Here is a 922746-nt window from a genome sequence, read left to right as displayed (position 1 = left end):
ATCCGGAGATCGTCGAGCAGGCGCAGGGCGGTTCTGGCGAACCAGCCCAGCTCACTGTGGTGGCGTTTGCCCTCGAGCTCGCTGATGACGACCAGCGGAAGAACCACGTGGTGCTCGGCGAAGCGGGTCACAGCCCACGGATCGGAGAGCAGAACGGAGGTGTCGAGGACGTAGGTGCGTGCGGTCACGGCTGACTCCCGGTTCTCGCGCGGCCCCGCGCGAGGTGAGTACTGTTGGCCGGCCGGATCGCCGTCCTGTTCGGTCTATCCGAACCGGACGAGGACCGGGGCCGGCCCTCTCGTGACTCCCACGTTGTCCACGAATCGAACCTCCCGGGACGAACCGCTTCCCCACGGCCCGTCGATGCTGACGCTACGCGCGACGGCGGCCCGGAGGTCAGACCTCCGGGCCGCGTGTCGGTGAACGTTGCGTTACGTGACGCCGACTCAGACCTCGCCCTTGGCGAGCTTCAGGATGCGCTGGCGCGCCGCCTCGGCCTCATCGCTGAGTTCCTGAACGCTCTCCAGCTTCAGCTCGTCGGCGAGCTTCGCGGCGATGGCCGCATCGGTCGAGACGTCCTCGAAGTCGGAGAAGTACTCGCGCTGCTCGTCGTAGTCGTCGACGTCCGAGCCGATGTGCTCGATCTCCCGCAGCGCCTTGTCCACGGCCAGGACGGTGGCCTCCTGGTCGGCGACCATGCCGGCCATCAGGAACGCCTGGAAGGTCGACGCCTGCACCGCGTCGTCGGTCTGGATCTTGTCGAGGATCTGGATCAGGACCGGGTCCTCGGCGTACTCCTTGAGCCGGCCGATGAACTGCACACACTGGTTCTCGTGCACGGCCAGCAAGGCCAGCGCGTCCATCGGCCCGACGGCGTCGGACTCCTCGGGGCTCTGCTTCCAGCCCTTGACGACGTGGATCCGGCGGCGGTTCTCCGCCTCGACCGGGTCCTGGCAGCGGGTCACCACCAAGTAGTCGCGCAGGACGATCGCGTGGCGGTTGTCCTCCGCGGTCCAGACGCCGATCAGCTGCCGCCAATCGGAGAAGGCCGGAAAGTGCAGGGCCAGGATGCGGTGCTGGGACGGGAGGTTGTCCTTGGTCAGCAGCAGAGCGAGAAGAGCGGCGTTGGCCGTCTCGTTGAGGCCGGCCTCGCTCGGATCCCAGTCCTCACCGCCGAGGAACCGGAAGTTGCGCCCCTTGCTCCAGGGCACCCACGCGTGCGGCATCCAGTCTTCGGCCGCCTCGGCGTGCTCCTCCGCGAGAGTGGAGAGCGACTTCTCGAGTGCGGTGATCAGTTCGTCTTCGTCCAAAACAGCCACGGGTGACAGCCTAGTCGATGTCAGCGCCCGCTCATCATTCCCCAGGACTCAAGTCCCTCATAGAGCGGGACGTCCAGCGCCAGCCGGGACACCCGGCCGCGCAGTGCGGCGACGTCCGCATCCTTGCCGCCGACAAGGGCGGTGGCGATCACGTCGGCCACCTCGGTGAACTGTTCGTCGCCGAATCCGCGGGTCGCCAGGGCCGGGGTGCCGATGCGCAGGCCCGAGGTGACCATCGGGGGCCGCGGATCGAACGGCACGGCGTTGCGGTTGACGGTGATGCCCACCTCGTGCAGCAGGTCCTCGGCCTGCTGACCGTCGAGCTCGGAGTCGCGCAGGTCCACCAGGACCAGGTGGACGTCGGTGCCGCCGGTGAGCACGGTGATCCCGGCGCCGGCGACGTCGTCGCGCGTCAGCCGCTCGGCCAGGATCTGCGCGCCGGCCACGGTACGGCGCTGCCGCTCGGCGAACTCTTCGCTCGCGGCGATCTTCAGTGCGGCGGCCTTGGCGGCGATGACGTGCATCAACGGACCGCCCTGCTGACCGGGGAACACCGCGGAGTTCAGCTTCTTGGCGTACTCCTGCTTAGCCAGGATCAGACCCGAGCGCGGCCCGCCGAGCGTCTTGTGCACGGTGGTCGAGACCACGTCGGCGAAGGGCACCGGATTCGGGTGCAGACCCGCGGCCACGAGCCCGGCGAAGTGAGCCATGTCGACCCACAGCTTGGCGCCCACCTCGTCGGCGATCTCCCGGAACGCCGCGAAGTCCAGCGTGCGCGGATAGGCCGACCAACCGGCGACGATCACCTTGGGCTTGGTGTCCTGCGCGATCTTGCGGACCTCGTCCATGTCGATCCGGAAGTCTTCTTTGGAGACGCCGTAGAACTGGTTGTCGTACAGCTTGCCCGAGAAATTCAGGCGCATGCCGTGTGTCAGGTGGCCGCCGTGCGCCAGGTCGAGCCCGAGCAGAGTCTCCCCCGGCTCCATCAACGCCATCAGGACGGCCGCGTTCGCCTGCGCGCCCGCATGCGGCTGCACGTTGGCGAACTCGGCGCCGAACAGTTCCTTCGCACGGTCCCGCGCGATGTCCTCGACGACGTCGACGTACTCGCAGCCGCCGTAGTAGCGCCGGCCGGGGTAGCCCTCGGCGTACTTGTTGGTCAGGACGCTGCCCTGGGCCTGGAGCACCGCGCGCGGCACGAAGTTCTCCGAGGCGATCATCTCGAGCGTGTCGCGCTGTCGCGCCAGCTCACCGTTCATCGCTGCAGCGAGGTCGGGGTCCAATTCGGCCAGAGACTGCGAAAACAGGGTCATGGCGTCATACTAGGCCGTCGCGGTCCGGGCCCGTCGCACGGCCCGCCCGCAGCCGGGCCGGGGTCAGCGGCTCGTCGAGCAGCCGCGCGAAGCGACCCAGTCGCGTCCCGGCCACCTCGTCGCCGGCGCCGTCGAGCCAGCGGTCGAGCAGTTCGTAGCCCTCGACGTAGGTGGAGATGTACGCCCGCCACAAGGGCGAGGTGAGGAAGCGCAGCATCTGACGGGCGCGTTCGGGCGGCGCGAGCAGCCATCGCTGGAGGAAGGCCGCCACGTCGTCGGGGTCGCGGTGCTCGTCGTGCAGCGCGAGCGCGGCGTCCTGCCGCACGTGGAGCAGTCCGGCCGTTCCCTCCGCCACGGCGCGGGACTTTTCGGCGTCGAACCGCAGTCCGAAGTCGGCGTAGATCTCGGCGGCCCACGACTGCCAGTCCCGCCCCGTCGCCGCCGCCAGTGCGTGGTCGGCCAGGCCCTCGGCCATCAGGCACTGCGGCGTGTTGACCAGGAAGATGGTCTGCTCGGTCTGACCGCCGCCGACCAGGAGCTGCTCCTTGCGGCAGTGCTCGGTGTGGTGACCCGGGTATGCCTCGTGAGCGACCAGCGCAGGCAGCGCGGAGAGGTACTGGGGCAGGTCGGTGTTGATCGCCACCCGGGAGCGGTAGTCACCCAGGTAGTAGTTGAAACCCGACCACGGCTTGTCGGAGACGATCTCGAACTCGATCGTCTCGGCCTCCGGCAACCCGAACCGGTCGCGGACCACTTCGCGGAGCGCTCCGCTGAACTCGTCGACCAGAGGCCGGACCAGCCGCGCCGGTATCTCCTCGGCACGACGATGCGCCGCGTACGCGTCCCGCAGCCGCTCGCCGGTCGCACCCGGAACTCCCAGCGCCGCAGCGATCTCGGCGTGCGCCTGCGCGTAGCGGTCCTCGTCGGCCTTGGCGATGTCGACGTCGAAATACGCCGCGACCTCGTCGACGAAGCCGATCGGCTCGCCCGCGAACTTGCGGGCCGAACACTCCAGCGCCCGCAGGTGCGCACCCACGAACTCGGCGCGCTCGGCCGGCAGTCCGCCCGGCAGGCGCGCTGCGAGGTCGCGCGACCGTCGCGCCAGTTCCCCCGGATCCGGGGACGGCGCGTTCTCGGCTTCGCTGCGCAGCGCCGGGTCCCCGGTGTAGGCGTCGACGAACCCGGGCTCGATCCGGTCGAAGAGCAGGCCCAGGCGCAGATACTCCTCGACCAGCCCGGCAGCGGTGTCAGAACTCACGCGGCCCACGCTACCGCCCGTCGGCCGGGCCTGTAGTGTGCCGGACATGGCGCGCCTATCCAGCGATCGCGACCCCGGTCTGTACCTCGAATTGGGCCGGCGACAGTGGCGCGAACTCCGGCAGTCGATGCCGATGGTGCTCAACGAGGACGAGCTCGAGCAGCTCGTCGGACTCGGTGAACAGATCGACCTGAACGAGGTCGCCGAGGTCTACCTGCCGCTGTCCCGACTCATCCACCTGCAGGTGGAGGCGCGCCAGCGCTTGTTCGCCGCGACGTCGACGTTCCTCGGCGAGCGGCAGCGCAACCGGCAAGTTCCCTTCGTGATCGGTATCGCCGGCAGCGTGGCTGTAGGCAAGTCGACCACCGCGCGCGTGCTGGCGAAACTGTTGTCCCGCTGGGAGACCCACCCCAAAGTCGATCTGGTCACCACCGACGGCTTCCTCTATCCGACGGCCGAACTGCAGCGCCGCGGGATCATGCACCGCAAGGGTTTCCCCGAGTCGTACGACCGCCGGGGGCTGCTCCGCTTCGTCACCGAGGTCAAGTCCGGCGCCGAATCGGTCAAGGCCCCGGTGTATTCGCACGTCTCCTACGACATCGTGCCGGGCGAGTTCCACGTCGTGAACCAGCCGGACATCCTGATCATCGAAGGCCTGAACGTCCTGCAGACCGGCCCGGCGCTGACGGTGTCGGACCTGTTCGACTTCTCGATCTACGTCGACGCGAATCTGTACGACATCGAGGAGTGGTACATCTCGCGGTTCCTGCAGATGCGGACCACGTCGTTCGCCGATCCGCAGTCGCACTTCCACTACTACTCCTCGCTCACCGACGAGCAGGCGACCATCGCCGCGCGAGACATCTGGACATCGATCAACCGCCCGAACCTGATCGAGAACATTCTGCCGACGCGGCCGCGTGCGACGCTGGTGCTACGCAAGGACCGCGACCATTCGATCAACCGGGTCCGCCTCCGCAAGCTCTGAGCGGAGCCCCTCGCCGGTCGAGCGGAGCCCCTTGCCGGTCGAGCGAAGCCCCTCGCCGGTCGAGCGAAGTCGAGACCCGAGTCAAGAACCCTTGACACGGCGGTGTCAAGGACGCTTTACTTCTGGGGTGCCCGAAACGACGTCCGAGGTCCGCGCCGCCCGCACCCGCGCGGGACTGCGGCAGGCCGACCTGGCCGCGGCCGTGGGAGTGAGTCGGCAGACGATCGTCTCGCTGGAGCGCGGCGACTACTCGCCGTCGGTCTATCTCGCCATCCGCATCGCCCGGGCACTGGACAGCACCGTCGAGGAACTGTTTCCGCTCCCAGAGGAGGACTGAGAAGATGACCGCCCGAACCCTGCCGAACCTGCTCCTCGCCGAATCCGCCGAGTCGTGGGGCGACGAGCGCGAGCGCTCGGTGATGCTCACCGGCTACGCCTACGTGTTCATCCTCACCCAGTTCCTGCTGTGGACCGTCGGAGCGATCGTCGCCTGGTTCATTCCCGGCTGGGTCACCGCCGTCTTGTTCCTCGCCTTTCTGCTGCCTTCACTGGAGTGGCAGCGCTTCAACAGTGCCCGAGACGTGGACGCCTACTCGCTGGCCTACACCGGCCGCTCCCTTTGGCGAACCTCGGTGACCGGACTCTACTTCGGCGCCTGTGCGATCTCGATGGCCGTGGCGGTCACCGCGCAGTGGGCGCCCGACGACAGCGGGTCCCTGCGCGGCGGCATCGTCGGCGGGATCATCGGCGGCGTCGGGGCCATCGTCTTCGGCTGGTGGTACGCCAAGAGGAAGGCCGCCCGGGCCGAGGCCGCGCTGCCCGACGAGGACTGACGAACGACGAGGCCGGAGCCGGTCAGCCGGCGACGATCCCGGTCACGGCGGCCCCGGTGACGGCGACCAGATCCGCCGGAGCGAGCTCGATCTCCAGCCCGCGCTTCCCGGCACTGGCCAGCACGCGGTCCCATTCCAGCGCCGAGGAGTCGACGACGGTGGGCAGCGCCGTCTTGGCGCCGACCGGCGAGACACCGCCGAGCACGTAACCGGTTGCGCGGGTGACGGCGGCGGGCTGAGCCATCACCGCCTTCGGAACGCCGAACGCCTTCGCGACGGCCTTGAGCGAAAGTTGTTGCGGCACGGGAAGTACCGCGACGCCCAGGCGACCCGCACGATCCCGCGAGCCTGCCGAGAGGTCCACCACGAGCGTTTTGAAGATCTGCGCCGGGGCGACGCCCAACCGCTCGACCATCACGGCGACCGCTTCGGCGCCGAAGTCCGAGTTCTTCCGGTCGTGCTTGTACTGGTGCACCACGTGCTCGACGCCCGCGGCTTCGAGCGCCGCGATCGCGGGAGTGGGAGCCATCGTCGTCCTGCCCTACTTGCCGTACCGGCGTCCGCGCGCGGCGAAGTCACGCAAGGCGCGCAAGAAGTCCACACGCCGGAACTCCGGCCAGTAGGCGTCGGTGAACCACATCTCCGAGTAGGCGCTCTGCCACAGCAGGAAGCCCGACAGCCGCTGCTCCCCCGACGTGCGGATCACCAGGTCCGGATCCGGCTGGCCGCTGGTGTACAGGTTCGCGTCGATCCCCGCGACGGTCACCGCGTCGATCAGTTCTTCGGCGGATGCGCCCTCGGCGAGCTTGTCGCGCAGCAGCTTCTGCACGGCGTCGACGATCTCCTGCCTGCCGCCGTAGCCGACGGCGACGTTGACGTTCATGCCGCCGCGCCCTTCGGTCCGCTCCGAGGCCAGGCGGAGCCGCCCGGCGACGCCGTCGGGGAGCACATCGAGATTGCCGACGATCCGCACCCGCCAGTCGCCAGGGGCGTCGGCGATCTCGTCGACGATATCGGGGACGATCTCCATCAGCGCGTCGAGTTCGTCGGAGGCCCGTGCCAGGTTCTCGGTCGAGAGCAGGTACACGGTGACGGTCCCGATCCCGAGCTCCGAGCACCAGCCGACCATGTCGGCGATGCGCTTGGCACCCACTCGATGACCGTGCGCGACGTCCTCGAAGCCGGCCTCCCGTGCCCAGCGCCGGTTCCCGTCGCAGATGATCGCGACGTGCCGCGGGACGCGCTCGGTGTCCATCAGCTGGATCAGCCGAGTCTCGTACACGCGGTACAGGCCACCTCGTACGCGCTCTGGGATGATTTTCACACGGCAGATATTACGCCTGCGATAAGTTACCGACGCGAAACTTACGGTACCGTAGGTTTCATGACCGACACCCTCGCGCGCGACGCCGTCGACGGCAGGCCCCGGCTGCGCGGCGTCATCCACAAGTACTCGGCGTTCATCGCCGCGGCGGTGGGGATCATCCTGATCGTCGGCACCGCCAGGCACCGCAGCGGAGTCGACGTCGCCTCGGTGTGCGTCTACGTCCTCGGCATCACCGGTCTGTTCACCACCAGCACCGTCTACCACCGCGTGAACTGGACCAACCCGCGACATCGCATCGCGATGAAACGCGCCGATCACTCGATGATCTTCGTCTTCATCGCCGCCTCCTACACACCGTTCTGCATGATGGGCCTGGACTCCCCCGAACGCTGGTGGGTGCTCGGCATCGTGTGGGTGGGCGCGATCGGCGGGGTGGCTCTGAAGCTGATCTGGCCCGGCTCGCCGCGCTGGCTCGGCGTGATCCTGTACATCGTGCTCGGCTGGGTGATCGTCTGGGTGGCGCCGGCCCTGCTGCAGAACACCGGGGTCGCGGTCTTCGTGCTGCTCGCCGCCGGCGGCGTCCTGTACAGCGTCGGCGGGGTCTTCTTCGCCCTGCGCTGGCCCGAACCGTGGCCGGCCACGTTCGGTCACCACGAGGTGTTCCACACCTGCACCGCGGTGGCCGCGCTGCTGCACTACATCGCCGTCTGGTTGGTCGTACTCGGCTGACGCTACAGTCAGCGCGTGCCTGAGACTGTGCCCGCGACCGCGCTCCCGCGGCTGCGTTCGGCGACGGTCGGGGTCACCACCGCGGGCACCGGAATCCTGGCGCACGCCCAGGGCCACGGCGCCGTTCCCGACAGCGGTGCGCTGCTGATGATCTGTCTCGCCGGGCTCGGGCTCGGCGTCGCCACCGGATCCGGAGCCGCCCGCGACCGGCGCGGCACGACGATCCCCCGCGTCGACCCCTCCTCGGCCTGGCGCCTGCTCCCGGTGCTCGCCGGCGGCCAGATCGCCGTGCACCTGCTGATGATCGCGCTGTCCGGGCATCACCACGAGTTGCTGACCGCGCCGATGGCGCTCACGCACACCCTCGGCACCCTGGCCGCGCTCGTCCTGGTGGTCGCGGCCGAGTCCCTCGTGCGCAGCGTCTCGGGTCTGGCCCTGCGCGTCGTCTCACTCCTGCTGAGCGGCCCGGTTCCCGAGCCGGCCGCTGCTCCGGCGCCGCGGACCGTCGTACGCGTGCCGGAGTCGCTGTTGCGCCTCGCGGCAGTCGGCACCCGCGGACCGCCCGCAGTCCTCGTCTGAAGCTTCTCCTCCGCACCGACCTGTGCGCGCATCTGCGCTGCCGGGCCGGGCATTCCTTCGTGACGAAAGGCGATACCGCCATGTCTGTGACCATCCCCGACCATCCCCCGACACCGGAGACACCCGCCGCCGAGCCCTCCTCCCGCCGCCCGAAAGCCCCGGGAGCAGGAGTCCGGCTTCTCCGTCGTCTGCACTTCTACGCCGGGGTGCTGGTAGCCCCGTTCCTACTCGTCGCCGCCGTGAGCGGCGCGCTCTACGCCCTCGCCCCGGCCACCGAGCAACTGATCTACCGCGCCCAGCTGCATACCGACTCGACTGGGCCGAGCCAGTCGATCGCCGCACAGATCGCCGCCGCCCGTGCCGAACAGCCGGACCTGACTGTGACCGCGGTCCGTCCGGCACCCGGCGCCGGTGACACCACCCGGGTCCTGTTCGACGATCCCTCGCTCCCGGCGTCCACCAGCCTGGCCGTGTTCGTGGACCCGGTCACGCTGCAGGTTCAGGGCTCGCTACCGAGCTACGGGAGCAGCGGCGCACTGCCGGTCCGCACCTGGCTGAGCGACCTGCACCGCAACCTGCACCTCGGTGAGCCGGGCCGGTGGTACAGCGAGCTGGCCGCCTCCTGGCTGTGGGTCATCGCGCTGGCCGGTGTGGCGCTGTGGATCGCCGAATACCGGAAGAAGCGGCGCAGCCGCGGCCAGGGAAACCTGATGACCGTCGACCGCAAGGCCACGCGGCGTGCACGCACCCTGAACTGGCACGCCGTCACCGGCATGTGGATCGTGGTCGGTCTGCTGTTCCTGTCGGCGACCGGCCTGACCTGGTCGCGCTTCGCCGGCGAGAACGTCTCCGAACTGCGTTCGGCCCTGAACTGGACGCAGCCGACCGTGGACACCGCACTGACCCCGTCGACCGGCGATGACGACGACGGCGGCACGCACGGCGGGCACGACCACGGCGGGCACGACCACGGCGGCGCGGCGCCGACCGGATCCGCCGGGATCGCGGCCGACAACCCCGGCTACGCCGACACCGCGCTCGCCCTGGCGCGCTCGGCCGGGGTCGGGCGCGCCGACGCCGTGCAGATCGCCATCCCCTCCGACACCGACACGGCCTTCACGGTGACCGAAGTCCGGGCGCCGTGGCAGTTCTCGCCGAACACCGCAGTGGTCGATCCCGCCGCCGACCGGGTGGTCGCGGTGAACTGGTTCGCCGACTGGCCGGTGGCCGCTCAGCTCGCCAGCCTGGGCATCGCGCTGCACATGGGCCTGCTGTTCGGGCTGCTCAATCAGCTCGTCCTGTTCGCGGTGGCGGTGGCCCTCATCGCCGTGATCGTCCTCGGCTACCGTATGTGGTGGCAGCGTCGACCCCGGTCATCGCATCGGCCGGGTCGGGCGCCCGCGCGGGGTGCACTTACCGACCTGCCCTGGCCGGTGATCGGGTCCGTCGCCGTGGTCGCCGTCGCCGTGGGCTGGTTCGTCCCGCTGCTGGGCTGGCCGCTGCTGGCGTTCTTGGTGATCGACGTCGCGATCGGGCTGTGGCGACGCGTCCGTGCGACCACGGACGCCGACGCCACTTAGCGGCCGGCGCGGGCGAGGGAGGCCAGCACCTGGGCGCTGGCCTCCCAGCCCATGCACTTGTCGGTCACCGACTGGCCGTAGACCAGGTTCTGCGCACCGACCGACTGCGCTCCCGGCACCAGGAAGCTCTCCAGCATCACGCCGCTGATCGCCGGCTCGGCGCCGTCCCGGCGGTCGGCGGCGATCCGCTCGGCGACCTCCAGGGCGACCAGGGCCTGACGCTCGTGGTCCTTGCCCGAGTTCGCGTGCGAGCAGTCGAGCATCACCTTGGGCGCCAATCCCTTGCCGCGCAGCCGCTCGACGGCCGCGGCGACCGAGTCGGCGTCGTAGTTCGGTCCGCCGGTACCGCCGCGCAGGATCACATGACAGTCTTCGTTGCCCGCGGTCTGGACCACCGCGCCGCGGCCGAAGTCGTCGATGCCGAAGAAGGCGTGCCGCCCCGCGGCGGCCTGAACGCCGTCGATCGCCACCTGCACGTTGCCGTCGGTGCCGTTCTTGAAGCCGATCGGCATGGACAGGCCCGACGCCAGCTGGCGGTGCACCTGAGACTCCGTCGTGCGTGCGCCGATGGCGCCCCAGGCGACGGCGTCGGCGATGTACTGCGGGCTGGTCGGTTCCAGGAACTCGCAGCCCACCGGCAGGCCGATGTCGATCACGTCGAGCAGCAGTCTACGGGCGATCCGCAACCCCTTCTCCACCTGGAACGAGTCGTCCATGTCGGGATCGTTGATCAGGCCCTTCCAGCCGACCGTGGTGCGCGGCTTCTCGAAGTACACGCGCATGACGATCTTCAGCGTGTCGGCGTACTCGGCGGCCAGCGGGGCCAGGCGGCGAGCGTAGTCGAGGGCCGCGACGGGGTCGTGCACCGAGCACGGTCCCACGACGACGATCAGGCGATCATCGCGACCGGACAGGATCGCCGCGATCTCCTCGCGGTCGCGGGCCACCGCGGCCGCCCGGCGAGCGGTCAGCGGCATCTCGCTGCGCAGCGCCTCAGGCGAAGGGATGGCGGTGAATTCGGTGACGCGAGTGTCGTTGGTGGTAGTCGGACTGACCTCGGACGCGAGTGTCATGGGAGGGCCTTTCGGGATTTCGCGGGGTTTCGGCGGACTAGGACCGGCGGCGTTCCCGAGTGACGGCGGCGCGTGGCCCCGGAAACGACGAAAGCAGCGACCAGACGGTCACTGCTTCGGCTCCGGGTACGTGCGGCGTGCGCGCTTCAGCGCTTCATCGCAGGCTCACCCGGAGCCTGGATAAAGCGCCAATACGCGCGCACGGTGGTGTTCACGCCGTCGAGCCTAGCACGAGCTCAGCAGCGCTGCCGACCGGGAGGTCGCAGGTGCGGCCCCGGCACAGGTACGCGGCGTCGGCGCCGTCGACCGGCCCGCGGCCCTCCAACAGCGGCAGGCTGTCCCGGGCGCCGGCCACCACGACGGCCCCGCCGGGGGCGCATCGTCGGACGTCGGCGGCCAGAGTGCCGTCGCTGTCGGCGGTCTCGGCGACCGCGATCTGCACCGGTCCGGCCAGGCGCGCGAGCGCGACGGCGAGCCAGTGCCCAGCCGAGCGCGGCATCTTCTCCAGGATCAGTCCGGCACGGGTCAGCGTCTGGTCGCAGAGCTCGGCGTACCGTGCGCCGTCGGGCTCCGGTGCGAGCAGCGACGCCGTCAGGAGGGCTTCGGCCATCAACGACGCTCCCGCAGGCGTGGCGCCGTCGACCGGGTCGCGGGGCCGGGTGATCAGCGATCCGGTGGTCGCGTCGTACCAGGCGCCCGGGGCGCCGGCATCGGCGAACAGCTCGACGGTCTGGTCCAGGAGGGTCAGCGCGCGGTCCCGCCACGACGTCTCGCCGGTCACCTGGTGCAGGGTGAGCAGGGCCGTGACGAAGGCTGCGTGATCGTCCAGGGCGCCCACCGGCTCGCCGACGACGCCGCCGAGTGACGCGCGCCGCAGTACCGTCCCGCTGGCCGCATCGTCGACGAGGTGCCGCTCCCAGAGCGACTCGGCAGTTTCCGCGGCGCGCTCAACCCATTCCGGATGCCCCAGTGTCGCACCGGCTTCGGCGAGCGCGGTGACGGTCAGCGCGTTCCACACCACCACGACCTTGTCGTCCCGCGCGGGCTGTGGCCGCGTGGCTCGCGCGGCGAGCAGGCGGGCGCGCACCGACTCGTAGCGGGCGGTGTCGTCGGGGTCGCGCAGCAGTTGCAGGGTGGACTGGCCGTTCTCGAACGTCCCGGCTTCGGTCACCCCGAAAAGCGGTGCGGCCCAGTCGCCGTCGTCGTCGCCGAGGACCTGCCGCAACTGTGCGGGTGTCCACACATAGGTGAGGCCCTCGACGCCGTCGGTGTCCGCATCGAGCGAGGAGGCGTACCCCTGCCCGGTCCAGAGCGCCTCGTCGAGAAAGCCGACGGTCTCCTCGACGACGCGCAGCGCAAGACCGGCCCCGCCCCTTGAGCTTGTCTGCTCGCCCCTTGAGCTTGTCTGCTCGCCCCTTGAGCTTGTCTGCTCGCCCCTTGAGCTTGTCTGCTCGCCCCTTGAGCTTGTCTGCTCGCCCCTTGAGCTTGTCGAAAGGCGCGCGAGGTGCGCGTACACCCGCAGGAGCAGCGCGTTGTCGTAGAGCATCTTCTCGAAGTGCGGCACCACCCAGTTCGCGTCGACGGCGTAGCGGGCGAAGCCACCGGCGAGCTGATCGTAGATGCCGCCGCGGGCCATCGCCGCACACGCGCGCTCGACCACCGCGCGCGCACCCGTATCCGCCGGTTGAGCCGTATCCGCCGGTTGAGCCGTATCCGCTGGTTGAGCCGTATCCGCTGGTTGAGCCCCGTCGAAACCCTCCGCGACCCGCAACAGCGCCTCCAGCATCGACGACGGCGGGAACTTGGGTGCGCCGCCGAAGCCGCCGGCGCGCGGGTCCTCGTCGTCGAGCACCGACGCGACGGCGGCGGCGACGAGGCGTCCGTCGATCGCTGGCCCGGGCGGCACCGGTCCGGCGTTGGCCCGGAGGTGCTCGGTGACGCTCCGCGACGCCGCCGTCACCTCGTCGCGCCGCCGGCTCCACGCGTCGGAGACAGCCGCGAGAACCTGGCCGAAGCCGGGCTGCCCCGACCGCGGCACCGGCGGGTAGTAGGTGCCGCAGTAGAACGGTTCGCCGGCCGGGGTGAGGAAGCAGGTCATCGGCCAGCCGCCCTGCCCGGTCATCGCGACGGTGGCGGCCATGTAGATCGCGTCGATGTCGGGGCGCTCTTCGCGGTCGACCTTGATGCAGACGAAGCCGTCGTTCATCTGCCCGGCGAGGGCGGGATCCTCGAAGGACTCGTGCGCCATCACGTGGCACCAGTGGCAGGCCGCGTAGCCGACCGACAGCAGCACGGGGACGTCGCGTTCGCGTGCCTCGGCGAAGGCCTCGTCCGACCACTCGCGCCAGTGGACGGGATTCTCCGCATGCTGGCGGAGATACGGGCTGGTGGCCGTTGCCAGTCGGTTGATCATCTTATTTCACTCCTGCCGGATGGGCGGTCACTCGGGGCGCGTCAGGACATTGAGGAAGTCATCGTTGACGAAGAGAAGCTCCCGACCGGCCTTGACGTCCGTGAGGAGCCCGGCCTGGACCAAGGCGTGCAGCCACGATGACGCAGTCTGGCGCGATACATCGCACCGCTGGGCGACGGTGTTGATGCGGCAATACGGCTGCTCGAACAGCACCGCCAGAAATTGCGCGTCGCGCCCGCCCGTCGTCGCGGCGCGCGCGCGATCCGCGATGTCCTCCTGACAGGACCGAATGGCGCTGATCTTCCGCGTCGTCGAGGTTGCGGACTCTCGGACGACGTCGAGGACGTACAGAATCCAATCGATCCAGGCGCCCTCGGCCGTCACGGCTCGCAGGAGCCGGTAGTAGTCGTTCTTACGGGCGATGATTGCACGCGAGAGATAGAGGATCGGGTCATCCAACAGGCCGGCCTCAATCAGCATCAGGATGTTGATGACACGGCCAGTTCGCCCATTGCCGTCGTGGAACGGGTGAATGGCCTCGAACTGGTAGTGGGCCAGCGCCATGCGCACGAGCGGATCAAGATCGTCGTCAGCATGGACGAAGCGTTCCCAGTCCGAGAGCTTCTCACGAATGAGGTCGACGCCCTCTGGCGGTGCGTAGACGATCCGCTGAGTAGCGGGGTTCGCGATCCTTGTTCCGGGCACCGCCCGGATGTCCGTCTCCCGACCCTGGAGCGCCGAGCAGATGCGCGCGGCCGTAACTGCCGTAAGCGGGCGACTCTTGATCGACTCAACTCCCGCAAAGAGCGCGCTGCGGTATCGCAGTGCCTCCTTGGTCGCGTGGTCTCCCCCACCGGAGTCGGCATGCCTGAAGAGTTCGTCGGCCGTCGTCACGATGTTCTCGATTTCGGAACTCGCCTGCGCTTCGAGCAGTGGAACCGCATGGATCAGGATGTTGGGGTTCGGTAGCAACCGACCGGCCTGAGCAAGGGTCGCCAGAGCAGTTCGGGCGTCGATGGCGGCCTTCAGCACCTGCTTGGGCTCCAGGTCGAGGCCTGGTGGTGGCAGCGCGGGCAGGGCGTCGAAGGGTACCTCGGGGCTCCAGACCACGTGTTAGCTCTCTCGACTCATCCTCATGACATGTTAAGAATCTTCAAAAAACCTAACACATCACCGGGACGTGTTACACGACCCGACACGTCGCGGGGCGATCGGCAGCTTCACCGGTCCGACACCGTCGACCGACAAGGCGAGCCCCGCCGCGAACGCCGACAGCTCCGCACTGAACGCCCCCGGCGCGTCTCCGCCCGTCAACAGGAGGGCGATGTTCTCACGCGCGAGCCGTGCCACACGGAGAAGCTATCAAGCTGCTTCCGGCTGGCGCACTGCCTGACCCGAGATGCCGCCGCTCACCGACCGCGGTCGTCGCTGTGGTCGGAGGGTGCGGTGCCGCCCGCCGACGCAGAGGCCTCGCCGGAACCGTGTGTGCGCCGCTCGCCGTCCGTCGACTCATCGTCGACGACGTCGGTGCCCTCGTCGAACGCCTGATCCGGTTCGGGATTGGCGGTGTCGAAGCTGTCAGGAAGCTTGCGCAACTGGCGGTTCATCGAGCGGATGAGCAGGAAGGTGGCCACCAGGAGCACGACGATCACGAGCAGCCCGACCGGCGACGCCTTGCCGAACTCAGGGCCCTTCGTCTGCTCGTCGGCGAGCACGTATACGGCCTCGCTCGCCAGGTCCAGGACGGTGTTCACGGCGCCTCGATTCCGGCGAAGAGATCGGTCTCCGGGATTGCGGTCTGCACCCGGGTCTGCGCCAGCTCGAACTCCTCGGTGGGCCACAGCCTTTGCTGCCACTCGAGCGGGACCGCGAAGAAGAAGCCGTTCGGATCGATCTGCGTGGCGTGCGCGCGCAGCGCATCGTCACGCTGAGGGAAGAACTCACCACACGTCACCTGCGTAGTGACCCGGCCCATCAGATCGCCCTGCTCGCGCTTCCACTTGGCGAGCCACTCCTTGAAGGGGCTCTCTTGCCCCGACTTCTCGAACTCCTCGGAGAACCGGTGGATCCGGTCGCGGATGAAGCCGTGCGTGTAGTACAGCTTCAGCGGGGTCCACGGCTCGCCGGCGTCGGGGAACGCCTCGGGATCGCCGGCGGCGTCGAACGCGGCGACGGACACCTCGTGGCACTTGATGTGGTCCGGATGCGGGTAGCCGCCGTTCTCGTCGTACGTGATCATCACGTGCGGCTTGAAGTCGCGGACCACCTCGACCAGCTTCTCGGTCGCCTCCTCCAGGGGCACCAGCGCGAAGCAGCCCTCGGGCAGCGGCGGCAGCGGGTCTCCTTCGGGAAGCCCGGAATCGACGTAACCCAGCCAGGTCTGTTCCACCCCGAGCGCGGCGGCCGCGGCCGCCATCTCGTCCTTGCGGATCTCGGGCAGCTTCTCCTGGACGCCCGGGCGATCCATGGCCGGATTGAGGATGTCACCGCGTTCGCCGCCGGTCAGCGTGACGACCAGGACGTCGTGTCCGGCCGCCGCGTATTTGGCCAAGGTCGCGGCCGCCTTGCTGGACTCGTCATCCGGATGTGCATGCACAGCCATGAGTCGCAGGCGCCCCGTGCTGTCGGTCACGCTTCCTCACCTTCGCTCGGTACTCCCCTACATGGTAGGTATTGACGCGTGAGCAGTTCAGACGGGGTCGCCGACCAGCCGAAACCACAGAGCGGCCCGCGGGCGACGTACCCGGTCGAGCAATCGCCGTCCAGTCGTCGCCGCTGGTTCCTGATCTGCTCGGTGGCAGTGGTGATCGCCGGTGTGGCGCTGGCGTACATCGGATTCAAGCAGTTCGGCGACCCCGAGGTCTCCGGTCAGGCCGTCGGTCACGAGGTCCTCGGTTCGGATGCGGTCGAAGTGCGCTACACGGTGAACCGGAAGAACCCGGACGCGCCGGTGGCCTGCATCGTTCGCGGCCGGGCGCTCGACGGTTCGGAAGTCGGCCGGCGCGAGGTGCTGATTCCGCCAGGCGCGGTCCAGGTGGGCGCCCAGACGACTGTTTACACCTCCCGGCCACCGGTGATCGGTGAGGTATTCGGCTGCACCACCTCGGTGCCGGCCTATCTGAAACCTGACAAGTGAGGTACCACCCGTGACCGAGGAGCCGACACACTCTGGACAGCCGGGCGCCACGCGCCCGGCGCCCAAAGCAGTTTTCGCGACCCTTTCCTCTCCCTACTACCCGGTCCTGATGGCGGTTTTCGTCGGCATCATGCTGATCAGCAACATCGCCGCCACCAAAGGCGTCGGACTGTTCGGCGGCTGGCTCGTCACCGACGGCGCCTTCTTCCTCTTCCCCCTCAGCTACGTCATCGGTGACGTAATCAGCGAGGTGTACGGCTTCCGCGCGATGCGGCGCACCATCTGGACCGGATTCGGGGTGCTGATCCTCGCATCGCTGGTGTTCACCGCGACGATCGCCCTACCCCCGCTCGACGGATACGAGAACCAGGCCGCGCTCGAAGCGGTCGTCGGAGCTGTGCCGCAACTCGTCGTCGCCAGTCTCGCCGGATACCTCGTCGGCGAGTTCAGCAACTCGTACGTGCTGGTCAAGATGAAGGAGTGGACCGGAGAGAGCCAGCTCTGGGCCCGGCTCCTCGGCTCAACGGTGGTCGGCGAGTTTTTCGACACCGTGATCTTCTGCGCCATCGCGGCCCCCGTGATCGGAGTCGAGACCTGGGGCCAGTTCGTGTCGTTCGTGGCGGCCGGCTTCCTCTGGAAGACACTGGTCGAGATCATCGTCATGCCCGCGACCTACGGCGTCATCGGCTACCTCAAGCGCGCGGAACCGTCGTACGCACAGGCGCTCGACCGCGTCTGAACGCACCCTCGTCCGACGACGCTGCCGCGTCGACGTGCAGGTCAGACGTGATGTCGTGTGCGTTGAGACACACCGACTGGTAGCCTGGGTGACGCACGGCTCCGCGAGGGGTCGTGTTGCTGCATCTAGAGACTGATCGAATGCGGCTGTAGACGAACGCGCAGTCCAATGGCGGACAGCAAAGGAGATCCACAATGACCGACACAGGTGTGACCTGGCTGACCCCCGAGTCTGCCCAGCGTCTGAAAGAGGAACTCGATGCGTTGATCGCGAATCGAGACGTCATTGCTGCGGAGATCAACGAGCGCCGCGAAGAGGGCGACCTCAAGGAGAACGGCGGCTACCACGCAGCGCGCGAAGAGCAGGGCCAGCAGGAAGCCCGCATCCGCCAGCTGCAGGATCTGCTGAACAACGCGAAGATCGGTCAGGCCCCGACCCAGTCGGGCGTCGCGCTCCCGGGCTCCATCGTCACCGTCTACTTCGACGACGACGAGTCCGACACCGAGACCTTCCTCATCGCCACCCGCGAGGAGAGCATCGCGACCGACGTCGAGGTCTACTCCCCGAGTTCACCGCTCGGCGCGGCGATCCTCGACGCCAAGGTCGGCGAAAGCCGCTCGTACCGGGTGCCCAGCGGCGCGGAGGTCACTGTGACCGTCGTGAGCGCAGAGCCCTACCAGCACTGACACCCGCCGCCGAGGGCCGGGCCGCAGTCTCACTGCAGCCCGGCCCTCGTGCATCGGGCTGCTGAGCACCGGATACCCGCGTCCCCGTCCGGACGGTCCGCCGGAATCCCTCAGCGCTTCTTGTCGGTAGTCGCCGCCTTGTTCTTCGGCGCGTCCGGACGCGGCACCAGCCGGTGAAGGGTCTCCTCCACGCGCGACATCGCGGTGTCGCTCGCCTGCTCGGCAGATCGTTTCGGCAGGCGCGGCGTGTTCACGTCGGGCAGGAGGTACGACGGCGGGACCTCGAGAGCGTGCGCCAGCCGGTACACCGTCGACAGCTGAGGGTCCGACACGAAGGGCTCTCGATTGCTGGTTCCGCGCTCGAGATTGGACACCGCGTTCCGGTGCAGCCCACTCCGATTCGCCAGTTCCTCCTGCGAATAGCCACGCTGCTGGCGCACGGTCAGAAGCCGATTGGCGAAGGAGAACGCATAGGTGTCCCACTGCAGGTAACCACCTTCGCGCGACGACACCTCTTCAATCTGCTGGATGCACACCGGATTGTCTGCCCACCGTGTTGTGCATCCGAATAGTGTTGCCGCCCAACCGAATTGACGAATCACGACAAACCCCATCCCCGGGAACCGACATCCCTCCCGTCGTGATTCGAGAGCAGTGCTCTTGCGCCGGCGTCCAGGCTTCGATATCGTCGTCGACACGTAACGAGAGCAGTGCTCACACTTAGGAGGAAAGCCATGCAGCACCTCGTCACCGGGGCCGGCCAGATCGGCACCCAGCTCGCCGCCGACCTCGTCGGCGGCGGGCACCAGGTCTCGGTCCTGCGCCGCTCGGCCGTTCCGCTGCCGGGGACCACCCTCATCCAGGGCGACGCCGGCGATAGGGGACTTCTCCGTGAAGCGATGGCGGGTGCGGAGGCCGTCTTCCACTGCACGCACACCCGCTACAGCGCGAAGGCGTGGGAGCGAGATCTGCCGCAGCGGGAGCGGGCCGTCATGGACGTCGCCGCCGAGTACGGTGTGCCGGTCGTGTTTCCCGAGTCCGTGTACGCCTTCGGCATGGGGGCTCAGCGCCTCGCGGAAGACTCGCCGCTGGATCCGGTCGCACCTCTCGGCCGGGTACGTGCGGCCCTGCTGCGGAACCGTGCGGCACACCCGGCCCAGACGCTCTCGGTGGTGGCTGCCGATCTACTCGGTCCGACAGCGGCGCCTGCCACGTCGGTGTTCCTTGCGATGGTGCTCACTCCGGTGGCCCGTGGCCGTCGAGCCTGGGTGCTGGGCGACCCGGACGCGCCCCGGTCGGCGACCTACATCCCGGATCTGACCCGCGCCATGGCGACCGCGGCCGATCGCGCCGACGAGTTCGCTCCCGACGGCGACGCCGTTCTCCTCGCCCCGTCACTGCCGCCGCTCACCCAGCGCGAGATGGCGCGCCGCGCATCCGAGGCCCTGCACGGTGCAGACGGCGTACGACCTGCGCCCGCGGTCTCACGCATACCGGCGGCCGCGTTCTCGGCGGCAGGGCTGGTCTCCCCGATGGCGCGCGAACTGCACAATCAGCAGTACCTCTGGCGCGCCCCCGCGGTGATGGGCGAGGGACGACTCGTCCGGGACTTCGACCTGCGCCCGTCGTCGTGGGACGACGTCCTCGCCGAGTGGGCCGCCGGCGTGAACGGAACCTCCGCCACCCCACTCCCCGCTCAGTGAGGGATCTTGTCGATCGTCGCCCTGGTGAACGCGATCGCCCTATCGCAGATCTCGGAGACTGGCACGCCCGTATCGAGCGTCACGACGATCGTGCTCACCGCAGCCTTTCCGGATTGGACGTATGTTTCGCAGTCTCCGCCGATGATTAGGTGGTGAACCCCGACTATCCGTCCGCCGATGTTCACATCAGGCAGCCATTCATCGACCGAAGTTGACGCCCGCTTCTTCTCATGCTCGAGGCTCGGCGAGTTCCCCACGATTTGACTTACCGTCCAGTGGTCTCCCACAGACCCAACGTACTTCCAGGAGCAACCCCTGGCGGTTTGTCCATCGGTCGCGGCCGCATCTGCTACGGAGTCAGGCACTATACCGAGGGCGAAGAGGCCACCTGGACTCAACGCTGTACAGGGTTCGTAGGTTGTGCCGTCGTTTGCACCGTTCCAACGCTGAGTTAACGTCGTGTCGAAGGGCAGCTCATGTGTCTCAGCCACTCCAGCAGCCGTGGAGTGAATCAGCGCACTTTTCGAATGGTCGCGTCCGGAACTCTCGACATGTGCACAGGAAGTCACAGCCAAGCAATATGCAGTTATTGCTACGAGTCTCACCAAGGGTGCACGGCTGCGCAGCACTTGGACCTCACTCCGGCAGGGAATCGGCGCCAGCGTACGCGGAGGCCGATGCACGGCAGCGCGACGCCAGGACTTGCGCATCCGTCATCGCGTCACGGAGTACGTCTACGCCGCCCGCGACGACGATTCGTAGCTGACCGTACATCGCCTCACCTTCGGCGCAGTCTTCGCCGAGTGTGTTTCTTGATAAGACTCGCCGAAGAGCCGGGATGAGATCTGCGAGTTCCTCCGCAGCTTCGGCGGCAATCTTGGCCCGGTCGCGCCACACTGCCTCGATCGAGACCAGTTCGCTCACGTCGTCCTCCGTCGTCGTCGATGACTCCTCCGAGGCTGCGCCGGAGGCCGCCTCCCCCCGACGACGACCCCCGGCACAGTCTTCCCCGACAGGCGCGTAGCCACCGTCCCCCGACCGCGGTAGCTGCCCGCCCTCCTCGAACTCCGAATCCGCCGTCCCCCCGACCAACGGTTTCGATCGTTCACAGATTTAGACGCACCAGGTGCCGCTTCGGTTCCATTTCTCTTCGAGATTCTTTCGCCTCGACCGGAGAACCCCGGGCGAAGCGGCATATGCCCACCCGAAACAAGGGTGCTGGGCACCCGAAACTCGATCTGGCACCTCCAGCTGAGGGTGCCAGTCAGAGCCGAGGGTGCTCGGCACCCTGATCTCGACCCGACCCGTGAAGCGCGGCCGGTTCAGCTCAGCCGAGCGCCTGCTCGACGTCCGCGATCAGATCGTCGACGTCCTCGATACCCACCGACAACCGGACGAGGTCGTCGGGCACCTCCAGCAGCGAACCGGCGGTCGAGGCGTGCGTCATCGCGCCGGGGTGCTCGATCAGCGACTCGATCCCGCCCAGCGACTCGGCCAGCGTGAAGATCTTGGTGCGCGCGCAGAAGTCCAGCGCCGCTTCACGACCGCCGGCCAGCCGCACCGAGATCATGCCGCCGTACCGGCGCATCTGCGCAGCGGCGAAGTCATGTCCCGGATGCGACTCCAGGCCCGGGTACAGCACCGACGCCACCTTCGAGCTGCCCGAGAGCACCTCCACCAGCTTCTCGGCGTTGTCGCTGTGCCGATCCATCCGTACCGCGAGCGTCTTGATCCCGCGCATCGTCAGATACGCGTCGAACGGTCCCGGCACCGCACCGGCACCGTTCTGCAGAAAGGCGACGTCGGCGTCGAACTGCTCGTCGTCGGTGACGATCGCGCCGCCCACCACGTCGGAGTGCCCGCCCAGATACTTCGTCGTCGAATGGACGACGACGTCGGCGCCGAGATCGATCGGACGCTGCAGGTACGGCGTCGCAAAAGTGTTGTCCACCACCAGCTTCGCCCCGCCCGAGTGGGCGACGTCCGCAATCGCCGCGATGTCGCCGACGTTCAGCAGCGGGTTGGTGGGCGTCTCCACCCATACCAGCTTGGTCTTGGGGGTCATCGCTGCGGCGATCGCTTCGGGGTCGACGATCGGCGCCACCGAGTACTCGATCCCCCACTGCGAGAACACCTTGTCGATCAGCCGGAACGTCCCGCCGTAGGCGTCGTTGGGGATCACGAGGTGGTCGCCGGGACGCAGCGCCGCCCGCAGGATCGCATCCGTCGCGGCCATGCCCGACGCGAAGGCGCGCCCGTACGCGCCGTTCTCGAGCGCGGCCAGGTTCTCCTCGAGCACCCGGCGCGTGGGGTTGCCGGTACGCGCGTACTCGAAGCCGTCGCGCATGCCGCCGACGCCGTCCTGCGCGAAGGTCGACGACGCATAGATCGGCACGTTCACCGCACCGGTCCGGCCGTCGGGTTCCCAGCCCGCGTGAATCGCCTTGGTCGAAAATCCTGCGGTAGTCGGCAGTCCCTGGTCGGTCACTTCTTGCTGTCCTCACGAGTCGGCAACGGATGGCTACTGGCGAACGCGAGCAGATCATGCCGAGTGATCACGCCGATCGGCTTGCCGTCCTCCACCACCATCAACGCATCCGAGGCGCTCAAAGCTTCCAGCGCTGCCGACACCGGTTCGCCGGAGCCGATCATCTGGAACGGCGGACCCATGTGCGCGGACACTGGATCCGCCAACGACGCGCGTCCCTCGAACACCGCCGACAGCAGGTCGCGCTCGTTCACCGACCCGGCCACCTCGCCGGCCATCACCGGCGGCTCGGCGCCCACGACGGGCATCTGCGAGACGCCGTACTCGCGCAAGATCTCGATCGCGTCGCGGAGCGTCTCCTGCGGATGCGTGTGCACCAGGTCCGGCAGCGCACCGGTCTTGCCGCGCAGCACCTCACCCACGGTCGACTCGGGCTTCTCGCCCTCCAGCGGCGTGCGCAGGAAGCCGTAGCTGCTCATCCACTCGTCGTTGAAGATCTTCGACAGATACCCGCGGCCGCCGTCGGGCAGCAGCACGACGACCACGGCGTCCGGCCCCTCCCGCTCCGCGACCTCCAGCGCGGCGACCACGGCCATGCCGCACGAGCCGCCGACCAGCAGGCCCTCTTCGCGTGCGAGGCGGCGGGTCATCTCGAAAGAGTCCGCGTCGGACACCGCGATGATCTCGTCGGGCACCGTCGGGTCGTAGGCGTCCGGCCAGAAGTCCTCACCGACGCCCTCCACCAAGTACGGCCGGCCTGAGCCGCCGGAGTACACCGAGCCTTCGGGATCGACGCCGACGATCTTGACGCGCCCCTCCGACACCTCCTTGAGGTAGCGGCCGGTGCCGGTGATGGTTCCGCCGGTGCCGACGCCGGCGACGAAGTGCGTCACCGTGCCGTCGGTGTCGGCCCAGATCTCCGGACCGGTGGTCTCGTAGTGGCTGCGCGGTCCGTTCGGGTTCGCGTACTGGTTCGGCTTCCACGCGCCGTCGATCTCACGGACCAGCCGGTCGGAGACGTTGTAGTAGCTGTCCGGGTGCTCCGGGGGCACTGCTGTCGGGCACACCACCACCTGAGCGCCGTACGCGCGCAACACGTTCCGCTTGTCCTCGGCCACCTTGTCCGGGCACACGAACACGCATTTGTACCCGCGCTGCTGAGCCACCAGCGCCAGACCGACGCCGGTGTTGCCCGACGTCGGCTCGACGATGGTGCCGCCGGGCTTCAGTTCACCGGACTCCTCGGCGGCGTCGATCATCCGGGTGGCGATGCGGTCCTTCGAGCTGCCGCCCGGGTTCAAATACTCGAGCTTCGCCGCGACCAGACCCGCTCCCGGCTTGGCGACCGAAGTGAGCTTGACCAGTGGTGTGTTTCCGACGAGGTCCACGACATGATTCGCGATGCGCATACCTCCTATCGTGACACTCCCGCACGACGAACTCGACTCCGGTCCGGCCGTCCCGACCGCTGGGTTACGCTGACGACATGCCAGAAGCCGTGATTGTCGCCACTGCCCGCTCCCCGATCGGCCGCGCCGGAAAGGGTTCTCTCAAGGACCTGCGCCCCGACGAACTCGCCGAACAGATGATCGCGACAGCGATCTCGAAAGTTCCCCAGCTCGCCCTGTCCGACATCGAAGACATCCACCTGGGCATCGGCCAGCCCGGCGGTGCCGGCGGATACAACATCGCCCGCGTCGTCGCCGTCGAGCTCGGCCTGGACCACGTTCCGGGCGTCACCGTGAACCGCTACTGCTCGTCGTCGCTGCAGACCACCCGCATGGCGTTGCACGCCATCCGGGCCGGTGAGGGCGACGTCTTCATCTCCGCCGGAGTCGAGAGCGTGTCCAGCTTCGGCACCGCCGGCGCCGCCGACGGACTGCCGAACTCCAAGAACCCGTTGTTCAACGAGGCCGAGGCTCGCACCGCGCTCGCGGCGCAGGGCGGCCAGGGCCCGTGGCACGATCCTCGGGAGGACAGCCTGCTTCCTGACGTGTACATCGCGATGGGCCAGACCGCCGAGAACGTCGCGAGCTACACGGGGATCTCACGCGAGGACCAGGATCGCTGGGCCGTGCTCAGCCAGAACCGGGCCGAGAAGGCGATCGCCGACGGATTCTTCGCTCGGGAGATCGATCCGATCACCCTCCCGGACGGCACCAAGGTCACCGCAGACGACGGCCCCCGAGCCGGCACCACCTACGAGAAGATCAGCCAGCTGCAGCCGGTCTTCCGACCAGACGGCACCGTGACCGCAGGCAACGCCTGCCCGCTCAACGACGGCGCCGCCGCGCTCGTCATCATGAGCGACACCAAGGCCAAGGAACTCGGCCTCACCCCGCTCGCGCGCGTCGTCGCCACCGCCGCCACCGGCCTCTCCCCCGAGATCATGGGTCTGGGCCCGATCGAGGCGGTCCGCAAGGTCCTCCGGATCGCCGGTATGACGATCGACGACCTCGACCTCTACGAGCTCAACGAGGCCTTCGCCGTGCAGGTGCTCGGCTCGGCCGCCGAGCTCGGCATGGACCACGACCGCCTGAACGTTTCCGGCGGCGCGATCGCCCTGGGCCATCCGTTCGGCATGACCGGCGCCCGCATCACCACGACGCTGATCAACAACCTCCAGACGCACGACAAGACCTTCGGTCTGGAGACCATGTGCGTCGGCGGCGGCCAGGGCATGGCGATGATCCTCGAACGCCTGAGCTGATCCCGCCCATCTGATCCCACCGAGCGCAAAAGAGTGCGGCCAAGTGGTTCCCCAGGAACCACTTGGCCGCACTCTTTGGGTTTCGACGAGCTCAACCAGCGATCTGGTCGCTCAACTGGCGAGCAAGCAGCTCGACCGGCGCGGCTAGTCGCTGTTCAGGTAGCTCAGCAGCCGCAGGATCTCGACGTACAGCCAGACCAGGGTGACGGTCAGGCCGAGGGCGACACCCCACGCGGCCTTCTCCGGAGCGCCGGCCTTGACCAGCCGGTCGGCCGAGTCGAAGTCGAGCAGGAACGAGAACGCCGCCAGCGCGATGCAGACCAGCGAGAAGATGATCGCGATCGGGCCGCCGCTGCGGATACCCATGTCCACGCCGAACAGGCCCAGGACCAGGTTGCCCAGCATGAGGACCAGGACGCCCACCAGACCGGCCATCAGCATGCGGGTGAAGCGCGGGGTCACGCGGATCGCGCCGACCTTGTAGACGATCAGCATGCCGAAGAACACGCCGAGTGTGCCCAGGACTGCCTGGCCGATCATGGTTCCGGCACTGACGCCGTCGGCGACCACGACGTTCGCGAACACGAACGAGATGGAACCGACGAAGAGACCTTCGAGCGCCGCATACGAGAGCACGATGGCCGGATTGTCCTGCTTACGCCCGAACGAGGCGATCAGCACCAGGACGAACCCGCCGAGGGCGCCGACCAGCAGCAGCGGCATGGCCAGCGACAACTGAGCGGACTCGGTCGCGCGGGTGACGATCGCCGCGTAGGTCGCGATGGCCACGGCGATCAGCACACCGAGGGTGATGCCGGTCTTCATCACAACGTCGTCGATGGTGATGGTGCGGCCCGCGGTGGTCGGGGCGTAGTTCTGCTGCTGGTACGGGTTGGCCTGCTGACCGGCCTGCATCATGCCGGTCTGGGCACCGGGGATGGCCTGACCGAAACCGGCGTAGGGGGCAGGCTGGTTGTCGCGGATCACTCCGCGCATAACCGGGTTGCTGCTCTCGCGCACTTATTGCTCCTTCAAAGGGTGGATGCGGTCGCTCACGTCTATTCAACGTACGTCGGGTCGCATTGGTTCCAACTTTACCGAGTCTTGAACAAATCCGCTGAAGGCGGCCCGCAGTACGTCCTCGGCGACGGTCAGTCCGTCGCCCCACGGCAACCCCGGCTTGGCGGTCATCAGGTCGGCGACCCCGTGCGCCACCGACCAGAGCCGCAGCACCATTCCGGTCACATCACCCGGCGGGAGCAGCCCGGCGTCCATCGCCTCGGCGACGGTCTCGGAGAAGTGCTGGATCGCCGACGCCATGAGCACCTGATCGGTCTGCGTCGGGGCCGACGTCGAGCGTGCGAACGCCTCCCGGAAGATCACCGGATTGTCGAGCGCGAACCTCACGTACGCCAGCCCCTGCGCCAGGGCACGTTCGACGACGTCGGCGGCGTCGGCCGATTCGGCCATCATCACCGCGTCGAACCGCTCGAAGAAGCGCGCGCACACAGCGTCGAGCAGTTCTTCCTTGTCCGTGAAGTGCAGGTAGATCGACGGCGGCGTGACGCCGACGCGGTCGGCGACGGCGCGCACCGACACCCCTGCGGAACCGCCGCCCGCGATCAGCAGGTCGGTGGTCGCCTCCAGAATCTCCTCGGCCAGCTGCTCCCCCGAGCCGCGGGGCGATCGCTTGCGCACCCGGCATCTCCCCATCGTTCCACTCCCCCCGTCACGTCACTCCTCGGTCAGGCCGATCCGGTCGTGCAGCCGGCGCAGCGGTCTGGGCGCCCACCAATTCCATCGGCCGGCCAGCCGCATGAACGCCGGCACCAGCACCATGCGGATCAGCGTCGCATCCATCAGTACCGCGAGCGCCAGGCCCACGCCGAACATTCGCATGAACGAGACCTGCGATGCGGCGATCCCGGCGAAGACGATCGCCATCAGCAGGGCGGCGGCCGTCACCACCCGGCCGGTGCGAGCCAGACCGACCGCGACGGCGCGGTCGTTGTCCTCGCGCGTCCGGCCCGATTTGAGCCACTCCTCCCGTATCCGGCCCAGCAGGAACACCTCGTAATCCATCGAGAGACCGAATGCGATGCAGAACATCAGCACCGGCATGGTCGCCACGAGGATGCCGGTGGCCGTCGTGCCGAATCCGCCGAAGTGCCCGTCCTGGAAGATCCACACCATCGCGCCGAACGTCGCCGACAGCGACAGCACGTTCAGAACCAGCGCCTTCAACGGGAGCACGACGCTGCCGGTGAACAGGAACAACAGGAGGTAGGTGGCCACCGCGATCACCAGCAGTACCCACGGGAGGTTCTGGTAGATGGCTGACACCACGTCGGCGTTCACCGCGGCCAGGCCGGTGAAGCTCACCGTCGCACCGTCCGGCCTGGGCACGTCGCGCAGCTCCTCGATCTGGCGCTGGCCGTCGTCCTGCATCGGCTCGACGTCGCCGGTGATGTTGATCAGCGCATGATCGCCGTCGACCAGATCCGGCTGCGCAGGCGCGACCACCACGCCGTCGCGGTAGACGCCGGCCGGACTCGACACCGCCGTCACCTTGTCGACCTTCGACAGTTCCGAGGCGTACGACGCCATCGCCTGATCGCCGACCGTTCCTTCGATCACCACGATGGTGTTCGACGACGAGCTCTCGTCGTATTGTTCGCGGATCTCTTTCTGCACCGCGTGGGCGCTCGCCGATTCGGGGAGGACGCGGTCGTCGGGGAAGCCGAACTTGATCCCGGAGAACGGCAGTCCCAGCACGATCAGCAGGGTCGTGATCGCCAGACCGGCGGGCACCGCATGGCGCAGCACCCACTGCGCGCTGCGATACCAGAATCCCTCCTCCAGCGGCTTCGGCTCGGGTTCGGGCCGGCCTCGCATCTTCCGGACGGCGCGCCGCAGGTCCAGTGCGTCGATCCGATCGCCGAGCACCATCATCAGCGCGGGCGTCACCACCACCGCGGCGATCAGTGCCACCGCCACCACACCGAGGCCGGCGTAGGCGAACGAGCGCAGAAAGTACATCGGGAAGATCGCAAGCGCAGCGAGCGACAGGCCGACCGTCACCGCGGAGAAGATCACCGTGCGCCCGGCTGTGTTCATCGTGCGCACGATCGCATCGGGCCGCGGGAGCCCCCGGCCCACCTCTTCCCGGTATCGGGTGACGATCAGCAGCGTGTAGTCGATCGCGAGGGCCAGCCCCATCGCCGTCGTCAGGTTCAGCGCGTAGATCGACACATCCACGAACTCGGCGATCACCCGCAGCAGCGCCATGGTGCCGATGATCGAGACGATGCCGACCAGCACCGGCAGCGCCGCGGCGACGACGCCGCCGAAGATCACGATGAGCAGCAGAAAGCTGATCGGGATGGCGATGGCCTCGGCGATCAGCAGGTCCTTCGACGTCTGATCGTTGACCTGCTTGTAGACCAGCGCCGGTCCGGCGACCTTGATCTCGATGCCCTGCCGGGTTCCCGTCAACTCGTCGGAGAGTTCCTGCGCATGTCGCGGCGCGTGCTCATCGCCGCCGTCGACGCCGAAGACGATCTGCGTGGAGGTCTTGTCGCGACTGAGCAGTTCCCCGGCGAGCTGCGGGGAGTTCCACACCGTCAGCACCGGCTGCTGCACGTAGTCGAGAGTGGCCAGGCGGTCGGTGATCTCCGTGCCCACCGCCTTGGCGGCCGGGTCGGTCGCCATGTCCGTTCCGGACGGACCGTCGAGCTTGATCACCACCTGCGCACCGGCCTGCCCGAACACCTCGTCGAGCACTTGGGAGGCGTGGGTCGATTCGGAGCCGGGGTCCTCGTAGCCGCCGGCGAGCATCTTCCCCGCGGCGCCGGCGCCGTAGATGCCTGCGGCGACAAGCAAGACCAGGGTCAGCGACAACACGAGTTTCGGGGCGGCGATCACTCGCCTCGTCAGACGCTCCAGCATGTGTGATCCTCGTCGTGTCGTCGTCGCTCATTGAGCTCGTCGTCGCTCATTGAGCTCGTCGAAATGGTTACCGGCGTTAAGTTAGCAGCAGTAACCTAGCTGCGGAACCCCTGAATCACGCCCGCACATGACGCATTCGCGCATGTCGCCGCCGTAACCCGTGTTCTGATGGAGCCGTGTCCAGCCTGACCCACGACGAGGGCCACGAGATCGCGCGCCCTTCCGAATCCCAGCGAGACCCGGTCTACCTGTGTGAGCGCCTCGACTCCTGGCTCAAGTCGACCGTCGGCGACGACGCCGAGGTGACCGAGGTCCAGCTGCCGTCCGCCAACGGAATGTCCAGCGAAACCCTGCTGGCGGACGCCCGGTGGGGTGGCGAAGATCACGCGCTGGTGGTGCGCGTGGCACCGCTCGACGCGAGCAATCCGATCTTCCCGTCGTACGACCTCGACTGGCAGTTCAACCTGATCAAGCATGTGGCCGAGTCCACCGATGTCCCGGTGCCGCAACTGTTCTGGTCTGAGACGAGCTCCGACGCGCTCGGGGCGCCGTTCTTCGTGATGGCGCGTGTCGACGGCCGGGTGCCGCCGGACGTGATGCCGTACACCTTCGGCTCGTGGGTCACCGAGGCGACCGCGGAGGAGCGCGACGCGATGGTCCGCAACACCGTCGGCGTGCTCGCCCGGATCCACGCGACTCCGTTGGACGGCGCACCTCTGGCACTGCCGAACGACGGCGAGACCCCGCTTCGAGCGCACCTGCGCCGCCTGCGCGAGTTCTACGACTGGGCGAGTGCGCGCCGGACCGGTTCACCGTTGATCGAGCGGGCCTTCGCACACGTCGAGGCCCGCCTCCCCGAGGAGTCCGAGCCGGTGCTGAGCTGGGGCGACGCGCGAATCGGCAACGTGATGTACGACGGCTTCGAGCCCGTCGCCGTGCTCGACTGGGAGATGGCCACGGTCGGCCCGCGGGAGCTGGACCTGGCCTGGATGGTCTTCCTCCACCGGTTCTTCCAGGACATCACCGAACTCGCCGGCCTGGGCGGACTGCCCGACTTCCTCACTCGCGAACAGGTCGCCGCGGAGTATTCGGCGGTGACCGGTTACCACCCCCGCGACCTCGACTTCTACACGCTGTACGCGGCATTGATCCACGCCGCGGTGATGTATCGCGTCCAGACGCGCGCCATCGCCTTCGGCCAGGCGGCGGAACCGGACGACCCCGACGACATGATCATGCACCGCACGACCCTCGAAGCCATGCTCGCCGGAACCTACTGGGAGAACATCCGATGACCCTCTCCCCGATGGACGATCACCCGATCCACCAGATCTCCGAGGTGATCCGCCACGTCGGCACCTCAGATCGCAACTTCTACGACCGCTACTACTTCAACTGCAATCCCCGGCTCGACGACTCGTCGAGCCCCGTCGAGACGCCGTGGTTCATCTTCGGCCTCGGCGTCTACCCGAATCTCGGTGTGGCCGACTGCTTCACCGTGGGACGGCACGGCGACGATCATCTCGTGGTGCGCGCATCTCGCGCGCTCGGCGCCGACCGCGACGACCTGACCGTCGGCCCGTTCACCGTGGAGGTTCTGGAAGGTCTTCAGCGGCTGCGCATCTCGCTGGAGCCGGGACACGGTGACGTCGCGTTCGAGCTGACCTTCGACGCCGACGCTCCCGCCGTGCTCGAACCCCGGCACTTCCAGAGGCAGATCGAGCGGGTTGTCTTCGACACCCAGCGGTTCGTGCAGACGGGCAATTGGAGCGGCTCGCTCACGGTGGGCGACAGCACCTTCGAGGTCACCCCCGAAACGTGGCGCGGCAATCGTGACCGCTCGTGGGGCATCCGCCCGGTCGGCGAAGCCGAGCCGCCCGGGCGTCGTGCCGCCGATTCCGACAACGCAAGCTTCTTCTGGATCTACTCGGTCATGCGGTTCGACGACTTCGCGGTCGTCTCGATCGTCCAGGAGAAGCGCGACGGCGAGCGCGTGATGGACGACGCTCGCCTGATCCGGGCCGACGGTTCAAGCGATCCGGAGTGGCTCGGGCGCGTCGAACACGAAGTGAGCTTTGTCCCCGGTGGTCGCGAGCCGGCCTCTGCGACATTGCGTTTCGTCAAACCGTCAGGCGCCACGACGACGGTGGAGTGCTCCCCGAAGGTCGCGAACTACATCGGGTTCGGAACCGGTTACGGGCTCGAGCAAGACTGGCGGCACGGCATGTGGCAGGGCGCGGAGAAGGTCGAGTCGCTCCGGCTGAAGGTCTCCGAGCTCGACAAGACGATGAAGCTCTTCTGTCCTGTGGACCATCTCGCGTCGTTCACCATGACCGGACCCGACGGCAGGGTGCATCGCGGTGAGGGACTCTTCGAGTTCTCCGTGATCGGCCCGCACGATCAGTACGGGTTCACCGACTACGTCGACGTCGTGCCGGAGTAGTGCTCCCAGCTCTGGTTCAGGAAGTCGAGGTAGGTCTCGGCCGGCTGGGCGCCACTGAGTACGAAGTGCCGCTCGGCGACGAAGTACGGCACCCCCTGGCACCGGAGTTCGCGGGCGAGTTCCTCGTCGTCCCGGACGGCTTGGGCGTATCGGTCCGGGTCGGCGAGGACCGCGCGCACCTGGGCCTCGTCGAACCCTTCGTAGACGGCGATCTTCACGAGGCGTTCGTGACTGCCGAACAGCTTCTCCTCCTCACCGAAGTTGGCGTGGAAGAGCGCAAGCAGCATGTCCTCGGCCCGACCCGACTCGCCGGCGAAGTGGACCAGGCGATGCATGTCGAAAGAGTCCCCGAAGTCGCGCCCGCTGGTCACGTACGGCAGCCCGAACTCCTCGGCCTTCTGCGCGATCTGCAGTTCGCCCTGCGCGGCCTGTTCTTCGGTGAAGCCGTACTTCCCCGCGAGATGCGCGACGACGTCCCCTGATGCCCCGCGCGGCTGCGTGGGGTCGAGCTCGAACGACCGGTGAATCACCGCGGTCTGAGCGGCATGATCGAAGTCGGCCAGCGCCTCGTTGAACTGGCTGACGCCGATGTAGCAGAACGGGCAGTTGATGTCCGACCAGATCTCGACCTTCATGCCTCCTATGGAACCATCTGCCACCGGCACGGGTCGAACTCCTCCACCTCGCCGATCGAGCGCCCACTCGCCGGTCGAGCGAAGTCGAGACCACCCACCGCCCCCTCGCTGGTCGAGCGGCCCCCTCGCTGGTCGAGCGAAGTCGAGACCACTCACCCCCGCTCCAGCACCTCCGAGCCCGCAGGGAGAGGAGGCCGTCGAAACGCCCCCGCGATGGAGTACCGTCCAGACTGCGCCTGGCAAGATCGACCCCGCGCCCCCGTAGCCCAATTGGCAGAGGCAGCGGACTTAAAATCCGCGCAGTGTCGGTTCGAGCCCGACCGGGGGCACCGCTTAACCGCAGGTAGCAGCCTCGACTGACCTCTTCAGTGGTCGAGATCAGATTTGTCAGAGGCTCGTCGTAGAGTGATGTCAGACACACAAGGAGAACCGGAACCAACGGTTCTACCAGCGGGAACAGCACTTCGGGGGAGGTGAACATCGTGACTGTCAACGGCATCTCGTACAACGACGACACTGCCGGTTTCGACCCCGACACGCTGATCGCCGGCCTGTCGCCCGCAGAATTGCTGGCGGTACAGACGGCCGCCGAACAGCGCTTGAGCACCGAAGCGGCCGCCTTGGTGGCCGCCGAGTCCGACGACGCCCTGCTGGGTCTGCTCGACACCCGTGAACAGACCCGACGCCGCGCCGAAGTGTTCGACGCCGCCCTCTACATCGAAATCTCGAACCGTGGCGTATACCGGCGTGCTGGGCTCATCTCGACCCACCAGCTGTATGCCCACGGTGCTCGCCTGGGTGTGGGTGAGGCCCGCCGCCGCCGGGTCACCGCCGAAGGCATCGGCGCCATGGGTGCTCTGACCGGTGAACGCCTCGAACCCCACCTCGCAGCGACCGCGGCGGCGGTCGCTGACGGAGACGCCGGCGGCGCCCACGTCGCGGCGGTCACCGAGATCATGGACAAGCTGCCGTCGGCGGTCACTCACGATCAGCGCGTCAAAGCCGAAGGCATGCTTGCTGATGCGGCGCGGCGTCTGGACCCGGCCGCGGTCACCGTGGTCGGCAACCGGATCCTGGCCTGGCTCGACCCCGACGGCACCCTGGCCGACGACCACGACCGCCAGCGCCGCCGCACCTTCAACCTGCAGCCGCAGAACCGGCAACTGATGAGCAAAGTCCGCGCCCTGCTCACCCCCGTCCTGCGCGCCAAGCTGGAGGTGGTCTTGCATCAGTGGGCCACCACCGGGATGAACAATCCCGACGACCCGGACTCCCCACGTGGGGCCGCCGACCAACCCGGCCTGGACCCCGCCGTCCTGGCCGCCGCCGCCGAACGGGACACGCGGACGCTCGGCCAACGGCAGCATGACGCTCTGGAAGCGTTGTGCGACTGGGCTGCGGCGCTGGCCGGCCAGCCGGCCCCCACGAGGATTCCGTCGCAGACCGTGGTCACGGTGACCGATGAGGATCTGGCCAGGCAGGCTGGGATCGGCTGGACCGCCACCGGCACCCGCATCCCGGTGTCTGATCTGGTGCAGTTCGCCGCCGACACCATCCCGTATCTCGCGGTGTTCTCCAAGGCCACCGGACAAATCCTGTACCTGGGGCGCGCCAGCCGGTTCGCCACCGCAGCACAACGGCTGGCGCTGTTCGCCCGCGACCGCGGTTGCACCGCCCCGGGCTGCACCGTCCCGTTCATCCGCACCCAAGCCCACCATATGCCCGACTGGACCGACGACGGGCAGACCGATATCGATCGTCTGGGTGGGGCATGCGGACGGCACAACCGCATGAACGGCACAACCCCGGGCCATTGGGAGTCGACGGTCCTCACCTTCGGTCCCGACGCCGGACACGTCGGGTGGCGGCCCGTCGGACACGGCACCCCATGGCAGAGCAACATCATGTTCCACCCCGAACGCCTCGCACCCGACCCCAGCCGCATCCCAGCAGCAGATGAACCGCCGGCCGACACCAGACCGCCCGGCAACATACGAATGCCCGACGTCAGCGCATTGCGTGAAGTGATCGCTTCACCGGACGCGACCGGGCCACCGGGCGAACACCGGACTGCCCGTCCATTCCGGATCGTGCACGGACACTGGGTCGCCTGACCCCGGACCACCCGAGGATCTCGGGCCACAAGAGCCTGACCGCACCGGCCCCGAATCCGCCGCAACATCCTTCAACGCCACGTTGTCAACGTTGTGATGACAACACATTGTTGAGAGCGTGTACTGGGTTGATGACCGAAACACACGAAGGCCCCTGGGCGGCTCTGTTCCGCATCTGCGAGCGGCACGCGGCGACCGACGAGCAGCGGAAGCGCGCCATGAATCAAGCCATGACCGAACCCTACGAAGCGATTCGGCTCGTCACCGGCCTGCTCTTCGGGTCGATCCCCTACGACCCCGACGAGCCCCCTGTCGACGACGCAGACCTACTGGCGACCCTCACACTCATCGATCTCCTCCGGGCCGACGAGGACCGCGTCGAACTGGAATTGCTGAACGCGGCACGCGAGCGGGGAATGACGTGGCAGTCGATCGCCCAGGGCGTCGGACTGAACAGTGCTCAAGCCGTCCAGCAGCGCCACAGCCGACTGTCCGCACGACAAGAGTCCGAGGACGAGAGTCCTAGGTCATCCTGATTTCCCAGGTCTCACCCGTCGACCACAGCCAGCACCACACGGTGACGACCGACGTGGTGGCGTTACCGTGGAGGCACCGATCTGAAAGGACCGCCATGAGTCTCCTCGCCGGCGCCGGTCGCGCCCTCACCGGCCTTCCGTACATCAGGATGGGATACGCCAGCGCCAGCGCACCGGGCCCGCGCGTCGAGATGGCCGCGCCCTTGCTGGACAAGGTCCGCGCGGTGGTGCCCCTCCCCGTCGACGACGCCGTCCTCGTGCGGGCCAGCGGCGGAGCGATGGTGGTCGGCGGAACGATGGTCGCGTCGAGCCTGGCAACCCGCTCCGGAGCGGCGCTCGTGGCCGCGACGCTGGTCCCCACCACGCTGGCCGGGCACGCCTTCTGGAAGGAGACCGACCCGGCGGCCCGTACTCAGATGCGGACGCAGTTCCTGAAGAACACCGCCATGCTCGGCGGCCTCCTCGTCATCGCCGGAAGCACGTAAACAGCCTCACCCCTTGAGGCGCCACTTGACCGACACGTTCACCCGAATCGTCTGTTCTCCCGGCTCGATGACGGCCGGCGCGGCGCCGAGCTGCTCCCTGCTGAACGGCGTCTGCTGCCCGGTCACGTTCTCTTCGATGCTGACGACGCCGCCGAGCTGGTCCCCCGCCAGTGCCGCGTACTGCTCGGCCTTGCCCTTGGCATCGGCGAACGCCCGCTCCCGTGCATCCGAGACCAGCTTCGAATCGTCCTCGATCGCGAACGAGACCCCGTTCAGCCGAGTCTGATCGCCACCGGCCTTGATCGCCGCGTCGAGCACTGCCGACGCCTTCGGCAAATCGCGCACGATCACCCGCACGGTGTTCCGCGCCTGGTATCCGCCGATCGTGCTCGTCTGCCCCGGCTCCGGGCTGGTGCGACGCGCCGAGATCGACATCTCCTGCGTCTGGATGTCTTTCTCCTCGACGCCCTCCTCCTTCAACGCCTCGCTGACCCGTGCGGCCGCAGTGTTGACCGCACTGATCGCCGACGACACATCCGGGCCCTCGGCCTCCACGCCGATGTTCGCTCGCAGTGTGTCCGGTGCTCCCCGCACGTCCCCGGTCCCGGCGACCGTCACCACCCGTGTATCCGGGTCGCCCGAACCGCCGTCGTCTCCACACGCCGCGACGAGCAGGGCGACCGCCGCGAGCACGGCGATGAGCGGCCACCGCACGACTCCGGTCTTGACTTGAACAGCGCGCATCGGTTCCTCACTCGGGTTCGGGTACTGGTTCCACTCCCCGATTGTGCCGATTCTCGCCGCTCTACAAGCGCATAAGCCGGTTGCGGATCGGGAAGTGCCCCTCGATCGTGATCCACTCCGGTTCCCCGGCAAAGGGTTCGGCCGAGTCGGTCGACGGCCTCTGCGCGTGGAGGTGCAGGTGAGGCTCTGACGAGTTTCCGGTGTTGCCGACCCGGCCGAGCAGTGTCCCAAGCTCCACTCGGTCGCCTTGCTTCACGACGACGCTGCGCTGCCGCAGGTGCGCCAGCAGCACCTGCGACGCCCCGCATTGGAGAAGGACGTAGTTGCCCGCCGGATTCTCGCGATCCACCTGCGGTACCCGCTGATCCACCAGGTCGTCGCGCGTGGCGACCACACTCCCGACGCACGGGGCGATCACCGGCTCGCCGAAGATGAAGTAGTCCTCCGGATTCTCCGGTGCGATGCCGTGGGCCCGCCTCCCCAGCGAGTCGACCTTCACCAGGTCGACGCCCCGGCTCTGCCCGCGCCAGGTGTCCGAGTCGCGGGTGGCCAGGTGCCGGTTGAGCGCGATCGTCGAGCCGCCGCTCGCCACATAATAGGTGCCCGGGTCCAGCGGCTCGGCGAGATCGACCACCGGCCCCCGAGGCAGGGTCCGGCCGGCGGCGGCGGGCACCACCAGCACCACCAGCACTGCCACCGCCGTCACCGCGACGATCGCCGTCTCGCTCCACCGCCGCCACGGTCTCCGCGACGCCCCGCCCCGGGACAGCCGCAGGATCGGCGGGATCAGGCTGAGCAGCGCGAAGACGACCATCACGAACGGCGTCCACCACGGCGGATACAGCCAGAGCCCACCCAGCACCAGCCACGCGAGTCCCAGTCCGAGCAGCAGCGCCCGCATCCCCAGCGCCCACCAGGAGGCCGCCGGCACGATTGCGTTCAGCACGATCAGCACCAGTGGCACACCGATCTGCACGATCGCCAGCTGTGCGATCGGATTCATCCAGGGGCCCTTTCGTCGACCATCGCCAGAAAGTGTGCGCCGCGGCAGCGCGAGTCACCGGCCGAGTCGCCGATTCGTTATCCAAATCCCCGGTACAACCAGCCCGGCGACGTCGCGTCGCCGATGGGCTAGCGTCGGCGTGGTGAGCCATCGCCAGCCCGAACCGCCCGCGCCGCACGGGCATTCCCACGCCCACGCGTCCGGCCCGGTGGAGAACCTGGCACGCCACTCCCGATCGATTGTCGTCGCCGTGCTCGCGGTCGCGGCCGTCGCGGTGGCGATCGGTGCCGCGCTGCTGTGGCCGAGCCACGCCGACGACCGGCCGCTGCCGACCCGCTTCCAGTCCGCCGACGGCGGACCCCTCACTCTGGTCGACGCCACCGTGGTCGCGCAGTCGCGCGCCGCCTGCTCGGCGGTCGGCGACGGCACGTCGAGCAGCGAGTTCCCGCAGATCCCGTCCACCGGCGGCGACTGCATCGCCTCGGTGGTCCGGATCCAGTCCGGCGACGACGCCGGACGCTACGCCGTCCTCGCGGTGCCGACCAATGCGAGCCTGCACGACGACGACCGTCCCGGCGGCACCGAATCGACCGCGGGCCTCGATCCGGACGCGCCCATCGCCGGCCAGCCCGACCTGAAGATGGACGACGAGGTCCGGCTCGCCGAGATCACCGCGCCCGACGGCGAGCAACGCTACTCGTTCCACGACTACCGGCGCGGCGGCGAGCTGATCCTGTGGGCGCTCGCCTTCGTCATCGCGGTGATCGCCGTGGCCACCTGGCGCGGGCTGCGCGCGGTGATCGGCCTCGCGTTCGCGTTCGCGGTGCTCGGCTACTTCACGCTGCCGTCGATCCTCGACGGGAACAACGTGGTGGCCGTCGCCGTCGTCTCCTCGGCGGCGATCCTGTACCCGGTGATCTTCCTGGCGCACGGGGCCAACATGCGCGCCGCGTCCGCACTGCTCGGCACGCTGATGTCCCTCGGTCTGGCGGCGGCGCTGAGCTACGCGGCGGTGGCTTCGCTGACTCTGACTGGACTGTCCAGCGAGTCGACCCGGAGCCTGCAGGTGTACCAGGGTTCCATCTCGTTGTCCGGGCTGCTGCTCGCCGGCTTCGTGATCGGGACGCTCGGCGTGCTCAACGACGTCACGATCACCCAGGCGTCGACCACGTTCGAGCTCGCCGCCCTGCCCGGGCAGTCGCGCCTGTCTGCCTTCCGCGGCGCCATGCGAGTCGGCCGCGATCACATCGCGAGCACCGTGTACACCCTGGTGTTCGCGTACGCGGGCAGCGCCCTCCCCCTCCTACTGCTGTTCTCCGTCGCCGGTCAGCCGATCTCGGGTCTGCTCACCGGCGAGGAAGTCTCGATCGAGCTCGCCCGAACCTTCGTCGGCGGCATCGCCCTGGCGATGTCGGTCCCGATCACCACCGCGATCGCCGCGGCACTGGTGTCTCCGCCCGGTTCACGGCCCCTCCGCAATTCACCTTCCTTTTAGAGCGGAAACCGCAACAAACGGAAGGCAATTCTCGGCGCCTACCATGGGGGCATGTATGCCAAGGTGTGCGGCCTGACCGCGGTCGACGACGTCGCGGTGGCCGTGAGCGCCGGCGCCGACGCGATCGGCATAGTGATGAACGACACGAGTCCGCGCGCGATCGACGCCGCGCTCGCCCGGCGCATCGTCTCGGCCGCCGACGACGAGGTCGACACGGTGCTCGTCGTGAACGACAAGCCCGCCGACGTCGCCGCCCGCCTGGCACGCGACCTCGGCGTCTCCGTGCTCCAGTTGCACGGCCGCCGCTACACCACCGACGACTTCGCCGCGGCTCTCGCTATCGTCCCCCGCGTCTGGCGCGCCACGTCCCTCGCCCACGCCCCCGACCTGCACGTCGGCGCCTTCGGCGAGGAACTGCTGCTCCTCGACGCGCCCTCGCCCGGCTCGGGCGAGCAGTGGGATCTGGCGGCGCTGAACGACGCGGGACCCGACGGCAGATGGCTGCTCGCCGGCGGACTGCGACCGGACAACGTGGCTGCCGCGATCGCGCTGGCGCAGCCGTGGGGAGTCGACGTGTCGAGCGGGGTCGAGTCGGCGCCCGGCTTCAAGGACCACGGACTGATTCGGGAGTTCCTCGCCGAGGTGTGCGCGGCATCACGCTGAATCCGCGTTGCCGACAAAAGTGTTAGTCAGTAACACTTGACGGCATGTCCTCCGTTCTCTTCCGGCTCGGCCGGTTCTCGTTCCTCCACAAGTGGTGGGTGCTCGGCACCTGGGTCGTGATCGCCGCGATCGTCGGCGGCCTCGTCTACGCCCTGTCGCCACAGTTCGACAAGAGCTTCGACCTGCCGGGCACCGACGCGGGCATCGCGATGGAGCAGATGCAGGAGAAGTTCCCGCACCTCGCAGAACAGCAGACCAAGGCGCGCACCGTCGTCGTCGTCGCCGCCGACGACGGTCTGGCGGCCCATTCCGGGCAGATCGACAAGCTCGCCGCCGGCCTGCGGAACCTGGACGAGGTGTCCGAGGCGGACGCCATCGTCAACCCCGTCACCCTGGCGGCCGCCGATCCCTCCGCCGGGGCCCAGGTGCTGTCCCGGGACGGCACGATCGGCCTGATCACGGTCAGTCAGGACATCGACATGATGGAGGTGGAAGGCGAGCACAAGCAGGCGCTGCTGAAGGTGCTGGAGCAGAACCGGACCGGCGGTCTGGACGTGGAGGCCACCGGCACCCTGATGCAGGCCCAGGAGGAGAGCGCGGCCGAGGCCATCGGCTTCGGCGTCGCGTTCCTGGTCATGATCGTCGCCTTCGGCGCCCTGATCGCCGCGTTCATTCCGCTGATCAGCGGCATCGTCGCCGTCGGTCTCACGATGGGGCTGCTGACGCTCAGCGCCGAGTTCATGTCCGTCAACCAGGCCGCGACCGGCATCGTCATGATGCTCGGCATCGCCGTCTCGATCGACTACGCGCTGTTCATCGTGTCCCGCTACCGGACCGAACGGAACCGCGGCGGCGATCCCGCAGACGCGGCCGGCCGCGCCGTGGGAACGGCGGGCACCGCCGTGGTGTTCGCCGGCCTCATGGTGGTCGTCGCCGTCGCGGCCCTGATGGTCATCGGCATCCCGATCATCACCCAGATGGGTCTGGGTGCCGCCGTCGCCATCGTGGCCGCGGTCCTGTCCTCGCTCACCCTGATCCCGGCGATCCTCGGCGCCTTCGGACGCTTCGCCTTCACCCCGCGGATTCCCTGGATCAAACATGCGGAGGCCGACGAGAGCTACGAGTCGCTCGGAGTCAAGTTCGGCAAGGCCGTGGTGGCCCGGCCGCTGCCGTTCATCGCCGTGGGTCTGGCGATCCTGGTCGCCGCCGCGATCCCCGCCAAGGGCATGCAGCTCGGCATGGACATGACCTCCGACGAGGAGGTCGCCGCCCAGGAGATCATCGCGAAGGGATTCGGCGAGGGCGTCAACGGCCAGTTGCTCGTGGTCCTCACCGCCGACCAAGAATCGGAGGTGGGGCCGGCCGCCACCGCTGCGGTCGACAAGATCAAGACCCTTCCCGGCGTCGCCGTTCCCGAGGCCCTCGGGTGGATGGGCAACGGCACCGGTGAACCGCTGATGCAGACCGGCGCCGACGCCGCCCTGATCATGGTGACCCCGCTGAGCTCGCCGGCGTCACCCGAAACACACGACCTCGTCGAGGCCATCCGCGCGCTGAGCCCCGGGATCACCGAGTCGGGCGGCATCACCATGAACGTCGGCGGTGAGACGGCCACGCTCTCGGATCTGTCCGCGAAGCTCGACGACGCACTCATCGGCTACATCGCCGTGGTGGTCGGCCTGGCCTTCCTGATCATGATCGTGGTGTTCCGCTCCATCTGGGTGCCGCTGATCGGGACGCTCGGCTTCGTGTTCTCACTGATGGCGGCGTTCGGCGTCACCACCGCGGTCTTCACCGACGGCTGGCTCGGCCTGATCGAGAACCCCAAGCCGATGATCTCGATTCTGCCGATCTTCCTGGTGGGCGTGGTGTTCGGCCTCGCGATGGACTACCAGGTGTTCCTGGTCACTCGCATGCGCGAGGAGTTCATGCACGGCATGTCGCCCAAGGACGCCATTGTGGCCGGATACCGGCACGGCGCGCGTGTGGTCACCTCGGCAGCTGTCATCATGATCAGTGTGTTCGTCGCCTTCATGCTCTCCCCCGAGACCATGGTCGTGATGATGGGCTTCGCGCTGGCCGTGGCCGTGTTCTTCGACGCCTTCATCATCCGCATGATCGTGGTGCCCGCCGTCATCTCGCTGCTCGGCGCCAGGGCCTGGCGACTGCCGTCGTGGCTGAACAAGGTGATCCCGAACGTCGACGTCGAAGGCAGCGCCGTCCGCAACCGGGGTATCAGCGCCTCGGCCGAGGAGCCGGTGGACCTGCCGGAACCGGCAGCGCGCACGTGACGACCGGATCACAGCCGCCCGGGTTGCGCGAGCAGAACAAGGCGCGCACCCGGGCTGCCATCCGTTCGGCCGCACTGGAATTGATCGCCGAGCAGGGCTACCAGGAGACCACCGTCGCCCAGATCGCCAAGCAGGCGGGGGTCTCGCACACCACACTGTTCCGGTACTTCGACACCAAGGAGCAGGTGATCCTGCACGACGACCTCGACGAGGCACGACGACGCCTGCTCGCCGAGATGCCGCCGGGGCTGGGCCATTTCGATCTGCTCCGCCGCGTCGTCGTCGGCCTGTTCGCGCTCGCCGCGGACGATCCGTGGGCGTCGAATCCGGAACGGATCCGGCTGATCCTCACCGAGCCGACTCTCCGGATGGCCCACCAGCTCGATGCGGACCACGTGATGCAGGAGATGACCGACTTCTTCGCCGAGTACACCGGGACGCCCGCCGATTCCCTCCGGCTGCGCGTCTTCATCGCGGCCGCGTCCGGTGTGATGATGCACATCGCCGAACGCTCCAGCACGCCCGACGAGGCCGCCCTCGCCGAGTTCCAGGAAGCCCTCACCCTGCTGGAACAGGGTCTCCCGCTCGGTGAGGCGCCCCGGTAACGTCGTCGGCTATGACGACACCAGGGGATCGCAGCGGCAGCACTCTCGGACCGTATCGGCTGGTCCGGAGGATCGGGCGCGGCGGCATGGGCGAGGTCTACGAGGCCGTCGACACCGTCAAGGACCGCACCGTCGCCCTCAAACTCCTCCCGCCGCATCTCGCCGACGACGACGAGTTCCGCACCCGGTTCCTGCGCGAATCGCAGACCGCGGCCCGTCTCAACGACCCGCACGTGATCCCGATCCACGACTACGGCGAGATCGACGGCCAGCTGTACCTCGACATGCGCATCGTCGACGGCGAGGATCTGCGCGCGCTCATCGGCCGCGGGCCGCTGCCCGCCGAGCGGGCCGTCGACATCGTGGCGCAGATCGCCGGCGCCCTCGACTCGGCTCACCAGGCCGGTCTCACCCACCGCGACGTCAAACCCGAGAACATCCTGCTCGACGCGCGGGGCTTCGCCTATCTCGTCGATTTCGGCCTGGTGTTGTCGGCCGGTCAGACCGCGCTGACCTCCACCGGCTCGGCGATCGGCTCGTTCAACTACATGGCTCCCGAACGGTTCGGCACCGGAGCACCGGTCGGACCGGCCAGTGACACCTATTCCCTGGCCTGCGTCCTCTTCGAATGCCTCACCGGCGCAAAGCCGTTCGGCACCGACAGCATGGAACAGATCATCGCCGGCCACCTGCACCGGCCGCTCCCCACCACCGGAACCGCGTTCGACGCGGCCATCGCGCGCGGCACCGCGAAGAACCCCGCCGACCGCTACCCCACCACCGGTGAGTTCGCGGCGGCGGCGCGCGCGACCCTGGCCGGGTCCGCGCCGCCGATGCCGCAGACGCCCGGACCTCTGCTCGGCGCCACCCAGGTCGCACCGGCCGGGACGTATCCGCCGCCGCAGCCCCCGGCCCCGGCCCCTTCCTCACCGCAGCGCTCCGCCACCACGCCGCTGCTGGCCGGTGTCGCGGTGATCGCCGTCCTCGCGCTGGCCGGGGTCCTGGTCTGGATGTTTCTGTCCGGCAACGACCCCGACTCCGCTGCGCAGCCGACCGATGCAGCGGCCGCCGAGCCGACGGACACCACTCTCACCGTGACGGCGACCGCCAGCCCTCCGCAGACCAGCACGGATCGCCAGACGCGGCCGGCCGGCGACCTGGGTCTGCCGGTGCCGATCTCTGACCCGCCCTGCGACGGGAGCACCGTCGCCGTCGTCTACAACGCGGTGACTCCGGGCGCGTACGCACAAGAGGTCGGAGCCGCGCTCGCCCGGTACCCGGGAGCGTCGTACCTGCGCACCGACCAGTCGTGCCGTTCACTCAAGCAGGCCGAGAACGGCAATCCGATCTACGCCGTCTACTACCCGGGCGCGACACCGGCCGAGACGTGTTCCATCAAGGCCCGGGTGGGCGGCGACACCTACGCGCGGCGCTTGGACGACCGCACCCCGGTCGGCACCGAGGTCTGCTGATCCGTGCGACGACGACCCGCGATGATCAGGCACGACGGGCCGAAGGACCACAGTGTCGCCATCCGCCACAGGTTGTTAACTTTGAGCAGTTACCATCCGAGACGTGCTGGAAGATCTCAACAAAAAGGCGAAGAACGTCGGGCTGCACGTCGCCGACGCCAAGAAGTCCAAATTGTTCACCATCCGAAAGGTCAAGAACGGGAAGCTCGTGGCGAAGAACGTCGACGCAGACGAGGCCTTGAAGATCATCAAGAAGTACAAGTGAGACGCGGCGTGCACGCGTTGGCGACCGCCGCGCTGAGCCCGCTGCGCACCCTCGCCGACCTGCCGCGCGCCCTCGGTTTTCAGCACTCCTCGCTCCGCGGCCGGCTGGTCGTCGTCACCGGGGCCTCCTCGGGCATCGGCGAGGCCGCCGCACGCCGGTTCGCGGCGCGGGGCGCCGAGGTGGTGCTCGTGGCCCGGAACCTCGAGACCCTCGAGGCGGTCCGCGACTCCCTCGCCGCCGACGGCGCCACCGCACACGCCGTCACCGCCGACCTCTCCGACGTCGACGGTGCGGCGGCCCTCGCCGCCGAGATCCTCGAGCGTTTCGGCGCCCCGGACGTTCTGGTCAACAACGCCGGCCGATCGATCCGTCGCAGCGTGCTCGACACCGTCGATCGCTTTCACGACTTCGAGCGCACGATGGCGCTCAACTATTTCGGCGCGGTTCGCCTGACCACCGCACTGCTGCCGGCGATGATCGAGCGCGGCAGCGGCCGCATCGTCAACGTCGTCACCTGGGGCGTCACCGCCGGATCGATGCCCAAGTTCAGCGCCTACCACGCGTCCAAGGCCGCCCTCGCCGCTTTCGGACGCAGCCTCGACGACGAGTGCCGGGGCACCGGCGTGACTGTCGGCAACGTCGGGTTCCCGCTCGTCCGGACCCCGATGATCGCGCCGACCGCCGACTACGACGACGCGCCCGCCCTCACTCCCGAGCAGGCGGCCGAGTGGATCCTCGACGCCGCCGAGACCGGGAAACCGGAGATCTACCCGATCTACGCCGCGGTCCTGCGCACCGTGTCCGGCTTCTCGCCACGCCTGACCGGCGACCTCATCCGCCGGTCGGGAATCTGAGCCGGCGGCCTTCTGCCAGACTGACGGGCATGGCCGATTTCATGTCCCGCGCAGACCTCGATTTCCTCCTGTACGACTGGCTGGACGTCTCCGAGCTCACCGCCCGCCCCCGCTTTGCCGACCACACGCGAGAGACCTTCGACGCCGTGCTGGATCTCAGCCACGACATGGCCGCCAAGCTCTTCGCCCCGCACAACAAGAAGTCCGACCAGAACGAGCCGCAGATCGGAGCAGACGGCAAGGTGGTGCTGCTCGACGAGGTGGTCACCGCCGTCCGCACCTTCGGCGAGGCCGGACTGAACGCGGGTTCGTTCGACGCCGAACTCGGCGGCATGCAGTTGCCGCACACCCTCTCGCGCGCCTCGATGGTCAACTTCCAGGCGGCGAACGCCGCCACGTCGTCGTACGGCTTCCTCACCGTCGGCAACGCCAACCTGCTGGCGAAGTACGGGTCTCCCGAACAAGTCGACACCTGGGTCCGGCCGATGCTTCAGGGCCGCTACTCGGGAACGATGTGCCTGTCCGAACCGCAGGCGGGCTCGTCGCTGGCCGACATCACCACCCGCGCGGTACGTAGCGAAGACGGCACCTACTCGGTTACCGGCACCAAGATGTGGATCTCCGCGGGCGACCACGAGATCACGGAGAACATCGTCCACCTGGTGCTGGCCAAGACCCCCGGCGGCGGGCCGGGAGTGAAGGGCATCTCGCTGTTCATCGTCCCGAAGGTCCTGCCCGACGGGCGCCGGAACGACGTCGCCCTGGTCGGCCTCAACCACAAGATGGGCAACCGGGGCACCACCAACTGTCTGCTCAGCTTCGGTGAGAACGGGGGCGCGGTGGGCTATCTGGTCGGCGAGGAGCACAACGGCTTGCGCTACATGTTCAACATGATGAACGAGGCCCGGATCGGCGTGGGCTTTCTCGCCACCGCCCTCGGCTACGCCGGCTACCTCCAGTCGGTCGAGTACGCGAAGACCCGCGAGCAGGGCCGCCCGGTGGACTCCAAGGATCCGCTCAGCCCGCCGGTGCCGATCATCGAACACGCCGACGTCAAGCGGATGCTGCTGGCGCAGAAGGCCTATGCCGAGGGCGCACTGGCGCTCGGGCTGTACGCTTCACGGCTGGTCGACGAGGAGGAGACCGCGCCCGACGAGGCAGACCGCGTCGCAGCGCACACCCTGCTCGAGGTCCTCACCCCGATCGTGAAGAGCTGGCCCAGCCAGTGGTGTCTGGAGGCCAACAGCCTCGCCATCCAGGTGCACGGCGGCTACGGGTACACGCGGGAGTTCGACGTCGAGCAGTTCTACCGGGACAACCGGCTGAACCCGATTCACGAAGGGGCGCACGGCATTCACGGCCTGGATCTGCTGGGCCGCAAGATGATCATGGACTCCGGCGCCGGATTACGGGTGCTCGCCGGCGCGATCGGCGAGACCGTCGCCAGGGCGGCCGAGGCAGGCGAGGCGGCAGCCGGATACGCCCGCGAGCTGGACGCGGCGGTGAACCGGCTGACGGAGGCGACCGCAGCGGCGTGGGCGGACGGGGACCCAGCCGTGGCCCTGGCCAACGCCACGGCCTATCTGGAGGCCGCCGGACACATCGTCGTCGCATGGATGTGGCTGGAGCAGTTGCTCGCCGTCGGCGACCGGGAGGGAGCGTTCTACGACGGCAAGCGCGCCGCCGCACGGTACTTCTTCGTGTACGAACTGCCCAAGACCGGCGCCCAGCTCGACCTGGTCGCGGGCCGCGACCGGACGACGCTGGACGCCGATCCCGCCTGGTTCTGAGCCCCCCGGCTCAGTGCTCGGCGAGCCAGGCCAGGACGTCGTCGAGCACCTCGTCCTGTTCGGGCTCGTTGAAGATCTCGTGGTACAGCTCGGGGTAGATCTTGGTGGTCACGTCGCCACCGCCGCCGAGTCTGCCGACCAGGCGCGTACCCTCGGGGTTGGCGAGCACGTCCTGTCCCCCGTGCAGACAGAGCGTCGGCACGCTCAGTGAGGGCAGCCGGTCGGGAAAGGTCGTCATCTCGGCGATCAGCGTGCCGCCCAGACCGGCCGGGATCTTGCCGTGGTACACCAGCGGGTCCGCCTCATAGGCGGCGACCACCGCCGGATCACGACTGACCGCAGAGGCCGACAGCGCGGTCGCCGGCAGCCGGGGCACCATCCGGCCGAGCACCGGCGCGAGGGCGATCATCACCGGCGGCAGGTCGTCGCCCGGCACCACGGCCGGGCCCGAAAGCACCAGCCCCGCAAGACCGTCGGGATGGTCTAGCGCATACGAGAGCGCGATCGCCCCGCCCATGCTGTGGCCGATCACGTACAGCGGCAGCCCGGCCCGTTCCACCGAATCGATCACGCGTTTCACGTCCGCGACGAAGTCGCCGAACTCCCGGACGTCGGCCGGCGTGCCGTCGGACCGGCCGTGCCCGGCGTGATCGGGTGCGACGACGACGTACCCCGCACCGGTCAGCCGAGCGATCACGTGCTCGTACCGGCCGGCGTGTTCGCCCAGGCCGTGCACCAGCGCGACGACGCCCACCGCCTCGGAATCGGGGCGGTGGACGTCGTACACGATGGTCCGGCCGCGCCGCCCGACCAGGGTGCGCACGACGGTGCTCATGCGTCCGTGTCCTCCGGGATCACCGCGCCACCGGCGATGTCGGGCTTGGACAGCTTCTCCCACAGCAGCGGGTAGAGGAACCCGCCGATCACGGCGCCGATCAGCGGCGCGACCCAGAACACCCAGAGCTGTGCGGGAGCGCCGTCACCGTTGAAGAAGGCGACCGCGGTGGAGCGCGCCGGGTTCACCGACGTGTTGGAGATCGGGATGGAGATGAGGTGGATAAGGGTGAGCGCGAGCCCGATCGCGATGCCGGCGAAGCCGACCGGTGCACGGCCGTGCGTCGCGCCCAAGATGATGATCACGAAGAACGCGGTCAGGATGATCTCGGCGACCAACACCGAGCCGAGAGCATAGCCGCCCGGCGAATTGTCGCCGAAACCGTTGGCCGCCATGTTGCCGGTGGCCTCCCATCCGGGCTGGCCGGAAGCGATGCCCCAGAGTGCGAGGCCGGCGATCAGACCGCCGATCACCTGCGCGATCCAGTAACCGGGCAGATCCTTCCACGGGAACCGGCCGGAGACGGCCGCACCGAGGGTCACCGCCGGGTTGAAGTGCGCGCCCGAGATGTGCCCGACGGCGTACACCATGGTCAGCACGGTGAGACCGAACGCGAGCGAGACGCCGACGAAGCCGATGCCGAGCTGAACGCTGCCGACCACACCGTCGACGTCTACCAGATACTGGGCCGCGAAGATCGCGCTGCCGCAACCGCCGAAGACGAGCCAGAAAGTGCCGAATGCTTCGGCGAGCCATTTGGCCGCCGTGGAATCAGAGTTCACGAGGTTCCCCTTCGATCAGTGAGTGATTCACCGGTGATCGTAAGAGAACCGCCCGGAACTTTCAGTCGCGACTCGGCAATCCGCGACGGGAATCGTCATGCGCCTTGCCCCCGAACCCGAGGAGACCGACCACTCCGCGGCCCGCAGACTCGATCAACTCGATCGGCCGCAGGGCGGTCTCGGTGAGTCCCACCAGGACCTCCACCTGATCGACGATGCGCTCGAGCCGGGTCACCACGCCCGCCATCCGCTCGACGGTGTTGTCGACGTTGTCCAGGGAGGTGTTGAGCCGGACGAGAGTGCCCTCGAGATTGTCGATGGCGCCGTCGAGGTCACCGATGGTGTTGGTGAGGCCGTTCAACACGGGGCCGAGGTCCCCGAGGATCCCCTCTACCTGATCGACGGTCTGGTCCGCGTTCATCGCGGCCTGCGCGAGTTTGCGCAGGCGCTGCCGTTCACGGCCCGGCCGGTCGTTCATCGGATTGATCGCCATGGATCTGATTATGGCCGTTGTCAGTCCGTCCGGGCGCGAATGAGCGTTATCCGGTCGCGTCAGTTCCGATCCGGTCCCGCCGGTCGATCAGCGCCGCGATCTCGTCGTCGGAGGTGATCCCGCGGCGCCGACGGGCGTGCTCCAGGCCCCGCGCCAGGGACACCTCGTTGCGGACGTACCCGGTCAGCAGCATCAGTGTCGACAGCTTCTCCAACGGGGCCAGCGGCTCACCGGCCAGCGCGTCGAGCGCCCATTCCATCCAGGCCAGCGCCTTCGGCAGCATCGGCGGCCCGGTGACGGGGACGTCGAGGATCCAGTCGTGTGCGGTGTAGTCGTCCATCAGTCGGGCCGCCCAGAGCCGCAGACCGTTCCGCCACCCGTCGGCGGCCTCGGCCGGCGGCGCGCTGAACGCTTCGTCGACCATCAGCTCCAGCAGGACGTCTTTGGATTCGACGTGACGGTAGAGCGACATCGGCGAAGCCCGCAGGTCCTGTTCCTCGACGAGCCGACCACGGGCCTGGACCCCCGCAGCCGCCAAGATCTGTGGAGCACCGTCGCCGAACTCGCCGCCGACGGCACCACCGTGGTGCTGACCACGCAGTACCTGGAGGAGGCCGACCGACTCGCCGACCGGGTCGCCGTGCTCGACGCCGGCCGGATCGTCGCCGAGGGCACCGCGGCCGAGTTGAAAGGGCGGGTGGGTGCCGAAGTGGTGGAGATCGAGTTCGCCGACGGCGGTGTCGAACAACTGCCCACCGACGGCAGCGTCGAGCGGATGCGCGCGATCCTCGACGACGTCGGCACCCGACCCGCGCCCGCGCTGCGCGTCGACGTGCGCACACCCACCCTCGACGACGTGTTCCTCTCCCTCACCGACGCGAAAGCCGGAGCCCGGCGATGACTCTCACCCCGAGCGAAGCGGCGCACGACGTCGCGACGATGACCGGCCGGAGCATGCGGCACACGGTCCGGAACCTCGATTCCCTGCTCACCTCGGTGTTCCTGCCGGTGATGATCCTGGTGCTGTTCACCGTCGCGTTCGGCGGCGCACTGGACACCGGCGGCACGGCCTACATCGACTACGTGGTGCCGGGCGTGATCCTGCTCTGCGCGGGTTTCGGCGCGGCGTCGACGGCCATCAGCGTGACCAAGGACATGACAGAGGGCATCGTCGCCCGCTTCCGCACCATGAACATCCTGCCGTCGGCGGTGCTCGCCGGGCACGTCGTCGCCAGCGTCGCCCGCAACCTCGTGTCGACCGCCCTGGTGCTGGCCGTCGCCTGCCTGCTGGGATTCTCGCCGTCGGCCTCGCCGGCGCAATGGCTGGCCGCCGCGGGCCTGGTCACCCTGTTCATCGTGGCGCTGTCGTGGTTCTCGGCGATGGTCGGCCTCCTCACGCGCACGGTCGACGCCGCTGCCGCGCTCGGCTTCTTCATCCTGTTCCTCCCCTACGCGTCCAGCGCCTTCGTGCCGGTGTCCACCATGCCCGGCTGGCTGCAGCCGTTCGCCGCGCATCAGCCGATCACGCCGGTGATCGAGACACTCCGGACCCTGCTCGACGGCGCCTGGCCGGGAAGCCGGGGGTGGGCCGCGGCCGCCTGGTGCACCGGCATCGCCGCGGCCTCGATCGCAGGCTGCGTCGTCGCGTGGAACCGCTCGCGGCGCGGGCCGCGCTGACACCCGGAAGCGATCGGGAATACCTCGCCGCGAGCGGGCGTTGACCCGGGTGCAATACTTCAAATTTGTACTATCTAGGAGGCAGTCATGCCCGCCGTCACCGCCGACACCCTGACTCTCCCCCGCGTGCGAGAGTCCGGACCCACCGCTGTCGACCGCTCCGTGGTCTCGCTGACCACCGGGCCGCGCGGCTACGAGGGCGAGGGCTTCCCCGTCGTCCGCGCCTTCGCCGGAGTGTCCTCCGCCGCCCTGGACCCGTTCATTCACATGGATCAGATGGGCGAGGTGGAGTACGAGCCCGGTGAGCCGCGGGGCACGTCGTGGCACCCGCATCGCGGCTTCGAGACCGTCACCTACATGATCGACGGGCTGTTCGCGCACCAGGACTCCACCGGCGGCGGCGGTCTGATCGCCGACGGCGCCACCCAGTGGATGACGGCCGGCGCCGGAATCCTGCACATCGAGACGCCGCCCGCCGAACTGGTCGAGTCCGGCGGCACGTTCCACGGCATCCAGTTGTGGGTCAACCTGCCGGCCAAGGACAAGTTCCTGCCGCCGCGCTATCAGAACCTGGAGGGCGCCCAGGCGGCGCTCCTCTCCTCGGCGGACGGCGGCGCGCTGATCCGGGTCGTCGCCGGCGAGGTCGACGGTCACGCCGGTCCGGGTGCCACGCACACGCCGATCACCTTCGCGCACGCGACGATCGCCCCCGGCGCGCAGCTGACTGTACCGTGGCGGCCGGACTTCAACGCCCTGGTGTACGTCCTGTCCGGCAACGGCACGGTCGGCGCCGAGCGGCGGCCGATCACCGGCGGCCAGCTCGCCGTGCTGGGCAAGGGCGACCGGATCACCGTCGCCGCCGACGCCCACGGCCAGGATTCGCATCGTCCGGCGATGGAGGTCCTGCTGCTGGGCGGGCAGCCGATCCGGGAGCCCGTCGTGGCGTACGGCCCGTTCGTGATGAACACCCGGCAGCAGCTGATCGAGGCGATGGACGACTACCAGGCGGGCCGATTGGGCGTCATCCCGGACGACGCCCTGATGCCGCACGTGCCGCGATGAGCGCCGAGGCCGGCGTGAGCATGCCGATCGAGGACGCCGACCCGCGCGGACCGGCCTGGCGTCTGTTCATCGAGACCAGCGCCCGCCTGACCACCGCGCTCGACGACGATCTGCGGCGGGTCAGCGGGATGTCGCTCGCCGACTACCATGTGCTGCTCCTGCTCAGCGAGGCGCCCGATCGACGCCTGCGGATGAAGGAACTCGCCCAGCGGATGGTGTTCTCCGCCTCCCGGCTCACCTATCAGGTCGACCAGCTGTGCTCGCGCGGCTGGCTCCGCCGGGAGCCGGTGCCCGAGGACCGCCGCGGCAACTACGCGATCCTCACCGACGCCGGCCGCGAGGCGTTCGCAGCCGCGGCGCGCGACCACATCCTCCTGGTGCACGCCCTGTTCCACGACGCGCTGTCGGCAGACGACGGGCGGCGCCTGGCCCAGCTGATGCAGCGTCTCGCAGCGCATCTCGACACGAAGGACGACTCGTGACCGAGCAGCTGATCCGCGCCGGCGACCGCCACCACTGGGCCAACGAGTGGCTGACCTCGTGGCAGAGCTTCCCGGCGACCGGCAACTACGACCTGTTCGGAAACGCCCACGGTGTGCTCGTCGTGCACAACGACGACGTCGTGGGTGCGGGTGAAGGTCTCGACGCGCATCATCACCAGAACATGGAGATCCTGACCTGGGTGGCGGAAGGCGCAGTCGCGCACCGCGATTCCGGGGGTGCCGAGGTGGTGCTGACGCCCGGCCGGTTGGGTTACATGCGGGCCGGGCGGGGGATCACCCACTCCGAGCGGAACGCCGCCGCCCGCAGCAGCGGCGAGCGGCTGCGCGTGGTGCAGATGTGGGTGGCGCCGCACGCCGACGGTCTGGATCCGGCGCACGCCGAGCGTGAGCTGAGTGTCGCCCTCGCCGCCGGAGAGCCGGTGGTGGCGGCGTCCGGGCTGGCCGCTCACGCCGGCAGCGGAGCCGTCGAGATCGCCAACCGTTTCGCCGCGCTACACGTGGCCAGGCCGCGGGACGGACAGTCGATCACACTGCCGGGCGCACCGTTCGGGCACCTGTTCGTGGTGCACGGCGACGTCCTGACCGCGTCAGGACTCGCGCTGACCGAAGGGGATGCGCTGCGAACCACCGGAGCCGGGCCGCTGCGTCTGACCGCGTCCGCCGACTCGGAGATCCTCTACTGGGAGATGCACGCGAGCTTCGACGTGTGAGAGTAGAGGCATGAACCAGAAGACTCTCGCCGACCGTGTCGATGCTCTGATGGGACTCGCGCGGGCCGACCTCACCGAAGCCGTCGCGTTCGCCTCGGTGCACGACGACCCCGACCGTGCCGCCGCGAACGCGGCGAGCGCTCGGTGGGTGGACGAGAAGTTCCGCGCGCTGGGTTTCGAATGCGAGGTGATCGAGACCTCCGACGGCTCCCAGGCGATCGTCGGCTACCGGCCCGGACCGGAAGGGGCCCGTACCGTCGCGCTCTACAGTCACCACGACGTGCAGCCTGCCGGGGACGAGTCGCTGTGGGACACACCGCCGTTCGAATTGACCGAGCGGAACCGCCGCTGGTTCGGCCGGGGTGCGGCGGACTGCAAGGGCAACCTCGTGGCGCACCTGACCGCGCTGCGGGCCGTCGGCGATGGGGCGTCGTGCCATGTGCGGATCATCATCGAGGGTTCCGAGGAGGCCGGTGGCGAGGGCCTGGACCATCTGGTCCGCGAGCGCCCCGAGCTGTTCGACGCCGATCTGATCCTGATCGGCGACACCGGCAACATCGAGGCCGGAACGCCGACTCTCACCACCAGCCTGCGCGGCGTCGTCAACGTCCGGGTCGACGTCCGGGCGCTCTCGACCGCCGTTCATTCCGGCCAGTTCGGCGGCGCCGCGCCGGACGCCATGGCCGCCCTCATCGCGCTGCTCGCCACTCTGCGGAACGATGACGGCGACACCGTGATCGACGCGCTGCCCGGTGACCAGAAGTGGGCCGGTGCCCCGTACCCGCCGGATCGGTTCCGCACCGACGCCGGTGTGCTGCCGGGTGTGGACCTCCTCGGCTCCGGCGCCCCCGCCGACATGGTGTGGGCCCGCCCGGCCGTCACCGTGATCGGTATCGACGCGCCGTCGGTCGACGATTGCGCGGCCGCGGTGATCCCGAGCGCGTCGGCACTGCTCAACCTGCGGGTTCCGCCTGGCCTCGACCCGACTCACGCGTACGACGCGCTCGCCGCCCACCTCGCGGCCCACGTGCCGTGGCAGTGCGAACTGACCGTCACCGCCGACGCGATGGGCTCCCCGTTCGCCGCGCGGACCGACGGGCCCGGTTACGCCGCGCTGACCGCGGCGATGTCCGAGGCGTACGACGGCGCCGAGGTGGTCCACTCCGGACAGGGCGGGTCGATCCCCCTGTGCACGGTGCTGGCCGAGACGGTTCCGGGCGCCGAGATCGCGCTGCTCGGCGTCGAGGAGCCGCAGTGCCGGATCCATGCCCCGAACGAGAGCGTCGACCCCGATGAGTTGCGTCGGACCGCACTGGCCGAAGCGATCCTGCTGAGCCGCTACTAGCCGACTTGCCGGGCACGCACGAATCAGCCGAGCGGATTCAGCGGCGAGCAGGAGCCTCCGGCGAACTTGCCGATGTTCCGCAGCCACCACTGGCCGACGCGGGTGACCATCCGCGTTCCGTCGGAAAACGACCCGCTCCGGGGCTTGGCCGCGATGCTGACCCCGAAGCTGCCGCGCGGCGTCGTCACCACGGCCAGCTGACGGACGACGTGCTTGCCGGTGCCGTCGGACACCGGTCCCCAGCCGCCCTTGACCGCGGACCTGACGCCCTTGCCCTTCGGCCTGGCGACACCCCACTGCTGGTTCTTGCCGACGTGCGCCATGAAGTCGAGCACGTCCTCGGTATCGGGCATGCAGGACAGGTGCGCGGCGAAGATCGACTGGTCGGTCAGCGCCCACGGCGTGTGTCCCGGGTAGCTGCGCGGCTCGTCGAGTTCCGAGGAGACACGAGTGCGACTGTCGTGCCCCTCGCGCAGCACCGCGGTGACCGCGTCGACCGACTTGCGCCCGCCGCCGAGCGCACCCCACAGTGATTCGGCCGCATCGTTGTCCGAGACCTCGATCGCCTTGAGCTCGTCGGCGGTGACCGCGGAGCCCCTCGCACGCTGCGCGGCGATCGCGACCGGCACCTTCATCGTCGACCAGGCACGAGCCACTGTGAGCGATCCGAACGACGTGGGCAGATCGCCGCCGACCGGAGTGATCGCGATGCCGACCTCACCGGGCAACGACTTCGCCATCGACTTGGTCAGCGAGCGAAAGCTCTTGTCCAGATCGGCCTTGGGCACCGTCGGCGCACCGAGACTCCCGTTGGGCAGCCCGGGCAAGGCCGCGGCCGCGCCGCCGGTCACCGTCGCCGCGGTCACCGCGACCGCCATCCCGAGACCGGCCAAGCATCGTCGTACCGACGTCACATCTACCCCTATGGTCACTCTGTCAACACGAGCAACACTAGAGAGCGCGCACACAGCCGCCAAGGGGCACGACCACGACGAGACCCTCGCGTGGCCGCGTCGTGACCTCAGCAGCGACCGGCGGGCAATGCCGCCAGCCGGGCGCCGAGCCACTGCCCCACCCGGTTCAGCGCCGCGATCCCGCTGCTCAGCGAGGCGCCCGGCGCATAGGTGGTCAGGGCGAACGCCGTCTGTTTGCCGTCCTTGCGGGTCAGCAGACCGATCTGGCGGACCACGTACCCGCCGCCCGCGCTCGGGCCCCAGCCACCCTTGACCGCGGTGGAACGATTCGGGATCACCTCGATCCCCCACTGCTGGTTCTCCGCCACCTGCCCCATCAGCGAGACGACGTACTCGGAGTCGGGCAGGCAGGGCAAGTTCGCCGTGAAGGTCGCCGCGTCGGGAAGCGCCCATACCGTCTGACCGAAGATCGTGAACTCGGGGCGCCGCCGCTCCGACGGCACCACGGAGTTCTCATCGCCGCCCTCGCGCAACACCGCGGTCACCGCGGCCGCCGCCTGCTGATCGGTGCCCAGCGAAGCCCACAGCGCCTCCGCGGAACCGTTATCGGAGGCGACGATCGCCGGGGACTCCGCCGGCATCCGGCCGTTCTTGCGCTGCGCAGCCAGTGCCAGCGGCACCTTGATCGTCGACCACGCGACCTGCGGTGTTTGCTCCCCGAGACTCACCACCTCGCCGCCGCCCACCGGCGCCATCGAGACGCCGACCGGCTGCCCCAATTCGCGGGTCAAGGCCGCAAAACTCGCCGCGAGGCCCCGTTTGGGGGTCGCCGCCGGACTGCTCTCGGTCGAGGACGGCGCCTGCCCGGCAGACTCGGTCACGTACACGATCTCGGTGGCCGTCGGGGCACTGTCCCCGTCCGAGCAGGCGGCGGCGCCGCCGGTCAGTGCGAGCACCACCAGCACTCCGGCGCCCCGGCGCAGGAGCGATCGTCGATCACGCACGTACCTTCTCCTTCGTGTCGCGTGCCCCTAGTAGATGTGCACCACGGCGTTGTTGCCACCGCGACACACCACGATGCCCGATTCCGGCACGCACGACATCGTGTACGTCTCCCCGGTCACCGGACTGAACGCGCGGACCGTGCGCGATTCGCCCTTCGGGCCCGCCGCCAGATACGCAGTCCGGACGCTCTGCGCGAACTCGCAGCTCGTGACACTGCTGCCGATTCCTTCGGTCTGGGTGCAGGGCGACGAACCCGGCGGCGGGGCGGCGAGTGTCGGTCCGGGCGCGTCGATGGTGCTGGTGATGGTGGTCGTCGACGACGGTGCGGCCTGCGTGGATCCGTTCCCCGAGTCCCGGAACGCGAAATAGTAGACGCCGAGGCCGATCAGCGCCGCGATCAGCACCCCGATCACCCCGGCCAGGATCAGATTCGAACTGCTGCCGCTCCGCGGGGGCGGCGGATACTGCGGCGGAACCGGCGCGTACTGCGTCCCCGCGTAGGACGCCTCGGCGGCGAGCGACGGCTGCTGCGCCTGCGCCTGCGGCTGCTCGGGCACGATGTTGGTCGGATACACCGTCGTCGGCGGTGCGGCCGGGATGAACGACGTCGCCGCCTCACCGGACAGCGCGGCGCGAGCGGCCGCGCTCAATTGCGCGGCCGTGGCGAAACGGTGCGCCGGATCCTTGGCGAGCCCGGTGGCGAGCACCTCGTCGAGTGCTTGCGGCACAGCCGGATTCAGCGCCCTCGCCGACGGGACGTCGTTCAGCACCGCGGCCTTGATGACGGCGGTGACGGTGTCTCCGGCATACGGTGTCCGACCGGTCAACAACTCGAAGAGCACCGCCGCCAGGGCATAGACGTCCGACGACGAGGAAGCCCGCACGTTGTCGAAGAGCTCCGGCGCCATGTACGCGGTGGATCCGATCGCCGTGCCCGCCCGGGTGAGACCGGAATCGGCCCCGTCGTTGGCGATCCCGAAATCCACCAGGTAGGCGAATCCGGTCGGCGTCAGCAGGATGTTCTCCGGCTTCACATCCCGGTGCACCAGCCCCGCCGCGTGTGCGGCGTCGAGCGCATCGCCGATCTGAGCGGCGACCGACACCGCCTCCTCGGCGGGCAGCGGCCCGGACCGGCGCAGCACCTGGCGCAGGTTGTCTCCGTCCACCAGCCGCATGTCCAGATAGAGCATGCCGTCGATCTCGCCGTAGTCGTGGATCGGAATGATGTGGGGCTCACCGAGTTTCGCCACCAGCTGGCACTCGCGCCGGAATCGTTCGGCAAAGGTGCCGTCGTCGGCGGTGGTCCCGCCGAGCAGCTTGAGCGCCACCTCGCGGTCGCGGACGGTGTCGTAGGCCCGGTACACGGCCCCCATTCCACCGCGCCCGATCAGTTGATCGATGCGGTACGGGCCGACCACAGACCCCACCAAGTGTTCGCTCACCGCGCCGTCTCCCTCCACTGGCCCATCCCGAGGATCACCATCACCAGTTGTTTCTCTGCGCGGCGCACAATCGTTTCTTCGGTCCCGATTCGGCCGTCACCGTCGAGCAGCTCGGCCACCGCGGTCATCATGATCGTCACGAACATGTCGGCCGCGATCTCCAGGTCCTCGGCCTCCCAGCGGGCGAGCGCCGGAATGCGGGCCAGATCGATCGCCAGCTCCCGGGAGAACAGCCGCAACTCGGTGCTGATGGCACGCCGCACCTCGGCGACGCCGCCGTGCTGCTCGCGGATCAGGAATCGGAACTTCGCCTCGTCGGCACGGACGTGCCGCAGCAGGATGTTCAACGACTCGCGCGCCGTCGGCATCCCGCGGCTGGCCAGATCCCGACGACCCTCGCGCAGCGCCCGACGCAGGACCCGCATGGAGTCCTCGACCAGCGTGACTCCGAGATCCTCCATCGACGCGAAATGCCGATAGAAGGCGGTCGGGACGATGCCGGCCCCGCGGGCGACCTCACGCAGGGACAGACTGCCGAATGAACGGTCGTCCACCAAGTCGATGGTGGTGTCCAGCAGCGCCTGCCGGGTCTGCTCCTTCTTCTCCGCACGCGAGAACCCGGCGTCGCCGTCGGCCTTGGCCCGCCTCGGACGACGACGGGAACCACCAGCGGAATCGGTCGTTGCAGCCACGAGGTCAGTCTAGGCGGTGACGGCCGACACATCGGAAAGCCTTGCACGCCTCCTGGGACATATGCCATCGTTCTTTGTGTACAGCCGTTCACTCACAATCAGCACAGCCCCCAAGGAGCGACAATGGCTACTCGACTCACCGGTCTGATGGAGAACCTCATCGAGGCCACTGCCACCCCGTACCCCGTCGACCGCTACCTCGAGTTCGTCAACCCGATGCTGACCTGGCGCGAGACACGCGCCAAGGTGATCGGCCGCGAGAAGCAGACCGACCGCACGGTCACCCTCACCCTGTCCCCCACCCGCCAGTGGAAGGGCCACGTCGCCGGACAGTATGTCGAGGTCAGCACCGTCGTGGACGGCATCCGGCACCGCCGCTTCTTCTCTCCGGCCAACGCCCAGCAGGACGCGGGCATCATCGAACTGACGGTCACCGCGCACGACGACGGCTTCATCTCCAAGCACCTGCGGGAGAACGTCCGCCTCGGCGACGTCGTGCGTCTCGGCGCCGCGACGGGCTCCTTCGTCCTGCCGGCGCAGCGCCCCGCACGCACTGTCCTGGTGAGCGGCGGCAGCGGCATTACACCTGTCATCTCAATGCTGCGTACGCTCGTCGCCGAAGGGCACGACGACCCGGTGACTCTGGTGCACTACGCGCGCACCGCCGACGACGTCCCGTACGCCGCCGAACTCGACGCCGCGGCACGCACCCTCGGCAACGTCGACGTGCACCTGCACTACACCCGCGAAGCCGGCGGCGGCCACTTCTCGCCCGCACACCTCGACGGGATCGCCGACGCCGACGGTGCACAGGTGTTCCTGTGCGGCCCGTCCTCGTTGATGGCGCAGGTCCGCGAGTACATGGAGAGCCGCGACCTCGGCGACCGTCTCCACAGCGAGGCGTTCACCCTCGACACCGCCCCGGTGATCGACCCGAACCAGCCGATCACCGGCACCGTCACCTACACCGAGTCGGCCACCACCAGCGAGAACGACGGCCGCACCATCCTCGAGCAGGCCGAGGCCGCCGGCCTGAGCCCCGAGTACGGCTGCCGCATGGGCATCTGCTTCTCGTGCACCAAGGTCCGCAAGTCCGGCTGCACCCGCAACATCCTCACCGGCGAGCTCGACTCCGAGGCCGACCAGCAGATCCAGATCTGCGTGTCCGCCCCGGTCGGCGACGTCGACATCGAACTCTGAATCTCACCACCCCACGCCCCAGGAGGTCCAACCATGGCTGTCAACATCGAACCCGCTCGCTTCGCTCCCGGCGTTCGCAACATCGAACCCGCTCGCTTCGCTCCCGGCGTTCGCAACATCACCGACTACTTCAAGTCCCACGAGAAGACCGACGTCGTCGAGGTCAACCTGACCGCCGAGCAGGTCGAGCAGATCGGCAAGGAGCTCGACGACCTGCGCAACCGCATCGTCGCCGACCTCGGCCAGTCCGACCGCGACTACATCTACGGCATCATCGAAGCGCAGCGGAAGCTGGAGTTCGCCGGCCGCGCGATGATGTACTTCCCCTTCCTCCCGCCGGTGTGGCTGGCCGGTGTGGCGTCGCTGGGCATCTCCAAGATCCTCGACAACATGGAGATCGGTCACAACGTGATGCACGGCCAGTACGACTGGATGCGCGAGGACACCTACAACTCGCGCGAGTTCGACTGGGACAACGTCTGCCCGGGCGACCAGTGGAAGCACAGTCACAACTACATGCACCACACCTTCACCAACGTCCTCGACGAGGACCGCGACATCGGTTACGGCATCCTCCGAATGGCCCGCGACCAGAAGTGGAACCCCTACTACCTCGGCAACCTGGGCTACGCCACGGCCTTGATGCTGCTCTTCGAGTGGGGCGTCATGCTGCACGACCTGGAGGCGGAGAACCTGGTCCAGGGCAAGCGCAAGTGGACCGACGTCAAGGGTCTGGTCAAGGGCATGTGGCGCAAGGCCAGCAAGCAGGTCTTCAAGGACTACATCGCCTATCCGGCGCTCACCGGTCCGTTCTTCGTCACCACGCTCATCGGCAACGCGGGCGCCAACCTGATCCGCAACGTCTGGGCCTACTCGATCATCTTCTGCGGTCATTTCCCGACCGGTGCGCAGACCTTCACCAAGGAGGAGACCGAGAACGAGACCAAGGGCGAGTGGTACCTGCGCCAGATGCTCGGCTCGGCCAACATCGAGGGCGGTGACCTGTTCCACATCATGAGCGGCAACCTGAGCCACCAGATCGAGCACCACCTGTTCCCCGACGTGCCTGCCAACCGCTACCCGGAGATGGCCGAGGAGGTCCGCGCGATCTGCGAGAAGTACGGTCTGCCGTACAACACCGGCTCGCTGAGCCACCAGCTCGCCTCGACCTGGACCAAGATCGCCAAGCTGTCGCTGCCGAACTTCATGACCGAGGACGACAACAACATCGTCCTGAACATCGAGCGCAGCAAGGACGCGGCCAAGGCCACCCGCTCGACCAAGGTCGCCTGACCCCGCGCGCGATCGGCGTGCGTCGTCGCTACTCGGTATTCTCAGACGGGAACGAGCGAAGGAGTCGCCGCAGTGGGCAAGATTGAACGCAACAAGGACCTGGTCCAGGACGTCGTCGAGAACACCGCGCGCGGCGTCGGATCGATCGCCTCCATCATCACCGGCGCCGTCGCCGACGTGACGCGCGAGATCGGCGACATCGTGACCGACGGCCTGGAGATGCGGGAGGCCGCCAAGGCGGCCAAGCGCGCCGAAGAGGACGCCGACGCCGAACTCGACGCCGAACCGGCTTCCGAGCAGCGAGAACTGGAGGCGTGACCCCCGCCCGCGAGGCCCTTCGCACCGTCTTCGGCTACGACTCGTTTCGCGGAGACCAGGAGCGCATCGTCGATCACGTGATCGACGGCGGCGACGCGGTGGTGCTGATGCCCACCGGCGGCGGCAAGAGTCTCTGCTATCAGATTCCGGCCCTGGTCCGGCACGGCTGCGCGATCGTGGTCTCCCCGCTGATCGCGCTGATGGCCGACCAGGTCGGCGCCCTGCGCCAGCTCGGCGTCCGGGCCGCGTTCCTGAACTCCACGCAGAGCTTCGAGGACCGGTCCGCCGTCGAACGCGCATATCTGGACGGCGAGCTCGACCTGCTCTACGTCGCCCCCGAACGGCTGAGCCAGCGAGGTACCCGAGAGTTCCTGAGCCGCGGAAAGCTGAGCCTGATCGCGATCGACGAGGCGCACTGCGTCTCGCAGTGGGGTCATGACTTCCGGCCCGACTACCTCGCGCTGGGCGAGCTCGCGGAGCTCTGGCCGGACGTTCCGCGGATAGCGCTGACGGCCACCGCGACCGATCGCACCCACCGCGAGATCACCGAGCGCCTGCATCTGCAGCGCGCCGAACACTTCGTCGCCAGCTTCGACCGGCCCAACATCAGCTACCGGATCGAAGCCAAGGACCGCGTGCAGCACCAGTTGCTCGACTTCATCCGCACCGAGGGCTTCGACGACGGCGTCCCGCTGACCGGGATCGTCTATGCGCTGAGCCGCAAGAGCGTCGAGAACATCGCGAGGTTCCTGTCCGCCAACGGGATCGACGCGGTGCCGTACCACGCGGGCATGGACGGGCGGTTGCGCGAGGAGACACTGCGGCGCTTTCTGCGCGAGGACGGCGTCGTGGTGGTGGCCACCATCGCCTTCGGCATGGGGATCGACAAGCCCGACGTGCGCTTCGTGGCACACGTGGATCTGCCGAAGAGCGTCGAAGGTTACTACCAGGAGACCGGGCGCGCCGGGCGCGACGGACTGCCGTCGGTGGCGTGGATGGCCTACGGTCTTGCCGACGTGGTGCAGCAGCGCCGACTGATCGAGTCCTCCGACGGCGACCATGCCCACCGGATGGCGCAGACCCGACTTCTCGACGCCATGCTCGCGCTGTGCGAGACCGCGGACTGCCGGCGCGCCCAGCTGCTGCGCTACTTCGGCCAGGAGATCGCCGGAGGCGCGGCGGGCGGCGGCTGCGGCAACTGCGACACCTGCCTCGACCCGCCCGCCACCTGGGACGGCACCGTCGCCGCGCAGAAGGTCCTGTCGACCGTCTGGCGCCTGGAGCACGAACGGGGCCGCAAACGCTTCGGCGCCGGGATGCTGGCCGACATCCTGGTCGGCAAGTCGACGCCCAAGATCGGCCAGCTCGGGCTCGAGACGATCTCCACCTTCGGCAAGGGCGACGAGCTCGACGCCAACGGATGGAAGAGCGTGATCCGCCAGCTGATCGCGCAGGGCTATCTCGCCCCGCACGGCGACTACGGAGTCCTCACGCTCACCGAGAAGTCCCGATCGGTGGGCAAGGTGACCGGAGTGACCTTCCGGGAAGAGGCCCGACGGGTGCGCTCGGCTCCCGGCGGCCGAACCAAGCGCACCGCCACCGAACTGTCCGGCGAGGAGGGGCAGTTGTTCGAGGCGCTGCGCAAGTGGCGTTACGCGGTGGCCAAAGAAGCCGATGCCCCGGCCTACACCGTGTTCAGCAACAAGACGCTCGAGGCGATCGCCCAGGTCCGCCCGGCCGACGTCGAGGAACTGCTGACCGTCTCCGGTGTGGGCGCCGCCAAGGCCGAGAAGTACGGCGCCGCCGTGATCGGCGTGATCAGCGATTTCGATCACGGTGCGCGCAATCCTGCCGCTCCGCCCGTCGGCAACCTACCGTGAGGTGTTCGCCGAGTCCGGAGGAGACCACATGGCCGACCTGTTCACCCAGGTAGACGACTCGATCGCCGTCGCCGAGCCGCCGAAGACGGGGTTGCGGGCGGCCTTCGAGTTCCCCAATCCCGTCAACGAGTACGCCGCTCGGGTCACCGCCGGCCTGGTGATCGTGCTGGCCGTCGCCGCGATCGTCGTGAACCAGTGGTGGCTGTACGGGGTGCTGGCGGTCGGCTTCGCCCTGCGCGTGGCCGGCGGGCCCCGCTACTCCCCGTTCGGCCGCCTGGCGGTCCACGTGATCGTCCCGAAGGTGGTCAAGAAGACGAAGCTGGTCCCCGGCCCGCCGAAGCGCTTCGCCCAGACGGTGGGACTGGTGTTCTCCGGGACGGCGCTGGCCTTGTCGCTGCTCGGCCTCGGCCTCGCCGCCCAGATCGTGACCGGCGCGCTGGTCGCCGCCGCCTTCTTGGAGTCGGCGTTCGGCTTCTGCCTCGGCTGCGTGGCCTTCGGCTACCTGCAGCGGGCGGGCATCATCCCGGAGTCGGTCTGCGAGGCCTGCCACCGCGTCGGCTGAACGGACCAAACCCCCTGCCCCGGCGGTTCTCGCTGTGGCCGGTGTCCGATTCGCGGTATCGTGGGCAGAGTTCCGAACCATCGACGTATCGTCACAGCCCATCAGGTTCGGGGCTCGGTGATTTGGGGGATCGACAACTGCTATGACCGCCACGACCCCGGTCGGGGCAGACCCGCTCGCGGCCGTCTCGCCGACGATGAGCGCGTTCCTGCGCACGATCTACAACCTTCACGAGGACCACGTCCCGGTGCGGCGCGCGCGTATCCGCGAACGCCTGAACCTGTCGGGTCCCACCGTCACGCAGGCGGTGGCCCGGATGCTCGACGCCGGTCTTGTCGAGGACCGGCACGGTCAGTATCTCGCCTTCACCGACCAGGGCCTGCGCGTCGCCGTCGTCGCGGTCCGCCGGCACCGGCTGGCCGAGCGGATGCTCACCGACCTCCTGTCGATTCCCGCTCAGCACGCGCACGCCGAGGCGATGCGCTGGGGCCAGATGATCGGCGAAGAGACCGAGCGGGCCATCGTCGCGAGCCTCGACGATCCCACGCACTCTCCGTGGGGCAACCCGATCCCGGGACTGGAACTGATCGGCGGCCCGGAGTCGGTGTTCGTGGAGCCGGACCTGCTGTACCAGCTCGGCCCGCCCGGATCGACGGTCACGGCGCTGGTCCGCTCCATCTCCGAGGACACGCAGGACGACCCCGAGATCGCCGACGCACTGGTGGGAGCAGGGATCGTCCCGGGCGCCCAGCTCAAGATCACGGTCGGCGAGGCCGCCTTCGAACTCCGCGGCCTCGGCCGCTACGACCTTCCGGTCAAGAGCGCTCACATGGTGCGCGTCGACGTCCTGGAGTGAGCGTCGGCCGGGACCACCGCCACCTCGTCGCCGAGCTGCGGCGGGCGCGAACCGGCGGGCACGACGACGACCACGGGTTCCCCCGAATCCGTCGACACGACGGTCACCTGGTGGTGGGTGCCGCGGAACTCGACCGCCGTCACCAGCCCGGTCGCCACCGCATCGGTCGCCGGATCGAGCGCGCCGGCCGCGTGGAGTCGGAGTTCGTGCGGGCGCGCATGGCGCCTGTCGGCGCCCGCACCGATCCTGTTCAGGTCGCCGAAGAGCCCGCCCACCCGGTGATCCACCGGACGGGCGTAGACGTCTTCCGGCGTGCCGATCTGGCGGATCTCGCCGTCCAGCAGCACCACCACCCAGTCGGCCATCGCCAGCGCCTCGGCGGGGTCGTGTGTCACCAGCAGCGCGGTGGCGCCCGAGGTGCGGAGCAGCGCGCTCACCTGTGAACGGAGGGCCGTGCGCAGCCCCGAGTCGAGTGCGGAGAAGGGCTCGTCCAGCCCGATCAACGACGGCGACGGCGCCAGCGCCCGAGCCAGCGCGACGCGCTGACGCTGGCCGCCGGAGAGCTGCGCCGGCCGGCGATCGGCGACGTCGTGCAATTCCACCAGCGCCAGCATCTCCTCGACCCGGTCGCGGCGCGCGGCACGGCCTCGCAGCCCGTAGCCGATGTTTCCCCGTACGGTCAGGTGCGGAAACAGCGCACCGTCCTGCGGGACCAGACCCACGCCGCGGCGCTCCGGCAGCACGGCGATCCCCGGCCCGGAGACCACACGATCGCCGACCCTGATGGTCCCTTCCGCGATCGGCTCGAGGCCGGCCACCGCGCGCAGCATGGTCGTCTTGCCGCATCCGGACGGTCCGAGCACCGCGGTGATCGATCCGGACGGAACCTGGAACGACGCCCCGGACAGGGCGACGGTGCGGCCGTAACGGACGGTCACCGAATCCAGGGTCAATGGTGCAGACAGGGATTCGCTCATCGGGATCCGCCTTTCGCGAACAGGAACGCCGACAGCAGAGCGGTCGGCAGCGCGGTCACCATGATCAGCACGATGCCCAGCACCGCTGCCTCGCCGGTGGCCAGATCATTGGAGAGGCTCCACATGTGGGTCGCCAGGGTCTGGGTGCCGATCGGCCGCAGCAGCAGGGTCGCCGGCAGTTCTTTGGCGACGGTCAGGCCGGCCAGCAGCGCGCCGGCCGCGATGCCCGGGAACACCAGCGGAAGACGAACTCGCACAAGGGTTTCCCACCGCCCCGCACCCAAGGTCCGCGAGACGTCGACCAGTGATCCCGACGTGGAGTCCAGACCGGCCCGGATCGGCCCCACTGCGAGCGGCAGGAAGAGCACCGCATAGCAGGCCACGAGCATGCCCGGAGTCAGATAGAAGTCGCGCCCCAGCCGGATCCCGACGAAGACGAACGCCAGGCCCACCGTCACCCCGGGAAGCGTGTAGCCGAGGTACGAGACGGACTCGACCAGACCTGCGCCGCGACGGCGGGGCCGGGCGGTGAACAGCGCCACCGGGATCGCCAACGCCGTCACCACCACTGCCCCGGCAACGGCGTACCCGATCGTCGCGGTGAGGTCCGGCCAGAACCACGCGACGATCTCGCCCGCGGACCGGCCCGCCAGCCGCCGGGACTGCCGCATCTCCCGGATCAGCGCGATCACCGGGATCAGGATCCCGACGGCCGTCACCGCCGCCATGAAGAGCCAGGCCGCGGTGCGCACCGCGAGCGGGTGCCGCTGCTTCGATGCGCGTTCGACCGCGGCGATCGGGGCCGCATCCATTCGCCGGATCATCCGTTCGGAGGCCGCGAGGACCAGGGCGGCCGCGATCAGCGCGAGGCTGTACACCGCCGGCAGCGTGCGGTCGAAGGCGCCGTTGTACGCGTTGTAGATGCCGACCGTGAACGAGTCGAACCGCACCGATGCGGGCCCCCCGAAGTCACCGAGCGCGTACAGCGCCACCAGCAGCGCCCCACCGGCCGCCGCCGGCCGGATCCGGCGCAGGGTGATCGCGAAGAACGTGTCGACCGGACCGCGCCCGAGAGTGCGGGCCGCATCCTCCATCGACCGGCCCGACGCCGACAGCGACGCCGCGACCGGCAGCAGGACCAGCGGATAGCACGCGGCGGAGAGCACCAGCACCGCCGCCCAGAATCCCTCGAATCCGGGGAAGAGCCGGGTCCAGGCGAAGCCGGCCACGTACGACGGCACGGCGAGCGGGGCGGCCAGCAGTCCCACCATCAGCGGCCGCCCGCCGACCAGCCGCACCGCCGCCACCGCCAGTCCGATGCCCAGCACCACGCACACCGTCGTCACCGTCGCGGCCAGCGCGACGGTGTGCAGCGCGAGCTCGGCGGTGCGGGGACGCCACAGCATCGCCCCGGCACCGTCGGCGTCGACCACGCGGACCGCCAGGTACACCAGCGGCACCGAGACCAGCAGGCAGACCCCGCCGACGACGACGGTGAGGGCGGCCCGCGGAACGGAGTGGGCGACTACAGCGCACCCACCTGCGTGAGCAGTTGCTCGGTGCCGTCGAGATCGGCGAGATCGTCCAGATCGATGTCCGGCGGCGACAGCTCGGACAGCCGCGGCAGTCCGGGCACGTTCAGCGGCACGTCGACGGCGATCGGGTACTCCCCGGTCTCCTCGGCGAAGTAGCGCTGCGAATCATCGTTCAGCAGTGCGCGGACGACGTCGAACGCGGCTTCCTTGTCCGACGCGCTCTTGAGCACGCCGATGCCGGCGACGTTGACCAGCGCCCCGGGATCGTTCTTGAAGAAGTGCAGGCGAGCGAGGACGTTCTCCTCGCCCTTCTCCATCACCGCGGCGGCCCAGTAGTAGTGGTTGATCAGGCCGGTCGCCACGGAACCCTCGTTCACCGCGTCCAGGATCTGCCCGTTCTTCTCGAAGGTCTTCGGCTCGTTGGCCAGGAACTTGGTCAGCCAGTCGCGGGCGCCGTCCTCGCCGCGCATCACGCGCAGGGCGGTGACGAACGACTTGAACGAGGCGTTGGTGGGCGCATACCCGATCTGACCGCGGAACTTGGGATCGAGCAGACCGTCGATGCCGTCGGGCAGTTCGTCGGCCGCGATGTTGTCCGGGTTGAACGCCAGCACACGCGAGCGTGCGGTGACCGGCGCCCACCCGTTGTCGCTCGGACGGTATTTCGCGTCGGCGACCTCGGTGATGTCGCTCGGGAGGGTCTCCAGCAGTCCGGCCTGCGACAGGCGGCCCAGCTCTCCGGCGTCCTGCGCGAAGAAGACGTCCGCGGGAGTGGCGTCGCCCTCCTCCAGGATCTGGGTGGCCTTGCGGTCGTACGAGACGTTCAGCGTGATGCCGTTCGAGTCCAGCCGGGTGACCAGCGGGCCGACGAGGTCTTCCGAGCGACCGGAGTACATGGTCACGGCGCCGTCGCCGTCGTCGTCCGAGCCGCAGGCGACGAGCATGCTCACGGCCATCACGGCCGCGGCGCCGACCGCCAGAAGTCTCCTAGATCGCTTCATGCGTGTTCCCTTCAGGTGATATCGCACCAATTATGCGAATCAGACACTACTGACCGAACAGGACTTAGGCGAGCGTTGCCTTAGAGTTGCGTCGAGGGACGGTCAGTTCACCAGTCCCAGGGCGATGCCGTCGAGGATGTCGGTCTCGGATACGACGAGTTCGTCGATGCCGGCGCGGCGCGCGAACTCGTCGGCGAGCGCCAGCGTCACCAGGGCGCCGCCGCCGATCACGTCGACGCGGCCCGGGTGCATGGGGCCGAGCGCCGCGCGCTGCTCGCGTGGCATCCGGATCAGCTCCCAGCAGATCCTTTTCAGATCGGAGAACGGAATCCGGGAACGGTGGATCTTCTCCGAATCATATTCCGGGAGGCCGAGATTCAGCGCTGACAGTGTGGTCAGGGTCCCGGCGACACCCACCCAGGTCCGCGCCTCGGACACCGGCACCGCCGCGAATGCGGGCGCCAGCCGCTCGGCGACGAAGCTCGTCGCTTCGGCGAGCTCGGCATCGGTCGGCGGATCGGAGTTTAGCGCGTGCTCGGTCAGCCGCACGCAGCCGACGTCTGCCGAATAGGCGGCGTCGTGCATGACGATCTCCGTGCTCCCGCCGCCCAGATCGGTCACCACGAACGGGCCACCGCCGTCCCTTGAGCTTGTCGAAAGGTCCCCCACCGCCCCGCGAAACGAGAGCCGCGCCTCCTCGTCGCCGGAGATCACCTCGGCGACGGTCCCGGGCACGATTCGTCCGAGCAGTTCGGCGGTCATGGCGAAGAACTCGTCGCGGTTGCCCGCATCCCGAGTCGCCGAGGTGGCGACCATCCGGACCCGCTGCACGCCAGCCGATCTCATCGTCTCGACATAGCGCTCTAGCGCGATCCGGGTCCTCTCGATCGCCTCTGGCGCGAACCGGCCGGTGGCGTTGACGCCCTGGCCGAGCCGCACGATCACCATGTCGCGCAGCACCTCGGTGAGCCCGCCCTCGCCGTCCTCGTCGGCGATCAGGAGCCGGATCGAGTTGGTGCCGCAGTCGACGGCGCCGACCCTGGTCATCGGTCGACGACGATCGGCCAGTCCGCAGGCACCGCGATCCCGCGCAGGTTCTCCACATCGGCCAGCAGCGCGACGGCCTCGTCGCCGAGCGGGTTGACTCCCGGTCCCTTGGCGAGCGAATGCGCCACCAGCACGTGCAGGCACTTGACCCGGTCCGGCATGCCGCCCCCGGAGAAGTCGGTGCCGAGCGACTCGATCGCGTCACGTTCGGCGAGGTAGCTCTCGTGTGCCGCGCGGTAGCCGGCGGCGAGTTCGTCGTCGTCGGCCAGCTGTGCGGTCATCTCCCGCATCACGCCGCCGGACTCCAGTCGACTGCACGCGCTGGTCAGCCGCGGATCCGTCAGGTAGTAGAGCGTGGGGAACGGCGTGCCGTCGGGCAGTCGCGGCGCCGTCTTGACCACGGCGGGCCGACCGTCGGGCGTGGTGTAACTGATCTCCAGCACCCCCCGCGGCTCCCGGCCCAGCTGGGCGGCGACTGCGTCGAGTTCGGCTCGGGTAACGCTCACTTGCCCTCCGGCGGTGTCGACACCGCGTCCCACAGATTCGAATACCAGGGGTTGGCGGCGTATTCGCGGGCCGCCTTCTCACGCTCCTGCTGCTTGGCCTTCTCCGGGAAACGCAGCACCACCTGCTTCTCCCCGGGCATGACGAACTGCAGCCGGGCGCGTGCTTGATTCTCGATCCACGCCGGATCGTTCTGCTCGGTGACCCGCTTCTGGTAGTAGTCCACCTCGCGCTCGAGCTCGGCGTTCGCTTCCTGGAGGCGGTCGAACTCGGCGCGCTGAGACAAGTACGTGCGAGTGGGCACGGCCAGCGTCAGCGCCAGCAGCGCCAGCACCCCCAGCAGGACCAGGGCGCGTCGTGCGTTGACCGAGGCGATCCGCTCGAACACCTTCGGCATCCGGAACGGCGACGACTCCTGCTCCGGGGAGGCGACCTGCGGCTCGTCGATCACCGCGACCGGAGCCGCGTCCTCGACGGGAGCCGAGGAGCGAGCCCGGGGACGGCGGGCCACCGGACGGGACTGCCCGGGGGTGCGCGCACGCCCCGTCGTCCGTCCCCGGCCGCCTCTCCCGGACTCGCTCTTCACCATGGATCTAGCTAATCACGCTCACGCGTTGAAACGCGGGAACGCCAGGTCACCGGCGTAGCGTGCGGCGTCGCCCAGGCCCTCCTCGATGCGGAGGAGCTGGTTGTACTTGGCGACGCGCTCGCTGCGGGCCGGGGCGCCGGTCTTGATCTGACCGCTGGCGCAGGCGACGGCCAGGTCGGCGATGGTGGTGTCCTCGGTCTCGCCCGAGCGGTGGCTCATCATCGTCTTGTACGAATTGTTGTGGGCCAGCGCCACGGCGTCGAGCGTCTCGGTCAGCGTGCCGATCTGGTTCACCTTCACCAGGAGCGCGTTGGCGATGCCCTTGGAGATGCCCTCCTCGAGCCGCTCGGGGTTGGTGACGAACAGATCGTCGCCGACCAGCTGCACCTTGTCGCCGACGGCCTCGGTCAGCGCGGCCCAACCGTCCCAGTCGTCCTCGGACAGGCCGTCCTCGATCGAGACGACGGGGTACTGGCTGACCAGCTTGGCGTAGAACTCGGTCATCTGCGCGGCATCGAGAGCATTGCCCTCCAGGTGGTACTTGCCGTCGCGGTAGAACTCGGTGGCCGCGGCGTCGAAGGCCATCGCGATGTCGGAGCCGAAGGTGAACCCGGCCTTCTCGACGGCCTCGGCGATCACGTCGACGGCGGCCGCGGTGTTCGGCAGGTCCGGGGCGAAGCCGCCCTCGTCGCCGAGCGCGGTGGCCAGGCCCTTCTTGTGCAGCACGGACTTGAGCGAGTGGTACACCTCGGCGCCCCAGCGCAGCGACTCTTTGAAGGTCGGTGCGCCGATCGGCGCGATCATGAACTCCTGGAAGTCGATGCCGTTGTCGGCGTGCTCGCCGCCGTTGATGATGTTCATCATCGGCACCGGCAGCAGGTGCGCGTTGGGGCCGCCGACGTAGCGGAACAGCGGAAGCCCGGCCGACTCGGCGGCCGCGCGGGCCACGGCCAGCGAGACGCCGAGGGTGGCATTGGCGCCCAGCCGCGACTTGTCCGGGGTGCCGTCGGTCTCGACCAGGATCTGGTCGATGATCCGCTGGTCGTCGGCTTCCTCGCCGATCACCGCGGGGGCGATCTCGTCGAGGACGCCGGCGACGGCCTTCAGGACACCCTTGCCGTTGTAGCGGTCGCCGCCGTCGCGAAGCTCGACGGCCTCGTGCTCACCGGTCGACGCTCCCGAGGGAACCGCCGCCCGCGAGAAGGTGCCGTCGTCCAGCACCACCTCCACCTCGACGGTCGGGTTGCCGCGCGAGTCGAGGATCTCTCGTGCGCCTACCTGCTCGATCATTGCCACTGCCAGCCCCATTCGCCAGGTTGATGTCGGCGAGCGGTCGACGCGCCGACGGGTACGCGTCCAGGGTAGTAGAGGTCAGTAGCGGGCGTTGACGGAGTACGCATTGGCGTGGTTGCGCACCCGGATCAGATACGGCCGGGACTGGTTGTAGGTGAGAATCGCCTTCTCCCACCCCGCCTGCGTGGTCATGTCGCCGCCGGACGAGGCGCAGAGATAGCGGGCCGCAGAGAGGGCCGCGTCGTCGATGTTGTCCGGGTCGGCCTTGCCGTCGCCGTTGGCGTCCACCCCGTAACGGGCCCAGGTCTCGGGGATGAACTGGAACGGACCCATCGCGCGGTCGTACTCGGCGTCGCCGTCGTACTTGCCGTCGTCGGTGTCGGCGATCTCGTAGTTGCCGTTGGTGCCGTCGAGCGTCATGCCGCGGATCTTGGGCCGGACGTCGCCGTTGGGCGCGACGCTCGCCCCACGGTGAGTGCCGTGTTTGCTCTCGACGCCGGCGATGCCGGCCAGCGTGGTCCAGGTGATTCCGCATTCGGGGTACTGCTGACGCTGGATCTCGGCAGCGTTGCCGTAGGCCTCGAGCGCGGTGACCGGGATGCCGGTGTCCTCGGCGATCGGCTCGGCCCATTCACGCATCTTGTCGGCGGTGCGACCGGGGGCGTTGATGTCGATGGCCGGTTGCGCGATGCCCGGCCCGGGCGGGACGTTCTCCGGAATGTCCGGGGAGTTCCACGGCAGGTCGATGCAGGCGGTGGCGGTGAACGCGACGCTCACCAGGAGCAGCGGAGCGGCCAGCCGTCGCCGCAGCGGCAACTTGTTGCTCATCCATCACCCTTAGTCAGCACGTCCGTCAAGACCCTCTCGGGCCCGCGGGGAAGCGTGCCACCAAGGTCTCAACGTCGCAAATCGCTGCGAGGTTCCCGGGTAGGCTTCGGCGGGTGAGCCCGGCTGCCTCCCGACGCGGCCGCGGTCGGCCTCCCGGCCCCGCGGTGGACCCCGCCGACCGCCGGGAGACGCTGCTCGACGCGGCCGAGGCCGCGATCGCCGCCGCCGGCGCTCAGGTGACGCTGGCACAGGTCGCCGAGACCGCCGGACTGACCCGCTCCGCGGTGTACGCGGCCTTCGCCGACCGCGAGGCGCTCCTCTCCGCCCTCGCCCGTCGGCACTCCGAACGCCTGGTCGACCGACTGCGCGCCACCGTGGCCCTCGATGCCGAGCCGCGGGCGCAGACGCGCGCCGCGGTCGACCTCCTCGCGCGCTGGTTCGAGGAGAACCCCGAGCTCGCTCGGCTCCTGGATCAGCGGACCGACGGCGATCAGCTCCACCGCTCCTACGGGGCCGAGGCGGTCACCGCCGTCCTGGACGCCGGTTTCCGGGCCCGCGGCCTGGATCCCACGCCCGCGGCCACCTGGGCGCAGGGTCTGATCGGCGCGGTCTCGGCGGCCGTGCGGTGGTGGGTGCACACACAGACGGTCTCGCGCGACGAGTTGGTCGACCACCTGACCGATCTGATCTGGTTCGGTTTCGCCGGAGACCGTTGACGTTCGGAAGCATAAAAGACACACTGTCTTTTATGACAGTAGACGAGTGTTCCCGGCAGCCGACTCCCGAGGAGGCCGCGCGGATCACCGGCGCGCGGAACTGGGCGGAGATGCGCGCCGAGCACCCCGAGCGCGTCGACGCGATGGCGGCCGGGCTGGTGCGCGGCGACCTCTTGGCCGACGCCGTGGTCGCCGAGTTCTTCTCCCCGGCCGGGCTGAGCTGGGAGCGCACCGTCGGCGCCCTTGACTCGCCGTACCGGACCGAGGGCCTGCCACCGGCGCTCACCGCATTTCTGAGCGCGGCCACCACTCCGCCGCCCTGGTACGACGCCTCTCTCGTCCGCGCCGGCGCCGCCGCTTGGTGGCGTTTCGGCTCCTTGCAGTCGTCGACGCTCTACCAGTCGCTGATCTACGGCTACCAGGCGCGCGGCTTCACCCGTCCGCTGGTGGAGACCGGACGACTCACCACCGGCACCTGGGACCGGGTGATCTCCACCGCGCGCTGGGTGGCCCTCGCCACGGCACCGGACATGATGAACGTGGGCGGTCCCGGTTGGGTCGAGACACTGCGCATCCGGCTGGTGCACAGCATGGTTCGCCACCACCTCATCGAACGGCAGGGCTGGGACATCGCCGCCTGGGGCGTGCCGATCAATCAGACCTACAGCCAGTTCACCATCACCGCGGGCTTCCTCGCGCTCCCCTTGCGCATCGCCCGGGATCTCGGCCTGCGCTATTCACAGGCGGAACTGGAAGCGATCACCCACCTGTGGCGCTGGATCGGCGCGACGATGGGTGTCGAGGACCAGTTGTTGCCGACGGACTTCGCCGACGCGTCCGCGGTCTACCGGATCGCCCAGGAGTTCCGGATGGAACCCGACGAGCAGGCGAAGGTCCTCGTCGGCGCTCTGCTGGACGAGGGTTACCAGACCGACCTCGGCCTGCCCGGACCGCTCAACTCCGCGGTCGACGTCGTCACCCGGCCGTTCCTGCGCACCTTCTTCGCCACCGTCTCGGCGCGCTGGGTGGAGCCTGAGGTGGCCGTCGCAATCGGCCTGCGACCCAATCCGCTGCACCATCTGGTGGTGCTCGCGCGGCCGGTGGTCCGTTCCCGCGAAGTGCTGCGGTCGCTCGGACTGCTCGGCTCGGACCGCTCGCTCGTTCAGCGCGAGCTGCGGCTGGTGACCGGACGGCTCGGACTCGACTTGGCGCAGCCCGAACTCGGCAAGCGGTATCGCAAGGCGGACCGCAATCAGTTGGACACCGTGGCATGAGCGCGTCGTTCCAGCATCGGCGTGAGCTCGTGTGCTCACCGGCGGCCGCCTGGCGGCTGCTGACCGACCCCGACCAGATGAACCGCTGGTCCACAGCACCGATCACGCTGTCCGGCAACGGCATCGGCGACCGCCCTGATGGCGTCGGCGCGCTCCGAACGGTCACTCTGCCGCGGCGCGGCGGACGGCTGCGTGAGGTCGTCGAGGAGGCCGTGTTCCCGCACCGGTTCGTCTACCGGGTGTACGACGGCGGGCCGCTCCTGCTCGACCACCTCGGCGAGCAGACGATCGCCGAGACCGCGACGGGCTGCCGGATCACATGGACCGTGGAGCTCCGGCTGGCCGGCGGGGTCTCCGGGGTCGTCGCACGGTCGATCGGTCGGCAGGTCGGCGCTTCGCTCGACCGGCTGGAACGCCTCGCCGACAGCGCAGTGCTGGACGCCGCCGCGGGGCCTCCGCGGGATCGTCCGGCGCATCCGGATCGGGCCGAGCTCGCGGCGCTGCGCCGGGCAGCGCTCGTTCCGCTGAGCGAGCAGACCGCGATCGCGGACGCCCTGGCCGCCGCGGACGATCCGAAGCAGTGGTTCGCCCGCGTCTACCAGTACGTGACCCAGGAGATGATCGCCGTCGCCGATCGCCCTGGGGCGCTTCGCAATCCGGACTGGGTGCTGGCCCTGATCCCGGTGTTCCACGAGTACTTCACCCGGAACCTCACGGCATACCGACGGGGTGAGCCGTGCACGGCCGCGTGGACCCGAGCGTGGTCGCAGTGTGAGCGCGAAGACCCCGATCATCCCGAACGCCCGGTGATGCGCGGCCTGCTGGCCGGGGTCGGCGCACATATCGACGACGACCTGCCGCACGCCCTGCTCGAGGTGCATCGCGCCCGCTACGGCGACCGCGACCTGCGCGAGTTCTTGCCCGACTATCTGCGGTTGGCACCGGTGTTCACCGCGGCGTCGGACCGCCTGATCGCCGACCTTCCGCGCAGCCATAAGCCATGGTGGACGCCGATCGCGACCCGCATCCATCCGCAGGTTCGCGACGAGTTCCTCGGCCGGAAAGGCTTCCACGTCGGCCGGCAGCGCATGAAAGCCTTCGCGCGGGCCCTGGAGGCGACACGCACCGAACACCTCGCTGGTCGAGCGGAGTCCCTCGCTGGTCGAGCGGAGTCCCTCGCTGGTCGAGCGGAGTCGAGACCTCCCTGACGAGAGGGAGATCCATACCCTCACTGAGCGGCCTCATGACGCAGCCGTCTGAGACAATCTCCGGCGTGAAGAAGACGTTCGTTGCCCTCGCCGCTGTTCTGTCCCTGTTCGCCACCGCCGCGTGCGGCACGTCGAACGACGACGTCGCCGCTCCGACTGAGAGCGTCGCCGCATCCGCCGACTCCGACGCGCAACCGGACTCCGCCGAGCACGACCACGACCAGGACCATGCCGAGCACGCGGATTCGAGCGCGACCGACTCCCGGAACGCTGCGGACACGGTCCCCCTGTACGAGGCGCTGAGCGGCACCGAGGCCGCCGGCGCGACGGGCCGGAAAGTGGAGGTGACCGTGGGCGGCAAGAAGCAGGAGGCCACCGGGATCTGGGTGGGCTGCGACGGCGATCCGGCGACCGCCACCTACGACCTCGACGGTGCCTACACCGCCCTCACCGGCAAGCTCGCGCTGGCCGATCACACGCCGGTCGGCGTCCACGTGCAGGTGGAGATCCGGGTGGACGGCAAGACCGTCGCCAGCGAACGCCTGGTCCCCGGGACGTCACCGCAGTCGGTCGACGTCGACGTGACCGGCGCGACGTCGTTGGTCGTCAGCGCAGAAGCCGTCCAGGGCCAGTGCAGCACCGCCTCCGCCCCCTACGGCACCTTCCTCGACGCAGAACTCACCGAGAGTTAGACGCCGGGCCTGTCCACTGCCGGGCGAATCCGGCACGAAAGCCCCCACCGGCAGCGAGCAGCGGCGATACTGATCGACGACCCCCACCGGCAAGCACTCGAGGTGAATCGTGAAGCAGTCCCGACGTTGGGCGGCTACGGGTGCCGCAGTGATTCTCGCGGTGAGCGCGGTGACCGGCTGCTCGTCGTCGAACGATGAGCCGACCCCGCCCGACCAGTCCCTGCGGCAGGCGCTGCCCGCGAACATCCGCGACGCCGGCACCCTCACCGTCGGGACCAGCGGCCCGTACGCGCCGCTGGTGTTCGAGCAGAGCGGCGAGCTGACCGGGTTCGACGTCGAGGTGGTCCGCGCGGTCGCCGAAAGGCTCGGCCTGAACGCCGAGTTCACACAGGCGCCGTTCGCCGATCTGCTGCCCGGCGTGGCCGACGGCTCGTTCGACTCCGCCGCCCGCGGCATGTTCGCGACGCTGCAGCGGCAGCAGACGGTCGACCAGGTGACCTACTACAGCGCGGGTACGCAGTGGCTGGGCAGGGCCGGCGCCGACCTCGACCCGAACGACGCCTGCGGCAAGCGGATCGGCGCCGCTGAGGGAACCGTGCAGTTCACCGTCGAGCTGCCGGCCAAGAGCGCCGCGTGCACCGACACGGGTAGCGAGGCCATCGAGATCATCGGGTTCGACGACTTCGACCAGGCCGTCGACGCGCTGGCGAAGGATCCTGACCAGGGTGGGATCGACGGGATCTCCGCGGACTCACCTGTCGTGCAGTACGCGGCCAAGACCTCCGACGGGAAGTTCGATACGGCAGGCGCCCCGTTCGACACCGAGCCGTATGCCATTGCGGTCAAGAAGGATTCGGCGCTCGGCCCCGTCGTGCAGAAGGCCGTGCAGCAGTTGATCGACGACGGCGAACTCCGCAAGATCGCTGAGAAGTGGGGCTTGGAGGCAGGACTCATCGAAACGTCACTGCTCAACGGAGCTCTGATCTGAGATGGCGGCCGTGCGCAGACTCCTCGTCGTTCTCATCGCCGCGCTGACCGGTCTCGCGCTCATCGCGGGCTGTTCGGAGACCGTCGACGGTCAGGCGGCCCCGGAACCCATCCCGGCCAGTGAGGCGCCGGAGCAGTTCGCCGAGGTGATCGCGTCGTCGAACGTCGACGCGAAGAGGTACGTGTATCCGGTCGCCGACGGCGAGAGCGACCACTCACAGAACTGGGTCGACCTGTTCATGCCGAAAGAGACCGGCGACGACGGCTCGGTCCCGCTGGTGATCCTGATCCACGGCGGTTCGTGGCGGTCGGAGATCGGTGCTGACGTGTTCGTGACCTTCGCGCAGCGGCTCGCTCAGCGCGGGCTGGCCGTCTACAACATCGAGTACCGGCGGCTGGGTTCGGGCGGCGGGTATCCGCAGACGTTCTCCGATGTGGCCGCGGCGGTCGACTTCGTTCCGGAGGTCGCACGCGCGAATCCGGCGATCAATACCGCAGATGCTGTGGTCGTGGGACATTCCGCCGGCGGCCAGCTCGCGATGTGGGCCGGAACCAGACACAAGCTGAACGACGACGAGGTGGGCGCCAAACCCAAGTACCGGCCGACCGCGGTCGTCTCCCTCGCCGGCCCGCTCGACATGCGGACCGCCGTGCGGATGGGCGACGACCGCATCGTCGCCGCTCTCGGCGGCACGCCCGACGAGGTACCGGAGAGGTACGAGTCCGTGGATCCGATCCAGAACATCGATCCGGCGATCCCGATCACCGCGATGGCCGGCGACAAGGACCACGTGGTGCCCGCGGTGGTCTCCAGGAACTACGTCGACGCGGTGAACAAGGACGGCGGCGACGGCACGTTCATCCTGCTCCCGGACACCGACCACGGCTCCATCGTGAATCCCTCCGCCCCGACGTTCTCCCGCGTCCTGGAGACGATCAGTCGAGCCGCGCACAACCACGCCGATCGTTGAGCACCCCCTTCGCTCATTGAGCACCTCCCCTCTTTCGATCGTTGAGAACCCCCTTCGCTCGTTGAGCACCCCCTTCGCTCGTTGAGCACCCCCTTCGCTCGTTGAGCACCTCCGAGCCCGCAAGGGCGAGGAGGTTGTCGAAACGCTCGGCTGGCACGACAGGACTCTGGCGTGACAGGACTACGGACCGGCGGACCAGGTCGAGTTCGGTCCGCCGCACATGATCACCTTGCCCTCAGGATCGACCGCGACCTGATCGTCCGGATGGTTGCACGGGTCGCCGATGTTGTGGACTTCGCCGGAGTTGGGTGCATGCTGCACCCAGCGATATCCCCCGGCTCCCCCGTAGATGCACACGAGACTCTGACCACTGGCGGAGGTCCCGAAACTTCGGGCCTCGGATTCCCAGCACTGACCTCCTTGGACCACCAAGGAACCCGACGGCTGCACCTGGGACGGAGGAGGTGCATGGATCGACGTCGTGGTCGACGGTTGGACCACCACGGATTCGGTGACTGTGACCGGCGGCTCCGCGCGTTCCTCCGAGTTGCTCGAGCTCACGATCAACGTCACGAACACCGCGATCCCGATCGCGAGCAGCGCGGCGACCACACCCAGCACCACACCGATGCCACTCTGTCTACCGTTCGCCATGTCGCCTCCTCAGTCGATACCGCCGCAGGTCGCCTCGATGTGGAACACCGTAGCCGCACGTACCGACAGGGTCGGATCTGTCGTAGGGCAGAGCTAGCCTTCTTATAGAACATCAGTTCGATAAGGAGTAATCCACCATGCACAACGACCTCTTCGATCGGATCCCTGCCGCAGAGTTGAACGACGACGAGCTCGCCGAACGCGTCGTCGGCTACGCATCTCAGATCGCTGCGCTGACCGCCCGCATGCTCGACTACCTCGCCGAGTTCGACGAACGTGAAGCTTGGATGCACGACGGCATCGTCTCCTGCGCTCACTGGCTGGTGTGGCGCGCCGGGATCAGCCTGCGCACCGCGCAAGAGCACGTCCGGATCGCACGATCTCTGCGGGACCTCCCCCTGATCCACGACGAGTTCGGTCTGGGCCGGCTGTCGTATTCGAAAGTGCGCGCGATAACCCGCGTCGCCACTCCCGAGCGCGAACCGGAACTCGTCGCCTTCGCTCAGTCCGCCAGCGCCGCGCAGGTCGAGAAGCTCTGCCGGGGAATCCGGGACGTCGATGAGGCCCTCGACGACGCCGACGATCCCGACGAGGAACCGCCCGCACCCGAATCCTGGGGCCAATGGACGTGGAACCACAACGGAACGCTGTCCCTGTCCATCACTCTCAACGCCGTGGACGGCGCCCATGTGCTCGCGGCACTAGTCCGAGCGGAGTACGAACGTACCCGCGGCCTGGACGACCCCGACCTTCCTGTGCCGCCCGAGCCCCCTTCGCATCCCGGCCAGACCTCCCCGGACGAGCACCCCTCGCCGGTCGAGCACCCCTCGCTGGTCGAGCACCCCTCGCTGGTCGAGCGAAGTCGAGACCCGGGGCGGGCGACCGATCTGTGGCGCAACATCCCCGGCAACATCGCCCCGGCGCTCATCGCCATGGCCGACACGATGTCGAGCGCCATCGACATGCCCGAGGTCGCGGCAGGTGCCGAGATCCTCATCCACGAAGTCGACGAGACCGCCACCGTCGACGAGGGCCCGGAACTGCGTTCCGCGGAACGCGAAGAAGTCGAATGCGGCGCGTCGATCCGGTCGATCGGCCACGACCGGGGCGACAACGTCACCGTCGGCGGGCGCCGGTTGGGTCCAGTGCTGTGGTGGGGTCGCAAGCGGCGGGTCCCCAACGCGGCGCTGGTCCGCACGATCCTCATGCGTGACCGCACGTGCCAGGCTCCCGGCTGCGGTCGTTCCCGCCACCTTCACATTCACCATGTCAAGGCATGGTCTTCCGGCGGTACCACCGACCCGGACAACTTGATCCTGCTCTGCAGCGCACACCATCGGGCACTCCACCACGGAGCATTCTCGATCGAGGCGCTCGGCGATCAGCGCTTCGCGTTCCGCGGAACGCAGGGCGGGCTTCTGATCACCGCGCCCCTCCACGCTGCGCCGCGCAACTGGAAGGCTGACACCCTGGTCGAGTCCGACGGTGTCACTCCGCGGGGCGGCAGTACGTGCAACTACGGCTACGCCACAGAGGTCATTTACGCGGCCTGGGAATGGAAGGCTCGCCAATCGGACGGCCTCGCGGCAGCCGCCTGACATCTCCTGGGTCGACTGCCCTCGCGAAAATCCCGACCCGATGACCGGCTACCCGCCGGTGTACGCCCGCGACTCGCTGCCGTCGCTCGGCGACTACCCGGACGGCCAGCCCCTCCCTACCCCGAAGAACATCGACTTCACGCCCGGTCAGCTGCTCGGCTGCGTCTCAGGTGAGCTCGGGCTGCGGAGCTATCTCGAAGCAGAGGGGCACGAGCTGGTCGTGACGTCCGACAAGGACGGCCCCGACTCCGTCTTCGAGAAGGAGCTGCCCGATGCCGACGTCGTCATCTCTCAGCCGTTCTGGCCCGCATATCTCGATGCCGAACGGATCGCGAAAGCGCCGAAGCTCAAGCTCGCGCTCACTGCCGGAATCGGTTCGGACCACGTCGATCTCGACGCTGCCATCAAGGCCGGCATCACCGTCGCAGAGGTCACCTACTGCACCTGCCGTCGCATCAGTGGGTGGTCGACGGCGGCTGGAACATCGCCGACTGCGTCGAGCGCGCCTACGACCTCGAGGGCTTCGACGTCGGCGTCATCGCCGCCGGCCGGATCGGTCAGGCGGTGCTGCGCCGCCTCGCCCCGTTCGATGTCAACCTCCACTACTTCGACACCCGGCGCCTGCCCGAGGAACTGGAGAAGGAGCTGAACCTCACGTACCACCCGAATGTGCAGTCGCTGGTGAGCTCGGTCGACATCGTCGACATCCACGCACCGCTGCACCCGCAGACCTACCACATGTTCGACGCCAACCTGATCAACTCGATGCGTCGCGGCTCGTACATCGTCAACACCGCGCGGGCCGAGATCATGGTGCGCGACGACGTGGTCGACGCGCTGCGGTCCGGCCAGCTCGCCGGGTACGCCGGCGACGTGTGGTTCCCGCAGCCGCCCGCCCCCGACCATCCGTGGCGGACCATGCCGCACGAGGCGATGACGCCGCACATCTCCGGCACCACGCTCTCCGCGCAGGCTCGGTACGCGGCCGGCACACGCGAGATCCTGGAGAACTTCTTCGCCGGAGCCCCGATCAGCGACGAGTACCTGATCGTCGAGGGCGGCTCCCTCGCCGGCACCGGCGCGAAGAGCTACACCGCCGACGGCAAGGCGAGCCCCGGCGCCCAGGCCTGAAATGGTCTGAACCATGCACGACGACGCCCGCAGACGGTCCGCGTCTGCGGGTGCCGTCGATCTGCCCCACGCCAGGCCCGAATCGGGGCCTTGGTACACGAATTATTCACGGGATAGGCTTCGGTGGGACAGATTTGAAAAGTATCCAAGGTTCGGGTAGTCGAACGTGCCGATCACTAGGCCACGGTCGAGGAACCGGTTGAATTCTTCACAACTCGTTTCCGGTAGCAATGCGCAGCCGTGGCAGGCGGCAAGGTTGCACGAGTCTGGTCCCTGACCCTGCTGTCCCGCGTCCATGCAAACCGGGTCAGTCGAGCACCAGTGGGCGTCACTGAGTGCCGCCGCGACGACCGGCCTGAGGCGGTCTGGCCGAGACATACGGACAAGGCCACCCATCGTGCCCTCAGAGTCACCGGCCGCGGTGTAGATCAGAAGCCCTGCCATATCCCGGCTACTGTCGCGTGACACGTACAAGCGCTCCCGAAGTGACGCTGAGCTGTAACCGCAGGTGAGGACGAGCTCGTTGATCAGGAGGTGCGCGAACGTGTGCAGCATGATCATGCGCGGCGAAATGTCCCTCGGGCTGCCGCCACGATTAGTGATCACCTGCCCGTACTGATTTGCGATGAGATCGGCCCGCGACTGCACTTCTCCACGCGCTTCCCAGGCCGCGAGGCGCTCGCGGTCGAGCTCAAAGTAGATTCCCTCACCCTTGACCACGTAGGCCGGCAACCAGTCCTTGTCCGGCGGCAAGGGGCGACGCCGAAGCAGAGCTTTACCCTCGGCGATCTTCAGGTCACTGTCACGGCCTCGGGTGAATCCTCGTAGGACGCGGGTCTCACGGAGGACCGTGACACTCCGAACTCGATCGAGGTGTCCCGCGATAGCAGCGTGGACGCCGGGATCCGATGCGCGTAACTCGTCGTCCTGCGGCGTCCCGCGCAACAGCGCGAACTCCGGGTAGCGCCAGATATCGAGGTCGCCAGATTCATCGTCGCCGCCGTCGTCATCTGCGGAGCCGATGCCGAAGCGGTCTTGGTAGGCCGCGAGCAACTCGTCGTCGGAGAACTGGTCGAACAGGTCTCCGGCGCCTCGCGTCGCCTGGCGGATCTCGGCCACGGTGGCATCTTTGCCCCGCATCGTAGAGAGGAACGCCATGGTCGGTTCGACGTCGGCTCGCTTCAGCAGGTCGCGCAGCGCGCCGCTGACCGCACCAACTTTCTGTGGCAGGAAGATCGACGACTCCACGTACGGGAAGTAGACGTTGCCACTGGCCCTGAGCGCGCCCTGAACCGGTTGGTCGCACGGGCCGTCCTCCTCATGAAGCCATGGCCGTGCGCCGGTGCACAGATATGGATCCGAACGGCCAGCTAACTGCTGCGTCAGAAAGGTACTCTCTTCCCCGGACTCGTCTTTCATCCCGCCGGTTGTGATGCCTTGCAGGGATCGCGACGCACCACATCCCTCGCGCTCAACGCGCTTGTTCTTCGCGTCGTAGCCGCACCGGACTACCTGGCCCTCAAGTCCGCCTCCTCCAGTCGAAAACAGCCGCAACACTCCGGTGCAACTAGGGTTCTTCGATCGATGCACCCACGCCCTGAATGGGAAGTCGTCAATGTGCCCCCTCCCACAGATCGCCACGAATGGCACCTGCGACATCTTCGGCCCGGAGCGGCGCTTGCCCACGCACGTGGGTTCCTCGCACCGGACGGCGTCCTGGAAGCTGAGAGGTACCTTCCTCAGCCGCTTGCAGTACATGCAGAAGGAGTAGCACGGGAACCTCAGGGCTGGGACGCTCAGCTTCTCGTTCCGGTGGTCTTCCGGTAAGCCGTTGCGGTAATCCGGGGGCAGGCGGAATTCCTGGACCTTGAGTCGGTCTTCAAGTCGCCAGTCGTTGACGCGGAAGTCCTCCAGCGCCAGGTCGGCGTTGTTGCGAGGGAACCAGTGGTCAAGCCCCGCCGTGATAACCGAAGTGCCGTTAACGAGGACGCTCATTGCGCCCACACCAAACGGCGACACCAACTGGGCTCTGCGCATGCTGCCAGAAGTCATGCCTGTACCTCCGGCTCTTCCAGGTCGTCGGAGAGATAGTCTAGCGTGACGGAGATCTGACACTCGGCGTCAACGCTGCGCATGCTCATCGGCGTCTCCCAGGTAATGTTTTTGTTGCCAGGATCTGCAAGGTCGCCTGCTGGGCGCATCAGACCCTGTTTTGGGTCACCGTTGAAGTAGTTGACGGTCGCCCACGTGGTGCGCTCACCCTTCGCCCACTGGCGAGACCGCTCAGCGACCCATTGGTCGAAGACCGGCAGTTCCTCACTGTCAACGAGCGCCGCGCGGGCCCGAAGCAATGCGATCGAATCGTCGAACTCGACCTGCGGGAACGGGCTCGGGTCGAGCGTCGGATTGAGTTGACGCATGCGAGAGATTGCCGCTGCGTGGAGCGCTCGTTTCAAGACGGGCTCAGCGAAGGGCGTCACCGAAGTTGGCTCCACCTGCGCATACAGTTGCTGGTGATAGGTCCGGAACCGCTCGTAGTGACTTCGGTCGCGAGGCTTGGCTGCCCCGTAGATTGTGATGACAAGGCCAGGCGTCTTCACGTTGCGTCCGACGCGGCCGCTCACCTGAATGTACTGCGCGGTGGTCTTTGGCTGGCCAACGATCGTCATCAAGCCGAGCCGGTCGATGTCGACACCGACCTCGATGATGTTCGACGCAAGGCAGATATCAACGCACTTCGCGTTCTCGGGGCACGACCCGGAACTGACGCACTTGGCTCCGTCCGCACAATCGGGGTGAGGCAGTCGGAGTTCGAGCTCCTCGATTGCCTTTGGAATCTCGTCACTGCGGCGACGCGATGTTAGCTCCATCTTATTGCGTGGGTACCTTGGCGTGATGCCGTCGCGCCGCTGCAGTCCTACCAAGTAGTCAGGGACGTCGGAGTCCAGCAATGACAGCGTGTTGCCGAGCTCTCGGAGGCTGTTCAGGAAGTTGACGTTGGTCCAGTAGCCATCCCGATCGGCTGGGTCTGGGATCTGTGGGCCGGCTTGAAGCGTCGCGGCCGCGACGCGTGCTTGGACCGTTTGAGTGGAGCCGAGTGACGGGCTCATGACCCCGAGGTACCGCCGGCCGGGTGCTGGCTCACCGCCAGCAAGCCGGGCCGGTTCCGCGAAGAACGACCGCCCCTCCTCGAGTCCATGGGGCGGAAACAAGGCGACTTCCTTGCGACCGAACAGCCCGAGGATCTGGTCCTCATACCGGCGCACCGTGGCGGTCGACGCAATGACCTTGGCAGGTATTGGCGGATCGCTACGGCGGTCGGTTGTCAGGTCATCGATCATAGGTTCATAGAGCCCGACCATCGACCCCAAAGGGCCGGAGATTAGGTGCAACTCATCCTGGATGATCAGCCCCGGTGGCGAGTAGACCCGCTCGCCGTGTTCACCGAGCCCGAACATTGCGCGGGCCGCCGGTTGCCATGCCATCGTGGCGAACTTGTCGACGGTGCCAATCACGATCGAAGGACCCGTCTCGTAGATGTCTTCGTCGATGACGTGGACGGGCAGGCCGTCCCGACCGCTGAACCGGCACATTTCGTCTTGGCATCGGAAGAGGAATCGGTCGCCCGACCAAACATAGCCTGGGGTGTCCTGTCCCCGTGACTTGCTGACGGGTCCCATTCGTGTGCCACACCATGGGCACTTGAGGAGCAAGAACTTGTTCGGGATTCGCGAGTCGCGTCGCAGTTCGGCGAGCGCACGCTTGGCCGCAGTCCAGCGGTTTGGCGTTGAGTCACCGCCGAGCCAGACCCCGATGCCGAATGGCGCGGTGCCGAGGTCGTGCTCCATCCGGGAGCGGACGTCCTCCAAGACGCAGATCAGGGAAGAGGCGCGCAGAAACTGTTGGGCAGTGAGCAGGCGGAGCGTGTATCGCATCAGCGTGTCGGTGCCGGCGTCGTCTGGGTTGCGAAGTCGGCGTGCGAGCAGCGAGATGGCCGATGCGCCGAGGTAGGCCTCAGTCTTACCGCCACCAGTCGGGAAGAAGATCAGGTCGACCAGCGTGCGCTTCCGGTGCGTCGGGTCGACGAGTTCAGGCAGACATGCAAGGATGAAAGCGATCTGGAAGGCGCGCCAACAACCACCCATGGGGTCGGGTGTTGCCGCCGGGTGGTCACCGTCTGGGCGATAGACCCCTTGTTTGTCCTTGATGAGGTCCCGTGGCTCAAGCCGCGAACGAATCTGCTGGTAGAGCATCGCAAAGTTGGCGAGTCGGAAGGCGCGCGCGGCGAGCGGGTTTATCTTCACGAGGTACCAACCCTCTTGCATCCGCTTGAGCGCCTCAGTGCACTTCTTCACGTGCTCCCGGGCGGCCCTTTGGTAGCGGGCTGGTAGGTCACCGATTGACGCGGTCCGGTCTCTGATCCACTGAGCGTAGAGCGCGAGGACCTTCTCGACTTGACGGTCGCCGGCAGCGGTGTTGTTCGCTAGCTCCTCCATACTGACACTGACTGATGTGCGGGTGCCGTCGGAGTTCTCTTCGTAAACGTCTGGCGTCAGGCTGGTGACCTCGTAGACGGGCAGCGCGTCGGCTTTCACGAATGGGACTGTCGGGGTGCTGTCCTCCCCAGCCGGATCTTCCCAGGCTGCGGCGCAGCCGTGGCCAATCGCGAAGGTGCGGCGGTGGCGGTACAGAAGCGCGATCGACTCCTCCTCGGGGTCGCTATCGGGTTGCTCGACGTCGGGGTAGGGTTCGATACGTAACCCTTCCTGTGCTGTGGCGGAGAAGGCGACCTGAAAGAACGCACTTCCCGCCCCTGTGCCGACGACATCATCGACGACAGCCAACGTGACCAATCGAAGCTCCGGATCCACTTCACCTGGCACCGCACGGCTGAAGATCGAAACGCTGGGCGTGATGCGCGGCTCGATCTTTGGCTCAATGACTACCGGCGTCGTGATCAGCGGCGAGCGCTTTCGCTCTAGCCTGAGCACGTCCGCCGAAGCGACGGCATTGAGCACAAACGGACGCCGAACCCACCATTTCAGCGGTGGCGTATCTGGTGCGGTGACCTTGACGGGATCGTAGTAGGCACCCGTCACCCGGATCTTGAGCGCTGCTCCCGCAGCGATTCGGACCTTGAACGAGATCGCCATTGCTGATGGCTTGCGCCGGTTCGCGTCAGACAGGTCGAAGTCGTCAGAGTCAGGTTGATCTTGTCGACGAAGACCGCGTACCTCGGTCGGCGGCTCTTCGGGGGTCTCTTCGCTCTCTGCCAGTCCTGGAATGACGGCAGAGTCGTCACCCTCTGATGCGAGACCACCAGTCGGAGTACCGCCACTGTAAAGAACGCCAACACCGTAGCGGCGTAGCGGGTCGGAGCGCGTCAGTACCTCTTCTAACGTGTCGCGATCGTGGAACTGTCCGTTGATCGCACCCTTCGTCTGGAAGGTCAGAGACGGTCCGGAGCAGTCGACGGGATCGCCGGACGGGGCCTCTTCGTCAGGAGGTCCAAACAGTTCGCGTCGTACTGCCGCCTCGACGATGTCACGTGCCTCAACCCCGCTCATTGGTTCCCTGCCATTCCTTCCAGTCCAGTGCCTTCCTCGATGACACCGTAAAGACGATCTGTTGCCCGTGTCAGCCCGACGTAGAGGACCGATTCGAAGTTCGGAACGCTGGCGCGGTCCAAGTCAGTGACGATGACAGCCGGCGCTTCGAGACCCTTGAAGGACTGGATCGATGCGAAGCGGATCTTCCCCTTCTTCGTATTGCGGCCGTCAGCTTGCACGAGCACGCTCTTCAGCCATGAGTCAGTGGTAGTAGCCGCAACTGACCCAGCGCCGAGCGGACTCAGCACGACAATCTCGGTTAAGTCGAACGACTCTTCCCGTAGTTCGTCGACGGCCTTGCGAAGCAGCGGCGACTGATCGTCCCCACGCACGTACTTGAGTAGCACCGGGTTGACGCCGTCGTCGTCTCGTCGGAACTTCTTGTAGCCGGGGGTGAGCCCGCTGAAGAAGTTGACGCTGAAACCAATCCTCGGGAGGTTTCGGCAGTTCATCGTGAGTCGGTGCGACGGAATGTTGGGCATGCGCGCCTTGATGAGCTCGTGGCCACGACCGTCGTCATAGATGGCCTGACGTTCGAAGTCACCGAACATGAGGACACGCCCCCCGGCAAGGCCACCCTTCACCATCAGCTCGAAAACGTCGAGATACGACTCGGTCACCAGATCCTGAACTTCATCGACAATCAGGAAATCGGCTGGAGGCTTGTCCATCTCAAGCAAAATTTCGATGGCGCGTTCTGGAAGCTCGGACGTCCAGAACAGCTGGCCAGCGTCGTTCGGTGCCTTGAGCCCAGTGAGCGCCACGAGTTTGCTATGGAAGGTTCCCACCGACAAACTGGGTACGTTGATGTCGGCAGCGAGCCTTCGTCCGAGCAACTTGTTGAAGCACATGAGACTACCTGTGCGCCCAAGCGCCAGTTCACGGCGTGCAGCCTCAAGAGCGAGGAAGGTCTTCCCGGAGCCGGCTGGTCCGGTGAATAGCACGCGCTGGTTGTCGACCATAGCGTCAAGCGCGAGAAACTGCTCCTCAACGAAGCGGACGAGCTGGCGCTCGCGGGCCGAACGCACGTCTCCGGCGACCCGTCCGAACTCGAAGTTGGGTCGAAGCAGCCTGGCAATCTGTTGTGCGGTTGCCTGGTCTGGCCCGACGCCCCCGTAGGAGAAGCCGTTGAAGGTGGCATCGAGGTTGGCGATTCCGCCCGCGAAGGCTCGACGGAGAGCACCGATCGGGTTGTTCTTAAGGTCCTCCGAGTCGAGCACCTGCCAGTCGAACCACTCGTTCGTAGGCTTGAGCATCGTCCGGGCGCGGGTCGCTGTGAACCATGCTGCGCTCAGTGTGGGGATCGATCGAAGATCGATCCCCTTCTTGAGAAGGTCTTTCCGAATCGAGTGCATCGCCTCGCTGGCCTGTTGGAATGGGCCGCGTGTGGTCGGCGCCTGACTGCCGAGCTTCCAGACACCATCGTCGAATGTGAAGTGCTCATGCGACTTCACCTCGATCACAAGAACACCGAGATCCGGCGCTATGACGACAAAGTCGGCTTCACCCTCCGGGTTGCGAACATGCTCGGCAATGTTGAGCGAGTGCAGAACGATCCAGTCGTCGGTCGTCTCGTCCTCGGCCAACATTCGATAGACCGACTTCTCTCCGGGCGCTGCACTCTCTGGAAAAAGCGACGGTATCAGTCGAGCCATTTGGCACTCGCATCAGTGAACGGCACACGTACTTGATGCCTGCTAACGATCTCGGTGAACGGCGCCTTGGCGAGAACCCGCGCAACGATCATGCCGCGGAAACCTTCACGGGGTAGGTCCAGGTGTAAAATCCCGTCGCGTTCCAGCACCCGTAGGTCGGCGCGCCCGGCGGCCGCTTCGAGTTCCCTGCGAAGATCGGCACTCGCCTTGTAGACGGCCCTTCTTAACATGATTGCGTTGCTATAGGTTGGCTCCAGTGGCTCGCCGAGCCAGTCGAGTAGCAGGGCAAAGTCAGCGTCTCGCTGTGGACAGATCAGACGAGACTCTGGCCAGGCACGCACTTGGCCGCTAGCGCACACCCCAAGCTGTTCAAGCTCCGTCGCTGCTCGACAGATGCCTATTTCCGCCAGTGTCTCCTCAAGCCGCTTCTTCCAGTTGGCCTGGGTTGCGAGGATGTCGGCGGCCTTCGCACCGAGGGTGGAGATGGCTTGGTCATACATCGCCCCTCGTTCAGCCTCACCTTCGCGTAGAACCAAGTAGGTGCCGGGGACGACGCCAGACACAGCCTCGTACCCAACCCGGGCGCCTTCGGGCTGCCGCGGATCTAGTGAGCGGATCCGATCGCCGTCGTCGAGCCACAAGCCCTGCCCACCTGTAAGAAGCACCTTCCACGCCTCCGCCTCATCACTGGTCGGCTCGCGGTCCCCGGAGGTACGTGTGCCCCACACCGGCTGGGGAAAGTAGACGTCGGCGATTTCTTCATCGTCGGCGATTGCGGACTCGGACTCGGTCGTGTCGCCAACCTCATGGACCGTAGACCTGAGTACGATCTGGCCTTCCGCATGGACGCCGAGCGTTGACGACGGTACCGATCTATTGCGGAACCAGGCCGGCATCAGAAACGTGACCTCTGGAGTCACCGGCGCAGTGACGACAGATGACGGCACGAACGTCGGCGGCGCAACAACGTAGCTGATGTCGACGGCCTCACCGACTGTGTCCAGCTCACTCGGAACCAGCACGGTGGCGCCGAGTTCATCGAGCCACGACGCCAGTCCGGCGCGAGCTGCTCCGTTGATCGCAACGATGGTGCATGCCTCCAGACCAACCTCCTGGATCGATTCGAGCAAGACAGCGCCAATCGGCGAATCGGTCTCGCCCACGGCTACCGCTGCTTCCGCGATTAGATCGAGCGAAGCTCCATCGCTGACGAGGTGCCGGAGCCGCTTCGCTTGCCGCACGATGTCATCGATAAGCGGTTGCTGCGCTTGGTACTGCAGCGGCTGCGGCTGTGTCATGCGGCGCCAGCGCAGGACGTTAGCGGCTTGCAGCATGCCATTCCAGACCTCGCTCCGCTCGTCTCCACGTACGAACAGCGCACGGCGGATAGCTGCGTTCAACTGAGCACCCGCTGGATCGCCGACGGCAAATATCGAGATGCCCTGATGGATCACCGAACCCGCCGCTATGTAGCGCCGCGCGACGTCATGCACTCGACTCATATGGCTACCGTGAACGCCAGGGCTTCGACTGCTGTCGGCGGATGCCACCGCAGCTCGTCGGCAACCGAGACAGGTCGGCTGTTGTTGTGGCGGGCCTCGATAATCGTCTCCGCCGCGGATTCGTCAGCAACTGACCGATCAACGATGCAGACTACGATGGGTACCGTGATGTCGTTCAGATATTTGATGGCGCTATAGCGATCCAGGACAACTGCGACACAGGACTCGGGCAATACTTCACCTTCGCCGAGACGAGCCGCCGTAATGACCGACGTCGACCAGGTAGCCGCGCCTTCGTCGTACGGTAGGACATAGGCACCAAGCGTCGTCCACGAGTCACTGCCGGACGCCCCGCTTCCAATGACCGCCTGAAGGTCCTCACGAAGCCACTTGTTCGTCCCCACGAGAGCGAGGTCCATCGGCGGCGCAGCGAGGCGGTTCAGCCATGAAGTCGCGGCACCGGTTAGCTCGGCCAGGTATCCGCCCGCCGGAACCTCGCTGACGATGGACTCGACGTCATCGTCGAGCACCGACACAGCGCGGTAACGATCGGCAGGGAGGAGCTTGCCGCCGGTGAGGACCCGCGGGCCACTCGAGTGCGCCTCCATCTTCGAGAACCGACCGCTAACGATCAGCCTGTCGGTAACCGCCCGCAAGTAGGTCGACTGATCGGACGCCTCGAACACGGCTAACGGATCGTCGAGCGTCGGACCTGGACTCGACAGCATCCAACCCGAACCGATGAGGGCGGCTACGTAGTCACGCCTGGGCACAGAGACAGTCAAGACCAACTGCCGCCCCTCTAGCTTCGAGAGGTAGCGTCGCAACCGAGACCCGACGCTGACGAACGACCCAATCCACGGTGCGACGACCACGGGTTCACCTGGCTGATCGGCAAGGCCAAGGAGAGTGCGCGGACGCGTCGCCGACTCAGCCACGCCACTCCCTTCCGCTGCAAGTCAGCTGAAAGTCGCGGCTCGTTCCGCAACGAACACGACTCTAGCGGACTGGTGCGAGATACCCGGCAGAAACCAACGCGTCGGCACGGACCGTCTCTGATTGACCTCCGCTAAATCGCGCTAGTGCCGCGTGTCATTAATTGGTTTTCGGTTGGGCTTTCTTCAGAATGTCCTCGGCGGTTTTGGTCCAGACGAAGGGGTGTTTGCGGTCGTTCCAGCCGGTGATGAAGGCGCGGATCTTCGCGTTGAGGTCTTTGACTGAGGTGAAGATCCCGCGGCGGATGGCTTGTCGGTCGATGATGCCGAACCACACTTCGACGAGGTTGAGCCAGGACGCTGAGGTCGGGGTGAAGTGGACGTGGAAGTTCTTGTGTCGGGCGAGCCAGTCCTTCACTTCGGGGGTCTTGCCGGTGGCGTAGTTGTCCATGACCAAGTGCAGTTCCTGGTCGGGGTAGGCGCGGTCGATCTGCCGTAGGAACGCCAGGAACTCCTGGTGGCGATGTCGCGGTTTGACCGCGGCGGTGACCTGCCCGGTCGCGATCTCCAGGGCCGCGAACAAGGTGGTGGTGCCGTGGCGTTTGTCGTCGTGGGTGCGGCGTTCGATCTGCCCTGGCTGCATCGGCAGCATCGGCGCCGTGCGATCGAGGGCCTGGATCTGCGATTTCTCGTCCACGCACAACACGATCGCGTTCTCCGGCGGCTCCAGGTACAGGCCGACGACATCGGTGACCTTGGCGACCAGCTGCGGATCGGTGGAGAACTTGAATGTTCCCGACCGCCACGGCTGCACGCCGTACTCACGCCAGGCGCGGGCGACCGTGGCGTTCCCGATTCCGAGGTGCCCGGCCAGCAGCCGCGACGACCAGTGCGCGACTCCGTACTTCTTCGGTGGCGGCATCAACGTCGCCGACACCACATCGGCGTGATCGAGATGCCGTGGGCGACCGGGCCTTTGCGCGTCGAGGAGACCATCGAGTCCGTCCTGGAGGTACCGGGAACGCCACTTGAGGACCGTCGGCACCGACGTCCCGACGACGTCACTGATCCGCGTATTAGCCATCCCATCGGCAGCAAGCATGACGATCCGCGCACGACGCGCCAGACCGGCCGGCGTCGTGGTCGACCTCAACAACTGATCGAGTTCGTCCGCATCGCCATCACGCAGTTCCAGGGCCGGGGCAGGAGTATTAGCCATAGCCAACTATCTCAACCCAACAACCCTAAACTAATTAACGACACGCGGCACTAGTGCCTGTAATGACGTACCGGGAAAGTGGTCGATTGCTGCCGCTACGCTAGATTCTCCCCATGGACTCCCAGGACATCGATGCCGCCGACGACCTCCCTCTTCTCGAAGTAGCGTTCCATATTGATCAGGCCGACCCTAGCGGGTCCCGTTGGGCGGCCGTCGTACGCAAGACCTACGACATGATCTACAACGGGCAGGAGACGGGCCGCTATAGGTGGGACCAGTTGATGAAGACTGAGAAAACCCACTTCGGCACCTTGTTTGAGATCAACGCTCAGCGTGAGTTTGAGTTCGAAGGAGGTGCAACCACTGACTACCGGATCGCAGGTCACCAAGTCGATGCGAAGTGGAGCCAAACAGACGGCGGCTGGATGCTTCCTCCTGAGGTCTTCGGAGAGCTAGCGCTGGTCGCAACTGGAAGCGACGCCGAGTCAAGGTGGTCGCTAGGGCTCATCCGGGTGACTTCCGAGGTGAGGCGCGAGAAGCACAATCGCGATAAGAAGAGCCAACTCACAGCAGAAGGCCGAAAGGCAATTCACTGGCTTTGGCGAGACGCCGCGCTACGGCCGAACGTACTGTTGCAGCTGGCTCCAGCGGTTGTGGACCACATCTTCGAGAGCCGGTGGGGAACACAGCGCACCAACAGGCTCTTCCGCGCCGCAGAGGGAATGATAGTGAACCGCAACGCAGTCGCTACCGTAAGTCGGCAGCTCGACGCACAGAAGCGTGTCCGCTACAACGGTGGCGCTCGATCTGCGCTTCGGCCCGAAGGATATGTGATCCTCAGCGGTATGTACCACCGCGATATCGCCACAGCACTCGGCGTCCCCGTGCCCCTGCCCGATGAGTATGTCTCGGTCAAGGTTGTGCCGACCGCCGGTCCCAACGGAGCTGAGATCGACGGTCGGCGCTGGCGGCGAGCACTTCCAGGCGAGGCGGTTGTGGAACCCGCCCCAATCCTCGAAACTAGCTAACCTTGGAGCGGTGTTCGCTCATGTACTCATGGCGGAAGTGACCGTCCTGGCCAACAAACCCCCGAAACTCGCCAAGCTTGTGCATCGTTTCGCCGTTCATCTCAGAAACCTGAACTTCAAAGTCAAGCTCGAGCTTTGCAAGCCGCCTCGCTAGCGCGGTCGGAGTAAGGTCAGGAAGCTCTGCGTAAATATCAGACTCGGAAACACCATCGCGGTGACGGTTAAGTAGGCTGAACAGCGGATCTTCTGCCGTCGCCTTCTCGGCTGCCGAGAGCATGATCTGATCAAACGCCGCCATGATAGAGTGGCCGACTGCCTCCGCGACGGGCGGCGGGAAGGCGTTGCCGATCTGACGGTATTGGGAAGTCTTCCGGCCACTGAACTTCCACCCATACTCGTCCCGCCACCCCTGTATCCGCCGCACCATGTCGATCGTCAGACGAGGTGGTTTCACAGTAGGGTGCGGAGCATTTCTGGCCGGCGACTCGTTAGCGATACCCTTCCCGTCGACGCCCAGCTGAAGCCAAGCCGCCTTCGCTCGGGTCGGACCGAGGTCTGCTCCGCCGTGCTTCTTCGAGCCTCCGACGATCGTGGGCGCGATGTCGTTTGCCATCGCACGCCATGCATCTGCATGCTTCCAACCATTCTCTGCCATCAGATCGTACAACTCGTCGCCGACCGTGTTCGTGTGTTGCACCGGATCCGGCCACGAGAAGTACCGGGCATCCTCCGGCTTCAGCGCGACTAGGACGAAGCGAGGTCGAAGCTGCGGAACTCCGAAGTCTGTTGCCTGCAGGAGCTTCCAGAACGGCTCGTAACCGAGTGCGCCCAGCCGGTCGAGGATTCGCTGGCGGTAGGCCGCGAACCGCGGTTGAGACAAACCGCGGACGTTCTCGAGCATCAACGCTCGCGGCTTCACGACTGCAACCTGCTCTACAGCCCACGCAAACAAGTCGCGCTCGTCGGAAGCACCGAGCTGCCGCCCTGCGATCGAGAACGGCGGGCAGGGCACGCCTCCAGCGAGGAGGTCGACTCCTTCAAACTCCGCCGGAGTCCAGACATCGCTGCTAGCGACGTCTCCAACCCGGACATCCCAACTGTCGCGGTTCAGCCACAGCGTGTTGGCGGCGTTCTCGTCCAGCTCCACCGCCAGGCTATGGTCGAACCCAGCACGCTCGAGCCCGAGCGCCTGCCCACCTGCGCCTGCACAGATCTCGACGACCGTGTATTGCTCACTGGGTCGATCCGGTCTTGCGCTCACGGCGTCCATCTTCCTACATGTTGACCGTCCACGGCCATCCGGCGCGCTGATCGGTAGCTGTCCTTGCATGGCGATCCCCCTTCCACTGCAATCTGACGCAGCTGGTGTACCGCAGGGTTACGACATCCCCGGCGTTGGCGCAGGTCGGCTACGTTTAGGAGTATGAAGTCAGTCGAGTTCGAAGCGCCCACGCCAGGGCGGTCGCGAAACATGGCTGCGATCAAGCGGAAGGACACGCGGCCAGAGACTGCGCTGCGGAGCGCCCTGCACCGACAGGGTATGCGCTTCAGGAAGGACCTTCCGATTCGGACAGCGGATCGCCTGGTGAGGCCGGACATCGTCTTCACGAGGCAGAAGCTCGCAGTCTTCGTCGACGGCTGCTTCTGGCACAGTTGCCCAGTACATGGGCGCCTGCCCACGACGAACACCGAGTACTGGACCCCGAAGCTGGCGACCAACGCGAGGCGAGATGTCGCCCAGAGAGCATCACTGGAAGCCGAGGGATGGACAGTGCTGCGACTGTGGGAACACGAGGACCCGGAGGAGGCAGCTTCGGTTGTCGTCGTGGCGATCAATCAGTTGCGCGAGAACTCTTGATGAGCGCTTCGAGCTCGTCAACCTTCAGCCAGGGCGTCGAACGGTGAATCATCGCGTGACAGTTCGCGCACAGGAGGACAAGCGCAGCAAGGTCTGTTTCGACCTCATCGGTGATGTGCAGCGGAACCCGATGATGCACGTGAATGTAGCCGGCACCATGCTCGCCATAGACGGCCTCAAAGTCGAATCCGCACACCTCGCAGGAGATGGCACCCCGATCTCGCCACGACTGCCGGATCTTCGCTCGCCGGAGGCCCGGGTTTCTCTCGCGAACTACCGCTAATCGCCGGGCAACAGCTCCTTCGATAGCGCTGGTGGCACCAAGCTCCGCGATCTCGTCGAGGTCGACCAACTCGTCGACGCCCTGATCCTCGTCACCGTCTGCGATGGCCAACAACTGTGGATTCGCACGGACGAACCCGGCCAGGTCCAGCAGCCGGGTCGGGTCTTCGACGAACGAAGCCATCACGTCCTCGGTCGCCCGACCGCCCTTCGTGCGCTTCCCCGGGTAGTCCGGCATGCTCGTCTTGAGGTTCTCCAACTTGGCCCGAACTGAGCCTGTGCTCCTGAAGTCTTCGTCGTAGGCCAGCGCAGGGTTCGCGGCACGCAAGAATTCCGACAGTTCCACCACGCGCGGGTCCTGCCGCGAAGGCGAACCTGCCCAGCCAATTTCGTCTCGCACAGCAACCGCGAGGATGAGCTCCGGTCGCGTCCAATCGGTACGCGCCACGTCAACCTATTCGTCCCAGTCGGACTTCACGACTAGGTCGGGCACGACAGGGTCCCCGTACGGGAGGTCCAGGGTCCGGTCCTTCGCCTTGATGGGGTCCTTCTTCACTGTGCGTTTCGGGATGGGCGGCGGTGCTGGGAAGTTTGATCTCGACTCCGCTCGATCAGCGAGGGGGTCCGCTCGATCAACGAGGGGGTCCGCTCGATCGGCGAAGGGAGCCGGTCGATCATCAGCGAGGGGGTCCGCTCGGTCATGGCCCGCTGGGAAGTCCTCGGCCTCGGGGAAACCTCCCCGCGGAACCTCGGGACGCGGGGGCGGGGCCTCGTGGGTGCCGGGCTTCGGGAAGGCGAAGTAGAAGGAGCTCGGGTCGTTGAGGGGGACGTTGTCGTACGGCTTGGAGGCCTGGACGGGCGGGATCGAGTCCGTCGTCTCGGTGCCGGGTTTCGCCTCGACCACGACCTCGCCCTCGACTGCCGCCTCACCCTCGTCTACCGCGACGATCTCGGCTTCCACGATGTCGGTGGGCGTTTCGACACGGCTCGTCGCTTCGCTCCTCACCGGCTCAACGAGCGAAGGGACGCTCTCCTCGTCGGGGGGCTCAACGAGCGAAGGGACTATCTCCTCGTCGGGCTCGGCGTCGTCGTACGACATGCCCAAGTATTTGCGCCAGGTGTTCTCGTCCCTCGGGACCACGCCGTCGACGCCCGCGGCGTTCTCGGCGGCGCGCACCTGGCGCATCAGCGTGAGCACGGCCCTGCGGAGGTTGTCCTCGACGCTCTCCCGCGCGTGCTTGCGGACCGGGATGTCGACCCGGGTCAGGTTGGGGCTGATCGCGTCGCGGGGGAAGCCGGCCGCCCCCAGGCGCTCGAACAGCTTCTGCGTCAGCGAGAGCGCCGGCTGCGCGGTCACCAGACCGTCGAGCACGCTTCCCCGGCTCCGCTCGGCAGCCTTACGTTCCTCCCACTCGTTGATCTGGCGCTCGATGTCCGCGTGCTCGCCCGCCAGCACGCCCGGCGTCCGGTACGACACCTTCGAGATGAAGCTCTGCGCGACGTCGTCGATGTCGAACGCGCCGACCGCCGAATCCTCCGCGATCCGAGCGTGGAAGAGCACCTGCAGCAGCAGATCACCCAGCTCGGAGCACAGCTCGCTCGAATCGTCCCCGTCGAACGCGTCGAGCAGCTCGTAGACCTCCTCCAGGAGGTACCTGCGCAGTGAGTCGTGCGTCTGCTGCTTCTCCCACGGACCGGTCCTGCGCAGACGATCCATCAGGGCGACGGCTTCGAGCAGCCTCGTGCCGGTGACGGTCTGTCCGCCGATCAGCTCGTCTCCGTGCGCGATCTGCTGCCTGACCAGCGGATGCTCGCGATCGGACGTGAGCACCACCGACCCCGGCGGAAGCTCCCTCGGCACGCTGACGTACTCGTACGACGGCAGGTCCCACAGCAGCTTGGGATGGACCTCCTCGGTGACGAACACATGCCCAGACAGGTACGACACCCCGTGTGCCGGGATCAGGTCGGGCAGCGCTGGATCCATCAGGATCACCGGCATCTCGGTACACCTCCGCGCGAGCGTTCAACGTCTTATCGGATCAAACGTACGCCCTCGGACCCCACACTTGGCGACGGCACGACAGAACCACGACGGCGCAGCCGCCACACCGGCGTCAGTCTCGCGGCAGGAGCGTGGTCAGGAAGGTCACCAAGTACTGGATCAGGTCGTCGTCGCGCAGTCTCGGCGAGCCCATCCCCGCCGTCCGCGGGACGGGCAGCATCACGGTGTGCGTCGTCGCGCGATAGTTCGCCGACTTGTACAGCCGGGCGAGACGGACCTGCTCGCTGTCGACCAGCACCAGCGGAGCGAGACGCACGTTCTCGCCCGCCAGCGTCACCTCGGTGACCCCGCGCTCACGGCATCGCAGTCGCAGCCGCGCGATCGACGCCAGCCGCCGGGTCTCGACCGGAGGCTCGCCGTAGCGGTCGTTCAGCTCGGCCATCACCTCGTCGACGTCCGTATCCGATGCCGCCGAGGCCAGCTTCCGGTACGCCTCCAGCCGCAGACGGTCGGCCTCGACGTACTCGACCGGGATGTGCGCGTCGACCGGCAGATCGATCCGCACCTCCTTGGTCTCCTCCTGACTGATCGCCTGCCCGTCGGCGGCTGCGCGATAGGCTTCCACCGCCTCGCCGACCAGCCGCACGTACAGGTCGAACCCGACGCCGGCCACATGGCCCGACTGCTCGGCGCCCAGCACGTTGCCGGCACCGCGCAGTTCCAGATCCTTCAGCGCCACAGCCATTCCCGCACCGAGCTCGTTGTTCTGCGCAATGGTCGCGAGCCTGTCGTACGCGGTCTCCGTCAACGGCTTCTCGCCGCTGTAGAAGAGATAGGCGTACCCGCGCTCGCGCGACCGCCCCACCCGCCCGCGCAACTGGTGCAACTGCGACAGGCCGAAGTTCTCGGCCCGGTCGACGATCAGCGTGTTCGCGTTCGAGATGTCCAGGCCGGTCTCGATGATCGTCGTGCACACCAGGACGTCGTACTCCCGGTTCCAGAACGCATCGACGGTCTTCTCCAGCAGTTCCTCCGGCATCTGCCCGTGTGCCACAGCGATTCTCGCCTCCGGCACCATCCGGGCCAGAGCCTTGGCCGTCTTGTCGATGGTCGAGACCCGGTTGTGCACGTAGAACACCTGGCCGTCGCGCAGCAGCTCACGCCGGATCGCCGCGCCGACCTGCTTCTCCGAATACGCGCCGACGTACGTGAGCACCGGGTGCCGCTCCTCCGGCGGTGTGAGGATGGTCGACATCTCCCGGATGCCGGCCATCGACATCTCCAGCGTCCGCGGTATCGGCGTCGCGGACATCGTCAGCACATCGACGTGCGTCCGCAACGACTTGATGTGCTCCTTGTGCTCGACGCCGAAGCGCTGCTCCTCGTCGACGATCACCAGTCCGAGGTCCTTCCACACCACGCCGGTCTGCAACAACCGATGCGTGCCGATCACCACGTCCACCTCGCCCGAGGCCATCTCCCGGATGATCTCCTTGGACTCCGCCGGCGAAGTGAACCGCGAAAGACCACGCACCTTCACCGGGAAGCCCGCCATGCGTTCGGCGAACGTCTGAAGATGTTGTCCGGCAAGGATCGTCGTCGGCACCAGCACCGCCACCTGCTTGCCGTCCTGCACCGCCTTGAACGCCGCGCGCACCGCGATCTCGGTCTTGCCGTAGCCGACGTCGCCGACGATCACCCGGTCCATCGGCACCGGCTTCTCCATGTCGGCCTTGACCTCGGCGATCACCGTCATCTGGTCGACGGTCTCGGTGAAGTCGAATGCGTCCTCCATCTCGCGCTGCCACGGGGTGTCCGGCGCGAACGCGTGCCCGGGCGCCGCATGCCGCGCCGCGTACAGCTGCACCAGTTCCCCGGCGATCTCGCGAACTGCCTTGCGCGCCTTGCGTTTCGTGTTGGCCCAGTCGCTGCCGCCGAGCTTGCTCAGGGCGGGCTGCTCGCCGCCGACGTACCGCGACAGCTGATCCAGCGACTCCATCGGCACAAACAGCCGGTCGCCCGGCTGGCCGCGCTTTCCGGGCGCGTACTCGAGGACCAGATATTCGCGCCGCGCGCCCTGCACGGTCCGCTCGATCATCTCGACGAAGCGCCCGATGCCGTGCTGGTCGTGCACGACCAGGTCGCCCGCGGTCAGCGCCAGCGGATCCACCTGGTTGCGCCGCTTGGCGGGCAGCTTGCGGCCGTCTTTCACACCGACCACCCGCGCGCCGGTCAGATCGGCCTCGGTGACGACGACGAGCGATCCGCCGGCGAGCCGATGGCAGACGAGTCCATGACGAAGGGTTCCGTGGTACACCGACACCGCGTCCTCGGTGGGCGTCTCGCCGTCGTCCATCAGCCGCGCGGGAACTTCGGCCTCCCGCAGACGTTCGACGAACCGCTGCGCCGTGCCCCGGCCCGCCGCGACCACTGCCGCCCGGCCGCCCGAGGCCAGCTGGGCCCGCAGGCCCGCGAGCAGATCGGCGATCGCCGTCTCGTCTCCATGCGGCGCCGGCCCCGCCTGCACGTCGAGCTCCACCTCGTCCCCGCCGCCCGACGAGATCGGACTGAAGGTCCACCACGATCGCCCCGCCGCGATCGTCGCCCGCTCCACCTCGGACACCGGCCGGTAGGCGCTCGCTTGCAAGTCGACGCTTCCGGCCTGCACCGGAGCACCCGCACCGAGCGCGGCGGCGTTCCACGACGCCTCCAGGAACTCCGCCCCGGTCCGCTCCAGGTCGGCCGCCCGCGTGCGGACCTTCTCCGGGTCCAGCACCAGCACGCGTGTGGTCGCCGGCAGCACTTCGGTGAGCAACTGCATCTGCCCCTCGACGAGCGCCGGGATCATCGCCTCCATGCCCTCGACCGGGATTCCCTCGGCGAGCTTGGTGAGCATCTCGGCCAGCGCCTCGTCGTCGGTCGTCTCGGCGAGTTCGCCGGCGCGCGCCCGCACCTGCTCGGTGAGCACCAGCTCGCGGCACGGGTGAATCTGCACGCCACCGCCCCGCGAGCCCGTCGAGCCCGTCGAAAGGTCGATCTCCGCCTGCGTCCGCTGATCGGCCACCGAGAACGCCCGCATGTCGGTGATCTCGTCGCCCCAGAACTCCACGCGCACCGGATAATCGGCCGTCGTCGGGAAGACGTCGAGGATGCCGCCGCGGACCGCGAACTCGCCGCGCCGGCCGACCATGTCCACTCGCTCGTAGGCCATCTCGACCAGCTGCTCCACCAGACCGTCGAAGTCCACCTCGAGGCCCTCGCGAAGCGTCAGCGTCCGCAGCGAGCCCAGCCCCGGCGCCATCGGCTGGATCAGCGACCGCACCGTGGTGATCACCACCCGCAGCGGATCGCCGTCGGGGTCGGCCAGCCGATGCAGCACCGCGAGCCGCTGGCCGACGGTGTCCGCGCTGGGCGAGAGCCGCTCGTGCGGCAGCGTCTCCCACGACGGGAACTGCGCCACCGCGTCGGCGCCGTCGCCGACCATCTCCGACAGCTCCTTGGTCAGGTCGTCGGCCTCGCGCCCGTTGGCGGTCACCACCAGCAGCGGACCGGCGCCCGCCTGCGCCAGCGTCGCCGCCACGAACGGCCGCGCCGCATCGGGGGCGGTCAGCGCGAGCCGCGGCTCGGCGATCCTCTCCCGGAGGACGTCGAAGGCGCCGTCGCGCGTGGCATAGGCGTTCAGCCCGGACAGAGAGGGAGTGGTCGACACTCCGGTCATTCTAGGCGTCCAGCAACGACGCCCCCAGCGGAGCCTGCGGCGTCGCACCCGGCAGGATGGCGTACACCGACGACCCGATCGGCGTGGTCCAGACGTTGAGGTCGTCGTGCTCGGCCAACCGCTGCTGCACGGGAACGAACTGCCGCACCGGATCCCGCTGCACCGTGGTGAAGATGAGCCCGCTGTTGGAGGTGTCCCTTTCGACAGGCTCAAGGGGCTCGACAGGCTCAAGGGGCTCGACGGGCTCAAGGGGCCCAGTGGCCGGGCTCTCGTCGTAGTGGTAGCTGCGGCGGAGGAACTGCTCGTGGTCGGCACGACGACGGGCGCGGGCGATGTGCGACGACGCCGGGATCACCGGAATGCCGCCACGCGTCGCGGTGAAGTCGGGCTCGTCGTGCTCCTGAGTTCCGGTGAGCGGCGCGCCGTTGTCCAGGTTCCGTCCGACGACCAGCTCCCTTGGGCCCCGGTCGAGCTCCTCCCACGTGTCCATGTGCATGGCGATCCGGCGGATCACCATCGACGTGCCGCCGGCCAGCCAAGGCTGCTCCGCGCCGTCGTCCCAGACCAGCTCGTCGTGCCTGCCGCCTTCCGGCTGCTCGGTCCCGTCGATCTGACCGAACAGGTTGCGCCGGGAGTAGAAGCCCCGCTGAACCCACTTGACGCGCAGCCGGGTGCGCACCGAGGCGGTGAGGATGCGGGTGGCGTGCGCCAGAGCGAGCGCCGAGTCGGACCCGATCAGCAACAGCACGTCGGTCTGTCCCCATCGGTCCTCCAACCGATCGATGGAGAAGGGCGGCAACGGCTTGAGCCACGACGGGCGGCGTTCGGCCAGCCGCGGCGCCTCGAACACCCGCGGCCCCAGACCGACGGTCACCGTCATGTTCGACGGCGACGTCGCCAGCTCCGGCTCGGGATCGGCCAGGCCGGCCTGCCCCTGGGTGAGCCGAGCGGCGTCCTCGGTCCACAGCTTGAGGACCCCGGCGAGCGCCCCGAGGTCGGCGGGCTCGACCATGTCCAGGCCGATGTAGTTGGCGTGCGCGGCTTCGGGCGTGGTGATTCCCGCCTGGTGATGTCCGTAGAAGTCCACCGTCTGCCGCGCCGGCTCGGCGTCGGACGTCACACGTCCGACGCCGACACCGGCGGCAGCACCGATCCCCAGCCCCGCGAGGCCGGCCGATCCGGTGAGAAGACTACGGCGCGAGATCCGGGCGGATCCGCGCTTCGTCACTGGTGGTAGTCCTCCTGGTTGCCGCTGAAGTCACGCGCGAGCGCGTCGACCTTCTGCGTCGAGCCGTCCGCCATCCGCAGCTCGATCTCGACGGAGTCGCCCGCCTTGATCGGCTGCTTCAGGTCCATCAGCATGATGTGGTCGGCGCCCGGCTTCAGTTCCAGGCTGCCGTTCGCCGGGATCAGATAGCCGTCCTTCTTCTCGCGCATCACGGCCGCACCGGCGTCCGGCACGATCTCGTGCAACTCAGTCTTTCCGGCGACTGGGCTGCTCGCGGACACGACGCGGATGTCGGTGTCCGAGTCGTTCGTCAGGACGGCGAAGGCGGCGGTCATGCCGTTGTCGGCGGCCTTGACCCATTGATCGGCGACGCCCAGCGACTGTGCCTGCGGCGTCGTCGTGCCGTCGTCGGAACTGCACCCGGTCGCGAGGAGGACGGGTGCGAGGGCGGCGACGAGTACCGTCGCCAAAGAGAACTTTCGGCGATTTGCCATGAGAGATGACCCCTGTGTCTAGGTGGGTGTGGAATCGGAACTCACGCCGCGAGGGGCGGAGCGCGCGTTCCCACCGAGAGCACAGGTTGCAGTGCGTGCAGCACGGCACCGCTGCGGTACGCCCTGACATACGACGGCGAGCGCCGCGCCGGACGGTACCCCGGAACGGTCGCCCGCGCCGACGACAGCAGACCCAGCAGCCACTGCAGGGCCGCGAGCGCGACGACGGCCGCGGGCAGCGCCGCCGCATGCCATCCCAGCATGGCGGCGCCGTTGACGTCGTGGTGACCGGCGTGCGGGCCGAGCAGAGTGAGCGCCCCGTGTGCGGCGGCCTGACCGGTCACCAGCACCGCGCCCAACGACAGTGTGCCGCTTTCCAATCGACCGCGCCGGCGTCGTCGTCGATCCCGATCCACCTGTGCCGCACGGGCCGCGCCGACCGCCACAGCGGTCACCGCGAGGATCAGGAACTGCCTCGTGTCGGGATGGAAGCCGCCGGCGAACCCGTGCGCGGCGATGCCGAGGATCGCGGAGACGAGGCCAGCCGACAGGCCGTTCACGCGCGCGATCATGCCTCCAGGCTACTACCGGGGGTATCGAGTCAGAGAATCAGCGGCCGCTGCAGGATGACGCAGTCGAGCGTTCGGCCGAACTTCTCCCCGACGCCGGGCAGCCGCCCGGTCTCGCGGAACCCGAGCCTGCGGTGCAGCGCGATCGACGCTTCGACGTCGCCGGAGATCATCGCGATCACTTCCCGTACTCTCACCGGATCGGCGGCCTCCAGCAGAGCAGCCAGCAGACGGGTGCCGAGGCCGCGGCCCGCCGCCTGCTCGCGCAGATAGACGGTGTCCTCCACAGTGTGCTGCCAGCCTGCGCGATTCCGGAAGGTCCCCAGGTACGCGAAGCCCTGCACACCGGACTCGTCTTCGGCGACCAGGAACGGCAACCCGTCGTCGCTGACGGTGGTGAGCGTCTCGCGCCACCATCGTTCATCGGGAGCCTCGAAGGCCCAGGTGGCCGTCGAGTTCTGGACATAGTGGCGGTAGATCTCGGTGACCGCGGCCAGATCCGCGTCCGTCGCGGCCCGGATCATTCTTCGGCGTCGACTTCCACCACGACGGTCTCCGGATCCGGCTCGGTGTAGTCGGGCCCGACGAGGACGGGATTCGCCTCCAAGCGCGTCAGGCCGTTCCAGCACAGGTTCACCAGGTGCGCCGCGACGACCTCCTTGGGCGGCTCTCGCACGTCGAGCCACCACTGCGCCGTCACCGACACCATGCCGACCAGCGCCTGTGCATACAGCGGCGCGAGCGCCGGATCGAAGCCACGTCGCTCGAAGTCGCCGGCAAGGATGTGCTCCACCTGGCTGATCGCATCGTTGAGCAGGCTGCCATACCGGGTCGCCTCGCCGGATGCGCTCTCCGCCGTCGACTCCCCGCGCACCAGAATCTGGAAGCCTTCGGTCCGTTCCTCCATGTAGGTCAGCAGCGCCAAGGCAACCTGCTGGATCCGGTACAAGGACCGGTTCTTGCTGAGCGACGACGTCACCATCTCCAGGAGAGTCTCCATCTCCCGATCGACGACGACGGCATACAGTCCCTCTTTGCCGCCGAAGTGCTCGTACACGATGGGCTTGGAGACGCCGGCTCGCTGCGCGACCTCCTCGATGGAGGTGCCCTCGAACCCGCGCTCGGCGAACAGCCCGCGCGCCACCTCGATCAGTTGCAGACGACGCTGCGCGCCCGTCATTCGCGCCCGCGGCGCCTTCACGACTTCTTCGGAACTCTTGTCCGGCCGACCCACTGCCATACCCACAGCCTAGATGCATGCGGGCACTGCCCAAGTTCGTGGCTCGCAGGCGCCGCCCGCCACCGACCGAAAGGCGGTTTCGACTCCGGCTCACTGCGTTCGCCGGGCTCAACCAGCGAAAGACCAGCCTCGCGTCTGGCCGGCGCACCCGACCGTGGAGCGAGCCACCGTTTCGATGGTTGAACGAGCCACCGTTTCGATGGTTGAGCGAGCGGAGCGAGTCGAAACCACGCCGTCCGCGTTCTGCCGCACGCCTGGTTCGGTGTCCCGCGACGGTCGTGGCGTCGTCGCGACGGTCGGGTGTGGGAGCGACGGTCGGGTGTGTCGCTGGTGTGCTCGGTTGTCGCGGTCGTGTGCCGAGTGTCGCGGCTGGCGGGGGCGGGTGCGGGGGTGGGTGGTTTCGACTTCGGCTCACTGCGTTCGCCGGGCTCAACCAGCGAAAGACCAGTCTCGCGTCTAGCCGGCGCACCCGACCGTGGGGTGGGCCGCCGTGTCGTTGGTTGAGCGAGCCCCTGTTTCGTTGGTTGAGCGAGCGGAGCGAGTCGAAACCGGACCGCACGACGCTCCCTCGATGGTTGAGCGAGCGGAGCGAGTCGAAACCGGACCGTGTGACGCTCCCTCGATGGTTGAGCGAGCGGAGCGAGTCGAAACCACGCCGCCCGCGTTCTGCCGCACGCCTGGTTGGGTGTCCGCGACGGTCGTGGGACGGTCGCGACGGTCGGCTGTGGGAGCGACGGTCGGGTGTGTCGCTGGTGTGCTCGGTTGTCGCGGTCGTGTGCCGAGTGTCGCCGCTGCCAGGGGGCGAGTAGGGGTGGGTGGTTTCGACTTCGGCTCACTGCGTTCGCCGGGCTCAACCAGCGAAACAGCAGTCTCGTCTCTGGTCGGCCCGCTCAACCGTGGGGATGTGAAGAAGGCCCCCGGAACCTAGGGGTTCCGGGGGCCTTCTCTGTGGTTGTGTTCGGCGGTGTCCTACTCTCCCACACTGATTAAAGTGCAGTACCATCGGCGCTGGAGGGCTTAGCTTCCGGGTTCGGAATGGGGCCGGGCGTTTCCCCTCCGCTATGGCCGCCGTAACTCTGTGAAATTAACGGTTGCGCGGGGCGCAACGATGAACGACTGAAGGCTGTAATTCATTTGATAGCGGCCTACGGCCACAACGAACCTCCTTCGTCGCTTCGTTGTCGAATCTCCTACGTCGATTCGAAAAACCCGCGTGTGCGTGTTATTTCAGAGGTGCATAGTGGATGCGTAGCGTTCAAGTCTTGGTGTTTGGGTGTTGTTGGTAAGTCCTCGGCCGATTAGTACCAGTCACCTGAACACATTGCTGTGCGTACAGTTCTGGCCTATCAACCCCATGGTCTGTAGGGGGCCTTACCCCACCAATGGTGGGTGAGAAACCTCATCTTGGAACAGGCTTCCCGCTTAGATGCTTTCAGCGGTTATCCCTTCCGAACGTAGCTAACCAGCGGTGCTCCTGGCGGAACAACTGGCACACCAGAGGTTCGTCCGTCCCGGTCCTCTCGTACTAGGGACAGGTTTCCTCAAGTTTCTAGACGCGCGCGGCGGATAGAGACCGAACTGTCTCACGACGTTCTAAACCCAGCTCGCGTGCCGCTTTAATGGGCGAACAGCCCAACCCTTGGGACCTACTCCAGCCCCAGGATGCGACGAGCCGACATCGAGGTGCCAAACCATCCCGTCGATATGGACTCTTGGGGAAGATCAGCCTGTTATCCCCGGGGTACCTTTTATCCGTTGAGCGACACCGCTTCCACTTGCCGGTGCCGGATCACTAGTCCCGACTTTCGTCCCTGCTCGACATGTACGTCTCACAGTCAAGCTCCCTTGTGCACTTACACTCAACACCTGATTGCCATCCAGGCTGAGGGAACCTTTGGGCGCCTCCGTTACATTTTAGGAGGCAACCGCCCCAGTTAAACTACCCACCAGGCACTGTCCCTGAACCCGATCAGGGTCCGAGGTTAGAAGCCCAATACGATCAGAGTGGTATTTCAACAACGACTCCACACACACTGGCGTGCCTGCTTCACAGTCTCCCACCTATCCTACACAAACCGTACCGAACACCAATACCAAGCTATAGTGAAGGTCCCGGGGTCTTTTCGTCCTGCCGCGCGTAACGAGCATCTTTACTCGTACTGCAATTTCGCCGAGTCTGTGGTTGAGACAGCAGAGAAGTCGTTACGCCATTCGTGCAGGTCGGAACTTACCCGACAAGGAATTTCGCTACCTTAGGATGGTTATAGTTACCACCGCCGTTTACTGGGGCTTAAATTCTCAGCTTCACCACCACAAAGGTGATTAACCGGTCCTCTTAACCTTCCAGCACCGGGCAGGCGTCAGTCCGTATACCTCGTCTTACGACTTCGCACGGACCTGTGTTTTTAGTAAACAGTCGCTTCTCTCTGGTCTCTGCGACCACCCCCAGCTCAAGCAGCAAGTGCCGTCACCAGACGTGGTCCCCCTTCTCCCGAAGTTACGGGGGCAATTTGCCGAGTTCCTTAACCACAGTTCTCTCGATCGCCTTAGTATTCTCTACCTGACCACCTGTGTCGGTTTGGGGTACGGGCCGTGTACCAACTCACTAGAGGCTTTTCTCGGCAGCATAGGATCACAGAATTCACCTCAACGGCTACGCATCACCTCTCACACACCATGAGACACGGATTTACCTATGCCTCGTGCTACCGGCTTACACCACGACAACCAACCGCGTGGCCCTGCTACCTTCCTGCGTCACCCCATCGCTTGACTACTACACACAAGGTCCCACGCAGCCACACCCAGAACACCCCGAAGGATGAAAAAGATGCTTTTGGGTGGTTAGTACATGCGATTCGTCATTGGGCGCGGATACACGGGTACGGGAATATCAACCCGTTGTCCATCGACTACGCCTGTCGGCCTCGCCTTAGGTCCCGACTCACCCTGGGCGGATTAACCTGGCCCAGGAACCCTTGGTCATTCGGCGGACAAGTTTCTCACTTGTCTTTCGCTACTCATGCCTGCATTCTCACTCCCACACCCTCCACAACCCGTCACCAGACTGCTTCCTCGAGTGCAGGACGCTCCCCTACCCAACCACACCACTACACCACCCCCCACAGGAGATGATGGATGTTACACGTGTGATTGCCGCGGCTTCGGCGGTGTACTTGAGCCCCGCTACATTGTCGGCGCAGGACCACTTGACCAGTGAGCTATTACGCACTCTTTCAAGGGTGGCTGCTTCTAAGCCAACCTCCTGGTTGTCTCAGCAATCCCACATCCTTTTCCACTTAGTACACGCTTAGGGGCCTTAGCCGGCGATCTGGGCTGTTTCCCTCTCGACTACGAAGCTTATCCCCCGCAGTCTCACTGCCACGCTCTCACTTACCGGCATTCGGAGTTTGGTTGACGTCAGTAACCTAGTAGGGCCCATCGGCCATCCAGTAGCTCTACCTCCGGCAAGAAACACGTGACGCTGCACCTAAATGCATTTCGGGGAGAACCAGCTATCACGGAGTTTGATTGGCCTTTCACCCCTACCCACAACTCATCCCCTCCATTTTCAACTGAAGTGGGTTCGGGCCTCCACCACATCTTACTGTGGCTTCACCCTGGCCATGGGTAGATCACTCCGCTTCGGGTCTAGACCCAGCGACTCAACACGCCCTATTCAGACTCGCTTTCGCTACGGCTACCCCACCACGGGTTAACCTCGCCACTGAGCACTAACTCGCAGGCTCATTCTTCAAAAGGCACGCCATCACCAACCACCCCAAAGGGTGCGCCAGCTCTGACGGATTGTAAGCGTCCGGTTTCAGGTACTATTTCACTCCCCTCCCGGGGTACTTTTCACCTTTCCCTCACGGTACTCGTCCGCTATCGGTCACCAGGAAGTATTCAGGCTTACCGGGTGGTCCCGGCAGATTCACAGCAGATTCCACGAGCCCGCTGCTACTCGGGAAACACCGAAGCCAGGCATTGCGTTTTCAGTTACCGGACTCTCACCGTCTACGGCAGACCATCCCAGGCCACTTCACCTAACACAACACTTTCTCACTGACCGCTATGCCGGCAGACACAGCAACGATGCTCCCACAACACCACACGCACAACCCCTGCCGAGTATCACATACGCGCGGTTTAGCCTCATCCACTTTCGCTCGCCACTACTCACGGAATCACATATTGTTTTCTCTTCCTATGGGTACTGAGATGTTTCACTTCCCCACGTTCCCCCCGCACCGGCTATACATTCACCGGGCGGTAACACCACACAACTGGTGCTGGGTTTCCCCATTCGGACACCCTCGGATCACAGCTCGTTTGACAACTCCCCGAGGACTATCGCGGCCTACCACGTCCTTCATCGGCTCCTGGTACCAAGGCATCCACCGAACGCCCTAAAACACTTACAACAACACCCACAAACACACCCCACACCCCACCAACCCCCAAAAAAAAGAGACCAGCCAGGCTGCGAGACACGAATGTGGACACCTACACACAACATGAGTACAACTGCATCTTCGTTAAAAGAACAGAAACCATAAATCGTATAAATTGCAGTACAAACACCAAAACAAGATTTTTGATGCTCGCATCCACTATGCACTTCTCAAACAACACACACCCACCCACCCCAGACACGCACCCAACCAGCACGCCGAAAGTCAGTGAACACCAAGAAAACCCCTCCACCCCCAAACACCCCCAAGGGTGCCGGCAGCAGGCCTGTTTCCTCAGAACCCCGATAGTGTGTGACATCCGCTACGCCGGTCACCCGACCGCAGCCCACCCCGCACCGATCCGTCACAGTGACGAACCAGCACACCCAGGATGGCTTCTCATGTTTCACCCTCGAACAAACACACAGCCGGCCATGAACAGACCAGAAACTGTTTGTTGTAGTTTGCTCCTTAGAAAGGAGGTGATCCAGCCGCACCTTCCGGTACGGCTACCTTGTTACGACTTCGTCCCAATCGCCGATCCCACCTTCGACGGCTCCCCCCCTCACGGGTTAGGCCACCGGCTTCGGGTGTTACCGACTTTCATGACGTGACGGGCGGTGTGTACAAGGCCCGGGAACGTATTCACCGCAGCGTTGCTGATCTGCGATTACTAGCGACTCCGACTTCATGGGGTCGAGTTGCAGACCCCAATCCGAACTGAGACACGCTTTAAGGGATTCGCTCCACCTCACGGTATCGCAGCCCTCTGTACGCGCCATTGTAGCATGTGTGAAGCCCTGGACATAAGGGGCATGATGACTTGACGTCATCCCCACCTTCCTCCGAGTTGACCCCGGCAGTCTCCTGCAAGTCCCCACCATTACGTGCTGGCAATACAGGACAAGGGTTGCGCTCGTTGCGGGACTTAACCCAACATCTCACGACACGAGCTGACGACAGCCATGCACCACCTGTACACCAACCACAAGGGAATATGTATCTCTACATACGTCTGGTGTATGTCAAACCCAGGTAAGGTTCTTCGCGTTGCATCGAATTAATCCACATGCTCCGCCGCTTGTGCGGGCCCCCGTCAATTCCTTTGAGTTTTAGCCTTGCGGCCGTACTCCCCAGGCGGGGTACTTAATGCGTTAGCTACGGCACAGAATCCGTGAAATGGACCCCACACCTAGTACCCACCGTTTACGGCGTGGACTACCAGGGTATCTAATCCTGTTCGCTCCCCACGCTTTCGCTCCTCAGCGTCAGTTACTACCCAGAGACCCGCCTTCGCCACCGGTGTTCCTCCTGATATCTGCGCATTTCACCGCTACACCAGGAATTCCAGTCTCCCCTGTAGTACTCAAGTCTGCCCGTATCGCCTGCACGCCTGCAATTGAGTTGCAGGATTTCACAGACGACGCGACAAACCGCCTACGAGCTCTTTACGCCCAGTAATTCCGGACAACGCTCGCACCCTACGTATTACCGCGGCTGCTGGCACGTAGTTGGCCGGTGCTTCTTCTCCAGGTACCGTCACTCACGCTTCGTCCCTGGCGAAAGAGGTTTACAACCCGAAGGCCGTCATCCCTCACGCGGCGTCGCTGCATCAGGCTTGCGCCCATTGTGCAATATTCCCCACTGCTGCCTCCCGTAGGAGTCTGGGCCGTGTCTCAGTCCCAGTGTGGCCGATCACCCTCTCAGGTCGGCTACCCGTCGTCGCCTTGGTAGGCCATTACCCCACCAACAAGCTGATAGGCCGCGGGCCCATCTCACACCGCAAAAGCTTTCCACCACCAACCATGCGATCAGTGGTCATATCCAGTATTAGACCCAGTTTCCCAAGCTTATCCCAGAGTGCAAGGCAGATCACCCACGTGTTACTCACCCGTTCGCCACTCGAGTACCCAGCAAGCTGGGCCTTTCCGTTCGACTTGCATGTGTTAAGCACGCCGCCAGCGTTCGTCCTGAGCCAGGATCAAACTCTCCAACAAAAACACAATCAGAGAAAAGACCTGACCAAAAAACAATCCAAAAAATCAACTGGCAAAAAAAATCAATCTCATCCAAAAAGACAGACCAACTCACACCAGATGACAAAACAAATGGCACAAGAAAATCCATCACACACTATCGAGTTCTCAAAAAACACACACCCACCAACACGCCCAAACACACAGCCCGAACGAACATCAGCAAGCAAGAGTCACGCCACCCGACACGCGGGCAACTGTTCCAGTCTAGAAGACTGGAACGTAGATTGTCAACCCTCTAGCGGAAGTTTCTTTCGGAACTTCGCTGTCGGCGACCTTCACTAAGTTACACACGCGTCAACGCAAAGACAACTCCGCTGGTCAAGCGCGTTTCCGAACGCGCCGATCTGTCAACGGCGACGAGGCGGCTCGGTAGGATCGCGTCATGAACCTGTCTCACGTCTTTTCCGCTCGCCGCCGGGCGCTGATCGCCGGCTGCCTGGCCGTCGGCCTCGCTCTCACGTTGTCGGCGTGCGGAGCGCCGACAGGCAAGGACGACCCGGAGACCAACCGGCAGACCGCGCAGCTGATTCTCGACAGCTTCGTGAAGTCCTACAACCAGGAGGGGCTCGCGACCGCGGTCGATCAGAACGTCTGTCCCGATGATCGGCCGGCGTTCGACGGCCGAGGCACCCTCGACGGGTCCTCCGACGCGACCGGCACGATGCAGGCCGTGAGCCAAGTGTCGGTCGACGGCACCTCCGCGTCGGCCGCCGTGTCCGTCGGTTCGGCCGGCGCACAGGCGCAGCAGTACGCGGTGACCCTGTCGAAGGCGCCGGGCGTGGGCTGGTGCGTCTCGGAGATCGTCGCGGCCGCGCACCAGTAACCGGCTCACCAGTAGAGCGTGCGGTACTTCATGCTTCCGCGGATCCGCCCGACCAGGTTGCCGGTGATCCAGACCCACTGCCCCAACCGCCGGCGCGACCACGACCACGGCCAGACCGGCGCCATGCCGAGGCTGACCCCGGCATGGACCGGAAACCACCACCATTGGCGACCGGGTGCGCCGTACTGCTTGGCGACCCGGGCTTCCTCACACCCGTAGTCGACCGCCTGCGCCCACGTCTCCAGCAAACCGGTGCGAAACCGAAAGGCGACCAGGGCCTCGGGGGCATGGATGAAGCGGTAGCCGGCCGTCTGCACCCGCCAGCAGAACTCGACGTCGCTGGCCGCCGTCGGATACGACTCGTCCCCGCCGCCGACGGCGTCGAACACGTCGCGCCGGATTCCGAGGTTGCAGCCGAACGTGATCGGCAGGAATCGCCCCATCACGAACGCCTCGCTCGGTTCCGGCAGTTCCCGCCAGGCCGCGACGACCGGATCGTTCAGCGTCTCGCGTTCCAGTGGACCGCCGACGAGGTGGCCCTCGCGCCCGGCCTCCACCATCGCCCGTAACCAGCCCGGGTGCACCGCGTCGTCCTGGTCGCAGTAGACGATGAAGTCGTAGACCGCGGCCCGGGTCCCCACGTTCCGTGCGTGCGTGGTTCCGGCGACGTCCGACGAGTCGACTCGCCGGAGCGCCAGCACCTCTCGCGCCGGGTGTCTCGCCAGGTACGCGTCGAGCTGTTCGCTCCCCTCGTTGTCGCTGACGACCACATCGAAGGCCCCGTCGTAGTCTTGCCGGGTGAGCGCCCGGAGCTGCACGTCGAGGTCGGGCAGTCCCCGGTAATACGCGATCACCACCGAGGCCGTCATACCAGTACGTCCTCGTCGCAGCGGGCGCGGCACTCGCCCACAGTCGCCGCAGGCCGCTGCGAGACCTCGCGCAGCACCGCCACCAGGTTCCCGACCACGGTCGCTGCGCTGCCGCGGTCCAGGCGGCGCACCGGATACACCAGGGCGCCCCGGATGCCCGCGGCTGGTCGTCGGCCCCGGGCCGGGCCCGGAGCTCCGGCGTGCCGAGCATTCCGGTCCAGTACTCCAGCTGTCGCGCGAACTCGGCGGTGCGCGACCCGCGCTGCCCCAGCACCTCGGTGCGCCATCGTGCGTAGTCGGTGAACCGTACGGCGGTCGCGGTCAGCACCGGCTCGGCACCGTGGCACCGAGCGGCGAAAGCCGCCACCACATCGCGAGTCAGGACCCCCATCGACTGACCATCGGCGCTGAGGTGGTGCACCACCACGACGAGCACGTGGGTCCGCGGATCGATCCGCAGCACGCGTGCGCGAATCGGTCCCACGCCGAGATCCATGGGGCGCCAAGCGATCTCCGTGAGACCGCGGTCCAATGACTCCTCCGACACCGCGCACGGGACCAGCTCGGTGCGCAGCCGGATCGCGACCTCCTCCGTCGGCGCCACGTCGATCTGCGGTCCCGCAGCCGAGTCGCGGTACCTCAATCGCAGCGCTTCATGGTGATTGACGACGTCGAGGAGCGCCGCCGCGAGGACGTCCAGGTCCAGTTCACCGGTCAGGCGCATCGCGATCGGCACGTTCCAGTCGTGCCCCCTTCCCGCCCGGACCGCCTGCCAGATCCGCTCCTGGGCCGGGGCCAGCGGCGCCGGTCCGTCGTCGTCGTCGCCGGCGATCAGTACCGGCTCCTCGATCGCGGCCCCCGGCAACTCCTCCACGGCGCGGCAGAAGTCGCCGAGGTCGACTGCTTCGAACAGCAGCCGCACCGGGACCGGGCGGCCGAGTGCGGCCTCCAGCAGGGCGGTGACCCGAGTCGCCGACAGCGAGTTGCCGCCGAGATCGAAGAAGCCGTCGGAGAAGCCGACCGGCGAGGCGCCGGTCACCTCGGCGACGATCCGTGCGACCTGCTTCTCCAGGTCGGTGCGCGGGGCGACGTGCTGCCGCTGCGCGACAGGCGACTCGGCCAGTTTCGAGCGGTCCAGCTTCCCGTTCGCGTTGTACGGCAGACGGTCGACGACGACGATCTCCGGCCGCAGGTAGGCGGGCAGTCGGCGACCGGCCTCCCGGGCGACGTCCGCCGCGTCCGGGCGCTCGCCGGAGACGAAGGCCACCAGCCGCGTCCCGTCGCCTCGTTCGAACGCGGCGACGGCGACGTCGGCGACGCCCGCACACCGGCGAAGCGCCGTCTCCACCTCCCCGGGCTCGATCCGGAAGCCGTGCACCTTGAGCTGACGATCGGTGCGGCCGAGGTAGGTCAGTTGTCCGTCTCGACTGCGGCACACCAGGTCTCCGGTCCGGTACATCCGGGCCCCGGGGTCGAACGGGTCGGCGACGAACGACGAGGCCGAGCGCGCGGGATCACCGTGGTAGCCGCGCGCCAGCTGCACGCCGCCGAGATACAGTTCGCCCGCGACGCCGTCCGGCACCGGGTGCAGGCGCCGATCGAGCACGCGGAGCACGACCGACGGCTGCGCGCTGCCGATCGGCACCCGCCCGTTCACCCCGGCAGCCACTTCGTGGCCGGTGACGCTGACCGCGGCCTCCGTCGGCCCATAGAGGTTGTGCACCTGCGCGTTCGACCCGCTGTCGGCGATCCGCGCGACGAGCCGTTCGGGCAACTCCTCGCCGATGCACAGCACGGCTCGGACGCATGCGGGCAGTTCGCCCGCCTCGAGCACCATCGCAAGCGCCGAGGGCACCGTGGGAACGACCGACACGGCCTGACCACCCACGAAGGATCAACAGCGAGCTACACCACTACCCGGGACTTGACCTGACCCGATCCAGCCTGCTCGATCGATCGAAGCAGTCTCGCGGCATTTGCGGGTGATGACAGCAGGTACCGGGTCTCCGTCAGGGAGTCATCCTCCCGGCCTTCGTCCTCGTCGGTCATTGCGATTCCTCTCTCTCCATCTGCTACGACCATCGCTGCGCTCGGGCAGCATTCCGCTCCCCACCACGGTTCAAACTCCTGCCGGAGGGTGAGGGGGTGGTGGGGAGATCCCCTAGGGTTTGGAGCCAGATCGATCGCGCTGCGGGAATTGCTCGCCTGCGCCGGGACCGGGATATGCGGTCGGCTGCCGGGCCGGCATCGATGGCCGGCCCGCATCGCTCTGCGCGTCTGAAGGTCCGGGTCCGCCGTCACCCCTGCGCCGATCGCTCGGGAAGCCCTTTGGTCTCTCTACACCCGGGGGCTAGCCGGTGGCCTCAATGTCCCCCACGCTCGGGCTCGCCGCTGCCGCGACGAGCCGGGGGTCACCCCCCCATGACAGGGGGCGGGCAGAGTTTCGGTACTACCACCTGTCAGGGTGGTCGCGTAGAATCAGCGCTAAGCGCGGGTTCGACTGCATCTCGATCCTCGCCAGACCCCGGCAGGCGGTGCTAACGCCTCGTCCGGGGTCGCATCTTTTCGGAGCGAGAATCGGTGATGTAGCAATCGCAGAACAGTCAGCCAGCAGAAATGCGCCGTCACCAGCACATTTGCTTGGCTCTCCCGCCAGGACTCGAACCTGAAATGCCTGAACCAAAATCAGGAGTGTTGCCGATTACACCACGGGAGATCGGTGCCGCAACGATTCTGCCATAGCCGCCGCCGGGGTCGTCGCACTCATACCTGCTCCGCGGCTTGGTCGTCCCGGTTCTCGTGGGCCTTCATCTCGCTGTACGAGAGCTTCTTGTGCCCCGTAAACGAGAGGCGGCCCGGCGGCGCTGCCGGCGACCGATCATACGGCGCAACGGACCCGGCCACATCGACACGGTGCGACCCAGCTTCCGGACCTGTCGCTCGAACTCCGCCTGATGGCGGTCTGTCTATTCCTGCTCGTACACGTCTCGCAGCTCGGGGCCTGCCATACCCCACGTCAGCAGGCGAATCCGCGGTGCCCAGCGCAAGTATCGCCACGGCATCGAGTGTGTGGAAAAGACCTGTGCCGCAACATCACCGGCCAGCACCTCTGCGGGCGAAGCATCCGGCGCGGAGCGTGGCAGTCGAACCGGGTACCGGCTCTCGCCGGCCCGCACGTACTCGTCGAACTCCGCGCACGATCCGGGCCAGGAACCAGGTGGCAGCCACCCAGCATTGGCTCGCCGAGTCGAACACGGGACGGCGCCGTCCAGTGGGCCGTCCTTCCGGCCCTTACGGGCGCCGCACCGAGGCATGGATCCGATTGACCTCGCGAACCAGGAACCGGAGCGTCTCGTCGTCGGCACCGGCCACGAGGCGTAGGTATTCCATCGTCGCCCGCCATCGCTCGGTGCCACGGTTCGCGTACGCACCGCTCTCGACCTCCGTGTGTGCGATGGCGGGATGCGCCAGCTGCATCAGCGCGGCCCGGGGCCACAGCAGACAGCTGCTCGGTTCGTCGAGCACCCGCTCCAGTGTCGGTCGCGATCTACCCGACATCGCGCCGGTCCCGCACCACCGCTTCAGGCTCCGTTGAGGAGGTCGACGAGGTCCGGGATCTTCCAGACGCCCCAGGCGACGAGCAGCACCACCGCCGTGACCAGGAAGATCAGGTAGAGCCAGGCGAGGATGCGCAGCGCCACATTGCGGTGCCCCGGGGCGCCGCCGAGGTACTTCACCCACTCGACGAACCAGTCGATCACATGGACCAGAATCAGCATGTCGACTTCCCCTACGTCATCGTGACGTCGGAGAACGTCAGCACCGGCCAGCACACGATCGATCCGAGGAACGAGATGACTCGGTCCGTCCCGTGCACGTCAGCGAGGTGATCTGTGTGCGTCAGCGTCCAGACCACGCCGATGATCCCGTACGGGATGCCGATCAGGATCAGTGCGCCGATCACCTCGGCCAGCTTCATTTGATGGTCGAGAACGCGCCCGAGCCAGCCCCACATGTCACGAGTCCTTTCCTGTCGAGTAGTCCACCGGCGCTCATCCGATCTGCATCGGGAAGAAGACCGTGTAGATCAGCGTGATGATGAAATTGATGGCCAGGATCCCCACCGTGGCCACCACGACCGTGGCGTTGACGCCGTCGGCGATTCCCCGCGGACCGCCCTTGGCTTCCAGTCCCCGCTGGCAGCCGATCACGGCGATCAGCACCCCGAAGACGGAGGCCTTGACCATCGCCAGAATCAGGTCCCGCTGCGTCGCGAACGAACCGAACGACTGCCAGTAGCTGCCGGGCCCCACGCCCTGCACGATCACCGCCAGATAGAACGCGGCGAGCACGCCGACCGTGATGATGAAGAGCGCCAGCAGCGGCCCGACCACTGCGGCCGCGATGACCCGGGGGACCACGAGGCGTTCGATCGGATCGATCCCCATCGTCCGCATCGCGTCGATCTCCTCCCGTACCGTCCGGGAACCGAGATCCGCGGCGATCGCGGACGCTCCCGCACCGCCGAGCAGGACGCCCGAAGCCAACGGCGCGGCCTGCTGGATCACAGCGAATCCACTCGCCGCACCCAGGAGCGATTGCGCACCGAGCTGATTGATGATGTTGCCGATCTGGATCGTGACGATGATCCCGAACGGGATCGCCATCAAGAACGCCGGGATCGCGGTCACACTGATGAGGTACCAGCCCATCACCACTGCTTCTCGGACCTTCAACCGGCCGCTCACGATGCCGAGGCCGGTCTGCAGCACGGTCAGGATCGCCAGGCGAAACGTCCGCCCGAGCGTACGGACCGGACCCAGGGCGTTATCGGAGAAGTTCTCCACGAAGATGCTTCGCGGCGACTCTCGTTCCGCCTGCGTAGGTGCACTCATGTCATCCTCCGGGCGTCGGCTCGGCAGGAGGCGCCGGTGCCGGGTTCTCGCCGCCCCCTGTGCCGAGCTTGTCCGAGATCGCCTGTGTGGGATCGCCGACATCGGTGATCAGCCAATCCTGGTCACGATCGAGGACCAGGGTGTACACGGCCACGGTGCTCCCGCCGGCCGGGTTCTGCACGGTCGTGGTGTTGACATTGACGACGGCACCACCCGATACACCTCGCCGGCGACGTCTTCCGTGTTCGCCGTCACGAGCTCGGCCGTCGTCTTCATCCGCAAGGGAGTGAGGATCTGTTCCATCGCCTGCCCGATGACCTCGTACTTCCGACTCAGTTCCGGGCTCACGCCCTTGCGCATCGCGCTGACCCACGGAGTCAGGTCGTCGTAGTCGAGCGTGGCCGCATCGACCGCGTACTCTCCGGCGATGCGCTCGGCGGTGGCACGATCGGCCTGATCCGTCTCGAGCGCCCGCAGATCACTGCGGGCCGAGACGTCGCGCACGACGAAGACCACCAGCGCGGCGATCAGCGCGGTGATGAGACCGCCGATCAACAACGACCGCATGGAGAACGTGACCGACGAGTCCGACAGCCGCGAACGCCGCTCTTCCTTCTTTCCCTCGTCCTTTCCCTCGTCAGTCTCCGCCGTCGTCGTCTCGGGATCCGCGCCTCCCGCAGACTCCACTGCATCAGAGTCCACTACGACGCCAAGCGCCTCTGAGGCCTTCTCGTCAGCGGGCGTATCAGTCGCATTCGGTGCCATGAGCTACTCCAGTTTCACGGTGTCGGGGGGTTGATCATCGGGGCTGGGTGAGGACCAGCTTCATGCCGTCGCCGGCGCCGAGCATCGTCAGGGCGCGGGCCAGCAATTCACTGATGTCGATCTGGGGCACGGTGTCGTTGAGCGCGGTCGCGATCGGCATCAGCGGGCCGGCCGCATCCATCGCGTTGGGAATGAGTTTCTCCAGATACGGAATGAGCTCGGTGAGGAACGGGTGCACGGCACCGCGCATGACGTCGTTCAGGCGTCCCCGATTGACGACGTCTTCGGTGGCGAGCTGACGCCCCAGAACGCCAGGGTCAGAATGAGATCGAGCACCATGATCGCGACGAGACTCGCACGCACGGCGCGCCCGGAGGCCACTCCCACACCCTCCGGCCCGCCGGAGGCGAAGAAGCCCTTGTAGCAATGAATCATCGTGACGGCCACGACGAAGACGACGCACTTGACCGTGGCGAGCACCAGGTCCGGCGCGTTGACGAACTGTTCGAAATAGTGCGTGTACGCACCCGGCGATTCGTCTCGCAACACGACGACCAGCGAACTGCTCAGATAGCTCGCGACCAGCGCCACGAGGAACGTCGGAATCGTCGTGATCATGCCGGCGATCACCCGGGTCGTCACGACGAACGACATCGAGTGGACTCCGATGACCTCCAGCGCGTCGATCTCCTCGTCGATGCGCATGGAGCCGATCTCGGCGGTCATCCGGCAGCCCGCCTGAATCGCGAAGGCCACGGCCGCGAGGATCGGCGCGAACTCGCGGGTGATCGCGAACGACGTGACCGCTCCGGTCAGCGAACCCATGCCGAGCAGGCCGAGTGTGCTGTGGGCGATGATCGCCACGGTCGCCCCCGCGGTGATGCCGAGCGCCACCATCACCAGGGCGGTACCGCCACCGACGATCACGGCTCCGCGACCCCATGCGAGATCGGTCACCGTCTTCACCGTCTGACGCGGATACCGGATCAGCGTCGACGGAGTATAGCGGACGGTGAGCCACACGAAGGTGACGAACTGCCCGAGGTTCGCGAGCCCGGTGTCAATCGACGCCTTCGCGCGCATCAGCCGCCGTGCGCCCGGCGGGCTATAGGTCGCGGGGATCCCCATACTCTGCTCTCTCGTCCTGAGTGCCTACGAGTCCGTCGTCGTCAGATCAGGTCCCTATGGCGATTCATCCGTACCTGGAGGTCCTTCAACATCACCGTGGTGCTGCCCATCCGGATCCAGCGCGGCAGAAACCTGTTGACGACCGACACGAAGGTGAAGAGATTCTCGAATCGCCGGCGATCTCCGTCGGTCCACGTCAGGTCGAGCTGCTCGCGCAGCAGGGGCGGCAGGAAGCCGATGGTGAGAAAGCGCAGCAAACCCACGAACGGGAGGCGGATCAGTGGGCTGATCATCTTCAAGTCGACCAGGTCCTGCCCGAATGCCCGGGTCTTCTCGTCGACGACGATGCGTTCGGACGCGATGTTCCAGTAGACGTCGAAGTCGGCGCGCGTGGCGGGCCACATCTCCTCCGGCACCTGCAACGTGGTTCCCAGCACCTTGCCGGTTTGGTAGTAGGTTTCCAGTTCCTCATCGGTCATCGCGCCGTGAAGCAACTGGTGGGTGTCTTCGACGCCCACGTAGAGGCAGGCCGCCACCCACAACTGCAGCTCGCGATTGAAGGCGTTGTACTTCACCGGGCTCGCGTCGTCCGACCGCACGCGCCGATGGGCGGAGTTCACGGCCTCCCGGAAGGCGGCCTTCTCCTCGTCGCTGCCGAGAATCGCGACAGTGAGATACTGCGTGGTGGTCCGGGCCCGCTTCCACGGGTGCTTCATCAGCGATCCGGATTCGACCTTGCTTTCCATGACGCCGTAGGCGACCTCCGGCCAGCCCAGTTGCATGATGACGTTCGCGGCGGCGCCGGCGAGCGACCAGAACTCCATCGACTCCCGGACGTGGATCGGCTCGATCTCACTGACCTGCCGCCTCTTGGGCGTGTCGATGGCGATCCGGGTCTGCGCGTTGGTCAGACGAGGCCTGCGCTTGCCTAGATCGGGCAGGTACTTCATCGGATAGTTCAGGCCGGTCTCCGCGGCAGTCGCGGCAGGAATCTCGTACTGGGCAGCCATCGCGTCAGCCTCTCCTCGCGTCAGGATCGCGGGGGCACCCGAGGCGATCCGTGTTACAGTAATGCGGCGACTGTAACATGATGGAGCCGACGGGAGTGCCACTCGGAGAATTCCGGGTCAGCGGGCGAACGGGCCGGTCAGGGCGCGGTCAGCGAGGCCGAGCGCTCCCGAGCCCGACAAGGGGAAGAATGAACCGGCGGGCGACGTCGGTCAGCGCGGCCTCGTCGTCGAACCCGAACAGGTCGCTCGGCGACGTCAGCAGCGAACCGCTGATACGCACCATCAGATCGGCAGCCACCAGCGTGGAGATCTCCGGCGCGATGCGGCCGGCCTCCTGCTCGCGGCGCAGCTGCTGAGCGACGAAGTCGCGGACCTCGAACATGGTCCGTCGATCCCCACCGCCGACCAGTCCGGGCACGAGCGCCGGTTCGGTCTCCAGAAGCTTGGTGATCAGCGGATTGCTGCCGATGGTCCGGAGCGCGGTGACGAAGCCGGCGACGAGTCGATCCTCCACCGTCTCAGCCGCCGCGACTTCGGCGGCGAACTCCACGAAGTACCGCTGTAACTCCCGCAGCATCACGGCGTCGACCAGCGCATCCTTGCTGTCGAACTTCCGGTAGATGGTGATCCGGGCGGTGCCGGCCCGTCGCGCGACCTCCTCCATCGAGGCCCGGGCGATACCCGTCTCGCAGAACTGCTCGTATGCGGCATCCAGGAGTTTGGTGCGGGTCTTGTCCTCGCGTCGCCCGGCCCCGTCCGCGGCCTCGCGTAGTGCGCGCTCGATGAACGTTCCCTCAATCGGGTCGCCCTGGGCCACAACAGTTTTCGTGCCCACCAGACTCGCCTCCACTCCACCGGATTCGCACCGCGCTCGCCGACAACGCTACGGCACGGGCTCGCGTCACAGTCGGCACCCCTTGTGAGCCGGGCCACGTCGTGCCATCGTGTTACACGACAGTTGGATGTGTTTCATTTCCCATCGAGTCGGGGCCAGTCGAAGGAGCCACGCCATGACCCAACTCAACCGCAGGACCGCGCTGAAGGGCGGCGCGCTGGGCGCCGCGGCACTGCTGACCGGCGCCCAGGCCACACCCTGGACCTGGTCTCCGGCCGGTTCGGTGCCCGGACGGGGCGTCGGCGCGGACCCGGCCGGGGTCTGGGATCCCGATTGCGACGCCGTGATCGCCGATCTGGCGAAGCGCGGTCAGCTCCCTCGGGTGAACGCCCTGCTCAAACACTGGACCAAGAACGGTCAGCCGCTCCCCGCCGGCCTCCCGAAAGACCTCCGCGACTTCCTGACCGAGGCGCGCCGCCTCCCGGACTGGACCGACCACCGCAAGCTGGCCGCCGCGGTCAAGTTCAACGAGAAGCGCGGCACCTACCTCGGAGTGATCTACGGCTTCGTCAGCGGGATGATGAGCACCGTCATCCCCCGTGAGGCGCGCGCGGTCTACTACTCCAAGGGCGGGCACGACCTCAAGGACCGGATCACCAAGACGGCCAAACTCGGCTACGACATCGGCACCCACAACGCCTACGCGCCCGACGGCGAGATGGTGGTCACCTGTGTCAAGACGCGACTGGCGCACTCGGGTGTGCGCCATCTGCTCCCGAAGTCGCCGCACTGGTCGGGCGGGGCCGAGTCCGGCGAGAAGCTGCCGATCAGCCAGGCCGACATGATGGTCACCTGGCACAGCCTGCCGACCAGCGCGATGCGCCAGTTCCGCAAGTGGGGCGTCCCGGTGGATCCGGCGGAGGGCGCCGGGTTCCTCCACTCGTGGCAGCTCGCCGCGCACCTGCTCGGGATCAAGGACGAGTACATCCCCGCGAACTGGACCACGGCCGAGTCGCAGGCCGGCCAGGTTCTGGACCCGATCTTGGCGCCCACCACCGAGGGCCGGAAACTCGCGAGCATGCTGCTCGACCTGGGCTACCACCTCGACCTGACGATCCTCAGCCGGGGCGTCCTGGGCGCGATCACCCGGTACATGCTCGGCGACGAGATCGCCGGCTGGCTGCACATTCCGCGCGAGCCCGTCTGGTCGCCGCTCCTGGAGACGGCGTGGGGACCCTATGTGCTGGTCCGCGAGGGCCTGCTCACCGGCGGCGTCCCGGAACAGGCCTACTGGCTGTTCGACGAGTTTCTGCGCCAGTTCGTGCTGCTGTACATGTCCGAGCTCCGGCTCCCGATCAACATCGAGATCCCGGTGATGAACAACCCCAAGTACCGGTGAGCCGGCTCCCCGCGATCAGGCCTTCGGGCCGCCGGCCACGTAGAGCACCTGGCCGCTGACGTAGCGGGCGCGCTCGTCGGCGAAGAACGAGACCGCGTTGGCGATGTCCTCGGGCTGCCCGGCGATCTTCACCGCGGTGTCCTCGGCGCAGGCCTTGATGAAGTCGTCGAACGGCACTCCGATGCGCTCGGCGGTCGCCCGGGTCATGTCGGTCTCGATGAATCCCGGAGCGATCGCGTTGGCGGTCACGCCGAATTTGCCCAGCTCCAGCGCGAGCGTCTTGGTGAAGCCCTGCATGCCGGCCTTGGCCGCCGAGTAGTTGGCCTGGCCCCGATTGCCCAGCGCCGACGTGCTCGAGAGGTTGACGATGCGTCCCCAGCCGGCCTCCAGCATGTGCCGCTGGCACGCACGGCTCATCAGGAACGCGCCGCGCAGATGGACGGCCATGACGGTGTCCCAGTCCGAGACGCTCATCTTGAACAGCAAGTTGTCACGCAGGACTCCGGCGTTGTTCACCAGGACGGTCGGCGCCCCCAGCTCGGCGATCACGGTGTCGACGGCCGTGGCGACCTGCTCCTCGTCGGACACGTCGGCGCCCACGGCGATCGCCTGCCCGCCGGCGGCCGCGATGGCCTCCACGGTGTCGGCGCAGGCGGCCGCATCCAGATCCAGGACGGCGACGGCCAGGCCGTCTTCAGCCAGACGACGAGCGACGGCGGCGCCGATCCCGCGGGCCGCACCGGTGACAATTGCTACTTTCTGAGTGCTCATGCCGGGAACCCTACTTCCATTGCGTAGGATTTCACCGGCGCGCCCGCTAATCAGCGACGCGAGTTCATCGCCGACGCGGAGGAATGGATTGACGAACGACGACCAGCTCGCCGTCATCGTTCTGGCTGCCGGTGCCGGAACCCGGATGAAGTCCAAGACCCCGAAGATCCTGCACTCCCTGGCCGGACGGTCCCTGGTCCACCACGCGCTCCGCGCCGCCGAGGAGGTCGGGCCCGACCACGTGATTCCGGTGGTCAGCCACGAGCGCGAGAAGGTCACTGCCGAGATCCAGCGCGTGGCCGGGCACCTCGGCGACGTCCTGACCGTCGCCGTGCAAGACGAGCCGCTCGGCACCGGCGACGCCGCCCGGGCCGGCCTCTCCGGCCTGCCCGAGGACTTTTCCGGCACGGTCCTGGTGACCGTCGCCGACGCTCCCCTGCTGGACGGGCCGACACTGCGCGCACTGATCGACACGCACACCGCCGAACCGGCTGCCGCGGTCACGCTGACCAGCTTCCTCGTCGACGATCCCACCGGATACGGGCGGATCGAAAGGACCGACGGCGAGGTCACGGCGATCGTCGAGCACAAGGATGCGAACGAGGCCCAGCGCTCGATCGACGAGGTCAACGCCGGCATCTACGCGTTCGACGCGGCGGTGCTGCGCACCGCTCTGGCCGGTCTGTCCACCGACAACGCGCAGGGCGAGTACTACCTGACCGACGTGGTGCAGATCGCCCGGGAGGCCGGGCGCACGGTCCGTGCGCACGTGGTCGACGATCCCGCCGTCGTGGCCGGCTGCAACGACCGCGTCCAGCTCGCCGAGCTCGCCGCCGAACTGAACCGCCGCATCGTGCGCCGCCACCAACTGGCCGGCGTCACGGTGATCGACCCGGCCACCACGTGGATCGACGTCGACGTGGAGATCGGGCAGGACGTGACCGTCGAGCCCGGCACCCAGCTGCGCGGCCGCACCGTGATCGGCCCGGACGCGGTGGTCGGCCCGGACACCACCCTCACCGACGTCGTGGTCGGCGCCGGGGCCCGGGTGATCCGCACACACGGCAGCGCCTCGACCGTCGGCGCGGGCGCCGCCGTCGGCCCGTTCGCCTTCCTGCGCCCGGACACCGACCTCGGCGACGGAGGCAAGATCGGTGCCTTCGTCGAGGTGAAGAACTCGCAGATCGGCGCCGGCACCAAGGTTCCGCACCTCACCTACGTGGGAGATGCCGAGATCGGTGAACACACCAACATCGGCGCGTCGAGCGTCTTCGTCAACTACGACGGCGAGAACAAGCACCGCACCGTGATCGGTTCGCATTGCCGGACCGGATCGGACAACATGTTCGTCGCACCGGTGACGGTCGGCGACGGCGCGTACACCGGCGCCGGGACCGTCGTGCGGCAGGACGTCCCGGCCGGGGCCCTCGCGGTGTCGGCCGGTCCGCAGCGCAACATCCCCGACTGGGTCCAGACCAAACGACCCACCAGCCGGGCGGCTCAGGCGGCCCGTGCAGCCCAGAACCAGACCGGACCCGACCAGGCAGCCCAACAGGAGAGCACCCCATGACGTGGACCACCGAAGCCCAGAAGAACCTGATGCTCTTCTCGGGCCGCGCACACCCCGACCTCGCCACCGCGGTCGCCGCCGAGCTGAACGTCAGCGTGACGCCGCAGCAGGCCCGGGACTTCGCCAACGGCGAGATCTTCGTGCGCTTCGAGGAGTCGGTGCGCGGCTCGGACGCATTCGTGATCCAGAGCTGCCCGTTCCCGGTCAACGAGTGGATCATGGAGACGCTGATCATGGTCGACGCGCTCAAGCGCGGCTCGGCCAAGCGCATCACCGCGGTGCTCCCCTTCTACCCGTACGCCCGCCAGGACAAGAAGCACCGCGGCCGCGAGCCGATCTCGGCGCGCCTGATCGCCGATCTGCTCAAGACCGCCGGGGTGGACCGCATCATCACGGTCGACCTGCACACCGATCAGATCCAGGGCTTCTTCGACGGCCCGGTGGATCACATGCACGCGCAGGGCCAGCTGGCCGAGTACGTGCGCGAGCACTACGGCACCGACAACATCTGCGTGGTCTCCCCCGACGCCGGCCGCGTGAAGGTCGGCGAGAAGTGGGCCGACGCGCTCGATGGCGCACCGATGGCGTTCGTCCACAAGACCCGCGACCCCGACGTCGCCAACCAGATCGTCGCCAACCGCGTGGTGGGCGAAGTCGCGGGCAAGACCTGCGTGCTGATCGACGACATGATCGACACCGGTGGCACCATCGCCGGCGCGGTCAAGGTCCTCAAGGAGGCCGGGGCCGGCGACGTCATCATCGCCACCACCCACGGGGTGTTCTCCGATCCGGCCACCGAGCGCCTGTCGTCGTGCGGCGCCCGCGAGGTGATCGCCACCGACACCCTGCCGATCCCGGCGGAGAAGCGCTTCGAGAACCTCACCGTTCTGTCGATGGCCCCGCTGCTGGCGCAGACCATCCGTGAGGTGTTCGAGAACGGATCGGTCACCAGCCTGTTCGACGGCAACGCCTGATCAGGCCCCGCCCGCGCGCAGCGCGGCCGCATTGACCTTGGTCAGGACGGCGTGGAGTTCGGCCAGATCGTCCAGACTCACGTTCAGCGCCGCGACCACCTGTCCCGGGATCTCCAGCGCGCGGTCCCGCAGCGCGCGGCCGGCATCGGTGAGACAGACGTCGACGCTGCGCTCGTCCTCGTCGCACCGCCGGCGCCGGATCAGGCCGTTGGCCTCCAGCCGCTTGAGGAGCGGTGACAGCGTGGCCGAATCGAGCTGAAGCAGCGCGCCGATCTCTTTCACCGACAGCCGATCGTGCTCCCAGAGCGCGAGCATCACCAGATACTGCGGGTGTGTCAGCCCCAGCGGCTCCAGCAGGCGACGGTAGATCTTGAGCACCGACCGGTTCGCGACGGCGAGGGCGAAGCAGACCTGCCTCTCCAACAGCAGCGGATTCCCGTCGATCGCGACACCCGGATTTCCCATGCATCGAATATAGCGCGATCGAGTAGCGCACGATCGAAACCAGATGTATCGTGAGCATTTAAATAGCGCACGACATAAATGGAGGTGCCACCGATGAGCCGCCCGAATCCCGTGCAGTGGATCGCCTACGCCTACGGCGCCCGGCTGCCGGACAGCAAGCGCGACTGGGTCGCCAACGACCTCATGGGGCGGACCGCCACGCCCCGGCACTTCTTGCGGTCGCAATTCTGCTTCGTCCCGGTCTACCTGGTCTTGTTCTTCGCGTTCCCGGGCCCGCTGTGGGTCCGCGGTCTGATGGTCCTGCTGAGCATGCTGTTGGCATTCATCTTCGCCCTCTCGTATATGGACCAGAACCGGGTGCGCCGATTGATGAAGCACGGCCTCGGCGACACCCCGCACACGTACCGCCAACAAGCGGCCGCGGAAAAGGCGAAGGCCGAGTACGAGGCCGTCTACGCGGCTCGCCGTGCCGCTCCGGTCAGCGACGACGCGAACGTCTGACCAGCAGCCACCCGGCCGCGGTCAGCACGACGACGCCGCCGACGGAGCCGAGGACGATGCCGGTCAGCGCACCCTCCGAGAGCCCGTCGGCACCCTCCCCCGGAACCTGCGGCCCCGCACCGGGCAGGGGCTCCAGCGGCGCACCCGCGTAGGTGAGCACGTCGTCACCGCCCAGGTTGGTGCACAGCCAGGCGTACCAGTCCGACGACGGCACGTCGTCGTGGATCGATCCGCCGCTCAGGACCAGCAGTCGCCGGTCTCCGATCTCCATCGACATTCCGCAGTCACCGCCGCCGGTCCCGGTGCCGACGGTGATCGTCCGGGGCACCGCGTGCTTGTAGCTGCGGTCGACCTGCACCACGTACTGCTGCCCGTAACGACCGTCCCGGGATTCCACGGGCGTGCCCACGACGATCACCGCCGCGTTCGCGGCCACCTCCGCGGCGTCGTACGGGGCGCAACTGCATGCGCACACGGTTCCGGGCGCCAGGAACGACGCCGAAAGCACCGTGAGCACGCACGCCACAGCCGCCGCCGAGATGCGACGAATCACACGAACCACACCACCGGTGTCCATGCCGTCCACGGTAACGACGGTACGGTGAGAAGGTGGACGCGACGATCTATCACAATCCCCGCTGTTCGACTTCACGCAAGACGCTGGACAGACTCCGCGCAAACGGAGTCGAACCGACCGTGGTGAAGTACCTCGACGCCGGCTGGACGCGCGAGCAGTTGCAGCAGATGTTCGACGACGCCGGACTGACTCCGTCACAAGCGGTCCGCAAGCGCGAACAGCTCTACAAAGACCTGAATCTCGCGGCCGCCACCGACGATCAGATCCTGGACGCGATGGTCCACCACCCGATCCTGGTCGAGCGCCCGTTCGTGGTGACCGACAAGGGCACCCGCCTGGCCCGCCCCGTCGAGAACGTCGACGCGATCCTCTAGCGAGACCCGACCCTCAGCCCGGCAGCGCGGACACCGGCGCGGCAAGCGGCTTCCGGTTCAGCGACGGAACGACGACCCCGGCCAGCGCGCGGGCGAAGGCACGCGTGCAGTCCCAGGCGTCGAAGTAGTCGCGCCAGACCGCGATCCGGCCGTCGCGCACCTCGTTGCGGCCGCACACCCAGAACCTCAGCCGCAACGGACCCACCCGCAGCTCGTCGAGGCGCTCGGTCAGCACCACCCCGTCGTCGTTCGCTCCGATCGCCAGGAACTCGGCGTCGAACCCGATGCGCTCGCTGTTGAGTCGTCGCATCAACGCCTCGAATCGGCGGCGGCCGCGGATCGTGGGCAGGCCCACGTTGGTGTACACGATGTCGTCGTCGATCAGGGCGAACGCGTCGTCCACGCGTCCCTGCGCGAGACTTGCGAAGAAGCCGGTCACCAGGTCCGCGGGTTGCTGAGAGGTCATCGCCTCATGGTAGGCTGGCGCCCGTTGTCTCGGCGAGGGTGCCCACCGCACGGTGGTGTTCACCGTTATCGGCGCGACGAGGAAGCGCTCTCCCCCGCACCGGCGGGAAGGTGTTCTGTCTCGGCCGTCGTCTGCCGCGGAACCACCCACCAGAAGGAGAGAATCATGTCGACCAGCACGCTCACCACGGTCACCCGCACCGACACCGGCAAGGGCGCCGCCCGCCGCGCCCGCCGCGAGGGCCTGATCCCGGCCGTGCTCTACGGCCACGGCACCGAGCCCAAGCACCTGCTGCTCCCGAACCTGGAGCTGGCCGCCATCCTGCGCGCCAACGGCACCAACGCCATCATCGACCTGGACATCGAGGGCAGCAGCCAGCTCGCGCTGACCAAGCAGGTCGACGTCCACGCGATCAAGAACTACATCCAGCACGTCGACCTGCTGATCGTCCGCCGCGGCGAGAAGGTGACCGTCGAGGTGCCGGTGCTGATCGAGGGCGAGCCCGGCCCCGGCGGCCTGGTGTTCCAGGACGCCAGCTTCATCGAGATCGAGGCCGAGGCCCTGCACATCCCGGAGCACATCGTCGTGAGCGTCGAGGGCCTGACCCCGGTCACCAACATCACGGCCGCCGACGTCACCCTGCCCGAGGGCTCCACCCTGGTCTCCAACGAGGACATGCTGGTCGCGTCGGTCAACGAGGCGCAGGCCGCCTCCGCCGAGGAAGAGGCCGCCGAGGAAGAGGCCGCCGCCGAGGCCGCCGAGGGAGCTGCGGAGTAATTCCCACGCTGATCGTCGGACTGGGCAATCCCGGTCCCGCTTACGAGAAGACCAGGCACAACGTCGGCGCGATGGTCGCCGACCGCCTGGTCTTCTCGTACGGCGAGAAGTACACCGTGCACCGCAAGTCCGGCGCCGAGGTCGCCACCGTCCGCCTTGCGACAGGCGCGACGACGGAGCCGGTGCTGGTGGCCAAGGCGCGGACCTACATGAACGTCACGGGCCGGCAGATCGGCCCGCTGGCCAAGTACTACGGAGTCGCGCCCGAGGACGTGATCGTGCTGCACGACGAGCTCGACATCGACTTCGGTCAGGTGCGGCTCAAGCGCGGCGGCGGCGAGGGCGGCCACAACGGCCTGCGATCGCTCAGCCAGGCGCTGGGCACCCGCGACTACCAGCGCGTGCGCCTGGGCATCGGACGACCCCCCGGCCGGCAAGATCCGGCCGACTTCGTCCTCAAACCCTTTCCCTCGGCCGACCGGGCCGAGGTGGACCTGCTGATCGGCAACGGCGTCGACGCCGCCGAGTTGCTGGTCCGCAACGGCCTGGAGGCTGCGCAGAACGTCGTGCACGGCTGGTAGCGCAGCCTCCCGCCGAGCCGGCCCCTACCGTGTGAAGGCCGCGGCGACCAGTTTCGCGGTGTGCTTGCGCCCGGCGAGCGTCGGGTGAATCGGCGTGCCGTTCTCGCCCGGCAGCATGCCGGTGAACGAGAGGAAGCGCTTTCCGTCGGGTCCGCACATGTCGCGCCCGGGCAGGGTGTTCGGATCGACGACGGTGAACCCGGCCCGCGTGGCCGCCTCGGTGATCGTGGCGTTGAGCCGCTTCTGCACGCGATTCGCGCTCTTCACCGCGGGAGCGCCCATCACGGCGTCGACGAAGCAGCCGCGCGGGTCGTCGGGCAGGATCTTCAGATAGGGGATCACGGCCACCTGGGCGTTCGGCGCCGCAGCCCGCACCGCGGCGTACGTGCGGTCGAGGCGGGGCTCGAGCTTGTCGATCTTGGCCATGGCGTCCTTCTCGGCGCCGGCCGGGCACAGTGCTCCGACGACGCACTGCTTGATCAGATCGCCGAAGATCCCGTCGTCGTTCCCGCCGATCGACAGCGAGACGTACTGCGTCTTCTCGCTGAGGCCCCGGATCTGCGGCCCCTTGTCGGTGACCTTCGTGATGTCGTCGGTGTCGGCGCCCGAACACGACCAGTCGGCGAAGCTCACGCCCGGCATGCGCCGCGCGACCAGGTGCCCGACGTTGTCCGGCGCCTGGGCGCAGCCCGCCGACGGATTGGTGCCGTTCCCCATGTCGCCGGCCGCGACGTACGAGTCGCCGAGCGACACGTACTGCGCGCCGCGCGGGGCCGGATCGGGCATGGCCGCTGCGGACGGGACGAGGACGACGGCCGGAACCGCCACCGCTGCGGCCGCAGCGAGACGGACGAGAACACTTCGGACACTACGGTGCTGAATCACACTGAACCCCTTGTTGTCAGATACATCACCGATCACCGTAGCCAGGGCCTACTCACGAGTACAAGGGTTGAGTACGATTCCGTACCGACATCGCGTCACATCGGCTAGCCTGACGCCCGTGTCCGACATCACCCCCGCACCCTCAGCGAACCTGCGCAGCCTGCGATTCTCCGCCGCCACCGCGGCCTTCCAGATCGAGGGAGCCCGTACCGAGGGTGGCCGCGGCCGGAGCATCTGGGACGACTGGGCCGACTCACCGGGCAACGTGATCGACGGTTCGACGGCCGACCCCGGCCCCGACAGCTACCACCGCTCGCGCGAGGATGTCGCCCTCGCGGCCGGGCTCGGCCTGGACCGCTACCGGTTCTCCATCTCCTGGGTGCGCGTCCAGCCCGACGGGCGCGGAGAACCGAATCCCGTTGGGCTCGACTACTATTCGCGTCTCGTCGACCAGCTTCTCGAGGCCGGCGTGACGCCCTTCCCCACCCTGTACCACTGGGATCTGCCGACCGGACTCGAAGCGGCGGGCGGCTGGCTGGACCGGGACACCGCCCATCGGTTCGCCGACTACGCGGGGCTGGTGGCCGCGCGTCTGGGCGACCGCGTGAAGCAGTGGTACACCCTGAACGAGCCGGCCATGACCACCCTCCAGGGCTACGCGATCGGGGCGCTGGCGCCGGGCCGATTCCTGCTCTTCGACGCTCTTCCGACCGTGCACCACCAATTGCTGGCGCACGGTCTGGCGATGCCGCTGCTGCGCGATGCCGGGGCCGAGGCCGTCGGCCTGGCGAACAATCACACGCAGGTGCTGCCGCGCTCCGGGTCCACCGCCGATGCGGCGGCCGCCGCCGCGTACGACGTGCTGCACAACCGGATGTTCGCCGAGCCGATCCTGCTCGGCGAGTACCCGGATCTGTCGGCGTTCGGCGGCCCGGACCTGCCGATCGCCGACGGCGACCTGGAGTTGATCGCGACGCGGCCGGACTTCTACGGGGTGAACTTCTACAATCCGACGACGGTCGGAGCGCCGCCGCAAGGCAGCCCGATCCCGTTCGAGATCCTGCCCACCCCGGGCGTCCCGGTGACCGGATTCGGGGAGGAGTGGCCGATCATGCCCGCGGCGCTGACGTCCCTGCTGACCGGTTTCACCGACCGCTACGGCGACGCTCTGCCGCCGCTGATCGTCAGCGAGAACGGCGCGTCGTTCCCCGAACCGGACTCGGCGGAGCGGATCGACGACGCCGAGCGCATCGCCTACCTCGACGGGCACCTGCGTGCGGTCGGCGACGCCCGCGCGGCCGGAGCGAACGTCGAGGAGTACACGGTGTGGTCGCTGCTGGACAACTTCGAGTGGGCCGACGGGTACACACAGCGCTTCGGGCTGACCCATGTCGACTACGCGACCGGGCGCCGCACACCGAAGGCGTCGTACGAGTGGTATCGAGCGATGATCGCCGCCGCCCGCACGGCCGGCGCCGAGGATCGGTGAACGCGCGCGTCGGGCGACGCTGGCTGGCCCTGTTCACCCTCGCCTGGCTGGTCATCTGGACAGCGCAGCTGACACCCCTGCAACTACTCCTCCCGCTACAGCTCGACGAGCAGGTGTCCGCAGGCGGCGATCACTGGGTGCGGGGCGTGGTGATCTCCGGCCTGATTCTGGGAGTCGGCGGCCTGGCCGGGGTGCTCGCCGGCCCGCTGGCAGGCGCCCTCTCGGACCGGACCCGCGCCCGGCGGCTCCCGGCGCGCCTCGGCGGGCGCCGGCGCGGCTGGGCGCTGGGCGGCATCTGGCTGGCCGCACCGTGCCTGGTGCTGACCGGACTGGCCCACACGCCGATCCTGGTCGGTGCGGCCTGGGTGGGCGTCTCCACCGGTATCGCCGTCGCGGCGGCTGCGTTCACCGCGCTCATCGCCGATCAGCTGCCGCCGGACCAGCGCGGCGTCGCGGCGTCGTCAGTCAGCTCGTCGCAGGCCGCGGGCGTCATCCTCGGGGTCGGGGTGATCGTGCTGCTCGGCCTGAGCACCTCGACCGGCTACGGAGTACTGGCGGTCGCGCTCGCCACCGGCGGCACCCTCGCCGCCCTGGGCCTGCCCGATCCCCGCTCGCCCGGCGAGGTCCACGCAGCCCTGGCCGAGCGCGATGTGCTGCGCTCACTACGCGACCGGGACTTCGCGTGGGTGCTCACCGGCCGCTTCGTCACCAACGTCGGCAACGCGCTGGGCACGTCGTTGTTCCTGTTCTACCTTCTCTACGGGCTCGGTCAGCCCACTGCGGAGGCCGAAGGCAACTTGCTGGTGCTGGTCCTGGTGTACACCGTGTTCGTGGTGGCCTCGTCCGTCGTCTTCGGGCTGTACTCGGACCGAACGGGACGGCGACGCGGCCTGGCGGTCGCCGCCACGGGCGTGCAGGCGCTCTCCGGCGTCGTCATTCTGGTGCACCCCTCCTTCGGCGCGGTGATGCTCGGCGCCGCGCTGATGGGCATCGGCTACGGCGCGTTCTCGACGGTGGGCCTGGCATTCGCCACCGACCTCCTGCCGTTCCAGGAGGATCACGGCCGCGACCTCGGTGTGGTGAACACGGCCGCTGCGCTCGGCCAGTTGATCGGCCCCCTCCTCGGCGCCGCCCTGGTCGCCGCAGTAGGCGGATTCTGGCTGCTGTTCGCCACCGGCGCGGCGGTGTCGGCCACCGGCGGACTGCTCACCGCGCTCGCGAAAGAAGGCCATAGGGCTCACGACCCGTCGGTGACCGTTAGCTAACATTTCCGTAGCGAGGGACGACGCCGACCGGTGCCGTTGCGCTTGAAGACAAGGACGGAACTCCGTGGCAGAACTCGTCATCCCGAAGGGTCATGCGAACGTGTCGATGCTCGGCGTCGGCGCCTACCGCCCCGCACGGAGCGTCAGCAACGAAGAGCTCTGCAGGGTGATGGACTCGTCGGACGAGTGGATCTTCGAGCGCAGCGGCATCCGCAACCGCCGCTTCGTCACCGGCGACGAGGACATGCGGTACATCGCCGCCCAGGCCGCCGAGCGCGCGATCGTCAACTCCGGCGTCGACCGCGAGAAGATCGACCTGATGGTGTTCGCCACCAGCAGCTGGCCGTACAACGTGCCGCACGGCGCCCCGTCCGTCGCCTACGACGTCGGGCTGAACGGCATCCCCGCCTTCGACGTCACGGCGGGCTGCGGCGGTTTCGGCTACGGACTCGGGGTGGCCGCGGACGCGATCCGGGCCGGCAGCGCGAACTACGCCGTCGTGATCGGCGCGGAGACCATGTCGGTCGGCCTGGACCCGAAGGACCGCAGCACCGGCTTCATCTTCGGCGACGGCGCCGGCGCCGTGGTCGTCGGTCCCTCCGAGCGCAACGGCATCTCCCCGATCGTGTCGGGCAGCGACGGCGAGCACGCCGGCGCCATCAGCCAGAACCGCGACACCGTCGAGTACATGGCCCGCTCCGTCGAGTACCAGCACAAGGATCCCGAGACCGACCCCGTCGGCCGCCTCATCATCAGCATGGAGGGGCCCGCCGTATTCCGCTGGGCCGCGGTGACGCTGCCCAAGGCCCTCAAGTCCCTGCTCACCGACTCCGGCGCCGGCGTCGACGACATCGACGTGTTCATCCCGCACCAGGCCAACGCCCGGATCAGCGAGCTGATGAAGAAGAACCTCGGCTTCCGCGACGACCTCCCGATGGCCAACGACATCGAGAACACCGGCAACACGTCGGCCGGATCCATCCCGCTGGCGATGGAGGAGATGCTCGCCACCGGCAAGGCCAAGGGCGGCGACACCGCTCTGCTCCTCGGTTTCGGTGCCGGCCTGAGCTATGCCGGCGCGGTGGTCACGCTCCCGCCCGCGCCGAAGATCTCCAGCTTCGACGGTCTCGATCAGCAGCCGGTCGGCCCGTTGCCCGCGCACCTCGCGGCGATCGAAGCGGACTGACCCCGCACCCGATCACGCCCCGGAGTTCTCCTGCTCGGCCGCCCACTCGACGACCCGGCGGGCGCTCTCCTCCTCGGAGAGGTCCTCGACGCGCGTCATGATCGACCACCGCACCCCGAACGGATCGCGGATCGACGCATAACGATCTCCGGAGACGAAGGTCGACAGCGGTTCCCGGACCGTCGCCCCGGCCGCCTCGGCCCGGGCCACCAGCGCGTCCGCGTCGGCGCAGTACAGGCCGATCGAGTAGCAGGCGTCGTCTGGGTCCGGGGCGGCGACCAGCCGGTATTCCGGATTCGGCTCTCCGAGTTGCAGCCGGCCGTGGCCGAAGTCGAGTTCGGCGTGCACCACGACGCCGCCCATCTCGGTGACGTCGACGACCCGGGCGCCGAACACCGATCGATAGAATTCGAGGGCGTCGGCGGCTTTCGGAACGGCGAGGAACGGCGTCAGGCTCGTCGCTCCGTGGGGTACGCCGTCGGTGGTGTGCTGTCCGGTCACTCCGCGTGCCGGTGAGATGTTGGTGTCCATGAAGCGACCGTACGCAGCCGGCGGCACGCACGACTAGAAGATTCGCGACGACTGGGAGGCCCGGTGCACGGTACCGACGACGGCCGCGGCATCCTCTTCCCCGACCGCTTGCCGACGTTCACACGGGTCCCCGCCCCGGAGGCGTTGACCGACCGGATCCGCTGGTTCTGGATTCCGCGCTGGGATCTGCCCGCGGGCCGGGTCTCGCGCCAGCGACTCCTCCCTTTCCCCGCGTCCAACCTGGTGGTTCAGCTCGACGGGGTCACCCTGGCCGGGCCGACCACCGGCGCATCGCATCGGGATCTCAGTGGGCGCGGATGGGCGGTCGGCACGTCCCTGCGCCCCGCGGGCATCGCCGCCCTGCACCCCGCCCCGGGGCGGATACGCGACATCGAGGTGCCCTTCCCAGCCGCGGATCTGCACGCGGTCGTGACCGCGGCGATGGAACCGGCATCGCTGGAGGCCGAGGGCGATTCGGCGATCACCGGCGCCGTGGAGGCCTTCGCCGCCTGGGCGGCCGACCGGATCGGGCCGCCGGACGAGTCCGGCCTGCTCGCCAACACGATGGAGCAACTCGTCGCCGACGACCGATCGATCGTGCGCGTGGACCAACTCGCCGAGCGGCTGAGCGCGTCCGTCCGCACCGTGCAGCGGCTCGCCCGCCGGTATGTGGGACTTCCGCCGTTGAGCATGATCCGCCGCTACCGGCTGCAGGAGGCGGCTCAGCGGCTGCGTGACGACCCGGCGCTGACGGTCGGGCGGATCGCCGCCGATCTGGGCTACGCCGACCACGCCCACTTGACCGCGGACTTCCGGCGAGTGCTCGGCAGCACCCCGACGTCGTACCGCCGCGACCAGCCGACTCCCGGCCAATCCCCGGAAGTCGAGTAGGAGGCAAGGAAACTGGTGGTCAAGTAGACGAGGAAGCCGGTGGTCGTGTAGACGGCAAGTGAGCTGGTGGTCGAGTAGGCGAGGCGCTCGCCGAGCCGTATCGAGACCCAGCCGAGCCGTATCGAGACCGACCCAGTCGCCGGCCGCTCACCCGAAGTGTGCCGCGAGCCGGCGGTGCCGGTGACGGAAGAAGGCGGCGAGGACACGACACAGCACGGGCCCTGCGAGAATCATCCCCAGTCGCGGACCGAAGGTGACGACATCGGTCACCCGCGTGCGGCCGTCGTCGATCGGTTCCACGGTCCGCTCGTGCGTCCAGCGACGCATGCTGAGCATGGTCGACTCCTCCCGGAAGGACCGGCCGGGATCCAGTTCGGCGATCGACAGGTGATCGAAGTCGTACGGCAGCACGCCGAACAGGCGCAGCCAGGCGCGGCCGATCGGGCGGCCGACCTCGAGGCTGTCGATGGTGATCCCGTCGGCACCGCGAGGCACCGACATCGTCATCCACGGCCGCATCTCGTCGTTGATGCCCTCGGGGGTCACGACCCTGGCCCACACCGCGTCGGCCGGCGCACGGACCTCGCTGCTCTGCTCGAACGACCACACTCGCTGCATACTCAAATGGTAACCGGTTTCATTAACCTCGGCGAGCAGGTCGAATCCCGTCCGGTACTTCCCAGTAGCGGCAACTCGTGCCACATTGGATTCCATGGTGGAGATCGCACAGGCACCCGGCATCACGAAGTTCGGCATTCGCTCGATCGGGGCCTACCGCCCCGAGCGGGTCGTGACCAACGACGAGATCTGCGAACACATCGATTCGTCCGACGAGTGGATCTACACGCGCACCGGCATCAAGTCGCGGCGGTTCGCCCGCCGCGACGAAGACGTGGTGGAGATGGGTGTCAATGCCGGACGCAAGGCCATCGCCAACGCGCTGCTGTCCGGCGCCGACATCGATGCGGTGATTCTGGCGACCAACACCCATCTGCTGCTGACGCCGGCCGGCGCCACCAAGATCGCCACCGAACTGGGCGCCAACGGGGTGCCCGCCTTCGACGTGACCGTCGGCTGCGCGGGCTTCGGCTACGCGATGTCGCTGGCCGCGGACATGCTGCGCGGCGGCAGCGCCACCAACGTCCTGGTGATCGGCGCCGAGCAGCTGTCGATCGCGCTGGACATGACCGACCGCACCAACTGCTTCATCTTCGGCGACGGCGCGGGCGCGGTGGTGCTCGGTCCGACCGACGAGCTCGAGCTCGGCCCCGTGGTGTGGGGCAGCGACGGCTCCCAGTACAACGCGATCCGGCAGGACATCGACTGGGTGACCTTCCTCGACGGCGACCGCGTCCAGCGCCCGTTCCTCCGGCTGGAGGGCACCGCGGTGTTCCGCTGGGCCGCCTTCGAGATGGGCAAGGCGGCCCAGAAGGCGCTCGACGTCGCCAAGGTGGACGCATCCGACGTCGACGTCTTCGTCCCGCATCAGGCCAACTCCCGGATCAACGAGTTGCTGGCGCGGAACCTGCACTTCCCGGAGAGCACCGTGGTCGCGAACGACATCGAGACCACCGGCAACACGTCGGCCGCATCCATCCCGCTGGCGATGGAAGAACTGCTCTCCACCGGCGCGGCCAAGCCCGGCGACACGGCCCTGCTCCTCGGCTACGGCGCCGGCCTCAGCTACGCCGCCCAGGTGGTCAAGCTGCCGCCGATCCCCTTCGAGTGATTCAGCGCGCTCCGTCACCGAGGGTGAGGCGCGGCCAGTCCGAGAGCGCGTCGAGCAGGGTCCGGTCGTGAGTCGCGACGATCACCGCGGCGGCATGCGTGCGGAGCGACTCGGTCAGATCGTCGACCAGTGCCGCCGCCAGGTGATTGGTCGGCTCGTCGAGGATCACCACGTCCGGTTTTCCGGCGAGCACCTCCAGTAGTGCGTGACGACGACGCTGCCCCACCGACTGCGCGTACCCCGACGACGGATCGGACTCCTGCCGGAGGATCCCGAGCCGAGCACCCGGGTGCCGGTGCACCGCTCCACCGGTCGGCGGCAGTTCACCGGTGAGCACCGACAACAGCGTCGACTTGCCTGCTCCGTTCGGGCCGCAGATCAGCAGTTTGTCACCGGCACGCACGGACAGTTCGACCGGAGCCGTCAGCCGGCCGTCGACGGTCACGTCGTCGGCGGCGAGCAACGTGCCGCCGACAAGCACCGGGTAGTCGGGCACCGACAGCCGCTTGGGCGGCGCGGGCACCGGAACCGTATGCGCGTCCAGGGCCTCCTGCCGCCGCTTCACGTTGCGCACGACAGACGGCGCGCGGCTGGCCCGAGCGTGCTTGCCGGTTCCCTTCTCCGGCCGCCATCCCGTGACGAGCCGGTTCTGCGCCGACTGCAACTGCTCCCGCAGCCGCTCCCCCTCGGCGAGCTGACCGGCGTGCAGCTGCTCCCAGCGCGCCCGCTCGGCGGCACGCCCGGCGCGGTATCCGTCGTACCCGCCGCCGTAGATCCGCGGCCGGCCGTCCGAACTCGGATCGAGGTCGACGAAGGTGTCCGCGACGTCGGCCAGCAGCAGCCGGTCGTGGCTGACGACCGCGAAGCCGCCACGGCTGCGCAGGTTCTCGGTCAGGAAGACCAGACCTTGTGCATCGAGATGATTGGTGGGCTCGTCGAGCAGCAGGATCTCGGCGTCGCCGCCGAGCACGCAGGCGAGCCGCACGCGGTAGCGCTGACCCACCGACAGTTCGCTGAGCAGCCGACTCCGGTCGGTCTCGGCGCCGAGCGCCTCGAGGGCGGTGGTGACCCGCCGCTGGGCGTCCCACGCATCGAGCGCGGTTGCCCGATCCAGTGCCGCCGCGTAGCGATCGGCCGCTCCCGGCGACTCTTCGGCGAGTGCTGCCGCCGCGGCGTCGAGATCGTCGAGCGCCTCGCGGGAGTCGCGAATCGCGACGTCGATCGCATCGTCGACGGTGCGACCGCCCGTCCTGAGCGGAGTCGACGGGCCTGTCGGCAGCTCCTGCTCCACGACGGCGATCCGGCCGTGGACCGCGACCGTGCCCGAGGACGGGTCGAGCGAGCCGGCGAGCGCGGCCAGGAGGGTGGACTTTCCGGCGCCGTTCTCGCCGACGATCGCCAGACGCGAGTCGGCGGAGACGGTGAGGTCGAGGCCGGTCACGATCGGCCGGCCGGTACGGGTCAGAGTGAGGTCGCGCGCGGTGATCTGAGCAGCCGCGCGCACACGGGTGGTGCGAGACATGGTGAGGGGTCCTTCGTAGCGCGTCCGCTCCGAAGGCGGACGCGGGCTGTACCGGGTGGCGGGCGAAAGCGCGGCCACCTCAGCCGAAGAACAAGTACTGCACGACGTCGACACTAGCGAACGCGGCCGTCGGCCCGCCACACCTTTTTGCCTGACCACCGGGCCGCCCGATAGCGTGGACCGGTGAGTTCTGAGTCCATCGCCCGTGAGGTCAAGCGCCGCCGGACCTTCGCGATCATCTCCCATCCGGATGCCGGTAAGTCGACGATGACCGAGGCACTGGCGCTGCACGCCCGCATGATCAGCGAGGCCGGCGCGGTCCACGGCAAGGGCGGGCGCCGCTCCACCGTCTCGGACTGGATGGAAATGGAGAAGGCGCGCGGCATCTCGGTCAGCTCCACCGCTCTCCAGTTCAACTACACGCCCACCGGACCCGACGGCGAGTCGCCCGCTCCTGACGAGCCGAACGTGATCAACCTGGTCGACACGCCCGGTCACTCGGACTTCTCCGAGGACACCTACCGGGTGCTGACCGCGGTCGATGCCGCCGTGATGCTGATCGATGCCGCCAAGGGCCTGGAGCCGCAGACGCTCAAGCTCTTCCAGGTGTGCCGCCACCGCGGCATCCCGGTGATCACCGTGATCAACAAGTGGGACCGGCCCGGCCAGTCGCCGCTGGAACTGATCGACGAGATCACCGAGCGCATCGGCCTCATCCCCACCCCCCTGTACGTGCCGGTCGGCATCGCCGGCGACTATCGCGGGCTGCTGGATCGTCGTACCGGGAAGTTCATCAAGTTCACCCGTACCGCGGGCGGTTCCACCATCGCGCCGGAGGAGATCCTCTCTCCCGAGGCGGCGCTGGAATCCGAAGGCGACGCCTGGACCGCCGCCGTCGAGGAGTCCGAGCTGCTCGGCGAGATGGGGCAAGACCACGACCAGGAGATGTTCCTGGCCGGCCAGACCTCCCCGATGATCTTCACCTCCGCGATGCTGAACTTCGGTGTGCGCCAACTGCTCGAGGCGCTCGTCGAATACGCTCCGGCGCCGGCGGGCCGGACCGGCATCGACGGAACCGAGCGCGCGGTGACCGACCCGTTCAGCGCCGTCGTCTTCAAGGTGCAGGCCGGCATGGACTCCAGCCACCGCGACCGTCTCGCATACATGCGCATCGTCTCCGGCGAGTTCGAGCGCGGCATGGTCGTCACGCACGCGCAGACCGGCAAGCCGTTCGCGACCAAGTACGCCCAAGCGGTGTTCGGCCGCGACCGCTCCACCGTCGACACGGCCTACCCGGGTGACGTCGTCGGCCTGGTGAACGCCATGGCCCTTGCCCCCGGCGACACGCTGTTCATCGATCCGAAGATCCAGTACCCGCCGATCCCCTCGTTCGCGCCGGAGCACTTCTCCGCGCTGCGGGTCACCACCGCCGACAAGTACAAGCAGTTCCGCAAGGCCATCGATCAGCTCGACGCCGAGGGCGTGGTCCAGGTGCTGCGCAACGACCTGCGCGGCGACGCCTCCCCGGTGCTGGCCGCAGTCGGTCCCATGCAGTTCGAGGTGGTCACCGCGCGGATGAAAGCGGAGTTCAACGTCGACACCGTCATCGAACCGCTCGGGTTCTCGCTGGCCCGCCGCACCGACGAGGCCAGCGCCCCCGAACTGACCAAGCAGCGCGGCGTCGAGGTGTTCACGCGCAGCGACGGCGCCATCCTCGCGCTGTTCAGCGACAAGTGGCGACTGCAGTTCATCGAGAAGGAGTTCCCCTCGCTCGAGCTGGCACCCCTCGTGGCGGCCGCGGACTGATGCTGCGACGGCACTTCACGGCGCTGGCGGCGCTCGCCGTCGTGCTGACCGGCTGCGCGGAGTCCTCCGGCGGATCCGGCGACGACGCCGAAGTCACCGGCGAACCGCCCACGACGGTCCCGGCGAGCGCGCCCCCGGCCACCCGGCATCAGGCGGCCGCCTGCCACACCCCGCCGCCGTCCGGGCGGGTCACCCGCTCGGGGTACGGCCTGGAGTACCGGAGCGGGTCGATTCACGCAGCCGTGCGGCCCGACGGCGGCGAGCAGGTGTGCGTGGAGTTCGCCAAGTCCGGGCCGGCCGACCCCCAGGTGCCCCCGGACACCTTGCTGTTCACTTTCGCTGGACCGAAAGGTGAAGGGGCGCAGGTGGAGTTCGAGACGGTCGCGCTGACCGGAGGTCGGCTTCCGCCCCTCGACAACGGCTACGTGCCGCGTGTCGGCCCCCTCGATCATCCGATCCCTGCCCGAGTGGGGATCTCGGTCGACGGCGCGTACTACCACTCCGGCGAATGCTCACTGCTGCTCACGACGGTCACCGCACAGGGCGCGGCAGGCCGGTTCGACTGCCCCCGCGCGACGGTGCGCGCCGCCAACCCGTTCCTGCCCTCCGACGACGTCGACTACGAGGCCGACGACCTCGTCGAGCCGCCGCCCACGGCCGCCCTCTCCGGGTGGTTCGCGGTGCGTCCCTGAGGAACGATCAGGCGCCTACGATCCGGGCCACCAAAGCCTCGTCGACGGCGTCGAGCGTCGACGGATCGAACGCCGGATCGCGGTCCTTATCCACCAGGACCGCGCGCACTCCCTCAGCGAAGTCCGGCGTCGCGGTGATGATCTCAGCCGCGTGCAGTTCACGCTCCAGGCACTGTTCCAGCGACGACGACGCACCCGCCTCGATCAGCGCCGCGGTCACCGCGAGGCTGGTCGGCGATGCCTGGTCGAACGTGTCCGCCATCTCCTGCGCCCAGTCGTCGTCGGTGGCTCCGCGCAGCCCGCCGAGGATGCCGGCCGGCGGAAACCCGAGCGGGAAGTAGTCGGCGATCTTGCGCAACGGAAGGTCGACCGGCGGCAGGTCCCGGTGCCCGGCGAGCACCTCGCCCAACGGCGAACCGGCGCGGATCCGCTCGGCGACGGCGGGTAGATCGGCGGCGGGAACGAAGTGCGTCGCCAGGCCGACCGCGACGGCCTCGGCCCCGCGGAGCCGGGCTCCGGTCAGCCCCAGCCAGACCCCGACACCGTCGGGCAGGCGCGGCAGGAAGTAGGTCGCGCCGACGTCCGGGAAGAAGCCGATCGCGGTCTCCGGCATCGCCAGCAGCGCGTTCTCGGTGACCACGCGGAGTTCACCGTGCACGCTGATGCCCAGTCCGCCGCCCATGGCGGCGCCGTCGATCAGCGCGACGTAGGGCTTGGGGTACTCGGCGATGAGCTGGTCGAGCCGGTACTCGCTGGAGAAGTAGCGGGTGATCGCCGCGGTGTCGCCGTCGACGGCGTACTCCCGGATCGCGCGGATGTCGCCGCCGGCGCAGAACGCCCGCGGGCTCGCCGAGGTCACCAGGACCGTCTCGATCGCGTCGTCGTCTCCCCATCGGGACAGCACGTCGAACATCTCGTCGATCATCGACTGGTCGAGGGCGTTGAGGGCCCGGGGGCGGTCGAGCACGATCTCGCCGACGCCACCGGTCACGGAGGTGCGCAGGAAGGACATGGGCTCACGCTAGCCGCTCGCGGCGACTCGGCGGAATCTGGACTAGGGTTCACGGTGCAGACGGCCGAAGGATCGCCATGGACCAGCACGTGCACGACAAGACCGGCGTTGCGGTGAGCGTCGCCCTCCACACGACCCCGCCGATCGGCGCCTACACGGTCGGCTTCGACGACGGCGTCGTCGCGGGCCGGGCCGAGTTCGTCGACTCGGCCCAGACGCCGGGCGACCGGATCTTCTTCCACACCGAGGTGGCCGAAGAGTTCGGCGGCCGCGGACTGGCTGGGATCCTGGTCCGCCACGCCCTTGCGGACTGCCTGTCCGCCGGCCTCACGGTGGTCCCGGTGTGCCCGCTGTTCGCCGCTCACCTGCGCGAGCACGGAGCGCAGTACCGCGCCGACGGTGGAGTCTTCCGCAGACCCACTCCGGCCGACATCGCCCTCGTCACCCGCGCGACCGACCGCCGCTAGCGCGACGCCCCGAAAAACCGGTGGACTCCGGCCGTCCGTGCTCCGTAGCGTCGGCGGCGTATGCACCACACCTCCACCACCCTGACCGCGATCAGCCTGAGCTTCGCCTGGCCGGACGGCTCCGAACTTCTGCACGACGTCGGCCTCTCCCTCGCCCCGGGTCTGTCCGCCCTGGTCGGCGACAACGGCGCCGGCAAGACCACCCTGCTCGAGATCCTCGCGGGTCTCCGCCGTCCCGCCCGCGGCACGGTCCGCCACGACGGAACCATCGCACTGGTGCGGCAGGCGTCCGCGCAGCCGGGCGCCGGAACCGTCGCCGACGGTCTCGGCGTCTCCGCCGCCCTCGCGGCGCTGTCCCGCATCGAGGGCGGCAGCACCGATCCGGCCGACTTCGAGACGATCGGCGACGACTGGGACCTGGCGGCGCGCGCCGTGGCCCGGCTGGACCGGCTCGGGCTGCCGACCGACCTCGCGCGCCCCCTCACCAGCCTGTCCGGTGGCCAGTTCCGGACACTCGCGCTGGCCCGTGCCCTCCTCGACGAGCCGGACGTGCTCCTGCTCGACGAGCCCACCAACGATCTCGACGCCGAGTCCCGCGCCCGACTCCACCGTGCGCTCGACGAGTTCGGCGGGGCGATCCTGACTGTGAGCCACGACCTGGAACTGCTCGACCGCGCCACGTGCACTTTCGAGCTGCGCGAGGCCCACGTGCGCGCCTTCGGCGGCAACTACGCGCACTATCGCGCTGCTCTCGAGGACGAGCGCAGGGCCCATGCCGAACAGACCGCCGCCGCAGCAGCGCAACTCCGCCGCGAGCAGCGCCAGTTCGACGAGGCGCAGACCGCGCTGGCCCGGCGCCGTCGTACTGCACAGAAGGCGCAGATCGAGAAGCGGGTGCCACCGATCGCGGCCGGCTTACGCGCTAGCAAGGCGCAGGTCGCTGCCGGGAAACTCGAACGCGGGCAGCGCGATTCGGTCGACGCGGCCCGCTCCGAGCTCGACGAGCTGCGACAGCGGCGACAGCGGTCCACGACGCCGGAGATCCGGCTGCCGTCGCCGGAGGTCGCCTCCGGCGCGCAGATCATCGTCGACCGTCGTCTGCCGATCACCGGGCCCGAGCGCGTGCTGCTCACCGGACCGAACGGTGCGGGCAAGTCCCGGCTGCTCGCCGCGCTCACCGCCGACGGGGACGCCGTGGTGGTGCCGCATGTGTTTGTCCCGCAGGTGATCTCCTTCGAGAATCCGGGGTCGACTCTCGCGCAGACCGCGTACGACGCCGCCCCGCACGGCGAGCCGGAGGACGTGCACGCTCTCCTCGCACGCTTCGGATTCACCGGCAGCTCATCCGCACGCCGCCTGTCCGACCTGTCCGGCGGCGAGCAACTGCGCGCCGCGCTGGCGCTCGGCCTGCTCGCGCAGCCCGATCCCCGGCTGCTGATCCTCGACGAGCCCACCAACAACCTCGACGTCGGCACCGTGGAGAGCCTGCTCGCCGCCCTGACCGACTGGCCGGGGGCACTGCTCGTCGTCTCCCACGACTCCGGTTTCGCCGACCGGGTGTCCCCGACGCGAACGGTGACGCTCGACCCGTGAGGTCTCGGTTCGGACAACGAACGGTAACCACTCCAACCTCATCTTTCACACCAGTCACATCTCTGGCAGAGTTCTCGTCTTGTGGGCCGTCGGGGAAGCGGCCCTCCACACTTCACGAGGACGCGGGGGACCATGCGGAGACGGCTGCTCGCACCGCTGACTGCCGCGCTGCTGGCCGTCGCGAGCACGACCGCCTTCGCGGGGCCCGCCCCCGCCGAACCGGAGCTGCCGGCGCCGCCGCCGGCCGCCAAGGTCGCGCCGTACACCGGCGGCCCGTACGCGGCGATGGGCGACTCGCGGGCGTCGGGCACGCATCGGACGTTCACCCCCGGGTACTACCTGGGCTGTCTGCGCTCGGCGGACAGTTACCCGCAGATCTTGCGCAACAAGCTCAAGCCGATCCTGTTCGCCGACACCTCGTGCGCCGGCGCGACGAGCCCGAACCTCTGGTCGACACCGCAGCAGACCTCGACCTATCCGCGCGAACCGCAACTCAAGCGGGTGCCGCCGGGCACCCAGCTGATTACCCTCAGCATCGGTGGCAACGACATGCGCTGGGGCCCGATCCTGGCGCGGTGCCTGGTCGAGCGCACCGGCCAGGACAAGAACTGCCGCAGCAACGGCGCGCTGGCGGCAGAGGTGCAGACTCGACTGGGCGCCATGGGCCGCGGGACCCACGACGCCCTCCAGGCGATCCGCGCGGCGCACCCGCGCGCCCAGATCGTGATGGTCGGCCTCGGCGGGTTCATCGGCGAACGCGGATGCTTCCCGACCGTGCCCCTCCCCGACGGCGACGCCGTCTGGATGCGCGAGGTCTTCGACCGCGCCAACACGATCCTCCGGACCGTGGCCGAGAGCGTCGACGGCAGCTTCATCGACGTCCAGACCCTCTCCGAAGGCCGGGACGCGTGCCGCCGGGGCGACGCCTGGTACGAGGGTCAGACCAACGCGGACGGCACCCTGAAGTGGCACTTCAACCACGCCGGCTCCACCGCGATCGCCCGACTGGTGGAACGCGTCATCATCCGCTGACCGCACCGGTCGACGAGCGCCAGCAGGCGGCGGGCGTCGCGCTCACCGACCTCGGCGGGGTCGGCTAGAAGGGTGGCGGGTCGTTGTCGGCGGTGTGTGCGCGTTGACGTCGTAGGCGGGCGCGTTCGGCGCGGCGCCAGGCGTGTTTGTGTGCGGTGGCGGTGTGGAGGCCGCCGCGGCTGGGGTCGTGGTGTGGGTTCGGATCCGGTGGTGCTGGTGTGGGCGTGGTGGGCCTCTGGTGGAGGCAGCGGATGCCGGCTAGTTGGGGGAACATCCATTGTCCGGGTGCGGGGGTGTCGACGGTCAGGCCGTGTGGTGTGGTGATCGAGGTCCAGACGGTGCCGTGGTCGTCGATCCATTGGTCGTCGATCCATTGGTCGCCTGTCCTGAGCGGGTGGCGGAGCCTGCGACGACGCGCAGACGAGGGGTCGAGGAATCCCTCGGCCGGGTCCGGTGTTCCGGCGTGGGTTTTGATCTGGTGGTGCAGCACGCATGTGGGCCCGAGGTTGCACAGGCAGGTCGGTCCGCCGGTGGCCGGGCAGGCGTGGTCGTACTGTATGCGGTCCGAATCGTCGGCATCGGGGGCGACCATACCGGCCGCGGTCAGGTCGACGCGGGCCCACGGCGTGCTGCGGTCGACGTGCACCATAGACTCTCACCCCCGAAGCCTGTTCGAACTAGATGTGATTCACATTACTCCGCGACCGAGGCTCGATCAAGTGTTCGATTCGATGCTCGCGGGCCCGTCGCCGAGCCGGGCCCGCGCAAGCCCTCCTATCGACGACGTTGCGTCCTTTGCAGAGGTCCGGAGTCCTCACGCGGCAGTCTCGCCACGGGACGCCTAGTCACCCTCGACGATCTCGGCGGCTTCCATCCACTCCACCTCGGCGGCCGCCTTGGCGGCGAGCACCTCCTGGAGTTCCTCGTTCAACGCGGTGAGCCGATCCGGGTCGACGGCCGCATCGACCATCGCGGCATGGATCTGGTCCTCGCGCTTGCCGAGCTTCTCCATCTGCCGCTCCGCCCGGCCCATCGCCTTGCGGGCGGCCTGGTGCTCGGCCGGAGTCGGACCCGAACGCGGCCGGGTCTCGACGTCGCTCGACTGCCGAGAAGCACTCGACCCGCCAGAAGCACTCGACCCGCCAGAAGCACTCGACCGCCGAGAGGTGCCCGCCCCGCTCGCTTCGGCGGCACGGCGCTCCAGATACTGCTCGATCCCCCGCGGCAGATTGGTCAGCTTCCCGTCACCGAACAGGGCCCAGGTCGAGTCGCAGATCCGCTCGATCAGGTACCGATCGTGACTGATCACCACCAGCGTCCCCGCCCACGAATCGAGCAGATCCTCCAGTTGCTGCAGCGTGTCGATGTCGAGGTCGTTGGTGGGCTCGTCGAGCAGCAGGACGTTCGGTTCGGCCATCAGGACTCGCGTGAACTGCAGACGACGGCGCTCGCCGCCGGACAGGTCGGCGATCGGCGTGCGCTGCCGCGCCGGCGAGAAGCCGAGCCGCTCGGCGAGTTGGCTCGCCGAGAGCTCCTTCTCGCCCAGCATGACGTGCCCGGCCACCGCCTCCACTGCGTCGAGCACCCGCATGCTCTCGTCGAGGTCGTCGAGCTCCTGTCGCAGCCAGCCCAGCGAGACCGTCTTGCCGACGATCCGGCGGCCCGGCTCCACCGGGACCTCGCCGGCCAGGGCGCGCAGCAGTGTCGTCTTGCCCGAGCCGTTGACTCCGACCAGACCGATCCGCTCACCCGGCGCCAGCCGCCAGGTGGCGTCCTCCAGCAACGTCCGCCCCGGCGTGCCGTCGGCCGCGGCAGGTGCGTGCACCGCAGCGTCTTCCAGTTCGATCGCGACGCGGCCCAGACGGCGTTTGGCGAACGCCGACAGGGTGACCGAGTCGCGCGGCGGCGGCACGTCGGAGATCAGCTTCTCGGCGGCCTCCACCCGGTACTTGGGCTTGGAGGTGCGCGCGGGCGGGCCGCGCCGCAGCCAGGCGAGTTCTTTGCGAGCGAGGTTGCGACGCCGTTCCTCGGCGGCATCGGCCAGCCGGGCGCGCTCGGCCCGGGCGAACACCCAGTCGTTGTAGCCGCCCTCGTACTGGTCGACGCGTCCGGAATGCACCTCCCAGGTGCGATCGGCGACGGTGTCGAGGAACCAGCGGTCGTGCGTCACCACCACCAGCGCGCTCCGGCGGGACGTCAGGTGCTCGGCCAGCCAGTAGACGCCTTCGATGTCGAGGTGGTTGGTCGGCTCGTCGAGGATCAGCAGATCGGCGTCTGTCACCAGCGCCGCGGCGAGCGCGACGCGCCGGCGCTGACCGCCCGAGAGTGCGGCGACGTCGCGCTCAAGCAGTTCGTCGACGCCCAGTCCGGCCAGGATCCCGCGCACGCGAGCATCGGACGCCCACTCGTGCTCGGCGGTGCCTGCACCCAGCACCACATCGGAAACACTGGAGCCGGAAGGGAGCTCACCGCGCTGCGTCACCGTGACCACCTCGATGCCGCCGACCCGGGTCACCCGCCCGGAATCGGGTTCGGTGATCCCGGCGAGGAGTTCCAGGAGGGTGGTCTTGCCACCGCCGTTGAGGCCGACCACCCCGATGCGCTCGCCCTCGTGGACACCGACACTGACCTCGTCGAGCAGGGGCTTGATGCCGAAGCTCTTGCTCACCTTCTCGGCGATCACCAGGGAGGTGTTGGTCCCCGAGCCCGCCCTGGGCGAGGTGGAGGGGTCCGCCGGACGCCGTGCCATGTTTCTCCGTTCTTCGGTCGTGCGAGTCGAGTGGGGAGGTCGCAGAATCGTTCAGTGCGCCGGGATCAGACGGGCGCCGGCCACCGGGCCGCGGGCGGTCCGCACCGCCCGGGCGACGCCGAGACCGGAGAGTTCCGTGGCGACCGCGATCGCCGAGTCCTCGCCGTCGCACAGGAACGCGCACGTGGGTCCCGAGCCGGACACGATGCCGGCCAGTGCCCCCGCCTCCCGGCCGGCCCGCAGCGTCCGGCGCAGCAGCGGCTGCAGCGACACCGCCGCGGGCTGCAGTTCGTTGTGCAGCAGTGGTGCGACGGCGTGGACGTCGCCGGACGCCAGCGCCACCATCAGCTCGTCGGGACGTTCGGGCGGACGCACCTTCTCGCCGCGGCCGGCGCGGAGCCGGTCCAGCTCGTGATAGACCGCCGGCGTGGACAGGCCGCCCTTGGCCGCGACGACCACCCAGTGCAGTTCGCCCCGGTGCAACACCGGCAGCAGCTCTTCTCCTCGATTGCTGCCCAGCGCAGCCCCGCCGAGCAGGCAGAACGGCACGTCGCTGCCGAGCGTCGCGGCCAGGTCGGAGAGATCCTCGCGACTCAGTTCCAGCCGCCACAGTCGAGCGGCGGCCAGCAGTGCCCCGGCCGCGTCGGCGGAGCCGCCCGCCATGCCGCCGGCGACCGGGATCTGTTTGGCGATCTCGATCGCGACCGCCGGGTCGGCCACGTTCGCGTACTCGGCCAGCGCCTGCACGGCGCGGGCGGCGAGATTGGTCGGATCCGCCGGCACCTCGTGCGCCCCCTCCCCGGTGACCGAGATGGAGAACTCGTCGGCGGCGCGCACGGTGACGTCGTCGTACAGCGACAGCGCACAGAAGACCGTGCTCAGTTCGTGGTAGCCGTCCTCGCGCAGCGGACCGACGCCCAGGTGCAAGTTGATCTTGGCCGGCACGCGCGCCGTCGCCCCGCCCATCATCGGCCGGCCCCTTCCTCGCCGACGGCCTCCGCCAGCCGCACATAGTCGCCGATGTCGAGGCGCTCTCCGCGGATACCGGGATCGATTCCCGCTGCGCGCAGCAGTTCTTCGGCACGAACGGGTCCGCCGGCCCAGGAGGCGAGCGCCGAGCGCATGGTCTTCCGGCGCTGGGAGAAGGCGGCGTCGATCACCGTGAACACGGTTCGCCGCCGGTCCTCGTCCGTGCCGTACGGATCGGTGCGGTCGATGCGGACCAGTCCGGACTCGATCTTCGGTTCCGGCCAGAACACGTTCCGGCCGATGGCGCCCGCCCGCTTGACGTCGCCGAAGTAGCGCGCTTTGACGCTCGGAACACCGTAGGTGCGGCTGCCCGGTCCCGCGGCGAGACGATCGGCCACCTCGGCCTGCACCATCACCAACGCGGTCCGCAGGGTCGGGAAATGCGCCATCAGATGCAGCAACACCGGGACGGCGACGTTGTACGGCAGGTTCGCCACCAGCGCGGTCGGCGTCGCGGGCAGGTCGTCCGGGAGCACCGACATCGCGTCGGCGGTCACCACGTCAAACTGGGTTCCCGGGGCGAACTCCGCGACCGTCTGCGGCAGGCGCGCGGCGAGCACCGGATCGATCTCCACGGCGACCACCCGGCCGGCGGTCTCCAGCAGCGCCAGCGTCAGCGACCCCAGCCCCGGCCCGACCTCCAGAACCACGTCTTCGGGTCCCACGCCGGAGGTGGCGACGATGCGGCGCACGGTGTTGGCGTCGTGCACGAAGTTCTGGCCGAGCTGCTTGGTGGGCCGCACACCGAGCTCGGCGGCCAGGCCGCGGATCTCGACGGGACCCAGGAGGCGCACGCCGGTTGCATCAGTCACCCGGCCATTGTCCCCTGTCGGGTCAGCGCAGGCCCAGGCGGGAGGTGCACGTCGGCCACGCGCCCCAGCCCTGGGCGGCCTGGGTCTTCTTGCCGATGGCGATCTGCTCCTCGCGGGTGGCCAGGTCCGCACGCGGCGCATACTCCAGTCCGCCGTGCCGCTCCCAGGTGCTCTGGTTGAACTGCAGGCCGCCGTAGTAGCCGTTGCCGGTGTTGATGGCCCAGTTGCCGGTCGCCTCGCACTGTGCGAGCGCATCCCAGACGCCGTGCGGCACGTGCGGCGCACCCGGCTTGGTGCCGACGCGCACGGTGGCCGGCTTCGGCTCGACGAGGACCTCCTCCTCGAGCTTCTCCCGCTTGGTCACCTTGCCGTTGACGCGAGTGACCTTGTAAGTGACCTTGGCCTTGCCCGGAGTGCCCTTCTTCTCCACGACCTTGCGGTTGCGGACCAGGGTGTCGTCTTCTTTCTTGATCTCCGGCGGAGCCACCTTCTCCTCGACGGTCTCCTCGGTGTCCCGGATCCGCGTGACCTTGATCTTCATGTCCTTGCTGACCGGGGTGGTCGCGGCCGGGACCACCTTGTCGGTGGGGGCCAGCGGATTGCCGGTGCGCTCGAAGACGTCGCCCACGGTCTTGGCGGCCACCACGGTGCGCTCGGTCTTGGCGCCGTCGGTCACGACGATCGGCTTGGGCAGGATCACTTCGACGTCGGCGCCCTGCACCGGCACGGGCGCATCGAGGGAGGTGCTCACCGCGACCTCGGTGAGACCCTTCTCGGCGAGCACCTCGCGCACCGAGTTCTTGTGGGTCTTGACGATCTGCGGCTGGCCGTCGAGCTTGAGCTCGACCTCCTTGAGCCGGTCCACGGTGATCACCTGACCGCGCCGGGGGCTGCTGCTCAGGTCGACGTTGATCTTGTCGCCGGGACTGGTGGCGATGCCGTTCTCTTCCAGCACACCGGACACCGAGAAGGCCATGGTGGACACCTCGCGCGCCTGCCCGTCGATGGAGAGGGTCAGTTCCTTGTGCATCACTGCTCCGGTCACACCGCCTGCGGCAAGAGTGACCAGAAGGGCGCCGGTGACGGCGCGGGCGCCCAGAGAATCGGCGGCGTTGATGCGCTTGAAAACGGACAAAGTACTACCTACTAACCAGTTCAGCCTCCGCGTTCCGGCGGAGCGATCACAGTACGGTAACGAAAAGAGGGTCGTTATCGCAACGGCAACCCGTAGGCACGGCACGCATTCGCCCCCAGGACTGCTGCCATTCGTTCGGGGGACACCCCACGGACCTCCGCGAGCGAGCGCGCGGTGTACGGCAGGCAGTACGACTGATTGGGCTGGCCACGATAGGGATGCGGGGTCAGGAACGGTGCGTCGGTCTCCACCAGGATCAGGTCCTCGGGAGTCAGCGCGGCCGCCTCACGCAGCGCGCCGGAGTTGGCGAACGTCACAGTGCCGGAGAAGGACAGCAGGTACCCGCGGTCGACGCACTCGCGGGCGATCTCCGGGGTGCCGGAGAAGCAGTGCATGATCACCGTCTCCGGCGCGCCCTCGGCCGCCAGCACGTCCAGCAGGTCCCGATCGGCATCCCGGTTGTGGATCATCAGCGCCTTGCCACAGCGCTTGGCCAGGTCGATGTGCCAGGCGAAGACGTCCTTCTGCACCGCGGGCTCGGCGCAGGTGTCGGAGTGGACGGTCCAGTAGTAGTCCAGCCCCGTCTCGCCCACCGCCACCACCCGCTCGTCGGCGACCATCTCCTCCAGTTCCGACCGCGCCGCCCCGTCCAGATCACCGGCGTGCGTCGGGTGCAGTCCCACCGCGGCGAACACCCGCGAGTCCCAGTGCGCGGCCTGCACGGCCCAGCGCGCGTCGACCATGTCGTCGGCGACGGTCACCACCTGCTGCACGCCGACCCGCTCGGCGTGGTCGACGATCTCGGCGACGGCCTCGGCGCTGCGCCCGCCGCACGCCGCCAGGTGGGTGTGCGCGTCCACGAGTCCGCCGAGCGCCGCAGGATCCGGCGGCGGCTCCCGGCGCTTGCGCTTGCGTACCTGCTTGGCCGACGGTTCCGCAGGACCGGTCACAGGTCCACCGTCCCGTCGATCACCGTCGCGCAGGCGCCGCCGACCCAGATCGTGTCGCCGTCGTCGTGGATGTGCACGCGCCCGGTCCGACCGAGCACCGTGCCCTGGGCGGCGACGTACGACGACGGCGCCAGCCCGGCACCCCGCAGCCAGACCGCGATCCCGGCGTTCAGGCTTCCGGTGACCGGGTCCTCGGGCACGCCCATGCCGGGAACGAAGCCGCGCACCTCGTAGTGGGGACCCGATCGCTCGCGCCACGGACCGACCAGGCCGACGAAGTCGTCCGGGCCCAGCGCGCCCATGTCGGGCCGCACGTCGAGGACCCGCTGTCCGTCGGTGAGCAGCAGCGCCAGCCAGGGTGGACCGTTGCTCACCCACTCGGCCGCCTCCACGTCGCTGCGCCGCAGCCCCATCGCCGCCCGGACGCGGTCGAGCGTCTCGTCGTCGGCGGGGCCGGACCGGGTCAGCGGGGGCGCGGCGAAGGCGTAACGGCCGGTGGCGTCGTCGTACCGCACGGTCACCAGGCCGATGCCGCACTCCTGCACGATGTCGCCGCCTGCCGAGTCGTCCCGCCGCGGGAGGACTCCGGACTCCCGCCACGCGTGCGCGGACCCGAGCGTCGGGTGACCTGCGAACGGCAACTCGCCGCCGGGGGTGAAGATCCGCAACCGGTAGTCGGCACCGGGATCGGTCGGCGGCAGCACGAAGGTGGTCTCGGAGAGATTGGTCCACCGCGCGAACCGCGCCATGTCGTCGTCGCTCAGTCCCTCGGCCTCGATCACCACCGCTACCGGGTTGCCGCTCGCCGGGCCGTCGCCGAACACATCCACCTGTGAGAATCGTCGCTCAGTCACCCAGCAGACACTAGCCCGTCCGGGTAGCGTTTTCCTCGTGCTCGGATTGCCATCACAGATCTCCGTCCTGTTGTTCGACCTGGACGGCGTGCTCACCACCACCGCCACGCTGCACACGGCCGCCTGGACGGACGCCTTCGACGCCTTCCTCGTGGCCCGGGCGGCCGGCGGCATCGCCACCGACGGTGAGGACCTGTCGCCGTTCACCGAGCAGGACTACCTCGACTACGTCGACGGCCGGCCGCGCATCGACGGCGTCCGGAGCTTTCTCACCGCGCGCGGCATCGTCGTCGACGACGACGCGGTGGCGCAGATCGCCCAGTCCAAGAACGATGCCTTCACCGCGACCCTGCGCCGCGACGGGGTCGACCCGTACCCCGGCTCGGTGCGCTACCTGGACGCCGCGCGCGCGGCAGGGCTGCGCATCGCCGTGGTGACCTCCAGCAAGAACGGAGCGATGGTGCTCCAAGCCGCCGGGCTCGCCGACTACCCGGAGCACCGCGTCGACGGCAACACGATCGTCGCCGAGCGGCTCAACGGCAAACCCGCGCCGGACTCGTACCTGCGCGGCGCCGAATTGATGGGGGTGCAGCCCGAACACGCCGCGGTGTTCGAGGACGCCATCTCCGGGGTTCGGGCCGGGGCGGCAGGCCGATTCGGCTACGTTGTCGGAATCGATCGCGTCGGCGGCCGACAGGCCGAGGCGATGCGCGCGGCGGGCGCCGACGTCGTCGTCTCCGACCTCGACGAACTGCTGTAAGGAGCGCTCATGTTGTTCGAGCCGCAGAGCGAAATCACGCACACCACGCACGGCGACACCGCGAGCCACACCGATCCCACGAACGTGCCCGCGCACGGCCTGCACCCCGACCACGGCTTCGAGGTGAACCCGTGGCAGCTGGCGTGGCGCGGCATGGACATCGACATGATCGGCCGCACCGAGACGCTCTTCGCACTGTCCAACGGCCACATCGGCCTGCGCGGCACCTTCGAGGAGGGCGAGCCGGTCGATCAGCCGGGCACCTACCTCAACGGATTCTTCGAGCAGCGGAACCTGCCGTACGCCGAGAGCGGGTACGGCTACCCCGAGTCCGGCCAGACCGTGGTGAACGTGACCGACGGCAAGATCATCCGGCTCCTGGTGGAGGACGAGCCGATGGACCTGCGCTACGGCCGAACCGTCGATCACGAGCGCGTGCTGGACTTCCGGACCGGCACGCTGCGCCGCAGCACGCTCTGGACCTCGCCCACCGGTCGCACCGTGCGCATCAAGAGCGAGCGGCTGGTCAGCTTCACCAAGCGCACCATCGTCGCCACGCGGTACGAGGTGGAGCCGATCGGCGAGGACATGAAGCTGGTGCTGCAGTCCGACCTGCTCGCCAACGAGCCGGTTCCCTTGCCGGGCAACGACCCCCGGCTCGCGGCGGCCCTGGACGCCCCGCTCGTCCCCGCGCTCGCCGACTGCCGCGGCACCACCGCCGTACTGGTGCATCACACCAAGCGGTCCGGACTGGCCGTCGCCGCCGCCATGGGGCACACGCTGGACGTGCCCGGCAACGCCGAGACCTACGTGCAGGCCGACGGCGACCTGGCTCGCGTGACCATCGCCGCCACCGTGCCGCAGGGCAGCAAGATCGTGCTCACCAAGTGCGTCGCCTACGGGTGGTCGGCACGACGATCCGTCCCGGCCCTGCGTTCGCAGGTCGATGCCGCGCTCGCCATGGCAGCCGAAACCGGTTGGGACGCACTCAAAGCCGAGCAGGCCGAGTTCCTCGACGAGTTCTGGCGGGACGCCGACATCGAAATCGACGGCGACCCCGAACTGCAGCAGGCGATCCGCTTCTCCCTGTTCCACGTGCTGCAGGCCGGCGCCCGCGGACAGTCGCGGCAGATCCCGGCGAAGGGCCTCACCGGTCCCGGCTACGACGGTCACACCTTCTGGGACACCGAGAGTTTCATCCTGCCGATGCTCACCTATACCGTCCCCGCGGCCGCCGGCGAAGAACTGCGCTGGCGACACAGCACCCTGGACAAGGCGCGTGCACGGGCACGCGAACTCGGACAGTCCGGCGCGATGTTCCCGTGGCGCACCATCGACGGCGACGAGTGTTCGGGCTACTGGCCCGCGGGCACCGCGGGCGTGCACGTGTCCGCCGACATCGCGAACGCCACCGGACGGTACCTGCGCGCCACCAACGACGAGGCCTTCGAGGTGGAGTGCGGCGTCGAGCTGCTGGTCGAGGTCGCCCGCTTCTTCGCCGGCTTCGGCCACCACGACGTGAACGGCGACTTCCGCATCGACGGCGTGACCGGGCCGGACGAGTACACCGCCATCATCAACAACAACGTCTTCACCAATCTCGCGGCGCAGCAGGCGTTCCGGGACGCGGTGGCGGTGGTGCACCGGCAGCCGGCCGTCGCACGGGATCTCGGTGTGAGCAACGCCGAGATCAAGCACTGGACGGCGTGCGCCGATTCCATGACCATCCCCTACGACCACGATCTGGGCGTCCACCAGCAGTGCGAGGCCTTCACCCTCCTGGACAAGTGGGACTTCGAGGGGACCAAGGGCCGGTATCCGCTGCTGCTGAACTTCCCGTACTTCGACCTGTACCGGAAGCAGGTGGTGAAGCAGGCCGACCTGGTCTTCGCGACCTACATGTTCGGCGACAGCTTCACGCCGGAAGAGAAGCGCGCGATCTTCGACTACTACTACCCGATCACCGTGCGCGACTCGTCGCTCTCAGCCTGCTGCGAGGCGGTGACCGCCGCGGAGGTCGGCTACCTCGACCTGGCCTACGATCTGCTCTGCGAATCGGTGTTCACCGATCTGCACGACCTCCACAACAACGTCTCTTCCGGCCTGCACATCGCCGCGCTCGCGGGCGCGTGGACGGACTGCGTGGCCGGCTTCGGCGGCATGCGCGACTTCGGCGGCAACATCACCTTCGCGCCGCGCCTGCCCGAACGCCTGAACTACATGTCGTTCCGCATGCTGGTGCGCGAGTCGCGCATCATCGTCGCCGTCGACAAGACCAAGGCCACCTACCGACTGCTCGACGGTCCGCCGATCGAGTTGGCACACCACGGCGAGAAGTTCACACTCAGCGACGATCCGGTGATTCTGCCGATCGAGCCGATCGAGTCCGGCCGGCCACCGCAGGCGCCGACGGGATGCGCACCGTATCGCCGGGAAGGGTGAGCCCACGGCCGGGCCGGTCGGCACCGCTATCCTCATAGGCACTATGCGACCTGCCTTCTATCTCACCACCGCCATCGCGTACCCGAACGGCGCACCGCACATCGGTCATGCCTACGAGTACATCTCGGCGGACGCGCTGGCCCGCTTCAAGCGCCTCGACGGTTATGACGTCCGGTTCCTCACCGGCACCGACGAGCACGGTCAGAAGATGCAGCAGACCGCGCAGGCGGAGGGGATCCCGACCGGCGAGCTGGCGGCGCGCAACTCGAGCCGGTTCCAGGCGCTGCAGGAGCGGCTGGGGTCGTCGTTCGACCGCTTCATCCGTACCACCGACGACGATCATCACCGGGCCTCGCAGGAGATCTGGCAGCGGATGGTCGACGCCGGCGACATCTACCAGGACTCGTACTCGGGCTGGTACGACGTGCGCGACGAGACCTTCGTCAACACCGACGACACCCGCGTCGACGAGAACGGCGACCGCGTCGCGGCCGAGAACGGCCACGTGCTCACCTGGACCGAGGAACAGACCTACTTCTTCCGGCTGTCGGCGTACCAGGACCGGCTGCTCGCGCTGTACGACGAGCATCCGGAGTTCATCGGCCCCGACGTGCGGCGCAACGAGGTCCGCAGCTTCGTCGCCGGCGGCCTGAAGGATCTGTCGGTCTCGCGCACCACCTTCGACTGGGGTGTCACGGTGCCCGGCGACGACGCGCACGTGATGTACGTCTGGGTCGACGCCCTCACGAACTACCTGACGGGCGCGGGATTCCCGGACGACCCGGAGACCTTCGCCAAGTATTGGCCCGCCGATCTGCACGTGATCGGCAAGGACATCATCCGGTTCCACTGCGTGTACTGGCCGGCGTTCCTGATGAGCGCCGGGATCGACCTGCCCAAGCGGGTGTTCGCGCACGGCTTCCTCTTCAACAACGGCGAGAAGATGAGCAAGTCGATCGGCAACGTGATCGATCCGGACGTGCTGATCGACGAGTTCGGCGTCGACCCGGTGCGGTTCTTCTTCCTCCGCGAGGTGAGCTACGGGCAGGACGGCTCGTACTCGGCGGAGGCCATCGTCGCGCGGATCAACGCCGACCTGGCCAACGAGTACGGCAACCTGGCGCAGCGCACGCTCAGCATGATCGGCAAGTACTTCGACTCGGCAGTCCCCGATCCCTGCGAGTTCACCGCCGAGGACCGCGCCCTGCTCGACCGTGCCGCGACGCTGCTGCCCACCGTCCGCGAGCACTTCGACGTCCAGGCGATCCATCTCGGCCTGGAGGCGCTGTGGTCGACGCTCGCGGCGACCAACCGGTACATCTCCGCGCAGGAGCCGTGGAAGCTGGCCAAGACCGACCGCGAGCGCACCGGCACGGTCCTCTACGTGTGCGCCGAGGTGATCCGCATCGTCACGCTGCTGGCGCAGCCGGTGATGCCGACGGCGACCGGCACCGTCCTGGACCTGCTGGCCGTGAACGACGACCACCGCGACTTCGCCGCGATCCAGACTCGCCTGCAGCCGGGCACCGCGCTCCCCAAGCCGGCCCCGGTCTTCCCCCGCGTCGAGCTCGCGGTGCAGGACTGACCCGTTCCATGGCGGTGTTCCTTGGTGGTCGAGTAGCGACGAGCCCCTTGGGGCGAGCAGCGTATCGAGACCACGCCCCTGTCGAGGTCCCGTGACGCACCGTGTCGACACGCCGCCCGGTCTGGACCTGTTCCAGGCGTTGACCGCGCGCGCCGAAACGGAGGGCCTGCCCGGACCCGCTGCACTGATCGGCGACTGGTGCGATGCCGACGCCGTGATCGCCCCCTCGCTCGAGATCGTCCCCGGACTGCGTCCGCCCGACCGGCCCGACCGCTTCTGGCTGGGCCACCTCGGCTTTCCCGTGCGGGCCGGGCAGGGGCCGCTCCCGGAAGTCGCGGGCGGTCTGACCGACGGCGTGCTCCTCCTGCGCGACGGCGAGTGGTCGTGGTGGTCGCCCGTCGGCGCCGAATGCCCCTCCTGGGTGTGCTCCTCCCTTGAGGCGTGGTTTCGACCCGAGCCTCCCGCATCGATGGTCGAGCCCTCCAGATCGATGGTTGAGCAGGTGAGGAGCGGACCGTCGAACCGTGTCGATACCCCACCGTGGACAGCCGAGTGGACCCCGCCGGAGCGGGAACCGCATCTCGCCGCCGTCGCCGCCTGCCGCGAGGCCATCGCCGCCGGCGAGGTGTACCAGGCGTGCATCTGCACCCGCTTCACCGGAAGGCTGGCCGGCTCGCCGCATCGCTACTTCGCCGACCTGGCGGCCGCCACCAAGCCCGCGAAGGCCGCCTTTCTCCACGGCGCGCACGGCTCGGTGGTGAGCCTGTCGCCGGAGTCCTTCCTGTCCCGTCGCGGCGGGACGGTCACGTCGTCACCGATCAAGGGCACCGTCCCGCTCGACGTCGACCCCCTGGTGCTCGCCGAGTCGGCCAAGGACATCGCCGAGAACGTGATGATCGTCGACCTGGTCCGCAACGACCTGGGGCGCGTCGCCGCGACCGGCAGCGTCCGGGTTCCGGAGCTGCTCACGATCGTCGGCGCTCCCGGCGTGTGGCACCTGGTCTCGACGGTCTCCGCGGAACTGCCGGCCGCCGTCGGCAACGACGCACTCTTGGAGGCGACCTTCCCCCCGGCGTCGGTGACCGGCACCCCGAAGATCCGGGCCGCCGAACTGATCGCGGAGTGGGAGGCGTACGGCCGCGGGGTGTACTGCGGCGCCGTCGGCATCGCGGGCCCCGACGGACTGCTCGATCTGAACGTCGCCATCCGCACCGTGCAGATCACCCCCGACGGGGCGATGACTCTGGGCGTCGGCGGGGGCATCACCTACGACAGCGACCCCGCCGCCGAGTGGCAGGAGTGCCTCGACAAAGCCGCCGCCATCGTCTCGCATACCAGTTGACCTGCCGATACCTTTCGACAAGCTCAAGGAGCGCCGCTTCGCTCGTTGAGCCGGGCGAGGCGCCAGCCGAGCCCGTGTCGAAACGTCCCTCGACCTTTCGACAAGCTCAAGGAGCGTTACCGCTCGTTGAGCCGGGCGAGGCGCCAGCCGAGCCCGTGTCGAAACGTCCCTCGACCTTTCGACAAGCTCAAGGAGCGACACGCTCACTCCGGCGTCGAGCGCTTCGCCGAGCGCCGGGTCGACAACCCTGGCAGCAGGTCGAACCGTCCGTCGATCACCGCTTGACGCTTCGCCCGACTCCAGCCGTGCAGCTTGCGCTCCATCGCCCATGCGTCGGAGATGCACTCGAACTCCTGGCTGAAGGCGAGCTCCACCGGGAGCCGCTTGGCCGTATAGGCCGCGCCGCGGCCGCTCTGATGCTGCTCGATGCGCGGCCCGAGATCCCGCGTGCTCCCGACGTACAAGCTGCCGTCCGCGCATCTGAGTATGTACACGTAAGCCCCCATGTATCGAGTATCGCCGTCTCCCGGCGACAGGCTCGACCAGTGTCCACAGCCGCGTACGCCGCGCGAGATGTCCTGTGGACAACTCGGCCCATCGCGCGGCGCATCGACCTTTCGACAAGCTCAAGGAGCGAACAGACAAGCTCAAGGAGCGTTGCCGCCCGTTGAGCCGGGCGAGGCGCCAGCCGAGCACGAGTCGAAACGCCATCGACCTTTCGACAAGCTCAAGGAGCGAACAGACAAGCTCAAGGAGCGAACAGGCACGATCAAGGCGCGTTGCCGCCCGTTGAGCCGGGCGAGGCGCCAGCCGAGCACGAGTCGAAACGCCATCGACCTTTCGACAAGCTCAAGGAGCGAACAGACAAGCTCAAGGAGCGAACAGGCAGGCTCAAGGCGCGTTGCCGCCCGTTGAGCCGGGCGAGGCGCCAGCCGAGCACGAGTCGAAACGCCATCGACCTTTCGACAAGCTCAAGGAGCGAACAGACAAGCTCAGGGAGCGAACAGGCAGGCTCAAGGAGCGAACAGGCAAGCTCAAGGAGCGTTGCCGCCCGTTGAGCCGGGCGAGGCGCCAGCCGAGCACGAGTCGAAACGCCATCGACCTTTCGACAAGCTCAAGGAGCGAACAGGCAGGCTCAAGGAGCGAATAGGCAAGCTCAAGGAGCGAACAGGCAAGCTCAAGGAGCGTTGCCGCCCGTTGAGCCGGGCGAGGCGCCAGCCGAGCACGAGTCGAAACGGCATCGACCTTTCGACAAGCTCAAGGAGCGAACAGGCAGGCTCAAGGAGCGAACAGGCAAGCTCAAGGAGCGAACAGACAAGCTCAAGGCGCGTTGCCGCCCGTTGAGCCGGGCGAGGCGCCAGCCGAGCACGAGTCGAAACGCCATCGACCTTTCGACAAGCTCAAGGAGCGAACAGGCAGGCTCAAGGAGCGAACAGGCAGGCTCAAGGAGCGAACGGACCCCGCGGAGCGAACGGACATACTCACGGAGCGAACGACAACCTCACGAGTCGCGACGCGAGGACAGGACCGCCTCGTAGATCTCGCGCTTGCTGAACGGGGTGCCGGACGCGGCCTGCTCGCACGCGTCCTTCAAGCGTGCCCCCTCCTCGGCGAGTTCGGCGGCCCGCGCAGCCACCGCGTCCAGATCGGCCTCGGCATCGAACTCGGAAGCACCGGCGACGACGACGGTGATCTCCCCCTTCACCCCGTCGGCGGCCCACGCGGCGAGCTCGGCGAGCCCTCCTCGTCGTACCTCTTCGTAGGTCTTCGTCAGCTCCCGGCACACTGCGGCCCGGCGATCTGCGCCCAGCACCTCGGCCGCATCGGCGAGCGTCTGCGCGAGGCGGTGCGGCGACTCGAAGAAGACGACGGTGCGCGGCTCCGAGCGCAGCGACGCCAGCCAGTCCCGGCGGGCCCCCGGCTTCCGCGGTGCGAAGCCGTCGAAGCAGAAGCGCTCGGACGGCAACGCCGAGAGTGCGAGCGCCGTGGTCACCGCGGACGGGCCGGGGAGGCACGTCACCCTCAACCCGGCTTCCGCGCACGCGGAGACCAGCCGGAACCCGGGGTCGCTGACCGACGGCATGCCGGCGTCGGTGATCAGCAGCACCGTCGCCCCTCCGGCGATCGCCTCCACCAGCTGGGGAGCGCGCTGCGCCTCGACGTGGTCGTAGTAGCTGACCAGGCGGCCGCCGATGGCCACCTCGAGGGCCGCCGCCAGTGAACGAGCGCGCCGGGTGTCCTCGGCGGCGACGACGTCGGCCGTCGCCAGCGCCTCCCGCAGCCGCGGCGACGCATCGCCGGGCTGCCCCATCGGTGTGCCGGCCAGCACCAGTGCTCCACTCACCTGAGTCAACCTACCTTCCTCTACCATCGGGCTGGTGAGTCAAGCCCTGGCCGATCGCGCGACCGTCGCACCCCGCGCGCCCGTCGAGGCCCTCGGCACCGCACCCGGTCCGGAGATCCCCGAGCCGGTGTTCGGCGCGAGCGACCGCGACCGCGGCGCCGTGGTCGGGCTGGTCCTCGTCGTCCTGGCGTTCGTCACGCGCTTCTGGGATCTGACGCATCCCACCGACAAGGGCACTCCGGTGTTCGACGAGAAGCACTACGTGCCGCAGGGCTGGCAGGTGCTGACCGGCGGCGGGCTGATCGAGGACAACCCCGCTTACGGACTGGTGGTGCATCCGCCGGTCGGCAAGTGGATGCTGGCGATCGGCGAGGCGCTGTTCGGCTACAACCCGATGGGCTGGCGCTTCACCGCGGCCGTGTCCGGCGTGGTGATCGTGCTGGCGATCTACCTGTGCGTGCGGCGGATGACCCGATCGACGCTCATCGGTGCGATCGCCGGGCTGTTCGCGATCTGCGACGGTGTGCTGTTCGTCCAGTCCCGGATGGGCATGCTCGACATCTTCCAGGCGCTGTTCGTCGTCGTCGCCTTCGCCGCGCTGATCGCCGACCGTGACCAGGTGCGCGAGCGCATGGACCGCGTCTATCGCGAGGGCCGGATCCACGACAGCGTCTTCGGCCCTCGGATGGGCTTCCGCTGGTACCGCTTCGCCGCGGGCGTCAGCCTCGGTCTGGCCTGCGGCACCAAGTGGTCGGGCATCTACTTCGTCATCGTCTACACGGTGCTGTCGCTCTGGTTCGACGTCCAGGCGCGCAAGGCCTATCACGTCACCCGTCCCTGGCGGGGTGCGCTGCTGCGCGACGGCGTCCCCACCGTCGCCTCCCTCGCCGTGCTCCCGGTGCTGATCTACCTGGCGACCTTCGCCGTCTGGTTCCGTTCGGAGACCTCGGTCTATCGCTACGTGGTGGGTACCGAGGTGGGAACCGACGGACCGTGGGCGTGGGTCCCGGCCGCGTTGCGTTCGTTCTGGTACTACGAGTCCGGGATCCTGGAGTTCCACGCCGGCCTCACCAACGCCGCGGGCAACGACCACCCGTGGGAGTCCAAGCCCTGGACCTGGCCGATGGCGCTGCGGCCGATGCTCTACGCGATCTCGTACGGCCCGGATCAATGCGGCGGCGGCGATTGCATCCGGGCCCAGATGCTGATCGGCACGCCGGCGCTGTGGTGGCTGGCGCTGCCGATGCTCGCGTGGGCGTTGTGGCGGGCGATCTTCCGGCGAGACTGGCGATATCAGGCGGTGCTCGCGGCCTATCTCGCCGGGATCCTTCCGTGGTTCGCTGAGATCGACCGCCAGATGTACTTCTTCTACGCCACGGCGATCGCACCGTTCCTGGTGATGGGGCTCGCCCTGTGCTGCGGCGACGTCCTCGCCGCGGCCGCGCGTGGCAGATACTCCCAGGGCCGGATCCTCGCTGTGGCCGGGGTCAGCCTGTACGTCACGCTCGTGGTCGCCAACTTCGCCTTCGCCTGGCCCGTGCTGACCGGGGCGCCGATCAGCAACGAGTGGTGGAACGTACAGCTCTGGTTGCCCAGCTGGACCTGATACCACCCCCGCAACGCCGTGGCCTCAGTCGGAGCCGGACACGATCAGGAACGTCACCGCGCTCGGCCCCCACAGCAGCAGGAGCATGGTAAGGAACCACATGCCGCCCTGCCACACCTGCCACCGGCCGTCCCGCCGGTAGGTCCCGTACGCGCGCACACCGGCGTAGACGGCGCCCGCGAGGATCACGCCGGGCGCCGCGAGGATCAGCACCGTGTGCAGCAGTCCCGCGGTGCCCGTCGCCGCGACCACCAGGACCACGGCCACGACGACCGTCAGCGCCACCGACAGCGCCGTCTGGCGCATCTCGGTGCGCGGCATAGGCGGTTCCAGGCCCTCCTCGTCGTACGGGTCCTCCTGCGGGATCTCGGGCCGACCGGGACTAGTCATGGGTCCGACGATAGGCGATGCGGGGCGAAAGTCCCGCGGCGAGTGCATCTGTCTTGGCCATGCGACACAATGGCTGTGAGGCTTGATTACGAGCACCATCGCCCGGTGTGCTCGGGCCGGAGTCAATCGAGGATGTGCATTTCAGGATGAGCGTGATTCTTGTCGGTGTCGACGGTTCGGCCGAAGCAGTCAACGCGGTGCGCTGGGCGGCGCAGACCGCCAAGCTCGAGGGCGCCGACCTCAAGATCGTCTCCGCGTACACCACCACCACCAGTGACTACGCCCCCGGCCTGGTGATCCCGCAGGACGTGATCGACGCGATCCGCGGCGAGGTCAGCAAGTACGTGCAGGACGCCGCGAAGGTCGCCGATGAGGCCGCCCCGGGCATCACCATCCACGGCTCGATCGCCGAGGGCGACGCCGCGCACGTGATGATCGACTTCAGCAACGACGCCGAGATGGTGGTGCTCGGCAGCCGCGGCCTGGGCGGGTTCAAGGGCCTGTTCCTCGGATCGGTCAGCACCAGCGTCGCAGCCCATGCCAAGAGCAAGGTGGTGATCGTGCCGACCGACGCCAAGCTGAACGACGGCCCCGTCGTGGTCGGCGTCGACGATTCCAAGATCAGCGACCCGGCCGTGGCCGAGGCCTACCGGCAGGCCGATCTGCGCAAGGCCCAGCTGATCGCGGTGCACACCTGGACCCCGCTGGACGCGGATGCGCTGCACGGGTTCGGACTGTCCGCCGAGGAGATCGAGCAGATGAGCGAGCAGGCGGTCGAAGCCGTCGCCGAGCGGATGGCCGGCTACGGCACCGACTACCCCGACGTCCAGGTGGAGCGCGTGGTGATCCCGGAGGAGCCGGGCAAGGCCATCCTCGACACCGCCGACGACACCGCCTCGCTGATCGTGATGGGCAGCCGCGGACGCGGCGGCTTCACCGGTCTGCTGCTGGGCTCGCGCAGCCAGAAGGTGCTGCACCACGCCAAGGTGCCGGTCATGATCGTCCGCCACAAGAGCTGACCGCACTCCCCTGACGTCTGACACCGCGGAATGAGTCAGCTCCCCCGCGGTCTCTGGGTCCTCCTGGCGGCCAATGTCGTCATCGCGCTCGGCTACGGACTGATCGCCCCGGCACTGCCGATCTTCGCCAGCACCTTCGGGGTGTCGGTGACGGCGGTGACCGCGGTGATCTCCGCGTTCGCCGTGATGCGGCTGCTGTTCGCCCCGGCGACGGGGCGGCTGGTGACCGTGCTCGGCGAACGCCGGATCTATCTGACCGGTCTCGCCATCGTCGCGGTGAGCACCTTCGCCTGCGCCTTCGCCGGCAGCTACTGGCAGCTGTTGCTGTTCCGCGGCGCCGGCGGCATCGGTTCGACGATGTTCAGCATCTCGGCGATGGCGTTGCTGATCCGGCTGGCGCCGCCGGCGATCCGGGGACGCGCTTCCGGTTATTTCTCGGCGGGTTTCCTGGTCGGCAGTCTGACCGGGCCGCTCATCGGGGCGGCACTGGTGGGTTTCGGCCTGCAGTTGCCCTTCGTCGTCTACGCGGTCGCCCTGGTGATCGCCGCGGTCGGCGTCGCGACGATGATGCCGCCGGTTCCGGCGCCGACCGCCGATGCCGTCGAGTCCAGACCGGGCAGCGGGTCGAGACCCGACGGTGTCGTGACGGTCACCTTCGCCGCGGCCTGCCGGGACAGCGCCTACCGCGCCATCCTGGCGTCGAACTTCACTCAGGGCTGGGCGTCGATGGGCGTGCGCATCGCCCTGGTCCCGCTGTTCGTCACCCAGGGACTCGGCGCATCCGCGGCGTGGGCGGGGATCATTCTGGCGTTCTACGCCGGCGGCAACATGATCGCCATCCTCACCGCAGGCCGGCTTTCCGACCGTTTCGGCCGGCGACCCGTGCTGATTCCCGGGCTGGCGATCGCGACCGCATCGACCGCAGCGCTCGGCTACTCCCCGAACATCTGGATCGCGTTGGCGCTCACGGCGATCGGCGGCATCGGCTCCGGACTCTTCGCTCCCACGCATCAGGCGGCGCTCGGCGATGTCCTCGGTGCCCGTCAGCGCGGCGGCTCGGCGCTCGCGGCCTACGGGATGTCGTCGGACCTGGGGGCCGTGATCGGCCCGCTCGTCACCGGCGTGGTCGCCACCTGGTGGGGCTTCGGTCCGGCGTTCGTGCTCACCGGGCTGGTCTGCGCCGTCGCCCTGGCGATGTGGCTCGCCGCCCGCGAGACCAATCCCCGGACCGATCGGCACGCCGAGCCGGCTGTCACAGAGTGAGGCTGATCTCCTCGGCATCGAGCTTGGCCAGTTCCGCGGTCAGCGCAGCGGAACTGTAGGCACGTCGCTCCCGGAGTCCCAGGAGCCGTCGCCGCTGTTCCTCGATCACCGTCAGGCGCACCCGCCGCAGCTCCGCGGCGGTCTTCAGCCGCGTATCCAGTGCGTTCTGCTCGACGTCGACGTCGGGCGTCTCGAGTCCGCGCACCAGGCGCACCCGCTCGGCGAGCGCCGGATCGTCGCCGATGACCCGGGGATCGTCGAGGACGCGGCCGGCGACGTCGAGCATCTCACCGTGCAGTCGCGCCCGTTCGGCACGCTCCTGCTCCGACTGGTCGGGCAGGCGCAGCAGTCTGAGGACCGGCGCCATCAGTCCGCCCTGGATCGACAACGACAACCCGGCGACGAAGAAGGCGATGAGGATGAGCAGCGACCGGTGCGGCGTCTCCGCGGGCAGGGTCTGCGCGGCGGCCAGGGTCACCACGCCGCGCAGCCCTCCCCACACGACGGCCATGCCCTCGCGTGGGCCCATCGCCTCGGTGCGGTAGTAGGCGATGTCGGAGAGTCGGCGGTCGATCGCCACGCGGTAGCGGCGGGCCGCGGTGTCTTCGGCCGCCCGGCCGTCCGACAGCGCATCCTTGAGCGCCGCGAGCGAGTCTTCGCGGGAGATCAGCCGGCCCGCGCGCTTGTCGAGCCACCAGACCAGCGGCATCATGAACACCGCGCGGACCACGAGGGCGAGCGTCAGCGCCAGCGCCGCCGGCCACAGGGCGTGCAGCCAGGTGTCGTGTTCGCGGCTCACGTCGGTCACCAGCGTCGCCAGTTCCAGGCCCATGAGCAGAAACACCCCGCCCTCGAGCAGTACTTCGACCATCCGCCAGTTCTGCGCATCCGAGCTTCGTTGTGCGGCACTGTGCCTGCGGACGGCGATGCGACTGCTCACCAGACCGGCGGCCACCGCGCCCACCAGGCCCGACGCACCGATCAGCTCGGCGGGGACGAAGGCGATGTACGGGGCGGTGAACGAGACCGCGGTGGCCAGCGCGGGAACCCGGATGCGCGCCTGGAGCCTGCCGAGCAGCGCACCGACGACGGCGCCCACCAGGACCGCGCCGACCATCGCCCACACGAAGTTCACGACCACTCCGCCGAGCGAGATGCCGCCGGCGGTCGCCGCGACCGCCGCGCGCAGGAGCACCAGCGACGTGGCGTCGTTGAACAGACTCTCCCCGCTCAGCACGGTGACGATCCGGTTGGGCGCGCCGAGCCGTTTGATGGTGCCGGTGGCCACCGCATCGGTCGGACTGAGGATGGCGCCCAGCGCGACTCCGAGCGCATAGTCGACGTCCGGCAGGATCGCGGTGAAGAACGCCCCCAGGACCAGCGAGGAGATCAGGACCAGCACGATCGACAGCGCGCCGATGGTCCCGAAGTCGCGCTTGAAGTCCATCACCGGCATCGCCCGCGCCGCGGCGTAGAGCAGCGGCGGCAACACCAGCACCAGGATGATCTCCGGATTGACACTGATCTCCGGAACCCGGGGGACGAAGCTGACCCCGACACCGACCGCGACCAGGAGCAACGGTGCGGCGATCCGCAACCGCGGGGCCAGCGTGTTGGCAGCCGTCACGGCGAGGACGCAGACGACGGCGATGGTCACGTATTCGGTCGGATCCACGGAGATCATTGTGACTGGCCTCTCAGCCGAACGCGCGCCCGGCCAACGACACTCGGCCGAATCCCCTCGATCTTGCCATCGCTCGTTGACATATTCATCGGTGGATGTCAGCGTTGGGACTAGGACAAGTTCTCATTCTCGCGCATCGTCGCGCGGGGCAGGAAGGGCATGACGATGACCAGCACCAAGGCGCAGCCGATCGCGTATGAGCCACCCGCCGACAAGACGGGCACCGAGGCCGACTACAACCAGATCGTCGAGGACCTCTCTGCGGCCTCCGTGCACCGGAACTTCGACCCCTACATCCACATCGGCTGGGATGCGCCCGAGATGGCGATCGTGCCGAACGACGAACGCTGGATCCTCGACCCCGAGGTCGACCCCGTCGGCAAGCACCCGTGGTACAAGGCGCAGCCCATCGAGAAGCAGATCCAGATGGGCATGTGGCGGCAGTCGAACGTGGCCAAGGTCGGCCTGCAGTTCGAGTCGATCCTGATCCGCGGCCTCCTTCAGTACGCGTCCAAGCTCAAGAACGGCGACAAGCGCTTCCGCTACGTGACGCACGAATCCAAAGAAGAGTGCAACCACACCCTGATGTTCCAGGAGATGGTGAACCGCATCGGAATGGACGTTCCGGGCATGCCGACGCATCTGCGGCGCATCGACCCGATCATCCCGTTGTTCTCCACGATTTTCCCGTCGGTGTTCTTCTTCGGCGTCCTCGCCGGCGAGGAGCCCATCGACCACCTGCAGAAGGACTTCCTGCGGGCCGGCGCCAACGTCCACCCGGTGATGGCTGCCGTGATGGAACTGCACGTGGCCGAGGAGGCCCGCCACATCTCCTTCGCCCACCACCACCTGCGCGAGACCATCCCGCACCGCAGCAAGCCGACCAAGATCGCGTTGTCACTGGCGATGCCGGTCGTCATGCGGGTGCTGTGCGGCGCGATCGCCAAGCCGCCGGCCGCGTTCCCCAAGGAGTTCGACATCCCCAAAGACGTCTGGAAGGAGATGTTCTGGAAGTCCGACGACTCCGAGCGCTTCCTGGTCGACGTCTTCGGCGACGTCCGCATGCTCGCCGAGCAGTGCGGCCTGATGAACCCGGTCTCGCGCCGCATCTGGAAGGCGCTGGGCATCGACGGCCGCTCGTCGCGCTACCGCAGCGAGCCCGCGTACGACGCGCACTAGACCGGAGACCCGAACACCCATGCCCCACGTCGTCACCCAGGCATGTTGCGGCGACGCCTCGTGCGTCTACGCCTGCCCGGTCAACTGCATCCACCCGACCCCGGACGAGCCCGATTTCGGCATCGCCGAGATGCTCTACATCGACCCGTCGACCTGCGTCGACTGCGGCGCCTGCGTCACGGCCTGTCCGGTCGGTGCGATCTCCCCCGGTCACCGCATCCCGGAGACGCAGAAGCGCTTCGCCGACGTCAACGCCGGCCACTACAGCGAGCCGGCTGCGGACGCGGTGCGATTCCCGGTCGACGCGCTCTGGCGTAAACCGCTCGCACCGATCGACAAACCGCGGCTGCGTGATCGGCTTCCGGACCCGTTGCGCATCGCGATCGTCGGCTCCGGCCCGTCGGCCATGTACGCCGCCGACGAACTGCTCAAGAATCCGCAGGTCCGCGTGACGATGTACGAGCGTCTGAGCGAGCCCTTCGGTCTCGCCCGCTTCGGCGTGGCGCCCGACCACCAGTCGACGCGCAGCGTGGTGAACCTGTTCAACACCATCGCCCGGAGCCCGCATCTGGAGATTCTGCTGAACGTCGAGGTGGGCCGCGACGTGACGCTCGACGAACTGCGCGAGCAGTACCACGCCGTGTTGTGGGCCGGCGGCGCACCCACCGACCGACCGCTGGCGATCCCCGGCGTCGAACTGCCGGGCGTACAGAGCGCCACCTCGGTCGTCGGCTGGTACAACGGTCACCCCGACTTCGTCGACGCCGGCCCGGAACTGGACTCCGAGCGCGCGGTGGTCATCGGCAACGGCAACGTGGCACTCGACGTCGCACGGATCCTCACCGCCGACCCCAACCGGCTTGCGACCACCGACATCTCGTTCGAAGCCCTTGCCGCACTGCGCGACTCGTCGATCAGGGAGATCGTCGTCGTGGGACGCCGAGGCCCCGAGCACGCCGCCTTCACCCTCCCCGAACTGATCGGACTCGCGGACGGCCCGGCCCGGGTCTGGGTGGATCCGGCGGACCTGGAACATCTCGACGACACGGTGGTCCACGAGAGGGAGAACGCCGAGAAGGTGCTGCTCCTGCGCGAGCTCGCCGCCCGCCCGGTACCTGAGGAGCCGTATCTGCGGCTCGCCTTCCACCTCACGCCCGAGTGCGTGCTCGGCGACGGTCGGGCCGAAGGCGTCCGCTTCCGGCGCACCGGCACCGAGGAGTTCGTCGACCTGGCCGCCGGGCTGGTGTTCACCGCGATCGGCTACCGCGGCCGCCCCATCCCGGGCCTGCCGTTCGACGATGCCCGCGGTACGGTCGCCAACATCGCCGGACGCGTGGTCAACGACCAGCATCCGGTGCCCGGCTTGTACGTGACCGGCTGGATCAAGCGCGGCCCGACCGGATTCATCGGCACCAACAAGACCGATTCGCGCGAGACCGTCGAGAACCTCCTCGCCGACGCCGAGGCCGGACTGTTCGCGGAAGCGGCCGCCCTGGCGCGCTGACACCTCCGGCCGTCGCGTCGGCCCTGTGGACAACCCGGGGCCGGTGCGGCAAGGCTGTGGACAACCGGATGCGCGTGACGCCCGCATGCGCGTGAATGGGAAGAGATCACCATTCACGACGACGGGGGACGTCACATGCCGAACTTCAGTCTCACACCGGCACAGATCCGGGCGATCGCCGGTCAGTGGCAGCGGGAGGGCGCGATCGTCTCCGCGCTGGACTTCAGCTCCGGACTCGGCGCGGCCGGCGGGAGCGCGAGCATCGCGGGCCTGCTGCACTGCGCGCACGCCGCCGAGACGGCGACCGCACGCCTGGGCGGATCCTTCGAACGTCTCGGCAGCGCGGTGCACCGGTTCAGCGAGCTGACCCGCCACGCCGACGCCGAGGCGGCCGGAGCCGTCGCGTCCGCGCTCGACGGACGATGAGCGGCATCGCCGCGGTCCGGGCGTGGCGGCTGGAACAGCTCGGAGTGGGTGCCCTGGCCGTCGACGCCGGCGCCCAGCAGGTCCTCGACTCCACCGGCGCCGTCGCGTCCGCGCTCGCGGGCGCACCCACCTGGCAGGGCGTCACCCGGACCGCAGTCGGCCGGCGGGTCGGCGCCTACACGGCGTCTGGGCGACGCCTGGTGCACATGCTGCAGGCCGCCGCCGACGCGGCGAAACAGGCCGGCAGCGAACTGGTCCCGGCCCGAGCGCTCCTGCTTCAGCTGGTCGACTCGGCGGTCCTCGCCGGGTTCGCCGTCACCGACGACGGCGAGGTCTCCCACGCCTCGCCCCGGAGACAGGCTGATGCGGCCTATCTCGGCGCACGGATCCGCGGAGCCCTCGCCACCGTGGTCGACCTCGACGAGTCCTTCGCCCGGCGACTGCGGCAGCTCGGCGGACTGCTCTCCGGCTCGGGAGAGATGATCCCCGACCCGGACGGGGGTCTCGCGCCGCCGGCAACGGTGATCCGGAAGATCCTCCGGATGACGCCGGAGCAACGTCGCGCATTCTGGGAGACACTGTCTCCCAAAGAGTCCGACACGCTGATCCAGGGCGCTCCGCATGTCTTCGGCAATCTGGACGGTGTGCCGTTCCCGGCCCGGATCGCCGCGAACGCGATCAACATCCGGCGCGCCCTGCACCTGGAGGTCGCCCTCGGGCGCGGCGACGGCCCCCGCGCGCAGGAACTGCGACGGATGCTCACCCCCGCAGCCGGCGTCGACGGCCGACCCGTCCCGCGCACGTTCATCGCGTTCTCGAACAAGGGCGCCGGCAGCTTCATCGAGCAGGTCGGCGACGTGCACCCCGGGATCAGCGGCGTCGCGGTGCTGGTGCCCGGAACCGGGACCAACCTCGAATCGAGCACCGGCCAGCGACAACGCGCCCTCGACCTGGCCCGGGCCTCCGGCGCGCCGGTGTTCGTGTTCGCGGACGGAGCGTTCCCCCAAGTCGTGGCACCGCCGTGGCACCAGGCGCATCAGTTCGGCGCCTTCGACGGTACCGCCGTCGACGCCGACCCGGCGAGGAAGATGGCCCCGGCGCTGGTGTCCTTCGGCCGCGAACTCGACGCCGAGGTGACCCTGGCGGCCCCCGGCTCCGAGATCACCTACATCGGGCACTCGTACGGGGGTTCAGTGGTCGGCACCGCCGACGTCCTCGGCCTGCGCGCGGACCGCATCGTCTTCGCGTCGTCCGCCGGCACCGGCGCGCTCGACGACGAGCTCCTCCCGCGACCTCCCGGCGTCGAGCGGTATTCGCTGACGCCGCCGGGCGACCCGATCCACTGGGCGCAGAAGTTCGGCGGCTCCGTGCACGGGGGCGACCCCGACTCGACTCCCGGCATCCGTCGCCTGGACACCGGGTACTACTCGCCGCAAGGCGCACTACCCGGGCGGCTGGTCGCGGGCGCGTCGTCGCACAGCGACTACCTGGACGACCCGGGGTCGACGGCGTTCGAGAACATCGCGGCGGTGGTGTCGGGCGGGCAGCCGACGTCGTACGTCGAGCGCGCCCCGGACCTCCCGGAACTCCCGGAGAGCAGCCAGAAGCAACTCCGGGATGCGGCGGCGGGCGCGCTGGGCGAGGTCCTCAAAGGGGCCATGCGGGATTCGCTCAAGCTCCCCGGCCTGCTCGGACGATGAATCGCGGGCTAACCGAACCGGCGCACCTCGCCCGCCGGCCACCCCGGGTCTCCGGTCGCGGCGAAGCGTACCCAGGCGCCGTGGATCTGATCGGCGAGCCCCTGATCCGGGTCGTCGCCGAGGAGCTTGCGCGCCTGTGTCAACCGGTCGAAGACGTACGGCAGCTCCACCGTGTGGCCGGCCCGGATTCCGCCGACCGGACTCTGCCAGCCGAACTCGTACAGGTGGGTCGGGCTCTCCGGCCGCGCCGCGGCGATCGCCCGGGCCGGAGCGGCGAAAGCCAGCTCGGTCAGCGCCGTGCACAGCGCATCGCCCGGTGCCACCCCGTCCTCCAGTTGAGCGTCGAACTGCTCGACCGCCCGATCGGAACGACTCAGCAGGCCTCGCGCGGCCTCCGGGGTCACCATGTCCGCGACACCCGTGGGCACCAGGAAGAAGCGGTACTCGTCGGCGTTCCACCCCGCGATCATCGGGATGCCGGCACCGGCGCCACCGGCGATCAGCTCCACCGGCTTGTCCGGCAGCACGTTGTCATCGATCACCGGCACCTGGCTCATGATGCCCAAACCGTTCTCGATGATCGACGGTCCCCAGATCGCCGGGTCGGGGTTCATCGTCAGCTCCAGCGCCATCGTGGTCTGCGCGGACAGGAGTTCGTCGCTGCTGAGCGACGAGAGGCCCTCCACATCCGGGGCTACTCCGGCGATCTCGGCGATGCGCGCGGTGACCCGGCGGGCGTCGGCGACGCGAGCGGCCACACCGCCCCCTCCGCTCTGCGAGATCGCCTGCTGGAACAGGCCTTTCGCTCGTGGTGAGGCCACCAGCGAAGCCACGCTCATCGCGCCCGCGGACTCGCCGAAGATGGTCACGCGGTCCGGGTCGCCGCCGAACGCCGCGATGTTCTCCTGCACCCACCGCAACGCGGCGATCTGGTCGAGCAGGCCGCGGTTCTCCGGCGCGCCGGCGACCGAGCCGAATCCGGGCGTTCCCAGTCGGTAGTTGACGCCGACCATCACCACGCCGTCCCGCGCGAACGCCTCCCCCGAGTAGAAGGCGAGGCGATTGGAGCCGCGGGAGAAGGCGCCGCCGTGGATCCACACCATCACCGGCAGTCCGCTCAACCCCGGGTCCGGAGTCCAGACGTTGACGTTCAGGTAGTCGTCGCCGAGCTCGATGACGTTGTCGAACAGCGCGGCGATCGGCGTCGGATAACCGATCTGCGGGGCCGTAGGGCCGTAAGCGGTCGCGTCGCGCACTCCCTCCCACGACACCACCGGGGACGGCGCCTCGAACGCGGCCCGCCCGGTCGGCGGCGCGGCGTACGGAACGCCGAGAAAGGCATGGACGCCGCCGGACGCGGCGCCGCGGATCCGGCCCCCGCTGACGGTGACTGTCGGCTGATCGATTGCATCGTCGCTCACGGATTCGGACCCTACGCGGCTGATCAGACATACTGGGCCCGATGTGCCGAATTACTCCCGGAGCGAGATGACCGCCGCCGCCCGCCGCGTGAGCGCACTCCTGGTCGCCGTCGCGGTCGCATCGTCCCTGACCGCCTGCGAGCCCGGGAACCAGGCCGCGGACGGACCGACGACGACGACGGTCACCACCTGGGTCGACCCGCCGGAGAGCGCCGCCGACGCATCGTCGCCCACGACCGAGCCGGACCGTGATCCGGCCGACGACGCCCGCGCGTCCCGTGCACTCGGCACCCTGGGCACCCTCCCGGTCAAAGGCCGCGCACCGAAGACCGGCTACTCGCGCGACCTGTTCGGACAGCGGTGGAGCGACGACGTCGACGTCGAGCTCGGCCACAACGGCTGCGACACCCGCAACGACATCCTGCGCCGCGACCTGACTGAGACGATCACCCGCGCCGGAACCCGGGACTGCGTGGTGACCTCGGGGACGCTCGCCGACCCGTACACCGGGAAGACGATCGCCTTCGTACGCGGGGAGCGGACCTCGAACGACGTGCAGATCGATCACGTGGTCGCCCTGTCGGACGCCTGGCAGAAGGGCGCCCAGCAGCTGACGTCGGCGCAGCGGCGGGACTTCGCCAACGATCCACGGAATCTGCAGGCCGTCGACGGGCCCGCGAACCAGCAGAAAGGCGACGGCGACGCCGCCACGTGGCTGCCGCCCAACCGCGGTTACCGGTGCACCTATGTGGCCCGGCAGATCGAGGTCAAGGCCGCGTACCGGCTCTGGGTGACCGCGGCCGAGAAGGCGGCGATGGAGCGGGTCCTCACCGCGTGCGGGGGCGCCGTACCCGCCACCTCGGCGCCCACCGGCGAGACGACCTCCCGGAGCGCCCGCCCGCCACAGCCGGAACGGACCCAGCCGGAGCGGACCACGCAGCCGCGGCAGTTCGTCGAGCCGCCGGCCGGCGAGGTGTACTACAAGAACTGTGCGGCGGTCCGCGCCGCGGGCAAGGCGCCCCTGTATCGGGGTCAGCCCGGCTACTCGTCCACACTCGACCGGGACGGCGACGGCGTCGCCTGCGAGTGAGTCTCCCGCTCGGCACTGCGCCGCTGCACCGCTTCGACGGACTTGACCACGGCAGCGAGCAGAGGTGCGCCCAGCACCATCCCGAGCAGGCCCGCGGCGGTGCCGCCGATCATCGTGGCGAGCAGCACCGAGACCGGATGCAGGCGCAGCGACGATCCCAGAGCCCACGAACTGACTGCGCTCTGGATGGTGCCGTTGGAGATCAGGAAGGTCACCGCCATGATGGCCGCGGCCGTCGTGCCTCCGGAGCCGAAGGCGATCAGCACCACGAAAGCGCCCGCGATCCAGGCTCCCAGGAAGGGCACGAACGACAGGAAGAAGTACAGAACGAAGATCGGGATCGCCAGCGGTACACCCAGCAGGAGCAGCGGCACCATGAAGATCGGCGCGGTGACGACGGCGGTGATCGCGGTGCCCCGGAAGTATCCCCGGATCGACTGCCGGGAGATCTCGGTCACGTCACCGACGGTGTCGAAGTCGAGGTGAGCGGCAGTGGCGAACCAGGCCGCGAAGCGCTTGCCGTCGCGGAGCACGAAGAACATGAAGAACAGCGCGAAGAAGCAGCCCATGAACAGTGACACCGTGCCGTAGAAGGTGCTGGCGACCGCGCCCATCACTCCCTGTCCGACCTGTGGCGCGAGGTCTTCGAGAGCCGTCCGCGCCTGCTCGAGCCAGCGATCTTCGAGGTCGAGCGACCGCGCCCAGTCGGTGAAGCTGTTCCAGCCCAGTGTCAGCTGACGCTGGATCTCCGACCACTGGTCGATGAAGCCCCGGAAGACGACGAAGACGGTCAGCGCGGCCACGCCGATCGCAGCGAGCAACGTCAGCGTCGCGGCGAGGGTGTGCGGCACCCGGTGGCGCTCGAGGAAGGCGACCATCGGTTCGAGGACCACGCCGAGAATCACCGCGACGATCAGCGGAACGAGGATTCCGCTGATCGCGCTGAGGCCCAGCGCGATCACCACGATCAGACCGAGTACCCCGAGCAGCGACCACGCGAAGAGGCCCCACCGGCGGATCCGCCCGGCGAGTGTGGCTCGATCAGCGCTCATTCCGTGCACCTCCGTCGTCGACCATCGACCACTTCGATGCTCGGCGTCATTATGACTGACCTCAACCTCAGGTCAAGGGTGAGTCGAGGGAGATCTCGCGACCGCGCAGCCGCCGTCCGGTGAACACCGGGTGACGCCAGAGTTTCGCGGGCCGTGAATCTTCGCGGCGCGTGACGCATACGACGAAGCCCAGACCATATGCGAGTCCACGCAGACGGCGTTTGTGCGGAGCGGCACACAGTGCTTTCCATTGTGATTCAGCCCCCTTCCAGATGACCGAATCCGATTGACGTGTAACGCTTTTCGCACATCAACCGATGTACGACAATCGCAACGAGAGGACATGACATGTTCCCGGCTCTGACCCAGTTCTTCAACGATCTCACCATCTTCGGCGGCGATCTGCTGAGCATCGCGCTCACCCTGTCGATCGGCTGATCACAGACGCAGCACGACCCTGTCGGAGGGAACTCACCCCACCTGCCACTGCGCAGGTGGGGTGAGTTGTTAGGGTAACCTAATTGCATGGAGCCGATCCGGGGAGACCAGCTGGACGACGTCGCCGAGACCACGCTGTGGACCCTGCGCAACCGGGCCGTGGAGGCCATGCGCCCCGACTCGCCGTACGACGACCCCCTCGCCGTCGAGCTCTACCGGGCCGTCGACACCGACTACGACAGGTTCGGCAAACCCAGCCAGACCCATCCCCTTCGCGCACAGCTGATGGACCGGGAGATCTCCCGATATCTCGCCGTACGTCCGAACGCCACTGTCGTCGCCCTCGCCGAAGGCCTGCAGACCTCGTACTGGCGGTTGGGCCGCCCGGCGAACCGGTGGATCAGCGTGGATCTGCCGGAGGTGATCGCCCTGCGCGAGCGCCTGCTGCCGCCCGAGGACACCGTCGAGCACCGGCCGGGCTCCGCACTGAACAGCGACTGGGCGGCCGGGATCGACGCCGGCGACGGCGTGGTGGTCACCGCGGAAGGCCTGCTGATGTACTTCACGCCGACGGAGGCGCGCGAACTGATCGCCTTTCTCGCACAACGCCTTCCCGGCGGAGTCCTGATTTTCGACTCGATTCCGCACTGGTTCTCGCGCAAGACCCTGTCCGGGCTGAACCTGACACCCCGGTATCAGGCGCCGCCGATGCCGTTCGCGCTCTCCGTCAGCGAGGCCGCCGAACTGATCGAGGTGCCCGGCGTGACCGCCGTGACCGATCTGGATCTCCCGCCCGGCCGCGGCGTATGGGCGTCGTCGTTGCTGAAGAAATTCAGCAGCCTGCCCAAGATCCGCGACGTGCGCCCCTCGGTGACCCGCCTGACGTTCTAGACGCTCACTCTCGCTTCACCCGCATTCCCGACCGTTCGGCCCGCACGAGACCTACTCCGGTGCGATTTCGGGGAGCAGGCGCGGTCCGGCGCCGTCAGAGCCGAGCGCGTCGTCCGGATTGAGGACGCGACAGTTGCGCAGCGACAGGCAGCCGCATCCGATGCACTCGAACAATTCACTCTCCATCCGCTCGATCTCCCGGCGGCGCGCTTCCAGCTTGCCCTGCCAGCGTTCGCTGATGCGCCGCCAGTCGGTCTTGCTCGGCATCCGGTCGTGCGGAAGGTCGACGAAGACCTCCGCAACTTCCGAGAGCGGGATCCCCATGCGTTTGGCGACCTGGATGAGCGAGATCCGCCGGATCACGTGCCGGGCGTAGCGGCGCTGTCCGCCCGACGAGCGAGTGGCGGTGATCAGTCCTTCGCGCTCGTAGAAGTGCAAGGCCGAGACCGCGACACCGGTCCGGCGAGAGACCTCCCCTACCGAGAGCAGATCCGTGGGTGCGGGCTTGGCAGATTCCATCTCTTGACCTCAACCATTGTTTAGGTTCTACGTTATCACTCATGACCATAGAACCCGATGAAAGTGCAGTTCAACGCCCTGGGGCCGATGGCGAATCGGCGATCGGCGAGCTCAATGGAAGCTGGCGCGATCTTTTCAGCCCGGCGCATGCGGCAGCCGTCGCCGTCCTCGCCGGCGGCATCGCGATCTACGCGATGAACATCTTCGTCACGGCAGCCCTGCTGCCGTCGGCGATCGACGACATCGGTGGCCAGCGCTACTTCTCGTGGGTCACCACGACGTTCATGGTGGCTTCGGTGCTGGCCTCGATGACTGTCGCGCGACTGCTCGCACGACGAGGCGCCGCGCAGTCGTATCTGATCGCCTTCCTCCTGTTCGGGGCAGGCGCTCTCGGTGCGGCCCTGGTGCCGTCGATGGAATCCATGCTCGTGATGCGGGTGTTGCAGGGGCTCGGCGGCGGCCTCCTCGCCGGCCTCGGTTACGCGGTGATCCGCGACGCCCTGCCGCAACGGCTGTGGACCCGCGCGACCGGCGTGGTGTCGGCGATGTGGGGTGTGGGCACGCTGATCGGACCCGCTCTCGGCGGCGCATTCGCGCAGTGGGGTCTGTGGCGCGGGGCCTTCGGTCTGCTCGCGGCGGTCGCCGTGGTGCTCGGGGTCCTCGCGCTGCGCGTCCTCCCCCGCCATGCCGCGGCAGAGGGCGCCGGCGACCGGTTCCCGCTGCTCTCGTTGACTCTGCTCGTTCTCGCCACGGCGGCGTTCAGCATGGCCGCGGTGGTGTCCGGCGGCACGGCCACCGTCGCCGCGCTGCTGATCGGTGTCGCACTGACCGCGAGCTTCGTTCTCACCGAACGTCGGGCGTCGTCGCCGGTCCTGCCGCACATCACCTATCAGCGAGGCAATCCACTCAAGTGGATCTACCTGACACTCGGAATCCTCAGCGCCGCTGCGATGGTCGAGATCTTTCTGCCGTTCTTCGGGCAGCGCCTCGGTGGCCTCTCCCCACTGTTCGCGGGCATCTTCGGAGCGACCGTGTCGATCGGATGGAGCACCGTGCAGATATTCAGCGCGAGCGTGGACTCCCCGCGGGTGCGTCGGCGTCTGGTTCTGGCCGGCCCGGTCTTGATGACCGTCGGACTGGCGGTGTTCGCCGCGGCTCAGCGCACCGACGCTGGTCCCTGGACCGTCTGCCTGTGGGCGACGGCGCTGCTGATCGCCGGCGCCGGAGTCGGCTGCGCCTTCCCCCACCTGTCGGTCTCGGCGATGCAGAGCTCGGACGACGACTCGGAGAACGCCAAAGCCGCAGCCGGGGTCGGCACCGCCGAACTCATTGCGAACACGATCTCCTCGGCGCTGATCGGCGTGCTGGTCGCCGCCGGCGGCCCCACGGTGGTGGGTTCGGCGACGACGATGGGCTTCGGCGTCGCGCTTCTCGGCGCCGCCGGCATCGCGACCGCGGCATTCTCACTGAAGAACGTCCGCCGCCGCGCCGGCGCAGAGTCGCATCCCAGCCCATGACCTAGTCCAGCCCCTTGAACCTGCCTGTCCCGCCCCGGGTTTGATGGAGACATCGAAACCTGGAGGAACAGAGGAAGATGGCAGCACAGCGTAAGTACCCGTTGGAGTTGAGGGAGCGGGCCACTCGGTTGGCGGTGGAGGCTCGGCGGGATCCGGCATCGAAGGTCGGTGCGATTAAGCGGATTGCGGACCAGCTCGGGGTGCATCCCGAGGCGTTGCGGACGTGGGTGAAGCAGGCCGAGATCGACGGCGGTGTCGTGCCGGGTGTCACCTCGGCCGAGGCGGGCCGGATCGCGGAGTTGGAGCGGGAGAACCGTGAGTTGCGGCGGGCGAACACGATCTTGAAGCAGGCATCGGCTTTCTTCGCCGCGGAGCTGGACCGTCCGGCGAGGTAGCTGTTCCCACGGCGTTGAGGGTCGAGTTCGTGGACTCCGTTGCGGAGGAACACGGCGGCGTCCAGCCGGTCTTGGCTGCCTTGGAGGGCACGAGTGCCGAGATCGCGTCGTCGACCTACTACGCCTACAAGGCTCGGCCCGCTTCGCCGCGGTCGATCCGTGATGAGGAGTTGACCAAGATGATCAGGAAGGAGCACGAGGAGAACATGGAGGTCTACGGCGCGAGGAAGGTGTGGCACGAGATCAACCGGCAGATGCCGAGCCAGCCCGGCCAGTCGGCGGGGCCGGGCCGGGAGTCGGTGGCGCGGTGCACGGTCGAGCGGCTGATGCGGACCGCCGGGCTGCGGGGTGTGCTCCGCGACAAGCATCCCCGCACCACCAGGCCCGCGGCGGAGACCGGCCGGCCCGCTGACCTGGTCGACCGTGACTTCACCGCGTCGCGGCCCGACCGGTTGTGGGTAGCGGATCTGACATATGTGAGGACGATGTCGGGTGGGTGTACGCGGCGTTCGTACTGGACGTCTACTCGCGGATGATCGTGGGCTGGCAGGTCTCGACGGGCCTCTACACCGACCTCGCCCTGGACGCGCTGCAGATGGGGATCTGGCGTCGCCAGCGCGACGGGCGGGACCTGACCGGACTGGTCCACCACTCCGACAGGGGCGCCCAGTACCGAGCGATCCGCTACACCCAGCGGCTCGCTGAGGCCGACGTGGTCGCCTCGGTGGGGTCCAAGGGCGACAGTTACGACTGCGAGGATCGTGTATGCGTCACCACCTGGTGTCTGACCCCTGCTACGACCGGCCCTGCGGGTGTCTTCGCGTTGACCTGTCGACCCCGGGTGGTGGCGTTCACCCAGGCTGCTGGCCGGGTGGGCAGTGACCTGATAGGAGCCTGACTCGACCAGGGTCTCATCGCAGTCCTGTCCGCCCACTCCGGCCAGCTGAGCCATGGACCCAGAATGCGAGAGAGGAATCCATAGCCTAATGTCCAGCATGCAGCTCCGCCGTGACGATGTCATCATCGGTGTCGATACCCACAAGGACAACCACGTAGCAGTCGCGATCGACGGTCTCGGCGGACGACTCGGTGATGTGGTCATCTCGGCCACGGTCGCCGGATTCGACGAGCTCGTCACCTTCTGTCTGGCGTTGGTCGGCCCGGCCGGAAGTCTGATCGGGTTCGGCGTTGAAGGCACCGGCTCCTACGGCGTCGGCCTGGCCCGCTACCTGCGCAACCACGGCCACCAGGTCCATGAGATCGCCCGTCCCGCGCGGGCCGCCGAACGTCGTCTCGCGGGGAAGAACGACACCATTGACGCCGAGCACGCCGCTCGGCAGCTGCTGGCCGGCCACGGCTTATCGGCACCGAAGACCGCCGATGGTGCAGTGGAGACGATCAGGCTGGTCAAGATTGCCTACGACGGTGCCGTCCAAGCCCGAACCACCACCATGATCACACTCAAAGCGACCCTCGCGACGGGAAGCGAAGCGCTGCGCGCAAAGTTGGAGAAGCTCACTGACCACAAGCTGATCACCGCGTGCGCGGCACTGGAAGGCCCGACCCCATTGCCACCCGTTCGCCGTGGAGCACCAGCCGTAGTTGTCCCGAACGATCCAGAGGCCGCGATGCGACATGTGTTGTCCTCAATGGCGCAGCGTTGGCTGGCGCTGCATGAAGAGGCCAAGGCTCACGCCGCGTCGTTGAAGACACTCACCGCGGCCACTGCACCCCGGCTCATCGAGGCTGTCGGCGTCGGTTACGACACTGCGGCCCAGATGCTGATCACCGCCGGCGACAACACCAACCGGATCAAGTCCGAGGCGGCGTTCGCCAAAATGTGCGGCGCCTGTCCGATCCCGGCCGGATCAGGCAAGACCAACAACCGCCACCGGCTCTATCGCGGTGGGAACCGCCAGGCCAACGCCGCGCTGTACCGGGTCGTCATCGTGCGGATGCGCTGGCACCAGCCCACCATCGACTACGTCGCCCGTCGCACCGCCGAGGGCCTGTCGAAACGGGAAATCATCCGCTGCCTCAAGCGCTACCTCGCACGTGAACTCTTCCGACTCCTGCCCACACCGGATACCACCGCCGAACCCCGCGTCGACGAACCCGAAATTGCGGCCTGATCGACTTGAAAATCTATAGGAGCTTCAACGCGATGGCCGAGGCGCTGAACTCGCTGTACAAGGCCGAGCTGGTCCGCGGCCCCAGGCAGCGACGCAAGGGGATGTGGCACGGCATCGATGACCTCGAGATCGCCACCGCCGAGTGGGTCGACTGGTACAACCAGCGACGGCTCCACGGCGAGCTCGGACACGTCCCGCCCGCCGAGTACGAGGCCGCCTACTGGGCCAGCCTCGATCAAGCAGCCGACGACAAGAACGCCGCCTGACACGGCCACTGCAGGCCGATCACACGTCCAGGCCAACTCGGCTCTGGCAACCAAGGAAACCAACTAAATCAGTCTCCAAGAAACCCGGGGCTTGACAGCCCAGCCCATAGAGCTCGCCCAGCCCCATGAGCTTGCCGAGCCCCATGAGCTTGCCCCAGCCCCTTGAGCTTGTCCAGCCCCATGAGCTTGCCGAGCCCCATGAGCTTGTCCAGCCCCTTGAGCTTGCCGAGCCCCTTGAGCTTGTCGAAAGGAACGCTGCCGGGGCCGGTGACCGCCCTCAGCGCCGCCTCCGCGTACCAGCGGGCACCGTGGACTGACCGGGTGGCCCGGTGTCAGGCGACCCAGTGTCCGTGCACGATCCGGAATGGACGGGCAGTCCGGTGTTCGCCCGGTGGCCCGGTCGCATCCGGTGAAGCGATCACGGCAAGCAGTGCCCTGACATCGGGCGGTCCGATGTCGCCGGGTGATCCGACAACCTCCTCGCGAGTCGCGGGGTCGTCTGGTTCGGCTGCTGTGGTCGGGTGGCTGTGCCCGGGGTCGGGTGCGAGGCGTTCGGGGTGGAACATGATGTTGCTCTGCCACGGGGTGCCGCGTCCGACGGGCCGCCACCCGACGTGTCCGGCGTCGGGCCCGAAGGTGAGGACCGTCGACTCCCAATGCCCGGCAGTCTTGCCGTTCATGCGGTTGTGCCGTCCGCACGCCCCACCCAGACGATCGATACCTGTCCTGAGCGGAGTCGAAGGGTCGGTGACACCGTCGTCGGTCCAATCGGGCATGTGGTGGGCTTGGGTGCGGATGAACGGGACGGTGCAGCCCGGCGCGGTGCAGCCCCGGTCGCGGGCGAACAACGCCAACCGTTGCGCCGCGGTGGCGAACCGGCTCGCGCGCCCCAAATAGAGAACTTGTCCGGTGGCCTTGGAGAACACTGCCAGATACGGGATGGTGTCGGCGGCGAACTGCACCAGATCAGACACCGGGATGCGGGTGCCGGTGGCGGTCCAGCCGATCCCAGCTTGCCGGGCCAGGTCCTCGTCGGTGACGGTGACCACGACTTGTGAGGGGATCCGGGTGGGTGCGGGTTGCCCGGCCAGCGCGAGGGCCCAGTCGCACAATGCTTGGAGGGCGTCATGCTGACGCTGCCCGAGCGTGCGGGTGTCCCGCTCTGCCGCAGCTGCCAGGACGGCGGGGTCGAGGCCGGGTTGGTCGGCGGCGCCGCGGGGGGAGTCGGGGTCGTCGGGGTTGTTCATCCCGGTGGTGGCCCACTGATGCAAGACCACCTCCAACTTCGCGCGCAGCACCGGGGTGAGCAGCGCCCGGACCTTGCTCATCAGTTGCCGGTTCTGCGGCTGCAGGTTGAACGTACGCCGACGGGCCCGGTCGTGGTCGTCGGCCAGGGTGCCGTCGGGGTCGAGCCACGCCAGGATCCGGTTACCGACCACGGTGACCGCGGCCGGGTCCAGACGCCGCGCCGCATCAGCGAGCATCGCTTCGGCTTTGACGCGCTGATCGTGAGTGACCGCCGAGGGGAGTTTGTCCATGATCTCGGTGACCGCGGCGACGTGCGCGCCGCCGGCGTCTCCGTCCGCGACCGCCGTCGCGGTCGCCGTCAGGCGAGGTTCGAGGCGTTCGCCGGTCAGGGCGCCCATCGCGCCGATGCCCTCGGCGGTGACCCGGCGTCGGCGGGCCTCACCGGCCCCCAGACGCAGCCCGAACGCGTACAACTGATGAACCGAGATATGCCCGGCGGTGCGGTACACGCCCCGGTCCGAGACCTCGACGTACAGGGCGGCATCGAACACTTCGGCGCGGCGGCGGCACTGCTCACGAGCGTCAAGCAACCCCAACAGACCGTCCTCAGACTCGCCAGCCAACAGAGCCGGCGCCTCAGCGGTGAGGCGATTCTCGGCGGCGGTCTGCACCGCCAACAGCTGTGTTGGTGACAGGCCTGCGATCACCGTGTCGGGGTCGAAACCGGCGGTGTCGAAACCTTCGGTGCTGGGCGCACTCCGGGCGGCGTCGTCGTTGTACGAGATGCCGTTGACGGTCACGATGTTCACCTCCCCGAAGTGCTGTTCCCGCTGGTAGAGCCGTTGGTGCCGTTCATCTTTTGTGTCTGACGTCACTCTACGACGGGGGTCCGACAAGATCGGTGTCTGCTTCTCGGGTGAGGCGGGATTTCGACTCGCTGCGCTCGCTCAATCAACGAAGGAGGTAATTTCGACTCGAGGTTCCTGAGCCCGGTCGAAGGGTGGTTCCTGAGCCCCGTCGAAGGGTGGTTCCTGAGCCCCGTCGAAGGGCTGCGCTCACTCAACCATCGACGGGGCGCTCACCCAAACATCAGCGGGATCACAGTGCCGGTCACGTTGTGCCGGTGGTGCGTGACAGCTCCGCTTGAATCTCCCGGATCGTCACGGCGAGGACCCCAGACGACAGCAGACCCGTGCCCAACGGACCCGACGAGTCCTCCCCGAGCAAGGGCAGACGCGCCAGCGCAGCGCGGACTTCCGACGTCATGTGATCGAGTTGCCAGTGCACCTCGTCCCGGCGGGCGGCCTCCTGGTCGGCTGCGTCGAGTGCGGCCGCTTTCGCCGCATAAGCGGCGGCTCCCAGCGCATGCGCGCCCATGTGGGCGACGCCCGACGCCTGCCCGGCAGCTCGAGCCGCGGCCACCGCAGCCGGAGACCTCGCCGACTGAGCCGCACGACCGGCGACGAATCGTCGGCGGATCTCACCCGCCGCGTCGAGTTCGCCACGGCTGAACGCGCGTGTGCGCTCGATGCCGTCGCGCACTCGGCCGTCGTCGGGAGCCTCGGCCTCGAACAACGCGAGGACACGCTCCGCGCAGTCGGCGGCCCACGCGGCGACCACCCGGCGATCGTTCTCACTGAGCGCTTGTGGAGAAGCCATGGGTCCAATCTCCCACGCGAACTGGTTCCGGTGAGAGCGGGTCCAGGATGATCTCGGCGACGGTCAGGCTCGCAGCGATCACAGTGTTCGGACTGCGGTTGGTCCGGGCGGTGACCCCCGCGCGGTGGCAGCGACAGGGTCGATCCCGCAATCGGCAACGTCAGCAGGAGGCTCTGACATGGGTCCCGTGGTGTGTGCGTCAGGGTTGTCGAGAAACTCCCATGATCACATCCAGGACCCGGGGGGTGCCGATCCGATTGCGCATAGCGGTGGCATTCTCGCGAGTCGGCAGCCCTTCGTAGCGGCTGGCGATCCGGTATGCGTGATGGTGGTCTGCTTACCCTTACTCATATCGCAGTTCTAGTCAGATAGAACCTACTTGTCAATCGGCTAGACATTTCTGTTCTAGTGCGCTAGAATAGCGCATGATCGCGAGCGAACCGACCCGGACCACCGTCAAGCGGCTCAAGAAGGCCGGGTTCACCCGGACCGACGGCAAGGGCAGCCACGCCACCTACCGGTGCCCCCACGGACGCGTCCCGGTCACTGTCCCCGACGGCCACCGGGAGATCAGCCCCGGCGTCCTCCGGAAGATCCTCAAAGCCATCGAGGACTGCCAGGCCAACTGCCCGAAGTAGCGGGCAGTTGAGGGGCGGACCCTGTCACCCGCCCCAAACCGACCCCGAACCTCCAAAGGAGACACCAACCATGAACACCACCACATACCGAGTCGACGTCACCCATTCCGACGGCTGGTGGATGATCGCAGTACCTGCCATCCGCGACACCTTCGACGGCGAACCAATCCTCACTCAGACCCGCGAATACAGCGACATCGCCAGCGAGGCCCGCGACCTCATCTGCACCGCCGCCGACGTCGCACCGTCGACCTTCACCCTCGACATCCACGTCGAGGTTGGCGGCCTCGACGTTGCCGCCGAGGCCGAACGGATCGCGCGAACCCGCGCCGCAGCGAAAGCCGCCGAGGCCGAAGCGATCGAAGCATCCACCTCCGTCGCGAAGACCCTACGCGCGGCCGGCGTCCCACTCCGAGACATCGGGAACGTGATCGGGGTGAGCTTCCAACGAGTCAGCCAACTCGTGAACTCCTGACACCCGCCACCGGATAGTGCCGGGCGCATGATCACGTACGAAGGGACGAACTGCACCGCAGTTCTCGACAAGCAGGCCGGAACACTCACGCTCACGCACAAGGGCTTCACCGCACAAGGCCACTTGAAGAAGTCGTCACCGTGGGTGATCCCCCTCGGCGCCATCGCAGGAGTCGATCAGGTCAAGGGCTCGTTCGGCGTCCAAGTCGTCCGGGTGCGCGTGTACGGCCGCCCCGGATGGGATCCCGATCCGAGTTTCGACCCGTCGTGCTTCACCCAGGGCAAGGGCGGCCCGGTCGAACCGTTCATCGACGCCATCAACGCCGCTCGAGCAGGTTTCGCGCCGACCGACGTGTTGCCGGCCGCACCGGTGATGAGTGCGGTCGACAAGGCCCGTTTGTCGAGCGGGAAGCCGGTTCCGAGGCCGCCCTCGCCGACAACCCGACGCTCGTCAACCGGCTGCGACGGATCCGGCAACGACGACAAGGCCGCCCATGACCGAGCACCCGACCATCACCGACCTGATCACCGCCCGCCGCGAAGAGACCGGCTGGTCCTACCGCACCCTCGCAGCCGCCGGGGGCAACCTGGTCAGCCACCAGCAACTCGCCTCCCTCGGCACCGCCGGCCCCCGCGAATGGCCCAAGACCACCGACACCATCGCCGGCCTCGCCAAGGCGCTCGACGTCGGCGAAGACACCATCGTCCTCGCGTTCGCCGCGGCCCTCGGCATCAAGATCCCCACCCAGCCGTCGCTGCTCGCCGTGCAGTTGCCGGCGACGACCGACCGGCTCACCGCGGCCGAACGCACCCACATCGTCGGCCTGATCCGCGCCCTCACCACCGACCGGCCAGAACCCGCCAACTGAAAGGCATCACCCGACATGAACCTCCGACACCTCCCCTTCGCCGCAGCCGCTGTCGCGGTCCTCGCAGTCGCGGGATGCTCCGACGACGACCGCGACACCGGTTGGACGCCGAACTCGCCTACCGCGAACGCTCCGGCCCCGGCCAGTCAATCCACGACAACTGCCGCGGCAAAAGCCACTGAGGACACCGTCATCGCCGCATTCGAAGCCCTCGGCTACCAATGCAGCCCCGAACAACAGATGACCTTCTGCGTCCAGGGCGGCGAGAACTGGCAGATCCGCACCTCTCCGGCCGGCGACGGCGACAAGGCGTTCGCTAAGTCGGTATGCGACGCCGGGATGGGTGACGACGGCCGAGTCCTCACCAATGGCGACGTCGTGATCTACGCCGGGAACAAGCACCAAGACCTCGCGACCATCCAGACGACCCTAGAAGCCAAGGGCGTCTCCGGGCTCGACGTCGTCGACCACTGCCCCTGACATGGGACGCCCACCGCTCCCCCTCGGATCATGCGGGAGGATCACCCGCTTCGAGGTCGCGCCCGGCCGATGGCGCGCCCGCGCGCGCTACCGCGACTTCGACGGCCAGACTCGCATCGTCACTCGGTTCCACTCCACCGGCGCGAAAGCCGAACGCGCCCTCATCGAAGCACTCACCCACCGCGCCGCGCCCAGCGGCAGCGGCGGCACCGTCGAACTCACACCCTCGACCACGATCAGCGCCCTCGCCGAGTACTGGTACACGCGCCGCAAGGAGTCCGGCGACTACGCCGCCGGCACACTCGACAACGACCGAGAGCTCCTCGACCTGCATATCCTGCCCGGACTCGGGAACGTCCAGATCCGTGAGTCGACCGTCGGCGTCCTCGACGCCTTCCTCCGCGCCGTCGCCACGGACTCACGATCCAGGCAGTGCCGAACCGTCCTGTCCGGCATGTTCACCCTCGCCGCGCAGCACGACGCCGTGACCCGCAACCCGGTCAGAGACACCACCCGAAGAAGCTCGACCCCAGACGAGGCGCGTGCCCTCACGATCGACGAGCTCCAGCAGTTGCGGATTCGCATCGCGACCCGGGCGGGCACCAACAGGTTCGGCCCGAAACGCGGCCCGGACTTCCCCGATCTAGCCGACTGCCTCATCGGCTCCGGTGGCCGCATCAGCGAAGTGTTGGCGTTCCAGTGGGAGCACATCCGGTGGGCGACCGACTTGTCGCCGACAATGGTGTATCTCGCCGGCGCCATCAACAAGCGCGGCGAGTACCAGCCCCGCCCGAAGACTTCGACGAGCCAGCACTGGCTGATCGTCCCCGACTTCATGGTCGCCGCCTTGCAGCGCCAACGAGCCCGGGATCTGCCGTCGAACGAGTTGGGGCTGGTGTTCCCGTCGCGCGACGGCGGTCCCCGCACCACAGCGAATACCCGAAGGCAATTCCGCGATGCCCGCAGCACCGTCGTCTATGTCCCGGATGGGAAGCCGGATGGTCCGGCCGACATGTTCGATTGGGTATCGCCGAAGACGTTCCGCAAGACGGTGGCGACAATCCTCGCGGACGAAGTCGGCATGGAGGCCGCCGCCGAGCAGTTGGGGCACACGTCACCGGACATCGCGCGCAAGCACTACGTGCAACGCAAGAAGGTGACCGGCGATGTCCGGCATGTTCTGGACCGGCTCGCCCCGATCGTTTCCGGTGAGTTACCGGTACCTGATGCAGAAAACCGCCCCACCCGTGTGCCGGGTGAGGCGGTCTGACCTGCTTGTTCTGGTGGAGCTAAGGGGAATCGAACCCCTGACCTACTCGATGCGAACGAGTCGCGCTACCAACTGCGCCATAGCCCCGTGGAACACCGTGAGTGAACCGGAGATCAGTCTAGCAGCGGTCCCGGTGTCGCCCAATCCGGGGCGCCGCGGGCACCGGTACGGTGGTGAGCCATGGCCATGAACGACGCCGAGATCGCGAAGCTCCTCGACCACACTGCGGCGGTCGCGGACCCGATCCTCGACATTCTGACCCGGTCGGATCCCTTCGACCTGAAACCCCGCACCTTCGGGCGCCGCTGGTGGGACGCGATCCCGACCTCGACGGCCGACCTGGCCGCCACCGCGCTCAACGTCGCCGACTGGCCCGGCACCGCCGGCTGGGAGAAGCTGACCCTTCAAGAACGCGCCGAATGGTGGGTCAAGCGCGTCGGCTCGCTGAACACCGTCGCCGTCGCCTTCCCCGGCATGTTCGGGGCCTGGACCAAGAAGCTCCCCGTCGGCACCCTGCTCGGCGCGGCGAGCCAGGCGCTGATGGTGCTGGCGGTCGGCCGCGTCTACGGCGTCCTGAGCCGCAGCGACCAGATCGCCATGCTCGGCGCGGTCCTCTTCGGGCGCGACGTCGACGGCACCGACCTCGAGCACGATGCTCCGCGCGAGTTCCCCGAGTCCGGCGCCGGACTGCTCAAGGCCGTCGTCAAGGGCCTCTGGGACATGGCGATGTGGCTGCGGAAGCTGGAGGCCTCGCTCTCAGCACGACCTCAAGCCCCGGCGATCTTCCGCCACCTCGGCTGGATACCGCTGCTCGGCGCACCCGCCACCTACGTCGGCGAGCGCATCGCGCTGCACCGCGCTGTCACCGCGTCCCAGGAGTGGATAGCAGAGAACCCCGCGGCCGTCGACGACTGACCCCGGGGTTCTCGAAAGAGGCGTGAAGCCTCGAAAGCGCTGTGCCGCCGCGGTCGAAGACCTAGTCGTCCTCGTCCTCGGCGTCGGCGGTCGCGTTGCGTTCGGCGGCGATCTCCAGGGCGCGACGTGCGGTGGCCTCGTCCGGGTACGGCCCCATCCGGTTCAGCGCGTTCGGCACCTTGCCCTTGCTCACTTCGCCGGTGGAGACGTCGTAGTACCACTCGTCGCTCATGCTGCTCCCCTTATCCCGCGTGTCGGTATTCGTCGTCGACGGTATCGGCCGACGAGGCGTAGGTGAAATCGTAGAGGGGCAGGTGGTCGAACGACGGATCCTCGTCGTCGAGCTCCAGCACGATCATGCCGCCGGGACGGCGCCGCGCACGGGCGGTACCACGCACCGGCAGCTGCGCCTCCTGTTCGCGACGCAGCCGCTCGTCTTCGGCCGCATGCCGGCGCAGCCGGGCCGCCCGCTGCGCCCGGAACTGCTGTTCGGCGAGCGCCGTACGGCGCAGGAAGAACAGGTACAGGCCCAGCAGTACCACCATGGCCGCTGCCGCGATGAATCCGTACGGCTGCCAGAAGAAGCAACTCGCCACGGCCAGCACGGTCGCCGCGATCAGACCGGCAGACGTACGACGACGATCGCGATACCGCTTGGCATCCCGCTCGGCGATCCTGTCCGGCGTGTACACCCCGCGACCGCGCTCCTCGCGCGAGGGCCGCTCGACGGTCTTGCGGACCGGCAGCTCCTCGTCGATCGGGGTGAAGTCGTCCAGCTCGTCCCACTCGTCGTGGTCCTCGAGGTCGTCGTCCGCGCCGCCCTCGTCGTCGGCGTCCTCGCCCTCCTCGAACTCGGCCTCCGCGTCCAGGTCGTCGTCCGCGTCCAGGTCGTCGTCCGCGTCCAAGTCGTCCGACACGGCGTCGATCACGTCGGTCACCTCGACCTCCGTCTCGGCGTCGACGGCCTCGATCACGTCGGCGTCGATCCCGTCGGCGTCGATCACGTCGGCGTCATCCCGAGCAGCATCGTTCTGGTCGGCGTCATTCTCGGGCACGTCAGCCTCCTCGGGCTCCGCCCGCTTCAAGACGGGCTCGGCAGGTGTGCGCACGTACTTCGGATCGCTCGGGTGGCGCCCGGCACGACGACGCGCCGCCGCGGCCGAACCGCCACGATGCAGCAGCCGGGTGTTGGCCACGGCCTCGGTGGTCTTCTTGACCTCCGGTCGACCGCGCAGCACCATCGGCAACAGGATGAACAGCCACGCCGCGATCAGGAAGATCCACAGGATCGATGAGTTCATGGCGTGACGCTCCCTCCTCCAGGCCGACGGGCGTTCGACGATCGAACTCCCCAGGAAACGACACTAGATCCCCGTGCCGCACAGACGATTCAGGCGCGCCGCGCACTCGGGGAATTCTCAGGCCGGGCGGACGACACCGGCCGCCTCAGCGGAACGGAGGGCAATATGCCCTCGGCGGAGCGCAGGCGGCCGGTGTCGTCAGCAGACGCCCCGGCCTCAGTTCACCGCCCACGCACGACCGCCACGGATCAGAGTGTCCACCGCGGTCTCGACCACCTCTTCGACCGTGAGTGCCAGCAGCAGGTGGTCGCGCCACCGGCCGTTCACATCCATGTACCGCTTGAGCAGGCCCTCCTCCCGGAATCCGAGCTTGCGCAACACCGCTTGCGAGCCGGCGTTGTCCGGCTGCACGGTGGCGTCGAGCCGATGCAGTCCGACCGGGCCGAAGCAGTGGTCCACCCCGAGGGCCGCCGCGCCGGTCGCGACGCCCTGCCCGCTGAAGCCGGAATCCACCCAGTAGCCGATCCAGGCGCTGCGCACCGCGCCGCGCTGGATGTTGCCGACGGTCAACTGCCCCGCGTACGCCCCGTCCACCTCGATCACGAACGGCAGCACGGTCCCGCGCCGGGCCTCCGCCCTCAGGATGGAGTTCAGCGGCGCCCACGACGACGGTTGGTGCCGCCGGCTCCACGCGCCGATCCCGGTCGGCTCCCACGGCATCAGCTCGTTCTGGTTCTTGATGCGAAGCCTGCTCCACTCGCGCGCGTCCCGGGCCCGAATCGGGCGCACCGTCAGCACGCCCGCCTCGACGCGGAGCGGCCCGAGCGTCGCCGGCCATCCGGGATGGGTCGGCGAGTCGACCAGCCATCGGAGCATGAATGGAGTCTAGGCGGGGATCAGCCGCGCTGGGCCAGGAACATGACCTCGACGCGATCCCCGGTCTCCAGTTCCTCGGTGTCCTCGTCGACGACGATGAGGCAGTTCGCGTCCGCCAGCTCGGCCAGCAGATGCGAAGTGCCGCTGTCGGATTCGCCGATCACCTGGACCAGGTACTCGCCCGACCGCTCGTCACGCATCAGCTGCCCGCGCAGATACCCGGTGCGCCCGGCCACCGACACGATCGGACCGACGGTCCGCGCCGACACCGTGCGCCGCATCGGCTGGCGTTTGCCCAGCGCGATCCGGATGAGCGGCCGCACCATCACCTCGAAGGTCACCAGCGCGCTCACGGGGTTGGCCGGCAGCCAGAAGGTCGGAATCTCGTCACGGCCGAGCAGCCCGAAGCCCTGGACCGAGCCCGGGTGCATGGCGATCCGAGAGATCTCCAGGTCGCCGAGGTCGCTGAGCGCCTCCACCACCGCCCGCGACGCCTCGCCACCGACCGAACCGCACAGGACCACGATCTCCGAGCGGATCAGCTGTGCCTCCACCACCTCGCGGAGGCGCTCGGAGTCGCGCAGGGCCGCACCGACGCGGTGCACGTCGGCGCCGGCGTCGCGCGCCGCGGCCGCCAGCCCGTAGCTGTTGACGTCGTACACCTGCCCGGGTCCGGGGTCGCGGTCGATGTCGACCAGTTCGTCGCCGACGGAGATGATCGCGACCCGTGGGCGCGGGTGCACCAGCACGCGCGCGCGGCCGACCGCGGCCAGCAGCGCCACCTGCGCCGGCCCGATCACCTCGCCCTCGCGGACGGCGACGTCGCCGGGCTGCACATCGTCGCCGACCCGGCGGACGTAGTCGCCGGTGTCCACGCCGTGCCCGATCATCACCCGCTGATCGCCGCCGTCGGTCCAGCGCAACGGCACCACGGCGTCGGCGAGCGTCGGCATGGGAGCGCCGGTCTGCACGCGCACGGCCTGGCCCGGCTGCAACCGGATCGGCGTGCGCGAACCGGCGGCGACGTCGCCGACCACCGGAAGGTGGACCACCAGTTCGTCGCCGTCGCCGGGCCGCGAAACCTCGATGCCCGCCGTGTCCAGGTCGGCCATCTCGGCCGGCGCCTCCTGACCGGCGAGCGTCACGTCCACCGCCCGGACCGCGTATCCGTCGACGGCCACCTGATCGAAGCTCGGCAGCGGCGCGGTAGTCACCACTTCTTCGGCACAGAGCAGCCCCTGCGCCTCGGAGATGGCCACCTGGACCGGTCGCGGGGCCACCACCGAAGCGGCCACCAGAGACAACTGGTCCTGCACCGAGCGCATGTCTACTCCTCACCGCCGGGCGTTCCCGGCGTCGACGGCCTGCTGGTTCGAGGTTAATCAACGCTCACCGCGCGGCCGGGCAGGCGCGCGGAACCGGCCCGCCGCCTACTGCCCCAGCCGCTCCTGCAGCCATTCACGGAGTTCGGGACCGTAGTCGTCCCGATCGAGGGCGAAGTCGACGGCCGCCTTGAGGTATCCCCCGGGATTCCCGAGGTCGTGCCGGGTGCCCCGATGCACGACGACGTGCACCGGCTCGCCCCGCTCGATCAACAGCGCGATGGCATCGGTGATCTGCAATTCGCCGCCCGCGCCCGGGGTGATCTCCCGCAGCGCGTCGAAGATCTTGCGGTCCAAGATGTACCGGCCGGCCGCGGCCAGGTTCGACGGCGCCTGGTCCGCCGGCGGCTTCTCGACCATGCCCTTGACCCGCTTGACGTCCGGGCCCCCGTTCCCCGAGCCCGTCGAGGGGACCGGGTCGGCATCGGCGACGTCGAACACGCCGTAAGCGCTGATGGTGGCGTCGTTCACCTCGATGGCGCACAGGACGCTGCCGCCGTACTGCGCGCGAGCCTCCGCCATCTTGGTCAGCACGCCGCCCGGGAGCACCAGGTCGTCGGGCAGCAGCACCGCGACGGCGTCCTCGTCGTCGCTCAGCTCGGCCTCCACACAGCCGATCGCGTGCCCCAAGCCGAGCGGCTTGTCCTGCACCACCGAGGCCACCTCCAGCAACGACGGCGCGTTGCGGACCTTGGCGAGCATCGCCTCCTTGCCCCGCGAGGAGAGCGTGTGCTCCAGGACCAGATCTTCCACGAAGTGCGCGACGACGCCGTCCTTGCCGGGCGAGGTGATGATCAGCAGCCGCTCGGCGCCGGCGGACTTGGCCTCCTCGGCCACGAGCTCGATCCCGGGCGTGTCGACCACCGGGAGCAACTCCTTCGGCACCGTCTTGGTGGCCGGCAGGAAGCGGGTTCCCAGCCCGGCCGCCGGAACCACCGCGGTGTGGGGGATTTTCGACTGCGACATGAGGGGCACCTTACTGCCCGATTCTGGCAGTATCGTCAAGGAGCCCTGGCAATCGCCTTGCCGGAACGCTCCACTGCCGGCGCGAACGAAGGGACCCGCCGAGATGACCGTCGAGAAGGACGCGCTCCGCCGCAGACTGCTCGCCGCCCGCGACGCCATGAGCCCGTTCATCCTGTCGCAGGCCATCGGCGAGCTCGCCGTGTCGATGTACGCGCTGCCCGTCGAGGTGAACGAGGGCGACACCGTCGCCGCGTACGTCGCGACCCGCCGCGAGCCCGGCGGCACCGCGATGCTCGACGCGCTGCTCGACCAGGGACTGCGCGTGCTGCTCCCGATCGTGCCCGAAGGCGAACCGCAACGACTGCAGTGGGGGGTCTACCGGGGCGAGAAGCACCTCGAAGAAGGCCGGTGGAATCTCCTCGAGCCGCAGGGCATCCGGCTCGACCCGGACGCGCTGGTCGACGCGAAACTGATCCTTGTCCCGGCGGTGGCGGTGGACCGGCGCGGCGTGCGCCTGGGCCGCGGCGCCGGCTATTACGACCGCACGCTCGCCGGGATGCCCGGGCAGATCGTCGCCGTCGTGCACGACGCCGAGGTGGTCGACGGCGAACTGCCCGAAGACGAGAACGACGTCCGCGTCGACTGGATCCTCACCCCGACCGGCGAATTCGAGCCGGTCGAACGCTGATCTGCGCGGGTCAGGACGCCGCGGCCGGCGCAGCGGTGCTGCTCGACGACGAGGCACCGTTCGACGTCGCGCTGGTCGAGGACGCACTGGTCGAGGAGGTGCTGTTCGACGACGAGTCGCTGCTCGACGAGGACGATTTGCTGTCCCCCGAGGGCAGCGAACCCGAACCGGAACGCGAATCGGTGCGGTAGAAGCCGCTGCCCTTGAACACGACGCCGACCGAGTTGAAGAGCTTGCGGAGCTTGCCCTCGCATTGCGGGCAGGTCGTCAGCGAATCGTCGGAGAAGGACTGCTGGACGTCGAACTTGTTGTCACAGTCGGTGCACGCATAGCTGTACGTGGGCACAGGGATACCTCCGGAGTTCAAAAGACTGGCCTTGATTGTAACCGCTGTTGGCACTCGCGCATTCCGAGTGCCAGGCGACGGAGGTTGTACCGCGAAGTAACCCGCACGTAATGCGCGGTGTGTCACACTTCGAAACCTGACCGGGCTCACAGGCCCAGGACCGAAACACGGAGAAGCGATGACTGATTTCCTGGACACCGTCAACGGATACATCTGGAGCGAGTGGCTCGTCTACCTGTTGCTCGCAGCCGGCGTCTACTTCTCGGTGATCACCAGATTCTTGCAGGTCAGACACATCAAGAACATGGTCCAGCTGATCGTGAAGGGCGAATCGTCCCCGCAGGGAATCTCGTCGTTCCAGGCGCTGGCGGTGTCGTTGGCCGGCCGTGTCGGCGCCGGCAACATCGTCGGCGTGGCCACCGCGATCGCCTTCGGCGGGCCCGGCGCACTCTTCTGGATGTGGATCGTGGCCTTCCTCGGCGCCTCGACGTCGTTCGTCGAGTGCACGCTCGGCCAGATCTACAAGACCCCGGATCCGGTGACCGGCGAGTACCGCGGCGGCCCGGCCTTCTACATCAAGAAGGCGATGGCGCACACCCGCGCCGGCAGCCTGTTCAAGGTCTACGCCTGGATCTTCGCCTTCGTGACCCTGATCGCCTGCGGCCTGCTCCTCCCGAACATCCAGGCGAACTCCATCGCCGACTCGGCGAACAACGCCTGGGGTGCGACCACCTGGGTGGTCGGCGTGATCGTCGCGCTGGTGCTCGGCTTCGTCATCATCGGCGGGGTCAAGCGAATCGCGGCTTTCGCCGCGTTCGTCGTTCCGTTCATGGCCGCGCTCTACATCCTCCTGGCGATCATCGTCGTGCTGTTCAACGCGGGTCAGGTTCCCGAAGTGATCCGGCTGATCTTCTCCAGCGCCTTCGGCGCGGACGCCGCGTTCGGCGCGATCATCGGTTCGGCGATCATGTGGGGCGTCAAGCGCGGCCTCTACTCGAACGAGGCCGGTCAGGGCACGGGCCCGCACGCTGCGGCGGCCGCCGAGGTGAGCCATCCCGCCAAGCAGGGCCTGGTGCAGTCCTTCGCCGTCTACATCGACACGCTGTTCGTGTGCTCGACGACCGGTTTCCTGATCCTGTGCACGGGCGCGTACCGGGTGTTCAACGACGAATCGGAGGCCGGCGGCATCATGCACACCGGCCCCGCCGCCGCCCCCTACGTCCAGGGCGAAGTCGGTTCCAGCTACGTGCAGACCGGGTTCGACACGATGTGGAGCGGCGCGGGAGCGTCGTTCGTCGCGATCTCGCTGATCTTCTTCTGCTTCACCACGATCGTGGCCTACTACTACATGGCCGAGGTGAACCTGCGCTTCATGCTCGGCGATGCGGCCAAGACCTACATCCCGGCGCTGAAGAGCACCGTCGGACAGAACCTGACCATCGTCCTGCAGGCCCTCATCCTGGCGTCGGTGGTCTACGGATCCGTGGCCGAGGCCAAAGACGCGTGGACCCTGGGCGACATCGGCGTCGGAAGCATGGCCTGGCTCAACCTGATCGCGATCGTGATCATCCAGGTGCCCGCGCTCAAGGCCCTCCGCGACTACGAGCGTCAGCGCAAGCAGGGCCTGGATCCGGTGTTCGACCCGAAGCCGCTCGGCATCCAGGGGGCGACCTTCTGGGAGACCTACACCGGTCCCCCGCCGCGGGAGCGCGACGTGGCACTGGACACCCGCGCCACGTAACCGGGGCGGCGCGCCGAAGTCCTGTGGACAACTCGGCCGCGGCACGACGAGCCTGTGGACGGCGTCGCCCACCGCACGGCGAACGCCGATAGCGTCCAGGCATGATCACGCTCACCGACCTGCCGCGCCCGCGGGCCGTCGTCGTGCGACGCGGCCTCGCCGTCCTACTGCTCATCGCCGCCGCCGCACTCGCGGTGACCGGTCACGCGCGCGAGCGCACCGAGTCGGTGCTGGTCGCGGCGCACCAGCTGCGGCCCGGCGTCGTCGTGCACGACGACGACGTCCGCGTGCGTCAGGTGCCCGCAGGCGCGGCTCTGCCCGGCGTTCTCCGGGAGCCGGGCCAGGCCGTCGGCGGCCGTCTCGCCGGGGCGGTGGCACCGGGCGAGGCGCTCACCGCCGGCCGACTGCTCTCCTCCCGCCTGCCCGCCGCATTGACCGGAGATCCCCGCGCGCGCCTGGTGCCTGTGCGCACCGCCGATCCGGCGGTCGCCGGGCTGCTGCGCGCCGGGGATGTGGTGGACGTACTCGACGAGGAGGCCCGTGTGCTGGCCACCCGCGCGGTGGTCGCGGTGCCTGCCGCCCCCGAGCCGAAGTCCGGTCCGGCGGGTTCGTCACCGGTGCTGCTCGCGATGGCGGAGGGTCCGGCGCGGACCGTCGCCGGGGCCGGACTCGCCACCGCCTTGACCCTGATTCTGCATTGAGGGTGCCGCTGTTACCGCACTGACCGGGGCGAACTGCGTTAAGGTCGACCCATGCTCAAGGGTTTCAAGGAATTCATCCTCCGCGGCAACGTGGTCGAGCTGGCCACCGCCGTCATCATCGGAGCAGCGTTCACGGCGATCGTCACGGCGTTCACCAATCACATCATCAGCCCGCTGCTCGCGGCGATCCCCACAGGTCAGGACTGCGGTCAGACGATGACCACCGGTGCCGACTCGGAACAGTCGGCGGCCGTGCAGGTGTGTGGCCTGGCCTGGCAGATCAAGGACGGTGCGCCGGCGACCACGATCGACATCGGTCAAGTGATCGCCGCGACGATCAACTTCCTGATCGTCGCCGCGGTGGTCTACTTCCTGATCATCGTGCCCTACAACAAGCTCAACGAGTTGGCCGCCGCCCGCCGTGACGCGTCGGCGGAGGAGGAAGCCGAGCAGACCGAGGTCGGCCTCCTCGCCGAGATCCGCGACCTGCTGTCCGCCGCCCGCCCCGCCGCGCCGGCCGTGGGCGAGCCGCTGGGCGGACTGCCGCCGACGCCGAACCCGGCGCCGGGTCAGTACCCGCCGGCAGACGGTCCCGGGCGTCACTCGCGCTGAGCCGCGGGCCCGGGCCCACGAAAGGCCGTTGTCTGCACCGAGGGGTGCAGACAACGGCCTTGTGCGGTCCGGGCTACCCTTGCCGTTGAGGGGGGTGTCGCCATCGCGCCCCGACGATCTCAGGAGCACGACTATGACCACGACCCCCGTCGAACTCGCCGACCTGTCGCTGTCGGCGGCGATGAAGCAGGGCTCGGCCGCCGAGCACGACCAGGCCGAGCACTCGTTGTTCATGGAGAGGCTCCTCGGAGGCAAAGTCAACGAGGCCGGCTACGTCGCGTATCTTCGCGCGCTGCGCCCCGTGTACGCGACGCTGGAGACGCTCGGCCGGGAACTCACCGGCGATCCGATCGCCGGACCGCTGATCGACGCCGGTCTCGAGCGCACCGCGGCCATCGACGACGACCTGGCGCATTGGGCGCCCGGTGAGCCGGTGGACACCGACTCGGAGGCCGCCGCCGCGTACGCCGCGGCCATCGCCGCGTCCGCCTCGTGGGGCGGGTTGTACCTGGCCCACCACTACACCCGGTACCTGGGCGATCTGTCCGGCGGTCAGGCGGTCGGCGCGCTGCTCAACCGCACCTTCGATCTCAACGGTCGGGGTCTGGCCTTCTACGACTTCGCCGAGATCGGCAAGAACAAGCCGTACAAGGACGTCTACCGCGAGAAGCTCGATGCGGTCGGCGACGCGCTGTCCCCGCAGGACCGGTTGCGCGTGGTCGACGAGGTCCGTCGTGCGTTCGAACTGAACCGCGCGCTGTTCGCCGAGCTGGGCGCCCAGCTCGACGTCTTCGCACGCGACTGACCCCGCGCTCGGTGGCGCCAGATCGGCCGGTGGCCGACGCCGCCCCGGGCCACGATTCCGACACCCACGGGAAGTCCGTCCCGTTCTCCGTCGTCGGCGGCGCCGCGACCGGCACCGTCCTGCAACCGCTGAACGCGACCATGATCTCGATCGGCACGGTCGCGATCTCGGTGCACTTCGCCTCGGGCGAGAGCACCTCGTGGGTGATCTCCGCGATGTACATCGCCACCGCCGTGTGCGCCCCGATGGCCGGCCGCTTCGGGGCGGTGTTCGGCGCTCGCCGGGTGTTCGTCGCCGGTCTCGCGCTCACCGGCCTCGGGGCCACCATCGGTATGCTCGCTCCGTCGATCGGCTGGCTGATCGCCGCCTACGCCGTGATCGGCACCGGGATCTCGGTGCACACTCCGAACGCGATGACCATCATCCGCGGTGACGGCGAACGACATCAGCGCAGCACCCGGCACGCGATCACCGCCCTGGTGATCACCGGCCAGTCGACGGCCGCGCTGGGCCCCACGCTGGGCGGGCTGCTGGTGGGGGCGTTCGGCTGGCAGGCGATCCTCTGGGTCAACTTCCCGATGGTGTTGCTCAGCGCCGCCGCGATCATGGCGGTCGACGTCGGCGACGTCGGCAACCGGACCGGGACGGCGGGCGGCGTCGCCAAGACGCTGCGTGCCTTCGACCTGCTCGGTGCCGTGCTCTTCGTCGCGACGCTGACCCCGACGATGTTCTTCCTGATCTCCCTGCGCGGCGCGCCCGCCTGGTGGGTCGGTCTGGCGGCCCTGGTCGCACTGGCGGTGTTCGTCGCGGTGGAACTGCACGTCGACGATCCCTTCCTGCACGTCCGGGAACTGCGGGCCAACGCACCGCTGCGGTGGACGCTGATCCGGGTGGTGGGGGTGTACGTGACGTTCTATCTCACGTTCTTCGGGATCCCGCAGTGGCTCCAGCAGGTGCGCGGCATGACCCCGACTCAGGCGGGACTGATCATGCTCCCGCTCGCCTCGATCGGGGTGGTCGCCACCCTGGGCGGCACCGTGATCTTCCGCCGGTTCGGTGCGCGGATCACTCTCCTCGCGGCCGGGCTCGCCCTGCTCGGCGCCGGGATCGGGGTGACCTTCTTCGAGAAGACCTCGGCACCGGTGTGGGTACTCGTGGTGGTCGCCGGTGCGCTCGGCGTCCCGAACGGTCTCTACAACATCGCCAACCAGAACCTGGTGAACGCGGCGTCGTCGGCCGAGGCGGTGGGCATGGCGATCGGCATGTACCGCACCATGATGTTCGTCGGCGCGAACCTCGCGGTGGCGATCCTGGCGTTGATCACCGGGGGCCGGTTCGACGACGCCGGGATGACGCGCATCGGCTCGGTGATCATCGGCGTCACCGTGGTGTTGCTGCTCGGCGCACTCGTCGCGCCGCATCTGCGCGGCGAAGCGGTCCGTGCCGAACAGGATGTCCCACTCGCTCGCTGAGCCGCCGTCCTCAACTCAGCGCACCGGTGCCGAAGAAGTGCGCCAACTGCTCCTGATACGGGGCCAGGTCCAGACCGGCCTGCGTCACCCACTCGTCCGAGTAGTACTTGTCCAGGTAGCGCTCCCCCGGGTCACAGAGCAGCGCGACGACGCTGCCGCGCCGCCCCGCGGCAACCATCTCGGCGATGATCCGGTACGCCGCCCACAGTCCGGTCCCGGTGGACGCGCCGGCCCGCCGCCCGATGAGCGTCTCCAGATGCCGGACGGCGGCGATGGACGCGGCGTCGGGCACCGACATCATGCGGTCGATCGCACTGCCCAGGAAGCTCGGTTCCACGCGCTGTCGGCCGATCCCCTCGATCCGCGAGCCGACTGCCGTGCGCGTCCGGCACTCATCGTCGCGCCAGGCCGGGAAGAACGCCGAGTTCTCCGGGTCGGCGACGCACACGCCGGACCGCCGACCCGTGTAGTGCAGATACCGCGCGATGGTCGCCGAGGTGCCTCCCGTCCCGGCCGTCGCCACGATCCACTCCGGTTCCGGGAAGCGCTCCAACGACAGCTGTTCGAAGATCGACTCGGCGATATTGTTGTTGCCGCGCCAATCCGTCGCCTGCTGCGCGTAGGTGAACTGGTCCATGTAATGTCCGCCGTTCTCGGCGGCGAGCTGCTCGGCGACGTCGTACACCCGGCTCGGATCGGCGATCAGGTGACACCGGCCGCCTTGCCGTTCGATGAGCTCGATCTTGTTCCGGCTCGTCGACTCGGCCATCACCGCGACGAACGGCACGCCGATCATCCGCGCGAAGTAGGCCTCGGAGACCGCGGTGGAGCCGCTCGACGCCTCGATCACCGGCATGCCCTCGCGGATCCACCCGTTGCACAGCGCATGCAGGAACAACGAGCGCGCGAGCCGATGCTTGAGGGATCCGGTGGGATGCGTCGACTCGTCCTTCAGGTAGAGGTCGACGTTCCAGTCGGCGGGCAACGGCACCTGGATGAGGTGCGTGTCGGCGGACCGGTTGGCTTCGGCTCTGATCCGGCCGACGGCATCGGCGACCCAGGCGCGATGCGCGGGGTCGTACCGGTTCACGTCGACGGTCGCGAGAGGCTCACCCATGAGAGCCATTCTCCCCCAGGACGAAAGAAACCGGGCCGTCGCCTCGACAGAGACGGCGGCCCGGTTCCGGGTCCTCGTGCTGAGCAGATCAGCCGATGCTGAACGGTTTGCCGTACAGGGTCACATTGCCCTTGAACTCGTCGGTCGACACCTTGACGTTGACCAAAGCCCTCGCCTGAGCGAATCCTGCGCAGCCGTCCACGCCGAAACGCTCCTGACTGTAAACGACCCCGCCACGCGCACCCGTGAAGTTGAAGCTGTTAACCACAGTGTCGTCGATCTTCAAGCGAACGACGGGCTGAAACACAGCCTGCCCAGGCCCGATCGTGACCCCTGCGCTCGTACCGCTCGACTTGGCGAGCGGAGTCTCGATCGGCGGTACGGTCACGCCATTCGGCAGAGTGATCTCCGGAGTTGCAAACTGCTTTGCAGAGTCAGTGGTGACTCCGCCCTTGGTCGACGAACTAGCACCGAACGTAAGCTGGCAGCCGACCAAGTAGCCCACCGTCACCTGTCCACCTTTGATCCCCCCGGATGTGAGGACCCTGGCCGTTCCTGAGACGAAGACCTCTCGGGAAAAGTGGTTGTTGGCCACAGAATTCGTCACTCGAACGGACTCGTTGAAGAGTCGGATGGAGACCTTCCCTCCACCGGGCAACGACTTGCTGAACGAGCCCCCCGGGAGCTTGCCAGCGTCGGCGTTCCCTGCGCCCACCCCGACTGCGGTCACGCCGACGGCAGCCAGTGTTGCGATGACGGCAGCGGCCGCCCGACGTCTGAGTCCCACCGGCTCACCCAAGACTGAAGGGCTTGCCGTACAGCGTCACATTGCCTTTAAAGGTGTCAGTCGCGACCCGGACGGTCACCTTCGCCACCGCCGAAGCATGCCCGGCGCAACCATCTACGCCGAATCGCTCCTGGCTGTAGGCCACCCCGCCCCGTGCGTTACCGAAGTTGAAGCTGTTAGTGACCTCGTCGTCGTCGCCAACCTTGGCGCTGATCACCGGCTGGTACCCGGCCTGACCCGGCCCGAGCTTGAACCCGGCGTCTGCACCGAGACTCGGCTCAGGAGTTGCACCTTCGGTCAGGCCCTGTTCGACGCCACCCTCGGCACCGGCACCGGCACCGAAAGTCACCTGGCAGCCGACCAGATAACCGACATTGATATTGCCGCCCTTGACATCGCCCGCAGTGGTGACGCGCACCTTGCCAGAAACGAAGACCTCGCGAGAAAAGTGGTTGTTGGCAACCGATCGAGTGATCTGGACAGACTCGTCATACAACCGAATGGAGAGCGAGTTGCCGTCACCCAGGTTCTTTTGCTTGAAACCACCCGGGAGCTTACCGGCCTCGGCTGTGCCCGCAGTAACGCCACTCACGGCGATCAATGCGGCACCGGCCACCGCAGCACCCGCGGCCGCGCGCTTGTTCATTCTCTTCATTGTTCGTCAGTTCCTTCTGCGAGTAATGGATCAACCGAGGCTGAACGGGCGGCCGTAGAGGGTCGACTGCACGAACCCGCTGTCACCCGACAGGGCGTCGTCATCGGTCGAGTACCCGTCCGCGGCAAGGACCTTGACGAACGATCGAGCTGCGGCGTAGCCGCCGCACTGCTGAACGTTCAGATGGAAGCTGTCCACTAGAACCGTGCCCTTGCCCTTCTTCAGCTTCAGATCATCACCTGAAACCACCGCAACCTGACCGGGCTTCAGCGGGATCGTCAGAGCGCCGCTCAGCGAGGCCGCGTCGAGACTCAGCGCACCGCTGATACCGAGCTCGAGGCCCTCGATGTCGACCTGGCAGCCAACGAGGTAGCCGACGGTCAACAAACCTGTTCCCTTGCTCAGGGACGCGCTGTAAGTACCGGAGACTGCGGCAGCTCGGCCCGCACCATTGTTCGCAACAGACCGCTGAATACGCGAGCTCTCACCGGTGCGCTTGATGGTGACCTTCTGGCCGTCGATGCCGGTGGTGGTCTTGGCACCGTTCGGCAGGCGGGCGGCGTCGGCGGCACCGGTGCCGGCGATCAGGCTGGTGGCGCCGATCGCAGCGACCGAGGCGGCCACCACTGCGCTGCGCATGAGGTTCTTGCGCATAGTTGTTCTCCTCGTTGGAGTCGGGGACGTTGTCCAGGCCGGTACCTAGGAGGACCCTAAGTAGACCTGTCGAGGAGAACCGTAACCGATCCGATGCGCCGACGCTATCGGACGGCCGAGTAACTTCGTTACGGCCCGGTGTCTGCCGATGAACGGACGATTAACGAACGTTTCCGGTCACCATGCGCGTAACCATATAGGCCCTGGCCAGCGGCTATTCGTGGTGCGGGGGCCGATTCCGCTCGTACCAGTCGCGGTCGCGAGCACTGTGAGGATCGTCACCGGAAGCCCCGGATGCGTCCGAAAGCGTCTTGCCGAAGACGGCATCTAGTCGACGTTTTCTGGCCCAATCCGGCTCGTCGACGCCGTCCCGGCCTGAGGAAGGCTGAGAGTTCACTGACAGCGTCCCCCGCGATCAGAACTCGGTGATCTGGTCGATGATGTAGTGCGACAGCGGGATCAGCGTGGCCATGCCGTCGCGGACCGCGGCCCGCGAGTCGGCCAGATTCACCACGACGGTCTGGCCGGAGACGCCTGCCATGCCGCGGGAGAGTCCACCGTCCGTGGCGCCGGCCGACAGCCCCGAACTGCGCAACGCCTCCTCGATGCCGCGGAGCCGGCGATCGAGCAGCGGCTCGGTCGCCTCCGGAGTCACGTCGCGCGACTTGACCCCCACTCCCCCGACCGAGACCACCAGGTCGACGCCGCCGATCACCGCGGTGTTCAGCGCGTTGCGGATCTCGATCTCGTCTCCGGGCACGGCTACCGTGGCGTCGACGTGGAACTGGCCCTCCTCCAGCAGCTCGCAGACCAGCGGCCCGATCCCGGTGGAGTCCTCTCCGTGGACCGCGCGGTCGTCGACCACCACGACGAGGGCGCGGAGCAGCACCTCGCGCTCACCACGGAGACTCTCCGCGCGGGCGGCGGCGTCGGCTTGTACTTCCTCGGCGTCGAGCATGATGTCCTTACTTCTCGTCGTGGGCGGTGCGGCGAGTGCCGACTCGGATGATTCTCCGTGCACTCAGGCCGTCCCCAATGTCACGGTAGCGACCTGCTCCCGACCTTGGTGCGTGTAGGTGATCTTCACGGTCTGACCGGGTCGCTGCGACCGGATCGCCGCGACCAGGGCCTCCGACGAGGCGATCTTGCGGTCGTCGACGGCGGTGATCACCGCCCCCTGGGGGATGTTCGCCTTCTCGGCCGCTCCCCCGCGGACCACCTCGGACACCACCGCGCCGGGCTGTTCGGCGTCCGGGCTCGGCCGCACGTTCACGCCGAGGCTGGCCCGCGTGACCGGCTCGCCCTTGATGAGTTGGTTCGCGACGCGCATCGCCTGGTCCACCGGGATCGCGAAACCGAGACCGATGGAACCGGTGGCGCGGTCCGCGCCGCCGAGGGTCGCGATCGCAGTGTTGATCCCGATCAGCGCCCCGACGGAGTTCACCAGTGCACCGCCGGAGTTGCCGGGGTTGATCGCGGCGTCTGTCTGGATCGCGTCGATCACCGACTCCACCGAGCCGTCGGCGCCGGCGGTGGACACCGGACGGTTGAGAGAACTGATGATGCCGGTCGTCACCGTGCCGTCCAGACCGAGCGGCGAGCCGATCGCGATCACGTCCTGGCCCACCGACAGGTTGTCGGACGTTCCCACCGAGATCGGGGTGAGGCCCTTCTTCTCGGACTGGATGACGGCGATGTCGGACATCGCATCGGCGCCGATCACCCTGGCCCGCGAACGAGTGCCGTCACTGAAGCTGACCAGCACGTCGTCGGCGGGCCGGTTGCCGCCCGCCGAAACCACGTGGTTGTTGGTGATGATGAGGCCGTCCTCGGACAGCACCACGCCCGATCCGGAACCCGACTGGCTCCCGGCCTGCACGGCGATCGACACCACGGACGGCAGCGTCCGCTCGGCCACGTCTTGCACCGAACCGGGCTCCACCGGCGGCTGCGTGGTGATCGGGGCGCTCGGCGAGCCCTGCTCCACCACCTTGGATGCAGCGTCGTCGGAGCTGCGGGTGGCCACTACCCCGACAGCGCTTCCGATGCCGCCGGCGATCAGCGCGAGCACCACGGCCAGCGCCACCCAGAGAGGCGCGCGGCTCCCCTTGCCGCCGGACGGGGGCGGCGTCGGCGGCGGGCCGGACAGCGGCGGGCCGGGCGGCGGAGCCACTGGAAAGCCGCCGGTCCCCATCACGCGGGTGGCTTCCTGCGGGCGGCCGTAGGCCGGACCGGGGGCCGGCTGCCCGGGTGCGGGCCCGCCGGGACCGAAAGCCTGCTGTCCGGGGGGACCGTACGGCTGCGCCGGTCGAACAGGCTGTCCAGGCGGCGGCTGCCGCCACTGCCCCGTTCCGGGTGAACTGTTCGCTTCGGGTCCCCGCTCAGTCATGCGCACCACAGTAAGTGACGTTTCTGTGAGCGGGCTCAGGGAGGTCTGCAGATTCGCTGGTGACGGCCAGGCGGTCCTTTCGACGGGGCTCAAGGAGCGTCCGACGGGCTCAAGGAGCGCGCGGCGGGGCTCAAGGAGCGTCCGACGGGCTCAAGGACCTTTCGACGGGGCTCAAGGAGCGCGCGGCGGGGCTCAAGGGGCTGGCGGGCTCAAGGAGCTGGCGGGAGTCAGCGCGGGACGACGACGGGGTCCGGCTCGGTGTGCACCGGCGAACCCGGCAGGGTCATCCGGATCAGCGCGCCGCCCTGCGGGGACTGCTCGGCGGTCACCGTGCCGCCCAGACGCACCACCACCTGTCGCACGATCGCCAGCCCGAGGCCGGAACCGGGCATGGACCGGGTGGCTGCGGCCCGGTAGAAGCGCTCGAACACCAGCTCGCGATCCTCCGGAGGGATGCCGGGACCGCAGTCGGCGACGGTGAACTCGGCCAGCTCCGGCCCGATCTGACGCAGCCGGACCTGCACCTCCCGGCCGGGCGGACTCCACTTCGCCGCATTGTCGAGCACGTTGAGCACCGCGCGAGTCAACCCGCCGACCTCGCCGAAGACGTACCAAGGCTGCACCTGCACGTCGAACTCGATGTCGGCGCGGCGGCGTCGCACCCGGGACAACGCATCGTCGATGATCTCGGTGAGGTCGCATTCCTCGAAGACCGCGTCGTGGGAGTCCTCGCGCGCGAGGTCGACCAGATCACCGACCAGGGTCGACAGTTCCTCGATCTGCGCCACCACGTCCGAGCGCAGTTCCACCATGTCGGCGGCCGGCACCGACGGCGCACCCGGTTCGGACGCGGCTATCAGCAGTTCCAGGTTGGTGCGAAGCGAGGTCAGCGGCGTCTTCAGCTCGTGCCCGGCGTCGGCGACCAGCCTCGCCTGCTTGGCGCGCGACTCGGCGAGCGCGGCGAGCATCGCGTTGAACGCCTCGGTCAGCCGGGCCAGCTCGTCCTTGCCCGTCACCGGCAGCGGACGCAGGTCCTGGGTGCGCGCGATCCGTTCGGCCGCGTCGGTCAGCCGCGCGACCGGCCGCAGTCCACCGCGGGCCACCAGGGCCCCGGCCACCAGCGCGAACGCGACGCCGATGCCACCGGCCACGAACAGCACCGACGCGAGGCGTTTGAGGATCGCATCGGTGTGGTCGAGGCTCTGGGCCAGCACGAGCGTGTTGCCGTCGGTCAGCTTGCGTGCGAGCACTCGATGGTTGCCGACCGTGCGCAGACTCTGATTGAGCTTCCCGGGAGGATTGGTCGACTGCGCGATCTGCCGCTCGGCGTCCTCGAACGGCACGTCGCCCACGCCGTACGCGTGCCCGTCCGGCTGCACCAGAGCGATGGTCATGTTCGTGGAGAACACGGTGCCGGCCAGGAGCCGTTCCGGATTCGCGGCCAGCTGACCGGTCTTGGCCAGCGCCGTCATGCCGTCCGCGCGCGCCACGAGCTGAGTGTCGACGTCTTGATAAAGGGCCCGGTACACGAACACGTAGGTCGCCCCGGCCATCAGCATCGCCGACAGGAGCACCACCGCCGCCGACAGCAACGCGACGCGGGTCCGCAGCGACACGGAACGCGTCAGCGGGATCGGGTCGCGCATGGCGCGGCTGCGGGAGGAACTCAAGGAGCGGCGTTCCTTTCGACGGGGCTCAAGGGCCTTTCGACGGGGCTCAAGGGCCTTTCGACGGGGCTCAAGGGGCTACGGGGCTCAAGGGCCTTTCGACGGGGCTCAAGGGGCTACGGGGCTCAAGGGCCTTTCGACGGGGCTCAAGGGGCTACGGGGCTCAAGGGGCTATCGACGGGGCTTGCGGTGGCCGGAGGTCTGACGGCTACGGCGCGTTCTCGCGGAGCACGTAGCCGACGCCGCGGACGGTGTGGATCAGGCGCGCCTCGCCGTCCGCCTCGGTCTTGCGGCGGAGGTAGCCGATGTACACCTCCAGCGCATTCCCCGAGGTCGGGAAGTCGTATCCCCACACTTCCTCGAGGATGCGGCTGCGGGTGAGCACCCGGCGCGGATTGTGCATCAGCATCTCCAGCAAAGCGAACTCCGTGCGCGTCAGGCTGATCTGCCGCTCGCCGCGAGTCACCTCCCGGGTCACCGGGTCCAGCGTCAGATCCTCGAAGCTGATCGCCTCGGAGTCCAGGTCGTCCTCGCGGGCGGTCCGGCGGGAGAGCGCGCGCAGCCGCGCGAGCAACTCCTCCATCGCGAACGGTTTGGGCAGATAATCGTCGGCCCCGGCATCCAGCCCGCTGACCCGCTCGGACACCGAGTCGCGTGCGGTGAGCACCAGGATCGGCAGGTCGTCCCCAGCCGATCGGAGGCGCCGGCACACCTCCAGTCCGTCCAGGCGCGGCATCATCACGTCGAGCACCATCAGCTCGGGACGATCGGCGACCACCTTCTCCAGCGCCTCGAGTCCGTCGCCGGCCGTCTCCACGGTGTACCCGTTGAAGGTGAGTGATCGCCGGAGCGACTCACGAACGGCCCGATCGTCGTCGACCACCAAAATACGCATGACTACAAGTCTTATCCCTCCCAGGTAAGAACGCGCTGAGCGGCGCGCCGGTGGCTTCGACAAGCTCAGCCGGCGAAGCAGGGCGCAGCCGGCGAAGCAGGGCGCGGCCGCCGAAGCAGGGGCGCAGCCGGCGAAGCAGGGCGCGGCCGCCGAAGCAGGAACTCAGCCGGCGAAGCAGGAACTCAGCCGGCGAAGCAGGAACTCAGCCGGCGAACAAGGAGCTCAGCTCGCGAACAAGGAGCCCAGCCGGCGAACAGGAAGCCAGCCGACGAACGAGGAGCCCAGCCGACAAGGAGGACTCAGAACGGACGACGACGCGCCGCCGCCAACATGTCGCCGAGTTCGGTGAACTTCACGCGCGGGCGGCCCTGCTGCTCGCCGCGAGCACGTTCCCGGCGGTCGATCGCCCGGACGCCCCGGTAGCCGACCACCTTCCGGTGCCGCTTGCGCAGTAACCGGTCGAAGGCATCGGGCGCCGTGGTGGTCCGTTCGACGCGCCCCTGGACGACGTCGTCGATGAACTTCTCGACCGTCGAGATGGCCTGCAGCTTATTCGCGCCGATGCCGCCGGTGGAGCCGCGACCGGCCCAGCCGAGTACGTACGCACCGGGGATCACCGCGCCGTCGTCGTCGACCATGCGGCCGTCGATGTTCGGGAAGCGCCCGGAGTCCTCGTCGAACGGCAAGCCGCCGATCGGGGCCGACCGGTAGCCGATGGACCGCACGAGCAGGTCCGCGGCGATCGGGTACTCGCGGTCGCCGCGCCGCACGATCACCGACTCCAGCCGATCGGAGCCCTCGGCCCGGACGGGCGCGCTGTGGAACAGAAAGACGATGCGGCGGTCCGCAGGATCCGCCGTGGGAGCAAACTCCGGCAGCGGTCCGTCGGCCTCGTCGTGCACGACGACCTCGACGCCGGGGATCACCGAGAGCGCGCGGAACTCCGCCGCGGTGTACGCCGCCGCATCCTGACCGCGACGGCCCAGCAGCACCACCTCGTGGATGTTCTGCTCGCGCAGCAGTTCCAGGGCCCGGTCGGCGATGTCGGTGGTAGCCAGCAGCTCCGGCGGCGACACCAGAATGCGGGCGACGTCCAGGGCGACGTTGCCGGTGCCGACGATCACCGCGCGACCGGTGCTGGTCGCGGCGGGGTCGACGAGCGGCAGCGGACCGCCGGCGCCGGGCACCGCGTTGTACCAGGCCACCAGCTCAGTGGCGGAGGTGGACCCGGGCAGGTCCTCTCCCTCGATCCCGAGGCGGCGCGACTGCGACGCGCCGACGGCGTAGAACACCGCGTCGAAGTGTTCGGCCAGCTCGGCCGGGGTGATCTGGCCGGCGTCGACGTCGTCGCCGATCTCCACGTTGGTGGCCATCGTGACCTTCGGGTCCCGGTACAGGATGTCGAAGGTGCGCATCACGTCTTTGGTGCTCGGGTGATCGGGCGCCACGCCGGCGCGCACCAGCCCGCCCGGGGTGGGCAGCTTGTCGATCACGGTCACCGCGGCCGAGGTGCGGTTCAGGACGGTCCGCAGTGCATAGCCGCCGGAGGGCCCGGTGCCGACCACAGCCACCCGCAGACCCGCCGGAAGGCGCGGGATCTCCGGATACACGACGTCGGTCCAGCCCGAGGAGATGTCCGGGTTGTTCTTGTAGTAGTCCGCGTTGATCTCGATGAAGATCTTGTCGCGCTCGGCGAGGTTGTCCGCGGGGAAGATCGCGTTGACCGGACACGCATCGGCGCAGGCGCCGCAGTCGATGCAGGCCTCGGGGTCGATGTGCAGGATGTCGGAACTGCCGAAACCGCGCTCCTCCGGCGTGGGATGGATGCAGTTCACCGGGCACACCGAGACGCACCCCGCGTCGCTGCAACACGACTGGGTGATGACGAAAGACATCGATGTTCCTCAGATCATGTGGGCTTTGCGGTAGAACCGCAGCGCCGGCTTGGTGAGGAGCCCGACGTCGTCGAGGAACTCCATGAGATGGGCGCAACTGCTGCGGATCATCGAGTGGAAGTGCTCGTTGTTCCGGGCCTCGCGGACCGCGCGCTCGGTGTCCAGGCCGGCGTCGGCGTACGCCTGCGGCCGGATCAGGCTCGACACGATGAAGTAGGCGCCCGCGGCGATGGAGAGCGCGCTGAACTGGCGACGGAACCGGCCGATGCCCTGCACCGACTCGCGCACCTCCTCGCGCGCGAACTTCATGTGGCGCGCCTCTTCCAGGACGTGGATCTCGTTGACGGTGCGAATGAAGGGCAACACCCGATCGTCGCGCATGCAGCCGCGCTGGAAGACGTCGAGCACCTCTTCGGCGACCAGAATGCCGGCGTAGGCGACCTCGTTCTTGGCCGTGCCCTTGAATAACTTGCCGAGGCGACCGACGGTCTTACTCGGCCGGTACGAGCGGCCGACCATCTTCTCCGAGGCCTTGGCGAACATGATCGAGTGACGGCACTCGTCGGCGATCTCGGTCAGCGCGAACTGGAACTCAGGGCTGTGGTACTCGCCGAGGTACTGGTCGCGGATCACCATCTCCTGGAGGATCATCTCGAACCAGATGCCGATGCACATGATCGAGGCGAACTCGTGCCGGGTCACCGAGATGCGCTGTTCCTGCGTGAGCTCGTCCCAGTAGTCGGTGCCGTAGAGCGACGACCACTCGGGACTGCAGCCGTACTTGTCCGGGTCCATCGGGAGGGACCAGTCGATCTCGGTCATCGCGTTGCGCGACAGCCGCGCGGCAGACACGAGCAGGCGTTCGGAGACCGCGTTGGCCCCCTGGTCCTGCATGCTCACGACGTTGTCGGGAAGATCGATGTCGTGGCGTTCGATTGCTGCGGTCATGGTGGATCGCCTCCTTCGCGGCCGGCACGGCCTACGGACTGCTACGCCGGGTGTGACGCAATTCAATGTTACAACGTTTATTGTCACGTTAACAAGGGGTTGCACCGGGCAGCGGAGGCTTAGTACCTTACCCACCAGTAGGTTAGGAGACGCTATCTCCTGCCGCGATCAGTGAGCGGAGCACACCACCCCCATGCCTTCCATCTTCATCTCCGGCGGTGCCGCCGGAATCGGCCTGGCCACGGCGAACCGATTCGCCCGCGACGGCTGGACTGTCGGCATCTACGACGTCAGCGACGCCGCCCTCGCCGCCGCGAAGGAAGCGAACCCGAACTTCGTCACCGGCAAACTGGACGTCCGCGACGCGCAGCAGTGGGCCGACGCTCTCGCCGACTTCACCTCGCACACCGGCGGACAGCTCGACGTCCTCGACAACAACGCCGGCATCCTCACCGCGGGCGACCTGACCGCCATCACCCCCGAGGCCGTCAAAGCGCAGATCGACATCGACGCACTCGGCGTCGCCCTCGGTGCCCAGGCCGCCCACCGCTACCTGAAGGCCACCCCCGGGGCACACCTGGTGAACATCGCCTCGGCCTCGGCGATCTACGGCCAGCCCGGCATCGCCGTCTACAGCGCCGCCAAGTTCTTCGTCGCCGGCCTCACCGAAGCGCTCGAGCTGGAGTGGCAGGACGACGACATCCGCGTGGTCTCGATCTGGCCGCTCTGGGCCAAGACCGCGCTCGCCGACAACGATGCGAAGTCGACGCAGACCCTCGGCGTCCGGCTCACCGCGGACGACGTCGCCGAGAAGGTGTGGGAGTCGGTCCACCCGAACCGGCTCGACCGCCTCACCGGCCGCACCAGCTATTCGGTCGGCACCCAGACCACGCTGCTGAACAACGCCGCCAAGTTCACGCCGAACAGCCTCAACCGCCTGGTCAACAAGGTCCTGTCGCAGGGCTGACTTCGAGGTCCGGGGGTCTCGATACGCAGGACTCACTTCGTTCGCCCTGCTACTCGAACCACCGACCTGGACGCCGCCCCTCGCGGTCGGCGGTCGAGCAGCCCCCGGAGCCGTATCGAGACCTAGCCGCCGTTGAAGGCGGGCCGGTACCGCCGGCAGGGCTGGCCGCGCAGCGCTTCGCACGCCGGTACCGGACCCCCGGCCCGGGCGCCGGGCACCACCGGGAGCACCAGCGTCGAACCGCCCGCTCCGAGCGCCAGCGTGTTGACCACCCGGCCGCCGGTGCTCGGGGTGTCGAAGCGCCAGGACGTCTTGTCCCCACCCGGGGCCGTGATCGTCACCCGGATCTTGGATCCCTTTCGGACGGTGTGACCGATCGGATTCAGGGCGATCCGCACGGACTGCACGCCCGCCAACGACGATGGGCTGAGCCAGTCACGCGTCGGATTGAGTGCCGTCGCCGAGGCGTTGGTGGCACGCAGCGAAGCGCGCAGCACACCGGTCGTCATCAGAATCTCCGTACCGTCGGGCCGAACCTCGGACACGGTCGCCTGCAAGTCCGTGTCGGCGGCCGACGACGAGAGCTTCAGATCCAGGCTCGCCGGGCCGACCAGCATCACCTCACGCGGCTGTGCGCCGGTCACGAAGCCGACGCCCGTGCGTCCCGGCACCGGCGTCCACCGATACGTCGCGCTCGCCGCCCACGGTTCGGTCGAGGCGCCCTCGACGTCCATGGTGCCCGCCGGCCGCGCCTTCGGGTCGGGGCGGAAGCTCACCGTCGACGGCGCGCCGGGCGTCGTCGTCAAGCGGCCGGCCTCGTCGAGAGACCAGCGCTGTCCGTCGCCGACCGCGCGCGCCGGCCAACTGCCGAAGCTGCGCGACCACGGCGACGAAAGGTCACCCGGCACCACACCGCCTGCGCCGTTGTCGAAGAAGACCTGCACCCGCGGATCCCGCTCGAACCGCGCCCGCGCCGCGGAAAGCGAGGCGGCGCCCGGATTCCGGGCGGTGACCAGACGCCGGCCCGGTGCGCCGGTCACCGCCCCGTAGAGGACGGGCACCAGCGCGGCCAGCGTGTCGTTCTGCGTCGGCACGGAGCGGTCCACGTACAGGCGCAGGAACTCGTACCACGGGCCGAGATACTGCGGGCCGATCGAGTCGATGTGCGCGCCGTTGGTCATCCGCACCCAGACTTTGCGGTTGGCGTCGAACCTGCCGATGATGTCGGTCCACTGCGGACCGGTCTGCTCGTCCTGCAGCGCTCCCACCAGATACACCGGCACGGTCACCTTCGGCGCCCAGTACGACGGCGAGCGGTGCTCGAGCAGCGACCGGTTGCGGGTGGGATTCTCCTGGATCAGGTGCTTGATCCGTTGGGTCTGCAGCCTCAGCTTCTGGTTGTTCTTGCAGTGCTTGTCGCCCCGGCGCACCAGTTCCCGGGCATACGGCTGTCCCCCGCTCGGCGCCGGCTCGGCATCGGCCTGCCGTTCTTGGAGCCAGGAGTCGGCGAAGCCGTTGTTGAAGATCCCGCCCGGGAAACCGGTCGAATAGAGGTCGTCGGTCAGACTCATCGGCGCGATCGCAGCCAGGCTCGGCGGCCGCGTTCCGGCGGTCGCGATCTGCGAGATGCCCGAGAACGAGATGCCGACCATGCCCACCTTGTGATGCTTGACCCACGGCTGGGCGGCGACGGTCTCGACGATGTCGTAGCCGTCGTACGTCGTCGGCCAGTCGAAGAGATCGAAGGCGCCGCCCGAACAACCCGAACCGCGCATCTGGACGTTCACCGAGGCGAAACCGGCGACCGGCGCGACCAGGTTGCCCAGCAGCGTGCCGGTGGCCGGGGCCATCGGATCGGAGATGCCGGCCAGCCCGCTCACCGCACCGAGCAAGAAGTCGCCCGGAGCGGCGTGCTGATAGCCGGAGTACTCGATGACCGTCGGGAACGGGCCGTCGGCGAGGGTCTTGCCGACCGGCAGGCGCACCGTCACCGCCAGCTCGACGCCGTCGCGCATGCGCACATAGTTGAGGCCGGGACGCAGTCCCTGCGACGTGTAGAGACGACGGTCGGGCGGAGACTCGTCACGCACCGCGAAGGGATTGCCCGCTTTGCCCCCGACGACGAAGCGGTACCCCCCGCCCGCCGCGAGTTCGCGGACGAGGAACGAGCCGAGCCGGTCGACGGTGCCGCGGCCGACCGTCGCACCCGCGCCGTTCACCAGCGACACGGACGCTCCGGGCTGCGCATCGACGAGGTACGCCTGGTAGACGCTGCCGTGCCCGCTCCCGGTGCGCGGTGCGGCCGAGGCGGGCGAGATTGCCATCCCGGCCAGCAGCATGATCGTCGTCCCTGCGGCGATCAGTGCGGCGCCACGACGCCGCCGACGAGCCCACCGGTCTCCCATGAGTTCCCCAACCCACTCGAGCGCATTCTGATAACACGCCTATCCACATACCCGAGGGGACGATAACAAGTTCGATACAGGCGTGTATCTCGATTGTGCAGAAGAGACAAAAGAACCGCGACCGACGGGTGTCCGTCAGTCGCGGTTCTGGGTAGTTCTTCAGATCGGGCGCGAGCCCGCTGGGTCAGCGGCGGTCGAGGTCGACCAGGCCCAGGCGCGCGGCCTTGACCAGGCGGCGCGGGATGCGCTGGCTGACGCCGTTGATCTTCTCTTCCTGCAGGGGAGCGTTCTCCGCCTTCCACTGCGAACGACGAGCACGGGTGTTGGCCCGCGACATCCGGCGCTTGGGTACTGCCATGATTCAGCCCTTCTCTGCTGTGCTCTACTTCGGTGCGCGAGTGGGGTTCGGGAGTACCGATCCGGCCGACCCGCGGCCAGGTCTCGCCATTTGCGTCGCGCCGTCCGGCGCAACACACAACCAGAACAGATTAGCCGCTGGACGCCGGATGCTGCAAAACGGCGTCTCACCGGGGCAACTAGTGTCCCGTGTTGGAAGTTACTCGATGGTTGCCGGGAGTCCGATGGGCGGCCGGCAAGGCGGACGAGGGAGGGATACCGGCAGGTATCCTGACCGAGGACAACGCCGCCAGACGTTCATCGGGCCCCGGCATACCGCGAAAGAACTTTCGACACGGGACACTAGACTCCCCTGGGTGTCAGGCGTCGTCTCCGGTTTCACGGTCATCTTCATCGTGGTCGCGATCGGCTACGTCCTCGGCCGGACCGGCACGCTCGGCGAGCACGCCGTCAGCGTCCTGGCCCGCCTGGTGTTCTTCGTCTGCACCCCGGCGCTGATGATCGTCTCGCTCTCCACCAACGACCTCTCGGTCGTGTTCTCCCCGACCCTCGCGATCGCCGCCGCCAGCGCGGCGACCGTGGGGGCGATCTACTTCGCGGCGGTGCGGCTGATCTGGCGGCGGGCGGTGCCCGAGGCGGTGATCGGCGCGCTCTCGTCGTCGTACGTCAACAGCGTCAACTTGGGCCTGCCCATCGCGATCTTCGTGCTCGACGATGCGTCGTTCATCGCACCGCTGCTGCTGTTCCAGATCATGATCTACTCGCCGATCGCCCTGGCGACGCTCGATCTGACCGCGATCGACGCCAGTCGTCGCGGCTCGCTGTGGCGCACCGTCGGCACTCCGCTGGCCAATCCGATCGTGATCGGCGGCCTGATCGGACTGGCGCTCTCGCTGGCCGGGCTGCACCTGCCCGACGCCGTGTTCTCACCCCTGGACATGCTCGCCAAGGCTTCAGTGCCGCTGGCGCTGCTGACCTTCGGGCTCTCGCTGACCGGCGTTCAGGTGTTCGCCAAGGGCGCGACGCCGCGCCGGGACATCGCGCTGGCCTCTGTGCTGAAGATGACGCTGATGCCGCTCACCGCGTACCTGCTGGCCAGGTTCGCCTTCGGCATGACCGGCGAGGCGCTGTTCGCCCAGGTGGTGATCGCGGCGCTGCCGACCGCGCAGAACGTGCTGGTGTACGCGACCCGCTACGGCCGCGGCGAGATCCTCGCGCGGGATTCGGCGCTGGTCACCACCGTCGCCTCGATTCCGGTGATCGCGTTCCTCGCCCTGACCCTGGCGTAGCGGTCAGTTCGGGCGGCGGGGACCGCTGTGCTCGCCGCGCTCCTTGCGCCTGGTCTCGACGCCGCCCATCAGGGCGAAACCGCGGATGACGATCCGCGGCGCGCCGGGCCGGCCGGGCCCGGCGGCCTTGCCGGAGAAGCCGCCCATGATTCCCGAACCGTGGACCTCGACGGTCACGTCGGACGGCACGACGATGTCCACGCCGCCCATGATCGCCGTGGCGGTGATCTCCAGGACCGGCGCGGTGAACTCCACCTCGCGAAGGTCGATGTCGACACCACCCATCAGGGAGAACGCGGTCAACCGGCTGCCGACGACGGCTCCGCCGCTGATCTCGCTGCCGGACATGATCGCCACCGCACGTGTCACCGGTGAGGCGCCGGACCTGCTGATCCTCGTCTGGTTCGGGGTCACCTCGGCCACCGCCGCGGTCAGCCGGTCCATCGGCAGGTCGGCGCAGAGCGTGTCCAAATCGGCGAGGGTCACCGCCGCCAGCGCGGTCCCCGCGCGGTCGGTGTACTCCTCGGGAGTCAGCGCCCCCACGCTCATCGCCGCCGACAGGAAGGCGTGCGCCTCCTCGCGATCGGCGTTGCTCGCACGGATCGCCGCACGCTGCTCGTTCCCGATCGGGGCCGGGTAGTACCTGCCGTGCTGCGGTTGGGACGTCACGGGAATCAGTGTAGGCGGGGTCTCGACTCCGCTCGACCGGCGAGGGGAACGCCCCGATCGACGGTCGAGGAGTGCTCCCCCGTTCGATGGTCGAGCGAAGTCGAGACCTCAGCCGCGCCGCGAGCGGAGGTAGTCGCCCACCACCGCGGCGCCCAGTCCGTCCAGATCCGGGCTCACCACGCGGCCGCCGATCCGCCGGGCGATCCGGTCGACGAAGCGCACCAGCCCCGGGTCGTCGCCGAGTTGGAAGATGGTGATCTGCGTACCCATGCGCGCGAGATGATCCAGTTCGCGCACCGTCAGGCCGATGGTCTGCGGGTGCGGCGGATAGAAGAAGAAGGCCTCTCCGTTCGGCTCCACGTGCGCGGTGGGCTCGCCGTCGGTCACCACCAGCACCACCGGTTGCGCGTTCGGGAAGCGCCGCAGATGCCGCTGCGCCAACAGCAACGCGTGATGCAGGTTGGTGCCCTGCTCCATCCGCGGCTCCAGCCCGGTGAGCTCGGCGACGGTGGTGTCGCGGGCGTGCCTGCCGAACTCGATCAAGTGCAGTTCGTCCGAGCGGAAGCGTGTCGAGATCAGGTGGTTCAGGGCGAGCGCGGTGCGCTTCATCGGGGTCCACCGTCCCTCCATGACCATCGAGAAGGAGGTGTCCACCAGCAGCACGACGGCGGCGGTGTTCCGGGCTTCGGTGTCGGTCACCTCGACGTCGTTCAGGTCGATCCGGACACCGCCGGATCCCATCGCGGCCAGCGCCTCCGGTCCGCTCGGCGATTCGGCGACGGTGCGCAGGACCGAATTGGTGATCGTGCGGGTCACGTCCCACGGTTCGGTGTCGCCGTAGGCCCACTCCCGGGTCGCTCCGGTCGGCTCACCGAGCCGGCCCGCGGTGTCCGACCGTCGTTCGCCGGAGCGGGTGGACAGTTGTTCGGCGATATCACGCAGGATCGCCTGCCCGAGCTGCCGCATCGCCTTCGGGGAGAGCGTCAGCCTGCCGTCCGGCGCACGGTGGAAGAAGCCCTGTTCTTTCAGCGCCCGGTCCAGTTCGGCCAGGGTGTGCGCGTCTGCCGCGGCCTCGTCACCGAGTTGCCGGGCGAGCGTCTCCAGATCCACGTCCTCCAGCTGGGCGCCGGCGTAGCCCTGCGACAGCTGCTCGGCGAGCTGTTCGAGCTCTCCGATGTCCCGGAGCGCCGCCGCGCCCTCCCCCAGGCCCATCGGCTGATCGCCGGAGAATCGCCGGTCGCTGTCCCAGTCCAGATCGGGCCGCGCCGCCCGCAGTGCCGCGTCCATCTGCGAGAGCTGATTCATCAGCTCCGGCGACCCGAACGCCTGCTGTGAGAGCTCCGCGAGCTCGGCCTGCTGCTCCGGCGTGAGCGAGTTGAAGAACTGCTGCGCCGCAGCGGATCTGTGCGCCAGTGCGTCGATCAGCTCGTCGGTGTTCTGCGGGTCCTCCGGGAAGTACTGACCGTGCCGGTCCATGAACTCGGCGAACTGCTCGGTGGTGTCCTCGCCGCGATTGTGCGCATCGAGCAGCGCGTTGAGATCGGCCAGCATCGCCGAGATCTGCTGCCGGTCGTGCTCGCTCGCACCCTCGAGCGCCTGCTTCATCCCGGCGAATCGCTGGTCCAGGACCTCGCGGCCGAGCAGGTCGGAGATCTGCCGGTACTTCTCCCGGGCACTGCTGCTCCGCCAGTCGTAGTCGGCCAGTTCGCGAACCGCCTGCGCCGTGGAGGGCGGCAGACTGCCGATCTGCATCTCCTTGAACCGGGCTTCGTCGTCGAGGTCGCGGGCGAGTTGCTTGCGCTCGTCGAGGACGGCGTCGTCGAGCAGCTTCCGGATCTCCTCGAAGGTGCCGTCGAGATTGCGTGACTCGAGGAGCTCCCGCCGTCGTCGGTTCGCCATCTCGGCGAGCCGGTCCAGGCCGCTGAAGTCCCGCCCGCCGCGCCGGAGGAATTCGCGCAGCGCGCGTTCGGGTGAGACCCCGGACATCACGTCGTCCCCGATCGCGCCGAGCGCCTCACGCAGATCGACCGGCGGTGCCAGCGGATCGGGGCCGCCGGTGTACCGCTGATAACGGGAACGGTGGTGTCGGTTGATCGTCATCGTCTAGTCGTCACCGTCTAGTCGTCGTCATCGTCGGGACTCTCGACGCGGTACACGGTGCGGCCGCGCTCATCGGGCTCCTTGCCGATGCGCCGCGCCAGGAAGAGCCCCTCCAGGGCGAACTCCAGGGCGCTGGCCAGCTCGGCCTCGTCGACGTCGAGTTTGGCGGCGAGGTCGTCGAGCACGGCGGTCACCGCGTCGTCGTCGCCCAGCGCGGCGATCACCTCGGCCGCGGGGACACGGTCGCCGGTGAGCACCGCGTCGCCGGACTCCAGCCGCTCCACCAGCCGGCGCAGGTCCAGACCGCCCAGGTCGGCGCGCACCGCGTCCGCGGTGGCCTTGCGCAGCAGGTACTCGAGGATCTCCAACTCCCGACCCTCTTCGCCGGACTCGAACTCCACCTTGCCGCGCAGCACCTCCACCACCGACTCCAGGTCGACCGGGCGGGCCACCGCGATCTCCTCGCCGGTCACCGCGGCGCGATGCAGCGCCGCGGCGGCAACCGTCTCCGCACCGGCGATCGAGAAGCGCGCCGAGACGCCGGAGCGCTGGTCGATGGACGGATGCTCGCGCAGGTAGCGGGTGAACCGGGCGAGGATCTCGATCAGGAACGACGGCACCGTCGCCACCAGATCTGCCTCCTGCTCGATCACGTCCACCTCGTCGTCGAGCTCCAGCGGATAGTGGGTGCGGATCTCGGCGCCGAAACGGTCCTTGAGCGGGGTGATGATGCGGCCGCGGTTGGTGTAGTCCTCCGGGTTGGCGCTGGCCATGACCAGCACGTCGAGCGGGAGCCGCAGGTTGTAGCCGCGAACCTGGATGTCGCGCTCCTCCATCACGTTCAGCATGGCGACCTGGATGCGCTCGGCGAGGTCGGGCAGCTCGTTGATCACGATGAGGCCGCGGTGCGCGCGCGGGATCAGGCCGAAGTGGATGGTCTCCGGATCACCGAGGCTGCGGCCGGCCGCCACCTTCATCGGGTCGATGTCGCCGACCAGATCGGCCACCGAGGTGTCCGGGGTGGCCAGCTTCTCGCTGTACCGTTCGCTGCGGTGCCGCCAGGCGATCGGGAGGTCGTCGCCGAGTTCGCCGGCGCGCCGGATCGACTCCGGGAGGATCGGCTCGAAGGGGTGCTCGTCGAGTTCGGAGCCGGCGATCACCGGCGTCCACTCGTCGAGGAGGTTGGTCAGCGAGCGGAGCAGCCTGGTCTTGCCCTGGCCGCGCTCGCCGAGGAGCACCACGTCGTGCCCGGCGATCAGCGCCCGCTCGAGCTGCGGAACCACCGTCGACTCGAAGCCGACGATCCCCGCCCACGGATCGATTCCGGCCCGCAAGTCGGCGAGCAGGTTGTGCCGGATCTCGTCGCGCACGTCGCGCTGGACGTGACCGGAGGCGCGCAGTTCGCCGACGGTCGCGGCGGTGGGAGCGGTGGTCTTCTCGGTGTCGTACGCAGTCTCGGATGCCACGAACCCACGGTACTCGCGTTCGCCGGCGCCGCGGTGACGCGTCAGCCCACGTCGCCGTCGACGTAGTACCAGCGACCGTTCTCCCGGACGAATCGGCTGCGCTCGTGAAGTTCGCCCCGGCCGCCGGGTGCGCGGTAGACCGCGGTGAAGCACACGGTGCCGTCGGAGTCGAAAGGCCCACCGCCAGAACACGACTCGACGCTCAGGTGCAGCCATCGCCGGTCCGGCTCCAGGTCCAGCGAGCCCGGTCGCGTACTCGGGTGCCAAGTGTCGAGGAGATGTGCGACGTCGCCGAGCGCGAAGGCCGTGTAGCGGCTGCGCATCAGCGCTTGTGCGGTCGGGGCGGGCGCGCCCCCTGCACCGGCGAGGTATCGCCCACAGCACGCTCCGAACGGGTCCCCGCTGTGGCACGGACACCGCTCGTCCAGGTTCATCCCGGTGACATTACCGGCCCGGCGTCTCTTGACAGCCCGGTTCACTGGTGTCATGGTTAGTTAGTCAAGTAATTAACCAAAGGACGTGCCATGATCGATGAAGGACGGGCGCTCTTCCAGCAGATCGCCGATCACGTCGCCGACTCGATCATCGACGGCGCCCTCGCCGAGGAGACCCGGGCGCCATCCACCAACGAGCTCGCGGCGTTCTACCGGATCAACCCCGCGACCGCCGCCAAGGGCATCAACCTGCTGGTCGACAGGGGCGTGCTCTACAAGCGCCGCGGAATCGGGATGTTCGTCGCCACCGGCGCACGCGATCTGCTGCGCCGGGAACGCCAGGAATCCTTCGCCGTCCGATACCTCGACCCCCTGCTCACCGAGGCCGCGCGCCTCGGCCTGGACCCGCAGGACGTGATCGACCTGATCCGCGACCGCCGCCCCGCCGGCGGTTCCATCCGAGAGGAGCAGCAATGAGTGCCATCAGCCACGCACCGGCCCCCGAGGACACCGCCGTCCGGGTCCGCGACCTGACCAAGCGGTACGGCGACAAGACCGTTCTCGACCGGATCGACTTCGACATCCCGAAAGACGTGATCTGCGGCCTGTTCGGCCGAAACGGTTCGGGCAAGACCACCATCATGTCGATCCTCACCGCCCAGAACTTCGCCGATTCCGGGCGCGCAGAGGTCTTCGGTGCGGAGGCCTACGAGAATCCCGCTGTACTGCAGCGGATGTGCTTTGTCCGGGAGAGCCAGAAGTATCCGGACGACGCCAAGCCCAAGCACGCCTTCGCCATCGCCGAACTGTTCTTCCCGAACTGGAGCAGCGAGCTCGCCGAGCGTCTGATCGACGACTTCCGTCTTCCGATGAACACGCGGATCAAGAAGCTCTCCCGCGGACAGTTGTCCGCCGTCGGAGTGATCATCGGATTGGCGTCGCGTGCCGACGTGACCTTCTTCGACGAGCCCTACCTCGGGCTGGATGCGGTGGCGCGGCAGATCTTCTACGACCGCCTGCTCGCCGACTACGCCGAACACCCGCGCACGGTGGTGATCTCCAGTCACCTGATCGACGAGATCTCGAACCTGATCGAACAGGTCCTCGTGGTCGACGACGAGCACATCGTCGTCAACGAATCCGTCGACGCACTGCGCGAGCGCGCGTTCAGCGTGGTCGGCGCCGAGTCCGTCGTCGACGAGTTCGTCACCGGCCGCGAAGAACTTCACCGCGAGCGCCTCGGCCCCGTCGCGTCGGTCACCGTACTCGGCTCCCTCAGCGACGACGAGCGGCGGCGCCTCGCCGCGGCGGGCCTCACCACCGCGCCGGTCGCTCTGCAGGAGTTGATCGTGCGGCTCACCCAGCACACGGATGCCACGCAGGCCCACCACCAGAACGGAGCCCTCCGATGAACCGCACCGCCAATGTCGTCCGCATGCAACTGGTGAACCGACAGACCTTCGTCTGGCTGCCGCTGATCATCCTGGGGGCGTCGTTCGCGATCACCCTCGCCATCTACGGGATCGTCGTCTTCTCGGTGCCCGGGCCGATCGAGGATCCGATGTACAGCGGCGGCGCGCAGGCACCGCTCTGGTATTTCCTGATCGTCGGTGTGCAGGCACTGAGCCTGACGTTCCCGTTCTCGCAGGCCATGAGCGTGTCCCGGCGCGAGTTCTTCCAGGGCACGCTGCTGACCGCGGCGGGCACGTCGCTCATCCTCGCGGCCACCTTCCTGGTCGGCGGTCTGGTCGAGAAGGCCACCGACGGCTGGGGCTTCCACGGCTACTTCTTCCGGCTGCCGTGGATTTGGGAGCACGGCCCGCTGGCGGCGGCCCTCTTCTGCTTCACCGCCGCCATGCTGGCCTTCCTCCTCGGTTTCCTCGGTGCGGTGATCTACAAGCGCTTCGGGATGCTCTGGACCGTGGTCGTCGCCATCGCCCTGGTGGTGCTGCTGGTGCTGGCGGCGTTCCTGATCTCGGCCACCGACTCCTGGCCCGCCGTCGGCCGGGCCTTCGCGAACGCGGACGCACTGTACGTGGCGCTGATCGGCCTCGGCGGGTGCACCGTGGTCGCGGGACTGAGCTTCCTGGCCATCCGCCGCGCCATCCCGTAGACGGCCCGGCCCCGGGGCGCCGAGGGAACCGGAACCGCACCTCGTGCGTCTGACTTCACATGGGGGAATCATCAGCAGCAGGGACCGTGTCGGTCACGTCGATCGACACCGGCCACGGTGGCACGGTCCACGGGGTGTTCCACCGAGACGAACTCGAAAGACTCGCGATCAGCCGACGCGAACGGCTGCGCATGCTCGCCGCGGAGGAACTCGACTCGCCACGCAAGGACTGGTACGCGGCACCGGGCTGTCACAGTGTGGTCAAGGACGCGGTGAGCGCGGGTGGCGTGCTCGCCTGCGTGTCCGCCCTGAAGTACTACGGCTTCTGGGTACCTCCCGGATACTCGAACGATCACGTGCGCCGCGCCCGGAGTTCGCCGCAGTACCAGCAGTCCTGTCGTGGGTTCTCCCGGACCGCCGCCGGCCGGACGGCGGTCGATCCGGTCGTCACCGCCCTCGAATGCGCGGCGCGCTGCATGCGCGAGGAGGACTGGATCGCCGTGTGCGATTCCGTGCAGAACGCGCTGGGCCTGTCCGCCGACGCCCTCCGCGGCGCGATGGGAACACTCCCCGCCCGGGTCCAGGGATGGTTCGCCAAGACCGACTGTGATGCGCAGTCCGGGACCGAGTCCATCGTCCGGGTGCGACTGCGCGCTCTCGGCTACAAGGTGGTGGTGCAACCGCGTGTCGAGGGCGTGGGCCACTCCGACCTGCGGATCGGCCGGCTCGTGATCGAATGCGACGGACGCCAGTACCACTCGTCCGCCGCGGAGTTCCAGGCCGACCGCACACGCGACCGCAAGGCCGTGATCGACGGCTGGATCGTCATCCGCCTCACCTACGACGACGTCCTCTTCGGCTGGGCCGAGGTCCTCGAAGACATCCGGGCGATCACCCGCAAGGATCGCCACCGACGGCGGTCGGCGCGTGACGACACCGGCCGATAGCGGTCCGCCGAGGGAATATTGCCGCCCGCGGCGCTGAGCGGTCCGGTGTCGTACGGCGACCCCGCCGTGCGGCGACCGATCGGTCAGGCGAGAGCGAGCCAGACGGCCAGCCCCAAGCCTCCGAGGCCGATCGTGATCCGCAGCGGAGTCGCGGGCAGTCGGGCGACGACGGGCGGACCCGCCCAGCCGCCGAGCAGGCAGCCCAGACCCATCGCGATCGCGGCGCCCCAGTGCACCTGGGCGAACACGATGAAGGCGACCGCCGCGACGGCATTGGCGATCCCGAGCAGCGCTGCCTTCAGCAGTACGGCGCGCCACAGCGGCAACCCGGACAGCACCATCGCCAGCGCCACGAACATCACACCGGCACCGGCCCCGAAATAGCCGCCGTAGATCGAGATGACGAAGACCCCGACGAGCCACCAGCCGGGGTGGCCGGCGCGCCCGACCATCCGCGCACGCAGGCGCGGCTGCAGCAGGAGCGCGATCGACGCGAACGCCACCAGGAACGGCACCACCGACTCGAAGGCCCGGTCCGGGGACACGAGCAGGATGCCCGCACCGACCGCCCCGCCGAGCACCGCGACGGCGCCGGCTCGCGCCAGGGGTTTGCCGCCGCCTGTCCCGAGCGGGGTCGACGGATCCTCTTCCAGGAGCACTCGGCCGGACTTGGCGAAGCTCCCGACACCCACCGCGACCATCGCGACGGTGTTGGTCACGTTAGCGGTGATCGGCGGCAGCCCGACGAGCAGCAGCGCCGGATAGCTGAGGAGGGACGCCAGGCCGGTCACGTAACCGACGATGCCGGCCGCGAAGCCCGCGGCCAGGAGAAGCGCGAGATCGGCGAGGGACACCGCGGACCTCCTTCACCTGCGCATCGGCACCGTCCGAATCGGCGCCACCGGGGTCTCGATACTCAGCGACTCACTTCGTTCGCGCTGCTACTCGACCACCGAAGAGGAGCTCAACCAGCGAAACACAAGACCGCGATCTCGACTCCGCTCGATCAACGAAGGACCGCTCGATCGGCGACTCCGGTGTCAGTGGGCGAAGTGGCGGGCTCCGGTGATGTACATCGTCACGCCCGCGGCCTGGGCGGCCTCGATCACCTCGTTGTCGCGCACCGAGCCGCCGGGCTGCACCACCGCACGCACGCCCGCGTCGCTCAGCACCTGCAGACCGTCCGGGAACGGGAAGAAGGCGTCCGACGAAGCGACCGAACCGGCGGCGCGCACCCCGGCGCGCTGCACGGCCAGGTGCGCCGAGTCGACCCGGTTCACCTGTCCCATGCCGACGCCGACGGAGGCGCCGTCGTGCGCCAGCAGGATCGCGTTGGACTTGACCGAGCGCCCCGCGCGCCAGGCGAACTCGAGGTCGGCCAGCGTCGCGGCGTCCGCCGCGTCACCCGAGACGAGCGTCCAGTTGGCGGGGTCGTCGCCCTCGGCATCGATCACGTCGCGGGCCTGGATGAGCAGACCGCCGGAGATCGGGCGCAGTTCGCGGGCCGCCGCGGCCGGCGGTGCGGCGACGAGCAGGCGCAGGTTCTTCTTGCGGGTCAGCACGTCGAGGGCGCCGTCGGCGAAGCCGGGCGCGATGATCACCTCGGTGAAGATGTCGGCCACCTGCTCGGCCAGTTCGACGCTGATCTCCCGGTTGGCGGCGATCACACCGCCGTAAGCGCTCACCGGGTCGCAGGCGTGCGCCTTACGGTGCGCCTCGGCGATGTCGCCGCCGACGGCGATCCCGCACGGGTTGGCGTGCTTGATGATCGCGACGGCCGGCTCGTCGAAGTCGTACGCGGCGCGCCACGCGGCGTCGCCGTCCGTGTAGTTGTTGAACGACATCTCCTTGCCGTTCAGCTGCTGCGCCTGAGCCAGGCCGGGGGCCCCGGACTCGTCGACGTACAGCGCCGCCGCCTGATGCGGGTTCTCGCCGTAGCGCAGGACCGCCGAACGCTCCCACGTCGCACCGGCCCACACCGGGAAGTCACTCTCCGCCGGCGGTGCGACCACGCTGCTCATCCACGAGGCGACGGCGACGTCGTAGTCGGCGGTGTGCCGGAACGCCTTGGCCGCCAGCGCCTTGCGCTCGTCGAGGGTGAAGCCCCCCGCGCTCACGGCATCGGCGACGCCCGCGTAGTCCGCCGGGTCCACGACGACGGCCACCGACGGGTGGTTCTTGGCTGCGGCACGCACCATCGACGGCCCGCCGATGTCGATCTGCTCGACGCACTCGTCGGGCGACGCGCCCGAGGCGACTGTCTCGGTGAACGGGTACAGGTTGACGCACACCAGCTCGAAGGGCTTGATCTCCAGCTCGTCGAGCTGGCGCAGGTGGTCGTCCTTGCGGGTGTCGGCCAGCACGCCGGCGTGCACCCGCGGATGCAGCGTCTTGACCCGTCCCTCCAGGCACTCGGGGAAGCCGGTCAGCTCACTGACCTCCACGACGGGCACGCCGCCGGCCGCGATGGTCTTGGCGGTGGAACCGGTCGAGACGATCTCGACGCCGGCCGCGTGCAGAGCGGCGGCGAGCTCGCCGAGCCCGGTCTTGTCGTAGACGCTGATCAGTGCGCGCCGGAGGGGGCGACGGTCGGGTGCGTTCACGGGATGTATGCCTTTCGTCCATCGGTGACCACACCGCGGGTCACCACGGCCTCCACCACGGTCGGGAGGAGGTCGCGTTCAGTGATCTTGATTCGCTCGTGCAGCGTCTCGACGGTGTCGTCCGGCAACACGTCGACCACGCCCTGCGCGAGAATCGGTCCGGTGTCGACGCCCCCGTCGACCAGGTGCACGGTGCAGCCGGTCACCTTGACGCCGTACGCGAGTGCGTCGGCGACGCCGTGGGCACCCGGAAACGCCGGCAGCAGCGCGGGATGCGAGTTGATCACGCGCTCGGCGAAGGCGCCGAGGAAAGCCGGTCCGAGGATCTTCATGAAGCCGGCCGTCACCACCCACGCCGGCCCGCACCGGCCGACCTCGACGGTTAACGCGCGATCCCACGCATCGCGATCCGGGTAGTCGGCCAGCGCGCACGCGATCACCGGAATCCCGGCGTCCCGGGCGATCTGCCCGGCCGGGCAGTCCCGGTCGACAGCCACCGCCACCACGTCGTACGACGACGACGGCGCAGCAGCCCGGTCGAGGATCGCGGCCAGCAGCGACCCGGTGCCCGACGCCAGCACGACCACGGGCACACGGGTTGCGGCGGGGCTGTTCACACCACGAGATTAGTGCGGGCCGTCGCCGGGCCCGCGCTCGGGTCCTGGCGCAGGTGACACGGCGTCTTCGGTGTCGTCCGGAGTGACGCTCAGCTCAGCGGTCACCTCGGTGTCGTCGTCGGTGCTGTCGTCGTCGGTGCTGTCGTCATCAACGGCGGCGATCTCGGCGGTGTCGTCGTCGGCGGCGTCACTCGAGCCGGAACGAGACTCCGAACGGTTCGGCGTCTGGTCCAGGTCGTCCTCGTCCACGATCTCCAGATCGGCGAACTCCTCGTCGGCAAGCAACTCGTCCAGGTCGAACCCGACGTCCGGCTCGGAGCGCAGCCGGCGTACCGACGGGGAGAGCTGGTGCGCCCCCGCGACCAGCGCACCGGCCAGCGCCACCCAGGCGAAGCAGTACACGCCGGCGAGCGGGGCGCTGACCCCGACACGACCGAGCTCACCGGCGCCCCCGCCGGCCAGTCCCGCACCGAGCACCATCAGCGCCGCGCAGACCGCCGCCGCGACCCCGACCGCCCGCAGGTGCTGCACCACGTCGACGCTTCGGCAGTACCAGCCGGCGAGCCCGCCGACCACGAGCGGCAGCACGAACACCAGCAGACCGATCGGTCCGGGGCTCTCCTCGGGAAGCACTCCCAGGATCGGCAGCGGCGGAACCGCACCGGCGTGCACCGCGAGTGCGTCCACGCTGGCGGTGCCGGCCTGCGCGGTGGCCCCGACCGAGATCCCCGCGGCGCCGATCACCACGTTCGGCAGATACAGGGCGGAGAGGACTGTGAGGCCGAGGTACCCGTCGAAGGAGTGGCCGCCGGCGATCAACTGCCCCACGCGCTCCCACTTGACCACGAGCCCGACGGTGACCAGCAGTGCCCCGCCGGCCACCAGCCCGAGAAAGGCGAGCCCGCCCGCGCGTGCGCCCACCCGGTCCGCTACCGGGAAGTCATAGACCTGCAACAGCGGCTGCAGGCAACGCCGTCCGACGCCGATCGCCACCCCGAGCCCCTGCACCAGGAGGGTGTAGCCGAAGGCCGGCAACGGCGCGGCCTGCCCGATCGACGAGACCGCGGACCCGTCGGCGACCACCGCGAGGGCCAGCGCCGTCCACAGCAGCGACCCGGCGAGCGCGGCCCCGGCGACACTGGCCACCTCGTGCAGACTCTCCACGTTCCGCGCCGCGCGCCCGGTCAGCACGGCGACCGCCCAGATCACCAGCAGTGTCGGCAGCAGCGGCAGCACGCCGACGGTGACCCCGCCGACCGTGAGCGGCACCTGATTCACCACCAGCCACCCCGCGCCGACCTGCGCAGCCAGACCCGAGAAGGCACCGCCGGCCAGGGCTTTGGTCAGTGCGATCAGCACCGCGAGGACCACCGTGACGACGACCGGAACCGCCGCCGCCACCTTCACCAGGCTCCACGTCGCCGCCCGGCCCGGGGTGGCGTCGACGCGCGCGGACACGCGACCCCGACGGAGACGGGTGGCCAGCGATTCGGTGGTGGGAGACATCGCCTTCGAGGGTGGCACGGGGACCGCCGGACACGCCCGGTGGCGCGCCGGGAGCGACCGAAATGTGATCGACGGAAACACACCGCCGCCCCGGTCGCGGACCGGGGCGGCGGCGTGTTGGAGAGAGAGGCGCTTACTTGGCGGAGTCCGAGCCCTGGCCGCCTTCGGAGTTGTCGGCGCGATCGGCGGTGCCGAAGACCGTCGTCTCCGAGCCGTCGCCGCCACCGCCGAGCACGGAGGTCTCCGAGCCGGACGGCGAGGACGCGAACGTGGTCGCATCCGCATCGGCCGGCGGCTGGTACGACGGAGTGGCACCGTAGGAGGATCCCGTCGCGCCGGAGCCGTACGAGGACGACGAGTCGCCGTACGACGGCGCGGCATGCGCCCCCGACGACTGTCCGTACGGTGCCTGACCCGACGGTGCCTGACCCGACGGTGCCTGACCCGACGGTGCCTGACCCGACGCGCCCTGGTCGCCGTACGAGTAGCCGGCGGCGCCCGCGGCAGACGTCGAGGCCGCCGACGTGGCGGCAGCAGACGTCGCAGCGGCCGAATCGGCCGAAGCCGCGGCCCCCGCCGGAGCGGTCTTGATCTGCCCGCACTCGACCAGCAGCCACACCGCCGCGGCGAGGGTGCCGAGGATCGAGAACACCATCAGCAGAATCGCGCCGACGCCGTTGCCGTCGTTCGTCGCGAACTGGAAGATCGTGACGATCGCCGCCACCAGACTGAGCGCAGTGATGCCCGCGACGACCTGCTTGCCGGCCCCGGCCAGCAGGGTGAGCAGCCCCAGCACGCCGGCCACCACGAACAGGGAGTACGGGGCGACGAAGCCGGTCTCGAAGAGTTTCACCGAGCGGGAGATGTACTCGCCGTCGACCTTGTAGCCCGCGAGGAAGCCGCAGAACAGCATCACGACGCCCAGGGCGCCGACCACGAGCGACAGGATCTGGCCGGTGTTGGCGGGCAGCCCCTGCGACGGCGGTTTCGGCGCCTGGTACTGCGGCGATTCGCCGTACTGCTGGCCGTACTGCTGCTGGCCGTACTGCTGGGCGGACCCGTACTGCTGCTGTGCACCGGTGCCGTACTGCTGACCGCCGGCGCCGTACTGCTGCTGCTGACCGTATGGGGCGGACCCGTACTGATCCGACCCGTACTGGGGCGTCGCGCCGTACTGGGGCTGGCCGTACTGACCGGCGCCGTACTGCTGGCCCTGGCCGGAGTCGCTCTGCCCGTAGTTCGGGCCCGACTGCGGATACGTCATCAAGAATCTCCTGGGTCGACTTCTCTGGGTCCCGCTGCGGCGACCCGGCGAACGGTCTCCACGCTAGTACAGGGACTGACCCACGTCACCAACGATGAGCGGCACCCTGCTCGCGATACCAGTCGATGAGCGCCGGATCGTCGACCGCATCGGGGTCGACGTCGACGTGCGAGCGGCCGGCCAGGATCGCGGTGATCGGCACCTCCAGCTTCTTGCCGGTGCGCGTGTGCGGGATACCCGGCGCCAGCACGATCTCGTCCGGCACGTGCCGCGGCGACAGCCGCGTCTTCACCTGCGTCACCACCTCGTTCACCAGGTCGTCGTCGAGCTGGGCGCCCGGGACCAGGGTGACGAACATCGGCATCCAGTACGCCCCGTCGGGCCCGTCGACTCCGAGGACGAAGGCCTCGGCGATCCGGTCCACCGCTTCGACCACCTCGTAGACGTCGGCCGACCCCATCCGAATGCCGTGCCGGTTCAGCGTCGCATCGCTGCGGCCGTGGAACATCAGGGAGCCGCGCTCGGTGAGCGTCACCCAGTCGCCGTGCCGCCAGACCCCTGTCCCGGCGTACTCGTCGGGCAGGGGGCGCGCCCAGACGTGATCGAAGTACGCCGCGCGGTAGCGCGCGCCGATCCGCTGCGGCCCGCTCACGGGGTTCCCGGCGCCGATCCGCTGCGGCCCGCTCACGGGGTTCCCGGCGCCGTCTCGATTCGGCCCGCTCACGGGGTTCCCGGCGCCGTCGTCGTCGTTCCAGAACCGCACCGGCATCGACGGCATCGGTTTGGTGACGACCAGCTCGCCCACCTCCCCGATCAGCGGGCGCGCATCCGGCGACCAGCTCTCGAGTGCGACGCCCAGGTGCCGTACCGACAGTTCCCCGGGCACCACCGGCACGCCGGTGCTGCCGCCGGCGAAGGCGCTGACGACGTCGGTGCCGCCGCTGATCGACGAGATCGGCAGCCCGGCGGCGACGTTCGAGTCCACCCACTCGAACAGATCCGCCGGCAGAGTCGAACCGGTGCTGCCGAGAGTGCGCAGCGCCGACAGGTCGTGGTCGCGCCCGGGAACCAGGCCCGCCTTGCGGGAGGCGTTGAGCTGCCCGGGGCTGGTTCCGAAATAGGTGACCTTCTCCGCTTCGACGATCCGCCAGAGCCGATCGGCATCCGGATACAGCGGAGACCCGCTGTAGGTGACGATCCGCGCGCCGACCAGCAGACCGGCCGCCTGGAAGTTCCACATCATCCAGCTCAGCGCGGTCTGCCAGAAGAACACCGACTCGGGCCCCAGCCCGGCATGCAGCGCCGTCTGCTTCAGATGCTCGACGACGACCCCGCCGTGCCCGTGCACGATCCCCTTCGGCTTGCCCGTGGTGCCCGAGGAGAACAGCACCCAGAGCGGATGATCGAACGGGACCTTCACCGGCTCCGGGATGCGCGACGCGGAGACGATCTCGGACCACGGGGTGGGATCTCGATACGCCCCCTCGGCTGGCGCCTCGGGCGCTACTCGATCACCGGCATACGCCCCCTCGGCTGGCCGAACACGCGTATCGAGACCACCGTCCACCTGGATGTGCAGCACCAGGTCGTCGAGCAGCAAAGCGAGTTCGGCCGAGTCGGCGCGCTTGTCGACGTCCTTGCCGTTCCACCGGTACCCGGCGCAGGTCAGCAGCGCCTTCGGCCGCAGCTGGCCGAGCCGCGCGGCCGCGCCGTCGGGCGCGTAGTCCTGACCGCAACCGGACCAGATCGCCCCCAGCGAAGCCGTCGCCAGAAAGCCGACCACCGCCTCGGGGACGTCCGGAAGGTAGGCGGCCACCACGTCGCCCTCACCGATCCCGGCCTCGGCCAGCGCTGAGGCGACCGCCCCGACCAGCCCGGGCAGCTCGCGCCAGGCGACTTCTGTGCGGTTCCCCGCCTCGTCGAGTCCGACGATCGCGGCCCCGTCGCGGTCGCACTGCCGCAGTACGACGTCGACGTAATTGAGTCGCGTCAGCGGGAACCAGGTTCCCGGCATGGCGGCGCTCGCGAGAACCGCACCGTCCCCGGGTGCCAGCGGCGACTCCGCGATCTCGTCGAGCGCGAAGAAGTCCCACACCGCGCGCCAGAAGCCGGCCAGGTCCGCGACCGAGTACGCGTACACGTCGTCGTACGAACCGAGCTCGCGACCGGTCCGCTCGGCCAGAAAGCCGGTGAACGCCTCGAAGGGCGACGTCTGGCTCATTCGAGCCCCAGCAGATCGACGGCCTGCTCGCGCATCTCGACCTTGCGCACCTTGCCGGTGACCGTCATCGGGAAACTCTCGACCACGTGCACGTACTTCGGGATCTTGTGCCGGGAGATCTGTCCCGCGGCGAACTCCCGGAGCTCCTCCGCGGTCAGCCCGGGCGCGCCCTCGCGCAGCCGGATCCACGCCATCAGTTCCTCACCGTACTTCGGGTCGGGGACGCCGATCACCTGGACGTCGACGATGTCCGGGTGCGTGTAGAGGAACTCCTCCACCTCGCGCGGGTAGATGTTCTCGCCGCCGCGGATCACCATGTCCTTGATCCGGCCGGTGATCCGGACGTAGCCGTCCTCCTGCATCACGGCCAGATCGCCCGTGCGCATCCAGCCGTCCTCGCCGAGCACTTCGGCGGTCTTGGCCGGATCGTTCCAGTACCCGGCCATCACCGAGTAGCCGCGCGTGCAGAACTCGCCGGTCGCCCCGCGCGGCAGCGTCTCGCCGGTGACCGGATCGATCACCTTGATCTCCAGGTGCGGCCCCACCCGCCCGACGGTTCCCACCCGCAGTTCCAGCGGATCGTCCATCCGCGTCTGAGTCGACACCGGACTGGTCTCGGTCATGCCGTAGCAGATCGACACCTGCGACATGTGCATCTCGTCGATCACCCGGCGCATCACCTGCTCGGGACACGGCGAGCCGGCCATGATCCCGGTCCGCAGCGTCGACAGGTCGTACGACGCGGCGGATTGATCGAGCAGTGCCAACTCGGCGATGAACATGGTCGGCACGCCGTACAGGCTGGTGCAGCCGTACTTCTCGACGGCGGCCAGGGTGGCGGCGGGATCGAAGGCCGGCGCCGGGATCACCATCGCGCTGCCGTGGGAGGTCGCAGCCAGGTTCGCCATCACCATGCCGAAGCAGTGGTAGTACGGCACCGGCGTGCAGATCCGGTCCGCCTCGCTGTACTCCAGAAGTTCGCCGACCAGGTAGCCGTTGTTCCCGATGTTGCGGTGCGAGAGCGTGACGCCCTTCGGGTTGCCGGTGGTGCCCGAGGTGTACTGGATGTTGATCGGATCGTCGGGGTGCAGGCCCGCGGCGGCCTCGTCCAACTCGGCGAGTTCGTCGGCGGAGGGCTCGGCGGTCAGCGCCGCGAACTCCGGCGAGGAGAAGATCACCACCTCGCGGAGGTCGTCCAGCTCGCCGCGCACATCGTCGAGCATCCGTGCGTACTCGGAGTCCCGGAAGCTGTGGGCGGCCAGCACGGCGGAGGTGCCGGACTGCGCGAGCGCGTACGCGACCTCGTGGCGGCGATACGAAGGATTGAGCACCACCAGCACGATCCCCGCCTCGGCGGCGGCGAACTGGGTGATCACCCACTCCCACCGGTTCGGCGACCACAGGCTCAGCCGGTCGCCCGGCCGCAGGCCGAGACGGCGGAGCCCGCACGCCAGCGCCCGCACCTGGACCCGGAACTCCCGGTAGGTCCATTGCCGATCGGTGACCGCGTCGATCAGGGCGATCGCCTCCGGGTGTTCCTGCGCGGTCCGCGCGAGGGTGTCGCCGATGGTGCCTTCCAGCAGTGGCGGGACGTCCTCACCCCGCGCGTACGACAGTTCCGTCATGACAACCTTCTTCCTTGAGCGATCACTTGATCTCAGGCGCGTTCAACCCGGCCCGGCGCAGCACCGCCAGCGCCTGCCCGAAAAGCGGTGCGTCGACCATCTGGCCGTCGAGCGCGAAGACGCCGCCGCCGTGCTCTTCGGACGCCGCCAGGAGTCGGCGCGCCCACGCGAGTTCCTCGGCCGACGGCGCGTACCCCTCGCGCACGACGGCCACCTGGGACGGATGGATGCACGCGGTGCCCGCGAAGCCGAGCGCCACCGCGTCCCGGACCTCGCCGGCCAGCCCGGCGACGTCGTCGATGTCGACGTGCACGGCATCGATCGCCGCCTTGCCGAAGGCGCCCGCGGCCAGCCGGACCCGCGCCCGCACGAAGCGCGGCACGTCGCGGTAGGCGCCCGGGTCCGGCTCGCCGGCGGCGAACCGGCTCGACTGGCCGCCGAGCCCGGCGACCAGGTCCTCGGCCCCCCACATCAGGCCGATGCAGTTCCCGGCGGCCGCGATCTCCTCGCAGCGCACCGCGCCGAGCGGCGTCTCGATCAGGGCGATCACCTCCGCGTCCAGCGCCCGGACCGCCGCGGCGTCCTCGGTTTTGGCGAGCATCACCGCGCGGTAGGCGGTCTCGGCCAGCGCGGCCAGGTCCTCGGCGTGGTCCGCGGTGTCCGCCGGGTTCACCCGCACGATCACCCGCGCCGGGTCGATCGGGTTCTCCACCAGTGCGCGCCGCGCCGCGGGCTTGTTCGCCGGGGACACCGCATCCTCGAGATCGAGGATCACCACGTCCGCGCGCTCGGCGGCCTTCGCGTACCGTTCGGGCCGGTCGGCCGGGCAGAAAAGCAGCGCCGGACCGGCCGGCGCCCAGGCCGTCATGCCGCCCCCTCTGGATTCAGGCGCACCAACGTCGAGCGCGCGGCACGCGCGACGACGACGCCGTCCTGGTTCCGGCCGATGTGCGTCAGATTCACCACGCCCTCGCCCGGCCGGGACTTGGAGATCCGCTTGCCGGTGCACTCGGTCTCCGCGTACAGCGTGTCGCCGGCGAACATCGGAGCGGGAAAAGCGATGTCCGAGAAACCGAGATTGGCCACCAGCGTCCCCTGTGTCAGTTGTGCGACGGACAGGCCGACGATCGTCGACAGGGTCATCATCGAATTGATCAGCCGCTGCCCCCCGAATCCCGGCTGCTCCGCCGACCACGCGGCGTCCAGGTGCAGCGCCTGGGTGTTCATCGTGAGAGTGGTGAACAGGGTGTTGTCCGCCTCGCTGAAGGTGCGGCCCGGCCGGTGCTCGTAGACGGCGCCGATCTCGAACTCCTCGAACCACAAGCCGCGCTGGACTATCCGCTTGCCCTGACTCATGACGGCAGCCCCAGCGAACGGGCGATCAGCATCAGCTGCACCTCGGTGGTGCCCTCCCCGATCTCCAGGATCTTGGAGTCGCGGTAGTGCCGAGAAACCGTGTACTCGTTCATGAAGCCGTATCCACCGTGGATCTGAGTCGCCATGCGGGCGTTGTCCATCGCCGCCTCGGAGGAGATCATCTTGGCGATGGCGGCCTCCTTCTTGAACGGCTTGCCGGCCAGCATCTTGGCCGCGGCATCGTAATAAGCGGTGCGCGCGACGTGCGCGCGCGCCTCCATCCGGGCGATCGCGAACGAGATGGACTGATAGGAGTTGATCGGCTTCCCGAAGGACTTGCGCTCGGCGGCGTACTTGATGCACTCGTCGACGCAGCCCTGCGCCACGCCGGTGGCGACGCCGGCGATGGCGACGCGGCCCTCGTCCAGGATCGAGAGGAAGTTGGCATAGCCGCGGCCGCGCTCGCCCAGCAGATTCTCCTTCGGGACGCGGGCGTCGGTGAAGCTCAGCGGGTGGGTGTCCGAGGCGTGCCAGCCCACCTTGTCGTAGGCGGGCTCGGCAACGAAGCCGGGCGTGCCGGCCGGCACGATGATCGTCGAGATCTCCTTCTTGCCTGTCCTGAGCGAAGCCGAAGGTCCGTCGTCCCGAGTGCCGGTCACGGCGGTGACGGTGACCAGCGAGGTGATGTCGGTGCCCGAGTTGGTGATGAACTGCTTGGCGCCGTTGATCACCCAGTCCGGCCCGTCCTCGACGGCGGTGGTGGCGGTGGCGCCCGCGTCACTGCCCGCGCCCGGCTCGGTCAGCCCGAAGCCCGCGATCCGTTTGCCGGCGACCAGGTCCGGCAGCCACTTCTCCTTCTGCTCCTGGCTGCCGAACCGGTAGATCGGCATCGCCCCGAGACCGACTCCGGCCTCGACGGTCATGGCCACCGACTGGTCGACCTTCGCCAGTTCTTCGAGCGCCAGCGCGAGCGCGAAGTAGTCGCCGCCCATCCCGCCGTACTCTTCCGGGAAGGGCAGCCCGAACAGGCCCATCTCGCCCATCTGAGCGACGACCTCGTACGGAAAGGTCTTGTCCCTGTCGTGCTGATACGAGACCGGTGCGACGACCTGCTGCGCGAAGTCGCGCACGCTGCCGATGAGGTCGGTGTATTCCTGGCTCAATTCCATCTCGAATGCCTTCTCACTCAATCGTTCTCGTCAGATTCCACGTGCGCGAGCACTTGCTGCGCGTCGACCTTCTGGCCGGCCCGGACCGCGATGGCGGCCGTCCCGGACACCGGCGCTCGCAGCGTGTGCTCCATCTTCATCGCCTCGACGACGACCAGCGGATCGCCCGCCGCGACGGGCGCGCCGTCGGCTGCGGGGACGGCGACGACGGTGCCGGGCATCGGGCTCCGCACGTCTCCGGCCGACGCCGCCGCATCGGAGGAGGCCAGCGTGTGCGCCGGCCGCATCACCCAGGTGCCCGCGTCGGCGTCGCCCAGCGGCCCGGTGACCCAGCGCTGCGACCCGGCGGTTCCGCCCAGAACGGATGCGCCCGTCTCCTCCACCACCCAGCGTCCCGCGAGGCCGTCGCACCGGACCGTGACGGCGGGACCGGCCTGCGGTTCCAAGTACACCTCTCCGCGCCAGGACTCCCGGCCGTCGTCGTCGGCGACGGTGACGTCCGCGTGCAGAGCCCGAGTATCCGAGCCCGACACCAGCGCGGACACCTCGTAGCGTTCACCGGCGCAGACCAGCCGCGTCACGATCGGCGACGGCGCCCCGATCCGGAAGCTCACCGCGCTACTCCACACGTCGTCGGAATCGCCGAGATCCAGCGTTCCGAGCGCCCCGGCGACCAGCGCGGCCGGCGACGGGGCCGGCGCGGAGTACTCGACCACCAGGCGGTCGAGCAATTCGGTGTCCAGCTCGGCCGCGCGCACCTTCGGCTGGGCCAGCACGTAGCGGCAGAAGTCGACATTGGTGCCGACGCCGACGATCACCGTGCCGGCCAGGGCCTCGTCCAGCAGGTCCAGGGCCTCGGCGCGATCGCTCCCGTAGCAGATCACCTTGGCGAGCATCGGGTCGTAATGGCTGCCGATCACCGAGCCCGCCTCGATTCCGGAGTCGATGCGCGTGGTCTCGATACGCCTCCGCTCGTCCCTCGCTCCGGCTACTCGACCACCAAACGCAGGCACCGACGAACCTCCACGTGCGTGGGTCGCGCCCCCTTTGGGTGATCGAGTAGGCGCCGACGAAGGAGGCGCCGTATCGAGATCATCCCCGGGCCAGCGCAGGGTGCGAACCGTGCCGCCGGTCGGCAGGAAGCCCTGCGCCGGGTCTTCGGCATACACGCGGGCCTCGATCGCGTGTCCGGTGAGGACCACGTCGTCCTGGGCGAGCGCGAGCTGCTCCCCGCGCGCGACGCGGATCTGCTGCTCCACCAAGTCGACGCCGGTCACCATCTCGGTGACCGGGTGCTCCACCTGCAGACGGGTGTTCATCTCCATGAAGAAGAAGTCGTCGGGGGCGGTGGCCGACACGATGAACTCGACCGTGCCCGCGCCGGTGTAGCCCACACTGCGCGCGGCATCGCACGCGGCGGCGCCGATGCGTTCGCGGGTCTGCGGGGTCAGCAGGGCCGACGGCGCCTCCTCGATCACCTTCTGGTGCCGGCGCTGCAGCGAGCACTCGCGTTCGCCGAGATGGATCACGTTGCCGTGGGCGTCGGCGAGCACCTGGACCTCGATGTGCCGCGGGGTGGCGACGAAGTGCTCCAGGAACAGCGAGTCGTCGCCGAACGCCGACGCGGCCTCGCGGCGGGCCGTCACCAGCGCCGCCGGGAGATCGGCCGGATCGTCGACCCGGTGCATCCCCTTGCCGCCGCCGCCGGCGCTCGGCTTGATCAGCACCGGGAACCCGATCTCCGGGGCCGCCGCGATCAGATCGTCGTCGGTCAGGCCGGGCCGCGACAGGCCGGGCACGACGGGCACGTCGCGCGCGGTCACCGCGGCCCGCGCGGTGATCTTGTCGCCCATGGTGGCGATCGCCTGCGCGGGCGGGCCGATGAACACGATCCCCGCCTCGGCCAGTGCCGCAGCGAACTCCTGGTTCTCCGACAGGAACCCGTAGCCGGGGTGGACGGCGTCGGCACCGGTCTGCTGCGCGGCGGACACCACCGCGGCGATGTCGAGGTAACTCTGCGCGGCCGGCGCCGGGCCGAGCCGGACGGCGACGTCGGCGGCCCGCACGTGCGGAGCCTGGGCGTCCGCATCGGAGTAGACGGCGATCGCCCGGATGCCCATGCGGTGCAGGGTGGCGATCACCCGGCACGCGATCTCGCCGCGGTTGGCGACGAGCACGCTGCGAATCCGCCGCGGTCCGGAAATCGTCGAGGCGGAGGTCATTGTCGCTCCCTGAGCTGCCATTGTCGCTCCCTGAGGCTGGCTTGTCCTGAGCTTGTCGAAGGGTCGAAGGGTGGTCATGGTCGCCGTCACATCCGGAAGACGCCGTAGCCGACGTCGGACAGGGGCGCGTACCGGCAGGCCTCCAGCGCCAGACCGAGCACGGTGCGGGTGTCGGCGGGGTCGATGATCCCGTCGTCCCACAATCGCGCGGTGGAGTAGTAGGCGTCGGACTGCTCGTCGAACTGCTGCCGGATCGGCTCCTTGAAGGCGTCCTCCTCAGCGGCGCTCCACTCCTGCCCGGCGCGCTCGTACTGGGCCCGGCGCACCGTGGCGAGAGTATCCGCGGCCTGCGGCCCGCCCATCACTGAGATCCGCGCGTTCGGCCACATCCACAGGAAACGCGGCGAGTAGGCGCGCCCACACATCGAGTAGTTGCCCGCGCCGAACGAGCCCCCGATCATCACGGTCAGCTTGGGCACCCGCGCGCACGCGACGGCCGTGACCATCTTGGCGCCGTTCTTGGCGATGCCGCCCTCCTCGTACTGGCGGCCGACCATGAAGCCGGTGATGTTCTGCAAGAAGATCAGCGGGATGCGGCGACGGTCGCACAGCTCGATGAAATGCGCGCCCTTGAGCGCCGACTCGGAGAACAGCACGCCGTTGTTCGCCACGATGCCGACCGGGTGCCCGTGGATCCGGGCGAACGCGGTCACCAGCGAGGTGCCGTAGTTCGCCTTGAACTCGGAGTACTCCCCGCCGTCGGCGATGGTCTCGATCACTTCGCGGACGTCGTACGGGATGCGCGGATCGGTGGGCACCACGTCGTACAGATCGCTCTGCGGCCGCACCGGCGCCACGGTCGGCACCGTCTCCCACTGGGCAGGCTCGCGCGGACCGAAGGTGGCGACGATCTCGCGGACCTTGGCCAGGGCCTGCTCATCGTCGTCGACCAGATGATCGGTGACGCCGGAGACCGACGAATGCATGGCGCCGCCGCCGAGGTCCTCGGCGGTGACGTCCTCGCCGGTGGCCGCCTTCACCAGCGGCGGCCCGGCGAGGAAGATGGTGCCCTGCTCGCGGACGATCACGTTCTCGTCGCTCATCGCCGGGACGTAGGCACCGCCCGCCGTCGACGAGCCGAGGACCGCGGAGATCTGCGGGATCCCGGCCGCGCTCATAGTCGCCTGATTGAAGAAGATCCGGCCGAAATGGTCGCGGTCGGGGAACACCTCGTCCTGGTTCAGCAGCATCGCGCCGCCGGAGTCGACGAGATAGATGCACGGCAGCCGGTTGGCGGCGGCGATCTCCTGCGCGCGCAGGTGCTTCTTGACAGTCACCGGGTAGTAGGTGCCGCCGGACACGGTGGCGTCGTTGGCGACGATCATGCACTCGCGGCCGTGGATGCGGCCGATCCCGGCCACCACCCCGGCGGCCGGGGCCTTGTCGTCGTACATGCCGAAGGCCGCGAGCGGTGCGACCTCCAGGAAGGGCGAACCGGGATCGAGCAGGCCGTCGATCCGCATCCGCGGCAGCAGCTTGCCGCGCGACAGATGCCGTTCGCGCGCCCGCTCTCCCCCGCCCTCCGCGGCCCGGGCCACGCGGTCGCGCAAGGTCGCGACGTTGGCGCGGTGCACCGACGCCGGGCCGGAGTCCTCCACCGTGGTCATCGACTCCCCTTTCAGTTATCGACGATTAACTGAGATGAATGTACTGCACGACGCCCCCGCCTGTCACGCAATCGACCGGACGAATCGGTGACCGAGGCCCGATCCGGCCTCGATAGTGATTCCGATCACTTCGTCTCGTATCCTAGGGCTGGGACCGCACAACCACCGCGGCCCCGACGAACCGCTCGCTGAACCGCCACGCCCGTCACCCCGGGACGGTAGGAGCAGCGAGCCGACACGAAGGTTGGGCACCCCCATGACCATCGCCGATCAGCATGCCTCCGGCACCGATCTCCCCTCTCCCGCATCCGGCCCGGCCGGCGGGTTCTCCCTCGACGACCGCTACACCGCCGAGTCGGGCACCGTGTACCTCACCGGCATCCAGGCGCTGACGCGGATGATCCGGGACCGCGCGATCCTCGATCGCCGGGCCGGTCTGCGCACCGCGTCGTTCGTCTCCGGCTACGAGGGTTCACCCCTGGCCGGATACGACCTCGAGCTGGCACGCCGCGCCGCGTACCTCGACCCGTACGACGTGATCCACCGCCCCGGCCTCAACGAAGAGCTCGCGGCGACCTCGGTGATGGGCTCGCAGCTGGCCGCCCGGGTCGGACGGCTCAGCGCCGACGCCGACGGGACGGCGCGCGCCGGCGTGGTGGGCTACTGGTACGGCAAGGCGCCCGGCCTCGACCGGGCGACCGATGCGCTCCGGCACGCCAACATCATCGGCACCGATCCGGCCGGCGGCGCCGTGGCCCTGGTGGGCGACGACCCGGGCGCCAAGAGCTCCACTGTGCCGTGCGCCTCGGAGATGGCGCTGGCCGATCTCTACATGCCGATCCTCTACCCGGCCGACAGCGCCGACATCCTCGATCTGGGCGTGCACGCCGCGCTGATGAGCCGGGTGTCCGGTCTGTGGACGTCCCTGAAGATCTCTGCGCACGTCGCCGACGGGGCGTCGACCGCCGTGCTCGATCCGGCCCATCTCGGCACCGGCCGCGCCGTCGAGTACGGCACCCTCGGCGTCAGCCCGCACGTGCCGAGCGGACGACTGCTCGGCGCGAACCTGATGGAGCTGGAGCAGAACCAGCTGACCACCCGGCTGCCTCGCGCCGTCGAGTACGCCCGCCTCAACGGCCTCAACCGGATCGTCGCCCGCACCGGTGACGACCGGATCGGCATCGTCGCCGCAGGCAAGACCTACCTCGACGTGCGCGAGGCGTTGCGGTTGCTCGGCATCGGCGACGACGACCTGGCCCGGCTGGGCATCCGCCTGTTGAAGCTCGGCATGGTCTACCCGCTCGAACCGAACATCGTCGAGACGTTCATCGAGGGCCTGGACGAGGTGATCGTCGTCGAAGAAAAGCGCGACTTCGTCGAGACCATGCTGCGCGACAAGCTCTTCGGCCGCGCCCGGGTTCCCGCCATCGTCGGCAAGGCACACGAGGACGGGTCCACCCTGTTCTCCCGCTTCGGCGAGCTCGACGTCGACGCGGTGACCCGCGGTCTGGCCGATCGTCTCGGCCGCCGGCACCGGATCGAACCGGCCCGGCGGTGGCTCGACGAGCACACCGCACGGGGCAGCCGCTTGCGCCTTCCCCTGGCCGTGCGGTCACCCTACTTCTGCTCGGGCTGCCCGCACAACAGCTCCACCCAGGTCACCCCGGACACGATCGTCGGCGCGGGCATCGGATGCCACGCCATGGTGCTGCTGATGGACCCGGCCCAGGTGGGCGACGTCGCCGGGGTCACCCAGATGGGCGGCGAGGGCGCACAGTGGCTGGGCATGTCGCCGTTCGTCGAGCAGAACCACTTCGTCCAGAACATCGGCGACGGAACCTTTCTGCACTCCGGCTCGCTCGCCGTGCGCGCCGCGGTCGCGGCCGGTGCGAACGTCACCTACAAGCTCCTGTTCAACGGCACCGTCGCGATGACCGGCGGCCAGGACCCGGTCGGCCAGATGACGCTGCCCCAGGTGGTCGCACTGCTCACCGCCGAGCGGGTGGCCCGCATCGTCGTGACGACCGACGATCCCGCACGGACCCGGCGCACGTTGCGCAGGGAGAAGGTGCGGGCGCAGGTGCGCCACCGCGACGACCTTCTCGACGTCCAGCGCGAGCTGGCCGCCGTTCCGGGCGTCACCGTGCTGATCCACGATCAGCAGTGCGCCGCCGAGAAGCGCCGCAAGCGCAAGCGGAATCAACTGCCCACTCCGCGGACCCGGGTGATGATCAACGAGCGGATCTGCGAGGGATGCGGCGACTGCGGCGCCAAGTCGAACTGCCTGTCCGTGCACCCGGTCCAGACCGAGTTCGGCCGGAAGACCCGGATCGATCAGAGCTCGTGCAATCTCGACTACTCGTGCCTCGACGGCGACTGCCCCGCCTTCGTCACCGTCACGCCGCGGTCGCCGGATGCTCGTCGGTCGAACAAGACGAGCCTCTTCTGGTCGTCGAGCAAGACGAGCCCCTCCCGGTCGTCGAGCAAGACGAGCCCCTCCCGGTCGTCGAGCAAGACGAGCCCCTTCTGGTCGTCGAGTAGGACGAGGAACGAAGTGACGAGTCCGTATCGAGACGCCGCGCTCGCCGCCGGTGCGCTGCCGCCGCCCGCGGCCGTGCCCTCTGCCGAACCGTCGTTCACCGTCCGGATCACCGGCATCGGCGGCACCGGCGTGGTCACGGTGTCCCAGGTCCTGGCCACCGCGGCCGTGCTCGACGGCCTGGATGCCCGCACCGTCGACATGACCGGCCTCGCCCAGAAGGGCGGCGCGGTGGTCAGCGATCTGAAGTTCACCCGCAACCGGGTCGAACAGGCCGCGAAGGTGGCCGGCGGGGACTGCGACCTGTACCTCGCCTGCGACCAGCTGGTCGGCGCCGATCCGGCGAATCTCAAGGTGGCCTCGGCGGCCAAGACGACGGCGGTGGTCTCGACCGCGCAGATTCCGACCGGCGCGATGGTGAGCGACAGCGCGGTGACCTTCCCCGCCGCCGACCGGGTGCATTCGGTCATCGACGCCGAGGTGTCCCGGGCCGTCTACCTGGACGCCGCGGCACTCGCCGAACGCCTCTTCGACGACGAGCAGTACGCCAACATGCTCATGGTCGGCGCGGCCTACCAGGCCGGCGCGCTGCCCGTCTCGGCGGCAGCGGTCGAGCGGGCCGTCGAACTCAACGGAGTCGCGGTCGAGGCGAACCTGCAGGCCTTCCGCCGCGGACGTCAAGCGCTCGCCGATCCGGCGGCGCTCGCGGCCGCTGCGGGCGGCCCAGGCGCCGACACCGCGGCCGAGGGTGCGGCCGACGAAGCGGCGGGATCCGGCGGGGGTCGTCGGAGCCCGGCGGCGCTGAGCGCGGCGGCACAGCTGGCCGGCGACGACACCCTCCGCGACGTGGTCGCGCTCCGCTACGACGAGCTCACCGCCTACCAGGACGAGACGTACGCCCGGCGGTACCTGGAGTACGTCCGCGGCGTGCACGACGCGGTGGGCCACCCCGCCCTGACCGAAGCGGTGGCACGGAATCTGTACAAGCTCATGGCGTACAAAGACGAGTACGAGGTGGCGCGGCTGACCGCGGACGCCGCGTTCGCCGGGCAGGTGGCTCAGGCCTACGGCGCCGACGCCGCCGTGTCCGTGCGGCTGCACCCGCCGGCGCTCCGGGCTCTGGGGATGGACAAGAAGATCGGGCTGGGCCGCTGGGCGCGGCCGGCCCTGCGCGGACTGGCAGCGATGAAGGGCCTGCGCGGCACACGGCTCGATCCGTTCGGCCACACGTCGGTGCGGCGCACCGAACGCGCCCTGATCGACGAGTACCGATCCGCGGTGGACCGCATGATCGCCGGGCTCGGGTCCGAGCCCACGTCCGCCCGGCTCGCCGACGCCGTCGCCGTGGCCGAGCTGCCCGATCTGGTCCGCGGCTACGAGGACATCAAGATGGCGAACGTCGACCGCTTCCGCACCGAACTCGCCCGCCTGACCGACTCCTAGAAGGGGGTTTCGACTCACTTCGTTCGCTCAACCATCGAAACGACGAGCGCCCTCGACGATCGAGCGGTCCCTCGACGATCGAGCGGTCCCTCGACGGTCGAGCGAACCCCTCCCTAGATGGTTGAGCGAGCCCCTCCCTAGATGGTTGAGCGAGCCCCTCTCTCGATGGTTGAGCGAGCGCAGCGAGTCGAAACCCACCTTCCGACGGTCGAGCGAGCCCCTCTCTCGATGGTTGAGCGAGCGCAGCGAGTCGAAACCCACCTTCCGACGGTCGAGCGAGCCCCTCTCTCGATGGTTGAGCGAGCGCAGCGAGTCGAAACCGTCTCCGAGCGCGGAAGGTCAATCGACGAGCAGTGCGGCGAGCGCCATGTCCGCGAGCACTGTACGCAGTCGTGCCTCGTCGAACGGCGGCAGTCGCGGGGAGGAGTTGAGGAGCCCGAAGGCGGCGTGCGTGCGCACCCGTGCCTCCTCGACGGTCAGCGGGCGGCCCGCCGCAGCGGTCGCGGCGACCAGCACCTGCACCCAGTTCTCGACGTACCGGCGCTGCAGCGAGCGGACGCGGTGATTCGCGTCGGGGGTCAGCGAATCCAGGTCCCGGTCCTGGATCGCGATCAGGTCCGGTTTGGTCACGAGCACGTCGATGTGGAACTCGACGAGGCTGCGCAGCACGTCCGCGGGAGCGCCGCCCTTCTCGGCCACCTCCTCGCCGCCGGTGAAGAGCCGCTCGGAGATGTCGAGCAGCAGCTCGTCGAGGACGTCGTTCTTGGAGGCGAAGTGCCGGTACATCGCCGGACCGCTGATGCCGACCTCGGCGGCGATGTCTTCCAGGCGCACCGCGACGAAGCCGCGGCGCGCCATCAGGCGCGCCGCGGCAGCGAGCAACTCCGTGCGGCGTGCGGCCTTCGCCTGGCCGCGCCGCGTGGTCGGGGTCGGGTCGGGGTCAGCGGTCACTGGTCGTCGTTCATACCGTCCATGACGGTGGCGACGCCGATCAGCAGGGTCTGGAAGGCGCCGAGGATCAGGGCGACGATGGCGCCGGCGCCGAGGCTGATAAAGCCCGGGAGTGCGAGCGCACAGGCCAGGAGGCCGAGCCAGCAGATCACGGTCAGGGCGGCGACGTGCGGCAGAAAGCGCCGCAGCTTGACCGCGACGAACCCGAACGCGAACACGCCCGCCGCACTAAGACCGAGCAGGAACCAGCCGGGGGTGAAGACCATGGTGAGAAATGCCGGGATGCCGAAGTCGCCGTCCTGGTTCATCGCCCAGCGGTCGGCATCGCGCTCGAGGCTCTCCCCGACGGTCACCCAGGAGAGGAAGCCCATGAAGAACGTGATGACACCGAACAGCCCCGCGCCCAGCGCCAGCTTGACCGGCAGCGGGAGCAGCGTGAAGTACGACGGTCCCGCCTGCGGCGGCACGCCGTACTGGCTGGTCGGCCCCGCCGGATACTGGCCGTACTCCGCGCCGGGCTGCCCGTACTCCGCGCCGGGCTGACCGTAGTTCGGGTAGTGCCCGGTGGGCGCCTGCTGCGGTGTCGGGTGCGGCCCGCTCTGCTGCGGACCCGGTCCGCCGACCGGACCCCAGTTCTGACCGCTGTTCGGATTCTCGTTCATGCTGGTATTGAACCACCCGAACGGCGACGTCAACCGGACGGACTACGTTCCCCCGCGCACGTGGTGCACCACCGAGGGCTCCGGCAGTACCTCGTGGGTGTACACCACGCGCGTGAAACAGACGATGTCCTGCACTGACCAGCGGCGCGCGGAGATCACCACCCAAAGCAGGCCGATCGGGAAGACGGCGCAGAACACAGCGCGGCCGAGCGCGACGACGAACCGCGGATTGTCTCCCGAACGGCGGCTGATCACGCCGAGGCCCATGATCAGCTGTCCGACCGTCCGGCCGAAGGCCGACCACGAGACTGTCAGATAGACAACGGCCAGCAGGAAATACGTCGACGTTCCCCAGATCCACGCTCCGTCCGGGGCCAGCAGCGCACGCACGTCCAGAGCCAGGCGGAACAGCACGACCACCAGGTACAGGCCCACCTGGAACCCGAACACCGTCGCCACGTCGATCAGCGCCGCGATCACCCGGCTGACGATGCCGGCGCTGCGCAACGCCGCGACGCGCGGTTCGGGTTCGGGTGTCACTGCGTGACTCCCGGCCGGGGCTGTTCGGCGGCTTTGCGACGGAGGATCCGCCCGACGAACTGATCCACCTTGTCGTCCGCGCGCTCGCTTCCGCTGCGCACGTCGGTGATCATCTCGGTGGTGACCGAGGCGCTCGCCTCGCGCACGATGTTGTTCAGATCGATCCCGTCGACGACCAGGGCGGCCGTGCCGACCAGATCTGTGCGCGCCAGCACGGCATCCACGTCGACCCCCTCGAGCACTTTGTCGATGTCGACGGTCTCGATCACCGCCTGCAGGTCGAGCGCGGCCACCACTGGGTTGAGGTCCAGTCGCGCGAGCACCGGATTGAGGTCGACGCCGTCGAGCAGCGCGTTCAGGTCCACGTCGTCGAGCAGCTGATTCAGATCCACCCGTGCGAGCAGCGCCTGCAGGTCCACCGATGCCAGAACCCGATCGAGATCGACTGCGCGCAGCAGCACCGGGGTCAGATCCGTCTCCGCGAGGTAGGCGAACACCTCGTCGAGCACGGCGCGGAGCGCGGTCCGCGGCAGCGCGAACACCGTATCGACGGCCGCTCGGACCGGCCCGCCGATCACCGGCAGGCGCGCGAGGAGCCCGCCGTCGTCTCCCGCCCTGATCAGTTGCGTCATCCGCTCAGTATGCCGAAGCCCTCCCCGCCCCATCTCGGGATGTCTGGATGACAGACCGGATGCACCTCGCCCCGGACCACCGCTGGGGCGTTCCGGGGCGAGGTGAGCGGCGGGGTGCGCCGCCCGGCCGTTACAGGCTTTCGTAGATCTCGCGAGCCAGGCGGGCGGCCTCGCTCGGGGTCTTGCCGACCTTGACGCCGGCGGCCTCGAGGGCCTCCTTCTTCGCCTGGGCGGTACCCGAACTGCCCGAGACGATCGCGCCGGCGTGACCCATGGTCTTGCCCTCCGGCGCGGTGAAGCCGGCCACGTAACCGACGACCGGCTTGCTGACGTTGGCCTTGATGTAGTCGGCCGCGCGCTCCTCGGCGTCACCGCCGATCTCGCCGATCATCACGATGACCTTGGTCTCCGGATCGGCCTCGAAGGCCTCGATCGCATCGATGTGCGTGGTGCCGATGACCGGGTCGCCGCCGATGCCGATGGCGGTCGAGAAGCCGAGGTCACGCAGCTCGTACATCATCTGGTAGGTCAGGGTGCCGGACTTGGAGACAAGCCCGATCGGGCCCTTGCCGGTGATGTTGTTCGGCGTGATGCCGACCAGCGCCTCGCCCGGGGTGATGATGCCGGGGCAGTTCGGGCCGATGATGCGGGTTTTGGCGCCCTTGTCCAGATTATAAGCCCACGCGTAGGCGGTGTCCTGCACCGGGATGCCCTCGGTGATGACCACCAGCAGCGGGATCTCCGCGTCGACGGCCTCGATGATGGCGTCTTTGGAGAAGGCCGGCGGGACGAAGGCGATCGAGGTGTCGGCCCCGGTCTTCTCCATCGCCTCGGCGACGCTGCCGAAGACCGGCAGCTCGATCTCGCGCCCGGCGGCGTCGAGGTGCTTGACGGTGGTGCCGGCCTTGCGGGCGTTGACGCCGCCGACGATGTTGGTCCCGGCCTTGAGCATCAGGGCGGTGTGCTTGGTGCCCTCACCGCCGGTGATGCCCTGGACGATGACCTTGTTGTCCCTGTTGAGGTAGATAGACATAGTGTGACCGCCCCTTACTTGTTCGCCAGTTCGGCGGCCTTGTCGGCGCCTTCGTCCATGGATTCGGCGAGCGTCACCAGCGGGTGGTTCGCATCGGCCAGGATCTTCCGGCCTTCCTCGACCTTGTTCCCGTCCAGACGCACGACGAGCGGCTTGCTCGCGGTGTCGCCGAGCTTCTCCAGCGCGCCGACGATGCCGTTGGCGACCGCGTCACAGGCGGTGATGCCGCCGAAGACGTTCACGAAGACGCTCTTGACCTGCTCGTCGCCCAGGATCACATCGAGACCGGCGGCCATCACGTCGGCCGAGGCGCCGCCGCCGATGTCCAGGAAGTTGGCCGGCTTCACGCCGCCGTGCAGCTCGCCCGCGTAGGCGACGACGTCCAGGGTCGACATGACCAGACCCGCGCCGTTGCCGATGACGCCGACCTCGCCGTCGAGCTTGACGTAGTTGAGGTCGTGCTCCTTGGCCTTGAGCTCGAGGGGATCGGTGGCGTCCTTGTCCTCGAAGACGGCGTGGTCCGGGTGCCGGAAGTCGGCGTTGCCGTCCAGCGTGACCTTGCCGTCGAGGGCCAGGATCTCGTCCTCGGGCGTGCGGACGAGCGGATTGACCTCCACCAGCAGTGCGTCTTCTTCGACGAAGACCTCCCACAGCTTGGCGATGGTGTGCGCGGCCGCGTCGAGGATCTCGTCCGGCAGATGACCGGCCTTGGCGATCTCGCGGGCCTTGGCGATGTCGACGCCGGCGACCGGGTCGATCGAGATCTTGGCGAGGCGGTCCGGCTTGGTGGCGGCCACCTCTTCGATCTCCATGCCGCCCTCGACCGAGCACATGGCCAGGTAATCGCGGTTGGCTCGATCGAGCAGGAAGGAGATGTAGTACTCCTCGGCGATGTCCTTCGCCTCGGTGACCAGGAGCTTCTTGACGATGTGACCCTTGATGTCGAGGCCGAGGATGTTCTCAGCGTGGGTGAGGGCCTCGTCTGCGGTGGCGGCGAACTTCACGCCACCGGCTTTGCCACGACCACCGGTCTTGACCTGGGCCTTGACCATCACGGCCTTGCCGATCTGCTCGGCGATCGCGCGCGCGTCGGCCGATGCCTCGGCGACGGAACCCGCGCTGGAAGGAACGCCGTGCTTCACGAACAGTTCCTTCGCCTGGTATTCGAATAGATCCATTCAGCTCACCATTCGGAGTGTGTTGTCGAATGACCCACTCGGGTAACGCGGGCCACAATGAACCTTAGCGGTGTGCACCGGGCAACATGCCGCCGGTTCCAGCGCAAGTGCAAAGAATCACTTACCCGCCGGTAGCCCCAACCTCGGCTACTCGCGAGTAGCTCATCGCGGGGGTTGGAGTGCCCTCCTCCGACCCCGGACAACCTTCGTGAACTGCGAAAACAGATGCGCGGGTGGACGAGAGCCCCCCGAATTGGCTACCGTTCATGAGGTTGATAACGAGATGGTTACAGCAGAACGAAGAACGAGGTGACCGATTTTGACCCCTAGCAGCCAGTCCGGCGCGACGACCGTCGCCGCCCGCAGGCGCGCCACGAGCGGGTCGAGCATCACCGTCGAGTCCCTGATGACCCGGGACATCCCGCTGCCGCCGCGCTCGCTCCGCGTGGGTCTGAGCACCGAGCCGCGCCCGGCCGGCCGCAGCACCAGAACCAGCAGCACCAAGGCCGGCAGCACCAAGACCGCCGGCACCCAGTTGCCGCCGATCGAGGTGAAGTCGGCGCAGACAGCCCAGGCCCAGGTAGCCGAGGTCCAAGCAGTACAGACCGAGGCGGCACAGACCGAGGCGGCCCCGCTCGGGCGATCCTCGGACGCACCGCTCGTCGAGCCCGCACCCGCGACGGGATTCGCGATCACACGGCCCTCGAGTGAATCGACTCGGACCGACCGGCCCGAGCCCGGCGCGCAGACCCGAGTCACCGCCGACATCCCTGTCACTCCGCCGACCGCCGGTCCCAAGCGCGCCCGCCATCGGTCCGGACCGCCGGCGGCCCTCAAGGCACGCAGCGCGCTGATCGCCGTCGCGGCTGGTGCCGCGGCTGCCGCCGTCGCCGGGTCCGGCACCACCTCCGATACCGCGTCCGCTCCGTCGAGCCCACCGCCCGCGGCCCCGGGAGCCCCCGCGCTCGCCGCAGCGGCCTCCGACCACACCGGCGGGGGCGTCGTGCCCGCCGTCAGCGGCGCCGACATGAGCGACTACGCCAAGCAGCTCAACGTCGGCAAGCAGCTCGCCGCCTCCGCGGCGGCCGCCGAAGCCGCCAAGCGCAAGCCGCTGTTCGCGGCGCCGATCCTGGCCAAGTACTCCTTCACGTCGGGCTTCGGCCCGCGCTGGGGCAGCATGCACGGCGGCCTCGATCTCGCGGCGCCGCTCGGCACGCCCATCCACGCCGTCGCCGACGGCGTCGTCAAGAAGGCGGGCCCGGCCTCCGGATACGGCAACTGGATCCAGATCAAGCACGCCGACGGCACCATCACCATGTACGGCCACATGGCCGCATCCGGTGTTCTGGTCGAAGAGGGCCAGAAGGTGACGGCCGGCGACGTGATCGGACTGGTCGGCTCCGAGGGCTTCTCCACCGGCCCGCACCTGCACCTCGAGGTGTGGAAGAACGGCACCACCAAGATCGACCCCGCTCCCTGGCTGGCCAAGAACGGCATCCGCATCAACGCCTACGGCAACTAGCCGCCCCCCGCTAGCCGCCCCTGCCGAGCGAGCTACAGCTTCTCACCGGGCACGCCGAAGCCCGTCATCAGGCGCATCTTGCCGACCGAGCCGCCGAAATCGAACACGATCTGCTCGGTGGGGCCGCTGCCCGACTTCTCCACGGCCTTGCCCATACCGTACTTCGGGTGATTGATCCGGTCGCCGATCTCGTAGGCGACGTACTTGTGCCGTCCGCGCGTCGGATCCGCCGAGTACGACGACCGGCCGCGCATCCCGCCGGGGCCCGACGAGGCCGAGCCGAACCCGAACGGACGGCCCGCCCCCGGCCGAGAACCACCCTCGGACCCGAACCCGCCCGAGCTGTAGCCGCGGTCCCGCCGGGGTGCGGTCCGTCGCCAGTCGAGCAGGTGCTGCGGGATCTCTTGCAGGAACCGCGATTCCGGGTTCTCCACCGGTTGCCCCCAGGCGGCGCGCAGGATCGCGCGCGTCAGATACAGCTTCTGCCGGGCGCGGGTGATCCCGACGTAGGCGAGTCGTCGTTCCTCGCTCAGTTCGGCCGCGTCGCCGAGCGCGCGCTGGTGCGGGAACATGCCGTCCTCCCAGCCGGTCACGAACACGATCGGGAACTCCAGGCCCTTCGCCGTGTGCAGGGTCATCAGCGTCACCACGCCCTCGCCGTCCTCCGGGATCTGGTCCGCGTCGGCCACCAGGGACACCTTCTCCAGGAACGCCGCCAGAGATCCCGGCTCGGGTGGTTCCTGAGCTGCGTCGAAGGGCTGGCCTTCGGTGTCGGCGGGTTCGTCCTCGTCGTCGGGACCGTCCTCGATCAGTTGCGCCGCTTCGACGCTGAAATCGCGGGCGACGGCGACCAGCTCGTTCAGGTTGTCCAACCGGGCACCGTCCTGCGGGTCGTTCGACGCCTCCAGCTCGGCCCGGTAGCCGGTGCGGTCGACGATCGCCTCCACCAGCTCGCCGATGTCGGCGCCCTCGGCGGTGGCATCGGCGACCGCCTCGTCGCCGTCACCGGCGAACGCGAGCAAGTAGTCGCGCCGCAGGCCCTCGATGAGCTCGACGAAGCCGCCGATCTGTTTCACCGCGCGGGTGTTCAGCAGCGCCACGTTGCCTTCGGAGGCGTCGACGAGCGCCTGGTAGAAACTGATCCCCAGATTCTCCGAGTGGACGGCGACGCAGGCCTCCGCCCGCGCACCGATGCCGCGGCGCGGGGTGTTGAGGATGCGCCGCAGGCTCACCGAGTCGTCGGGGTTGGCCACCACGCGCAGGTAGGCGACGACGTCGCGCACCTCTTTGCGCTCGTAGAAGCGCGTGCCGCCGACGACCTTGTACGGGATGCCGTGCCGGATGAACGCCTCTTCGATCGGCCGCGAACCGGTGTTGGTCCGGTAGAAGACCGCGACGTCAGAGTAGCTCGCCGAGCTCGATCCGCCGATCGACGACTCGCACAGCTCATCGATCTCCTTGGCAATGAACTGCGCCTCGTCGCGGTCGGAGTCGGCGACGTAGCCGACGATCAGGTCGCCCTCACCGGAATCGGTCCACAGCTTCTTCGCGCGGCGGTTGGGATTCTGCGCGATCACCGCGTTGGCCGCCGACAGGATGGTCTGCGTGGAGCGGTAGTTCTGCTCCAGCAGGATCGTCTCGGCGTCGGGGTAGTCCCGCTCGAACTCCTCGATGTTGCGGATCGTCGCACCGCGGAAGGCGTAGATGGACTGGTCCGCATCGCCGACGACGCACAGCTCCGACGGCGTCGTGCCGCTCTGCCCGGGCTCGCCCACCAGTTCCCGCACGAACATGTACTGGGCGTGGTTGGTGTCCTGGTACTCGTCGATCAGCACATGCCGGAAGCGACGGCGGTAGTACTCGGCGATGTCGGGATGACGCTGCAGCAGTGCGACGGTCTCGCCGATCAGATCGTCGAAGTCGAAGGCGTTCGCCTCGGCGAGGCGACGCTGATACTCCGCGTAGACGTCGAGTACGTCTTCGACGGTCTGCCCCTGCTGAGGCGTGAAGTCGCCGGGCTGCTCCCGGGCCTCCTCCGGAGACCGGAGCTCGTTCTTCCAGTTCGAGATCACGGTCGAGAGTCCGCGCGGACTGTACTTCTTCGGATCCAGCTCCAGATCCCGCACCACCATGCCGAGCAGGCGACGCTGGTCGTCGGAATCGTAGATGGAGAAGTTCGAGTTGCGCCCGACGAGCAGCGATGCCTGCGCGCGCAGGATTCGCACGCAGGTGGAGTGGAAAGTCGACACCCACATGTAGTTGCCGCGCGGACCGACCAGCTCGATCACCCGCTCGCGCATCTCGGCGGCGGCCTTGTTGGTGAACGTGATCGCCAGGATCTGACCGGGCGTCACGTCCCGCTCAGCCAGCAGATACGCGATCCGCCGGGTCAGCACCGCGGTCTTCCCGGAGCCCGCTCCGGCCACGATGAGCAGCGGTGATCCGGTATGGAGCACCGCCGCCCGCTGCTGGGGATTGAGGCCGTCGAGAAGCTGGTCAGGAGAGGTCGTCATCGCCAGTCCAGGGTACCGGCGGGCACCGACAAGCCGGTCTCCGGGCGGGCGGCGGCGGCCTGTCGTGTCAGGGGGCGTAGGCGGCGACGATGGGCTCGCCGACCCGGCCGCCCGAGATGTGCAGGGCCAGACCCGGCGTCGACGGCTCGACGACCAGGTGCTCGCCGGACCCCCGCAACTGGAAGTACACCTCGTTCAGCCCGGCGCGCACCCGGATCTGCCGCTCCCCCTGACCGAGCGAGACCGTCAACTCGCCGTCGCGGCTCGCGCAGTAGTGCAGCACGACGGTCCAGTCCCACTCGATCAACGGCCCCGAGAGCGGCAGGACGGTGCGTTCGGTGAGCGCAGGCCGTCCGCAACTGCCGCGGATGCCGGCGATCCCCCGCTGCGGGCTGACCCCGCCGGGCACCATCGCCCCGTGCTCGTCGAGCACCCTCAGCCGATCGGTCTGGTCGCCGAACTCGGGCCGCTGCGCCACCCGGCCGAAGACCCGGCTGATCTGGTTGTCGGGATAGGCGACCGGTGTCAGGACTTCCAGCGGCAGCGACTGGTCGAACATCACCAGATCGCGATTCGCCGCGAGCGAGCGCTTGGCCGCATCGAGGTACGCGCCGGTCGGATCGTCGCGCCAGGCGGCGGAATAGAGCGCCGTGCTGATCAGACACGAGAACACGAGGATCCCCACGAGTGCGCCGAGCGCGGTACGCGGGGCGCCATCGTCGCCGGCCCGTCGCGCGTGCGTGCCGCGCCGGCGGACCGGGGCGGCGGCCATCAGCGCGATGCCGATCGTGATCACCAGCGCCGTGTCGGGAAGGTAGCGCATGGTCTGCATCAATTCCGGTGCAGTGCTCTCGCCCGAGCGATACCAGGCGACCGGAGCGGCCGCCGCGACGACGTACAGGATCACCGCTCCCCAGATCGCCGGGGCCGCCGCCCTGGTCCGCCACGACCACACCGCCGCCCCGGCGATCAGCAGTCCGCCGCCGGCGATCATCGCCGGGCCCGGTACGCCGAACGGGGGCGAGGTGGTCCAGCGATCCCACGCCCACGGCGCGCCGACCGTCGCCGGCACCACCGCGTCGTACACGGTCCGCCACACCAGCCGCACCGCCTGGCCGAGGGACGCATCCCCGGCCGGCGCCTCGACCCCGACGGCGAACAGCGCCAGCCAGACCGCGAACAATCCGCCCAGCCCGTACCAGAGCGTCCGTCCGCGGACCGCCGTCCGTCGCACCGCCGCGCGCAGGCCGCCGCCGTCGGTCGCGTAGGCCGTGAGCGCCGCCGCGGCGAACGCCACCGGAAAGATCACCAGCGACTTCTCGAAAAAGGCGAGACCCACCGCGAAAGCGAGGAGCGCCCCGGCGGTCAACCACCGGGCCCGCGGCGGGGCCACCGGGGCACGGGTGAGCAGGACGGCGTTCGCGACCACGACCGCCATCGCCGCCTGCAGCGGCAGCGTGTTGATGCCGGCCGCCCACCACAGGAAGGCACTGACCGTCATCGGCGAGAAGAGGTAGAACGCCAGCGCGGCGATCGCACCCACCTGCGCCCGGGGAGCGATCACCCGGATCATCCGCCACACCGCGACCGAGGCGACTGCCTGCAGCACCACCAGCGTCACGGCCGGCAGCCACCACTCCAGCGGTGCGACTCGGGCGGTGACGCCGGCCAGCAGCAAGGCGCCCGGCATGAAGTGACCGTCGTGCCGGTGACCGAGATGCTCCCAGCTGAGGATCGGGTTCGACGACGCCCGCGCGGTGAGGATCAGATCGTCCCAGTAGAAGTCGCCGCGGGCGGCCAGCACCGCGCGCACCACCAGCTGTACGACGATCAGGGCCGCACCCGCGACCGCGATCCGGGAGGCCGGCCGCTCGAGGGTCTCAGTCATGGCCCCAGTGTGCCGATTTCCGGCCGAGCGCATTTCGGGCGGTCCGTCGCGCCCCGTCCGGCGCGGTCATGGCAAGATCGGATTCCGTGAGTGACACCGATCCCCAGCCGATCGACCTGTCGGCCTACGACCTGGGCGCCGACGTCGACGGTCTTCCCGACGACATCGACGAGTTGCGCGGCGAGATCGACCGCATGGACGCGATCATCCTGGCCGCAGTCCAGCGCCGATCGGCGGTCTCCAAGAAGATCGGCGCCGCCCGCATGGCGGCCGGCGGCCCGCGCCTGGTCCACAGCCGCGAGGTGAAGGTGCTCGAACGCTTCTCCGAACTCGGCCCGGAGGGACACACCCTCGCCATGCTGCTGCTGCGCCTGGGGCGCGGACCGCTGGGCCGCTGAGCGGCGTCGACCTCGGGGCTGCTAGGCCGGCCGTCCGCGTTCGGCGCGGTACCAGCGCACCAGGGCGTCCGATGACGAATCGGCCAGCGGCGCAGGCGATGCCGCTTCACTGATCGCACCGACCATCTGACCGGCGACCTTCTTGCCCAGTTCCACCCCCCATTGATCGAAGGGGTTGATCCCCCAGACCATCGCCTGCACGAACACCTGGTGCTCGTACAGGGCGATCAACTGGCCCAGCACCGACGGGGCCAGTCGGGGCGCGAGGATCGTGGTGCTCGGCCGGCCGCCGGGCATCACCTTGTGCGGGACCAGCTCGGGGTCGACGCCTTCGGCGGCGAGGTCGTCTGCGCTCTTGCCGAACGCGAGCACCGCGGTCTGCGCGAAGAAGTTGCTCATCAGCAGGTCGTGCATGGAGCCGCCGTCGGCGGTCGGGAGATCGTCGAGCGGCTGCGCGAAGCCGATGAAGTCCGCCGGGATCAGCCAGGTTCCCTGGTGCAGCAGCTGGAAGAAGGCGTGCTGACCGTTGGTGCCGGGCTCGCCCCACACCACGGTCGCAGTCTTGGTGGTGACCGGACGGCCGTCGCGAGTGACCGACTTGCCGTTCGACTCCATGACGAGCTGCTGCAGGTAGGCGGGAAAGCGCGCCAGGTCGTCGTTGTAGGGCAGCACCGCGTGACTCTGCGCGTCCCAGAAGTCCGAGTACCAGAGGCCGAGCAGCCCGAGCAGGATCGGCGCGTTGGCCTCCGGCGGAGCGGTGCGGAAGTGCTGGTCCATGGTGTGGAAACCGGCGAGCAGGTCGGCGAAGTTCTCGCGGCCGACGGCGATCATCAGGCTCAGGCCGATCGCGGAGTCCATCGAGTAGCGGCCGCCGACCCAGTCCCAGAAGCCGAACATGTTCGCCGTGTCGATGCCGAAGGCCTGCACCTGCGCGGCATTGGTGCTCACCGCGACGAAATGCTTGGCGACCGCCGGCGCGTCGAGCGCGGCGAGAAGCCAGGCACGGGCAGCACGTGCGTTGGTGAGGGTCTCCAGCGTCGTGAACGTTTTGGACGCGACGATGAAGAGCGTGGTCTCCGGATTCAGACCTGCGAGGGTGGCGACGAGGTCGGACGGATCGACGTTGGAGACGTAGTGGCAGGTGATCCGCGGGTGCCGATAGTGGCGCAGCGCCTGATAGCCCATGGCCGGTCCGAGATCGCTGCCGCCGATGCCGATGTTGACCACATCGGTGATCGCCTTGCCGGTGGCGCCGGTCCAGTCGCCGTCGCGGATCCGGTCGGCGAAACCGCCCATCGCGGTCAGCACCTCGTGGACGTCGGCGACGACGTCCCGTCCGTCGACCTCCAACACGGTTCCGGCCGGCGCCCGCAGCGCCGTGTGCAGCGCGGGCCGGTCCTCCGAGGTGTTGAGGTGGTCGCCGCGCAGCATCGCGTCGCGGAGCTCTTCGACTCCGGCGTCGCGGGCGAGATCGGTCAGCAGGGCGATGGTCTCGGCGGTCGCCAGGTTCTTCGAGTAGTCGATGTGCAGATCGCCGGCATCGATCACCATCGCTCGTCCGCGCTCGGGATCGGACTCGAACATCTCGCGCAGCGAGGTGGCGGCGAGCCGCTCTCGGTGCGCGACGAGCGCCCGCCAGGAGTCGGTGTCGGTGATGTCTGCTCCGCCGTCGTGGTCCCGCGGTCCTCGCCCTGCCATGGGTCAAGCCTAGTGCGGAACGGGCCGGCGGGCAGGACCTCTCAGACGAGCTTCGCCGAGAGCGCGTCAGGCAGGTGGCGCAGCGCCGCCGCGATCGGTTTCCACGGCCAGGCAGGCACCTCCGCACGCCGGGGCTCGGCCTCGATGGCGTTCACCATGGCTCGGACGCCCGACCGGGTGTCGGTCATCAGCTTGGTCTGCACACCGCGGTTGATGTCTGTCTCGATGTACCCGGGGAGGATCACGGTGACGGTGATCGGACTGTCGGCGAGCTCGGCCTGCAGGCCCTGGCCGATCGCGGAGACTCCGGCCTTGGACGCGGCGTAAGCGGCCTGCGCCTTCGGCAGCCCCCGGACGGCGCTGATCGAACTGATCAGCACCAGGTGGCCGCTGTTCTGCGCGCGGAAGATCTCCATCGCCGCCTCGGCCTGAGCCAGCGCACCGACGAGATTCGTCTGCACGGTCTCGATGTTCGCGTCGGCATGACCCGTGCCGATCGGTGCACCCTTGCCGAGACCGGCGTTGACGATCACCCGGTCGACCCCGCCGAGCTCGTCGGCGAGTTCGGCGAACACTCGCGGGACCGACGCGGTGTCGGTCACATCGAGACGGGCGACGGCGATCTGCTTCGCCTGGCCGGACAGGTCGGCGGCCAGGTCCTCCAGGCGGTCCAGACGACGCGCGGCCAGGCCGAGGGAACGGCCTTTCGCGGCGAACTCTCGCGCCATGCCCTCGCCGAGTCCGGAGCTGGCGCCGGTGATGATGATCTTTTCGCGGGTCACACCCGGTGAATCTACGCTCCTAGTCGCGCCGACGCGGCGGCGCGACATCATGCTGATCGCATCCAAGCTCAACAAAGCCTGGTGACCGCGGACTACTTGAGCAGCCGCGACATCCTGCGGTCGGCGAGCACCTTGCCGCCGGTCTGGCAGGTTGGGCAGTACTGGAAGGAGCGGTCCGCGTACGAGACCTCGCGGACGGTGTCGCCGCAGTCCGGGCACGGAAGTCCCGTTCTGGCATGGACTTTCAGTCCGGTGCGCTTCTCGGATTTCATCGTCGCGGCGCCGCGGCCCTCCAGGCGCGCGGTCGAATCGAGCAAGGTGGCGCGCATCGCGTCGTACAGCGCGGTGACGGCGTCGTCGTTCAGCGACTTCGCGGTCGCGAACGGCGAGAGTCGCGCGGCGTGCAAGATCTCGTCGGAGTAGGCGTTGCCGATCCCGCTCAGCGTGCGCTGGTCGGTGAGGACGGTCTTGAGCCGCCTTCCACCCGTCCCGGGCGACGTCGGGGAGTCGCCGGCGAGGAGTGCGGCGAACTCGTCTCGTGAGAGCGCGAGCGCATCCGGACCGAGCGTGGCGATGCGCTCGATCTCGTGCGGGTCGCGGACCACCCAGGCGGCGAGGCGTTTCTGAGTGCCTGCCTCGGTCACGTCGAAGCCCTCCCCCGGCAGGCCGCAGTGCACCCGCAGGGCGATCGGGCCCTTGCCACCGGGCCGCGGCGGCTTCGGCGAGAGGTGCTCGCTCCAGCGGATCCAGCCCGCGCGCGACAGATGGATCACCAGGGCGATTGTCGGTTCCTCCCCTGAGCTCGACCCGACGCCCCCGGAACTCGACCCGACGCCCCTTGAGCCCGACCCGACGCCCCTTGAGCCCGTCGAAAGGCCCGGCACGGTGGTGACGATCAGGTACTTGCCGATCCGGCCGACCGACGAGACCGTCCGGCCGGCGAGCGCGGTGTACGGCGGGTCGGCGGTCTTGAGCACCGACAACGACGCGACGTCGACCCGGCGGACGGGCAGGCCGGCCGTCCGGCCGTCGAGGAATGCGGCGAGCGCAGCGACTTCGGGAAGCTCGGGCATGTCTCCAGTGTGCGCGTCGTGCGGTCCGGATGTGGGCCGCACGCGCGATGTGCTTGGCTAAGACGGTGTCCCGATCCACGCACACCGACGCCGAACTCGCGGCCCTCATCGCCGAGGGCGCCGGACAGGTGCTGCTCGGCGTCGGACACGCGGGACTGCTCGACCGTCGTTTGCTCGGCGACGTCGGCGATGCGATGGCACAGGCGTGGATCTCCCAGGTGCTGCGGCGACGTCGCCCGCGGGACGCCGTGCTCTCCGAGGAGGCCGACGACGATCTGACCAGGCTCGGCGCCGAGCGCGTCTGGATCGTCGACCCGCTCGACGGCAGCTCCGAATTCGCCATGGGCACGACCCACTGGGCAGTGCACGTCGCACTGACGATCGACGGCACTCCGGCCGCCTCCGCGGTGTCCCTCCCCGCGCAGGGCCGGTTGTTCCGGTCCGACGAGGTGCCGCAGGTCGGCGGGGAGCTGACCGGACGGATCGCGGTGTCGAGATACGGGCACTCGTTCCCGAGCGCCGCCGCCGCCGACCGGCTCGGACTGCGCGCGGTCCACATCGGTTCGGCGGGCGCCAAGGCGATGGCGGTGGTGAGCGGGGAGGTGGACGCGTACGTGCACGCCGGCGGCCAGTACGAGTGGGACAACTGCGCGCCGGCCGGCGTCGCCCAGGCCGCCGGGCTGCACTGCTCGCGGCTCAACGGCGACGAGCTGGCCTACAACAATCCCCAGCCGTACCTGCCGGACTTCGTGATCTGCCGCAAGGAGATCGCCGACGACCTGCTCGACGCCGTCGCCCACCGCTGGTGACGCCGGGTCAGCGCTTCCGGAGCAGGTACACGTCCATCACCCAGCCGGTGCGCGCGCGGAGATCGCTGCGCGCACGGACGATCTCGTCGGCGACGTCACCCACGCGCCCGCTGATCACGAGTTGCTCCGGGGTCCCGAGGTTCGCACCCCAGTAGATCTCGTCGTCCGGCGCGGCGGTCTCCGTGAACGACAGGTGGGAATCGAGCATCACGATCTGGTTCGCGTCGGCGCCCGCGGGCGTCTCCGCCAGGCGGCGGCCGGTGGTGATCAGCACGGGTTCGCCGACGTCGTGCGCGACGATCCCGTGCGCAGCGGTCAGCGCCGACGGGCTGGTGACTCCCGGAATCACTTCAACCGCGAGGTTCAGGCCGGCACGCTCGGCGAGCTGATCGGTGAGGCGGAGCGTCGAGTCGTAGAGCGCCGGATCGCCCCACACCAGGAAGGCTCCGGACCCGCCGCCGGGCAATGCGGCCCCGATCGCCGCTTCGAGCGCGTCGACCCGCGCGAGGTGCCAGCGGCGGACTTCGGCTTCGTAGTCGTCGGGGTCACGGTCGCGCGGAGGGTCGTCGACCGTGACCACCCGATGGCCCTCGCGCGCATACCGGTCGATGAAGGCCTGTCGCGCCTGGGTGAGCTGCCCGACCCGGGATCCCTTGTCCAGCAAGAAGAACACGTCGGTGTCGACGATGGCATCGATCGCTTCGAGGGTGATCTGCCGAGGGCCACCCGGGCCGATGCCGATGACGCGCAGCGTGACAGCTGTTGCGCCGCTTGGCATCAGGCGCGGATCTTCGTCAGTCCGTGGACGCGTGAACTCAGGTCGAGCACCATCTGGCGGGGTACGAGTCGGCGCAGGAAGAAGACCACCGGTGCGCGATTCCCCCGGGCGTAGAACGGCTTCGGTTTCTCGGCGAGCGCTGCGCTGACGATCTGCTCGGCCATTGCCTCGGCGGAGATCCCCTTGGTCTCGTTCTCGGCGGTGGTCTCGGCCACGATCGCGTACTCGTCGGCGTAGGGAGAGTCGTCGCCGATGTGGACGGTGCGGCGCGTGCCGATACCGGTGGCGATGGTGCCCGGTTCCACGGAGATCACCCGGATCCCGTACGGAGCCACTTCGCGGCGCAGCGCCAGAGCGTAGGCCTTGACCGCGGACTTGGTTGCGGCATACGTGGACCGGAAGGCGATCGGGAAACTCGAGAGCATCGACCCGACCATGATCACGGTGCCGCGCCGTCGTTCCCGCATGCCGGGAAGCACCGCCTTCGTGAGGGCGACGGGACCGAAGACATTGACCGCGAAGATGCGTTCGATCTCGTCCATCGGGGTGTCTTCGAACGCTCCCGCGTGACTCTCTCCGGCATTGTTGATCAGGATGTCAACGGGCCCGACTTCGTCGGCGCAGGTCTGCGCCGTCGAGAGATCCGCGTTGTCCAGGCGGACGTAGGTGACCCCGGGGATCGGGTCCTTGACGGCGTCGGGATTGCGGCCGGTGCCGTACACGCGGTGCCCGGCGGCGGCGAACTGTCGTGCCACTTCGGCCCCGATGCCGCTGGTGGCACCGGTCACCAGGACCGTCTGGGATCGATTCTGGGTGCTCATGACTCTTCGGCGCCCTGCTCGGGTGCGGTGCCGGCGCGCTTGAATCCGGCGGCGCGGGCGGCCGGTTCGCTGGCCAGCCACACCGCGGCGATCACGTCACCGAACCAGGGGTCGTCGGGCACGTGATAGAGGCCGGTGTCGGCATCGCCCTTGATCGGGTAACCGTCCGGCGCCTGCTGAGCATCGGCGACCAACGGCAGATGACCGCCGATCGGGACCGGGACGCGCTCGCCGTCGGCGTTCAGGTACGAGCCGACACCGTCGCCGGTGACGGTCCGCTTCGGAGCCGGCGCCGGATTCAGCGACACCTCCGCCGTTCCTCCCGACACCGGGCCGGCCGGGGGCGTCGGCGCCTGCGGAAGCGGATCCGGCGCCGTCGCAGCCAGGTTCACCTTCGGCAGTCCGGGATCGTTCGACTCCGGGCGCGGTGGATGGACGATCTGGTCCTTGGTGCGATCGCGCTTGGCGTACAGCCACCCGCCGGCCGCCACCGGAATGATCAGCAGCAGGAGCAGCCACCACCAGCCGGAGCCGCCGGAGCCACCGCCTTCCTCGGCCAGGTGCAGTACCGGCGATGCCAGCGTCATGGGGATCATCGTGTCTCCGCTCATCGGGGCCCTGCGCGGGATCCTATCGGTTCCGGCGAGGCGCACCGCCCAGGCCTGCGGCGTTTCGGCCAACACGGTGGTGCTCCCGGCAGGATTCGAACCTGCGACACCCGCTTTAGGAGAGCGGTGCTCTATCCCCTGAGCTACGAGAGCGGGGACTGGCGGAAGTTGTGGAGGAAGTTGAGGCTTCCGCCTCCTCCGACCGGCTCAGTCCGGTGCAGGCCGCGCTCATTGGGGTCGTCGGCCTGCGATAGGTGAGTCTACGTCAGGCCATTCCGGGCAGGCATCGGTGGCGTCTTCCGCCCGGAGGAGACCGGACACAGCGGGCGCGGGGCCTCAGCCGGCCAGCGCCGCCGAACGCGCCGGGCGGATGGTCGCCAGGCCGCCACCGAGATCGACCACGCGGTCGGCGAAGGCCACCTCGTCGGCGTCGTGCGTGGCGAGCACGACGGCAGCGCCGCGCTCGGCCTTCTCGCGGAGGAGCCCGAACAGCATCTCACGCCCGGCGACGTCGAGCGCGGTGGACGGCTCGTCGAGCAGATAGAGCCCGGCTTCCTGCACCATGGTCTGCGCGATCATCACGCGCTGCCGCTGCCCGCCCGACAGGTCGCGCAGCCGCTGCCCCGTATACGGCGTCATCCCGACCCGCTCGATCATTTCGACGACCAGCGCCCGGTCGGGCTTGCCGAGCGGCTTCCAGAAGGGCACCGAACCGAACCGGCCCATGCTGACACAGTCGCGCACCGTGAGCGGCAGCCCGTCGATGTGCTCGGTGCGCTGGGCCAGCAGGGCCGGCCGCACCGGACGCGGATCCACACTGCCGCCCGACGGACGGAGCAGTCCGACGACGAGGTTGATGAGGGTGCTCTTGCCCGAGCCGTTCGCGCCGATCAGCGCGGTCACCTCCCCGGCGGGAAAGTCGGCGTCGAATCCGCCGAAGATCGCTTCGGCCGTGTAGCCGAACTCCAGCCCGCGCACCGCGTATCCGGCCACCCGCGTCGTACCTCTCCGTGTTTATTGGTAATGACAACCATTATCCTAGCAGGGTGCTGGACCTCCTCCTCGAACCCCTCACCGTCGGCTTCGTGCTGCGCGCGCTGATCGGCGGCATCCTGCTGGCCGCGGTCTGCGCGCTAGTCGGGGTGTGGGTGATCGCCCGCGGGATGGCGTTCCTGGGAGAGGCGATGAGTCACGCCATGCTGCCGGGGGTCGCGATCGCCGCCCTGCTCGGCATCGATCTGGTGGTCGGCGCCGCCCTCAGCTCCATCGTGATGGTTCTGGGCCTGGAAGCCATGCGCACCAGCCGGGACTTCGGCCGCGACACCTCGATCGGACTGCTCTTCGTCGGGCTCCTCGCGATCGGTGTGATCATCGTGTCGCACTCGGCGTCGTTCGCGACCGACCTGACCGCGTTCCTGTTCGGCGACGTCCTCGCCATCGACCGGGCCGACCTCGTCCGGCTCGCGATCCTGGTCGCGATCGTCGCCGTGGTGACCGTCGTCTGCTACCGGTCGTTCCTGGCGGTGACCTTCGACGAGCGCAAGGCCCACACCCTCGGGCTGCACCCCAAGGCCGCCAACCTGACGATGGTGGTGCTGCTCGCGATCACCATGGCCGGCGCGTTCAGCGTCGTCGGCACCCTGCTTGCCTTCGGCATGCTGGTCGCGCCCTCGGCCACCGCCATGCTCTTCGTCCGGCGAGTGCCGGTCGCGATGGCGACGGCCTTCGTCCTCGGCAGCCTGGCCACCGTCATCGGCCTGCTCATCTCCTGGCACGCGTCCACCGCGGCGGGCGCGACCATCGCCGTCGTCGCCGTCGGAACGTTCTTCCTCGCCCTGATCCTGCGATCGGCCGTCCCTCGACTGCGCCGCCCCACCGCGACCTCCCCGACCCCCACGAAAGAGGATTCCGATGCCCTCGCGCACTAGAGCGCTGGCCGCCTCCGCTGCCGCCGCACTGCTCGTCCTGACCGGCTGCAGCGACGCCGGTGACTCCGAGAACACCGAGGCCACCCCGCACGGCTACGTCGAAGGCGCGCAGGAGAAGGCCGATCCGCAGGTCGCCCTCGCCTACGCCGAAGACGGTGGGCGCACCCTGCACCTGCTCGATCCGGTGACCGAGGAGACCGACGACGTGCAACTCTCCGTCGCCGCGTCAAGCCTGCATGAGGACGGCCGCTTCGTCTACGCGATCGACGGTGCGACGGTGGAGATCGTCGACAGCGGCCGCTGGACCGTCGACCACGGCGACCACGTGCACTTCTATCAGGCGCCGGCGAAGAACATCGGCACCGTCACCCTCGGATCCGAGGCCACCTCGGTCGCCGGCCAGGGCGGGCTGGTCGCCATCGGCACCGCCGACGGCGAGGTCCGCGTCCTGAACCGCAAGGACATGGAGGCCGACGGGAAGATCTCCGAGGTCGGCACCATCGAGACGAACGACGACGCGGGCTTCGCCGTGCCGTACTCCGACGGACTGCTGCTCGCCCGGGACGGACACATCGAGTTCACCGACGACACGGGCGGAGCGAAGGGCGCTCGCCAGCCCTGCCGGGAGCCCGGCGGTTCGGCACTGCTGAAGAACAGAGTCGCGGTGAGTTGCGCCGACGGCATCGTGCTCTTCTCGCTCGACGGCACCGCGGTGAGCGGCGAGGTGCTCCCCTACGCGCCCGACCACGAGCGAGCCACCGCCTTCGGCAACCGACCGCGCAGCAACGCCGCGGCGGCGCATGCGGCGCACGGAGCGTGGGCCCTCGATTCGTCCGCGGAGACCCTGACCTGGCTGCCCGCGCCCGGCGAGGTGGCCGCGGCGTTCGGCACCGGCCGCGACGACGTCGTGCTGGTCCTCGACGCCGACGGCACCCTCCGCTCGCTGCGGGCTCCGTCCGGCGAGCCGATCGCCGACTCCGCGATCCCCGGCGCCTCCGGAACCGCGACGATCGTCGCCGACACCTCGCGCGCCTACGTCAACGCCGCCGGCACCAAGACCATCGTGGAGATCGACTACGCCGACGACGTGCGGATCGCCCGCACCCTGAAGACGACGAGCACCCCCGACCTCCTGGTGGAGGTGGGACGATGAGCCGCCAGACGAGCAGATTCCTCGCCGCCCTGCTGACCGCGCTGCTGGCGGCCCTCTGCCTGACCGCCTGCGGCGACGGCTCCGGCGACCGGCCGAGGATCGTCGTCACCACCAACATTCTCGGCAACGTCGTCTCCGAGCTCGTCGGCGACCAGGCCGAGGTGACCGTGCTGATGAAGCCGAACGCGGACCCGCACTCGTTCGGCATCTCCGCGCAGGAGGCCAACCGGATGCGCAACGCCGATCTCGTCGTCTACAACGGCCTCGGACTGGAAGAGGGCATCGCCCAGCACGTCGAGGCGGCCCGCAGGGCCGGTGTCCCGGTGTTCGAGGCGGGCGCCCACGCCGATCCGATCAAGTACGCGTCGGGCGACGCGGTCGGCACCCTGGACCCCCATTTCTGGACCGACCCGGACCGGATGAAGATGGTGGTCTCGGCCCTGCGCCCGGTGCTCGCTGAGAACGTGACCGACGTCGACACCGCACAGCTGAACGGGCAGATCGACGACTACCTCGGAGAGCTCACCGAGCTCACGAACGACATGACCGCACAGTTCAGCATCATCCCGGCCGATCGCAAGCGCCTGGTGACCAACCACCACGTGTTCGGCTACCTGGCACAGCGCTTCGGCTTCGAGGTGATCGGCGCGATCATTCCCGGCGGCACCACCCTCGCCTCGCCGAGCAGTTCCGACCTGGCGTCGCTGACCGGCGCCATCGACAGGTACGACGTCCCCGCCGTCTTCGTCGACACGTCTCATCCCGACAAGCTCGCCGCCGCGCTGGCCAAGGAGACCGGCCGCGATGTGAAGATCGTTCCGCTGTACTCCGAGTCGCTCGATGAGCCCGGAACCGAGGCCGGGACCTACCTCGGGATGATGACGGTGAACACGCAGAGAATCACCGACGGATTGAGGTAGGCGCCCGGCCGACGAGGTCGGGCCGGAGTCAGGCCCAGACGGGGCGGTACGGCTCCCAGAGCAGGCGCATCCGCGCCTCCTCGGGTGTGCGGTCACCCTTGTCCCAGTTGCACGGACCGCAGGCGGCGACACAGTTGAACCAGGTGTTGCCGCCGCCGCGGGACACCGGCATCACGTGGTCCCAGGTGTCGGCGCGGCCGCCGCAGTAGGCGCACAGATGCTTGTCCCGGCGCAGGACCTTGTCGCGGGTGGTGCGGTCCTGCTCGATGTACGGCCGGTAGACGTACTCGCGCAGGATCACCTCGCGCGGTACCTCGATCGCCAGCGACGGCGCATGCGCGATGATCGGCGGATCGTAGCCGGACAGCACCCAGACCTTCTCGTCGAGCAACTGGCCCACCACGTCCCGGAACGGGCGGCAGTGCAGCACCGCGTTGTCCGCGTTGCGCACCACCACGGGTATTCGGTCGATCGCCTGTGTCACCATGTCGCCGTGCCTCCTCCCAGGACGGTACCCCGACGAGCCGTTCTCACCAGGAAATACGCGGCGACGGCGCGGCCGCGAGCAGGTGACCGCCGCACGAACCCTTTCGACAAGCTCAAGGAGCTCGACAAGCTCAAGGAGCTCGACAAGCTCAAGGAGCGTGACGGGCTCAAGGAGCGGGACAAGCTCAAGGAGCTCGACAGGATCGAGGGGCGGCGTGCGGCCACCGGAGGAGAGTACTGAGCGACCCGGCCTGCGCTCAACGGGTTTTCTGGCGGGCCTACTGGACGAAGGTGGCCTTGAACCTCTCCAGCGACTTGTGGATGTCGCCGTGGACGGCCTTGGCCGCCGCCTTGCCGACCGGGCCCATCAGCGGGAGGCCGCCGAGATCGATCAGGAAGGTCACCTCGGAGCCGTCGCCGTCGGGTTCGACGGTGAGGTCGATCTTCGCCTTGACACCGCCCTTGCCGCTGCCGGAGAAGCGGACCCGGCGCGGCGGGTCGTAAGTGTCGATCTTCCAGTCGAAGCGCACCCGAGTGCCCTTGGCTTTCACCACCGAGGTCGCCTCGGTGCCGACGGCGAGCTCGGTCGGGACCTCGCGCCGCCAGCCGTCGTGCAGCACGAGCCACTCGTCGAAGCGAGCGAGGTCGGAGGCCGCGGCGAAGGTATCCTCCGGGCTGAGTTCTACGTGGATGGAGTCACTGGTCTTGGCCATGGTTGATGAGCCTAGTGTGTGCATCGCCGCGCGAGCACTGTTGGGCGCAGTGATCTTCGGGCACGACGGCGTGGCCGCCCGCATCACCGAGGTCGAGGCGTACAACGGCCCCGACGACCCGGCGTCGCACGCCTTCACCCGCACGCCGCGCTCGGAGCTGATGTACGGACCCGCCGACCGCCTCTACGTGTACCGGATCCACGGGCACCATTGCGCGAACGTGGTCACCAGCGATGAGGGCCGCGGTGCGGCGGTGTTGCTACGCGCCGGGGAGATCGTCGACGGGCTCGACGCCGCCCGCGCACGACGGGGCGACGTCGCCGCCCACCTCCTCGCCCGGGGACCGGGGAACCTCGCGAAGGCGCTCGGGATCACCATGTCCGACCGCGGGACCGACGTGCTGCGCGCACCGGGGATCGTCGTACAGCGGCTGACCGATCCCCTCCCCGCGGAGACGATCGCGGCCGGCCCGCGGGTCGGCGTGCGCCTGGCCGCGGACCGGCCGTGGAGGTACTGGGTGTCGGGTGACCCGACGGTGTCGGCCTACCGTCGGCACCCGAAGGCATAGGTCTCGACTTCGCTCGACCGGCGAACGGAAACTTCGCTCGACCAGCGAACGGGAACTTCGCTCGACCAGCGAACGGGAACTTCGCTCGACCTACTTCTCTTCGGGCTTCGGCTTCTCGTCCGGCTTCGTGTCTTCGGCGCCGACGGCCTTGCGGGCCGCATCCTGCGCCTTGTCGACTTTGTCGGCGTACTTGCCGCCCGTCGCCTTGTCGATCGCGTCGCCGCCCTTCTCGATCAGGTCGGGGTTCTTCTTCAGCGCGTCCTTGGCCTTGTCGACCAGTCCCTTGAGATCCATGCGAGGAGTCTATGCCCCGGTCGCCGCCTGCGCAGGTTCGACCGGAACCGGCTCGCCCAGCAGCGCGGCCTGCTCGGCCGCGGCACGACGATCCAGGCGCGCGCCGAGGATCCGCGATGAGACTTCGACGCACAGAATGCCCGCCGCCGCGCAGATCGCCGCGATCGTCATGTTGCGCCCGTTCCAGACGTCGAGCTCGAACAGATCCGCGGTGAACGGCCACAGGAAGATGAGCACGTAGGCCAGGAAGGACACGCCGACCAGGACGACCTTCCACCAGTTCATCGGCCGGGCGACCACCACCAACACCCACCAGGCGATCGCGATCATCGTCGCGAGGGTCGCCGTGGCCGCCTGGATCTGCGCCCCGTTCAGATGACCCGCGCCGCCGCCCAGCGAGGCGCCCGGGCCGCCCGGGTTGACCAGCAGGAAGCAGACGAAGGTCGCGGTGCCGACGATGAGGCCGTTGGGCACGGCCTTGGTGAGCACCCGCCGCACGAAGCCGGTCTTGGCGCGCTCGTTGTTCGGCGCCAGCGAGAGCACGAAGGCCGGAATGCCGATGGTGAACCACGCCGAGATGGTCACGTGGATCGGCTGGAACGGGTAGCTGATCGGGGCGGCTCCGGCGAAGTGCGCGATCAGCCCGGCCACACCGACCGCGAGTGCCAGCAGCACCGCGTACACCGTCTTGGTCAGGAAGAGATTCGCCACGCGCTCAATGTTCCCGATCACCCGCCGGCCCTCGCCGACCACGTACGGGAGAGTCGCGAACTTGTTGTCCAGCAACACGATCTGTGCGACGGACCGCGCCGCCGAGGAACCCGAACCCATCGCGACACCGATGTCGGCGTCCTTGAGTGCGAGGACGTCGTTCACGCCGTCACCGGTCATCGCCACGGTGTGCCCGCGCGACTGCAGCGCATGCACCATCGCGCGCTTCTGGTCGGGACGGACGCGGCCGAAGGTGATGCCCTTGTCCACCTGTTCGACGAGTTCTGGGCTGCCGTCGGCGGCCAGCTTCCGCGCGTCCACCGAGGTGGTCGCATCGCCCAGGCCCAGCGATTCGGCGACGGCGCCCACCGAGAGCGCGTTGTCGCCCGAGATCACCTTGACCTGCACGCCCTGCGACTCGAAGTACCGCAGGGTGTCGCCGGCATCGGGACGCACCCGCTGCTCCAGCACGATCAGGCCCGCCGGAGTCAGGGTGCCCGGCACGTTGCCCCCCGCAGCGCCGCTCCGAACAGCCGCCGTCGGGCGGGTGTCGACCGGCACGTCGGTCGCGCCCACCAGCAGGATGCGCAGGCCGGTCGCCCCGAGATCGGACGCCAGTTTCGCCTCCGCCGACTCCGGGTCGAGGAGCACGTCGGGGGCGCCGATCAGCCAGTTCCCGCGCGAGTCGCCGGCGGCGTCGACCAGCGAGACGCCGCTGAATTTGTTAGCCGAGGCGAACGGCAGGATCGCCGACGTGGTCCAGCCGGGCGAATCCGGATAGGCCTCCCGGATCGCCTGCATGCTGGCGTTCGGGTGCGGGTCGCTGGCCGCGATCGCCGCCAACGCCCGGGTCAGCTCGTCCTCGGAGAACCGGTCGCTGAGCAGGCGCACCTCCGACAGGCGCATGCCGTTCTCGGTGAGCGTGCCGGTCTTGTCGGTGCACACCACGTCGACGCGGGCCAGACCCTCGATGGCGGGGAGCTCGTTCACCAGGCACTGGCGCTGACCGAGCCGGACCACGCCGACCGCGAAGGCGATCGACGTCATCAGCACCAGGCCCTCGGGGACCATCGGCACCAGGGCCGCGACCATGCCGAGCAGCGCGTCGTTCAGCTCCTCCCGGCTGATCACCAGCTGGTTGAAGATCGTCAGGATGCCCGCCGGGATCAGGATCACCGTGATGACGGCCAGGATCTTGTTGATCCCGTTGCGCAGTTCGGAATCGACCAGCGTGAACTTGGACGCCTCGGCGGCCAGCTTGGCCGCGTACGCATCCGCGCCGACCTCGGTGGCGCGGTAGCTGCCCGAACCGGACACCACGAAACTGCCCGACATGATCTGATCTCCGGGCGCCTTGTCGACGGCGTCGGCCTCACCGGTCAGCAGCGACTCGTCGACGTCGAGCGCCTCGGAGGTCACCGTCACGCCGTCGACCACCACCTGGTCACCGGGTGCCAGCTCGATCAGGTCGTCGAGCACGATCTGATCGGGGGCCACCTCCTGCACCACACCGTCGCGACGCACCGTCGGCCTGGCCTGGCCGACGATGGACAACTTGTCCAGGGTCCGCTTGGCTCGCACCTCCTGGATGATGCCGATGCCGGAGTTGGCGACGATGAGCAGCGCGAACAACCCGTTGATGAACGAACCGGTGTAGGCGACGATCGCGAACAGCACGCCCAGGATCGCATTGATCCGGGTGAAGACGTTCGCGCGGACGATGTCGCCGATGCTGCGGCCGGACTTGTCCGGCTGGGCGTTGACCCGGCCGTCCGCGATGCGCTCGGCGACCTCCGCCGCGGTCAGTCCCTCCTGCCGGACATCGGTCGGTGTGCTCATGCGCAGTGCTCCCACCAGGTCGGGTCGTCGAACGCGGTGCCGTTCCGTTTGCCGACGTCGGCGGTGCCGCCGGGCCGCGGCACGACGACCGGCACGCCGGCGGTTCCGGCCGCGGTCAACAGACGCTGAATCGGATCGGCCCACGAGTGCAGGGCCAGGTTGAACGTACCCCAGTGGATCGGCAGCAGCAGCGCGTCGCGCGCCGCGTGCGGATTCAGCAGATGGTGGATCGAGAGCGCCTCCTCGGGGTTCACGTGGATGTCCGGCCACTGGTCGCCGTACGCGCCGACGGCGATCAGCGTCAGGTCGAAGGGACCGAGCAGGTCGCCGGTCTCGGCGTAGCGTTCGGTGAATCCGGTGTCGCCGGAGAAGAAGAAGCGGTGACTCGGCCCGACCACCGCCCAGCTGACCCACTGGGTCAGATTCCGCACCAGACCGCGACCGGAGAAGTGCCGCGCCGAGACGGCGTGAAAGCGCAACTCGGTGCCGCGGACGTCGAGCGTCACGCGCTCATACCAGTCGGCGACGTCGATCCGCTCCGGCGGGATGCCCCAGGAGATCAGGTGCGCATCGACGCCGATCGGCGCCACGAAGCGCGCCTGCGGGTGCATCGCGGCCAGCGCGTCGACGGTCGCGGTGTCGAGATGGTCGTAGTGGTCGTGGCTGATCAGCACCACGTCGATCGGCGGCAGGGCGCCGACGGTGAGCGGCGCGGCGTGCATCCGCTTGGGCCCGACCGTCTGCGACGGCGAGCAGCGTGCGCTGAACACCGGATCGGTCAGGACCCGCACCCCGTCGATCTCCACCAGATTGCTCGCATGCCCCAGCCAGGTCACGGCGAGGTCGGCGGGTTCGTCGTCGAACGTCGGTGTGAGGACCGGAATCGGCGCGCTCGGCTGCCCGGGCCGGCGGGCCATCTCGAGGAGGGTCGACGCGTCTGGCCCGCGGCCGGCGAAGGCCGCCTCCCGGTTCGCGAAGACGCCGTCGACGGCGAACCGGGATCCGGCGGTGCGCTCGGCGATCTGTTCGCGGGAGGCGCCCAGCGCCCTGGCCGGGCCGACGCCGCGTTCAGCAAGCAGGTCGACCGCGCCCACCAGGGCAGCTTCGCCGCGCGCACTGCCCGCCGCCGCCAGCCGCGCCGAGGCGCGTCGGGTGCGTTGTACGGTGGCGCCGACGGGTTCGATCACGCCGTCGAGCAGAATGTTCCGGATCGAGGTCACGCTTGACTAGGGTAATCGTCCTCGCGCGTGATCGCCGGGACCGAGTACCCTCGGCCCAATGTCCGGCACTTCAACTCAGTACATGAACGTCCCGAGCGAGTATTGGGGCGGGATCGACGACGCGGTGGCCGCCGCCGGGCTCGACGCGCCGGTGCTCGCGCTCGATCTCGGTGCGCTCGAGCACAATATCGCCGACCTGCGGCGACGTTCGGCAGGGGTGCCGATCCGGGTGGCATCCAAATCGGTCCGGATCCGTTCGGTGATCGAGGACGTCCTCTCTCGCGACGGATACGCCGGCGTCCTGGCGTACGACGTCGCCGAGGCCCGCTGGCTCGCCACCGCGGCCGGCGTGTCCGACGTCCTGCTCGGCTACCCGAGCATGCGCGCCGGCGCCGTCGCCGAACTGCTCGCCGACGAGACGGCACTGGCGCGGGTCACCCTGCTGATCGACGACGTCGCCCAGCTCGACCTGGTCGACGCCGTCGCCGCGCCGGACACGCGCGGGAGCGTGCGCGTGGCGCTGGATCTGGACGCCTCCCTGCGAGCCCTCGGCGGACGCCTCCACCTGGGCGTGCGACGTTCCCCGATGCACGACGTCGACCAGGCGACCCGGATGGCCCGCACGATCGGAGATCGCCCCGGATTCGACCTGGTCGGCGTGATGTCGTACGAGGCGCAGGTGGCCGGCGTCGGCAACGGAGTCCCCGGCAGGACCCTGATGAACACCATGGTGCGCGGCATGCAGGCGCTGTCGATGGCCGAGCTGCGCCATCGACGCGGCCGGGCGATCGCGGCGATCCGCGAACACGCGGATCTGGAGTTCGTGAACGCCGGGGGCACCGGCTCCCTGGAGGCCACCGCCAAGGATTCCTCGGTCACCGACATCGCCGTGGGCAGCGGACTCCTCGGCGGCCACCTCTTCGACACCTACCGGCACTTCCAGCCGGCGCCGGCGCTGGCCTTCGGGCTCGACGTCGTACGTCGGCCGAGCCCCCGCTACATCACCTGCGCCGGCGGCGGATGGATCGCGTCCGGCCCTCCGGGCGAGGATCGCCTGCCCAAGCCGGTGTGGCCGGAGGGGCTCAGTTATCTCCCCAAGGAATCCGCCGGAGAGGTGCAGACACCACTGCACGTCCCCGAGTCGATACATGTTCGTATCGGAAGTCGGGTATGGTTCCGTCACACGAAGTCCGGGGAGGTCTGCGAGCGCGCCGAGCGCGTGGCGCTGATCGCGCGGAACGGCTCCGGCGACGCCGAGGTCGTCGACGTCGTCCCCACCTACCGAGGCGAAGGGAAGTGCTTCCTGTGAGCGCAGCCGCCACCTGGAGCAACTGGGGCCGCACCGCGACGTGCCGCCCCGAGCGCGTGATCACCCCGCAGAACGTCGAGCGACTCGCCGCGGAGATCGCGGCGGCAGCCGAACGCGGCGCCACGGTGAAGCCGGTCGGCGCCGGTCACAGCTTTTCGGAGATCGCGGTCGCGCCGCAGACGCAGGTGAATCTGTCGGGCCTGCGCGGACTGCTCGACGTCGACGCCGCACAGCGCCGGGTGACCCTCGGCGCGGGAACTCACCTCTACCAGATCCCACCGCTGCTCGACCCGCACGCACTGGCGATGGCGAACCTCGGCGACGTCGACAGGCAGACCGTCTCCGGAGCCACCTCGACCGGCACCCACGGCACCGGCCTCGCCTTCGGCGGAATCAGCACGCAGATCGTCGGCGCGCAACTGGTCGACGGCACCGGCCAGATCCACGACTTCGGCGACGACGACCCCGAACTCAAGGCGGTCGCGCTCGGCCTGGGTGCGCTCGGCGTGCTCACGCGGCTGACCCTCCAGTGCGTCGACGCGTTCGCCATCGAGGCGCACGAGGCGCCGGCCTCGGCCGACGAGGCGATCGACACCTTCCTCGACCGCTGCGCGGCGTACGACCACTACGAGTTCTACTGGTTCCCGCACACCGACTGTGCGCTCACCAAGCGCAACACCCGCCTCCCGGCCGATGCCCCGGTGTCGGGGCCGGGCAAGGTGCGCCGGTACATCGACGACGAACTCCTCTCCAACGGCGTGTACCGCGCCCTCTGCGCGTTCAGCGCCGCCGTGCCCGCCGTCGTCCCCGGGATCAACCAGGTCTCCGGCCGCGTGCTCTCCGCGCGCACCTACACCGATCGTTCGGACAAGGTGTTCGTCTCCTCCCGCACGGTTCGCTTCCGCGAGATGGAGTACGCGATTCCGCTCGCGGCGGTGCCGGAGGCCCTCCGCGAACTTCGCACGACGATCGAGCGGCGCGGCCACAAGGTGAGCTTCCCGGTGGAGGTGCGTGCCGCCGCGGCCGACGACCTGATGCTGTCGACCGCGTCGGGGCGCGAATCGGGATACCTGGCCGTGCATCGCTATCACCGCGACTCCCCCGCCGCGAGCGAGGCGTACTTCCGCGACGTCGAGGACATCATGACGGCCCACGGCGGCCGCCCGCACTGGGGCAAGATGCACACCCGCGACGCAGACTACCTGCGCAGCGTGTACCCCCGGTTCGACGACTTCCTCGCGCTCCGGGACCGCCTCGATCCGCAGCGCACCTTCGCCAACCCGTACCTTCGGCGGGTGCTCGGCGAGTAGTCGCCCTCGTGCGATCGATTCGTCGCGGATCCTGTCGTTCGGGATCCGGCGTGTCGCGGATCGTGCCGGAGAGCGACAAGATCCGCGACACGCCCGTCAGGCGGAGTGCCGCTCGGCGAGTGCCAGGTGCCACCGGATGATCGCCAGAGTCTGCTCCGGCCGTTCGACGACGTCCGCCCATGTGAAATGCAGGACCACCCACCCCGCGCCGGTGAGCGCGTTGCCTCGAGCACGGTCACGCTGAAACGCCTCGGCATCGGAGTGGTAGGCCATACCGTCGATCTCCACCGCCACCTTGTGCGCCACGAAGGCGACGTCGACCTCGTACGGTTCCACCGCCGGGTAGTTGAGCTGCCACTGCGGCAGGTCGGCCGATCCGAGAAGCATCGCCAGGGCGCGACGTTCCGCGGGCGACCGAGCACCGGCTGCGGCGGCGTCGAGCATGGGTGCGACGACGCGCGCTCCCCGCCTGCCCGGATACCTCGCGTCCGCGGCCACCAAGTCCTCGACCGTGACCTTCTTCGCCTGCAGCGCCCGATCCAGGAACGTCATCCCCAGCAGCGCGGCCGCATCGAGCACAGTCAGAGCCGGCGACGTGATCGCGACCTTGCGCACCTCCGTGCGATCGTCGTCGTGCAGATTCCGATGCCAGAGCTGCACGTCGCCCAGCGTCGGCGACAACGGTTTCCGGGCACTGCGCCCGCGAGGCACGGTCACGTGAATGGTCGCCGGGACGGTGCGTGTATAGCCCCGCCAGAACGCGGCGGCCGGGCCGCAGAGCACCGCGCGACGGCCGGCGCTCCACACCGCGGCGCGAATCCGCGCGTGAATCGTCAACCGGTGATCGGTCGCGTGGAAGACACCGGGCCCGACGGTCCGCCACTCGCCCGAGGCACATCTGCGCGCGACCGCCGACCGGTGCAGCCCGCAGCTCGCGGTCTGCCGCAAGGTGATGATGCCTTCTTGTCCGGCGAGAATGCGCCGTAGCTTGGTGCGATCCGCGGTCCCCATGTCCAATCAGACGCACCAGCGGCGCGTCTGGTTCCATCTCGGCCCGGCGATCCGTCGCGGATCTGATCGCTCGCTGACCCGTGTCGCGGATCTTGTCGGGCAGCGACGAGATCCGCGACGTACGAGGACGTACGAGAGTGTCAGCGCCCCTGGAACACCGGGGCGCGCCGCTCGGCGCGCGCGGCCCTCGCCTCCTGCACGTCCTCGCTCTGCCACGCGGCCAGCATGGCGGCGATCCGGTCGGCGGGCGCCTCGTCGCGGGCGCCGTCGCCGTTGAGCACCAGCTTGTAGTGCCGCAGCGTGAGCGGCGCGAGCTCGGCGATCTGCGCGGCCCAGTGCTGCGCGTCGGTCAGGTCGCCGATGCGGTTGGCGTAGCCGAGGTCGTGCGCACGATCGGCGGTCAGCGGCTCACACCCGAACAGCATCCCGGCGGCCTGACCCGCACCGACCAGGGAGACCAGCCGGCGGATGGTCCACTCGTCGACGGCGACGCCGATCTTCGCGGCGGGGATCCCGGCGAGCGCACTCGGCGCCATCACGCGGAGGTCCGCAGCCACGGAGAGCTGCAGGCCCGCGCCGAGAGCGGCGCCGTTGAGTGCGGCGATCACCGGCACCGGCGTCGACTCGATCTGCGCGTTGAGCGCGATCAGCTTGTCCAGGAAGCCCTTCTCGTAGACCGGCCCGGACAGGTCCGCACCGGCACTGAAGACGTCACCCCGACCGGTGAGCACGATGGCGCGGGCGCCGGCCTCGGCGGCCGCGGTGAACGCCGCCGAGAGGTCGTCGACCATCTGATGATTGAGGGCGTTCCGCTTCTCCGGGCGGGCCAGTTCGATGGTGACCACGGCCCCCGTGGTGCTGCTCACGATCATGGGAGCAGCGTACTAGCACCGGATCGAGGTGTCGGGTTCAGCCGGAACACTTGACATGTTGTTGTGTTTTCACAACACTTTGTCGTGTGAGTCCAGTGCGACAGGGCGAGAAGCAGCCCATCTACAACCGACTCGCCGTCTTGCGCGCCGAGCGGGGACTGTCACGCGCACAGCTCGCCAAGCTGATCGAAGTGAACGTCCAGTCGGTCGGCGCGCTCGAACGCGGCGACTACTACCCCAGCCTGGATCTGGCGTTCCGGATCTGCGCCGTCTTCGAACTGCCCGTCGAGGCCGTCTTCTCCCGGACCCCGTTCACCGCGATGTCCACCGAGCTCTACGGAAAGCCCTCGTCGTGAGCCAGCCGAAAGGAAGCCCGATGCCCGACCCGAATCTGGCCGTCCCGGAAAGCAACGTCCCCGACTGGTTGCTGCGCTACAACGACCGCCGAGCCCGCAAGTACGAGCACCGCGCCGAACAACTCCGGTCCGTACTGCCGGGCTTGCGCACCAGGCGCACGCGGCGGACCCTCGTGGTCGGCCTCGTGCTCACCCTGCTGCTCGCGACCTGTGCATCCGTCGCCTCGTTCTGGTTCATCACCGCGACGTGGATCCCCTTCCTCGTAGGCATCGTCGGGTCGATCGTCTTCTTCACGCTGCTCAGGATCCTGTCCGGCGCGTTCTCCGATGCACCCGCGAACGCCCTCGACGAGCTGCAGCTCACGCAGCGGAACGCCGCACGCTCCCTGGCGTTCATGCTCTTCGTCCCCCTGATGCTGACGGTGTACGCGATCACCATCGGACTCAGCTTCCGCGACTGGATCGCCGGCCAGACGATGGCTGCCCTCGCCTGGCTGATGATCTCCGGGACGCTGGCCGTCGCCTGTCTCCCGGACATCCTGCTCTCGTGGTGGATGTCCGACGACCCCGACGACGAGGAGTGATCCGCCCACCCACCTGATGCAGACCCCGACACCCGCCCCTTCCCCTCAAGGAGCACCCCATGCCACAGGCACTGCACGTCCAGCACTTACAGAAGAATTACGGAACCTTGCGCGCCCTCGACGACGTCAGCTTCTCCGTCGGCCCCGGGGAGATCTTCGGCTTCGTCGGCAGCAACGGCGCAGGCAAGTCGACCACCATGCGGATCATCCTCGGCGTCCTGTCCGCGGACGCCGGCGAGGTGCGCCTCGGCGACGCCCCGATCGACTTCGACCGGCGCCGGCGCATCGGCTACATGCCCGAGGAGCGCGGCCTCTATCCGAAGATGAAGGTCGACCGCCAGCTCGCGTACCTGGCACGCTTGCACGGTATGGCCAAGGACGAGGCCGAAGCCTCCGCCCGGGCCTGGACGCAGCGTCTGGGGATCGAGGCACGGTACGACGACAACGTCGCCGACCTCTCCCTCGGCAATCAGCAGCGCGTCCAGCTCGCCGCCGCACTGGTCCACGATCCGGATGTCCTGGTGCTCGACGAACCCTTCTCCGGACTCGACCCCGTGGCCGTCGACGTGATGAGCGACGTTCTGAAAGACAAAGCCGCCCAGGGAGTTCCGATCCTCTTCTCGTCCCACCAGCTCGAACTCGTCGAGCGCCTGTGCGACCGCGTCGGGATCATCTCCGCCGGCCGGATGACCGCGCTCGGCAGCGTCGACGAGCTGCGCAGCGCCGACGGCACGGTCCTGGAGGTGACCGGTCCCGATCCGGGCTCGAGGTGGGCGGACGGGGTGCCCGGCGTGGTGCACGCCGAGTACTCGCCCGAATCGACGCGACTGCGACTCGAGGCGGACGCCGACGATCAGGCAGTCCTCGCCGCGGCCCTCGCCCACGGTCCCGTACACCGCTTCGCCGCCACAGCGCCTTCCCTGACCGACCTCTTCCGAGAGCTGGTGTGACATGAGATCTTCCGAGAACATCATGATCATCGCCGGGCGCGAGATCTCCACCCGCGCCAAGGAACGCTCGTTCGTGATCAGCACCGTCCTGATGGTCGCCGCCATCGTCGTCGGCGCGGTGGTCTGGTCGTTCTTCGCCGGCCGCGAGAGCTCCGACCGGATCGGCGTCGTGGGCGGCGATTCCGCGCTCACGCAGACCCTCACCCGGTCCGGGGAGATCGCCGACTCCCGCGTCACCGTCGAGACCGTTCCCGACGCGACCGCCGCACGGCAGAAGGTCGACGACGACGACCTCGACGCCGTGGTGCTCGTAGGACCCGATCACCGGTACACAATCCTCTCCGAGTCCGGGACCGGCAGCACGCTCGACGGTGTGCTGCGCAGCGGGCTGGCGCAGTACCAGCTCGCGACGTCACTCGCCGAACGAGGGGTCGCCGTCACCGACCTCCCGTCCGCGTCGATCGTCACCGAGCAGATCAATCCGGAAGAACCCGACGTGGGACAGCGCATCTCGATCGCCCTGATCGGCTCGATCCTGCTGATGATGGCGGTGATGACCGGCGGCGTGATGGTGGCCGTGGGCGTCGTGGAGGAGAAGACCTCGCGGATCGTCGAGATCCTGCTCTCGTCGGTGCGGCCGCTGCAGCTGTTGTGGGGCAAGATCCTGGGGATCGGGGCGATCTCGCTGGGCCAGGTGGTGTTGCTGGGCGCCACCGCGCTGGTCGCCGGCACCGCGACCGGACTGCTGACGGTCACCGGCACGGCGACGGCGATGTTCGCTGCGGTGATCGCCTGGTTCCTGCTCGGCTTCCTGTTCTTCGCGGCGCTGTACGCGGCGGTCGGCGCGATGGTCAGCCGCCAGGAAGAGCTGAACGGCGCGTCCACCCCGCTGACCTTCCTCGCCCTCGGCGTCCTGTACGCGGGGATGTTCGGAATCCAGGCGCTGGACTCCACGTGGATGCAGGTGCTCAGCTGGATTCCGCCGTTCAGCGCGGTGCTCATGCCGATCCGCATCGCCACAGGGGACACCACGGCGCTGCAGGTGATCGGCACCTTCGCGGTGATGATCGTCGTGTGCGCCGCCGCGATCTGGGCCAGCTCGCGGATCTACAGCCGCTCGGTGCTGCGCACGGGCACCCGGACCAGCTGGTCCGAGGTGGCGGGGATGCTGACCGGCCGGGGCTGACCTTTCGACAAGCTCAAGGGGCTTTCGACGAGCTCAAGGGCCTTTCGACGAGTTCAAGACCTTTCGACAAGCTCAAGGAGCGAAGGGACCGCCTCGAGGGGGCGAAGGACGCCACCACGCTGGTCACCTTTCGACGAGCTCAAGGGGCTTACGAGAACTCAAGGGGCTTACGAGAACTCAAGGGCCTTTCGACGAGCTCAAGGGGCTTACGAGAGCTCAAGGGGCGGGAAGGCTCAAGGGCGGCGCACTCGAAAAGTGAGTGCGCCGCCCTTGTGAAGCTTGGTGGCCGTATCGAGGCCTCAGGCGCCGAGCAGGTCGATCACGAAGATCAGCGTCTTGCCCGAGAGGCGGTGTCCGCCGCCGGCCGGGCCGTAGGCCAGCTCCGGCGGGACCACCAGGCGGCGGCGACCGCCGACCTTCATGCCCGGGATGCCCTCCTGCCAGCCCTGGATGAGCGCGCCCAGCGGGAAGTTCGCGCTCTGGCCGCGGTCCCACGACGAGTCGAACTCCTCACCGGTGTCGTACTCGACGCCGACGTAGTGGACGTCGACCATGCCGCCGGGCACGGCTTCGGCGCCGTCACCGATGATCAGATCGGTGATCTGCAGCTCGGTGGGGGCCGGCCCCTCGGGGAATTCGACTTCGGGCTTGGCGCTCATGGTCAGCGATCCTCCATCGGGATGTAGTCCCGCTCGGTGTATCCGGTGTACAGCTGGCGCGGACGGCCGATCTTGGTGGCCGGATCGGCGTGCATCTCGCGCCAGTGCGCGATCCAGCCGGGGAGCCGGCCGAGCGCGAACAGCACGGTGAACATGCGGGTCGGGAAGCCCATCGCCCGGTAGATCACGCCGGTGTAGAAGTCGACGTTCGGGTAAAGCTTGCGCTCGATGAAGTAGTCGTCGTTGAGGGCGACCTCTTCCAGCCCCTTGGCGATGTCGAGGAGCTCGTCCTGCACGCCCAGCGACGCCAGGATCTTGTCGGCGGTCTCCTTGACGATGGCCGCACGCGGATCGTAATTCTTGTAGACGCGGTGCCCGAAGCCCATCAGCTTCACGCCGTCTTCCTTGTTCTTGACCTTGCTCATGAAGGCCGCGGTGTCGCCGCCCGAATCCCGGATGCCTTCGAGCATCTCCAGCACCGCCTGGTTGGCGCCGCCGTGCAGCGGGCCCCACAGTGCGTTGATGCCGGCCGAGACCGAGGTGAACAGGTTGGCCTGCGACGACCCGACCAGACGCACCGTGGACGTCGAACAGTTCTGCTCGTGATCGGCGTGCAGGATGAACAGCATGTCCAGCGCCTTGGCGATCTCCGGGTTCACCTCGTAGGGCTCGGCCGGGAACCCGAAGGTCATTCGCAGGAAGTTCTCCACCAGGCCGTACGCGTTGTCCGGGTACAGGAACGGCTGACCGACCGACTTCTTGTACGCATAGGCCGCGATGGTCGGCAGCTTGGCCAGCAGGCGGATCGTCGAGAGCTCGACCTGATCCTCGTCCTTGGGGTCCAGCGAGTCCGGGTAGTACGCCGACAGGGCGTTGGCCGCGCTCGACACCACCGGCATCGGGTGGGCGTTGCGGGGGAAGCCGTCGAAGAACCGCTTGAGGTCCTCGTGCAGCAGGGTGTGGCGGCGGATCTTGTCGGTGAAGATCTCGAGCTCGGTGGGGCTCGGCAGCTCGCCGTAGATGAGGAGGTAGCTGACCTCGATGAAGGTCGACTTCGCGGCCAGCTGGTCGATCGGGATGCCCCGGTAACGCAGGATGCCCGCGTCGCCGTCGATGTAGGTGATCTCCGATTTGGTCGCCGCGGTGTTGACGAAACCACCGTCGAAGGTGGTCAGACCCGTCTTCGAGAGGAACGGGCCCAGCGCGACCGAGTCGCTGCCATCGGTGGCCTTCAGGATCGGCAGATCGATGGACCCGCCAGGATAGGTGAAGGTACCGGTCGGCTGATCGGTCGTTGAATTCTCCGCGGACACACAAACCCCTTAAAACTCGCGGTCTGACCAGATTGTTGGGTAACAAGCTAGTCGCCTGACGCTCAGGCGGTACAACCGAGGGTCTGCTCGGCTGCTTCGCAGGCTGCTCTCGCCGTGCGCTCAGCTTACCCACAGGCGGTACGTTGATGTCATGCGAGAGCTCCCCGCGGGCGACGACGCGGTCCTGCTCGATTTCTCCGGCGAGGCCGATCCGGCCGCCGCCGCGGCGCATGCCGCGCGCGCTCTCCGCGCCGCCGCCGAAGCCGGGATTCTGGACATCGCAGAAGCGGTTCCGACGGCCTTCACCGTCCTCGTGGAAACCTCCCCCGGGCGCGGAATCGACCGCCTCGGCGTACGCCGCGCACTGCGGTCGGCACGCATCGGAGACGTCGCTCCGGCGGACGTCGAATCCGGTGAGATCGTCGTGCCGGTGACGTACGACGGCGAGGATCTCGACGCCGTGGCCGAGCGCGCCGGAACGAGCCGCGAGGCGGTGATCGCCGCCCACCGCGCGGTGCGCTGGCGGGTGCAGTTCATGGGCTTCGCGCCGGGCTTCGGATACCTGGTTCCCGGACCCGGATCGCCGCCGGATGCACGGTCGGTCTTCGCCGCCCTGAGCCGACGCGAGCAGTCCCGGCCCGCGGTGCCCGCGGGGTCGGTCGCGGCGGCCGCGGGCTACAGCGCGATCTACCCCCGGACCAGCCCCGGAGGATGGTTTCTGTTGGGGCACACAGACATTCCGGTGTGGAATCTGAAGGCCGATCCTCCGGCACTCCTGTCCGCCGGCGCCACGGTGAGATTCACATGCGCGGACTGACCGTCGTCTCCCCCGGACCGCTGGCCACCTTCCAGGACCTCGGCCGGCCGGGCTACGCACATCTCGGCGTCCCGCGCTCGGGCGCCGCCGATCTGGGCGCGCTGCGTCAGGCCAATCGTCTGGTCGGCAATCCCGAGTCGGCCGTCGCGATCGAGACGACGCTCGGCGGGTGGTCGGCTCGCACGCGGGGCGCGTTGGTGATGGCGGTGACCGGACCTCCGACACAGGTGCTCGTGGACGGCCGCGGTGTCGGAAGTCACGCGACCTTCGCGGTGCGCGACGGCGCACTGATCGAAGTGCTCGCGCCGACCCGCGGCTGCCGCAACTACGTGGCCGCCCGGGGCGGGTTCCGGGCGCCGTCGACGCTCGGCTCGGCGGCCACCGACACCCTGTCGGGACTGGGCCCCGCACCGTTACAGCGGAGTGATGAATTGCACATCGGCGAGGCCGCTCTCCAGTGGCCTCACGCGACCGTCGCACCGGGTCCCCCGCCGCCGTCGCGCGAGCACGAACTCGTCGTGCGCCGAGGCCCCCGATACGGCGATCTGGCCGACCCCGCGGCCCTGTCTCGGACCCGATTCACGGTGCATCCGGCCAGCAATCGGATCGGGGTGCGGCTGGACCCGGTCGACGGGGTTCTCGAGCATCGCGCCGGACTCGGGCCGCAGCCTTCGGAGGGCGTCCCGCTCGGGGCGGTGCAGATCCCACCCAGCGGCCAGCCGGCGCTGTTCCTGGCCGATCACCCGGTGACCGGCGGCTATCCGGTGGCCGCGGTGCTCACCGCCGAATCCGTCGACCGCGCCGCGCAGCTGATCGCCGGGGACGTCGTACGGCTGCGCCTGCGCTGACGACGTGCGTAGTCCTACGGAGGCGATCGCCGCGCCGACAGGCCAAGATGGACCTCCCCCGACCCGATGGACCCTGATGACCCAGCCTCCCCTGCACCCGCCGCAGCCGTTCGCGCAGCCCGACGCGGGCGTCCGCGCCTCGTTCCGGCTGCTCCTCGTCGCGTGGCTGGTCAACGTCGCCGCACTGGTCACAGAGATCACCGCCGCCGCATTGTTCCTGTCGGCGCTCTCCGCCGAACTCGACCACCGCGACGGATCCTCGTCGCTGAGCATCGCGACGACCGTCGCCGTCGCCGCCCTGGTGCTGGCGGTCGGCGGCGTGGTCCTCACCGCGACCACGGTCGTGCGCTACCGGAAGAACCGTCCGGTCGCCGTCCCGGTTCTTGCGGCTTTCACCGCCGTTCCGGCGTTCCCCTGCTGTACGCGGTCGGCTTGGTGATCCGGACCGCCCTCGGGAGATGAGGCGACCCCGAACTATTGACACAGATGTTACGTTCTGTGTCATGACTCAGGTGGTCCTCCAGCCGCACGGCGCCGATTCCGCGAGCCCGGTCACGGCCGACGCCGGCCCGGCCGACACGAATCCGCACGAGATGCTCGGATCGGATTCGGTCACCTGGCGCTTCTTCGGCGGCTGGCACGGGATGCTGATGGGCCTCTGGTCGGGCTCCATGCAGAACATGCATCCGAAACTGGCCGCCGGTGTCTGGGACCACTCCGACTTCTTCGGCGAACGCTGGGAACGCCTCATGCGCTCGCTGTATCCGATCAGCGGCGTCGTCTTCGACCTCGACCCCGCCACCGGCAGGCAGGTGCGCGACTATCACCTGACCATCAAGGGCACCATGAACGACGGCGGGCGCTACCACGCTCTGGACCCCGACGTCTTCTACTGGGCGCACGCCACGTTCTGGTACGGCAACATCCGCTGCGCCGAGGCCTTCGGGCCGCCGATCACCGAGGCTGACAAGCGCGCCCTGTTCGAGGAGTCGCGCACCTGGTACGCGATGTACGGCGTCAGCATGCGCCCGTGCCCGGACACGTACGAGGAGTTCCTCGAGTACTGGGACCACATGTGCCGCCACGTGCTGCGCGACCACGAGGCCGTGCGCACCGTCTTGGACATCACACAGCTGCCGCCGCCCCCGTGGATGAGGGCCTGGATGCCGCTGTGGCTGTGGCAGCGCCAGATCATCGTGATCCAGCGGATGTTCACCTGGATCACCACCGGCCTGTACGACGAACCCGTCCGCGAGATGCTGGGCCTGAACTGGACCGCTCGGGACGACCGGCGGTTCCGCCGGTTCGGCACAGCTGTCGCCACCGCCATGCGGCTGCTCCCGGCCCGCTACCGCCGCCACCCGCGGGCCCGCGACGCCTACGACCGCGTGTCCGGTCGCGTCCCCGCCGATGCGCCGCGCCTGGAGACTCCCGCGCGCAACCTGCCGAAGGGCGACGAGCAGGAGAAGCCGATCCACTACTGCCCGGTGCACGCGCAGCGTCGCGCCCAGCTCCCCTGGCAGAGCAACGACGTCGGCGACTGACCCGGATCCGGATCCGGCGCAGTCGCGCCGCAAGAGTCCGCGGATCCGCGCGGTCCGGGTGTCTGGATCCGCGGATCGGCGCGATGAGCGCGCGGATCCGCGGACACCTCAGGCGTTCCGGCGCTCGGCCAGCGCGAGATGCCACCGGATCATCGCCACGGTCTCCCGGGGACGTTCGACGATGTCCGCCCACGTGAAATGCAGGACGGTCCACCCGGCCGCGGACAGCGCGTTCCCCCGCGTGCGATCGCGCTGAAAGGCGTGCGCGTCCGAGTGGAAGGCGAACCCGTCTATCTCCACCGCGATGCGCTGCTCGACGAAGGCGACATCGACCTCGTACGAGCCCACCGCCGGATAGTTCAGCTCGAACGGCGGCAGGTCGGCGTCGTCGAGCATCACCGCCAGCGCCCGGCGCTCGGCGGCCGATCGCGCTCCCGCCGCCGCGTGATCGAGCATCGCCGACACGGCCTGTGCACCCCGGCGACGCGGATAGCGCGCATCGGCCGCGATCAGCATCGGCAGGTCGACGGCTTTGGACTGGAGCACTCGATCCAGGAACTCGATGCCCTGCAGCGCCACTGTGTCCAGGACGGTGAGCGCCGCGGACGTCGTCGCCAGGTTGCGCACCGTGGTGCGGTCGACCGGGTCGAGATCTCGATACCAGAGCGTCACCGGCCCGAGCGACGTCGCGAAGGTCTTACGCGACCCCCTGTGGCGCGGAACGGTGACGTGGATCGTGGTCGGCGGGTCCGTCGACATACCGCGCCAGAACGCCGCGGCCGGGCCACTGAGCACCGCCCGCGGTCCCGCGCTCCACACCGCGGCCCGGATCCGCGCCCGGACGGTCAGCCGATGGTCGGTGGCGCGATACACCGACGGCCCGATCCGTTCCCACTCCCCGGAGGCGCACTTGCGCGCGACCGCCGACCGGTGCAGTCCGCACGCGCGCGTCTGTACCAGCGTCACGACGCCCTCCTGGCTCGCGAGAATGCTCCGCAGCTTCGGCGCGTTCGGCCGGGCCCGCGCGGCCTCGGGTCGGTCGTCGTCGTCGTTGCTCATACGGGTTGGACGCACCCGGGCTCCCGCCGGTTCCACGACACGCCGCCACCCGCCGCCACCCACCGGAGTCGGCGACGAAGAATCCGCGGATCCGCGCGGTCCGGGTGCCTTAGTCCGCGGATCCGCGCGGTCAGCGCGCCGATCCGCGGAAGCGGCTTCAGGCCGGGTCGACGGGCTCGCCGCGCCGGGTGACGCGATAGCGCCAGAACATCGGGAAGGCCACCGCCGCGACCACAGTCAGCACGACGGTGAGGACTCCGCCGCCGGCGAAGGTGACCGCGGTGCCGACCATCGCCGCGGAGGCGCCGTGCGCCACGTCGGCGATGCGCGGGCCGCCGGCCACCACCACGATGAACACGCCCTGGAGGCGGCCGCGCACATCATCGGTCGCGGCGGCCTGGAGCATGGTCTGCCGGAACGCCGCCGAGGCCATGTCCGCGGCCCCGCCGATCATCAGCGCGGTGACCACGATCGGCAGCACCGGCAGAGCGGCACCGTCCGCGAAGAACAACGCCGAACCGGCAACCACGATCGACAGGCCCCAGATCACGATCGCGATGATCACCGCCCGACCCTGGTGCTCCACCCGCGACACCCATCCGGAGAAGACGCCGCCGAGCACCGCACCGAGCGGGATCGCGATGAACAGGAGCGCGAACGCGAAGCCGCCGTCACTCGGCCCGCCGAAGCTCTCGTGCGCCATCTGCGGGAACAGCGCGCGCGGCATACCGAAGATCATCGCGATCAGGTCGACGACGAAGGACGCCAGCAGCACCGGGTGGTGTCGCAGATAGGCGAGGCCGTCGATCACCGACCTGACCCCGGGCGTCGACGGCTTCGGCGCATCGGGCCCCCGATCGGGCACCAGCGACGGCAGCGAGAGCACCGCCCAGAGCGTCGCCAGCAGGAAGATCGCATCGAACAGGTACAGCAGCGAATAGCCCAAGACGGGGATCATCGACGCGCCGACCAGCGGGCCGGCGATCGCTCCGGCCTGCATCACCGTCATGTTCAGCGAGTTCGCGGCCGGCAGCAGCTCGTCGTCCAGGATCCGCGGCAGCACCGCGGTGCGCGTCGGCTGGTTCACCGCGAAGAACGCCTGCTGGACCGCGAACACGCCGAGCAGCAGCCACACGTTGTTCCATGCGAAGAAGGCCTGCACCCAGAACAGCACCGCGGTGCCGATCAGCCCGAGCGTGGTGACGATCAGAATCTTGCGGCGGTCGAACACATCGGCCAGCGAGCCGCCCCACAGCCCGAACACCACCAGCGGCACCAGACCGAACAGGCCGGTCAGGCCGACGTACGCCGAGCTGCCGGTGATCGAGTAGATCTGCGCCGGGACGGCGACGACGGTCAGCTGCGCACCGATGACCGTGACGATGTTGGCCCACCACAACCGCGCGAAGTATTTGTTCGCGAGCGGCCGGGTGTCGGCGAAGATCCGCATCACTCCACGACGATCCGCACGGTCACGGCTGGAGCCGTCGAGTGACCCAGACCGTCCCGTCGAGTTCGGCGACGGCCCGGTTGTGCAACCGATCGGCGCGCCCCTGCCAGAACTCCACGCGCACCGGTTCGATCCGGTAGCCGCCCCAGTGCGGCGGGACCGGCACCGGGACGTCACCGTCGGCGCCCCCGTGTTCGACGGCGACGAGCTCGGCCGCGGCCTCCAGCGCCGCACGGGAGGCGATCGGCGCAGACTGCCGCGACGCCCGTGCGGACAACTGCGATCCGCGGGGCCGCGCGGTCCAGTACGCCTCGGTCTCGGCCGGATCGACCTTCACCACCCGCCCCCGGAAGTGCACCTGCCGCTCCAGCGCGATCCACGGAAAGGTCGCCGACGCGACGGGATTGGCCGAGAGCGCACGCCCCTTCGCCGAGTCGTAGCCGGTGAAGAACACGATCCCGGCGGCGTCGACGCCCTTGCACAGGACCGTGCGAGTACCCGGATGGCCGAACTCGTCGACCGTGCCGAGCACCATCGCGTTGGGCTCGGGAATCTGCGCCGCGACGGCCTCACCCAGCCAGCGCTGGAACAGTCCGAGCCACGGAGGATCGCCGGTCAGCCAGGCCGGATCGAGGTGCTCGGCGACGCCGTCGGCGCCCGCTGTCGACTCAGCGCCATAGCCGACGCGCATGCTGGGGAGATGGACGTCCTCGCTCACCCGTCGAATGCTAGTCCCGCGCATCGGCGCGGCGGTCGCGGCGTACCCTGACTCCCGGTGTGCCGGGAAGTCTGGTCGGCGTCCGTACAAGCATGCCGACCGACAGGATGACTGAATGAACCGACCCGACCCGCTGAACCACGATGAGGCGCCCCGCTCCGACGCCGGCGAGCGCACTGTTCTGGGCGCGCGGCCGCCCGCCGAGACCTGGCGGATCCTGGAGATCCTGCGCAAGGAGACCGTCGGCGGGTTTCTCCTCGTCGGCGCCGCGATCCTCGCGCTGATCGCGGCGAACACCCCGCTGCGCTCGCTCTACGAGGAGGTCAGCAGCACCGTCATCGGCTATGCGCCCTGGCACCTGGAGCTGTCGATCTCGCACTGGGCGGCCGACGGCCTGCTCGCGATCTTCTTCTTCCTCGTCGGCCTCGAACTCAAACGCGAGATCGTCGCCGGCGAACTGCGTTCGCCGCGCACCGCGCTGGTGCCGGTGTTCGCCGCAGTCGGCGGCGTCGTCGTCCCCGCCCTGATCTACTACCTGATCAACCGCGGCGGACCCGGGGTGCACGGCTGGGCGATCCCGACCGCCACCGACATCGCCTTCGCGGTAGCGGTCCTGGCCGTCGTCGGATCGCGTCTGCCTGCGGCCCTGCGCCTGTTCCTGCTGACGCTGGCCGTGGTCGACGACCTGATCGCGATCGTGATCATCGCCGTCGTCTACACCAGCGAGCTGGAGATCGCACCGCTGCTGCTCGCCCTGATTCCGCTGCTGATCTTCGGCTTCCTCGCCCACCGCTACGCCGACTGGTTCGCCCGCAACGGCTGGGCCGCCTGGGTCGTGCTGCTGCCCCTGGGCATCGTGTGCTGGGCCCTGGTCCACGCATCCGGAATCCACGCGACGATCGCCGGTGTGCTCCTCGGCTTCGCCGTGCCGGTGCACCGGGGCGCGTTCCGGCGCGGCGATGACGGCCTGGCCGGACAGTTCGAGCACCGCTTCCGGCCGTTGTCGGCTGGGTTCGCGGTACCGGTGTTCGCCTTCTTCTCCGCCGGTGTGACGGTCGGCGGGGCGGACTCGATCGCGTCGGCGGTGACCGACCCGATCGCGATCGGCGTCGCCGCCGGACTGCTGCTGGGCAAGCCGATCGGGATCATGGGCGCCACCTGGCTCACCACGCGCTTCACCCGGAGCCGACTGGATCCGAGCGTGCGCTGGTCGGATCTGTTCGGCGTGTCGATGCTCGCCGCCATCGGGTTCACCGTGTCGCTGCTCGTCGCCGAACTGAGCTTCGACGACGCCCTCGCGCTCGATCACGCGAAGATCGCGATCCTGACCGCCTCGACCGCCGCCGCCCTGCTGGCCGGCCTCGTGCTCTACGTCGTCGGCCGACTGCGCAAGAGCTGATTCCCCCTCGCATAAGGGTTCTCCCGGCACCGCATGCGTGCTTGGATGGCCTGGTACCCCGTTCAACACTCAGGAGAAGCGATGACGCAACCCCCGAACGACCCGAACGCGGCAGACGAGCCGAATCCCCACGAGCCGGCTCCCGGAGAGCCGTACGCGTCGCCGGGCCAGCCCTATCAGGCCCCGCATGACCCGGGCGGACAGATCCCCGGCGCGCCCTACCAGGGCAGTGAGTACCCGGGGAGCCAGATTCCGGGAGCCCCGTATCAGGGTTCGCCCTACCCGTCCGGCGAGCCGTATGCCGCCCCGGGATACGGCGCTCCCGCGCCGCTGACCAGCCGCCCCGGAGCGGTGACCGGTGCGGCGGTGGTTCTCCTCGCGTTCGGCGCATTCCTGGCGATCATCCAGGTGATCGGCCTCGTATCCGGTTCCACCGTCGTCATGTACGACGGCGAGGAGTACCGGACGGCGGCCACGATCGGTGGAATCGTCGGACTGATCATCTCGATCTTCGCGATCTTCGCCGGCTACCGGTTGCTCACCGACCGCACCAGCACCACTCGGGTGATCGCCACGGTGGCCGCCGCCCTGATGATTCTCACCTGCTGGGGCATCGTGGTCACGATCGCGGTGCCGATCCTGCTCTTCGCCACCGAAGGCGCCAAGCAGTGGTTCGCCGACCAGCCCGCTGCGCCCGGCGGCTACCCGCCGGCTCCCGGCCAGTACTGAGCACCCGCCCGTTCGACCCGACCGCACCCGGCCCGGCGTTCTCCGACGCCCGGACCGGGTGCGGTCTGCATCACGCCTTAAACTCATCCCCATGACCGCTTCGCAGATCACCCTGCCCGCCGAGCTCCTGCCCACCGACGGCCGATTCGGCTGCGGACCGTCCAAGGTCCGTCCCGAACAGCTCCAGTTCCTGGTGGACACCGGCGCCTCGGTCTTCGGTACCAGCCATCGTCAGGCCCCCGTCAAGAACGTCGTCGGCGACATCCGCGCCGGTCTGACCGAACTCTTCTCGCTGCCCGACGGCTACGAGGTGGTCCTCTCCAACGGCGGCACCACCGCGTTCTGGGACGCCGCCGCCTTCGGACTGGTGCGCAACCGGGCGCTGAACCTGACCTACGGCGAGTTCTCCGCCAAGTTCGCCGCCGTCACCAAGAAGGCGCCGTGGCTGGCCGACCCGAAGGTGATCTCCACCGATCCGGGCACCGCGCCGGACCCGGCCGCGATCACCGCCGACGACGCCGAAGGCGTCGACCTGATCGGCTGGGCGCAGAACGAGACCTCGACCGGTGTCGCCGTGCCCGTGCTCCGTCCCGAGGCCGCCGGTGACGCGCTGGTCGCCATCGACGCCACCTCCGGTGCCGGCGGTCTACCCGTCGACGTCAGCGCCACCGACGTCTACTACTTCGCTCCGCAGAAGTGCTTCGCCGCCGACGGCGGAATCTGGGTCGCGATCATGAGCCCGGCCGCCCTGGAGCGGGTCGCCGAGATCGCCGCGACCGACCGCTACATCCCCGAGTTCCTCTCGCTCAAGACCGCGGTGGAAAACAGCCCGAAGGACCAGACCTACAACACACCGGCCGTCGGCTCGCTGCTGCTGTTCAAGAACCAGATCGACTGGATGAACGCGAACGGCGGCCTGGAGTGGTGCGTCGCGCGGACCGCCGACTCCAGCTCGCGCCTGTACAGCTGGGCGGAGTCCAGCGCATTCGCGACGCCGTTCGCCGACGAAGCCCACCGCAGCCAGGTGGTCGGCACCATCGACTTCAACGACGACGTCGACGCCGCCGCCATCGCGAAGACCCTGCGCGCCAACGGGATCGTCGACACCGAGCCGTACCGCAAGCTGGGCCGGAACCAGCTCCGCATCGGCATGTTCCCGGCCATCGAGCCGGCTGACGTCACCACGCTGACGCAGGCGATCGACTACATCGTCGAGCGCCTCTAAGAGCTGCCCGGCGGACCATCGGCACTGATCAGCCATCCCTCGCCGGGCGGCTGATCAGTGCTTTTGCCGCGTGTCCACCCGGTCGTCGCCCTCGGCTGCGTTAGGGTGGTCGATGAGCCGCACGCCGAGGCGAGGAGGATCGAATGCGCGATCTCGAGGTGCTGCGTGTCGAGTCCGACGGTCAATACGTGATCTGCATCGACCGGGAGACCGACGAGCATTTCCGCCTCCGCGCCGACGACGCCCTGCGCGCGGCCGCCCGCGGCGACACCACTGAACTCGGTCAGATGCCGGTCGCCGGTGATGCCGCCCTGCGTCCCCGCGAGATCCAGGCCAGGATCCGGGCCGGCGCCTCCGTCGACGAGCTCGCCGAGATCGCCGGAGTGAGCGCCGCGAAGATCAACCGCTACGCCCACCCGGTGCTGCTGGAGCGGGCCCGCGCCGCCGAACTCGCCCGCGCCTCCCACCCGATGGGAATGGACGGCCCGGTGCTCGCCACGCTCGGCGAGCTCGTCGCCGAATGCCTGGTGCTGCGCGGCGACGTCCCGGCCGATGCGCGCTGGGACGCGTGGAAGGCCCCCGACGGCCAATGGGTGGTCCAGGTGTCGCTGCACGAGGGCAGCACCGAGCACTTCGCCCACTGGCGCTTCCATCCGGGGAGTCACGGCGGCACCGCCGATCCGATCGACGAGCTCGCCGTCGAACTGACCGATCCCGAGCTCGCCCGCGCCGCGCGCCGGAACCGGCTGGCCGCGGTGCCCCGGCAGCCCGCCCAGGCGCCGCGCCGGGAGTCTCGACCGGACGGCCACGCCGAGGTGACCGTCGACGCCGACGCGCTGATGGCGCGGCAGACCCAGCCACGCCGCCCGCAGCCGCCGCTCGCCGACGTCCTGGACCTGCAGTACTCGACCCCGCCCGCCGAGAAGGCACCTGTCGCGGCACCGCCTGCCGCGGCACCGCCTGCCGAGGCACCGGCCGCCCCCGCCGCGACGGAATCGGCACCCGCCGAGCCGGTGTCAGACTCCGGGCCCGCCCCGGACGCCGAGGCCGGCCCGGAAGGATCGGGGCAGACCGCTGTTCCGACACCGGGCGATCTCGCCAAGCGCGGCCGTCCGGCCACTCCGCCGCCCGCCGAGAAGGACTCCGCGCGCAGCGGCTCGCGACATCGCGCCAAGCGCGGCAAGCCCGCCGTGCCGACGTGGGAAGACGTCCTGCTCGGCGTCCGCTCCCACGAGGACTGAGTCCACCCGCCAGGAGGGCAGTCAGCGAGAACGCTCGTAAAAGGCAAGGGCCGCGGCGGTGGCGACGTTCAGGGAGTCGGTGCCCCGGCTCATCGGTATGCGGGCGCGCACATCGCATCGCCGCATGGTGTGCTCGACCAGGCCGGGGCCTTCCGCGCCGACCAGGAAGCCGACCTTCTCCGCCGACACCGCCTCGGAAAGCGGGACCGAGCCCTCCCCCGGGGTGAGCGCCACCAGCGAGAAGCCCGCGTCTTTCAGCAGGCCCAGGTCGGCGGGCCATGCCTCGTACTTGGCGAACGGCACCAGCAGCACGTGACCCATGGAGACGCGGATGCTCCTGCGGTACAACGGATCTGCGCACCCGGCCCCGAAGATCACCGCGTCCACGCCGAGACCCGCCGCGTTGCGGAAGATGCTGCCGATGTTCTCGTGGTCGTTGACGCCCTCGAGGATCGCCACGGTTCGTGCCTGCGCCACCACGTCCGCCACCGACAACGGCGCGGGGCGGCGCGCAGCACCCAGCACCCCGCGGTTCAGGTGGAAGCCCACGATCTGGGCCATCACCTCGGCCGATGCCCGGAAGAAGGGCACACCGTCCAGGGCGGGTGCGGCCAGATCCGCTGACAGTTCGCGCAGCCGCTTGTCGACGCCGAGGAAGGCGTGCGGGGCGAACCGGGATGCGATCATCCGCTGAACCACGGTGACGCCCTCCGCGATCACCAGACCCTTGCCCTTGCGACCGCCGGGAAGCGCGGGCAGATCGGGTCGGCGGTCCACCGAGTTGAGATCGCGGAAGTCGTCGACCCGGGGATCCTCCGGATCGGTGATGTCGACGACGTCGAACCCGCCGATACGCTCGCGACTCGTCCCTCCAGGCTGCTGCACGCTGACTACCGTGACACATCGGATGCGTCGGGCCCAAAGCGGTTTGGCAGACTCGATGCGGTGACCAGCGAACGCGACCTCCTGTCCCCGCGCCGTGCCGTCGATGCCGACTGGCACGACATCATCGCCGTCGATGCCCGTAGCTTCGCGCTCCCCGCACCGCTCCCCGACGCCGAGATCGCCGAGTTCCGCAGCCAGGTAGACCAGGCCTACGTGGTCCGCGACGGCGACTGTCTGGTCGCCGTGTCGCTGTATCACGCGCTGCCGCTCACCGTGCCCGGCGGCGCGGTGCTGCCGACCGCGGGCCTGTCCTGGGTCTCGGTCGCGGCGACGCATCGTCGTCGGGGTCTGCTGCGGCGGATGCTTCAGACCCAGTTCGCCGACTGGCGTGCGGCCGGCCTGCCGCTGGCCACGCTCACGGCATCCGAGGGCGGCATCTACGAGCGCTTCGGGTTCGGCCCGGCGTGCTTCGCGGACAGCGTGACGATCGACCCGGGTTCGGTCGTGTGGCGCTCGGAGGCGCCCGCCGACTCGCGGGTCCGCTACGGCACCCCCGAGACGATCGCCGAGCGGGTGCCGGCCCTGCACGACCGTTGGGCTGCCACCCGGTGCGGCGCGATCCACCGCCCGGCGACCTGGTGGCCGACGATCCTAGCCGACCGCGGCTTCCGCCGGAACTCGCAGACCTCCGGGCTGCACTACCTGTTGCACGACGACGGATACGCCGCCTACCGGCTCGACGCCCGCGAGATGAGCGCGACGGTCGAGGAGTTCTTCGCCGTCACCGAGCAGGCGCACACCGACCTCTGGCGGGTGCTGACCGGACTGGACCTGGTCACCTCGATCGCTGCGACGCTGCCGGTGGACGATCCGCTCGGAGCCAAGCTCCGCAACGCGCGCGCCGTGCGCAGCACGGGGCGCAGCGACAAACTGTGGGTCACCCTCCTGGACGTGGCGCAGGCCCTGGAGAGCCGCGCCTACGACGTCGATGCCCGCGTCACGCTGCGCGTGTCCGACGACTGGTCCGATCGCGCCGGCGACTATCTGCTCGACGTGACCGACGGCACCGGAACCGTCGCCCGGGGCGCGGCACCCGTGGACGGCGAGCCGCTCGCCCGAGTGAGCGTCGCCGACCTGTCGTCGATCTACTCCGGCGGGGTGAGCGCGCGGACCCTCGCCGCGGCCGGACGCATCGTCGTCGACTCGGCCGGCACCCTCGACCTTCTCGACGCCCTCTTCACGACCCGCGAGGCACCGTTTGCCGGCACGTTCTTCTAGGAGAGCGTTTCGGGACGGCGCAGACCGGGCCGATCAGCCGATCAGCGTCGAAATGGGACCGCGCGCGAAGTAGAGCGCGAACAGAATCGCCACCACCCACAGCAGCGGGTGGACGGTGCGCCACTTGCCGCGCGCCGAGGCCAGCACCACCCAGCTGATGAAGCCGACGCCGATGCCGTTGGCGATCGAGTACGTGAACGGCATCACCATGATGGTCAGGAACGCCGGGAGCGCGTACTCGAAGCGGCTGAAATCGATGTCGCGGACCTGCGCCACCATCAGCGCACCCACCACGACCAGCGCGGGCGTCACCGCCTCCATCGGCACCACCTGATACAGCGGGGTGAAGAACATGGCGATCAGGAACAGCAGGCCGGTCACCACGTTGGCCATGCCGGTGCGGGCGCCTTCAGCCACACCGGCAGCCGATTCCACGAAGACCGTGTTCGACGACGCCGATGCACCGCCGCCGACGATCGCGCCGGCGCCCTCGACCACCAGGCCCTTACCGATGCCCGGCAGATTGCCCTTCTCGTCGAGCAGGTCGGCTTCCTTGCCGACCCCGGTCATGGTGCCCATCGCGTCGAAGAAGTTCGAGAGCACCAGGGTGAACACGAAGACGCAGGCCATCAGCACGCCCACGTCCGCGAAGGACCCGTTGAACGCCCCGAACAGGTCGACGTCGCCCACCAGAGACAGGTCGGGCAGGCTGCCGAAGCTGTCCGGCGCGCCGGGGACGTTCATCGCCCAGCCGCCGTCGTTCTCGTGCGCGCTGCCGAGCTTCAGGATGCTCTCGACGATCAGCGAGACGATCGTCATCACGATGATGCCGATGAGCAGCGCCCCGGGCACCTTGCGCACCGTCAGCACCCCCATCAGGAGCACCCCGATCGAGAAGATCAGGGTCGGGACGGTGGCGATGGAACCGTCGACGCCCAGCTGGACCGGCGGCCCGCCCTCGGTCCGGGTGACGAAACCGGAGTCGACCAGCCCGATGAACGCGATGAACGCGCCGATGCCGGCCGCGATCGCCGACTTCAGTTCCGCCGGCACCGCGTTGAACACGGCGGTGCGGAAGCCGGTGACACCGAGGATCACGATGATGATGCCGTCGATCACCACCAGACCCATCGCCGCCGGCCAGCTCATGTGCGGAGCGATGGTCACCGCCAGCAGGCTGTTGATCCCCAGCCCGGCGGCGATCGCGAACGGGAAGTTCGCCACCAGGCCCATCAGCAGCGTCATGATGCCGGCGACCAGCGCGGTGACGGCGGCGACCTGCTCGAACGGCAGCACGTTGCCGTTGATGTCGGTGTTGTGGTCCACGCCCGGGATGCCGCCGATGATGATCGGGTTCAGCACCACGATGTAGGCCATCGTGAAGAAGGTGACCAGACCGCCGCGCACCTCGCGGCCGTACGACGAACCGCGCATCCCGATCTTGAAGAACCGGTCCACCGCCCCGCCCGTCGGCCGCTGCGGGGCCCCGGTCACCGCCTCGGTCTGCTTGCTGTCACTCATCGACGACGATCCTCGCTGCTCGTACCCACTCGGAGAAAGCTACCGTAGAGGGCATGCCCGAGCAGACCGGAATCCCCCAGGCGTCGATTCCCGAACTCCCGGCGGCCCTGCGGGCACCGGGACCGGTGATCGTCGTCGGGATGGTGGCGTGGCTGATCGCGACCCTGGTGGTGTGGCTCGCCGACCTCGGCGCCGACCGCGCACTCGCCGTCTGTCTCGTCGGTCTGGGCGTCGGTGTCCTGGGGACGGTGATCGTGCTGGTTCAGAAGTCCGCGGTGCGCCGCGGCAGCAAAGGCGCCCAGGAGGGTCTCGACTAGGGCTTGCTCAGGTGCGTGCCTGCACCCAGCGGACGATCTGGCGATGCATCACCAGGCACACCCCGAGCCAGATCAGCCCGAGGACCCAGCCGAAGATCACGTCCGAGGCCCAGTGCACGCCGAGATACACCCGGGACATCCCGATCACCAGCACCAGCGCCGGCGCGATCAGCAGAATCAGCGGGTTCTCCCGCACCCAGGCGTACAGCCGGTAGCAGATCACCGCGGTCAGACCGTAGATCGCGGTGGACATCATGGCGTGCCCGGACGGAAACGACAGCGAGTCGACGTCGATGAGGCGATCGGCCAGGGGTGGACGCTCCCGCCCGAAGAGCTGTTTCAACAGGAACATCACGAGATACCCGAGCGCTCCGCCGACGGCGATCAACATCGCGAGGTCGATGCGCTCCCCCAGCCACGCCAGCACGAACACACCGATCACCACGAGGGTCAGGGTGAGGCTGTCCCCGAGCACGGTGACCATCTGCCACAGCGAGTTCCACGGCTCGGCGCGAATCGAGACCACCCAGTCCGTGACGGCATGGTCGAAGCCGAACGGCGACAGCATCATGGCGGCGCGCCTCTCTCTCGAGTCGTCGGGAATCGGGTCGTTTCGAACGGCTCGTCCGCGACCGGTGTCCGGGACTACGGTACCGAGAGGTGCAGCATTCCAGCGGAGTCCCGCCACCTCGGCACCGTGAAACGTCGCTCCCCGTCGTCGCCGAACACCGCGACCACCAGAGTGTGATGCACGACGACCGGGCCGCTCAGCTCCCAGCCGGTGGACGCGGCCAGGGCCGTCAGCTCGGCCGAATCCGGATCGCCGGGCCGCCCCTCGGAGACCACGCGGACGGCCGCGGACTCCGACGCCAGCGGCGCGTCGACCAGCGCGGCGAAGGCAGCGGCCCCGCCGGGTTCGGGGTGCGGTCCGGCGAGCACCGCGTTCGCCACGGGCACCACGTGCAGCCACCACGGCTCGTCGACGATCACCGGCCGGTCGGTCACCGTCCCGGCCAGGGTGCGCAGCCGCTCGGGCGGGTCGAGGTCGACGACGCCGAACCTCCCCGAGCGCCGTGCGGCGACCAGTGCGGCGTGCGCCGCGGCCGCGACGCCCGGCGCGATCTGCCGGGCCGGATCGGCGAGGGCAGCGAGCCAGAACGCGGCGTCGTCGGCGTCGTCGGGCCCGGCCCCGGCGAGCAGCGGGCGCAGGTGATCGGCCGCCGGATGGTGCAGCGGATCGAAGAGTCCGCGTCGGCGGTCGTCGGCGGGATGCCGCAGGTGCCGCAGGGCGACCGCCTCGCCCGCGTGCTCGCCGAGTTCGGCGAACCGCCGCAGCCACCAGCCGGTGTAGCCGTCCGGATCGGCGAGTTCGACGACGATCTCCGGGTCGGCGACGAGCAGGTCGAGCGCGGCCGGCCACTGCGCCGGATCGACCAGGTCCAGATCCCGGACCGCGGCGAGCCGCTCCGGCGGGACCTCGAAGGAGTCCCACCACTGTTCCTCGGCGTCCAGCTCGTGGTCGGGCGCGGTGGGCAGTTCGTCGCGCACCAGGGTGAAGCCCCAACCGGCCCCGAGCCGCCGGACGGCCTCGTCTCCGTACGCCTCGACCACGGCCGGATCGACGACCCCGAACGGCGCATCGGAGTAGAGCACCGCGCGCAGCGGACTCCCGGGCATCAGGAGCTCGTCGACCGGACGGAGCTCGCCGGAATCGGCGAGGAGCTCCAGCGCACCGAGCCACGCGGGCAGCCGCGGAGGGTCCGGCGCGAGCGCGAGCAGCCGCAGCACCGAGTCGGCGAGGTCCTCGTGGTCGCCGTCGACGAGTTCCTGTTCGAGCGCCGGATGGTTCAGCGCGTCGGCGACGGACAGGTGCTCCAGCCCGAGCCGGTCGAGCAGCGGGTGATAGGCCTCCGGGTCGATCGCCGGGATCCAGTCGAGCCGGATCGACTCCCCCGGCGGAAGTCCGGTCAGGGCGTCGACGACGAACAGTCCGCGCACCCCGCGCTGCGTGCGGCCCGACGTGCCCGGCGACTCGTCCGCGCGAGGCACCGGGAGCGCACCCAGCTCGTCGAGCAGCTCGGGGGTGACCGCGAGCGCGTCGAGAGCCGCGTAGAGCCGCGCCCACCAGCGCGGTTCCCGCTCGATTCCGGAGAGCAGATCGGCGACGTCGGCCAGACTCACCTCGTGTGCCCCCAGCCGCCGCAGGACGCGGGCGGCCTCCCCCTCGCTCAGCGCCGGGTGCACCAGACCGTCGATCACCTCCCCGAGGAGGTCCGCCAGGCTCGCGGTGAGGCCGCGCAGCAGCCGGACGCGTGACGGAGCCTGATCCGGTGCCGCGGGTCCCGCGACGGGCACCCACCGGGCCGCCGCCAGATCGGCGAGGATCGCCGCCCGGAGCTCCGCGTCCTCGGGGCCGGCGGCGAACGCGGGCGCCGGCACCAGCAGGTGACGCTGATCCGCGGGGGCCTGCGCCACCAGGTCGGCGTACCCGGCTGCCGCGGTGCTCAGCTGAGCGTCGGGATGGAGTTCGCGTCGGTCGGGAGTGAGGGGCAGACGGGTGATCAGCCGGGCGGGCAGGGACAGCGGGATCTGTGTCGGAGTGGGACTGCGCAACACATCCCCCTCGAGCGGTCGCACGCGGCCGTCGCGGAGTGGGACCAGCCAGCGATGCTCCCCGGAACAGGCCTGCAGCCACCGCGCGACGACCACGTCAGCGTCGAGGATCTGGATCTGCGCGCCGTCGTCTCGCCGGGTCAGCACCCGCTCCGAACCGGCAGTGTCGCCAGGCACTTCGACAGAGCTCAGCACAGGCACTTCGACGCAGCTCAGCACAGGCACTTCGACAGAGCTCAGCACAGGCACTTCGACAGAGCTCAGCACAGGCACTTCGGCGGAGCTCAGCACAGGCACTTCGACGCAGCTCAGCACAGGCACTTCGAGCAGCAGGTCGGGCACCTCGGCCAGGGCCTGCGCCCACAGCGCGGCCGCCTGCTCCGCACCGCGGACGTGCAGCACCACCTCGGTCGCGAATCCGGATGCCGGGCGTTCGGCCAGCGGCCAGGCCAGACGTTGCGCCGGCGCCGCACGGACCCCGGCGGCAGCGGCGGCGCGGCGCCGGTCGAAGGTGATCGAACCGGATTGGGAAAGCAGGTCCACCCGGTCGGCGAATCCGGTGGCGTGAAATCCGACCCCGAAACGGCCGACCTGCAGTCCAGTGGCCCCGGAGGCGGGAGCGCTGCGCCGTTTGGGAGACACCCGCAGCGCGGTGAGCGCGTGGACGCCTTCGACGGTCAGCGGGGCGCCGGTGTTGGCGACGTGCAGGCGCGGCCCCTCGGCCCAGATCCGGAGTCGCCCGGGCACCCCGGCGGCGGCCGCCGCGTCGGCGGCGTTCGCGGCGAGTTCGGTGAACCAGCGGTCGCGGTACCCGATGTCCAGAAGATCCGCTTCGGCGGCCAGATCCTCGGCGAGACGGGTCGGAGAGTCGCGCCAGGCGGCCAGGGTGGCGGCGCGCAGCGCGACCGTCCCGAACGGGTCCGGCCCGCAGTCCGGGTATTCGGCGCCGTCGGTCAGGACACGCTCGCCGCGGCGTCGTTCTGGACGATCTCCACCGCACCGTCGTCGTATGCGTCGTAGGCGGGACTGCCCTCGCCGCCGGGCGGCATCGGGGTGTCGGCGTGGGCGCCGCACCCGTAGCCCGCCGACACCACGTGTCCGTCGGCGGCGAACTCGTTGGCGCAGACCCCGAACGCGCCGTGCAGCGCGCCCGCGAGCGGAAGGTAGAAGCCGCAGCTCGCACAGGTGTGCCGAGCGCTGCGGGCCATCGGCGAATCCGGGCCGTACTCGCCGTCGTACCACCGTTGTGCGGCCTGCGCCCGCCCCTCGTAGGAGAGCAGACGATCGCGCCCCAGGCCGATCTCGCCGAAGACCTGACCCACCTGATCCCGATCGATCGGGTCGACGTCGAGCGTGTCGATGTGCCCGGGCACCAGCCGCGGATCGTCCGGCGGCGACGCCAGCAGATCACCCGGACCGAGGTCGCCCTGGGCGATCCGGTCGGTCCAGGGCACCCATGCCGGCGCGAGCAACGCTCCGTCACCGGGCAGCAGCGCGACCTCGGAGACCGTCGGCCCGTCGGCGCCCGGCGCACCCGCCAGCACCACGCACCACTGCCAACCGACGTAGCCGGGGACCTGCGCCGCGAAATAGTGCGCGACCGCCCACTCGCCCTCGGACCGCGCGCCGAGGTGGGCGCCGGGGTCCTCACCCTCGGCCACCAGCGCGTCCCGCGCGATCTGCTCCGCCTGTTCCAACAGCTCGGTCTGCGCTGCCCGGTCCGTCTGCACTGCCGCATTCACCCTCTCAGTGTGCATCACCGCGACCGCCGAACGCACCTTCGGCGACGCGGTACCCGCCCATCCGACGCCGTCGGCGGTCGATAGGGAAGAATCGTTGTCGTGGCTCCCCGACCTCCGTACGACGACTCCGGCACCCCGCCGCACCGTCCTGCGCACCCTCGACGGACGCCGCCTCCCCCGGTGCCGCCCGCTCACCCCGGCCAGGACAATTACCCGCCCGATCCGCCGATCCGGAACCGGCGGCGTGATGCGGCCAGCGGCGCCTACCTCCCCTCGCGCACGCACAATCCGCATCTGCCGCCGCTCTCGGACGCAGAGACCGACGCCTTCGATCCTTCGACGGGCTCAGGCGGCGGCGGAGGCAGGAGCTCAGGCGGCGGCGGCAGGAGCTCAGGCGGCGGACACAGGGGCTCGGGCGGACGCACCTCCCGGGGAGGCACCACGAAGGCCTGGACGACAGCGAGCGAGACCGGTGCCGGTGCCGGTGCCGAGTACCTACCGCCGGAGAAGGTGACCGTCGTCCGCGTGATGGCGCGACGATCCCGCTACTTCGCCGGGCGCGGCGCGGCGTTCGTGCACCGCGCGGCCACCGCCGACGGCGCCGACCGCTCGGGACTCACCGCCCTGACCATGCCGGTGGTGATCAACAACGCCGTCGACGCCGCGATGGCGGTGGCGCTGGCGAACACCCTGTTCTTCGCGGCCGCCACCGGCGACTCCAAGGTCAACGTCGGCCTGTACCTGCTGCTGACGATCGCCCCGTTCGCGGTGATCGCGCCGCTGATCGGACCGCTGCTGGACAGACTTCAGCACGGCCGCCGCATCGCCATGGCCTCCACGTTCGGGCTCCGCGCCGTGCTCGCACTGCTCATCATCGTCAACTCCTCGTGGGATGCCGACACCGGCCAGCTCACCTACAAGCCGTGGATCCTGTATCCCTGCGCCCTCGGGCTGCTCGTGCTGTCCAAGTCCTTCGGCGTGCTCAAGTCCGCCGTCGCCCCGCGCGTGCTGCCGCCGACGATCGACCTGGTGCGGGTGAACTCCCGGCTGACGATGTTCGGCCTGATCTTCGGCACCGTCGTCGCCGGCGGCCTGGCCGCCCTGATCGAAATGATCCTCGGTTCCTGGCTGCCGTTCCACATTCCGGGCGCGATGGTGTTCCTCTGCCTGCTGGCGCTCGCCGGCGCCTACTTCTGCATGAAGATCCCATCCTGGGTCGAGGTGACCGAGGGCGAGGTCCCCACCACCATCACCTACCGCGACGACGCCGCCCACTCCTCGGTTCCGGCGGCCGCGGAGGGTACGTCGTCCCGCAGCGCCCGGGCGATCTCGGCCAAGCTCGCCGCCACCATGCGCCAGCCGTTGGGCCGGGCCGTCGTGACCGGTCTGTGGGGCAACGGAACCATCCGGATCCTGACCGGGTTCTTGACCCTGTATGTGGCCTTCTACGCACGCGCCCAGGACGCCGACGGATTCCAGCAACTGCTGATGCTCGGCGCCGTCGGCGCGGGAGCCGGTGTGGGCAACGCCGCGGGCAACGCGGTCGGCACTCGCCTGCAACTCTCCCGCCCACCGCGCATCGTCGTGATGTGCGCGATCGCCGCCACCGTCGCCGCGGCCCTGTCCGCTCTGTTCGGCACCCTTCTGATGGTGGTCGTCGCCGCGGTCGTCGCCGCGGGCGTCAGCGCGATCGCCAAGGTCTGCCTCGACTCGACGATCCAGGACGGCCTGCCCGAACAGTCCCGCGCCTCCGCGTTCGGCAGGTCGGAGACGGTGCTCCAGCTGTGCTGGGTGCTGGGCGCGAGCCTCGGCGTGGTGCTGCCGACCACGCTGTGGATCGGCTTCACCGTGATCGCGGTGCTGATGGGCTTCGGCCTGGCCCAGACCGTGCTGACCAGCCGGGGCGCCACCCTGGTACCCGGGGTCGGCGGGCGCCGGCCCACCGACCCGGCGCCGACTTCGCCCCTGACCGTGCAGACGCCGGCAGCAGAGAGGACGACCCCGGCTCCCACCCGGAGAACCGCCGCGGTCGAGCACGACAGCCCGTCGGGACGGCCCACCCGTCCGCAGCAGACCGCGCGTCCGGCCGACCAGCCCCGCCGGCCGAGAACCCGATAAGCGAAGGAGTCCCTTGTCCCTCCAGCCCTCCGACAAGAAGACCCTGGCGATCACGGCGACCGTGGTCGTCGTGGCGGCCGCGATCGTCACCGTGGCCACCACCCTGCTGGTGCGGAGCACCCCGCATGCCGATCCGCAGGTCTCGGTGGCCGCGGGTCCGCACTACGCACAGATTGCCCCGACCTACTTCTGCGACGTGAAGATGGCGGACTGTCGGCCGCGCTTCCTGAGCAACGAGGAGATCGCACAGCTGCCGCAGTCGCAGTTCCCCGTCGAGACCGGCCAGTCGCTCACCCTGTCGGTCCCCGAGGACATCGCCTCGGGACCGTGGGAGCTCACCGCGATCTACGCCACACCGGCCGGAATCGTGCCGAAGCAGTGGTGGCACCGATCCGGAACCACCTACACGCAGGTGCTCGAGTCGACGCCGGAGCGCACGCTCCTCGGCATCGAGATCAAGCCCGCATCGGCGGTGCTCATCGACGCACCCGACGGGGTGGAGTCAGGCCAGGGCGAGTTCTTGTTCCGCGGCCACTACTCGGTGGCCACGGCCCCGGTCGGCTACCCGGGACCGGCCAATCGCACCGAACTGCCCGTCGAACGCGGCTGAGACCGGGCGTCGACCGGGTGGGGAACCGTCTCAGCGGTCCAGTTCGCGGGTCACCGCGCGTACAACCTCGGAGATCCGCCGGGCCGTCTTGCGGTCCGGGTACCGACCGTTGCGCAGATCCGGCTGCACCTTGCCTTCCAGCAGAGTGATGAGGTCCGCGATCAGGCCGTGCAGTTCGTCGGGGGTGTGCCGTTTGGCGGCAGTGCGCTGACTCTCCCGGACGTTCTGGGCCACGCTCGGAGCGTCGGAGAGCACCGACACCCGCAACGCCTGCGGTCCACGCCGGCCCGCCGCCATGTCGAACTCCACGCGCTGACCGGCCTTGAGCCCGTCCACCTCGGCGGGCAGGGCGGAGGCGCGGACGTAGACGTCCTCGCCCTCCTCCTGCGACAGGAACCCGAAGCCCTTCTCGGAGTCGTACCACTTCACCCGACCGGTCGGCACTCTGCTCACCTTCACACTTGTTCGTCGTCGCCCGCGGGCGAGGAGATCCCATGGGAATGCGCCCGGCCCCGACCGGGAGAGGTCTCCCGGGAGAGCCACAGGCGCACTTCGCCTGATGTTACGCGCCCGGCTACCGTGGTGGCCATGCAGACCCAGAAGTCGTCGGCGCTGCTCCCGGCAGCGGTGATCATGGTCCTCGTCGGCGCCGTGGCGAGCATCGCGCTGATCATTCCGGCGGTCCGCGAATCTTCTCAGCTCCTGGTGGTGATCACCTACCTGCTGGCCATGCTCGCTCCGCTCGGCCTGCTGCTGGCGGTCGTGTCCGCCGTGCTGTCCGGGCGCCGCAACCGATGACCCCGCCGCTCGCTCCCGCCGACGATGCGGCCGCGCTGAAGCAGGCGTACAGCTGCTTCCCGTCCGGGGTGGTGGCGGTCTGCCGGCGGGTGAACGACGGCGCGCACGGTCTCGTCGGCATGTCCGCCAGCGCGTTCACCACGGTCTCGCTGGACCCGCCGCTGGTGTCGGTGTGCGTGCGCCGGGAGTCCGAGACCTGGCCGTCCCTGCGGGAAGCCGGCGAGCTGGGCGTCAGCGTCTTCTCCGCCGACCAGGCCGGGCTGTGCCGCAGGCTCGCCGGGCCGACCGCGGACCGGTTCGCCGGATGGACCCCCATCGTGCAGCCGCGGGGCGCGGCTTTCGTCCCCGGCGCCACCGCGCATCTGTCCTGTTCGGTGGCCGGCGAGGTCCCGGCGGGTGACCACGTCGTCGTACTGCTGCGCATCGAAGCGCTGCGCAGCGACCCCTCCGTCGAACCGCTGGTGTTCCATGCCAGCACCTTCCGCGCGCTGGAGGCGCGGCGCGCACTCGACTCGTGACGCCGCGTGTGCCAGATCTCAATCTAGCCGTGACCTTTGTCACATAACGGTCGGATAACGAACCGGCTACGGGATGACCCTCAGTGGCCGGACCTGCGGCAACGGCGATACGCGGCGCAATGCCCCGCATCCAGGGGGAAAACCCTGGTTTTCGGTTGGGGTGACTCACCCGAACGGATTACGTAGTCTTCAATCCGGTCGGCCCTGCGGCCACCGACAAATCAATATCCCGGTGGTCGCGCCCAGCCTCGTTCCGCCACCGGGGACACCGAACCAGACAGTTCAGGAACGAGGGCGGGGGACCCACCATCCACCGGATACCGGCGCAGGTCGTCAGGCCTGCGCCTTGGGGTTTAGTCCGGCCGGCGGACGCAAGTCCGCCGACGGGCCGAGCACCTCTCGCTCGAACCCGACAGCTTACTTCGCAGGCGCGTGGAGAGAGGAAGCACACCCCATGGCACGTCACGCCAAGACGACGAACAGCACCACCAAGACCTTCGCCAAGGTCGCCCTGACCACCGCCGTCATCGGCGGCGGCGCCGCCCTGATGGGCGCCGGCAACTCCGCCGCGGCGACCGACGCCGAATGGGATCGGGTCGCGCAGTGCGAGTCCGGCGGCAACTGGTCGATCAACACCGGCAACGGCTACCACGGCGGCCTGCAGTTCAGCCCGAGCACCTGGACCAGCCACGGCGGCGGCCAGTTCGCCCCGTACGCGCACCAGGCTTCCAAGGCCGAGCAGATCTACGTCGCCGAGAAGGTCCTGGCCAGCCAGGGCAAGGGCGCGTGGCCGACCTGCGGCACCGCGCTCTCGGGCCCGACGCAGCGTGCGCACCCGGGCAAGCCCAGCATCAAGAACCCGTTCAAGAAGCAGGAGCAGGCCCCGCAGGCCGGCGCCGCCAAGGACAGCGACGAGGCCATCTCGCAGGCCAAGAAGAGCGCCACCCCGGAGATCCGCGGCGCCGCCGAGGCCGCCGAGAAGCACGGCTTCAAGCTGGACCAGGGTCAGCTGGACCTCTTCAACCAGAACAAGGGCCTCCTGGGCATCCACTGATCCAGGCGAGCACCCGAGCGCTTTTCGAGAGCCCCGCACCGACTGTTCGGCGCGGGGCTCTCGCGCATCCGCCGCCTCGCCCTGCGCGCCGCCCGAGGCGACGGCGAATACGAAGGACCCCGCATCGCATCGATGCGGGGTCCTTCCCGTCCGGGCGTGCGCGCCGAGCGGCGCGCGGCGTCACCGGTTGACGACGGTGTGCGGTTGGATGAACGGCAGTTCGCTCGCCGGGACCGGGAAAGTGGTCTCGTTGCCGAAGGGCGAGAGGGCACCGGCGAGGTGCGAGGTGAACTCGGTCACCGCGTGGTCCTCGACGTCGATGTCCGGCCAACCGTTGTCCCTGTACACATTCTTCTTAGCCACGAGCCACATTCTGCCATGCCCGCCGCGGAACCTTTCGGCAAGCTCGCGATTCGCCTCCCGGTGCAGGCAAGTAGAATCTGCCGGGTGACTCCGGACCGCCCCCTGCGCGGCCTGGCCGAGACTCTGGCCGACCGTTCCGACGAGCAGTTGACCCGACTGCTGGCCGCACGACCGGATCTGGCTTCCCCTCCCCCGCGCGGCTCGGCGATCCTCGCTCACCGCGCTCTGTCGGCGTCCTCGCTCTCGCTGGCCGGTGACGACCTGGACCTGGCCGGGGTGGCGGTGCTCGAGGCGTTTCTCGACGCCGGGGACGGGAACAGCAGGCACGACCTGATCGGACCCGTCACCCGCGAGGACGTCGTCGCGCGGCTCGGTCGCCGGCTCAAGCGCGCCGAGGTGGATGCGCGGCTGAGCGAGTTCGAGGCCCGCGGCCTGATCTGGGATTCCGGCGCCGGCACCGGGAAGAAGACCGCATGGGTCGCGGGAATCCACCTGAGCGCCGCACTGCCGTGGCGCGGCCACCAGTTGCTCGGGCCGCTGGCGACCGCCGCACCGGACGAGATCCGCGCCCTGCTCGACGGCCTCGACGAACGCCCCCGCGAACTCCTCGCCACACTGGCCGCGGGCCCGCCGCTCGGCCGCAGCCGCGATGCCGCGCCCGATGCCGATCCGGCGGCCCCCGTCCCGCGACTGCTCGCGGCGGGACTGCTGCTCCGGATCGACGAGCAGACCGTGGAACTCACGCCGATGGCCGGACAGCTGCTGCGCGGGGAACCCGCCCTGGAGACCGCATCGCTGGCCGCGCCCGCACTGAGCGCCGGATCCGGACGGTTCAGCGCCGGCGACGTGGATGCCGCGGGCGCCGGTGAGGCCCTGGAACTGCTGCGGCACGCCGCCGAGTTGCTCGACGTCCTCGGCCGCACGCCGGCCGCGACCCTCAAGTCCGGCGGACTCGGTGTGCGCGAACTCCGCCGGCTGGCCAAAGCGACCGGCCTGACCGTGACCCGCGTCGGCCTGCTGGTCGAGGTCCTCGCGGCGCATCGCCTGGTGGACGCGGGGCTGCCCGACCCCGAACCCGCCGACTGGAACGGCGAAGAGGCCTTCGCACCCACCGCGGCTGTCGACGCGTGGCTGCACACCACGCCCGAACGTCGGTGGTACTCGCTGGCCGCCGCCTGGCTGGACGTGCCCCGGCGTCCCTGGCAGATCGGCGATACAGACCGGGACGGCAACACTTTAGCGGCCCTGTCCAGCGACTTGTTCGACGCGTCGGCGCCGCTGACCCGCAGGCAGGTGCTCGCCCCGTTGCTCGACGTCCCGCCTGCCGCGCCCGTCGAGGTCGATGCGCTCGCCGCCACGCTCGCCTGGCGTCACCCGCGCCAGCTGCGCCGGTGGACCAGGCGGTTCGTCGGCGAGACCCTGCGCGAGGCGCGTGAGCTCGGAATGGTCGCCCACGGCTGCCTCACCGGGCCCGCCCGGCTGCTGCTGCAGTCCGGGCCGGACGACGAGGCGGATGCCGCCGCGGTGCTCGCGGCGATGAACCGCGCACTGCCGGTTCCGGTCGATCACTTCCTGGTGCAGGCCGATCTGACGCTGATGGTGCCCGGACCGATGACGCCGGACCTGGCCGAGCAGGTCACGGCGATCGCCGATCTGGAGTCCGGCGGCGCGGCGTCGGTATACCGGATCAGCGAAGACAGTCTGCGGCGCGCCCTGGACACCGGGCGGTCCGGTTCGGAGATCGTCGCCTTGCTGGAGAGCCGGTCCCGGACTCCGGTCCCGCAGTCGCTGACCTACCTGGTGGAGGACGTCGCCCGGCGGCACGGCAGCCTGCGGGTGGGCGTGGCGTCGTCGTTCGTCCGCTGTGAGGATCCGGCCCTGCTGGCCGCTGTCCTTTCCAGCGACGCCGCGGCCGAGGTCTCACTGCGGGCACTGGCCTCGACGGTGGCCGTGTCGCCCGCCGCGCTGCGCGAGGTGGTCGAGGCGCTCCGCCGGCACGGCTTCGCGCCGGCCGGCGAGGATTCCACCGGAACGCTGGTGGATCTGCGCAGTCGCGGCAGCCGGGTCCCCGTCCGCGCCGCGACCGTGCGTCCCCGATCTCGCCGCGCGCGGATCGCACCCGGTCAGTTGGAGACCGTGGTGTCCCGGCTGCGCGCCGCCGACCGCGCCGAGGAGGCGCCGCGCGGACAGGTGCGCGTCTCCGGCGGCGGCGAGAGCGCCTCGGCCCTGATTCAGCTCGCACTGCGGACCGGCCGCCCGGTGCGGCTGGGCTATGTGGATGCGCACGGCGCCGCCAGCCGGCACGTCGTCCGCCCGCGCGCGCTGCACGCCGGACATCTGCTCGGCGCCACCGATGCCGACCCCGACGCGCGGTTCTCCCTGCACCGGATCACCAACCTCGAGCTCCTCTGACGCACCCCTGGTGGCAGGGAACTCCCGGGCGGAGGACAATGGCCGGGTGACTGACGGACCCCTCATCGTCCAATCGGACAAGACCGTGCTGCTGGAGATCGACCATCCCCAGGCCGGTGCCGCCCGCGCGGCCATCGCCCCCTTCGCCGAGCTCGAGCGCGCCCCCGAGCACGTGCACACCTACCGGGTGACGCCGCTGGCGCTGTGGAACGCCCGAGCCGCCGGGCACGACGCCGAGCAGGTGGTCGACGCGCTGGTCACCTACTCCCGCTACCCCGTCCCGCAGCCGCTGTTGGTCGACGTCGTGGACACCATGGGCCGGTTCGGCCGCCTGCAGCTGGTGAAGAACCCGGCCCACGGCTTGAGCCTGGTCTCGCTCGACCGCGCCGTGCTCGAAGAGGTGCTGCGCAACAAGAAGGTCGCGCCGATGCTCGGCGCCCGGCTCGACGACGACACCGTCGTCGTGCATCCGTCCGAACGCGGTCGCCTGAAGCAGGCCCTGCTCAAGATCGGCTGGCCGGCCGAAGACCTGGCCGGGTACGTCGACGGCGAGGCGCACGCGATCGCGCTGGAGCAGGACGACTGGGAACTGCGCGACTATCAGCAGTTGGCCGCGGACTCGTTCTGGGCGGGCGGCTCCGGCGTCGTGGTGTTGCCCTGCGGCGCGGGAAAGACGATGGTCGGCGCGGCCGCGATGGCCAAGGCGCAGGCCACCACGCTGATCCTGGTGACCAACACGGTCGCCGGCCGGCAGTGGAAGCGCGAACTGATCGCCCGGACCTCGCTGACCGAGGACGAGATCGGCGAGTACTCCGGGGAACGCAAGGAGATCCGTCCGGTCACCATCGCGACGTATCAGGTGATGACCCGCAAGTCGAAGGGCGAGTACCGGAACCTCGACCTGTTCGACTCCCGCGACTGGGGCCTGATCATCTACGACGAGGTGCATCTGCTGCCCGCGCCGGTGTTCCGGATGACCGCGGACCTGCAGTCGCGGCGGCGGCTCGGGCTGACCGCGACCTTGGTCCGCGAGGACGGCCGCGAGGGCGACGTGTTCAGCCTGATCGGCCCCAAGCGGTACGACGCCCCGTGGAAGGACATCGAGGCGCAAGGCTGGATCGCCCCGGCCGACTGCATCGAGGTCCGCGTGACGATGTCCGACGACGAGCGGCTGCAGTACGCCGTCGCCGAGGCCGACGCCAAGTACAAGCTCTGCTCCACCGCGCATTCCAAACTGCGGGTGGTGCGCTCGATCCTGGAGCAGCATCGCGGGCAGCAGACCCTGGTGATCGGCGCGTACATCGATCAGCTGGAAGAGCTCGGCGCGGCGCTGGACGCCCCGGTGATCCAGGGCTCGACCCGCAATGCCGAGCGGGAGAAGCTGTTCGACGCGTTCCGCCGCGGTGAGATCTCCACCCTGGTGGTCTCCAAGGTCGCCAACTTCTCCATCGACCTGCCCGAAGCCAGTGTGGCGGTACAGGTCTCGGGCACTTTCGGTTCCCGCCAGGAGGAGGCTCAGCGGCTGGGGAGGCTGCTGCGACCGAAGGCCGACGGCGGGCAGGCGCACTTCTACTCGGTCGTCTCCCGGGACAGTCTGGACGCCGACTATGCCGCGCACCGGCAGCGGTTCCTGGCCGAGCAGGGCTACGCCTACCGGATCGTCGACGCCGGCGATCTTCCGATGGTGGACTGAGCCCTCGATGGTTGAGATCTCGCCCCCGCTGGATCAACGTCGACACCTGGTTCGCCGGCTGCAGCCGTTCGCGGAGACGGTCTTCGCCGAGATGTCCGCGCTCGCAGTCGCGACCGATGCGGTGAACCTCGGCCAGGGGTTCCCGGACACCGACGGGCCCGCCGCGATGCTGGCCGCGGCCCGGCAGGCGATCGCCGACGGCCGCAACCAGTACCCGCCCGGGATCGGGATTCCGGAACTGCGCCAGGCGATCAGCGAGCAGCACGCCCGCGATTACGGCCTGCACTACGATCCGGACACCGAAGTCCTGGTGACGGTCGGTGCCACCGAAGCGATCGCCGGGGCGATCCTCGGGTTGGTGGAGCCGGGGCGCGAGGTGGTCATGATCGAGCCGTACTACGACTCGTACGCCGCGACCGTCGCCCTGGCCGGGGCGGTCCGGCGGACGGTGCCGCTGGTGCACGACGGCGACGGCTTCCGCCTCGACCTCGATGCGCTGCGGAAGGCGTTCGGACCGGACACCGCAGCAGTGCTGGTGAACACGCCGCACAATCCGACCGGAACGGTGCTCACCGACGCCGAGCTGGCCGAGATCGCGCGCCTGGCCGTCGAACACGACGTCCCGGTGATCGCCGACGAGGTGTACGAGCACCTGACTTTCCGCGGACTGCGGCACCGCCCGATCGCGACCTTCGACGGCATGCGCGAGCGGACGCTCCGGATCTCCAGCGCCGCGAAGACGTTCAACGTGACCGGCTGGAAGGTCGGCTGGGTGTGCGGGCCGCCCGGCCTCGTGGCCGCGGCCCGCGGCGCCAAGCAGTACTTGAGCTATGTCGGCAGCGGCCCGTTCCAGCCCGCGGTCGCGCTGGCCCTGCGCACCGAGACCGAGTGGGTCGCGGCCATGGCCGGTGATCTCGAAGGCAAGCAGCAGCGGCTCTCGGCGGCCCTGCGCGATGCCGGATTCGGGGTGCGCCGCACCGACGGCACGTACTTCGTCCTGGCCGATCCGCGACCGCTCGGATACGACGACGGTGCTGCCCTCTGCCGGGAACTGCCCGGTCGCATCGGCGTAGCCGCCGTCCCGGTGAGCGCCTTCACTGATTCACCGCGGGAGTGGAACCACCTGGTGCGCTTCGCCTTCAGCAAGCGCGACGAGGTGATCGACGAGGCCGCCCGCCGGCTCGCGACACTCTGACGGCTCACCCGACACGCCGCACATCGTCGTACGCACGTTCGAACCGTGCGTAGACTGGCGTCATGACGTACGCCGGAATCCAGGAGTCGCTGTTCGACGCCGCCGTCGGTGAGGCCGGCGAGCCGGTGGTGCAACCGCTGGGTTCCGGGATCCGCCGACGGCGACTCGAGCACGGCGCCTGGGTGGATCTGCGGCCCGGCTGGCTGACCGGGGCCACCCCGCTCTTCGAGCGGCTGACCGCAACCGTGCCCTGGCGCGCCGAGCGCCGCCGGATGTACGACGTCACGCTCCCGGTGCCGCGACTGACCGCCCACTACCCCGACGGCCACCGCCTGCCCGACCCGCTCCTGACGCGGTTGCGCGACGAGCTGAGCGCTCACTACGCACGAGAGCTGCCCGAGGGCTTCGTCAGCGCCGGCCTCTGCCTGTACCGGGACGGCCGTGACAGCGTCGCCTGGCACGGCGACCGGATCGGCCGCGGCGCCCGTCAGGACACGATGGTGGCCATCGTCTCGCTCGGCGCGCCTCGGCAGCTGTCGCTGCGGCCACGCGGTGGCGGGGAATCGTTGCGCTTCACCATGTCCGGGGGCGACCTGCTGGTGATGGGCGGCAGCTGCCAGCGCACCTGGGACCACGCGGTGCCGAAGGTCCCCGCGTCCGGACCCCGGCTGTCGATCCAGTTCCGCCCGCCGGGCGTCCTCTGACCCCGGCGCCCGCTCAGAGTGCGGAGAAGGTGACCCCGGTCAGGAGTTCGGCCTCGGCCCAGAGCTTGGCGCGTACCTCGCGATCGCTCGCCGCTCGCCGATATCCGGCGACGGCGGGCGCACCGCGCATGCCGCCCAGACTCTTGGGCCCGTAGTACTCCCCGTTCACCGCGTGCGGGGAGGTCGCCGCGAAGAGGGCGGGCAGCGCCCCGTCCTCGGCGGACTGCGCGATCGGCGTCAGGTTGCCCAGCTTCATCACCCAGTCCAGCGGCGACTCGGTGTGCAGCTGCAACTCGGTCGCGGCGTAACCGGGATGCGCGGCGAGCGACTCCTTGGGCGAATCCGCCTCGGCGAGCCGCTCGGCCAGCTCCAGCGCGAACATCAGATCGGCGAGCTTGGAGTCGCTGTAGGCCGTCCAGCGGTTGTACTTGCGGCGGTGCCAGTTGAGATCGTCGACATCGAGCCGTGCGTTCTTGTGCATGAGCGACGACAACGTGACCACGCGGTCGTCGATCCGGTCCAGGAGCAGTCCGGTCAGCGCGAAGTGGCCGAGGAAATTGGTGCCGATCTGCATCTCGAATCCGTCGGCGGTGCGCCGCAGCGGCACCGCCATCACACCGGCGTTGTTGATCAGCACGTCGGCGCCGGAGAAGCCCTCGGCAAACGCGCGTACCGAGGCCAGGTCGGCCAGATCCAGGGAGGCCACGGTGGCTCGGGGACCGATCTCGTCGGCGACCGCGCGGGCCTTGTCGAGGTTGCGGCACGCCAGCACCACGTCGGCGCCCGCGCGACCCAGGATCAAGGCCATCTGCTCGCCGAGGCCGCTGTTGGCGCCGGTGATGACGATCCGCCGCCCCCGCTGATCCGGAATGTCCGAAATCGACCAGCCGCTCATCGACGCTCCTGTTCTCGCCGTGCCCGCCGGGCCGGCAGCTTCACCAGTTCGGCAAGAACGCTACCCAATGTCGGGGGCTCGGTCCGCGCGGCCAGCGTGGAGGGGACGAAGACCTCCGTCGTCGCGGTGCGCCCGCGCAGCTGGACGCTGCCGGTCGAGCTCCACAACTGCGCTTCCTCCGGGTCTGCGGCCGCCACCGCATCTCCGCTGGCGCACACCGGCGAACCGCAGTCCTTGGCCCAGTCCGACAACCGGGCCGACTCGTTCACCGGATCGCCGATCACCGTGTACTCGTAACGGCTCGCCGCACCGATGTTGCCGGCGAACACGCGGCCGTAGCCCACGCCCATGCCCCACTCCAGCGGCACCTTCTCGCTCAGTGCCTCGCCGAGCTCGCGCGCCGCGCACAGCGCGGCGCCCGCTGGATCGGCCAGCGTCGCGGGCGCCCCGAAGACGATCAGGGCGGCGTCGCCCTCGAACTTGTTGATCAGGCCGTCGTGCCGTTCGACGACCTCGGCGACCACGGAGAAGAAGACGTTGAGCACCACCGCCGTCTCCCGCGGATCTCGCTGCGCGGCGAAGGTGGTGGAGCCGGTGAGGTCCACGAAGATCACGCCGACGTCGGCATTGGTGCCGACCATCTCGCCGCCCTGCGAGATGGCCAGTTCGGCGACCCGGTCGCCGACGTGTTTGGAGAACAGCGCACGGATGCGCTCCCGCTCGGCGAGGCCGTCGAGCATATTGTTCAGGCCGCTCTGCAGCACACCGAGTTCGGAGACGTCGTACACGGCGACCCGGCGACCGAAATCACCCTCGCTCGCGGACTCGACCACCTCGCGCATCTCGGTCAGCGGATCGGCGATGGCCCGGCCGACCAGCATTACCACGGTGAGCCCCGAGGTCAGCGAGATGAGGGCGAGGAAGACCGCCGACCAGTCCAGTTCGGCGTTACCCGGCGGCAGCCAGTCCATCCAGCGGCCGAAGTTGATGGTGATCAACCCGGCCATCGGGACGGCGGACGAGACCAGCCAGACCACCACCATCCGTTCGCGCACACCGTGCACCACGCTCGGCTCGGAGGCGCCGCTGAGAGCCAGCACCGTCAATGGACGTGCGGCCGCCTCGGCGAACAGATACGTGAGACAGCAGGAGGTGACGGCGGCGAACGCGAACGCGCCGCCCACGGTCGCCAGGAACAGCGGGCTCACCTCGGCGATGAGGGCGTAGACGCCGAAACTGACGGCCCACCCGGCGAGGTCGGCGCCGACCTGCTGCATGGGCACTCGCGCCACCGCACGGCGCCGGGCCCGGTCGGTGGTTCCGTCGTCGACGAACCACCGGACCTGCGGCCGCAACAGCAGCAGCGAGAACAGCAGAGCCACCGCCGTGCCGATCACCAGGGCGACCAGCATCTCCCAGAAACTCGGGTGACTCGCCTCGGTCCGCAGCGTCAGCTGGCCGCCGTTGAACGCCAGCAACACCAGAACGAAGGTCTCCAGGCCGATCAGGAACTTGGAGCCGAACCCGAGCGCGATACCGACGCCGGCCGCCCGCCGGATGATGCGGCGCTTGAGCTTGGGCGAGATCGCCTGCCACTCGGCGGCGAGGAGTTCGCCGTCACCGGCGTCGGCGTGCCGGGCCTCGTCCAGAACGCTGATGATCCAGCGACGCACCCGCCAGCGATCGTCGACGCAGTCGGCGAGCCGATGCAGGCTCTCGCGGGGGCGCTGCAGCTCCACGCGTCACCTCCGTGCTCGGGTCGTCGTGCTCGGACAATGTTCGAGCGTATCCCAAGCACTGCGCGGCGACTTCCGGAGAACCGGACCAATCAGGCGCCGGACTGCACGGCCTCGATCTCCAGGGTGATGGTGATCTTGTCGCCGACCACGGTGCCGCCGGTCTCCAGGGGCATCTCGATGTCGATGCCGAAGTCCTTCCGGTTGAGCACGGTGGAGGCCTCGAATCCCGCGACCGGACCCTGGCCCATGCCGGGGTTCACGCCGTTGAACTCGAGCTTGAGGTCGACCGGACGCGTCACGCCCTTCAGCGTGAAGTCGCCGTGCACCACGTAGTCGTCGCCGTCGGCGTCCACCGACGTGGAGACGAAGGTGGCCTGCGGGAACTTCTCGGCGTCGAAGAAGTCGGCCGACCGGATGTGCGCGTCGCGCTGATCGTTGCGGGTGTCGATCGAGTCGACGGCGATCTCCGCGCTGACCGACGGGGTGCCGTCCTCGGCGACGACGATCGCGCCGGAGAAGTCGGTGAACTCGCCGCGGACCTTCGAGACCATCAGGTGGCGGACCGAGAAGCCGACCGAGGAGTGGACAGGGTCGATGGTCCAGGTGCCGGCGGCGAGCAGGGGCAGTGCGTTCAGGGTGGTCATGGGAACTCCTTCGTCAGGTCTTCTGGTGCGGATCGTCCGACCCACACCTGAGATAACCGGACCACAGTCCGCTTGATTCCCCGACCGCGCAGCGAGTGACACACATCACAGGCGTGACGGGACGCGTCAGGGAGTCAGCGCGTCCGAAGCCGGGTCGACGAGGATCTTGGCGTGCGTCTCCGGATCGCCCAGCGCCTCGAAGGCGGCCGCGACGCCGTCGAGGCCCACGGTGCCGGTCAGCAGCGGGCGCGCGTCGATCTTCCGGTCGGCCAGCAGGTGCAACGTCTCCCGGAACTCGTCGGGGTCGTAGCCGAACACGAACCGGAGGTCGATCTCCTTGTTCGAAACCAGGGCCGGGCGGATCGTATCCGGTTCCATGCAGACTCCGGCCACCACGATCCGGGAGCGGTACGGCATGGTGGTCGCGAGCCGGTCGATCATGCCGGGCACGCCCACGCACTCGAAGACCACCGGCCCCTTCGGGACCTGCCCGAGCCGCTCCCCGACACCCATCAGCTTCCACCACGGCAGGCCCGGAATCGACTGCAGCTGTCGCATCGAGTCCAGGGCGAAGCCGAGCAGCGCCGGACCGGTGTGGAAGTGGTTGCCGCGCGCGGGAATCGCCTCGACCAGATCGTCGTGGGCCGGATCGACGACGATCTGGGCTCCGCAGGTCTTCGCCAGGGCCCGGCGCGCCGGCGAGTAGTCGCTCGCCACCACCGTCCGGACTCCGCGTGCCTTGAGCATCAGGATCACCGCGAGCCCGATCGGCCCGCAGCCGACCACCACTGCGACCTCGCCGCGGCCGATGTCGCTGCGCTCCACCGCGTGCAGACCGACCGCGAGCGGTTCGGTCAGCGCCGCCAGATCGGTCGGCAGTTGCTCCGGGACGGGCATCGTGACCGACTCGTCGGCCAGGACGAACTCGGCGAAGGCGCCCGGCGCGAGGGCGGACAGCCCGGTCAGCTGGACCTCGCCGTCGGTCCGCCGGATCGGCAGCGACACCACCCGAGTGCCCGGCTTCCAGCGCTTGCGGCAGTCGGGACCGTACGAGACCACTTCGCCGACGAACTCGTGACCGAGCACCACGTCCTGGTCGGTGCGCATGAAGTCGTCATACCCGGCCTCACTGATCAGATCCGCGGTCTCGTCGCAGTGCACGCGGGCGTGCAGGTCGGAGCCGCAGATCCCGGCCCGCAACACGCGCAGCAACACTTGGCGCGGACCGGGTTCGGGACGGGCGATCTCGCGGACCCCGAACTCGCCCTCCCGGCAGACCGCGGCGCGCATCGCGTTCTCACTCATCGCCGGACGGGGTTTCGGGCTCGTCGATCTGTTCGGCATCCGCCGCTTCTCCTTCGTCTCGGTCCGCCCCGGCGCCCGTACCGTGCAGCCAGGCGTGGGTGACGTCGTCGTCTCCGGCCCGGTCGGCGCCCAGCGCGTTGTTCTCGTAGGCGACTTTCACCGCCGTGTCGGCCGAATCGTACGTGATCACCAACGCCGACGCCTGCCGGGTCTCATCGCTCAGCAGCGGCTCGAGCTCCGGTTCCGGTTCCGGCGTGGATTCCGGTTCCGGCGCGGATTCCGGTTCCGGCGCGGATTCCGGCGGGGGCTCGGCGCCGGCGTCAACCGGCGGGCCGGAGACCAGACCGGCCTGCTGGACCGGCGTCCCGGCGGGCCCCTCCGGAGCGGCCGACCGCGTGGACTTCTTCGGCTTCTTCGGCTTCGTCGGCTTCTTCGCCGCCGGACGGTTGGCCGGTTGCGGCGCCCGCTCCTCCTGCGTGGCAGCCGCGGTGTGCGCTGCGCCGGACCTGCGTCGCCGGCGAGCACGAACGATGAGCACCGCCACGAAGAGCAGCAGCACGGCGACACACACCACCGCGACGATCCACGCCCACTGCCGGCGCCACCACGGCTCGTCCGAATCCGATCCGGACGTGTCCTCGGCGACCAGCGTCGGCGTCGTCGTCTCCGCGGCGGCAGCGGCCATCGCCGGCAGCCGGTCCGCGAGTTCGGCCGGCACCGTTTCCAGGCCCGCGGTCGAGGACCAGGTGATCATCGTCCCCTCGGGGCCGGCGAACCGCGACTCGTCGGCACGTCCGGTGTTGACGGTGTCGCTGACCGGGAACCCGAACGGACCGTCCTGTGCGCCGGAGGCCAGCCACGCCCGCAGGACCCCGCCGGTCAGCAGCGACGCCCGCGTGTCCGGGCTCCAGTAGATCGCGGCGCCGCCGGGATCACCGAACCGGCTGACGCGTCCGGCGCCTGCCGGTTGTTCGTCGCTCGTCGGGAAGCCGACGGCCGCCGGTCCGCCCACCGCACGATAGCGTGCGGCGATCGCGCCCAGCACCGCGTGGGCGCCGGTCTCCGGCGAGTAGTAGACGGTGCCGCCGGTGAAGGTGCGGGCCGCGCCACCGGGGCGGACCGCGCGCACCTGTCCGCGCGGAGCTCCCAACGCCTCGGCGTGCTCGGGCTGAGCCGCGTACGCGTCGATCGCCGCAGCACCGTCGGTCAGCACGTCGGCACGGGCCGGCGCGACGCCGACCGCAACGACCAGGAACCCGAGAATCATGCCGAGGACGAGGATCCCCCGGCCGAGCCTCGCGGTCATCAGGACTTGCGGTCCTGTGACTCGCCGGCGTCGTCGTCGTCGACGGCGTACCGCGCGTCGATGAGCCCTTCGACGTTCAGGGCAGGCGAGGTCGCCCCCGCCACGCCGTCCTTCGGATGGGCGCCGGTGCGCGCATCGAGCCAGTCCGAGTCCGCGGCCGCACCGGAATCGACGAACTGCGCCTCAGCGAGGTCGCCGCCGCGCGCTTCGTGGGTGACCGTGCGCTGGGTCTCGGTGTCCTCGATGACTCGCTCGACCGGCTTCTCGACCACCTTGCGGACGAAGACCGGCTTCTCCACCACCACTTCAACGATCTTCTCGACCGGCTTCTCGACGATCTTCTCCACCTCAACGTAGACGGGGCGCTCGACGACCTTCTCGACGTCGACGAAGACCGGCTTCTCCACCACGCGTTCGACGACCTGCTTGATGTCCTTCTCGACGAGCTTCTCGATCAGGACCGGGTTCTGCACGACCTTCTCGAACTCTCGCTGGACCGGCTTCTCGACCAGCTTCTCGGTGATCTCCGGGCGCTCGACGATCTTCTCCACGACGTGCTGCACCGGCTTGTCGACGACCTTCTCGACCACCTCGGGCTTCTCGACGATCCGCTCGACGATGCGCTCGACCGGCTTCTCCACGATCTTCTCGACCACGTTGGGCTTCTCCACCACGCGCTCGACCACCCGGTCGACGGGCTTCTCGACCACCTTCTCGACGATGTTCGGCTCCTCGACCACCCGCTCGACCACCCGGTCGACCGGCTTCTCGACCACCTTCTCGACGATGTTCGGCTCCTCGACCACCCGCTCGACCACCCGGTCGACCGGCTCTTCGATCACCTTCTCGACGATGTTGATCTTCTCGACGATCTTCTCGACTTCCCGGTCGACGGGCTGGTCGATCACCTTCTCGACGATGTTCGGAACCTCGACGACGCGCTCGACTTCGCGGTCGACGGCCTTCTCAATCACCTTCTCGACCACGTTGGGGGTCTCGACGACGCGCTCGACGACGTGGTCGACCGGCTTCTCGACCACCTCTTCGACGATGTTCGGAACCTCGACGTTCTTGGTGACAGACCGATCGACCGGCTTCTCGACGATCTCCTCGACCACGTTGGGGGTCTCGACGATCCGCTCGACCACCCGGTCGACCGGCTTCTCGACCACCTTCTCGACGATGTTCGGGATCTCGACGACACGCTCGACCTCGCGGTCGACCGGCTCCTCGATCACCTTCTCGATCACGTTGGGCTTCTCGACGATCCGCTCGACGACGTGGTCGACGACCTTCTCGACCGGCTGCTCCACGATCTGCTCGACGATCAGCTCACGCGGCACCTCGACATGCTTGACCACGGGCTTCTCGACTTCGAGCTCGACGATCTTCTCGACCTCTTTCTCGACCATCTTGTAGACGATCTTCTCGACCGGAACCTCGACGATCTTCTCGACGATCTTCTCGACCGGCTTCTCGACCCGCACCTCGACGATCTTCTCGACCGGGACCTCGACGATCTTCTCGACGATCTTCTCGACCGGGACCTCGACCTCCCGCTCGACGACGGTCACCACCGGCTTCTCGACGAGCCGCTCGACGGTCACTTCCTTCTCGACGATCCGGTCGCGGATGTCCACGATGAGCTTCTCCACGAGGCGGTCGACCTCGACGGGCGCTTCGACGATCTCGTCGACGACGGTGACGACCAGCTTCTCCACCAGCCGCGGCACGTCGACCTCCTTGTCGACCACCTCGTCGACAAGGGTCACCACCAGGTTCTCCACCAGCCGCGGCACGTCGACGGGCCGTTCGGTGACCTCGTCGACGATCGACACGATGGGCTTCTCGACCAGCCGCTGAATGTTGATCGGCTTGTCGACCACGTCGTCGACGATCGACACCACGGGCTTCTCGACCAGCCGCGGGACCTCGATGTCCTTCTCCACCACCTCGTCGACCACGGTGACGATCGGCTTCTCGACCATACGGGAGACGGGCTTGGGCTTCTCGACGACGTCGTCGAGCACGGTGACGATCGGCTTCTCCACGACGCGAGACACCTCGACCGGTGTGTCGACCACGTCGTCGACGATCGTCACGACCGGCCGCTCCACCAGGCGGTGCACGTCCACCTGAGTCTCGACGTCGTCGTCGACGATCGTGACGATCGGCTTCTCGACGAGGCGGGACACGTCGACGGGCACGTCCTGGACGTCGTCGTGGACGCTGACGACGGGCCGTTCGACGAGGCGGCTGACCTCGACCGGGCGGTCTTCGACAGAGTCCACCACGGTGACGACCGGTCGTTCGACGAGGCGGCTGACGGTGGTCGGCTTGTCGACGACCATGTCCACGGTCTCCACGACGAGCCGCTCGACGACCCGCTCGAGGGTCACCGGCTTGTCCACGACCTTCTCGACGGGGTTCTCGACGAGCCGCTCGACGAGGAACTCACGATCCACGACGTTGTCGACGACCTTCGGACTCGGATTCGGTTCCTTGGGGTCGTTCTTAGCCACAGTGCCTCCTAAACCGGCCGCCGCACACCCGTCGGCGACTCCCGCGGGGCGTGTACCCGACCCCGGTCAGTGTGTCCAGTGTGATGCGAGTTGCTCCAGATATCAACACGGTAGACCTGTCCATGCCGCCGGGACCGGCAGAAAGCGAAAAGGATCCCCGGGCGGAACCTCACCTGCTCTCGGCAGTGAGAGGATCCGCCCGGGAATCCGTCGCACAACGGCGACCCTGACGGGACTCGAACCCGCGACCTCCGCCGTGACAGGGCGGCGCGCTAACCAACTGCGCCACAGGGCCTTGTTCAGTTATCTCGCGTCACACACGAGAAGACCCCCTGTCCAGGGGGTCGCGTGGCCAGGGCCGGGATCGAACCGGCGACCTTCCGCTTTTCAGGCGGACGCTCGTACCAACTGAGCTACCTGGCCGTGGGGTGGCGGCTGCACGAGGCGTGCAACTCGCCGACGCCGAACTGGCGACCCTGACGGGACTCGAACCCGCGACCTCCGCCGTGACAGGGCGGCGCGCTAACCAACTGCGCCACAGGGCCTTGTTCAGTTTTCTTCGCGTGCGTGACGCGAAGCGTACCCCCTACGGGATTCGAACCCGCGCTACCGCCTTGAAAGGGCGGCGTCCTAGGCCGCTAGACGAAGGGGGCCCGCGTCCTCGTTGGGAGCTTGATCAGCGTATTGCACACCCGAAGCAAATCACAAATCGCCTGGTCCGGACACCCGCACCGCCCGTAGTCTGCAATCATGGCGCCGACGAGCGACGCACCGGATCACCGAGACGAGAAGAGCGCCCTCCCCGCCGCGACGGAAAGGACGCTCTGCCGCCTCCTCCCCGAGACGGGACGGACATCCGCGCCGACTCCCCGTGTACGGCGCGAACCCCTCATATCCGCCCTTACATTAACACCCGCCAGTACTATTTCGTCAGATGGAGGTCGGTGACGTGAACCGGAGACCGGGCCGCCCGCGCACGGCCGATCTCGCCGAACGGAAGCAGCGGCTGCTCGACGCCGCCTGCGCCGAACTGATCGAGAACGGGTACCCGGACTTCACGGTCGGCGCAGTGGCCCGACGGGCCGGCACGTCCAAGACCACCGTCTACTCCTGGTTCGGCGATCGCGACGGTCTGCTCCGGACGATGGTCGAAAGGAAGTACGCCGGCAACATCGCGTTCCTGGAGCACAGCCTGCACACCCGTGACGACGTGCGCACCATGCTGATCGGCTTCGGCACGAGCGCGCTCGGCAGCCTGCTGACCGAACTGTCTCTGGCGATCAGCCGCGCAGCGATGAACGACCCCGGCCTCGGCGCCCTCGTCCTGGCCGGCGGCGCCGACCGCGGCCGCCCGCTTCTCGCCGCCTACCTGCGGGCCGCCACCGAACGGGGCCTCCTGCACGTCCCCGACGCGGATGCCGCCGCCAAGGCCCTGTGGGGCCTCGTCGTGCAGGACGACCTGTCCTGCGCCCTGCTCGGCGACGACCCCCTGGACGAGCCCGCGATCACCGCGCGCGCCGAGTTCGCCGCCGACGCCTTCCTGCGGATCTACGGCCCGGATCGCGGGGACTGACGCGCCCGCGTTAGACTCTCCGGTGCCCCTTTAGCTCAGTTGGTAGAGCTGCGGACTTTTAATCCGTAGGTCGTCGGTTCGAGCCCGACAGGGGGCACCAGACCATCGCGGTATGCGGGCCTCACGGCAGCAGGACCGCGGGTGCACGACGCCGGGCGAGGACCGAGCGCACCGCGTCACCGAACGCCGGGATGAAGCGCTCGGCACCGAGCACACAGCAGGCGTGTCCGCCGTCGACCGGGAAGGCCAGGGCGTCGGTGATGTGCTCTTCCAGGATCGACTGCCGCTCCGGCGGCACCGTCTTGTCCTTGGTGGAGATCACCACGGCCGTGGGCACATCGATCTCGCTGAGCCACTCGCGCGAGTCGAAGTTCGACATCGCCTCGCTGAAGGCCCCCATCTTGCTCATCGGCGTCGAGAGGAACTGACTGATCCCCCACTTGGCCGGATGTCGAGACCAGTCGTCCAGGCGCTCGTCCGAGGGCACCGGCAGGAACCGGTCGAACCGCGCGGCGATCGAACCCATCCGGACGTCGCGAGCCAGTTCCTCCGGGTCGAGACTGGAGAAGTAGGGGCCGGTGGAGCACAGCACCAGGCCGTCGACGCGGTCGGCGTGCCTGCGCCAGGCCAGCTGTGCGATACCGCCGCCCATCGAGAAGCCGGCCGCGGTGAAGTGATCGATGCCCAGCAGGTCGGCCGTGGCGACGGCATCGTCGGCGCACGCTTCGAGGGAGAAGTCGGCCGAGCGGATGCCCCGCCCGTGCCAGCGGTGGTCGATGGTGATGACGCGGAACTCGCGGTTCAGCTCCGGGATCACCGGGTACCAGCACAGCAGACCGGTGGTGGCCACCGAGTGCAGCAGAAACACCACCGGCGCCTCACGGGGGCCCGAGTCGGTCACATAGGTGGTGCCGCGGCCCGGCAGCTCCAGATACTGGCCCGATGGCAGGTCGCGGACCGGATACGGCCGCATCACGTGTCCGACCGCGCGCTTGACCGAACCGAACTCAAAGGATGTCTTCCCCACGGAAATCAATGCTACTCCGCCGTAGCGAAGACGAACGTGAGAATGCTGAGCGCGCCGCTCAGGAAGTCGTCACGAGACGCCCGGGGCCGTGCCGGCCAGACCGGCCGCCAGACCGGCGACCGCCGACAGCAGCGCCACCTCGGCGACCGCTCGCCGTAGCGAGACCTGCTCGGAACTTCCGTGCCGCGCGGCCGCCGGCACCCACGTCCGACGCTGTGCCGCGCCCAGCGCCACCAGGACCGCGAACGCGACCGTCTTGGCCAGCGCCACCCGGCCGTACCCGGTGGTGAACCACTGCGCGCCCACGCCGATCTCGCCGATCGCGACGGGGATGCCGGTGGCGACCACCAGGGCGGCGGCGAGCAGCGCGTACCGGGAGTACAGCGGCAGGCTGCGCGACCATCCACCGCGGCCGCGCACGCTCACCGCCAGTGCGGCGAGCGCGCCCAGCCACCAGGCCGCGGCGAGGGCGTGGACGCCCACCAGCAGCGGGGTCCACAGGCCCGCGGCGGCGTGCCCGGTGGTGCTGACCGCCACGATCCCGATCGCGGCGACCGCGGCCACCGCCGTCGCCGGCGCGAACGGACGGTACGACCACGCCAGCACCACCAGCGCCCCGGCGACGCAGACCGCGAGCCCGAAACCGGACTCCAGCACCGGACGCAGCGCCGACACCGACAGCCGGAACGGCGGCACCCCGGCGCGCTCGGCAGCCTGCAGCCAGCCCGCGATCAGCGACGAGGCCGCCCAGAACCCGGCGGCTCCGGCGATCACCGCAGGCGAAGGCTGTGCCCGCAGCACCTCGAGGGAGCCGAGGCCGAGCAGCAGACAGGCGGCCGCCAGCGCCAGCCCGGACGGCCACGCCGAGTGCGCGGGACCGGCTGCCCCGGCCAGCACAGCGCACACCGCCAGCCCGGCGAGCACTCCGCCCACCGCGGCGATCAGCGGCCGGGCGCGCTCGCGCGTCACGACCGGCTCAGGCGCTGCGGCGACGGAGCAGCACGATCACGGCACCGGTGAGCACGAGCAGCACCGCCACCACGATCAGCACGACGGCCCACGCCGGAAACCCGTCGTCGCTCGCCGTGCTCTCCTCCGGTCCGGCGAGCGGCCCCGGCTCGCCGTCACCGGCCACCGACAACGTGAAGATCCGCTGTCCCTGCACCGGATGCCCGTCCGCCGAGGTCACCCGGAAATTGATCTCGTAGTCGCCGGCCGGGCCGAGCGCGTTGACCGGCACCGACACCGTGTTGCCCTCGACCGTCGGGTCGCCCTGCTGATAGAAGTGCCGATCCGGTCCGACCACCGTGAGATAGGCGAACTCCGGCCGGAGGTTCTCGTTGAAACTCACCGACACCACACCGGGCGAACGGTCGACGGTCTGCCCGTTCTCCGGGCTGGATCCGGTCGGTGCCGAGTGCGCCGCCGCGGTCCCGGCGAACACCAGCGCCGCAGCCATCAGCAGCGCCGCGGTCAGCGCCACCGCCGACGAGCGGAACAGGAACAGGGGACGAGCGGACGGCCGTAGGATCATGCGCCCCATGATGCCAGGTGCGGCTACCGTAGAGCCGTGTCGGTCTACTCTCACGGATTCGCCCGGATCTCCGCCGCCGTGCCGTTGCTCGCGCTCGCCGATCCCCGCGTCAACGCCCAGCGCACCGTCGAGCTGATCCGGCAGGCGGCGGACGACGGCGCAGCGCTCGTCGCCTTCCCCGAACTCGGCATGTGCGGGTACAGCGTCGATGATCTGGTGCAGCAGGACGCTCTGCTCGACGCGGTGATGGAGGCCGTCGGCGACGTGGCCGAAGCCACCGCGGGCCTGCGCCCGCTGGTCGCGATCGGTGCGCCGCTGCGCGTCGACGACGGCCTGTTCAACTGCGCCGTGCTGATCCAGGACGGGCAGATCCTGGGTGTGACGCCGAAGAGCTATCTACCGAATTACCGCGAGTTCTACGAGCAGCGGTACTTCGCGGCCGCGCGGGACGCCGTGGTCGACACCGTCGTCCTCGGCGGACGGGAGGTGCCGTTCGGCGCCGACTTGATCTTCGAGGCGGCCGATCTTCCGGGCTTCCGCGTCCACGCGGAGATCTGCGAGGACGGTTGGGTGCCGATCCCGCCGAGCACCGTGGCCTCGCTCGCCGGGGCGACGGTCCTGGTGAACCTGTCGGGCAGCCCGGTGACCATCGGCAAGGAGAGCTACCGCGAGGCCCTCGTCACCGGCCACTCGGCGCGCTGCGTGGCCGCGCAGGTGTACGTCGCCTCCGGTTTCGGCGAATCGACCACCGATCTGGCGTGGGACGGCGATGCGCTGATCGCCGAGAACGGCACGTTGCTGCAGCGCAGCGAGGCCTTCGCCATGCGGCCGCAGCTGATCACCGCCGACGTCGACCTGGACCGGTTGCGCACCGAACGCGCCCGCATGATCAGCCTGCGCGACCAGGTCGGCGACTACGCCGAGCAGGCGCGCGGCTTCCGCCGTATCGGCTTCACCCTCGGCGACCTCGATCAGCCGACCGGCGGCCTGCGCCGCACGGTGCCCCGCTTCCCCTTCGTTCCGTCCGACGACGCCGTCCGCGAACGACGCTGCCGCGAGGTGATGCACATCCAGGTGCAGGGACTGGCGCAGCGCCTGCGCGCCATCGGCCTGGAACGCATCGTCATCGGGGTGTCCGGCGGCCTGGACTCCACACTGGCGCTCCTGGTCGCGGTGGAGACCTTCGACCGGATGGGCCTGCCGCGCTCGGGCATCCACGCCTACACCATGCCGGGCTTCGCCACCGGAGATGCGACGCTCGCGCGCAGCCACGTGCTGATGGACTCGCTCGGCGTCAGCGGCAACGAGCTCGACATCCGGCCGTCGTGCCTGCAGATGCTGGCCGACCTCGGGCATCGGTTCGCCGACGGCGAACCGGTGTACGACGTGACCTTCGAGAACGTCCAGGCCGGCGAGCGCACCTCACATCTGTTCCGGCTGGCCAATCAGCTCGGCGGGATCGTGCTGGGCACCGGCGACCTCTCCGAACTGGCTCTCGGCTGGTGCACCTACGGCGTCGGCGACCAGATGTCCCACTACAACGTGAACGGCTCGGTGCCGAAGTCGCTGATCCAGCACCAGATCCGCTGGATGATCACCGCGGGCTCGTACCGCGAAGACACCACCGGAGCTCTCCGCGAGATCCTCGACGACGTGATCTCTCCCGAACTGGTACCCGCAAGCGAGGACGGCCAGGTGCAGTCCACCGAGGACGCCGTCGGCCCGTACGAGCTCCATGACTTCTTCCTCTACTACCTCACCCGCTTCGGCTACCGCCCGAGCAAGATCGCCTACCTCGCCGAGCAGGCCTGGACGGACAAGAACACCGGCGTCTGGCCGTCGATGATGTCCGACGACGAGCGCCACGCCTACGACCCCGCCACCATCCGAGGGTGGCTGGAGGTGTTCCTCACGCGCTTCATGGCGAACCAGTTCAAGCGCACCGCGATGCCCAACGGCCCCAAGATCGGGTCGGGCGGCTCGCTCTCCCCGCGCGGCGACTGGCGCGCCCCGTCGGACGCCCCGTCGACCGCCTGGCTCGACGCCCTGGACTGACTCAGCTCCATCGACGGTCGAGCGAGCCCCTTCTCGACAGTCGCGCGAACGACACTCTATCGACGGTTGAGCGAACGACACTCTATCGACGGTTGAGCGAACGACACTCTATCGACGGTTGAGCGAGCACCCTTCTCGACGGTTGAGCGAACGACACTCTATCGACGGTTGAGCGAGCGAAGCGAGTCGAAACCACACCCACACCCACACCCAGGCGAGTGGTTTCGACTCACTTCGTTCGCCGGGCTCAACCGGCACACCTCGACCGCTGTCAGACCGGCGCGTCCCGACGTCGTCGTCGTGCGTGGACGTGCCGATTGACCGGGGTGGTGTCCAGGATCCGCTCGACCATCGACTTGAGGAAGCGGGCCGGATCGAGTTCCGGAGGCACTGCGTCGTGCCGGAGCGTCACGGTCGGCAGCGTCGCCGTCGGAAGCGTCGTCGACGACGCCGGGGCACCCGGTGCGGCGTCGGCGGGACCCGCGACCTGCTCCCAGATCCCGGGGATCGTCGGCTCCGCCATGGCGTCGTCGTCCTCGGCCTCTCCGGACGATTCCTCGTCTGCCGGCCCCGCCTGGATGAACGGATCCGCATCCTCGTCGAGGCCGTCCGGACCGGTGATCAGACCGTCGTCGTAGTCGAGCATCAGCAGACAGGTGGCGTGGTAGGCGTCGTCCTCGCGGCCGAGCTTGCCCAGCAGGTCGATCAGCCAGTCCGCGGTGTCCGGCTCTTTCACGAGGATGTCCGAGCGCAGGCCGAACACGAAGCCGAGCGCCGCGAGCGGATGCCGCAGCCGGAGGTTCTTGGCGTCGCCGTACGACTCCTCGACGCGATTGGCCGCGTTCTTCCCGTACGACGAGTCCATGCGCTTGGTCGAGATCAGCAGTTCTGGACCGGTCGCCCAGTCCGACATCACCACGTCCACCTGCTTGGTGTAGTTCTTGCCGAGGATGTTGGCGCTGGAGGCGGTGACGCCGGGGACCGACTTGCGCCGCAACCGCGCCTCCACCAGGGAACGCTCCTTCTGCGGCAGGGCGGCGAGGAGATTGGCGACCGCGGCCGGCAGCACGCGTGGCATCGTCGCCCGCGGCCAGGTCGCATCGGAGTCGAAACCGGCGCGGCGCAATTCGTAACTGAGCCACACGTCGATCGCGAGAGCGGGTACCCCGGACTGGGTCTTGGCACCGAGCGCGAGCGGCACCCCGAGCAGGCTGCACAGCGTCGGATAGTCGGGCCGGTAGTCGAGTGCTCCCTCAGCGGTCCGGCGCCACGGATTGGTGTGCTCGCCATCGGGAGCCGCCTCGGCGACGATCCGATCGAACCCGGCCCACGCGTGATCTTTCATCGTCGGTTCAGGCACGTCGTCGGCCTCGCTCCGCGCGCCGGGTGGCCAGCTCGGCGCGGGCTCGCCGTACCGCGGCCAACCCGGACACGTCGAGTGGCGCCGACTCGCCCGCACGCCCACCTCCGAAGAGCACCTCGTCCACCAGCGCCACCGCGCCGGCCAGATCGCGCGCCGCCAGCGTCGCCGCCACCCGGGACCGCACCGCCGTGAGCGCATCCGCCCGCGCCTCGATCGTGGCGGGCGCCGGCTGCAACCATCCGTCGGCTTCACGCGGCTCCATCTTCAGGATCCCGCCGCCGTACGAGCGGCCCACCAGCTCCGCGTGCAGCAGCGTGACCGAGTTCAGGCTCGCCAGCGGCAGCAGCCGCCGCCCGAGGTCGCGGACCTCCTCGCGCAGGTACACCCCGTGTACCGAGTTGAGGTGCCGCGCACCGGCGGCGTTGGTCGTCAGCCGCGGAGTGTCGGCGTTCATGCAGGTCAGCAGTAAATCAGCCGGATCGAGCAGCGGTACCCGATACCACGGGCTGCGCACCCGGCATTTGTACGCGGTGTCCACGCCCAATGCCTCGCCGGTATCGATGTATCGCTTGGCCGCGGCCGACGGACGAGCGCCCGGCGCGAACAGCCGCGTCGACTTGCCCGCCTCGCCCAGCGCGGAGAGCCCGGACTCGGTGAGCTCCAGCCCGCGCAGGTGCGCGCTGCCGGGCGGTGACACCGTCAGCAGTTCCCGGGCAGCGAAGCCGAGCGCCGCCGCTCGTTCGGGCGGCATGGTGAAGAAGCGGTTGTTCCCGGTGACCATCCCGAGGGTGGTCTCCCCCCACTGCGACAGCTCGGCGAAGTCTCCGGCGCCCGCGGCCGCGGTCAGCGCCTCGAGCGCGTACGGATCCACCAGACCGCCGGTCCACTTCCCGGCGGGATCGGCGGGCCTCCAGCGGCGGCCGCTCGCCGAGTCCGCGAGCGCGGCGGCGTCCCGGACCGGCCGGACCACGGCGTGATCGGCCGGCCCCGCACCGTAGCCGTCGGCCAGCACCAGGACCACCTCGGTCTCGGCGTCGGGGAACAACTGCTCGTCGAACAGCACCAGCTCCACCGAGGAGAAGCTCTGGAACAGGTGCCTGCGCACGGGTGCGGCGTAGTTCACCGACATCAGCTCCCCGGGCAGCACCAGCGCCAGGCGTCCGCCCGGCCGCAGGAACTGCATGGCGTGCACGGTGAACGCCGCCCAGCTCGACGCGAGCCCGGACAGCGCGACTCCGGCCCGCAGCGCCGCCCGCCGGGCCCGGGCCCGCGGCTCTCCCGCGAAGTCCTGAAACCGGATGTACGGCGGATTCCCGATCACCGCGTCGTACCCGGCCGACGGCTCGACGGCGAAGAAGTCGCCGACGGTCAGCACCGGCTCGCCGCCGACCGCACGCACCCGACGGACCGCCTCGCCGGCGCTGGGTGGGTGGATCTCCACGCCGTGCACCTCCGGCGCGCGCCCCTCAGGCCCCAGGGCACGCAGACGCCGCGCAGCGGCGACCATGAACTCGGCATCGCCGGCCGACGGCTCGAGCACGCGGTCGGCGCCGTCGCGCACGGCCCACGCCGTCATGAAATCGGCGACCTCGGGCGGGGTGAAGAACGCACCGCGGGCCTTCCGCCGCGGTGCGGTGTCGTCAGCGCTGGCCGGCACCGGGCCCTCTCCCGTCACGATCATGCGGTCGATGGTCGCACGAGCCGCCGACAATCGCCGTCGTGCACCGTGCGGCGAGTCCGGAGGCGGCGAGTCAGGACTCGGCGTCGTCGCCGTGGAGTTCCACCGCGATCTCGTCGATCTCGGCGTTCTCCACCGCCTCGCGGATCACCGCATCCATCGCCTCCCCGACCTGTGCCGCCGACTCGTCGCGCTCGACCGCAGCGATCAGTTCCGCGAGCTGAGCCTCGAAGGCGTGGCACAGGTCCCAGATGTCCGGTGTGAGATCGGCGCAGGTCAGCAGCCCGACATTGAGCTTGTCCCCGGAGGAGAAGACAGTGATGTTGAGTCCGAGTCCGTGGAAGATCGGCGCCAGCGGATAGACCGCCTCCACTTTGGCGCCCAGGAAGTACATGTCGAAGGCCGGGCCCGCCACATTGGAGATCACCGCGTTGAAGATCGGCGGATGCAGCACCGACAGGCGGCGATCGGCGTAGAGCCGCATGAACGCGCCGAGCGTGTTGCCGGGCGCGAACTCGGCGAACGCCCGCAGCAGGTTCGGCTCGACGTCGTGGTGGTGCGCCTTGGCCTGGTTCGCGTAGATCCCGGCCACCCGGATCCGCTCCACCGGGTCCTCCACCGGGGTCGGCAGCCGAGTGAACATCCCGGTCACCTTGTTGGTACCGGTCACGATCAGGTCGGTCTCGTCGGAACCGCGCACCGACACCGGAACCATGCCCACCAGCGGCCCCTCGGGCAGTTCGTCGCGCACCACGAGGTAGTCGCGGAGCGCGCCGCCGGTCATCGCGAGCACGACGTCGTTCATCTTGACGCCGTAGTGGTTCTTGACCCGTTTGACGTCGGCCAGCGGCAGCTGCGTCAGCGCGATCGCTCGGCGCGGCGTGAGCGGGGCGTTGAAGCGAGTCCGCGGAGCCAGGAACGGGGCGGGCATGCCGTCGCCGGAGCGCACCCGCTTGACCCACTCGACCGGCACCGGCAGCGTCTTCGGGATCAGCTTGAGCGCGGCGATGGGCCGCTGCATGAAGAAGTTCAGCGCGCCGCCGACCGCCATCTCCGCGCGGGGGGCCGCGCCCGCGGAGATCGCCACCAGGTCGGGGTCCAGCGGCGGCGGATCGGGAGTCGCCGTCGCCAGCTGACCGAGGATGTCGGCGACGGTCGCGCCGTCGACCGACGCGTGATGCATGCGGAGCATCAGCGCGATCCGGCCACCCTCCATGCCCTCCATCACCCACAGGTCCCACAGCGGCTTCTTCCGGTCGAGCACCTGACCGACCAGGTGGCTGCACATCTGCGCCACCTCGTCGATCCGTCCCGGCGACGGAATGGCGATCCGGTGCACGTGCCGCTCGATGTCGAAGTCGGCGTCCTCTTGCCATACCGGATGGTCGACATTGGTCAGCGAGTCGGCGATCTTGCGCCGCAGCACCGGCATGCCCTTGACCCGGCGCGCCATCTCGGCCCGCAGCTTCTCGAAGCTGTACCCGCCCGGGATCGTCGTCGGATCCACCTGGAGAATCGCCGCAACGTTCATCACCTGCGACGACGTCTCCAGATAGAGGAACGAAGCGTCCAGTCCGCTCAACCGCTCCATGTCACGCCCACTCCCTGTCGTGAAGATGTTTCCCACCCCGCCCGTGCTCTCCCCGGCAGGGTTTCCGGCTCAACTGTAGACCTGCCGGAGCGCACCGCACCGGCGAGCCGGGAAGGCTATTCTCACCCATTATGAGAACACGTTTCAGTTCTGCCGAGCTCGACGAGGCCTTCGCCGGATTCCAGCGCACGGTCGCCGAGGTGGCCGTGAGCCGCGACTGGGACCGGTGGGCCGATCAGTTCACGCCGGACGCGTCGTACCTCGAGCACGCGTACGGCGTGTTCGAGGGACGCGAACAGATCCGGGCCTGGGTCACCAGGACCATGGCGGCGTTCCCCGGCAGCCACATGACCGGATACCCGGCGCTCTGGCACGTCTGCGACGAGGCCACCGGCCGGGTGATCTGCGAAGTGGACAACCCGATGCGGGACCCGGGCGACGGCAGCGTGCACACGGCCACCAACATCACCATCCTCACCTACGCGGGCGACGGGCTGTGGAGCCGCGAGGAGGACGTCTACAACCCGATGGAGTTCGGGGCGATGGCCTACGCGTGGTGCGAGCGCGCCACGGCCTGCGGCACCCTCGACGAGCCGGCGCAGCGCTGGATGTCCACGTACGGCCGGGCCTTCGCGCCGCGGGCCTGAGACGCCCAGGAGCTGAGGCGACGCCGACCTACGCATCCGTAACATCGAGCCGGTGTCGGGACGACAAGCACTATGCGAACGACCCGTGACTTAGGTCGTGAATCCGGGCGCAGAGACTTGGGACCACCCCGCAGTTGACGTAGCCTGGAATCAGTAAGCCCTGCTGACCCCGTGCGGCGCCGGCGGGAGAGCCCCCGATCAGAGGAATCACCGATGGCACGTGTACTCACGCAACTCGAGCTTCTCCAGGAGCTGGAGCCTGCCGCCGAGAAAGAGGTCAACCGGCACCTCAAGGTGGCGCGCGACTGGAACCCGCACGATTACGTCCCGTGGGACGAGGGCCGCGACTACGCCGAACTGGGCGGCGACGACTACGACCCCGAGCAGTCGCAGCTGAGCGAGGTCGCCAAGGCCGCGATGATCACCAACCTGCTGACCGAGGACAACCTGCCCTCCTACCACCGGGTGATCGCCGACAACTTCTCCATGGACTCCGCATGGGGACACTGGGTCGGCCGCTGGACGGCCGAGGAGAACCGTCACGGCATCGTCATGCGCGACTACCTCGTGGTGACCCGCGGCGTCGATCCGGTGGCCCTCGAAGAGGCCCGGATGATCCACATGACCAACGGCTACGACCCGATGCTCGCCGCGGCCGGGCGCACCGACGAGCTCGAGGAGTATGCGGACGAGCTCGGCATCCTGCACTCGGTCGCCTACGTGACCTTCCAGGAACTGGCCACCCGCGTCAGCCACCGCAACACCGGCAAGGCCTGCGGCGATCCGATCGCCGACAAGATGCTGCAGCGCATCGCCGCCGACGAGAACCTGCACATGATGTTCTACCGGAACATCTGCGGCGCCGGTCTCGACCTGGCGCCGGACCAGACCCTGCGTGCGGTCACCGACATCGTCACCAACTTCCAGATGCCCGGCGCCGGCATGCCGAACTTCCGCCGCCACGGTGTCCTGATGGCCAAGCACGGCATCTACGACCTGCGCCAGCACCTCGACGAGGTCGTCATGCCGGTACTCAAGAAGTGGAACATCTTCGACCGCAACGACTTCAGCGCGGAAGGCGAGAAGACCCGCGAAGAGCTGGCCGCATTCCTCGAGCAGCTCGACAAGGACGCGGCCCGCTTCGAGGAGATGCGCGACCGCGCGCTGGCCCGCGAAGCCGCCAAGGCCGCCAAGCAGGCTTCCTGAGTCAGGCGGAATCCGCTGACGCTCGACACGCACGTCCCGGACAGCTTCGGCCCGCTCGCTTCGCCCCCGGTGCCGGAACCGGCGCCCTCGATCACCGAGGGCGCCGGCTGCGTGCATCCCGCCGCGGCCGCCGGGCCGTTGCGCATCGGGTCCCTGGAACTGGCCAGCCCGGTCGTCCTGGCCCCGATGGCCGGAGTCACCAACGTCGCCTTCCGGATGCTGTGCCGCGATCTGGAACTGGCTCGCACCGGCACCGTGTCCGGCCTGTATGTCTGCGAGATGGTCACTGCTCGGGCGCTCTACGAGCGGCACCCGGTCACCATGCACATGACCACCTTCGACCCGTCGGAGACACCGCGGTCGATGCAGCTGTACACCGTTGATCCGGAGTACACGTACAAGGCCGCGAAGATGATCGTCGACGAGGATCTGGCCGATCACATCGACATGAACTTCGGCTGCCCCGTCCCCAAAGTCACCCGTCGCGGCGGCGGCTCGGCGATCCCGTACAAGCGCCGCCTGTTCCGCAACATCGTCGCGGCGGCAGTCAAGGCCACCGAGGGCACCGACATCCCAGTGACCGTCAAGTTCCGCATCGGGATCGACGACGACCATCACACGCACCTCGACGCCGGACGCATCGCCGCCGGCGAAGGGGCGGCGGCCGTCGCGCTGCACGCCCGCACCGCATCGCAGCGCTATTCGGGGACCGCGCAGTGGGACCAGATCGCCCGGCTCAAAGAACACGTGACCGAGGTCCCGGTGCTCGGCAACGGCGACATCTTCGAGCCCGACGACGCTGTCAGGATGATGGAACAGACCGGCTGCGACGGCGTGGTGATCGGCCGCGGCTGCCTCGGGCGGCCCTGGTTGTTCGCCGAGCTGTCGGCGAGGCTGCGTGGGCTGCCCGCGCCGCCTGCGCCGAATCTGGGCGAAGTGGCCGAGATCATGTATCGCCACGGCGAGCTCCTCAGCGCCCACCACGGCGAGGACAAAGGCATGCGCGAGATCCGCAAGCACATCGCCTGGTATCTGCGGGGCTTCCCCGCAGGATCGGACCTGCGATCGCAGCTGTCTCTGGTTAAGACCCTCGATGACCTGCGGAATCTCATCGCCGGCCTGCCCGCCGACGTGCCCTTCCCGCACGACGGACACGGCCCGCGCGGCCGCCAGGGCACCCCGGCCGCCGTCGCCCTGCCCGACGGCTGGCTCGACGACCCCGAGGAGGACGTCGTCCCCGAGGGCGCGGAGATCATGCACTCGGGCGGGTGAATCCGTGCCTCGCGTTGAGGCACCTCTCAGTTCCGGCGACTAGGATGTTCGCAGCTCTCAAGTAAAGGTGTAGACGTAGTGACCGCAGACGAACCCGGTTCGCCGCAGCCGGACGGCCCCTCGGGGCCGGCGCGCCGATCCCGGCGCGCCGGACGGACGTCGCAGTCGTACGATTTCCGCACCCGCTTCGGAGACCCGCTGCCCACGACCGAACGCCGCGAGGGACTGCACGAGCCGGCTCGCCGTGATCAACAGGTCCCCGGCCGGGAACGGCTCACGGTCCGCGAGCTGATGGAGCAGATGGGGGCGGGAACGCCCCCATCCGGTCCGCCTGCTTCCGGACCGCCTGCATCCGAACCGCCGATCGGTCCGCACGACGATCCGCGGCCCGCGCGCGGTCCGCGCCCGCCGCTGCCGCCGGTTCCCCCGGCCCCGGGCGAGCGCATCCCGCGAGGCGGCACGCCGCTGCCCCCCGCGCCCGGAGCGTTCACGCCACCGCCCGGCCCGGCCGACGACGCCGACACCGAGGCCATCCCGTCCGTCACCGCCGACGGTCCCGCGGAAGCCGTCGCCGCGGACGAGGACCGGACCCGCGCGACGACCGGCACCTCCGCCGGCGAGCGTCTGCGCGGGCGTCGGCGCCCGCTGGAACCGACACCCGACCTGACCGGGGCCCTCGCCCAGGTGAAGGCCGAACGCTCGAAGCCGCTGCGGCGCGGCAGCACCCAGGTCAAGAAGGCCGCGGCCAAGAATGCGGGGCGGGTGCTCGTCGCGCTGGCGTGCGTGCTGACCCTGGTCGGCACCGGCTACGTCTGGAATCTCCAGCGAGCCTGGAACGGCAGCTGGAACACGACCGCGGCCATCAACCCCGACGATCCCAACATCCGGGACAAGGCCGCGCAGTACGGCGATGAGACCTATCTGATCGTCGGCACCGACGTCCGTTCGGGGAAGAACGCCAAACTCGGCGGCGGCGACACGACGCTGATCGAGGGGGCCCGCGCCGACACCATCCTGCTGGTGAACATCCCCGCCGACCGCAGCCGGGTGGTGGCGGTGTCGTGGCCGCGCGACCTGCAAGTCGACCGCCCCGACTGTCACGAATGGGACTACGAGACCGGCGAGTACGGGGCCGAACTGCCCGGCGCGAACGCCGTGAAGCTCAACGGCGTGTATGCCGAGGGCGGACCGAAATGCCTGGTCAAGACGTTGACCCAGATGAGCGGACTGAACATCAACCGGTTCATTGCGATGGACTTCGAGGGCTTCGAAAAGGTCGTCAACCAGATCGGCGGCGTGAACGTCTGCTCCACGGTGCCGCTCTACGACTACGAGATCGGCTACGTGCACCGGGGCGGCAACCGCAAGCTGACCGGCAAGCGGGCGCTCAACTACGTGCGCGCCAGGAACGTCTCGGTCGAGGGCAACGGCGACTACGGCCGGATCAAGCGCCAGCAGGTGTTCATGTCGTCACTGCTGCGCTCGGCGCTTTCCGGCGACGTCCTGACGAACCCGGCGAAACTGAACCGGATCGTCAACACCTTCATCGAGTACAGCACCGTCGACAACGTCGACACCAACTCGCTGATCCAGCTCGCCGAGTCGATGCAGGGCGTCGACGCCGGCCGAGTCACCTTCCTGACCATCCCCACGTCCGGCACCACCACCGACGGTGCGAACAACGAGATCCCACGCACCGAGGACATCGACGCCATCTTCAACGCCATCATCGACGACAAGCCGCTGCCGGGCGAGAAGAAGGAGGCGGCGAAGCCGAAGAACGACGACCGGGCCTCCGCGCCGGCGCCTCGCGCCGCGACCGCCACACCCGGCCAGACCGAGGCCACCGCGCAGTACCCGTCGAACGTGACGGTCCGCGTGCTCAACGGTTCGGGAGAGTCGGGCGTGGCCACCGCGGTGATGAACTCGCTGATCGGCAACCAGTTCACCGTCCCCGGTGTCGCGGACGCCTCCGACAAGCGCACCGACACCGTGGTTCGGTACGGGGCCGGTGAGAAGGACTCGGCCGCGATCCTGGCCGCAATGATCCCGGGCGCCAAGATCCAGGAGGACCGGAACGTGAAGGCCGGCGTCGAGATCATCCTCGGCTCCGACTTCGGCGGCGTGTCGACCATGTCGAGCCCGCCGACTCCGGGCAGCACGATCACCGTCGGCCAACTGCCGAAGGCCGACACCAACAGCGACCTGCCGAACGACCTCGCCGTCACCAACGCCGCCGACACCACTTGCTCCTGACCTGCGCCGAGCTGCCCGGTCCACCGGATGCCGAACAGCGACTGTTCACGCCTCCTTCACCCGCAGGTCGGCTCCACGGCCGGGAGGCGGACGTACGATTGTCCTCATGCGTGACGCTTACCAGGAGCAGATGGCAGCGCTGAATGCGCTGCTCGGCGAGATGTGTGAAACCGTCGGACACGAGATGGAGCGGGCCACCCAGGCTCTTCTCGAGGCCGACCTCGAGTTGGCCGAGCAGGTCATCTCCGATCACGACGCGCTCACCGAACGCTCCGCCGAGGCCGAGGAGATGGCCTTCGAGCTGCTCGCGCTGCAGGCGCCCGTCGCCGGAGACCTGCGCAGCATCGTCGGCGGCTTCCAGTTGGTCGCCGAGATCGACCGGATGGGCGCGCTCGCCCTGCACGTCGCCAAGGTCGCCCGCCGCCGCCACCCCTTCCGCGTGTTGCCCGAAGAAGTGGCCGGCTACTTCGTCGAGATGGGCCGCCTCGCCGTCGAACTCGCCGGCAACGCGCGGCGGGTGCTGGCCAGCCAGAACCACGAAGATGCGCTCGCCCTGATGGAGGACGACGACGCCATGGACGACCTCCACCGGCACCTCTTCACCGTCATGATGGACCGCGATTGGCAGCACGGCCTGGCAGCCGCCGTGGATGTGACCCTCCTCGGCCGGTACTACGAGCGCTACGCCGACCACGCCGTCTCGATCGGCCGCCGTGTGGTCTTCCAGGCCACCGGCAAGACCCCCGAGCAGCTCCAGGAAGCGGGCTGACCCACCCGCTCGATCGAGCCCCCCGCCGATCGAGCCACCATCGCCGGTCGAGCCACCATCGCCGGTCGAGCCACACTCGCCGGTCGAGCGGAGTCGAGACCCCGAACGCCCGCCGGATCCTGGATCCGGCGGGCGTCGTCGTCGTCGAAACAAGGGTGCCGGGCACCGTGGTCTCGTTCTGGCACCCTCGACCGAGGGTGCCACAGCGAAACGAGGGTGCCGGGCACCTTCAGTTCGCCGCCCTGCGCAGGTACCGCCGACACCGGACGAGCGGCTGCCGGCCCCAGCGATGCAGAAGGCCCCGACGGTGATCCGTCGAGGCCTCCGCGTATCGCAGCCCGGGTCAGCCGAAGCGGCCCGAGATGTAGTCTTCAGTCTCCTTGCGGGTGGGGTTGGAGAAGATGTCGGCGGTCGAGCCCACCTCGATCAGCTCGCCCGGCTTGCCGGTCGCGGACAGGTTGAAGAACGCGGTCTGGTCGCTCACGCGCGCGGCCTGCTGCATGTTGTGGGTGACGATCACGATCGTGTACTGCGTCTTGAGCTCGCTGATCAGGTCCTCGATGGCCAGGGTCGAGATCGGGTCGAGCGCCGAGCAGGGCTCGTCCATGAGCAGCACCTGCGGGGAGACCGCGATGGCGCGGGCGATGCACAGACGCTGCTGCTGGCCGCCGGACAACGCGGCACCGGGCTTGTTGAGGCGGTCCTTGACCTCGTCCCAGAGGTTCGCACCGCGCAGGCTGGTCTCGGCCACCTCGTCGAGCTTGCCCTTGTCACGCACGCCGGCCAGCTTGAGTCCGGCGACGACGTTGTCGCGGATGGACATCGTCGGGAACGGGTTCGGCCGCTGGAAGACCATGCCGACCGTGGTGCGCACGCCGACCGGGTCGACGTTCTTGCCGTAGAGGTCGAGGTCGTCGAGCAGGACCTGACCGGTGGTGTAGGCGCCCGGAATCACCTCGTGCATGCGATTGAGGGTGCGCAGCACGGTGGACTTGCCGCAGCCCGACGGACCGATGAAGGCGGTGACCGTCTTCGGCGCGATGGACAGCGACACGTCCTTCACGGCGTGGAAGTCGCCGTAGTAGACGTTGAGATCGTTCAGGGTGAGGCTCTTGGCCATGATCGTGTTCTTTCTGAGCTAGCGGGCGGTCTTGGTGCCGGTGAAGCGCGCCAGGATCCGCGCGGCGGCGTAGACGATCGCCACCAGGATGACGAGGGTGAGCGCGGCGCCCCAGACGGTGTCGTACCCGGAGGGACCGGCGTTGTAGTTCTGCAGCATCATCAGCGGCAGGGTCTGCTGGTTGCCCTCGAAGGGGTTCCAGTTGGTGGCACGGGTGGCACCGACCAGGATCAGCACGGGCGCCGATTCTCCCATCACGCGGGCTATCGCCAGCATGACGCCGGTGATGATGCCGCCAATCGCGGTCGGCAGCACCACGCGCAGGATGGTCTTCCACTTGGGCACGCCCAGCGCGTACGACGCCTCGCGCAGCTCGTGCGGCACGATCTTGAGCATCTCCTCGGTGGAACGAACCACCAGCGGCACCATCAGAAGCACCAGTGCGAGAGCGACGACGAAGCCCGATCGCGGCAGATCCAGTGTGGTCCGCCAGACCGCGAAGATGAACAGCGCCGCGACGATCGAGGGGACGCCGGACAGCACGTCGACCATGAACGTCGTGATCTTCACCAGCCGGCTGTTCTGGTCGGCGTACTCGATCAGCAGAATCGCCACCAGCACGCCCAGCGGGACCGAGATGAGGGCCGCCACCAGGGTCTGGATGAGCGTGCCGATGATCGCGTTGGCGGCACCGCCGAAACGCTCCGAGGCCGTCCACCACTCCGGGTTGAGGATCGGGCTGACGCCGTTGGCCACGAGGGTCCACACCAGCCAGCCCAGCGGGAGCACGGCGAGCACGACGGCGGCCGTGACCAGCACCCGGGCGGTGCCGTCGACGATCTTGCGGCGCGGTGACGCCGACGTCAGGTGATCCAGTCCGCTGGGTGCGGCGGGTTCAGTGGTCACTGAGGTCATCTCAGGCCCCCTTCCGGGCGATCACCGCACGCGCGGCGGCGTTCACGATGAACGTGAGGACGAAGAGCACCAGGCCGGCCGAGATGTAGGCGCCGGTCTTGGCCGGGCTGTCGAACTCGGAGGCGTTGTTCGCGATGACTGTCGCGAAGGTCTGGCCGCTCTCCATCAGGTTGAAGTTGATCGGGCCCACCGTCGAGATGATGAGCAGCAGGGCCATCGTCTCGCCGAGCGCGCGGCCGAGGCCGAGCATGGAGCCGCTGATGTAACCGGAGAAGCCGAAGGGCAGCACCGCGGTCTTGACCACTTCCCACTTCGTCGCGCCGAGCGCGAGCGCGGCCTCGCGCTGCGCGACCGGGGTCTGGGAGAAGACCTCGCGAGTCACCGCGGTGATGACCGGCAGGATCATCACCGCGAGCACGATGCCCGCGGTGAGGAGCGTGCCGCCGGTGGACATGTTGGCGGCGTTCTGCGGCTCCCGGAAGAACGGCAGAAAGCCGAGGTTGTCGACCAGCCACTGGTTGATGCCGACCATCGCCGGCCCGAGGACCAGGATGCCCCACAGGCCGTAGACGATCGACGGCACGGCGGCGAGCAGGTCGACCACCGACGAGATCGGTCCGGACAGGCGCGGGTGCGCGTACTCGGTCACGTAGATCGCGATCCCCAGCGCCACTGGCATGGCGATCAGCAGGGCGATCACCGAGACCAGGACCGTCGCGTAGAACTGCGCCGGGATGCCGAACTTCAGCTCCGAGCCGGAAACCACCCAGGGCCCGGTGTAGGTGAAGAAGTTCGCCGTGTTCTTCATCAGCGACGGGATCGCCGTGATCAACAGGAACACGGCGATCAGGCCGATGGCGGACGAGACCAGCAGTCCCGAGCCGGTGGCCAGGGTGTGCATCACCCGGTCACCGACCCGCGACACCGTCTTCAGCCCGCCGGACGGACCGGGTGCCTTCGGCGCCCGCGGAGCGGGTTCGGAAGGCCGCGCGGTATCAGCGGTGGTGCTCACCGGCGGTCCTAACGTCGTGTCGGGAGTGGTCACAGCGCGTCGATCGTGCTGCGGAGCGTGTCAGCGTAGGTCTGCGGCAGCGGCACGAAGCCCAGCTCGCCGAGGCCCGCCTGCCCCTTCTCCAGGATGGTGGTGAACGACGACTTGATCGCAGGGCCCGTCGCATCGTCGGAGTAACCGGCCGAGCAGACCACCGAGTACGGGGTCAGCAGCAGCGGGTAAGCGCCGGCCTTGGACAGCGAATAGAGCGCGTCGGTGTCCACGACCAGGTCCTTGCTGCCCGGGTTCTTGAACTTCACACCCTCCAGCGCACCGGCGGCCGACTCGGCGGTCAGGGCCACCGGTCCCGCGCCGAAGTCGATGTCGGCGATGCCGAGCTCGTTCTCGGTGGCGAAGCCCCACTCGACGTACGTGATCGAGCCCGCGGTCTTCTTGACCGTGTCGCCGACGCCGGTCGACTTGGCCGCACCCGAGCCGCCCTTACCAGCCCATTCCTTGCTGGGCTCGTACGGCCACTCCTGCGGCGCCGCGTTCTTGAGGAACTTGGTGAAGTTGTCGGTGGTGCCCGAGCTGTCGGAGCGGTGCACCGGCACGATCGCGGTGTCCGGCAGGCGCACCCCGGGGTTCTGTGCGGCGATCTTCGGGTCGTTCCACTTGGCGATCTTCGAGTCGAAGATCTGCGCGAGCGTGGTCGCGTTCAGGTTCAGCTTCTCGACGCCCGGGATGTTGTAGGCGACGGCGACCGGACCGATCACCATCGGCAGGTGCCAGGCGTCGTTGCCGCCGCAGCGTTCCTTGGCCTGGGTGATCTCGTCGTCCTTCAGCGGCGAATCGGTGCCCGCGAAGTCGACGTCGCCCTGCAGGAACTTCTTGACGCCGGCCCCCGATCCCGAGCCGGTGTAGTCCAGGACGTCGCCGTCGTTTTCGGTCAGCACGTCGGCGAAGTGAGTCATCGCCTTCTGCTGGGCGGTGGATCCCTCACCGGTGATGGTGGTGGAGGAATCAGAACCGCAGGCGGACAGCACCAGACCTGCGGTGATCGCTGCGGAGGCCGCGATGGTCGTGCGGCGGGCGGCGGAGGAGAAAGTCGCGGACATGCGAGAGAAGACCTTTCGATTGCTTCGTCAACAAGGCGAAGCTATCGACGTCCGGTAAGCCCGAATAGACCGTCAGGTGACGCGAATGCGAACAACACCCGGCCACGAGCCAAACCGGACCGTGACACCTCTCACAAGGAACTCAGCGATAGGCGGCGTCGACGGCGTGGCGACCGAAGCCGAGCCGGCGATAGGTGGCCAGTGCGGCGGCGTTGTCGCCCTCCACGTACAGCTGGACCTCGCGCAGGTCGCGGCCGGCGAGATGATGCAGCCCGGCCAGCGTCAGCAGGCCGCCCAGCCCCCGGCCCTGTGCGCCCGGGTCTACGGCGACCACATACACCTCGCCCAGCGGGTCGCCGCCGGTCTCGCTCGCCGGGTGCACCTTGGTCCAGTGGAAACCGAGCAGCTGCCGAGAATCCGCGTCGACGGCGAGGAAGAGACCTGCCGGGTCGAACCAGTCCGCGCCCGTGCGGTCGTCCAGCTGAGCCTGCGTCCAGCCGCCCTGTTCCGGATGCCAGGAGAAGGCGGCGTTGTTCACCCGGAGGATCTCGGCGTCGTCGCCGGGCCCCAGGTAGGTCCGCAGCACCACGTCGTCGCGAGTAGGCAGCGGCGGCAAGGGGATCGCCGCCGGATCGGCCGGCGCCAGCGGCCGACGGAGCTGCAGCAGTTCCCGGACCCGGTCGAGCTCGAGGTTCGCGGCCAGGCCTGCGGCGGCCGCCAGGTCGCCGTGCGCCCAGAGCGCGGGTGCGCCTTCCCCTGCCTCGCGCGCGGCGCCCAATGCGGCGGCCACCAGCCGCGAGCCCTCGCCCCGGCTCCGATGTTCGGGATCGACCGTCGCCTCCACCGCCGCTGCACCGCCCGCCGGCGGCACGACGATGCCGGCGTACCCGTGTGGACTGAGAAGATGCAGGGATTCCGGCGCCGTCAGCGCCAGTCGGAACTGTTCGGACAGCGGTGCGACGCCGTCGTGCGCCTCGGCGCGGGCGACGAGCGCGCGCACGGCGGTGAGATCGGCGTCGGACAGGGGCCCGCGGACGGTTCGGAGTGCAGACGAAGCGGTCACCCGTTCGACACTATCTGCCGGACGCGGCCTTGTTCAGCCCGCGGACTCGGTGAGATCAGAATCATCGCCGCCGGGCTCCTCGGCGTCGGCGTCACGGGACCGCGCGGGCCGGACCGCCTTGTACCCGACGTTGCGCACGGTGCCGATGAGCGCTTCGTGGTCGCTGCCGAGCTTCGCGCGGAGTCGTCGTACGTGGACGTCGACGGTGCGGGTGCCGCCGAAGAAGTCGTAACCCCACACCTCGTGCAGCAGTTGCGCGCGAGTGAACACGCGCCCGGCGTTCTGCGCCAGGAACTTCAGGAGCTCGAACTCCTTGTACGTGAGATCGATCGGCTTGCCGCGCAGGCGCGCGGTGTACGTCGCCTCGTCGATCACGAGTTCACCGAGAGTGACGCGGTCGTCGGGCTCGTCGCCGCCGGCCGCGCCCCGGGCCACCAGCAGGCGCAGTCGCGCGTCGAGCTCGGCAGGCCCGGTTTCGGGGAGCAGGAAGTCGTCGATGCCCCAGTCGGCGGTGATCGCGACCAGACCGCCCTCGGTGAGCACCGCGCCGAGCCGGGCCCGGCCGCCGCCGAGCAGCCGACAGAGTCCGCGCGCACCGGCCAGATCACGGCGCGCGTCGACCAGGATCACTTCGGCGTCACCGAGTTCGGTCAGCGAGGAGGTCTCCGCGGGCAACGTCCGCACACGGTGCGGGAGCAGGGAGAGGGAGGGCAGAACAGCGTCTGCGGAATCTTCGACGGTCAACAGCAACAGGTCCACTACCACTCCTCAACTCGAGGTGGCCTCCATGTGGGCTGTCGATCAACGCTGGTCGCAGCACCTTGCACTCAAGATGACAGAATAGCGGCAATGTCGTCATCTTCCCGCATCGCCGGCGTAACCCGCCTCCGCCGAATCCTGGCTTGGACCGTCGTAGCCGTGGCATCAGTGCTGGTCGTGGCGTTTCTGGGGGACATGGTGGCCGCGTCGCGCGCGGAGAGTCGGCTTGCTCACGCGCTCTCGGCCTCCCCCACCCTCACCTACGAGCCCGAGGTGATGCTGACGGGCTTCCCGTTCTGGCCGCGCGCCGGCGAGGGCGACTTCCCGCTGGCGCACGTCAGCGCGCGCGGTGTCAGCGCTCCGGGTTGCGCCGACCGCGGCGCCTGCACCGTGGACGTCGACGCCCGGCTGTCCGACGCCGTCCTCGGCGACGTCTGGACGATCGGCCCCGACTCGCCTATCCGGTATCAGCGGCTCGAGGCTCAGACCCGCGTCGACTCGGTGAATCTGGGCCGCCTGATGAACATCGTCGACCTGTACATCAACACCCCCGCACCCGAGGGCAAGATCGGCGGCGGGGGCCCCGGGGACGGCCTGCTCGAGCGCACCGAGGGGATCATGCTCAGCGGGACGGTGCCGTTGCCGGGCTCCCCGCCCCGCGAGGGCCGGTACCCGCCGTCGGCCTCGGGGTACCCGCATCCGAAGGTCAAGGTGAGCGTCTCGGCGCGGGTCTCGGTGCACGACGGCCGCGTCCGCATCGAGGCGACGGACTTCTACACCGGACCCGAAGAACACTTCGACGACGAGGTGCCGGACGAATTTCGCTCACACGTACTTAAACTCTTCTCGGCCACCCTCCCGGCGCTCCCCATGGCCTGGGGCACGCCCGTGACCAGTGCATTGTCTCGCGGGAGCGACTTGGTCCTGGTCGGCGGCTCCGCCGCGGGCACGGTGACCCCCCGCGGCTACTGATTTCGGCCCGCCTAGGCGTTGTAGCGTCGTGCTCGAGTTCCCGCCGGAGTGCGCGGAACAGCCGTCTAGCAGATGGACCGCCGAGAAAGGACCGAGAACATGGCACGTGAGGATGTGCTGGTCAGCGCCGAGTGGGCTGAGCAGAACCTGGACACCGACAAGGTGGTCTTCGTCGAGGTCGACGAGGACACGTCGATCTACGACCTGAACCACATCCCGGGCGCGGTTCGCCTGGACTGGCGCAAGGACCTGCAGGATCCGGTGCGCCGCGACTTCCTCGATCAGGAGGGCTTCGCCAAGCTCCTCAGCGAGCGCGGCATCGCCAACGACGACACCGTCGTCCTGTACGGCGGCAACAACAACTGGTTCGCCGCCTACGCCTACTGGTACTTCAAGATCTACGGCCACGAGAACGTGAAGCTGCTCGACGGCGGCCGCAAGAAGTGGGAGCTGGACGGCCGTCCGCTCACCGGCGACACCGTCGTCCGCGAGGCCACCACTTACGTCGCCGAGCCGGCAGATCTCTCGATCCGCGCTTTCCGCGACGAGGTCGTGCAGTCGATCGGCATCAAGAACCTGGTCGACGTCCGCAGCCCCGACGAGTTCGCCGGGCGGATCTCGGCACCGGCCCACCTGCCGCAGGAGCAGGCTCAGCAGCGCGGCCACGTCCCCGGCGCGATCAACATCCCGTGGTCGACCACCGCCAACGAGGACGGCACCTTCAAGAGCGACGACGAGCTCACGGCGCTGTACGCCGAGCAGGGCTTCGACGACTCCAAGGAGACCATCGCCTACTGCCGTATCGGTGAGCGCTCGAGCCACACCTGGTTCGTGCTGCGCGAACTGCTGGGCAAGCAGAACGTCAAGAACTACGACGGCAGCTGGGTCGAGTACGGCTCGCTGGTCGGCGTTCCGATCGAGATCTGAGAGAGGAAGTAGCGAACCATGTGTGCAGCCCCCAAACAGGGTCAGACCATCCCGGCCGGCGTCGACGTCGAGAAGGAGACGGTCCTGACCGGTCAGGTCGTCGACGGTGAGGGCACTCCGGTGGCCGGCGCCTTTGTGCGCCTGCTCGACGCCACCGGCGAGTTCACCGCCGAGGTGGTCGCTTCGGCCACCGGCGACTTCCGGTTCTTCGCCGCACCCGGCTCCTGGACGCTCCGCGCGCTGAGCGCGCAGGGCAACGGGCAGACCGAGGCCGCCCCGGACGCCCCCGGCGTCCACGAGTTCACGGTGACCGTCGCCAAGTAGGCCCTCTTCGCCGGTTGAGCCCTCTTCGCCGGTTGAGCCCTCTTCGCCGGTTGAGCCTGTCGAAACCCCGAGCCCCGATCTGCCACCGGCGGGTCGGGGCTCGGCGCATCTCCGCCCGCTCTGTCTCTACTGGGACGTAGACATCGGCCTTCCCCGCGCATCCAGTCCTCGACCTGCGGCAACGGCCGAGCCCCGGAAAGCTACGCCACAGTAGGGACAGAGCGACACCGCATCACACGCTCGGGATAGGTTCGAGTCGTGGAACCGCACACCTACTCCGTCGCCAGCCGCACCGGAAAACAGATGACCGTGGTCGTGCTCGACGGATCACTCCGGGTCGACGTCGACGGCCTCGTCGCCTCCGTCACCCGGACCGGTCGCGCCGCCGAGCACAGCGATGCACCCCTGGGCACCAGCGACCCGGCGAAGCTGACGGTGGTCGTCGACGGCGTCGCGGCACCACTGCACCGGCGCGGCCGGTGGAAGCCGCTGCGTCGCTCCCGCGGCCTCTCGGCGAAGGTCGACGCTGTCGAGTACGCCTTCGCCCCACGGACCAAGGTCTCGTCCGTGCTGTATCGCGATCGGATGAAGGTTCTCGAACTCGCCCTGGATGGAGGTCGCGTCCGGGTCAAGGAGGTCCCCGATCACTCCGCGACCGAGTTGGAATGCGCTCTCGCCGTCGCACTGGCCGCCGCCGTCGGCTGCGGCGAGCTCGCGTTGGCCTCCAAGCTCTGGCGCGCCGGTCTGGAACTACTCCCCTTCTGGCCCTGAGTGGGATAGGCCATAGCGCACCAGGTGGGCTCGGATGCTCGGGCGTCGCGCGGTATCATCGGGCCGTGGTCATTTTCTTTGAGGTTCTGCTGGGGCTCGCCTCCCTGCTGATCGTGTGGTTCGCGCTGTACGTCATCTACCGCCTGGTCACCGACGAGTCATGACGCGCTCGGGCAACGAGGCGATCGCCGACGCCGAGCAGCGCGCAGAGCAGACCGGGGGTAAGAACGTCCCCACGGTCGGCGAACTGCCGCTGCCGGTCGACACGGCGAACCTTCGTGAAGGACCCGACCTGCACCCCGGCCTACTCGGTCTCCTGCCGCTCGTCGGCGTCTGGGAGGGCGAAGGAGAGGGCCACAACCCGATCACCGGCGACGACTACCCGTTCGGGCAGCAGATCATCGTCACCCATGACGGCGGCAACTACCTCAGTTGGCAGTCGCGCTCCTGGGTACTCGACGAGGACGGCGGCTACGTCAAGCCCGATCTCCGGGAGTCCGGATTCTGGCGCATCGGCGACGACGACACCATCGAGTTGCTCCTCACGCACGCGGAGGGCTCCATCGAGCTCTACTACGGACGCCCCCTGAATCAGACGTCGTGGAACCTCACCACCGACGTCACCATCAAGACCGAGACCGGCGCGCACACCGGTGCCGCCAAGCGCCTGTACGGCCTGGTGCCCGACGGCGACCTCGCCTACGTCGAGGAACGCCTCGACGCCGACGGCGACCTCACTCCGCGGCTCTCCGCGAAGCTCCAGCGCGTCATCGGCTGAGCGGTTTCGACTCGCTGCGCTCGCTCAACCATCGAAACGGCACGACTCCCGCCCGACGATCACGCGACTCCCGCCCGACGATCGCGGCTCTCCATCGATGATTGAGCGAGCGCAGCGAGTCGAAATCAACCGCTCAGATGGCGACCATCCGATGCGCCTGATCGGGATTGCGCCGTCCGCGGATCGCGATCAGTTCGCGGGCGTGCCGATCCAGTGCCACGTCCCCGGGTAGTCGCGGTACCCAGGGCGCCACGTCGGTCGCGTCGCCGGCCTCATCGAGAGCGGCGAGCACCGTGAGACTGTGCGCGGCCAGCCGGGAGGTCTCCCGGCCCTCGCGCGGCCAGTAGGTCCGCACGTGTACGGCGACGTGCATGGTCTGCTTGCCGGTGTGGATCAGCCGGGCCGACACCTCGGCCACCTGACCGATGTGGATCGGCCGGTAGAAGCGCACGCCGCCCATGTACGCGGTAGCCACCTCGCCCGAGCTCCAGCGCGCCCCACACAGGTAGGCGGCGTCGTCGATCCACGCCATCACGCGGCCGCCGTGCGCCTTGCCTCCCCAGTTCACGTCGGTCGGGGCGGCGAGAAAGCGGGTGTCGACCTCCAGGGCCGCAGTCGGCTTGCTGTAGTCGGCGCGCTCCATCTCCGCGGCGATCTTGGCGCGCACCTGCGAGCGCACCTGGGCGTACTCGGAGCGAGCGACGTCGTCGGCCCGCATCGGCTGCCAAGGTCGCACCGTCGTCGGATTGCCGTCCTCGTCGACGGCGACGAACACGAGCAGGCACGAGCTCGCCGGATGGAAAGTCCCCACCCGCGGATCGGCCGAGCTGACCTCGCACTCGATGTGCATCGAGGTCTTGCCCGTGTGGATCAGCGTGGCCCGCACCTCGACGAGGTCGCCCGAGGAGATGTCCCGGCCGAAGCTGATGTTCCCCACGTAGGCGGTGACGCTGTACCCGCCGGACCAGGCCGCGGCGCACGCATACGCGGCCTTGTCGACCCACTCCAGGATCCTTCCGCCGCGGACCCCGCCGCCGAGCGAGGCGACGTCGGTCGGCGCGGCCATGAAGCGCAGGGTGATCTGACGATCGGTGATGGGCATGGGTACCTCCACGTTCGGGTCCACCCATCCTGGACCCCCGCGGAATCGCACGCGATACCGGCCCCGACCGGTGAAGTCCCGGTTACACAGCGGTAATCCACCCGGCCGTCGATCGGCGAGCGGGTCAGTCCGGCCCGTTGATCGTGTCGGCGTCGTAGCAGAACGACGAACCCTCGGGAATCGGCAGGGCCTCCAGTCCGTCCGCCGAGCAGATCGCGTCGACGAGGCGGGCCGAGCCGCCGACGACGGTCGAGTCGAAGTCGACCTCGGTGACCACCACCCACGCGCGGTCCGCCGGCCAGATCAGGCTCGGCGAGTACACGAAGAGCGACTCCGGATCGTTCCAGGGCATGGTCTGCATCGCGTCCGCCGCGGTGAACTCGGCGAGGCGACCGCGGAACAGGACGTGGTCGCGGTCCGGCAGTTGCAGGCGCGGCGCCTCCGAGATTTCCCGGGAGAGCCGCCCGTCCCGCCATACCGGCTGCGGCCGGCGCAGCGCGTCCTTCACCCTCGCGGCCAGCGACCCCCAGACCGATCTGGGACCCGGGACCAGACCCGCCGGCGGGGCGCAAGCATCCGAGTAGCGCACCGGACCCGTACTCTCGGCGACCATGATCAGCGGCTGAACCGGGTGCGGCCCGGTGCTGAACGACCCGACGATTCCGCCCCAGCCTTCCCAGACGGCGGCGTAGACGTCGTCGGGCGTGGCGGTGGCGTCGGCCAGGCAGCGGGCCACGACGCTCAGCTGTTCGTCCGCGAGACGGCCCTCCTCCGGATCGGAGTACTCGCGACCGTCGGCGGCGACGGCGTCGTCGCCCCACGGCTCCTCTCTGCCCACGAGCCGATGCCATTGGGCCAGCGGGTGGAACGTGGTTCCGAAGGCCTGCGCGGTCTGCGCCCAGGTGACCGGCCGGTCGACGATGCGCGCGATCCCAGCCTTGAACTCCTCCGGGGTGAGAGACGGCCGCAGCGACGACTCCCGGCCGTCGAGGTAGGTGCGCACGGACGCCGGGTGGAAGATCCGGGCATAGGCATCGAACCCGCGCGGCACCACCCCGTGGATGGTGGCGTAGCTGTCGTCGACTCGCTCGACCAGCCATTCGGCGGCCGCGAGATCCGGTGTCCATTCCATGGGTCCCAGCCTAGGGTCTGGAACAAACGCATTTTCCCGGCCGCACCGCGGCGTCAGCCCAGGTCGACCAGGCGTGCACCCCGTTCGGTGGCGGCGTCGGCGTGCTGGTGGGTCACCAGGACCACGGTGCGATCGGTGCCGAAGAGTCCGTCGGGCGCACTGATCCGTGCGATCATGTCCCGAGCGTCGTCGGCATCGAGGTGCTCGGCGGGCTCGTCCAGCAGCACGATCGGCGCCGGATGCAGCAAGGCGCGCGCCAGCAGCAGACGACGCCGCTGACCGCCGGAGAGCGCGGCCCCTCCGCCGGCGAGGTCGGTGTCGACACCGTCCGGCAACCCGTCCACCCACGGCCCCAGTCCGACGGCGTCGAGCGCCGCCCGGACCTGCTCGCCGGTCGCGTCACCGCGGGCCACGAGCAGGTTCTCCCGCACCGAGGTGGAGAACAGGTGCGCCTCCTCGGCGAAGTAGCAGGCCGCCTCCGCCGCCGGCACAGCGTTGCCGTCGTCGTGGGTCGCCGACACCGTGCCGGCGAGCGGCTCCAGGAGTCCGGCGAGCGTCAGCAGCAGGGTGGACTTGCCGCAGCCGCTCGGACCGACGACCACCACCCGCTCCCCCGGCGCCACGACGAGATCCAGCCCGGACGCCGGACCCAGCGGTCGATCCCACCCCCACTGCAGGCGCCGCGCGGACAGCGTGGCGGGAGCCGGATCGATCACCGGGTCCCCTTCGACAAGCTCAGGGAGCGAACCGGACCCAGGGAGCGAACCGGACTCAGGGAGCGCAGCGGCCGCAGGGGACGACGCATCGGGTGCGGCGCCGTCGACCAGCACCATCACCCGCTCGGCCGCCTGCCGTCCGCGCAGCCAGGCGATCCCGGCCGCGGTGAGCGGGGCGGTGGACTCGAACGACGAGAGCGGCAGCAGCACCAGCACGCCGAACAGCATGGGGGTGAAGCGCGTATCGGTCGACGACACGTCGGCGAGCGACCCGGGCAGTCCGCTCGCGAGGTCGACGGCGATCAGCGCCGCGGCCACGACGCTCACCGCGAGCGCCAGCGGTGTGGCAGCGGAGGCGCTCACCTGCCAGCCCAGGCCGCGATCGGTCGCCCGGGCGTACCTGCGGTCCGCGGCCGAGAGCCGCTCGAGCGTGCTCTGCCGTCGTCCGGCGACGGCGAGCTCTGGTCCGTGCCAGAGCAGCGCGGTGGTCTCCTGGGCCACGTCTTCGCGAGCGCGGGCGCCCTCGTCGAGCACCAGCGCCGAACCGCGGGCGGCCAGCCACGGGGCCACCCCGCCGCTGACGATCAGCGCGATCGCCAGGATCACCGCGGCGGTCGGCGACACGAAAGCCATGACGACCACCGCCGCGACGGAGGTGACCGCCCCGACCGCCATCGGGATCAGGCCGCGGATCAGCGCGTCGCCGATCTCGTCGACGTCGTCGGCGGTGCGGGCCAGCAACCGGCTCTGGCTCATCCCGACCGAGTACGCCGGCGGCCCGGAGGCGAGGACCCGGTAGATCTTCGCGCGCGCCACGGCCATCGCGTTCAGCGCGGTGTCGTGCGTCGCGAGCCGTTCGACGTAGCGGAACAGCGCCCGCGAGATGCCGAACGCCCGGGTGGCGGTGACGGCCACCGACAGGTACAGCACCGGCGGCATCTGCCAGGCACGAGTGATCAGCCACGCCGACACGGCGGCCAGGCCCAGGGCACAGAGCGCACCCGCTGCGCCGAACAGCACCGACCAGAACACCGGCCGCTTGCCCAACCCGACGAAGGCCAGCGCTCGGAGCATCGGATCACGCGTCATGGCGCACCCCCAGATCGACGACGACGTCGCCGCCGCCGACCGCGCTCGCGTGATGCGCGACCATCAGCACGGTCGCGCCCGCACGCGCCCGGGCCGCGATCGCCGCCAGCACCGCGGCCTCACTGTCGGCATCGAGGTGCGCGGTGGGTTCGTCGAGCAGGATCAGATCGGCGGGGGCGGCGAGCACCCGGGCCAGCGCCATCCGCTGCCGTTGACCGGCGGAGAGCCCGACGCCGCCGGCGCCGAGGAGGGTGTCCACGCCGTCCGGGAGTCCGGCGAGCACCTCGTCGAAGCCGGTCGCCGCGCAGGCGGCCGCCAGGCCGTCGGAGTCGGGGGCGCCGAACAGCTCGAGATTCTCCCGGACCGTTCCGGGTACCACCACCGGGTGCTGCGGCAGCCAGGCGATCTGCGCGCGGTACGCATCGGGATCGACGGCGTCGAGCGGCACGCCGCCGATCAGCACCCGCCCCTCGTCCGGCCGCAGCAACCCCAGCACGACGGCGACGACAGACGACTTGCCGCTGCCGTTGGGGCCGGTCAGCACGGTGATCCGGCCCGGCGCCAGCTCTGCGGCAAGCCCGCGGGGCGCCCATCCGTCGCGGCCGTGCACACCCACGTCGTCGAGCACGACGGGCGCTCCGGCCACCGACACCGGCGCGAAGCCCGGCACTGCGGTCTCGTCGTCGGGCCGGTCGATGAAGCTCAGGACCTCGCGCGCGGCCGTCATGCCGTCCTCGGAGTTGTGGAACTGTGCACCTACCTGACGCAGCGGCAGGTAGGCCTCGGGCGCCAGGATCAGCGCCAGGATGCCCGCGTACAGGCCCATCTCGCCGTACACCAGGCGCAGGCCGATGCCGACGGCGACGACCGCGACGCTCAGGGTGGCGATCAGCTCCAGCGCGGTGCCCGACAGGAAGGCCACCCGCAGTGCGGACATGCTGCGCTTGCGGAGATTCTGGCCCAGCTTGGCCACCTGATCGGCGGGCCCCTGCGCCCGGCCCAGTGCGCGGAGAGTCGGGAGTCCGGTCAGCAGGTCCATCAGCCGGCTGGTCGAGGCCGCCATCGCCGCGAGCTTGCGCTCGGTGCGGTCGCGGGTCACCAGACCGATGAGGATCATGAACACCGGGATCAGCGGCAGAGTGATCAGCACGACGACGCCGGACGGCCAGTCCGCCCACGCGATCACCCCGACCACCACCGGGGTCACGAGCACGGTCGAGAGCAGGGCCGGGAGGTACCCGGCGAAATAGTCGACCAGGCTGTCCAGTCCGCGCAGCACCACGGTGAGCGCTCGTTCCCGGGCGGCGAGCAGTTCGCGCGGCGACGTGCGCGCCGGATCGGTGAGGGTGTCCAGCGCACGGAATCGCAGTTCGGCGATGGTGTCGAGGGCGGCGCGGTGCGCGTAGCGGCCGGAGAGATAGCTGAGGAGAACCCGGGCGGTCAGTGCGGCACCGAGGACCCACAGGTGCGTCGCCTGAGCGCCGAGACTGCGCCGGGCCGGGTCGGTGATGATCTCCGAGAGCAGCCCGGCCAGACTGACGGCGGCGACGATCATCGCCACCACGGTGGCCGCGGTGAACACCGACGTGACGACGATGTACCACCGCGCCGTCGCCGAGTACCGCAGCAGTCGCGGATCCAGCGGCGGCCGCCTGGCCTCCACTCGCACCGCGGTCGGAGAGTCGGTCACCGCTTCGGCGTCGGCTTCGGCTCCGTCACGTCCCGGGGGCTCGGCGACAGCCCGGCCGCGACGTCGGGGACGTCGTCGATCGACAGGCGCTTGCGGAACACCCAGTAGCTCCATGCCTGGTATCCGATCACCACCGGCGTCATGACGGCTGCGGCCCAGGTCATGATGACGAGTGTGTAGTGGCTCGACGACGAGTTCGAGACAGTCAGGCTCCAGTCCGGGTTCAGCGAGGACGGCATCACGTTCGGGAACAGGCTGCCGAAGAGCAGTGCGACGGTGCCGGCGATCGCGATCGCGTTGGCGACGAAGGCCCAGCCCTCACTGCGGGCCTGAGTCATGGCGACCATGGCGATCGCGGCGACGACGGTGATCGCGAAGACGATCCAGGTCCAGCCCTTGCCGTAGGCCAGCTGGGTCCACAGCAGGAAGCCGCCGGCGACGAGCAGTGTCGGGACGGCCAGCCGGGCGGCGAGCCGGGAGGCATCGTCGCGCATGGTGCCCTTGGTCTTGAGCGCGACGAAGATCGCGCCGTGGGTCAGGAACACCAGGGTGGTGGTGGCGCCACCGAGCAGTGCGTACGGGTTCAGCAGGTTGAAGAAGCCGCCCGTGTACACGTGGTTGGGGCCGTCGAGCTCGATCGGGACCCCGCGCACGATGTTGGCGAAGGCCACGCCCCACAGGATCGCCGGGACCCACGAGCCGATGCCGATGCCGACGTCGCACCACCTGCGCCACTGGGGGTCGTTGATCTTGGCACGCCACTCGATCGCGCAGATGCGGATGATCAGCGCCACCAGGATCAGGAACAGCGGCAGATAGAAGCCCGAGAACAAGGTGGCGTACCAGCCGCCGAAGGCCGCGAACATCGCGCCGCCCGCGGTCAGCAGCCAGACTTCGTTGCCGTCCCACAACGGGCCGATGGTGTTGATCACCAGCCGGCGGCGCTTGTCGCCGGACAGCGGATCGGACTCGTCCTCGTGGCTGCGCCCGAGGAACGGCATCAGCATGCCGACCCCGAAGTCGAAGCCCTCCAGGACGAAGTAGCCGATGAACAGGACTGCGATCAGGCAGAACCAGAAGGTCTCCAGAGACATGGCGAGTGCTCCTCTAGTACTGGAAGGAGAGCTTTTCGCTCTCCTCCGAGTCGTCGTCGGCGGGCGCGTCCGGATCGGCCGGGGCCTCCGGACCTTCCAGGACGTAGCGGCGTTCGAGCATGAACCACACGACGCCGAGTGCGCCGTACAGCAGCGTGAAACCGATCAGGGTGGTCCAGACGGCGGCGGACGAGTTCGACAGCGACACGCCGTCCTGTACCAGCATGTGGACCTTGAAGGGATCCGCTTCTTCGGGGTCGGCCCAGTTCGGCACGACCACCCACGGCTGGCGACCCATCTCGGTGAAGATCCACCCCGATGAGTTCGCCAGGAACGGCGTGGGCATCATCCACAGGGCGAGAGTGCCGAACTTCCTCGGCACCTCGATCCGGCGTTTGCGCAGGTACCAGAGGCCGCCGATGGCGACGATCACCGAACCGAGGCCCCAGAAGATCATCGCGCGGAAGGTCCAGTAGGTGATGAACAGGTTCGGCGCGAAGTTCTGCCCCGCCATGTTCACCCCGGCATCGGCGAAGGCCTTCTCGTATTCGGCCTGCAGCTGGTTGACGCCCTTCACCTCGCTGTGGAAGTCGCCGTCGGCGAGGAACGAGAGCATGTTCGGGATGGTGATGATGTGCTCGATGTCGTCGCAGCTGTTCTGCCGGCTCGTGGCGAACACCGAGAAGCCGGCGCCCTTCTCCGATTCGCACAACGACTCCGCGGCGGCCATCTTGATCGGCTGCTGCTCGAACATCAGCTTGGCCTGCATGTCGCCGGTCACGATCAAGCCGATGCCCGCGACGATCGTGGCCCACAGCGCGAATTTGGCGACCGGGCGCCACAGCGTGTCGTTCTCGCCGCGCAGCGTCTCGGCATCGGCGCCGAGCTGGCTCGGCGCGGTCGTGACGGGCGCCGCGTCGGCTTCGAGCTGCTTGGCGCGGTACGCGTTGCGCGCCATCCACCAGATGCAGACCGCGGCGACCACCGTCCCCGCGGTGAGCCAGGCGCCCAGGATCACGTGCGGGAATGCGACCAGCGTCGTGTTGTTGGTGAGCACGGCCCAGAAGTTGTTCATCTGCGGCCGCTCGAGCTGCTCGTTCCATTCGACACCGACCGGATGCTGCATGAACGAGTTGGCCGCGATGATGAAGTACGCCGACGCGGTGACGCCGATCGCGACTAGCCAGATGCAGGCCAGGTGCACCCCCTTGGGGAGCTTCTTCCAGCCGAAGAACCACAGGCCCAGGAAGGTCGATTCGAGGAAGAAGGCGACCAGCGCCTCGAAGGCCAGGGGCGCTCCGAACACGTCGGCCACGAACCGGCTGTACTGGCTCCAGTTCATGCCGAACTGGAACTCCTGCACGATGCCGGTGGCGACGCCGAGGGCGAAGTTGATCAGGAAGAGCTTGCCGAAGAACTTGGTGGCGCGCAGCCAGGCCTCGTTCCCGGTCCGCCACCACACCGTCTGCATGATGGCGATCATCGGCGCCAGGCCGATGGTCAGCGGGACCAGGATGAAGTGATAGACGGTCGTGATGCCGAATTGCCACCGTGAGAGATCGACGATGTCCACGAGGGGGTTCCCTTCTCCCGCGGCCGGGGGCTGCCGGCCGCTGTACTACTCAACGTAGTTGTTCGATGCCAACCTAGGGCGCAGTCGTGGCGAAGACCACCTGAGAAGGACCTTGGACCCAGCAAAAAACGCCTGGTTGTGGGCGGTTTCACAGCAACCCGGCGATGTTCCCTGAACGACTCGGATCGGCCCGGGAGGCAGCCTCGCTTCAGGCCAGTGCGGCCTCGAGAAGCGCGGGCACGTCGATGCACGACGATGCTCCGAGCACCGTTCCGTCGAGGGTGTGCACGCGCGCGGCGAGGGTCACCGAGGAGAGCAGCCACAGCCCGTCGGCCGCTTGCAGGTCGTCGAGCGTCAGCCGCCTCTCCCGGGTGGGGATTCCGGCCGCCCGGGCCTGCGCGAACACCGCAGCGACCGTGGTCCCGGGAAGGATCGGCAGCGTCGGTGACGGCGTCAGCAACGTCGCGCCGCGCGCGATCACCACCGAGCCGCGCGGACCCTCCAGCACGGTTCCGTCACCGGCCAGGAAGATCGCGTCGTCGGCGCCGCGCGCCGCGGCCTGCCGCAGCGCCGCGGTGTTCCCGGCGTAGGCGAGCGACTTGATCCCGGCCAGGAGCCAGGGCGCTCGAGCCGCGGACGGCAGGTCGTATCCGCGGTCCAGGGTGACCACGGAGACCCCCTCCCGCCGCGCCCGGGCCACCCGCCCGGGCACCGGTCCCACGGTCAGATAGCAGGTCCGCGGGCCGCCGGGTGCGCTCTCCCGGCCGCGGGAATAGGCGATCCGCAGCATCGCCTCCCCGGCCTCTCCCGACGCGACCCAGGCCCGCGCCGCGATCTCCACCGCCCGCTGCAGCGCCGCCCGGTCCGGGGCGGGCAGAGCCAGGTCAGCGGCGCCCCGCACCAGCCGGTCGAGGTGCGCGTCCACCAGCCGGGCGCGCCCGTTCCGCACCAGCAGGGTCTCGAAGACGCCGTCCCCGCGCAGGGCGGCCAGATCGTCGGCGAACAGCAGCGGCCGGTCCGGATCCAGCACGCGCCCGTCGCCGGAGACCACGATCAACGCCATGCCAGCAAGGTTCGCACATCGGGTCCGTAGACTTGACGACATGGCCACCGAAGGCACCGCCCGCTCGCCGATCCTGCTCCATCACCCGTCCGCGGTGCCGACCCCCGAGGGCGATCCGAGTCCCGGCGTCGCCTGGCACTACGGCGATCCCCTCGGCGAGCAGCGCGCCGCCGCCCGCGGTGCGGTGATCGTCGACCGCGGCGACCGGTCGGTGCTGGAACTGGCCGGCGCCGACCGGCTGACCTGGCTCCACTCCATCGTCACGCAGGACGTCGCAGGCCTCGGTGACCGGAAGTCGGCCGAAAGCCTGTCGCTGGACGGCAACGGCCGCGTCGAGGACCACTTCGTGCTCACCGACGTCGACCTGGTGACCTGGCTCGACACCGAACACGCCCGGGGCCCGGCTCTGCAGGAGTACCTGAGCCGCATGGTCTTCCGCGCCGACGTGACGGTGACCCCGCGCCCGGACATGCGCGTGCTCACCCTCATCGGCCCGGCCGCGCGCTCCGGCCCGCTCGCGGAGATGCTCGAGATCGGCGACGAGGCCGGAGTCTACGACGCCGGCGACCTGCCGGAGATGCACCACGAGGACGAGCCCCTCGGGTTCTGGCGCATCATGCCGCCCACGGGTGAGGACCGCGCCCTGCCGGTGGTCGATCTGGTGGTGCCCGACACCCAAGTGGAGCAGTGGTGGCGCGAGATCACCGCGGCCGACGCCGGAGCCGTGCCGGCCGGCGTCTGGGCGCAGGAGGCGCTGCGGGTGGCTGCGATGCGGCCGCGTCTGGGGCGTGACACCGACGAGCGCACCATCGCGCACGAGGCCGACTGGATCGGCGGACCCGCGGAGTGGGGGGCCGTCCACCTCGACAAGGGCTGCTACCGCGGACAGGAGACGGTGGCGCGGGTCCACAACCTGGGGCGCCCGCCGCGGCGGCTGGTGCTGCTGCACCTGGACGGCAGCGGCGAACGCCCGGCCACCGGCGACCCGGTGGCGGCCGGCGGGCGCACCGTGGGCCGGGTGGGCACCGTCGTCGACCACTTCGAGCTCGGGCCGATCGCGCTGGCGCTGGTGAAGCGGTCGCTGCCGGCGGACGCCGAACTGACGGCCGGATCCGGCGAGGGCACGGCCGCGCGGATCGACCCGGACTACTACACCTCCGACGACGCCGTCCCCGCCGGCCGTGCGGCCCAATCACGCCTCCGCGGTCGTGGTTGACCCCGATCACCCGTCGAGCCGCAAGAACCCGCAGGTCAGGACCGTCGCCGCGCGGACCGCACCCGGCGGCCGCATATTCCGCGGGAGCGGGGTAGACTGCTCAGCAGGAATATAACTAACGAATAGAACGGGGCCGCCACAAAGTGGCCGCCCCGTCATTGTGCGAGGGGGTCCCCCATGGGCCGTGGCCGGGCAAAAGCAAAGCAGACGAAGGTCGCTCGTCAGCTGAAGTACTCGACGCCGAACACAGACCTCGACAGCCTGCAACGCGAGCTGTCGAGCAGTGGAGGCCAATCCCGCAACCCGGTCGACGACTGGGCCGACGAGGACCGCTATTCCGAAGAGGAGTGGCGGCGCGCCTGACGCGCCTGCTTTCAGCCAGAACCGCGAGAACCCGGCTCCACAGTGTGGCAGCCGGGTTCTCCGGTGTCGTCGTTTCGGGTGTCGTGCGCCTCTGACGGACGCCGGACTCCTGGACGGACTGGCCGCCGATCGGCCGGCGCCCTAGAAGCGGGCGTACTCGCCGAGCAGTTCGGCGTGGCCGGGGGCGCCCGCCTCGTTGCGGGTGATCGATCCGAGCACCCAGTTGTCCACGTGCCGCGCGGTCAGGATGGCCTGGGCGCGATCGGTGTCTTCCGGCGCGACGACGGCGACCATGCCGACGCCCATGTTGAAGGTGCGCTCCATCTCGGCCCGCTCCACACGACCGCGCTGAGCGATCAGCGAGAAGATCGGTGCGGGCGTCCACGAGCCGCGCTCCAGCGTCGCCGCCAGCCCGGCGGGCAGCACCCGGGCGAGGTTGTCGGCCAGGCCGCCGCCGGTGACGTGGGCGAAGGTGCGCACTTCGGATTCGGCGGCCAGCGCCAGGCAGTCCTTGGCGTAGATACGGGTCGGCTCGAGGAGTTCCTCGCCGAGAGTGCGGTCGAACTCCTCGACGTGACCTTCCAGATCCATCCGGCCCCACTCCAGCAGCACCTTGCGGGCCAGCGAATAGCCGTTGGAGTGCAAGCCGGACGACCCCATCGCGATGACGACGTCGCCGGGGCGCACGCGGTCCGGGCCGAGGATCGAGTCGGCCTCCACCACACCGACACCGGTCGCCGAGATGTCGTAGTGGCCGTCTTCCATCAGACCGGGGTGCTCGGCGGTCTCGCCGCCCAGCAGCGCGCAGCCGGCGTCGTGACATCCGTCGGCGATACCGCGCACGATGTCGGCGACCATCTCCGGAACCACCTTGCCGATCGCGATGTAGTCCTGCAGGAACAGCGGCTCGGCACCGCAGACCACGAGGTCGTCGACCACCATCGCGACCAGGTCCCGGCCCACGGTGTGGTGGATTCCCAGTGCCTGGGCCACGGCCAGCTTGGTGCCCACGCCGTCGCTCGACGCGGCGAGCACAGGCTCGCGGTAGTCGCCCTTGAGTGCGAAAAGCCCGGCGAAACCGCCCAGGCCGCCCATCACCTCGGGCCGCGTGGCCCGCTTGGCATGCGGCGCGAAGAGCTCGACAGCGCGTTCACCCGCATCGATGTCGACGCCGGCGGCGGCGTACGACGCGGCGGCTCCGTGGTCGACGGGATTGGCGACGGGGCCGTCGTTCATGGTCGAGCTCTCCTTGATTTGACCGATGAGAATGGCGCGAGCGCCCAGATCAGGTTACCGGAGCGTGCCCGGCGCGCGGACACCGCAGCCGTCGGCCGGTGAGCTCACGGTCGCATGACCGCGCTGACGTTGTCGTTGGCGGTCGTGAGCGGATCGATGATCTCGGCGGCGCTCGAGTTCTTCATCATGGTCTCCAGCACCGCTTTGCCCATCGAGGTCTCGCGCGGCAGCTCGATCGGATATTTGCCGTCGAAGCAGGCCGCGCACAGCGCATCCGCGGGCTGCTCGGTGGCCGCGACCATCTCCTCGACGCTCACGTAGCCGAGCGAGTCGGCGCCGATGGCCTGACGCACACCGTCGACCATGGACTCCTCGGACTCCATGCCGTTGGCGATGAGCTCGGCCGGCGAGGCGAAGTCGATGCCGTAGAAGCACGGCCAGCGAACGGGCGACGACGCGATCCGGACGTGCACCTCGGCCGCGCCGGCCTCGCGCAACATGCGGATCAGCGCACGCTGGGTGTTGCCGCGGACGATCGAATCGTCGACCACCACCAGGCGCTTGCCGCGGATCACTTCCTTGAGCGGATTGAGCTTGAGCCGGATGCCGAGCTGGCGGATGGTCTGGCTCGGCTGGATGAAGGTGCGGCCGACGTAGGCGTTCTTCATCAGGCCCTGGCCGTAGGGGATTCCCGACTCCTGCGCGAAGCCCACCGCAGCGGGGGTGCCCGATTCGGGCACCGGGATCACCAGGTCGCCGTCGGCCGGGAATTCGCGGGCCAGCCGCCGGCCGATGTCCACCCGGGCCGAATGCACCGAGCGGCCGTTGATCACGCTGTCCGGCCGCGCCAGGTAGACGTACTCGAAGATGCAGCCCTTAGGAGTGGCCTCGGCGAACCGGCTGCTGCGGACGCCGTCGGCGTCGATCGCGAGTAGTTCTCCGGGCTCGATCTCCCGCACGAACGACGCGCCCACGATGTCGAGGGCGGCGGTCTCGGAGGCGACCACCCAGCCGCGGTCCAGGCGCCCCAGCGCCAGCGGACGGATGCCGTGCGGATCGCGCGCGGCGTACAGGGTGTTCTCGTCCTGGAAGGTGAGGCAGAAGGCGCCGCGCAGGGTGGGCAGCAGTTCCAGCGCCGCCTGTTCCAGGGTCTTGTCGGCGGCCTCGTGTGCCAGCAGCGCCCCGATCACGTCCGAGTCGGAGGTCGCCCCCTCGTTGGAGCCGTAGATGCCCAGCTCACGCGCGCGCTGCGCCAACTCGGCGGTGTTCACCAGGTTGCCGTTGTGGCCCAGTGCCACGCCGTTGCCGGCGGCGGTGTGCCGGAAAATGGGCTGCGAGTTCTCCCACGTGGTGGAACCGGTGGTGGAGTACCGGCAGTGACCGACGGCGACGTGGCCGATCATCGAGGCCAGGGTCTGCTCGTCGAACACCTGGCTGACCAGCCCGAGGTCCTTGAAGACCAGGACCTGGGCGCCGTCGCCGACGGCGATTCCGGCCGCCTCCTGCCCGCGATGCTGCAGGGCGTACAGGCCGTAGTAGGCGAGCTTGGCGACGTCCTCACCCGGCGCCCAGACACCGAAGACGCCGCACTCCTCGCGCGGCTCGTTTTCGGGTTCGGGTTCTTCGAGATTCAGCAGGTCGGGCGAGTGGACGGACGGCTCGGTCACCTAGACTCTCCGGTTCTTCTCTCGACGCACCGTGGTGGGCTGTGGCGGGCGTACGTATCCGCGAGTTTACGTGCCGGAGACCCGCGTGAACAGCCGTCACCGGCAGACCACGCGTGGTGGTCGACACATCGGCCCCACCGTCAGGACGGTGCCGGGAGGCGGACCAGCGGGAGACACGCCGCGATGTCGACGGCCCGGTGCCCGGACGCACTGACCCGATGGGCGGCGATCTCGTCGTCCAGTTCGGTCAGCCCGGCGGCGAGCCGCAACCAGTTCCGGGGCGTGGTCTCGACGACGTTGGGCGGGGTTCCCCGCGTGTGCCGGACGCCCGTCAGGCACTGCACCGCCACGAACGGCGGCACCCGCACCTCCACCGCGTTGCCCGGTGCATCCTGGGCCAGAGCCCGCGCCGACAGTCGCACGGCGGCCGCGAGTTCGGCGCGCGGGGGTGTCGGGAGCGCGTCGTCGTGCAGCCACTCGGCGACCGCCAGCATCGCGGCGCGCAGCTGCGCGGGGTCCACCTGCTTCTTCGGCGGCATGCCCTCACGCTAGTACGCACGCACTACGCTCGACGACGTGACCCGCACCGCCGATCTGCACATCCACACCAGCTGGTCCGACGGGACCGACTCCGTCGCCGAACTGTTCGCCGCGGCGCAGGCGGCCGGACTGACGACGCTGGGCATCACCGATCACGACACCGCGAACCACTGGACCGAGGCCCGCACCCTGCTGCCTGCAGGCATGCGGGTGCTGCCCGGTACCGAGTTCTCCACCAAGCATCCGGGCGACGACGGCGAACTGGTGTCGGTGCATCTGCTCGGCTACCTGTTCGACGGCGACGACCCCGCCGTGGTCGCCGAGTGGGAGCGGATGCGGAGCGAACGGGCGAACCGCGGCACCCGGATCGTGGAGAACCTGATGGACGCCGGCTACCCGATCACCCTGGAGCGGGTCCGCGAGATCGCCGGGAACAGCGCGATCAGCCGGCCGCACATCGGCCGGGCGCTGCTGGAGGCCGGCGTGGTCGCCTCGGTCGGCGAGGCCTTCGCCGAACTGCTGAGCGAGAACGGACCGTACTACGCGCCGTTGCGGTCGCTGCCGCTGACCGAGGGCGTCCGGCTGGTGGCCGCGGCCGGCGGGGTGCCGGTGCTCGCCCATCCCCGCGCGCGGGCGGCTGCATCGGTCCTCACCCCGGAAGTGATCGCCGGCCTGGTGCCACTCGGCTTGCGCGGCCTGGAGGTGGACCACCCCGACCACGGCGAGTCCGCACGCGCCGAACTCGCCGGGATCGCCGACGACCTGGGCCTGCTGCAGACCGGCTCCAGCGACTACCACGGCGCCAACAAAACTCTGCGGATCGGCCAGGAGCGCACCCGCGACGACGTCGTGGAGCAGATCATCGCCCTGGGGGCCGTCGCTCCTTTCGCCTGATTCGGCGCCGCGTTTTGCGGCACCATGTCCTCATGGGCGAAGACGTGGACCGTCAGCACTTCACCGGCGCCGATCGGGTGCGATTCCGATCTCAGGTGTCACGGGGAACTCAGGCGATCGCGCGGATGCTCGCCGACGGTCTGTTCACCGATCACGGCCGGCCGCCCGAACCGCTGCTGGGCATGGAAGTGGAACTCAATCTGATCGACGCCGCCGCCAATCCGTCGATGGGCAACGCCGAGGTCCTCGCCGCGATCGCCGACCCCGACTATCAAACCGAACTCGCGCAGTTCAATCTCGAGATCAACGTCTCCCCGCGCCCGTTCGTCGGCGGCGACACGGTGAGCCTGGAGCAGGGCCTGCGGTCGTCGCTGAACCGGGCGCAGGCCGCGGCCGAGAGCACCGGGAACCATCTGGTGATGGTCGGCATGCTGCCGACGCTGCAGTCCGAACACTTCGCCCACCACTGGATCTCGGCGAACCCGCGGTACGACCTCCTCAACGAGCAGATCTTCGCCGCCCGCGGCGAAGACATCGAACTCGACATCACCGGGATTCCGCTGTCCCCGGGCGGCGACATCGAGCGGCTGCACACCACTACCGACTCGATCCTGCCCGAGGCCGCGTGCACCTCGCTGCAACTGCATCTGCGCACCGCCCCGGAGGACTTCGCCGCCCACTGGAACGCCGCCCAGGCCATCGCCGGCGTTCAGGTGGCGATCGCCGGCAACTCCCCGTTCCTCGGCGGTAAGGCGCTCTGGCACGAGACCCGGATCCCGGTGTTCGAGCAGGCCACCGACACGCGGCCGCTGGAACTGAAGAACCAGGGCGTACGACCGCGCGTCTGGTTCGGCGAGCGCTGGATCAACACCATCTTCGACCTGTTCGAGGAGAACATCCGCTACTTCCCCGCCCTGCTGCCGGTCTCCACCGACGTCGATCCGCTGACCGTCCTCGAAGAGGGCGGCATCCCGCACCTCGACGAGCTCCGGCTGCACAACGGCACCGTCTACCGCTGGAACCGCCCGGTGTACGACGTGGTCGACGGCCAGGCGCATCTGCGCGTGGAGAACCGGGTGCTCCCCGCCGGCCCCACCGTCGTCGACATCATGGCCAACGCCGCGTTCTACTACGGTGTGGTGCGCGGCCTGGTGGAACAGGAGCTTCCGGTGTGGTCGAAGATGTCGTTCGACGCCGCGCGCGAGAACCTGACCGCCGGGGCCCATTGGGGCATGGAGGGACAGCTCTACTGGCCGGACGTCGGCTGGATCCGGCCCGACGAACTCACTCTGAGGATCCTGCTTCCGCTCGCCGAGCGCGGTCTGACCGCGTACGGCGTGTCCGACAAGGCCAAGAGCCGGTACCTGGGCATCATCCACGGGCGGTGCGTCACCAAGCAGACCGGCTCGGTGTGGCAGCGCCGGTCGGTCGCCGCCCGCGAGGCCGCCGGGCAGGACCGCAGACGCGCCCTGCACGGCATGCTGACCGATTACGTCGCACTGATGCACGAGGGTGAGCCCGTCCACAACTGGCCGGTGCGTTGAGGGGCGCCGGTTGCGCCGAAAGCCGTTGCCGGGCAAGCGCGGCCGCTAGCCTCAGAGTCCATGATCACTCTCCTCCCCGGCTACGAGAACAACTCCGTCGGTGCTCGCTACTCGGGCACGGTCACCGCCGCCGACTACCACGACGTCCTCGTTCCGGCGGTCAGCGCAGCCGCGGCGGGAGGAGATCCGGTGAATGTCGTCGCGGTGCTCGGACAGGATTTCGATCATCTCTCGTTCGGCGCGCTGGTGCGCGACGAGCAGATCGGCGCACAATTCCGGCACGCGTGGGGCCGGATCGCCGTCGTCTCCGACCATCATGTCCTCAACATGATCGTCGACTCCTTCGGCAGGCATTCGAAGTACGACGCAAAGGCCTTCCCGCTCGCGGAGGAGGACGCCGCCCGCGGGTGGGCGACGGGTGACTGACGCGACGACTCACGCCCGGGCGTCTGCCCCGGCGACCAGTCCCCGACCGGTGACCAACGGCAGATCCAGCGCCGTCACGATGCCCGGCGCCGCGGCGATCACCGCGGGTACGGAGTTCACCAGCCGCATCGCGGTGACGATCATTCCCGAGACGTTGTGGTCGCCGTCGCGGCCGTGGTGCGAGAGTTCCACCGACATCTCCGGCTCGCCGCGCACGACGACCCGATAACAGCCGGCCCCGTGGTCGGGCGTCGGCCAGTGCGGGCACTGGTCGGGATGCGTTCGCGTGTAATGCTCCAGCACCACCCGGTCGACGCCGTCCACCTGGCCGGCCACCTCGAAGTGCAGGGCGGCGAGGGTCCCCTCCGGAATGTCCACGCTCACCGTCGAATAGTCGCGGTCGGCGGCGACGCGCTCGACGCGCTCGACGAGGGGCTCGTCGAGGGTCAGTCCCAGGCCCGCGGCCAGCTGCCGCACCACGCTCCCCCAGCCGAGCGATGCGACACCCGGATGGGCGAACAGCGACTCCCCGTCCATCGGCTGCCCGAAGCCGAAGATCTTCGACATCACCACCGGCTGGTAGTAGGTGGAGTAGTCGGCGATCTCTAGGCAGCGCACCTCGTCGATCGACCGCGACAGGCTGGTGACGGTCAGCGGCAGCACATCGTTGGCGAAGCCCGGATCGATGCCGTTGACGTGCAGACTGGCCCCGCCCTCGCGGGCGGCCTCGGCGATCGGCGTGATCAGCTCGTCTGGGACGACGCCATAAGGGAACTGCAGGATCACCGGCCCCGACGACACCACGTCGATACCGGCCCGCAGAAAGCGCTTGAGATCCTCGATCGCCTCCATCAGCCGGTCGTCGGTCATCGCCGTGTGCACGATCGCGTCGGGCTTCAGGTCGAGCAGTGCGTCGGCGTCGTCGGTGGCGATCACCCCGAGGTCCCGGTCGAGTCCGGCGAGTCGCCCGGCGTCGCGCCCGACCTTCGCCGGATCGGAGACCCAGACGCCGATCAGCTCCAGATCCGGGTGGGCATCGATTCCGGCGATCGCATCTCGGCCGACGGTGCCGGTGGACCATTCCACAACGCGGAGAACCATGGCTCGACCCTATGCGCCGGGCCGGGTGGGTAGCGTCGGATTCGTGGCTCTCCCCTCCCCGCCGATCTCGCTGGGTACGACCCGGCTGAAATGGCATCGCGCCCGACGCACCAACGGCGACGTCCCGTTCACCGCTTCCCGCATCGCCGAGGGGATGCGGGCCGGGGCCAGCGTCGAGGTGGATCTGCGGATCCACGCCGACCGGGGCTTCGCCGTCCTGCACGACGACGACCTGCCCCACGCCACCACCGGCACGGGCCAGGTGGGGCGGACCGCGGCGGCCGCCCTCCGGTCGCTGCAACTGCGCGACGCGCACGGAACGCCTTGCGGGCAACACGTCCTGCTGCTGGAGGATCTCCCCGGGTTGTTCGACGGCGAGCCGCTGCCGCCGTCCGCGTTGCTGCAACTGGACTTCAAGCAGAACGCCGCCGCACTCGACGAGCGCGCCGTCTCAGCCTTCGCCGCGGCCGTACGCGGCATCGAGAAGCACCTGATCCTCTCCTGCGGCGACGCCGCCGCGGTGCGGATCCTGACCGAGTCCGCACCGGGCATCGCGGTGGGCTACGACCCGTGCCATCACGGTGCGGTCGATCACGTGCTGGCCTCCGGCGACTTCGCCGGGTTCGTCGAGCGGGCCTGCAGCGCGTCACCGCGCGCGACGACGATCTATCTGGAGATCCGCTTGGTGCTGGCCGCCGCCGACCGTGGATACGATCTGGTCGGCGCATTCCACCGGCGAGGGCGGATCGTCGACGCCTACACGCTGGCGGGCGCGGCGAACGCGGACGCGGTCCCGATGGTGCAACGCCTGCGGGACCTGCGCGTCGACCAGCTCACCGTCGACGACGCCGAAGGCTTGGTCGCGCTGCTGCGCTGATCCGGAGTGTGCGGAACTGCGCGTCAGGAGTTGACGGCGATCGCGATGATCACGAGGACCACCACGACAGCCACCACGAACCCGATCAGCATGCTGAGCCAGGCCCACAAGGCCAGGGACCGCGACGAGTCGGCGGCCTGCTGCGCAGCCTCGGTCTGACCGGAGAGCCACAGACTGCCCACCGAGTTCGACTTGACGAGCGCGACGATGCTGAGGATGAGCGGCGCCAGACCGATGAGGGTGAAGTAGCAGCTGACCGTCAGCAATCCGCTGATCACCAGGCAGATGATCGACGAGACCTGGCCGGTCTCGGGTTGCGGACCGGAGGGCTGCTGACCGTAGCCGGGGTACATCGGGTACGGCGTCAGCGGCGCTCCGGGCGCCGCGGCGTACGGAGTCGCCTGCGGATAGGCCGGTTCCTGCGCCGGATACTGACCTGCTGCCGGATACACGTCCTGCTGCGGCGGCTCCGGCGCGACGGGGTCGGGCGCCGCGAACGGGTCGGCGGCCGGCCGCTCCGGTTGGGGAGAGGTCGACGGAGCGCCGTAGACCGGCGGCAGGTACGACGGCGACTCATACGAGGGTGTCTCGTACGAGGGCGACTGGTAGGCGGGCGACTCGTACGAGGGCGGCTGATACGTCGGCGGCTCGTAGGCCGGGGGCACGTACGACGACGCGACCTGGGTGGCGTCGTAGGCTCCGGATTCCCCGGCGGAAGTGTGCGCCGTCCACTCGTCGGACGGGGTCGTCTCGGAGCCGGTCACCGCGTCGTCTCCGGCTGATGCCTGCTGCTCGTGCTCCGCTCCCGAAGACACCACAGCGGTCGGCTCGTCGGTCGGGAAGACCGACGTCGGCTCGTCTGCGTTCTGACCGGGTTCTTTCGGATCACTCATGTCACACTCACACTCTCAGGCTTCCCCAACAGCGCGATCACTCCCTCGCGCGCACTCAGGTAGTCGGACGGCTTAACGCTACCGCGAACCTCGGCGAGGAGCTGCGGCCACCCGTCGGCGCGTTCCTGCTCGCTGTTTGAGCAAGCACGCGTCGATGATCGAGCAAGCACCCGTCAATGATCGAGCAAGCACCCATCGATGATTGAGCGAGCGAAGCGAGCCGAAATCACCCGTCGGAACTCGCGCAGCTCTTCCTCGACGATTGAGCGAGTGAAGTCCTTCGACGGCAGAACGGGGTCCGTCTCGGCGGCGAGGGCGTCGATCTGCCTAGTGAGGTCGGTGTCTTGCTCATGGAGGAACTGCACCCGCAACACCAGGGCCTTCAACGCCGTCCTGCCAGCCTCCTGATTAGGTCATGACCCCGTCCCGGCCGGGCAACTCAATTGATGGACAACCCAGCAGGGCGTCAGTCAGACCCAGAGTCACGACCAGAACGGGACCGCTTCGAGTATCAATGTCAGACCCCCGTCGTAGAGTGATGTCAGACACACAAGGAGAGCCGAAACGCCCGGTTCTACCAGCGGGAACAGTGCTTCGGGGGAGGTGAACATCGTGACCGTCAACGGCATCTCGTACAACGACGACGCCGCCCGGAGCGCGCCGAGCACCGCACGTCTCGACACTCCTGGTTTCGACCCCGACACGCTGATCGCCGGCCTGTCGCCCGCAGAATTGCTGGCGGTGCAGACCGCCGCAGAGAAGCGGTTGAGCGCCGCGGCGACCGCACTGTTGGCCGCCGAATCCGACGACGGTCTGTTGGGTCTGCTCGACGCCCGTGAACAGGCCCACCGCCGGGCGGAGGTGTTCGACGCTGCGCTGTATGTCGAAATCTCGACAAGCTCGATCCACCGAATCTCCGACCGCGGCGTGTACCGGCGTGCCGGGCACATCTCGACCCACCAGCTGTATGCCCACGGTGCCCGTCTCGGTGTGGGTGAGGCCCGCCGCCGCCGGGTCACCGCCGAAGGGATCGGCGCGATGGGCGCCCTGACCGGCGAACGCCTCGAACCCCACCTCGCCTGACGGCGACCGCGACGGCGGTCGCGGACGGAGACGCCGGCGGCGCGCACGTCGCCGCCGTGGCCGAGATCATGGACAAGCTCCCCTCGGCGGTCACTCACGATCAGCGCGTCAAAGCCGAAGCGATGCTCGCCGACGCCGCCCGCCGCCTGGACCCGGCCGCGGTCACCGTGGTCGGCAACCGGATCCTGGCCTGGCTCGACCCCGACGGGACCCTGGCCGACGACCACGACCGGGCCCGGCGGCGTACGTTCAACCTGCAGCCGCAGACCGGCAACTGATGAGCAAAGTCCGGGCGCTGCTCACCCCGGTGCTGCGCGCGAAGTTGGAGGTGGTCTTGCATCAGTGGGCCGCCACCGGGATGAACAACCCCGACGACCCCGACTCCCCCCGCGGCGCCGCCGACCAACCCTGGGGTTGACCCCGTTTCGTGGACATCGGTTAAGCGGCCTGGCTGGTCGCTTCGCGAATCGTGATGTCTTCGAAGACTGCGGGAGCGATATTGCCCAGCGCGCTGTGTCGTCTTCGTTGATTATAGAATTGGTCGATCCACCGGGACACGGCGGTCACTGCGCTGGTGCGGGTGGCGAACTCGCGCCGGTCGTAGAATTCCGATTTCAGAGTCGACCAGAAGCTCTCTTGCTGGGCGTTGTCCCAGCACACCCCGGTACGCCCGACCGACTGGCGGACACCGAGTTCGCCGGCGACCGCAGCGAGTTGTGCGGAGGTGTACTGGCAGCCGCGGTCGGCATGGAAGATCACTCCGGCAGTCGCGCCGGTAGCCCGATCGCGGAAGGTGTGGGCGTTGCGTAACGCGGTCTCGACCAGGTCGGTGTGCAGCGAATCAGAGAATGCGTATCCGATGACTCGCCGTGAGCAGCCGTCGCGGACCGCACACAGGTACAGCCATCCCTGTCCGGTGCGCAGATACGTGATGTCCGAGGTCCACACCACGTTCAGTGCGCCCTGGTCGAAGTCACGGTTCACCAGGTCGGGGATCGAGTGCGGACTCTGGTCGGCGATGGTGGTCGCCGGCTTCCACGAGCGTGGACTGATTCCTTTAATTCCGTTGTTGCGCATGAGTTTTGCCACCGTCTTACGGGAGACGACCTCGCCATCGTCTCGTAGATCATCCACGATCCGCGGCGCCCCGTACACCCCTCCGGAGGCTTGGTGGGCGGCGGCGATCTTGGCCGTCAACTCGGCCTGTCGTTGCCGGCGTGGACTCGGGTCGCTGTCTCGGCGGGCACGCCAGGCGTAGTAGCCCGAGCGTGAGACGCCCAGGAGCCGAACGCACCGGCTGACGCTGTACTCGGCCTTCTCCGCCTCGATCAGTGCGAACGCCTCGACGGGTTCGACTGCTCGGCCGCGAAGAAGGCCGCTGCTTTTTTCAAGAACTCCCGATCCAGCCGCAACTCGGCGACCTCGCGGCGCAGCCGCTCAAGCTCGGCACGTTCATCAGCGTCGATCGCTGGTGGCGGGTCAGCCATCTCCGCGCGTTCCTTGGCCACCCACTTGCCCAGGAGCTGCTCGCCCACACCGATCTCGCGGGCCACCTCAGCAATCGTGCGCCCGGTATCGATCACCAGACGCGCAGCATCGGTCTTGTACTTCGGGCTGTAGGTCTTACGTTGTCGAGAACCCATGAGGTCCATCCTCTCGCGCCGGCACGAAACCGGCGATCAGGATGTCCACTCAACGGGGTCAACCTCAACCCGGCCTCGACCCCGCCGTCCTGGCAGCTGCGGCCGAGCGGGACACCCGCACGCTCGGACAGCGTCAGCACGACGCCCTCCAAGCATTGTGCGACTGGGCCCTCGCGCTGGCCGGGCAACCCGCACCCACCCGGACCCCCTCACAAGTAGTCGTGACCGTCACCGACGAGGATCTGGCGCGGCAGGCCGGGATCGGCTGGACCGCCACCGGCACCCGCATCCCGGTGTCTGATCTGATGCAGTTCGCCGCCGACACCATCCCGTATCTGGCGGTGTTCTCTCAGGCCACCGGACAAGTGCTGTATTTGGGGCGGGCCAGCCGGTTCGCCACCGCGGCGCAACGGCTGGCGCTGTTCGCCTCCGACCGGGGATGCACCGCACCGGGGGCATTGGGAGTCGACGGTCCTCACCTTCGGTCCCGACGCCGGACGCGTCGGCTGGCGGCCCGTCGGACGCGACCTCCGGTGGCAGAGCAACATCATGTTCCACCCCGAACGCCTCGCACCCGACCCCAGCCACCCGACCACAACAGCCGGACCAGACGACCCCGGGCTACCCGAAGACACCGGGCCCCCGGCGACCCCGGAACACCCGAGGATCTCGGGCCGCCCGAGGAGCAAGACCTGGACCTGGACCGGGACGACGATCGATCGACTCCGACGATCATCGTCCACTACCGGCCGTCCCCGATCCGGGTGATCGCCCCGGTCGACCCGCCCTCGGGAGCCGAACAGATCCTCGCCCGACTCCTCACCCGAGCATCCTGACCGCACCACCGCGGCCAGGCCGTCCGTGCTGTGCCGGGCAGATCCGGCGTCAATCGAGCGCTCGGCCACAGCGCGGATCACCCTGCCGTGGTCACACCCTCAGACTGTCGAACGGGGCGACGGGGATATTCCGGATCACGAACCAGACGCTCACCAGCACGAGCACTGCCATCGGCGCCCACCGCAGGTTCTGCCAGCCGCGAACCTTGCGGCCTCGCCACAGTCCAAGGGCGTAGGTGACGAAGGCGGCAGCGAGCAGGCCGACCGCGACGATCACCAAAGCGTTGTACTGAAGGGCGGCCGGCACGTCTCCGTGCATCAGGCTGTACAGCGCGCGAGAGGCGCCGCAGCCCGGGCAGTTGATGTGCAGCAGCGCGTTGGTGGGACACGGCGGAATGATCCCGCCGGGAGTCGTCGGGTCGGCGAACCAGACGAACGCTCCGACGCCGGCGGCACCGGCGAGAATCACCGCAGGTCCAGCGACCCGATGCCGCGCCACAGCCTGCACTGTGGCGACGGCGCGGTCCGCGACCCCGGCGGCGTTCATGTCACTTCATCCCGACGCCCGCTCAGCCGAAGAGCTGCGGCAGCGTCCCTTCATGGACTTCGCGGAGTTCGTCGAGGGTCACCGAGAACTGTCCCTGGACCTCCACCCCGTCGAGCCCGGCGTCGGCGACGCCGATCCGCGTCCACGGCACTTCGCGGGCGTCGAGCATCGCGCACAGACGCGACTCTTCGGTACGCGGTACCGCCACCAGCATCCGTCCGGCGGACTCGGAGAACAGCGTCACGAACGGATCGGCGCCCTCGGGCAGGACCAGGCGGCAACCGGTCTCCCCGGCCAGCGCGGCTTCGGCGACCGCCTGGATCAGGCCGCCCTCGGAGAGGTCATGGGCGGCAGAGACCAGCCCGTCGCGCGATGCGGCGACCATGATCTCGGCCAGCTGCCGTTCCCGCTCCAAATCGACCTTCGGCGGCGTTCCGCCCAGGTGGTCGTGCTCCACCTGCGCCCAGATCGAGCCGTCGAACTCGTCGAGGGTCTCCCCGATCAGGATCAGGTTCTCCCCCGGCTCAGTGCCGAATCCGGTGGGGATGCGCCGGTCGACGTCGTCGATCACGCCAAGCACACCGACCACCGGAGTCGGCAGAATCGCCGTCGCTCCGGTCTGGTTGTAGAAGCTGACGTTGCCGCCGGTCACCGGAATGCCGAGCTGGGCGCAGCCGTCGGCCAGGCCACGGACGGCCTGCTGGAACTGCCACATCACCGCGGGGTCCTCGGGCGAGCCGAAGTTGAGGCAGTTGGTCACCGCTCGCGGCGATGCGCCGGAGGCGGCCACGTTGCGGTAGGCCTCTGCCAGGGCGAGCTGAGCGCCCCGGTACGGGTCCAGGAAGGTGTAGCGGCCAGAGGCGTCGGTGGCGATGGCGATTCCGCGGCCGGTCTCCTCGTCGATCCGGATCATGCCGGAGTCGGCGTGCTCGGCGAGCACGGTGTTGCCGCGGACGTAGCGGTCGTACTGCTCGGTGATGAACTTGCGGCTGCACAGCGCCGGGCTGGCGAGGAGCTTCAGGAAGGTCTCCCGGAGCTCGTCACCGCTCTGCGGCCGGGCGAGCCCGGCGGTGGTCGACGCGATCACCTCGTCCTGACTGTCCGGGCGGGCGACGGGACGCTGGTAGACGGGGCCGTCGTGGGCGACGGTGCGCGGCGGCACGTCGACGACGGTCTCGCCGTGCCAGGTGATCTGCAGGTGATCACCGTCGGTCACTTCACCGATCACGGTCGCGAGCACATCCCACTTACGGCACACCGCCATGAAGGCGTCGACGTTCTCCGGCGCGACGACGGCGCACATGCGCTCCTGCGACTCGGACGAGAGCACCTCGGCCGGAGTCATGCCCTCGGCGCGCATCGGCACCTTCTCCAGGTCGATGTGCATGCCGCCGTCGCCGGCCGCGGCCAGTTCAGAGGTGGCGCACGAGAGACCGGCGCCGCCGAGGTCCTGGATGCCGACCACCAGGTGCTCGCGGTACAGATCCAGACAGCACTCGATGAGCACCTTCTCGGTGAACGGATCACCCACCTGCACACTGGGCAGCTTCTTGCGACTCGGACCCTGATTACCGTCGTCGTCGAAGGTCTCCGAGGCCAGCACGGAGACGCCGCCGATGCCGTCGAGCCCGGTGCGGGCGCCGAACAGGATGATCTTGTTGCCCGCGCCCGACGCGAACGCCAGATGCAGGTCCTCCTTGCGGAGCAGTCCGGCGCAGAGGGCGTTGACCAGCGGGTTGCCTTGGTAGCTGGCGTCGAACACCGTCTCGCCGCCGATGTTCGGCAGGCCGAGCGAGTTGCCGTAGCCGCCGACTCCGCGCACCACGCCGTCCACCACGCGCCGCGTGTCCGGGTGATCGGCCGCACCGAAACGCAGCTGGTCCATCACGGCGATCGGCCGGGCGCCCATGGCCATGATGTCGCGGACGATGCCGCCGACGCCGGTCGCCGCCCCCTGGTACGGCTCAACGTAGCTGGGGTGGTTGTGCGATTCGACCTTGAAGGTCACCGCCCAGCCGTCGCCCACGTCGACGACGCCGGCGTTCTCGCCGATGCCGGCCAGCATCCCGGCCTTCATTTCGTCGGTGGTGGTCTCCCCGAAGTAGCGCAGGTGCACCTTCGACGACTTGTAGCTGCAGTGCTCGGACCACATCACCGAGTACATCGCCAGCTCGGCATCGGTCGGACGACGGCCGAGGATCTCGCGGATCCGCGCGTACTCGTCGTCCTTCAGCCCGAGCTCGGTGAAGGGCTGCGGATGATCGGGGGTCTCGGCGGCGTGGGAAACGGTATCTACCTGGGCGCTCACACCCGACAGTCTATGCCAGCGCATCCGGCTTCCGGCTGTCGGGCGAATCGGGCGCACAGCACGCCTTCGCGCACTACAGTCACTGGGCAACAGCTCTGGGGTTCGGGGGGACCATGACTGACGTGCGGCGCCTGGCGCGCGACTACTTCGATGCCGGGATCGTTCGGCTCGGCATCGCCGTCGACGGCCAGGACGCCGACCCGCGACTCGACGAGGCGAAGCTCGCGTTCGCGCGCGCCACCGAGTTCGATCCCGCCATGGGCGATGCCTGGCTCGGCCGGCTCGCGGCGGGCGAGGTCTCCGGCGAGACCCTTCTCGGTCTCTACACAGCGCGGGCCTCGATCGGCGTCCAGCAACGACGACTCGGACTGCCCGCCGGGCTGCTGAGCGGCCGCGCACCGACCGGCATGTACGTCGACTACCCGGTGGCCGATCCGACGCACGCCGCCCTCGCCTACGCGGCATCCCTTCTGAACGGGAACGATGTCGCCGGCGCCCGGTGCGTCCTGGAACGGCTCGACGACGGATCAGGCGGTTCCGGCGAACTCGGCGCCCCTATCGTCGCGTTCTGCTGGGCGATCCTGCATCTGCGCGATCGTGCTTGGTCCCGGGTGCTGAGCGCCCTGGGCGGGATCGACGACTGGAACGACGAGTACCTGGTCTGCGCGGGCACCCTGATGGCGGGCACCGCATGCGTGCACCTCGGAATGTTCGACGAGGGGATCCGCCGCCTGGATCGAGCGCGCGGCGGCCCGCTGACGAACTGCCGCGCGCAGGCGGTCTTCACCATTGGGATGGCCCACCGGGCCCAGGGCGACGAGGCCGCCGCTCATGCGCATCTGCAGGAGGCTTTCGCCCTCGACCCGGAGCTGCCCGGTGCGCGCCGGGCGCTCGCCGACCCGGGCTTCTGCCTCGTGGTGAAGCGATCCGGAACAGACGACGGCCCGATCCCGCGCGAGGGGACCGCCGGTCACGAGCGAAGTCCTTCGGCGGTCGGCGGGAGCCCTGCGGTCGAGCGGAGGCGAGACCCCGGTCGCCTCGAGCAACTCGAACACGAACTGGACGCACAGGTCGGACTGGCCGCGGTCAAGCAGCAAGTGGCCCGGCTGCGCTCCACCGCCACGCTCGCCCGGCTCCGCGCCGAGCGCGGCCTGCGCACCGGTGAGCGCAGTCTCCATCTGGCCTTCACCGGCCCGCCCGGCACCGGCAAGACCACCATCGCCCGGATCGTCGCCAAGCTCTACTGCGCGCTGGGTCTGCTCGCCACCGACCGCGTGGTGGAGGCGAGCCGCCGCGACCTCGTCGGCGAGCATCTGGGCAGCACCGCGCCCAAGACGGCCCGGGTGATCGACTCCGCTCTCGACGGGGTCCTGTTTCTCGACGAGGCGTACACGCTGATCCAAGAGGGCCTGACCGGCGGGGACGCCTTCGGGCGCGAGGCCCTCGACACCTTGCTGCAGCGCATGGAGTCCGATCGCGACCGGCTGGTCGTGATCATCGCCGGATACGACGACGAGATCGACCGCCTCCTGGCCGCCAACGAGGGTCTGGCCTCCCGCTTCGCGCGACGAATCCGCTTCCCGTCGTACCTGCCCGACGAGCTGACCCGGATCGCCGAGGTGCTCGCCGACCGCCGCGACGCCCGGCTCACTGCGGCGGCCGCCGCGACCCTGACCGCCGCGTTCACCGAGCTCTACGAGAAGGAGACCCCAACTCCGGCGGGTCCGCGCCGGGGCACCGACGCCGCGGGCAACGGCCGCTTCGTCCGGAACGTGATCGAGGCCGCCGAGGAGGAACGCGAACACCGGCTCGCCGACTCCGGCGACGTCGACCGCCTGAGCGAGGCGGACTTGATGACCATCACCGACACCGACGTCCGCAAAGCGCTGACCAGCGTGGGCGGCGCACATCGCCAATACCTTGGTAACATGATGTGAATAGAGTGATACCAAGGGGCCGAATCATGGCGATGCACATCCGCGATCGGCGCGCTCACGAGCTGGTGAAAGAAATCGCGGCTCTCTCCGGCACGTCCCAGGAGGCGGCCGTCCGCGCAGCAGTCGAGCACTACGCGGCGATGCTGCGGCGTAGGCAAGGCAGCCGCGTGGAGGCGGTTCTCAACGAAGGCGCCGACATCGGTCGATCGTTCGGTCTACGCCGGGGCGAGGACCCGACAGCAGACCTGTACGACGACGACGGACTGCTGCGATGATCGTTGACACTTCGGCGATCATCGCCGTACTCGCGGGCGAGTCCGACGCCCGGCAACTCGCCGAGGCGATCGACCGCGGTCAGCCCAAGATGTCGGCAGCGACCTATCTCGAATGCTCGATCGTCCTCGATCGGAAGGGGCCACCCGAGGCCAGCCGCAGGTTCGACGCTTGGTTTAGATCGCTCGGGATCGAGATCGTGCCGGTAACCGTCGAGCAGGCGATCATTGCGCGGGCCGCCTATCGGGACTTCGGCAGGGGCAGCGGGCATCGGGCCGGACTGAACTTCGGCGACTGCTTCTCGTACGCACTCGCAGCAGAATCCGGCGAGTCGCTGCTCTGGAAGGGCGACGACTTCGGGCACACGGGCATCCCCTCAGCGCTCGATCAACCGGAAGGTTTTGAGTAGTTCTGCCGATGTGCCGGCGCCCGGCGGCCGGGACACTGGACGAATGACCGCACCGTACGCCGAGTCCGCTCCCGGGCCGGTGCGGCCGCGTGCCGGCAACGGCACCGGCCTCAGCACCCCGGCCCGGATCCTCGACCTCCTCGGAGTGGTCCTGCTGCTGGCCGTCCAGGTGGTGGTGGCGCTCCTCGGCGCACTCGTCGCTCTGCTTCAGGGGCTCAACCGGACGTACTGCAGCACGCGGCCGGACGACGGATACACGCCGTGCGGCTCGGGGGGCTACATCGACGCCGGCGTCGCAATCGCACTCGGCTCCGGCGCGGTGATCGCCCTCGCCGTCCTCGCCGTCGTCATCGTGCGGGCGTCCGGGGGCCGCCTCACGTGGCGGATCGCCGCTCTCGCGATCCCCGCGCAACTGGCCTGCGCCGTGCTCGGCGTCGTGATCGCGGCGCAATCGGGGCCGCTGTAAGCCCTTTCGCCGCGACATCCAGGTAGATCTACGCTTCTTCTCAGGTTCTCCGCGGCAGAGGATTGAGACATGAACGCAGTCACCGATCCTGGCACCCCGGTCGACGACGGTTCGGCCGACCGCCCTTCCCCCGAGTCCGGCGCCACCGGTGTCGACCCCGCCTACCGCGCCGCCGACATCACCAGTTCGGTACTCCTCTGGCTTCTCCAATGCGCCGCCGGCGTCGCCGGGCTCTTCATCGTCGGTCTCCTCGCCTTCGCCGGCGCCGACTGCGGACTCGCCGTCACCGGCGGAGCCGCCGCCTGCACCCCGCAGAGCTGGATCTCGGCCCCGGTCAACGTGGCCCTCTTCGGCGGGTTCGCGCTAGCGATCGGCTTCGCCGGGTGGATCGGCTTCCGGATCGCCCGCGGCGGACTCGGCAGCCGGGTGGCGGGGCTCGGCCTGCTGATCCAAGCGGCCCTCGCAGCGCTCTGTGTGCTCGCCGCACTGGTGATGGGCTGATGAACGCCGTGAGTCCGACGCCGCTCCCCGCTCCTCGTCTCGAACCCGCCGGCGCCTGCCCGTCACCGTCCTCCGCCTGGACCCGGCGACGGCCCTCGGCGCTCGGCGCAGCCGTCCGCAAAGTCGACCGCATCGCATCCGGGATTCTCGTATTCACCCAAGCGTTCGGCGTGATCGTCGGGACCGTGGTCCTGGCCTCGTCGTCGCTGTCGCGATGGACCACGAGCGAGCGGACCGCGGGAATCTGCCGCTCGTGCGGAGATCTGGCCTGGATCGGCCCTGTCGCCGGAATCGGCCTTTCCGCAGTCGGCGGATTCCTGGCCCTGCGGCAGGCCGGTCGCTGGATCAAGCCCCGCGCCTCCGCCGGCCGCGCAGTGATCGGCATCGCCGTCGGCGGCGTCGTCGCCGAGACGGCGCTGCTGGTGTCCAGCTTTCACCTTGCGGGCTTCCCGATCGCCTGACCGACCGGGCTTCCCGGCCCGTGCCGGTGGGCCGGCGACTACTGCTTCGACCGCAGCTTGACGTCGAGGTCGTTCAGGAACTTCGGGAGCAACGCCAGCGAGGCGGCGACCGGTACCAGCCAGAAGACCAGAACCGATGCGTCGCTGGGCGTCTCGTCGCCGCTGCCGGCGATCCAGACAAGCACACCGATCCAGAACACGACCGAGCCGACGAAGGCCAGCCACCAGGTCCGGGTGTTGATCCTGATGGCGCAGTAGAGGAAGCCGGCCCAGCTGAGGAATCCGCAGGACACCAGCGAGGCCAGCACCCACAGACTCTGCAGCACCTTCCAGCCCCCGCTCCGAGGCGCGGCCGGAGCATGCGGCGACCACTGTGCTCCCAGTGCGATCGGCGCTCCCGGTGCGACCTGCGTCGCCGGATAGGTCCAGCCGGCGGCCGGATTCGGCGCCGGTGTCGGCGTCGGTCGTGGCGTGGGCGGCGCCGGAACCTGCTGCGGAGCAGGAACCGGCCGCGCACCCGAGCCGCGCGGCGGCGCAGTCACCCCGCTCCGGCTCCCAGCCGCCCCGAGTTCTCGGATGAACGTCCGGCAGTCCGGATAGCGGTCCGCGGGATCCTTGGCCAGCGCCTTCGCGAAGACCGGGTCGAGCGGACGCAGCTCGGGCCGGAAGAGGCTGATCGGATTGGCCGGCTTGGACACGTGTGCCAACAGGATCGCCGAGGCCGCCTCGTCGTCGAACACCGGCTTCCCGGTGAACACCTCGTAGAGCGTGCAGGCCAGCGAGTACTGATCGGATCGCGCCGTCGCGCCCTTGCCCTCGATCACCTCGGGCGCGGTGTATTTGAGGGTTCCGACGAAGGCGTTCGTGGCGGTGAGGTTGGCGCTTCCGGTGAGCTTGGCGATGCCGAAGTCCACCACCACCGCGCGCTCGAACCGCCCGGACTCGTCCCGCCGCACCAGAATGTTCGCGGGCTTGACGTCGCGATGCACCACGCCGTTGCGATGCGCGTAGTCGAGCGCATCCGCCACCTGCGCGAAGATCGCCAGGATCTCGCCGCGATCGACCGGCCGATCGTCGGCCAGATCCCGTCCTTTCAGATACGACATGGTGAACCACGGACGGCCGTCGTCGATGCCGTGCTGGTGGATCGTCACGATGCTGGGATGGTCCAGCGCCGCCGTGGTCTTGGCCTCGTTGACGAACCGTGTGTGGAAGTCGGGATTCGACGACCCCGCCACCGAGATCACCTTCATCGCCTCGAGACGGTCCAGCGCGGTGTTCTCCACCAGGAGCACCTCGCCCATGCCGCCGGCGCCCAGACGCTCGACGACCCGGTACCCCGCCACGGTCTGTCCCGGCTGCACCGCTACAGACCCAGGTTGCGCAGGATGTCCGCGGCGTTCTGCGCGGGCGAGCCGTCTTCCGGGGTCACCACGATGTCAGCCTTCTCCGGCCGTTCGTACGGCGAGTCGATGCCGGTGAACTGCGTGATCTCCCCGGCCCGCGCTCTGGCGTAGAGCCCCTTCGGATCTCGCGCCTCGCACTCGTCGAGTGGAGTGTCCAGGAACACCTCGTAGAACGGCAGGTCCTGCGCCTGGTGGATCTCCCGTGCGCGCTCGCGTTCGGAGGCGAACGGGCTGATCAGCGAGACCAGCACCACGGCGCCCGAATCGGCGAACAGGGCGGCCACCTCGGCCGTGCGACGAATGTTCTCGCGCCGATCGTCGTCGCCGAAGCCGAGGTCGGAGTTCAAGCCGTGCCGGAGGTTATCGCCGTCGAGCAGATAGGCCGGGCGGCCTTCGGCGACGAGTCGTCGTTCCAGTTCCGTGGCGAGGGAAGACTTCCCGGATCCCGATAGACCGGTCATCCAGATGGTTGCCCCCCGGTGCGAGCGCTGCTCGCGGGTGACCTTGGCCTCCTGCCAGACGACGTTGGTGTCGTGTGCGACCGGCCCGGTAATCATGCCGGCGGCGACCGTCGCATTGGTGGCCTCGTCGATCAGGATGAAGCTGCCGGTGTCCCGGTTGCGGCGATACGAGTCGAACAGCAGCGGCTGCTGCGCATGCAGGTGCAGGCGCCCGATCTCGTTCAGCTCCAGCGAGGTCGCCGTCTCGTCGCGGTGCAGCGTGTTGACGTCGAGCCGGTAGTTCATGCCGGCGACCGTCACGCGCGTCTGCCGGGTCCCGCAGTTGATCAGATACGACGACCCCGCCTGGAGCCGTCCGGACTCGGAGAACCAGCACACCATCGCGTCGAGGTCGCGGTCCACGTGCGGCCGGTTGTTCGGGCGCACGATCATGTCGCCGCGCACGATGTCGATCTCGTCGGCCAGCTCCATCGACACCGCCATCGGCGCGAAGGCCTCGTCGAGTTCGGAACCGCCCGGGCCCCAGATCTTCTCGATCGTCGTGCCGAAACCGCCCGGCAGCACCACCACCTTGTCGCCGACCGCGAACACACCGCCGCCGACGGTGCCGGCGTAGGCGCGGTGGTCGAGGCCGTCGCTGCGCTGCGGCCGTATCACGTATTGCACCCCGAAGCGGGCGTCGATGAGGTTCCGGTCGGAGGCGATGTAGACCTCTTCGAGGTGCCGCAGCAGCGGTCGGCCGTCGTACCACGCCATCTCCTCGCTACGGTCGACGACGTTGTCGCCGCGCAGCGCCGAGAGCGGAATGAAGGTCAGATCGGTGACGTTCAGCTTGCCCGCGAAGGCGACGAACTCGTCCCGGATCTTCTCGAAGCGCTCCTGCGAGTAATCGACCAGGTCCATTTTGTTGACACAAATGGTGAGGTGCGGGATGCCCAGCAGCGAGGAGAGGAAGGCGTGCCGGCGAGTCTGCTCGAGCACGCCCTTGCGCGCGTCGATCAGGATGATCGCCAGGTCGGCGGTGGATGCGCCGGTCACCATGTTGCGCGTGTACTGCACGTGTCCGGGCGAGTCCGCGATGATGAACTTGCGCTCGGGCGTCGAGAAGTAGCGGTAGGCGACGTCGATCGTGATGCCCTGCTCCCGCTCGGCCCGGAGGCCGTCGGTCAGCAGTGACAGGTCGGCGAACTCGTCGCCGCGACTGGCGCTGGTGCGCTCGATCGCTTCGAGCTGATCGGTGAAGATCGATTTCGAGTCGTACAGCAGCCGCCCGATCAAGGTGGACTTGCCGTCGTCGACGCTGCCCGCGGTGGCGATCCGCAACAGTTCGCCCGCCATCAGAAACTCCAGCCCATCAGAAGTAGCCCTCTTTCTTGCGGTCTTCCATGCCCGCTTCGGAGATCCGGTCGTCAGCGCGGGTCGCACCGCGCTCGGTGACGCGAGTCGAGGACACCTCGGCGATCACCTTCGCCGGGGTGTCGGCATCGCTCTCCACGCACCCGGTGCAGGTGGCATCGCCGACGGTGCGGAACCGGACCAGCTCGGTGTACGACGACTCGCCGAGCCCGACCTCCAGGAAGCGGGTCTTGGCCAGCAGCATGCCGTCGCGGGGCACCACCTCGCGCCGGTGCGCGTAGTAGATCGGCGGGAGCTCGATGCGCTCGGCCTCGATGTACCGCCAGATGTCGAGCTCGGTCCAGTTGCTCAGCGGGAACACGCGGATGTGCTCGCCCTTGTGGTGCCGGCCGTTGTAGAGGTTCCAGAGCTCGGGTCGCTGGTTGCGCGGGTCCCACGAGCCGAATGCGTCGCGGAAGCTGAACACCCGTTCCTTCGCGCGCGCCTTCTCCTCGTCGCGCCGGGCGCCGCCGAACACCGCGTCGAACCTGTTCTCGGTGATGCCACGCAACAGCGCCGCGGTCTGCAGCCGGTTGCGCGAGGCGCCGACCCCGGTCTGTTCGACGACCCGGCCGGCGTCGATGTCGTCCTGCACCCGCGAGACCAGCAACTGCACGCCGGTCTGCTCCACCACCCGGTCGCGGTACTCGATCACCTCGTCGAAGTTGTGTCCGGTGTCGACGTGCATCAGCGGAAACGGCATCGGCGCCGGCCAGAAGGCCTTGCGCGCCAGGTGGAACATCACCACCGAGTCCTTGCCTCCGGAGAAGAGCATGCCGGGGCGTTCGAAGGTGGCCGCGACCTCGCGGAAGATGTGGACCGATTCGGCCTCCAGCGCCTCCAGGTCTGACAGTTCGTAGCCCTGCTTGTCCATCCCTCTCCTACCGACCGCAGCGAGACCGCGTCGCGCGGTCCCCGGCTATGAGAGTAATGCTCACGACGCGCGCAATCGCGCCAGACGGGATCCGGAGGCGTCGGCAAGTGCAATTATTGAAAATGGTTTTCGTTAGCGTAGAGTGGCCGCATGCCCTCAACCCCCGTCACCGTCCTCTCCGGCTTCCTCGGCAGCGGCAAGACCACCCTCCTCAACCACCTCCTGGAGAATCGGTCCGGCCGCCGCCTCGCCGTCATCGTCAACGACTTCTCCGAGGTGAACATCGACGCCGGCCTGCTCGCCGCAGGCGGTCACGTCGAGCGCGGCGAGGACCGCCTCGTCGAGCTCTCCAACGGCTGCATCTGCTGCACTCTCCGCGAAGACCTGGTCGAGAACGTCGGCCGGCTGGCCGAATCCGGGAAGTACGACCAGATCGTCATCGAGTCGACCGGGATCTCCGAGCCCATGCCGGTGGCCGCGACGTTCGAGTGGCGGTTCGAGGACGGACACCGCCTGGCCGACGTCGCGCCGATCGACACCATGGTCACCCTGGTCGACGCATCGCAGTTCCTGGAGCAGATGGGGCGCAACCGCGCACTCGCCGACGCCGACCGCACCGCCGATCGGGACGACGAGCGCACCGTCGCCGACCTGCTCGTCGACCAGGTGGAGTTCGCCGACCTGATCCTGCTCACCAAGACCGACCTGGTGCGGCCGGCGGTGGCCGAGGCGACCGAGGCCGCCGTCCGCGCGATGAACCCGCACGCCGAAGTCCGCACCGTGACAAACGGCCGGGTCGCGGCCGAGGTGGTGCTCGATGCGGCGCTCTACGATCCGGAAGCAGCCGCCAACCGGCCCGACTACGCCGAAGAGCTCTCGAATCCACATACCCCGGAGACCGAGGAGTACGGGATCTCCTCGGCCGTGTTCCGGGGCGACCGCCCGTTCGACCGCGAGCGCCTGCTCGCCGCCCTCCGCGGCACCAAGGGCCTGATCCGATCCAAGGGCCACTGCTGGATCGCCGACCAGCCGGACCTCGCACAACTCTGGAGTCAGGCCGGACCCAATCTGAGCATCCAGCCCGTCGCCCACTGGCAGAACACCGGCGTCACTCCGTCGAACGAGGTGGTGCTGATCGGCGTCAAGTTCGACGCCGCGAGCGCGCTGGAGGGCTTCCGGCGCGCCATGCTCACCGACGCGGAGGCGCAGACGCTGCTCGCCGCCCACACCGCCGCTTCCACCGCCGTCGCCGACCCCGAGGAACACCATCACCATGCCCACGGATCCCTACACCGCTGACGCCGAGTGGTACGGCGCGCTGACTGCCGCGTGGCACCTACCCCGCCACGAGCTCGAGGAGAGAGGCGCCCCGCGGGGTGAGCCGGAAGCGCAGCGGCTTCCTCGTCACCGTCTCGATGACGCCGGCATCGTCGAGAAGCTGAAGCCGGGGACGGACGAACTGAGCGGAACGCTCGGCCGCGTCGGCCAGGGTGTGCAGTTTCACGGCTCCGTCGGCGTCGAAGTAGCGGGACTGGCCCAGGGCGAACAGGATCGCGCCGATGTCATCGCGGTCGATCGACATGCCCACCTCGGGATCGAGACCCACGTTCGTCGGGAACCGCTGGTCCTCGACGAGAGCGCACAGACGCGCCCGGAGAGCCTCGATCTTCTGCCGTAGATCCGAGAGGTCGAGCAGCAAACGATGCTGGGCCTCCGCGATGATCTCGAGCATGTCGGTCAGAAACGGTGTCAGGTCTCCGCGATTCAGCGGATGCTCGGCGTCCGCGAACGCGCGGTAGTAGCGGTCCTTATTGTCGGCGACAGTGGCCGACAGCGCCAGACTGGCGTACGGAGCAAGCACCTGCCGCAGCTCCAGCGAGAGAAGGTAGCGCCCGGTCCGGCCGTTGCCGTCGTAGAACGGGTGCGCGTACTCGAAGATGAAGTGCGCTACCACCACCCTGACCAGCCGAGGAATCGAGTCGTCGCGGCTCTGACTCAGCATCAGCGTCAGCGCGTCGTCGATCGCCGACTCCGGCACCAGACCCGTGTGCACCACCTTGGTTCCCGATTCGATGGACACCGGCCCCTGCCGGAATCGTCGGCCGTCGGGCGCATCCTCATCGCGGATCTCACCCTGAGTCACCTTGTCGTACAAGGCGCGGACGTCGTCCAGCGTCCGAGGATCCTTCGCCTCGTCCTGGCCGATACCGAGGTAGAGGCGCGCCATCTCCATGAACCTCTTGTCCGTGGCGGGGCGCTCGGACCGCAATGCCCGCAGCGCCTCGCCGATCTCCTTCCGAGTCGAACGGACATGTTCGATCTCGTTCGTCGCCTGGATCTCGTCGATCACCATCTGGCGCAGATAGTGGCTGCGTGCCCGCTCCGGCAGTTCGCCCCACTCGGCCCGGATCTTCGGTTCGAAGGCCATGATCCGCTCGATCAGCGCCGCAACCTCCGGCGTCACCAGCGCGAACATCGAGTGTTCACCGACCATCAGGTCCCAGTGCAGCGCCGCGGGCGATTCCCTCCGAGCACGTTCCTCCGCGTCGGCCCCTTCCCGATCACGCTGGTGGAAGATCGTCTTCAGCGTCCGGTACGCCATCAGAGACTCCCTCCACATCACACCAGATAGCCACCCGGATAGAGATGGCTATTTGATCTAGAACCTATCGTAGATCAAATAGAGAGCCGACTCACGGGAGGAATCTCTACCGGACCCGACTGCACTCAGCCTTCAGCCCGCTGTCGACCAGTCGCCTACCAACCAAGCACTTGTTAGGTTACAGTCGAGGGTATGAACGACGCCGTCATCCCACCCGCCCTCGGGCCCGACGAACTGACCGCCGATTCGGCGCCGGTCGCCTACGAGACCGACGGGGCGGTCGCCTACGTGACGCTGAACCGCCCCGAATACCGCAACGCCCAGAACTCGGTGATGACCTACTCCCTCGATGCGGCGTTCCGGAAGGCCACCGACGACGACGCGGTGAAGGTGATCGTGCTGCGCGCGAACGGCAAGCACTTCTCCGCGGGCCACGACATCGGCACCCCCGAACGCGACTTCGACACCTACTACCCCAACGCCGCGACGCTGCACTGGGATCACACCGGTAAGACCGGCGCCGACCAGCGACTGGCTCGCGAGATCGAGGTGTACCTGGGCATGTGCCGCAGGTGGCGCGACATGCCCAAGCCGCTGATCGCGCAGGTGCACGGCGCGTGCATCGCGGGCGGGCTGATGCTCGCCTGGGCGGCCGACTTCATCGTCGCCTCCGACGACGCCTTCTTCTCCGATCCTGTTGCGCGCATGGGTATTCCGGGTGTGGAGTACTTCGCCCACGCCTACGTCCTCGGCGCCCGCCGCGCCAAGGAGATCCTGATGACCGGCGAGCGGTTCAGCGCGCAGCAGGCACTCGACTGGGGCATGGTCAACCACGTCGTCCCGCGGGACGAGCTGGCCGCCAAGGTCGACGACATCACCGCCACGATGGTCGCCATGCCCATGCAGGGCCTGTTCCTGAGCAAGAAGGCCGTCAACATCTGCGAGGACCAGATGGGCCTGCGCAATGCGATGGACTCGGTGTTCGGCTGGCACCACTACGCGCACAGCGCAAACGCCGAATCCGGCGGCGACTCACTCGGTGGCATGGACGCCCGATCGATGCGGTCGGCCGGCGAGCAAGGAGCGCGCGGCTGATGGACCTGACGTTCGACGACGACGCGCGCGCCTTCCGCGCCGAGGTCCGCCACTGGCTCGCCGACCACGTTCCCGCCGATCCGCTGCCGTCGATGGACACCGCCGAGGGCTTCGAGGCGCACCGCGCCTGGGAGGCGGAGCTGGCCGCCGACCGCATGTCGGTGGTGAGCTGGCCGGCCGAGTACGGCGGGCGCGACGAGCCGCTGTTGCACTGGCTGATCTTCGAGGAGGAGTACTACCGCTCGGGTGCGCCGGGGCGCGTCTCCCAGAACGGCATCTTCCTGCTGGCGCCCACGCTGTTCGAGCACGCGCATCCCGATCAGCTCTCCCGGATCCTGCCGCGCATGGCCCGCGCCGACGACATCTGGGGCCAGGCCTGGAGCGAGCCGGAGGCGGGCAGCGACCTCGCATCCCTGCGCTCGACCGCCACCCGGACCGACGGGGGCTGGCTGCTCAACGGACAGAAAACCTGGAGTTCCCGCTCCAGCTTCGCCGACCTCGGCTTCGGGCTCTTCCGGACGGATCCGGACCAGACCCGTCACCGCGGCCTCACTTACTTCATGTTCGACCTGCGCGCACCCGGCGTCACGGTACGCCCGATCGCCCAGCTCGACGGTGAGGCCGGCTTCGCCGAACTGTTCCTGGAAGACGTCTTCGTGCCCGACGACCCCGCCGACCCGGGAACGTCCGGCGTGATCGGGGCGGTGAACGACGGCTGGAAGGTGGCCATGAGCACCGCCGCCAACGAACGCGGTCTCTCGCTCCGCTCACCGGGGCGGTTCCTGGCGACCACGGATCGGTTGATCGACCTCTGGCGAGAACGGCGCGACGAGACGCCGTCCGCCGCAGGCGCCGACGCCGCGGTGGCTGACGCCTGGATCGGCGCCCGCGCCTACGAGCTCTCCACATATCAGACCGTCAGCCGACTCGCCGCGGGCGGACAGCTGGGCATGGAGTCGTCGATCAACAAGGTCTTCTGGTCCGAGTGGGACATCGCCGCGCACCAGACCGCGCTGGACCTCCTCGGCTCGGACGCCGAGTTGCCGACGCCCTGGCTCGACGGCTACCTGTTCTCGCTCTCCGGACCGATCTACGCCGGTACCAACGAGATTCAGCGCAATGTGATCGCCGAGCGCCTGCTCGGCCTACCCCGCGGAGGCCGCTGACGATGGATTTCCGACTCGATTCCCTGCACGACGATCTGGCGCAGACCGTCGCGGCGATCACCGCTCGTTCCGGCGGCGTCACCGTGGCCCGCGCCTGGGCGGACGGTGATCACGCACCGGGACTGGCCGTGTACCGGGCGCTGGCCGAGGCCGGCATCACCGGGCTCCTGGTCGACGACGACCTCGGCGGCAGCGGCGCCGGCGCCGTCGAGATGGTGGTGGCCGTCGAACAGCTCGGCCGCGCCTGCCTGCCCGGACCGGTGGCGGAGACTTTCGCGGTGGTTCCGGCCCTGCTGAGCGACGCACGACTCGACGACGAACTGCTTGCGCTCCTGAGCGGTAAGCGCCTCGCCACCTGCGCGGCACCGCCGCGCCAGCCCCGCGCCGCCGATCCGGACGACTCCGCGGTCTACCTCGTCACCGACGACGGCCTGTTCCGGGGACGAGCGGGAACCGCCCTGCCCACCGTCGACCCCACCCGCTGCGTGGCTGAGGTGGAGCCGGTCGCACCGATGGTCGATCCGGCCACCTCAATGGCTGAGCCGACCACCTCGATGGTTGAGCCGGTCGAGCCCGCCAGGGCGAGACCGCGTCGAAACCATCTCGACCTCGGTGCGCTCGCCACCGCGGCGCAGTCGCTGGGCCTCGCCTCGGCCATGCTGGAGATCGCCGCCGACTACGCCAAGGCACGCCACCAGTTCGGCCGGGCGATCGGCGAGTTCCAGGCGGTCAAGCATCATCTCGCGGACGTGGCGATCGCCGTGGAGATGGCCCGGCCGCTGATCTGGGGCGCGGCTGTCACCGGGGACCGGCTCGACGTCTCGGCGGCCAAGGTCGCCGCCTCGGACGCCGCCGACCTCGCCGCACGGCGTTCCCTGCAAGTGCTCGGCGCGATCGGCTACACCGCGGAGCACGACCTGAGTCTCTACCTGACCAAAGCCCGGGCCCTCCGGTCCGCGTGGGGCACGCCGGCGTGGCATCGGCAGCGGATTCTGGAGGACCTTTCGACAAGCTCAAGGGGCGAGACAAGCTCAAGGGGCGAGACAAGCTCACGGAGCGAGACGAGCGCAAGGAGCACCGGGCATGGATGAGCACAGCGCGCTGGCCGACGCAGTCCGCGACGTGGTGCGCCGCGGCGGCGGCCCCGCCGCGATGCGGGCCGCACTCACCAGCGAGCACCGGTACCACGCCGAGCTCTGGCAGACGCTGAGCGGCGACGTCGGGGTGGCGGCGCTCTCCGTGCCCGAACACTACGACGGCGCAGGTGCGACTTCGCGGGAGAGCGCCGTGGTGATCGAGACGCTCGGCGAGACACTGACTCCGGTGCCGCTGCTGACCACGGTGCTGGCGATCGACGCGCTGCTGGCGACCGGTGACCCGGCGTCGTGCGCCCGGCTCCTTCCGCTCGTCGCCACGGGCGAGCACATCATCGCCCTGTGCTGGGCGGGTGTCTCCGGCTGGGACGCCCCCGGCGTCACGGCCGAGGCCGGCCTGCTCAGCGGCGCCGCCGAGTACGTGATCGACGGCGAGTCAGCGGACTCCTTCCTGGTCCTTGCGGGACCGGACCGCGTCACTCTGCACCACGTCGACGCCGATGCTCCGGGGGTCACCGTGACCGGCCTGCCCGTGCTCGACCCGACCCGGCCGCTCGCCCGGGTGCACTTCGATCAGACCCCGTCCGAGACCATCCCGGCCCCGACGGGGCTGTCCGACCGGTTGCGCACGCTCGCCTGGGCGCTGCTGTCTGCCGAGCAGACCGGAGGCGCCGCGGGCGCGCTGGCGCTGACCGTGGAACACACGACGGCGCGCACGCAGTTCGGCCGCCCCCTGGCCTCGTTCCAGGCTCTCAAGCACACGATGGCCGACATGTACGTACTCGTCGAGACCATGCGATCGATGTCGGCGGCCGCGGTGGCCGCGGTCGCCGACGACGATCCGGACGCCGCCGCCCTCGCCGCGGCCGCCCACGTCTACTGCTCCGAGGGCTTTGTGACGGTGAGCGGTCAGGCGATCCAGTTGCACGGCGGTATCGGGATCACCGCCGAGCACGACATCGGCCTGTTCTTCAAACGAGCGCAGGCCGACGCCCAGCTCTTCGGATCGCCGCGGCGCGCACTGTCCGGGATCTCCTGAAGCGGAACCTGCGCAACCTGGCGTGGTGACCGCCGCCGACCTGAGACGATCGGAGGCGTGGCCGCCAGGGACGAACGGATGGGCGCGTTCGACGCCGTGATGTACGGCATCGAAGGCGACCCGCTGCTGCGCTCGGGCATCATCGCCTTGGCGGTCCTGGAGACGACGCCCGACCGCACGCAGCTCGCCGCCCGCACCGACCGGCTCACCCGGGTCTTTCCCCGGCTGCGCCAGCGGGCCGTTGGCAGCCCGTTCTCACCGGCGCCACCGCGCTGGGAGACCGACCCGCACTTCGATCCCGACTACCACCTCCGGTGGCGGCGGCTCCCGGACGAGGACTCCGACATCGCCGGAGCACTCGCCTACGCCGCGCGGATGAGCGAGGCCGACTTCGACCGGTCCCGCCCGCTGTGGGAGATCGCCGTCCTCACCGGCCTGCACGACGACGGCCGCGCCGCGATCGTCATCAAGATCCACCATTCGGTGGCCGACGGCATGGGCGGGCTGGCGATGAGCGCCGCTCTGTTCGACCTGCAGGCGAGTCCGGGCGATCTCGGTCCGCTGCCACCAGTGCCCGAGCCGCGTCCCGCCGGGTTCGCCGACCGGGTGCTCCAGGCCGCCGAGTTCGAGATCGGCGCCCTGCTGGAGACGTTGCGCGGAACGGCGAAAGCCTCCGCCCGGGCCGCCCTGGCCCTGCTCACCGACCCCCTGGCCTCCACCGCGACGGCCGGCCGGACCGCCGCGGCGGCTGCCGCCATGCTTGCTCCGCAGAGCGAGCCGAAGTCGTCGTGGATGTCCGGGCGGTCGCTCGCTAGCGTCTTCACCGTCGTCGACGTGCCGCTGGACCCGCTGAGGCAGGCGGCGCGCGCAGCCGGCGTCACCCTCAACGTCGTCTTCATCGCCGCGGTGGCCGACGCGGTCGACACGTACCACCGCACGCATGGCCGGCCGCTCACCGCATTCCGGGTCAACATGCCGGTCGACCAGCGCTCACCCGGCGACGCCCCCACCGGCAATCACTGGGTGCCCGCCAGGTTCCTGGTCCCGTGCACCGCCGTCGACCCCGCCGCGCGTCTGCGGGAGCTGCATCGGGTGGTCGACGACGCCCGGCGCGACCCGGCGCTGAATCTCTCCGAGGTGATCTACAAGGCGATGGCACTGCTACCCGGCCCGGCCACCGAGCAGTTGGCCGGAATGCTGATGAAGGGCGTCGACGTCGCCGCCACCAACGTCCCGGGCCCACCTGTGCCGGTCTATCTCTGCGGCGCGAAAGTGCGGACGCTGGTCCCGTTCGCCCCGAAGTCCGGGGCGGCGATCAACGTCGGGCTGCTCACCTACGACGGCACCGCCTTCGTCGGCGTCAACTCCGACCCCGCCGCCGTCGAAGATCCCCACGAGTTCACCGACGTTCTGGCGCGGTCCTTCGCGCGGTTCACCGGGTGACGCCGTCGCTCCCGGCCGATTCGCCGTATCGGGTCAGGCGAAAGCGGAGCGGACTTGCTCGACGGTGAGACCGTAGTCGCCGAGCGAGTAGCGGTGCTGCGGGCGGCGATCCCCCGAACGGGACTCGGCGTCCAGGGCGTCCATCGCCGCGCGCGCCTCGTCGGTCGGCTCGGTGCCCAGCGCCGCGTAGACCTTCTCGACGACGCCGTGCGGGTCGGCGCGCAGCTCGTCGAAGTCGACGTCGACGAACTGCGCGGGATCGTACTTCTGGCGCGCTCGGGTGAACTCCCGCAGGCCGCGCGACCACAGGTCCAGCTGCGTCGCTCCGATCCGTTCCGCGGTGAAGACCGTGGAGTAGCCCGCCGTCGCGTGCGCGGCCAGGCTGCACATCGACGCGACGATGGTCTCCGGTGCGCGGTGCGTCTGCACCACCAGCGCATCCGGGTACACGGACATCAGCGCGTCCAGCGCGAAGAGATGACTCGGGTTCTTCAGCACCCAGCGCTTGGCCGGGTCGTTCAGCGCGATCAGTTGCAGATTCCGCTTGTGTCTGGCGTAGGCGGGCGTCCAGTCCTGCTGCGCGAGCCAGGCCGAGTACGACGGCACATGCGCCAGGGACTCGTAGGAGATCGACATAATGTCCTGCCGCAGGAGCTGCCAGCACTCCTCGACCTCGCCGGCGCCCATGTAGTGCAGCCCCATGAACTCTGGGTTCTCCACGTGATGCCGGCTCAGCCCGGCATCGATCTGCTGGAACACGGGATCGCTCGCCCACGCCTCCCGCGGCGGCCGGGGGTGCGGATACTCGGCAAGCCACGTCTGAAGCCCCTGGTGCTCGGGGTCGGCCGAGAGCAGTCGGTGCAGCGCGGTGGTCCCGGTGCGGGGCAGACCGGTGACGAACACCGGCCGGGTGATCGGGACCTCCGCATACCCCGGATTCGCCTGCCACCCCACCTCGCTCAGCAGCCGGGCCACCAGCGCGCCTTTGAGGAAGTAGCGGAACATCTTGGAGCCGAGCGGCGTGAGCCCGGCCTCGTCCCGGTAGGAGTCGAGCAGCACCTGCAGTGCTTCGCGATACGCCGGATCCGTGCCGAAATCGGTCAGCCCGGTCGCGCGCGTGGCCGATTCGTGGAGGTCGTCCACCGTCCCGACGGCTGTGTTGAAGTCGGAGTCAGTCATGGTATTCACCGCAATTCACGTCGAGGGTGTGCCCGGTGACGGCGCTGGCCAGGTCCGAGGCGAGGAACACCGCCGCTTGCGCGATCTCGTCGGGCTCGGGGAGCCTCCCGAGGTCACTCTTGGCCGCGGTCTGCTCGTACACCTGCTCCGCCGAGATCCCGTACTTCTCGGCGATCTTGCCGAAGTACCACTTGAGCTGATCGTCCCAGATGTACCCGGGCGCGACGCTGTTGACGCGGATTCCCTTTCCGCCGAGCTCGGTGGCGAGAGTCTGCGACATCGCCAGCAGTGCCGCCTTGGCGAGCTTGTAGCTGCCGTAGCGGGGCTCCGAGTGCCGGATCACCATCGAGTTGATGTTGACGATCGAGCCCCGGGACTCCTCGAGGGCCGCGGTGAAGGCCTTGATCACCCGCAACGTGCCCAGCACAGTGAGGTCCACACTCGCGGCGATCTGACCGAAGTCGGTGCGTGCCAGCGGTTTCATCGACGGCGTGGCGAATGCGTTGTTGATCAGGACGTCCGCGCCGCCGTACTCGTCCACCGTCGCACGCACCAGTTCGTCGACCTGAGCGTCGTCGGTGATGTCGGTCGGCACCGCCAGCGCAGTGCCGCCGGACGCGACGATCTCGTCCCGGATCTCGTTCAGCCGCGACTCGGTCCGGGCGGCGAGCACCAGTTTCGCACCGTGCGCGGCCGATTGCAGGCAGAGCGCTCGGCCCAGGCCCGGCCCCACCCCGGAGACCACGACCACCTTGCCGTCCAGCAGTCCGCTCATCCGGGCATCCGCTCCGCGAAGCCGCGGCGCCGGTCGGCGATCCTGCGCGCCCACCCGTCGTCGTCGATCCGGTTGCCGGTGTAGAACGGCAGGCGCGACGGCACGTCGTCGAGATCGACCACCTCGCACACCGGACCGGCTTGCGCGTCGACCGGTCCGTCGGTGCGCTGCCAGCGGAACTGCAGGATGCCGCGGCGGCGACCGGTGGTCTCGATCCAGTTCACGACGCCGGGATTCTCGTGGGCGACGACCATCCTGATCATTCCGTCCGGATCACAGTGCGCCTGAACCGAATTCAGACTGGTCTGGTGGTTGACGTAGTCCAGGGAGATGTACCAGAGACTCCCCAGCTGAAAGCCCTGGTAGGGGCAGGTCGAGCGCGGGACCGTGATCACCATCGCCTGGCCGGGACCCAGGTCGAAATGCCCGACGGACGAGAACTGGGTACTCAGCCCGCCGGGGGTCGGTCGGGGCGGCGTGAGCGTGTTGACCGGCTCACCCAGATAGAACCATTTCGGGAAGTTGAACCAGGTGTGGATGCGGGACAGCAGGAGCTTCGCCGCGGTCCGGTACTGGCGCGCGACGCGCGCGACGTCGAGCTCCCGCGCCGGCTCGCCGGCGGTGTCGATCCGTTCGACGGTCACCGTGCCCTTCCGCTCGGCGTTCCAGTCACCGTAGACCTCCCGCACGGCGAGCATCGAAGCGCCGTCGCCGAGCACGAAGTAGTCGTCGCCGGGCTCGTCGCGGGGCGGCCCGAAGGTCAGCTCGAACGCACCGTCGGCGCCGATGCGGATCCGGCGGTCGTCGAAGGCGTCGTCTCCGCCCGGCACCTTGCTCGGGGTGTAGTCCCCGCGCAGGACCTGGAAGCTCAGGTCGACGGTGCTGCCGCGCGTCCCCCGCACCACGTACGTGCCCTCGGGGACCACGTCCGCGTGGTAGTACAGGGTGTCCGGATTGTCCAGGCCCATCTTGGTGTACGGCCCCGTCGACGTGTGCAGCACCGGGTGCACCTTGTCGTGGGTGCGGGCCTGCTGGAGCACCGCGGCGATGCTCCCGGCGAGATAGTCGTAGCCCTCCGCCAGATCCGTGTCGGTCTCGGCGAAATCCGCTGCGGCGATGAGCTTCTCGGCCTCGGCGACGGCCGCCCGCAGCGGTGCGGTGACGTCGGCCTGCGACACCGGGTCTACAGCCACTCGTCACCTCCGGTCCAGGTGAGGAACTCGTTCAGCTGCTCCTGAGCGGGGGTCACGCGCGGGTGCTCGGTGGAGAGATAGCCGCCGCGGTAGAAGAGCAACGGCTTGTCTTGGAGCACCTCGCCGAGAGTCTGCGCCCGGCCGACGACGATGAAGTGGTCGCCGCCGTCGAGCACGTTCTCCACGGTGCACTCGACCCAGGTCAGGCAGTGGCGGATCACCGGAAGGCCGAGCGGGGACGCGTCCCAGTCGACCCCGGCGAACTTGTCGCCGCCGGGTGCACCGAACTGCGCGCTCACCTCCTGCTGCCGATGCGCGAGGACGTTGACGCAGAAGGCGCCGCGATCGGAGATCAGCGGCCAGGTCCGCGACTGCTTCATCGGGCAGAAGATCACCAGCGACGGATCCAGCGACAGCGCCGCGAAGCTCTGGCACGCGAAGCCGACCGGCGCGCCGTCGGGATCGACGCTGGTGATGATGGTGACACCGGTGCAGAACTGCCCCATCGCGGTGCGGAACTGCCGCGAGTCGAACTCCGACGTGCCGTACGGCGAGAGCGGCGCCATCACGCTACCCCTTGAATCCGATGGTGAAGTCGTGTCCCCACAGGCTCACCGCAGTGGACTCACGGGCGATCCACTCGTCGTCGTCCACTTGCCTTCCCTCGCAGCCGAACTCGACGTCGAATCCGCCCGGGGTCTTCATGTAGAAGCTCAGCATCAGGTCGTTGACGTGGCGTCCGAGCGTCGCCGACATCGGCACCTTGCGCCGCAGCGCGCGGTCGTGGCACAGCCCGACGTCGTCGGAGTTCTCCACTTCGACCATCAGATGCACGATGCCGGTGCTGTTCGGGATCGGCAGGAACGCCAGCGAATGGTGCCGCGGATTGCACCCGAAGAAGCGCAGCCACGCCGGATCGTCGCCCTCGGCGCGCCCGACCACCTGGGGCGGCAGCTTCATCGAGTCGCGCAGCCGGAAGCCGAGTACGTCCCGGTAGAAGGCCAGCGATGCGGCATCGTCGCTGGTGGTGAGCACCACGTGCCCGAGCCCCTGCTCGCCGGTGACGAAGGTGTGCCCGTACGGGCTCACCACCCGGCGGTGCTGCAGGGCGACGCCGCAGAACGCCTCCAGCACGTTGCCGTCGGGATCGGCGAAGACGACCAGCTCGTCGACCCGGCGGTCGGCCTTCTCCTCGTCGGTGCCCTCGCGGAACTCGACCCCGGCCGCCGTGAGGCGGTCCCGGACCTCTTGCAGCCCAGCGGAGTTCGCGCACTCCCACCCGGACGACGCCAGGTGATCACGGTCCGACGGCACGATGACGAGGCGGGCCGGGAAGTCGTCCATGCGCAGGTAGAGCGCACCGGGAACCGAGCCGGAACCCTCGACCATGCCGAGGACCTTGAGTCCGTACTCCCGCCAGGCCGCTACATCGGTCGCGTCGATCCGCATGTAGCCCAGGGAGCGGATGGGTCCGTAATCAGACACTGGGTTCACTCCTCCTCACACCATCGTGTCGCCGAGCGGCAAGCCGAACTCGCCGTTGCCGAAGGCCACGTACGCCCGTTCCGGATCGTTGGCGGCGTGCACGCGACCGGCGTGCGCGTCCCGCCAGAACCGCTGGATCGGCGTGCCGTCCTCCAGCGCGTGCGCACCGGAGTTCTCGAAGAGCCGGTCGATCGCGGAGATCGCCCGACCGGTCGCACGGACCTGATCACGCCGGGCGGCCAGACGAAGGTCCATCGGCACCTCTTCGCCCGCCAGGATCAGGTCGTACTCGGCCTGCAGATTGCCCGACAGCTGACGCCATGCGGCGTCGATGTCGCTCGCCGCCTCGGCGATCCGCACCTTGGCGAACGGATCGTCCTTCGACTTCTCGCCCGCGTAGGCCGCACGCACCCGCTTGCCCTGGTGCTCCACGTGCGCCTCGTACGCGCCGTAAGCCATGCCGACGATCGGCGTCGAAATGGTGCTGGGGTGAATCGTGCCCCACGGCATCCGGTAGACCGGCGCGGTGTTGCGGTCCAGCCCCGGCGCCTCGCCCATGCTCATCGTGCGGAAGCTCAGCATGCGGTGGCGCGGCACGAAGGCGTCCTTGACGTCGATCGTGTTGGAACCGGTGCCCCGGAGACCGACGACGTGCCACACGTCGCGGACCGTGTAGTCCTCGCGCGGGATCAGGAAGCTCACGAAGTCGACCGGCTTCCCGTCCTTGAACACCGGGCCGCCCACCACTACCCAGTCCGCGATGTCGCAGCCGGACGACCACGCCCACGAACCGTTCACGATGTAGCCGCCGTCGACCACCTCGCCGGCGCCCATCGGGGCGTACGACGACGAGATGCGCACCGACGGGTCCGCGCCCCAGACGTCCTCCTGCGCCTGCTGATCGAACAGCGCCAGGTGCCAGTTGTGGATGCCGATGATGCCGGCGACCCAGCCGGTGGAGCCGCAGGCCGAGGCGATCCGCCGGACCGCCTCGTAGAAGGTGACCGGGTCCACCTGATAGCCGCCCCACTGGGCGGGCTGCATCAGCTTGAAGAAGCCGGTCTCGGCGAGCATCGCGGCCACCTCGTCGGGCACGCGGCGGGCGTCCTCGGTCGCCTGAGCCCGCTGGGCCAGTTCAGGCAGCAGGGCGTTGATCCTCTCCAAGACCTGTCGGCCGGCGTCACTGTGCGGGGCATCCATGGCCTCTCCCATCTGTTCGTCGTTCCCTTTCGTGGGGATCGCTTCCCCAATATTAGAACACGTTCTCGTTTTTGATGAAACGTGTTCTAGTATTGAGTCATCAGGCCTAGTCATCGAGGAGGGTTCGCGACCATGACGACCACCGAAAGCGGCGTGCGAGAGATCGACACCGGAACGCCACCGACCAGATTCGCGCGCGGCTGGCATTGCATCGGCCTGGCCGAGGAGTACACCGACGGCAAGCCGCACTCGCTCGAGATCTTCGGCACCAAGCTCGTGGTGTGGGCCGACTCGACCGGTCAGATCAAGGCCCTGGATGCGTTCTGCCGGCACATGGGCGCCGACCTGGGCCGCGGCACGGTCCGCGGCGACAACATCGCCTGCCCGTTTCACGGCTGGCAGTGGAACGGGAAGGGCCGGTGCGCGCAGGTCCCGTACGCCAAGCGCAACCCCAAGCTGGCCAAGACCCGGACCTGGCCCACGATGATCCGCAACGGCCAGGCGTTCGTCTACAACGACCCCGAGGGCAATCCGCCCCCCGAGGACTGTGTGATCCCGGAACTGCCCGAGCACGGCTCCGACGAGTGGACCTCCTGGACCTGGAACAAACTCGTCATCACCGGCTCCAACTGCCGCGAGATCATCGACAACGTCGTCGACATGGCGCACTTCTTCTACGTCCACTACGCCCTGCCCGACTACTTCAAGAACGTCTTCGAAGGGCAGACCGCGGCGCAGTACATGAACAGCCACGGCCGACCGGACGTCGGCATCTCCGCCGCGTACGGCGACACCCGGCTGGAGTCGATCGCCGCGTATTACGGGCCGTCCTACATGCTGAATCCGATGGTGCAGTACTACGGCGAGTACGCCGTGGAGACCATCCTCACCAACTGCCACTACCCGATCGACGCGAACTCCTTCGTGCTGATGTTCGGCGTCATGGCCAAGGTCCCGCAGGGTCTCTCGCCCGAGCAGGCCGACAAGATGGCCGAGAAGATCACCGCCGGGATCGAGGTGGGCTTTCTGCAGGACGTGGAGATCTGGAAGCACAAGACGCGCATCGACAATCCGCTCCTGGTCGAGGAGGACGGCCCGGTCTACCAGCTGCGCCGCTGGTACGAGCAGTTCTACGTCGACGCCGACGACGTGACCGACGAGATGACCGATCGCTTCGAGTACGAGATCGACACGGCCAAGGCACTGGAGAACTGGAACGTGGAGATCCAGGAGAACCTTCGGCGACAGGCTCAGGAGAAGGACGCCACGCAGGCCCGCGAAGCCGCGGCCGGGAGCACCCCGGAAGACAGTTCGGTCCGATGACCACCGGGCACCGGGAGTTCGCGAGCGGGCCCGACCTGCCCTGGGCCAAGGCGCCGGACTACACGGGCGATCCGCTGCGGCTCGCGGAGATCGCGGCGGCCACGGCCCGGGACAAGCGGCACTATCTGCGCGGCGGCATGACTCCGCTCGAATGCCGCGCCTGTCATGCGTGCGTCCTCGTCAAGAAGACCAGCCCCCATCACACCAGCGTCCAATGGAACGACGACGCGCTGGCCCGCTGCGTCGAGATCGCCGAGATCCGGGCCGGCGGCGGCAATCCCGCGATGCTGCCGACCTGCCCGCGGCTGTCGGCGTCCATCGATCACGGGGTGTCCGAGGGCATCCTCCCCCGCGAATCCCCCGCCGCCGACCCCGACGGCTACTGGTAGCACAGCCGTCTGCTCACAGCAGAACACGCCGGGCGCCCATGCCGGCGCGACGTAGGCTGCCTTCATGAGGACGAGGATCTCCAATCGCCTGTTCCGCGAAGAACTCGGCGACCACCTGCGCTCGCTTCGACACGAACGCCGAGAGCGACTGGCCGACACGGCGCGACGGGCCGGCATCTCGCCCCAGTACCTGTCGGAGATCGAACGCGGCCTCAAGGATCCGTCGAGCGAGATGCTTGAAGCGGTTGCCGGGGCGCTCGACCGCAGTGTCGCCGACGTCGCCGTCGAGGTCGGCTTACGGCTCCGGGTTCCGGCGACGCCGCAGACCTCGGCATCCGTGCGAGGACTGTACGCCCTGGCGGCCTGACGATTCCGGCGCCGCCAGGCGGTCACCGCTCGTCGACCACCTGGTCGATGAGTCCGTACTCCCGTGCGCCGGCGGCGGTGAGCACCCGGGTGTGATCGGTGTCGGCTCGCAACTGCTGCTCCGATCGGCCCGTGTGGCGCGCCAGGATCTGCTCCATGTCACCGCGCACCCGCACCAGTTCGTCCGCCTGCAGGATCAGGTCGGGAATCGCTCCCCGATACCCCTCCGCCGCGGGCTGGTGGAGCACGACCCGCGAATGCGCCGTCGCCGATCGCTTCCCCGGAGCGCCCGCGGCCAGCAGCACCGCGCCGACGGACACCGCCTGCCCGACGCAGGTGGTGGCGACCGGCGCCCGAATGTAGCGGATCGTGTCGTACACGGCGAGCATCGCCGCGGGATCGCCTCCTTCGCAGTTGATGTAGAGCTCGATGTCGCGGTCGGGAGAATCGGACTCCAGGTACAGCAGTTGCGCGACGAGCGCGTTCGCCACCCCGGAATCGATCGCGGTTCCCAGATACACGATGCGGCCGGCGAGCAGGTGCGAATAGACGTCGACATGACGCTCGCCGCCGGGAGTCCGTTCGATCACGTGGGGAATCGTGTACGTGCTCATCGGCCGCCGCCGGACGGCATCTCGAAACCGGTCCGCGACCCCCGCGGCACGATGACGGCGAAATCGTCCACCACCTCGTCGACGAATCCGTACTCGACCGCCTCCCGGGCGGTGTACCAGCGGTCGCGCAGGGAGTCGGCGAAGATCCGATCCATCGGCTGACCGGTGTCCTGCGCGATCAGGCCGAGTACGGTGTCCCGGGTGTGCCGCAGGTCGCCGGCCTGCAGCTCGACGTCGGCGGCCGTTCCCCCGATTCCGGCCGAACCCTGGTGCATCAGGATGCGGGCATGGGGCAGCGCGCGGCGTTTCCCGGGTGTCCCGGCAGAGAGCAGGAACTGTCCGGCGCTGCAGGCCAGCCCGAGCGCCAGCGTCGAGACGTCACAGGGAATCAGCCGGGTGATGTCCCGGATCGCCAGCATCGCCGGGACCGAGCCGCCGGGCGAGTGAATCCAGAGGGCGATCTCCGCCGCCGGATCCTCGGCGGCCAGTCCCAGGAACTGGGTCATCAGGAGGGTGCCGTTGTCGTCGTCGAGGGGGCCGTCCAGGACGAGCACTCGCCGGCTCTGCAGAGCCTCGCGTTCTCGCCGGCCGAAATGCGGTGTCTGTGTGTCGTGATCCATGTGCCCATCGTGCTGGCGGACCGCGGCTCCGCGCGGCCCTCGCTGCGGGGAGCGGATCTGCTTGCAGCAGTTCCGGAGGACACCGCGGTCCGCCCCGCGCAGGGAACTTCACACGGGGCGGCCCACCGGAGCACAATCGGGCGCATGGCTGACTACTCCGCGCCCGACGGCGCTCCCATCTGGTTCGACCTCACCAGCTCCGATCCCGAACGCGCCGTCGAGTTCTACGGCGCCCTGTTCGGGTGGGAGGCGAAGGCGCCGAACCCGGAGTTCGCGGGCTACCGCGACTTCACGCTCGACGGGGACCCCATCGCCGGCCTGGCGCCTCACCTGCCCGAGGCCGGCGGCCCGGCAGACGTCTGGAACGTCTACCTGCGCACCGACGACGCCCAGGCGACCGCGGCGCGGATCGTCGCGTTCGGCGGCGAGGAGGTGTTTCCCCCGATGGCCGTCGGCGACCTCGGTGTACTGGGCTACGCTCGGGACTCCGCTGGAGCGGCCGTGGGCTACTGGCAGTCCGGCGATCATCCGGGGTTCCGCGCGTGGGGCGTGCACGGCGCGCCCTACTGGTTCGAATGCCACAGCCGCGACCGGGCGCAGGCCCTGGGCTTCTACCGCGACGTCTTCGGCGCACGCCCCGAGCCGGTCCCGGGCGCACCGGGCGGCTACACCCAGCTGTTCTACGGCGACACCGCCTACGCGGGCCTGATGGATGCGAACGCTCTGCCGCTGCCCGGCGAGGTCCCGACGTCGTGGAGCGTCTACCTCTACGCCGACGACGTCGCGGCGACGGCCGCTCGGGCCCTCGAGCTCGGCGGGAGCATCGTGCGCGGAGCCGAGCGGACCCCGTACGGAACACTCGCCACGGTGACCGATCCGATGGGCGCTGTCTTCAGCCTCGGCCACGCACCGGAGCCGAGCTGAGTTCGGCGCGCCACTCCGTACGCCCACCGAGCCAGCGGCGGTAACGCCGCAGCGCCACCCGCTGCAGGATCATCTCCTTCACCAGCGCGACCCGCGGATCCATCCCCGGCCTCGTGCCGCGGCCGCGGCCGAGCCTGCGCAACTGCTGCCGGATCCGGGCCATCCCGGCGGCCGACGCGACGGCCTTGTCGTTCATCCGCACCGGCCGCAGGTGCACCGCGGCCTCGCGGTCGGACCTCCACTGGTTCACCAGACCCGCGTCGACGGCGAGCGCGCTGCCCATGCCCACCACCGAGATCCCGCCGGCCAGCACCTCCTCGGCGACCGGCAGCCGGACGATCCCGCCGGTCGGCATCAGCGGCAGCGGACTGGAGGCGGCGAGTTCTTCGGCCAGCGTGAGGAAGTACGCCTCGCGGGTTCGGGTCCGCTCGTCACCGGCCTGCCCGGTCATCGCCGGCGCCTCGTAGCTGCCGCCGGAGAGCTCGACGAGGTCGACGCCCAGCGGCGCCAGCAGGTCGATCACGCGTGCGGCGTCGTCGGCGCCGAATCCGCCGCGCTGGAAGTCCGCCGAGTTGAGCTTCACGGCCACGGCGAACGACGGCGAGACCGCTCGGCGCACCGCACGGACGACGTCGAGTAGCAGCCGGGCCCGATTCTCCAGGCTTCCGCCCCACTCGTCGGTGCGGCGGTTCGCCAGCGGAGACAGGAACTGCGACAACAGATAGCCGTGCGCGGCGTGGATTTCCACTCCGTCGAACCCGGCCTCCTCCGCCCGCTGCGCCGTGACGGCGAAGCGGTCGACCGTCGCGTGGATCTGATCCGCGGTCATTGCGACGGGCTCGGCGAAACGCTTGCTGTTCTTACCCAGGTCGACGCCGACCGCCGACGCGGCCCAGGCGACGCCCGGCATGTCCGAGCCGACCTGCCGCCCCGGGTGATTGATCTGCATCCAGACCCGTGCTCCGCCGCTCTTGGCGGCATCGGCCCACTCCCGGAACGGCGTCAGCGGCGCTGCGGAGTCCAGATGGAATGCCTTTCGGGGTATGTTTACGTTGATAACATCGAAATTAGCGAGGTATGTGAACGGTGTCAACTTCTACGCGGAGCGGTTACCATCACGGCGATCTCCGGGCGGCCGCCCTCGGCAGCGCGATGCGCATGCTCGAAGCAGACGAGCCGTTCTCACTGCGCGCCGTCGCCCGCGACGTCGGCGTCTCAGCCCCCGCCCTCTACCGGCACTTCGCCGACCGGAATGCCCTCGAGTCCGCCCTCGCCGGCGAGGGACTGCGGGATCTCCTCGCCGATCTGACCATCGGCCAGCCCCTCCCAGAGACCCCGGCCGACCTCGCGGAGTTCGCCGTGGCCTATGTCGAGTTCGCCCTGCGCCGCCCCGCCCTGTTCCGGGTGATGTTCAGTAAACCGTGCGACGAGGAGAACGACCAGCGCGTCGAGGCCGCCGCCCGGATCCACCAGTTGCTGGAGACCGCCATGCGCCTCGTCTTCCCCGGCGCCGACGCCGCCGCGCTCGCCGAAGCGGGCTGGGCCTTCGCCCACGGCATGGCGAGTCTGTACCTGGACGGCAAGCTGCGGGCCGATTCCCCGGAGGCCGTCGCCGGACATGTGCGCAGCGCGTTCACCGCCCTGCTGACGCTCCCGTCCGCCGGCGGCGCCTGACCGCCCAGACGTCCAGTCGCCGCCACGCCCGCCACCCACCCGCCACCCGAGTCGTTGACGACGCCCACCCCGGGCGGCTAACGTTGCGCATGTAAACGTCGTCAACATTCATGACGGGGCTATGCCCAAGCACATCCTCCACGTCGTCACCAACGTCGCCCACTACAGCGACCCCGCACACCCGACGGGGCTCTGGATGTCCGAGCTCACCCACGCGTGGGAGGTGTTCGAGGCTCGCGGATTCTCCCTGCTGGAGACCACTGCGAGCCCGAACCAGATCGATGCCGCAGACGTCGACGCGATCTACTTCACCGGCGGCCACGCGGTGATGTACGACTTCACCGACGGTGAAGGGCTGCAACGGATCACCCGCGAGCTGTTCGACGACGGCAAGGTGGTGTCCGCGGTCTGCCGCGGTTACTGCGGCCTGCTGAACACCACATTGTCGAACGGGGAGTACCTGGTCGCCGGACGGAAGATGACCGGCTTCTCCTGGCGAGAGGAGAAACTCGCCCGGGTCGACCGCCTGGTGCCCTACAACGCCGAACAACTCGCCGTCGACCGCGGCGCGCGCTACGAGAAGGCGATCCTCCCGTTCGTGTCCAACGTCGTCGTCGACGGCCGCCTGGTCACCGGCCAGAACCCCGGTTCGGCCAAGGCGACCGCCGAGGCGGTCGCCGCCGTCCTGAGCTGACACCGACCGTCCGGCGCGACCACCCCTCCCGCGAGAACACGTTCTGGTTTATCCTCAATACTGAAACAAGTTCTAGTTATGCCTTCTGGCTCTAACGTGAGGATGCCGCGTGGGGAAACCGCAGCAGCAGGAGATCGTCGACGTCGTCGTGGTGGGTGCCGGCGGAGCCGGCCTGGCCGCCGCCCTGACCGCGGCCACCAAAGGCCTGCGCACCGTTCTGGTCGAGAAGTCGCCCTACTGGGGCGGATCCACGTCGCGCTCGGGCGGCGGGGTCTGGATCCCGAACAACTCGGTGCTGCGCCGGGACGGCGTCACCGACACCGTCGCACAGGCCCGCACATATGCGCACGCGATCATCGGCGAGCACGCGCCCGCGGCGAAGATCGACGCCTACATCGATCGCGGTCCCGAGGCCCTCGACTATCTGATGGCGCACGCCCCGCTCGACTTCGAGTGGGTCCGCGACTACTCCGACTACTACCCGGAGGCGCCCGGCGGGCGGCTCGGGGGACGCTCGATCGAACCCCGGCCGTTCGATGCCCGCCGCCTCGGCGACGATCTGGCGACTCTGCATCCGCAGTACACCAAGGCCCCGCTGAACATGGTGGTGATGCAGTCGGACTATCGGTGGCTCAACACCGGGCTGCGGCACTGGCGGGGAGCGACGACGATGGCCCGAGTCGGAGGACGCTTCACCTGGTCCAAGACCCGCAAGCGGAAGATGATCGCGATGGGCGCGGCGCTGGCCGCCGAACTGCTGATCGGCTGCCGGCAGGCCGGCGTGGACATCCGGCTCTCCACGCCGCTCACCGGGCTGATCGTCGAGAACGACGCGGTCGCCGGGGTCCGCACCGAGCACGACGGCGAGTCGTCTGAGCTGCGGGCCCGTTACGGGGTGATCCTGGCCAGCGGAGGGTTCGAGCACAACGCCGAGATGCGCGCGCAGTACCAGCGCGCGCCGATCGGCACCGAGTGGACCACGGGGGCGGCCTCGAACACCGGCGACGGCATCCGCGCCGCGCAGGAGGCCGGCGCCGGACTGAGCCTGATGGACGATGCCTGGTGGGGACCGACCATCCCACTGCCCAAGGGCCCCTGGTTCGCGCTGTCCGAGCGGAGCGTGCCGGGCACGTTCATCGTCAACATGCGCGGCGAGCGGTTCATGAACGAGTCCCTGCCCTACGTCGAGGCCGGGCACCAGATGTACGGCGGCGAGTTCGGCCAGGGTGACGGCCCCGGCGAGAACATTCCCGCCTGGATGGTCTTCGACCAGCGCTGCCGCAATCGCTACCTGTTCGCGGGAGTCACAGCACGACAACCGATTCCGAAGAGCTGGCTGAAGTCCGGAGTGGTGGTGAAGGCGGGGACGCTGACCGAGCTGGCCGAGAAGATGGGCGTGCCCGCGGAAGCCTTGCTCTCCACCACCGAGCGGTTCAATCGCTTCGCGCTGAACGGCAAGGACGACGACTTCGCGCGCGGCGAGAGCGGCTACGACCACTACTACGGCGACCTCACCAACAAACCGAACCCCAGCCTCGGGCCGGTCGACCACGCACCGTTCTATGCGGTCAAGATGGTGCCCGGCGACCTGGGCACCAAGGGTGGTGTCGACACCGACGCCGACGGCCGCGCGCTGCGCGCCGACGGCTCCGTGATCGAGGGCCTGTACGCGGCGGGCAACACCAGCGCTCCGGTGATGGGCCACACCTACGCCGGGCCCGGCGCGACCATCGGCCCGGCGCTGGTCTTCGGCTACCTCGCCGCGCTCGATGCCGCCGGCAAGGCCGAGCGGTCCGAGTCCACCGGCGACGTGCCCGCGGAGGTCTGACGAACATGCCCATCGATCCCGCAGTCGCGATCGGCGCCGAACTGGCGGCGACCACCTTCTCTTGGACGCCGCGCGAGGTGGCCCTGTACAACCTCGCCGTCGGCGGCGCACACGACCCGATGGACCCGGCCGGGCTGGCCTACGTCGACGACGTGCGCCCGAAGGTGCTGCCCACATTCGCCACGGTGGCCGCCACGTTCCTCGCCACCGCGCCGCCGCAGGTCCGTTTCCCCGGAGTGGACATCGATCTGGCGAAGGTGGTGCACGGCAGTCAGGAGGTCGTCGTGCATCGCCCGCTGCCGCCCGCCGGCAGCGCCACCGCCCGCACCCGGATCGCCGAGGTGCAGGACAAGGGCTCGGCGGCGGTGATCGTGCAGGAGTCGACGGCGATCGACGACGCCGGCGATCCGCTGTGGACCGCGCGCAGCTCGATCTTCGCCAAGGGCGAGGGCGGTTTCGGCGGCGAACGCGGGTCGTCGAACCGCGTCGCGCTCCCCGATCGGGCTCCCGACCACACGATCGAGGTGCCGACGCTGCCGCAGCAGGCCCTGCTCTACCGGCTCTGCGGCGACCGGAATCCACTGCACAGCGATCCGGCGTTCGCTGCGGCCGCCGGGTTTCCACGGCCCATCCTGCACGGACTGTGCACCTACGGCGCGGTGTGCCGGACCGTCGTCGACCAGGTCCTCGGCGGCGACGTGACCGCGGCCGCCGGATTCGGGGCGAGTTTCACCGGCGTGGTGTTCCCCGGCGAGACGGTGCGAGTGCGCGCCTGGGAAGATGGTGACCGGCTGCTGGCGACCGCCGTCGTCGTCGAACGCGACGAGGCGCCCGCCCTGGGCAACGTGGTTCTTCAGCGGCCGTCCTGAGACGCCCCGGAATGAAAGAGAACCCGCGCACCATGCCTTCTTCGCTCGCACCCCTGCTCGACCAGCGCGCCGCCCTGTCCGACGACCTCGCCGCAGTGATCGACCAGCAGGTGAAGGCCCAGACCGGCATGTCCGGTGCGGCGGTGAAGACCGCCTACGCCGCGGCCAACAAGTTCAAACCCGGGATCGTGGTGACCGCGACGTCGGCGATGCTGCCGGACTTCCTGGATGCGCTTGCCCCGCTGTGGGACTCCAAGCCCGCGGGAACGTCGTTCGGCGACCACCTGGCCGCGAACTCGGACGAGGCGAGCGAGGCGCTGCTGGCGGTGACCGACCGGCAGGCCGAGTCCGCGCCGGCCGCCCTCGCGAAGGCCTACAAGAGCCTGCGCGGCAAGGCCAAGTCCTACGTCGCCGAGGCACTGCCCCCTGCCGGGGACGTGATCGAGCGTCACGCCGCGAGCGCGGCGTAACGGCGAACGATCAGGCAGCGCCGGCGAGGAGGATCAGGATGATCGCCAGCACGCCGACCAGCCCGGCCAGCAACGCCAGGACGCGCCACACGTGGATGCGGACCGGCGCCAGATCGGAGACGGAGACGCGGGAGGGAGTGACGTGGTGAGAAGCCATGACGGTCCACTTTCGGTTGAGAACGGCGTGAGCCCGTACAACCACTGTGACACACGTTACGGGTGTTACCCATGAGGCGCAGCGAGCGTGTCGGCACCTGGAACTTCCGCACCGTCTGGCTGATCCTGGTGGCCTGCTTCGCGGTCAGCCTGGTGGTGGCCGCGATGGCCGCTCTGAACACGGCGCTCCCGGACATCGCCCGGGACATCCATGCGACCAGCGCGGAGATGACCTGGATCATCGACGGCTACACCCTGGTCCTGGCAGCGCTGCTGCTGCCCGCCGGCGCGATCGGCGACCGATACGGACGACGACCCGTCCTGATGGTCGGCCTGGTGATCTTCGGACTCGCCTCCCTGGGCGCGGTCTGGGTCGACACGCCGACCGAGCTGATCGCGACCCGCATCGTCGCCGGGGTCGGCGCGGCGCTGATCATGCCGACCACGCTGTCGCTGATCACCGCGGGGGTACCGCGGGAGCAGCGGCCGATCGGCGTCAGCATCTGGGCGGCGGTGGCCGGGGTCGGCGCCATCCTGGGATTCTTCGTCACCGGGGTGTTGCTGCAGTTCTTCAGCTGGCACTCGGTGTTCATCACCTTCGCGGTGTCGGCCCTGGCGACCCTCCTGCTGACCGTCACGATCGGCAGCTCCAAGGACCCCGACCCCGGCCGCTTCGACGTCGTCGGTTCGGTCACGTCGGTGCTGGCGGTGACCGGGGTGGTGTTCGGCCTGCTCGAAGCGCCCTCGCGCGGCTGGTTCGACCCGCTGTTGCTGGTCACCTTGATCGGCGGCGTCGTGCTCGGCGTCGCCTTCGTGCTGATCGAGCTGCGGCGCGAGTCCCCGCTGCTGGACGTGCGCCTGTTCCGGAACCGGGCGTTCGCCTCGGGATCACTGTCGGTGGCCCTGCAGTTCTTCGCCTCCTTCGGCGTCTTCTATCTCATCCTTCTGCTGCTTCAGCTGGTGTACGGCTTCTCGCCGCTGAAGTCGGCGTTCGCGCTGATCCCGATGGTGGTCGGCGTGGGCGTGTTCGCACTCCTCGGCAACTGGGTGGCAGTCCGCTTCCATTCGCTGCGATTCGTCCTCGCCGTCGGCATCACCCTGGCCGGCGTCGGCGTGCTGGCGATGGGCATCTGGGATCCGGACGTCTACTGGAAGCTGGCGATCATGCTCGGCGTGTGCGCGGTGGGCATCGGACTGGCGACCGCACCCTCGACCACGGCGATCATGTCCAACACCCCGCTGGACAACCAGGGCATCGGTTCGGCCGTGAACGACACCGCCCGCGAGCTCGGCGCCGCCATCGGCATCGGGCTGGCCGGCAGCCTCATGGCCGCCGGCTACACCAGCCGGATCGGCGAGACGGCCGAGGCCGCCCGCCGGCAGCTGGCGGCTTTCGGCGACCCGGCCGCCGCCGACCAGGCCGCCGACGGGATCTCCCGGTCGCTGGCCGGGGCGATCGAGGTGGCCAAGCAACTGCCGCCGCAAGCATCCGGCCTGGCCGACTTCATCGTCGGCGGCGCTGAGGCCGCCTTCGTTCCGCCGATGCAGCAGGCCTGCCTGGTGCTGGGCTCCGTGCTGATCGCCGGCGCGGTGTTCCTCGCCTGGTTCGCTCCGCGTCAGGTGCTCGACGACGACTTCGTCGACAGCCCCGGAGCTCGCGATTCCGACGACGAGCCCGATCCGGAGCCGGTCAGCCAGCCGTAGGCACGGCCCCGCACGAGCAGCGCGGCCGCCAGCCCCGCGGCCACGCCGATCAGCGTGTCCAGCCCGCGTGCCACGAGCAGTTCCACCGGCCCCGTCGGCGTGCCGAGCTCCGTCATCAGCATGATCAGCGGGGTGAAGAAGCCGATCGCGACCGCGTAGTTGCGGGTCATGAAGAGTTCGGTAGGGAACAGCAGGGCCATCATCGCCAACGCGGTCAGCGACGGCGACAGTCCGAGCGACAGCAGCGCCGCTGTGAGCACCAGGCCCGCGTACGTGCCCGCCACACGGTGTCCCGCGCGACTCAGGGCCGCGCGCAGCTCCCAGCGCTCCACACGGCCGGAGTCGATTGCGGCGAGGGGGACCGCAGCTGCGGCAATCGCCCAGTTCGGGTTGGCGAAGCCCAGCGACAGCGCGACGCCGGCGGCCGGGCGGGCCGACTCCGCGGGAACCAGCGCGGTGGCCCCGAGCGCGAAGATGCTGAAGAAGGGTCCCGCCGGTCGCAGCCGCCAGCGATCGGCGAGCAAGGAGGCGGCCACCGCGAACGCCGTCGCAAGCCCACGTGTTCGGCGTCCAAGACGGCTCTCCGACCAACCAATAGGTCTCGCCTATCGTCAGTGGTAGAGATGAAGGCATGCAGTTCCGCCAGCTCGAGCGGATCCGCCGATTCCAGCTCGACGCCGGCCTGATCTATCCGCGCGGCCTGGACACCTCCGGCACCGTCGTCACGCCTCTGTACGACGAGAAGCTGGCGCTGGTCGGGGTGCTAGGGCTGCTCGGCGACGACCCCGTCCCGTCGTGGCCGACGATCGCCGGGCTGCCGCTGTGCCTGTTGCAGCGCGGCATGCGCGGACGGGATCTGCTCGACGAAACCGTCGCCGCGCACGACGTCCAGCTCGATCCCCGGATCGAGACCGATTCCATCGCCGGACTGATCGCGCTCGTCCGGACCGGACGCTGGGCGACGATCGTTCCGAGGACCTGGGTGCCCGAGACTGAGTCCGAGGGTCTCCGCTGCGTCCTGCTGGCCGTGGCCGGGGCACACGTCGCACTCGTCCGAGCCGACGCCGAGCCCGCCTCGGTGCTCACCGCCGCGTTCGAGCGGGAGGTCCGGGACGCACGGGCGGTTCACTCATAGCTTTGCGGCACTAGTGTCGGAGCCATGACATTCGACGGGTTCAGCGAGGCCGCGTTCGACTTCTACGACGATCTGGAGGTCGACAACTCGAAGGTCTTCTGGGAGGCGAACAAGGGTGTCTACGCGTCGGCGGTGCGCGCCCCCATGGTCGCGCTCACCGAGGTGCTCGCCGACGAGTTCGGTCCCGCCAAGATCTTCCGGCCACACCGCGACGTCCGGTTCAGCAAGGACAAGACCCCGTACAAGACGCATCAGGGGGCCTTCGTGGCGTCCGCACCGGCGACCGGCTACTACGTCGAGATCGCCGCGCCCGGCTTCCGCGTCGGCGGCGGATTCTACGACGCGACCGCCGACCGACTCGCCGCGATCCGCACCGCGATCGACCACCCCAAGCACGGTGCCGAGTTGGCGAAGATCCTCGACCGGCTCACCGAGGAAGGCTGGGAGATCGGCGGCGACCGCCTCAAGACCGCGCCCCGCGGTTGGGCCAGGGACCACCCCCGGATCGACCTGCTCCGGTACAAGTCGATCACCGCGATGCGCGACTACGGCTTCGACGGCGTGATCCACACCCCCGCCCTCGCCGACAAGATCCGCGCGGACTGGCGCCGGGTGACCCCGCTGATCGACTGGGCCACCCGCTACGGCCAGGTCTGACCAGCAGCCGCGCTCAGTACGGGGGTGGGGTGTCGTCGTCGAACATCGGCGCGATGATGTTCACCGAACTGCTCTGGGCGGCCCGACGATGCTCGGCACGCAACCGCATCCGGTAGGCGTGTTTGGCCTCGAGCCGGGTGCTCGTGCGCATCGGTTCCTCACCCGCGACGGGCACACCGGGCACCAGCGGCTCGCCGTGCGTGCACGGGATCAGCCCCAGATCGGGCAGCAGCCACGTGTTGAGGGCCTGACTACGCACGGTGAACCCCTCCGGGGTACTCACCTCGGTCCAGATCACTCCGTGCGCATCGATCACCTGATCATCGAGCCACCCCTCACCGAAAGTCTTGATCAGATGATGGAACTCGCACTTCGGATTGAGGTTGCAGAAACACGTCGCCCCACCCGCCGCCGGATCGGCATGATTGTATTCACACACATGATCCAGATCGCACCGCCACGCCTGCCGACTACACCCCGGCCAGGTGCACTGACCGAACAACGTACGCACCGCCACCTCACACGCCGCGGTCGGCCGATACCGATCCGCGGCCCGCGCGGTGGCCTTACTCAGCTCGGCCAGATCGAGCGTGCGGACCGCGACGTCCTCACGCGCGACGATGTCGCGCACCAAGCCGGCGTCGATGGCGCCGTAGCCGTCGAGCACCCCCGGTTCATCCCCGCCCTCCAAAGTCGAACCGGGACACACCACATGCACCACCAGACGCGCACACCGCGCGTCGATCTCCTCCTGACTCAGGCGCGCGGCGCAATCATCGGCACCGCACGCACACGTGAACGCCACCCCTTTCAACCGCGCCAACGCCGCCGCACTGCGCCGGGCCGCCACGCTCCGCGGATCGTTCTCGCACACCCCCGCCGCAGTAGCCTCGACCCCGGCCTCGGCCTGCGCGACGTCCTCACACGAACCGGTGATCGCGATCGTCGCCATGTCCCCACCGACCGGAAACGACTGCACACGCTCAGCGGCCCTGGCCTGTTCACGGTCCCGCCGCGCACCCTCGGGATCGATCCGCCGCACCACCGACCGCGCCGTCTTCTGCGCACGAGAGTTCGACACCGCCCCCAGCTCCCGCAACGCCTGCGCGAGCGTCAGGTCGATCAACGCCAGCAACTCCCGATCAGTCACCGCCGCAGTCTCGAACACCAACAAACTGAAGGTCTGCACCGACACCACCCCGTCCCGCAACAGCTCACCGCAGTGCGGAATACGATCACGCGCCGCCTCAGCCCGATCGACCATCGCCTGCGCGCCCCCGCTACCGACCGACAACCCGACCTGCACACGCGCCGCCACCATCGTCCGCGGCTCCAACACACGATGCGCCTCACGATCGGCGTCCGCATCAGCAGCCCAACCCACCGCCAGATCCACCATCTCCGCGATCGCCATATACCGGCGCCACATCAGATACGACTCCCCCGCCCGCGTATCACACACCACCCGCAGAAAAGCGTTCATCTGATCCGGCTCCGCCAACCCCTCCGAGACCGGCCCGATCCCCACCGCCGACAAATCCATCGCCGGCCACGCCGTCGTCCCCCCACTCATCCCCAACACCCCCGAATCGCTCGTATGTTCGATCGAGAACAGTATGCCTCAGGGGTAGGACAGAAACGCGCTCCCGGGATGCCTACCTGCCGGCACCCCATCTGATCGGGGAGAAGACCGGATCACCGGGCGCGGTCGACGTATCGTCGAGGTGGTCAGCACACACCAGGCGAACGGCACCGCGCGTGACACACCCCGATCAGAGCGACCGCCCCGAACTGGAGACCGTCGCCTCGCACGACGACGTCGCCGACTTCGGCATTCCGGTCTCCCTCGACGAGATCGGTGCGACCGTCGCCGTCGAACGCGAATTCCTCACCGCCCTCGTGTGGGCGCCCGGCGAACTGACGACGAGCATCGTCCGCGCGCTGGTCGGCGACGGCCGGCTCGCGGCGCACGCACCGCTTTTCTATCTGCCCGGGCACGGCGAGGTGTTCCGCCTCGTCGTCGAGTCCGTCGACGCCGCCGCACCGCTCGCGCCCGCCGATCTCGCACGACACTTCACCGATCCGAGAGCCACCGCCCCGTTCCGCAACCTCCTGATGGAGATCGCCTCGCCGAACCCCGCGGGCCCGTGGCCGCTGCCCACCGACGCGGACCTGCCGGCCCTGGCACAGGCCGTCGTCGACCAGTGGCATCGGCGCGGGTACCAAGCCCTCCTGGAGCGGATGGGCACCGTGCTCGCCGAGGAGCGGAACGACGACCTCGGCGCGCACTGGGAGGCGCTGAGCCTCCACCAGCGCACCGCGGAGCGCACTCGCGCCGCAGTGCTCGATGCGCTCGGCGGGCTGACCGTCGACCCGGCTCCGTCGTAGCGGACGCGACCGGTCCCCGGCTTACGCGCTGACCGAACCCGCGGCGTTCTTGGCCCACCGGTAGTCGGCCTTGCCTGCGGGGGTGCGTCGCACCTCGTCGACCACCACGATGGTGCGCGGCACCTTGTAGCCGGCGAGCGTCCCTCGGCAGAATTCCTGCAGTTCGTCGAGCGTCGGTTCGACGGCCCCCTCGGCGACCTGCACCACCGCAGCCACCCGCTGGCCGTACTTCGGGTCGTCGATCGGCACGACGAGGGCGTCGGCGACGGCCGGGTGCCCGTGGAGTGCGGCCTCCACCTCCTCGGCGTACACCTTCTCGCCGCCGGTGTTGATGCACTGGCTGCCGCGGCCGAGGAACACGATGTTGCCCTCCTCGTCGACGTATCCCATATCGCCGAGGACGGAGATCCGCGTCCCGTCCTCCATGGTCGGGAAGGTGCGCGCCGTCTTCTCCGGATCCTTGTAGTAGCCCTGCGGGATGTTGCCGACGCGCGCGATGTATCCGACCTCGTTCGGGGTGGTGATGCGGTGGAACCTCTCGTCCACCACCATCATCCGGTCGGTCGGCGGCACCTTCATGTTGCCGTTCTCGTCCATCATGATCTCGCCGTCGTTGCCGGATTCGGAGGCACCGAAGTTGTCGCGCAGCACCAGCTCGGGCTTGATCTTGTGGAAGCGATCGCGCACGCTCTTGCTCCAGATCGCTCCGCCCGAGGCGATCATGAACAGGGTCGACAGATCAACTTCCCCGGCCCGCCGCTCCATCTCCTCCACCAACGGCATGCCCATCGCATCGCCGACGATCAGGATGGTCTGCGTGCCGTCCCGCTCGATGTTGCCGACGATCTTCTCCGGGTCGAAGTCGCGTTCCAGAATCAGTCGTCCGCCCAGTGAGAGGAACGTGAACAACGAGTACGACGCCGCGCCGTGCATCAGCGGCGCCGCGATCAGGAAGGCGATCGACGGGAAGTTCTTCACCTCGCGGGCAAGTTCCTCATAGCTCTCGCGTGCCGGACCGTACGGATTGCCGCCGGAGATCGGCTTGCGGAAGAAGTCGTCGTGCTGCCAGACGACGCCCTTCGGGTAGCCTGTGGTGCCGCCGGTGTAGATCAGGTAGATCTCTTCGCCGTTGCGCTCGGCGAAGTCGCGCTCGGTCGGCTGCTGCCGCCAGTCGGCGAAGTCGACGAGCTCCACCGACGACGACCCCTCAATCGCCGCCCGCAACTCCTCGGTCACCTCGCCGATGACGAACACCTTGCGCAACTCCGGAAGGGCGTCGAGCAGCGCTGCCAGCCGCCGCTGGTGCTCGGGAAGCTCGACGATGATCGCCGCCGAATCGGAGTTCGAGAAGATGTACTCCAGTTCGGCCTCGGTGTATCGGTAGTTCACGTTCACCGGCACCGCGGCGATCTTCAGCATGCCCAGGAGCGCCGTCACGTGCTCGACGCTGTTCTTCAGGTACAGGGCGACCTTGTCGTCGCGGCCGATCCCGTGCCCGGCGAAGAGGTGAGCGACCGCACTGGTCTGCGCATCCATCTCGGCGTAGGTGAAGTTCTCTCCCTCGTAGGTCAGCATGACCCGATCGGGAACCGCGTCGGCGACGGTCTCGAACACTCCGGCCAGATTGAATTTCATTTCCCTGCTCCTTATGTCTTCAGGTCTCTGCGGTGAGGATCAAACCCGAGGTCGGCACCCCGGTGCCCGCGGTCACCAGTGCCACGGATGCCCCGTCCACCTGGTTCACCGAGTCGCCGCGCAACTGCCGGACCGCCTCGGCGATGCCGTTCATCCCGTGAATGTAGGCCTCGCCGAGCTGCCCGCCGTGCGTGTTCAGCGGCAGCCGGCCGCCCACTTCCAGCGAACCGGGCTCGGACACGAAGTCCTTGGCCTCGCCGCGGCCGCAGAAGCCGAGCTCCTCCAACTGCATCAGTGTGAACGGGGTGAAGTGGTCGTACAGGATGGCGACGTCGACGTCGTCGGTCGACAATCCGGCCTGCTGCCACAGCTGACGCCCGACCAGGCCCATCTCCTCCAGGCCGGTGAGGTCGTCGCGGTAGTAGCTGGTCATGATGAACTGGTCGCGTCCACTGCCCGACGCGGCGGCTGCGATCGAGACGGGCCGCTGCTTCAGTCGGCGTGCCCGTTCCGGCGAGACGACGACGATCGCCACCCCGCCGTCGGACTCCTGACAGCAATCGAGCAGGTGCAACGGCTCAGCGATGAAGCGGCTGGCCTGATGGTCGGCGAGAGTGATCGGTTTGCCGTAGAAGAAGGCCTGCGGGTTCACAGCGGCGTGCTTGCGGTCGACCACCGCGATCCGGCCGAAATCCTCGCTCGTGGCGCCGAACTCGTGCATGTAACGCTGTGCCGCCATCGCGACGAACGCGGCCGGCGTCGAGAGTCCGTGCGGATAGGAGAACGCGTTGTCGGTGCCCGACGAATTCTCCTGATTCGCCACCGCCGAGTTCACCTGACCGAACCGGAGACCCGAACGCTCGTTGAAGGCCCGGTAGGCCACCACGACGTCGCACACTCCGGTGGCCACCGCCATCGCCGCCTGCTGGACCGTCGAACACGCCGCGCCGCCGCCGTAGTGGATGCGCGAGAAGTACTTCAGCTCCGGGATCCCCACGGCCCGGGCGACGGCGATCTCGGCGTTGGTGTCCATGGTGAAGGTCACCAGGCCGTCGACGTCGCTCGCCGTCAGGCCCGCATCGGCGAGCGCCGCCTGCACGGCTTCGGCTGCCAGCCGCAGCTCGCTGCGCCCCGAGTCCTTGGAGAACTCGGTGGCCCCGATCCCGGCGATCGCCGCCCGGTGCGACAGCGTCCGCTCACTCATCGATCCGCCTTCCCGTCCCGGGTGAACGAGACCGTCGAGACCACATGTTTGCCAAGCGAATTGGTCCCGGTGACCTGGACCGTGGTGGTCTCGACTGCCGACACCACCTCACCGGTAAGGGTCAGCGTGTCGTAGGCGTACCACGGAACGCCGAGCCGGAGCTTGATCGAGGTGATCCGCGCACTCGGCCCGGCCCAGTCGGTGACGAACCGCTCCACCAGCCCGGTGTCGGTGAGGATGTTGACGAAGATGTCCTTCGAACCCTTCGCTTGCGCCAGATCGCGATCGTGATGGACGTCCTGGAAGTCGCGCGTAGCCAGGGCGCTCGCGACGACGAAGGTCGGCGTCGCCTCGATCGTCAAGGGCGGCAAGGTGTCTCCTACGGAGATGCGAGTGGTCATCGTGGCCTCCATGCGTACAGCGTCCAGGCTTCGGAGTCGTCGTCCGCGGGGAAGTCGAGGAACTCGACCTCCACCGGCATTCCGATCCGTACCCGCTCCGGATCGGCGCCGCGCAGCTCACCGAGCATCCGCACACCCTCGTCCAGTTCCACCAGGGCGACCACGAACGGCAGCTGCCGGCCCGGAACCTTCGGTGCGTGATGGACGACGAAGCTGTACACCGTTCCCGTTCCGGCGGCGACCACGAAATCGGTCGGCGGACAGTTCCCGTCACTGTCCCGGGGCTTCCAGGTCGCCGGGATCGGCGGATGCCGGAGGGTGCCGTCGGGCAGGAGCTGAACGCGCAACTCGTGTGCGGCCACGCCCTCCCAGAAGAATGCGGTGTCGCGGGAGACGGACGGGCGGATCAGACGGGCCGGATCGAGGTCGCTGCGGTCTCGATGCGGTGCCCCATTCGGTGGTCGAGTAGCCGACGAGCCGCAAGGCGAGTCGGCGTGTCGAGATCCCGGGCGGAACTTGAGGATCCGGAACTCCATCTCGGCGACCGACTCCTCACCCACCCGCCAGGTGTTCCGGGTGGTGAAGAACCAGCCCTCGCCGAGCGCGGTCTGCTTGGGTCCGGTCACGTCGATCAGTTCCGCCGAATGGGTCACTTCCTCGCCCGGCCGGAGATAACGGTGATAGACGCTGTCACAGTTCGTCGCGACCACCGACGTGTAGCCCGCCTCGTCGAACAGCGCGCTCGCCCGGCCCAGCGGGTCGTCGTCGGCCCGGACTCCGCCCAATCCACGCATCGTCCAGACCTGCGCCATGGCCGGAGGCGCGACGACGCCCGGATGTCCGGCCGCACGCGCGGCCTCGTCGTCGACGTAGATCGGATTCGCATCGCCGATGGCCTCCACCCAGTTGTGGATCATCGGTCGGTTCACCGGGTCGCGTCCGCTGATCGGTGCGCTCGGCCCGTCGGCCATGATCTCCGCGGCCGCCGCCCGGATCTGCTCATCGGTGGATGCAGACGCGTCGCTCACGGTCCCGATGCGGCTCATCGCCCACTCCTCGGCAGGCCCAGCCCGGCCGTCGCGATGAGATCGCGCATCACCTCGTTGACGCCGCCGCCGAAGGTGATCACCGCATTGCGCTTGGCTTGCCGATCCAGCCAGTCGACGAAGTCCGCGGTGGCCGGATCGGTCAGATCGCCGTAGGCGGCCACGACGTCGTCGATCATCCGGTGCGCGGCCTGCAGCCGCTCCGTGGCGAAGACCTTGGTGGCGCAGGCGTCGGCCATCGCGATGTCGCCGGAGGAGGCGACCTGCCAGTTGAGCAACTCGTTGAGGCGCTCGTAGGCGCCCAGTCGGGCGAGCACGCGGCGCACGTCAGGCTGCTCGATCACCGGGCGGTCGTCGAACGTCGCGTCCGACGCCCAGGCACGTAGCCGGTCCACCAGTCCACCGAGGCGACCGGCCGGGCCGAGCATCACGCGCTCGTGATTGAGCTGTGTGGTGATCAGCTTCCAGCCGTCGCCCTCGTCGCCGACGCGCATGCCGACCGGCACCCGCACATCGCTGTAATAGGTCGCGTTGACGTGGTGCGCACCGTCCGCGGTGATGATCGGGGTCCACGAGAATCCGGGATCGCGGGTGTCGACGATCAGGATCGAGATGCCCTTGTGCTTGGCGGCTGGAACATCCCCCGTCGCTCCGCTCGCTCCGGAGTCGGTGCGCACGGCCAGCCAGATGTAGTCCGCGTCGTGCCCGCCGGTGGTGAAGATCTTCTGGCCGTTCACCACGTACTCGTCGCCGTCCCGGACCGCACGGGTGGCCAGCGAGGCGAGGTCGGTGCCGGCATCCGGCTCGGTGTACCCGATCGCGAAATGGATCTCGCCGGCGAGGATCCCCGGAAGGAACTTCGCCTTCTGCTCCTCGGTGCCGTAGCGCTGCAAGGTGGGCCCGACCGTCTGCAGGGTCACCGCCGGCAGCGGCACGTCGGCGCGCACGGCCTCGTTGGTGAACAACTGCTGCTCCACTTCGCCGAAGCCCTTGCCGCCGAACTCCTCCGGCCAGCCGACGCCGAGACGTCCGTCGGCGCCCAGCCGGCGGACCACCGCGCGGTACTCGGCGCCGTGCCGCTGCGTGCGCATCGCGCTCTCCTCCTCCGGCGTCACCAAGCCGGAGAAGTAGTCGCGAAACTCGTCGCGCAACGCCTGTTGCGCCACGGTGAGGTCTACGAACATGCGCGCACCATCCTCTGAGTCTGCGGAACGGTCACCCCGGCGAGCGCGTCCAGCGATGCCGACGGGCCCCCGGCGAACCTCGCCAAGTCTTTGGCGAGGGAGAAGTAGCGGTGCAGCGGATACGACAGGTCGACGCCGATGCCCCCGTGCAGGTGCGTCATAGTGCGCAAGGCGGCGGGCAGTTCGGCGGCGGTCCAGTAGTCGGCGGTCGCCAGATCCTCGTCCGCGTCGCGGCCGGTCGCCAGGCGCCAGGCGGCCGACGTCGCGACCAGGTTGAGGGTGCGGGACACCACATACACGTCGGCGAGCTGCTGTGCCACCGCCTGGAACGCCCCGATCGCCCGGCCGAACTGCTGCCGGTCGGTCACATGCGTCGCGGTGAGGTCCAGCGCGCCGGCCAGCAGCCCGTCGGCGTAGCAGGCCTGCAGCGCACGATAGAGGTCGCCCGCGGGCCCGGCCACGGTGACGGCCGGGGCGTCGTCGAACGTCACCGTGAACTCGGCCGCCCCCGTCGACGACGGCGTCCGGAGCAGCCGCACCCCGGGCGCCTGCGGATCGACGACGGCGCTCGTCCCCGGTCCGGCCACGATCAACCCGGCGGCGCCCTCGGCGAAGCAGACTCCGGTCTTGACGCCGGAGACCTTCGCATCCGGGCCCGAGCCGGAGATCCGCACCTGCGGCGGGTCGCCCGGCGCGCGGCCGCGTTCGCCGACGGCGACGGCGAACCACCTGCCCGGCCGGACGGCGGCGCGGTCGGCCCAGTGCGTCGCGGCGGACTCGTCCCCGGCGAACAGCGCTCCGGCGACCAGGGTGCCGACCAGCGGGGTCACCACGGCCCCGCGGCCCGCGCGGGCGGCCAGTGCGCCGAGCGCGTCGACGTCGAGGCCCTCGCCGCCGAGCGCCGGCGGAAACGCCATCGTGGCGAGTTCGCAGTCGATGAGCAATCGCCACGCCGCGCGATCGAAGCCGTCGTCGAACCGATCGGTCCAGTCCGGCGTCAGCCTGCGCATCGCCTCATCGGCCGCTTCCGCCAGCGCTGCCGCCGTCGCCTCCGGGGTGAAGTCCACCCGAGCCTCCGTTCGTCGTTCCCGTCCAAAAGTAGAACAGGTTCTATATTAGAACAGGTTCTACCCGGAACGGGGCGAACGAGGCAAACCGAGAATCCGCTCGGCCGCCGCCGTCTTGAGGATCTGCGTGGTGCCGCCTGCGATCGACAGACAACGGTTGAGGAGGAAGAACTCGCTCGCCGTGCTCGGCACCAGCGCCTGCTCGCCGAGAAGATCGAGCGCGAACTCGGGTACCGCCTGCCGATGCACCACGCCGATCAGCTTCCGCACACTCGACGTGGCACCGGGATCGGTTCCGGACAGGCGGCTCAGCAGCGCGCGTGCGTCGAGAACCCGCCCGATGTGAGCATCGGCGATCAGTCCGCCGAGGCGTTCCTCCTGGGCCGCGGTCAACGGAGCACCGGATTCGTCGAGTTGCCGGAGCAGAGCGTCGAGTTCTTTGCCGAGCCCGGACCCGCCCATCGCGACCCGCTCATTGGACAGCGTGGTCCGGGCCAGACGCCAACCCCCGTTCACCCCGCCGACGATCAGTTCGTCGGGGACGAACACGCGATCCAGGAACACCTCGTTGAACAGCGCCCGGCCGGTCAACTCACGCAGCGGCCGGATATCGATCCCCGCCGAGGACATGTCGACCAGGAAGTAGGTGATCCCCTTGTGCTTCGACGCATCCTGGTCCGTGCGCGCGAGGCAGACCGCCCATTGCGACTCACGCGCCTGCGAGGTCCACACCTTCTGCCCGGTCAGCTCCCACCCACCGGGCACCCGTTCGGCACGGGTCCGCAGCGCGGCCAGATCGCTGCCGGCCTCCGGCTCGCTGAACAACTGACACCAGGTGATCTCCCCGGCGAGCGTGGGGCCGAGGAAGCGCTCCCGCTGCTCCGGTGTGCCGTGCTCCAGAATCGTCGGCAGCGCCCACCCGGCGATCACCAGATCCGGGCGGCGCACCCCGGCCGCGTCGAGTTCGGCGTCGACCAGCAGCTGCAGTGCGGGGCCGGCCTGGAGGCCGTAGGGCGCGGGCCAGTGCGGCATCAGCAGCCCGGTGCGCGCCAACTCGGCGCGCCGCTGCTCCTCCGGCACCGCGGCCGCCTGCGCGACGAGCGCTGCGATCTCCCGGCGACGATCCTCCACCGCCGCCAGATCCACGGCGAACTCGCGCCGCACCCCGCTCCGTCCGAGGCCGGCGAGCCGGCGCCGCGCGGCGCCGCCCCCGCCGAGCACCACTCGAGCTGCCAGGGCCGAACGCAGATACAGGTGCGCGTCGTGCTCGAAGGTGAAGCCGATCCCGCCCAGAATCTGGATCGCATCCTTGGCGTTGGCCAGCGGCAGTTCCGCGACGAGCGCCGCCGTGGCGAGCCGGCTCAGTTCCGCCTGGCGGTCCGGCACGTCGTCGTCGATCATCGCGGCGAGATCCCAGGCCGCTGCCTCAGTCTGCTCGGCCCGGCAGAGCATGTCCGCGCACAGGTGCTTGATCGCCTGGAACGAGCCGATCGGCGCATCGAACTGGGTTCGGACCTTCGCGTACTCCACCGCGAGGTCCAGCGTGCGGCGGGCCACTCCGGCCTGATAGGCGGCCAGACACGCGACCAACAGGGTCTCGGCCTCCTCCCCCGGCAGCCGGATCAGCGCCTCGGGGCGCAGCCCCTCGAGCACCACGCGCACCGGCGGGGCGGTCCCGTCGACCACGCCCCCGGCGTCGGCGCTTCGCACGATCGCCGACGAGTCGGGGTCGATCGCGAACCAGCCCGTGTCCGCGCCGAACGCCAAGTGCGCGACGACGAGGGCGCCGTCCGCGTAACCCGGAACCGGTCCCAGATCCGCACTGAGCGTCCCGCCGCGCCCTTCCGTCACCGGCGTGGGAGCGCTCAGCGCCGACGCCGGCACGGCCGCCGGCCGCTCGCCGCCCAGGAGCGCCGCCGCCTGCGGCGCACCCGCCCGCGCGAGCAGTGCCGCCGCAGCCGCCGACGCGGCGACCGGACCGGGCACCAGTTCGGCGCCGCACGCCGCCAGGATCGCGGCCGTGTCGGCGAAGTCACCCCCCGCACCACCCAGGGCGTCGTCGACTCCGGCCGCGAACGCCCCGAGATCGCCCAGCTCCGGCCACCACCGCAGCCAGGGCGCGACCCCGTCCACGGTGGGGCCGTCGTCGATCATGAGGCGCGCGGCCGTCCGGATTCCGCGGGCCTGAGCCCACCCCGAGACGGCGTCGGCAGCAGCCCGCTGCTCGGCAGAGGTGGCGAGATTCACGTTGTTCCCTTCGCGTTGCGCTTGTTCCCGGCAATTAGAACCTGTTCTAATCAATCTAACCCGAGAATCGCACCAGCGATCCGCCCAGGGATCGCATCGAGAGGAACGAGCGCATGGCTGCTTCCCACTCCGGCAACGCCGACACCGCCCCCGCGCCGCCGCAGGTCGCGGCGACCTCCGGTGCCGAAGTGGGCTCAGCCGCCCAGCGCGAGCGCCGCCGGAGGATCCTGGACACCACGCTGGCACTGGCCTCCAAGGGCGGCTACGACGCGGTCCAGATGCGGGCCGTCGCGGAGAAGGCCGACGTGGCGGTCGGCACCCTGTACCGCTACTTCCCGTCGAAGGTGCACCTCCTGGTCACCGCCCTGGCCAGGGAACTGGAGCGGGTGGAGAGTCGCGTCGACCGGACCCAGCTGCCCGGCGAGACGCCCGTCGAGCGCCTGCAGCACGTCTTGGACATGATCACCTTCGCCATGCAGCGCGATCCGCTGCTCACCGAGGCGATGACGCGCGCGTTCATGTTCGCCGACGCCTCGGCGGCCGGTGAAGTGGACCGCGTCGCCGGCATCATCGACCGGCTGCTCGCCGGCGCGATGATCGAGCCGAACGACCCGGTAGCCGAACCGACCGAGCAGGAACTCGCGATCGCGCGGGTGATTTCGGACGTGTGGATGTCGAACCTGGTGCAGTGGCTCACGCGGCGGGCCTCGGCGACCGACGTGACCAACCGGATGGCGATGACGGTCCGGCTGCTCCTCGACCGCTGACCCGACCGACGGGGACCGTCAGAGGCTCAGATCCTTCGCGATCGACGGCCAGGTGTCGTGCAGGTCCTTCTGCCAGTACTCCCACGAGTGGGTACCGGCGGGACGGTTCAGCACGACGGTGTCGACCTTCGCTCGCGCCAGCGCCTCGCGCATCTGCTGGGTGCAGCTGTACACGGTGGCCTCGATCGCGCCGCCGAGCAGGACCTGGTCGGCCAGCACCGCGGGATCGCCCTGGATCAGCCGGGCACCGAGCGTGTCGAACTCTCCGGGCAGCCCGGTTCCGGTGGTCAGGTAGACCTTGGTGCCGCGGAGCTTCGCCGCATTCAGATAGGGATCATTGGCGGCCCAGCCGGGACCGTCCGTCGGCCCCCACATGTTGGTGATGTCGCCGCGTCCCCGATCCTCGACGACAGTTCGGATATAAGCCTGTCCGAGCGGGTCGCTGGTGCGGGCGCAGCCGCTGTAGGCCGCCGCGGCCCGATAGAGCTTCGGCGCGGCGATCGCCAGATTCAGCACCGACGTCCCGGCCATCGAGATGCCGGCGATGCCGTTCACCCCGGTGGTGGTCAGCCGCTCGTCCAGCAGCGGCGGCAGCTCGCGGGTCAGGAAGGTCTGCCACTTGTGCCGGCCGAGCACCGGATCGTCGGCGACCCAGTCGGTGTAGTACGAGAACGCACCGCCGATCGGGGTCACCACGTTGACGTGCTTGTCGGCGAAGAACTCGGCGTAGTCGGTCTTCTGCTGCCAGGTGGCCTCGTCCTCGCCTCCACCGGCACCGTTGAGGAGGTACAGGACCGGCGCCGGCTTCGCCGCATCCCGCGGGCGCAGCACAGTCAGCGGGATGTTCCGCCCCATCGCGGCCGAATAGACGACGATCCGCTCCTGCTGCGGCGCAATCCGATCCACCGAGACCAGGCGCGACGGCGCTGCGGTCCCCACCGGCGATCCCGGCTCCGGCTCCGCGCCGGCCGCACCCGGCACGGCGAGCACCGCGGCCAGGACCGCCGCGAGGACGATCCGAATACCAGCCCTGGAACGCACGAAGACTCCCGTCACACTAGTAACAACAGTCACAAGCGTAACAGGAGTCTTCGCACGGTCGGCTCCTTAGGAGGCGTCTCCCTCGGCGACCTCGGTCAGCTCGGCGGGCACATCCGGGACCTCACGGGGACGCTCGGTGCCGGTGAAGACGAACTTGGCGTCTTCGCCGTCGCCCTCGCCGTCCCAGTTCTCGACGTCGACCAGCACGATCTGTCCGGCACCGATCTCGTTGAACAAGATCTTCTCCGACAGCTGGTCCTCGATCTCGCGCTGAATCGTGCGACGCAGGGGACGCGCGCCCAGCACCGGATCGAAGCCGCGCCGAGCCAGCAGGCTCTTGGCCTTGTCGGTCAGCTCCAGATCCATGTCCTTGACTTTCAGCTGGGTCTCCACGCGGCCGATCATCAGGTCGACCATCTCGATGATCTCGTCGCGCGTCAGCTGGTGGAAGACGATGACGTCGTCGATGCGGTTCAGGAACTCCGGGCGGAAGTGCTTCTTCAGCTCGTCGTTGACCTTCTGCTTCATCCGCTCGTAGTTCGAGCCGTCGCCGTCACCCTTGCTGAACCCGATGCCGACGGCCTTCGAGATGTCGGACGTGCCGAGGTTCGAGGTGAAGATCAGCACGGTGTTCTTGAAGTCGACCGTGCGCCCCTGACCGTCGGTGAGACGGCCGTCCTCGAGGACCTGCAGCAGGGTGTTGTAGATCTCCGGGTGGGCCTTCTCGATCTCGTCGAACAGGACGACGGAGAACGGCTTGCGGCGCACCTTCTCGGTGAGCTGGCCGCCTTCGTCGTAGCCGACGTAGCCGGGAGGAGCACCGAAGAGCCGCGAAGCGGTGAAGCGGTCGTGGAACTCGCCCATGTCGATCTGGATGAGGGCATCGTCCTCGCCGAACAAGAAGTTCGCCAGCGCCTTGGACAACTCGGTCTTTCCGACGCCGGACGGACCGGCGAAGATGAACGAGCCGGACGGACGCTTGGGATCCTTCAGCCCCGCGCGGGTCCGGCGGATCGCCCGCGAGACCGCCTTGACGGCGTCCTCCTGGCCGATGATCCGCTTGTGCAGCTCTTCCTCCATGCGGAGCAGACGGGTGGTCTCCTCCTCGGTCAACTTGAACACGGGGATGCCGGTCCAGTTGCCCAAGACCTCGGCGATCTCCTCGTCGCTGACCTCGGACACCACGTCCAGGTCGCCGGCGCGCCACTGCTTCTCGCGCTCGGTGCGCTCGGAGATCAGCTGCTTCTCCTTGTCCCGGAGACTGGCGGCCTTCTCGAAGTCCTGCGCATCGATCGCCGACTCCTTCTCCTTGCGCGCGTCGGCGATGCGGTCGTCGAACTCGCGCAGGTCCGGCGGCGCGGTCATCCGGCGGATGCGCATCCGCGCGCCCGCCTCGTCGATCAGGTCGATCGCCTTGTCCGGCAGGAACCGGTCATTGATGTACCGGTCGGCCAGCGTCGCCGCAGCGGCCAGGGCCGCGTCGGTGATGGACACGCGATGGTGCTGCTCGTAGCGGTCGCGCAGGCCCTTGAGGATCTCGATGGTGTGCTCCACCGAGGGCTCGCCCACCTGGACCGGCTGGAAGCGGCGCTCCAGGGCGGCGTCCTTCTCGATGTACTTGCGGTACTCGTCGAGGGTGGTGGCGCCGATGGTCTGCAGCTCGCCGCGGGCCAGTTTCGGTTTCAGGATGCTGGCGGCATCGATGGCGCCCTCGGCGGCTCCGGCCCCGACCAGCTGATGCAGCTCGTCGATGAACAGAATGATGTCACCGCGGGTGTTGATCTCCTTGAGCACCTTCTTCAGGCGCTCTTCGAAGTCGCCGCGGTAGCGGCTGCCGGCCACCAGCGAACCGAGGTCCAGGGTGTAGAGCTGCTTGTCCTTGAGCGTCTCCGGAACGTTGCCGGACACGATCGCCTGGGCCAGGCCCTCCACGACGGCCGTCTTGCCGACGCCCGGCTCGCCGATCAGCACGGGGTTGTTCTTGGTGCGGCGCGAGAGCACCTGCATCACCCGCTCGATCTCCTTCTCGCGGCCGATCACCGGGTCGAGCTTGCCCTCGCCGGCGGCCGCGGTCAGGTTGCGGCCGAACTGGTCCAGCACCAGCGAGGTGGACGGCGTGCCCGAATCGGACGAACGTCCGCCGGTGCCCGCGGCCTCCGGCTCCTTGCCCTGGTATCCGGACAGCAGCTGGATCACCTGCTGACGCACACTGTTCAGGTCGGCGCCCAGCTTCACCAGGACCTGGGCGGCGACGCCCTCGCCCTCGCGGATCAGGCCGAGCAGGATGTGCTCGGTGCCGATGTAGTTGTGACCGAGCTGCAGTGCTTCACGCAGGCTCAGCTCCAGCACCTTCTTGGCGCGCGGAGTGAACGGGATGTGCCCGGACGGCGCCTGCTGACCCTGTCCGATGATCTCCTCCACCTGGCTGCGAACCGCTTCGAGCGAGATGCCCAGCGACTCCAGCGCCTTGGCCGCGACACCCTCACCCTCGTGGATCAGACCCAGGAGGATGTGCTCGGTGCCGATGTAGTTGTGATTGAGCATCCGTGCTTCTTCTTGCGCCAGGACGACGACCCGGCGCGCACGGTCGGTGAACCGTTCGAACATTGTTCCCTCCAAGTTGCTGGCCCCGGCAGCGAGCCTCTTGCCTCCACTGTAGTGGTCGTCACGGCTCGCACGCCGGTCGACGTGGTGCGTGAGGACCTTCCGGGGTTCTGACATCCTCAACGACGCACGCTGAAGCGGTGTTCCGCGCGCCGGTACGCCCTGAGCGAACGTGACTCATGCCAGAGCACTCATGACAGACTGGGCGCCATGTCTCGCGAGGATTTCTCCCGCCGCCGCCGACCGTTCGGGATCGCCGCGGTCGGCATCGTCGGATCGCTGCTGCTGGTCGTCGTCGCCGGCGTGGTCCTGTGGGGACCGGCCGCCCCGGCCTACACCGCCGGCGACGGCGCCCTCCGCGGTTACGGCTCCGCGCCGGAACCGGCGTGGACCCTCGACGACGCGACCCTGCCGGGCCTGGCGGGCGAGGGCCGGGTGACCGTCGACGATCAGCGCGGCGACGACTGGCTCGTCGCCTATCCGTCCGACTATGGCCGCGCCTTTGTCCCGATCGACGTGCGGACGGGACTCCCCCGATGGCCCGAGCCCGTGCGGGTCGGCCTCGGCGACTGCGCGATCAACGCCGAGCACCGGATCGGCTGCGCCGTGAAGAACGGCGACGTGCCCGACGGCTTCTATCTGATCGACGACGACGGACGCGCGCAGTCCGCAGGCCCGCTCGACGACACCGCCTCGGTGACCGCGGTGGGCCGCAACTTCCTGCGGGTGAACCAGTTCGGCAGGCAGGCGAGCCTTCGGACGCCGGAGGGTGCCACGCTCTGGAACCGGAGCTTCGCCGCCACCGCGTATCCGCGTCTTCCGCACAACACACTGGTCGTCGACACCGCCGACGGCCGGGGCTTCATCCTCGACAAGGCCGACGGCGAGAGCATCGTCGAGTGCGACGAGTGCGATGTGTGGGTGTACACCGGCGGCGCGGTGACCCAGAGCGGCGCCGGCGCCCAACGCGAGCTCCGCGTGTATCCGAGGACGGGCCGGGAGATCTCGTCCACGCCGGTGCGCACCGCACCGAGCCTGACCGTGGTGCCCGGGCCCGCCGCGCTGCCGATCTTCACCGGCACCGGTCCCGGCCAGCTCATGGAGACCTCCGGACGCTACGAGGTGGTCGATCCGGCCACCGGCGCGGGCCTGTGGCAGCTCGGCGACCCGGAACTGTCCAAGGTGAACGCCCGGCCGTGCGGCACGGTGGTCTCGTTCCGGATGAAAGACGACTCGCGCCGCTTCTACACGCTCGCCGACGGACGAGCACTCGGCGCGATGGCACCGCCGTCGTACCTGGACCCGGACCACAACCTGAATCTGCTGAGTTGCGTGGGCTCGTCCGGCGACGGCGGCCCGGACACGAAGGTCCTGTTCGCCAGCCGGGACAAGCTGAGCGCGTTCGACGCGGGCAGCGGCGCACTGGTGTGGGATCTGGACATCAACGGCACCGTCGACTCGGTCGACGGCTACGTGGTGCTGACCCAGGGCCAGTCGATCACGGTGCTGGCGCCGAGTTAAACCGCCAAGAAGGCCTGTAGCGCGGCCGAGTACATCGGCACGTCCGCGGCGGCCATCAGCTCGCGGGCGCTGTGCATCGCCAACTGCGGGGCCCCGACGTCGACCGTCCGGAGACCGGTCCGGGTCGCGGTGAGCGGGCCGATCGTCGAGCCGCACGGCAGGTCGGCGCGATGCACGTACCGTTGCAGCGGCACCCCGGCGCGCCGGCAGGCGAGCGCGAACTCGGCCTCGCCCACCGCATCGGAGGCGTAGCGCAGATTCTGATTGACCTTGAGCACCGGGCCGCCGCCGACCGCGATCTGGTGACCCGGCTCGTGCCGGTCGGGGTAGTTCGGGTGCGTCGCGTGGGCCATGTCGCCGGAGACGCAGACGCTGGCCGCCATCACCCGCAAGAAGTCTTCGCGGCCACCGCCGCCCGCCGCCACGATGCGCTCGCACACCGTCGCCAAGAAGTCCGACGATGCGCCGCGCTCGGACCCCGAGCCGACCTCCTCGTGGTCGAAGAGCGCCAGCATCCGCGCCGATCCGCCCGGCTCGGCGTCGAGCAGGGCACGCAGCCCCGCATAGCAGGTGCCCTGGTTGTCCAGCCGCGGCGCGCTGAGCAGTTCCGCGTCGGTGCCGATCAGCCGGGACGGCGCGAGATCGTGCGTCATCAGCTCCCACCCGAGCGGAGAACCTGCGTCGAGTCCGGCGCGCGCCGCGATCCAGTCGATGATCGGCTCGTCGGAGGCCACCCCGCGGATCGCGTCGACGTGCCGCTGCGGATCCAGCTGCACGCCCTTGCGGTCCTCGGACAGGTGGATCGCCAGTTGCGCCACCCGCAGCACCGGCTCGTCGACCTTGACCAGGACGTGTCGTACGACCCCGTCGACGTCGTACGCCAAGCGGCCGGACAGCCCGAGGTCGCGGTCGAGCCACGAGTTGAGCCACGCACCGCCGTAGGGCTCCAGCGCCACGGTGACGAATCCGGCGCTGCGGCGGTCGGGATGCTGCTTGAGACGCAGATTCGGGCTGTCGGTGTGCCCGCCGACGATGCGCAGCGGTGCACCGGATCCGGCGCCCTCGCCGTTCCACGCGATGATCGAGCCGCCGCGGATCACATAGTGACGGCCGGACGCGCTCGCCCACTCGTCGGTCTCCTCGAGCCGGGAGTACCCGGCCGCGTCGAGCTCGGCGGCCACGGTGGCGCAGACGTGAAACGGCGACGGCGAAGCGTCGACGAAGGCGGCGAGACCCTCGGCGGTGGCGGAGGTGGCGATCATTCGGGTGATCAGACCGCGGCGAGGACCGCGTCGATCGCCGAATAGAAGAGGCCCAGACCGTCGTCGCTCGGACCGGTCAACGCCTCCACCGCGTGCTCCGGATGCGGCATCAGGCCCACGACCCGGCCGTCGGCACTGGCTATGCCCGCGATGTCGAGCCGGCTGCCGTTGGGATTCTCGCCCGCGTAGGTGAAGACGATGCGACCTTCGCCCTCGAGCTTCTCCAGCTCGTAGTCGGAGGCCACGTACCGCCCCTCGCCGGACTTGAGCGGGATCAGGATCTCGGCGCCCTCGTCGTACCGCGTGGTCCAGGCGGTCTGATTGTTCTCCACCCGCAGCCACTGATCACGGCAGATGAAGTGCAGGCCTTCGTTGCGCGCGAGCGCACCGGGCAGCAGCCCGGCCTCGGCCAGGATCTGGAAGCCGTTGCAGATGCCCAGCACCGGCATGCCACGACCGGCCGCGGCGATCACCTCCGACATGACCGGGGCGAACTTGGCGATCGCACCGCAGCGCAGGTAGTCGCCGTAGCTGAAACCACCCGGAACGACGACGGCGTCGACGCCCTTCACGTCGGCATCCCCGTGCCACAGGCTCACCGGCTCGCCGCCGGCGATCTTCACCGCGCGGGCCGCGTCGACGTCGTCGAGGGTCCCGGGGAAGGTGATGACTCCGATCTTCGCGCTCATCGTCACGCGTTCTCGTCGATGCGGACGCGCGTCACGGCGTAGTTCTCGATCACCGTGTTGGTGAGCAGCTCTTCGGCTATGCGCTCCAGCGCCGCGTCGTCGACGGTGTCGTCGACCTCGAGCTCGAACCGCTTGCCCTGCCGGACGTCGGCGATTCCGCTGAATCCGAGGCGCCCGAGGGCGCCGACGATGGCCTGCCCCTGCGGGTCCAGGATCTCGGCCTTGGGCATCACATCGACCACTACACGCGCCATCGCGGCATCGCTCCTCACACGCTTCTAGAATGTCGATTTCACTGTACAGCGGCCTCGATCGCGGCGATCACCTCGGGAGCGTCGGGCGCGGTACGCGGGCGGAAGCGGGCCAGCACGTCGCCGTCCGCGCTCACCAGGAACTTCTCGAAGTTCCACTGCACGTCGCCGGCGACGCCGTCGGAGTCTGCGGTCTCGGTGAGCGCGGCGTACAGCGGATGCCGCTCCGCGCCGTTCACGTCCGTCTTCTCCAGCAGCGGAAACGTGACCCCGTAGGTGACCGAACAGAACTCGGCGATTTCCTCCGAGGTGCCGGGCTCCTGCCCCATGAACTGATTGCACGGGACACCGACGACGGTCAGGCCGCGCGGGCCGTACGACTTCGCCAGATCCTCGAGCACACCGTACTGCGGCGTGAGACCGCACCTGGAGGCCACGTTGACGATCAGCAACGGGCCCGGCCGATCAGCGAGCGAGAAGTCGGATCCGTCCAGCGCCCGCACCGGAATGTCCTTTATGCCAGGGGATTTCTGCGTCATGACCGACAGCCTACGGCCGGCGGTGAGGAAGGTCACCGTTTATTGTGTTGCAGCAATAGTTGCGTAGACGTAATCATTGTCCGGTGCTTCAGGAATCCGACCGCCTCGCGACTCACCAGGGCGATGCCGCCGTCGACGCGGTGACCGACTTCGTCGGCCGGGTGCTCGCCGCGACTCGCTCCTCGACGGCGGCGAACCTCGCCTCGACCGACCTCACCTTCTCTCAGGTCCGCATCCTCTTCGTACTCCTGCAGAGCGACGAGGGACTGCCGACCCACGAGGTCGCCGACCATCTCGGTCTGTCGCTGGCCGCGACCGGCCGAGCCGCCGACCGCCTGGTCACTCTCGGCTTCGTCGATCGGCGCGAGGATCCGCGCGACCGGCGCGTGAAGCGGCTGTCGCTCACCGCAGCCGGGGACGAGCTCCTGACCGTGCATTTCCGGCTCCGCGAGGACGACGTCCGGAACCTCCTGACGCCGCTCCCGGACGACGTCCGCGACCGGCTGCGGCAGGCCCTGACCGAAGCGGCCGGATACCTGCCCGAGCACGGCATCTGCCGGCCCCGGACCGCGCCGGTCACCTGACCCTCCCCACCACTCGACCTCCCCCACACCCCCCGACCATCTCCAATCGAAGGAATCCCATGTCCCAGGCCACTCCGGCCGCCGCGGCGCCCGACAAACTCGGACGCGACGTCTTCGTCGTCGCCGGTGTCGTGGTGCTCGGCGCCATCATGTCCATCCTGGACGTCACCGTCGTGGCGGTGGCCCAACCGACCTTCATCAACGACTTCGGCACCACGCCCGCGGGCGCCGCCTGGTCGATGACCGGCTACACACTCGCGCTCGCCGCGGTGATCCCGATCGCCAGTTGGGCGGTCTCGCGCTTCGGCTCCAAGAAGGTCTACATGACCTCGCTGGTGCTGTTCATCATCGGCTCGATCCTGTGCGCCATGGCGACCAGCATCGGCACCCTGGTCGCGTTCCGCATGATCCAGGGCCTCGGCGGCGGGCTCCTGATGCCGGTCGGCATGATGATCATGACGCGGGCCGCCGGCCCCGAGCGCGTCGGCTCGGTGATGGCCGTGCTCGGCATCCCGATGCTGCTCGGCCCCATCGCCGGCCCGATTCTGGGCGGCTGGCTGATCGAGATCGCCTCGTGGCACTGGGTCTTCCTGATCAACATCCCGATCGGCGTCGTCGCCATCGTCTACGCCTGGTTCGCCCTCAAGGACGACACCGAGAAGACCAAGTCGTCGATCGACTTCCTCGGCCTGCTGCTCCTGTCGCCGGGTCTGGCGCTGTTCCTGTTCGGCGTCTCCTCCAGCGCCGAGCACAAGACCTTCAACAACACCGGCGTGTACGTCCCGATGATCATCGGCGGCCTGCTCATCATCGGCTTCGTGTTCCACGCGCTGCGGACCAAGAACCCGCTGCTGGACCTGCGCCTGTTCAAGAACCGCACCCTGGCGATCTCGGTGATCACCATGGTCACGTTCATGGTCGCCTTCTTCGGCGCCTCGCTGCTGTACCCGCAGTACTTCATCACCGTCCGCGGCGAATCCACGCTGATCGCCGGCCTGCTGCTGGCCCCGCAGGGCCTGGGCGCCATGCTCACCATGCCGATCGCCGGCAAGATGACCGACAAGATCGGTCCGGGCAAGTTCGTGCTGGGCGGCCTGGTGCTGATCCTGATCGGCGTGTCGGTCTTCACCCAGCTGGGCCCGGACACCTCGTACTGGCTGCTGTGCGGCGCACTGTTCGTCCAGGGTCTGGGCATGGGCATGACGATGATGCCGATCATGTCCTCGGCGCTGGCCTCGCTGCGCGGTCCGCAGGTGCCCGACGGCTCGACGCTGGTGAACGTGATCCAGCAGACGTCGTCGTCCATCGGCACCGCGGTGATCACCGTGATCTACACGGGCATGGTGACCGCCGCCGCGGGTCTGGCTCAGCTGTACAACACCATGCCGGACAAGCTGCCCGAGGCCTTCACCGCACTGCCGCAGCCCGTCCAGGACGCGGAGATCGCGAAGGGACTGACGGAGGCCTCGTCCGCCTTCGGCAACACCTTCATCGTCGCCGTCGTCCTAGTCGCGATCACCTTCATCCCGGCGTTCTTCCTGCCGCGGACCAAGATCACGACCGCGGTCGAAGAGGACGTCGACCTCGGCGACGGCCCCGCCCAGCCGGTGATCATGCACTGACCGCGCTAACCGGCACGTCCGGTCTGCATCGACAGGAACGCTTCGACGGCGCCCCGGAAAACCTCCGGGGCGTCGTCGTGTACCAAGTGCCCGGCGCCGGCCACCCGTAGATAGGTCGCGTGCCGATTGCGCTGCGCCATCCGTTCCATCTGATCGGGCGGGGTCACCGAGAACTCGGCTTCCAGCAGCAACGACGGCGCCTGCACCGCATCCCATTGCGTCCAGAAGTCACGGCCGCCCCACTCCTCGGCGAGCGCCGCCCACACGGGGATGCTGCCGTGCAGACGTCCGTCGTCGAAGGCCTCGTAGAAGTACCGGCCGGCGACGGGCCCGAAGTGCGCGACGGCCTCGCCCAGGTCGGCGAACCGGTCGGGCCAGGACGCGAACCACGGCTGCCAGGTCCCGGTGGTCCGCCCGCGGAAGTCCGGCGCCATGTCCTCGACGACCAGTGCCGACACCAGCTCCGGGAACTCCGCCGCAGTGCACCAGGCGTGCAGGCCGCCCATCGAGTGACCGATCAGCACCGCCGGTCCCCGATCGATCCAGGTGAGAATCTCGGCGACGTCGCCGACGAACCGCTCCGTCGCCAGGTCCGCGGCCGCCGGGTCGCCCACCCGGTCGGCGCCCTGGTGGAAGGCGGCGTCGAAGGTGAACACCCGCCCGTAGTCGCGCAGCCACGGGATCTGACGACGCCACGTGCGGCCCCGGCCCATCAGACCGTGCAACAGGACGATCGCGCCGAAACCGTCGTCGTCGCCCCCGTGATCGAGCAACCCGGCCGTGCTTCCCACGGCACCGACCTTAGCCTCAGGTCTGCGCGCGCCGGCGCAAGTAGGGTTGACGGCATGGCTGTTGTGAAGATCAATGCGATTCATGTGCCCGAGGGGCAAGGACCCGAGCTGGAGAAGCGTTTCGCCGCGCGGGCCGGTGTGGTGGAGCAGGCCGCCGGCTTCCTCGGCTTCCAGTTGCTCCGCCCGACGAAGGGCGACGGCCGCTACTTCGTGGTGACCCAGTGGGAGGACGAGGAGAGCTTCCAGGGCTGGGCCAACGGCGACGCACGCGCGGCACACCAGGGCGACCGCAAGCCTGTCGCGACCGGCGCAGACCTGCTGGAGTTCGAGGTGGTCCTCGACGTCCAGCCCTCGCCCGCGGACTGAGTTCCCCGCCCGCGGACTGAGTTCCCCGCCCGCGGACTGAGTTCCCCGCAGGCGAATCGCGCCTCCTCGCCCGCTGATTGCGCCTCCTCGCCCGCTGATTGCGCCTCCTCGCCCGCTGATTGAGCCTCCTCGCCCGCTGATTGAGCCTGTCGAAATCTAGAACGTGTTCTAGTATGGGGTCACCGACCCGATACGAGGAGCACGCATGTCCGTCAGCACCACCATCGACACCGACCAGCTGTACATCGGCGGACGCTGGGTGGCGCCGCACTCGCGCGAGCGACTGGACGTGCGGTCGCCCGCGACCGGCGAACTGGTCGGAAGCGTACCGGCGGCCGACTCCGACGACGTCGACGCCGCCGTGCGCGCGGCCCGGGCATCGTTCGAGTCCGGCGTCTGGCGGGAGCGCCCGCCGGCCGAGCGTGCCGCGGTCCTGCGGCGTGCGGCGGAGCTGATCAACGAGCGGTCCGCCGAGCTGTGCGCACTGATCTCGGCCGAGATGGGCGCCACCCCCGGTGACGTCGCCACGCTCCAGCAACTGGCCGGGACCGGCGTCCTGAACGGTTACGCCGATGCCGCCGACGCCTACGAGTGGGAGGAGACCCGGCACGGCCTGTTCGGCGAGAGCCTGGTGGTCCGCGAACCCGTCGGCGTGGTCGGCGCGATCATCGCGTGGAACGTCCCGCTCTTCCTGCTGTGCAACAAGTTCGGGCCCGCACTGGCGGCCGGCTGCAGCGTGGTCCTCAAACCCGCCCCGGAAACGCCCCTCAACGCGAACGTCCTCGCTGAGCTGTTCACCGAGGCCGGCGTCCCGGAAGGCGTGATCTCGGTGGTCCCCGGCGGAGTGGAGACCGGGCAGGCGCTCGTCGATCACCCGGACGTCGACAAGATCACCTTCACCGGATCCACCGCGACCGGCCGCAGTATCGCTGCGCGCTGCGGCGAGACGCTCAAGCGCTGCTCGCTGGAGCTCGGCGGCAAGTCGGCCGCCATCGTGCTCGACGACGCCGACATCGCCGCCTCGGCGCCCATGCTCGTGTTCTCCGGCATGCTCAACGCCGGACAGGCCTGTGTCGCGCAGACCAGGGTCCTGGTGCCCCGCTCGCGGCACGACGAGGTCGTCCAGGCGATGGTCGACGTCGCCGCGACCTTCACTCCGGGTCTGCCGTCGGATCCGGACACCAAGATCGGGCCGTTGATCAACGAGCGACAGTTCCAGAAGGTCAGCGGCTACATCGAGCGAGGCAAGGCCGGCGGCGCCACCGCCGTCCTCGAGGTCGCCGGACCGGAGGCCGCGGGCGGCCACTGGGTGGGCCCGACCATCTTCACCGGAGTCTCCAACGACATGGAGATCGCCCGGGAGGAGATCTTCGGCCCGGTGATCAGCGTGATCGCCTACGACGACGTCGACGAAGCGGTCGCCATCGCCAACGACTCCGACTACGGGCTCGCCGGTTCGGTGTGGACCGCCGACGTGCCGCGCGGCATCGAGATCGCCAAGCGGGTGCGCACCGGCACGGTGGGCATCAACTGGTACGCGATCGATCCGGCGTCCCCGTTCGGCGGCTACAAGAATTCCGGCATCGGGCGTGAGAACGGGCGCGAGGGTCTGGAGTCGTACCTGGAGCACAAGTCCATCCTGATGCCGATGGGGTACTCCTCGGGGGCCTGACCCAGCACCGTCGTTTCGCACCGCTGCCGGTCCGAAATGAGGGTGCCCGGCAGTCTCATCTCGTTGTGGCACCGTCGGTCGACGGTGCCACAACGAGATTGGTGTGCCCGGCACCCTCGTCTCGACCTCGACCGAGACCCAGACCCAGACCCAGACCGTTATCCGGTCGGTACCGGCTCCGGGGTGGGCGTCGGTTCGGACGACTCGGCGGCCGGGCTGCTCGGCGGGGGTGAGACCGGCATCGAGGTCTCGGGCCGCGGAGTGCCGTCACGCTCGGCGACCAGGTCTTCCAGGGTCTGGTCGGTGAGGATCTGTGCGTCGTTGATCAGCCACTTTCCGCCGCGGAACTCCATCGTGTAGACCACCCGGCTCGGGTTCACCTGCACGTCCTCGGTCCCGGCGCGGGACGCCGACTGGTTGATGAACAACAACACCTTGGCGGTGTCCCGGGTGTTCTCGACGACGCCCGACCCCTGATCGGTGACCGTCGCGACCACCTTCTGCTGCTTGATCTCCTCGGCGATCCGCTCACCCAGGATGTAGCGCTCGTACTCCTCCTTGGCCTTGCCGGTGAGCACGCCCATCATGAAGTTGATGTTGTCCGACACGTTCTCCGGCGTCCAGGCGTACATCTTCTGCACGTACTCGCGGGCCGCCGTCAGCGCGCTCTCCCGGGCGTTCTCCTCGGCGCGCGCGCCCCCGTACATCACCCCGAGCACGATCGTCACCACTGTCGCGGCGACCACCAGCGCGGTGAAGACCGCCACCGCCACGCTGCGCACACTCACCAACCGCCCGCTCACCAGACGAACTCCAATTCGGTCACCTTCAGCTCGCCGTTCAGGCGGGTCATCCCGACCTGATAGCGGAAGGTCTGGAACAACGGAGCCTCGTCGGCGTCCTTGCTGCGATGCTCCCAGCCCACTACCATCAGCACCTCGCCCTCGTCGGGCGTCGCCTTGCTGACCGCTTCGGTCAGAACGGTGGTCTTGGTCTCCGCGTCGCCCTGCCGGATCAGTTCGGAAACGGTCTTCATGTTGTCCCGGAACACCTGCTGCGCCCGGCCGCTGGTCTTCTCCATCGCGAGCTTGTACATGTTGTCGGCGTTCTCGGCGTCGAGCGTGGTCATCTGCACCACCACTTGCCGGGCGAAGGTCGCGTACTCGGCGCGCAACTCGCGCTCGTCCTGGATCTCCGCGTACCGCATGCCGAAGAAGATCGACAACACGGTGCCGGCCACCAGCACCACGGTGCCGACGCACAGCCCCACCACCCAGAGGGCGGTCCGCTGGTCAGTCGGACCGGACGACGCCGCCGTACCGGACTTCTTCGCCGAGGCGGCGGCTTCCCGCGCGGTACGACGACGCTGCGTCGCCACCCGGCGATCGCGGTAACCGACCGCGACCGATTCGGGTGCCGCGTCCGCGTCGTCCGCATCAGTGTCGGCAGCGTCCGCGTCGGCAGCGTCCGTATCGGCAGCGTCCGCGTCGGCAGCGTCCGTGTCGGCGGCGTCCGTGTCGGCGGTGTCCGCGTCGCGAGAAGCCGGATCGACTGTGTCGTTCCGGTCGTCGGCACCGGGATCTGCCCGATCCTCACCGATCCCGGGTATCGCCGACTTCTCGACGCTCTCCGGCCCGGACTTCGCCTGCTTGTCCGGTTTCGGCGTGCCCGCCCGGCGCTTGCCGGCCTTCTGCTTGCGGCCCAGTGGGCTGCTCTTCTTCACCACCGGGGCCGGGCGCTTCGCCTGGTCTTCGTCGTCGGAGTTCAGGACTCCACCGTCTTCGTGATCAGCTCGTACCATTCGGTCTTCTTCGAACCTGCCTGCTCGCCCAGTCCGGCGTTGTAGATCTTGCCGTCCGGGCCGATGAATTCGCCCGTGTCTGGATCGTACGTGGTGGCGTACGTGGCGGGCGTCGGGTCATGGGTGGTCGGGGTCCCCGGGACCAGGTGGCCCGCGGGTTGCCGCGGAAGGTTGGTGAACGGCAACCCGTTGGGGAACGCGACGTTGTCGCGCGGCGACGCCTTGAATCCGGTGCGGCATTCCTCCGGCGTGGGCGCCCGGCGGCCGGGGAACTCCACACACGGGAAGTTGCGGGCACCGCGCACGCTGGACTGCGCATTCTGCGGCAGTCGGCACAACGTCCCCGGGGGTACGTCCTGCGGAGTCTGGGCATCGGGGAAGCGCCAGTCCTTCGGCGGCACGAAGCCCACCGTGCACGTCGGGGGATCCTGGAAGCCCAGGGTGAAGTTGACGTTCGGTCCGTGCCGGTTGGAGCCGTTGTTGATCGCAGTGATCAGCGTGGCGAGCACTCGCGGATAGAGCACGATCGTCTGCTGCAGATTCGGCAGATACACCGCCATCGTGCGGGCGTTCACCGAAAGGTTGCTGATCGCCACCGGGAACGACTCGCTGATGTCGTCGAACAGCTTCGTCGCTGCGGTGGCGGTCCCGGGCCCCTTCTGCAGGATCCCGGTGATGTTCGTCTTGTGCGAGCGCAGCGTGTCGGTGGTGACGGTGAGGTTGCGCGTCCACGCCCGGATCTGGGCGGCCGTCTGGTTCTGCGTGCCCAGGACGGGGCCGGCCTCATCGATCAGGTCGGTCACCGCGTCGACGTTCCTGTTCGCCTCGCCGACGAACAGGATCATCGAGTCCAGGAGCCTGCGCAATTCCGGTGCGGTGCCGTTGAACGCCAGGAAGGTCTGATCCATCACCTCGCGCAACTGGGTGTTGCCGACGGCTTGCAGCAGGGCATCGGCCTGGTCGAGCATCGAGGAGATCTCGACGGGCATGTCGTCGTCGTTCACGACGACGGTGTCGCCGCCGCGCAGGAACGCGCCGGCCGGCTTCTCCGGCGGGGTGAACTCGACGAACTGCTCACCGACGGCCGAGACGCTGCGCACCGTGGCGGCGGAGTCCTTCGGGATGTCGTCGGTGCCCGAGCGAATGGTCAACTCCGCCTCGACGCCGTCCGGGGTGAGCCACATGCCCGTCACCTTGCCGACGTCGACGCCGCGGAAGCTGACGTTCGCGTTCTGGTACAGGCCGCCGGATGCGGGCATCTGGAGCGTCACCCGGTAGCTGCCGACGCCGAGCATCTGCGGGATGCGGATGTAGAAGATGCCGACGACCAGGATCGCGATCACCGAGACGATCGCGAAGACGGTGAGCTGGCCGCGGATGAAACCGGTGATCTTCATCAGTTGCCCTCCCGCTTACTCGTGGTCGGGGCTGTGGTCCGGGACGGGGTCTTGCCGTCCGGCGCCTTCTTCTCCGGCGTCTTCTTCTTGGGCGCCGGGACGTTGCGGTTCCGGTCGAAGGGCGCGCGCAACGGATCGGTCGACTTGCGCGCATTACCCGCGGACGTGCCCAGGAGCCCCTCCGGCCCGGTCAGGCCGACCGAGGTGAGCATGGTCCTGTTGAGCCGGTCGAAGGTCAGGTCCAGCACCAGATCCGAGTTGACGTAATCGCCCTTGACGATCGTCGAGATCTGCTCCTGCAAGAACGGGAAGGTCAGCAGGATCCGGAGCGAGTTGGTCAGCGCGGGGCCGGTCTGGGCGAGTTGGGACAGCAGCTTGTTCATGTTGGGCGCGACGACCTTCAGGTCGTCGGCGCCCCGGGCCATGATCTCGTTGGCGGTGGCCGACAGATCGCCCACCGCGCCCAGCGAACCGATCAGGTTGGTTCGCTGGTCCACCAGCAACTGCAGGATCTGCGGGCCGGAGTCCAGGGCGCGCTGCACAGTCGGCTCCTGCTCGTTGATGCGTGCGGTCAGCCGCGCCAGACCGTCGGTCGCGGCGATGATGTTCTCGGTCTGCTCGTCCAGGTCGGACACCAGGGTGTTCATCCGCGGAATCAGGGTGCTCAGTTCTTCGCCACGGCCGCCCAGCGCATCACTGAGTTCGGAGACGATCTCGCCCATCTGCGCCAGACCGCCGCCGTTGAGCACCACCGACAGCGAGCTGAGCACCTGTTCGGTGGTCGGATAGCGGCACGGATCGATGTTCTGCGCCAGCGTGACGCCCGGAACCCCCTGCCCCTCCGGGCGCGGCAGGTTCGCCGACTCGGGGCAGTCGACCTGCTCCAGGCTGTCGCCCGGCGCGACGTACTGGCCGCTCGGTTCGGCCGGCGGCACGATCTCCAGGTGAGAGGAACCCAGCACGCTGGTCATGCCGATCATCGCGTACGACCCCTTCGGGATGCGCACGTCCTTGTCCAGGCGGATCGTCACCTCGGCAGCCCAGTCGACCACCTTGATGTCCGCGACGCTGCCGACCGTCGCATCGGTCATCATCACCGGGGCGTTGCGCACCAGGCTCGCCGCGGACGGGATCGTCGCGCTGATCTGGTAGGCGCCCTCACCGGTGCCCTGGGCGCCGATCGACGAGAGCGAGGCGACATGGTCGCCGCACGCCGCCAGCGGGAAGAGCAGGGCCGACGCGGCGACGACCGCGAGGAACTTGCGACTGTGACGCTTCATCAGTTCCTCCCGAACGGCAGGAGGAGCTTGAGCATCGGATCCGGCGGATTCGGCTTGGTGCTGTCGACGTCACGCTCGCCCACACCGGCCTGCGCCCGCCGCTTCACGCTCTCGTTCTGATACGTGATCATGCTGGGCGTGGCGGCCCGCCCGATCAGCGGATTGGCCGCGAACGGCGGGAAGTTCACCGCGATGTCCTTGAGGATCGGCGCGAGCAGATCGACACACTTCTCCACGCCCTCCTCAGTGTCCAGCGGACGTTCGGTCGCGGCCAGCGAGCCGCACAGCAGCGTGATCAGGTTGTTGCCCATGCCGAGTCCGAAGACGCCGTCGAGGGAGCCGGTGAGCGGGTTGTAGATGTTGTAGAAGTTCGCGAGCTGGTTGGGCGCCGAATGCAGCAGACCGCGCAACCCCTCGTCGTTCCGCTTGAGCGTGGCGGTGAACGGGGCCATCTTGTCCACCGTCGCGGCCATCGTCTCGGTGTTGGCGTCCAGGAAGGTCTTCAGTTCGCCGAGCGCCTCGTCGAGGTTGTCCATCGCATCGCCGAGGGCCTCGTCGCTCTCGGCCAGCACACTGCTCACCGAGGCCATCCGGCCGTTGAACTGGACCAGCTGCTGATGGTTCTGCGCGAGCAGACCGGTCAGCTTCTGCAGTGCCTTCACGGTGGCGAACAGGTCGTCCCGGTTCTCCGAGAGGGTGCCCATCACCGTGGACATCTCGCGCAGCGCGATCGCCATGGCCTGGCCGTTCCCCTCGAGATTGGCCGCGGCCACGTCGATCGCCTTGGCGGCGGTACCCGGGTCGACGACGCCGTCGTCGCCGGTCTGCGGCCCGAGCACGTTGCTGAGCTCATCGAGCTGCTTCTTGACGTCGTCCCACTCCATCGGCACGGCAGTGCGCTCCATCGGGATGTCGGTGTTGCCGTCGGAGATCATCGGTCCGGTGGTGTACGACGGCGTGAGCTGGACGAACCGACCGGACACCAGCGACTGCGCGACGATCACCGCGCGCACATCGGTGGGGACGGGCACGTCGTCGTCGATCCGCATCACCACGCGGACGTTCCGGCTGCGTGGCTCCACCTTGGTCACCGTGCCGACCTTGACGCCGATCACGCGGACGGGGTCGCCCTCGTACAGGCCGGTGACCGACGGGAAGTACGCGGTGAGGGTGCGGGTGGTCGCTTTCTGCCACCCGAGCGAGGCCAGCATGACGACCAGCACCGCCACCAGGACGGCCGCGGCGACCGCGATCACCTTCTTGGTCGTCGACAGTGCGGACAGTTTCTGAGACACGGACATGTCAGCGCCCTCCCGTCGTCGACGTCGGCGCACCGGTGGGCCGCGAGGTGCGGTTCGGCGGCTGCGGCGGGCGGCTCGAGGGCGTCGGGCGCTTCACGTCCGGGGCGCTGCGGCGCGGCGCCTCACCCCAGTTGCCCGGGAGCAACGGGAAGCCGGAGTACTTGATGAAATACTCGGCCGCCTCCGGGTATTTCTGGCCGAGCACGCGCAAGAAGGTGCCCATGTAGTCGCCCCAGGTCGGCAGGCCCACCAGCGACGAGAAATATGGACCCGAGCTCACCGCTTCACCGAGGATGTTCGCGTACGGGCCGAGATTCTCGATGGCGTCGCTGAAGTTGTCGGCGTTGTCGTTGAGGATGTCCAGCACGCGGTTGAACTTCTTGAGCACCGGGGTCAGCTGTTCTTCGTTGTCCTTGACGAAGCCCGTCAGCTCGGCGGTCAGGTTCTTGGTGCCGACGATCACCTGCCGGATGGCCTCGCGCCGCACCTGCAGCTCGCCGAGCAGCAGGTTGGCGTCGATCAGCATCTTCTGGATCTGCTCGCTCCGCGCGCCGACGATCGACGAGACGCCGCGGGCCCGTTTCAGCAGGTCGTTGAGCGCGTTGTCGCGGTCGGCGATCACCGTCGCCAGCCGGCCGACCCCTTCGACGGCGCCGCGCATCTCCGGCGGAGTGTCTTCGAAGGCCTCGGACACCGTCGTCAGCGCCTTGTCGAGTTCCTCGGTGTCGGTCTCGGTGAGCGTGGAGACCGAGTCTTCCAGTGCGTCGCTCAGCGAATACGGTGCGACGGTCTGGTCGACGGGGATCACTCCGCCCGGACGCAGTCGCGTGTCGCCGAGCGGCATGATCGTCAGGTTCCGTCTGCCCAGCACCGTCTCGGTCTTGATCGCTGCGCGCGAGCGGTCGCCGATCTGCACGGTGTCGTTCAATCGGAAGACGATCTTGGCCTTCAACCCGTCGGAGGTGCGCGCCAGGTCGATGGCCTTGACGTCGCCGACGTGCACCCCGGCGACCACGACCTGATCGCCGGTGCTCAGGCCGCCGGCATCGTCGAAGTAGACGTCGTACGTGCTCACCTGGCTGACGAAGGGCAACCGGTCCATCTGCAGCGCCGTGATGACCAGCATCGCCGTCAGCACCACGCCGATGACGCCCATCGACACGCGCGAACGCCTGCCTTCCCGGCGCGGCCGGATCGGCTCGGGCAGGTCGTCCTGCGCGGACGTGTTCTCGTCGTTCGTGTTCGGCTCACTCATGGCGTCGATCCGTCACACCTCCCCCCGGCCTTGGTCTTGTCCCCCATCGCGTCGATGGCGGTGAAGTAGTACTGGGTGTCGCCCGGTCCCGGCAGCTGCAGGCGGATGCGGCAGAAGTAGATCTGCAGCCATGCGCCGTAACTGCCGAGGTTCGAGAGCGTCTTGAAGTCCCCGGGCAGTTCGGAGAGCAGGTTCCGGATGAACGGTTCGGCCTGCAGCGCCTGGTCCGAGGTGGCACCCAGCGACGCCAGCGAGCCCTTGATGTCCGGACGGGTGGTCTGCAGCAGGTCGGCCATGGTGTTCGACGCCGACGCCGACTGGGTCAGGAACCGGCCGATCACGTCGCGGTCGCCGGACAGGCCGGAGACCAGCTGCTGCAGGCGGTCCACACTCTGGTCCAGGCCGTCGTGGTCGGCTTCCAGGATGCCGAGGGTCTTGTTGAGGTTGTCGATCACCGAGCTGATCAACCGGTCGCGGTCGGCCAGGGTGTTGGTGAACGAGTCGGTGGCCGACAGCAACTGCTGCAGCGCGGGTCCCTGACCTTGGAAGACCGCGATCAGAGCCTGGGACAGTTCGTTGACCTGATCGCCGCTGAGCGTCCGGAAGAGCGGCTTGAAGCCGCCCAGCAGATTGTCCAGGTCGAGCGCGGGTTCGGTCTGCGCGAGGGGGATCTGGGCGCCGCCGTCGAGGTATTCACCCGGCGGGCCGAGGCCGGCCGCGAGCTCCATGTACCGGTCGCCGGTGAGGTTCTCGTAGCGGATCAGGGCCCGAACCGACTTCGGCAGGCGGTACTCGTTGCGGACGGTGAAGGACACCTCGGCCACGTTGTCCCGATTCAGGTGCACTTCGTCGACCACTCCGACGTCCACCCCGGCGATCTGCACATCGCTGCCGGCCTTCATCGCCGAGGCGCTGGTGAACAACGCCGTGTAGCTGGTGGTGCTGCCCGACTGATACCGGCTGAACACCATCACCAGCGCCGTCATCACCAGCACCATCACCACCACGAAGGTGGTCAGCTTGATGACGGTCGCCCGGAAGGCGCGGGCCCGCTTGGCGACCAGGTCATCGGCCGTCACATATCCGGTCTCAGCCACGGGCGGGCCCCCCGAACAGCAGATTGAACAGCTTGAAAGGCTGCACCTTGGCCGTGGTGCGGGGCTGGTACGGCTGCGGCGCGTTGTCGATCACGTAGAACTTCACCGGCTTCTTGGCGTCGACGTCGGTCAGGCCGCCCTCGCAGGTGGGCGGGCCGTCGCCACGCACCTCGGGCAGGTCTTGCGGATACCGGTACGGGTCCTGGCCGGGAATCAGGCCGGCGTCGAGCAGGAGCATCCCGTTCCGCCCGCCGAGGAGCGGGACGGCGACGTCCGAGGCGTTGGAGGCGGCGGTGATGAAGCAGCGCAGTCCCGGCGCCTGATACCCGAGCAGAGACATCACCGGATTCAAGTCGGACAGGGTGGACATCAGGTCCTTCTTGGACTCGGCGAGTACCCGGTTTCCGGCGTTGGCCATGCCGGTCACGTTGATCAGGAGTGCGTCGAGGTTCGCCGTGTTGTCCACGAGGAGGTCGCCGATCACCGTGGAGTTGTCGATGATCCGCATCAGGTCGGGCATGGCGTCGGCGTAGACGCCGGTCGCGCCCGCGGCCTCCTCGAGGAGCCGGTTGAGCTGGGGCAGATGCGGCTCAGTCTTGCCCAGCACCGTATTGAGCTCGGACAAGGCGACCCCGAGGTCTTCGCCGTTGCCGGCGAGCGCACCGGACACCGCGCTCATGGTGACCGTCAGCTTCTCCGGCTCCAACTGGGCCAGCACGCTCACGAGTTCCTGGTAGACGGTGTTGAGTTCGACGACGACGTGCTCGGCGCTGATCGTCATGCCCCCGCGCAGCTGTCCCGTCGCACCCTCTTCCGGGACCACCAGGTTCACGTTCTTGGCGCCGAAGATCGTGTTCGACTTGATGTCGGCGCGCACGTTCGCCGGCACGTACTGCAGGCGAGCGCTGTTCATGTCGAGCTCCAGGACGGCGTGATCGCCGTCGTTCCGGACGCTCGTGACCCGGCCCACTTCGATGCCGCGCAGGGTCACCTTGGCCGCCGGGTTCATCACCAGGCCGGCGCGCGGGGCCACCAGGGTGACCTTCTGGGTGCTGGTGAACCAGCCGAGGAACTGGCCGGTGGCCAGCACGACGACGCCGATCAGCGCACTGATCATGATCACCGCGGCAAGCTTGCGCACCAGCCCTGACCTGTGTCTCTGCATCGCTCAGCCCGCCAGGTTGAAGTTGCCGTCGGCGCCGTAGATGGCGAGGGAGGTGAGCAGGGTGATGACGACCACCACGACCAGCGACGCGCGCACGGCGTTGCCGACGGCGACGCCCACGCCGACGGGGCCGCCGGACGCGTTGTAACCGTAGTAGGTGTGGATGAGCATGACGGCGATCGCCATGCAGATCACCTGGACGAACGACCACAGGATGTCCGAGGGGATCAGGAAGGTGTCGAAGTAGTGGTCGTAGACGCCGGACGACTGGCCATACAGGACGACGGTCGCGAAGCGGCTGGCCAGGAACGAGGCGAGCGCTGCCAGTGAGTAGAGCGGGATGATCGCGATCATGCCCGCCACCAGTCGGGTGCTCACCAGGTACGGGACGGACGGGACCGCCATCACTTCGAGGGCGTCGATCTCCTCACTGACCCGCATCGAACCCAGCTGCGCCGTGGCTCCGGCGCCGATCGTCGCGGCGAGCGCGATCCCGGAGATCACCGGCACCGCGATACGCACGTTGATGAACGCCGAGAAGAAGCCGGTCAGCGCCTCGACGCCGATATTCGCCAGCGAGCTGTAGCCCTGGACGGCGATGGTGCCGCCGGTGAACAGGGTGAGGAAGCCGACGATCACCACCGTGCCGCCGATCAGCGCGAGTGCCCCGGTGCCCATCGAGATCTCCGCGATCAGCCGGAGCGTCTCCTTCTTGTACTGCCGCAGGGCACGCGGGATGGACACCACGGCGTCCCAATAGAAGAGCGCCTGGTCGCCGATCCGGTTCCAGTCCTCGCCGGCGCGCTTGTACGCCACCCGCGCGGTGAGCAGTCTCGTCGTCTCCGGTAGCACCATGGTCAGCCCGCCGTCGCTTTCAGTCCGACCGCGGTCACCACGACGTTGATCACGAAGAGCGCCATGAACGAGTAGACGACGGTCTCGTTGACCGCATCGCCCACCCCCTTGGCGCCGCCTTTGACGTTCAGCCCGCGATAGCAGGCGACGAGTCCGGCGAAGAGTCCGAAGAGGGCTGCCTTGACCATCGAGATGACCAGTTCGGGCAGACCCGTGAGCAGGGTGAGGTTGGCGATGAACGCGCCCGGGTTCACGTCCTGCAGGTACACCGAGAAGACGAAGCCGCCGGCCAGGCCGATGGTGCACACCAGGCTGTTGAGGAGCAGGGCGACGATGGTGGAGGCGATCACGCGGGGAACCACCAGCCGATGCATCGGGTTGATGCCGAGCACCCGCATCGCGTCGATCTCCTCGCGGATGGTGCGGGCGCCCAGGTCTGCGCAAATCGCCGTGGCACCCGCTCCGGCCACGATCAGCACGGTCACGATCGGACCGATCTGGGTGATGGTGCCCAGCGCCGCACCGGCGCCGGACAGGTCCTGTGCGCCGATCTCGCGGAGCAGGATGTTGAGGGTGAAGCTCACCAGCACCGTGAACGGGATGGCGACGAGCAGCGTCGGGACCAGCGAGACACGGGCGATCGCCCACGCCTGTTCCACGGTCTCGCGCGCCTGGAAGGGTCGGCGAAAAAACTCGCGCGACGTCTCGACCGACAGCGCGACGAAGTCGCCGACTCCCCCCAATGGGGCGGCAAGCCTGTTCAGCAAGTCCCCTCCTTGTCCCAACCGGGGGTGAAGCTATCACGACCGGCGTCCAGGAGCTCACACCTCACGATCCGGCGCTCAAATGAGATTCTGCGCTGAGAACGTCCCACCATCAGCGCTTTCGAAGAAGCCGCCCAAGCTGCCCGCCAGTGCCCCCGGCTCCCAGCGGTCGCCGTCGGCGGTGAACACCTCACGAACGGTCGGCGCCCCCATCAGCATCACCTTCGGGCCGTACACCACGAAGACTTGTCCGCTGACGTCCGCAGATTCGGGTCCGGCGAGGTACCTGACCAGGGTCACCACGTGCTCCGGAGAGAGCGGATCGACCTCCCCCTCGGGTGCCTCGCCGAACACCTGCGCCGTCATCGCGGTGCGTGCGCGCGGGCAGATCGCGTTGGCACAGACCCCGTATCGCCCGAGAGCGCGGGAGGCCGAGAGGGTCAGCGCGGTGATGCCCGCCTTCGCGGCGCCGTAGTTCGCCTGACCGGCGGGACCGAGCAAGCCGGCCTCCGACGAGGTGTTGATCAGCCGCCCGTACACCGGTTCGCCGGTCTGCTTGGACAGCGACCGCCAGTAGGCCGCCGCGTTGCGGTTGAGCAGGAAGTGCCCGCGCAGATGCACGCGCACCACCGCATCCCACTCGTCGTCGGTCATGTTGAACAGCATCGCGTCGCGGGTGATGCCCGCATTGCTGACGACGACGTGCAGGCCGCCGAGCTCCTCGGTGGCCACGGTCATGATCCGGGCGGCCGTGTCCGCATCGGCGATGTCGCCGGCGACCGCCACCGCGGTGCCGCCCGCCTGCTCGATCTGCTCGGTGACGTCGCTGCGTTCGAGGGAGGCCGCCAGATCGTTGACGATCACCGTCGCCCCGTCGCGCGCCAGTCCGATCGCCTCCGCGCGACCCAGGCCGTCGCCGGCCCCGGTCACCACGGCCACTCGCTGCGTCAGCGGTTGCCCCATGTTCACGCTCCACTCCACTCGGTCAAAACTAGAACAAGTTCTAACATGACCGAGGCTCCGGAGCGAGACCTTTCGCGATCACCACGCGGGTCACTCCTCCAGCCGCAGGGCCGAGCGCGGACAGCTCGCGACCACTTGGCGCATCTCCTCTTCCCGCTCCGCGGGCACCTGTTCATCGAGAATCACCAGGTAGTCGTTGTCGTCGAGCTCGAAGACGTCAGGCGCCATCCCCACACAGACCGCATTCGACTCGCACAGGTCGAAATCACACGTCACTCGCATCGCTTCCTCCACCGTTTCGCCGGCCCGGGTGTTGACGGACCCGTGAATACACGTTAGAACGTGTTTCAGAAACAGCCAAGCAAGGGAGCCCTCAGTGCGGATCGCCTACACGCCCGAACAGGAGTCGCTGCGCCGCGAACTGCGGGCCTACTTCGCCGGCCTGATGACGCCGGAGCGACGGCGCGCGCTCACCGGCGGCGAGGGTGAACTCGGCGAGGGCGACGCGTACCGCGACGTGGTGCGCCAGATGGGCGCCGACGGCTGGCTGGCCCTGGGCTGGCCGACCGAGTACGGCGGCGCGAACCGCTCGATGATGGACCAGCTGATCTTCACCGACGAGGCGGCGATCGCCGGCGCGCCGGTGCCGTTCCTGACGATCAACTCGGTGGCGCCGACGATCATGGCCTTCGGGACGGACGAGCAGAAAGAGTTCTTTCTGCCGCGGATCGCCGCAGGTCAGCTGCACTTCTCGATCGGCTACTCCGAGCCGGGCGCGGGCACCGACCTCGCCTCGCTGCGCACCACGGCGATCCGTGACGGCGACGAGTACGTGATCAACGGCCAGAAGATGTGGACCAGTCTCATCCCGTACGCGGACTACGTGTGGCTGGCTTGCCGCACGGACCCGGAAGCACCCAAGCACAAGGGCATCTCGATGCTGATCGTGCCCACGTCGTCCGACGGCTTCTCGTACACGACGGTGCACACCATGTCCGGGGTCGACACCTCGGCCACCTACTACGAGAACGTGCGGGTGCCGGACACGGCGCTGGTCGGCGCGGAGGGCGGCGGCTGGCCGCTGGTCACCAACCAGCTCAACCACGAGCGCGTGGCGCTGTGCAGTGCGGCGCCGATCCAGACGGCACTGCGCGAGACCGTCGCCTTCGCCCGCGCCGAGTGCGCCGGCAACCGGCGCCTGATCGAGGTCCCGTGGGTCGCCGCGAACCTCGCCCGCGTCCACGCCAAGGTCGAGTTCCTCAAGTTGATCAACTGGAAGGTCGCCTCGATCGCCGCACAGGGCGGGTCCCCGTCGCCGGCTGACGCCTCGGCCACCAAGGTGTACGGCACGGAGTTCGCCACCGAGGCCTACCGGCTCCTGATGGAAGTGCTCGGCCCGTCCGCCACGCTCCGTGCCGGCAGTCCGGGCGCGCACCTCGCCGGACGGCTCGAGCGCTTCGCCCGCACGTCGCTGATCCTCACCTTCGGAGGCGGAACCAACGAGGTCCAGCGCGACATCATCGGCATGCTGGCGCTGAAACTGCCTGCGGCCCGGCGCTGAACACCCGCCACCGGAAGGAGACGAGAACCCCCCATGGACTTCACCCCCACCGAGACCGCAGCCGAGGCCGGCGCACTGGCCGGCGACATCGCGAGCAGCATCAGCACCGCCGAGCGCATCGCCGAGCTGGAGGCCGCACAGGCCCCCCTGGACGTCCGGCTCTGGCGCGCACTCGGCGAGGCAGGCCTGCTCGGAATCGGCGCCGACGAGACGCTGGGCAGCGAGGAGACCGTCGCCGTCGCCACGGCGCTCGGCCGCAGCCTGGCCCGCGTGCCCTACGGTCCGCACGCCGTGGCCGCTCTCCCTGCGATCGTCGAGTTCGGCTCCCCGGAGCTGCTCGAGCTGCTGGCCGTCGGGGCCGCCGACGGCGCCGTAGTGCTCGGCGCCGCCTTCGAGGAGGATCTCGGGGTCTCCGTGATCGCTCCGTCTACCCGGCTCGCCGACGGCCGCCTCACCGGCGCCAAAGTGAATGTGCCCTATGCCGACGCCGCCGACCACCTGCTGGTGAACGCGCTCGGCCCGGACGGCGCGACGGTGGCGGTGGTCGCCACGGATGCGCGCGGCGTCACTGTGATCGAGACCCCGAGCACCGGCCTGACTCCCGTCTACTCCGTCGAGTTCGACGACGTCACGGTCGACGCGGCGCACCTGCTGCGCGACGGCGCGTCGACCGTGGTCCGCGTCGCCGATCTCCTCCGGCTTGCAGTCGCCGCCGATCAGTCCGGCGTGGTGGCAGCAGCCCTGGAGGCGACGGCCGAGTACGCCCGCGAACGCGAACAGTTCGGCCGGGCGATCGGATCGTTCCAGGCGGTCGCCCAGCGGCTCGCCGACGGCTACATCGACGTGCAGGGACTGGCGCTCACCGTCGCCCAGGCCGCGTGGCTCCTCTCGCCGGATTCGGGCGCCTCCCAGGCGGAGATCACCGCCGCCGTGGCGACCGCCAAGTTCTGGGCCGACGAGGCGGGCCACCGAGTCGCCCACACCGCGGTGCACGTGCACGGCGGCGTCGGCCTGGACACCTCACACCCGGCACATCGGTACTTCTTGCGTGCCAAGCAGAACGAATTCACCCTCGGCACCGCACCGGTGGTGCTCGACGAACTCGGGAGCCTGCTCGCCGTCAGCGGGTGCTGAACGGCAGCAGGGCCATTTCCCGGGCGTTGCGGACGGCCGTCGCCAGCTGGCGCTGCTGTTGCGGCGACAGTCCGGTGACCGCGCGCGAGCGGATCCGGCCGCGATCGCTGAGGAACTTCCGCAGCGTCGCGGTGTCCTTGTAGTCGAAGGTCAGACTCGAGTCCGCCTTGCGCGCCGGACGCTTGCGCTCCCCGGCCTTGCGCTTCTTCTGCGTTCCCATCACCAGCTCGCTTTCGAGATCCCGGGCAGTTCGCCCTTGTGCGCCATCTCGCGGAAGCGGATCCGGGAGATGCCGGCCTTCCGCAGATAGCCGCGCGGACGGCCGTCGACGGCATCCCGGTTGCGCAGCCGCACCGGGCTGGCGTCACGAGGCTGCCGCATCAGCTCCCGCTGCGCGGCATCGCGCTGGTCCGGCGTGCTCGCCGGATCGACGATGATCCGCTTCAGTTCGGCGCGCCGCTCGGCGTACCGGGCGACCACCTCTCGTCGTCGTGCGTCCGCGACGATCTTGGACTTCTTAGCCATGGATTCTCCTCAACGTTCTTCCCGGAAGTCGACGTGCCGCCGAGCGACCGGGTCGTACTTGCGCAAGACCATCCGGTCGGGGTCGTTGCGGCGGTTCTTGCGGGTCACGTACGTGTAGCCGGTGCCTGCGGTGGACTTGAGCTTCACGATCGGACGGACGTCGGTGCTCTTGCCCATCAGAACTTCTCCCCCGCCGCGAGCCGGCGTGCGACCACCGCGTCGATGCCGTCGCGGTCGATGATCTTGATTCCGTCCGTGCTGACACGCATGGTCACCTTCCGGCGCAGGCTGGGCACCCAGTACGTGCGACGCTGCACATTCGGCCGCCACTGACGCGACGTGCGCCGGTGCGAATGCGAGACCTGCTTGCCGAAGCCCGGCACCTTGCCGGTCACCTGACAGCGAGAACTCATGCGTCCTCCTTAATGAAAACGATTGGCGTTACGACCCAGGCGACGGTACCGTACGTGGCAACGCAATGGAAATCGTTCCCAACAAGGAGGCAATCGAGTGGACCTGCGCACCCCGGTGACCCTGGTGACCGGACTCAACAGGGAAGCCAATGCCCGCATGGCGAACGCCCTGGCCGTCCCCGGCACCGCATTCATCTCGCACGATCTGCGCGCACTGCCGCTCGGCTACGTCGTCCGGCAGACGCGCACCGTGATCGGCGACGCCGATCAGTTCGCCATCGAGGGCGTGCCGCTGGAGCACGGCTGCGCCACCTGCACTCTCCGGTACGACCTGCTGCCGATGCTGCGTACGCTGCACCGCACGGACGGCGTCGAACGCATCGTCGTGGTGCTCGATCCGGCCTTCGAACCCGAGCCGGTGGTCGCCGAGATCCTCGGCACCCTCGTGGAGACCGACGACCTGCCCGAGGGCGTGGCGGGCGACGACGTCGTCGTGCGGGCGACGGTCACCGCGGTCGACGGTGCGGCCTGGCTGAACGACGCCACCGGCGACCTCACCCTCTGCGAAGCAGGCCTCTCGGAGGTGGAAGACGAACGGACTCTGGCCCAGGTGGCCGTCGCGCAGGCCCGCTTCGCCGACGTCCTGGTGGCCGAGTGCTCCGGCGATCCCGACGACCGCTATGAACAGGCGCGCCTGTGCGCGGCGCTCCGGCGCATCAACCCCGCCGCGATCCAGACCGTCCTGCATCCGGGAGACCCGTTCGGGCCGCGGGAGTTGCTGGTCTCGCTGGCCGCCACGCGCCCCGAGTCGCGGCGGGGACGGCTGCACACCGCCTTCGATCCGTTGCTCGACGGGTGCCCGCCGCTCGAGTCCGACTGCGGCATCGCGGTGGTGACCTTCGAGGCCGACCGGGCGTTCCACCCCGAACGGCTGCACGACGCCATCGACGTGCTGCTCGACGGCGTGATCACCGCGCGGGGCCGGCTCTGGCTCACTTCCAGCCCGGACGACGTTCTGTGGCTCGAATCCGCCGGCGGCTCCCTCGGCGTCAGCCGGGTGGCCCGCTGGATCGCCGCGCGCGGCGAGGACGAACTGTCGTCGGTCACGCCGGAGGTGCGCGCCATGGCGTCCCTGCGCTGGGACGACGAGCACGGCGACCGCCACTCGTCGATCGTCGCGGTGACGCACCGCGCCGAGCCCGCCGAGATCGAGCAGGCGCTGCGCGATGCCCTCCTGACCGACGACGAACTCGCCCGGGGCGCCGACTATCTCGCCGCCCTGCCCTCACCGTTCGGCGACATCCATCTGGACCCCTGCGACTCCAGCTCCCCGAGCAAAGCCTCCAGCTCCCCGAGCGAAGCCTCCAGCTCCCCGAGCACAGTCGAGGGGGTCGCTCGCGACCTCGCCGCCGATTCGATCAACTCTGAGGAGACCACCCGATGAAACCCGGAATCCACCCCGCCTACGGCCCCGTCGTCTTCCGCGACGCATCCACCGGTAGCCAGTTCCTGACGCGGTCGACCGCCACCTCCGCCGAGACCGTCGAATGGGAAGACGGCAACGTCTACCCGCTCATCGTCGTCGAGGTGAGCAGCGACTCGCACCCGTTCTGGACCGGCAGCCAGCGCCTGGTCGACTCGGCGGGCCGCGTGGAGAAGTTCAACCGCAAGTACGGGCGCGGCTGACCTCGTCCGTTCGGGCTTCGACGCGGGTCAGCCCAGCGTCGAGTCCATCCGGGCGACGGCCTGTTCGTACTCCGCGAGCAGACCGGCGATCAGGTCCGCGACCGGCACGATCTCGTTGCAGCGGCCGACGATCTGGCCGGCCGGCATCGCCACCACCTCCGGGTCGTCGCTCTGCGAGATCCGGGCGTGCGCCTCGCCGACGAGCAGGTTCTGCAGCGGCATGGGCAACGGCTCCGGCGCATTCGCGGCGTCCCACGCGTCGGTCCACTTGGTCTTGAGCAGCCGCGCGGGCTTGCCGGAGTAGATGCGCCGGCGGACGGTGTCCCGGGAGGTCGCGCTCAGCAGTGCCTTCTGCACCGTCGACGGACCGTCGCCGGTGGCGCCGAGCCGGTACTCGGCGGCGGTGAGCCAGTAGGTGCCCATCCACACGCCCTGCGCGCCGAGAGCGATCGCGGCGGCCATCTGCCGGCCGCTGCCCACGCCGCCCGCGGCCAGGACCGGCGCGATGTCGCCGACGGCGTCGACGATCTCCGGCCAGAGCACCATCGAGGTGACCTCGCCGGTGTGACCGCCGCCCTCGTACCCCTGGGCGATCACGATGTCGACCCCGGCCTGGACATGGTGCAGGGCATGCTCTTTCGTGCCGGCCAGGGCCGCGACGGCGACCCCGTTCTCATGGGACTGCGCGATGACGTCGTCCGGGGGCGACCCGAGCGCGTTGGCGATGAGCTTGATCTGTCCGTACTTGCGCGCGTGTTCCATGGCGACGTCCACGTGGCTTCGCGCCACCGAATGGAGCCAGCCCAGCACACCCGTGTTCACGCGGTCTGATCCGTCCGCCAGGGGCGGGACGCCGAGGTCGTCGAGGGTGCGTTCGACGAAGGCCCGATGCTCGGGCGGGATCATCGTGTCCAGGTCGGCCTTGGCGCCCTCGGTCGGGATCTTGGCCGGCATCACGACGTCGACGCCGAACGGCTTGCCGTCGGTGTTCTGATGCATCCACTCCAGCACCTCGTCGAGCTCACCGGGGTCGTTGAAGCGCACGCAGCCGAGCACTCCCAGTCCGCCGGCGCGGCTGATCGCCGCTGCGACCTCCTGACTGGGCGTGAAGCCGAAGACGGGCAGGTCGATGCCGAAGCGCGTAGCGAGTTCGGTGCTGATTCTGGCCATGCGTCAAAACTAGAACGTGTTACTGTTCTGCGGCAAGAGGTAGGTTCATTTCCCCACGTCAGGAGATCCGATGCCGGACACCAACGCCCCCGAATGCCTGGTCGAGAAGCGCGGCCACGTCCTGATCGTCACCATGAACCGGCCGCAGGCGCGCAATGCTCTGTCCGGCGAGATGATGCGGATCATGGTGGAGGCCTGGGACCGGATCGACGACGACCCGGACATTCGCGTCGCGATCCTGACCGGCGCCGGCGGCTACTTCTGCGCGGGCGCCGATCTCAAGGCCATGAACCGTTCGGCGCCCGGCGACTCGTTCGCACAGGGCGGCTGGGACCTGACCAAACTCCCCGCGCTGCTCAAAGGACGACGGCTGACCAAGCCGCTCATCGCCGCGGTGGAGGGGCCGGCGATCGCGGGCGGAACCGAGATCCTGCAGGGCACCGACATCCGGGTCGCCGGCGAAAGCGCCAAGTTCGGCGTCTCCGAGGCACGCTGGGGCCTGTTCCCGCTAGGCGGAAGCGCCGTCCGCCTGGTCCGGCAGATCCCGTACACCGTCGCGTGCGACCTGCTGCTGACCGGCCGCCACATCACCGCCGCCGAGGCCAAGGAGTACGGCCTGATCGGCTACGTGGTGCCCGACGGCTCCGCGCTCGACAAAGCCCTGGAGATCGCCGACCAGATCGCCGCGAACGGCCCCGTCGCCGTGCAGGCGATCCTCAAGACCATCCGCGACTCCGAGGGTGTGCACGAGGAAGAGGCCTTCGTCGCCGAAGCCCAGCTCGGCATGAAGGTGTTCGGCTCCGCCGACGCCAAGATCGGCCCCCGCGCCTTCGCGAACAAGGAGAAGCCGGTCTTCACCGGGGAGTAGCAGCCGCCTCAAGCCGCTTGACGGGTCCGCTCTTGCCGCGCACCCTCGGATGCGTGGACATCGAGGTCGCGAGAGCGGTGCTGGACGCGCAGCCCTTCAGCCGGCTGCTCGGCGCGCGCGTGGCGGAAGTGTCCGACGAGCACGTCGTCCTCGAGCTCGACGTGGACGATCGCCTGCGCCAGCAGTTCGGGCTGATCCACGGCGGCGTGCTCGCCTATCTCGCGGACAACTCGCTCACCTACGCGGCAGCGCTGGCGCTCGGCCCGGAGGTGCTGACCAACGGATTCACCATCGACTACCTCGCCGCCGCCCGCGACGGCGCGGTACTGCGCTCCACCGCCCGGCTCGTCGGTGGCGGACGACGCAAAGCGACCAGCCGCTGTGAGATCGAGATCGTCGACGACGACGGCGCAGCCACCCTGTGCGCCGTAGCAATGGGCTCGGCGATCTCGACGACCAAGAAGTCCTGACCGCACCCGGCAGCCTCCCTACCGCGAGCAAACCCTTGCGCAGCAAACTAGAACCTGTTCTACTTCTGGTGTGACCACGAGCGCAGCACCCGGACCCGTGCGGCCGAGCCCCGAGGTCGAGGTTCCCGCACCGGAGACCGAGATCCTGGAAGCCGATCTCGCGATCTCCTTCGACTACACCCGCTCCCTCGGACCAGTCCTGTCGCCGTTCGCACTCGCACTGCGCGAGGGACGGATCCTCGGCGGGCGCACCTCCGACGGACGCGTCCTGGTACCGCCCTCCGAGTTCGACCCGCGCACCGGACGCCCCACCCACGAGCTCGTCGAGGTGGGTGCCACGGGCATCGTGACCAGCTGGTCGTGGCAGCCGAAACCCCTTGCCGGACAGCCGCTCTCGAAACCGTTCGCCTGGGCACTGATCCAGCTCGACGGCGCCGACAGCGCAGTGCTCCACGCGGTCGACGTCGACGACCCCGCCGCCATGTCCACCGGTATGCGAGTACAGGCCGCCTGGCGGGAAGCGCGCACCGGACGGATCGACGACATCGCATGCTTTGTTCCTTTCGACGGGGCTCAAGGAGCGGACGTAGCGGCTCAAGGAGCGGACGTAGCGGCTCAAGGAGCGGACGTAGGGGCTCAAGGAGCTGGCGGGGCGGGGTCTCGACTTCGCTCGACCAGCGAACAAGACTCCGCCGCAGAGGGGGACTCGACCGCCGACGAGCGCGTCGTCATCGAGACGCCCGTGGCACTGGAGATCCGGCACGCCGCCACCGAGGAGGAGTCCTGGTACCTCGACGGCCTCAAGCACGGAAAGCTCTACGGCGGACGTGTGACGACCGGCGAGGTCTACTTCCCACCCCGGCAGGCCAGCCCGGCGGACGGATCCAGAACCACTGAGCGCGTGGAACTTCCCGACACCGGAATCGTCACCACGTTCTGCATCGTCAACGTCCCGTTCCTCGGGCAGCAGATCACGCCGCCGTACGTCGCCGCATACGTCCTTCTCGACGGCGCCGACATCCCGTTCTTGCACCTGATTCTCGACTGCCCCGCCGACGAGGTGCGCATGGGCATGCGCGTCAAAGCGGTCTGGCGTCCAGAGGACGAATGGGACCACACCCTCAAGAACATCAGCCACTTCGCGCCGACCGGTGAGCCGGACGCGCCGCGCGAGGCCTACCGGGACCACCTATGACCACACAGCAACAGCCCCGCATCGCTATCGTCGGATTCGCCCACAGCCGCAACGTCGCCGCCACCACCGGCACCACCAACGGCGTCGAGATGCTGATCCCCTGCTTCGACCGTCTCTACTCGCAGCTCGGGATCACCCGCTCGGACATCGACTTCTGGTGCAGCGGTTCGTCGGATTACCTTGCCGGGCGGGCATTCTCGTTCATCTCGGCGATCGACGCCATCGGCGCGGTGCCGCCGATCAACGAGTCGCACGTCGAGATGGACGGAGCGTGGGCCCTGTACGAGGCCTGGGTCAAGATCCTGACCGGCGAGGTCGACGTCGCCCTCGCCTACGGCTTCGGCAAGGCGTCGGCCGGGAACTCCGACCGCACGCTGGCGTTCCAGACCGATCCGTACACCGTCGCACCGCTGGTACCCGACGCCCGGTCGCTCGCCGGCCTCCAGGCGCGGACCGGCATCGACTCCGGCGCCTGGACCGAGCGCGACATGGCCGAAGTCGCCGCCCGCACCACCGGAACCGCCGCGGACGAGCTGCTGGCGACCGACTACGTGGCCGATCCCCTTCGCCCCCACGACATCGCGCCGTACGCGGACGCCGCCGCGGCCGTCGTCATCGCCACCGAGGAGCGCGCCCGCGAGCTCGCCGAGAACCCGGCCTTCATCACCGGATGGGATCACCGGATCGACTCGCCGAACTTCGGCGCGCGGGACCTCACCCGGTCGCCGTCGACCGAGCTGGCCGGCGACACCGCGTTCGGCGACCGCGACCGCGCCGTCGACGTCGCCGAGTTGCAAGCGCCGTACACCCATCAGGAACTCATCCTGCGCCAGGCGCTCCGGCTGCCCGACTCCGTACAGATCAATCCTTCGGGCGGCGCGCTGACCGGCAACGCCTTGTTCTCCGGCGGACTGCAGCGCATCGGCTACGCGGCGCACGCGATTCTCACCGGGCGAGCAGAGACTGCACTGGGTCACGCGACCAGCGGCCCGCTGCTTCAGCAGAACATGGTCGTGACTTTGGCGGGAGGCGAGAACTGATGGCGCGCAATCGATCCGCGGTGCTGGGCACCGGACAGACGAAGTACGTGGCCAAACGGCACGACGTCACCATGGCGGGCATGGTGCGCGAGGCCATCGACCGGGCCCTCGACGACGCACAGGTCTCGATGGACCAGATCGACGCGATCGTCATCGGCAAGGCGCCCGACCTCTTCGAGGGCGTGATGATGCCCGAGCTCGCCATGGCCGAAGCGATCGGCGCGGTCGGCAAACGGATGATCCGCGTCCACACCGCCGGCTCGGTCGGCGGTTCGACGGCGATCGTCGGGTCGTCGCTGGTCTCCTCGGGCGTGCACCGGCGCGTGCTCGCCGTCGCCTGGGAGAAGCAGTCGGAGTCGAACGCGATGTGGGCGCTCTCGATCCCGGTGCCGTTCACCATGCCCGTCGGCGCCGGCGCCGGCGGCTACTTTGCGCCACACGTCCGCGCATACATCGCGAATTCCGGTGCGCCGGAACACATTGGGGCGATGGTGGCGGCCAAGGACCGGCGCAACGGCGCCAAGAACCCGCTCGCGCACCTGCACCAGCCGGACCTCACCGTCGACAAGGTGATGAGTTCGCAGATGCTGTGGGACCCGATCCGCTACGACGAGACGTGCCCGTCGTCGGACGGCGCGTGCGCGGTGGTGATCGGCGACGAGGCAGCCGCGGACGACGCCGTCGCCGACGGCCGGCCGGTGGCCTGGATCCACGCCACCGCGATGCGCACCGAGCCGCTCGCCTACTCGCACCGCAACGTGGTGAGTCCGCAGGCCGGACGCGACGCCGCGGCCGCGCTGTGGAGATCGGCCGGCATCGCGAATCCGCTCGACGAGGTGGACGTCGCCGAGATCTACGTGCCGTTCTCGTGGTTCGAGCCGATGTGGCTGGAGAACCTCGGCTTCGTGCCGGAGAACGAGGGCTGGAAGCTCACCGAGGCCGGGGACACCGAGATCGGCGGGCGGCTCCCGGTCAATGCGTCCGGGGGCGTGCTCTCGTCGAATCCGATCGGCGCCTCCGGCATGATCCGCTGCGCCGAGGCCGCGATCCAGGTGATGGGTAAAGCCGGCGACCATCAGGTCGACGGCGCCCGGAAGGCGCTGGGGCACGCCTACGGCGGCGGCTCGCAGTACTTCTCGATGTGGCTCGTCGGAGCGGACCGGCCTTAGCGTCTTGGGTCTCCAGCCGGGGAGCTCCCGACGACCCGATGTCACCGTCGGAGCGGACCGGCCATAGAGTTGCGGGCTAGGTCTCGATACGGCTCGGCTAGGTCTCGATACGGCTCGGCTAGCGCCTCACCTACTCGACCACCGGCTTCCTCACCTACTCGACCACCGGCTTCCTCACCTACTCGACCACCGGATTCCTCACCTACTCGACCACCAACATTCGAGGCTCGCGTGGCTCTACCGCGACGAGGGTCACCAGTTCACGCTCTGGTTCTCGGTGAGCTTGAAACCGGCGGCACCGGAGGTGGTCTCGCACTGGATCCCGTCCTGGAACGCGGTGCACACGAAGGTGCCGTTCGGCAGTGAACGTCCCGTCGGCAGCTCCTTCGCGGCGCCGCTCGGAGCGAAGTCCTCGGCCGTGCCGACGGCGAACGCGGACTTGCCCTCCGAGGTCACCGCGACACCGTCTGATCGAGCGGGCCCTCCGGATGCGAGCTCTCCCGTACACCCGGCCACCTCCTGCGTCATCACGCACGTCCACTTCCCGTCACCCGCGGCGAACTGGTAGTCGGTGCCGCTGCCCGGTCGCAGAAAGCCCTCGCCGCTCACGATGGCGCCCGGCTGCACCCGGTCGGCCGGCGGCGTGCCGGGCGCAGGCGTCGCCGTGTCCGCCGTCGTACGCCCCGCGGAGGGCGCCGGAGCGGACGCTTCGACGGAGGAGGCCGCCGACGGGTCCGCGGCCGGCGGAACCGTCGTGCTCTGCGAACCGGCGAGGGAGACCGAACTGTTCGCGGCTTCCGTGGAATCTCCGCCGCAGGCGGTCAGGGCCAGTCCGAGAGCCGCCGCGGCAGCGGCGGAGGCAAGTGCACGTCGTCGCATGCGGTGAGGGTATCGGGTGCGGGCCCGGCGGCCTCGCAGGCTGGCCGGTGCCGTCGCGAGACCGACCTGAGAATCACGCGGAGACCCGGAGAAAATCCGGTTGGCACATTCCATTTCGGACCCCGGTCCGGTTACGCTCGGTAGCACACTGTCCCCCCGAACGAAGGAACGCCATGACTCCCCTCCAACAAGGCCAGTCTGTCGCCACCACGATCGCCCGCGTGATCATCGGCATCATCTTCTTCGCCCACGGCTGGCAGAAGTTCTTCACCAACGGGATCGACAACGTCGCCACCGGATTCGAGGCGATGGGCGTGCCCGCGCCGACGTTCTCGGCCTGGTTCGCCGGACTCGTGGAACTGGTCGGCGGCGCCGCACTGATCGTCGGCCTCGCCGTGCCGCTCTTCGCCCTGCTGCTGATCATCGACATGATCGGCGCCATCGTCACCGTGCACCTGGACCAGGGATTCTGGGCCTCCGACGGCGGCTACGAACTCTGCCTCGCCCTGATCGCGGGTCTGATCGCGGTCGGCTTCGCCTCGCAGGGACGGCTCTCGGTGGACGGCAACGTGCTGGCCGCGCGACAGAAGAGCTAGGCAGGAGACTCAGGCGGGGCGGAGGGACTGCATCGTCGCCTCCACCTCCCAGAACGCCCGGAGGGCGAGCAGGTCTCCGTTCCCGTCTGCCTTGTAGGTGAAGACGCCGTCGGCCTCGGTCACGTGGCCGGCGATATGCGTGACGATCTTGCCGATGTAGGCCACCTCGTCACCGCAGATGATCTCCTTGTCGAAGACGAAGTCGATCCGCTCCGTGGTGCCGATGGTCTTGTCCCAGAACTCCGAGAGTTGCTGCGCCCCACGGTGACCCACGCCGTCTTCGTCGAACATCGACGGTCCGACGGGATCCTCGACGGTCCCGTCGGCCGCGAAGTTCGCCAGCCAGGCGTCCTTGTCGCGGGCCGCCACGGCCTCCCGTGAACGACGACCCGCCAGCACCGCCGGATGGTTCTCCCGGTCGATGCTCAGGTACGGCGGAAGCGCGCCCTCCTCGCCCATGACTATCGGGTCCCGTAGTCGACCTGGAGTTCTTTGATCCCGTTGATCCAACCGTGCCGGAGGCGGCGCGGCTGGTCCAGCTTGGTGATGTCGGGAACCATGTCGGCGAGCGCGTTGAACATCAGGTTGATCTCCATGCGCGCGAGATTGGCGCCGATGCAGAAGTGCGTGCCGTTGCCGCCGAAACCGACGTGCGGGTTGGGATCGCGCAGGATGTTGAAGGCGAACGGGTCGTCGAACACGTCCTCGTCGTAGTTCGCCGAACCGTAGAAGAGTCCGACTCGCTGTCCGGCTTTGATCTCCTGACCGCCGATTTCCACGTCGTGCTTGGCGGTGCGCTGGAAGCAGTTGACCGGGGTGGCCCAGCGGACGATCTCGTCGACGGCCGTAGCCGGGCGCTCGGCCTTGAACAGTTCCCACTGTTCGGGGTTGTCGAGGAAGGCGTTCATCCCGTGACTGATCGCGTTCCGGGTGGTCTCGTTGCCGGCGACGGTCAGCAGGATGAAGAAGAAGCCGAACTCGGCCTCGTCGAGCGAGTGCCCGTCGATGTCGGCGTGGACCAGCGTGGTGACGATGTCCTCGGCCGGGCACTTCCGGCGCGCATCCGCCATGTTGTAGCCGTAGCCCAGGATCTCCGCCGAGGCGACTTGCGGGTCGGTGGTGTACTCGGGGTCCTCCGCGTTCATCATCGAGTTGGACCAGTCGAAGAGCTTCATCCGGTCTTCCTCGGGCACGCCGAGGAGGTCGGCGATCGCGAGCAGCGGAAGGTCGACGGCCACCTGGTGGACGAAGTCGCCGCTGCCGGCGTCGGCGGCCTTCTGCACGATGGCGCGAGCGGCGTCGTCGAGCTTCTCTTCCAGCGCGTGCACCGCCTTCGGCGTGAACGCACGCGAGACCACCTTGCGCATCCGGGTGTGCTCGGGCGGGTCGTGGTTGATCAGCAGCGCCTTGGTGACGTCGAGCTGCTCCTGGGTCATCTCGTCGTCGAACCGCATGATGACGCCGTTCTCTGCGGTCGACCAGTCCTCGGCGTTCTTGGAGATGTCGCGGATGTCCTTGTGTCGGGAGATGACCCAGTAGCCGCCGTCGTGGAAGCCGCCGCCCTTGCCGGGCAATTGCGGATTCCACCAGACCGGAGCCGTCTTGCGGAGTTCGGCGAACTCCTTGACCGGGATTCCCTGCTCCAGCAGATCGGGGTTGGTGAAATCCCACCCCTCCTGCGTCATGAACGGGCACTTGCCGGCCGGGCCGGATGCTGCGGCATTCTGCATCATCTGCGTCACGCCTCCACCTCTTCTTCTCTGATCTTGATCCGGCCCGATGAGACGAGAACCGGTTTCAGTCTCTGCACTGCCCACTGTGCCACAGGTCATAGACTCTAACAAGAACATGTTCTAGTTTTGACTGAGACCAATCTAGAAATCCGTCTCGAAGGAGGGCCCGGCATGGGTGACCCCGTGATCGTCGAAGCAGTCCGCACCCCGATCGGCCGCCGTAACGGCTGGCTGTCCGGGCTCCACGCCGCCGAGATCCTCGGCGCCGCACAGTCCGGAGTAGTGGAACGGGCCGGCATCGACGCCCAGCTCGTCGAGCAGGTGATCGGCGGCTGCGTGATGCAGGTCGGCGAGCAGGGCAACAACGTGACCCGCACCGCGTGGCTGCACGCCGGCCTCCCCTGGCAGACCGGCGCCACCACCGTCGACTGTCAATGCGGCTCCGCCCAGCAGGCGAATCACCTTGTCGCCGGGCTGATCGCCACCGGTGCGATCGACGTCGGGATCGCGTGCGGAATCGAGTGCATGTCGCACGTGCCGCTGGGCGCGAACGTCGGCACCGAAGCCGGTCCACGACGGCCGTCGTCGTGGGACATCGACATGCCGAACCAGTTCGAGGCCGCCGAACGCATCGCACGACGACGCGGCATCACCCGCGACGACGTCGACGCTCTGGGCGTGCGCAGTCAGCAGAACGCGCGACGGGCCTGGGACGAGGGTCGCTTCGACCGCGAGGTGCTCACCGTCTCGGCCCCCGAGCACACGCGCGAGGGCGAACTCACCGGCGAGACCCTCACCGTCGACCGGGACCAGGGCTTGCGCGAGACCAGCCGGGAGTCCCTCGCCGGACTCAAGCCTGTGCTCGAGGACGGCATCCACACCGCGGGCAACTCCTCGCAGATCTCCGACGGCGCCGCGGCCGTCCTGCTGATGGACTCCGACCGCGCCCGCGCGCTGGGACTGCGCCCGCGCGCCCGGATCAAGACACAGGCTCTGGTCGGCGCCGAGCCGTACTACCACCTGGACGGGCCGGTCCAGGCGACCCAACGGGTACTCGACAGGAGCGGGATGTCCATGTCCGACATCGACTTGGTCGAGATCAACGAGGCCTTCGCGTCGGTGGTCCTGTCCTGGGCGCAGGTGCACGACGCCGACCTGGATCGCGTGAACGTCAACGGCGGTGCGATCGCGCTCGGCCACCCCGTCGGCAGCACAGGATCGCGCCTGATCACCACCGCCCTGCACGAGCTCGAGCGGAGCGACTCGTCGACCGCCCTGGTCACCATGTGCGCCGGCGGGGCGCTTGCGACGGCGACGATCCTGGAACGCCTCTGACGCAGCGAGATGCGCCGAGCAGACCGGCTCAGCTCTGCTCGGCGCGCGCCTTCAGATTCGCCAGGGTGGACTCGATGTGCGCCCGGTTCGCGGTGTCGCGGTCGGCCACGCCGGTGGCCTTCGCGCCGATCGGCGCGAACCAGCCGGGGCGCCGATCCCAGGTGCTCTCGGTCACCCGGCAGCCGCCGTCGACGGGTTCGACGTCGTAGCGCCACCGCGCGATCGGGATGATCAGGCTCGTCACCTCGAACTCGAAGGCCGTGCCGGGATCGGCGACGGTCACGGTGCATGTGGTGGTCCACGACTTGCCGTCGTTGCTGTTGCGGCCCTTGAACTTCGCACCCGGACGGGCAGCATCGCCCTTGGTCCACCGCATGGACGTGGTCTCGGCCGCGAGTTCGGCCAGCACGTCCAGGTCGGTGATGAGCGCGTACACGGCGGCCGGAGCCGCGGCGATGGTGATGTCGGCCGAGGCGCTCGGCTGCTGGTTCGTCATGGCTTCACTCTGCCACGGACCATGCTCGCCGGACCGGAGCGCTCGGTGGCCGGACGCCCTCGGACCCGAAAAGAACTAGAGTAGTGATAGGTACTACAAAAAGAGCGCTTGGGAGGGCCCGATGACGACCACAGTTCCCGCCACGGATTTCAACCGGAATCCCAGTCACGTCAAGCGACTGGCCGCAAAGGGCCCGGTCGTCGTCACCGAGCACAACCGCCCCACGCTCGTCGTCCTGTCCTTCGACGAGTACCAGCGCCTCACCGCGTCACCCGCCGGACTGGGGACCTGGCTGCAGATGGACGACGACGTCGACTTCGACGTCGAGACCGGCGGACTCGGAATCGAGCCCGCGGACTTCACGTGAAGTACCTCCTCGACACGAACGTCGTCAGCGAACTGCGCAGCCGCCGGGGCGCCGCGCAGGTTCGCGCGTGGGTGGACGCACAGAGCGCGCTCGATCTCGCCATCAGCGTCGTGACACTCATCGAGATCGAGACCGGAATCCTCCGCCTCGCTCGGCGGGATCCGGCACAGGCGAAGCTCCTGGACTCCTGGTTCACCGACCGACTGCTCCCCGCCTTCGCGGACCGTACGTTGCCGATCGATCTCGCGGTGGCGCGCCGCGTCGCCGTACTGCACGTTCCCGATCCGGCGCCGAAGCACGACGCGTTGATCGCGGGTACGGCGCTCGCCAACGATCTGATCGTGGTGACCCGCAACACCGCCGACATCCAGCGCACCGGTGTCGAGGTCCTCGATCCCTGGCGACAATGACGCCGTGCGCGCGATTCGGGAGTTCGGGAGCCTATCGCGCGTAGTGCCGGAGCACCGCGAGGGCTTCGGCGCCGTACCCGTCGCCGAACAGGATCGCATGCACCAGCAGTGGGGGCAGCTGGTACCAGCGGAGCCGCTCGCGCCAGCCTTCGGCGAGCGGAAAGGCCTCGTCGTAGGCCGCGAAGCCGTCCGGCCCGAACCCGCCGAACAGCGTCATCATCGCCAGGTCGATCTCCCGGTGCGCCCAGTGCGCCGCCGGGTCGATGAGCCAGTTCCGGCCACCCGTGCCACGGCCGTCGGCGCCCCGGCCATCCGGCCCACTCGCTCCGCTCCCGGCGCCGACCATCCGATTGCCCGCCCACAGGTCGCCGTGCACCAGCGCCGGAGGTTCGGGCGGACCGCACAACTCGGCCGCGCGCGGCGCCAGGCGATCGATCAGACTGCGCGCTTCGGCCGGCACCGCGCCTTCGGCGATCCCCCGGTCGATCAGCGGCCGCACCCGGCGCTCGACGAAGAACTCCGGCCAGTCCGCGGTCGGCGTCAGATCCACCTGAGCCGAGCCGAGATAGCCGGCGGAGACCCCGTCGAGCCCGCCGAACGACGGGTTGGTGGTGCGGTGCAACGCCGCGAGCCCGCGACCCAGGTCGGCTTCGGTCGTCGACGACGACGGCCCGCTCTCGATCCACTCGAGCACCAGTCCGGATGCGCTCTCCCGCAACACCTCCGGGACGCACAGCTCACCACTGTGGGCGCGCAGCGCCTGCAGTCCGGCGGCCTCCCGCTGGAACAGGCCCGGCGAGGCATCCGGCCGCCATTTCAGGAACAACGGACCGTCGGCGGTGTCCAGCCGGTAGGCCCAGGCGATGTCGCCGCCCGAGACCGGCCATGCGGAACGCACGCCGAGTCCGTCGATCAGTTCAGGGGGCAGACTGGAGAGATCGTGGGACGCCATGTCGCCCATGGTGCCCGCAGATCACGAGAACTGTGCTCGCAACGCCTTCTTGTCCGGCTTGCCGAGGGCGGTCAGCGGCAGCGCCTCGGCGAAGATCACCGCCTTGGGCGCTTGGACCGCGCCCTTGGCCTCCTTCACCCGCGCCCGGATCTCGTCCGCCACGGCGGACCGCGCCGCCTCCGAATCCGCGGAGTCCGGGCGCAGCACCACCACCGCGGTCACCGCCTCGCCCCAGGTCTCGTCGGGTACCCCGATCACGCCGACCTGGGCCACCGCGGGATGCCCGGCGATCACGTCCTCCACCTCGCGCGGGAAGACGTTGAATCCACCGGTGACGATCATGTCCTTGGTGCGGTCGACGATGTACCAGAATCCGTCGTCGTCAGCCCGGGCCACGTCGCCGGTGTGCAGCCAACCGTCCCGGAACGCCTCGGCGGTCTGCTCCGGAAGCCCGAGGTAGCCGCCGGCCAGCAGCGGGCCGGACACGCAGATCTCACCGGGCTCGCCCGGCGGCACGGGCGCACCGTCGTCGTCGAGCAGTGCGGTGCGCAGGAACGCCGACGGCCGGCCGCAGCTGGTCAGGCGCTGCGGGGTGTGCTCGCCCTTGGGGAGGTAGCTGATCACCATCGGCGCCTCGGACTGCCCGTAGTACTGCGCGAAGATCGGCCCGAACCGTTCGATCGCCTCAGCCAGCCGGACTGGATTGATCGACGAGGCGCCGTAGTACACCGTCTGCAGGGAGCTGAGATCCCGGGTCCGCGAATCGGGATGATCGAGCAGGGCGTACAGCATGGTCGGCACCAGCATCGTGGCCGAGATCCGTTCCCGCTCTATGGTTTCCAGCACTTCCGCCGGATCGAAGCGCTTCAGCACCACCAGGGTGCCGCCCTTCATCAGGGTCGGCACGAAGAACGCGGCGCCCGCGTGCGAGAGCGGTGTGCACATCAGGAACCGCGGGCGCTCGGGCCACTCCCATTCGGCCAGCTGGACGGACGTCATCGTGGCCATCGCCTGCGCGGTGCCGATGACCCCCTTCGGCTTGCCCGTGGTGCCACCCGTGTAGGTGATGGAGACGACGTGATCGGGCGGCAGCAGAGCCGCAGTGAGCGGCTGGGCGTCGTACTTCGCGGCCTCCGCGACCAGATCCACGCCGACGCTCGCCAGTTCCTCGGGCACCGGGCCGAAGGTGAGGATCGTGCGCAGCCCGGGCACCTCGTCGAGCAGCGCGACGGCCCGTTCGACGAACATCGGGACCGGGTCGATCACCAGTGTCTCGATCCCGGCATCGTTGAGGACGTAAGCGTGGTCGGTCAGCGAGCCGAGCGGGTGCAGCGCCGTCCGCCGCCAGCCCTGCGTCTGGCCGGCGCCGATCACCATGAGCACTTCCGGCCGATTGAGCGACAACAGTCCGACGGCGGTCCCGGGTCCTGCGCCGAGACTGGCGAAAGCCTGTACATAGCAACTGATCTCGTCGGCCAGCTGGCCACCGGTCAGTTCGGTGCCGGCGATCTGCAACACGGGGTCCAGGCGGTGCCGGCGCAGCGCCGCCACCATCAGGTCCCCGAGATGCACACCGGTCCGCAGGTACTCGTCGGTCAACTCGCGGGTCGCAGTTTCAGCCATGCCCCAAGACTAGAACGTGTTTCAGTTCCACGAAACTCCTCCGTGTAAACATCTGGTTCCTACCCATCCGTAACCACGGTTTCGGGCCTACATTGGATGCATGACTGATGTGGACAAAGCGACGGCCCGCCGCGAAATCACCCAAGCCCTGCTCACCGCGCTCGAGCGTCGACACGAAGTCCTCGACGTGATCGTGGACGCAGAAGACCGCGGGGCCGCCGTGGCCGCGCTCTCCGAACTGCTCGGCGCCACGCCGCTCGGCGTCGACGCCGTGCTGAACATGTCGTTCCATCAGCTCACCAAGGACCAGCGCCGCAAGAACCAGGCCGAGCTCGACGACCTGAACGCCGCCATCACCTTCACCGCCGCCGATCGTCCGGCCGCCGCGAGCGACAGCCTGGGACTGCGGCCGTTCTCCGCAGAAGAGGATGCCGACATCCTGTCCGAGCGCACCGCCGAGATCGGCCTGGCCGCCGACGGTTCGGGCACCGCGGCGGGCGAGCTGTCCGAGGAGATCGCCCAGGGCGTCAAGCGCGTCGACGACGAGGACGCCGTCTGGCTGGTCGCCATCGAGGGCGACGCCAAGATCGGCATGGTCTTCGGCGAACTGAACGACGGCGAGGTGGACGTCCGCATCTGGATCCGCCCGGAGAAGCGCAAGCACGGTTACGGCACTGCGGCCCTGCGCAAATCGCGCTCGGAGCTGGCCGCCCTGTTCCCCGGCGTCCCGCTGGTGGTGCGCGCGCCGAGCGCCTGACCCGCGAACCCGAAACACGACGCCGCCCGGTGGATCCACCGGGCGGCGTCGTCTGTCGTCGTCAGATCCGGCGTGGCGGGGAGAAGTTCGCGACGATCGCGGTGATCAGGCCGTCGTCGTCGAACTCGAATCTCTCGATCACCCGCGCTCCGAGTCCGAGCGCCTTCGGCCGCACGTGCACCAGGTAACTGGTGTCCACACGGTTCCCCTCGACGGTCGCCGTGAAGTCGCTGACCGCGTGGATCAGCCGGAACTGCGGCCCGCGGGCGAGGCTGCGGGCGATGTGCCCGCCGTTGCGCCCGGTCTTCACCCCGAGTTCGGTCCGCGTGCAGGCCGGGTGCAGCGGCACCGGTGAAGGATCGTGACTCACCAGCGCATCGACGTAAGCCTTTGCCGCCGAGACCTTTTCGTCGTCATCGAGCGCCATAGGGCTTCACCTGTTCCGGAGATCTGCCGAGGAGGTCGACGACGACGGGCCCCAGCTCGGCGGGCTCCCAGCGAGCGCCTTTGTCGATCGAGGCGGCGCGCTGCCAGCCGTCGAGCACGGTGATCCGGCCGCCCTCCACCTCAAAGAGGCGTCCCGTGACCCCGCCCGCGTCGGGCGATCCGAGCCACACGACGAGCGGCGAGATGTTCGCCGGATCCATCGCGTCGAACGAGCCGTCGCCCGGTGCCGCCATCTGCGCGGCCATCGCCTCACCGGCGCCCATGGTCATCTGGGTGCGGGCGGCGGGGGCGATCGCGTTCACGGTGACACCGTAACCCCCCAGCTCGACCGCCGCCTGAATGGTGAGTTCGGCGATGGCCGCCTTGGCCGCGGCGTAGTTGCCCTGCCCCACCGAGCCGAAGATCCCCGCACCGGACGAGGTGTTGACGATCCGCGCCTGCCGCGGCACTCCGGCCTTGGCCTGCTCGCGCCAGTATGCGGCGGCATGACGCAGCAGCACGAAGTGACCCTTCAGGTGCACGCGCACCACCGAGTCCCACTCGTCCTCGGAGAGCGACACCAGCATGCGGTCCCGCACGAATCCGGCGTTGTTCACCAGCACGTCGATCCCGCCGAACTCGTCCAGCGCCGTCCGCACGATCCGCTCGCCGGTCACCCAGTCGGCGACGTCGCCCGGCGCGGCCGCCGCCTGTCCGCCGGCGGACCGGATCTCGGCAGCCACGGCGGCTGCCGAGTCGGCGTCGTAGTCGTTGACCACCACCCGGGCGCCGCTCGCGGCGAAGGCCAGCGCATGGGCGCGCCCGATCCCCTGCCCGGCACCGGTCACGATCACGGTCCGGCCCTCATTCAGGTGTTCAGTCATGGACTTCGTCCTTCCAGTTGTTTCGGATGGTTTCGACACGTTCGTCGCTGCGCTCCTCACGGCTCAACCAGCGATAAGGGGTTCCCCGCGTTCGCGGCACCACGGCTCAACTGCCGAGCGGGGAGTTGCCCGCGTTCGCCGCGTCCAGGAAAGCGGGCTTCTCTCCGCCCCCGTGCACGGTGAGGGTGGAACCGGTGATGTACGACGCCAACGGCGACAAGAGGAACGCCACTGCGTTCCCGATGTCGGCGGGCTCGGCCAGCCGGCCCATCGGGATGGTCCGCCCGACGGCGGCCACCCCGTCGTCGTCGCCGTAGTGCAGGTGCGACGACTCGGTCCGCACCGGCCCGGCGATCACCGAGTTGATGCGCACCTTCGGCGCCCATTCCACGGCGAGCGAGGTGGTCAGGTTGTCCAGCCCCGCCTTGGCCGCGCCGTAAGCGGCGGTGCCCGGCGAGGGCCGATGGCCGCTGACACTGGACACGTTGACGATCGCGCCGCCCCCGTCCTGCCCGGCCATCACCGCCTGCGCCGCCCGCGCGACCACCAAGGGCGCCACCAGGTTCAGCTCGACGATCTTCGACGAGAAGCCGTCGGATGCCTCGGCGGCCAGCACGAACGGCGAACCGCCGGCGTTGTTGACCACCCCGTCGAGCCGCCCGTGACGGTCGACGATTCCGGCCACCATCGCGGCGACGGCGGCGGGGTCGCGGACGTCGCAGGCGGCGAACTCGTGCACCGGCGCGCCGTCGCCCGGCCGCCGCGCGCAGACCACCGGGATCGCTCCGGCGTCCGCGAGCACCGTCGCGATGCCCGCGCCGACGCCGCGCACGCCTCCGGTCACCAGGACCACCTGGCCGCTGAGGTCGAGCCCGACTCCGTGCACCGCTGCTGTCATGGTGCTACCGTAGCAAACAACCAAGCACTTGCTTGGTAGAACGGAGCCGAACAGGCTCGGTGAGGAGTACCCACGTGCCGATCAGCACCGTCCGTCCCGAACCCGGCATCGCCGTGATCACCGTCGACCGGCCGCCGGTCAATGCGCTGACCACCGCCGACTGGTTCGCGTTGGCTTCCCTGCTGAAGACCACGGGCGACGATCCCGAGACCCGCGTGGTGATCCTCACCGCGCAGGGGCGCGGCTTCAACGCCGGCGTCGACATCAAAGAGATGCAGGAGACCGACGGCTTCGACGCCCTCATCGGGGCGAACCAGGGCTGCGCCGCCGCCTTCTCGGCGGTGTACGACTGCGCCGTCCCGGTGATCGCCGCGGTCCACGGATTCTGCGTCGGCGGCGGCGTCGGCCTGGTCGGCAATGCCGACGTGATCGTCGCGGCCGAGGGCACGGTCTTCGGACTGCCGGAGGTCGATCGGGGCGCGCTGGGCGCCGCGACGCATCTGGCCCGGCTGGTGCCGCACCATCTGATGCGCACGCTCTACTACACCGCGCAGAACGTCACCGCCGAGCAGCTGGAGCACTTCGGATCGGTGTACCGGGTGGTGCCCCGTGACGAATTGATCGAGGCCGCCATGGAGGTGGGCCGCAGCATCGCCGCCAAGGACACCCGGGTGATCCGGGCCGCCAAGGCCGCCATCAACAACATCGATCCCGTCGACGTGAAGAAGAGCTACCTGATGGAGCAGCGCTACACCTACGAGCTCAACCTTGCCGGAGTCGGCGACGAGCACCGCGATGCCTTCGTCGCCGGGAGCGGAGCGAGCGGGACGCATGGCACCGTCGCCGGGAGCGGAGCGAGCGGGACACCTGACACAACAGCAGAGAAGGGCGCTCGCTGACATGCCGAAGGACAAAACCAGTTCGCTCGACGACGTGATCGCCGACCTCGACGACGGCATGACGATCGGCATCGGCGGGTGGGGCGGGCGCCGCAAGCCGATGGCCCTGGTCAGGGCGCTCGCCCGATCCGCCGTCAAGGATCTGACCGTCGTCGCCTACGGTGGCGCCGATCTCGGATTGCTCTGTGCCGCAGGGAAGGTCCGGCGCGCCTACTACGGGTTCGTCTCCCTCGACTCGGCGCCCTTCTACGACCCCTGGTTCGCCCGGGCCCGGACTTCCGGTTCCCTCGAGGTGCGTGAGATGGACGAGGGCATGATCAAGTGCGGGCTCGAAGCGGCGGCCGCACGGCTCCCCTTCCTGCCGATCCGCGCCGGTCTCGGCTCCGACGTCCCCGCCTTCTGGGACGGTGAGCTCAAGACCGTCGAGTCGCCGTATCCGGACTCCGACGGGCGGATCCAGACGCTCATCGCCATGCCCGCCCTACGGCTCGACGCCGCCCTGGTGCATCTGGACGTCGCCGACTGCCACGGCAACGCGGCGTACACGGGCGTCGACCCGTACTTCGACGACCTCTTCCTGGCCGCCGCTGACCGCCGCTATCTGGAGGCCGACCGTGTGGTGCCCACCGATGAGCTGGTCGACAGTGTCGCCCGCGAACGCCTGCTGATCAACCGGATGGACGTCGACCGCGTGGTGCTCGCGCCGAACGGAGCGCACTTCACTTTTGCCGGCGAGTACCCGCGCGACGAAGCCTTTCAGCGGTTCTACGTCGAGTCCGCGGCGGACGACGAGGCGTGGGCCGCGTTCCGCGACAGATTCCTCGCCGTCGACGAAGAGACTTACCAGCGCGAAGTGGCGCAATGGCAGACCGAACAGGAGGAGGCCCGATGAGCGCCGAAATCAGCCGCGCCGAGTACTGCGTGGCCGCGTGCGCCGCGATCTTCGACGGCGCGGGAGAGATCATGGCGTCGCCGATGGCCCCGGTCCCGCTCTTGGGCGCCCGGCTCGCCCGGCTCACCACCGAACCCGAGCTGCTGATCACGGACGGCGAGGCGCTGATCCTGGCGGACACCCCGGCGATCGGCCGCTCCGGCGCGATCGAAGGCTGGCTGCCCTTCCGGAAGGTGTTCGACGTCGTCGCGTCGGGCCGCCGTCACGTGGTGATGGGCGCCAACCAGATAGACCGCTTCGGCAATCAGAACCTGTCGGCGTTCGGTCCCCTGCAACACCCGACCCGGCAGATGTTCGGCGTACGCGGGGCTCCCGGCAACACCATCAACCATGCGACCAGCTACTGGGTGCCCCGACACAGCACGAGGATCTTCACCGAGTCGGTCGACATCGTCTGCGGTGTCGGCTTCGACCGGGTCGACGAGCGCAATCCGGCGTTCGACCACGTGCACATCCATCGTGTGGTCACCGATCTGGGCGTCTTCGACTTCGGCGGTCCCGGTCACAGCATGCGGGCCCTGTCCCTGCATCCGGGCGTCAGGGCAGATCAGGTCGCGGAGAACACCGGATTCAGTGTCGCCGAGCTCGATTCGGCACCGGTCACCGCCACCCCGACCGTCGAACAGCTGACGCTGATCCGCGAGGTCCTCGACCCCAAGGGTGTACGGAACCGCGAGGTCCGGTCATGAGGTCGGCACCGCTGAGGACGAGACTGACCGACCTCGTCGGCGTCGAGTACCCGATCGTCCAGACCGGGATGGGCTGGGTCTCCGGACCGCAGCTCACCGCGGCCACCGCCAATGCAGGCGGGCTGGGGATTCTCGCGTCGGCCACGATGACGTACGACGAGCTCGCCGCCGCCGTCGCCCAGACCAAGTCGCTCACCGACAGGCCCTTCGGCGTGAATCTCCGCGCCGACGCGAGCGACGCGGCGGAGCGGGTCGACCTGATGATCCGCGAAGGTGTGAAGGTGGCGTCGTTCGCGCTCGCACCGAAACCGGAGCTGATCGCCAAGCTGAAAGACGCGGGGGCGGTGGTGATCCCGTCGATCGGCGCCGCCAAGCACGCGGTCAAGGTCGCCGGCTGGGGTGCCGACGCGGTGATCGTGCAGGGCGGTGAGGGCGGCGGCCACACCGGTCCCGTCGCCACCTCCCTGCTGCTGCCGTCGGTGATCGACGCGCTCGGAGGGCGAGACGGCGAGACCGCCATTCCGGTGATCGCGGCCGGCGGCTTCTTCGACGGCCGCGGGCTGGTCGCGGCCCTCTCCTACGGGGCCTCCGGAATCGCCATGGGCACTCGATTCCTGCTCACCTCGGACTCGGAGGTGCCCGACAGCGTGAAACACGAGTACCTCCGGCGCGGGCTGGGCGACACGGTCGTCTCGACCAAGGTCGACGGCATGCCGCACCGCGTCTTGCGTACCGATCTGGTCGAGGCGCTCGAAAGCGGCTCGCGCGCCAAGGCGCTGATCGCCGCCGCCCGGAACGCCAATGAGTTCAAACAGCTCACCGGGATGCGCTGGACGTCGCTCCTGCGCGACGGCCGCGCCATGAGGCGCTCCGGAGAACGCACGTGGCAGCAGATCATCATGGCGGCCAACACCCCCATGCTCCTGCGCGCCGCGATGGTCGACGGCAACCCCGACGCGGGCGTCTTCGCTTCCGGCCAGGTGGTCGGCATGATCGACGACCTCCCCAGCTGCGACGACCTCATCCAGTCGGTGATGGCGCAGGCCCGCGCCCGGCTGGACGCCATCGCACGGATCGGCGCCGATCAGCCGGAGTCGCGGACGCCCTGACTGTTGCGGACCAATCCGCTCTTGCAGAACTCCTTGACGATCGCCCACGAGCGAGAGTTCTCGACGAGCTGCTTCTTGTTCAGCCGGCGACCGAGTTCGGCGGTGACCGCTTTCGCGTCTTCCGGGCTCAGCCGGTTGTAGTCGGTGCAGGTCATGTCCCAGGCCTTCGCCGCGGCGCCCGGCGAGGCCTCGGCGCTCGTGCTCTCGACGGCGTTCGAGCGGCTGGGGCCGGTGGTCTCGTCTTCGCTCGACCGGCGTGCGGAGGTCTCGACGGAACTCGTGGCCGAGCGGCGGGCGGAATCGTCGATCCCGCTGGCGGCCGACGCCTCGTCGCCGCGATGGGCCGAGCCGTCCACCGAGCATCCGGTCAGAGCGATCAGACTGGCGCAGGCGCACGCGATCGTCGTCGTACGCAGCCGTTCCGACTTCGCCATGGCACCCCTTCGACGTTGATCTCGACCCGACCACTCTGCCGCGCCGGCCGGTTCCGCGCAAGCGCCCGAGGTCCGAGTCAGCGCACCTCCGCCGGCAGGCCGGCGAGCCGGAACGCGTCCGGCAGGAAGAACGCCGCCACGTGCGCCACCTCGCCGCCTTCGAGGGTGAGCACGTCGAGCTGGAACGGCCGCCACACGTCACCCTCCGGCTGCCGCAGGTACATTCCGGCCGCAGGAAGCCCGTTGCACACCGTGGGGATCATGCGCAGGTCGCCGGCGCGCTGGGCCGGGCACTGGGTGGAGGTCAGGACGCCGATCGCCGCAGCACCGCGGTACCAGCCCGGGAACGGCGGCATCTCCCAGATCGCGTCCGCTGCGAGGACTTTCACGACGCCGTCGATGTCGTGCCGCTCGAACGCCGCGCAGAACTCCGCCCAGACGTGCTGCTCGTGTTCGGTCAGTTCCGCTGCCCGTCGGCCCTCGCCGATGCCGGCACGTGCCTGGGCCTGCGCCAGCGTCTTGCGTGCCCGCGCCAGCGCGCTGTTCGCCGACGGCACCGTCGTGTCCAGCAGCTCTGCGGTCTCGGCGGCGGAGAACACCAGGACGTCACGCAGGATCAGGGTGGCACGCTGACGCGGCGGCAGATGCTGCAGCGCCGCAGCCATCGCCAGGCCGACGCTTTCCCGCCGCGCGGCCACTTCGGCCGGATCGCCGAGCGCCGCGTCGGGGAGCGGCCCCAACCACGGCGTCTCCTCGTCGGCGACCACCGGCACGCCGGGATCGGATTCCGGCGCCCCGAGGCCGGTGGGCAACGGTCGCCGGCCCCGACTCTCCAACGCGTTCAGGCAGGCGTTGGTGGCGATCTTGTACATCCAGGTGCGTGCCGACGAGCGCCCTTCGAAGCCGTGGAATCCGCGCCACGCCCGCAGGTAGACCTCCTGCAGCACGTCTTCGGCGTCAGACGGCGAGCCGAGCATGCGGTAGCAGTGCGCAAGGAGCTCGGCGCGCATCCCGGTCGCGAGCTCTTCGAAGCACTGCCCTGTGCTCGTCGAAGGGGCCGCCTCGTCGGTGGTCACATCACACTCCCTGCTGCTTCGCGTATTCTTCCGGGCCTGCCTCGACTGCGGCCGGCTCCATCCACATGATCTCCCACGTGTGGCCGTCGAGGTCGTCGTACGTCCGGCCGTACATGAACCCGTGATCCTCGGTGCGCCCGGCCGTGGCACCGTGCTCCACCGCCTTGTCGACCAGCGAGTCGACCTCGTCGCGGCTGCTCGCACTCAACGCCAGCAGCGTCTCGCTCTCGGCGGTCGCGTCGACGATCTTCTTGTCTGTGAAGGTGGCGTAGAAGTCACGACGCAGCAGCATCGCGACGATGGCGTCGCCGAGCACCAGGGCCAGGGCGTTGCCGTCGCAGAAGCGGTCGTCGAACCGGTACCCGAGTCCTTCGAAGAAGGCGCGCGAGCGGTCCAGGTCGGCGACGGGCAGATTGACGAAGATCATGTCGTGCATGGTGTCCTCCTGAGGTCTGCGGCAACCGTGGTGGAATGCCGTCACACATATAGACCGGCGGCCGCGCCGAAAATGATCGGTAGTCTCAGAACTCGTGGATCAACCGGTGGACCTCAGCGCGCTGCGACGCTTTCCCGACGTCGAGGGACCGGGCCTGGCCGCCGCCGACGCGGCCGACCGGCTGCTCCTCGACGAGGGCGCCGCCGCCATAGCCGGCACCGCACCGGGTGCGCTGGTGGTGGTCGACGATGCGTACGGAGCCCTCACCCTGGGCGCCGCCGAGACAGGCGCCCGGCGAATCCGGGTGCATCAGGACCTGATCACCGGCGAACGCGCCCTCGCCGCGAACGCCGAACGCCTCGGCCCCGCCGACCGGTTCGACTCCGTGCCGTTGGGGCCGGAGACGTTCCGCGGCGCGACGACGGTGCTGCTCCGGCTGCCCCGCGCCCTCGACCGGCTGGCCGAGGTCGCCGCGCTGATCGCCGCATACGCCGATCCGTCCGTCCGGCTGTTCGCGACCGGGCGGATCAAACACATGTCGGTGTCCATGAACGAGGTCCTGCACACCGTGTTCGACCGAGTCGACGTGACCCGTGCCCGTCAGAAGTCTCGCGTGCTCATCGCCTCGGGCCCACGCGTATCCGACGGCGCGCACGCGACCGCGGAGTGGCCTCGCCGACTGAACCACCCCGACCTCGGCCTGACCGTCGTCGCACACGGCGGCGTGTTCGCCGGCACCCGGATCGACATCGGCACCAGGTTCCTGCTCGACCAGTCGCCGCAGTTCCCGGACGTCGCCTCAGCCGTCGACCTCGCCTGCGGATCCGGCGTGATCGCCGCCGCTCTCGCGCGACGCCACCCCACCCTCCGGGTGACCGCCACGGACCGTTCGGCCGCCGCGGTGTCGTCGGCCCGCGCGACCGCCCGCGCCAACGGCGTCGCCGACCGGGTGGTCGTCGTGCCCGCCGACGGCGCCGAGACGCTGCCGAACGCGACGCAGGAACTGGTGCTGCTCAATCCGCCGTTCCACAGCGATGCGGCGCTGAGCACCGGGATCGCCGAGCACTTGTTCGTCGAGGCGGCTCGCGCGCTGCGACCCGGCGGCGAACTGTGGTGCGTGTGGAACTCACACCTGCGCTACCGGCCGGCGTTGGAGAGGATCGTCGGGCCGACCCGGCAGATCGCCCGGAATCGCAAGTTCACCGTCACCGCCTCCGCGCGGCGCTGATCCGACGCCCGGATCCCCGGCGATTCCAGGGCACGGCGGAAACCTGCCTTCCTTTTGTTCCAGAAACGGCAACAAAGGGAAGGTGAATTTCACCTCGGAAGGATCCCGTCGAGCACCACCGACAGGTACTGGCCGGCGATCTGGTCCACGCTCTTGGGTCCGCCGGGCCGGTACCAGCGCACTGCCACCCACACGGTGTCGCGCAGGAAACGGTAGACCAGCTCGACATCGAGGTCGGCGCGGAACTCGCCGTCGTCGACGCCGCGCCGCAACACCGATTCCCACAGCTCCCGGAACTCGACGTTGCGATCGGCGATGTAGGCGAAGCGCTCCTCGTCGGCCAACCGCCGCGCCTCATTCTGGTAGATCGCGACAGCGGTGTGCTGCGCGTCGATGGACTCGAACGATGCGATCACCAATTGTCGCAAGGTGTCTGCCGCGTTCAGGCCCGCGCCGACGATCTCCCGGTATCGCGCGAAGAGATCGTCGAGGAAGCCTCGGAGCAGTTCGTCGACCATCGACTCTTTGGAGTCGAAGTGGTGGTACAGGCTGCCCGAAAGGATGCCTGCCGCATCGGCGATGTCGCGGACCGTCGTCGCCCGCAGCCCGCGGTCGGCGAACAGATCGCCGGCGATCACCAGCAGTTCGTCGCGCCGCGAACCGCCCGTCGTTCTCGCAGCCACCGGCATGCCTCCTCGTCGTCCCTGTCGCTGATCGAGCGAAGTCGAGATCCGCCTCGCTGATCGAGCGAAGTCGAGATCCGTCTCGCTGATCGAGCGAAGTCGAGATCAACCCTAGCAATTGCTTGGTCGCCGGTCGGGAAGAACACCCGCCGGACACGACGCCGCCCCGGCACCGTGAGGGAGAGGTACCGGGGCGGTTCTCGACGGCGGTCCACGCTGCGCGGACCGCGGAGCGAGCTCAGCGCTTGTTGACCTTGCGCAGGGCGCGGCCGTTGAGGAACTTCCACATCTTCATCTGCGAGTCGACGAGCTTGCCGTCGAAGCCGGAGAACGGCGGCGTGACCAGGTCCGCGAACTTGAACGGCAGCCTGGACACGAACACCGCGCGCTCATGGGTGAAGGTGTCGAAGCCGAACTTTCCGTGGTAGTTGCCCATGCCCGAGCGACCGACGCCGCCGAACGGCAGATGACCGGTGAGCAGGTGCATGGCGAAGTCGTTGCCGCTGATCGAGCCGCTGCGGGTGTGATCGGCGACGTGCGCGAGGCGCTCGTTGTCCTTGCCGACCCAGTAGAGAGTGAGCGGATGGCCGGCCGAGTTGATCTTGTCGATCGCCTCGCTCTGCTCCCGGTAGGGGTACACCGTCAGCACCGGACCGAAGACCTCGTCCTCCTCGATCTTCATGCCGGCCTTGACCCCGGTGAGCAGAGTCGGCGGGATCTTGCGCGTCGGCGCGTTCGGCAGATCCTCACCCGCCGGGATCACCTGGTGCTTGGTCGCCCCGAGCTCCACGGCGTCCTCGATCAGCCCGACGATGCGGGTGTAGTTCTTCTCGTTGACCGTCGAGGTGTACTGGGTGTTGTCGACGATGCTCGGGAACATCTTGGTCCAGCGCGCGAGCACCTTCTCGGTGAACTCGCCGACCTTGCCCTCGGGAACGAAGACATAATCCGGGCACAGGCAGACCTGGCCGCCGTTGATCATGCGGGCATCGGCCAGGAAGTTCGCCGCCTCAGTGATGTCGGTGTCGAGGTCGACGATGGCCGGATTCTTGCCGCCGAGCTCCAGGGTCACCGGAACCAGATTCTTCGCGGCCTCTGCGGCCACCGAGGCGCCGACCTCGGGGGAACCGGTGAAGAACATGTGGTCCACCGGAAGCTTCGCGAAATCCGCGCCGCCGCCGTGCGCGGAAGTGACCACGGCCAGTTCCTCGATCGAGAAGTAGTCCGGAGCCACCCGCGCGATCACCTCGGTGGTCTTCGCGGTGACCGACGAGGGCCGCATCAGCACGCGGTTGCCTGCGGCGAACGCCGAGCCCGCGGGCACAAAGGTCAGCTGCAGCGGGAAGTTCCAGGGCCCCATGATGCCTACCACGCCCAGCGGGTCGTGGCGCAGGCGCTGCTTGAGCCCGAGCATCCCCTGCAGCTTGGCGACGTTGGTCTCCTCCATCCACTCGGCGACGTGCCGGCGCTGATCGGTCAGATCGATCAGGCAGCCTGCGACGTCGGTGGTGACCGAGACCTCGCGCGGGCGAGTGCCGAAGTCCTCGTTCAACGCCGCCGTGATCTCCTCGGCATTGTCGAGAAGAAGCTGACCGAGCCGCGCGATCCGGTCGATCCGGGTCGCGGCGTCGGGGATCCCGTCGCGCAGAAACGCAGCCTTCTGGATCTCGAGCAGTTCGCTGAGGGTATGCGCTTCGGAGGACACCTTGTCTCCGGCGCGCGCGGTCTTCTCTACTGGCTTGGTCATCCGACCCTCCACACTTCCGGTGAGATTCTTGACGGCGGGCCGATGGAACGACAGCCCGGCGCTCGTCTCAATGCTACCTCAGCGAATGAGGTGTATCACAGTGCGGCGACGTCGCCGACGAGGGCATCCGCGCCCGGGTCAGCCCAGCCGTTCGACGTCAACCCAGCCGTTCGACGATCGTCACGTTCGCGGTGCCACCGCCCTCGCACATCGTCTGCAATCCGTAGCGGCCACCGGTGCGCTCCAGCTCGCACAGGAGCGTCGCGAAGAGTTTCGCCCCGGTGGCCCCCAGCGGATGGCCGAGGGCGATCCCGCCGCCGTTCGGGTTGACGCGCTCGGGATCGGCGCCGGTCTCCTTCAGCCAGGCGAGCACCACCGGCGCGAACGCCTCGTTGATCTCGACGACGTCGATCTCGTCGATCGTCATCCCGGATGTGGCGAGCGCGTGCGCGGTGGCCGGAATCGGTGCGGACAGCATCATGACCGGGTCGTCGCCCCGCACCGTCATGTGGTGAATCCGCGCGCGGGGAGTGAGACCGTGCTCGGTCAGGGCGCGCTCGGACACCACGAGAGTGGCCGAGGCGCCGTCGCAGATCTGGGAGGCCATCGCCGCGGTCAGCTCGGTACCGGGCACCAACACGTCGAGCGAAGCCATCTTCTCCAGGCTCGTCTCGCGCGGGCACTCGTCCACCACGCACTCGCCCAACGGGACGGTCTCGGCACCGAACCGGCCGTCCGCGATCGCCGCTCGCGCCCGCTGATGGCTGCGCAGCGCCCATTCTTCGGAGTCCCGGCGCGCGATGCCCCACCGCTTCGCCATCATGTCGGCGCCGACGAACTGGCTGATCTCGGCGTCCCCGAAGCGCTCGGTCCAGCCCACCGATTCCGCGGTGGGAGTGGTGAACCCGAACTCCTGACCGGCGATCATCGCCTGGCTGATCGGGATGGCGCTCATGTTCTGCACGCCCCCGGCCAGCACCACGTCCTGGGTGCCGCTCATCACCGCCTGCGCGGCGAAGTGGATCGCCTGCTGACTCGAACCGCACTGCCGGTCGACGGTGGTGCCCGGAACGCCGAGCGGCATCCCCGCCGCCAGCCACGCGGTCCGCGCGATGTTGCCGGCCTGCGGGCCGATCGTGTCGACGCACCCGAAGACGACGTCGTCGACAGCCTCCGGGTCGATGCCGGTGCGCGTGAGGATCGACGAGATCACGTGCGCACCGAGGTCGGCCGGATGCACATGCGCGAGCGATCCACCGCGCTTGCCGACGGGGGTACGGATCGCATCGACGATGTAGGCCTGCGGACTGGACATGGGGAGGACTCCTCTGTGCTGCGGCGGCGGTGACGATCAGGCGCGCTGACTCGAGATCGAGACGGTCTCGCCGGTCAGGTAGGTGGTGTAGCCCGAGGCGAGCATCGCGATGGTGGCGGCGATCTCCCACACCTCGGCGGCCCGACCGTAAGCCTCGCCGGCGGCGAGCTGGTCGAGCAGGTCGTCGCTGGTGACCTTGGCCAGGAACGGGTGCCGGGCGATCGACGGCGCGACGGCGTTGATCCGCACGCCGTAGTCGGCGGCCTCGAGCGCCGAGCACCGGGTGAGCGCCATGACGCCGGCCTTGGCCGCTGCGTAATGGGCCTGACCGCGCTGGGCCCGCCATCCGAGCACGGAGGCGTTGTTCACGATCACCCCGCCGTGCCCGGCATCGCGGAAGTACCGGAGCGCTGCGCGGGTGGCGCGGAAGGTGCTGTTCAGCGTGATGTCCACGACCCGGTCCCACTGTTCGTCGGTCATCTCCGCCACCGGGGTCTCGCCGCCGAGCCCCGCGTTGTTCACCAGCAGGTCGATCCGCCCGAGCCGTTCGGCGGCGGCGGCGATCAGCGCGTCGACCTGGGCGGTGCTCGAGACGTCGCACACGACTGCGGTGACCGTCCGCTCCGGGAACTCGGCGGCCAGCGTTTCCCGGGTCTCGGACAGCCTGCGTTCGTGGAAGTCCGAGATCAGCACGTCGGCGCCCTCGAGCAGCAGACGACGGGCGGTCGCGAAACCGATGCCGGTGCCGGCCGCAGCGGTCACCACGGCGCGCTGTCCGGTGAGCAGGCCGTGTCCGCCGATTTCCGCGGGCGGGGAGGCCAGCGGTGAGACGGGCCGGTCGGGACGGGTCATGGTCGTGCCTCTCGCGGAAGGCCGAGCACCCGCTCGGCGATGATGTTGCGCTGCACCTCGTTCGAGCCGCCGTAGATCGTGTCGGCGCGGGTGAAGAGCAGGAGACGCTGCCATTCGTCGAGCTCGACGTGCAGCGGGTCGTGGACGTGGTTGGGGCGGCCCTGGGTGGTCTCGTCGGGGCCGAGCAGGATCGGTGCGCCGATCACGTCGGCGGCGAGCTGCCCGAGGTCGCGGTGCCAGTTGGCCCACAGCAGCTTGGCCACCGAAGCGGCTCCGTCCTGCGAGGTGACGTCGCCGCCGAGGGCCCGTCGAGCATGCGCGTTCATCACGTGCAGACCGACGCGCGCGCGACGGAGCCTGCTCGCGATCTCCGGATCCGCCATGGCCCCGTTGCGCTGCGCGGCCTCGACGAGCTGGTCGAGTTCCCGAGCGAAGCCCACCTGCTGACCGAGCGTGGAAACTCCGCGCTCGAACTGCAGCAATGCCATCGCCACCTTCCAGCCGTCGCCGGGAGCCCCCACCATCAGGTCGGCGCCGGTCTCCGCGCCGTCGAAGAAGACCTCGTTGAACTCGCTGGTTCCGGTGATCTGCTGAATCGGGCGGATGGTGACACCCGGCTGATCCAGCGGTACCAGGAGAAAGCTGAGACCGCGATGGCGCGACGACCCCTTCTCAGTCCGGGCGAGCACGAAGATCCACTGCGAGAGATGTGCCAGCGAGGTCCAGATCTTCTGACCGTTGATCACCCACCGGTCGCCCTCGAGCTCGGCGGAGGTGCTCACCCCCGCGAGGTCGCTGCCTGCCCCGGGTTCGGAGTAGCCCTGCGCCCACAACTCGGTGACGTCGACGATCCCGGGCAGGAACCGCCGCTGCTGTTCGGGCGTCCCGAACTCGATGAGGGTCGGCCCCAGCAGTTCTTCTCCCAGGTGATTCACCCGCGCGGGGGCGTTCGCTCGCGCATACTCCTGGTGAAAGATGATGCGCTGCTCGATCGTGGCCCCGCGCCCGCCGTGGGCGACGGGCCAGCCAAGACACGTCCAGCCGGCGGCCGCGAGGTGGCGATCCCACTCCAGCCGCTCGGCGAAGAATTCGTGTTCGCTGCCGGGACCGCCGCGCCCCCGCAATCGCGCGAATCTCCCGGTCAGGTTCGTCGTCAGCCAGTCCCGCACCGCGGCGGTGAAGACGGCCGCGGCGTTCGGTGTTCGCGCGGCCCATTCACCCAGGTCGAGACTGCGGTCGGCGAGCTCGATCGCGTCATCCCCGGGGTTCGGTCGAAGGGTCATGAGACCTAGCTTAACCGACCAAGCGTTTGCTAGGTTTTGATCATGCCGACGACGCCCACGACCACACCCGCCGCGCTGCTCCGCGCACGTGATCTCTGGCCGGAGGCCACCGCGATCCGGGACACGCAATGGGGCGAGCCCGTCGAACTCACGTGGGCGGATCTGACCGCAGAGGTCGAGACCTTCGCGGCGGCCTTGGTCGCGCTGGGCGTCGAACCCGGGGACCGGGTCGCCGTGTGGGCGCCGAACAGCTACCACTGGCCGATCGCCGCGCTGGGCGTGCATTTCGCCGGCGCGGTGTTGGTGCCGCTGAACACGCGGTACACCGTCAGCGAGGCCCGGGACATCGTCGCCCGGTCAGGCGCGCTGGTCGTCGTCGCCGCAGGAGCGTTCGCCGGGGCCGATCGGCTCTCCGAAGTCCTCGGATCGCCGATCGCCGAGAACCGGACCGTGATCGGCATCCCGCTCACCGACGCGGTTCCGCCCGGGGCGCTGCCGTGGGACCGCTTCTTGGCCACGGCGACAGACGAAGCGCGGGCCGTCGTGCGTCGCCGGGTCTCGGCCCTGCGGCCCGACGATCTCTCGGACATTCTGTTCACCTCCGGCACCACCGGCGCGCCGAAGGGCGTGCTCGCCGAGCATCGGCAGACGGTGGCCGGGGCACGAGCCTGGGGCGCCAACGGCGGACTGAGACCCGACGACAGCTACCTGATGGTCAATCCCTTCTTCCACACGTTCGGGTACAAGGCAGGCATCCTGCCGTGCGTGCTGTTCGGCGCGACGATGCTCCCTCTCGCCGTCTACTCCCCGACGCAGGCCATGACGACGGTGGCCACCGAGCACGCCACCGTGTTCCCCGGCGCCCCGACGATCTTCCAGACGATCCTCGACCACCCGGATCGAACGCACTACGACCTCACCAGCCTCCGGCTCGTCGTGACCGGGGCGACCGTCGTCCCTGTCGTGCTGGTCGAGCGCCTGCAGTCCGAACTCGGCGTACACACCGTGTTGACCGCGTACGGGCAGACCGAGACCAGCGGGTTCATCACCACGTGCACTGCGGACGACGACGCCGAGACCGTCGCACGGACGTGCGGACGGCCGTTCGACGGCATGGAGGTCCGACTCGGCGAGAACGGGGAAGTGCTGGCCCGGGGGGCGATGGTGATGCGCGGCTACCTCGACGACCCGAAGGCCACGGCGGAGACCGTCGACGACGACGGCTGGCTGCACACCGGCGACGTCGGGACGCTCGACGAGCACGGCAACCTGACGATCACCGACCGACTGAAGGACATGTACATCTGCGGCGGTTTCAACGTCTATCCCGCCGAAGTGGAACAGGCGCTGACTCGCCTTCCCGGAGTGACCGAGGCGGCCGTGATCGGGGTGCCCGACGAGCGTCTGGGCGAGGTCGGCGCCGCCTTCCTCACGCGAAGGCCCGACAGTGACGTGACGGTCGACGAGGTTCTGACCTACGCGGCAGAGCACCTCGCGAACTTCAAGGTGCCACGCACGGTCGCCTTCGTCGACGAGTTCCCGCGGAACGCCTCCGGCAAGATCCTCAAGCGCGAACTCGGCTGACCACCGGACCTACGACGACGTGCCCAAGGCCGTCAGTCCGCCAGCCCGAGGCCCTCGCCGAGGAAGATGCCGCCCACCACGACGAGCACGACGAGGGTGATCGCGGTCATGTTGGCTTCGATCCAGTGCCGCGCCTCCAGCAGGGAGTGCTCCACCTTCGCCCCGCCCACCGCAGCGACCAGGAGCGGCAGAAGAACGCCGGCGGCCGCGAGCACGGCGAAGACGGCGACGATCACCCACTGCTCGGCAGCGGGAACCTGCGCCTGCCCCAGCTGAGCGCCCGCACTGATGCCCAGCGGAATGTTCTTGATGATCAGGACTCCCTGAGCAAGTCCGACGACCAGGCAGGCCCAGATGCCCAGTCCGTCGAGCCGACCCATGATGCCCTTCTTCTCGTCCGGCTCCAGGTCGAGCATCTCCTGTTCGACGACCTCCGTCGGCGACGACGGTGCACCGGCGCCCGCCGTCATCCGGTCGCGGCGAGGCCGCTTGATCCACGTGACTGCCGCCAGCACGAAGAACAGCACGCCGAACACGAGGTGCAAGATGTCGATGCCGCCCGCGGTCCCCGTCGCGTCCTCTTCATCGGCGACGTCGGTCACCAGCATCGGAATCAGGGTGATCACGAACATCGCGATCCACCAGCCGACTGCGAAGAACAGTGCGCGCGCACGGCCGTTGGCCCCGAGCAACAAGATGAGGGCGGTGGTGATCGCCAATGGGCTCAACGCCAGCCCCATCGCCAACCCGAACGTACTGCCCAGCGCTTGCCACATATGAACGGCCTTCCTCCCCTGAGCGGACCTGCTGGTGCGGCCAGGCGCCGCAACGGTCTCGCGCTCACCGAGTAAACCACGCCCAGGCGCGACTGTTCGGCACAGGTCCGACCCGTTGCCGACTGCGCACACTGACGGTTAATCCGCGGCCGATGCGCCAGTGACCCGCATCACTTCTGCTCGCATATCAGGACCTATGCCGTCAACATTAGGCAATGCTACCCTTGCTTAGTCGGGCCCAGCCGTGGGCCATCACCGCATTCCGCGTCGTCGTCGGGTTCCTGTTCTTCTGTCACGGCGCCTCGACCCTCTTCGCGTGGTTCAAAGAACCGTACGAGGGAGGCACCGCCGACTTCGGGGCCTGGCCGTCGTGGTGGGCGGGGGCCATCGAGTTCGTCGCGGGCGCCATGATCATCGCGGGCCTCGGCACCCGGATCGCCGCGTTCATCGGCTCTGGAACGATGGCCGTCGCGTACTTCTGGAAGCACACCGACGGTCTCCTGCCGATCCAGAACGACGGCGAGACCGCCGCCCTCTTCTGCTGGGCGCTGTTCCTGCTGGTGTTCATCGGACCGGGCCGCCTGGCCCTGGATTCGCTGATCGTCCGGAACGGCGACGAGCCGACTGCCTCGACTGCGAAGACCGACGGCAGCAACGCTCCCGAACCGGTCAACGCCTGACCGTTCACCGACCACCTCCCCCCCCCCCCCCCCCCCCCCCCCCCCCCCACGGCCGGGGGGCGCGAGCCAGACCTCGCGCCCCCGGCCTTCCTGTTGCTGGTTGCGCACGCGAAGCCGAGTCACGACTCCTTTCGGAGGTTGAGCGAGCGAAGCCGAGTCTTCGATAGTTGAGCGAGCCGCCGTGTCGTTGGTTGAGCGAGCCACCGTTTCGTTGGTTGAGCGAGCCACCGTTTCGTTGGTTGAGCGAGCGGAGCGAGTCGAAACCACGCCGTCCGCCGTTTCGATGGTTGAGCGAGCGGAGCGAGTCGAAACCCCGCCGTCCGCCGTTTCGATGGTTGAGCGAGCGGAGCGAGTCGAAACCACGCCGTCCGCGGTCTGCCGCACGCCTGGTTCGGTGTCCCGCGACGGTCGTGGCGTCGTCGCGACGGTCGGGTGTGGGAGCGACGGTCGGGTGTGTCGCTGGTGTGCTCGGTCGTCGCGGTCGTGTGCCGAGTGTCGCGGCTGGCGGGGGCGGGTGCGGGGCCGGGGTGGTTTCGACTCCGGCTCACTGCGTTCGCCGGGCTCAACCAGCGAAAGACCAGTCTCGCGTCTAGCCGGCGCACCCGACCGTGGGGTGGGCCGCCGTTTCGATGGTTGAACGAGCCCCTGTTTCGATGGTTGAGCGAGCGGAGCGAGTCGAAACCGGACCGTGTGACGCTCCCTCGATGGTTGAGCGAGCGGAGCGAGTCGAAACCGGACCGTACGACGCTCCCTCGATGGTTGAGCGAGCGGAGCGAGTCGAAACCACGCCGCCCGCGTTCTGCCGCACGCCTGGTTGGGTGTCCGCGACGGTCGTGGGACGGTCGCGACGGTCGGCTGTGGGAGCGACGGTCGGGTGTGTCGCTGGTGTGCTCGGTTGTCGCGGTCGTGTGCCGAGTGTCGCCGCTGCCAGGGGGCGAGTAGGGGTGGGTGGTTTCGACTTCGGCTCACTGCGTTCGCCGGGCTCAACCAGCGAAACAGCAGTCTCGTCTCTGGTCGGCCCGCTCAACCGTGGGGATGTGAAGAAGGCCCCCGGAACCTAGGGGTTCCGGGGGCCTTCTCTGTGGTTGTGTTCGGCGGTGTCCTACTCTCCCACACTGATTAAAGTGCAGTACCATCGGCGCTGGAGGGCTTAGCTTCCGGGTTCGGAATGGGGCCGGGCGTTTCCCCTCCGCTATGGCCGCCGTAACTCTGTGAAATTAACGGTTGCGCGGGGCGCAACGATGAACGACTGAAGGCTGTAATTCATTTGATAGCGGCCTACGGCCACAACGAACCTCCTTCGTCGCTTCGTTGTCGAATCTCCTACGTCGATTCGAAAAACCCGCGTGTGCGTGTTATTTCAGAGGTGCATAGTGGATGCGTAGCGTTCAAGTCTTGGTGTTTGGGTGTTGTTGGTAAGTCCTCGGCCGATTAGTACCAGTCACCTGAACACATTGCTGTGCGTACAGTTCTGGCCTATCAACCCCATGGTCTGTAGGGGGCCTTACCCCACCAATGGTGGGTGAGAAACCTCATCTTGGAACAGGCTTCCCGCTTAGATGCTTTCAGCGGTTATCCCTTCCGAACGTAGCTAACCAGCGGTGCTCCTGGCGGAACAACTGGCACACCAGAGGTTCGTCCGTCCCGGTCCTCTCGTACTAGGGACAGGTTTCCTCAAGTTTCTAGACGCGCGCGGCGGATAGAGACCGAACTGTCTCACGACGTTCTAAACCCAGCTCGCGTGCCGCTTTAATGGGCGAACAGCCCAACCCTTGGGACCTACTCCAGCCCCAGGATGCGACGAGCCGACATCGAGGTGCCAAACCATCCCGTCGATATGGACTCTTGGGGAAGATCAGCCTGTTATCCCCGGGGTACCTTTTATCCGTTGAGCGACACCGCTTCCACTTGCCGGTGCCGGATCACTAGTCCCGACTTTCGTCCCTGCTCGACATGTACGTCTCACAGTCAAGCTCCCTTGTGCACTTGCACTCAACACCTGATTGCCATCCAGGCTGAGGGAACCTTTGGGCGCCTCCGTTACATTTTAGGAGGCAACCGCCCCAGTTAAACTACCCACCAGGCACTGTCCCTGAACCCGATCAGGGTCCGAGGTTAGAAGCCCAATACGATCAGAGTGGTATTTCAACAACGACTCCACACACACTGGCGTGCCTGCTTCACAGTCTCCCACCTATCCTACACAAACCGTACCGAACACCAATACCAAGCTATAGTGAAGGTCCCGGGGTCTTTTCGTCCTGCCGCGCGTAACGAGCATCTTTACTCGTACTGCAATTTCGCCGAGTCTGTGGTTGAGACAGCAGAGAAGTCGTTACGCCATTCGTGCAGGTCGGAACTTACCCGACAAGGAATTTCGCTACCTTAGGATGGTTATAGTTACCACCGCCGTTTACTGGGGCTTAAATTCTCAGCTTCACCACCACAAGGGTGATTAACCGGTCCTCTTAACCTTCCAGCACCGGGCAGGCGTCAGTCCGTATACCTCGTCTTACGACTTCGCACGGACCTGTGTTTTTAGTAAACAGTCGCTTCTCTCTGGTCTCTGCGACCACCCCCAGCTCAAGCAGCAAGTGCCGTCACCAGACGTGGTCCCCCTTCTCCCGAAGTTACGGGGGCAATTTGCCGAGTTCCTTAACCACAGTTCTCTCGATCGCCTTAGTATTCTCTACCTGACCACCTGTGTCGGTTTGGGGTACGGGCCGTGTACCAACTCACTAGAGGCTTTTCTCGGCAGCATAGGATCACAGAATTCACCTCAACGGCTACGCATCACCTCTCACACACCATGAGACACGGATTTACCTATGCCTCGTGCTACCGGCTTACACCACGACAACCAACCGCGTGGCCCTGCTACCTTCCTGCGTCACCCCATCGCTTGACTACTACACACAAGGTCCCACGCAGCCACACCCAGAACACCCCGAAGGATGAAAAAGATGCTTTTGGGTGGTTAGTACATGCGATTCGTCACTGGGCGCGGATACACGGGTACGGGAATATCAACCCGTTGTCCATCGACTACGCCTGTCGGCCTCGCCTTAGGTCCCGACTCACCCTGGGCGGATTAACCTGGCCCAGGAACCCTTGGTCATTCGGCGGACAAGTTTCTCACTTGTCTTTCGCTACTCATGCCTGCATTCTCACTCCCACACCCTCCACAACCCGTCACCAGACTGCTTCCTCGAGTGCAGGACGCTCCCCTACCCAACCACACCACTACACCACCCCCCACAGGAGATGATGGATGTTACACGTGTGATTGCCGCGGCTTCGGCGGTGTACTTGAGCCCCGCTACATTGTCGGCGCAGGACCACTTGACCAGTGAGCTATTACGCACTCTTTCAAGGGTGGCTGCTTCTAAGCCAACCTCCTGGTTGTCTCAGCAATCCCACATCCTTTTCCACTTAGTACACGCTTAGGGGCCTTAGCCGGCGATCTGGGCTGTTTCCCTCTCGACTACGAAGCTTATCCCCCGCAGTCTCACTGCCACGCTCTCACTTACCGGCATTCGGAGTTTGGTTGACGTCAGTAACCTAGTAGGGCCCATCGGCCATCCAGTAGCTCTACCTCCGGCAAGAAACACGTGACGCTGCACCTAAATGCATTTCGGGGAGAACCAGCTATCACGGAGTTTGATTGGCCTTTCACCCCTACCCACAACTCATCCCCTCCATTTTCAACTGAAGTGGGTTCGGGCCTCCACCACATCTTACTGTGGCTTCACCCTGGCCATGGGTAGATCACTCCGCTTCGGGTCTAGACCCAGCGACTCAACACGCCCTATTCAGACTCGCTTTCGCTACGGCTACCCCACCACGGGTTAACCTCGCCACTGAGCACTAACTCGCAGGCTCATTCTTCAAAAGGCACGCCATCACCAACCACCCCAAAGGGTGCGCCAGCTCTGACGGATTGTAAGCGTCCGGTTTCAGGTACTATTTCACTCCCCTCCCGGGGTACTTTTCACCTTTCCCTCACGGTACTCGTCCGCTATCGGTCACCAGGAAGTATTCAGGCTTACCGGGTGGTCCCGGCAGATTCACAGCAGATTCCACGAGCCCGCTGCTACTCGGGAAACACCGAAGCCAGGCATTGCGTTTTCAGTTACCGGACTCTCACCGTCTACGGCAGACCATCCCAGGCCACTTCACCTAACACAACACTTTCTCACTGACCGCTATGCCGGCAGACACAGCAACGATGCTCCCACAACACCACACGCACAACCCCTGCCGAGTATCACATACGCGCGGTTTAGCCTCATCCACTTTCGCTCGCCACTACTCACGGAATCACATATTGTTTTCTCTTCCTATGGGTACTGAGATGTTTCACTTCCCCACGTTCCCCCCGCACCGGCTATACATTCACCGGGCGGTAACACCACACAACTGGTGCTGGGTTTCCCCATTCGGACACCCTCGGATCACAGCTCGTTTGACAACTCCCCGAGGACTATCGCGGCCTACCACGTCCTTCATCGGCTCCTGGTACCAAGGCATCCACCGAACGCCCTAAAACACTTACAACAACACCCACAAACACACCCCACACCCCACCAGCCCCCAAAAAAAGAGACCAGCCAGGCTGCGAGACACGAATGTGGACACCTACACACAACATGAGTAAAACTGAATCTTCGTTAAAAGAACAGAAACCATAAATCGTATAAATTGCAGTACAAACACCAAAACAAGATTTTTGATGCTCGCATCCACTATGCACTTCTCAAACAACACACACCCACCCACCCCAGACACGCACCCAACCAGCACGCCGAAAGTCAGTGAACACCAAGAAAACCCCTCCACCCCCAAACACCCCCAAGGGTGCCGGCAGCAGGCCTGTTTCCTCAGAACCCCGATAGTGTGTGACATCCGCTACGCCGGTCACCCGACCGCAGCCCACCCCGCACCGATCCGTCACAGTGACGAACCAGCACACCCAGGATGGCTTCTCATGTTTCACCCTCGAACAAACACACAGCCGGCCATGAACAGACCAGAAACTGTTTGTTGTAGTTTGCTCCTTAGAAAGGAGGTGATCCAGCCGCACCTTCCGGTACGGCTACCTTGTTACGACTTCGTCCCAATCGCCGATCCCACCTTCGACGGCTCCCCCCCTCACGGGTTAGGCCACCGGCTTCGGGTGTTACCGACTTTCATGACGTGACGGGCGGTGTGTACAAGGCCCGGGAACGTATTCACCGCAGCGTTGCTGATCTGCGATTACTAGCGACTCCGACTTCATGGGGTCGAGTTGCAGACCCCAATCCGAACTGAGACACGCTTTAAGGGATTCGCTCCACCTCACGGTATCGCAGCCCTCTGTACGCGCCATTGTAGCATGTGTGAAGCCCTGGACATAAGGGGCATGATGACTTGACGTCATCCCCACCTTCCTCCGAGTTGACCCCGGCAGTCTCCTGCAAGTCCCCACCATTACGTGCTGGCAATACAGGACAAGGGTTGCGCTCGTTGCGGGACTTAACCCAACATCTCACGACACGAGCTGACGACAGCCATGCACCACCTGTACACCAACCACAAGGGAATATGTATCTCTACATACATCTGGTGTATGTCAAACCCAGGTAAGGTTCTTCGCGTTGCATCGAATTAATCCACATGCTCCGCCGCTTGTGCGGGCCCCCGTCAATTCCTTTGAGTTTTAGCCTTGCGGCCGTACTCCCCAGGCGGGGTACTTAATGCGTTAGCTACGGCACAGAATCCGTGAAATGGACCCCACACCTAGTACCCACCGTTTACGGCGTGGACTACCAGGGTATCTAATCCTGTTCGCTCCCCACGCTTTCGCTCCTCAGCGTCAGTTACTACCCAGAGACCCGCCTTCGCCACCGGTGTTCCTCCTGATATCTGCGCATTTCACCGCTACACCAGGAATTCCAGTCTCCCCTGTAGTACTCAAGTCTGCCCGTATCGCCTGCACGCCTGCAATTGAGTTGCAGGATTTCACAGACGACGCGACAAACCGCCTACGAGCTCTTTACGCCCAGTAATTCCGGACAACGCTCGCACCCTACGTATTACCGCGGCTGCTGGCACGTAGTTGGCCGGTGCTTCTTCTCCAGGTACCGTCACCCAAAAGCTTCGTCCCTGGCGAAAGAGGTTTACAACCCGAAGGCCGTCATCCCTCACGCGGCGTCGCTGCATCAGGCTTGCGCCCATTGTGCAATATTCCCCACTGCTGCCTCCCGTAGGAGTCTGGGCCGTGTCTCAGTCCCAGTGTGGCCGATCACCCTCTCAGGTCGGCTACCCGTCGTCGCCTTGGTAGGCCATTACCCCACCAACAAGCTGATAGGCCGCGGGCCCATCTCACACCGCAAAAGCTTTCCACCACCAACCATGCGATCAGTGGTCATATCCAGTATTAGACCCAGTTTCCCAAGCTTATCCCAGAGTGCAAGGCAGATCACCCACGTGTTACTCACCCGTTCGCCACTCGAGTACCCAGCAAGCTGGGCCTTTCCGTTCGACTTGCATGTGTTAAGCACGCCGCCAGCGTTCGTCCTGAGCCAGGATCAAACTCTCCAACAAAAACACAATCAGAGAAAAGACCTGACCAAAAAACAATCCAAAAAAATCAACTGGCAAAAAAATCAATCTCATCCAAAAAGACAGACCAACTCACACCAGATGACAAAACAAATGGCACAAGAAAATCCATCACACACTATCGAGTTCTCAAAAAACACACACCCACCAACACGCCCAAACACACAGCCCGAACGAACATCAGCAAGCAAGAGTCACGCCACCCGACACACGGGCAACTGGTCCAGTCTAAGCAACTGGAGTCTTGGCAGTCAAGTCGCTGTGTCCGGAACCACACGCGGTCTCCCTCGGCGGTTCCAGGCGCCTCGCCTGGCCAGCTTCGCTCCCTCGCGGTCGCTGAAGCCTTGATTAAGTTAGACGACTGCGGCCCGCATTGACAAATCGGCTGGTCACAGCCGATTTGGGTGCCAGGCGAACTACCGCGAGCTCAGCTGTCGACGCGGGGCTTCACCAGCGGGAACAACACGGTTTCCCGAATACCGAGGCCGGTCAGCGCCATCAGCAGCCGGTCTATGCCCATGCCAGTCCCCGTCGTCGGAGGCATCGCGTACTCCATCGCCGTCAGGAACTCTTCGTCGAGCACCATCGCCTCGTCGTCTCCGGCCGCTGCGAGCCGGGCCTGGTCGACGAAGCGCTCGCGCTGGATGATCGGATCGACGAGTTCGGAGTAGCCGGTCGCCAGTTCAAAACCGCGGACGTACAGGTCCCACTTCTCGACGACTCCGGGCACGCTGCGATGGGCCCGGACGAGCGGTGAGGTCTCAACCGGGAAGTCGCGGACGAACACAGGTTGATCGAGCTTGGCCCCGACGAGGTGCTCCCACAGCTCTTCGACCAACTTGCCGTGGCCGTAGCCCTTGTCCCGGGGTACCTCCAGCCCGACGTCGTCGGCAATCGCCAGCAGCTCCTCGACGGAGGTCTGTTCCGGAACGATCTCGCGTCCGAGGGCCTCGGACAGCGACGGATACATCTCGACGCTCAACCACTCGCCGCTCAGGTCGTATTGCGTCCCGTCGGGCATCGTCGGGGTGAGGGTCCCCAGCGCGCCCATCGCGACCGATTGCACCAGCTCGCGGATCATCGTCGCGGAGTCGTTGTAGTCCCCGTATGCCTGGTAGGTCTCCATCATCGCGAACTCCGGGGAGTGCGTGGAGTCCGCACCTTCGTTGCGGAAGTTCCGGTTGACCTCGAAGACCTTCTCGATCCCACCGACCACACAGCGCTTGAGGAACAGCTCCGGCGCGATCCGCAGGTAGAGGTCCATGTCGAACGCGTTCGAGTGGGTGACGAAGGGCCGCGCTGCGGCACCGCCGTGCAACGTCTGCAGCATCGGGGTCTCGACCTCGAGGAAGCCGCGTTCGGTCATGAACTTGCGAAGCTCGGACATGACCTGCACCCGGGTCCGCGCGATCTCGCGGGCCTCCGGCCGAACGATGAGGTCGACGTACCGTTGTCGTACTCGCGACTCCTCGTTCATCTCCTTGTGTGCGACGGGGAGCGGACGCAGTGCCTTGGAGGCCATCTGCCAGTGGTCAGCCATCACCGAGAGCTCGCCGGTGCGTGAGCTGATCACCTGACCGTGCACGAAGACGATGTCGCCGAGGTCGACGTCGGTCTTCCACCGCGCCAGAGACTCTTCGCCCACCCCGTTGAAGCTGATCATCGCCTGCAGTTTGGTGCCGTCGCCCTCCTGCAGTGTGGCGAAGCAGAGCTTGCCCTTGTTCCGCAGGAAGATCACGCGTCCAGCGACGCCGGCCTCGACGCCGGTCTCGGTACCGGCCTCCAGGTCTGCGTACTGCTCACGCAGTTCGGCGAGGGAGTGCGTGCGCGCTACGCCGACCGGGTACGCCTCGCGACCCTCGCCGAGGATTCGTTCACGCTTCTCGCGGCGGATCCGCAGCTGTTCGGGGGTCTGGTCGTCGCTCTCTGGCAGGTGGTCGCTCACGAGGTATCAGATTAGGCCCGCTCCAGGTGCTCGCGCGAATTCGGACGGGCCGGGGTCTCGACTCCGCTCGACCAACGAGGGACCTCGTCGCCCGACGAGCCGCCCCGTGGATGGTCTCGACTCCGCTCGACCAGCGAGAGAACCGCACGACCGATGAGTCACGCGACGACGACCGTCAGCTGAAGTAGGCGTGTCCCTCGGCGGCGACCGACCCGGTGATGCCGGCCGCTCGGAGCGCGCGGTAGCCGCCGACCAGGAAGCGCGCACCGCCGACGCCCCGGGCCTGCAGGTGCCACGCGAGCCACTCGGCGTCGTATCCGCCGTCGGTGACGAGCAGCCACCGGGCATCGCGCGTCGCCGACCGCAGCGCTCCCGGCGCACCGGGAGTGAGCAGGTCGAGCGCGTCGTCGAGGTCGAGGGCCAGTGCACCCAGGAGCGCACCGTGCGCGCGGCGCGCCTGCGCACTGCGGAGATCGACGACGACGGCGCCGTCGTCGATCATCCCGCGATACTGTGAGGTCTGTGCCGAGATCGGCGCGGGGGCGTCGGCGAGGGAGCCGAAAGAAGTGGTGACGGGGACGTCGAAGGCGAGTGTCATCGCAAAGGTCCTCAGGTGATCGGAACGAGCGGGAGGGTTGGTTGAGGGAGCCGACCGCAGCAAGCGGCTTCAGCTCTGACAACACTCCTGACAGCTCTTGATCACGACGACAATTGTGCCACAGCCGTCCGACACCGCAGAAGAGTTATGTGCACGGTTGCGCCGAACCCTCGATTACCAGGCAAGACCTTCTCGATACACGAACGAATTCACAGGTAATGTGGCAGCCGTTACAGTAATCGCCATGCCGTGTTCACATCACTGTGCCGACGATGATCGTTCCGGTCTCTCCCGCCGCACCTTCCTCGCCGCCGGCGCCGCGGCGGCCGGTGCGCTGGCCGTGGCGAGCGGGGGTGCGGCCCGCGCTGAGCCCGGAGCCTTGTCCAGCGCTCGCGTCGCGGGCACGACGCTGGCCGGCGTCGCGGTTCCGGGACCGGCCCGCAAAGGCGGCTACCGCCGGCTCACCGCGGGGCCGGGCTGGCCGCTGGTGATCCGGCAGGATCTCGCCGCCGCACAGAGCGCGCGCGAGAACCGTCGGGAGGCCGTCGCATCGTTCGTGCAGTTCACCGACATGCACATCACCGACGTGCAGAGCCCGGCACGCTTCGAGTACGTGCACCAGCTCGCACACTCGGCCTTCCGCCCGCAGGAGACGCTCACCACCCAGGGCGCGGTGGCCCTGGTGAACCGCGTCAACTCCCTCAAGTACGGGCCGTTCACCGGCCGGGCCTTCGACTGCGTGGTGACCACCGGGGACAACACCGACAACCGCGAGGACGTGGAACTCACCTGGTTCCAGCGCGTGATGTCCGGCGGCGACATCACCCCGAACACCGGCGCCCGCGGCCGCTACGAGGGGGTGCAGTCGTTCGGCTCGTCGCTCTACTGGCAGCCGGACAGCGACCGCTTCGACATCTACAAGGAACGCGGCTTCGTCCAGATCCCCGGGTTCCTGCGCGCGGCGATCCGAACGCACCGGAGTCCCGGCCTGAAGACGCCCTGGTACGCGGTGTTCGGCAACCACGACGACCAGTTCCTCGGCACCGTTCCGAACAATGTCATCGACTGGATGTACACCGCGGCGGTCAAGTTCGACCTCCCGGCGAGCGATCCGGCGGCTGCACAGATCGGCCGGGCGATGCAGACCAATCCGTCGGCGCTCGGACCCATGCTGGCGCAGCTGCGGATCACGGGGCCGTCGTACGCCGTGACCCCGGATGCACGACGACGCCCGTTCAGCAACGCCGAATTCGTTCGCAGGCACTTTCACCCCTCGGTCACCGGCCCGGGTCCGGTCGGCCACGGGTTCGCCGCGCCGGACGGGCCCACCTACTATGGCTTCCAGATCGCGCCGGGGCTGCGCGGGATCGCCTTGAACACCTGCAACACTCTCGGTATCGCGGACGGCTCGATCAGCCAGGTGCAGCTGGACTGGATGGAGCGCGAGCTGCGCCGCCACCGCGATCAGCTGGTGATGGCCTTCAGCCACCACACCTCGACGACGATGACCGCCAAGCTGCCGAATCCGGAGACGCCCGGCCAGGCCCAGTACGACGGCGGGCAGCTGGTGGAGGTCCTCAAGCGGCATCCGAATCTGATCGCCTGGGTGAACGGTCACACGCACAAGAACGAGATGACCGCGCACCGCGGCAGCACGCCCAAGCACAGCTTCTGGGAGATCAACACCGCCAGCCACATCGACTTCCCGCAGCTGGCGCGGATCCTCGAGGTGGTCGACAACCGCGACGGCACGCTCTCGATCTTCACCCCGCTGATCGAGGCGGAGAGCCCGTACACCGCTGACGAGAACAATCTCTCCCCGCTCGGCCTGGCCAGTCTCTACCGCGAGCTCTCGTACAACGATCTGCACCAGGACGACGACCTGCTCGGCAAGGTCTCCGATCGCAACTGCGAACTGCTGCTTCGGCATCCGCTCCGCTGACGCCGGACTCCCGGCATCGGTCATCGGGCCCGAGTCGCCTTCGCCCGCTCGTGCACGCGACGCAGTCCGTCGAGCGTGAGGTGCGGGAGGTGATCGGTGAGGGTGCGGCATTCGTCGTACATCAGCGGCGCCTGATAGCCCGTCGCGACGACGGCGACGTCGTCGCCGCCGAAGCCCGGAACCCCGGACCTGATTCGTTCGACCAGGCCGTCCACCTGGCCGGCGAACCCGTAGAGGATCCCCGACTGCAGCGCCTCGACGGTGTTCTTCCCGAGGACGCCGCGGGGCGGAAGCAGTTCCACCCTGCGGACCGTGACGGTGTGATCGCTGAGAGCCTGCACACCGAGGTTCACCCCCGGTGCGATGGCGCCGCCGAGGAACTCGCCCTTCGCCGTCACCGCGTCGATCACCGTCGCCGTTCCGAACGCGACGACGATGCACGGCCGGTCCGGAAAGTTCGCATGCGCCGCAAGGGCATTCGCGACCCGGTCGGTGCCGACTTCTTTCGGATTGTCGACGAGCAGCGGGATCCCCGTGCGTACGCCTGGTTCCAGCATCACGTGAGGGCCGTCGCCGAAGTAGCGCGGCAGCATGGCGCGGATCTCCCGAAGCAGCGACGGGACGGTGGAGAGGGCTGCCACCGCCGTCACGCGTTCGATGTCGTCGCCGAGCAGACCGCGCAGCGTCAGCGCGAGCTCGTCAGCGGTCAGGTTCGGATCGGTGTGGATGCGCCAGTCGCGCACCAGCGCCGCATGGTCGCCGAAGCCCGCGAACACCCCGAGATGGATGTTCGTGTTCCCGACGCTGACCGTCAGGAGCATCAGGCAGACGCACCGGCGAGTTGCCGGGGATCCTTGAGTCCGGAATCCGCGGGCACGTCGGCCGGATCGTCGGTGAGCGAGACCTGGCGGTTGTGCTCGTCGACGAAGACCACCTTCGGCGAGTAGCTCGCAAGCTCCTCCTCGCTCAGCATGCCGTAGGCGATCAGGATCACCAGGTCGCCGGGATGGACGAGATGCGCTGCCGCGCCGTTGATTCCGATCACGCCGCTGCTGCGCTCGCCGGCGATCACATACGTCTCCAGGCGAGCGCCGTTGTCGATGTCGACGATGTGGACCTGCTCGCCTTCGAGCAGACCGGCGGCGTCGAGCAGATCCTGGTCGACGGTCACCGAGCCGACGTAGTGGAGATCGGCCTGCGTCACGCGGGCCCGGTGGATCTTGGACGTCATCATGGTGCGGAACATGGTTAACCCTCTTCCCTCTGATCTCCACCGTCGGTGAAGAACTCTTCTTTGGCGGCGTCGTCGTACGCGCGGCGGACTCCGCCGATGTCGACGCCGACGTTGTCCAGCAGTCGTGTCTCGCCGAGCCGGGCGGCGATCAGCAGTCGGCCGTCGCCCTGCTCAGGTGCGTCTTCGAGTGAACGGCCGCGCAATTCCAGGTAGTCGACGTCGATCTCCGGCGCGGTCTCCAGCACCGCCCGCGCGGCGGTGAGGATCGCGTCGCGCCCTTTGTCGGCGGCGTGCGCGCCGGCGAGCAGCGCCGCCGACAGGGTCGTGGCGAGTTCACGCTGCTGCGGCGTCAGGTACCGGTTGCGCGAGCTCAGGGCCAGACCGTCGGCTTCGCGCACCGTCGGGACGCCGACGATCTCGACGTCCATGTTCAGGTCGGTCACCATCTGGTTGATGAGGACAAGCTGCTGGTAGTCCTTCTCCCCGAAGTAGGCGGCGTTCGGGGCGGCGATGTTGAGCAGCTTGGCGACGACGGTGAGCATGCCCGAGAAGTGCGTCGGTCGCGCCGCGGCTTCGAGACCGATGCCGGCGGTACCGGGGTGGATCGTGGTGCGCGGCCCGGTGGGATACATGGCCTCGACCGAAGGGGCGAAGACCAGGGGCACGCCGAGGGCGGCGAGCTTGGCACAGTCGTCGTCGAACGTCCGCGGGTAGGCGTCGAGGTCTTCGCCGGCCGCGAACTGCAGCGGGTTCACGAAGATCGAGACGATGACGACGGTGTTGCCCCAGCCCTCGGCGGCGCGGATGAGTTCGAGGTGTCCCTCGTGCAGGGCGCCCATGGTCGGCACCAGGGCGACGCGCCGCCCGGTGGCCCGCAGGGCCTTGCTGACCCGGTGGAGCTCGGCCGGGTCGCGGTGCACGGTGAGCGCACCGGGGGTGTACGGGGCCTGCGTGGCCTCGATGATCTCTGTCACGGATTCACCTCGATGGAGTCGAGCAGGTCGGCGGGAGCGCCGGCCTGTTTCGCGGCTCGGGCGCAGAGCACTCGATAACCAAGGGCCACACCGGGATCGGGCAGATCCTCGAGGGCGTTGCGATGCCGCTGCACGGTCGCGCGATCGCCGCGGGCGACGGGACCGGTGAGCGCCGAGGGACCGAGCGCGAGGACGTTCTCCAGGGAGGCCCGCACCAGCGGACCGAGGATCTGCTCGGGCAGGCCGGCCGCTCCGCCGTCGACCGTCGCCTGCTCGGCGAGGTGGTGGGGGCCGTCGATCGCGGCCTGCAGGGCGGTCACCGCGTCGGTGATGAGGGCGATCAGATTGTTCGCGCCGTGTGCGAGGGCGGCGTGGTACAGCGTGCGCTGGGACTCGTCGATGCGCACCGGGGTGCCGCCGAGTTCCAGGACCAGGGAGGCGGCGACCGCGTCGCCGAAGGGATCGGCCGAGGTGATGCCGAAGCACGACGACGCCAGCCGGCGAGTGTCTTCCTCGCCGCCGACGAAGGTCATCGCGGGGTGGATCGCCAATACCATCCCGCCCTTCTGGGCGATTGGGTCCAGGATCGCGGTGCCGTGGGCGCCGGCCGTGTGGGCGACGATCTGCCCGGGGCGCAGGCATGCGGCGACCTGGTCGATCACGGTGGGGAGTTCGGTGTCGGGGACCGCCAGGAGCACCAGGTCACCGGCGGTCACGACATCTTCGAGAGTGCCCAGGCGGGCGAAGGGGAGGCGGCGCGCAGCGCGTTCGCGGGAGACATCGGATCCGGCGTGCACGGCGACCACCTGATGCCCGGCGGCGGCGAGAGCCTCGCCGAGCGCGGTGCCCACGCGGCCGGCCGACACGATGCCGACGTTCAGGCGCGGGGCAGGGGTGGATGCATTCACCGTTGACCTCCGATGGCAGTTCCAGTCCCGGCACGGGCCGGGTACCAGACTTTCATCCGCAAGCGTAGGCCCGCCTCACGCGAGGCGCTAGAACGTGTGATCCGCTTCACCCGGACCTGAAGTGGGGTCCGCACACCTGCGTGAGGTGAACGTCGTTCGAGGAGTGTCAGCGTCGTTTGACGATGCCTGCGATGCCCGCGACCAGAAGGAGGATCCCGAGGATCAGGGTGAGCGTGAGGCCGCTGCCGACTCCGAACCCCTTTTCGTTCACGTCGGCGATGTCGATCATCCCGATTCCGGCCACCAGCAGCCCGCCGATGACGGCCAGGATCCCGGCGGCGAGATGGATCCCGGACGGTTTGCGGATCAGCGCGCTCACTGCTGCCACGATGCCGACGATCACGGCGATGCCCAGGGTGATCCAGCCGTCCCGGCCGTCGTCGGTGCCTGCGACGTTGAGCGCGCCCAGCGTGACCCACGGCAGGTTCGCAGCGACGACGATCAGCACACAGAGGCCGACCGACACCCAGGAGATGACAGTGACGGCCGAGCTCAGCGGCTTCTCGGCGGCCGGAGCCCCGTAGCCCGGACTCGCCGCACCGAACTGCGGGACACCGGGCGGTGCGCCGTACTGTGACCCCGGTTGCGGGCTCCCCGGGAACTGACCCGACTGCGGATCCTGCGCGACGCCCGGATACTGAGCCCGCTCAGGCTGCGGCTGGTACCGGGGATGACCCGGCAGCTGCTGCCCGTAGCCGCCCGGCGCCGGAGCACCGTACTGCTGCGGTCCCGGACCGGGTGGTGGTGCGTGACCGGGTTGAGGTGTCGGCGCGTTCGACGGCTGCGGCGGGGCCTGACCCGGAGGTCCGGCACCCGGCTGCGGCACCGGGTGGTACTCCGTCGGCGCATCAGCCAAGGAGTCCCCACGCTGCGGATCGTTCGATCGAGGCTCGCCGCCCTGCCGCGGCTGGTCAGACGAATCGGTCATAGTCCGAAGCTAGAACGAATCGCCCGCAGTGACCCCCCGAACCGTTGCTTTCGTGACTCAGTCGCGACAGTGCGCATGTGGCGGCGGGCGCTCGATCATTGATCGCCGTCGGAAATCTCATCGTCGAACGGCCGCAGTGCCCTGCCACCCCTTGAGCTCGCCCAGCCCATCGAGCTCGTCGAGCCCTTGAGCTTGCCAGCCCCATGAGCTCGCCCCAGCCCCTTGAGCTTGTCCAGCCCCATGAGCTTGCCGAGCCCCATGAGCTTGTCCAGCCCCTTGAGCTTGCCGAGCCCCTTGAGCTTGTCGAAAGGAACGCTGCCGGGGCCGGTGACCGCCCTCAGCACCGCCTCCGCATACCAGCGGGCACGGTGAGCTGGCCGGGTGGCCCGGTGTCAGGCGACCCAGTGTCCGTGCACGATCCGGAATGGACGGGCAGTCCGGTGTTCGCCCGGTGGCCCGGTCGCGTCCGGTGAAGCGATCACTTCACGCAATGCGCTGACGTCGGGCATTCGTGTGTTGCCGGGCGGTCTGGTGTCGGCGGGCGGTTCACCTGCTGCTGGGATGCGGCTGGGGTCGGGTGCGAGGCGTTCGGGGTGGAACATGATGTTGCTCTGCCACGGGGTGTCCCGTCCGACGGGCCGCCACCCGACGCGTCCGGAGTCGGGCCCGAAGGTGAGGACCGTCGACTCCCAGTGCCCCGGGGTTGTGCCGTTCATGCGGTTGTGCCGGCCGCACGCCCCACCCAACCGGTCGATATCGGTGACACCGTCGTCTGACCAATCAGGCATATGGTGAGCTTGGGTGCGGATGAACGGAACAGTGCAGCCCGGTGCGGTGCATCCCCGGTCGCGGGCGAACAACGCCAACCGCTGCGCCGCCGTCGCGAACCGGCTCGCGCGCCCCAGGTACAGGATTTGTCCGGTGGCCTTGGAGAACACCGCCAGATACGGGACGGTGTCGGCGGCGAACTGCACCAGATCCGTCACGGGGATGCGGGTGCCGGTGGCGGTCCAGCCGATCCCGGCCTGCCGGGCCAGATCCTCATCGGTCACGGTGACCACGACTTGTGAGGGGATCCGGGTGGGTGCGGGTTGCCCGGCCAGCGCGAGGGCCCAGTCGCACAATGCTTCGAGGGCGTCGTGCTGACGCTGCCCCAAGGTCCGGGTGTCCCGTTCGGCGGCGGCCGCCAAGACGGCGGGGTCGAGGCCGGGTTGGTCGGCCGCGCCACGCGGGGAGTCCGGGTCATCGGGATTGTTCATCCCGGCGGTGGCCCATTGGTGCAGGAGCACCTCCAGCTTGGCGCGCAGCACGGGGGTGAGCAGCGCGCGGACTTTGCTCATCAGTTGCCGGTTCTGCGGCTGCAGATTGAACGTACGCCGCCGGGCCCGGTCGTGGTCGTCGGCCAGAGTCCCGTCGGGGTCGAGCCACGCCAGGATCCGGTTACCGACCACCGTGACCGCGGCCGGGTCCAGACGCCGCGCCGCATCAGCGAGCATCGCTTCGGCTTTGACGCGCTGATCGTGAGTGACCGCCGACGGCAGCTTCTCCATGATCTCGGCGACCGCGGCGACGTGGGCGCCGCCGGCCTCCCCGTCCGCCACCGCCGCCGCGGTCGCGGTCAGTCGGGGTTCGAGGCGTTCACCGGTCAGAGCACCCATGGCGCCGATCCCTTCGGCGGTCACCCGGCGGCGGCGGGCCTCACCCACACCGAGACGGGCACCGTGGGCATACAGCTGGTGGGTCGAGATGTGCCCGGCACGCCGGTACACGCCCCGGTCAGAGATTTCGACATACAACGCAGCGTCGAACACCTCCGCCCGGCGGTGGGCCTGTTCACGAGCGTCGAGCAGACCCAACAGACCGTCGTCGGACTCGGCGGCCAACAGGGCGATCGCCTCGGCGCTCAACCGCTTCTCTGCGGCGGTCTGTACCGCCAGCAATTCTGCGGGCGACAGGCCGGCGATCAGCGTATCTGCGTCGAAACCAGGAGTGTCGAAACGTGCGGTGCTGGGCGCGCTCCGGGTGGCGTCGTCGTCGTACGAGATGCCGTTGACGGTCACGATGTTCACCTCCCCCGAAGTGCTGTTCCCGCTGGTAGAACCGTTGATTCCAGTTCTCCTTGTGTGTCTGACATCACTCTACGACGGGGGTCCGACATTGATGATGGTTGGTAGTTCCGTGGTGGTCGTGACTCTGGGTCCGACTGACGCCGAGCCTGTCAAGTTTTCTGTGTATGTGGGTCGGTCAGAGGTAGGGGTTGATGCGGTCGGGGTAGGCGGCGGCGAGCTGGGCTAGGTGTATTTCCCCGTGAGGTTGTGAACGCGGTCTGCGGGGACTTGGCCGCCGATGCCGGTGTGGGGTCGGTGGTGATTGTAGTGGTGGAGCCATGCGGTGTAGGCGGTTTCTCGTTCGGCTTCGCTGGCATAGGGTTTCGCGTAGGCCCATTCGGCGGCCAGGGTCCGGTTGAAGCGTTCGACTTTCCCGTTCGTCTGGGGCCGGTACGGCTTGGTCTTCTTATGCTTGATCCCGGTCTCGGCGAGGGCTTCGGCGAACATCGCCGAGCGGTAGCAGGAGCCGTTGTCGGTCATCACTGCGGTCACCTGCAATCCGTGTTCGGCGAAGAACGTGTTGGCGCGGCGCCAGAAGCCGGCCGCGGTCTCCTTGCGTTCGTCGTCGAGGATCTCCGAGTACGCCACCCGGGAGTGGTCGTCGACGGCGTGATGGAGGTAGCGGTAGCCACGCGAGCCCGGTGCTCCCGAACGGGCGGCCCGATCACGGACCGCACCGGCGGTACGGTCGGCGGCCGATCCGCGACCATGCACACGCCAGCCACCGCCGTCGGGGACTCGGCCCTGCTTTTTGATGTCGACGTGCACCAGTCGTCCGGGCCGGTCGACCTCATACCGTTTCGGTTGCGGTCGGCGTACCGGCAGGCCGGTGGCCTGGTCGATGTTGGCCAGCAGCGGCATCTGGTAGCGGTCGAGGACCCGGCCGACCGTTGAACGCGCAATACCCAGGTGATAGGCGATCCGATGCGGCCCCCACCGGCGGGTGCAGCGCAGTTTGATGATCCGGCGCTCGGTGCGGCGCGGCAGCCGGGCCGGTGAATGTGCAGGCCGGGAACTGCGGTCAGTCAGGGACTCGCCGGCACGGTAGCGGTCGGCCCACCGCTTCGCCGTGGCCGGTGAACACTGGAACCGCTCGGCGGCACGCCGCAAGGACCAACCTCGGTCCACGACCAGGGAAGCGAGGCGTCGACGCCCCTCGGGTGTCAAAGGTGCGTTAGCGTGAGTCACGAAGACCTCCGTGGCTAGATCGTGAGTGTGGTAACCCACATCCTGCCCGGAGGTCTTCGTCCTACCTCAGATGTTCACAACGTGTCGGGGAAGTACAGCTAGGGCTTGTTTCCAGTTGGTGGTGACCTGTCCTTCGACGAGGCGGCCCGAGGCCCGTCGTAGCCCGGCGGGTTTGCCCTTTTCGGCGGCGCGGTCGCGGGCTCGACGGTCTTCGATGTTGCAGATCGCCAGCCACAGCAGCTTGACCGCCGATTCGGTGCTCGGGAAGTGGCCGCGGTTCTTGGTGACCTTGCGTAGCTGGAAGTTCAACGACTCGATCGAGTTGGTCGTGTAGATGACCCGCCTGAGCATGGGCGGGAACTGCAGGAACGGGATGAACCTGTCCCACGCCGCGGTCCAGGTCGCCACGGTCTGCGGATACTTGGCGCCCCAGGCCGAGGCCTCGAACTCGGCCAGCGCCGTCAGCGCGGTCTCCTCGTTCGGGGCGGCGAAAGATCTTCTTGAGCTCGGCGGCGACCTTCTTGCGGTCGGTGTAGGACACGAACCGCATCGAGGCCCGGATCAGGTGCACCACGCAGGTCTGGACCATCGAATCGGGCCAGGTCGCCTCGATCGCCTCCGGCAGTCCGGCCAGTCCGTCGCAGCACACGATGAGCACGTCACGCACACCACGATTGGCCAGGTCAGCACACACGTGGGCCCAGAAGGAGGCGCCCTCGGCGTCTTGGACCCAGATCCCCAGGACACGTTTGACACCGTCGAGGTCGACGCCGACAGCGATGTACGCCGAGCGGCCCACCACACGGTGGTCCTGGCGGACTTTGATGCGGATCGCATCGAGGTAGATGACCGGGTAGAACTCCTCCAGCGGCCGGTTCTGCCACTCCAGGACGGCATCGGCCACAGCGTCGGTGATCGCCGAGATCGTACCCGCCGACAGCTCCACGCCGATCGTCGTAGCCAGATGGTGTTCGATCTCCCGGACGGTCATGCCGCCCGCGTAGAGGCTGATGATCATGTCATCGAGCCCGTCCAGACGACGCTGGCCCTTGCGGACCAGGCGGGGGGTGAACGTCCCGGCCCGATCCCGGGGTACGTCGATAGTGAACGACCCGACCTCGGACTCGATCGTCTTCGAGGTGGTGCCGTTACGTGCGTTCGGGCGCTTGGCCGGAGCCGGCTCGCCCTTCTCGTAGCCCAAATGGCTGATCAGCTCCGCCTGCAGACCCCGCTCCAGAGTGGTCTTGAGCAACGCCGGCAGCAGCCCGTCCCGAGCCGGTGATCTCGACCTCGCCGGAGTCGATCTTGGCGAACAACTCGTCCAACGCACCACTGGCCCGGAGCTGAGCGACGAGCTCGTTACCCGTGGTCGAGGAAGCGCCCTTTTCATCAGTCATGGTCATCTCTTGCTGCGTGTCCTTTCAGCACGGCTTACACAGAAAATTAAACACGCCCCACCAGCGCGTTCCAGGCAGCAGGGTTGACAGTGGCCAAGGTGTACGGCGGACGCAAAGACACCAAACGGATCAAGGGCAAGTCTGGCGTGTTCCCTGTAGATTGGTCCGCTCGGTACTGAGTCCGTGATCGCCCCCGAAGGCGGGGCGGGATAGGACAATGATCGGTATGGCTGGACGGAAGAGGCACTCGGCGGACGAGATCGTCCGCAAGCTGCGCAAGGCCGATGAGCTCGCTGCGGCGGGATCGACGGGCGAGGAGATCGCCGCCGAGTTGGAGTGTCGGCGGCAACGCTCTACAACTGGCGACGCTCGTACGGCGGGATGGACCTGGACGCGGCGAAGGAGCTCAAGGACCTGCGGGAGCAGAACAACCGGCTCAAGCGGCTGCTCGCGGACGCGGAGTTGGAGAAGGACGCTCTGCGGGAGGTGGCTAAGGGAAAATTCTGAGCCCGGACGCCAAACGCGCCGCCGTCGACATGCTCAAGCGGGTCAAGGGCATGTCGGAACGGATGGCGTGCAAGACGGTCGGGCTCTCCCGCTCCACCTACCGCACCCCGAAAATCACTGACACACCACAGGATCCAAACGCGGAACTGCGGGGCTGGCTCCGTGATTACTCGACGAAACATCCCTGTCATGGGTTCCGCCGGGCGTGGGCGGCTTTGCGTCACGACGAGGGCCGGCAGATCAACCGCAAGAAGGTCCACCGGTTGTGGACCGACGAAGGGTTGCAGCGCAAGATCCGCTCCGCCCGTAAACGCGCCGGCGAGTCGTCCGCGCCCCCGTTCATCGAGGCGGATGCCCCGAAGGTGGTGTGGGCCATCGATTTCCAGTTCGATTCCACCATCGACGGGAAGGCAATCAAGATCGCGTCCGCGGTCGATGAGCACACCAAGCAGTCGGTGCTCAACATCGTCGAGCGTTCCGTCGACGCGCCGCGGCTCGTTCAAGAGCTGGAGAAGGCGTTTACCGCCGCGGGAGGGCCGCCGCAGGTGCTGCGACTCGACAACGGCCCGGAGTTCATCTCCCAGGTTCTCAGGGGCTTCTGCGACGGTCGGGTGGGCCTGGACTACATCCCACCAGGCACGCCGTGGAACAACGGCACCGCCGAATCGTTCAACAGCCGGATGCGCCGCGAGCTGCTCAACCGCAACCACTGGACGTGCCTGCTCGAGGCACGGGTCGCGATCGCTGACTACAAGGAGGACCACAACACCCGACATCGGCATTCATCGCTGGGCTACCTCACGCCCGACGAGTACGCTGCCCAGTGCAGGCACACCCACACCCCGGTGGCCTGCGAGATCGACTGAAAGACGGAAATCACCCCCTGGACTCCAGGACGGGGTGGACCGGATATCGGGTACCTGCCACTCCGGCAAACTCAAACGCGCGATCGCCCGCGAAATATTCAAACTCCTGACCCGGGTCGTCGAGATCGACGACTACAGCGACCTACGCCCCACCCGCCGGGCCAAGAGCCTGACACTGACCGCGGCCGCCGGCCACTTCGGGGAATCTGGCCGATCGAGATCTCACGCCTGGAACGCGGCCTCAAACGCGACGACACCCTCGCCAATGGCTCACCGCCGCCGCTTGACAACAATTAGGAGCATCAAATTGCTCGCGCAGCCTCGCACCCGACTGTCCAGCCAGGCGTGGGCAGTCGTCAGACGGCTGCCACGCCCGGTCTCACTGGGGAGAAACTCTCGATCCTCTTCTACGGTGGCGCAGCAGCTCTGACGCCTGCAAGATCCTCACTCCGGAGCAGATCAACGCAGTGACAGGTCGACAGACACAGCCTGGCGAGCTCTCGACCGCGACGAACCTCGACCCCGGCGAGACCCGGTGCACGTGGAACGCCGCTGACGGCAAGCGCGTACTATTCGCGACCTTGTACACACAGCCGATGGACCCGCGGGAAAAGTTCGAGGCGCTGCGCACCGGCCTCTTCTACGACGAGGACGCGCCCTCCCCCGGCGTCGGAGAGGAGTCGTTCTATCGGCTCGCCGGACACGGCGACCTGGCGAGCATCGTCTTCATCGACGGCGGATCGACGGTTCACCTCCGCCTCGGCAATCCCGACGACACTCCTGCGAGCACCGAGCGAGAGGCCGAAGGACGCGAACAACTCGTGGAGCTCGCGCGGGACGTCACATCCGCTGACGACCGTCAGTCGCGACGGCGACGACCGCCGGGGTTCTGCCGACCGCCGTTCTCCCGCAGGCGGCTCAGCAACTCGTTGACCGAGAGCCCGTCGGTGTGGGCTCCGTCGTCGTGTGACGACGCCCGTCGCCCGCGTTGCGGCATCGGCGGCACCTCGGGCACCTGCGGAACCTGGGGCGCCCCGGGCACCGGCGGCTGGTACGAAGCGGCGTCGTAGGCGGTCGGCTCGTATCCCTGCTGCTGTGGCTCGCCATACTGGTGCGACTGCCCGTAGTGGTGAGGTGCGGGGTCGTGGTTCGCCTCGACATGCTCGGCGGGCGAATAAGGCTCAGCTGGCGAGTAGTACTCGGTGGCCGTGTACTCGGACGAGGTGTACTCGTACTCGGACGCCGTGTAATGGGCCGGCTCCGGCTCGTCGGTGGCCGGCCGCACCTGAGCGTCGACCTCGTAGTACTCGGTCTCGTGATACTCCGGACCGCCGGACTCCGTCGGTTCCTCGTCGGTGACCACCGGGATGATCTCGGTCATCTCGACGTCGCCGGGCTGTTCCACCGGCAGTTCACCGGTCGCTCCGGCGGGCTCGGGCGCGTGGCGTCCGGCCTCGGTCGCCGGTGCAGTGGACTCGAAGTCCAGATCGGCGGCGACCCGGTCGTCGGCGGTCGCGGCGTAACCGACGCCGGCCAGACCGGATCCGAGTTCACGACGACGCTCGGGCCGCAGCGCCAGCGGCACCTCCGGCAGCGGATTACCCAGCAACTCTTCGAGATTCGCGCGCAAAGCGAGGACCTGCGCCTTGAGCGCCTCGAACTCCTCGTTGTTCTCCTCGGCCACCTCGTGGCGGATCGCGATCTCCACCTCGGATTCGTACTGCCGGCGTGCGGCGATCTCCCGCTCCAGCTGGAGCTCGTAGACGTCGCGCTGATCGCGGCTCCGCAGTTCGGCGACGTCGGCCTGCCGCCGGTACTTGGTCACCAGGACCGCACCGATCACCGCCGCCCACAGCGCCGAAATCACCGCGAGCGAGCCGGTCAGCGAGATGTCGCCACCGAACACCATGAGCAGGCTCGCGATCACCGCGAGCACGATGAACAGGCCGAGCAGCCATTGTGCCACCTGCCCCGATCCCCCGGACGCACCGCTCGACGACGAACCGTTCGACGGCGACACGACCCCTGGATCGGCACTCGCGGCGGCAGCCTTCGAGGCGCTGCGACGCGGCGTGCGACGGGTGGCGCTGGAGGTGCGGTTGGTGCTGGTCATGGTGGCCAACTTACCTGGCCGTAGCCGGGGGACCCGGCACCGCCTGCGGAGAGTCGGCCATGACCGGACTTACGCCGGGTTCGGTGAGGTGTCCGGCGTCTCCGCATCCGGGTCGTCGGGCGCCCGGCAGCAGTACTCGAGCCAGAGCGCCGCGCCGACCAGCAGCAGACCGCCGACCGCACCCACGACGGCGGCCGGCAGATCGGCCACCGCGACGTCGAGCTCCCGGCGCGGCAGCAGGAAGACCAGCAGTCCGGCCCAGCCGCCGAGCGCGATCGCCCCCAGAATGGACGACGCCTTGGCCAGAGCCACCGAGCGGGCGACGTTGATCGGGTGCAGCTGGCCCTCCGCCGGACCCACCTTCCCGTTCGCCACCCGGCTGCGCACCATGAAGGCGATCAGCACTTCAAGGGCCGCCAGCACGTACAGCGTGAGCCCGGCCGGCCAGGGCAGCGAGGGGAACAGCCCGTAGTGGTACCGCGCCACGATCCACAACAGCAGACCCGCCACCACGGCGATCGCGAGCAGATCCCGAACCCGCGTCGGTCCGAGTTTGTGCTCGTCGTCGTCCGGCAGCGGCGGGAGTCGGTCGGGCCGGGTCATCGTCGTTCCTCCAGCCGCCGGACGCCGGACCGCTCTGCCGGGTCGATCTCGTCGAGCAGGTCGGCGACGTTCCGCACCCCGGCCGCAGTCCACAGCACGGCGGCGGGATCGGCATCGAGCCACGGCACCAGCACGAAGGCGCGTTCGGCCGCGCGCGGATGCGGCAGGGTCAGCTCGGGATCGTCGCTGATCACCGTGGTGCCGTCGACGTCCATCGTGACGACGTCGACGTCCAGGCTGCGCGGCCCCCAGCGGACATCTCGGATGCGCTCGGCGGCGGCTTCGCGCTCCCGGCAGAACCCCAGCCACTCCTGCGGAGTGAGGTTCGCCTCGGCGACGAGGATCTGATTGAGAAAGTCGTCCTGTTCCACACCGCCCCACGGCGGCGTCGCGAACACGCCCGACGCCGCGACCAGCCGATCGCTGAGGGCGGCGACCACCTCGGCCAGGCGGGCACGGCTGTCGCCCAGGTTCGATCCCACCGACAGGACGGCGCGGCTGGTCCCGGCGCCGGGCGTCCAGGCACCGCTCATCGGGGCCTCGCCGGGCCGGTCTTGGGCGAACGACGAGTCACCACGGCCACGTCGTCGAACGCCAACGGGATGGGCGCCGACGGCTTGTGGACGGTCACCTCGCACGCGGAGATCCTCCGGTCGGTCATGATCTCGTCGGCGATCTCGGCGCCGACCGTCTCGATCAGATTCCGCGGCGTCCCTGCGACGATGTCGTGGGCCTGCTGCGCGAGTGCGCCGTAGTCGACGGTGTCGGCGAGGTCGTCGCTCACCGACGCCGGGCGCAGATCCAGCCACAGCGTGATGTCGATCAGGAAGTCCTGCCCGTCCCGCCGTTCGTGGTCGAACACGCCGTGGTGACCGCGGACCCGCAGTCCACGCAGTTCGATCCGGTCAGCCATGTCGGGCTCCTCCCGTACGCCAGGCCGCAGCCACCGCCACGGCGTCCCGATTGGCGGCGACGTCGTGAACCCGGACGCCCCAGACGCCGGCCGCCGCCGACAGCGCCGAGATGGCTGCGGTCGCGGTGTCCCGTCCCTCGGGGGCGCGGTCGTCCAGCAGCGCGCCGAGGAAACGCTTGCGCGACGCGCCCACGAGCACCGGAAACCCCAGGCCGATCAGCGTCGGCAGCGAGTGCAGCAGCGCCCAGTTGTGCTCGGCCGTCTTCGCGAAGCCCAGACCCGGGTCCAGGATGATGCGGTCGGGGTCGACGCCCGCCGCCACAGCCGCATCGACCTGGCCGAGCAACTCGCCGGAGACCTCAGCCACCACGTCGCGATAGCCCCCCGCGTCCTCGACGCGATGAGTGAAGTGCCGGTCGCCGTCGGCGGCCGCGTTCGACGGGCGCCAGTGCATCAGGATCCACGGCAGTCCGGCCTCGGCGACGACGCGTCCCATGTCCGGGTCGGCCCGGCCGCCGGAGACGTCGTTCACGTAGGCGGCGCCGGCTTCGATCGCCGTCGCGGCCACGCCGGCCCTCATGGTGTCGACGGAGACGATCACGCCCTCGGCGGCCAGCGCGGTGATCACCGGGGCGACGCGCTCGGCCTCGATCGCCGGATCCACCCGGTCGGCACCGGGACGGGTCGATTCGCCGCCGACGTCGACGATGTCGGCGCCGGCCGCGGCGAGCGCCCGTCCGTGCGCGATCGCCGCCTCGGCGTTCAGATAGCGCCCGCCGTCGGAGAACGAGTCGGCCGTGACGTTCAGGACGCCCATGACCAGCGTGCGAGGGCCCGGTCGCCCCGCGCCCATCAGCGCGCGATCAGGTCGAGGGCTTCACCGCGCGAGACCGCGCTGGTCTGGAAGATCCCGCGCACCGCCGACGTGGTGGTACTGGCCCCGGGCTTGCGGATGCCGCGCATCGCCATGCAGAGGTGCTCGGCCTCGATCACCACGATCACCCCGCGCGGCTCGAGCTTGCGCATCAGCGCATCCGCGATCTGGCTGGTCAGCCGTTCCTGAACCTGCGGACGGCGGGCGTACAGGTCGACCAGCCGGGCGAGCTTGCTCAGCCCGGTCACCTGCCCGCTCGCACCCGGAATGTAGCCGACGTGCGCCACGCCGTGAAACGAGACCAGATGGTGCTCGCACGTCGAGTACATCGGGATGTCCTTCACCAGGACGAGCTCGCGATGGTCCTCGTCGAACACGGTCGCCAGAACCTCGTCCGGCTGCGTATAGAGGCCGCCGAACATCTCGCGATAGGCCCGGGCGACCCGCTCCGGGGTGCGGCGCAGACCCTCCCGGTCGGGATCCTCGCCGACGGCGAGGAGCAGTTCGCGGACGGCGGCCTCGGCGCGCGCCTGGTCGAACTCACGACCGTCTGCGGTCAACAGCGGCTCGTCGCTCATGTCTGGTGCGATTCCTTCCGGGAGAGCAAGCTCGGCGAGCGGGTCAATTCTTGCGCGGGTCGTCGGACGGCGGCCAGCCCGGTGCACGCCAGTCGCGCGGCGCCCCGTAGTCGGGCCAGGTGCCGCCCGGCTGCTGCGGCCCCGGCTGTTGCGGCCCACCCGGCTGGTGCCCGTAGGGCGGCTGGCCCGGCTCGCCGTTCGGCGGCTGGACGTTCGGCGGCTGACCGTTCGGGCCCGGATAGACGGGCTGCTGACCGGTCTGCGGGGGACCGTACGGCGGCTGACCGTAGTTGGGCGGCTGACCGTAGTTGGGCGGCTGACCGTAGTTGGGCGGCTGACCGTATCGGGGATCTCCGTACTGCGGCGGGGTCTCGACTCCGCCCGACCGGCGAGGATCGGTCTCGACTCCGCCCGACTGGCGAGGATCGCCGTACTGGGGCGCACCGGGCGCCACCGCGACGGGCTCCGGGGCCGGCTCGGGCGGCCACGGCTCGCCTCGCTCGATCGCCAGCTCGCCCGGCGTCTTGATCGGCGGTTTGCTGCTCGGCGTGCGGTCGCCGAACTCGCTGAACTCAGTCATCCGGGGACGCTTCTCGACGCCGCCGAGGATCTCTTCGAGGTCCTTGCGCACCAGCGTCTCCTTCTCCAGGAGCGCGCCGGCCAGCTCGTCGAGCTTGTCGCGGTGCTGGTCCAGGATCGCCCAAGCCTCGGTGTGACTGGCCTCGATCAGGCGTCGCACCTCGTCGTCGATCTGCTCGGCGACTCCCATCGAGAAGTCCGGGGTACCGCCCATGCCGCGCCCCATGAACGGGTCGCCCTGTTCCTGGCCGTAGCGGACCGCGCCGAGCCGGGCGCTCATGCCGTATTCGGTGACCATCGCGCGGGCGATCTTGGTCGCCTGGTCGATGTCCGAGCTGGCGCCGGTGGTCGGCTCGTGGAACACCAGCTCCTCGGCGGCGCGGCCGCCCATCGCCATCACCAGGCGCGCCAGCATCTCCGACCGGGTCATGATGTCTTTGTCCTGCTCGGGCACGGCGAGCGCGTGCCCGCCGGTACGACCGCGAGCCAGAATGGTCACCTTGTAGATCGGGTCCAGGTCGGGCGAGGCCCACGCGGCCAGCGTGTGGCCGGACTCGTGGTAGGCGACGACCTTCTTCTCGTGCTCGCTGATCAGGCGGCTCTTGCGGCGCGGTCCGCCGACGACGCGGTCGACGGCCTCCTCGAGTGTCTCGTTGGTGATGACGCTCTTGTTCTCGCGCGCGGTGAGCAGCGCCGCCTCGTTGATCACGTTGGCCAGGTCGGCGCCGGACATGCCCGGGGTCCGCTTGGCGAGCCCGTCCAGGTCGGCGTCGGGGGCGATCGGCTTGCCCTTGGCGTGCACGGCGAGGATGGCACGACGACCCGCGATGTCCGGGTTGCCGACGGGGATCTGCCGGTCGAAGCGGCCCGGACGCAGCAGCGCCGGATCCAGGATGTCGGGCCGGTTGGTCGCGGCCATCACGATCACGCCCGAGCGCTCGCCGAAGCCGTCCATCTCCACCAGCAGCTGGTTCAGCGTCTGCTCGCGCTCGTCGTGTCCGCCGCCCATTCCGGCGCCGCGCTGACGCCCGACAGCGTCGATCTCGTCGACGAAGATGATGCACGGACTGTTCGCCTTGGCCTGCTCGAACATGTCGCGCACGCGGGAGGCGCCCACGCCGACGAACATCTCGACGAAGTCCGAGCCGGAGATGGTGAAGAACGGCACCCCGGCCTCGCCGGCGACGGCGCGGGCCAGCAGCGTCTTACCGGTGCCGGGCGGACCGTACAGCAGAACGCCCTTGGGAATCTTGGCGCCGAGCGCCTGGTAGCGGGCCGGATTCTGCAAGAAGTCGCGGATCTCGTCGAGCTCCTCGACCGCCTCGTCCGCACCGGCGACGTCGGCGAACGTGGTCTTGGGCATGTCCTTGGTGAGTTGTTTGGCCTTGGACTTGCCGAAGCCCATCACGCCGCCACGGCCACCGCCCTGCATGCGGCTCATCACGAAGAAGAACAGGCCGAACAGGATCACCATGGGCAGCACGAAGATCAGCAGCGACTGCCAGATCCCGGAGTCCTTGGTGATGTTGGTCTGGTACGGCGCCCCGGTGGTGGTGGCGCTCTGGAACACGCGGGCCGAGACGCCCGACGGGTACTGCGACTCGATCTTGGTGACGTCCTCGCCGTCGACCTTGATCGGGTTCTTCAGCGTGATCCGGAGACGCTGCTCCTTGTCGTCGATCTGGATGAACTCGGTGTTCTTGACGTTCATCTGAGTCATGGCGACGGAGGTGTCGACTCCGGTCCACTCGCCGTCGTCGCTGCGCAGCGCGCTGAAGCCCCACAGGGCCAAGATGATCACGGCCACGATGACCAGATTCCGGTACAGCTTCTTTCGGTTCATGCTGTTACGCGTGGGCATGCGCACCACACCCGGCAGATGGCGTGTGCGGGCGCGCCCTTGTCCTTCCCGTCCAACTCGGTATCGAGGCTACCTTTCAACGACCCGGGACCTTGACTTTGTTCCCGCTCGGCGTAACCGCGGGCGGCCGGGCACGGCGCCTCGCGGACCCGGTCAGTCGGTGTATCAGCCGGTGTACACGTCGGGATTCAGCCGGCCGATGTACGGCAGATCCCGGTAGCGCTCGGCGTAGTCGAGGCCGTAACCCACGACGAACTCGTTCTCGATGTCGAAGCCGACGTCGGCCACCTGCACCGGCAGCTCGACGGCTTTGGGCTTGCGGAGCAGGGTCACCACCTCCAGCGACCGCGGATTGCGGGTGGCCAGGTTCTTCATCAGCCAGGTGAGCGTGAGGCCGGAGTCGATGATGTCCTCGACGATCAGCACATCCCGGTCGGCGATGTCGCGGTCGAGGTCTTTGAGGATGCGCACCACGCCCGACGACGACGTCGACGAGCCGTAACTGCTCACCGCCATGAACTCCATCTGGCTGGCGATCGGGAGCGCACGCGCGAAATCGGTCATGAACATGACGGCACCCTTGAGCACGCCGACGAGCAGCAGATCCTCGGGGGCGTCGCGGTACCGCTCCGCCGCGGCCCGCGCCATCTCGGCGGTCCGTTCGGCGATCTGCTGCTCGGTGATGAGCACCGTCTCGATGTCGTCTTGCGAATACCCGTGCGCCACGGCTTCAGCTTTTCACATCGACCCGGCATCCGACGACATCGGCCTCGGGCTGCGCGACCCGCGCGTCCGGATCGCCCACCGGGAGTTGCCGGCACGGTGCACGCAGGCCGCACCCCGCTCCGCCCGGACGCCATTCCGTACAAAACAGTCCGAATTCATGAATGTGTTCAATCAATTTCGGGCGATCAGACCAAACACTGTGACACCCATTTGTGGACGTCCCGATAACCGGTCCGACACGCATTACTGGACAGTTACCGGAAGTTCTCCCTCTACCGCTGAGTAGGGTATCGAAACTGGTCACGGTCCTCTAATGTGTCTTCTGACGCACAATCGAGACGATCTCGACATCATCGCCACCCGTCCATCGATATTCATATTCGACCCAAGGAAGACACCGATGCCGCATATTCCCGCATTGCCACGGAAATCGCTGATCCGAAGCCTGCTCGGAGCCCTGCTCGCCGTCGCCGTGACCCTGTCCCTGGCGACCGCCGAGGTCGCGGCCGCCCCACCGTCGGGCGACGTGCGCGGCACCGTCCAGCGCAACGCGGACCACGTCGTCGTCACGATCGCGAACGGGAGCGTCGACATCGAGGACGGCTATCTCGTCGTCCGGAGCAAGGCCGGCCGGGTCGTCGACAAGTACAACCTCACCTTCGTGGCCCCGGACGGCGCCGAGCATGACGTCGCGGCGACGGTGAACGGCGCCACCGCCACTTTGACTCCGTCCAAGGTCGCCCGGACCGAGGCCCGCAAGCGCAAGCCCGGCGAGATCGTGTGCGGTCCGCAGACCCGTGCCCAGCGGGACCAGGAGGCGTTGCAGAAGCTGGGTACCGAACTCGGCATCGCCGCCACCATCGGCGGGCTCATCGGCGTCGCGGTGGGAGCCGTGCTGACCCTCGTGACCGGTCCCGGAGTGGCCGTCGGAGCGCCGCTCGGGGCCCTCATCGGAGCGGGCATCGGCCTCGGCGGCGCCGCGGCCAACGGCGCCTTCGACCGCTACTTCCGGACCATCAACAGCCCGTTCAAGCGCCAGTACTGCTGAACCCGACCCGCTGACGCCGTGGTCAGCGTGGGTCGCGGCGGACTGTCAGCATCGCAGCCCGCCTCGTCACGACGAGGCGGGCTGCGTCGTCTCCGCCGATCGCGACCGGACCCTGACCGCGCCAGTCGCTGACGAGCGCATCGATCTGCGCCACCAGCCGCGCCGACGGTTCGACGGCCCCGGACTCGGTGAGCCAAGAGCGCAGGGCCCGTGTCCGCACCGCCGTCGGCGCCCCCGCCAGCTCGCGGACCGAGATCCCGCCGGCGGTGCGAGCCCGTGCGAGCAGTTCCGCAGCGAACGACTCCAGCGCTTCGGCGTCCGCGCGCAGCTGGTCCGCGGTCCGCCCGAGCGCCTCGGGCACGCCGCCCCCCAGCACGTCGTCGAGCAGCGGCAGCACCTCGTGTCGGAGCCGGACACGGGTGAAACGCGGGTCGCTGTTGTGCGGGTCGTCCCACACCGACAGCCCCCAGTCCGCGCAGGCCCGGTGGGTCTGAGCCCGCCGGATGCCGAGCAGCGGACGACCCCACGGATCGCTCCAGGCCGCCATTCCGGCGAGCGACCGCGCCCCCGATCCCCGCCCCAGTCCCAGCAGCACCGTCTCGGCCTGGTCGTCGAGCGTGTGACCGAGCAGCACCGGTCGCCCGTCCCGAGCAGAATCGAGCGCGGCGTACCGGGCCGCCCGGGCCGCCGCCTCGAGTCCCCCGGGACCGTCCACCTCGACGGTCAGAACCTGCGCTCGGGCTCCCAGCCCGCGAGCACACTCCGCGGCGGCCGCGGCGACCGCCGCCGAACCCTCCTGCAATCCGTGATCGACGACGAGCGCGGTCACCGCCAGTCCCGCACGCACCGCCGCGGCCGTCAGCGCCAGCGAGTCGGCGCCGCCGGACAGGGCGACGCAGACTGCCTTTCGACGATGCTCAAGGGGCGATCCGGACTCTAAGGGCTTTCGACGAGGCTCAAGGGACGATCCGGGCTCAAGGGACGAAACGGCCCGCGGGGACAGGTGACGCTGCGCGAAGCCGCGCACCGCGCCGATCAGCGCCTGCTGCGCGGAGGACTTCACGCGCCCTCGAGCACCCGCGCGATCCACCGATCCGGCTCGCCGATCTCGGCCATGGTGGGCATGGTCTCCGGTGAGGTCCAGACCGTGTTGAAGTCGGCCATGCCGACCCGGTCGACCACGGCATCGACGAAGGCCTTGCCCCGCACGTACTGCGCCAGTTTGGCATCCATCCCGATGAGCGCCCTGATCAGGCGCTGAACCGGGTTCTGCGGGCGGGATCGTCGCGCATCGAATGCCGCGCGAATCTTCTCCACCGTCGGCACGTGCGCCGGCCCGACCGCATCCATCACGTGATCGGCGTGCCCCTCCAGCAGCGTGCCGAGCACCATCACCCGCTCAAAGGCATCCGCCTGCTCCGGAGTCTGAATCAGCTGCATAAGTCCGAGCACACCCTGTTCGCGTTTGCGCCCGCTGCGCAGCGTCTCCGAGATCCGGCCCACCATCTCGGCCACCGACTCCCCCGACTCGCCGGTCAGCAGCCCCACGTTGTCGCGCATGTAGCCGGCCAGCCAGGGATTGGCCGAGAACTGGACCCGGTGGGTCACCTCGTGAAGGCAGACCCAGTACCGGAAGTCCGACGGCACCACCCGCAACTGCCGCTCGACGCCGATGATGTTCGGCGCCACCAGCATCAGCACGCCCGGCTCACCGTTGTCCGGATCCGGTGAGAAGGGGTCGTACTGGCCGAGGATCGCACTGGACAGAAAAGCGAGAAGGCCGGCCGCCTGGGCACCAGCCAGCTTGCCGCTGATCCCCCGTCCGCCGCCGTCGACGGACTCCCCGAGCATCGCGGGCATCGACGACGACGCCGCCTCGATCCAGCCGGACCGGTCCAGCACCCGGGCGGTGGGGACGCGCAGCCCGTCGGCGAGCATCGTCACCTCGCGCACCGGCCCCTCGGCGCGCACCGCGGCCTCGGCCAGCTCGGCATGCGCCTGCTCCATCGTGTACCGGGTGACCCGCGGCCCGGGCCGCGCGATTCGGCGGCCGAGGGAGGACGCCAGATCCCAGTCGATCTTCGCAAGCGGCGTGGTCTGCTCGTCATGCTCGGTTCGGTCGTCGTGCGTCTGGCCGGTGGTCACCGGGTCTGCTCCCCTCTGCTCGGGCAGGCCGACGGTCCCCGGCCCCGCGCCCCGCGCTCACGGCGCGGCCGGAGCCGGCCGCTGGTCCCTGTAGGCCAGAGTACGGTCACCCGCGGCAACCGCACTCACGCAGCGCACCGACCAGATCGTCCAGAGCCGGACGGGCGTCGGCGGGCGACGTGCCGCCGGACATCAGCGCGAACGCCAGCACCCGGCCGTCGACCGTCTGGACGATCCCGGTCAACGAGCTCACCCCGGTGAGCGTCCCGGTCTTGGCGCGTACCCAGCCCGCACCCGGGTTCCCGGGTGGGAAGCGGGTGGCGAGGGTGCCCGTGCCGGCCGCGACCGGGAACGTGTCCAGCAGCGGCCGCAGCTTCGGATGAGCGTCGCCGGCCGCCGCGGAGACCAGCCGGTCGAGCAACCGCGCAGGCACCTTGTTCGCGGTCGAGAGTCCCGACGCATCCCGAAGGACCACACCGCTGACGTCGAACCCCTTGTCGCGCAGGACCTTCACGATCGCTTCCGTTCCGCCGGCGATGCTCGCCGGACCGCCCATCGCCTCGGACAGCTCGATCGCCAGCGTCTCCGCCAGGATGTTGTCGCTCAAGCGCATCATGTCGCCGACCCGCGTGGACAGCGGCGCCGATTCGACCGAAGCGAGTGTGCGTGCCGACGGCCTCGGCTGCGCCTGCGTCACCCGCGTACTCACGCCCAGCTGCTCGGCGAGCGCCCGGCCGGCGTCGACGTCCGGCTCCGCGGACCGCGGCGAGTACTCCTCCAGCGGCCGCTGCCGGGCGCCGTCGACCATGAGCGACGTGATCGGCGCGATGTCGCCGCCCTCGATGTCCTCCTCGGACCAGGTGCGCTCCATCGCGGGTCCCTCGACGGAACTGGGAGCCACGGCCACCGACGTCACCTCGACTCCCGATTTGCGGATCTGCTCGGCGAGGTCGGAGATGCGGGGCGCATCGGTGTAGAACGTGTCGCTGCCCGGGTCCTGCACCGAAAGCGTGGGGTCGAGCGCCCCGACCAGGATCACCTGACCGTCGTCGCCCTGCACCACTTCGGTGGTCAGCCGGGAGCCGTGATCGAGCTGCTCCAGCACCGCCGCGGCGGTCAGGATCTTCGCATTCGACGCCGGGGTGCGCGGATCGTCGGGGTCCTTGGACCACAGCACCTCACCGGTGACCGGATCGGAGACCATTCCCGTCAGCTTCCCCAGGTCACGGTTCCGCAGACCCTCCCGCAGCGCAGCCGCGATCCCGGCCTTGGTCGGCATCGGCGCATCCGGAGACACCGGGCGAATGCTCGGGTCCACAGTCACCGCCGCCGGCCGCGGCGGAGTGCCCACGGGCACCGGCTCCGGCTTCAGGGAGTACCAGTTGTAGCCGAGGACACCGCCCAACGCGAGCGCCGCGACCAGCACCAGGATCAACGCGGTGGCCAGCAACCCGCGCCGACGGCTCCGCCCGGGCTTCGTCGTCGCTCCCACGTGCTTCCCTTCGGATCTCGGATTGTGCCGCGCTCACAAGTTCGGCCTGCGCGCTCTGCGCGAACCCTCACCACAGTATCGTTGAGCCCCGAGACACCCGCGCCAAGACCAGAGGAGACGAACGTATGGAGTTCGAGGTCACCGTCGAAATCCCCAAGGGAGCCCGCAACAAGTACGAGGTGGACCACGAGTCCGGCAAGGTCTACCTGGACCGCTACCTCTACACGTCGATGGGTTACCCCGCCGACTACGGCTACATCGACCACACCCTGGGCGAGGACGGCGACCCGCTGGACGCGATGGTCCTGCTGCCCGAGTCGGTCTACCCGGGTGTGATCGTCAAGGCGCGCATCGTCGGCATGTACACCATGACCGATGAGGCCGGCGGCGACGACAAGCTGCTCACCGTGCCCGCCGGCGACCCTCGCTGGGACCACATCCAGGACATCTCCGATGTCAACGAGTTCGAGCTCAAGGCCATCTCGCACTTCTTCGAGCGCTACAAGGACCTGGAGCCGGGCAAGGAGGTCACCCCCGGCGGCTGGGTCGGCAAAGACGAAGCGCTGAAGGTGGCCGAGGCAGCGGTGGCCCGCTACGGGAACTAGCTTCCGCTCGTTGAGCCCGGCCGAGCCCGCTAGGGCTCGGCCGGTGTCGAAACGCCGCCAGGCTCAGCCGACCAGCTCCGACAGCGCCGCGATCAGGCGGTCGACGTCGTCGGAACTCGTGCCGAGGCCGAAGCTCGCCCGCACCGCACCGTCCGGGTAACCGAGGCGCCGGACCAGCGGATGAGCGCAGAACTTGCCGTCGCGCACGCCGATGCCGTGGCGCTCGCTCAGGTACTCGGCTACCTCACGGGCGGTGCGGCCCGCGACGGCGAATCCGGCGATGCCGACGCGATCGGCGACGTCGTCGAAGATGCGCAGCGGTGTGACGCCGTCGAGCTTCGCCAGGCCCGCATCCAGCCGGGTCAGCAGGTCCCGCTCGTGATAGCCGATCAGCTCGTAGCCCAGGTTGCCGATGGCGTCGGCGGCCGCGGCGATCGCGACCGCCCCCAGCACATTCGGACTGCCGGCCTCGTGGCGAGCGGCGCCGGTGTGCCAGGTGGTCTCGGTCAGGTCGACGTTGTGCGTGGCTCCGCCGCCGGCGAGGTACGGCTCGGCGGCGTCGAGCCAGTCGCTGCGGCCGACCAGCACGCCCGCGCCGAACGGCGCATAGACCTTGTGCCCGGAGAACACCACGTAGTCGACGCCGTGACTGGCCAGCGCGACCGGACGGTGGGCGACCAGTTGCGCGGCGTCGATCAGGATCCGGGCGCCGTGCCGGTGTGCCAGCGCGGTGAGCGTACGGATCGGCAGCACCTCGCCGGTCACGTTCGATGCCCCGGTGATCGCCAGCAGCGCAGCAGGTTTCGCAGTCAGTTCGGCCTCGAGGGCCTGCAGCGTCTCGGTGAACGTCGGCTGTGCGACGACGACCCGCGCCCGCCCGGTGCGCTGCCACGGGAGCAGATTCGCATGGTGCTCGATGTCGAGCACCACCACGTCGCCCCCGGCGGGCAGGATGTGCGCGGCCAGATTGAGCGAGTCGGTGGTGTTCCGGGTGAACACGACGGTGTCGTCGGCGCGACCGCCCACGAACTCGCGGACGCGCTCGCGGGCCTGCTCGTAGCGGGCCGTCGTGATCTGGGACAGCTGTCCGGCACCGCGGTGGACACTCGCGTACTGGCCGAGCGCCGCGGTGAAGGCCTCGGCCACCTCGGTCAGCGCCGGCGCGCTCGCGGCGTAGTCGAAGTTGGCGTACCGGACCTCGCCTCCGCCCGAGACCGGCACGGTCTGCGATCCCCCGACGACCGGGGCCAGGGAGGTGACCCCCGGGCAGCGGCCGTCGTCGAGTACGGGCGTTCCGAGATCGGTGGTGGTGACAGGGGTGTCCAAGACAGCGGTCATGGCGATGCTCCTCGAGAATTCGCGCTTGCCGCGGGCCGGTCGGCCGGCGGCCAGGTCGTCACCCGGAGCACCCCGCCGCGAAGGAGGGTTGCCGACCAGCTAGCCGGGGCTTGTCGCTGGCACTCGTGACCTGCCGACGAATATGCCCGATCGCCCGCCCCGGCGCGAGCGATAAAATCACGCCGGGTTTAACCGTCGGGCCTCAGATACCATCGCCTCCATGAGGGTGACCGGAGAGACTAGTTTCCTGCTCTCCCGGCCGTCGACCACGGTGCGCGGCACCGGTGTCGCCGCCCGGTATCGGTCGGTCGCCGCGGCACGCGAAGGACTCGGGGCGGGTGCCCCCGTCGTCGCCGGACTGCTCGCCTTCGACACCGCAGCCCCTGCCGCGCTGCTCGCTCCGCAGCACTGGTCCCTCACCGACCAGACCGTCCCGGGTCGGGATCCGGCACCGACCGAACCGCTGACCTGCACCGTCACCCCTTCCGGCACGCATCGGGAGCGGGTCGCCCGGGCCCTGCGGCTGATCGCCGACGGCGACCTCGAGAAGGTGGTTCTGGCCCGCACCATGGAGCTGACCTTCGGCGAGCCCGTCGACGCCGATCGGCTCGCCGCACGGTTCGCGTACGGAGCCGGGACGGCCGCGGTGTTCGCGGCGCCGGCACCGGACGACCGTTGGCTGATCGGGGCGAGCCCGGAGCTGCTGGTGCGACGCAGCGGCCGCATCGTCACCTGCCATCCGTTCGCGGGATCGGCTCCGCGGCACCGGGATCCCGTCGCCGATCGGGCGGCCTCGCAGGGGCTGCTCGATTCGGCGAAGGACCTAACCGAGCACGCGTTCGTGGTCGACGACCTGCGCGCCGGCCTGACGCCGCTGTGCACCGAGCTCGACGTGCCCGGGCGGCCCGCCCTCACTTCCACCGGCGAGATGTGGCATCTGGCGACCCCGATCCGCGGGGTGCTCGCGGACGAGTCGATCACCGCTCTGGACCTGGCGACACTGCTTTCGCCGACACCCGCCGTCTGCGGGACGCCACGGAATGCGGCGGCCGCGGCGATCACCGCGATCGAGGGCCCCCGGGAGTTCTACGGCGGCGCGGTGGGCTGGTGCGACGCTCGCGGCGACGGCGAGTGGCTGGTCGCCATCCGCTGCCTGGAACTGCAGGCCGATCGCCGTTCGGTACGCACCTGGGCGGGCGGCGGCATCGTTGCCGGCTCTGATCCCGACGCCGAAGTGGCCGAGACCGACGCCAAGTTCCGGACTGTGCTCCGCGCCCTCGGGATCGGCGACTGACGGCGTCGGATGGTGGTTTCGACACGCCTCGTCGCCTCGCTCCTCACCGGCTCAACCGGCGAAACAGTCGAAGCCGGGCCAACACAGCTCGGCCAGCGAAACAGTCGAAGCCGGGCCAGCGAGGCGGTCCCCGCGAAGCCGCTCCCGCGAAGTCGTGTCCCTACTGTGACGTAGATCGGCGAGGCTCCGATCCCGGTCCGACATCGCAGCAGGTCGGAGCCGTTCGAGCACGTTGCGGCGGGAGAACCCCGAAATCCTACGCCACAGTACGGTCACCCGAGGACGGTCAGCCGAGCGCCTGATCGAGGTCGCGGATCAGGTCGTCGGTGTTCTCCAGGCCGACCGAGAGCCGCACCATCGAATCGGTGAGCCCGATCGCGGCCCGCCCGTCCGGGCCCATCGCGCGGTGGGTGGTGGTGGCCGGGTGGGTGATCAGGCTCTTGGCGTCGCCCAGGTTGTTGGAGATGTCGACCACCTGCAGAGCGTTGAGCACCTCGAACGCGCGCTGCTTCCCGGCGAGGCCGGGTTGTTCCCCGAGTTCGAAGGTGACCACCGTGCCGCCGCCGGACATCTGCGCGCGCGCCAGCTCGTACTGCGGGTGGGAGGGCAGGAACGGGTACAGCGTGCGCGCCACCCGCGGGTCGGCGTCGAGGAACTGGGCGATCTTCAGGGCACTCGCCACCGACTGATCCAGGCGCAGCTTCAGCGTCTCCAGGCCCTTGAGCATCACCCAGGCGTTGAACGGACTCAGTGCCGGTCCCGTGTGCCGCATCAGCTCGCGGACCGGACCGGAGATGTACTCCTGCGTGCCCATCACGGCACCGCCCATCACCCGGCCCTGCCCGTCGATGTGTTTGGTACCCGAGTACACGACCACGTCTGCGCCCAGATCCAGCCCTCGTTGCAGCAGCGGGGTCGCGAAGACGTTGTCGAGTACCACCTGCGCGCCGGCGGCGTGCGCCAGATCGGCGACCGCGCGCACGTCGACGAGCGTCTGCATCGGGTTGGACGGCGTCTCGAAGAACACCGCGGTGGTCGGCACCGAGAGGGCCTGCTCCCACTGCGACAGGTCTTCGCCGTCGACGAACACCACCTCGACGCCCCACGACGGAAGGATCTCGTTGCAGATCACGAAGCACGACCCGAACAGACTGCGGGCCGCGACCAGCCGGCTCCCGCTCTTGCACAGCGCGCCGAGCGCCACGAACACCGCGGCCATGCCGCTGGCCGTGGCGAAGGCCGCCTCGGTGCCCTCGATCCGCCGCAGCCGCTCGGTGAACATCTCCACCGTCGGGTTGCCGTAGCGGGTGTAGACGAAGCGCTCGTCCTCGCCGGTGAACGCACGCTCGGCGGCCTCAGCCGAGTCGTAGACGTATCCGCTGTTCAGGTACAGCGCCTCGGAGGTCTCGAAGAATCCGGACCGCAGCAGACCGCCACGGACCGCGACGGTCTCCGGCGACACCCATTCGGGCAGGTCACGGCTCATGAGTGCTCCTTCTACGCTTGCCTCCACGGCAGACCCTCAGCGCGCCAGCCGGTGGATCCGCGGTGGCCCTGGGCGTCGAGCCCGCCTTCGAATCCGTCAAGAATGTTGTACGCCTTCGCGATGCCCGCCGCCGTGGCGGCCTCCGCCGCGGCGATCGAACGCTGACCCGAGCGGCACAGGAAGAGGACCTGCGCCTCGTCGTCGATTCCAGCTGCCCGCAGCTGGGGCACGAACGTCGGGTTCACGTCCCCACCGGGGAAGCTCAGCCACTCGACGTAGATCGTGCGCTTGCCCAACGACGACACCTCGGGCACGCCGACGAAGTTCCACTCGGCGCTGGTCCGGCAGTCGACCAGGACGGCATCGGGATCCTCGCTCAAGACCGCCCAGGCCTCCCGCGGGGTCAGGTCTCCGGCGTAGCTCACGGGTTGCACACCTTCCACTCGTCGCCCTGCTTGACCACCGTCAGTTCGGTGGACTCCTTGCGGTCCTCGGTGTCCTCCCGATGCCAGTGCACGACGACCCGAGCGGTGTCGCCCTGCACCTCCACGTCCATGTTCGGAATCACGATCGGTCCGTGCTCGTCGCGCGCGGCCCGATTCTCGTCGGTGAACTCCGCCTGCGACGGGAAGCCCGCGGTCTGCTGCTCACGCTCGCAGAACGAAGTGCGGTACTGGTCGTAGTTCAGCGAGTTGCGTGCGGTGAACGCATCGTTGACGACGTGCTGGACCTGCGCCGAGTCGCTGAGGCGGTCCTCCGGCGGGTTGACCAGGGCGATCAACAGCACGACGGCGACCAGCACGGCCACCACGCCCGCCGCGATCAGAAACGGCCACCTGCTGCCACCGGGATCGTCGTCGCCGAATTCCTCCGCGAACTTCTCCGGGTAGCCGTCCGGGTCGCGCTTCGGGTACTCGGGGTCGTCCGGGTAGTCCGCACGCTGCTGATCACTCATGATGCGCCATCCTATCGACCTCGCCGCCGACTCCACGCCTGCGGTCGCGGGACGTGCATCGTCGTACCTGCCAGATCCGCACGACCGAGTCAAGAGTTTTCCGCAGAACCGCCGTGAGTGAGGGGAGCCTCAGTTGGCGATTTTGGGCCGCGGCTCACCAGCGCATACCTTGGATGACGAAACACGCAAAATCCAGCTGAGGAAGCGACTTCCAATGAGTGAGAACAGCCGCCCGCTGCGCGTAGCGATCATCGGCGCGGGTCCCGCCGGGATCTACTGCGCCGACGCCCTGATGAAGTCGGAGACCGCTGCCGAACGCGGCGTGAGCATCGACCTGTACGAGCGCATGCCCGCGCCGTTCGGACTGATCCGTTACGGCGTCGCCCCCGATCACCCGCGAATCAAGGGCATCATCACCGCCCTGCACAAGGTCCTCGACAAGCCGCAGGTCCGGCTGCTCGGCAACATCGACTACGGCACCGACATCACGCTGGCCGACCTGAAGAAGCACTACGACGCCGTGGTCTTCTCCACCGGCGCCACCGACGACCGCGCCCTGCAGATCCCGGGAGTCGACCTGGACGGCAGCTACGGCGCCGCCGAGTTCGTCGCGTGGTACGACGGCCACCCGGACTTCCCCCGCGAGTGGCCGCTGGAAGCCGAGAAGGTCGCCGTGATCGGCGTCGGCAACGTCGCCCTCGACGTGGCCCGCGTGCTCGCCAAGACCGGCGACGAGCTGCTGCCGACGGAGATCCCGGACAACGTCTACCAGGGGCTCAAGGCCAATAAGGCCGTCGAGGTGCACGTCTTCGGCCGCCGCGGCCCGGCCCAGGCCAAGTTCACCCCGCTCGAGCTCAAGGAGCTCGACCACTCCCCGAACATCGAGGTGGTGGTGAACCCCGAGGACATCGAGTACGACGAGGGATCGGCCGTCGCCCGCCGCACCTCCAAGATCACCGACCAGGTCGCCACGATCATCGAGAACTACGCCATCCACGAGCCGAAGCAGGGTGCGATCCACAAGCTGTTCCTGCACTTCTTCGAGTCGCCGGTGGAGATCCTCGGCGAGGACGGCAAGGTGGTCGGGCTGCGTACCGAGCGCACCGAGCTCGACGGCACCGGCAACGTGAAGGGCACCGGCCGCACCACCGATTGGGAACTCGGCGCCGTGTATCGCGCCGTCGGCTACCTCTCGGACAACCTGCCGGAGATCCCGTTCGATTCGCAGGCCGGCGTGATCCCGAACGAGGCGGGGCGCGTGTTCGACGAGGGCGCGCACGTCACCGGTCTCTACACCACCGGCTGGATCAAACGCGGTCCGGTCGGCCTCATCGGCCACACCAAGGGCGATGCCAACGAGACGGTCGAATGCCTGGTCGAGGACATGGTCAACGGCGCCCTCAATGCGCCCGCCGACCCCAGCGAAGAGGCGATCATCACGCTGCTCACCGAGCGCAAGATCCCCTACACCACCTGGGACGGCTGGTACCGCCTGGACGAGTACGAGCGCGGCCTGGGCGCTGCCGAGGGCCGCGCGCGCAAGAAGGTGGTCGAGCGCCACGAGATGCTCGCCGCGTCCGAGCCGGACAAGGTTTAGTCGAGCCCCACGACGGCCCGCTTCCCTCGCTTTAGAGGGCGGCGGGCCGTCGTCTTTTCCGGTCTCGACTCCGCTCGACCAGCGAAAGGGGCACCGCTCGACCAGCGCGGGCCGTGCTCGACCAGCGACGGCAGCCACTCGCCGGAGGCCGGAATCGCGCTCAGTCGGCGGCCGCGAAGTGGCGGACGAGGACCGAGGCGTCCGACGGGATCGCCGGGAGCGGCGCGGTGCCGAGATCGATGCCGTAGTTCGGCGCGCTGAAGACGTCGTCCACCTCATTGCCGATCGCATAACCGACCAGTGCATACGGTCCGCAGCCGGGCACGACGTGACCGACGATCACTCGCTGTCCCGGACCCAGTGTCCCGCCCGGGCCGGTTCCGGTGGCCGAGACCACGGGAAGACCGTTGACGTACACGTTCGGGGTGTCCGGCGCGACGTTCGGCTTCCGGATGTACGGCACCCGGATCTCCGGCCCGCCCACCGATCCGACTCGGACGCCGGTGATCTTGGTGCCGCCGACGTTCATCACGGCCACCATCCGGTAGGTCTTGCCGCGGTCGCAGATGGCCATCGCCTCGACGGCCAGATCGCCGGGCCGCGCCGCCGCGGCCTGACCGGCTCCGGCCAGCACCGCCAGCACCGCCAGACCGACCGCCAGCGCCACCGCGCGCACGGTCCCGGACCGCGTCTTTCTCGTCTTCATTTCCCCGGCTCTTCCGCTCGCTGCCCAACCCCCGCGTACATCCCCCTGGGAGTCCGAGAACCCCCTGGGAGTCCATTGTGCTCGGGTTCGCGGGCCTGCGGCCGCTTTCCGCTCACGTCGGCGATTCCACCTGCTCCCGCGACAGCAGCCGGACGCCGGCACGACAACGGTCCGCGGCCCCCGAGCGGGAGCGCGAACCGTCGACCGTGACCGCGGATCAGCGTGCGAAGTGCTCGGCCACCGGGCCTGCGAGAGCGAAATCGATCGAGTAGTTCGGCTCGTTGAACACGTTGTCGATCTCGTTGCCGATGGCGTAACCGACGATGGCGTACGGTCCGCCACCTCCGGGCATCACCTCACCCATCAGGTAGTTCTGCCCCGGCTTGAGGGTCCCGTTCGGTCCGGTGCCGGTGCCGGTCGCCACCGGCACGTTGCCGACCTTGACCTGCTGTTCTTCGTCATTGAAGAACCCCTTTTTCGGTTTGTCTACCTTGTATTGTTTCTTTCCTCTGTCACGACTCGCGGGCTGAATGCGAGCGCGCATCAGGTCTTCTGTCACCCCCGATGAAGACAGGCGGGGCGGTGATCCGTCCCGGATCACCGCCCCGCCCGCCGTCTCGATCGTTCGAGTCCGTCGCTGCCTCAACCTTTACGGGTTGCTGCGACGCACGTTCTGCCAGTAGCCGACATTGTTGAACGGGTCCTCGACCTGATCACCGATGGTGTATCCGGAGATCGAGGCCGGCCAGCAACCGCGCCACGTATTGGTGTGCGTGAGCACGACCTGGCCGGGGAGCAGCTCGCCGGCCTTGGTGGCTCGCTTGACGCCCTTCTTGGACGGGTGGTTCGCCGGAAGCGCCGGAATGATCTTGTTGGGTCCACCGAACTCCGCGACATGCACGCCCGTCATGGTGCTCCCGCCGATGTTCGACACGCCCAGGAATCGGTGCATCTGCCAGATCGGGCCGGAGTTCCAGTTCGGGCCCCAGCGCTTGAACTCGCAGTTCACGCCACCCAGAATCTGGAGGTTGCCCGGCGTGGCGGCCTGAGCGGGGGCGGCGGTGGCGACGGTTCCTGCGGCGAGCAGGCCGGCGGCGGAAATGCCGACCACGGCGCGCTTCAGGCTCTTCTTCATGGTCTTACCTTTCGTTTCTGATGTTTCCAGCGATCGCAATGAGGACGCTCGTCGCGCCCACCGTGGGCTGCGTCCCGTCTCACATTCTCGGAACGATCACCATGGTGACCATTCTCTTCACCATTTGTCGTGAGTAGCCCAGGAAACGTTACGGATCTGTTCAGGTTTCCTGACGTCCATGGGAAGGTCCATGCCCGTGGGGTCTGGCGCATCACCGGCACGAACGTCGGTAAGGTAACCCTTCGTGCGCAAGTTCACCGGGGCGATCATCCTGCTGCCGGCCCTGGTCGGCCTGGCACTGGTCTCGGTCGCAATCGGGTCCGGGCAGGGCATCCACGATCTCGCGTACGGCACCGTTCTCGACGCCCTCTTCCGGCCCGATCTGGTCGACGACCAACTCGTCGAGCTCGTCCGCAACCGCGTGGACCGCGCCGTGCTCGGCCTGCTCGCCGGACTGGCCCTGGGCGCGGCCGGCGCACTGACGCAGGGACACACCCGCAACCCACTGGCTGATCCCGGCCTGCTCGGCATCAACGCCGGTGCGGCGTGTGCGGTGGTGACCGGCGTCCTGGTCTTCGGCAGTACCAGCCCGCTCACCAACACCGTCGCCGGTCTGATCGGCGCGGGAATCGCCTCCGTGGCGGTGTTCGCCGTGGCCAATCTGTCCGGCGGCACCCCGATCACCCTGGTGCTGGCGGGCACCGGCCTGTCGGCGTTCCTGATGGCGGTCACCTCGGCGATCGTGCTGACCGACGGCGCCTCCCTGGACGCCTGGCGTGCCTGGAACGTGGGATCGCTGTCCGGACGCGGGACCGAAGTGGTGGCGACGGCGGCCCCGTTCCTCGCTGTCGGCCTGATCCTCGCGCTGGCGGGCGGCTGGTTCCTCAATCTGCTCAGCCTGGGCGACGACATGGCCACCGCGCTCGGCGGCCGGGTCCGGCTGATCCGGCTCACCGGGATCGCGACCATCACGCTGCTGGCCGGCGCGGCCACCGCCGCGTGCGGACCCATCGTCTTCCTCGGTCTCGTGGTGCCGCACCTCGCCCGGGCGGTCACCGGCCCCGACTATCGCTGGGTGGTCCCGTTCTCGGCGCTGTTCGGGGCGGCGCTGCTGCTCGCCTGCGACGTCCTCGGTCGCGTCGTCGCCCGTCCCGGCGAGGTGTCCGCCGGCGTCATGCTCGCCTTCGTCGGCGGTCCGGCGCTGATGCTCATGGTCCGCCGCAGAAAGCTGCCCACCGCATGATCCGCAGACCCACCGCCGAACCGCCCGGCGCACACCCCGGCACCGCCGCCGCGAAGCGCACGGTGTTGGAGATCGGGCCCGCCTCGTGGGTGCTGTCCCCGCGCCTGCTCGCGGCCGGAGTCGGAGTCACGATCCTGGTGGTGCTCCTGTTCCTGGTCAGCATCTCGGTCGGCTTCACCACGCCGGTCGACGTCGCCCGGATCCTGCTCGGCGGCGGTACGCGGGCGGAGAACGTCGTGGTGTTCGACGACGCGCTCCCCCGCGCGGTGATCGCCGCCCTGGTCGGGTTCGGGCTGGGCCTGGCCGGCTCGCTGACACAGTCGATCACTCGCAACCCGTTGGCCACGCCGGACCTGCTGGGAATCACCGCGGGTGCGAGCGCCGGCGCGACACTGGCGATCACGATGGGCGCGACGTGGGGTTCCCTCCTCGCCCGGGTCGGGATTCCCGTCGCCGCGTTGCTCGGCGGACTCGCCGCAGCCGCCGTCATGTGGACCCTGGCCTACCGGCGCGGCAGCGATGTCGGGGCGAACACCCTGCGGCTGATTCTGATCGGCGTCGGCCTCACGTGGATGCTGCAGTCGCTGACCGCGTACCTGCTGTCCCGGGCCGGCGAATGGGATGCCGCACGGGCGCAGCGCTGGATCGTCGGATCGGTCTCGTACGCCACCTGGCAGGTGGTTCCCGCCGCGGCGGCGGCCGCGGTGATCGGCATCGGCTGGGTACTGTTCGCCGCGCGCGACCTCCGGTCGCTGGGCCTGGGCCCGGACACCTCCCGCAGCCTCGGCGTGCGGGTCGGCCCGGCGATGGGCGGCACCTTGCTGATCGCGGTGATCGTGGCGTCCCTGTCGGTGTCGGCGGCCGGGCCGATCGCCTTCGTCGGTCTGCTCGCCCCGCAGATCGCTCTCCGTCTGGCGCGCACCCCGCAGCCGCCGCCCGTCACGGCGGGGCTGGTCGGCGCCGCCGGAGTGCTGGCCGCGGACATCCTGGTGCGCACCATGCTGCCCGGCGGGCTGCCGGTCGGCGTGGTCACCGCGGCCGTCGGCGGACCGTTTCTCATCTACCTCATGATCCGCACTGCCAGAAAGGCCTCCGCATGACCCGCTTGAGCGCCACCGACCTGTCGACCGGCTACGACGGCCGGCTGATCATCGAACACCAGGATCTGGCGATCCCCGACGGCAAGATCACCACGATCATCGGCCCCAACGGCTGCGGCAAGTCGACGATGCTGCGCGCATTGGCCCGACTGCTGCCCGCCGCGAGCGGCACCGTGCTGCTCGACGGCCAGGATATCCGCCGGATCGCGCCGCGCACTGTCGCCCGGACGCTCGGGCTTCTTCCGCAGCAACCGATCGCCCCGGAGGGGCTCCGGGTCTCCGACCTCGTCGCCCGGGGCCGCCACCCCCACCAGACCTGGTACCGGCAGTGGAGCCGGGACGACTCGGCCGCCGTCGACCGCGCCCTCGAGCTGACCCACACCGCCGAACTCGCCGACCGCCCCGTCGACGCGCTGTCCGGCGGCCAGCGGCAGCGGGTGTGGATCGCGCTGACGCTGGCGCAGGAGACCGACCTGCTGTTGCTCGATGAGCCCACCACCTATCTGGACCTGGCGCATTCGATGGAGGTCCTGGACCTGGTCCACGACCTCAAGCACGTGCACGGCAAGACCGTCGTGATGGTGCTGCACGACCTCAATCTCGCTGCGCGTTACAGCGATTGGATCGTGGTGATGGCCGACGGGGCGGTTCTCGCCGAGGGTGCCCCCACCGAGATCCTGAACGCCGAACTGCTCGAGCAGGCATTCGGACTCAAGTCCGTCGTGGTGCAAGACCCGGTCTCCGGCGGACCGCTGGTAGTCCCGATCGGGGCGACGTCGCGCTGATCGCCGCCTCCGGTCGATCCGCGTCTCAGCGAGGCGGCGGCGCCGACGGGCGCTGGCCACCCGGACCCGAGGGACCCGCGGGGGCGCGCGGCGGCATGCCGGGGCCCGGTCCGTGCGGAGCCCGCGGCGCGTACGGCGGCTGCGGTCCGCGCGGCATAGGCCCGGGTCCGGGCGGCGGCCCGGGGGGCACCGGCTGCCGTGGTCCCGGCCCGTGAGGGTGGGCGCCGTGCGGGGCACCGGCCGGCACCGGCCCGCCGGGCGGAGGAACGGGCGGACGCACCGCGGCGTGCGGCTCGGTCACCGGGTCCTCACGGGCGTCGAGCGTCACCTGATCGACGATGAACTCCGTCTTGTCCCCGGTGTCCGCGAGCGGTGCGGACTCGGCACCGCTCGACGGCCCCTCGCTCGACGACCCCGCCGGCGAGCGGCCTGCCTCGTCTTCGGCGGGATCGGGAACGGCGGGACCGGGGCCGGTGGGATCGGGATCGGCGGGAGCAGGATCGGCGGCGCCCAGCGGAATCACCAGTCCGGCGGCGCGGGCGGCGCGTCGTCGTGCATCGTCGGTGTCGGTCCCGGTGGCGACGGCCACGCCCATCCGCCGCGTGGCGAAGCTCTCCGGCTTGCCGAACAGCCGCAGGTCCACCCGCGGATCGACCAGCGCTTCGGCGACTCCGGCGAAGCGGATCGCGGGTTCGTCGTGCTGTCCGTAGATCACCGCGGAGGCGCCCGGCGAGACGAGATCGACGTTCACCGGAAGCCCCAGCACGGCGCGCGCGTGCAACTCGAATTCGGAGAGCCGCTGCGTCGCCAGGGTGACCAGCCCGGTGTCGTGCGGCCGCGGGCTCACCTCGGAGAAGAACACCTCGTCGCCCTTGACGAACAACTCGACCCCGAAGACGCCGCGGCCCGAGAAGCGCGCACCCCGCGCCGGATCGCCCAGCGCGTTGACGATCCGTGCGGCGATGGACCGTGCGGTGCCGTGGGCGATCTCGCTCATCGGCTGCGGCTGCCAACTCTCGACGTAGTCGCCGCCGGACTGCCGATGCCCGATCGGCTCGCAGAAGTAGGTGGCGAGTTCCCCGGCCTCCGGGTCCACCGCGCGCACGGTCAGCAGCGTCACCTCGTAGTCGAAGTCGACGAAGCGCTCGACGATCACCCGGCCCGAGTCGACCCGGCCGCCGGTCTTGGCCGTCGCCCACGCCTCGGCCACGTCGGCGTCGGTGTGCATCACCGACTGGCCTTTGCCCGACGACGACATCACCGGCTTCACCACGCACGGGTACCCGACCCGGTACGCCGCCAGGCGCAGCTCCTCCTCGGAGTCCGCGAACAGGTATGCCGAAGTCGGCAGGCCGAGCTCCTCGTCGGCGAGGCGGCGGATACCCTCGCGGTCGAGCGTCGCGGCGACGCCCTTGGCGCTCGGGATCACCTCGGCGATCCCGTCGCGCTCCACCTCCACCAGCGCGTCGGTGGCGATGGCTTCGATCTCCGGAAGCACGTAGCGCGGGCGATGCTCGTCGATCACCGCGCGCACCGCCACCGGGTCCATCATGTCGATCACCTCGGCGGCATGTGCCACCTGGTGCGCGGGCGCGCCCTCATAACGGTCGACGGCGATCACCTCGACCCCGAGGCGCTGCAGCGCGATGGTGACCTCCTTGCCGAGTTCCCCGGAGCCGAGCAGCATCACTCTGGTCGCGTTCGGCGACTGCGGTGTGCCCAGAACGCGCACCGGGCCGGGTGCGGACGAGTCGTCCAGGCCGGCGGGAGGCGCGTCGACGGGGGGTGCGTCCGGGGTGCTGTCCGGGCCGGCGGAGGCGCCGGAATCGGGAGACGACGTCATGCCCGCAGTCTACGGCTCTTCACCGGCGCCGAGCGTCCTCGTGGGCGGGAGATTGGGAATCCTGCGCGGCACGTAGAGCTCGGTCTCCTCGCTGCGGCCGCGCAGCACCACGCTGTCCACCGCTTTCCAACGGGTGCGTTCGGTCCGGTCAGACGCCTCGACTACCCGTTTACTGGCCCACGGCACGCGCGGATCACGCTTGGCCAGCTCCGAGATGCGGGCGCTCTCGTTCACCGGATCGCCGATCACCGTGTACTCGAACCGCTGGATGGCGCCGACGTTGCCGGCCACGACGGTCCCGTAGCTGACACCGATGCCGGCCTGCAGGTCCGGCACCTCGATGCGGAGCCGCTCGGCGATCTCCCGTGCGGCGCGCAGGGCACTGCCCGCCGGGTCGGCGATCGCCAGCGGGGCGCCGAAGATCGACAGCACGGCATCGCCCTCGAACTTGTTGACCAGTCCGTCGGCGTGCTCGGTCGCCTCGACGATCACGCTGAAGAACTGGTTGAGCAGGTCCACGACCTGGGTCGGCGACCGCTTGACGGCCAGCTCGGTAGAGCCGATCACGTCCACGAAGACCACCGCGACGGTCCGCTCGGCGCCGCCGAGTTCCGGGTCGCCGTGCATCGCGGCGGCGGCCACGTCCCGCCCGACGTGGCGGCTGAAGATGTCGCGCAGGCGCTCCTCCTGACGCAGCCCCGCCACCATGTTGTTGAAGCCGAGCTGCAGTTCGCCGAGTTCGGAGGCGTCGTACACCACCAGGTCGGTGTCCTCCCCGACGTCGCCGTCGCGCACCCGCGCCATACCGCGCCGCACACTCTGGATCGGGCCGGTCACACTCCAGGCGTAGAGGATCACCGAGAGCAGGCCGACGCCCGTCGCGACGGCGACCAGCACGGTGACCGACACGAACATGTTCATCTTCGAGGTGTTCGGCGAGAAGGCCCCGAAGAGCACCACCAGAAAGATGCCGAGCACCGGCACACCCGTGCCCACCAGCCACGACGACACCGCTCGCGACCGCATCGACGACCCGCGCCAGCCGAGGCCTGCCTGCAGGATCTTCGCCGAGATCGGCCGCAGCATGATGTCGGCGAGCAGATTGGCGATGGCCACCACCACCAGGCCGCTCATCACCACGATCAGCACGACCTTGGTGATCAGGTCGGAGTCGACCAGCCCGTACAGGACGCCGAGCAGCACGGCGGCGCCGAGCCACAGCACGAACTGCAGCAGCACCAGGCGGCGACGGGCCCGCAGCGTCGTCTTCACATCGGCCGGGGTCGGGACCTGCTCCCGGGTGGACCAGCGCAGGCCCCGCAGCATCAGGGCGGTGCCCGCCACGATGCCGACCAGCAGCGCCACCCCGGCGTACACGGGGATCGCGACGAAGTTGACCAGGACCAGGTCTCGCCGCAGGAACGACGGCTCCGGGATGCCGACCGCGCCCAGCGCGACCGCGACGACGATCCCGACGAGGTTCGCGAAGACCAGCGAGGAGGTCAGCAGGAACTGGATCCGGACCCGCAGGCGGCGGCCCTGCTCGTCGGCAGACCCTAGGAGGATCGAGCCGTAGTCCCTGCTGATCCGGGCCACGATGCGGGCTTAGACGATCTCGCGGCGCACGATGGTCTGCTCGCGCCCCGGGCCCACGCCGATGCACGAGATGTACGCACCGGACAGCTCTTCCAGCCGGAGGATGTAGTTCTGCGCGTTCTGCGGCAGCTCGTCGAACGTCCGGCAGCCGGAGATGTCCTCCCACCAGCCGGGCATGGTCTCGTAGATCGGCTTGGCGTGGTGGAAGCCGGTCTGCGTCATCGGCATGTCGTCGTACCGCTCGCCGTCCACCTCGTAGGCCACGCAGATGGGCACCTCATCCAGGCTCGACAGCACGTCGAGCTTGGTCAGGAAGTAGTCGGTGATGCCGTTGACCCGGGTGGCGTACCGCGCGATCACGGCGTCGAACCAGCCGCAACGACGGGCGCGCCCGGTGGTGACGCCCACCTCGCCGCCGGTCTTGGCCAGGTACTCGCCCCACTCGTCGAACAGCTCTGTCGGGAACGGCCCGGAGCCGACGCGGGTGGTGTAGGCCTTGAGGATGCCGAGCACCGTCTCGATCTTGTTCGGACCGATGCCCGAACCGACCGCCGCGCCGCCTGCGGTCGGGTTCGACGACGTCACGTACGGGTAGGTGCCGTGGTCGACGTCGAGGAGCGTGCCCTGACTGCCCTCCAGCAGCACGGTCTCGCCCCGCTCGAGCGCCTGGTTCAGCAGCAGCCGGGTGTCGGCGATGCGGTGCTTGAAGCCCTCGGCCAGTTCCAGGGTCTCGTCGACCACCTGCTGTGGATCGAGGCCCTTGCGGTTGTAGATCTTGGTGAGGATCTGATTCTTGATCTCCAGGGCCGCTTCGACCTTCTGGGTCAGGATCTTCTCGTCCAGCACATCGGCGACGCGGACGCCGACGCGCGCGATCTTGTCCTGGTAGCAGGGCCCGATGCCGCGACCGGTGGTGCCGATCTTGCTGTTGCCGAGGAATCGCTCGGTCACCTTGTCGATGGCGACGTGGTACGGCATCAGCAGGTGCGCATCCGCCGAGATCAGCAGCCCGGTGGTGTCGACGTCGCGCTCCTCGAGGCCCTTGAGCTCGGTCAGCAGCACGGACGGGTCGACGACGACGCCGTTGCCGATCACGTTCTGCACGCCCGGGGTCAGAATGCCGGACGGAATCAGATGCAGGGCGAAGGTGTCGCCGTTCGGCAACACGACGGTGTGTCCGGCGTTGTTGCCACCCTGGTAGCGCACCACCCACTGGAGCTTTCCGCCCAGCAGATCCGTCGCCTTCCCCTTGCCTTCGTCGCCCCACTGGGCGCCGATAAGCACAATCGCAGCCATGTCAGGTGCTCCTCCTGTTCACTGCAGCACCCTACTTGCTGAACGGCGCGGATACCCTATTGGCGTGGTATCCACCGAGATCGTCCCGCCGCCGCCCGGCGCCGAAGCGGCCGCACTGGCCCGCGCCGTGAGCACCGCCGTCGCCGACCCCGCGGTCACCCGGCTCGTCGTCGCACCGCCGGCCGACGGAGATGCGAACCCCGACGTGTTCTTCGCGCAGGTGGCCGGTGTGCTGATGCGACACGAACGGCTCGACGTCGAACTGGCCTACGTCGCCCCGCATGCGACGCGGGCCACCAAGAACTACGGTCTCCCGCACGGGCGGTCCGCGCGGGAACTCGCCGAGCACGGCGCCGCGCAGACGCTGCCGCTGATCCGCGACGATGCCGGCACCGTTCTGGTCGGCTACGCCCGGCACCTCGGCAAGCCCGACGACGACGGACGCCCGACGAAGCTGCACGGAGAGACCTACGTAGACTCCGAGCGGTTGTTCGACGGCGACGTCCGCGGCGTGGTGATCGAGCCCGTGCCCGACCTGCCCGGAGTCCGTGCCCGACTCCAGCGTCTGCTCCCGGGAGGCTGGCTCGTCGGCCGTGCCGTGCAGACCGGCGGGGTCGACCTCGTCGTCGAACGCGAAGGAGTGCTGACGCCGCGCGTGGTGAAGCGGTCGACGTACTACCGTCATCACCTCGACTGGAAGCTGGTGCGCCCGTGAGCTATACGACCCCGACGATGACCGCCCTGCGGTCGGTCCGGCCCGGTCCGGTGTTCCTGGGGCTGGTCGCCGCCACGGTGGCCGGCGGCGCCCTCCTGTGGCTCAGCGGCGACGACGACGGGGGCATGGCGATCGGCGGCATGTGGCTGCTGATCCTCGGCGGCTGGCTGATCTCGCTGTGCCTGCACGAGTTCGCGCACGCCTTCACCGCGTTCCGCTACGGCGACCACTCGGCGGAACTGCGCGGCTATCTGACTCTCGACCCGCGCAAGTACACGCATCCGCTGCTGTCGATCGGCCTTCCGCTGCTGATCATCGTGCTGGGCGGCATCGGATTCCCCGGCGGCGCGGTGTACCTGCACACCGACCGGATGACGCCGGGCCAGCAGACCCGTGTGAGCCTCGCCGGACCGGCGGCCAACCTGTTCCTCGGTGTGGTGCTGCTGCTCGCGGTGACCTTCACCGGGGAGACGGCGTCGAACCAGAACCTGCTGGCGGGCCTGACCTTCCTGGCCTTCCTGCAGATCACCGCGACCGTGCTCAACCTGATCCCGATGCCCGGGTTCGACGGCTTCAACGCGATCGCGCCGTACCTCTCGTACGAGACGCGCCGCAGTGCCGACCAGATCGCCCCGTACGGGTTCCTGATCATCCTGGCGCTGCTGTGGATCCCGCCGGTCCGTGACGTGTTCTTCTCGATCGTCGACGCGATCATCGGGCTGTTCGGGGTCTCGTCGTCGCTCATGTACGACGGCTATCGCCTGTTCCTGTTCTGGAACTTCCTGGGGTACTGACACCGCCTCAGGCCTCCCGGAGGTTCCGCCCCAGGTTTCTGGTTCCGCCCTATACGGGAACCATAGGGCGGAGCGGAAAACCTGGGGCGAAGCGGACGGTGATCTCGACTCCGCTCGATCAGCGAGTAGGGCTCGATCAGCGAGTAGGGCTCGATCAGCGGGTGGAGCTCGATGCGAAGACGTCGTCGAGGGTGACCATCGACAGCTTGCGGTGCGCGATGATGTCGTTGAACTTGCCGTAGACGCGCGTCACCGGGTCGTGGTTCGCGTGCCCGATCACGATCCGCTGCGGCCGGAAGTACTTGCGCGCCATGCCGATCAGGAACTTCTCGGTCACCAGGCCCGAGTCGGCGATGGAGCCGTCCCACAAGGTGGGCATGGTGTAGCCGAGGTCGGCGGCCACCTTGTCGACCGTCGCGTTCCGGTACCCGAACGGCGGCCGGTAGTAGGGTGTGCCGTCCACTCCGTACTCGTCGCGCAGGAAGTCCTTGGTACGACGCAGCTCCTCGGCGACGCCCTTGGCGGTCAGCGATGTCAGATCGGCATGCGTCCAGCTGTGGTTGCCCAACTGCACCTGCCCGGACTCGACCAGCGGACGCAGGACGCTCCGGTTCTCCCGCCACGCGTCGTACTGGCCGGTGACGAAGAAGGTGAAGCGCGCACCGGAGTCGTTCGCCCATTGGCAGTACGCCGCGACCACGGCCGACGACGACCCGTCGTCGACGGTGAGCGCGAGGTTGCGGCCCTTCCCGGGCAGCGCGGTGATCGGGTGATCCGGGAGCGGCACCTTGGTCGCCGGGAGCGGCGCGTCCAGCGGCTTGCCGGTCGGCCCGGCCCCGGGCTCGCCGGGCGGGTCCGTCGTCTCCGACGCACTGCGCGCCTCGCCGTCGGATTCGGCCGCGCAACCGGTGAGCAGTCCGGCTCCGCCGGCGGCGAGCATCGCGAGAAATGTCCGTCGTTCCACGAGTGCGACCATATCGCCCGGATGCCGGGAACCCGACCTTTCGACACGCCCTCGCCTAGCGGCTCGGACGGCTCAAGGAGCGGCAGCCCCTTGAGCTTGTCGAAAGGTCCGATCAGTCGGCGAGCAGCCCCTTGGCGATGTGCGTCACCTGGATCTCGTTGGAGCCGGCGTAGATCATCAGCGACTTGGCGTCACGCGCCAGCTGCTCCACCCGGTACTCGGACATGTAGCCGTTGCCGCCGAACAACTGCACCGCGTCCATCGCGACGTCGGTGGCCGCCTGGGTGGCGTAGAGCTTCATCGCCGACGACTCCGCCAGGGCCGGCAGCTTCCCCGCCTGCAGCCCCCGCTGTGGGGCAAGAACATCGCGGCGATGGTCGCCGCGCCCAGACCCAGCGAGACGCCGACCGACGCGACCGTGCCGAGGGTGACACCGGCGAGCTCGGCGAGGATGATCGCGCCCATCGACAGCTGCGCGCCCAGGTCGCCGAGGCCGGTGGTGGCTTCGACGGGCTCAGCCGGCGAAACGGGCTCAGCCGGCGAAACGGGCTCAGCCGGCGAAACGGGCTCAGTCGGCGACGACGGCCAGCCCGTCGGTGAGCACCACCTCGTCGCCGCGCACGGTCTCGAACGCGTACTCGGTGACGCCGTCGGCCGAACCGGTCAGCCAGATCCGCGTCTGCAGGTCGTCGCCGGGCAGCACAAACTTGGAGAACCGCACGGCAAACCGTGTGAGCCGGTTCACCTCCGACCCCGCCACCTCCGTCAGCACCGCCCACGAGGCGAACGCCATGGTGCACAGCCCGTGCGCGATGATCCCCGGAAGTCCGGCGTCCTTGGCCACCTCCTCGTCGAGGTGGATCGGCATCGGGTCACCCGACGCCGGCGCGTACCGGAATGTCTGGTCGTCGTCGACGTGCGCGGTGACCACCGCCAGCGGTTCACCGGTGCGGACCGCATCGGCGAGCTTGTGGTCCGGCACGCTCTCGCCGACGCCGGCACCGGCGTCGACGTTCCGGAAGAAGGCCACCAGGTACTGCTCGTTGACCAGCTCACCGTCGGCGGCCCGGCATTCGACGTGAATGGACAGCCGGGCCCCCGTGTCGACGGTGTCGTAGCCGATGGCCCGAGCCCGCGTGGTGATCACGTCGCCCGGGCGGACCGGCCGGTGGAACCAGAAGTCCTGTTCGCCGTGGACCACCTTGCCGAAGATCTCGATCGGCGCGACGTCGACCACCGGGGTGAGCATCGCGTCGAACGCCGGCACGATCGCGAAGACCGGCGGGGCGACCTCGCCGCGCAGGTGCGCCTCGATCGGGTCGTTGGTGGCCGCCGCGTACTCGGCGATCCGCTCGGCCGTCACCGCGAACTCCTCCGGGTCGGCCCACGTGTTCAGGCCGCCGGCGTCGAACTCGTACGACGTCTTCGCCGAGGTCATGCCGCGGCGGCCAGCGCATCGAGCTTGGTCAGACTCTTGTCGATCTGCGAGGTGGCATCCTTCTCGACGGCCTTGGCGAGCGCGCACTTGATCAGGGTGCCGGAGAAGTCGCCGGAGATCTGGAGTTCAGTGCCGTCCCCGTCCGGCTTGAGCTCGAAGACGAACTGGACCTTCACCGCGGCCATGCCGGTGCCGCTGAGCACCAGTTTGGTGGGGGCCTCGACGTCGTCGACCGTCCACTCGATCTTGTTCGCCATGCCGAGCATCATGATCTTGGCGGTGAGCTTGCTGCCCGCGGCGAGGGTGGCCGGCGGCTCCTCCATCCAGCGCTCGTGGATGGTGAACCACTCACCCCAGGTGGCGGGGTCGGAGATCACCTTCCAGACAGCATCCGGCGAGGCGGTCAGCTTCTCGGTGGCTTCGATGTGTCCCATGATTGATTCCTGCTTTCGTGATTGATGGTTTTCAGGACAGGCCCTTCGACCGCGCGTCCCTCGCAGGCTCAGCCGCGCATGCTCAGGACAGGCCCCTTCGACCGCGCGTTCCTCGCACGCTCAGCCGCGCATGCTCAGGACACGCGCTGATAGGCCGTGACGACGGCGGCGCCGCCCAAGCCGATGTTGTGCTGCAGGGCGGCGGTGACGCCGTCGACCTGCCGGGCGCCGGCCGTGCCGCGCAGCTGCCAGGTGAGTTCGCTGCACTGCGCGAGACCGGTGGCGCCGAGCGGGTGCCCCTTGGAGATGAGGCCGCCCGACGGATTCACCACCCAGCGGCCGCCGTAGGTGGTGTCGCCGTTGTCGATCAGCGTGTGCGCCTGGCCCTCCGCGGCCCGTCCGAGCGCCTCGTAGAGGAGCAGTTCGTTGGCCGAGAAGCAGTCGTGCAGCTCGATCACCTGGAAGTCGTCCGGGCCCAGTCCGGCCTGGTCGTACACCGCCTGTGCGGCCGCGCGGTTCATGTGGTCGCCGACGATGCCGGCGCAGGTCTCGTCGAAGGTGTTCGCGGAATCGGTCACCATCGCCTGCCCGACGATCTCCACCGCCTGATCGGCGAGGTCGTGCTCGTCGACGAAGCGCTCGGACGCCAGGATCACCGCGTCCGACCCGTCCGAAGTCGGCGAGCACTGGAGTTTGGTGAGCGGGTCGTAGATCATCCGTGAGTCGAGAATCTCGTCGAGCGTGTAGGCGTCCTGGAACTGCGCGTACGGGTTGTTGACCGAGTGCCGGTGGTTCTTCTCGCCGATCTTGGCGAAGTGCTCGATCGTCGAGCCGTACTTGCGCATGTGCTCGCGCCCGGCGGCGCCGAACATCCAGGGCGCCGGCGGGAAGAGCACCTCGCTGATCTCGGCGAGTGCCAAGATGTGCTTGTCCATCGGCTGCGCGCGGTCCTCGTACATCGCGCCCAGCGAGCCGGGCTGCATCTTCTCGAAGCCCAGGGCCAGGTGCAGTCCGCGCCGCCGCGGATCGCCTTGGCTGTGAGGTACAGCGCCGTCGAGCCCGTCGAACAGTTGTTGTTGACGTTGACCACCGGGATCCCGGTCATGCCGAGCTCGTACACGGCGCGCTGCCCGGACGTCGACTCGCCGTAGACATAGCCGACGTAGGCTTCCTGCACCTCGCGATAGTCGATCCCCGCGTCCGCGAGCGCCTTGGTCCCCGCTTCGCGGGCCATGTCCGGGTAGGCCCAGTCGCTGCCGTCGTCGTTCTTCCGCCGCCCGGGCTTGCAGAACTTCGTCATGCCCACGCCGATCACGAAGACCCTGTTTCCCGAACCCGAATCGCCAGCCATGTGCCGCCACCTCCTGATCACATACCAAACAGTCACGACTGCATGTATCTACCCCTGGAGGAAATGTGATCCAGTTCATAGCGAGTGCCCAGGCGCCCGGACAACGCGAGCACGCGCCCCATGCGGGCGGCTCGGCGAAGCGGATCAGTCCGTCGGCGCGGGCGCGATCGCGGCGAGCAACTCCGGGTCGGCAGCCCCGCGCAGCACCTCGCCGGCCCGGGCCCACCGGCGCCTCGGCCGGTCGGAGGCCGGGTCGACGAAGGACGAGATCAGAATCCCGCGCAGGGCGTCCATCGCCGTGTAGACGAAGTCGAGCAGCGCGCGCTCCACGTGCACACCTGCGGGCAGCACCCCGGCGACCGCGGACCCGACCGACTGATCGACGATGCGCTCGAAGGCGACCACCTCGGCGCGCAGCTCCGGATCCGTCCGGGCGGCGACCCACAATTCGACCGTGGCCGTGAACAGCGGACCGTCGTGCAAATCCCACAGCAGGTCCAGCAGTGCGCCGATCGGATCGTCGGCGTGCGCGACGCGGCCCACCTGCTCGATCGCCTCGGCCGAGCGCCGTGCCGCAAGATGGCGAACCGCAGCACTCACCAGTGCGTTCCGGGATCCGAAGTGATGCAACTGCGCACCGCGCGTCACCCCGGCCCGCTCGGCCACGCGCGACGTGGTGGTGCCGCCGTAACCGAACTCCACCAGGCATTCGACGGTCGCGTCCATCAACTTGGCGCGCGTCTGCGCACTCCGCTGTTCCTGGGTTCTCCGCTCCCCGGACCGGGACCTCGCCCCGACCGGCACGTCGCCGTCCGTCACGGCGAGAATCCTAACAGCGCCGTTCAACAAACATTCATCACTGAATCCAACTGACCGTCGAGGTGCTACCAGGACAGCTTCTCGCAGCACTCGCCCCGGTCCCCGACGGGATCGACCTGCACGGTCGCGTGCACCAGTCCGTGCGCAGTGAGCACGGCCCGGGCGTCAGCGAGCACCCTGGCGTAGTCGCCGTCGCCGTCCGAGGAAACGTGGACCGTGGCGACGTCCATGCCCGTCGTCAGCGACCAGACGTGGAGGTCGTGCACGTCCGTCACCCCGAGGACCTCTGCCAGTTCGGCGCGCACGCGGTCGACGTCGACGTGATCGGGCGCCTGCTGATTGAGGATCTTGAGCGCGTCGCGCGCCAGCCGCACCGCCCGCGGCACCACCCAGACGGCGATCGCCACCGCGACGACGATGTCGGCGTACCGCCAGCCCGTGGTCATCATCACGACGCCGGCCACCAGTACGCCGACGCTGCCGAGGGCGTCGGCGAGCACCTCCAGGTACGCCCCGCGCACCGCGATCGACCCCTTGGCGTCGGCGCGCAGCATCAGCATCACGACGAGGTTCACCAGCAGACCGACCGCCGCGACGATCACCATCGTGAGGCCCGGAATCTCCGGGGCCTCGCCGCCGAGCCGCTTGATCGCCTCGTAGAGGACGAAGACGCCGACCCCGATCAGCAGGGCCGCATTCAGGACGGCGGTGAACACCTCGGCGCGGAACCACCCGAAACTGCGCGCATCGGTGACCCGCCCGTGCCGCGCCAGCAGCAGCGCCGACAGTCCCATCGACACCGCCACCACGTCGGTGAGCATGTGACCGGCGTCGGCGATCAGCGCCAGCGAGTCGATCGCGATGCCGACGAAGAGTTCGACGAAGAAGTACCCGCCGATGAGGACGACGGCGACCGCCATCGGCCAGATGCGGCGGCGCGCACCGCCGTCAGCCAGATCTGCCGCGGTCGGCCCGTGCGAATGACCCTCATGCCCATGCGATGCACCCATGAGCTCAATGTATGCGCACTATCGCATATATTGCAACCAGCGCGTCATTGCAGTCGCAGCTGGGCGATCGCCGTCTCGCGCTTGAGTCCGGCGACCATCAGCATGTCGACCAGCAGCGACCGCAGTTCTACCAAGAGCGCGATCTCGGCGATGTCACCGTCATGGTGGTGATGAGCGGCGCGGATGTCGTTGATCGCCGGACGGGCTCGCCGCACGATCGTGCGCAGCACGGTCGCGGCATCGGCCTGATCCGGACTGCCCTTGGGCGGTGCGAGCATCATCTCGCGCAACACCTCGAAGCCCTCGGGAAGCGCCGCAACCAAGTCGATCACGGCCGGTTCCACTCGGACGCCGCGCTGCACCAGCCCGGCCGCCCGGCGCGCACAGACCCGGAAGTTCCGCATACCGCGGTCGATCGGCGCCGCGGTCGCCGTGATGCGGGTCAGCCGGGGCCGCTCGTACCAGTACAGCGGCGACATCACGACCACCTCCCGGCCCGCGCGCATGTCCGCGTGCATCGCGTCGATCTGGGCCTGCGTCGACCGCGCCGCGTCGAGCACCTCCTGGACGGCTTCCTCGTCGTTCGCCCGCAGGGCCTGGGCCAATTCGGCCGACAAGTCGCGCAGCGTCGCCAGCACCAGCGCCGCATCGCGTCGTGCACGATGGGCCGGGTTGAACGGCAGCAACGCGCCGATCGCCAGAGCGACCGCGCCGCCGATCATCGCATCGAGCGCGCGCTCGTACCCGGCGGCGTGCCCGGGTGGCAACAGGGTGGCCACCAGCACCGCCGAAGCGCCCGCCTGCGTGGTGATCATCGGGGCGCCGTCGATCAGCAGCGCGGCCGTCATCGCCAGGGCCACCACCACGGCGATCTGCCAGGGCCCCGAGCCGATCCCATAGATCACCAGATCCCCGACGACGATGCCGATGAGGACACCGCCGATCAGCTCGATCGAGCGTCGCCACCGTTTGGCCAGCACCAGGCCCAGCGACGAGACCGCGGCGATCGGCGCGAAGAACGGCGCCGAGTGGTGCAGCACGTCGAAGGCGATGAACCAGGCCAGCCCGCCGGCGACCGCGCACTGCAGGATCGGCACCAGCGACAGACCGAGCAGCCGCACCCGTTTGGCCAGCGGCGCAGGCAGGCGATCGATCAGCCGCGACCGCGCCCGGAGGATCCGCTCGGTTCTCATCGGTCACGGCCGCCGGTCGCGTGAGAGTCAGTCCAGGCCGAGTTCGGCGATGGCGCGCGGATCGCTGTCGTTCAGCAGATCCAGGCAGCGGAGGTACTCGTCCTCCTCGCCGATCAGCTGCGCCGCGCGGGCGAGGGCGCCCACACAGCGCAGGAAGCCCCGATTCGGCTCGTGGCTCCACGGCACCGGACCGAAGCCCTTCCAGCCGTGCCGACGCAGCTGATCGAGGCCCCGGTGATAGCCGGTGCGGGCGAACGCGTAACCGGCCACCTGCTGCGCGACGTCCGGCACGGCGCCGTCGGCGTGCTCGAGCGCCGCCTCGGCCAGGTACGCCCAGGCGATCGACGCCGACGGGTGCTCAGCGGCGACCGCCGCGGGGTCGGCGCCGTTCAACAGGTCGGACTCGGCGTCATCGTCTCCGGTGAGGAGCGTCGGCGGTGGTCCCAGTAGGTCTCCGAAAGAGGTCACCCAGCCATTCAATCACTCCCCGCCCGCCCGCCCGGCCCGACGAGAGAGACCGGTCATTCGTTATTCTCGTGGTCGTGCCGGGCGAACCGGCCCCCGACCGCCCCCACAGACCCAGGACCTGCGCAGCATGCCGACTCCGGACAACGATCAGACCAGTAGCGACCACGACGGCGCCGTCAAGAAGGTCGTCGACGCCTTCCGCGCCCGACGCGCCGGTCACCCCGATGCACCCGCGCCGAAGGTCCCCGACGACGACGCGCCGTCGACCCCGGTCGTGAAGATCCAGGCCGGGCAGACCCCCGGGGGCGGCGACTCCGAATCGCCCACACGGGCGTTCGCGATCCCGGTGGTGGACGAGACCACCGAAGAGGTGTCGACCGACGAGGTGTCCACCGAGGGCGTCGCGGACGAGGTCGACGAGAACGTGACCGGCGAGACAGGGACCGGCGACGCAGCGACTGACGAGAGCGCCGCTGAGGACGAGACCGCGGCCGCCGAGGGTTCGCTGGCCGACGACGCGGAGACATCCGGCGACACAGAGGGATCTGGCGACACAGGGGGATCTGGCGACGCGGAGGCATCTGGCGACACGGAGATGTCCGGCGACGCCGAGCAGGCCGACGAGCAAGAGTCCGATGCCGAGGACACCGCGAACGAGGTCCGCCAGACCGCGTCCGGCATCAAGCACCAGACCGTCGTCGAGGTGGAGGGATCCGGCGAGAAGGCGCCCGTACGGCCCCGTACCGAGGTGGAGTCGGTCGATCCCGATCAAGTCGAGCGCGCCGGGATCGTCGAGTCCGCCGTCGACCTGAGCCCGGCCGACGACGAGCCCGAGACCGAGGTCATTCCGGTGCCCGCCGAGGCGGCCGCAGCGTCGGGCACCGCGCCCGGCGACGACGAGGACGATACCGACGCCTCCGATACCGACATCTCCGACGCCGACGCCTCCGAGGCGCCCACCGAGACCATCGACCTCAAGGACGTCGCCGCGGGCGCGGCCGTCGCCGCAGCGGCCGGTGCCGCCGGAGCTGCTGCCACAGCGCCCTCAGGCGCTGCCCCCGCGGGCGCTGCGTCGTCGGCGCCGACCGGTTCCACCGATCAGGCCTGGTCCAACACTCCGCATCAGCCGGAGGTGATTCCGGGAGCAACGCCGGCACCCGCGGAGAAGAAACGCCGCACCTGGCTCTGGGCGCTCCTGGCCCTGATCGCCGCGGGAGTCGTCGCCGTGCTCGTGTGGTGGTTCGCGTTCGCGAACTCACCGCAGGCCAAGGTCGCCGACGCCGCCGAGACCTACCAGACCGCGATGGCCGAGGGCGACCTCGCCGCGCTCCGCGGCGTCACGTGCGGTGAGGAGTACGCCTTCTACTCCAGCGTCTCCGAGGAGGAGTTCTCGCGGGCGTACCAGTCGCAGAAGGAGCGCGGCCAGCTGTTCTCGTTCAAGGAGATCACCGGCGTCTCCGTCAACGGCGACACCGCCCGGGTGGGCGTGGACATCTACAACGACGACGATCCGAACGCCACCACCAACGCCCAGATCACCCTGCACAACGTGGGCGGCGAGTGGAAGGTCTGCACCCGGCCCTGACCCCTCGGACCCTCGCTGGTCGAGCGGACCCCCTCGCTGGTCGAGCGGACCCCCTCGCTGGTCGAGCGGAGTCGAGACCACCAAGCGCCCCTGCCGATACGACAGGGGCGCTTGTGGTCTCGGCTCCGCGGATCCGGACTCAGGCGGAGATGGACTTGCCCGCAGACTTCAGGTCGTTGCACGCCTCCACGACGCGCTCGGACATGCCGGCCTCGGCCTTCTTGAGGTAGCTGCGCGGGTCGTACACCTTCTTGTTGCCGACCTCGCCGTCGATCTTGAGGACCCCGTCGTAGTTCGTGAACATGTGGCCGGCGACCGGACGGGTGAAGGCGTACTGGGTGTCGGTGTCGACATTCATCTTCACCACGCCGTAGCTGAGCGACTCCTCGATCTCGTGCTTTTCCGAGCCGGAGCCGCCGTGGAAGACGAAGTCGAAGGGCTTGGCGCCGGACTCCAGACCGACGAGCTCACGGGCGGCGTTCTGGCCGTCGAGCAGCACCGACGGCTTCAGCTTCACGTTGCCCGGCTTGTACACGCCGTGCACGTTGCCGAAGGTGGCCGCCAACAGGTACTTGCCCTTCTCGCCGGTGCCGAGCGCCTTGACGGTCTTCTCGAAGTCCTCGACCGAGGTGTACAGCTTGTCGTTGATTTCGGCCTCGACACCGTCTTCCTCGCCGCCGACGACGCCGATCTCCACCTCCAGGATGATCTTCGCAGCGCTGGCGAGCGCGAGAAGCTCCTGCGCGATCTCCAGGTTCTCGTCGATCGGAATCGCCGAGCCGTCCCACATGTGCGACTGGAACAGCGGGTTCTGACCGTTGTCGACGCGTTCCTGCGAGAGGGCGAGCAGCGGGCGGACGTAGGTGTCCAGCTTGTCCTTCGGGCAGTGATCGGTGTGGAGCGCGATGGTCACGTCGTACTTCTCGGCGATCACATGGGCGAACTCGGCCAGCGCCACCGCGCCGGTGACCATGTCCTTCACACCCAGTCCCGAGCCGAACTCGGCGCCGCCGGTGGAGAACTGGATGATGCCGTCGCTGCCCGCATCGGCGAAGCCCTTGATCGCAGCGTTGATCGTCTCCGACGAGGTGCAGTTGATGGCCGGGAAGGCGTATCCGCCCGCTTTGGCCTTCTCCAGCATCTCGGCGTACTTCTCGGGGGTGGCGATGGGCATGTGATGCGTCCTTCTCGATCGGGGTCCGCTCGTGGATGACGAGCTCTCGACCTCTCGATTATGGCAGGCCAGCGCTTTCGGCGATCGGTGACCGGCGTTCGGTCCGAATTCGCCGAAAAGTACCGGTTTAGTACGATCGTCGCCATGCCCACACCGAGCCCGGCCGAGTCCACCGACACCCCGGCACGCCGCCACCGGCCGCCGACGGGTGACCTCGTCGGCAACGTGGTGCGAGGCGGCCTGATCGGCGTCGCCGAGACCATCCCGGGAGTGTCCGGCGGCACCGTCGCGCTGATCACTGGCATCTACGGGCGGCTGATCGGAGCGGCCAAGCACCTGACGGATGTCGCCAAGGCACTGCTCACGCGGGGCGACTGGCGAGCCGAACTGCGCAAGGTCGACTGGTGGCTGCTGCTGAGCGTCGGTATCGGCGCCGTCCTCGTGGTGGTCCTGATCGCGGGCCTGATGAGGAGTTTCGTCGTCGACCACACGGTCGCGGCCTACTCGCTGTTCATGGGCATGATCGCGATGTCGGTGCTGATTCCGTTCCTGGAGATCGCGCACGGATCGCTGCGCAGCCGCACCATGAAAATCCGGGCTGCGGCGCTGTTCGTGATCGGTGCGGCGGTCGCCTTCACCATCACCTCCCTCCCCCGGGCGGAGTTCGACAGCCCACCGCTGCCGTTGGTGTTCGTCGCCGCCGCCATCGCGGTGTGCGCCCTGGTCCTGCCCGGCGTCTCGGGCTCGTTCTTCCTGTTGGTGATGGGCCTCTACACCACCACGCTGGCCGCGGTCGACGAGCGCGACGTCCCGTATCTCGTGGTGTTCGCCGCCGGAGCCGTCGTCGGCCTGGTCTCGTTCGTGCGGCTCCTGGAATGGGCCCTGGAGAACCACCACACCACGGTGATGGTGACGGCGGCAGGACTGTTGCTGGGTTCCACGCGGGCGCTGTGGCCGTGGCAGGAGACCGACGCCGAGGGCGAACCCAACGGACGCGTCCTGCCGGTCGGCGACGACTGGCCGATGGCGCTCGGACTGTTCGTGCTCGGCGTGGTGGTCGTGGGGGTGGTGGCCTTCGTCCAGCGACGCTGGTACGCCGCCGACGCCGCCGCCACCGCCCTCGAGAAGAGGCGTGAACTGCTCGAACGCGACTGACAATGCCGCGAACCGGCCATTATCCGCGTGTCCGGCTTCAGCGTTTTCCCAGGTGCACGCGCTATCCTCAGCGCTCGTGAATCATGTCCTCGCTGAGAGCACCGCGAATCTGGCGCTGCTGCCGGGTTTCCTCGATCCGGTCAACCTGCTGAACTCGTTCGGCACCTGGGTGCTGGCCGGCCTCCTCCTGGTGGTCTTCATCGAATCGGGCCTGCTCTTCCCGCTCCTTCCGGGCGATTCCCTTCTGTTCACCGCGGGCCTGGTGGTGGCCGCGAAGTCGTCGGAGGTCGACCCCTTCGCGCCGCTGTGGGTACTGCTGGTGACCATCCCGATCGCCGCGTTCCTCGGCGACCAGGTCGGCTACTTCCTCGGCAACAAGCTCGGCTACACCCTGTTCAAACCCAACAACAAGGTGCTCAAAGAGGCCTACATCATCGAGGCCCACGAATTCTTCGAGAAGCACGGTCCGATCACCATCGTCCTGGCCCGCTTCGTGCCGATCGTGCGGACCTACGCACCTCTGGTCGCCGGGGCGGCCCGCATGCGCTACTCCGTGTTCGTCGTCTACAACATCGTCGGGGCCGTCCTGTGGGGTTGCGGCGTCACCCTGCTCGGCTATTTCCTGGGCCAGATCACCTTCATCGCCGACAACGTCGACCTGATCTTCATCGTCATCGTGCTGGTCTCGGTGATCCCGATCTTCGTCGAGGTGTTCAAGCGCTGGCGCAGCACCCGCCCGCCGTTCCCGGAGACCGAGGTGGATCTGGCCGACGAGGCTTCCTCGTCCGAGTCTTCCCCGTCCGAGTCTCCCCCGTCGGCCGCCTCCCTGGATCCCACCAAAGACTCCTGACCGGGCGACCGGCCCGACGCCGGATCAGTTCGCGGCGAGTCCGCGGGCGATCACCAGTCGCTGGATCTGGTTGGTGCCCTCGAAGATCTGGGTGATCTTGGCTTCACGCATGAACCGCTCGACGCGGAAGTCGCGGGTGTAGCCGTTGCCGCCGAACACCTGGACGGCGTCGGTGGTCACCTTCATCGCGGTGTCGGTGGCGATCAGTTTCGCGACCGACGCCTGCCGCGAGTACGGCTGACCGAGGTCACGACGGCGGGCGGCGTCGAGATAGGTGGCGCGCGCCGCATCCACCGCGGCGGCCATGTCGGCCAGCAGGAAACCCAGTCCCTGGTGGTCGATGATCGCCTTGCCGAAGGCCTGCCGCTCCTTGGCGTAGGCGACCGCCGCATCGAGCGCGGCCTGCGCGATGCCGGTCGCCACGGCGGCGATACCGAGCCGGCCGGAATCCAGCGCGCTGAAGGCGATCTGCAGCCCCTGCCCCTCGGCGCCGATCCGCCGTTCCGCCGGCAGCAGCGCGTCGTCGTAGGTGGCCGACGTGGTCGGCACCGCGGCGAGACCCATCTTCTCCTCGGGCTTGCCGAAGGTCAGCCCCGGCTGATCGCCGGGCACCAGGAAGCACGAGACGCCCTTGGAGCCCTCCCCGGTACGCGCGAAGAGGTTGTAGAAGTCGGCCAGGCCCCCGTGGGTGATCCACGCCTTGCTCCCGTTGATGAGGTAGCCGTCCGCGGTCGGCATGGCGCGGCACGTGAGCGCTGCGGCATCCGACCCGGCGTCCGGCTCGGACAGGCTGTACGCGCCGACCGTCGAACCTCCGAGCATCTCGGGCAGCCAACGCTTCTTCTGGTCGTCGGTGCCGAAGGCGAACAGGGGGTAGCACGCGAGACTGTGCACGCTGACCGCCACCCCCACGGCCGCCCAGCGCGCCGCGATCTCCTCCAGCACCTGCAGGTAGACCTCGTAAGGCTGACCGCCGCCGCCCCACTCCTCCGGGTACGGCAGGCTCAGCAGCCCGGCCTCGCCGAGCGTGGCGAACACCCCCTCGGGGTAGGCCTCGTTCTTCTCGTGCTCGTCGACGATCGGATCGAGCGCCTTGTCCGCGATCTCGCGGGTCAGGGCGATGAGGTCGTGCGCCTCTTCGGTGGGCAGCAGACGGTCGACGGGCATGGCACTCCTCGTGACAACTATGCGTAACAGTACTCCGGATGCCTAGACAGTACTGTCGGGCAACTAGTACTGCAAGAGGATCGCCAGTATCGTTTCCGGTATGACCGGTCCGGCCCCCGAGTTCGCCACCCGCCGGCGCTGCGAACTGTTCGACGGCGTCGTCGAGCTGTTCCTGGCCGAGGGCTTCGCGCACCTGACGCTCGATGAGATCGCCGCGCGACTGCGGTGCTCCAAGTCGACGCTCTACACCCTCGCCGGCAGCAAGGAGCAACTCGTCCGGGCGGCGACGGTGCACTTCTTCCGGCGCGCGGCGCACGAGCTCGATGCCCGCGTCGACGGCCTCGCCGACGCCCGCACCCAGATCATCACGTACCTGGAGGGAGCGGGCACCGCGCTCGCACCCGCCTCGGACGCGTTCATGACCGATCTCGATGCGTTCCCGCCCGCCCGCGAGGTCTACGAGCAGAACACCGCGCTCGCGGCTACCCGCGTGCGGCAGATGATCGACGCCGGCGTGGCCGCGGGCGAGTTCCGGCCGGTGCACGCGGCGTTCGCCGCCGACCTGGCCGCGACGATGATGGCCCGGATCCAGCAGCGCGGAGTCCGCGAGAGCACCGGCCTCGACGACGCCCACGCCTATCGGGAGCTGGCCGCGATCCTCACCGGCGGAATCAGCAGATAGCCCGGCTACCAGGCCTGTCCGAGGTCCGCGTGCCGAGCGATCCAAGCGTGCATGACGATCCCGGCGGCCACGCCGGCGTTGATGCTGCGCGTCGACCCGAATTGGGCGATCGAGACCGTCATCGCAGCGGCCGCCGCAGCCTCCTCGGTCACCCCCGGGCCCTCCTGGCCGAACAGCAACAGGCAGTTCTCCGGGAGTTCGGTCTCCTCCAGGCGCACCGAACCAGGAGTGTTGTCCACAGCCACGACGATGAGGTCGTGGGCGCGCGCCCACGTCACCAGCTCGGCGACGGTCGCATGGTGATACACGTGCTGGTAGCGATCGGTCACCATCGCGCCGCGGCGATTCCAGCGCCGTCGTCCGACGATGTGCACGGCCTGCGCCGCGAACGCGTTCGCGGTCCGCACCACGGTCCCGATGTTGGCGTCGTGCCCCCAGTTCTCGATGGCGACGTGGAAGCGGTGACGGCGGGTGTCGAGGTCGCCGACGATCGCCTCCCGAGTCCAGTACCGGTACGCATCGACGACGTTGCGGCGGTCGCCTTCGGCGAGAAGCTCACGGTCGTACCGAGGATCGTCGGGGAGCGGAGCGCCGCGCTCGTCGAGCCACGGTCCGACGCCGACGGGTTCGCCGATACCGCTGTGCCACTCGGTCGGCCCGGGCTCGGAGTCAGCAGCGCTGTCCGGCACTCGTCACGCCTCAGGCCAGGTCGAGATCGGCCAGCCCCAGCAGCGAGCGGTAGGGCACCTCTTGCGCCTCGATCACCTCGTCGGCGCCGGTGTCCCGGTCGACGACGGTGGCCACCCCCACCACGACGGCGCCCGCCGCGCGCGCGGCGATGACCGCCTGCGACGGTGATGCGCCGGTGGTGGAGGTGTCCTCCACGATCAGGACGCGACGCCCGCTGATGTCCGGGCCCTCGATCTGCCGCTGCATGCCGTGTGCCTTGGCCGCCTTACGCACCACGAACGCGTCGATCGGGCGGCCGTCGGCGTGCATGATCGACGTCGCCACGGGGTCGGCGCCGAGCGTCAGGCCGCCTGCCGCGTCGTAGTCCCAGTCCGCGGTGAGCTGGCGCATCAGGGCGCCGATCAGTCGGCTGGCCTCGTGATGGAGGGTCGCGCGACGCAGGTCGACGTAGTAGTCGGCCTCTTTGCCGGAGGAGAGGGTCACCCGGCCGTGCACCACGGCGAGTTCTTTCACCAGCTCGGCGAGCCTGGCGCGGTCTGCCGGGTCGAGGGCGTGGTGGGCCGAGGCAGCCATCGTGAGCGTCTCCTACTTCGGGTCAGCAGTGTCGAGTCAGCGGTGTGTCGGGTGAACGGTCCGGCCGCAGTCAGTCGCGGTCGTACGGGCCCGAGATCGGCGGCAGGTCCGGCGGATCCAGGCGGTCGCGACCGGGGCGGGCACCGCCGAAGGGCGTCGGCCGCGGCGGGCGCGGGCCGTCGGGACGCCCGGTTTCTGGACGCGGCACCTCCGCACGCGGGGGCGCGGGCGGGCGCGGCGGTTCCGGGCGAGACGGCACGTCCGGAAGGTCGTCGTACCTCGGTGCGCGGCGGCGCGGCTCGGCGGGCGGCGGCACCGGTGCTTCCTGGCGCTCCCGGCGGGCCTTGTCGCGAAGACCGTCGGTCTTCTCGTCGGCCAGTTCCTCGCGGGCGGGCCCGTGCGGGTCGCGGGGGTCGGGCACATCCTGCGGATCGACCGACGGCGGGAGCACGCGCAGCAGGTCGGCGAAGCGCCGGACCGTGTCCAGGGCGACGTCGAGCTGCTCCGCGTCGGAGGTCAGCGGCATCGAGCCGAGCGCCCAGTTGCCCTCGTTCCAGAGGATCTCGATGTACGACGGCGCACCGGTGGCCAGCGTCACCATCCGCCGGTCGCAGATCCGCCGCGCCGCATCGAGATTGCTCGCGAACATCACCCGCGAGCCCATCGCGCCCAGCAGCTCCACATCGTCCTCGGCAGGAGCGAGCACGTCCTCGTAGCGCAGGTCGACGGTCACCGACGACGCGGCCGGACGCCGCACCGCGACGACGGTCGCCGTCTCGTCGAGGTCGAAGACGACGGCTTCGGCTCCCTCGTAGTGGCCGTAGGCGACGTCGCGGACCTGCACGTGGTCGGGCACGTCCATCGCCGCGCGACCGAACGCCGAGCGGAGCTTGCTGTCGGTCTCGCGGTACTTGAACGAGTGCGTCTGCCCCCACACCGCGCGCTGGTGATGCACCTGCTCGGTCCGGTTACGGTCGAGCCAGAGCAGCACGCCGGCGCCGATCAGCGCGAGGGCCGCAATCACGAAATAGACGGTAGTCATCGCCAGTAGCCTACTATCGAACGCTCACGCAGCCGAGCGGACGCGGCGTTCGGTCCGCGCCGGTCGAGGAGGAACGACGATGCACGCACGCTCCCGGGATGCGGTGGCAGCCCTGGCGCAGTCGGTCGATGCATCCCTCGTCGAGTTGCTGACCTGCGAATTGATCGAAGCTCCGAGCGTCAATCCGGGCGGTACGGAGCAGGCGGCCGTCGACGTTCTCGCCGCCGCGTGCCGTGACCTTGACTTCGCCGTCGACCTGCACCAGGTGGCCCCGGGACGCCCGAATCTGCTGGCCTCCGCCGGGACGGGTGCCGGTCCCGGACTGCTCTTCCTCGGACACACCGACGTAGTGCCCCCGGGCCCGGGGTGGACCGGTGACCCGTTCACCGCGCGGCGCGACGGCGACCTGATCATCGGGCGCGGCGCGTGCGACATGAAGGGCGGACTCGCCGCGGCCGTCGCCGCGATGGCGGCGCTGTCGAGGGCGGCCGACTTCGGGATCACGCTTTCGGGTCCGCTCACCCTGGCCGCCACCGTCGACGAGGAGGAGCGCAACAGCGGCAGTCGGCACCTCGTCGCCCAGCCGCTCCCGGAGTTCGCCGGATGCATCGTCGCCGAACCGACCGAACTGCAGGTGGTCCGCGGCTGCCGCGGGGCGTCGTACATCGACATCTCGATCACCGGCAGGGCCGCCCACTCCGGTCGGCCGAGCGACGGCGTCAGTGCCATCGCGGCGGCAGCCGAGGTGATGCGGGTGATCGACGACGACCAGGCCGCGCTGGCCGCACACGCCGATCCACTGCTGGGGCACGGCACCTGGAACGTGGGCCTCATCCGGGGCGGGCACGGCATCGCGGTGGTGGCACCCGACTGCTACCTCGGGGTGGACCGTCGCCTGATGCCCGGCGAGACGGTCGATGCGGTCGCCGGGCGGCTGCGCGCCGCGATCGCCGCGGCCGGAATCACCGACGGCGGCGCCGACGTGGACGTCCGGCCCACGATGGAGCTGCCCGGCTTCGTCACCGCCGCCGACCACCCGCTGGTCACCGCTGCCGCACAGGCCGTGGAGGACTGCGGCGTGCCCACCTCGGTCGGCGGATGGACTGCGGCGTGCGACGGCGGCTACCTCAGCCGCGATCTCGGCGTGCCCACCGTGGTGCTGGGTCCGGGCGATCTGAACGGCCAGGCCCACCAGCCCGACGAGTCGGTGTCGCTGGCCGAGCTGGTCACCGCCGCTCGCGCCTACGTGCGCACCGCCGTCGCACTGCTCTCCTCGCCCTGACCTGCGACGTCAGCGGGTCAGATCTCCGGCCAGTGGCGCTCGAGCCCGGTGAGGATGAAGTCGATCTTGGTGTCGATGGCGCCGCGGTCGACCCACGAGTCGTCGGGAGCGAGCGGCGTGTCGCCGTCGCCGAGCACCCGGCGAATGCGGTCCAGGCCGGATTCGCCCTGGTCGTCGACCTCGCGCATCGATTCCACCGACAGATGCGAGGCGAACACCGAATCACCGATGAAGTCCAGGGCGAACATCGCCTGGCCGCGGGTCTTGCCCTGGGCCGCCAGCGCCGCCGCGTAGGCCGCGAAGACGTGCTCGACCCGGGACGGCGCCGGCGCAAAGGTGTAGACCAGCCGGGACAGCCCGGGGAACTCGTCGCAGACGCGCCAGCACTCGTCGGCCCACAGTTGCAGCACCTCGCGCCATAAAGCACCGGGCTCGGGAACGGCGAGCGTCGAACCTGCGACATCGAGGCAGGCGATCACCAGGTCGTCGCGTGACGGAAAGAGCCGGTAGATCGCCGCGGTCACGACGCCGAGGCGCTCGGCCACCGCCGAAAGCGTGAACCGATCGATGCCCTCGGCGATCGCGGCGGCCACCACGTCGTCGGCGGTGAAAGCGGGCTTGCGCCCGACCTTCCGGCTCCCGGATACATGCACCGGTTCAGATTAGTCGCCGCCGAGACCGGCCCGTCACGCGTCGATCAACCGCCAGCCCTGCGCGCTGCGCAAGCGCCGCCAGAACCGTGCATACGTGCCGTCCTGATCGATCAGCTCCTCGTGCGTGCCCTGCGCCTCGACCCGTCCGTCGCCGGTCAGCGCGACGATCTGGTCGGCCGCGGCGATCGTGTCCAGCCGGTGGGCGATGATCAGAACGGTCGCCTGCTTCCGCAACTGCTCGACGGCCGCGACGATGTTCGCCTCGTTCTCGACGTCGAGTGCCGAGGTCGCCTCGTCGAGCAACACGATCGGCGACCGTTTGAGCAGCGCCCGCGCGATCGCGACCCGCTGCCGCTCTCCCCCGGACAGCGCCCGTCCGCCCTCACCCACCCGCGCGGACCAGCCGCCGGGCAGCCGGTCGGCGATCTCGGTGACCCCGGCCAGGTCGGCGGCGGCCCGGATCTCCTCCGGCGACGCACCCGCGCGCCCGACGGCGACGTTGGCCTCCAGCGTGTCGTCGAACAGGTAGACGTCCTGAAAGACCATCGACAGCTGGCCCATCAACTGCTCGGTGGTTTGCTCGGTCACCGGCACACCGCCGACTCGAACCGTGCCGGCGTCGGCGTCGTAGAAGCGGCTGACCAGTCGCGCGACCGTGGTCTTACCGCTGCCGGACGGACCGACGAGCGCGACCATCGTGCCGGTCGGCACCGACAACGACACGTCGCGCAGGATCGGCTCGGCGCCGGCCTCGTAGGCGAAGGTGACGCCGTCGAGGTCGATCGAGCCGGGGTCGGTGAGCACGGCGGGCGACGACGGCTCGTCCAGCGGCTGTGCGGTGAGCACCTCGTCGATCGCATCGAGCACCGGACGCCGGGACTCCAGGCTCATCGCGCTCTCGGTGATGGTCGAGAGCGTCGAGGTGAATCGCAGCGCCAGACCGATGAAGGCCAGTGCGGGAATGGGCTCGAGCGAGCCGGCGACGGCCAACGATCCGGTGAGAGAGATCAGTGCGACGATCACACCCTGGGTGGCCATGCCCGACAGCAGCAGTCCGACGGTCTCGATCCATTGCGCCTTCTTCCGGGCGCGATAGGTCCCGTCCAGAGCATCGTCGAGCGGCGGGAACTCGCGGCTGCGGCCGCACGAGCGCAACGCACCCTGACACTGCGCGTACTCGACGATGCGGTTCGCGAGGTTCACCTCCGCGGGCTCGTGGATCGCTCCGCCCTTGCGCATGAAGGCGGTGGACACGAGGGTGATGACCACGAAGACCGGTGCGGCGATCGTGAGCATCAGGCCGAGCCACGGGTTCCAGAACCACGCTGCCACCACGATCACGACGGCCGCCGTCATCCGCGAGACCAGCGGGCCGATCATGTGGGCGAAGATCTGCCCCGTCATCATCAGCTCGGAGGAGACCATCCGCGACAGCCGTCCGGACAGCGGGCGGGCGAACCAGCCCAGCGGCTGCTTGGACACCTGATCGCCGACCAGGCGGTGGATGCTGTGCAGGAAGTCCAGCGCGACCGCGTACGTTCGCCGCTCCTGCAGGTAGATAAGTGCGAAGGCGGCCACCGCGAGGACCGCGAGAACCACCAGCCAGCCCCCGATCCCCAGACCCCAGACGGGGTCGCCGGACGCGAGCGAACTGATCGCCGGCAGCAGCGCCGCCAGGGCCAGGCCCTCGACCAGGCCGGCCAGCAGGGCGGCCGTCAGCGCGGGACGCAGCGCCTCGGGCCGGGACACCATGCGCTGCATGCGCGGGACGACGTCGATCAACGGCGACTTCATCACTGCTCGCCTCCCGGCGTCGTGGTGCCGGCGGACCGGATGGTCGCCGTGGTGGATTCCCAGAGCCGGGCGTAACCGGGCTCGCTGAGAAGGTCGTCGTGGGTGCCCGTCGCGACGACGCGCCCCCGCTCGACGAGGACGATCTGATCCACGCCGCTGATGGCCTCCGGGCGATGCGCCACCAGGAGGACGGTCTTGCCCCGGGCCAGATCGCTCAGCGCGTGCTGGATCTGGTGCTGGGACTCGGGGTCGGTCAGCGCGGTGGCCTCGTCGAGGATGAGCACCGGCGCGTCGACCAGGACTGCCCGGGCGATGGCGATGCGCTGCGCCTGGCCGCCGGAGAGCCCGGTGTCGGCGCCGTAGACGGTGTCGAAGCCGCGCGGGAGGGCCTCGATCTCGTCGAGGATGCGGGCGACGCGCGCGGCCTCGCGGATCTGGTCGTCGGTCGCGTCCGGGCGGCCGAGGGCGATGTTGTCGCGGATCGAGATCGACGGCAGCTGCGGATCCTGCAGGACGAAGCCGACGGAGGAGTACAGGTCGTCGATCTCGGCGACCGGGACCCCGCCGAGCAGGATCCGCCCCGCGCGCGGATCGTCGAACCTGGCCAGCAGGGTCGCGATGGTCGACTTGCCGGAGCCGGACGGCCCGACCAGCGCGGTGACCGTGCCCTCGCGAAGGGTGAACGAGACGTCGTCGAGGGCTAGTTCGACGGCTGTTTCGCCGGTGCCGCCCTCACGGTACGAGTAGGAGACGTGCTCGAACTCGACGTCGTGTCCGGTCGGCCGGGCCCGGACGCCGTCGTCGTGCAGGGTCGGCGTCTCGAGCAGGTCGGTGAGTCGTCGCGCCGACGCGCCGGCCATCTGCGCGGACCACATGGAGTTCATCAGCACTTCGATGCCGTACGGAATCAGCAGGGCGATCAGCGAGGTAGCGAGCACATCTGCCGCGGTGACGTCGCCGCGGTGCACGAGCCACGCGCCGCCTCCGAGGTTGATCAACAGGATCAGCGGCACGGCGAGCAGGGACATCCCGAGCGAGCTGACCCGCAGCAGCGGCTTGACCCAGGCGTAGTAGAACTCCTGGAACTCGCCCGCTGCGTCCTGGTACGCACCGTGCGCCCGTCCGACCCGGCCGAAGGCCTTCACCACGGTGATCCCGGTGACGAACTCGACCATTCGCGCGGAGACCACGCTGAGCTTGGCGTCCATCTCCACGGTCTTCTCGGCCATGCCGCGCATGCCCAGCGCCATCGCTGCCGCGTACAGCGGGACGGTCGCGATCGCCAGCAGACCCAGCCGCCAGTCGACGACGAAGGCGTAGATCATCAGGGCCAGCGGCATCACGACCGCCTGCGTGCCGTCCACCGGCTGATGCGCGATCAGGTGGTGGACGGTGCTGATGTCGTCCTGCAACGACTTCCGCACGCGTCCGGAGTTGGTCGAGGTGAACCAGTTCAGCGGCACGCGGGAGAACCGCTCCACCATGCGCCCGCGGATCACGTGGCCGAGCCGGATGTCGGCGAAGTGCGTCACGCCCAGGGCCAGGAAGTAGACGCCGAGCCGAAGTGTGAAGGTGACGACCAGGATGCGGATCCACCGGTTCACCTCGCCGGAGTCGACCGCCGTGTCGGTGCGGGCCGCGTCGAGGAGCACGTCGCCGAGGTGCACCAGCGCGATGTACGGCACCACTGCCAGCACCCCGGAGATCACCGCCAGGATCCGGCCGATCGCCAGTTGCGGCGCTACCGGGCGTATCAGATCGCGCAGCGCGCGGGCATCGGCCTTCTGCTGGGCCCGCGGATCGATGGGCGCCTGTTCGGCGGGGTGCTTCTCCGCCGGGGGCGCGGTCGCCGTCGTCATGGAACTCTCCTCGTCGGGCGCCATAGTTAGGATTGCCACACTTAATTGTGAAGCACATTCACAATAAGGAAGACGCCGCGCCCTGACAACCCCCGGATGCGAGAAGGCGCCTCCCGGGCAGGAGGCGCCTTCTCGGCGGGCATCGGTCTCAGACCACGTCGCGCACCCGGATGCCGACGGTGCCGCTGGCGCCGCGACGCACGCGTGAGCCGAGCACCGTGAGGCGTCCGATCAGGCCGTACTTGCGCTCGATCGCCCGCGCGGCGACCTGGCCGTCGATCACCTCGCCGATGCCCGCGACCTGCGGGCCGCTGACGGTCTTGCCGCGCGCATCGCAGGCCTGGACGAGCACGTTGTTGTTGCGCCGCAGCCGCTTGACCTTCCACGAGTCGGTGACGGTCCACAGGAGCAGATCCTCCCCGTCGCGGGCGGCCCACAGCGGCGAGGCCACCGCGGTGCCGTCCTTCTTGTACGTGGTGAGCATGACGTACTTGGCTTCGGCGATCTGCGCGACGGTCGGGGAGGTCATAGCTCCAGGGTAGTGCGTGATGTTGTCCCTACCGTGGCGTAGAAGGCTGGCTCCGAGAATCCACGTCGACCTCACCTGCCGATTCACCCTCAGAGGTGCAGAAGTACGTCACGGTAGGGACAACGCTGTCAACTGAGCGTGAGCGAGTCGGTGGCATCGTCGACGTCGACGTGCACCGTGTCGCCGTCGCGGATCTCACCGGCCAGCAGCTTCTTGGCGAGCTGGTCGCCGATGGCCTGCTGCACCAGCCGGCGCAGCGGACGCGCACCGTAGAGCGGGTCGTAGCCGCGCTCACCGAGCCATTCCTTCGCCTCGGTCGTCACGTCGAGCGTCAGGCGGCGCTGGGCCAACCGGTCGGCGAGGTTCTTCAGCTGGATGTCGACGATCGCGACCAGCTGCTCCGGGCTCAGCGCCTCGAAGATCAGCACGTCGTCGAGCCGATTGATGAACTCCGGCTTGAACGCCGCCCGCACCGCCGCCATCACCTGATCGCGATCACCGCCGGCGCCCAGGTTGGACGTCAGGATGAGGATGGTGTTGCGGAAGTCCACGGTGCGGCCCTGGCCGTCGGTCAGCCGCCCCTCGTCGAGCACCTGCAGGAGCACGTCGAAGACGTCCGGGTGAGCCTTCTCGACCTCGTCGAACAGCACCACCGAGTACGGGCGGCGACGGACGGCTTCGGTCAGCTGTCCGCCGGCCTCGTAGCCGACGTAGCCGGGAGGCGCACCGACGAGCCTTGCAACGCTGTGCTTCTCGCCGTACTCGCTCATGTCGATCCGGATGATCGCGTGCTCGTCGTCGAACAGGAACTCCGCGAGCGACTTGGCCAGCTCGGTCTTGCCGGTACCGGTCGGGCCGAGGAACAGGAACGAGCCGGTGGGCCGGTTCGGGTCGGCGACTCCGGCCCGGGCGCGGCGCACCGCGTCGGACACGGCGACGATGGCCTCTTCCTGGCCGATGACGCGCTGACCGATGTGCGACTCCATGCGGAGCAGCTTCTCGGTCTCGCCCTCGAGCATCTTGCCCGCGGGCACGCCGGTCCATGCGGAGACCACCTCGGCGACGTCGTCGGGGCCGACCTCCTCCTGCAGCATCACGTCCTCGTCCGGGTCGGTGCCGGTCTTCTCGATCGCGGCCTGCAGATCCTTCTCGAGGGCCGGGATCTTGCCGTAGCGGAGTTCGGCGGCCTTGCCCAGATCACCGTCGCGCTCGGCCCGATCGGCCTCGCCGCGCAGGTTCTCCAGCTCCTCCTTCAGATCGCGCACCGCGTTGATGACGTTCTTCTCGGACTGCCAGCGCGCGGTCAGCTCGTTGAGCTTCTCGCGGTCGTCGGCGAGCTCCTTGCGCAGCTTCTCCAGGCGGTCCTTCGACGCGGCGTCGGTCTCCTTCTGCAGCGCGAGCTCCTCCACCTCGAGGCGGCGGACCGTGCGCTCGATCTCGTCGATCTCGATCGGGCGGGAGTCGATCTCCATGCGCAGGCGCGAGGCGGCCTCGTCGACCAGGTCGATCGCCTTGTCCGGCAGGAACCGAGCGGTGATGTACCGATCCGAGAGGGTCGCGGCGGCGACCAGCGCGGAGTCGGTGATGCGCACGCCGTGGTGCACCTCGTAGCGCTCCTTGAGGCCGCGCAGGATGCCGATGGTGTCCTCGACCGAGGGCTCCCCCACGTACACCTGCTGGAAGCGGCGCTCCAGGGCGGCGTCCTTCTCGATGTACTGGCGGTACTCCTCGAGCGTGGTAGCACCGACCAGGCGCAGCTCGCCGCGAGCGAGGAGCGGCTTGATCATGTTACCGGCGTCCATCGCCGAGTCGCCGGTCGCGCCGGCGCCGACGATGGTGTGCAACTCGTCGATGAAGGTGATGATCTGGCCGTCGGCGGCCTTGATCTCGTCGAGCACGGCCTTGAGGCGCTCCTCGAACTCGCCGCGGTACTTGGCGCCGGCGACCATCGCGCCGAGGTCCAGCGAGATGACGGTCTTGTCCCGGAGCGACTCCGGGACGTCGCCCTCGACGACACGCTGGGCCAGGCCCTCGACGATCGCCGTCTTGCCGACGCCGGGCTCGCCGATGAGGACCGGGTTGTTCTTGGTCCGGCGGCTGAGCACCTGCACCACGCGGCGGATCTCGCTGTCGCGGCCGATCACCGGATCGAGCTCGCCCGCGCGGGCGCGCTTGGTCAGGTCGGTGGAGTACTTCTCCAGCGACTGGTAGGTGTCCTCAGGATTCTCGCTGGTCACCCGGGCAGTGCCGCGCACGGCCTGGAAGGCATCGCGCAGCGCCTCCGGACCCGCACCGGCCCCCGCGAGGAGCTTGGCGGTGTCGGAGTCGCCGGTGGCCAGACCGACCATCAGGTGTTCGGTGGAGACGTACTCGTCGTTCAGTTCGGTCGCGAGGTTCTGCGCCGCCGTGATGGCCGCGATCGACTCGCGGCTCAGTTGCGGCTGCGCGCTCGTGCTGGAGACGACGGGCGCGCGGCTCACGAGGTTCTTCGCCTCGGCGAGGATCCGCGCGGGATCGACGCCGACCGCCTTGAGCAGCGGCTTGGCGATGCCGTCGGACTGCTCGAGCAGTGCGACGAGGATATGGGCCGGCCGCACGTCGGGGTTGCCCGCGGCAGCGGCGTCTTGGACGGCAGCCTGCAGTGCAGCCTGCGTCTTGGTCGTGGGGGTGAAGCTGTCCACAGCGTTCGCCTTTCTGTCGTCAAGCCTTGGGTGCTCCGGAGGCCTTTCCGGGACCTGAGTCTATTGAGGCCGGACTGACCTCTCGTGTAGTTCCAACACACCCAGAGTTGAGTCTGTTCCGCTAAATTTTGCGGATCGAGGTGATGTCAGACACATCGCGACGCTGCCGCGGGCGCGCGGCATCAACAAGACCCGAACGACCTCACATGACGCGGGTCGCGTTGACGGCGGCGATCACCGCATCCATACTCGCGGCCAGTACAGACCCTCCCCGACCGGCGGCCCATGCCGCTCCTCCGGGATGCCGGTACTCGACCAGCGTCAGTGCTTCGGCGTCGTTACCGGAGCCGACGCTCTGCTGGTGCAGGTCGAGGACGTCGACCTCGATCCCGCACGAGCGCAGCGCCGTTCCGAGGGCCTCGACCGGGCCCATCTCGTCGTACGCGCCGGATCGGCTCTCGCCGTCGATCCGCAACTCGACATACGTGCGCGAGCAGCCTTCCGTCTCCGTCGACTCGATGCGCGCCAGTTCCACTCCCGAACACTCCGCCCGAGTGAAGTAGGCGCCCTGGAAGATGTCCCACAACTCCGCGGCGGTGACCTCGGCCCCGGTCGTGTCGGTGTGTCGCTGCACCTGGCGGGCGAAGTCGATCTGCAGCCTCCGCGGCAGCTCGATCCCGTACTCGGATTCCAGCAGATAGGCGATTCCGCCCTTGCCGGACTGCGAGTTCACTCGGATCACCGCGTCGTAGTCGCGTCCGAGATCGGCCGGATCGATCGGCAAGTACGGCACCCTCCACGGAATCTCGCTTTCGGACAGGCCCGTCGCCCGTGCACGAGCACGATGTTCCGCGAAACCCTTCTTGATCGCGTCCTGGTGCGTGCCGCTGAACGCGGTGTGCACCAGGTCTCCCACGTACGGGTGCCGAGCATGCACCTCGATCCGGTTGCAGTACTCGACTGTGCGGCGGATCTCGTCGATGTCGGAGAAGTCGATCATCGGGTCGATGCCCTGGGCGTGCAGATTCAGCGCCAGAGTCGCGATGTCGACGTTGCCCGTGCGCTCGCCGTTGCCGAAGATGCAGCCCTCGACCCGCTGTGCGCCGGCGAGCACGGCGAGTTCGGCGCACGCGATGCCGGTCCCGCGGTCGTTGTGCGGATGCACCGACAGGATCACGCTCTCCCGGCGGGCGAGATTCTTGTGCATGTACTCGATCTGGTCCGCGTACACGTTCGGGGTCGCGATCTCGACCGTGGCCGGCAGATTGAGGATCACCGGCCGTTCCGGCGTCGCCTCCCACAGGGTCGTCATGGCGTTGCAGACGTCGATGACGTAATCCGGTTCGGTCAGGTTGAACACCTCGGGGCTGAACTCGAATCGCACGTTCGGCAGCGCGCCGGCGAACTCCAGCATGTCGCGACCGCCGGCGAGGATCAGGTCCTTGAGCGAAGCCTGGTCGCATCCCAGCACCGTGGCCCGCCACATCGGCGCGGTGGCGGTGTACATGTGGATCACCACGGGGTTGGTGATGCCCTGGATCGAGGCGACCGTGCGCTCGATGAGGTCGCGGCGAGCGGGGGTGAAGACGACGATGGTCACGTCCTGCGGCGCGATGTCGCCCTCCGCGATGAGCCGCACAAAGTCGTAATCCGTCTGCGACGCCGACGGGTATCCGACTTCGATCTCCTTGTAGCCCATCGCCACCATCAACTCGAAGAAGCGGCGCTTGCGGGCGGGGTCCATCGGTTCGGCGAGGGCCTGGTTTCCATCGCGCAGATCCACCGGCACCCACAGCGGAGCTGCGGTCAGACGACGGTTCGGCCATTCCCGCTCCACGTCGGCGAGGGCCACATCGACGCGGGCGTAGACGTCGGCGTATCGGTGCGAGGGCATCTGGGAGGTCCGCTGCCGGTTCCACGTCGGAGCGTCGCCGGGCACCGGGCCGGCGGGCGTGGAGATGTGCGAGAACGTCGTGGGGTTCATGCTTGTCGATTCCTTCGATCGGTGAGTCAGGGGCGACCGGCAGAAGACGTCGACTCCACGACGGGAGCCGGTCTGGCTACACCCCGCCGTGGCGGCGAAGAAGAAGGAACTCGACATGGAACATGCTCAGACCCTAACATGAGTCCTCAGACAAGCTGAGTAGCGGCACAGGAGGGAGAGCAGTGTGGCACAGGTGACGCGGAGGCCGCTGGCCGACCAGGCCGCCGAACTGCTGCTGGAGCGGATCCGAGCAGGCGAGTGGGCCCTCGGCGAGAAGCTGCCCGGCGAGACCACACTCGCCCCGCAGCTGGGAGTGGGGCGTTCGACGGTGCGCGAGGCGATCCGGCAGCTCGCCGGTCGAGGGGTGCTCGCGACACGTCAGGGCGCCGGGGTCTTCGTGACCGCTCTCGACGTTCCCGAGGACTGGGACACAGTCCTGCGCCGGGCCGACATCGCCGCAGTGATCGAGGCGCGCATCGGCATCGAGACCGAGGCCGCCGGCCTCGCCGCTGTCCGGCGCACGCCCGCCGACCTCCGCGCGATCCGCCGCGCGCTCGCCGTCCGCGCTGAGCGTCGGTCCGAAGTCGAGGCTCTCGTCGACTCGGACACCGGGTTCCACCGCACCGTCGTCGCGGCAGCGCACAATCCCCTGCTGCTCGAGCTCTTCGACGGCTTCACCCCACGACTGCGGCAAGCGATGATCGACATGCTCCGCATCCGGAAGCCACACGACGACGACGCCGATCACCGCGCGCACGTCGACCTCGTCGAAGCGATCGCCGACGGCGACCACACCGCCGCGGCCCTGCTCAGTCGCACCCACCTGCTCGCCCTGAAGGAAGGACTCCGATGATCGCGTCCGAGGTGCTCCGACTGGACGGCATCGACGTCGTTCGCGACTCTCGGCCGATCCTCGCCGAGGTCGACCTGACCATTCACACCGGCGAACATTGGACGCTCATCGGCCCGAACGGCGCAGGCAAGAGCACGATTCTGAGTCTATGCGGAGCCGTGCAGCACCCGACGCGGGGCACGGTGCACGTGCTGGGCCGGCAACTCGGCCGGGTCGAGATCCGCAGACTGCGCGAGTCCATCGGACACGTCAACCCCCGCCACCCGCTTCGCTCGCCGCTCACCGTGCGGGAGGTGGTGCTCACCGGCGCGACCGGTACCACCGATCTGATGATGCGGTGGGACGGCGACGCGGAGACCGCAGCCCGCGCCGACCAGCTCATCGAGATGCTCGGCCTCGGCGATCTTCGCGGCGCCACGTGGCCGACGATGTCGCAAGGCGAGCGAGGCCGTGCCCTCATCGCCCGCGCCCTCCTGCCCGATCCGCCACTGTTGCTGCTCGACGAGCCGTCCACCGGACTGGACGTCGCCGGGCGCGAGCACCTCATCGAGACGCTCGACACCCTCCACCGCACCAAGCCGGACCTGGCCACGGTGCTCGTCACCCACCACCTCGAGGAACTCCCCGAGTCCACGACGCACGCCGCACTGATCCGCGCCGGCCGGCTGGTCGCGGCCGGCGAGGCGCGCGACGTACTCACGACCCGACTGGTCAGCGAGACCTTCGACTACCCGATCGACGTCGAGCACCAGGATGGTCGCTGGAGCGCGCGGGCGGGGGGACGCGTGACAACACTCACTCGCGGTTGACCTCAAGTTGACTTGAGGTTTTAGCGTGGCGGGCACAGACATCGAAAGGACCGCCATGACCGTCTACACCCTGCCCGAGCTCTCCTACGACTACGGGGCCCTCGACCCGCACATCTCCGGCACCATCATGGAGCTGCACCACGCCAAACACCACGCCGCGTACGTCGCCGGCGTCAACACCGCCCTGGAGAAGCTCGAGACGGCCCGCGAGAGCGGCGACTACAGCGCCGTCGCGGGCCTGGAGAAGAATCTCGCGTTCCACCTGGGCGGCCACATCAACCATTCGATCTTCTGGAAGAACCTCTCGCCCGACGGCGGGGACAAGCCGACCGGCTACCGCAACGTCAAAGCCGACTATGTGAAGGCCTTCTGGAACGTCGCGAATTGGGCTGACGCGCAGGAACGGTTCGCCGCCGCGACCACCGGTGGACAGATTCTCCTCTGACTCGACGCTGTTCCCGCCCCGACAGGAGGAGAATCCGTGACCACCACGGCCATCACCGCCGCCCCGCTGTACGACAGTTTCGCGCTGCACGGCAGCAGCGTCAGCCTCGTCACCGTGTACGACGACGACCACCGCTTCTTCGTCGCCGGCTCGGTGCTGACGGCGTCGGTGGACCCGTTCGCGCTCGCCGTCTCGGTCGGGCGCACCCGCGCGGCACTCCCGGCGATGCTGTCGGGTCGCGCATGGGCGCTCTCGATCCTCGCGGCGCAGCACCTTCCACTGGTGCGCGCGCTGACCGGTTCGACGAGACCAGAGGAGCGGCGAGCGGCGTTGACCGCTGCCGGGGCGGCCGAATCACCGGAGGGGCCACTCGTGCTCCCCGACGCGCTCACCACCTTCTGGTGCCGCACGTCGTCGTCGACCACCGTCCACGATCAGGAACTGGTCGTCGGCGACGTGCTCCGCGCGACGACACCGAACGACGACGAGCCGCTGCTGCGCTGGAATCACCGTTTTCACACCGCATCGGCGCTGGAGTGAGGCCCCGATCACCGGAATCTGGGAGGCTTGGCCGATGTCGCCCGAGCACGAACCCACCGAACTGCTGTCCATCGGGGAGATGAGCCGTCGCACCGGCGTGGCCGTGTCGGCCCTACGCTACTACGAGGAACTCGGCCTGATCGCCTCGGTCCGCAACAGCGGGAACCAGCGCCGGTTTCCCCGGTACATGCTGCGCCGGGTCTCGCTGATCGCGGTCGCGAAGAATCTCGGCATCCCGCTCGACGACGTCCGGGAGGCCTTCGTCCACGTGCCGCTCGACCGGACGCCCACCCATGAAGACTGGCAGCGGGCATCGCGGGCATGGAAGGCGAAGCTCGAGGAGCGCCGCCGGCGGCTCGAGCGGCTCGAACACGAGCTCACCGGCTGTATCGGATGCGGCTGCCTGTCCATGAAGGCCTGTCCGGTCCTCAACCCCGAGGACGAGCTGGCCGCCACCGGCGCCGGCCCCCGCCGGCTCGACGACGATCCGCCAGGCGCCGATCACCTCGATCGGATCTGAGTACCGGACCACAAATGCGTAGACAGGACGCGCCGCGGCGGGGAGGGTGACAGGCGGAACCCACATCGCCACCCGCACCGAAGGAGCACCCCTATGCGAAATCTCGTCTATTACATCGGTGCGACGATCGACGGATACATCGCCGGCCCGGGCGGAGCGGTCGACTTCATCCCCGTCACGGCCGACCTCGTCGACTGGATCAGGTCCGCACTCCCGGAGACCATTCCGACGCACTTGCGCGGGCACCTCGGGTTCGACGACGTCCCCGCCGAACGGTTCGACACGGTCGTCATGGGGCGCGCGACCTTCGAGCCCTCGCTGTCCGTGCCGACGACGCGACCGTACGCTCATCTGCGCCAATACGTGGTCTCCACCACGCTGCAGCTCGACGACCCCGAAGTCACCGTCGTCGCCGAAGACCCGGTGGAGCTGATCCGCGCTCTCAAGAGCGAGGAGTCCGACAGGGACATCTGGCTGTGCGGCGGCGGCGCCCTCGCCGGCACCGTGGCCGAGGAGATCGACGAGCTGATCCTCAAGACCTATCCGCTGATCGCCGGCTCCGGGATCCCGCTGTTCTCCGGACCGTTCGAGCCGAGGTCGTTCACTTGTGTCGCTCACCAAAACCTCAGCGGCGGAACCCAGATCAGCCGGTACATCCGGCAGCGATGACCTCGGCGATCGGTCCGCGCCGACGTGCCGCCGCGGCCTCGGAATCAGAGCGTCAGAACGAGAGCAGCCGCGTGTAGGCGATCGACCATTCGTCGACGCGGAGCACCACACTCACCGACTCCGGGGCCACGCGCACGTCGACGATGCGCACGCCGTCGCCCAGAGCCGTCGGCACCGGGATCGCCGGGATCCGCTGCACCCGGCGGCGCAGCAGGCTCTCGCCCCAGCCGGCCGCGGTGGGCCGCAACTCCACCCGCCCGTCGACCACCGCCACGTCGACGTCGACCCACCCGCGGCGGGACCGCTCTCCCGTCGGCCGCAGACGCGCTCGCTGCTCCCCGAGCGGCTCGACGTCGACTTGCCCGAGGTGACGCTGCAACAGCAGCTGCACCTGGTCCCAGTCCGTCTCCACGACGACGTCCACCGGTGCGGCCACCAGGGTCGGATTGAGGCTGAGTCGGGTGTGGACGTAGCGGGGGTGCACCGCGACCCGCGTGGCCGACATTCCCTCGAACTCGACGTCCCCGGCGGTGAACGCCACCTCGTCGGCTTGCCCGAGAGCGGCACCGATCGGATCGAAGCGGGTGTCCAGACCGGTGACCGTGAAGGTCAGCGGACTGCCGCCGAGTCTGGTCTCGATCCGTTTGCCTACCAGCCGCGGGGTGAGGACGTCGAACAGGGGCTCGATCGGAAGGCGCGCGCCGAGGCGTCGCGCCGTGCCGTACCCGGGGATGGCGGGGATGGTCGAACCGAGTTCCTGCCACCAGCCCGCCGGGCTCGTGTACCAGGGTTGATCAGCCACTGCTCTCCGCACACCTCGTCCCGCACCGCCTGTCTCCCCAAGCTACGCCGGAGTCCGACGAGGAGGTAGCCGCGGGCCAGGTTCAGATGCCGGCGGATCAGCTGCGGTGCGGGATCAAGTGCAGGTGCGGCTTCTTGTGATGCGGGTCGATCTGCCCGGCCTCGATCTCGTGCTCCTTGATCACGCGCTTGAGTCCCGCGCCGTAGACGATGGCCGCCAGATAGAAGCCGACCAGCATGCCGAGGGCCGCGTAGGCGAGTCCGCCGTGCGGCAAGAAGCCGCGATCGAACACCTGCAGAGCCCACAGCAGCACCGATGCGACGATGCCGAACGCCGCCGAGAACAGACCCCACTTCACCGACAGACCGTCGGCGTACAGCAGGGAGGTCACGTCGGTCTTCCGCTTGATGTACTGATCGACCAGGATCACGTTGAGCCACGGCCCGATCCAGACGCCGAGGACCATCACGAATCCCTCGTAGTTGGCGGCGAGGTCGCCCAGCGCGGCCCAACCGAGGAAGAATGCCAACACCGTCATGACCAGCTGCCCGGCCAGTACGCTCGCCTGCGGACTGAGTCCGAGTTTCGGGAACCGGAAGACGTTACGCGCCGATTTCAGCGTGACGATGCTGCCGGCGATCGGGCTGACGATCAGGCCGATCAACACCAGCACCTTCAGCCATTCCGGCAGAAACGAGGTGAAGTCTGCGGTCGGGTTGTCGGTGCTCTTGTCGCCGACGACCACTCCGGCGACCGCGCCGACGCTCATCAGGAACATCGTCGCAGCGAACAGGCCGAGGGCCGCGAAAACACCCGACCGCTTGGCCGACGACGCCTTCGGATGCACGGCACTGTAGTCGGTCGCGTACGGACTCCAGCCGATCGAGTAGGCCCAGGCGATGCATGCGACGACGACGATCGCGATGAGACCGTTGATGTCCCACGGCGAGCCCGGGTCCGTCGCTGGATCGACTTCGACGAAGGCGAAGACGCCGGCGATCACCAAGAGCACGCTCACCGCCGGGTAGAGGTACCTCTTGATCGCCCGGTAGCTGATCCCGGTCTGCGCGAGAACGAACTGCACGACGACCACGATGAGCAGGGCCCACACCGTCGAGAAGTCGAACAGCGCAGCGATGGCGAGTGCGGCCACGAGCGAGTTGACGATGAACCAGCCGTAGGCGCTGATCACCGACATCACCGTGGTGACGATCAGGTTGCCCTTCTTGCCGAAGGCGGTCCGGCCCAGCTCGAGTTGCGGCACCCGCAGACGAACGCCGGTCGCGGTGAGCACGCCGTGGGTGAACGCGCCGAAGGCAGTACCCAGGAACAATCCGATGAGTGCCTGAAGCAGGCTCACGTCCATGAAGTAGACGACGATCAACCCGATCCAGATCGCGCCGAACTCGATGTGGGGAGTCACCAGCCAGGGTCCAGAAGAACCACCAGGACTTCTGCTCCTGGGCTGCCTCGTCCTGCGAGAGCCCCGCCCGCTTGTCGAACGATTCGTACCCCAGAACCCGGAATCCGGCCGGTGTCGGCTCGTCCACGACAGCATTCGTCACAGCACTCTGTCCTATCGCTCGTGCCGGAATCGATCGCTCCTGGCGCAGATCCTGCCTCGCCGAACACGCTTTGCGCGCTGATCACGCCGCTGACGGTACAGATTGAGACTGCCTCGGCACGATCGTCCGACCGGCAGACGCGACGGCCCGGCCGCTTCGGCTTATCAGGACCGCACGAGCCGGTTGATCGCGGCCGTCGCCTCCTCGATCTTCGCGATGGCCTCGTCGTCGCCGAGCTTCGCGGCGTCGAGCACGCAGTGCTTCAAGTGGTCGTCGAGAAGCCCCGTCGCGACGCCCTGCACGGCGCGGGTGAGCGCGCTGATCTGTGTCAGAATGTCGATGCAGTATTTGTCCTCGTCGATCATCTTCGCGATGCCGCGCGCCTGCCCCTCGATGCGCCGCATGCGCTTGAGGTACTGCTCTTTCTGGTCGTCGTAGCCGCGCGGATGGTGCGCGTGCGAATGGTCCTCAGTCATGATCGTGTCCTCGTGCTCCTCGTGATTCTGTACAGGTTGATTTCGACTCATTCTGTACAGGTTGATTTCGACTCGCTTCGCTCGCTCAATCATCGAAGGGCAAACCCCCCGCTCCGGGGGAACACCCCACTTCGACGATCGAGCCACTTCGACGATCGAGCAGCCAACCCCACTTCGATGATTGAGCGAGCGCAGCGAGTCGAAATCCTCTCCCACCCGACGACCGAGCAGCCAACCCACTCCGATGATCGAGGGGGCAAACCCCACTTCGATGATTGAGCGAGCGCAGCGAGTCGAAATCCTCTCCCACCCGACGACCGAGCAGCCAACCCACTTCGACGATCGAGGGGCAACCCCGCTCCGATGATTGAGCGAGCGCAGCGAGTCGAAATCCTCTCCCACTTCGACGATTGAGCGAGCGCAGCGAGTCGAGATCACCAACCCCCTCGATCATCGGGTGACACTCTGAAATCCTCGCAGCCGGAGGCTGTTGCCGACGACGAAGACACTCGAGAACGCCATCGCCGCACCGGCCAGCATCGGGTTGAGCATGCCGAGCGCCGCCACCGGAATCGCCGCCGTGTTGTAGGCGAAGGCCCAGAACAGGTTCGTCTTGATGGTGCTGAGCGTCTTGCGCGACAACCGGATCGCGTCGACGGCGCTGCGCAGATCGCCCCGCACCAGAGTGATGTCGGCGGCCTCGATGGCCACATCGGTTCCGGTGCCCATCGCCAGGCCGAGGTCCGCCTGGGCCAGCGCCGGCGCGTCGTTCACCCCGTCGCCCACCATCGCGACCACCTTGCCCTCGCTCTGCAACCGGGCGACCACGTCGACCTTCTCCGCGGGCAGCACCTCGGCGATCACGCGCTCGATCCCCACCTCGGCAGCGATCTGCCGGGCGACGTCCTCGTTGTCGCCGGTCAGCAGGACCGGCGTCAGCCCGAGCTCTTTCAGTTCGGAGATGGCCTGTGCGCTGGTCGGTTTCACGGTGTCCGCGACGACGAGGACGCCACGCGCCCGACCGTCCCAGCCGACGGCGACGACGGTCTTGCCCTCGCGCTCGGCGGCAGCCTTGGCGTCGGACACCTCAGGCGAAAGATGCTGGGACCAGTCCGCCAGCAGGCTCTCGCGTCCGACCACCACGGCGTGGCCGTCGACGATGCCCTGCACCCCCTTGCCTTCGACGTTCGCGAAGTCCTCCGGGTCCGGCAACGTCCCGGCTTCCTCACCGGCACCCTTGGCGATCGCTTGCGCGATCGGATGCTCGGAAGCGTTCTCCAGCGCGCCCGCCAGCCGCAGCAGCTCGATCCGGTCCACGCCCTCCTCCGCGATCACGCCGACGAGCGTCATCTTGCCGCTGGTGACCGTGCCGGTCTTGTCCAGCACGACGGTGTCGATCCGGCGAGTGGACTCCAGCACTTCCGGTCCCTTGATCAACACGCCCATCTGGGCACCTCGGCCGGTCCCGACCAGCAGCGCGGTCGGCGTGGCCAGCCCGAGTGCGCACGGGCAGGCGATCACCAGGACCGCGACCGCGGCGGTGAACGCGGCCGCCGCCGGGAACCCGGCACCGAGCCAGGCGCCCAGCGTCACTCCGGCGATGACGATGACGATCGGCACGAAGACCCCGGAGATCCGGTCAGCCAGCCGTTGCACCTCGGCTTTTCCGGTCTGCGCATCCTCGACCAGCTTCGCCATCTGTGCGAGCTGCGTGTCCGAACCGACCCGGGTGGCGCGCACTACCAGGCGGCCCCCGGCGTTGACTGTCGCACCGGTCACCGCATCGCCCTCGGCCACCTCGACGGGCACCGACTCGCCGGTCAGCATCGACTCGTCCACCGCGGAACTGCCGGACACGACGACGCCGTCGGTGGCGATCTTCTCGCCCGGCCGGACCACGAACTCGTCGCCGACTGTCAGCTCGTCGATCCCGATCTTCACCTCTGCCCGTTCGCCGCCGGGAGTCGCCGGTCCGCGCAGCACCGCGACGTCCTTCGCACCGAGCTCGAGCAGGGCCCGCAGGGCGGCGCCGGCCTGACGCTTGGATCGCTTCTCGAAGTATCGCCCGGCCAGGATGAACATCGTGACACCGGCGCCCACCTCCAGATAGATGTTTCCCGCACCGTCCGACGGGGCGATCGTGAACTCGAACGGATGGGTCATGCCGGGCGTCCCCGCGGTCCCGAAGAAGAGGGCGTACACCGACCACGCGAATGCCGTCAGGGTGCCCATCGAGATCAGGGTGTCCATCGTCGCGGTGCCCTGCTTGAGATTCGCCCAGGCCGCGCGGTGGAAAGGCCAGGCGCCCCAGAGGATCACCGGCGAGGCCAGCGCCAGCGACAACCACTGCCAGTACTCGAACTGCAGCGCCGGGATCATCGCCATGGCGATCACCGGCACGGTGAGGACCACCGCGCCGATCAGGCGCTGCCGCAGCGAGATCAGTTCGGCGTCCTCTGGCTCGTCGTCCTCGCCGGACGAGGCCGCGGGCTTCTTCGCGACGGGCAGCGTCGCCGAGTACCCGGCCTTACGGACCTCGCCGACCAGCAGCTCGGGGTCGTAGCCCTCGGGCACGGTCACCTTGGCCTTCTCGGTGGCGTAGTTGACCGTCGCCGAGACGCCGTCGAGCTTGTTCAGCTTGCGCTCGATCCGATTGGCGCACGACGCGCACGTCATCCCGCCGATCTCCAGCTCTACTCCCGTCGTGGGCACCGAGGCGCCCTCAGTCGGCGCGGAGGTACTCATCGCAGGTACCCGCCCTTCCTACTTCTCATGGCCTTCCTACTTCTCATGGTCGTGTTCGTGCGCGCCGTGTGCGTCGAGCACGAACTGCGCGGTATGGACGGCGCCGTCTGCCTGGAAGTCCAGGTACAACAGGTACCGGCCTTCCGTCGGAGCGGCGGCGGCGAACTTCAGGTCGGGCCCGGCGGTCTGCCCCTCCGCCGGCTCCGCGCCGTCGGCGTGGACGTGCAGGTAGGCCAGATCGCCCTGCCGCAGCGCGACCAGATGCCCGTAGGCGCCGAGGTACGGCTGCAACTCGGTGACCGGCCGGCCGTCGCGGGCGACGGTGAGGGTGAGGGTCTGTGCCGATCCGGCGACCAGGTCACCGTCGACCGTCACGGTGAATCCGTCCACCTCCGCGGTGCGGACCGGTCGCGCGGGCACCGGCTCGAAGGCTCCGCCGCCCACCTCGACCAGCTGCGACAGCGTGATCCCCGACGCGCCGTCGCCGGCGGGGACGAAGTCCGCGTACACGCGATACGCGCCCGCGGCCTCCCAGCGCCACGGCAGCGACCACGTTCCGCTGTTCCGATCGAGTTCCGGGTGGACGTGCCGGAACTGCGTTCCGTCGGTGCGGACGACGATCAGGTGCAGTTCCTTGCCGTGCTCGACGGCGTAGTCGGTGACCGGCACGCCCCCGCGGTCGAGAATCTGGAAGCTCAGCCGCCCGTCGGCGCCCAGTGTGGTGGGCGCCTCGACCGTCGACAGCATGAAACCGCCGGACTCCAGCGAGAGTCCGTCGGCTGCGTGACCGTCGTGCGAGTCGGTTCCCTCGTCGTGCGCGGCGTCGTCGTGCGCACCGTGCTCGGCGGCCCGCTCGTTCCAGCTGTCGACGGTGGTCTGCGGGACCACCGCCCGGGCGATGCCGAACGCCGCCGCGAAGGCGACCACCAGGCCCAGGCCGTAGACCACCAGGCGGGTTCCGGCCTTCATCAGACTCGGACCGCCGTGTAGCCGGCCTCCTCGACGGCGGACAGCACGGCGGCGTCGTCGACAGGCTGGTCGGCGGTGACCACCAGCGTGCCCGTCTGGGCGCTGACCTGGATGCCCTGGACTCCGGTGATCTCGCCGACCTCTTCGCGGACCGAGGCCTCGCAGTGCCCGCAGGTCATTCCGGTCACCTTGTACTCGCTGCTCGCCATGACTTTCCTCCTCCTCGACATACCCCTATGGGGTACCTACGAGTCCAAGGTATACCCCTGGTGGGTATGGCGCAAGGATGCGGCGAGATCGGCGCCCGGCTTCTGGCGGAGCGCCCGCACCTACGAGGGCACGATGCCCTGTCGATCTCGGCCCGCTTCACCCACGTCCGCAACGCCTCGGCATGCACCCCCCTGGTCGGCGGATCCGCTTGATCGCACCGACCTTCGACGCCGGACCCCGGCGAGCCTCCACCGCTAACCGAGTGGCACGCGGTCACGCGTAGTAGGTGTAGATGAACACGGCTAGGACCAGAGCGAGTGCTCCGTATCCGATTGCGAAGCTCCTGATCCTCGCCGCGGTGCGGCCCGGACGCCGCCAGGTCGCCGATACTAGAACGGCAGCTGCACAGGCCGGGGCGAGTGCCGGTAGCCACCACGTCCAGGCTTCGGGATATCGGCTGATTCCGACCAGCGCCCCGAGAGCCTCCCGAAGGAGCGTGTACGAGACATAGGCGACCACGACTCCGGCGACTAGAAATGAGGCACGATAGCGCCTCTCTACCAGCTTAGACCGCAGATCTTCCATTGTTTGCCATCCTGCTGATAGACGCCCTGCAGTGAGTAGGCTTCCCCGGATCGCCGGACTGCTTTCTCGTACCGAAGTCGGACGTCGGCAGTGACATCTCCCCGCAACTCCTTGGCATTGGACACTGCGGCGACTCTACCTCTCCAGCGTTCGGCGACATCTCTCATGGCCTGGCGGTTGAATTCCGCTACCTCACTTGCCTGCAGGTCGGTCTCCAATTCGCCGCAGGGGTCATCGACAGCTTCTGGCGGAGCGCCCGCACCTACGAGGGCACGGCGGCCGCGTCGGGCACGACGATGCCGAACAGATCGTCGATGGCCGCGAGGCTCGCCGCTTGCAGCGCGGCAGCGCCGACGCCGCCCGCGCCCGGAAGGCTGCGCGTGGCGGTCGCCGCGGCGACAACGGTCGGCGCGTAGCCGAGGCTGAACGCCCCGCGAGCCGTGGAGTTGACGCACATGTGCGTCATGAAGCCGGCGAGGACGAGGTTCCGCGTGCCGAGGGCCGTCAATTGCTCGTCGAGACCGGTCCCCACGAAGGAGTTCGGGAAGTTCTTCACGATCACCGGCTCACCGTCGCGCGGGGCGACCTTCGCGGCGATCTGCCCGATCTCCGCGCGTACGTCGTACGGACTGCCCTCACCGGCGTCGTGCATGATGTGCACCACCGGTACGCCGAGGCCCCGCGCTCTGTCGAGCAGTTCGGCACCGGAGTCGAGCGCCTCCTGCACCCCTTCCAGCTCCATGATCCCGCGCGTGTAGGTGTTCTGACAGTCGATCATGACGAGCGCGGAGTCGCGCAACGGCGCCGGCTCGGCCGGCAGGCCCATCAGTCCGCGCAAGGTGGTCTGTCCCATGTCATCTCCTTTGATGTGGTGTGGTGCAGCGCACACTATCCCCGGGGCGGTTGCATCCGGGTTGCGCGGCCGCGGCCCGCGCCGACCGGTGAGTCTGAAGTACGTTCGGACCATGCGTTACGGGATCTGCCTGCTGCCGGACATGCCGTGGACCGTGGCGAAACCGCTCTGGCAACGCGCCGAAGAGCTGGGCTTCGACCACGCGTGGACCTACGACCACCTCGTCTGGGGCGGACTTCCGGACGCACGCTGGTTCTCGTGCCTGCCGACGCTCACCGCAGCCGCCTCAGTCACCTCGACGCTGGGGATCGGCAGCTTCGTCCTCTCCCCGAACTTCCGGCACCCGGTGGCGTTGTCCCGCGAACTGCAGACCCTCGCCGACATCTCCGGCGGGCGGCTGCTCGCCGGACTGGGCGTCGGCGGCAGCCCGGACGACGGGATCCTCGGGCAGCCCGGGCTGACCGTCCGGGAGCGAGTGAACCGCTTCCAGGAGTTCGTCCGTCTCCTGGATCTGACTCTGACCGACGACCATGTGACGTTCGACGGCGACTACTACTCTGCGCGCGACATGCGTCTGGCCGGCGGTCCGGTCCGCCCACGACTGCCTCTTCTGCTCGCCGGGGACGGCCCGCGCCAGATCCGGTTCGCCGCGCGAAAGGGCGACGGCTGGGTGACCCAGGGCGGCCGCGGCGCCGACACCCTCGACGAATGGTTCGCACGCGCTCAGCACTCCTAGGAGCTCATGGCCGCCACCGCGCAGGAGGCCGGGAGAGCCCGTGTTCCGGACTCCTATCTGAGTCTGGACAGCGCCCCGGTACGGGCCCTGAGCAGTGTCGACGCCTTCGACGAGCTGACCGGGCGGGCCGCCGATCTCGGCTACACCGACGTGATCGTGCACTGGCCGCGCAGCACCGAGCCCTACCTGGGGGATTCCGCGATCCTCGACCGACTCGCCGAACGCGGCCTGCACCCGCCGGTCTGATCCCGGGCCGCCCGCGGGGCCGGGTTCACAACCTGAGCTCGGCGCCGTGCGGAAGCACCCGGCGCAGCAGGTCCGACGACGTCACCACACCCGCGAAGACGCCGCCTCGGGTCACGACGGCGAACGGCTCGCCGCGGGTCCGCATACCGGTCAGCGCCTCGTAGGCCGGCGTCTGCGCATCCAGTACGAAGGGCTCGCGCAGGACCTCCGTCACGGGCCGGTCGCCGGGTTCGGTCAGCACGTCCCGGACGTGCACCACGCCGGGCACCGCGCCCGAGCGCTCGACCAGGACCCGCAGGTGCCCCGACTCCGCCGCGACGTCACGGAGCTGTTCCACGGTCGCGGCCTCCGGCACCGCGGTCGCCCGCGGCGGGCCGGACGGCAACAGCTCGGCGAGCCGCAGTCCCTGCAAGTCGAGCACCTGGGCGAGCTGGGTCCGGAACGAGTCGTCGAGCGTTCCCACCGCCGCCGAATGCTCCACCACCTGGCGGATGGTGTCGATGTCCTGGCCGCCGAGCGCCTGCCGGTCCGCGGGTACGAAGCCGCTGGCCGCCACCAGCTTGTTCGCGATGCGATTGATCCACAGCAGCAGCGGACGGAGTAGCCAGGCCAGCATGCGCGACGGGATGCCGATCAGGTTGGCGGCGAGCTCCGGATGCGCGATGGCCCACGATTTGGGCGTCATCTCGCCGATCACCAGATGCAGAAAGGTAACGATCAGCAGCGCCAGCCCGAAGGCCGCGGCGTCGGCGAGCCAGGCGGGCAGCCCCCAGCCGGAGAGGACCGGTGCGAGCCACGAGTCGACGGCAGGTTTCGTCACCGCGCCCAGCGCGAAGGTGCAGGCGGTGATGCCCAGCTGGGCCACCGCGAGCATCATGGTCAGCTCGTTGACTCCGCGCAGTGCCGCACGCGCCGATCGGCGCGTGCGGGCCTGTTGCTCCAGTCGTTGCGGGCGCGCAGCGAGCAGGGAGAACTCGATGATCACGAAGAACGCGCTCAGAACGATGAGCACGACGGTCGCGATGATCACGAAGGCGGGTGAGCTCATCGTCGCACCTCCTTCTCAGGCTCGGCGTCGTCCGCTTCGACCAGCTCCACGCGCAGTTCGCTCGGGACGTGTCTGTCCACCGCCAGCGTCTCCACCTCGAGCCGGCGCCGCACCGGATGGTGGTGCACCAGGTCGGCCGGATCGTCCGGAAGGTCCACCCGCACGCGCTGCCCGATCTCCGGGAAGTCGCCCGCGACCGCGATCACCAGCCCGGCGACGGTCTCGTAGTCACCCGTCGGGAGGCGGTGTCCGACGACCCGTTCCACCTCGTCGAGATGCATGCCGCCCTCCATGCGCCACACGCGCTCGCGTTCGGCGACGACGTCCGCTGCGGGACCGTCGTCGTGCTCGTCGGTGAGCTCACCGACCAGTTCTTCGGCGATGTCCTCGGTGGTGAGGATCCCGGCGAAACCTCCGTACTCGTCGATGGCGCAGGCCAGCTGAGCACGGTCGGCGCGCATCTGCTCCAGCGCGTCGGGCAGCGGCATCAGCGTGGGCACCACCACGGGTTTGCGCATGATGGTGGTGACCGGCGCGCTGTCGGGCTCGCGGCTGCGCAGCAGGTCGATCAGGGCCACGGTGCCGACGGGTTCGCCCGTCGCGTCCACGACCGGGTACCGGCTGTGCGCGTGCGACATCCGTTCACGCAGCTCGGCGAGCGTGCAGTCCCGGCGCACCGTGTCGACCTGGGAACGCGGTTTCATCGCGTGCTCGACGTCCTCGTCCGGGAAGTCGAGCACCCGGTCGATCAGGATCGCCAGGTCCGCGGGCAGGTGACCGCTGTCCCGCGAGTCGGCGACCGCGCGCTTCAGATCGTCCGGCGAGGCGCTCGAGTCGACGTCGTGCACCGGCTCCACCCGCAGCAGCTTCAGCAGCAGATTGGCCGCCACGTCGAAGATCTTGATGAGCCACCCGAACAACGCCAGGTAGATCAGCGTCGACCGGGACAGTCCGAGGGCGAGCGGTTCCGGGGCGGCGATGGCGAGGTTCTTCGGATACAGCTCGCCGAAGATCATCTGCACGACGGTCGCCAGCACCAGAGCGCCGACCGTTCCGACCGAGATGCTCACCGCCGGCGGCACGTTGACCCCGCCGAGCAGGACCCCCAGTGAGGCGCCGATCAGCGGCTCGGCCACGTAGCCCACCAGCAGACCGGTCACCGTGATGCCCAGTTGCGCACCCGACAGCATGAACGACGTCCGGCGCGTCACGGCCAGCGCCCGCTTCGCCGCGGCATCGCCTTCTTCGGCCCGAGCCGCGAGGCGCGCACGGTCGACGGACATGTACGCGAACTCCTGGGCGACGAAGTAGCCGCCCACCGCGATGATGAGAATCGTGAGGACGATGCCGAGAAGCAGCGTCAGGCTCGCCGAGACCAAGGCCGTCTCACCGCCTCACCGGTGTCCGGCCGTTCCCCCGCGGGAATCGGGTGTGTCTTGTACCGGCAACTGTCCCCCGGGTCGTCAGGGGACGACCCGGCGGCGGTGGCTGTGCCCACTGCTGCGCTTCACTCCTCAATCGGTCAATGTTCGTCGGTGCGGCAAATGATACCTGCGGATCGGGTGTGCTGCGCCGCCGCGACGCCGACCCGGCATCCGGCGCGAAGCCCGCGGCCTTACGGTGGTGATCATGAGCGATCCCGGACCGGCCCCGACCGATCTCCCCGACGCCGCCAGGAGAATCGCCGCGTACGGCGCGATTACCCGGATGACGGGCTTCGATTATCTCGTCGAGCTCGACGGCGACGAACTCGTCGTGAACGACGGCGACGAGCGGCTCGCCCTGCACCGGGACGACGGTGATCTCTCCGGGATCGTCACCGCGGACTGGGCCAGCGACAGCGCCGCCGAGCGCGTGGCGACCGAATGGATCGAGGACTACGTCGAGCAGACCCAGCAGTTCTTGGTGATCCGCCGCCACTACATCGCCGATCTGATCGCCGATCCGTTCTCCGAGATCCATCTGGAGCGGCTCGCCGACCGCTTCCCGAACGCCGACATTCCGGCGATCGAGGAGTTCCTCTCCGACGTGCGGGCCTGGCTGCCGGACCCACCGTCGGCGACAGTCGCTCCGGAGGGCGCTCGGGTGCCGTTCACCGTCGAAAGCGGCGGCCTGACGCTCACCGGCGACCATTGGCGGCCGACCGGCCGGGCCGACGGCCGCTCGCCCCTGCTGTTTCTGCACGGCGGGGGACAGACCCGGCATTCGTGGGACCGCTCGGCAGCCGATCTCGCCGCGCGCGGGCGCGAGGTCTACACCCTCGATCTGCGGGGGCACGGCGACTCGTCATGGGCCGCCGACGGCGACTACGAACTGGACGCGTTCACCGACGATCTGCTCGCCGTGCTGCGCACCCTGCAGATCACGCCGGTCCTCGTCGGCGCCTCGCTGGGCGGCATCACCGCGCTGAACACCGTCGGCCGCAACCCCGGAATCGCGACCGCGCTGGTGATGGTCGACGTGGTGATCCACACCGAGGAGCGCGGCATCGACCGCATCCGTGCGTTCATGGCCGCGCATCAGGGCGGTTTCGCCACGCTCGACGACGTCGCCGACGCCATCGTCGAGTACTACCCCGAGCGCAGACGCACCCGGAACCTGGACGGACTCCAGAAGAACGTCCGGCAGCGGGCGGACGGCCGCTGGTACTGGCACTGGGATCCGCGCTTCCTCGGCGACCCGAGCGAGTCGCATCGGGCGACCCGGCCGGAGATCCTGGCCGAGGCCGCCGTCGACGTCACGGTGCCGACGCTGCTGGTCCGCGGCGGCCGTTCGGATGTGGTGAGCGACGAGGGCATCGCACGCACGCTCGCACTCATCCCGCACGCCCAGGTCGCCGACGTGGCCGGCGCCGGACACATGGTGGCCGGCGACGACAACCAGGTCTTCGAAACGGCAGTCGTCGAGTTCCTCGACCGCCACGGCCTCTAGTGTCCCGTGTCGAAAGTTCTTTCGCGGTATGCCGGGGCCCGGCAACCATCGAGAAACTTCCAACACAGGACACTAGCGACACGGCAGGGCACGGCTGCGTCTCAGCCGGGGTCGGTACGGTCGATGCCATGTCGAAAATCGTGATCATCGGAGGCCACGGCAAGGTGGCACTCCTCCTGGCCCCGATCCTGACCGCCCGCGGCGACGAGGTGACCTCCGTCGTCCGCAGCGCCGAGCACGCCGTCGACGTGGCGGCCACCGGCGCGACGCCGCTCCTGCTCGACGTCGAGAACGCCTCGGCAGCCGAGTTGGCCGCCGTGGTCCGCGGCGCCGACGCGCTGGTGTTCTCGGCCGGTGCCGGCGGCGGGAACCCCGCGCGCACCTACGCCGTCGACCGGGACGCCGCGATCCGCACCATGCAGGCCGCGCAGGAGGCCGGAGTGCGGCGCTACGTGATGGTGTCGTATCTCGGCGCCGGACCCGATCACGGTGTGCCCGAGGGGGATTCGTTCTACGCGTACGCGGAGGCCAAGGCGGCGGCCGACACCGCTCTCCGCGCGGCCGACCTCGACTGGACCATCCTGATGCCCGGCCGGCTGACCCTCGACGAGCCGACGGGAAAGATCGACCCCGAAGCGGTCCGCGCCGCCGACAACCCCGGTACTTCGCGAGCGAACGTCGCCGAGGTGGCCGCCGCCGTCCTCGCCGACCCGTCCACCGTCGGCCGGGACATCCCTTTCACCGACGGCGACGTCCCGATCGCCGACGCCCTGCGCCGCTGACCCGCACTAGCCCAGGAGCTTGGCTTTGGCCGCCGCGAACTCCTCGTCGGTCAGCAGCCCCTGAGTACGCAGATCCGCGAGCTTCATCAGTTCCGCGGTCAGATCGACGCCACCGGCCGGAGACGGCGACGGAGCCGCTGCGGCCGGAGCCTGCTGGGCGGCGAACGCGGCCTGCTGCGCCTGTTGCTGCTGCCACGCGGCCTGCTGCGCGGCCTGCTCCTGGGCGAGGCGCTTGCTGTGGGCACGATTGCCCATGGCGTTGGCGGTGCCGGTCACCACCGCGGTGCGGGCCGCGAGACCGATGAGTCCGGGCCGTCCTGCTCGTCGCATGTCGTAGTTCTCCTCGTGGGTCGAGTGGCCGATGGGCGGATCAGTCGTGGAGTGCGGCGATCTCGTTGACCACGGAGGCCGGGATACGCTCCGCAGCAATCACTTCGCTGCCCTCGGCGGCCAGCCGCGCACCGAGCTCTCGAGCCCAGACGAGCTCGAGCGCCACGATCGCGGAAGTCTCCCCGGCCACCAGGGTCTCGGCCAGCAGGGCGATGTCCTCGTCGCCGGTCAGGCCCGGCACCGCCAGTTCCAGCGCCGCGCCGCCGAGAGCGTCCAGCTCCAGTTCGGTCACCTCGACGTCGCCCGATTCGGTCTTGTGCACCACGACGAAGTCGAGCACCCGGACGGTCTGCGCGTCCACCTGCGCGGCGAGAGCAGCAAGCAGCTCGGGCGACGGCCCACCCGGGGCGAGAGACACCACCATCAGTTCGACGGGCCCGAGCGGTGCGGCAACGGAATCGGTCATGGATCCTCCCAACTGGTCCAGGCTCGATTCTTCCCGATGATCGGCGCCCGCACCTCCTCGACGCCGGAAATCATCCTGCGCGGGTGAGCGCACGGCGCGCCCGGATCCGGTTCCGCACGAGCTTGTCCGCCTCCACCAGCACCAGCACGGTCAGCGCGATCAGCCCGCAGGAGACCCAGTCCGTCAGGCTCAGCGGTGTCACACCGAGAAGACCGGTCGACACCGACCAACTCATCGCCGCCCACAGCAGGACGATCGAGCCGACGGCGGTGCTCACCAGCAGCTTGTTCCGCAGCGGACTGAGCGTCAGCAGCGACCGGTGCTCGGTACGCGCGTTGCCGACCTGAACGAAGTTGAACAGCACGAACGTCGTCAGCGCCATGGTACGGGCGTGCTCGACGGTCGAACCCTCGCTCAGCGCCCAGCCGTAGACGGCCAGCACCAGCGCGCCCATCCACGCGCCGGTCAGGAAGGTCCGCACCCACAGCGTGCGGGACAGCACCCCTTCGCTGCGCGGCCGCGGCTTCCGCTTCAGCTCGTCGCCCTCGGCCGGTTCCAATGCCAGCGCCACATCCTGGATACCGCTGGTGACCAGATTGATCCACAGGATCTGCACCGGAAGAAACAGCAGCGGCTGGTCGAGCAGCACGTTGACCGACAGCGCCAGCACACCGGCCACCGCGGTCGACAGCAGAAAGAACGTGGCCTTCCGGATGGCGGAGAAGGTGACGCGGCCCTGCTCGACCGCGTCGACGATGGTCACGAAGTCGTCGTCGGTCAGCACCACGTCCGCGGCCTCGCGGGCGACGTCGGTCCCGTCCCGTCCCATCGCGACGCCGATCGACGCGGCCTTGAGGGCGGGCGCGTCGTTCACCCCGTCGCCGGTCACCGCGACCACTTCGCCACGTGCCTGGAGGGCGCCGACGATCCGCAGCTTGTCGTGCGGAGAGACCCGAGCCGCGACGGAGGTCTCCGCCAGCCGGTCGGCGAGCTGGTCGTCGTCCAGGCCCGCCATCTCCGCCCCGGTCACCGGCGCCGCCGCCGAATCCAGGCCGAGTCTGCGGGCGATCGCCTCGGCCGTGGCGGGCTGGTCCCCGGTGATCATCGTGACCGCGATCCCCGCCTGGCGGCAGTCGGCGACGGCCCGGGCGACGCCCTCGCGCGGCGGGTCGGTCATGCCCTCCAGTCCGAGGAACACCAGATCGTGCGGTGCCGGCAGCGGATCGGCCACGGGCTCGTCGTCGTCGAGGACGCGGTGTGCGGCGGCGAGGACGCGGAGTCCCTCGGCAGCCAGTGCATCGTTCGCCGCCATCACGGTGGCGGAGTCCATCGGCACGGCGGCCGGTTCGTCGGTGCCGGTGCCGGTGCCGGTGGCCACTCGGCCGCACAGTCCCGCGATGATGTCCGGCTGCCCTTTGACGTAGAGCGTGCGTCGACCCGTCGAGTCCCGGCGCACCGCCTGGGAGTACCGCAGCGCGGGCTCGTACGGGGTGTAAGCCAGCGGCGGCTCGGCGCGCTCGGCATCGGCCGCGGCACCCGCGGCGAGAGCCACTTCGGCCATGGCGACATCCACCGCATCCCCGTGCAGCACACCGGATTCGTCGCGCTTGGCCTCGTTGGTGAGGACTCCGGCCCGGAGTGCGGCGCGCGCGGCGGGACCCGCCGGCACGCCCGGCACCCAGGGTCCGTCCACGGTCCACACCCGTTCGACGGTCAGCTTGTTCTGGGTCAGCGTTCCGGTCTTGTCCGACGCGATCACCGTAGTCGAGCCGAGGGTCTCGACGGCCGGCAGCGTGCGCACGATCGCATGCCGCTTCGCCATGCGCGCCACGCCGACGCTCATCGCCACTGTGAGGATGATGGGCAGCGATTCGGGGATCGAAGCCACCGACAACGCCACCGCCGTCCGGAACATCTCGGACACGGTGTATCCGCCCAGCAGTCCGGCGCCGAAGGTGAAGACCACCGCGGCCAGGATCGCGATGCCGATCCACTTCTCCAGGCGGGCGGTCAGCAGTTCCAGGGGCGTCTTGACCGGCGGGCCTGCGATCAACTCGCTGATGGCGCCGAGTTCGGTGCGGGTGCCGGTCGCCACCACCACTCCGGTGGCCCGGCCGCCGGTCACGAAGGTTCCGCTGAAGGCCATACAGCGGCGGTCGCCGATCGGGGCATCCGCCGGCACCGGCGCCGGTCCTTGGCGACCGCGATCGATTCGCCGGTCAGCATCGACTCGTCCACCTGCAGGCCGTTGACCGTCAGCAGGCGCAGATCCGCGGGCACCTGATCGCCGCTGTCGAGCAGCGCCACATCGCCGGGGACCAGCCGATCGGCGGGCACCCGGTGGACGGCGTCGTCGCCGGGCCGGCGGACCCGGGCCGTGGTGATCGACATCGACGCGAGGGCGCGGACCTCCCGCTCGGCCTTGCGTTCCTGCCAGAACCCGAGCGAGGCGTTGAGGGCGAGCACCAGGAAGATCGCACCCGCGTCCACCCAGTGCCGCTGGACAGAGGTGATGATGCCGGCCACCAACAGGATCGCGATGAGCGGGCTCATCGACTGCCGCAACAGGATTCGCCACCACGGTACGGTCGCCGCCGCTTCCAGGGCATTCGGCCCCCACCGTCCGAGCAGCTTCTCAGCGCGCGCGGTGTCGAGTCCGCGCGGAGTCACGCCGAGCCGCTCGAGCGCCTGGTCGGCGGTCAGCGCGGACCAGGCGACCCGGGGGGTTCGGCTGCTTCTCCGACGGCATGGGCGGACTCTCCGGCAGGGGACGACTGCACAGGCCAGCCTAGTGAATCCCGGCGATCCGGACATCGACGATCCGGTGCGGGTCAGCGGCGCAGCCGGCGCCCCGCATCGAAGCGCTCCTCGCGCTGACCGAGGTGCCATGCGTGCCAACGGCTCCACCGCCGGTAGGACGACTCCTGCCAGCGCCGGTCGACGCCGGGGGACACCCGTCGCAGCAGTTCTACCAGCACGATCAGCGGTGCTCGGCCCACCAGGAGCAGCACACCGGGGATTCCGCTGGGCAACCGGTATCTGCGCCGGTTCCACGGGAGCATGAACAGTCGCGTGTACCCGGCCTGCAGGTGCAGGTGGTACTGCGCGCGGATCCGGTCCAGGCCGCGGACGTCGTCGCCGGGCGCGAAAGACGGGACGAAAGCCTCGACCAGCTCCGGGCCCAGCGGCCCGGAATCATCCTTGCGAGTGGCGTCGAAGTAGTAGAGCAGGCGCACCCCGTCGCCGACCGTCTCCGGGTACATGCGGTCGACGCGACAGCCCACCAGGTGCCCGAGATACCTGTTGAAGTGCAGCACCGCACGCATCTCGGCAGGACTGGTGAAAAAGCCCAGCGAGTAGAGCCCGAGCGCCGGACCGACGCTGCCGCCGAGCAGGGTCAGCATCATCTCGCTCTGGCTGATCGGCAGGCCGTGCGCAGTCGCGTTCCACTCCGGGTGTTCGGCGACTCGTGCCCGCACCGACACATGCATCACCCGGACCTTCAGGGACACCTCGCGGGCGCGCGAGCCGGGGGTGAGCACAGCGCCGGGCTTGCAGACCTCCAACCACCAGCGCGTGGTCTCCAGGTAGCGGTGCAGCGCGCTGGCGCCGGCGTACCCGCCGGACAGCGAAAGCGGCACCGCGAGCGAGCCTTCGGTGTAGGTGTCCATGGTCCCGGCGTTGCCCACTGCGCCGAGGCTGTAGCCCCAGCGCCGCCACACCGCGGCGCCGCGCTCGACCAGTTCGGGGTCCACCCAGTCCGGAACGGTCTCGAACTCCTGGAACAGCGCACGCATCGAGGCCGGCGCGTCGGGCACCCCGTCGATCCCGACGCGCAGCGCCTCGTCGAGCAGGTCCCGGGCCCGTTCGGGCCCCATCTCCCCGTGGTAGGTCTCGGCGACGAAGCGTTCGGCCACCGGATCACCCGCGGTGTGTCCGGCGAGGTAGGCCGCCTGCACGTCGTGGCCGGGGAGCAGGTCGAAGCCGGTGCAGCGCTTGACCCTGTCCCGCAGCCGCTGCCGCGCCGGGCTGATCACGAGTTCCATGACGATCCTCTTCCGGGTGGTCATCGCCGTCCGGGCTCGACGACGAGACTTTGACACAATATGACACCAATGTCTCACAATTCGTTCGCGGAGACATGCACGACGTCCACGCGTAGTGTCTCGAATAGTCGTCCCGAAACTCCCCGAGGAGCAAGCATGCAGGTCAGCGTCGTCTGGAACATCAACGCGCGCACGGCTTCGGCCACCCGCGCAGTCGAAAGCCTCCACGCGCTGCACAACGAGGGTTTCCGTCGTGTCTGGTCCACCCAGATGCCCAACGAGCCGGATCTGCTGACCATGATCGCCGTCGCCGGGAACAGCGTGCCCGAGATCCGGTTCGGCACCGGCGTACTGCCCATTCAGAACCAGCATCCGATGCTGCTCGCGCAGCGGGCCCTCACCGCCAACGCCGTCGTCGGCGGCCGCCTCAGCCTCGGGCTCGGGCTGAGTCACCAAGTGGTCACCGAGGGCATGTGGGGAGTCCCGTACGATCACCCGGTCCGCCGGACCAATGAGTTTCTCGACGGCCTGCTACCCCTGTTGAACGGCGAAAAGGTCTCCACTGCAGGTGATTTCGTGACCACGCGCGGCAGCCTCACGTTGACCGACATTCCCGCACCGGACGTCTATCTCGCCGCGCTCGGCCCCAAGATGCTCGGCGTCGCGGGACGTCGTACGTCGGGCACGGTTACCTGGATGACCGGACCTCGGACCCTCCGGGATCACATCGGCCCGACCCTGCGCGCCGCCGCCGTCGATGCCGGACGCCCCGCAGACGCGGTGCGCGTGGTGGCCATGCTGCCGGTGGCCGTGACCGACGACGTCGACGGGGCTCGCGCCAGCGCCGCCGAGCAGTTCGCGGTGTACAACGCCCTGCCCTCCTACCGCGCGATGCTCGACCGCGAGGGCTTCGAGCACTCCTCGGATGCGGCGATCATCGGCGACGAGGAGACCGTCGCCGCGCGGATCGCCGACGTGGCCGCGGCCGGAGTCGACGAGTTCGTCGGCATCGTCTTCGACCGGGACCCCGACCGCCGCGCCCGGACCCGCACCCTGCTCCGGCGCCTCGACCAGGTGTAGCCGACCGCGGCGAACCACCGGCGGCGGCTCGGCAGCGGTGCCATCCTTTGTCCATGACCGCATCGCCGCCGGCGCCACGCCGGCACGATCCGCAGACCTTCTTCTCCCTGGACAGCAACGAGTACGGCCGCGGAGTTGCGTTCTTCGACGCGATCTACGGATTCTCGGCAACCCTGCTCATCGCGAACCTCGACGCACCGCCGGGAGAGGCATGGCGGAGCGTCGACAGTCTGCTGGCATCCGGTTTCGGGTCCCAGTTGTTCGGCTTCGCACTGAGTTTCGTGGTGATCGTCGCGTTCTGGCGGGCCAACGTCCGGCTGATGCGCGAGCTCAGCGGACTCGACGGACCGACCATGACGGCGAACCTCGTCGCGGTCGGCCTGGTGATCGTCATCCCGTTCACCACGCAGGGCATCAGCGACCCGGCCTCGTCGGACTTCGCACTGCCCACTGCCCTCTACGCCCTGAACATCGCCCTGGCCTCGCTGGCTCAGATCGCCGTCTCCTGGCTCGGCCGGATCCGTGGGCTCGAGCGCAATCCGACGACGGGTGTGCAACGCGCCGCCGGGCTGATCACCGCCTGGCTCCCACCCGTGGTGTTCGGGGCCTCTATCCCGATCGCGCTGCGCTTCGGCCCGGAGGCCGGACAGTGGACCTGGCTCTCACTCGCGATCCTCCTGCCGATCGCGGGGCGTTTCCTCCCGCGCACGCACGCGGTGCGCTCGCAGCACAACGGGTAGCCGTCCGCGCGACCTTGCGACCGGTTCCGGGATCCCGCTATTCTTCCTTATTGATAACTGTTTTCAGTAAGGAGCACCCGTGAAGGTTCGCAACTCACTCAAGTCCATGAAGAACCAGCCCGGCTCGCAGGTCGTCCGGCGTCGCGGGCGGATCTTCGTGATCAACAAGAAGAATCCCCGCTTCAAGGCACGCCAGGGCTGAGCCCCGGGGCCGTCGGGGCGTTGACATCGGGTCGACCGGGAAATACATTCATCAATGCGCATATTGCGATACTTCCTGGAAGGACCTCCATGCCGAGCCTGCACACCGAGCACCCGGACCACGACCACCAGCACGGCGCCGACTGCGGTCATACCGCGGTCCCGCACGGCGACCACGTCGACTACGCGCACGACGGCCACCTGCACCGCGAGCACGACGGCCACTACGACGAGTGCGAGCCCGCCGAGCACGTGGTTCACGCCGACCACGCCCACGAGCACGACGAGAACTGCGGCCACGACGCCGTTCCGCACGGCGATCACGTCGACTACCTGCACGACGGTCACCGCCACGCCGCGCACGACGGGCATTACGACGACCACTGACCTCGCGGATCCCGCGGGGCATTCAGCACTCCCGGGCCCGCCCGGTCACCGGCTCACTCGCCGGTCTCGACCGGGCGGGTCTCGTCATTGCTCCACTGTGAGTACGAGCCCGGGTACAGCACGGCACCCGGGTGGCCGGCGAGCTCCAGCGCCGCGATCTGGTGCGCGGCATTGATTCCGGATCCGCAGTAGACCACCAGCCGCCCGCCGTCCGCGCCGAGCGCGGCGAACCGCTCGCGCAACTCGCCCGACTCACGGAAAGTCCCTGCTGCCGTGAGGTTCTCGGCGGTCGGTGCACTGACCGCGCCGGGGATGTGACCGGGACGCGGATCCACCGGTTCGGTCTCCCCGCGGTACCGGTCCCCGGCCCGCGCGTCGAGCAACAGCGCCCCGCCGGCAGCCACCTCGTCGATGTCGGCCGTCGGCATCCCGCCGGGGGTCAGGACGACGTTGCCCGAGCGCGGCACGGTATCCCCCGAGGAAAGCCGCAACCCGGCCGACCGCCAGGCGCTCAGCCCGCCGTCGAGCAGTCGTACGTCGGCCAGGCCGCCCCACCGCAGCAGCCACCAGGCGCGCGCCGCCGAGGTTCCCCCGCAGTCGTCGTACACGACGACGGGTGCGCCGGCGTCGATCCCCCACCGCTGGGCCGCGGCCTGCAGATCTCCCACACCCGGAAGCGGGTGCCGTCCCTGCTCCGCGCTCGGCGGCGCGGCGAGCTCGGCGTCCAGATCGACGTACACCGCGCCGGGAACATGCCCGGCCTTGTACTGGGCGAAGCCGTCGTCGTCGCCGAGTCGCCACCGCACATCCAGGACCACGGGCGGCCGGTTCGACAGCAGCTCCTCGACCAGATCGTCCACCGTGATCAGCACCCGCGCCATAGTCGGCTCCCGTCCATCTCGTTCGCGCCCCGTACCCGGTGACTCTAGCCTGCCGATTCAGACTCGGCGTGAGCAGAACTTTGGGCCCACGGTGAACGCAACGCGAACCCTTTTGACCTGCGAAGACATCTCCGTTTCAGAGGTGCGACCGGCGGCCGATTGACCCGCCGGAGCCCGCTTGCGAACACTCGTCGTACCGCCACGAGGGCGGGTTGTTCGATGCAGAGGAGCAGTGACGTGTCACGGTGGAAGTTCGGTCGGTTCGGTGTGTCTCTCGCGGCGGCGGCCGCGCTCACGATGGCCGGGACCGCCTGCTCCGCGAACGACGGCGGGAGCGACGACAGCGCCGGCTCGGGAGAGATCACCCTGGTCGTCGGTGACCAGGTCAAGTCCACGCAGACGCTGCTCGAATCCGCGGGGGAACTGAGCGACCTCCCCTACAAGATCAGGTGGGCCACCTTCGAGGCCGGCCCGCCCCTGCTCGAAGCCGCCGCGGCGGGCAAGGTGGACGTCGGCTCCACCGGTGACGTCCCCGCGCTGTTCGCTCAGTCGGCCGGATCTCCACTGAAGATTATCGCGATCCTCGCCGGCAGCACGGCCAACGACTTCCTGCTGGTGCCGGCCGGCTCGCCGATCAGGTCGGTCGGCGAATTGAAGGGCAAGAGGATCGCTTTCACCAAAGGATCCAGCTCCAACGGACTGGTGCTGGCCCTGCTGGATCAGGCCGGGCTGGAACCCGGCGACGTCACCGAGACGTACCTGACGCCGAACGAGGGGCTCGCGGCGTTCAACGCCGGGCAGATCGATGCCTGGGCCGTGTGGAATCCGTACGCGGTGATCGCGCAGCAGCAGAGCAAGGCGCGCGTGCTGGCCGACGGCACCGGCCTGACGACGCAACAGGGCTACTACCTCGCCTCCGACGCGGCGCTGGGCGACAAGGCGAAGAACGCCGCGCTCTCCGACTTCGTCGGCCGGGTGACCCGCGCACAGCGATGGGCCGTGCACAACAAGGACAAGTGGGTGCCGATCTTCAGCAGGCTGACCACGCTCCCGGAGCCGGTGGCCGCCGCCACCTTCGACACCTCGGCCCGGGAGATCGTGCCGATCGACGCCGAACGGATCGCCAAGCAGCAGAAGCTGATCGACCTCTTCTCCGGCGCCGGCGTGATCCCGAACAAGCCCGACGCCACGGAGTACTTCGACGACGAGTTCAACCCGGTCGTGGAGGAGAACCGATCATGACCGGCGTGCTCACCCGGCCGCCGCTCGATGCCCCTTCCGTGCGGTCCGGTCCCGGCCACGTTTCCGAGAACCCGGAGCGCGTCTCGATCGCGCAACGGCTGTCGGCGATCCGGCTGCCGACGATCGGCTGGTCGGCGCTGCTCCGGCTGGTCTCGCCCGTCGTGCTCCTGATCCTGTGGCAAGTCCTGTCCGTGACCGGGGTGCTCCCCGAGGACAAGCTGGCCGCGCCCTCGCAGGTGTTCGCCGCCGCCCAGGAGACGTGGGCCGACGGGAGCCTGTCCGCGGCGCTGCCGGTCTCGCTCGAACGCGTCGCCTACGGTCTGGTCCTGGGCGTGACCCTCGCACTGGTCCTGGGGCTGCTCGTGGGCTTCTTCCGGGTCGCCGACCTGGCGATCGACCCGCCCTTGCAGATGCTGCGCACCATCCCCTTCCTCGGACTGATACCCCTCTTCGTCGTCTGGTTCGGCATCGGCGAGGAGCCGAAGATCTTCCTGATCGCGCTCGGCGTCATGTTTCCGCTCTACCTCAATCTGGTCGCGGGCATCCAGAGCGTCGACCCGAAGCTCATCGAGGCCGGCCGGTCGCTCGGCCTGGGCCGCTGGGGCCTGGCCCGGACCGTGATCCTGCCCGGCTCGGTGCCCAGTGCGCTCACCGGCTTCCGCCTGTCGCTCTCGGTGGCGTGGCTCTCGCTGATCGTCGCCGAGCAGATCAACGCCGACGCCGGCCTGGGCTACCTGGTGATGAATGCGCGCACCTACCTGCGCGACGACATCATCGTGCTCGGCCTGGTGATCTACGCGTTCCTCGGCCTCACCACCGATTGGATCGTCCGCGGCCTGGAGTCGTACCTGCTGCGCTGGAGGGTGGCGCGATGACCTTTCGACAAGCTCAAGGAGCAAGACAAGCTCAAGGAGCGGCGCGATGACCTTTCGACAAGCTCAAGGAGCAAGACAAGCTCAAGGAGCGGCGCGATGACCTTTCGACAAGCTCAAGGAGCAAGACAAGCTCAAGGAGCGGCGCGATGACCTTTCGACAAGCTCAAGGAGCAAGACAAGCTCAAGGAGCGGCGCGATGACCTTTCGACAAGCTCAAGGAGCAAGACAAGCTCAAGGAGTGGCGCGATGACCTTTCGACGAGCTCAAGGAGCAAGACAAGCTCAAGGAGTGGCGCGATGACCTTTCGACGAGCTCAAGGAGCGGGACGAGCTCAAGGAGCGGGACGAGCTCAAGGAGCAGGACAAGCTCAAGGAGCGGGACGAGCTCGAGGAGCGGGACAGGCTCAAGGGGCGGTCCTCGCGCAGGTCCGGGACGTCTCCCGGTCGTTCGGCGAGGTCGGCGTCCTGACCGGCATCGATCTGGACGTGCACCGTGGCGAGATCATCGCGCTGGTCGGGCGATCCGGTTCGGGAAAGTCGACGCTGCTGCGGATCGTCGCCGGGCTGGACGCCGAGCACGGTGGGACCGTCGAGGTCGACGGCTCACGGGCCGTCGCCTTCCAGGAGCCGCGACTCCTGCCCTGGCGTAAGGTCCGCGCCAACGTCTCGCTGAACCTGCAGCGCCCCGGGGCCTCCCGGCGCGACCTCGACGCACTCGCTGTCGGGGCCCTCGGCGAGGTGGGACTCGGTCACCGCGTCGACGCCTGGCCGCTGACCCTGTCCGGCGGGGAGGCGCAACGCGCCTCGCTCGCCCGTGCGCTGGTCCGGGAGCCCGACCTGCTGCTGCTCGACGAGCCTTTCGGCGCCCTCGATGCGCTCACCCGGCTGGAGGCGCACACCCTGCTCACCCGCCTGTGGGCCGAACATGGATTCGCCGCGCTCCTGGTCACCCACGACGTCGAGGAGGCCGTCGTCCTGGCCGACCGCGTCATCGTGCTCGACGACGGCCGCATCGCCCACGACCTCACCGTCGACGTCCCCCGTCCACGCGAACGCGACGACCTCCGCCTGGTGGAGCTGCGCGAGCTCGTGCTGCGGCACCTCGGCGTCGCCTCCGTCCCGACCGATCTGGAGATCTCATGACCACCCCGCATTTCCACTGGTACCTCCCCACGACCGGCGACGGTCGCGAGGTGGTCGGCGCCGCCGTGCAGGAGGGCTTCGCGTCCGCGCACCGACCGGCTTCCCTCGACTACCTGGCACTGGTCGCCAAGACCGCCGAGCAACTGGGCTTCGAGGCGGTGCTGACCCCGACCGGCACGTGGTGCAACGACGCCTGGGTCACCGCCGCCGCGCTGATCCCACAGACCAGCCGCCTGAAGTTCCTGGTCGCCTTCCGGCCAGGCCTGGTGTCCCCGACCCTGGCGGCGCAGCAAGCCGCCGCCTTCCACGAGCTGTCCGGCGGGCGGCTCGCCCTGAACGTGGTGACCGGCGGCGACCGGACCGAGCAGGCCCGCTTCGGCGACCGTCTGAGCAAGGACGAGCGGTACGCCCGCACCACCGAATTCGTGAAGATCGTGCGCGAAGCGTGGTCGGGCACCCCGTTCGACTTCGCCGGCGAGTACTACGACGTGGCCGGGGCCGTCGTGCACAACCCGCCGTCGCCGGTGCCGGAGGTCTTCTTCGGCGGGGCCAGCGAGGCGGCCCGCGAGACGGCGGCGCAGACCGTCGACACCTACCTCACGTGGACCGAACCGCCCGCGGCCGTCGGGGAGCTCGTCGACGACGTACGACGACGATCCGCGCGCCACGGCCGCGACCTGTCGTTCGGCATCCGGGCGCACGTGATCGCCCGCGACACTCGCGAGGAGGCCTGGGCCGAGGCCCGCAAACTGGTCGACCGGATGGACCGCAGCGTCATCGAGTTCACTCGCGCGGCGATCGCCAAGGCCGAGTCCGAAGGCCAGAAGCGCCAGGCCCAGCTGAGCTCGGACATCGAGAACCTCGAGGTCTACCCGGGTCTCTGGGCCGGCTACGGTCTGGTCCGCGGCGGCGCCGGAACCGCCCTGGTGGGCAGTCATGCCGAGATCGCCGACCTGATCGCGCAGTACCGCGGGGTCGGCATCGATCACTTCGTGCTGTCCGGGCAGCCGCACATCGAGGAAGCGTTCTGGTTCGCCGAGGGTGTGCGCCCGCTCGTGGAAAAGGCCACTCAGTCCGCTCCTCAGGTCGAGGTCGAGCCGAAGATCTCCGAGAGCTGATTCTCCTGCCCTGACGGATGCGCCGTCCCCGGCCGGGCGTCAGTCGCGTTCGAGGAGGAAGAAGTACGGCCTGTCGGAGCCCCGGAGATCCATCGCCCCCAGGAGCGAGTCCGGTCCGAGTCGGCGGAAGTGGTCGATGACCGGCAGGTCGTCGTAGACCATCGCCGCGCTCACCACCCCTCGGTACTGCACGTCGCGGAGCCGCGCGCGGGGTCTGCGGGTGGCGGCCAGCCGGAAGAGCGCCGTGCCGCCGGGCGGCAGCCACCGCGGGAAGCGGCGGCCGAGGCGGTTGAGCAGACCGAGCGGCATGAGCTTCGGATTCACCGCGTAGAGCGCCCCGGCCGATCCGAAGAGCAGCGGATGCACCCGGTCGGCATCGACGAACTCCTTGCCGTACCAGCCGGAGACGTCGAGAAGCCCGTCCAGCGGGTGCCCGGTCGGGACCTCGCTCCCGTGCCATCGCCCGAGGATCTCGGCCACGCGCACCGGCGGCAGCGAGTCGAAGAGATCGGTCGCGCCGACGGTGTCGAGGCCGTCAAGCCGGAGGTCGCTCATCCCGCCATCATCTCGGCATCGGCGTGCACGGGGCAACTGGGAAAGGTGCCGAGTCGCTCCGTCACGGCCTCACCGGGACCGTAGGTCTTCATCCGCCGGCTGCGGCCGAAGGTCTGGGCTCGCCGGCGGGGCGGCAGACCGCGGACGACGGCCGCGCGCACCCGCATGCCCGCCCGGGCGGCCGCTCGCACCGGCGCCGGCGGCTCGTCGTACCCGAAGGCGTCGAGCAACGGCCGGTCCATCAGCCCGCGGGAGAACACCCGCACGGCCGGGCGGAGCGGGGCCGGATAGAAGCCGGCCATCAGGTCCATGGTGAGGTCCGCGACACGCCGGCCGCCGTCGTCGAAGGCGAAATGCGCGGCTTCGTAGGAGTCCATCAGATCGGCGAAGTCCTCGTACCTCTCGGGAACGTCCGCGATGTTCATGTGCCGGGCGAGCTTGCGGTAGTAGTGCACGGTGGCCGTGACCTCGTCGTAGGTCATCCTGCGCCAGCCGTAGTCGTCGATCCATCGCTTCGGGACCACGACGAACGTGGCCAGCACGTACAGCATGTCGTCGTTGGTGATGTCGTACGCGCGGTGCATCTGGTTGATGCGCCGGATCGCCGCCCTGCCGTCCGCGGAGTCGAACCCGCACACCAGCGGACGTTCCAGCAGGAGGCCGGTGTCGTCGTAGCGCTTCTGCGTGTCGTCGAAGCCGCGCGACTCCGAGAGCAGCGCGCCGATGCTCGGTACGGCGTAGGTGCGGAACAACGCGAAGCTCAGCGCCTGGTTGAAGTCCCACGGGAACTCATACAGCGTGAGACTGCGGTAGATCTCCTCGAAATCGGTGCGGGGGTCGAGGCCCCGATTGCGGTCCCGGCGAAGCATGGTGCCGCCTTTCGTCGTCGTGGACGGATGATCTCCGTGAGCATAAGTCAACTTATGCCTCTTGGCCAGGGTGTGCCGGGATTCCGGGGGTCACTCCGGCCGCGTGGCAGAATCGATCCATGACCAGCGAACCGACGATCACCGACGCCTCGGCTCCGGCGGAGCAGCCGCTGCGCAGCCGCTTCCTCGACGCCGGCATGCGCGTCCTGGCGCGGGACGGGTACGTCGGCTTCAAGCAGGCGACGGTCTGCGCCGAGACCGGTCTGACCACCGGCGCCTTCTACCATTCGTTCCGGAATTGGAAAGAGTTCGAGCAGGCGCTGATCGGTCACTGGCGGGACGAAGCGACCGATCGGATCGTCGCCCGCCTCGACACCGAACCGCCGTCAGCCGAACGGATCGCCGCCCTGATCGAGGTCGCGCTCAGCCTCCCGCACCGCGCCGAGGCCGCCATCAGGGCCTGGGCGGCCGTCGACGAGCGCGTCGCCGGTGCCCTGACCGAGGTCGACGCCGTGCGACGCGGGGCCGTCGCCCGCTACATCGGCGAACTCGGCGTCGACCAGACGCACGCCGGCCACCTCGCCGGAATGTCCATGCTGCTGCTCATCGGCCATGAGACGGCAGGCACCCCGATCGCCGACCTCGAGTGGTCGATGCGCCACGTGATCGAGACCGATCCCCCGATCCAGGCGGCCTTCGCCGCGCTCGATCAGACGCCGGAGTAGTCGGCGACCTGACCGCGGCCGGGCGCCCGGGCCATAGTCCACAGCATCCGCGGCAGCTCCCGCACCGGAAGTCGCGACGGCCAGTCACGGGGACGCAGCAGCGCCTCGGTGCCGCCGTCCACCGTCACCACCGATCCGATCATGAAGTCCGCTGCCGGCGAGAGCATCGTCAGCGTCCACTCGGCGAGTTGTTCGGGAGTTCCGCACTCGCGGGCCGGCACCGGGAACGACCGCACCTGGCTGCCCGTCGCACTGTTCAGCTGCCCGCGCAGCAACGGCGTCAGCACCGGGCCGGGAGCCAGCACGTTCAGCGCGATCCCGGAGCCTGCCCACTCGGCGGACACCGCCTGCTCGCGGCACCAGCGACTCACCGCGAGCTTGCTCGTGGCATAGGCCAGCGGCGGCGCCAGGCGCCCCCGTCTCCGCAGGACCCGCGCCGCCGCCGCGGTGTCGCCGCGCTGCGCCAGCCGGATCGCGCGGCGCGGCACCAGCGGCGTCGAGGTGGTGGAGTTGGAGCCGAAGACGACGACCTTGGCTTTGCCCGCCGCAGCCAGTGCCGGGCGCAGCTCGGAGAGGAGCTCGGTGACGCCGAGGACGTTCACCTCCAACAACGTGCGCTCAGCCCCGCGCGCCGGCCCCATACCCGCTGCGAAGACCGCTCCGTGCAGCACTCCGGAACAGCGCTCGCGCGCCTCGACGACCGCGCGCCGCCGCCCGTCGGGTCCCGAGAGGTCCGCTACGACATCCGCGTCGTCGCGGTCCACGCCGATCACCTCGTGCCCGGCGGCGCGGAGTCGTCGTGCCACCTGCGCCCCCATGCCGGAGGCCGCTCCCGTCACCAGGTAGTTCCTCGGCCCCTCTCCGGCGGCACCCTCGTCGCCGGACTGTCCGCCCTCACCCGAGTCAGCCGTCATGTCAGTGCCTTTCCAGGATCGCCGGCAGGTCCGTCCCCACCGGGAGCGTTCCGTATTCGAATCCGCGCTCCGGGCCCAGGCGTGCGGCGACGAAGGCCTCGGCCACCGGATTCGGCGAGAAGCGCGTCAGCAGGGAGGCCTCCAGCGCGAGGGCCATCGCTTCGACGACGCCGCGTGCCCGGCGCTGGGCGGACGCCGGATCCAGGCCGACGAGTTCGCCGAGTCGATCACGAAGACGGTCCAGATGCGCGTCGAGCACCGGGTGCGCGCCGCGCGCGAGGTTCACCTCGGCGTCGAAGGCCCCCACCGACTCAGGCTCGCGCGTCATCGCACGCAGCACATCGAGGGCGATCACGTTGCCCGAACCCTCCCAGACCGCCATCACCGGCTGTTCCCGATATCGCATCGCGAGCGGGAAGTCCTCAGTGTAGCCGTTGCCCCCGAGGCATTCCAGCGCCTCGTACGCGTGGTGCGGACCGCGTTTGCAGATCCAGTACTTCGCGACGGCGGTCGCCAGCCGGCGGAACGCACGCTCGCCGTCGGAGGCGTCCTCGTCGTGCGCCCGGGCCAGCCGCACGGCGGTGACCGTCGCCGCCTCCGACTCCAGCGCGAGGTCGGCCAGCACCGCCGTCATGGCCGGCTGGTCGACCAGGGTGGCGCCGAAGGCCTGCCGGTGCCGTGCGTGCCAGAGGGCCTCGGCCACACTCTGGCGCATGCCCGCCGTGGAACCGAGCACGCAGTCGAGCCGGGTCTGCGCGACCATCTCGATGATGGTGCGGACCCCCCGCCCGGGCTCGCCCACCATGTGCGCGACGGTGCCGTCGAGCTCGATCTCACTCGAGGCGTTCGACTTGTTGCCGAGCTTGTTCTTGAGCCGCTGGATGCGGAAGACGTTCCGGGTGCCGTCGGGCAGCACGCGCGGCAGCAGGAAACACGAGAGCCCTTCTCCCCCAGCTCCTTCCGCCTGAGCCAGCACCAGGAAGGCGTCGGACATCGGCGCCGAGCAGAACCACTTGTGGCCGGTCAGCAGGTACGGCTGCCCCGGGCCCCCGCGACCGGCCGGACGGGCGACCGTCGTGTTGGCGCGCACATCCGAGCCGCCCTGCTTCTCGGTCATCGACATGCCGAAGATCGCCGAGGTCTTGTCGGCCGTCAGCTCCGGCGAGTATTCGCGGCGCAGCGCCCGGGGCACCCACTCGGCGGCCAGGTCGGGCTGGAGCTCGAGCGAGGGGACCACCGCGTGCGTCATCGACACCGGGCACGCGTGGCCGGGTTCGATCTGCCCGTAGAGCATGAAAGCGGCGGCCCGCACCACGTGCGACCCGGGCTGCGGGTCGTCCCAGCACCGGGTGTGCGCGCCGTGGGCGACCGCCGACGAGATGATCCGGTGATACGACGGGTGGTATTCCACCTCGTCGATCCGGTTCCCCCACCGATCCAGTGCGTGCAGGACCGGCGTCACGGTGTTCGCGAGTTGAGCGTCATGCTGAAACTCGGCGGTGCCGACGTGCGCGCCGATCTCGGAGAGTTCGGCCTCGCCCCACGCGCCGTCGTGCCGCCGGACCGCCTCGGCCAGCACCCTGTTCGTGTCGTACTCGTTGACGTCGACGCGCGGCGGCGCCTGATTGAGCACCTGGTGGGTGACGTGCGGAGCCGGTTCGACGATGCCGGTCGGGGGTGTGTGGGTCGACGACGTGTGGGGCGACGATGTCATGACGGGGCCCTCCCTCCTGCTGCACGGCCTATCCCCTCACCGTAGCGCGTGCCGCCGACGCCACCGGAGGTTCGCGCAGCACCGTCAGTCGCCGGCGTCCACGGACTCCGAGGCCGCCTCCCCGGAGGCCGGGGGGTGATCGGCGATCCGGTACAGGCGCCGGGCGTTCCCGGCGAACAGGCGCGACAGCAGATGGTCGCCCCGATCCGACAGGACGTCGACGAGTGCACCGACCGTCACCCCGATCGTCGCGTTGTGCGAGTCCAGCGGAGCGTTCGAGCCGAACAGCACGCGCTCGGGACCGAAACGGTCGGTCACGTGGAGCACCAGCGGTCCGATCATGTCGGCCAGGATGTGCTGTCCGCCGATGTTCCCGGAGCGCTCCCGGCCGTAGCCGAGCAGTCCGCTCGCGATGCCGCTGATCTTGACCGACACGTTGGGGCGCGCGGCGAGCATGGACATGCGCTCGCGCCACAGACTCAGAATGTCGGCGCGGGCCGCCGCCGTCGTCCCGGTCGAACTGCCGACCGGACCGAATACGCCGACCGGAAGACCGAGGTGCTCGACGACGATGTCCACCTCGGGGTACTCCGATGCGAATGCCGCCAGTTCGCCGAGTTCGTGTGAGTAGCACAGCGATTCGAAGATCAGCCCGCGGTCGGCGAGACTCGGGAACGTGCGGAGGAAGTTCGGCGACGACAGCGCGCCGGACTCGCTCGACCAATCGTGCACGAGAGGGTCGGGATGACGCCCCCAACGCAGTCGTACCCCGCGGATCAGCCCCAGCTCATCCCGGTCCAGGGATTCGCGCACACCGAGCCCGGGCACCCGTTCGTCGGCGGGCACCAGCAGTCCGCCCAATGCGGGAAGTCCGTTCCCGTACGGGAGCGACGCCAGTTGCTCGATGTCGCGGCGCACCGCGGCGGCGGCATCGTCCGGCGAGAGCCGGCGCCGCCATTGCGAATCGACCGGGATCACGGACTCCACGGTGACCCCGGCGGCGGTGCAGAGCCCCGCGAGGTCCTTGCCGTACTCCCGCAGTTCGTATCGCTTGTTGAGCAGGCCGGGACCGGCGAGACCGCTGAGGCTGTGCTCGTCGGTGAACCGGCCGGCCACCCGCACCAGCGGAGCGGGCAGTGCGCGCAGCACCGGCACCGAAGCCCGGCCGAGCCGCTGGAGACTCCACGGCGGCGTCCGTGGGTTGAAGAAGTGGGCGTGGGCGTCGACGATCCCGGCCACCCGCCCGTCCAGAGTCGACACGATTGTAGGGTGCCACATTCGGCGCCGGAATCGCGCGCCTGCGGGCAGAGCCGCTGCGGGACAGGACTATTCTGGGGCGGGCGGGGAACGCACTTCGGCCGCGCGGCAGGGAGGAGGACACGGTGAGCGAATCGACTCAGCCCGTCCTGCACCGGCTCCGTGATCTGATCGCCGCCGATCCGGACGGTTTCGCCGGCCGGGTGCTCGCCCGGCTCTTCGGCCTCTCCCCCGCGACCCGCGACCTGTTCCCGGCTCACCTCAGTCATCTGCGGCAGGCGTTCACGCAGGTGCTCGATCACGTCCTGGAGGCACTGCCCGGCGAAAGCGGGCACGACGAACTGATCGAGTTCCTCGCCCAGCTCGGGCGCGACCACCGGAAGTACGGAGTCGCCGACGAGCACTACGACCTGATGCTCCGAGCCCTCGTCACCGAATCCGCGGCGCTCTTCGGTCCGGACTGGAAGGACGAGACCGCCGACACCGTCGTGCAGGCCATGATGCTGACGACCGGAGTGATGCGCGGCGCCGCGCAGAGCGTCGAGGGCCCGGCCACCTGGCGCGCGAAGGTGGTGCAGAAGTTCACCATCAACCGGGAGCGGGCGGTGGTCCGGCTGGTCGCGATCGATCCGACCCCGCCGCTGCTGCCCGGGCAGTACGTCGAGACCACGATCCCGCAGTGGCCGCATTCCTGGCGTGACCTCTCCCCTGCGGTTCCGCCGAACGAGAACGGCGAGTTGGAGTTCCACGTCCGCGCGGTGCCGGGCGGACATGTGAGCACCTCGATCGTGAAGGAGACCGCGCCCGGGGACGTGTGGACCTTCGCGCAGTCGCACGGGGTGTTGCACGTCGACCCGGAGCGCCCAGTGCTGATGGTGGCCGGCGGCTCGGGCCTGGCGCCGCTGCGCGCCCTCCTGCTCGCGATGGCGCGCCGCGCCGACTCACCGCCGACCCACCTCTTCTATGGCGCCCGCTTCCCCGGCGAACTGTACGACCTCGCGGTCCTGCGCGATCTGGCTGCCACCAACCCGTGGCTGCGGGTGACCGGCGTGATCGAGGAGACCACCGATCCCTGGTGGGCGCAGGGCGCGCCGGATCCGCATCAGTGGGGCGTGGAGATCGTCGTCGGACGGGTCGGCGACGTTGCCGCAAAGTTCGCCGACTGGTCCGGCTGGCAGGTGCTCATCGCCGGCCCGGAGGACATGATCGCCTCCACCAAGCTCAAACTCCGGCTCGCCGGGGTTCCGATCGACCAGATGCTCCACGACCCGGTCCACAGCTGAGCCGCGCGCCTGCGCCGTTCTACATCGCGCGGCGGCGGCGGCGGGGCTGCCACACCACCACCGAATTGCCGCGCTCGACGTGCACCAGCTCGCGGCGCGGCGTGCTTCCGCGGATGATGCCGGCCATCTCCTCGACCTGACGCTGCAGCCCTTCGAGCTGATCGCTCAGCTCGATGATCCGCTTGATTCCGGCGAGGTTGACGCCGTGGTCCTGGGAGAGCCGCTGGATCTCCCGGAGCCGCTCGACGTCGCGCAGGGAGTACCGGCGACCGCCGCCGCTGGTCCGCTGCGGGGTGACCAGCCCGAGGCGGTCGTAGGTACGGAGGGTCTGCGCATGCATGCCCGCCAACTCGGCGGCGGCCGAGATCAGAAAGGTGGCCGCATCGTCGGGCCCCGGAGCGGTTCCGTCGTCCTTACGCATGACGCGTTCACCGCCCCCAGTCCGCCCGCGGATCGAATCCGCTCGCCTTCTCCGCCTCGGCGTACGACTTGAGCGCGTCGAGCGCGGCGTCGTCGAGCTTCGGCGGGACCGCGCACTTGACCGTGACCAGGAGGTCACCGGCCCCGCCCGAGCGCTTCGGCACGCCCCGCCCCTTGAGCCGGAGGGTGCGGCCGTCGGCCGTGTGCGGAGGGATCTTGATACTCACGCTGCCGTCGAGCGTCGGGACCTTGGCCGTGGTGCCCAGGACCAGCTCGCCGAAACTCACCGGCATGGTGACCTTCAGGTCGTTGCCGCTCCGCGAGAACAGCGGGTCCGGGGTGATGTGCACCGTCACGTACAGGTCGCCCGAAGGGGCGCCGCGACGCCCGGCCTCGCCCTGGCCGGTCAGCCGGATGCGCTGACCGTCTTCGACGCCCTTCGGGATGCGGACGTTGATGGTCCGCGGCCGGATCTGGACACCCGTGCCCTGGCATTCGGTGCACGGCTCGTCGATTCGCGTGCCCGTTCCCTGGCATTCCGGGTCGGGTTCGGAGAATCCGAAGTGCCCCTGGTTGCGGTTCAGGAATCCCGAGCCGTTGCAGTTGGTGCAGGTCCTCGGGCTGGTGCCGGCCTTGGCGCCGGAGCCGTGGCACGAGGTACACGGGGACGGGCTGGTGACCTTGAGGCTGACCGTGTTGCCCGCGATCGCGTCGCGGAAGGCGAGCGTGGTCTCGGTCTCCAAGTCGTTGCCCCGGCGCGGCCGCTGCGCCTGCGGGGTGTACCCCTGCGTGCGACCGCCGCTTCCGCCGCCGAACAGGCCGCCGAAGATGTCTCCCATTCCGCCGGCGCTTGCTCCGCCCCCGAAGAGGTCGCCCAGGTCGCCGATGTCGAAGCCGCCGGTAGTCGTGTAACCGCCGCCTCCGCCCCCGAAGCCGCCGCCGCTGCCGCCGCGGAACCGTCCACTGGCCATGAGGGCGCGGGCCTCGTCGTATTCTTTGCGCTTCTCCGCATCGGAAAGCACGCTGTTGGCCTCGGAGACCTTCTTGAATCGGTCCTCCGCGGCGGTGTCGCCGGGATTCCGGTCCGGGTGCAGCTGCGCTGCGAGCTTCCGGTAGGCCTTCTTGATGTCAGCGGCCGATGCGTCCGAAGCGACGCCCAGATCGGCGTAGAAGTCTCGATCGAGCCATTCGCGTTGTACTGCCATTCTCGGACGTCACCTCCTTCATGTCTGTTGTCTCGTCCGTGTCGTTCGTCATGACCAGAGACGGGACCGGGGCCTGTCGGCACCCGGTCCCGTCCGGTCCGGTCACTACGGGTTGTCCGCCTGTGCGGGGACGCCCGCCTGCGGGTCGTCTGCCGCTGCGCCGGACGGAGCGGCATCGGTGGACGGAGCGGCATCGGTGACGGTCACCATCGCGTGACGGATCACCTTCTCGCCCAGCCGATAGCCGGGCCGCAACGCCTGACCGATCACGAGATCGCTCCCGGTCGCGTCGTTCTGAATGGCCTCGTGCAGTTCCGGGTCGAAGGCGTCGCCCGGAGCACCGAACTTGACCACTTGCTCGCCGGCGAGCACGTCGCCGAGCTTGTCGGCGAAGGCCTTCAGCGGGCCGTCTTCGAGATGGCCGTGCTCGCGGGCCCGGTCGATGTCGTCGAGGATCGGCAGCAGCTTCTCGGCGAGGCGCTGCTTGCCGGCCGCGGTCGCCTGCTTGTACTCCTCGGCACTGCGGCGACGGAAGTTGACGAACTGCGCCCGCTCCCGCTGCAGAGCCTCGGTGAGCTCGGCGACCTGCGCGTCCGCCCCGCCCTCGGCGGGGGCCTCCGCGGCCCCCGCCTCGGTACCGTTCGGGTCGTTCGTCGCGGTCCCGGCGCCAGGCGCCTCGGCGTCCTGGGGTGCGCCCTGGCCGTCGGGGTCGGAGGCCCCGGCGGCGTTCTCGGCGCCCGGCTGGGTCACTTGTTCTCGTCCGCGGAGTCGTCCACGACCTCGGCGTCGAGGACGTCGTCGTCACCGGAGCCGGCGGCCTCTCCGGCCGGGGCACCCGCGTCGGCCTGCTGGGCGTTGGCGTAGATCGCCTGACCCATGGCCTGCGACTTCTCCGAGAGCTTCTCGATGGCGCTGCGGATGGCCGCGGTGTCGGTGCCCTTCAGGGCCTCGTTGGCCTCGTCGATCGCACCCTTGACCGTGTCGGCGACGTCGGCGGGGAGCTTGTCCTCGTTCTCCTTCAGCACCTTCTCGGTCTGGTGGACCAGCGACTCCGCCTGGTTGCGGGTCTCGGCCTCCTCGCGGCGCTTGCGGTCCTCCTCGGCGTGGAGTTCGGCGTCCTTGACCATCCGGTCGATCTCTTCCTTCGAGAGACCCGAACCGTCCTGGATTCGGATGCTGTTCTCCTTGCCGGTGCCCTTGTCCTTCGCGGTGACGTGCACGATGCCGTTGGCGTCGATGTCGAAGGTCACCTCGATCTGCGGGACACCCTGCGGGGCCGGGGCGATGCCGCCCAGTTCGAAGCTGCCCAGCAGCTTGTTGTGGGCCGCGATGTCGCGCTCACCCTGGAACACCTGGATCTGCACCGAGGGCTGATTGTCCTCGGCCGTGGTGTAGGTCTCCGACCGCTTGGTCGGGATCGCGGTGTTGCGCTCGATCAGCTTGTGCATCACGCCGCCCTTGGTCTCGATGCCGAGGCTCAGCGGGGTCACGTCCAGCAGGAGCACGTCCTTGACGTCGCCCTTGAGCACACCGGCCTGCAGCGCGGCGCCGACGGCGACCACCTCGTCCGGGTTGACGCCCTTGTTCGGCTCGCGGCCGTTGGTCAGGTCCTTGACCAGGTCGGTGACGGCCGGCATGCGGGTCGAGCCGCCGACCAGTACCACCTGATCGATGTCGGACACCTTGATCCCGGCGTCGGAGATGACGGCCTCGAACGGCTTGCGGCAGCGGTCCAGCAGATCCTGGGTGATCTTCTGGAACTCGGCGCGGGACAGGGTCTCGTCCAGGAACAGCGGGTTCTTGTCCGCGTCGACGGTGATGTACGGCAGGTTGATGGTGGTGCTCTGCGACGCGGACAGTTCGATCTTGGCCTTCTCAGCAGCCTCACGCAGACGCTGCATGGCCATCTTGTCCTTGGTCAGGTCGATGCCGCTGGTGGCCTTGAACTTGTCGACCAGCCAGGTGACGATCCGCTCGTCCCAGTCGTCGCCGCCGAGCTCGTTGTCGCCCGAGGTCGCACGGACCTCGACCACGCCGTCGCCGATCTCCAGCAGGGACACGTCGAAGGTGCCGCCGCCGAGGTCGAAGACCAGGATGGTCTGCTCCTTGTCGCCCTTATCCAGGCCGTAGGCGAGGGCGGCGGCGGTCGGCTCGTTGACGATGCGCAGCACGTCCAGGCCGGCGATCTGGCCGGCCTCCTTGGTGGCCTGACGCTGCGAGTCGTTGAAGTAGGCCGGCACAGTGATGACGGCTTCGGTGACGTCCTCCCCGAGGTAGGCCTCGGCGTCGCGCTTGAGCTTCATCAGCGTGCGGGCGCTGATCTCCTGCGCGGTGTACTTCTTTCCGTCGATCTCGACGCTCCAGTTCGGGTCGCCCATGTGGCGCTTGACCGAACGGATGGTGCGATCGACATTGGTGACCGCCTGGTTCTTGGCAGGCTGGCCGACCAGGACCTCGCCGTTGCGCGCGAAGGCGACGACGGAAGGCGTGGTGCGCGAACCTTCGGCGTTCGCGATGACGACGGGCTCGCCGCCCTCCAGCACCGCCAGCGCGGAGTTGGTGGTTCCCAGGTCGATTCCGACAGCACGGGACATATGTGTTCCTCCTAGTTTCGTTCGGCTCGGTGAGCCGATGTCTTGCGTGGCCGAGTCCGGCCGTTCGTCTGCGATGGCAATCCGAAACTTCAGCGTTCCTGACTCAAGTCTTACCGGTTCGTCGCCCGGCTTTCAAGGTTCTTGAGTGAGGCCCACTCATGTTTCATGCCATGTTCAACCCCGTTTCCTCGTCGATGTTCCCACAGTTGAGTCTGATTCGCTTAATATTGCTGTGATTCGCCCCACAGGTCGGCGGGTTCGGCCGGGCGTAGCCCCTCGGCACGGGGCGAGCGCGGGTGACCGGCCCGACTGGGCCATGATGGGAGGGGACGCGACGCACGCGAAGGGGAGAGACCGATGAAACTGGCGACCATCCGGCTCGGCGGGGGCACACGCGCCGTCAAACAGATCGACGGCGATCAGCACGACGGCGGCGCCCTGCTCGATCTCGGCTACCCGGATCTGCGGGCGCTCCTGACCGACCCCGAAGGCCTGAGCAAGGCCGCTGCCGCCACCGACGGGACGGTGTACGACGCGGAGACGGCGGACTTCGCCCCGCCGGTGCTCGATCCGGACAAGGTGGTCTGCGTCGCACACAACTACGGCGATCACGTACGACGGCTCGGCTTGACACTCCCCCAGCATCCGCGGTTGTCGACCAAGTTCTCGTCCGCCCTGATCGGCGCGCACGATCCGATCGTCAAACCGGCCGACGCGCACGCTCTCGACTCGGCCGTCGAACTCGCCGTCGTCATCGGACGGGCGGTCCGGCACGCCGACGACGAGGCCGCGGCGGCCGCCATCGCCGGTTTCACCGTGATGAACGACGTCACCGATCGCGACCTGGAGTTCGAGATGGACGAGTGGGGTCTGGGCAACATCTGGGATCGCTCCACCCCGATCGGGCCGTACCTGGTGACGCCGGACGAGCTGCCGGGCGGAGTATCGCCCGCAGTGGCGCTCTCGACCGTCGTCAACGGAGCGCAGGTGCAGACCGGCGACACCGCGAACCTGCACTTCGACCCCGTGCACGTGGTGCGCCGGGTGTCCCGCTTCATGGAACTGGTACCCGGCGACGTCGTCGCCACCGGTAGCCCGTCGTCCCCCGCACACGACCACGGCGCCCACTTGAAGGCTGGCGACACGATCGTCGCCTCGATCGACGGCATCGGCGCATGCCGCAGCACCGTGGTCGACGACGCCGTGGTCGACGGCACCGCGATCGGCGCGTCGTCGCACTGACCTACTGCTCCGAGGATCCGCCCGTGTCCACCTCCCGCTCCCGACTCACCCCCGCGACCGGTATCGACCGCCTGTACCCGGAGTCGTGGCGGGAGCTCGACGACGACGATCCGGTCGGCCCGCTGTGGCGCGGAGCGCAGATCTTCCGGCTGGTCGGCTTCGTCTACGCACTCGGCTTCAACATCGCGATCAACAACGACCTCGCGCATCCGCAGTTCACCTGGCTGCTGTTCGCCGCACTGACCGTGGCGAACGTGCTTTTCGCCGCCGGCTACGTGGTAGGCGTGTGGCGCACCTGGTGGTGTGTCGCCGGCGAGTTGGCTCTGTTCGTCGCGGCGATGCTGTCGACTCTCTACGTCGCCGGGCCCGAGTGGATCGCCGGCAACCAGTCCTGGCCCACCACGCTCTGGTGCTCCAGCGCCGTCCTGTCGGCAGCCCTGATGGGGGGTGCGTGGACCGGCGCCGGCGCCGGCGCGCTGATCGGCCTGACCAACTTCGCCGTCAAAGGCGAGGTCGTCATCAACTTCGGCAAGAACGCGACTTTCCTGCTGCTCGTCGTGTCGGGCATGGCGGTCGGACTGGCCGCCTCCCGGGCCCGGGTGAGTCACGAGAAGCTGACCGCCGCGGTGCACGTGGCGGTGCAGGCGGCCGAGCGGGAGAGGCTGGCCCGGCAGGTGCACGACGGCGTGTTGCAGGCCCTCGCCCTCATCTCGCGGCGCGGCCGGGAGATCGGCGGGCCCACCGCCGAACTGGCCGCACTGGCGGCGGATCAAGAGCTGCGTCTGCGACGGCTCATCGCCGAGGGCTCCACGGCCACCCCGGCTCCCCGGAGCGGGCGGACCGATCTCGGCGCGGCACTGCGCATCCGTTCGACCGACAACGTCTCGGTGAGCACTCCCGCCGACCCGGTCGTCCTGCCCACCCTGGCCGCCAATGAGATCCTCGCGGCGGTCGACAACATCCTGGACAACACGCGGTTGCACGCGGGCCCGGGCGCGGCCAGCTTCATCCTGCTCGAAGACCTCGACGATGCCGTGGTCCTCAGCGTGCGCGACGACGGCTGCGGCATCCCCGAAGGCCGGCTCCGGCAGGCGACCGGTGAAGGCCGCATGGGGATCAGCCGGTCGATCATCGGCCGGATCGAAACACTCGGCGGTTCCATTTCGCTGGAATCGGCCCCCGGCGCGGGGACAGAATGGGAGATGACGATCCCGGTGAACCGAGCCGACCCGGATGTCTCGAGGAGAAGCGGACGATGACCCCGAACCCGAACGCCCCTGCACCGCGCCACCGGCCGTCAGGCGCTCCGCCGCCCGCCGCGGCACAGCGCCGGCTGCGTGTGATGGTGGTCGACGATCATCCGATGTGGCGCGACGGTGTGGCCCGCGACCTGACCGACGAGGGTTTCGACGTGGTCGCCACCGCCGACGGGGTCAAGCGCGCCACCGAGGTGGCCAGGGCCTGCCGCCCCGATGTGGTGCTGATGGACATGCAACTGCCCGACGGCAACGGCGCCCAGGCCACCGCCGGGGTGCTTGCCGTCTCTCCGGACACGCGGATCCTGGTGCTGTCGGCCTCGGAGGAACGCGACGACGTGCTCGAGGCGGTGAAGGCCGGCGCCACCGGGTATCTGGTCAAGAGCGCGCAGCGCGCCGAACTCGTCTCCGCAGTGCGGGCCACCGCGGCCGGGCAGGCCGTCTTCACGCCGGGGCTGGCAGGTCTGGTCCTCGGCGAGTTCCGGCGCCTCGCCAAGGAGCCGGCGGACGACGCCCCCGCCCTCACCGAACGTGAGACCGAGGTCCTCCGCTACGTCGCGAAGGGCCTGAGCTCGCGGCAGATCGCCGAGCGCTTGCACCTGAGCCCGCGCACCGTCGAGAACCACGTCGGCGCCACCCTCCGCAAGCTGCAGCTCGGCAACCGCGTCGAACTCGCCCGCTACGCCATGGAACATGGTCTGTCATAAGCTGGTCGAGCCCTTCTAATAGCCGGTCGAGCCCTTCTTAAAGCCGGTCGAGCGGAGTCGAGACCCCGCCAGCTAGAACGGCGGCGGATCGCGTTCGGCCCGTTCGCGTTGACGTCGGAGGCGGGCGCGTTCGGCGCGGCGCCAGGCGTGTTTGTGTGCGGTGGCGGTGTGGAGGCCGCCGCGGCTGGGGTCGTGGTGTGGGTTCGGGTCCGGTGGTGCCGGTGGGGGTGTGGTGGGCCTCTGGTGGAGGCAGCGGATGCCGGCTAGTTGGGGGAACATCCATTGTCCGGGTGCGGGGGTGTCGACGGTCAGGCCGTGTGGTGTGGTGATCGAGGTCCAGACGGTGCCGTGGTCGTCGATCCATTGGTCGTCGATCCATTGGTCGCTTGTCCTGAGCGGGTGGCGGAGCCTGCGACGACGCGCAGACGAGGGGTCGAGGAATCCCTCGGCCGGGTCCGGTGTTCCGGCGTGGGTTTTGATCTGGTGGTGCAGCACGCATGTGGGCCCGAGGTTGCACAGGCAGGTCGGTCCGCCGGTGGCCGGGCAGGCGTGGTCGTACTCGTCGACGTGGTCGAGTTCGCAGTTCCAGGCCGGGCGGTCGCAGCCGGGGACCGAGCAGGTCTGGAACAGGGCGCGCACGAGGACGTCGAGTGCGGTGGTGGGCCGGTAGGGGTCGGCGGGCTGGGCGGTGCGTTCGATCAGGATCGGTGTCTCGGGTGGTACGTCGGGGGCGCCGAACTGGTCCAGGTCGAGGTCGCGGACGGTGGCGTCGGGGCTGAGCTGACCGTCGCGCAACAGTTCCGCGGTACGCGGCAGACGCTCGGACGCGGCGATCGCTTGACCGACCAACGCACGTGCCTGGGACAGGGGCACCCCGAACAGGACCTGCACCTCGGTCGTCGCGGCGGTGTAGGCGTCGGTGACGTCGAACTCGGCGGCCGCACACTCCGAGTCAGACTCGACTGCGGCAGACTCGACCGCGTCGTGCAGGTTGGCCAGCGCGATATCGAGGAACTGCCCGATACCGCGGAGTTGTTCCCAGTACAAGAACCCCTGCCCACGCCACGCGGCCGAGGCGTACACCAGCCAGTCGTGACACTGTGTGCGGTCCGAATCGTCGGCATCGGGAGCGACCATGCCCGCCGCGGTCAGGTCGACGCGGGCCCACGGCGTGCCGCGGTCGACGTGCACCATAGACTCTCACCCCCGAAGCCTGTTCGAACTAGATGTGATTCACATTACTCCGTGACCGAGGCTCGATCAAGTGTTTGATCCCGATGCTCGGGCAAGCCCCCCCCCCCCCCGTGTGGTCGGTTCGTCGTGAGAACTAGGTAGTTTCGCGCATCCCTGCAGCCCTGGTCAGCAACCACACTGGACTCATGGGCACACAACCGGATCCGTTCTTCACTGCCGTGGCGCGCATCGGGGACGAACTGAGCTCGATCACCGCGCGATTGAACCGAGTCACCGACGACGTCGCCGACCTCCGCGAGGCCATGGAGGCGGCTCAGTCCGTCGAACAGGCCGACGCACAGACCGCACCTGAGGCAGCTCCGCACGAGTCCGCTCCCCCGCAGCCCGCATCGGTGACCGCGGCACCCGACCCGGCACGCGGTCCGGCACCCCGTCTCGCACGGGGTCCGGCCCTCCCACCGACGGCCCCCGCACCACGGCCCCAGCTGCAGTACGCCACCGCGGGACCGCCGCCGCCACCGCAGCCGCGGCCGTTCGGCCCGCCGGCGCCCGCCGTGCCCGCTCCCGCCGGCAACGGCGTCACCCTCGGCAAGATCCTCGCCTTCACGGGCGTCGCGATCACGTTGATCGGCGTCGTGCTTCTCCTCGTCCTCGCCGCCCAGGCCGGCCTGCTCAGGCCGGAGGTCCGCGTCGCCGGCGGCGCACTCCTCGCGGCCGCTCTGGTCGGCGCCGGACTCCGCATCGGACGGGAGGCAGTCAAGCGCACCGCCGCCGCGGCCCTCGTCGCCACCGGCATCGCCGCCGCCCTGTTCTGCGTGCTCGCCGCGGCGAACATCTATCACTGGCTCCCGGTGATCGCCGCGCTGGTGCTGACCGGACTGATCGCCGCCGGCGGCTTCGTCGTCGCCGGGCTGTGGGACAGCCAGGCGCTCGGCGTCACCGTCGGCATCGGCCTGATCGCCTTCGCTCCGTTCCTGACCCACGGCGTCACGCTCACCCTGGTGGTATTCCTGCTCGTCTACGCCGCCGCCACCCTGGCCGTGCAGCTCGGCCGGGACTGGCCGGTGCTGTTCACGGTCAACACCGTCGCCACGGCGGCGCCGCTGGTCGTCGTCGCCGCACTCGGCGATCGCGCCGAGGCAAGCCAGTTCGCGGTGGCCGCGTCCGTCTGCTTCTTGCTCGCCGTCGGCTCGGCGGTGGCGCTGCTGCGGACAAGCGGGATTCCGCTTGTAGTGGCCCTCGTCGGCCTGATCCCGCTGCTTCCACTCGTCGGCGGATCGCCCGTCCTCGGTGCCACCACCACCGCGATCCTGCTCGGCGCCGCCGCCGCACTCCTGGCGCTCCTCACTCTCCTGGGCCCGGCCCTGCCCGGCGCCGACCTCGGCGTCCGGATGGTGTGGCTGACGGGGGCCGTGGCGACCGCGGTCGTCGCGATCGGCGTCGCCGGCCGCGCGGACGGGTTGACGCTCGGGCTTCTCGCCATCGCACTGCTCCTGACGCTGGCCTCCCTGTACACCGAGGAACTGGCGACCGCCCTCCGGATCCTCGCGACCGTCGCCCTCGGGGTCGGGCTGCTCGCACTGGCCGGTCCCGGCCTGCTTCAGTTGGTCGACGCCTCCGCACTGTCCACCGGACGGCGCGTGGTGGTGGTGATCGGCGCGCTGCTGGCGATGGCGGCGCTCGCCGTGCTCACCCGCTGCTGGACGCAGGGTCGCACCGACTCCGACCGGAACACCTTCGTGGTGAGCGCCAGCGTCGTCGGCCTCGTCCTGTTCAACGTCCTCTGCGTCGCGGTCGGGGCCCTGGCCTCCGGCGGCTCGCTCACCGGCTTTCGGGCGGGCCACATGTGCGCCACCATCGGCTTCGTCGTCGTCGGCGCCGTCGCCCTGCTGTGGGCCCGACGCCTCCGCGGTTCCTCACGCACGCTGGTGCTGACCGCCGGACTGATCGTCCTCGGCGTCGCCGTCGGCAAACTCTTCCTGTTCGACCTCGCCGCACTCGCCGGGATCTTCCGGGTGATCGCCTTCATCGTCGTCGGACTGGTGCTGCTGGGCCTCGGCGTCGCGTACGCGCAGAGCCTGAACGACGACCCCGACGGCCCGCCCTCCGAACGCGTCCGGCCGGCCGGACCGCCTCCCGCCGCCGGTCCGGCGGGGCCGGGTTCCCCGTTCCCGGCCCCGGGCCCGGCGCCCTTCGGGGCCCCGCAGCGACGCTGAGCACCCGTCGCGAACTCACCAGTCGGCGTCGTCGTACACGATCATCCCGCGGACGTTGTTGCCCTCGAGCATGTCGTCGTACGCCTTGTTGATCTCCTCCAGCTTGTAGGTCTGGGTCACCAGATCCGCGAGATTGAGCTGCCCGGCTCGGTACTCGTTGAGCAGCTTGGGGACCTGGGTGCGCGGTCCTGCACCACCGAAGATGGCGCCCTGCACGCGCTTCTGCAGCAAGGTCAGCTCGAAGAGGTTCATCGAGACGTCCATCGCCTGGAAGTCGCCCATGCCGACCACCACCACCTGGCCGCCCTTACCGGTCATGGCCAGCGCCGGAGCCAGGTACTCGCCCTTCATCTCGCCGACGGTGAGCACCACCGTGTTCGCCATCGTGCCCCAGGTGATCTCGCCGACCACCGGCGCCGCTTCTTCCATGCTCTCGAAGGTGTGCGTGGCGCCCAGCTTCTCGGCCATGTCGCGCTTGAACTTCACCGGGTCGACGGCGACCACGTATCGCGCGCCCGCGGCCTTGGCGCCCTGGATCGAGTTGATGCCCACACCGCCGATGCCCACCACCACCACGGTGTCCCCGACCTTGGTTCCACCGATCTCGGTGGCACTGCCCCAGCCGGTGGCCACACCGCAGCCGAGCAGCGCGGCCTCCTTGAGCGGAATGTCGTCTTCGATCTTCACCAGGGACGCCTCGTGCACGGTGATGTACGGGGAGAAGGTGCCCAAGAGACACATCTGCGCATAGCCGGTGCCGTCAGCCCCCGTGATCCGATGCGTCTTGTCGGCGATCGACAGGCCGGTCAGCAGACCGGCGCCCTCGTCACAGATGTTCTGCTGCCCGCGCGAACACGGACCGCACACCCCACAGGCGGGGATGAAGGCGGTGACGACGTGATCGCCCTCGGCGAAGCGGGTGACGCCGGGACCGACCTTGGTGACGATCCCGGCGCCTTCGTGACCGCCGACGATGGGCAGCGGCGCCGGGCTCTGACCGGTGCGCAAGTGATGGTCGGAGTGGCACAGGCCCGAACTGACCAGCTTCACCTGGACTTCACCGGCCACCGGATCTCCGAGTTCCACCTCCTCGATCTTCCATTCTTCGTTCACTCCGCGGAGGACGGCTGCTTTGGTCTTCATCGGTGCGGTTTCCTCACTCTTCGGGACTCTTCGATCGGTGACAGGGATCAGTTCTCATCCGTCAACTCGCATACTTGCCGGACCGACACCGTCGTGTGCCGCTTTCGGAGAATCGTCCGGTCGGGGGACAGGCGGGCCGAACCGGCGATTCGACGTCGACCCGCCCCCCGTGGCTAGACTGGCTGGTCGTGACAGGCGTAACGAGAGTCTCGGGGTCGGCGAACCCACCGACGCCGAACGAGGATGCCGCCGCCGGATACAACTCCGGCTACCGCCTCGACCTGGACGGACTGCGCGGCATCGCGATCTTCCTCGTCGCCGTCTTCCACGTCTGGTTCGGCCGCGTCTCCGGCGGCGTCGACGTCTTCCTGACCCTGTCCGGCTACTTCTTCATCGCCTCCCTGCTCAAACACGTCACCAACTCGGTCCCCACCGACGTCCCCTGGAAACGCGCAGTCAACCCGTGGCCGCGCTTCAAGCGCCTGCTCCGCAGACTGATCCCCGCCCTGTTCCTGCTGCTGGCCTTCGTCGCCGCCATGATCTGGTGGATCATGCCGACCACCCGCTGGGGCCCCCTCGGCGAAGAGATCGTCGCCTCAGCCCTCTACTTCCAGAACTATCACCTGGCGTTCGCCGCTCAGGACTATGGCGCCGCGGACTCTGCGGTCAGCCCTCTGCAGCACCTGTGGTCGATGTCCATGCAGGGACAGTTCTTCCTCGTCACCCTGTTGGTGGCCCTGCTCCTGGGCGGACTGCTCAAGGCCGGCGCCCGGCGCTGGCCGGTCCTCGGACGGCGCAACACCGTGGCGTGGATCGTCGCGCTCTCCATTCTCGCCGTGGTCGTCGTCTCGTTCGCCTGGGCCAACTGGCGGCACGACATCAACCAGCCCTTCAACTACTACGACACCGTCGCCCGACTGTGGGAACCGCTGGTCGGCGGACTCCTCGCCATCTGGATGCCGCGGCTGGCTCTCGCTCAATGGCTGCGCACCGCGCTCACGTTCGTCGGCGTCGCGCTGATCGCCACCTCCGGTATCTGGATCGCCGGCGTCCAGGAGTACCCCGCCGCGATGGCGCTGGTCCCGGTCGGCGCCACCCTGCTCATCATCTGGGCGGGTTCCTCGGCCACTGCGCCGCGTCCCGTTCCCGGCGCCGACCTCTCCCTGGGCGGCCGGGTCCTGTCCCACCCGGCGATCGTCTGGCTCGGCTCCATCGCGTACGCGCTCTACCTGTGGCACTGGCCGCTGCTGATCTTCTACCTGTCCTGGCGCATGAAGAACGAGGTGAACTTCCTGGAGGGCGCCGCGATCCTGATCGTGTCGGTGCTGATCGCCTGGGCCACCACCAAGTTCGTCGAGACTCCGCTGCGCGGGGGCCGCGGAGACGGTTTCAGCCGCCGCTACCGCCGGTTCCTGGCGGCGGCCCTGGTGGTGCTGAGCGTCTTCGCCGGCAGCAGCGCGGTCTACTGGCAGGCCCGCGCGGCATCGTTGCAGGTCGATACCACCAACCTCGATCCGCATCTCTACCCGGGCGCCCGCGCCTTCCTCGACAGTGTTCCGGCGCCCGCCATCCCGCCGGTGCCGTCGCCCGAGGCCGCCGCCGAGGACTGGCCGCTGAACCACCTCGACCACTTCAGCAACTTCGGCGACCCGGCGATCAAGGTCGGCGTCTACGGTGACCCCAACGCCGAGCGGACCATCGCGGTGGCCGGCGGCTCGCATTCCGAGCATTGGATGACCGCGCTCGATGCGCTCGGCAAGAAGCGCGGCTTCCGCGTCACCACGTACATGAAGGCCGGCTGTGCGCTGAGCACCGAAGCCTACGTCGAGTTCCAGGGGGAGGTGCTGACCGAATGCAAGGACTGGGTGCGGGCGGTGATGAACCGCCTCGCCGAAGACAAGCCGGACATCGTCTTCACCACCTCGACCCGGCCGATCGAAGGTCCCACCAAGGGCGACTACGTGCCCGAAGGCTATCTGGACATCTTCACCGAGTTCCGGGAGCGCGGCCAGAAGGTGATCGCGGTGCGCGACACCCCCTGGGCGATGTCGGGCCCCATGTCGCCGCCGGAGTGCATCGCGGCGGGCCGCAAACCCAGCGTGTGCGGTACACCGCGCGAGGCGTCGCTTTCGGCGGTCAATCCCACCGATGCACTCGTCGACGAGTTCCCGAACATCACGTTCATCGAATACTCGAACGCCATGTGCGACGACGAGTACTGCCCCGCCGTGGTGGGTAACATCCTGGTCTGGCACGACCGCCACCACCTCACGACGGCCTTCGTCCGGAGCCTGATCCCGTACCTCGAGAAGGACATTCAGCGCGCCACCGGCTGGTGGTGACCCTTCCACGTCCACGAGGGAGTCACTCGTGGCGACCGGCGAACCGCGCAGCGACGCCGAACGAGGATGCCGCCGCCGGATACAACTCCGGCTACCGCCTCGACCTGGACGGACTGCGCGGCATCGCGATCTTCCTCGTCGCCGTCTTCCACGTCTGGTTCGGCCGCGTCTCCGGCGGCGTCGACGTCTTCCTGACCCTGTCCGGCTACTTCTTCGTCGCCTCCCTGCTCAAGCACGTGACCAACTCGGTCCCCGCCGACGTCCCCTGGAAACGCGCAGTCAACCCGTGGCCGCGCTTCAAGCGCCTGCTCCGCAGACTGATCCCCGCCCTGTTCCTGCTGCTGGCCTTCGTCGCCGCCATGATCTGGTGGATCATGCCGACCACCCGCTGGGGCCCCCTCGGCGAAGAGATCGTCGCCTCAGCCCTCTACTTCCAGAACTATCAACTCGCCTTCACCACCCAGGGGTACGGCGCGGCGGACTCGGGCATCAGCCCGCTGCAGCACCTGTGGTCGATGTCCATGCAGGGACAGTTCTTCCTCGTCACCCTGTTGGCGGCCCTGCTCCTGGGCGGACTGCTCAAGGCCGGCGCCCGGCGCCGACCGGTCCTCGGCCGGCGCAACACCGTGGCCTGGATCGTCGGCCTCTGCCTGCTGACCGTCGCGCTCGTATCCTTCGCGTGGGCCCAGTACCGCCACGACATCAATCAGCCCGTCAATTACTACGACACACTCGCCCGGCTGTGGGAACCGCTCGCCGGCGGACTCCTGGCCGTGTGGATGCCGCGCCTGGCCCTGCCCCAGTGGCTGCGCACCGCGCTCACCGCGACCGGAGTCGGCCTCATCGCCACGTCGGGGATCTGGATCGCCGGCGTGGAGCAGTATCCGGCCGCGATGGCGCTGGTCCCGGTCGGGGCCACCCTGCTCATCATCTGGGCGGGGTCGTCGAACACCGCCGCCCGGCCGGTCCCCGGCGCCGATCTGTCTCCCGGCGGCCGGGTCCTGGCGCACCCGGCGCTCGTCTGGCTCGGCTCCATCGCCTACGCGCTCTACCTGTGGCACTGGCCGCTGCTGGTCTTCTACCTGGTCTGGCGCGGGCGGGACGACGCCGGATTCACCGGCGGCCTGGCCGTCCTGTCGGTGTCGGTGCTGCTGGCCTGGGTGTGCACCCGATACGTCGAGACACCGCTGCGCTCCGGGCGCGACTCCGGGTTCAGCATCCGCTACCGCCGGATCCTCCTACTGCTTCTGGTGGCGCTGACCGCTTTCGCCGGCGCCAGCGCCGGGTACTGGCAGAAACGCGCGGACTCGCTGCGGATCGACACCGCGCACCTCGACCCCGCGCTGTATCCGGGCGCACGCGCCTTCCTGGACGACGCGCCCGTCCCCCGCGTCCGGCCCGTGCCGGAACCGGAGGCCGCCCGCGGTGACTGGCCGCTGCACCACCGCGACCACTTCAGCGACTTCGGCGACACCTCCGTCAGGGTCGGCGTCTACGGCGATCCGCGCGCCGAGCGCACCCTCGCCGTGGTCGGCGACTCGCACGCCGCACACTGGATGACCGCGCTCGATGCGATCGGCAAGGAACGCGGCTTCCGGGTGACCACCTACCAGAAGGCCGCCTGCCACTTCCGGTACCGGCTGCCCGTCGACGACCAGGCCCGCGAATGCCAGGAATGGCTCGACGCCGTGCTCGACCGCCTGGAGAAGGACGCCCCGGAGTTCGTGTTCACCGTCGGCACGCGCGCGGGCTCCGAAACCGGCGACTACATTCCCCGCGGACAGCTCTCGCTCCTCCGCGAACTGCGCGACCGCGGCCAGCAGATGATCGTCGTCCGGGACACGCCGCGCGGGCTCGATCCGCCCCTGCTCCCACCCGAGTGCCTCGCCTCCGGCCGCCGGCCCGACGTGTGCGGCATCTCGCGCGCTGCGGCCCTCTCCCCGGTGAACCCCACCGACGCGATCGCCGCGGAGTTCGGCAACATCACGTTCGTCGACTACTCCGACGGCCTGTGCGACGCCGACTACTGCCCCGCCGTGGTGGGAAACATCCTGGTCTGGCACGACCGCCACCACCTCACCACCGCCTTCGTCCGCAGCCTGATCCCGTACCTGGAGCGGGACCTGCAGCGAGCCACGAGCTGGTGGTGATCCTGCCCACGGCCGGACCGAACGACACAGGCTGCTGCCAGGTTCGCCTGTTAGCCTCGTCGTTCGGAGCACCCCAGCTCACCACGCTATGACACTGCAGCCGAACATCCCGACGAAGCCGTGCCGACGCCCAGGGGGTCACGCACGGTGACCCGACCCTCCCCGGAGTCCGCCGGACCGATCACGTCGTCGTCGAACACCCCTTCGTCGAACACGAGGGCCTCAGCCAAACGCCCGTACCTGTTCCAGGTGGATCTGATCCGCGCGACGACGTTCGCGCTGGTGATCTTCACTCACGCGCTGACGCAGACCACCGACGCGTTCTCCAACATCGGCACCAACGCGACCACGCTGCTATTACATGCGTCGCGCAACATCTTCTTCGCCCTGACCGGCTTCGTGCTGATGTACCAATACGCCGGGCGCGACGACTTCCGCGCCGGATGGTTCTGGCGCCGGCGGATGAAGCTCGTGATCGTGCCGTACATCCTGTGGTCCGCCGTGTACTGGGTGGTGATCGGCATGTGGTCGTACGGGCGCCTCGGCGACGTGCCGACCAGCCTCGACGAGTTCTGGAACCAGCTCAAGTGGGGCACCGCCGGGTTCCACCTCTACTTTCTGCTGGTGATGCTGCAGGTGTACCTGCTGTTCCCGGCGATCCGCTGGCTGGTGCAGAAGACCAAGGGCCATCACGGCGCACTGCTCGCCGCCAGCTTCGCCCTGCAGATCGCGGTGTTCGCGGTGATCACCTACTGGACGCCGCCGGAGTCGTGGGCCGGCTGGTGGTGGCACCACTACGCGACCTTCGTCCCCTACCAGTTCTTCATCGTCGCCGGCGCCGTGGCCGCCGTGCATCGGGAGCAGGTGGACGCGTGGATCCGCGGACGGGGCGGCTGGCTGGCGGCCGGCCTGGTCGGCACCGGCGCGTTCGCCGTCGGCGTCTACCTGTACGAGGCCTTCGTCAGCGGCAAGGTGTTCAGCCACGACAGCGCCTTCGCCGTCACGCTGCTGCCGTTCCTGGTGTTCGCGGTGCTGACGATCTACGCGATGGGCCTGCACTGGGCGACCCACGTGCGGCCGTACTCGCCGCGCTTCGGGAAAGCGGTCGCGTACGCGTCCAACCGCAGCTTCCCGGTGTTCCTGGTGCACGTGCTGGTGCTGTTCCTGTTGCTGCGGCCTGAGACGGACGGGGCGCCGACGATCGTGCACGCACTCGGGCAGCCGTGGGGCACCCTCGTCGTCTACCTGCTGACCATCGCACTGTCTCTGGGACTGGTGGAGGTGCTCCGTCGCCTTCCCGGCTCGGTATACCTCACCGGCCGCCCCCGGTTGCCGCTGCGCTGGCAGATCTGACCCGCAGCACGGTGAGCAGCGCCTTCGGCCGGGACAGCACCGCCTCCCGGACGTAGTTGCGCACCAGCGAGAGGCCGGTGCAGCCGTCGCAGGGGGCGATCACCCCGATCGCGTCGATGCCCTCGGACCGGCACAGCCCCACCGCCCGGCCGATGTGGAAGTTCTGCGTGACGATCAGCGCCTCCCGGATCCCGTATTCGACGGCGGCCCGGCGGCACGTATGACCGGTGTTCATGCCGATCGGGTCGTCGACGATCGCCTCGCTCGGCACACCACGCTCCTCGAGGTAGGCGCGCATCACGCGTACCTCGTTGCCGGCGTCGTCCGCGTCGTTCCCGGAGTTCAGGATCCTCTCGACCCTCCCGGTGCGGTAGAGGTCGACGGCGACGTCGAGCCGGCTCCGCAGATAGGTGCCGGGCTCGTCGTTCTCCGCTTTGGCGCCGAGCACGATCAGCGTCGACGGCCCTCCCGCGGGGAGGTCGTCCGCGGAGAACACGCGCCCGCGGGCGGCGAGCAACGACCACGCCGAACTGACGATCACGACGATCTCGACGGCGACGACCGCCCACAGCGCCAGCAGCCCGAGTCGTCTCCGCACCACTACCAAAGTAGAGGATCGGCCGGCGGTCCCGAGACAGCGCTTCGTTGTCCCCATTTCCAGTGACACTAGTTACTAGGCCAAAGAAACTACTGTGCCACGCGCAAGTCTGACACGGAGCAGTCCCTGAAACCTGACTGCCGACGCACCTCTTCGGGGCGGCCGGATCCCGGTCGTCGACGACCGTGGCGAGCGCCGGAGGTCAGCTGAGCGCCGGCTCCGGATCGGCAGCGGATTCAGCTTCGACCTCCTGGACCGGCTCGGCCGAGGGTTCGACCGAGGACGGCGACTCGGTGTCGGCAGCCTCGGGCTGAGGCGAATCCTGCGGCGTCTGATCGACCACCTCCATCGCGGGCGGATCGGCGAGTTCCGGCGTCTCGACCGGCGGAAGCGGCGCGGGATCGTTGACGACGATCCCCGCGTCGGTCACCGACTCGGCGGTCGACTTGGACGTGACGTCCGCCTGCGCCTCCTCTGCCTCGCCTGCCTTGTCGGCAACACTCAGAACCGTCGGCGCCGTGTCATCTGTCGCGGCGGCGGCCAACGGCAGCAGCGAGTTGGTCTGAGTCTGCCCGAACAGGCTCTCCAGCCACTCGGGGAGATCCGTTTCCAGCTTCGGTCCGTCGTCCGTCATCACCACGCGGATGATGTCGCTCTGGAACTCGGGGACGAAGCGACCGGCGAGCAGATCGTTGAGCGCCCCCAGTTCGAAGGCCTCTCCCGTGACGTCGGAGAGGAACCCCGCGATGTCGTCGCCGAACGGCGACACCAAACCGACGTCGAACGGGTTCTTGATCGCGTAGACCTCGAAGCCGCCGTGTTCGCCCACGTTCTGCTGCTTCTGGAAGATGAAAAGCACGCTGGTGCACGAGTTGGTCCGCTGTGAACTCACGACATTGCCGTCGTCGTCCAGTGTCTGCTTGTGCACGCGCGCCTCACCGTAGAGCGCGGTGCAGACCGCGCCCTGCGAGCCGTCGACCGCGCGGTAAGCACTCGTGATCCCGCCAAGGGCGACGGTCGACGCGCGGTGTTGCGGCACGTTGGCGACAGTTCCCGTGGCGAGCTCGCTCAGTGTGATCGATGAGTTGGCGATCGCAATACCCAGTGGGAGGCTCCTAGCGTTCGCCGAGTTCTCGACCCGCGGCGAGCCGACAGACGGAAGCGGCCAGAGTTCGATCTGAGTTGCCGGCCGCCCCACCGCACTCGCGACACTCACGCCGAACAGCGCGTCTGCGTTAGCGATACCGCCCGCAGCGGCCACCGCGATGGCCGCTGCGAGAACATAGTCTGCCTTCGCAGTCGATTGGCCACCCAGGAGCGTGATCGCCGTCGTGTAACCGCTGCCCGCGATCACCGCGGTGCCCGGGATGACGACATCCACGCCACCCCAACTCAGATCCAGTTCCAGCCCGGAAGTTGCCAGCGCCCCGTTGAGGCCGCCGATCGAGATCAACTGCGCAAGCTCCGGCGCGACGAGCCCGAGGATCGCGTCGGCAACAGGGGTCAACAGCCACGGCGTCGCATTGGTGCAATCCGCCGAGCTTCCGAGAAGTCCATTGCTGACTTCCGGGTCACCGGCATCGCAGGCGGCGATCACATCCGGGAGCAGTTCCCCGATACTCCCGATGCTCAGGGGAAGCAGGTCGGCCTGAGCGGGAGGCGCCGTGAGCGTCGTCCCGGCGAGCAGGGCTGCCGAGGCTCCGACGGCCACCGCGGCCGAGGCGGCCTTGCGACGACGATTCCGGCGTGTCTGTGATGTGGTCATCTGCCTGGGCATCCTTTGTTCGATACAAACCCGACCTGAGGAAAAAGCTGAGAGCGCGCTAAGTGTCTCGGATCACAAACTAGCAGGATGTCACCCGGTTGGGTGTCACACGAAAATTCGGCCAGATGTCGGCTTTCACCCAGCCACGCGCCCGCACCGCCGAGCGCACCTCAGTGAGCACGTCAGAACGGCCCGGGAACGCCGCGCGAGGCGGTGAGACCGGGGCCGGAAACCGTCTCGATTGTGGCGCATGACACACTAATCTCGCGATGCGCCGGTGCACGATCACGGGCGCACCATGTGGTCCGCGAACCCGAGCCGATGGAGGAAGACCGTTGCAGTACATGCCGGTGACGCAGTCGATGTTCCTGATCGCCGAAACACGTGACCAGCCCATGCACGTCGGCGGGCTGCAGTTGTTCGTGCCCCGCGAGGGCCAGACCGCGGCGGATCTGGCCGAAGAGGTCCACCGGAAGTTCCTCGACGCCGAAGAGATCCAGCCGCTCTTCCTGAAGAGACCGGCGAGCCCGGCCAGCATCGCCGGTTACACCGCGTGGCAGCAGGCACACGACATCGACTTCGACTATCACGTCCGCCGCATCGTTCTGCCGCGCCCGGGCGAGATCAAGAACCTGCTGCGTTACGTCTCGCTGAACCACGGGGCCCTGCTCGACCGCTCCCGGCCGATGTGGGAGGTCCACATCATCGAAGGCCTTCAGGACGGGCGTTTGGCGCTCTACACCAAGATCCACCACTCGCTCGCCGACGGCGTCACCGCCCTGCGGATCCTGCAGCGGGCGCTGTCCACTGACCCCGACGACCGCACCGGCACCGCATTCTGGGACTCCGCACTGCTGCGTCGCCGTCCCCGCAAGCGCACGGACGAACCCCGCACCGGACTCCTGCGAAAGGTCGCCGGCGCGGCCGGATCCACGGTCGGCCTACTCGACGACGTGCTCGGACTGGGACCGGCCGCGCTGAAGGTCGCCGTCGCCGGCATCTCGGACCGGGACTACGTGGCGCCGCTGCAGATGGCCCCCAAGACGATCCTCAACGTCCCGATCGGATCGGCACGACGATTCGCCGCGCAGGATTGGCCGACCGATCGCCTGCGCGCGGCCGCCCGCAGGCACGGCGCCACCTTCAACGACATCCTCCTCGCGATGTGCTCGGGCGGTCTCCGGCGATACCTCAGCGATCAGGGCGCGCTGCCGGACCGCTCGCTCACGTCGTGCCTGCCGGTGTCCCTGCACGCGGACGGCGACGGCGACGGCAACGCGATCACCGCGGTCATCGTGCGGATGGCCACCGACGTCGACGACCCCACCGAGCGACTCCGGGAGATCCGCGCCTCCACGTCGAGCGCCAAACACGTGGTGCGCGGCCTGAAGCAGGTGCAGTCGCTGGCCCTGGGCGCGGCCAACATCTGGCCGCTGGCCTTCGCCCCGGTGCCCGGTTTCGTGGACTTCACCCCGCGCGGCTTCAATCTCATGATCTCCAGCGTTCCCGGCCCCGACGAGCCGCTGTATTGGAACGGCGCGCGACTCGACGGCTGCTACCCGGTGTCGATCCCGATGGAGGGGCTGGCGATGAACATCACGATTACCACGGTCGGGGGCAAGGCGAACTTCGGCATCATCGGCGCGCGAGCCCAGCTGCCGAGCCTGCAGCGCATCCTCGACCATCTCGACGCCGCCCTGACCGAGCTCGAACGGATCGAGCCGATCGATGCGTGACGGCGTGAGATGTCCGACGACGTTGGTCTCCGCGGGCGCACGTCTCGTAAGCTCTTACTACTGACCAGTAAGGCGAGGTGGTTCACATGCAGTACATGCCAGTGACCGAGTCGATGTTCCTCATCGGCGAGACACGCGATCAGCCCATGCATGTGGGCGGCCTTCAGCTGTTCGTGCCCCGCGAAGGGCAGACGGCGGCCGAACTGGCCGACGAGATACATGAGCGCTTTCAGGCGGCCACGGACTTCCAGGAGGCCTTCCTCCGCCGGCCGGCGGGCAGTGTCGCGGGATATCTCGCCTGGCAGCACGCCGACGGCATCGATTTCGACTACCACGTGCGCCGCATCGCGCTGCCCCGCCCAGGCGAGATCAAGAACCTGCTGCGCTACGTCTCGCTCAACCACGGCACCCTGCTCGACCGCTCCAAGCCGATGTGGGAGCTCCACATCATCGAGGGACTCAAGGACGGGCGTCTGGCGCTCTACACCAAGGTTCACCACTCGACCGTCGACGGCGTCACCGCGCTGCGCATGCTGCAGCGCTGCCTGACCACCGACGCCGACGACCGCACCGGCACCGCGTTCTGGGACGCCCACCTCCGAAGGAGGCGGAGGCCGCGCGCGCCGAAGCCCGAGCGAAGTCTGCTCGGGAAGGTCAGCGACACGGTCGGCAGCGTGGTGCGCACCGCGGACGACATCGTCGGCATAGCGCCCGCAGCGGCCAAGGTCGCCGTCTCGGGCATGCGGAACAAGGACTTCATCCCTCCGATGAAGCCGGCCCCCAAGACGATGCTCAACGTCCCGATCGGCGCCGCCCGCCGCTTCGCCGCACAGGACTGGCCGACCGAGCGCATCCGCGCAGCCGCGCGCCGCCACCACGTGACGGTGAACGACGTCATCCTCGCCATGTGCTCGGGAGCGTTACGCTCCTACCTCGCCGACCACGACGCCCTGCCGGACGAGTCCCTGGTCGCCATGGTCCCGGTGTCGCTGCACGACGCCGAGTCCGAGGGCAACAACGTGACCGCGATCCTGGCGAAGCTCGCGACCGACCTCCCCGCACCCGCCGACCGGCTTCGAGAAATCCGGTCGTCCACGTCCACGGCCAAGAACGTCATCCGCGGTCTGCGCCCGCTGCAGCAGCTGGCCCTGGGTGCGGTGAACCTGTGGCCGCTCGCCTTTTCGCCCATGCCCGGCGGCCTGGACCTGTCGCCGCAGATGTTCAACGTCGTGATCTCCAACGTGCCCGGCGCCGACGAACAGCTCTACTGGAACGGCGCCCGACTGGACGGCTGCTATCCGGCGTCGATTCCGGTCGACGGTCAGGCGATGAACATCACCATCACCTCAGTCGGCGGCAAGACGGCGTTCGGGATCACCGGTGCCCGCGCACAGTTGCCGAGCCTGCAACGCATGCTCGATCACCTGGAGACCGCCCTCGCAGAGATTGAGACGATCGAACCGATCCACTGATCCACCCACCTCGGGCGGTGCCGCGACCGACGGATCGTCGCACCGTGCGATGATCTCCGCCACATCCCGGTGACGGGCCTCGAAGCTATGGTTACTCACGAGTAACATGTGTTGGACCGATCACGTCCAGGACCGTGGCCAGCGAAGTTAGGTAATCCTTGGCGGCGGAACCACTAGTCGAACCTCTACGGTTACACAGAACTATGTCGGACTTCGCTGAGGCGCACCCGCGCCGCAGCGCAGTTGTGCTAACGACCCGAAGAAAGGCCGGTACTCGCCGTGACGACCACGACGGTTGTAATCGGATCCATCGCGGTAGCGATCAGCATTCTGTGCTGGGGCTCGTTCCTCCGCGGTGTCGTACGGATGGCCCGCATCATCTCGCAGGGCCAGAAGGTCGACTCGTCGCGGTTCGCGCATCCGCTGTCGCGACTGTGGACGATGCTCAAGGAGTTCATCGCCCACACCAGAATGGTGAAGTTCCCGACCGTCGGCGTCGCGCACTGGCTGGTGATGATCGGCTTCCTCGGCGGATTCCTGCTCTTCTTCGAAGCCTACGGACAGTCGATCAACCCGGAGTTCCACTGGCCGCTCTTCGGCGATTCCTTCGCCTGGCATCTGTGGGACGAGATCCTCGGCATCGGCACCGTGATCGGCATCGTCGTCCTCATCGTCATCCGGCAGAAGAACCATCCTCGCGTTCCCAAGCGCCTGTCTCGTTTCACCGGCTCCCGGTTCCTCCCCGCCTATACGATCGAGGCCATCGTCCTGGTCGAGGGTCTGGGCATGATCTTCGTCAAGGCCGGCAAGATCGCGACGTACCACCACTCGAACGTCTACTCCGACTTCTTCACCATGCAGGTGGCCAAGCTGCTTCCGGCGAGCCCGCTGATGGTGTCGCTGTTCGCAGTCGTCAAACTGCTCTCGGGCAGCTTGTTCCTGCTGCTGGTCGGCATGAACCTCAACTGGGGCGTGGCCTGGCACCGCTTCGCCGCGTTCCCGAACATCTTCTTCAAGCGTGAGTCCGACGGCGGTGTCGCCCTCGGCGCCATCAAGCCGATGGAGAGCAACGGCAAGGTCCTGGAGATGGAGACCGCCGACCCGGACGTCGATGCCTTCGGCGCCGGCAAGATCGAGGACTTCAGCTGGAAGGGCTGGCTCGACTTCACCACGTGCACCGAGTGCGGCCGGTGCCAGAGCCAGTGCCCGGCCTGGAACACCGGCAAGCCGCTCTCGCCCAAGCTGATGATCATGTCGCTGCGCGACCACGGCTACGCCAAGGCCCCGTACCTCCTGGCCGGCGGCGCCAAGGACATGGGCGGCGACGAGATCGGCCTGGTCGACGCCGACGGCAACGTCCGCGAAGACAAGCTCGAGGCGATCCCTGCCGAGGCCCGCACCGAAGCCGAGCGGCCGTTGGTCGGCGAATCCGAGGGCACCACCGGGGCTATCATCGACGCCGAAGCACTGTGGAGCTGCACCACGTGCGGCGCCTGCGTGGAGCAGTGCCCGGTCGACATCGAGCACATCGACCATTTCGTCGACATGCGCCGTTACCAGGTCCTGATCGAGTCGGACTTCCCGTCCGAGCTGGCCGGCCTGTTCAAGAACCTGGAGAACAAGGGCAACCCGTGGGGCCAGAACCAGGCCCAGCGCACCGCCTGGATCGACGAACTGGACTTCCACGTCCCCGTCTACGGTCAAGACGTCGAGTCGTTCGAGGGCTACGAATACCTCTTCTGGGTCGGCTGCGCCGGCGCCTACGAGGATCGCGCCAAGAAGACCACGAAGGCCGTCGCCGAACTCCTCAACATCGCGGCCGTCGACTTCATGGTCCTGGGGCAGGGCGAGACCTGCACCGGCGACTCCGCACGCCGTGCCGGAAACGAGTTCCTGTTCCAGATGCTGGCGCAGCAGAACATCGAGACCTTCAACGAACTCTTCGCCACCGCGCCCCAGCAGCGCCGCAAGATCGTCGTGACCTGTGCGCACTGCTTCAATGCGATCTACAACGAGTACCCGCAGGTCGCCGGGATCACCGGCGAGGCCTCGGCCGGCCAGTACGAGGTGGTGCACCACACCCAGCTGCTGAACCGCCTGGTTCGGGAGAAGCGCCTGGTGCCGGTCGCCCCGGTCGGCGGGCGCGAAGTGACCTACCACGATCCCTGCTACCTCGGTCGTCACAACACCATCTACGACGCTCCGCGCGAACTGATGGAGGCCTCCGGCTCCACCCTGACCGAGATGCCGCGACACGGCTCGCGCTCCATGTGCTGTGGCGCCGGCGGCGCGCGCATGTGGATGGAGGAGCAGATCGGCAAGCGCATCAACGTCGACCGCGTCGACGAGGCGCTCGACACCCTGGCCACCACGCCCACCGGTGACGACACCAAGCTCGTCGCGACCGGCTGCCCGTTCTGCCGCGTCATGCTGACCGACGGCGTCACCGCGCAGACCTCCGGCACCGAGCTGGAGGACAAGATCGAGGTGGTCGACGTCGCCCAGATGATCCTGGAAGGCGTCAGACGCGGACAGCACGAGGGCATCACCCGCGGCGACAAGCACCACGGACCCAAGTGGGTCGCCAAGCCGGAGCCCGAGCCCGAAACCGAGCCGGAACCCGCACCGGTCAAGGCCGCCCCCGCGGCAAAGACCGAAGCGCCCGCTGCCACGAAGCCCGCGACCGGCGGGCTGGCGCCCAAGGGTGGACTGAAGAAGCCTGGCGGTCTCAAGAAGCCGGGTGGGGCACCTGCCCCCGGCGGGGCTGCCAAGCCGGCCGCGGACGCCGCACCTGCCGAGGGCGGGCTGGGCAAGCCGAGCGGCCTCAAGAAGCCCGGCGGCTTGAAGAAGCCGGGCGGAATCAAGAAGCCCGGTGGCGCGGCCCCGGCGGCAGCGGAGGCGCCGCCCGAGGCAGAGGCGGCTGCGACGGAGACCGCACCGAACGGGTTGAAGAAGCCCGGCGGCATCAAGAAGCCCGCCGCAGCTGCTCCCGCGCAGGCGCACGCTGACGTCACCGCTGTCACCGATGCACCGGCCACCGAGACCACCACCGCGCCGTCGGAGGGCAAGGCCAAGGGCTTCGGCATGGCCGGCGGTCTCAAGAAGCCCGGCGGCGGACTCCGCAAGCCCGGTGCCCCGAAGGCCACAGCGGCACCGGCGGCGGACGACACCGAGGTTCCGGCCGCGGAGACCGTCGAGGACACGGCCGACGTGATCGAAGCCGTGGATCCGGGCGCGGCGGCGATGGCCGAGTCGGCTCAGGAGCAGGCGACCGAGACCGCAGCGGCGACCACTGCCGCGACGGAAGGCAAGGCCAAGGGCTTCGGCATGGCCGGCGGCCTCAAGAAGCCCGGCGGCGGACTCCGCAAACCCGGTGCCTCGAAGCCGGCAGCGGCGGCGGTCACCGAGGCCCCGGCGGAGGAGCCGATCGAAGGCGCGCCCCTCGACGACACTCCGGCCACCGAGGACACCGCCCCCGACGTCCCCGCCGAGGCGCCCGACGAGGTCGCCGACGCCGCGGTCGCAGTCGAGACCGAGGCCGAGGCATCCCGGTCCTCCGATGCCGTCACCACGGGCACCGAGGGCAAGGCGAAGGGCTTCGGCATGGCCGCGGGCAAGAAGCGTCCCGGACGCTAGGCCCCGCCGCCATCGCGACTAGACGGCCCGGACTCCCGCACGGAGTCCGGGCCGTCGCGCATCCCGAGCCGGTCCTCCGCACGCGACGATCCGGCCGCGGACACGGCTGGGTGTCGACCGCGGGCGGGGACGGCTCCGTACGGTGGCGTCATGAACTCAGTCACCCCGGCGCCGGAACGCGGCAGCACGATCGACCTGCGCGACCCGCGCTACCTGGCCCTGCTGGCGGCACTCGCCGGGACCTCGCTGCTGACCGCCGTCCTGGGGATCACCGATCCCGAGGCGCCACTGAGCTATCCGAGCCGATTCCTGATCTGGAATCTCTTCCTGGCCTGGATCCCCCTGGTCTTCGCCTTCGCGTTCGCCGCAGTGCCGCGCCGGATCTGGCTGCTTCCGTTCGGTGTCCTGTGGCTCGCGTTCTTGCCGAACGCGCCGTACCTGATCACCGATCTGGTGCATCTCCGCAACGGGTACGACCTCTGGCGGCACGTCCTGCAGTACGGTGTCGCGGCCTGGACGGGGATCATGCTCGGCGTGGTGTCCATGCGCCTAGTGCATCGCCGGCTCACCGCCGAGTTCGGTCGTGTCACCGGCTGGACGGCGATGGCGGTGACGGTCGCGCTCTGCGCGGTCGGCGTGGTGATCGGCCGATTCCAGCGGTGGAACTCGTGGGATCTGATCGACCGCCCCGATGCGGTGGTCGCCGGCACTCTCGACTGGGTCCGCAACCCTCTCTCCCATGTCGAGTCCACCGGCGTCGGACTGGCTGTCGCCGCGTTTTTCGCCCTCGCCTACCTCACGATGTGGGCCTACGAGGCCGTCGGAAGCGCACCGCCTTCGAGATAGCCCGTCGATCACCGATCTGCCCCGGGTCCTCTGGAATATCCTCCTTCCTTTTGTGTCGGAAACCGGCACAAAAGGACGGCAGATTTCCTGGGATGGAACCCGCGGGCGAGGTGCTGCGTCTAAACACCGTGACCACTCAGCCCGGTACCACCGCGCAGACCTCATCCGACGCCCGCCGCACCCGACGACGGCGCATCCGCGCCGAGGTCGACACGGTACTCGCCGACCTGGACGGGGTGCTCACCACGCCCCAGGCCTTGACCTGCGGTCTCTCCCGCGGCCAGATCAGCCGCAAGGTGAAGAACGGTTCATGGGAGCACTACGCGCGCGGGGTCTACCTGTCCCGCCAGCATGCGTTCACCGACGCCGCACTGGTCCGCGCCGTGGTCGGCGCACACCGTGGCGTCGCCGACCGGACCTCCGCCGCGTGGTGGCACGGCATGATCGACGCGCTCCGTCGGCCGCTCACGGTGTGCGTGCCGGTGAACTCCCACCGACCGCCCGAGCTTCCGCACGAGGTCGTACTACTCCACCGGTCGCTGCCCGCCGAAGATCTCACCGAGGAGCGCGGCCTCCCGGTGACCGCTCCCGCCCTCACAGTGCTCGGGACCCTCGCCACCCTCGAGAAGGACGCCTCCGCCTTCCTTGACCGCGTCCTCCAGCGCAAGCTGGTGACCGTGGCGGACCTGACCGCCGCGCTCGAACGCAACAAGGGCATGCACGGCCTTCGGCCCGCGCGCGATCTGCTCGCAACACTGGTCGCCGGCGCGGAGTCCGAGGCCGAGCGCCTCTTCGCCGAGTTGCTGAAGCTCCATGAGATCACCGGCTGGATTCAGCAGTATCGGTTCGGTGGCCGACCAATCGACTTCGCCTGGCCCGCCGAGCGGGTCAGCGTAGAGATCAACGGGTGGGCGTACCACCGCGACGCCGAGCGTTTCGAGAACGACAACGCGAAGACCGCGATGCTCGCCGCGGCCGGATGGATCACCCTCTCGTTCACGTGGAAGCAGCTGACCGACGACCCCGAGCGTTGCATCGCCCAGGTCGCCGCGGCACTGGCCATGCGCCGCTGATCCGGCACAGAAGGCCGACCCGGCCACGCAGCGGCCGGCCGTGCGGGAAGGACGTTCGGCCCTGCGAGACGCACGATCAGTCGGCGTAGCGGACGATCAACGGAGCGTGATCGGAGAGCCGCTGATCGGCGGACGGCTCCTTGTCCACGGTCACCGACACCGCACGACGAGCCAGGCCCGGCGTCGCCAGCTGGTGATCGATCCGCCAGCCGACGTCCTTGGCGAACGACTCTCCCGCCCAGCTCCACCAGGTCAGCGGCCCTGGGCGGTCGCCGTGCAGGCGGCGCACCACGTCCACGAACCGCCGCGGCCCGGTCACCGACGAGAACCACTCCCGCTCCTCGGGAAGAAAACCCTCCATCTTGCGGGCCGGCCGCCAATTGGTCACGTCGTGTTCCAGATGCGCGACATTGAGGTCGCCCACCAGCAAGAACTCGCGCCCGGCGGCCAGCGCCGCTCGTCGATTCCGGTCCAGCTCGCGCCGGAACGCTGCGAGAAAGCCCATCTTGCGGGCGTACTTGGCGCCGCCGTCCGGCTTCTCGCGCATCGAGCCGGGCCTCTGCAGGTCGGCGGGCAGGCCGCCCTTGGGCAAGTACAGGCAGCCCACGGTCAGCGGCCGGTCCGCCAAGTCCACCTCCAGGTAGCGGCCCTCGTGCGCGAAGACCCCCAGGCCGCGGGCCTTCGGCGGGGCGTCGGCCCAGCTCCGCACGGCGTGCGGTGCGGTGCGGGTCAGCACGGCGACTCCGTTCCGCCCCGGAATGGCACCGACGTCGTAGGCCGCGTGGTATCCCGGGAACTCGCCGACATCGTCTGCGCCGCAACGCAACTCCTGAATCGCGAGCACGTCCGGCCGGCGCGCGGCCAGCCATGCGTCGAACCCGCGCCGGCGCGCTGCCCGGATCCCGTTCACGTTGAAGCCGACGACGTCGAATCCCTCCCCGCCGAATCGGCCGTCCGCGCACGTCATGCCGTCCAGCCTGCCGCACCGCCTGCAGCGGAATCCATTTGCCCCGGCTGTCAGAATGGAACCCGTGAGCCGACCGCATGTATCGCATCAGAACCTGAACCTGCGTACCCTGGACCAGTCCGACAAACTGAAGAACGTCCTCTACGAGATCCGGGGCCCCGTGCACGAGCATGCGGCACGGATGGAGGCCGAGGGGCACCGCATCCTGAAGCTCAACATCGGCAACCCGGCGCTGTTCGGTTTCGAGGCCCCCGATGTGATCATGCGCGACATGATCCACGCCCTCCCGTTCTCGCAGGGCTACTCCGAGTCGGCGGGCGTGCTCCCGGCCCGCCGCGCGATCGTCACGCGCTACGAACTGATCCCCGATTTCCCGTACTTCGACGTCGACGACGTCCTGCTGGGCAACGGCGTGTCCGAACTGATCACCATGACCATGCAGGCCCTGCTGAATCCGGGCGACGAGGTGCTGATTCCGTCGCCGGACTACCCGCTGTGGACCGCGATGACCGCGCTGTCCGGCGGCACCCCCGTGCACTACCGGTGCGACGAGGCCGCCGACTGGAACCCCGACCTCGACGACATCGCCGCCAAGATCACCGATCGCACCAAGGCGATCGTGGTGATCAACCCGAACAACCCGACCGGAGCCGTGTACTCGCCCGAGGTCCTCACGGGCATCGTCGAACTGGCCCGCAAGCACTCGCTGCTGATCTTGGCCGACGAGATCTACGACAAGATCCTGTACGACGACGCCGTGCACACCAACATCGCCTCGCTCGCTCCCGACATGCTGGTGCTCACGTTCAACGGCCTGTCCAAGGCGTACCGAGTGTGCGGTTACCGCGCCGGCTGGGTGGTGATCACCGGACCGAAGGATCACGCGCGGGGCTTCATCGAGGGTCTGCACACGCTGGCGTCGACCCGCCTGTGCAGCAACGTGCCGGGCCAGCACGCGATTCAGGTGGCGCTCGGCGGCTACCAGAGCATCGACGCGCTCTGCGCTCCGGGCGGCCGGCTGTTCGAGCAGCGGCAGATCACGTGGGACAGGCTCAACGAGATCCCCGGCGTCAGCTGTGTGAAGCCGATGGGCGCGTTGTACGCGTTCCCCCGAATGGACCCGGAGGTCCACGAGATCCACAACGACGAGAAGTTCGTTCAGGACCTGCTGCTGCAAGAGAAGATCCTCGTGGTGCAGGGCAGCGGCTTCAACCTCCCGGACACCAACCATTTCCGGATCGTCACCCTGCCGTGGGCCCAAGACCTCGGCGACGCGATCGAGCGCATCGGAAACTTCCTGGCATCGTACCGGCAATGACCTGGGCCGATGCCCGCCGCCTCCGGCGGCCCGCTCCCCGCGTCTCCGGCCGATTGCTTGCAGTTGCTAGCATGTGACAACGCTCAATGGTAACGTCCCGCATCGTCGCCTTCCGGAAGTCGACCGACCGACTCCCGGGGCCGTCGACGCAAGGAGGCCACGATGACCAGCACGCCGTCGCATTCCACCTCGGACACCGACCCGGGCAAGGTGGAGCTGCATGCTCGCAACGTCCGGTTCGATCTCTCCGCGGCGCCGCTGCACTGGATTCCCGGGCACCCCGTGGCGTCGAACTTCATCACCGTGCTGAACCTCCTCCTCCCCGAAGGGGAACGATGGTTCGTCCAGACGTTCAACGAGGCTCTCCCGCTGATCAAGGACGAAGCCCTGGCCGCTGACATGCGCGGCTTCGTCGGGCAGGAGGCCATGCACGCCGAGGCCCACGACCGGGCCGTCGCGGAGTGGATGCTGCGGCACGGCATCGACCCGAAGGCCTACACCGATCAGATGGAGTGGATCTTCCGCCGGGTGTTGGGCCCGCGGGAGGGCGGCACGCCTGAGCAGCGGCAGAAGCACCTCATCGAGCGGCTCTGGATGATCGCCGCGATCGAGCACTACACCGCGATCCTCGGCGACTTCGCGCTGAACTGCCGGTGGGCCGAGGCCGGGGCCGACCCGAGCATGACGGACCTGTTCACCTGGCACGGCGCCGAGGAAGTGGAGCATCGTGCCGTGGCGCACGAGGCCGCAGCCTATTTCACCGACACCATGTTCCACCGCGGGCGCGCGATGGCGCTGGCCATGCCGTTCCTGGCAATTCTGCTGGTGCGCGGATTCCGCTTCATCATGACGTCGGACCCGACGGTCGACATCGGGCCGGTCGGCAAGTTCACCGGGTACTACCGCGGCGCCCGCGCCGGCGTGCTGCCCAAGATCCGCCATCTGCTGGGCGCGACCTTCACGTACTTCAGGCCCGGTTTCCAGCCGACGGACATCGGCGACACCGCACAGGCCGTGGCCTACCTCGCCTCGTCTCCGGGTGCACGCAGGGCGGCTTAGCGATGAATCACGTCTTCCACGAACACACGACGACGCTGACCACCGAACCTCCGCACCTGTACGGGAGGTGGCGCCGCGACCCGCTGATGCGGTTCACCACCGGCCTGCGGAAGACCTGGTTCCCGCTGTTCAACGCGTTCGAGCGGTTAAGACCGCTGCCCGACGACGCGGGAGCGCTGTCGCTGGAGGTGGTGGCCCGCGAGACCGTCGCCCGGGACGAGAACGTGGTCGCGCTGACCTTCGCCGCTCCGGACGGCTCGGTGCTGCCCGAATGGCATCCGGGCGCGCACCTGGATCTCCATCTGCCGTCCGGGCGGATGCGCTCGTATTCGCTGTGCGGCGATCCCGGCGACCGGCGCACCTACCGGATCGCCGTCCGCCGTATCCCGGACGGCGGCGGCGGATCGATCGAGGTCCACGACACCGTCCGGTGCGGCGGCACGGTCACCGTCCGCGGCCCGCGCAACGCCTTCCCGCTCGTTCTCCCCGGGTACGGTTCACCCGCACGACGACTCCGCTTCGTCGCCGCGGGGATCGGCATCACACCGATTCTGCCGATGCTCGCGATGGCCGACCGCTACGGCCTCGACTGGTCGATGATCTACTCCGGGCGCAGCGCCGACTCCATCCCGTTCCTCGACGAACTGGCCCGCTACGGCGACCGGGTCACCGTGCGCACCGACGACGTCGACGGACTCCCGTCGATGGCCGACCTGGTCGGCCCGTGCCCGTCCGCCGAGGCGGATCTCTCGCTCTACTGCTGTGGACCGGTGCCGATGCTCGAGGCGCTGCGCAGCCATCTCGTCGGCCGGGCCGACATCGAGCTGCATTTCGAGCGCTTCGCACCGCCGCCCATCGTCGACGGCACGGAGTTCGACGTCGTCTTGACGTCGACCGGCGAGAAGATCACCGTGGCCGCCGACGAGTCGGCGCTGGCCGCCATCCGCCGTGTCCGGCCGGACACTCCCTACTCGTGTCAGCAGGGATTCTGTGGCGCCTGCAAGCTGCACACGGCGGCCGGCGTGATCGACCATCGCGACGGCCTGCTCACCGAACCCGAGCGCGCCGACGGCTACTTCCTCCCGTGCGTCTCGCGGTGCTCGTCAGGCGAACTCACCGTCGATGCCTGACTCGCCGGTAACACCGGCACAACGAGGAATGACCTCTGCGATAATCAGCGACATGACGGAGTACCGGATCGACGATCTCGCACGTGCGGCCGGGACCACCGTCCGCAATGTCCGCGGCTATCAGGACCGGGGTCTGATTCCCCGCCCGATCCGGCGCGGACGGATCGCGATCTACACCGAGCAGCACCTGTCGCGTCTCAAGGTGATCAACGATCTGCTGCGCCGCGGCTTCACGATGTCGCACATCGGCGAGTTCCTGTCCGGGCTGCAACGCGGCGACGATCTGGTCGAGGTGCTCGGCCTCAAGGACCTGATCACCGAGCCGATCCAGCGCACCCCGAGCCAGCAGGTTCCGGCCGGCGAGCTGTTCGACTTCCTCGGCACGTCGGACCCGGACGTGCTCGGGCAGCTGCAGGACGCAGGTCTGATCGAACCTCTCGGCGACGACGCGGAGCCGGCCGCCTACCTCGTGAAGGACACCGAGACCTTCGACGCGTACCGGTCCATGATGGACATCGGCATCCCGCTGAAGTACATCCTCGGACTGCAGCGGCAACTCGACGAAGAACTGCACACCGTCGCCAAGACGCTCATCACGGCGGGCCGCGCCGCCATCACCGAGGGCCGCTTCGACGGCTGGATCCCGGAGAGCGACGAGGAGTCGGACTGGGCGATGACCTTCATCCGCCAGTTGCGGCACACCGGCCGGGTGACCGCGCACAACAGCCTGAACCGCGCGCTGGATCGCGAACTGACCCGCCAGCTCGACGACTATCTCGCAATCGCCCGCAGGCGCCGCGACGGCGAGAACACCGACCAGGGCGACTGACCCGGGTCGAGCCACTCCACTCCACCCCGTCTCACCTCACACATTGCGATGTGTACAAATGTACATGTACGTTTGTACACAACCCGCTGCCACCGCTTGAGGAGACGACCATGACGCCGGCCACTCGAGACCCGTCGGCACGACGAGAACAGATCGTCGCGGCCGCCGCAGAACTGCTGTCTTCCGGCGACGGCAAGCTGACCCACCGCCGGGTGGCCGAGCACGCGGGAGTCCCGCTCGGCTCCACCACGTACTACTTCGCCTCCCTCGACGACCTCGTGGCCGCGGCGCTCCAGGCACTCGCCGAGAGGGTCGAGGCGGACCTGGCCGAGTCCGCCGAGCTGCTCGCCGCCAGCGACGGCACGCCGGAGTCGGTGGCCCGACTGTTCCACGACTACCTGACCGACGGAGATCGCGTCCGCACGGAGATCGCCCTCTACCTCGCCGCCGTCACCCGGCCCGAACTGGCGCCCCTCAGCCACCGCTGGTTCACCGGGCTGGTCGACGTCCTCGCCACCCTGACCGATCGCCGGACGGCGACTGTCATGGCGGTGTTCGTCGACGGCGCCTGCATGCACGCGGCGCTGCAGGACGAGCCCCTCGATCTGAGCCTCGTCGAAGACCTGACCCGCTCCCTCATGCTCAGCGCTCCCACCGCGCCCGTCCCCGAAGAAGGTAAGCCATGAGCCTCCTGTACTCGCCCGAGATCAGATCCGACGGCACCCTGACCGCCGAACTCCCGGCGTGGCGGCGCTGGTCGGCGCTGGGCGTGCTGTCCCTCGCCCTGCTGACCGTCGTCATGGACCTGACGGTCCTCAACGTCGCACTCCCGTCGATCACCGACGATCTCCTGCCCTCCGCCGCACAGCAACTGTGGATCGTCGACGCCTACTCGCTGGTCCTGGCCGGCCTGCTGATCTCGATGAGCGGCCTGGCCGACCGCATCGGACGACGACGCCTGCTGATGGCGGGCTTCACCCTCTTCGCCCTCGCCTCGCTGCTGGTGATGTGGGCCGATTCGGCGGCCGCGGTGATCGCTCTGCGCGCCCTCCTCGGCCTGGGCGGCGCCATGATCATGCCGACCACCCTGTCGATGCTGCGGGTGGTCTTCGTCGACCCGCGCGAACGCACCCTGGCGCTCGGCGTCTGGGCCGCGGTGTCCGCGGCCGGCGCGGCCGTGGGCCCGATCATCGGCGGCTTCCTGCTGGAGCACTTCTCCTGGCATTCGGCCTTCCTGGTGAACGTCCCGCCGATGGTCCTCGCCCTGGTCGCGGCGGCCTTCCTGCTTCCCGAGTCCCGAGTGCAGACCACCGCCCGCTGGGACTTCGCCGGCTCGGCGCTGTCCCTCGGCGGTGTCGCCGCGCTGGTCTGGTCCATCAAGCAGTTCGGCAAGCACTTCCTCGACGACGGCCTCGCGAACGGTCCCGCCTGGCTCGCCCTGATCGCAGCGGTCGTGCTGTTGACGACCTTCGTCCGGCGGTGCCTGCGCCGCCCCGACCCGCTGCTCGACGTCCGGCTGTTCCTGCGCCCGCAGCTGACCGCCGGCGTGCTGGCCGCACTGTTCTCCATGCTCGCGATGGGCGGCGGTCTGCTGCTGCTGGCCCAGTGGCTACAGGGCGTGGAACACTTCAGTCCGCTCGAGTCCGGGGTCCGGCTGCTCCCCTTCGCCGTCGGCGCCGTCGTGACGTCGATCGCGGCCCGATGGCTGGTCGACCTGCTCGGCGTCCGCACCGTGATGGGCCTGGCGCTGGCACTGCCGGCTGCCGGGTTCCTGCTGCTGTGGGCTTCGCCCGATCCGCTGGAGTACGGCTGGGTCGCGGTGTCGATGGTCCTGCAGGGCGCGGGGGCCGGCGCTCTCGCAATCGGTTCGGCGATGATCATGTCCGGCAGCCCCCAGGAGAAGGCAGGCAACGCCGCCGCCATCGAGGAGACCGCGTACGACCTCGGCAACGTGTTCGGCGTCGCCCTGCTCGGGACCATCGCCGCCGTGATCTTCAGCGACAAGCTCTCCTCGCCGGTGCCCGGCGCGGACCAGTCGCTGAACGCCGCTCTGCGGATCGCCGCGGAGACCGGGGATCCGGTCCTGGCGGCGCAGGCGGCGTCGTCGTTCACCGACGCCCTTACCCGGGTCGGGCTGATCGGGTCGGTGATCCTGCTCGGCGCCGCAGCGATCGTCTACTTCCTGACGCCCCGCGGGCTGGACATCGACGTCCAGCACTAACGCGACAGGTCCACCGATTCGGCCTCCCTCGCCATCCGGCGACGGCTCACCGCCCAGCCGAAGATCGGCGCGATGATGTACATCAGGATCGAATAGACGGCCGCCGGGATCGCGACCATCAGGTTGTCGAGCACGCTCAGAGCGATGGTCAGGGCGATGGTGGTGTTGTGGATGCCGATCTCCATCGAGATGGCCGTCGCCTGCGCGCGCGTGAGCTTGAGCAACAGTGCGACACCGTAGCCGAAGCTGAGGCTGATCAGGCAGAAGAGCGCGGTCACCACACCGACCTGGCGGATGTAGTCGACGATGTTGTCGCGCTCGCCGACGATCGCGCCGATGGTCACCGCGACCAGCACGATGATGGAGAAGATCCGCACCGGCTTGTCGGCGGCCTTGGCGAAGTCGACCCAGCGCGACCGGACGATCATGCCGACGACCACCGGCACCAGAACGATGGCGATCACCTGCGCGACCTTGCCGAACTGCAGGCCGAGGGCGCCGTCGGCGTCGAAGTAGCCGATCGCCAGGTTCGTGATCAGCGGGATGGTGAACGCGGCCAGCACCGAGTTGATCGCGGTCAGCGAGATGTTCAGCGCCACGTCACCGCGGAACAGATGGCTGAACAGGTTGGCCGTCGTCCCGCCCGGCGAGGCCGCCAGCAGCATCACACCGACGGCGAGCAACGGAGGCAGGTCGAACGCGAGCACCAGCCCGAACGCCACGGCCGGCAGCACGACGATCTGCACGATCAGCGCGCCGACCACCGCCTTCGGCGAGCGCGCCACGCGCGCGAAATCCCCGACGGTCAGCGAGAGACCGAGTCCGAACATGATGATCGCGAGCGCGATCGGGAGGCCGACAGCGATCAGCGCAGAGTCCTGCATACTCCATTCTCCTTTGTATCCGGTGCCACTCTCACACGATGCACGGTCCACGTCAGGCGTTTCGCCGGGCCCGAGAGAATCCCTCCTCGGGCCTGCTACACCCCGACCAACTGTCTCCCCGACTCCCGCGGCTTCACCGTGCCGGTTGGCGCCGGGACGCGGGTCCAGTTCCGGATCAGGAGGCGGCTGTACCCGTCCGCGCGGACCTGCGCAGCCGCAGCGGACGCGTGATGGCGGGGGCGAGGACCGCGGCGAGCATCATGCAGATCGCCATGCTGAGCAGCGACAGCGCGGCGCCGGTCCCGAGCGAGCTGAGCGCATGGTCTTGGGTGATCGCGCCGCTGATCGCCACGAAGCCCATCGAACCGGGGACCATGAGCCAGAAAGCGGGCAGGAACATCACCAGCACGCTGGGCCGGTTCTTGTCGTGCGCGTTGACCGCCCAGCAGGCCAGGAGCGCCGCGCCCATGCCCACGCCGCCCGCGAACGCGGCGTTCATCCAGTGCTGCAGGAGATTGGTGAACCAGAAAGTGATGAAACAGAAGAAGACGGTCCACCACCACGCGCGGCGGGGCGTACAAAAGTACATCAGGTTGCCGACCGCGTACACCGGCGCCGCCACCCACATCACCCAGTACGGGGCCTGCTGCGAGGTGAGATCGCGCAGATCCTGCGACCCGATCCCGATCAAGTCGATGGCGAGGGCCAGCCCGAAGGCCATCGACATCAGCACCACCAGGGCGTACACCAGGCGCGAGGACCCGGTGATCTGGTCACCGGCGCTGAGCTCGATCAGGGCGGTGGTCAGCATAGCTCCGGGGATCAGGGTCAGCACCGGGATCACCGCGACCCTGACTGGGTCCGGCAGGCCGCCGTGCACCGCCCACAGCGTGATGGCGAGCGCGGAGATGAAGGTCAGCATGAAGGGCATCAACGCGGCCAGGGCGCCCTTGGCACTGAACCAAATCTGGATCGCGGCGATCGGGATCGCCACCACCACAGCGGCGACCGACGCCGCGAAGCTCATCCGGAAGCAGAACGCGAAGCCCAGCGCCATGAGCATGTAGCCGACGATGCGCAGGAACGGATTGACGGGCGGGCGGGCCGAACTGATCTTCCGCAGCGTGGCCAGCGCTTCAGCCACCGGGACGTCGGCGTGGCGCAGCCGGTGGACCACGTCTTCGGTGGCCGCGATCTGGTCGAACCGGAAGCCGGGACCCGAGTTCGCGATCTCGGTGGCGCCCTTCTTCTCGTCCAGGGTGACGATGTAGGTGGCGAACACCTGGGCGGTGGCGTCGAAGTCGTACGCGCGGCAGATCTCGCGGAGGACCTTCGCAGTCTCGGTGACCGGATACGACGATCTGTTCAGCGCAACACCGACAGCGGTGATGAGTGCGAGCATCTCGCCGTCGTCCGGCGCATCATCCCGGCACGGTTCGTCGGACAACCGAAATCCCCCCAGACAGAAGTGTCAGCGGCCCCGACCCGCTATCTCCACGAGCGACGATAGCACGGCGCGCCGCGCCGGCCCGCAACGACGGAGCCTCCCCGAAAGCGGAGCACGCCGCCGCCGTATCGGCCACCCCTCGGCGGATGGGGCCCAGAATCAGCCCTGAACAGGGGATTTCGTGGAGCCGATGACGGGAATCGAACCCGCACTCTCAGCTTGGGAAGCTGATGTTCTACCACTAAACTACATCGGCATCGCAAGGCTGTGACCTCGCGCAACACACACTAGCAAACCCCGCGCACCACAGTGCGCCCACCGGCCCCAACTCGGCCGGGCTGACGGGCGCCGCGGACGCACGCCGACTGTCTACCTGGGCCGATCATCGGTTAACCTCGACGTTGTGCTGCTCTCAGACCGCGACATCCGCGCCGAAATCGGGTCCGGGCGTCTGGGCATCGATCCGTACGACCCCGAGCTGGTGCAGCCGTCGAGCGTCGACGTCCGCCTCGACAGGCTGTTCCGCGTCTTCAACAACACGCGCTACACGCACATCGATCCGGCGCAGCGGCAGGACGAGCTGACCAGCCTCGTGGAGCCGGCCGCAGGTGAGCCCTTCGTCCTGCACCCCGGCGAGTTCGTGCTGGGCTCCACCCTCGAGGTGTGCAGCCTCCCCGAGGATCTGGCCGGCCGCCTCGAAGGCAAGTCCTCGCTCGGGCGGCTCGGGCTGCTCACCCATTCCACCGCGGGCTTCATCGATCCCGGCTTCTCCGGGCACATCACGCTCGAGCTCTCCAACGTGGCCAACCTCCCGATCACCCTGTGGCCCGGGATGAAGATCGGACAGCTCTGCCTGATCCGGCTTTCCTCACCCGCCGAGAACCCGTACGGCACCGCCAGTGTGGGTTCCAAGTACCAGGGCCAGCGCGGCCCGACGCCGTCGAAGGCGTATCTGAACTTCCCCCAGCGGTAAGACGGACGACGACGATGACCGCCCCCGCCTCCCGACGCCCCGCCTGGCTCGACGACTTCACCGTCCCGGCCTCCGCCGCCGGTGCGGTGCTCGCCTTCGACTTCGGCGACGACGGCTTGTGGGCGGCCCGCGTCGACCGGCGGCTCGACGTCGAGGAGACCGTGATGGAGCCGCGGATCACCCCGGCGGTCCTGGACGTGCGGATCGCCTCGTATCTGCGGGACAGCGAGACCGTGCCGGACGCCGACCGACCGGCGGTCTTCGCCGAGCTCACCGACGTGTGCCGGCGGGCACGGCACACGCTGATCGAGCGCGACAGCGTGCTGCTGATGGGCACCGAGCACCTCCGCCTGGTGACCGTGTCGCTCGACACCGCGATGGCGGCGACCGTGCCCGAGGTCAACCGGGCGCACGGGATGATCGTCGAACTCGCCGGGCGCGAACCGGTAGCCGCGGTACTCCTCGGGCCCGGCACCGATTCCTGGCCCGGCCTCTGGGAGTCGCTCACCGCACGCGGCTTCGCGATGCTGCTTCCCGGCGACGCGTTTCCGGCGACCTTCGGCGGTGACGACGACCGGACCGACGTCCTGGAATCGGTCGACGACGCGCCGACCGCGCTCGCGTGGGCCGCAGCCGCGCCGGAGACGCCGACCGCGTTCACCCAGCCGCCCGCCCCGCGGCGCCGACGGCACCGGCGCCAGGTGATGGGCACCGCCGCCGCGCTCGCGGTGGTTGCGCTGGCCGGCACCGCGGTGGCGGTCACCGTCGTGAACGACGAGGACGATCCGGGCACCGATCTGCTGGCCACGCCGGCCAGCTCGGATCCGACCGGGGCCGAGCCGACCCCGGAGACTTCGCCGAGCACAGTCGCTCCGGACGATCTGCGCGCCGCCCGCGCGCAGATGAAGCGCTACACGCCACCGACGTCGAGCAGCAGCGCGGCACCGTCGACCAGCGAGGCCCGCCCGGGGACGCCCCCTCGTCCTCGGCCGCGACCGAATCCCCGCCGGACCATTCCGAACCCTATCCCCGGCCTGCCGCCGATCATCATCGGCTGACGGCTCCCCGCCGGTCGAGCGCCTCCTCGCCGATCGAGCGCCTCCTCGCCGATCGAGCGCCTCCTCGCCGATCGAGCGGAGTCGAGATCACCTGCCGCCAGTCCGCTCAGGCCGGACGTGCGACCTTCTGCAGCCGACGCGAGCCGGAGGCGACCCGCCACGACTGGCCGTGCCGGAACGGCGCCCGCCGCGCGGCCTTGTCCGCCGTGAAGAACCAGTCCATCTGCGATGCGGCCGGGGTGACCGTGAGAACGGCGTAACCGTGCGCATCGGTGTCGACCCAGCGGGTGTTCCGGTTACTCGCCATGATCGCCGCCGACGCCGGTCCGCCGAGCGTGCTCTCCGGCACCGAGACCATGTCGTCGAGGTTGCTGGAGGTCACCGACGTCACCACGAACTCCGTCGCCACGGCACCGGCCTCCGGGTATCGGCCCGGATCGCGCGGCACCTCACACGCCCACGACATGTGGATGTCGCCGGTGAGGAAGACCGCGTTCCGGCGCCCGCTGCGGTCGATCGCCGACAGCAGGCGGTTCCGGTCGGCGGTGTAACCGTCCCACGCATCGGTGTTCGCCGGCACTCCCCCGCGCGGCAGACCGATCAGCTCGGTGAGAATCGAGGCGCGTTCGGCGTCCAGGGGCGGCACCAGGATCGGCGAGATCATCACCGGATTGCCGATGATCTGCCAGGTGGTGTCGGAGGTCCCGATCCCCCCGGTCAGCCACTGCATCTGCGCGCGGCCGGTGATGCTCGTCCGCGGCGAGTCGACGCGCGGAGAGATCGGAGCCTGCTTGTCGCGGTAGGTGCGCAAGTCGAGCATGGAGAGCTCGAGCAGCTTCCCGTACCGCAGCCGCCGGTACAGATGCCGCCCGGTGTCGGTCACCTGCGGACGCACCGGCATCCATTCGTAGTAGGCGCGCTCGGCGGCAGCTCGTCGTACCGGCCACGGCCCCTGAGTTGCCGGGTCATGGTTCTCCGCCCCGCTCTTGTAGGCGTTGTCGGCCGACTCGTGGTCGTCCCAGGTGCAGATGAACGGGTGGGCGGCGTGCGCGGCCTGCAGGTCCGGGTCAGTCTTGTACTGGGCGTGCCGGATCCGGTAGTCGGCCAGCGACACGATGTCGTGGGCCGGTCGGTGCGTGCGCACCGGACCGTGCTTGCCGGTGTACTCACCGGCGCCGTACTCGTAGATGTAGTCGCCCAGATGCACGACGGCGTCCAGATCCGTGCGGCGCGCGAGCTCCCGATAGGCCCCGAAGTAGCCGGCCTCCCAGTTGGAACAGCTCGCGACGCCGAAGCGGACCCGGGCCACGGCATCGGCCGCTGCCGGGGCTGTCCGGGTACGGCCGACCGGCGAGACGGCCCCGGCCGCGGGACCGTCGAGCACCCGGAAGCGATACCAGTACCGCGTCTTCGGGGCGAGGCCGCCTGCGTCGACCTTCACGGTGTGGTCGCGCGACGCATCGGTGGTCGCCGTTCCCGACGACGCCACCGTCGAGAAGTCCTTCGAGGGCGACATCTCCCAGCGCACCGTCGTCGCCGGGCCGCGACCGGATCCGGCCGTCGCCGCCGGTGTCGGCGTCACCCGCGTCCAGAGGATCACGCGGTCGGCCAGCGGGTCTCCCGAGGCCACTCCGTGCGCGAAGGCCTGCTGTCGGGACGGCCTAGCCTGCGCCGCACCGTCCCCTCCGACGAGACGGGCGGCAGCGAGGCCGGCGGCACCGGTGCCCGCGACGGCGACCAGGGTGCGACGAGAGATGCTGGGAGGCAAGGAATCTGACACGACCGGAAGTCTGACAACACCGGTTGTCGCAACCGTGACAGCCGCGACACCGGCCGATGACCGGCGACCGTCCAACAGGTGAACGGCTCCTCCAAACAGCGCTCCGGACGGTGCTCGCGACAATACTGGGCGGCACAGCGTGGTGCGATGGCCGCCTGAGCGACCGCTCAACCGCCTAGGGTGAATCCATGGTCGACGTGAGCACGCTGTCCGCAGCCCTGCCGGACGGTATGGTGGTGACCGATCCGGACATCCTCGCCGCGTACCGGCAGGACCGCGCCCAGGATCCGTCGGCAGGCACCCCGCTGGCCCTGGTCCGCCCGGTCGTCACCGAGGATGTGCAGACGACCGTCCGCTGGTGCGCCGAACACGGGGTGCCGGTGGTCACGCGCGGCGCCGGCACCAGCCTCTCCGGCGGTGCCACCGCCGTCGACGGCGCGCTCATGCTGACCACCGAGAAGATGCGCGGCATCGCCGTCGACACCGCCACCCGCACCGCGGTGTGCAAGCCCGGCATGTTCAACGCCGAGGTGAAGGCCGCCGCGGCCGAGCGCGACCTCTGGTATCCGCCGGACCCGTCGTCGTACGAGATCTGCACGATCGGCGGGAACGCCGCCACCAACGCCGGCGGCCTCTGCTGTGTGAAATACGGCGTCACAGTCGATTACGTCCTCGGTCTCGAGGTGGTGCTGGCCGACGGCCGCGCCGTCCGCCTCGGCGGCAAACAGCTCAAAGACAGCGCCGGGCTCTCGCTGACCCGACTCTTCGTCGGCAGCGAGGGCCTCCTCGGGATCATCACCGAGGTCACCGTGCGGCTGTTGCCGCCGCAGGCCCCGGCCTGCACCGTCGTCGGCATTTTTCCGACCGTCCACGATGCGAGCCGCGCGGTGGTCGCGGTGACCGCCCGGACCCGTCCGGCGATGCTGGAGTTCATGGACTCGACGTCGATCAACGCCGTTGAAGACCTGCTGAGAATGGGGCTCGACCGCAATGCGGGTGCCATGCTGATCGCCCAGTCCGACGCACCCGGACCGGCCGGTGCCGCCGAGATCGCCCTGATCGAGGAGGCCTTCCACGCCAACCGGGCCGGCGAGGTCTTCACCACCGACGACCCCGCCGAGGGCGAGGCCTTCACCCAGGCTCGCCGCGTCGCGATTCCGGCCGTCGAGAAGAAGGGCTCGCTCCTCTTGGAGGACGTCGGCGTACCGCTGCCCGCCCTGCCCGATCTGGTCGACGGCGTCGCCGCCATCGCCGCCGACAACGGCGTGACCATCGCGGTGATCGCGCATGCCGGCGACGGCAACACCCACCCGCTCATCGTCTTCGACCCGACAGACGACGACGAAGCGCGCCGCGCGCAACTGGCTTTCGACCAGGTGATGGGCCTGGCCGTCGAGATGGGCGGAACGATCACCGGGGAACACGGGGTCGGCCGGCTGAAGAAGGGCTGGCTGCCCGCGCAGCTGGGCGACGACGTGATGGACCTGACCGCCACCGTCAAGAACGCCCTCGACCCGCACGGCATCCTCAACCCCGGCGTCCTGCTCTGAATTAGGCCGCGCTGACCGTCGGCGGCCTCGCGATCCCGCGATTTTCGCGACATCCGGTGGCCGGGTGCGCAAGACTCGCTCCATGCGAGGTACCGCGACCGCCGTCGACACCGCCCGCACTGTGCTCGCGCTCGCCGTCGCCTGCCTGCTGCTCGCGGTCCCGGTCCGCCCCGTCTCGCCGGCGCAGGCCGATCCCGCTGCGCTGCCGCACGACTTCCTCTGGGGCGTCTCTTCGTCGGGATTCCAGGTCGAGGGGTCCTCGCCCGACAGCAACTGGCGCCGCTACGCGCGGTCGGGCAGGACGCACGACGACGTCGGCACCGCCGTCGACTTCCGCCACCGCTACCGCGAAGACATCGCCCGCGCCCAGGCGATGGGGATGAAGGTCTTCCGGATCGGCGTCGAGTGGGCGCGCATCGAACCGCGTCCCGGAAAGGTCGATCAGCGCGAGCTCGCGTACTACGACGACGTCGTGAACGCCATCGTCGCCGCCGGGATGCGGCCGATGCTCACCCTCGACCACTGGGTGTACCCGGGCTGGATCGCCGACCGCGGCGGCTGGGCCGACCCCCGCACCCCGCACGCCTGGCTCACCCACCAGCGGCGGGTGGTCGACCGGTACGCCAAGCATCGGCCGCTGTGGATCACCGTGAACGAGCCCGCCGCCTACGTGATGCAGGAGGTCCGCTTCGGCGGCATCGCACCGGACCAGACGCCGGCGATGTTCGACCGGCTGGTACACGTGCACCGCGCGATCTACGACCACATCCACCACCGCGACCCCGGCGCGATGGTGTCGTCGAACACTGCGTACATCCCCGCCGTCCAGCCCGAGCTCGACCGGCTCTTTCTGAACCGCGTCCGCGACAAGCTCGACTTCGTCGGGATCGACTACTACTACTCGGTGACGCCCACCGACCTCGGTGCGGCGTACATCGTGGCCGACGAGTCCTGGAAGGCTCCAGTCTCCGCCGACGGGCTGTACTACGCGTTCCGGGACTACTCCCGCCGCTTCCCCGGGCTGCCACTGTACGTCGTGGAGACCGGCATGCCGACCGAGAACGGCAGGCCGCGGCCGGACGGCTACCGCCGCGACGACCACCTGCGCGACCTCGTGTACTGGACTCAGCGCGCCCGCGCCGATGGCATGAACGTGATCGGCTTCCACTACTGGTCGCTGACCGACAACTACGAGTGGGGCAGCTACACACCCCGCTTCGGGCTCTACCTGGTAGACGTCAAGACCGACCCCACCCTCACTCGCCGCCCCACCGCCGCGGTCAAAGCCTTCCGCGAGATCGCCGAGGCCAACGGCGTCGACCCGCGCTACCGGCCGAGCCGCCCCGCCCAGTTCTGCTCCCTGGTCGCGGCGCCGTCGAGTTGCATCGACCCCGTGCGCTGAGTCCCGCTTCACCCCACTGGTGTTCGAACGGACCGTTCGGTCCCGCCACCCCACTGCTGTTCGAGCGCACCGTTCGGGTCGTCGGAGGCCACCAACCTTGGTGGTCGAGTAGCCGGAGCGAACGAAGTGAGCGTCGGCGTATCGAGACCCCGACTCGATCAGCGGGACCCGGAATCACCCCCGGAAGGTCAGGATGTGCGCGAATCGAGGGAGTCCACCCCGGCATATCGCCCGCGGACCCCCTCGATTTCGGTCATCCTGACCGGCGTCAGCTCTGCGGAGCGTCTCCGGTGATCTCACAGATCCAGTGCCCGTCGGTGGTGGCGATCAGGTGTCCGGGAGCACCGCTCTGGTCGGTGCACGGATGCCCACCCGGGTCGTCGTCGTGATCCTGGTGACGACCGGCGATCTGCGGAGCGTCCCCGGTGATCTCACAGACCCAGTGCCCGTCATCGGTCGGGATGAGGTGCCCGGGAGCCCCGCTCTGATCGGTGCAGGGATGCCCACCCGGATCGTCGTCCTGCTCGGGCTGCGGAGTCGCCCGCGGCTCCGCCGGCGTCTTGGTCGCCGCCGGGGTCTGCGGCGTCTCGGTCTCCGTCTCGGTCGTCACGGATGTCGAATGGTGTGACGACGGATGCGAGCTCTCTGCCGCCTTGTCGTCCGAGTCGCCAGAACCGCATGCTCCCAGGACCAACATCAGCGAGAACGCGCCCGCCACGAGTGCTGACTTCTTCAAGAGTGAACCTCCACAGTGAGAGAGCCGGGTGCGACCGCTTCTGTCGATCGCATCGCCCGACCGTGCTCACACGATAGAAATGTGAACGACGTCACTATACCGGAATGCAGAAATCGGGCAGGGCCGGCCGCCCCCGATGGAGGTCCTACTCACGAGGGCGGAGGCGGCGGCTTCGGGGCTCCGGCGGGCGGCGGGATCTTCGCATACTTCGTGCCACCGGGCACCATGTCCGGATTCCCCGGGCCGGGCGGATCACCGGCGCCGGGCAGCGGCCGCCCGGGCGACGGATCCCAGTCGGTCTCGACCAGCTTCTTCTGCACGACGATCGCCAGCGCCAGGATCAGCGCGCCGATGAGCAGCATGACGAGCACGCCCGGCCAGCCGCCGATCTTGCCCGCACTGCCCAGAAGCAGGCCATACCAACCGAAGTCGGCGTCGCCGAAGGTGGTGTTCTCCTCACCGAAGCTGCCCAGGACACTGACCAGGAGCGCCGGCAGGAAGGTGATGATGAGGCCGTTGGCGAAGCCACCGCTGATCGCACCGACCCGCCCACCGGTGGCGTTGCCGTAGACGCCCGCGGCGCCGCCGGTGAAGAAGTGCGGCACCAGACCGGGCAGCACCAGCGCCCAGCCGAAGGCCGGCCCCAGCCACAGCGACAGCACTCCGAGTCCGACAAGGCCGGCCGCGAAGCTGGACAGGAATCCGATGAGCACGGCGTTCTGCGCGTATGGGAACACGATCGGCGCATCCAGCGCCGGCACGGCTCCGGGAACGACCCGCTCGGCGATGCCCTGGAAGGCCGGAACCAGCTCGCCCAGGATGGTGCGGACACCGAAGAGGATCACCGCGACGGCGACGCCGAAACTCAGACCCTGCGTCACCCCGTTCATGATGAAGTTGCCCATGCCGGTGGCGCCTCCTGCGCCGTCCGCATCGGCGTAGGCGAGATAGGCCTCGGTGCTCCCGACCCGGCCGACGTAGATCAGCGACACGATGACGTACATCAGCACCATCGAGAGCGCCGTCGCCACCATCGAGTCACGCAGGAAGCGCAGCGACTCGGGCAGCTTCAGATCCTCGGTGGAGCGGCTCCGCTTGCCGCCGGTGTACCGGCCGACGACGCCGGCCACCACGTAGCCGAGCGTGCCGAAGTGACCGATCGCGATCGTGTTGTCGCCGGTGACCCGCTTGGTCCACGGCTGAGAGATGGCCGGCAGCGACACCATCACCACACCCAGCAGCACACCGCCGATCACCACCACGCTGAAGGCGTTCATACCTGTGGTCGCCAGCACGATCGTCAGCAGAGTCGCCATGAACAGGGTGTGATGACCGGTCAAGAACACGTACCGCAGCGGCGTGAAGCGCGCGAGCACCAAGCTGAACACGAAGCCGAGGATCATCAGCCACGCGACTTGGGCACCATAGGTGTCCTGGGCGATGCCGACGATCGCCTCATTGGTAGGCACCACGCCGTGCGAGCTGGTGGAGCCCTGCAGCATCACGCCGAGCGGTGCGAGCGACGCGACGACGAGGGTCGCACCGGCCCCGATCAGCAGAAAGCCGAGGGTCGCCTTGAGCGCACCGCCGATCACCTGGCCGACGGTCTTGCGCAAGGCGATCAGACCGACCGCGGTGATGATGCCGATCAGATACGCCGGGACCGCCAGAATCTCGTTGACGACGAATTCCGCGATGGTTGCGATCACATTCATGGCTTCGGCTCTCAGACGTCGTAGTTCGCACGCAGCGCGGCGTCGAGCTCTGCGGGGCTGGTGAAGTTCTCGATCACGGTCACCGGCACGCCGATGTCGCCCAGAGTCTTGGCGATCTCTCCGGAGGTGAGGATCAGATCGGCCTCCTTGGCCTTGCCTTTGGCCGAGATGGTGTCGGTGGCCTCGACGGTGATGAACGGTGCCCAGCCCCAGTCGCTCAGCACCTTCTCCAGCGTGTTCTTGAGGAACAGGCTGGTGCCCAGGCCGTTGCCGCACACGGTGAGGATCTTGTTGTTGGTCCGACGCCCCGATTCGGCGGCGGACGCGGGCCGATCCGCGGCGACATCGGCTGGGGCACCCGCCGTCTCCGACTGGTTCGGGCCGAGAATCGCGAGTACCGCCGCCGGTGTCTGCGCGACGTCGAGAGCAGCTCGCCGTTCCGGATCGCCGAGCACTCTCGCCAGCTCCGCCATCGCGCGGGTGTGCGCTTGCGCGTCGGTGGCGGCGAGCGCGACGACGAGCCCGACGGGGTCGTTGGTCTTGTGCCCGAACTCGACCGGGGCGGCCAGGCGCACCCAGGACATCCCGGTCCGGTGGACTGCGGGCGACGGTCGCGCGTGCGCGAAGGCGAACCCGGGGGCGATCACGATGTACGGCCCCTTCTCCACGACCGAGTCGATCATCTCCCGCGTGTAGACGTCGGTGGTCACGCCGGTCGTGGTCAGGAGGTCACCAGCGGCAGAGATCGCGGCGCGCCAGTCGCCCGCCGCGACGTCCAGCGCTACGGCTTCCGGGCTCAGGAGGTCTGTCAGCGCGCTCACGTCCGGGACACTATCGGCTACCCGCAGGTAAAGCGTGGGGCGCGGGGAAATCGGTCACGATGCCATCGCTTAATGTCACGGTTCATGGCAACCCAGCACCTGACCGACGTCTACGTTCTCGGCGGCAATCGCATTCCGTTCGCCCGCTCGAACGGGGCCTACCTCGACGAGACCAACCAGACCATGCTCACCGCGGCCCTGGACTTCGACGTGCCGAGTCCGGCCGAGCGCCGGACCGACCTGGTTCCCGGCGCCGCACAGGCCATCACCGGCGCAGCGTGGGGAATCCGCCGCGACGATCAGGACCGGATCGCCCTGAACTCACACGCCAAGCTGGCGGCCGCGTACGACGACGGGTTCTTGGACGACCTGCTGACACCCTTCGCCGGGCTCAGCGAGGACGACAATCTGCGGCGCGGCCTCACCGCGGAACGACTGGCCGCCCTGAAACCGTGTTTCGGCGCCGACGGCACCATGACCGCGGCCAACTCGACGACGCTCACCGACGGAGCCTCGGCGGTCTTGCTGGGCTCACCGCAGTGGGCCGCCGAACGCGGTCTCACGCCGCTGGCCCGCATCGTCGACGCGCAGAGCTGGGCGGTGGACTACGTCGACGGCGACCCGAAGACGCAAGGGGTCCTGATGGCACCGGTGTACGCCGTGAGCGAGCTGCTGCGCCGCAACGCTCTCTCCCTGCAGGATTTCGACTATTACGAGATCCACGAGGCCTTCGCCTCTCAGGTGCTGTCGACCCTCGCGGCGTGGAACGACGCCGACTTCTGCCGCACCGAGCTGGGCCGCGACGAGGAGCTCGGCGAGATCGACCGTGACCGGCTGAATGTGACCGGCGGGTCGCTCGCCACCGGCCACCCGTTCGGCGCCACCGGCGGCCGTATCACCGCGACACTGGCGAAACTGCTGCACCGCAAGGGATCCGGCCGAGGCCTCATCTCGATCTGCGCGGGCAGCGGCATGGCGGTGACAATGATCCTCGAGGCGTCCGCCTGAGGAGATCTCGACTCCGCTCGATCAGCTGGACTCACGCGACCACCCGGACTCACGCGACCACCCGGACTCACGCGACCACCCGGACACACACGACCACCCGGCCTCACGTGCCCACAATGGTCGAGCGGAGTCGAGACCTCACTTCACCTCGGACGTCATCACCCGGTACACGCCGAGGGCGCCGGGCAGCCCGATCCAGATCACCGCGCAGACCAGAATCTGCGCCCACCCCTGGGCGCCGGGGTTGGCACTCTGGAGAACCGACATCGACTCCTGCGGGTAGATCCACGGGCCGACGCTCCGGAACAGGCTGTCTCGTCCGTAGTCGTCGGATGCGGCCACGGACCCGAAGAACAGGATCGCCGGCACGACCACTTCCGGGAGCACCAGATAGGCGACCACCGCGCCGGCGGTGTTGAGTACCGCCATGGCCATCGCGAACGCCATCAGCAGGTCGAACAGCGCCCGGATCCCGTAATAGCGGAGCGCCTCGTCGGCACCGCCGAACGAGCCACCGCGCATCGCCGTCACGAGCGCGGCCAGAGCGACCCCGAGAGCGAAGACCACCAGTGCGCCGAGCAGTGCCGCACACAGCTTGGCGGCCAGCACTCGTTCCCGGCGCGGCTCCAGCGTGAACGTGGTGAGCACGGCGCGCTGCCCCCATTCGGAGGTCACCAGCAGGATCGCCAGGACGCCCACGAAGATCCTGGATGTGATCCCGAATCCGTTGAGGGTGGATCCGAACGTCATCGGATTCTCCGGCACGCCGAGCACCACGGCGATCACGATCAGCCAGATCACGCCCATCACGCCGAGCAGGATCCACGGTCCGCGCGTGCCGACCAGCTTGCGGAGTTCGACGACCAGTTCGCGCCCGAACGGGATTCCGGGAGCGTGCGGATCGATCGTCCGAGCAGTCATCGGGGCGCTCATGCGAGACCTCCGGGGTAGGTGGGGCCGGCCGGGGGCGGATATCCGCCCCCGGGAGGCGGGTATCCGCCCGACGGCGGCGGACCGGGCGGCGGGTACGGTCCGGTCGGCGCGAATCCGGCAGCTGCCGGCGCCGCGAATCCCGGGCGGCCGCCGGGCGGTGCGAATCCGCCGCGCTGGGCACCCGCGGTCAGTTCGAGATACATGCGCTCCAGGTTGCCGGTCCCGGCCCGGCGCAGTTCGGTGAGCACGATCTGCGTCTGCGCCACCGCCGCACCGACGTCGCCGGGTTCGGCTTCGACGTACAGACCGCCGTCGGCGTCCGGCCGGCACACCAACCCCGCAGCAGTCAGCACCGCCGCGAGCTCGGCGTCGTCCGTGGACTGAACCCGGGTGCCGGGCACCCCGGCCAGATCGGCGGTGGCGCCCTGCGCCATCACCCGGCCGTGCCCGATCACCACGATGTGATCGGCGATCAACTCGATCTCGTGCAGCAGGTGCGAGCTCAGCAGCACAGTGCCGCCGGCATCGGCGAATCCACGCAACACCCCGCGCATCCAGTGGATGCCCGCCGGATCGAGCCCGTTGACCGGTTCGTCCAGGATCAGCACCGCCGGATCGCCGAGCAGCGCGCACGCCACGCCGAGGCGCTGCCGCATGCCGAGGGAATAGTTCCCGATGCGGCGCGACGCCTCGACCGAGGTGAGCCCGACGACGTCGAGCATCTGCCGCACCCGGGAGTCGTCGAGCCCCATCGTCCGGGCGCTCAACCGGAGCGTCTCGAGCGCCGTGCGTCCGCTGTGGAACGCTGACGCGTCCAGCAGAGTGCCCACCTGCATCGCCGGGTTCGGGATGTCCCGGTAGTCGTAGCCGCCGATGGTGGCGCGGCCCGACGTGATCGGCGTCAGCCCGGTGAGCATGCGCAGGGTGGTCGACTTCCCGGCGCCGTTGGGCCCCAGGAAGCCGACGACCTGTCCGGGCAGGCAGGTGAACGACACGTCGTCGACCGCGGTCAGGCTGCCGTAGGTCTTGGTCAGATGCTCCACAACGATCACCCCGCCATCATGCCTGCGGTCGGGGTCACGCTTCCATACACTCGCATCCGTGTCTGACACCGAACGCATAGTCCTGCCCACCGGAATCGGACTGGGGGTGTCTGTGCGCGGCGACGGGCCGGCGGTCCTGCTCAACGCCGGCCTGGGCATGCCGAAGGCCACCTGGGACTACGCCGGAGTGACCCAGGCTCTGGTCGACGCCGGATTCCGGGTGATCTCGTACTCCGCACGCGGCGTCAAACCCTCCGATGCCCCGCCCCCGCCCTACCGGATCGCCGAGCTCGCCGACGACGCCGCGCTGCTCCTCGATCATCTCGGGGTGGGGAGCGCCGTGATCGTGGGCTACTCGATGGGTTGCTATGTGACGCAGGCGCTCCTGGAACGACGCCCGGGGACCGCACGCGGCATCGTGCTGTGCGCCGGCTTGGCGTCGTCGGAGATCGGCAAGCTGGTCAACGAGATGGAGCTCGGTCTCTTCGAGCGGCTCGGCGAGGTGCCGAAGACGGTCGCGGCCTTCGAGACGATGATGACGACCCTGGCCCCGGCGGACCTGCAGAACGGCGAGACGGTCCGCGTCTGGCACGAGATGCTGATGCACGGCGAGAGTTCATGGTCGAACAAGGACGGCCAGCACGGACAACTGGCGGCCTCCCAGGCGTGGATGCTCGACGGCGAGCCGACCCGCGAGCGGCTCTCCGCGATCGACGTCCCCGCCCTGGTGATCGCCTACGAGAACGACCTCTTCTTCCCCCCGGCCACCAGCCGGGCCGCCGCGGAGATGATCGGCGCCCAGGGCGCGGAGTTCCTGCAGATCAACGGCCTCTCGCACGGCGGGCTGATGCTCGATCCCGACCGCACCGCGACCGCCCGCATCGTCGAATTCTGCCGACGCGTAGCAGAGTCCTGAGCTAGCGTGGCGGAGCCTGCGACGACACGCTGTCGAAGGGCCGACGCGTAGCAGAGTCCTGAGCTAGCGTGGCGGAGCCTGCGACGACGCGCGGTCGAAGGGCCGACGCGTAGCAGAGTCCTGAGCTAGCGTGGCGGAGCTAGATCTGGTGGCCGTCCCACTCGTGGTCGTGCATGAAGCCGCCCTGGATTCCGACGCGATACTTGACGCAGTTGCGCAGGATGTTGCCGTAGGCGGGCAGCAGCATGGCCGCGGGCCCCATGTCACCCTTCTCGGCGATTACGTCGTCGGCCCGCCGGAACTCGGCGAGAAACTTCCGGAAGCTGTTGTCCGGCAACGAATCCCTACGCCATCCGTAGAGCGCCATGCCGATCCCGATCATCCGCACCCGGTTCAGCGGCGGCGTGATCAGGGCGTCGTTCTCGCCGAAGAAGGCCCGGTCGACCCGGTTCTCCGGCGTGAACATCATGATTCCGCTGGTACCCCGCGGGTTGCACTCGATGGTGTACAGCCCGCGCTCGGGATGGTCGATGAAGTCGAAGCCGAGGTGACCGGTGAATCCGGTCCGCTTGACCACGTCGCGCACCCACTCGACGATGCCCGGGTGGTCCACCTGCTCAAAGGTGAGGCACGACGATCCACCGATCGCGTAGCGCACCGGATAGGTCGCATGCGCGAACACCTCGCCGTCGCGGCAGACCGAGTACGTGCAGTACCGCTCGCCCTCGAGCCATTCCTGTGCGATCCACGGATTGGCGGGATCGAAGGTCAACTGCTCCAGTCGATCTCCCGGATTCGCTTTGTAGACCTCCTGCGAGCCCCGCGAATACGCCTGCTTCACCGCGAACGGGGTGTCGAAGTCCAGCGCCGCCACGTCGTCCGGCCGGGCGATCCGCGCGAACTTCAGAGTCGGGATCCCCCAGTCGGCCAGCGCCTGCTGAAAGGAAAGCTTGTTGTGCAGCATGTCCTCGGTCTCGAAGTCCGAAAGGAACAAGTCGCAGGAGAGCGGGAACAGCCCCGCCATCATGGAGAGGATGTCGGTCTCCTCGTGGATCGGGATCACCATGTCGATGCTCTCGGCGTCGACGATGGCGGCGATCTCTCGGCAGTACTCCTGCGGCCGATACTTCGGCGGGCTCACCCGGTGAAAGACGGTGACAGCTTTCGAGTACCGGCTGACGGCGACGGGCACGCTGTCGGCGACGCTGACCTGATGCCCGGCGGCCGCCAGGAGCCGGGCCAGATTGAGCGTGAGGAACGACCGCCCGAAGGTGATCAGAATGTGCTTTCGGCTTCCTGACTCCACGGCGACTATGCTAAGCCCTCTCACGGAATTCTCAGCGAGCGCCTCGGTCGGCGCGGACTCCGCGGCTGCCGCCTCGCTGACCTGGAAATTCCGATTTCGGGCACCTGATAGCGTTCTGAATCGACCTACCCAAGTAAGGACCTGGCTTGTACGCATTGGGAATCATCGCAGCGATGATGGCGGCCGTCGCCTACGGCATGTCCACCGTCTTGCGGGCCCTGGGCGCACGACGGGTCGCCGTCGCCGAACGGCGCGCGGCGGAGGCGAAGAACGAGACCGTCGCCGCGGCGGGAGACGGCACGCCGCCGTCGATGTCGTCGACGGTGGCGACGCTGGGCGATCCGGCGTTCATCCTGGGCACCGTCCTGGTCGTGATCGGCTTCGCCGGCGGTGCGGTGGCGGCCCGCTTCCTGCCGCTGTTCCTGGCGCAGTCCATCGTGTCGGCGAACCTCGTGGTGACCGCTCTCGTCGGCACGTTCCTGCTGAACATCAAGCTGCACACCCGCGACTGGGTGGCCATCTGGCTGGTGGTCCTGTCGCTCTGCCTGCTGGGTGCGTCGTCGTCGCCGGAGACTCGCGACCACGCGGTGATGACCTTCCACTGGGGCATTCTGGCGACCGCCTTCGTCGTCGGAGCGATCGGGCTGTTCGGCGTCTACCGGTTCGGCAAGTACGCGGCCTTCGTCGGCGGCTTCGCCGGCGGCCTGCAGTTCGGCGTCATCGCGATCGCCGTCCGGGTGTTGGAGGGCGTCGCCCCGTTCGATCCGTTCCGGGTGCTCACCGACCCGGCGGCGTGGGCCATCGCCGTCGCGGGCGCGAGCGGCTTCTACATTCAGACCGTGGCGTTGCAGGTGGGCGCCGTCAACGGCGTGACCGCGGTCCTGGTGGTCGGCGAGACCGCCGGTCCGAGCCTCATCGGCGTGCTCTTCCTCGGCGACCACGCCCTGCCCGGGCTGGCATGGCTCGCGACGGTGGGCTTCGTCGGCTCGGTGATCGGCGCGATCCTGGTGGCCTGGTACGGCAGTGGCGACCCGGACCACTTCGGCGAGGCCCCCGAAGAACTCGGCGGCTGGCGACGCGGCCGCGCCGACGGGGAACAGCCCCCTGGCCGGTCGAGCCAGGCCTGACTGGTCGAGCACGACCTCCACGTGCTGGTCGAGTACGACGAGCCCCGGGGCGAGCCCCCCTTTGCTGTCGAGCACGACAAGCCCCCCCCTTTGCTGGTCGAGTACGACGAGCCCCCCTGGGGCGAGGAGGTGTCGAGACCACCCATCCGGCCGGAGTCGGACGTCGAACCGCCGAGAGACCTCTATTCCCCCGCCGCACCGACCGCCGGCGACGACGCCTGCGCCCAGAACCGCTTCGGGATGCGCCCCGCACCGGCGGCGAGCCGCCCGGCCCGCACCGCGTGCCGCATGGCGTGCGCCATCGCCACGGGGTCGTTGGCCCTGGTGACCGCCGAGGCCAGCAGCACGGCATCGCATCCGAGTTCCATCGCCAGCGCGGCGTCGCTGGCGGTGCCGATGCCGGCGTCGAGCACCACCGGCACCCCGGCCCGCGCGACGATCATCTCGATGTTGTGCGGGTTGGCGATGCCCAGCCCGGTGCCGATCGGCGAACCCAGGGGCATGACGGCGGCGCACCCGGCGTCCTCCAGGCGGCGGGCCAGCACGGGATCGTCATTGGTGTAGGCCAGCACCGCGAAACCGTCGGCCACCAGTGCAGCGGCTCCGTCGAGCAATTCGACGGGGTCGGGCAGGAGGGTGCGCTCGTCGGCGACCACCTCGAGCTTGATCAGTTCGGTGCCGGTCGCCTCGCGGGCCAGCTGCGCGGTCAGCAGCGCTTCTGCCGCCGTGTGACACCCCGCGGTGTTCGGCAGCACCTGGATGTCCAAGCGCCGCAACATGTCCAACAGTCCGGTCCCGGAAGCCGGACTCACCCGGCGCATCGCGACCGTCGTCAATTCGGTGCCGGAGGCCGCCAGCGCCGCTTCCAGCACGGCGAGGTTGGGCGCCCCGCCGGTTCCCATGATCAGCCGCGAGCTCAGCCGTCGTCCGGCGATTTCCAGGACGTCGCCGCCAGCGGCGGGGGCGCCCTCAACCACCCTGCACCGCCGTCAGGACGTCCACCACCGCATACGCGGGAACCGGTTCGGCCCACCGGGACTGCGGCCGCACCGCGCCGTCTATCGCCACGGCGACCCCACAGTCCGGCAGTCCCAGGTGAGCCAGCAGGCCGGCGACGTCGGTCCCGGCCTCGACGCTGACTTCCGAGCCGTTGACGGTCAGCTCGATCGATCCCTCCGATGTGCTCATCGAACACTCCTCTCATCCGTGTATCCTCCGCCGGGCGTCTCGTCCACTGCCGGTTCGCCGATCAGATCCAGCACGCGGCGAGCGGTCTCCGGCGCCAGTGCGATGCCGTTGCGGCCGTGTCCGGTCGCCACGATCAGCCGTTCGTCGATCTGTCGCACGATCGGCAACCCGTCCGCCGACACCGGACGGATGCCCGCGGCGGCCTCCACCAGATCGTAGGTCCGCAGTCCCGGGAACAGTTCGCACGCATCCGACAGCAGATCGGCGACGCCGCCCGCCTGCGGACGGCGGTCGTCCGGATCGATCGCCTCGTACTGGGTCGCACCGACCACCACGCCGTCGTGCCGCGGAACCAGGTAGACGTTCCGGCCGTGCCACCGGGCGCGCACCACGTGCCGCGGCGGCGGCACCGACCAGGCCGTCCGGCGCAGCCGCAGGATCTCCCCCTTCTCCCCGCGCAGTCCGTCCAGTCCCGGAACCAGGGCACCGGAGTCCAGGCCGGCGGCCACCACAATCCGGTCCCCGGCGACCTCGGCGAGATCGGCGATCCGGTGATCGATCAGGTCCGCACCGACGGCGGCCAGAGCGGCGCGCAGCGCACCGATCAGGCGCCGGTTGTCCACCGCGCCCTCCCCGGCCAGCAGATAGCCCCCCGGCGGTGTCCGGACCAGGCCGGGTTCGGCGGCGCGCAGTGCACTCGCCGTCTGCTCGGCGATCGATGCGTCTGGGAGCACGCCGCGGGCGAAGGCCGCGGCGTCGTCGAAATACGCCCGGTCGGCCACCGAGGCGGCGACCAGCAGCGTGTCCGAGGCCGCGACCACGTCGTCGCCGAGCCGCCGGAGCAGTGCGGGCCAGCGCGCCACCGACTCCGCGGACAACGCCAGCAGTTCGGACTCACCCGGTCGGGCTTCGCCGAGGCACCCCAGCATGCCGCCGGCCACCTGGGCCGCCCGGCGATCCGGTCCAGCGTCGTACACCCGCACCAACCATCCGCGATCGGCCGCGGCCAGCGCACAGCTCAGTCCGACGGCTCCGCCGCCGACGATAGCCAGTTCCCGTGCCACCGCTTCGTCACACCTTCCTTCGCCGGCATGACCCGGATCAGGTTCGACGGTCGGCGGCGGCGGCTCCGCGATCTCAGCCCGGCGATCCTCCGGGCACCCGTGTGTCGTATTGCACCACTAGCCTACCGTTGCCGGTATGGATCGCAGCGCCCGTCCCGGCCCCCGCGAACGTCTGGCCGACGCCCGCCTCTACCTGTGCACCGACGCCCGGCGCGAACGGGGAGACTTGCTCGCCTTCGTGGAGTCCGCGCTGGCCGGCGGCGTCGATATCGTTCAGCTGCGCGACAAGGGGTCTCCCGGCGCGCAGCAGTTCGGCGATCTCGAGGCCGCCGAAGAACTCGACCTCCTGGCGCAGCTGAAACAGCTCACCCGGGCCGCCGGGGCGCTCCTCGCGGTGAACGACAGGGCCGACGTCGCCGCTCTCGCCGGAGCCGACGTCCTGCACCTCGGACAGGGCGATCTGCCCCCGGCCGAAGCCCGCCGCATCGTGGGTCCCGACGTCGTCGTCGGGCGCTCCACGCACGACGACGACCAGGTGCGCGCCGCCGTGGCCGATCCCGACGTCGACTACTTCTGCACCGGCCCCTGCTGGACCACACCCACCAAACCGGGGCGCGCTGCGACCGGTCTCGGGCTGGTGCGGACCGCCGCCGGTTCGGCAGCCGGAAAGCCGTGGTTCGCCATCGGCGGCATCGATCTGCCGCGCGTCGCGGAGGTGACCGCCGCCGGGGCAGAGCGCATCGTCGTCGTCCGGGCGCTCACCGCCGAGGCCGACCCGGAGACGGCGGGCCGGGCGCTGCGCGACGCCGTGAAAACCGGTTGCACGGGCACGCACGCCGAGTAAGCTGTGTCCATCATGAACTGGTGCCTTCTCGTAACCCGCCGCAGCGGGGTCTGATTCGACCGACCCCCCGCTGCGGGTTCACCTGTCCTGAGCGGAGTCGAAGGGGTCGTCTTCGCCACCAGTTCGTCGGTCACCGGAATTTCGACCGAAATGACACCGCAAGATGCCTACCGTTCTCACAGCTCATTCAGGCTGTACCCATGAACCTCACGACCACCCCGCGCCGCCGCGCTGGTTCCCCGAGGACGCTCGCGCGATGACCGCGGATCTGCTCGCCCGCCGCTTCGCCCCCAAGGGCGGAATCTCCCTGCGCCGCATGCAGATCGAGCCGGAGACCGGCGACACCGTCCGCTGCCGCGTCGACATGATCGTCGACGAGCAGGCCGTGGGCCTGGAGACCAGCGCCCCCGGCGCCATCGGAGCGATGAGCGAACTGCTGCACGGTCTGGGGGCCGGCGTCGAGATCGTCTCGCTCTACCACCAGCAGGACGGCGCGCACATCGCGGCCTATCTGCTGTGCGAGCGCGACGGCCGGCGATGCTGGGCGTACGGGCGGGCCGGGACGGGCGACGAGGCCACGGCCCGCGCCCTGGTCTCCGCGGCCAACCAGCTGACCGGCCGCGCCTGACTGGCTGACGATTCCGCGGATCCGCTCCCGGGCGAGCGACATTCCGCGCATCGGCGCGCTGAGCGCGCGGATCCGCGGAGCGCGTCCTCGTCCGGAGCGAGTCAGCGCAGACGCTGACGCAGGTCCGGCCACGCCCGCCCGAACGCCGGGTGCAGCGGCAGGTCGTCGACCTGATCTTCGGGCACCCAGCGCAGTTCGGCGGACTCGCCGTTGGCGGTGGTCGCCACCGGTTCGGGGACCCGCGCGATCACCGTCGTGTACGTCCATCCGCTCACCGCTTCGTGCGTCACCTCGGACTCGAGCACCTCGATCACCTCGACGTCGACGCCCGCTTCCTCATGCGCCTCGCGAACCGCGGCGTCCACTGCCGACTCGTGCGAGTCGCGCGCTCCGCCGGGCAGCCCCCAGGTGTCGCCCTGGTGGGACCAGACCGCTCGGTGCTGCAGGAGGACGCCGACGCCGTCGTCGCCCATCGATGCGCAGAGCAGCAGGCCGGCCGCGCCGTACCGTCCCCAGTAGCGCGCGCCGTCCGGATCGAACACCCAGCCGTCACCGTCTCCGCGCACCCGTCGACCTCCCGCTCGTGGGCTCAACATCGTATTGCCCAACACGGTACCGGGTGCGCGCGTGCCGCACGGGTTTGCCGACTAGGGTGAAAGTACGGCAGGGAGGGCATCAGTCGTGTGCGCGCAGAGGTCGACCGTACGCAGCGCGCTGACGCATGCCGGGAGGAACGTCCTCCCCGAATCCACGCAGGCCAATCCCCGCCTGCGCCAAGTGATCGCCGACCGGCGGGAGATCGCCGCACTCACTCGCGAACGCGCCAGCTCACCGATCGCCGCGTTCAAGTTCTACGCACTCACCACCCCGGGGAAGCTCGTCGTGGTGATGGTCGCCATGATGCTCGCCTGTCTGCTGACCGGATGGTATTCGTCGGCGGTCCTCAACGAACGCAGCCAGACCCTGGAGTCCCTGATCGACCGGAGCGAGCCGCTCGCGGAGTCCGCGGAGGTCCTCTACAGCTCGCTGTCGGTGGCCGACGCGGCCGCGAACTCCGCGTTCATCTCCGGCGGCCGCGAGTCGCCCGACCTGCGCCGCCTGTACGCCGACGCGATCGCCAGCTCGGGCACCTCCCTGGTTGCGTCCGCCGACGGCGGGGGCCTGGCCGCCAACTCGGGCCCGGGGGCCGGTGTATCGGTCCGCGAGGACCTGGACGCGATGGCCGTGCACATTCCGGTCTACACCGGTGCGATCGAGACCGCGCGCACCAACAACCGGCTCGGCAATCCAGTCGGCTCGGCATATCTGGTGCAGGCGTCGAGTCTGATGCAGGAGACCATTCTCCCTGCGGCGCAACGACTCTACAATCAGCGTTCGGCCGCCATCTCCGAACCGCAGCGCACCCTCACGGTGCCGCCGTGGGGGGTCTACGTCGCACTCTTCGCGACCATCGGGATGATCGTCGGCAGCGGCCGCTACCTGGCGCGCCGCACCCGGAGGCACTTCAACCTCGGCATCATCGCCTCGCTCACCGCGCTCGGACTGGGCACCGTCTGGCTGCTCGTCACCGGCCTCACGTCGGTGGCGGCGGCCAACACCGCGAAGAACTCCGGCGCCGAGCCCCTGCACGAGTTGACCACCATGCGGATCCTGACGCAGCAGGCCCGCTCCGCGGAGACGCTGAGCCTGGTCCGGCGCTCTGATCCGGGGCAGCTCGACCGCGACTTCAACGCGGCGATCGCCCAGATTCGGGGCAAGACCGACACGCTGCTCGCCGAGCACGGCCACGACCCCGGCGTGGCTGAACCGCTGCGCCAGGTGCAGGTGTCACTCGCCGCGTGGGACCGCTCGCACCAGGAGGTGGCGCAGCGACTCGCCGCCGGCGACTTCGTGGCCGCCCGGGCGCTCACCATCGGCGCCGGGGACATCAGCACGGCGACCGGGTACACCCAAGTGAACGATTCCCTGCTCGACGCCATCGACCAGACGCGCTCGACGTTCCGCGACAACATCCACAGCTCCCAGCAACTGCTCGGATACACCGGAACCGGAATCGGCTGGCTGTGCGTGCTGGCGGCGATCACGGTCGCGGCCGGTCTGATCCCTCGGATCGGTGAGTACCGATGAGGGGCACACGCGCCACTGCGGCGCTGGCGGGCCTGGTCGTCGTCGTACTGACGCTGGCCGGCTGCTCGGCGCCGGAACTGACCGCCAACGAGCCGCCCACCACCAGTGCCGACGTGCCGGTGCCGCCGGGAGCATCGTTCGGGGCGCAGACCCCGGAGGGGATCGATTCCGCGTCGTGCGATGCGACCGCCAGCTTGCGCCCGCCCGCGCAGATGCCGGTGCCCGGAGAGATGCCGCGCGGCTCGACGATGGCGCGCATCGCCTCGCGCGGGCGCCTGGTGGTCGGCACCGACATCGGAAGCAACCCGCTCAGCTTCCGCGACCCGATCTCCGGCGACATCGAAGGGTTCGACGTCGACGTGGCGCACTGGATCTCCCAGGCGATCTTCGGCGACGTCCGCATCGAGTACCGGATTCTGTCGACCGGCGACCGGGTCACCGCACTGCAGAACGGCGACGTCGACGTGGTGGTCAAATCCATGAGCATCACCTGCAGCCGGCGCGAGTCGGTGGACTTCTCCGCCCCGTACTACACGGCGTCGCAACGGATCCTGGTCTACCGGAACTCGGGGATCGAGAACGTCGCCGGCCTCGCGCACAAGTCGGTCTGTGCCACCCGCAACTCGACGTCGATCACGCGGATCCAGCGCCGCGTCCCGACCGCCGAGATCGTCAGCACCAACAGCTGGGCCGACTGCCTGGTCCTGATGCAGCAGGGCCAGGTCGACGCGATCGCCGGCGACGGACCGCTCTTGTCCGGGATCGCGACACAGGATCCGTGGGTCCGCATCGTCGGGGACCCGATCGGGGTCGAGTACTACGGGGTCGGGATCCCGCTCGGCCAGACCGATATGGTGCGGTTCGTCAACGGTGTGCTCGCCGAACGTCGTGCCGACGGCAGCTGGCGACGCGCGTACGACCGATGGCTCGCCGACCTCGGGCCCGCCGATCCGCCTCCGACCTTCTACCGGGATTGACCAGTGTCCACCACGCCGCCCCCCGATCGCTCTGACCAGGACCCCGACGCCACCGTCGGGACGGTCCGGACCCAGGCCGCCGCGCCGCAGTTCGACGACGACGAGGACTACCCGAGCACCCAGGCCACACCCACGGACCTGTCCGACGACCTGAACGACGACGCCGCCGAGCAGGACACCGACGTGGAGCACGCCACCCAGGCGACGCCGTCGGGCCGCTACTTCGAGGATCCGTCGGCCGTCCGGCGCCGGCCCCGGCGGGGCCCGGCGGGGGTGCACGACCGTCGACTCGGCAGCGATCTGGTGCAACTGCCGGTGATCCAGGACATCGATCCGGCCGACGCGGTGCTGGCCAACCCGATCATCGTGGAGGGCAAGCGATTCTGCTGGAAATGCGGCAAACCGGTGGGGCGGTCGTCCGGAGTCGGAGAGGGGCCGCTGACCGGCTTCTGCCCGAACTGCGGTTCGCGATACTCCTTCGTCCCCGGTCTGTCCCGCGGAACCATGGTCGCCGACCAGTACGAGATCGCCGGCGCCATCGCGCACGGCGGCATGGGCTGGATCTACCTGGCCGTCGACCACAACGTGTCGGACCGCCCCGTCGTGCTCAAGGGGCTGCTGAATTCGTCGGATTCGGCGGCCCGGGCGGTGGCGATCGCCGAGCGTCAGTTCCTGGCCTCGGTCAACGACCCCGGCATCGTCAAGATCTACAACTTCGTCGAATACACCGACGACGAAGACCGCCAGCTCGGCTACATCGTGATGGAGTACGTGGGCGGCCACACGCTCAAGCAGCTGACCACCGGCCCCAAGGGCGAGAAGATCAACCTGCCGATCGAGCAGGCGATGGCCTACATCCTCGAAGTCCTCTCGGCGGTCGGACACCTCCACCAGCTCGGGCTCGCCTACAACGACGTCAAGCCGGACAACATCATGATCACCAGCGACGAGGTGAAGCTGATCGATCTGGGCGCGGTCTCGGCGATCAACGGGTACGGGCATCTGTACGGCACCCCCGGATTCCAGGCGCCGGAGATCGTGGAGACGGGCCCCCAGGTGGTCACCGACATCTACAGCATCGGACGCACGCTGGCCGCGCTGACTCTCGACCTGCCGATGGAACAGGGGCGCTACGTCGAGGGTCTTCCGGATCCGGAGACCACCGAACTGTTCGTCGAGAACCCGTCGTACTACTACCTGCTGCAGCGCGCCACGGCGACCGATCCGGGCGAGCGCTTCGAATCGACGGAGGAGATGACGACCCAGGTCCTCGCGGTCCTGCGGGAGACGGTCGCCCTGCACACCGGGGTGCCGCGACCGGCGATGTCGAAGGTCTTCACGCCGCAGCGTTCCACGTTCGGCACCAACCTGATCCTGGCGCCGATCGACGGGTTCTTCGATCCGAGTCAAGCCGCGGTGCCCGACCCGGCCGACATCGCCCGCGCCCTGCCGGTCCCGCTGGTCGATCCCGAGGACCCGGCGGCCGGGCTGCTCGGTTCGGCGGCGCTCAGCTATCCACGCCAGGTGCTCGACTCCATCAAGGTGGCCCGCAACGAGGGCTTTCCCGGGCTGACTCCGAGCGATGCGGACACGCTCCGCGACGAGAACCCGGACCATCCGTCAGCCGAGGTCGACCTCGCCGAGGCCCGGGCACATCTGGAACTGGGCAATCTCGACATCGCTCTGCGCCTGCTGCAGGAGGTGACCGAACATCACGGCGATTCCTGGCGGGTGCAGTGGTATCTGGGGATCTGCGCCCTGCAAGACGGCGGCGCGGAGCTGGCCTACGAGCGCTTCCACACGGTGCTGGAGGCGATGCCGGGCGAGGTGGCGCCCAAGCTCGCCGCGGCGGGGACGGCCGAACTGATCGGGTACTGGCTGTCGGTCCAGGACGAGGTGAGCAACGAGCAGGTCGCCCAGATCGAGCAGTGGTACGACATCGCCCGTCACCACTACCACGACCTGTGGCTGACCGATCATTCCATCGTCACCGCGGCGTTCGGGCTGGCCCGGATGCTGATCGCCGACGACCGGCATCTGGAGGCCATCGAGCCGCTCGACGAGGTGCCGACGACCAGCCGGCACTACGGCGTCGCACAGGAGAGCGCGATCCTGTGCCTGGTGCACGGCCGACCGCCTACCGATATCCAGCGCGAGGAACTGTTCGAGGCCGCCGAACGGCTGGAGCGCCTCAGCGACGAGGACGGCCGACTGGGCCGTCTCCAGCTGATCGTGCTCGGCTCGTCGCTGGGCTGGATCGATTCGCACCCCGAGGAGGCGGACGTCGAGAATCCGCCCGACTTCTTGGGCTTCCCGTTCACCGAGCACGGCCTGCGCGCCGGCACAGAGCGGTCGCTGCGCGAGCTCGCCCGCCGGACCAGGGACAACCGCGCCCACCGGTTCCTGCTCGTCGATTTGGCCAACCTGGTGCGCCCGGCGACCCTCTTCTGAGTTCTTCCACCCCGCGCCGAGTCACGAGGCGATGATCCGTGCCGACTGCGCGACATCGCACGACGATCTGCCCCGGACTCGCCCGCCGTCGTCCTAGGCTGGCCGGGTGACCGATCCCCGACCGGCGGCGACTGCCGACACGAGCGACGACGACGACGCGACAGTCCACATCCAGAAGAAGCTCGTCTACGTCATCTACGCGGCACTGATGGCCGCGATGTTCCTCTCCTCGCTCGATCAGTCGGTGGTGAGCACGGCGCTGCCGACGATCGTCGGCGATCTGGGCGCCGTGTCGCACGAGGGCTGGATCATCACGTCGTATCTGCTGGCGATCGCCATCGTCATGCCGATCTACGGCAAGGTCGGCGATCTGATCGGCCGGCGCTGGCCGTTCCTGTTCGCCATCGCCGTGTTCGTCCTGGGTTCGCTGAGTTCGGCGCTGGCCGACTCGTTCTGGATGCTGGTCGCGGCGCGGACCTTCCAGGGTCTGGGCGCCGGCGGCCTGGTGATCCTGTCGCAGGCGATCATCGCCGACATCGTGTCGGCACGGGATCGCGGCAAGTACATGGGCCCGATGGGCGCGATCTTCGGCATCGCCTCGGTGGCCGGGCCGCTGCTCGGTGGATGGTTCACCGAGGGCCCCGGTTGGCGCTGGTGCTTCTGGCTGAACGTCCCCATCGGCCTGATCGCCCTGGTCGTCGCCTTCTTCGCGCTCAAGCTGCCGACGCAGCGGCCGGCCCGGCGGTTCGACTGGTTCGGCACACTGTTCCTCGCCGGCGCCACGGCGGGCATCGTGTTCATGACCAGTTGGCCCAGCATCGTCGCCAGCGGGAAGTACGACTGGTCTGATCCCTGGCTGCTGGGCCTGCTGATCGCGACGGTGGTCTCGTTCGGGTTGTTCATCTTCGTCGAGACCCACGTCGATGATCCGCTGGTACCGCTGCGGCTGTTCCGGGATCCGGTGTTCAGCGTGTCGGTCTCGGTCGCCCTGGTCCTGGGCATCACGATGTTCGCGGCCCTGAGCTTTCTGCCGACCTTCCTGCAGATGGCCCGCGGCGTGGGCCCGACGGACTCCGGACTGCTGATGCTGCCGATGACCGCGGGCGTGATGCTGACCGCGATCGGTTCGGGCCTGCTGATCACCAAGACCGGCAAGTACCGCATCTTCCCGATCGTGGGCATGGCGATCACTACGCTCGGCATCGCCTGGCTGACCCGAATCACCGGCAGCATGTCGATGATCCTGTTCGGCGGGATGATCTTCGTCCTCGGCTTCGGCATGGGCCTGGTGATCCAGACGATCGTCATCGCGGTGCAGAACTCGGTGGACCCGTCCGAGGTCGGTACGGCGACGTCGACCAACAACTTCCTGCGGGAGATCGGCGCCGCGGTCGGCACCTCGGTGTTCGGGACGGTGTTCACCAGCCGCCTGGCTACCAACCTGCACGACGTCATGGCGACGATCCCACCGTCGCAGCTTCCGGCCGGTCTGGGCGACGGCGAGTTGACCCCGGACGTGGTCCGCGACCTCCCCGAACCGCTGCACACGGAGGTGGTGAACGCCTACGTCGACGCGATGGCTCCTTCCTTCTGGTACTTGGTGCCCATCGCCGCGGTCGGCTTCGTGCTGTCGTTGTTCCTGCACAACCGCACCCTCTCGACGAAGGCCGGACTGGAGGCCCGCGGCGAAGCCGCCGATTCCCCTACTCATTGAGCCCGCTCGCCCCTTGAGCCCGCTGGCCCCTTGAGCCCGTCGAAAGGACGCCCCTTGCGCCCGCTCGCCCCCTGAGCCCAGCCGCCCCTTGAGCCGGGCGAGGCGCCAGCCGAGACCGTGTCGAAAGGCCACCGTCCGACGTGCACCGCTCTCGGCTGGTCGCCACAGGGACCCTGCCGCTGGCGAGCGAGATCGAGTCGGGCAGCGGCGCCGTGTACACGGTCGACGTCAGCGCGGACGGGGCCAGAATCGCTGCGACAGGTTCCGACGGCGCCGCGAGGATCTGGACGACCGTACGCCCAGACGAGGATCCCGTCGTTCTGCGCGGACACCGAGGCTTCCTGACTGCGGTCGTGTGGTCTCCCGACGCTACGAAGCTGGCGACCACGTCCGACGACGGCACGGCCCGGATCTGGACCGAACCGGGCTCGGGGCGGCAGCCGCTGGAGCTCCGCGGCCACCGAGGACGAGTAGTGTACGCCGCGTGGGAACCGTCGGGCGGCCGGCTAGCCACGGCGGGAATGGACGGTTCCGTTCGCATCTGGAACGCGGTGACCGGCGAACAGGAAGCCGAGCTCGACGGGCACACCGGGGACGTTCGCACCGTCGCATGGAGTCCGGACGGCGGCCTGATCGCTTCGGGAAGCGCCGACCGAACCGCGAGGTTGTGGGACGGGCGGACTCTTGCGCCGCGCGGAGTGATCATCGGCTATCACGACACCGTTCACGGTCTGGACTTCAGCCCCGACAGCCGCATCCTGGCGACCGCATCGGACGACACTACCGTGCAGATGTGGGACGTCAGTGATCCCGCCGCACCGCGGCCTCTGGGCATGCCGATCACCGCGCACACCGGCCCCGTCTGGGCGGTCGGTTTCAGCCCCGACGGCCGACGTCTGGTCTCCGCATCGGTCGACGGCACGGCGCGAGTGTGGAGTATCGCTCGGCCCGAGATACCGGTCCAGCTGGGCGCCACGCTCAGCGGCGCCGCCAGTTCGCTGTTCTCGGCGACGTTCGCTCCCGACGGAGAACGGGTGGTGACATCGGGCGCCGATGGACGCATCCGGATCTGGACGCTGCCCGGGACCGTCCTGGGCGGCCATGTCGGCCGCGTGATCGCGCCGGCGATCGCGGGAGACCGGATGCTCACCGGAGGCTCCGGGGACGCGCTGCTGTCGTGGGATCTCAGCGACCCGTCGCAACCGCGGCCGCTGGACGCCGGGTACACCGTCGGGAACTCCCGGATCGATCAACTGTCGCTGTCGGCCGACGGCACGTTGTCGGCGGTGGCGACCGGGCGCAGCACCGTCGAAGTGCGGGCGGTCGGCCGGGACGGTCGACTGGGCGCACCGCGGGTGCTGGCTCTCGACACGCTAGATCAGCATCGTGCGGTCTTCGCACCGCACGGAAGCTTGCTGCTGACCGGGGCGCGCGACGACTCGTTCCAGTTGTGGCGGGTCGCTCCGGACGGGGCGGCCACCCGCTCGGGTCCTCCGCTGACCCACGGCTCGGCCGGCACCTGGGCCACCTCGGCGGCCTGGAGCCCCGACGGCACGCGCTTGGTGACCGGCGGCGTCGACGGAAACGTCAACCTGTGGGACGTGTCTGATCCGGCTCGGCCCCGGAGGCTCGCCGAATCCACCGGCGGCCCGGCCGCTGCGATCAACGCTCTGGCCTGGTCGGGGGACGTCGTGGTCGCCGGCGGAGACGGCGGCGTACTCGGATTCTGGCGAGTCGACGATGATCGCCCCGCGTTCCTGACCGAGCGGCGTCAGCAGCGCGGCGGCACGGTCCGCACCCTCGACTTCATCAACGACGGGAAGCAATTGATCGCGGCCGGCGACGGTCAGACCGCCGTCGTGTGGTCACCCAGAACCCGGCGGCCCCGACGCAATGGGGTGAACCGATCGGGCCGGCGGGCGCCGGCCGCTGGTACGGAAGCGCCCGCCGCGACGGTTCGGCAGTCGTGATCGGCGGTGATCACGGCTCCCTGTTCGTGGTCCTGCTCGATCCCGCCGACGCTGTGTCCCGCATCGAGGCTGCCGCTCCTCCGCTCAGTGACGCCGAGCGCGAGCGGTTCGGCCTCGGGTGAACCAAGGCTCTGGCGCAGCACGGAGGAGGCGATTCGACGTTCCTCGCTCACCGCCTGTCAATCTCGACGGCGACGGTCGCCTCCGCTGGTAGCCTAGCCGGCTTCGGTGAGCCCGCTATCGTGTCGCCACCTCACCGCCGTTGACGGCGAAGGACTGCGCCGTGATCTGCCGAGCGCCAGGTGATGCGAGGAATTCGATCGTCGCCGCGACATCGTCGAGCAGAAGGGTGAAACGTCGTCTCATCCTCACTCCGAAATCGTGGTGTTTCTACGGTGTGAGCCCCCGACTGAGAGCCCGCAGCAACGGTAGGAGCGCGACGTCAACGTCAACCCGCGGGAATAAGAATCTGTGAACGTGCAGGTAGAGCGACGAAATCGAACTCCGGTCCGGAATCCTCCGGACACTCGACCTGAGGAAACACTGGAGCGGCGTCATCCCGCACGGAGCGCTTCCGGGCGCGACGACCTCACCGAAACACCACCGGCTACTCCTCCACCGGCCCGGCCCGCGCCCGCGCGACCGCATCCCGAACCCCGAACCGGCCCAACCACGCCCGGACAGTCACCGTCACCACGACATCCTCGCCAACGAGCACACAACCCGTCACCGCCGGCGCACCCTCCTGCCGCGCCGTCAGATCCCTCGCCCGGGCACACGGATCACCCTCACCGAACAACTGCGATCGCGCCGCCGCCAGAGCACCCAGATCAGCCGCCGCCTGAGCACGATGTCGCGCCTGCACCGCCCCTCCGACACCGAACATCGCGATCAGGAGCACCGCCAACCCAGCGATCGTCAGCGCAGCGGCAACAGTCGCGAAGCCTCGCTCATCCGACCACCGGCTCGGACCTCTCCGGTTCTGTCGCAGCGACACTCTGCGCGGAGACGTCGAACATCGGCAGCAGCGGAACACGAGCCACGACCCGCACCACCACCTGCTCCCCGTCCCTGCGAACCTCGATCCGGGCACCCGAGGGCGCCACCCGCGCCCCCACCGCCGTCGCCGACGAATCCCCCGCCGCAGCCAACCGCGCCACCTCACGAGCCGCATCTGTACACCGCACATGCGCGGTAACCGCGCCCAGCGCCCCGACCCCGAGAACGACGAACACCGCCAACGCGGCCAACGCATACGCGGCCTCGACCGTCACCATCGCGGTCTCGTCCCCCGCACACCGCCGCCACCACGACCGACTCATCCCACTGACGTCGACAGCGCGCGGCCGATAATCGACGTCAACGCGCTCACGATGTTGTCCCCAGTCACCACCGTGTACAGAATCGCCCCGAACGCCGCCGCCGCAATCGTCCCGATCGCGTATTCGGCGGTGCTCATCCCGCCCTCGTCGTGCGCGAGGCGAGCCACCTCCGCCCCCGCCCGATCGAGCAGTCGCGACCCAAAGTTGCCGTCATTCATCTTGTCCCCCTTGTTCAGCGTGAAACCGTTCATAGGTTTAGACGCGCCCGCAGGCCGTTCGGTTCCCTCCGAGGACGGCGATCCCGTCGCGGGAGATCTCGACGCCTCTCGATCAACGGCCTTCCCGCAGCACACTCCGACTGGGATCTGGTGATCTCGATACGCCGACACTCACTTCGTTCGCGTCGGCTACTCGATCACCAAGAGCACCCTGCCTCCGGCTCAGAGCTGGCCGAGCATTCCGCCGGCCAGTCCCACGACGACGGGCACGATCCCCAGGCACACGAACGCCGGCAGAAAGCACAGTCCGAGCGGGCCGCTGATCGTGACGCCGGCCTTCTCTGCACGGGCCAGCGCTTCGGTCTGCGCGCGCTCCCTCGTCGACTCGGCAAGCGCCGCGACGCCTTCGGCCAACGACGATCCCGCTCGCGAAGCCCTCCGGGCCAACATCGCAAGATCGTCGAAGTGCGGATCCGGGGCGGCGGCACCTTCGCGACCAGTCGCCCACGCGCGTTCGGGTTCTGCCCCCAGGGCCAGCAGTTCCGCGGCACGGCGAAAACTCGCCGCAAGCTGGACTGGGGCGTGGTCGGCCGTCACCTCCGCGGCTCGCGACACCGGCAGCCCCGCGCGCAGGCAGACGGCGAGGAGGTCGTACGCGGCCGCCACGTCGAACGGGTCGGCCGCCGCGCCCTTCGGCTTGAGCCAGCGCGGTTCGCCGTCGAGCCGCCACGTTCCGGACCGCACAACGGATTCCGGCGGGACCACCCGAGCCAGCGAGTGTCCGGGGCCCGGCCACAGCAGGCACCCGAGTGCCAACAGCACCGCCGCGGCGATCACCGCAGCACCTTGTCCACGATCGCGTCCGACCACACCACGCCGACCGCAGCCAGCACAACGCCCAGCACCAGAAGAATCGAGCCGAACGACGACCCCAGCAGCACACCGACAGGGTGCGCGCCCATCAACTCGCCGAGCCCGAGTCCGAGCACCGGCAGTCCGGCCAGCACCATCGCCGTTGCGCGCGGTCCCGCCAGTCCCGCCTCGGTCCGCGCCACGAACTCCGCGCGCTGGACCAGGTCCCTGCGCAGAGCTTCCAGCAGCGATGCCGTCGGCACGCCGTTGCGCACGGAGATCGACCACGCATCACCGATTCTCCTCAGTACCGGCAGATCGATCTCGACCGCAGCCCCGTGGACGCTCCCGCCCAGCTCCACGCGCGCCGCGATCCGTGCGAGCTTGTCGGCGACTGCGAGATCGGCCGGCGCGACCTCCTGCGCGGCCACCCGACACGCCGTCACCATCGGAGCGCCGACCGACAACTCAGCGGTCATCACCGACAGCGCACGCAGGAGCGCGGCCTCATGCCGCCCCCGGGACCGTCGCTCGCGCTTCCGACGTCGTCTCGAAAACCACAGCGCGGCAACGATTCCCGCTGCCACTGTCGGACCCACGCCGGCCACCACGGCCAGCACCGGAAGCGCCGCCATGACCGCGAGTCCGACGGGCCGGTGTACCGGGCTCCCTGTCCGGGTCCCCGCCAGCAACCGCGTGCGCCGGAGCGCCCCGCCCGCCGGCCACGTCAGCAGCGCGAGCGCACAGAGTCCCAGGGCGGCGATCGCTGTCACGATCCCACCTCCTCCGAGGCGTCCCGACTCCAGATCGGCCGGATCCGGACCGGCCCCGCACCCATGCGCTCCACGGCCCCGATCTCGACGAGGCCGCGTCCGCCGTCGGGCCGGCGAGCGACCCCGAAGATCACGTCGAGCGCGGCGGCCAACTGGCTGTGCAGTGCCGCCTGAGACATCCCGCCCAGTGCGGCAAGCGCTTCCATCCGGGCGGGCACCTCCTGGACTGAGTTGGCGTGCAAGGTTCCCGCACATCCCTCGTGACCGGTGTTCAAAGCCGTCAGCAAGTCGATCACTTCGGCGCCGCGCACCTCCCCGACCACGATTCGGTCCGGCCTCATCCGCAGCGCCTGGCGGACCAGCGTACGCACGGTCACCTCCCCGATCCCTTCGACGTTCGGCGCCCGGGCGACCAGCCGGACGACGTGAGGATGCTGCGGATCCAGCTCGGGGGCGTCCTCGACGATCAACAGCCGCTCACCCGGATCCACTTGTCCCAGAAGTGCGTTCAACAGCGTCGTCTTCCCGGCTCCCGTACCCCCGACCACCAAGAAGGCGCGTCGCCGGGCGATCACTTCCAGCACCAGGTCGCGCACGCTCTGCGGCACTCCGCCGCTCGCCACCAACGATCGGAAGTCTTTCGACGCACTGCGGAGCACCCGCAACGAGATGCAGGTGCCGTCCATCGAGAGCGGAGGAATCATCGCATGGAGCCGGACCGCGTAGCCGTGCCTGCCGACGCCGGAGAGTCGCCCGTCCACCCACGGCTGCGCATCGTCGAGGCGACGCCCGGCACCCAGCGCCAGCCGCACCGCCAGTCTGCGCACGCTCGCGTCGTCCTCGAAACGGACGCCTGCCGGCTCCAGCCCTGCGCCGCGCTCCACCCATACCCGGTCGGGCGCGACGACGAGGATGTCGGTGACCGCGGGATCGGCCAGCAGCTCCTCCAACGGCCCCGCACCGACCAGTTCGGTCTGCAGATAGCGCAGCGCGGCAAGAAGATCGGTGTCCGAGAGCAGGCCGCCCGACTCGGCTCGCACGGCGTCGGCGATCGTCTCCGCGTCCGGGTCCGCCGACCGCGAGGCGAGCCGCTCCCGGACGCGTTCGAGCAGTTCGACGTTGCGCTCGGAATTCATCGGCGTGCCCCGCGAACCCGGACGGCCGCGTCGAGCACGGCATCGGCCGCCCGCACTTCCGGCCCGCGCTTGGACGCGCGCAATCCGCCTTCCTCGCATCGGCGGCCGATCGACGAACGCGACCGCATGCATGCTAGCAGCGGTAGCCCGACGGCCTCGGCAACCTGTCTGTCACTGAGCCCTCCCGGGGCGGGTCCACGCACCACCAGTTGGGTGTGCGCACGGGTCCCCAATCGCGACAACAGCTTTCGCGTGCCGGCGACACCGGGCACCGTCGCACAGGTCAGCACGACGACCAGGTCCGCCGAATCCAGCACTCCGTCGGCGGCCGGATCCATCGCCCGCCCGAGGTCGGCGATCACCGTCCGCCCGTCCGTCCGCGCCGCATCGAGCACCGCCAGGACCGTCTCCGCCGAGAGCGGATCACCGTCGTCGCGGCCGCGGGTGAGAAACGAGAGTTCCCGGCCTAGTCTCGGCAAGGCCGCCGACAGCGCCTGCCGGTGAATGCTCCCGGTCTCCCCGGCGACGTCACCCCAGCGCAGGCCGGGCGTCTCCTCGGCGCCGAGCAGCAGGTCCACGCCGGCTCCCGCCGGTTCGACGTCGAGCAGCAGCACCGCCGTCCCCGCCCGCGCCGCGGTCAGCGCCAGCACTGCCGCGAAGGTGCTCACCCCCGCGCCGCCGTGGCCGCCGACCAGCGCCACGACCGGTGCCGCCGCCCGGCGGGGGCGCCGCAGTCCGGACATCGCCGCGGTCAGCGCCTCCTCGTCGTCGGGCAACACATATCCCCCGCGGGCTCCTGCGGCCAGGCCCGCGCGCCACACCGACTGTGCCGCGGCCGCATCCGCGACGACGAAGACCCCGTCGCGGACCGGAAGCGCGAGCGACGCCACATCCCGCAGCGCGACACCGTCGACCACCACCGCGCCGGCTCGAAGCCAGTCGTGTCGGCAGTGCGCCGGATCGCCGCGCACCACGGCGTATCCGGCAGCGGCTCCACAGCGCGCGACATCGTCGTGCAAAGCGGATTCGGTCAACACCAGCAAGACCTCGGTCATGCGCCGATGATCTCGACCGACCGCGCATCACGCCAGCGCGTTGTCCACAGGTCCGAGACGGACGCTCGAGCTGTCCACAGATCCCCTCCGGGGGCTTCCCCCCGTGGGCCTCATCTGCTCAGCCCGTGAACGGCGGCACCAGCTCACAGGGCACCTTCACGGGGTTCTCCGGATCGAGGGCGTTCAGCACCGTGTAGGCCGCCCGCCGCGATCCGGCGATGGCCATGTGGTCGCTGTAGTCCAGCGCGCAGTCGTCCTGCAACACGATGTTGGTGACGTTCTCGCCGGGCCGTCCGGGCACTTGCCCCGCGGTGTAGGGGATCACCGCTTCGTCGTACCGAGTGCTGATGTTGGTGTAATCGACGCCCTTGACGTACGGAGTCCCGCCGGCCCAGATCTTCTTGTTCATCGGGCTGCCGGGAAGCATGGCGCCGCAACCGATGCACATCGGAAACGGCGTCGCGCCGAGTGCCTCGCCGAGGACGTTCATCGACGGACCGAACGACGCGGTGCCGCGCCAGAGCGGAGCGAGCGAGACGTATTTGGTCACCTTGTCTGCGCCGCCCAGATGCTTCAGGTAGTACGCGGGCATGTAGGTGCCCTGCGAGTGACCGACGAGGTCGACGGTCTCGGCGCCGGTCGATCGCCGGACGCGGTCGACGAATCGGGCGAGTTGGCGGGCGCTGACCTCCTGCCGGTCCATGCCGCCGACTGCGGTGAACGGCCACGGCAGCCCCGGCAACGCACCGTAGGTCAGGGCGTAGACGCAATAGCCGCGGTTGCGAAGCATCGGCACGTACGAACCCCAGTTGGTGGTGCGTGCGCCCCCGGTGCCGTGCACCAAGATCACCGGACGAGGATGCTCCGGGGACGGCTGGCACGACCAGTCGTTGGATCCGGGCAGCGAACCGCCCGGATGCGCCAGCTCGTAGGGGATCCCGCCGAAGAAGTTGTAATTCTCCGGCAGTCTCGACGACGGCTCCGCGCCGGCCGGCGAGGCCGACAAGAGTCCGAGCACCACCAGCAGCGCCGCCACGCTGCCGGTCAAGAGTCTGCGCATCATCATGTCCCCACCGCTCCTCGGCCGTCGAACGCGGCCTGATCCGGGACTGTAGCGCTTCGCGGCACCGCGCGGACCCGATAACACAGAGCCGTCGACGGCCCGAAAATGACGGATGACCCCGGCCAGGGGGGAGGAGGCCGGGGTCATCTACTTTCAACCCCGGGGGGTCGGGTTGAAAGCACCGGCCGAAGCCGGACACCTGCCAAAGTACACGCGCCGGAACACTCCAAGCAACCCGATCGGAGGACGGATCCGCGTTTGCCCCGATCCACCTTCGGCGCTGTCTGCGAGACCGTAGTGTCAGATGTGTGGCACAGACCCCACCCACCCGCTCAGCCGCGTTTTTCGATCTGGACAAAACGGTCATCGCGCGGTCCAGCGCGCTCGCTTTCACCAGGCAGTTCTACGACGGCGGCTTGCTCACCAAACGCGGAATGCTCCGCTCGGCGATTGCGCAGCTGCAGTTCCTGCTGACCTCCGACCACACGGACCAAGTCGAGAAGATGCGCCGACATGTCACCGAGATGTGCGCCGGCTGGGAAGCAGCCACGGTCCGGTCGATCGTCTCCGAGACGCTCGACGACGTGGTGCGCCCGGTGATCTTCGCCGAAGCCGCCGCATTGATCGCCGAACACAAGGCCGCCGGCCGGGACATCATCTTGATCTCAGCGTCCGGAATCGAGATGGTGGAGCCGATCGGCGAGTTGCTGGGTGCGGACACGGTGCGGGCCACCGTGATGACAGTGGTCGACGGCCGATATTCCGGCGAGATCGAGTTCTACTGCTACGGCGACCAGAAGGCGATCGCCATGCGCGAGCTCGCCGAGGCCCACGGCTACGACCTGGCCGAGTGCTACGCCTACTCCGACTCCAGCACCGACATCCCCATGCTCGAAGCCGCCGGACATCGCGCGGTGGTGAATCCCGACAAGGCACTCCGCGCGTACGCGACCCAGCTCGACTGGGAGATTCTCGACTTCCCCAACCCGGCCCCGCTGGTCGACTGGTCGGACCCGGCCACCCGGGGCTGGACCGCCGCCGCGGCTGCCGGAGTGGGCGTCGTGGCCGCCGTCGCCGTCGCCGCTGGACTCTCCGCATTGCGTCACCACCGTGGCGACGGGCCCCCCTCCGGAGGCCGGCACGCAGCCGCCTGAAATGGCGACGAACACTTGCTGTGATCCGCGTCACGTGATAGAAAATAGGCACGGAACCCCGAAGGCAAAGTCCGGACCGGAAGAGAAGGTCCGGACCCCCGGAAGGTAGTTCCCAGCACGGGCGGCAAGCACCCACGCGGAGCGCGCCGCATTGGCAGAAGCGTTGTGCGCCTGCGACATCGAGGATCCGCGACGAGGTCCGGAGCCTCCTTCCCTCGCCGAGGCGATACCCACAACCCACCTTGCACGCTTGGTAACTTGAGTCCGTGCTCGCGGGCGGCACCTGCAACCGGTTCACCGGTTCGGGCGCCGCCCGCAATACTGTGCGGTGGTCTCGACTCCGCTCGACCAGCGAACACCGGCCGACTCCGCTCGACCAGCGAACACCGGCCCGACTCCGCTCGACCAGCGAACACCGGCCCAACCCCGCTCGACCAGCGAACACCGACCCGACCCCGCTCGACCAACGACAGGCTCGACTCCGCTCGGTCGGCGAAGGTTATGCCCCTACCTCGCGGCGTCGGCGATCGACGCGGCTTCGGCCGCGCCTGCCGCCATCGCCTCGCAGCACAGCACGATCCAGTCCGCCAGCGCCTGGGGATCACCGGTGCCGAAACGCGCGGAGTCCTCCCGATAGTCGCCCAGCCGGCGCAGCCAGGTCACCTCGGGCACACCGAGCAGGTGCGGGTCGAGGCCGGTCGCCGCCGACACCAGGCGCGAGGCGCCCCGCGCCACCACCGCATTGGCCTCCTGGAAAGGCGCGAGCACCAGCAACTCGCCGTGGACCACCGCCGCCAGGACCGCGGCGGGCACCGCAGTGGCACCGGTGACCAGCTGCCCCAGGAAGTCCAGACGCTGCGCGATGTGCGGCTCGTCCCGGGGGCGCCCGAGCCGGTCTTCGGGCACCAGTTCGGCGGCAGCCAGCGCGTGCAGCCGAGCCAGCGACTGCATCGGCGCCCGCCGGAACACCGCGACCTCACGGTCGAGCGAGTCCGGATCGAGCGCCTGCGCGACGCGGATGGCCCCGGACATCACCGGGTCGTCGAAGTCGTGCTCGCGATTCAGCTCCGTCGTCGCGCCCTCCATCGCCGCCGAACTGCGGCCGCCCCGCCACGACGACTCGCGCGACGTCTTGTCCCACCCCCGAAGATTCACCGGGTGCCGGTGCACGGCGGCCAGCGCCTCGCCGGCCCCGTCTGCGGCGGCCGCCACACCGGGCAGGTCGAGCAGGGGCGCCAGCGGATCTGAAGTCACCCGTTCACAGTAGCGGGCGGCCGTCGGCCACCGAACGCGCCGGACCGACCGCTCGTCGCGCGCATCGCACCCGCAACCTAGACGGGATTATGCTCCCGGCGCTGGGTGACTACGCTCACAATCAGCGATCGCAGCACGCTGCATCACCGAGTCCGCACAAGTACATCACCGCGCAGACGGTCCATTCGCATCACCGAAAGGCAGCCCATCATGTCGACCACCGACCAGGTCTACCCCCCGTCACCGGAGTTCGTCGCACAGGCCAACGCCAACGAGGCCATGTACCAGCGCGCCGATGCCGACCCCGACGAGTTCTGGGCAGAACAGGCACGGCGCCTCGACTGGCAGACGCCGTTCACCAGTGTCCTCGACTGGTCGGACGCGCCGTTCGCGAAGTGGTTCGCCGACGGCAAGCTGAACGTGGCCGTCAACTGCGTCGACCGGCACGTCGCCGCGGGCAAGGGCGATCGGGTGGCGATTCACTGGGTCGGCGAGCCCGGGGACACCCGCGACCTCACCTACAGTCAGCTCAAGGACGAGGTCAGCCGGGCCGCCAACTACTTCAGCGCGATCGGCCTGCAGGCCGGAGACCGCGTCGCCATCTACATGCCGATGGTCCCGGAGGCCATCATCGCGATGCTCGCCTGCGCACGTCTCGGGCTGACGCATTCGGTGGTCTTCGCCGGTTTCTCATCGGCCGCCCTGCGCTCGCGCGTCGACGATGCCGAGGCCAAGGTGGTCATCACCACCGACGGCCAGTTCCGCCGCGGCCGGCCGGCCGAGCTCAAGACTCAGGTCGACGAGGCCCTCGGCAGCGGCGACGACGCCGCGCCGTCGGTGGAGAAGGTCATCGTCGTCCGGCGCACCAACCACGACGAGAATCTGCCGTGGGTCGACGGCCGCGACGTCTGGTGGGAGGACACCGTCAGCGAGTCGTCGCCGGTCCACGAGCCCGAGTTCTTCGAGTCCGAGCACCCCCTGTTCCTCCTCTACACCTCCGGCACCACCGGCAAGCCCAAGGGCATCGTCCACACCTCCGGCGGCTACCTGACCCAGGCCTCCTACACCTTCCACAACGTCTTCGACCACAAGGAGGGCCGCGACGTCTTCTGGTGCACCGCCGACATCGGCTGGGTCACCGGGCACTCGTACATCGTGTACGGCCCGCTGTCCAACGGCGCCACGGAGGTGATCTACGAGGGCACCCCGAACTCGCCGGACGAGCACCGCCACTTCAACATCATCGAGAAGTACGGCGTCACCGTCTACTACACCGCACCCACCCTGATCCGGACCTTCATGAAGTGGGGCCGGGCGATCCCCGACGTCCACGACCTGACGTCGCTGCGGCTGCTCGGCAGCGTCGGCGAGCCGATCAACCCGGAGGCCTGGCGCTGGTACCACGAGGTGATCGGCGGCGGCCGCTGCCCGATCGTCGACACCTGGTGGCAGACCGAGACCGGCGCCATCATGATCGCGCCGCTGCCCGGCGTCACCGCGTGCAAGCCGGGTTCGGCGATGAAGCCACTGCCGGGCATCAGTGCGAACATCGTCGACGACGAAGGCCGCTCCGTCGGTGCCGGCGAGCAGGGCTATCTGGTGCTCGACCGTCCGTGGCCGGGCATGCTGCGCGGCATCTGGGGCGACCCGGAGCGCTTCACCGAGACCTACTGGTCCCGCTTCGCCGAGCAGGGCTGGTACTTCGCCGGCGACGGCGCTCGGTACGACGACGACCACGCCCTGTGGGTGCTCGGCCGCGTCGACGACGTGATGAACGTGTCCGGTCACCGGATCTCGACCGCCGAGGTGGAATCGGCGCTGGTCGCCCACCCGGCCGTCGCCGAGGCGGCAGTGATCGGTGCCGCCGACGAGACCACGGGTCAGGGCATCGTCGCCTTCGTGATCCTGATGGAGGGTGCCCAGGACAGCGGGGACGCGCTGATCACCGAGATGCGCAACCAGGTGGCGGCCGACATCTCGCCGATCGCCAAACCGCGAGAGATCAACGTCGTGCCGGAACTGCCGAAGACGCGTTCGGGCAAGATCATGCGCCGCCTGCTCAAGGACGTCGCCGAGGGTCGCGAGCTCGGCGACACCTCCACCCTGGTGGACCCGTCGGTTTTCGAGGCGATCCGCGCCAAGCGGGCCTGACCCGTTGCGACGAACCGTGCGTTCTCGCCCACGGCCCTCGCTACGCTCGGGGCCGTGAGCATGGCAACATGAAGCCCAATACCCGACGCAAGGAGAATTCGTGAGCGGCAATCAGGACACCTGGCCCAGCGGCCCCCAGAACCCTCCGCAGGTGCCGTCGATCCCGATGTCCGATGCGAACCTCGGACGCGACGGCCAGCCCACGTTCGGCAATCTGGTCAAAGAGGCCACCGCGAGCGCCTCGACCCTGTTCCGCGCCGAGCTGCAGCTGGCCAAGACCGAGCTGGTCGGCGAGGCGAAGAAGGCCGGCGCAGGCACCGGGCTGATCATCGTTTCCGGTGTCCTGCTGCTCTACGCGAGCCTGTTCTTCTTCGTCTTCCTCGGCTTTCTGCTCGACATCTGGCTGTCGACGTGGCTCGCCTTCCTGATCGTCTTCCTGCTCCTGCTGACCGTGGCGATCGTCGGCGTCCTGGTCGGCTACCTGCTGTTCAAGCGGTTGCGGAAGCCGGAGAAGACCATCGAATCGGTTCAAGAACTGAAGTCCGTGGTTCCGGGCCAGGGCGATGCCGGCCCCCCGGCCGGCGGTTACGCGCACCCGCAGATCCCGCCCGCGTACGACCCGAACCGGAGCTGACGGGCCGCCCGGCCCGTTCGCTCGGTGTTCCGGCGCCCATGGCTACCCTGTCCGGTCCGCCCGATGCCACTCAGATCCGGCTCGACGGACCGTGGCATCATTTCGACGTCCGCGCGAACGGACTGCGATTTCACGCGGTCGAGACGGTCGCCGGTTCGGTCGCCGATCGACCGCTGGTGCTCCTACTCCACGGGTTCGGCGAGTTCTGGTGGAGTTGGCGCCACCAGCTCGGCGCGCTGACCGACGCGGGCTATCGCGCGGTGGCCGTCGACCTGCGGGGGTACGGCGACTCGGACAAGCCGCCGCGCGGCTATGACGGCTGGACGCTGGCCGGCGACACCGATGCGCTGGTCCGGGCACTCGGCCACTCCCAGGCTTCGCTGATCGGGCACGCCGACGGCGGCCTGGTGTGCTGGGCCGCCGCCACCCTGCATCCGCGGTCGGTCGACCGGATCGCCGTGCTGGCCTCGCCCCATCCGCGCGCGCTGCGCCAATCGATGTTCACCGACCGTGCTGAGCGCGGCGCGTTCCTGGGGCCGTTCGTGCACAACCAGCTCCCCCGGCTCGGCGAGCGTCGGCTGACCCGCGGCGACGGCGCCTACATCGAGGAGTACTTCCGCGAGCGCGCCGGCGCGCTATGGCGGCAGACCGCCGACTACGCCGATGCGGTCACGCTCAATCGGCTCGCGATCCAGATCCCCGGCGTCGCCCACTGCAGCCTGGAGTACCGCCGGTGGGCGTTCCGCTCCCAGTTCCGCAGCGACGGTCGCCGCTTCATGGACCTGATGAACAAGCGGCTGCACATCCCGGTGCTCGCGCTGCGCGGCCGCGACGACGAGTACATCCTCGAGTCGGTGACCGCGGCCAGCGGCCACTGGGCCTCGGAGTACGTCTACCGCGCGATCGACGGCGCAGGTCACTTCGTCCACGAAGAGCGCCCCGACCAGGTCAACGCCGCACTCCTGGAACTGCTCGAACGCTGAACGCGGCGTGCCGCACCGCGGACGCCCGGCTCGGCCCCGCCGGTCAGATCGGGCCGGCGCAGCCGGGACGGTTCAGCGGGCCACGCAGTTGGACGTGCTGACCCGCCGGGTCCGCTGCTCGGATGCGGCGACGTCGCTCTCGACCTGCCGGGCGGTGAGCACGAAGCCGGTGTCGTCGGCGACGTCTTCGGAGGCGCCGAAGACCACGCCGAGCACCTTGCCGTCGGGGTCGATCATCGGCCCTCCTGAATTGCCCGACCGCACCGTGCCGCGCACCGTGTACACCTGACGCCGCACCTTCTCCGGGCTCTGATAGATGTCCGGGCCCACCAGATTGACCGTGTTCCGGATCCGGGCGGGCGTCACCGTGAACGGTCCGTCGCCGGGATAACCGAGGATGATCGCGTCGTCGCCGGTCTGCGCCGCACCGGTCGCGAACTCCAGCGGACGCGCACGCAGCCCGGGAACGTCGAGCACCGCGACGTCGCTGCGCGAGTTGTACCAGACGACGGTGGAGTCGTACCGCGTTCCGTTCGGCGTCTGGATCGACACCTCGTTCGCGCCGGCCACCACGTGGGCGTTGGTCATCACGCGTTCGGGGGCGAAGACGAACCCCGAACCCTCCAGCGACTGCCCACAATTCGGCGCCTGCGCGTAGATCTTCAGCACGCTCGGGCGGACCCGGTTCACCACCGCGGCGGTGTCGAGCTGCCGGTCGGGCGGGTCGACCTGCGCCACCTGCGCCTCACCGAACGGGCTGATCACCTGCTTCAGGCCCGAACTGTCGAGCAAGGCGGTGAAGTCGCCGGGCAGGTCGCGCATCCATTGCGGCGCCACCCGGTCGACCGCCCCGATCACCCGCGAGCCGTCCACGGCCTCGGCGAGCTTGGGCTGGGAGGCGCCGCGGATCGGGATCGCGAGCAGCCAGGCGGCGATCAGGATGGCGACGAACTGAAACCCCGAACCGATCCAGCTGTCCACACGGCGCAGCCTCAACGAATGCAGGCCGCTGCGCGCCGCGCGCCCCACGACCATGCCCGAGACCTCGCCGATCACCACCAGCGCGACCAGCAGCAGCAGCGCGACCAGCACGCGCAGGCGCGGATCGTCGATCTGCTTCACCACGTGCGGCACCAGCAGGATCCCGGCGACCACGCCGATCACGACGCCGATGAACGCCATCGCCGACGCCGCCGCCCCCTGCCGGTAACCGCTGGCCGCCGCCAGCACGGCGACGGCCAGAATCAGGACGTCGACCCAGACCGAACCGCTCATCCGCGCCCGGCCTCGTCAGCCGGAAACCCGGAGACCTGCCGACCGCCGGTCTCGGCGATCATCTGCTCCAGCGGGCGCACGTCGTCGGTGTCCCACGGCACGTCCCAGCCCGCGGTCTGGCTGATCGCGGCCAGCAGACCGCCGGTGAAGCCCCACACCAGCATCCCGTCGTACAGGAACGCGGGTCCCTTGTACGCGGTGATGCCGGAGACGGCACGACGGACCTGGAACCGGTTGCCCGGCTCCAGCAGCTCCCGCAGATTCACCCGGACCACGCGGGCCGTCTCGCCCTCGTCGACCACGCCGACCGCACTGGGCACCGGCTCGTGGCCGATCACCGGTGTCACCTCGAAACCCGACGGCACCGGGAACGCCGGCAGGTTCGCGAGCAGCCGCACACCGTCGCCGCGCAGACCGGTCTCCTCTCGCGCCTCACGCATGGCGGTCCCCACCGGATAGTCGTCGCCCGGGTCACGGCTCCCGCCGGGAAACGCGATCTGCCCGCCGTGCGTCCGCATCCCCGCGGCGCGTTCGGTGAGCAGGATGTCGGCGTCTGCAGGCAGACCGCCCGGATGGTCCGGCGCCGCGTCGAACGCGCCGCCGAAAAGCACCAGCACCGCAGCGGCGCGCTGGGCCCGGAAGGCGGCAGCCCACCGGGCACGGTCCCCGCCCCGGCGGAGCACGGCCTCGTTCACCGCACCCGGATCGTCGGTGACCGCCCGGAGCCACGGCGGGATCTCGCAGCGGTCGACCAGCGCGCCGACCGGGACCGGTTCACGTTTCACGAGACATCCACTCCCAGTTCCTTGTGCACCACGCCGGCCAGGTCGTCGTACGAGTTGAAGACCCGTGGCAGGACGGCGGCCACAGTGCCGTCGGCGCGGATCAGGATGGTCGACGGGTACACCCGCGGCGCTTTCAGCGCGGCGGCGACCGAGCCGTCGGTGTCGGCCACCGTCGGCAGGTGGACGCCGACTTCCTTCAGGAACTGAAGAATCGCGTACGGCTTGTTGCCGCCGTCGCGCGCGTGCACGGCGAGCACGTCGACCCGGTCGCCGGCCCGCGAGTGCAGTTCGTCGAACAACGGCAGTTCGCGACGGCAGGGCAGACACCACACCGCCCACATGTTGACCACCACGGGTCGGCCCGCGGTCGCCGCACCGAGATCGATCGGCCGGCCGTCGGCGAGGCACAGCGCGGACACCCCGCGCAGCGCGGCTCCGCCGGGCACCGGCGCCGAGCTCTGCGGGCACGGGACCAGCGCCGCGTCCGCGCGGGCCTGCGCGAGCATGCTCGCGGGAACATCCTCGTCGGTCACGCCCCGCGCCGACGACGTGGCCGCGGAGTCGCCAGTCTCGGGCGCGCCGCCGCCCCGGGGCCACAGCGCGAAGATGAGCGCCGCCATCACGATCACGAACGCGATCATCGCCTTGGCCGACGGCGAGGACAGGACCTTCTTCACGACTCGACCCCGGCCAGGGCCAGCAGATGCTCGGTCTCCGGCCCCTTCACCAGTGCGGCCGCCTCGGCCACGTCGGTGGGGCCGAGGCCGTACGACGGGCAGTCGCGCGCCAGCGTGCACACTCCGCATGCTGGGCGCCGCGAGTGACAGATCCGTCGGCCGTGGAAGATGATCCGGTGCGACAGGTCGGTGTACTCGCGCCGCGGAAAGAGGTCGGCCACGGCCCGCTCCACTCTGACCGGGTCCTCCTCCCGGGTCCATCCCCAGCGGCGCACCAGACGGCCGAAGTGCGTGTCGACCGTGAGGCCAGGCACCCCGAAGGCATTGCCGAGCACCACGTTCGCCGTCTTGCGACCGAAGCCCGGCAGCGTCACCAGGTCTTCGAGCCTGCGGGGCACCTCGCCGTCGTACCTTTCCACCAGCGCCTGACCGAGGCCGATGATCGAGTTGGCCTTGTTCCGGTAGAAGCCCGTGCTGCGGATCATCTCCTCCAGCTCGGTCCGGTCGGCGCTCGCGTAGTCGTGGGCGGTGCGGTATTTGGCGAACAGCGCGGGCGTGACCTGATTGACCCGGACGTCCGTGCACTGCGCGGACAGGATCGTGGCGACCGACAGCTCCAGCGGCGTGGTGAAGTCGAGTTCGCAGTAGACCTCGGGGAACTCCGCCTGCAGCGCCCGATTCATCCGGCGTGCACGACGGACCAGCCCCAGGTGCGTCTGTTCCCGTGGGGCCCGCTGGCCGTGACCGGACTGCCCTTGCTTCACAACGATCCAGGTTACCGATGCGCCGGAGTCCGGTTCCCGTCGCAGCGACATGGTCACAAGTCGGTGACGACGGCCCGCTCGGTTTCGCCACCCGGCGGGTGCTGTGTTTACTGGGAGCCATGCAAGGTCTGCTCGTGATCGTCTTCCCGTTCGTGCTGATGGCGTTCGCCCTCGCCATGGAGAAGGTGCAGACCCGCCTGGACCGGCTGTCGGTCGGCGGCGAGCAGGTCGACGAGTTCCTGGAGGCCGCCGACGACACGGACGTCAGCAACCTCGCCAAGTCCGGACTGCCGGCAGCGCTGGACGAGCTCCGCAACCGGCGCAGCGAGAAGTACGACGACGAGCAGGCAGACCGGGCCTCGTAGCGGCGCGGTCTGCGGTACTGAGACCGAATAGCCCGGTCACGCGCACGCGTGACACTCCCAACATTTACACTTTCTCTTCGAGTAGCGTGGATCACGCGCGCGTTTGCGGCGACGAGAACGAGAAAGGTTCTTTGGTGGACGACATTCTTGCCCGGGCGGGCATCTTCCAGGGGGTCGAGCCTGCCGCGGTTGCGGCGCTGGCCTCCGAACTGACCGAGGTCGAGTACCCTCGCGGCCACGTGATCTTCCACGAGGGCGAACCGGGCGATCGCCTCTACATCATCCTCTCCGGCAAGGTGAAGCTCGGCCGGCGCTCGCCGGACGGCCGGGAGAACCTGCTGACCATCATGGGACCGTCGGACATGTTCGGCGAGCTCTCCATCTTCGACCCGGGTCCGCGTACGTCGTCGGCCACCACCGTCACCGAGGTCCGGGCCGCGACCATGGACCGCGACGCGCTGCGCAAGTGGATCAAGGACCGTCCGGAGATCGCCGAGCAGCTGCTGCGGGTGCTCGCCCGCCGGCTGCGCCGAACCAACAACAACCTCGCCGACCTGATCTTCACCGATGTGCCGGGCCGCGTCGCCAAGCAGCTCCTGCAGCTCGCTCAGCGCTTCGGCACCCAGGAGGGCGGCGCCCTCCGCGTGACCCACGATCTGACTCAGGAAGAGATCGCCCAGTTGGTGGGCGCCTCTCGAGAGACCGTGAACAAGGCCCTCGCCGACTTCGCCCAGCGCGGTTGGCTGCGCCTGGAAGGCAAGAGCGTGCTGATCGCCGATTCGGAGCGTCTGGCCCGCCGGGCGCGCTGACCCCGCTGATCGATCCGGCGAGACGATCGAGGTCCACCCCCGCTCGCCGGATCGGTCCTCGACGGGTTTCCGTCACAGCGCGCGCAGGTACTCCAACTGGGTCTTGACGCTCATCCGCGCGGCCGGCCAGAGCTTGCGATCGACGTCGGAGTAGACCCTGCGGACCACCTTCATCGGCTTGGCCTCGTGCGCAGTCAGTTTCAGGTCGTCCAGTGCCTGCCGGATCTGGTCGAGACGTCCCTCGCGGTGCGCCTTGTAGTGCCGGGCGATCGGCTCCAGCCGCGGATGGTCGCGGCCGTGTCCGGGCAGCAGCGTCGCGTCGGCGGCGTCGACGATCAGCCTGTTCAGCGAGTTGAAATAGTCGCCGAGACTACCGTCCGCCGGATCGAGCACCGTGGTGCCGTGCCCCAGGATGGTGTCTCCGGTGAGCACGGCCCGCTGGTCCTCCCACTCCACCAGGAAGCTCATCGAGTCGGCGGTGTGTCCGGGGGTGTGCAGCGCGGTGATGCGCAGACCGGCCGCCTCGATCACCTCGCGGTCGGTGAGTCGTGGTCCACCGTGGCTGAACTGCTCGGCGTACGCGCGGTGCACGGAACCGGTGTCCTTGCGCATGCGCTTGATGGCGCCGGTGTGGTCGAAATGCCGGTGGGTGATGAGCGTCAGCTCCACCTCACCCGCGGCCTCGGCCACCGCGCGCACGTGGCGCTTGGACCGCGGCGGTCCGGGATCGACCACCACCGCGGTGGGACTGTCCGGGGCGCGGAGGATCCACGTGTTGGTCCCGTCCAGCTCCATCAGTCCGGGATTGTCGCGCAGCAGCACCGAGGCGAACTCGGTGACCGGCCGCACCCGCCCGTAGGCGGGGTGCGCGCTCGGGTCCCCGGCCATGGCTCAGCGGTCTCCGGCCGTGAGCTGCACGATCAGCTCCACCTCGACGGGCGCGCCGAGCGGCAGTTCGGCCACGCCGACCGCGGACCGCACATGCACGCCGGCTCCGCCGAAGATCTCGCCGATCAGGTCGGAGGCGCCGTTGAGGACGCCGGGCTGGCCGGTGAACCCGGGTGCCGAGGCGACGAAGCCGACCACCTTCACCACGCGCTCGACCGCGTCGATGCCGACCAGATCGTGCACGGCCGCAAGAGCGTTCAGCGCACACTGCCGGGCCGCGGCCTGCGCCTGGGCCGGCGTCACGATGCCTTCGGCGCCCTCGGACACCTTGCCGCGCAACGTCAGTTCGCCGTCGACCACGGGCAGCTGTCCCGAGGTGTAGACGAATCCGCCGGCCTGCAGCGCCGGGGTGTAGCTGCCGACCGGTGCGACGACGGCCGGCAGCGTGACGCCGAGTTCGGCGAGCCGCGCGCTCCAGGGGCGGCCGGACCCGGTGTTGTCGATTCCGGTCATGATCAGTTGGTGGGCCGCTTGAGGTAAGCGACGTGCTGCTCGCCGGTGGGCCCGGGGAGAACGCTGACCAGTTCCCAACCGTCCGAGCCCCAGGTGTCCAGAATGTCCTTGGTCGCGTGCGTCAGCAGCGGAATGGTCGCGTATTCCCAGGTGGTGAGTTCACTCATGATGCCAACCTTATCGGTTGATTCTCACGCCGGACAGGCCGGTGGATAAGGTGAAGCCCGTGACGACTGACGCGTTGACCCAGCAAGGAGACGGTTGGCCCGCGCATGCGCGTTCGGCTCGGCTCCACTTCGTGTCCGGCAAGGGCGGCACCGGCAAGACCACCGTCGCCGCGGCGCTGGCGATCGCCTTCGCGAGCGAGGGCAAAAAGGTACTCCTGGTCGAGGTCGAGGGGCGACAGGGTATCGCTCAGCTCTTCGACGTCCCGCCGCTGCCGCCGACGGATCATCAGGTCGCCGCGGCCGAAGGCGACGGCGGTGTCTGGGCGCTCGCCATCGACATCGAGCACGCGCTGCTGGAGTACCTGGACATGTTCTACAACCTCGGCTTCGCCGGGCGGGCGATCAAGAAGGTCGGCGCGATCGACTTCGTCACCACGGTCGCCCCCGGCCTCCGGGACGTGGTGATCACCGGCAAGATCAAGGAGCGCGTGATCGCCACCGACAAGTCGGGCGAGCTTCTCTACGACGTGATCGTCGTCGATTCGCCGCCGACCGGCCGTATCGGCAACTTCCTGGACGTCACCTCCGCCATGCGCGACCTGGCCAAGACCGGCCCCATCCGCAGTCAGAGCGAGGGTGTGGTGCGCCTGCTGCACTCGCCGGAGACCGCGGTCCACCTGTGCACGCTCCTGGAGGCCATGCCGATCCAGGAGACCATCGAGGCCGTCGACGAACTCACCGCGAAAGACCTGCACATGGGCGCGATCTTCGTGAACCGGGTGCGCCCGCAGTATCTGCCCGACGACCACCTCGACGCGATCGCCGAGGGGCACGTCGACGCCGACGCCGTCCGCCGGGCACTGACCGAGGCCGGACTCCAGGTGTCCGACGACGATCTGGCCGGCCTGGTGGCCGAAACCGTCGACTACGCGGTCCGCCTGCAGGCGCAGCAGGTGGCGCAGGCCGATCTGGACGAGGTCCACGTGCCCCGGATCGACCTCCCGGAGATCGACGACAGCGTCGATCTCGGAGCGCTCTACCAACTCGCCCGCACAATGAAGGAGGCCGGCGTCTGATGAGCGTGCTGAAGATGGGGGCGACGCTGCTCGACCCCGCCACCCGCGTGGTGATCTGCTGCGGATCGGGCGGCGTCGGCAAGACGACCACCGCCGCCGCGATGGCTCTCTACGCCGCCGAACGCGGACGCACCGTCGCCGTGCTGACCATCGACCCGGCGCGCCGGCTGGCCCAGTCGCTGGGGATGAGCGAGCTGACCAACGAGCCGCAGCCGGTACCGATCACCCCGCTCGAGGGGCATGAGAGCGGCACGCTCGACGCGATGATGCTCGACATGCGCCGGACCTTCGACGACATGGTGATCGAGCATTCCACGCCCGAGCGCGCCGAGGCGATCATGAACAACGCCTTCTATCAGACGGTGGCGTCGTCGTTCTCCGGCACGCAGGAGTACATGGCGATGGAGAAGCTCGGGCGCCTGCTGGATCAGAACCGGTGGGACCTGATCGTCGTCGACACCCCGCCGTCACGGAACGCCCTGGACTTCCTGGACGCGCCGCAACGGCTCGGCTCGTTCCTGTCCGGCCGCCTGATGAAGATGCTGATCGGCGGCGGTCGCGGCGTCGGCCGAGTCCTGACCGGGGCGATGAGCATGGCCATGCGAGGCATCGCGACCATCATCGGCGCAGACATTCTGCGCGACGTCGCCACCTTCGTTCAGTCGCTGGACTCGATGTTCGGCGGCTTCTCCGAACGAGCCGACCGGACGTACGCGATGCTCAAACGGCCGGGCACCAACTTCGTCGTCGTCGCCGCGCCCGAGCCGGATGCCCTGCGCGAGGCCAGCTTCTTCGTCAACCGTCTGGCCCACGACTCGATGCCGCTGTGCGGCCTGATCGTCAACCGGACGCATCCCGATCTCACGTCGATCTCCATCCCGTCGGCGGAGACCGCGCTGGAACACGTGTCCGACGACCTCACCCGCGGAGTCCTCGCGGTCCACGTCGACCGTGCGAAGACGGCTCGCCGCGAGGCGCACCTGATGGAACGCTTCACCTCCGCCAATCCGAGCGTCGCCACCGTGCATGTACCGGCGCTGCCCTTCGAGGTGGCGGATGCGGCTGCGCTGCGCGCCGTGGCCGACCAGATCACCCAGCCCGGCTGAACCCGGCCTGCGGTCGGGGCCCGAGCGTCAGGCGACCGGCGGCCCCGTTCCGGTGTGCCTCGCCGCGACGGCGTCGTAGAACTCCGTCGCGTCGGGCCGGTAGAGAAAGTACAGAATCGTCACGGCGAGCAGCAGCGTGATGAGAACGACGGCGTTGAAGCCGTTGAGAAGAACGAAGACCGACAGGGCTATGGCGGCGATTCCCGTCAGGGTCGCGGCGACACGTCCCCAGGCGCGACCCTGCCCGTTGGCCCAGGCCAACAGCAGCCACAGCGCGGTCAGCAGCAGGGTTCCGGCCCCGATACCGATCCGCCAGGCGGTGACCGCGTTGTCGACCAGAGCTTGCGCGTCGTCGCCGGCGCGGCGCGCGAACTCGGCGCGTACCGCGTCATCGTCGCCCAGTCCGCCGACGATCATGAAGAAGGCGACCCCGAAGGCCACCTGCAGCACCGCGCCCAGGTACATGAGCCAGACGGCGTTGCGGAGCGAGTCTGGCCGCGTGAGCGCGGCGCCGACCGCGTTCGGCCGCGGCGGGGGCTGCTCGATCATGCGGCAGACGCTACCCGTCCGGCCCCGGTCGGTGCGCCGCAGGTCGGCTGCCGACGGCGGCGGGGCATACGGAAGTCGTGCGCGGGAACTGCTACTGGGGGATGCCGACTGCGGCCATGCGCTGCCGGCGGCGCTGCGCCTCGAAGAAGTCCGCCCACGAGGTGACTTCCGGGTGCTGACGGAGGAGCGCACGACGCTGACGCTCGGTCATCCCTCCCCAGACTCCGAACTCGACGCGGTTGTCGAGTGCGTCGGCGCCGCATTCGAGCTGAACGGGGCAGTGCCGGCAGATGGTGGCAGCTTTGCGCTGTGCGGCGCCGCGGACGAACAGATCGTCGGGGTTGCCCCCGCGACAGCGCGCCTGCGCGACCCAAGCGAGACGGGCTTCGGTATCTCCACTGGACAGGGGGGCCAAAGTCATTGCGGTACTCCGCCTTTCACAACCCATCGACAGCGGCTCCGCCGGTCGGAGCCGTGCATAAGATCCATCTCGTGATGTGCCTCACACCGCCAATGACGTGTTAGACAACTCACGTTTGCCAATCTATTGAGGTCCGGCCTGATAACGCAAGTCACAGTTGTGACAAGTCGAGCGAGACGGCGCCCGGACTCCCCGAGTCCGCCCGATCCGGCGATCACGCGGACCGGACACGTATCCTGGCCACGTGCGGAACTCCTCGAAACTCCCGGCCCTGGCGCTCGCGCTCGTGCTCGCGGGCGTTCTGGTCGCCGGGCTCATGTTCCCGTTCGCGGCCGGCGCGGCCATGCTGTCGAACCGCGCCGCCGCGACGATGGAGAACACGTCGTCCGAGTTGCTGAACGGCACCGTGCCCGAAGTCACCACCGTCACCGACGTCAACGGCGCCCCGATCGCACTGCTCTACGACCAGTACCGCACGCAGGTCGGCTACAACGACATCTCGCAGGACATGATCGCGGCGATCATCTCCATCGAGGACCGGCGCTTCCTCGAGCACGACGGCGTGGACTGGCGCGGGACGATCCGCGCCGCGCTGAAGAACCAGTCCGCGGGCGAGATCCAGGGCGGCGGATCCACGCTCGACCAGCAGTACGTCAAGAACTACCTGCTCCTGGTCCTCGCGCGCACCGAAGCCGAACGGGAAGCCGCCGTCGAATCGACGCCCGCTCGCAAGCTCCGCGAGGCTCGCATGGCGATGACCCTGGAGAAGACGCTCACCGAGCAGACCATGCGCGAGGACGGCGTCGACGAGGCGACCGCGAAGCAGGACGTCAAGAAGCAGATCGTCACCCGCTACCTCAACATGGTCCCGTTCGGCAACAACGCCTACGGCATCGAGGCCGCGGCGCAGACCTATTTCGGCAAGCCAGCCAAGGAGCTGAACCTCCAGGAGTCGGCGATGCTCGCCGGGATGGTGCAGTCGAGCTCCGCACTCAATCCGTACACCGATCCCGCGGCGACCACGGCACGTCGTAACACGGTGCTCGACACCATGATCGAGAACTTCCCGCAACGGGCGGCCGAGATCCGCGAGGCCAAGAACACGCCCCTGGGCGTGCTGCCCACACCGCGGACGCCCAAGCAGGGCTGCATCTCGGCCGGCAACAACGGCTTCTTCTGCGACTACGTTCTGCAGTACCTGGCCGAGAACGGCATCACCCGGTCCACGGTGGCCCGCGGCGGTTACACCATCCGGACCACGCTGAACCCCGAGGCGCAGGCGAACGCCTTGCGCGCCGCCCAGTCGCAGGCGTCCCCGAACGTCACCGGTCTGGCCAACGTGATCAGCATCGTGCGGCCCGGGACCGAGTCGCACGACGTCATCGCGATGGTCTCCAGTCGCGACTACGGCCTGAATCAGGCACGCAACGAGACCGTGCAGCCGCAACCCTTCTCGCTCGTCGGAGACGGCGCGGGCTCGGTGTTCAAGATCTTCACGACGGCGGCGGCCATGGAGAAGGGCATGGGTACCAACACCGTCCTTCCGGTGCCGTCCAGCGTCGCCGTGTACGGGATGGGCAACAGCAACGGCGCATTCGGCTGCCCGCCCAACGCCTACTGCGTCCGCAACGCCGGGCCGTATCCGCCGAGCCTGACCCTCACGCAGGCGCTCGCCCAATCGCCGAACACGACCTTTGTGCAGATGCTGCAGCAGACCGGCGTCAAACCGTCGGTCGACATGGCCGTCCGGCTGGGCTTGCGCTCGTACACCGTGCCGGGCTCGTCCGGCGTCAGCGACCAGAGCCTGGCCGACTACATCAAGAAGGGCAACTTCGGCTCGTTCACCCTGGGCCCGTTCCCGGTGAACGCTCTCGAGCTCTCGAACGTGGGCGCCACCATCGCCTCCGGCGGAGTGTGGTGCCCGCCCAGCCCGGTCGTCTCCATCGAGCAGGCCAAGCGCGATCGGTTCGGCAACGCGGTGATGGATCCCGACGGCAAACCGGTGATGGTGAGCGTCCCGTTCAACCCGCCCAAGTGCGAGCAGGTGATCGAACGCGGGCTGGCGGGAGCGCTGTCGCATGCGATGAGCCAGGACACCCACGGCGCGGGCACCGCCGCCGCGGCCGCGCGTTCGGCAGGCTGGGACCTGCCGATGTCCGGCAAGACCGGCACCACCGAGGCGCACCGATCGGCCGCCTTCCTCGGTTTCACCAACCAGCTGTCGGCCGCGTCGTACATCTACAACGACGGTCGGCAGACTTCCGGGATCTGCAGTTCGCCTCTGCGGCAGTGCTACGACGGCGACCTCTACGGCGGCATGGAGCCCGCGCGCACGTGGTTCCGGTCGATGCTGCCGATCGCCGAGAAGTTCGGGCCGGTGCGGTTGCCCGCCAACGATCCTCAGTTCGTGAACGGCAGCAGCCGGGGACGGATCCCGAATGTGGCCGGGCTGCCGGTCAGTCAGGCCGTCTCCCGCCTCCAGGAGGCCGGTTTCCGGGTCAACGAGCTCGAGGTCGACTCCAGCAAGCCGAAGGGCACCGTGGTGTTCACCGCGCCGTCCGACAGCGCCATGCCGGGCACCGTGATCGCCCTGTACGTGAGCAACGGCAAGAGCCAAGGGTCGACGGAGACGGTGTCCAAGACGGTCACCGTGCCCGGTGTCGGCCCGGTGGTGATCGAGGTGCCCGAAGGCTGAGCACCTAACGGGCGAGCGTGCGCGGGACGTCGTCCGACGTCCGCCGAGGACGTATCCTGGTTCCCATGGTCTCCCCCTCCGAGCCGAAACTGAAGGCCGCCCATCTCGCCGCGGGCGCGGCCGGCGCCGCCGCGGCCGGCCTGCTGTACTCCACGGTGATCGAGCGCAACGCCTTCGCGCTGCGCCACGTCACGCTCCCCGTCCTGGAGCCGGGGTCGTCGTCCCTGCGGGTGCTGCATCTGAGCGACATCCACATGATGCCGCGCCAGTTCCTCAAGCAGTCGTGGATCGGCGAGCTGGATCGGCTGGAGCCCGACCTGGTGGTGAACACCGGCGACAACCTCGCGCACCCGGCGGCGGTGCCGGCCGTCGTACAGGCCCTCGGCGGCCTGCTGTCGAGGCCGGGGCTGTTCGTGTTCGGTTCCAACGACTACTTCGGACCCAAGCCCAAGAACCCTTTCAAGTACTTCAAGAAGGACCATCGGCGCACGCACGGCGAACCCTTGCCGTGGCAGGATCTGCGGGCGGCGTTCTCCGAGCGCGGCTGGCTCGACGCCACACACACCGTACGTGAGCTCGAGGTGGCCGACGTCCGCGTCGCAGCGGCCGGCGTCGACGATCCGCACATCGGACGCGACCGTTACGAGACCGTCGCCGGACGCCCGAATCCGTTGGCGCAGTTGCGCCTCGGTCTGACGCATTCACCGGAGCCGCGCGTGCTGGATCGGTTCGCCGACGACGGCTACGACCTGGTGCTGGCCGGCCACACCCACGGCGGGCAACTCTGCCTCCCGGGCTACGGCGCGGTGGTGACCAACTGCCACCTGGACCGGTCGCGGGTCAAGGGCCCGTCCCACTGGGGTTCGACGATGATGCTGCATGTGAGCGCCGGGCTGGGCACCTCGCCGTACGCGCCCGCGCGGTTCTGCTGCCGCCCCGAAGCCACCCTGCTGACGCTGATCGCCTCCAGCGACGGCGGAGGCGACGACGAGTTCGTCGACCAGTCCCTCCCCCAGCTCGCCGACACCATGCGCTGACCGCCGGCTCGAAGCAGCAGCCGCACCGACTACCCGGGTTCCCGAATCTGGGCGAGCCAATCACGATAGTCCGCGTACACCGCGGCGAGTTCGGCGGCCGGCCATCCGGCCGGGTGGAACTGCTCGGGAAGCATCGGGTCGGTCTGAAGGTGGTGCACCGCGGCGACCATGGCCCGGAATCTGGACGGCTCGTCCTCGACCGCACCGAGGACCTCCAGGTACCGCCGGCCCCGCTCGGACCACGCTTCGAGGTCCCACAGCCGCTCGACCAATTCGGCGGAGTCCGCCTGCGGGACGGCCTCGAAACACGTGACCACTCCGCGTATCTCGTCCGGCCACCGGCGATGCAGGTTCGCCGGACGGGTCCAGACTCCCTCCCGGAGTTCGACGACGCGCAGACGTCGCATCACGTTCCGGAAAGCCACGCGGTCTCCGGCACTGCGGCCGCTCGCGGTCACGACGGCCATCTCCCACTGTCCGTTCCAGGGCTCGATGCGGTGGGGAGGCTCCACGTCGCGCTGTCGCTGCGCGAGACGTCCGGAGAGCGTGTAGACCCCGTCGCTGCGAGTCAGGTCTCCGCCGGACACCATCCGGGTGAGCGCCACGCGGGTCGTCGATTCCGCCACGCCGAACAGCCCCATCGCCGCCACGATCTCGCGTCCGGAGAGACTCGGCGGGTTCGCACCGAGCAGAAGACTCAGCACCGCTGACCGCGCGGAGACCGGGGGGACGAGCGACTCTTCCATCGGTGGTGAGGTTACACGGCCAGCATTGTTACACCCTTGCATCGCGTGAACTGAGAATGTAATGATCGGTCGCACGGCGGATCCGCGACGATCGAGCTGTTTCCCGAGCACCGATCGGGCCGCAGCGCCGACCATTTCCCACCGCGACAGGAGCTTCGGCAGTGCCCACGCATCAGGTGACCAACCAAGTACCGGAGCTCACCGGCGCCAACACGGCGGACACGCCGTCGATCAGCGATGCCCTCCGGCGGGCGAACCTGGCCCCTGCGGCGGTCGAGGAGATCCGCGCCCTCGGGGCCTTCGCCGGGACTGCCGAAGCGATCGAGCTCGGCGACCTCGCCGAAGCCCACCCTCCCGTGCTCAAGACGCACGATCGCTTCGGCAACCGCATCGACGAGGTGGTCTACGACCCCGCCTATCACCGCCTGATGGAGCACGCAGTCCATGCCGGCCTGCACGCTGCGCCGTGGGCAGACCCACGGCGCAGCGCGCACCTGGTCCGGGCCGCGAAGTTCAGCGTGTGGGGCCACGTGGACGCCGGCCACGGCTGCCCGATCTCAATGACCTACGCCGCGGTGCCCGCCCTGCGGGCCGCCCCGGACCTCGCGGCGCTGTACGAGCCCCTGCTCTGCGCCCGCCAGTACCAGCCCGGCCTGCAGGCGCCGCTGACCAAGCACGGCCTCCTCGCCGGGATGTCGATGACCGAGAAGCAGGGCGGCTCCGATGTGCGGACCAACACCACCTCCGCGGTGCCGCGACCGGACGGGTCGTACCGGATCACCGGACACAAGTGGTTCACCTCGGCGCCGATGTGCGACCTCTTCCTCACTCTCGCGCAGGCGCCGGACGGTCTGACCTGCTTCCTGGTGCCCCGCGTCCTGCCCGACGGGACGAGGAACGCGTTCGCCCTGCAACGCCTGAAGGACAAGCTGGGAAACCGCTCCAATGCCAGTAGCGAAGTCGAATACGACGACACCGTGGCGTGGCGAGTCGGCGACGAGGGTCGCGGCGTGAAGACCATCGTCGAGATGGTGAACCTGACCCGACTCGACTGCGTGATCGGCAGCGCGACGGCGATGCGTTCCGGTGCCGCGCAGGCCGCACACCACGCGGCACATCGGCGCGCGTTCGGAGCACGCCTGATCGACCAGCCGCTCATGCGCAACGTGCTCGCCGACCTCGCCGTCGAGGCGGAGGCGGCCACCACTGCGGCGTTGTGGCTGGCCGAACTCACCGATCGAGCCGCCGCGGGCGATCAGCCGGCCGCGATGCTGCGCCGGATCGCCCTGGCGGTCACCAAGTACCACGTCTGCAAGCGTGGCCCGATCCATGCCGCCGAAGCACTCGAGTGTCTAGGCGGCAATGGATACATCGAAGATTCACGAATGCCTCGCATGTACCGCGAAGCCCCGCTGATGTCGATCTGGGAAGGCTCCGGCAACGTCGCCGCTCTCGACGTGCTGCGCGCGATGGCTCGGCAGCCGGAGAGCATCGGCCTGTTCCTCGACGAGGTCAGATCCGCGGCGGGCACCGATCGCCACCTCGATGCCGCGGTCGCGGAGCTGGAACAGACTCTTACCCGCACCGATCCCCCGGACCTGCACGCTCTCCAGTTCGCCGCACGCCGCACAGTCGGCGCGATGGCGCTCGTGCTCCAGGGTTCGCTGCTGGTGCGCTTCGGAGCGCCGTCCGTCGCCGACGCCTACACGGCGACTCGCCTGGCCGGTGACCGCGGTGATGTGTTCGGAACTCTGCCGCCCGGACTCGACACCCGGACCATCGTGGAACGGATCACGCCGACTGCCCGGGACGTCACGATGTGAACAAGAACCGGGCAGGCCCGGCCCACCCGAATAGCCAGGAGGCGCTCGCGATGACATCGATCCCCCCACCCGATCCGGTCCTCGTCCGCAAGGACGGCCCCGTCACGATCGTGTCCATCAACCGGCCCCATCGCCGCAACGCCGTCGATCGGCAGACGGCCGACGCACTCGCCGACGCTTTCCGCGATTTCGACCGAGACGACGACGCGGCCGTCGCGATTCTCACCGGAGAGGCAGGCACGTTCTGCGCCGGCGCCGACCTGAAAGCAGTGGCAGAGGGAGATCCGAATCGCTTCGAGCCCACCGGTGACGCCCCCATGGGAGTCTCCCGGCTGCGGCTGTCCAAACCGGTCATCGCCGCGATCAGCGGACACGCCGTGGCGGGCGGCCTGGAGCTTGCGCTCTGGACCGACTTGCGGGTCGCCGACGAGGACGCCGTACTCGGCGTCTTCTGCCGGCGCTGGGGAGTGCCGCTGATCGACGGCGGAACCGTTCGGCTTCCGCGCCTGATCGGGATGGGCCACGCGACGGACCTGATCCTGACCGGCCGCGCAGTGCACGCCGACGAGGCACTGACAATGGGGCTGATCAATCGCGTGACGCCTCCGGGCGGAGCGCTCGCTCACGCCGTCGAGCTCGGCCGGGAACTGGCCCGCTTTCCGCAGACCTGCCTGCGCCACGATCGTCTGTCGCTGCTCGAGCAACAAGGACTCACCGAGGACGAGGCGATGAGGAACGAACACGTCCACGGCTCGGTATCCCTGCGTGCAGACACGCTCTCCGGTGCCGCCCGGTTCGTTGCCGGCGCAGGGCGCCACGGCAGCTTCGACGGCCTCCCCTGAGAGGCAGTGCGGATTCCGGCGCGACCCGCGCGGAAGAACGGCGAAACGAGGAGGCCCTGACCCGCGTTTCCGCAGGCCAGGGCCTCTACTGCTTCTCAACCAGCAGAATTCACTGTCAGATTCGCAAGCTCATCTGACCTGTCGGGGTAGCGGGATTCGAACCCACGACCTCTTCGTCCCGAACGAAGCGCGCTACCAAGCTGCGCCATACCCCGTGTACAACCTCAACGAGATTACAACATCCGGCACGCTCAACTGAAATCGGCTGCTCAGGGGCCGACCGCGAGCGGACCCTTCCGGTCCTGAACGGTTCGGAGGCCCGTGTCGTCGAGCCGGGCCGAGTCGATCTCGCCGGTGGTGATGGCGTCGACCAGGCGCGCATGATCGGCCCGATTGACCTGGGTGTAGCCCAGCGCCCAATCCGCAACTGCCCCGTCGAACTTCTTGCCGAGTCCCCCGACGTAGTCGGCGATCTCGCCGCGCGCCGACGTGCGCGCATGAGCCTGCCCCAACACCGCGCCGCACAGCTCGCCGTACAGGGTGAGCCGGTCGACCGGCATGTCCTCGATCACCGCAGAGCCCTTGCCGTCGCGGAGCTGCCGCACGTAGAAGTCGCAGAGGCCCGAGACCGACTCCGCGGTTCCGTCGGGTCGGCTGGCGAATCCGAGGCTCCGGAACCAGCCGAGCAGAACGTCGCTCGACGCCTGCAACAGGCGCTGGCCCACCACGACTCGCTCGCCCTGGTTGCTGAACTCCGGCGCGTCGACGTAGGGCGCCAGCACCGACTGCTGCGCCTCCTTCAACTGCAGGAAGAGCGGATCCCGGTTGAGCCTGCCCGCGAAGAGGGCGATCCAGCAGCGCGTGCCGACACTGCCCACGCCGACCACCTTCCGGGCGGCCTCGACGAACTCGTACTGGTCGATCAGATCGTGCAGGTGCAGCGGCAACGTCTCCCGGTACGCCGCGATCCGTCCGAGGAACTGCTCGCGCAACTGATTCGGCGAGATCTGGGTCAACACGTCCGCCGCCGGGATCAGCAGCGGCGGATCGCTCTTGATGCGCACCCCGGTCTCGTCCACCACGCACAGCTTGGACAGGGCCTGCTCGCTGTTGCGGTGGTACGCCTTGGCGAGCGTCTTCTTCAGGTTCTTGTTCGCCGCGGTGTCCAATCGATCGCCGATCTCCCGCTTCACCCGATCGGGGTCGACGTTGTCGTACCAGCACTGGAGGGCGCCGCGTTCGGCGGCGGAACTCATCGCCCGGCGGTAAGCGCGAGCGGCTCGGCGAGCGGCCCGGTGGGCCTCCTTATCCGTGCCGCCGTTGCCCTGCGCCGCCACTGCCATACTCGCCGCGAGGCGTTTGACGTCCCACTCGAACGGCCCGGGGTGCGTCTCGTCGAAGTCGTTGAGGTCGAACACCATCCGGCGCTCCGGCGAGAGGAACAGCCCGAAGTTGCTCAGGTGCGCGTCACCGCACAGCTGGGTTGTGATGCCCGAGTTCGGCGTCGACGCCAGATCCGCGGCCATCACCGCCGCGGCCCCGCGATAGAAGGTGAACGGCGTCGCCGCCATCCGCGCATGCCGGACCGGCACCAGGTCTCGCAGCCGCGTGGCGTCCTGGGTGCGAAGGATCGCCACGGGGTCGCGGCGTCCGGTCAGGACCGGTCCCTCGCCGAGGTCGGTGGCGGCGAGGGTCATGGCGCGTCCCGATATCGGTAGGAGAAGTCGCGCATGTCAGTCCTCGTCGTCGGCGTCCGCCGCGGCATACGAGGCGGCGAACGACACCCGAGGAGTGGTGGCCGCGGAATACACCGCCAGCACCAGATAGACCAGCACCGCCATCCCGAACAGGAACGCGACGATCAGCGAGACGATCCAGAACACGTCGGCGGCCACGCCGTCGACGCCGTCGAACAGCAGCGCGGCGACCGCCGCGAACAGCGTCGCCATCAGTGCCCACGCCGCACTCCGCAGGCGCGGACCCACCGCCGACTCGTAGAAGAGCCGCTGGTAGACGGTGACCTCGAACTCGTCGACGCAGGCGAGCTTCACCGCATCGCCGTCCGCGAGGTCCCGCAGACCGCGGGCCAACTCCACTTCGCGCAGCAGCGACGCCCATTCGCGCTGTCGATAGCGCACGTAGGCGACGGTCGCGAGCGCCGCGGCGAGCAGTCCCAGTCCGGCGAGATTAGCCCAGTTGTTCACGAGTCCTCACGCTACCGCGCGGCCGCCCGAAGGCGGCCGCACGACGCGAATCTCCGCCGGAGGCACGTGTTCTCAGACGCTGGAGGTGACGTTGTGCGCGATGTTGCCCCGGGTCGCCTTCGAGTACGGGCAGAACGCGTGCGCCTTGTCCGTCAGGTCTTTCGCCAGCGCCGCATCGACTCCGGGGATCTCGGTGTGAATGTCGGCGGTCAGCCCGAATCCGCCGTCGGCGTCGTCGGAACCGATGCCCACGGTGATCGTCACCTTGGTGCCCGGGGGCAGATCCACACCGGCGGACTTCGCCACATGATGGAGGGCTCCGTTGAAACACGCGGCGTAGCCGGCCGAGAACAGTTCCTCGGGATTGGCGCCGTCGCCGGTGCCGCCCATCTCCACCGGCGGGCGCAACTCCAGGTCGATGCGGCCGGACTCGGACACCACTTCGCCGTCGCGGCCGCCGCCGGTCGACGTCGACCACACTCGGTACACGGGATTCACAGTCATCGGGTATTCCTCTCACTCGGATCGGGTTCCGACTCCCAACGTACGCACGATCACCGCGGATTGCGGAAGACTTTGGAAGGCTTGAGTCGAGTCGACGCCGGCAGCCACCCGCCGACGCTGCCCCGGAACGTCATCAAGACAGACAGCAGCAGGCCGGCCACCGAGACCCAGGCCGCGACTCGGAATACCGAGGGCACCTCCGGGTAGTCGAACAGCAGGTCGGAGATCAGCGGCACGAACATGACGGTCAGGATGCAGACGGCCGCGTAGATGCTGCGGACGTTGCGGCTGTGATGCCGGCCGATCGCGACCAGCAGCGGGTAGGTGATCGCGATCGCGACCAGCCAGCCGGCGATCAGTGCCGGCGGCCAGAAGGCCGCCATCGATTCGGCGGTCCGGGTCCCGTCGATCTGGTGGACTTCGGCCATCTGCGGTTCGAGCCGATCGGCCAGCCGATCGACGGCGGCGCCGAGGGTGGCGAAGCCGTAGACGATGCACGCCAGGGCCGCGAGCGCCGCGACATACCAGCAGATCAGCGCATCCCGGGTCAACGCCGTCGGCGGAGGGCCGGGGTCTTCGGGGCGGCGCGGGTACCGTGCGGCGAGGTCGGCATCGCGCGACGACCGCTCCAACTCCGCCAGATCCTCCGCATCGAGTTCAGCCTGCGTCGGAATGTGCTCGGAGTCGTCGGGGTCGCCCCACGTGCCCGGATAGGTCATGGCGCGATTCTAAGCATTCGGGCGAAGGTTCCCTGCCAGAGCGAACCGTCCGGTGCGATCATCCCGGTCAGTTGCAGCGGCTCGTCGAACGGCGCGAATCCCACCTGGCGGGTCACCACGCGCCGTCCCGTCCGGAAGTCGGTCGCCACGTAGTTCACCGGCCCGAGCTGCTGCACTCCCGGTGTGTACGGACCGTATCCGAGCGCATGGATCAGCCCGTCCGCGGTGGAGAGTCGCGGCAGCGTCGACATCCGGTCCCGGTTCTCCCACACGCGAGTGCACTTGCCGGGTGCGACGTCGATCCGGGTCATCGCTCCGACGAAGGGCGCCGGACCGGGCGCCGGCGGACCGCCGCTCTCGGCCATCGGCGGATACTGGAATCCGTAGGTGCTCGGGACGACGATGCTGTCGCCCCAGACCATCGGCGAGTTCTCGGTGCCCTGGTTCGGCTGGGCGAAGGCGCGGATAGAGCAGACCGGCGACCCGTCGTCGCTGCGATAGACGTGCAGCCGCGGCACGCGCGCGTTGTCGACGATCGCGACCCACCCGCTGCCGCCCGGACCGAAGTACGACGGCGTGGTCCCCGACCCCCAGGTGAGTTGGCCCGGTTTGCGCCCGGGTCCGCGGTCGTAGACGTTGCGCCACAACGTCTTCGGAACTCCATCGGCGCCTGCCCACATCTCGTAGAGAGCGTGCGTGGTCAGTACCGAGACGCCCCCGGGACGGACAGAGAGCCCGTTGCCGAGCTGCTCGCCGCGCGGCAGGTGCGTCGAAGCGACGCGCGTGCCGGTGACGGTCCCGACGACGCCGCCGGTGGTGATCCACCAGATCCGGCCGGTGCGGTCGGGGGCGAGTCCGGTCACGGCGTCGTTCCCGACGTGACGGGAGATGTCGATCCGTTCGGACACAGACAACCGCCACCCGGACGAGGTACGACGGTGCGCCACCTTCAGAATGGCTCCGCTGCCGTCGGCCACCACCACCCGGTCGTCGTCGAGATACCCGTACACGCCGCCGAGGAGCCCGCCCTTGGCCAGCGGCAGCCGCGCCAGAATCGTCGCGCTGCGCTTGTCGAAGAGCGTCACCACCGGAACCGCGAACTGGGGAGGATCGCCCGCGACGTAGTTGGTGCACAACGACACCGGGTGGCCGGCGCGCCCGATGAAGGTGGCCGCACACGGCCCCCCGGATACGGTCGAGGCGGCGAGCTTCGCGGTACGCCCGGGCCCGCGGTACCCGGTGCTGTCGGTCGACTCCAGGTCGCCGTGCATCAGCGAGGTCCACTTCGGTCCGAGCCCCGGGATCCCGCTGGGCTCAGCCGCCGCCGGTGCGGCGTGGTCGCCGACGGTCAACGTCACTGCGACCACAGCGGCGAGAACCGCGAGGGCGACCCGCCGATACATTCTCGTACTCATACCGGAGAGTCCACCACACTGCTCACCGCCGCCGCACAGATTGCGCTCACGTGGAGCGCAGTACCGTCAGCGGTTGAACTCTCCGAGAATGAAGTTCGTCGCCGGCAGCAGGAACAGCAGCATCGGCAGACCGTGGTTGACGATGAGTCCGGGGAAGATCGGCGGCGTGAACTCGCTCGCCAGCTTGACGTCGGCGCCCTGGGCACGCCAGTCGCGGTACAGCTGAGTCACCTGGCCGTGGGGGATCACATCGTCGTTCACGCCGGTGGAGATCAGCACGGGCGCGTTCGGCTTGAGGCGGCCGATCCGCTGATCGTCGATCATCGCCTTGACCGCGGGGTTGCGCTTGACCACGGCCGAGAGCGGCTTGCCGTCGCGAGTCCACTGATCGGTCCGCTGGAAGCCGGTGGAGAGGCCGGTGTCGCCGATGCACTGGGTGGACACCTGCTTGAGCACCCGCTTGCCGTGGGCGTTGGTCTCCTTTCGGAGTACCGGGCCGAGTTCCGGGTAGCGCGCGTCGAGTCCGTTGATCGCGTAGCCGATGGCGCCGGCGATGAACGTGCCGTCGATCTGGCCGATCACCTTGTTCAGGTCGGCCGGCGGGGCGCCCGCATAGGTGGCCTTGACGTTCAGGTCCGGCGCGTAGCTCTGCGCGAGTTCGGCGGCCGAGGCCGCGGCTCCCCCGCCCTGCGAGTAGCCGGAGAAGGCCACCGGGGCGTCCTTGGGCGCATTACTCACGCGCAGTGCGGCGCGGGCGGCGTCGAGCATGGCGTTGCCGGACTCGACCCGGTTGACGTACGTGTGGATTCCCGGCGTGCCCATGCCGACGTAGTCGGTCACGGCGACGCGGACTCCGTTGAGCAGCAGCAGGTTCATCTCCAGGCCGGCGTAGTTCACGGCGATGGAGGGCTTGGCGGGATCGACGGCCATCGGCAGCGAGAGCATCTTGGAGCCGGCGCACTGGTCGCCCTGGCCGACGGTGCCGGGACCGATGACGACGGTCGGCCGCGGACCCTTGCCGCGCCACGGCGCAGTGGGTTCGACGACGTAGCCGGTGACCGCGGTGGCCTTCCCGTTCTGGAGCGTCGAGGTGTACATCATCCGCTTGGCGGTGCCGGGCCACTGGTTCGGCAGGCCCGGATCTGCAGCAGCAACGGTGCGGCCTCGGTGCGGATCACACTGCCCGGCGCCGACGAGTAGGACGCGGGCGGACGATAGAAGTCACGCGCGGCCTCCGCGGGCGCGGCGGTGGCGGCCAGGGCCGTCCCCGCCAACCCGGCGGCGACCAGCGCGGCGCCGAAGCGACGGAAGCGGCGCGGCCGCGGAGTAGACGCAGATATTGATACAAGTCCCCAACTTAGTTTCATGCAGGGGAATATCGCGCACGTTCTTACCGCAGAGTAACCACGGTCATAGAGCGGTCCGCGAACCGATCGTGCACCCGGGATCCGCCGCCGAAGTCGTCGATCTCGACACCGAAGCCAGGGTGCCCGGCACCCCGTTCTCGACTCCGCGCGACTGCCATCGGGCCTCAGCCCGGCGCCAGGTGCCGCGACGTGCGCCGCGACACCGGTGTCTAGACCAGGAGTTCGGCGATCTGAATGGTGTTGAGCGCCGCGCCCTTGCGCAGGTTGTCGCCCGAGACGAACAGCGCGAGGCCCCGGCCCTCCGGCGCCCCCGGATCCTGCCGGATCCGGCCGACCAGCGAGACGTCCCCGCCAGCCGCGTCGAGCGGCGTGGGCACATCGGCCAGCTGCACGCCGGCAGCACCGGCCAGGATCTCGCGGGCCTCGTCCGGGGTGATCGCCGAGTCGAACTCCGCGTTGATCGAGAGCGAGTGGCCGGTGAACACCGGCACGCGGACGCAGGTGCCGCTCACCAGCAGGCCCGGGATGCCGAGGATCTTGCGCGATTCGTTGCGCAGCTTCTGGTCCTCGTCGGTCTCGCCGGAGCCGTCGTCGACGAGCGAGCCCGCGAGCGGCAGGACGTTGAAGGCGATCGGCTTCACGTAGACGTCCGGCGCGCCCAGCGCCACGGCGTCGCCGTCGTAGACCAATTCGCCCAGGTCACCGGACACACCCTGCTCCACCTGGCCCTTGAGTTCGCGCACCCCGGCGAGTCCGCTGCCGGACACCGCCTGGTAGCTGGACACGATCAGGCGACGCAGCCCCTTGGCGTCGTGCAGCGGCTTGAGCACCGGCATGGCGGCCATGGTGGTGCAGTTCGGGTTGGCGATGATGCCCTTGGGCGGGTTCTTCGCCAGCTCGCCGTTCACCTCGGCGACCACCAGCGGGACGTCCTCGTCCTTGCGCCAGGCCGACGAGTTGTCGATCACGGTGACACCGGCCTCGGCGAAGCGCGGCGCCTGCACCTTCGACATGGTGCCGCCCGCCGAGAACAGCGCGATGTCCAGACCGCTCGGATCCGCCGTGGTGGCGTCCTCGACGACGATCTCGCCGCCCCGCCACGGGAGCGTCTTGCCCGCCGACCGCGGCGACGCGAAGAAACGCACCTGATCGGCCGGGAAGTTCCGCTCCTCCAGCAGGGCACGCATGACGCCGCCGACCTGGCCGGTGGCGCCGACGACTCCGATGCTGACCACGGCTACCGCCCCGTTCCCGCGTAGACGACAGCCTCTTCGTCGCCGCCGAGATCGAACGCCGCGTGCAGGGCGCGCACAGCGTCGTCGAGCTGGTTCTCCTGACACAGCACCGAGATCCGGATCTCCGAGGTGGAGATCAGCTCGATGTTGATGCCCGCCTCACTGAGCGCCTCGCAGAAGGTGGCCGTGACGCCCGGGTGACTCTTCATGCCCGCACCCACCAGCGACACCTTGCCGACGTTCTCGTCGAGCGCGATCTCGGAAAAGCCGATCTCGTCCTTGAGGGACGCGAGCTTCTCCAGCGCGATCGGGCCCAGTTCCTTGGGCAGCGTGAAGGTGATGTCGGTCTTGCCGGTCTCCACCTTCGAGATGTTCTGCAGCACCATGTCGATGTTGATCTCGGCGTCTGCGACCGCACGGAACACCTTGGCCGCATAGCCCGGCTCGTCGGGGATGCCGAAGACCGTTACCTGGGCTTCGCTGCGGTCGTGAGCCACACCGGTGAGAATCGCTTCTTCCACGGGGATGTCCTCCATCGATCCGGACACCATGGTGCCGGGTTTGGTCGAGTACGACGAGCGCACATGTACGGGAACGTTGTAGCGGCGCGCGTATTCCACGCACCGGAGCATCAGGACCTTGGCGCCGCAGGCGGCCATCTCGAGCATCTCCTCGAAGGAGACCGTCTCGAGGTGGCGGGCGTCCGGCACGATCCGCGGGTCGGCCGTGTAGATGCCGTCGACGTCGGTGTAGATCTCGCAGACGTCGGCCGCCAGGGCCGCGGCGAGGGCGACCGCTGTGGTGTCCGAGCCCCCGCGGCCGAGCGTGGTGACGTCCTTGGTGTCCTGGGCGACGCCCTGGAATCCGGCGACGAGCACGATCTTGCCGTCGTCCAGCGCGCTGCGCACCCGCCCCGGCGTCACGTCGATGATCTTGGCCTTGCCGTGGCTCGACGTGGTGATCACGCCGGCCTGCGAACCGGTGAAACTCTGCGCCTCCTCGCCCAGCGCTTCGATCGCCATCGCGAGCAGCGCGTTGGAGATGCGCTCACCGGAGGTGAGGAGCATGTCCATCTCGCGCTGCGGCGGCTGCGGGTTCACCTGCTCGGCGAGGTCGAGGAGTTCGTCGGTGGTGTCACCCATCGCCGAGGCGACGACGACCACGTCGTTGCCCTCTCGTTTGGTCGCGACGATGCGCTCGGCGACGCGCCGGATGCGCTCGGCATCCGACACCGACGAGCCACCGTACTTCTGGACCACCAGTGCCACGTCGGGGCCTTCCTGTACTCGGTCTTTCAGGTGCTGATTTCGCGTCCACTGTACCGGTCGCCCGCCCTGCGGCCGCACCCGCGCACCCCGTGTCCGCGCCCCGCCGGTGTTCAGACGGACTCCCAGGATCGGTACGATCGATCCGGTGACGAGCGCAATATCGACCGCCGCGCCCGCACCGCGCACGCTGCCGCCGTGGGGCGTGGTCGTGCTCCTCTACCTCGTCGTACGGGGCATCGGGATCGCGGTGCTCGCCCTCTTCTCGGCACGGCACGACCTCTCCCTCTCCTCGGTCCTCAGCAAGTGGGACGGGCAGTGGATGCTCGCCATCGCCGAGCACGGGTACAGCGGGGTGCCGGAGTCGCTCACCGATGCGCAGGGCCTGCACACGGACGAGACGGCCTACGCCTTCTTCCCCGGCTACCCGATGCTCGTCGGCCTGGTGTCCCAGGCGCCCGGGGTCAGCACCTTCGGGGCCGCGATTACGCTCAACCTGGTGTTCGGCGCCGTGGCCGCGGTCGGCGTGGCCCGGCTGGGAACGCTCTGCGCGCAGCGCGCCCGGCCCGCCGGCGATCCGCGCCGCACCGGACTGGTTCTGGTCGTCCTGTTCGCCGCGACTCCGATGTCGGTCGTCCTCAACCTCGCCTACACCGAGGCGCTCTTCTGCGCGCTCGCCGCCTGGGCCCTGGCCTGGGTCCTGGAGCGCGATTGGCTCGCCGCGGGCGGTGCGGCCCTGCTGATCGGCCTGGTCCGCCCGACCGGGATCGCGGTGATCGCCGTGGTGATGCTCGCCGCCTTCCTCGCCCGGCGCGACGGACCGCGCGCCTGGGCCGCGATCGTCATGGCCCCGCTGGGCTTTCTCGGCTACCTCGGCGTGGTCGCCGCGAAGACCGGCTCACTCACCGGATGGTTCCACATCCAGACCCAGGGCTGGGACACCAAGATGGATTTCGGCGTCGCGGCCTGGCGCTTCGTCGTCGATTCGCTGACCGCCTCGCACGACTTCGCCCAAGTGGCCACCGCGCTGGTGATGCTGGGCGTCCTCGCGCTGCTCGCCTGGTCGTTCGCCGACCGGCTGCCGTGGCCGGTGCTGGCCTACGGCACCCTGGTAGTGGCCTCGATCCTGCTGTCGAGCGGGCTGATGATGAGCCGGGCCCGACTGCTGCTTCCAGCGTTCGTCCTGCTGATCCCACTGGCCGCGCTGCTGTCCCGGCAACGGCCCGGTGTCGCGGCGTCCGTGCTGGGTCCTATCGTGTTGCTGAGCGCCTGGTTCGGCGCCTACATGCTGACCGTCTTCCAATACGCGATCTGACGGCCACCGACCCCCGGAGAACGCCATGCCGACACAGGTGAGCGGTCGGCGCGCCTGGTTCGGCCTGGTGGTCCTGATGCTGCCGGTGATCCTGGTGTCGATGGACTTCTCGGTCCTGTACCTGGCCATGCCGACCATCTCGCAGGCCCTTGATCCGTCCGCGACGCAGGAGCTGTGGATGCTCGACGTCTACGGGTTCGCGATCGCCGGGCTGCTGATCACGATGGGCAATCTCGGCGACCGGATCGGCCGCCGCCGGATCCTGCTCCTGGGGGCCGCGCTGTTCGGCGGGGCGTCGGTGGCCGCCGCCTTCGCGCCGTCCGCGGCTTTCTTGATCGCGGCCCGGGCGCTCATGGGCGTCGGCGGCTCCACCCTGCTGCCGGCCAGCCTCGCCCTGATCGCGAACATGTTCCCGCGCAACGCCGACCGGGCGCGGGCGATCGGAGTCTGGACCGCTGCCTTCGCCGGCGGCGCCGCGATCGGGCCGGTGACCGGCGGCGCACTGCTGCACCACTTCTGGTGGGGCAGCGTGTTCCTGATCAACGTGCCGGTGCTCGCCGCGCTCTTCCTGCTCGCGCCGTTTGTGCTGCCCGAATACAAGTCCGCCGCGACCCATCCCTTCGATCTGCTCGGCGTCGTGCTCTCACTGCTCGGCATCCTTCCGGTGGTCTACGCGGTGAAGAACGCTGCGGCAACGGGGCTGTCTGTCGGTACCGCGATGATCGGGCTGTTCGGCGCGACGATGATCGTCCTCTTCCTCCGCCATCAGCGACGGACGCCCGTCCCGCTCGTGGACCTGCGGCTGTTCGGCAACGCGACCTTCAGCGCCTGCATCGCGGTGGCCCTCGTCGGCATGATGGCGCAGGCCGGCATGGCCTATCTGACGAACGTCTATCTGCAATCGGCCGTCGGACGCGACGTGTTGGAGGCGGCGCTGGCCGGCCTCCCGATGGCGATCACCATCGCCGTGTTCTCGATCGGCGCCGAGCGGGTGACCGCCCTGGTCGGCGTGCCCAGGGCACTGACCGGCGCACTGCTGCTGGCCGCGCTCGGAAATCTGGGGATCGTCGCCCTCGATCTGTCCAGTCCGCTGTGGTGGTTCATGGCGTTCACCGCAGTCGCCGGCGCCGGGTACGGCATCCAGTTCGCTCTGGTGACCGACGTCGTCGTCGGTTCGGTGCCGCCGGCGCATTCGGGCGCCGCCTCCGGAATCTCGGAGACCAGCTTCGAGCTGGGCACCGCCCTCGGTCTGGCGCTGTTCGGTTCGCTGGCCACCGCGGTGTTCGTCGCGCAGGGCGGCGGCCGCTTCGCCGACTCGTTCGGCAAGACCCTGGAGCAGACCAGCGGCGCCACTGCGCACGCAGCCAAAGAGGCCTTCGTCAACGGCATGCACGCCGCGGCGCTGGCCGCGGGCGTCGCCCTGCTCATGCTGAGCGCGGTGGTCGCCTACGTGATGCGCAGCCCGAAGAGCACCGCCTGAACGCCGGCGCCCTTCGCACGTCTGGAACCCTGGTACCCATGCACCCACTGATCAGCGGCCGTTGGAGCGCCCGCGGCTACGACGACGCCGCCGCCATCGACGACGAGGACCTGACCACGATCCTGGAGGCCGGGCGCTGGGCCCCGACGTGGGGCCGGATCCAGCCGGTCCGGTTCGTCGTCGGACGTCGCGGCGACGCCACCTTCGCAGCGTTGACCGACTCGCTGAACAAGGGCAACGCGACCTGGGCCCCGGCTTCGGCGGCCTTCGTCCTCGTGTGCACCACCGACGAACCGGACGACCCGGACAAGCACGCGTACGGTGCCGTCGATGCGGGGCTCGCGCTGGGCCAGATGATCCTGCAGGCGCAGGCGCTCGGGTTCAACGGCCATCCGATGGCCGGGTTCAGTAAGGCGACGGCCCGCGAGGTGTTCGCGATCCCCGACGACATCCGGCCGTTGGCGATTCTGGCGATCGGGCGCCTCGCCGACGATCCGACCACACTCAGCCAAGAGATCCGCGAGCGTGACGCGTGGCCGCGGGAACGCCTCCCGCTGGATCGGATCGCGTTCGCCGGGCGATGGGGCGAGCCGTTCGCCTGAACGTCGTACGGCTCCGCGCGGAGACTTTTTTGATCCCGGCCGCGGCACTGACGTAAGGTGAGTTCCATGCAGCGTGCACTTCTTCTCGGTTGCCGCGGCGGGGTCTGATTCGACCGGCCCTCCGTCGCGGGCCTAGTGACGCGCCGGTCAAACCCCTTCTTCACTCCCAAGGAGCTTGACCACTCATGGCAGCAGCAGACGCCTTCACCTCCGGCCCGAGCCGCATCGTCACCCCCAACGGGCCGATCCCGGCGGGCCAGCCCTCCTACAACCAGCAGCGCAACTCTGCGATGCCGGTACACCGCTATCGCAGCTTCGCCGACGAGGTGGAGCACATCTCGCTGCCCGACCGCACCTGGCCGGACACCGTGATCGAGCGCGCACCGCAATGGTGCGCCGTCGACCTGCGCGACGGCAACCAGGCCCTGATCGACCCGATGAGTCCCGCGCGCAAGCGCCGCATGTTCGACCTGCTGGTGCGCATGGGCTACAAGGAGATCGAGGTCGGTTTCCCGTCGGCCAGCCAGACCGATTTCGACTTCGTCCGCGAGATCATCGACGACGGCGCGATCCCCGAGGACGTCACCATCCAGGTGCTGACCCAGGCCCGGCCCGAGCTGATCGAGCGCACCTTCACGGCGTGCGACGGCGCGCCGAACGTGATCGTGCACTTCTACAACTCGACGTCGATCCTGCAGCGACGCGTAGTGTTCCGCGCCGACAAGACGGCCATCACCAAGATCGCCACCGATGCCGCGCGGCTGTGTCTGGAGACCGAGAAGCGGTTCCCGGACACCGCGTGGCGCTACGAGTACTCGCCCGAGTCGTACACCGGCACCGAGCTGACCTACGCCAAGGAAGTCTGCGACGCCGTCTCCGAGGTGATCGCGCCGACCCCGGACAAGCCGCTGATCATCAACCTGCCGGCGACCGTCGAGATGACCACGCCCAACGTCTACGCCGACTCGATCGAGTGGATGAGCCGCAACCTGGCGCGGCGGGAATCGATCATCCTCAGCCTGCACCCGCACAACGATCGCGGTGAGGGCGTCGCCGCCGCCGAGCTGGGCTACATGGCCGGCGCCGACCGCATCGAGGGCTGCTTGTTCGGCAACGGCGAGCGCACCGGCAACGTCGACCTGGTGACCCTCGGGATGAACCTGTTCTCCCGGGGTGTCGACCCGCAGATCAACTTCGCCGACATCGACGAGATCCGCCGCACCGTCGAGTACTGCAACCAGCTGAACGTCCCCGAGCGGCACCCGTACGGCGGCGACCTGGTCTTCACCGCGTTCTCCGGCAGCCACCAGGACGCCATCAACAAGGGCCTGGACCAGATGAAGTTCGACGCCGACGCGCAGGACAAGGACGTCGACGACATCCTGTGGCAGGTCCCCTACCTGCCGATCGACCCGAAGGACGTCGGCCGCAACTACGAGGCCGTGATCCGCGTCAACAGCCAGTCCGGCAAGGGCGGCGTCGCCTACATCATGAAGGCCGACCACGGCATGAATCTGCCGCGCCGCCTGCAGATCGAGTTCAGCCGCGAGATCCAGAAGATCACCGACGGCGAGGGCGGCGAGGTCAACCCCAAGGAGATGTGGGACGTCTTCGCCCAGGAGTACCTGGAACCGATCACCCCGCTGGAGCGGATGCACCAGAAGGTCGACGCGGCCGAGTACGACGACGGCCAGGACTCCATCACCGCCGTGGTGAAGGTCGACGGCGTCGAACGCGAGATCAGCGGCTCCGGCAACGGCCCGCTGGCCGCCTTCGTCGACGCCTTGGGCACCGTCGGATTCGACGTCCGCGTGCTCGACTACTCCGAGCACGCGCTGACCGCCGGCGGCGACGCCAACGCGGCCTGCTACGTGGAGACCGCGATCAACGGCGAGACCGTGTGGGGCGTGGGCATCGCATCGTCGATCACCACCGCCAGCCTGCGCGCCGTGGTGTCCGCGGTGAACCGCGCCCATCGGGTCTCCGGAGAGCACGAGGCAGAAGAGGCGGCGGAGGGCGCGCGGACCTGGGCCCCCTAGTGTCCCGTGTCGAAAGTTCTTTCGCGGTATGCCGGGGCCCGATGAACGTCTGGCGGCGTTGTCCTCGGTCAGGATACCTGCCGGTATCCCTCCCTCGTCCGCCTTGCCGGCCGCCCATCGGACTCCCGGCAACCATCGAGAAACTTCCGACACGGGACACTAGCGCCGCAGCGGGCCCTGCGCCGGCCCTCCCGTCGCGTCCGGCGGGGAGTCCCGACCCGGGTTTCGCCGTATCCGTCCACGTGCGCGGATCGGCGCTTCTAGGCTGAGGGCCATGTCCGCGACCCTCGATCCCCGGCCCGCCTCGCTTCGCGACGACACACGCGAAACGGACTGGGATGCGATCCGCGCATGGACGAACGTCAAGTACATGCACTTCGACGTGCGTCCTGTCGGACGCGGCGTGGCGCCCGCGTCGTCGATGTTCTCCACGTCCATCGGCGACATCATCCTCACGCACTTCCGCTACGGCGTCCACGTCGAACTCGACGACTTCGATCCCGGATCGGGCAAGGTTCTGGCGCTCACCACACTGCGCGGCCGGACGCGGCACGGGACGCGGCGGGCGACCACTGAACTGTCGGCGAACGAGACGTTCGTCGTGGACTGCGGTCACTCGCCGTACCGGCTCGGCGCCGACCGGGATCATCTGCAGCTGAACCTCACCGTGCCCGTTCGGCTGCTGACTGATCTGGCATTGCGCTGGTACGGCGACGTCCCCGATGCGCGGCTGTGGTCGAAACCGTGTGTGATCGGCGGCCCGGGCAGCGCCTGGCTGGCACTCCTCGAATTCGCCAGTCGCACCGCCGCCGCGGCCCCGGACGAGGTGGCCGTCGGCCAGGTGGGCCGTCAGCTGGAAGAGATGATCACCGCGCACCTGCTCACCGAGTGGGCCCGGCACGCCGACATCGCCCTGCCCTCGTCGACTTCCGTGCCTGCGCCCCGCTACGTGCGGGCCGCAGTCGAGTACATCGACGAGCACGCCCGGGAGCTGCCGACGATCACCGAGATCGCCGCGATCGCCGGCGTCAGTGTCCGCGCGCTCAGCGGCGCGTTCAACACCTATCTCGGGACGTCGCCGCGGAGCTACCTGATCGAGCGCCGGCTCCAAGGGGTGCGTCGAGAACTCGCGGCGGGTGCGACGTCCGTCGCGAGCGCTGCGCGCGCGTGGGGCTACGTCAACATGGGCGGCTTCGCCGGAGCCTACCGGCGTCGCTTCGGAGAACTGCCGTCGCAGACGCTCAGACGAGGTGCTTCGACTTGATTGCCGATCACGAGTACCGCATGCCGATCGGGAACGTCCCGCTCGGGTGACTCGGGTCACGATTCTTGGGCGCGCTCGCCCCCGAGCGCCGCGGCGCTTCGGGCGTCATCACCACGACGGAGGTCTCCACAATGCCCCACTTGAACGACACCCTTGATGCGATCCTGCAGCACGCGGTGACCACCGAGGATCCCGCCGAACGGGTACCTGGTGTGGTTGCGACGGTGACGCGCGGCGACGGCACCCTCTACGAAGGCGCCTGCGGTCTACGTTCACTCGACGACGACACCCCCATGACACCCGACTCTGTGTTCTGCCTGTTCTCCACCACGAAGGCGGTCACCGGAACTGCGGTCCTGCAGTGCGTCGAGGAGGGGCTGCTCGATCTGGACGCCCCCGCCGCCGAGTACGTGCCCGAGATCGGCGAACTCCAGGTGATCGAAGGTTTCGGAGAGGACGGCAGGCAGCTCCTGCGCGCACCGCGAACGCCGATCACCACGCGGATGCTGCTCCTCCACACGGCAGGCTTCGGCTACATGTTCTTCTCCGACGTGTACTCGCGGCTGACCGCCGACACCGGTCAGCCGGACATCATCGCGGCGACGAAGAAGTCGCTGATGACCCCGCTGCTCTTCGACCCGGGCAGCCGATGGAACTACGGCACCAACATCGACTGGGCGGGTCTGGTGGTCGAGGCCGTGCGCCACGCCCGCCTCGGCGAGGTGATGGCCGAACGGATCTTCGCACCGCTGGGGATGACCGACACCGCGTTCACCATGAGTCCGTCGATGGCGGCGCGCCGCGTCGAGGTCCACCAGCGTCGGGACGACGGCGGTCTCACGCCGACCGGAATGGTGTTGCCGCAGGATCCGGAGATCCAGATGGGCGGCCACGGCCTGTACTCGACCATGCCCGATTACACCCGCTTCCTGCGCATGTGGTTGCGCGGCGGGGACGGTGAGTTCGGCCGGGTCCTGAACCCGGAGACGGTGGCCGCCGCATCGGTGAACGGCCTCGGCGAGCTCAAGAGCGGCATGCTCAAGACCTCTGCCCCGTCACTCTCGCACGACGCCGAATTCTTCCCCGGGCAGAGCAAGTCGTGGGCGTACACGTTCATGGTGAACGACGAACAGGCGCCCACCGGTCGCGCAGCGGGTTCGCTGGCCTGGGCCGGGCTGGCCAATCTCTACTACTGGATCGACCGGGAGTCCGACGTCGCCGGCATCTGGGGCACACAGATCCTGCCCTTCGCCGACCCCGGTTCCCTCAACGGGTACCTCACCTTCGAAACTGCCGTCTACGAGCACCTGGCATGACGCCGGACGTGTAGCGAAGCCGTGATCCCGGCCGCCGCACGATCCACCGATCAGGAGTCTGAGCGCGACGCCCGGATGCGCGAATGCCCGAGCCAGCGGTCGTGCAACGGCGTCGCGATCCAATGCAGCAGGACCGCGACTGCGGCGGCCAGGATCACGCCCAGGATGTGCTCGAGACCGGAGCTCGCCGCGCCCTTACCGGTGATCTCGGCCATGTGCACGACGGTCGCGACCAGGAACACCACATACCAGAACTCATGGTGGTCGAGCAGGCAGGCGAGCGCGATCACCGCACACAGGACGAACACCACGACCAGCGCCGGCTGCGGGAGGATCGCCGCGAGCAGCACCGAGGAGCCCACGCCGAGCGCCGCGCCGACCACCCGCACGAGCGAATTGTGCAGCACCTTGCCCGAGTCGAAGGCGTAGATCAGGCAGAAGATCAGCAGCGCGTACGAGAGGCCGGTCCAGTCAGACAGGGTGAACACCGCCGTCAGCACCGCTGAACCGATCGCCAGACCGCCGCCGTAGTACAGGCGGTCGACCAGTGGAGCGGGCTTGGTGTCCAGCTCCCGGTCGTCCGGACCGCTGCTCCTGTCCACCGCGACCGCGATCACCAGCACCACGACGGCGCCGACCACGACGCCGACCAGCGGCTGCCACACCTCGGCCAAGGAGCCGGTGTCGGCGAACGCCGCGAAACCCACGACGCTGGCGGGCGAGCGGTTGAGTCCGGCCTTGCCGTTCAGCGCGAAGAGCCCCTGGACCATCGCGGTGGCCACGATGACCGCCAGCATCACCCAGGGCCCGTAGGTGCCGATGAGGATGCTGACCGCGCAGATCAGCATCGTCCACAGCGAAGCGAGCAGCAGCTGCCGAACCCGCAGAGTCCGCACCGCTGGCGCGAGGAACATCAGCGCGATGTAGCCCGCATACAGCACCGGTGTCCCCCAGGCCCGCGCCAGCAGCCCGAGGATCGCCGCCGCGATCAGCACCGCGACGCCCGAGATCAGCAGCAACCGCTTGGGCGGCGGCTTCTTCGCGTTGGCGAGGGTGACGGGGGTCTGATTCATGAGCAAGACCCTACGGGCGGCCGGGCCCGTCGTCGGGGGTGAATCGCAGTCGGCACGATCGAGGCGCCAGTCCGGCTTGATCGGTCGTCGTTCCCTTCCTCACGCCAGGGACGCGACCGGAGTCAGCTGTCCCGGGGCCGCTTCAGGGACGTCAGCCCACCCTTGGTACGGCGCAGACGGTAGTCGATCCGCGTGTCGACATACGTGCGCACTCGCGGGTCGTCGGGCAGGCTGTCCATGACGCCTCCGGTGATGTAGTCGGCGGCGCGCTCCAGGCGGTCGCGTCGTTGCTCCAGTTGCATCTTCCGGTACTCGTACCGCAGCCCCTTCACGACGGCGAAACACATCAGGAGCAGCACGACGGAGAACGGGAGCGCCGTCGCCAATGCCGCCGATTGGAGGGCGCCCAGTCCGCCAGCGAGCAGCAGCGAGATCGCCACCGCACCCTCCAACACCGCCCAGAGCACCCGAGACCACACCGGCGGGTTGGGATGCCCTCCCGAAGTCAGCATGTCCACGACGAGCGAACCGGAGTCCGACGAGGTGATGAAGAAGAGCGCGATGATGATGATCGCGAACACGGACAGAACCTGCCCGATCGGAAGCCCTTCCAGCACGCGGAACAGCGTCGCCGGAGCGTCGATTCCGGTGTCGCCGTCGTCTACCAGATCGCCCGCGCCGAACAACTGACGGAACAGTCCCGCCCCGCCCATCACAGCGAACCAGATGAAGCCGACAGCAGTGGGGACCAGCAGCACGCCGGAGACGAACTCACGCACGGTTCGGCCACGCGAGATCCGCGCGATGAACACACCCACGAACGGCGCCCACGAGATCCACCAGCCCCAGTAGAAGATGGTCCAGCTCTGGTACCACGCCTGCGCTTGCTCGCCTTGGAAGGCGCCGACGTCGAAGGTCATCTGCAGCACGTTGCCCAGATAGAAGCCAAGCGACTCGACGAGATTCCGGAAGATGAACAGAGTCGGCCCCAACACCAGGACCGACACCATGAGGAGTCCGGCGAACGTCAGATTGATGTTCGACAGCCACTTGATGCCGGCGCCGACACCGCTGACCACCGACAGGGTGGCAAGGAAGGTGATCACAGTGATCAACGTGATCAACAGTGCATTCGAAGCCGGATCGCCGACCAGTCCGATCGAAGCGAGCCCGGCCGCGATCTGCTGAACGCCGAGGCCCAGGGACGTCGCGACACCGAACACTGTGCCGAGGACGGCGAGGACGTCGATCACGTCGCCCGCCCATCCCTTGACCCGGTCACCGAGGAGCGGCTCGAGCGCCCAACGGATCGAGACCGGCCGACCACGGCGGTGAATCGCGTAGGCAAGGGCGAGACCGATCACCGCGTAGATCGCCCACGGATGCAGGCCCCAATGGACAAAGGTCTGCGCCATCGACAGGCCCGCGTTCTCGGCCTGATCGTCGCCCCAGCCGGCCTTCGGAGCAACTGTCGCGTAGCTGAGCGGCTCGGCCACGCCGTAGAACACCAGACCGATGCCCATCCCGGCCGCGAACAGCATGCTGAACCACGACAGGGTCGAGTACTCGGGCTTCTCACCGTCTCGTCCCAAAGTGACGGCGCCCAGCTTGGACGCGCCCACGATGATCGTGAAGAAGACGAAGCAGGCGATGGCCAGCACGTAGTACCAACCGAGCTCTTCGACGATCCATCCCTGGATCTCGCCGAACACCTCGCCGGTACCGGTGGGCGCGCCCACCGCGACGATGACGACTCCGACCACCAGGACCAGGGCCGGCCAGAACACCCGCGGTGCGATGGCTCCGGGGCCGATGAGCACGCCTTGACGTCTCAGCTTCTCGGTGATCTCCTCGTCGGTGTCTTCTTCGGCGATGTGGTGATGCGCGGGCACACCCTCCATGGACATGTTCGTTTCCAGGTCGGGAATCGGGTGGCCGCCGGTCTCGACGCCCTCGCCTCCGGTGTCGCTGTCATTCTCCGGTGTCGTATTCATGCTCTCGTCAGGTTCTCCATCGGTTACGTATCCCGACATACCCTGTGCGAACGCTGAGTGTTAAGCAAGTCGTACCCGCGGATCCGGCCCGATCGTCGCCGAGACGTTATGCCCACGACTGCTGCCACCATCGCCGATCACCGCGTCGCCTCCCGGTCCACCGGATCGGGCTCGACCCCGGCCATGACGTCCATCTCCTCCAGGGTCTTGCCCTTGGTCTCCGGGACGAATTTCAGCACGAACAGGAACGAGAGCACCGCGAACCCGGCGTACATGAAGTAGCCGAAGACGAGACTGAAGTCCTTGATCGCCGGGAACGTGGTGGTGATGACCCAGTTGGTGACCCACTGACCGGCCGCGGCCACCGACAGTGCAGCGGCGCGGAACCGGTTCGGGAACATCTCGCCGAGCAGCACCCAGACCACCGGGCCCCAGCTCATGCCGAAGAAGACGACGAAGCCGTTGGCGCCGATCAGCGCGATGATGCCCCAGGCGCCGGGCAGAGTCTGGACCACCTCGCCGTCCTTCATCACCGGCGCGCCGTTCTCCAGCTTGTCGGTGAGCTGACTGAAGCAGATCGCCACCAGCGACAGGGTCACCGCCATGCCGGCCGAACCGACCAGGAGCAGCGGCTTGCGGCCGACCCGGTCGACCAGCATGATCGCCACGATCGTGGTGAGAATGTTGATCACCGAGGTGATGGTGGAGGTCATGAACGCGTCGTTCTCACTGAAGCCGGCCGCCCGCCAGAGCACGTTCGAGTAGTAGAAGATCACGTTGATGCCGACGGCCTGCTGGAAGATCGAGAGGAACAGACCGATCCACACGATCGGGTACACCTTCCCGGCCGGGCTCTTGAGGTCCTTCCACGAGGGCTTCTTCTCCTTGCCCATGCTGGTCCGGATCCGGTTGATGGTGATCTCCAGGTTCCGCTCGCCGAGCAGTCTCTCCAGGACCGCGCGGGCCTCGGGCAGTCGCTGCTGCGAGATCAGGAAGCGTGGCGACTCCGGAATGGTGTAGGCCAGCCCGCCGTACAGCAGCGCCGGGAACGCCATCATCAGGAACATCCAGCGCCAAGCGTCCCAGCCGAGCCACAGCTCCTCGTTCGACCCGCCCGCCGCCGACTGCAGGGCGTAGTTGACCAGGAAGGAGAGGAAGATGCCGAGCACGATGGCGAGCTGCTGCAGCGACCCCAGCCTGCCGCGGAGCCGGGCCGGCGAGACCTCGGCGATGTACGCCGGCGCGATCACCGAGGCCACACCGACGCCGACACCGCCGACGATGCGGAAGATCACGAAGAAGATCAGGCCGCCCATCCCCCAGGACTCCGGAGCGGCCGCACAACCGATCGCGCTGAGGAGGAACAGCACTGCGGCGATCTTCATCACCATCAGGCGCCCGATCCGGTCGGCGATCCGGCCGGCCGTCAGGGCGCCTGCCGCCGCACCGATGAGGGCGGCGGAAACGGCCAGGCCAAGCGGGCCCGCACCCACGTTGAAGTCCGACCGGATCGCCTCGACCGCACCGTTGATCACGGCCGTCTCGTAGCCGAACAGCAGCCCGCCCAGAGCCGCCACCGAGGCGATCCTGATCACGCCGCGGGCCGAGCCGCCGTCGTCTCCCTCGAAGATCGACTCCACTTCCGGAGCCGGACCGCCCTCGCTCATGATCGCCCTCTCGACGTGTGTTAGTGGCTTAGATCACCCTAAGTCCGACCGATCGAGAGTCGACGGCAAAAAGGTGGAATGCCCGTGCTCCCGGGTCGGCATGTTCGGAACCCGAACGGTCATGCGTGCGTCAGGGCCTAAACGTCGACACCGGAGAGACCTCGTCGACCGCGGCCGCGACCGCACCGACGAGGTGGGTGAGCCGTCCGTGCCGGGCCCGCTCGACCCGCACCGCGTCCACGGCGACCGGCACGCACTCTCGGTTCAGCGTCTCTCGGATGGCCGGCAGCACATAGTCCGCAGCCTGCTCCATCTCCCCACCGACCACCACCAGACCCGGATTGACCAGATTCGCAAGCACCGCGACCGCCCGACCCATCATCCGGCCGGCATCGGCGAGTGCCCTGCGGCAACCGGGATCTCCCCGGTCGGCACGGGCCACGATCTCGGCGATGCTGATCGTTCCGTGGGTCTCCAGCAGTTGCCGCGTCACCGCCGGCGCGGCGACCAGGGTCTCCAGGCAACCGCGGTTCCCGCACCGGCAGAGCGGCCCCTCGTCGTCGAACACCAAGTGCCCGATCTCCCCGGCCGTGCCGCTGACACCGCTCATCAACCGGCCGTCGAGCACCACCCCGGCGCCGAGCCCGGCACCGAACTTGATGTAGATCAGCGAATCGACCGCGGAGTCCGGCGCCGCGAGCGCGCGGTACTCGGCGCGGGCGCCGAGGTTCGCGTCGTTGTCGATCACCCACTGGACCGGGAGGTCCAGCGTCTGCGCCGCGAGTTCGGCGATGTCCCGGTCGGCCCAGCCGGGCAGAATGCTCGGCGAGGCGACGGTACGACGGTCCCGATCGATGGGGGCGGGCAAGCCGATGGTCGCCGCCAGGATCTCGTTGCGGCCGACGCCGGTCAGCTCCAGGAGATCGTCGAGCAGAGTTCGCACCTGCGGCAACACGACGTCGGCCGCCGAGTGGTCGGCCAGGTCGGTCTGCGAGTGCGCCAGGATCTCGCGTTCCAGATCGGCGATCGCCACGGACACGTGCCGATGACCGTGATCGACGGCCAGCACGAAGCCCGGACGCAGCGTCAGCCGCACCAGCCGGCGGCGGCCGCTGCGTGTGGTCTCCACCTGTCCGCCGGCTTCCAACTCGGCGACCAGGGTCGAAACCGTCGCCCGGGACAGCCCCGTGTGCCGCGCGATCTCGGCCTGATGCACCTCGCCGGCGGCGGCGATCACCGCCAGGACACGGGTGTGGTTGGCGCGCCGCAGCGCCGCCTGATCTCCCGGCCGTGGCGAGGTCATCGTCGTGCCTCTCGACGCGTGCCTTCGGCGCACTCAGTCGAGCGCATCGATCACCGCGGCGCCCATCCGCGCGATGTACTCGCGGGCGCCCGGCGAGATCAGCCCCATGTTGAGGAAACCGTGGATCATCGAGCCGGCACGCTCGAGCGTCACCGGGACACCCGCCGAACGCATCGCCTCGGCGTAGGCGATGCCCTCGTCGCGCAGCGGGTCGAACCCGGCGACGACGACATAGGCTGGAGGCAGGCCACTCAGATCGTCGGCGAGGAGCGGCGAGCACCGAGGGTCCACAGCCTCTTCGGGCGAGCTCAGGTAATGCGTGGTGAAGTAGTCCATGTCAGCGGCGGTGAGGAAGTACCCCTCGGCGAACTCGGCCCGCGACGGCGTGCTGCCCGTCATGTCGGTGACCGGGTAGATCAGCAGTTGCAGCTTCGGCACCACCGGCTCGCCACGGGTCTCCAGCGCCACCGCCGCCGCCAGATTCCCTCCGGCCGAGTCTCCGGCGACCACGATCTGGGCCGGATCCAGTCCCCAGCCGGGCGCCTGCTCGACGGCGAAGCGCCACGCCGCGAGCACGTCGTCGACCGCGGCCGGGAACTGGTGCTCAGGGGCCAGGCGGTAGTCGACGGACAGCACGTCCGCACCCGACGCCAGTGCCAGTGCGCGCACCGCCGAATCGTGGCTGGCGCGGCTGCCCACCACGAAGCCGCCGCCGTGGAAGAACAGGATCAGACCCCTCGGGGCGCCTTCTTGCACGCGGTACCGGGTCACGCCGATCGGACCGCCGGGTCCGTCGAACGTCAGGTCCTCTTCCACCGCGAAGGGCGGGAAGTCCTCGGCCATGGCCCCCGAGGTGGCCTCCAGGCGCTTGCGATCGACCACGGGGTCGGTGCTGGTGAGCGACATACCGGGAACCTTCGAGGTCGCGAGGGCGACGCCCGCCATCTCCGGAGCGAGGTGCTCTCCGTCGGAGTTGACCCGAGTGAGTCGCGCACCCGCGCCGAGCACCGAGGCGGGGATCAGGCTCATCGCCTTGAGCAGGCGACGCTGAGCGCGGTCGAATGCGGACAGTCGGATGTATGTTGCACGGCTCACAGTGGCCGACGCTACACAACGTCGAGCGGTGAAGCAGCGGGCCCGCCCGCCTGTGACAGACTTTGTCCCATGCGTCTGCCACTTCGCACCCGGGCGGCTCTGGCCGCAGCCGCGTCCGCACGCTGGGCTTCCCGCGCCGCCGGCCGGGGCAAAGGCTCGATGATCGGCGGCCTGGTCGCCGAGAAGATCGACCCGCAGATCATGTCGCGCTTGGCCGACTGCCGGCGGACCGTGCTGATCACCGGAACCAACGGAAAGTCGACCACCACCCGGATGACCGCCGCGGCGCTCGCACCGCTGGGCGACGTGGCCACGCAGGCCGACGGCGCCAACATGGATGCCGGGATCATCGCCACGCTGTCGTTGACCCGCGGAGCGCCGGTCGCCGCGCTGGAGGTCGACGAACTGCATGTCCCGCATGTCAGCGACGCCACCGACCCGGAGGTTCTGGTGCTGCTGAACCTGTCGCGGGATCAGCTCGACCGGGTCGGCGAGATCAATCACATCGAACGGCGGCTCCGCGAGGGCATCGCCCGGCACCCGGACACCACGCTGGTCGCCAACTGCGACGACGTGCTGGTCACGTCCGCGGCTTTCGACGCCCCCGACGTGGTCTGGGTGGCCGCGGGCGCCGGCTGGGTCGGCGACTCGGTCAGCTGCCCCCGGACCGGCGAATCGATCGTGCGGCGGGGCGAGGACTGGTACTCCTCCGGTGACCCGGGCTTCCGGCGGCCGCAGCCGCAGTGGTGGTTCGACGACGAGAAGGTGTACGGCCCCGACGGTTTCCAGGCGCCGATGACGCTCGCCGTACCCGGCCGGGCCAATCGCGGGAACGCGACCCAGGCGATCGCGGCAGCGGTTGCGATGGGAGTGGATCCGGCGACGGCGGCCGCCGCAGTCGGCACTGTCGGCGAGGTGGCCGGCCGCTACGGATCGGTCCAGCTGGGTCCGCACCGGATCCGCACGCTGCTCGCCAAGAACCCGGCGGGCTGGCAGGAGGCGCTGGCGATGATCGACCAGGACGCCGACAGCCTGGTGATCGCCGTCAACGGTCAGGTGCCCGACGGCGAGGACCTCTCGTGGCTGTGGGACGTGCGCTTCGAGGCGTTCGAGACCATGAAGGTGATCGCCGCCGGCGAACGCGCGTCCGACCTGGGCGTGCGCCTGCTGTACGCGGGCGCCGAGCACACCACGATCCCCGATCCGGTCGCGGCGATCGCGTCGTGCCCGCCGGGCCGCGTGGAAGTGCTCGCGAACTACACCGCGTTCCGCGACCTCGGCACCGCCCTGGAACGCCTTGGCGCCACCCCCGTCGAGGATCCCCGGTCGAGCCCTCCTCGCCAGTCGAGCGGAGTCGAAACCACCCGCGCAGATGCCCCGGACGGAGACACCCGATGAGCGAATCCACCCTGCGGATCGGCCTCGTACTGCCCGACGTGATGGGCACCTACGGCGACGGCGGCAACGCTCTTGTGCTTCGGCAGCGTGCCCGGATGCGCGGCATCGACGCCGAGATCGTCTCCATCACGCTCGACGACGACGTCCCCGACTCGCTGGACGTCTACACCCTCGGCGGCGCCGAAGACTTCGCGCAGCGCCTCGCCACGCGGCACCTGGCCCGTCATCCCGGCATGCAGCGCGCCGCCGAAGCCGGCCGCCCAGTGCTGGCCATCTGCGCCGCCATCCAGGTGCTCGGCCACTGGTATCAGACAGCCGCCGGTGAGAAGGTCGACGGCATCGGCATGTTCGACTGCACCACCTCGCCCATGGAGTCCCGGGCGATCGGCGAACTCGCCACCGAACCACTGCTCGACGGTCTGACGCAGACTTTGTCCGGCTTCGAGAACCACCGCGGCGCAACCACGCTGGGTCCCGATGCGCGTCCGCTGGGCACGGTCCGGCACGGCACCGGCAACGGTGCGGCCGCTTCGACTCCGGCCGGGGCGGCGACCCGGGTCGAGGGCGTGGTGCAGGGCAGCGTGATCGGCACCTACATGCACGGCCCGCTCCTGGCCCGCAACCCCGAGCTGGCGGACTACCTGTTGACCCAGGCCACCGGCGCCGACCTCGCTCCCCTGGACCTGCCCGAGATCACCCGGCTCCGCAGCGAGCGGCTGCACGCCGCGCGCTGACTCCCGCCGACGGTCGAGCGACATCCCTCGACGGTTGACGACGAAGGAGTCGAAACCAAACCCGCCACCCCGCCACATCGACGGTTGAGCGACGAAGGAGTCGAACCCCGGCCCGCTCACCCGTCGCAGGACACCACATCGCAGCGCGCTCGTGTCCGGTCGACGGCGAACCAGCCGTCTTCGAAGCGCTGCCAGGCGGCTAAATGCTCGAGCTGCTCCGCGCCGTCCCGGGCGACCGTGCGGGCCAGGCGCTCCTCGGGCAACGGACCTTCGATCCAGAGCGCCCGCTCCAGCCGTGCGGCGATCGAGCGCCGCGCCGCCGTCACACCCTCGATGATCAGCAACGGCGCCCACCGCAGGCGCTGCACGGGGCCCACCACGGGCACACCGTCGGTCCAGACACGCGGACGGTAGGCGATGTCGTGACTGCGGACGAAGGGCGCCAGGACGTCGCGCTCGAGCTCTGGCCACCACGCCGCAGGCTGGGTCCAGGTGGCGTAGTCGTCGGTGCGGATCAGCAGCGGCGGGCGACCGAGTTCGGTCAGACATTCGGTGAGGGCGTCGGCGAAGCTGCTCTTGCCCGCACCTGACGGACCGTCGATCGCCACGATCCCCTGCCGCGGAAGCAGCGAGTCGGCGATCGCGTGCGCGGCTTGTACGAGGTGATCGGTCGTCATCGCTGTCCCGGCGCCCGAGGTGCCGCCGTCAGGCGAGGACTCGCCGACCGGACAGCGCTCGGCCGAGGGTGAGTTCGTCGGCGAATTCCAGGTCGCTGCCCATCGGCAAGCCGGAAGCCAGGCGCGTCATCGACAGTCCGGGAAAGTCCTTGAGCATGCGCAGCAGGTAGGTCGCGGTCGCCTCGCCCTCGGTGTTCGGGTCGGTCGCGATGATGATCTCGGTGACGTCGACGCCGTCGGGCTGATTGGCCAGTCGCTGCAGCAGTTCGCGGATCCGCAGCTGGTCGGGGCCGATGCCGGAGAGCGGATCGAGCGCGCCGCCGAGCACGTGGTAGCGGCCGTCGAACTCTTTCGTCCGCTCGATCGCGTAGATGTCCTTGGGCTCTTCGACCACGCAGATCTTGGTGGCGTCGCGGCGCGCATCCGCGCAGATCCGGCAGAGCCGCTCGGCCGCGACATTGCCGCATTCGGCGCAGAAGCTGACGTTGTCGCGAACCTCACCGAGCGCCGTGACCAGCCGGTCGATCTCAGCTTTGTCGCCGGCCAGGAGCGAGAAAGCGATGCGCTGGGCACCCTTCGGACCCAGCCCCGGCAGTTTCGCCAGCTGGTCGATCAGCACCTGGATCGGTCCCTCGTACATCTACTTCCTCGCCACTCCCGATCGATCGGGATGCTGGGGGCCTCAGCCCAGGTTGATCAGGCCGTCCGGCCCGCGCAGGTCGTCCGGGCCGCCGCCGAGGCCGCCACCCGCTCCGCCGTCCGGCCCGCCGAGACCGCCGGCCAGCGGCCCCATCTTCTCCGCGGTCAGCGCATCCCGTTGCGTCGCGAGGTCGGCCAGCGCCCCGATGACGAGATCCTGCAGAGTCTCCACGTCGTCGCGGTCGACGACCTCCGGCGAGATGGTCACACCGGTCACATCACCGGCGCCGGTGCCGGTCACCGTCACCAGACCGTTGCCCGCAGATCCGGTCACCGTGGTGGCCGCGATCTCCTGCTGCGCCGCCAGCAGCCGGTTCTGCATCTCCTGCGCCTGGGCGAGGAGGCCTGCCATCGGATTGTCGTCGCCGCCGCCGAACAGGGCACCGGGGTCGAATGCGTCAGTCACGATCTCCAGGGTAGTCGGTGGCGTCAGCTCAGTAGACGCTCGACATGCGCGGCGAGCTGATCGATCGTTTGCCCGCCCGCCGGGGCCACCTCGAAGGAGAGCAATTCGTCGGCGAACAGGGCCGTCGCCCGGCGGTTCAGCGCGAACTCGAACCTGTCGCCGACCCGCCGCCACTGCACCACGCCGCCGTAGACGGGGGCGCTGGCGCCGGTCGTGACGCAGTGCTCGTTCTCGTGCGGCCCGCCCGGGAGATCCCGTTGCAGCTGGAAGCAGGCTTCGGACTCGGTGTCGAGGAACACCACGGCCTCGCACCCGAGGTCGGAATGGTGTTCGTAAGAGCCGAGGATCGCCATGTCGCCGAACTTACCGCGGCCCGTCACCTCCCGGCCCCGTACGACACCGGACGTCTCAGCGGAAAGGACGGCAATGTTCCCTCGGCGCCTCGTATACGTCCGGTGTCGTACCCGGGCCTCGACGGTCAGAGCGTCCGCGATGGGTCGAACCGCACCGAGGATCAAGTGGGCCGGAGATCCGGCGAGGGAACCTCACCGGAAGACCAGGTTCGAGACGACTCGAAGCCACGCTCTTCGCCGGTCACCGGATCGGTGAACTCCAGCCGCGAGGCGATCAGGCGGAGCGGCCGGGAGAAGTCTCCCCGGTCCGGTGCGGCGGCCAGGTCGTCGTCGACCTCGGGATACAGCGGGTCGCCGAGGATCGGCACCCCGAGACTCGCCATGTGCAGTCGCAGCTGATGCGTGCGGCCGGTGTGAGGCACCAGCCGGTACTCGCCCAGCCTGCCCGTCGCGCATCCCGCAGACGGACCGTCGATCGCTCGCTCCAGCGTGATGTCGCTGACGGCGTTGGCCGGACCGTCGACGACGCGTGCCCGCAGGTCGCCGGCGGTCTTGACGATGCGGTCGGCGACCCGGACGGTCTTCCTTTCGACGAGCTCAAGGGGCGACGCACCGCGGGCAAGGGGCGATCGGGAAGCACCTGGCTCATGGACCCGGGGCAATTCGGCGAGCGCCCGGTACTCCTTGCGCACCTCGCGGTCGGCGAACAGCCGCTGGTAGGCCGCACGCTCGGCGGGCATCCGCGTGAACAGCAGCACCCCCGCCGTCAGTCGGTCCAAGCGGTGAGCGGGCGCCAAGTCCGGCTCGGCCAACAGTCGGCGCAGTCGGACGAGCGCGGTCTGCGTGACGTGCCGTCCGCGGGGCATGGTCGCGAGGAAGTGCGGCTTGTCGACCACCACCAGGTGCTCGTCGACGTGCAGGATGTCCAGGTCGAACGGCACGTCGAACTCGTCGGGCAGATCCCGGTACAGGTACACCGGCACCGCTCGGGAGACTCGGGCTTCGAGATCGCAGGGACGGCCGTCGGCATCGACGACCAGGCCTGCCTGGTGTTGCCGCGCAAGCTCGTCCGCAGTCAGTCCGGCCAGAGTCGGCGCGGCGAGCAGTGCCTCCGCGACGGTCGGCGGAGTGGCGAACAACTCCGGGCGGAGGACCACCCGCGTGGCGTCGACGCCGTCACGCAGCGGGAGCGGCTTGCTGCGACGGCGGCCGCGGCGACTCAGGATTCCAGGCGGGACTTGAGGTTGCCGAGAAGCTCGGCCTGGATCCGGCCGAGGCCCTTGGGCGCGAAGGTCTTCTCGAAGAAGCCTCCGATGCCGCCGGCGCCCTGCCAGCTCGTGGTGACCTCGACGCGACTGCCCCGATCCGACGGGCCCACCCGGTACACGGTGACCATCGAGGAGTTGCGGTCGGTCTCGGTGACCGAGTCTGCGGTCACCGTCACGTCGGCGAGCACATCGCGCGAGCGCTTCTCCGTCGCTTGCAGGATCCAGTGCACGGTGCCGTCGTCTCCGTAGACGAAGTCACGGTAGTTGGCGGGAAGGATCGCCGGGCGCACGGTCTCGTAGTCGGCCAGTGCCGCGAGAACCACCTCGGGTGCGGCAGCGATGTCGATGGCGGAAGTGGCGGATACCTGACCCACGGAAGACTCCTTGCAGTGGCGGAAGCCCCGAGCCTTCGGGGCCGCCCTCCACGGTACCGAGGTGCACAGTAGGGTTGGAAACGTGGCTTCCGAGGGTCTCGAGTACGGGTCGGCAGGATTTCAGCACGGGGTGGATCGCCTGCTGGCGAGCTACCGCGCGATTCCCGCGACCGCGGGCGTCCGCCTGGCGAAGAAGACGTCGAACCTGTTCCGCAAGCGCGCCGCCAATCCTGCACCGGGACTGGACGTCTCGGGTCTGGACCGGGTGATCTCCGTCGACCGAGAGGCCCGGACCGCGCAGGTCGCAGGCATGTGCACGTACGAGGACTTGGTCGACGCGACCCTCCCCTACGGCCTGGTTCCGCTGGTGGTGCCGCAGCTCAAGACGATCACCTTGGGCGGCGCGGTGACCGGACTCGGGATCGAGTCGACGTCGTTCCGCAACGGCCTTCCGCACGAGTCGGTCTTGGAGATGGAAATCCTCACCGGCGCAGGCGATCTGATCGTCGCGCGGCCGGACAACGAGCACTCCGACCTGTTCTTCGGGTTCCCCAACTCCTACGGAACCCTCGGGTACTCGGTGCGGCTGGAGATCCAGTTGGAGCAGGTGCCGCCGTTCGTGGAGCTCCGGCACGTGCGGTTCACCTCGATCCGGGACCTCCAGAAGGAGATGATCGCGATCGCCGCGCGGCGCGAATACCGCGGCGAGCAAGTCGATTACCTCGACGGCGTCGTCTTCAGTCACGACGAGAGCTACCTGGTGCTCGGCCGTCAGACCGACGAGACCGGGCCGGTCAGCGACTACACGGGGATGGAGATCTTCTACCGCTCCATCCAGCATTCGAACGTCGACGAGCCGAAGCGGGACCGTCTCACCATCCGCGACTACCTGTGGCGCTGGGACACCGACTGGTTCTGGTGCTCGCGCGCGTTCGGAGCGCAGAACCCGAAGATTCGCCGGTTCTGGCCGAAGAAGTACCTCCGGTCGAGCTTCTACTGGAAGCTCATCGGGTACGACCAGCGCTGGGACATCGGCGACAAGCTCAACGCCCGCAAGGGCCTGCCGCCCGGCGAACGCGTGGTGCAAGACATCGAGGTGCCGATCGAGCGGACTGCCGACTTCGTCGAGTGGTTCCTGGACGAGATCCCGATCGAGCCGATCTGGTTGTGCCCGCTCGAGCTGGCCTTCGACGGGGCTCAAGCGGCAAACGGGGCTCAGGTGTCTACCGGTTCAGACCAGCCGTGGCCCCTGTATCCCCTCAAACGCGGACGGGGATACACCAACGTCGGGTTCTGGTCGGCCGTGCCGGAGACGCCGGGCGAGCCCGGCTACACCAACCGTCGCATCGAGCGGAAGGTCAGCGAGCTCGACGGCCACAAGTCCCTCTATTCGGAGTCGTTCTATCCGGAAGACGAGTTCGACGAGTTGTACGGCTCGGACGCCTACCGCGCACTCAAGGCGAAGTACGACGCGCGCGGCAGGCTGCTGAGCCTTTACGAGAAGGCGGTCAAGCGCGCATGAATCTGGCAGAGATCTTCGAGATGCTCCTCGGACGGGAGCTCAACATCCGCTTCACGGCGTACGACGGAAGCAGCGCCGGACCCGAGAACGCCGAGTTCGGCCTCGACCTGAAAACTCCGCGGGGCACGACATACCTGGTGACCGCGCCCGGCGATCTCGGGCTGGCTCGGGCCTACGTCTCCGGCGACCTGGAACTGGTCGGCGGTCATCCCGGCGATCCGTACGGCGCCCTGCGCGCGCTCGCCGACGATCTGAACTTCCGTAAGCCCAGCCCGCTCGCCATGGCCACCGCGGCCAAGCATCTGGGCGTGGAGCATTTCAAGCCGATCGCGCCGCCGCCGCAGGAGGCGCTCCCCCGCTGGCGCCGCTTCGCCGAGGGCCTGCGGCACAGCCGCGGCCGCGACGCCGAGGCCATCCAGTACCACTACGACGTCTCCAACGCGTTCTACGAGATGGTGCTCGGCCCGGCGATGACATACACGTGCGCCGTGTACCCGGACCGGGACGCCACACTGGAGGAGGCGCAGGAGAACAAGTACCGGCTGATCTTCGAGAAGCTGGCGCTGGGGCCCGGCGACCGGCTGCTCGACATCGGCTGCGGCTGGGGCGGCATGGTCCGTTATGCGGCGCGCCGCGGCGTGCACGCCCTGGGCGTCACCCTGTCGAAGGAGCAGGCGCAGTGGGCTCAGCAGGCGATCGTCGACGAGGGCCTGACCGAGTTCGGCGAGGTTCGCCACAACGATTACCGCGACGTCGCCGAGTCGGGGTTCGACGCGGTCAGCTCGATCGGCCTCACCGAGCACATCGGTCTCGCGAACTACCCGTCGTACTTCAGGTTCATGCGCGACAAGCTGCGCACCGGCGGCTTGCTCCTGAATCACTGCATCACGCGGCCGGACAACCGCACACGAGCCAAGGCCGGGCCGTTCATCGATCGCTACGTCTTCCCCGACGGCGAGCTGTCCGGTGCCGGCACCATCATCTCCCGGTTGCAGGACGTTCCCGGACTCGAGGTGCTGCACGAGGAGAACTTCCGCGAGCACTATGCCATGACTCTGAGAGACTGGAACGCGAACCTGGTGGAGAACTGGGACGCGGCGGTCGCCGAGGTCGGCGAGGGCACCGCGCGCCAATGGGGCCTCTACATGGCCGGCTGCCGGATCGGGTTCGAGCGCGACGTGGTCGAGCTGCACCACGTCCTGGCCGCTAAGCTCGACGACCAGCGTCACCCGGCGACGCCGCTCCGGCCGTGGTGGACTCCGTAGCCGGCGACGCGCAACGGCGACACGGTCGGGGCAGGGTTCCCGGGCGGTCTTGAACAGGCGGTCTCGGAATACCGCGCCCGCGCCACGCCTCAGCTGCCGTCGTTGACCGGGCGTGCGCCCAGTTCGGACTTCAGCAGCTCGAGCGCCACCTGGTCGGGGTCGAGTCGAGCGTCCGGTGCCCCGGTGTGCGCCGAGGCGACCATCTCCGCGCGCTCGGCATCGCTCAGTTCCTCGTCGGGGACCGGTTCGGCCGGCCAGGGCTCCTCGGGCTCGGGCGGCGGCTCGGGAGGAGGCGGCCCGGCGTCTGCTGAGGGACGACGATCCGCACCCGCCGAGGGCCGGCTCGGCCTGGTGAACGCCTGACGCTTCGGCGGCGCAGCGGGGGCCCCGCGCTGACCGGCAGCCGACGACCCGGTCGGCGGGCCACCTTGCGCATGGACCACCTGAATCTGCCAGCCGGGACCGAAGAGCTCCCCGAACACCCGGTTGAGCAGGTCAATCCGCGCGGGATCGGACAGCCGTCCGGCGACCGGCTGATGCGGGTGGCCGAGCACGATCGCGCCGCCGCCACCCTCGACAGGTTCGACCGCCTGCACCGTCGCCGCCGAGAGCATCGACTCGAGGACCTTGCCGGTCGGGGCGCTTCTGACGGCTTCGCGGATGTCGGCCCACCGCGCGGTGACCGTCGCTGCGGTCAGCGCCGGGGCCGCTGGCGGAGCGGATTGGGCGGCTGGGGCGGGATCGGGCGCGGGCTGGTGCCCGGGCTCGGGGGTCGCCGGTGCGGGTTCTGCGGGTACCGGCGTCTCGGAGGCCGGCGTTGCCGGTGGTGCCGGGGGCGAGACGGGAGACCGCGCCGGAGCCTGGGCGTGGGGCTCGGGCTGGGCTGACGCCGCCGGCCGCGCCGCAGTGGTCGGTCGATTCTGCTCAGTCCGCTGCTGCTCAGTCCGCTGCCGGTCAGAGCGCTGCCGGTCAGGTCGCTGGGCGCCCGCCCGCTCGGGCGGCGGTGCGTCGTCATACGGATCACCGGGGTAGTACGGCTCCTCCGGCGGGGGCACGTCGGCGTACGGATCGTCCGGCTGAGAGGGCGACGCGCCCGCGTGCGACGCGGGGGCAGCCGACTGCTCCGGCTCGACCGTCGGAGTCTCCGTCACCGCCGGCGGCGCCTCGGGCATCGGCGGCTCGACCGCTTCCGGGATCGGCCGAGGGGGCACCGGAGTCGCGGGTGCCTGCTCGGCTGTCGGGGACGTTTCGACACGGCTCGTCACTTCGTTCCTCACCGGCTCAACGAGCGAGGAAGGCGGCTCGGCCACAGGAACCGAACCCACCGACGAAACAGGCGAAGAAGGCGGCTCGGCCACCTCCTGAATCGGCCGCGGGGGTGCACCCTCCGGCTTCGCGGAAACGGGCTCCTCTGCCAGGGGCGTTTCGACACGGCTCGTCACTTCGTTCCTCACCGGCTCAACGAGCGAAGAAGGCGGCTCGGCCACAGGAACCGAACCCACCGACGAAACAGGCGAGGAAGGCGGCTCGTCCGCAGGAACCGAACCCACGGACGTCTGCTCCTGAGCGCGGCGCTGCGAGGGCCGCACGAAGCGTGACGGCGGCTCGTCGGCGGGCGGAGCCGGTGCGGCGGGGGCAGCGGAGCCCGCGGGGGCGTCCGAGGTCGGGGTGCCAGCCACCGGGGCGCCGGCGGGTCGTCGTTCCAGGGTTTCCAGGCGTTGAAGGAGCGCGGCGTCGTCGGTGCTCGCCGCCGGCAGCAGGAGCCGGGCGCACATCACCTCGAGCAGGAGCCGGGGCGAGGTGGTGCCGCGCATGTCGCCGAGCGCGGTATGCGCGACCTCGGCGTACCGGGTCAGCGTCGCGAGGCCGAGGTAGTCGATCACCGCGCGCATGCGGGTCACCTGGTCGGCCGGGGCCTCGACCAGGCCGCGCTCGGCGGCGTCGGGCACCGCCTGAAGCAGCAGCAGGTCGCGGAAGCGGTCGAGCAGGTCGATAGCGAAGCGCCGCGGGTCGTGACCGGCGTCGACCACCCGCTCCACGACACCGAACAGGGCGGCGCCGTCGCCGGCGGCGAGGGCGTCGACGGCGGCGTCGATCAGCGCGGAGTCGGTGACGCCGAGCAGAGCCAGGGCGCGATCGTAGGTGACACCGTGCTCCCCCGCTCCGGCCAGGAGCTGATCGAGGATGGAGAGCGAGTCGCGCGGCGATCCGCCGCCGGCCCGGATGACCAGCGGGAACACCTCGGGTGCGACGACGGCGCCCTCGCGCTGGCAGATGTTCTCCAGCAGCCCGCGCATGATGGGCGGCGCGAGCAGGCGGAACGGATAGTGGTGCGTGCGCGAGCGGATGGTGGTGAGCACCTTTTCCGGCTCGGTGGTCGCGAAGATGAAGATCAGGTGTTCCGGCGGCTCCTCGACGATCTTGAGCAGCGCGTTGAAGCCGGCCGACGTGACCATGTGCGCCTCGTCGATGATGAACACCCGGTAGCGGGACTCGGCGGGCGCGTAGAAGGCGCGGTCCCGGAGTTCGCGGGTGTCGTCGACGCCGCCGTGGCTGGCCGCGTCGAGCTCGACGACGTCGAGATTGCCCGGACCGCCGGGGCCGAGCGCCACGCACGAGGAACACACGCCGCACGGCGTCGACGTCGGACCCTCCACACAGTTCAGCGAACGGGCCAAGATGCGCGCCGAGGACGTCTTGCCGCAACCGCGCGGTCCGGAGAACAGATAGGCGTGGTTGATCCGCCCGCTGTCCAGGGCCCGACTCAGCGGGTCGGTGACATGCTCCTGCCCGACGACCTCGGCGAACGTCGCGGGCCGGTAGGTGCGATAGAGAGCCACGGGAGCAACCCTACCGGCGGGCTCTGACAGTGTTCACGGTCGGCTCGGATCTGCGGGTGCGCGTCAGAATCTCTTGTGGGTGGTGGTGACTTAGGCGCTGATCGGGTACGTGACGCAGCAGCCGAGACCGTCTTGCTGGGATTCGGGTACGGGTGCGTTCTGGCAGGCGGTCGTAACCGACGCGGGAATCGGCGTCGGGACACCGCCGGAATCGGCGTGGGGTCGCCGCCGGAGTGCTGCTGGCGACTCGTCGCCTGCGCGGACGCCGGCGGCTCCGGATTGGCCGGTACCGACGCGGTCGAGTGCGCTGCCTGTCTGCGGACCGCTGAAACGGTGGCGGCGGCGGTGGCGATGCGGACGACGTCGGCGGGTGGCTAGTCGCGGGCAGCACCGGTGGCCTGGCCGCGGTGGCGCAGTCAGGCTGCCTGTGCCAGGAGCCGGGCGAGGATCTGTTCGGCTCCCGAGGGCGGGTCCGGCGGGCCGTGTCCGGTCAGCGCGGACGGTCGGTGCACGACGATCGTCGTCGGTCTCGGTCCGCTCGGCTCGTCGCCGGGTGGTCCGGTGTCGCCAAGTGGCCCGAGGTCGTCGGGTGGCCCGGCGTCGTCTGGTGGCCCAGCGTCGTCGGATTGTTCAGGGTCGTCGGGTGGTCCGGGGTCTGCGGGTGAACCGAAGTCGCCGGGTTCTCCGACAACCTCCTCGGGTGGTGCGAGGTCGTCTGGTCCGGCCGCCGTGGCCGGAGGCCCGGGGTCGGGTGCCAGGCGTTCGGGGTGGAACATGATGTTGCTCTGCCACCGCGCGCCGCGGCCCACCGGCCGCCACCCGACGCGTCCGGCGTCGGGACCGAAGGTCAGGACTGTCGATTCCCAGTGCCCCGGGGTTTTGCCGTTCATGCGGTTGTGCCGGCCGCACGCCCCACCCATGCGGTCGATGTCGGTCTGGCCGTCGTCGGTCCAGTCGGGCATATGGTGGGCCTGGGTGCGGATGAACGGGACGGTGCAGCCCGGGGCGGTGCAACCCCGGTCGCGGGCGAACAACGCCAACCGCTGCGCCGCTGTCGCGAACCGGCTCGCCCGCCCCAAATACAACACCTGCCCGGTGGCCTTGGAGAACACCGCCAGATGCGGAACCGTGTCAGCAGCGAACTGCACCAAATCCGTCACCGGGATCCGGGTGCCGGTGGCAGTCCAGCCGATCCCGGCCTGCCGCGCCAAATCCTCATCGGTCACGGTCACCACCACTTGCGACGGAATCCGCGTGGGTGCCGGCTGCCCTGCCAATGCCGCCGCCCAGTCGCACAGGGCTTCGAGGGCGTCGTGCTGACGCTGCCCGAGTGTGCGGGTGTCGCGTTCGGCCGCGGCGGCCAGGACGGCGGGGTCGAGGCCGGGTTGGTCGGCCGCCCCGCGTGGGGAGTCGGGGTCGTAGGGGTTGTTCATCCCGGTGGTGGCCCACTGATGCAGGAACACTTCCAGCTTGCCGCGCAGCACCGGGGTGAGCAGGGCCCGGACTTTGCTCATCAACTGCCGGCTCTGCGGCTGCAGATTCAAGGTACGCCGCCGGGCCCGGTCGTGGTCGTCGGCGAGGGTGCCGTCGGGATCCAGGTGGGCCAGGATCCGGTTACCCACCACGGTGACCGCGGCCGGGTCCAGACGCCGCGCCGCATCAGCGAGCATGGCTTCGGCCTTCACTCGCTCGTCATGGGTGACCGCCGACGGGAGTTTGTCCATGATCTCGGTGACCGCTGCGACGTGCGCGCCGCCGGCCTCACCGTCGGCCACCGCCGAAGCGGTCGCCGTCAGGTGGGGTTGGAGGCGTTCACCGGTCAACGTGCCCATCGCGCCGATCCCTTCGGCGGTGACCCGGCGTCGGCGGGCCTCACCGACCCCGAGACGAGCACCGCGGGCGTACAGCTGATGAACAGAGATGTGTCCGGCACGCCGGTACACGCCACGATCAGAGATCTGGATATACAGGGCGGCATCGAACACCTCGGCCCGCCGGCGGCACTGCTCACGGGTGTCGAGCAGCCCCAACAGACCGTCGTCGGACTCGGCGGCCAACAGCGCCGTCGCCTCCGTGGTGAGGCGTTTCTCGGCAGCGGCCTGGACCGCCAACAGGTCCGCGGGCGACAGGTTCGCGACGAATGCGGCTGGATCGAAACCGGCAGGACCGGCGCCGGCAGGGTCGGCGCTGGCCGGGTCGGCACCGGCCGGAGCAGCCACCGAGCCATCGCGCGGACCCGCGGCGGCAGCAGCGTCGTCGTTGTACGAAACACCGTTGACGCTCATGACGCTCACCTCCCCCGCAGTACTGTTCCTGCTGGTAGAATCGGAATTTCGGCTCTTGTCTACCTTCTGACGCCACTCTACGACGAGGGTCTGACATTGATGGCGTCATCGTCGTCCTACTCCTGGTCGTGTTTCGTGATGCCCAACCAGACTAAGAACTGACCATCCTCAACCCGCGGAACCTACAGACGCATCGCACACCCTCTCTCGACCAGCGCCGACACCGTAGGCGACGATCACCGCGATGGCCACGACCACCAGGATCACGTTGTACGGCTGCACCGTGAAGAAGTGGTACCAGTGCCCGGCGCCCTTCTCGAACGTACCGGTCAGGTAGGCCTCGTCGACGCTCTGGTTCACGTACCAGATCGGATACGGCAGACGATGGCGCCAGGCGACGGCGAACGCGAACCCGCCGAGGACAGCCGCGGCGACCAGACCCCGGCCGAGCATGCTCGGAAGCGTCGTGAGGAGGTGGATGCCGATGACGAGCATCGGCAGCAGCCACACCCAGTGGTGGCCCCAGGCCACCGGGGACACCGCGCACGAGGTCATGCCGACCAGGGAGAGCGCCAGCAACTCCTTACCGCGACGGTGCGCGAGGATCGCCGCGCCCAGCCCGAGAAGCCCGACGATTCCGGCCAGCAGCAGCCACAGGACGGTGCTCGGATGATCGGTCTGGCCGAGGTTCGCGATGGCGCCCCGGATCGACTGGTTCCCGGTGGTCTGCGGCGAGGCCACGCGATCAGAGTCCAGCAGCGTCTCGGTCCAGTAATCCCACGATGCGCGCGGCAGCAACGCGAACCCGACCGCGACGGTGACCCCGAACGCGCCGACCAGGGTGGCCGCAGCCCTCCACTGCCGGGTCAGGGCGAGGTACACCGCGAACAGCAGCGGCGTCAGCTTGATCCCCGCGGCCAGACCTGCGCCCGCACCCCGCAGCCGGGAGTCCGGTCCGCGCAGCAGGTCCCAGAGGATCAGCAACATCAGGAAGATGTTGATCTGCCCGAACCAGATCGTCGTGCGAATCGGTTCGAGCAGGGTGGACACGACGACGAGGCTGAGCGCGATGCCGCGCAGCGTCCACGTCGTCTCGTGGCCCAGGCTGCGGAAGCTGAGCAGGATCACCTGGTAGAGCGCGACGAAGATGCCGATCGTCCAGAGCAGGTGCGCGGCGGCGGCCGGCAGCCAGGCGAAGGGCACGAAGAAGACGATCGAGATCGGCGCGTAGGTGAAGTCCATCTGACCGAGCAGCTTGGCCCGGTAGAGGTCGCCGCCGTCGAGCACGGTCTGTGCGCCGGCCCGGTAGACGTCGAGGTCGAATTGGTAGTCGAACAGGCCCCAGAACGGCATGGAGAACGGGATGATCGCGTTCTGCGCCCACACCGCGAGGGCGGCGAGGACGGCGAAACCGGCCAAAAGCGGCGTCGAACGTTCGATTCTCACGCGGGCTGGCGCTGACTCGTCGGCGCCCGATCAGTCGCGATCGAGCAGCTTCTCCGTGGCGGCGAGGAGCGCGCAGGTGGCGACGCCGTCCATCGCGGTGGCGAGCTCGTCGAGGCTCGGGAAGGTCGGTGCGAGCCGGATGTTCCGGTCGTCGGGGTCGTTCTTGTAGGGGAACGTCGAACCCGCCGCGGTCAGCGCGATGCCGGCATCCTTGGCGAGTGCGATGGTGCGCTTGGCGGTCCCGTCGATCACGTCGAGGCTGATGAAGTAGCCGCCTTCGGGTTCGGTCCAGCTGGCGATCTTCGCCTCGGCGAGTCGGTCTTCGAGGATCTCGACGACCTTCGTGAACTTGGGTGCGATCAGTGCGCGGTGCCGGGCCATGTGCGCTCGCACGCCGTCGGCGTCGCGCAGGAACAGCAGGTGCCGCAGCTGGTTCAGCTTGTCCGGGCCGATGGTGGAGATCGACGCGAACTGGGTGAACCAGTCCAGGTTCTCCTTCGACGAGCCGAAGAAGGAGACGCCGGCGCCGGCGAAAGTGATCTTGCTGGTGGACCCGAACACGTAGAAGCGGTTCGGGTTGCCGGCCTCGGCGGCGTAGTCGAGCACTGGGAGGACGGCGGGTTCCCGCTCCACGAGGGTGTGGACCGCGTACGCGTTGTCCCAGTAGATCCGGAAGTCGGGCGCGGCGGCCGGCATCGCGGCGAGTCGTCGTGCCACGTCTTCGGTGACCGTGTAGCCGGTCGGGTTGGAGTACGTGGGTACCACCCACATGCCCTTGACCGAAGGATCGCTCGCGACGAGTTCGGCGCAGACGTCGACGTCGGGGCCGTTCGGGTTCATCGGGACGTTGATCATCTCGATGCCGTACTGCTGGGTGATCGAGAAGTGCCGGTCGTACCCGGGAACGGGACACAGGAACTTGACCGGTGCACCCAGGGCCGCGTGCTCCTGCGACCACGGCCGCACCGAGTCCGGCGTGCCGTTGAGCAGCGCGTACACGGTGACGTCGTGCATGATCTGCAGGCTCGCGTTGTTCTGCGCGATGATGCGGTCGGGTCCGGTGCCGAGCAGTTCACCGAAGACGGCGCGCAGCGCGGGGAGCCCGGTGAGACCGCCGTAGTTGCGGCAGTCGGTGCCGTCGGGGCTGGTGTGGTTTCCGGCGCCGGGCAGGGAGAGCAGCGGCTCGGAGAGATCGAGCTGGTCGGGCCCGGGCTTACCGCGCGTCAAGTCCAGCTTGAGGCCTGCGGCGCAGAGGTCGTCGTACCGCTTCTTGAGGTCCGCCTGGGTGTCGCGAAGCTGGTCAGCGCTCATCGAGTGAAAGTTCAACGTGGAACCTCTCGGAATACCGGCGGAGAAAGGATGCGAGGTTTGGAGGACCCCGCGCACCCGAGAGAGCCCGTTGACCCTTGCTGCCTTCCGGCCCTGGGGGAGTTCACAGGATGCACGCCGCGCGGGATCCGTAGAACAGTGTAGCGGGTCGACGACGACGGGTCCGTTTTGGGATCGCGTCGCACCACCCGCTACCATCGTTGCACTGGAGGATTCGCCTAGTGGCCTATGGCGCTCGCCTGGAACGCGGGTTGGGTTAACAGCCCTCAGGGGTTCGAATCCCCTATCCTCCGCAGAACGAGTCAGGACCTCACCCGAGGAACGAGGGTGGGGTCCTGACTCGTTTCTGCTGTCGAACAGAGCGGATTCGGGAGGAGCCGCGAGGTACGAGCGGCGACGGTTCCCCTATCCTCCGCCATGTGACTGCGCCCCACCTGAGGAACGAAGGTGGGGCGCAGTCACATATCTGCAGGCACAGCGATTCGAGGAGGAGCGGAGCGACGGAGTCCCCTATCCTCCGCAGATGCCGCCCACCTGTTCACGCAGGTGGGCGGCTCATTTTGTGGTCTCAGCTGCCCGCAGATTGAACCGCACTGGGTTCTCTGGAGGCTCGTGACCTTGGAAATGAGGATGAGTACATGCCGAAGGAACAGGTTCCCGGGAAGCCGCAGACGCGGCGCTACAGCCCGGAGGAGAAGGTGGCGGCGGTCCGGATGGTCCGCACGCTGCGCGCAGAGCTGGGGACCGAGCACGGGACGGTCCAGCGGGTCGCGTCCCAGCTGGGGGCTACGGAGTCGAGTCGGTGCGTCAGTGGGTCAAGCAGGCCGACATCGACGAGGGCCACGCGCCTGGGGTGAGCACTGCGGAGGCAAAGCGGATCCGCGAACTGGAGCAGGAGAACCGCGAGCTCAAACGAGCCAACGAGATTCTCAAGCGAGCGGCATCTTTCTTCGGGGCGGAACTCGACCGCCAACACAAGAAGTAGTCGCGTTCATCGACGCCAACCGCGACGAGATCGTCGAGGGCAAGAAGCTCGGAGTCGAGTCCATCTGCGCCACACTGTCCAAGGCGGGGCTGCAGGTGGCTCCGAGCACCTACTACGCCGCCCGGTCCCGCGAGCCGTCGGCACGCGCGCAGCGCGACGCCGAGCTCCGGCCGGCGCTGCGTGCACTGTGGGAGGCCAACTACCGGGTCTACGGCGCGCGGAAGCTGTGGAAGGCCGCGAGGCGTGCCGGTCACGATGTCGGCCGCGACCAGACCGCTCGGCTGATGCGCGCCCAGGGCATCGAAGGCGTCGTGCGCACGAAGCGGGTGCGGACGACCAAGCGTGACGACACCGCCGCACGGCATCCGGACCTGGTGAAGCGGAACTTCACCGCGACCAGGCCGAACGAACTTTGGGTCACCGATCTGACGTTCGTGCCGACGTTCGCCGGGATCGCCTACGTGTGCTTCATTGTCGACGCCTTCAGCCGGATGATCGTGGGGTGGCGAGTCGCGAGCCACATGCGCACCGAGATGGTGCTCGACGCGATCGAGATGGCCCGCTGGTCCCGCGGGACCCAGCTTGAGGGCCTGCGGTGCCACAGCGACGCGGGCAGTCAATTCACGAGCCTGCGCTACGGCGAGCGGCTCGCTGAGATCGGCGCAGTCCCCTCGATCGGCACCGTCGGGGACAGCTACGACTGCGAGTGCTCTATCGCGGTGGGAACCGCCAGGCCAACGCCGCGCTGTACCGGGTCGTCATCGTGCGGATGCGCTGGCACCAGCCCACCATCGACTACGTCGCCCGTCGCACCGCCGAGGGCCTGTCGAAACGGGAAATCATCCGCTGCCTCAAGCGCTACCTCGCACGTGAACTCTTCCGACTCCTGCCCACACCGGATACCACCGCCGAACCCCGCGTCGACGAACCCGAAATTGCGGCCTGATCGACTTGACAATCTATAGGAGCTTCAACGCCCTGGCCGAGACGGTGAACGGCTACTACAAGGCCGAACTCATCCGTGGCCCGGCACGTCCAGGGCCGTGGCACACCGTCGAGGACGTCGAACTCGCCACCCTCGGCTGGGTCCACTGGCACAACCACCAGCGGCTACACGGCTACCTCGACGACCTCCCGCCCACCGAGTTCGAAGGGAGGTTCTACGCTACCCAGCAGGGCACCCAGGCCCTGGTTGAAATCAAATGACCAGAGCCTCCACCAGACCCAGTGCGGTTCAGTGTGCGGCTCGATTGCCCACACTGTGTCCTTACTGTCTGCCATCCCTACCCCTTGTCAGGCGATCTACCACCCGGGCACCGCAGGTGCGGTGTGTTCGGTCCAGGTGTCGCCGTCCCAGCACCGCTGTCCAGACGCGCCATTGGGGGCCGGGAACCCAGGCGACCGGCGACGCGGGTGGTGCAGATACGCCGGTTTGCTGCGCCGCGCGCCGCGCGCGACATGTCGACGACCGTCCAGATGATGATGCCGATGGCTACGACGCCCAGGAACAGCAGTGGCAGTATCAGGCAGAGGATGTAGACGAGGACCATCACGCACCATTACCCGCCGGGGCAGTGTGTTCGGTCCACTGCCCACCGTCCCAGTACCGGAGTTGTGGCTGCCCGGCCGGATCCGGGTACCAGCCAGCCGAGACCTGCGGCTGGAATGCCGGGGGTTGTGGCTGCTGCGGCCCGAACGCGATCTCGTTCTTCCCCGGGAGTCGCCGCACCGCGGCGATCGCGAGACCGACCAGGGCAACGATCCCGGCGAACACGGCACCAGCGAAGGCGACCTGAAACACGACGCCGATCACGACACCAACGTTGTAGGCGGTGTTCCCGCCGCTGAGTTCACCCGACGCGATAACCCAGCCGCTGACCAGCGCCGCCAGGAACACGCCCACCACGCAGCCGATGAAGGCGGAGATCTTGATCGTCCGTGCTTTCGGAGACGAAGACTGGAACATCCTCACGTATCCCCGGCCTACTGCCCCGGCACCATCGGCGCGGTGTATTCGGTCCAGGCCGCCCCATCCCAGTACCGCTGCAGCAGCGCACCGTTGGGGTCGGGGTACCAGCCGGCGGGCACCGCGGGAGGCGGAGGCGGAGGTACCGGCGCGGCGGGGGCTGCGCTCGGAGTCGCTGCAGGCACTCCGCCCTGCTGGTGTTCGGCGAGCTGCTGGCCTTGTTCGGCGAGGCGGCGCATGAGGCCCGGTCCCTTCGGTTCGGCCGGTGCCGCTGCGACGGGTGTGCCCTGCACTTGGACGGTGGGCTGGACGGCGCCGGCGACTTGGTCGACACCGCGGAGGCTCATCTGGTGGCCGCTGGCGCGGCACTTCTTCTTGGTGACCATGGCGAGTTCGCTCATGCCGACGGTGGCGATGCCAGCGGTCCAGCGTCCGGTTTTGCGGCCGGCGTTGGCGATCGCACTGTTGGTGCAGTTCTTGCAGTCGCGGCAGGCGGTGGGTGCCATGTGAGTCGAGGGCTCCTTGTGGTGAGTACAGAAAGCAGGCAGACGCTACCGGGCGCTATCGAGCGCTGCTGGCGTTCTGCGGGGATCCATCCGATCGAACTACGCCTCGCGCTCGCTGGCCGAGTCCGCGTCTATAGAGATGCATGCGCGCTCGATCCACCAGTACGTCGCCGACGTCAGGACCGCGGTCGTCACCAACAGTCCAATCTGGTTGGCCGCCGGAAGCGCTCGAGCACTATCAATCGCGCCCTGTACCAGCGCGGCCATCATCCCGACGGCAAGGATCGCCATCACAATCCGCCAGAAAAGCCCACCATCACCGCGGACGAGAACCCAGATGGGAGCCAGTGTGCAGGCTATACCGAGCGTCGTGTACGCGAGAGCGTAGTGCTCCGCCCATGCGAGAATCGCTGTCGCTGGGACGGCGAGCTTGCCGAGCCACCTGACGACCGTCCACCCCCAGCTCTTGGAGGGCGTTGCGCGGGCGCGGTCCGCGACGCCCGCCCACATCACCTGGAGCGTGGCGACCGCTTCCTCCGCCGTGCGGAGTGTGGCGATCAGCGCGAACAGCGCAAGAGGCCAGGCTATGCAGACCGCGGTCACCGTGAGGCTGAAGCGTGAGTCTTGTGGGAGGCTAACGCTCGCACGCCAGGCAAGGACACCTGCGGCGGCCATCACCGCCACATACTGGCCGAGCGCGAGCATGAGGCGGCTCGGCTGTAGTGACGGATTCGGGTAGTAGATGGCCATCATGCTCCACCTTCCGGGCCTTCAGGGTCGGGCGCTTCGCCAGTGGAAGCGGCGGTCATGGACTCCTCTGCGCGGCGATCCTGCCAGCGCCCATACGACTCTCCCGTCGTGGTTTCGATCCAGTCCTTTCGTCCGTTCGACGGCCGGCCAGTCACTACCGCCGACGCAGACGAGGGCGAGGAAAAGGGGTGATCACGCGAGAACTGCACGACAGCCGGGTCGTCCGTGGGAATGAGGGTTCCATCGCGAAGCAGTGCTTCGTGGAGAGCTGCGTACGTTGCGTGTGCGGAGCCTCTGCTCCACTCTGCCTTGGCGAGCGATCCCGCGAGTACTGTGAACTCGCCGTCCAGCTCTTGCGCGGTCGCGCGGATTCCGTGCCTGTTCACCGTGAGGGTGAACTCGGGTGTCGTGGCGTCGGACCGACTGGTCTCTGAGGGATCAACTGACGCGGCCGGGGCGGTTCTCTTGGCTTTGGCTCGCAGAATGTTCACTCCGAGGACTGGGAGAATGATCTTCGCCTGGTCGATGTAGTACTCCATGTCTGACTGGTCAGACTCGGGGAGGGCGATGGTTCCGGGTGCGGTGCTGTTCTGGAGGCGTGAGCGTTTGGCTGAGGTAGCGATCTCGATCAGACGAGATTCGAGGTAGCGGACATGAGCCTTCGTGAGGTTCGGATCTTTGCTCGTGAGTACGACGACCCGGTTCCAGAAGTCCTTGCCACCTGCCTCTTCCGGACGATTGTGGCTGTACAGGCGCTTGCTGACGTCGTCGCCTTCGCCGATGTAGGCGGCAGGGTCCCCGGTGCTGTCGGGATCGTCGCCGAGGAGTATGTACACCCCCGTGCGCTGGGCCTCCTCGCGTTTGATCAGTGCGGGTAGGTCGGTTCTGGACGAGGTGATTACGTGTCCTGTCCAGTTCATGATTTCGGCGGTCGTGAGGCCTCCGGACGTTCCGTCTACCAGGAACAGGCGGACGCTCTTGCCCGTTGTCACGCGCCCTCCTCTGGCCCGTCAGGGTCCGCTGGCAGTCCGGGATCGTACGCTCCCGGGTCGCCGGGCGGGATGCGTGGATCGCGGGTGCCGGCGGCCTTCTTGTAATCGGACTGGCGCCGTTCCGCCTCACCAACGACTTCATCAACCTGACCGGCAAGCGCTTGCGAACTGATCCGTCTACGCGACCTGCCGGACGCATGCTGCTCCATGTCCCGCTGCTGACGGACTTGGAGTCGCGTCAGCTTCGGCTGCGGCTCGGCACCTTCGATTCGACGACGAATCTCAGCAAGGAGCCTCTCTGTCGAGACCTCGGACAGTTCCACGTCGGGCCGGTCGCCGGCGTCTAGTAGCGCCCGTTGCGCATCGGCTGCTGCGGTGCGGCCAGTCTCGGCGAGCTCGTCCGGGGTGACGCCGACTGCGATCGCCATGCGGGCGAGGGTGTCGTCGGGGGCCACGACAGGGATACGACCAGTGCCGGTGCTCTGATACCCCTTGACGATCTGTCGCCAACGTCCATCGCTGATCCCGGCAGCCTCTGCCGCTCTGCGCATGGACTGCGGAGGCACCGCGGCCTTCTGCGCGGCGTCAATGAGCCGCGCCTCTGGTGGCTGATCGGGATTCTCCATGGCTCCCACACTGACAGCGTAGGTGTGCGAAGTCCATCGGGGAACTCTCGATGACTCTTCGCAATCCTCAGCGTGTGATTTTCGAACATGCCTGGTCACCGCACCTACGCAGAACCTCTCTTCGCTTGCTTGACCTACGCATGCCTACTCCGCACCTTCGTGGCATGGCCGAGAAGAAGAACAGATCTGGCAGGAGCTCCGGGTCCTCCGAGAGAAGGATGGGCACAGCCTCACCTCCCTCGCGAAGGCCGCGGGCATGTCGCTCGGCTACTTGAGCGATCTGGAGAACGGGCGGCGCGAGCCCAACGCGACCGTCACGAAGAAGTTGGCCGTCGCACTCAACGTGCCGGTGTCGGTCCTGGAGTAAGCGCGCCGGATCGAGGTCGTCGTCTGATGGGCGCCGTGCCCGCGACGCAAGAAGGCCGCCACCCGTTGCAGCGAGTGACGGCCAACGGAGAACTTCAGGAAGGAGTTCAACAGCATGAACAATACCAACCAGCTGGCCGTTCCGGTGCCCGGCACCGACCGCCAGATCATGGCCATCGACGTCGACGGCAAGCCGCACGCCTCGCTGCGCCACGCGTGCGAGGCCATCGGCATCGACGCTGAACCAGAGTCGGACTGCCTGATCGAATCCGGCACGAACCATCGGGTCCGATGGCCGCCTTGCGGCCTACCGTCGAAGCGAACGGAGGTGCTCATGGACGACTGGAAGCGCGTGACCGAGCTGATCGAGGACGGCCTCGAGGCCGATCACATCGACGCCGGGGAACTCGCTCGTGCCCTGCACATGAGCGAGCACCACTTCCGGCGTATGTTCTCGACCCTCGCCGGGCTGCCGGTATCGGAGTACGTCCGCCGGCGGCGGATGACCGTCGCGGCGGCGGCGCTGATCGCCGGTGACGGAATCCTCGACGTCGCAGTGCGCTACGGATACGGCTCCGCCGAAGCCTTCACCCGGGCCTTCCGCGCCGTGCACGGAGTCACGCCATCCCAGGCGCGACTGTCCGGCACCTCGCTCCGTTCGCAGCCTCGCCTGAGGTTCAGCGTTCAAGTGTCAGGAGGAGATCCCGTGGATCATCGAATCATCAAGAAAGATCAGTTCCGCATCATCGGCAAGAAGGCCCGCGTCCCGCTGGTCTACGAAGGACCGAACACCGCGATGGAGGAGTTCGAGCGCTCCCTCGGCACCGACGTCAATGCGACGCTGCTCGGGCTGTCCGATCAGGAGCCGCACGGAATCCTCGGTGTCTGCTCGAGCTTCGACGAGCGACGGGCCGAAGGCTCGCATCTCGATTACTGGCGTGCGGTGGCGAGTTCCGCGCTGGCTCCAGGCGGCTTCGACTCGCTCAACGTCGACGCCGGACTCTGGGCGGTGTTCAGCAACGAGGGCCCGTTCCCCGAGGCGATGCAGCAGATGTGGGCCGCCGCCGGAAGCGAATGGTTCCCGGCGAATCCCTACGAGTGGGCCGACGGCCCGGAGATCCTGCGAGTCGCCGACCTCGACGTCGAGGCCGGGACGTGCCGAGGCGAGCTCTGGCTCCCGATCACGCCGGCGTGTTGAAACCGATTACACTGTCGGACTCTGCACGTAAGCCCACGTTCTCGCCCCCGTTGCCGCGTGCCCAGCACCCTGACTAGGGGGACGTGGGCGCCGCAGCATCGTCATTCGGCGACGGCGGCCCGCGATGGAACTTCCGGCGCATCCACGACGAGAGCTTGCTGTCGTTCTTCGGCGGCGGCGGTTGGCCGGGTCGCCACGAGAACGCGGTGACCAGGAAGGCGACGATCGGGACGGCGATCAGGCCGCCGACGATGCCGGCGAGCATCAGGCCGATCGCGATCACCAGGATCACCGCGACCGGATGCAGCTTCACCGAGTGCCCCAGGATGAACGGCTGCAGCACGTGCCCCTCGAAGGCCATCACGAAGATCAGCAGGCCGACGACGATCAGCGCATTGACCCAGCCCTGCGTGGTGAGGGCGACCAGAACCGCGAGAGTGCCGGCGACGAAGGAGCCCACGATCGGGATGAACGAGCCGAGGAAGATGATCGTCACCAGGGGCAGCACCATCGGGACGCCGAGGATCGCCAGTCCGATGCCGATGACGCCGGCGTCGACGGCGGCCACGATGACGGTCGCCCGGGTATACGCCTCTACGGAGCCGAAGCCGGCCGCGCCGCTGCCGCGGACCTGTTCGCGGCTGCCGGCGGGCACCAGACGCGTGACGTACGACCACATCGCCCGCCCGTCGTACAGGAAGAAGATCACCAGGAACACCGTCAGGGCCGCACCGGTCAGGACCCGGCTGCCGAAGGCCGCCGTGCCGAGGGCGTGGTTGGCCAGCGTCGCCTCGTGCGCCTTGGCCCACGCGGTCAGTTCCTGGGCGAGCGCCCGGATGTGTTGGTCGTCGAGGTTCAGCGGGCTGTCGACGAGCCACTGCTTGGTCGCGTTGACGGTCTTGGTGAACTCGGAGAGCAGCTGCGGCCCCCCGGCCACACCCTGCTGCACGGCGAACGCCAGCATCCCGAGCACGACGATCAGGGTGATCAGCACCGCGACGAGCACTGCGACCACGCGCGGCACGCCTTTGCGGTGCGCCCAGTCGACCGGTTTGAGCAGGAAGGCGGTGAACAACACCGCGAGCATCACCGGAAACAGGACGTCTTCGAACTTCTTGAACAGCCAGCCGAGGACGACGATCCCGAAACCGATGAGCAGCAACCGCCAGGTCCACGCCGCCGTCGCGCGCACGGCCGGAGCGACCTTGGCGTCGTCCTCCTCACGGATGGTGAGGACCCGAGCAGCCTTGGAGAGCGCGGTAGGCGGCTTCGGCTGGTCGTCTGCGGCGTCGTCGGTCACGCGTCGAGCCTAAGTCACCGAGAACGCGCCGGCCCCGACTCGCAGCGCGAATCACCTCGGGACGGCACAGATTCCCCGCAACCGTCAGAAACGGACGGTCACCGGCGACGCCGGACCCTGCGAGACGAGTCCCAGCAGCGGCGGAGTGACGCCGGGCCGGAAGGTCGCCGGGATCCCGGTGACGTCCGCTCCGCGCGCGATCCGCGCAACGTGCGCCGGAGTCAGCACCAGGTCGGCGACGTCGACGCGGCGCAACACGTCGTCGCCGTTCTGATCGGTGGTCGACGTCTTCATCGACAACACCGCCGTGGTGCCGCGGACCCGGATGATCGGATCGGCCAGCGCGATCTCGTATAGGTGGAACTTGGTGTAGGCGACGACGGTGCCCTTGTACCGCAGCTCGCCGCTGCCGTTGATCACCCCGTTGGCGGTGAGCTCGAAGGCCAGCGGTCCGTTCTTCGTGACGGAGGCACCGTCCTTCCCGACCACGGCGCCCTGCGCCGACCCGGCGAAGGTCGAGTAGAAGTTCGGAGAGTAGGCCCAGACGAGGTTCCGGGCCGCGGGCTTCGGGGTGTTGGGTCCGGGCGCGGTGGAGTAGCTGATCGGAACGTACAACTCCTGCGCAGCGTTGACGGAGTCGGCCGCGCCGAAGGTGTAGATTCCCCAGCGCCCGTTCGCGGGCGCATCCTTCGGGGTGGTGAGGGTGATCTTCGCGGTGAAGGTGCCGTCCGTCTTCAGGGTCACGGCCTGCTGACGGACCGTGCGGCGCAGGTCGAACGGAACATTCGGCACGCGGTTCAGAGCGTCGTCGGAGATGACCCACTTGGTCTGCGATCGGTCGGTGGTTCGGGCCGACTCCGGCGCGCCCTTCGACGGGCGCCAGTTCTGATCGAAACTGCCGAACGTGACGAAGGTGCCGTGCGGAACGCCGGGCGGCACGGGGACCGGCAGGCCGCCGGTGTTGGCGTTCGGGTCGAACCCGGACCCCTTGACCACGACGGTATCGCCGGGGTGCAGTTGGGTGGTGCCGACCGGAGTCACCCCGTCGGCCAGATTGACCTTGATTGCCGGCTGATACGGGGCGGCCTCGGCCGGGGCGGCGAACACGACCCCGGCGACCGCGGTGCACAACGCGAGCAGCCCGATAAAGAGGACCCGAATCGACTTCATTAACTGAGCCTAACCGATGTTACGCAGGGGTCAGTACGGAACCTTGGGCCCGAATCTCCGACTACCGGCTCGGCGCTGCCTGTGCCGATTCCCTCCCGTGCCGATTCCTTCAAGACCGTGCCCGCCCGGCGCAGCAGACTCGACGTATGGACGAGAACACCACCACCGCGAAAATCGCCGTCGTGACCGATCACAACATCTGGCCCGGCCTCGCATGCGCCGATCCGCTCGCCGTCCGCGACTGGCTCTCCCGACTCGGCTTCACCCCGGGGATCCTCGTCGAGGGCGACTCGTCGACCCAGCGACAGGTGGTCCATTCGGAGATGCTCTGGCCGGAGGGCGGCCGCGTCATGATCCACTCCGCGGCACCGGACCTGCCGTCGTCTGTCGGGACCGGGAACGTCTACGTCGTCGTCGACGACCCGGATGCCGTCTACCGCCGGGCTCTCGACCTCGGCGCACCCCTGGTGCGCGACCTCAGAGACGAGGAGTATGGGTCACGAGGGTTCACCGTCGCCGACCCCGAGGGGAACGCATGGAGTTTCGGGACGTACGCAGGCTGACCGGTATCGGGATCACGCCGTACCGGATCACCGGCGCGGCCCCCGGAACGCACATCGGACTGCCCTCGCCCACGATCACTCTCATCGTCGACCTCGGCACGGGCCTCACGCTCAGCACGCACGACGCCGAGACCCGCACCTTCCGCGTGGCCGTCGGCGGGATCCACCTTCAGCCGGTGACGATCCATCACGACGGCACCCAGATCGGAGTCGCGCTGGACCTGACGCCTGCCGCGCTGCGGGCGATCTTCGGGGTCCGGGCGCGTGACCTCCGCGCGACCAACCTCGATCTCGCCGATCTGACGCCCGCGCTGAGCCGGCGCCTGTACGACGAGCTCGGCGCCGCTCCCGCCGCACGTCAGGCCGATCTGTGTGCGCGGCTGCTCGGCGAATCTCTCGACACCGACGCGCTCCAGAACCAGCCTCCCGACGCCCACCGGATGTGGCATCTGCTCGCCCGCCGCCGCGGACGCATCAGGGTCGCCGAGATGGCCGAGCGGTCCGGCTGGTCGCGCCGCAGACTCACCACGGTGTTCACCGCCGAGTACGGGATGGGCCCCAAGCAGGCCGCCCGACTGTTCCGTTTCGACCATGCGCGTCGGCGGCTGGAGGCCGGCGGCGCGATCGCCGACGTCGCGGCGGCGTGCGGCTACGCCGATCAGGCGCACCTCACCCGGGAGTTCCGGGACTTCACCGGCCATCCTCCCCGCGAGTTCCTCACCGTCCGGGCCGCCGAGTTCGCCGGCGCCGACCGCTGCTGACCGTACTGTGACGTAGAATCTCTGGATCCTCCCGGTGCCTAAGCGGTGAGCTGCGCAAACGCGAGGTCACACAGAACCGGCCGCGAGGCTACGTCACAGTACGGTCAGTCGAGCCGGGAGACACCTACTCGATGCGGTTGCCCTGCTCATCCCAGTGCTCGGCGACCTTCTTGCTGGGCTGCACCCGCGGCGGTTCCCCCGGCATCTTCGGGTAACTCGGCGGATAGGGCATGTCACCGAGGCCTTCGGCGTCATCGCGCTGCACCATCTCCAGCAGCGGCTCGATGCCGACGCGGTGCGCATCGATGTCGGCCCACGGATCTCCGTGTTCGGCCAGCAGCTCGGGCACGGTCGCCATGGTGAAGTCCGCCGGCTCGGCGTCGACGAGCCGATCCCAGGTGAGCGGCATGGACACGTGCGCCCGCGGCGTCTTGCGCACCGAGTACGGCGACGCCATGCTTCGGTCGCGCGCGTTCTGGTTGAAGTCGACGAACACGCGGTCGCCGCGCTCCTCCTTCCACCACGATGTGGTGATCGCTTCCGGATCGCGGCGTTCCAGCTCCCGCGCGAGGGCGATCACCGCACGGCGCGTGGCGATGAAGTCCCACTCGGGTGTGATCGGGATGTACACGTGCACACCGCGTTTGCCGGACGTCTTCGGATACCCGGGCAGCCCGAGCTCGTCGAGCAGCGGCCGCAGCAGCTCGACGGCGACTCGCCGGGCGTCGGCGAACGTCGTGTCGCCGAAGGGATCCAGGTCCAGGCGGAGCTGATCGGGGTGATCGTTGTCCGGTGCGCGAGTGGGCCAGGTGTGGAAGGTGACGGTGCCGAGGTTCGCCGCCCACACCGCGTCCGCCGGGATCCGCGGGCAGAACGCCTGCCCGGTGCGCTTGGACGGAAACACGACTTTGGTCGACTGCACGTGCTCGGGGTGATACTTCGTCAGGTGCTTCTGATAGATCTGGTCGCCCTCGACGCCGTCCGGGTACCGCTCCAGATACGTCGGGCGCTCGGCGAGCGCGGTCATCAGCGCGCCGTTCAGCGCCACCGCCCGGTAGTACTCCACGAGGTCGCGCTTACGGCCTCCCGAAGAGCCGAGCTCGGGAAAGTAGATCTTGTCGGGATTGGAGAGCTTCACCTCGACGCCGTCCACGTCGAGCATCTCCGGGGGTGGCTTGCTCCCCCTTCGCCCGGTCTCTGCGTTCCCGGCGCGATCTGGCATGAGTCAGACTCCCTCGATGACGTCGTAGAGGTCGTACGTGAGCGGCACTTCGAGCTGGTCGTAGGTGCACGACGACGGCTCGCGGTCCGGCCGCCAGCGCACGAACTTCACGGTGTGCCGGAACCGCCCGTTCTCCATCTGGTCGTAGGCGACCTCGGCCACCAACTCCTGCCGGATCGGGATCCACTCGCCGGTCGCCGACTGGGATTGACCCGCTCCCTTAGCCCCCTGCGCCGACGACCGCCAGCGGTTCACCTCGCCCGGCGAGACGGCGTCGGGAGACAACCGGAGCTTCTCGAACTCCTGCTGCAGCTCAATGCGTTTCGCGTCCGAGAAGGCACTCGATCCGCCGACCATCCGGACCTCACCGGCATCGTCGTAAAGTCCGAGCAACATGGATCCGAGGCCCGTGCCGCTCTTGTGCACGCGGTACCCGAGCACCACGCAGTCGGCGGTGCGCTTGTGCTTGACCTTGACCATCTCGCGCTTGCCCGGCACGTACGACGCCGCCAGCTTCTTGGCGACGACGCCGTCCAAGCCCGCGCCCTCGAACGCGGTGAACCAGTCCTGCGCCTGCGCGGCGTCCCGGGTGACCCGGCTGAGCAGAAAGCGCGAATCCGCCCCGGCGCGGACCGACTCGGCGAGCACCTCGCGCCGCACCGCGAACGGCTCGTCGAGCAACGCGCGGTCGCCGGACGCCAGGGCGTCGAACCCGATGAAGATCGCCGGGGTCTCCTCGGAGAGCTTGGCGATCCTCGACGCTGCGGGATGAATCCGCTGCGACAGCGAATCCCAATCGAGCCTGCGGATCCGCTCGCCTGTCGAGACGTTCCGCGGAACGCCGACCTCGCCGTCGAGCACGACCCGTTCCGGCAGCTCCTGCCGGGCGGCCTCGACCAGTTCGGGGAAGTACCGTGCGAGGTCCTTGCCGCCGCGCGAGGATATCGCCACCTCGTCGCCGTCGCGAAACACCAACGCGCGGAAACCATCCCACTTCGGCTCGTACGACCAGACCGGATCACTGTCCGGCTGCGCCGGAACGGCGGTGACCGCCTTTGCCAGCATCGGTGCGACGGGCGGGTTCACGGGGAGGTCCACGGCTTCACGCTACCCGGCGAAAGCCGCTACATTCAGCTCTTGCTCTCGGTCCGGTCGCCTTCCCACACGATGTGGAAGTGACCACCCGAATCGGTGCGTTCGTAGGTGTGCGACCCGAAGAAGTCGCGCAGCAGCTGCACCAGCGCGGTCGGCAGCGACCCGCTCATCAGCATGGTCTGGTGGTTGAACGCCGCCGCGTGGGCGGGAACCGGTACGTTGCCCCCGATGACCGCAGCCGCGACGGCGCCGAGCGCCGGCAGCCTGTCGAGCAGCCGGGTCCGGAACGGTTCGACGGTGAGGAACGACGGGGTGTCCGGGTGCTGCGCGTAGACGACCGAGACCTCGTCGAGAAAACCGGCGCGGATGATGCAGCCCGCGCGCCAGATCCGCACGACGCGAGCCGGTTCCACGTTCCACCCGAAGTGCTCGGAGGCGACCCGCAGCAGCGACAGTCCCTGTTGGTAGGCGATCAGCCGCGCCGCCAGGTAGGCCTGCTCCACCTGATCGACGGGCAGATCGACGGCCGGTTCCACCTGGTCGGCCGCACCCAGCCAAGCCGTGCGTTCGTCGATGGCCGACGACGTCGACCGCGCGAACAAGGCCTCGGCGATCACACTCACCGACACCCCCTGCTCCGCGGCTGCGATCACCGTCCAGGCACCGGTGCCCTTGCCCTTGGCCTGGTCGAGGACCTTGTCGATCAGTTCGCCGCCGGTCTGCGGATCCGCTTGCGTCAGTACGGTTGCCGCGCTCTCGAGCAGATATGACCGGCCCTCGCCGTCGTTCCACTTCGCGAAGATCTCGCCGACCTGCGCGCCGGTGCGTCCGCCCGCCCGCAGCACCGCATAGGCCTCGGCGATCAGCTGCAGATCGGCGTACTCGATCCCGTTGTGAACCATCTTGGTGAAGTGCCCGGAAGCACCGGATCCGACGAGCGTGACGCACGGTTCGCCGTCGTCGGCCTTCGCGGCGATGGGTTCCAGCAGCGGTGCGATGTCGGCCCACACGGTCGGATCGCCGCCGGGCATCAGCGCGGGGCCCAGAAGTGCGCCCTGCTCGCCTCCGGACACGCCCATCCCGATGAAGCGGATGCCGTTCTCGGCGCACGAGGCCACCCGGCGCTCGGTGTCCGGGTAGTGCGAGTTGCCGCCGTCGATCACGATGTCGCCGTCGTCGAGCAGCGGGGTGAGGGAGGCGATCGCCGCGTCGACCGGTCCGCCCGCGGGCACCATCAGCAGGATCACCCGCGGCGAACTCAGCGCGCCGACGAACGCCGGCAGGTCGGAGAAGCCGACCAGGCCTTCGTCGCCGTGTTGTGCCAGGAGAGTGTCGATCTTGGCCTGGTCGAGGTCGAACATCGCGACCGGGCCGTCGACGTGGCGGGCCAGATTCCGGGCCAGGCTCGCTCCCATCACCCCCGTTCCGACGACGCCGATCGGCGCGCCTGCGGCGGAACTCGGGGCGGTGTCGGACGGGGCCATGCCATCTCCTCAGAAGGTAGTGCGCGCGGGTGAAGGCGGGTGCGGGCCCGCTCGATCCTCTGGGCTTCGATCCTAGGGGATGGCGGCACCGCCCGACCGGTTCGCCGAGGTCTGGGAGCCGGCGGTGGGTATCGTCAGACGCCATGGGATCCGCCGGCCGCTTCGCACCGTCGCCGTCCGGCGACCTGCACGTCGGGAACCTGCGGACCGCCTTGCTGGCGTGGCTGTTCGCGCGCTCCACCGGCCGCGACTTCCTGATCCGGATGGAAGACCTGGACCGGGTGAAGGCGGGGTCCGCGGAACGACAGCTCGCCGACCTCGCGGCACTCGGCCTGACCTGGTCCGAACCGGTTGTGGCACAGTCTGAGCGGCTCGGCGTCTACCGCGCGGTCGTCGACGACCTCATCGCGGCTGGTGAGACCTTCGAGTGCTACTGCACGCGGCGGGAGATCCAGGACGCACCGTCGGCCCCGCACGCGCCGCCGGGCGCGTATCCGGGAACCTGCCGCGATCTGAGCGAGCAGGAACGGGAACGACGGCGGACCGAGCGCCCCGCCGCGATCAGACTCCGGGCCGCGGTCTCACAGTTCACCGTGGACGACGTGCTGCACGGCCGATACACCGGCGACGTCGACGACTTCGTGCTCGTGCGCGGCGACGGCACCCCCGCCTACAACCTCGCGGTGGTAGTCGACGACGCCGCGTCGTGCATCGACCAGGTGGTGCGCGGCGACGATCTGCTCCCCTCGACGCCCCGCCAGGCGTACCTCGCCGAGCGGCTGGGCTACCCGGTGCCGCAGTACGCGCACGTCCCGATGGTGGTCAACGACGCGGGCGTGCGCCTGTCGAAACGAGACGGCGCGATCACGCTGGAGCAACTCGCCAGGCTCGGCTACGACACCGCCGCGGTGCTCGGCACGATGGCGCATTCCCTCGGCCTGGCCGAGCCCGGCGAGCACGTGCCCGCCGACCGGCTCCTCGAACGCTTCGATCCGGCGACTCTCCCGCGCGAACCGTGGGTGTTCGTCGCGACTCCCTCACCCTCGGCTCAACGAGCGGACCGGGCGTAGTACCGGGCGAGGAACTCGTCGCGGTACTCGAAGTAGTTCCCCTCCTCGATCGCCCGGCGGGCGCGGTCGACCAGGGTGATCGTGAACGACAGATTGTGCAGCGTCGCGAGCGTCGATGCCAGACCTTCCTTCGCCCGAAACAGGTGATGCAGATAGGCCCGCGTGTACTGCGTCGAATAGTTGTCGAGCTCCTCGTCGAGCGGACGGAAGTCGTTGCGGTACTTGGCATTGGTGATGTTGTAACGGCCGTCGAACGAGTAGATGGCGCCGTTGCGGGCGACGCGGGTCGGCGAGACGCAGTCGAACGTGTCCGCGCCGTTCTCGATCGCGGTGAAGACGTCGTCCGGCTCGCTGATGCCGAGCAGATGCCGGGGCGCTTCCTCGGGCAGCTCGTCGGTGACCCACCCGACGATGGTGCCGAGGTTGGTTTTCTCCAGCGCGCCGCCGATCCCGTATCCGCCGAACCCCTTGCCGCCGTTCTCCTGGTCGATCCGGCTCAGCTCGACGAGGTCGCGGGTCGCCTTGCGCCGCAGGTCTTCGTACTGCGCGCCCTGCACCACACCCCACAGGGCCTGCTGCGGACGGTGGGAACGCTCGACGGACAGCCGGTTGTGTTCGGCCAGGCAGCGGATCGCCCACTGCCGGGTCCGCTCCAGCGACTCCTCCTGGTAGCCGCGGGTGTTCATCAGGGTGGTGAGCTCGTCGAACGCGAAGATGATGTCCGCACCCAGCTGGTGCTGGATCTGCATGGACACCTCCGGCGTGAATCGGTGCCGCGAGCCGTCGATGTGCGATTTGAAGGTCACCCCGTCGTCGTCGACGTTGGCCAGCCGCTCCTTGCCGGGGGCGACGGCGGAGTCGTCCTGCCGCACCGCCTGCCCGCCCGCGGGAACGTCCATCGAGATGACCTTCTTGAAGCCGACGCCCAGGCTCATCACCTGGAAGCCGCCGCTGTCGGTGTAGGTGGGGCCCGGCCAGTTCATGAAGGCGCCCAGGCCGCCGGCTTGATCGACGATCTCCGGGCCCGGCTGCAGATAGAGGTGATAGGCGTTCGCGAGGACCGCTTGCGCGCCGAGCGCGGCGACCGACTCCGGAAGCACCGTCTTGACCGTGGCTTTGGTACCGACCGGGACGAACGCCGGGGTCGCGATCTCGCCGTGCGGCGTGGAAAGGGTGCCGGTGCGGCCGGCTGTTCCCTGAAGCCGGACGCGGGGGGTGAACTCGCTGGGGGAAGTGGTCACTCGGCGAATTCTCCCATAGCGTGGATGCCATGATCTCGACAAGCTCGATCCACCGGACCTCGACAAGCTCGATCCACCGGCGGATATTCAAAGGAGCCGCGACCACCCTGTTCGCGTGCGCGGTGGCGCTCACCGCCGTCGCGTGCGGAGAAGAGAACCAGGCGCAGAACGACGTGTCCGGGGTCGCCACTCCGCCCGCCGACCGCAGCGTGCCGGTGGTGGGCGGACCGAGTAAGGCGACGCCGTCGGCCACCACGACCAGTCTGGAGAACGACGAGCACTGTGGCGCCACCAAGGGGCCCGACGGCGCCCTGCAGGTCCGGCTGATCGAGGGCGACGTGACCTGTGAGACCGCGATGACCATCGCCAAGGAGTACAGCCCGCTGATCGCGACCGGACAGCCGCAGTCGGTCTCCGGCTGGCAGTGCGGACCCTCGACCACGGCCGGCGAACTCGCTCGCTGCACCAAAGACGGCCAGATCTTCGCGCTGACTCCGTAGCCTTTCGACAAGCTCAAGGAGCTGGCGACCACAAGCTCAAGGGGCTACTGGTTGCGCTCGTTGAGCCGCCGAGGCACGAGGCGAGTCGAAACGTCGCCGGCGCGGCCGCCGGCGAACTCGCTCGCTGCACCAAAGACGGCCAGATCTTCGCGCTGACTCCGTAGCCTTTCGACAAGCTCAAGGAGCTGGCGACCACAAGCTCAAGGGGCTACTGGTTGCGCTCGTTGAGCCGCCGAGGCACGAGGCGAGTCGAAACGTCGCCGGCGCGGCCGCCGGCGAACTCGCTCGCTGCACCAAAGACGGCCAGATCTTCGCGCTGACTCCGTAGCCTTTCGACAAGCTCAAGGAGCTGGCGACCACAAGCTCAAGGAGCTGGTTGCGCTCGTTGAGCCGCCGAGGCACGAGGCGAGTCGAAACGTCGCCGGCGCGGCCGACGAGACGCTCAGAACAGCGCTTGCGCGACCCGCTCCAGCGCGGCGACCCGACTGCCTTTGACGAGAACGGCATCGCCTTCGGACAGCGCGCCGCCGGCGAGATCGGTCAGTGCGGCGACCGCCCCGTCGACGTCGTCGACGTGCACCACTCCCGCGCCGTAATCGGGCTCGGCGACGGCGATCACCGTGATTCCCAGTTCGCGCGCCTGCTCCACGACGCCGCGGTGCGCGGCCGGACCGTCCTCCCCGAGTTCGGCCATGGTGCCCAGGACGGCGAAGCGTCGTCGTGCCTCCAGTCGGGCCAACGAGCCCAGCGCGGCGCCCATCGACGTCGGGTTCGCGTTGTAGGCGTCGTTGATCACCACCACTCCGGCGTCGGTGGTGCTCAGCTCCATCCGGAGCCCGGACAGGCGGGCGTCGTAGAGTCCGGCGGCGATCGCCTCGACCGGCACGCCCAGGCCGCCCCCGGCCGCGGCCGCCGCCAGCGCGTTCGGGACCTGGTGCTCGCCGCGCGCCGCGAGCACCACCGGTGTCGCGCCCCAGGGGGTGACCAGGTCGAAACTCGCGCGCAGCTGATCGTCGAGCACGACGTTCTCCGCCCGGACGTCCGCGCCCGCGTTCAGGCCGTAGGTCAGCACCCGCGCCTGCGTGCGGGAGTCCATGGCGGCGACGATCTCGTGGTCGGCGTTGAGGATCGCCAATCCGTCCTTGGGCAGCGACTCGACCAGTTCGCCCTTGGCCTGGGCGACGTCGGCGAGCGACCCGAACATCTCCAGGTGCACACCCTCGACGCGGGTCAGGACCCCGACGGTCGGCGAGGCGATCTCGCACAGCAGCGCGATGTGGCCGACGCCGCGAGCGCCCATCTCCAACACGACGGCCTCGGTGTCGTCGGGGGCGCCGAGCAGGGTGAGCGGCAGACCGAGCTCGTTGTTGAAGCTCTTCTCGCTGGCCGCGGTGCGGTAGGTGGTCGCCAGCACGCCGGCGAGCAGGTCTTTGGTGGAGGTCTTTCCGACCGAGCCGGTCACGCCGACCACGCGATCAAGCAGGCGACGTCGTGCCTCCCGTCCCAGGTCGGCGAGCGCGTGGAAGGTGTCGGGCACCTGAACGGCCGACGCCGGAACGGCGGGATCGGGCGCCCGGTCGGTCAGATAGGCCGCCGCTCCGGCGGCGACGGCGGCGGGGATGAAGTCGTGCCCGTCGCGCGCGGCGACGATCGGCACGAACAGCTCTCCGGGTCGCACTGCGCGCGAGTCGATGCCTGCCGAGTCGACCTGGACGTCGGGACCGTGGAGCGTGCCGCCGGTGGCGGCGGCGATCTGACTGGCGAGAAGGTGCACGCCGGAAACGGTACCCGTCTCGGGCGAGCGGACGGAATAGGCGGCGACGGCCGAGCGGAGGGAGTGAGGTCGCCGCCACGTATCGTGACATCCATGAGCTCTCCCCTCCTGCGGCTGGTGGTCCTCTACGGCGGCGTGTCCGCCGAGCACGACGTCTCACGGACATCCGCAGCGCAGGTCCTGGCCGCCGCCGACCGCGCCAAGTACAGCCTCGTCCCGGTCGGCATCGCCAAGGACGGCACCTGGCACCGCAACGACTTCGCCGCCGCGGCCCTGGCCGCAGGCGACGAGCTCGGGCGCAGGCTGGATGTCGAGGGGCCGGTGGTGAATCCGGTCGACGTGCTCACCGGAACCGGTGAGGTGGAGACCGTCGTGCTGCCGCTGATGCACGGCCCGCACGGTGAGGACGGCACCGTGCAGGGGATGCTCGAGCTGTTCAAGATCCCCTATGTCGGCTGCGGGGTGCTCTCGTCGGCGCTGTGCATGGACAAGGCCATGGCCAAGGAGGTCGCCGCCCGCGCCGGAATCCCGCAGTGCTCCTGGATCTCACTGCGCGAAGGAGTCGACGACCCGCGGGAGGTGGCCGCGCGGGCCGTGAGCGATCTCGGCCTCCCGGTGTACGTCAAGCCCGCGAACATGGGTTCGTCGGTGGGTGTGACCTGCGCCGACACCGTCGAGAAGCTCGATCTGGCGATCGCCGAAGCCCTTCGGTACGACGATGTCGTGGTGATCGAGGAGGAGGTGAGCGCCCGCGAGATCGAGGTGGCGGTGCTCGGCAACGGCGTTCCGGAGACCACCGTCCCGGGCGAAATCCTGGCCGGAGCCTTCTACGACTACGAGAAGAAATACCTGACCGGCGAAGCCGAGCTGGTGATCCCGGCTGAGCTGTCCGACGAAGCGGCCTCCGCGGTCCGGGAGATCGCCGCCCGCGCCTTCACTGCACTGCGCTGCACGGGCATGGCCCGGGTGGACTTCTTCTATGAGGAGAACGGCCGCGGCTGGCTGCTCAACGAGGTGAACACCATCCCCGGTTTCACCCCGTCGTCGATGTACCCGAAGATGTGGGAGGCCACCGGCCTGGCCTATCCCGATCTGATCGACCGGCTGATCGAGTTGGCGCGCGCGACCTACCGGCGGCGCTCCGGCTTCTCCACCGAGAGCATCTCTCCCGAGCAGTGACGCGACCGCTGCAGAATCTGCGCGTCCAGGCATTGGAAAAGGCCCCTGATCTGCACTGCAGATCAGGGGCCTCGCGCGGTGGCGGAGGGATTTGAACCCCCGGTGCGGGGTTACCGCACACAGCATTTCGAGTGCTGCACCTTCGGCCGCTCGGACACGCCACCGCAGAAGAATGTACCGGAGCGATCCGGCCAAGGTGAAATCGCCAGGTCAGTAGCGGTTCAGTTCCCGGTCAGCTTGTCTTTGATCTCGGTGGCCTTCTCGGTGGCGGTGTTGATCGCGCCCTGCACCTGCTCGTTGGCGAGGAGTTCGCTCAACTTGTCCTGTGCGGTCCCGATCGCGCCCTGCACCTGCTCGTTCTCGGCCAGCTCGCTCAGCTTGGCCTTCGCCGTCTCGACGACGCTGCTGATCTGCTCGTTGTCGGCCAGCCCGGCGACCTTCTCGCGCGCGGTGTCGAGAATCTCGTTGACCTTGTCCATCGGGTCGGACATTGCATTCCCCTTCGTAGCTAGTACTGCGCGAACGCGCTGCGAGATCCATTAAACCCTTCGACAAGCTCAGGGGGCGAGAGAAGACAAGCTCAGGCGGCGACCTTCGAGAGCCCAGGGGCGAGGTTCACCGCTCAGCGACGCCGGGCGAAGAATTCTGCGACGAGGGCCGCGCACTCGGACTCCAGCACACCGCCGCGCACCTCGGGCCGGTGGAGCAGTCGCTGGTCGCGCAACAGGTCCCACTGGGAGCCGACCGCACCGGTCTTCGGTTCGAAGGCGCCGAAGACGACCGCGGACACGCGGGCCAGCCCGATCGCGCCTGCGCACATCGCGCACGGCTCGACGGTCACCGCCAGCGTGCACCCTTCCAGCCGCCAGCCGTCTCCGTGCGCTCGGGCCGCCGCACGCAATGCCAGTATCTCGGCGTGCGCGGTGGGATCGGCGTCGGCCTCACGGCGGTTGCTCGCTCGGGCGAGTTCGGCGCCGTCCGGCCCAAAGACCACCGCGCCGATCGGGACGTCGGCGGCGGGGGCGGCACGCGCGGCTTCCAGCGCCGCCCGCATCGCCGTGTCCGGGTCGAGCCGCACGCCGGTCAGTGCCCGAGGTCGTCGAGCACCTGCGCCAGCTCGTCGGCGAACCCGAGCCGGGCGGCGATCATGCCGAGCTGCTCGTCGGCGTACAGGTCGGAGTCGCCGACGATGATGCTCATCACGCCGTCCGGGAGCCCGAGGTCGGCGAGCAGCGACAGGTCGCCTTCCTCCCACGGGTCCACGTCGTCGACGTCGTCCGGGTCGAGGTCGGGGATCTCCACGTTCAGCCGATCGAGCACGTCCGCGGCGATGTCGTAGTCGACCGCGGCCGTCGCGTCGGAGAGCAGCAACCGCGCCCCGCTCGGGGCGGGCCGTACGACGATGAAGAACTCGTCGTCGACGTCGAGCAGACCGAACACGGCCCCGGCCGCGCGCAGGTCGCGGAGCTGCTTCTCGGCGTCATCGAGACTGTCCAGGGCGCTGGTTTCGAGCGTGCTCACCTTCCAGCCCGATTCCTCCCGGACCACCGCGACCGCATAGCCGTCGACCTCGTTCTCGGAGACATCTCGCCCGGCGGTGACCATGCAGGTCACGGTAGCCGGTTTTCGACACTCCCCCAAGTCGCTCGGTCACTTGTGTGCGACGCTGAATCGGTGGAGAACAACAGCGCACGCCCGGTCTGCATCCTCGGCCTCGGACTGATCGGCGGTTCCCTGCTGCGGGTGCTCGCCGACGGCGGCGGGGCCGCGTACGGCTACAACCGTTCGACGGCGACGGTGGACGACGCTCGCGCCGCCGGATACGACGCGTCCGGCGACCTGCCTCAGGTGCTGGCGCGGGCCGCCGGCGACGATGCGGTGATCGTGCTCGCCACACCGGTGCCCGCCCTCTCGGCCATGGTCGCCGCCGTCGCCGAGCACGCGCCCGGCTGCCTGCTCACCGACGTGGTGAGTGTGAAGGAGGAGGTGGCCCGGATCGTTGCGTCGGGGCATCCGTCGGGCCGCTACGTCGGCGGCCACCCGATGGCCGGAACGGCGCACTCCGGTTGGGGCGCAACCGATCCGGAGCTTTTCAGCGGGGCCATGTGGATGGTGTCCACCGACGACGGCACCGATCCGGACGACTGGCTCCAGGTGGCAGGCATCGCCCGGCGGGCAGGGGCCTTCGTCGTGCCCGCCGCGAACGACGCGCACGACCGCGCCGTCGCCGCGATCTCACACAATCCGCATCTGACGGCGGCGGTCACCGCCACCGTCGGCGCCGGCGAGAGCGCACTGGCGCTGCGCCTCGCGGCCGGGAGCTTCCGGGACGGCACGCGGGTCGCGGGAACCGCGCCGGAGTTGCAGCGCGCGATGCTGGAGGGGAACGCGATGGCGCTGCTGAACACGCTGAGCGAGACCATCGACCGGCTCGTCGCGGCCCGCGATGCGCTGCGCGATCACGGCAGCGTGGACGTGGTCGTGAACGACGGTCATCGTGCGCGCGCCGCCTACGAGGCGATCGCGCTGGTCGATCCGACGCCGATCGAAGGGGTCGTCGTCGGCGAATCCGGTTGGGCGGCCGAGCTGCGCCGGCAGGGTCACCGGGCCCGAGTCTGGACGGGCTGAGCCGATCAGATCCGGTCGGCGACGCCGGGGAACTCGGTGACCAGCCCGTATTCGTCGAGCGCGAGATCCCAGGTGCCGCGCGCGGAGGTCAGCGTCGCGGTCCCGCCGGCGGTCCCGAACTCGCTGAAGGTGTACGACTTCTCCATCAGGTCGACGCTGCAGTCCGGGAGGCTCAGTTCCACCACCGACACGTCGGCGCTGCTCTGGCCGCCGAGCAACCCGAAGCGCCGGATCACCAGGGATTTGAGGAACGGCGAATGCCACAGGTCGACGGTGTCGGCGCCGCCGAAGTCGCTGTGCACGATGCTGTCGGCGGTCTGCACCATCCAGCGGCCGTCCATGTCGCGACTGATGTCGAGCTGGCTCTCACCGCCGGCCTTGACCAGCCGCACCGACAACCGCCGGGTGACACCGCTGTCGGTGGTCACGAGTTCGTAGGAGACCGAGTAGGCCTCGTGGTCTTCGGTGGCCGCACTGATGATCCGGCCGTGGGCGCGGATCCGCGAGCCGTTGATGTTCAGACGGACTTGCTCGAGACGATCGGCGTCCGCGCCGCGCCAGGTGAGCATGGTCTTGACATCGTTCGACGATTCCCGGGAAGTCACGCCTCCTACGGTAGCGCCTGACACCGCGGGGCACGTCCTAACCCGGCGCGGGGACGGGCGTGAGGGCGGCTCAGCCCTGACAGACCAGGAGCCGCAGATTGTCGTCGCCGGGCTCCAGTTCACGCTCGGACACCACCTGGCCGTCGACGGTGATCTTGCACGACGCCGTGGTCCCCTCGGCCACCAGCACGCTCACCCGGGCGACACCCGTGGTCTGCGCCTCTTCGGTCCACCGACCGCCTTGGATCGACTCGACCTTGGTCTGGGTGCCGTCGCGGTAGAGCACCGTCGCTCGCCCCTCGGTGACCACCTCATAGACGGTCGGGCGCGGCGGCCCCGCCGGTCGCGAGGATCCCGGGACGCGCGGAATCGACGGGCGCCGCGGATCGATCGTCTCCGGGGTGTTCTCCTCGAGGTCTTCCAGGTAGGGATCGTCGGTCGACTGCGAGAGCGGCGGGTCCGAGCGCTGCGAGAGCGGGTTCTCCTCGTCGCCACCGGACGAGAACACCATCAGCACGCCGGCGACGGCGAGCACCAGCACCACCACACTGGCGATGCCCAGCATGGTGCGCGCCACCGGATCGCGCCGAGGCGGTTCCGGGTCCGGCGGCGCGGGCGGAGGCGGCGGATCGGCGGGCGGCGCGGCCGCCGGTGTCGGTGCGTCGTACCGGTACCGCGGTGTCCCGTCGGGAGCGAAGCCCAGCGGCGGGTAGGTCTGGCCGCGCGCGACGGGCTGCCGATACGGCGGCGCGGATCGCGGAGCGTGCGGTGGCCGGGTCATGGGTCCATTGTGCCGACTCGGTCACATCCGGTGGGCATTCCCCTCGCGTCCGTGACAGCTTCCGCCGCTCACGGACTCGCTCAAGAAGATCGGCTCCACACAGACCGTGCTGGGTGAGGGCCAGTTGATGACCGGTCGTGGAGCACGGCGTCCGGGGCCGAATCGCTGCGGCGTCGACAGGTTAAGACGCCGGTCAATAGTCTCGTGGCATGTCCCATGAGGAATCACGCAATGAGTCTCTCGCGATGTACGTGCGCGCACACTTGGTCGGAGCAAGCGGCGGAATCCGCCTCGCTCAACTCCTCGCCGACGACCCATGGACAGATGGGGCGATCGACGACCTCCCCGGCGAGCTCGCCGAAGAGGTCGACTTCGCCAAGCGGTGGGCCGGATCCAACAGCCGGCTCAGCGAGCTCTGGACTTATCCGTTGTTCGGCGCTACCGCGCTCGGCGGCCGCGCACTCGGCCTTGTCCGCCCCCCTGCGCGGAGCGGTGCGCCGAGCGATCGCGCTGGAAGCAATGCGCTCTCTCGTGCTCGCGAAGACGGCGATGTGGGAGCTCGGCCTCGCTCTCCACACCGACGACGGCCACATCCACCGGCAGATCGCGCGCTTCGACGAACAGGCAGACCGGCAGGCCGCCCAACTCAAGTCGCTGCACCGGATCTCGGTGCGCGAGGCATTCGGCACCACCACACCATGACGCTGAACAAGTGGGGCATCCATCGGAGGTGACGCCTGCGCAGTACATCGAGAGTTCGGCGGAGGCTGCGGATCAGTCAGCAACACTTGACCGGTTGGCGCGCCGCACAGCCCGCCGTCTACCGGGTCCACATCAGCGTGTGCATTAGCCGAGAGTAGACCGAGTGTCGGTCGATGCGGGGTCGGATGCAGTAGGAGGTCCCCTCACCGTTCGTGCTGGTGAGGGGACCTCCTGTGGTGCGCCCGTAGGGATTCGAACCCCAAACCTTCTGATCCGTAGTCAGATGCTCTATCCGTTGAGCTACGGGCGCTGGTACTCGACCGAGTGTACTAGGCGTACGTGATCGAGCGCTATTCGGTTGTCCGGGCGAACCCGGTCAGCGGAGACGAGAGGATTTGAACCTCCGGTCCCTTTTTCAAGAGACAACTCATTAGCAGTGAGTCCCATTCGGCCGCTCTGGCACGTCTCCTGGTCTCGCCCTTGCGGGCTCGCCGAGGTGAAAGATTACACAGACCCGAGCGCGGGTGGCAAATCCCGCCGCCTGCCCGGGAACTGCGGCGCGCAAACGCCTACATTGGACGTTGTGACGTTTCGCATCCGATCCGATCTCGACTCGCTTCCGGTGTACGTTCCGGGCAAGACGTTCCCCGGTGCGCTGAAGCTCGCGAGCAACGAGGTGACCCACGGTCCGCTGCCCGCGGTGGCCGAGGCGATCGCCCAGGCCGCGGCCGGCGTCAACAGGTATCCGGACAACGCCGCCGTCGCTCTGACCGAGGAACTCGCGAAGACCCTGGGCGTGACCCCCGCCGAGGTCCAGGTCGGCTGCGGCTCGGTGACGCTCTGCCAGAATCTCATCACCGTGACCAGCGGGCCGGGTGACGAGGTGCTGTTCGGCTGGCGCTCGTTCGAGACCTACCCGCTGGCGACCCGGATCGCCGGCGCCACTCCCGTACAGGTCCCACTGACCGGCGACGCCGTCTACGACCTCGACGCGATGGCAGACGCGATCACCGAGCGCACTCGCCTGATCTTCGTGTGCAACCCGAACAACCCGACCGGCACCGTCGTGTCGGCGCAGACGCTGCGCCGGTTCTTGGAGCGCGTGCCGGACGACCTCCTCGTCGTCCTCGACGAGGCCTACTACGAGTACATGCGGCTGAGTCCAGGACATGCCTACGACGCGCTCGAGCTGCGCCGCGAGTTCCCCAACCTCGTCGTCCTGCGCACCTTCTCCAAGGCGTACGGGCTCGCCGGACTGCGCGTCGGCTACGCTGTCGCCCATTCCGAGGTGATCGTCGCCCTGGGCAAGGCGCACCTCCCGTTCTCGGTCAACAGCGTGGCGCAGGCCGCTGCGGTAGCGGCTCTCGGCGCCCAGAACCAGTTGCTCGCCCGCACGGATGCTGTTGTCGCCGAACGTGATCGCGTGACGTCCGAACTCCGTACCCTGGGATACGCGGTAGCCGACTCGCAGGCGAACTTCGTCTGGCTGATGCTCGGCGACGACGCCGTGCCGTTCGCCGCTGCGGCGGCCGAGGCAGGAGTGATCCTGCGCCCGTTCGCCGGCGACGGCGTGCGAGTGACCGTGACCCACCGAGAAGAGAACAACGTCTTCCTGGCGTTCGCCCGGAAGTGGAGGACCCGATGAACGCACCGGACCCGACCACCAAGCGCAAGCGCGGCAACACCCGGCGACGCCTGCTCGACGCCGCCTACGAGGCGTACGCCGTGAACGGCTTCGGCCACACGACGGTGGAGAAGGTGGTCGATCAGGCCGGCTTCACCCGCGGGGCGTTCTACTCGAACTTCGACTCGCTCGAAGAATTGTTCCTGGAGATGTGGGCCGAGCGGTCGGCGACGATCATCGCTGAGATCCGTGCCGCGCTCGACCGGCTGATCGCCGACGACGTCCGCGATCTCAGTGAGGTGATCCGAGGCATCTCCGATGCGCTCCCGTTGGACGAGAAGTGGTGGGGCGTCACCGCCGAGGTGACCGCCCACGCGCTCCGCACCCCCGGGCTGCGCGAAGTGGTCGCGCGGCGCGAGGAGCGCGTCAGCGAGACGCTGATCCCCCTCGCCGTCGAACTGCTGGCCCGGACCGGACGGCGCATTCCGGATCCGGAGTCGTTCAGCAAGGCGCTCATCGCCGTGTTCGACGGCACCGCCCCGCAGGCGCTGCTGAACCCCGACGACTCGAAGGTGCTCGAGCGCAGACGGATCCTGTTCGAACACGTCGCGCTGGCTTACTCGGTTCCCGAGGACGGCACCGCCGACCAGGAGTGATCACCCGACCCGATTCGATCGAGTGATCGGCCGGGTCACCGCGTCAATACAGCTCAGACGATCGACGGGGCGAGCGCATTCCACGCCGCCTGCAGGTCGCGCTCCCAGTAGACCCAGTTGTGAGTGCCGATCAGGCGGAACGCCGGGGTGAAGTCGATCCCCTTGGCGGTGAGTTGCGTCGCGAACTCCAGTGAGCAGCGGTACGACGCGGCCTCGAGCGCCGAGCCCGCCGCGATCTGCGCATCCTCCGGCCCGTCCTTGGGGTCGCGCTTGATGGTCAGGTCGAGCGGGCCGATCGCCCCGGACCCCGAGCTCAGGAAGATCGCCTTGCCGCGCAGCGCATCGAGGCGGAGGGCCGGATCGTGCGCCTTCCAGCGCTTGCTGCCGGGCGCGCCCCACATGTTGTTGGCGTCGGCGCCGCCCTTGGCGACGGTGGTCCGGATGTAGGCTTCACCGGCCGGGCCGGAAGCTGGCGGGCACCCGCTGAGCGAGCCGACGCCGCGGTAGAGCTGCGGGTTCCGACTTGCCAGGGTGAAGGCCGACTGACCCCCCATCGACAGCCCCATCACCGCGTTGCGGCCGTTGGAACCGAACTGCACGGCGATCACCGCGGGCAGTTCTTCTGTCAGGAAGGTCTCCCACTGCGGCTTGCCGAGCTTGGGATCCTTGCGAATCCAGTTGGTGTAGAACGAACCCGCGCCTCCGGCGGGCATCACCACGTTGACGTTGCGGCCGGCGAAGAACTTCGCCGCCCCGCCCTTGGTGATCCAGTCACTGACCTGGTCGCCGCCGTCGGCGCCGTCGAGCAGATAGAGGGTGCCGCGCGGTGCGACGCCGGACGGCGAGAGCACGGTGACCGGAACGGTTGCCTCCATCGCCTCGCTCTTGACGTGCAGATCGGTGCGATGCAGTCCCCGCTGCACCTTCTTGGTCACCTTGGCGCCGCCGGGAGCCGCCTCGACAGCGGCCGGAAGAAACGAGGTCGCCCCGAGAGCGAGGACGGTGGAGGCAGCCAGGATCGACATGAAGCGGCGCAGGGTCATGAAGGTAAAGTACCGGCACGATGTTGCAGGACGGTAAAGCAGACCTGAGAGACGCATGAGGAACGTGTGACGACCTGGCGATACACTGCCAGAATGCCCGATGCGCAAGACTCGTACGCGTTCGTCGCTCACGTTCCGGTCCGCTGGTCGGACATGGACGCCTTCGGCCACATCAATCACGCGCGCATGGTCACCCTGATGGAGGAGGCGCGCATCCAGTGGCTGCTGTCCGCGGGCGAAGAGTATGCGCCGCTGATCAAGAGCGCGATGATCGTGCACGTCGAGATCCGCTACCAGGCGCAGCTCCGGCACGACGACAGTCCGTTGTCGATCGCGATGTGGATCAAGGGCCACCGCATGGTCGACTTCACCATCGGCTACGAGATCCGCGGCGCCCACGCGGCGCCGGACTCGCGCCCGGCGTGCGTCGCGAGCACCCAGATGGCCGTCGTCGACGTCGAGGCACACACGCTGCGCCGCCTCACCGACACAGAGAAGGGTTACCTGCGCAGTTGGGGCCGCTCCGGCGACTGACCGTCGGCGGCTACGGCTCGTACTTCTCCGGGAGCTCCTGCATCGCCTCGTGCGGAGAGATACGGGCGATGTTGCCCTGCAACACGTCTCGGTAGATGCGCAGTTGCTCCTCGCCGGCCTTCACCTGTTCGGAGAGCAGGCGGGAGTGATCGGCGGAGAGCTCCCGGTCGCCGGAGCGGGCGACCAAGTGGTCGATGCGCGCGTCGAGAGTGGTGGCCCGGTCGTACTCGTCGAGGATCCGCAGCTCTTCGGACGCGGACTCGACGGTCTGGGCGATCTCGACGAGCGCCTGGACGCGGCCGAGCAACTCGGTCCACACCGGCCGCAGCGCGGCTTCCCGCTGATCGATGTGCTGCACGAAGCCCGGATCGTCACCGGCTCGGGCCCGGGCGCGATCGAGATCGACCCGCAGTGAGCGGAGCGCCACCACGTCGGCCGCGATCTCAGCCAACTCCGCGTGCAGGTTGACCGCGGTGCGCTGCATCTCGAAGAAGTCCGAACTCCAGGCCGGACTGCGGTGGATCCGGTCGTAGAAGTGCCCGGCGACGAACTGCAGAGCCTCGTAGCCGTCGCTGAACGACGACCCGCGCCCAGACGATCCCGCGGCGACCGGATCTTTCCCAGAGCCGAGCGCCTCGTTGATCCAGTCTTCGACGTTCTGTGCGGCGCCCCGGCCGGCGAGGGTGCCGACGAAGCCCGCGATGCGGTCGACGGCTGCGCTTCCGGCCCGGCGGGCGGCGCCCCCGGTGGGAAGATTGGCGACCGGGGTGGCCAGCAGACCGCCGAAGAGCCGTTCCCGCTCGTCGATCTCCAGGTAGAGGTTCTCCCGGCGCTCCCGGCGGATCGCGCGGCTGCTGGTGGCGAACACGCCCTTGCCCACCACGACCACGCGGCGGGCGTCCTCGCGCCGGCGCAGCATCCCCGACAGCCGGGTCCGCAAGACGGTCGCCACCATGTTCGGCATCGCACCCATCGCGAGTTGGTGCTCGATGTGCACGATCGAGTGCTGAAGTCGCCGCAGGTCCGCGTAGCTCGTCGCCAACCGCGGCAACGGCCTGCCCAGCGACATCCGGCGGACCAGGAGCGCCCGCCCGGTGGGTGTCAGGTGCCCGGCGGCAATGAGGAGCGCGGCGTCGTCGGACAGCTCCGGCGGATCGCCCGGGAGCCGCGCTTCCTGCGTCCACTGCCGCAGATCGGCGGTGGTCACGGAGACGCGCGGGGCACTCATGGCGTCGAGTCTACCGGCCGGTCAGACCCTCCGAACAGGAGAATCACGTCACCGACACGGTGCCCCGCACGGATCAGCCCCGCCGGCGGGCATACGGCCGAACTGATCCCCGGTGATCCCTCGTGATCGTCGGCGCGACGGCCCACCCGCATGTCGCTGCCCACACGACAAGAGCGACGATCAGGCCATCGGACCTTCCCAGCGGCCCGCCACCATCAACGCGGCGGCGAGCATGCGCGACTCGCGCGGAACCGTGGGATTCAGCCCGGTCAACTCGCCGATCCGGCGGAGGCGGTAGGTGTACGTGTTCGGATGGACGTGCACCTGCGCCGCGGCGGCCTTGCGATCCGGGCCGTGCTGCAGATGCGCGTGGAGCGCGTCGAGCAGGTGCTCGGACTCGAACAGCGGAACCACGCGCTCGGCCAGTCGATCCCGGGCCGGACTGGGGCGAGTCACCTGAAACTCCAGCAGCAGGTCGTCGATCCGATACGCACCCGATCCCCGCTTGAGCACCCGGGCGAGGCGGCCGAGCTCGGCCGCATCGATCGCCGCCGTCGGGATGTCGCCCGGGCGGACGTCCTCCATCAGGCCCACGTAGACGTCGACGCCGAGACGGTCCGCGAGGCTGCGCGCGAGGTCGCCCCACCGCGAATCCTCGGGATCGGCCTCGGCGCTGCCGGCCGCGATCAGGGCGACACCCTCCACACCGTCGAATCGTGCCGGGACGATGTCGGTGGTGAGGCCGTCGAGCCCGGCCTGCAGAGTACGCCTGCGACGCTGGATCAGCAGGTTGGGCGGGGTCTCGTCGGCGTCAACGTCCAGCAGCACGGTGACGACCAGATAGCGCTCGGCGATCGTGGTGTTCGCGCGAGCAGCGAGTCCCGCCGCCGGCCGGCCGCCGACCAGGGCATCGCAGAGTTCGCGCCGCACCTCCCGCGCCGCGTCGAAGGCTGAACCGGCCTCCTGCGCGTACACGTCGATGCACGCGACATCGATCATGGTCATCACCCCGAGCATGCGCTGCCCGAGCTCGACGAGCTGGTCCATCTCGTCGGGCCGCGCATAGTCGGCGGCCTGCGCCAGCAGCACCTGCGAGGACGCGTGAATCGCACTGATCAAGACGGTGAGCGGCAGCCGATCCTCGACATGCTGGTACGCGACCGGCTCTGCGAACGCGCGGATCTGCTCGTAAGACGGCGTCCGGTCCGCGGCCAGCGCCGCGAACACTGCATTGCCGCACGCAGCGATCACGGGCAACACGTCGTCGTAGTGATCGTCGGGCAGACTGGCGGGCACGACCGAACCCAGACCCCCGTTGAGCAACCGCTCGGCGAGGGCGGGCCAGTCCGTGGCGAGCCGAGCGACCAGGCCTGGCGCCCCGTGATGCTGCGAAGTTGTCTCCGATGACGAATGATCCGGCAAATCTTCTCTCCTGAGTGCAGTGACCTGTGGCGATGTCCGCAGTTACCGTGGCAGCGTTCCTTGCCTCATCACCTGCTACTAAAAAGTAACCTACGCCTACGTATTCGTAGGTCAACTCGGAGAGTGAGAAGATCTTGCGTTTGGCACACCGACTGGGCAGCGCGCTGCTGACGGGCGCGGTCACCGCGATACTGGTGTCCGGCAACGCCGTCGCACAGGCGAATCCGGCCGCCGACACCGCCGTGCCCCGTTCCACCGTCTCGGCGCCCAAGACGCTGCCGGACATACCGGACACCAAGGGCAACGGTCCGGTGCCGTCGGGATTCTTCTCCGCGTGGCTGTACTCCCAGCTCAATCCGGACGTCGCCCCGTCCGGGGCCAACGACTTCGCCTGCACACCGAAGGACGGCCAGAACCCGATCGTGCTGATCCACGGCACCATCCAGAACGTCTACAACAACTGGTCCTATTTCTCGCCGATCCTGAAGCGGGCCGGCTATTGCGTCTTCGCCCCGAACTACGGCCGCACCGACCTGCTCGACCAGGGCGGCCTCGGAACCGTCTTGCCGGGTGTCCACGCGGTCGCGTCGATCCGGCAGTCCAGCGACCAGCTGGCCCGCTACATCGACCGGGTCCGCACAGCCACCGGCTCGGACAAGGTCGACGTGATCGGCGCATCCCAGGGCGGCCTGGTCGCGCGTCACTACCTGAAGTTCAACGGCGGCGCGAACGCCGAGAACCCGGACAAGAACAAGGTCGAGCGCCTGATCATGTTCGGATCGCCGAACCACGGCACCACCCTCTGGGGCTTCGCCGCGCTCGGCCGCGCCTTGGCCGACGTCGGGATTCCGGTGATGGAGAACGGCCTGTCCTCGTGGCTGTACGGCGCCGGCGCGATCGACCAGGGCGTCGGCTCGCCCGCCATCAAGGCGATCAACGCCGAGCGGATGACGTATCCGGGCATCGAGTACACCTCGGTCGCCACCCGCTACGACCAGGTGGTGCACCCGTACGACACGGCCTTCATCCGGGCGCGTGGCGTCGAGAACCTCACCCTTCAGGACGGTTGCGAGGCCGACACCTCCGACCACCTGTCGATGATGTACTCGTCGCGCTCGGTCTCGATCGCCCTGCGCGCACTCGATCCGGAGCGCTTCGGCGAAGCTCGGTGCAACCCGAACGTCTGGCTGTTCAGCTTCTGAGCTCCGGACCCGCTCAGTAACTGAACAATCAGCGACAGATCAACGCCCGCCGCGCCGCGAGGTCCGGCGGGCGTTGGCCTTTCCGGCACCGGCGGACCGCGATGCGCTGCCGCGTCCACCCGTAGATCGGCGCGGCGGAAGCTGGCCGGCAGCCTCGCGGGCGGCCCGTTTGGCCGCTGCCTTCTCCTTCGCCGATCGCTTCGGCGCCTCGGTCTTCCCCCGGGACGACCCGGGCCGGCGGCCCCGCACCACCCCGATGAACTCCTCGATCACGTCGTCCGCGGGGTCGGCCCACAGCAGCGCCACCGGCGCCGCCGGTCCGTCGGCGATCGGCCGGAACGTCAGATCCCGCCGGTGATGCAGTCGGGCGATCGACATCGGCAGCACCACCAGCCCGACGCCGGCCGCCACCAGTTCCACCGCGTCGGCGGCGGTGTCCGGGCGATGCTCGGCCTTCTGACCGGGCGGTTCCGGCCAGTCGAGCACGTCGTCGTGCGGCCGCAGAAACAGCTCGTCAGCCAGGTCGGCGCAGGTCACCTCGTCCACCGCAGTCAACAGGTGATCCTTCGGCACGACGACGACGGGCACCTCGTCGTACAGCCTGATCACCGCCAGTCCGTCCTCCCCACCGGCCGCCGGCCGGGCCAGCGCGGCATCGGCCCGCCCGCCGCGCACCCGATCAGCGGCCTCGGCGGCCGCGCAGGCGATCAGGTCGACGGCGACGCCGGGACGGCGCTCGGAAAAGGCGCGCACCCACTTCGCGGGCATCACTCCCGGCACGTACGCGAGCCGGAACGAGCGGGATTCGGCAGAGACCGCGTCGCTCGACCGGCCGGCGGAGTCACTCGACCGGCGCGACGGCCTGCTCACTTCCCGGCCTTCGGCGGCACGAGGTCGATCATCGCCTGCACGTGCAGCCCGGAACCGGCGACCGCCTCGCGGATCTGCTCGACACTCCCCGACAGCGCCTCGGTGATCTCGTCGTACGACCGCGTCGGGGGCGCGGTCACCGTGATGCGGAGGATCTTGGCACCGCGGTCGTCGAGCGCCTTGACCGAAACGTCGTCGAACAACGGATTCGCGGCCAGTTCGGCGGCGACGGCTCCGGCGATCAGGCCGGGAGCGACGGTCATCCGGCCGCCCTCACCGGAGCCGTCGAGCACCAGGACGTCGACAGCCTGCGGGCGCACCAGCGTCAGCAGCAGCTTCATGCCCCACAACACGGCGAGCACCACGACCCCGATCAGGATCCACGTCCACCACCCCGCATCGGCGGCGTGGCGCACCTTCTCCGGGTCGATGCGGTCGACCCAGCGCGACGGTGCACCGGCGTTGACCTGCGAGAAGATCAGTGCGAGGCCGGCGACGACCAAGACGATCCCGACCAGACCGACCGAGATCCGGTTCCAGGCTGCGGGAAGGCGATTCACGCGGACCCCCTCGTCACCGTCGAGCGGATCTTGACCTTCACTTTCGCGGTGAGCCCGAGGCCGTCGAGCACCCTCTGCACGGCCGCCCTGACCGCGTCCGCATCGACGGCGGCGGGCGAACCGAACACGGTCACCGCGACAGTCCGGCGACCCACCACTGTCACCGCCCTGTCCACACCCGGCAGCGCCCCGGCCGCGGCACTGCACCGGCGCGCGACGGCGCGGGGGCGGGTCCACAGAACGCCGCCCCGGCCCACCGAGAGATACGTGCGACGACGTGTCTGGACCGACGACCACAGCATCCCGGCGCCGGCCAGGATCAGCAGCACCGCCACCACCCACATCCAACCCTGCCAGCCCACCCCGGTCCCCCAGTGCGTCGCACCGCGCAGCCATTCCGGGCCGTGCAGCCAGCCCGCGCGGACGATGAGGTCACGGATACCCAGTCCGGCCAGAACGAGCAGGAGCACACCGAGAATCGCCCCGACGAGCGCGGCATTCGGCAGCGAGGCCGGATCGCGGACGGTACCGTCCGCGGTGTCGCGAAGCACCGGACCGGTCGCTTCCGCCGAGGCGTGACCGGAACTCTTCTTCCTCACGGATCGACCCCCTCATCGTCGGCCTCGTCGCCGGCGCCGGCGGCCGGCAGTTCGATCATTCCGGCGCCGAGCTCACGTACCTCGGCGCGCGGAACCAGGTGAGCGACCTCGACGTCGACGGCCACCGGGCGCACACCGGTGAGCCGTTCGAGCTCGTCGGTCAGGCGCGTCCGCAGTTCGCGGCAGACCGCGGTCAGCGCCGACGGCCAGACCAGCGCGACCTCGATGGACAGCCGCGGCGCTGACGCGCCCATGTCGATCTCGGCACGCGGATACACCCCGCCGACCAGCGAACGGGCCGCCGACACCCCGCCGAGCGCGGAGCCCATCGGGCTCTTGTAGGCGACGACGGCGTCCACGTCCAGCGCGGCCCGTTCGGCGATCTTGGCGCCGACCCGGTCGGCCAGCACCAGGGCGCCGGCGACGGCCGCGCCGACCGTGGCGTCGTCATCAGCCACGGTTGCGGCTCCGGAGCACCGCGCTCAAGTCGATGGCACCGTCACGATGCATCCCCAGCGCCAGCCCGGCCCCGCCGAGCACCACCCCGATCAGCAGTCCGACCAGACCACCGGTGGTCGCGGTGAGCGCCAGCAGCAGACCGGCGATGAGGCCGACGACGGCACAACTACTGTTCATCTCTCGTCACTCTCTGTGTGTTCGCCGACTGTACGGTCACCGGGCGCCTGCAGATCGGCCACGACGACGTCGATCGGCCGCCCGGCCAGTTCTTCGGCCGACGCCCGCACCCGCTCGGCGACGGCCCGCAGGTCGTATCCGAGCTCACCGACGAACGCCACCTCCCCGGACGTCTCGCGCAGCGCCACGCCGACCACGCGACGCCCGGGCAGCGAGGTGGCGACGGCCCCGAACGCGCCTCCCGACAGGGCGGCGACCCCCGGCACGGCCAACGCCGCTCGGGCGATCCCCTCGGCCAGTTCGCCGAGCGGATCCGGGCCGCCGAGACCGGTCACTGCACGCGCGGGGGTTGCGCGGGATCGTTGCTCGGAGTCTCGGCATCGGGCAGATGCACGTCGTGCACGGTGACGTTCACCTCGGTCACTTCGAGCCCGGTCATCTGCTCGATGGCCCCGACCACGTTGCGCCGGATGGCGTTGGCGAGCTGGTGGATCGGGACGCCGTACTCGGCGATGATCTGCACGTCGACCGCCGTCTGGCGCTCCCCGACCTCCACCTCGATGCCCTGGGTGACGTTCGACGACGTGCCGGGCACGAAGTCGCGCACCTTGCCGACCATGCGTTCACCGGTGCCGCCCAGGTCGTACACGCCGCCGATCTCCCGGGTGGCGATCCCGGCGATCTTGGCGACCACCGTGTCCGCGATGACGGTACGCCCGCGGTCGTCGCCGAGGTCGCGGCGCGCGACCTCCTTGGTGCCCTCGGACCCGGTGTCCACGGCGGGCTCGGAGGAGTTGTGCGATCGCGCGTTCCCGGGTGCGGGCGCGTCCTTCGACGGCGTACTCGAGGTCGTGCTCTCGGTCATCTGCATCTCCTCGCCCAGCCGGCACCCGCGGCCGCTTCACCTCACGATTATTGCCGACACCACCGACGAGGCGCAGAATCAATGACAAGGTTTCTCCGTCGAAGCCTTCCCGCCGCCCACCGCCGCACCCGGAGTCGCCATGGCAGAAGCCCCGCTGACCCGGGTCCGGCGTGCGTACGAACGGTTCCTCGCGGGGGTCGAGCCGCCCGCCGAGGCCGTGCGCAAGGTGGTGCGCGACTCGTGGCAACGGTCGGCGCAGGGCGGTCTCGATCCGGCCGGCGCGCACGTGGACGTCGACCCCGCCCAGTGGAGCGCCGCCGACTTCGAGGAGTACCGAGCGGGACACCCGCTGACCGCGATGCGGCCGCTGGTGCAGTCCCTGATGATCGACGACATCGTCGGCACCGACGTCGTCGTCGCCCTCACCGACCAGCACGGTCGCCTGCTCTGGGTGGAAGGCGACCGGAGCGCACGCGATGCAGCCGCGCGCATCGACTTCGTGGAGGGCTCGGTGTGGAGCGAGCACACCGTCGGCACCAACGCGCCGGGGCTGGCCCTGACCGTCGACCAGGGTGTGCAGATCCGCGGACCCGAGCATTTCGTGTCCCGGGTGCACGAGTTCAACTGCGCTGCCGCCCCCGTGCACAACCCGACGACCGGCGAGGTGATCGGCGCGATCGACGTGACGGGCGGCGACGCCGCCGGCCAGCCGTTCGCCCTCGCGGCGGTGCGTTCGGTAGTGGCCGCGGTGGAACGCGAGCTCCTGGCCAAAGCCGTCGACCTGAGCCCCGCCGTCCGCGGCCTGCCGATCCACTCCGTGCCGCGCCTGACCGTGCTGGGCACCCCCGGGTGGGCCACACCCGACGGCCGCACCCGGCCGCTCTCCCCCCGCCACGCGGAGATTCTGCTGTTGCTGACCAGCCGCCCCGAGGGATTGGGCACCGACGAGCTGGCGATGCTGCTGTCCGACGGCGAGCTCGGCGCAGTGACCGTGCGCGCGGAGATCTCGCGGCTGCGTCGCGATCTGGGCGACCTGATCGCCGCCCGCCCGTACCGGCTCACCGTCGAGGCCACGTCCGACGTCGCCGAGCTCGGCGAGCTGATCGCCACGGGCTCGCTGACCGAGGCGATCGCCCGCCTCGGCCGCGGCGGACTGCTGGCCGAATCGGCGGCCCCCGGCGTCGTCGAACTCTTCGAGGAGGTCCGGGAAGATCTGCGGTCCCGACTGCTGGCCGCGTCCGATTCGGACGCCCTGACCGCGTGGACGGCGTCGCCGCACGGCCGCGACGACCTGCTCGCCTGGCAGCGCCTCACCGCAGTGCTCCCCGCCGGGGATCCGCGGCGGACCATCTCCGCCGGCCGCGCCCGTCTGCTCGACCGGCGTTTCGGGCTGAACTGACCCCCTCGGTTGCAACGTGACTGCAACCACATCGCCTCTACGCTGTGGGACAGATCACCAGCGCGTGACCTGACAATGCAGTCACCTCGCACAAAGGAGAGTTCGATGCCGGTATTCGCCAAGCCCGGATCCGATGGCTCGCTCATGAGCTACGAGTCCCGCTACGACAACTTCATCGGCGGCCAGTGGGTCCCGCCGGTCAAGGGTCAGTACTTCGAGAATCCGTCGCCGATCGACGGCAAGACCTTCTGCGAGGTGGCCCGTTCCACCGCGGAGGACATCGACCTCGCCCTCGACGCCGCGCACGCCGCGGCACCCGCGTGGGGCAAGACGGCGGTGGCCGAGCGCGCCGCGGTGCTGAACAAGATCGCCGACGTGATGGAAGCGAATCTGGAGAAGATCGCGCTCGCCGAGAGCTGGGAGAACGGTAAGGCGATCCGCGAGACCCTCGCCGCCGACATCCCCCTGGCGATCGACCACTTCCGTTACTACGCGGGCGTGATCCGGGCGCAAGAGGGCGGCATCTCCGAGATCGACGAGAACACCGTCGCCTACCACTTCCACGAGCCGCTGGGCGTCGTCGGCCAGATCATCCCGTGGAACTTCCCGATCCTGATGGCCGTCTGGAAGCTGGCACCCGCGCTGGCCGCCGGCAATTGCGTGGTCCTCAAGCCGGCCGAGCAGACCCCGGCGTCGATCCTGTATCTGATGAGCCTGCTCACCGACGTGATCCCAGCCGGCGTGGTGAACATCGTGAACGGCTTCGGCGTGGAGGCCGGCAAACCGCTCGCGTCCAGCAACCGGATCCGCAAGATCGCCTTCACCGGCGAGACCACCACCGGCCGCTTGATCTCCCAGTACGCGTCGGAGAATCTGATTCCGGTGACCCTGGAGCTCGGCGGCAAGAGCCCGAACATCTTCTTCGACGACGTGCTGCTGGAAGAAGACAGCTTCGTCCAGCGCGCCCTCGAGGGCTTCACGATGTTCGCGCTCAATCAGGGCGAGGTCTGCACCTGCCCGAGCCGCGCCCTGATCCAGGAAGGCATCTACGACGACTTCCTGGAGCGCGCGGTGGATCGGGTCAGCAAGATCAAGCAGGGCAACCCGCTCGACACCGAGACCATGATGGGCGCGCAGGCGTCGAACGACCAGTACGAGAAGATCCAGTCGTACCTGGCCATCGGCAAGGAGGAGGGCGCCAAGGTGCTGATCGGCGGCGAGCCCGTCGACCTGGGCGGCGACCTCTCCGGCGGCTACTACATCAAGCCGACGGTGTTCGCGGGCAACAACGACATGCGGATCTTCCAGGAGGAGATCTTCGGTCCGGTCCTCGCGGTGACCAGCTTCTCCGACTACGACGACGCCATCCGCATCGCCAACGACACCCTCTACGGGCTGGGCGCAGGCGTGTGGAGCCGCAACGGCACCGTTGCCTACCGCGCCGGCCGCGACATCCAGGCCGGCCGCGTGTGGACCAACACCTACCACGACTACCCGGCGCACGCCGCGTTCGGCGGGTACAAGAACTCCGGCATCGGCCGCGAGAACCACCTGATGATGCTGTCGCACTACCAGCAGACCAAGAACCTGCTGGTCGGCTACAGCCAGGACCCGAAGGGCTTCTTCTAGAGGTCGCTCGCCGAAGAGGACGTCCGCCCGTCGTCGTGTCCGGGGCTTCCGGGGCCCGACGACGGGCCGGCGGCCGTTCGAGCTCCGGGGCGTCCGGAGGGATGGAGGTAGAGGACATGACGAACGGGTACACGGAGGTACGACGATGAGCGATTCCCCCGCGGGCGCAACCCCCGATCGCGTGGTGGCGCGTCCGGCCGCCACCGAGTTGCTGACCAAACTGACCGAGATGCACGGCGGCCTGATGATCCACCAGTCCGGCGGCTGCTGCGACGGTTCGGCGCCGATGTGTTACCCGGTCGGCGAGTACCGCATCGGTCAGCGCGACGTCCTGGTCGGTGAACTGGAGTTGCCCAGTCCTCTGCCGCCGGTTCGGGTGTGGATCGCCGGGGATCAGTTCGAAGTGTGGAAGCACACCCAGCTGATCCTCGATGTGGTCCCCGGCCGCGGCGCCGGGTTCTCGCTGGAGGCGCCCGAGGGCGTGCGGCTGTTGTCGCGGGCGCGGGCGTTCACCGACGCGGAGAACGACCTGCTGGCGGCGACTCCCCCACAGACCGGCGCCGACTTCGACTGAGCCCGCGAGGCGTTCCGACCGACTCGACGAGCACCTGCATCGCGCAACCCGCAGCGGCAGGCCCCCGCCCGGTGCGACCCTGGACGTGTCACAGATTCAGGGGCGCCGACGCCGTCCCGCGGCGGGTGCCACCCCGACCGGCAAGGAGTCGACGTGGCGTCTCGCAGAACGCACGTGTAGATCGCGATCGGGGCCGCGGTGATCAGCGGCCTGGCCTGATCGCCACCGCCCCGGCAACGTCGTTGGTCGACGCGCCGATGAATCAGGAGTGGCAGGGCGAGGGCGGCGACTTCGACACCGCGGTGCCCCCTCCGCTCAGTCCGTTCTACGACACCCCGATGCCCGACGACGCCGAGGTCGGCGAGCTGTTCGCCGCCGAGCCGGTCGCCGATGCGCCTCCGGAGGTCCGGATGTACCGCATCCTCTATGTCTCGACCGACCTCCAGGGGAACAGGCTTCCGGTGTCCGGCGTCTACGCGGCGCCGGCAGCACAGGGTCCGAACCGCGGCTACCCGCTGGTCTCGTTCGCGCACGGAACCACCGGCGTCGGACGCATGTGCGGCATCAGCCACACCCCGTTCCAGCCGTCGACGCCCGGCTACACCGCGTGGGTTCCGCACCTCAAACCGCTGCTCGACGCCGGACTGGCCGTCGTCGGCTCGGACTACTCCGGGATGGGGGCGCCGGGACCGTCGTCGTACCTGGTCTGGTCCGCTCGAGGGGCGCGGAGTCCTGGACGCGATGCGGGCGGTCCGCGATCGGTCGCCCATGATCGGCGACGTCGCCGTGAACAAGAGCAAACACCACCGAACAACTGCGCCAACCAACTGCTGGGCACCGTCGGCACGGTGACGGGGGTGAACTGATGAATCGGGACATCGCGCTCGAAGCCTCGCTTGCGCTGGCGCTCGCCTTCCTGATCGTGACGTGGGCGGCGTTCCGGAGCCCACGGCCGCCGGGGCCGGGAGCGATGCGCCGCGGCGGCATCGCGGCGGTGCTGGTCTACGCCGTGCTGGCGGTGCCGGTGCTCGCTTCCAGCGGCCTGGCGCTGGCCGGCCTCCTCGTGTTGCTGGTCGTCATGGGTCTCGCGTTCTTGGCCGCCGTGTTCGCCCTCGACCGTTCGCGGACCGCCGCCGGCGCCGGAGTCCGCGGCCGAACGGTCCGGTGCGGTTCGCCGTCTCGACGGGCATCACCGCCGTGCTGCTGATCTCGGCGGGCCAGACGCTCTCCCTGTTGAGCCGGCTCGATCCGCGCATCATCGTCCTGGCGATCACCGTCGTCGCCGGGTACCTCGTGTACGCACAGCAGCTGGCGGCGACGCACCGTATCGGCTCGACGGCGATGTGGTTCATGATCGTGCCGGTGGTGCTGTCGCTCGCGGTCGGGTTCTACCTCGGCGGCCCGGGCGTGGTCGCCTCGCCCGTGCGGCTGGTCGACGGTCTGTCGGCATCCGCCGGCGTGGGAATCGCCGTCGTGATGATCGTGATCGGCTGGGCCGACAACACGCTGCGCACCAGTGCGCTGGTGGGCAGGTGGTCGCGCCCGCGCACCCTGGGCGGCGCCGTGATCATCGTGGCGCTGATCGTGATCGGCATGATGATGCTGCTCGGCGGCGCCGTCCTGGTGCCGTCCATGGAGTTCTTCACCATCCCGGCGAACCTGGACATGCTGCCGGGGCTGGCCGGCCTGATGCTGATGATCCACACGATCCTGTTCACCGCGTTCGTCGCGCACGCCCTGTCGGGGGCGGCCCGGGCCGGACTCCCGGTCGATCCCGGGCCCGCGGATCCCGTGTCGGCCGACGACGAGCCGAACAGCGAGTCCGGGGCTCCGCCGTCCGAGTTCGCGGTGGCGCCGAGCTGGCTGACGGCGGCCGCTGTCGTGGCCGCGGCGCTGGCCCTGTTCGACGTGGGCGCGCCGGTCCTGCTCCTGCTCGTCGCCCTGGTGGCGGCCGCGCTGATGGGTGCGCAATTGGCGGGATCCGGCGGCGACCTCGGGATCGCCGCGGGAATCGTCGTCGCCGTCGTGGCCGCGATCGTGCTGCTGGCCACCGGTGTCGCAGCCCTCGGCTGGTGGACGAGTCTCGCGATCGTCGTGACCGCGTCGGTGGCGTATGCGGTGACGTTCGCGACCCGAACCCGGGCCTCGGCCCGAGCGACGCCGTCGGCCGCATCGGCGCGCTGAACCGGGGCGGGGACACTCGTCACCCACCCGTCGACCGTTGAGCCGGACAGGCCCGCCCCCATCGACCGTTCAGCCAGGCCCGCCCCTCGTCGATCGTTGAGCCCGGCCCACCCCCATCGCTCGTTGAGCCGGACAGGCCGCCCCTCGTCGATCGTTAATCCGGACGGGCCACCCCATCGCTCGTTGAGCCGGACAGGCCCGCTAGGGCCTGGCCGCGTCGAAACGCCGCCGTCACGACCGAGTCGACGTCGTCAGTACTCGCGCGCCGGGTCGACGACGGAGATCAGCTGCTCGCCGGCGGCGAAGCGCCGGACGTTCTCGGCCAGCCACGGAGCCATCTCCCGGGTCAGGCCCGGCGCGGGGTTGGCGATGTGCGGGGTCACGATCAGGTTCGGCAGGCTCCACAGCGGGTCGTCGTGCGGCGGCGGTTCCGGATCGGTCACGTCGAGAGCGGCGCCGGCGATCCGGCCCTCGGTCAGCGCCCGGCCCAGCGCGGCCTGATCGATCAGCGATCCGCGCGCCACGTTCACGACCCAGCTGTGCGGCTTGAGCAGGGCGAGCGTGCGATCGTCGATCAGATGCCGGGTGTCCGCGGTCGCCGGTGCCGCGAACACCACGTGGTCGGTCTCGGCGAGGACGTCGTCGAGCAGGTCCGGCGTCACCGTGCGGACCGCACCGTCGACCGGCGTCCCCGAGCGGTTCACCGCCACCACCCATGCGCCGCACGCCGACAGCCGCGGCGTCAGTTCCCGGCCGATGCCGCCGGCTCCGACGATGGTCACCGTGGCTCCGCGGAGCGTACGGACCGCGGGCGGGATCACGTCGTCGTTCCACCCGAGGACGACGCTGGTGCCGATCTGCCGCAACCCGGCGAGCAGCAGCGCGAGGGCGTGCTCGGCGCATCCGGCGGCGTAGAAGCCGGACGCGTTGGTCCAGATGCGGCGGTCGTCGATCACGCCGGCCGCGCGGAAGGCCTCGATGCCCGCGGTCTTGAGCGCCACCCACTCGATCTGCTCCCCGAGTACAGGGAACTCCGCCGGTTCTCCGATCCACACCAGGGCCCGGGCCTGCTCGAGCGGCACGACGACCCCGCCCGCCTCCTCGACCGCGGCCACCAGATGCCGATCCCGCTCCGGTTCGATCGCGACGGGCAGCGGACTTGGCGAGGAAATCATGCCTCCATGTCTAAAGGATCGCGTCCGCGGACGCGAAATAAAGGTGCCCGGCACCGCCGCCTCGTTCTGGCACCGTCGGCCGAAGGTGCCAGAACGGATTCAAGGTGCCCGGCACCCTCGTCTCGGCCTCGATCACCGATTCACTGCCCCGCGAACCGCGTCAAGGACCCACGAGAAGAGCGGCCGCGAGCCCGATCGCGCCGATCCACGCGGTTCCGATCCCGGCGAGCACGAATGGCCGCGGGCCTACGGCACGGACTGTGCGCAGCCGGACCCCGGTGCCCAGCGCGAACATGCCCGCACTCAGCAACGCGACCTGGAGTTGCCCGGCGACGCCGGCCACCGGTGCAGGCACGGCCCCGGTCGATGCGAGCGCAACGCAGCCCAGAAAGCCGATCACGAACAGCGGCACCAGCGGCGGACGGGAGGCGGCGGGAGCGCCGCGTCGGCGCCGGACACTGATCACAGCCAGCACGGGCGCGAGCATCAGGACGCGGCCGAGCTTCACCACCACCGCGACCGCCAGCGCGCCCGAGCCGATCAGACCGCCCGCAGCGACCGCCTGCGCCACCTCGTGGATCGCCAGCCCGGCCCAGATCCCGCCCGCCTGGTCGGGGATGCCCAGCACGTGCACGGCCAGCGGGAGCAGACCGAGCAGCAGCGTTCCGAACAGGACCACCGCCGCGATCGCAGTGGCGGCCGCGTCGCTCGAAGGACTCGTGGCGGCCGGAGCTTGCGGAGTCGCCGGGGCGCCGTCGGGCGACGGCGCAGGCCGATCACCCCCGAGCACGCCGTCGGCGGCGGCGACGGCCGCGGCCCCGCAGATCGACGTTCCGCAGGCGATCAGCAGCCGCTGGGCCGGGTTGATCCCGAGTCGAGCGCCCGCCCACAGCGTGACCGCGATGCTCGAGGCCACCGTCGCCACGATCACCAGAACCATCACGGGCCCGAGGTCGAGGATGTCTCCGAACGCCAGCTGCAGCCCGAGCAGAGCGACGCCGATCCGCAGCAGCGAGCGGGACGCGACGGTGAGGCCGGGCGCATACCTCGGTCCCGGCGGACGGAGGTTGGCCACCAGCACCCCGAGCACGATCGCGACGACCAGCGGGCTCACCGCCGGAAACGCTCGATGCCCGACGAGGGCCGCGGTCGTGGCGCCGCCGGCGATCAGCAGGCCCGGCGCTCTCACGCCCGCCCAGCGAAGCCCCTCGACGGTCGCGCGGCACGCCGCCTTGACCAGGTGTGACGGAGCCCGCGTAAGACGGGTCCTGGGCCTGCCGAAGGACACGCGGCCCACGGGCCGAGCCCCCGATGCGCGCGGCGTAACAGTCATGCTCTCCATGCTGTTCGCCGACGTCGTCGTGCGGTAGCCGCCGTTTCGACATGAACACATATCCAGAATGCATGCCCGGTCATATCCAGAGTGGATATCCTCGGGGCATGACCGTCAGTTCGCTCGACCTCCAGGCACTGCAGCTGCTGGTGGAAGTCGACGAACGGGGCAGTCTGTCGGCAGCGGCCCGGGAACTGCAGGTGGCCCAGCCCAACGCCAGCCGCGCGATCGCCCGTCTGGAGCGCCGACTGGGCGTCACGCTGCTCACCCGATCGACGCACGGCTCCCGGCTGACGGCGCAAGGAACGGTGCTGGTGCATTGGGCCCGCGAGACCATCGCGGGCGCGCAGCGTCTGCTCGACGTCGCCGAAGGCCTGCGGGGCGAGCAGACCTCGGCCCTCGCCGTGGCGGCATCCCTGACCGTCGCCGAGCACCTGATGCCCCGCTGGCTCGGGCGATTCCGCACGGAGTTCCCGGCGACCAGGGTGCACCTGCAGATGCAGAACTCGGCCCGCGTGCTGGAGCTGGTGGCCTCCGGAGAGTGCGCCGTCGGCTTCATCGAGTCGCCGGGCCACCCCACGGGGCTGCGCCACGCGGTGGTCGCGCGGGACCGTCTGGTCGTCGTCGTCCCGCCCGATCACCTGTGGGTGCGACGACGCCCGCCCGCCGTCGACGAGCTCGCCGGCACGCCATTGGTGACTCGGGAGGCCGGGTCGGGCACCCGGGACACCCTCGACGCAGCTCTCGCCGATCACCCACGGGCCGCCCCGCTCCTCGAATTGGGAAGCAGCGCAGCGATTCTCACAGCAGTCGCGGCCGGCATGGGACCCGCCGTCCTGAGCACCCTGGCCGTCGATTCGGTCGCAGCGACCGGCGCGGTGCAGGTGGTCGACGTCCCCGGACTGGTGGTGGAACGCGAACTTCGGGCTGTGTGGCGGCCCCCGCGTCCGACCCCGCCGGCGAACGATCTCGTCCGGATCGCCGGATCGTCTCACGGCCGGTCGTAGGAGTTCTTTGTCTCCGGGAACCAATCCCGAGGCCGGATCTCTCTCTTGCGTGCAGAGACGGCGACCCTCGGCGGCCGTAGCGTGGAAGACATGACTGCCCCGGTCCTGCCCCCAGACCAGGATCCGTTCCACTTCCCTCACAACGACCTCGAGAACGATCCCCCCGGAACGCTCCTCGACGCCCGCGAGGTGACCCTGGCCGCGGCCGGGCGGATCAAGGTTCCGGCCCGGTCCTGGCAGCTCCGTTACCGGACGACCGATCTGCGCGGCCGCGCCGAGGTCGGCATCACCACCGTCATCACCTCTGACGGGGCGAGGGCACCGCGACGGGGGCTCCTCTCGTACCAGTGTGCGATCGACGGGGTGTCTCCGCGCTGCTTCCCGTCGTACGCGCTGCGGCACGGCAGTCAGGCTGACGGAGCACTCGCGCGCCTCGAGCTGCCGCTGATCCTGGCGGCGGTCCGGCGGGGCTGGACCGTCTCGATCCCCGACCACGAGGGAATCCACGGGCACTTCGGAACCGCGCGCGAGCCCGGTTACCGGGTGCTCGACGGCGTGCGCGCGACGCACGAGTTTCTCGGGACCTCGCCGCACGGTGGCACCCCGGTCGGCCTGTGGGGCTACTCCGGCGGCGGCCTGGCCACGGTCTGGGCAGCCGAGGAGGCCGGCGCCTACGCACCGGAACTGAACGTGGTCGGCACCGTCGCCGGAGCACCGGTGGGCGATCCCGGCGCCACCTTCCTGCGGCTCAACGGCGGTCGGTTCGCGGGCTTCCCGCTGGTCTTCATCGCCGGCCTGCGCCGGGCGTACCCCGAGCTGCGAGAGGTGCTGGACCGCCATGTGAGCCGGTCGTTCCTCGACCGGATCTCCGACACCGAACGACGCACCACGCTCGACGTCCTGGCCCGCCTGACCTTCCGCGACATCGGCGGTCATCTGCGACACGGCCTGGACGAACTCCTCGGCGACCCCGTGATGACACGGATTCTCGACGACATCCGGCCCGGCCACCGCGCGCCGAACGCGCCGCTGCTGATCCAGCAGGGCAGGCGCGACGAGGTGATCGCCGCCGAAGATGTGCGGGCCCTCGCCGACCGCTATCGCGCGCTGGGCGGCGACGTGACGTACCGGGAGTGGCCGTTCGGCTGGCACCTTCCGCTGCAGTTCATCACCGCGCCGAGCTCACTCGGGTGGCTCGACACCCGCCGCGACACGCCAGAGCGCCGCCGGCTCGCCACAACCGACTGAGTCCGCGCCGGCCCACACGTGGATCAGGTCTCAGCCGACCAGGAGCTCCTCCACCTCTTCCAGCGCCTGACGCGCATATCCCCGCCACATGCGGCCGAAGAGCGGCATGGCCGCCACCGCCGCCTTGTTCGCCGAGGTCACCTCCCACGACCACGTGATCCGGGTGCCGGTGCCGGCCGACTCGAAACTCCAGCGACCGACGACGCCGCCGATGAGGAATCGGTTCGGTCCCCGCGCGACGCTGATCGTGTAGGCGAAGGAACTCGGTTCGTCGACCTCGGTCAGCGTCTCCTGCAGTTCCCCGCCGTCGCTGAGCGCTATCGTGCGGATCTGCCCGGCGCTCCCCCACTCACCGTCCTGGCCGTACACCGCCGAGATGGGTGCGATCGCGGCGTAACGGCGACGGAAGAGCTGCTCCAGCGGAGCCGCCAGGACCTGTGCGAACGCATCGTCGACGGTCGCCGGAACGGTGCGCGATGCTTCGAGATGCAGGGTCATCCGCCCAGCCTACTCACCGTCACACTCGTCGCACCGCTCCTGCCCGAGCGCTCCTCCAGCCGAAACGAAGGTGCCGGGCACACCTGTCTCGCTCTGGCACCTTCAGTCGAGGGTGTCAAACCGAAACCCGGGTGCCGGGCACCCTCGTTTCGGCCGAGCAGGCGCGGACCAGCACTTCGGCGACCCGCGATGCGGCACAGATTCTCTGCGCTAGCCGCCGTCGAGCAGGCGCAGATCGTCCGGAGTGACCAGGCGCGTATCCATCGCGTACTCGACGAGCCGCACACGACGATTGACCGCGCTGGCGCGCCCGTCGCCGGTGAGACCAGCGACGCCGGCCCCGGCCAGCCGCTCGCAGAGCCGGTCCAGTTGTCGATTGGTCTTGGCCACCGACCAGCCGAGCCGCCGGGCCACCGCAGCCGTGGTCGGGATGCGGTCCAGGCCGGTGCCGGGCTGGCGAAACAACGGTTCGGCCATCGCCACCAGCAACTGACTCTGTTCCTCGGTGAGCACGCTTCGCTCGAGCGTGTTGTCCCGCCCCGGGTTTGATGGAGACATCAAACCCGGGGCGGGACACCCGTTTTCGCGCGAGCCTGTCTGCAGCCGAGGTGAACATGTGGACATCGCCTGCGCAGCAACAACCAACCAAGCCGTTGGGAAACCTCAGAGGGCCTCCGCACAGCCGCCAACTGCACCGGCCACGCCCCACACGGCTGTTCAAGACCTACAGATCTGGCCACTGCAGGCCGAACGGCTCCAACCAGGGATCGAACGGTGTGCCGATCACACCGAGTTCCTCACTGACCGGAGACGGATCAACCTCCAACGCCAGCAACGACGCCGGCGAACCACCGAACAACTCAGCGGCCGCCTGCGCCGCCGCCGCACCGGTGATCGTGCGCGCCAACGCCTCCGGCTCCGCATCCAAGTCAGGATCATGCACGTAGGCCCGATACAGGCACTCGCTTCCGTCCGGATCCAGACGCCACACCTGGAACACCACACCGAACTCGTCACCGTCCTCGCAGATCACCGCCCGACCCGACGGAGCGCTGGCGAAGAACTTGGCCTCGCGGTGATCAGTGACCATCCCCGGCACACTGATCGACACCCGCACCCCGGCCTCGGACTCCTCCACCTCGTAGTCCAGATCGTCGACCGGACACGACCCCGCACCCCAACTGGCCCGCAGCACCCCCGACACCCGCTCCACCAGCGCCTCCGCCGCCGCCACCTCGGGGACATCAGCGATCACGACCACACCATAAGTACTCACCAGGGCACCTCCAACTCCGGAAACACCGGATCAGGGATCTGCGCATCCGACAGACCGAACCACCGCAACGTATCCAACCGCGTCCGCGCGAACAACTCCTCCACCAAACGCCGGTCCCCAGTCTGAATCCGGGCATACAAATCTTCCCAATACGCCCGCAACCGGCCCTCCCCATGATCAGCAGACCGATCACCCATGATCCCGTAAGTACCGAACTCACCATCGACCAGAACACGACCGACGTCGGTCACAAGATCCGGCAAGGGGCGTGAACCACACAGCACCCTCAGAGCAACAAAATGTTGCAGAGTGACACCACGATAGATATAGTCGCCGCGACCTTCTGCATAGTTCTTCTCATGTTTTTCCTGCGAGATTTCACATGCCCGATGAATATCGGAATATGGCCTAAACTTGATTTCATCGGATTTCCTAGCGAACTCCGCAACCACATTCGCATCGTCAACATTAACGAAGCGCAGATTTGCGCCATCCGGGATTCGAAACTGGTCGCCGGCGACGCCACCATATCCGACCTGTGTTCCCTGAAGCGGAACAGACAACAGGCCGCGGTATGCGACCATCCGCCCATTCGAGGTCCTCTCCTGGTACACGTATTGTAACCACCACTGCGGAGACGACCACATAAGACCTGTGCGGCGGCCTTTGCCGGCCACTTCCCACCCATTCCCTAAGAGTTCAGCAGCCTGCGAGACCACTTCTCGCCATTGCTTCACGGTCAAAGCCACAGTACATTCTCCTCTAGTACGTTCTTGGGCCGCGGCAAGGTCGGTCGCAGTTCCTCAAAGAATCGGCCCAACAATTCATCCGGCATGTCGAAGGACTTCTGAAGGTTCTTTATCCAAGCCTTTGAGATTCCAGCATTACCAGTCTTCAGATCTATGATGAGCAACAGGCTCTCGGCGCCATCGACAACCTGGGTGATAATCACATCTGGCCGTAGAGTATCTTTTTCGCCATGCTCCGACCAGATAATCATGCCGTCGTCGTCTGTTGGGGGAGGAGCCCCCTTGGGCACGGACTGCTCAGGATAGACCCGGAAGCCCTCTCCAAGCGACTGCTCAATCCGCGCGGCCCATTCGCGGACAAGGTCTTCAAGAGCTTTGTGAACCTTCGATCCCCAGGTCGTTGCTCGGTGCAGGTTCCTGATCGCCTCCTCCAGCCCCTCGGGCACGTCCGCAGGATCCAGATCCCGATTCTTCACCAGCTCTTCGAGTATGCCTCTGACCACCTCTTGAGCCTGGTCAGCGAGATCTCCAAGCCGCTCCATCAACTCGTTGAGAGCGTCTGACTCCAGTGGGGCACCGGGGATCTTCGGCGGGTCTGTGTCTCCGTCGGGTGCTCCGTTCTGGTTGAGGATGTTCAGTAACCAGGTGACGATGTCGCCGATCCGGTCGGCTATGTCATCGCCGAGGTCGGGGTCGATGGGCAGTGGTATGCGGGTGCCGTCCGGGCCGGGGGTGGCTGGGCCGGGGAGCCCGTCCTTCGGTGGGACCCACCAGTCCATCGGGATGCGTTCGAGCAGGTCCCGCGGCAAGAGATGCGCACCCGCTCGTTCGCTTTGACCAACGTCACCTTCCACCCGTCGGCGGTCGTGCGGGTCACCGACCGATCAGCGAACTCGCCCTTCGCCGAGGCCTCACCGCCGGGAACCGCCAGCACCGCCGCCGCCGCGATCACCGCGGTCACGACGAAACGCCTCATCCACCTACTACCGAAATTCGAGAAAGTCACGCGCTCAGAAGTTACTGACCGGTCAGTCCTTTCATGGGCAGCGACACGCCGATGCGCGTTAATTCGCATGCTCACAAATGTGACATGTGTAAAGCCGGTTCTACTGTTGGAGGTGCGGCGGTGGCCGCGGGTCTGCTGGTCGCTCATGACTGCTCTGGTCACTGCTCGTACTCACTCTCGCCTGCTCGTGATCCCCGTGGATGCGGGGCGGGAACAACGGTAGGAGCGTGAGGTCAACCCGCGGGGACAAGAATCGATAAACATGCAGGTAGAAGACCAATATTGGATTCCGGTCCGGAATTCTCCGGATACGCGACCTGGGGAAACACCGAAGCGCTGGTTAACCCGGAACGGACGGTAACAGGTGCCTGACACAAGTTCCCGTGCGGCTTCGTCGTCAATAGTTGCGCCGGCGACCGGCCCCCGCACCCCGAGCGGGCGACCGCGCAGAAGGGCGGAACCCGCAGGCCGATCTGGACTGCCCGCCGACCCCGCCCGCAGCGCCGAGGTACGAGAGCGCCGAGGCGGCGGTCCGACGGCCAGATCGAGCATGTCGGACCACTCTCGCGAGCGCATCCCTAGCTGACGAGACGGACCACGCGACGGCGCTCTCGACCCCAGCGACGCCAAGGGCACGCAGTGGCGATCATCCCTGAACCAGCTGCGGAGACGGAGGGATTTGAACCCCCGGTGGTTTTACCCACGCTCGCTTTCAAGGCGAGTGCATTCGGCCGCTCTGCCACGTCTCCATCGGGCTCTCGCCCACCGACCAGGCTAACCCACCGTCGTCGTAGGGCGTCGACCTCCTCCGGACGGCCGCCTCGATACGCGAAGGCCGCTCAGCCCAGGCGGCCGAGCAGTTCCTGAGACTCGAGCAGTCCGTCCTCGGAGGGCGCGGCGCCCTGACCGAACACCCGGTCGTACTGCTTCGCCCGCAGATCGAGGTGCGCCTCGGCCGGGGGGCGCACGCCGTACCGCTGGCGTGCGTCGGCAGGCGTGACGGTCATCGGCCGCACCGGCGGAATGCCCTGCCAGATCGGCTCGATGATCGGCAGCGTGGAGGGCGCGACCACGGCGAGCACCCGCCGCTTGACCGGGGTACTCCGATCGAACGCACGGAAGCCCGCCCGCAGGATCGCCGGCACCACGGCGTCGGTGAGCCGGCTCTGCCGGATGCCGCCCATCTGCCGCATCCAGCGCGGCATGGTCGCAATGGTGCCGGCGCGCAGCAGCCGGGCGACCGCATATCGCGCAGGCCGCAGCAGCAGCGGCCCATCGGGCAGCACCACCCGCGGGTCGAGCAGGTGGGACATCATCTGCTGCGCCGCCTCGCTGGCCGCCAGTCGCGGGCGCATCTCCTCGAAGTACGCGCGGATCCCCTCGCGCGTCCGCGGGACGTCCGACGATTCGCACGTCTGCAGTTCGGCGGCGACGGCGCACTCGGCCCAGTACTGCGCCTCCTCGCCCTCGGTCAGCTTGCCCGGACCGTACATCTCGTAGGCTTTGAGCACCGAGTGCCAGCCGGTGAGCAGGATCCACAGCTGCGAGTCGGGGTCGTTGGCGTCGTACCGTCGCCCGCTCACCGGCTCGATGCCGATCGCCTTCGCGTGGACCTTCACCAGGACGTCCGCCATCTGGGTCACGGTGTGGCTGTCGGCGAACGCCACCGCGGCGAAGTAGCGGACCGTACGGTCGTAGCGGGTGCGCGGGCGATCGTAGTTGGCACCGGTCGCATCGACCGCCGCGATCAGGTTCGGGTCCAGCTCCTCGATCACCACGGCCCTCGACAGCGCGATCAGCGGCGTGGCGCTGAAGCCCCACACCTTCCAGGTGACCGACCCTGGACCGAAGAACCCGTAGTCCCGGTGCGGTTCGACTACTGTGCGAGCACTCATCGCAACTCCTTCGTCCGGCGATCCGAATGATCGCCACTTCATATTTGTACATCAATGTAGGAATTATCTACAAGAGTGTAGCAACCTATTTCCGTCCGGTAAGCTGCAATCCCATGACAGCCACGCCCACCAGGACCCGCGCCGCGCACCTCGGGCCTGAGCGCCGTCGCCCGCAGGTACTCGATGCGGCCCTGACGATCGGGGTCGACGACGGACTCGGCGCCGTCACCATCGGTTCGGTCGCCAAGCGGATGGGAGTCACCAGACCCGTGGTCTACTCCTGTTTCCCCGACCGCGTGGCTCTGGTCGACGCACTGCTGACCAGAGAAGGCGACACGCTGGTCGAGTCGCTCCTCGACGCACTGCACAGCTCCGGCGGCGCCGACGATCCCGAGCAGGCCTTCGTCCGGGGATTCCAGTCGCTGCTGCACCAAGCGGAGGCCCGACCCGCTCCCTGGCGTCTGCTCCTGTTCGGCGATCCCGATCCTGCGGTCGCGCCACAGTTTCGCGTCGCCCGCGAGACGATCCGGACCCGCGCGACCGAGTGGATCGCGCCCGCGATGCGACGCTGGTGGCAGACCGCCGACCTCGACCGAAAGATCCCCGTCCTGATCGACTTCTTCATGTCATCGTGCGAGTCGGCGATCAAGTCGCTCCTCGCGTCCGACGGCGCGTGGACTGCGGACGATCTCGGCGACTTCCTCGGCCGCGCCGTCTACCGCGCCTTCCGCGATGCCTGATCCCGCCCCGATGGGCCGGGTGTCACAATCGCGCCGCGCCCGGTGTCTACAGATGCGGAACACTGAACTCGACCAGGAGGCACCCTCGTGAGCACCACTCGAATCGTCGTCGTCGGCGGAGGCTATGCCGGGTGCATGGCCGCAAATCGTCTGCGCCGCAAGACCGATCCGGCCGCCACGACAATCACCCTGATCAACGCACGCCCCGACTTCGTCGAACGGGTCCGGCTGCACCAGCGAGTGGCCGGCACCGGCGACGCCGCCGCACCGCTCGCCGGGAAGCTGCGGGACGGCATCGCCCTGATCGTCGGTACCGCGACCCGCATCGGCGACGGCGAACTCGTCCTCGACGACGGCGCCCGGATCCCCTTCGACCGGCTGATTTATGCCGCAGGAGGCGCAGCGCGAGGCCCCGAAGGCACGCTGGCGGTGGGCGACCCGGAACAGGCGAGCCTGGCCCGCGTCGCTCTGGCAAATCTGCCCCGCGGCGCGCGGGTGACGGTGGTCGGCGGTGGACTCACCGGAATCGAGACCGCCAGCGAGATCGCCGAGGCCCGCCGCGACCTGCACCTCACCCTGCTGAGCGACGACGACGTGGCCGCCTCGCTGCATCCGACCGCGGCGCGGCGCGTCCGCACCGAACTGGAGCGGCTCGGCGTCACGATCGAGCGCGGCAGCTATCCGCTCGCCGGACCGGACGGGGCCTGCGCGCCCGCCGACCTGGTGCTGTGGGCCATCGCCACCGGAGTCTCCGATCTGGCGGCGCGCAGCGGGCTGCCGGTGAACCCGCAGGGCCGCATCGAGGTGGACGAGTTCCTGCGCAGCGCCGCCGATGTGCGGATCTTCGCCGCGGGCGACGCCGCCGCAGTCCCCGGACAGCGCCTCAGCTGCCAGACGGCGCTCCCGCAGGGTGCCCACGCCGCCGACAATCTGGCACGAGAGCTGCGCGGCAAGGCGTTGAAACCCTACTCGATGGGCTACACCGGCCAGAACGTGTCGATCGGTCGCCGTCGCGCTGTCATCCAGTCCGCCCGGCGCGACGACACCCCGACCCGGCTCTGGTTCGGCGGCCGGCCCGGCGCGATGGTGAAAGAACGCGTCTGCGCGCTGGCCGCGTCCGCCGCCGGCAGCGGCAGGTTCGCGTGGCTCCCGGCGCCCTCGACACATTCCGAGCGCCGCGATCCGGTCGCGCGATGAGCATCTCGGCCGACACGACCTTCGCCGAATACCGGCCGCTGCTGTTCTCCATCGCCTACGAGATCCTCGGCTCGGTGGTCGACACCGAGGACGTGCTGCAAGAGAGCTATCTGCGGTGGCGCGAGGTCGATGCGAGCGGTATCGAGCATCCCCGCGCCTACCTGGCCCGCATCGTCACCCGCCAGTCGCTCAACGCGCTACGGGCGGCGTCCCGGCGGCGCGAGGACTACGTCGGCCCGTGGCTGCCCGAACCACTGCAGACGCCCGCCGGCGACGAGCCCGGCGAACACGTCCTGCGCGGGGAGGAGGTCAGCACCGCGATGCTGCTGGTGCTGGAGACTCTCACGCCCACAGAACAGGCCGTGTTCGTGCTCCGGGAGGTGTTCGACTTCGGCTTCCCGGAGATCGCCGAGGCCGTCGGGAAGAGTCCGGCGGCGGTCCGGCAGATAGCGCACCGCGCACGCAAGCACGTCCATGCACGACGCTCCGCCGCGCTCGCCGAACCCCAGCAGGCCCAGGCGGCCGCCGAGGCCTTTCTGCAGGCCGCGGTCTCCGGCGACCTGCAGGCGCTGATGGACGTGCTGGCCCCGGACGCCGTGTACCTCGGCGACGGCGGCGGCCGCGTGGTGACCGCGCGCCGCCCGGTGCACGGCGCGGAGCCGGTGGCCCGACTGCTGCTCGGCCTGGTCCGGATGAGCGAGAAGCTCGGCGAGATGCGTCTCGGCTTCGCCCAGTACAACGGGATGCCCGCGCTGGTCATCGCCTTCGACGGCGTGACCGACACGGTGATGTGCATCGAGGTGACCGCCGCCCGGGTGTCCGCGGTCTATGCGATCCGGAATCCAGAGAAGCTCGGCGGCGTCGTCGTGCCGTGACCCGCCGCCCGGAGCCGGCGCCCAAACGCTCGACGTCGCGCGCTCCGCACTGGAAGACTCGGACGCATGCGCGCCATCACCGGAACCGACCACCTGGAACTGACCGAGGTCCCCGACCCGGTCCCCGCCCCGGACGAGATCCTGATCGAGGTGACCGCGGCCGGAGTCAACCGCGCCGACGTGATGCAGCGCGCCGGGTTCTATCCGCCGCCGCCCGGGGCCTCGGAGATCCTCGGCCTCGAGGTGTCCGGGCACATCGCGGCGCTGGGCTCGGAAGTGGCCGGCTGGACGGTCGGCGATCCGGTGTGCGCGTTGCTGTCCGGCGGCGGCTACGCGGAGAAGGTCGCCGTCCCGGCCACCCAGGTGCTGCCGGTGCCCGAGGGAGTCACCGTGCACGACGCCGCAGCCCTCCCCGAGGTCGCCTGCACGGTGATGTCCAACGTGTTCGGCGCCGGACGCCTCACGCCGGGGGAACTGCTCCTGATCCACGGTGGCTCGAGCGGGATCGGCACGCACGCCATCCAGGTGGCCAAGGCGGCCGGCGCCCGAGTGGCGGTGACCGCGCGCAATCCCGAGAAGCTCGCGAAGTGCGCCGAACTCGGCGCGGACATCCTGATCGACTACTCGTACGAGGACTTCGGCGCCTCCCTCAGACCGCACGGGGGCGCGGACGTGATCCTCGACGTCGTCGGGGCCAAGTACCTGGCGCGCAACGTCGACACCCTGGCGACCGGTGGCCGCCTGGTGGTGATCGGCCTCCTCGGCGGCCGGAAAGGTGAACTCGACCTGGGCAAGCTGCTCGCCAAGCGCGCCTGCATCACCGGGACCACGCTGCGCTCACGGCCGGCGACCGGCCCCGATTCCAAGGCCGAAGTGGTGCGGGCGACCCTGGAGAGCACGTGGCCGCTGATCGCGTCCGGCCGCGTCCGCCCGGTCGTCGACTCAGTCTTCCCGCTCGCCGACGCCGGCGCGGCGCTCGACCGGATGACCGGCGGCGATGCGGCCGGCAAGATCCTGCTGACGGTCGGCTGAACCGCTCAGCCGAACGAACCCAGCACCCGCGCCAGCTGATCGACCTCGTACGGGAGGGCGTACGGACCCAGGCCGACGGTCACCGCGCCCCCGACGTCGTTCACCCCGATGTGCGCCAGCGCCCGGCTGGGCACATCGCACAGGGCACTGATCCCGTTGTCGGCCAGCCGCCGGCACACCTTCTCCGCGGGCACCCCATCGACGACGAAGCTGACCGCCGGGATCCGGTGCACCTCCTCGCCGATCACCCGCACGCGGCCCAGCTGGGCGAGCGAGTTCACCAGATACAGCGTCAGGCGCTGCGCGTACTCGAACGCGCTGTCCAACGAGGTGGTCAAGCGCTGGCGCCGCTTGCCGGTGGCCGCCTGGTCCAGGTTCGCGAGATGCTCGACCGAGGCGACCAGGCCGGTCAGCAGCGGCCCGGCGAGCGGCTCGGGCTCCAATCGCGCCGGCCCCGTCGTCGACGGATCCATCGAGACGCGCTGCAGGTCGGCGATCCGGCCCGGATCGGCGAACACCATCGCCGCCATCCGCGGACCGCCCCACCGCTCCGGGCTCACCAGCACCACGTCCGCGCCGATCTCGGCGACCGACATCCGCACATAGGGCGCCGCCGAACTCGCGTCCACCACCAGGAGCGCGCCGACCGACCGCGCGTGATCGGCGATCTGCCCGACGTCGACGATCGCACCGGTCACCGACGAGGCCAGGCTCACCGCGATCACGCGAGTGCCGCCGTTGACCAGGTCGCCGTACTGCCAGACCGGCAGCGTCCCGTCGGTCACGTCGAGCTCCGCCCAGCGCACCCGCGCACCGTGCCGCCGGGCGCCGCGCAGCCACGGCACGATGTTCTCCTCGTCGTCCAGTCGCGAGCAGATCACCTCGCCGGTCCACGCCGTCACCGGCAGCGCGTCGACGAGGGCAGTCACCAGCGCCGACCGCGACGGCCCGAACACCACCCCGTCGGGCGACGCATCGAGCAGATCGGCGACGGCTCGTCGTGCCGTCTGCCGGGCCTCGGCGACGGCCACCGCCTGCGGGTACACCCCCCGGGGATCGACCGGCAGGACGCGGAGTCCGGCGCTCAACGCGCTCGCCACCGCATCCGGGATCTGCAGGCCCGCCTGCGCATCGAAGTGAATCCAGCCGTCACCGAGTGTCGGGAACAGTCCCCGCACCGAAGCGATGTCATACGGCATGCACACACGATAGACGGCCCAGCGCGGACGGTGGCCTCCGCGCACGCCTGTATCCTGAGGCGTTGTGTCAGTGGTTAGCAGTGCGAATGGCGTCCCCCCGGCCCCGCCGGTCTCCGATTCGCGCACCTTCGCGCGGGGCATCGCCGACCTCGTCGACGGCTTCCGCGACTCCGAGCTCTGGCTGCACCTGGGGTGGACCGACATCAAGCAGCGCTACAAGCGCTCGGTGCTGGGACCGCTGTGGATCACCGTGGCCACTGCCGTCACCGCCGTCGCCATGGGGCTGCTCTACGGGGCACTCTTCGGGCAGGACATCAAGTGGTTCCTGCCGTATGTGGCCCTGGGCCTGATCTTCTGGAACTTCATCGCGGACTCGATCAAAGAGGGCGCGGTGGTGTTCTCCACCAACGAGGGCCTGATCAAACAGCTCCCCGCGCCGATCAGCGTGCACGTCTACCGCGTGGTGTGGCGGCAGCTGATCATCTTTGCGCACAACATCGTGATCTACCTGGTGATCCTGGCGATCTTCCGGCCGCCGCTGAACTGGACCGCGCTGCTGATCGTGCCCGCGCTGATGCTGTTCGTGCTCAACGCGATCTGGGTGACGATCTTCTTCGGCATCCTCGCCACCCGATTCCGCGACATCGGCCAGCTGCTGAACACCGCCGTGCAGCTCGTGTTCTTCCTGACGCCGATCATCTGGTCGACCAAGACGTTCACCGGCGAGACCGGCGAGCGGGTGCAGGGTCGCATGCGGCTGGTGGAGCTCAATCCGATGTACCACTATCTGGAGATCACTCGCGGACCGCTGCTCGGCGAGTCCGTCGCCTTCTATCACTGGGTGGTGGTCCTGGCCTGCACCGCGATCGGCTGCGCCGTCGCTCTGGTCGTGATGCGCAATTACCGCGCCCGCGTGCCGTACTGGGTTTAGGGAGAGCTGAACCGTGAAGAAGCGAGGAGCCCCCGTGGCCAGCACCGACGTCCGGGTGGACACCTGGGACGCCTGCGTCGACTTCCCGATCTTCGACGCCAAGACCCGTTCCCTCAAGAAGGCGGTGGTCGGGGCCGCCGGCGGCGTCATCGGCGCCACCGATTCCAAGACGGTGGTGGTCGAGGCGCTGCGCGACATCAACCTGCATCTGCAGCACGGCGACCGCGTCGGACTGGTCGGGCACAACGGCGCGGGCAAGTCGACGCTGCTGCGCCTGCTGTCCGGGATCTATGAGCCCACCCGCGGAAGCTGCCGGGTACAGGGGCGGGTCGCCCCGGTCTTCGACCTGGGCGTCGGCATGGATCCGGAGATCTCCGGCTACGAGAACATCATCATCCGCGGCATGTTCCTGGGCATGTCCCGCAAAGAGATGCTCGCCAAGACCGATGAGATCGCCGAGTTCTCCGAGCTGGGCGACTACCTGGAGATGCCGCTGCGCACCTACTCCACCGGCATGCGGGTGCGCCTGGCGCTGGGCGTGGTGACCAGCATCGACCCGGAGATCCTGATCCTCGACGAGGGCATCGGCGCGGTGGATGCGGAGTTCATGAAGAAGGCCCGCAAGCGGCTGGAAGCGCTGGTCGAACGGTCGGGAATCCTGGTGTTCGCGAGCCATTCCAACGAGTTCCTGGCCCAGCTGTGTGACCGCGCGCTGTGGGTGGACCACGGTCAGATCCGGATGGACGGCGGTATCGAAGAAGTGGTCCAGGCGTATCAGGGGGAGGACGCCGCCGCGCAGGTCCGCAAAGTGCTCGCCGAGCACGGCAAGGCCCCGGAGGCCGGCGCATGACCGGGACCGTGATCGGCGTCGTCGTGACGCATCGTCGTCGCGAACTGCTGGCCGAATCGCTGTCGGTGCTGTCCGCGCAGGACCGGCCCCTCGACCACCTGATCGTCGTCGACAACGCCGCCGAACCGGAGGTCGCCGATCTGGTGGCGGCCCAGCCGGTCCCGACCACCTATCTGGCCTCGCGACACAACCTCGGCGGTGCCGGCGGCTTCGCCCTCGGCATGCTCCACGCGCTGGCCCTCGGCGCCGACTGGATCTGGTGCGCCGACGACGACGGGCGCCCGGAAGGACCGCAGGTGCTGTCGACCCTCCTGCAGTGCGCACAGCGGCATTCGCTCGGCGAGGTCTCTCCGGTGGTGGCGAACATCGACGACCCCGACGCGCTGGCCTTTCCGCTGCGACGCGGCATGGTGTGGCGTCGTCGTCGTTCGGAGCTGTTCGACGACGCCCCCTCGACGAACGAGCCCTCCTCGATGGTTGAGCGAGCGCAGGGAGTCGACACCACCTCCTCGACGGACGACCTGCTGCCCGGTATCGCGTCGCTGATGAACGGCGCGCTGTTCGCCGCGTCGACCCTCGACCGGATCGGCGTGCCGGATCTGCGCCTGTTCGTGCGCGGCGACGAAGTGGAGATGCACCGCCGCCTGACCCGCTCCGGCATCCCGTTCGGCACCTGCCTGACCACCGCGTACCTTCACCCGGACGGGAGCGACGAGTTCCGGCCCATCCTCGGCGGACGCATGCACACGCAGTACCCGGACAACGCGGCCAAGCGCTTCTTCACGTACCGCAATCGCGGCTACTTGATGAGTCAGCCGGGCATGCGCAAGCTGTTACCGCAGGAGTACGCGAGGTTCGGCTGGTACTTCCTGGTGCAGCAGCGCGATGTCGCGGGCTTCCGCGAGTGGCTGCGGCTGCGCCGGCTGGGCCGGCGAGAGCGTTTCGGCGGACCGGACGACTGACTGGATCAGGGGCTAAGTGATGGAGCAGCACGAGATCGCCGGACACCGCGTGGTGCGGACGATCGGCACCGGTGGCATGGGCAGCGTCTACCTGGTCCAGCACCCGCGTCTGCCCCGGCAGGAGGCGCTCAAGCTGGTCGACGCGGAGCTGAGCACCGACCAGCTGTACCGCGCGCGATTCGCCCGCGAGGCGGACGTCCTGGCCCAGCTCGACCACCCGAACATCGTGCACCTGTACGACCGCGGCGAGGTGGACGGCCGTCTCTGGCTGACGATGGAGTACATCGACGGCCCGGACACCGCCACCATGCTCGACGACTACGGGCGGCTGCCGCTGCCGCTGGTCGCCGACATCGTCAGCGGTGTCGCCGCCGCCCTGGACCACGCCTGGACGACGGCCCGCCTGGCGCACCGTGACGTCAAACCGGCCAACATCCTGGTCCGCCAGCACCCAGGCGTTCCGCCGACGGTCAAGCTGGCCGACTTCGGCGTCGCGACCGGTCCGGATCGGACTCGCCTGACGCAGACCGGACTCGCCGTCGGCACTCTCCCCTACCTGGCGCCAGAAAGCCTGCAGGGCGCACCGGTGGACGACAAGTGCGACCAGTATTCGCTGGCCTGCACCGCGTTCCACCTCCTCACCGGGCGACCGCCGTTCAGTTCCGGATCGCCGGCGACGATGATGCACGCCCACCTGTCCGAGACTCCGCCGCCACCCTCAGCGAGCGTCCCGGGGCTGCCGCCGCACGTCGATGCCGCGATCGCCCGCGCCACCGCCAAGGATCCGCGGGATCGCTTCCCGTCGTCGACCGCGTTCGCGAATGCGCTGCGGGGACCGGCGCAGGCCGCCCCGGCGATGCCGGCCGCACCGGTCGAGCCGCCGCGTGCCAAACCCGCCACCCGCGCACTGGAACAGCCGCTCGCACCGATCGGTCATCCGGCCGCGCAGGCCTCCCCCAATCCGTCGCCCCCCAATCCGTCGTCGCAGAACCTGCCGCCAGGCCAGTCGCCTCCGGGACAGCACCCCGGCGGAGCCGCGGCCTACGGTGGGCCGCAGCAACCCCAGGCGCACCCGGCGGCGCAGTACTACGGCGGCCCGCAGGCTCCGCCGCCGGCGGGACCTCCGCCGGGAGGACCTCCGCCGTACGGGCGCCCGCTCTACAGCACCCCGCCACCGGACGACACTTCCTCCGGCACCGGCTCGGGATCTGGCTCGGGCAAGAAGGCGGCGCTCATCGCCGGGGCCGTGCTGATGGTCATGGTGCTGCTCGCCGTCGTCGGCTACGTGCTGCTGAACAGCGGCGATTCCGGCGATTCACCGCAGGCGACGTCGTCGACCGCCAACACCACGGAGGCCACGACCTCCACTTCGGAGACCACCACCTCCGAGTCCACTGCCGCGACCGCCGACAGCGGAGAGAACGCACCGCTGAGCGTGCTGGACGGGGAGTGGACGGGCACCTACACCTGCAATCAGGGCGAGACCGCCCTGACGCTCACCTTCCGGCAGGGCGGCGACCGCCAGACGCGGGCGACCTTCGCCTTCGGGCCGACCTCCGGCAATCCGCGGGTGCCGCGGGGATCGTTCGAGATGATCGGGGTCCGTATCACCGACGACGTGGTGCTGACGCCCTTCCGCTGGATCGATCGGCCGGGAGACTTCGAGATGGTCGGGCTGATCATCGACGGACCCGTCACCGACCGCACGCAATCGCTCTCGGGGACGGTCTCCACCGAGGGCTGCACCCGCTTCGCCGTCTCACGCTGACGCTCTGGCGCGCAGACCCTTCCGCGTAAGTAGAACGTGTTCTAGTGTTGGGTCATGCGTTTCACCTACGCCGAGGCGATGACCGATCCGTCCTACTACGCGCCGCTGGCACAGGCCGCAGAGGCGGCCGGCTACTCGGGGATGACGATCCCCGACTCGCTGGCCTACCCGGAGGTGTCCGATGCGAAGTATCCGTACACCCCGGACGGGAATCGGGAGTTCCTGGAGGACAAGGAATTCATCGAGACCTTCATCCAGGCGGCGGCACTCGGCGCGGTCACGACGACGCTGCGCTTTCTGCCGTTCGTGCTCAAACTGCCGGTCCGCCCGCCGGCGCTCGTCGCCAAACAGGCCGCGTCGGTCGCGTACCTGACCGGCAACCGCCTGGGCCTCGGCGTCGGCATCAGCCCGTGGCCGGAGGACTACGACGTGATGGGCGTCGACTTCGCCCGGCGCGGCAGGCGGATGAACGAGTGCATGGACATCATCCGGGGCCTGACTTCCGGGGAGTACTTCGAGTTCGACGGCGAGTTCTATCAGATTCCACGCGTCAAGATGGCGCCCGCCCCGACCGAACCGATCCACCTGCTGGTCGGCGGCCACGCCGACGCGGCGCTACGGCGCGCCGTGATCCGGGGCGACGGCTGGATGCACGGCGGCGGCCCCGGCGAGGAGTTGGACGAGCTGCTCGAGAAGATCCAGGCCATCCGGGTCGCCGAGGGCAAAGCCGACGACCCCTTCGAGATCCATGTGATCTCGATGGACGCCTACACCGTCGACGGCGTGAAGCGCCTGGAGGACAAGGGCATCACCGACGTGATCGTCGGCTTCCGGCTCCCCTACATCGTCGGCCCGGACACCGAACCGCTGGAGAAGAAGATCGAGCACCTGAACCGGTACGCGGAGAACGTCATCGCCAAGGTCAGCTGAGGCTGAGTCGGCCAGCCCGGCGCGGTCCTCGAGACCCGGTCCGCGGATCGGCTCGCTCACCGCGCCGATCCGCGGAGTCCGGCTCCACTCCCACGGAGCTACGCGATCTTGAAGATTACCGCGCGCTGCACGACGAAGTTGATCACGGTGGCCACGCCCTGCGCGATCACGAAGGCGAGCGTCGAATAGACCAAGGTCTCCGGCCAGATGTGAGAGAGCCACCAGAAGAGGCCGACGTTCACCGCGAAGGTCACCGCGTACAGCACCACTACGGCGACGAACCGCGCCCGGCTCGGCTCGGCCCGGAACGTCCACCGCCGGTTGATCAGATACGCGACCGTGGTGCCCAGCAGGAAGCCGCCCGCCTTCGCGATCGGATACGCGGCGCCGAGCACGTACTGCAAGAACATGGTGAGCCCGTAGTCGAGCACCGCCGAACCCGCGCCGGTCGCCACGAACCTGACGATCTGGGTCTTGAGGTCGACGTCGGTCGAGGCCTCTTCGTCGTCGAGCGGCAGCTCGATGGGCATCGGGGCATGCCGCGTGCGGAAGTCCTCGTGGTGCAGCGGGTGCGCCGGATCGTGGTCTGCGCTCTTCGGATCGGTGTCGGACACCCTGCCAGGGTAATGGCCCCGCGTTCCGGCTGACCAAGACCACCGCACCGATCGGCGGCGACGATCACCGGTGGCGGCCCGTACAGAAATGAACTGAGTTAGTCTCAGAGGTTATGAGACGACGGTCCCTTCGCATCGCCCTCGTGGCGCTGGCCACCTCATGCGCCGCGGTCTTCGCCGTCGACGCGGCGCCCGCGCACGCCGACCGCACCACCCCCGCACCCGTGTGGTCGGGACTGGACGCGCGCGCCTACGCCGGCCCGATCGGCAAGCCCGGCACGCTGCTGCGCAAGACCACCCTGGATCCGTCGGTCTCGCTGAGCGCCGCCGGTTCGGCGTACCGGATCTTGTACGCCACGACGGACGTGCACGGCAAGCCCGCCACCAGCACCGCAGCGGTGTTCGTGCCCCGGAAGGCCGCGCCCGCCGGCGGCTATCCGGTGATCGCGTGGGCCCACGGCACCACCGGTCTCGGTGACGGGTGCACCCCGTCGGCACTGCCCCGCTCCGACCGCGACACGGCCTACCTGAACCATTGGCTGAACGAGGGTTACGCCGTGGTCGCCTCCGACTACGCCGGACTGGGCACGCCCGGCCTGATGAGCTACCTGAGCAGCGAGGCCACAGCGCGATCGGTGGTCGACTCGGTCAAGGCCGCGCACCAGCTGGGCCTGCCGCTGTCCAAGAAGTGGGCGATCGTCGGACAGTCGCAGGGTGGCGGCGGCGCGCTCAACGCTGCACGACGAGCCACCCGGCTCTCCCGCGGCAGCGGCCTGGATTACCGGGGCGTGGTCGCCACCGGGGCGCCGGCCAACATCGAGCACGTGGTCTGGCAGGGCGGACCGTCGTTCCCGCCGGTCGCGCTGCCGGCCGGCCTGAACACCTACGCCGCGTACATCCTCGCCGGGTTCACCGACGCCCGCCCCGACCTGCACGCCACGAGCGCCCTGACCCCGCGCGGACGGCAGGTCCTGCGCATGGCGGAGACGCTCTGCTACGCGGAGATGAGCACCGCCATGAAGGGCGAACGGATCAACACCTGGTTCAACCGCCCGCTCGGCTCGATCCCGGGTCTGCAAGCCGCACTCGTGGACTACATGGCCACGCCGTACTCCGGCTACGACCGACCGATCTTCCTCGGCCAGGGCCTGCTCGACACCGATGTTCCGGCGGTCTCCGCGGGCTCGCTCTACGCGCAGATGCTCGCCGCCGGTCAACCGGTGGAGTTCCACCTGTACCCGGACCAGGACCACTCCGGCACCGTGCTAGCCTCCCTCCCGGATTCCACCCCGTTCGTGAAGCGGATCATGCGCTGACGGCAGCCCTTTCGACACGATCTCGCCTACGGCTCGATCGGCTCAAGGAGCACTCAAGGAGCGGTTGCACCCGGGCCGCTGCGCCTGCCGAAGCCTGAACGCCACAGGGCTGCGGTTCCCCCCTAGGTAACTCGTTCCGCCCTATGCGGGCCGCATACGGCGGAACGGAATTCCTGGGGCGGAATGATCCGGGAGACGGAAACCGGCTCCCCAGCGTCGTCGAACCTACGGTTCGATGGCGTCGCCCGACTGCAACGAGTGGTCGACCCGATCCGCCGCCGACTTCGGCGCGGTGCGCTGGTGCTGCTCCCCGCTCGGCTTCACGACGAGGACCGGCTTGGAACAAGAGAGCAACAGATACTGGGAGGTGCTGCCGAGCAGTAGCTTGCCGACTTGCGTACGACGCCGCATGCCGATCACCAGCATCTCCGCGTCCGCGCTGTCCATCGCGGCCAGCAGTTCCTCGGCGGGAGTGGCACCGATCGGCTGCTGAATGCGAAAACGCAGTCCAGAGGCGTCGAGCCGAGCCTGCACCTCGGCGATCTCGTCGGCGTCGACCACCCGCTGACCGCGTGCTTCGGACACGGCGCTGATCAACAACAGTTCGGTGTCCCGGAGGCGCGCCTCGACGATGGCCTGTTCCAGACACGCACGACCGAAAGCTCCGGCCACGTAACCTACGACGATCATCGCCCGCTCCTTACCCCCGGCCCGGCTCCCTCGACTCCTGAAACGACAGTAACGGACATCGTGCGTCCCCACTCGGGCGACTCGAATGCCTGAATCGCACGGTACGGGGCATCGCATCCGACCGGTACCCGGGCTCGGGCGGGTACGCTCTTCTGCGATGACGAACTCAGAACTGTTTCCGATCGAGACCCGCACGCTCATGGGGTGGGGGCGCACCATGCCCATCGAGGGCCAGGTCCTGTCGACGCCGTACCCCGAGGTCATCGCCGCCGCCGTGGCGCGCGTGGCCGACGAGGACGCGGACAAGCCGTCATACCTCAAACGCGGCGTGATCGCCCGCGGCCTGGGCCGCTCGTACGGCGAGAACGCGCAGAACGCCGGCGGGCTGACCGTCGACATGACCAGGCTCACGCGCATCTATTCGATCGACGACGCCACCGCGATCGTCGATGTGGACGCCGGCGTGGATCTGGACACCCTGATGCGCGTGGCGCTGCCTCACGGTCTGTGGGTTCCGGTGCTCCCGGGCACCCGCCAGGTAACCATCGGCGGCGCCATCGGCTGCGACATCCACGGCAAGAACCACCACAGCGCAGGCAGCTTCGGCAACCACGTGGTGGAGATGCAGCTGCTGGTGGCCTCCGGCGACATCCTCACGCTGACGCCGGAGGGCTCCCCCGACGACCCCGACGCATCCATCTTCTGGGCGACCGTCGGCGGCATCGGCCTGACCGGGATCATTCTGCGCGCCAAGATCAAGATGACCCGCACCGAGACGGCGTACTTCATCGCCGACGGCACGGTCACCCAGTCACTCGACGAGACCATCGCGCTGCACATGGACGGCTCGGAGGACAACTACACCTACAGTTCGGGCTGGTTCGACGCGATCAGCAAACCGCCGAAACTCGGCCGCGGCTGCTTCTCCCGCGGAAGCCTGGCGACCCTCGATCAACTGCCGCCGACGCTGCAGAAGGATCCGCTGAAGTTCGACGCCCCGACGCTGGTCTCCCTGCCGGACATCTTCCCGAACGGGCTGGCGAACAAGTTCAACTTCTCGATGCTCGGGGAGGCCTACTTCCGGGTGGCCGGCGGGAACTACACCGGCAAGATCCAGAACCTGACGCAGTTCTATCACCCGCTGGATCTGTTCGGGAACTGGAACCGCGCCTACGGCAGCAAGGGCTTCCTCCAGTACCAGTTCATCGTTCCGCCGGAGGCCGTCGAGGAGTTCAAGGGCATCATCTACGACATCCAGGCGTCCGGGCATGTGAGCTTCCTCAACGTGTTCAAGCTCTTCGGCGAGGGCAACAGGGCGCCGCTGAGCTTCCCGATGAAGGGCTGGAACATCTGCGTCGACTTCCCCATCAAGAAGGGCCTGCACGAGTTCGTCACCGAACTCGACCGCCGCATCCTGACGATCGGCGGCCGTCTGTACACGGCGAAGGACTCGCGGACGACGGCCGAGACCTTCCACGCGATGTACCCCGAGATCGACAAGTGGCTTCAGGTACGACGACGAGTCGACCCCGACCGGGTCTTCATGTCCGACATGGGCCGCCGCCTCGAACTCGTCTGACCCCGATGCTCTCGCGGTCTCGATACGGCTCGGCTAGGTCTCGATACGGCTCGGCTAGGTCTCGATACTGCTCGGCTAGCGCCTCACCTACTCGACCACCAGCTTCCTCACCTACTCGACCATCAGGTCGCGACGAGCAAGCCGGTGGTCGAGTAGCGACGAGCAAGCCGGTGGTCGAGTAGCGACGAGCAAGCCGGTGGTCGAGTAGCGACGAGCCGCTAGGCGAGGAGAGTATCGAGACCTAGGCGAAGCGCACACCGAGACCAAGAAGCCCCGACCCCCACCCGACAAAGGAAGAACACCCATGCGAAACGCCGTAGGCGTCCCGAAGTCCGTCCTCGTGCTGGGCGGCAGTTCCGAGATCGGCCTGGCCATCACCGCCGAGTTCCTCTCCCGCGGCCCGATGCGCGTGGTCCTCGCGACGGTCCCGAACGATCCCGCCGCGGACGCCGCAGTGGAGCAGATGCGGGCTGCGGGCGCGAGCACGGTCGAGCGCATCGATTTCGACGCCCTGGACACCGACTCGCACCCGGCCGTGCTCGACGCAGCCTTCGCCGGCGGCGACATCGACGTCGCGATCGTCGCGTTCGGCATCCAGGGCGACGACGAGGAGGCCTGGCAGAACCAGAAGCTGGCCGTCCTGGAGGCCGACATCAACTACACCGCCGCCGTGTCGGTCGGCGTGCTGCTCGGCGAGCGGATGCGCGCCCAGGGCCACGGCCAGATCGTCGCGATGAGCTCGGTGGCCGGTGAGCGGGTCCGTCGTTCCAACTTCGTCTACGGCTCCACCAAGGCCGGGCTGGACGGCTTCTACCTCGGCCTCGGCGAGGCCGTGCGCCCGCACGGAGTGCGCGTGCTGGTGGTGCGTCCCGGCCAGGTCCGCACCCGGCTGTCGGCGCATGTCGCGGAAGCTCCGCTGACGGTGAACAAGGAGGACGTCGCCCAGCGCGTGATCGCCGCCGTGGACAAGGGCAAGGACGTGATCTGGGTGCCGGGACCGTTCCGGTTCATCATGATGGTCCTGCGCCACATCCCGCGCCCGATCTTCCGCAAGCTCCCCGTCTGACGTGAGCACCGCCACCGCACCCGAATCCGCCGCACCGGGAGCGGACTCCCGCGCCGTTCCGGAGCCCGCCGCCCGGTCAGTGCTGCGCCGCCGGGGCCTGGACCTGGTCGAACTCCTCGGCGCGCTGATCCTCGGCGCCGCGGTCGCGATGGCGGGTCTGACGGTGATCGATGCCGCCCAGTGGCCGGCGTTCAACACCTCCAATGTCACGCGCTCGCTGACCACCCTCGGGCAGGCCGTGTTCGTCCTGATCGCCGTGCTCGCCGTGGTGCTCACTCGGTATCGGCCGGGCTGGCGGCTCCCGACGTCGTGGCTGGGCGCGCTCGCCTCGGCCGGCATGGTGACCGTGACGCTCGGCATGCCGCTGGGCGCCACCAGGCTCTACCTGCACGGCCTCACCGCCGATCAGCAGTTCCGCACCGAGTACCTGACCCGGCTCACCAGCAGTCCGCGGCTGGCCGACATGACCTACGTGGACCTGCCGCCGTATTACCCGGCGACGTGGTTCTGGTTCGGCGGACGCTACGCCGACCTCCTGGGCCTGCCCGGGTGGGAGGCGTACAAGCCGTGGGCCATCGTCTCGATCGCCGCGGCCGCCGCGCTGGGCGCGGCGCTCTGGAACCGGATGGTCGGTCCCCTGATCGGGACCGGGGTGGGCCTGGCCGTCACAGTGGCGACCCTGCGCTATGCGGCGCCAGAACCGTATGCCGCCGTCCTGATCCTGGTCGGCGTCCCGATGCTGGTGGTGATCGCCGCCGCCCTGCGCGGACACGGACGACTCGCCGACGGCCCCGCGCCGCTGCAGCGGACGGGCTGGCTCTCGGTGATCGCGGCCGGGGTCTTCCTCGGCGTCTCGGCCACCGTCTACACCCTGTACACCGCATTGTTCGCCGGAACCGCGATCCTCGTCACGCTGGTTTACCTGGTGCAGATCTGGGTGCAGATCCGCAACAAGGCCGTGCGCGACGACGAGATCGCCGCACTGCGGCGCGCCCGGGCCGTCGGCGTCGTCGTCCGGCTGCTCGTCATGGGCGTGCTGGCGTGCCTGGTGGCCCTGGTCTTCTGGTTCGGCTATCTCCGAGCGCGACTCGGTTCGTCGGTCACCGTCTCCGGCGCGGCCGAGCACTACCTGCCCGAGGCCGGGTCCGTGATGGGCATGCCGATGTTCCACCTGACTCTGCTCGGGCTGCTGTGCCTGATCGGTCTGGTCTGGACGGCGCTGCGGATGCGTGAGCGGACCATCGCCTTCGCGTTCGCCGCGGCGCTGGTGGGCATCGTCGTACTCACGCTGATGTCGCTGGCCCGCACAGCGATCGGCAGCACGCTCCTCTCGTTCCGGCTGGAGGCGGTGACCGCCGGGATCCTCGCCGCCGCGGGTGTTTTCGGGGCCGTCGAGCTCGGCCGGGTGGCCGTGAGCCGCTTCGGCGACGTCCGCACCGCGGTCGGTGTGGTGGCCGCGGTGTGCGCGCTCGCCGTCGCTCAGTCGCTCCCCAACCACCTGTCCAGCGAGATCACCGTCGCGTACACCGACACCGACGGCGCCGGTCAGCGTGCCGACCAGCGCCCGCCCGGTTCGGAGTCGTACTACGCCGAACTGCACCGCCTGATCCGCGAGCAGACCGGCAAACCGGCCACCGGGAACATCGTCCTGACCGCCGACTACACGTTCCTCTCGGTGTACCCGTACTGGGGCTTCCAGGGACTCACCTCGCATTACGCCAATCCGCTCGCCGAGTTCGACGCGCGCGCTGCGACCATCAAGAAGTGGTCCGGATCCGGAACGCCTCAGGAACTGAAAGACCAACTGGCGCAAAGCCCTTGGCCGGCGCCGAGCGTCTTCTTGTTCCGGTACAGCGCGGACGGATACACGCTGCGGCTGGCCGAGGACGTCTACCCGAACGACCCGAACATCAAGCGGTACACGGTCACCTTCGATCCGGAGGCGTTCGACGACCCCGCGTTCACGGTGACCGAGGTGGGACCGTTCGTCCTGGTGGTCAGAAAGTAGCGGTGGTCTGATGGACATGCGGATCGACACCCTGACCAGCGGACGCACCCGGACGCACTTCGTCTCGACGGCGACCGTCAATTGGATCGTCCTGCAGGACGACGACGGGGTGACGCTGATCGACGGCGGCTATCCCGGTCATGCGGACGCGGTGATCGAGTCGCTGAACCGGATCGGCAGCGCGCCCGAGGAGATTCGGGCGGCACTGCTGACGCACGCCCACGTCGACCATCTCGGCGGCCTGGTCCGGCTGCGGGACAGACACGACTTCGACGTGTACGCCGATCCGCACGAGGTGGCGCACGCTCGCCGCGAGTATCTGGAGCAGGCGGATGCGATGAGCCTGGCCCCGATCGCGTGGCGACCGCGGGTCTTGCACTGGCTCAGCCAGATCCTTCCGCTCGGCGCGCTCAGCCGCACGGGGCTCGACGATGCCGCACCCTTTCCCGGACTCGCGGCCCTTCCCGGGCGCCCGGTCGCGCTGCCGTGCCCCGGCCACACGCGGGGGCACAGCGCGTTCCTGGTAGCCGACGGCGAGATCCTGGTGACCGGCGACGCACTGATCACCGGTCACCTGATCACCTCAGCGCAGGGTCCGCAGTGTCTGGGTCCGATCTTCACCCACGACCCCGAGCGCAACGCCGAATCGCTGGAGTCGCTGGCTGCGACGGATGCGAACCTGATCCTCCCCGGTCACGGCGACCTCTGGGAGGGTCCGGCCCGGACCGCGGTGAACCTCGCACTCAGCCGCCGCTGACCTTTCGACAAGCTCAAGGAGCTGCTTCGCCCGTTGAGCCGCCGACGCCCCCTCGCCCGTTGAGCCGCCGAGGAACGAGGCGAGTCGAAACGACCCTTTCGACAAGCTCAAGGAGCTGCTTCGCCCGTTGAGCCGCCGACGCCCCCTCGCCCGTTGAGCCGCCGAGGAACGAGGCGAGTCGAAACGACCCTTTCGACAAGCTCAAGGAGCTGCTTCGCCCGTTGAGCCGCCGAGGAACGAGGCGAGTCGAAACGACCCTTTCGACAAGCTCAAGGAGCGACGACAAACTCAAGGGGCGACAACAAGCTCAAGGAGTGACGACGAGCTGCCTCGCACTAGCGTGCGGTGGGGGCTCCCGCCGGTCGGCGAGCGGCACGACGACGACGCTGCGCCGGAGCAGCCGACCCTTCCGAGCGCGGCTGCGACGACCGGCCGGACGATCCCGGTGCGGCCGACGCCGAGGTGTGCACCCGCTGCGAGGACTCGCCGCCCTCGGAGCGACGTCCGCCCCGAGCTCCACGACCTCCGGCCGAGCCGCGGCCGCCGCCGGAACCGCGACCGCCCCGCGCGCCGCCGCGGCCCGAACCGGCCTGGCCGCCGGACCGCTTGCGCGGCTGCTGTTGCTGGGGAGCCGGCGCCGGTGCGGGCTCGCGGTACGGAGCCCGCTCGCCGACCAGCTCGCCGACGGCCCCGGACGAGGCGGTCACCTGCTGCGGGGTCACCGTGATGTCTGCCGCACGGAGCATCTTGCGCAGATCTGCGCGCTGCTCGGGCAGGCACACGGTCACCACGTCGCCGGCGCTGCCGGCGCGCGCGGTACGGCCCGAACGGTGCAGGAAGGCCTTGTGCTCGGCCGGCGGATCGACGTGGACCACCAGCTCGACGCCGTCGACGTGGACGCCCCGGGCGGCCACATCGGTGGCCACGAGCACGCGCGCCCCGTCCGGCGCGGAGAACGACGCGAGATTGCGGTCTCGCTGGTTCTGCGACAGGTTTCCGTGCAGGTCCACCGCCGGGATACCCGCGGCGGTCAGCTTCTTGGCCAGCTTCTTGGCCTGGTGCTTGGTGCGCATGAACAGGATGCGGCGGCCGGTGCCCGAGGCCAGCTCCTGCACCAGGTCGTTCTTCTCCGCGGCCGAGCGCACCTCGAACACGTGATGCGTCATCTTCTCGACCGGGCTGGTCGCCTCCTCCAGCGAGTGCGTCACCGGACGGTCCAGGAAGCGCTTGACCAGCTTGTCGACACCGTTGTCCAGGGTCGCCGAGAACAGCATCCGCTGACCGCCCTTGGGCGTCGCGTTGAGGATGCGGGTCACGCCCGGGAGAAAGCCCAGGTCGGCCATGTGGTCGGCCTCGTCGAGCACGGTGACGGCGACGTCGTCGAGCGAGACGATGCGCTGGCTCATCAGGTCCTCGAGCCGTCCGGGGCAGGCGACGACGATGTCGACGCCGCCCCGCAGGGCGCGTTCCTGACCGGCCTGCTTGACACCGCCGAAGACGGTGGTGACCCGCAGGCCCATCGCCTCGGCCATCGGCTTCAGGGCGACGGAGATCTGGGTGGCCAGCTCGCGGGTAGGCGCGAGCACCAGGCCGGTCGGGCGACCGGGCGCGCGCTTGACGCCGAGAGCGGCGAGGCGGGTCACCATCGGAATGGAGAAGGCCAGGGTCTTGCCCGAGCCGGTCTTGCCGCGGCCGAGCACGTCACGCCCGGTCAGGCTGTCGGGCAGGGTCTTCTCCTGGATCGGGAAGGCGGCGGTCTTGCCGTCGGCGGCGAGCGCTTCCACGATGGGCGCGGGCACGCCGAGATCAGCGAAATCAGCAGTCATTGTCTTGTTCAGCCTTTGCGGCTCAGGGATTCCCGGCGCGCCGCCGCCGCGCAGGGCACGGCCACGTCTCACCGAGGAAATCAGGTGGCGAACACGCAGGTGTGCGTATCCGTTCGCCGCAGGAAAGTCATCGGCGCGCCGGAAACGATGTCATCGGCGGCGACCGGGGAGCGTTCTACGACGCGCGGCGCGCGGGTCGAGCCCGAGCGCCGATGAATCCACCGTACGCGCCGCCGGCGGAAAACGGTGAATCAGGAGACGAGGGTCACCAGGTGCCGCACGGCGTACTCGTAGCCGGCGACCCCGAATCCGGCGATCACGCCGGCCGCGATGGGCGACACGTACGAGTGCCGGCGAAACGCTTCGCGCGCATGCACATTGCTGATGTGCACCTCGATCACCGGAACCTCCGGGATCACCAGCGCGTCCGCCAGCGCCACCGAGGTGTGCGTCCATCCCGCCGGGTTGACGACGATGCCGCTGATCTCACCGCGCGCCGCCCCGATCGTGTCGATCATCTCGCCCTCGTGGTTGGTCTGCAGGGCGCGGACCCCGTAGCCGAGACCTGCGGCCGTGCGCTCGACCAGTCCGACGACGTCGTCGAGCGTGGCCGAACCGTACACCTCCGGCTGGCGGTTCCCCAGCTGGTCGAGGTTGGGTCCGTTCAGCAGCAGGATCGGCAGCGGTTCGCTCGGCATGACCCCGAGTCTAGGGCCAATACCGTCCGCTGAAGTGTCCCCCGCGAGGTGAGGACGAGACTTTCGCGGCGCGTCCCGTTCCGGACCGGATCACGTCACGTTCCGGACAAGAAGGCGACTATCCGTGCCACGTTCACCCGACAGGGGTGAATCCTGGGGCAGAATCTCCCATTCTGCCTGGTCTGCGTGGTACGCACAGTCCATGACAGTGAACAACGCACCGAACCAGTACGACCCGAACGACGATTCGACGGACGCCTGGGCGGGCGGCATCTCGCTGGCCGCCGCGGCCCTGCTGATCGTCGCCGGCTTCCTCGCCTTCTTCCAGGGCATCGCCGCCGTCGCGAACGACGACTACCTGCTCGTCGAAACGCCCGAGTACATCTACGCCTTCAACCTGACCACCTGGGGCTGGATCCACATCGTGATCGGCATCATCGCGGTGATCGTGGCCATCGGGATCTTCGCCGGCCAGGCGTGGGGCCGGATCTGCGGCATCATCATCGCCTGCCTCTCGCTGATCGCGAACTTCCTCTGGCTGCCCTACACCCCGTGGTGGTCAATCATCATCATCATCATCGACGTCATCGTCATCTGGGCGCTCGCCACCTGGAAGGGCGACTACTGATCGTCCGCTGATCAAGCACCGATCCCGAGCGGCACAGGGGCATCGCTACGATGCCCCTGTGCCGCTCTCCTCGGTCCGCAGGACCCAAGTCACCGCGATCGTCGCGGGGCTCGCCGGACTCATTCTGGCGCTCGTCACCCCGCTGCTCCCGGTCAACCAGACCACGGCCGAGATCCACTGGCCACAGCAGGGAGTCGTCGGCTCGGTCTCAGCACCGCTGGTCTCCTACGCGCCGATCTCCCTGGAGGCGCAGATCCCGTGCTCGGCCGCGGGCGAGCTGCCCGAGGGCGCCCACGTTCTGCTCTCCACCACCTCCCCTTCCGCGCCGAAGGCCGCCGAGCGCGGCCTGTTCGTCCGGGTCACCGGCGGATCGGGCGAACAGGCCGACCGGCGCACTGTCGAGGTAGTCAACCGGAACTTCCCGCTTCTGTCGGCCCCGCTCGACCAGGTGCTGTCCGGATCGTGCTCCACCCTGCAGATCACGGCCGGCTCCGAGGGGGTGACGGCGTCCTTCGCAGGCCTGCGGAACGACGACGACGAGCCGCTGGCCGCCTCGACGGCTGATTCCGATCTGGGCGACCAGCGCCCGCAGGTGACCGGACTGTTCACCCAGCTCACCGGACCGGCGGTCGACCTGCCCGGGCTGTCCGCACACGTCGAGATCGACTCCCGCTACAGCACCTCCCCGACGCTGCTCAAGTGGCTGGCGATCATCGTCGGCATCGCGATGACGCTGGTCTCGCTGGCCGCACTGGCCCGGCTCGACGCCACCGACGGCCGCGGGCACCGGCGGATCTTCCCGGCCCGCTGGTGGCGGCTCAACGCGCGCGACTACACCGTCATCGGGCTGCTGCTGGTGTGGCACTTCGTCGGCCCCAACACCTCCGACGACGGCTACCTGATGACCATGTCGAGGGTGGCGCAGGAGAGCGACTACACGGCGAACTACTTCCGGTGGTTCGGCGCGCCCGAATCACCGTTCGGCTGGTACTACCAGGTTTTCGGGCTGCTCAGTCAGGTCTCGGTGGCCAGTCCGTGGATGCGGATCCCGGCGCTGTTCTGCGGCATCGCGAGCTGGCTGATCATCAGCCACGAGGTGCTCCCCCGGCTGGGCCGGGCCACCTCGGGTCTGCAGCTCCTCGGCGCCCGTCGGGGCGGTTCTGCCGAGCTCCGTCGAAGCGGTCCGGCCTGGACCGCCGCCGCGGTGTTCCTGGTGGCGTGGTTCCCGTTCAACAACGGCCTGCGCCCCGAGCCCATCATCGCGCTGGGCGCCCTCCTCACCTGGTGTTCGGTGGAACGCGCGATCGCCACCGGGCGGATGCTCCCCGCCGCGGTCGCCTGCCTGATCGGCGCCTTCAGCATCGCCGCCGGGCCGACCGGTGTGCTGGCCGTCGCCGCCCTGGTGGCCGGTGCCCGGCCGATGCTGCTCGCTCTGGTCAAACGGGCTCGGGAGGTGGCCCGGCTGACCGGCCGGGGACTCGGCTGGGCGTACGCGAGCCTGATCGCCCCGATCCTCGCCGCAGGCACCTTCGTCCTTTTCGTGGTGTTCACGGATCTGACACTGGCCGCGTTCACGCAGAGTTCGGCCATGAAGACCTCGGTGGGCCCGTCGGCCCACTGGTACAACGAGATCGACCGCTACTCCTCGCTGTTCGCGTTCTCCGCGGACGGCTCCATCCTGCGCCGGTTCGCCGTCCTCGCGATGGTGCTCTCGCTGGTGGTCGCCGGTGCGGTACTGCTGCGCAAGGGCCGGATTCCAGGCACGGCCGCCGGCCCGGCCCAGCGAATCGTCGGCATCACCTTCGCGTCACTGCTGTTCCTGATGTTCACTCCGACCAAGTGGACCCACCACTTCGGCGTCTTCGCCGGGCTGGCGGCCGCCCTGGCCGCGCTCGCCACCGTCGCCGCGAGCGCCGACGCGACGCATTCACGCCGCAACCGCACACTCTTCGCCGCGCTCGTCGTGTTCATCACCGGTTTGGCCCTCACGGCGCCGAACTCGTACTACTACTCCTCGGCGTGGGGCATGCCGTGGGGCGTCTGGCAGGTGACCATCGCCGGCGTGATGGTCGGCCAGGTGCTGCTGTACCTCACCCTTGTGCTGCTGGCCGTGGCGCTGTGGTTCCACTTCCGCGAGCCGTTCGCCGGCACCGATCCCGCCCACGAGCACCCCGAAGACGTCCGTCTGCCGCGTCTGCGACGCGCCCTCGCCTGGCCGGCCCGCGCCCCGATGGGGGTGGCCGCCACCGCTGTGGTGGTCTTCGCCCTGGTCACCGCGATCGTCGCCGGAATCAATCAGAGCACCTCGTACTCGGTGCCGCGCTCCAACCTGGAAGCGCTCGCCGGCCGGCCGTGCAGCATGGCCGACAAGATCTGGGTCGAGGAGAACCCGAGCGATCACCTCCTGCCCCCGGTCGACGACACGCTGACCGACCCCCTCGCCGGCCCCGCGACCCAGCCGCGCGGCGCCGATCGGGGCGCGACCGCCGGATTCTCGGCGAACGGCGTGCCCGACGATCTGAACGCCCGAGCGTCGTCGGGCAGCCTGGGCGTCCTGGCCGGAGCCGCGAGCAGCGACCCGGATCTGCTGATCGCCAACAGCGGCGGCACCGGCGGCGGTCTGCTCGACGAGCCCGGCGTGAACGGGAGCCGCGCGGCGCTTCCCTTCGGCCTCGACCCGGCCCGGACGCCGGTGCTGGGCAGCTACTCCGACGACGTGCAGACTCCGGCCGGCCTCACCTCGGGCTGGTACCTGCTCCCGGCGGACTACAAAGTCCGCCCGTTGATCACGTTCTCGGTGGCCGGCAAGTTCGCCCGCGACGAACTGCGCCTGGAGTACACCGACGAGCCGGTCACCCCGCAGACGCGCGACGGCGACCTGACCCCGACCGGATCGGTCCAGATGATCGACCCCGGCCCCAACCCGTCATGGCGCAATGTCCGCATCGACACAGCCGGACTCCCGGACGGGCTCACCGCGGTGCGCATCGTCGCCGACGACCACAGCCTGGCCGAAGACCGCTTCCTCGTGGTGACCCCGCCGCGGCTGCCCGCGATGACCACCGTGCAGGAGACCGTGGGCTCCACCGACCCGGTGCACGTCGACTGGACCTCGGGCCTGGTGGTGCCCTGTCAGCGGCCGTTCAACTTCCACGCCGGCGTCGCCGAGATCCCGCGGTGGCGGATCAAGCCGGGCGCCGACCTCGCCGCCGCGGTGGGCACCTGGCAGGCCGCGCCCGGCGGCGGGCCCCTGGGCTGGCTGGAGATGTCGCAGCGGCCGGACACCGTCGCGACGTACCTGCAGGGCGACATCGGCCGTGACTGGGGCGCGCTGGAACGCTACTCGCCGTACGACGACGCTGCGCCCGCGGTGATCGACTACCAGACCACGGTCCGCAGCGGCCTCTGGAGTCCGGCCCCGATCCGCTACTGAGCCGGTCGCGGCGGGGCTGTCGGTGCGGCCCGGACCGTACGCGCCCGGGCCGCTCGCATTGGGTGGTGCTCAGCTTGGTGCACTAATCTCAAAGATCGTGTCAACGACTGCCTCCGAAGCGACCGAGCGTTCTCCGCGATCGGCCCCGTTGTCGGCCTCGCAGGCTCGATTGCTGGCCGTGATCGGCGGCGTCGTCGCCATCGTCGCGGCCCTCGCCGTGCCCTTCCTTCCGGTCAAGACCACCGAGGCCACCATCACCTGGCCGCAGGGTCAGCAGCTGAGCGACGACGACCCGTCGGTGCTGGCCCCGCTGATCGCGCAGGTGCCGCAGACCCTGGACGTCGTCGTCCCGTGCCGGGCCCTCGAACAGGCCGCCACGGCCGACGGCGTGCTCTTGTCGACCATGCCGCCGGGCGCCTCACGCCTGGCCAACAACGCCCTGGTGGTGAACAACCGCGGCGACCGCGTGACCGTCCTGTTCCGCTCGAACGTCGCGGCCAGCGCAACCCATGCCGAACTGGCGTCCGATCAGTGCCGGAATCTCCGGATCTTCGCGTCGCCCGCGGGCGCCGGCGCGCAGTTCGTCGGTCTCGGCCCGGAGAACGTGCTCGCCCCCGACAAGCGGCCGCAGGTCGACGGGCTCTTCACGCCGCTGTCGACGGCGCAGGTGCGGGCCCTCGAAGCCGCCGGTCTGCGCGCGGCGATCACCGTCGACAACCGCTACGAGAGCACCGCGACCGTCCTCAAGATCGTCGTGATGGCGCTGGCCGTGATCGCCACGCTGGTGGCCCTGTTCGCGCTCTACTGCCTGGACCGGCTGCGCGGCTACCGCGGTCCGCCGGCCCTGCGCATCGCCGACCGGATCCGCGCGCTTCGCCCGCGGTTCACCGACGCCGTGGTCACCGTGATCCTGCTGGTCTGGCTCTTCCTCGGGGCCGGCGCCCCCGACGACGGCTACATCATCAACATGGGCCGGACTGCGGACGCCGCCGGCTATCTGTCCAACTACTACCGATACTTCGGCATCGCCGAGGCGCCGTTCGACTGGTACTACAGCTTCCTCGCCGCCTGGGGCTCGGTCAGCTCGTCCCTGGTGTGGCTGCACCTTCCGGCCCTGGTCGCCGGCCTGGTGTCGTGGTTCCTGCTCAGCCGCGTGGTCCTCCCCCGCCTCGGCGACGCGGTGAAGGCGACCGGCTGGACCGGCTGGGCCGCCGCCTCGGTGTTCCTGGCGTTCTGGATGCCGTTCTGCTCGGGTCTGCGCACCGAGGGCATCATCGTGCTCGGCACGCTGCTCACCTGGTGGGCGGCCGAGAAGGCGATCGCCACCAAGCAGCTGCTGCCCGCGGCGCTGGCCGCGACCGCCGCGGCGTTCACGGTGGCGCTCGCCCCGCAGGGCGTGATCGCGCTGGCCATCCTGCTGGTGTGTGCCCGCGCCCTGCTGCGGATCCTGGTGGAACGACGGCGCGAGGACCCCCTCGGCGCGTTGCTCGCACCCATCGGCGCCGCGGCTCTGGTGGTGCTCGTCGTCGTCTTCCGCGATCAGACGCTCATGACGGTCCTCGAAGCGATGAAGATCCGCTACCAGACCGGTCCGATCATCCCGTGGAGCCAGGAGTTCATCCGCTACTACTTCCTCTCGGTCACCACGCCCGACGGCGCCATCGCCCGCCGGATCCCGGTGCTGCTGGTGTTCGCCGGTGCGATCGTGACGGCGGCAGTGCTGCTGCGGCGGGGAGGGATCGACGGCGTGTCCCGCGGGCCCGCGTGGCGCCTGGTCGGCTCGTTCGCGGTGACGCTCCTGCTGTTCTTCTTCGTCCCGGTCAAGTGGACCATCCAGTTCGGCGTGTTCGCCGGTCTCGCCGCGGCCCTGGCCGCCACCGGCACCCTGGCCGTCGCGCAGAGTGCCGCCCGCAACAGCCGCAACCTCACCGTCTTCGTCGCCGGACTGCTGTTCGGTCTCGCCGCGGTGGCCGCCGGCTACAACTCCTGGCCGATCGTCTACCGCTACAACATCTCCTGGTTCGACCAGGCGCCGGCGATCGGCGGCCGGCAGGTCTCGACGGCGCTGCTCGTCCTCGCCGTGATCGCGGTGGCTTTCGCCCTGTGGCAGACCCTGCGTCTGGACTACGTCGACAACAAGGGTCTCGCGCACCATGCGGAGGGCGAGACCGACTCCCGGGCCGATCGGCGCCGGCTCGCGCTCGCCTCGTCGCCCATCACCGTGATCGCCGCCCTGATGGTGCTGGCCACGCTGGCGCTGTACGCCAAGGCCGTCGTCGCCCGCGACGGCATGACCGCACTGAGCCATAATCTGGACACACTGAGCAGTTCGTCGTGCGGCATGGCCGACCAGGTCCTCGCCGAACCCGACCCGAACGCGAACCTGCTGACTCCGGTGGACGGCCGCTCGCAGTCGGCGGCCCTGGCCGGTGTGAACAGCGTCGGCTTCACCCCGAACGGCGTGGCCGGGGACCTGTCTCCGGAGTCGATCACGTCCCGACCCGGCCAGATGCACGTCGCGGGCTCCACCTCGCGGCCGTTCTCCACGATCGGCACGCTCGGCGCGGGCACCACCGGAGGCACCGGACCGGAGACCGTCAACGGTTCCACCGTCGCCCTGCCCTTCGGGCTGAACCCGGCCACCACACCGGTGCTCGGCAGCTTCGGCTATCCCGGCAACGCTCACCTGACCACCGGCTGGTACCGGCTGCCCGAGCGCGACGCCTCGCCGCTGCTGGTGTTCGCCACCGCCGGCGCGGTCTCCACGATCGACGCCACCGGAGTCCGGGTCCCCGGCCAGTCGCTGGTGGTGGAGTTCGGGCGGCCCGGCGCCGACGGCCGGTTCGAGCGCATCGGGCCGAAGGTGCTGCCGATCGACCCGGGCCCGCGGATCGCGAACCGCCCGTGGCGGAACCTGCGTGTGCCGATGTCGTCGGCGCCGGCCGGCGCCACCGTGATGCGGCTGGTGCTCGACGACACCAATCTGGGCGCCATGCAGTTCATCGGCATCACGCCGCCGCGCGCGCCGAAACTGCAGACCCTGCAGGAACTGGTCGGCTCGTCCGATCCGACGCTGATCGACTTCCCGATCGCCGCCTTCTTCCCGTGCCAGCAGCCGATGACCTTCCGGCACGGCGTGGCACAGGTGCCGCAGTGGCGGATCCTGCCGGACTACGTGACCATGAACATGCAGTCCAAGACCTGGATGTCGGCGAGTGCCGGCGGCCTGCTCGGGATCGTCGACACGACCACCAAGGCGACCGTCGTCCCGACCTATCTGAACAACGACTGGCATCAGGACTGGGGCACGCTCGAGAAGCTGGCCCCGCTCGCCCCCGACGCCGCCACCGCCCGCGTCACGACGCGGCAGGTGACCCAGTCGGGCCTGGCCCGAGCCGGATCGATCCGCGTGGAGCCGACTAAATGACCGAGGAAACCAAGATCTCAGCGGACTCGTCGTCGAACGCTTCGGGTGAGTCCGCCCGCTGGAGCTTTCTGACGGCGAACGACTACCGCGTCACCAAACTGGTCGCCGCGATCGCCGGCCTCCTCGGAGTGCTGTTGGCGGTGGCGACACCGTTGCTGCCGGTGCAGCAGCGGTCCACCACTCTGCAGTGGCCGCAGCACGGCGCGATCGGCAACGTGACGGCGCCGCTGGTCTCGTTTGTTCCGACGTCGATGAGCACCGCAGTCCCCTGCTCACTCGCCGCAGACCTGCCCGCCGGGGGCGGGGTGCTCCTGTCGACCATCCCGCAGAACGGCAAGCAGGCCGGCGCCCGCGGCCTCTTCGTCCGGGCGACCGACGACAAGCTCAACATGACCGTCCGCGACGTGCTGCTGCTCAGCGTGGACCGGCAGGCGGCTCAGACGAACCCCCATTGTGTGTTCGAGCTGACCGGGGACGGCGACGGCGTGACCGCCCAGGCAGTGGGCATGAGCGGCGAGGGCACCCGGTACAGCACCGACGACACCGACATGCGTCCGCAGATCGTGGGCGTCTTCTCCGATCTGCCGTCGAGCGCACCCCTCGAAGGCCTGTCGCTGCGCGCGGACGTCGATACCCGCTTCGTGAACTCGCCGACTCCGCTCAAGCTGGCCGCGGTGATCATCGGCATCCTGATGACCCTGCTGTCGCTGCTCGCACTGGGCATCCTGGATGCGCGCGACGGCCGGGGCCACAAACGGTTCCTGCCGCGCGGCTGGTTCACCATCCGGCCGCCCGACGTGGTGGTGTTCCTGGTGCTCGCGGTCTGGTGGCTGATGGGCGGGAACACCTCGGACGACGGCTACAACATCACGGTCTCCCGCGTCACCGAAGAGGCCGGATACGCGGTCAACTACTTCCGCTACTTCGGCGTCCCGCAGGACCCCTTCGGCTGGCCGTACCAGGTGTTGTCGTGGATGACCCACGTCAGCGTGTCCGCGCCCTGGCTCCGGCTGCCTGCGTTCTTGCTCGGACTCCTCGGCTGGTGGCTGATCAGCCGCGAGGTGATCCCGCGCCTGGGTCGCGCAGTGCGCGGCAGCCAGGCCGCGATCTGGTCCGGCGCACTGGTCTTCCTGGCGATCTGGCTGCCCTACAACAACGGCATCCGGTTCGAGCCGCTGGAGGCCGTCGGAGCCCTCCTCACCTGGTGCGCGGTGGAGCGGGCGATCGCCACGCGGCGGCTGCTCCCGTACGCGGTGGCCGCGATCATCGGTGCGTTCACGCTCGCCGTGGCGCCGGGCGGCCTCATGGCCGTGGCCGTCCTGATCGCCGGTCTGCGTCCGGTGGTGCGCGGCATCGTCTCGCGCCGCGGCCGCGACGGACTGCTTCCGATGCTGGCCCCGGTGCTGGCCGCCGGCACCTCGGTCCTGTTCATGATCTTCTACTGGCAGCCGCTGATGCCGTTGATCGAGGGCAGCCGGGTGGCCAGCGAGGTGGGTCCGACCCAGGAATGGTGGCAGGAACCGGTCCGGTATTACTACCTGATCCTGCAGACCGGCGACGGCACCTTCTCCCGGCGCTTCGGCATCCTCATCATGTTTCTGTGCCTGGTGATCGCGATCTTCCGGCTGCTGTCGAGGAATCATCCGAACGGGGTCGCGCGCGCACCGATCTGGCGGCTCATCGCGGCCATGCTCGGCACCATGTTCTTCATCTCGTTCACGCCGACCAAGTGGACCCACCACTTCGGCCTGTACGCGTGCATCGGCGCGAGCATCGTGGCGGCCACGGCAGCGATGATGGCGCCCGCCCTGCTGCGCTCGCGCAGCAACCGCGCCTTCTTCGCATCGGCGGTGCTGCTGGTCACGGCCGTCGCCGCCACCGGCACCAACATGTGGTGGTACGTCGGCAGCTACGGCATCCCCTGGTGGGACCGGCCCATCGCGGTCGCCGGCGTCCGCCTCGGCTGGGTAGTGCTGGTCCTCTCCGGGATCTGCGCGCTGTTCGGTCTCTGGTATTACTTCCGCAACGACTACGTCGACGACGACAAGCGCACCGGGTATCAGCGAACCGGCCTCAACCGTTTCAAGGTGTCGCCGCTGCCGGTGATCGCCGGACTGGTCGTGCTGTTCATGCTCCTGTCGTTCGCCAAGGGCGCCTGGACGCAACGGGACAGCTGGTCCTGGGCGATCTCGAATGCGCGCGCCCTCACCGGCGACGAGTGCGGCCTGGCGAACGACGTGCTGGTGGAGAGCGATCCGCAGGGATCCATCCTCTCGCCCGCCGCCGTCGAGGGCCGACCCGCGCCCTCGCCGAGGGCGGCGCTGTCCGGCGAGAACACGGGGTTCACCCCGGACGGAGTCCCGTCGTCGACGCTGATCGACCCGGTGGAACGCAGGACCAGCAGCAGCTCCACCGAGGAGGAATCGCAGACGGCGCTGCCCACCGAGGAGGAGGTCACCGGAGAGAGCGAGAACGACGACGAGACGGCCACCGAGACCGCCACCGAGAGCACCCCGCCGTTCTCGCAGGTGCGGCTGCCGTACGGCCTCGACCCGGCGACCACTCCGGTGCTGGGCAGCTACGGCGCCACCGGCACCGCGTCGGTGCTGACCGACTGGTACCAGCTGCCGTTCGCCGCCGGCCAGGCGCCCGAGGAGTCGCCACTGCTGGCGGTGGCCGCGGCCGGATCGATCGCCGCGGTGAACGGTCTGGGCGCGACGACGGCCGGGCGCAAGCTGGTCGCGCGCTATGCGCGGCTCGGCCCCGACGGCCGGGTGATCCCGGTCGGCGCGCCGCAGATCCCGATCGACGCGATGGAGGTCAACGCCGAGTGGCGGACGCTGCGCTTCCCGCTCGCCGCGGCGCCCCCCGGCGCCACTCTGGTGCGCCTGGACGTGGTCGACGACGGTGCCGCCGCCACCGAGTGGGTGGCCTTCACCCCGCCTCGGGTACCGGCGCTGCGCACGCTGAACGACGTCGTCGGACGCACCGACCCGGTGTTCATCGACTGGCTGCCCGGTCTGGTCTTCCCGTGCCAGCGCCCGATGGCGGTGCGCAACGGCGTGCTCGAGTTGCCCGACTGGCGGATCATGCCGGACGCCGAAGGCACCCAGCGCAACAGTCAGACCTGGATGGCCGGCAAGTTCGGCGGCCCGCTCGGCATCACCGATGCGCTGCTGACGCAGACCCTGGTCCCGAGCTACCTGCGGAACAACTGGGGACGCGATTGGGGCGCTCTGGCCCGCTACACGCCCCTGGTTCCGGATGCGCAGCCTGCCGACCTCGAGCTCGGCTATCGCACGGTGAACGGACTGTGGACGCCGGCCCCGATGCGGTCGGCAGGTTACTAGTGTCCCGTCGTCGCGACAGCCGCAACGCCGTCGCGACGACGGACCGCGGACGCGACACCCGTAGTGGTCGCTTCTGCGGTCGGTCGTCGCGCTTGGGCGCCGGTTGTCGCGCCTGACGCCCGCGCGTCAGCGCAAGGCGATCGGGACGTCGGCACCGCCCTCGCGGGTCAGCCGCGGTGCGACCTGCACGATCATCGGTGCCGGCGCGAAGCCGCCCGCGAACAGCACCTCCCCCTGCCCGAACTCCGTGGCGCGGGCGAGCAACGATTCCGGCGCGTAACCGAAGACCGAACCCAGCTCGGCCAGATCACGCGGTGCGCTCATCTTCATCAGGCCGAGGTTGTCGCACTGCGACAGCGCGTTCGGATGGACTTTCGACGGACGCTGGGTGGACATCAGCAGCCACAGGCCGTACTTGCGGCCTTCCGCGGCGATCTGCACGATTCGTTCGGTCAGCAGGCGCTGTACCGGCGTCGCGGGCGTCGGCGAGCACAGATTGTGCGCCTCGTCGATCACGATGAGGCGGCCGATCCGCTCGTGGCGCCGCGCCCACAGGTGATCGAGCACGGCCAGGGCAGCGGCCTGTGCCTCTTCGGCGACGGCCACCTCGCCCAGATCCACGACGGTCGCATCCGGCTGTTCGTCGATGATGTCGATCAGCGTCCGGTTGCCCCACGCCCAGAGGTCCCAGTCCGCGATGCCGAGGTTCTCCAGGCGGACCGCGAGCCTGGTGTACTCGGGCTCGGGCCGGGACCGCAGCAGCGTGACGACGGACGCGCGCAGACCGGTCGCGTCGTCGTTCCCCAGTCCCAGGCCGGCGATCGCCTCGCGCAGTTGCGCCTCGTGCCGGACCATCACGTTGAAGTCGTCCGCATCGGCGAGGGGATCGATGCGCATCACGGCCGCCCGCGACGGCACGTCCATGTCGACGAAGCGCACGTGCAGCGGTTCCCCGCCTTCGGCACCGCGCCGGCAGATGCGGACGTCCCGGCGCGCCAGTTCCCCGGCGACGGCGGCGGGGGCGTCGTCGCGCACGGAGTTCAGGTGCACAAAGTCGCTGTTCGGGTCCAGGATCACCATCGGCAGCCGAGTGTGCAGCAGGACCTGCTCCAGCAGCACCCCGAGCGCGTAGGTTTTCCCCGAACCGCTCTGTCCGCACCAGAACGTGTGCCGGTTGAGCTTGGTGGCCAGCAGGTGCGCGTCGGCGTGCTCGCCCAGGCGGGTGCCGATGGGCAGCTGTCCGGTCATGCGGTCCTCGTCCCGGTCAGATCGGCATCAGGTAGTGCTTGCGCGGGGCGCGCAGCACCTGCTTGTCGCGGAGCTGCGCGAGCGCCTTGCGCAGCTGCAGCCGCGTCTGCGCCGGCTCGATCACCGCGTCGATGTACCCCTTCTCGGCCGCCAGGTACGGATTCGCCATCATCACGTTGTAGAAGTCGATGAAGTCCCGGCGCACCTTGTCGGCGTCGTGCACCGACAGGCCCTCGGTCTGACGGCGGGTCAGCAGCACCGCCGCGGACTCCGCGCCCATCACTGCGATCTTGGCCGTCGGCCACGCGAAGTTGATGTCGGCGCCCAGCTGCTTGCAGCCCATCACCGCGTACGCGCCGCCGTACGCCTTGCGCAGCACCACGGTGATCTTGGGGACGTCGGCCTCCACATAGGCGTACAGGAACTTGCCCGAACGGCGGATGGTGCCCTTGGCCTCCTCGGCGACTCCCGGAAGGATGCCGGGGGTGTCGACCAGGAAGATCAGCGGAATATTGTAGGCGTTGCAGATCCGGACGAAGCGCGTCGCCTTCTCGGAGGCGTCGGTGTCGATGGTGCCGGCCATCACCGACGGCTGGTTCGCGACGATCCCGACGCTGTGCCCGTCGACGCGCGAGAAGCCGGTCAGGATGTTCGGCGCGAACAGCTCGCCGATCTCATGGAACGAGCCGTCGTCGAACAGCCGCACGATCAGGTCCCGCATGTCGTACCCGGCGTTGTCGTTGTCGGGCATGAACTCGTTCAGCGCGAGGTCGGACTCGGTAATCTCCGGCTCCAGGCCCGGATTGATCACCGGCGGCTTCTCATGGGTGCTCGACGGCATGTACTGCAGGTACTCGCGCACCCACTCGAAGGCCGCCTGCTCGTCGGGCGCGACGTGGTGGATGTTCCCCCACCGCGCCTGATTGTGGGCGCTGCCCAGGTCCTCGGCCGATGTGTCCTCGCCGTTCACCGCCTTGAGGATGTCCGGGCCGGTGACGAACATGTAGCTCTTGTCCTCGACCCCGACCAGGATGTCGGTGTTGGCCGGGGTGTAGACGGCGCCGCCGGCGCACTTGCCGAGGATCACCGAGACCTGCGGGGACAGACCGGACAGCAGATCGTTGCGACGGCCCATCTCCGCGTACCACGCGAGCGAGGTGACGGCGTCCTGGATGCGGGCGCCGGCCGAGTCGTTGATGCCGACCATCGGGCAGCCGAGCTTGCCCGCCCATTCCATCAGCGCGGACACCTTGCGGCCGAACATCTCGCCCACGCTGCCGCCCATCACGGTCTGGTCGTGACTGAAGGCCGCGACCGGGCGACCGTGCACCAGTCCGTGGCCGGTCACCACACCGTCGCCGTAACCGGTCTCGCCAGCCCCGGGCGCCTTCACCAGCGCGCCGACCTCCACGAAGGTCCCCGGATCGAACAGCATCTCGAGTCGTTGACGCGGCGAGCAGATGCCCTTCTTCGCTCGCTTGGCGACCGCCTTCTCGCCGCCCGGCTCCTTGGCCAGTTCCAGCTTCGCGCGCAGATCCGCAAGCTTGCCCGCGGTGGTGTTGTCGGTCATACGCCGGCACCCCTCTCGTTCAGGTCCGCGATCCGGTCGGACAGGTCCGCGGCCACCTTGGCCACATACGGTTCGTCGACGATCGACAGGTGATCGCCGCCGATGTGGACGATCTCCAGATCGTCGACCACCTCGCTCCAGCGGCCGTCCTCGTCGATCTCGGCCCACTGCGGCTCCAGCTCGATGGCGCCGTCGTGCATCTTGTCGGCGCGGTAGAGGACCACCTTGCCGTCGTACGGACTCGGATCGATGTTCGTGAGCGCGCGGTTGTCCAGGAACGACGTCCGCTGGTGCTCGATGATCCCGCCGGGGATCTTGGTGCCGGACATCTGGATCATCTCCATGATGATCGCGAACTGCTCGTCGTCGTCGGCCTCGACCAGCCGGTCCATCGGGATCGGGGTGTCGGCGTCGAGGTCGTAGGTCTTCACCGCGAAGTCGCGCCAGCGTTCCAGACGCGCACGCTTGGTCTCCGGGGTCTCCACCACGTCCTCGCGTGGACGCACGACGTCGATCAGGCCGACGAAGGCGACCTCTTCACCGTGTTCGCTGAGCAACTGCGCCGCGCCGTAGGCGAGCGCACCGCCGAGCGACCAGCCGACCAGGACATACGGGCCGTGTGGCTGGATCTCGCGGAGCTTCGGCAGATACTGCCGCACCCGCTCCTCGATCGAGCCCTCCACGCGGTCGAAGCCGACCACCGGCTGGTCGTCCGGCAGCCGCTTCAGCAGCGCCTCGTAGGCCGAGGTGTTGCCGCCGGCCGGATGGAACACCAGCATCGGCATCGGATCGCCGGCCGTCGTGTCGAAGACGTGCTGCCGCTGCCCTTGCTTCTCCGGAACCCGCAGATACCGTACGAAGCCGTCGACGTCCGCGGCCGCATCCATGTGCTTCCGGACGTAGTCGGACATCTCCTCGATGGTCTCCGCGGCGAGCACGTCTTCCACGTCGATGTCGCCGCCGGTCCGCTCGTTGAGGCGGTCGGTCAGCTTCTGGGCGGTCTCCTCGTCGAGCACCGGAAGCTTGTTGAAGACGCCGCCGGCCGACTTGCCGGTGACCACGGCGTAGGCGCCGAAAGTGAGACGCTCGGGCGCATCCCGCGGGGGCACGTCGGTCCCGGCCGCCGCGGCCACCTCGGCCTGGTCGGTCAGGTCAGCCTTCGGGGCAGGCGTTTCGACAAGCTCAACGGGCTGGATCGCCCCCTGAGCTTCCGTCGCCCCCTGAGCTTCCGTCGCCCCCTGAGCTTCCGTCGCCCCCTGAGCTTGTCGAAGGGTCGACTCGGCCGACGTTTCGACAGGCTCAACGGGCTGGATCGCGCCCTGAGCTTCCGTCGCCCCCTGAGCTTGTCGAAGGGTCGACTCGGAGGACGTTTCGACAGGCTCAACGGGCTGCGCAGACTCGGCCGACGTTTCGACAGGCTCAACGGGCTGGGCCGCTGCAGACGACGTTTCGACAGGCTCAACGGGCTGGGCCAGCTCAACGGGCTGGGCCAGCTCGCCGGGCTGAGCCGCTCCCGGAGCGGCCTTGCGGGCGTTCACCTCGTCGATCAAGGCCGAGAGCGCGGCGGTGTCGAGTTCCTGGCCGTCCGCGGCCCCTTGCGCCAGCACGTCCACCTGATCGCGGTTCTCCACGGCGAAAGTCACGAACTTGGTGACGTCCATCAGATTCGCCTGACGCATCGCCTGGAGCTGGAGCTGCGGGATGTCGAACTCGTACTCGACGCGGTTCTTGATACGCACCGCCATCAGCGAGTCCAGACCCAGTTCGATCAGCGGGATCTCCCGGGGAAGGTCGTCCGGGTCGTAGCCCATCGACTCGCCGACGATCACCGCCAGGCGCTGCTCGACGGTCTCGCCCTGCCCGGGCTCGAACTTCCGCCCGATGTCGTCGACCACTTCGTCTTCGTCGACGACGGGGCCGCCGGCGAAGGACTCCCCCGCATGCGGGGCGGCCTCGACACCGGCTCCGGCCGATCGCGTGTCGTCACCGGGCTCGACCATCGCATCGGGGTCTCCGACCGCAGCGGACGATTCCGGCGAGACGGGGGCACGGCCGGGAGCAGTCCCGGTGACGGCGGCCTCGTAGACCAGGCGGTTGCCGTGCGCGGCATCGGCGTAGACGGTCAGTGCTCCGCCGCCCGGATGGCGAGTGAAGATCGTCGTCACGGTGCCCTCGCGTGGGAACTCGCCGGTCGCATCGACCGCGACCACGGCGGGATCGACGAGCACCTGCTTCGCGGCAGCCAGCACCAGGTCACGCGGGTCGGTGACCGCACTCACGGCCACCTCCCAGGCGTGACGCCCGTCCGGCAGCGCGACGTGTGCACCGGGCACGGCCGACAGGCCGGCCGAGCTGCTCACCGAGGCGGTCAGCCAGTACGGCTTGCGGTCGAAGCGAGTGCGCGGGATGCTCGCGTACGGCAGATCCTGACCGGTGCCGAACAGCGAGCCGACGTCCACCGGGTGACCGTGCACCCATAGCTTCATCAGCGCATTCACCAGGCCGTAGCTCTCGTCCTCCTTGCGGCGGAGCGTCTCGATCAACTCCGCGTTGTGCACGCCGGCGCCGAAGGCCGAGGCCGCAACCGAGATCAGCACCGCGGGATTCGGCGAGAGCTCCACGAAAGTCCGGTGGCCGTTCTCGACCGTCTTGGCGATGGCCTGCGCGAACCAGACGCTGTGCCGCAGCCCCTTGGTGAAGTACTCGATGGTGTGCACCGGCTCAGCGCCCGGGCGGTAGAACACCTCGCGGTCGACCGAGCTGTAGAAACCGACCTTCGGGCTCTGCGGATCGAGGCCGGTGAGCTCGTAGGCGAGCTCGCCCAGCAGCGGATCCATCTGCGAGGTATGGCTGGCGCCCTTGGTCTGCAGCTTGCGGCCGAGCTTGCCCTCGGCCTCCGCGCGCGCCACGATCGCGTCCACCTGCGACTCCGGGCCGCCGATCACCGTGTGCGTCGGGGCCGCGTAGACGCAGATCTCCAGATCAGGGTAGTCGCCCAGGACCGCGGTGATGTCGTCGGCCGAGTACTCGACGATGGCCATCAGCCGGATGTCGTCGCCGGCGAGCATGGACTCGCCCTCACCCATCAGGCGCGAGCGCTGACAGATCACTCGGGTCGCATCCTCCAGCGACAGTCCGCCGCTGATGTAGGCGGCGGACGCCTCGCCCATCGAGTGCGGCACCAGCACGCCGGGCTCGGCCCCGTAGTGGCGCATGGTCTCGGCGAGGGCCACCTGGATGGTGTAGATGCCCACCTGGCTGGTCTCGATGCCGTAGGTCTGGGAATCGTCCAGGAACAACTCGCTGACGGAGTACCCGAGCTCGTTCTGGACGCACTCGTCGACGCGGTCGACGTGCTTGGCGAACACCGGGTTCTCGGTGTACAGCTGCTTGGCCATCTTGCGGTGCTGCGACCCGAAGCCGCTGAGCAGCCACACCGCCGAGGCCGCATCGGGCGAGTCCGCGGTGTACACGAAGGGCAGCGCCTTGCCGTCGGCGACGGCCTGCACACCCTTGAGCGCGTCCTCGTGCGTGCGGGCCATCACCACCGACCGGGTGCGCCCGTGGTTCCGCCTGGCCAGCGCCCGGCCGATCTCGGCGAGGGGCGTCGCCCGGCCCTCGTCCGAGGAAAGCCACTCCGCCAGTTCCGCGGCGGCCTTCCGGCGGCGCGACGGCAGGAACCCGGAGATCACCAGGGGCACCACCGCGCCGTCCTGCGCACAGGGCGCGAAGCCCTCGGCCGGATCGGCCGCCACGGACTCGGCGACGGTCTCGGTCTTCGGCGCCTGCGCGGCGAGGAGCGCGCGCTCGGCGTCGGTCAGGTACTCGTCGTCGTCCTCGGGGTCTCGACTCCGCTCGACCAGCGAGGAAGACTCGACCAGCGAGGAAGGCTCGGCCACCGAGCCGGAATGCTCAGCCGACGAGTCATCCCCTCGCTGGTCGAGCGAAGTCGAGACCACCAGGTCGGAGGGCAGCACCTCGCGCACGACGACGTGCGCGTTGGTGCCGCCGAAGCCGAAGCCGGACAGACCGGCCACGGCGTGGCCGCTGTAGCGCGGCCAGTCGGTGTTCTCGGCGGTCACCTTCAGGTTGGTCGCCTCGAACTGGATGTACGGATTGGGGCCGACGTAGTTCAGCGAGGCCGGGATCTTGTCGTGCTGCAGTCCGAGCACCACCTTGGCGAGCGCGCCGGCGCCGGCTGCGGACTCCATGTGGCCGTAGTTGGTCTTCGCCGAACCGAGCAGCGCGGGGCGATCCGGTGTCCGTCCGCGGCCCACCACGCGGCCGAGCGCATCGGCCTCGATCGGGTCGCCGAGCACGGTGCCGGTGCCGTGCGCCTCGATGTAGTCGACCGTGCGCGGATCGATGGCCGCATCGGCGTACGCGTCGCGCAGCACGTCGACCTGCGCTTCCGGGTTGGGTGCGAAGATGCCGTTGGAGCGGCCGTCCGAGTTCACCGCACTGCCGGCGATCACGGCGAGGATCTGGTCGCCGTCGGCGCGCGCGGCCGAGAGACGCTTCAGGACGAACACGCCGCCGCCCTCGGCGCGGATCATGCCGTCGGCGTCCGACGAGAACGCCTTGATCTTGCCGTTCGGCGCCTGCGCACCGATGCTGTCGAAGCCGAGCGTCACAGCCGGCGTGATGATCATGTTGACGCCGCCGGCGATCGCGACGTCGGTCTCGCCGGTACGCAGGCTGCGCACCGCCTGATGCACGGCGACCAGCGATGAGGAGCACGCCGTGTCGATCGACAGCGACGGCCCGCGGAAGTCGTAGAAGTAGGAGACGCGATTGGCGATGATCGACGTCGCGGTGCCGGTCAGGGCGTACGCCGCCGTCTCGCTCGCGCCTTCGCCGAGACCGAGGGTGGCGAGCATCTGATAGTCGTTGGTCGACGTGCCCAGGAACACGCCGACCGGCGCGCCCTTGAGGTCGCTGGCCGGCAGATGCGCATTCTCCAGCGCCTCCCAGGTCAGTTCGAGCGCCAGCCGCTGCTGCGGGTCGACCATCTCGACCTCGCGCGGGCTCATCTGGAAGAAGTCGGCGTCGAACCCAGCGACGTCGTCCAGATAGCCGCCGTGCACGTTGGCCTCGGCGATGATCTGAGCCAGCCGGGGATCGGCCTTGAACTCGCTCCACCGGTCTTCCGGCAGGTCCGTGATGCCGTCGACGCCGGTGATCAGCGCCTCCCAGGTGGACTCCGGCGTCTCACCCGCCTTCGGGAAGCGAGTCGCCAGACCGATGATCGCGATGTCGTCGTCGGCGCTGCGTTCGCGTTCCCAGAAGCGGTCGGCGTCGACGTCCAGGCCCTCCTCGGGGTCGCCCTCGATGATGCGCTTGGCGAGCATCGCGATGGTCGGATGGTTGTACGCAGCCGTCGCAGTGAGGATCACGCCGGTGCGATCCTCCACGTCGGCGGCCAGCGCGACCGCATCGCGGGACGCAAGCCCGAACTCCTCCATCGGGCGGTCCACCGAGATCTGCTCGACGGGCAGGCCCGTGGTGGTGGCGACCCACTCGCGGAGCCAGTCGCGCAGTTCCTCCACGGTCATGCCGCCGGCGGTCTCGCCCGCGGTGTTCGGGGACTCGGCGGGCGAATCGGTTCCGGTGTTCTCAGTGTCAGACATCGTCTACAGCCTAGGAGATCTCGTCGATGGGTCGGTACGCGTCGAGCCCGGTATGTCGAGGACATACCGGGCCGTCGGCGGCGTGGTTCACGGTTTCGGTTGCTCGGATCCGGGTCTCTAGTCGCCGGCGTCCGGGAACGCGGTCTGCTGATACCCGCCCCGCAGCGTGCCGTCGATGTAGGCGGCCTTCGTGGCGCGGCGAGCGATCTTGCCGCTGGAGGTACGCGGAATGGACCCGTTCGGGACCAGCAGCACGTCGCGGACCATCACTCCGTGGCGACCGGCGATGGTGGCCCGCACCGCATCGGCGACCTCCTGCGGGTCGGCTTTCTTGCCGGGGCGTTCGGCGACGATCACGAGCTGCTCGGATGCGTCGTCGGCGTCGAAGGTGAGCCCGGAGAAACCGCCGGCGAACACCTCCGCCGGCAGCTGGTTGGCCGGCACCGCGAACGCGGCGACGAAGCCCGGGCGGATCGCTTCGCTCGCCTCCTCCGCGCTGCTCTCCAGGTCTTGCGGGTAGTGGTTGCGACCGTCGACGATCACCAGATCCTTCACCCGGCCGGTGATGTACAACTCGCCGTCGTAGAAGACGCCGAAGTCCCCGGTGGACATCCAATCGCAGTTCTCCGGGGCGCCTGCGGCATGGCTGCCCTCGGCCAGCGGATGAGCGAGCTTGTTGTGGAAGGTCGCCTCGGTCTCGTCGTCCTTGTTCCAGTAGCCCTTGCCGATGTTCAGGCCGTGCAGCCAGATCTCGCCGACCCGGCCGTCCTCGAGTTCGGTACCGGTCTCCGGATCGACGATGGCGGCCCACTGGCTGACGGCGACCTGGCCGCAGGACACCTGCGCGACCGAGTTCTCCGATCCCTCCTCCACCGGAGAGAAGTAGCCCGCGTTCAGCTTGTCGCGGTCGACGTAGGAGATCTTGGCGGCGTTGTCACGCTGCGTCGCAGAGACGAACAAGGTCGCCTCGGCCATCCCGTAGCAGGGCTTGATGGCCTTCGGCGAGAGTCCGTACGGCGCGAAAGCATCGTTGAACTTGCGCATCGAGCTGACGGTGACCGGCTCGGAACCGTTGATCAGACCGATCACGTTGGACAGGTCGAGATCCTCGCCCTCCTTCGGCAGACCGCGGGCCGCGGCGTGCTCGTAGGCGAAGTTGGGAGCGGCGGCGAAGGTCGGCGCGTGATCGTCGTCGGCGGCGAGCTCCCGGATCCAGCGGCCCGGGCGGCGCACGAACGCCATCGGGCTCATGATCGTGATGTAGCGGCCGCCCAGCGCGGGCAGGATCACCGTCAGCAGCCCCATGTCGTGGAACATCGGCAGCCAGGTGACGCCGCGGGCGTTGCGATCGATCTCGATGCAGTCGTAGATCTGCAGGACGTTCGCAGCCACCGCCTCATAGGTGATCTCCACGCCGGCCGGCACCCGGGTGGAGCCGGAGGTGTACTGCAGGTAAGCCACGGTGTCGCGGTTGTGATCCTCGCCGGCGACCGGCGGCACCCAGGTCTCGCCCACCGAGTCGGGCACGGCGTCGACAGCGATGACGCGGGGGCGTTCCTTGGCCGGCCGATCGGAGAAGAAGTCGCGCACCGCTTCGGCGGACTTGGTGGACGTCAGGATCGCGGTCGGCTCACAGTCGGCCAGGACCGCGTGCAGCCGATCGTGGTGGCCGGGCTCGTCGGGGCTGAACAGCGGCACCGCGATGTTGGAGGCGTACATCGAGGCGAAGAAGCCGATGACGTACTCGAGCGACTGCGGCGCGAGGATCGCCACCCGGTCGCCGTGCTTGGTCACCTGCTGCAGGCGCGCGGCCACCGCCCGCAGGCGCTTGCCGAACTGGGCCCAGGTCAGATCTATCCGCTCGCCGTCTCGCTCCCGGCTGTAGTCGATGTACCGGTACGCGAGCGTGTCTGCCTGCTCCCGCACGTTGCGTTCGACGTAATCGACGAGCGTGGCGTCCTCGGTGAACCGGAGGTTGCCGTCTTCGTCGAGGAACTGCTCGAACTCGGTCTTCAGCATTGAATAACTCCTCGTCGCGAGTGATCGCGACTCTCTTCTGTCGTCACAGTGTCGGCACCGCCCAGCCGCCCCGCAGCGTCGGCGCCCTGTCATATCCACGTCCGGTGCTTCTCACTCACCGGACCTGGGTGCGCAAAACCGGTCTGATTCTACTCCTCCCGCAAGAGCGGGATGACGGGTGCGAACGCATCCATCTGCGTCGGGAACACTCCGACGTAGCTCATCGTGGTCCGGCGCCGTACCTCGCGGATCTGTTCGGCGATCTCCTCGAAGGTCCCGAAGGCCAGGTACGGCGAGGAGAGAATGTCGTCGACGGTCAGGTCGACGTCCCGCGCGATGTTGGGCGGATACCCCGAGTCGAGGGCCTTGAGCGCCATCTCCGCGGTGGCGACCCGGTCGTCGGTGACGACGATGGTGGCGATGGTCCAGTTGAGCTCGATCTGGTCGAAACGGTCGCCGGCGGCCTCCCGGATCCGGGCGACGCGCTCGATCGTCTTCTCCATCGTCATGTCCGAGAGGCGCAGCTTCCCGTCGGGCGTGGAGCCGGTCGCCACCGAGATGATGTCGGCGTGCTTGGCGGCCAGCGCCAGCATTCTGGGACCGCCGCCGCCGACCGCGATCGGCGGACGCGGTCCCTGCCGCGGGCGCGGGGACCCTTCCAGGCCCTTGATCTGGTAGAACTCGCCGTCGAAGTCGACGGTCTCACCGCGCATCAGGCGATCCAGGACGGTCAGCGCCTCGTCGAGCTTGCGGATGCGCTCGCCCGGCGTGCCGAACTCCAGCCCCGCCTTGTCGAACTCGTCCTTGAGCCAGCCCGCCCCGATGCCCAGCTCCAGGCGGCCGCGGGACAGGACGTCGATGGTGGTGGCCTCCTTGGCCAGGATGGCGGGGTGGCGGAAGCCGTTGGCCAGGACCGACGTGGCCAGCCGGATCCGATCGGTGGCCTGCGAGAGAGCGCCGAGCGCGGCCAGCGGCCCGACCTGGTTGCCGAGATGGTCGGGCACCGCGAAGGTGTCGAAGCCGTACTCCTCGGCGGTCTGCGCGAGCTTGATGAATCGGCGGGCGCCGCCCTCGTCCTTGTTCCCCTCGCCTCCGGCGCCGAACCGGAACGCGCGCAGGCCCCCGGCGGGCGGTCGGGCCGCCCGCTCGGCGTCCGTCGCCGGGTGGCGGCCCTCCGCGTGCTGGGCTGAGGTCACCGACAATCTCCTTGTGCTTCGGCGTGCGGGCTCCGTCGTCTGGACGAGGGACACCGCAAGGTCACGAAAAGGTTAACGCAGCAGGTGAGCTCAGCTCAAAGCGTCACGTGTGTTCCGGGTGCGGCGCATCCTCGATCAGCCGCACCGACCAGGCGTACATCCATTGCGTGGCGCTCTGACCGCCGGTCTCCCAGTACCGCTTCGTGGCGTACATCGCGTGCACCGGATTGTTCACCGCGCCGGCGAGCCGGCCGATGGCGCCGAGCCCGTTCGACACCGTCGGCGAATCACAGATCAGGTCGCCCGGCGCGCAGAGACTGTAGGTGCGGTCCTGCAACTGGCCGAAGCCCCCGGTGCGCGGCCCGGTCATCGTGATCCCGGGCACCAGCGAACTGAACCCGGACAGCGCGATCTCCGCACCCACACCCGCCGGACTCGGTCCGACGTCGTGCTGCTGACCGGCTTGCCGGCGGCCGTCGGCGATCAGGCCGACTCCCAGGACCAGGTCCTGATCGGCGGCCGGGATCGGACCGCGGTCGTTGCCGATGTCGCTGGCTACGTCACCGGCGATCACGGCACCCTGCGAGAAGCCCATCAGGATGTAGCTGGTCAGCGGGCAACGCTCGTGGGTCTTCGCGATCTTGGCGTTGGTGCGGCGGGTCCCCTGCGCGCGGGAGTCGTTGTAGTCGCGCTGGCGGTCGTTCAGAACCGTCGGATTCCGGAACTGTGCCACGTACGGGACGGTGTAGACCTCGGCGCGCGAACGCGGGAACTTGCTCTGGAGCGCCTTGGTGATGCGCAGCATCAGCGAGCGCGAGTTGGCGGTCGGCCGGTAGGGGTCGTCGTTCGCCTTGGACTCCCAGGTGCCGGGAATCGAGACGACGAGGACGTCGGGGCAGTCGGCGGGCTGGGCCTCGGGCCGCTCAGTGGGCACCGGCGGGCTGCTGGGCGGGCCGGGCGGGGGCGGCGTCGGCTTCAGGAATTGGATGATCAGAACGACCACCAGGATCAGGGCGACAAGCGCCAGGAACCCGAAACCGAACGCCACCTTGCGGAAGTGGCGTTTCACAGGTGGGTCGTCCTTACTAGCAGAGGTTCTTCTCGGCGGCGGAGATCAGCTTGTCGGCCTTGCTGCCCGCCTCGTTCTCGCTCTTGGTGGCCGGTCCCAGGCCGGCGCGCACATAGGTCTTGATCATCGCCGGATCGGTCTTCTTCTGCTTCTCGCTGCAGACGTAGTGGCCCCAGGTGAGCGCGATGTGGTTCTCGTCGTCGCCCAGGAACGAGACCTGGTCCTTCTTCAGCTGATCGAGGTAGGCCTTGTCCTTGCCGGTGAGCTGGGGGCTGCCCTGGCGCGAGCCCGGGAAGTTGCCGGGCACCTTGGTCGACGACTGCGGCTTGGTGGCCGGGAGAGTCTTGGTGGCCTCCGATGCACCCGCCGCAGCCTGGCTCGACGCCTCGGCCTCGGCCGAGGGATCAGTCGGCGCGCTGCCGGACATGCTCGTGGTGGTGACGTCCTGCGTGAGCGGAGCGCTCGCCGTGGACGAGTCGCCGCACGCGCAGAGCGCGAGCGCAGCGGCCGCGGTCGCGGTGAGCACGATGAGGCCGCGGGAGATCTTGCCAGTCATGGTCTTCAGGCTACCTTCCGATTCTGGCGATTCCGTACCGCAGGCGGGTATTCACCTGCATAAACACGGCAGATACTCAGGGGATTATCAATTACCGCGCGACGACCCGCGCCCCGCCCCGCGGCGTCCAGTTGATCCGGCCGCGCTCGAAGGTGTTGTACTTCACCTTTCCGTCTCGACTGGTGAGCTCGTCACTGGTGGGCAGACCGAGGCGATGGAAGTTCGGCACGTACGCGCCGCCGATCGCGCCGGAGACCACCTTCGGCCCCTTCGGTCCGGTGAAGATCCGACCGTTGCGGAAGTCCTGGGCGTGTCCGCCGGGTACCGCGTACTGCGGCGTCAGGCAGCCGCCGAGGCTGCGCAGTTGCTTCGCCTTCTTGAACGCCGGTCCGACCTTGCAGGCGACTCGGTCGCCCGCCAGACCGAGGGCGCTGGCGGCCTGCGGCCACGCCTGCTTCATCTCGAACTGCCAGTACGGCCAGGTGTGCGTGCCGGACGGGCGGTACACGGCCTGGGCGGGGATGCCCTCAGCGTTGAGCTTGCTCGCGAACTGCTGGCTGGTAGTCCGCGACAGCGCCTCCAGGCCGACGCCGGAGTAGTTGGTGGCCAGCAGCGGGATGTCACTTGGACTGTCGTGTGGCCCGACGACGCCGTTTCCGGACGAGATGTAGAGACTCGTGCCCTGCAGACGGTCGGCGAGCACGTAGGGATCGTGCTCGGCCCACGCCGGGTCACTGGGCGCGCCGAACATCTTCATCGAGTCGTAGCCGCCCCCGTCGCGCAGCGCGAACTGGATGGCCTGCGGCATGCCGTACGAGGTGAGTTGGAGAATTCCCGAGTACGACGCGGCGAACTTGAAGAAGCCGGGGTTGCGGGCGGCGAGCATCATCGCGGCGGTCCCGCCCATCGAGAGCCCTTGGACTCCGCGGACGTCTGTCGAGCGCCACTGATCCTGCAGGATCGGCGGCAGTTCCTTGATGAGGAACGTCTCCCACTGGTAGTTCTTCCCGCGATCGGGCTGCTTCCAGTCGGTGTAGAAGCTGGACTCGCCGCCGACAGGCAGCACCACGTTGACGTTCTTGTCCTGATAGAAGCGCTCGATGTCGGTGTTCAGGATCCAGCCGCTCTGGTCATCCTGGGCGCGCAGGCCGTCCAACGTGAGCAGCTGCGGGAACTTGGCGGTCGACTTGTACCACCAGTCCCGGGCCAGCAGCAGCTGGACCTGGATCTCGGTCTTCATGGCCGGCGAGTACACCCAGAGCGCGACCCGCCGATCGGTGTACCAGTGCGTGCGAGTCACCCGGACGGCCGGTGCGGGCGCGGCCGGGGCCTCCGGGCGGTCGGCGGCCGGCGGCGCACCGGGAGCCGGGGCGGCCGGTGCCGGCTCGGCGACCGCGGTGCCGGCGAGCGGTGCGATGAGAGTGAGCGTCAGCGCGGCAACGACGGCACCGGCTCGAAGACGGCGACGAGCAGACCGGTCCTGCTGCTGCGCGCGTCCCTGGCGCATCCTCCAACTCCACTGCGTCACGTTCCGTGCTCCTTCGTCCAAAGTCCCCGACCCGACGGGCGTCGCGCAGAGATGCGAAGCGCCCCACGTGTGTTCTTACACGTGGGGCGCTCCGATGTCTGTGCGCCACGCTGTGACGCGTGTGAATTGTGTGACTAAAGTTTCATAGCCACGTCACACCGATCAGCGGAAGAAGCCGCGGTTCTTCGCGTTCCAGAGCATGTCCTGCCAGTAGCCCCAGGCGTGGGTGCCGTTGGCGTAGTAGCTCATCGGGTTCAGACCCTGGAGCCGCGCGCTGGCCTCGAAGGCCGCGGTCTGAGTGAGGGCGAGCATCTCCAGAGGCGTGCCCTTCAGGAGGTCGTCACCGATGTTCTGCGGGTAGTTGTAGCGGCCGAAGAAGCCGTTGCCCGAGCCGATGTAGAGCTTGAGGCCGTGCATGCGGTTGATCAGCATCGCCGGGTCGTTCTGGGTCCAGCGCGGACTCCACGGCGGACCCCACATCGCGTCGATGTTCCACGGCGCCGGCGCCACGTCGAGCATGGCGACCCGCAACATGGTGCGCATGCCGGGTGCGCTCAGGAAGTTGTAGCCCGAGAGCGAGGCGGCGGCGTAGTACTTGCTGCGGTTCTGCGCGGCATTGGTGAGCGCGGCGTTGCCGCCGGACGAGAGGCCCATGATGGCGTACTTGCCGCCCTTGCCCTTGTAACCGCGGGCCCGCAGTGCCGGGACGAGGCGGTCGTTCAGGACACAGGCCCAGCGGTACCGGGTCTTCTGCCCGTTGAAGTTCGAGGGGGCGTCCCAGTTGGTGTAGAAGCTGGCCGGGCCGCCGACCGGCATCACGACGTTGACGCCCTGGTTCACCAGGTTGCGCGCATTGGTGTTGATGGCCCAGCCGCTGCGGTCGTACTGGGCACGCATGCCGTCGAGCAGGATGACGGTGCGGGTGTTGCCCGGCTTGAACCAGGACTGCACCTTGACGGTGCCGTTCGGGTTGTAGGCGCCCAGCGGATTGCCGGTCGGCATGCCGCACGAGTTGACGCGGAACTCCTTGTAGAACCGGTTCGGGTTGGCGTCAGCTGCGCCCACACCGATCGCGGTGCCCAGGAGGCCCATCGTGGTCGCCGCAGCGACCGCGATCGCTGTCAGCCGGCGCCCGCCGGGCTTCTTCTTACCAAAGCGCATTACTGCTCTCTTCCTTCGCTTATCCAGCCATCAGAACCTTCTCAGGCTCATCACGGCCGACTCGTCCGTGCCAGCTGCCTCGCAACAGAACTCACGTCACACCCGTATCCGATTCGGCTAGCCTATCCGGACCTCGTGCGCGGTTCCAAAACTGTGACGGCGATCACAGTGTCGCTACTGGCATCTCAGCGTCGAGCACCGTACGGCGCAAGTCCGTACAGCGACTCTTCATCGATACCATCGGGCTGTCGCGCGGAGACGTTACCGTTCCGAGACCAATATTTCCATTCGTGACGGCCGTCACGCGACGTCCTGTTCGCCCGATAAGACCGGTTCCTCGCGGCATCTGCCGGGAACATGCCCGGTCAACGCGACGGCTCGGGCACCGGTTCCAGCCCACACCGCAGGATCTCGTACTCCGGCTGCCGGACGATCCGGTAGCCGTTGAAGCCCACGGCGTCCCGGAGATTGCGGGCGAACCGGCCGAACGACCACGTCCCCTTATACGAGACGAACCGGTCCTGGGTGTCCGGACAGGTGAGCGCGACGTTCGCCCGCCGCACGTCGATCGTCTGGATGAATCCGGGCAGTCCGCGGCCACCGGCCACGCCGCCGGATTCGGCGATCACCCACGCCGTCGGCAGATTCTTGTCGTGACCGATCCTGCCGTCCTGCAGCCGGTCTGTGTGCGCCGCGAGCGGGTAGGCCAGGCCCATCTGATCCACCACCCGCACGTCCAGCGGAGCGAGCATGCCGGTCATACCGAGGTTCAGGAAGTACAGCGTGGTCTGCCCCTGCATGTCCTCGGGAAGGTTCTTGCGGAGCTGCGCGACGAACCAGTGATCGTAACTGCCCGACGGCAGCACGATCCCGCCGGTGTCGCGTACCTCTTCGAGCGTCTCCACCATCGCCCGCATGCGCGGATAGTCCAGGTAGTCCTCCGCGGTGATCGGGTTCGGATTGCCCATGTTCGCGACGTAGAACCGCCGCTCGTCGACGATGCCCTCCCGGCCGATGTCCATCGGCGAAGCCGCAACCACTTCCTGAGAGATCGCCGCACCCCACCAGGCGGTGCCGCCGACCACCAGAACGATGAAGCCCGCGGCGGCCAGCCGCCAGCGGGAGAGTGCGCTCCGGGCCGTCGCCGGGAACGTCGCCGGCACCGCCATCACCGGCAGCAGCAGAATGAACAGCGGGGCCAGCAGAACCCGGCCGTGCATGAAGTCTCCGCCCTGCCGGGTCCAGTACAGGGTCAGCAGGATGCCCGCCAGCAGCACGGTGGTCACCACAGTCGACGGCTGTTGCAGCCGCGCCTGGAAGTCCACCCAGCGCTCGGCGTGGCTGCGCTTGTACTCGCCGACTGGATCGAGAATGTCCGGGAGGTCGTCGGCGACGTGATCGTGGGGATCGATCTCCTCGGGCGTCGAACCCCGCGGCCGGGTGAGCACCAGCACGATGCCGACCAGGATCGCCAGGATCACCGGAATCAGCAGGAGGTACGGCGAGAACAGGTTGGTCAGATAGACATAGCCCTGATCCCACTTGGACCCGCTCGCATCCTTGGCGATCGCCGGGTTCGGCACCAGGATGGCATAGTAGCCCATCCGGAAGATCTGATAGCCCACCGGCAGCACCGCCGCGACCGCCACCATGGCCACCCGCATCTTCCACCCGATGGGGGCGCAGAACAGAACGAGCAAGACCAGCGCACCCAGGAGCGTGATCTCCGGGCGGATCAGCGGCGCCAGACCGGCGAAGAACGCCAGGAACAGAAAGGCGGCGCGCGCCCGCGCGTCGGTGCGCTCGGGGTCGCGCTGTGCCCACGCGAGGAACAGACACCAGAGACAGGCGATCCAGAAGATCACCAGGCCGTTCTCCAGGCCGCTGGTGGCGAAGTCGCGGGCCGGCGGGAGGGCGATGTAGACCACCGACCCGAGCGGCAGCAACAACGTGATCCCGAGCGCCTTCTTGCCGGGTGCCGGCAGCCAGCGACGCCGGTAGAGCCGCGCGGTGCCGTACATGGCGATCGGGATGGCCAGCACGGAGTGGACCAGCGCGACCCACAGCACCACGTACTCCAGCTGTCCACCGGTGACCCACGCCCAGAACCAGTTCACATAGGTCCACGCGGTCGAGGTGTTGGCCTCCACTCGTTCGCCGGCGTTGAACACCGGGCCGTTCCCAGCGAAGAGATTCTTGACGGTGCGCAGCACGATCAGGCCGTCGTCAGCGATCCACCGGCGCTGCCAGGCCCCGATCGCGAAGAAGACCGTCACCACCGTGGTGCCGATCAGCCAGCTCAGTCCGGGCACGGCCAGACGGCGATCCCGCCACCACCGAGGAGCGGCGGCGGCATCGGCGGCCGGCTCTACGGTCGCCGCGGGCGCGGAATCCAGATCACGACGGGACATAGACCGCGACCGCGACGAAGACGATCCACGCCACCGCGAGGAACTGCAGGACTCGATCGCCGAGCGCGATCTCCTCGGGCTCCCCGGCCTCCCCGCCGTCGACGTCGACCGCATACCGCAGGATCGCCACGGTGAACGGGACCATCGAGATGGCGTACCACACGTTCTCGCCGCGCGCGCCGTCGAACGCCCACAGGCCGTAGCAGAGGACGACGGCCGTGGCCGAAAGCGTCCAGACGAAGCGCAGGTAGGTGGTGGTGTAGTACTCCAGGGACTTGCGGATCTTGGCGCCGGTCCGCTCGGCCAGCTGCAATTCGGCGTAGCGCTTGCCCGCCGCCATGAACAGCGAGCCGAAGGCCATTACCAGCAAGAACCACTTGGACAGCTCGATCTCGGCCGCCACACCACCGGCGATCGCCCGCAGCAGGAAGCCCGAGGACACGATGCAGATGTCGACCACGGCCTGGTGCTTGAGACCGAAGCAGTAGCCGAGCTGAATGCCGATGTACACGGCGATGGTCACGGCGGTCTGCCAGTTCGCGACGAACGAGACCGCGATCGACCCGGCGATCAGCGCGATCGCCAGGGCGAAGGCCAGGTTCCGCGGAACCACCCCGGCGGCGATGGGCCGGAAACGCTTGGTCGGATGCGCGCGGTCGGCCTCGACGTCGAGCGCGTCGTTGATCAGGTAGATCGACGACGCCGCCAGACAGAACGCGACGAACGCGATGCCGACGTTCGCCATCTTGTCCGCATCGGTCAGCGTGTCGGCGCCGGCCGCCAGGGGCGCCGCCAGCACCAAGACGTTCTTGACCCACTGCCGCGGGCGCAGCGCCTTGATCAGTCCGGTCACCAAGTTCTTCGGGGGCCCGGCGACCTTGCCCTCGATCGGCTCCTCGCTCATCAGCTGTTCCTCACTTGGTCGATGCCGCCGGCGAGAGCCGATCGGTGTAGAGCTTGTCGGCCGCGACGATCGCGCCGGCGCTGAGCGCGCCGATCAGCGCGCCCGCCGCTACATCGGAAGGGTAATGGACGCCCAGCACCAGCCGGGACGCCAGCATGGGCGGGACGATCACCGCGGGGATCGCCACCGGGGCCAGCCGCCGGATGCCGGCTGGGCTGTCGCCGGCCAGGGCCCGGCCCAGCAGGATCGCCGCAGCGGTGGTCGACGTCGCGTGGCTGGACGGGAAGCTGAGCTTGCTCGGGGTGCCCACGCCCACGGTGACGGCGGGGTGGTGGGGCCGCTTGCGGCGGACGATCCGCTTGATCACCACCGAAGCGGCGTGTGCACCGAACGCGCCTACTCCGGCTTCGGCATACCGGCGGACGCCGGCGTCGTCGTGACGTCGCGCGGCCAACACCGCACCCGCGGCCGCCAGGCCCATCCAACCCAGCGCGTGCTCACCGAGGTGGCTCAACCCGCGGGCGCCCCGGATCACGCCCGGCACCGCACCCACGGATTTCTGCACGCCGATCAGGATCAGCTCTTCGCCGCGCGGCGAGCGCGCCTCGTCGTTCGCCACCCGAGCGTCGTCGTTCGCCACCCGAGCGTCGTCGCTCGCCACCCGAGCGTCGTCGTTCGCCACCCGAGCGTCGTCGTTCGCCACCCGAGCGTCGTCGTTCGCCACCCGAGCGTCGTCGAGGGGTTCAGTCGATTCCGTAGACACGTGCCCAGCTCTCCTTGCTCGCCAGTTCCTCGTGCGCGTCCCGGTACATCGCACGCATCTCGTCGAACCGCCCGCGCAGCTCCTTGTGCAGTCGCGCGGACTCGGTGCCCAGGTCGAGCATCTTCTCCCGGTCGCGCTGCCGGTAGACCACGCCCCGGCCGTCGGCCGTGGTGACGGTGACTCCGTCGACCCGGCCGAGCGAGTACCAGCGCGCCTCGACCGGCGGATAATTGGCCTGCGGCACTTCGTGGTGCCGGGGATCTGCCGGCCGCGCGTTGTTGCGTATCGCGCCGAGCAGCGCCTTCACCTTGGCGATCTTGCCCTTGGGCTCGTTGACGCCCAGGTGGGTCGCCTCGCCCGAGGTGCGCGGCAGTTCGGTGGCCGAGGGCAGCACGACGGCATCCGGGTATCCGGCGCGGATCGCGGCGACCTTGCCCAGCGCGGTCGGCAGGATCTCGCGGATGTGCTGCGGGCCGGCGAGGAAGTCCCGGATCGCCTCGTTCTGGATCGCGACGGTCGAGTATTCGAGGCAGAGCAGATGCTTGGCGGTGGCCTTGGCCATCGAGCTGAGGATGCCCGTGATCGGGCCGTCTGTGTACAGCGCGGCGACCACCAGCCGGTTCCGCAGATGGAAGTAGGCCTGCCAGTCGATCGCGTCGTCCTTGTCCGACCACGCCATGTGCCAGATCGCGATGCCCGGCACAGTCGCGGTCGGGTATCCGGCGCGGGCCGCGCGCAGCGCGTACTCCCAGTCGTCCCACTTGATGAACAACGGCAGCGGCAGTCCGATCTGCTCGGCGCACTGACGCGGGATCATGCACATCCACCAGCCGTTGCCCTCGACGTCAATCCGGCGGTGCAGGTTCTTCGAGTTGTCCCGGTCGCTCAGCGGGTACTTGGCGAAGTCGTGGTCGTACTCGACGAAGGGCGCGGCGGTCCACATGAACTTGCGGTGGTCGATCACCTCGCCCATGCAGTGCAGGTGGCTCCGGTCCTGGAGGTTCAGCATCTGACCGCCGACCAGCATCGGGGTCTTGGCGAACCGGGACATCGCCAAGGCGCGCAGGATCGCGTCCGGCTCGATCATGATGTCGTCGTCCATGTACAAGACGTACGGGCTGTCGGTCAGACGCAGCGCCTCGAACATGATGCGCGAGTAGCCGCCCGAGCCTCCGAGGTTGCCCTGGTCGAACATGTGCAGCCGGTCGCCCAGCGCCGCCGCCGCCTCGGCGAAGCCGTCCTCGTCGCGGACTTTGCGGGTGCCCTGATCGGGCATGATCACCGCGTCGATCACCTCGTCGACCAGCGGGTCCGAAGTGAGCGCGGCGAGCGCCGCGACCGCATCCGCGGGACGGTTGAAGGTCGGGATGCCGACGGTGATGCGCTTGTCGGGCGCGGTTCCGCTCCCCGCGGCCGTCGAGGGCACGTCGATCGGCGCGTACCAGCCGGCGGCGGTGATCTCGGTGGCGGTGTCGGTGGTGACGTCGAACCAGATCCATCCGCCGTCCTCGAACGGGCCCAGGTCCGTCTCGAACTCGAAGACGCCCCTGCCCTGGTCGTCGACCTCCACGAGGTCGCCGCCGATGGCGATGCGCGAACCGTCGATCTTGGACCGGTACAGGTCGACCCGGGCGACGCCCGTCAGCTCGATGCGCAGCACCACGCTCTTCAGCACCGACCAGCGTCGCCAGTACGACGCGGCGAACGCGTTGAAGTAGGTCGCGAAGCTGATCTGCGATTCGCCGCCGATGCGCACGCTGGTGCGGTCGGGGGCGTGAGCCCGAGACTCGTTGCGGTCGGACTCCTCCAGGTACAGCGACCGGACGTCGAGCGGCTCGCCGGGCCGCGGGAAGATCACGCGTTGCAGCAGGGCGACCGCCCGGCTCTCCGGTTGCACTGCGTCAGAAGAACTCATCACCAGGTATCGCTCCGTCAGTCCGCGTCGTTCCGGCTCGCCAGGGGCGCTCCGTCACGCAGGTGCGGGGCCAGCGTGTTGTCGAACATGGTCAGTGCACTGGCGATCGCCATGTGCATGTCGAGATACTGGTACGTGCCCAGCCGGCCGCCGAAGAGCACCCTGTTCTCGGCGGTTTCGGTCTTGGCGAGCTCCCGGTAGGCCGCGAGCATGTCGCGGTCTTCCGGCGTGTTGATCGGGTAGTACGGCTCGTCGTCGTCCTTGGCGAACCGTCCGAACTCGCGCATGATGACCGTCTTGTCCGAGGGGTACTCGGTGCGCTCGGGGTGGAAGTGCCGGAACTCGTGGATCCGCGTATAGGGGACGTCGGCGTCGTTGTAGTTCATCACCGGGGTGCCCTGGAAGTCACCGGTCGGGAGCACCTCGAGCTCGAAGTCGAGGGTGCGCCAACCGAGCCGTCCCGCCGAGTACCCGAAGTAGCGGTCGAGCGGACCGGTGTAGACCACCGGCGCATCCGGGTTCGCCGCGCGCAGGTCGTCGGCCACCTCGAACCAGTCGGTGTTCAGCCGTACCTCGATGCGCTCGTCGGCCGCCATGTTCTCCAGCCACGCCGTATAGCCGTCGACCGGCAGTCCCTCGTAGGTGTCGTTGAAGTAGCGGTTGTCGAAGGTGTAGCGCACCGGCAGCCGGGTGATGTTGCCCGCCGGCAGATTCTTCGGATCGGTCTCCCACTGCTTGGCCGTGTAGTGCTTGATGAAGGCTTCGTAGAGGGGACGGCCGATCAGGCTGATCGCCTTCTCCTCGAAATTGGCCGCGGTCTGGGTGTCCACCTCCGACGCCTGCTCGGCGATCAGCTCACGCGCTTCGTCCGGACTGAAGTACCGGCCGAAGAACTGCGACACCAGACCGAGTCCCATCGGGAACTGGTACGCCTGACCGTCGTGCATCGCGAACACGCGGTGCTGGTAGCCGGTGAAGTCGGTGAACTGGTTGACGTAGTCCCACACCCGCTTGTTCGACGTGTGGAACAGATGCGCCCCGTACTTGTGGACCTCGATGCCGGTGCTCGGCTCCCGCTCGGAGTAGGCGTTGCCGCCCAGGTGGTCGCGGCGTTCGACGACGAGGACCCGCTTGCCGAGCTGAGTTGCCGCCCGCTCGGCCACGGTCAGGCCGAAGAAGCCGGACCCGACGACGATGAGGTCGGCGCCGGGAGCGTGCGAGCGGGCCGGGTCGTCACCGGCGCCGGGAGCGTGCGAGCGGGCCGGGCTCTGACCGTGCGCATGGTTATCCGTCACAGCTGTCCAGGTTATCGGACCGACCCTGAGTGTTTCGCAAGGCTCGACCGGGGGCGCGTTCCGGTGATCGCTTCCGCGCCGATGCGCAGGAGCGATCACCGTCGTCGAACGTCTCAGCCCAGCCGGTCTTCGGTGGGGAAGCCCAGCACCGCGAGGCCGCCTGCGGCCAGGAAATCAGTCAGGGCCTGTCCGAGCAGGGCTTTGGCGCCGGTGTCCGGGCTGTAGTAGACCAGTCCGTTCTCGATCACCTGCACCAGCCCGTGCACGCCCTTGCCGTCGGTCACCAACTCGGGCTTGGCCACGGTGCCGGTGGAGCCTTGGGAGTTGTCGCTCTTGTCCCGGGACACGGTGCCGAGGGAGCCCTGCGAGTTGGCGCTCGGACCCGTCGGATCCAGGTCGACCTGCTTGGCCGCGAGAGCGCCGGTGCCGAGGGCGATCATCTGCTCGATGATCGGGGTCAGCTGGCCGGTGACGGCGCTGAGGTCACTGAGCCCCAGGGCCGACAGGTCTGGTGCGCCTCCGGAGAGCAACGAGGTCAGCGGGCTCAGGTCGAGGAAGTCGAGGAGTCCACCGCCGCCCGGGGCGTTCGGGCCCACCGGGGGCTTGACGATCTTGGGCAGGCTCTTCTGATCCTTGACCTGGAACCAGTCGGACTTGAGCTGCAGCTTCTGCCGAACCTGGTCGCCGGTCGCCTCGACGGTGCGCGCCGTGCCGACGATCCGGGCCTTGACGGTGCGTCCGTGGCCGGTGCCCAGGCCGTTGGCCTCGATCACCTCGAAGCTCCGGAAGCCGCCGACGCCGAAGGCCGAGGCGATGCTCGACGGGCTGACGGTGGCCGTCCAGTTGTGGTTCGGGGAAACGGTGTCGCCCTCGTCCACCACGGCCGGGAAGTCGCCGCCGGCGGTGTAGCCGCCGGTGGAGGCGGAGAACTCGGTGAGCGCGGGCTTGCCGCCGCGCAGCCGTACCTGACCGGCCGTCGCATCGGCGGCGCGGTTGGTGCGGGGGTCCTCCCCGGATGCGCCGTGGTACACCTGCGACTGCTGGGTGTTGTTCATCTTGCGGCCGGAGGCGAGGCCCGCGAGCACGTACGACCGCGCGGCCACCGCCTGCGCCTTGAGCGCCTCGAAGCCGCCCGTGTCTGCCCATCCGGGCACGGACTCCTTGGGAATCACGCCCTTCACGTAGTCGTCGACGTGCAGCTTGTTGGCGACGCCGTCGGCGTTGAGCCCGAGCGACCCGCGATACTTGCCGCCGCCTCCGCAGAAGGTGAGCAATTCGTTCGCCGGGCGGTTCGGTCCCGGGGTGATCGGGTCGACCCATTGGGCCGGCACCGTGCGGACCGTGGCGCCGCCGCAGCCCTGGGTGATGGTGGCGCTGCCCCCGGACAGGCGCACTGCCTGCCCGGGAGCCACCGTCACCCCGCCCACCTTGGCGCCCGCGTCCGCGCGGACATTCACCGACGACTTCTCACTGAGCGAGACGGTGATGTCGGGGTTGTCCACCTTCCCCGCGGTCGTGTTGCCGTAGTAGTGGCGCAGGATTCTGTCGGCGTTCCAGCCTTTCTTGGCGTAGCCGTACGCGCCCCACTGACCCATGCCGCGGCCGTGGCCGTGGCCGTGGCCGAGGAGAGTGATCGAGTTCGCACGCAGGGAGATCCCGGCGTCCTCGATCCACTGCCCGCCGCCGGCCAGGATTCCACCGGCCACCAGGATCGGCGTCATTCCCAGTGCGGCGAAGGTCAGATTCCGCTTCTTTGCTCGGCCGGGTCGGGTCTTGGGCACTGCTCTACCTCATTCGCGCGGGACCGCAGCTGCAGCCTGTGGCCCGTGTGATTAGTGGGACTCATGTGACAGTAGTGGCGATGCGCCGTCTCGCCAACCCGACGCGGTCACAACCAGGTCACGCTTCTCGAACATCGAATCGAACAGCCCGGAGGAACCGGCGGGCCGGCAGCGCGGCGGACAGCGGACAGAACCAACAGGGCCGTCGACGTCCGCGCGCCCACGAGCACAGGTGCGGTCAGAACCAGCGCTCGAGGACTTGCGCCAGGCCGTCTTCGGCGTTCGACGGCGCGACGTCGTCGGCAGCACCGATCGCGGCCGGGTCACCGTGTCCCATGGCCACCCCGAGCCCCGCCCAACGCAGCATCTCGATGTCGTTGGGCATGTCGCCGAAGGCGATCGGAGCGTGCGCGGCCACGTCTGTGTGCGCGGCCAGCCAAGCCAGGCCGCTGGCCTTGTGCACGTTCGGCACGGAGAGTTCGATCAGTCCGGTGTCGATCGAGAAGGTCACTTCGGCGAGGTCCCCGACCGCCGGGCGCAGCCGATGCGCCATCTCCCGCGAGGTCATCCCGGGGACCCGGGCCAGCATCTTCACCGCCGGCACGGCGAAGACCTGCTCGTCGCTCACCTCGACGTGGTCGGGATTGAGCCACGCGTGCTCGTATCCGGCGGTGGCGACGAAGGGCGCGGTGGCCGCGTCGCCTGCGCCGCGACCGACCGTCCCCGCGCGTTCGGCGGCCAGTCCGGCGCCCGGCAGCCGCTCGGCCACCGCCTCGGCGAGCAGCCGGAGCACCTCCGGCTCGAGTGCCTGGACGTGCAGGATCTCGTCGGCGCGGATGTCGTACACGATCGCCCCGTTGGCGCAGACCGCGAATCGCACGGCGGCCGGCGAGTCGGCGAGCTGATCGGCGACCTGCGGGATCCACCGCGGCGGCCGCCCGGTCGCGAGGACCAGCTCCACCCCGGCTCCTCGGGCACGCTCGAGCACCGCCCGGGTCCGCGCGGTGATGACGTCGGCCGGGTCGAGCAGGGTGCCGTCGACGTCGGACACCACGAGGCTCGGGGGTCCCCAGTCGGCCGTCATCGGGACTTCCTCGCTTTCCGCGCAGCCTTCTCGGCACGACGCCGCGCCTTCTCCTGCGCCTCGGCGTTCTCGATCACCAGCGCCTCCTCGGGGGTCGGCGCTCCGCCGCCGAGGCGGGCGGGGAGCCAGTCGGCACCGGCGGGCGCATCGGGGTACTCGTCCTGGACGTCGCGCAGCAGTTGCGCCATCACGTCGTGCAGCACCAGCGTGGCCTGTTCGACGTCGACGTCGTCCGGGTAATGGATCGGCTCGCCGAACTTCACGTCGACAGGAGTCCTCGAGAACCCCATCCGCCGGCGGGTGCCCTTGCTCAGCTGGCGCTGCGCACCCCAGTGCACGGCGGGAACCACGGGGACACCGGCCTCCGCGGCCATCCGGACGGCGCCGGTCTTGAACGCCTTGAGTTCGAAGCTGCGGCTGATCGTCGTCTCCGGGTAGACGACCACGACGCGTCCCGCCCGGAGAGCGTCGACGGCGGCGCGGAAAGCGTCCGCGCCCGCCGACCGGTCGACGGGCACCGAACCGGTGTGGTTGACCAGGAAACGCATGATCCCGATGTCCATGACCTCGGACTTGATCATGAATCGGCCCCGCCGGCCCGCCCGGTACAACCCGAGACCCGGGACCAGGAAGTCCAGGTAGCCGTTGTGGTTGAGCGCGAGCACGAAGCCTCCGATCCTCGGAACGTTCTCCAGACCGAAGTAGCGGCGCGTGGTCCCCTGCAACCGCACCAGCGCACCCGCGGTGATCTCCAGTGTGCGGAACACCGGTTCCATCGCCATCCTCTCCCGTGGCGGCGCCGTCGGCACGCGGCCCGGCGTCGCTATCGGTCGCCTTCGTCTCGCTGTTCGCCGGCCCGGCCGTCCGCAGGCTGTTCGGCCCGCTTCTTCGCCTTCGCCTCCGCATCGGCGGCGTCCATCGCGTTCGCCTCCTCCAGCGTCGGCGCTCCGCCGCCGAACTTGGCCGGCACCCAGAACTCCCCCGCCGGGTACGGCCCGTTCCACTCGGCGTAGAACTCCTGTAGTTCGTCGAGCTTGGCCGACATCGAATCGTGCAGCCGCCGGGTGATCTCCTCGGCGGTGCCGTCGGGCACGATCGGCTCGCACACGCCGATCGCGATCTTGAAGTTGTGGCGTCCGAGCGCTTTCGGGTGACCCTTGGTCCAGATCCGCTGGGCGCCCCAGATGACGGTCGGGATGATCGGTGCACCCGACTCGAGCGCCATCCGCGCCGCGCCCGACTTGAGTGTCTTGATCTCGAAGCTGCGGCTGATGGTCGCCTCCGGGTAGACCCCGACCAGTTCGCCGTTCTTCAGGTACTCGACCGCCGCCTGGTAGCTCTCCGCGCCGCTGCCGCGATCGACGGGGATGTGCTTGAGCGCCCGCATGACGGGGCCGCCGACCTTGTTGTCGAAGACCTCCTTCTTCGCCATGAACCGGACCTTGCGCTTGCCCTGCAGGAACGCCGGGATGCCCGCGAGCGTGAAGTCGAGGTAGCCGGTGTGGTTGATCGCCACCACGCCCGGCCCGTCGACCGGCACGTTCTCGACGCCGGAGATCTTGAACTTGAGGCCCTGTGCGAGCCACAGGGTGCGGGCCATGCCGATCACGGTGTCGTAGACGGGTTCCATGCCTACCGACCTTAGTCGGGACGTACGACGATGCACTCCTCGCCGGCGCAGCCCTGTCCCTGCGCCTCACCCGGACACGGACTCCGCCGAACCACTCAGACCGGACGTTCTGCGCGACCCTCGGTATCATCAGGCGAGATGATGTCTTCAGTAGCCAATGCGGTCAGAGGCCTGGGCAGCCGCTATCACCACATCCGGCACAATCACCGGTTCGGCTGGACCCTGCGCTATCTGACGATCGGCGTCGGCACGCTGGTGACCGCCGTCGGGATCATCGCGATCCCCTATCCGGGTCCCGGCTGGGCGATCGTCTTCCTCGGCCTGCTGATCCTCTCCCAGGAGCTCGAATGGGCCGCGCGGCTCCGGCACTGGATCATGGGCAAGCTCAACCACTTCTACTCGCGCTACATCGACGGCAACCGCCTGGCGCAGGCCGTGCTCGCGATCGGGACCTGTGCGATCGTGCTGGCGACGCTGTGGGTCACCGGCGCGCTGAACCTGGCCGGCGGCTGGGTCGGACTGGAGTGGGATTGGCTGCGTCCCCCGTACCGGCGCTGAAGACGCGGACGGTCTTCACTGCTCGACCAGCGGTACCGCGGCCCGCTACAGAACGTGCTCCGCCGCGTGCCCGGAGACGCCAGATCCCGAGTTCGTCGAAGATGCCCGTGGCAGCGCTGCTAGAGCTCTCGTCACGTTGCCGACCAGCCCTGTCCGGGAGGTCGGCAACCACTGCGCCTGCAGCGGCGCCTTGATCTCCTCCAGTAACGGCCGCACCGTGACCCGCCCACCGCAGTAGGCACCGGGGTCCACCGCCACCAGCGAGTATCCCCACCCCATCGCCAACGGAGCCGCGACCTGATCCAGACCTTGGAACGGGCTCACCTCGACCTGCGGCTCAAAGCCGACGCGGCGGCACTGGGCTAGCAGAAACGCCGCGTAACTCGACCGGCTCTCGGGCGCCCACAGGATCAGCGGGTGCCCCGACAGATCCTGCAGGTGGAGTTCAGCCGGGGCGATCGACAGCGCAGTCTGCGACCGGACCGCTACGTTCAGCCGGCCGAAACCCACGACCACACTCTCAAGGCCTTCCGCTGCGGTCACGCCTCGACGGAAGGCGACGTCGATTCCACCGGACTCGAGTCGCGCGCGCAGGGCACCGGGGAACAGTCGCTCCAGATGGAGACGCGCGCCCGACGGGAGGTGATCGCGGACCACATCGAACACATCCAGCGATGAGATCGCCGGCGAGTAACCGATACGGAGCACTTCTGGGTGTCCGTTGGCGACCGCCTGCACATCCGGGATCATCCGTTGCGCACCCGCCAGCAGGACCCGTGCCGATTCGTACAGCCGGAGTCCGGCGGCCGAGGGCCGCATACCGCGTGATCGCGCGAAGAGCTGGGCGCCCACATGTTCCTCGAGGCCCCGGATCGCCACTGACAGAGCCTGCTGAGTGACTCCGAGGTCCGCCGCCGCTTCGGTCAGCGATCCCCGCTCGACCACGGCGACGAATTGCTCCAGGCGATGCAGATCGGGCACGGCCCTTCGACGGCGATCCGCGGGAAGATCATCAGTCGTCATGTTCTGAGAACCCATGTTCTTGCGCTGTCGACTCATCGCACACTATCCACAGTAGCGGCGGTCCTGATCTTCATCACTCCGGGCAGGTTAACACCGCTTGATCGCGATCGGTCCGCCGTTACCGCTATTTTGAAAGTGCCGCCGCTTTTCGAAAGTCGATTCGACCCGCACGATCGCGGGTCATTTTGAGGACATAGGTGATGACCACTGCGGCGTGAACGATTCGTCACTCCCTGCCTGGTCCGGCTATCGCCTGCCGGCACGGTACGCCGTCGGCGTTACCCCGACGCGGGATTTGAATGTGGTGGCGAAGTGACTCGGGCTGGCGAACCCCGTTCTCTCCGCGACCGCAGCCACGGGCAGCGCAGAGCTCACCAGGAGCGACTTGGCCTTCTCGATCCGCAGGTCGAGGACGAACTGATGCGGCGTGACACGGAAGGAACGCGCGAAGGCTCGCCGGAAGCGGGCCACCGGAATTCCCATGAGTTCGGCCAGCGACTCCGTGCAGATGTCCTGATCAACCGAATCGTGGAGGAAGTCGATCAGCTGCTGTTTGGCGGCGTCGTCGAACTCGCGGATAGCTCGCTCTGGTTGGGCGGGAGAGCTTCCGTAGGCGTCGAGCAGGTGGAGCCGGAGGCTGTCGGTCAGCGATTCGCGCAGCAAACGCGACACGACGTCGTCGCGGCCAGCGGTGCTGCACAATCGCTCGACCAACTGGTGGACCAGGGGATCACGCCGACCGAGAACGGGTTTGAGTTCTGCATCGCGGACGGCGGACGTAGGGATTGTCAGATCAACGTATTCGAGGGCCGCGTCCCTCGCGCCACCGGACGATCGCATTCCCGCGGGGATGATCCACAAATTGCTGGGCCGTGGAACGATGCGCCCACGTGGGCCACATCCCTCGAACTCGGCCTCTTTCGACTTCATCACCCCGCGCCGCCAGACCAGCAGCTTATGCTGAGGATGAGTCATATCCCAATCGATGGAATCACAGCGGCCGTGTCGAACGACCTCGATGCCGACGCCGAGTCCCGCGTTCGCGAACGTCAGCTCGCGCTCCTGCGTGTTCTCCGCGGGCAGGCCGCCGTCTCCCCCGTGCGGCGCCGCATACGGTCCCTGGAGGCACACTGGCACAGCCACCAGCATACCGCAGTCACCTCGTCAGCCAATACCGTTACCGGCGGTGTCAAGCCGTGGAAGCAACGTGGCTGCGTAGCAGGATTTCGAACTTCTCCCTGGCGTGTAGTAGCCCAGGCACGCGCGGGGGCGTTCGTTGAGCTCGTGGGCGATCGCCTCGAGGTAGGGCTGGTGGCTGGTGATCTCGGTGCCCTTGGGCAGGTACTCGCGGATCAGCAGCCACAGCATGAAGCTGGGGACGGGACCGTCGCGCCGCGGCGGCCCTGCCCGCATGAACCGGCCGATACCGTCCCGTCGCGGTCGCGTTGCGGCGTACCTCCCGGGACACGATCGACTTACACCGCCCGATCCCATCGGCGATCTTCGTCAGCGTCCACCCGGCTTTCACCCCGACCGCGATCTCGGCGCGGTCCTCCTCAGTCAGTGCCCTGCGTCCCACCCAGCAACCCTCTCAGACCAGCAATGTTGCTACGACGCTATGACACCGCCACCCGTCACCGCGCCCGAATCCCACACATCATGCTTTCGTGGACACAATACTTGCTTGTACATTTGCCCGTGGGTTGCCTTCTCCGGTGCCATTTGCTTAAATCTCAATAGCCACCTTGGCACATACGAGGGGGATGCGCCGGTTGGGGCGCCTTCGATACGTTCGATCCGTATGTCCTCCACCAGGAAAGGCCGCCGGAACTGTCGTCCGGCGGCCTTTCACTATTGTTCGGCCTGGAACTGCTCGAACTTCCTTCAATCAATTCAGACTTGTGCTCGGGAAAATGTCATGGATTGGTGTTCATAGGCTCCGGAAAACTACTGTCGACGTCACCGGCTCAAAGCGCCGGTGCCGCACCCGACCGTCTGGACACTGCATGCCGCTGCCCCCTGTCGTCAAGCGAATGATCGCTTCACTGAGCGCTGTCATTGCCCTCCTCGTTACCGCTTGCACCGCAGAGATCGACGGGGAACCCCGACGCCATCCAGGTATCGCGTCGTCGACCACCGATTCGGCCGGGCAGACCCGGCGTCCCTCGAACGTCCCGATGAAGAAGCTGACGCCCGGCGAACGACCGCCCCAGTTCATCCTGTTCTCCTTTGACGGCGTCGGCGTCACACCCAACTGGGACGAGTTCCTGAAGGCCGCCGAGGAGACCGACTCACGCTTCACCGCACTCATGACCGGGCTCTACTTCCTCACCGACGACGCGCGCACCGAGTACCGCGGTCCGGGGCACCGACCCGGAGAAGCGGCGCTCGCGTTCGGCGGCACCGAGTCCGAGGTGATCGAACAGATCGGGTACCTCAATCGGACCTGGTACGCGGGTCATGAGATGGGCACCCACTATGTCGGCCACTTCTGCGCCGGCACCAAGCACCCGGGCAGGGACTGGACGAGGTCGGATTGGAATCACGAGCTCGACCAGTTTTTCTCACTGATGAAGAACTGGCGCCGGAACACCGGGATCACCGAGGGACCGGATCTGGCTTTCGGTACCGAGGTGGTCAAAGGCGGACGCACCCAATGCCTGGAGGGGGCGCCGCGCGCACTCTTCCCAGCGCTGCGTGACCACGATATGACCTGGGACTCGTCCATGCCTGCGCAGCGGACCGGGATCTACTGGCCCTACCGGCAGCACGGCATCTGGGAGTTCCCGGTGCCATATGTCTACTCGCCGCCGCTGAGACGAAGCCAGACGGCCCTCGACTACAACTTCTGGGCCACCTACAACGGCGCGAAGGACCGGCCGCGGGACGCGCCGCGCATTCGGCGCATCGTGCGGCAGACCTACGAGTACATGTATCGACGCGCCTTCGAGGGGAACCGTGCTCCGATCGTGATCGCCAACCACTTCAACGACTGGAGCGGCAACGCGTTCAATCCTGCGACCTGGGATTTCATGCGCAGCACATGCGGTCGGCCGGAGACCATCTGCGCCACGTACCAAGACGTCATCGCCTGGATGGAACTCCAGGATCCCGCACTCCTCGCGAAATGGCAGAAGCTGGCGCCGGTCGCCGTCGACGCCGACCGTTGACGGCTGCCGCCACCGCACCGGCGGTGGCGGCAGAGACCTAAGCCCCGGGCAGAGTGCGGTGCCGCCCGGATAGGCTAAGGTGCACAGCCCTGCTCTACCCGAAAGGTCTCAGCCCCGTGCAGATCACCTCCATCGGCCATGCCGGATTCCACATCGAGACCGCGGCCGGATCGATCCTCTGCGACCCGTGGGTCAACCCCGCCTACTTCGCCTCGTGGATCCCGTTCCCGGACAACACCGAGCTGGACTGGAAGGCCCTCGGCGACTGCGACTACCTGTACGTGTCGCACCTGCACCGCGACCACTACGACGAGCAGAACCTGATCGAGAACGTCAACAAGGACGCCACCGTCCTGCTCCCCGACTACCCGGTCCCCGACCTGAAGCGCGACCTCGAGCGCCTGGGCTTCCACACGTTCGTCGAGACCACCGACTCGGTCAAGCACAAGGTCTCCGGCCCCAAGGGCGACCTGGACGTGATGATCATCGCCCTGCGCGCGCCGGCCGACGGCCCCATTGGCGACTCGGGAATTCTGATCGACGACGGCGAGACCGTCGTGTTCAACATGAACGACGCCCGCCCCGTCGACCTCGACGTGGTCCGGGAGGAGTTCGGCCACGTGGACGTGCACCTGCTTCAGTACTCGGGCGCCATCTGGTACCCGATGGTCTACGACATCCCCCGCAAGTCGAAGGCCAACTTCGCCAAGCAGAAACGCCAGCGCGGCATGGACCGGGCGCGCAGCTACATCGAGCAGGTCGGCGCCACGTGGGTGGTCCCGTCGGCCGGCCCGCCGATGTTCCTCGACGACGACCTCTACGTCCTCAACGACTTCAACACCGGCAGCGAGGCCGACCAGGCGTCCATCTTCCCCGACCAGGCCGAGTTCTTGGAGCAGATGAAGGCCCACGGCACCGACGACGGCGTGCGTCACCGCGGCCTGATGATGGTGTCGGGCTCCACGGCGACGTTCACCGGTTCCGAGCTGAATCAGATCGAGCACCCGTACCCGCCCGAGCAGGTCTTCGGCGAGAACAAGAAGCCCTACCTGGACCGGATGAAGGAGAAGTTCGCCCCCATCATCGCGGCCGAGAAGGCCACGTGGGCGTCCGCCGACGGTGACCCGCTGCTGCCGCAGCTCAAAGAGCTGTTCGAGCCGATCATGAAGCAGTCCGACCTGATCTGCGACGGCATCGGCTATCCAGTCGGCCTGGTGGTCGGCGACCAGACCTTCGTCCTGGATTTCCCGCGGCGCGAGGTCCGGATGAAGCAGGACGGCGACGGGAAGTACCGCTACGGCTTCCGGATCGCCCCCGAACTGGTACGCACCGTGCTGCGCGACAACGAGCCGGACTGGGTCAACACGATCTTTCTCTCGACCCGCTTCACCACCTGGCGGATCGGCGGTTACAACGAGTACCTGTACACCTTCTTCAAGTGCCTCACCGACGAGCGGATCGCGTACGCCGACGGCTGGTTCTCCGAGGCGCACGACGACGACGCCTCGGTGGAGCTCGACGGCTGGGTGATCCAGCGCCGCTGCCCGCACCTCAAGGCCGACCTGGGCAAGTTCGGCGTGGTCGAGGGCAACAAGCTCACCTGCAACCTGCACGGCTGGGAATGGGATCTGGCTTCGGGCCGCTGCCTCACCTCCAAAGGCCACGAACTCCGTGCGGAGAAGGCCGGCGAGTCGGTCACGAGCTGATCGGCACCTCCCCGCTGCTCGCTTCCGGGAGATCTGTCTTCCTTTTGTGCCGGTTTCCGGGACAAAAGGAAGACAAGTTTCCGAGCGGCCAACGAGTCACCCCGGACGGCCGCCGACAACACAGTGACCACTAGCCCCTCAAGCCCCCGAGGAACACAGCGACCACCAGCCCCCCAAGCCCCCGAGGAACACAGCGACCACCAGCCCCCCAAGCCCCCGAGGAACACAGCGACCACCAGCCCCTTGAGCCGCCGAGGAACGCAGTGACGAGGCGAGTCGAAAGGTCCGGCGAGGTCAGCTACCGGCCCCGGTCGCCTCGCCGATCTCGGCCAGGTGCTGCCCGACGATGACCTCCTCCACCGCGTCGGCGTACCAAGGACGACGTCCTCCGACTCGGTAGACCACACCGCGGCCCACCAGATCGCGAGCGGTCGCCGGCCCCTCCGCGAGCAACGCGCGGACCCGCTGGTCGCGGGCGTCGAGCGCGGCGGCGTGCGCGGCCAGGTCGGCCAGGAACGCCGCCCGGTCCGTGTACGGACCCTTGTGGTGGAACGTGGTGTAGACAGCGGCGTCGATCTCGGCGCACCGTGCCAGCGAGGCCCGCACGTCCGGGAGCGTGGAGTCCAGGTCGGCGTACACCGGACCGAACGACGAGAGGTCGACGTCCGCGGTGAAGAACACGCCGTCGGGCTCGACGAAGAATCCGCAGTGCCCGCCGGTGTGCCCGGGCAGCGGGACGACGAGGATCCTGACCCCGCCCCCGACCTCGATCACGGTGTCGTCGTCGAAGGCCGTCGCATCGGGCCGCTCGCACCACCGGAACGTGCGCTTGAGCTCCTCGCCGATCGCGACGTCCGGCACGTTCATGTAGCGGCCGAACTCGTCCCACGACGTCACCGGCGGCAGATCGCGGCGATGGACCGTCACCGGTGCGGACGTCTCACCCAAGCCGACGACGTGATCCTCGTGGTAGTGACTGAGCACGACCAGATCGGCATCGGCACAACCGGATTCGAGCGAGGAGTCGATCTGGACCGTCGTGTCGCCGCCGGTCACCCGCAGCGGATTCCCGTGCGGGTAGGCGCCGGCGTCGGTTCCCCGCAGCAACACCACATGCTCGCTGAGCCGAATCTCTTCCATGGGGCGACCCTATCGGGCGGGCGGCGGGCCGCCCGCCAAACGTCTTCCACCTCGACCAAGACAAGGCTAGGCTTACTCAGTCAGATCCGGACCACAGTCCCCAGGCGGAAGGACGACGTGACCCAGGCAACCGTCCGCGCTCCGGCGCCGTCGTCGCCGAACCCGGCGCCCGGGCGCCGGGGGGCGTTGACGCGCACGACGGCGATCCTCGGCCTGACCGCCCTGCTGGTGCTGCTGCTCCTGGGTGGACTGTTCGTCGGCAGCGGCGACATCACCGTCGTCCAGGCGTGGAGCGCGTTATGGGGCGGCGGCGACCCGACGGACGTGATCATCATCCGTGACGACCGCGTCCCCCGGACCCTGCTCTGCGCGGTGGTCGGCGCGGCGCTCGGCGTCTCCGGCGCCGTGATGCAGGCGCTCACGCGCAATCCCCTGGCCGACCCCGGCATCCTCGGCGTCAACGCCGGCGCCTACTTCGCGATGGTGGTCGGCTCGGTGGCCTTCGGCGCCGCCGGCACCGACTACACCTGGTGGGCGATGCTCGGCGCCTTCGCCGCGGCGGTGCTCGTCTACTTCGTCGGCTCGCGCGGGGCGGGTGGCGCGAGCCCGGCCAAACTGGTGCTCACCGGCGTCGCTGTCGCGGCCATGCTCAGCGGTCTGGCGTTCGGGCTGACCATGATCCATCCGAGCACTTTCGACGCCATCCGCGGTCTGCTGATCGGTACGCTCGACGGGCGCGGCTGGGATCAGCTCGCGGTGGCGTGGATCCCGGTGATCATCGGCCTCGCGATGTCGGTCGCCCTGGTCGGCTACCTGAACGCCCTCGCCTTCGGCGACGACCGCGCGTCCGCCCTCGGGTGCCCGTCACCGCGGTCCGGGCCGTGGGCTTCGTCGCGGTGACACTGCTCTGCGGCGCGGCTACCGCGGCGGTCGGACCGATCACCTTCGTCGGCCTGATGGTCCCGCACGCAGTCCGCATGCTCCTCGGCCCCGACAATCGCTGGGTGATCCCGATCTCGATGATCGGTGGGTCGATCGTCCTGGTCGGCTCCGACCTGATCGCGCGCGTCGCCACGCCCAGCGAACTCCCGGTCGGCATGGTGACGGCGTTCTTGGGTGCACCGCTGCTGATCTGGCTCGCCCGCAAGGACCAGGGGCCGCAACTGTGAGCACCACACGCTGGTCGAGCGGAGTCGAGACCACGCCGCCGCCGGCCCGCTGGCCCGGCCGTATCCGCTTCCTCCGCGCGGGGCCGATCAGCCTCCGAGTGGACCTGCTCGCGAGCGCCGTGACGATCGTGCTGGTGCTGGTCACGGCCCTGATCGCACTCTGGTCGCTGGGCATCTCCACCACCTCGTCACCGCATCTCGGCTTCGGCGAGCTCTTCCGGGTGCTCTCCGGTCACGAGGGCGGCGCGGCCGCGCGGCGCGTGGTGTCTGCGGCTCCAGCGGTGATCGTGGCGGTGCTGGGCGGCATCTCGCTGGCGCTGTCGGGCGCGATCTTCCAAACCGTCACCCGCAACCCGCTCGGCAGCCCGGACATCATCGGCTTCACCACCGGCGCATACACGGGCGCGCTGATCGCCATGCTGGTCTTCGGCCTGGGCAGTGCGGGGACCACGGCCGGCGCGCTGATCGGCTGCCTGGCCACCGGCGTCGCCGTCTACTTCCTCGGCATGCGCGGTGGCACCGGTAACTATCGGTTCATCGTCGTGGGCATCGGGATCTCGGCGATGCTCATCTCCTTCAACGGCTATCTGATCGCCACCGCCAACGTGCAGAACGCCGGTGCGGCGGCCGCGTGGGGCATGGGCAATCTCCGGAATCTGTCGATGACCGACACCATCCCGGTGTTCGTGGTGCTGGCGATCCTGGTCCCCGCGCTCGTCGTCGCGACGCCGCGCATGCGCATGTTCGAGCTCGGCCCGGACTCGGCGCAGAGCAAGGGCGTCGACACCGCGCGCACCGAGTTGCTGCTGCTGGTGGTGGGCGTGGGCTTCGCCGCCGCCACCACCGCGGTGGCCGGACCGATCGCCTTCGTCGCGCTGGTCGCCCCGCAGCTGGCCGCGCGGCTGACTCCGAGTGCCGGCATCCCCCTGATCACTTCGGCGGCCGTGGGCGCCGCGCTGCTGGTCTCCAGCGACGCGATCGCGCGAACGATTCTGGCGCCCACCACCGCGCTGCCGGTCGGCGTCGTGACCACCGCGCTCGGCGGCGTCTACCTGCTGTTCCTGCTCATCGCCCAGGCGAGAAAGGCCCGACTGTGAACCCTTCCGCGCCCACCGCCCCGGCTCACCGGCTCTCCGTCTCCGGCCTCCGGGTGGGCTACGGCGAGCGCATCGTCATCGAACGCCTCGACACGACGATCCCGGACGGCTCGTTCACGGTGATCGTCGGCCCCAATGCCTGCGGCAAGTCGACGCTCTTGCGCGCGCTGTCACGGCTGCTGAAGCCGACCCAGGGCGAGGTGCTGCTCGACGGCCGGCCGGTGGGCTCGTACAAGGGCAAGCACTTCGCCCGCGAGATCGGCCTGCTGCCGCAGCAGTCGATCGCCCCCGAGGGGATCACGGTGATCGACCTGGTGTCCCGGGGCCGCTTCCCCTACCAGTCGATGTTCCAGCAGTGGACCGACGACGACCAGCGCGCCGTCGACAACGCACTCGCCGCGACCCGCCTCACCGAACTCTCGACGCGCACCGTCGAGGCCCTCTCCGGCGGTCAGCGTCAACGCGTCTGGATAGCGATGGCGCTCGCTCAGGAGACCCCGATCCTGCTGCTCGACGAGCCCACCACCTACTTGGATCTGGCACATCAACTCGAGGTGCTGCAGCTGTGTGCCGAGCTGAACGCCGAGGGCAAGACCCTGGTCGCCGTCCTGCACGACCTGAACCAGGCCGCCCGCTTCGCCACGCATCTCATCGCCATGCGGAGCGGATCGATCCTCGCCAGCGGAGCCCCGGCGGACATCCTCGACGCCGGCCTGGTCGAGCAGGTCTTCGGCGTGCGCTCGCAGGTGGTGCCCGACCCGGAGACCGGGACGCCGATGATCATCCCGCTCGCGGAGAACCCCGTCGACTTCACCACCCTGCCGGGAGACACCGCGAATCTCCATGCGGCACAGGACCACTGAATTGCACCCCCGACGAAAGGAATCGATCATGCCGACCAGGCGAATCGGAGCGCTTGTGGCCCTCGTCGCCGCGCTCCTGGTGGCCCTCACCGCGTGCGTTCAAACCGGCGACGACGGCGTCGACGGAGAGCGGGTCTACAACGACCCGGCGGCGAGCCCGGGCTTCACGCTCGGTGACAATCCGCGCGTGGTCGGCCTGGGCTGGTCCGACGGCGCCGTCGCGCTGGAACTCGGGGTGAAGCCGGTCGCCGTCTACGACTGGATGGCCTTCGGCGAGGCGACCAAGGGTGTGGGCGAGTGGGATGCGCCGAAGTTCGGCGACGTCACCCCCACCCTGCTCTCGGCGCAGAGCCAGGGCGAGTTCAACTACCAGCAGATCGAGGAGCTCGAGCCCGACCTGATCCTGAACGTCCGCGCCAAGAACGATCCGGCGGTGACCGAACGCCTCTCGAAGATCGCGCCGGTGGTCACCGCGCCCGACGGCGCCGGAGACTTCGCGGTGAACTGGAAGACCCAGACCGAGCTGATCGGCAAGGCGCTCGGCAAGGGCGACGAGGCCGCGAAGCTGATCGCCGACACCGAGGCGACGTCGAACCGGCTGAAGAACGAGAACCCCGAGTTCACGGGCAAGACCTTCGTCAGCGCCGTGAAGTTCGGCAACGCCTACGGCGCCTACCTGGAGGGGGATGCCCGGTTCGACGTCTTCGCCGCGCTCGGCTTCGTACAGAACCCGCCGGTCACGCGGTTGCAGAGCTCGGGATTCTTCGCCAGTGTTCCGGTGGAGCGGGTGTCCGATCTCAACGCCCAGGTCGCCCTCTTCTCGACGATCGGCCTGCCGTTCGCTGAGCTGCAGAACGACGCCCGGCTGAACTCGCTCGCGGTGGTCCGCGACGGCCGCGCCGTGGAGATCCCCGAGGACGGCCCCGCCAACCAGGGTCTGGCCGCCGGCACCCCGGTCTCGCTGAAGTTCTCGCTGGAGCAGATCACGCCGAAGCTGGCCGCGGCCGCCCGACCCGCTCCTTGAGCCGGGCCGAGGAACGAGGCCCGAGTCGAAAGGTCCGACCGTCTCCCACAAGCCGGGCGGCGGCCGGACCTGCCTCGCGCCTGTTCGGCGTCAGGCCGTCGGGTCCGCGTCCTCAGTCCGGTCGGCCTGCGCCCGCGGCGCCGGGGTCTCCGGCTCGAACGCCGGTCGAGTCCTGCCGTGCGTCACGTACAGCGCCAGGCCGACGAAGGTCAGCCCGCCGACCAGATTGCCGACCACGGTCGGGATCTCGTTCCAGATCATGTAGTCGGCGAGGTTGAAGTCGCCGCCCAGCATGAGGCCGGACGGGAACAGGAACATGTTGACGATCGAGTGCTCGAAGCCCATGTAGAAGAACAGCATGATCGGCATCCACATCGCGATCACCTTGCCGCCCAACGACTTCGACATCATCGCACCGACCACGCCGGTCGAGACCATCCAGTTGCACAGGACCGCCCGGATGAAGAGCGTGAGCATGCCGGCAGCGCCGTGCTCGGCATAGCCGAGGGTTCGTTCGTGGCCGATCTCCGCGAGGCGCTGGCCGATCTCGTCCGGGGGCACGCTGAAGCCGTACGTCACCACGATCGCCATCATCACCGCCACGGTGAGCGCACCGGCCAGGTTCCCGACGAACACCAGACCCCAGTTGCGGAACATCCGCCCCACCGTCATGCCGCGGCGCTTGTCCAGGAGCGCCAGCGGCACCAGCGTGAACACGCCGGTGAGCAAGTCGAAGCCCATCAGGTAGAGCAGACAGAAGCCGACCGGGAACAGCAGCGCGCCCAGCAGGGGCTCTCCGGTGCGGACGGTCACGGTGACCGCGAAAGCAGCGGCAAGCGCGAGAATCGCTCCCGCCATGTACGAGCGCACCAGGGTGTCCCGCGTGGCCAGGAACGCCTTGCTCTCGCCGGCGTCGACCATCGAGCGGACGAAGTCCGCCGGTTTCACATACGACAATGTTCTGCTCCTTCAGATCTGCCCTCCTGATCCAAAGGCACCGCTGTTCCGGCCGAGTTACGGCGAACGCGTCGGCGAGGTCACAAGGCACGCACTCGGCGAGCCGTGTGGGAGAGAGAAGCTGCACACCGGCAGATCACCGCCGGTGAGATCGGCTGAAGGCCGGGAGATCAGCCGGTCAGCCACCCGAGGTGCGGAGCCAGCAGTGCGTATCCGACAAACGCAACGACGTCGATCACCGCATGCGCGACGACCAGCGGCCATACCCGGCCCGTGGCCTGATACCACCGCGCGAAGACCACGCCCATCACCACGTTGCCCAGCCCGGCGCCGAAGCCCTGATACAGGTGATAGCCGCCGCGCAGGAGCGCCGACCAAGCGAGTGCCGCATTCGGTCCGACACCGAGCTGCTTCAGGCGGATCAGGAAGTACGCGACCACGATCACCTCTTCGGCGACCGCGTTGCCGACCGCGATCAGAATCAGGGTGAGGTACTGCCACCAGGGGATTCCGGTGCCGCTGGCCACCAGGTCGGCGTTGAGCCCGAGGTACCGCGCGAGGGCGACGAGCGCGAGACCGGGCAGTCCGATCAGTGCGGCCAACGCGAGCCCGGGCGGCACGTCGTCGCACCGCGGCCGGCCGAGGCCCACGCGCGACAGCAGGACCCCGCTGCGCCACAACAGATACACGCCGAGCGCACCGATCGCGATCAGGCGGGTCGCGCGCATCCACTGCCGGAGGAAGTCGATGGCGCCGACATCGGACTCGCTCGGGTTCAACGCGACGGTCTGCGCGCCGATGCCGCCGGTGAGCTGTGCGTCGAGCAGGGCCAGGGCCGCCGACACCGCGGAGAATCCGAAGGTGAGGATCCCGACGATGACTAGCTCGATGATCAGGGCACGTCGCTGGGTGCGGTCCGGTTCGACAGGCACCGCAGGTTCGGACGCACTGCGCAGCCGGGCCCAGAAGGTCACGCCGCCAGCCTACTTACTAGCTCGACATTTCATGATTGAGTTGAACATGCCTGGCCTGGACGATGAAGAAAGGTGCTCTCACCTGTGATAATTGGAGTCGAGACACAGAGATTCCGACAGGCGAAGGAACACCTGTCCGGCGGCGACTGCCCCAGCGACATCGCACCTTGCGAGGGCGGGCAGCGGTGGTCGGGCTCGTCGCGCCGGACTCGACGGCGTCGCGACTGACCAAGAACCTGGCAACGACCCCGACTGCCGCTCGCCAACCCCCGGGCGCAGACGCGAGCACGGGTGAGGGCACTGATCGGGGCGTTCGGACATACAGCTATTGGCCGCCGACAAACCACGATTGTGAAAGAAACGAGAATCCAGTTCAAATGGTCCGGGAGTAGGCCCCTAATGCGTTGTTCGACGGAGACAGAAACCGCGCACGGGAATTCAGTGTAACGTCCAAATATTATGGCAGGAATCAACGAGACTCTGTCGGTGGTACACCATTTCGGCGAAGGGGCGGCGGTCGCCGCCTTCGGCGCGGCTGGAGCTCTGGTAGCGGTCCGGCGCCAGATGGACGTGGTCGGAATCCTGATGCTCTCCGCGGTGACCGCTCTGGGCGGCGGCATCGTCCGCGACGTGATCAGCGGAACTACTCCGCCCTACGCATTTCGTGACATGCATCTGCTTGCGATCGCCGTCGCGGCGGGATTCCTCGTCTTTCTCTGGAATCCGCCCGCACGCCTCACTGCATGGCCATTGGACATCGCCGACGCGATCGGGCTCGGACTGTTCGCCGTGACCGGAACGATCCTGGCCCATGACGCCGGTCTGTCGACGCCGGGCGCAGCGTTGCTCGGCATGACGAGCGCCATCGGCGGCGGTGTGATCCGCGACGTCCTGTCCGGTTCCGTTCCGAGTGTGCTGCGGCCCGGCGAGCACCTCTACGCGATACCCGCTCTCCTGTGCGCCTCGGCGGTGTCGCTGCTCGTGCGTTACGCGGACTACCAGGAGTGGATGGGCATGATCTGCGCTGCGGCCGCCATCGCGCTGCGACTGGCGTCGCTGAGGTTTGGCTGGCACGGCCCCCAGCCACGCTATGCACGCAGGGGCGACACGACGACGTGAGGCTCCCGACTGGCCTTGGAGCACTACCGCGAGGTCATCGGCCGCCTTGCTTGATCTTCTCGATCGGGGTGTCGGCGAACTCGCTCACCAGGTCGAGGATCTGGTTGTACGGGTCGGTGCCGCGCTTGACGATAGATCCGTGATCCTCACCGTCGAAGATCAGCAACCGGCCGTGACCTCCGCGAGCGTTCAGCGCCGACACGTACCGCGTCGAGTTGTGCGGGAAGACGACTCGATCAGCCGTGCCGTGAACGGCGGCGACGGGGATCTCCGGATCGAGGTTCTGGATCGGGTCCACCATCTTGTACCGGTCAGGTTGCTCCTCGGGCGTTCCGCCGAGCGCGGCGACGATCCGGTCGTCGCCGTCCTTGACCGCCTGGGTCATGTCCAGCGGTCCGGCGAGCGAGATCGCGCGCTTGGGCCGGAACGCCGGCTTGCTGCCGACCTCGTCGTCTGCCCGCTTGTGGCGCGTGCCCGCCCACGTCGCCAGCTGAGCCCCGGCCGAGTGGCCCACGACGAGTTCGTCGTCGACGGTGAACTCCGGATGCTCGCGATTGAGTTCGGTGACGTGATCGAGCGCGCGGGCGACGTCGTGGAACGTCGCAGGCCAGCCCCCACCGGCGCCCACCCGCCGGTACTCGACGTTGTACACCGCCATTCCCCGGGCGGCGATGTCTTCGGCGAGGTCGTTGAAGATCTCCGCGCCCAGCGGCATCCGCCAGGCCCCGCCGTGGATCAGAACCACCAGCGGAATCGACCCGGGACGATGGTCGCCGGCGGGCAGATAGAGGTCGGCCCAGTTCTGATCCGGGTCGGCGTCGGCGCCGGTGTAGTACTGGACACGCTTCTTGGTCACCTTCCCGGAGACGTCGGTGCTCGACGCCGCGGACTCGGCGACGGACGTCTGCGCGGTGGCGGACGGGTCGCCCGGCACATCACCGCTATCGGACCCGCAGCCGGAGAGGAGGATTGCGCCGGCGCTCAGGACAGCCATCGAGCGTGTAGTCGGCCGAGTTTTCATAGTTTGTCCGTTCTTTCTTGTTGACTGCCGAAATCCGGTTCTGGAATCGGCGGAATGGTGGAAGCAGAATGGTCATTGCCGCAGTGTCTAGTCACATGAGAATTCGATCGGCTCGTTCCTCGGGAGATTCGCATCGGCGGAGACGGGTGAGTTCACTGTTGACGGCAGCGAGGGTGATCAGTCCGACGGCGATGCTCGCCAGGGCGGCGAATCCGAACTGTGCGAAGTCAACCAAGCCGCCCACCAGGGTGAAGACGACTATCGCCGTCTGTAAGGCCCGCAACGGCCATTCCCAGTGAAGTCGCCGGCGGCGAGCATGCGCCCGGCCGATCATCCCGGCCCCGGCGGTGAGGAAGACCGCTCCGCCCAGCACGATGTACGTCGTGTTCGAGATGGTCTGCAAGTGCCTGTCGGAGACCGCGTGGAAGAGGAGTTCCGAAGGCCGCCACGGAAGGTCAACGGCGGAAGTGAGGCACGTCGCGAGAGACGTCGCCACGAGGAGCCATCCGAGGAAGGTGACCCAGAAAGGGGAGCGCACCGCCGGCGGCACCAGTTCGGACAGGGCCGCCCGCACCTCGGCACCCCGATCGGTCGCGGCGGGGCACGAGCGAACCAGGACGCCGACGGTACGGACTACCGCAGGATCGGCGCCGCCGTCGAGTGCTCGCCGCAACAGGTTCTCGGCGTCCTGCCGGCGTCGTTGCGACAGCCCTCGAGCGACTCCCCGGGCGGCGATGTCCGCCGCGTTCGACAGTGCCTCGTGCGGGGTCGGGCGACGTATCAACCGGACTGCATTGCCGGCGCCGATGACGGCGACCACCGTGACGTAGATGATGTCGGCGGCAGGGTGGAAGAAGTAGTCGTTCGACTTGGTCACGAACTTTCCGACCTCGTCGATGAACAGTCCGAAGCCGATCCCACCGACGGCGATCGAGAAGTTGCGGACTCGAAACCCTAGAAACAACCACTGGGCGACCAGCGCCGCAACCATCAGGGCTCCGCCGTACAGCGCGTGAGCGATGTGCAGCGAACCACCTCCTATCTGCGGGTATCCGGTCGCTTGGAGGTAGACACGGGTCACCAGCACAGTGACCACGGTCGTGGTGAGGAAGGCGGTCACCGATGTGGTGCCGCCGCGCTCGCGCACGAATCCCGCTACCCGGGCGGTCGTCTCGTCCGTGTGGGTCACGAGTCGATGCCCATTCGCCGGCCGAGCCAAGGCAGCTGCTCCCGGAGCCCGGCGGCCCACACTCGGAAATCGTGGCCGCCGGGAATCACGGACAGCCGCACGTCCATGCCGGACTGTCGGGCGAGGGGTGCCAACCGCTCGAGCCCGGGCCGGAAGGCGTGGTCGTCGGCACCGATGACAAAGACACCGGCGACTCCGGGATACCTGCGGTGGCGCAGCAAGTCGGCCGGGTTCACCGCCGCGAACGCGGATGCGTCGCCGCCGAAGGCTTCGCTGATCGTCCGACTGCGGTCGCCGAGAGTGGGTTCGTACTGCCCGGACATGTTCAGGAAGGTCGGGTACTGGTCGGGGAAGTTGGTCACAAGTTGCAGCGCGCAGGTTCCCCCGTACGAGAGGCCGCCGACGGCCCACTTGCGACGGTCGGTCTCCGCGTCGAGTCCAGTACGCGCCCACTCCGCGATGTCTGCGGTCAGGTAGGTCGCGGCGTTGCCGAGTCGAGAGTCCATGCACAGGGGATTCCCCAATTCGGTTCCGGTCCCGTCAGCGGCGATGACAATGGGCGCCACGCCGTGATGCTGGGCGGCGAAATCGTTGAGCGACTGCACCGAGGCGGCCCGCAAGGCCCAATCCTCCGGGGAGCCCGGCTGGCCCGCGATCAGGACGAGCACCGGAAGGACTGGTCTGGGATCGGCGAAGTAGGCCGGAGGCAGGTACACCTGCGCCGGCCGTGCCGAGAACTTGGACTTCGTGGCAGGAATGTCCACGGTCGCGACGCGGCCCTCGGCCGGTAGACCAGGCGGTGGCCGCCAGCTCGCCAGCGGCACCGTGCGGGACGGGGAGAGGGCGCCGAGATCGACCGACGGCGCACCGGTGATGCCGAGCAGGCTCCGGACCGTGGGGTACTCGCCGAAGTGGGCGTTGATCTGGGCGAGGCCGGCGACGGTGACGCACAGTACGGCCAGCAATGTCACGACCCGGCGCCACACACCCCGGTCGCGGACGAGCCGGATGACTCCGGTGATCGTCCCGAACAGGATCGCCGCGGACCACGCGTACACGGCGAGCGGAATCGGATCGGGCACCAGCGCGATCACATCCTCGATGAGCCATCGGGCGACGACGATCACCACCACGGTGCCCACCAGTGCGCCGCCGATCAGCATGACCGCAGCGCGGACCGGGCGCAGCAGCAGAAGCCAGCACAGTGCCACAGCGCCGACGGCAGTCAGCGCCACCGGAACCCATCCGGTGGAGATATCCAGGTCGAGCAGAGCCTTCACCGCTGCTCCGATCGGGGCACGGGGTCGTCGTGCCCGTCCAGGTCGAAGCGACCCGCGACGGCTTCCTGGAGTCGGATTTTGGAACGGCGTACCGGCTCGCGATAGCGCAGCTCCCGTCGCTCGGCGCGGCCCCGTTTGGCCGGCCGATCCCGGTAGAAGCGGCGCGCCCAGGGTGATGCCGGGCGAGCGAGTCGGATCGCTCCGACCACCAACAGGACCGGAAGAAACAGGCCGAGGAGACCAGTCCAGATCTTCCCTTTGACGAGAACCACGACAGCGAGCAGGTACTGCACGCAGAGGACGGCCAGCGTCGTCGCAAGTGTGGAAGCCTGACGGTCAGTCTCGTATTCGGCGAACTCGCCGGACAGTCCCACCGGGTGCAGTCCCAAGACGAACAGGACGGTGATGGCGAGCGCCGCGAACACGGCGTCGATGCTGGAGCGGCCTTCCCTTGTCCAATACACGTCGCGCAGATGCAGGACCATTGCGAACTCGTCCAGGACCAGCGCCGCACCGATCCCGAACGACGTGCCGAGCACTGCGTTGGTGACGGGGGTGTGATAGTTCGCGAGTGCGACCAGCGAGAATCCGCTGGCCAGGACGGTGACTAGGCCGAACACGACGTGGTGGATGTGGAGTCCGCCCGGGGTGATGTTTCCCGGCCACCAGCGCACCTGGGCCCGGATCATCCGGGTGCTGAAGCGGATGAAGAGGAAAGTCAGCAGAAAGCCGACGGCCATCAGGAACAGGGGCAGGCGCCCGCTCGCGACGATCGTGTGGGAGAACCAGGAAGTCATCGCATCATCGTTCGGCGCTCATTGCCAGTTGAGCCAGTTGCCGCGGAGTCGCATCGGGAAGGTAAGCGCGGGAGATCGCGATCCCGATGCGGGGCAGGTCAGCCTCGTCGCGGAAGGCGAGGTACACGCCTTGGTAGCGGGGCTGGAACTTCTTCTTGAACGCGTGCAGCGACCGGAATCCGTAGAACGGCTCGAGTGCCCCGCCTAGCGCGTCGAGCAATCGGTCGGTCGCCGAAGCGCTGACCTCGCCGGTGGAACTTGCGAGTGGAGCTCCCGACAGCGAGGCGAACAGTGCGCCCTGCGCCTGGAACTCGAGGAACGCAGAGCCGAGCATGAACTCGATGACCGGACCGAATCCGTCGGACCGCCTCCGCATGACGTCGAGCGTCCAGCCCTGGACCACACCGTGGCGACCGTAGACAGGCAGCCACGACAGGACGCCGTGCACGCTGCCGTCTCCGTCGACGGCCAATGAGACGACGGTCTCCGGGTCGAGGGCCTCGTCGACGCCGCCGAGGGTGAAGCCCATCTCTGGCAGCCCTTTGTCGCCGACCCACTCCTCGGAGATGGCCTGAACTTGGGCGCGTACCGAGAACGGCTCGTCGGCGAGGCGGACCAGGCGGTGGCGGAGCCCTTCCTTCTTGGCCTTGTTCATTGCGGTGCGGACGTGCTGCCACGGCTTTCCCTTGAACGCGAGACCGGGCAGATCGACGATGGCGTCCTCGGCGATCTGGGCCGTGCGCCATCCCATGCGCTCGGCAGACGCGGCCGTCTCCGCATCGATCGAGAACCAGCACGGTGTCAGCCCGCTCGCTTCGGCGAACTTCGTGAACTCGCGGACGGACTGGTCCAGGAGTTCCGGCGGACCGACCGGGTCGGTCAGGGCGATCATCGTGCCCGCGTGACGTTGATAGGCGACCACGGTGGAGGGCGCGTCGACGTCGTCGAACAGGTAGTGATTGCCGGGCCATATCGTCATCCAGGACATGGTTCCGCCGCCGTAGTTCCGGATCAGGTCCTTGGCCAGCGGGGCGCCCGGCCCGTCGGTCGCCGGGACACGCAACCGGCCGCGGAACGCGAAGCGTCCGGAGAATAGAATCGCCACTTCGGCGAGCCACAGAATGCTGGTCCCGAGCGTGACGCCGCCCTGGGGCACGAAGTCCGTCGTAAGGAGCAGGACGACGGTGACAATCAGTCCCACGACGTTGAGCAGGCCGAAGACCACGGTGACCCACCACGCCCATCGACGTCCGCGGCGCAGACCTAGGGCGACGAAGACGATAACGCCCACGTGGATCCACATCGCCCAGATCGACGAGTCCTCGGAATCGGTGGGACCGAGGGGACCGGATCCCGGGAAGAACCAGACCAGTACTGCAGCCGCCGCGATCACGATCAGCCCGCTGAATCCCAACAACCGGACTTCACGGCGTGTACGCGGGGCGAATCCGTGCTCGGCTGTGCTGAATAGGCGTTCGCCGGCCGGCAGCATCACCGCGAACGCGACCAGATGACTGACATCGGCGAAGGAACCGCGGAACAACAGGCTCAGTGCCACGTAGGCGACGATGACCAACCGCATGCGGAGGCGCCACGGGGAGCGGAGCGTAGCAGTCGCCGCGGTGACCGCTCCGACGATCGCAGTCGTCATGCCGACGTCGCGGATCGTCGCCAGGTGCGTCGGCCACTGCCAGTGAATGCCCGAGATGACGCTGTCGCTCAAAGCCCAGGCGAACAGCGCGGTGGCCAGTACTCCGAGAACTTGCGAGAGCAGCATCACCAGCGCGGTGCGAAGCGTTCCCAAGCGCCATTCGGACCAGGCCAGCACCGTGACCGCCAGCACCAGGATGCTCACCACCTGCGCAGGCGTCAGACCGAAGACGGTACCGCTCAGCACAGTCCACCACTGGCCCTCGCGGAGGGCGGGCACACCGTAGGCGACGTCGTCGAACCACGCCTTCAGCTGGATGCTCTGCCAAAGCGTTCCGGACGCGATGCCGGCGATCAGCACGACGCCCGCGGCGGCGAGGGAGAGGGGGGCGTGCGTGACGATCACCCGGGCTCTGCGAATAAGCCTTCCGATCGATTGCCGGAGAGGGTTCGAGGCCGCCGATTCGGCTTGATCGGGGGATTTCGGCAGTGCATCACCATCGAGCATGAGTGGATCATAGGGCATGATTCCGGGGTGCCGTCGACCCTGAGGAGGGCGATATATCAAAGAGATCCGATGAACAGGCGGTACAAGCGCGATTTGTACTCAATGCAAGTGAGATGTGTTATTCCCCGGATAGCCTGATCGACATTAGCGCTTGCCGACCACGGAACTTATCGGTAGTGTTATCGGCACCCTAATATGAGGGGCGAGGGGGATGCGCCGGACGGGGCGCCTTCGATACGTTCGATCCGTATGTCCTCCACTGAGCTGGCCTCATACTTCTTGCAAAGGCCGAGATGAGCTGCAGGTTTACAGTTCGTTCGGGAGCATGCCGGCAGGCATCGATGCACCTTCACTGGAATCTATAAAGACTCCCCAGGAGCCATTTCCGCCAATCGAAACCAAGTGCTTGCAGCGTGATCGGAGAGTGCTGTACCGTCCTCATCACATTATCGCCCTGGCGCTTTGAAGTGGCCTGATCGAGGACCGCTTGAACGCTGAACTATGGTCGTGGAAGGACATTGTCGGAGTGGACATAGACGATATTCGCAGGGGATTCCTCGAACGGACGGAAGGGTCTGGTCACGTCATCCTGGAGCGGGCTCCGCTGGTTCTAAGAGGCGACTCGACGACGCTCTTCACGGGAAGTGGTATGCAGCCTCTGGTGCCGTATCTGCTCGGTGCCGAGCACCCGTCCGGCGAGCGTCTCGCCGACGTGCAGCCGTGCGTGCGCTCGCAGGACATCGAGGAGGTCGGCGACAACCGGCATACGACCTTCTTCGAGATGCTCGGCAACTGGAGTCTGGGAAGCTACTTCAAGCGCGAGCAGATCGAGATGGTGTGGGGCTTTCTCGTCGACTACGTCGGGCTGGACCCGGATCGGCTGTATGTGAGCGTCTACTCCGGGGACCCTGCGCTGGGCATCACTCGGGACGACGAGAGCGCCGACGTCTGGGCGGAGTTGTTCACGGCGGCCGGGGTGAGCTGCGACCGCGTCGACCTGGAGACCGAAGAACGGGGAAACGCGGAGGGGCACGGGGGCGCAAGGATCTGCTTCTACCGCGACAAGAACTGGTGGTCGCGGGCTGGTGGACCGGAGAGTATGCCGCTCGGGGATCCGGGTGGACCCGACACCGAGATCTTCTACTACTTCCCGCAGGTGGAACACGACACCTCGTTCGGTCCGTGCTCGCACCCGAACTCAGACGGCGGCCAGTTTCTGGAGATCGGGAACTCCGTCTTCATGCAGTACTCGCGCACCGAGTCGGGCCTGCGCCCGCTGGGGCGTCGCAACGTCGACTACGGCGGCGGGCTGGAGCGGATCGCCGCCGCAGCCCTCGACAGTCCGGACGTGTACCGGGTCGGAACGCTCTGGCCGCTGATCGTGAAGCTGCAGGAGCTCTCCGGCGCCTCCTACGACGAGCAGACCCGTGCCATGCGCATCATCGCCGACCACGTGCGTGGGGCGGTGTTCCTCATCGCCGACGGAGTCGCACCGGGCAGCAAGGAGCACGGGTACGTCTTGCGCAGATTGCTGCGACGCGCAATCCGGTTCGCACATTCGCTGGAACTCGGCGCGGGGGCGATCGGTGAGGTCGCACGCGTGGTGATCCAGACGTACGCCGACGCCTATCCGGCCCTGGCCGGCGCGTCGGATGAGATCCTCGAAGCGCTCACCAAAGAAGAGCGCGCATTCCGCCGGACGATGGGTAAAGGACTGCGTGAACTGCGCCGCCTGAGCAAGGAGAATCGTCCGCTCACCGGCGACGATTTCTATATTCTCTACGACCGTTACGGTTTCCCGGTCGAGCTCTCCACGGACGAGGCCGCAAGCCGGGGCCTCCCGGTCGAAGAATCATGGCGCACTGATTTCGACGAGTGCCTGCGCCAGCAGCGTGAACGGTCCCAGGCGGGCACCAGGCTCGGCGTCAAATAGGCCGATTCGCCTGCTGCCGAGGAGGCGTCCGGCCTGAGCTGGCTCGGAGTGTTGGTGGCGGGGCAGATTCCGGTCGGTGAGTATGACGGGTTCGCCGATGGCAGGTCGCGGCAATCCTCGTCCACGACCGACGAGGCGGCGTCGAAGTCACCTGGCGACCACGATTCCGCCCCCTGACCGGCTCACCCCCGGCGCAACTCGTTCGCGACGAAGGCGACGCCCCGGAAGTACGGCCGGGGCCGGGCGAAGCCCGTCTCGTCGGCGAGCGCAGCCAGTCCGTCGTCGTTCAGCGGGTGGAAGTCGTTCCGCAGCCGCTGCGCGATCCCGGCGAGTGCCTCTTCGCCCACACCGCGGGCAGCGGCGTACTCGGCCATCACGTCCAGATCGTCCTCGTCGTGCTCCATCAGGTCGCAGAGCAGCAGCGGCGCACCCGACCGGAGCCGGGCGGCGATCGATCCGAGATAGGCGCGTTTGGCCTCGGCCCCTGCCACGAAGTGCATCACCAGCAGGCTGACGGCGGCGTCGAAGGGCTCGTCGAGGGGCAGGTCGTCCACGTACCCCTCGTGGAACGTGACTCCGGTCAGCGACTCCGCGGCGGCACGACGGCGTGCGATCGACAGCATGTCCGGCGACGGATCGACGCCGACCAGCTCCCAGCCCGGGCTGGTCCGCGCGAGGGCGAGCGTCTCGGTTCCGGTCCCGGCGCCGACCACCAGAACGCGAGCGCGTTCTGGCATCCGGGCGGCGAGGACGGCCGCGCTGATCTCATGCAGCTCGGCGTACCCCGGAACCAGGTTCACTATCCGGGCGTCGTACCCCAGGGCATTCTGCTCGGCGAAGCGCCGCGACACGGTGGAGGTCACTGCTCGACGAGGTCGTGCAGGGCCTCGGACAGGTCGCCGACCGCCTGGCACGGACGCTCGAACGAGAGACGGACGTCCGAGTCCGAGTCGGGGGTCTCGATCCGGAACGTGATGCCGAAACGGTCGAGCCCGAGCGGGCGGACGCGGCCACGCTGGAGATGTTCGGGGAACTTGCTGGCGAGCCGGTAGACCAGATCCTGATGATCGGCGTCGAGGTGGCTGAGCCACTGACCTTCGTACTCCCAGAACGGATCCGGCTCGGCCGACGAGAGCGCTGCGGCGTCGACCGCGGCGGCCCCGGCGGCGGTGGCGATCACCGCGTTGTCCAGGTGGAGACGGAGCAGGCAATGACCGTGGCCGATGTCGAGGAGCCGGGCATCCGGGTGATCGCCCGCAATCTCCACGGCCAGTTCGCGCTCCAGTTCGGCCGGGACGGCGTGCACGCGCCCGGAGAGCCAGATCAGCGATCGCACTCGCTCGCGGAGGCTGATCGGCGCGCAGTCGGCCAATTCGAGCATGGCCGGGAGCCCGTCCAGCGCGGTCTCGGCCTGCTCGCGGACCTCACCGTCGTCGGGCACCACCATGAACGCCTCAGACTCGAAGAGATGCACCATGCCGACCGCTGCGGGCGTACAACCGTCGACCGAGAGCGTGCCCTCGTGCGCGCGGCGGCATGCGGTCTGGATGCGCTCGGCGTCGCACGGGACGGGCATGGCCACGGGTTCGGTTCCCTGCATCCGGGTCCTCCTGGATCGTCGGGCCCGTCGCTCGGACCCTTTAGGCAAGCCTTAGTTATGGTTACCTAACTTAGGGTGCCCTCGGTCTCTCGTCAACAGCACGGACCAGATCGCCGACCAGATACTCTGGACCTGTGCCCGTCTTCGCTTACTTCGGACCCGCCGGAACCTTCACCGAGATGGCCCTGAAACGACTGCTCGACGCGCGGGCCGTGACGTTCGACGACGACGCACAGGCGGTGCCCGCCGACTCCCCGGCTGCTGCCATCGCCATGCTCCGCAGCGGTGCGGTCGACTACGCGTGCGTGCCCATCGACAGTTCACTCGAAGGGTCGGTCCCGGCGACGATGGACGCGCTCGTCCCCCGCGCGGGCGAACACCGGGTCCAGGCCTACGCCGAGGTCGCCCTCGACATCGCGTTCACCATCGCCGCGCGCACGACGCTGCCCGCCGAACAGGTCCGCACCGTCGCCGCGTACCCGGTGGCCTCCGCTCAAGTGCGGAGAACCGTCGGCGAGCGGTTCCCGAACGCGCAGTTCGTCCCCGCATCGTCGAATTCCGGTGCGGCGCTTGATGTGTCAGAAGGCCGTGCAGACGCAGCGGTCACCACGCCGATCGCCGCCGAACTCCACGGTCTGACCCCACTGGCCAAGAACGTCGCCGACGCCGACGATGCGGTCACCCGCTTCCTGCTCCTCGGACGGCCCGGGCCTCCTCCGCCGCGCACCGGCGCCGACCGCACCTCGGTGATCCTCGATCTTCCCAACCGCCCCGGCAGCCTGGTCTCCGCGATGTCCGAGTTCTCCACGCGCGGTGTGGATCTCACCCGGATCGAGTCTCGCCCGCGCGGCGCGGGAGGCGTCGGACAGTACCGCTTCTACCTCGACGCCGCCGGCCATATCGACGACGCCGCCGTCGGCGAGGCCCTCCGCGCACTGCACCGCAGCGTCGAGCGCGTCCTATTCCTCGGTTCGTGGCCCGCCGACCGCAACGGCGGAGCGTCGCCGCCTCCCGACCACGAGGAGAGCCTCGCGTGGTTCACCGCGCTGCGCCGAGGAGGCGAGGGCACATGAGCCGCCTGTACCTGGTCCGGCACGGCGAGACCACCGCGAACGTCCTCCAGCAACTCGATACCGCACTGCCCGGAGCTCACCTCACCGATTTCGGTGCGCGCCAGGGGATTCGGTTCGGATTGAGCAACCCGCTGCAGGTCCCCGCAGTGCTCTTGAGCTCCCAGGCGAACCGTGCACGCCAGACCGCCGAGCTGATCGCCTCCGCCTGGGATCTGGACACCTCGCCGATCGACGACGTCCACGAGATCCAGGTCGGCGAACTTGAAGGGCGCAGCGACCGGGAGGCCCACGAGAAGTTCCGCGACGTCGTCCATGCCTGGCATCACGGCGACCTGGACGTCGCCATGCCCGGCGGCGAATCACTGGAGATGGTTCATCGCCGGTACGTGCCCGTCATCGAACGGCTCGACGCGCAGTATCTGACCGGAGACCAGCCGCGCGACGTCTACCTGGTCTCACACGGCGCGGCGATCCGGCTGGTGGCCGCGCACCTGGCCGGCGTCGATCCCGAGTTCGCCATGCGCAACCACTTGCGCAACACCGACACCGTGGAACTGGAACGCACGTCCGACGGATGGGCCCTGCAACGCTGGGGCAGCGTCACCGACTTCGTCTCGCCCGAGGTGGAACCGCTGGGTTGACCTTCGGTTCACCGGCGTTTCGACACGGGCTCGTTCCTCACCCGGCTCAACGAGCTACCCAACCGCCCGTTGAGCCGACGAGGGAGCCCAACCGCCCCTAGAGCCGACGAGGAGCCCAACCGCCCCTTGAGCCGACGAGCCGCCCAACCGCCCCTTGAGCCGACGAGCCGCCTAACCGCCCCTTGAGCCGAGGAGCCGCCTAACCGCCCCTTGAGCCGACGAGGAGTGAGGTTGACCCCGTTGAGTGGACATCCTGATCGCCGGTTTCGTGCCGGCGCGAGAGGATGGACCTCATGGGTTCTCGACAACGTAAGACCTACAGCCCGAAGTACAAGACCGATGCTGCGCGTCTGGTGATCGATACCGGGCGCACGATTGCTGAGGTGGCCCGCGAGATCGGTGTGGGCGAGCAGCTCCTGGGCAAGTGGGTGGCCAAGGAACGCGCGGAGATGGCTGACCCGCCACCAGCGATCGACGCTGATGAACGTGCCGAGCTTGAGCGGCTGCGCCGCGAGGTCGCCGAGTTGCGGCTGGATCGGGAGTTCTTGAAAAAAGCAGCGGCCTTCTTCGCGGCCGAGCAGTCGAACCCGTCGAGGCGTTCGCACTGATCGAGGCGGAGAAGGCCGAGTACAGCGTCAGCCGGTGCGTTCGGCTCCTGGGCGTCTCACGCTCGGGCTACTACGCCTGGCGTGCCCGCCGAGACAGCGACCCGAGTCCACGCCGGCAACGACAGGCCGAGTTGACGGCCAAGATCGCCGCCGCCCACCAAGCCTCCGGAGGGGTGTACGGGGCGCCGCGGATCGTGGATGATCTACGAGACGATGGCGAGGTCGTCTCCCGTAAGACGGTGGCAAAACTCATGCGCAACAACGGAATTAAAGGAATCAGTCCACGCTCGTGGAAGCCGGCGACCACCATCGCCGACCAGAGTCCGCACTCGATCCCCGACCTGGTGAACCGTGACTTCGACCAGGGCGCACTGAACGTGGTGTGGACCTCGGACATCACGTATCTGCGCACCGGACAGGGATGGCTGTACCTGTGTGCGGTCCGCGACGGCTGCTCACGGCGAGTCATCGGATACGCATTCTCTGATTCGCTGCACACCGACCTGGTCGAGACCGCGTTACGCAACGCCCACACCTTCCGCGATCGGGCTACCGGCGCGACTGCCGGAGTGATCTTCCATGCCGACCGCGGCTGCCAGTACACCTCCGCACAACTCGCTGCGGTCGCCGGCGAACTCGGTGTCCGCCAGTCGGTCGGGCGTACCGGGGTGTGCTGGGACAACGCCCAGCAAGAGAGCTTCTGGTCGACTCTGAAATCGGAATTCTACGACCGGCGCGAGTTCGCCACCCGCACCAGCGCAGTGACCGCCGTGTCCCGGTGGATCGACCAATTCTATAATCAACGAAGACGACACAGCGCGCTGGGCAATATCGCTCCCGCAGTCTTCGAAGACATCACGATTCGCGAAGCGACCAGCCAGGCCGCTTAACCGATGTCCACGAAACGGGGTCAACCCCAGGAGCGCAGCGACGAGGCGAGTCGAAAGGATGGACTCCCGGCGTTTCGACACGGGCTCGTTCCTCACCCGGCTCAACGAGCTACATGAGTCGAGGAGCCGCCTAACCGCCCCTTGAGCCGACGAGGAGCGCAGCGACGAGGCGAGTCGAAAGGACCACCCGGACCAGGCCGGGCTCAGCCCCAGCCGTGCTCTTCGAGCCAGTGGTCGTCGATGCCGAAGTGATGCCCGATCTCGTGCAGCACCGTGACGGCCACCTGCTCGCGCACCTCGTCGGGTGTGCGGCAGATCGACAGGATGATCTCCCGGTAGATCTCGATGGTGTCCGGAAGGAAGCCGGCGTAATCGTGGGTGCGTTCGGTCAGCGCGACGCCGGTGTAGAGCCCCAGCAGGTTCCGGTTCTCCGGATTGTACGGCTCGATCATGATCACGACGTTGTCCATCGCGTTCATGAGTTCGGCGGGCAGCAGGTCGAGGGCTTCGCCGACGAGGATCTCGAAGTCGGCGTCGGACATCTTCACGGCCACGGGCGTGCGTCTCCTCAGCCGGCCGGGGCCGGCACCTCTTGATCGTTCGGCGAGTAGCCGGGGGGCAGCGGCACCGGGGTCGGCAGCGCGCGGCCGGGCGGTCCCTGCGCGGGCGGAGTCGGAATCTTGCCGTTGATCAGCACCTGTTCGCGGGCATCGCCGACGAGTTTGGCGAATCCCCCGCGGTCGGGCAGGGCGACGTAGCAGACGACGCGACGGCTGCCGGTGTTCCAGCTGACCTCGGAGATCACCGACCACTGCACGTTCAGCGTCGTCTCCCGGAACTTCTGGACGCCGCCGAAGAAGCGGTTGGTCCGATTGGGACAGATGGTCTGCAGGTATTGGTTCTGGTCGGCCACACTCGGCCACGGGCGGCCGGAGTCGCGGGCGCCGAAGCGCTGCGACAGGTCGACGACCCCGGTCGTCTGAAAGGCGTGCGGTTCGGCACAGTTGACCGGCTCGGCGGTCGGCTTGCGGGTGGCGTCGTCGATCCCGATGCAGGTCCCGTCGGGCCAGGCGAACGACTGATCGCTGTCGGCGACGCGCCCGGCGAACTCCTGATGGACGCCGCCGGGGCCGGGCTGTTCGATGCCGCACCGCAACACCCGGGCGCCGCGATCCCACTGCGCCTTCGACGGGAACATCAGACCGACCGCGAAGCGGCCCTGCGGATCCAGACCGCCGCCGAGGTAGCGTTCGACGATCACTCCGCAGTGCTCATCGCGGAGTTCGGCGTACCGTTCCGGGGTGGGCGCCGGCGCATCGAGGCCGAACTCGGATCCCGGGAACTGTGCGGTGTTGACGGTACCGGCGACCTCGAACCGGTGCGGTTCGGTGCACGGCACCTTGGTGGGCGTCTCGGCCGCGTCGTCGTTCCAGGTCAGGCAGTCGCCCGGCGCCGATCGGGTGAAGTCGGTCTCGGCATACGAGCCGCCTTCGCCGATCACGGTCTCGCCCAGGCCGCCGGCCTCGGAGAACCCGCCGCGAGTGTAGATCACGGTTCCCGCCACCAGGGCGCCGACCAAGACCGCGACCAGCACCGCGGCCAGGCGCGCGGCACTAGTCCGGCGGGCCGGGGCGGAATCCTCGGGGCCGGTGGCGTCAACATCGGGAGCACTCATCGTCGTCCATCATGCCTGCTGACCTCGCGCGGTGTGTTCCGAGTAGGGTTTGAGTCGTGATTGACCTGAAGATTGTGCGGGAGAACCCCGATCTGGTCCGGGACAGCCAGCGCGCTCGCGGAGAGGACCCGGCCCTGGTCGACCGGCTGCTCGACGCCGATGCCGCGCGCCGCGCCGCCATCGTCGAAGCCGACGCGCTGCGGGCGGAGCAGAAGGGCCTCGGCAAGCAGGTCGGCAAGGCCGCCGGGGACGAGAAATCCGCGTTACTGAGCCGCGCGAAGGAGCTGTCCGACCTGGTCAAGGCGGCGGTATCCCGGCAGAACGACGCCGAGCAGACTTCGGCCGAGGCGCATCGCGCGATCTCGAACATCGTCTCCGCGCAGACCCCACCCGGCGGCGAGGACGATTACGTGGTGCTCGAGCACGTCGGCACCCCGCGCGAGATCGCCGAACCGAAGGACCACCTGGAGCTCGGTGAGAGCCTGGGCCTGATCGACATGGGACGCGGCGCCAAGGTGTCCGGTTCGCGCTTCTACTTCCTCACCGGTCAGGGCGCCATGCTGCAGCTCGGACTGCTGAACATGGCGGCAGCCAAAGCCACCGCGGCCGGCTTCACGATGATGATCCCGCCCGTACTGGTGCGTCCCGAGGTGATGGGCGGCACCGGATTCCTCGGTGCCCACGCCGCCGAGGTCTATCACCTGGAAGAAGACGACGCCTACCTCGTCGGGACCTCCGAGGTGCCGCTCGCCGGTTACCACGCCGACGAGATCCTGGACCTCTCGGACGGCCCCAAGCGCTACGCCGGCTGGTCGACGTGCTTCCGCCGCGAGGCCGGCTCGTACGGCAAAGACACCCGGGGCATCATCCGCGTGCATCAGTTCGACAAGGTCGAGGGCTTCGTCTACTGCCGTCCCGAAGACGCCGAAGCCGAGCATCAGCGGCTGCTCGACTTCGAGAAGTCGATGCTGGCCGCCATCGACGTGCCGTACCGGGTGATCGACGTCGCCGCCGGCGACCTGGGCAGCTCGGCGTCGCGCAAGTTCGACTGCGAGGCCTGGATCCCGACGCAGAACACGTACCGCGAGCTGACCTCGACGTCGAACTGCACCACCTTCCAGGCACGACGACTCGCCACCCGCTACCGCGACGAGAACGGCAAGGCGCAGATCGCCGCGACGCTCAACGGCACCCTCGCGACCACCCGCTGGCTGGTGGCGATCCTGGAGAACCACCAGCAGCCCGACGGCTCCGTGGTGATCCCCAACGAGCTCGCGACCTTCACCGGGTTCCAGGTCATCGAGCCGCGCTGACCCGCAGTCGACTCAGCCGCGTTCGCGGTTGCCCAGCTCGGTCAACCACTCGACCAGCAGCCGCGTCTGCGTCGGACCGAGCACCTCGGGCCGGGACGCCGCGATCTCGATCGCCGCGGCCAGCGAATCGTCCGTGCGCGCACCGGTTCCGGTGATCGCGGCGATGGTGGCCTCCCGAACGGCACTCGACAGGATCGGGTCGGGCGACGCCTCGATGATCTGGCGCAAGGTGACGCCGATATTCGTAGCCAGCACGTGCGCCGCGGCCTGTTCGGCGGGCACAATCAGCCGACCCTGGTCGGCTGCTTTCGCCGTCAACGCGCGCAGGAGGGCGCTCGCCCTCGCCTGTGCAGCGGGCGAGTAGCCGGGCCGCACCTTTCCGTACATCAGTGTGTAGAAGCCCGGATTGCTGAGACCGAAGGCCACGTGCGCGTCCCACCCTGCGCGAATGTCGTGGATCGGGTCCCCGGACGACTCCATCGCGGCCTTCTCCCCCAAGTAGAGGTCGAAGCCGCGCTCGATCACCGCCTCGATCAGGCCTTGCTTGGAGCCGAAGAAGTGGTAGAGCGTGGGCATTTTGACGCCCACCGCGTCGCACACCGCGCGCAGTGAGAAGTCTTCGCCCGGGGCGGAGGCGATCAGGTCGGCCGCCGCCACGATCATCCGCTCCCGTGTATCGCTTCCCGCCACTGTTGTCATACTGCTATGCTAATCCTGTATCATCGATATGGTGATACATACCTACGTTACGGAGACCTCATGACTGAGTACACCCTCGCGGGAAAGAACGTCCTCATCGCCGGTGGCGCGAAGAACCTCGGCGGACTGATCGCACGGAGATCCGCCGAAGCCGGTGCGAACGTCGCCATCCACTTCAACTCCGACTCCAGCCGGGCGGACGCGGAGCAGACCTTGGCCGCCGTCGAGGCCAATGGCGGCAAGGGCGTGCTGATCCAGGCGGATCTCACCGTTCCCGAGAACGTCACGCGGCTGTTCACCGAAGCCGAGGCCGCCATCGGCACGATCGACGTCGCGGTCAACACCGTCGGCAAGGTACTGCGCAAACCCATCGTGGAGACCACCGAAGCCGAGTACGACACGATGTTCGACGTCAACGCCAAGTCCGCCTACTTCTTCCTGAAGGAGGCAGGGACGCATCTCGCCGACAACGGCAAGGTCATCACAATCGTCACCGCGCTGCTGGCCGCGTTCACGGACGGGTACTCGACGTATGCCGGCGGCAAGTCCCCGGTGGAGCATTTCACCCGGGCGGCGGCCAAGGAGTTCGCCGACCGCGGCATCTCGGTCACTTCGGTGGCCCCCGGGCCGATGGACACCCCGTTCTTCTACGGGCAGGAGACCCCCGAGCGCGTCGAGTTCCATAAGTCCCAGGGCATGGGCAACCGGCTCACTCACATCGAGGACATCGCCCCCATCGTCCTCTTCCTGGCTACTGACGGCTGGTGGATCACGGGCCAGACCATCTTCGCCAACGGCGGCTACACGACCCGCTGACCGAGCGTCGACTGAAACACCAGGTCAAGGAGCCACCATGACACCCGCAGTTCCCGAACCCGTCGCGTCCTTCCTCGAGCGCGTCAACGCCCACGATGAGCAGGCCTTCCTCGACGCCTTCGTCCCCGACGGAGCCGTTGACGACTGGGGTCGCATCTTCACCGGCCGCGAAGCGATCAAGCTCTGGAGCGACAAGGAGTTCATCGGCTCGCGAGGCACTCTCGCCGTCGAGGACGTCCAGACCGGACCCGGCCAGATCACCGTGACCGGCGACTGGCGCTCGAACCACGCGAACGGCCGGTCGATCTTCGTGTTCGACGTCGCCGGCGACAAGCTGGCCAAGATGACCATCCGCGAGGGCTGACCCGACGCTGAGCGAAGATCGCCCGAAGGTGGTGTTGTCGGCCGTCCCGGTCGACAACACCACCCCGGGCAGGGAGTCTCAGACCTTCACGCAGACGACAGTCCACAGACGGTTGACCACCTCCACCAGGCCGGACTGCGCCTCGATCACCTGGTTCAGGTCCTTGCAGGCACCCGGGATCTCGTCGACCGCGCCTGCATCCTTCCGGCACTCGACACCGTCGGTCCGCGCACGCAGATCGTCGACAGTGACGCCTTCTTGGCTGCGGTCCGGCTCATTCGCAGGCCCGCTCCGTGCGACGCGGAGTACATCGAATCCGGTTTGCCGGAAGTGCCCGGCCACGGCGACGCGGAACAGCCCGATCATCACCGTCCGCGAATGGGCCGCGTAGTCCTGGGCCCACCGCAGGTCGTATAGGTATGCGTTCATCTCGTCGGAGCGGGCCAGGAAGCAGGCCAGGTCCCGATCGGGCAGATCCTGGTTGTGCGCCAGCCCCTTCACTGTCGCGATGTCCCGCTCGGCGAGCTCCTTGCCGATGTTCCGCGAACCCGGGTGCGGCGTCAGCCACACCGCGTCGTCGGCGTCCAGGCACACCTCGATGAGGTGGTTGCGCCGCCGAGACGGCGTCCTCCATCGCGATCACCGACCCGACCGTCGCGCCCTTACCGAGGTGTACGTCGGGCATGACGGCCACCTGGCGGGCGGACTCCAGCGAGGCGATGTTGCGCAGCTGGTTCAGCGCAGCCTGCTCGATCTCGTACTCCTCGATCCCGTACTCGAGGGCTCACAGCATTTCGATCCTGTATGGCCAAGCCTTTGAAACTGGCCCTGTCGAAACGTTGCCCACCGGACTCGACGTCGACCTGGTGAACGAAATCGCCAACTGGTCAATGTCGATGCCACGTGTCGGCGCATGCCCGCAGGTCGACCCCGGCATACCTACGGACTGCGGGTCGGCGCCGAAGCCGGCTCCGCGGAGTTCACCCTCGAAGCTTCCGGCAAAGAGCCGCGCCCGCGAAGCGATATCCGAAAAGCCACTGGAATCATCTCCTTCGATTCAGGACGCCGCCTTCGCCGCACTGCAGCGAGGAATGATCAACGCGGTCTCCCCCCCCCCCCGGTCAGCCTGTATGCCGCCAACCAGTCCGATCCGACGGCGCGCCCACTCCGTCAGTCATGCCTTCAATTCGACACGATGCCGTCGGCGCTGGCGTCGGCTCCGACAGATCGCTGGGCGCTACGCCTGGTCGATCCGATTCAGAACATCGATCCGCCGACATCCGACGATCACCCTACGTCGCCGCGGCCAAGAAGCGCGGCGAAGTCCACGTGCGTGATGATTCCGGGCGCGAACCACGCATCACTGGTCGACCCGAACAATCCCCACTTCATCACGGTGCGAGAGCCCAGCAGTCGGTCCTCAAAGAGCGCACTGCGCCCTGAATGCCGTCCACGACGCCCTGCCGAAGCACCCCGCGGAGACTAGTGTTCCTCGTCACCCCTTCACGGCAGGACCGCCGCCGACGGGTGAGGCCTGCCTGGACTACTGCAGAACGGTGTGGAGGGCGATTGTCGCCAGCAGACCGAGCACCAGGGAGATCCATCCGATGATGGCCGCCGTGCGTGCCCGCCCCGCCCCGAGGATGCGCCCGCCGGATTGGGTGATCTCCGTCTGCGCGGTCCGCGCCACGACTATCGCGGCGATCGCGAGGATGAACCAGACGTACGGCAGGACCAGAGAGACGATCGCCAGTACGAGGGCGAGCGTGGCCTTCCCGGACTGCTGCTCGGGCGCTCCGTTGGGATGATCGGTCATAAGAGGCTCCGTTTCTGTGTGGTCAACGACGACACTGTGTCGTCGTCTGAGGTGTCGAGATCGAATTGATTCGCGACGGTGCCGCCTGAAGGGCGGGCAGTTTGTGCGCCCCGGGCGAGGAGCATCTGGTTTCGACCGGGGATCCCCACTCAACCACCCTGGCCAATTCTCCAGCCGGCGCGGATCGAGAACCGGGCGACGGCTTCTTTCCTGGATCGACGGCTTCGTTATTTCTCAGCACCTTCGTGCGGTCCATGGAAGACTCGTTCTTCGGATCATTCAACGGCGAGTCTACCCCGTCAGATCCGCGCCTCCGAATCTGCGGACAACAATTAGCAAGAATCCGAATTTTTCGAAATTTCATGCCACTTCAGCCGCGTATCGCGAGGGGTGCTCTGCACCACAAATGCACAGTTCTGGGCCGTACCCACAAAGCGGCGTATGCGGTCATCCGACGCGTCCGCTCAACGCCGACTGCAGGTTCCAGCGCACCGCGCCAGCTAGATCGCGGACGCGTTCGCCGAGCCGGTAGTCGGGTCGTCTTACCGCGCTCGCGATCGCCAGGTCGAGGTCGTCACCGGACGCTTCCAGCACCGAGTCGAAGTCACGCCGCATGGGTTCGTGCAAATCGTAGGCCAGTCGCCGATACATACCCGGGAATAACGGCTTGAACAGCCGCGCTCGGTCGTGCAGTCCGGAAGAGTACGACATTCCGGCTTTCGGCCGACGCAGGATGTACTCGGGCACTACATCGGCGTAGGCCCGCCGGACCAGCCACTTCTCCTGCTCTCCCGCGATCTTCAGAGTGAGCGGTATACGCATGGCGACGTCGAGCATTTCCTTGTCCAGGAAGGGGACGCGGGCTTCCACACCCTGCCCCATGCTCGATCGGTCGACTCGCTGCAGCTCGGTCCGTCCGAGGTTGCGCAACTTGTAGACGAAGAGCCGGTCAGCCTGGTTGGCATCGATCGTGTGATACATCGGATAGCCGCCGAACAACTCGTCGGAGCCGTCACCGGTCAAGACCACCTTGATCCCGCATTCGCGGATCCGCTCGAACAACGGGATCGACACGACCGCGTTGATCACGTCGCCGTACTCTGTGAGCTCGCTTTGGACAATTGCCCTGCGAATCTGTGGCAGGCCGATCTGCCCGGGTCGCAGGTCGATGATCTCGTGCCGCACCCCGAGGTCGGCGGTCAGCCGCCTGGCGTAGGCCAGATCTTCGCTGCCCGGCCGTCCGATGGTGAACGCCACACAGTCGGGGTGACGCTCGTGAACCTTCGTCAGCACCACCGAGCTGTCCAGACCACCGGACAGCACCACACCGACCGGCAGGTCTGTGTTCATGCGGACCTCGATGGCGTCGTCGAGTGTCGAACGGATCAGCGCTGCCGCGTCGTCAGGATCGTCGATCGGCTCACCGGCTCGTCTGCCGTCGAGCAGATCGAAGTACGGACTCAGGACAGGCCCCGAACATCCGTCCGTCAACCCGTGGTGGCCCGGCGGCACCTCGGAGATCCGCGCGCCGAATCCGGTGAGCGCCTTGACCTCTGAGGCCACGTGAATGCGGCCGTGCCGCCAGCTGTAATACAGCGGCTTCACGCCGATCGGATCTCGCGCCAAGTACACCTCGCCGGTGCCGAGATGCACGACGGCGAAGGCGAACTCGCCGCGCAAATGCTGCACCGCGTCGAGACCCCACTCCTGAAACGCCGCGAGGACCACCTCGGTATCGGACTCCGAGCGGAGGTCGTGTCCCCGCGCGCGCAGCTCAGTGCGGAGCTCCCCGTGGTTGAAGACCTCGCCGTTGTAGCAGAGCAGCCACTGCCCGTCGGACGAACGCCACGGCTGCCGCGCATGCTCGCGATCGACGATCTTGAGGCGCTGGGTCCCGGCCACCACCCCGGGCGCCGAGTGCCGCTCATCGCTCTCACCACGGCCTGCGATCGCCGCCATCATGGAGTCCAGGTCGCGCTCTCGCGCGCCGTCACCGGCGATCAATGCGATTCCGCACACGGTTCATCCTTCATCTGCAGGTCGTAGAGCGCGCGCAATCGCGCCATGCTGTCCGGTGCCGGGCAGACATGCCAGGCGGGTCCTTCGTCGATCACATTGATCTCGCCGCGTTGTTGCCACTCGATCAAGATCTGCTTGAGCACCTCGTCACCGCCGCTCGGCCGTAACCACTCGACCGCGATGTCCACGGCATAGCCGCTGCAGTGCGAACTCGGCCGCATCGCTGAATAGCCCAACTCACGCAGGTGCTCCTGGTGGGCGACGCTGCGGGCAGCGCTGTTGACCCAGATCCCCTCGCGGAGGCCACCGATCCCCGCTCCTCCGCGCTCCGTCGAATACTCATCGGCGATCAGATTGAGTAACGCGATGATCTCCGGCCGTGCGCGCGGATACCGGAGACCCGCCCCGGGAGGTCCAGAGGGGAACGGAAGCCGGCGTTGCACACCCCGGACAACCCGGGCCCGCGCCGTCGTGGCCTGGTGCCGATACCGGAACCGCAGACGACCGCGGTCACGGAGCCCGTCGAGATCGACGAGGTCGTCCGCGTCGAGAACAGCCGATGAGTCCGTGTGTTCGGGTTGATCGCCCCACCACATCACGTCGACCAGATGGAGCAGCAGGACGCGGACCAGACTTGCCAGGTCGCGCGCCGAGCTGCGGCTGTTCGGTGTGAAGGCCGCGGCTTCGTCGCACAGTCCGCGCACGGCAGCCGCATACCCGTTCGGGTGCGCCGAGAGCACTGCCTCCACGGCGGGCTGATCCGCGATCAACCCGGGTAGTGCTCGCGCCACTTCCGGCGCCGGCGCCCAGGGGTCGAGAGTTTCGGCGATCGCGTCGACGGCATGCCGGAACTGCGTCAAGTCCCCGCCCTCGGTTCTCATGCGCTCGCCTCCGTCGGCGGAGAAGCGGCCATCGCCCGCTTCCGGACGACGAAGAAGGCGACCACCAGCGCGACGTAGTCCAGACCCATCAGAAGCACCCAGACAAACCCAGCAACGTAGCCGAAGTTCCAGATCAAATGGACCAGGACCACCGCTCCGAGTGCAAGTCCAGACAGCTTGCCGACGGCGCGTCCGGTGCGTGCGATCAGGTAGCCGACAGCCGCGCCGGTGATCGACACCGTCATCGCATGAAGGCCGAAGCCGGCTACCAGGCGGATCGCGGCGGTCTCGAGCGCGCCGCCGGCCTCCGCTCCGGGCGCCGGAGGCACATCCGGGATCAGGATGTACAGGATGTTCTCATAGATCTCGAAGGCCGCGCCCACGACGAAACCGACGGCGAATCCACGGACGGCGGTGACCTGCCCGAACCAGCGGAGGACGAGAACCACTCCGCACAGCTTCAGGGTCTCCTCGATGAACGGGGCGATCGCCCACGTCGCGCCGGACACACTGAAGAAGCTCGCGAGTGAGGGCGCGACGAACGCGCCCCAGCACAGGGCCGCGACCATCGGCGCCCTGGTCAAGGCGCCTCGCGGAACCACCAGCACGCCGACCACCGCGAACAGGCATCCGCACACTACCGTTGCGGCCGCGGCGATACCGACGACCGACCCCGTCGAGTCCAGTGCCGATACGACGACGACGACGATCGAGAGGACGGCTGCGGCCATGCCGAGCACCACGGCAGCGCGCATCCCGAAGCCGGCCGTACGCCAGGTCAATGTGGTCTGCATGTGATCAGGCAGGTTCTTTCTGTCGGGCCGCAAGAAGCACTGCGGCAACGGAGTAGACGATCAGGCTCAGGGCGACGGTCCAGGCGACGACGATCAGAATCAGCGAGGCATCGTCGACGTCGTCGCCGGCGACCCTGGTCCAGGCCAGCAGACCGAAGACGATCGAGGCGGTGCCGCGGGGACCCATGCACGCGATCAGGTTCCGGTCCCGGCGTCCGTAGTCGCTGCCCAGCAGAGACAGCTGGACGGGCACGAAGCGCAGCACGGTGACCGCACAGACGGCCACCAGCGTCGTCGTCGACCACAGCACTCCGGCGTCGAAGACATAGTCGAGCACAAGGCCGAAGGCGAACCAGACCAGCAGATTGCAGAGGATCGCCACGTCTTCGACGAACTCCAGCTCGCTCCCGTGGAGGCCCTGATCGCGAGTCAGCCGGTAGACGATGCCGCAGACGAAGGCGGCCACGAATCCATTGCCCTCGGCGATCGTGGCCAGGCCGTAAGACAGCAGCGCCGTCATCAGGACCGTGATGCCTAGCGCCCGGTCCGAGGTGAGACCGGTGCGAAGTGCGGCATTGGCGAGGAACGCGGCGAGCAGACCCACGCCCACACCGACGAGCAGCGAGATCCCGGCCGATTCGATCGCCGCAATCGTCGCATGACCGAATCCTGCCTCGGTGCCGTGCCCCTCGACGAGGGCGAGCCCGAAGACGAAGATCGGTGCCACCACACCGTCGTTGTATCCGCTCTCGACATTCAGCAGATGGCGTATGCGCTCGGGCACCATGCTATTGCCGAACAGAGTGCCGTGCGGCGAGAGGTCGGTCGGCATCACCGCACAGGCGATCATCAGGCACACGGCGAACATCGTCGTCGGCAGCACCAGCCACCCGAGGATCGTCGCGCCGATCAACGAGAGCGGCAGTGCGATCAGCACCAGGCGCAGCGCGCCACGGCGGTCGCGACCGAGCAATCCCCCGCGAACTTCAGTCGCATCGACAAAGAGGAGCAACGCCAGAATCATCTCGACCACGCGCTCGGTCACCGGCGAATAGAGCGACTCGGCCAAGTCGATTCCCAGAATCGCCGAGGTGATCACGCCTGCACCGGCGAGAACGATCGCAGGGGCGACCCGCCACTCACCGAAGCGCCGCGCAAGAAGCGACCACAGCAGGATACTCAGGCCCACTGCGAACAGCACGGCGATCAAACGAGCACCTCCCGGCTACCGCAACAGGCAAGGGCGCTGGTCACCGACGGAGTGCGACGATCGGTCGACGACGTCGCCATGTCGTCCCGCCGCACTCCCATCGACCGAGCACCGACGCTCGCTGGCACCCACGTCAGCGCGGTGCGTCCCCGGTGATCTCGCAGATCCACTGGCCGCCGGTCGGCGTCTCCGGCACCAGGTGGCCGGGCGCGCCCGACTGATCGGTGCACGGATGGCCACCCGGATCGTCGTCGTGGTGCTTGTGACGATCGGCGCCAGCCGGGCTTCCGGTCGTGACGCACACCCACTTGCCTCCGGTCGGCGTCTCCGGAGCAAGATGGCCGGGAACGCCGGCATCCGTGGTGCACGGGTGACCGCCTGGATCGTCATCCAGCGCCGCCTGTGGCGTGGAGGGGGCGACGGGGCGAGTAGTGCTCGACGTCGTCTCGGGCTCCGTGCTCGTCGGCGCAGGCGTCGAGGCGGAAGAAGACGCGTGGTTCGCCGAGGTCGAGCTCGCAGACGTGTGCACCGATGACGGGGCCGCGGGCTCGTCGGCACTACCGCAGGCTCCGGCGGTGAGCGCCACGGCAATCAGTGCGGCCGCCGTTGCCGTTCGTCGGGAATTCTTCACATTGATCTCCTCAGTTTTCGACAATCGCCCGACCCGGGGCGCTTCAGTCGTCGCTTGGATAGTAAACATCCCGCTTGCCGCAGCGCATCTCGTAGGTCAAATACAAATCGCTTATGCGATGAGACAATTTTTAGTTGTCTACCGGGGCCCCTCAAAGGGAATTCAACTCTCGACGCGTTACCATTAACGCAGTAGTTGTCGTCTTCGTAATCTATTCCCCCTACTCCGGGGAGAGGGAAGAAGCCTCACCCGTTTCGCCCGCGAAAACGGCCAGGTCCCTGCGAATACGGCGACCAACCGCGGACAAGCCCTGAGGAAGCACCCGACCACCGACGCAAAGATCGTGAATGTGTCGCCAGAAGGTGCATGCGCCGCCCGCGCCACGGTGCACCGCGAGCCGCAACAGCACCGCCGAGCGCATCCCTCCCCCGCCGGATTGACTGCGGGCGAGGTGCAAAGTCAACCTGCGCCGTCGTCGGTATCCTGTCGGAGATGACTCAGCCTCCCGAGCCGCCGCGGCGCGCTCCCGGCGGTCCCGGCCGCCCGGCGGAGGCCTGGAACACCCCGCCCCGACCGCCTGCCGACCCGGGCCGCGCGGTCCCGCCTTCGGGACGTCCTCCTCGTCGCCCGGCGCCGCAGGGCCCGCCCCCGGTGCACGGCCGACAGGCACCGCGCCCGGTCTCCCCCGATGCGCAGGCAGCGCCGTCGCCGAGCGCTGAGCCGGTGATCCGGTGGGCTGCCGACCCGAATCCGCCGACCCGCAAGCATTCGCGCGGGCGACCGCCCCGGCCGCTGCAGGCCCCGCCCGGGCACGGGGCTGCGCTGCCAACTCGTCGGCCCGTTCCACCGCCGCCCGGGTTGTCGGCCGCACCGGGCGCGGACCCGTCCACCACCTATGCGCCCGGGCCGCCCCAGAATCCGCCGGCGCGCGCCTGGTCGCAGGACCCCGATCCGCGCCGGACCTCCCCCGCACGGCGCGAGCCCACCAAGCCGCACGACCCCGGCGTCGCCGACTCTCCCCCGGTCCCGGGCACCTATGCCCCGCGCCAGGAGCCCGAGCCGATCCCGGCCGCCGATCATCGTGCCGCGGCCCCGGCCGCACCCCCGGGCACGCGGCCACCCCGTCGTACCGACGACGCCGCGCCGTCGGCCGCCCCCGGCAAGGCCACCAAGCCGAAGAAGCCACGCCGCAAGCGTCGGCCACTGCGCTGGATCCTGGTGATCGTGCTGGTGCTGCTGATCACCCCCATCGGCCTGATGTTCTACTACGACAGCCAGCTCCACCGAGTCGACGCCCTGCAGGCCTATTCCGGGCGCCCTGCCAACACCCCCGGCACCACCTGGCTGATCGTCGGCACCGATTCCCGCGCAGACCTGAGCCAAGATCAGAAGGACAAGCTGGCCACCGGCGACTCCGACGGCGCCCGCACCGACACGATCATGCTGGCGCACCTGCCGCCGAGCGGGAAACCGATGCTGATCAGCATCCCCCGCGACCTGTACGTCGCCGTCCCGGGACTGGGAAACCACAAGATCAACGCCGCCTACAACGACGGCGGGCCGCAACTGCTGGTGCGGACCGTCGAAGAACTGAGCGGACTGCGGATCGACCACTATGCGGAGATCGGCTTCGGCGGCTTCGACCGGCTGGTCGACGCCGTCGGCGGCGTCGAGATGTGTCTGGACCGCCCGCTGCGCGACCCCAAGGCCGGGCTCCGGCTCAAGGCCGGGTGCCAGAAGCTGAACGGTGCGCAGGCGCTCGGCCTGGTGCGCACTCGCGCCTTCCCCAACGCCGATCTGGAGCGGGTGGTGAATCAGCGCAAGTTCATGAGCGCGCTGATGAGCCGCGCCCTCAGCCCGGCAGTGCTGCTGAACCCCTTCCGGCTGTTCCCGTTCCTGAACGGGGTCACCGCTGCGCTGACCGTGGGCAAGAACGACCATCTCTGGCACCTGGCCTGGCTCGGCTTCAAAATCCGCGGTGACACCGTCACCACCACCGTCCCCACCGGGGGCACGGTATACACCGGCGACGGCGACTCGCTCGCCACCGACGCGTCGACTGCCGAGTTCTTCGACTACCTCCGCCGGGGCAGGCCGATCCCGGCCGAACTGCTGAGCGACGACGGCGGCGCCGTCTCATGACAGGTGAGCACGCGGGGCGAGACCTCGGTCCTCTTCCCGAGTCACGTTCCCGAGTCTGACTCCGATTCCCGAGTCTGGGTTCTGCTCGCGCGCACGCCCGGATGTCCGCGAGAACACCGATCGACACTCGCGAACAGGATCGACACTCGCGAGCGGAATCCGGGCTCGGGAGCAGCGGCGGCTCAGCGCAGCGTGACCTGACGGCCGAGGATGCCCGCGCGGGAGCTGCGCTCCGCCGCGGAAAGCTCCGAATCGTCGGCGAGCGCCTCGAGGAAGGCGGCGTCGAGCGCGTCGAGGCCGTCGTGCCACTCCTCGTGATGCATCTCGTTGTCCAGATCGAAGACCGGAACCACCAGGCCGTGCGTACGGAACGACCCCGCGAACCGCGATCCTTCGCCCATGGTGAGACGACCCGCGGCATGCAGCCGCGCCAGCGCCTTCATCACCGTCTCCTCGTCCTCGGGACGAACCCACCGCAGGTGGGCGCGGTCGCCGGCATCGACCCACCATGGGGCGCCGATACCGCTTTTCGGGGTCAGCCGCGCGGTCGGCAGGATGGTCTCGTTGGCGCGCTCGAGCATGGCTGCCACTTGCGGGCTCACGTCGGCGTCGTCGCCGAACCACCAGGAGAAGTCGCCGTACACGACCACCTCGAGCGGTGCCGCCGGATCGACGATGTCGGCCAGTCCACGTGACCCCGATCCGCCGGCCGCCGCAGCGCCGCCGCGGAACTCACTGCCCGGTGCAGCGCTCGCCGCCCAGGCCAGCGCCGCCGCCAGCGAGCCGGCGAGATCGGCGGGCTCGGGATCGGTCTGCAGCGCCACCAGGCCCTGCGTCACCTTCCCGTCAGGACCGGCGGCCGCGGCACCGGCCTCTTCCGGCCCGCTCGCTCCGCTCCCGGCGCCGGCCTTTTCCGGCCCGCTCGCTCCGCTCCCGGCGCCGCGCTCACCCCACCTCGCGGCCTGCCGGGACCGGACGATGCCGGGCACCGCACCCGGAAGGATGGTCGCGAAGTCGGCCTCGTTCGCCGCGTCGAAGCCCTCGGCGAAGGTCATCTGCGCGGTGGCCGAGGCGATGAACGCCCGCAGCGCGACCAGGTCGCACTCGGCGGCGGGCAGATCGGCGAAAGGCCGAGCCGGGGCCGTCGGCGCCGCCTCCTGCCGCGCCTTGCGGGCCGCCAGCTTCTCGGCGCGATTGCTTCCCGCCCGCGGCGTGCCGCGCTTGCTCTTCTTGGCCATGCCTTCACTCTCTCATCCGGGTTCACCGGTTGACCGGGGTGGTCAGTCGACGGTCACCAGCCAGTCGCGCACCTTCGCCGGATGATTCGTGGCGATCCACCGAACCCCCAGGTCGGCACACAGCTGCACGTCGTCCCGTTCGTCGACGGTCCAGCAGTACGTGACACGTCCGCCCGCGGCCGCGCGATCGACCAGATCGGGGTGCGCGCGCAGGGTCTGCACGGACGGACCGATCCCGGTGGCCCCGACGGCGGTCGCGGCGCCGGCGCTGATGCCGCGCAGGCTCTCACCCAGCAGAATCGTCGGCAGCATCGGGGCGCTGCGGCGTATCCGCCACACTCCCGCCGCGGAGAACGAGATCACGACGGCACGACTGTGATCGGCCGACGGCGGGGCGCCGACCCGGAACTCGCGCAGCACGTCGAGCAGCTTCTGCTCGACGAGACTGCCGTAGCGCACCGGGTGCTTCGTCTCGATGAACAGCCGTACCGGGCGATGCCAGTCCAGGGTGAGCTCCAGCAGCTCGGGCAACGTCAGCACCGTCGCCGGGCGGCCGCTGTGCCACGTGCCGAAGTCGTGTTCGCGCAACTGCGCCAGCGTCACCTCGCTCACCACGCCGGTGCCGTCGGAGACGCGCTCGATGGTCCGGTCGTGAATGCAGACCAGCTGGTGATCGGCGGTCAGCCGGACATCGCATTCCAGCCCGTCGGCGCCCTCGTGCAGCGCCGCCTCGTAGGCGGCCAGCGTGTGCTCGGCGTGGTCGGCCGACGATCCGCGGTGTGCGACGACGGCGGGCTTGCCCGATCGCGAAACCTTGCGCGTCATGCCACCACCAGCCGACGCACGACGACCTCGTCCCGGCCGAGCGCGACGGCGCGCGGCAGCCTCGGGCGCAACCAGCGGCAGAACACAGCGGACCCGACGAAGGTGACGATCGCCCACACCATCGCATCGGCGCCGGTCTGGATCGATTCAGACGGATTCGGGGGCCAGCCCACCACGATCCGGTAGATCAGCGCGATCAGCCCTGCCAGGCTCAGCAGGGCCCAGGCGACGGCGGCCCGGTCGATGATCCTGCGGGCTTGCGCCTCCCGGACGCCGCCGACGGCGTGGGCCGCCTCGTACAGCAGGTGCGGGGCGGTGACCACGTTGACGAAGGGCACCACCGCGGCGAGCACCACCCTCGCTCCGCGGCGCGGATCGGTCCGGTCCACAGTCTGATACGAGAGTCTGCGCACGGCCACGACCCAGCGCGCGAACAGCACCAGCCCGACCAGCGCCCCGAGGGCCGCGAGCACGCCGCCGATCACCGTGAGGACCGCGCTGGTCAGGTCGAGCCATGCCGGGATCGGCCAGCGACGATTGGCCACCAGCAGCAGATAGCGGAACAACTGCACCGCCGCTGCGGCGGCGAACATGGGCCACAAGTACCCCAGCCAGCGCTGGAGCGCTGCGTGCGGGTCGGAAGCAGCGCCGTCGCCGCCCTCGTTCGGACGCACGACGTCGAACAGTCCCCAGCGCGGAATCGCCGGATAGCGCGGCGTGCCCGGTCGTCGCGGACGGGACGGCGCCGGTCGCGGCGGCAGTGTGTCGGCGGGACGGTGGGCGATCCATCGCAGCGAGGGGGGCGAGGCCGCCGCGCGGGGCGACGGTCGTCGCCCCTGGTGCGGCCGTTGTCGCGGAGAGCCCTGTCGGGGAGAGCCCTGTTGCGGAGAGCCCTGGTGGGGAGGGCGCTGCTGCGGGTGCTGCGGTCGCGGTGGCCCGGCTTGCGGAGCGTGAGCCGGGCGCACGGCAGTCCGCGGAGGCGGGTTCTGCCGCGATGCCCCCGCTTGCCCGGACCCGGGCACCGGAGGTGTTTCGCCGGCCGGGCGGCGGGTGGCCTGGTCAATGACCACCAGGTCGGCCCCGCAGCGCGGGCACCGCGTGCGCCCAGCCCGATGCTCGGCCTGGATGCGGCACGAGAGGCAGACGTCGAGCCTCAACTCGACTGCCCCGATCCGGTCTCCACCGGCTTTCCGGCGGCCTGCCACGCGACCATGCCACCGCTCACCACCGTGCCGTCGACCCCGCGCATCGCCAGGTACTGCATCAGCCGGAACGAGCGGCCGCTGGTGCGGCAGATCACCAGGAGTTCGCAGTCCTGGTCGATCTCCTCGAAACGAGCCGGCACGTCGCCCAGCGGGATGTGCAGGGCGCCGCGGACGTGCCCCTCGTCCCACTCGTCGTCCTCGCGGACATCCAGCAGCACGCGATCGGCGACATCGGTGAAGTCGTCGGGGAGACCGGCGACGTCGACCTGCTCGATGTCCATACTCACGCGCTCCATGTTTCCACAGACTGCGTGTCCGGGGGGTGCGGTGGCCACCGCGATCGCGAGCGGAATCGGCCGCCCCGGACCCACGGTCGTGCGTTTCGGCCGACGGAGACCCGCGACTCGCGGCGCTACCACACTTTTTTGCGCCGGCACTCCGAGAACCCCCCGTATCCGACACCGAAAGTTGTCCACAGCCGACCCTCGCCCGGGTTTCCCACAGGCTCTCGATCTCTCCCCATGTCCTGTGGACAGTTCTGTGGATTTGTGGATTACTCCGAGGTCGGATCCGAAAATGTGACGTGAGCCTCATATTTTCGGGGGTTTTCCGGGCTTCCAGCTGCGTTCCGTCACCTTGAGTTTTCGTCGCGACAGCTGTCGTTTCCCCGCTCGCCCATGTGGACAACGTGTGCATAACACGCGGCACGACACTCTCAAGTCGAGGTTCGGAGTTGCGGGTGTCGGGCCGGCCGGAACCCCCTCTCCAGGGGACGCGATCACCCCCGCGGGCGATTCAGCCGGCGACGAACTCGGCGAGCCTCGCCGCCTCCGCGTCGACCGCCGAACGCTCGGCCGGCGAGAGGGACACCAATTCGGTCAGCTCGACCCCGCTCGCGGCCGGCTTCCAGGTTCCCGCGAGCCGGCCGTCGACGAGGACGAAGCCCGGGGAGCGCCCGTTCCGGGTCACCGTCGCGGCATACACGTCGTGATCGGCCAACGCCGCCCGGTCGGCGTTGGCGACCAGCACTCCGTCGTACGGAGCCAGCAGACGCACCGGCGCCGGCTCGTCACCGGAGGCGACCGGCAACCCCTCCAGGTCGTACAACCGTTGACCGTTCGGTCCGACGATCTCTGTCAGTTCCCAATCCGCTTCCATCGCAGCCATCACCTCGCCCATGCCGGTCAGACCCGACCACCTCGAGACCGCGGCCGCCGACGCAGGGCCGAAGCCCCGCAGATACAGCCTGATCAGATCCTTTCGGGCCTCCTCGCCGGTCACCGCGGGCTCCCCCGGTTCGATCCACTGGTCGAGCAGCCGGTACGCCGGAGCGCCGCATCGCCGCCACAGCCCGCGCGGCGGGACCTGCACCAGCGGCAGTCTCGCCCGCACCACCGCGGTCAGCGCCTCCGTCGGCGCGTCCGGCCAGGAGTCGGTCAGCGCCTCCCGGATCCGGGCACCGGCGATCGGGGAGTCGTCGTCGAACAGCGCCGCCGCACACGCCACCACCTCGCCGAGATCGACGCCCGCCAGCCTCGGGAGAGGGTTCCCGCGCAGCCCGGCCTCCAGCGCCGGCTGCACGGCGGCACGTATCCAGCGAGCGTCGAGGCCGTCCATCAGGAACACGGTGCCGCGCAGCAGGGCCATGCGCACTACCTCGCGTTCGACGAGGAGGGCGTCGAGTTCGGCCGGATCGAACCCCTCGATCCGCGACCACAGGGCGAAGAACGCGGCCTGTGGGTCCTGGGACTGGACCCCGACGCATCGGTCGATCACCTCGACGGCGTCCTCGTCGACCCGCTCCAGCAGGTGCTGCCGCTGCAGCAGCGTCCGGTTCCACTGCTGTGCCGTGAGCTTCATCGCCCGGGGAATCAGCCGTCAGCCGGGAAGGACAGTCCGGTCGACACGTGACACCGGTAGCCGTGCGGATTCTTGTGCAGATACTGCTGGTGGTACGGCTCGGCGTAGTAGAACCAGCCGTTTCCGGCTTCGCTGAGCTCACTGATCTCGGTGGTCACCGGGCCGTAACCCGCCTCGGCGAGCACGGGCTCGAAGCGGGCCGCCGCGGCAGCCGCCGCTTCGGTGTCGGCGGGGTCGAAGGTGTAGACCGCCGACCGGTACTGAGTGCCGATGTCGTTGCCCTGCCGCATCTCCTGCGTGGGATCGTGCGCAGTGAAGAACGTCGCCAGCAGTTCTGCCAACGTCACCCGGCGCGGATCGAAGACCACCAGGGTCACCTCGGCGTGCCCCGTCTTGGCGGTGCACACTTCCTCGTAGGTCGGGTTCGGCGTATAGCCGCCCGCATACCCGGCGGCGGTCGAGTGGACCCCGGGCACCTGCCAGAAGATCTCTTCGACGCCCCAGAAGCAGCCGCCGCCCAGGATCACCGCGTGCAGCGGTGCATCCCACTCGCCGATCCCGCCGTTGCCGTAGCTCCCGTCCGCCTCCGGTTCACCGCGCAGCGGAGTCCCGAGCACCTCGTGCCGTTCCGGCACCGGCAGCGACTCGGCGCGCCCGGGCAGCGCATCGGCGGGGTCCACCATCACCCGCTTGACGTCGGAGGCGGCCAGGATCCGGTCGTAGAGGCTCATGCGACCAGCGTACGACGATCCCGCCGAACCCCGCCTGCGGCGCAGAGGGCACTTGACCCGTAGCATGTACGCGATACGCTCAGATGTGGCAGAGCTCACTCTGGGACACTCTAAGAGAGGGAGTCCACCATGCCTGCACGGGCGACCGTGACACGCGCGGCCCACATCACCCGACGGTCCGAGTCGTGGCCCGTCTACAACGTCCGGGCCCAGTGCGTCGGCATCGCCGCGAGCATCGTCGCGATCATCGTCGCGATCGTGCTGGTGTTCCTGCTCTGAGCACCTCTCGTTCCGGGCATCCGCCCCTCGGAACCCGTCCGGCGGCGACGGGAGACGCCCGCCCGCCCTTGCGCAGCGTCCCCGGGTGGGGAAGGGTAGAAATTGGACCTAGTACGAAGAACAACACCGCCATAGAGAGGACGACGACGTGGCCGTCTACACCCTGCCCGATCTCGATTACGACTACGGGGCCCTGGAGCCGCACATCTCCGGCAAGATCATGGAGCTCCACCACGACAAGCACCACGCGACCTACGTGGCCGGCGCCAACACCGCACTGGAGAAGCTCGAGGAGGCCCGCGAGGCCGGCGACATCCAGGGCAAGGTCTACGGCCTGTCGGCCAACCTCGCCTTCCACCTCGGTGGTCACACCAACCACTCGATCTTCTGGAAGAACCTCTCGCCCAACGGCGGCGGCGAGCCCGCAGGCGATCTGAAGGACGCGATCGACCGCGACTTCGGCGGCTTCGACAAGTTCAAGGCGCACTTCACCGCGGCAGCCACCACCCTGCAGGGCAGCGGCTGGGCGATCCTCGGCTACGACACCATCGGCAAGCGCCTGGTGATCGAGCAGCTGACCGACCAGAGCGGCAACACCTCCGCGGCGCTGATCCCGGTCGTCATGCTCGACATGTGGGAGCACGCCTTCTACCTCGACTACCAGAACGTCAAGCCGGACTACGTCAAGGCCTGGTGGAACGTCGTCAACTGGGAAGACGCCGCCGAGCGTTACGCCAGGGCAACGGCAGCGGACGGCCTGATCGTCCCCTGACCGATCCTCGTTTCGGGCAGCCCTCGCTGATCGAGCAGGCACCTCGCTGATCGAGCGGAGTCGAGATCTCACCTCATCAGGGTCGAGTTCCCGACTCCGCTCGACGTCGTTCGGGGCGTTGATCGTCGCGGCGGCGCCGCAGCCGCGCCGTGACGATCCCGCGCTGCGGCGCGAACAGGTACACCAGCGCGAACACGCTCCCCTGGACCAGCACGATCATGCCGCCCGGTGCGGTGTCCCAGTAGTACGAGACGTACAGCCCGACCACCCCGCACCCCGCCGAGAAGGCCGGCGCGATCACGAGCATCAACGGGAAGCGGTCGGTCAGCAGGTACGCCGTGGCACCGGGGATGATCAGCATGGCGACCACCAGCACCACCCCGACCACCTGCAGCGCGGTGACCGCGGTGAGCGCCAGCAGGGTCAGCAGCAGCGCGCCGAGCAGTCGCGGATTGAGTCCGATCGCGTACGCGTGGGTCGGATCGAACGCGTACAGCGTCAGGTCCCGGCGTTTGACCAGCACGACGACGGCGACCACCGCACCGAGCACCGCGATCTGGAGCAGATCCGAGCGCGACACGCCGAGCAGATTGCCGAAGACGATGTGGTTCAGATCGGTCTGGCTGGGAGTCACCGAGATCAGCACCAAGCCGAGCGCGAACAGCGTGGTGAACACGATGCCGATGGCCGCGTCCTCTTTGACCCGGCCGCCGTCGCGAACGACCCCGATCAGCGCCACCGCGAGCAACCCGAATATCACGGCGCCCACGGCGAACGGCCAGTCCAGTAGGTAGGCCAGCACCACGCCGGGCAACACGGCGTGCGAGACGGCGTCGCCCATCAGCGACCAGCCGATCAGCACCAGCCAGCACGAGAGCAGCGCGCACACCGCGGAAGCGATCAGCGTCGCCCACAACGCGCGCGTCATGAACCCGTAGCTGAACGGGTCGAGAAGCACTTCGCCGATCACCGCCATCAGACGTCCCGGTCCGTCACGAGCGGATCGATCCCGAAGGCGCGGATCAGGTTCTCGGTGGTGATGACCTCGTCCGGCGGTCCCTGCGCGATGACATGCCGCTGCAGCAGGACCGCCTCGTCGGCGAGCCGGGGCAGCGCCTGCAGGTCGTGCGTCGACACCAGCACCGTCGCACCGGCGTTCGCCCGTTCGACGAGCACCTCGGTGATGGTGGCCTCGGTCCGCTTGTCGACCCCCGCGAAGGGTTCGTCGAGCAGCAGGATCGACGCCCCCTGCGCGAGCCCGCGGGCGACGAACGCCCGCTTTCGCTGTCCACCTGACAGGCTGCCGATCTGGCGGTCCCGGAGCTCGGTGAGCTCGACGCGCTCGAGCGCCTCCTCCACCGCCGCCCGATCCTCGCGTTGCGCGCGCCGGGCGAAGCCCATCCGGCCGTAGCGCCCGGTCATCACGACGTCGCGCACCGAGATCGGGAACGACCAGTCGATCGCCTCCGACTGCGGGACGTAACTGACGTCACCGGTCTTGCGCGCCCGCGCGGGCGGTGCCCCCAAGACGCTGACGCGGCCGCTCGACGGCGCGACCAGACCCATGATGGTCTTGAAGAGCGTGGACTTCCCCGACCCGTTCATGCCGATCAGACCGCACACCCGCCCGGCGTACAACTGCAGCGATGCGTGGGTGAGCGCCGGAGCCCGTCCGTAGCGCACGGTGACGTCGTCGACGTCCACGGTCGGCGCGGTCACGACCGCCCTCCGGTGAGTCCGCCGGCGATGGTCCGGGCGTCGTGCCGGATCAGATCGAGGTAGGTCGGGACCGGACCGCCCTCGTCGGAGAGCGAGTCGACGTACAGGGTCCCGCCGAACGCGGAGCCGGTGGCCTCGACCACCTGCCGCATGGCCTTGTCCGAGACGGTCGACTCGCAGAACACCGCGGGCACCCGATTCTCCTGGACGAAGCCGATGGTGCCGGCCACCTGTTGCGGTGTGGCCTGTTGTTCGGCGTTCACCGGCCAGATGTAGCGTTCGGTGAGGCCCGTGTCACGCGCGAGGTACGAGAACGCGCCCTCACAGGTCACCAGCGCCCGCTGGTCGGGCGGCAGCACCGAGAGCGACTCGATCAACTCACCGTGCACCTCGCCGAGCTGCTTCTTGTACGCCGCCCCGTTGGCGCGGTACTGCTGCGCACCGTCCGGATCGAGATCGCTGAACGCGGCCACGAGGTTGTCCACGTAGATCTCGGCGTTCAGGGGGCTCATCCACGCGTGGGGATTCGGTTTGCCGGCGTACGCGTCCGACGTGATGTCGATCGGCTCGACGCCCTCGCTCACCACGACCCGGGGAACGTCGAGGTCGCTGACGAACTGCGCGAACCACGCCTCCAGATTCAGGCCGTTGTTCACGATCAGTTCCGCCTTCGCCGCCCGGCGCATGTCCGCGGGCGTCGGCTCGTAGCCGTGCACCTCCGCTCCGGGCTTGGTCAGCGACTCCACGTTCAACCGGTCCCCCGCGACGTTCTGGGCGATGTCGGCGAGGACGGTGAAGGTGGTCAGCACCACGGGTCGGCCGTCGTCGGCGGTGCCGAGCGAGCACCCGGTCAGCGCCAGCAGCAGCGCGAGGATCACGGCGACACCGCGACGACGTGCGGACGCGTGCGGTGCCACTCGCCAGCTGAGCGAGCCGCCACCCGGATTGAGGTCCGGCTCCGACCGACGGTTGAGCGAGCGCAGCGAGTCTAAACCCGGGGTCACACGTTCATGGGGCATGCCAATATTTATAGTTCGGCCTACCGAACTTTGCAATTCCGGCGACCGAGAACACCGGACGACGGCGGGGGATGCGGGCCAAGAATCCAGTGACACCCGGCCCGGACAATCCATCGAATCTGCGACAGACAGGCCGCAGATCCCGCCCTTACGATGACCGCGGTCTGACCGCAAAACACAGGAGGAACCGTACGATGACCCAATCCCGCGCCCGTTTGATCGGCACTGCCGCCGCCGCTGCCGCGGCGGGGTCGATGCTGTTGATCCCCGCCGTCGCCCACGCCGACGGCACCAAGGATCCGCGCTACAGCCACCCGCCGAAGAAGTCCCAGCCCGACGAGGACGGCGCCGCACCGATCAACGACCGGCGCGCTCCGGTGAAGCAGTGCGGCCAGCGTTCGCAGAGCGGCGGCTACAACGATGACCCGTCGTACTACCCGTACCAGCTCGCACCCGGCACCACCTCGATCGATCTCGACTACGACACCATCAATATCCCCGACAAGTTCGACGTCCTCCTTCCCAATGGGCGGGTGCTCGAGTCGACGGGTTGGCGCGGCTCAGAGAGCGCCAACTCGAACAACCACCCTCTCCGGGGACCGGGCGACGGTGTGCTGAAGGTCGATCTGCCTGCGAACACGTCCAGGGTCGAGATCAGGGTGACGACCGACATCAGCGGAACCGCGTGGAACTTCACCGTCGGATGCGTGAGGTGAGCTTGCCGCACTGAGGCCAGCAGCCCAGGCTGCCCTGCTGCCGCCGCCAGGATCACTCCGCGCGGCGGCAGCATGTCGTACGCCTCTACAGCACGACCGTCAACGTGATCGCCGCGGCGCAGGCTGCGAGCACCAGGCCCAGCGCCACCGCGTCGGCCTTGCCGGGACGCGACTGGTATGCGGTCAGTCGCCCGGTGCCCCCGCGAGCGGTGATCGCCTCGCCCATCTCCGCGGCCCGGCGCATGGCCGAGCTCATCGCGGCGACGATGATGTCGATGATGCCCATCTCCGCCGACGGGTGGCCCGAGTTGGCCGCCGAGGACGGGCGCAACCGATACGAGGCGCGCAACATCCGCATCTCCTCCATCAACAGGGGCAACCCGCGCAGGGACAGCGCGATGCACACGGCCCATTCGTCCACCGGCAGCCGCAGCAGCTTCAGCGGCGTCATCAACCGAGCGATCGCGGGCGCGATCTCAGCCATCGGGGTGGTCCAGATGACCATGATGCTCATCGCCAGCACGATCAGGCCCAGCGCCGTACCGCGCATGAAGACCAGCACGCCCGACCCGCCGGAGGAGATCGCGGTGATGCCCGCGCCGGCCACGATCAGTGCCCAGAACCACCAGGGCGGCCGCGGGATGGCGCCGAGCGGAATCCCGGCCACCAGTGCGAATACCAGCACGCACAGAGCGACGAACCCCAGGCTCGGGTAGGACGGGAGCACCCAGGTCATCACCCCGAGGATCAGCACGATCAGGAGCTTGGTTCCGGCCCACAACCGGTGAACCGGAGAGTCGCCGGGCAGCTGCCGCAACGGCGGAGTGCGCATCGTCATCGTCGTGCCTCCAGAACCCCGTCGTTCAATTCCACGCGCCGGTTGCAGACGCGGTCGAGTGCCTCCAGGTCGTGCGAGATGATGATGATCGTGATCCCGCCCCGGCGCAGTCCGGCGAGCACGTCGAGCACCTCTTCGCGGGCTGCCGGGTCCAGTCCGGCGAGCGGCTCGTCGAGCACCAGCACGTCCGGCTCGGACGCCACCAGAGACGCCAGCACCACGCGGCGCATCTGACCGCCGGACAGCGAGTCGACGCGACGAGCCGCGATCTCCCGGGGCAGTGCGACCAGATCCAGCACCCGGCCCACTTCGGTGGTGGTCACCGACTCCCCGCCGACCGCCATGATCTCGTCGCCGACCGTGGTCTTCTGCAGTTGCAGCCGCGCGTGCTGAAAGCCCAGCCCGACGCTGCCGACCTGGCTGCTCATCGGCTCGCCGTGCAGGAGCACCTCACCGCGGCTCGGGACGATCAGCCCGGCGATGATCCACGCCAGGGTGGTCTTCCCAGACCCGTTGCCGCCCACGATCAGCACCCCGTCGCCCTTGTTGACCCGGAGATCGACGTCGTGCAGGGCCGTGACCTCCCACGGCGAACCGGCCAGGTAGGTGTGCGAGACCTGATCCACCACCAGAAGCGGGTCTGCGGCGTCGTGCGCAGCGGGTAACAGTGGGGTGTGCTCCTCGGGCCGCATCCACTCCGGATGATGCTCGACGATCCGGCCGCCTTCCAGGTGGATCACCCGGTCGGCGGCGCGCGCCTCGACGCCGCGGTGGGTGATCAGCACGACGGTGATGCCCCGGGTCCGCGGGAGCCGGGCGAGGATCTCGATCAGCTCGTGCCGGCCGGCCGGATCGACCATCGAGGTGACCTCGTCGGCGATCAGCAGCTTGGGCGCGCGCGCCAGGGCGGCGGCCACCGCCAGGCGCTGTTGCTGGCCGCCGGACAGGTCGGAGGTCTCGCGCTCGCCCAGACCCGCCAGCCCCACCTCGGCCAGCAGGGCGTCGACGTCGACGACCTGATCCTCGGGCAGGCCCCACACCAGGTCGTCGGCGACGCGCGATCCGAGCATCTGCGCCTCGGGGCGTTGCAGCACCATGGCGGTGCCGCCGCGCTTGCCCAGGCCCGGATCGCCGGGGCGGTCCACGATCCCGATGGTCGCCGGCGTGCCCGCCAGCAGCTTGGCGAGCGTCGACTTGCCCGAGCCGTTGGCTCCGACGACGGCCACGAACTCGCCCTGTATCAGTGCGAAATCGATGCCGTGCAGAACGTCGGCCTCGGTGCCCGGATAGCGGAATCCGACTCCAGCCATGCGCATCGGCAGCGGATCGACGGTCTCGGTCACGGTGAGGTCGGCCGACGAGTCGAGCGTGTCCTGCATCCTGATGTGGGCGAGCCGGTTCACCACACCGCCGAGGATCCACCAGGCGACCAGCAGCGAGAGGAACGAGCCGACCGCACCCGAAGCCCACAGCCAGATCCACCAGTAGTCCACGATGTTGCGGGCCAGTCCCTCGAACCAGCGCTCCACGCCGTCCAGGTCGGCGCCGAACACGCCGCCGGCCCTGGCCACCACGGTGCCCAGGCCCTTGATCAGGTTCTCCAACACGGTCAGCGCGAGCTCGCGCAGCGGAACCAGCACCCAGAGGATCAGCACCGACACCGAGGCGAGCAGCGGTGCGACGATCAGCGAGAGCAGCGTCATCACCACGGTGCCGCCGCCGCGGCGCTTGACCTCCCCGACCACCCCGCCGACGACGGCGGAGGCGAGCACGCCGAGCGCGGCGCCCAGGCCGGCCATCGCGAAGGTCACCGCGGTGGAGGTGGCCGAGGCGGCGATCGTCGCCCGCAGCCGGGTGCGGGCGGCGACCAGGGCGATCGGCACGGGCGCCAGGAGCCCGGCAGCGCTCGCCAGCGGGATCACCGCCGCCACCACCACGGCGACCACGGTCAGGCCGGACAGGATGGCCACGATCGCGATCTCGAGCGGGCGCAGCGGGCCGACGATCGGGCGCGCTTGCGTGTCGAGGGTATGGGGCGTCACGGTGCCATTGTGCCTGGTGCGTGCACGTGCCCGCGAAACCCGGCCCACCGGCGGTGATCGGAGCCGCGCCTTCGCCGAGGCTCCCCCACACTGGAGCATCAGGGTCCCCGAACTTGCTTGTCCGGGCCTCCTACCTGCGAAAATAAGGACAGTCCAGCTGTTGCGAGAACCGCCCGGCGGTCATAACGTGACCCGCATGATCGCGGCACTCCTCCTCGGCTTCGGCGTCATCTTCGTCGCCGAACTCGGCGACAAGTCGCAACTGATGGCGCTCACCTACGCCCTGCGCTACCGCTGGTGGGTGGTGCTCGGTGCGATCCTGGCCGCGACCACGCTGGTGCACGCGCTCTCGGTGTTCTTCGGCCACTTCCTCGGCATGTCGATTCCGTCCCACCTGATGTCGATCGCGGGCGGCCTGGCCATGCTCGCGTTCGCGCTGTGGACGTTGCGCGGCGACGAGTTGTCCGACGGCGAATCCGCGAAGGCCGCGCGCGTCGGAGGCTCGGTCTTCCTGGCGGTGATGAGCGCGTTCATGCTCGCCGAGCTGGGCGACAAGACGATGTTCGCGACCATCACCCTGGCCACCGACAACGATTGGCTCGGCATCTGGATCGGGTCGACCCTCGGCATGGTCGCCGCGGACGCCGTCGCCATCGCCGTCGGCCGCGTGCTCGGCAAGCACCTGCCCGAGCGGACCGTCGCCCTGTTCGCCGCCGCGCTGTTCCTCGGCTTCGCCGTCTGGCTGCTCACCGAAGGCCTGCTGGGCGCCGGGAGCGCGGCGAGCGGGCCGGAGGGAGGCGGCACGAGCCTCCCGCTGGTCGTCGGCACCGTCGCCGCGGTGATCGTCCTGCTGTCGATCGGCACGGTGGTGATCACCAGGACCTGGCGCCGGCGGGCCCGCGAAGCCGCGGACTCGGCCCGCCACTCCGCTGAGCGGGCCGACGTCCCCTCCTGAAGCGCACCGCCATGGCGACGGTCGTGGCCTACCGCAGCAGATCGTCGACGGTCGGCAGCTGCAGGATCCGGTCGGAGCTGAGCCACTCGCGCAGGACCTTGGTGGCCTGGACGTCGTCCTCGTTGTAGCGGAGCAGTCGATCGCGCTGGCTCGGGTCCAGCAATGCACCGTCCAGACCCACCGCGGCCTGGTACCAGTCCATCGACGCCTCGCCGCTGGCCTCCGGGTCCGACCATGCGAACCCGGCGACCGGCGCTATCCGCTTGAGCCCCTTGCCGTTCGGACAGATGAAGTTCGCGTTGACGGCCTCGTAGACGTCGACCCACTCGGACGAGGCGATGAACGCATCGACGTCCTCGCGGGAGGGCACCCCGGGGATTCCGGCGAAGCGGTCGGCGCTCCCCCGCAACCACCGATTCTCCGCTTGCTGCGAATAGCAGTACGCCGCAAAGGTCTTGCCCGCCTCATGGGCCGCGTCGCGGCATTCCATCAGCCACTTCCAGAACCGGCCGAAAGCGTGGCCCTCGTCGGTGGTGGGCAGCGGGTCCCACGTGACGAACGGCCGGTACACCGCCGGTGCTCCGGTCACGTTGTCGGTGAGCAGCGTGCCCCATAGGTACGCTCCCCGTTCGCCGTAGCTCTCCATGTCGACGTCCACCTCGACGTCGGCCCGCCGCACCTGCGGCCGCTCCAAACGGCGCACCAGCGGCACGTTCGCGCGCAGACAGTTGGCCTGCACCACCGCGTCCAGGAACGACGTGTGACCGCTCCAGTCCTCGGGTGGGTCGCCCCGGTATTCGGCGAGCTGGGCGACGGTGGTGATGCCGGCCTCGGCCAAGGCGTCGGTGCCGTTGCCGCCCACCACCAGGCTCACGTCGTCGACCGCGATCAATTCCTGTTCGCACGACGGCCACCAGTCGCAGCTGCGGCATTCGTTGATGCGGCGCGGGCGTGTGGGCACACTGCCGTCGGCGACGGCCCGGCGCCGGGCGAAGACCTCGTCGTAGTCGGACATCAGCGGCCCGAGGGGCACCACGAGGATGCAGTCCGCGTCGACGCCGATGACCCCGCCGGTCCAGTGCGCACGGTCCCGCGCGGGCGCGTAGCCGAGCCCGGACAGCATCGCGGCCAACTGCGCCAGTCGCATCGCATCGCGCTTGTTGCCGCGCACCGACCGCGCCGGATCCGGAGTCGGTCGCCACTGATCCAGCGAACTGGTCCGCACGGTGACCGGTTCGGCCGGGTCGCGGTCGGCCTTGGACTGAGTGGTCACCCGATGGTTGACGACGATCAGCGGGAGGTAGCCGTCGCCGTGGCGGATCAGCGCCTCGGCGTGACCGCGACGGCCGGCCTCGTGATCGGTCGGGAGCGCCGCCCGGAAGATCCAGTCCGCACCCTCGGCGCACGCAGTCAGCGTGCGGGCGACCCGCTCGCGGTGCGGTAGGGAGTCGTCGATCGCGACGACACTCACCCCGCGCTCGGCCTGCAGGCGCTGCAGCATTGCGATCACGTCACGGCGGTGCGCCGTGGCGGCCTCGATCCGGCGCAGTGCATCCGGCGATTCGAGCTGCGCCGCTGCGGTTCCGTCGGCTCGCGCGGCACTGTCCAGGGCCAGCCGATGCTCGCAGCCCGTCAGGTCGCGTGCACCGAGGACCGCCGAACCCACCGCCTCGCCTCGCTCTCATCCCGTGTCGCCCGGTGCGGCGACGCTGCGCCACACTCTCATCCCCTACTGACACTATGCAAAACTGGTACCAGTCACGGCCAAGCCGGTCGTCCGGCGGAAAGGACACCATGGGTCTCTCGTCGTCCCGCAAGGCCAAGCGCCTCGAGCGCAAGGCCGAAGCCAAGATCCGCAAAGCGGAGGAGAAAGCCCTCAAGACCCGGGTCCGGCTCGAAGCCAAAGTGAGCGCGCACGAAGAGCAGAAGCGGCACAAGAAGGCACTCCGCGACGAGCACAAGTACGCCAAGAAGGCGCACAAGGCGGAACGCAAGACGGCGAAGACCGCGAGCAAGGCCGAGCAGAAGACCGCCAAGACCGCAGGCAAGGCCCAGCGCAAGGCTGCGGCCGCAGAAGCGAAAACCGTTACCGCACAAGCTAAGGCAGCACAAAGCGCCGGGCTCCTCCAGCCCGCGAAGATCCGCCGCTATCTGACCGTCGCCAAGCTGGTCGCACCGATCGCCGGCCCACTGATCTACCGCGGAGCGGTCGCCGCCCGATCCGAGATCACCGCCCTCCAGGCGCGCCGCGCCGGCGTCCCGGCCGGGCTTCTGACCCAGTACGGCGGCCCGAGCGCCACGCTGCGTGCCCGGATCGCCGCGGCCCAATCCTCCGCCGACAAGGTGGCAGGGCTCGAGGACACCGCCGAAGGCAAGGCCTTCGTTCAGACCATGCGCGCCCGGCTCGACAATCTGGTCGTGGCCGCCGACGCCGCCGACACGATGCCCCCGACGCAGCGCCGGGCCGCCCAGCGTGCGATCGGCAACGAACTGACCGCGATCGACAACGATCTGCTCGCCCGCCTGAACGTCCACCCCCAGTAGGAGATCCGACGATGGCCGATTCCGACCCCACCCTGCCCGCCGCGGCCTCACCGGCTCCGGTTCGCGCCGCGAATCCGACGGTCGCGCAGCTGCGCGCCGAAGCCAAGGCGCAGGGCATCCACGGCTATTCCACGATGAAGAAGGCAGAGTTGATCGCGGCCCTCGCCGCGCAGCAGCCCGCCGCGGCGGCGCAGCCCTCGATCGCGTCTGAACCGACGGCGACAGCCGCATCCCCCGCCACCCCCGAGTCCGCGACCCCGGCACCTGCCGTCACGCCCGAACCGGAGGCAGAGCCCGAACCTGCCGAGCCGGCACCCTCGACCCGCGAGCCCGCCACTCCCGAACCTGCCACGCCCGGCTCCGAACAGTCCGCCACGCCCGAGCCCCCCGCGCCCGTCGCCGAGGCCCCGGCTCCGGCGAGCGACGTCGTCGCGCAGGCCGACGCCGCGCTGGCCTCGTCCCGCCCTCGCCGGGCCACTCCGACACCGCTGCCGGGTGATCGGATCACCCCGGGCATGGTGGCCGCCATCGTCGGCGCCCTCGTCGCGGTGATCCTGTTCCTGCGGCGACGGCGTCGTCGTCGTTCCGCCGAGGACTGACCGAACACGGACCACTCCCCGAACACAGCAGGGCGGCTCCTCCCCGATCCGGGGTGGAGCCGCTCTGCGTCGCCGGTGCGCGGGACTACCGTCCCGGGAGGTACTTGAGTCCGCGGATCGCGAGCGGGGTGACCTTGAGGAACAGGTCGCGCGGGATGCCCTTCATGCCGTCGAGGCCGACGAAGCGCTGCGCGGCGATGGTCTGCGCCTCGGTGTACTTGAGCAGGCCCTCCTCGCCGTGCCTGCGGCCCATTCCGGAGATGCCCATACCGCCCATCGGCGCCGCGGTGGAGCCCCAGGCGGCCGCGTAGCCCTCGTTGATGTTCACGGTGCCCGCCCGCAACCGCTCGGCGATCTTCTGCGCCTGCGCACTGCTGCCGGCGAAGACGCTGGCGTTGAGGCCGTACTCGGTGTCGTTGGCCCGCTCGACCGCCTCGTCGACCGAGTCGACCGGGTAGATCGACACCAGCGGACCGAAGGTCTCGTTGCGGTAGCACTCCATGTCCTCGGTCACGCCGGTGATCACCGTCGGCGCGTAGAAGTAGGGACCCAGATCGGCGCGCTTGCGGCCGCCGGCGAGCACCGTGGCGCCCTTGGCGACGGCGTCGTCGACGTGCTCTTCCATGGTGGAGATCTGCGCGGCCGAGGCCAGCGAGCCCATGTCCGCGGCGAGGTCGTATGACGCGCTGAGCTTCATGTTCTCCACGTACTCGGCGAACTTGCGCGAGAAGGTGTCCGCGATCGCCTTCTCGACGTAGATGCGCTCGATCGAGATGCACAATTGCCCGGAGTTGGAGAAGCACGCACGGGCCGCGCCCTCGACCGCGTTGTCGATGTCCGCGTCGGCGGTGATGATGAGCGGGTTCTTGCCGCCCAGTTCCGCGGAGAAGCCGATCAGGCGCTTGCCCGCCTGCTGCGCCAGGGTGGCGCCGGTCTCCGAGGACCCGGTGAACATCACGTAGTCGGTGGTCTCCACGATCGCCTGCCCGACGACAGATCCGGGTCCGGGCACGACGGCGAAGAGCTCGCGCGGCAAGCCGGCCTCGTAGAGCAGTTCGGCCAGCGCGAGCGCACAGTACGGAGTGTTGCTGTCCGGCTTGATCACGACGGCGTTGCCGGCGATCAGGGCGGCCACCGCGTCGGAGACGGCGAGGGTCAACGGGTAGTTCCACGGGCTGATGACGCCCACGACGCCCTTCGGGATGTGCCGGACGCGGACGTCGGTCGCGCCGGGGATCATCCCGGCGACCTTGCGCTCGGCCAGGATTCGGGGACCGTTGGTCGCGTAGTAGCGGGCGGTCAGGGCGACGTCGAGCACCTCTTCCTGCGCGTACACGCGTGCCTTGCCGGTCTCCGCCTGGGCGATGTCCATCAGCGCGTCGGCATTGCGGTGCACCAGTTCGGAGAAGGCGTTGATCACCTTGGCGCGTTCGGCCGGGCTCTTGGCGCCCCACTCCTTCTGCGCGTCGCGCGCCCGCACCACAGCGGCTTTCAGGTCCTCGGCGGTGCCGACCGGAATGGTCGCCATCTCGGCTCCGCTGAAGGCCTCCAGGACGGGCTTGGTCGGGCGAGCCTCGACGTCGTCGATCGCGGCGAGCGCCTTGAGGCGGTCGAAGTACTCGGGTGTGGGCTTGGCCATGGTGTTCCTCTGGGTTGCTGGCGAGGTGTCGGTTCGCCGAGGGTCAGGGGGTCACGACGACGATGCCGTCGTCGTCGGAGAAGACGTGGTCGCCAGGTCCGAAGACGACACCGCCCAGTTCGACGGGGACGTCGCGCTCGCCGGCGCCGGTCTTGGTGGACTTGCGGGGATTGGTGCCGAGCGCCTTGACGCCGATATTCATGCCACCGATGGTCTTGGCGTCGCGGATGGCGCCGACCGCGATGATTCCGGCCCAGCCGTTCCCTCGGCCGAGTTCGGCGATGAGGTCGCCGACGAGCGCCGTGTGCAGCGAACCACCCCCATCGATCACCAGCACGCCGCCCGGATTGGGTTCGGAGAGAATGGACTTGAGCAGCGCGTTGTCCTGGAAGCAGCGAACCGTGGTCACCACGCCGGCGAACTCGCGGTTCCCGCCGTACTGGGTGAACTGGGTGTCGCAACTGCGGACGTCGGGGCCGATCTCGTCGACCAGGTCGGCGGTGGGGGTGAACTCAGGAACCGTCATAGCCTCCCAGTCTAGGCGCGCGGCGCCGCGATCCCTACCCCGGAGTAACGGAGGCGCCGTCTCTCTACTGTGGCGTACCGATGCTGTTCCTCACGGTTCCTCACGGCTGACCTGGAAGGACATTCGGCACGACGGCATCGGCCCCGGATCTACGCCACAGTAGGGACAGGGCCGCCTCGCAGCGGGCAGAATGGGCGTCGTGGACCATGTACCGATCCGGGACGAGAGCATCCGGCTGGGCCAGTTCTTGAAGCTGGCGAATCTGATCGACACCGGCGCCGACGCCAAGTCGGTGATCGCCGACGGCCTGGTCACGGTGAACGACGAGGTGGAGCTTCGCCGCGGACGGCAGCTGCGCGACGGCGACGTGGTCGAACTCGGCGGGATCAGCGTGCGGGTCGCCGCCGACCAGGCTTGATCGGCGCCGCCGGTCAAGCACTCAGCCGGTGGGACGGAGGCGGCGCAGTTCTTCGGTCGTCACCAGACGCTCGTTCTGCTCGGCCAGCGAGCGGGGGGCCCGAAGCCGTCCCCAGAATACGCGGGCCGAAACACGGCCCGGGCGCCGACGCGTGCGGTCGCTGTACGACGACTGCATGCCATTTCCTCCTGCGAAGCCTCGTGTGGTCTCGAGGGGAATGTCGTACGACGAGACAGAATCGTTACCGCCCGGTACGAGGACCAGGGCCTGTGTGGCGTGTCGCACCCGGCGCCCGGCGTGTTGCGGCACGGCGCCGGCGGCGAGTGTTCGCCTTCCCTGCCTTTCGACAGGCTCAAGGAGCGACAGCCCTTTCGACAAGCTCAAGGAGCGACAGCCCTTTCGACAAGCTCAAGGAGCGACAGCCCTTTCGACAAGCTCAAGGAGCTGTAGACCAGCTCCTTGAGCCCCGTCGAAAGGTCAGCGCTGCGCCACCGTGGTCGGCAGGATCGGCGCGGGCAGTTCGGTCGAGCCGGTCAGGTACGCATCCACCGAGGCGGCCGCGGCCCGGCCCTCGGCGATGGCCCACACGATCAGCGACTGGCCGCGGCCGGCATCACCGGCGACGAACACTCCGGGGACGCCTTTGGCCGCGAAGTGATCGTCGCGCGCGACGTTGCCGCGCGGGTCGTAGTCGACACCGAGCTTGTCGAGCAGATCCTCGCGCTCCGGTCCGACGAAGCCCATGGCGAGCAGCACCAGGTCGCACTCCAACTCGAAGTCCGAGCCCTCGACCTTCTCGAAGCGCCCGCCGCGCATCTGCACCTCGTGCGCCTTGAGTCCGGTCACCTGACCGTTCTCGCCGACGAACTGTTCGGTGTTGACGCTGAACACGCGCTCGCCGCCCTCCTCGTGCGCCGAGGAGACCCGGTACATCAGCGGGTACAGCGGCCACGGGGTCGACTCTGCGCGCTCGGCCGGCGGCCGCGGCATGATCTCGAACTGGTGCACGATCTCGGCGCCCTGGCGCAGGGCGGTGCCCAGGCAGTCCGCGCCGGTGTCGCCGCCGCCGATGATGACGACCTTCTTGCCCTTCGCGGTCACCTGGTCGGGCACCTCGTCGCCCACGGCGAAGCGGTTCGACTGCGGCAGGTACTCCATCGCCTGGTAGATCCCGGTCAGCTCGCGACCCGGCACCGGCAAGTCACGACCGATGGTCGAACCGTTGGCCAACACCACGGCGTCGAACTGCGCGCGGAGCTCCTCGACGGTGATGTCGACGCCCACGTTCACGCCGGCGCGGAAGACGGTGCCCTCGGCCTCCATCTGATCCAGCCGGCGGTCGATGAAGTGCTTCTCCATCTTGAACTCGGGGATCCCGTACCGCAGCAGGCCGCCGATGCGATCGGCGCGCTCGAACACCGTCACCGCATGACCGGCGCGGGTCAGCTGCTGCGCGGCAGCTAGACCGGCGGGTCCGGAACCGACGACGGCGACGGACTTGCCGGTGGTCTCCGACGGGAGCACCGGCGTCACCGTGTTCTCCTGAAACGCCTTCTCGATCAGCTCCACCTCGACCTGCTTGATGGTCACGGCGGGCTGATTGATGCCGAGCACGCACGACGCCTCGCACGGCGCCGGGCACAGCCGGCCGGTGAACTCGGGGAAGTTGTTGGTGGCGTGCAGACGATCAAGCCCGTCGTCCCACCGCCCCTTGAACACCAGGTCGTTCCACTCGGGAATCAGGTTGCCCAGCGGACATCCGTTGTGACAGAACGGGATGCCACAGTCCATGCAGCGACTCGCCTGCGTCTGCAGGGTGCTGCGGTCGAACTTGTTGTAGACCTCTTTGTAGTCCAGCAGCCGCAGTTCGACGGGACGCCGGGTCGGCGTCTCACGTTCGGGGTGCTTGAGAAAACCTCTCGGATCAGCCACGAGCCGCCTCCATGATCGCTTCGTTCACATCTCGTCCGGTGCGCTCGGCCATCTCGATGGCTTCCAGCACTCGCTTGTAGTCGCGGGGCATCACCTTCGCGAACTTGGTCTGGGCCACCGCCCAGTTGCCGAGGATCTTGGCCGCCACCGGCGACCGCGTCTCGTCCCGGTGCTCGGTGAGCATGTCCTGCAGGTACTTCAGATCGTCGTCGTCGAGCACGTCGAGATCGACCAGCTCGGTGTTGACGTTCTTGGCGAAGGTCCCGTTCTTGTCGTAGACGTACGCGACGCCGCCCGACATGCCGGCCGCGAAGTTGCGGCCGGTCTCGCCGAGCACGATCACCCGGCCGCCGGTCATGTACTCACAGCCGTGATCGCCGACGCCCTCGACGACGGCGTGCACACCGGAGTTGCGGACGCAGAAGCGCTCGCCGGCCACCCCGCGCAAGAAGATCTTGCCTGCGGTGCCGCCGAACCCGATCACGTTGCCGGCGATGATGTTCTCCTCGGCGACGAAGCCCGCGGGCGCGTCCACTGACGGGGCGACGACGATCTTGCCGCCGGACAGGCCCTTGCCGACGAAGTCGTTCGCGTCGCCGGTGAGCCGCATGGTGATGCCGCGCGGCACAAAGGCGCCGAAGCTGTTGCCCGCCGAGCCGGTGAACGAGATCGAGATGGTGCCGTCCGGCAGACCCTCCGCGCCGTACACCTTGGTCACCTCGTGGCCGAGCATGGTGCCGACCGTGCGGTTGACGTTGGTGATCGGCGACTCGATGAACACGCGGGTGCCCGACTCGATGGCCGGCCGCGCCTTCTCGATCAGCTCGTTGTCGAGCGCCTTGTCCAGACCGTGATCCTGCGTACCCGAGCAGTACAGGTCCTGGTTCATGAACGGCGACTCCGGCATGGTCAGGATCGGCGTCAGGTCGAGCTTGCCGGCCTTGGCGCCCTTCCAGCGCGCGATGGCCTTGGACGTGTCGAGCGCCTCGATGTGCCCGACGGCCTCCTGCAACGTGCGGAAGCCCAAACGCGCCAGCAGCTCGCGCACCTCTTCGGCGACGAACAGCATGAAGTTCTCGACGAACTCCGGCTTGCCGGTGAAGCGCTCGCGGAGCAGCGGGTTCTGCGTCGCCACGCCCACCGGGCAGGTGTCGAGGTGACAGACACGCATCATGATGCATCCCGACACCACGAGCGGAGCGGTGGCGAAGCCGAACTCCTCGCCGCCGAGCAGCGCGGCGATCATCACGTCGCGACCGGTCTTCAGCTGGCCGTCGACCTGCACGACGATGCGGTCACGCAGACCGTTGAGCAGCAGCGTCTGCTGGGTCTCGGCCAGGCCGATCTCCCACGGCGCGCCCGCGTGCTTCAGCGAGGTCAGCGGGCTGGCGCCGGTGCCGCCGTCGAACCCGGAGATCAGCACGACGTCCGCGTGCGCCTTCGAGACGCCCGCGGCGACGGTGCCGACGCCGAGCTCGGAGACCAGTTTCACGTGAATCCGCGCGCTGGGGTTCGCGTTCTTCAGGTCGTGGATCAGCTGCGCCAGATCCTCGATCGAGTAGATGTCGTGGTGCGGCGGCGGCGAGATCAGGCCGACGCCGGGCGTGCTGCCACGCACCTCGGCGACCCACGGGTACACCTTGTGCGGCGGCAGCTGGCCGCCCTCACCGGGCTTGGCGCCCTGCGCCATCTTGATCTGGATGTCGGTGCAGTTGCTCAGGTAGTGGCTGGTGACACCGAAGCGGCCCGAGGCCACCTGCTTGATCGCGCTGCGCCGCCAATCGCCGTTCTCGTCGTGGCTGAACCGGCGCGGGTCCTCGCCGCCCTCACCCGAGTTGCTCTTGCCGCCGAGTCGGTTCATCGCGATGGCGAGCGTCTCGTGAGCCTCGGCCGAGATGGAGCCGTAGCTCATCGCGCCGGTCGAGAACCGCTTGACGATCTCGCTGGCCGGCTCCACCTTGTCGATCGGAATCGGGTCCCGGTCACCGAAGTTGAAGTCGAACAGGCCGCGCAGCGTGCCCAAGCGGGCCGACTGGTCGTCGACCATCTTGGTGTACTCCTTGAACACCGAGTACTGCCCGGTGCGGGTGGAGTGCTGCAGTTTGAAGACGGTTTCCGGGTTGAAGAGGTGATACTCGCCCTCGCGCCGCCACTGGTACTCGCCGCCGACCTCGAGCTCGCGGTGGGCCCGCTCGGACGGGCGTTCGCTGAAGGCGAGCGCGTGCCGGGCGGCCACCTCGTCGGCGATCTCGTCGAGCCCGACGCCGTCGAGCTGGCTGCGCAGACCGGTGAAGAACTCGTCGACCAGTTCCTGGCTCAGGCCGATGGCCTGGAACAGCTGGGCGCCGTTGTACGACGGGACCGTCGAGATGCCCATCTTGCTCATCACCTTGAGCACGCCCTTGCCGGCGGCCTTGATGTAGTTGGCCCGCGCCTTGGCGAAGTCGGCCGGGCTGGTGATGGCGCCGCGGTCGATCATGTCCTCGATCGACTCGAACGCCATGTACGGGTTGATCGCCCCGGCGCCGAAGCCGATCAGCAGCGCCATGTGGTGCACCTCGCGGGCGTCACCGGATTCGACGACGATGGACGCGCGCGTCCGGGTCCGTTCGCGCACCAGGTGATGGTGCACGGCCGAGGTCAGCAGCAGCGACGGAATCGGCGCCAGGTTCTCGTCGGACTCGCGGTCGGAGAGCACGATGATCCGCGCGCCCTCGGCGATCGCGGCCGAGGCCTTGGCCCGGACCTCGTCGAGCGCCTTGCGCAGACCGGCGCCGCCCTCGGCCACCGGGTACAGGCCGTGGATGTGCACCGACGGGAAACCGGTCGCCTCACCGTCGATCTTCACCAGCTGGGCGAGCTCGTCGTTGTCGAGGATCGGCTGGCTCAGCACGATCTGCTTGGCCGACTCGGCGGTCGGATTCAGCAGATCGCGCTCGCCGCCGAGCCGGTGCCCGATGCTGGTGACGATCTCCTCGCGGATGGCATCCAGCGGCGGATTGGTCACCTGGGCGAACAACTGCTGGAAGTAGTCGAACAGCATGCGCGACCGCGCCGACAGCACCGCGATCGGGGTGTCGGTGCCCATCGAGCCGATGGCCTCCGCGCCGGCCGATGCCATGGGCTCGATCAGCAGGCGCAGGTCCTCGTTGGTGTAGCCGAAGAGCTGCTGGCGGTGCGTGACGCGCGCGTGGTTCATGTGCACGTGCGGACGCTTGGGCAGGTCCTCCAGGCGGACCTGGTTCTCGTCGAGCCACTGCTGGTAGGGGTGCTCGGCGGCGAGGGTGTCCTTGATCTCCTCGTCGTCGACGATGCGGCCCTGCTCGGTGTCGACCAGGAACATCTTGCCGGGCTGCAGGCGCAGCCGGGACACGACGTCGGCCGGATCGATGTCGAGCACGCCCACCTCCGAACCCAGGACGACGAGGCCGTCCTTGGTCACCCAGATCCGCGAGGGCCGCAGGCCGTTGCGGTCGAGCACCGCGCCCACGTACTTGCCGTCGGTGAAGCAGACCGACGCCGGGCCGTCCCAGGCCTCCATCAGTGCCGAGTGGTACTCGAAGAACGCCCGGTGCTCGGGCTTCATGTCCTCGTGCCGCTCCCACGCCTCGGGGATCATCATCAGCACGGCGTGCGGCAGGCTGCGTCCGCCGAGGTGCAGCAGTTCCAGCACCTCGTCGAACCGGGCCGTGTCCGACGCACCCGGCGTGCACACCGGGAAGATCTTCTCGGCGAGCGCTGTGTCAGTCGCCCCGCTCGCTTCGCTCCCGGCGGCGGCACCGAACACCGCAGTGTCGATCAGCGCCTCGCGGGCACGCATCCAGTTCTCGTTGCCGGTGACGGTGTTGATCTCGCCGTTGTGCGCGACCCGGCGGAACGGATGCGCCAGCGGCCACGACGGGAAGGTGTTGGTGGAGAACCGCGAGTGGACCAGACCCAGGGCGCTCTCGACGCGCTCGTCCTGCAAGTCGAGGTAGAAGTCGCGCAGCTGCGGAGTGGTCAGCATGCCCTTGTAGACCATGGTCTGGCCCGACAGGCTCGGGAAGTACGCGGTCTCCCGGCCCGGGCCGTCCTGACCGGCGCCCTTGTTCCCGAGCTCGTACTGGATCCGCTTGCGCACCACGTACGCCTGGCGCTCCAGGTCCATGCCCGATGCGCCGCCGATGAACACCTGACGGAAGGTCGGCATGGCGTCGCGGGCCAGCGCGCCCAGCGAGCTGTCGTCGACGGGCACCTCGCGCCACCCGAGCAGCGTCAGGCCCTGCGCGTCGACGATCTTCTCGATGCCGTCGATGGCGTCGGCCACGTCGCCGGACGACTGCGGCAAGAAGACGATGCCGGTGGCGTACTCGCCCTCGGCGGGAAGCTCGAAGTCGACGACCTCGCGTAGGAAGCGGTCCGGGACCTGGATCAGGATGCCCGCGCCGTCGCCGGTGTTCGGCTCGGCGCCCGCGGCGCCGCGGTGTTCCAGGTTCACCAGCGCGGTGATCGCCTTCTCGACGATGTCGCGTGAGCGACGGCCGTGCATGTCGACGACGAAGGCGACGCCGCAAGCGTCGTGTTCGTTGATGGGATCGTAGAGCCCGACGGGCCCCGGCAAGTGCATCATGGATCTGCCTACTCCGTACGCCACGCTGCGCACTGATACGTACTGGAGAAGTCCCGGGAGAGTCGACGTGGCTGTACGTCGCCGGGAAGATCAGCTTCGTTGCTGGTTTCGCTCGGTGCAACACACTCGAGCGCAGTGCCCTCGATTCTGCCACGCAGAGGGGCGCCCGGGCAAAACTCTGCGTCATATCGGCGAAACGCGGTTGTTACGAAACCGTCTCGACGGGCCCGCCGCCCCGGCGTTGGAACATTTCCGTCGTACTGTCGCATCGTGGTCGACACCGAAGTCTCCGACGGTCTGCGCGCCCGCGGTTCGCGCCGCGCCCGCGCCCTGAACGGGTTCGTCTGGCGCAACAGCGCCCGGCCGATGATCGCCGCTGCGGGCCAGGTGCCCATGGTCGCGCCGGTCGGGCTGCGGGTGATGCGACCGGCGCTGAACGCGTCGCTCTCGGCCATCAGCCCGGTGCCCCGGGGAACGCGCGTCACGAAGGTGAAGGTGCGGCACGACGCCGGGCACGTGCGCGGCGAGTGGGTGCACGAGGCCGATCGCCTCGGCGGCGGGCTGCCCGACCCGTCGTCGGACCGCAGCATCCTCTACTACCTGCACGGCAGCGGCTACCTGATCTGTTCGCCGCGCACTCATCGCGGCATCGTCGCGCGGCTCGTGCGACGGACCGGGATCGGCGCCTTCAGCCTGGATTACCGGCTCGGTCCGGGCCACCGGTTCCCGGCCGGCGGCGACGACGCCGTCCGCGGCTACCGCTGGCTCCTCGATCAGGGGTTCTCTGCCGAGCAGATCGTCGTCGCCGGGGATTCCGCGGGCGGGCATCTGGCGCAGGACCTGATTGCGGCCAATCACCGCGACGGGGTCCCCCAGCCGGCCGCGATGCTGCTGATCTCGCCGTTGTACGACCCGAGCTTCGATACGGCGTGCGCCCTGGAGCGGTCGGGCGTGCGCGACCCGCACA

The 922746-nt window shown here is 68.8% G+C and carries 842 protein-coding genes, 16 tRNA genes, 6 rRNA genes, 1 other RNA gene, 17 pseudogenes and 3 riboswitches (2 of these 885 only partly in view); of the genes and pseudogenes, 369 read left to right on the top strand and 513 right to left on the bottom strand.

Annotated features, from left to right (window positions below):
• From C6V83_RS06190 to C6V83_RS06175, 4 genes are all read right to left on the bottom strand, one after another.
• Positions 1–188, bottom strand: partial view of a PhoH family protein gene (locus C6V83_RS06190; protein WP_105941657.1) — the 5' end (the start) only. The gene continues 1120 nt to the left of window position 1, outside the view; only the first 188 of its 1308 coding nucleotides appear in the window; its start codon is at positions 186–188; its stop codon lies off the left edge, out of view.
• Between the two features lie 258 nt (positions 189–446).
• The gene (locus C6V83_RS06185) at positions 447–1319 is read right to left on the bottom strand and encodes an acyl-ACP desaturase (protein WP_105941656.1); all 873 of its coding nucleotides are present in this window, start codon (positions 1317–1319) and stop codon (positions 447–449) included.
• 20 nt (positions 1320–1339) lie between these two features.
• On the bottom strand, positions 1340–2632 hold the full coding sequence (glyA, locus tag C6V83_RS06180; protein ID WP_105941655.1) for a serine hydroxymethyltransferase: 1293 nt from the start codon (positions 2630–2632) through the stop codon (positions 1340–1342).
• 4 nt (positions 2633–2636) lie between these two features.
• The gene (locus tag C6V83_RS06175) at positions 2637–3890 is read right to left on the bottom strand and encodes a DUF885 domain-containing protein (RefSeq protein ID WP_105943759.1); all 1254 of its coding nucleotides are present in this window, start codon (positions 3888–3890) and stop codon (positions 2637–2639) included.
• A 46-nt stretch (positions 3891–3936) separates the two neighbouring features.
• Between C6V83_RS06175 and coaA the strand changes: the two genes are divergently transcribed.
• The 3 genes from coaA to C6V83_RS06160 all read left to right on the top strand — a co-directional run bounded on the left by coaA (position 3937) and on the right by C6V83_RS06160 (position 5711).
• Positions 3937–4878, top strand: coding sequence for a type I pantothenate kinase (coaA, locus tag C6V83_RS06170; RefSeq protein ID WP_105941654.1), 942 nt, complete (start codon positions 3937–3939; stop codon positions 4876–4878).
• A gap of 127 nt (positions 4879–5005) precedes the next feature.
• Entirely contained in the window at positions 5006–5215 is a 210-nt protein-coding gene (locus C6V83_RS06165) for a helix-turn-helix transcriptional regulator (RefSeq protein WP_105941653.1), read from the top strand.
• A 4-nt stretch (positions 5216–5219) separates the two neighbouring features.
• Positions 5220–5711 (top strand): hypothetical protein, encoded by a 492-nt coding sequence (locus C6V83_RS06160; protein ID WP_105941652.1) that lies wholly within the window; start codon positions 5220–5222, stop codon positions 5709–5711.
• A gap of 22 nt (positions 5712–5733) precedes the next feature.
• Here the strand turns inward: C6V83_RS06160 and C6V83_RS06155 are convergent, their stop codons facing one another.
• Together C6V83_RS06155 and C6V83_RS06150 are read right to left on the bottom strand one after the other, a co-directional pair.
• Positions 5734–6240 carry an aminoacyl-tRNA deacylase gene (locus tag C6V83_RS06155; protein ID WP_105941651.1) on the bottom strand — a complete coding sequence of 169 codons (507 nt, stop codon included), beginning with the start codon at positions 6238–6240 and terminating at the stop codon, positions 5734–5736.
• 12 nt (positions 6241–6252) lie between these two features.
• Entirely contained in the window at positions 6253–7035 is a 783-nt protein-coding gene (locus tag C6V83_RS06150) for an isoprenyl transferase (protein ID WP_105941650.1), read from the bottom strand.
• A 60-nt stretch (positions 7036–7095) separates the two neighbouring features.
• Between C6V83_RS06150 and trhA the strand changes: the two genes are divergently transcribed.
• The 3 genes from trhA (at position 7096) to C6V83_RS06135 (ending at position 9926) form a co-directional block, all read left to right on the top strand.
• Entirely contained in the window at positions 7096–7767 is a 672-nt protein-coding gene (gene trhA, locus C6V83_RS06145) for a PAQR family membrane homeostasis protein TrhA (RefSeq protein WP_105941649.1), read from the top strand.
• 15 nt (positions 7768–7782) lie between these two features.
• A complete protein-coding gene (locus C6V83_RS06140; RefSeq protein ID WP_105941648.1) occupies positions 7783–8346 on the top strand; it encodes a hypothetical protein in 564 nt (187 codons plus the stop codon).
• A gap of 80 nt (positions 8347–8426) precedes the next feature.
• On the top strand, positions 8427–9926 hold the full coding sequence (locus C6V83_RS06135) for a PepSY-associated TM helix domain-containing protein (protein ID WP_105941647.1): 1500 nt from the start codon (positions 8427–8429) through the stop codon (positions 9924–9926).
• Here the strand turns inward: C6V83_RS06135 and C6V83_RS06130 are convergent.
• The 5 genes from C6V83_RS06130 to mca form a co-directional block, all read right to left on the bottom strand.
• Positions 9923–10999 (bottom strand): 3-deoxy-7-phosphoheptulonate synthase, encoded by a 1077-nt coding sequence (locus C6V83_RS06130; RefSeq protein ID WP_199832595.1) that lies wholly within the window; start codon positions 10997–10999, stop codon positions 9923–9925. The genes C6V83_RS06135 and C6V83_RS06130 overlap by 4 nt on opposite strands.
• 211 nt (positions 11000–11210) lie before the next feature.
• Positions 11211–13412: a thioredoxin domain-containing protein gene (locus C6V83_RS18685; RefSeq protein ID WP_234353891.1), complete on the bottom strand. Its 2202-nt coding sequence runs from the start codon at positions 13410–13412 to the stop codon at positions 11211–11213.
• 27 nt (positions 13413–13439) lie between these two features.
• Complete coding sequence (locus C6V83_RS06115) at positions 13440–14522, bottom strand: Fic family protein (protein ID WP_105941645.1); 1083 nt, start codon at positions 14520–14522, stop codon at positions 13440–13442.
• 299 nt (positions 14523–14821) lie between these two features.
• Positions 14822–15166 (bottom strand): hypothetical protein, encoded by a 345-nt coding sequence (locus tag C6V83_RS06105; protein ID WP_199832594.1) that lies wholly within the window; start codon positions 15164–15166, stop codon positions 14822–14824.
• A complete protein-coding gene (mca, locus tag C6V83_RS06100; RefSeq protein ID WP_105941643.1) occupies positions 15163–16014 on the bottom strand; it encodes a mycothiol conjugate amidase Mca in 852 nt (283 codons plus the stop codon). The genes C6V83_RS06105 and mca overlap by 4 nt, the downstream gene beginning before the upstream one ends.
• Before the next feature lie 78 nt (positions 16015–16092).
• On the opposite strand from mca, the gene C6V83_RS06095 reads away from it, so the two are divergent.
• The 3 genes from C6V83_RS06095 (at position 16093) to greA (ending at position 17973) form a co-directional block, all read left to right on the top strand.
• The gene (locus C6V83_RS06095) at positions 16093–16548 is read left to right on the top strand and encodes a DUF4307 domain-containing protein (RefSeq protein WP_105941642.1); all 456 of its coding nucleotides are present in this window, start codon (positions 16093–16095) and stop codon (positions 16546–16548) included.
• A gap of 109 nt (positions 16549–16657) precedes the next feature.
• Complete coding sequence (locus tag C6V83_RS06090) at positions 16658–17287, top strand: queuosine precursor transporter (protein WP_105941641.1); 630 nt, start codon at positions 16658–16660, stop codon at positions 17285–17287.
• 194 nt (positions 17288–17481) lie between these two features.
• A complete protein-coding gene (greA, locus tag C6V83_RS06085) occupies positions 17482–17973 on the top strand; it encodes a transcription elongation factor GreA (protein ID WP_105941640.1) in 492 nt (163 codons plus the stop codon).
• A 110-nt stretch (positions 17974–18083) separates the two neighbouring features.
• On the opposite strand, the gene C6V83_RS06080 is transcribed toward greA, so the two are convergent.
• On the bottom strand, positions 18084–18587 hold the full coding sequence (locus C6V83_RS06080) for a helix-turn-helix domain-containing protein (protein WP_105941639.1): 504 nt from the start codon (positions 18585–18587) through the stop codon (positions 18084–18086).
• A 120-nt stretch (positions 18588–18707) separates the two neighbouring features.
• On the opposite strand from C6V83_RS06080, the gene C6V83_RS06075 reads away from it, so the two are divergent.
• Entirely contained in the window at positions 18708–19676 is a 969-nt protein-coding gene (locus C6V83_RS06075; protein WP_105941638.1) for an NAD-dependent epimerase/dehydratase family protein, read from the top strand.
• Here the strand turns inward: C6V83_RS06075 and C6V83_RS06070 are convergent.
• From C6V83_RS06070 to C6V83_RS06055, 4 genes are all read right to left on the bottom strand, one after another.
• Complete coding sequence (locus C6V83_RS06070) at positions 19670–20386, bottom strand: DUF3558 family protein (RefSeq protein ID WP_105941637.1); 717 nt, start codon at positions 20384–20386, stop codon at positions 19670–19672. The genes C6V83_RS06075 and C6V83_RS06070 overlap by 7 nt on opposite strands.
• The gene (locus C6V83_RS18285; RefSeq protein WP_159067455.1) at positions 20313–20600 is read right to left on the bottom strand and encodes a hypothetical protein; all 288 of its coding nucleotides are present in this window, start codon (positions 20598–20600) and stop codon (positions 20313–20315) included. Before C6V83_RS18285 ends, C6V83_RS06070 begins: the two co-directional genes overlap by 74 nt.
• A gap of 403 nt (positions 20601–21003) precedes the next feature.
• Entirely contained in the window at positions 21004–22164 is a 1161-nt protein-coding gene (locus tag C6V83_RS06060; protein ID WP_105941635.1) for a cystathionine gamma-synthase, read from the bottom strand.
• A complete protein-coding gene (locus C6V83_RS06055; RefSeq protein ID WP_105941634.1) occupies positions 22161–23573 on the bottom strand; it encodes a cystathionine beta-synthase in 1413 nt (470 codons plus the stop codon). The genes C6V83_RS06060 and C6V83_RS06055 overlap by 4 nt, the downstream gene beginning before the upstream one ends.
• A 77-nt stretch (positions 23574–23650) precedes the next feature.
• Between C6V83_RS06055 and C6V83_RS06050 the strand changes: the two genes are divergently transcribed.
• Complete coding sequence (locus C6V83_RS06050; protein WP_105941633.1) at positions 23651–24874, top strand: acetyl-CoA C-acetyltransferase; 1224 nt, start codon at positions 23651–23653, stop codon at positions 24872–24874.
• Between the two features lie 144 nt (positions 24875–25018).
• Here the strand turns inward: C6V83_RS06050 and C6V83_RS06045 are convergent, their stop codons facing one another.
• The 3 genes from C6V83_RS06045 to C6V83_RS06035 are packed head-to-tail and all read right to left on the bottom strand — an operon-like array spanning position 25019 to position 28822.
• Complete coding sequence (locus tag C6V83_RS06045; RefSeq protein WP_105941632.1) at positions 25019–25894, bottom strand: Bax inhibitor-1/YccA family protein; 876 nt, start codon at positions 25892–25894, stop codon at positions 25019–25021.
• A 42-nt stretch (positions 25895–25936) separates the two neighbouring features.
• Positions 25937–26572: a TetR/AcrR family transcriptional regulator gene (locus tag C6V83_RS06040; protein WP_234353890.1), complete on the bottom strand. Its 636-nt coding sequence runs from the start codon at positions 26570–26572 to the stop codon at positions 25937–25939.
• Between the two features lie 36 nt (positions 26573–26608).
• Entirely contained in the window at positions 26609–28822 is a 2214-nt protein-coding gene (locus C6V83_RS06035; RefSeq protein WP_105941630.1) for an MMPL family transporter, read from the bottom strand.
• A 176-nt stretch (positions 28823–28998) separates the two neighbouring features.
• Here C6V83_RS06035 and C6V83_RS06030 point away from each other — a divergent pair, with 176 nt between their 5' ends.
• Positions 28999–30117: a phosphotransferase family protein gene (locus tag C6V83_RS06030; RefSeq protein WP_105941629.1), complete on the top strand. Its 1119-nt coding sequence runs from the start codon at positions 28999–29001 to the stop codon at positions 30115–30117.
• Complete coding sequence (locus tag C6V83_RS06025; protein ID WP_105941628.1) at positions 30114–31265, top strand: hypothetical protein; 1152 nt, start codon at positions 30114–30116, stop codon at positions 31263–31265. The genes C6V83_RS06030 and C6V83_RS06025 overlap by 4 nt, the downstream gene beginning before the upstream one ends.
• Here C6V83_RS06025 and C6V83_RS06020 read toward each other — a convergent pair.
• Positions 31241–31900: a DsbA family oxidoreductase gene (locus C6V83_RS06020; RefSeq protein WP_105941627.1), complete on the bottom strand. Its 660-nt coding sequence runs from the start codon at positions 31898–31900 to the stop codon at positions 31241–31243. The genes C6V83_RS06025 and C6V83_RS06020 overlap by 25 nt on opposite strands.
• Positions 31901–32155: 255 nt before the next feature.
• Here C6V83_RS06020 and C6V83_RS06015 point away from each other — a divergent pair.
• The 4 genes from C6V83_RS06015 (at position 32156) to C6V83_RS06000 (ending at position 35035) form a co-directional block, all read left to right on the top strand.
• Positions 32156–32229 (top strand) — tRNA-Leu (locus C6V83_RS06015).
• Positions 32230–32382: 153 nt separating this feature from the next.
• Positions 32383–34014 carry an HNH endonuclease signature motif containing protein gene (locus C6V83_RS06010; protein WP_159067454.1) on the top strand — a complete coding sequence of 544 codons (1632 nt, stop codon included), beginning with the start codon at positions 32383–32385 and terminating at the stop codon, positions 34012–34014.
• A 131-nt stretch (positions 34015–34145) separates the two neighbouring features.
• Positions 34146–34550, top strand: coding sequence for a DNA-binding protein (locus C6V83_RS06005; RefSeq protein WP_105941625.1), 405 nt, complete (start codon positions 34146–34148; stop codon positions 34548–34550).
• A 95-nt stretch (positions 34551–34645) separates the two neighbouring features.
• Complete coding sequence (locus C6V83_RS06000) at positions 34646–35035, top strand: DoxX family membrane protein (RefSeq protein WP_105941624.1); 390 nt, start codon at positions 34646–34648, stop codon at positions 35033–35035.
• 6 nt (positions 35036–35041) lie between these two features.
• Here the strand turns inward: C6V83_RS06000 and C6V83_RS05995 are convergent, their stop codons facing one another.
• Positions 35042–35779, bottom strand: a complete 738-nt coding sequence (locus C6V83_RS05995; protein WP_105941623.1) for an SIMPL domain-containing protein — start codon at positions 35777–35779, stop codon at positions 35042–35044.
• A gap of 61 nt (positions 35780–35840) precedes the next feature.
• Positions 35841–36782 carry a M23 family metallopeptidase gene (locus tag C6V83_RS05990; protein ID WP_105941622.1) on the bottom strand — a complete coding sequence of 314 codons (942 nt, stop codon included), beginning with the start codon at positions 36780–36782 and terminating at the stop codon, positions 35841–35843.
• 142 nt (positions 36783–36924) lie between these two features.
• On the opposite strand from C6V83_RS05990, the gene C6V83_RS05985 reads away from it, so the two are divergent.
• From C6V83_RS05985 to C6V83_RS05955, 8 genes are all read left to right on the top strand, one after another.
• Positions 36925–38277, top strand: coding sequence for a YibE/F family protein (locus C6V83_RS05985; protein WP_234353889.1), 1353 nt, complete (start codon positions 36925–36927; stop codon positions 38275–38277).
• Positions 38278–38328: 51 nt separating this feature from the next.
• Positions 38329–38940 (top strand): phosphoribosylanthranilate isomerase, encoded by a 612-nt coding sequence (locus C6V83_RS05980; protein ID WP_105941620.1) that lies wholly within the window; start codon positions 38329–38331, stop codon positions 38938–38940.
• Positions 38941–38984: 44 nt separating this feature from the next.
• Positions 38985–41231 carry an MMPL family transporter gene (locus C6V83_RS05975; RefSeq protein WP_105941619.1) on the top strand — a complete coding sequence of 749 codons (2247 nt, stop codon included), beginning with the start codon at positions 38985–38987 and terminating at the stop codon, positions 41229–41231.
• Positions 41228–41836, top strand: coding sequence for a TetR/AcrR family transcriptional regulator (locus C6V83_RS05970; RefSeq protein WP_234353888.1), 609 nt, complete (start codon positions 41228–41230; stop codon positions 41834–41836). Before C6V83_RS05975 ends, C6V83_RS05970 begins: the two co-directional genes overlap by 4 nt.
• A gap of 11 nt (positions 41837–41847) precedes the next feature.
• Complete coding sequence (locus tag C6V83_RS05965; RefSeq protein WP_105941618.1) at positions 41848–43308, top strand: serine/threonine-protein kinase; 1461 nt, start codon at positions 41848–41850, stop codon at positions 43306–43308.
• Between the two features lie 103 nt (positions 43309–43411).
• A complete protein-coding gene (locus tag C6V83_RS18490) occupies positions 43412–43573 on the top strand; it encodes a hypothetical protein (RefSeq protein WP_199832593.1) in 162 nt (53 codons plus the stop codon).
• Entirely contained in the window at positions 43570–44427 is an 858-nt protein-coding gene (locus tag C6V83_RS05960) for an SDR family NAD(P)-dependent oxidoreductase (protein ID WP_105941617.1), read from the top strand. The genes C6V83_RS18490 and C6V83_RS05960 overlap by 4 nt, the downstream gene beginning before the upstream one ends.
• Before the next feature lie 29 nt (positions 44428–44456).
• Positions 44457–46217, top strand: coding sequence for an acyl-CoA dehydrogenase (locus tag C6V83_RS05955; RefSeq protein ID WP_105941616.1), 1761 nt, complete (start codon positions 44457–44459; stop codon positions 46215–46217).
• Positions 46218–46227: 10 nt separating this feature from the next.
• Here the strand turns inward: C6V83_RS05955 and C6V83_RS05950 are convergent, their stop codons facing one another.
• The 4 genes from C6V83_RS05950 to C6V83_RS05935 form a co-directional block, all read right to left on the bottom strand.
• The gene (locus C6V83_RS05950) at positions 46228–47052 is read right to left on the bottom strand and encodes an alpha/beta hydrolase (RefSeq protein WP_105941615.1); all 825 of its coding nucleotides are present in this window, start codon (positions 47050–47052) and stop codon (positions 46228–46230) included.
• Positions 47049–47834: an aquaporin Z gene (aqpZ, locus tag C6V83_RS05945; RefSeq protein WP_105941614.1), complete on the bottom strand. Its 786-nt coding sequence runs from the start codon at positions 47832–47834 to the stop codon at positions 47049–47051. Before aqpZ ends, C6V83_RS05950 begins: the two co-directional genes overlap by 4 nt.
• Before the next feature lie 61 nt (positions 47835–47895).
• Positions 47896–48327, bottom strand: coding sequence for an Mce/MlaD family protein (locus tag C6V83_RS05940; RefSeq protein WP_105941613.1), 432 nt, complete (start codon positions 48325–48327; stop codon positions 47896–47898).
• A gap of 46 nt (positions 48328–48373) precedes the next feature.
• The gene (locus C6V83_RS05935) at positions 48374–48799 is read right to left on the bottom strand and encodes a TetR/AcrR family transcriptional regulator C-terminal domain-containing protein (protein WP_159067453.1); all 426 of its coding nucleotides are present in this window, start codon (positions 48797–48799) and stop codon (positions 48374–48376) included.
• Between C6V83_RS05935 and C6V83_RS05930 the strand changes: the two genes are divergently transcribed.
• The 6 genes from C6V83_RS05930 to C6V83_RS05905 all read left to right on the top strand — a co-directional run bounded on the left by C6V83_RS05930 (position 48782) and on the right by C6V83_RS05905 (position 53624).
• Positions 48782–49228, top strand: coding sequence for a DrrA family ABC transporter ATP-binding protein (locus C6V83_RS05930; RefSeq protein ID WP_199832592.1), 447 nt, complete (start codon positions 48782–48784; stop codon positions 49226–49228). The genes C6V83_RS05935 and C6V83_RS05930 overlap by 18 nt on opposite strands.
• Positions 49225–50004, top strand: a complete 780-nt coding sequence (locus C6V83_RS05925) for an ABC transporter permease (protein ID WP_105941611.1) — start codon at positions 49225–49227, stop codon at positions 50002–50004. The genes C6V83_RS05930 and C6V83_RS05925 overlap by 4 nt, the downstream gene beginning before the upstream one ends.
• A gap of 87 nt (positions 50005–50091) precedes the next feature.
• On the top strand, positions 50092–51066 hold the full coding sequence (locus tag C6V83_RS05920; RefSeq protein ID WP_105941610.1) for a pirin family protein: 975 nt from the start codon (positions 50092–50094) through the stop codon (positions 51064–51066).
• Entirely contained in the window at positions 51063–51548 is a 486-nt protein-coding gene (locus tag C6V83_RS05915) for a MarR family winged helix-turn-helix transcriptional regulator (protein ID WP_234353887.1), read from the top strand. The genes C6V83_RS05920 and C6V83_RS05915 overlap by 4 nt, the downstream gene beginning before the upstream one ends.
• Complete coding sequence (locus C6V83_RS05910) at positions 51545–52279, top strand: pirin family protein (protein WP_105941609.1); 735 nt, start codon at positions 51545–51547, stop codon at positions 52277–52279. Before C6V83_RS05915 ends, C6V83_RS05910 begins: the two co-directional genes overlap by 4 nt.
• Positions 52280–52289: 10 nt before the next feature.
• Positions 52290–53624 carry a M20/M25/M40 family metallo-hydrolase gene (locus C6V83_RS05905; protein WP_105941608.1) on the top strand — a complete coding sequence of 445 codons (1335 nt, stop codon included), beginning with the start codon at positions 52290–52292 and terminating at the stop codon, positions 53622–53624.
• A gap of 23 nt (positions 53625–53647) precedes the next feature.
• Here the strand turns inward: C6V83_RS05905 and C6V83_RS05900 are convergent, their stop codons facing one another.
• From C6V83_RS05900 to C6V83_RS05885, 4 genes are all read right to left on the bottom strand, one after another.
• A complete protein-coding gene (locus C6V83_RS05900; protein ID WP_234353886.1) occupies positions 53648–54556 on the bottom strand; it encodes a serine hydrolase in 909 nt (302 codons plus the stop codon).
• 89 nt (positions 54557–54645) lie between these two features.
• Positions 54646–55542 carry a serine hydrolase gene (locus C6V83_RS05895; protein ID WP_234353885.1) on the bottom strand — a complete coding sequence of 299 codons (897 nt, stop codon included), beginning with the start codon at positions 55540–55542 and terminating at the stop codon, positions 54646–54648.
• Positions 55543–55569: 27 nt separating this feature from the next.
• Positions 55570–56985, bottom strand: a complete 1416-nt coding sequence (locus tag C6V83_RS05890; protein ID WP_105943754.1) for a serine/threonine-protein kinase — start codon at positions 56983–56985, stop codon at positions 55570–55572.
• Positions 56982–57563, bottom strand: coding sequence for a TetR family transcriptional regulator (locus C6V83_RS05885; protein WP_407646272.1), 582 nt, complete (start codon positions 57561–57563; stop codon positions 56982–56984). The genes C6V83_RS05890 and C6V83_RS05885 overlap by 4 nt, the downstream gene beginning before the upstream one ends.
• A gap of 237 nt (positions 57564–57800) precedes the next feature.
• Here C6V83_RS05885 and C6V83_RS05880 point away from each other — a divergent pair, with 237 nt between their 5' ends.
• The 6 genes from C6V83_RS05880 (at position 57801) to C6V83_RS05855 (ending at position 63786) form a co-directional block, all read left to right on the top strand.
• Positions 57801–58877: a ferredoxin reductase gene (locus C6V83_RS05880; RefSeq protein ID WP_105941605.1), complete on the top strand. Its 1077-nt coding sequence runs from the start codon at positions 57801–57803 to the stop codon at positions 58875–58877.
• 33 nt (positions 58878–58910) lie between these two features.
• Positions 58911–60170, top strand: coding sequence for a fatty acid desaturase family protein (locus C6V83_RS05875; protein WP_105941604.1), 1260 nt, complete (start codon positions 58911–58913; stop codon positions 60168–60170).
• A 72-nt stretch (positions 60171–60242) separates the two neighbouring features.
• Entirely contained in the window at positions 60243–60488 is a 246-nt protein-coding gene (locus tag C6V83_RS05870; RefSeq protein WP_105941603.1) for a hypothetical protein, read from the top strand.
• Positions 60485–62368, top strand: coding sequence for a DNA helicase RecQ (recQ, locus tag C6V83_RS05865; RefSeq protein WP_105941602.1), 1884 nt, complete (start codon positions 60485–60487; stop codon positions 62366–62368). Before C6V83_RS05870 ends, recQ begins: the two co-directional genes overlap by 4 nt.
• Before the next feature lie 28 nt (positions 62369–62396).
• A complete protein-coding gene (locus C6V83_RS05860) occupies positions 62397–62930 on the top strand; it encodes a DUF4395 domain-containing protein (protein ID WP_105943753.1) in 534 nt (177 codons plus the stop codon).
• A gap of 142 nt (positions 62931–63072) precedes the next feature.
• Entirely contained in the window at positions 63073–63786 is a 714-nt protein-coding gene (locus C6V83_RS05855) for a metal-dependent transcriptional regulator (RefSeq protein WP_105941601.1), read from the top strand.
• Here C6V83_RS05855 and C6V83_RS05850 read toward each other — a convergent pair.
• The 8 genes from C6V83_RS05850 to C6V83_RS05815 all read right to left on the bottom strand — a co-directional run bounded on the left by C6V83_RS05850 (position 63756) and on the right by C6V83_RS05815 (position 71560).
• The gene (locus tag C6V83_RS05850) at positions 63756–64763 is read right to left on the bottom strand and encodes an ABC transporter ATP-binding protein (RefSeq protein WP_105941600.1); all 1008 of its coding nucleotides are present in this window, start codon (positions 64761–64763) and stop codon (positions 63756–63758) included. The two genes, C6V83_RS05855 and C6V83_RS05850, sit on opposite strands and share 31 nt — an antisense overlap.
• Positions 64760–66223 carry an ABC transporter permease gene (locus tag C6V83_RS05845; RefSeq protein WP_234353884.1) on the bottom strand — a complete coding sequence of 488 codons (1464 nt, stop codon included), beginning with the start codon at positions 66221–66223 and terminating at the stop codon, positions 64760–64762. Before C6V83_RS05845 ends, C6V83_RS05850 begins: the two co-directional genes overlap by 4 nt.
• Before the next feature lie 65 nt (positions 66224–66288).
• Entirely contained in the window at positions 66289–67299 is a 1011-nt protein-coding gene (locus C6V83_RS05840; RefSeq protein WP_105941599.1) for an extracellular solute-binding protein, read from the bottom strand.
• Positions 67300–67401: 102 nt separating this feature from the next.
• On the bottom strand, positions 67402–68346 hold the full coding sequence (locus tag C6V83_RS05835) for a Ppx/GppA phosphatase family protein (RefSeq protein WP_105941598.1): 945 nt from the start codon (positions 68344–68346) through the stop codon (positions 67402–67404).
• A complete protein-coding gene (locus C6V83_RS05830) occupies positions 68343–68852 on the bottom strand; it encodes a DUF501 domain-containing protein (RefSeq protein WP_105943750.1) in 510 nt (169 codons plus the stop codon). Before C6V83_RS05830 ends, C6V83_RS05835 begins: the two co-directional genes overlap by 4 nt.
• Positions 68849–69361 carry an FtsB family cell division protein gene (locus C6V83_RS05825; protein ID WP_234353883.1) on the bottom strand — a complete coding sequence of 171 codons (513 nt, stop codon included), beginning with the start codon at positions 69359–69361 and terminating at the stop codon, positions 68849–68851. The genes C6V83_RS05830 and C6V83_RS05825 overlap by 4 nt, the downstream gene beginning before the upstream one ends.
• Before the next feature lie 96 nt (positions 69362–69457).
• Positions 69458–70735, bottom strand: coding sequence for a phosphopyruvate hydratase (gene eno / locus C6V83_RS05820; protein ID WP_105943749.1), 1278 nt, complete (start codon positions 70733–70735; stop codon positions 69458–69460).
• Between the two features lie 75 nt (positions 70736–70810).
• Positions 70811–71560 carry a lytic transglycosylase domain-containing protein gene (locus tag C6V83_RS05815; RefSeq protein ID WP_105941597.1) on the bottom strand — a complete coding sequence of 250 codons (750 nt, stop codon included), beginning with the start codon at positions 71558–71560 and terminating at the stop codon, positions 70811–70813.
• Between the two features lie 113 nt (positions 71561–71673).
• Between C6V83_RS05815 and C6V83_RS05810 the strand changes: the two genes are divergently transcribed.
• From C6V83_RS05810 to C6V83_RS05785, 6 genes are all read left to right on the top strand, one after another.
• Positions 71674–72276, top strand: coding sequence for a TetR/AcrR family transcriptional regulator (locus tag C6V83_RS05810; protein WP_234353882.1), 603 nt, complete (start codon positions 71674–71676; stop codon positions 72274–72276).
• Positions 72277–72308: 32 nt separating this feature from the next.
• Positions 72309–73550, top strand: coding sequence for an oxygenase MpaB family protein (locus C6V83_RS05805; RefSeq protein ID WP_234353881.1), 1242 nt, complete (start codon positions 72309–72311; stop codon positions 73548–73550).
• Positions 73547–74758 (top strand): DUF5995 family protein, encoded by a 1212-nt coding sequence (locus C6V83_RS05800; RefSeq protein WP_105941595.1) that lies wholly within the window; start codon positions 73547–73549, stop codon positions 74756–74758. The genes C6V83_RS05805 and C6V83_RS05800 overlap by 4 nt, the downstream gene beginning before the upstream one ends.
• Positions 74759–74823: 65 nt before the next feature.
• Positions 74824–75450: an NPCBM/NEW2 domain-containing protein gene (locus C6V83_RS05795; RefSeq protein WP_159067452.1), complete on the top strand. Its 627-nt coding sequence runs from the start codon at positions 74824–74826 to the stop codon at positions 75448–75450.
• Positions 75451–75559: 109 nt separating this feature from the next.
• Positions 75560–76438: an ABC transporter substrate-binding protein gene (locus tag C6V83_RS05790; RefSeq protein WP_234353880.1), complete on the top strand. Its 879-nt coding sequence runs from the start codon at positions 75560–75562 to the stop codon at positions 76436–76438.
• 1 nt (position 76439) lies between these two features.
• A complete protein-coding gene (locus C6V83_RS05785; RefSeq protein ID WP_105941592.1) occupies positions 76440–77408 on the top strand; it encodes an alpha/beta hydrolase family protein in 969 nt (322 codons plus the stop codon).
• A gap of 180 nt (positions 77409–77588) precedes the next feature.
• On the opposite strand, the gene C6V83_RS18680 is transcribed toward C6V83_RS05785, so the two are convergent.
• A complete protein-coding gene (locus C6V83_RS18680; protein ID WP_234353879.1) occupies positions 77589–78062 on the bottom strand; it encodes a hypothetical protein in 474 nt (157 codons plus the stop codon).
• 137 nt (positions 78063–78199) lie between these two features.
• On the opposite strand from C6V83_RS18680, the gene C6V83_RS05775 reads away from it, so the two are divergent.
• Together C6V83_RS05775 and C6V83_RS05770 are read left to right on the top strand one after the other, a co-directional pair.
• A complete protein-coding gene (locus C6V83_RS05775; RefSeq protein ID WP_105941591.1) occupies positions 78200–79660 on the top strand; it encodes an HNH endonuclease signature motif containing protein in 1461 nt (486 codons plus the stop codon).
• A 40-nt stretch (positions 79661–79700) separates the two neighbouring features.
• Positions 79701–80791 (top strand): annotated as a pseudogene (locus C6V83_RS05770) (NAD-dependent formate dehydrogenase).
• 102 nt (positions 80792–80893) lie between these two features.
• On the opposite strand, the gene drmB reads toward C6V83_RS05770, so the two are convergent.
• The 6 genes from drmB to C6V83_RS05740 form a co-directional block, all read right to left on the bottom strand.
• The gene (gene drmB / locus C6V83_RS05765; protein WP_234353878.1) at positions 80894–82843 is read right to left on the bottom strand and encodes a DUF1998 domain-containing protein; all 1950 of its coding nucleotides are present in this window, start codon (positions 82841–82843) and stop codon (positions 80894–80896) included.
• Positions 82840–86358 carry a helicase-related protein gene (locus C6V83_RS05760; protein WP_105941590.1) on the bottom strand — a complete coding sequence of 1173 codons (3519 nt, stop codon included), beginning with the start codon at positions 86356–86358 and terminating at the stop codon, positions 82840–82842. Before C6V83_RS05760 ends, drmB begins: the two co-directional genes overlap by 4 nt.
• Complete coding sequence (locus tag C6V83_RS05755) at positions 86355–88055, bottom strand: nuclease-related domain-containing DEAD/DEAH box helicase (RefSeq protein WP_105941589.1); 1701 nt, start codon at positions 88053–88055, stop codon at positions 86355–86357. The genes C6V83_RS05760 and C6V83_RS05755 overlap by 4 nt, the downstream gene beginning before the upstream one ends.
• Positions 88043–89557 carry a hypothetical protein gene (locus C6V83_RS05750; RefSeq protein ID WP_105941588.1) on the bottom strand — a complete coding sequence of 505 codons (1515 nt, stop codon included), beginning with the start codon at positions 89555–89557 and terminating at the stop codon, positions 88043–88045. Before C6V83_RS05750 ends, C6V83_RS05755 begins: the two co-directional genes overlap by 13 nt.
• Positions 89554–90495, bottom strand: coding sequence for a hypothetical protein (locus tag C6V83_RS05745; RefSeq protein ID WP_234353876.1), 942 nt, complete (start codon positions 90493–90495; stop codon positions 89554–89556). The genes C6V83_RS05750 and C6V83_RS05745 overlap by 4 nt, the downstream gene beginning before the upstream one ends.
• A 157-nt stretch (positions 90496–90652) precedes the next feature.
• Positions 90653–91711 carry an IS630 family transposase gene (locus C6V83_RS05740; protein ID WP_105941586.1) on the bottom strand — a complete coding sequence of 353 codons (1059 nt, stop codon included), beginning with the start codon at positions 91709–91711 and terminating at the stop codon, positions 90653–90655.
• 113 nt (positions 91712–91824) lie between these two features.
• Between C6V83_RS05740 and C6V83_RS05735 the strand changes: the two genes are divergently transcribed.
• Entirely contained in the window at positions 91825–92739 is a 915-nt protein-coding gene (locus tag C6V83_RS05735; RefSeq protein ID WP_105941585.1) for a NaeI family type II restriction endonuclease, read from the top strand.
• Here the strand turns inward: C6V83_RS05735 and C6V83_RS05730 are convergent.
• Positions 92732–94009: a DNA cytosine methyltransferase gene (locus C6V83_RS05730; protein ID WP_105941584.1), complete on the bottom strand. Its 1278-nt coding sequence runs from the start codon at positions 94007–94009 to the stop codon at positions 92732–92734. The genes C6V83_RS05735 and C6V83_RS05730 overlap by 8 nt on opposite strands.
• A gap of 153 nt (positions 94010–94162) precedes the next feature.
• On the opposite strand from C6V83_RS05730, the gene C6V83_RS05725 reads away from it, so the two are divergent.
• Positions 94163–94597: a very short patch repair endonuclease gene (locus C6V83_RS05725; protein ID WP_267893971.1), complete on the top strand. Its 435-nt coding sequence runs from the start codon at positions 94163–94165 to the stop codon at positions 94595–94597.
• On the opposite strand, the gene C6V83_RS05720 is transcribed toward C6V83_RS05725, so the two are convergent.
• The 11 genes from C6V83_RS05720 to C6V83_RS05670 all read right to left on the bottom strand — a co-directional run bounded on the left by C6V83_RS05720 (position 94572) and on the right by C6V83_RS05670 (position 110584).
• Positions 94572–95327: an HNH endonuclease gene (locus tag C6V83_RS05720; RefSeq protein WP_159067451.1), complete on the bottom strand. Its 756-nt coding sequence runs from the start codon at positions 95325–95327 to the stop codon at positions 94572–94574. The two genes, C6V83_RS05725 and C6V83_RS05720, sit on opposite strands and share 26 nt — an antisense overlap.
• A 6-nt stretch (positions 95328–95333) precedes the next feature.
• Positions 95334–96881: a MazG family protein gene (locus tag C6V83_RS05715; RefSeq protein ID WP_105941581.1), complete on the bottom strand. Its 1548-nt coding sequence runs from the start codon at positions 96879–96881 to the stop codon at positions 95334–95336.
• Between the two features lie 115 nt (positions 96882–96996).
• Positions 96997–100593, bottom strand: a complete 3597-nt coding sequence (mfd, locus tag C6V83_RS05710) for a transcription-repair coupling factor (protein ID WP_105943745.1) — start codon at positions 100591–100593, stop codon at positions 96997–96999.
• Positions 100594–100603: 10 nt separating this feature from the next.
• Complete coding sequence (locus C6V83_RS05705) at positions 100604–101830, bottom strand: Dyp-type peroxidase (protein ID WP_105941580.1); 1227 nt, start codon at positions 101828–101830, stop codon at positions 100604–100606.
• The gene (locus C6V83_RS05700) at positions 101827–102324 is read right to left on the bottom strand and encodes a copper chaperone PCu(A)C (RefSeq protein ID WP_105941579.1); all 498 of its coding nucleotides are present in this window, start codon (positions 102322–102324) and stop codon (positions 101827–101829) included. Before C6V83_RS05700 ends, C6V83_RS05705 begins: the two co-directional genes overlap by 4 nt.
• A gap of 41 nt (positions 102325–102365) precedes the next feature.
• Positions 102366–102896, bottom strand: a complete 531-nt coding sequence (locus tag C6V83_RS05695) for a hypothetical protein (RefSeq protein WP_105941578.1) — start codon at positions 102894–102896, stop codon at positions 102366–102368.
• Between the two features lie 29 nt (positions 102897–102925).
• Positions 102926–103417 (bottom strand): GNAT family N-acetyltransferase, encoded by a 492-nt coding sequence (locus tag C6V83_RS05690; protein ID WP_105941577.1) that lies wholly within the window; start codon positions 103415–103417, stop codon positions 102926–102928.
• Complete coding sequence (locus tag C6V83_RS05685) at positions 103414–104133, bottom strand: TetR/AcrR family transcriptional regulator (RefSeq protein ID WP_105943744.1); 720 nt, start codon at positions 104131–104133, stop codon at positions 103414–103416. Before C6V83_RS05685 ends, C6V83_RS05690 begins: the two co-directional genes overlap by 4 nt.
• Positions 104134–105089: 956 nt before the next feature.
• Positions 105090–105206: ribosomal RNA gene (gene rrf / locus C6V83_RS05680) — 5S ribosomal RNA — on the bottom strand.
• Between the two features lie 205 nt (positions 105207–105411).
• Positions 105412–108557: ribosomal RNA gene (locus C6V83_RS05675) — 23S ribosomal RNA — on the bottom strand.
• Between the two features lie 505 nt (positions 108558–109062).
• Positions 109063–110584: ribosomal RNA gene (locus tag C6V83_RS05670) — 16S ribosomal RNA — on the bottom strand.
• The 16S, 23S and 5S rRNA genes sit together here, the layout of an rRNA operon.
• Positions 110585–111008: 424 nt before the next feature.
• Between C6V83_RS05670 and C6V83_RS05665 the strand changes: the two genes are divergently transcribed.
• Positions 111009–111449 carry a hypothetical protein gene (locus tag C6V83_RS05665; RefSeq protein WP_105941576.1) on the top strand — a complete coding sequence of 147 codons (441 nt, stop codon included), beginning with the start codon at positions 111009–111011 and terminating at the stop codon, positions 111447–111449.
• A gap of 5 nt (positions 111450–111454) precedes the next feature.
• Here C6V83_RS05665 and C6V83_RS05660 read toward each other — a convergent pair whose 3' ends face one another.
• The 13 genes and pseudogenes from C6V83_RS05660 to C6V83_RS05605 form a co-directional block, all read right to left on the bottom strand.
• A complete protein-coding gene (locus C6V83_RS05660) occupies positions 111455–112318 on the bottom strand; it encodes a glycosyltransferase family 2 protein (RefSeq protein WP_105941575.1) in 864 nt (287 codons plus the stop codon).
• The gene (locus tag C6V83_RS18280) at positions 112315–112458 is read right to left on the bottom strand and encodes a hypothetical protein (protein ID WP_159067450.1); all 144 of its coding nucleotides are present in this window, start codon (positions 112456–112458) and stop codon (positions 112315–112317) included. Before C6V83_RS18280 ends, C6V83_RS05660 begins: the two co-directional genes overlap by 4 nt.
• A gap of 119 nt (positions 112459–112577) precedes the next feature.
• Positions 112578–114155: pseudogene (locus C6V83_RS05655) on the bottom strand (condensation domain-containing protein); the annotation flags it as partial.
• Between the two features lie 804 nt (positions 114156–114959).
• A tRNA-Gln gene (locus C6V83_RS05650) sits at positions 114960–115034 on the bottom strand.
• 575 nt (positions 115035–115609) lie between these two features.
• Positions 115610–115843, bottom strand: a complete 234-nt coding sequence (locus C6V83_RS05645) for an oxygenase MpaB family protein (protein ID WP_105941574.1) — start codon at positions 115841–115843, stop codon at positions 115610–115612.
• A 56-nt stretch (positions 115844–115899) separates the two neighbouring features.
• The gene (locus C6V83_RS05640; RefSeq protein WP_105941573.1) at positions 115900–116097 is read right to left on the bottom strand and encodes a hypothetical protein; all 198 of its coding nucleotides are present in this window, start codon (positions 116095–116097) and stop codon (positions 115900–115902) included.
• Positions 116098–116108: 11 nt separating this feature from the next.
• Positions 116109–116333, bottom strand: a complete 225-nt coding sequence (locus C6V83_RS05635) for a hypothetical protein (RefSeq protein WP_105941572.1) — start codon at positions 116331–116333, stop codon at positions 116109–116111.
• Between the two features lie 37 nt (positions 116334–116370).
• The gene (locus C6V83_RS05630) at positions 116371–117213 is read right to left on the bottom strand and encodes an MlaE family ABC transporter permease (RefSeq protein ID WP_105941571.1); all 843 of its coding nucleotides are present in this window, start codon (positions 117211–117213) and stop codon (positions 116371–116373) included.
• A 108-nt stretch (positions 117214–117321) separates the two neighbouring features.
• Positions 117322–117900: a hypothetical protein gene (locus C6V83_RS05625; protein ID WP_105941570.1), complete on the bottom strand. Its 579-nt coding sequence runs from the start codon at positions 117898–117900 to the stop codon at positions 117322–117324.
• Between the two features lie 112 nt (positions 117901–118012).
• Positions 118013–118228, bottom strand: a complete 216-nt coding sequence (locus C6V83_RS05620; protein ID WP_105941569.1) for a hypothetical protein — start codon at positions 118226–118228, stop codon at positions 118013–118015.
• 8 nt (positions 118229–118236) lie between these two features.
• Entirely contained in the window at positions 118237–119106 is an 870-nt protein-coding gene (locus tag C6V83_RS05615; RefSeq protein ID WP_105941568.1) for an ABC transporter permease, read from the bottom strand.
• A gap of 41 nt (positions 119107–119147) precedes the next feature.
• The gene (locus C6V83_RS05610) at positions 119148–120056 is read right to left on the bottom strand and encodes an oxygenase MpaB family protein (protein ID WP_105943743.1); all 909 of its coding nucleotides are present in this window, start codon (positions 120054–120056) and stop codon (positions 119148–119150) included.
• Between the two features lie 208 nt (positions 120057–120264).
• Positions 120265–120951 carry a TetR/AcrR family transcriptional regulator gene (locus C6V83_RS05605; RefSeq protein ID WP_234353875.1) on the bottom strand — a complete coding sequence of 229 codons (687 nt, stop codon included), beginning with the start codon at positions 120949–120951 and terminating at the stop codon, positions 120265–120267.
• Positions 120952–121126: 175 nt separating this feature from the next.
• On the opposite strand from C6V83_RS05605, the gene C6V83_RS05600 reads away from it, so the two are divergent.
• Positions 121127–122350, top strand: a complete 1224-nt coding sequence (locus C6V83_RS05600) for an oxygenase MpaB family protein (RefSeq protein ID WP_105941566.1) — start codon at positions 121127–121129, stop codon at positions 122348–122350.
• 15 nt (positions 122351–122365) lie between these two features.
• On the opposite strand, the gene fabG is transcribed toward C6V83_RS05600, so the two are convergent.
• Positions 122366–123121 (bottom strand): 3-oxoacyl-ACP reductase FabG, encoded by a 756-nt coding sequence (gene fabG / locus C6V83_RS05595; RefSeq protein WP_105941565.1) that lies wholly within the window; start codon positions 123119–123121, stop codon positions 122366–122368.
• An 88-nt stretch (positions 123122–123209) separates the two neighbouring features.
• Between fabG and glmU the strand changes: the two genes are divergently transcribed.
• Together glmU and C6V83_RS05585 are read left to right on the top strand one after the other, a co-directional pair.
• Entirely contained in the window at positions 123210–124691 is a 1482-nt protein-coding gene (glmU, locus tag C6V83_RS05590) for a bifunctional UDP-N-acetylglucosamine diphosphorylase/glucosamine-1-phosphate N-acetyltransferase GlmU (RefSeq protein ID WP_267893970.1), read from the top strand.
• Positions 124688–125665 carry a ribose-phosphate diphosphokinase gene (locus tag C6V83_RS05585; protein WP_105941563.1) on the top strand — a complete coding sequence of 326 codons (978 nt, stop codon included), beginning with the start codon at positions 124688–124690 and terminating at the stop codon, positions 125663–125665. Before glmU ends, C6V83_RS05585 begins: the two co-directional genes overlap by 4 nt.
• Here the strand turns inward: C6V83_RS05585 and C6V83_RS05580 are convergent, their stop codons facing one another.
• A complete protein-coding gene (locus tag C6V83_RS05580; protein ID WP_105941562.1) occupies positions 125666–126130 on the bottom strand; it encodes a MarR family winged helix-turn-helix transcriptional regulator in 465 nt (154 codons plus the stop codon).
• 93 nt (positions 126131–126223) lie between these two features.
• Between C6V83_RS05580 and C6V83_RS05575 the strand changes: the two genes are divergently transcribed.
• Complete coding sequence (locus C6V83_RS05575; protein WP_105943742.1) at positions 126224–126631, top strand: DUF5313 family protein; 408 nt, start codon at positions 126224–126226, stop codon at positions 126629–126631.
• On the opposite strand, the gene C6V83_RS05570 is transcribed toward C6V83_RS05575, so the two are convergent.
• Positions 126609–127217, bottom strand: coding sequence for a hypothetical protein (locus C6V83_RS05570; RefSeq protein WP_159067449.1), 609 nt, complete (start codon positions 127215–127217; stop codon positions 126609–126611). The two genes, C6V83_RS05575 and C6V83_RS05570, sit on opposite strands and share 23 nt — an antisense overlap.
• A 23-nt stretch (positions 127218–127240) precedes the next feature.
• Between C6V83_RS05570 and arsC the strand changes: the two genes are divergently transcribed.
• A complete protein-coding gene (arsC, locus tag C6V83_RS05565) occupies positions 127241–127582 on the top strand; it encodes an arsenate reductase (glutaredoxin) (RefSeq protein ID WP_105941560.1) in 342 nt (113 codons plus the stop codon).
• A gap of 13 nt (positions 127583–127595) precedes the next feature.
• On the opposite strand, the gene C6V83_RS05560 is transcribed toward arsC, so the two are convergent.
• On the bottom strand, positions 127596–128048 hold the full coding sequence (locus tag C6V83_RS05560) for a limonene-1,2-epoxide hydrolase family protein (protein WP_105941559.1): 453 nt from the start codon (positions 128046–128048) through the stop codon (positions 127596–127598).
• Between the two features lie 165 nt (positions 128049–128213).
• Here C6V83_RS05560 and C6V83_RS05555 point away from each other — a divergent pair, with 165 nt between their 5' ends.
• Together C6V83_RS05555 and pth are read left to right on the top strand one after the other, a co-directional pair.
• Positions 128214–128825, top strand: a complete 612-nt coding sequence (locus C6V83_RS05555) for a 50S ribosomal protein L25/general stress protein Ctc (protein WP_105941558.1) — start codon at positions 128214–128216, stop codon at positions 128823–128825.
• Positions 128826–128833: 8 nt separating this feature from the next.
• A complete protein-coding gene (gene pth, locus C6V83_RS05550) occupies positions 128834–129406 on the top strand; it encodes an aminoacyl-tRNA hydrolase (RefSeq protein ID WP_407646271.1) in 573 nt (190 codons plus the stop codon).
• 24 nt (positions 129407–129430) lie between these two features.
• Here the strand turns inward: pth and C6V83_RS05545 are convergent, their stop codons facing one another.
• On the bottom strand, positions 129431–130234 hold the full coding sequence (locus C6V83_RS05545) for an SGNH/GDSL hydrolase family protein (protein WP_234353874.1): 804 nt from the start codon (positions 130232–130234) through the stop codon (positions 129431–129433).
• A 175-nt stretch (positions 130235–130409) separates the two neighbouring features.
• Between C6V83_RS05545 and C6V83_RS05540 the strand changes: the two genes are divergently transcribed.
• From C6V83_RS05540 to C6V83_RS05530, 3 genes are all read left to right on the top strand, one after another.
• Positions 130410–131780, top strand: a complete 1371-nt coding sequence (locus C6V83_RS05540; protein WP_234353873.1) for a GH1 family beta-glucosidase — start codon at positions 130410–130412, stop codon at positions 131778–131780.
• Complete coding sequence (locus C6V83_RS05535) at positions 131777–133045, top strand: MFS transporter (RefSeq protein WP_105941557.1); 1269 nt, start codon at positions 131777–131779, stop codon at positions 133043–133045. Before C6V83_RS05540 ends, C6V83_RS05535 begins: the two co-directional genes overlap by 4 nt.
• Positions 133046–133109: 64 nt before the next feature.
• Positions 133110–134231 (top strand): beta-ketoacyl-ACP synthase 3, encoded by a 1122-nt coding sequence (locus tag C6V83_RS05530; RefSeq protein WP_234353872.1) that lies wholly within the window; start codon positions 133110–133112, stop codon positions 134229–134231.
• A 12-nt stretch (positions 134232–134243) separates the two neighbouring features.
• Here the strand turns inward: C6V83_RS05530 and C6V83_RS05525 are convergent, their stop codons facing one another.
• On the bottom strand, positions 134244–134762 hold the full coding sequence (locus tag C6V83_RS05525) for a VOC family protein (RefSeq protein WP_105941556.1): 519 nt from the start codon (positions 134760–134762) through the stop codon (positions 134244–134246).
• A gap of 63 nt (positions 134763–134825) precedes the next feature.
• On the opposite strand from C6V83_RS05525, the gene C6V83_RS05520 reads away from it, so the two are divergent.
• Entirely contained in the window at positions 134826–135653 is an 828-nt protein-coding gene (locus tag C6V83_RS05520) for an AraC family transcriptional regulator (protein ID WP_105941555.1), read from the top strand.
• A gap of 147 nt (positions 135654–135800) precedes the next feature.
• Here C6V83_RS05520 and C6V83_RS05515 read toward each other — a convergent pair whose 3' ends face one another.
• Entirely contained in the window at positions 135801–136271 is a 471-nt protein-coding gene (locus tag C6V83_RS05515; protein WP_105941554.1) for an SRPBCC family protein, read from the bottom strand.
• 94 nt (positions 136272–136365) lie between these two features.
• Between C6V83_RS05515 and C6V83_RS05510 the strand changes: the two genes are divergently transcribed.
• Positions 136366–137382, top strand: coding sequence for a beta-ketoacyl-ACP synthase III (locus tag C6V83_RS05510; RefSeq protein ID WP_105941553.1), 1017 nt, complete (start codon positions 136366–136368; stop codon positions 137380–137382).
• Between the two features lies 1 nt (position 137383).
• On the opposite strand, the gene C6V83_RS05505 is transcribed toward C6V83_RS05510, so the two are convergent.
• Positions 137384–138904, bottom strand: coding sequence for an ATP-binding cassette domain-containing protein (locus C6V83_RS05505; protein WP_105941552.1), 1521 nt, complete (start codon positions 138902–138904; stop codon positions 137384–137386).
• Between the two features lie 183 nt (positions 138905–139087).
• On the opposite strand from C6V83_RS05505, the gene C6V83_RS05500 reads away from it, so the two are divergent.
• Positions 139088–140710: a peptide chain release factor 3 gene (locus C6V83_RS05500; RefSeq protein WP_105941551.1), complete on the top strand. Its 1623-nt coding sequence runs from the start codon at positions 139088–139090 to the stop codon at positions 140708–140710.
• Positions 140710–141402, top strand: a complete 693-nt coding sequence (locus C6V83_RS05495) for a hypothetical protein (protein ID WP_105941550.1) — start codon at positions 140710–140712, stop codon at positions 141400–141402. The genes C6V83_RS05500 and C6V83_RS05495 overlap by 1 nt, the downstream gene beginning before the upstream one ends.
• A gap of 7 nt (positions 141403–141409) precedes the next feature.
• Here the strand turns inward: C6V83_RS05495 and C6V83_RS05490 are convergent, their stop codons facing one another.
• Positions 141410–142414 carry an enoyl-CoA hydratase/isomerase family protein gene (locus C6V83_RS05490; RefSeq protein ID WP_105941549.1) on the bottom strand — a complete coding sequence of 335 codons (1005 nt, stop codon included), beginning with the start codon at positions 142412–142414 and terminating at the stop codon, positions 141410–141412.
• A gap of 77 nt (positions 142415–142491) precedes the next feature.
• Here C6V83_RS05490 and C6V83_RS05485 point away from each other — a divergent pair, with 77 nt between their 5' ends.
• From C6V83_RS05485 to C6V83_RS05475, 3 genes are all read left to right on the top strand, one after another.
• Positions 142492–142881: a GNAT family N-acetyltransferase gene (locus C6V83_RS05485; RefSeq protein WP_105941548.1), complete on the top strand. Its 390-nt coding sequence runs from the start codon at positions 142492–142494 to the stop codon at positions 142879–142881.
• 60 nt (positions 142882–142941) lie between these two features.
• Positions 142942–144474, top strand: a complete 1533-nt coding sequence (locus C6V83_RS05480) for an ATP-binding cassette domain-containing protein (RefSeq protein ID WP_105941547.1) — start codon at positions 142942–142944, stop codon at positions 144472–144474.
• Positions 144475–144606: 132 nt separating this feature from the next.
• Positions 144607–145506 (top strand): SGNH/GDSL hydrolase family protein, encoded by a 900-nt coding sequence (locus C6V83_RS05475; RefSeq protein WP_105941546.1) that lies wholly within the window; start codon positions 144607–144609, stop codon positions 145504–145506.
• A 64-nt stretch (positions 145507–145570) separates the two neighbouring features.
• Here the strand turns inward: C6V83_RS05475 and C6V83_RS05470 are convergent, their stop codons facing one another.
• From C6V83_RS05470 to C6V83_RS05440, 7 genes are all read right to left on the bottom strand, one after another.
• Positions 145571–146155: a hypothetical protein gene (locus C6V83_RS05470; protein ID WP_105941545.1), complete on the bottom strand. Its 585-nt coding sequence runs from the start codon at positions 146153–146155 to the stop codon at positions 145571–145573.
• Positions 146156–146347: 192 nt separating this feature from the next.
• Positions 146348–148255, bottom strand: coding sequence for an ABC-F family ATP-binding cassette domain-containing protein (locus tag C6V83_RS05465; RefSeq protein WP_105941544.1), 1908 nt, complete (start codon positions 148253–148255; stop codon positions 146348–146350).
• Between the two features lie 51 nt (positions 148256–148306).
• On the bottom strand, positions 148307–149224 hold the full coding sequence (locus C6V83_RS05460; protein WP_105941543.1) for a 4-(cytidine 5'-diphospho)-2-C-methyl-D-erythritol kinase: 918 nt from the start codon (positions 149222–149224) through the stop codon (positions 148307–148309).
• Entirely contained in the window at positions 149221–150096 is an 876-nt protein-coding gene (rsmA, locus tag C6V83_RS05455; RefSeq protein ID WP_234353871.1) for a 16S rRNA (adenine(1518)-N(6)/adenine(1519)-N(6))-dimethyltransferase RsmA, read from the bottom strand. Before rsmA ends, C6V83_RS05460 begins: the two co-directional genes overlap by 4 nt.
• A 22-nt stretch (positions 150097–150118) precedes the next feature.
• The gene (locus C6V83_RS05450; RefSeq protein ID WP_105941541.1) at positions 150119–151231 is read right to left on the bottom strand and encodes a resuscitation-promoting factor; all 1113 of its coding nucleotides are present in this window, start codon (positions 151229–151231) and stop codon (positions 150119–150121) included.
• A 74-nt stretch (positions 151232–151305) separates the two neighbouring features.
• Positions 151306–152181 carry a TatD family hydrolase gene (locus C6V83_RS05445; RefSeq protein WP_105941540.1) on the bottom strand — a complete coding sequence of 292 codons (876 nt, stop codon included), beginning with the start codon at positions 152179–152181 and terminating at the stop codon, positions 151306–151308.
• Complete coding sequence (locus C6V83_RS05440) at positions 152178–153035, bottom strand: PhzF family phenazine biosynthesis protein (RefSeq protein WP_105941539.1); 858 nt, start codon at positions 153033–153035, stop codon at positions 152178–152180. The genes C6V83_RS05445 and C6V83_RS05440 overlap by 4 nt, the downstream gene beginning before the upstream one ends.
• 37 nt (positions 153036–153072) lie before the next feature.
• On the opposite strand from C6V83_RS05440, the gene C6V83_RS05435 reads away from it, so the two are divergent.
• The 4 genes from C6V83_RS05435 (at position 153073) to C6V83_RS05420 (ending at position 159164) form a co-directional block, all read left to right on the top strand.
• Positions 153073–153795, top strand: a complete 723-nt coding sequence (locus tag C6V83_RS05435) for an HAD family hydrolase (RefSeq protein WP_234353870.1) — start codon at positions 153073–153075, stop codon at positions 153793–153795.
• A gap of 153 nt (positions 153796–153948) precedes the next feature.
• Positions 153949–156237 (top strand): glycoside hydrolase family 65 protein, encoded by a 2289-nt coding sequence (locus tag C6V83_RS05430; protein ID WP_234353954.1) that lies wholly within the window; start codon positions 153949–153951, stop codon positions 156235–156237.
• Between the two features lie 43 nt (positions 156238–156280).
• Complete coding sequence (gene metG, locus C6V83_RS05425; protein WP_105941536.1) at positions 156281–157822, top strand: methionine--tRNA ligase; 1542 nt, start codon at positions 156281–156283, stop codon at positions 157820–157822.
• 91 nt (positions 157823–157913) lie between these two features.
• Entirely contained in the window at positions 157914–159164 is a 1251-nt protein-coding gene (locus C6V83_RS05420) for an aminodeoxychorismate synthase component I (RefSeq protein WP_407646247.1), read from the top strand.
• A gap of 203 nt (positions 159165–159367) precedes the next feature.
• Here the strand turns inward: C6V83_RS05420 and C6V83_RS05415 are convergent, their stop codons facing one another.
• Positions 159368–159670, bottom strand: coding sequence for a GIY-YIG nuclease family protein (locus C6V83_RS05415; protein WP_105941535.1), 303 nt, complete (start codon positions 159668–159670; stop codon positions 159368–159370).
• Positions 159671–160665: 995 nt separating this feature from the next.
• Entirely contained in the window at positions 160666–161535 is an 870-nt protein-coding gene (gene rsmI, locus C6V83_RS05410; protein ID WP_105941534.1) for a 16S rRNA (cytidine(1402)-2'-O)-methyltransferase, read from the bottom strand.
• Positions 161536–161554: 19 nt separating this feature from the next.
• On the opposite strand from rsmI, the gene C6V83_RS05405 reads away from it, so the two are divergent.
• Entirely contained in the window at positions 161555–163114 is a 1560-nt protein-coding gene (locus C6V83_RS05405) for a dolichyl-phosphate-mannose--protein mannosyltransferase (RefSeq protein WP_234353953.1), read from the top strand.
• Positions 163115–163138: 24 nt separating this feature from the next.
• Here the strand turns inward: C6V83_RS05405 and C6V83_RS05400 are convergent, their stop codons facing one another.
• A complete protein-coding gene (locus C6V83_RS05400) occupies positions 163139–163504 on the bottom strand; it encodes a hypothetical protein (protein ID WP_105941532.1) in 366 nt (121 codons plus the stop codon).
• Between the two features lie 146 nt (positions 163505–163650).
• On the opposite strand from C6V83_RS05400, the gene C6V83_RS05395 reads away from it, so the two are divergent.
• Complete coding sequence (locus tag C6V83_RS05395; RefSeq protein ID WP_105941531.1) at positions 163651–164523, top strand: universal stress protein; 873 nt, start codon at positions 163651–163653, stop codon at positions 164521–164523.
• A 30-nt stretch (positions 164524–164553) separates the two neighbouring features.
• Complete coding sequence (locus tag C6V83_RS05390) at positions 164554–165786, top strand: MFS transporter (RefSeq protein ID WP_105941530.1); 1233 nt, start codon at positions 164554–164556, stop codon at positions 165784–165786.
• On the opposite strand, the gene C6V83_RS05385 is transcribed toward C6V83_RS05390, so the two are convergent.
• Entirely contained in the window at positions 165776–167470 is a 1695-nt protein-coding gene (locus C6V83_RS05385) for a cation:proton antiporter (RefSeq protein ID WP_105941529.1), read from the bottom strand. The genes C6V83_RS05390 and C6V83_RS05385 overlap by 11 nt on opposite strands.
• Positions 167471–167635: 165 nt before the next feature.
• On the opposite strand from C6V83_RS05385, the gene C6V83_RS05380 reads away from it, so the two are divergent.
• The 4 genes from C6V83_RS05380 to C6V83_RS05365 all read left to right on the top strand — a co-directional run bounded on the left by C6V83_RS05380 (position 167636) and on the right by C6V83_RS05365 (position 172279).
• A complete protein-coding gene (locus C6V83_RS05380) occupies positions 167636–168649 on the top strand; it encodes an AurF N-oxygenase family protein (RefSeq protein ID WP_105943736.1) in 1014 nt (337 codons plus the stop codon).
• 19 nt (positions 168650–168668) lie between these two features.
• A complete protein-coding gene (locus C6V83_RS05375; RefSeq protein WP_105941528.1) occupies positions 168669–170153 on the top strand; it encodes a 4Fe-4S binding protein in 1485 nt (494 codons plus the stop codon).
• A gap of 135 nt (positions 170154–170288) precedes the next feature.
• A complete protein-coding gene (locus C6V83_RS05370; protein ID WP_105941527.1) occupies positions 170289–170579 on the top strand; it encodes a hypothetical protein in 291 nt (96 codons plus the stop codon).
• Positions 170576–172279, top strand: coding sequence for an alpha/beta hydrolase (locus C6V83_RS05365; protein WP_105941526.1), 1704 nt, complete (start codon positions 170576–170578; stop codon positions 172277–172279). Before C6V83_RS05370 ends, C6V83_RS05365 begins: the two co-directional genes overlap by 4 nt.
• 8 nt (positions 172280–172287) lie before the next feature.
• Here the strand turns inward: C6V83_RS05365 and C6V83_RS05360 are convergent, their stop codons facing one another.
• On the bottom strand, positions 172288–173700 hold the full coding sequence (locus tag C6V83_RS05360; protein WP_105941525.1) for a carboxylesterase/lipase family protein: 1413 nt from the start codon (positions 173698–173700) through the stop codon (positions 172288–172290).
• 67 nt (positions 173701–173767) lie between these two features.
• Here C6V83_RS05360 and C6V83_RS05355 point away from each other — a divergent pair, with 67 nt between their 5' ends.
• Positions 173768–174790, top strand: a complete 1023-nt coding sequence (locus tag C6V83_RS05355; protein ID WP_105941524.1) for a GmrSD restriction endonuclease domain-containing protein — start codon at positions 173768–173770, stop codon at positions 174788–174790.
• On the opposite strand, the gene C6V83_RS05350 is transcribed toward C6V83_RS05355, so the two are convergent.
• Positions 174742–175842, bottom strand: coding sequence for an AI-2E family transporter (locus C6V83_RS05350; protein ID WP_105941523.1), 1101 nt, complete (start codon positions 175840–175842; stop codon positions 174742–174744). The two genes, C6V83_RS05355 and C6V83_RS05350, sit on opposite strands and share 49 nt — an antisense overlap.
• A 525-nt stretch (positions 175843–176367) precedes the next feature.
• On the opposite strand from C6V83_RS05350, the gene C6V83_RS05345 reads away from it, so the two are divergent.
• The gene (locus tag C6V83_RS05345; RefSeq protein WP_105941522.1) at positions 176368–177171 is read left to right on the top strand and encodes a class I SAM-dependent methyltransferase; all 804 of its coding nucleotides are present in this window, start codon (positions 176368–176370) and stop codon (positions 177169–177171) included.
• A gap of 51 nt (positions 177172–177222) precedes the next feature.
• On the opposite strand, the gene soxR (C6V83_RS05340) is transcribed toward C6V83_RS05345, so the two are convergent.
• Positions 177223–177690 carry a redox-sensitive transcriptional activator SoxR gene (gene soxR, locus C6V83_RS05340; RefSeq protein ID WP_105941521.1) on the bottom strand — a complete coding sequence of 156 codons (468 nt, stop codon included), beginning with the start codon at positions 177688–177690 and terminating at the stop codon, positions 177223–177225.
• 41 nt (positions 177691–177731) lie between these two features.
• Here soxR (C6V83_RS05340) and C6V83_RS05335 point away from each other — a divergent pair, with 41 nt between their 5' ends.
• The 6 genes and pseudogenes from C6V83_RS05335 to C6V83_RS05310 form a co-directional block, all read left to right on the top strand.
• Complete coding sequence (locus tag C6V83_RS05335) at positions 177732–179207, top strand: MFS transporter (RefSeq protein WP_105941520.1); 1476 nt, start codon at positions 177732–177734, stop codon at positions 179205–179207.
• A gap of 77 nt (positions 179208–179284) precedes the next feature.
• Positions 179285–179602 (top strand): transposase, encoded by a 318-nt coding sequence (locus C6V83_RS05330; protein WP_105940842.1) that lies wholly within the window; start codon positions 179285–179287, stop codon positions 179600–179602.
• Between the two features lie 29 nt (positions 179603–179631).
• Positions 179632–180138, top strand: a complete 507-nt coding sequence (locus C6V83_RS05325) for an IS3 family transposase (protein ID WP_159067448.1) — start codon at positions 179632–179634, stop codon at positions 180136–180138.
• Positions 180099–180500 carry a DDE-type integrase/transposase/recombinase gene (locus C6V83_RS05320; protein WP_105941518.1) on the top strand — a complete coding sequence of 134 codons (402 nt, stop codon included), beginning with the start codon at positions 180099–180101 and terminating at the stop codon, positions 180498–180500. Before C6V83_RS05325 ends, C6V83_RS05320 begins: the two co-directional genes overlap by 40 nt.
• Before the next feature lie 88 nt (positions 180501–180588).
• Positions 180589–181734 (top strand): IS110 family RNA-guided transposase, encoded by a 1146-nt coding sequence (locus tag C6V83_RS05315; protein ID WP_105940840.1) that lies wholly within the window; start codon positions 180589–180591, stop codon positions 181732–181734.
• Positions 181735–181760: 26 nt separating this feature from the next.
• Positions 181761–182000: pseudogene (locus tag C6V83_RS05310) on the top strand (integrase core domain-containing protein); the annotation flags it as partial.
• 332 nt (positions 182001–182332) lie between these two features.
• Here the strand turns inward: C6V83_RS05310 and C6V83_RS05300 are convergent.
• Positions 182333–184123 (bottom strand): DUF222 domain-containing protein, encoded by a 1791-nt coding sequence (locus C6V83_RS05300; protein WP_159067447.1) that lies wholly within the window; start codon positions 184121–184123, stop codon positions 182333–182335.
• Positions 184124–184358: 235 nt separating this feature from the next.
• Entirely contained in the window at positions 184359–184907 is a 549-nt protein-coding gene (locus C6V83_RS05295) for a putative immunity protein (protein ID WP_105941515.1), read from the bottom strand.
• A 425-nt stretch (positions 184908–185332) separates the two neighbouring features.
• On the opposite strand from C6V83_RS05295, the gene C6V83_RS05290 reads away from it, so the two are divergent.
• The 6 genes from C6V83_RS05290 (at position 185333) to C6V83_RS05265 (ending at position 188638) form a co-directional block, all read left to right on the top strand.
• Positions 185333–185545, top strand: a complete 213-nt coding sequence (locus tag C6V83_RS05290; protein WP_105941514.1) for a type II toxin-antitoxin system HicA family toxin — start codon at positions 185333–185335, stop codon at positions 185543–185545.
• 70 nt (positions 185546–185615) lie between these two features.
• A complete protein-coding gene (locus C6V83_RS05285) occupies positions 185616–186020 on the top strand; it encodes a HicB family toxin-antitoxin system (RefSeq protein WP_105941513.1) in 405 nt (134 codons plus the stop codon).
• Positions 186021–186256: 236 nt separating this feature from the next.
• Positions 186257–186517: a DUF3263 domain-containing protein gene (locus C6V83_RS19060; protein WP_108702769.1), complete on the top strand. Its 261-nt coding sequence runs from the start codon at positions 186257–186259 to the stop codon at positions 186515–186517.
• Positions 186514–186888, top strand: coding sequence for a hypothetical protein (locus C6V83_RS05275; protein ID WP_105941511.1), 375 nt, complete (start codon positions 186514–186516; stop codon positions 186886–186888). Before C6V83_RS19060 ends, C6V83_RS05275 begins: the two co-directional genes overlap by 4 nt.
• A gap of 15 nt (positions 186889–186903) precedes the next feature.
• Positions 186904–187368, top strand: a complete 465-nt coding sequence (locus tag C6V83_RS05270; RefSeq protein WP_105941510.1) for a hypothetical protein — start codon at positions 186904–186906, stop codon at positions 187366–187368.
• A 1-nt stretch (position 187369) separates the two neighbouring features.
• Positions 187370–188638: a tyrosine-type recombinase/integrase gene (locus tag C6V83_RS05265; protein WP_105941509.1), complete on the top strand. Its 1269-nt coding sequence runs from the start codon at positions 187370–187372 to the stop codon at positions 188636–188638.
• 11 nt (positions 188639–188649) lie between these two features.
• Here the strand turns inward: C6V83_RS05265 and C6V83_RS05260 are convergent.
• A tRNA-Ala gene (locus C6V83_RS05260) sits at positions 188650–188725 on the bottom strand.
• Between the two features lie 93 nt (positions 188726–188818).
• Here C6V83_RS05260 and C6V83_RS05255 point away from each other — a divergent pair.
• Complete coding sequence (locus C6V83_RS05255) at positions 188819–189553, top strand: hypothetical protein (protein WP_105941508.1); 735 nt, start codon at positions 188819–188821, stop codon at positions 189551–189553.
• A gap of 61 nt (positions 189554–189614) precedes the next feature.
• Here C6V83_RS05255 and C6V83_RS18485 read toward each other — a convergent pair whose 3' ends face one another.
• From C6V83_RS18485 to C6V83_RS05235, 5 genes are all read right to left on the bottom strand, one after another.
• The gene (locus tag C6V83_RS18485; protein ID WP_199832591.1) at positions 189615–189785 is read right to left on the bottom strand and encodes a hypothetical protein; all 171 of its coding nucleotides are present in this window, start codon (positions 189783–189785) and stop codon (positions 189615–189617) included.
• Between the two features lie 10 nt (positions 189786–189795).
• Positions 189796–190854, bottom strand: coding sequence for a divisome protein SepX/GlpR (gene sepX / locus C6V83_RS05250; RefSeq protein ID WP_105941507.1), 1059 nt, complete (start codon positions 190852–190854; stop codon positions 189796–189798).
• 216 nt (positions 190855–191070) lie between these two features.
• Entirely contained in the window at positions 191071–191730 is a 660-nt protein-coding gene (locus C6V83_RS05245; RefSeq protein ID WP_105941506.1) for a GNAT family N-acetyltransferase, read from the bottom strand.
• Positions 191731–191750: 20 nt separating this feature from the next.
• Positions 191751–193055: a molybdotransferase-like divisome protein Glp gene (gene glp / locus C6V83_RS05240; RefSeq protein WP_105941505.1), complete on the bottom strand. Its 1305-nt coding sequence runs from the start codon at positions 193053–193055 to the stop codon at positions 191751–191753.
• 105 nt (positions 193056–193160) lie between these two features.
• Positions 193161–194078 carry a UTP--glucose-1-phosphate uridylyltransferase gene (locus tag C6V83_RS05235; protein ID WP_105941504.1) on the bottom strand — a complete coding sequence of 306 codons (918 nt, stop codon included), beginning with the start codon at positions 194076–194078 and terminating at the stop codon, positions 193161–193163.
• Between the two features lie 103 nt (positions 194079–194181).
• Here C6V83_RS05235 and C6V83_RS05230 point away from each other — a divergent pair, with 103 nt between their 5' ends.
• Positions 194182–194766: a 5-formyltetrahydrofolate cyclo-ligase gene (locus C6V83_RS05230; protein WP_105941503.1), complete on the top strand. Its 585-nt coding sequence runs from the start codon at positions 194182–194184 to the stop codon at positions 194764–194766.
• A 10-nt stretch (positions 194767–194776) separates the two neighbouring features.
• On the opposite strand, the gene C6V83_RS05225 is transcribed toward C6V83_RS05230, so the two are convergent.
• Positions 194777–195112, bottom strand: coding sequence for an FmdB family zinc ribbon protein (locus tag C6V83_RS05225; protein WP_105941502.1), 336 nt, complete (start codon positions 195110–195112; stop codon positions 194777–194779).
• 178 nt (positions 195113–195290) lie between these two features.
• Between C6V83_RS05225 and C6V83_RS05220 the strand changes: the two genes are divergently transcribed.
• The 5 genes from C6V83_RS05220 (at position 195291) to C6V83_RS05200 (ending at position 200443) form a co-directional block, all read left to right on the top strand.
• A complete protein-coding gene (locus C6V83_RS05220) occupies positions 195291–196853 on the top strand; it encodes an alanine/glycine:cation symporter family protein (protein ID WP_105941501.1) in 1563 nt (520 codons plus the stop codon).
• A 101-nt stretch (positions 196854–196954) separates the two neighbouring features.
• Positions 196955–197554: an SAF domain-containing protein gene (locus tag C6V83_RS05215; protein WP_105941500.1), complete on the top strand. Its 600-nt coding sequence runs from the start codon at positions 196955–196957 to the stop codon at positions 197552–197554.
• Between the two features lie 51 nt (positions 197555–197605).
• Positions 197606–198166: a large conductance mechanosensitive channel protein MscL gene (mscL, locus tag C6V83_RS05210; protein WP_105941499.1), complete on the top strand. Its 561-nt coding sequence runs from the start codon at positions 197606–197608 to the stop codon at positions 198164–198166.
• 133 nt (positions 198167–198299) lie between these two features.
• The gene (locus C6V83_RS05205) at positions 198300–198971 is read left to right on the top strand and encodes a biliverdin-producing heme oxygenase (protein WP_105941498.1); all 672 of its coding nucleotides are present in this window, start codon (positions 198300–198302) and stop codon (positions 198969–198971) included.
• A 29-nt stretch (positions 198972–199000) separates the two neighbouring features.
• A complete protein-coding gene (locus C6V83_RS05200; RefSeq protein WP_234353867.1) occupies positions 199001–200443 on the top strand; it encodes an MFS transporter in 1443 nt (480 codons plus the stop codon).
• Positions 200444–200453: 10 nt separating this feature from the next.
• Here the strand turns inward: C6V83_RS05200 and C6V83_RS05195 are convergent, their stop codons facing one another.
• The 10 genes from C6V83_RS05195 to C6V83_RS05145 form a co-directional block, all read right to left on the bottom strand.
• Positions 200454–201560: a PLP-dependent cysteine synthase family protein gene (locus C6V83_RS05195; protein ID WP_105943734.1), complete on the bottom strand. Its 1107-nt coding sequence runs from the start codon at positions 201558–201560 to the stop codon at positions 200454–200456.
• Positions 201561–201648: 88 nt separating this feature from the next.
• A complete protein-coding gene (locus C6V83_RS05190; protein WP_267893984.1) occupies positions 201649–202275 on the bottom strand; it encodes an MspA family porin in 627 nt (208 codons plus the stop codon).
• 76 nt (positions 202276–202351) lie between these two features.
• A complete protein-coding gene (locus C6V83_RS05185) occupies positions 202352–203002 on the bottom strand; it encodes an MspA family porin (protein WP_105941496.1) in 651 nt (216 codons plus the stop codon).
• 30 nt (positions 203003–203032) lie between these two features.
• The gene (locus C6V83_RS05180) at positions 203033–203656 is read right to left on the bottom strand and encodes an MspA family porin (protein ID WP_105941495.1); all 624 of its coding nucleotides are present in this window, start codon (positions 203654–203656) and stop codon (positions 203033–203035) included.
• 415 nt (positions 203657–204071) lie between these two features.
• Positions 204072–204614 carry a MogA/MoaB family molybdenum cofactor biosynthesis protein gene (locus tag C6V83_RS05170; protein ID WP_105941493.1) on the bottom strand — a complete coding sequence of 181 codons (543 nt, stop codon included), beginning with the start codon at positions 204612–204614 and terminating at the stop codon, positions 204072–204074.
• Between the two features lie 63 nt (positions 204615–204677).
• Positions 204678–206045: a S1C family serine protease gene (locus tag C6V83_RS05165; protein ID WP_105941492.1), complete on the bottom strand. Its 1368-nt coding sequence runs from the start codon at positions 206043–206045 to the stop codon at positions 204678–204680.
• A gap of 227 nt (positions 206046–206272) precedes the next feature.
• Positions 206273–207691, bottom strand: a complete 1419-nt coding sequence (locus C6V83_RS05160) for a HAMP domain-containing sensor histidine kinase (RefSeq protein ID WP_105941491.1) — start codon at positions 207689–207691, stop codon at positions 206273–206275.
• Between the two features lie 229 nt (positions 207692–207920).
• The gene (locus C6V83_RS05155; protein ID WP_105941490.1) at positions 207921–208607 is read right to left on the bottom strand and encodes a response regulator transcription factor; all 687 of its coding nucleotides are present in this window, start codon (positions 208605–208607) and stop codon (positions 207921–207923) included.
• 299 nt (positions 208608–208906) lie between these two features.
• Entirely contained in the window at positions 208907–210502 is a 1596-nt protein-coding gene (locus tag C6V83_RS05150; protein ID WP_105941489.1) for an FAD-dependent oxidoreductase, read from the bottom strand.
• A gap of 9 nt (positions 210503–210511) precedes the next feature.
• Positions 210512–211450 carry an AurF N-oxygenase family protein gene (locus tag C6V83_RS05145; RefSeq protein ID WP_105941488.1) on the bottom strand — a complete coding sequence of 313 codons (939 nt, stop codon included), beginning with the start codon at positions 211448–211450 and terminating at the stop codon, positions 210512–210514.
• Between the two features lie 193 nt (positions 211451–211643).
• Here C6V83_RS05145 and C6V83_RS05140 point away from each other — a divergent pair, with 193 nt between their 5' ends.
• Positions 211644–212417 carry an SDR family oxidoreductase gene (locus C6V83_RS05140; RefSeq protein WP_105941487.1) on the top strand — a complete coding sequence of 258 codons (774 nt, stop codon included), beginning with the start codon at positions 211644–211646 and terminating at the stop codon, positions 212415–212417.
• A gap of 122 nt (positions 212418–212539) precedes the next feature.
• On the opposite strand, the gene C6V83_RS05135 is transcribed toward C6V83_RS05140, so the two are convergent.
• Positions 212540–214822, bottom strand: a complete 2283-nt coding sequence (locus C6V83_RS05135; RefSeq protein WP_105941486.1) for a CocE/NonD family hydrolase — start codon at positions 214820–214822, stop codon at positions 212540–212542.
• Positions 214823–215006: 184 nt separating this feature from the next.
• A complete protein-coding gene (gene rpmF / locus C6V83_RS05130; protein WP_105941485.1) occupies positions 215007–215180 on the bottom strand; it encodes a 50S ribosomal protein L32 in 174 nt (57 codons plus the stop codon).
• A gap of 355 nt (positions 215181–215535) precedes the next feature.
• On the opposite strand from rpmF, the gene C6V83_RS05125 reads away from it, so the two are divergent.
• Entirely contained in the window at positions 215536–216468 is a 933-nt protein-coding gene (locus C6V83_RS05125; RefSeq protein WP_105941484.1) for an AEC family transporter, read from the top strand.
• A gap of 3 nt (positions 216469–216471) precedes the next feature.
• Here the strand turns inward: C6V83_RS05125 and C6V83_RS05120 are convergent, their stop codons facing one another.
• From C6V83_RS05120 to C6V83_RS05105, 4 genes are all read right to left on the bottom strand, one after another.
• Positions 216472–217137, bottom strand: a complete 666-nt coding sequence (locus C6V83_RS05120) for a DUF1707 SHOCT-like domain-containing protein (protein WP_108702768.1) — start codon at positions 217135–217137, stop codon at positions 216472–216474.
• A gap of 108 nt (positions 217138–217245) precedes the next feature.
• On the bottom strand, positions 217246–219237 hold the full coding sequence (locus C6V83_RS05115) for a vWA domain-containing protein (RefSeq protein ID WP_105941483.1): 1992 nt from the start codon (positions 219235–219237) through the stop codon (positions 217246–217248).
• A 17-nt stretch (positions 219238–219254) separates the two neighbouring features.
• On the bottom strand, positions 219255–220703 hold the full coding sequence (locus C6V83_RS05110; protein ID WP_105941482.1) for a sigma 54-interacting transcriptional regulator: 1449 nt from the start codon (positions 220701–220703) through the stop codon (positions 219255–219257).
• A gap of 41 nt (positions 220704–220744) precedes the next feature.
• A complete protein-coding gene (locus C6V83_RS05105; protein ID WP_105941481.1) occupies positions 220745–221137 on the bottom strand; it encodes a YchJ family protein in 393 nt (130 codons plus the stop codon).
• Positions 221138–221227: 90 nt separating this feature from the next.
• Here C6V83_RS05105 and C6V83_RS05100 point away from each other — a divergent pair, with 90 nt between their 5' ends.
• The 4 genes from C6V83_RS05100 (at position 221228) to C6V83_RS05085 (ending at position 224197) form a co-directional block, all read left to right on the top strand.
• Positions 221228–221614: a GntR family transcriptional regulator gene (locus tag C6V83_RS05100; protein WP_105941480.1), complete on the top strand. Its 387-nt coding sequence runs from the start codon at positions 221228–221230 to the stop codon at positions 221612–221614.
• Positions 221611–222549, top strand: a complete 939-nt coding sequence (locus tag C6V83_RS05095) for an ATP-binding cassette domain-containing protein (protein ID WP_105941479.1) — start codon at positions 221611–221613, stop codon at positions 222547–222549. The genes C6V83_RS05100 and C6V83_RS05095 overlap by 4 nt, the downstream gene beginning before the upstream one ends.
• Positions 222546–223250, top strand: a complete 705-nt coding sequence (locus C6V83_RS05090) for a hypothetical protein (protein WP_105941478.1) — start codon at positions 222546–222548, stop codon at positions 223248–223250. Before C6V83_RS05095 ends, C6V83_RS05090 begins: the two co-directional genes overlap by 4 nt.
• Before the next feature lie 86 nt (positions 223251–223336).
• Entirely contained in the window at positions 223337–224197 is an 861-nt protein-coding gene (locus C6V83_RS05085; RefSeq protein WP_105941477.1) for an endonuclease domain-containing protein, read from the top strand.
• Between the two features lie 83 nt (positions 224198–224280).
• On the opposite strand, the gene C6V83_RS05080 is transcribed toward C6V83_RS05085, so the two are convergent.
• The 12 genes from C6V83_RS05080 to C6V83_RS05020 form a co-directional block, all read right to left on the bottom strand.
• Positions 224281–225051 carry a sulfite exporter TauE/SafE family protein gene (locus tag C6V83_RS05080; protein WP_105941476.1) on the bottom strand — a complete coding sequence of 257 codons (771 nt, stop codon included), beginning with the start codon at positions 225049–225051 and terminating at the stop codon, positions 224281–224283.
• A 186-nt stretch (positions 225052–225237) separates the two neighbouring features.
• Positions 225238–226800, bottom strand: a complete 1563-nt coding sequence (gene purH / locus C6V83_RS05075; protein ID WP_105941475.1) for a bifunctional phosphoribosylaminoimidazolecarboxamide formyltransferase/IMP cyclohydrolase — start codon at positions 226798–226800, stop codon at positions 225238–225240.
• On the bottom strand, positions 226797–227417 hold the full coding sequence (gene purN / locus C6V83_RS05070) for a phosphoribosylglycinamide formyltransferase (protein WP_105941474.1): 621 nt from the start codon (positions 227415–227417) through the stop codon (positions 226797–226799). Before purN ends, purH begins: the two co-directional genes overlap by 4 nt.
• A 9-nt stretch (positions 227418–227426) precedes the next feature.
• Entirely contained in the window at positions 227427–228923 is a 1497-nt protein-coding gene (locus C6V83_RS05065; protein ID WP_105941473.1) for a cell division protein PerM, read from the bottom strand.
• Positions 228924–229056: 133 nt separating this feature from the next.
• On the bottom strand, positions 229057–230187 hold the full coding sequence (locus C6V83_RS05060; protein WP_105941472.1) for a DUF5336 domain-containing protein: 1131 nt from the start codon (positions 230185–230187) through the stop codon (positions 229057–229059).
• 85 nt (positions 230188–230272) lie between these two features.
• Positions 230273–232408: an AMP-binding protein gene (locus C6V83_RS05050; protein WP_234353866.1), complete on the bottom strand. Its 2136-nt coding sequence runs from the start codon at positions 232406–232408 to the stop codon at positions 230273–230275.
• Complete coding sequence (locus C6V83_RS05045; RefSeq protein WP_105941471.1) at positions 232405–234033, bottom strand: AMP-binding protein; 1629 nt, start codon at positions 234031–234033, stop codon at positions 232405–232407. Before C6V83_RS05045 ends, C6V83_RS05050 begins: the two co-directional genes overlap by 4 nt.
• Positions 234034–234055: 22 nt before the next feature.
• Positions 234056–234901 carry an HpcH/HpaI aldolase/citrate lyase family protein gene (locus C6V83_RS05040; protein ID WP_105941470.1) on the bottom strand — a complete coding sequence of 282 codons (846 nt, stop codon included), beginning with the start codon at positions 234899–234901 and terminating at the stop codon, positions 234056–234058.
• Positions 234898–235389 carry a MaoC family dehydratase gene (locus C6V83_RS05035; protein WP_105941469.1) on the bottom strand — a complete coding sequence of 164 codons (492 nt, stop codon included), beginning with the start codon at positions 235387–235389 and terminating at the stop codon, positions 234898–234900. Before C6V83_RS05035 ends, C6V83_RS05040 begins: the two co-directional genes overlap by 4 nt.
• A complete protein-coding gene (locus C6V83_RS05030) occupies positions 235386–236558 on the bottom strand; it encodes an acyl-CoA dehydrogenase family protein (RefSeq protein WP_105941468.1) in 1173 nt (390 codons plus the stop codon). Before C6V83_RS05030 ends, C6V83_RS05035 begins: the two co-directional genes overlap by 4 nt.
• 17 nt (positions 236559–236575) lie before the next feature.
• Positions 236576–238780: an ATP-binding protein gene (locus tag C6V83_RS05025; protein ID WP_105941467.1), complete on the bottom strand. Its 2205-nt coding sequence runs from the start codon at positions 238778–238780 to the stop codon at positions 236576–236578.
• 86 nt (positions 238781–238866) lie between these two features.
• Positions 238867–240447 (bottom strand): carboxyl transferase domain-containing protein, encoded by a 1581-nt coding sequence (locus tag C6V83_RS05020; protein ID WP_105941466.1) that lies wholly within the window; start codon positions 240445–240447, stop codon positions 238867–238869.
• Positions 240448–240703: 256 nt separating this feature from the next.
• Between C6V83_RS05020 and C6V83_RS05015 the strand changes: the two genes are divergently transcribed.
• Positions 240704–244429, top strand: coding sequence for an indolepyruvate ferredoxin oxidoreductase family protein (locus C6V83_RS05015; RefSeq protein ID WP_105941465.1), 3726 nt, complete (start codon positions 240704–240706; stop codon positions 244427–244429).
• Between the two features lie 339 nt (positions 244430–244768).
• On the opposite strand, the gene C6V83_RS05010 is transcribed toward C6V83_RS05015, so the two are convergent.
• The 6 genes from C6V83_RS05010 to sucC all read right to left on the bottom strand — a co-directional run bounded on the left by C6V83_RS05010 (position 244769) and on the right by sucC (position 249425).
• Entirely contained in the window at positions 244769–245380 is a 612-nt protein-coding gene (locus C6V83_RS05010) for a TetR/AcrR family transcriptional regulator (protein WP_234353865.1), read from the bottom strand.
• Complete coding sequence (locus C6V83_RS05005) at positions 245377–246042, bottom strand: DUF5336 domain-containing protein (RefSeq protein ID WP_105941464.1); 666 nt, start codon at positions 246040–246042, stop codon at positions 245377–245379. The genes C6V83_RS05010 and C6V83_RS05005 overlap by 4 nt, the downstream gene beginning before the upstream one ends.
• Positions 246043–246084: 42 nt before the next feature.
• Positions 246085–246582, bottom strand: coding sequence for an RDD family protein (locus tag C6V83_RS05000; protein WP_105941463.1), 498 nt, complete (start codon positions 246580–246582; stop codon positions 246085–246087).
• The gene (locus C6V83_RS04995) at positions 246579–247214 is read right to left on the bottom strand and encodes a hypothetical protein (protein ID WP_234353864.1); all 636 of its coding nucleotides are present in this window, start codon (positions 247212–247214) and stop codon (positions 246579–246581) included. The genes C6V83_RS05000 and C6V83_RS04995 overlap by 4 nt, the downstream gene beginning before the upstream one ends.
• Positions 247215–247344: 130 nt before the next feature.
• Entirely contained in the window at positions 247345–248247 is a 903-nt protein-coding gene (gene sucD / locus C6V83_RS04990; RefSeq protein WP_105941462.1) for a succinate--CoA ligase subunit alpha, read from the bottom strand.
• A gap of 14 nt (positions 248248–248261) precedes the next feature.
• The gene (gene sucC / locus C6V83_RS04985) at positions 248262–249425 is read right to left on the bottom strand and encodes an ADP-forming succinate--CoA ligase subunit beta (protein ID WP_105941461.1); all 1164 of its coding nucleotides are present in this window, start codon (positions 249423–249425) and stop codon (positions 248262–248264) included.
• A 319-nt stretch (positions 249426–249744) separates the two neighbouring features.
• Here sucC and C6V83_RS04980 point away from each other — a divergent pair, with 319 nt between their 5' ends.
• Positions 249745–250947 (top strand): M23 family metallopeptidase, encoded by a 1203-nt coding sequence (locus C6V83_RS04980; RefSeq protein WP_234353863.1) that lies wholly within the window; start codon positions 249745–249747, stop codon positions 250945–250947.
• Positions 250948–250979: 32 nt separating this feature from the next.
• Here the strand turns inward: C6V83_RS04980 and C6V83_RS04975 are convergent, their stop codons facing one another.
• Positions 250980–253460 carry a UvrD-helicase domain-containing protein gene (locus tag C6V83_RS04975; protein WP_105941459.1) on the bottom strand — a complete coding sequence of 827 codons (2481 nt, stop codon included), beginning with the start codon at positions 253458–253460 and terminating at the stop codon, positions 250980–250982.
• 67 nt (positions 253461–253527) lie between these two features.
• Positions 253528–255348, bottom strand: a complete 1821-nt coding sequence (locus C6V83_RS04970; RefSeq protein ID WP_105941458.1) for a hypothetical protein — start codon at positions 255346–255348, stop codon at positions 253528–253530.
• A gap of 68 nt (positions 255349–255416) precedes the next feature.
• Here C6V83_RS04970 and C6V83_RS04965 point away from each other — a divergent pair, with 68 nt between their 5' ends.
• Positions 255417–255746: a chorismate mutase gene (locus tag C6V83_RS04965; RefSeq protein WP_105941457.1), complete on the top strand. Its 330-nt coding sequence runs from the start codon at positions 255417–255419 to the stop codon at positions 255744–255746.
• A gap of 21 nt (positions 255747–255767) precedes the next feature.
• Here the strand turns inward: C6V83_RS04965 and pgi are convergent, their stop codons facing one another.
• The 3 genes from pgi to C6V83_RS04950 are packed head-to-tail and all read right to left on the bottom strand — an operon-like array spanning position 255768 to position 259299.
• On the bottom strand, positions 255768–257444 hold the full coding sequence (gene pgi, locus C6V83_RS04960) for a glucose-6-phosphate isomerase (RefSeq protein ID WP_105941456.1): 1677 nt from the start codon (positions 257442–257444) through the stop codon (positions 255768–255770).
• Positions 257445–257485: 41 nt separating this feature from the next.
• Positions 257486–258274: an SDR family oxidoreductase gene (locus C6V83_RS04955; protein ID WP_105943730.1), complete on the bottom strand. Its 789-nt coding sequence runs from the start codon at positions 258272–258274 to the stop codon at positions 257486–257488.
• Between the two features lie 44 nt (positions 258275–258318).
• Complete coding sequence (locus C6V83_RS04950) at positions 258319–259299, bottom strand: DNA-formamidopyrimidine glycosylase family protein (protein WP_105941455.1); 981 nt, start codon at positions 259297–259299, stop codon at positions 258319–258321.
• 65 nt (positions 259300–259364) lie between these two features.
• On the opposite strand from C6V83_RS04950, the gene C6V83_RS04945 reads away from it, so the two are divergent.
• A complete protein-coding gene (locus C6V83_RS04945) occupies positions 259365–260108 on the top strand; it encodes a 3'(2'),5'-bisphosphate nucleotidase CysQ (RefSeq protein WP_234353862.1) in 744 nt (247 codons plus the stop codon).
• 7 nt (positions 260109–260115) lie between these two features.
• Here C6V83_RS04945 and cobF read toward each other — a convergent pair whose 3' ends face one another.
• From cobF to C6V83_RS04920, 5 genes are all read right to left on the bottom strand, one after another.
• The gene (gene cobF / locus C6V83_RS04940; RefSeq protein WP_105941454.1) at positions 260116–260886 is read right to left on the bottom strand and encodes a precorrin-6A synthase (deacetylating); all 771 of its coding nucleotides are present in this window, start codon (positions 260884–260886) and stop codon (positions 260116–260118) included.
• Complete coding sequence (locus C6V83_RS04935) at positions 260886–261707, bottom strand: SDR family oxidoreductase (protein ID WP_105941453.1); 822 nt, start codon at positions 261705–261707, stop codon at positions 260886–260888. The genes cobF and C6V83_RS04935 overlap by 1 nt, the downstream gene beginning before the upstream one ends.
• Positions 261704–262294 (bottom strand): sunset domain-containing protein, encoded by a 591-nt coding sequence (locus tag C6V83_RS04930; protein WP_159067446.1) that lies wholly within the window; start codon positions 262292–262294, stop codon positions 261704–261706. The genes C6V83_RS04935 and C6V83_RS04930 overlap by 4 nt, the downstream gene beginning before the upstream one ends.
• Before the next feature lie 98 nt (positions 262295–262392).
• A tRNA-Arg gene (locus tag C6V83_RS04925) sits at positions 262393–262468 on the bottom strand.
• Between the two features lie 183 nt (positions 262469–262651).
• On the bottom strand, positions 262652–263308 hold the full coding sequence (locus tag C6V83_RS04920) for a metal ABC transporter ATP-binding protein (protein ID WP_105941451.1): 657 nt from the start codon (positions 263306–263308) through the stop codon (positions 262652–262654).
• Between the two features lie 53 nt (positions 263309–263361).
• On the opposite strand from C6V83_RS04920, the gene aztB reads away from it, so the two are divergent.
• From aztB to aztC, 3 genes are read left to right on the top strand one after another with little or no spacing between them, the layout of a single operon-like run.
• Complete coding sequence (gene aztB, locus C6V83_RS04915; protein ID WP_199832590.1) at positions 263362–264243, top strand: zinc ABC transporter permease AztB; 882 nt, start codon at positions 263362–263364, stop codon at positions 264241–264243.
• Positions 264227–265396: a hypothetical protein gene (locus C6V83_RS04910; protein WP_105941450.1), complete on the top strand. Its 1170-nt coding sequence runs from the start codon at positions 264227–264229 to the stop codon at positions 265394–265396. Before aztB ends, C6V83_RS04910 begins: the two co-directional genes overlap by 17 nt.
• The gene (gene aztC, locus C6V83_RS04905) at positions 265393–266316 is read left to right on the top strand and encodes a zinc ABC transporter substrate-binding protein AztC (protein WP_105941449.1); all 924 of its coding nucleotides are present in this window, start codon (positions 265393–265395) and stop codon (positions 266314–266316) included. The genes C6V83_RS04910 and aztC overlap by 4 nt, the downstream gene beginning before the upstream one ends.
• 28 nt (positions 266317–266344) lie before the next feature.
• On the opposite strand, the gene C6V83_RS04900 is transcribed toward aztC, so the two are convergent.
• Positions 266345–266803, bottom strand: a complete 459-nt coding sequence (locus C6V83_RS04900; RefSeq protein ID WP_105941448.1) for an HNH endonuclease — start codon at positions 266801–266803, stop codon at positions 266345–266347.
• Positions 266804–266809: 6 nt separating this feature from the next.
• Here C6V83_RS04900 and C6V83_RS18275 point away from each other — a divergent pair, with 6 nt between their 5' ends.
• Positions 266810–267043 (top strand): hypothetical protein, encoded by a 234-nt coding sequence (locus C6V83_RS18275; RefSeq protein WP_159067445.1) that lies wholly within the window; start codon positions 266810–266812, stop codon positions 267041–267043.
• A gap of 37 nt (positions 267044–267080) precedes the next feature.
• Here the strand turns inward: C6V83_RS18275 and C6V83_RS04895 are convergent, their stop codons facing one another.
• Positions 267081–267515 carry a type II toxin-antitoxin system Rv0910 family toxin gene (locus C6V83_RS04895; RefSeq protein ID WP_105943727.1) on the bottom strand — a complete coding sequence of 145 codons (435 nt, stop codon included), beginning with the start codon at positions 267513–267515 and terminating at the stop codon, positions 267081–267083.
• On the opposite strand from C6V83_RS04895, the gene C6V83_RS04890 reads away from it, so the two are divergent.
• Positions 267493–268083 (top strand): DNA-3-methyladenine glycosylase, encoded by a 591-nt coding sequence (locus C6V83_RS04890; protein WP_105941447.1) that lies wholly within the window; start codon positions 267493–267495, stop codon positions 268081–268083. The genes C6V83_RS04895 and C6V83_RS04890 overlap by 23 nt on opposite strands.
• A 90-nt stretch (positions 268084–268173) precedes the next feature.
• Here the strand turns inward: C6V83_RS04890 and C6V83_RS04885 are convergent, their stop codons facing one another.
• The 3 genes from C6V83_RS04885 to C6V83_RS04875 are packed head-to-tail and all read right to left on the bottom strand — an operon-like array spanning position 268174 to position 272147.
• The gene (locus C6V83_RS04885) at positions 268174–268377 is read right to left on the bottom strand and encodes an antitoxin (protein ID WP_105941446.1); all 204 of its coding nucleotides are present in this window, start codon (positions 268375–268377) and stop codon (positions 268174–268176) included.
• A gap of 9 nt (positions 268378–268386) precedes the next feature.
• Entirely contained in the window at positions 268387–270927 is a 2541-nt protein-coding gene (locus C6V83_RS04880; RefSeq protein ID WP_105943726.1) for an HAD-IC family P-type ATPase, read from the bottom strand.
• On the bottom strand, positions 270924–272147 hold the full coding sequence (locus C6V83_RS04875) for an MBL fold metallo-hydrolase (RefSeq protein ID WP_105941445.1): 1224 nt from the start codon (positions 272145–272147) through the stop codon (positions 270924–270926). Before C6V83_RS04875 ends, C6V83_RS04880 begins: the two co-directional genes overlap by 4 nt.
• Positions 272148–272205: 58 nt before the next feature.
• Here C6V83_RS04875 and C6V83_RS18675 point away from each other — a divergent pair, with 58 nt between their 5' ends.
• Positions 272206–273456, top strand: a complete 1251-nt coding sequence (locus C6V83_RS18675; RefSeq protein ID WP_105941444.1) for an alanine racemase — start codon at positions 272206–272208, stop codon at positions 273454–273456.
• Positions 273444–274766 (top strand): D-arabinono-1,4-lactone oxidase, encoded by a 1323-nt coding sequence (locus C6V83_RS04865; RefSeq protein WP_234353861.1) that lies wholly within the window; start codon positions 273444–273446, stop codon positions 274764–274766. The genes C6V83_RS18675 and C6V83_RS04865 overlap by 13 nt, the downstream gene beginning before the upstream one ends.
• A 96-nt stretch (positions 274767–274862) precedes the next feature.
• Here the strand turns inward: C6V83_RS04865 and C6V83_RS04860 are convergent, their stop codons facing one another.
• Together C6V83_RS04860 and C6V83_RS04855 are read right to left on the bottom strand one after the other, a co-directional pair.
• Positions 274863–275777 (bottom strand): type IV toxin-antitoxin system AbiEi family antitoxin domain-containing protein, encoded by a 915-nt coding sequence (locus tag C6V83_RS04860; protein WP_105941442.1) that lies wholly within the window; start codon positions 275775–275777, stop codon positions 274863–274865.
• A gap of 140 nt (positions 275778–275917) precedes the next feature.
• Positions 275918–276649: an enoyl-CoA hydratase gene (locus C6V83_RS04855; RefSeq protein WP_105941441.1), complete on the bottom strand. Its 732-nt coding sequence runs from the start codon at positions 276647–276649 to the stop codon at positions 275918–275920.
• Between the two features lie 86 nt (positions 276650–276735).
• On the opposite strand from C6V83_RS04855, the gene C6V83_RS04850 reads away from it, so the two are divergent.
• From C6V83_RS04850 to C6V83_RS04835, 4 genes are read left to right on the top strand one after another with little or no spacing between them, the layout of a single operon-like run.
• Positions 276736–277005, top strand: coding sequence for a helix-turn-helix transcriptional regulator (locus C6V83_RS04850; protein ID WP_105941440.1), 270 nt, complete (start codon positions 276736–276738; stop codon positions 277003–277005).
• A 20-nt stretch (positions 277006–277025) separates the two neighbouring features.
• Entirely contained in the window at positions 277026–277589 is a 564-nt protein-coding gene (locus tag C6V83_RS04845) for a hypothetical protein (protein ID WP_105941439.1), read from the top strand.
• 59 nt (positions 277590–277648) lie between these two features.
• Entirely contained in the window at positions 277649–278539 is an 891-nt protein-coding gene (locus tag C6V83_RS04840; RefSeq protein WP_105941438.1) for an ABC transporter ATP-binding protein, read from the top strand.
• Between the two features lies 1 nt (position 278540).
• Positions 278541–279725, top strand: a complete 1185-nt coding sequence (locus C6V83_RS04835) for an ABC transporter permease (protein WP_105941437.1) — start codon at positions 278541–278543, stop codon at positions 279723–279725.
• Between the two features lie 299 nt (positions 279726–280024).
• Here C6V83_RS04835 and C6V83_RS04830 read toward each other — a convergent pair whose 3' ends face one another.
• Positions 280025–280384, bottom strand: coding sequence for an FKBP-type peptidyl-prolyl cis-trans isomerase (locus C6V83_RS04830; RefSeq protein WP_199832589.1), 360 nt, complete (start codon positions 280382–280384; stop codon positions 280025–280027).
• Positions 280385–280386: 2 nt separating this feature from the next.
• Positions 280387–281697 carry a citrate synthase gene (locus C6V83_RS04825; RefSeq protein WP_105941436.1) on the bottom strand — a complete coding sequence of 437 codons (1311 nt, stop codon included), beginning with the start codon at positions 281695–281697 and terminating at the stop codon, positions 280387–280389.
• A 151-nt stretch (positions 281698–281848) separates the two neighbouring features.
• On the opposite strand from C6V83_RS04825, the gene C6V83_RS04820 reads away from it, so the two are divergent.
• The 4 genes from C6V83_RS04820 (at position 281849) to C6V83_RS04805 (ending at position 284906) form a co-directional block, all read left to right on the top strand.
• A complete protein-coding gene (locus tag C6V83_RS04820) occupies positions 281849–282514 on the top strand; it encodes a 5-oxoprolinase subunit B family protein (protein WP_105941435.1) in 666 nt (221 codons plus the stop codon).
• Complete coding sequence (locus C6V83_RS04815) at positions 282502–283362, top strand: 5-oxoprolinase subunit C family protein (protein WP_105941434.1); 861 nt, start codon at positions 282502–282504, stop codon at positions 283360–283362. Before C6V83_RS04820 ends, C6V83_RS04815 begins: the two co-directional genes overlap by 13 nt.
• 76 nt (positions 283363–283438) lie before the next feature.
• On the top strand, positions 283439–283801 hold the full coding sequence (locus C6V83_RS04810) for a hypothetical protein (RefSeq protein WP_105941433.1): 363 nt from the start codon (positions 283439–283441) through the stop codon (positions 283799–283801).
• A gap of 64 nt (positions 283802–283865) precedes the next feature.
• Positions 283866–284906: an oxygenase MpaB family protein gene (locus C6V83_RS04805; protein ID WP_105941432.1), complete on the top strand. Its 1041-nt coding sequence runs from the start codon at positions 283866–283868 to the stop codon at positions 284904–284906.
• A gap of 108 nt (positions 284907–285014) precedes the next feature.
• Here C6V83_RS04805 and C6V83_RS04800 read toward each other — a convergent pair whose 3' ends face one another.
• From C6V83_RS04800 to pdxH, 3 genes are all read right to left on the bottom strand, one after another.
• Positions 285015–285980 carry a type IV toxin-antitoxin system AbiEi family antitoxin domain-containing protein gene (locus C6V83_RS04800; protein WP_159067444.1) on the bottom strand — a complete coding sequence of 322 codons (966 nt, stop codon included), beginning with the start codon at positions 285978–285980 and terminating at the stop codon, positions 285015–285017.
• Between the two features lie 142 nt (positions 285981–286122).
• Positions 286123–287418: an MFS transporter gene (locus C6V83_RS04795; protein WP_105941430.1), complete on the bottom strand. Its 1296-nt coding sequence runs from the start codon at positions 287416–287418 to the stop codon at positions 286123–286125.
• A gap of 19 nt (positions 287419–287437) precedes the next feature.
• The gene (pdxH, locus tag C6V83_RS04790) at positions 287438–288157 is read right to left on the bottom strand and encodes a pyridoxamine 5'-phosphate oxidase (RefSeq protein ID WP_407646245.1); all 720 of its coding nucleotides are present in this window, start codon (positions 288155–288157) and stop codon (positions 287438–287440) included.
• Between the two features lie 91 nt (positions 288158–288248).
• On the opposite strand from pdxH, the gene nhaA reads away from it, so the two are divergent.
• The 4 genes from nhaA (at position 288249) to sepH (ending at position 292727) form a co-directional block, all read left to right on the top strand.
• A complete protein-coding gene (gene nhaA, locus C6V83_RS04785; RefSeq protein WP_105941429.1) occupies positions 288249–289532 on the top strand; it encodes a Na+/H+ antiporter NhaA in 1284 nt (427 codons plus the stop codon).
• Between the two features lie 81 nt (positions 289533–289613).
• Positions 289614–290261 carry a hypothetical protein gene (locus C6V83_RS04780; protein ID WP_105941428.1) on the top strand — a complete coding sequence of 216 codons (648 nt, stop codon included), beginning with the start codon at positions 289614–289616 and terminating at the stop codon, positions 290259–290261.
• 91 nt (positions 290262–290352) lie between these two features.
• Positions 290353–291486: a phosphoserine transaminase gene (serC, locus tag C6V83_RS04775; protein WP_105941427.1), complete on the top strand. Its 1134-nt coding sequence runs from the start codon at positions 290353–290355 to the stop codon at positions 291484–291486.
• A gap of 143 nt (positions 291487–291629) precedes the next feature.
• Positions 291630–292727, top strand: a complete 1098-nt coding sequence (sepH, locus tag C6V83_RS04770) for a septation protein SepH (RefSeq protein WP_105941426.1) — start codon at positions 291630–291632, stop codon at positions 292725–292727.
• 21 nt (positions 292728–292748) lie between these two features.
• On the opposite strand, the gene C6V83_RS04765 is transcribed toward sepH, so the two are convergent.
• Positions 292749–293612 carry a TrmH family RNA methyltransferase gene (locus C6V83_RS04765; protein WP_234353860.1) on the bottom strand — a complete coding sequence of 288 codons (864 nt, stop codon included), beginning with the start codon at positions 293610–293612 and terminating at the stop codon, positions 292749–292751.
• A gap of 60 nt (positions 293613–293672) precedes the next feature.
• On the opposite strand from C6V83_RS04765, the gene C6V83_RS04760 reads away from it, so the two are divergent.
• Positions 293673–294890 (top strand): GNAT family N-acetyltransferase, encoded by a 1218-nt coding sequence (locus C6V83_RS04760; RefSeq protein WP_105941425.1) that lies wholly within the window; start codon positions 293673–293675, stop codon positions 294888–294890.
• Between the two features lie 33 nt (positions 294891–294923).
• Here the strand turns inward: C6V83_RS04760 and C6V83_RS04755 are convergent, their stop codons facing one another.
• Positions 294924–296411, bottom strand: coding sequence for an NCS2 family permease (locus C6V83_RS04755; protein ID WP_105941424.1), 1488 nt, complete (start codon positions 296409–296411; stop codon positions 294924–294926).
• 53 nt (positions 296412–296464) lie between these two features.
• On the opposite strand from C6V83_RS04755, the gene C6V83_RS04750 reads away from it, so the two are divergent.
• Complete coding sequence (locus tag C6V83_RS04750; protein WP_105941423.1) at positions 296465–296728, top strand: DUF2530 domain-containing protein; 264 nt, start codon at positions 296465–296467, stop codon at positions 296726–296728.
• Between the two features lie 7 nt (positions 296729–296735).
• Here the strand turns inward: C6V83_RS04750 and C6V83_RS04745 are convergent, their stop codons facing one another.
• From C6V83_RS04745 to C6V83_RS04735, 3 genes are all read right to left on the bottom strand, one after another.
• Positions 296736–297299: a phosphatase PAP2 family protein gene (locus tag C6V83_RS04745; RefSeq protein WP_105941422.1), complete on the bottom strand. Its 564-nt coding sequence runs from the start codon at positions 297297–297299 to the stop codon at positions 296736–296738.
• Between the two features lie 74 nt (positions 297300–297373).
• Positions 297374–300226, bottom strand: coding sequence for a sacsin N-terminal ATP-binding-like domain-containing protein (locus tag C6V83_RS04740; RefSeq protein ID WP_234353950.1), 2853 nt, complete (start codon positions 300224–300226; stop codon positions 297374–297376).
• A 68-nt stretch (positions 300227–300294) separates the two neighbouring features.
• Positions 300295–301098: a DUF3027 domain-containing protein gene (locus C6V83_RS04735; protein WP_105943721.1), complete on the bottom strand. Its 804-nt coding sequence runs from the start codon at positions 301096–301098 to the stop codon at positions 300295–300297.
• An 84-nt stretch (positions 301099–301182) separates the two neighbouring features.
• Here C6V83_RS04735 and C6V83_RS04730 point away from each other — a divergent pair, with 84 nt between their 5' ends.
• Together C6V83_RS04730 and C6V83_RS04725 are read left to right on the top strand one after the other, a co-directional pair.
• Positions 301183–303201 carry an MFS transporter gene (locus tag C6V83_RS04730; RefSeq protein WP_199832588.1) on the top strand — a complete coding sequence of 673 codons (2019 nt, stop codon included), beginning with the start codon at positions 301183–301185 and terminating at the stop codon, positions 303199–303201.
• A 13-nt stretch (positions 303202–303214) separates the two neighbouring features.
• A complete protein-coding gene (locus C6V83_RS04725; RefSeq protein ID WP_105941420.1) occupies positions 303215–303811 on the top strand; it encodes a DUF2771 family protein in 597 nt (198 codons plus the stop codon).
• A 30-nt stretch (positions 303812–303841) separates the two neighbouring features.
• On the opposite strand, the gene C6V83_RS19000 is transcribed toward C6V83_RS04725, so the two are convergent.
• Positions 303842–304255, bottom strand: coding sequence for a cold-shock protein (locus C6V83_RS19000; RefSeq protein WP_105943720.1), 414 nt, complete (start codon positions 304253–304255; stop codon positions 303842–303844).
• Positions 304256–304399: 144 nt separating this feature from the next.
• On the opposite strand from C6V83_RS19000, the gene C6V83_RS04715 reads away from it, so the two are divergent.
• From C6V83_RS04715 to C6V83_RS04705, 3 genes are all read left to right on the top strand, one after another.
• Entirely contained in the window at positions 304400–304609 is a 210-nt protein-coding gene (locus tag C6V83_RS04715) for a hypothetical protein (RefSeq protein WP_105941419.1), read from the top strand.
• Positions 304606–305127: a flavin reductase family protein gene (locus C6V83_RS04710; RefSeq protein WP_105941418.1), complete on the top strand. Its 522-nt coding sequence runs from the start codon at positions 304606–304608 to the stop codon at positions 305125–305127. The genes C6V83_RS04715 and C6V83_RS04710 overlap by 4 nt, the downstream gene beginning before the upstream one ends.
• 256 nt (positions 305128–305383) lie before the next feature.
• A riboswitch (cyclic di-AMP (ydaO/yuaA leader) is annotated at positions 305384–305574 on the top strand.
• A 7-nt stretch (positions 305575–305581) separates the two neighbouring features.
• Entirely contained in the window at positions 305582–306181 is a 600-nt protein-coding gene (locus C6V83_RS04705) for a transglycosylase family protein (RefSeq protein ID WP_105941417.1), read from the top strand.
• A gap of 180 nt (positions 306182–306361) precedes the next feature.
• Here the strand turns inward: C6V83_RS04705 and C6V83_RS04700 are convergent, their stop codons facing one another.
• Positions 306362–306553, bottom strand: coding sequence for a hypothetical protein (locus C6V83_RS04700; protein WP_105941416.1), 192 nt, complete (start codon positions 306551–306553; stop codon positions 306362–306364).
• A 75-nt stretch (positions 306554–306628) separates the two neighbouring features.
• Between C6V83_RS04700 and C6V83_RS04695 the strand changes: the two genes are divergently transcribed.
• The 4 genes from C6V83_RS04695 to C6V83_RS04680 all read left to right on the top strand — a co-directional run bounded on the left by C6V83_RS04695 (position 306629) and on the right by C6V83_RS04680 (position 312548).
• Positions 306629–308956, top strand: a complete 2328-nt coding sequence (locus tag C6V83_RS04695; protein WP_234353859.1) for a helicase-associated domain-containing protein — start codon at positions 306629–306631, stop codon at positions 308954–308956.
• 46 nt (positions 308957–309002) lie between these two features.
• Positions 309003–310649: a DNA repair helicase XPB gene (locus C6V83_RS04690; protein WP_105941414.1), complete on the top strand. Its 1647-nt coding sequence runs from the start codon at positions 309003–309005 to the stop codon at positions 310647–310649.
• 7 nt (positions 310650–310656) lie between these two features.
• Positions 310657–311844, top strand: a complete 1188-nt coding sequence (locus tag C6V83_RS04685; RefSeq protein ID WP_105941413.1) for a pyridoxal phosphate-dependent aminotransferase — start codon at positions 310657–310659, stop codon at positions 311842–311844.
• 62 nt (positions 311845–311906) lie between these two features.
• Complete coding sequence (locus tag C6V83_RS04680; protein WP_105941412.1) at positions 311907–312548, top strand: alpha-ketoglutarate-dependent dioxygenase AlkB; 642 nt, start codon at positions 311907–311909, stop codon at positions 312546–312548.
• A gap of 13 nt (positions 312549–312561) precedes the next feature.
• Here C6V83_RS04680 and C6V83_RS04675 read toward each other — a convergent pair whose 3' ends face one another.
• The 10 genes from C6V83_RS04675 to C6V83_RS04630 all read right to left on the bottom strand — a co-directional run bounded on the left by C6V83_RS04675 (position 312562) and on the right by C6V83_RS04630 (position 321612).
• Complete coding sequence (locus C6V83_RS04675) at positions 312562–313443, bottom strand: oxidoreductase (protein ID WP_105941411.1); 882 nt, start codon at positions 313441–313443, stop codon at positions 312562–312564.
• Entirely contained in the window at positions 313440–315182 is a 1743-nt protein-coding gene (locus tag C6V83_RS04670; protein WP_105941410.1) for an adenylate/guanylate cyclase domain-containing protein, read from the bottom strand. The genes C6V83_RS04675 and C6V83_RS04670 overlap by 4 nt, the downstream gene beginning before the upstream one ends.
• Positions 315183–315271: 89 nt before the next feature.
• Positions 315272–315826 (bottom strand): YceI family protein, encoded by a 555-nt coding sequence (locus tag C6V83_RS04665; RefSeq protein ID WP_105941409.1) that lies wholly within the window; start codon positions 315824–315826, stop codon positions 315272–315274.
• Positions 315827–315952: 126 nt separating this feature from the next.
• A complete protein-coding gene (locus C6V83_RS04660) occupies positions 315953–317116 on the bottom strand; it encodes a zinc-binding dehydrogenase (RefSeq protein WP_105943719.1) in 1164 nt (387 codons plus the stop codon).
• A gap of 7 nt (positions 317117–317123) precedes the next feature.
• Positions 317124–318437 carry an LGFP repeat-containing protein gene (locus tag C6V83_RS04655; protein ID WP_105941408.1) on the bottom strand — a complete coding sequence of 438 codons (1314 nt, stop codon included), beginning with the start codon at positions 318435–318437 and terminating at the stop codon, positions 317124–317126.
• On the bottom strand, positions 318437–320959 hold the full coding sequence (locus C6V83_RS18270) for a hypothetical protein (protein ID WP_159067443.1): 2523 nt from the start codon (positions 320957–320959) through the stop codon (positions 318437–318439). Before C6V83_RS18270 ends, C6V83_RS04655 begins: the two co-directional genes overlap by 1 nt.
• 221 nt (positions 320960–321180) lie before the next feature.
• Positions 321181–321254 (bottom strand) — tRNA-Asp (locus C6V83_RS04645).
• A 54-nt stretch (positions 321255–321308) separates the two neighbouring features.
• Positions 321309–321382, bottom strand: a tRNA-Phe gene (locus tag C6V83_RS04640).
• Positions 321383–321427: 45 nt separating this feature from the next.
• Positions 321428–321504, bottom strand: a tRNA-Asp gene (locus tag C6V83_RS04635).
• 35 nt (positions 321505–321539) lie between these two features.
• Positions 321540–321612: transfer RNA gene (locus tag C6V83_RS04630), tRNA-Glu, on the bottom strand.
• A 281-nt stretch (positions 321613–321893) separates the two neighbouring features.
• Here C6V83_RS04630 and C6V83_RS04625 point away from each other — a divergent pair.
• Both C6V83_RS04625 and C6V83_RS04620 read left to right on the top strand, forming a co-directional pair.
• Positions 321894–322532, top strand: coding sequence for a TetR/AcrR family transcriptional regulator (locus tag C6V83_RS04625; RefSeq protein WP_105941407.1), 639 nt, complete (start codon positions 321894–321896; stop codon positions 322530–322532).
• A 24-nt stretch (positions 322533–322556) separates the two neighbouring features.
• Positions 322557–322632, top strand: a tRNA-Lys gene (locus tag C6V83_RS04620).
• Between the two features lie 21 nt (positions 322633–322653).
• Here C6V83_RS04620 and C6V83_RS04615 read toward each other — a convergent pair.
• The 3 genes from C6V83_RS04615 to C6V83_RS04605 all read right to left on the bottom strand — a co-directional run bounded on the left by C6V83_RS04615 (position 322654) and on the right by C6V83_RS04605 (position 325093).
• Complete coding sequence (locus tag C6V83_RS04615; RefSeq protein ID WP_105943718.1) at positions 322654–323505, bottom strand: alpha/beta fold hydrolase; 852 nt, start codon at positions 323503–323505, stop codon at positions 322654–322656.
• Positions 323506–323628: 123 nt separating this feature from the next.
• The gene (locus C6V83_RS04610) at positions 323629–324528 is read right to left on the bottom strand and encodes a CopD family protein (RefSeq protein WP_105941406.1); all 900 of its coding nucleotides are present in this window, start codon (positions 324526–324528) and stop codon (positions 323629–323631) included.
• A 7-nt stretch (positions 324529–324535) separates the two neighbouring features.
• Entirely contained in the window at positions 324536–325093 is a 558-nt protein-coding gene (locus C6V83_RS04605; protein WP_199832587.1) for a copper resistance CopC family protein, read from the bottom strand.
• Positions 325094–325129: 36 nt separating this feature from the next.
• Between C6V83_RS04605 and C6V83_RS04600 the strand changes: the two genes are divergently transcribed.
• A complete protein-coding gene (locus C6V83_RS04600; RefSeq protein WP_105941405.1) occupies positions 325130–327148 on the top strand; it encodes an NAD(+) synthase in 2019 nt (672 codons plus the stop codon).
• Positions 327149–327419: 271 nt separating this feature from the next.
• On the opposite strand, the gene C6V83_RS04595 is transcribed toward C6V83_RS04600, so the two are convergent.
• The 3 genes from C6V83_RS04595 to C6V83_RS04585 all read right to left on the bottom strand — a co-directional run bounded on the left by C6V83_RS04595 (position 327420) and on the right by C6V83_RS04585 (position 331780).
• A complete protein-coding gene (locus tag C6V83_RS04595; RefSeq protein WP_105943716.1) occupies positions 327420–328508 on the bottom strand; it encodes a hypothetical protein in 1089 nt (362 codons plus the stop codon).
• Positions 328501–330192 (bottom strand): Eco57I restriction-modification methylase domain-containing protein, encoded by a 1692-nt coding sequence (locus tag C6V83_RS04590; protein ID WP_105941404.1) that lies wholly within the window; start codon positions 330190–330192, stop codon positions 328501–328503. The genes C6V83_RS04595 and C6V83_RS04590 overlap by 8 nt, the downstream gene beginning before the upstream one ends.
• A gap of 70 nt (positions 330193–330262) precedes the next feature.
• Positions 330263–331780: a WS/DGAT/MGAT family O-acyltransferase gene (locus C6V83_RS04585; RefSeq protein WP_105941403.1), complete on the bottom strand. Its 1518-nt coding sequence runs from the start codon at positions 331778–331780 to the stop codon at positions 330263–330265.
• 131 nt (positions 331781–331911) lie between these two features.
• Between C6V83_RS04585 and C6V83_RS04580 the strand changes: the two genes are divergently transcribed.
• From C6V83_RS04580 to phoU, 5 genes are all read left to right on the top strand, one after another.
• Positions 331912–332427 carry a nuclear transport factor 2 family protein gene (locus tag C6V83_RS04580; protein WP_105941402.1) on the top strand — a complete coding sequence of 172 codons (516 nt, stop codon included), beginning with the start codon at positions 331912–331914 and terminating at the stop codon, positions 332425–332427.
• A 213-nt stretch (positions 332428–332640) separates the two neighbouring features.
• On the top strand, positions 332641–333633 hold the full coding sequence (locus tag C6V83_RS04575; protein ID WP_105941401.1) for an acyl-ACP desaturase: 993 nt from the start codon (positions 332641–332643) through the stop codon (positions 333631–333633).
• A 111-nt stretch (positions 333634–333744) separates the two neighbouring features.
• On the top strand, positions 333745–334905 hold the full coding sequence (gene dusB, locus C6V83_RS04570; protein ID WP_267893983.1) for a tRNA dihydrouridine synthase DusB: 1161 nt from the start codon (positions 333745–333747) through the stop codon (positions 334903–334905).
• Positions 334906–334983: 78 nt separating this feature from the next.
• Entirely contained in the window at positions 334984–337161 is a 2178-nt protein-coding gene (locus tag C6V83_RS04565; RefSeq protein ID WP_105941399.1) for an LCP family protein, read from the top strand.
• Positions 337162–337267: 106 nt separating this feature from the next.
• The gene (phoU, locus tag C6V83_RS04560; RefSeq protein ID WP_105941398.1) at positions 337268–337930 is read left to right on the top strand and encodes a phosphate signaling complex protein PhoU; all 663 of its coding nucleotides are present in this window, start codon (positions 337268–337270) and stop codon (positions 337928–337930) included.
• Positions 337931–338273: 343 nt separating this feature from the next.
• Here phoU and pstB read toward each other — a convergent pair whose 3' ends face one another.
• From pstB to C6V83_RS04530, 6 genes are all read right to left on the bottom strand, one after another.
• On the bottom strand, positions 338274–339050 hold the full coding sequence (gene pstB, locus C6V83_RS04555; RefSeq protein ID WP_105941397.1) for a phosphate ABC transporter ATP-binding protein PstB: 777 nt from the start codon (positions 339048–339050) through the stop codon (positions 338274–338276).
• A gap of 18 nt (positions 339051–339068) precedes the next feature.
• The gene (gene pstA / locus C6V83_RS04550) at positions 339069–339965 is read right to left on the bottom strand and encodes a phosphate ABC transporter permease PstA (RefSeq protein WP_105941396.1); all 897 of its coding nucleotides are present in this window, start codon (positions 339963–339965) and stop codon (positions 339069–339071) included.
• A 1-nt stretch (position 339966) separates the two neighbouring features.
• Positions 339967–340977, bottom strand: a complete 1011-nt coding sequence (gene pstC / locus C6V83_RS04545; RefSeq protein ID WP_234353858.1) for a phosphate ABC transporter permease subunit PstC — start codon at positions 340975–340977, stop codon at positions 339967–339969.
• Between the two features lie 29 nt (positions 340978–341006).
• A complete protein-coding gene (gene pstS / locus C6V83_RS04540) occupies positions 341007–342074 on the bottom strand; it encodes a phosphate ABC transporter substrate-binding protein PstS (RefSeq protein WP_105941395.1) in 1068 nt (355 codons plus the stop codon).
• 142 nt (positions 342075–342216) lie between these two features.
• Entirely contained in the window at positions 342217–343137 is a 921-nt protein-coding gene (gene mshD, locus C6V83_RS04535) for a mycothiol synthase (protein WP_105941394.1), read from the bottom strand.
• 33 nt (positions 343138–343170) lie between these two features.
• Positions 343171–343896 carry a winged helix-turn-helix domain-containing protein gene (locus C6V83_RS04530; protein ID WP_105941393.1) on the bottom strand — a complete coding sequence of 242 codons (726 nt, stop codon included), beginning with the start codon at positions 343894–343896 and terminating at the stop codon, positions 343171–343173.
• A 159-nt stretch (positions 343897–344055) separates the two neighbouring features.
• Here C6V83_RS04530 and C6V83_RS04525 point away from each other — a divergent pair, with 159 nt between their 5' ends.
• The 5 genes from C6V83_RS04525 (at position 344056) to C6V83_RS04505 (ending at position 347668) form a co-directional block, all read left to right on the top strand.
• A complete protein-coding gene (locus tag C6V83_RS04525; RefSeq protein ID WP_234353857.1) occupies positions 344056–344868 on the top strand; it encodes an LmeA family phospholipid-binding protein in 813 nt (270 codons plus the stop codon).
• Positions 344869–344967: 99 nt separating this feature from the next.
• Positions 344968–345795 (top strand): sulfurtransferase, encoded by an 828-nt coding sequence (locus C6V83_RS04520; protein WP_105941391.1) that lies wholly within the window; start codon positions 344968–344970, stop codon positions 345793–345795.
• Between the two features lie 18 nt (positions 345796–345813).
• Positions 345814–346119 carry a DUF1416 domain-containing protein gene (locus tag C6V83_RS04515; RefSeq protein ID WP_105941390.1) on the top strand — a complete coding sequence of 102 codons (306 nt, stop codon included), beginning with the start codon at positions 345814–345816 and terminating at the stop codon, positions 346117–346119.
• Between the two features lie 258 nt (positions 346120–346377).
• Positions 346378–346890 carry a hypothetical protein gene (locus C6V83_RS04510; RefSeq protein ID WP_105941389.1) on the top strand — a complete coding sequence of 171 codons (513 nt, stop codon included), beginning with the start codon at positions 346378–346380 and terminating at the stop codon, positions 346888–346890.
• A gap of 160 nt (positions 346891–347050) precedes the next feature.
• Entirely contained in the window at positions 347051–347668 is a 618-nt protein-coding gene (locus C6V83_RS04505; protein WP_105941388.1) for an FABP family protein, read from the top strand.
• A 133-nt stretch (positions 347669–347801) separates the two neighbouring features.
• On the opposite strand, the gene C6V83_RS04500 is transcribed toward C6V83_RS04505, so the two are convergent.
• The 7 genes from C6V83_RS04500 to C6V83_RS04470 form a co-directional block, all read right to left on the bottom strand.
• Complete coding sequence (locus C6V83_RS04500) at positions 347802–348770, bottom strand: acyl-CoA thioesterase (RefSeq protein ID WP_105941387.1); 969 nt, start codon at positions 348768–348770, stop codon at positions 347802–347804.
• A gap of 124 nt (positions 348771–348894) precedes the next feature.
• A complete protein-coding gene (locus tag C6V83_RS04495) occupies positions 348895–349902 on the bottom strand; it encodes a hypothetical protein (RefSeq protein WP_105941386.1) in 1008 nt (335 codons plus the stop codon).
• 53 nt (positions 349903–349955) lie between these two features.
• A complete protein-coding gene (gene cydC, locus C6V83_RS04490) occupies positions 349956–351707 on the bottom strand; it encodes a thiol reductant ABC exporter subunit CydC (RefSeq protein ID WP_199832586.1) in 1752 nt (583 codons plus the stop codon).
• Positions 351697–353397, bottom strand: coding sequence for a thiol reductant ABC exporter subunit CydD (gene cydD, locus C6V83_RS04485; protein WP_234353856.1), 1701 nt, complete (start codon positions 353395–353397; stop codon positions 351697–351699). Before cydD ends, cydC begins: the two co-directional genes overlap by 11 nt.
• The gene (gene cydB / locus C6V83_RS04480; RefSeq protein WP_105941385.1) at positions 353394–354491 is read right to left on the bottom strand and encodes a cytochrome d ubiquinol oxidase subunit II; all 1098 of its coding nucleotides are present in this window, start codon (positions 354489–354491) and stop codon (positions 353394–353396) included. Before cydB ends, cydD begins: the two co-directional genes overlap by 4 nt.
• Positions 354492–354504: 13 nt before the next feature.
• Positions 354505–356064 carry a cytochrome ubiquinol oxidase subunit I gene (locus C6V83_RS04475; protein WP_105941384.1) on the bottom strand — a complete coding sequence of 520 codons (1560 nt, stop codon included), beginning with the start codon at positions 356062–356064 and terminating at the stop codon, positions 354505–354507.
• Between the two features lie 208 nt (positions 356065–356272).
• Positions 356273–357127 (bottom strand): aminodeoxychorismate lyase, encoded by an 855-nt coding sequence (locus C6V83_RS04470; RefSeq protein ID WP_105941383.1) that lies wholly within the window; start codon positions 357125–357127, stop codon positions 356273–356275.
• 40 nt (positions 357128–357167) lie between these two features.
• On the opposite strand from C6V83_RS04470, the gene ygfZ reads away from it, so the two are divergent.
• Together ygfZ and C6V83_RS04460 are read left to right on the top strand one after the other, a co-directional pair.
• Positions 357168–358343, top strand: a complete 1176-nt coding sequence (ygfZ, locus tag C6V83_RS04465; RefSeq protein ID WP_105941382.1) for a CAF17-like 4Fe-4S cluster assembly/insertion protein YgfZ — start codon at positions 357168–357170, stop codon at positions 358341–358343.
• A gap of 177 nt (positions 358344–358520) precedes the next feature.
• Positions 358521–358706 carry a DUF3073 domain-containing protein gene (locus C6V83_RS04460; protein ID WP_105941381.1) on the top strand — a complete coding sequence of 62 codons (186 nt, stop codon included), beginning with the start codon at positions 358521–358523 and terminating at the stop codon, positions 358704–358706.
• A 141-nt stretch (positions 358707–358847) separates the two neighbouring features.
• Here C6V83_RS04460 and purM read toward each other — a convergent pair whose 3' ends face one another.
• From purM to C6V83_RS04445, 3 genes are all read right to left on the bottom strand, one after another.
• On the bottom strand, positions 358848–359942 hold the full coding sequence (gene purM / locus C6V83_RS04455) for a phosphoribosylformylglycinamidine cyclo-ligase (protein ID WP_105941380.1): 1095 nt from the start codon (positions 359940–359942) through the stop codon (positions 358848–358850).
• Between the two features lie 104 nt (positions 359943–360046).
• Positions 360047–361609, bottom strand: coding sequence for an amidophosphoribosyltransferase (gene purF / locus C6V83_RS04450; protein WP_105941379.1), 1563 nt, complete (start codon positions 361607–361609; stop codon positions 360047–360049).
• A 140-nt stretch (positions 361610–361749) separates the two neighbouring features.
• Positions 361750–362148: a sterol carrier family protein gene (locus tag C6V83_RS04445; RefSeq protein WP_105941378.1), complete on the bottom strand. Its 399-nt coding sequence runs from the start codon at positions 362146–362148 to the stop codon at positions 361750–361752.
• Between the two features lie 37 nt (positions 362149–362185).
• Here C6V83_RS04445 and C6V83_RS04440 point away from each other — a divergent pair, with 37 nt between their 5' ends.
• From C6V83_RS04440 to C6V83_RS04430, 3 genes are read left to right on the top strand one after another with little or no spacing between them, the layout of a single operon-like run.
• Complete coding sequence (locus C6V83_RS04440) at positions 362186–363043, top strand: PHP domain-containing protein (RefSeq protein ID WP_105941377.1); 858 nt, start codon at positions 362186–362188, stop codon at positions 363041–363043.
• 32 nt (positions 363044–363075) lie between these two features.
• Positions 363076–364587: a glutamate-cysteine ligase family protein gene (locus C6V83_RS04435; RefSeq protein ID WP_105941376.1), complete on the top strand. Its 1512-nt coding sequence runs from the start codon at positions 363076–363078 to the stop codon at positions 364585–364587.
• Positions 364588–364647: 60 nt separating this feature from the next.
• The gene (locus tag C6V83_RS04430; protein ID WP_105941375.1) at positions 364648–365013 is read left to right on the top strand and encodes a SpoIIAA family protein; all 366 of its coding nucleotides are present in this window, start codon (positions 364648–364650) and stop codon (positions 365011–365013) included.
• Positions 365014–365022: 9 nt separating this feature from the next.
• Here the strand turns inward: C6V83_RS04430 and C6V83_RS04425 are convergent, their stop codons facing one another.
• The gene (locus tag C6V83_RS04425; protein ID WP_105941374.1) at positions 365023–366114 is read right to left on the bottom strand and encodes an NAD(P)H-dependent amine dehydrogenase family protein; all 1092 of its coding nucleotides are present in this window, start codon (positions 366112–366114) and stop codon (positions 365023–365025) included.
• Positions 366115–366157: 43 nt separating this feature from the next.
• On the opposite strand from C6V83_RS04425, the gene C6V83_RS04420 reads away from it, so the two are divergent.
• A complete protein-coding gene (locus tag C6V83_RS04420; RefSeq protein WP_234353855.1) occupies positions 366158–366991 on the top strand; it encodes a glycerophosphodiester phosphodiesterase in 834 nt (277 codons plus the stop codon).
• A 23-nt stretch (positions 366992–367014) separates the two neighbouring features.
• Here C6V83_RS04420 and C6V83_RS04415 read toward each other — a convergent pair whose 3' ends face one another.
• Entirely contained in the window at positions 367015–367884 is an 870-nt protein-coding gene (locus tag C6V83_RS04415) for a hypothetical protein (protein WP_105941373.1), read from the bottom strand.
• Positions 367885–368057: 173 nt separating this feature from the next.
• Positions 368058–368270: a hypothetical protein gene (locus tag C6V83_RS04410; RefSeq protein ID WP_159067442.1), complete on the bottom strand. Its 213-nt coding sequence runs from the start codon at positions 368268–368270 to the stop codon at positions 368058–368060.
• 226 nt (positions 368271–368496) lie between these two features.
• On the opposite strand from C6V83_RS04410, the gene C6V83_RS04405 reads away from it, so the two are divergent.
• Genes C6V83_RS04405 through C6V83_RS18265 form a run of 3 tightly spaced genes read left to right on the top strand, consistent with a single transcriptional unit; the run spans position 368497 to position 369385 of the window.
• Positions 368497–368967 (top strand): hypothetical protein, encoded by a 471-nt coding sequence (locus tag C6V83_RS04405; protein ID WP_159067441.1) that lies wholly within the window; start codon positions 368497–368499, stop codon positions 368965–368967.
• The gene (locus C6V83_RS04400) at positions 368964–369245 is read left to right on the top strand and encodes a DUF222 domain-containing protein (RefSeq protein ID WP_105941370.1); all 282 of its coding nucleotides are present in this window, start codon (positions 368964–368966) and stop codon (positions 369243–369245) included. Before C6V83_RS04405 ends, C6V83_RS04400 begins: the two co-directional genes overlap by 4 nt.
• Positions 369245–369385 (top strand): hypothetical protein, encoded by a 141-nt coding sequence (locus tag C6V83_RS18265; protein WP_159067440.1) that lies wholly within the window; start codon positions 369245–369247, stop codon positions 369383–369385. Before C6V83_RS04400 ends, C6V83_RS18265 begins: the two co-directional genes overlap by 1 nt.
• Before the next feature lie 20 nt (positions 369386–369405).
• Here the strand turns inward: C6V83_RS18265 and C6V83_RS04395 are convergent.
• Positions 369406–370619, bottom strand: a protein-coding gene (locus tag C6V83_RS04395; protein ID WP_234353794.1) for an IS3 family transposase whose coding sequence is annotated in 2 segments (ribosomal slippage) — positions 369406–370355 and positions 370355–370619 — 1215 coding nt in all. Because the reading frame shifts where the segments join, the coding sequence is not laid out codon by codon here.
• 32 nt (positions 370620–370651) lie between these two features.
• Here C6V83_RS04395 and C6V83_RS04390 point away from each other — a divergent pair.
• The gene (locus C6V83_RS04390; protein WP_234353854.1) at positions 370652–371446 is read left to right on the top strand and encodes a DUF222 domain-containing protein; all 795 of its coding nucleotides are present in this window, start codon (positions 370652–370654) and stop codon (positions 371444–371446) included.
• 91 nt (positions 371447–371537) lie between these two features.
• Here the strand turns inward: C6V83_RS04390 and C6V83_RS04385 are convergent, their stop codons facing one another.
• Together C6V83_RS04385 and purL are read right to left on the bottom strand one after the other, a co-directional pair.
• Positions 371538–371993 carry a DUF2752 domain-containing protein gene (locus C6V83_RS04385; RefSeq protein WP_105941369.1) on the bottom strand — a complete coding sequence of 152 codons (456 nt, stop codon included), beginning with the start codon at positions 371991–371993 and terminating at the stop codon, positions 371538–371540.
• A gap of 22 nt (positions 371994–372015) precedes the next feature.
• On the bottom strand, positions 372016–374301 hold the full coding sequence (gene purL, locus C6V83_RS04380) for a phosphoribosylformylglycinamidine synthase subunit PurL (protein ID WP_199832584.1): 2286 nt from the start codon (positions 374299–374301) through the stop codon (positions 372016–372018).
• Between the two features lie 113 nt (positions 374302–374414).
• Here purL and eccA point away from each other — a divergent pair, with 113 nt between their 5' ends.
• The 6 genes from eccA (at position 374415) to C6V83_RS04350 (ending at position 378348) form a co-directional block, all read left to right on the top strand.
• Positions 374415–376238, top strand: a complete 1824-nt coding sequence (gene eccA, locus C6V83_RS04375; RefSeq protein WP_105941367.1) for a type VII secretion AAA-ATPase EccA — start codon at positions 374415–374417, stop codon at positions 376236–376238.
• A 26-nt stretch (positions 376239–376264) separates the two neighbouring features.
• Positions 376265–376513, top strand: coding sequence for a type II toxin-antitoxin system VapB family antitoxin (locus C6V83_RS04370; RefSeq protein WP_105941366.1), 249 nt, complete (start codon positions 376265–376267; stop codon positions 376511–376513).
• Entirely contained in the window at positions 376510–376920 is a 411-nt protein-coding gene (locus C6V83_RS04365; RefSeq protein WP_105941365.1) for a type II toxin-antitoxin system VapC family toxin, read from the top strand. The genes C6V83_RS04370 and C6V83_RS04365 overlap by 4 nt, the downstream gene beginning before the upstream one ends.
• A 43-nt stretch (positions 376921–376963) precedes the next feature.
• Positions 376964–377386 carry a hypothetical protein gene (locus C6V83_RS04360; protein ID WP_105941364.1) on the top strand — a complete coding sequence of 141 codons (423 nt, stop codon included), beginning with the start codon at positions 376964–376966 and terminating at the stop codon, positions 377384–377386.
• A 69-nt stretch (positions 377387–377455) separates the two neighbouring features.
• Entirely contained in the window at positions 377456–377887 is a 432-nt protein-coding gene (locus C6V83_RS04355) for a hypothetical protein (protein ID WP_105941363.1), read from the top strand.
• The gene (locus tag C6V83_RS04350) at positions 377887–378348 is read left to right on the top strand and encodes a hypothetical protein (RefSeq protein ID WP_105941362.1); all 462 of its coding nucleotides are present in this window, start codon (positions 377887–377889) and stop codon (positions 378346–378348) included. Before C6V83_RS04355 ends, C6V83_RS04350 begins: the two co-directional genes overlap by 1 nt.
• 38 nt (positions 378349–378386) lie before the next feature.
• On the opposite strand, the gene C6V83_RS04345 is transcribed toward C6V83_RS04350, so the two are convergent.
• From C6V83_RS04345 to cysD, 3 genes are read right to left on the bottom strand one after another with little or no spacing between them, the layout of a single operon-like run.
• Positions 378387–379712: a serine/threonine-protein kinase gene (locus C6V83_RS04345; RefSeq protein WP_234353853.1), complete on the bottom strand. Its 1326-nt coding sequence runs from the start codon at positions 379710–379712 to the stop codon at positions 378387–378389.
• A 2-nt stretch (positions 379713–379714) separates the two neighbouring features.
• The gene (cysC, locus tag C6V83_RS04340; protein ID WP_105941361.1) at positions 379715–381553 is read right to left on the bottom strand and encodes an adenylyl-sulfate kinase; all 1839 of its coding nucleotides are present in this window, start codon (positions 381551–381553) and stop codon (positions 379715–379717) included.
• Positions 381554–381569: 16 nt separating this feature from the next.
• Complete coding sequence (gene cysD, locus C6V83_RS04335; protein ID WP_105941360.1) at positions 381570–382484, bottom strand: sulfate adenylyltransferase subunit CysD; 915 nt, start codon at positions 382482–382484, stop codon at positions 381570–381572.
• Between the two features lie 150 nt (positions 382485–382634).
• On the opposite strand from cysD, the gene C6V83_RS04330 reads away from it, so the two are divergent.
• A complete protein-coding gene (locus tag C6V83_RS04330) occupies positions 382635–383783 on the top strand; it encodes a GTP-binding protein (protein WP_105941359.1) in 1149 nt (382 codons plus the stop codon).
• Positions 383784–383820: 37 nt separating this feature from the next.
• Here the strand turns inward: C6V83_RS04330 and C6V83_RS04325 are convergent, their stop codons facing one another.
• Positions 383821–385086, bottom strand: a complete 1266-nt coding sequence (locus tag C6V83_RS04325; RefSeq protein WP_105941358.1) for a Fic family protein — start codon at positions 385084–385086, stop codon at positions 383821–383823.
• A gap of 192 nt (positions 385087–385278) precedes the next feature.
• Here C6V83_RS04325 and C6V83_RS04320 point away from each other — a divergent pair, with 192 nt between their 5' ends.
• Genes C6V83_RS04320 through C6V83_RS04300 form a run of 5 tightly spaced genes read left to right on the top strand, consistent with a single transcriptional unit; the run spans position 385279 to position 390923 of the window.
• Complete coding sequence (locus tag C6V83_RS04320) at positions 385279–386181, top strand: enoyl-CoA hydratase (protein ID WP_105941357.1); 903 nt, start codon at positions 385279–385281, stop codon at positions 386179–386181.
• Positions 386181–387347 (top strand): acyl-CoA dehydrogenase family protein, encoded by a 1167-nt coding sequence (locus C6V83_RS04315; RefSeq protein ID WP_105941356.1) that lies wholly within the window; start codon positions 386181–386183, stop codon positions 387345–387347. The genes C6V83_RS04320 and C6V83_RS04315 overlap by 1 nt, the downstream gene beginning before the upstream one ends.
• 2 nt (positions 387348–387349) lie before the next feature.
• Positions 387350–388438 carry an acyl-CoA dehydrogenase family protein gene (locus tag C6V83_RS04310; RefSeq protein ID WP_105941355.1) on the top strand — a complete coding sequence of 363 codons (1089 nt, stop codon included), beginning with the start codon at positions 387350–387352 and terminating at the stop codon, positions 388436–388438.
• Complete coding sequence (locus C6V83_RS04305; RefSeq protein WP_105941354.1) at positions 388431–389480, top strand: acyl-CoA dehydrogenase family protein; 1050 nt, start codon at positions 388431–388433, stop codon at positions 389478–389480. Before C6V83_RS04310 ends, C6V83_RS04305 begins: the two co-directional genes overlap by 8 nt.
• Before the next feature lie 57 nt (positions 389481–389537).
• Positions 389538–390923: a wax ester/triacylglycerol synthase domain-containing protein gene (locus tag C6V83_RS04300; RefSeq protein ID WP_159067439.1), complete on the top strand. Its 1386-nt coding sequence runs from the start codon at positions 389538–389540 to the stop codon at positions 390921–390923.
• Positions 390924–390956: 33 nt separating this feature from the next.
• Here C6V83_RS04300 and C6V83_RS04295 read toward each other — a convergent pair whose 3' ends face one another.
• From C6V83_RS04295 to hsaA, 6 genes are read right to left on the bottom strand one after another with little or no spacing between them, the layout of a single operon-like run.
• A complete protein-coding gene (locus tag C6V83_RS04295) occupies positions 390957–392102 on the bottom strand; it encodes a sulfotransferase family protein (RefSeq protein WP_105941352.1) in 1146 nt (381 codons plus the stop codon).
• Entirely contained in the window at positions 392095–392877 is a 783-nt protein-coding gene (locus tag C6V83_RS04290; protein ID WP_105943710.1) for an SDR family oxidoreductase, read from the bottom strand. The genes C6V83_RS04295 and C6V83_RS04290 overlap by 8 nt, the downstream gene beginning before the upstream one ends.
• On the bottom strand, positions 392874–394070 hold the full coding sequence (locus tag C6V83_RS04285) for a hypothetical protein (protein ID WP_105941351.1): 1197 nt from the start codon (positions 394068–394070) through the stop codon (positions 392874–392876). The genes C6V83_RS04290 and C6V83_RS04285 overlap by 4 nt, the downstream gene beginning before the upstream one ends.
• Complete coding sequence (gene hsaB, locus C6V83_RS04280; protein WP_105943709.1) at positions 394061–394636, bottom strand: 3-hydroxy-9,10-secoandrosta-1,3,5(10)-triene-9,17-dione monooxygenase reductase subunit; 576 nt, start codon at positions 394634–394636, stop codon at positions 394061–394063. Before hsaB ends, C6V83_RS04285 begins: the two co-directional genes overlap by 10 nt.
• Positions 394637–394640: 4 nt before the next feature.
• On the bottom strand, positions 394641–395555 hold the full coding sequence (gene hsaC / locus C6V83_RS04275) for an iron-dependent extradiol dioxygenase HsaC (RefSeq protein ID WP_105941350.1): 915 nt from the start codon (positions 395553–395555) through the stop codon (positions 394641–394643).
• Between the two features lie 15 nt (positions 395556–395570).
• Positions 395571–396767 (bottom strand): 3-hydroxy-9,10-secoandrosta-1,3,5(10)-triene-9,17-dione monooxygenase oxygenase subunit, encoded by a 1197-nt coding sequence (hsaA, locus tag C6V83_RS04270; protein WP_407646244.1) that lies wholly within the window; start codon positions 396765–396767, stop codon positions 395571–395573.
• 120 nt (positions 396768–396887) lie between these two features.
• Here hsaA and C6V83_RS04265 point away from each other — a divergent pair, with 120 nt between their 5' ends.
• The 3 genes from C6V83_RS04265 (at position 396888) to C6V83_RS04255 (ending at position 398834) form a co-directional block, all read left to right on the top strand.
• Positions 396888–398078: a Rieske 2Fe-2S domain-containing protein gene (locus C6V83_RS04265; protein ID WP_105941349.1), complete on the top strand. Its 1191-nt coding sequence runs from the start codon at positions 396888–396890 to the stop codon at positions 398076–398078.
• Positions 398075–398467: a hypothetical protein gene (locus tag C6V83_RS04260; RefSeq protein ID WP_105941348.1), complete on the top strand. Its 393-nt coding sequence runs from the start codon at positions 398075–398077 to the stop codon at positions 398465–398467. Before C6V83_RS04265 ends, C6V83_RS04260 begins: the two co-directional genes overlap by 4 nt.
• Positions 398468–398531: 64 nt before the next feature.
• A complete protein-coding gene (locus tag C6V83_RS04255) occupies positions 398532–398834 on the top strand; it encodes a helix-turn-helix domain-containing protein (RefSeq protein WP_105941347.1) in 303 nt (100 codons plus the stop codon).
• A gap of 22 nt (positions 398835–398856) precedes the next feature.
• On the opposite strand, the gene C6V83_RS04250 is transcribed toward C6V83_RS04255, so the two are convergent.
• Positions 398857–399447 carry a ClpP family protease gene (locus C6V83_RS04250; RefSeq protein ID WP_105941346.1) on the bottom strand — a complete coding sequence of 197 codons (591 nt, stop codon included), beginning with the start codon at positions 399445–399447 and terminating at the stop codon, positions 398857–398859.
• Complete coding sequence (locus C6V83_RS04245; protein ID WP_105941345.1) at positions 399444–400067, bottom strand: ClpP family protease; 624 nt, start codon at positions 400065–400067, stop codon at positions 399444–399446. Before C6V83_RS04245 ends, C6V83_RS04250 begins: the two co-directional genes overlap by 4 nt.
• Before the next feature lie 144 nt (positions 400068–400211).
• Here C6V83_RS04245 and C6V83_RS04240 point away from each other — a divergent pair, with 144 nt between their 5' ends.
• The gene (locus tag C6V83_RS04240) at positions 400212–400991 is read left to right on the top strand and encodes a VOC family protein (protein ID WP_105941344.1); all 780 of its coding nucleotides are present in this window, start codon (positions 400212–400214) and stop codon (positions 400989–400991) included.
• Here C6V83_RS04240 and C6V83_RS04235 read toward each other — a convergent pair.
• Positions 400960–402048 (bottom strand): oxidoreductase, encoded by a 1089-nt coding sequence (locus C6V83_RS04235; protein WP_325027390.1) that lies wholly within the window; start codon positions 402046–402048, stop codon positions 400960–400962. The genes C6V83_RS04240 and C6V83_RS04235 overlap by 32 nt on opposite strands.
• 29 nt (positions 402049–402077) lie before the next feature.
• Between C6V83_RS04235 and C6V83_RS04230 the strand changes: the two genes are divergently transcribed.
• From C6V83_RS04230 to C6V83_RS04210, 5 genes are all read left to right on the top strand, one after another.
• Complete coding sequence (locus C6V83_RS04230; RefSeq protein WP_105941342.1) at positions 402078–402665, top strand: TetR/AcrR family transcriptional regulator; 588 nt, start codon at positions 402078–402080, stop codon at positions 402663–402665.
• 121 nt (positions 402666–402786) lie between these two features.
• Positions 402787–403359, top strand: coding sequence for a type 1 glutamine amidotransferase domain-containing protein (locus C6V83_RS04225; protein WP_105941341.1), 573 nt, complete (start codon positions 402787–402789; stop codon positions 403357–403359).
• A 109-nt stretch (positions 403360–403468) separates the two neighbouring features.
• Entirely contained in the window at positions 403469–405187 is a 1719-nt protein-coding gene (gene kstD / locus C6V83_RS04220; RefSeq protein WP_105941340.1) for a 3-oxosteroid 1-dehydrogenase, read from the top strand.
• A gap of 5 nt (positions 405188–405192) precedes the next feature.
• Positions 405193–406056 carry a MaoC/PaaZ C-terminal domain-containing protein gene (locus C6V83_RS04215; RefSeq protein ID WP_105941339.1) on the top strand — a complete coding sequence of 288 codons (864 nt, stop codon included), beginning with the start codon at positions 405193–405195 and terminating at the stop codon, positions 406054–406056.
• A gap of 32 nt (positions 406057–406088) precedes the next feature.
• Positions 406089–406526 (top strand): DUF6918 family protein, encoded by a 438-nt coding sequence (locus tag C6V83_RS04210; RefSeq protein ID WP_105943707.1) that lies wholly within the window; start codon positions 406089–406091, stop codon positions 406524–406526.
• A 10-nt stretch (positions 406527–406536) separates the two neighbouring features.
• Here C6V83_RS04210 and C6V83_RS18260 read toward each other — a convergent pair whose 3' ends face one another.
• Entirely contained in the window at positions 406537–406683 is a 147-nt protein-coding gene (locus tag C6V83_RS18260; protein ID WP_159067438.1) for a hypothetical protein, read from the bottom strand.
• 71 nt (positions 406684–406754) lie between these two features.
• On the opposite strand from C6V83_RS18260, the gene C6V83_RS04205 reads away from it, so the two are divergent.
• Positions 406755–408386 (top strand): MFS transporter, encoded by a 1632-nt coding sequence (locus C6V83_RS04205; RefSeq protein WP_105941338.1) that lies wholly within the window; start codon positions 406755–406757, stop codon positions 408384–408386.
• Here C6V83_RS04205 and C6V83_RS04200 read toward each other — a convergent pair.
• Positions 408299–408931: pseudogene (locus C6V83_RS04200) on the bottom strand (FUSC family protein); the annotation flags it as partial. The gene C6V83_RS04205 and the pseudogene C6V83_RS04200 overlap by 88 nt on opposite strands.
• Positions 408932–409017: 86 nt before the next feature.
• Here C6V83_RS04200 and C6V83_RS04195 point away from each other — a divergent pair.
• Positions 409018–409521 (top strand): LysR family transcriptional regulator substrate-binding protein, encoded by a 504-nt coding sequence (locus tag C6V83_RS04195; protein ID WP_105941336.1) that lies wholly within the window; start codon positions 409018–409020, stop codon positions 409519–409521.
• Positions 409522–409545: 24 nt separating this feature from the next.
• Positions 409546–410178, top strand: coding sequence for a DUF2461 domain-containing protein (locus C6V83_RS04190; protein WP_105941335.1), 633 nt, complete (start codon positions 409546–409548; stop codon positions 410176–410178).
• Positions 410179–410191: 13 nt separating this feature from the next.
• Here C6V83_RS04190 and C6V83_RS04185 read toward each other — a convergent pair whose 3' ends face one another.
• Complete coding sequence (locus tag C6V83_RS04185) at positions 410192–411751, bottom strand: DUF222 domain-containing protein (RefSeq protein WP_105941334.1); 1560 nt, start codon at positions 411749–411751, stop codon at positions 410192–410194.
• Between the two features lie 185 nt (positions 411752–411936).
• Between C6V83_RS04185 and C6V83_RS04180 the strand changes: the two genes are divergently transcribed.
• Positions 411937–412566: a hypothetical protein gene (locus C6V83_RS04180; RefSeq protein ID WP_105941333.1), complete on the top strand. Its 630-nt coding sequence runs from the start codon at positions 411937–411939 to the stop codon at positions 412564–412566.
• A 21-nt stretch (positions 412567–412587) separates the two neighbouring features.
• Here C6V83_RS04180 and C6V83_RS04175 read toward each other — a convergent pair whose 3' ends face one another.
• Genes C6V83_RS04175 through C6V83_RS04145 form a run of 7 tightly spaced genes read right to left on the bottom strand, consistent with a single transcriptional unit; the run spans position 412588 to position 421350 of the window.
• On the bottom strand, positions 412588–414201 hold the full coding sequence (locus tag C6V83_RS04175; protein ID WP_105941332.1) for an AMP-binding protein: 1614 nt from the start codon (positions 414199–414201) through the stop codon (positions 412588–412590).
• A 19-nt stretch (positions 414202–414220) separates the two neighbouring features.
• Positions 414221–415405, bottom strand: a complete 1185-nt coding sequence (locus C6V83_RS04170) for a lipid-transfer protein (protein ID WP_105941331.1) — start codon at positions 415403–415405, stop codon at positions 414221–414223.
• The gene (locus tag C6V83_RS04165; protein WP_159067437.1) at positions 415402–415806 is read right to left on the bottom strand and encodes a MaoC family dehydratase; all 405 of its coding nucleotides are present in this window, start codon (positions 415804–415806) and stop codon (positions 415402–415404) included. The genes C6V83_RS04170 and C6V83_RS04165 overlap by 4 nt, the downstream gene beginning before the upstream one ends.
• On the bottom strand, positions 415803–416852 hold the full coding sequence (locus C6V83_RS04160) for a bifunctional MaoC family dehydratase N-terminal/OB-fold nucleic acid binding domain-containing protein (RefSeq protein WP_105941329.1): 1050 nt from the start codon (positions 416850–416852) through the stop codon (positions 415803–415805). Before C6V83_RS04160 ends, C6V83_RS04165 begins: the two co-directional genes overlap by 4 nt.
• Positions 416849–418036 carry an acyl-CoA dehydrogenase family protein gene (locus C6V83_RS04155; protein WP_105941328.1) on the bottom strand — a complete coding sequence of 396 codons (1188 nt, stop codon included), beginning with the start codon at positions 418034–418036 and terminating at the stop codon, positions 416849–416851. Before C6V83_RS04155 ends, C6V83_RS04160 begins: the two co-directional genes overlap by 4 nt.
• Positions 418027–419103 (bottom strand): acyl-CoA dehydrogenase family protein, encoded by a 1077-nt coding sequence (locus tag C6V83_RS04150; protein ID WP_105941327.1) that lies wholly within the window; start codon positions 419101–419103, stop codon positions 418027–418029. The genes C6V83_RS04155 and C6V83_RS04150 overlap by 10 nt, the downstream gene beginning before the upstream one ends.
• 60 nt (positions 419104–419163) lie before the next feature.
• Positions 419164–421350: an acyl-CoA dehydrogenase family protein gene (locus C6V83_RS04145; RefSeq protein WP_105941326.1), complete on the bottom strand. Its 2187-nt coding sequence runs from the start codon at positions 421348–421350 to the stop codon at positions 419164–419166.
• Positions 421351–421463: 113 nt separating this feature from the next.
• Between C6V83_RS04145 and kstR the strand changes: the two genes are divergently transcribed.
• Positions 421464–422117 (top strand): cholesterol catabolism transcriptional regulator KstR, encoded by a 654-nt coding sequence (kstR, locus tag C6V83_RS04140; protein WP_105941325.1) that lies wholly within the window; start codon positions 421464–421466, stop codon positions 422115–422117.
• A gap of 18 nt (positions 422118–422135) precedes the next feature.
• Here kstR and C6V83_RS04135 read toward each other — a convergent pair whose 3' ends face one another.
• Positions 422136–423158, bottom strand: a complete 1023-nt coding sequence (locus C6V83_RS04135) for an alpha/beta hydrolase (protein ID WP_407646242.1) — start codon at positions 423156–423158, stop codon at positions 422136–422138.
• Positions 423159–423224: 66 nt separating this feature from the next.
• A complete protein-coding gene (locus C6V83_RS04130) occupies positions 423225–425765 on the bottom strand; it encodes an ATP-dependent Clp protease ATP-binding subunit (RefSeq protein WP_105941324.1) in 2541 nt (846 codons plus the stop codon).
• A gap of 207 nt (positions 425766–425972) precedes the next feature.
• On the opposite strand from C6V83_RS04130, the gene C6V83_RS04125 reads away from it, so the two are divergent.
• Positions 425973–427283, top strand: a complete 1311-nt coding sequence (locus tag C6V83_RS04125; RefSeq protein WP_105941323.1) for a PQQ-binding-like beta-propeller repeat protein — start codon at positions 425973–425975, stop codon at positions 427281–427283.
• Here C6V83_RS04125 and C6V83_RS04120 read toward each other — a convergent pair.
• Genes C6V83_RS04120 through C6V83_RS04105 form a run of 4 tightly spaced genes read right to left on the bottom strand, consistent with a single transcriptional unit; the run spans position 427280 to position 430024 of the window.
• Positions 427280–428545 (bottom strand): M18 family aminopeptidase, encoded by a 1266-nt coding sequence (locus C6V83_RS04120; protein ID WP_105941322.1) that lies wholly within the window; start codon positions 428543–428545, stop codon positions 427280–427282. The two genes, C6V83_RS04125 and C6V83_RS04120, sit on opposite strands and share 4 nt — an antisense overlap.
• 8 nt (positions 428546–428553) lie before the next feature.
• The gene (purQ, locus tag C6V83_RS04115; RefSeq protein ID WP_105941321.1) at positions 428554–429234 is read right to left on the bottom strand and encodes a phosphoribosylformylglycinamidine synthase subunit PurQ; all 681 of its coding nucleotides are present in this window, start codon (positions 429232–429234) and stop codon (positions 428554–428556) included.
• 2 nt (positions 429235–429236) lie between these two features.
• Positions 429237–429488, bottom strand: a complete 252-nt coding sequence (gene purS / locus C6V83_RS04110; protein ID WP_105941320.1) for a phosphoribosylformylglycinamidine synthase subunit PurS — start codon at positions 429486–429488, stop codon at positions 429237–429239.
• A 38-nt stretch (positions 429489–429526) separates the two neighbouring features.
• Positions 429527–430024, bottom strand: a complete 498-nt coding sequence (locus tag C6V83_RS04105; protein WP_105943705.1) for a glutathione peroxidase — start codon at positions 430022–430024, stop codon at positions 429527–429529.
• 83 nt (positions 430025–430107) lie between these two features.
• Here C6V83_RS04105 and C6V83_RS04100 point away from each other — a divergent pair, with 83 nt between their 5' ends.
• Positions 430108–430608, top strand: a complete 501-nt coding sequence (locus tag C6V83_RS04100) for a MarR family winged helix-turn-helix transcriptional regulator (protein WP_159067436.1) — start codon at positions 430108–430110, stop codon at positions 430606–430608.
• Between the two features lie 59 nt (positions 430609–430667).
• Complete coding sequence (locus C6V83_RS04095; protein WP_105941318.1) at positions 430668–432230, top strand: DHA2 family efflux MFS transporter permease subunit; 1563 nt, start codon at positions 430668–430670, stop codon at positions 432228–432230.
• 5 nt (positions 432231–432235) lie between these two features.
• Here the strand turns inward: C6V83_RS04095 and C6V83_RS04090 are convergent, their stop codons facing one another.
• On the bottom strand, positions 432236–433021 hold the full coding sequence (locus C6V83_RS04090; RefSeq protein ID WP_234353852.1) for an alpha/beta fold hydrolase: 786 nt from the start codon (positions 433019–433021) through the stop codon (positions 432236–432238).
• A gap of 54 nt (positions 433022–433075) precedes the next feature.
• On the opposite strand from C6V83_RS04090, the gene C6V83_RS04085 reads away from it, so the two are divergent.
• Together C6V83_RS04085 and C6V83_RS04080 are read left to right on the top strand one after the other, a co-directional pair.
• Positions 433076–433387, top strand: a complete 312-nt coding sequence (locus tag C6V83_RS04085; protein WP_105943704.1) for an antibiotic biosynthesis monooxygenase family protein — start codon at positions 433076–433078, stop codon at positions 433385–433387.
• Between the two features lie 205 nt (positions 433388–433592).
• Positions 433593–435059 (top strand): aldehyde dehydrogenase, encoded by a 1467-nt coding sequence (locus tag C6V83_RS04080; RefSeq protein WP_105941316.1) that lies wholly within the window; start codon positions 433593–433595, stop codon positions 435057–435059.
• A gap of 158 nt (positions 435060–435217) precedes the next feature.
• Here C6V83_RS04080 and C6V83_RS04075 read toward each other — a convergent pair whose 3' ends face one another.
• The 12 genes from C6V83_RS04075 to C6V83_RS04020 all read right to left on the bottom strand — a co-directional run bounded on the left by C6V83_RS04075 (position 435218) and on the right by C6V83_RS04020 (position 447219).
• Positions 435218–435862: a hypothetical protein gene (locus C6V83_RS04075; protein WP_105941315.1), complete on the bottom strand. Its 645-nt coding sequence runs from the start codon at positions 435860–435862 to the stop codon at positions 435218–435220.
• A complete protein-coding gene (locus C6V83_RS04070) occupies positions 435859–436860 on the bottom strand; it encodes a hypothetical protein (protein ID WP_159067435.1) in 1002 nt (333 codons plus the stop codon). The genes C6V83_RS04075 and C6V83_RS04070 overlap by 4 nt, the downstream gene beginning before the upstream one ends.
• Complete coding sequence (locus C6V83_RS04065) at positions 436824–438257, bottom strand: MCE family protein (protein WP_105941313.1); 1434 nt, start codon at positions 438255–438257, stop codon at positions 436824–436826. The genes C6V83_RS04070 and C6V83_RS04065 overlap by 37 nt, the downstream gene beginning before the upstream one ends.
• Entirely contained in the window at positions 438257–439537 is a 1281-nt protein-coding gene (locus C6V83_RS04060) for an MCE family protein (RefSeq protein ID WP_105941312.1), read from the bottom strand. Before C6V83_RS04060 ends, C6V83_RS04065 begins: the two co-directional genes overlap by 1 nt.
• A complete protein-coding gene (locus tag C6V83_RS04055) occupies positions 439537–440838 on the bottom strand; it encodes an MCE family protein (protein ID WP_199832583.1) in 1302 nt (433 codons plus the stop codon). The genes C6V83_RS04060 and C6V83_RS04055 overlap by 1 nt, the downstream gene beginning before the upstream one ends.
• Position 440839: 1 nt before the next feature.
• Positions 440840–442093 carry an MCE family protein gene (locus tag C6V83_RS04050; protein ID WP_105941311.1) on the bottom strand — a complete coding sequence of 418 codons (1254 nt, stop codon included), beginning with the start codon at positions 442091–442093 and terminating at the stop codon, positions 440840–440842.
• Complete coding sequence (locus tag C6V83_RS04045; protein ID WP_234353851.1) at positions 442090–443190, bottom strand: MCE family protein; 1101 nt, start codon at positions 443188–443190, stop codon at positions 442090–442092. Before C6V83_RS04045 ends, C6V83_RS04050 begins: the two co-directional genes overlap by 4 nt.
• Positions 443183–444355 carry an MCE family protein gene (locus C6V83_RS04040; RefSeq protein WP_105941310.1) on the bottom strand — a complete coding sequence of 391 codons (1173 nt, stop codon included), beginning with the start codon at positions 444353–444355 and terminating at the stop codon, positions 443183–443185. Before C6V83_RS04040 ends, C6V83_RS04045 begins: the two co-directional genes overlap by 8 nt.
• Before the next feature lie 3 nt (positions 444356–444358).
• The gene (locus C6V83_RS04035; protein ID WP_105941309.1) at positions 444359–445210 is read right to left on the bottom strand and encodes an MlaE family ABC transporter permease; all 852 of its coding nucleotides are present in this window, start codon (positions 445208–445210) and stop codon (positions 444359–444361) included.
• A 2-nt stretch (positions 445211–445212) separates the two neighbouring features.
• On the bottom strand, positions 445213–445977 hold the full coding sequence (locus tag C6V83_RS04030) for an MlaE family ABC transporter permease (protein WP_105941308.1): 765 nt from the start codon (positions 445975–445977) through the stop codon (positions 445213–445215).
• A gap of 75 nt (positions 445978–446052) precedes the next feature.
• Positions 446053–446937 (bottom strand): 3-oxoacyl-ACP reductase, encoded by an 885-nt coding sequence (locus tag C6V83_RS04025; RefSeq protein WP_105941307.1) that lies wholly within the window; start codon positions 446935–446937, stop codon positions 446053–446055.
• Positions 446938–447027: 90 nt separating this feature from the next.
• Positions 447028–447219, bottom strand: a complete 192-nt coding sequence (locus C6V83_RS04020) for a ferredoxin (RefSeq protein ID WP_105941306.1) — start codon at positions 447217–447219, stop codon at positions 447028–447030.
• Positions 447220–447313: 94 nt separating this feature from the next.
• Between C6V83_RS04020 and C6V83_RS04015 the strand changes: the two genes are divergently transcribed.
• A complete protein-coding gene (locus C6V83_RS04015) occupies positions 447314–448498 on the top strand; it encodes an acyl-CoA dehydrogenase family protein (RefSeq protein WP_105941305.1) in 1185 nt (394 codons plus the stop codon).
• Between the two features lie 33 nt (positions 448499–448531).
• A complete protein-coding gene (locus C6V83_RS04010) occupies positions 448532–449632 on the top strand; it encodes an acyl-CoA dehydrogenase family protein (protein WP_105941304.1) in 1101 nt (366 codons plus the stop codon).
• On the opposite strand, the gene rpsR is transcribed toward C6V83_RS04010, so the two are convergent.
• Genes rpsR through rpmB form a run of 4 tightly spaced genes read right to left on the bottom strand, consistent with a single transcriptional unit; the run spans position 449619 to position 450570 of the window.
• On the bottom strand, positions 449619–449852 hold the full coding sequence (gene rpsR, locus C6V83_RS04005; RefSeq protein ID WP_105941303.1) for a 30S ribosomal protein S18: 234 nt from the start codon (positions 449850–449852) through the stop codon (positions 449619–449621). The two genes, C6V83_RS04010 and rpsR, sit on opposite strands and share 14 nt — an antisense overlap.
• On the bottom strand, positions 449852–450157 hold the full coding sequence (gene rpsN / locus C6V83_RS04000; RefSeq protein WP_105941302.1) for a 30S ribosomal protein S14: 306 nt from the start codon (positions 450155–450157) through the stop codon (positions 449852–449854). The genes rpsR and rpsN overlap by 1 nt, the downstream gene beginning before the upstream one ends.
• Before the next feature lie 9 nt (positions 450158–450166).
• The gene (rpmG, locus tag C6V83_RS03995) at positions 450167–450334 is read right to left on the bottom strand and encodes a 50S ribosomal protein L33 (RefSeq protein WP_105941301.1); all 168 of its coding nucleotides are present in this window, start codon (positions 450332–450334) and stop codon (positions 450167–450169) included.
• Entirely contained in the window at positions 450334–450570 is a 237-nt protein-coding gene (gene rpmB, locus C6V83_RS03990) for a 50S ribosomal protein L28 (RefSeq protein WP_105941300.1), read from the bottom strand. Before rpmB ends, rpmG begins: the two co-directional genes overlap by 1 nt.
• 97 nt (positions 450571–450667) lie before the next feature.
• Here rpmB and mrf point away from each other — a divergent pair, with 97 nt between their 5' ends.
• On the top strand, positions 450668–452014 hold the full coding sequence (mrf, locus tag C6V83_RS03985; RefSeq protein ID WP_234353850.1) for a ribosome hibernation factor-recruiting GTPase MRF: 1347 nt from the start codon (positions 450668–450670) through the stop codon (positions 452012–452014).
• Positions 452011–452256 carry a type B 50S ribosomal protein L31 gene (locus C6V83_RS03980; protein WP_105941299.1) on the top strand — a complete coding sequence of 82 codons (246 nt, stop codon included), beginning with the start codon at positions 452011–452013 and terminating at the stop codon, positions 452254–452256. The genes mrf and C6V83_RS03980 overlap by 4 nt, the downstream gene beginning before the upstream one ends.
• 27 nt (positions 452257–452283) lie before the next feature.
• Here the strand turns inward: C6V83_RS03980 and C6V83_RS03975 are convergent, their stop codons facing one another.
• Positions 452284–453426 carry an NAD(P)H-dependent flavin oxidoreductase gene (locus C6V83_RS03975; RefSeq protein ID WP_407646241.1) on the bottom strand — a complete coding sequence of 381 codons (1143 nt, stop codon included), beginning with the start codon at positions 453424–453426 and terminating at the stop codon, positions 452284–452286.
• A gap of 70 nt (positions 453427–453496) precedes the next feature.
• On the opposite strand from C6V83_RS03975, the gene C6V83_RS03970 reads away from it, so the two are divergent.
• The 5 genes from C6V83_RS03970 (at position 453497) to C6V83_RS03950 (ending at position 458168) form a co-directional block, all read left to right on the top strand.
• Positions 453497–454294 (top strand): crotonase/enoyl-CoA hydratase family protein, encoded by a 798-nt coding sequence (locus tag C6V83_RS03970; protein ID WP_105941298.1) that lies wholly within the window; start codon positions 453497–453499, stop codon positions 454292–454294.
• 53 nt (positions 454295–454347) lie between these two features.
• Positions 454348–454764, top strand: coding sequence for a PaaI family thioesterase (locus C6V83_RS03965; protein WP_105941297.1), 417 nt, complete (start codon positions 454348–454350; stop codon positions 454762–454764).
• 70 nt (positions 454765–454834) lie between these two features.
• Complete coding sequence (locus tag C6V83_RS03960; protein ID WP_105941296.1) at positions 454835–455959, top strand: Zn-ribbon domain-containing OB-fold protein; 1125 nt, start codon at positions 454835–454837, stop codon at positions 455957–455959.
• Positions 455956–456999, top strand: coding sequence for a thiolase domain-containing protein (locus C6V83_RS03955; RefSeq protein WP_105941295.1), 1044 nt, complete (start codon positions 455956–455958; stop codon positions 456997–456999). Before C6V83_RS03960 ends, C6V83_RS03955 begins: the two co-directional genes overlap by 4 nt.
• Positions 456999–458168, top strand: coding sequence for a thiolase domain-containing protein (locus C6V83_RS03950; protein WP_407646239.1), 1170 nt, complete (start codon positions 456999–457001; stop codon positions 458166–458168). Before C6V83_RS03955 ends, C6V83_RS03950 begins: the two co-directional genes overlap by 1 nt.
• A gap of 252 nt (positions 458169–458420) precedes the next feature.
• On the opposite strand, the gene C6V83_RS18255 is transcribed toward C6V83_RS03950, so the two are convergent.
• Positions 458421–459047 (bottom strand): hypothetical protein, encoded by a 627-nt coding sequence (locus tag C6V83_RS18255; protein ID WP_159067434.1) that lies wholly within the window; start codon positions 459045–459047, stop codon positions 458421–458423.
• A gap of 173 nt (positions 459048–459220) precedes the next feature.
• Between C6V83_RS18255 and C6V83_RS03935 the strand changes: the two genes are divergently transcribed.
• Positions 459221–459643 carry a DoxX family protein gene (locus C6V83_RS03935; protein ID WP_105941294.1) on the top strand — a complete coding sequence of 141 codons (423 nt, stop codon included), beginning with the start codon at positions 459221–459223 and terminating at the stop codon, positions 459641–459643.
• Positions 459644–459652: 9 nt separating this feature from the next.
• Here the strand turns inward: C6V83_RS03935 and C6V83_RS03930 are convergent, their stop codons facing one another.
• A complete protein-coding gene (locus tag C6V83_RS03930; protein WP_105941293.1) occupies positions 459653–460102 on the bottom strand; it encodes a nuclear transport factor 2 family protein in 450 nt (149 codons plus the stop codon).
• Between the two features lie 2 nt (positions 460103–460104).
• Complete coding sequence (locus C6V83_RS03925; RefSeq protein ID WP_325027389.1) at positions 460105–461376, bottom strand: cytochrome P450; 1272 nt, start codon at positions 461374–461376, stop codon at positions 460105–460107.
• Positions 461377–461547: 171 nt separating this feature from the next.
• Between C6V83_RS03925 and C6V83_RS03920 the strand changes: the two genes are divergently transcribed.
• The gene (locus tag C6V83_RS03920) at positions 461548–462711 is read left to right on the top strand and encodes a steroid 3-ketoacyl-CoA thiolase (protein ID WP_105941292.1); all 1164 of its coding nucleotides are present in this window, start codon (positions 461548–461550) and stop codon (positions 462709–462711) included.
• 28 nt (positions 462712–462739) lie between these two features.
• Here C6V83_RS03920 and C6V83_RS03915 read toward each other — a convergent pair whose 3' ends face one another.
• Positions 462740–463207 carry an SRPBCC family protein gene (locus C6V83_RS03915; protein WP_105941291.1) on the bottom strand — a complete coding sequence of 156 codons (468 nt, stop codon included), beginning with the start codon at positions 463205–463207 and terminating at the stop codon, positions 462740–462742.
• Between the two features lie 121 nt (positions 463208–463328).
• On the opposite strand from C6V83_RS03915, the gene C6V83_RS03910 reads away from it, so the two are divergent.
• Both C6V83_RS03910 and C6V83_RS03905 read left to right on the top strand, forming a co-directional pair.
• On the top strand, positions 463329–463574 hold the full coding sequence (locus C6V83_RS03910) for a type II toxin-antitoxin system Phd/YefM family antitoxin (protein ID WP_105941290.1): 246 nt from the start codon (positions 463329–463331) through the stop codon (positions 463572–463574).
• The gene (locus C6V83_RS03905; RefSeq protein ID WP_105941289.1) at positions 463571–463984 is read left to right on the top strand and encodes a type II toxin-antitoxin system VapC family toxin; all 414 of its coding nucleotides are present in this window, start codon (positions 463571–463573) and stop codon (positions 463982–463984) included. Before C6V83_RS03910 ends, C6V83_RS03905 begins: the two co-directional genes overlap by 4 nt.
• Positions 463985–464015: 31 nt before the next feature.
• Here the strand turns inward: C6V83_RS03905 and C6V83_RS03900 are convergent, their stop codons facing one another.
• Positions 464016–464936 (bottom strand): fructosamine kinase family protein, encoded by a 921-nt coding sequence (locus tag C6V83_RS03900; RefSeq protein ID WP_105943696.1) that lies wholly within the window; start codon positions 464934–464936, stop codon positions 464016–464018.
• Between the two features lie 21 nt (positions 464937–464957).
• Positions 464958–466559 (bottom strand): fatty-acid--CoA ligase FadD8, encoded by a 1602-nt coding sequence (gene fadD8 / locus C6V83_RS03895; protein ID WP_105941288.1) that lies wholly within the window; start codon positions 466557–466559, stop codon positions 464958–464960.
• Positions 466560–466659: 100 nt separating this feature from the next.
• On the opposite strand from fadD8, the gene C6V83_RS03890 reads away from it, so the two are divergent.
• A complete protein-coding gene (locus C6V83_RS03890) occupies positions 466660–467316 on the top strand; it encodes a GNAT family N-acetyltransferase (RefSeq protein WP_105941287.1) in 657 nt (218 codons plus the stop codon).
• Positions 467317–467377: 61 nt separating this feature from the next.
• On the opposite strand, the gene C6V83_RS03885 is transcribed toward C6V83_RS03890, so the two are convergent.
• The 3 genes from C6V83_RS03885 to C6V83_RS03875 all read right to left on the bottom strand — a co-directional run bounded on the left by C6V83_RS03885 (position 467378) and on the right by C6V83_RS03875 (position 469524).
• The gene (locus C6V83_RS03885; protein ID WP_105941286.1) at positions 467378–467743 is read right to left on the bottom strand and encodes a hypothetical protein; all 366 of its coding nucleotides are present in this window, start codon (positions 467741–467743) and stop codon (positions 467378–467380) included.
• Positions 467730–468626: an SDR family oxidoreductase gene (locus tag C6V83_RS03880; protein ID WP_105941285.1), complete on the bottom strand. Its 897-nt coding sequence runs from the start codon at positions 468624–468626 to the stop codon at positions 467730–467732. The genes C6V83_RS03885 and C6V83_RS03880 overlap by 14 nt, the downstream gene beginning before the upstream one ends.
• A 106-nt stretch (positions 468627–468732) precedes the next feature.
• Positions 468733–469524 carry an SDR family oxidoreductase gene (locus tag C6V83_RS03875; protein WP_105941284.1) on the bottom strand — a complete coding sequence of 264 codons (792 nt, stop codon included), beginning with the start codon at positions 469522–469524 and terminating at the stop codon, positions 468733–468735.
• Positions 469525–469598: 74 nt separating this feature from the next.
• Here C6V83_RS03875 and C6V83_RS03870 point away from each other — a divergent pair, with 74 nt between their 5' ends.
• From C6V83_RS03870 to C6V83_RS03855, 4 genes are read left to right on the top strand one after another with little or no spacing between them, the layout of a single operon-like run.
• A complete protein-coding gene (locus C6V83_RS03870) occupies positions 469599–470423 on the top strand; it encodes an enoyl-CoA hydratase family protein (RefSeq protein WP_105941283.1) in 825 nt (274 codons plus the stop codon).
• A gap of 1 nt (position 470424) precedes the next feature.
• Positions 470425–471315 carry a CoA transferase subunit A gene (locus C6V83_RS03865; RefSeq protein WP_105941282.1) on the top strand — a complete coding sequence of 297 codons (891 nt, stop codon included), beginning with the start codon at positions 470425–470427 and terminating at the stop codon, positions 471313–471315.
• Positions 471312–472064, top strand: coding sequence for a CoA-transferase subunit beta (locus C6V83_RS03860; RefSeq protein WP_234353849.1), 753 nt, complete (start codon positions 471312–471314; stop codon positions 472062–472064). The genes C6V83_RS03865 and C6V83_RS03860 overlap by 4 nt, the downstream gene beginning before the upstream one ends.
• Positions 472061–473173 carry an NAD(P)H-dependent flavin oxidoreductase gene (locus C6V83_RS03855; RefSeq protein ID WP_105941280.1) on the top strand — a complete coding sequence of 371 codons (1113 nt, stop codon included), beginning with the start codon at positions 472061–472063 and terminating at the stop codon, positions 473171–473173. The genes C6V83_RS03860 and C6V83_RS03855 overlap by 4 nt, the downstream gene beginning before the upstream one ends.
• Here C6V83_RS03855 and C6V83_RS03850 read toward each other — a convergent pair.
• The 3 genes from C6V83_RS03850 to C6V83_RS03840 all read right to left on the bottom strand — a co-directional run bounded on the left by C6V83_RS03850 (position 473149) and on the right by C6V83_RS03840 (position 475119).
• Positions 473149–473607, bottom strand: a complete 459-nt coding sequence (locus C6V83_RS03850) for a hypothetical protein (protein ID WP_105941279.1) — start codon at positions 473605–473607, stop codon at positions 473149–473151. The two genes, C6V83_RS03855 and C6V83_RS03850, sit on opposite strands and share 25 nt — an antisense overlap.
• A gap of 77 nt (positions 473608–473684) precedes the next feature.
• Positions 473685–474683 carry a sigma-70 family RNA polymerase sigma factor gene (locus C6V83_RS03845; protein WP_105941278.1) on the bottom strand — a complete coding sequence of 333 codons (999 nt, stop codon included), beginning with the start codon at positions 474681–474683 and terminating at the stop codon, positions 473685–473687.
• Position 474684: 1 nt separating this feature from the next.
• On the bottom strand, positions 474685–475119 hold the full coding sequence (locus C6V83_RS03840; protein WP_105941277.1) for a VOC family protein: 435 nt from the start codon (positions 475117–475119) through the stop codon (positions 474685–474687).
• A 94-nt stretch (positions 475120–475213) separates the two neighbouring features.
• On the opposite strand from C6V83_RS03840, the gene C6V83_RS03835 reads away from it, so the two are divergent.
• Complete coding sequence (locus tag C6V83_RS03835; RefSeq protein ID WP_234353848.1) at positions 475214–476347, top strand: class I SAM-dependent methyltransferase; 1134 nt, start codon at positions 475214–475216, stop codon at positions 476345–476347.
• An 89-nt stretch (positions 476348–476436) separates the two neighbouring features.
• Here the strand turns inward: C6V83_RS03835 and C6V83_RS03830 are convergent, their stop codons facing one another.
• From C6V83_RS03830 to C6V83_RS03810, 5 genes are all read right to left on the bottom strand, one after another.
• Positions 476437–477030 carry a TetR/AcrR family transcriptional regulator gene (locus C6V83_RS03830; protein ID WP_407646238.1) on the bottom strand — a complete coding sequence of 198 codons (594 nt, stop codon included), beginning with the start codon at positions 477028–477030 and terminating at the stop codon, positions 476437–476439.
• 238 nt (positions 477031–477268) lie between these two features.
• Entirely contained in the window at positions 477269–478777 is a 1509-nt protein-coding gene (locus tag C6V83_RS03825; RefSeq protein ID WP_105941275.1) for an aldehyde dehydrogenase family protein, read from the bottom strand.
• Between the two features lie 157 nt (positions 478778–478934).
• The gene (locus C6V83_RS03820; protein ID WP_105941274.1) at positions 478935–480092 is read right to left on the bottom strand and encodes an acetyl-CoA C-acetyltransferase; all 1158 of its coding nucleotides are present in this window, start codon (positions 480090–480092) and stop codon (positions 478935–478937) included.
• A 36-nt stretch (positions 480093–480128) separates the two neighbouring features.
• The gene (locus tag C6V83_RS03815; RefSeq protein WP_105941273.1) at positions 480129–480944 is read right to left on the bottom strand and encodes an SDR family oxidoreductase; all 816 of its coding nucleotides are present in this window, start codon (positions 480942–480944) and stop codon (positions 480129–480131) included.
• Positions 480941–482227: an acyl-CoA dehydrogenase family protein gene (locus C6V83_RS03810; protein ID WP_105941272.1), complete on the bottom strand. Its 1287-nt coding sequence runs from the start codon at positions 482225–482227 to the stop codon at positions 480941–480943. The genes C6V83_RS03815 and C6V83_RS03810 overlap by 4 nt, the downstream gene beginning before the upstream one ends.
• Positions 482228–482269: 42 nt before the next feature.
• On the opposite strand from C6V83_RS03810, the gene C6V83_RS03805 reads away from it, so the two are divergent.
• Complete coding sequence (locus tag C6V83_RS03805; RefSeq protein ID WP_105941271.1) at positions 482270–483811, top strand: FadD3 family acyl-CoA ligase; 1542 nt, start codon at positions 482270–482272, stop codon at positions 483809–483811.
• A gap of 32 nt (positions 483812–483843) precedes the next feature.
• On the opposite strand, the gene C6V83_RS03800 is transcribed toward C6V83_RS03805, so the two are convergent.
• Positions 483844–484587, bottom strand: coding sequence for a GAP family protein (locus C6V83_RS03800; protein WP_105941270.1), 744 nt, complete (start codon positions 484585–484587; stop codon positions 483844–483846).
• A 215-nt stretch (positions 484588–484802) separates the two neighbouring features.
• Here C6V83_RS03800 and C6V83_RS03795 point away from each other — a divergent pair, with 215 nt between their 5' ends.
• Positions 484803–485267: a DoxX family protein gene (locus C6V83_RS03795; RefSeq protein ID WP_105941269.1), complete on the top strand. Its 465-nt coding sequence runs from the start codon at positions 484803–484805 to the stop codon at positions 485265–485267.
• 1089 nt (positions 485268–486356) lie between these two features.
• Here the strand turns inward: C6V83_RS03795 and rrf (C6V83_RS03790) are convergent.
• From rrf (C6V83_RS03790) to C6V83_RS03770, 5 genes are all read right to left on the bottom strand, one after another.
• A 5S ribosomal RNA gene (gene rrf / locus C6V83_RS03790) occupies positions 486357–486473 on the bottom strand.
• Between the two features lie 205 nt (positions 486474–486678).
• Positions 486679–489824, bottom strand: a 23S ribosomal RNA gene (locus C6V83_RS03785).
• A 504-nt stretch (positions 489825–490328) separates the two neighbouring features.
• Positions 490329–491852: ribosomal RNA gene (locus C6V83_RS03780) — 16S ribosomal RNA — on the bottom strand.
• Positions 491853–492297: 445 nt separating this feature from the next.
• Positions 492298–493815, bottom strand: a complete 1518-nt coding sequence (gene lysS / locus C6V83_RS03775) for a lysine--tRNA ligase (RefSeq protein WP_105941268.1) — start codon at positions 493813–493815, stop codon at positions 492298–492300.
• Positions 493816–493990: 175 nt separating this feature from the next.
• A complete protein-coding gene (locus tag C6V83_RS03770; RefSeq protein ID WP_105941267.1) occupies positions 493991–494413 on the bottom strand; it encodes a hypothetical protein in 423 nt (140 codons plus the stop codon).
• 244 nt (positions 494414–494657) lie between these two features.
• Here C6V83_RS03770 and C6V83_RS03765 point away from each other — a divergent pair, with 244 nt between their 5' ends.
• Positions 494658–496355 carry a TIGR03767 family metallophosphoesterase gene (locus C6V83_RS03765; protein ID WP_105941266.1) on the top strand — a complete coding sequence of 566 codons (1698 nt, stop codon included), beginning with the start codon at positions 494658–494660 and terminating at the stop codon, positions 496353–496355.
• A gap of 20 nt (positions 496356–496375) precedes the next feature.
• On the opposite strand, the gene C6V83_RS03760 is transcribed toward C6V83_RS03765, so the two are convergent.
• From C6V83_RS03760 to C6V83_RS03720, 9 genes and pseudogenes are all read right to left on the bottom strand, one after another.
• Positions 496376–497176 carry a type III pantothenate kinase gene (locus tag C6V83_RS03760; protein ID WP_105941265.1) on the bottom strand — a complete coding sequence of 267 codons (801 nt, stop codon included), beginning with the start codon at positions 497174–497176 and terminating at the stop codon, positions 496376–496378.
• Positions 497176–497601 carry an aspartate 1-decarboxylase gene (gene panD / locus C6V83_RS03755; protein WP_105941264.1) on the bottom strand — a complete coding sequence of 142 codons (426 nt, stop codon included), beginning with the start codon at positions 497599–497601 and terminating at the stop codon, positions 497176–497178. The genes C6V83_RS03760 and panD overlap by 1 nt, the downstream gene beginning before the upstream one ends.
• Before the next feature lie 2 nt (positions 497602–497603).
• Complete coding sequence (gene panC / locus C6V83_RS03750; RefSeq protein ID WP_234353847.1) at positions 497604–498563, bottom strand: pantoate--beta-alanine ligase; 960 nt, start codon at positions 498561–498563, stop codon at positions 497604–497606.
• Positions 498560–499471, bottom strand: a complete 912-nt coding sequence (locus tag C6V83_RS03745) for a Rossmann-like and DUF2520 domain-containing protein (RefSeq protein ID WP_105941263.1) — start codon at positions 499469–499471, stop codon at positions 498560–498562. Before C6V83_RS03745 ends, panC begins: the two co-directional genes overlap by 4 nt.
• 166 nt (positions 499472–499637) lie before the next feature.
• A complete protein-coding gene (locus tag C6V83_RS03740) occupies positions 499638–500459 on the bottom strand; it encodes a hypothetical protein (RefSeq protein WP_105941262.1) in 822 nt (273 codons plus the stop codon).
• Positions 500460–500554: 95 nt separating this feature from the next.
• Positions 500555–500803: a hypothetical protein gene (locus C6V83_RS03735; RefSeq protein ID WP_105941261.1), complete on the bottom strand. Its 249-nt coding sequence runs from the start codon at positions 500801–500803 to the stop codon at positions 500555–500557.
• A 48-nt stretch (positions 500804–500851) separates the two neighbouring features.
• Entirely contained in the window at positions 500852–502519 is a 1668-nt protein-coding gene (locus C6V83_RS03730; protein WP_159067433.1) for an HNH endonuclease signature motif containing protein, read from the bottom strand.
• A 231-nt stretch (positions 502520–502750) separates the two neighbouring features.
• The gene (locus C6V83_RS03725) at positions 502751–503755 is read right to left on the bottom strand and encodes an IS481 family transposase (protein WP_105943693.1); all 1005 of its coding nucleotides are present in this window, start codon (positions 503753–503755) and stop codon (positions 502751–502753) included.
• 66 nt (positions 503756–503821) lie between these two features.
• Positions 503822–505152: pseudogene (locus C6V83_RS03720) on the bottom strand (IS256 family transposase).
• Between the two features lie 226 nt (positions 505153–505378).
• Between C6V83_RS03720 and C6V83_RS03715 the strand changes: the two are divergent.
• Positions 505379–506525: pseudogene (locus tag C6V83_RS03715) on the top strand (IS3 family transposase).
• Between the two features lie 859 nt (positions 506526–507384).
• Here the strand turns inward: C6V83_RS03715 and C6V83_RS03705 are convergent.
• From C6V83_RS03705 to hpt, 8 genes are all read right to left on the bottom strand, one after another.
• On the bottom strand, positions 507385–508638 hold the full coding sequence (locus C6V83_RS03705) for a DUF6779 domain-containing protein (RefSeq protein WP_325027379.1): 1254 nt from the start codon (positions 508636–508638) through the stop codon (positions 507385–507387).
• Positions 508639–508707: 69 nt separating this feature from the next.
• Positions 508708–509241, bottom strand: a complete 534-nt coding sequence (locus C6V83_RS03700) for a DUF3180 domain-containing protein (RefSeq protein ID WP_105941259.1) — start codon at positions 509239–509241, stop codon at positions 508708–508710.
• Positions 509238–509774 (bottom strand): 2-amino-4-hydroxy-6-hydroxymethyldihydropteridine diphosphokinase, encoded by a 537-nt coding sequence (folK, locus tag C6V83_RS03695; RefSeq protein WP_105941258.1) that lies wholly within the window; start codon positions 509772–509774, stop codon positions 509238–509240. The genes C6V83_RS03700 and folK overlap by 4 nt, the downstream gene beginning before the upstream one ends.
• Complete coding sequence (gene folB, locus C6V83_RS03690; protein WP_105941257.1) at positions 509771–510154, bottom strand: dihydroneopterin aldolase; 384 nt, start codon at positions 510152–510154, stop codon at positions 509771–509773. The genes folK and folB overlap by 4 nt, the downstream gene beginning before the upstream one ends.
• Positions 510147–510971 (bottom strand): dihydropteroate synthase, encoded by an 825-nt coding sequence (folP, locus tag C6V83_RS03685; RefSeq protein ID WP_105943691.1) that lies wholly within the window; start codon positions 510969–510971, stop codon positions 510147–510149. Before folP ends, folB begins: the two co-directional genes overlap by 8 nt.
• 35 nt (positions 510972–511006) lie before the next feature.
• Entirely contained in the window at positions 511007–511606 is a 600-nt protein-coding gene (gene folE / locus C6V83_RS03680) for a GTP cyclohydrolase I FolE (RefSeq protein WP_105941256.1), read from the bottom strand.
• 43 nt (positions 511607–511649) lie between these two features.
• The gene (gene ftsH / locus C6V83_RS03675; RefSeq protein ID WP_105941255.1) at positions 511650–514028 is read right to left on the bottom strand and encodes an ATP-dependent zinc metalloprotease FtsH; all 2379 of its coding nucleotides are present in this window, start codon (positions 514026–514028) and stop codon (positions 511650–511652) included.
• 183 nt (positions 514029–514211) lie between these two features.
• Entirely contained in the window at positions 514212–514772 is a 561-nt protein-coding gene (hpt, locus tag C6V83_RS03670; RefSeq protein WP_105941254.1) for a hypoxanthine phosphoribosyltransferase, read from the bottom strand.
• A 400-nt stretch (positions 514773–515172) separates the two neighbouring features.
• Here hpt and C6V83_RS03665 point away from each other — a divergent pair, with 400 nt between their 5' ends.
• Complete coding sequence (locus C6V83_RS03665; protein WP_159067432.1) at positions 515173–515820, top strand: hypothetical protein; 648 nt, start codon at positions 515173–515175, stop codon at positions 515818–515820.
• A gap of 22 nt (positions 515821–515842) precedes the next feature.
• Here C6V83_RS03665 and tilS read toward each other — a convergent pair whose 3' ends face one another.
• From tilS to dacB, 3 genes are all read right to left on the bottom strand, one after another.
• Positions 515843–516883, bottom strand: coding sequence for a tRNA lysidine(34) synthetase TilS (gene tilS / locus C6V83_RS03660; protein ID WP_234353846.1), 1041 nt, complete (start codon positions 516881–516883; stop codon positions 515843–515845).
• Entirely contained in the window at positions 516880–517965 is a 1086-nt protein-coding gene (locus tag C6V83_RS03655) for a zinc-dependent metalloprotease (RefSeq protein ID WP_105941252.1), read from the bottom strand. Before C6V83_RS03655 ends, tilS begins: the two co-directional genes overlap by 4 nt.
• Before the next feature lie 106 nt (positions 517966–518071).
• Positions 518072–519457, bottom strand: a complete 1386-nt coding sequence (gene dacB / locus C6V83_RS03650; RefSeq protein ID WP_234353845.1) for a D-alanyl-D-alanine carboxypeptidase/D-alanyl-D-alanine endopeptidase — start codon at positions 519455–519457, stop codon at positions 518072–518074.
• A gap of 125 nt (positions 519458–519582) precedes the next feature.
• Here dacB and C6V83_RS03645 point away from each other — a divergent pair, with 125 nt between their 5' ends.
• Positions 519583–520062 carry an inorganic diphosphatase gene (locus C6V83_RS03645; protein WP_105941250.1) on the top strand — a complete coding sequence of 160 codons (480 nt, stop codon included), beginning with the start codon at positions 519583–519585 and terminating at the stop codon, positions 520060–520062.
• A 63-nt stretch (positions 520063–520125) separates the two neighbouring features.
• Here C6V83_RS03645 and C6V83_RS03640 read toward each other — a convergent pair whose 3' ends face one another.
• On the bottom strand, positions 520126–521400 hold the full coding sequence (locus C6V83_RS03640) for an aminotransferase class V-fold PLP-dependent enzyme (protein ID WP_105941249.1): 1275 nt from the start codon (positions 521398–521400) through the stop codon (positions 520126–520128).
• A gap of 16 nt (positions 521401–521416) precedes the next feature.
• A riboswitch (SAM riboswitch) is annotated at positions 521417–521531 on the bottom strand.
• 89 nt (positions 521532–521620) lie between these two features.
• On the opposite strand from C6V83_RS03640, the gene C6V83_RS03635 reads away from it, so the two are divergent.
• Positions 521621–522694, top strand: coding sequence for an isochorismate synthase (locus tag C6V83_RS03635; RefSeq protein ID WP_105941248.1), 1074 nt, complete (start codon positions 521621–521623; stop codon positions 522692–522694).
• Positions 522695–522980: 286 nt separating this feature from the next.
• On the opposite strand, the gene C6V83_RS03630 is transcribed toward C6V83_RS03635, so the two are convergent.
• The 3 genes from C6V83_RS03630 to C6V83_RS03620 are packed head-to-tail and all read right to left on the bottom strand — an operon-like array spanning position 522981 to position 525135.
• Positions 522981–524180: an O-succinylhomoserine sulfhydrylase gene (locus tag C6V83_RS03630; protein ID WP_105941247.1), complete on the bottom strand. Its 1200-nt coding sequence runs from the start codon at positions 524178–524180 to the stop codon at positions 522981–522983.
• 11 nt (positions 524181–524191) lie between these two features.
• The gene (locus tag C6V83_RS03625; RefSeq protein WP_105941246.1) at positions 524192–524605 is read right to left on the bottom strand and encodes a rhodanese-like domain-containing protein; all 414 of its coding nucleotides are present in this window, start codon (positions 524603–524605) and stop codon (positions 524192–524194) included.
• Entirely contained in the window at positions 524602–525135 is a 534-nt protein-coding gene (locus C6V83_RS03620; RefSeq protein WP_105941245.1) for an Rv0361 family membrane protein, read from the bottom strand. The genes C6V83_RS03625 and C6V83_RS03620 overlap by 4 nt, the downstream gene beginning before the upstream one ends.
• A 214-nt stretch (positions 525136–525349) precedes the next feature.
• On the opposite strand from C6V83_RS03620, the gene C6V83_RS03615 reads away from it, so the two are divergent.
• Positions 525350–526732 (top strand): FAD-dependent oxidoreductase, encoded by a 1383-nt coding sequence (locus C6V83_RS03615; protein WP_105941244.1) that lies wholly within the window; start codon positions 525350–525352, stop codon positions 526730–526732.
• 160 nt (positions 526733–526892) lie between these two features.
• Here the strand turns inward: C6V83_RS03615 and C6V83_RS03610 are convergent, their stop codons facing one another.
• The 3 genes from C6V83_RS03610 to C6V83_RS03600 all read right to left on the bottom strand — a co-directional run bounded on the left by C6V83_RS03610 (position 526893) and on the right by C6V83_RS03600 (position 528573).
• The gene (locus tag C6V83_RS03610; protein WP_105941243.1) at positions 526893–527438 is read right to left on the bottom strand and encodes a hypothetical protein; all 546 of its coding nucleotides are present in this window, start codon (positions 527436–527438) and stop codon (positions 526893–526895) included.
• A gap of 217 nt (positions 527439–527655) precedes the next feature.
• The gene (locus C6V83_RS03605; RefSeq protein ID WP_105941242.1) at positions 527656–527997 is read right to left on the bottom strand and encodes a hypothetical protein; all 342 of its coding nucleotides are present in this window, start codon (positions 527995–527997) and stop codon (positions 527656–527658) included.
• Positions 527998–528087: 90 nt separating this feature from the next.
• Positions 528088–528573, bottom strand: a complete 486-nt coding sequence (locus C6V83_RS03600; RefSeq protein ID WP_105941241.1) for a hypothetical protein — start codon at positions 528571–528573, stop codon at positions 528088–528090.
• A 244-nt stretch (positions 528574–528817) separates the two neighbouring features.
• Here C6V83_RS03600 and C6V83_RS03595 point away from each other — a divergent pair, with 244 nt between their 5' ends.
• The 3 genes from C6V83_RS03595 to C6V83_RS03585 are packed head-to-tail and all read left to right on the top strand — an operon-like array spanning position 528818 to position 531701.
• Positions 528818–529816: a FecCD family ABC transporter permease gene (locus C6V83_RS03595; protein WP_105941240.1), complete on the top strand. Its 999-nt coding sequence runs from the start codon at positions 528818–528820 to the stop codon at positions 529814–529816.
• Complete coding sequence (locus C6V83_RS03590; protein ID WP_105941239.1) at positions 529813–530916, top strand: FecCD family ABC transporter permease; 1104 nt, start codon at positions 529813–529815, stop codon at positions 530914–530916. Before C6V83_RS03595 ends, C6V83_RS03590 begins: the two co-directional genes overlap by 4 nt.
• On the top strand, positions 530913–531701 hold the full coding sequence (locus tag C6V83_RS03585; RefSeq protein WP_105941238.1) for an ABC transporter ATP-binding protein: 789 nt from the start codon (positions 530913–530915) through the stop codon (positions 531699–531701). The genes C6V83_RS03590 and C6V83_RS03585 overlap by 4 nt, the downstream gene beginning before the upstream one ends.
• Positions 531702–531726: 25 nt before the next feature.
• Here the strand turns inward: C6V83_RS03585 and purT are convergent, their stop codons facing one another.
• From purT to C6V83_RS03570, 3 genes are read right to left on the bottom strand one after another with little or no spacing between them, the layout of a single operon-like run.
• Positions 531727–533544, bottom strand: a complete 1818-nt coding sequence (gene purT, locus C6V83_RS03580; protein ID WP_105941237.1) for a formate-dependent phosphoribosylglycinamide formyltransferase — start codon at positions 533542–533544, stop codon at positions 531727–531729.
• A gap of 9 nt (positions 533545–533553) precedes the next feature.
• On the bottom strand, positions 533554–535140 hold the full coding sequence (locus C6V83_RS03575; RefSeq protein WP_199832582.1) for an adenylate/guanylate cyclase domain-containing protein: 1587 nt from the start codon (positions 535138–535140) through the stop codon (positions 533554–533556).
• A gap of 9 nt (positions 535141–535149) precedes the next feature.
• Positions 535150–536436, bottom strand: a complete 1287-nt coding sequence (locus tag C6V83_RS03570; RefSeq protein ID WP_105941235.1) for an adenylosuccinate synthase — start codon at positions 536434–536436, stop codon at positions 535150–535152.
• Positions 536437–536500: 64 nt separating this feature from the next.
• Between C6V83_RS03570 and C6V83_RS03565 the strand changes: the two genes are divergently transcribed.
• Positions 536501–537151, top strand: coding sequence for a hypothetical protein (locus tag C6V83_RS03565; protein WP_105941234.1), 651 nt, complete (start codon positions 536501–536503; stop codon positions 537149–537151).
• Positions 537152–537168: 17 nt separating this feature from the next.
• Positions 537169–537945, top strand: a complete 777-nt coding sequence (locus C6V83_RS03560) for a site-2 protease family protein (protein WP_105941233.1) — start codon at positions 537169–537171, stop codon at positions 537943–537945.
• 154 nt (positions 537946–538099) lie between these two features.
• Here the strand turns inward: C6V83_RS03560 and C6V83_RS03555 are convergent, their stop codons facing one another.
• The 9 genes and pseudogenes from C6V83_RS03555 to C6V83_RS03515 all read right to left on the bottom strand — a co-directional run bounded on the left by C6V83_RS03555 (position 538100) and on the right by C6V83_RS03515 (position 545622).
• On the bottom strand, positions 538100–538909 hold the full coding sequence (locus tag C6V83_RS03555) for a polysaccharide deacetylase family protein (protein ID WP_234353844.1): 810 nt from the start codon (positions 538907–538909) through the stop codon (positions 538100–538102).
• Positions 538910–539021: 112 nt separating this feature from the next.
• Positions 539022–539246: pseudogene (locus tag C6V83_RS03550) on the bottom strand (acyl-CoA dehydrogenase family protein); the annotation flags it as partial.
• Positions 539247–539477: 231 nt separating this feature from the next.
• On the bottom strand, positions 539478–540347 hold the full coding sequence (locus C6V83_RS03545) for a MaoC/PaaZ C-terminal domain-containing protein (RefSeq protein ID WP_105941231.1): 870 nt from the start codon (positions 540345–540347) through the stop codon (positions 539478–539480).
• Positions 540344–540781 (bottom strand): type II toxin-antitoxin system Rv0910 family toxin, encoded by a 438-nt coding sequence (locus C6V83_RS03540; RefSeq protein ID WP_105941230.1) that lies wholly within the window; start codon positions 540779–540781, stop codon positions 540344–540346. Before C6V83_RS03540 ends, C6V83_RS03545 begins: the two co-directional genes overlap by 4 nt.
• Positions 540782–540915: 134 nt before the next feature.
• Positions 540916–542132: pseudogene (locus C6V83_RS03535) on the bottom strand (lipid-transfer protein).
• 144 nt (positions 542133–542276) lie between these two features.
• The gene (locus tag C6V83_RS03530; protein ID WP_407646270.1) at positions 542277–542960 is read right to left on the bottom strand and encodes a TetR/AcrR family transcriptional regulator; all 684 of its coding nucleotides are present in this window, start codon (positions 542958–542960) and stop codon (positions 542277–542279) included.
• A 56-nt stretch (positions 542961–543016) separates the two neighbouring features.
• Entirely contained in the window at positions 543017–543961 is a 945-nt protein-coding gene (locus C6V83_RS03525) for a cation diffusion facilitator family transporter (protein ID WP_105941228.1), read from the bottom strand.
• Positions 543962–544005: 44 nt separating this feature from the next.
• Positions 544006–545154 (bottom strand): FUSC family protein, encoded by a 1149-nt coding sequence (locus C6V83_RS03520; RefSeq protein WP_105941227.1) that lies wholly within the window; start codon positions 545152–545154, stop codon positions 544006–544008.
• A 27-nt stretch (positions 545155–545181) separates the two neighbouring features.
• On the bottom strand, positions 545182–545622 hold the full coding sequence (locus C6V83_RS03515; RefSeq protein ID WP_105941226.1) for a DUF3151 domain-containing protein: 441 nt from the start codon (positions 545620–545622) through the stop codon (positions 545182–545184).
• Positions 545623–545749: 127 nt separating this feature from the next.
• On the opposite strand from C6V83_RS03515, the gene C6V83_RS03510 reads away from it, so the two are divergent.
• Positions 545750–547207: an Rv0361 family membrane protein gene (locus C6V83_RS03510; RefSeq protein WP_105941225.1), complete on the top strand. Its 1458-nt coding sequence runs from the start codon at positions 545750–545752 to the stop codon at positions 547205–547207.
• Between the two features lie 139 nt (positions 547208–547346).
• Here the strand turns inward: C6V83_RS03510 and fbaA are convergent, their stop codons facing one another.
• Complete coding sequence (gene fbaA / locus C6V83_RS03505; protein WP_105941224.1) at positions 547347–548381, bottom strand: class II fructose-bisphosphate aldolase; 1035 nt, start codon at positions 548379–548381, stop codon at positions 547347–547349.
• A 144-nt stretch (positions 548382–548525) separates the two neighbouring features.
• On the opposite strand from fbaA, the gene C6V83_RS03500 reads away from it, so the two are divergent.
• Complete coding sequence (locus C6V83_RS03500; RefSeq protein WP_105943689.1) at positions 548526–549536, top strand: DUF368 domain-containing protein; 1011 nt, start codon at positions 548526–548528, stop codon at positions 549534–549536.
• 76 nt (positions 549537–549612) lie between these two features.
• Positions 549613–550386 (top strand): VTT domain-containing protein, encoded by a 774-nt coding sequence (locus tag C6V83_RS03495; RefSeq protein WP_234353843.1) that lies wholly within the window; start codon positions 549613–549615, stop codon positions 550384–550386.
• A gap of 24 nt (positions 550387–550410) precedes the next feature.
• Here C6V83_RS03495 and C6V83_RS03490 read toward each other — a convergent pair whose 3' ends face one another.
• Complete coding sequence (locus C6V83_RS03490; RefSeq protein WP_105941222.1) at positions 550411–551553, bottom strand: acyl-CoA dehydrogenase family protein; 1143 nt, start codon at positions 551551–551553, stop codon at positions 550411–550413.
• Between the two features lie 100 nt (positions 551554–551653).
• Here C6V83_RS03490 and C6V83_RS03485 point away from each other — a divergent pair, with 100 nt between their 5' ends.
• The gene (locus C6V83_RS03485) at positions 551654–552235 is read left to right on the top strand and encodes a TetR/AcrR family transcriptional regulator (protein ID WP_105941221.1); all 582 of its coding nucleotides are present in this window, start codon (positions 551654–551656) and stop codon (positions 552233–552235) included.
• Positions 552236–552240: 5 nt separating this feature from the next.
• Here the strand turns inward: C6V83_RS03485 and C6V83_RS03480 are convergent, their stop codons facing one another.
• The 3 genes from C6V83_RS03480 to C6V83_RS03470 form a co-directional block, all read right to left on the bottom strand.
• Positions 552241–552924 carry a TrmH family RNA methyltransferase gene (locus C6V83_RS03480; RefSeq protein ID WP_105941220.1) on the bottom strand — a complete coding sequence of 228 codons (684 nt, stop codon included), beginning with the start codon at positions 552922–552924 and terminating at the stop codon, positions 552241–552243.
• 10 nt (positions 552925–552934) lie between these two features.
• Positions 552935–553498 carry an orotate phosphoribosyltransferase gene (gene pyrE, locus C6V83_RS03475; protein ID WP_105941219.1) on the bottom strand — a complete coding sequence of 188 codons (564 nt, stop codon included), beginning with the start codon at positions 553496–553498 and terminating at the stop codon, positions 552935–552937.
• A 70-nt stretch (positions 553499–553568) separates the two neighbouring features.
• Entirely contained in the window at positions 553569–554540 is a 972-nt protein-coding gene (locus C6V83_RS03470; protein ID WP_105941218.1) for a type III secretion system chaperone family protein, read from the bottom strand.
• Positions 554541–554619: 79 nt separating this feature from the next.
• Between C6V83_RS03470 and C6V83_RS03465 the strand changes: the two genes are divergently transcribed.
• A complete protein-coding gene (locus C6V83_RS03465) occupies positions 554620–555822 on the top strand; it encodes a M20 family metallopeptidase (RefSeq protein WP_105941217.1) in 1203 nt (400 codons plus the stop codon).
• 17 nt (positions 555823–555839) lie between these two features.
• Here the strand turns inward: C6V83_RS03465 and C6V83_RS03460 are convergent, their stop codons facing one another.
• The 6 genes from C6V83_RS03460 to C6V83_RS03435 form a co-directional block, all read right to left on the bottom strand.
• Entirely contained in the window at positions 555840–556475 is a 636-nt protein-coding gene (locus C6V83_RS03460; protein WP_105941216.1) for a TetR/AcrR family transcriptional regulator, read from the bottom strand.
• Positions 556476–556508: 33 nt separating this feature from the next.
• The gene (locus C6V83_RS03455; RefSeq protein ID WP_199832581.1) at positions 556509–558269 is read right to left on the bottom strand and encodes an ABC transporter ATP-binding protein; all 1761 of its coding nucleotides are present in this window, start codon (positions 558267–558269) and stop codon (positions 556509–556511) included.
• Positions 558269–560128, bottom strand: coding sequence for an ABC transporter ATP-binding protein (locus tag C6V83_RS03450; RefSeq protein ID WP_105941215.1), 1860 nt, complete (start codon positions 560126–560128; stop codon positions 558269–558271). The genes C6V83_RS03455 and C6V83_RS03450 overlap by 1 nt, the downstream gene beginning before the upstream one ends.
• A 148-nt stretch (positions 560129–560276) precedes the next feature.
• Complete coding sequence (locus C6V83_RS03445; RefSeq protein ID WP_105941214.1) at positions 560277–560657, bottom strand: PPOX class F420-dependent oxidoreductase; 381 nt, start codon at positions 560655–560657, stop codon at positions 560277–560279.
• A 128-nt stretch (positions 560658–560785) separates the two neighbouring features.
• Entirely contained in the window at positions 560786–563338 is a 2553-nt protein-coding gene (clpB, locus tag C6V83_RS03440) for an ATP-dependent chaperone ClpB (protein ID WP_105941213.1), read from the bottom strand.
• A gap of 202 nt (positions 563339–563540) precedes the next feature.
• Positions 563541–565232, bottom strand: coding sequence for a 2-isopropylmalate synthase (locus C6V83_RS03435; RefSeq protein WP_199832627.1), 1692 nt, complete (start codon positions 565230–565232; stop codon positions 563541–563543).
• Positions 565233–565506: 274 nt separating this feature from the next.
• Here C6V83_RS03435 and C6V83_RS03430 point away from each other — a divergent pair, with 274 nt between their 5' ends.
• The 6 genes from C6V83_RS03430 to C6V83_RS03405 all read left to right on the top strand — a co-directional run bounded on the left by C6V83_RS03430 (position 565507) and on the right by C6V83_RS03405 (position 569158).
• A complete protein-coding gene (locus C6V83_RS03430; RefSeq protein ID WP_105941211.1) occupies positions 565507–566175 on the top strand; it encodes a FadR/GntR family transcriptional regulator in 669 nt (222 codons plus the stop codon).
• Positions 566172–566984 (top strand): ABC transporter ATP-binding protein, encoded by an 813-nt coding sequence (locus tag C6V83_RS03425; RefSeq protein ID WP_105941210.1) that lies wholly within the window; start codon positions 566172–566174, stop codon positions 566982–566984. Before C6V83_RS03430 ends, C6V83_RS03425 begins: the two co-directional genes overlap by 4 nt.
• A gap of 55 nt (positions 566985–567039) precedes the next feature.
• A complete protein-coding gene (locus tag C6V83_RS03420) occupies positions 567040–567429 on the top strand; it encodes a superoxide dismutase (RefSeq protein ID WP_105941209.1) in 390 nt (129 codons plus the stop codon).
• 36 nt (positions 567430–567465) lie between these two features.
• The gene (locus tag C6V83_RS03415) at positions 567466–567969 is read left to right on the top strand and encodes a flavin reductase family protein (protein ID WP_234353842.1); all 504 of its coding nucleotides are present in this window, start codon (positions 567466–567468) and stop codon (positions 567967–567969) included.
• A gap of 34 nt (positions 567970–568003) precedes the next feature.
• Positions 568004–568489 carry a redox-sensitive transcriptional activator SoxR gene (gene soxR, locus C6V83_RS03410; RefSeq protein ID WP_105941208.1) on the top strand — a complete coding sequence of 162 codons (486 nt, stop codon included), beginning with the start codon at positions 568004–568006 and terminating at the stop codon, positions 568487–568489.
• 93 nt (positions 568490–568582) lie between these two features.
• Complete coding sequence (locus tag C6V83_RS03405) at positions 568583–569158, top strand: dihydrofolate reductase family protein (RefSeq protein ID WP_105941207.1); 576 nt, start codon at positions 568583–568585, stop codon at positions 569156–569158.
• A 52-nt stretch (positions 569159–569210) separates the two neighbouring features.
• Here the strand turns inward: C6V83_RS03405 and C6V83_RS03400 are convergent, their stop codons facing one another.
• The 7 genes from C6V83_RS03400 to C6V83_RS03370 form a co-directional block, all read right to left on the bottom strand.
• Positions 569211–569960 (bottom strand): hypothetical protein, encoded by a 750-nt coding sequence (locus tag C6V83_RS03400; protein ID WP_105941206.1) that lies wholly within the window; start codon positions 569958–569960, stop codon positions 569211–569213.
• Between the two features lie 97 nt (positions 569961–570057).
• Entirely contained in the window at positions 570058–571383 is a 1326-nt protein-coding gene (locus tag C6V83_RS03395) for a cytosine permease (protein WP_105941205.1), read from the bottom strand.
• 306 nt (positions 571384–571689) lie between these two features.
• Positions 571690–572001, bottom strand: a complete 312-nt coding sequence (locus C6V83_RS03390; RefSeq protein WP_105941204.1) for a metal-sensitive transcriptional regulator — start codon at positions 571999–572001, stop codon at positions 571690–571692.
• 450 nt (positions 572002–572451) lie between these two features.
• Positions 572452–574746, bottom strand: a complete 2295-nt coding sequence (locus tag C6V83_RS03385; protein WP_105941203.1) for a heavy metal translocating P-type ATPase — start codon at positions 574744–574746, stop codon at positions 572452–572454.
• Between the two features lie 36 nt (positions 574747–574782).
• A complete protein-coding gene (locus C6V83_RS03380; protein ID WP_105941202.1) occupies positions 574783–575715 on the bottom strand; it encodes a heavy metal-binding domain-containing protein in 933 nt (310 codons plus the stop codon).
• Positions 575715–575924 carry a heavy-metal-associated domain-containing protein gene (locus tag C6V83_RS03375; protein ID WP_105941201.1) on the bottom strand — a complete coding sequence of 70 codons (210 nt, stop codon included), beginning with the start codon at positions 575922–575924 and terminating at the stop codon, positions 575715–575717. Before C6V83_RS03375 ends, C6V83_RS03380 begins: the two co-directional genes overlap by 1 nt.
• A gap of 848 nt (positions 575925–576772) precedes the next feature.
• Positions 576773–577363 carry a cysteine hydrolase family protein gene (locus tag C6V83_RS03370; RefSeq protein WP_105941200.1) on the bottom strand — a complete coding sequence of 197 codons (591 nt, stop codon included), beginning with the start codon at positions 577361–577363 and terminating at the stop codon, positions 576773–576775.
• 112 nt (positions 577364–577475) lie between these two features.
• Here C6V83_RS03370 and C6V83_RS03365 point away from each other — a divergent pair.
• Positions 577476–578345 (top strand): annotated as a pseudogene (locus tag C6V83_RS03365) (LLM class flavin-dependent oxidoreductase).
• Between the two features lie 25 nt (positions 578346–578370).
• Here the strand turns inward: C6V83_RS03365 and C6V83_RS03360 are convergent.
• Together C6V83_RS03360 and C6V83_RS03355 are read right to left on the bottom strand one after the other, a co-directional pair.
• Entirely contained in the window at positions 578371–579393 is a 1023-nt protein-coding gene (locus C6V83_RS03360) for a CNNM domain-containing protein (protein ID WP_105941199.1), read from the bottom strand.
• A complete protein-coding gene (locus C6V83_RS03355; protein ID WP_105941198.1) occupies positions 579390–580772 on the bottom strand; it encodes a hemolysin family protein in 1383 nt (460 codons plus the stop codon). The genes C6V83_RS03360 and C6V83_RS03355 overlap by 4 nt, the downstream gene beginning before the upstream one ends.
• A gap of 250 nt (positions 580773–581022) precedes the next feature.
• On the opposite strand from C6V83_RS03355, the gene C6V83_RS18995 reads away from it, so the two are divergent.
• Positions 581023–582324 (top strand): alpha/beta fold hydrolase, encoded by a 1302-nt coding sequence (locus C6V83_RS18995; RefSeq protein ID WP_325027377.1) that lies wholly within the window; start codon positions 581023–581025, stop codon positions 582322–582324.
• A gap of 128 nt (positions 582325–582452) precedes the next feature.
• Positions 582453–583106 carry an NAD(P)-dependent oxidoreductase gene (locus tag C6V83_RS03345; protein ID WP_105941197.1) on the top strand — a complete coding sequence of 218 codons (654 nt, stop codon included), beginning with the start codon at positions 582453–582455 and terminating at the stop codon, positions 583104–583106.
• Positions 583107–583112: 6 nt separating this feature from the next.
• On the opposite strand, the gene C6V83_RS03340 is transcribed toward C6V83_RS03345, so the two are convergent.
• The 5 genes from C6V83_RS03340 to C6V83_RS03325 form a co-directional block, all read right to left on the bottom strand.
• Positions 583113–583436, bottom strand: coding sequence for an SHOCT domain-containing protein (locus C6V83_RS03340; protein ID WP_105941196.1), 324 nt, complete (start codon positions 583434–583436; stop codon positions 583113–583115).
• 40 nt (positions 583437–583476) lie between these two features.
• Positions 583477–583902: a DUF6325 family protein gene (locus C6V83_RS03335; RefSeq protein WP_105941195.1), complete on the bottom strand. Its 426-nt coding sequence runs from the start codon at positions 583900–583902 to the stop codon at positions 583477–583479.
• Between the two features lie 70 nt (positions 583903–583972).
• Positions 583973–586084 (bottom strand): cation-translocating P-type ATPase, encoded by a 2112-nt coding sequence (locus C6V83_RS18930; protein WP_159067431.1) that lies wholly within the window; start codon positions 586082–586084, stop codon positions 583973–583975.
• Positions 586024–586572, bottom strand: coding sequence for a P-type ATPase (locus C6V83_RS18925; protein WP_407646235.1), 549 nt, complete (start codon positions 586570–586572; stop codon positions 586024–586026). The genes C6V83_RS18930 and C6V83_RS18925 overlap by 61 nt, the downstream gene beginning before the upstream one ends.
• Before the next feature lie 161 nt (positions 586573–586733).
• Complete coding sequence (locus C6V83_RS03325; protein WP_105943685.1) at positions 586734–587948, bottom strand: oxygenase MpaB family protein; 1215 nt, start codon at positions 587946–587948, stop codon at positions 586734–586736.
• A gap of 156 nt (positions 587949–588104) precedes the next feature.
• Between C6V83_RS03325 and C6V83_RS03320 the strand changes: the two genes are divergently transcribed.
• The 4 genes from C6V83_RS03320 to C6V83_RS03305 all read left to right on the top strand — a co-directional run bounded on the left by C6V83_RS03320 (position 588105) and on the right by C6V83_RS03305 (position 590356).
• Positions 588105–589028, top strand: a complete 924-nt coding sequence (locus C6V83_RS03320; RefSeq protein ID WP_105941194.1) for a TIGR03564 family F420-dependent LLM class oxidoreductase — start codon at positions 588105–588107, stop codon at positions 589026–589028.
• A gap of 53 nt (positions 589029–589081) precedes the next feature.
• Complete coding sequence (locus C6V83_RS03315; RefSeq protein WP_105941193.1) at positions 589082–589768, top strand: TMEM175 family protein; 687 nt, start codon at positions 589082–589084, stop codon at positions 589766–589768.
• Between the two features lie 79 nt (positions 589769–589847).
• On the top strand, positions 589848–589970 hold the full coding sequence (ykgO, locus tag C6V83_RS03310) for a type B 50S ribosomal protein L36 (protein ID WP_105941192.1): 123 nt from the start codon (positions 589848–589850) through the stop codon (positions 589968–589970).
• 89 nt (positions 589971–590059) lie between these two features.
• Positions 590060–590356, top strand: coding sequence for a hypothetical protein (locus C6V83_RS03305; protein WP_105941191.1), 297 nt, complete (start codon positions 590060–590062; stop codon positions 590354–590356).
• Between the two features lie 53 nt (positions 590357–590409).
• Here the strand turns inward: C6V83_RS03305 and C6V83_RS03300 are convergent, their stop codons facing one another.
• On the bottom strand, positions 590410–591237 hold the full coding sequence (locus C6V83_RS03300) for a sulfurtransferase (RefSeq protein WP_105941190.1): 828 nt from the start codon (positions 591235–591237) through the stop codon (positions 590410–590412).
• A 237-nt stretch (positions 591238–591474) separates the two neighbouring features.
• On the opposite strand from C6V83_RS03300, the gene C6V83_RS03295 reads away from it, so the two are divergent.
• The 4 genes from C6V83_RS03295 to C6V83_RS03280 all read left to right on the top strand — a co-directional run bounded on the left by C6V83_RS03295 (position 591475) and on the right by C6V83_RS03280 (position 595614).
• Positions 591475–592479, top strand: a complete 1005-nt coding sequence (locus C6V83_RS03295; protein ID WP_105941189.1) for an ABC transporter substrate-binding protein — start codon at positions 591475–591477, stop codon at positions 592477–592479.
• The gene (locus C6V83_RS03290) at positions 592476–593354 is read left to right on the top strand and encodes an ABC transporter permease (protein ID WP_105941188.1); all 879 of its coding nucleotides are present in this window, start codon (positions 592476–592478) and stop codon (positions 593352–593354) included. The genes C6V83_RS03295 and C6V83_RS03290 overlap by 4 nt, the downstream gene beginning before the upstream one ends.
• Before the next feature lie 296 nt (positions 593355–593650).
• Complete coding sequence (locus C6V83_RS03285; RefSeq protein WP_105941187.1) at positions 593651–594496, top strand: ABC transporter ATP-binding protein; 846 nt, start codon at positions 593651–593653, stop codon at positions 594494–594496.
• Entirely contained in the window at positions 594493–595614 is a 1122-nt protein-coding gene (locus C6V83_RS03280) for an LLM class flavin-dependent oxidoreductase (protein ID WP_105941186.1), read from the top strand. Before C6V83_RS03285 ends, C6V83_RS03280 begins: the two co-directional genes overlap by 4 nt.
• Before the next feature lie 39 nt (positions 595615–595653).
• On the opposite strand, the gene C6V83_RS03275 is transcribed toward C6V83_RS03280, so the two are convergent.
• Together C6V83_RS03275 and C6V83_RS03270 are read right to left on the bottom strand one after the other, a co-directional pair.
• Positions 595654–596169 carry a DUF4334 domain-containing protein gene (locus C6V83_RS03275; RefSeq protein ID WP_105941185.1) on the bottom strand — a complete coding sequence of 172 codons (516 nt, stop codon included), beginning with the start codon at positions 596167–596169 and terminating at the stop codon, positions 595654–595656.
• Positions 596166–597038, bottom strand: a complete 873-nt coding sequence (locus C6V83_RS03270) for an oxygenase MpaB family protein (RefSeq protein WP_105941184.1) — start codon at positions 597036–597038, stop codon at positions 596166–596168. Before C6V83_RS03270 ends, C6V83_RS03275 begins: the two co-directional genes overlap by 4 nt.
• Positions 597039–597157: 119 nt before the next feature.
• Between C6V83_RS03270 and C6V83_RS03265 the strand changes: the two genes are divergently transcribed.
• Entirely contained in the window at positions 597158–597763 is a 606-nt protein-coding gene (locus C6V83_RS03265) for a TetR/AcrR family transcriptional regulator (RefSeq protein ID WP_105941183.1), read from the top strand.
• Here C6V83_RS03265 and C6V83_RS03260 read toward each other — a convergent pair.
• From C6V83_RS03260 to C6V83_RS03250, 3 genes are all read right to left on the bottom strand, one after another.
• Positions 597748–598677, bottom strand: coding sequence for an SDR family oxidoreductase (locus tag C6V83_RS03260; protein WP_105941182.1), 930 nt, complete (start codon positions 598675–598677; stop codon positions 597748–597750). The two genes, C6V83_RS03265 and C6V83_RS03260, sit on opposite strands and share 16 nt — an antisense overlap.
• A gap of 1 nt (position 598678) precedes the next feature.
• Positions 598679–600391, bottom strand: a complete 1713-nt coding sequence (locus tag C6V83_RS03255) for an acyl-CoA dehydrogenase family protein (protein ID WP_105941181.1) — start codon at positions 600389–600391, stop codon at positions 598679–598681.
• 84 nt (positions 600392–600475) lie between these two features.
• A complete protein-coding gene (locus C6V83_RS03250; RefSeq protein ID WP_105941180.1) occupies positions 600476–601651 on the bottom strand; it encodes an amidohydrolase family protein in 1176 nt (391 codons plus the stop codon).
• Positions 601652–601773: 122 nt separating this feature from the next.
• On the opposite strand from C6V83_RS03250, the gene C6V83_RS03245 reads away from it, so the two are divergent.
• Positions 601774–602931, top strand: coding sequence for an FAD-binding oxidoreductase (locus tag C6V83_RS03245; RefSeq protein WP_105941179.1), 1158 nt, complete (start codon positions 601774–601776; stop codon positions 602929–602931).
• 19 nt (positions 602932–602950) lie between these two features.
• Here the strand turns inward: C6V83_RS03245 and C6V83_RS03240 are convergent, their stop codons facing one another.
• The 4 genes from C6V83_RS03240 to dnaK all read right to left on the bottom strand — a co-directional run bounded on the left by C6V83_RS03240 (position 602951) and on the right by dnaK (position 607150).
• Positions 602951–603352, bottom strand: a complete 402-nt coding sequence (locus tag C6V83_RS03240) for a heat shock protein transcriptional repressor HspR (RefSeq protein ID WP_105941178.1) — start codon at positions 603350–603352, stop codon at positions 602951–602953.
• 7 nt (positions 603353–603359) lie between these two features.
• Positions 603360–604556, bottom strand: a complete 1197-nt coding sequence (gene dnaJ, locus C6V83_RS03235; RefSeq protein WP_105941177.1) for a molecular chaperone DnaJ — start codon at positions 604554–604556, stop codon at positions 603360–603362.
• Positions 604557–604661: 105 nt separating this feature from the next.
• A complete protein-coding gene (gene grpE, locus C6V83_RS03230; protein WP_105941176.1) occupies positions 604662–605306 on the bottom strand; it encodes a nucleotide exchange factor GrpE in 645 nt (214 codons plus the stop codon).
• A complete protein-coding gene (gene dnaK / locus C6V83_RS03225) occupies positions 605303–607150 on the bottom strand; it encodes a molecular chaperone DnaK (protein WP_105941175.1) in 1848 nt (615 codons plus the stop codon). The genes grpE and dnaK overlap by 4 nt, the downstream gene beginning before the upstream one ends.
• Before the next feature lie 357 nt (positions 607151–607507).
• On the opposite strand from dnaK, the gene C6V83_RS03220 reads away from it, so the two are divergent.
• The 3 genes from C6V83_RS03220 to C6V83_RS03210 all read left to right on the top strand — a co-directional run bounded on the left by C6V83_RS03220 (position 607508) and on the right by C6V83_RS03210 (position 610355).
• Positions 607508–608392, top strand: coding sequence for a fumarylacetoacetate hydrolase family protein (locus tag C6V83_RS03220; RefSeq protein ID WP_105941174.1), 885 nt, complete (start codon positions 607508–607510; stop codon positions 608390–608392).
• 23 nt (positions 608393–608415) lie between these two features.
• Positions 608416–609651, top strand: a complete 1236-nt coding sequence (gene macS, locus C6V83_RS03215) for a MacS family sensor histidine kinase (protein WP_234353841.1) — start codon at positions 608416–608418, stop codon at positions 609649–609651.
• An 83-nt stretch (positions 609652–609734) separates the two neighbouring features.
• On the top strand, positions 609735–610355 hold the full coding sequence (locus tag C6V83_RS03210) for a response regulator (RefSeq protein ID WP_234353942.1): 621 nt from the start codon (positions 609735–609737) through the stop codon (positions 610353–610355).
• Between the two features lie 72 nt (positions 610356–610427).
• Here the strand turns inward: C6V83_RS03210 and C6V83_RS03205 are convergent, their stop codons facing one another.
• Positions 610428–611549 carry an HNH endonuclease signature motif containing protein gene (locus tag C6V83_RS03205; RefSeq protein WP_105941171.1) on the bottom strand — a complete coding sequence of 374 codons (1122 nt, stop codon included), beginning with the start codon at positions 611547–611549 and terminating at the stop codon, positions 610428–610430.
• A 185-nt stretch (positions 611550–611734) separates the two neighbouring features.
• On the opposite strand from C6V83_RS03205, the gene C6V83_RS03200 reads away from it, so the two are divergent.
• Entirely contained in the window at positions 611735–613765 is a 2031-nt protein-coding gene (locus C6V83_RS03200; protein WP_105941170.1) for a DUF2339 domain-containing protein, read from the top strand.
• 15 nt (positions 613766–613780) lie between these two features.
• Here C6V83_RS03200 and C6V83_RS03195 read toward each other — a convergent pair whose 3' ends face one another.
• Entirely contained in the window at positions 613781–614908 is a 1128-nt protein-coding gene (locus tag C6V83_RS03195) for an NDMA-dependent alcohol dehydrogenase (RefSeq protein WP_105941169.1), read from the bottom strand.
• 188 nt (positions 614909–615096) lie between these two features.
• Between C6V83_RS03195 and C6V83_RS03190 the strand changes: the two genes are divergently transcribed.
• The 3 genes from C6V83_RS03190 (at position 615097) to C6V83_RS03180 (ending at position 620753) form a co-directional block, all read left to right on the top strand.
• Complete coding sequence (locus C6V83_RS03190) at positions 615097–617250, top strand: acyltransferase family protein (RefSeq protein WP_105941168.1); 2154 nt, start codon at positions 615097–615099, stop codon at positions 617248–617250.
• On the top strand, positions 617247–619400 hold the full coding sequence (locus tag C6V83_RS03185) for an acyltransferase family protein (protein WP_105943684.1): 2154 nt from the start codon (positions 617247–617249) through the stop codon (positions 619398–619400). Before C6V83_RS03190 ends, C6V83_RS03185 begins: the two co-directional genes overlap by 4 nt.
• A 147-nt stretch (positions 619401–619547) precedes the next feature.
• A complete protein-coding gene (locus C6V83_RS03180) occupies positions 619548–620753 on the top strand; it encodes an acyltransferase (RefSeq protein WP_105941167.1) in 1206 nt (401 codons plus the stop codon).
• Here the strand turns inward: C6V83_RS03180 and C6V83_RS03175 are convergent.
• Both C6V83_RS03175 and C6V83_RS03170 read right to left on the bottom strand, forming a co-directional pair.
• Positions 620713–621351: a SanA/YdcF family protein gene (locus C6V83_RS03175; protein ID WP_325027376.1), complete on the bottom strand. Its 639-nt coding sequence runs from the start codon at positions 621349–621351 to the stop codon at positions 620713–620715. The genes C6V83_RS03180 and C6V83_RS03175 overlap by 41 nt on opposite strands.
• A 202-nt stretch (positions 621352–621553) precedes the next feature.
• Positions 621554–623116 (bottom strand): hypothetical protein, encoded by a 1563-nt coding sequence (locus tag C6V83_RS03170; protein ID WP_105941165.1) that lies wholly within the window; start codon positions 623114–623116, stop codon positions 621554–621556.
• Between the two features lie 335 nt (positions 623117–623451).
• On the opposite strand from C6V83_RS03170, the gene C6V83_RS03165 reads away from it, so the two are divergent.
• The 5 genes from C6V83_RS03165 to C6V83_RS03145 all read left to right on the top strand — a co-directional run bounded on the left by C6V83_RS03165 (position 623452) and on the right by C6V83_RS03145 (position 631879).
• Positions 623452–624852: a WS/DGAT/MGAT family O-acyltransferase gene (locus C6V83_RS03165; RefSeq protein ID WP_105941164.1), complete on the top strand. Its 1401-nt coding sequence runs from the start codon at positions 623452–623454 to the stop codon at positions 624850–624852.
• Positions 624853–624938: 86 nt separating this feature from the next.
• Positions 624939–626324: a WS/DGAT/MGAT family O-acyltransferase gene (locus C6V83_RS03160; RefSeq protein WP_105941163.1), complete on the top strand. Its 1386-nt coding sequence runs from the start codon at positions 624939–624941 to the stop codon at positions 626322–626324.
• 279 nt (positions 626325–626603) lie between these two features.
• Positions 626604–629960 carry a (Fe-S)-binding protein gene (locus C6V83_RS03155; protein WP_105941162.1) on the top strand — a complete coding sequence of 1119 codons (3357 nt, stop codon included), beginning with the start codon at positions 626604–626606 and terminating at the stop codon, positions 629958–629960.
• Between the two features lie 195 nt (positions 629961–630155).
• Positions 630156–630806 (top strand): DUF1361 domain-containing protein, encoded by a 651-nt coding sequence (locus C6V83_RS03150; protein ID WP_456071339.1) that lies wholly within the window; start codon positions 630156–630158, stop codon positions 630804–630806.
• Positions 630807–630898: 92 nt separating this feature from the next.
• Positions 630899–631879 (top strand): type IV toxin-antitoxin system AbiEi family antitoxin domain-containing protein, encoded by a 981-nt coding sequence (locus C6V83_RS03145; RefSeq protein WP_105941160.1) that lies wholly within the window; start codon positions 630899–630901, stop codon positions 631877–631879.
• A 76-nt stretch (positions 631880–631955) separates the two neighbouring features.
• Here C6V83_RS03145 and C6V83_RS03140 read toward each other — a convergent pair whose 3' ends face one another.
• Positions 631956–632846, bottom strand: a complete 891-nt coding sequence (locus C6V83_RS03140) for an exodeoxyribonuclease III (RefSeq protein ID WP_105941159.1) — start codon at positions 632844–632846, stop codon at positions 631956–631958.
• Between the two features lie 64 nt (positions 632847–632910).
• Here C6V83_RS03140 and C6V83_RS03135 point away from each other — a divergent pair, with 64 nt between their 5' ends.
• The 6 genes from C6V83_RS03135 to C6V83_RS03110 all read left to right on the top strand — a co-directional run bounded on the left by C6V83_RS03135 (position 632911) and on the right by C6V83_RS03110 (position 639403).
• Positions 632911–634164, top strand: coding sequence for a pyridoxal phosphate-dependent aminotransferase (locus C6V83_RS03135; protein WP_105943683.1), 1254 nt, complete (start codon positions 632911–632913; stop codon positions 634162–634164).
• Positions 634165–634326: 162 nt separating this feature from the next.
• Positions 634327–635223 carry a metal-dependent hydrolase gene (locus tag C6V83_RS03130; RefSeq protein ID WP_105941158.1) on the top strand — a complete coding sequence of 299 codons (897 nt, stop codon included), beginning with the start codon at positions 634327–634329 and terminating at the stop codon, positions 635221–635223.
• 2 nt (positions 635224–635225) lie between these two features.
• Complete coding sequence (locus C6V83_RS03125; protein ID WP_105941157.1) at positions 635226–636353, top strand: PDR/VanB family oxidoreductase; 1128 nt, start codon at positions 635226–635228, stop codon at positions 636351–636353.
• A gap of 52 nt (positions 636354–636405) precedes the next feature.
• A complete protein-coding gene (locus tag C6V83_RS03120) occupies positions 636406–637182 on the top strand; it encodes a MerR family transcriptional regulator (RefSeq protein ID WP_105941156.1) in 777 nt (258 codons plus the stop codon).
• Between the two features lie 110 nt (positions 637183–637292).
• Complete coding sequence (locus C6V83_RS03115; RefSeq protein ID WP_105941155.1) at positions 637293–637868, top strand: TetR/AcrR family transcriptional regulator; 576 nt, start codon at positions 637293–637295, stop codon at positions 637866–637868.
• Complete coding sequence (locus C6V83_RS03110; RefSeq protein ID WP_105941154.1) at positions 637865–639403, top strand: MFS transporter; 1539 nt, start codon at positions 637865–637867, stop codon at positions 639401–639403. The genes C6V83_RS03115 and C6V83_RS03110 overlap by 4 nt, the downstream gene beginning before the upstream one ends.
• Here the strand turns inward: C6V83_RS03110 and C6V83_RS03105 are convergent.
• The 3 genes from C6V83_RS03105 to C6V83_RS03095 form a co-directional block, all read right to left on the bottom strand.
• Positions 639400–640287, bottom strand: coding sequence for a bile acid:sodium symporter family protein (locus C6V83_RS03105; RefSeq protein WP_105941153.1), 888 nt, complete (start codon positions 640285–640287; stop codon positions 639400–639402). The genes C6V83_RS03110 and C6V83_RS03105 overlap by 4 nt on opposite strands.
• A 175-nt stretch (positions 640288–640462) precedes the next feature.
• Entirely contained in the window at positions 640463–641734 is a 1272-nt protein-coding gene (locus C6V83_RS03100) for a threonine/serine exporter family protein (RefSeq protein WP_105941152.1), read from the bottom strand.
• A gap of 182 nt (positions 641735–641916) precedes the next feature.
• Positions 641917–641990 (bottom strand) — tRNA-Gly (locus C6V83_RS03095).
• A gap of 147 nt (positions 641991–642137) precedes the next feature.
• Between C6V83_RS03095 and dcd the strand changes: the two genes are divergently transcribed.
• Together dcd and C6V83_RS03085 are read left to right on the top strand one after the other, a co-directional pair.
• Entirely contained in the window at positions 642138–642707 is a 570-nt protein-coding gene (dcd, locus tag C6V83_RS03090; RefSeq protein WP_105941151.1) for a dCTP deaminase, read from the top strand.
• A gap of 14 nt (positions 642708–642721) precedes the next feature.
• Positions 642722–643765: a hypothetical protein gene (locus tag C6V83_RS03085; RefSeq protein WP_105941150.1), complete on the top strand. Its 1044-nt coding sequence runs from the start codon at positions 642722–642724 to the stop codon at positions 643763–643765.
• Between the two features lie 106 nt (positions 643766–643871).
• Here C6V83_RS03085 and C6V83_RS03080 read toward each other — a convergent pair whose 3' ends face one another.
• Positions 643872–645545, bottom strand: coding sequence for an alkaline phosphatase D family protein (locus C6V83_RS03080; RefSeq protein WP_105941149.1), 1674 nt, complete (start codon positions 645543–645545; stop codon positions 643872–643874).
• Between the two features lie 188 nt (positions 645546–645733).
• Here C6V83_RS03080 and C6V83_RS03075 point away from each other — a divergent pair, with 188 nt between their 5' ends.
• Together C6V83_RS03075 and C6V83_RS03070 are read left to right on the top strand one after the other, a co-directional pair.
• Complete coding sequence (locus tag C6V83_RS03075; RefSeq protein ID WP_105941148.1) at positions 645734–647095, top strand: FAD-binding oxidoreductase; 1362 nt, start codon at positions 645734–645736, stop codon at positions 647093–647095.
• 82 nt (positions 647096–647177) lie between these two features.
• Positions 647178–648497 carry a family 1 glycosylhydrolase gene (locus tag C6V83_RS03070; RefSeq protein ID WP_105941147.1) on the top strand — a complete coding sequence of 440 codons (1320 nt, stop codon included), beginning with the start codon at positions 647178–647180 and terminating at the stop codon, positions 648495–648497.
• 268 nt (positions 648498–648765) lie between these two features.
• On the opposite strand, the gene C6V83_RS03065 is transcribed toward C6V83_RS03070, so the two are convergent.
• The 3 genes from C6V83_RS03065 to C6V83_RS03055 all read right to left on the bottom strand — a co-directional run bounded on the left by C6V83_RS03065 (position 648766) and on the right by C6V83_RS03055 (position 651769).
• Positions 648766–649107, bottom strand: coding sequence for a hypothetical protein (locus tag C6V83_RS03065; RefSeq protein ID WP_159067429.1), 342 nt, complete (start codon positions 649105–649107; stop codon positions 648766–648768).
• A 275-nt stretch (positions 649108–649382) separates the two neighbouring features.
• Positions 649383–650948 carry a PTS ascorbate transporter subunit IIC gene (locus C6V83_RS03060; RefSeq protein ID WP_105941145.1) on the bottom strand — a complete coding sequence of 522 codons (1566 nt, stop codon included), beginning with the start codon at positions 650946–650948 and terminating at the stop codon, positions 649383–649385.
• A gap of 11 nt (positions 650949–650959) precedes the next feature.
• Positions 650960–651769 carry a PTS sugar transporter subunit IIA gene (locus C6V83_RS03055; protein ID WP_105941144.1) on the bottom strand — a complete coding sequence of 270 codons (810 nt, stop codon included), beginning with the start codon at positions 651767–651769 and terminating at the stop codon, positions 650960–650962.
• 84 nt (positions 651770–651853) lie between these two features.
• Between C6V83_RS03055 and C6V83_RS03050 the strand changes: the two genes are divergently transcribed.
• Complete coding sequence (locus tag C6V83_RS03050) at positions 651854–652777, top strand: acetyl-CoA C-acyltransferase (protein WP_105943682.1); 924 nt, start codon at positions 651854–651856, stop codon at positions 652775–652777.
• 138 nt (positions 652778–652915) lie between these two features.
• Here the strand turns inward: C6V83_RS03050 and C6V83_RS03045 are convergent, their stop codons facing one another.
• A complete protein-coding gene (locus tag C6V83_RS03045; protein WP_159067428.1) occupies positions 652916–653698 on the bottom strand; it encodes an ABC transporter permease in 783 nt (260 codons plus the stop codon).
• An 8-nt stretch (positions 653699–653706) separates the two neighbouring features.
• Positions 653707–654762, bottom strand: coding sequence for an ABC transporter ATP-binding protein (locus C6V83_RS03040; RefSeq protein WP_199832580.1), 1056 nt, complete (start codon positions 654760–654762; stop codon positions 653707–653709).
• Positions 654763–654811: 49 nt separating this feature from the next.
• Here C6V83_RS03040 and C6V83_RS03035 point away from each other — a divergent pair, with 49 nt between their 5' ends.
• Positions 654812–655669 (top strand): alpha/beta fold hydrolase, encoded by an 858-nt coding sequence (locus C6V83_RS03035; RefSeq protein WP_234353839.1) that lies wholly within the window; start codon positions 654812–654814, stop codon positions 655667–655669.
• Between the two features lie 139 nt (positions 655670–655808).
• Here the strand turns inward: C6V83_RS03035 and C6V83_RS03030 are convergent, their stop codons facing one another.
• Entirely contained in the window at positions 655809–656975 is a 1167-nt protein-coding gene (locus C6V83_RS03030) for an ATP-grasp domain-containing protein (protein WP_199832579.1), read from the bottom strand.
• A 146-nt stretch (positions 656976–657121) separates the two neighbouring features.
• Between C6V83_RS03030 and C6V83_RS03025 the strand changes: the two genes are divergently transcribed.
• Positions 657122–658102, top strand: coding sequence for a hypothetical protein (locus tag C6V83_RS03025; RefSeq protein ID WP_105941141.1), 981 nt, complete (start codon positions 657122–657124; stop codon positions 658100–658102).
• Between the two features lie 182 nt (positions 658103–658284).
• Here the strand turns inward: C6V83_RS03025 and thiG are convergent, their stop codons facing one another.
• The 3 genes from thiG to C6V83_RS03010 all read right to left on the bottom strand — a co-directional run bounded on the left by thiG (position 658285) and on the right by C6V83_RS03010 (position 660354).
• Positions 658285–659079 carry a thiazole synthase gene (gene thiG / locus C6V83_RS03020; RefSeq protein ID WP_105941140.1) on the bottom strand — a complete coding sequence of 265 codons (795 nt, stop codon included), beginning with the start codon at positions 659077–659079 and terminating at the stop codon, positions 658285–658287.
• On the bottom strand, positions 659072–659290 hold the full coding sequence (gene thiS / locus C6V83_RS03015) for a sulfur carrier protein ThiS (protein ID WP_105941139.1): 219 nt from the start codon (positions 659288–659290) through the stop codon (positions 659072–659074). Before thiS ends, thiG begins: the two co-directional genes overlap by 8 nt.
• Entirely contained in the window at positions 659287–660354 is a 1068-nt protein-coding gene (locus C6V83_RS03010; protein WP_105943679.1) for an FAD-dependent oxidoreductase, read from the bottom strand. Before C6V83_RS03010 ends, thiS begins: the two co-directional genes overlap by 4 nt.
• Positions 660351–660465, bottom strand: a riboswitch (TPP riboswitch). It overlaps the preceding gene by 4 nt.
• A gap of 25 nt (positions 660466–660490) precedes the next feature.
• Here C6V83_RS03010 and thiE point away from each other — a divergent pair.
• Entirely contained in the window at positions 660491–661198 is a 708-nt protein-coding gene (thiE, locus tag C6V83_RS03005; RefSeq protein WP_105941138.1) for a thiamine phosphate synthase, read from the top strand.
• 256 nt (positions 661199–661454) lie between these two features.
• Complete coding sequence (locus C6V83_RS03000; RefSeq protein ID WP_105941137.1) at positions 661455–661826, top strand: 2-isopropylmalate synthase; 372 nt, start codon at positions 661455–661457, stop codon at positions 661824–661826.
• A gap of 101 nt (positions 661827–661927) precedes the next feature.
• Here the strand turns inward: C6V83_RS03000 and C6V83_RS02995 are convergent, their stop codons facing one another.
• Positions 661928–662392 carry an NUDIX hydrolase gene (locus C6V83_RS02995; protein WP_105941136.1) on the bottom strand — a complete coding sequence of 155 codons (465 nt, stop codon included), beginning with the start codon at positions 662390–662392 and terminating at the stop codon, positions 661928–661930.
• A 115-nt stretch (positions 662393–662507) separates the two neighbouring features.
• Between C6V83_RS02995 and C6V83_RS02990 the strand changes: the two genes are divergently transcribed.
• The 6 genes from C6V83_RS02990 (at position 662508) to C6V83_RS18920 (ending at position 671187) form a co-directional block, all read left to right on the top strand.
• Positions 662508–663953, top strand: coding sequence for a hypothetical protein (locus tag C6V83_RS02990; protein WP_105941135.1), 1446 nt, complete (start codon positions 662508–662510; stop codon positions 663951–663953).
• A complete protein-coding gene (locus C6V83_RS02985) occupies positions 663950–664930 on the top strand; it encodes a glutamate ABC transporter substrate-binding protein (RefSeq protein ID WP_105941134.1) in 981 nt (326 codons plus the stop codon). The genes C6V83_RS02990 and C6V83_RS02985 overlap by 4 nt, the downstream gene beginning before the upstream one ends.
• A 3-nt stretch (positions 664931–664933) precedes the next feature.
• A complete protein-coding gene (locus tag C6V83_RS02980; RefSeq protein ID WP_105941133.1) occupies positions 664934–667381 on the top strand; it encodes a serine/threonine-protein kinase in 2448 nt (815 codons plus the stop codon).
• 106 nt (positions 667382–667487) lie between these two features.
• Positions 667488–669095: an MDR family MFS transporter gene (locus C6V83_RS02975; protein ID WP_234353838.1), complete on the top strand. Its 1608-nt coding sequence runs from the start codon at positions 667488–667490 to the stop codon at positions 669093–669095.
• 140 nt (positions 669096–669235) lie between these two features.
• Entirely contained in the window at positions 669236–671065 is a 1830-nt protein-coding gene (locus tag C6V83_RS02970; RefSeq protein ID WP_105941132.1) for a WD40 repeat domain-containing protein, read from the top strand.
• Entirely contained in the window at positions 671062–671187 is a 126-nt protein-coding gene (locus C6V83_RS18920; protein WP_267893968.1) for a hypothetical protein, read from the top strand. Before C6V83_RS02970 ends, C6V83_RS18920 begins: the two co-directional genes overlap by 4 nt.
• Before the next feature lie 485 nt (positions 671188–671672).
• On the opposite strand, the gene C6V83_RS02965 is transcribed toward C6V83_RS18920, so the two are convergent.
• The 8 genes from C6V83_RS02965 to C6V83_RS02930 all read right to left on the bottom strand — a co-directional run bounded on the left by C6V83_RS02965 (position 671673) and on the right by C6V83_RS02930 (position 677481).
• Positions 671673–672062, bottom strand: coding sequence for an Rv3654c family TadE-like protein (locus C6V83_RS02965; protein WP_325027375.1), 390 nt, complete (start codon positions 672060–672062; stop codon positions 671673–671675).
• On the bottom strand, positions 672016–672342 hold the full coding sequence (locus C6V83_RS02960; protein WP_105941131.1) for a TadE family type IV pilus minor pilin: 327 nt from the start codon (positions 672340–672342) through the stop codon (positions 672016–672018). The genes C6V83_RS02965 and C6V83_RS02960 overlap by 47 nt, the downstream gene beginning before the upstream one ends.
• A 41-nt stretch (positions 672343–672383) precedes the next feature.
• Positions 672384–672605: a DUF4244 domain-containing protein gene (locus C6V83_RS02955; RefSeq protein ID WP_105943676.1), complete on the bottom strand. Its 222-nt coding sequence runs from the start codon at positions 672603–672605 to the stop codon at positions 672384–672386.
• 222 nt (positions 672606–672827) lie between these two features.
• Positions 672828–673442 carry a type II secretion system F family protein gene (locus tag C6V83_RS02950; RefSeq protein WP_105941130.1) on the bottom strand — a complete coding sequence of 205 codons (615 nt, stop codon included), beginning with the start codon at positions 673440–673442 and terminating at the stop codon, positions 672828–672830.
• Positions 673439–674230, bottom strand: coding sequence for a type II secretion system F family protein (locus C6V83_RS02945; protein WP_234353836.1), 792 nt, complete (start codon positions 674228–674230; stop codon positions 673439–673441). The genes C6V83_RS02950 and C6V83_RS02945 overlap by 4 nt, the downstream gene beginning before the upstream one ends.
• A complete protein-coding gene (locus C6V83_RS02940) occupies positions 674227–675366 on the bottom strand; it encodes a TadA family conjugal transfer-associated ATPase (protein WP_105941129.1) in 1140 nt (379 codons plus the stop codon). The genes C6V83_RS02945 and C6V83_RS02940 overlap by 4 nt, the downstream gene beginning before the upstream one ends.
• Positions 675363–676421, bottom strand: a complete 1059-nt coding sequence (gene ssd / locus C6V83_RS02935) for a septum site-determining protein Ssd (RefSeq protein ID WP_105941128.1) — start codon at positions 676419–676421, stop codon at positions 675363–675365. Before ssd ends, C6V83_RS02940 begins: the two co-directional genes overlap by 4 nt.
• A gap of 118 nt (positions 676422–676539) precedes the next feature.
• Positions 676540–677481: an esterase/lipase family protein gene (locus C6V83_RS02930; protein ID WP_105943674.1), complete on the bottom strand. Its 942-nt coding sequence runs from the start codon at positions 677479–677481 to the stop codon at positions 676540–676542.
• A gap of 311 nt (positions 677482–677792) precedes the next feature.
• Here C6V83_RS02930 and C6V83_RS02925 point away from each other — a divergent pair, with 311 nt between their 5' ends.
• Positions 677793–678638 (top strand): HAD family hydrolase, encoded by an 846-nt coding sequence (locus C6V83_RS02925; RefSeq protein ID WP_105941127.1) that lies wholly within the window; start codon positions 677793–677795, stop codon positions 678636–678638.
• Positions 678639–679145: 507 nt separating this feature from the next.
• Here C6V83_RS02925 and C6V83_RS02920 read toward each other — a convergent pair.
• On the bottom strand, positions 679146–679892 hold the full coding sequence (locus tag C6V83_RS02920; protein WP_105941126.1) for an oxidoreductase: 747 nt from the start codon (positions 679890–679892) through the stop codon (positions 679146–679148).
• A gap of 210 nt (positions 679893–680102) precedes the next feature.
• On the opposite strand from C6V83_RS02920, the gene acs reads away from it, so the two are divergent.
• The 3 genes from acs to C6V83_RS02905 all read left to right on the top strand — a co-directional run bounded on the left by acs (position 680103) and on the right by C6V83_RS02905 (position 683660).
• The gene (gene acs, locus C6V83_RS02915; RefSeq protein ID WP_105941125.1) at positions 680103–682043 is read left to right on the top strand and encodes an acetate--CoA ligase; all 1941 of its coding nucleotides are present in this window, start codon (positions 680103–680105) and stop codon (positions 682041–682043) included.
• Positions 682044–682143: 100 nt separating this feature from the next.
• Positions 682144–682677 carry a phage holin family protein gene (locus C6V83_RS02910; protein ID WP_234353835.1) on the top strand — a complete coding sequence of 178 codons (534 nt, stop codon included), beginning with the start codon at positions 682144–682146 and terminating at the stop codon, positions 682675–682677.
• Positions 682678–682715: 38 nt separating this feature from the next.
• Positions 682716–683660, top strand: coding sequence for an alpha/beta fold hydrolase (locus C6V83_RS02905; RefSeq protein WP_407646232.1), 945 nt, complete (start codon positions 682716–682718; stop codon positions 683658–683660).
• Between the two features lie 72 nt (positions 683661–683732).
• Here C6V83_RS02905 and C6V83_RS02900 read toward each other — a convergent pair whose 3' ends face one another.
• Genes C6V83_RS02900 through nth form a run of 4 tightly spaced genes read right to left on the bottom strand, consistent with a single transcriptional unit; the run spans position 683733 to position 687080 of the window.
• Entirely contained in the window at positions 683733–684935 is a 1203-nt protein-coding gene (locus tag C6V83_RS02900; RefSeq protein ID WP_105941124.1) for a MarP family serine protease, read from the bottom strand.
• Positions 684932–685720 carry an NUDIX hydrolase gene (locus C6V83_RS02895; RefSeq protein ID WP_105941123.1) on the bottom strand — a complete coding sequence of 263 codons (789 nt, stop codon included), beginning with the start codon at positions 685718–685720 and terminating at the stop codon, positions 684932–684934. Before C6V83_RS02895 ends, C6V83_RS02900 begins: the two co-directional genes overlap by 4 nt.
• Positions 685717–686397 (bottom strand): TlpA disulfide reductase family protein, encoded by a 681-nt coding sequence (locus C6V83_RS02890; RefSeq protein ID WP_234353834.1) that lies wholly within the window; start codon positions 686395–686397, stop codon positions 685717–685719. The genes C6V83_RS02895 and C6V83_RS02890 overlap by 4 nt, the downstream gene beginning before the upstream one ends.
• Positions 686394–687080 (bottom strand): endonuclease III, encoded by a 687-nt coding sequence (gene nth, locus C6V83_RS02885; protein ID WP_234353940.1) that lies wholly within the window; start codon positions 687078–687080, stop codon positions 686394–686396. Before nth ends, C6V83_RS02890 begins: the two co-directional genes overlap by 4 nt.
• Positions 687081–687280: 200 nt before the next feature.
• Between nth and C6V83_RS02880 the strand changes: the two genes are divergently transcribed.
• Together C6V83_RS02880 and C6V83_RS02875 are read left to right on the top strand one after the other, a co-directional pair.
• The gene (locus C6V83_RS02880; protein ID WP_199832578.1) at positions 687281–687526 is read left to right on the top strand and encodes a hypothetical protein; all 246 of its coding nucleotides are present in this window, start codon (positions 687281–687283) and stop codon (positions 687524–687526) included.
• Between the two features lie 134 nt (positions 687527–687660).
• Positions 687661–688335 carry a Crp/Fnr family transcriptional regulator gene (locus C6V83_RS02875; protein WP_105941121.1) on the top strand — a complete coding sequence of 225 codons (675 nt, stop codon included), beginning with the start codon at positions 687661–687663 and terminating at the stop codon, positions 688333–688335.
• A 72-nt stretch (positions 688336–688407) separates the two neighbouring features.
• Here C6V83_RS02875 and C6V83_RS02870 read toward each other — a convergent pair whose 3' ends face one another.
• Genes C6V83_RS02870 through C6V83_RS02860 form a run of 3 tightly spaced genes read right to left on the bottom strand, consistent with a single transcriptional unit; the run spans position 688408 to position 689903 of the window.
• Positions 688408–689223, bottom strand: coding sequence for an MBL fold metallo-hydrolase (locus tag C6V83_RS02870; protein ID WP_105941120.1), 816 nt, complete (start codon positions 689221–689223; stop codon positions 688408–688410).
• Positions 689224–689226: 3 nt separating this feature from the next.
• On the bottom strand, positions 689227–689736 hold the full coding sequence (locus C6V83_RS02865) for a RidA family protein (protein ID WP_105941119.1): 510 nt from the start codon (positions 689734–689736) through the stop codon (positions 689227–689229).
• Positions 689737–689738: 2 nt separating this feature from the next.
• On the bottom strand, positions 689739–689903 hold the full coding sequence (locus C6V83_RS02860) for a hypothetical protein (RefSeq protein ID WP_105941118.1): 165 nt from the start codon (positions 689901–689903) through the stop codon (positions 689739–689741).
• A 50-nt stretch (positions 689904–689953) separates the two neighbouring features.
• Between C6V83_RS02860 and C6V83_RS02855 the strand changes: the two genes are divergently transcribed.
• Together C6V83_RS02855 and C6V83_RS02850 are read left to right on the top strand one after the other, a co-directional pair.
• Positions 689954–690979, top strand: coding sequence for an ArsA family ATPase (locus C6V83_RS02855; RefSeq protein ID WP_407646231.1), 1026 nt, complete (start codon positions 689954–689956; stop codon positions 690977–690979).
• Positions 690979–692085 carry an ArsA family ATPase gene (locus tag C6V83_RS02850; RefSeq protein ID WP_407646230.1) on the top strand — a complete coding sequence of 369 codons (1107 nt, stop codon included), beginning with the start codon at positions 690979–690981 and terminating at the stop codon, positions 692083–692085. Before C6V83_RS02855 ends, C6V83_RS02850 begins: the two co-directional genes overlap by 1 nt.
• A 27-nt stretch (positions 692086–692112) precedes the next feature.
• Here the strand turns inward: C6V83_RS02850 and C6V83_RS02845 are convergent, their stop codons facing one another.
• Positions 692113–692634 carry a hypothetical protein gene (locus C6V83_RS02845; RefSeq protein ID WP_105941117.1) on the bottom strand — a complete coding sequence of 174 codons (522 nt, stop codon included), beginning with the start codon at positions 692632–692634 and terminating at the stop codon, positions 692113–692115.
• A 91-nt stretch (positions 692635–692725) separates the two neighbouring features.
• On the bottom strand, positions 692726–693055 hold the full coding sequence (locus tag C6V83_RS02840) for a WhiB family transcriptional regulator (RefSeq protein WP_105941116.1): 330 nt from the start codon (positions 693053–693055) through the stop codon (positions 692726–692728).
• A gap of 244 nt (positions 693056–693299) precedes the next feature.
• Between C6V83_RS02840 and C6V83_RS02835 the strand changes: the two genes are divergently transcribed.
• Together C6V83_RS02835 and C6V83_RS02830 are read left to right on the top strand one after the other, a co-directional pair.
• The gene (locus C6V83_RS02835; protein WP_105941115.1) at positions 693300–695750 is read left to right on the top strand and encodes a penicillin-binding protein; all 2451 of its coding nucleotides are present in this window, start codon (positions 693300–693302) and stop codon (positions 695748–695750) included.
• A 65-nt stretch (positions 695751–695815) separates the two neighbouring features.
• Complete coding sequence (locus tag C6V83_RS02830; protein WP_105941114.1) at positions 695816–696787, top strand: metallophosphoesterase; 972 nt, start codon at positions 695816–695818, stop codon at positions 696785–696787.
• Between the two features lie 29 nt (positions 696788–696816).
• Here the strand turns inward: C6V83_RS02830 and C6V83_RS02825 are convergent, their stop codons facing one another.
• Positions 696817–697533, bottom strand: a complete 717-nt coding sequence (locus C6V83_RS02825; RefSeq protein WP_105941113.1) for a PaaX family transcriptional regulator C-terminal domain-containing protein — start codon at positions 697531–697533, stop codon at positions 696817–696819.
• A 161-nt stretch (positions 697534–697694) separates the two neighbouring features.
• Between C6V83_RS02825 and C6V83_RS02820 the strand changes: the two genes are divergently transcribed.
• Both C6V83_RS02820 and C6V83_RS02815 read left to right on the top strand, forming a co-directional pair.
• On the top strand, positions 697695–699356 hold the full coding sequence (locus tag C6V83_RS02820) for an acyl-CoA dehydrogenase family protein (RefSeq protein WP_105941112.1): 1662 nt from the start codon (positions 697695–697697) through the stop codon (positions 699354–699356).
• Positions 699357–699406: 50 nt separating this feature from the next.
• Positions 699407–700198 carry a crotonase/enoyl-CoA hydratase family protein gene (locus C6V83_RS02815; RefSeq protein WP_105943667.1) on the top strand — a complete coding sequence of 264 codons (792 nt, stop codon included), beginning with the start codon at positions 699407–699409 and terminating at the stop codon, positions 700196–700198.
• 141 nt (positions 700199–700339) lie between these two features.
• Here C6V83_RS02815 and C6V83_RS02810 read toward each other — a convergent pair.
• The 9 genes and pseudogenes from C6V83_RS02810 to C6V83_RS02770 form a co-directional block, all read right to left on the bottom strand.
• Positions 700340–700413 (bottom strand) — tRNA-Pro (locus C6V83_RS02810).
• Positions 700414–700467: 54 nt separating this feature from the next.
• Complete coding sequence (locus C6V83_RS02805; protein ID WP_105941111.1) at positions 700468–701895, bottom strand: DUF2252 domain-containing protein; 1428 nt, start codon at positions 701893–701895, stop codon at positions 700468–700470.
• A 36-nt stretch (positions 701896–701931) separates the two neighbouring features.
• A complete protein-coding gene (locus C6V83_RS02800; RefSeq protein ID WP_105941110.1) occupies positions 701932–702402 on the bottom strand; it encodes a hypothetical protein in 471 nt (156 codons plus the stop codon).
• Between the two features lie 72 nt (positions 702403–702474).
• Positions 702475–702906, bottom strand: a complete 432-nt coding sequence (locus C6V83_RS02795; RefSeq protein ID WP_105941109.1) for an organic hydroperoxide resistance protein — start codon at positions 702904–702906, stop codon at positions 702475–702477.
• A gap of 50 nt (positions 702907–702956) precedes the next feature.
• Complete coding sequence (locus tag C6V83_RS02790; protein ID WP_105941108.1) at positions 702957–703625, bottom strand: hypothetical protein; 669 nt, start codon at positions 703623–703625, stop codon at positions 702957–702959.
• Positions 703622–705040: a hypothetical protein gene (locus C6V83_RS02785; protein ID WP_234353833.1), complete on the bottom strand. Its 1419-nt coding sequence runs from the start codon at positions 705038–705040 to the stop codon at positions 703622–703624. The genes C6V83_RS02790 and C6V83_RS02785 overlap by 4 nt, the downstream gene beginning before the upstream one ends.
• 66 nt (positions 705041–705106) lie before the next feature.
• A pseudogene (locus C6V83_RS02780) lies at positions 705107–706407 on the bottom strand (lipase family protein).
• A gap of 209 nt (positions 706408–706616) precedes the next feature.
• The gene (locus tag C6V83_RS02775) at positions 706617–707642 is read right to left on the bottom strand and encodes an aspartate-semialdehyde dehydrogenase (RefSeq protein WP_105941106.1); all 1026 of its coding nucleotides are present in this window, start codon (positions 707640–707642) and stop codon (positions 706617–706619) included.
• Positions 707643–707644: 2 nt separating this feature from the next.
• On the bottom strand, positions 707645–708910 hold the full coding sequence (locus C6V83_RS02770; protein ID WP_105941105.1) for an aspartate kinase: 1266 nt from the start codon (positions 708908–708910) through the stop codon (positions 707645–707647).
• A 145-nt stretch (positions 708911–709055) separates the two neighbouring features.
• On the opposite strand from C6V83_RS02770, the gene C6V83_RS02765 reads away from it, so the two are divergent.
• The 6 genes from C6V83_RS02765 to C6V83_RS02740 all read left to right on the top strand — a co-directional run bounded on the left by C6V83_RS02765 (position 709056) and on the right by C6V83_RS02740 (position 716923).
• Positions 709056–710222 carry a glycosyltransferase 87 family protein gene (locus C6V83_RS02765; protein ID WP_407646229.1) on the top strand — a complete coding sequence of 389 codons (1167 nt, stop codon included), beginning with the start codon at positions 709056–709058 and terminating at the stop codon, positions 710220–710222.
• Positions 710223–710247: 25 nt separating this feature from the next.
• Positions 710248–711702: an MFS transporter gene (locus C6V83_RS02760; RefSeq protein WP_105941103.1), complete on the top strand. Its 1455-nt coding sequence runs from the start codon at positions 710248–710250 to the stop codon at positions 711700–711702.
• Positions 711703–711740: 38 nt separating this feature from the next.
• Positions 711741–712304, top strand: a complete 564-nt coding sequence (locus C6V83_RS02755) for a nitroreductase family protein (protein WP_105941102.1) — start codon at positions 711741–711743, stop codon at positions 712302–712304.
• Between the two features lie 185 nt (positions 712305–712489).
• On the top strand, positions 712490–714343 hold the full coding sequence (leuA, locus tag C6V83_RS02750; RefSeq protein ID WP_105941101.1) for a 2-isopropylmalate synthase: 1854 nt from the start codon (positions 712490–712492) through the stop codon (positions 714341–714343).
• 274 nt (positions 714344–714617) lie between these two features.
• A complete protein-coding gene (locus tag C6V83_RS02745) occupies positions 714618–715607 on the top strand; it encodes an AraC family transcriptional regulator (RefSeq protein WP_105941100.1) in 990 nt (329 codons plus the stop codon).
• A gap of 131 nt (positions 715608–715738) precedes the next feature.
• A complete protein-coding gene (locus tag C6V83_RS02740) occupies positions 715739–716923 on the top strand; it encodes a serine hydrolase domain-containing protein (RefSeq protein WP_105941099.1) in 1185 nt (394 codons plus the stop codon).
• A 50-nt stretch (positions 716924–716973) separates the two neighbouring features.
• Here the strand turns inward: C6V83_RS02740 and C6V83_RS02735 are convergent, their stop codons facing one another.
• The 5 genes from C6V83_RS02735 to C6V83_RS02715 form a co-directional block, all read right to left on the bottom strand.
• Positions 716974–717996: an FUSC family protein gene (locus C6V83_RS02735; protein WP_105941098.1), complete on the bottom strand. Its 1023-nt coding sequence runs from the start codon at positions 717994–717996 to the stop codon at positions 716974–716976.
• A 122-nt stretch (positions 717997–718118) separates the two neighbouring features.
• Positions 718119–719990 (bottom strand): BCCT family transporter, encoded by a 1872-nt coding sequence (locus C6V83_RS02730; protein ID WP_105941097.1) that lies wholly within the window; start codon positions 719988–719990, stop codon positions 718119–718121.
• A gap of 137 nt (positions 719991–720127) precedes the next feature.
• A complete protein-coding gene (locus tag C6V83_RS02725; RefSeq protein WP_105941096.1) occupies positions 720128–721657 on the bottom strand; it encodes a sugar porter family MFS transporter in 1530 nt (509 codons plus the stop codon).
• Between the two features lie 130 nt (positions 721658–721787).
• Positions 721788–722960: an ROK family transcriptional regulator gene (locus tag C6V83_RS02720; RefSeq protein WP_105941095.1), complete on the bottom strand. Its 1173-nt coding sequence runs from the start codon at positions 722958–722960 to the stop codon at positions 721788–721790.
• 33 nt (positions 722961–722993) lie between these two features.
• Complete coding sequence (locus tag C6V83_RS02715) at positions 722994–724055, bottom strand: alpha/beta hydrolase (RefSeq protein ID WP_199832576.1); 1062 nt, start codon at positions 724053–724055, stop codon at positions 722994–722996.
• A gap of 69 nt (positions 724056–724124) precedes the next feature.
• On the opposite strand from C6V83_RS02715, the gene C6V83_RS02710 reads away from it, so the two are divergent.
• Positions 724125–725453 (top strand): Mur ligase family protein, encoded by a 1329-nt coding sequence (locus tag C6V83_RS02710; protein ID WP_105941093.1) that lies wholly within the window; start codon positions 724125–724127, stop codon positions 725451–725453.
• The gene (locus tag C6V83_RS02705; RefSeq protein WP_105941092.1) at positions 725450–726187 is read left to right on the top strand and encodes a type 1 glutamine amidotransferase; all 738 of its coding nucleotides are present in this window, start codon (positions 725450–725452) and stop codon (positions 726185–726187) included. Before C6V83_RS02710 ends, C6V83_RS02705 begins: the two co-directional genes overlap by 4 nt.
• Positions 726188–726303: 116 nt before the next feature.
• Here the strand turns inward: C6V83_RS02705 and C6V83_RS02700 are convergent, their stop codons facing one another.
• The 6 genes from C6V83_RS02700 to C6V83_RS02675 form a co-directional block, all read right to left on the bottom strand.
• Complete coding sequence (locus tag C6V83_RS02700; RefSeq protein ID WP_234353832.1) at positions 726304–726864, bottom strand: uridine kinase family protein; 561 nt, start codon at positions 726862–726864, stop codon at positions 726304–726306.
• A gap of 28 nt (positions 726865–726892) precedes the next feature.
• Positions 726893–727504: a recombination mediator RecR gene (gene recR / locus C6V83_RS02695; protein WP_105941091.1), complete on the bottom strand. Its 612-nt coding sequence runs from the start codon at positions 727502–727504 to the stop codon at positions 726893–726895.
• 42 nt (positions 727505–727546) lie between these two features.
• Positions 727547–727969: a YbaB/EbfC family nucleoid-associated protein gene (locus C6V83_RS02690; protein WP_105941090.1), complete on the bottom strand. Its 423-nt coding sequence runs from the start codon at positions 727967–727969 to the stop codon at positions 727547–727549.
• Positions 727970–727992: 23 nt separating this feature from the next.
• On the bottom strand, positions 727993–728322 hold the full coding sequence (locus tag C6V83_RS02685; protein ID WP_105943665.1) for a hypothetical protein: 330 nt from the start codon (positions 728320–728322) through the stop codon (positions 727993–727995).
• A 161-nt stretch (positions 728323–728483) separates the two neighbouring features.
• Complete coding sequence (locus tag C6V83_RS02680) at positions 728484–729479, bottom strand: pseudouridine synthase (RefSeq protein ID WP_105941089.1); 996 nt, start codon at positions 729477–729479, stop codon at positions 728484–728486.
• Positions 729480–729541: 62 nt separating this feature from the next.
• Positions 729542–729964, bottom strand: coding sequence for an SRPBCC family protein (locus C6V83_RS02675; RefSeq protein ID WP_105941088.1), 423 nt, complete (start codon positions 729962–729964; stop codon positions 729542–729544).
• An 82-nt stretch (positions 729965–730046) separates the two neighbouring features.
• On the opposite strand from C6V83_RS02675, the gene C6V83_RS02670 reads away from it, so the two are divergent.
• Positions 730047–731486 carry an FAD-binding oxidoreductase gene (locus C6V83_RS02670; protein ID WP_199832575.1) on the top strand — a complete coding sequence of 480 codons (1440 nt, stop codon included), beginning with the start codon at positions 730047–730049 and terminating at the stop codon, positions 731484–731486.
• Positions 731483–732751 (top strand): class I SAM-dependent methyltransferase, encoded by a 1269-nt coding sequence (locus tag C6V83_RS02665; RefSeq protein WP_105941087.1) that lies wholly within the window; start codon positions 731483–731485, stop codon positions 732749–732751. The genes C6V83_RS02670 and C6V83_RS02665 overlap by 4 nt, the downstream gene beginning before the upstream one ends.
• An 89-nt stretch (positions 732752–732840) precedes the next feature.
• On the opposite strand, the gene C6V83_RS02660 is transcribed toward C6V83_RS02665, so the two are convergent.
• The 5 genes from C6V83_RS02660 to ffs form a co-directional block, all read right to left on the bottom strand.
• Positions 732841–735591 (bottom strand): DNA polymerase III subunit gamma and tau, encoded by a 2751-nt coding sequence (locus C6V83_RS02660; RefSeq protein WP_105941086.1) that lies wholly within the window; start codon positions 735589–735591, stop codon positions 732841–732843.
• A 416-nt stretch (positions 735592–736007) separates the two neighbouring features.
• Complete coding sequence (locus C6V83_RS02655; RefSeq protein ID WP_105941085.1) at positions 736008–737876, bottom strand: HNH endonuclease signature motif containing protein; 1869 nt, start codon at positions 737874–737876, stop codon at positions 736008–736010.
• Between the two features lie 168 nt (positions 737877–738044).
• Positions 738045–739322 carry a glycosyltransferase 87 family protein gene (locus C6V83_RS02650; RefSeq protein WP_105941084.1) on the bottom strand — a complete coding sequence of 426 codons (1278 nt, stop codon included), beginning with the start codon at positions 739320–739322 and terminating at the stop codon, positions 738045–738047.
• Positions 739323–739352: 30 nt separating this feature from the next.
• Positions 739353–740633, bottom strand: coding sequence for an aminotransferase class I/II-fold pyridoxal phosphate-dependent enzyme (locus C6V83_RS02645; RefSeq protein ID WP_234353831.1), 1281 nt, complete (start codon positions 740631–740633; stop codon positions 739353–739355).
• A 56-nt stretch (positions 740634–740689) separates the two neighbouring features.
• An RNA gene (gene ffs, locus C6V83_RS02640) (signal recognition particle sRNA small type) lies at positions 740690–740784 on the bottom strand.
• Positions 740785–740858: 74 nt separating this feature from the next.
• Between ffs and C6V83_RS02635 the strand changes: the two genes are divergently transcribed.
• The 3 genes and pseudogenes from C6V83_RS02635 to C6V83_RS02620 form a co-directional block, all read left to right on the top strand.
• A tRNA-Ser gene (locus C6V83_RS02635) sits at positions 740859–740944 on the top strand.
• 345 nt (positions 740945–741289) lie between these two features.
• Positions 741290–742337: pseudogene (locus C6V83_RS02630) on the top strand (IS3 family transposase); the annotation flags it as partial.
• 271 nt (positions 742338–742608) lie between these two features.
• Positions 742609–742842 (top strand): annotated as a pseudogene (locus tag C6V83_RS02620) (integrase core domain-containing protein); the annotation flags it as partial.
• Between the two features lie 96 nt (positions 742843–742938).
• On the opposite strand, the gene C6V83_RS19055 reads toward C6V83_RS02620, so the two are convergent.
• From C6V83_RS19055 to C6V83_RS02590, 6 genes are all read right to left on the bottom strand, one after another.
• Positions 742939–743196, bottom strand: a complete 258-nt coding sequence (locus C6V83_RS19055; RefSeq protein WP_105941082.1) for a DUF2510 domain-containing protein — start codon at positions 743194–743196, stop codon at positions 742939–742941.
• Positions 743186–743602, bottom strand: coding sequence for a DUF2510 domain-containing protein (locus C6V83_RS18480; protein WP_199832574.1), 417 nt, complete (start codon positions 743600–743602; stop codon positions 743186–743188). The genes C6V83_RS19055 and C6V83_RS18480 overlap by 11 nt, the downstream gene beginning before the upstream one ends.
• Before the next feature lie 17 nt (positions 743603–743619).
• On the bottom strand, positions 743620–744108 hold the full coding sequence (locus tag C6V83_RS18990) for a DUF2510 domain-containing protein (protein ID WP_325027374.1): 489 nt from the start codon (positions 744106–744108) through the stop codon (positions 743620–743622).
• 99 nt (positions 744109–744207) lie between these two features.
• On the bottom strand, positions 744208–744861 hold the full coding sequence (locus C6V83_RS02600; RefSeq protein WP_105941081.1) for a hypothetical protein: 654 nt from the start codon (positions 744859–744861) through the stop codon (positions 744208–744210).
• Entirely contained in the window at positions 744858–745850 is a 993-nt protein-coding gene (locus C6V83_RS02595; RefSeq protein WP_105941080.1) for a GIY-YIG nuclease family protein, read from the bottom strand. The genes C6V83_RS02600 and C6V83_RS02595 overlap by 4 nt, the downstream gene beginning before the upstream one ends.
• Positions 745847–746476, bottom strand: a complete 630-nt coding sequence (locus C6V83_RS02590) for a hypothetical protein (protein WP_105941079.1) — start codon at positions 746474–746476, stop codon at positions 745847–745849. Before C6V83_RS02590 ends, C6V83_RS02595 begins: the two co-directional genes overlap by 4 nt.
• Before the next feature lie 184 nt (positions 746477–746660).
• Between C6V83_RS02590 and C6V83_RS02585 the strand changes: the two genes are divergently transcribed.
• Positions 746661–746843 carry a helix-turn-helix domain-containing protein gene (locus tag C6V83_RS02585; RefSeq protein ID WP_105941078.1) on the top strand — a complete coding sequence of 61 codons (183 nt, stop codon included), beginning with the start codon at positions 746661–746663 and terminating at the stop codon, positions 746841–746843.
• A gap of 114 nt (positions 746844–746957) precedes the next feature.
• Positions 746958–748040: a helix-turn-helix domain-containing protein gene (locus C6V83_RS02580; protein ID WP_234353830.1), complete on the top strand. Its 1083-nt coding sequence runs from the start codon at positions 746958–746960 to the stop codon at positions 748038–748040.
• A 73-nt stretch (positions 748041–748113) separates the two neighbouring features.
• Here C6V83_RS02580 and C6V83_RS02575 read toward each other — a convergent pair whose 3' ends face one another.
• Entirely contained in the window at positions 748114–749340 is a 1227-nt protein-coding gene (locus C6V83_RS02575; protein ID WP_105941077.1) for an AI-2E family transporter, read from the bottom strand.
• Positions 749341–749424: 84 nt separating this feature from the next.
• Entirely contained in the window at positions 749425–750510 is a 1086-nt protein-coding gene (locus C6V83_RS02570; protein ID WP_105941076.1) for an HtaA domain-containing protein, read from the bottom strand.
• A gap of 146 nt (positions 750511–750656) precedes the next feature.
• Between C6V83_RS02570 and C6V83_RS02565 the strand changes: the two genes are divergently transcribed.
• Both C6V83_RS02565 and C6V83_RS02560 read left to right on the top strand, forming a co-directional pair.
• On the top strand, positions 750657–751073 hold the full coding sequence (locus tag C6V83_RS02565) for a VOC family protein (RefSeq protein WP_105941075.1): 417 nt from the start codon (positions 750657–750659) through the stop codon (positions 751071–751073).
• Entirely contained in the window at positions 751046–751834 is a 789-nt protein-coding gene (locus tag C6V83_RS02560) for a helix-turn-helix domain-containing protein (protein ID WP_105941074.1), read from the top strand. The genes C6V83_RS02565 and C6V83_RS02560 overlap by 28 nt, the downstream gene beginning before the upstream one ends.
• Before the next feature lie 124 nt (positions 751835–751958).
• Here C6V83_RS02560 and C6V83_RS02555 read toward each other — a convergent pair whose 3' ends face one another.
• From C6V83_RS02555 to gndA, 3 genes are read right to left on the bottom strand one after another with little or no spacing between them, the layout of a single operon-like run.
• On the bottom strand, positions 751959–753056 hold the full coding sequence (locus C6V83_RS02555) for a DNA polymerase domain-containing protein (protein WP_105941073.1): 1098 nt from the start codon (positions 753054–753056) through the stop codon (positions 751959–751961).
• A 3-nt stretch (positions 753057–753059) separates the two neighbouring features.
• Complete coding sequence (locus C6V83_RS02550; protein ID WP_105941072.1) at positions 753060–754154, bottom strand: ATP-dependent DNA ligase; 1095 nt, start codon at positions 754152–754154, stop codon at positions 753060–753062.
• Positions 754155–754186: 32 nt separating this feature from the next.
• On the bottom strand, positions 754187–755635 hold the full coding sequence (gene gndA, locus C6V83_RS02545; protein ID WP_105941071.1) for an NADP-dependent phosphogluconate dehydrogenase: 1449 nt from the start codon (positions 755633–755635) through the stop codon (positions 754187–754189).
• Between the two features lie 143 nt (positions 755636–755778).
• On the opposite strand from gndA, the gene gluQRS reads away from it, so the two are divergent.
• Complete coding sequence (gluQRS, locus tag C6V83_RS02540) at positions 755779–756705, top strand: tRNA glutamyl-Q(34) synthetase GluQRS (RefSeq protein WP_105941070.1); 927 nt, start codon at positions 755779–755781, stop codon at positions 756703–756705.
• On the opposite strand, the gene tgt is transcribed toward gluQRS, so the two are convergent.
• Positions 756684–757946 (bottom strand): tRNA guanosine(34) transglycosylase Tgt, encoded by a 1263-nt coding sequence (gene tgt / locus C6V83_RS02535; RefSeq protein WP_234353829.1) that lies wholly within the window; start codon positions 757944–757946, stop codon positions 756684–756686. The two genes, gluQRS and tgt, sit on opposite strands and share 22 nt — an antisense overlap.
• A gap of 29 nt (positions 757947–757975) precedes the next feature.
• Here tgt and C6V83_RS02530 point away from each other — a divergent pair, with 29 nt between their 5' ends.
• The gene (locus C6V83_RS02530) at positions 757976–758446 is read left to right on the top strand and encodes a hypothetical protein (protein WP_105941069.1); all 471 of its coding nucleotides are present in this window, start codon (positions 757976–757978) and stop codon (positions 758444–758446) included.
• 442 nt (positions 758447–758888) lie between these two features.
• Here the strand turns inward: C6V83_RS02530 and C6V83_RS02525 are convergent, their stop codons facing one another.
• Entirely contained in the window at positions 758889–760220 is a 1332-nt protein-coding gene (locus C6V83_RS02525) for a UDP-N-acetylmuramoyl-tripeptide--D-alanyl-D-alanine ligase (RefSeq protein ID WP_105941068.1), read from the bottom strand.
• A 93-nt stretch (positions 760221–760313) separates the two neighbouring features.
• Here C6V83_RS02525 and C6V83_RS02520 point away from each other — a divergent pair, with 93 nt between their 5' ends.
• A complete protein-coding gene (locus C6V83_RS02520) occupies positions 760314–761399 on the top strand; it encodes a D-alanine--D-alanine ligase family protein (protein ID WP_105941067.1) in 1086 nt (361 codons plus the stop codon).
• 76 nt (positions 761400–761475) lie between these two features.
• Here the strand turns inward: C6V83_RS02520 and C6V83_RS02515 are convergent.
• From C6V83_RS02515 to C6V83_RS02500, 4 genes are all read right to left on the bottom strand, one after another.
• A tRNA-Ser gene (locus tag C6V83_RS02515) sits at positions 761476–761563 on the bottom strand.
• A 57-nt stretch (positions 761564–761620) separates the two neighbouring features.
• Positions 761621–761890, bottom strand: a complete 270-nt coding sequence (locus tag C6V83_RS02510) for a hypothetical protein (protein ID WP_105941066.1) — start codon at positions 761888–761890, stop codon at positions 761621–761623.
• 131 nt (positions 761891–762021) lie between these two features.
• Positions 762022–762453, bottom strand: a complete 432-nt coding sequence (locus tag C6V83_RS02505; protein WP_105943660.1) for a nucleoside deaminase — start codon at positions 762451–762453, stop codon at positions 762022–762024.
• A 29-nt stretch (positions 762454–762482) separates the two neighbouring features.
• Complete coding sequence (locus C6V83_RS02500) at positions 762483–763004, bottom strand: tRNA adenosine deaminase-associated protein (RefSeq protein ID WP_105941065.1); 522 nt, start codon at positions 763002–763004, stop codon at positions 762483–762485.
• A 69-nt stretch (positions 763005–763073) separates the two neighbouring features.
• On the opposite strand from C6V83_RS02500, the gene C6V83_RS02495 reads away from it, so the two are divergent.
• On the top strand, positions 763074–764027 hold the full coding sequence (locus C6V83_RS02495; protein ID WP_105943659.1) for a prephenate dehydrogenase: 954 nt from the start codon (positions 763074–763076) through the stop codon (positions 764025–764027).
• A 5-nt stretch (positions 764028–764032) separates the two neighbouring features.
• Here C6V83_RS02495 and C6V83_RS02490 read toward each other — a convergent pair whose 3' ends face one another.
• Together C6V83_RS02490 and C6V83_RS02485 are read right to left on the bottom strand one after the other, a co-directional pair.
• Positions 764033–764632 carry a putative glycolipid-binding domain-containing protein gene (locus tag C6V83_RS02490; RefSeq protein ID WP_105941064.1) on the bottom strand — a complete coding sequence of 200 codons (600 nt, stop codon included), beginning with the start codon at positions 764630–764632 and terminating at the stop codon, positions 764033–764035.
• 70 nt (positions 764633–764702) lie between these two features.
• Positions 764703–765413, bottom strand: coding sequence for an MmpS family transport accessory protein (locus C6V83_RS02485; protein ID WP_105941063.1), 711 nt, complete (start codon positions 765411–765413; stop codon positions 764703–764705).
• Positions 765414–765932: 519 nt separating this feature from the next.
• Here C6V83_RS02485 and C6V83_RS18645 point away from each other — a divergent pair.
• Positions 765933–766115 (top strand): hypothetical protein, encoded by a 183-nt coding sequence (locus C6V83_RS18645; protein ID WP_234353828.1) that lies wholly within the window; start codon positions 765933–765935, stop codon positions 766113–766115.
• Between the two features lie 234 nt (positions 766116–766349).
• Here C6V83_RS18645 and C6V83_RS02475 read toward each other — a convergent pair.
• Positions 766350–766425 (bottom strand) — tRNA-Arg (locus tag C6V83_RS02475).
• Between the two features lie 70 nt (positions 766426–766495).
• A tRNA-Ser gene (locus C6V83_RS02470) sits at positions 766496–766584 on the bottom strand.
• A 114-nt stretch (positions 766585–766698) separates the two neighbouring features.
• Here C6V83_RS02470 and hisC point away from each other — a divergent pair.
• The gene (gene hisC / locus C6V83_RS02465; protein ID WP_105941062.1) at positions 766699–767760 is read left to right on the top strand and encodes a histidinol-phosphate transaminase; all 1062 of its coding nucleotides are present in this window, start codon (positions 766699–766701) and stop codon (positions 767758–767760) included.
• Positions 767757–768395 carry a TetR/AcrR family transcriptional regulator gene (locus tag C6V83_RS02460; RefSeq protein ID WP_105943658.1) on the top strand — a complete coding sequence of 213 codons (639 nt, stop codon included), beginning with the start codon at positions 767757–767759 and terminating at the stop codon, positions 768393–768395. Before hisC ends, C6V83_RS02460 begins: the two co-directional genes overlap by 4 nt.
• A 53-nt stretch (positions 768396–768448) precedes the next feature.
• Here C6V83_RS02460 and C6V83_RS02455 read toward each other — a convergent pair whose 3' ends face one another.
• On the bottom strand, positions 768449–769438 hold the full coding sequence (locus C6V83_RS02455) for an alpha/beta hydrolase (protein ID WP_105941061.1): 990 nt from the start codon (positions 769436–769438) through the stop codon (positions 768449–768451).
• 93 nt (positions 769439–769531) lie between these two features.
• Between C6V83_RS02455 and C6V83_RS02450 the strand changes: the two genes are divergently transcribed.
• Entirely contained in the window at positions 769532–769972 is a 441-nt protein-coding gene (locus tag C6V83_RS02450) for an acyl-CoA thioesterase (RefSeq protein ID WP_105941060.1), read from the top strand.
• Positions 769973–769982: 10 nt separating this feature from the next.
• On the opposite strand, the gene C6V83_RS02445 is transcribed toward C6V83_RS02450, so the two are convergent.
• Positions 769983–771200: a hypothetical protein gene (locus C6V83_RS02445; protein ID WP_105941059.1), complete on the bottom strand. Its 1218-nt coding sequence runs from the start codon at positions 771198–771200 to the stop codon at positions 769983–769985.
• Positions 771201–771380: 180 nt separating this feature from the next.
• Positions 771381–772496 carry a PucR family transcriptional regulator gene (locus tag C6V83_RS02440; RefSeq protein WP_234353827.1) on the bottom strand — a complete coding sequence of 372 codons (1116 nt, stop codon included), beginning with the start codon at positions 772494–772496 and terminating at the stop codon, positions 771381–771383.
• A 266-nt stretch (positions 772497–772762) separates the two neighbouring features.
• Here C6V83_RS02440 and C6V83_RS02435 point away from each other — a divergent pair, with 266 nt between their 5' ends.
• Positions 772763–773824 (top strand): esterase/lipase family protein, encoded by a 1062-nt coding sequence (locus C6V83_RS02435; protein WP_234353826.1) that lies wholly within the window; start codon positions 772763–772765, stop codon positions 773822–773824.
• 39 nt (positions 773825–773863) lie between these two features.
• Here the strand turns inward: C6V83_RS02435 and C6V83_RS02430 are convergent, their stop codons facing one another.
• The 7 genes from C6V83_RS02430 to C6V83_RS02400 all read right to left on the bottom strand — a co-directional run bounded on the left by C6V83_RS02430 (position 773864) and on the right by C6V83_RS02400 (position 777354).
• On the bottom strand, positions 773864–774592 hold the full coding sequence (locus C6V83_RS02430; RefSeq protein ID WP_105943656.1) for a LysR substrate-binding domain-containing protein: 729 nt from the start codon (positions 774590–774592) through the stop codon (positions 773864–773866).
• 98 nt (positions 774593–774690) lie between these two features.
• Positions 774691–775254, bottom strand: coding sequence for a hypothetical protein (locus C6V83_RS02425; protein ID WP_105941057.1), 564 nt, complete (start codon positions 775252–775254; stop codon positions 774691–774693).
• Positions 775251–775853 carry a hypothetical protein gene (locus tag C6V83_RS02420; protein WP_105941056.1) on the bottom strand — a complete coding sequence of 201 codons (603 nt, stop codon included), beginning with the start codon at positions 775851–775853 and terminating at the stop codon, positions 775251–775253. The genes C6V83_RS02425 and C6V83_RS02420 overlap by 4 nt, the downstream gene beginning before the upstream one ends.
• Positions 775850–776311 (bottom strand): Asp23/Gls24 family envelope stress response protein, encoded by a 462-nt coding sequence (locus C6V83_RS02415; RefSeq protein ID WP_105941055.1) that lies wholly within the window; start codon positions 776309–776311, stop codon positions 775850–775852. The genes C6V83_RS02420 and C6V83_RS02415 overlap by 4 nt, the downstream gene beginning before the upstream one ends.
• A complete protein-coding gene (locus tag C6V83_RS02410) occupies positions 776304–776489 on the bottom strand; it encodes a DUF2273 domain-containing protein (RefSeq protein WP_105941054.1) in 186 nt (61 codons plus the stop codon). The genes C6V83_RS02415 and C6V83_RS02410 overlap by 8 nt, the downstream gene beginning before the upstream one ends.
• The gene (locus C6V83_RS02405) at positions 776486–776824 is read right to left on the bottom strand and encodes an Asp23/Gls24 family envelope stress response protein (RefSeq protein ID WP_105941053.1); all 339 of its coding nucleotides are present in this window, start codon (positions 776822–776824) and stop codon (positions 776486–776488) included. The genes C6V83_RS02410 and C6V83_RS02405 overlap by 4 nt, the downstream gene beginning before the upstream one ends.
• Positions 776821–777354 (bottom strand): Asp23/Gls24 family envelope stress response protein, encoded by a 534-nt coding sequence (locus C6V83_RS02400; RefSeq protein WP_105943655.1) that lies wholly within the window; start codon positions 777352–777354, stop codon positions 776821–776823. The genes C6V83_RS02405 and C6V83_RS02400 overlap by 4 nt, the downstream gene beginning before the upstream one ends.
• 139 nt (positions 777355–777493) lie before the next feature.
• Between C6V83_RS02400 and C6V83_RS02395 the strand changes: the two genes are divergently transcribed.
• From C6V83_RS02395 to C6V83_RS02370, 6 genes are all read left to right on the top strand, one after another.
• Positions 777494–778753 carry a helix-turn-helix domain-containing protein gene (locus C6V83_RS02395; RefSeq protein WP_105941052.1) on the top strand — a complete coding sequence of 420 codons (1260 nt, stop codon included), beginning with the start codon at positions 777494–777496 and terminating at the stop codon, positions 778751–778753.
• A 105-nt stretch (positions 778754–778858) separates the two neighbouring features.
• Complete coding sequence (gene exaC / locus C6V83_RS02390) at positions 778859–780382, top strand: acetaldehyde dehydrogenase ExaC (RefSeq protein ID WP_105941051.1); 1524 nt, start codon at positions 778859–778861, stop codon at positions 780380–780382.
• A gap of 145 nt (positions 780383–780527) precedes the next feature.
• Positions 780528–780956: a DUF779 domain-containing protein gene (locus C6V83_RS02385; RefSeq protein ID WP_105941050.1), complete on the top strand. Its 429-nt coding sequence runs from the start codon at positions 780528–780530 to the stop codon at positions 780954–780956.
• A 257-nt stretch (positions 780957–781213) separates the two neighbouring features.
• On the top strand, positions 781214–781822 hold the full coding sequence (locus C6V83_RS02380) for a hypothetical protein (protein ID WP_105941049.1): 609 nt from the start codon (positions 781214–781216) through the stop codon (positions 781820–781822).
• Positions 781822–782163, top strand: coding sequence for a hypothetical protein (locus C6V83_RS02375; protein ID WP_105941048.1), 342 nt, complete (start codon positions 781822–781824; stop codon positions 782161–782163). The genes C6V83_RS02380 and C6V83_RS02375 overlap by 1 nt, the downstream gene beginning before the upstream one ends.
• Entirely contained in the window at positions 782121–783140 is a 1020-nt protein-coding gene (locus tag C6V83_RS02370) for a hypothetical protein (RefSeq protein WP_105941047.1), read from the top strand. Before C6V83_RS02375 ends, C6V83_RS02370 begins: the two co-directional genes overlap by 43 nt.
• Positions 783141–783391: 251 nt before the next feature.
• Here the strand turns inward: C6V83_RS02370 and C6V83_RS02365 are convergent, their stop codons facing one another.
• Together C6V83_RS02365 and C6V83_RS02360 are read right to left on the bottom strand one after the other, a co-directional pair.
• Complete coding sequence (locus C6V83_RS02365) at positions 783392–784315, bottom strand: D-isomer specific 2-hydroxyacid dehydrogenase family protein (RefSeq protein ID WP_105941046.1); 924 nt, start codon at positions 784313–784315, stop codon at positions 783392–783394.
• A gap of 160 nt (positions 784316–784475) precedes the next feature.
• Complete coding sequence (locus C6V83_RS02360; protein WP_234353825.1) at positions 784476–785504, bottom strand: YeiH family protein; 1029 nt, start codon at positions 785502–785504, stop codon at positions 784476–784478.
• A gap of 251 nt (positions 785505–785755) precedes the next feature.
• On the opposite strand from C6V83_RS02360, the gene C6V83_RS02355 reads away from it, so the two are divergent.
• Positions 785756–786655, top strand: a complete 900-nt coding sequence (locus tag C6V83_RS02355) for a LysR family transcriptional regulator (protein WP_105941045.1) — start codon at positions 785756–785758, stop codon at positions 786653–786655.
• A 90-nt stretch (positions 786656–786745) separates the two neighbouring features.
• The gene (locus C6V83_RS02350; RefSeq protein WP_105941044.1) at positions 786746–787903 is read left to right on the top strand and encodes a lipase family protein; all 1158 of its coding nucleotides are present in this window, start codon (positions 786746–786748) and stop codon (positions 787901–787903) included.
• 30 nt (positions 787904–787933) lie between these two features.
• Here the strand turns inward: C6V83_RS02350 and C6V83_RS02345 are convergent, their stop codons facing one another.
• The 7 genes from C6V83_RS02345 to C6V83_RS02315 form a co-directional block, all read right to left on the bottom strand.
• A complete protein-coding gene (locus C6V83_RS02345) occupies positions 787934–788401 on the bottom strand; it encodes an SRPBCC family protein (RefSeq protein ID WP_105941043.1) in 468 nt (155 codons plus the stop codon).
• A gap of 210 nt (positions 788402–788611) precedes the next feature.
• The gene (locus tag C6V83_RS02340) at positions 788612–788914 is read right to left on the bottom strand and encodes a hypothetical protein (RefSeq protein ID WP_105941042.1); all 303 of its coding nucleotides are present in this window, start codon (positions 788912–788914) and stop codon (positions 788612–788614) included.
• 211 nt (positions 788915–789125) lie between these two features.
• On the bottom strand, positions 789126–789677 hold the full coding sequence (locus tag C6V83_RS02335) for a PQQ-binding-like beta-propeller repeat protein (protein ID WP_159067427.1): 552 nt from the start codon (positions 789675–789677) through the stop codon (positions 789126–789128).
• On the bottom strand, positions 789674–790426 hold the full coding sequence (locus C6V83_RS18245) for a hypothetical protein (RefSeq protein WP_159067426.1): 753 nt from the start codon (positions 790424–790426) through the stop codon (positions 789674–789676). The genes C6V83_RS02335 and C6V83_RS18245 overlap by 4 nt, the downstream gene beginning before the upstream one ends.
• A complete protein-coding gene (locus C6V83_RS02325) occupies positions 790417–791235 on the bottom strand; it encodes a hypothetical protein (protein ID WP_105941039.1) in 819 nt (272 codons plus the stop codon). Before C6V83_RS02325 ends, C6V83_RS18245 begins: the two co-directional genes overlap by 10 nt.
• Before the next feature lie 861 nt (positions 791236–792096).
• Positions 792097–792181, bottom strand: a tRNA-Ser gene (locus C6V83_RS02320).
• Between the two features lie 90 nt (positions 792182–792271).
• Positions 792272–793327 carry an oxygenase MpaB family protein gene (locus tag C6V83_RS02315; protein ID WP_105941038.1) on the bottom strand — a complete coding sequence of 352 codons (1056 nt, stop codon included), beginning with the start codon at positions 793325–793327 and terminating at the stop codon, positions 792272–792274.
• A 113-nt stretch (positions 793328–793440) separates the two neighbouring features.
• On the opposite strand from C6V83_RS02315, the gene C6V83_RS02310 reads away from it, so the two are divergent.
• The 4 genes from C6V83_RS02310 (at position 793441) to C6V83_RS02295 (ending at position 797171) form a co-directional block, all read left to right on the top strand.
• The gene (locus C6V83_RS02310; RefSeq protein WP_105941037.1) at positions 793441–794067 is read left to right on the top strand and encodes a TetR/AcrR family transcriptional regulator; all 627 of its coding nucleotides are present in this window, start codon (positions 793441–793443) and stop codon (positions 794065–794067) included.
• Between the two features lie 87 nt (positions 794068–794154).
• Positions 794155–795264, top strand: coding sequence for an NAD(P)/FAD-dependent oxidoreductase (locus C6V83_RS02305; protein WP_234353824.1), 1110 nt, complete (start codon positions 794155–794157; stop codon positions 795262–795264).
• Positions 795261–796139, top strand: coding sequence for an RNA polymerase sigma-70 factor (locus tag C6V83_RS02300; protein ID WP_105941036.1), 879 nt, complete (start codon positions 795261–795263; stop codon positions 796137–796139). Before C6V83_RS02305 ends, C6V83_RS02300 begins: the two co-directional genes overlap by 4 nt.
• Positions 796140–796205: 66 nt before the next feature.
• Positions 796206–797171, top strand: a complete 966-nt coding sequence (locus tag C6V83_RS02295; RefSeq protein ID WP_105941035.1) for an NAD(P)H-quinone oxidoreductase — start codon at positions 796206–796208, stop codon at positions 797169–797171.
• Between the two features lie 5 nt (positions 797172–797176).
• Here the strand turns inward: C6V83_RS02295 and C6V83_RS02290 are convergent, their stop codons facing one another.
• Positions 797177–798370 (bottom strand): aminotransferase class V-fold PLP-dependent enzyme, encoded by a 1194-nt coding sequence (locus C6V83_RS02290; protein ID WP_105941034.1) that lies wholly within the window; start codon positions 798368–798370, stop codon positions 797177–797179.
• Between the two features lie 64 nt (positions 798371–798434).
• Between C6V83_RS02290 and wzm the strand changes: the two genes are divergently transcribed.
• The 5 genes from wzm to C6V83_RS02265 are packed head-to-tail and all read left to right on the top strand — an operon-like array spanning position 798435 to position 803811.
• The gene (gene wzm / locus C6V83_RS02285; protein WP_105941033.1) at positions 798435–799301 is read left to right on the top strand and encodes a galactan export ABC transporter permease subunit Wzm/RfbD; all 867 of its coding nucleotides are present in this window, start codon (positions 798435–798437) and stop codon (positions 799299–799301) included.
• Between the two features lie 13 nt (positions 799302–799314).
• Positions 799315–800151 carry a galactan export ABC transporter ATP-binding subunit Wzt/RfbE gene (wzt, locus tag C6V83_RS02280; RefSeq protein ID WP_407646225.1) on the top strand — a complete coding sequence of 279 codons (837 nt, stop codon included), beginning with the start codon at positions 799315–799317 and terminating at the stop codon, positions 800149–800151.
• A complete protein-coding gene (gene glfT1 / locus C6V83_RS02275) occupies positions 800148–801113 on the top strand; it encodes a galactofuranosyltransferase GlfT1 (protein WP_105941031.1) in 966 nt (321 codons plus the stop codon). The genes wzt and glfT1 overlap by 4 nt, the downstream gene beginning before the upstream one ends.
• 19 nt (positions 801114–801132) lie before the next feature.
• Positions 801133–802881 carry a serine/threonine-protein kinase gene (locus tag C6V83_RS02270; protein WP_105941030.1) on the top strand — a complete coding sequence of 583 codons (1749 nt, stop codon included), beginning with the start codon at positions 801133–801135 and terminating at the stop codon, positions 802879–802881.
• A gap of 54 nt (positions 802882–802935) precedes the next feature.
• Entirely contained in the window at positions 802936–803811 is an 876-nt protein-coding gene (locus C6V83_RS02265) for a TIGR03619 family F420-dependent LLM class oxidoreductase (RefSeq protein ID WP_105941029.1), read from the top strand.
• A gap of 98 nt (positions 803812–803909) precedes the next feature.
• On the opposite strand, the gene C6V83_RS02260 is transcribed toward C6V83_RS02265, so the two are convergent.
• Positions 803910–804341 (bottom strand): GtrA family protein, encoded by a 432-nt coding sequence (locus C6V83_RS02260; RefSeq protein WP_105943652.1) that lies wholly within the window; start codon positions 804339–804341, stop codon positions 803910–803912.
• Between the two features lie 197 nt (positions 804342–804538).
• On the opposite strand from C6V83_RS02260, the gene C6V83_RS02255 reads away from it, so the two are divergent.
• Positions 804539–805741: an alpha/beta hydrolase family protein gene (locus tag C6V83_RS02255; protein WP_105941028.1), complete on the top strand. Its 1203-nt coding sequence runs from the start codon at positions 804539–804541 to the stop codon at positions 805739–805741.
• A gap of 225 nt (positions 805742–805966) precedes the next feature.
• Here C6V83_RS02255 and C6V83_RS02250 read toward each other — a convergent pair whose 3' ends face one another.
• Complete coding sequence (locus C6V83_RS02250; protein WP_105941027.1) at positions 805967–806431, bottom strand: universal stress protein; 465 nt, start codon at positions 806429–806431, stop codon at positions 805967–805969.
• Positions 806432–806588: 157 nt separating this feature from the next.
• Here C6V83_RS02250 and C6V83_RS02245 point away from each other — a divergent pair, with 157 nt between their 5' ends.
• The 4 genes from C6V83_RS02245 to C6V83_RS02230 all read left to right on the top strand — a co-directional run bounded on the left by C6V83_RS02245 (position 806589) and on the right by C6V83_RS02230 (position 811841).
• A complete protein-coding gene (locus tag C6V83_RS02245; RefSeq protein WP_105941026.1) occupies positions 806589–808010 on the top strand; it encodes an FAD-binding oxidoreductase in 1422 nt (473 codons plus the stop codon).
• A gap of 304 nt (positions 808011–808314) precedes the next feature.
• Positions 808315–809076 carry a decaprenylphospho-beta-D-erythro-pentofuranosid-2-ulose 2-reductase gene (locus C6V83_RS02240; RefSeq protein WP_105941025.1) on the top strand — a complete coding sequence of 254 codons (762 nt, stop codon included), beginning with the start codon at positions 808315–808317 and terminating at the stop codon, positions 809074–809076.
• 1 nt (position 809077) lies between these two features.
• Complete coding sequence (locus tag C6V83_RS02235; RefSeq protein WP_199832573.1) at positions 809078–811084, top strand: arabinofuranosyltransferase; 2007 nt, start codon at positions 809078–809080, stop codon at positions 811082–811084.
• 10 nt (positions 811085–811094) lie between these two features.
• Positions 811095–811841: an MBL fold metallo-hydrolase gene (locus C6V83_RS02230; RefSeq protein ID WP_105941024.1), complete on the top strand. Its 747-nt coding sequence runs from the start codon at positions 811095–811097 to the stop codon at positions 811839–811841.
• A gap of 335 nt (positions 811842–812176) precedes the next feature.
• On the opposite strand, the gene C6V83_RS02225 is transcribed toward C6V83_RS02230, so the two are convergent.
• Together C6V83_RS02225 and aroQ are read right to left on the bottom strand one after the other, a co-directional pair.
• Entirely contained in the window at positions 812177–813667 is a 1491-nt protein-coding gene (locus tag C6V83_RS02225) for a DEAD/DEAH box helicase (protein ID WP_105941023.1), read from the bottom strand.
• A gap of 251 nt (positions 813668–813918) precedes the next feature.
• Positions 813919–814365: a type II 3-dehydroquinate dehydratase gene (gene aroQ, locus C6V83_RS02220; protein WP_105941022.1), complete on the bottom strand. Its 447-nt coding sequence runs from the start codon at positions 814363–814365 to the stop codon at positions 813919–813921.
• Positions 814366–814567: 202 nt separating this feature from the next.
• Here aroQ and C6V83_RS02215 point away from each other — a divergent pair, with 202 nt between their 5' ends.
• The 4 genes from C6V83_RS02215 to C6V83_RS02200 all read left to right on the top strand — a co-directional run bounded on the left by C6V83_RS02215 (position 814568) and on the right by C6V83_RS02200 (position 825203).
• Positions 814568–814993 (top strand): DUF7144 family membrane protein, encoded by a 426-nt coding sequence (locus tag C6V83_RS02215; protein ID WP_105941021.1) that lies wholly within the window; start codon positions 814568–814570, stop codon positions 814991–814993.
• Between the two features lie 58 nt (positions 814994–815051).
• The gene (locus tag C6V83_RS02210) at positions 815052–818426 is read left to right on the top strand and encodes an arabinosyltransferase domain-containing protein (RefSeq protein WP_105941020.1); all 3375 of its coding nucleotides are present in this window, start codon (positions 815052–815054) and stop codon (positions 818424–818426) included.
• Positions 818427–818523: 97 nt separating this feature from the next.
• Complete coding sequence (locus tag C6V83_RS02205; protein WP_234353823.1) at positions 818524–821853, top strand: arabinosyltransferase domain-containing protein; 3330 nt, start codon at positions 818524–818526, stop codon at positions 821851–821853.
• Positions 821850–825203 (top strand): arabinosyltransferase domain-containing protein, encoded by a 3354-nt coding sequence (locus C6V83_RS02200; RefSeq protein ID WP_105941019.1) that lies wholly within the window; start codon positions 821850–821852, stop codon positions 825201–825203. The genes C6V83_RS02205 and C6V83_RS02200 overlap by 4 nt, the downstream gene beginning before the upstream one ends.
• Before the next feature lie 126 nt (positions 825204–825329).
• On the opposite strand, the gene C6V83_RS02195 is transcribed toward C6V83_RS02200, so the two are convergent.
• The 18 genes from C6V83_RS02195 to C6V83_RS02110 all read right to left on the bottom strand — a co-directional run bounded on the left by C6V83_RS02195 (position 825330) and on the right by C6V83_RS02110 (position 852963).
• The gene (locus C6V83_RS02195; protein ID WP_105941018.1) at positions 825330–826451 is read right to left on the bottom strand and encodes an ATP-binding protein; all 1122 of its coding nucleotides are present in this window, start codon (positions 826449–826451) and stop codon (positions 825330–825332) included.
• 16 nt (positions 826452–826467) lie between these two features.
• Positions 826468–828021, bottom strand: a complete 1554-nt coding sequence (locus C6V83_RS02190; protein WP_105941017.1) for an acyl-CoA carboxylase subunit beta — start codon at positions 828019–828021, stop codon at positions 826468–826470.
• Positions 828018–833651, bottom strand: coding sequence for a polyketide synthase Pks13 (gene pks13 / locus C6V83_RS02185; RefSeq protein ID WP_105941016.1), 5634 nt, complete (start codon positions 833649–833651; stop codon positions 828018–828020). The genes C6V83_RS02190 and pks13 overlap by 4 nt, the downstream gene beginning before the upstream one ends.
• A gap of 117 nt (positions 833652–833768) precedes the next feature.
• A complete protein-coding gene (gene fadD32 / locus C6V83_RS02180) occupies positions 833769–835670 on the bottom strand; it encodes a long-chain-fatty-acid--AMP ligase FadD32 (protein ID WP_105941015.1) in 1902 nt (633 codons plus the stop codon).
• Positions 835671–835819: 149 nt separating this feature from the next.
• Positions 835820–836788 carry an LLM class F420-dependent oxidoreductase gene (locus C6V83_RS02175; protein WP_105943649.1) on the bottom strand — a complete coding sequence of 323 codons (969 nt, stop codon included), beginning with the start codon at positions 836786–836788 and terminating at the stop codon, positions 835820–835822.
• 181 nt (positions 836789–836969) lie between these two features.
• Positions 836970–837935 carry a cutinase family protein gene (locus C6V83_RS02170; RefSeq protein WP_105941014.1) on the bottom strand — a complete coding sequence of 322 codons (966 nt, stop codon included), beginning with the start codon at positions 837933–837935 and terminating at the stop codon, positions 836970–836972.
• Between the two features lie 16 nt (positions 837936–837951).
• On the bottom strand, positions 837952–838491 hold the full coding sequence (locus C6V83_RS02165) for a DUF732 domain-containing protein (RefSeq protein ID WP_105941013.1): 540 nt from the start codon (positions 838489–838491) through the stop codon (positions 837952–837954).
• A gap of 91 nt (positions 838492–838582) precedes the next feature.
• Complete coding sequence (locus tag C6V83_RS02160) at positions 838583–839998, bottom strand: alpha/beta hydrolase-fold protein (RefSeq protein WP_105941012.1); 1416 nt, start codon at positions 839996–839998, stop codon at positions 838583–838585.
• A 183-nt stretch (positions 839999–840181) separates the two neighbouring features.
• The gene (locus tag C6V83_RS02155) at positions 840182–841180 is read right to left on the bottom strand and encodes an alpha/beta hydrolase (RefSeq protein ID WP_105941011.1); all 999 of its coding nucleotides are present in this window, start codon (positions 841178–841180) and stop codon (positions 840182–840184) included.
• 365 nt (positions 841181–841545) lie between these two features.
• Positions 841546–843591 (bottom strand): hypothetical protein, encoded by a 2046-nt coding sequence (locus C6V83_RS02150; RefSeq protein ID WP_234353822.1) that lies wholly within the window; start codon positions 843589–843591, stop codon positions 841546–841548.
• Positions 843578–844495: a decaprenyl-phosphate phosphoribosyltransferase gene (locus C6V83_RS02145; protein WP_105941010.1), complete on the bottom strand. Its 918-nt coding sequence runs from the start codon at positions 844493–844495 to the stop codon at positions 843578–843580. Before C6V83_RS02145 ends, C6V83_RS02150 begins: the two co-directional genes overlap by 14 nt.
• A 10-nt stretch (positions 844496–844505) precedes the next feature.
• Positions 844506–845135, bottom strand: coding sequence for a phosphatase PAP2 family protein (locus C6V83_RS02140; protein ID WP_105943647.1), 630 nt, complete (start codon positions 845133–845135; stop codon positions 844506–844508).
• A gap of 103 nt (positions 845136–845238) precedes the next feature.
• Entirely contained in the window at positions 845239–847173 is a 1935-nt protein-coding gene (locus tag C6V83_RS02135) for a glycosyltransferase (protein ID WP_105941009.1), read from the bottom strand.
• A 17-nt stretch (positions 847174–847190) separates the two neighbouring features.
• Entirely contained in the window at positions 847191–848369 is a 1179-nt protein-coding gene (gene glf, locus C6V83_RS02130) for a UDP-galactopyranose mutase (RefSeq protein WP_105943646.1), read from the bottom strand.
• 212 nt (positions 848370–848581) lie between these two features.
• Positions 848582–850249, bottom strand: coding sequence for a SpoIID/LytB domain-containing protein (locus C6V83_RS02125; protein ID WP_105941008.1), 1668 nt, complete (start codon positions 850247–850249; stop codon positions 848582–848584).
• A gap of 238 nt (positions 850250–850487) precedes the next feature.
• Complete coding sequence (locus C6V83_RS02120) at positions 850488–851333, bottom strand: HAD family hydrolase (protein WP_105941007.1); 846 nt, start codon at positions 851331–851333, stop codon at positions 850488–850490.
• The gene (locus C6V83_RS02115; protein WP_105941006.1) at positions 851330–852109 is read right to left on the bottom strand and encodes a lysophospholipid acyltransferase family protein; all 780 of its coding nucleotides are present in this window, start codon (positions 852107–852109) and stop codon (positions 851330–851332) included. Before C6V83_RS02115 ends, C6V83_RS02120 begins: the two co-directional genes overlap by 4 nt.
• Before the next feature lie 47 nt (positions 852110–852156).
• Positions 852157–852963: a lysophospholipid acyltransferase family protein gene (locus C6V83_RS02110; protein WP_105941005.1), complete on the bottom strand. Its 807-nt coding sequence runs from the start codon at positions 852961–852963 to the stop codon at positions 852157–852159.
• Between the two features lie 141 nt (positions 852964–853104).
• Between C6V83_RS02110 and C6V83_RS02105 the strand changes: the two genes are divergently transcribed.
• Positions 853105–853521 carry a TIGR02611 family protein gene (locus tag C6V83_RS02105; protein ID WP_105943645.1) on the top strand — a complete coding sequence of 139 codons (417 nt, stop codon included), beginning with the start codon at positions 853105–853107 and terminating at the stop codon, positions 853519–853521.
• Between the two features lie 45 nt (positions 853522–853566).
• Here the strand turns inward: C6V83_RS02105 and C6V83_RS02100 are convergent, their stop codons facing one another.
• The 4 genes and pseudogenes from C6V83_RS02100 to C6V83_RS18915 form a co-directional block, all read right to left on the bottom strand.
• A complete protein-coding gene (locus C6V83_RS02100) occupies positions 853567–854544 on the bottom strand; it encodes a LysR family transcriptional regulator (RefSeq protein ID WP_105943644.1) in 978 nt (325 codons plus the stop codon).
• Between the two features lie 246 nt (positions 854545–854790).
• Entirely contained in the window at positions 854791–855693 is a 903-nt protein-coding gene (locus C6V83_RS02095; RefSeq protein ID WP_105941004.1) for a helix-turn-helix transcriptional regulator, read from the bottom strand.
• A gap of 40 nt (positions 855694–855733) precedes the next feature.
• Positions 855734–855900: pseudogene (locus C6V83_RS18640) on the bottom strand (IS30 family transposase); the annotation flags it as partial.
• 100 nt (positions 855901–856000) lie between these two features.
• A pseudogene (locus C6V83_RS18915) lies at positions 856001–856123 on the bottom strand (helix-turn-helix domain-containing protein); the annotation flags it as partial.
• 598 nt (positions 856124–856721) lie between these two features.
• Here C6V83_RS18915 and C6V83_RS02085 point away from each other — a divergent pair.
• Positions 856722–857714, top strand: coding sequence for a polysaccharide deacetylase family protein (locus C6V83_RS02085; RefSeq protein WP_325027372.1), 993 nt, complete (start codon positions 856722–856724; stop codon positions 857712–857714).
• Between the two features lie 116 nt (positions 857715–857830).
• Positions 857831–859420: an MBL fold metallo-hydrolase gene (locus tag C6V83_RS02080; RefSeq protein WP_105941001.1), complete on the top strand. Its 1590-nt coding sequence runs from the start codon at positions 857831–857833 to the stop codon at positions 859418–859420.
• 294 nt (positions 859421–859714) lie between these two features.
• On the opposite strand, the gene C6V83_RS02075 is transcribed toward C6V83_RS02080, so the two are convergent.
• Positions 859715–860560 (bottom strand): MBL fold metallo-hydrolase, encoded by an 846-nt coding sequence (locus tag C6V83_RS02075; protein WP_108702765.1) that lies wholly within the window; start codon positions 860558–860560, stop codon positions 859715–859717.
• Here C6V83_RS02075 and C6V83_RS02070 point away from each other — a divergent pair.
• The 4 genes and pseudogenes from C6V83_RS02070 (at position 860534) to C6V83_RS02055 (ending at position 864713) form a co-directional block, all read left to right on the top strand.
• Positions 860534–861729, top strand: a pseudogene (locus tag C6V83_RS02070) (FecCD family ABC transporter permease). The gene C6V83_RS02075 and the pseudogene C6V83_RS02070 overlap by 27 nt on opposite strands.
• Positions 861726–862826 carry a FecCD family ABC transporter permease gene (locus C6V83_RS02065; RefSeq protein ID WP_105940999.1) on the top strand — a complete coding sequence of 367 codons (1101 nt, stop codon included), beginning with the start codon at positions 861726–861728 and terminating at the stop codon, positions 862824–862826. Before C6V83_RS02070 ends, C6V83_RS02065 begins: the two are co-directional and overlap by 4 nt.
• Positions 862823–863689, top strand: coding sequence for an ABC transporter ATP-binding protein (locus tag C6V83_RS02060; RefSeq protein ID WP_105940998.1), 867 nt, complete (start codon positions 862823–862825; stop codon positions 863687–863689). Before C6V83_RS02065 ends, C6V83_RS02060 begins: the two co-directional genes overlap by 4 nt.
• A gap of 28 nt (positions 863690–863717) precedes the next feature.
• A complete protein-coding gene (locus C6V83_RS02055; protein WP_234353818.1) occupies positions 863718–864713 on the top strand; it encodes an ABC transporter substrate-binding protein in 996 nt (331 codons plus the stop codon).
• Positions 864714–864803: 90 nt separating this feature from the next.
• Here C6V83_RS02055 and C6V83_RS02050 read toward each other — a convergent pair whose 3' ends face one another.
• Both C6V83_RS02050 and C6V83_RS02045 read right to left on the bottom strand, forming a co-directional pair.
• Positions 864804–865670 carry a formate/nitrite transporter family protein gene (locus tag C6V83_RS02050; RefSeq protein WP_105940997.1) on the bottom strand — a complete coding sequence of 289 codons (867 nt, stop codon included), beginning with the start codon at positions 865668–865670 and terminating at the stop codon, positions 864804–864806.
• Between the two features lie 170 nt (positions 865671–865840).
• Positions 865841–866626: a CPBP family intramembrane glutamic endopeptidase gene (locus C6V83_RS02045; RefSeq protein ID WP_407646290.1), complete on the bottom strand. Its 786-nt coding sequence runs from the start codon at positions 866624–866626 to the stop codon at positions 865841–865843.
• Positions 866627–867103: 477 nt separating this feature from the next.
• Here C6V83_RS02045 and C6V83_RS02040 point away from each other — a divergent pair, with 477 nt between their 5' ends.
• Complete coding sequence (locus C6V83_RS02040) at positions 867104–867763, top strand: trimeric intracellular cation channel family protein (protein ID WP_105940995.1); 660 nt, start codon at positions 867104–867106, stop codon at positions 867761–867763.
• A gap of 34 nt (positions 867764–867797) precedes the next feature.
• Here C6V83_RS02040 and C6V83_RS02035 read toward each other — a convergent pair whose 3' ends face one another.
• The 5 genes from C6V83_RS02035 to C6V83_RS02015 form a co-directional block, all read right to left on the bottom strand.
• Positions 867798–868757: an alpha/beta hydrolase family protein gene (locus tag C6V83_RS02035; protein ID WP_105940994.1), complete on the bottom strand. Its 960-nt coding sequence runs from the start codon at positions 868755–868757 to the stop codon at positions 867798–867800.
• Between the two features lie 118 nt (positions 868758–868875).
• Positions 868876–869973, bottom strand: coding sequence for a hypothetical protein (locus C6V83_RS02030; RefSeq protein WP_105940993.1), 1098 nt, complete (start codon positions 869971–869973; stop codon positions 868876–868878).
• Positions 869970–871253: an alpha/beta hydrolase gene (locus tag C6V83_RS02025; protein ID WP_105940992.1), complete on the bottom strand. Its 1284-nt coding sequence runs from the start codon at positions 871251–871253 to the stop codon at positions 869970–869972. Before C6V83_RS02025 ends, C6V83_RS02030 begins: the two co-directional genes overlap by 4 nt.
• Entirely contained in the window at positions 871250–872050 is an 801-nt protein-coding gene (locus tag C6V83_RS02020; RefSeq protein WP_105940991.1) for a hypothetical protein, read from the bottom strand. Before C6V83_RS02020 ends, C6V83_RS02025 begins: the two co-directional genes overlap by 4 nt.
• Before the next feature lie 4 nt (positions 872051–872054).
• Positions 872055–874208, bottom strand: coding sequence for a bifunctional lysylphosphatidylglycerol flippase/synthetase MprF (locus C6V83_RS02015; RefSeq protein WP_105940990.1), 2154 nt, complete (start codon positions 874206–874208; stop codon positions 872055–872057).
• A 526-nt stretch (positions 874209–874734) separates the two neighbouring features.
• Between C6V83_RS02015 and C6V83_RS02010 the strand changes: the two genes are divergently transcribed.
• Entirely contained in the window at positions 874735–876141 is a 1407-nt protein-coding gene (locus C6V83_RS02010) for an alanine--tRNA ligase-related protein (RefSeq protein WP_105940989.1), read from the top strand.
• Between the two features lie 182 nt (positions 876142–876323).
• On the opposite strand, the gene C6V83_RS02005 is transcribed toward C6V83_RS02010, so the two are convergent.
• Both C6V83_RS02005 and C6V83_RS02000 read right to left on the bottom strand, forming a co-directional pair.
• On the bottom strand, positions 876324–877004 hold the full coding sequence (locus C6V83_RS02005) for a class I SAM-dependent methyltransferase (protein ID WP_105940988.1): 681 nt from the start codon (positions 877002–877004) through the stop codon (positions 876324–876326).
• Complete coding sequence (locus C6V83_RS02000) at positions 877001–877741, bottom strand: DUF2470 domain-containing protein (protein ID WP_234353817.1); 741 nt, start codon at positions 877739–877741, stop codon at positions 877001–877003. The genes C6V83_RS02005 and C6V83_RS02000 overlap by 4 nt, the downstream gene beginning before the upstream one ends.
• A gap of 134 nt (positions 877742–877875) precedes the next feature.
• Here C6V83_RS02000 and pheA point away from each other — a divergent pair, with 134 nt between their 5' ends.
• The 3 genes from pheA to C6V83_RS01985 all read left to right on the top strand — a co-directional run bounded on the left by pheA (position 877876) and on the right by C6V83_RS01985 (position 880953).
• Entirely contained in the window at positions 877876–878814 is a 939-nt protein-coding gene (gene pheA, locus C6V83_RS01995) for a prephenate dehydratase (protein WP_105940987.1), read from the top strand.
• Positions 878811–879455, top strand: coding sequence for a histidine phosphatase family protein (locus tag C6V83_RS01990; RefSeq protein ID WP_105940986.1), 645 nt, complete (start codon positions 878811–878813; stop codon positions 879453–879455). The genes pheA and C6V83_RS01990 overlap by 4 nt, the downstream gene beginning before the upstream one ends.
• Before the next feature lie 284 nt (positions 879456–879739).
• A protein-coding gene (locus tag C6V83_RS01985; protein WP_234353794.1) for an IS3 family transposase occupies positions 879740–880953 on the top strand; the annotation gives its coding sequence in 2 pieces (ribosomal slippage) (positions 879740–880004 and positions 880004–880953; 1215 coding nt in all).
• A gap of 203 nt (positions 880954–881156) precedes the next feature.
• Here the strand turns inward: C6V83_RS01985 and C6V83_RS01980 are convergent.
• Both C6V83_RS01980 and C6V83_RS01975 read right to left on the bottom strand, forming a co-directional pair.
• Complete coding sequence (locus tag C6V83_RS01980; RefSeq protein WP_105940985.1) at positions 881157–881507, bottom strand: metallopeptidase family protein; 351 nt, start codon at positions 881505–881507, stop codon at positions 881157–881159.
• Positions 881508–881521: 14 nt separating this feature from the next.
• Positions 881522–882628, bottom strand: a complete 1107-nt coding sequence (locus C6V83_RS01975) for a septum formation family protein (protein WP_105940984.1) — start codon at positions 882626–882628, stop codon at positions 881522–881524.
• 56 nt (positions 882629–882684) lie between these two features.
• Between C6V83_RS01975 and serS the strand changes: the two genes are divergently transcribed.
• Entirely contained in the window at positions 882685–883941 is a 1257-nt protein-coding gene (gene serS, locus C6V83_RS01970; RefSeq protein ID WP_105940983.1) for a serine--tRNA ligase, read from the top strand.
• A 12-nt stretch (positions 883942–883953) separates the two neighbouring features.
• Here the strand turns inward: serS and C6V83_RS01965 are convergent, their stop codons facing one another.
• Entirely contained in the window at positions 883954–884640 is a 687-nt protein-coding gene (locus C6V83_RS01965) for a TetR/AcrR family transcriptional regulator (RefSeq protein ID WP_199832571.1), read from the bottom strand.
• Between the two features lie 60 nt (positions 884641–884700).
• On the opposite strand from C6V83_RS01965, the gene C6V83_RS01960 reads away from it, so the two are divergent.
• Positions 884701–885456 carry an SDR family oxidoreductase gene (locus tag C6V83_RS01960; RefSeq protein WP_105940981.1) on the top strand — a complete coding sequence of 252 codons (756 nt, stop codon included), beginning with the start codon at positions 884701–884703 and terminating at the stop codon, positions 885454–885456.
• Between the two features lie 37 nt (positions 885457–885493).
• On the top strand, positions 885494–885820 hold the full coding sequence (locus tag C6V83_RS01955) for a nuclear transport factor 2-like protein (RefSeq protein WP_105940980.1): 327 nt from the start codon (positions 885494–885496) through the stop codon (positions 885818–885820).
• Between the two features lie 78 nt (positions 885821–885898).
• Here the strand turns inward: C6V83_RS01955 and C6V83_RS01950 are convergent.
• The 7 genes and pseudogenes from C6V83_RS01950 to C6V83_RS18240 form a co-directional block, all read right to left on the bottom strand.
• Positions 885899–886589 (bottom strand): annotated as a pseudogene (locus tag C6V83_RS01950) (RtcB family protein).
• A 774-nt stretch (positions 886590–887363) separates the two neighbouring features.
• Positions 887364–887636, bottom strand: a complete 273-nt coding sequence (locus C6V83_RS01945; RefSeq protein ID WP_105940979.1) for a hypothetical protein — start codon at positions 887634–887636, stop codon at positions 887364–887366.
• Between the two features lie 447 nt (positions 887637–888083).
• On the bottom strand, positions 888084–889655 hold the full coding sequence (locus C6V83_RS01940) for an asparagine synthetase B family protein (protein WP_199832570.1): 1572 nt from the start codon (positions 889653–889655) through the stop codon (positions 888084–888086).
• Positions 889637–890536, bottom strand: coding sequence for a DUF5715 family protein (locus C6V83_RS01935; RefSeq protein WP_105940978.1), 900 nt, complete (start codon positions 890534–890536; stop codon positions 889637–889639). Before C6V83_RS01935 ends, C6V83_RS01940 begins: the two co-directional genes overlap by 19 nt.
• Positions 890533–891330 carry a PrsW family glutamic-type intramembrane protease gene (locus tag C6V83_RS01930; protein WP_105940977.1) on the bottom strand — a complete coding sequence of 266 codons (798 nt, stop codon included), beginning with the start codon at positions 891328–891330 and terminating at the stop codon, positions 890533–890535. The genes C6V83_RS01935 and C6V83_RS01930 overlap by 4 nt, the downstream gene beginning before the upstream one ends.
• Before the next feature lie 4 nt (positions 891331–891334).
• Positions 891335–892531 (bottom strand): cation:proton antiporter domain-containing protein, encoded by a 1197-nt coding sequence (locus tag C6V83_RS01925; protein WP_234354027.1) that lies wholly within the window; start codon positions 892529–892531, stop codon positions 891335–891337.
• Between the two features lie 142 nt (positions 892532–892673).
• A complete protein-coding gene (locus tag C6V83_RS18240) occupies positions 892674–892844 on the bottom strand; it encodes a hypothetical protein (RefSeq protein WP_159067425.1) in 171 nt (56 codons plus the stop codon).
• Between the two features lie 127 nt (positions 892845–892971).
• Here C6V83_RS18240 and C6V83_RS18235 point away from each other — a divergent pair, with 127 nt between their 5' ends.
• On the top strand, positions 892972–893358 hold the full coding sequence (locus C6V83_RS18235; RefSeq protein WP_159067424.1) for a hypothetical protein: 387 nt from the start codon (positions 892972–892974) through the stop codon (positions 893356–893358).
• Positions 893359–893663: 305 nt separating this feature from the next.
• The gene (locus tag C6V83_RS01920) at positions 893664–895313 is read left to right on the top strand and encodes an LCP family protein (RefSeq protein ID WP_325027371.1); all 1650 of its coding nucleotides are present in this window, start codon (positions 893664–893666) and stop codon (positions 895311–895313) included.
• A gap of 182 nt (positions 895314–895495) precedes the next feature.
• Here the strand turns inward: C6V83_RS01920 and C6V83_RS01915 are convergent, their stop codons facing one another.
• The 6 genes from C6V83_RS01915 to msrA form a co-directional block, all read right to left on the bottom strand.
• Positions 895496–896551 carry a DUF5926 family protein gene (locus C6V83_RS01915; RefSeq protein ID WP_105940975.1) on the bottom strand — a complete coding sequence of 352 codons (1056 nt, stop codon included), beginning with the start codon at positions 896549–896551 and terminating at the stop codon, positions 895496–895498.
• Positions 896552–896593: 42 nt separating this feature from the next.
• Positions 896594–897376: a glycerophosphodiester phosphodiesterase family protein gene (locus tag C6V83_RS01910; RefSeq protein ID WP_105940974.1), complete on the bottom strand. Its 783-nt coding sequence runs from the start codon at positions 897374–897376 to the stop codon at positions 896594–896596.
• Entirely contained in the window at positions 897373–898050 is a 678-nt protein-coding gene (locus C6V83_RS01905; protein ID WP_105940973.1) for a DUF4328 domain-containing protein, read from the bottom strand. Before C6V83_RS01905 ends, C6V83_RS01910 begins: the two co-directional genes overlap by 4 nt.
• 479 nt (positions 898051–898529) lie before the next feature.
• Complete coding sequence (locus C6V83_RS01900) at positions 898530–898877, bottom strand: rhodanese-like domain-containing protein (protein ID WP_407646222.1); 348 nt, start codon at positions 898875–898877, stop codon at positions 898530–898532.
• A 499-nt stretch (positions 898878–899376) separates the two neighbouring features.
• Positions 899377–900441, bottom strand: a complete 1065-nt coding sequence (locus C6V83_RS01895; RefSeq protein WP_105940971.1) for a winged helix DNA-binding domain-containing protein — start codon at positions 900439–900441, stop codon at positions 899377–899379.
• Between the two features lie 11 nt (positions 900442–900452).
• On the bottom strand, positions 900453–901172 hold the full coding sequence (msrA, locus tag C6V83_RS01890) for a peptide-methionine (S)-S-oxide reductase MsrA (protein WP_105940970.1): 720 nt from the start codon (positions 901170–901172) through the stop codon (positions 900453–900455).
• Positions 901173–901301: 129 nt separating this feature from the next.
• Here msrA and C6V83_RS18230 point away from each other — a divergent pair, with 129 nt between their 5' ends.
• Together C6V83_RS18230 and C6V83_RS01885 are read left to right on the top strand one after the other, a co-directional pair.
• Positions 901302–901451, top strand: a complete 150-nt coding sequence (locus C6V83_RS18230) for a hypothetical protein (protein ID WP_159067423.1) — start codon at positions 901302–901304, stop codon at positions 901449–901451.
• A 148-nt stretch (positions 901452–901599) separates the two neighbouring features.
• Positions 901600–902223, top strand: a complete 624-nt coding sequence (locus C6V83_RS01885; protein WP_105940969.1) for a superoxide dismutase — start codon at positions 901600–901602, stop codon at positions 902221–902223.
• Between the two features lie 76 nt (positions 902224–902299).
• On the opposite strand, the gene C6V83_RS01880 is transcribed toward C6V83_RS01885, so the two are convergent.
• The 3 genes from C6V83_RS01880 to C6V83_RS01870 are packed head-to-tail and all read right to left on the bottom strand — an operon-like array spanning position 902300 to position 904961.
• Positions 902300–903199, bottom strand: coding sequence for a metal ABC transporter permease (locus C6V83_RS01880; RefSeq protein ID WP_105940968.1), 900 nt, complete (start codon positions 903197–903199; stop codon positions 902300–902302).
• On the bottom strand, positions 903199–903942 hold the full coding sequence (locus tag C6V83_RS01875; protein ID WP_105940967.1) for a metal ABC transporter ATP-binding protein: 744 nt from the start codon (positions 903940–903942) through the stop codon (positions 903199–903201). The genes C6V83_RS01880 and C6V83_RS01875 overlap by 1 nt, the downstream gene beginning before the upstream one ends.
• Complete coding sequence (locus tag C6V83_RS01870) at positions 903939–904961, bottom strand: metal ABC transporter substrate-binding protein (protein WP_105940966.1); 1023 nt, start codon at positions 904959–904961, stop codon at positions 903939–903941. The genes C6V83_RS01875 and C6V83_RS01870 overlap by 4 nt, the downstream gene beginning before the upstream one ends.
• Positions 904962–905155: 194 nt before the next feature.
• On the opposite strand from C6V83_RS01870, the gene C6V83_RS01865 reads away from it, so the two are divergent.
• Positions 905156–905677 (top strand): hypothetical protein, encoded by a 522-nt coding sequence (locus C6V83_RS01865; RefSeq protein ID WP_105940965.1) that lies wholly within the window; start codon positions 905156–905158, stop codon positions 905675–905677.
• Between the two features lie 85 nt (positions 905678–905762).
• On the opposite strand, the gene C6V83_RS01860 is transcribed toward C6V83_RS01865, so the two are convergent.
• Both C6V83_RS01860 and C6V83_RS01855 read right to left on the bottom strand, forming a co-directional pair.
• Positions 905763–906515, bottom strand: coding sequence for an energy-coupling factor transporter transmembrane component T family protein (locus C6V83_RS01860; protein WP_105940964.1), 753 nt, complete (start codon positions 906513–906515; stop codon positions 905763–905765).
• Entirely contained in the window at positions 906512–908557 is a 2046-nt protein-coding gene (locus tag C6V83_RS01855; protein WP_234353816.1) for an ATP-binding cassette domain-containing protein, read from the bottom strand. The genes C6V83_RS01860 and C6V83_RS01855 overlap by 4 nt, the downstream gene beginning before the upstream one ends.
• A 196-nt stretch (positions 908558–908753) precedes the next feature.
• On the opposite strand from C6V83_RS01855, the gene C6V83_RS01850 reads away from it, so the two are divergent.
• Positions 908754–909512 carry a TMEM165/GDT1 family protein gene (locus C6V83_RS01850; RefSeq protein WP_105940962.1) on the top strand — a complete coding sequence of 253 codons (759 nt, stop codon included), beginning with the start codon at positions 908754–908756 and terminating at the stop codon, positions 909510–909512.
• Between the two features lie 28 nt (positions 909513–909540).
• Here the strand turns inward: C6V83_RS01850 and C6V83_RS01845 are convergent, their stop codons facing one another.
• Positions 909541–911178: a TM0106 family RecB-like putative nuclease gene (locus tag C6V83_RS01845; protein WP_105940961.1), complete on the bottom strand. Its 1638-nt coding sequence runs from the start codon at positions 911176–911178 to the stop codon at positions 909541–909543.
• A gap of 128 nt (positions 911179–911306) precedes the next feature.
• Between C6V83_RS01845 and C6V83_RS18475 the strand changes: the two genes are divergently transcribed.
• On the top strand, positions 911307–912056 hold the full coding sequence (locus C6V83_RS18475; RefSeq protein ID WP_199832569.1) for a DUF6474 family protein: 750 nt from the start codon (positions 911307–911309) through the stop codon (positions 912054–912056).
• Between the two features lie 11 nt (positions 912057–912067).
• Positions 912068–912655, top strand: coding sequence for a Rho termination factor N-terminal domain-containing protein (locus C6V83_RS01840; RefSeq protein ID WP_105940960.1), 588 nt, complete (start codon positions 912068–912070; stop codon positions 912653–912655).
• Between the two features lie 85 nt (positions 912656–912740).
• Here the strand turns inward: C6V83_RS01840 and C6V83_RS01835 are convergent.
• Together C6V83_RS01835 and rraA are read right to left on the bottom strand one after the other, a co-directional pair.
• Positions 912741–914297 (bottom strand): annotated as a pseudogene (locus C6V83_RS01835) (succinic semialdehyde dehydrogenase); the annotation flags it as partial.
• Positions 914298–914337: 40 nt separating this feature from the next.
• A complete protein-coding gene (rraA, locus tag C6V83_RS01830; protein WP_105940958.1) occupies positions 914338–914820 on the bottom strand; it encodes a ribonuclease E activity regulator RraA in 483 nt (160 codons plus the stop codon).
• Positions 914821–915010: 190 nt separating this feature from the next.
• Here rraA and C6V83_RS01825 point away from each other — a divergent pair, with 190 nt between their 5' ends.
• A complete protein-coding gene (locus C6V83_RS01825) occupies positions 915011–915238 on the top strand; it encodes an RNA-binding S4 domain-containing protein (RefSeq protein WP_105940957.1) in 228 nt (75 codons plus the stop codon).
• 477 nt (positions 915239–915715) lie between these two features.
• Here C6V83_RS01825 and C6V83_RS01820 read toward each other — a convergent pair whose 3' ends face one another.
• Both C6V83_RS01820 and gltB read right to left on the bottom strand, forming a co-directional pair.
• Positions 915716–917170: a glutamate synthase subunit beta gene (locus tag C6V83_RS01820; RefSeq protein ID WP_105940956.1), complete on the bottom strand. Its 1455-nt coding sequence runs from the start codon at positions 917168–917170 to the stop codon at positions 915716–915718.
• Entirely contained in the window at positions 917163–921779 is a 4617-nt protein-coding gene (gltB, locus tag C6V83_RS01815; RefSeq protein WP_105940955.1) for a glutamate synthase large subunit, read from the bottom strand. Before gltB ends, C6V83_RS01820 begins: the two co-directional genes overlap by 8 nt.
• Positions 921780–922049: 270 nt before the next feature.
• Between gltB and C6V83_RS01810 the strand changes: the two genes are divergently transcribed.
• Positions 922050–922746, top strand: partial view of an alpha/beta hydrolase gene (locus tag C6V83_RS01810; protein ID WP_234353815.1) — the 5' portion only. Its footprint extends 314 nt past the window's final position; the window shows 697 of its 1011 coding nt (coding positions 1–697); the start codon lies at positions 922050–922052; the stop codon falls past the right edge of the window.

This window comes from Gordonia iterans (assembly GCF_002993285.1).
GTDB classification, from domain to species: Bacteria; Actinomycetota; Actinomycetes; order Mycobacteriales; family Mycobacteriaceae; genus Gordonia; species Gordonia iterans.
Note: the sequence above shows the minus strand (reverse complement) of the source record. Positions and strands in the feature narration are given on the sequence as shown.

Coding starts and splice junctions, on each gene's coding strand:
- glyA (WP_105941655.1), bottom strand. CDS start 2,632: ATGACCCTGTTTTCGCAGTCTCTGGCCGAATTGGACCCCGACCTCGCT.
- coaA (WP_105941654.1), top strand. CDS start 3,937: ATGGCGCGCCTATCCAGCGATCGCGACCCCGGTCTGTACCTCGAATTG.
- C6V83_RS06160 (WP_105941652.1), top strand. CDS start 5,220: ATGACCGCCCGAACCCTGCCGAACCTGCTCCTCGCCGAATCCGCCGAG.
- C6V83_RS06155 (WP_105941651.1), bottom strand. CDS start 6,240: ATGGCTCCCACTCCCGCGATCGCGGCGCTCGAAGCCGCGGGCGTCGAG.
- trhA (WP_105941649.1), top strand. CDS start 7,096: ATGACCGACACCCTCGCGCGCGACGCCGTCGACGGCAGGCCCCGGCTG.
- C6V83_RS06135 (WP_105941647.1), top strand. CDS start 8,427: ATGTCTGTGACCATCCCCGACCATCCCCCGACACCGGAGACACCCGCC.
- C6V83_RS06130 (WP_199832595.1), bottom strand. CDS start 10,999: ATGACACTCGCGTCCGAGGTCAGTCCGACTACCACCAACGACACTCGC.
- C6V83_RS18685 (WP_234353891.1), bottom strand. CDS start 13,412: ATGATCAACCGACTGGCAACGGCCACCAGCCCGTATCTCCGCCAGCAT.
- mca (WP_105941643.1), bottom strand. CDS start 16,014: ATGGCTGTGCATGCACATCCGGATGACGAGTCCAGCAAGGCGGCCGCG.
- C6V83_RS06090 (WP_105941641.1), top strand. CDS start 16,658: ATGGCGGTTTTCGTCGGCATCATGCTGATCAGCAACATCGCCGCCACC.
- greA (WP_105941640.1), top strand. CDS start 17,482: ATGACCGACACAGGTGTGACCTGGCTGACCCCCGAGTCTGCCCAGCGT.
- C6V83_RS06080 (WP_105941639.1), bottom strand. CDS start 18,587: ATGGGGTTTGTCGTGATTCGTCAATTCGGTTGGGCGGCAACACTATTC.
- C6V83_RS06075 (WP_105941638.1), top strand. CDS start 18,708: ATGCAGCACCTCGTCACCGGGGCCGGCCAGATCGGCACCCAGCTCGCC.
- C6V83_RS06070 (WP_105941637.1), bottom strand. CDS start 20,386: ATGCGCAAGTCCTGGCGTCGCGCTGCCGTGCATCGGCCTCCGCGTACG.
- C6V83_RS06055 (WP_105941634.1), bottom strand. CDS start 23,573: ATGCGCATCGCGAATCATGTCGTGGACCTCGTCGGAAACACACCACTG.
- C6V83_RS06050 (WP_105941633.1), top strand. CDS start 23,651: ATGCCAGAAGCCGTGATTGTCGCCACTGCCCGCTCCCCGATCGGCCGC.
- C6V83_RS06035 (WP_105941630.1), bottom strand. CDS start 28,822: ATGCTGGAGCGTCTGACGAGGCGAGTGATCGCCGCCCCGAAACTCGTG.
- C6V83_RS06025 (WP_105941628.1), top strand. CDS start 30,114: ATGACCCTCTCCCCGATGGACGATCACCCGATCCACCAGATCTCCGAG.
- C6V83_RS06020 (WP_105941627.1), bottom strand. CDS start 31,900: ATGAAGGTCGAGATCTGGTCGGACATCAACTGCCCGTTCTGCTACATC.
- C6V83_RS06005 (WP_105941625.1), top strand. CDS start 34,146: ATGACCGAAACACACGAAGGCCCCTGGGCGGCTCTGTTCCGCATCTGC.
- C6V83_RS06000 (WP_105941624.1), top strand. CDS start 34,646: ATGAGTCTCCTCGCCGGCGCCGGTCGCGCCCTCACCGGCCTTCCGTAC.
- C6V83_RS05995 (WP_105941623.1), bottom strand. CDS start 35,779: ATGCGCGCTGTTCAAGTCAAGACCGGAGTCGTGCGGTGGCCGCTCATC.
- C6V83_RS05990 (WP_105941622.1), bottom strand. CDS start 36,782: ATGAATCCGATCGCACAGCTGGCGATCGTGCAGATCGGTGTGCCACTG.
- C6V83_RS05980 (WP_105941620.1), top strand. CDS start 38,329: ATGTATGCCAAGGTGTGCGGCCTGACCGCGGTCGACGACGTCGCGGTG.
- C6V83_RS05975 (WP_105941619.1), top strand. CDS start 38,985: ATGTCCTCCGTTCTCTTCCGGCTCGGCCGGTTCTCGTTCCTCCACAAG.
- C6V83_RS05965 (WP_105941618.1), top strand. CDS start 41,848: ATGACGACACCAGGGGATCGCAGCGGCAGCACTCTCGGACCGTATCGG.
- C6V83_RS05955 (WP_105941616.1), top strand. CDS start 44,457: ATGGCCGATTTCATGTCCCGCGCAGACCTCGATTTCCTCCTGTACGAC.
- C6V83_RS05950 (WP_105941615.1), bottom strand. CDS start 47,052: ATGAGCACCGTCGTGCGCACCCTGGTCGGGCGGCGCGGCCGGACCATC.
- C6V83_RS05940 (WP_105941613.1), bottom strand. CDS start 48,327: ATGGCGATCAATCCGATGAACGACCGGCCGGGCCGTGAACGGCAGCGC.
- C6V83_RS05935 (WP_159067453.1), bottom strand. CDS start 48,799: ATGTCGCTCTACCGTCACGTCGAATCCAAAGACGTCCTGCTGGAGCTG.
- C6V83_RS05925 (WP_105941611.1), top strand. CDS start 49,225: ATGACTCTCACCCCGAGCGAAGCGGCGCACGACGTCGCGACGATGACC.
- C6V83_RS05920 (WP_105941610.1), top strand. CDS start 50,092: ATGCCCGCCGTCACCGCCGACACCCTGACTCTCCCCCGCGTGCGAGAG.
- C6V83_RS05915 (WP_234353887.1), top strand. CDS start 51,063: ATGAGCGCCGAGGCCGGCGTGAGCATGCCGATCGAGGACGCCGACCCG.
- C6V83_RS05905 (WP_105941608.1), top strand. CDS start 52,290: ATGAACCAGAAGACTCTCGCCGACCGTGTCGATGCTCTGATGGGACTC.
- C6V83_RS05880 (WP_105941605.1), top strand. CDS start 57,801: ATGGCTACTCGACTCACCGGTCTGATGGAGAACCTCATCGAGGCCACT.
- C6V83_RS05875 (WP_105941604.1), top strand. CDS start 58,911: ATGGCTGTCAACATCGAACCCGCTCGCTTCGCTCCCGGCGTTCGCAAC.
- C6V83_RS05860 (WP_105943753.1), top strand. CDS start 62,397: ATGGCCGACCTGTTCACCCAGGTAGACGACTCGATCGCCGTCGCCGAG.
- C6V83_RS05855 (WP_105941601.1), top strand. CDS start 63,073: ATGACCGCCACGACCCCGGTCGGGGCAGACCCGCTCGCGGCCGTCTCG.
- C6V83_RS05850 (WP_105941600.1), bottom strand. CDS start 64,763: ATGAGCGAATCCCTGTCTGCACCATTGACCCTGGATTCGGTGACCGTC.
- C6V83_RS05840 (WP_105941599.1), bottom strand. CDS start 67,299: ATGAAGCGATCTAGGAGACTTCTGGCGGTCGGCGCCGCGGCCGTGATG.
- C6V83_RS05835 (WP_105941598.1), bottom strand. CDS start 68,346: ATGACCAGGGTCGGCGCCGTCGACTGCGGCACCAACTCGATCCGGCTC.
- C6V83_RS05815 (WP_105941597.1), bottom strand. CDS start 71,560: ATGAGCAACAAGTTGCCGCTGCGGCGACGGCTGGCCGCTCCGCTGCTC.
- C6V83_RS05805 (WP_234353881.1), top strand. CDS start 72,309: ATGACAGTAGACGAGTGTTCCCGGCAGCCGACTCCCGAGGAGGCCGCG.
- C6V83_RS05800 (WP_105941595.1), top strand. CDS start 73,547: ATGAGCGCGTCGTTCCAGCATCGGCGTGAGCTCGTGTGCTCACCGGCG.
- C6V83_RS05785 (WP_105941592.1), top strand. CDS start 76,440: ATGGCGGCCGTGCGCAGACTCCTCGTCGTTCTCATCGCCGCGCTGACC.
- C6V83_RS18680 (WP_234353879.1), bottom strand. CDS start 78,062: ATGGCGAACGGTAGACAGAGTGGCATCGGTGTGGTGCTGGGTGTGGTC.
- C6V83_RS05775 (WP_105941591.1), top strand. CDS start 78,200: ATGCACAACGACCTCTTCGATCGGATCCCTGCCGCAGAGTTGAACGAC.
- drmB (WP_234353878.1), bottom strand. CDS start 82,843: ATGACTTCTGGCAGCATGCGCAGAGCCCAGTTGGTGTCGCCGTTTGGT.
- C6V83_RS05760 (WP_105941590.1), bottom strand. CDS start 86,358: ATGAGCGGGGTTGAGGCACGTGACATCGTCGAGGCGGCAGTACGACGC.
- C6V83_RS05755 (WP_105941589.1), bottom strand. CDS start 88,055: ATGGCTCGACTGATACCGTCGCTTTTTCCAGAGAGTGCAGCGCCCGGA.
- C6V83_RS05750 (WP_105941588.1), bottom strand. CDS start 89,557: ATGAGTCGAGTGCATGACGTCGCGCGGCGCTACATAGCGGCGGGTTCG.
- C6V83_RS05740 (WP_105941586.1), bottom strand. CDS start 91,711: ATGGCTAATACTCCTGCCCCGGCCCTGGAACTGCGTGATGGCGATGCG.
- C6V83_RS05735 (WP_105941585.1), top strand. CDS start 91,825: ATGGACTCCCAGGACATCGATGCCGCCGACGACCTCCCTCTTCTCGAA.
- C6V83_RS05730 (WP_105941584.1), bottom strand. CDS start 94,009: ATGGACGCCGTGAGCGCAAGACCGGATCGACCCAGTGAGCAATACACG.
- C6V83_RS05725 (WP_267893971.1), top strand. CDS start 94,163: ATGAAGTCAGTCGAGTTCGAAGCGCCCACGCCAGGGCGGTCGCGAAAC.
- C6V83_RS05715 (WP_105941581.1), bottom strand. CDS start 96,881: ATGCCGGTGATCCTGATGGATCCAGCGCTGCCCGACCTGATCCCGGCA.
- C6V83_RS05700 (WP_105941579.1), bottom strand. CDS start 102,324: ATGGCAAATCGCCGAAAGTTCTCTTTGGCGACGGTACTCGTCGCCGCC.
- C6V83_RS05695 (WP_105941578.1), bottom strand. CDS start 102,896: ATGATCGCGCGCGTGAACGGCCTGTCGGCTGGCCTCGTCTCCGCGATC.
- C6V83_RS05690 (WP_105941577.1), bottom strand. CDS start 103,417: ATGATCCGGGCCGCGACGGACGCGGATCTGGCCGCGGTCACCGAGATC.
- C6V83_RS05685 (WP_105943744.1), bottom strand. CDS start 104,133: ATGGCAGTGGGTCGGCCGGACAAGAGTTCCGAAGAAGTCGTGAAGGCG.
- C6V83_RS05665 (WP_105941576.1), top strand. CDS start 111,009: ATGAACCTGTCTCACGTCTTTTCCGCTCGCCGCCGGGCGCTGATCGCC.
- C6V83_RS05660 (WP_105941575.1), bottom strand. CDS start 112,318: ATGACGGCCTCGGTGGTGATCGCGTATTACCGGGGACTGCCCGACCTC.
- C6V83_RS05640 (WP_105941573.1), bottom strand. CDS start 116,097: ATGCTGATTCTGGTCCATGTGATCGACTGGTTCGTCGAGTGGGTGAAG.
- C6V83_RS05635 (WP_105941572.1), bottom strand. CDS start 116,333: ATGTGGGGCTGGCTCGGGCGCGTTCTCGACCATCAAATGAAGCTGGCC.
- C6V83_RS05630 (WP_105941571.1), bottom strand. CDS start 117,213: ATGAGTGCACCTACGCAGGCGGAACGAGAGTCGCCGCGAAGCATCTTC.
- C6V83_RS05620 (WP_105941569.1), bottom strand. CDS start 118,228: ATGCGCGGTGCCGTGCACCCGTTCCTCACCGAGCTCATTCCGTATCTG.
- C6V83_RS05615 (WP_105941568.1), bottom strand. CDS start 119,106: ATGGGGATCCCCGCGACCTATAGCCCGCCGGGCGCACGGCGGCTGATG.
- C6V83_RS05610 (WP_105943743.1), bottom strand. CDS start 120,056: ATGAAGTACCTGCCCGATCTAGGCAAGCGCAGGCCTCGTCTGACCAAC.
- C6V83_RS05600 (WP_105941566.1), top strand. CDS start 121,127: ATGACCCAACTCAACCGCAGGACCGCGCTGAAGGGCGGCGCGCTGGGC.
- fabG (WP_105941565.1), bottom strand. CDS start 123,121: ATGAGCACTCAGAAAGTAGCAATTGTCACCGGTGCGGCCCGCGGGATC.
- C6V83_RS05585 (WP_105941563.1), top strand. CDS start 124,688: ATGACGTGGACCACCGAAGCCCAGAAGAACCTGATGCTCTTCTCGGGC.
- C6V83_RS05580 (WP_105941562.1), bottom strand. CDS start 126,130: ATGGGAAATCCGGGTGTCGCGATCGACGGGAATCCGCTGCTGTTGGAG.
- C6V83_RS05575 (WP_105943742.1), top strand. CDS start 126,224: ATGAGCCGCCCGAATCCCGTGCAGTGGATCGCCTACGCCTACGGCGCC.
- C6V83_RS05560 (WP_105941559.1), bottom strand. CDS start 128,048: ATGACCTCTCAGCAACCCGCGGACCTGGTGACCGGCTTCTTCGCAAGT.
- C6V83_RS05555 (WP_105941558.1), top strand. CDS start 128,214: ATGTCGACCAGCACGCTCACCACGGTCACCCGCACCGACACCGGCAAG.
- C6V83_RS05525 (WP_105941556.1), bottom strand. CDS start 134,762: ATGGACACCAACATCTCACCGGCACGCGGAGTGACCGGACAGCACACC.
- C6V83_RS05515 (WP_105941554.1), bottom strand. CDS start 136,271: ATGCAGCGAGTGTGGTCGTTCGAGCAGAGCAGCGAGGTCCGTGCGCCG.
- C6V83_RS05510 (WP_105941553.1), top strand. CDS start 136,366: ATGGTGGAGATCGCACAGGCACCCGGCATCACGAAGTTCGGCATTCGC.
- C6V83_RS05505 (WP_105941552.1), bottom strand. CDS start 138,904: ATGTCTCGCACCACCCGTGTGCGCGCGGCTGCTCAGATCACCGCGCGC.
- C6V83_RS05495 (WP_105941550.1), top strand. CDS start 140,710: ATGCTGCGACGGCACTTCACGGCGCTGGCGGCGCTCGCCGTCGTGCTG.
- C6V83_RS05490 (WP_105941549.1), bottom strand. CDS start 142,414: ATGTCCTTCCTGCGCACCTCCGTGACCGGTGGCGTCGGCGAGATCGTG.
- C6V83_RS05485 (WP_105941548.1), top strand. CDS start 142,492: ATGGACCAGCACGTGCACGACAAGACCGGCGTTGCGGTGAGCGTCGCC.
- C6V83_RS05480 (WP_105941547.1), top strand. CDS start 142,942: ATGCACCACACCTCCACCACCCTGACCGCGATCAGCCTGAGCTTCGCC.
- C6V83_RS05475 (WP_105941546.1), top strand. CDS start 144,607: ATGCGGAGACGGCTGCTCGCACCGCTGACTGCCGCGCTGCTGGCCGTC.
- C6V83_RS05470 (WP_105941545.1), bottom strand. CDS start 146,155: ATGGTGCACGTCGACCGCAGCACGCCGTGGGCCCGCGTCGACCTGACC.
- C6V83_RS05465 (WP_105941544.1), bottom strand. CDS start 148,255: ATGGCACGGCGTCCGGCGGACCCCTCCACCTCGCCCAGGGCGGGCTCG.
- C6V83_RS05460 (WP_105941543.1), bottom strand. CDS start 149,224: ATGATGGGCGGGGCGACGGCGCGCGTGCCGGCCAAGATCAACTTGCAC.
- C6V83_RS05430 (WP_234353954.1), top strand. CDS start 153,949: ATGGACATCGACATGATCGGCCGCACCGAGACGCTCTTCGCACTGTCC.
- metG (WP_105941536.1), top strand. CDS start 156,281: ATGCGACCTGCCTTCTATCTCACCACCGCCATCGCGTACCCGAACGGC.
- C6V83_RS05415 (WP_105941535.1), bottom strand. CDS start 159,670: ATGGGGGCTTACGTGTACATACTCAGATGCGCGGACGGCAGCTTGTAC.
- rsmI (WP_105941534.1), bottom strand. CDS start 161,535: ATGGTAGAGGAAGGTAGGTTGACTCAGGTGAGTGGAGCACTGGTGCTG.
- C6V83_RS05400 (WP_105941532.1), bottom strand. CDS start 163,504: ATGACTAGTCCCGGTCGGCCCGAGATCCCGCAGGAGGACCCGTACGAC.
- C6V83_RS05395 (WP_105941531.1), top strand. CDS start 163,651: ATGAGCGTGATTCTTGTCGGTGTCGACGGTTCGGCCGAAGCAGTCAAC.
- C6V83_RS05390 (WP_105941530.1), top strand. CDS start 164,554: ATGAGTCAGCTCCCCCGCGGTCTCTGGGTCCTCCTGGCGGCCAATGTC.
- C6V83_RS05385 (WP_105941529.1), bottom strand. CDS start 167,470: ATGATCTCCGTGGATCCGACCGAATACGTGACCATCGCCGTCGTCTGC.
- C6V83_RS05380 (WP_105943736.1), top strand. CDS start 167,636: ATGACCAGCACCAAGGCGCAGCCGATCGCGTATGAGCCACCCGCCGAC.
- C6V83_RS05375 (WP_105941528.1), top strand. CDS start 168,669: ATGCCCCACGTCGTCACCCAGGCATGTTGCGGCGACGCCTCGTGCGTC.
- C6V83_RS05370 (WP_105941527.1), top strand. CDS start 170,289: ATGCCGAACTTCAGTCTCACACCGGCACAGATCCGGGCGATCGCCGGT.
- C6V83_RS05365 (WP_105941526.1), top strand. CDS start 170,576: ATGAGCGGCATCGCCGCGGTCCGGGCGTGGCGGCTGGAACAGCTCGGA.
- C6V83_RS05355 (WP_105941524.1), top strand. CDS start 173,768: ATGACCGCCGCCGCCCGCCGCGTGAGCGCACTCCTGGTCGCCGTCGCG.
- C6V83_RS05350 (WP_105941523.1), bottom strand. CDS start 175,842: ATGAGCGCTGATCGAGCCACACTCGCCGGGCGGATCCGCCGGTGGGGC.
- C6V83_RS05345 (WP_105941522.1), top strand. CDS start 176,368: ATGGAGCCGATCCGGGGAGACCAGCTGGACGACGTCGCCGAGACCACG.
- soxR (WP_105941521.1), bottom strand. CDS start 177,690: ATGGAATCTGCCAAGCCCGCACCCACGGATCTGCTCTCGGTAGGGGAG.
- C6V83_RS05335 (WP_105941520.1), top strand. CDS start 177,732: ATGACCATAGAACCCGATGAAAGTGCAGTTCAACGCCCTGGGGCCGAT.
- C6V83_RS05330 (WP_105940842.1), top strand. CDS start 179,285: ATGGCAGCACAGCGTAAGTACCCGTTGGAGTTGAGGGAGCGGGCCACT.
- C6V83_RS05315 (WP_105940840.1), top strand. CDS start 180,589: ATGTCCAGCATGCAGCTCCGCCGTGACGATGTCATCATCGGTGTCGAT.
- C6V83_RS05295 (WP_105941515.1), bottom strand. CDS start 184,907: ATGGCTTCTCCACAAGCGCTCAGTGAGAACGATCGCCGGGTGGTCGCC.
- C6V83_RS05290 (WP_105941514.1), top strand. CDS start 185,333: ATGATCGCGAGCGAACCGACCCGGACCACCGTCAAGCGGCTCAAGAAG.
- C6V83_RS05285 (WP_105941513.1), top strand. CDS start 185,616: ATGAACACCACCACATACCGAGTCGACGTCACCCATTCCGACGGCTGG.
- C6V83_RS19060 (WP_108702769.1), top strand. CDS start 186,257: ATGGGATCCCGATCCGAGTTTCGACCCGTCGTGCTTCACCCAGGGCAA.
- C6V83_RS05275 (WP_105941511.1), top strand. CDS start 186,514: ATGACCGAGCACCCGACCATCACCGACCTGATCACCGCCCGCCGCGAA.
- C6V83_RS05270 (WP_105941510.1), top strand. CDS start 186,904: ATGAACCTCCGACACCTCCCCTTCGCCGCAGCCGCTGTCGCGGTCCTC.
- C6V83_RS05265 (WP_105941509.1), top strand. CDS start 187,370: ATGGGACGCCCACCGCTCCCCCTCGGATCATGCGGGAGGATCACCCGC.
- C6V83_RS05255 (WP_105941508.1), top strand. CDS start 188,819: ATGGCCATGAACGACGCCGAGATCGCGAAGCTCCTCGACCACACTGCG.
- C6V83_RS18485 (WP_199832591.1), bottom strand. CDS start 189,785: ATGAGCGACGAGTGGTACTACGACGTCTCCACCGGCGAAGTGAGCAAG.
- sepX (WP_105941507.1), bottom strand. CDS start 190,854: ATGAACTCATCGATCCTGTGGATCTTCCTGATCGCGGCGTGGCTGTTC.
- C6V83_RS05245 (WP_105941506.1), bottom strand. CDS start 191,730: ATGCTCCGATGGCTGGTCGACTCGCCGACCCATCCCGGATGGCCGGCG.
- glp (WP_105941505.1), bottom strand. CDS start 193,055: ATGCGCTCGGTGCAGGACCAGTTGTCTCTGGTGGCCGCTTCGGTGGTG.
- C6V83_RS05235 (WP_105941504.1), bottom strand. CDS start 194,078: ATGTCGCAGTCGAAAATCCCCCACACCGCGGTGGTTCCGGCGGCCGGG.
- C6V83_RS05230 (WP_105941503.1), top strand. CDS start 194,182: ATGACCGTCGAGAAGGACGCGCTCCGCCGCAGACTGCTCGCCGCCCGC.
- C6V83_RS05220 (WP_105941501.1), top strand. CDS start 195,291: ATGACTGATTTCCTGGACACCGTCAACGGATACATCTGGAGCGAGTGG.
- C6V83_RS05215 (WP_105941500.1), top strand. CDS start 196,955: ATGATCACGCTCACCGACCTGCCGCGCCCGCGGGCCGTCGTCGTGCGA.
- mscL (WP_105941499.1), top strand. CDS start 197,606: ATGCTCAAGGGTTTCAAGGAATTCATCCTCCGCGGCAACGTGGTCGAG.
- C6V83_RS05205 (WP_105941498.1), top strand. CDS start 198,300: ATGACCACGACCCCCGTCGAACTCGCCGACCTGTCGCTGTCGGCGGCG.
- C6V83_RS05195 (WP_105943734.1), bottom strand. CDS start 201,560: ATGGGTGAGCCTCTCGCGACCGTCGACGTGAACCGGTACGACCCCGCG.
- C6V83_RS05185 (WP_105941496.1), bottom strand. CDS start 203,002: ATGAAGAGAATGAACAAGCGCGCGGCCGCGGGTGCTGCGGTGGCCGGT.
- C6V83_RS05180 (WP_105941495.1), bottom strand. CDS start 203,656: ATGCGCAAGAACCTCATGCGCAGCGCAGTGGTGGCCGCCTCGGTCGCT.
- C6V83_RS05170 (WP_105941493.1), bottom strand. CDS start 204,614: ATGCTCGACGCCGAGGAAGTACAAGCCGACGCCGCCGCCCGCGCGGAG.
- C6V83_RS05165 (WP_105941492.1), bottom strand. CDS start 206,045: ATGACTGAGCGGGGACCCGAAGCGAACAGTTCACCCGGAACGGGGCAG.
- C6V83_RS05160 (WP_105941491.1), bottom strand. CDS start 207,691: ATGCGCGACCCGATCCCGCTGACGCGTTCCGTGTCGCTGCGGACCCGC.
- C6V83_RS05155 (WP_105941490.1), bottom strand. CDS start 208,607: ATGCGTATTTTGGTGGTCGACGACGATCGGGCCGTTCGTGAGTCGCTC.
- C6V83_RS05150 (WP_105941489.1), bottom strand. CDS start 210,502: ATGTCTTTCGTCATCACCCAGTCGTGTTGCAGCGACGCGGGGTGCGTC.
- C6V83_RS05145 (WP_105941488.1), bottom strand. CDS start 211,450: ATGACCGCAGCAATCGAACGCCACGACATCGATCTTCCCGACAACGTC.
- C6V83_RS05140 (WP_105941487.1), top strand. CDS start 211,644: ATGCCTTCCATCTTCATCTCCGGCGGTGCCGCCGGAATCGGCCTGGCC.
- C6V83_RS05135 (WP_105941486.1), bottom strand. CDS start 214,822: ATGGGAGACCGGTGGGCTCGTCGGCGGCGTCGTGGCGCCGCACTGATC.
- rpmF (WP_105941485.1), bottom strand. CDS start 215,180: ATGGCAGTACCCAAGCGCCGGATGTCGCGGGCCAACACCCGTGCTCGT.
- C6V83_RS05115 (WP_105941483.1), bottom strand. CDS start 219,237: ATGACGATCAACCGACACCACCGTTCCCGTTATCAGCGGTACACCGGC.
- C6V83_RS05105 (WP_105941481.1), bottom strand. CDS start 221,137: ATGAACCTGGACGAGCGGTGTCCGTGCCACAGCGGGGACCCGTTCGGA.
- C6V83_RS05100 (WP_105941480.1), top strand. CDS start 221,228: ATGATCGATGAAGGACGGGCGCTCTTCCAGCAGATCGCCGATCACGTC.
- C6V83_RS05095 (WP_105941479.1), top strand. CDS start 221,611: ATGAGTGCCATCAGCCACGCACCGGCCCCCGAGGACACCGCCGTCCGG.
- C6V83_RS05090 (WP_105941478.1), top strand. CDS start 222,546: ATGAACCGCACCGCCAATGTCGTCCGCATGCAACTGGTGAACCGACAG.
- C6V83_RS05065 (WP_105941473.1), bottom strand. CDS start 228,923: ATGTCTCCCACCACCGAATCGCTGGCCACCCGTCTCCGTCGGGGTCGC.
- C6V83_RS05060 (WP_105941472.1), bottom strand. CDS start 230,187: ATGACGTATCCGCAGTCGGGCCCGAACTACGGGCAGAGCGACTCCGGC.
- C6V83_RS05050 (WP_234353866.1), bottom strand. CDS start 232,408: ATGAGCCAGACGTCGCCCTTCGAGGCGTTCACCGGCTTTCTGGCCGAG.
- C6V83_RS05045 (WP_105941471.1), bottom strand. CDS start 234,033: ATGACGGAACTGTCGTACGCGCGGGGTGAGGACGTCCCGCCACTGCTG.
- C6V83_RS05040 (WP_105941470.1), bottom strand. CDS start 234,901: ATGACGGCCTGGGCGCCGGCCGGTCCGGCGCTGCTTTTCTGCCCGGCC.
- C6V83_RS05035 (WP_105941469.1), bottom strand. CDS start 235,389: ATGAGTCAGGGCAAGCGGATAGTCCAGCGCGGCTTGTGGTTCGAGGAG.
- C6V83_RS05030 (WP_105941468.1), bottom strand. CDS start 236,558: ATGGAATTGAGCCAGGAATACACCGACCTCATCGGCAGCGTGCGCGAC.
- C6V83_RS05025 (WP_105941467.1), bottom strand. CDS start 238,780: ATGACCTCCGCCTCGACGATTTCCGGACCGCGGCGGATTCGCAGCGTG.
- C6V83_RS05020 (WP_105941466.1), bottom strand. CDS start 240,447: ATGACCACGGTGGAGGACTCCGGCCCGGCGTCGGTGCACCGCGCCAAC.
- C6V83_RS05015 (WP_105941465.1), top strand. CDS start 240,704: ATGACCATCGCCGATCAGCATGCCTCCGGCACCGATCTCCCCTCTCCC.
- C6V83_RS05005 (WP_105941464.1), bottom strand. CDS start 246,042: ATGAACGAGAATCCGAACAGCGGTCAGAACTGGGGTCCGGTCGGCGGA.
- C6V83_RS04995 (WP_234353864.1), bottom strand. CDS start 247,214: ATGACGCAACTGATCAGGGCGGGAGACGACGGCGGGCTCCTCGCGCGC.
- sucD (WP_105941462.1), bottom strand. CDS start 248,247: ATGTCTATCTACCTCAACAGGGACAACAAGGTCATCGTCCAGGGCATC.
- sucC (WP_105941461.1), bottom strand. CDS start 249,425: ATGGATCTATTCGAATACCAGGCGAAGGAACTGTTCGTGAAGCACGGC.
- C6V83_RS04975 (WP_105941459.1), bottom strand. CDS start 253,460: ATGACGACCTCTCCTGACCAGCTTCTCGACGGCCTCAATCCCCAGCAG.
- C6V83_RS04970 (WP_105941458.1), bottom strand. CDS start 255,348: ATGACTGAGACCCTCGAGCGGCCGGCCTCCCGGATCGCGGTCGCGGGT.
- C6V83_RS04965 (WP_105941457.1), top strand. CDS start 255,417: ATGGCAAGATCGGATTCCGTGAGTGACACCGATCCCCAGCCGATCGAC.
- pgi (WP_105941456.1), bottom strand. CDS start 257,444: ATGGCAGGGCGAGGACCGCGGGACCACGACGGCGGAGCAGACATCACC.
- C6V83_RS04955 (WP_105943730.1), bottom strand. CDS start 258,274: ATGTCGCGCCGCCGCGTCGGCGCGACTAGGAGCGTAGATTCACCGGGT.
- C6V83_RS04950 (WP_105941455.1), bottom strand. CDS start 259,299: ATGCCCGAGCTTCCCGAAGTCGCTGCGCTCGCCGCATTCCTCGACGGC.
- cobF (WP_105941454.1), bottom strand. CDS start 260,886: ATGCCAAGCGGCGCAACAGCTGTCACGCTGCGCGTCATCGGCATCGGC.
- C6V83_RS04935 (WP_105941453.1), bottom strand. CDS start 261,707: ATGAGCACCCAGAATCGATCCCAGACGGTCCTGGTGACCGGTGCCACC.
- C6V83_RS04930 (WP_159067446.1), bottom strand. CDS start 262,294: ATGACGCTGGCATCGCCGGTACTGCACCTGGCCGAGGAAGGCGGTGGC.
- C6V83_RS04910 (WP_105941450.1), top strand. CDS start 264,227: ATGCCCTCGCGCACTAGAGCGCTGGCCGCCTCCGCTGCCGCCGCACTG.
- aztC (WP_105941449.1), top strand. CDS start 265,393: ATGAGCCGCCAGACGAGCAGATTCCTCGCCGCCCTGCTGACCGCGCTG.
- C6V83_RS04900 (WP_105941448.1), bottom strand. CDS start 266,803: ATGGTGACACAGGCGATCGACCGAATACCCGTGGTGGTGCGCAACGCG.
- C6V83_RS04890 (WP_105941447.1), top strand. CDS start 267,493: ATGGAGTCACTGGTCTTGGCCATGGTTGATGAGCCTAGTGTGTGCATC.
- C6V83_RS04895 (WP_105943727.1), bottom strand. CDS start 267,515: ATGGCCAAGACCAGTGACTCCATCCACGTAGAACTCAGCCCGGAGGAT.
- C6V83_RS04885 (WP_105941446.1), bottom strand. CDS start 268,377: ATGGATCTCAAGGGACTGGTCGACAAGGCCAAGGACGCGCTGAAGAAG.
- C6V83_RS04880 (WP_105943726.1), bottom strand. CDS start 270,927: ATGAGCACACCGACCGATGTCCGGCAGGAGGGACTGACCGCGGCGGAG.
- C6V83_RS18675 (WP_105941444.1), top strand. CDS start 272,206: ATGTCCGGCACTTCAACTCAGTACATGAACGTCCCGAGCGAGTATTGG.
- C6V83_RS04860 (WP_105941442.1), bottom strand. CDS start 275,777: ATGGGGACCGCGGATCGCACCAAGCTACGGCGCATTCTCGCCGGACAA.
- C6V83_RS04855 (WP_105941441.1), bottom strand. CDS start 276,649: ATGATCGTGAGCAGCACCACGGGGGCCGTGGTCACCATCGAACTGGCC.
- C6V83_RS04845 (WP_105941439.1), top strand. CDS start 277,026: ATGCCCGACCCGAATCTGGCCGTCCCGGAAAGCAACGTCCCCGACTGG.
- C6V83_RS04840 (WP_105941438.1), top strand. CDS start 277,649: ATGCCACAGGCACTGCACGTCCAGCACTTACAGAAGAATTACGGAACC.
- C6V83_RS04835 (WP_105941437.1), top strand. CDS start 278,541: ATGAGATCTTCCGAGAACATCATGATCATCGCCGGGCGCGAGATCTCC.
- C6V83_RS04830 (WP_199832589.1), bottom strand. CDS start 280,384: ATGAGCGCCAAGCCCGAAGTCGAATTCCCCGAGGGGCCGGCCCCCACC.
- C6V83_RS04820 (WP_105941435.1), top strand. CDS start 281,849: ATGCGAGAGCTCCCCGCGGGCGACGACGCGGTCCTGCTCGATTTCTCC.
- C6V83_RS04815 (WP_105941434.1), top strand. CDS start 282,502: ATGCGCGGACTGACCGTCGTCTCCCCCGGACCGCTGGCCACCTTCCAG.
- C6V83_RS04810 (WP_105941433.1), top strand. CDS start 283,439: ATGACCCAGCCTCCCCTGCACCCGCCGCAGCCGTTCGCGCAGCCCGAC.
- C6V83_RS04805 (WP_105941432.1), top strand. CDS start 283,866: ATGACTCAGGTGGTCCTCCAGCCGCACGGCGCCGATTCCGCGAGCCCG.
- pdxH (WP_407646245.1), bottom strand. CDS start 288,157: ATGCGCGGGACTAGCATTCGACGGGTGAGCGAGGACGTCCATCTCCCC.
- nhaA (WP_105941429.1), top strand. CDS start 288,249: ATGAACCGACCCGACCCGCTGAACCACGATGAGGCGCCCCGCTCCGAC.
- C6V83_RS04780 (WP_105941428.1), top strand. CDS start 289,614: ATGACGCAACCCCCGAACGACCCGAACGCGGCAGACGAGCCGAATCCC.
- serC (WP_105941427.1), top strand. CDS start 290,353: ATGACCGCTTCGCAGATCACCCTGCCCGCCGAGCTCCTGCCCACCGAC.
- sepH (WP_105941426.1), top strand. CDS start 291,630: ATGCGCGATCTCGAGGTGCTGCGTGTCGAGTCCGACGGTCAATACGTG.
- C6V83_RS04755 (WP_105941424.1), bottom strand. CDS start 296,411: ATGAGTGACAGCAAGCAGACCGAGGCGGTGACCGGGGCCCCGCAGCGG.
- C6V83_RS04750 (WP_105941423.1), top strand. CDS start 296,465: ATGCCCGAGCAGACCGGAATCCCCCAGGCGTCGATTCCCGAACTCCCG.
- C6V83_RS04745 (WP_105941422.1), bottom strand. CDS start 297,299: ATGATGCTGTCGCCGTTCGGCTTCGACCATGCCGTCACGGACTGGGTG.
- C6V83_RS04735 (WP_105943721.1), bottom strand. CDS start 301,098: ATGCACACTGAGAGGGTGAATGCGGCAGTGCAGACGGACCGGGCAGCG.
- C6V83_RS04715 (WP_105941419.1), top strand. CDS start 304,400: ATGCAGACCCAGAAGTCGTCGGCGCTGCTCCCGGCAGCGGTGATCATG.
- C6V83_RS04710 (WP_105941418.1), top strand. CDS start 304,606: ATGACCCCGCCGCTCGCTCCCGCCGACGATGCGGCCGCGCTGAAGCAG.
- C6V83_RS04705 (WP_105941417.1), top strand. CDS start 305,582: ATGGCACGTCACGCCAAGACGACGAACAGCACCACCAAGACCTTCGCC.
- C6V83_RS04700 (WP_105941416.1), bottom strand. CDS start 306,553: ATGTGGCTCGTGGCTAAGAAGAATGTGTACAGGGACAACGGTTGGCCG.
- C6V83_RS04685 (WP_105941413.1), top strand. CDS start 310,657: ATGGTTGAGATCTCGCCCCCGCTGGATCAACGTCGACACCTGGTTCGC.
- C6V83_RS04680 (WP_105941412.1), top strand. CDS start 311,907: ATGACGTACGCCGGAATCCAGGAGTCGCTGTTCGACGCCGCCGTCGGT.
- C6V83_RS04675 (WP_105941411.1), bottom strand. CDS start 313,443: ATGAGCGGCTGGTCGATTTCGGACATTCCGGATCAGCGGGGGCGGCGG.
- C6V83_RS04665 (WP_105941409.1), bottom strand. CDS start 315,826: ATGACCACCCTGAACGCACTGCCCCTGCTCGCCGCCGGCACCTGGACC.
- C6V83_RS04660 (WP_105943719.1), bottom strand. CDS start 317,116: ATGCGCGCCGCGGTCTGCCGGGAGGGCGAGTTCGGGGTCCGCGAGATC.
- C6V83_RS04655 (WP_105941408.1), bottom strand. CDS start 318,437: ATGACCGCGAGGCTCGGCCGGGGGATCCTCGTCCTCGGCATGATTCTC.
- C6V83_RS04625 (WP_105941407.1), top strand. CDS start 321,894: ATGGAGGTCGGTGACGTGAACCGGAGACCGGGCCGCCCGCGCACGGCC.
- C6V83_RS04615 (WP_105943718.1), bottom strand. CDS start 323,505: ATGCGGCCGTATCCGGTCCGCGACCTGCCATCGGGCCAGTATCTGGAG.
- C6V83_RS04605 (WP_199832587.1), bottom strand. CDS start 325,093: ATGATCCTACGGCCGTCCGCTCGTCCCCTGTTCCTGTTCCGCTCGTCG.
- C6V83_RS04590 (WP_105941404.1), bottom strand. CDS start 330,192: ATGATCGTGACGGGAGAGGGCCCGGTGCCGGCCAGCGCTGACGACACC.
- C6V83_RS04585 (WP_105941403.1), bottom strand. CDS start 331,780: ATGGAGCGGTTGAGCGGACTGGACGCTTCGTTCCTCTATCTGGAGACG.
- C6V83_RS04580 (WP_105941402.1), top strand. CDS start 331,912: ATGAGAACACGTTTCAGTTCTGCCGAGCTCGACGAGGCCTTCGCCGGA.
- C6V83_RS04575 (WP_105941401.1), top strand. CDS start 332,641: ATGGCACGTGTACTCACGCAACTCGAGCTTCTCCAGGAGCTGGAGCCT.
- phoU (WP_105941398.1), top strand. CDS start 337,268: ATGCGTGACGCTTACCAGGAGCAGATGGCAGCGCTGAATGCGCTGCTC.
- pstB (WP_105941397.1), bottom strand. CDS start 339,050: ATGGCCAAGAGCCTCACCCTGAACGATCTCAACGTCTACTACGGCGAC.
- pstA (WP_105941396.1), bottom strand. CDS start 339,965: ATGACCTCAGTGACCACTGAACCCGCCGCACCCAGCGGACTGGATCAC.
- pstS (WP_105941395.1), bottom strand. CDS start 342,074: ATGTCCGCGACTTTCTCCTCCGCCGCCCGCCGCACGACCATCGCGGCC.
- C6V83_RS04520 (WP_105941391.1), top strand. CDS start 344,968: ATGGCACGTGAGGATGTGCTGGTCAGCGCCGAGTGGGCTGAGCAGAAC.
- C6V83_RS04515 (WP_105941390.1), top strand. CDS start 345,814: ATGTGTGCAGCCCCCAAACAGGGTCAGACCATCCCGGCCGGCGTCGAC.
- C6V83_RS04505 (WP_105941388.1), top strand. CDS start 347,051: ATGACGCGCTCGGGCAACGAGGCGATCGCCGACGCCGAGCAGCGCGCA.
- C6V83_RS04500 (WP_105941387.1), bottom strand. CDS start 348,770: ATGCCCATCACCGATCGTCAGATCACCCTGCGCTTCATGGCCGCGCCG.
- C6V83_RS04495 (WP_105941386.1), bottom strand. CDS start 349,902: ATGGAATGGACACCGGATCTCGCGGCCGCCGAATGGCTGGTCGAGCGA.
- cydC (WP_199832586.1), bottom strand. CDS start 351,707: ATGACGCGTGATCCGATGCTCCGAGCGCTGGCCTTCGTCGGGTTGGGC.
- cydB (WP_105941385.1), bottom strand. CDS start 354,491: ATGTCTCTGGAGACCTTCTGGTTCTGCCTGATCGCAGTCCTGTTCATC.
- C6V83_RS04470 (WP_105941383.1), bottom strand. CDS start 357,127: ATGGCGTTGATCGTGGTCTCCGGCGACGGGCGCGTGCTGGATCCGGAC.
- ygfZ (WP_105941382.1), top strand. CDS start 357,168: ATGGCCACCGAAGGCACCGCCCGCTCGCCGATCCTGCTCCATCACCCG.
- C6V83_RS04460 (WP_105941381.1), top strand. CDS start 358,521: ATGGGCCGTGGCCGGGCAAAAGCAAAGCAGACGAAGGTCGCTCGTCAG.
- purM (WP_105941380.1), bottom strand. CDS start 359,942: ATGAACGACGGCCCCGTCGCCAATCCCGTCGACCACGGAGCCGCCGCG.
- C6V83_RS04445 (WP_105941378.1), bottom strand. CDS start 362,148: ATGCCGCCGAAGAAGCAGGTGGACCCCGCGCAGCTGCGCGCCGCGATG.
- C6V83_RS04435 (WP_105941376.1), top strand. CDS start 363,076: ATGGGCGAAGACGTGGACCGTCAGCACTTCACCGGCGCCGATCGGGTG.
- C6V83_RS04430 (WP_105941375.1), top strand. CDS start 364,648: ATGATCACTCTCCTCCCCGGCTACGAGAACAACTCCGTCGGTGCTCGC.
- C6V83_RS04425 (WP_105941374.1), bottom strand. CDS start 366,114: ATGGTTCTCCGCGTTGTGGAATGGTCCACCGGCACCGTCGGCCGAGAT.
- C6V83_RS04415 (WP_105941373.1), bottom strand. CDS start 367,884: ATGAGTGATCCGAAAGAACCCGGTCAGAACGCAGACGAGCCGACGTCG.
- C6V83_RS18265 (WP_159067440.1), top strand. CDS start 369,245: ATGAGCAAAGTCCGGGCGCTGCTCACCCCGGTGCTGCGCGCGAAGTTG.
- C6V83_RS04390 (WP_234353854.1), top strand. CDS start 370,652: ATGTCCACTCAACGGGGTCAACCTCAACCCGGCCTCGACCCCGCCGTC.
- C6V83_RS04385 (WP_105941369.1), bottom strand. CDS start 371,993: ATGAACGCCGCCGGGGTCGCGGACCGCGCCGTCGCCACAGTGCAGGCT.
- eccA (WP_105941367.1), top strand. CDS start 374,415: ATGACTGACGTGCGGCGCCTGGCGCGCGACTACTTCGATGCCGGGATC.
- C6V83_RS04370 (WP_105941366.1), top strand. CDS start 376,265: ATGGCGATGCACATCCGCGATCGGCGCGCTCACGAGCTGGTGAAAGAA.
- C6V83_RS04365 (WP_105941365.1), top strand. CDS start 376,510: ATGATCGTTGACACTTCGGCGATCATCGCCGTACTCGCGGGCGAGTCC.
- C6V83_RS04360 (WP_105941364.1), top strand. CDS start 376,964: ATGACCGCACCGTACGCCGAGTCCGCTCCCGGGCCGGTGCGGCCGCGT.
- C6V83_RS04355 (WP_105941363.1), top strand. CDS start 377,456: ATGAACGCAGTCACCGATCCTGGCACCCCGGTCGACGACGGTTCGGCC.
- C6V83_RS04350 (WP_105941362.1), top strand. CDS start 377,887: ATGAACGCCGTGAGTCCGACGCCGCTCCCCGCTCCTCGTCTCGAACCC.
- cysC (WP_105941361.1), bottom strand. CDS start 381,553: ATGGCGGGCGAACTGTTGCGGATCGCCACCGCGGGCAGCGTCGACGAC.
- cysD (WP_105941360.1), bottom strand. CDS start 382,484: ATGGACAAGCAGGGCTACGAACTGTCAGACCTGGAGGCGCTGGAGGCC.
- C6V83_RS04330 (WP_105941359.1), top strand. CDS start 382,635: ATGCCCTCAACCCCCGTCACCGTCCTCTCCGGCTTCCTCGGCAGCGGC.
- C6V83_RS04325 (WP_105941358.1), bottom strand. CDS start 385,086: ATGGCGTACCGGACGCTGAAGACGATCTTCCACCAGCGTGATCGGGAA.
- C6V83_RS04320 (WP_105941357.1), top strand. CDS start 385,279: ATGAACGACGCCGTCATCCCACCCGCCCTCGGGCCCGACGAACTGACC.
- C6V83_RS04315 (WP_105941356.1), top strand. CDS start 386,181: ATGGACCTGACGTTCGACGACGACGCGCGCGCCTTCCGCGCCGAGGTC.
- C6V83_RS04310 (WP_105941355.1), top strand. CDS start 387,350: ATGGATTTCCGACTCGATTCCCTGCACGACGATCTGGCGCAGACCGTC.
- C6V83_RS04305 (WP_105941354.1), top strand. CDS start 388,431: ATGGATGAGCACAGCGCGCTGGCCGACGCAGTCCGCGACGTGGTGCGC.
- C6V83_RS04295 (WP_105941352.1), bottom strand. CDS start 392,102: ATGACTGACTCCGACTTCAACACAGCCGTCGGGACGGTGGACGACCTC.
- C6V83_RS04290 (WP_105943710.1), bottom strand. CDS start 392,877: ATGAGCGGACTGCTGGACGGCAAGGTGGTCGTGGTCTCCGGGGTGGGG.
- hsaB (WP_105943709.1), bottom strand. CDS start 394,636: ATGGCGCCGCTCTCGCCGTACGGCACGTCGGAGTTCGACTCGCGGCAG.
- hsaA (WP_407646244.1), bottom strand. CDS start 396,767: ATGGGAGAGGCCATGGATGCCCCGCACAGTGACGCCGGCCGACAGGTC.
- C6V83_RS04265 (WP_105941349.1), top strand. CDS start 396,888: ATGACGACCACCGAAAGCGGCGTGCGAGAGATCGACACCGGAACGCCA.
- C6V83_RS04260 (WP_105941348.1), top strand. CDS start 398,075: ATGACCACCGGGCACCGGGAGTTCGCGAGCGGGCCCGACCTGCCCTGG.
- C6V83_RS04255 (WP_105941347.1), top strand. CDS start 398,532: ATGAGGACGAGGATCTCCAATCGCCTGTTCCGCGAAGAACTCGGCGAC.
- C6V83_RS04250 (WP_105941346.1), bottom strand. CDS start 399,447: ATGAGCACGTACACGATTCCCCACGTGATCGAACGGACTCCCGGCGGC.
- C6V83_RS04245 (WP_105941345.1), bottom strand. CDS start 400,067: ATGGATCACGACACACAGACACCGCATTTCGGCCGGCGAGAACGCGAG.
- C6V83_RS04240 (WP_105941344.1), top strand. CDS start 400,212: ATGGCTGACTACTCCGCGCCCGACGGCGCTCCCATCTGGTTCGACCTC.
- C6V83_RS04225 (WP_105941341.1), top strand. CDS start 402,787: ATGCCCAAGCACATCCTCCACGTCGTCACCAACGTCGCCCACTACAGC.
- C6V83_RS04215 (WP_105941339.1), top strand. CDS start 405,193: ATGCCCATCGATCCCGCAGTCGCGATCGGCGCCGAACTGGCGGCGACC.
- C6V83_RS04210 (WP_105943707.1), top strand. CDS start 406,089: ATGCCTTCTTCGCTCGCACCCCTGCTCGACCAGCGCGCCGCCCTGTCC.
- C6V83_RS18260 (WP_159067438.1), bottom strand. CDS start 406,683: ATGGCTTCTCACCACGTCACTCCCTCCCGCGTCTCCGTCTCCGATCTG.
- C6V83_RS04205 (WP_105941338.1), top strand. CDS start 406,755: ATGAGGCGCAGCGAGCGTGTCGGCACCTGGAACTTCCGCACCGTCTGG.
- C6V83_RS04195 (WP_105941336.1), top strand. CDS start 409,018: ATGCAGTTCCGCCAGCTCGAGCGGATCCGCCGATTCCAGCTCGACGCC.
- C6V83_RS04190 (WP_105941335.1), top strand. CDS start 409,546: ATGACATTCGACGGGTTCAGCGAGGCCGCGTTCGACTTCTACGACGAT.
- C6V83_RS04185 (WP_105941334.1), bottom strand. CDS start 411,751: ATGAGTGGGGGGACGACGGCGTGGCCGGCGATGGATTTGTCGGCGGTG.
- C6V83_RS04175 (WP_105941332.1), bottom strand. CDS start 414,201: ATGAAATTCAATCTGGCCGGAGTGTTCGAGACCGTCGCCGACGCGGTT.
- C6V83_RS04170 (WP_105941331.1), bottom strand. CDS start 415,405: ATGAGTGAGCGGACGCTGTCGCACCGGGCGGCGATCGCCGGGATCGGG.
- C6V83_RS04165 (WP_159067437.1), bottom strand. CDS start 415,806: ATGACCACTCGCATCTCCGTAGGAGACACCTTGCCGCCCTTGACGATC.
- C6V83_RS04160 (WP_105941329.1), bottom strand. CDS start 416,852: ATGAGCCGCATCGGGACCGTGAGCGACGCGTCTGCATCCACCGATGAG.
- C6V83_RS04155 (WP_105941328.1), bottom strand. CDS start 418,036: ATGTTCGTAGACCTCACCGTGGCGCAACAGGCGTTGCGCGACGAGTTT.
- kstR (WP_105941325.1), top strand. CDS start 421,464: ATGGCTGCTTCCCACTCCGGCAACGCCGACACCGCCCCCGCGCCGCCG.
- C6V83_RS04130 (WP_105941324.1), bottom strand. CDS start 425,765: ATGTTCGAACGGTTCACCGACCGTGCGCGCCGGGTCGTCGTCCTGGCG.
- C6V83_RS04125 (WP_105941323.1), top strand. CDS start 425,973: ATGTCTCGCGAGGATTTCTCCCGCCGCCGCCGACCGTTCGGGATCGCC.
- C6V83_RS04120 (WP_105941322.1), bottom strand. CDS start 428,545: ATGATCGCCACCTCCGCCACCGCCGAGGGTCTCGCCGCCTTCGTCGAC.
- purQ (WP_105941321.1), bottom strand. CDS start 429,234: ATGAGCGCGAAGATCGGAGTCATCACCTTCCCCGGGACCCTCGACGAC.
- purS (WP_105941320.1), bottom strand. CDS start 429,488: ATGGCGCGTGTAGTGGTCGATGTGATGCCCAAGGCCGAGATCCTGGAC.
- C6V83_RS04105 (WP_105943705.1), bottom strand. CDS start 430,024: ATGACGCAGAAATCCCCTGGCATAAAGGACATTCCGGTGCGGGCGCTG.
- C6V83_RS04095 (WP_105941318.1), top strand. CDS start 430,668: ATGTCCCAGGCCACTCCGGCCGCCGCGGCGCCCGACAAACTCGGACGC.
- C6V83_RS04085 (WP_105943704.1), top strand. CDS start 433,076: ATGGCTGTTGTGAAGATCAATGCGATTCATGTGCCCGAGGGGCAAGGA.
- C6V83_RS04080 (WP_105941316.1), top strand. CDS start 433,593: ATGTCCGTCAGCACCACCATCGACACCGACCAGCTGTACATCGGCGGA.
- C6V83_RS04070 (WP_159067435.1), bottom strand. CDS start 436,860: ATGGTACGAGCTGATCACGAAGACGGTGGAGTCCTGAACTCCGACGAC.
- C6V83_RS04065 (WP_105941313.1), bottom strand. CDS start 438,257: ATGAAGATCACCGGTTTCATCCGCGGCCAGCTCACCGTCTTCGCGATC.
- C6V83_RS04060 (WP_105941312.1), bottom strand. CDS start 439,537: ATGAAGCGTCACAGTCGCAAGTTCCTCGCGGTCGTCGCCGCGTCGGCC.
- C6V83_RS04055 (WP_199832583.1), bottom strand. CDS start 440,838: ATGTCCGTGTCTCAGAAACTGTCCGCACTGTCGACGACCAAGAAGGTG.
- C6V83_RS04050 (WP_105941311.1), bottom strand. CDS start 442,093: ATGAGTGAGCCGAACACGAACGACGAGAACACGTCCGCGCAGGACGAC.
- C6V83_RS04040 (WP_105941310.1), bottom strand. CDS start 444,355: ATGCAGAGACACAGGTCAGGGCTGGTGCGCAAGCTTGCCGCGGTGATC.
- C6V83_RS04035 (WP_105941309.1), bottom strand. CDS start 445,210: ATGGTGCTACCGGAGACGACGAGACTGCTCACCGCGCGGGTGGCGTAC.
- C6V83_RS04025 (WP_105941307.1), bottom strand. CDS start 446,937: ATGGGGCAACCGCTGACGCAGCGAGTGGCCGTGGTGACCGGGGCCGGC.
- C6V83_RS04020 (WP_105941306.1), bottom strand. CDS start 447,219: ATGCGAGTGACGTGTGATTTCGACCTGTGCGAGTCGAATGCGGTCTGT.
- C6V83_RS04010 (WP_105941304.1), top strand. CDS start 448,532: ATGGACTTCACCCCCACCGAGACCGCAGCCGAGGCCGGCGCACTGGCC.
- rpsR (WP_105941303.1), bottom strand. CDS start 449,852: ATGGGAACGCAGAAGAAGCGCAAGGCCGGGGAGCGCAAGCGTCCGGCG.
- rpsN (WP_105941302.1), bottom strand. CDS start 450,157: ATGGCTAAGAAGTCCAAGATCGTCGCGGACGCACGACGACGAGAGGTG.
- rpmG (WP_105941301.1), bottom strand. CDS start 450,334: ATGGGCAAGAGCACCGACGTCCGTCCGATCGTGAAGCTCAAGTCCACC.
- rpmB (WP_105941300.1), bottom strand. CDS start 450,570: ATGAGTTCTCGCTGTCAGGTGACCGGCAAGGTGCCGGGCTTCGGCAAG.
- C6V83_RS03980 (WP_105941299.1), top strand. CDS start 452,011: ATGAAACCCGGAATCCACCCCGCCTACGGCCCCGTCGTCTTCCGCGAC.
- C6V83_RS03975 (WP_407646241.1), bottom strand. CDS start 453,426: ATGGCCAGAATCAGCACCGAACTCGCTACGCGCTTCGGCATCGACCTG.
- C6V83_RS03970 (WP_105941298.1), top strand. CDS start 453,497: ATGCCGGACACCAACGCCCCCGAATGCCTGGTCGAGAAGCGCGGCCAC.
- C6V83_RS03955 (WP_105941295.1), top strand. CDS start 455,956: ATGACCACACAGCAACAGCCCCGCATCGCTATCGTCGGATTCGCCCAC.
- C6V83_RS03950 (WP_407646239.1), top strand. CDS start 456,999: ATGGCGCGCAATCGATCCGCGGTGCTGGGCACCGGACAGACGAAGTAC.
- C6V83_RS18255 (WP_159067434.1), bottom strand. CDS start 459,047: ATGCGACGACGTGCACTTGCCTCCGCCGCTGCCGCGGCGGCTCTCGGA.
- C6V83_RS03935 (WP_105941294.1), top strand. CDS start 459,221: ATGACTCCCCTCCAACAAGGCCAGTCTGTCGCCACCACGATCGCCCGC.
- C6V83_RS03930 (WP_105941293.1), bottom strand. CDS start 460,102: ATGGGCGAGGAGGGCGCGCTTCCGCCGTACCTGAGCATCGACCGGGAG.
- C6V83_RS03925 (WP_325027389.1), bottom strand. CDS start 461,376: ATGATGCAGAATGCCGCAGCATCCGGCCCGGCCGGCAAGTGCCCGTTC.
- C6V83_RS03920 (WP_105941292.1), top strand. CDS start 461,548: ATGGGTGACCCCGTGATCGTCGAAGCAGTCCGCACCCCGATCGGCCGC.
- C6V83_RS03915 (WP_105941291.1), bottom strand. CDS start 463,207: ATGACGAACCAGCAGCCGAGCGCCTCGGCCGACATCACCATCGCCGCG.
- C6V83_RS03910 (WP_105941290.1), top strand. CDS start 463,329: ATGACGACCACAGTTCCCGCCACGGATTTCAACCGGAATCCCAGTCAC.
- C6V83_RS03900 (WP_105943696.1), bottom strand. CDS start 464,936: ATGGCGTCCCACGATCTCTCCAGTCTGCCCCCTGAACTGATCGACGGA.
- fadD8 (WP_105941288.1), bottom strand. CDS start 466,559: ATGGCTGAAACTGCGACCCGCGAGTTGACCGACGAGTACCTGCGGACC.
- C6V83_RS03890 (WP_105941287.1), top strand. CDS start 466,660: ATGACTGATGTGGACAAAGCGACGGCCCGCCGCGAAATCACCCAAGCC.
- C6V83_RS03885 (WP_105941286.1), bottom strand. CDS start 467,743: ATGGCGCTCGATGACGACGAAAAGGTCTCGGCGGCAAAGGCTTACGTC.
- C6V83_RS03880 (WP_105941285.1), bottom strand. CDS start 468,626: ATGACTGAACACCTGAATGAGGGCCGGACCGTGATCGTGACCGGTGCC.
- C6V83_RS03875 (WP_105941284.1), bottom strand. CDS start 469,524: ATGACAGCAGCGGTGCACGGAGTCGGGCTCGACCTCAGCGGCCAGGTG.
- C6V83_RS03865 (WP_105941282.1), top strand. CDS start 470,425: ATGCCGAAGGACAAAACCAGTTCGCTCGACGACGTGATCGCCGACCTC.
- C6V83_RS03860 (WP_234353849.1), top strand. CDS start 471,312: ATGAGCGCCGAAATCAGCCGCGCCGAGTACTGCGTGGCCGCGTGCGCC.
- C6V83_RS03855 (WP_105941280.1), top strand. CDS start 472,061: ATGAGGTCGGCACCGCTGAGGACGAGACTGACCGACCTCGTCGGCGTC.
- C6V83_RS03850 (WP_105941279.1), bottom strand. CDS start 473,607: ATGGCGAAGTCGGAACGGCTGCGTACGACGACGATCGCGTGCGCCTGC.
- C6V83_RS03840 (WP_105941277.1), bottom strand. CDS start 475,119: ATGCACGACATGATCTTCGTCAATCTGCCCGTCGCCGACCTGGACCGC.
- C6V83_RS03825 (WP_105941275.1), bottom strand. CDS start 478,777: ATGACCAAGCCAGTAGAGAAGACCGCGCGCGCCGGAGACAAGGTGTCC.
- C6V83_RS03820 (WP_105941274.1), bottom strand. CDS start 480,092: ATGTCCAGTCCGCAGGCCTACATCGTCGATGCGATCCGTACCCCCGTC.
- C6V83_RS03815 (WP_105941273.1), bottom strand. CDS start 480,944: ATGACCCGTCCCGACCGGCCCGTCTCACCGCTGGCCTCCCCGCCCGCG.
- C6V83_RS03810 (WP_105941272.1), bottom strand. CDS start 482,227: ATGACCCTTCGACCGAACCCCGGGGATGACGCGATCGAGCTCGCCGAC.
- C6V83_RS03805 (WP_105941271.1), top strand. CDS start 482,270: ATGCCGACGACGCCCACGACCACACCCGCCGCGCTGCTCCGCGCACGT.
- C6V83_RS03800 (WP_105941270.1), bottom strand. CDS start 484,587: ATGTGGCAAGCGCTGGGCAGTACGTTCGGGTTGGCGATGGGGCTGGCG.
- C6V83_RS03795 (WP_105941269.1), top strand. CDS start 484,803: ATGCTACCCTTGCTTAGTCGGGCCCAGCCGTGGGCCATCACCGCATTC.
- C6V83_RS03770 (WP_105941267.1), bottom strand. CDS start 494,413: ATGACACTCGCCTTCGACGTCCCCGTCACCACTTCTTTCGGCTCCCTC.
- C6V83_RS03765 (WP_105941266.1), top strand. CDS start 494,658: ATGCCGTGTTCACATCACTGTGCCGACGATGATCGTTCCGGTCTCTCC.
- C6V83_RS03760 (WP_105941265.1), bottom strand. CDS start 497,176: ATGCTCCTGACGGTCAGCGTCGGGAACACGAACATCCATCTCGGGGTG.
- panD (WP_105941264.1), bottom strand. CDS start 497,601: ATGTTCCGCACCATGATGACGTCCAAGATCCACCGGGCCCGCGTGACG.
- C6V83_RS03740 (WP_105941262.1), bottom strand. CDS start 500,459: ATGACCGATTCGTCTGACCAGCCGCGGCAGGGCGGCGAGCCTCGATCG.
- C6V83_RS03705 (WP_325027379.1), bottom strand. CDS start 508,638: ATGACCAGCACCAACCGCACCTCCAGCGCCACCCGTCGCACGCCGCGT.
- C6V83_RS03700 (WP_105941259.1), bottom strand. CDS start 509,241: ATGACCCGGCCCGACCGACTCCCGCCGCTGCCGGACGACGACGAGCAC.
- folK (WP_105941258.1), bottom strand. CDS start 509,774: ATGAGCGGTGCCTGGACGCCCGGCGCCGGGACCAGCCGCGCCGTCCTG.
- folB (WP_105941257.1), bottom strand. CDS start 510,154: ATGGCTGACCGGATCGAACTGCGTGGACTGCGGGTCCGCGGTCACCAC.
- folP (WP_105943691.1), bottom strand. CDS start 510,971: ATGGGCGTCCTGAACGTCACGGCCGACTCGTTCTCCGACGGCGGGCGC.
- folE (WP_105941256.1), bottom strand. CDS start 511,606: ATGAGCGACGAGCCGCTGTTGACCGCAGACGGTCGTGAGTTCGACCAG.
- ftsH (WP_105941255.1), bottom strand. CDS start 514,028: ATGAACCGAAAGAAGCTGTACCGGAATCTGGTCATCGTGGCCGTGATC.
- C6V83_RS03665 (WP_159067432.1), top strand. CDS start 515,173: ATGCCGCATATTCCCGCATTGCCACGGAAATCGCTGATCCGAAGCCTG.
- C6V83_RS03645 (WP_105941250.1), top strand. CDS start 519,583: ATGGAGTTCGAGGTCACCGTCGAAATCCCCAAGGGAGCCCGCAACAAG.
- C6V83_RS03640 (WP_105941249.1), bottom strand. CDS start 521,400: ATGACCGCTGTCTTGGACACCCCTGTCACCACCACCGATCTCGGAACG.
- C6V83_RS03635 (WP_105941248.1), top strand. CDS start 521,621: ATGAGGGTGACCGGAGAGACTAGTTTCCTGCTCTCCCGGCCGTCGACC.
- C6V83_RS03630 (WP_105941247.1), bottom strand. CDS start 524,180: ATGAGCCGTGACCTGCCCGAATGGGTGTCGCCGGAGACCGTCGCGGTC.
- C6V83_RS03620 (WP_105941245.1), bottom strand. CDS start 525,135: ATGAGTGATCAGCAGCGTGCGGACTACCCGGACGACCCCGAGTACCCG.
- C6V83_RS03615 (WP_105941244.1), top strand. CDS start 525,350: ATGAGTGAGAACAGCCGCCCGCTGCGCGTAGCGATCATCGGCGCGGGT.
- C6V83_RS03610 (WP_105941243.1), bottom strand. CDS start 527,438: ATGAAGACGAGAAAGACGCGGTCCGGGACCGTGCGCGCGGTGGCGCTG.
- C6V83_RS03600 (WP_105941241.1), bottom strand. CDS start 528,573: ATGAAGAAGAGCCTGAAGCGCGCCGTGGTCGGCATTTCCGCCGCCGGC.
- C6V83_RS03590 (WP_105941239.1), top strand. CDS start 529,813: ATGATCCGCAGACCCACCGCCGAACCGCCCGGCGCACACCCCGGCACC.
- C6V83_RS03585 (WP_105941238.1), top strand. CDS start 530,913: ATGACCCGCTTGAGCGCCACCGACCTGTCGACCGGCTACGACGGCCGG.
- purT (WP_105941237.1), bottom strand. CDS start 533,544: ATGACGTCGTCTCCCGATTCCGGCGCCTCCGCCGGCCCGGACAGCACC.
- C6V83_RS03570 (WP_105941235.1), bottom strand. CDS start 536,436: ATGGCTGCGATTGTGCTTATCGGCGCCCAGTGGGGCGACGAAGGCAAG.
- C6V83_RS03560 (WP_105941233.1), top strand. CDS start 537,169: ATGACCGCCCTGCGGTCGGTCCGGCCCGGTCCGGTGTTCCTGGGGCTG.
- C6V83_RS03545 (WP_105941231.1), bottom strand. CDS start 540,347: ATGACCTCGGCGAAGACGTCGTACGAGTTCGACGCCGGCGGCCTGAAC.
- C6V83_RS03540 (WP_105941230.1), bottom strand. CDS start 540,781: ATGGGACACATCGAAGCCACCGAGAAGCTGACCGCCTCGCCGGATGCT.
- C6V83_RS03525 (WP_105941228.1), bottom strand. CDS start 543,961: ATGGGTGCATCGCATGGGCATGAGGGTCATTCGCACGGGCCGACCGCG.
- C6V83_RS03520 (WP_105941227.1), bottom strand. CDS start 545,154: ATGAGAACCGAGCGGATCCTCCGGGCGCGGTCGCGGCTGATCGATCGC.
- C6V83_RS03510 (WP_105941225.1), top strand. CDS start 545,750: ATGCCGACTCCGGACAACGATCAGACCAGTAGCGACCACGACGGCGCC.
- fbaA (WP_105941224.1), bottom strand. CDS start 548,381: ATGCCCATCGCCACCCCCGAGAAGTACGCCGAGATGCTGGAGAAGGCC.
- C6V83_RS03500 (WP_105943689.1), top strand. CDS start 548,526: ATGCCCACACCGAGCCCGGCCGAGTCCACCGACACCCCGGCACGCCGC.
- C6V83_RS03490 (WP_105941222.1), bottom strand. CDS start 551,553: ATGCCCGTCGACCGTCTGCTGCCCACCGAAGAGGCGCACGACCTCATC.
- C6V83_RS03485 (WP_105941221.1), top strand. CDS start 551,654: ATGACCGGTCCGGCCCCCGAGTTCGCCACCCGCCGGCGCTGCGAACTG.
- pyrE (WP_105941219.1), bottom strand. CDS start 553,498: ATGGCTGCCTCGGCCCACCACGCCCTCGACCCGGCAGACCGCGCCAGG.
- C6V83_RS03470 (WP_105941218.1), bottom strand. CDS start 554,540: ATGACTACCGTCTATTTCGTGATTGCGGCCCTCGCGCTGATCGGCGCC.
- C6V83_RS03465 (WP_105941217.1), top strand. CDS start 554,620: ATGCACGCACGCTCCCGGGATGCGGTGGCAGCCCTGGCGCAGTCGGTC.
- C6V83_RS03455 (WP_199832581.1), bottom strand. CDS start 558,269: ATGAAGTCGCCGTTGATCGACGTCGTCCCGCGCATGCAGCGCATGGTG.
- C6V83_RS03450 (WP_105941215.1), bottom strand. CDS start 560,128: ATGACGACGGCGACCGCGCCCCCGGCGGAGAAGCACCCCGCCGAACAG.
- C6V83_RS03445 (WP_105941214.1), bottom strand. CDS start 560,657: ATGACCTCCCCGACCGTCGCGCAGATCGCCGAAGCCAAGTACGTCATG.
- C6V83_RS03435 (WP_199832627.1), bottom strand. CDS start 565,232: ATGCCCTCGCACCGATACGCCGACGTCTACGCCCGCGTCGATGTGGCC.
- C6V83_RS03425 (WP_105941210.1), top strand. CDS start 566,172: ATGATCGCGTCCGAGGTGCTCCGACTGGACGGCATCGACGTCGTTCGC.
- C6V83_RS03420 (WP_105941209.1), top strand. CDS start 567,040: ATGACCGTCTACACCCTGCCCGAGCTCTCCTACGACTACGGGGCCCTC.
- soxR (WP_105941208.1), top strand. CDS start 568,004: ATGTCGCCCGAGCACGAACCCACCGAACTGCTGTCCATCGGGGAGATG.
- C6V83_RS03405 (WP_105941207.1), top strand. CDS start 568,583: ATGCGAAATCTCGTCTATTACATCGGTGCGACGATCGACGGATACATC.
- C6V83_RS03390 (WP_105941204.1), bottom strand. CDS start 572,001: ATGACTGAGGACCATTCGCACGCGCACCATCCGCGCGGCTACGACGAC.
- C6V83_RS03385 (WP_105941203.1), bottom strand. CDS start 574,746: ATGAGTACCTCCGCGCCGACTGAGGGCGCCTCGGTGCCCACGACGGGA.
- C6V83_RS03380 (WP_105941202.1), bottom strand. CDS start 575,715: ATGAAGGCCGGAACCCGCCTGGTGGTCTACGGCCTGGGCCTGGTGGTC.
- C6V83_RS03375 (WP_105941201.1), bottom strand. CDS start 575,924: ATGGCGAGCAGCGAGTACAAGGTGACCGGAATGACCTGCGGGCACTGC.
- C6V83_RS03370 (WP_105941200.1), bottom strand. CDS start 577,363: ATGGGACAGACCACCTTGCGCGGACTGATGGGCCTGCCGGCCGAGCCG.
- C6V83_RS03360 (WP_105941199.1), bottom strand. CDS start 579,393: ATGAGCTCACCCGCCTTCGTGATCATCGCGACCGTCGTGCTCATCGTT.
- C6V83_RS18995 (WP_325027377.1), top strand. CDS start 581,023: ATGAGCGATCCCGGACCGGCCCCGACCGATCTCCCCGACGCCGCCAGG.
- C6V83_RS03345 (WP_105941197.1), top strand. CDS start 582,453: ATGTCGAAAATCGTGATCATCGGAGGCCACGGCAAGGTGGCACTCCTC.
- C6V83_RS03340 (WP_105941196.1), bottom strand. CDS start 583,436: ATGCGACGAGCAGGACGGCCCGGACTCATCGGTCTCGCGGCCCGCACC.
- C6V83_RS03335 (WP_105941195.1), bottom strand. CDS start 583,902: ATGACCGATTCCGTTGCCGCACCGCTCGGGCCCGTCGAACTGATGGTG.
- C6V83_RS03325 (WP_105943685.1), bottom strand. CDS start 587,948: ATGGAACTCGTGATCAGCCCGGCGCGGCAGCGGCTGCGGGACAGGGTC.
- C6V83_RS03320 (WP_105941194.1), top strand. CDS start 588,105: ATGCAGGTCAGCGTCGTCTGGAACATCAACGCGCGCACGGCTTCGGCC.
- C6V83_RS03315 (WP_105941193.1), top strand. CDS start 589,082: ATGACCGCATCGCCGCCGGCGCCACGCCGGCACGATCCGCAGACCTTC.
- C6V83_RS03305 (WP_105941191.1), top strand. CDS start 590,060: ATGCCGAGCCTGCACACCGAGCACCCGGACCACGACCACCAGCACGGC.
- C6V83_RS03300 (WP_105941190.1), bottom strand. CDS start 591,237: ATGGCGCGGGTGCTGATCACGGTGGACGATCTGGTCGAGGAGCTGCTG.
- C6V83_RS03290 (WP_105941188.1), top strand. CDS start 592,476: ATGACCGGCGTGCTCACCCGGCCGCCGCTCGATGCCCCTTCCGTGCGG.
- C6V83_RS03285 (WP_105941187.1), top strand. CDS start 593,651: ATGACCTTTCGACGAGCTCAAGGAGCGGGACGAGCTCAAGGAGCGGGA.
- C6V83_RS03280 (WP_105941186.1), top strand. CDS start 594,493: ATGACCACCCCGCATTTCCACTGGTACCTCCCCACGACCGGCGACGGT.
- C6V83_RS03275 (WP_105941185.1), bottom strand. CDS start 596,169: ATGAGCGACCTCCGGCTTGACGGCCTCGACACCGTCGGCGCGACCGAT.
- C6V83_RS03270 (WP_105941184.1), bottom strand. CDS start 597,038: ATGCTTCGCCGGGACCGCAATCGGGGCCTCGACCCCCGCACCGATTTC.
- C6V83_RS03265 (WP_105941183.1), top strand. CDS start 597,158: ATGACCAGCGAACCGACGATCACCGACGCCTCGGCTCCGGCGGAGCAG.
- C6V83_RS03260 (WP_105941182.1), bottom strand. CDS start 598,677: ATGACGGCTGACTCGGGTGAGGGCGGACAGTCCGGCGACGAGGGTGCC.
- C6V83_RS03255 (WP_105941181.1), bottom strand. CDS start 600,391: ATGACATCGTCGCCCCACACGTCGTCGACCCACACACCCCCGACCGGC.
- C6V83_RS03240 (WP_105941178.1), bottom strand. CDS start 603,352: ATGCGTAAGGACGACGGAACCGCTCCGGGGCCCGACGATGCGGCCACC.
- dnaJ (WP_105941177.1), bottom strand. CDS start 604,556: ATGGCAGTACAACGCGAATGGCTCGATCGAGACTTCTACGCCGATCTG.
- dnaK (WP_105941175.1), bottom strand. CDS start 607,150: ATGTCCCGTGCTGTCGGAATCGACCTGGGAACCACCAACTCCGCGCTG.
- C6V83_RS03220 (WP_105941174.1), top strand. CDS start 607,508: ATGAAACTGGCGACCATCCGGCTCGGCGGGGGCACACGCGCCGTCAAA.
- C6V83_RS03210 (WP_234353942.1), top strand. CDS start 609,735: ATGGTGGTCGACGATCATCCGATGTGGCGCGACGGTGTGGCCCGCGAC.
- C6V83_RS03205 (WP_105941171.1), bottom strand. CDS start 611,549: ATGGTGCACGTCGACCGCGGCACGCCGTGGGCCCGCGTCGACCTGACC.
- C6V83_RS03200 (WP_105941170.1), top strand. CDS start 611,735: ATGGGCACACAACCGGATCCGTTCTTCACTGCCGTGGCGCGCATCGGG.
- C6V83_RS03195 (WP_105941169.1), bottom strand. CDS start 614,908: ATGAAGACCAAAGCAGCCGTCCTCCGCGGAGTGAACGAAGAATGGAAG.
- C6V83_RS03170 (WP_105941165.1), bottom strand. CDS start 623,116: ATGACCACATCACAGACACGCCGGAATCGTCGTCGCAAGGCCGCCTCG.
- C6V83_RS03160 (WP_105941163.1), top strand. CDS start 624,939: ATGCAGTACATGCCAGTGACCGAGTCGATGTTCCTCATCGGCGAGACA.
- C6V83_RS03145 (WP_105941160.1), top strand. CDS start 630,899: ATGGAACCCGCGGGCGAGGTGCTGCGTCTAAACACCGTGACCACTCAG.
- C6V83_RS03140 (WP_105941159.1), bottom strand. CDS start 632,846: ATGACGTGCGCGGACGGCCGATTCGGCGGGGAGGGATTCGACGTCGTC.
- C6V83_RS03130 (WP_105941158.1), top strand. CDS start 634,327: ATGACCAGCACGCCGTCGCATTCCACCTCGGACACCGACCCGGGCAAG.
- C6V83_RS03125 (WP_105941157.1), top strand. CDS start 635,226: ATGAATCACGTCTTCCACGAACACACGACGACGCTGACCACCGAACCT.
- C6V83_RS03120 (WP_105941156.1), top strand. CDS start 636,406: ATGACGGAGTACCGGATCGACGATCTCGCACGTGCGGCCGGGACCACC.
- C6V83_RS03115 (WP_105941155.1), top strand. CDS start 637,293: ATGACGCCGGCCACTCGAGACCCGTCGGCACGACGAGAACAGATCGTC.
- C6V83_RS03110 (WP_105941154.1), top strand. CDS start 637,865: ATGAGCCTCCTGTACTCGCCCGAGATCAGATCCGACGGCACCCTGACC.
- C6V83_RS03105 (WP_105941153.1), bottom strand. CDS start 640,287: ATGCAGGACTCTGCGCTGATCGCTGTCGGCCTCCCGATCGCGCTCGCG.
- C6V83_RS03085 (WP_105941150.1), top strand. CDS start 642,722: ATGACCGCCCCCGCCTCCCGACGCCCCGCCTGGCTCGACGACTTCACC.
- C6V83_RS03075 (WP_105941148.1), top strand. CDS start 645,734: ATGGTCGACGTGAGCACGCTGTCCGCAGCCCTGCCGGACGGTATGGTG.
- C6V83_RS03070 (WP_105941147.1), top strand. CDS start 647,178: ATGCGAGGTACCGCGACCGCCGTCGACACCGCCCGCACTGTGCTCGCG.
- C6V83_RS03060 (WP_105941145.1), bottom strand. CDS start 650,948: ATGAATGTGATCGCAACCATCGCGGAATTCGTCGTCAACGAGATTCTG.
- C6V83_RS03050 (WP_105943682.1), top strand. CDS start 651,854: ATGGCAACCCAGCACCTGACCGACGTCTACGTTCTCGGCGGCAATCGC.
- C6V83_RS03045 (WP_159067428.1), bottom strand. CDS start 653,698: ATGACTGCTCGGACGATCGATCCGCACGCTCCCGGAATCCCGTTCGGG.
- thiS (WP_105941139.1), bottom strand. CDS start 659,290: ATGAGCACATCGGAGGGATCGATCGAGCTGACCGTCAACGGCTCGGAA.
- thiE (WP_105941138.1), top strand. CDS start 660,491: ATGGATCGCAGCGCCCGTCCCGGCCCCCGCGAACGTCTGGCCGACGCC.
- C6V83_RS03000 (WP_105941137.1), top strand. CDS start 661,455: ATGACCGCGGATCTGCTCGCCCGCCGCTTCGCCCCCAAGGGCGGAATC.
- C6V83_RS02985 (WP_105941134.1), top strand. CDS start 663,950: ATGAGGGGCACACGCGCCACTGCGGCGCTGGCGGGCCTGGTCGTCGTC.
- C6V83_RS02960 (WP_105941131.1), bottom strand. CDS start 672,342: ATGGTGACGGTCGAGGCCGCGTATGCGTTGGCCGCGTTGGCGGTGTTC.
- C6V83_RS02955 (WP_105943676.1), bottom strand. CDS start 672,605: ATGAATGACGGCAACTTTGGGTCGCGACTGCTCGATCGGGCGGGGGCG.
- C6V83_RS02940 (WP_105941129.1), bottom strand. CDS start 675,366: ATGAATTCCGAGCGCAACGTCGAACTGCTCGAACGCGTCCGGGAGCGG.
- ssd (WP_105941128.1), bottom strand. CDS start 676,421: ATGACCGAGGTCTTGCTGGTGTTGACCGAATCCGCTTTGCACGACGAT.
- C6V83_RS02930 (WP_105943674.1), bottom strand. CDS start 677,481: ATGCGCAGACTCTTGACCGGCAGCGTGGCGGCGCTGCTGGTGGTGCTC.
- acs (WP_105941125.1), top strand. CDS start 680,103: ATGTCGACCACCGACCAGGTCTACCCCCCGTCACCGGAGTTCGTCGCA.
- C6V83_RS02905 (WP_407646232.1), top strand. CDS start 682,716: ATGGCTACCCTGTCCGGTCCGCCCGATGCCACTCAGATCCGGCTCGAC.
- C6V83_RS02900 (WP_105941124.1), bottom strand. CDS start 684,935: ATGAGCGGTTCGGTCTGGGTCGACGTCCTGATTCTGGCCGTCGCCGTG.
- nth (WP_234353940.1), bottom strand. CDS start 687,080: ATGAATCGGGCGCTGCAGGCGGAGTTCCCCGAGGTCTACTGCGAACTC.
- C6V83_RS02880 (WP_199832578.1), top strand. CDS start 687,281: ATGCAAGGTCTGCTCGTGATCGTCTTCCCGTTCGTGCTGATGGCGTTC.
- C6V83_RS02870 (WP_105941120.1), bottom strand. CDS start 689,223: ATGGCCGGGGACCCGAGCGCGCACCCCGCCTACGGGCGGGTGCGGCCG.
- C6V83_RS02865 (WP_105941119.1), bottom strand. CDS start 689,736: ATGACCGGAATCGACAACACCGGGTCCGGCCGCCCCTGGAGCGCGCGG.
- C6V83_RS02860 (WP_105941118.1), bottom strand. CDS start 689,903: ATGAGTGAACTCACCACCTGGGAATACGCGACCATTCCGCTGCTGACG.
- C6V83_RS02850 (WP_407646230.1), top strand. CDS start 690,979: ATGAGCGTGCTGAAGATGGGGGCGACGCTGCTCGACCCCGCCACCCGC.
- C6V83_RS02845 (WP_105941117.1), bottom strand. CDS start 692,634: ATGATCGAGCAGCCCCCGCCGCGGCCGAACGCGGTCGGCGCCGCGCTC.
- C6V83_RS02840 (WP_105941116.1), bottom strand. CDS start 693,055: ATGACTTTGGCCCCCCTGTCCAGTGGAGATACCGAAGCCCGTCTCGCT.
- C6V83_RS02830 (WP_105941114.1), top strand. CDS start 695,816: ATGGTCTCCCCCTCCGAGCCGAAACTGAAGGCCGCCCATCTCGCCGCG.
- C6V83_RS02825 (WP_105941113.1), bottom strand. CDS start 697,533: ATGGAAGAGTCGCTCGTCCCCCCGGTCTCCGCGCGGTCAGCGGTGCTG.
- C6V83_RS02815 (WP_105943667.1), top strand. CDS start 699,407: ATGACATCGATCCCCCCACCCGATCCGGTCCTCGTCCGCAAGGACGGC.
- C6V83_RS02805 (WP_105941111.1), bottom strand. CDS start 701,895: ATGACCCTCGCCGCCACCGACCTCGGCGAGGGACCGGTCCTGACCGGA.
- C6V83_RS02795 (WP_105941109.1), bottom strand. CDS start 702,906: ATGACTGTGAATCCCGTGTACCGAGTGTGGTCGACGTCGACCGGCGGC.
- C6V83_RS02790 (WP_105941108.1), bottom strand. CDS start 703,625: ATGACCTATCCGGGCACGTGGGGCGACCCCGACGACTCCGAGCACATT.
- C6V83_RS02785 (WP_234353833.1), bottom strand. CDS start 705,040: ATGAGTACGAGAATGTATCGGCGGGTCGCCCTCGCGGTTCTCGCCGCT.
- C6V83_RS02760 (WP_105941103.1), top strand. CDS start 710,248: ATGCCGACACAGGTGAGCGGTCGGCGCGCCTGGTTCGGCCTGGTGGTC.
- C6V83_RS02755 (WP_105941102.1), top strand. CDS start 711,741: ATGCACCCACTGATCAGCGGCCGTTGGAGCGCCCGCGGCTACGACGAC.
- leuA (WP_105941101.1), top strand. CDS start 712,490: ATGGCAGCAGCAGACGCCTTCACCTCCGGCCCGAGCCGCATCGTCACC.
- C6V83_RS02745 (WP_105941100.1), top strand. CDS start 714,618: ATGTCCGCGACCCTCGATCCCCGGCCCGCCTCGCTTCGCGACGACACA.
- C6V83_RS02740 (WP_105941099.1), top strand. CDS start 715,739: ATGCCCCACTTGAACGACACCCTTGATGCGATCCTGCAGCACGCGGTG.
- C6V83_RS02735 (WP_105941098.1), bottom strand. CDS start 717,996: ATGAATCAGACCCCCGTCACCCTCGCCAACGCGAAGAAGCCGCCGCCC.
- C6V83_RS02730 (WP_105941097.1), bottom strand. CDS start 719,990: ATGAATACGACACCGGAGAATGACAGCGACACCGGAGGCGAGGGCGTC.
- C6V83_RS02725 (WP_105941096.1), bottom strand. CDS start 721,657: ATGAGCGAGGGCGGTCCGGCTCCGGAAGTGGAGTCGATCTTCGAGGGA.
- C6V83_RS02720 (WP_105941095.1), bottom strand. CDS start 722,960: ATGACCTCGCCACGGCCGGGAGATCAGGCGGCGCTGCGGCGCGCCAAC.
- C6V83_RS02710 (WP_105941093.1), top strand. CDS start 724,125: ATGCGTCTGCCACTTCGCACCCGGGCGGCTCTGGCCGCAGCCGCGTCC.
- C6V83_RS02705 (WP_105941092.1), top strand. CDS start 725,450: ATGAGCGAATCCACCCTGCGGATCGGCCTCGTACTGCCCGACGTGATG.
- C6V83_RS02700 (WP_234353832.1), bottom strand. CDS start 726,864: ATGACGACCGATCACCTCGTACAAGCCGCGCACGCGATCGCCGACTCG.
- recR (WP_105941091.1), bottom strand. CDS start 727,504: ATGTACGAGGGACCGATCCAGGTGCTGATCGACCAGCTGGCGAAACTG.
- C6V83_RS02685 (WP_105943665.1), bottom strand. CDS start 728,322: ATGGCGATCCTCGGCTCTTACGAACACCATTCCGACCTCGGGTGCGAG.
- C6V83_RS02665 (WP_105941087.1), top strand. CDS start 731,483: ATGAATCTGGCAGAGATCTTCGAGATGCTCCTCGGACGGGAGCTCAAC.
- C6V83_RS02655 (WP_105941085.1), bottom strand. CDS start 737,876: ATGAGCGTCAACGGTGTTTCGTACAACGACGACGCTGCTGCCGCCGCG.
- C6V83_RS02645 (WP_234353831.1), bottom strand. CDS start 740,633: ATGAGCGCTGACCAGCTTCGCGACACCCAGGCGGACCTCAAGAAGCGG.
- C6V83_RS19055 (WP_105941082.1), bottom strand. CDS start 743,196: ATGGTGCGTGATGGTCCTCGTCTACATCCTCTGCCTGATACTGCCACT.
- C6V83_RS18480 (WP_199832574.1), bottom strand. CDS start 743,602: ATGTTCCAGTCTTCGTCTCCGAAAGCACGGACGATCAAGATCTCCGCC.
- C6V83_RS18990 (WP_325027374.1), bottom strand. CDS start 744,108: ATGGCACCCACCGCCTGCCGCGACTGCAAGAACTGCACCAACAGTGCG.
- C6V83_RS02600 (WP_105941081.1), bottom strand. CDS start 744,861: ATGATGGCCATCTACTACCCGAATCCGTCACTACAGCCGAGCCGCCTC.
- C6V83_RS02590 (WP_105941079.1), bottom strand. CDS start 746,476: ATGGAGAATCCCGATCAGCCACCAGAGGCGCGGCTCATTGACGCCGCG.
- C6V83_RS02580 (WP_234353830.1), top strand. CDS start 746,958: ATGAACAATACCAACCAGCTGGCCGTTCCGGTGCCCGGCACCGACCGC.
- C6V83_RS02570 (WP_105941076.1), bottom strand. CDS start 750,510: ATGAAGTCGATTCGGGTCCTCTTTATCGGGCTGCTCGCGTTGTGCACC.
- C6V83_RS02565 (WP_105941075.1), top strand. CDS start 750,657: ATGGACGAGAACACCACCACCGCGAAAATCGCCGTCGTGACCGATCAC.
- C6V83_RS02560 (WP_105941074.1), top strand. CDS start 751,046: ATGGAGTTTCGGGACGTACGCAGGCTGACCGGTATCGGGATCACGCCG.
- C6V83_RS02555 (WP_105941073.1), bottom strand. CDS start 753,056: ATGCCAGATCGCGCCGGGAACGCAGAGACCGGGCGAAGGGGGAGCAAG.
- gndA (WP_105941071.1), bottom strand. CDS start 755,635: ATGGCCCCGTCCGACACCGCCCCGAGTTCCGCCGCAGGCGCGCCGATC.
- gluQRS (WP_105941070.1), top strand. CDS start 755,779: ATGGGATCCGCCGGCCGCTTCGCACCGTCGCCGTCCGGCGACCTGCAC.
- C6V83_RS02530 (WP_105941069.1), top strand. CDS start 757,976: ATGATCTCGACAAGCTCGATCCACCGGACCTCGACAAGCTCGATCCAC.
- C6V83_RS02520 (WP_105941067.1), top strand. CDS start 760,314: ATGAGCTCTCCCCTCCTGCGGCTGGTGGTCCTCTACGGCGGCGTGTCC.
- C6V83_RS02510 (WP_105941066.1), bottom strand. CDS start 761,890: ATGTCCGACCCGATGGACAAGGTCAACGAGATTCTCGACACCGCGCGC.
- C6V83_RS02505 (WP_105943660.1), bottom strand. CDS start 762,453: ATGCGGGCGGCGCTGGAAGCCGCGCGTGCCGCCCCCGCCGCCGACGTC.
- C6V83_RS02500 (WP_105941065.1), bottom strand. CDS start 763,004: ATGGTCACCGCCGGGCGAGATGTCTCCGAGAACGAGGTCGACGGCTAT.
- C6V83_RS02485 (WP_105941063.1), bottom strand. CDS start 765,413: ATGACCCGGCCACCGCACGCTCCGCGATCCGCGCCGCCGTATCGGCAG.
- C6V83_RS18645 (WP_234353828.1), top strand. CDS start 765,933: ATGCGCTCTCTCGTGCTCGCGAAGACGGCGATGTGGGAGCTCGGCCTC.
- C6V83_RS02460 (WP_105943658.1), top strand. CDS start 767,757: ATGAACGCACCGGACCCGACCACCAAGCGCAAGCGCGGCAACACCCGG.
- C6V83_RS02455 (WP_105941061.1), bottom strand. CDS start 769,438: ATGACCCTGCGCCGCTTCATGTCGATCCTGGCTGCCTCCACCGTCCTC.
- C6V83_RS02450 (WP_105941060.1), top strand. CDS start 769,532: ATGCCCGATGCGCAAGACTCGTACGCGTTCGTCGCTCACGTTCCGGTC.
- C6V83_RS02445 (WP_105941059.1), bottom strand. CDS start 771,200: ATGAGTGCCCCGCGCGTCTCCGTGACCACCGCCGATCTGCGGCAGTGG.
- C6V83_RS02430 (WP_105943656.1), bottom strand. CDS start 774,592: ATGCCCGCGAAGTGGGTGCGCGCCTTTTCCGAGCGCCGTCCCGGCGTC.
- C6V83_RS02410 (WP_105941054.1), bottom strand. CDS start 776,489: ATGAACAGTAGTTGTGCCGTCGTCGGCCTCATCGCCGGTCTGCTGCTG.
- C6V83_RS02400 (WP_105943655.1), bottom strand. CDS start 777,354: ATGACCGAGAGCACGACCTCGAGTACGCCGTCGAAGGACGCGCCCGCA.
- C6V83_RS02395 (WP_105941052.1), top strand. CDS start 777,494: ATGGCAGAAGCCCCGCTGACCCGGGTCCGGCGTGCGTACGAACGGTTC.
- exaC (WP_105941051.1), top strand. CDS start 778,859: ATGCCGGTATTCGCCAAGCCCGGATCCGATGGCTCGCTCATGAGCTAC.
- C6V83_RS02385 (WP_105941050.1), top strand. CDS start 780,528: ATGAGCGATTCCCCCGCGGGCGCAACCCCCGATCGCGTGGTGGCGCGT.
- C6V83_RS02380 (WP_105941049.1), top strand. CDS start 781,214: ATGAATCAGGAGTGGCAGGGCGAGGGCGGCGACTTCGACACCGCGGTG.
- C6V83_RS02375 (WP_105941048.1), top strand. CDS start 781,822: ATGAATCGGGACATCGCGCTCGAAGCCTCGCTTGCGCTGGCGCTCGCC.
- C6V83_RS02365 (WP_105941046.1), bottom strand. CDS start 784,315: ATGATTTCCTCGCCAAGTCCGCTGCCCGTCGCGATCGAACCGGAGCGG.
- C6V83_RS02355 (WP_105941045.1), top strand. CDS start 785,756: ATGACCGTCAGTTCGCTCGACCTCCAGGCACTGCAGCTGCTGGTGGAA.
- C6V83_RS02350 (WP_105941044.1), top strand. CDS start 786,746: ATGACTGCCCCGGTCCTGCCCCCAGACCAGGATCCGTTCCACTTCCCT.
- C6V83_RS02345 (WP_105941043.1), bottom strand. CDS start 788,401: ATGACCCTGCATCTCGAAGCATCGCGCACCGTTCCGGCGACCGTCGAC.
- C6V83_RS02315 (WP_105941038.1), bottom strand. CDS start 793,327: ATGAGTGCTCGCACAGTAGTCGAACCGCACCGGGACTACGGGTTCTTC.
- C6V83_RS02310 (WP_105941037.1), top strand. CDS start 793,441: ATGACAGCCACGCCCACCAGGACCCGCGCCGCGCACCTCGGGCCTGAG.
- C6V83_RS02300 (WP_105941036.1), top strand. CDS start 795,261: ATGAGCATCTCGGCCGACACGACCTTCGCCGAATACCGGCCGCTGCTG.
- C6V83_RS02295 (WP_105941035.1), top strand. CDS start 796,206: ATGCGCGCCATCACCGGAACCGACCACCTGGAACTGACCGAGGTCCCC.
- C6V83_RS02290 (WP_105941034.1), bottom strand. CDS start 798,370: ATGCCGTATGACATCGCTTCGGTGCGGGGACTGTTCCCGACACTCGGT.
- glfT1 (WP_105941031.1), top strand. CDS start 800,148: ATGACCGGGACCGTGATCGGCGTCGTCGTGACGCATCGTCGTCGCGAA.
- C6V83_RS02270 (WP_105941030.1), top strand. CDS start 801,133: ATGGAGCAGCACGAGATCGCCGGACACCGCGTGGTGCGGACGATCGGC.
- C6V83_RS02265 (WP_105941029.1), top strand. CDS start 802,936: ATGCGTTTCACCTACGCCGAGGCGATGACCGATCCGTCCTACTACGCG.
- C6V83_RS02260 (WP_105943652.1), bottom strand. CDS start 804,341: ATGCCCATCGAGCTGCCGCTCGACGACGAAGAGGCCTCGACCGACGTC.
- C6V83_RS02255 (WP_105941028.1), top strand. CDS start 804,539: ATGAGACGACGGTCCCTTCGCATCGCCCTCGTGGCGCTGGCCACCTCA.
- C6V83_RS02250 (WP_105941027.1), bottom strand. CDS start 806,431: ATGATCGTCGTAGGTTACGTGGCCGGAGCTTTCGGTCGTGCGTGTCTG.
- C6V83_RS02245 (WP_105941026.1), top strand. CDS start 806,589: ATGACGAACTCAGAACTGTTTCCGATCGAGACCCGCACGCTCATGGGG.
- C6V83_RS02240 (WP_105941025.1), top strand. CDS start 808,315: ATGCGAAACGCCGTAGGCGTCCCGAAGTCCGTCCTCGTGCTGGGCGGC.
- C6V83_RS02230 (WP_105941024.1), top strand. CDS start 811,095: ATGGACATGCGGATCGACACCCTGACCAGCGGACGCACCCGGACGCAC.
- C6V83_RS02225 (WP_105941023.1), bottom strand. CDS start 813,667: ATGACTGCTGATTTCGCTGATCTCGGCGTGCCCGCGCCCATCGTGGAA.
- aroQ (WP_105941022.1), bottom strand. CDS start 814,365: ATGCCGAGCGAACCGCTGCCGATCCTGCTGCTGAACGGACCCAACCTC.
- C6V83_RS02215 (WP_105941021.1), top strand. CDS start 814,568: ATGACAGTGAACAACGCACCGAACCAGTACGACCCGAACGACGATTCG.
- C6V83_RS02200 (WP_105941019.1), top strand. CDS start 821,850: ATGACCGAGGAAACCAAGATCTCAGCGGACTCGTCGTCGAACGCTTCG.
- C6V83_RS02195 (WP_105941018.1), bottom strand. CDS start 826,451: ATGACCGGACAGCTGCCCATCGGCACCCGCCTGGGCGAGCACGCCGAC.
- C6V83_RS02190 (WP_105941017.1), bottom strand. CDS start 828,021: ATGACCGACAACACCACCGCGGGCAAGCTTGCGGATCTGCGCGCGAAG.
- pks13 (WP_105941016.1), bottom strand. CDS start 833,651: ATGTCTGACACTGAGAACACCGGAACCGATTCGCCCGCCGAGTCCCCG.
- fadD32 (WP_105941015.1), bottom strand. CDS start 835,670: ATGCTGAAGACCGAGTTCGAGCAGTTCCTCGACGAAGACGGCAACCTC.
- C6V83_RS02165 (WP_105941013.1), bottom strand. CDS start 838,491: ATGACTGGCAAGATCTCCCGCGGCCTCATCGTGCTCACCGCGACCGCG.
- C6V83_RS02160 (WP_105941012.1), bottom strand. CDS start 839,998: ATGCGCCAGGGACGCGCGCAGCAGCAGGACCGGTCTGCTCGTCGCCGT.
- C6V83_RS02155 (WP_105941011.1), bottom strand. CDS start 841,180: ATGCGCTTTGGTAAGAAGAAGCCCGGCGGGCGCCGGCTGACAGCGATC.
- C6V83_RS02150 (WP_234353822.1), bottom strand. CDS start 843,591: ATGTCCCGTCGTGATCTGGATTCCGCGCCCGCGGCGACCGTAGAGCCG.
- C6V83_RS02145 (WP_105941010.1), bottom strand. CDS start 844,495: ATGAGCGAGGAGCCGATCGAGGGCAAGGTCGCCGGGCCCCCGAAGAAC.
- C6V83_RS02135 (WP_105941009.1), bottom strand. CDS start 847,173: ATGAGTTCTTCTGACGCAGTGCAACCGGAGAGCCGGGCGGTCGCCCTG.
- C6V83_RS02120 (WP_105941007.1), bottom strand. CDS start 851,333: ATGACGGCCGACTGGGGACCCCCGAGCCTCGTGGTGTCCGACGTCGAC.
- C6V83_RS02115 (WP_105941006.1), bottom strand. CDS start 852,109: ATGGAACCGGTGTTCCGCACACTGGAGATCACCGCGGGTGCGCTGGTG.
- C6V83_RS02110 (WP_105941005.1), bottom strand. CDS start 852,963: ATGGAACCCGTCTACGACACCGTGATCGGCATGGCCCGCACCCTGTGG.
- C6V83_RS02105 (WP_105943645.1), top strand. CDS start 853,105: ATGTCTTCAGTAGCCAATGCGGTCAGAGGCCTGGGCAGCCGCTATCAC.
- C6V83_RS02100 (WP_105943644.1), bottom strand. CDS start 854,544: ATGACGACTGATGATCTTCCCGCGGATCGCCGTCGAAGGGCCGTGCCC.
- C6V83_RS02095 (WP_105941004.1), bottom strand. CDS start 855,693: ATGCTGGTGGCTGTGCCAGTGTGCCTCCAGGGACCGTATGCGGCGCCG.
- C6V83_RS02085 (WP_325027372.1), top strand. CDS start 856,722: ATGAAGAAGCTGACGCCCGGCGAACGACCGCCCCAGTTCATCCTGTTC.
- C6V83_RS02075 (WP_108702765.1), bottom strand. CDS start 860,560: ATGGAAGAGATTCGGCTCAGCGAGCATGTGGTGTTGCTGCGGGGAACC.
- C6V83_RS02055 (WP_234353818.1), top strand. CDS start 863,718: ATGCCGACCAGGCGAATCGGAGCGCTTGTGGCCCTCGTCGCCGCGCTC.
- C6V83_RS02040 (WP_105940995.1), top strand. CDS start 867,104: ATGGCAGGAATCAACGAGACTCTGTCGGTGGTACACCATTTCGGCGAA.
- C6V83_RS02035 (WP_105940994.1), bottom strand. CDS start 868,757: ATGGCTGTCCTGAGCGCCGGCGCAATCCTCCTCTCCGGCTGCGGGTCC.
- C6V83_RS02020 (WP_105940991.1), bottom strand. CDS start 872,050: ATGACTTCCTGGTTCTCCCACACGATCGTCGCGAGCGGGCGCCTGCCC.
- C6V83_RS02015 (WP_105940990.1), bottom strand. CDS start 874,208: ATGCTCGATGGTGATGCACTGCCGAAATCCCCCGATCAAGCCGAATCG.
- C6V83_RS02000 (WP_234353817.1), bottom strand. CDS start 877,741: ATGCAGGGAACCGAACCCGTGGCCATGCCCGTCCCGTGCGACGCCGAG.
- C6V83_RS01990 (WP_105940986.1), top strand. CDS start 878,811: ATGAGCCGCCTGTACCTGGTCCGGCACGGCGAGACCACCGCGAACGTC.
- C6V83_RS01975 (WP_105940984.1), bottom strand. CDS start 882,628: ATGAGTGCTCCCGATGTTGACGCCACCGGCCCCGAGGATTCCGCCCCG.
- C6V83_RS01965 (WP_199832571.1), bottom strand. CDS start 884,640: ATGACAACAGTGGCGGGAAGCGATACACGGGAGCGGATGATCGTGGCG.
- C6V83_RS01960 (WP_105940981.1), top strand. CDS start 884,701: ATGACTGAGTACACCCTCGCGGGAAAGAACGTCCTCATCGCCGGTGGC.
- C6V83_RS01955 (WP_105940980.1), top strand. CDS start 885,494: ATGACACCCGCAGTTCCCGAACCCGTCGCGTCCTTCCTCGAGCGCGTC.
- C6V83_RS01945 (WP_105940979.1), bottom strand. CDS start 887,636: ATGACCGATCATCCCAACGGAGCGCCCGAGCAGCAGTCCGGGAAGGCC.
- C6V83_RS01935 (WP_105940978.1), bottom strand. CDS start 890,536: ATGAGAACCGAGGGCGGGGACTTGACGCAGTTCCGGCATGCCGTCGAC.
- C6V83_RS01930 (WP_105940977.1), bottom strand. CDS start 891,330: ATGCAGACCACATTGACCTGGCGTACGGCCGGCTTCGGGATGCGCGCT.
- C6V83_RS01920 (WP_325027371.1), top strand. CDS start 893,664: ATGACTCAGCCTCCCGAGCCGCCGCGGCGCGCTCCCGGCGGTCCCGGC.
- C6V83_RS01915 (WP_105940975.1), bottom strand. CDS start 896,551: ATGGCCAAGAAGAGCAAGCGCGGCACGCCGCGGGCGGGAAGCAATCGC.
- C6V83_RS01910 (WP_105940974.1), bottom strand. CDS start 897,376: ATGACGCGCAAGGTTTCGCGATCGGGCAAGCCCGCCGTCGTCGCACAC.
- C6V83_RS01900 (WP_407646222.1), bottom strand. CDS start 898,877: ATGGAGCGCGTGAGTATGGACATCGAGCAGGTCGACGTCGCCGGTCTC.
- C6V83_RS01895 (WP_105940971.1), bottom strand. CDS start 900,441: ATGAAGCTCACGGCACAGCAGTGGAACCGGACGCTGCTGCAGCGGCAG.
- msrA (WP_105940970.1), bottom strand. CDS start 901,172: ATGAGCCTCTACGACCGGATCCTGGCCGCCTCCGACGTCAAGCGGGTG.
- C6V83_RS18230 (WP_159067423.1), top strand. CDS start 901,302: ATGCCTGCACGGGCGACCGTGACACGCGCGGCCCACATCACCCGACGG.
- C6V83_RS01880 (WP_105940968.1), bottom strand. CDS start 903,199: ATGGCGGTGATCGGCGAAGTGCTTCTCGACCCGTTCAGCTACGGGTTC.
- C6V83_RS01870 (WP_105940966.1), bottom strand. CDS start 904,961: ATGCCCCATGAACGTGTGACCCCGGGTTTAGACTCGCTGCGCTCGCTC.
- C6V83_RS01865 (WP_105940965.1), top strand. CDS start 905,156: ATGACCCAATCCCGCGCCCGTTTGATCGGCACTGCCGCCGCCGCTGCC.
- C6V83_RS01860 (WP_105940964.1), bottom strand. CDS start 906,515: ATGACGATGCGCACTCCGCCGTTGCGGCAGCTGCCCGGCGACTCTCCG.
- C6V83_RS01850 (WP_105940962.1), top strand. CDS start 908,754: ATGATCGCGGCACTCCTCCTCGGCTTCGGCGTCATCTTCGTCGCCGAA.
- C6V83_RS18475 (WP_199832569.1), top strand. CDS start 911,307: ATGGGTCTCTCGTCGTCCCGCAAGGCCAAGCGCCTCGAGCGCAAGGCC.
- C6V83_RS01840 (WP_105940960.1), top strand. CDS start 912,068: ATGGCCGATTCCGACCCCACCCTGCCCGCCGCGGCCTCACCGGCTCCG.
- rraA (WP_105940958.1), bottom strand. CDS start 914,820: ATGACGGTTCCTGAGTTCACCCCCACCGCCGACCTGGTCGACGAGATC.
- C6V83_RS01825 (WP_105940957.1), top strand. CDS start 915,011: ATGGGCGTCGTGGACCATGTACCGATCCGGGACGAGAGCATCCGGCTG.
- gltB (WP_105940955.1), bottom strand. CDS start 921,779: ATGATGCACTTGCCGGGGCCCGTCGGGCTCTACGATCCCATCAACGAA.